The 778,759-nt window shown below is 73.3% G+C and carries 733 protein-coding genes, 12 tRNA genes, 1 other RNA gene, 7 pseudogenes and 2 riboswitches; of the genes and pseudogenes, 338 read left to right on the top strand and 415 right to left on the bottom strand.

What is annotated here, in order from left to right; translation table 11 throughout:
* From FB558_RS33515 to FB558_RS33490, 6 genes and pseudogenes are all read left to right on the top strand, one after another.
* Nucleotides 1-233 (top strand): annotated as a pseudogene (locus FB558_RS33515) (sugar isomerase); the annotation flags it as partial.
* Nucleotides 234-286: 53 nt separating this feature from the next.
* Nucleotides 287-1,711: an N-acetylglucosamine/diacetylchitobiose ABC transporter substrate-binding protein gene (gene ngcE, locus FB558_RS33510; RefSeq protein WP_142060455.1), complete on the top strand. Its 1,425-nt coding sequence runs from the start codon at nt 287-289 to the stop codon at nt 1,709-1,711.
* A 21-nt stretch (nt 1,712-1,732) separates the two neighbouring features.
* Nucleotides 1,733-2,644 carry a carbohydrate ABC transporter permease gene (locus FB558_RS33505; protein WP_142060453.1) on the top strand — a complete coding sequence of 304 codons (912 nt, stop codon included), beginning with the start codon at nt 1,733-1,735 and terminating at the stop codon, nt 2,642-2,644.
* 13 nt (nt 2,645-2,657) lie between these two features.
* Nucleotides 2,658-3,572: a carbohydrate ABC transporter permease gene (locus FB558_RS33500; protein ID WP_142060451.1), complete on the top strand. Its 915-nt coding sequence runs from the start codon at nt 2,658-2,660 to the stop codon at nt 3,570-3,572.
* A 47-nt stretch (nt 3,573-3,619) separates the two neighbouring features.
* Nucleotides 3,620-4,783 carry an alpha/beta hydrolase gene (locus FB558_RS33495; protein ID WP_142060449.1) on the top strand — a complete coding sequence of 388 codons (1,164 nt, stop codon included), beginning with the start codon at nt 3,620-3,622 and terminating at the stop codon, nt 4,781-4,783.
* A 74-nt stretch (nt 4,784-4,857) separates the two neighbouring features.
* The gene (locus FB558_RS33490) at nt 4,858-5,571 is read left to right on the top strand and encodes a maleylpyruvate isomerase family mycothiol-dependent enzyme (protein WP_246106935.1); all 714 of its coding nucleotides are present in this window, start codon (nt 4,858-4,860) and stop codon (nt 5,569-5,571) included.
* A 4-nt stretch (nt 5,572-5,575) separates the two neighbouring features.
* On the opposite strand, the gene FB558_RS33485 is transcribed toward FB558_RS33490, so the two are convergent.
* Together FB558_RS33485 and FB558_RS43545 are read right to left on the bottom strand one after the other, a co-directional pair.
* Entirely contained in the window at nt 5,576-6,025 is a 450-nt protein-coding gene (locus tag FB558_RS33485) for an MSMEG_6728 family protein (RefSeq protein ID WP_142060447.1), read from the bottom strand.
* Nucleotides 6,025-6,624, bottom strand: a complete 600-nt coding sequence (locus tag FB558_RS43545) for a hypothetical protein (RefSeq protein WP_170231593.1) — start codon at nt 6,622-6,624, stop codon at nt 6,025-6,027. The genes FB558_RS33485 and FB558_RS43545 overlap by 1 nt, the downstream gene beginning before the upstream one ends.
* A 143-nt stretch (nt 6,625-6,767) precedes the next feature.
* Between FB558_RS43545 and FB558_RS33480 the strand changes: the two genes are divergently transcribed.
* Both FB558_RS33480 and FB558_RS33475 read left to right on the top strand, forming a co-directional pair.
* Nucleotides 6,768-7,289, top strand: a complete 522-nt coding sequence (locus FB558_RS33480; protein WP_142060445.1) for a VOC family protein — start codon at nt 6,768-6,770, stop codon at nt 7,287-7,289.
* A 119-nt stretch (nt 7,290-7,408) separates the two neighbouring features.
* On the top strand, nt 7,409-8,638 hold the full coding sequence (locus FB558_RS33475) for an LCP family protein (RefSeq protein WP_170231648.1): 1,230 nt from the start codon (nt 7,409-7,411) through the stop codon (nt 8,636-8,638).
* 71 nt (nt 8,639-8,709) lie between these two features.
* On the opposite strand, the gene ku is transcribed toward FB558_RS33475, so the two are convergent.
* Nucleotides 8,710-9,603: a non-homologous end joining protein Ku gene (ku, locus tag FB558_RS33470; protein WP_142060441.1), complete on the bottom strand. Its 894-nt coding sequence runs from the start codon at nt 9,601-9,603 to the stop codon at nt 8,710-8,712.
* 62 nt (nt 9,604-9,665) lie between these two features.
* Between ku and ligD the strand changes: the two genes are divergently transcribed.
* On the top strand, nt 9,666-10,577 hold the full coding sequence (gene ligD / locus FB558_RS33465; protein WP_211367036.1) for a non-homologous end-joining DNA ligase: 912 nt from the start codon (nt 9,666-9,668) through the stop codon (nt 10,575-10,577).
* 153 nt (nt 10,578-10,730) lie between these two features.
* On the top strand, nt 10,731-11,318 hold the full coding sequence (locus FB558_RS33460; protein ID WP_246106951.1) for a putative glycolipid-binding domain-containing protein: 588 nt from the start codon (nt 10,731-10,733) through the stop codon (nt 11,316-11,318).
* 19 nt (nt 11,319-11,337) lie between these two features.
* On the opposite strand, the gene FB558_RS33455 is transcribed toward FB558_RS33460, so the two are convergent.
* From FB558_RS33455 to FB558_RS33440, 4 genes are all read right to left on the bottom strand, one after another.
* Nucleotides 11,338-12,960, bottom strand: coding sequence for an ABC-F family ATP-binding cassette domain-containing protein (locus tag FB558_RS33455; RefSeq protein ID WP_142060435.1), 1,623 nt, complete (start codon nt 12,958-12,960; stop codon nt 11,338-11,340).
* A 214-nt stretch (nt 12,961-13,174) separates the two neighbouring features.
* The gene (locus FB558_RS33450) at nt 13,175-14,116 is read right to left on the bottom strand and encodes a prephenate dehydrogenase (protein ID WP_142060433.1); all 942 of its coding nucleotides are present in this window, start codon (nt 14,114-14,116) and stop codon (nt 13,175-13,177) included.
* A gap of 366 nt (nt 14,117-14,482) precedes the next feature.
* On the bottom strand, nt 14,483-15,811 hold the full coding sequence (locus FB558_RS33445) for an amidase (RefSeq protein WP_211367017.1): 1,329 nt from the start codon (nt 15,809-15,811) through the stop codon (nt 14,483-14,485).
* Between the two features lie 43 nt (nt 15,812-15,854).
* Nucleotides 15,855-17,066, bottom strand: a complete 1,212-nt coding sequence (locus FB558_RS33440; RefSeq protein WP_142060431.1) for a M20 metallopeptidase family protein — start codon at nt 17,064-17,066, stop codon at nt 15,855-15,857.
* 92 nt (nt 17,067-17,158) lie between these two features.
* On the opposite strand from FB558_RS33440, the gene FB558_RS33435 reads away from it, so the two are divergent.
* A complete protein-coding gene (locus tag FB558_RS33435; protein ID WP_142060429.1) occupies nt 17,159-17,701 on the top strand; it encodes a tRNA adenosine deaminase-associated protein in 543 nt (180 codons plus the stop codon).
* Entirely contained in the window at nt 17,698-18,174 is a 477-nt protein-coding gene (locus FB558_RS33430) for a nucleoside deaminase (RefSeq protein ID WP_142060427.1), read from the top strand. Before FB558_RS33435 ends, FB558_RS33430 begins: the two co-directional genes overlap by 4 nt.
* On the opposite strand, the gene FB558_RS33425 is transcribed toward FB558_RS33430, so the two are convergent.
* From FB558_RS33425 to FB558_RS33405, 5 genes are read right to left on the bottom strand one after another with little or no spacing between them, the layout of a single operon-like run.
* Complete coding sequence (locus tag FB558_RS33425) at nt 18,164-18,343, bottom strand: PIN domain-containing protein (RefSeq protein WP_142060425.1); 180 nt, start codon at nt 18,341-18,343, stop codon at nt 18,164-18,166. The two genes, FB558_RS33430 and FB558_RS33425, sit on opposite strands and share 11 nt — an antisense overlap.
* 32 nt (nt 18,344-18,375) lie before the next feature.
* Complete coding sequence (locus FB558_RS33420) at nt 18,376-19,833, bottom strand: alpha/beta hydrolase family protein (RefSeq protein ID WP_142060423.1); 1,458 nt, start codon at nt 19,831-19,833, stop codon at nt 18,376-18,378.
* 22 nt (nt 19,834-19,855) lie between these two features.
* Nucleotides 19,856-20,608: an amino acid ABC transporter ATP-binding protein gene (locus FB558_RS33415; RefSeq protein ID WP_142060421.1), complete on the bottom strand. Its 753-nt coding sequence runs from the start codon at nt 20,606-20,608 to the stop codon at nt 19,856-19,858.
* A complete protein-coding gene (locus tag FB558_RS33410) occupies nt 20,605-21,459 on the bottom strand; it encodes an amino acid ABC transporter permease (protein ID WP_142060419.1) in 855 nt (284 codons plus the stop codon). The genes FB558_RS33415 and FB558_RS33410 overlap by 4 nt, the downstream gene beginning before the upstream one ends.
* A complete protein-coding gene (locus tag FB558_RS33405) occupies nt 21,456-22,313 on the bottom strand; it encodes an ABC transporter substrate-binding protein (protein WP_142060418.1) in 858 nt (285 codons plus the stop codon). The genes FB558_RS33410 and FB558_RS33405 overlap by 4 nt, the downstream gene beginning before the upstream one ends.
* 77 nt (nt 22,314-22,390) lie before the next feature.
* Between FB558_RS33405 and FB558_RS33400 the strand changes: the two genes are divergently transcribed.
* Nucleotides 22,391-22,478, top strand: a tRNA-Ser gene (locus tag FB558_RS33400).
* A gap of 92 nt (nt 22,479-22,570) precedes the next feature.
* Here the strand turns inward: FB558_RS33400 and FB558_RS33395 are convergent.
* Both FB558_RS33395 and FB558_RS33390 read right to left on the bottom strand, forming a co-directional pair.
* Complete coding sequence (locus tag FB558_RS33395; protein WP_211367016.1) at nt 22,571-24,079, bottom strand: serine hydrolase domain-containing protein; 1,509 nt, start codon at nt 24,077-24,079, stop codon at nt 22,571-22,573.
* Between the two features lie 82 nt (nt 24,080-24,161).
* Complete coding sequence (locus FB558_RS33390) at nt 24,162-24,809, bottom strand: class I SAM-dependent methyltransferase (RefSeq protein ID WP_142060416.1); 648 nt, start codon at nt 24,807-24,809, stop codon at nt 24,162-24,164.
* 83 nt (nt 24,810-24,892) lie between these two features.
* Here FB558_RS33390 and FB558_RS45350 point away from each other — a divergent pair, with 83 nt between their 5' ends.
* The gene (locus FB558_RS45350; protein WP_281288708.1) at nt 24,893-25,021 is read left to right on the top strand and encodes a hypothetical protein; all 129 of its coding nucleotides are present in this window, start codon (nt 24,893-24,895) and stop codon (nt 25,019-25,021) included.
* 72 nt (nt 25,022-25,093) lie between these two features.
* The gene (locus tag FB558_RS33385) at nt 25,094-26,389 is read left to right on the top strand and encodes a cytochrome P450 (RefSeq protein ID WP_142060414.1); all 1,296 of its coding nucleotides are present in this window, start codon (nt 25,094-25,096) and stop codon (nt 26,387-26,389) included.
* A 4-nt stretch (nt 26,390-26,393) separates the two neighbouring features.
* Here FB558_RS33385 and FB558_RS33380 read toward each other — a convergent pair whose 3' ends face one another.
* The 4 genes from FB558_RS33380 to FB558_RS33365 form a co-directional block, all read right to left on the bottom strand.
* Nucleotides 26,394-26,897: a hypothetical protein gene (locus FB558_RS33380; protein WP_142060412.1), complete on the bottom strand. Its 504-nt coding sequence runs from the start codon at nt 26,895-26,897 to the stop codon at nt 26,394-26,396.
* Nucleotides 26,898-26,953: 56 nt separating this feature from the next.
* Nucleotides 26,954-27,919 (bottom strand): threo-3-hydroxy-L-aspartate ammonia-lyase, encoded by a 966-nt coding sequence (locus FB558_RS33375; RefSeq protein ID WP_142060410.1) that lies wholly within the window; start codon nt 27,917-27,919, stop codon nt 26,954-26,956.
* 108 nt (nt 27,920-28,027) lie between these two features.
* The gene (locus FB558_RS33370) at nt 28,028-28,300 is read right to left on the bottom strand and encodes a GlsB/YeaQ/YmgE family stress response membrane protein (RefSeq protein ID WP_142060408.1); all 273 of its coding nucleotides are present in this window, start codon (nt 28,298-28,300) and stop codon (nt 28,028-28,030) included.
* A 127-nt stretch (nt 28,301-28,427) separates the two neighbouring features.
* Nucleotides 28,428-28,742: a DMT family transporter gene (locus FB558_RS33365; protein ID WP_142060406.1), complete on the bottom strand. Its 315-nt coding sequence runs from the start codon at nt 28,740-28,742 to the stop codon at nt 28,428-28,430.
* 37 nt (nt 28,743-28,779) lie between these two features.
* Nucleotides 28,780-28,839: riboswitch (guanidine-III (ykkC-III) riboswitch) on the bottom strand.
* An 86-nt stretch (nt 28,840-28,925) separates the two neighbouring features.
* On the opposite strand from FB558_RS33365, the gene FB558_RS43540 reads away from it, so the two are divergent.
* On the top strand, nt 28,926-29,075 hold the full coding sequence (locus FB558_RS43540; protein ID WP_170231646.1) for a hypothetical protein: 150 nt from the start codon (nt 28,926-28,928) through the stop codon (nt 29,073-29,075).
* A 20-nt stretch (nt 29,076-29,095) separates the two neighbouring features.
* Here FB558_RS43540 and FB558_RS33360 read toward each other — a convergent pair whose 3' ends face one another.
* Together FB558_RS33360 and FB558_RS33355 are read right to left on the bottom strand one after the other, a co-directional pair.
* Nucleotides 29,096-29,362: a hypothetical protein gene (locus FB558_RS33360; RefSeq protein ID WP_142060404.1), complete on the bottom strand. Its 267-nt coding sequence runs from the start codon at nt 29,360-29,362 to the stop codon at nt 29,096-29,098.
* A 56-nt stretch (nt 29,363-29,418) separates the two neighbouring features.
* Nucleotides 29,419-30,381 (bottom strand): acyl-CoA desaturase, encoded by a 963-nt coding sequence (locus FB558_RS33355; RefSeq protein ID WP_246106934.1) that lies wholly within the window; start codon nt 30,379-30,381, stop codon nt 29,419-29,421.
* Nucleotides 30,382-30,516: 135 nt separating this feature from the next.
* On the opposite strand from FB558_RS33355, the gene FB558_RS33350 reads away from it, so the two are divergent.
* Complete coding sequence (locus tag FB558_RS33350) at nt 30,517-31,263, top strand: TetR/AcrR family transcriptional regulator (RefSeq protein ID WP_142060402.1); 747 nt, start codon at nt 30,517-30,519, stop codon at nt 31,261-31,263.
* A gap of 87 nt (nt 31,264-31,350) precedes the next feature.
* On the top strand, nt 31,351-32,262 hold the full coding sequence (locus FB558_RS33345; RefSeq protein ID WP_246106933.1) for an aminoglycoside phosphotransferase family protein: 912 nt from the start codon (nt 31,351-31,353) through the stop codon (nt 32,260-32,262).
* Between the two features lie 130 nt (nt 32,263-32,392).
* On the opposite strand, the gene FB558_RS33340 is transcribed toward FB558_RS33345, so the two are convergent.
* Both FB558_RS33340 and FB558_RS33335 read right to left on the bottom strand, forming a co-directional pair.
* A complete protein-coding gene (locus FB558_RS33340; protein WP_170231645.1) occupies nt 32,393-33,034 on the bottom strand; it encodes a phosphotransferase in 642 nt (213 codons plus the stop codon).
* A 354-nt stretch (nt 33,035-33,388) separates the two neighbouring features.
* Nucleotides 33,389-33,473 (bottom strand) — tRNA-Ser (locus FB558_RS33335).
* 54 nt (nt 33,474-33,527) lie between these two features.
* On the opposite strand from FB558_RS33335, the gene ffs reads away from it, so the two are divergent.
* The 3 genes from ffs (at nt 33,528) to FB558_RS33320 (ending at nt 36,968) form a co-directional block, all read left to right on the top strand.
* An RNA gene (gene ffs, locus FB558_RS33330) (signal recognition particle sRNA small type) lies at nt 33,528-33,622 on the top strand.
* 150 nt (nt 33,623-33,772) lie between these two features.
* Nucleotides 33,773-34,570 (top strand): DUF899 family protein, encoded by a 798-nt coding sequence (locus tag FB558_RS33325; RefSeq protein WP_142060399.1) that lies wholly within the window; start codon nt 33,773-33,775, stop codon nt 34,568-34,570.
* 100 nt (nt 34,571-34,670) lie between these two features.
* Entirely contained in the window at nt 34,671-36,968 is a 2,298-nt protein-coding gene (locus FB558_RS33320; RefSeq protein ID WP_142060397.1) for a DNA polymerase III subunit gamma and tau, read from the top strand.
* Nucleotides 36,969-37,181: 213 nt separating this feature from the next.
* On the opposite strand, the gene FB558_RS33315 is transcribed toward FB558_RS33320, so the two are convergent.
* Nucleotides 37,182-37,946 carry an N-acetylmuramoyl-L-alanine amidase gene (locus tag FB558_RS33315; protein ID WP_425468119.1) on the bottom strand — a complete coding sequence of 255 codons (765 nt, stop codon included), beginning with the start codon at nt 37,944-37,946 and terminating at the stop codon, nt 37,182-37,184.
* Between the two features lie 287 nt (nt 37,947-38,233).
* Between FB558_RS33315 and FB558_RS33310 the strand changes: the two genes are divergently transcribed.
* Entirely contained in the window at nt 38,234-38,578 is a 345-nt protein-coding gene (locus FB558_RS33310) for a YbaB/EbfC family nucleoid-associated protein (RefSeq protein WP_246106932.1), read from the top strand.
* A 14-nt stretch (nt 38,579-38,592) separates the two neighbouring features.
* Nucleotides 38,593-39,210, top strand: coding sequence for a recombination mediator RecR (gene recR / locus FB558_RS33305; protein WP_142060395.1), 618 nt, complete (start codon nt 38,593-38,595; stop codon nt 39,208-39,210).
* Between the two features lie 28 nt (nt 39,211-39,238).
* Here recR and FB558_RS43535 read toward each other — a convergent pair whose 3' ends face one another.
* Entirely contained in the window at nt 39,239-39,424 is a 186-nt protein-coding gene (locus tag FB558_RS43535) for a hypothetical protein (RefSeq protein WP_170231643.1), read from the bottom strand.
* A 400-nt stretch (nt 39,425-39,824) separates the two neighbouring features.
* On the opposite strand from FB558_RS43535, the gene FB558_RS33300 reads away from it, so the two are divergent.
* Entirely contained in the window at nt 39,825-40,709 is an 885-nt protein-coding gene (locus FB558_RS33300) for a helix-turn-helix domain-containing protein (protein WP_170231641.1), read from the top strand.
* Between the two features lie 11 nt (nt 40,710-40,720).
* Nucleotides 40,721-40,906 (top strand): DUF397 domain-containing protein, encoded by a 186-nt coding sequence (locus FB558_RS33295; RefSeq protein ID WP_142060391.1) that lies wholly within the window; start codon nt 40,721-40,723, stop codon nt 40,904-40,906.
* A gap of 13 nt (nt 40,907-40,919) precedes the next feature.
* Here the strand turns inward: FB558_RS33295 and FB558_RS33290 are convergent, their stop codons facing one another.
* Nucleotides 40,920-41,120, bottom strand: coding sequence for a hypothetical protein (locus FB558_RS33290; protein WP_142060389.1), 201 nt, complete (start codon nt 41,118-41,120; stop codon nt 40,920-40,922).
* Nucleotides 41,121-41,503: 383 nt separating this feature from the next.
* Here FB558_RS33290 and FB558_RS33285 point away from each other — a divergent pair, with 383 nt between their 5' ends.
* From FB558_RS33285 to FB558_RS33255, 7 genes are all read left to right on the top strand, one after another.
* Complete coding sequence (locus tag FB558_RS33285; protein WP_170231640.1) at nt 41,504-42,394, top strand: helix-turn-helix domain-containing protein; 891 nt, start codon at nt 41,504-41,506, stop codon at nt 42,392-42,394.
* Between the two features lie 112 nt (nt 42,395-42,506).
* Nucleotides 42,507-42,719 (top strand): DUF397 domain-containing protein, encoded by a 213-nt coding sequence (locus FB558_RS33280; protein WP_142060385.1) that lies wholly within the window; start codon nt 42,507-42,509, stop codon nt 42,717-42,719.
* A 119-nt stretch (nt 42,720-42,838) separates the two neighbouring features.
* On the top strand, nt 42,839-44,521 hold the full coding sequence (locus tag FB558_RS33275) for an ABC transporter substrate-binding protein (RefSeq protein WP_142060383.1): 1,683 nt from the start codon (nt 42,839-42,841) through the stop codon (nt 44,519-44,521).
* Between the two features lie 71 nt (nt 44,522-44,592).
* Nucleotides 44,593-45,597, top strand: a complete 1,005-nt coding sequence (locus FB558_RS33270) for an ABC transporter permease (protein ID WP_142060642.1) — start codon at nt 44,593-44,595, stop codon at nt 45,595-45,597.
* Nucleotides 45,598-45,610: 13 nt separating this feature from the next.
* On the top strand, nt 45,611-46,534 hold the full coding sequence (locus FB558_RS33265) for an ABC transporter permease (protein WP_142060381.1): 924 nt from the start codon (nt 45,611-45,613) through the stop codon (nt 46,532-46,534).
* Nucleotides 46,531-47,559 (top strand): ABC transporter ATP-binding protein, encoded by a 1,029-nt coding sequence (locus tag FB558_RS33260; protein WP_142060379.1) that lies wholly within the window; start codon nt 46,531-46,533, stop codon nt 47,557-47,559. Before FB558_RS33265 ends, FB558_RS33260 begins: the two co-directional genes overlap by 4 nt.
* Nucleotides 47,560-47,565: 6 nt before the next feature.
* On the top strand, nt 47,566-48,702 hold the full coding sequence (locus tag FB558_RS33255; RefSeq protein ID WP_142060377.1) for an ABC transporter ATP-binding protein: 1,137 nt from the start codon (nt 47,566-47,568) through the stop codon (nt 48,700-48,702).
* Nucleotides 48,703-48,755: 53 nt separating this feature from the next.
* On the opposite strand, the gene leuA is transcribed toward FB558_RS33255, so the two are convergent.
* Nucleotides 48,756-50,552: a 2-isopropylmalate synthase gene (gene leuA / locus FB558_RS33250; RefSeq protein WP_142060375.1), complete on the bottom strand. Its 1,797-nt coding sequence runs from the start codon at nt 50,550-50,552 to the stop codon at nt 48,756-48,758.
* Between the two features lie 275 nt (nt 50,553-50,827).
* On the opposite strand from leuA, the gene FB558_RS33245 reads away from it, so the two are divergent.
* On the top strand, nt 50,828-51,130 hold the full coding sequence (locus FB558_RS33245) for a hypothetical protein (protein WP_142060373.1): 303 nt from the start codon (nt 50,828-50,830) through the stop codon (nt 51,128-51,130).
* A 25-nt stretch (nt 51,131-51,155) separates the two neighbouring features.
* Here FB558_RS33245 and FB558_RS33240 read toward each other — a convergent pair whose 3' ends face one another.
* Entirely contained in the window at nt 51,156-53,303 is a 2,148-nt protein-coding gene (locus tag FB558_RS33240) for a helicase-associated domain-containing protein (RefSeq protein WP_142060371.1), read from the bottom strand.
* A gap of 313 nt (nt 53,304-53,616) precedes the next feature.
* On the opposite strand from FB558_RS33240, the gene FB558_RS33235 reads away from it, so the two are divergent.
* Entirely contained in the window at nt 53,617-54,882 is a 1,266-nt protein-coding gene (locus tag FB558_RS33235) for an aspartate kinase (RefSeq protein ID WP_142060369.1), read from the top strand.
* A gap of 5 nt (nt 54,883-54,887) precedes the next feature.
* Nucleotides 54,888-56,006: an aspartate-semialdehyde dehydrogenase gene (locus FB558_RS33230; RefSeq protein ID WP_142060367.1), complete on the top strand. Its 1,119-nt coding sequence runs from the start codon at nt 54,888-54,890 to the stop codon at nt 56,004-56,006.
* A 76-nt stretch (nt 56,007-56,082) separates the two neighbouring features.
* On the opposite strand, the gene FB558_RS33225 is transcribed toward FB558_RS33230, so the two are convergent.
* Both FB558_RS33225 and FB558_RS33220 read right to left on the bottom strand, forming a co-directional pair.
* Complete coding sequence (locus FB558_RS33225; RefSeq protein ID WP_142060365.1) at nt 56,083-57,114, bottom strand: endonuclease/exonuclease/phosphatase family protein; 1,032 nt, start codon at nt 57,112-57,114, stop codon at nt 56,083-56,085.
* 78 nt (nt 57,115-57,192) lie between these two features.
* The gene (locus tag FB558_RS33220; RefSeq protein ID WP_170231639.1) at nt 57,193-58,377 is read right to left on the bottom strand and encodes an MFS transporter; all 1,185 of its coding nucleotides are present in this window, start codon (nt 58,375-58,377) and stop codon (nt 57,193-57,195) included.
* An 85-nt stretch (nt 58,378-58,462) separates the two neighbouring features.
* Between FB558_RS33220 and FB558_RS33215 the strand changes: the two genes are divergently transcribed.
* Both FB558_RS33215 and FB558_RS33210 read left to right on the top strand, forming a co-directional pair.
* Complete coding sequence (locus tag FB558_RS33215; RefSeq protein WP_142060362.1) at nt 58,463-58,894, top strand: Fur family transcriptional regulator; 432 nt, start codon at nt 58,463-58,465, stop codon at nt 58,892-58,894.
* Between the two features lie 9 nt (nt 58,895-58,903).
* Nucleotides 58,904-60,400: a catalase gene (locus FB558_RS33210; protein ID WP_142060360.1), complete on the top strand. Its 1,497-nt coding sequence runs from the start codon at nt 58,904-58,906 to the stop codon at nt 60,398-60,400.
* A 170-nt stretch (nt 60,401-60,570) separates the two neighbouring features.
* Here FB558_RS33210 and FB558_RS33205 read toward each other — a convergent pair whose 3' ends face one another.
* The 4 genes from FB558_RS33205 to FB558_RS33190 all read right to left on the bottom strand — a co-directional run bounded on the left by FB558_RS33205 (nt 60,571) and on the right by FB558_RS33190 (nt 65,009).
* Nucleotides 60,571-61,584, bottom strand: a complete 1,014-nt coding sequence (locus FB558_RS33205) for a LacI family DNA-binding transcriptional regulator (RefSeq protein ID WP_142060358.1) — start codon at nt 61,582-61,584, stop codon at nt 60,571-60,573.
* A gap of 22 nt (nt 61,585-61,606) precedes the next feature.
* Nucleotides 61,607-62,524, bottom strand: coding sequence for a carbohydrate ABC transporter permease (locus FB558_RS33200; protein WP_142060357.1), 918 nt, complete (start codon nt 62,522-62,524; stop codon nt 61,607-61,609).
* Nucleotides 62,521-63,489, bottom strand: a complete 969-nt coding sequence (locus FB558_RS33195) for a carbohydrate ABC transporter permease (protein ID WP_142060355.1) — start codon at nt 63,487-63,489, stop codon at nt 62,521-62,523. Before FB558_RS33195 ends, FB558_RS33200 begins: the two co-directional genes overlap by 4 nt.
* Nucleotides 63,490-63,584: 95 nt before the next feature.
* Nucleotides 63,585-65,009, bottom strand: a complete 1,425-nt coding sequence (locus FB558_RS33190) for an ABC transporter substrate-binding protein (RefSeq protein ID WP_142060353.1) — start codon at nt 65,007-65,009, stop codon at nt 63,585-63,587.
* A 251-nt stretch (nt 65,010-65,260) separates the two neighbouring features.
* Between FB558_RS33190 and FB558_RS33185 the strand changes: the two genes are divergently transcribed.
* Nucleotides 65,261-66,346, top strand: coding sequence for an ABC transporter ATP-binding protein (locus FB558_RS33185; protein WP_142060352.1), 1,086 nt, complete (start codon nt 65,261-65,263; stop codon nt 66,344-66,346).
* Between the two features lie 67 nt (nt 66,347-66,413).
* On the opposite strand, the gene FB558_RS33180 is transcribed toward FB558_RS33185, so the two are convergent.
* Nucleotides 66,414-67,439: a GNAT family N-acetyltransferase gene (locus FB558_RS33180; protein ID WP_142060350.1), complete on the bottom strand. Its 1,026-nt coding sequence runs from the start codon at nt 67,437-67,439 to the stop codon at nt 66,414-66,416.
* 110 nt (nt 67,440-67,549) lie between these two features.
* Between FB558_RS33180 and FB558_RS33175 the strand changes: the two genes are divergently transcribed.
* A complete protein-coding gene (locus tag FB558_RS33175) occupies nt 67,550-67,969 on the top strand; it encodes an Ohr family peroxiredoxin (RefSeq protein WP_142060348.1) in 420 nt (139 codons plus the stop codon).
* Between the two features lie 68 nt (nt 67,970-68,037).
* Here FB558_RS33175 and FB558_RS33170 read toward each other — a convergent pair whose 3' ends face one another.
* A complete protein-coding gene (locus FB558_RS33170; RefSeq protein WP_425468117.1) occupies nt 68,038-69,870 on the bottom strand; it encodes a prolyl oligopeptidase family serine peptidase in 1,833 nt (610 codons plus the stop codon).
* Nucleotides 69,871-69,897: 27 nt separating this feature from the next.
* Complete coding sequence (locus tag FB558_RS33165; protein WP_425468116.1) at nt 69,898-70,275, bottom strand: VOC family protein; 378 nt, start codon at nt 70,273-70,275, stop codon at nt 69,898-69,900.
* A 153-nt stretch (nt 70,276-70,428) separates the two neighbouring features.
* Here FB558_RS33165 and FB558_RS33160 point away from each other — a divergent pair, with 153 nt between their 5' ends.
* Nucleotides 70,429-71,115, top strand: a complete 687-nt coding sequence (locus tag FB558_RS33160) for a MerR family transcriptional regulator (protein WP_142060344.1) — start codon at nt 70,429-70,431, stop codon at nt 71,113-71,115.
* Nucleotides 71,116-71,125: 10 nt separating this feature from the next.
* On the opposite strand, the gene FB558_RS33155 is transcribed toward FB558_RS33160, so the two are convergent.
* Nucleotides 71,126-71,749: a maleylpyruvate isomerase family mycothiol-dependent enzyme gene (locus tag FB558_RS33155; protein ID WP_142060342.1), complete on the bottom strand. Its 624-nt coding sequence runs from the start codon at nt 71,747-71,749 to the stop codon at nt 71,126-71,128.
* A 138-nt stretch (nt 71,750-71,887) separates the two neighbouring features.
* Here FB558_RS33155 and FB558_RS33150 point away from each other — a divergent pair, with 138 nt between their 5' ends.
* From FB558_RS33150 to FB558_RS33135, 4 genes are all read left to right on the top strand, one after another.
* Entirely contained in the window at nt 71,888-72,691 is an 804-nt protein-coding gene (locus tag FB558_RS33150) for an SDR family oxidoreductase (RefSeq protein WP_142060341.1), read from the top strand.
* A 42-nt stretch (nt 72,692-72,733) separates the two neighbouring features.
* Nucleotides 72,734-73,174 carry a VOC family protein gene (locus FB558_RS33145; protein WP_246106931.1) on the top strand — a complete coding sequence of 147 codons (441 nt, stop codon included), beginning with the start codon at nt 72,734-72,736 and terminating at the stop codon, nt 73,172-73,174.
* Between the two features lie 383 nt (nt 73,175-73,557).
* Nucleotides 73,558-74,229, top strand: coding sequence for a hypothetical protein (locus FB558_RS33140; RefSeq protein ID WP_142060339.1), 672 nt, complete (start codon nt 73,558-73,560; stop codon nt 74,227-74,229).
* Nucleotides 74,226-75,854, top strand: a complete 1,629-nt coding sequence (locus tag FB558_RS33135; protein WP_142060337.1) for a carboxylesterase/lipase family protein — start codon at nt 74,226-74,228, stop codon at nt 75,852-75,854. The genes FB558_RS33140 and FB558_RS33135 overlap by 4 nt, the downstream gene beginning before the upstream one ends.
* 28 nt (nt 75,855-75,882) lie before the next feature.
* Here the strand turns inward: FB558_RS33135 and FB558_RS33130 are convergent, their stop codons facing one another.
* From FB558_RS33130 to FB558_RS33110, 5 genes are all read right to left on the bottom strand, one after another.
* On the bottom strand, nt 75,883-77,466 hold the full coding sequence (locus FB558_RS33130; RefSeq protein ID WP_142060335.1) for an FAD-dependent monooxygenase: 1,584 nt from the start codon (nt 77,464-77,466) through the stop codon (nt 75,883-75,885).
* Entirely contained in the window at nt 77,436-78,356 is a 921-nt protein-coding gene (locus tag FB558_RS33125; protein ID WP_142060333.1) for a TIGR03560 family F420-dependent LLM class oxidoreductase, read from the bottom strand. The genes FB558_RS33130 and FB558_RS33125 overlap by 31 nt, the downstream gene beginning before the upstream one ends.
* A 48-nt stretch (nt 78,357-78,404) precedes the next feature.
* A complete protein-coding gene (locus FB558_RS33120; protein ID WP_246106929.1) occupies nt 78,405-79,205 on the bottom strand; it encodes a DUF899 family protein in 801 nt (266 codons plus the stop codon).
* A 97-nt stretch (nt 79,206-79,302) separates the two neighbouring features.
* Nucleotides 79,303-82,473, bottom strand: a complete 3,171-nt coding sequence (locus FB558_RS33115; RefSeq protein WP_142060331.1) for a helix-turn-helix transcriptional regulator — start codon at nt 82,471-82,473, stop codon at nt 79,303-79,305.
* A gap of 29 nt (nt 82,474-82,502) precedes the next feature.
* Nucleotides 82,503-84,848, bottom strand: coding sequence for a tetratricopeptide repeat protein (locus FB558_RS33110; protein WP_170231637.1), 2,346 nt, complete (start codon nt 84,846-84,848; stop codon nt 82,503-82,505).
* 289 nt (nt 84,849-85,137) lie between these two features.
* On the opposite strand from FB558_RS33110, the gene FB558_RS33105 reads away from it, so the two are divergent.
* Nucleotides 85,138-86,055, top strand: a complete 918-nt coding sequence (locus tag FB558_RS33105; protein ID WP_142060328.1) for a LysR family transcriptional regulator — start codon at nt 85,138-85,140, stop codon at nt 86,053-86,055.
* Between the two features lie 84 nt (nt 86,056-86,139).
* On the opposite strand, the gene FB558_RS33100 is transcribed toward FB558_RS33105, so the two are convergent.
* Together FB558_RS33100 and FB558_RS33095 are read right to left on the bottom strand one after the other, a co-directional pair.
* Nucleotides 86,140-86,979 carry an alpha/beta fold hydrolase gene (locus tag FB558_RS33100; protein ID WP_142060326.1) on the bottom strand — a complete coding sequence of 280 codons (840 nt, stop codon included), beginning with the start codon at nt 86,977-86,979 and terminating at the stop codon, nt 86,140-86,142.
* 510 nt (nt 86,980-87,489) lie between these two features.
* Nucleotides 87,490-88,212: a DUF899 family protein gene (locus tag FB558_RS33095; RefSeq protein WP_142060324.1), complete on the bottom strand. Its 723-nt coding sequence runs from the start codon at nt 88,210-88,212 to the stop codon at nt 87,490-87,492.
* A 271-nt stretch (nt 88,213-88,483) separates the two neighbouring features.
* Between FB558_RS33095 and FB558_RS33090 the strand changes: the two genes are divergently transcribed.
* Together FB558_RS33090 and FB558_RS33080 are read left to right on the top strand one after the other, a co-directional pair.
* On the top strand, nt 88,484-89,905 hold the full coding sequence (locus tag FB558_RS33090) for an MFS transporter (RefSeq protein ID WP_142060322.1): 1,422 nt from the start codon (nt 88,484-88,486) through the stop codon (nt 89,903-89,905).
* 1,433 nt (nt 89,906-91,338) lie between these two features.
* Nucleotides 91,339-91,530: a MerR family DNA-binding transcriptional regulator gene (locus tag FB558_RS33080; RefSeq protein ID WP_142060320.1), complete on the top strand. Its 192-nt coding sequence runs from the start codon at nt 91,339-91,341 to the stop codon at nt 91,528-91,530.
* Nucleotides 91,531-92,488: 958 nt separating this feature from the next.
* Here FB558_RS33080 and FB558_RS33075 read toward each other — a convergent pair.
* The 10 genes from FB558_RS33075 to FB558_RS33030 form a co-directional block, all read right to left on the bottom strand.
* Nucleotides 92,489-92,947, bottom strand: a complete 459-nt coding sequence (locus tag FB558_RS33075) for a hypothetical protein (protein WP_142060318.1) — start codon at nt 92,945-92,947, stop codon at nt 92,489-92,491.
* Between the two features lie 26 nt (nt 92,948-92,973).
* Nucleotides 92,974-93,381 (bottom strand): hypothetical protein, encoded by a 408-nt coding sequence (locus FB558_RS33070; RefSeq protein ID WP_142060316.1) that lies wholly within the window; start codon nt 93,379-93,381, stop codon nt 92,974-92,976.
* Nucleotides 93,371-93,778 (bottom strand): hypothetical protein, encoded by a 408-nt coding sequence (locus FB558_RS33065; protein WP_142060314.1) that lies wholly within the window; start codon nt 93,776-93,778, stop codon nt 93,371-93,373. Before FB558_RS33065 ends, FB558_RS33070 begins: the two co-directional genes overlap by 11 nt.
* Nucleotides 93,771-94,604 carry a hypothetical protein gene (locus FB558_RS33060; protein WP_142060313.1) on the bottom strand — a complete coding sequence of 278 codons (834 nt, stop codon included), beginning with the start codon at nt 94,602-94,604 and terminating at the stop codon, nt 93,771-93,773. The genes FB558_RS33065 and FB558_RS33060 overlap by 8 nt, the downstream gene beginning before the upstream one ends.
* A gap of 611 nt (nt 94,605-95,215) precedes the next feature.
* Nucleotides 95,216-95,800 carry a hypothetical protein gene (locus FB558_RS33055; protein ID WP_142060311.1) on the bottom strand — a complete coding sequence of 195 codons (585 nt, stop codon included), beginning with the start codon at nt 95,798-95,800 and terminating at the stop codon, nt 95,216-95,218.
* 625 nt (nt 95,801-96,425) lie between these two features.
* On the bottom strand, nt 96,426-97,658 hold the full coding sequence (locus FB558_RS33050; RefSeq protein WP_142060309.1) for an AAA family ATPase: 1,233 nt from the start codon (nt 97,656-97,658) through the stop codon (nt 96,426-96,428).
* A gap of 46 nt (nt 97,659-97,704) precedes the next feature.
* Nucleotides 97,705-97,929, bottom strand: a complete 225-nt coding sequence (locus FB558_RS45835; protein WP_142060307.1) for a helix-turn-helix domain-containing protein — start codon at nt 97,927-97,929, stop codon at nt 97,705-97,707.
* A 120-nt stretch (nt 97,930-98,049) separates the two neighbouring features.
* The gene (locus tag FB558_RS33040; RefSeq protein ID WP_142060305.1) at nt 98,050-98,619 is read right to left on the bottom strand and encodes a threonine/serine exporter family protein; all 570 of its coding nucleotides are present in this window, start codon (nt 98,617-98,619) and stop codon (nt 98,050-98,052) included.
* 900 nt (nt 98,620-99,519) lie between these two features.
* Nucleotides 99,520-99,595 (bottom strand) — tRNA-Leu (locus tag FB558_RS33035).
* Nucleotides 99,596-99,604: 9 nt separating this feature from the next.
* Nucleotides 99,605-99,799: a helix-turn-helix domain-containing protein gene (locus FB558_RS33030; RefSeq protein ID WP_142060303.1), complete on the bottom strand. Its 195-nt coding sequence runs from the start codon at nt 99,797-99,799 to the stop codon at nt 99,605-99,607.
* Between the two features lie 261 nt (nt 99,800-100,060).
* Between FB558_RS33030 and FB558_RS33025 the strand changes: the two genes are divergently transcribed.
* Nucleotides 100,061-101,320 (top strand): site-specific integrase, encoded by a 1,260-nt coding sequence (locus FB558_RS33025; RefSeq protein ID WP_142060301.1) that lies wholly within the window; start codon nt 100,061-100,063, stop codon nt 101,318-101,320.
* Nucleotides 101,321-101,444: 124 nt separating this feature from the next.
* Here the strand turns inward: FB558_RS33025 and FB558_RS33020 are convergent.
* Both FB558_RS33020 and FB558_RS33015 read right to left on the bottom strand, forming a co-directional pair.
* Nucleotides 101,445-101,518: transfer RNA gene (locus tag FB558_RS33020), tRNA-Pro, on the bottom strand.
* Between the two features lie 24 nt (nt 101,519-101,542).
* A complete protein-coding gene (locus tag FB558_RS33015) occupies nt 101,543-102,484 on the bottom strand; it encodes a metallophosphoesterase (RefSeq protein ID WP_142060300.1) in 942 nt (313 codons plus the stop codon).
* 45 nt (nt 102,485-102,529) lie between these two features.
* On the opposite strand from FB558_RS33015, the gene FB558_RS33010 reads away from it, so the two are divergent.
* The gene (locus tag FB558_RS33010) at nt 102,530-103,000 is read left to right on the top strand and encodes a GatB/YqeY domain-containing protein (protein ID WP_142060298.1); all 471 of its coding nucleotides are present in this window, start codon (nt 102,530-102,532) and stop codon (nt 102,998-103,000) included.
* 49 nt (nt 103,001-103,049) lie between these two features.
* Here the strand turns inward: FB558_RS33010 and topA are convergent, their stop codons facing one another.
* Complete coding sequence (topA, locus tag FB558_RS33005) at nt 103,050-105,863, bottom strand: type I DNA topoisomerase (RefSeq protein WP_142060296.1); 2,814 nt, start codon at nt 105,861-105,863, stop codon at nt 103,050-103,052.
* 254 nt (nt 105,864-106,117) lie between these two features.
* A complete protein-coding gene (locus FB558_RS33000) occupies nt 106,118-106,705 on the bottom strand; it encodes a hypothetical protein (protein WP_142060294.1) in 588 nt (195 codons plus the stop codon).
* Nucleotides 106,706-106,849: 144 nt separating this feature from the next.
* On the opposite strand from FB558_RS33000, the gene FB558_RS32995 reads away from it, so the two are divergent.
* Both FB558_RS32995 and FB558_RS32990 read left to right on the top strand, forming a co-directional pair.
* Nucleotides 106,850-107,248 carry a RidA family protein gene (locus tag FB558_RS32995; protein ID WP_142060292.1) on the top strand — a complete coding sequence of 133 codons (399 nt, stop codon included), beginning with the start codon at nt 106,850-106,852 and terminating at the stop codon, nt 107,246-107,248.
* 37 nt (nt 107,249-107,285) lie between these two features.
* A complete protein-coding gene (locus FB558_RS32990; protein ID WP_142060290.1) occupies nt 107,286-107,645 on the top strand; it encodes a winged helix-turn-helix transcriptional regulator in 360 nt (119 codons plus the stop codon).
* A gap of 31 nt (nt 107,646-107,676) precedes the next feature.
* Here FB558_RS32990 and FB558_RS32985 read toward each other — a convergent pair whose 3' ends face one another.
* The 4 genes from FB558_RS32985 to FB558_RS32970 form a co-directional block, all read right to left on the bottom strand.
* Nucleotides 107,677-108,282, bottom strand: coding sequence for a hypothetical protein (locus FB558_RS32985; RefSeq protein WP_142060288.1), 606 nt, complete (start codon nt 108,280-108,282; stop codon nt 107,677-107,679).
* A 4-nt stretch (nt 108,283-108,286) separates the two neighbouring features.
* A complete protein-coding gene (locus FB558_RS32980) occupies nt 108,287-108,880 on the bottom strand; it encodes a hypothetical protein (protein WP_142060286.1) in 594 nt (197 codons plus the stop codon).
* Between the two features lie 126 nt (nt 108,881-109,006).
* On the bottom strand, nt 109,007-109,552 hold the full coding sequence (locus tag FB558_RS32975) for a hypothetical protein (RefSeq protein WP_142060284.1): 546 nt from the start codon (nt 109,550-109,552) through the stop codon (nt 109,007-109,009).
* A 114-nt stretch (nt 109,553-109,666) separates the two neighbouring features.
* Nucleotides 109,667-111,979 carry a sodium-translocating pyrophosphatase gene (locus tag FB558_RS32970; RefSeq protein WP_142060282.1) on the bottom strand — a complete coding sequence of 771 codons (2,313 nt, stop codon included), beginning with the start codon at nt 111,977-111,979 and terminating at the stop codon, nt 109,667-109,669.
* Nucleotides 111,980-112,387: 408 nt separating this feature from the next.
* Between FB558_RS32970 and FB558_RS32965 the strand changes: the two genes are divergently transcribed.
* Nucleotides 112,388-114,754 carry a DEAD/DEAH box helicase gene (locus FB558_RS32965; protein WP_425468124.1) on the top strand — a complete coding sequence of 789 codons (2,367 nt, stop codon included), beginning with the start codon at nt 112,388-112,390 and terminating at the stop codon, nt 114,752-114,754.
* Nucleotides 114,755-115,272: 518 nt separating this feature from the next.
* Here the strand turns inward: FB558_RS32965 and FB558_RS32960 are convergent.
* Nucleotides 115,273-115,467, bottom strand: coding sequence for a helix-turn-helix domain-containing protein (locus tag FB558_RS32960; protein WP_246106928.1), 195 nt, complete (start codon nt 115,465-115,467; stop codon nt 115,273-115,275).
* A 117-nt stretch (nt 115,468-115,584) separates the two neighbouring features.
* On the opposite strand from FB558_RS32960, the gene FB558_RS32955 reads away from it, so the two are divergent.
* The gene (locus FB558_RS32955; protein WP_142060280.1) at nt 115,585-115,860 is read left to right on the top strand and encodes a hypothetical protein; all 276 of its coding nucleotides are present in this window, start codon (nt 115,585-115,587) and stop codon (nt 115,858-115,860) included.
* 61 nt (nt 115,861-115,921) lie between these two features.
* Here the strand turns inward: FB558_RS32955 and FB558_RS32950 are convergent, their stop codons facing one another.
* The 7 genes from FB558_RS32950 to ssd all read right to left on the bottom strand — a co-directional run bounded on the left by FB558_RS32950 (nt 115,922) and on the right by ssd (nt 120,749).
* Nucleotides 115,922-116,323 carry an Rv3654c family TadE-like protein gene (locus FB558_RS32950; RefSeq protein ID WP_142060278.1) on the bottom strand — a complete coding sequence of 134 codons (402 nt, stop codon included), beginning with the start codon at nt 116,321-116,323 and terminating at the stop codon, nt 115,922-115,924.
* The gene (locus FB558_RS32945) at nt 116,320-116,598 is read right to left on the bottom strand and encodes a TadE family type IV pilus minor pilin (RefSeq protein ID WP_246106927.1); all 279 of its coding nucleotides are present in this window, start codon (nt 116,596-116,598) and stop codon (nt 116,320-116,322) included. The genes FB558_RS32950 and FB558_RS32945 overlap by 4 nt, the downstream gene beginning before the upstream one ends.
* 74 nt (nt 116,599-116,672) lie before the next feature.
* A complete protein-coding gene (locus FB558_RS32940; RefSeq protein WP_142060276.1) occupies nt 116,673-116,897 on the bottom strand; it encodes a DUF4244 domain-containing protein in 225 nt (74 codons plus the stop codon).
* A gap of 36 nt (nt 116,898-116,933) precedes the next feature.
* A complete protein-coding gene (locus FB558_RS32935) occupies nt 116,934-117,665 on the bottom strand; it encodes a type II secretion system F family protein (protein WP_142060274.1) in 732 nt (243 codons plus the stop codon).
* The gene (locus tag FB558_RS32930) at nt 117,662-118,468 is read right to left on the bottom strand and encodes a type II secretion system F family protein (protein WP_142060272.1); all 807 of its coding nucleotides are present in this window, start codon (nt 118,466-118,468) and stop codon (nt 117,662-117,664) included. The genes FB558_RS32935 and FB558_RS32930 overlap by 4 nt, the downstream gene beginning before the upstream one ends.
* A complete protein-coding gene (locus FB558_RS32925; protein ID WP_142060270.1) occupies nt 118,462-119,628 on the bottom strand; it encodes a TadA family conjugal transfer-associated ATPase in 1,167 nt (388 codons plus the stop codon). Before FB558_RS32925 ends, FB558_RS32930 begins: the two co-directional genes overlap by 7 nt.
* The gene (gene ssd / locus FB558_RS32920) at nt 119,625-120,749 is read right to left on the bottom strand and encodes a septum site-determining protein Ssd (protein WP_281288707.1); all 1,125 of its coding nucleotides are present in this window, start codon (nt 120,747-120,749) and stop codon (nt 119,625-119,627) included. Before ssd ends, FB558_RS32925 begins: the two co-directional genes overlap by 4 nt.
* A gap of 436 nt (nt 120,750-121,185) precedes the next feature.
* On the opposite strand from ssd, the gene FB558_RS32915 reads away from it, so the two are divergent.
* Complete coding sequence (locus FB558_RS32915) at nt 121,186-122,022, top strand: HAD family hydrolase (protein WP_170231635.1); 837 nt, start codon at nt 121,186-121,188, stop codon at nt 122,020-122,022.
* A 376-nt stretch (nt 122,023-122,398) separates the two neighbouring features.
* Here FB558_RS32915 and FB558_RS32910 read toward each other — a convergent pair whose 3' ends face one another.
* Nucleotides 122,399-123,136: an oxidoreductase gene (locus FB558_RS32910; protein ID WP_142060268.1), complete on the bottom strand. Its 738-nt coding sequence runs from the start codon at nt 123,134-123,136 to the stop codon at nt 122,399-122,401.
* A gap of 237 nt (nt 123,137-123,373) precedes the next feature.
* On the opposite strand from FB558_RS32910, the gene acs reads away from it, so the two are divergent.
* The 3 genes from acs (at nt 123,374) to FB558_RS32895 (ending at nt 130,131) form a co-directional block, all read left to right on the top strand.
* A complete protein-coding gene (gene acs, locus FB558_RS32905) occupies nt 123,374-125,371 on the top strand; it encodes an acetate--CoA ligase (RefSeq protein ID WP_142060266.1) in 1,998 nt (665 codons plus the stop codon).
* A gap of 132 nt (nt 125,372-125,503) precedes the next feature.
* A complete protein-coding gene (fdhF, locus tag FB558_RS32900; RefSeq protein ID WP_211367014.1) occupies nt 125,504-128,386 on the top strand; it encodes a formate dehydrogenase subunit alpha in 2,883 nt (960 codons plus the stop codon).
* The gene (locus tag FB558_RS32895) at nt 128,383-130,131 is read left to right on the top strand and encodes an NAD(P)H-dependent oxidoreductase subunit E (protein ID WP_142060264.1); all 1,749 of its coding nucleotides are present in this window, start codon (nt 128,383-128,385) and stop codon (nt 130,129-130,131) included. Before fdhF ends, FB558_RS32895 begins: the two co-directional genes overlap by 4 nt.
* Nucleotides 130,132-130,223: 92 nt before the next feature.
* Here the strand turns inward: FB558_RS32895 and FB558_RS32890 are convergent, their stop codons facing one another.
* From FB558_RS32890 to FB558_RS32865, 6 genes are all read right to left on the bottom strand, one after another.
* Nucleotides 130,224-130,715, bottom strand: coding sequence for an Nramp family divalent metal transporter (locus FB558_RS32890; protein ID WP_281288709.1), 492 nt, complete (start codon nt 130,713-130,715; stop codon nt 130,224-130,226).
* A 65-nt stretch (nt 130,716-130,780) separates the two neighbouring features.
* The gene (locus FB558_RS32885; protein WP_211367013.1) at nt 130,781-131,377 is read right to left on the bottom strand and encodes a hypothetical protein; all 597 of its coding nucleotides are present in this window, start codon (nt 131,375-131,377) and stop codon (nt 130,781-130,783) included.
* Between the two features lies 1 nt (nt 131,378).
* A complete protein-coding gene (locus FB558_RS32880; RefSeq protein ID WP_142060262.1) occupies nt 131,379-132,785 on the bottom strand; it encodes an Nramp family divalent metal transporter in 1,407 nt (468 codons plus the stop codon).
* A gap of 319 nt (nt 132,786-133,104) precedes the next feature.
* The gene (locus FB558_RS32875) at nt 133,105-135,237 is read right to left on the bottom strand and encodes an acetate--CoA ligase family protein (RefSeq protein ID WP_142060260.1); all 2,133 of its coding nucleotides are present in this window, start codon (nt 135,235-135,237) and stop codon (nt 133,105-133,107) included.
* A 2-nt stretch (nt 135,238-135,239) separates the two neighbouring features.
* On the bottom strand, nt 135,240-136,466 hold the full coding sequence (gene frc / locus FB558_RS32870) for a formyl-CoA transferase (protein WP_211367012.1): 1,227 nt from the start codon (nt 136,464-136,466) through the stop codon (nt 135,240-135,242).
* 14 nt (nt 136,467-136,480) lie between these two features.
* Nucleotides 136,481-138,208 carry a thiamine pyrophosphate-binding protein gene (locus FB558_RS32865; RefSeq protein ID WP_142060256.1) on the bottom strand — a complete coding sequence of 576 codons (1,728 nt, stop codon included), beginning with the start codon at nt 138,206-138,208 and terminating at the stop codon, nt 136,481-136,483.
* 171 nt (nt 138,209-138,379) lie between these two features.
* Between FB558_RS32865 and FB558_RS32860 the strand changes: the two genes are divergently transcribed.
* Nucleotides 138,380-139,357: a 2-dehydropantoate 2-reductase gene (locus FB558_RS32860; RefSeq protein ID WP_142060254.1), complete on the top strand. Its 978-nt coding sequence runs from the start codon at nt 138,380-138,382 to the stop codon at nt 139,355-139,357.
* A 137-nt stretch (nt 139,358-139,494) separates the two neighbouring features.
* Here FB558_RS32860 and gcl read toward each other — a convergent pair whose 3' ends face one another.
* From gcl to sucC, 5 genes are read right to left on the bottom strand one after another with little or no spacing between them, the layout of a single operon-like run.
* Complete coding sequence (gene gcl / locus FB558_RS32855) at nt 139,495-141,192, bottom strand: glyoxylate carboligase (RefSeq protein WP_425468123.1); 1,698 nt, start codon at nt 141,190-141,192, stop codon at nt 139,495-139,497.
* 14 nt (nt 141,193-141,206) lie between these two features.
* Entirely contained in the window at nt 141,207-142,088 is an 882-nt protein-coding gene (locus FB558_RS32850; protein WP_142060249.1) for a 2-hydroxy-3-oxopropionate reductase, read from the bottom strand.
* The gene (locus FB558_RS32845) at nt 142,085-142,936 is read right to left on the bottom strand and encodes a hydroxypyruvate isomerase family protein (RefSeq protein ID WP_142060247.1); all 852 of its coding nucleotides are present in this window, start codon (nt 142,934-142,936) and stop codon (nt 142,085-142,087) included. The genes FB558_RS32850 and FB558_RS32845 overlap by 4 nt, the downstream gene beginning before the upstream one ends.
* Nucleotides 142,933-143,841: a succinate--CoA ligase subunit alpha gene (gene sucD / locus FB558_RS32840; RefSeq protein ID WP_142060245.1), complete on the bottom strand. Its 909-nt coding sequence runs from the start codon at nt 143,839-143,841 to the stop codon at nt 142,933-142,935. Before sucD ends, FB558_RS32845 begins: the two co-directional genes overlap by 4 nt.
* A gap of 2 nt (nt 143,842-143,843) precedes the next feature.
* Complete coding sequence (gene sucC / locus FB558_RS32835; protein ID WP_142060243.1) at nt 143,844-145,007, bottom strand: ADP-forming succinate--CoA ligase subunit beta; 1,164 nt, start codon at nt 145,005-145,007, stop codon at nt 143,844-143,846.
* 128 nt (nt 145,008-145,135) lie between these two features.
* On the opposite strand from sucC, the gene FB558_RS32830 reads away from it, so the two are divergent.
* Entirely contained in the window at nt 145,136-146,515 is a 1,380-nt protein-coding gene (locus tag FB558_RS32830; protein ID WP_170231632.1) for an MFS transporter, read from the top strand.
* 53 nt (nt 146,516-146,568) lie between these two features.
* Here the strand turns inward: FB558_RS32830 and FB558_RS43530 are convergent, their stop codons facing one another.
* Both FB558_RS43530 and FB558_RS32820 read right to left on the bottom strand, forming a co-directional pair.
* The gene (locus tag FB558_RS43530) at nt 146,569-146,766 is read right to left on the bottom strand and encodes a hypothetical protein (RefSeq protein ID WP_170231631.1); all 198 of its coding nucleotides are present in this window, start codon (nt 146,764-146,766) and stop codon (nt 146,569-146,571) included.
* 203 nt (nt 146,767-146,969) lie between these two features.
* Complete coding sequence (locus tag FB558_RS32820) at nt 146,970-147,689, bottom strand: GntR family transcriptional regulator (RefSeq protein WP_142060237.1); 720 nt, start codon at nt 147,687-147,689, stop codon at nt 146,970-146,972.
* Nucleotides 147,690-147,873: 184 nt separating this feature from the next.
* On the opposite strand from FB558_RS32820, the gene arfB reads away from it, so the two are divergent.
* From arfB to FB558_RS32785, 7 genes are all read left to right on the top strand, one after another.
* The gene (gene arfB, locus FB558_RS32815; protein WP_425468122.1) at nt 147,874-148,299 is read left to right on the top strand and encodes an alternative ribosome rescue aminoacyl-tRNA hydrolase ArfB; all 426 of its coding nucleotides are present in this window, start codon (nt 147,874-147,876) and stop codon (nt 148,297-148,299) included.
* A gap of 108 nt (nt 148,300-148,407) precedes the next feature.
* Nucleotides 148,408-149,640 carry a Na+/H+ antiporter NhaA gene (gene nhaA, locus FB558_RS32810; RefSeq protein WP_246106925.1) on the top strand — a complete coding sequence of 411 codons (1,233 nt, stop codon included), beginning with the start codon at nt 148,408-148,410 and terminating at the stop codon, nt 149,638-149,640.
* A gap of 110 nt (nt 149,641-149,750) precedes the next feature.
* The gene (locus tag FB558_RS32805; protein ID WP_246106924.1) at nt 149,751-150,269 is read left to right on the top strand and encodes a phage holin family protein; all 519 of its coding nucleotides are present in this window, start codon (nt 149,751-149,753) and stop codon (nt 150,267-150,269) included.
* Between the two features lie 68 nt (nt 150,270-150,337).
* Complete coding sequence (locus FB558_RS32800) at nt 150,338-151,195, top strand: alpha/beta fold hydrolase (protein WP_246106923.1); 858 nt, start codon at nt 150,338-150,340, stop codon at nt 151,193-151,195.
* Between the two features lie 23 nt (nt 151,196-151,218).
* Nucleotides 151,219-152,484, top strand: coding sequence for a phosphoribosylamine--glycine ligase (purD, locus tag FB558_RS32795; protein ID WP_142060229.1), 1,266 nt, complete (start codon nt 151,219-151,221; stop codon nt 152,482-152,484).
* Nucleotides 152,485-152,738: 254 nt separating this feature from the next.
* Nucleotides 152,739-154,499, top strand: coding sequence for a hypothetical protein (locus FB558_RS45345; protein WP_142060227.1), 1,761 nt, complete (start codon nt 152,739-152,741; stop codon nt 154,497-154,499).
* 86 nt (nt 154,500-154,585) lie between these two features.
* On the top strand, nt 154,586-155,767 hold the full coding sequence (locus tag FB558_RS32785) for a pyridoxal phosphate-dependent aminotransferase (protein ID WP_142060225.1): 1,182 nt from the start codon (nt 154,586-154,588) through the stop codon (nt 155,765-155,767).
* A gap of 25 nt (nt 155,768-155,792) precedes the next feature.
* Here the strand turns inward: FB558_RS32785 and FB558_RS32780 are convergent, their stop codons facing one another.
* Nucleotides 155,793-156,428, bottom strand: a complete 636-nt coding sequence (locus FB558_RS32780; RefSeq protein ID WP_142060223.1) for a dihydrofolate reductase family protein — start codon at nt 156,426-156,428, stop codon at nt 155,793-155,795.
* A gap of 75 nt (nt 156,429-156,503) precedes the next feature.
* Here FB558_RS32780 and FB558_RS45580 point away from each other — a divergent pair, with 75 nt between their 5' ends.
* From FB558_RS45580 to FB558_RS45340, 3 genes are all read left to right on the top strand, one after another.
* On the top strand, nt 156,504-156,770 hold the full coding sequence (locus tag FB558_RS45580) for a LysR family transcriptional regulator (protein ID WP_342787600.1): 267 nt from the start codon (nt 156,504-156,506) through the stop codon (nt 156,768-156,770).
* 35 nt (nt 156,771-156,805) lie between these two features.
* Nucleotides 156,806-157,417 carry a LysR substrate-binding domain-containing protein gene (locus FB558_RS32775; RefSeq protein ID WP_342787599.1) on the top strand — a complete coding sequence of 204 codons (612 nt, stop codon included), beginning with the start codon at nt 156,806-156,808 and terminating at the stop codon, nt 157,415-157,417.
* A 66-nt stretch (nt 157,418-157,483) separates the two neighbouring features.
* A complete protein-coding gene (locus FB558_RS45340; protein ID WP_142060221.1) occupies nt 157,484-158,263 on the top strand; it encodes a potassium channel family protein in 780 nt (259 codons plus the stop codon).
* 12 nt (nt 158,264-158,275) lie between these two features.
* Here FB558_RS45340 and FB558_RS32765 read toward each other — a convergent pair whose 3' ends face one another.
* Nucleotides 158,276-159,307: a threonine aldolase family protein gene (locus tag FB558_RS32765; RefSeq protein WP_246106922.1), complete on the bottom strand. Its 1,032-nt coding sequence runs from the start codon at nt 159,305-159,307 to the stop codon at nt 158,276-158,278.
* 261 nt (nt 159,308-159,568) lie between these two features.
* On the opposite strand from FB558_RS32765, the gene FB558_RS32760 reads away from it, so the two are divergent.
* From FB558_RS32760 to FB558_RS32735, 6 genes are all read left to right on the top strand, one after another.
* A complete protein-coding gene (locus FB558_RS32760) occupies nt 159,569-160,084 on the top strand; it encodes a SigE family RNA polymerase sigma factor (protein WP_142060217.1) in 516 nt (171 codons plus the stop codon).
* 12 nt (nt 160,085-160,096) lie between these two features.
* Complete coding sequence (locus FB558_RS32755; protein WP_142060215.1) at nt 160,097-160,816, top strand: hypothetical protein; 720 nt, start codon at nt 160,097-160,099, stop codon at nt 160,814-160,816.
* 30 nt (nt 160,817-160,846) lie between these two features.
* Nucleotides 160,847-161,461 (top strand): TetR/AcrR family transcriptional regulator, encoded by a 615-nt coding sequence (locus FB558_RS32750; RefSeq protein ID WP_142060213.1) that lies wholly within the window; start codon nt 160,847-160,849, stop codon nt 161,459-161,461.
* 11 nt (nt 161,462-161,472) lie between these two features.
* Nucleotides 161,473-162,891: an adenylosuccinate lyase gene (purB, locus tag FB558_RS32745; RefSeq protein ID WP_142060211.1), complete on the top strand. Its 1,419-nt coding sequence runs from the start codon at nt 161,473-161,475 to the stop codon at nt 162,889-162,891.
* Nucleotides 162,888-163,718, top strand: coding sequence for a phosphoribosylaminoimidazolesuccinocarboxamide synthase (locus FB558_RS32740; protein ID WP_142060209.1), 831 nt, complete (start codon nt 162,888-162,890; stop codon nt 163,716-163,718). The genes purB and FB558_RS32740 overlap by 4 nt, the downstream gene beginning before the upstream one ends.
* Before the next feature lie 202 nt (nt 163,719-163,920).
* A complete protein-coding gene (locus FB558_RS32735; protein WP_211367011.1) occupies nt 163,921-164,670 on the top strand; it encodes a DUF2334 domain-containing protein in 750 nt (249 codons plus the stop codon).
* Nucleotides 164,671-164,780: 110 nt separating this feature from the next.
* Here the strand turns inward: FB558_RS32735 and FB558_RS32730 are convergent, their stop codons facing one another.
* Nucleotides 164,781-165,407, bottom strand: a complete 627-nt coding sequence (locus FB558_RS32730; protein ID WP_142060207.1) for an MBL fold metallo-hydrolase — start codon at nt 165,405-165,407, stop codon at nt 164,781-164,783.
* A 255-nt stretch (nt 165,408-165,662) separates the two neighbouring features.
* On the opposite strand from FB558_RS32730, the gene purS reads away from it, so the two are divergent.
* The 10 genes from purS to purM all read left to right on the top strand — a co-directional run bounded on the left by purS (nt 165,663) and on the right by purM (nt 177,893).
* Complete coding sequence (gene purS, locus FB558_RS32725; protein ID WP_142060205.1) at nt 165,663-165,896, top strand: phosphoribosylformylglycinamidine synthase subunit PurS; 234 nt, start codon at nt 165,663-165,665, stop codon at nt 165,894-165,896.
* The gene (gene purQ, locus FB558_RS32720; RefSeq protein ID WP_142060203.1) at nt 165,893-166,567 is read left to right on the top strand and encodes a phosphoribosylformylglycinamidine synthase subunit PurQ; all 675 of its coding nucleotides are present in this window, start codon (nt 165,893-165,895) and stop codon (nt 166,565-166,567) included. Before purS ends, purQ begins: the two co-directional genes overlap by 4 nt.
* 95 nt (nt 166,568-166,662) lie before the next feature.
* Nucleotides 166,663-167,886 carry a PP2C family protein-serine/threonine phosphatase gene (locus FB558_RS32715; RefSeq protein ID WP_142060201.1) on the top strand — a complete coding sequence of 408 codons (1,224 nt, stop codon included), beginning with the start codon at nt 166,663-166,665 and terminating at the stop codon, nt 167,884-167,886.
* Complete coding sequence (locus FB558_RS32710) at nt 167,883-169,463, top strand: sensor histidine kinase (RefSeq protein WP_246106921.1); 1,581 nt, start codon at nt 167,883-167,885, stop codon at nt 169,461-169,463. Before FB558_RS32715 ends, FB558_RS32710 begins: the two co-directional genes overlap by 4 nt.
* Nucleotides 169,460-169,912 carry a response regulator gene (locus FB558_RS32705; RefSeq protein ID WP_142060199.1) on the top strand — a complete coding sequence of 151 codons (453 nt, stop codon included), beginning with the start codon at nt 169,460-169,462 and terminating at the stop codon, nt 169,910-169,912. Before FB558_RS32710 ends, FB558_RS32705 begins: the two co-directional genes overlap by 4 nt.
* A 203-nt stretch (nt 169,913-170,115) precedes the next feature.
* Nucleotides 170,116-172,392, top strand: coding sequence for a phosphoribosylformylglycinamidine synthase subunit PurL (purL, locus tag FB558_RS32700; RefSeq protein WP_142060197.1), 2,277 nt, complete (start codon nt 170,116-170,118; stop codon nt 172,390-172,392).
* A 72-nt stretch (nt 172,393-172,464) separates the two neighbouring features.
* Entirely contained in the window at nt 172,465-172,824 is a 360-nt protein-coding gene (locus FB558_RS32695) for a sterol carrier family protein (protein WP_142060195.1), read from the top strand.
* Nucleotides 172,825-172,950: 126 nt separating this feature from the next.
* Nucleotides 172,951-175,107 carry a putative bifunctional diguanylate cyclase/phosphodiesterase gene (locus FB558_RS32690; protein WP_142060193.1) on the top strand — a complete coding sequence of 719 codons (2,157 nt, stop codon included), beginning with the start codon at nt 172,951-172,953 and terminating at the stop codon, nt 175,105-175,107.
* A 35-nt stretch (nt 175,108-175,142) separates the two neighbouring features.
* Nucleotides 175,143-176,732 (top strand): amidophosphoribosyltransferase, encoded by a 1,590-nt coding sequence (purF, locus tag FB558_RS32685; RefSeq protein WP_142060191.1) that lies wholly within the window; start codon nt 175,143-175,145, stop codon nt 176,730-176,732.
* A 69-nt stretch (nt 176,733-176,801) separates the two neighbouring features.
* Nucleotides 176,802-177,893, top strand: coding sequence for a phosphoribosylformylglycinamidine cyclo-ligase (gene purM, locus FB558_RS32680; RefSeq protein ID WP_142060189.1), 1,092 nt, complete (start codon nt 176,802-176,804; stop codon nt 177,891-177,893).
* Nucleotides 177,894-177,901: 8 nt separating this feature from the next.
* On the opposite strand, the gene FB558_RS32675 is transcribed toward purM, so the two are convergent.
* Nucleotides 177,902-178,366 (bottom strand): VOC family protein, encoded by a 465-nt coding sequence (locus FB558_RS32675; protein ID WP_142060187.1) that lies wholly within the window; start codon nt 178,364-178,366, stop codon nt 177,902-177,904.
* A gap of 73 nt (nt 178,367-178,439) precedes the next feature.
* The gene (locus tag FB558_RS32670; protein WP_246106920.1) at nt 178,440-179,339 is read right to left on the bottom strand and encodes an alpha/beta hydrolase; all 900 of its coding nucleotides are present in this window, start codon (nt 179,337-179,339) and stop codon (nt 178,440-178,442) included.
* A gap of 112 nt (nt 179,340-179,451) precedes the next feature.
* Between FB558_RS32670 and FB558_RS44920 the strand changes: the two genes are divergently transcribed.
* Nucleotides 179,452-180,519, top strand: a complete 1,068-nt coding sequence (locus FB558_RS44920) for an SRPBCC domain-containing protein (RefSeq protein WP_246106919.1) — start codon at nt 179,452-179,454, stop codon at nt 180,517-180,519.
* On the opposite strand, the gene FB558_RS32655 is transcribed toward FB558_RS44920, so the two are convergent.
* The 4 genes from FB558_RS32655 to FB558_RS32640 form a co-directional block, all read right to left on the bottom strand.
* Nucleotides 180,501-181,184 (bottom strand): NUDIX hydrolase, encoded by a 684-nt coding sequence (locus FB558_RS32655; protein ID WP_142060183.1) that lies wholly within the window; start codon nt 181,182-181,184, stop codon nt 180,501-180,503. The two genes, FB558_RS44920 and FB558_RS32655, sit on opposite strands and share 19 nt — an antisense overlap.
* A gap of 939 nt (nt 181,185-182,123) precedes the next feature.
* Nucleotides 182,124-183,125, bottom strand: coding sequence for a Gfo/Idh/MocA family protein (locus FB558_RS32650; protein WP_142060181.1), 1,002 nt, complete (start codon nt 183,123-183,125; stop codon nt 182,124-182,126).
* A complete protein-coding gene (locus FB558_RS32645; RefSeq protein ID WP_142060179.1) occupies nt 183,125-183,901 on the bottom strand; it encodes an SDR family oxidoreductase in 777 nt (258 codons plus the stop codon). Before FB558_RS32645 ends, FB558_RS32650 begins: the two co-directional genes overlap by 1 nt.
* Nucleotides 183,901-185,043, bottom strand: a complete 1,143-nt coding sequence (locus FB558_RS32640; RefSeq protein WP_142060177.1) for a phytanoyl-CoA dioxygenase family protein — start codon at nt 185,041-185,043, stop codon at nt 183,901-183,903. Before FB558_RS32640 ends, FB558_RS32645 begins: the two co-directional genes overlap by 1 nt.
* Before the next feature lie 82 nt (nt 185,044-185,125).
* On the opposite strand from FB558_RS32640, the gene FB558_RS32635 reads away from it, so the two are divergent.
* On the top strand, nt 185,126-186,118 hold the full coding sequence (locus tag FB558_RS32635; protein WP_142060175.1) for a LacI family DNA-binding transcriptional regulator: 993 nt from the start codon (nt 185,126-185,128) through the stop codon (nt 186,116-186,118).
* Nucleotides 186,119-186,126: 8 nt separating this feature from the next.
* Here FB558_RS32635 and FB558_RS43525 read toward each other — a convergent pair whose 3' ends face one another.
* The 14 genes from FB558_RS43525 to iolC all read right to left on the bottom strand — a co-directional run bounded on the left by FB558_RS43525 (nt 186,127) and on the right by iolC (nt 200,343).
* Nucleotides 186,127-186,285 carry a hypothetical protein gene (locus FB558_RS43525; protein WP_170231629.1) on the bottom strand — a complete coding sequence of 53 codons (159 nt, stop codon included), beginning with the start codon at nt 186,283-186,285 and terminating at the stop codon, nt 186,127-186,129.
* A gap of 169 nt (nt 186,286-186,454) precedes the next feature.
* The gene (locus tag FB558_RS32630) at nt 186,455-187,411 is read right to left on the bottom strand and encodes a sugar phosphate isomerase/epimerase family protein (RefSeq protein WP_142060172.1); all 957 of its coding nucleotides are present in this window, start codon (nt 187,409-187,411) and stop codon (nt 186,455-186,457) included.
* Nucleotides 187,408-188,409 carry a Gfo/Idh/MocA family protein gene (locus FB558_RS32625; RefSeq protein ID WP_246106918.1) on the bottom strand — a complete coding sequence of 334 codons (1,002 nt, stop codon included), beginning with the start codon at nt 188,407-188,409 and terminating at the stop codon, nt 187,408-187,410. The genes FB558_RS32630 and FB558_RS32625 overlap by 4 nt, the downstream gene beginning before the upstream one ends.
* Entirely contained in the window at nt 188,406-189,272 is an 867-nt protein-coding gene (locus FB558_RS32620) for a sugar phosphate isomerase/epimerase family protein (protein ID WP_142060171.1), read from the bottom strand. The genes FB558_RS32625 and FB558_RS32620 overlap by 4 nt, the downstream gene beginning before the upstream one ends.
* Nucleotides 189,269-190,288, bottom strand: coding sequence for a Gfo/Idh/MocA family oxidoreductase (locus FB558_RS32615; RefSeq protein ID WP_142060169.1), 1,020 nt, complete (start codon nt 190,286-190,288; stop codon nt 189,269-189,271). Before FB558_RS32615 ends, FB558_RS32620 begins: the two co-directional genes overlap by 4 nt.
* Nucleotides 190,289-190,363: 75 nt before the next feature.
* Nucleotides 190,364-191,116, bottom strand: coding sequence for an ATP-binding cassette domain-containing protein (locus FB558_RS32610; protein WP_211367032.1), 753 nt, complete (start codon nt 191,114-191,116; stop codon nt 190,364-190,366).
* Between the two features lie 68 nt (nt 191,117-191,184).
* Nucleotides 191,185-192,249, bottom strand: coding sequence for an ABC transporter permease (locus tag FB558_RS32605; RefSeq protein WP_142060165.1), 1,065 nt, complete (start codon nt 192,247-192,249; stop codon nt 191,185-191,187).
* A gap of 64 nt (nt 192,250-192,313) precedes the next feature.
* Nucleotides 192,314-193,309, bottom strand: coding sequence for a substrate-binding domain-containing protein (locus FB558_RS32600; RefSeq protein ID WP_246106917.1), 996 nt, complete (start codon nt 193,307-193,309; stop codon nt 192,314-192,316).
* 53 nt (nt 193,310-193,362) lie between these two features.
* Nucleotides 193,363-194,286, bottom strand: a complete 924-nt coding sequence (locus tag FB558_RS32595) for a TIM barrel protein (RefSeq protein ID WP_142060163.1) — start codon at nt 194,284-194,286, stop codon at nt 193,363-193,365.
* A 2-nt stretch (nt 194,287-194,288) separates the two neighbouring features.
* The gene (locus FB558_RS32590) at nt 194,289-195,785 is read right to left on the bottom strand and encodes a CoA-acylating methylmalonate-semialdehyde dehydrogenase (RefSeq protein ID WP_142060161.1); all 1,497 of its coding nucleotides are present in this window, start codon (nt 195,783-195,785) and stop codon (nt 194,289-194,291) included.
* Complete coding sequence (iolD, locus tag FB558_RS32585; protein WP_142060159.1) at nt 195,785-197,644, bottom strand: 3D-(3,5/4)-trihydroxycyclohexane-1,2-dione acylhydrolase (decyclizing); 1,860 nt, start codon at nt 197,642-197,644, stop codon at nt 195,785-195,787. Before iolD ends, FB558_RS32590 begins: the two co-directional genes overlap by 1 nt.
* The gene (gene iolB, locus FB558_RS32580) at nt 197,641-198,507 is read right to left on the bottom strand and encodes a 5-deoxy-glucuronate isomerase (RefSeq protein WP_142060157.1); all 867 of its coding nucleotides are present in this window, start codon (nt 198,505-198,507) and stop codon (nt 197,641-197,643) included. The genes iolD and iolB overlap by 4 nt, the downstream gene beginning before the upstream one ends.
* The gene (locus FB558_RS32575; RefSeq protein ID WP_142060155.1) at nt 198,504-199,379 is read right to left on the bottom strand and encodes a Cgl0159 family (beta/alpha)8-fold protein; all 876 of its coding nucleotides are present in this window, start codon (nt 199,377-199,379) and stop codon (nt 198,504-198,506) included. Before FB558_RS32575 ends, iolB begins: the two co-directional genes overlap by 4 nt.
* Entirely contained in the window at nt 199,369-200,343 is a 975-nt protein-coding gene (gene iolC / locus FB558_RS32570) for a 5-dehydro-2-deoxygluconokinase (RefSeq protein WP_211367010.1), read from the bottom strand. Before iolC ends, FB558_RS32575 begins: the two co-directional genes overlap by 11 nt.
* 114 nt (nt 200,344-200,457) lie before the next feature.
* Here iolC and FB558_RS32565 point away from each other — a divergent pair, with 114 nt between their 5' ends.
* Nucleotides 200,458-201,198 (top strand): GntR family transcriptional regulator, encoded by a 741-nt coding sequence (locus FB558_RS32565; protein WP_142060153.1) that lies wholly within the window; start codon nt 200,458-200,460, stop codon nt 201,196-201,198.
* A 49-nt stretch (nt 201,199-201,247) separates the two neighbouring features.
* Here the strand turns inward: FB558_RS32565 and FB558_RS32560 are convergent, their stop codons facing one another.
* The 4 genes from FB558_RS32560 to FB558_RS32545 form a co-directional block, all read right to left on the bottom strand.
* On the bottom strand, nt 201,248-201,448 hold the full coding sequence (locus FB558_RS32560) for a DUF3073 domain-containing protein (RefSeq protein WP_142060151.1): 201 nt from the start codon (nt 201,446-201,448) through the stop codon (nt 201,248-201,250).
* Nucleotides 201,449-201,686: 238 nt separating this feature from the next.
* Complete coding sequence (locus FB558_RS32555) at nt 201,687-202,877, bottom strand: MFS transporter (RefSeq protein ID WP_246106916.1); 1,191 nt, start codon at nt 202,875-202,877, stop codon at nt 201,687-201,689.
* A gap of 102 nt (nt 202,878-202,979) precedes the next feature.
* Nucleotides 202,980-204,083: a CAF17-like 4Fe-4S cluster assembly/insertion protein YgfZ gene (gene ygfZ / locus FB558_RS32550; RefSeq protein WP_246106915.1), complete on the bottom strand. Its 1,104-nt coding sequence runs from the start codon at nt 204,081-204,083 to the stop codon at nt 202,980-202,982.
* On the bottom strand, nt 204,080-204,463 hold the full coding sequence (locus FB558_RS32545) for a Fur family transcriptional regulator (protein ID WP_142060599.1): 384 nt from the start codon (nt 204,461-204,463) through the stop codon (nt 204,080-204,082). The genes ygfZ and FB558_RS32545 overlap by 4 nt, the downstream gene beginning before the upstream one ends.
* A 275-nt stretch (nt 204,464-204,738) precedes the next feature.
* On the opposite strand from FB558_RS32545, the gene FB558_RS32540 reads away from it, so the two are divergent.
* Both FB558_RS32540 and FB558_RS32535 read left to right on the top strand, forming a co-directional pair.
* A complete protein-coding gene (locus FB558_RS32540) occupies nt 204,739-207,066 on the top strand; it encodes a hypothetical protein (protein WP_142060149.1) in 2,328 nt (775 codons plus the stop codon).
* Between the two features lie 45 nt (nt 207,067-207,111).
* The gene (locus FB558_RS32535) at nt 207,112-208,431 is read left to right on the top strand and encodes a hypothetical protein (protein WP_142060148.1); all 1,320 of its coding nucleotides are present in this window, start codon (nt 207,112-207,114) and stop codon (nt 208,429-208,431) included.
* A gap of 27 nt (nt 208,432-208,458) precedes the next feature.
* On the opposite strand, the gene FB558_RS32530 is transcribed toward FB558_RS32535, so the two are convergent.
* The 6 genes from FB558_RS32530 to FB558_RS32510 form a co-directional block, all read right to left on the bottom strand.
* The gene (locus FB558_RS32530; protein ID WP_142060146.1) at nt 208,459-209,085 is read right to left on the bottom strand and encodes a heme-binding beta-barrel domain-containing protein; all 627 of its coding nucleotides are present in this window, start codon (nt 209,083-209,085) and stop codon (nt 208,459-208,461) included.
* Nucleotides 209,082-209,213 carry a hypothetical protein gene (locus tag FB558_RS45335; protein ID WP_281288706.1) on the bottom strand — a complete coding sequence of 44 codons (132 nt, stop codon included), beginning with the start codon at nt 209,211-209,213 and terminating at the stop codon, nt 209,082-209,084. The genes FB558_RS32530 and FB558_RS45335 overlap by 4 nt, the downstream gene beginning before the upstream one ends.
* 282 nt (nt 209,214-209,495) lie before the next feature.
* Nucleotides 209,496-209,795, bottom strand: a complete 300-nt coding sequence (locus FB558_RS32525) for a DUF1416 domain-containing protein (RefSeq protein WP_142060144.1) — start codon at nt 209,793-209,795, stop codon at nt 209,496-209,498.
* On the bottom strand, nt 209,795-210,646 hold the full coding sequence (locus FB558_RS32520) for a sulfurtransferase (RefSeq protein WP_142060142.1): 852 nt from the start codon (nt 210,644-210,646) through the stop codon (nt 209,795-209,797). The genes FB558_RS32525 and FB558_RS32520 overlap by 1 nt, the downstream gene beginning before the upstream one ends.
* 300 nt (nt 210,647-210,946) lie before the next feature.
* Nucleotides 210,947-211,738 carry an LmeA family phospholipid-binding protein gene (locus FB558_RS32515; RefSeq protein ID WP_142060140.1) on the bottom strand — a complete coding sequence of 264 codons (792 nt, stop codon included), beginning with the start codon at nt 211,736-211,738 and terminating at the stop codon, nt 210,947-210,949.
* Nucleotides 211,735-212,598 carry an alpha/beta hydrolase family protein gene (locus FB558_RS32510; RefSeq protein WP_246106914.1) on the bottom strand — a complete coding sequence of 288 codons (864 nt, stop codon included), beginning with the start codon at nt 212,596-212,598 and terminating at the stop codon, nt 211,735-211,737. The genes FB558_RS32515 and FB558_RS32510 overlap by 4 nt, the downstream gene beginning before the upstream one ends.
* Before the next feature lie 140 nt (nt 212,599-212,738).
* Between FB558_RS32510 and FB558_RS32505 the strand changes: the two genes are divergently transcribed.
* The 6 genes from FB558_RS32505 (at nt 212,739) to pstB (ending at nt 218,777) form a co-directional block, all read left to right on the top strand.
* Nucleotides 212,739-213,509, top strand: coding sequence for a winged helix-turn-helix transcriptional regulator (locus FB558_RS32505; protein ID WP_142060136.1), 771 nt, complete (start codon nt 212,739-212,741; stop codon nt 213,507-213,509).
* Between the two features lie 49 nt (nt 213,510-213,558).
* Nucleotides 213,559-214,443, top strand: a complete 885-nt coding sequence (gene mshD / locus FB558_RS32500) for a mycothiol synthase (RefSeq protein WP_142060134.1) — start codon at nt 213,559-213,561, stop codon at nt 214,441-214,443.
* A 240-nt stretch (nt 214,444-214,683) separates the two neighbouring features.
* On the top strand, nt 214,684-215,802 hold the full coding sequence (gene pstS / locus FB558_RS32495; protein WP_142060597.1) for a phosphate ABC transporter substrate-binding protein PstS: 1,119 nt from the start codon (nt 214,684-214,686) through the stop codon (nt 215,800-215,802).
* A gap of 212 nt (nt 215,803-216,014) precedes the next feature.
* Nucleotides 216,015-216,899: a phosphate ABC transporter permease subunit PstC gene (gene pstC / locus FB558_RS32490; RefSeq protein ID WP_425468121.1), complete on the top strand. Its 885-nt coding sequence runs from the start codon at nt 216,015-216,017 to the stop codon at nt 216,897-216,899.
* Complete coding sequence (gene pstA, locus FB558_RS32485; RefSeq protein WP_142060130.1) at nt 216,899-217,984, top strand: phosphate ABC transporter permease PstA; 1,086 nt, start codon at nt 216,899-216,901, stop codon at nt 217,982-217,984. Before pstC ends, pstA begins: the two co-directional genes overlap by 1 nt.
* Nucleotides 217,985-217,997: 13 nt before the next feature.
* Entirely contained in the window at nt 217,998-218,777 is a 780-nt protein-coding gene (gene pstB / locus FB558_RS32480; protein WP_142060128.1) for a phosphate ABC transporter ATP-binding protein PstB, read from the top strand.
* A gap of 31 nt (nt 218,778-218,808) precedes the next feature.
* Here pstB and phoU (FB558_RS32475) read toward each other — a convergent pair whose 3' ends face one another.
* The 6 genes from phoU (FB558_RS32475) to FB558_RS32450 all read right to left on the bottom strand — a co-directional run bounded on the left by phoU (FB558_RS32475) (nt 218,809) and on the right by FB558_RS32450 (nt 226,032).
* On the bottom strand, nt 218,809-219,468 hold the full coding sequence (gene phoU, locus FB558_RS32475; protein WP_142060126.1) for a phosphate signaling complex protein PhoU: 660 nt from the start codon (nt 219,466-219,468) through the stop codon (nt 218,809-218,811).
* An 83-nt stretch (nt 219,469-219,551) separates the two neighbouring features.
* Entirely contained in the window at nt 219,552-220,208 is a 657-nt protein-coding gene (gene phoU / locus FB558_RS32470) for a phosphate signaling complex protein PhoU (protein WP_142060124.1), read from the bottom strand.
* Between the two features lie 73 nt (nt 220,209-220,281).
* Complete coding sequence (locus tag FB558_RS32465; RefSeq protein WP_142060122.1) at nt 220,282-223,218, bottom strand: LCP family protein; 2,937 nt, start codon at nt 223,216-223,218, stop codon at nt 220,282-220,284.
* Nucleotides 223,219-223,309: 91 nt separating this feature from the next.
* Nucleotides 223,310-224,170, bottom strand: a complete 861-nt coding sequence (locus FB558_RS32460; protein WP_142060120.1) for a GGDEF domain-containing protein — start codon at nt 224,168-224,170, stop codon at nt 223,310-223,312.
* Between the two features lie 118 nt (nt 224,171-224,288).
* Complete coding sequence (dusB, locus tag FB558_RS32455) at nt 224,289-225,425, bottom strand: tRNA dihydrouridine synthase DusB (RefSeq protein ID WP_142060118.1); 1,137 nt, start codon at nt 225,423-225,425, stop codon at nt 224,289-224,291.
* A gap of 31 nt (nt 225,426-225,456) precedes the next feature.
* Nucleotides 225,457-226,032, bottom strand: coding sequence for a superoxide dismutase family protein (locus tag FB558_RS32450; protein ID WP_142060116.1), 576 nt, complete (start codon nt 226,030-226,032; stop codon nt 225,457-225,459).
* Nucleotides 226,033-226,161: 129 nt separating this feature from the next.
* Here FB558_RS32450 and FB558_RS32445 point away from each other — a divergent pair.
* Nucleotides 226,162-226,234 (top strand) — tRNA-Lys (locus FB558_RS32445).
* A 147-nt stretch (nt 226,235-226,381) separates the two neighbouring features.
* Here FB558_RS32445 and FB558_RS32440 read toward each other — a convergent pair.
* Complete coding sequence (locus tag FB558_RS32440; protein ID WP_142060112.1) at nt 226,382-226,801, bottom strand: PASTA domain-containing protein; 420 nt, start codon at nt 226,799-226,801, stop codon at nt 226,382-226,384.
* 744 nt (nt 226,802-227,545) lie between these two features.
* Here FB558_RS32440 and FB558_RS32435 point away from each other — a divergent pair.
* Nucleotides 227,546-227,905, top strand: a complete 360-nt coding sequence (locus FB558_RS32435) for an MmcQ/YjbR family DNA-binding protein (protein ID WP_142060110.1) — start codon at nt 227,546-227,548, stop codon at nt 227,903-227,905.
* Nucleotides 227,906-227,935: 30 nt separating this feature from the next.
* On the opposite strand, the gene FB558_RS32430 is transcribed toward FB558_RS32435, so the two are convergent.
* Nucleotides 227,936-229,129, bottom strand: coding sequence for an FAD-dependent oxidoreductase (locus FB558_RS32430; RefSeq protein ID WP_142060108.1), 1,194 nt, complete (start codon nt 229,127-229,129; stop codon nt 227,936-227,938).
* A gap of 100 nt (nt 229,130-229,229) precedes the next feature.
* On the opposite strand from FB558_RS32430, the gene FB558_RS32425 reads away from it, so the two are divergent.
* Nucleotides 229,230-229,868 (top strand): TetR/AcrR family transcriptional regulator, encoded by a 639-nt coding sequence (locus FB558_RS32425; RefSeq protein ID WP_142060106.1) that lies wholly within the window; start codon nt 229,230-229,232, stop codon nt 229,866-229,868.
* 44 nt (nt 229,869-229,912) lie between these two features.
* Here the strand turns inward: FB558_RS32425 and FB558_RS32420 are convergent, their stop codons facing one another.
* Together FB558_RS32420 and FB558_RS32415 are read right to left on the bottom strand one after the other, a co-directional pair.
* Complete coding sequence (locus tag FB558_RS32420) at nt 229,913-230,098, bottom strand: hypothetical protein (protein ID WP_142060104.1); 186 nt, start codon at nt 230,096-230,098, stop codon at nt 229,913-229,915.
* A 37-nt stretch (nt 230,099-230,135) separates the two neighbouring features.
* Nucleotides 230,136-230,675 carry a DinB family protein gene (locus FB558_RS32415; protein WP_142060102.1) on the bottom strand — a complete coding sequence of 180 codons (540 nt, stop codon included), beginning with the start codon at nt 230,673-230,675 and terminating at the stop codon, nt 230,136-230,138.
* Nucleotides 230,676-230,717: 42 nt separating this feature from the next.
* Between FB558_RS32415 and FB558_RS32410 the strand changes: the two genes are divergently transcribed.
* The 5 genes from FB558_RS32410 to FB558_RS32390 all read left to right on the top strand — a co-directional run bounded on the left by FB558_RS32410 (nt 230,718) and on the right by FB558_RS32390 (nt 235,285).
* Nucleotides 230,718-231,458 (top strand): nucleotidyltransferase domain-containing protein, encoded by a 741-nt coding sequence (locus tag FB558_RS32410; RefSeq protein WP_142060100.1) that lies wholly within the window; start codon nt 230,718-230,720, stop codon nt 231,456-231,458.
* A gap of 40 nt (nt 231,459-231,498) precedes the next feature.
* Complete coding sequence (locus FB558_RS32405) at nt 231,499-232,443, top strand: helix-turn-helix transcriptional regulator (protein ID WP_142060098.1); 945 nt, start codon at nt 231,499-231,501, stop codon at nt 232,441-232,443.
* A 70-nt stretch (nt 232,444-232,513) separates the two neighbouring features.
* On the top strand, nt 232,514-232,912 hold the full coding sequence (locus FB558_RS32400; protein ID WP_246106945.1) for a YciI family protein: 399 nt from the start codon (nt 232,514-232,516) through the stop codon (nt 232,910-232,912).
* An 8-nt stretch (nt 232,913-232,920) separates the two neighbouring features.
* The gene (locus tag FB558_RS32395) at nt 232,921-234,165 is read left to right on the top strand and encodes an RNA polymerase sigma factor (protein WP_142060094.1); all 1,245 of its coding nucleotides are present in this window, start codon (nt 232,921-232,923) and stop codon (nt 234,163-234,165) included.
* Nucleotides 234,158-235,285, top strand: a complete 1,128-nt coding sequence (locus tag FB558_RS32390) for an epoxide hydrolase family protein (RefSeq protein ID WP_142060092.1) — start codon at nt 234,158-234,160, stop codon at nt 235,283-235,285. Before FB558_RS32395 ends, FB558_RS32390 begins: the two co-directional genes overlap by 8 nt.
* Here the strand turns inward: FB558_RS32390 and FB558_RS32385 are convergent.
* Both FB558_RS32385 and FB558_RS32380 read right to left on the bottom strand, forming a co-directional pair.
* A complete protein-coding gene (locus FB558_RS32385; protein WP_211367009.1) occupies nt 235,275-236,180 on the bottom strand; it encodes an aminoglycoside phosphotransferase family protein in 906 nt (301 codons plus the stop codon). The genes FB558_RS32390 and FB558_RS32385 overlap by 11 nt on opposite strands.
* Nucleotides 236,181-236,239: 59 nt before the next feature.
* Entirely contained in the window at nt 236,240-236,887 is a 648-nt protein-coding gene (locus tag FB558_RS32380) for a TetR/AcrR family transcriptional regulator (RefSeq protein ID WP_142060088.1), read from the bottom strand.
* A 90-nt stretch (nt 236,888-236,977) separates the two neighbouring features.
* On the opposite strand from FB558_RS32380, the gene FB558_RS32375 reads away from it, so the two are divergent.
* The 5 genes from FB558_RS32375 (at nt 236,978) to FB558_RS32355 (ending at nt 240,369) form a co-directional block, all read left to right on the top strand.
* On the top strand, nt 236,978-237,742 hold the full coding sequence (locus FB558_RS32375) for an alpha/beta fold hydrolase (protein WP_142060086.1): 765 nt from the start codon (nt 236,978-236,980) through the stop codon (nt 237,740-237,742).
* 95 nt (nt 237,743-237,837) lie between these two features.
* On the top strand, nt 237,838-239,013 hold the full coding sequence (locus FB558_RS32370; protein WP_142060084.1) for a pyridoxal phosphate-dependent aminotransferase: 1,176 nt from the start codon (nt 237,838-237,840) through the stop codon (nt 239,011-239,013).
* Between the two features lie 72 nt (nt 239,014-239,085).
* Nucleotides 239,086-239,562: a DUF6194 family protein gene (locus FB558_RS32365; RefSeq protein WP_142060082.1), complete on the top strand. Its 477-nt coding sequence runs from the start codon at nt 239,086-239,088 to the stop codon at nt 239,560-239,562.
* Between the two features lie 10 nt (nt 239,563-239,572).
* Entirely contained in the window at nt 239,573-239,899 is a 327-nt protein-coding gene (locus FB558_RS32360) for an ArsR/SmtB family transcription factor (protein ID WP_211367008.1), read from the top strand.
* Entirely contained in the window at nt 239,896-240,369 is a 474-nt protein-coding gene (locus FB558_RS32355; RefSeq protein WP_142060080.1) for an SRPBCC family protein, read from the top strand. Before FB558_RS32360 ends, FB558_RS32355 begins: the two co-directional genes overlap by 4 nt.
* 16 nt (nt 240,370-240,385) lie before the next feature.
* On the opposite strand, the gene FB558_RS32350 is transcribed toward FB558_RS32355, so the two are convergent.
* Together FB558_RS32350 and FB558_RS32345 are read right to left on the bottom strand one after the other, a co-directional pair.
* Nucleotides 240,386-241,726, bottom strand: a complete 1,341-nt coding sequence (locus FB558_RS32350; RefSeq protein WP_246106944.1) for an acyl-CoA thioesterase/BAAT N-terminal domain-containing protein — start codon at nt 241,724-241,726, stop codon at nt 240,386-240,388.
* A gap of 352 nt (nt 241,727-242,078) precedes the next feature.
* A complete protein-coding gene (locus tag FB558_RS32345; RefSeq protein ID WP_142060075.1) occupies nt 242,079-242,693 on the bottom strand; it encodes a hypothetical protein in 615 nt (204 codons plus the stop codon).
* A gap of 218 nt (nt 242,694-242,911) precedes the next feature.
* Here FB558_RS32345 and FB558_RS32340 point away from each other — a divergent pair, with 218 nt between their 5' ends.
* The gene (locus FB558_RS32340) at nt 242,912-243,481 is read left to right on the top strand and encodes a CGNR zinc finger domain-containing protein (RefSeq protein ID WP_142060073.1); all 570 of its coding nucleotides are present in this window, start codon (nt 242,912-242,914) and stop codon (nt 243,479-243,481) included.
* Nucleotides 243,482-243,820: 339 nt separating this feature from the next.
* Here the strand turns inward: FB558_RS32340 and FB558_RS32335 are convergent, their stop codons facing one another.
* Complete coding sequence (locus FB558_RS32335; RefSeq protein WP_246106912.1) at nt 243,821-244,087, bottom strand: hypothetical protein; 267 nt, start codon at nt 244,085-244,087, stop codon at nt 243,821-243,823.
* Between the two features lie 170 nt (nt 244,088-244,257).
* Here FB558_RS32335 and FB558_RS32330 point away from each other — a divergent pair, with 170 nt between their 5' ends.
* On the top strand, nt 244,258-244,551 hold the full coding sequence (locus FB558_RS32330; protein WP_142060071.1) for a hypothetical protein: 294 nt from the start codon (nt 244,258-244,260) through the stop codon (nt 244,549-244,551).
* Nucleotides 244,552-244,566: 15 nt separating this feature from the next.
* On the opposite strand, the gene FB558_RS32325 is transcribed toward FB558_RS32330, so the two are convergent.
* Nucleotides 244,567-245,349, bottom strand: coding sequence for an SDR family NAD(P)-dependent oxidoreductase (locus FB558_RS32325; protein ID WP_142060069.1), 783 nt, complete (start codon nt 245,347-245,349; stop codon nt 244,567-244,569).
* On the bottom strand, nt 245,346-246,458 hold the full coding sequence (locus FB558_RS32320) for a zinc-binding dehydrogenase (RefSeq protein WP_211367007.1): 1,113 nt from the start codon (nt 246,456-246,458) through the stop codon (nt 245,346-245,348). Before FB558_RS32320 ends, FB558_RS32325 begins: the two co-directional genes overlap by 4 nt.
* A 275-nt stretch (nt 246,459-246,733) precedes the next feature.
* Here FB558_RS32320 and FB558_RS32315 point away from each other — a divergent pair, with 275 nt between their 5' ends.
* Together FB558_RS32315 and FB558_RS32310 are read left to right on the top strand one after the other, a co-directional pair.
* Nucleotides 246,734-247,588 carry a L,D-transpeptidase gene (locus tag FB558_RS32315; protein WP_142060068.1) on the top strand — a complete coding sequence of 285 codons (855 nt, stop codon included), beginning with the start codon at nt 246,734-246,736 and terminating at the stop codon, nt 247,586-247,588.
* A 15-nt stretch (nt 247,589-247,603) separates the two neighbouring features.
* Complete coding sequence (locus FB558_RS32310; RefSeq protein ID WP_142060066.1) at nt 247,604-248,527, top strand: choice-of-anchor P family protein; 924 nt, start codon at nt 247,604-247,606, stop codon at nt 248,525-248,527.
* An 85-nt stretch (nt 248,528-248,612) separates the two neighbouring features.
* On the opposite strand, the gene FB558_RS32305 is transcribed toward FB558_RS32310, so the two are convergent.
* Nucleotides 248,613-249,041 (bottom strand): ATP-binding protein, encoded by a 429-nt coding sequence (locus tag FB558_RS32305; RefSeq protein WP_142060064.1) that lies wholly within the window; start codon nt 249,039-249,041, stop codon nt 248,613-248,615.
* A 163-nt stretch (nt 249,042-249,204) separates the two neighbouring features.
* Here FB558_RS32305 and FB558_RS32300 point away from each other — a divergent pair, with 163 nt between their 5' ends.
* On the top strand, nt 249,205-250,122 hold the full coding sequence (locus tag FB558_RS32300) for a DMT family transporter (protein ID WP_281288705.1): 918 nt from the start codon (nt 249,205-249,207) through the stop codon (nt 250,120-250,122).
* A 4-nt stretch (nt 250,123-250,126) separates the two neighbouring features.
* Here the strand turns inward: FB558_RS32300 and FB558_RS32295 are convergent, their stop codons facing one another.
* From FB558_RS32295 to malQ, 3 genes are read right to left on the bottom strand one after another with little or no spacing between them, the layout of a single operon-like run.
* Complete coding sequence (locus FB558_RS32295; RefSeq protein WP_170231627.1) at nt 250,127-250,492, bottom strand: RNA-binding S4 domain-containing protein; 366 nt, start codon at nt 250,490-250,492, stop codon at nt 250,127-250,129.
* Between the two features lie 18 nt (nt 250,493-250,510).
* On the bottom strand, nt 250,511-251,287 hold the full coding sequence (locus FB558_RS32290) for a 2-keto-4-pentenoate hydratase (RefSeq protein ID WP_142060058.1): 777 nt from the start codon (nt 251,285-251,287) through the stop codon (nt 250,511-250,513).
* Nucleotides 251,288-251,292: 5 nt separating this feature from the next.
* Nucleotides 251,293-253,278 carry a 4-alpha-glucanotransferase gene (gene malQ / locus FB558_RS32285; protein ID WP_142060056.1) on the bottom strand — a complete coding sequence of 662 codons (1,986 nt, stop codon included), beginning with the start codon at nt 253,276-253,278 and terminating at the stop codon, nt 251,293-251,295.
* A 130-nt stretch (nt 253,279-253,408) separates the two neighbouring features.
* Between malQ and FB558_RS32280 the strand changes: the two genes are divergently transcribed.
* Nucleotides 253,409-255,583: a carboxypeptidase regulatory-like domain-containing protein gene (locus tag FB558_RS32280; RefSeq protein ID WP_142060054.1), complete on the top strand. Its 2,175-nt coding sequence runs from the start codon at nt 253,409-253,411 to the stop codon at nt 255,581-255,583.
* Nucleotides 255,584-255,594: 11 nt separating this feature from the next.
* Nucleotides 255,595-256,431 carry an alpha/beta hydrolase gene (locus FB558_RS32275; protein WP_142060052.1) on the top strand — a complete coding sequence of 279 codons (837 nt, stop codon included), beginning with the start codon at nt 255,595-255,597 and terminating at the stop codon, nt 256,429-256,431.
* Between the two features lie 7 nt (nt 256,432-256,438).
* Here FB558_RS32275 and FB558_RS32270 read toward each other — a convergent pair whose 3' ends face one another.
* Complete coding sequence (locus FB558_RS32270; RefSeq protein ID WP_142060050.1) at nt 256,439-257,146, bottom strand: acetoacetate decarboxylase family protein; 708 nt, start codon at nt 257,144-257,146, stop codon at nt 256,439-256,441.
* Nucleotides 257,147-257,162: 16 nt separating this feature from the next.
* Complete coding sequence (locus FB558_RS32265; RefSeq protein WP_142060589.1) at nt 257,163-258,059, bottom strand: hydroxymethylglutaryl-CoA lyase; 897 nt, start codon at nt 258,057-258,059, stop codon at nt 257,163-257,165.
* Nucleotides 258,060-258,193: 134 nt separating this feature from the next.
* On the opposite strand from FB558_RS32265, the gene FB558_RS32260 reads away from it, so the two are divergent.
* The 3 genes from FB558_RS32260 to FB558_RS32250 are packed head-to-tail and all read left to right on the top strand — an operon-like array spanning nt 258,194 to nt 261,210.
* Nucleotides 258,194-259,387 carry a CaiB/BaiF CoA transferase family protein gene (locus FB558_RS32260; protein WP_142060048.1) on the top strand — a complete coding sequence of 398 codons (1,194 nt, stop codon included), beginning with the start codon at nt 258,194-258,196 and terminating at the stop codon, nt 259,385-259,387.
* A gap of 27 nt (nt 259,388-259,414) precedes the next feature.
* Complete coding sequence (locus FB558_RS32255; RefSeq protein WP_142060046.1) at nt 259,415-259,708, top strand: hypothetical protein; 294 nt, start codon at nt 259,415-259,417, stop codon at nt 259,706-259,708.
* On the top strand, nt 259,705-261,210 hold the full coding sequence (locus FB558_RS32250) for a sodium:solute symporter family protein (protein WP_142060044.1): 1,506 nt from the start codon (nt 259,705-259,707) through the stop codon (nt 261,208-261,210). The genes FB558_RS32255 and FB558_RS32250 overlap by 4 nt, the downstream gene beginning before the upstream one ends.
* 61 nt (nt 261,211-261,271) lie before the next feature.
* Here the strand turns inward: FB558_RS32250 and FB558_RS32245 are convergent, their stop codons facing one another.
* Nucleotides 261,272-261,718: a MarR family winged helix-turn-helix transcriptional regulator gene (locus FB558_RS32245; RefSeq protein ID WP_142060042.1), complete on the bottom strand. Its 447-nt coding sequence runs from the start codon at nt 261,716-261,718 to the stop codon at nt 261,272-261,274.
* 118 nt (nt 261,719-261,836) lie between these two features.
* Here FB558_RS32245 and FB558_RS32240 point away from each other — a divergent pair, with 118 nt between their 5' ends.
* The 3 genes from FB558_RS32240 to FB558_RS32230 are packed head-to-tail and all read left to right on the top strand — an operon-like array spanning nt 261,837 to nt 264,456.
* Entirely contained in the window at nt 261,837-262,997 is a 1,161-nt protein-coding gene (locus tag FB558_RS32240) for an MFS transporter (protein ID WP_142060040.1), read from the top strand.
* A gap of 11 nt (nt 262,998-263,008) precedes the next feature.
* Complete coding sequence (locus FB558_RS32235) at nt 263,009-264,061, top strand: SDR family oxidoreductase (RefSeq protein WP_142060038.1); 1,053 nt, start codon at nt 263,009-263,011, stop codon at nt 264,059-264,061.
* An 11-nt stretch (nt 264,062-264,072) separates the two neighbouring features.
* Nucleotides 264,073-264,456 carry a hypothetical protein gene (locus tag FB558_RS32230; RefSeq protein ID WP_142060036.1) on the top strand — a complete coding sequence of 128 codons (384 nt, stop codon included), beginning with the start codon at nt 264,073-264,075 and terminating at the stop codon, nt 264,454-264,456.
* Between the two features lie 5 nt (nt 264,457-264,461).
* On the opposite strand, the gene FB558_RS32225 is transcribed toward FB558_RS32230, so the two are convergent.
* Nucleotides 264,462-265,244 carry a phosphotransferase enzyme family protein gene (locus FB558_RS32225; RefSeq protein ID WP_211367006.1) on the bottom strand — a complete coding sequence of 261 codons (783 nt, stop codon included), beginning with the start codon at nt 265,242-265,244 and terminating at the stop codon, nt 264,462-264,464.
* A gap of 16 nt (nt 265,245-265,260) precedes the next feature.
* A complete protein-coding gene (locus FB558_RS32220) occupies nt 265,261-266,226 on the bottom strand; it encodes a sugar-binding transcriptional regulator (protein ID WP_211367005.1) in 966 nt (321 codons plus the stop codon).
* 166 nt (nt 266,227-266,392) lie between these two features.
* Here FB558_RS32220 and FB558_RS32215 point away from each other — a divergent pair, with 166 nt between their 5' ends.
* From FB558_RS32215 to FB558_RS32200, 4 genes are read left to right on the top strand one after another with little or no spacing between them, the layout of a single operon-like run.
* Nucleotides 266,393-267,745 carry an ABC transporter substrate-binding protein gene (locus FB558_RS32215; RefSeq protein WP_246106910.1) on the top strand — a complete coding sequence of 451 codons (1,353 nt, stop codon included), beginning with the start codon at nt 266,393-266,395 and terminating at the stop codon, nt 267,743-267,745.
* Nucleotides 267,742-268,692, top strand: a complete 951-nt coding sequence (locus FB558_RS32210; protein WP_142060031.1) for a carbohydrate ABC transporter permease — start codon at nt 267,742-267,744, stop codon at nt 268,690-268,692. Before FB558_RS32215 ends, FB558_RS32210 begins: the two co-directional genes overlap by 4 nt.
* Entirely contained in the window at nt 268,689-269,570 is an 882-nt protein-coding gene (locus FB558_RS32205) for a carbohydrate ABC transporter permease (RefSeq protein WP_142060029.1), read from the top strand. Before FB558_RS32210 ends, FB558_RS32205 begins: the two co-directional genes overlap by 4 nt.
* Nucleotides 269,567-270,559: a zinc-dependent alcohol dehydrogenase family protein gene (locus FB558_RS32200; protein ID WP_142060028.1), complete on the top strand. Its 993-nt coding sequence runs from the start codon at nt 269,567-269,569 to the stop codon at nt 270,557-270,559. Before FB558_RS32205 ends, FB558_RS32200 begins: the two co-directional genes overlap by 4 nt.
* A gap of 48 nt (nt 270,560-270,607) precedes the next feature.
* Here the strand turns inward: FB558_RS32200 and FB558_RS32195 are convergent, their stop codons facing one another.
* The gene (locus tag FB558_RS32195; protein ID WP_211367004.1) at nt 270,608-270,796 is read right to left on the bottom strand and encodes a hypothetical protein; all 189 of its coding nucleotides are present in this window, start codon (nt 270,794-270,796) and stop codon (nt 270,608-270,610) included.
* A gap of 106 nt (nt 270,797-270,902) precedes the next feature.
* Between FB558_RS32195 and FB558_RS32190 the strand changes: the two are divergent.
* Nucleotides 270,903-271,022 (top strand): annotated as a pseudogene (locus tag FB558_RS32190) (NIPSNAP family protein); the annotation flags it as partial.
* 67 nt (nt 271,023-271,089) lie between these two features.
* On the opposite strand, the gene FB558_RS32185 reads toward FB558_RS32190, so the two are convergent.
* Both FB558_RS32185 and FB558_RS32180 read right to left on the bottom strand, forming a co-directional pair.
* Nucleotides 271,090-271,617, bottom strand: a complete 528-nt coding sequence (locus tag FB558_RS32185; RefSeq protein ID WP_142060026.1) for an MHS family MFS transporter — start codon at nt 271,615-271,617, stop codon at nt 271,090-271,092.
* 16 nt (nt 271,618-271,633) lie between these two features.
* Nucleotides 271,634-271,876 carry a helix-turn-helix transcriptional regulator gene (locus FB558_RS32180; protein ID WP_142060023.1) on the bottom strand — a complete coding sequence of 81 codons (243 nt, stop codon included), beginning with the start codon at nt 271,874-271,876 and terminating at the stop codon, nt 271,634-271,636.
* Between the two features lie 148 nt (nt 271,877-272,024).
* On the opposite strand from FB558_RS32180, the gene FB558_RS32175 reads away from it, so the two are divergent.
* Nucleotides 272,025-272,687, top strand: coding sequence for an FMN-dependent NADH-azoreductase (locus FB558_RS32175; protein ID WP_211367003.1), 663 nt, complete (start codon nt 272,025-272,027; stop codon nt 272,685-272,687).
* A gap of 32 nt (nt 272,688-272,719) precedes the next feature.
* A complete protein-coding gene (locus FB558_RS32170) occupies nt 272,720-273,058 on the top strand; it encodes a DMT family transporter (protein WP_142060021.1) in 339 nt (112 codons plus the stop codon).
* 30 nt (nt 273,059-273,088) lie between these two features.
* Here the strand turns inward: FB558_RS32170 and FB558_RS32165 are convergent, their stop codons facing one another.
* On the bottom strand, nt 273,089-273,712 hold the full coding sequence (locus FB558_RS32165; RefSeq protein ID WP_211367002.1) for a TetR/AcrR family transcriptional regulator: 624 nt from the start codon (nt 273,710-273,712) through the stop codon (nt 273,089-273,091).
* Nucleotides 273,713-273,893: 181 nt separating this feature from the next.
* Between FB558_RS32165 and FB558_RS32160 the strand changes: the two genes are divergently transcribed.
* A complete protein-coding gene (locus tag FB558_RS32160) occupies nt 273,894-274,451 on the top strand; it encodes a hypothetical protein (protein WP_142060017.1) in 558 nt (185 codons plus the stop codon).
* A 29-nt stretch (nt 274,452-274,480) separates the two neighbouring features.
* Here FB558_RS32160 and FB558_RS32155 read toward each other — a convergent pair whose 3' ends face one another.
* The 7 genes from FB558_RS32155 to FB558_RS32125 form a co-directional block, all read right to left on the bottom strand.
* A complete protein-coding gene (locus tag FB558_RS32155) occupies nt 274,481-276,091 on the bottom strand; it encodes an AbgT family transporter (RefSeq protein ID WP_246106909.1) in 1,611 nt (536 codons plus the stop codon).
* A gap of 22 nt (nt 276,092-276,113) precedes the next feature.
* On the bottom strand, nt 276,114-277,442 hold the full coding sequence (locus tag FB558_RS32150) for a M20 family metallopeptidase (RefSeq protein WP_142060013.1): 1,329 nt from the start codon (nt 277,440-277,442) through the stop codon (nt 276,114-276,116).
* 45 nt (nt 277,443-277,487) lie between these two features.
* Nucleotides 277,488-278,501 (bottom strand): phosphotransferase, encoded by a 1,014-nt coding sequence (locus FB558_RS32145; RefSeq protein ID WP_246106908.1) that lies wholly within the window; start codon nt 278,499-278,501, stop codon nt 277,488-277,490.
* A gap of 33 nt (nt 278,502-278,534) precedes the next feature.
* Complete coding sequence (gene hrpA, locus FB558_RS32140; protein ID WP_142060011.1) at nt 278,535-282,716, bottom strand: ATP-dependent RNA helicase HrpA; 4,182 nt, start codon at nt 282,714-282,716, stop codon at nt 278,535-278,537.
* Nucleotides 282,717-282,745: 29 nt separating this feature from the next.
* A complete protein-coding gene (locus tag FB558_RS32135; protein WP_142060009.1) occupies nt 282,746-283,006 on the bottom strand; it encodes a hypothetical protein in 261 nt (86 codons plus the stop codon).
* A 725-nt stretch (nt 283,007-283,731) separates the two neighbouring features.
* The gene (locus FB558_RS32130; protein WP_142060007.1) at nt 283,732-284,550 is read right to left on the bottom strand and encodes a serine hydrolase domain-containing protein; all 819 of its coding nucleotides are present in this window, start codon (nt 284,548-284,550) and stop codon (nt 283,732-283,734) included.
* Complete coding sequence (locus FB558_RS32125) at nt 284,543-285,223, bottom strand: SDR family NAD(P)-dependent oxidoreductase (RefSeq protein WP_246106907.1); 681 nt, start codon at nt 285,221-285,223, stop codon at nt 284,543-284,545. The genes FB558_RS32130 and FB558_RS32125 overlap by 8 nt, the downstream gene beginning before the upstream one ends.
* A 36-nt stretch (nt 285,224-285,259) precedes the next feature.
* On the opposite strand from FB558_RS32125, the gene FB558_RS32120 reads away from it, so the two are divergent.
* Together FB558_RS32120 and FB558_RS32115 are read left to right on the top strand one after the other, a co-directional pair.
* Nucleotides 285,260-286,144, top strand: a complete 885-nt coding sequence (locus tag FB558_RS32120) for a DUF72 domain-containing protein (RefSeq protein WP_142060005.1) — start codon at nt 285,260-285,262, stop codon at nt 286,142-286,144.
* A complete protein-coding gene (locus tag FB558_RS32115; RefSeq protein ID WP_246106906.1) occupies nt 286,141-286,704 on the top strand; it encodes a CinA family protein in 564 nt (187 codons plus the stop codon). Before FB558_RS32120 ends, FB558_RS32115 begins: the two co-directional genes overlap by 4 nt.
* A 3-nt stretch (nt 286,705-286,707) precedes the next feature.
* Here the strand turns inward: FB558_RS32115 and FB558_RS32110 are convergent, their stop codons facing one another.
* The 5 genes from FB558_RS32110 to FB558_RS32090 all read right to left on the bottom strand — a co-directional run bounded on the left by FB558_RS32110 (nt 286,708) and on the right by FB558_RS32090 (nt 291,993).
* The gene (locus tag FB558_RS32110) at nt 286,708-287,877 is read right to left on the bottom strand and encodes an MFS transporter (RefSeq protein ID WP_142060003.1); all 1,170 of its coding nucleotides are present in this window, start codon (nt 287,875-287,877) and stop codon (nt 286,708-286,710) included.
* 51 nt (nt 287,878-287,928) lie between these two features.
* Complete coding sequence (locus FB558_RS32105; protein WP_142060001.1) at nt 287,929-289,536, bottom strand: long-chain-fatty-acid--CoA ligase; 1,608 nt, start codon at nt 289,534-289,536, stop codon at nt 287,929-287,931.
* 114 nt (nt 289,537-289,650) lie between these two features.
* On the bottom strand, nt 289,651-290,193 hold the full coding sequence (locus FB558_RS32100; RefSeq protein ID WP_246106905.1) for a DUF1707 SHOCT-like domain-containing protein: 543 nt from the start codon (nt 290,191-290,193) through the stop codon (nt 289,651-289,653).
* Between the two features lie 72 nt (nt 290,194-290,265).
* Nucleotides 290,266-290,460 carry a ferredoxin gene (locus FB558_RS32095; RefSeq protein WP_142059998.1) on the bottom strand — a complete coding sequence of 65 codons (195 nt, stop codon included), beginning with the start codon at nt 290,458-290,460 and terminating at the stop codon, nt 290,266-290,268.
* 48 nt (nt 290,461-290,508) lie between these two features.
* Nucleotides 290,509-291,993, bottom strand: coding sequence for an amidohydrolase family protein (locus tag FB558_RS32090; protein ID WP_142059996.1), 1,485 nt, complete (start codon nt 291,991-291,993; stop codon nt 290,509-290,511).
* 134 nt (nt 291,994-292,127) lie between these two features.
* Here FB558_RS32090 and FB558_RS32085 point away from each other — a divergent pair, with 134 nt between their 5' ends.
* Complete coding sequence (locus FB558_RS32085; RefSeq protein WP_142059994.1) at nt 292,128-293,066, top strand: GntR family transcriptional regulator; 939 nt, start codon at nt 292,128-292,130, stop codon at nt 293,064-293,066.
* Here FB558_RS32085 and FB558_RS32080 read toward each other — a convergent pair.
* From FB558_RS32080 to FB558_RS32070, 3 genes are all read right to left on the bottom strand, one after another.
* Complete coding sequence (locus tag FB558_RS32080; RefSeq protein WP_142059992.1) at nt 293,027-293,671, bottom strand: class F sortase; 645 nt, start codon at nt 293,669-293,671, stop codon at nt 293,027-293,029. The two genes, FB558_RS32085 and FB558_RS32080, sit on opposite strands and share 40 nt — an antisense overlap.
* Entirely contained in the window at nt 293,668-294,195 is a 528-nt protein-coding gene (locus FB558_RS44135) for an excalibur calcium-binding domain-containing protein (RefSeq protein ID WP_211367000.1), read from the bottom strand. Before FB558_RS44135 ends, FB558_RS32080 begins: the two co-directional genes overlap by 4 nt.
* A 195-nt stretch (nt 294,196-294,390) precedes the next feature.
* Nucleotides 294,391-296,268, bottom strand: coding sequence for a propionyl-CoA synthetase (locus FB558_RS32070; protein WP_142059990.1), 1,878 nt, complete (start codon nt 296,266-296,268; stop codon nt 294,391-294,393).
* 260 nt (nt 296,269-296,528) lie between these two features.
* On the opposite strand from FB558_RS32070, the gene FB558_RS32065 reads away from it, so the two are divergent.
* Nucleotides 296,529-297,848, top strand: a complete 1,320-nt coding sequence (locus FB558_RS32065; protein WP_142059988.1) for a GDSL-type esterase/lipase family protein — start codon at nt 296,529-296,531, stop codon at nt 297,846-297,848.
* Nucleotides 297,849-297,905: 57 nt separating this feature from the next.
* On the opposite strand, the gene FB558_RS32060 is transcribed toward FB558_RS32065, so the two are convergent.
* Entirely contained in the window at nt 297,906-298,235 is a 330-nt protein-coding gene (locus FB558_RS32060) for a hypothetical protein (RefSeq protein WP_142059986.1), read from the bottom strand.
* A 403-nt stretch (nt 298,236-298,638) separates the two neighbouring features.
* On the opposite strand from FB558_RS32060, the gene FB558_RS32055 reads away from it, so the two are divergent.
* The 6 genes from FB558_RS32055 (at nt 298,639) to FB558_RS32030 (ending at nt 301,251) form a co-directional block, all read left to right on the top strand.
* A complete protein-coding gene (locus tag FB558_RS32055; protein ID WP_142059984.1) occupies nt 298,639-298,872 on the top strand; it encodes a hypothetical protein in 234 nt (77 codons plus the stop codon).
* Nucleotides 298,873-299,019: 147 nt separating this feature from the next.
* Nucleotides 299,020-299,092, top strand: a tRNA-Glu gene (locus tag FB558_RS32050).
* A 31-nt stretch (nt 299,093-299,123) separates the two neighbouring features.
* Nucleotides 299,124-299,197, top strand: a tRNA-Asp gene (locus FB558_RS32045).
* A gap of 30 nt (nt 299,198-299,227) precedes the next feature.
* Nucleotides 299,228-299,304, top strand: a tRNA-Phe gene (locus FB558_RS32040).
* A 368-nt stretch (nt 299,305-299,672) separates the two neighbouring features.
* Nucleotides 299,673-300,944 (top strand): GGDEF domain-containing protein, encoded by a 1,272-nt coding sequence (locus FB558_RS32035; RefSeq protein WP_142059982.1) that lies wholly within the window; start codon nt 299,673-299,675, stop codon nt 300,942-300,944.
* A gap of 91 nt (nt 300,945-301,035) precedes the next feature.
* Nucleotides 301,036-301,251 (top strand): TetR family transcriptional regulator, encoded by a 216-nt coding sequence (locus FB558_RS32030; protein WP_142059980.1) that lies wholly within the window; start codon nt 301,036-301,038, stop codon nt 301,249-301,251.
* A gap of 67 nt (nt 301,252-301,318) precedes the next feature.
* Here FB558_RS32030 and FB558_RS32025 read toward each other — a convergent pair whose 3' ends face one another.
* Both FB558_RS32025 and FB558_RS32020 read right to left on the bottom strand, forming a co-directional pair.
* Nucleotides 301,319-302,086, bottom strand: coding sequence for a hypothetical protein (locus tag FB558_RS32025; protein WP_142059978.1), 768 nt, complete (start codon nt 302,084-302,086; stop codon nt 301,319-301,321).
* A gap of 328 nt (nt 302,087-302,414) precedes the next feature.
* Nucleotides 302,415-303,344 carry an acyl-CoA desaturase gene (locus FB558_RS32020; RefSeq protein WP_142059977.1) on the bottom strand — a complete coding sequence of 310 codons (930 nt, stop codon included), beginning with the start codon at nt 303,342-303,344 and terminating at the stop codon, nt 302,415-302,417.
* 310 nt (nt 303,345-303,654) lie between these two features.
* Between FB558_RS32020 and FB558_RS32015 the strand changes: the two genes are divergently transcribed.
* Entirely contained in the window at nt 303,655-303,858 is a 204-nt protein-coding gene (locus tag FB558_RS32015; protein WP_142059975.1) for a cold-shock protein, read from the top strand.
* A gap of 19 nt (nt 303,859-303,877) precedes the next feature.
* Here FB558_RS32015 and FB558_RS32010 read toward each other — a convergent pair whose 3' ends face one another.
* Nucleotides 303,878-304,777: an NAD-dependent epimerase/dehydratase family protein gene (locus FB558_RS32010; RefSeq protein WP_142059973.1), complete on the bottom strand. Its 900-nt coding sequence runs from the start codon at nt 304,775-304,777 to the stop codon at nt 303,878-303,880.
* Between the two features lie 189 nt (nt 304,778-304,966).
* Between FB558_RS32010 and FB558_RS32005 the strand changes: the two genes are divergently transcribed.
* The 6 genes from FB558_RS32005 to FB558_RS31980 all read left to right on the top strand — a co-directional run bounded on the left by FB558_RS32005 (nt 304,967) and on the right by FB558_RS31980 (nt 309,602).
* Nucleotides 304,967-305,485 carry a bifunctional DNA primase/polymerase gene (locus tag FB558_RS32005; protein ID WP_142059971.1) on the top strand — a complete coding sequence of 173 codons (519 nt, stop codon included), beginning with the start codon at nt 304,967-304,969 and terminating at the stop codon, nt 305,483-305,485.
* A 498-nt stretch (nt 305,486-305,983) separates the two neighbouring features.
* Nucleotides 305,984-307,231: a DUF445 domain-containing protein gene (locus tag FB558_RS32000; protein WP_211367029.1), complete on the top strand. Its 1,248-nt coding sequence runs from the start codon at nt 305,984-305,986 to the stop codon at nt 307,229-307,231.
* 180 nt (nt 307,232-307,411) lie between these two features.
* Nucleotides 307,412-307,825 (top strand): helix-turn-helix domain-containing protein, encoded by a 414-nt coding sequence (locus FB558_RS31995; protein WP_211367028.1) that lies wholly within the window; start codon nt 307,412-307,414, stop codon nt 307,823-307,825.
* Between the two features lie 5 nt (nt 307,826-307,830).
* Nucleotides 307,831-308,589: a hypothetical protein gene (locus tag FB558_RS31990; RefSeq protein WP_142059967.1), complete on the top strand. Its 759-nt coding sequence runs from the start codon at nt 307,831-307,833 to the stop codon at nt 308,587-308,589.
* Between the two features lie 153 nt (nt 308,590-308,742).
* Nucleotides 308,743-309,054 carry a DUF2516 family protein gene (locus tag FB558_RS31985; RefSeq protein ID WP_425468112.1) on the top strand — a complete coding sequence of 104 codons (312 nt, stop codon included), beginning with the start codon at nt 308,743-308,745 and terminating at the stop codon, nt 309,052-309,054.
* The gene (locus FB558_RS31980; RefSeq protein WP_142059963.1) at nt 309,051-309,602 is read left to right on the top strand and encodes a YbaK/EbsC family protein; all 552 of its coding nucleotides are present in this window, start codon (nt 309,051-309,053) and stop codon (nt 309,600-309,602) included. Before FB558_RS31985 ends, FB558_RS31980 begins: the two co-directional genes overlap by 4 nt.
* 81 nt (nt 309,603-309,683) lie before the next feature.
* Here FB558_RS31980 and FB558_RS31975 read toward each other — a convergent pair whose 3' ends face one another.
* Entirely contained in the window at nt 309,684-310,349 is a 666-nt protein-coding gene (locus FB558_RS31975; RefSeq protein WP_211366999.1) for a TetR/AcrR family transcriptional regulator, read from the bottom strand.
* 54 nt (nt 310,350-310,403) lie between these two features.
* Here FB558_RS31975 and FB558_RS31970 point away from each other — a divergent pair, with 54 nt between their 5' ends.
* Nucleotides 310,404-312,476, top strand: a complete 2,073-nt coding sequence (locus FB558_RS31970; RefSeq protein WP_246106904.1) for a HelD family protein — start codon at nt 310,404-310,406, stop codon at nt 312,474-312,476.
* Nucleotides 312,477-312,625: 149 nt separating this feature from the next.
* Complete coding sequence (lon, locus tag FB558_RS31965; protein ID WP_142059960.1) at nt 312,626-314,932, top strand: endopeptidase La; 2,307 nt, start codon at nt 312,626-312,628, stop codon at nt 314,930-314,932.
* 59 nt (nt 314,933-314,991) lie between these two features.
* On the opposite strand, the gene FB558_RS31960 is transcribed toward lon, so the two are convergent.
* The 3 genes from FB558_RS31960 to FB558_RS31950 all read right to left on the bottom strand — a co-directional run bounded on the left by FB558_RS31960 (nt 314,992) and on the right by FB558_RS31950 (nt 318,028).
* Nucleotides 314,992-316,512 carry an NCS1 family nucleobase:cation symporter-1 gene (locus FB558_RS31960; RefSeq protein ID WP_142059958.1) on the bottom strand — a complete coding sequence of 507 codons (1,521 nt, stop codon included), beginning with the start codon at nt 316,510-316,512 and terminating at the stop codon, nt 314,992-314,994.
* A gap of 105 nt (nt 316,513-316,617) precedes the next feature.
* Nucleotides 316,618-317,517, bottom strand: a complete 900-nt coding sequence (gene purU / locus FB558_RS31955) for a formyltetrahydrofolate deformylase (RefSeq protein WP_142059956.1) — start codon at nt 317,515-317,517, stop codon at nt 316,618-316,620.
* Nucleotides 317,518-317,521: 4 nt separating this feature from the next.
* On the bottom strand, nt 317,522-318,028 hold the full coding sequence (locus FB558_RS31950) for a DUF2505 domain-containing protein (protein ID WP_142059954.1): 507 nt from the start codon (nt 318,026-318,028) through the stop codon (nt 317,522-317,524).
* A gap of 67 nt (nt 318,029-318,095) precedes the next feature.
* Here FB558_RS31950 and FB558_RS31945 point away from each other — a divergent pair, with 67 nt between their 5' ends.
* The 3 genes from FB558_RS31945 (at nt 318,096) to FB558_RS31935 (ending at nt 320,674) form a co-directional block, all read left to right on the top strand.
* The gene (locus FB558_RS31945) at nt 318,096-319,145 is read left to right on the top strand and encodes a UDP-N-acetylmuramate dehydrogenase (RefSeq protein ID WP_246106903.1); all 1,050 of its coding nucleotides are present in this window, start codon (nt 318,096-318,098) and stop codon (nt 319,143-319,145) included.
* Nucleotides 319,146-319,242: 97 nt separating this feature from the next.
* Complete coding sequence (locus tag FB558_RS31940; protein ID WP_246106902.1) at nt 319,243-320,424, top strand: L,D-transpeptidase; 1,182 nt, start codon at nt 319,243-319,245, stop codon at nt 320,422-320,424.
* 37 nt (nt 320,425-320,461) lie between these two features.
* Complete coding sequence (locus tag FB558_RS31935; protein WP_142059950.1) at nt 320,462-320,674, top strand: hypothetical protein; 213 nt, start codon at nt 320,462-320,464, stop codon at nt 320,672-320,674.
* Nucleotides 320,675-320,758: 84 nt separating this feature from the next.
* On the opposite strand, the gene FB558_RS31930 is transcribed toward FB558_RS31935, so the two are convergent.
* From FB558_RS31930 to FB558_RS31915, 4 genes are all read right to left on the bottom strand, one after another.
* Nucleotides 320,759-321,682 carry an SMP-30/gluconolactonase/LRE family protein gene (locus FB558_RS31930; RefSeq protein WP_142059948.1) on the bottom strand — a complete coding sequence of 308 codons (924 nt, stop codon included), beginning with the start codon at nt 321,680-321,682 and terminating at the stop codon, nt 320,759-320,761.
* Nucleotides 321,679-322,965, bottom strand: a complete 1,287-nt coding sequence (locus FB558_RS31925; RefSeq protein ID WP_142059946.1) for an MFS transporter — start codon at nt 322,963-322,965, stop codon at nt 321,679-321,681. Before FB558_RS31925 ends, FB558_RS31930 begins: the two co-directional genes overlap by 4 nt.
* Before the next feature lie 75 nt (nt 322,966-323,040).
* On the bottom strand, nt 323,041-323,778 hold the full coding sequence (locus tag FB558_RS31920; protein WP_142059944.1) for an SDR family NAD(P)-dependent oxidoreductase: 738 nt from the start codon (nt 323,776-323,778) through the stop codon (nt 323,041-323,043).
* A 112-nt stretch (nt 323,779-323,890) separates the two neighbouring features.
* On the bottom strand, nt 323,891-324,145 hold the full coding sequence (locus FB558_RS31915) for a DUF2530 domain-containing protein (protein ID WP_142059942.1): 255 nt from the start codon (nt 324,143-324,145) through the stop codon (nt 323,891-323,893).
* A 48-nt stretch (nt 324,146-324,193) separates the two neighbouring features.
* Between FB558_RS31915 and FB558_RS31910 the strand changes: the two genes are divergently transcribed.
* Nucleotides 324,194-325,633, top strand: coding sequence for an NCS2 family permease (locus FB558_RS31910; protein ID WP_142059940.1), 1,440 nt, complete (start codon nt 324,194-324,196; stop codon nt 325,631-325,633).
* A gap of 122 nt (nt 325,634-325,755) precedes the next feature.
* Here the strand turns inward: FB558_RS31910 and FB558_RS31905 are convergent, their stop codons facing one another.
* The 6 genes from FB558_RS31905 to FB558_RS31880 form a co-directional block, all read right to left on the bottom strand.
* The gene (locus FB558_RS31905; RefSeq protein WP_142059938.1) at nt 325,756-326,757 is read right to left on the bottom strand and encodes a glycoside hydrolase family 16 protein; all 1,002 of its coding nucleotides are present in this window, start codon (nt 326,755-326,757) and stop codon (nt 325,756-325,758) included.
* A 3-nt stretch (nt 326,758-326,760) separates the two neighbouring features.
* Nucleotides 326,761-327,390 carry a hypothetical protein gene (locus tag FB558_RS31900; protein ID WP_142059936.1) on the bottom strand — a complete coding sequence of 210 codons (630 nt, stop codon included), beginning with the start codon at nt 327,388-327,390 and terminating at the stop codon, nt 326,761-326,763.
* 4 nt (nt 327,391-327,394) lie between these two features.
* The gene (locus tag FB558_RS31895; protein WP_142059934.1) at nt 327,395-328,534 is read right to left on the bottom strand and encodes a VldE C-terminal domain-containing protein; all 1,140 of its coding nucleotides are present in this window, start codon (nt 328,532-328,534) and stop codon (nt 327,395-327,397) included.
* A 3-nt stretch (nt 328,535-328,537) separates the two neighbouring features.
* On the bottom strand, nt 328,538-329,200 hold the full coding sequence (locus tag FB558_RS31890) for a hypothetical protein (RefSeq protein WP_142059931.1): 663 nt from the start codon (nt 329,198-329,200) through the stop codon (nt 328,538-328,540).
* Nucleotides 329,197-330,009 carry a hypothetical protein gene (locus tag FB558_RS31885; protein ID WP_142059929.1) on the bottom strand — a complete coding sequence of 271 codons (813 nt, stop codon included), beginning with the start codon at nt 330,007-330,009 and terminating at the stop codon, nt 329,197-329,199. The genes FB558_RS31890 and FB558_RS31885 overlap by 4 nt, the downstream gene beginning before the upstream one ends.
* Before the next feature lie 272 nt (nt 330,010-330,281).
* A complete protein-coding gene (locus tag FB558_RS31880; RefSeq protein WP_142059927.1) occupies nt 330,282-331,793 on the bottom strand; it encodes a glutamate-cysteine ligase family protein in 1,512 nt (503 codons plus the stop codon).
* Between the two features lie 182 nt (nt 331,794-331,975).
* Here FB558_RS31880 and FB558_RS31875 point away from each other — a divergent pair, with 182 nt between their 5' ends.
* Both FB558_RS31875 and FB558_RS31870 read left to right on the top strand, forming a co-directional pair.
* Nucleotides 331,976-332,773, top strand: coding sequence for a TrmH family RNA methyltransferase (locus tag FB558_RS31875; RefSeq protein ID WP_142059925.1), 798 nt, complete (start codon nt 331,976-331,978; stop codon nt 332,771-332,773).
* A gap of 37 nt (nt 332,774-332,810) precedes the next feature.
* On the top strand, nt 332,811-333,368 hold the full coding sequence (locus tag FB558_RS31870; RefSeq protein ID WP_142059923.1) for a DUF2537 domain-containing protein: 558 nt from the start codon (nt 332,811-332,813) through the stop codon (nt 333,366-333,368).
* A gap of 34 nt (nt 333,369-333,402) precedes the next feature.
* On the opposite strand, the gene sepH is transcribed toward FB558_RS31870, so the two are convergent.
* From sepH to FB558_RS44120, 5 genes are all read right to left on the bottom strand, one after another.
* On the bottom strand, nt 333,403-334,758 hold the full coding sequence (gene sepH, locus FB558_RS44130) for a septation protein SepH (RefSeq protein WP_211366998.1): 1,356 nt from the start codon (nt 334,756-334,758) through the stop codon (nt 333,403-333,405).
* A 267-nt stretch (nt 334,759-335,025) separates the two neighbouring features.
* On the bottom strand, nt 335,026-336,162 hold the full coding sequence (serC, locus tag FB558_RS31860) for a phosphoserine transaminase (protein WP_142059921.1): 1,137 nt from the start codon (nt 336,160-336,162) through the stop codon (nt 335,026-335,028).
* 299 nt (nt 336,163-336,461) lie between these two features.
* On the bottom strand, nt 336,462-337,478 hold the full coding sequence (locus tag FB558_RS31855; RefSeq protein ID WP_142060565.1) for a LacI family DNA-binding transcriptional regulator: 1,017 nt from the start codon (nt 337,476-337,478) through the stop codon (nt 336,462-336,464).
* Nucleotides 337,479-337,483: 5 nt separating this feature from the next.
* Nucleotides 337,484-338,353 carry an ROK family protein gene (locus FB558_RS44125; RefSeq protein WP_211366996.1) on the bottom strand — a complete coding sequence of 290 codons (870 nt, stop codon included), beginning with the start codon at nt 338,351-338,353 and terminating at the stop codon, nt 337,484-337,486.
* Entirely contained in the window at nt 338,350-340,041 is a 1,692-nt protein-coding gene (locus FB558_RS44120; RefSeq protein WP_211366995.1) for a class I mannose-6-phosphate isomerase, read from the bottom strand. The genes FB558_RS44125 and FB558_RS44120 overlap by 4 nt, the downstream gene beginning before the upstream one ends.
* Before the next feature lie 119 nt (nt 340,042-340,160).
* Between FB558_RS44120 and FB558_RS31845 the strand changes: the two genes are divergently transcribed.
* From FB558_RS31845 to FB558_RS31825, 5 genes are all read left to right on the top strand, one after another.
* A complete protein-coding gene (locus FB558_RS31845; RefSeq protein ID WP_142059919.1) occupies nt 340,161-341,465 on the top strand; it encodes an ABC transporter substrate-binding protein in 1,305 nt (434 codons plus the stop codon).
* The gene (locus tag FB558_RS31840) at nt 341,462-342,388 is read left to right on the top strand and encodes a carbohydrate ABC transporter permease (RefSeq protein WP_211366994.1); all 927 of its coding nucleotides are present in this window, start codon (nt 341,462-341,464) and stop codon (nt 342,386-342,388) included. The genes FB558_RS31845 and FB558_RS31840 overlap by 4 nt, the downstream gene beginning before the upstream one ends.
* Before the next feature lie 9 nt (nt 342,389-342,397).
* Nucleotides 342,398-343,207: a carbohydrate ABC transporter permease gene (locus FB558_RS31835; RefSeq protein ID WP_142059915.1), complete on the top strand. Its 810-nt coding sequence runs from the start codon at nt 342,398-342,400 to the stop codon at nt 343,205-343,207.
* 17 nt (nt 343,208-343,224) lie between these two features.
* Nucleotides 343,225-346,329 (top strand): glycoside hydrolase family 38 N-terminal domain-containing protein, encoded by a 3,105-nt coding sequence (locus tag FB558_RS31830; RefSeq protein WP_142059913.1) that lies wholly within the window; start codon nt 343,225-343,227, stop codon nt 346,327-346,329.
* A gap of 106 nt (nt 346,330-346,435) precedes the next feature.
* Nucleotides 346,436-348,193, top strand: coding sequence for a DUF7847 domain-containing protein (locus FB558_RS31825; protein ID WP_142059911.1), 1,758 nt, complete (start codon nt 346,436-346,438; stop codon nt 348,191-348,193).
* Between the two features lies 1 nt (nt 348,194).
* On the opposite strand, the gene FB558_RS31820 is transcribed toward FB558_RS31825, so the two are convergent.
* The gene (locus tag FB558_RS31820) at nt 348,195-349,166 is read right to left on the bottom strand and encodes a GlxA family transcriptional regulator (protein ID WP_142059909.1); all 972 of its coding nucleotides are present in this window, start codon (nt 349,164-349,166) and stop codon (nt 348,195-348,197) included.
* Between the two features lie 59 nt (nt 349,167-349,225).
* Between FB558_RS31820 and FB558_RS31815 the strand changes: the two genes are divergently transcribed.
* Nucleotides 349,226-350,512: an MFS transporter gene (locus tag FB558_RS31815; RefSeq protein WP_142059907.1), complete on the top strand. Its 1,287-nt coding sequence runs from the start codon at nt 349,226-349,228 to the stop codon at nt 350,510-350,512.
* A gap of 62 nt (nt 350,513-350,574) precedes the next feature.
* On the opposite strand, the gene FB558_RS31810 is transcribed toward FB558_RS31815, so the two are convergent.
* Nucleotides 350,575-351,738 (bottom strand): citrate synthase 2, encoded by a 1,164-nt coding sequence (locus FB558_RS31810; protein WP_142059905.1) that lies wholly within the window; start codon nt 351,736-351,738, stop codon nt 350,575-350,577.
* A 187-nt stretch (nt 351,739-351,925) separates the two neighbouring features.
* Here FB558_RS31810 and pdxH point away from each other — a divergent pair, with 187 nt between their 5' ends.
* On the top strand, nt 351,926-352,579 hold the full coding sequence (pdxH, locus tag FB558_RS31805; protein WP_142059903.1) for a pyridoxamine 5'-phosphate oxidase: 654 nt from the start codon (nt 351,926-351,928) through the stop codon (nt 352,577-352,579).
* A gap of 20 nt (nt 352,580-352,599) precedes the next feature.
* Here pdxH and FB558_RS31800 read toward each other — a convergent pair whose 3' ends face one another.
* On the bottom strand, nt 352,600-353,598 hold the full coding sequence (locus FB558_RS31800) for an RNA polymerase subunit sigma-70 (RefSeq protein ID WP_142059900.1): 999 nt from the start codon (nt 353,596-353,598) through the stop codon (nt 352,600-352,602).
* 99 nt (nt 353,599-353,697) lie between these two features.
* Between FB558_RS31800 and FB558_RS31795 the strand changes: the two genes are divergently transcribed.
* The 5 genes from FB558_RS31795 to FB558_RS31775 all read left to right on the top strand — a co-directional run bounded on the left by FB558_RS31795 (nt 353,698) and on the right by FB558_RS31775 (nt 359,441).
* Nucleotides 353,698-354,393 carry a TIGR03086 family metal-binding protein gene (locus tag FB558_RS31795; protein ID WP_142059898.1) on the top strand — a complete coding sequence of 232 codons (696 nt, stop codon included), beginning with the start codon at nt 353,698-353,700 and terminating at the stop codon, nt 354,391-354,393.
* Nucleotides 354,394-354,457: 64 nt separating this feature from the next.
* Nucleotides 354,458-355,837: an MFS transporter gene (locus FB558_RS31790; protein ID WP_142059896.1), complete on the top strand. Its 1,380-nt coding sequence runs from the start codon at nt 354,458-354,460 to the stop codon at nt 355,835-355,837.
* Nucleotides 355,838-355,974: 137 nt separating this feature from the next.
* Complete coding sequence (locus tag FB558_RS31785) at nt 355,975-357,276, top strand: citrate synthase (RefSeq protein WP_142059894.1); 1,302 nt, start codon at nt 355,975-355,977, stop codon at nt 357,274-357,276.
* Nucleotides 357,277-357,389: 113 nt separating this feature from the next.
* On the top strand, nt 357,390-358,760 hold the full coding sequence (locus FB558_RS31780) for a cryptochrome/photolyase family protein (protein ID WP_142059892.1): 1,371 nt from the start codon (nt 357,390-357,392) through the stop codon (nt 358,758-358,760).
* 75 nt (nt 358,761-358,835) lie between these two features.
* Nucleotides 358,836-359,441 carry a sunset domain-containing protein gene (locus FB558_RS31775; RefSeq protein ID WP_142059890.1) on the top strand — a complete coding sequence of 202 codons (606 nt, stop codon included), beginning with the start codon at nt 358,836-358,838 and terminating at the stop codon, nt 359,439-359,441.
* A gap of 19 nt (nt 359,442-359,460) precedes the next feature.
* On the opposite strand, the gene FB558_RS31770 is transcribed toward FB558_RS31775, so the two are convergent.
* Entirely contained in the window at nt 359,461-360,651 is a 1,191-nt protein-coding gene (locus FB558_RS31770) for an ABC transporter permease (protein WP_142059888.1), read from the bottom strand.
* Entirely contained in the window at nt 360,648-361,556 is a 909-nt protein-coding gene (locus tag FB558_RS31765) for an ABC transporter ATP-binding protein (RefSeq protein WP_246106900.1), read from the bottom strand. Before FB558_RS31765 ends, FB558_RS31770 begins: the two co-directional genes overlap by 4 nt.
* 120 nt (nt 361,557-361,676) lie before the next feature.
* Here FB558_RS31765 and FB558_RS31760 point away from each other — a divergent pair, with 120 nt between their 5' ends.
* Nucleotides 361,677-363,017: an MFS transporter gene (locus tag FB558_RS31760; protein ID WP_142059886.1), complete on the top strand. Its 1,341-nt coding sequence runs from the start codon at nt 361,677-361,679 to the stop codon at nt 363,015-363,017.
* Here FB558_RS31760 and FB558_RS44915 read toward each other — a convergent pair.
* The 5 genes from FB558_RS44915 to FB558_RS31735 are packed head-to-tail and all read right to left on the bottom strand — an operon-like array spanning nt 362,989 to nt 367,826.
* A complete protein-coding gene (locus tag FB558_RS44915; RefSeq protein ID WP_246106899.1) occupies nt 362,989-364,035 on the bottom strand; it encodes a gamma-glutamylcyclotransferase family protein in 1,047 nt (348 codons plus the stop codon). The two genes, FB558_RS31760 and FB558_RS44915, sit on opposite strands and share 29 nt — an antisense overlap.
* A gap of 4 nt (nt 364,036-364,039) precedes the next feature.
* Complete coding sequence (locus FB558_RS31750; RefSeq protein ID WP_142059884.1) at nt 364,040-364,921, bottom strand: metal ABC transporter permease; 882 nt, start codon at nt 364,919-364,921, stop codon at nt 364,040-364,042.
* Nucleotides 364,918-366,102 (bottom strand): metal ABC transporter permease, encoded by a 1,185-nt coding sequence (locus FB558_RS31745; RefSeq protein ID WP_246106898.1) that lies wholly within the window; start codon nt 366,100-366,102, stop codon nt 364,918-364,920. Before FB558_RS31745 ends, FB558_RS31750 begins: the two co-directional genes overlap by 4 nt.
* On the bottom strand, nt 366,099-366,845 hold the full coding sequence (locus FB558_RS31740; protein ID WP_142059882.1) for a metal ABC transporter ATP-binding protein: 747 nt from the start codon (nt 366,843-366,845) through the stop codon (nt 366,099-366,101). Before FB558_RS31740 ends, FB558_RS31745 begins: the two co-directional genes overlap by 4 nt.
* 18 nt (nt 366,846-366,863) lie before the next feature.
* A complete protein-coding gene (locus FB558_RS31735) occupies nt 366,864-367,826 on the bottom strand; it encodes a metal ABC transporter solute-binding protein, Zn/Mn family (RefSeq protein WP_142059880.1) in 963 nt (320 codons plus the stop codon).
* Between the two features lie 152 nt (nt 367,827-367,978).
* Between FB558_RS31735 and FB558_RS31730 the strand changes: the two genes are divergently transcribed.
* Nucleotides 367,979-369,133, top strand: a complete 1,155-nt coding sequence (locus FB558_RS31730) for an MFS transporter (RefSeq protein ID WP_142059878.1) — start codon at nt 367,979-367,981, stop codon at nt 369,131-369,133.
* A gap of 15 nt (nt 369,134-369,148) precedes the next feature.
* Here the strand turns inward: FB558_RS31730 and FB558_RS31725 are convergent, their stop codons facing one another.
* The 6 genes from FB558_RS31725 to FB558_RS31700 form a co-directional block, all read right to left on the bottom strand.
* Complete coding sequence (locus FB558_RS31725) at nt 369,149-369,775, bottom strand: copper chaperone PCu(A)C (protein ID WP_142059876.1); 627 nt, start codon at nt 369,773-369,775, stop codon at nt 369,149-369,151.
* A 74-nt stretch (nt 369,776-369,849) separates the two neighbouring features.
* A complete protein-coding gene (locus FB558_RS31720) occupies nt 369,850-370,341 on the bottom strand; it encodes a single stranded DNA-binding domain-containing protein (RefSeq protein WP_142059874.1) in 492 nt (163 codons plus the stop codon).
* 69 nt (nt 370,342-370,410) lie between these two features.
* Nucleotides 370,411-370,812, bottom strand: coding sequence for a type II toxin-antitoxin system VapC family toxin (locus tag FB558_RS31715; protein WP_142059872.1), 402 nt, complete (start codon nt 370,810-370,812; stop codon nt 370,411-370,413).
* Complete coding sequence (locus tag FB558_RS31710; protein WP_142059870.1) at nt 370,809-371,114, bottom strand: type II toxin-antitoxin system Phd/YefM family antitoxin; 306 nt, start codon at nt 371,112-371,114, stop codon at nt 370,809-370,811. The genes FB558_RS31715 and FB558_RS31710 overlap by 4 nt, the downstream gene beginning before the upstream one ends.
* A 46-nt stretch (nt 371,115-371,160) precedes the next feature.
* Nucleotides 371,161-371,790: an MBL fold metallo-hydrolase gene (locus tag FB558_RS31705; RefSeq protein ID WP_142059868.1), complete on the bottom strand. Its 630-nt coding sequence runs from the start codon at nt 371,788-371,790 to the stop codon at nt 371,161-371,163.
* Nucleotides 371,787-372,872 (bottom strand): S-(hydroxymethyl)mycothiol dehydrogenase, encoded by a 1,086-nt coding sequence (locus FB558_RS31700; RefSeq protein WP_142059866.1) that lies wholly within the window; start codon nt 372,870-372,872, stop codon nt 371,787-371,789. The genes FB558_RS31705 and FB558_RS31700 overlap by 4 nt, the downstream gene beginning before the upstream one ends.
* Before the next feature lie 76 nt (nt 372,873-372,948).
* Between FB558_RS31700 and FB558_RS31695 the strand changes: the two genes are divergently transcribed.
* On the top strand, nt 372,949-373,713 hold the full coding sequence (locus FB558_RS31695) for an enoyl-CoA hydratase/isomerase family protein (RefSeq protein WP_246106897.1): 765 nt from the start codon (nt 372,949-372,951) through the stop codon (nt 373,711-373,713).
* On the opposite strand, the gene FB558_RS31690 is transcribed toward FB558_RS31695, so the two are convergent.
* A complete protein-coding gene (locus tag FB558_RS31690; protein ID WP_142059862.1) occupies nt 373,700-374,272 on the bottom strand; it encodes a TetR/AcrR family transcriptional regulator in 573 nt (190 codons plus the stop codon). The two genes, FB558_RS31695 and FB558_RS31690, sit on opposite strands and share 14 nt — an antisense overlap.
* A gap of 54 nt (nt 374,273-374,326) precedes the next feature.
* On the opposite strand from FB558_RS31690, the gene FB558_RS31685 reads away from it, so the two are divergent.
* Nucleotides 374,327-375,301: a DUF2867 domain-containing protein gene (locus FB558_RS31685; protein WP_211366993.1), complete on the top strand. Its 975-nt coding sequence runs from the start codon at nt 374,327-374,329 to the stop codon at nt 375,299-375,301.
* Between the two features lie 20 nt (nt 375,302-375,321).
* Here the strand turns inward: FB558_RS31685 and FB558_RS31680 are convergent, their stop codons facing one another.
* The 5 genes from FB558_RS31680 to FB558_RS31660 form a co-directional block, all read right to left on the bottom strand.
* The gene (locus tag FB558_RS31680) at nt 375,322-377,949 is read right to left on the bottom strand and encodes a glycoside hydrolase family 38 N-terminal domain-containing protein (RefSeq protein WP_142059858.1); all 2,628 of its coding nucleotides are present in this window, start codon (nt 377,947-377,949) and stop codon (nt 375,322-375,324) included.
* 122 nt (nt 377,950-378,071) lie between these two features.
* The gene (locus tag FB558_RS31675; RefSeq protein WP_142059856.1) at nt 378,072-378,779 is read right to left on the bottom strand and encodes a hypothetical protein; all 708 of its coding nucleotides are present in this window, start codon (nt 378,777-378,779) and stop codon (nt 378,072-378,074) included.
* Nucleotides 378,780-378,922: 143 nt separating this feature from the next.
* Nucleotides 378,923-379,342: an acyl-CoA thioesterase gene (locus tag FB558_RS31670; RefSeq protein ID WP_142059854.1), complete on the bottom strand. Its 420-nt coding sequence runs from the start codon at nt 379,340-379,342 to the stop codon at nt 378,923-378,925.
* Nucleotides 379,339-380,142, bottom strand: a complete 804-nt coding sequence (locus FB558_RS31665; protein WP_142059852.1) for an alpha/beta hydrolase — start codon at nt 380,140-380,142, stop codon at nt 379,339-379,341. The genes FB558_RS31670 and FB558_RS31665 overlap by 4 nt, the downstream gene beginning before the upstream one ends.
* Nucleotides 380,143-380,156: 14 nt before the next feature.
* Nucleotides 380,157-380,888 (bottom strand): MerR family transcriptional regulator, encoded by a 732-nt coding sequence (locus FB558_RS31660; RefSeq protein ID WP_142059850.1) that lies wholly within the window; start codon nt 380,886-380,888, stop codon nt 380,157-380,159.
* A gap of 92 nt (nt 380,889-380,980) precedes the next feature.
* Between FB558_RS31660 and FB558_RS31655 the strand changes: the two genes are divergently transcribed.
* Together FB558_RS31655 and FB558_RS31650 are read left to right on the top strand one after the other, a co-directional pair.
* Complete coding sequence (locus FB558_RS31655) at nt 380,981-382,204, top strand: acetyl-CoA C-acetyltransferase (RefSeq protein ID WP_142059848.1); 1,224 nt, start codon at nt 380,981-380,983, stop codon at nt 382,202-382,204.
* A gap of 16 nt (nt 382,205-382,220) precedes the next feature.
* The gene (locus FB558_RS31650; RefSeq protein ID WP_142059846.1) at nt 382,221-384,374 is read left to right on the top strand and encodes a 3-hydroxyacyl-CoA dehydrogenase NAD-binding domain-containing protein; all 2,154 of its coding nucleotides are present in this window, start codon (nt 382,221-382,223) and stop codon (nt 384,372-384,374) included.
* Between the two features lie 100 nt (nt 384,375-384,474).
* Here the strand turns inward: FB558_RS31650 and FB558_RS31645 are convergent, their stop codons facing one another.
* Nucleotides 384,475-385,536: a carboxylate-amine ligase gene (locus FB558_RS31645; protein ID WP_142059844.1), complete on the bottom strand. Its 1,062-nt coding sequence runs from the start codon at nt 385,534-385,536 to the stop codon at nt 384,475-384,477.
* A gap of 71 nt (nt 385,537-385,607) precedes the next feature.
* Between FB558_RS31645 and FB558_RS31640 the strand changes: the two genes are divergently transcribed.
* The 4 genes from FB558_RS31640 (at nt 385,608) to FB558_RS31625 (ending at nt 388,599) form a co-directional block, all read left to right on the top strand.
* The gene (locus tag FB558_RS31640) at nt 385,608-386,222 is read left to right on the top strand and encodes a DedA family protein (protein ID WP_246106896.1); all 615 of its coding nucleotides are present in this window, start codon (nt 385,608-385,610) and stop codon (nt 386,220-386,222) included.
* A 75-nt stretch (nt 386,223-386,297) separates the two neighbouring features.
* Nucleotides 386,298-387,095, top strand: a complete 798-nt coding sequence (locus tag FB558_RS31635; RefSeq protein ID WP_142059842.1) for an ANTAR domain-containing protein — start codon at nt 386,298-386,300, stop codon at nt 387,093-387,095.
* A gap of 2 nt (nt 387,096-387,097) precedes the next feature.
* Complete coding sequence (locus FB558_RS31630; RefSeq protein ID WP_246106895.1) at nt 387,098-387,937, top strand: ATP-binding cassette domain-containing protein; 840 nt, start codon at nt 387,098-387,100, stop codon at nt 387,935-387,937.
* On the top strand, nt 387,934-388,599 hold the full coding sequence (locus tag FB558_RS31625; protein WP_142059841.1) for a hypothetical protein: 666 nt from the start codon (nt 387,934-387,936) through the stop codon (nt 388,597-388,599). Before FB558_RS31630 ends, FB558_RS31625 begins: the two co-directional genes overlap by 4 nt.
* A gap of 2 nt (nt 388,600-388,601) precedes the next feature.
* Here the strand turns inward: FB558_RS31625 and FB558_RS31620 are convergent, their stop codons facing one another.
* The 3 genes from FB558_RS31620 to FB558_RS31610 form a co-directional block, all read right to left on the bottom strand.
* Nucleotides 388,602-389,300, bottom strand: coding sequence for a TIGR03943 family putative permease subunit (locus FB558_RS31620; RefSeq protein ID WP_142059839.1), 699 nt, complete (start codon nt 389,298-389,300; stop codon nt 388,602-388,604).
* On the bottom strand, nt 389,297-390,271 hold the full coding sequence (locus FB558_RS31615; protein WP_246106894.1) for a permease: 975 nt from the start codon (nt 390,269-390,271) through the stop codon (nt 389,297-389,299). Before FB558_RS31615 ends, FB558_RS31620 begins: the two co-directional genes overlap by 4 nt.
* A gap of 78 nt (nt 390,272-390,349) precedes the next feature.
* The gene (locus FB558_RS31610) at nt 390,350-391,141 is read right to left on the bottom strand and encodes an alpha/beta fold hydrolase (RefSeq protein WP_142059835.1); all 792 of its coding nucleotides are present in this window, start codon (nt 391,139-391,141) and stop codon (nt 390,350-390,352) included.
* A gap of 95 nt (nt 391,142-391,236) precedes the next feature.
* On the opposite strand from FB558_RS31610, the gene FB558_RS31605 reads away from it, so the two are divergent.
* Together FB558_RS31605 and FB558_RS31600 are read left to right on the top strand one after the other, a co-directional pair.
* Nucleotides 391,237-392,568 carry an aminotransferase-like domain-containing protein gene (locus tag FB558_RS31605; RefSeq protein WP_211366992.1) on the top strand — a complete coding sequence of 444 codons (1,332 nt, stop codon included), beginning with the start codon at nt 391,237-391,239 and terminating at the stop codon, nt 392,566-392,568.
* A gap of 26 nt (nt 392,569-392,594) precedes the next feature.
* A complete protein-coding gene (locus FB558_RS31600; protein ID WP_142059830.1) occupies nt 392,595-393,206 on the top strand; it encodes a GNAT family N-acetyltransferase in 612 nt (203 codons plus the stop codon).
* 60 nt (nt 393,207-393,266) lie between these two features.
* On the opposite strand, the gene FB558_RS31595 is transcribed toward FB558_RS31600, so the two are convergent.
* Together FB558_RS31595 and pdxR are read right to left on the bottom strand one after the other, a co-directional pair.
* A complete protein-coding gene (locus FB558_RS31595) occupies nt 393,267-394,022 on the bottom strand; it encodes a DUF2382 domain-containing protein (protein ID WP_142059828.1) in 756 nt (251 codons plus the stop codon).
* A 227-nt stretch (nt 394,023-394,249) separates the two neighbouring features.
* Nucleotides 394,250-395,668: a MocR-like pyridoxine biosynthesis transcription factor PdxR gene (gene pdxR, locus FB558_RS31590; RefSeq protein WP_142059826.1), complete on the bottom strand. Its 1,419-nt coding sequence runs from the start codon at nt 395,666-395,668 to the stop codon at nt 394,250-394,252.
* Nucleotides 395,669-395,776: 108 nt separating this feature from the next.
* On the opposite strand from pdxR, the gene FB558_RS31585 reads away from it, so the two are divergent.
* On the top strand, nt 395,777-396,700 hold the full coding sequence (locus tag FB558_RS31585; RefSeq protein ID WP_142059824.1) for a DMT family transporter: 924 nt from the start codon (nt 395,777-395,779) through the stop codon (nt 396,698-396,700).
* On the opposite strand, the gene FB558_RS31580 is transcribed toward FB558_RS31585, so the two are convergent.
* The 3 genes from FB558_RS31580 to FB558_RS31570 are packed head-to-tail and all read right to left on the bottom strand — an operon-like array spanning nt 396,648 to nt 399,841.
* Nucleotides 396,648-397,958 carry an MFS transporter gene (locus FB558_RS31580; RefSeq protein ID WP_246106893.1) on the bottom strand — a complete coding sequence of 437 codons (1,311 nt, stop codon included), beginning with the start codon at nt 397,956-397,958 and terminating at the stop codon, nt 396,648-396,650. The genes FB558_RS31585 and FB558_RS31580 overlap by 53 nt on opposite strands.
* 57 nt (nt 397,959-398,015) lie before the next feature.
* Nucleotides 398,016-398,693 carry a response regulator transcription factor gene (locus FB558_RS31575; protein WP_142059822.1) on the bottom strand — a complete coding sequence of 226 codons (678 nt, stop codon included), beginning with the start codon at nt 398,691-398,693 and terminating at the stop codon, nt 398,016-398,018.
* Nucleotides 398,690-399,841, bottom strand: a complete 1,152-nt coding sequence (locus tag FB558_RS31570; RefSeq protein WP_170231626.1) for a sensor histidine kinase — start codon at nt 399,839-399,841, stop codon at nt 398,690-398,692. Before FB558_RS31570 ends, FB558_RS31575 begins: the two co-directional genes overlap by 4 nt.
* A 182-nt stretch (nt 399,842-400,023) precedes the next feature.
* Between FB558_RS31570 and FB558_RS31565 the strand changes: the two genes are divergently transcribed.
* Nucleotides 400,024-400,962, top strand: a complete 939-nt coding sequence (locus tag FB558_RS31565; protein WP_246106892.1) for an asparaginase — start codon at nt 400,024-400,026, stop codon at nt 400,960-400,962.
* Nucleotides 400,963-401,021: 59 nt separating this feature from the next.
* On the opposite strand, the gene FB558_RS31560 is transcribed toward FB558_RS31565, so the two are convergent.
* Both FB558_RS31560 and FB558_RS31555 read right to left on the bottom strand, forming a co-directional pair.
* On the bottom strand, nt 401,022-403,919 hold the full coding sequence (locus FB558_RS31560; RefSeq protein WP_142059818.1) for an FAD-binding and (Fe-S)-binding domain-containing protein: 2,898 nt from the start codon (nt 403,917-403,919) through the stop codon (nt 401,022-401,024).
* Nucleotides 403,916-405,088, bottom strand: a complete 1,173-nt coding sequence (locus tag FB558_RS31555) for a pyridoxal-phosphate-dependent aminotransferase family protein (protein ID WP_142059817.1) — start codon at nt 405,086-405,088, stop codon at nt 403,916-403,918. The genes FB558_RS31560 and FB558_RS31555 overlap by 4 nt, the downstream gene beginning before the upstream one ends.
* A 182-nt stretch (nt 405,089-405,270) precedes the next feature.
* On the opposite strand from FB558_RS31555, the gene FB558_RS31550 reads away from it, so the two are divergent.
* From FB558_RS31550 to FB558_RS31525, 6 genes are all read left to right on the top strand, one after another.
* Nucleotides 405,271-406,620 carry an SLC13 family permease gene (locus tag FB558_RS31550; protein ID WP_142059815.1) on the top strand — a complete coding sequence of 450 codons (1,350 nt, stop codon included), beginning with the start codon at nt 405,271-405,273 and terminating at the stop codon, nt 406,618-406,620.
* Nucleotides 406,621-406,687: 67 nt separating this feature from the next.
* The gene (locus FB558_RS31545; protein ID WP_142059813.1) at nt 406,688-407,470 is read left to right on the top strand and encodes an enoyl-CoA hydratase/isomerase family protein; all 783 of its coding nucleotides are present in this window, start codon (nt 406,688-406,690) and stop codon (nt 407,468-407,470) included.
* A gap of 125 nt (nt 407,471-407,595) precedes the next feature.
* Nucleotides 407,596-408,300 (top strand): IclR family transcriptional regulator, encoded by a 705-nt coding sequence (locus FB558_RS31540; RefSeq protein WP_211367025.1) that lies wholly within the window; start codon nt 407,596-407,598, stop codon nt 408,298-408,300.
* A 13-nt stretch (nt 408,301-408,313) separates the two neighbouring features.
* The gene (locus FB558_RS31535; protein ID WP_142059811.1) at nt 408,314-408,874 is read left to right on the top strand and encodes a class I SAM-dependent methyltransferase; all 561 of its coding nucleotides are present in this window, start codon (nt 408,314-408,316) and stop codon (nt 408,872-408,874) included.
* Nucleotides 408,875-408,961: 87 nt separating this feature from the next.
* The gene (locus FB558_RS31530) at nt 408,962-409,252 is read left to right on the top strand and encodes a hypothetical protein (protein ID WP_142059809.1); all 291 of its coding nucleotides are present in this window, start codon (nt 408,962-408,964) and stop codon (nt 409,250-409,252) included.
* Nucleotides 409,253-409,322: 70 nt separating this feature from the next.
* Nucleotides 409,323-409,721, top strand: coding sequence for a DUF6401 family natural product biosynthesis protein (locus tag FB558_RS31525; RefSeq protein ID WP_246106891.1), 399 nt, complete (start codon nt 409,323-409,325; stop codon nt 409,719-409,721).
* 251 nt (nt 409,722-409,972) lie between these two features.
* Here FB558_RS31525 and FB558_RS31520 read toward each other — a convergent pair whose 3' ends face one another.
* Entirely contained in the window at nt 409,973-410,665 is a 693-nt protein-coding gene (locus FB558_RS31520; protein WP_142059807.1) for a TetR/AcrR family transcriptional regulator, read from the bottom strand.
* A 76-nt stretch (nt 410,666-410,741) separates the two neighbouring features.
* Between FB558_RS31520 and FB558_RS31515 the strand changes: the two genes are divergently transcribed.
* The 3 genes from FB558_RS31515 to FB558_RS31505 are packed head-to-tail and all read left to right on the top strand — an operon-like array spanning nt 410,742 to nt 414,528.
* Nucleotides 410,742-411,245 (top strand): 2Fe-2S iron-sulfur cluster-binding protein, encoded by a 504-nt coding sequence (locus FB558_RS31515; RefSeq protein WP_142059806.1) that lies wholly within the window; start codon nt 410,742-410,744, stop codon nt 411,243-411,245.
* Complete coding sequence (locus FB558_RS31510) at nt 411,242-412,231, top strand: FAD binding domain-containing protein (protein ID WP_142059805.1); 990 nt, start codon at nt 411,242-411,244, stop codon at nt 412,229-412,231. Before FB558_RS31515 ends, FB558_RS31510 begins: the two co-directional genes overlap by 4 nt.
* The gene (locus FB558_RS31505) at nt 412,228-414,528 is read left to right on the top strand and encodes a xanthine dehydrogenase family protein molybdopterin-binding subunit (RefSeq protein WP_142059803.1); all 2,301 of its coding nucleotides are present in this window, start codon (nt 412,228-412,230) and stop codon (nt 414,526-414,528) included. Before FB558_RS31510 ends, FB558_RS31505 begins: the two co-directional genes overlap by 4 nt.
* Nucleotides 414,529-414,603: 75 nt before the next feature.
* On the opposite strand, the gene FB558_RS31500 is transcribed toward FB558_RS31505, so the two are convergent.
* Nucleotides 414,604-415,422, bottom strand: coding sequence for a mechanosensitive ion channel family protein (locus FB558_RS31500; RefSeq protein WP_142059801.1), 819 nt, complete (start codon nt 415,420-415,422; stop codon nt 414,604-414,606).
* A 104-nt stretch (nt 415,423-415,526) separates the two neighbouring features.
* Nucleotides 415,527-415,799 (bottom strand): hypothetical protein, encoded by a 273-nt coding sequence (locus FB558_RS31495; protein WP_142059799.1) that lies wholly within the window; start codon nt 415,797-415,799, stop codon nt 415,527-415,529.
* Between the two features lie 269 nt (nt 415,800-416,068).
* On the opposite strand from FB558_RS31495, the gene FB558_RS31490 reads away from it, so the two are divergent.
* Nucleotides 416,069-416,977, top strand: a complete 909-nt coding sequence (locus tag FB558_RS31490; protein WP_425468109.1) for a helix-turn-helix domain-containing protein — start codon at nt 416,069-416,071, stop codon at nt 416,975-416,977.
* Between the two features lie 4 nt (nt 416,978-416,981).
* On the opposite strand, the gene FB558_RS31485 is transcribed toward FB558_RS31490, so the two are convergent.
* The gene (locus tag FB558_RS31485; RefSeq protein ID WP_142059797.1) at nt 416,982-417,818 is read right to left on the bottom strand and encodes an SAM-dependent methyltransferase; all 837 of its coding nucleotides are present in this window, start codon (nt 417,816-417,818) and stop codon (nt 416,982-416,984) included.
* 172 nt (nt 417,819-417,990) lie between these two features.
* Between FB558_RS31485 and FB558_RS31480 the strand changes: the two genes are divergently transcribed.
* Nucleotides 417,991-418,290 (top strand): hypothetical protein, encoded by a 300-nt coding sequence (locus tag FB558_RS31480; protein WP_142059795.1) that lies wholly within the window; start codon nt 417,991-417,993, stop codon nt 418,288-418,290.
* A 23-nt stretch (nt 418,291-418,313) separates the two neighbouring features.
* On the opposite strand, the gene FB558_RS31475 is transcribed toward FB558_RS31480, so the two are convergent.
* Together FB558_RS31475 and FB558_RS31470 are read right to left on the bottom strand one after the other, a co-directional pair.
* Nucleotides 418,314-419,909, bottom strand: coding sequence for an FMN-binding glutamate synthase family protein (locus FB558_RS31475; RefSeq protein WP_142059793.1), 1,596 nt, complete (start codon nt 419,907-419,909; stop codon nt 418,314-418,316).
* 49 nt (nt 419,910-419,958) lie between these two features.
* The gene (locus FB558_RS31470; RefSeq protein ID WP_211366991.1) at nt 419,959-420,492 is read right to left on the bottom strand and encodes a GNAT family N-acetyltransferase; all 534 of its coding nucleotides are present in this window, start codon (nt 420,490-420,492) and stop codon (nt 419,959-419,961) included.
* A 40-nt stretch (nt 420,493-420,532) separates the two neighbouring features.
* Here FB558_RS31470 and FB558_RS31465 point away from each other — a divergent pair, with 40 nt between their 5' ends.
* The 3 genes from FB558_RS31465 (at nt 420,533) to FB558_RS31455 (ending at nt 424,135) form a co-directional block, all read left to right on the top strand.
* The gene (locus tag FB558_RS31465) at nt 420,533-421,090 is read left to right on the top strand and encodes a helix-turn-helix domain-containing protein (protein WP_142059789.1); all 558 of its coding nucleotides are present in this window, start codon (nt 420,533-420,535) and stop codon (nt 421,088-421,090) included.
* Nucleotides 421,091-421,305: 215 nt separating this feature from the next.
* Nucleotides 421,306-422,844, top strand: coding sequence for an AfsR/SARP family transcriptional regulator (locus FB558_RS31460; protein WP_170231625.1), 1,539 nt, complete (start codon nt 421,306-421,308; stop codon nt 422,842-422,844).
* A 145-nt stretch (nt 422,845-422,989) separates the two neighbouring features.
* The gene (locus FB558_RS31455) at nt 422,990-424,135 is read left to right on the top strand and encodes a VanZ family protein (RefSeq protein ID WP_142059785.1); all 1,146 of its coding nucleotides are present in this window, start codon (nt 422,990-422,992) and stop codon (nt 424,133-424,135) included.
* On the opposite strand, the gene FB558_RS31450 is transcribed toward FB558_RS31455, so the two are convergent.
* The 6 genes from FB558_RS31450 to FB558_RS31425 form a co-directional block, all read right to left on the bottom strand.
* Nucleotides 424,102-425,178, bottom strand: coding sequence for a ribonucleotide-diphosphate reductase subunit beta (locus tag FB558_RS31450; RefSeq protein ID WP_142059783.1), 1,077 nt, complete (start codon nt 425,176-425,178; stop codon nt 424,102-424,104). The two genes, FB558_RS31455 and FB558_RS31450, sit on opposite strands and share 34 nt — an antisense overlap.
* Nucleotides 425,175-427,640 carry a ribonucleoside-diphosphate reductase subunit alpha gene (locus FB558_RS31445; protein WP_142059781.1) on the bottom strand — a complete coding sequence of 822 codons (2,466 nt, stop codon included), beginning with the start codon at nt 427,638-427,640 and terminating at the stop codon, nt 425,175-425,177. The genes FB558_RS31450 and FB558_RS31445 overlap by 4 nt, the downstream gene beginning before the upstream one ends.
* Before the next feature lie 116 nt (nt 427,641-427,756).
* Nucleotides 427,757-427,977: riboswitch (cobalamin riboswitch) on the bottom strand.
* Between the two features lie 96 nt (nt 427,978-428,073).
* On the bottom strand, nt 428,074-429,186 hold the full coding sequence (locus FB558_RS31440; protein ID WP_142059779.1) for a glycosyltransferase family 4 protein: 1,113 nt from the start codon (nt 429,184-429,186) through the stop codon (nt 428,074-428,076).
* Nucleotides 429,171-430,001: a hypothetical protein gene (locus FB558_RS31435; protein ID WP_142059777.1), complete on the bottom strand. Its 831-nt coding sequence runs from the start codon at nt 429,999-430,001 to the stop codon at nt 429,171-429,173. Before FB558_RS31435 ends, FB558_RS31440 begins: the two co-directional genes overlap by 16 nt.
* Nucleotides 430,002-430,101: 100 nt before the next feature.
* Nucleotides 430,102-431,406 (bottom strand): preprotein translocase subunit SecY, encoded by a 1,305-nt coding sequence (secY, locus tag FB558_RS31430; RefSeq protein ID WP_142059775.1) that lies wholly within the window; start codon nt 431,404-431,406, stop codon nt 430,102-430,104.
* A gap of 197 nt (nt 431,407-431,603) precedes the next feature.
* Nucleotides 431,604-431,981, bottom strand: a complete 378-nt coding sequence (locus FB558_RS31425; RefSeq protein ID WP_142059773.1) for a hypothetical protein — start codon at nt 431,979-431,981, stop codon at nt 431,604-431,606.
* A gap of 53 nt (nt 431,982-432,034) precedes the next feature.
* Here FB558_RS31425 and FB558_RS31420 point away from each other — a divergent pair, with 53 nt between their 5' ends.
* The 4 genes from FB558_RS31420 (at nt 432,035) to FB558_RS31405 (ending at nt 435,212) form a co-directional block, all read left to right on the top strand.
* The gene (locus FB558_RS31420; protein WP_142059771.1) at nt 432,035-432,361 is read left to right on the top strand and encodes a DUF1905 domain-containing protein; all 327 of its coding nucleotides are present in this window, start codon (nt 432,035-432,037) and stop codon (nt 432,359-432,361) included.
* Nucleotides 432,362-433,441: 1,080 nt separating this feature from the next.
* Nucleotides 433,442-433,672, top strand: coding sequence for a hypothetical protein (locus FB558_RS31415; protein WP_142059769.1), 231 nt, complete (start codon nt 433,442-433,444; stop codon nt 433,670-433,672).
* A 38-nt stretch (nt 433,673-433,710) separates the two neighbouring features.
* A complete protein-coding gene (locus FB558_RS31410) occupies nt 433,711-434,268 on the top strand; it encodes a hypothetical protein (RefSeq protein ID WP_142059767.1) in 558 nt (185 codons plus the stop codon).
* A gap of 674 nt (nt 434,269-434,942) precedes the next feature.
* Complete coding sequence (locus FB558_RS31405) at nt 434,943-435,212, top strand: Fur family transcriptional regulator (RefSeq protein ID WP_425468108.1); 270 nt, start codon at nt 434,943-434,945, stop codon at nt 435,210-435,212.
* 270 nt (nt 435,213-435,482) lie between these two features.
* Here FB558_RS31405 and FB558_RS31400 read toward each other — a convergent pair whose 3' ends face one another.
* Nucleotides 435,483-436,325 (bottom strand): WD40 repeat domain-containing protein, encoded by an 843-nt coding sequence (locus tag FB558_RS31400; protein ID WP_142059763.1) that lies wholly within the window; start codon nt 436,323-436,325, stop codon nt 435,483-435,485.
* Between the two features lie 273 nt (nt 436,326-436,598).
* Here FB558_RS31400 and FB558_RS31395 point away from each other — a divergent pair, with 273 nt between their 5' ends.
* The 9 genes from FB558_RS31395 (at nt 436,599) to FB558_RS44115 (ending at nt 456,776) form a co-directional block, all read left to right on the top strand.
* Nucleotides 436,599-437,231 (top strand): class I SAM-dependent methyltransferase, encoded by a 633-nt coding sequence (locus tag FB558_RS31395; protein ID WP_142059761.1) that lies wholly within the window; start codon nt 436,599-436,601, stop codon nt 437,229-437,231.
* Nucleotides 437,232-437,387: 156 nt separating this feature from the next.
* Nucleotides 437,388-441,479 (top strand): non-ribosomal peptide synthetase, encoded by a 4,092-nt coding sequence (locus tag FB558_RS31390; protein WP_142059759.1) that lies wholly within the window; start codon nt 437,388-437,390, stop codon nt 441,477-441,479.
* The gene (locus tag FB558_RS31385) at nt 441,466-442,002 is read left to right on the top strand and encodes an OsmC family protein (protein WP_142059757.1); all 537 of its coding nucleotides are present in this window, start codon (nt 441,466-441,468) and stop codon (nt 442,000-442,002) included. The genes FB558_RS31390 and FB558_RS31385 overlap by 14 nt, the downstream gene beginning before the upstream one ends.
* Complete coding sequence (locus FB558_RS31380) at nt 441,999-450,629, top strand: type I polyketide synthase (RefSeq protein WP_142059755.1); 8,631 nt, start codon at nt 441,999-442,001, stop codon at nt 450,627-450,629. Before FB558_RS31385 ends, FB558_RS31380 begins: the two co-directional genes overlap by 4 nt.
* Nucleotides 450,626-451,414 carry a class I SAM-dependent methyltransferase gene (locus tag FB558_RS31375; protein ID WP_142059753.1) on the top strand — a complete coding sequence of 263 codons (789 nt, stop codon included), beginning with the start codon at nt 450,626-450,628 and terminating at the stop codon, nt 451,412-451,414. Before FB558_RS31380 ends, FB558_RS31375 begins: the two co-directional genes overlap by 4 nt.
* On the top strand, nt 451,411-452,865 hold the full coding sequence (locus FB558_RS31370) for an MFS transporter (protein ID WP_142059752.1): 1,455 nt from the start codon (nt 451,411-451,413) through the stop codon (nt 452,863-452,865). The genes FB558_RS31375 and FB558_RS31370 overlap by 4 nt, the downstream gene beginning before the upstream one ends.
* Nucleotides 452,862-454,229, top strand: coding sequence for a class I SAM-dependent methyltransferase (locus tag FB558_RS31365; RefSeq protein ID WP_142059750.1), 1,368 nt, complete (start codon nt 452,862-452,864; stop codon nt 454,227-454,229). Before FB558_RS31370 ends, FB558_RS31365 begins: the two co-directional genes overlap by 4 nt.
* Complete coding sequence (locus FB558_RS31360) at nt 454,226-455,617, top strand: FAD-binding oxidoreductase (protein ID WP_170231624.1); 1,392 nt, start codon at nt 454,226-454,228, stop codon at nt 455,615-455,617. Before FB558_RS31365 ends, FB558_RS31360 begins: the two co-directional genes overlap by 4 nt.
* Entirely contained in the window at nt 455,607-456,776 is a 1,170-nt protein-coding gene (locus FB558_RS44115) for a class I SAM-dependent methyltransferase (RefSeq protein WP_211366990.1), read from the top strand. The genes FB558_RS31360 and FB558_RS44115 overlap by 11 nt, the downstream gene beginning before the upstream one ends.
* A 131-nt stretch (nt 456,777-456,907) precedes the next feature.
* On the opposite strand, the gene FB558_RS31350 is transcribed toward FB558_RS44115, so the two are convergent.
* The 4 genes from FB558_RS31350 to FB558_RS31335 are packed head-to-tail and all read right to left on the bottom strand — an operon-like array spanning nt 456,908 to nt 459,949.
* Nucleotides 456,908-457,324, bottom strand: a complete 417-nt coding sequence (locus FB558_RS31350; protein WP_281288703.1) for a Fur family transcriptional regulator — start codon at nt 457,322-457,324, stop codon at nt 456,908-456,910.
* Between the two features lie 38 nt (nt 457,325-457,362).
* On the bottom strand, nt 457,363-458,256 hold the full coding sequence (locus FB558_RS31345) for a metal ABC transporter permease (protein ID WP_142059746.1): 894 nt from the start codon (nt 458,254-458,256) through the stop codon (nt 457,363-457,365).
* On the bottom strand, nt 458,253-458,972 hold the full coding sequence (locus tag FB558_RS31340) for a metal ABC transporter ATP-binding protein (RefSeq protein ID WP_170231622.1): 720 nt from the start codon (nt 458,970-458,972) through the stop codon (nt 458,253-458,255). The genes FB558_RS31345 and FB558_RS31340 overlap by 4 nt, the downstream gene beginning before the upstream one ends.
* A gap of 32 nt (nt 458,973-459,004) precedes the next feature.
* The gene (locus FB558_RS31335) at nt 459,005-459,949 is read right to left on the bottom strand and encodes a metal ABC transporter substrate-binding protein (RefSeq protein ID WP_142059742.1); all 945 of its coding nucleotides are present in this window, start codon (nt 459,947-459,949) and stop codon (nt 459,005-459,007) included.
* 170 nt (nt 459,950-460,119) lie between these two features.
* On the opposite strand from FB558_RS31335, the gene FB558_RS31330 reads away from it, so the two are divergent.
* Nucleotides 460,120-460,950: a CobW family GTP-binding protein gene (locus FB558_RS31330; protein WP_170231621.1), complete on the top strand. Its 831-nt coding sequence runs from the start codon at nt 460,120-460,122 to the stop codon at nt 460,948-460,950.
* 206 nt (nt 460,951-461,156) lie between these two features.
* Here FB558_RS31330 and FB558_RS45575 read toward each other — a convergent pair whose 3' ends face one another.
* From FB558_RS45575 to FB558_RS31305, 4 genes are all read right to left on the bottom strand, one after another.
* Nucleotides 461,157-461,525 carry an SAM-dependent methyltransferase gene (locus tag FB558_RS45575; protein ID WP_342787573.1) on the bottom strand — a complete coding sequence of 123 codons (369 nt, stop codon included), beginning with the start codon at nt 461,523-461,525 and terminating at the stop codon, nt 461,157-461,159.
* A gap of 1,068 nt (nt 461,526-462,593) precedes the next feature.
* Complete coding sequence (locus tag FB558_RS31315) at nt 462,594-464,444, bottom strand: ABC transporter permease subunit (protein ID WP_246106890.1); 1,851 nt, start codon at nt 464,442-464,444, stop codon at nt 462,594-462,596.
* Entirely contained in the window at nt 464,441-465,967 is a 1,527-nt protein-coding gene (locus FB558_RS31310) for an ABC transporter substrate-binding protein (protein WP_246106889.1), read from the bottom strand. Before FB558_RS31310 ends, FB558_RS31315 begins: the two co-directional genes overlap by 4 nt.
* Nucleotides 465,968-465,999: 32 nt before the next feature.
* Nucleotides 466,000-467,634: an ATP-binding cassette domain-containing protein gene (locus FB558_RS31305; protein ID WP_170231620.1), complete on the bottom strand. Its 1,635-nt coding sequence runs from the start codon at nt 467,632-467,634 to the stop codon at nt 466,000-466,002.
* Nucleotides 467,635-467,952: 318 nt separating this feature from the next.
* Between FB558_RS31305 and FB558_RS31300 the strand changes: the two genes are divergently transcribed.
* The gene (locus tag FB558_RS31300) at nt 467,953-468,312 is read left to right on the top strand and encodes a hypothetical protein (RefSeq protein ID WP_142059735.1); all 360 of its coding nucleotides are present in this window, start codon (nt 467,953-467,955) and stop codon (nt 468,310-468,312) included.
* A 295-nt stretch (nt 468,313-468,607) separates the two neighbouring features.
* On the opposite strand, the gene FB558_RS43520 is transcribed toward FB558_RS31300, so the two are convergent.
* From FB558_RS43520 to FB558_RS31275, 5 genes are all read right to left on the bottom strand, one after another.
* A complete protein-coding gene (locus FB558_RS43520; RefSeq protein WP_170231619.1) occupies nt 468,608-468,760 on the bottom strand; it encodes a hypothetical protein in 153 nt (50 codons plus the stop codon).
* Between the two features lie 965 nt (nt 468,761-469,725).
* Nucleotides 469,726-470,436, bottom strand: coding sequence for an arsenate-mycothiol transferase ArsC (locus FB558_RS31290; protein WP_142059733.1), 711 nt, complete (start codon nt 470,434-470,436; stop codon nt 469,726-469,728).
* Nucleotides 470,437-470,590: 154 nt separating this feature from the next.
* A complete protein-coding gene (locus tag FB558_RS31285) occupies nt 470,591-471,841 on the bottom strand; it encodes an APC family permease (protein ID WP_211366989.1) in 1,251 nt (416 codons plus the stop codon).
* 53 nt (nt 471,842-471,894) lie between these two features.
* Nucleotides 471,895-472,194 carry an Rv3488 family transcriptional regulator gene (locus FB558_RS31280; RefSeq protein WP_142059731.1) on the bottom strand — a complete coding sequence of 100 codons (300 nt, stop codon included), beginning with the start codon at nt 472,192-472,194 and terminating at the stop codon, nt 471,895-471,897.
* A 205-nt stretch (nt 472,195-472,399) separates the two neighbouring features.
* Nucleotides 472,400-473,230, bottom strand: coding sequence for a transposase family protein (locus FB558_RS31275; protein WP_170231618.1), 831 nt, complete (start codon nt 473,228-473,230; stop codon nt 472,400-472,402).
* 376 nt (nt 473,231-473,606) lie between these two features.
* Between FB558_RS31275 and FB558_RS31270 the strand changes: the two genes are divergently transcribed.
* Entirely contained in the window at nt 473,607-473,945 is a 339-nt protein-coding gene (locus FB558_RS31270; RefSeq protein ID WP_142059727.1) for an ArsR/SmtB family transcription factor, read from the top strand.
* 10 nt (nt 473,946-473,955) lie between these two features.
* On the opposite strand, the gene FB558_RS31265 is transcribed toward FB558_RS31270, so the two are convergent.
* Entirely contained in the window at nt 473,956-474,288 is a 333-nt protein-coding gene (locus FB558_RS31265) for a hypothetical protein (RefSeq protein ID WP_211366987.1), read from the bottom strand.
* Nucleotides 474,289-474,442: 154 nt separating this feature from the next.
* Here FB558_RS31265 and FB558_RS31260 point away from each other — a divergent pair, with 154 nt between their 5' ends.
* The 4 genes from FB558_RS31260 to chrA all read left to right on the top strand — a co-directional run bounded on the left by FB558_RS31260 (nt 474,443) and on the right by chrA (nt 478,315).
* Nucleotides 474,443-475,678 (top strand): MFS transporter, encoded by a 1,236-nt coding sequence (locus FB558_RS31260; protein WP_142059725.1) that lies wholly within the window; start codon nt 474,443-474,445, stop codon nt 475,676-475,678.
* Nucleotides 475,679-475,766: 88 nt separating this feature from the next.
* On the top strand, nt 475,767-476,285 hold the full coding sequence (locus FB558_RS31255; RefSeq protein WP_211366986.1) for a Chromate resistance protein ChrB: 519 nt from the start codon (nt 475,767-475,769) through the stop codon (nt 476,283-476,285).
* On the top strand, nt 476,282-476,713 hold the full coding sequence (locus FB558_RS31250) for a chromate resistance protein ChrB domain-containing protein (protein ID WP_142059723.1): 432 nt from the start codon (nt 476,282-476,284) through the stop codon (nt 476,711-476,713). Before FB558_RS31255 ends, FB558_RS31250 begins: the two co-directional genes overlap by 4 nt.
* A 78-nt stretch (nt 476,714-476,791) precedes the next feature.
* Nucleotides 476,792-478,315: a chromate efflux transporter gene (gene chrA, locus FB558_RS31245; protein ID WP_142059721.1), complete on the top strand. Its 1,524-nt coding sequence runs from the start codon at nt 476,792-476,794 to the stop codon at nt 478,313-478,315.
* 26 nt (nt 478,316-478,341) lie between these two features.
* Here chrA and FB558_RS31240 read toward each other — a convergent pair whose 3' ends face one another.
* Nucleotides 478,342-479,604: an MFS transporter gene (locus FB558_RS31240; protein ID WP_142059719.1), complete on the bottom strand. Its 1,263-nt coding sequence runs from the start codon at nt 479,602-479,604 to the stop codon at nt 478,342-478,344.
* A gap of 154 nt (nt 479,605-479,758) precedes the next feature.
* Here FB558_RS31240 and FB558_RS31235 point away from each other — a divergent pair, with 154 nt between their 5' ends.
* Entirely contained in the window at nt 479,759-480,703 is a 945-nt protein-coding gene (locus tag FB558_RS31235) for a substrate-binding domain-containing protein (RefSeq protein WP_142059717.1), read from the top strand.
* A gap of 347 nt (nt 480,704-481,050) precedes the next feature.
* Here the strand turns inward: FB558_RS31235 and FB558_RS31230 are convergent, their stop codons facing one another.
* From FB558_RS31230 to FB558_RS44905, 4 genes are all read right to left on the bottom strand, one after another.
* Nucleotides 481,051-482,118, bottom strand: coding sequence for an MFS transporter (locus tag FB558_RS31230; RefSeq protein WP_142059715.1), 1,068 nt, complete (start codon nt 482,116-482,118; stop codon nt 481,051-481,053).
* Complete coding sequence (locus FB558_RS45830; RefSeq protein WP_142059713.1) at nt 482,061-482,450, bottom strand: MFS transporter; 390 nt, start codon at nt 482,448-482,450, stop codon at nt 482,061-482,063. The genes FB558_RS31230 and FB558_RS45830 overlap by 58 nt, the downstream gene beginning before the upstream one ends.
* Nucleotides 482,431-482,754: a TetR/AcrR family transcriptional regulator C-terminal domain-containing protein gene (locus FB558_RS31220; protein WP_342787569.1), complete on the bottom strand. Its 324-nt coding sequence runs from the start codon at nt 482,752-482,754 to the stop codon at nt 482,431-482,433. Before FB558_RS31220 ends, FB558_RS45830 begins: the two co-directional genes overlap by 20 nt.
* A 357-nt stretch (nt 482,755-483,111) precedes the next feature.
* Nucleotides 483,112-483,414: a P-loop NTPase family protein gene (locus FB558_RS44905; RefSeq protein WP_246106887.1), complete on the bottom strand. Its 303-nt coding sequence runs from the start codon at nt 483,412-483,414 to the stop codon at nt 483,112-483,114.
* A gap of 83 nt (nt 483,415-483,497) precedes the next feature.
* Between FB558_RS44905 and FB558_RS45330 the strand changes: the two genes are divergently transcribed.
* Nucleotides 483,498-483,620 carry a hypothetical protein gene (locus FB558_RS45330; RefSeq protein WP_281288702.1) on the top strand — a complete coding sequence of 41 codons (123 nt, stop codon included), beginning with the start codon at nt 483,498-483,500 and terminating at the stop codon, nt 483,618-483,620.
* Between the two features lie 515 nt (nt 483,621-484,135).
* Nucleotides 484,136-484,642 (top strand): 6TM ABC transporter family protein, encoded by a 507-nt coding sequence (locus tag FB558_RS31205; RefSeq protein ID WP_142059709.1) that lies wholly within the window; start codon nt 484,136-484,138, stop codon nt 484,640-484,642.
* On the opposite strand, the gene FB558_RS31200 is transcribed toward FB558_RS31205, so the two are convergent.
* Both FB558_RS31200 and FB558_RS31195 read right to left on the bottom strand, forming a co-directional pair.
* On the bottom strand, nt 484,611-485,000 hold the full coding sequence (locus tag FB558_RS31200) for an SCO5389 family protein (RefSeq protein WP_142059707.1): 390 nt from the start codon (nt 484,998-485,000) through the stop codon (nt 484,611-484,613). The genes FB558_RS31205 and FB558_RS31200 overlap by 32 nt on opposite strands.
* Nucleotides 485,001-485,032: 32 nt before the next feature.
* Complete coding sequence (locus FB558_RS31195; protein WP_246106940.1) at nt 485,033-486,037, bottom strand: LLM class flavin-dependent oxidoreductase; 1,005 nt, start codon at nt 486,035-486,037, stop codon at nt 485,033-485,035.
* A 111-nt stretch (nt 486,038-486,148) separates the two neighbouring features.
* On the opposite strand from FB558_RS31195, the gene FB558_RS44900 reads away from it, so the two are divergent.
* Both FB558_RS44900 and FB558_RS44895 read left to right on the top strand, forming a co-directional pair.
* Entirely contained in the window at nt 486,149-486,433 is a 285-nt protein-coding gene (locus FB558_RS44900; protein WP_246106886.1) for a PhoU domain-containing protein, read from the top strand.
* The gene (locus FB558_RS44895; protein ID WP_246106885.1) at nt 486,390-486,806 is read left to right on the top strand and encodes a phosphate signaling complex PhoU family protein; all 417 of its coding nucleotides are present in this window, start codon (nt 486,390-486,392) and stop codon (nt 486,804-486,806) included. Before FB558_RS44900 ends, FB558_RS44895 begins: the two co-directional genes overlap by 44 nt.
* Before the next feature lie 83 nt (nt 486,807-486,889).
* Here FB558_RS44895 and FB558_RS31185 read toward each other — a convergent pair.
* Together FB558_RS31185 and FB558_RS31180 are read right to left on the bottom strand one after the other, a co-directional pair.
* Nucleotides 486,890-487,288, bottom strand: a pseudogene (locus FB558_RS31185) (Fur family transcriptional regulator); the annotation flags it as partial.
* A complete protein-coding gene (locus FB558_RS31180; RefSeq protein ID WP_142059703.1) occupies nt 487,285-487,650 on the bottom strand; it encodes an ArsR/SmtB family transcription factor in 366 nt (121 codons plus the stop codon). The pseudogene FB558_RS31185 and the gene FB558_RS31180, both read right to left, overlap by 4 nt.
* Nucleotides 487,651-487,766: 116 nt before the next feature.
* On the opposite strand from FB558_RS31180, the gene FB558_RS31175 reads away from it, so the two are divergent.
* Genes FB558_RS31175 through FB558_RS31165 form a run of 3 tightly spaced genes read left to right on the top strand, consistent with a single transcriptional unit; the run spans nt 487,767 to nt 490,443 of the window.
* Nucleotides 487,767-488,714, top strand: a complete 948-nt coding sequence (locus FB558_RS31175; protein ID WP_142059701.1) for a metal ABC transporter solute-binding protein, Zn/Mn family — start codon at nt 487,767-487,769, stop codon at nt 488,712-488,714.
* Between the two features lie 41 nt (nt 488,715-488,755).
* Nucleotides 488,756-489,589 (top strand): metal ABC transporter ATP-binding protein, encoded by an 834-nt coding sequence (locus FB558_RS31170; protein WP_142060534.1) that lies wholly within the window; start codon nt 488,756-488,758, stop codon nt 489,587-489,589.
* Complete coding sequence (locus tag FB558_RS31165) at nt 489,589-490,443, top strand: metal ABC transporter permease (RefSeq protein ID WP_142059699.1); 855 nt, start codon at nt 489,589-489,591, stop codon at nt 490,441-490,443. Before FB558_RS31170 ends, FB558_RS31165 begins: the two co-directional genes overlap by 1 nt.
* Nucleotides 490,444-490,647: 204 nt before the next feature.
* Here FB558_RS31165 and FB558_RS31160 read toward each other — a convergent pair whose 3' ends face one another.
* Nucleotides 490,648-491,325: an ATP-binding protein gene (locus tag FB558_RS31160; protein WP_425468107.1), complete on the bottom strand. Its 678-nt coding sequence runs from the start codon at nt 491,323-491,325 to the stop codon at nt 490,648-490,650.
* Between the two features lie 45 nt (nt 491,326-491,370).
* Nucleotides 491,371-491,598 (bottom strand): nucleotide-binding protein, encoded by a 228-nt coding sequence (locus tag FB558_RS45825; protein WP_425468106.1) that lies wholly within the window; start codon nt 491,596-491,598, stop codon nt 491,371-491,373.
* A gap of 140 nt (nt 491,599-491,738) precedes the next feature.
* On the opposite strand from FB558_RS45825, the gene FB558_RS31155 reads away from it, so the two are divergent.
* Both FB558_RS31155 and rpmF read left to right on the top strand, forming a co-directional pair.
* Complete coding sequence (locus FB558_RS31155) at nt 491,739-491,987, top strand: type B 50S ribosomal protein L31 (RefSeq protein WP_142059697.1); 249 nt, start codon at nt 491,739-491,741, stop codon at nt 491,985-491,987.
* A complete protein-coding gene (gene rpmF, locus FB558_RS31150; RefSeq protein WP_142059695.1) occupies nt 491,987-492,157 on the top strand; it encodes a 50S ribosomal protein L32 in 171 nt (56 codons plus the stop codon). The genes FB558_RS31155 and rpmF overlap by 1 nt, the downstream gene beginning before the upstream one ends.
* A gap of 98 nt (nt 492,158-492,255) precedes the next feature.
* On the opposite strand, the gene FB558_RS31145 is transcribed toward rpmF, so the two are convergent.
* From FB558_RS31145 to rpmG, 5 genes are read right to left on the bottom strand one after another with little or no spacing between them, the layout of a single operon-like run.
* On the bottom strand, nt 492,256-492,630 hold the full coding sequence (locus FB558_RS31145) for a hypothetical protein (protein ID WP_142059693.1): 375 nt from the start codon (nt 492,628-492,630) through the stop codon (nt 492,256-492,258).
* The gene (rpsN, locus tag FB558_RS31140) at nt 492,627-492,932 is read right to left on the bottom strand and encodes a 30S ribosomal protein S14 (protein ID WP_142059691.1); all 306 of its coding nucleotides are present in this window, start codon (nt 492,930-492,932) and stop codon (nt 492,627-492,629) included. The genes FB558_RS31145 and rpsN overlap by 4 nt, the downstream gene beginning before the upstream one ends.
* Entirely contained in the window at nt 492,932-493,168 is a 237-nt protein-coding gene (rpmB, locus tag FB558_RS31135) for a 50S ribosomal protein L28 (protein WP_142059689.1), read from the bottom strand. The genes rpsN and rpmB overlap by 1 nt, the downstream gene beginning before the upstream one ends.
* Before the next feature lie 6 nt (nt 493,169-493,174).
* Nucleotides 493,175-493,420, bottom strand: coding sequence for a 30S ribosomal protein S18 (rpsR, locus tag FB558_RS31130; protein WP_142059687.1), 246 nt, complete (start codon nt 493,418-493,420; stop codon nt 493,175-493,177).
* 1 nt (nt 493,421) lies between these two features.
* Nucleotides 493,422-493,586, bottom strand: a complete 165-nt coding sequence (gene rpmG, locus FB558_RS31125) for a 50S ribosomal protein L33 (RefSeq protein ID WP_142059685.1) — start codon at nt 493,584-493,586, stop codon at nt 493,422-493,424.
* A gap of 81 nt (nt 493,587-493,667) precedes the next feature.
* Here rpmG and mrf point away from each other — a divergent pair, with 81 nt between their 5' ends.
* The 3 genes from mrf to FB558_RS31110 all read left to right on the top strand — a co-directional run bounded on the left by mrf (nt 493,668) and on the right by FB558_RS31110 (nt 496,677).
* Nucleotides 493,668-494,960 (top strand): ribosome hibernation factor-recruiting GTPase MRF, encoded by a 1,293-nt coding sequence (gene mrf, locus FB558_RS31120; protein ID WP_142059683.1) that lies wholly within the window; start codon nt 493,668-493,670, stop codon nt 494,958-494,960.
* Between the two features lie 122 nt (nt 494,961-495,082).
* Nucleotides 495,083-495,400: an ArsR/SmtB family transcription factor gene (locus FB558_RS31115; RefSeq protein WP_246106884.1), complete on the top strand. Its 318-nt coding sequence runs from the start codon at nt 495,083-495,085 to the stop codon at nt 495,398-495,400.
* Nucleotides 495,401-495,936: 536 nt separating this feature from the next.
* Entirely contained in the window at nt 495,937-496,677 is a 741-nt protein-coding gene (locus tag FB558_RS31110) for a class I SAM-dependent methyltransferase (protein WP_142059681.1), read from the top strand.
* A 323-nt stretch (nt 496,678-497,000) separates the two neighbouring features.
* On the opposite strand, the gene FB558_RS31105 is transcribed toward FB558_RS31110, so the two are convergent.
* The 18 genes and pseudogenes from FB558_RS31105 to FB558_RS31020 all read right to left on the bottom strand — a co-directional run bounded on the left by FB558_RS31105 (nt 497,001) and on the right by FB558_RS31020 (nt 516,931).
* Nucleotides 497,001-498,488 (bottom strand): ATP-binding cassette domain-containing protein, encoded by a 1,488-nt coding sequence (locus FB558_RS31105; protein ID WP_142059679.1) that lies wholly within the window; start codon nt 498,486-498,488, stop codon nt 497,001-497,003.
* 94 nt (nt 498,489-498,582) lie between these two features.
* Nucleotides 498,583-499,281 (bottom strand): ABC transporter permease subunit, encoded by a 699-nt coding sequence (locus FB558_RS31100; RefSeq protein ID WP_211366985.1) that lies wholly within the window; start codon nt 499,279-499,281, stop codon nt 498,583-498,585.
* The gene (locus FB558_RS31095) at nt 499,278-500,204 is read right to left on the bottom strand and encodes an ABC transporter permease (RefSeq protein WP_142059677.1); all 927 of its coding nucleotides are present in this window, start codon (nt 500,202-500,204) and stop codon (nt 499,278-499,280) included. Before FB558_RS31095 ends, FB558_RS31100 begins: the two co-directional genes overlap by 4 nt.
* Complete coding sequence (locus FB558_RS31090; protein WP_142059675.1) at nt 500,204-501,736, bottom strand: ABC transporter substrate-binding protein; 1,533 nt, start codon at nt 501,734-501,736, stop codon at nt 500,204-500,206. Before FB558_RS31090 ends, FB558_RS31095 begins: the two co-directional genes overlap by 1 nt.
* Before the next feature lie 422 nt (nt 501,737-502,158).
* Nucleotides 502,159-503,001 (bottom strand): class I SAM-dependent methyltransferase, encoded by an 843-nt coding sequence (locus FB558_RS31085; RefSeq protein WP_142059673.1) that lies wholly within the window; start codon nt 502,999-503,001, stop codon nt 502,159-502,161.
* A complete protein-coding gene (locus FB558_RS31080) occupies nt 502,998-504,158 on the bottom strand; it encodes a GTP-binding protein (RefSeq protein WP_246106883.1) in 1,161 nt (386 codons plus the stop codon). The genes FB558_RS31085 and FB558_RS31080 overlap by 4 nt, the downstream gene beginning before the upstream one ends.
* 147 nt (nt 504,159-504,305) lie before the next feature.
* A complete protein-coding gene (locus tag FB558_RS31075; protein WP_142059671.1) occupies nt 504,306-505,013 on the bottom strand; it encodes a TetR/AcrR family transcriptional regulator in 708 nt (235 codons plus the stop codon).
* Entirely contained in the window at nt 505,006-506,745 is a 1,740-nt protein-coding gene (locus tag FB558_RS31070) for an ABC transporter ATP-binding protein (protein WP_211366984.1), read from the bottom strand. The genes FB558_RS31075 and FB558_RS31070 overlap by 8 nt, the downstream gene beginning before the upstream one ends.
* A 1-nt stretch (nt 506,746) precedes the next feature.
* Nucleotides 506,747-508,510, bottom strand: coding sequence for an ABC transporter ATP-binding protein (locus FB558_RS31065; RefSeq protein WP_142059669.1), 1,764 nt, complete (start codon nt 508,508-508,510; stop codon nt 506,747-506,749).
* Nucleotides 508,497-510,065: an ABC transporter ATP-binding protein gene (locus FB558_RS31060; RefSeq protein ID WP_142059667.1), complete on the bottom strand. Its 1,569-nt coding sequence runs from the start codon at nt 510,063-510,065 to the stop codon at nt 508,497-508,499. Before FB558_RS31060 ends, FB558_RS31065 begins: the two co-directional genes overlap by 14 nt.
* Nucleotides 510,062-510,862, bottom strand: a complete 801-nt coding sequence (locus FB558_RS31055; protein WP_142059665.1) for an ABC transporter permease — start codon at nt 510,860-510,862, stop codon at nt 510,062-510,064. The genes FB558_RS31060 and FB558_RS31055 overlap by 4 nt, the downstream gene beginning before the upstream one ends.
* Nucleotides 510,862-511,959, bottom strand: coding sequence for an ABC transporter permease (locus FB558_RS31050; protein WP_281288701.1), 1,098 nt, complete (start codon nt 511,957-511,959; stop codon nt 510,862-510,864). Before FB558_RS31050 ends, FB558_RS31055 begins: the two co-directional genes overlap by 1 nt.
* Entirely contained in the window at nt 511,860-513,356 is a 1,497-nt protein-coding gene (locus FB558_RS31045) for an ABC transporter substrate-binding protein (RefSeq protein ID WP_142059661.1), read from the bottom strand. The genes FB558_RS31050 and FB558_RS31045 overlap by 100 nt, the downstream gene beginning before the upstream one ends.
* Nucleotides 513,357-513,809: 453 nt before the next feature.
* Nucleotides 513,810-514,682, bottom strand: coding sequence for a methyltransferase domain-containing protein (locus FB558_RS31040; RefSeq protein ID WP_170231615.1), 873 nt, complete (start codon nt 514,680-514,682; stop codon nt 513,810-513,812).
* Nucleotides 514,683-514,723: 41 nt separating this feature from the next.
* Nucleotides 514,724-515,086: an SDR family NAD(P)-dependent oxidoreductase gene (locus FB558_RS31035; RefSeq protein ID WP_142059657.1), complete on the bottom strand. Its 363-nt coding sequence runs from the start codon at nt 515,084-515,086 to the stop codon at nt 514,724-514,726.
* Nucleotides 515,087-515,099: 13 nt separating this feature from the next.
* Nucleotides 515,100-515,408: pseudogene (locus FB558_RS45820) on the bottom strand (response regulator transcription factor); the annotation flags it as partial.
* Between the two features lie 29 nt (nt 515,409-515,437).
* Nucleotides 515,438-515,689 (bottom strand): TlpA family protein disulfide reductase, encoded by a 252-nt coding sequence (locus FB558_RS44890; protein ID WP_142059655.1) that lies wholly within the window; start codon nt 515,687-515,689, stop codon nt 515,438-515,440.
* A gap of 420 nt (nt 515,690-516,109) precedes the next feature.
* Nucleotides 516,110-516,931 carry a F510_1955 family glycosylhydrolase gene (locus tag FB558_RS31020; protein ID WP_211366983.1) on the bottom strand — a complete coding sequence of 274 codons (822 nt, stop codon included), beginning with the start codon at nt 516,929-516,931 and terminating at the stop codon, nt 516,110-516,112.
* A gap of 798 nt (nt 516,932-517,729) precedes the next feature.
* On the opposite strand from FB558_RS31020, the gene FB558_RS31015 reads away from it, so the two are divergent.
* A complete protein-coding gene (locus FB558_RS31015; protein WP_170231439.1) occupies nt 517,730-518,533 on the top strand; it encodes an HARBI1 family protein in 804 nt (267 codons plus the stop codon).
* A 40-nt stretch (nt 518,534-518,573) separates the two neighbouring features.
* Here the strand turns inward: FB558_RS31015 and FB558_RS31010 are convergent.
* From FB558_RS31010 to FB558_RS30965, 10 genes and pseudogenes are all read right to left on the bottom strand, one after another.
* Nucleotides 518,574-518,777, bottom strand: a pseudogene (locus tag FB558_RS31010) (sigma factor-like helix-turn-helix DNA-binding protein); the annotation flags it as partial.
* A gap of 102 nt (nt 518,778-518,879) precedes the next feature.
* Nucleotides 518,880-520,397: an ISL3 family transposase gene (locus FB558_RS31005; RefSeq protein WP_142060524.1), complete on the bottom strand. Its 1,518-nt coding sequence runs from the start codon at nt 520,395-520,397 to the stop codon at nt 518,880-518,882.
* 241 nt (nt 520,398-520,638) lie between these two features.
* Nucleotides 520,639-521,439, bottom strand: coding sequence for an ATP-dependent dethiobiotin synthetase BioD (bioD, locus tag FB558_RS31000; RefSeq protein WP_142059653.1), 801 nt, complete (start codon nt 521,437-521,439; stop codon nt 520,639-520,641).
* A gap of 97 nt (nt 521,440-521,536) precedes the next feature.
* Complete coding sequence (gene fabI / locus FB558_RS30995; protein WP_005456799.1) at nt 521,537-522,322, bottom strand: enoyl-ACP reductase FabI; 786 nt, start codon at nt 522,320-522,322, stop codon at nt 521,537-521,539.
* Between the two features lie 239 nt (nt 522,323-522,561).
* Nucleotides 522,562-524,244 (bottom strand): dihydroxy-acid dehydratase, encoded by a 1,683-nt coding sequence (gene ilvD / locus FB558_RS30990; RefSeq protein WP_142060522.1) that lies wholly within the window; start codon nt 524,242-524,244, stop codon nt 522,562-522,564.
* Nucleotides 524,245-524,279: 35 nt separating this feature from the next.
* On the bottom strand, nt 524,280-525,725 hold the full coding sequence (locus FB558_RS30985; RefSeq protein WP_005456797.1) for an NADP-dependent isocitrate dehydrogenase: 1,446 nt from the start codon (nt 525,723-525,725) through the stop codon (nt 524,280-524,282).
* A gap of 46 nt (nt 525,726-525,771) precedes the next feature.
* Complete coding sequence (locus FB558_RS30980) at nt 525,772-526,371, bottom strand: hypothetical protein (RefSeq protein WP_005456790.1); 600 nt, start codon at nt 526,369-526,371, stop codon at nt 525,772-525,774.
* 91 nt (nt 526,372-526,462) lie between these two features.
* Nucleotides 526,463-529,093, bottom strand: coding sequence for a DUF2309 domain-containing protein (locus FB558_RS30975; RefSeq protein WP_005456785.1), 2,631 nt, complete (start codon nt 529,091-529,093; stop codon nt 526,463-526,465).
* Between the two features lie 154 nt (nt 529,094-529,247).
* Nucleotides 529,248-530,831, bottom strand: coding sequence for a proton-conducting transporter transmembrane domain-containing protein (locus tag FB558_RS30970; RefSeq protein ID WP_091679436.1), 1,584 nt, complete (start codon nt 530,829-530,831; stop codon nt 529,248-529,250).
* Entirely contained in the window at nt 530,828-531,286 is a 459-nt protein-coding gene (locus tag FB558_RS30965) for a hypothetical protein (protein WP_005456782.1), read from the bottom strand. The genes FB558_RS30970 and FB558_RS30965 overlap by 4 nt, the downstream gene beginning before the upstream one ends.
* A 126-nt stretch (nt 531,287-531,412) precedes the next feature.
* Between FB558_RS30965 and FB558_RS30960 the strand changes: the two genes are divergently transcribed.
* The 3 genes from FB558_RS30960 (at nt 531,413) to FB558_RS30950 (ending at nt 534,042) form a co-directional block, all read left to right on the top strand.
* Complete coding sequence (locus FB558_RS30960) at nt 531,413-531,712, top strand: helix-turn-helix transcriptional regulator (RefSeq protein WP_005456781.1); 300 nt, start codon at nt 531,413-531,415, stop codon at nt 531,710-531,712.
* Nucleotides 531,712-532,581: a DUF6671 family protein gene (locus tag FB558_RS30955; RefSeq protein WP_005456780.1), complete on the top strand. Its 870-nt coding sequence runs from the start codon at nt 531,712-531,714 to the stop codon at nt 532,579-532,581. Before FB558_RS30960 ends, FB558_RS30955 begins: the two co-directional genes overlap by 1 nt.
* Before the next feature lie 72 nt (nt 532,582-532,653).
* A complete protein-coding gene (locus FB558_RS30950) occupies nt 532,654-534,042 on the top strand; it encodes a UDP-N-acetylmuramoyl-tripeptide--D-alanyl-D-alanine ligase (RefSeq protein ID WP_005456779.1) in 1,389 nt (462 codons plus the stop codon).
* Here the strand turns inward: FB558_RS30950 and FB558_RS30945 are convergent.
* Nucleotides 533,947-535,080, bottom strand: coding sequence for an L-threonylcarbamoyladenylate synthase (locus FB558_RS30945; protein ID WP_236808252.1), 1,134 nt, complete (start codon nt 535,078-535,080; stop codon nt 533,947-533,949). The two genes, FB558_RS30950 and FB558_RS30945, sit on opposite strands and share 96 nt — an antisense overlap.
* 134 nt (nt 535,081-535,214) lie before the next feature.
* Nucleotides 535,215-536,531: a bifunctional folylpolyglutamate synthase/dihydrofolate synthase gene (locus FB558_RS30940; protein ID WP_005456777.1), complete on the bottom strand. Its 1,317-nt coding sequence runs from the start codon at nt 536,529-536,531 to the stop codon at nt 535,215-535,217.
* Between the two features lie 214 nt (nt 536,532-536,745).
* Here FB558_RS30940 and FB558_RS30935 point away from each other — a divergent pair, with 214 nt between their 5' ends.
* Nucleotides 536,746-537,756 (top strand): TerC/Alx family metal homeostasis membrane protein, encoded by a 1,011-nt coding sequence (locus FB558_RS30935; protein WP_225950578.1) that lies wholly within the window; start codon nt 536,746-536,748, stop codon nt 537,754-537,756.
* 409 nt (nt 537,757-538,165) lie between these two features.
* On the opposite strand, the gene FB558_RS30930 is transcribed toward FB558_RS30935, so the two are convergent.
* Nucleotides 538,166-538,558, bottom strand: a complete 393-nt coding sequence (locus tag FB558_RS30930) for a helix-turn-helix transcriptional regulator (RefSeq protein ID WP_246106882.1) — start codon at nt 538,556-538,558, stop codon at nt 538,166-538,168.
* 175 nt (nt 538,559-538,733) lie between these two features.
* The gene (locus tag FB558_RS30925; protein ID WP_005456773.1) at nt 538,734-539,231 is read right to left on the bottom strand and encodes a hypothetical protein; all 498 of its coding nucleotides are present in this window, start codon (nt 539,229-539,231) and stop codon (nt 538,734-538,736) included.
* A gap of 269 nt (nt 539,232-539,500) precedes the next feature.
* On the opposite strand from FB558_RS30925, the gene FB558_RS30920 reads away from it, so the two are divergent.
* Nucleotides 539,501-540,550, top strand: a complete 1,050-nt coding sequence (locus tag FB558_RS30920) for a TerC family protein (protein WP_005456772.1) — start codon at nt 539,501-539,503, stop codon at nt 540,548-540,550.
* A gap of 100 nt (nt 540,551-540,650) precedes the next feature.
* The gene (locus tag FB558_RS30915; RefSeq protein ID WP_005456771.1) at nt 540,651-541,058 is read left to right on the top strand and encodes a bacteriophage spanin2 family protein; all 408 of its coding nucleotides are present in this window, start codon (nt 540,651-540,653) and stop codon (nt 541,056-541,058) included.
* Nucleotides 541,059-541,572: 514 nt separating this feature from the next.
* Here FB558_RS30915 and FB558_RS30905 read toward each other — a convergent pair.
* The 9 genes from FB558_RS30905 to FB558_RS30870 form a co-directional block, all read right to left on the bottom strand.
* Entirely contained in the window at nt 541,573-542,088 is a 516-nt protein-coding gene (locus tag FB558_RS30905; RefSeq protein ID WP_113694550.1) for an NUDIX hydrolase, read from the bottom strand.
* Nucleotides 542,081-542,455: a hypothetical protein gene (locus tag FB558_RS30900; RefSeq protein ID WP_233520190.1), complete on the bottom strand. Its 375-nt coding sequence runs from the start codon at nt 542,453-542,455 to the stop codon at nt 542,081-542,083. The genes FB558_RS30905 and FB558_RS30900 overlap by 8 nt, the downstream gene beginning before the upstream one ends.
* Nucleotides 542,455-543,738, bottom strand: a complete 1,284-nt coding sequence (locus FB558_RS30895) for a helix-turn-helix domain-containing protein (protein ID WP_112276300.1) — start codon at nt 543,736-543,738, stop codon at nt 542,455-542,457. The genes FB558_RS30900 and FB558_RS30895 overlap by 1 nt, the downstream gene beginning before the upstream one ends.
* A gap of 175 nt (nt 543,739-543,913) precedes the next feature.
* Complete coding sequence (locus FB558_RS45325) at nt 543,914-545,254, bottom strand: rRNA adenine N-6-methyltransferase family protein (protein WP_142059651.1); 1,341 nt, start codon at nt 545,252-545,254, stop codon at nt 543,914-543,916.
* The gene (locus tag FB558_RS30885; RefSeq protein ID WP_170231614.1) at nt 545,251-545,697 is read right to left on the bottom strand and encodes a 6-pyruvoyl trahydropterin synthase family protein; all 447 of its coding nucleotides are present in this window, start codon (nt 545,695-545,697) and stop codon (nt 545,251-545,253) included. Before FB558_RS30885 ends, FB558_RS45325 begins: the two co-directional genes overlap by 4 nt.
* A gap of 186 nt (nt 545,698-545,883) precedes the next feature.
* Nucleotides 545,884-546,558 carry an AAA family ATPase gene (locus tag FB558_RS43515; RefSeq protein ID WP_170231613.1) on the bottom strand — a complete coding sequence of 225 codons (675 nt, stop codon included), beginning with the start codon at nt 546,556-546,558 and terminating at the stop codon, nt 545,884-545,886.
* Nucleotides 546,555-547,187, bottom strand: a complete 633-nt coding sequence (locus tag FB558_RS30875; protein WP_170231612.1) for a 3'-5' exonuclease — start codon at nt 547,185-547,187, stop codon at nt 546,555-546,557. Before FB558_RS30875 ends, FB558_RS43515 begins: the two co-directional genes overlap by 4 nt.
* Before the next feature lie 35 nt (nt 547,188-547,222).
* Nucleotides 547,223-547,507, bottom strand: coding sequence for a hypothetical protein (locus FB558_RS44105; protein ID WP_211366981.1), 285 nt, complete (start codon nt 547,505-547,507; stop codon nt 547,223-547,225).
* A 72-nt stretch (nt 547,508-547,579) separates the two neighbouring features.
* Entirely contained in the window at nt 547,580-548,470 is an 891-nt protein-coding gene (locus FB558_RS30870) for a radical SAM protein (RefSeq protein ID WP_211366980.1), read from the bottom strand.
* Between the two features lie 152 nt (nt 548,471-548,622).
* Between FB558_RS30870 and FB558_RS30865 the strand changes: the two genes are divergently transcribed.
* The gene (locus tag FB558_RS30865) at nt 548,623-550,080 is read left to right on the top strand and encodes a helix-turn-helix domain-containing protein (RefSeq protein WP_170231611.1); all 1,458 of its coding nucleotides are present in this window, start codon (nt 548,623-548,625) and stop codon (nt 550,078-550,080) included.
* On the opposite strand, the gene FB558_RS30860 is transcribed toward FB558_RS30865, so the two are convergent.
* On the bottom strand, nt 550,051-550,851 hold the full coding sequence (locus FB558_RS30860; RefSeq protein WP_246106881.1) for an alpha/beta hydrolase: 801 nt from the start codon (nt 550,849-550,851) through the stop codon (nt 550,051-550,053). The two genes, FB558_RS30865 and FB558_RS30860, sit on opposite strands and share 30 nt — an antisense overlap.
* Before the next feature lie 499 nt (nt 550,852-551,350).
* Between FB558_RS30860 and FB558_RS30855 the strand changes: the two are divergent.
* Nucleotides 551,351-552,194, top strand: a pseudogene (locus FB558_RS30855) (transposase family protein).
* A 516-nt stretch (nt 552,195-552,710) separates the two neighbouring features.
* Here FB558_RS30855 and FB558_RS30850 read toward each other — a convergent pair.
* The 14 genes from FB558_RS30850 to FB558_RS30775 all read right to left on the bottom strand — a co-directional run bounded on the left by FB558_RS30850 (nt 552,711) and on the right by FB558_RS30775 (nt 566,318).
* Nucleotides 552,711-553,352, bottom strand: a complete 642-nt coding sequence (locus FB558_RS30850; RefSeq protein WP_170231610.1) for a prepilin peptidase — start codon at nt 553,350-553,352, stop codon at nt 552,711-552,713.
* Between the two features lie 213 nt (nt 553,353-553,565).
* Complete coding sequence (locus FB558_RS43510; RefSeq protein ID WP_170231609.1) at nt 553,566-556,742, bottom strand: BTAD domain-containing putative transcriptional regulator; 3,177 nt, start codon at nt 556,740-556,742, stop codon at nt 553,566-553,568.
* Between the two features lie 181 nt (nt 556,743-556,923).
* Nucleotides 556,924-557,313 (bottom strand): hypothetical protein, encoded by a 390-nt coding sequence (locus FB558_RS30830; protein ID WP_142059638.1) that lies wholly within the window; start codon nt 557,311-557,313, stop codon nt 556,924-556,926.
* An 89-nt stretch (nt 557,314-557,402) separates the two neighbouring features.
* Nucleotides 557,403-557,855 carry a TadE/TadG family type IV pilus assembly protein gene (locus tag FB558_RS30825; protein ID WP_246106880.1) on the bottom strand — a complete coding sequence of 151 codons (453 nt, stop codon included), beginning with the start codon at nt 557,853-557,855 and terminating at the stop codon, nt 557,403-557,405.
* 132 nt (nt 557,856-557,987) lie between these two features.
* Complete coding sequence (locus tag FB558_RS30820; RefSeq protein ID WP_142059634.1) at nt 557,988-558,494, bottom strand: TadE/TadG family type IV pilus assembly protein; 507 nt, start codon at nt 558,492-558,494, stop codon at nt 557,988-557,990.
* A gap of 4 nt (nt 558,495-558,498) precedes the next feature.
* Nucleotides 558,499-558,714, bottom strand: coding sequence for a hypothetical protein (locus tag FB558_RS30815; protein ID WP_142059632.1), 216 nt, complete (start codon nt 558,712-558,714; stop codon nt 558,499-558,501).
* Nucleotides 558,715-558,779: 65 nt separating this feature from the next.
* The gene (locus tag FB558_RS30810) at nt 558,780-559,688 is read right to left on the bottom strand and encodes a type II secretion system F family protein (protein WP_142059630.1); all 909 of its coding nucleotides are present in this window, start codon (nt 559,686-559,688) and stop codon (nt 558,780-558,782) included.
* 34 nt (nt 559,689-559,722) lie between these two features.
* Nucleotides 559,723-560,694, bottom strand: coding sequence for a type II secretion system F family protein (locus FB558_RS30805; protein ID WP_246106879.1), 972 nt, complete (start codon nt 560,692-560,694; stop codon nt 559,723-559,725).
* Nucleotides 560,691-562,094 (bottom strand): TadA family conjugal transfer-associated ATPase, encoded by a 1,404-nt coding sequence (locus FB558_RS30800; protein ID WP_142060516.1) that lies wholly within the window; start codon nt 562,092-562,094, stop codon nt 560,691-560,693. The genes FB558_RS30805 and FB558_RS30800 overlap by 4 nt, the downstream gene beginning before the upstream one ends.
* Nucleotides 562,095-562,246: 152 nt before the next feature.
* On the bottom strand, nt 562,247-563,203 hold the full coding sequence (locus FB558_RS30795) for a CpaE/TadZ family protein (RefSeq protein ID WP_142059629.1): 957 nt from the start codon (nt 563,201-563,203) through the stop codon (nt 562,247-562,249).
* The gene (locus FB558_RS30790; protein WP_246106877.1) at nt 563,203-563,769 is read right to left on the bottom strand and encodes a hypothetical protein; all 567 of its coding nucleotides are present in this window, start codon (nt 563,767-563,769) and stop codon (nt 563,203-563,205) included. The genes FB558_RS30795 and FB558_RS30790 overlap by 1 nt, the downstream gene beginning before the upstream one ends.
* Nucleotides 563,770-563,986: 217 nt before the next feature.
* The gene (locus FB558_RS30785) at nt 563,987-564,793 is read right to left on the bottom strand and encodes a hypothetical protein (protein ID WP_246106876.1); all 807 of its coding nucleotides are present in this window, start codon (nt 564,791-564,793) and stop codon (nt 563,987-563,989) included.
* A gap of 245 nt (nt 564,794-565,038) precedes the next feature.
* Nucleotides 565,039-565,599, bottom strand: coding sequence for a hypothetical protein (locus FB558_RS30780; RefSeq protein ID WP_246106939.1), 561 nt, complete (start codon nt 565,597-565,599; stop codon nt 565,039-565,041).
* Nucleotides 565,600-565,904: 305 nt separating this feature from the next.
* Complete coding sequence (locus FB558_RS30775; protein WP_142059625.1) at nt 565,905-566,318, bottom strand: winged helix-turn-helix transcriptional regulator; 414 nt, start codon at nt 566,316-566,318, stop codon at nt 565,905-565,907.
* Nucleotides 566,319-567,153: 835 nt separating this feature from the next.
* Between FB558_RS30775 and FB558_RS30770 the strand changes: the two genes are divergently transcribed.
* From FB558_RS30770 to FB558_RS30750, 5 genes are all read left to right on the top strand, one after another.
* The gene (locus tag FB558_RS30770) at nt 567,154-567,336 is read left to right on the top strand and encodes a hypothetical protein (RefSeq protein ID WP_142059623.1); all 183 of its coding nucleotides are present in this window, start codon (nt 567,154-567,156) and stop codon (nt 567,334-567,336) included.
* Nucleotides 567,333-568,664 (top strand): AAA family ATPase, encoded by a 1,332-nt coding sequence (locus tag FB558_RS30765; protein ID WP_246106875.1) that lies wholly within the window; start codon nt 567,333-567,335, stop codon nt 568,662-568,664. Before FB558_RS30770 ends, FB558_RS30765 begins: the two co-directional genes overlap by 4 nt.
* A 77-nt stretch (nt 568,665-568,741) precedes the next feature.
* Nucleotides 568,742-570,739: a VWA domain-containing protein gene (locus tag FB558_RS30760; protein ID WP_142059620.1), complete on the top strand. Its 1,998-nt coding sequence runs from the start codon at nt 568,742-568,744 to the stop codon at nt 570,737-570,739.
* Between the two features lie 301 nt (nt 570,740-571,040).
* Complete coding sequence (locus tag FB558_RS30755; RefSeq protein WP_142059618.1) at nt 571,041-572,300, top strand: hypothetical protein; 1,260 nt, start codon at nt 571,041-571,043, stop codon at nt 572,298-572,300.
* A gap of 258 nt (nt 572,301-572,558) precedes the next feature.
* Nucleotides 572,559-573,335 (top strand): hypothetical protein, encoded by a 777-nt coding sequence (locus FB558_RS30750; RefSeq protein ID WP_142059616.1) that lies wholly within the window; start codon nt 572,559-572,561, stop codon nt 573,333-573,335.
* A gap of 743 nt (nt 573,336-574,078) precedes the next feature.
* On the opposite strand, the gene FB558_RS30745 is transcribed toward FB558_RS30750, so the two are convergent.
* The 20 genes from FB558_RS30745 to FB558_RS30655 all read right to left on the bottom strand — a co-directional run bounded on the left by FB558_RS30745 (nt 574,079) and on the right by FB558_RS30655 (nt 599,085).
* Nucleotides 574,079-574,429 carry a helix-turn-helix domain-containing protein gene (locus FB558_RS30745; protein ID WP_142059614.1) on the bottom strand — a complete coding sequence of 117 codons (351 nt, stop codon included), beginning with the start codon at nt 574,427-574,429 and terminating at the stop codon, nt 574,079-574,081.
* On the bottom strand, nt 574,429-575,511 hold the full coding sequence (locus FB558_RS30740) for a tyrosine-type recombinase/integrase (protein ID WP_142059612.1): 1,083 nt from the start codon (nt 575,509-575,511) through the stop codon (nt 574,429-574,431). The genes FB558_RS30745 and FB558_RS30740 overlap by 1 nt, the downstream gene beginning before the upstream one ends.
* A 382-nt stretch (nt 575,512-575,893) precedes the next feature.
* Entirely contained in the window at nt 575,894-576,454 is a 561-nt protein-coding gene (locus FB558_RS45570) for a VldE C-terminal domain-containing protein (RefSeq protein ID WP_342787604.1), read from the bottom strand.
* Between the two features lie 149 nt (nt 576,455-576,603).
* A complete protein-coding gene (locus tag FB558_RS30730) occupies nt 576,604-576,870 on the bottom strand; it encodes a hypothetical protein (RefSeq protein ID WP_142059608.1) in 267 nt (88 codons plus the stop codon).
* Nucleotides 576,870-578,744 carry a DEAD/DEAH box helicase gene (locus tag FB558_RS30725; protein WP_142059606.1) on the bottom strand — a complete coding sequence of 625 codons (1,875 nt, stop codon included), beginning with the start codon at nt 578,742-578,744 and terminating at the stop codon, nt 576,870-576,872. Before FB558_RS30725 ends, FB558_RS30730 begins: the two co-directional genes overlap by 1 nt.
* A gap of 83 nt (nt 578,745-578,827) precedes the next feature.
* Complete coding sequence (locus FB558_RS30720) at nt 578,828-580,387, bottom strand: serine/threonine-protein kinase (protein ID WP_142059604.1); 1,560 nt, start codon at nt 580,385-580,387, stop codon at nt 578,828-578,830.
* A 587-nt stretch (nt 580,388-580,974) separates the two neighbouring features.
* Nucleotides 580,975-581,949, bottom strand: a complete 975-nt coding sequence (locus FB558_RS30715; protein WP_142059602.1) for a lytic transglycosylase domain-containing protein — start codon at nt 581,947-581,949, stop codon at nt 580,975-580,977.
* 101 nt (nt 581,950-582,050) lie between these two features.
* On the bottom strand, nt 582,051-582,704 hold the full coding sequence (locus tag FB558_RS30710) for a DUF6262 family protein (RefSeq protein WP_211366979.1): 654 nt from the start codon (nt 582,702-582,704) through the stop codon (nt 582,051-582,053).
* The gene (locus FB558_RS30705) at nt 582,701-585,475 is read right to left on the bottom strand and encodes a site-specific integrase (protein WP_170231608.1); all 2,775 of its coding nucleotides are present in this window, start codon (nt 585,473-585,475) and stop codon (nt 582,701-582,703) included. Before FB558_RS30705 ends, FB558_RS30710 begins: the two co-directional genes overlap by 4 nt.
* Entirely contained in the window at nt 585,472-586,419 is a 948-nt protein-coding gene (locus tag FB558_RS30700; protein ID WP_211366978.1) for a tyrosine-type recombinase/integrase, read from the bottom strand. Before FB558_RS30700 ends, FB558_RS30705 begins: the two co-directional genes overlap by 4 nt.
* Before the next feature lie 21 nt (nt 586,420-586,440).
* Entirely contained in the window at nt 586,441-586,665 is a 225-nt protein-coding gene (locus tag FB558_RS44100) for a hypothetical protein (protein ID WP_211366977.1), read from the bottom strand.
* Complete coding sequence (locus FB558_RS44875; RefSeq protein ID WP_246106874.1) at nt 586,662-587,042, bottom strand: hypothetical protein; 381 nt, start codon at nt 587,040-587,042, stop codon at nt 586,662-586,664. Before FB558_RS44875 ends, FB558_RS44100 begins: the two co-directional genes overlap by 4 nt.
* 7 nt (nt 587,043-587,049) lie before the next feature.
* A complete protein-coding gene (locus FB558_RS30690) occupies nt 587,050-588,213 on the bottom strand; it encodes a replication-relaxation family protein (RefSeq protein ID WP_142059598.1) in 1,164 nt (387 codons plus the stop codon).
* Nucleotides 588,214-588,285: 72 nt separating this feature from the next.
* Nucleotides 588,286-590,904, bottom strand: coding sequence for a helicase HerA domain-containing protein (locus tag FB558_RS30685; RefSeq protein ID WP_142059596.1), 2,619 nt, complete (start codon nt 590,902-590,904; stop codon nt 588,286-588,288).
* Between the two features lie 62 nt (nt 590,905-590,966).
* Nucleotides 590,967-592,832: a VirB4 family type IV secretion system protein gene (locus tag FB558_RS30680; protein WP_142059594.1), complete on the bottom strand. Its 1,866-nt coding sequence runs from the start codon at nt 592,830-592,832 to the stop codon at nt 590,967-590,969.
* On the bottom strand, nt 592,829-594,139 hold the full coding sequence (locus tag FB558_RS30675) for a PrgI family protein (protein WP_142059592.1): 1,311 nt from the start codon (nt 594,137-594,139) through the stop codon (nt 592,829-592,831). The genes FB558_RS30680 and FB558_RS30675 overlap by 4 nt, the downstream gene beginning before the upstream one ends.
* Nucleotides 594,136-596,478, bottom strand: a complete 2,343-nt coding sequence (locus FB558_RS30670) for a TrbL/VirB6 family protein (protein WP_142059590.1) — start codon at nt 596,476-596,478, stop codon at nt 594,136-594,138. The genes FB558_RS30675 and FB558_RS30670 overlap by 4 nt, the downstream gene beginning before the upstream one ends.
* 4 nt (nt 596,479-596,482) lie before the next feature.
* Entirely contained in the window at nt 596,483-597,079 is a 597-nt protein-coding gene (locus FB558_RS44870) for a pilin (protein WP_246106873.1), read from the bottom strand.
* A complete protein-coding gene (locus tag FB558_RS30660) occupies nt 597,070-598,116 on the bottom strand; it encodes a hypothetical protein (protein WP_211366976.1) in 1,047 nt (348 codons plus the stop codon). Before FB558_RS30660 ends, FB558_RS44870 begins: the two co-directional genes overlap by 10 nt.
* A gap of 735 nt (nt 598,117-598,851) precedes the next feature.
* Entirely contained in the window at nt 598,852-599,085 is a 234-nt protein-coding gene (locus FB558_RS30655; protein WP_142059588.1) for a hypothetical protein, read from the bottom strand.
* 253 nt (nt 599,086-599,338) lie between these two features.
* Between FB558_RS30655 and FB558_RS30650 the strand changes: the two genes are divergently transcribed.
* The 6 genes and pseudogenes from FB558_RS30650 to FB558_RS45915 form a co-directional block, all read left to right on the top strand.
* Nucleotides 599,339-599,803, top strand: coding sequence for a hypothetical protein (locus tag FB558_RS30650; RefSeq protein WP_142059586.1), 465 nt, complete (start codon nt 599,339-599,341; stop codon nt 599,801-599,803).
* Nucleotides 599,804-599,967: 164 nt separating this feature from the next.
* Nucleotides 599,968-600,909 carry a TRM11 family SAM-dependent methyltransferase gene (locus FB558_RS30645; RefSeq protein ID WP_142060505.1) on the top strand — a complete coding sequence of 314 codons (942 nt, stop codon included), beginning with the start codon at nt 599,968-599,970 and terminating at the stop codon, nt 600,907-600,909.
* Nucleotides 600,906-601,889, top strand: coding sequence for a hypothetical protein (locus tag FB558_RS30640; protein WP_246106872.1), 984 nt, complete (start codon nt 600,906-600,908; stop codon nt 601,887-601,889). The genes FB558_RS30645 and FB558_RS30640 overlap by 4 nt, the downstream gene beginning before the upstream one ends.
* A 641-nt stretch (nt 601,890-602,530) precedes the next feature.
* On the top strand, nt 602,531-602,812 hold the full coding sequence (locus FB558_RS30635; RefSeq protein WP_142059584.1) for a hypothetical protein: 282 nt from the start codon (nt 602,531-602,533) through the stop codon (nt 602,810-602,812).
* 149 nt (nt 602,813-602,961) lie between these two features.
* Complete coding sequence (locus FB558_RS44865; RefSeq protein ID WP_246106871.1) at nt 602,962-603,354, top strand: recombinase family protein; 393 nt, start codon at nt 602,962-602,964, stop codon at nt 603,352-603,354.
* Nucleotides 603,240-604,445 (top strand): annotated as a pseudogene (locus tag FB558_RS45915) (recombinase family protein); the annotation flags it as partial. The gene FB558_RS44865 and the pseudogene FB558_RS45915, both read left to right, overlap by 115 nt.
* A gap of 366 nt (nt 604,446-604,811) precedes the next feature.
* On the opposite strand, the gene FB558_RS43505 reads toward FB558_RS45915, so the two are convergent.
* Both FB558_RS43505 and FB558_RS30620 read right to left on the bottom strand, forming a co-directional pair.
* Entirely contained in the window at nt 604,812-604,988 is a 177-nt protein-coding gene (locus FB558_RS43505) for a hypothetical protein (protein WP_170231607.1), read from the bottom strand.
* 280 nt (nt 604,989-605,268) lie between these two features.
* Nucleotides 605,269-605,344: transfer RNA gene (locus FB558_RS30620), tRNA-Arg, on the bottom strand.
* Nucleotides 605,345-605,416: 72 nt separating this feature from the next.
* Here FB558_RS30620 and FB558_RS30615 point away from each other — a divergent pair.
* Entirely contained in the window at nt 605,417-606,157 is a 741-nt protein-coding gene (locus tag FB558_RS30615) for an SIR2 family NAD-dependent protein deacylase (RefSeq protein WP_170231606.1), read from the top strand.
* 249 nt (nt 606,158-606,406) lie between these two features.
* On the opposite strand, the gene srmL is transcribed toward FB558_RS30615, so the two are convergent.
* Nucleotides 606,407-607,543, bottom strand: a complete 1,137-nt coding sequence (gene srmL / locus FB558_RS30610; protein ID WP_142059580.1) for a PheS-related mystery ligase SrmL — start codon at nt 607,541-607,543, stop codon at nt 606,407-606,409.
* Between the two features lie 253 nt (nt 607,544-607,796).
* Between srmL and FB558_RS30605 the strand changes: the two genes are divergently transcribed.
* The 3 genes from FB558_RS30605 to FB558_RS30595 all read left to right on the top strand — a co-directional run bounded on the left by FB558_RS30605 (nt 607,797) and on the right by FB558_RS30595 (nt 611,704).
* On the top strand, nt 607,797-608,495 hold the full coding sequence (locus FB558_RS30605) for a response regulator transcription factor (protein ID WP_142059578.1): 699 nt from the start codon (nt 607,797-607,799) through the stop codon (nt 608,493-608,495).
* Entirely contained in the window at nt 608,492-609,928 is a 1,437-nt protein-coding gene (locus tag FB558_RS30600) for a sensor histidine kinase (RefSeq protein WP_142059576.1), read from the top strand. The genes FB558_RS30605 and FB558_RS30600 overlap by 4 nt, the downstream gene beginning before the upstream one ends.
* A 90-nt stretch (nt 609,929-610,018) precedes the next feature.
* Nucleotides 610,019-611,704: a trypsin-like peptidase domain-containing protein gene (locus tag FB558_RS30595; RefSeq protein WP_142059574.1), complete on the top strand. Its 1,686-nt coding sequence runs from the start codon at nt 610,019-610,021 to the stop codon at nt 611,702-611,704.
* 11 nt (nt 611,705-611,715) lie between these two features.
* Here FB558_RS30595 and FB558_RS30590 read toward each other — a convergent pair whose 3' ends face one another.
* Nucleotides 611,716-612,021, bottom strand: coding sequence for a carboxymuconolactone decarboxylase family protein (locus FB558_RS30590; protein WP_142059572.1), 306 nt, complete (start codon nt 612,019-612,021; stop codon nt 611,716-611,718).
* A gap of 314 nt (nt 612,022-612,335) precedes the next feature.
* Here FB558_RS30590 and FB558_RS30585 point away from each other — a divergent pair, with 314 nt between their 5' ends.
* Nucleotides 612,336-612,824 carry a MogA/MoaB family molybdenum cofactor biosynthesis protein gene (locus FB558_RS30585; RefSeq protein ID WP_425468120.1) on the top strand — a complete coding sequence of 163 codons (489 nt, stop codon included), beginning with the start codon at nt 612,336-612,338 and terminating at the stop codon, nt 612,822-612,824.
* A gap of 144 nt (nt 612,825-612,968) precedes the next feature.
* On the opposite strand, the gene FB558_RS30580 is transcribed toward FB558_RS30585, so the two are convergent.
* Nucleotides 612,969-613,379, bottom strand: coding sequence for a hypothetical protein (locus tag FB558_RS30580; protein WP_142059568.1), 411 nt, complete (start codon nt 613,377-613,379; stop codon nt 612,969-612,971).
* Nucleotides 613,380-613,413: 34 nt separating this feature from the next.
* Here FB558_RS30580 and FB558_RS30575 point away from each other — a divergent pair, with 34 nt between their 5' ends.
* Nucleotides 613,414-613,572, top strand: coding sequence for a hypothetical protein (locus FB558_RS30575; RefSeq protein ID WP_246106869.1), 159 nt, complete (start codon nt 613,414-613,416; stop codon nt 613,570-613,572).
* Here the strand turns inward: FB558_RS30575 and mscL are convergent.
* The 4 genes from mscL to FB558_RS30555 all read right to left on the bottom strand — a co-directional run bounded on the left by mscL (nt 613,557) and on the right by FB558_RS30555 (nt 615,758).
* Nucleotides 613,557-614,003 carry a large conductance mechanosensitive channel protein MscL gene (mscL, locus tag FB558_RS30570; RefSeq protein WP_142059564.1) on the bottom strand — a complete coding sequence of 149 codons (447 nt, stop codon included), beginning with the start codon at nt 614,001-614,003 and terminating at the stop codon, nt 613,557-613,559. The genes FB558_RS30575 and mscL overlap by 16 nt on opposite strands.
* Nucleotide 614,004: 1 nt before the next feature.
* Entirely contained in the window at nt 614,005-614,640 is a 636-nt protein-coding gene (locus tag FB558_RS30565; RefSeq protein ID WP_211366974.1) for an SAF domain-containing protein, read from the bottom strand.
* Nucleotides 614,641-614,727: 87 nt separating this feature from the next.
* Nucleotides 614,728-615,069, bottom strand: a complete 342-nt coding sequence (locus FB558_RS30560; RefSeq protein ID WP_142059562.1) for an FmdB family zinc ribbon protein — start codon at nt 615,067-615,069, stop codon at nt 614,728-614,730.
* 83 nt (nt 615,070-615,152) lie between these two features.
* Nucleotides 615,153-615,758 carry a 5-formyltetrahydrofolate cyclo-ligase gene (locus tag FB558_RS30555; protein WP_142059560.1) on the bottom strand — a complete coding sequence of 202 codons (606 nt, stop codon included), beginning with the start codon at nt 615,756-615,758 and terminating at the stop codon, nt 615,153-615,155.
* Nucleotides 615,759-615,794: 36 nt separating this feature from the next.
* Here FB558_RS30555 and FB558_RS30550 point away from each other — a divergent pair, with 36 nt between their 5' ends.
* From FB558_RS30550 to FB558_RS30525, 6 genes are all read left to right on the top strand, one after another.
* The gene (locus FB558_RS30550; RefSeq protein WP_142059558.1) at nt 615,795-616,694 is read left to right on the top strand and encodes a UTP--glucose-1-phosphate uridylyltransferase; all 900 of its coding nucleotides are present in this window, start codon (nt 615,795-615,797) and stop codon (nt 616,692-616,694) included.
* Nucleotides 616,695-616,701: 7 nt separating this feature from the next.
* Nucleotides 616,702-617,928 carry a molybdotransferase-like divisome protein Glp gene (gene glp, locus FB558_RS30545; RefSeq protein WP_142059556.1) on the top strand — a complete coding sequence of 409 codons (1,227 nt, stop codon included), beginning with the start codon at nt 616,702-616,704 and terminating at the stop codon, nt 617,926-617,928.
* Nucleotides 617,929-617,936: 8 nt separating this feature from the next.
* The gene (locus FB558_RS30540; protein WP_142059554.1) at nt 617,937-618,620 is read left to right on the top strand and encodes a GNAT family N-acetyltransferase; all 684 of its coding nucleotides are present in this window, start codon (nt 617,937-617,939) and stop codon (nt 618,618-618,620) included.
* Between the two features lie 1,149 nt (nt 618,621-619,769).
* Nucleotides 619,770-620,735, top strand: coding sequence for a hypothetical protein (locus FB558_RS30535; RefSeq protein ID WP_211366973.1), 966 nt, complete (start codon nt 619,770-619,772; stop codon nt 620,733-620,735).
* 42 nt (nt 620,736-620,777) lie between these two features.
* Nucleotides 620,778-620,850 (top strand) — tRNA-Ala (locus FB558_RS30530).
* Nucleotides 620,851-621,406: 556 nt separating this feature from the next.
* Entirely contained in the window at nt 621,407-621,976 is a 570-nt protein-coding gene (locus FB558_RS30525) for a hypothetical protein (protein WP_142059552.1), read from the top strand.
* Between the two features lie 21 nt (nt 621,977-621,997).
* On the opposite strand, the gene FB558_RS30520 is transcribed toward FB558_RS30525, so the two are convergent.
* On the bottom strand, nt 621,998-622,618 hold the full coding sequence (locus FB558_RS30520; RefSeq protein ID WP_142059550.1) for a helix-turn-helix domain-containing protein: 621 nt from the start codon (nt 622,616-622,618) through the stop codon (nt 621,998-622,000).
* Between the two features lie 109 nt (nt 622,619-622,727).
* On the opposite strand from FB558_RS30520, the gene FB558_RS30515 reads away from it, so the two are divergent.
* On the top strand, nt 622,728-623,624 hold the full coding sequence (locus tag FB558_RS30515; protein WP_170231605.1) for an EamA family transporter: 897 nt from the start codon (nt 622,728-622,730) through the stop codon (nt 623,622-623,624).
* Between the two features lie 9 nt (nt 623,625-623,633).
* Here FB558_RS30515 and FB558_RS30510 read toward each other — a convergent pair whose 3' ends face one another.
* Nucleotides 623,634-625,256, bottom strand: a complete 1,623-nt coding sequence (locus tag FB558_RS30510; protein WP_142059546.1) for a dolichyl-phosphate-mannose--protein mannosyltransferase — start codon at nt 625,254-625,256, stop codon at nt 623,634-623,636.
* 23 nt (nt 625,257-625,279) lie between these two features.
* Here FB558_RS30510 and rsmI point away from each other — a divergent pair, with 23 nt between their 5' ends.
* The 4 genes from rsmI to FB558_RS30490 are packed head-to-tail and all read left to right on the top strand — an operon-like array spanning nt 625,280 to nt 629,467.
* A complete protein-coding gene (rsmI, locus tag FB558_RS30505) occupies nt 625,280-626,134 on the top strand; it encodes a 16S rRNA (cytidine(1402)-2'-O)-methyltransferase (protein WP_142059544.1) in 855 nt (284 codons plus the stop codon).
* A 48-nt stretch (nt 626,135-626,182) separates the two neighbouring features.
* Nucleotides 626,183-627,259: a hypothetical protein gene (locus tag FB558_RS30500; RefSeq protein ID WP_142059542.1), complete on the top strand. Its 1,077-nt coding sequence runs from the start codon at nt 626,183-626,185 to the stop codon at nt 627,257-627,259.
* The gene (locus FB558_RS30495; protein ID WP_142059540.1) at nt 627,256-628,863 is read left to right on the top strand and encodes a vWA domain-containing protein; all 1,608 of its coding nucleotides are present in this window, start codon (nt 627,256-627,258) and stop codon (nt 628,861-628,863) included. Before FB558_RS30500 ends, FB558_RS30495 begins: the two co-directional genes overlap by 4 nt.
* Nucleotides 628,856-629,467 carry a hypothetical protein gene (locus FB558_RS30490; protein WP_142059538.1) on the top strand — a complete coding sequence of 204 codons (612 nt, stop codon included), beginning with the start codon at nt 628,856-628,858 and terminating at the stop codon, nt 629,465-629,467. The genes FB558_RS30495 and FB558_RS30490 overlap by 8 nt, the downstream gene beginning before the upstream one ends.
* A gap of 9 nt (nt 629,468-629,476) precedes the next feature.
* On the opposite strand, the gene FB558_RS30485 is transcribed toward FB558_RS30490, so the two are convergent.
* From FB558_RS30485 to FB558_RS30475, 3 genes are all read right to left on the bottom strand, one after another.
* Entirely contained in the window at nt 629,477-630,412 is a 936-nt protein-coding gene (locus tag FB558_RS30485; protein WP_170231604.1) for a polysaccharide lyase family 7 protein, read from the bottom strand.
* A gap of 352 nt (nt 630,413-630,764) precedes the next feature.
* Nucleotides 630,765-631,961 carry a cation:proton antiporter gene (locus tag FB558_RS30480; RefSeq protein WP_142059535.1) on the bottom strand — a complete coding sequence of 399 codons (1,197 nt, stop codon included), beginning with the start codon at nt 631,959-631,961 and terminating at the stop codon, nt 630,765-630,767.
* Nucleotides 631,958-632,437, bottom strand: coding sequence for a cation:proton antiporter regulatory subunit (locus FB558_RS30475; protein WP_142059533.1), 480 nt, complete (start codon nt 632,435-632,437; stop codon nt 631,958-631,960). The genes FB558_RS30480 and FB558_RS30475 overlap by 4 nt, the downstream gene beginning before the upstream one ends.
* A gap of 121 nt (nt 632,438-632,558) precedes the next feature.
* Between FB558_RS30475 and FB558_RS30470 the strand changes: the two genes are divergently transcribed.
* From FB558_RS30470 to rsmA, 5 genes are all read left to right on the top strand, one after another.
* Nucleotides 632,559-633,032, top strand: a complete 474-nt coding sequence (locus FB558_RS30470; protein ID WP_142059531.1) for a Uma2 family endonuclease — start codon at nt 632,559-632,561, stop codon at nt 633,030-633,032.
* Between the two features lie 45 nt (nt 633,033-633,077).
* Nucleotides 633,078-634,871 carry a methionine--tRNA ligase gene (gene metG / locus FB558_RS30465; RefSeq protein ID WP_142059529.1) on the top strand — a complete coding sequence of 598 codons (1,794 nt, stop codon included), beginning with the start codon at nt 633,078-633,080 and terminating at the stop codon, nt 634,869-634,871.
* A 76-nt stretch (nt 634,872-634,947) separates the two neighbouring features.
* On the top strand, nt 634,948-635,829 hold the full coding sequence (locus FB558_RS30460) for a TatD family hydrolase (protein ID WP_211366972.1): 882 nt from the start codon (nt 634,948-634,950) through the stop codon (nt 635,827-635,829).
* 205 nt (nt 635,830-636,034) lie between these two features.
* A complete protein-coding gene (locus FB558_RS45320) occupies nt 636,035-638,374 on the top strand; it encodes a resuscitation-promoting factor (protein ID WP_142059526.1) in 2,340 nt (779 codons plus the stop codon).
* A gap of 19 nt (nt 638,375-638,393) precedes the next feature.
* Complete coding sequence (gene rsmA / locus FB558_RS30450; RefSeq protein WP_246106868.1) at nt 638,394-639,248, top strand: 16S rRNA (adenine(1518)-N(6)/adenine(1519)-N(6))-dimethyltransferase RsmA; 855 nt, start codon at nt 638,394-638,396, stop codon at nt 639,246-639,248.
* Nucleotides 639,249-639,255: 7 nt separating this feature from the next.
* Here rsmA and FB558_RS30445 read toward each other — a convergent pair whose 3' ends face one another.
* Complete coding sequence (locus FB558_RS30445; RefSeq protein WP_170231602.1) at nt 639,256-640,080, bottom strand: maleylpyruvate isomerase family mycothiol-dependent enzyme; 825 nt, start codon at nt 640,078-640,080, stop codon at nt 639,256-639,258.
* Nucleotides 640,081-640,201: 121 nt separating this feature from the next.
* Here FB558_RS30445 and FB558_RS30440 point away from each other — a divergent pair, with 121 nt between their 5' ends.
* The 3 genes from FB558_RS30440 (at nt 640,202) to hepT (ending at nt 642,364) form a co-directional block, all read left to right on the top strand.
* On the top strand, nt 640,202-641,431 hold the full coding sequence (locus FB558_RS30440) for a CaiB/BaiF CoA transferase family protein (RefSeq protein WP_142059522.1): 1,230 nt from the start codon (nt 640,202-640,204) through the stop codon (nt 641,429-641,431).
* Between the two features lie 127 nt (nt 641,432-641,558).
* Complete coding sequence (gene mntA / locus FB558_RS30435; RefSeq protein WP_142059520.1) at nt 641,559-641,945, top strand: type VII toxin-antitoxin system MntA family adenylyltransferase antitoxin; 387 nt, start codon at nt 641,559-641,561, stop codon at nt 641,943-641,945.
* A complete protein-coding gene (hepT, locus tag FB558_RS30430; protein ID WP_142059518.1) occupies nt 641,942-642,364 on the top strand; it encodes a type VII toxin-antitoxin system HepT family RNase toxin in 423 nt (140 codons plus the stop codon). The genes mntA and hepT overlap by 4 nt, the downstream gene beginning before the upstream one ends.
* A 7-nt stretch (nt 642,365-642,371) precedes the next feature.
* On the opposite strand, the gene FB558_RS30425 is transcribed toward hepT, so the two are convergent.
* Complete coding sequence (locus tag FB558_RS30425) at nt 642,372-643,427, bottom strand: homocysteine S-methyltransferase family protein (protein WP_142059516.1); 1,056 nt, start codon at nt 643,425-643,427, stop codon at nt 642,372-642,374.
* Nucleotides 643,428-643,666: 239 nt separating this feature from the next.
* On the opposite strand from FB558_RS30425, the gene FB558_RS30420 reads away from it, so the two are divergent.
* The 11 genes from FB558_RS30420 (at nt 643,667) to FB558_RS30370 (ending at nt 656,515) form a co-directional block, all read left to right on the top strand.
* Entirely contained in the window at nt 643,667-644,326 is a 660-nt protein-coding gene (locus tag FB558_RS30420) for an ABC transporter permease (RefSeq protein ID WP_246106867.1), read from the top strand.
* A complete protein-coding gene (locus FB558_RS30415; RefSeq protein WP_142059514.1) occupies nt 644,323-645,504 on the top strand; it encodes a betaine/proline/choline family ABC transporter ATP-binding protein in 1,182 nt (393 codons plus the stop codon). Before FB558_RS30420 ends, FB558_RS30415 begins: the two co-directional genes overlap by 4 nt.
* Nucleotides 645,501-646,262: an ABC transporter permease gene (locus FB558_RS30410; RefSeq protein WP_142059512.1), complete on the top strand. Its 762-nt coding sequence runs from the start codon at nt 645,501-645,503 to the stop codon at nt 646,260-646,262. The genes FB558_RS30415 and FB558_RS30410 overlap by 4 nt, the downstream gene beginning before the upstream one ends.
* Before the next feature lie 20 nt (nt 646,263-646,282).
* The gene (locus FB558_RS30405; RefSeq protein ID WP_142059510.1) at nt 646,283-647,254 is read left to right on the top strand and encodes a glycine betaine ABC transporter substrate-binding protein; all 972 of its coding nucleotides are present in this window, start codon (nt 646,283-646,285) and stop codon (nt 647,252-647,254) included.
* Nucleotides 647,255-648,431: 1,177 nt separating this feature from the next.
* The gene (locus FB558_RS30400; RefSeq protein WP_142059508.1) at nt 648,432-649,403 is read left to right on the top strand and encodes a 4-(cytidine 5'-diphospho)-2-C-methyl-D-erythritol kinase; all 972 of its coding nucleotides are present in this window, start codon (nt 648,432-648,434) and stop codon (nt 649,401-649,403) included.
* A complete protein-coding gene (locus FB558_RS30395; protein WP_142059506.1) occupies nt 649,403-651,211 on the top strand; it encodes an ABC-F family ATP-binding cassette domain-containing protein in 1,809 nt (602 codons plus the stop codon). The genes FB558_RS30400 and FB558_RS30395 overlap by 1 nt, the downstream gene beginning before the upstream one ends.
* A 319-nt stretch (nt 651,212-651,530) precedes the next feature.
* Entirely contained in the window at nt 651,531-652,922 is a 1,392-nt protein-coding gene (locus FB558_RS30390) for a HAMP domain-containing protein (RefSeq protein WP_142059504.1), read from the top strand.
* Nucleotides 652,919-654,112: a poly-gamma-glutamate synthase PgsB gene (gene pgsB / locus FB558_RS30385; protein ID WP_142059502.1), complete on the top strand. Its 1,194-nt coding sequence runs from the start codon at nt 652,919-652,921 to the stop codon at nt 654,110-654,112. Before FB558_RS30390 ends, pgsB begins: the two co-directional genes overlap by 4 nt.
* Nucleotides 654,112-654,594, top strand: coding sequence for a poly-gamma-glutamate biosynthesis protein PgsC/CapC (locus tag FB558_RS30380; protein WP_142059500.1), 483 nt, complete (start codon nt 654,112-654,114; stop codon nt 654,592-654,594). Before pgsB ends, FB558_RS30380 begins: the two co-directional genes overlap by 1 nt.
* Nucleotides 654,591-655,619, top strand: a complete 1,029-nt coding sequence (locus FB558_RS30375; RefSeq protein WP_142059498.1) for an NlpC/P60 family protein — start codon at nt 654,591-654,593, stop codon at nt 655,617-655,619. Before FB558_RS30380 ends, FB558_RS30375 begins: the two co-directional genes overlap by 4 nt.
* Nucleotides 655,619-656,515: a hypothetical protein gene (locus FB558_RS30370; RefSeq protein WP_142059496.1), complete on the top strand. Its 897-nt coding sequence runs from the start codon at nt 655,619-655,621 to the stop codon at nt 656,513-656,515. The genes FB558_RS30375 and FB558_RS30370 overlap by 1 nt, the downstream gene beginning before the upstream one ends.
* Before the next feature lie 4 nt (nt 656,516-656,519).
* On the opposite strand, the gene FB558_RS30365 is transcribed toward FB558_RS30370, so the two are convergent.
* The 3 genes from FB558_RS30365 to FB558_RS30355 are packed head-to-tail and all read right to left on the bottom strand — an operon-like array spanning nt 656,520 to nt 659,735.
* Nucleotides 656,520-657,419, bottom strand: a complete 900-nt coding sequence (locus FB558_RS30365) for a carbohydrate ABC transporter permease (RefSeq protein WP_142059494.1) — start codon at nt 657,417-657,419, stop codon at nt 656,520-656,522.
* On the bottom strand, nt 657,406-658,353 hold the full coding sequence (locus FB558_RS30360) for a carbohydrate ABC transporter permease (RefSeq protein WP_142059493.1): 948 nt from the start codon (nt 658,351-658,353) through the stop codon (nt 657,406-657,408). The genes FB558_RS30365 and FB558_RS30360 overlap by 14 nt, the downstream gene beginning before the upstream one ends.
* Entirely contained in the window at nt 658,350-659,735 is a 1,386-nt protein-coding gene (locus FB558_RS30355; RefSeq protein WP_142059491.1) for an ABC transporter substrate-binding protein, read from the bottom strand. Before FB558_RS30355 ends, FB558_RS30360 begins: the two co-directional genes overlap by 4 nt.
* 164 nt (nt 659,736-659,899) lie before the next feature.
* Between FB558_RS30355 and FB558_RS30350 the strand changes: the two genes are divergently transcribed.
* Nucleotides 659,900-661,387 (top strand): glycosyltransferase family 39 protein, encoded by a 1,488-nt coding sequence (locus FB558_RS30350; RefSeq protein WP_142059489.1) that lies wholly within the window; start codon nt 659,900-659,902, stop codon nt 661,385-661,387.
* A gap of 9 nt (nt 661,388-661,396) precedes the next feature.
* Here FB558_RS30350 and FB558_RS30345 read toward each other — a convergent pair whose 3' ends face one another.
* Nucleotides 661,397-661,834 (bottom strand): nuclear transport factor 2 family protein, encoded by a 438-nt coding sequence (locus FB558_RS30345; RefSeq protein ID WP_142059487.1) that lies wholly within the window; start codon nt 661,832-661,834, stop codon nt 661,397-661,399.
* 80 nt (nt 661,835-661,914) lie between these two features.
* Between FB558_RS30345 and FB558_RS30340 the strand changes: the two genes are divergently transcribed.
* Nucleotides 661,915-662,466 (top strand): TetR/AcrR family transcriptional regulator, encoded by a 552-nt coding sequence (locus FB558_RS30340; RefSeq protein ID WP_142059484.1) that lies wholly within the window; start codon nt 661,915-661,917, stop codon nt 662,464-662,466.
* A gap of 145 nt (nt 662,467-662,611) precedes the next feature.
* On the opposite strand, the gene FB558_RS30335 is transcribed toward FB558_RS30340, so the two are convergent.
* The 3 genes from FB558_RS30335 to FB558_RS30325 all read right to left on the bottom strand — a co-directional run bounded on the left by FB558_RS30335 (nt 662,612) and on the right by FB558_RS30325 (nt 669,832).
* Complete coding sequence (locus tag FB558_RS30335; RefSeq protein ID WP_142059482.1) at nt 662,612-665,488, bottom strand: FAD-binding and (Fe-S)-binding domain-containing protein; 2,877 nt, start codon at nt 665,486-665,488, stop codon at nt 662,612-662,614.
* Nucleotides 665,489-666,734: 1,246 nt separating this feature from the next.
* Nucleotides 666,735-668,084 (bottom strand): dipeptidase, encoded by a 1,350-nt coding sequence (locus FB558_RS30330; protein ID WP_142059480.1) that lies wholly within the window; start codon nt 668,082-668,084, stop codon nt 666,735-666,737.
* A 44-nt stretch (nt 668,085-668,128) separates the two neighbouring features.
* Complete coding sequence (locus tag FB558_RS30325; protein WP_246106866.1) at nt 668,129-669,832, bottom strand: class I adenylate-forming enzyme family protein; 1,704 nt, start codon at nt 669,830-669,832, stop codon at nt 668,129-668,131.
* A 56-nt stretch (nt 669,833-669,888) separates the two neighbouring features.
* On the opposite strand from FB558_RS30325, the gene FB558_RS30320 reads away from it, so the two are divergent.
* The gene (locus tag FB558_RS30320; RefSeq protein ID WP_142059478.1) at nt 669,889-671,559 is read left to right on the top strand and encodes a fatty acyl-AMP ligase; all 1,671 of its coding nucleotides are present in this window, start codon (nt 669,889-669,891) and stop codon (nt 671,557-671,559) included.
* A gap of 7 nt (nt 671,560-671,566) precedes the next feature.
* Here FB558_RS30320 and pth read toward each other — a convergent pair whose 3' ends face one another.
* From pth to glmU, 4 genes are all read right to left on the bottom strand, one after another.
* Entirely contained in the window at nt 671,567-672,157 is a 591-nt protein-coding gene (pth, locus tag FB558_RS30315) for an aminoacyl-tRNA hydrolase (protein ID WP_142059476.1), read from the bottom strand.
* Nucleotides 672,154-672,792, bottom strand: a complete 639-nt coding sequence (locus tag FB558_RS30310) for a 50S ribosomal protein L25/general stress protein Ctc (protein WP_142059474.1) — start codon at nt 672,790-672,792, stop codon at nt 672,154-672,156. Before FB558_RS30310 ends, pth begins: the two co-directional genes overlap by 4 nt.
* 370 nt (nt 672,793-673,162) lie before the next feature.
* Nucleotides 673,163-674,134, bottom strand: a complete 972-nt coding sequence (locus FB558_RS30305; RefSeq protein WP_246106865.1) for a ribose-phosphate diphosphokinase — start codon at nt 674,132-674,134, stop codon at nt 673,163-673,165.
* A gap of 5 nt (nt 674,135-674,139) precedes the next feature.
* On the bottom strand, nt 674,140-675,642 hold the full coding sequence (glmU, locus tag FB558_RS30300) for a bifunctional UDP-N-acetylglucosamine diphosphorylase/glucosamine-1-phosphate N-acetyltransferase GlmU (RefSeq protein ID WP_142059470.1): 1,503 nt from the start codon (nt 675,640-675,642) through the stop codon (nt 674,140-674,142).
* Between the two features lie 253 nt (nt 675,643-675,895).
* Between glmU and FB558_RS30295 the strand changes: the two genes are divergently transcribed.
* Both FB558_RS30295 and FB558_RS30290 read left to right on the top strand, forming a co-directional pair.
* On the top strand, nt 675,896-676,366 hold the full coding sequence (locus FB558_RS30295) for a L,D-transpeptidase (RefSeq protein WP_142059468.1): 471 nt from the start codon (nt 675,896-675,898) through the stop codon (nt 676,364-676,366).
* 117 nt (nt 676,367-676,483) lie between these two features.
* Entirely contained in the window at nt 676,484-676,921 is a 438-nt protein-coding gene (locus tag FB558_RS30290) for an OsmC family peroxiredoxin (RefSeq protein ID WP_142059466.1), read from the top strand.
* 127 nt (nt 676,922-677,048) lie between these two features.
* On the opposite strand, the gene FB558_RS30285 is transcribed toward FB558_RS30290, so the two are convergent.
* The 3 genes from FB558_RS30285 to FB558_RS30275 all read right to left on the bottom strand — a co-directional run bounded on the left by FB558_RS30285 (nt 677,049) and on the right by FB558_RS30275 (nt 678,425).
* Nucleotides 677,049-677,441, bottom strand: coding sequence for an EVE domain-containing protein (locus tag FB558_RS30285; protein ID WP_142059464.1), 393 nt, complete (start codon nt 677,439-677,441; stop codon nt 677,049-677,051).
* Nucleotides 677,442-677,479: 38 nt separating this feature from the next.
* The gene (locus FB558_RS30280) at nt 677,480-678,211 is read right to left on the bottom strand and encodes a VWA domain-containing protein (RefSeq protein WP_142059462.1); all 732 of its coding nucleotides are present in this window, start codon (nt 678,209-678,211) and stop codon (nt 677,480-677,482) included.
* A gap of 143 nt (nt 678,212-678,354) precedes the next feature.
* Nucleotides 678,355-678,425 (bottom strand) — tRNA-Gln (locus FB558_RS30275).
* A gap of 206 nt (nt 678,426-678,631) precedes the next feature.
* Between FB558_RS30275 and FB558_RS30270 the strand changes: the two genes are divergently transcribed.
* The 5 genes from FB558_RS30270 to FB558_RS30250 all read left to right on the top strand — a co-directional run bounded on the left by FB558_RS30270 (nt 678,632) and on the right by FB558_RS30250 (nt 683,665).
* Complete coding sequence (locus FB558_RS30270; RefSeq protein ID WP_142059460.1) at nt 678,632-679,582, top strand: acyl-CoA desaturase; 951 nt, start codon at nt 678,632-678,634, stop codon at nt 679,580-679,582.
* A gap of 238 nt (nt 679,583-679,820) precedes the next feature.
* Nucleotides 679,821-681,044, top strand: coding sequence for a class I SAM-dependent methyltransferase (locus FB558_RS30265; RefSeq protein WP_142060495.1), 1,224 nt, complete (start codon nt 679,821-679,823; stop codon nt 681,042-681,044).
* The gene (locus FB558_RS30260; protein ID WP_142059458.1) at nt 681,041-681,889 is read left to right on the top strand and encodes a sugar phosphate nucleotidyltransferase; all 849 of its coding nucleotides are present in this window, start codon (nt 681,041-681,043) and stop codon (nt 681,887-681,889) included. The genes FB558_RS30265 and FB558_RS30260 overlap by 4 nt, the downstream gene beginning before the upstream one ends.
* A 10-nt stretch (nt 681,890-681,899) precedes the next feature.
* Nucleotides 681,900-682,580: a PIG-L deacetylase family protein gene (locus FB558_RS30255; RefSeq protein ID WP_211366971.1), complete on the top strand. Its 681-nt coding sequence runs from the start codon at nt 681,900-681,902 to the stop codon at nt 682,578-682,580.
* A 59-nt stretch (nt 682,581-682,639) separates the two neighbouring features.
* Nucleotides 682,640-683,665 carry an NAD-dependent epimerase/dehydratase family protein gene (locus tag FB558_RS30250; protein WP_142059456.1) on the top strand — a complete coding sequence of 342 codons (1,026 nt, stop codon included), beginning with the start codon at nt 682,640-682,642 and terminating at the stop codon, nt 683,663-683,665.
* A 70-nt stretch (nt 683,666-683,735) separates the two neighbouring features.
* On the opposite strand, the gene FB558_RS30245 is transcribed toward FB558_RS30250, so the two are convergent.
* Nucleotides 683,736-684,593, bottom strand: coding sequence for a hypothetical protein (locus FB558_RS30245; RefSeq protein WP_142059454.1), 858 nt, complete (start codon nt 684,591-684,593; stop codon nt 683,736-683,738).
* A gap of 162 nt (nt 684,594-684,755) precedes the next feature.
* Between FB558_RS30245 and FB558_RS30240 the strand changes: the two genes are divergently transcribed.
* A complete protein-coding gene (locus FB558_RS30240; RefSeq protein ID WP_142059452.1) occupies nt 684,756-685,028 on the top strand; it encodes a DUF2277 domain-containing protein in 273 nt (90 codons plus the stop codon).
* 63 nt (nt 685,029-685,091) lie between these two features.
* On the opposite strand, the gene FB558_RS30235 is transcribed toward FB558_RS30240, so the two are convergent.
* The gene (locus FB558_RS30235) at nt 685,092-686,360 is read right to left on the bottom strand and encodes a PQQ-dependent sugar dehydrogenase (RefSeq protein WP_142059450.1); all 1,269 of its coding nucleotides are present in this window, start codon (nt 686,358-686,360) and stop codon (nt 685,092-685,094) included.
* 77 nt (nt 686,361-686,437) lie between these two features.
* Here FB558_RS30235 and FB558_RS30230 point away from each other — a divergent pair, with 77 nt between their 5' ends.
* Together FB558_RS30230 and FB558_RS30225 are read left to right on the top strand one after the other, a co-directional pair.
* On the top strand, nt 686,438-689,788 hold the full coding sequence (locus FB558_RS30230) for a S41 family peptidase (protein WP_142059448.1): 3,351 nt from the start codon (nt 686,438-686,440) through the stop codon (nt 689,786-689,788).
* Between the two features lie 28 nt (nt 689,789-689,816).
* On the top strand, nt 689,817-690,290 hold the full coding sequence (locus FB558_RS30225; RefSeq protein WP_142059446.1) for a hypothetical protein: 474 nt from the start codon (nt 689,817-689,819) through the stop codon (nt 690,288-690,290).
* Nucleotides 690,291-690,300: 10 nt separating this feature from the next.
* Here FB558_RS30225 and FB558_RS30220 read toward each other — a convergent pair whose 3' ends face one another.
* From FB558_RS30220 to FB558_RS30205, 4 genes are all read right to left on the bottom strand, one after another.
* Nucleotides 690,301-691,092: an SAM-dependent methyltransferase gene (locus FB558_RS30220; RefSeq protein ID WP_246106862.1), complete on the bottom strand. Its 792-nt coding sequence runs from the start codon at nt 691,090-691,092 to the stop codon at nt 690,301-690,303.
* Nucleotides 691,089-691,895 carry an SAM-dependent methyltransferase gene (locus FB558_RS30215; RefSeq protein WP_211366970.1) on the bottom strand — a complete coding sequence of 269 codons (807 nt, stop codon included), beginning with the start codon at nt 691,893-691,895 and terminating at the stop codon, nt 691,089-691,091. The genes FB558_RS30220 and FB558_RS30215 overlap by 4 nt, the downstream gene beginning before the upstream one ends.
* A gap of 120 nt (nt 691,896-692,015) precedes the next feature.
* Entirely contained in the window at nt 692,016-692,807 is a 792-nt protein-coding gene (locus FB558_RS30210) for an SAM-dependent methyltransferase (protein ID WP_211366969.1), read from the bottom strand.
* Nucleotides 692,808-692,833: 26 nt separating this feature from the next.
* The gene (locus tag FB558_RS30205; RefSeq protein WP_142059442.1) at nt 692,834-693,628 is read right to left on the bottom strand and encodes an SAM-dependent methyltransferase; all 795 of its coding nucleotides are present in this window, start codon (nt 693,626-693,628) and stop codon (nt 692,834-692,836) included.
* A 139-nt stretch (nt 693,629-693,767) separates the two neighbouring features.
* Between FB558_RS30205 and mfd the strand changes: the two genes are divergently transcribed.
* The 6 genes from mfd to FB558_RS30175 all read left to right on the top strand — a co-directional run bounded on the left by mfd (nt 693,768) and on the right by FB558_RS30175 (nt 701,541).
* Nucleotides 693,768-697,370: a transcription-repair coupling factor gene (mfd, locus tag FB558_RS30200; protein WP_246106861.1), complete on the top strand. Its 3,603-nt coding sequence runs from the start codon at nt 693,768-693,770 to the stop codon at nt 697,368-697,370.
* Nucleotides 697,371-697,481: 111 nt separating this feature from the next.
* Nucleotides 697,482-697,973, top strand: a complete 492-nt coding sequence (locus FB558_RS30195; RefSeq protein WP_170231601.1) for an RDD family protein — start codon at nt 697,482-697,484, stop codon at nt 697,971-697,973.
* Between the two features lie 36 nt (nt 697,974-698,009).
* Nucleotides 698,010-698,918, top strand: coding sequence for a peptidylprolyl isomerase (locus tag FB558_RS30190; RefSeq protein ID WP_142059438.1), 909 nt, complete (start codon nt 698,010-698,012; stop codon nt 698,916-698,918).
* Nucleotides 698,919-698,922: 4 nt separating this feature from the next.
* Entirely contained in the window at nt 698,923-699,867 is a 945-nt protein-coding gene (locus FB558_RS30185; RefSeq protein ID WP_142059436.1) for a nucleoside triphosphate pyrophosphohydrolase, read from the top strand.
* A gap of 36 nt (nt 699,868-699,903) precedes the next feature.
* Nucleotides 699,904-700,677, top strand: a complete 774-nt coding sequence (locus FB558_RS30180; protein ID WP_246106860.1) for a lytic murein transglycosylase — start codon at nt 699,904-699,906, stop codon at nt 700,675-700,677.
* 483 nt (nt 700,678-701,160) lie between these two features.
* Entirely contained in the window at nt 701,161-701,541 is a 381-nt protein-coding gene (locus tag FB558_RS30175; RefSeq protein ID WP_170231600.1) for a hypothetical protein, read from the top strand.
* Between the two features lie 156 nt (nt 701,542-701,697).
* Here FB558_RS30175 and FB558_RS30170 read toward each other — a convergent pair whose 3' ends face one another.
* Nucleotides 701,698-702,108 (bottom strand): tetratricopeptide repeat protein, encoded by a 411-nt coding sequence (locus tag FB558_RS30170; RefSeq protein ID WP_142059432.1) that lies wholly within the window; start codon nt 702,106-702,108, stop codon nt 701,698-701,700.
* A gap of 171 nt (nt 702,109-702,279) precedes the next feature.
* Between FB558_RS30170 and eno the strand changes: the two genes are divergently transcribed.
* From eno to FB558_RS30145, 5 genes are all read left to right on the top strand, one after another.
* Nucleotides 702,280-703,578, top strand: coding sequence for a phosphopyruvate hydratase (gene eno, locus FB558_RS30165; protein ID WP_142059430.1), 1,299 nt, complete (start codon nt 702,280-702,282; stop codon nt 703,576-703,578).
* 16 nt (nt 703,579-703,594) lie between these two features.
* Entirely contained in the window at nt 703,595-704,113 is a 519-nt protein-coding gene (locus tag FB558_RS30160; RefSeq protein ID WP_142059428.1) for an FtsB family cell division protein, read from the top strand.
* The gene (locus FB558_RS30155; RefSeq protein WP_142059426.1) at nt 704,110-704,604 is read left to right on the top strand and encodes a DUF501 domain-containing protein; all 495 of its coding nucleotides are present in this window, start codon (nt 704,110-704,112) and stop codon (nt 704,602-704,604) included. The genes FB558_RS30160 and FB558_RS30155 overlap by 4 nt, the downstream gene beginning before the upstream one ends.
* Nucleotides 704,605-704,661: 57 nt before the next feature.
* Complete coding sequence (locus FB558_RS30150) at nt 704,662-705,267, top strand: TetR/AcrR family transcriptional regulator (protein WP_142059424.1); 606 nt, start codon at nt 704,662-704,664, stop codon at nt 705,265-705,267.
* Between the two features lie 75 nt (nt 705,268-705,342).
* Nucleotides 705,343-707,088, top strand: a complete 1,746-nt coding sequence (locus FB558_RS30145; RefSeq protein WP_170231599.1) for an FAD-dependent monooxygenase — start codon at nt 705,343-705,345, stop codon at nt 707,086-707,088.
* On the opposite strand, the gene FB558_RS30140 is transcribed toward FB558_RS30145, so the two are convergent.
* The 3 genes from FB558_RS30140 to FB558_RS30130 all read right to left on the bottom strand — a co-directional run bounded on the left by FB558_RS30140 (nt 707,034) and on the right by FB558_RS30130 (nt 712,311).
* On the bottom strand, nt 707,034-709,979 hold the full coding sequence (locus FB558_RS30140; RefSeq protein WP_142059420.1) for an AfsR/SARP family transcriptional regulator: 2,946 nt from the start codon (nt 709,977-709,979) through the stop codon (nt 707,034-707,036). The two genes, FB558_RS30145 and FB558_RS30140, sit on opposite strands and share 55 nt — an antisense overlap.
* A 52-nt stretch (nt 709,980-710,031) precedes the next feature.
* On the bottom strand, nt 710,032-710,526 hold the full coding sequence (locus FB558_RS30135; RefSeq protein WP_142059418.1) for a hypothetical protein: 495 nt from the start codon (nt 710,524-710,526) through the stop codon (nt 710,032-710,034).
* 162 nt (nt 710,527-710,688) lie between these two features.
* Nucleotides 710,689-712,311: an acyl-CoA dehydrogenase family protein gene (locus FB558_RS30130; protein ID WP_142060485.1), complete on the bottom strand. Its 1,623-nt coding sequence runs from the start codon at nt 712,309-712,311 to the stop codon at nt 710,689-710,691.
* 249 nt (nt 712,312-712,560) lie between these two features.
* Between FB558_RS30130 and FB558_RS30125 the strand changes: the two genes are divergently transcribed.
* From FB558_RS30125 to FB558_RS30105, 5 genes are all read left to right on the top strand, one after another.
* Nucleotides 712,561-713,514 carry a Ppx/GppA phosphatase family protein gene (locus FB558_RS30125; RefSeq protein ID WP_142059416.1) on the top strand — a complete coding sequence of 318 codons (954 nt, stop codon included), beginning with the start codon at nt 712,561-712,563 and terminating at the stop codon, nt 713,512-713,514.
* A 406-nt stretch (nt 713,515-713,920) separates the two neighbouring features.
* Nucleotides 713,921-714,631 (top strand): uracil-DNA glycosylase, encoded by a 711-nt coding sequence (locus tag FB558_RS30120; protein ID WP_142060483.1) that lies wholly within the window; start codon nt 713,921-713,923, stop codon nt 714,629-714,631.
* A gap of 24 nt (nt 714,632-714,655) precedes the next feature.
* Entirely contained in the window at nt 714,656-716,017 is a 1,362-nt protein-coding gene (locus tag FB558_RS30115; protein WP_142059414.1) for an NAD(P)/FAD-dependent oxidoreductase, read from the top strand.
* A gap of 141 nt (nt 716,018-716,158) precedes the next feature.
* Nucleotides 716,159-716,231, top strand: a tRNA-Leu gene (locus FB558_RS30110).
* An 81-nt stretch (nt 716,232-716,312) separates the two neighbouring features.
* Nucleotides 716,313-716,852, top strand: coding sequence for a phosphoribosyltransferase (locus tag FB558_RS30105; protein WP_142059391.1), 540 nt, complete (start codon nt 716,313-716,315; stop codon nt 716,850-716,852).
* A gap of 141 nt (nt 716,853-716,993) precedes the next feature.
* On the opposite strand, the gene FB558_RS43500 is transcribed toward FB558_RS30105, so the two are convergent.
* Nucleotides 716,994-717,155 (bottom strand): hypothetical protein, encoded by a 162-nt coding sequence (locus FB558_RS43500; protein WP_170231598.1) that lies wholly within the window; start codon nt 717,153-717,155, stop codon nt 716,994-716,996.
* Between the two features lie 10 nt (nt 717,156-717,165).
* On the opposite strand from FB558_RS43500, the gene FB558_RS30100 reads away from it, so the two are divergent.
* Nucleotides 717,166-717,768, top strand: a complete 603-nt coding sequence (locus FB558_RS30100) for a P-loop nucleotide/nucleoside kinase family protein (RefSeq protein WP_142059389.1) — start codon at nt 717,166-717,168, stop codon at nt 717,766-717,768.
* Nucleotides 717,752-718,384, top strand: coding sequence for a maleylpyruvate isomerase family mycothiol-dependent enzyme (locus tag FB558_RS30095; RefSeq protein ID WP_142059387.1), 633 nt, complete (start codon nt 717,752-717,754; stop codon nt 718,382-718,384). The genes FB558_RS30100 and FB558_RS30095 overlap by 17 nt, the downstream gene beginning before the upstream one ends.
* Nucleotides 718,385-718,612: 228 nt before the next feature.
* On the opposite strand, the gene FB558_RS30090 is transcribed toward FB558_RS30095, so the two are convergent.
* From FB558_RS30090 to FB558_RS30080, 3 genes are all read right to left on the bottom strand, one after another.
* Complete coding sequence (locus FB558_RS30090) at nt 718,613-720,526, bottom strand: FAD-dependent monooxygenase (RefSeq protein WP_142059385.1); 1,914 nt, start codon at nt 720,524-720,526, stop codon at nt 718,613-718,615.
* An 11-nt stretch (nt 720,527-720,537) separates the two neighbouring features.
* On the bottom strand, nt 720,538-721,428 hold the full coding sequence (locus tag FB558_RS30085; RefSeq protein ID WP_142059383.1) for a sigma-70 family RNA polymerase sigma factor: 891 nt from the start codon (nt 721,426-721,428) through the stop codon (nt 720,538-720,540).
* 78 nt (nt 721,429-721,506) lie between these two features.
* Entirely contained in the window at nt 721,507-721,746 is a 240-nt protein-coding gene (locus FB558_RS30080; RefSeq protein ID WP_142059381.1) for a hypothetical protein, read from the bottom strand.
* Nucleotides 721,747-722,286: 540 nt separating this feature from the next.
* Between FB558_RS30080 and FB558_RS30075 the strand changes: the two genes are divergently transcribed.
* Nucleotides 722,287-722,526 (top strand): DUF397 domain-containing protein, encoded by a 240-nt coding sequence (locus tag FB558_RS30075; RefSeq protein WP_142059379.1) that lies wholly within the window; start codon nt 722,287-722,289, stop codon nt 722,524-722,526.
* A 134-nt stretch (nt 722,527-722,660) separates the two neighbouring features.
* On the opposite strand, the gene FB558_RS30070 is transcribed toward FB558_RS30075, so the two are convergent.
* On the bottom strand, nt 722,661-723,548 hold the full coding sequence (locus FB558_RS30070; RefSeq protein WP_142059378.1) for a helix-turn-helix domain-containing protein: 888 nt from the start codon (nt 723,546-723,548) through the stop codon (nt 722,661-722,663).
* Between the two features lie 222 nt (nt 723,549-723,770).
* Between FB558_RS30070 and FB558_RS30065 the strand changes: the two genes are divergently transcribed.
* Nucleotides 723,771-724,607 (top strand): SAM-dependent methyltransferase, encoded by an 837-nt coding sequence (locus tag FB558_RS30065; protein WP_142060482.1) that lies wholly within the window; start codon nt 723,771-723,773, stop codon nt 724,605-724,607.
* 85 nt (nt 724,608-724,692) lie between these two features.
* Nucleotides 724,693-725,400 carry an alpha/beta fold hydrolase gene (locus tag FB558_RS30060; RefSeq protein WP_170231597.1) on the top strand — a complete coding sequence of 236 codons (708 nt, stop codon included), beginning with the start codon at nt 724,693-724,695 and terminating at the stop codon, nt 725,398-725,400.
* A 7-nt stretch (nt 725,401-725,407) separates the two neighbouring features.
* On the opposite strand, the gene FB558_RS30055 is transcribed toward FB558_RS30060, so the two are convergent.
* The 3 genes from FB558_RS30055 to FB558_RS30045 are packed head-to-tail and all read right to left on the bottom strand — an operon-like array spanning nt 725,408 to nt 726,566.
* On the bottom strand, nt 725,408-725,797 hold the full coding sequence (locus FB558_RS30055) for a hypothetical protein (RefSeq protein ID WP_142059374.1): 390 nt from the start codon (nt 725,795-725,797) through the stop codon (nt 725,408-725,410).
* A gap of 41 nt (nt 725,798-725,838) precedes the next feature.
* Nucleotides 725,839-726,315, bottom strand: a complete 477-nt coding sequence (locus tag FB558_RS30050) for an OsmC family protein (RefSeq protein ID WP_142059372.1) — start codon at nt 726,313-726,315, stop codon at nt 725,839-725,841.
* Between the two features lie 8 nt (nt 726,316-726,323).
* Complete coding sequence (locus FB558_RS30045) at nt 726,324-726,566, bottom strand: hypothetical protein (RefSeq protein WP_142059370.1); 243 nt, start codon at nt 726,564-726,566, stop codon at nt 726,324-726,326.
* A 213-nt stretch (nt 726,567-726,779) separates the two neighbouring features.
* On the opposite strand from FB558_RS30045, the gene FB558_RS30040 reads away from it, so the two are divergent.
* Complete coding sequence (locus FB558_RS30040; protein WP_142059367.1) at nt 726,780-727,598, top strand: Bax inhibitor-1/YccA family protein; 819 nt, start codon at nt 726,780-726,782, stop codon at nt 727,596-727,598.
* 56 nt (nt 727,599-727,654) lie between these two features.
* On the opposite strand, the gene FB558_RS30035 is transcribed toward FB558_RS30040, so the two are convergent.
* Together FB558_RS30035 and FB558_RS30030 are read right to left on the bottom strand one after the other, a co-directional pair.
* The gene (locus tag FB558_RS30035; protein ID WP_170231596.1) at nt 727,655-728,275 is read right to left on the bottom strand and encodes an antibiotic biosynthesis monooxygenase; all 621 of its coding nucleotides are present in this window, start codon (nt 728,273-728,275) and stop codon (nt 727,655-727,657) included.
* Between the two features lie 95 nt (nt 728,276-728,370).
* Nucleotides 728,371-729,591 carry an acetyl-CoA C-acetyltransferase gene (locus tag FB558_RS30030; RefSeq protein WP_142059363.1) on the bottom strand — a complete coding sequence of 407 codons (1,221 nt, stop codon included), beginning with the start codon at nt 729,589-729,591 and terminating at the stop codon, nt 728,371-728,373.
* 173 nt (nt 729,592-729,764) lie between these two features.
* Here FB558_RS30030 and FB558_RS30025 point away from each other — a divergent pair, with 173 nt between their 5' ends.
* Complete coding sequence (locus tag FB558_RS30025) at nt 729,765-730,220, top strand: pyridoxamine 5'-phosphate oxidase family protein (RefSeq protein WP_142059361.1); 456 nt, start codon at nt 729,765-729,767, stop codon at nt 730,218-730,220.
* An 86-nt stretch (nt 730,221-730,306) separates the two neighbouring features.
* A complete protein-coding gene (locus tag FB558_RS30020; RefSeq protein WP_246106859.1) occupies nt 730,307-730,666 on the top strand; it encodes a YciI family protein in 360 nt (119 codons plus the stop codon).
* 16 nt (nt 730,667-730,682) lie between these two features.
* Here the strand turns inward: FB558_RS30020 and shbA are convergent, their stop codons facing one another.
* Entirely contained in the window at nt 730,683-731,288 is a 606-nt protein-coding gene (shbA, locus tag FB558_RS30015; protein ID WP_142060478.1) for an RNA polymerase sigma factor ShbA, read from the bottom strand.
* 251 nt (nt 731,289-731,539) lie between these two features.
* On the opposite strand from shbA, the gene FB558_RS30010 reads away from it, so the two are divergent.
* Nucleotides 731,540-732,904, top strand: coding sequence for a cystathionine beta-synthase (locus FB558_RS30010; RefSeq protein WP_142060476.1), 1,365 nt, complete (start codon nt 731,540-731,542; stop codon nt 732,902-732,904).
* 7 nt (nt 732,905-732,911) lie between these two features.
* Here FB558_RS30010 and FB558_RS30005 read toward each other — a convergent pair whose 3' ends face one another.
* The 3 genes from FB558_RS30005 to FB558_RS29995 are packed head-to-tail and all read right to left on the bottom strand — an operon-like array spanning nt 732,912 to nt 736,308.
* Complete coding sequence (locus FB558_RS30005; protein ID WP_211366968.1) at nt 732,912-733,562, bottom strand: response regulator; 651 nt, start codon at nt 733,560-733,562, stop codon at nt 732,912-732,914.
* Nucleotides 733,559-735,607: a sensor histidine kinase gene (locus tag FB558_RS30000; protein WP_142059359.1), complete on the bottom strand. Its 2,049-nt coding sequence runs from the start codon at nt 735,605-735,607 to the stop codon at nt 733,559-733,561. Before FB558_RS30000 ends, FB558_RS30005 begins: the two co-directional genes overlap by 4 nt.
* Complete coding sequence (locus tag FB558_RS29995) at nt 735,604-736,308, bottom strand: hypothetical protein (RefSeq protein WP_142059357.1); 705 nt, start codon at nt 736,306-736,308, stop codon at nt 735,604-735,606. Before FB558_RS29995 ends, FB558_RS30000 begins: the two co-directional genes overlap by 4 nt.
* 215 nt (nt 736,309-736,523) lie before the next feature.
* On the opposite strand from FB558_RS29995, the gene FB558_RS29990 reads away from it, so the two are divergent.
* Entirely contained in the window at nt 736,524-737,831 is a 1,308-nt protein-coding gene (locus tag FB558_RS29990; RefSeq protein ID WP_246106858.1) for a dicarboxylate/amino acid:cation symporter, read from the top strand.
* Nucleotides 737,832-737,841: 10 nt separating this feature from the next.
* Here FB558_RS29990 and FB558_RS29985 read toward each other — a convergent pair whose 3' ends face one another.
* Nucleotides 737,842-739,128: an ankyrin repeat domain-containing protein gene (locus tag FB558_RS29985; RefSeq protein WP_211366967.1), complete on the bottom strand. Its 1,287-nt coding sequence runs from the start codon at nt 739,126-739,128 to the stop codon at nt 737,842-737,844.
* Nucleotides 739,129-739,322: 194 nt separating this feature from the next.
* Between FB558_RS29985 and FB558_RS29980 the strand changes: the two genes are divergently transcribed.
* The gene (locus tag FB558_RS29980; protein WP_142059353.1) at nt 739,323-740,471 is read left to right on the top strand and encodes a cystathionine gamma-synthase; all 1,149 of its coding nucleotides are present in this window, start codon (nt 739,323-739,325) and stop codon (nt 740,469-740,471) included.
* A 33-nt stretch (nt 740,472-740,504) separates the two neighbouring features.
* Here the strand turns inward: FB558_RS29980 and FB558_RS29975 are convergent, their stop codons facing one another.
* From FB558_RS29975 to FB558_RS29955, 5 genes are all read right to left on the bottom strand, one after another.
* Nucleotides 740,505-741,251 (bottom strand): DUF899 domain-containing protein, encoded by a 747-nt coding sequence (locus FB558_RS29975; RefSeq protein ID WP_142059351.1) that lies wholly within the window; start codon nt 741,249-741,251, stop codon nt 740,505-740,507.
* A gap of 23 nt (nt 741,252-741,274) precedes the next feature.
* A complete protein-coding gene (locus FB558_RS29970) occupies nt 741,275-742,516 on the bottom strand; it encodes an MFS transporter (RefSeq protein ID WP_246106857.1) in 1,242 nt (413 codons plus the stop codon).
* A gap of 91 nt (nt 742,517-742,607) precedes the next feature.
* Nucleotides 742,608-743,837 carry an RNA polymerase sigma factor gene (locus FB558_RS29965; protein WP_142059350.1) on the bottom strand — a complete coding sequence of 410 codons (1,230 nt, stop codon included), beginning with the start codon at nt 743,835-743,837 and terminating at the stop codon, nt 742,608-742,610.
* Nucleotides 743,834-744,169 (bottom strand): YciI family protein, encoded by a 336-nt coding sequence (locus FB558_RS29960; RefSeq protein WP_142059348.1) that lies wholly within the window; start codon nt 744,167-744,169, stop codon nt 743,834-743,836. Before FB558_RS29960 ends, FB558_RS29965 begins: the two co-directional genes overlap by 4 nt.
* A 130-nt stretch (nt 744,170-744,299) precedes the next feature.
* The gene (locus FB558_RS29955; RefSeq protein ID WP_142059346.1) at nt 744,300-744,527 is read right to left on the bottom strand and encodes a hypothetical protein; all 228 of its coding nucleotides are present in this window, start codon (nt 744,525-744,527) and stop codon (nt 744,300-744,302) included.
* A 120-nt stretch (nt 744,528-744,647) separates the two neighbouring features.
* Here FB558_RS29955 and ilvA point away from each other — a divergent pair, with 120 nt between their 5' ends.
* Nucleotides 744,648-745,886, top strand: coding sequence for a threonine ammonia-lyase (gene ilvA, locus FB558_RS29950; RefSeq protein ID WP_425468100.1), 1,239 nt, complete (start codon nt 744,648-744,650; stop codon nt 745,884-745,886).
* 9 nt (nt 745,887-745,895) lie between these two features.
* Here ilvA and greA read toward each other — a convergent pair whose 3' ends face one another.
* On the bottom strand, nt 745,896-746,390 hold the full coding sequence (greA, locus tag FB558_RS29945; RefSeq protein ID WP_142059344.1) for a transcription elongation factor GreA: 495 nt from the start codon (nt 746,388-746,390) through the stop codon (nt 745,896-745,898).
* A gap of 528 nt (nt 746,391-746,918) precedes the next feature.
* Between greA and mca the strand changes: the two genes are divergently transcribed.
* From mca to FB558_RS29925, 4 genes are all read left to right on the top strand, one after another.
* Nucleotides 746,919-747,833, top strand: coding sequence for a mycothiol conjugate amidase Mca (gene mca, locus FB558_RS29940; protein WP_142059342.1), 915 nt, complete (start codon nt 746,919-746,921; stop codon nt 747,831-747,833).
* A gap of 22 nt (nt 747,834-747,855) precedes the next feature.
* On the top strand, nt 747,856-748,128 hold the full coding sequence (locus FB558_RS29935; RefSeq protein ID WP_211366966.1) for a hypothetical protein: 273 nt from the start codon (nt 747,856-747,858) through the stop codon (nt 748,126-748,128).
* A 12-nt stretch (nt 748,129-748,140) separates the two neighbouring features.
* Nucleotides 748,141-750,159 carry a thioredoxin domain-containing protein gene (locus tag FB558_RS29930; RefSeq protein ID WP_142059340.1) on the top strand — a complete coding sequence of 673 codons (2,019 nt, stop codon included), beginning with the start codon at nt 748,141-748,143 and terminating at the stop codon, nt 750,157-750,159.
* 140 nt (nt 750,160-750,299) lie between these two features.
* Nucleotides 750,300-750,899, top strand: a complete 600-nt coding sequence (locus tag FB558_RS29925; RefSeq protein ID WP_142060465.1) for a hypothetical protein — start codon at nt 750,300-750,302, stop codon at nt 750,897-750,899.
* A 28-nt stretch (nt 750,900-750,927) separates the two neighbouring features.
* On the opposite strand, the gene FB558_RS29920 is transcribed toward FB558_RS29925, so the two are convergent.
* Nucleotides 750,928-751,365: a PPOX class F420-dependent oxidoreductase gene (locus FB558_RS29920; RefSeq protein ID WP_142059338.1), complete on the bottom strand. Its 438-nt coding sequence runs from the start codon at nt 751,363-751,365 to the stop codon at nt 750,928-750,930.
* A gap of 47 nt (nt 751,366-751,412) precedes the next feature.
* The gene (gene trhA / locus FB558_RS29915) at nt 751,413-752,036 is read right to left on the bottom strand and encodes a PAQR family membrane homeostasis protein TrhA (RefSeq protein ID WP_142060463.1); all 624 of its coding nucleotides are present in this window, start codon (nt 752,034-752,036) and stop codon (nt 751,413-751,415) included.
* 159 nt (nt 752,037-752,195) lie between these two features.
* Here trhA and FB558_RS29910 point away from each other — a divergent pair, with 159 nt between their 5' ends.
* Complete coding sequence (locus FB558_RS29910) at nt 752,196-752,966, top strand: isoprenyl transferase (protein WP_170231595.1); 771 nt, start codon at nt 752,196-752,198, stop codon at nt 752,964-752,966.
* Between the two features lie 96 nt (nt 752,967-753,062).
* On the opposite strand, the gene FB558_RS29905 is transcribed toward FB558_RS29910, so the two are convergent.
* Nucleotides 753,063-753,473 carry a hypothetical protein gene (locus FB558_RS29905; RefSeq protein WP_142059336.1) on the bottom strand — a complete coding sequence of 137 codons (411 nt, stop codon included), beginning with the start codon at nt 753,471-753,473 and terminating at the stop codon, nt 753,063-753,065.
* Between the two features lie 880 nt (nt 753,474-754,353).
* Between FB558_RS29905 and phoH2 the strand changes: the two genes are divergently transcribed.
* The gene (gene phoH2 / locus FB558_RS29900) at nt 754,354-755,691 is read left to right on the top strand and encodes an RNA 5'-3' helicase PhoH2 (RefSeq protein WP_211366965.1); all 1,338 of its coding nucleotides are present in this window, start codon (nt 754,354-754,356) and stop codon (nt 755,689-755,691) included.
* A 65-nt stretch (nt 755,692-755,756) separates the two neighbouring features.
* Here the strand turns inward: phoH2 and FB558_RS29895 are convergent, their stop codons facing one another.
* The 6 genes from FB558_RS29895 to FB558_RS29870 all read right to left on the bottom strand — a co-directional run bounded on the left by FB558_RS29895 (nt 755,757) and on the right by FB558_RS29870 (nt 763,891).
* Nucleotides 755,757-757,196 carry a GuaB1 family IMP dehydrogenase-related protein gene (locus FB558_RS29895; RefSeq protein WP_142059334.1) on the bottom strand — a complete coding sequence of 480 codons (1,440 nt, stop codon included), beginning with the start codon at nt 757,194-757,196 and terminating at the stop codon, nt 755,757-755,759.
* 115 nt (nt 757,197-757,311) lie between these two features.
* A complete protein-coding gene (locus FB558_RS29890) occupies nt 757,312-757,815 on the bottom strand; it encodes a hypothetical protein (protein ID WP_142059332.1) in 504 nt (167 codons plus the stop codon).
* A complete protein-coding gene (locus FB558_RS29885) occupies nt 757,816-759,324 on the bottom strand; it encodes an ATP-dependent DNA ligase (RefSeq protein WP_142059330.1) in 1,509 nt (502 codons plus the stop codon).
* A gap of 275 nt (nt 759,325-759,599) precedes the next feature.
* Nucleotides 759,600-760,772 (bottom strand): EAL domain-containing protein, encoded by a 1,173-nt coding sequence (locus FB558_RS29880; protein WP_142059328.1) that lies wholly within the window; start codon nt 760,770-760,772, stop codon nt 759,600-759,602.
* Between the two features lie 226 nt (nt 760,773-760,998).
* Nucleotides 760,999-762,429 (bottom strand): MFS transporter, encoded by a 1,431-nt coding sequence (locus tag FB558_RS29875; RefSeq protein ID WP_246106856.1) that lies wholly within the window; start codon nt 762,427-762,429, stop codon nt 760,999-761,001.
* 58 nt (nt 762,430-762,487) lie between these two features.
* On the bottom strand, nt 762,488-763,891 hold the full coding sequence (locus FB558_RS29870) for a class II fumarate hydratase (protein ID WP_142059326.1): 1,404 nt from the start codon (nt 763,889-763,891) through the stop codon (nt 762,488-762,490).
* 381 nt (nt 763,892-764,272) lie between these two features.
* On the opposite strand from FB558_RS29870, the gene FB558_RS29865 reads away from it, so the two are divergent.
* Both FB558_RS29865 and FB558_RS29860 read left to right on the top strand, forming a co-directional pair.
* On the top strand, nt 764,273-765,052 hold the full coding sequence (locus FB558_RS29865) for a helix-turn-helix transcriptional regulator (protein WP_142059324.1): 780 nt from the start codon (nt 764,273-764,275) through the stop codon (nt 765,050-765,052).
* Between the two features lie 79 nt (nt 765,053-765,131).
* A complete protein-coding gene (locus tag FB558_RS29860) occupies nt 765,132-766,526 on the top strand; it encodes an FAD-binding oxidoreductase (RefSeq protein WP_142059322.1) in 1,395 nt (464 codons plus the stop codon).
* A 3-nt stretch (nt 766,527-766,529) separates the two neighbouring features.
* Here the strand turns inward: FB558_RS29860 and glpX are convergent, their stop codons facing one another.
* Nucleotides 766,530-767,606 carry a class II fructose-bisphosphatase gene (glpX, locus tag FB558_RS29855; protein ID WP_142059320.1) on the bottom strand — a complete coding sequence of 359 codons (1,077 nt, stop codon included), beginning with the start codon at nt 767,604-767,606 and terminating at the stop codon, nt 766,530-766,532.
* A 128-nt stretch (nt 767,607-767,734) separates the two neighbouring features.
* Between glpX and FB558_RS29850 the strand changes: the two genes are divergently transcribed.
* Complete coding sequence (locus tag FB558_RS29850) at nt 767,735-768,325, top strand: DUF4245 domain-containing protein (RefSeq protein ID WP_170231594.1); 591 nt, start codon at nt 767,735-767,737, stop codon at nt 768,323-768,325.
* 79 nt (nt 768,326-768,404) lie between these two features.
* On the opposite strand, the gene FB558_RS29845 is transcribed toward FB558_RS29850, so the two are convergent.
* From FB558_RS29845 to FB558_RS29835, 3 genes are all read right to left on the bottom strand, one after another.
* Entirely contained in the window at nt 768,405-768,620 is a 216-nt protein-coding gene (locus FB558_RS29845) for an exodeoxyribonuclease VII small subunit (RefSeq protein ID WP_142059316.1), read from the bottom strand.
* On the bottom strand, nt 768,617-769,879 hold the full coding sequence (xseA, locus tag FB558_RS29840) for an exodeoxyribonuclease VII large subunit (protein ID WP_142059314.1): 1,263 nt from the start codon (nt 769,877-769,879) through the stop codon (nt 768,617-768,619). Before xseA ends, FB558_RS29845 begins: the two co-directional genes overlap by 4 nt.
* A 72-nt stretch (nt 769,880-769,951) precedes the next feature.
* Entirely contained in the window at nt 769,952-770,551 is a 600-nt protein-coding gene (locus FB558_RS29835; protein WP_142059312.1) for a lipid droplet-associated protein, read from the bottom strand.
* Between the two features lie 154 nt (nt 770,552-770,705).
* Between FB558_RS29835 and FB558_RS29830 the strand changes: the two genes are divergently transcribed.
* On the top strand, nt 770,706-771,659 hold the full coding sequence (locus FB558_RS29830) for a 4-hydroxy-3-methylbut-2-enyl diphosphate reductase (RefSeq protein WP_142059310.1): 954 nt from the start codon (nt 770,706-770,708) through the stop codon (nt 771,657-771,659).
* Here the strand turns inward: FB558_RS29830 and FB558_RS29825 are convergent.
* The 4 genes from FB558_RS29825 to FB558_RS29810 form a co-directional block, all read right to left on the bottom strand.
* Nucleotides 771,592-772,425: a DUF6542 domain-containing protein gene (locus tag FB558_RS29825; RefSeq protein ID WP_142059308.1), complete on the bottom strand. Its 834-nt coding sequence runs from the start codon at nt 772,423-772,425 to the stop codon at nt 771,592-771,594. The two genes, FB558_RS29830 and FB558_RS29825, sit on opposite strands and share 68 nt — an antisense overlap.
* Entirely contained in the window at nt 772,422-773,960 is a 1,539-nt protein-coding gene (locus tag FB558_RS29820; protein ID WP_142059306.1) for a DNA recombination protein RmuC, read from the bottom strand. Before FB558_RS29820 ends, FB558_RS29825 begins: the two co-directional genes overlap by 4 nt.
* A 179-nt stretch (nt 773,961-774,139) precedes the next feature.
* The gene (locus FB558_RS29815) at nt 774,140-774,643 is read right to left on the bottom strand and encodes a methylated-DNA--[protein]-cysteine S-methyltransferase (RefSeq protein ID WP_142059305.1); all 504 of its coding nucleotides are present in this window, start codon (nt 774,641-774,643) and stop codon (nt 774,140-774,142) included.
* Nucleotides 774,640-776,136 (bottom strand): DNA-3-methyladenine glycosylase 2, encoded by a 1,497-nt coding sequence (locus tag FB558_RS29810; RefSeq protein WP_142059303.1) that lies wholly within the window; start codon nt 776,134-776,136, stop codon nt 774,640-774,642. Before FB558_RS29810 ends, FB558_RS29815 begins: the two co-directional genes overlap by 4 nt.
* A 130-nt stretch (nt 776,137-776,266) precedes the next feature.
* Between FB558_RS29810 and FB558_RS29805 the strand changes: the two genes are divergently transcribed.
* From FB558_RS29805 to FB558_RS29795, 3 genes are all read left to right on the top strand, one after another.
* Entirely contained in the window at nt 776,267-776,623 is a 357-nt protein-coding gene (locus tag FB558_RS29805; RefSeq protein ID WP_142059301.1) for a hypothetical protein, read from the top strand.
* A gap of 97 nt (nt 776,624-776,720) precedes the next feature.
* Nucleotides 776,721-778,217, top strand: coding sequence for a sensor histidine kinase (locus FB558_RS29800; RefSeq protein WP_142059299.1), 1,497 nt, complete (start codon nt 776,721-776,723; stop codon nt 778,215-778,217).
* Nucleotides 778,214-778,759: response regulator transcription factor (locus FB558_RS29795; protein ID WP_142059297.1), on the top strand; the 546-nt coding region annotated here is incomplete at its 3' end. The genes FB558_RS29800 and FB558_RS29795, both read left to right, overlap by 4 nt.

Raw genomic sequence — 778,759 nt, 5'->3', positions numbered from 1 at the left:
CAACGGCCCCCTACGGCGACGCCGTGCTGGGCGCGGGCGACACCCCGGTCTGCGCCGTGTCGTCGATCACCGCGGCGTTGCTGGCGCAGATGATCGTCGCCGAGGTGGTGCGCACGATGCGCGCCGCGGGCGAGACCCCTCCCGTCTACCTCTCGGCCAACGTGCCCGGGGGAGACGCCCACAACGACGCGCTCGAAGCGCGCTACGCGGGCCGCATCCGCCGTCCCGCCTGACACGTCCGGCCGCCGTGGCCGTCGAACCAGACGATCTCAACGAGGAGGCAGTCATGAACAGGGCCCGTTCCGCCGGACTGGACCGCAGGAAGTTCCTCCAGCGGCTCGCGGCCGCCGGGCTGCTCGCCGTACCGGGAGCCGGGGTGCTCTCCTCCTGCGCGACGAGCGGCGGCGGTCCCTCGACCGCCGCGCAGGGCGACGTGAGCGCGGAGAACCCGCTCGGCGTGGCCGCCGACGCCGCCCTCGACGTCGTCATCTTCAACGGCGGGTACGGCGAGGAGTACGCGAAGTTCCACCAGGAGCTGTACAAGAAGCGCTACCCGGAGGCCGAGGTCACGCACACGGCCACCACGCAGATCGCGCAGGAGATGCAGCCGCGCTTCGTGGCCGGCAACCCGCCGGACGTGCTGGACGACTCGGGCGCCCAGAAGATCGAGTACGCCACGCTCGTGTCCGAGGGCCAGCTCGCCGACCTCGGCACGCTGCTCGACGCCCCGTCCTGGGACGACCCGAACGTGAAGGTGCGCGACACGCTGCTGCCCGGTGTGATCGAGCAGGGCACGTTCGGCGACCAGTTCCTGATCCTCAACTACGTCTACGAGACCTACGCGATCTGGTACTCCGAGCCGCTGTTCGAGCAGCGCGGCTGGGCGGTCCCGACCACGTGGGACGAGATGATGTCGCTCTGCGAGCAGATCAAGGCCGCGGGGGTCGCCCCGTTCGCCTACGGGGGCACCAACGCCGCCGACTACGTGCTCGACCTCAACCTGGGCGCCGCCATCAAGCAGGGCGGCATCGACGTCGTGCGCAAGATCGACAACCTCGAGCCGGGATCGTGGACGCAGGACACGGTCCTCGCCGCGACGCAGGGCCTCGAGGAGATGGTCGCCAAGGGCTACTTCATGCCCGGCTCGGAGGGGCTCAAGCACACCGAGGCGCAGACCGCGTGGACGGAGGGCCAAGCGGCCTTCTACGTCTCCGGGTCCTGGCTGGAGAACGAGATGAAGGGCATCGCGCCGCCGGACTTCGGGATGGCCATGGCGCCGGTGCCGACGCTCGACGCCGGCGCGGCCATGCCCTTCACGGCACTGCGCACCCAGCCCGCCGAGGCGTTCCTGGTGCCGGCGCGCGCCGCGAACGTCAACGGCGGGATGGAGTACCTGCGCCTGATGCTGTCCAAGGAGGGTGCGGGCCGCTTCGCCGAGCTCACCGCCTCGGTGCCCGGCGTGCGCGGCGCCACCGACGGCATCCAGAAGACCCCGGCGCTCGAGTCGCTGTCCGCCGGGCTGGACGCCGCGGGCGACGACGTCTTCAACTGGCAGTTCCGGACCTGGTACTCGCCCTACAGCCAGCTGCTGAAGACCGAGCTGGGCAACCTGCTCGCCGGCCGCAGCGGCGCGGACGCGTTCCTCGCCGCGATGCAGGCGGAGACCGACCGCCTCGCCGCCGACGCGAACGTCACCAAGTACAGCCGCTGAGCGACGGACACCGAGGGCACCATGCGCTACGGCAAGTACCGGTTCATCGCGAGCTTCCTCGCAGTCCCGCTGCTGCTCTACATCGTCTTCGTGATCTCGCCGTACGTGCAGGCGTTCTCCATCTCGATGACGGACTGGAGCGGCTTCTCCTCCGACCGCAACTTCATCGGTCTCGGGAACTACGCGGAGCTGATGGGCGACGGACGGTTCTGGCGGGCGATGTCGCACAACCTCCAGTTGCTGATCGTGGTGCCGCTCGTGACGCTCGGCATCGCGCTGTTCCTCGCCAGCATGACCACGCTGGCGGGGCGGCGCGGCAGCGCCGGACGCGGGGGCGTCCGGGGCTCGCGCTTCTACCAGGTGGTGTTCTTCTTCCCGCACGTCGTGCCGCTGGTGATCGCGGGCGTGCTGTTCGGGTTCTTCTACAACCCGCAGGCGGGCCTGCTGAACGGGCTGCTGCGCGTGGTCGGCTTCGACTGGCTGACCCGCGCGTGGCTCGGGGACACGACGTTCGCGCTGCCGGCCGTGATGGCCGTGCTGATCTGGATCTACGTCGGCTTCTACTACGTGGTGTTCAGCGCGGCGATGAAGTCGTTGCCCACCGACGTGTTCGAGGCCGCGGTGCTCGACGGTGCCGGCCGGTTCCGCACGTTCCGCAGCATCACGCTGCCGATGATCACCGACACGCTCAAGACCTCGTACGTCTACCTGGGGATCCTGATGCTCGACGGGTTCGCGCTGCTGCAGGTGATCCTTCCCGACGGTGGGCCGGACGGATCCACCGAGGTGGTGGCGCAGTACCTCTACCGCGCCGCGTTCACCGACGGCCGGTTCGGCTACGCGTCGGCGATCGGTGTCGCGCTCTGCCTGGTGACGTTGGTGCTGGCGGTCCCGTTCCTGCGGATGGGCCGCCGCGAGCGGGTCGAGTACTGAGGAGGCGGCACAGATGAGCATCGACACGCCGGCATCGGCTCCGGCCCCGTCGCGACCGCCGCTGCGGCGGGACCGCAAGGTCCCCGACGGTGGCCCGTCGGGCGCCGAGCGCACGCTGAACGTCTTCTCGCACGGGTTCCTCGTGCTGTGGACGGTGCTGGCCATGGTGCCGCTGCTGTGGGCGGCGCTGACGGCCTTCAAGTCCGACCGCGAGATCTTCACCAGCCCGTGGGCCCTGCCGTCGGAGTGGCATTTCGAGAACTTCGTCCGCGCGTGGACCACCGCCAACATCGGCCGCTACTTCCTCAACAGCGCCATCGTCGTCTGCGCGGCCGTGGTGCTGGTGATGCTGCTCGGCGCGATGGTGGCCTACGTGCTCGCGCAGTACGAGTTCCGCGGGCGGGACGTCATCTACTACACCTTCATCACGGGGATGACGTTCCCGATCTTCCTGGCGCTGGTGCCGCTGTTCTTCGTGGTCCAGAACCTGGGGATGCTCGGCACCTACCACGGGCTGATCCTGGTCTACACGGCGTACGCGCTGCCGTTCACCGTCTTCTTCCTCACCGGCTTCTTCCGGACGCTGCCGAGGGCGCTCGTCGAGGCGGCGATGCTGGACGGCTGCTCGCACGCGGGCGCGTTCTTCAAGATCATGCTGCCGCTGGCCCGCCCCGGGATGATCAGCATCGGCATCCTGAACTTCCTGGGCCTGTGGAACCAGTTCCTGCTGCCCCTGGTGCTCATGCCCGACCAGGACCGGTACGTCCTCTCCCAGGGCCTCGCCGTGCTGGCCGCGAACCAGGGCTACCGCAGCGACTGGAGCGCGCTGTTCGCGGGCCTGGTGATCGCCCTGCTCCCGGTGCTCGCGGTGTACATCGCGTTCCAGCGCCGCATCCAGGACGGGCTGAACGCGGGCGCGATGAAGTAGCGAGCGCCACCGGAGAAGTTCCGACCCCGGCGGCGTACCGTGCGGACGTGCTGGGGGAGAAGCTGCGGGTGCAGGCGCTGCGGTGGGGCCTCCGCGTCGTGTTCGGGCTCCCGCGGCCGTTCAAGCGCGCCCTCGCGGGTCGCACCATCCGGCTCGACGGGCAGGAGCTCGATCTCGACCTGCAGCTGTTCGGGCGCCTCGACCGGCTGAGCAGCGGCGACGGCGGCACCATCGATCGGGCCACCCTCGCCGAGCAGCGCCGGCAGGCCGACCTGGCCGCCGACCTCGTCGCCGACAACCTGCTCGACGACATCGAGACCCGTGACCTGGAGGTGCCCGGCGAGATCGGGCCCCTGCCCGCGCGGCTGTACGTCCCACCCGCGGTGCCCGAGACGCGGTCCCTGGTCATCTACTTCCACGGCGGCGGGTTCGTCGTGGGCAGTGTCGCCTCCACCGACCCGCTGTGCCGGCTGCTGGCCGCGCAGTCCGGCGTGCGCGTGCTGTCGGTCGACTACCGGCTGGCGCCCGAGGACCCGTACCCGGCGGCGCTGGAGGACGCGATCTCGGCGTTCCGGGCCGTGCAGGCCGACGCCGCGAGCTTCGGCGCCGACCCCGGTCTGATCGCGGTCGGCGGCGACAGCGCCGGGGCCAACCTCGCGCTCGTCGTGGCGCACCAGCAGGCCGTGCGCGGCGGCCCGGTGCCGGCGTTCGCGCTCGCGCTCTACCCGGTCACCGACGTGGAGCGCACGGGGGGCTCGCGGGAGCTGTTCGGCAACGGGTTCGGCCTCACGGCCGAGCTCCTGCAGGACCTGGAACGCATGTACCTGCCCGACGGCGTCCCCACCGACGACACCCGCGGCGCGCTCCTGCGGGCCGACGACCTGAGCGGGATGCCGCCGGTCTACCTCGCCACCGCCGGGTTCGACCCCCTGCGCGACGAGGGCGAGGAGCTCGCCGCCCGGCTGCGGGCGGCGGGCGTCCCCGTGGTGGCCCGCCGCTTCCCGGGCCTCGTCCACGGCTACGCCAGCTTCACGGCGCTCTCCGCGGCGGCGCGCGACGCCACCCTCGACGCCGCCAGCGCCCTGCGGGCGGGCCTCGGGCTGGTCGCCGGTGCCCGTGCGCAGCGCACGGCGCGCCGCCACGGCCTCCTCGAGCTGCGGCGCCCCCGGCGCAGCGCCGATCCGCTCGCCGATCCGCTCGCCGGTGGCTGACGCGCCCGCGCCGTAGGATCCGCACCGATGCGAGGCGGAAGGGGTCGACACGCGTGGAACGTCGGGATGTCGCCGTGACCCTGCCCTGGATGGGCGCGGGCACCGAACTGCTCGTGCGGGCGGTCGACGCCCTGCCCGACGACGCGCTGCGCGCCCCGAGCGCCCTGCCGGACTGGTCGCGCGCCCACGTCGTCGCGCACGTCGCCCGCAACGCCGAGGCCCTCACCCGCCTCGCCACCTGGGCCCGCACCGGCGTCGAGAGCCCGATGTACCCCTCGCGCGAGCACCGCGCGGCGGAGATCGAGTCGTCCGCGCGGCAGCCGGCCGACGTCCTGCGCCGGGAGCTCGCCACCACGGCCGAGGAGCTCGACGCCGCGCTCGCCGCGCTCGACGGCCCGGCGTGGGAGGCGCAGGTGCGCAGCGCGCTGGGGCGGCCGTTGCCCGCCGCCGAGATCCCGTGGATGCGGGTGCGGGAGGTGTGGCTGCACGCCGTGGACCTCGACGCCGGGGTCGCCGTCACCGACCTCCCGCCGGAGGTCGTCGACGCGTTGCTGGACGACGCGGCGGGCACGCTCTCGGCGGCCGAGGGCTGCCCGGCAGCGCTGCTGGCCCCGACGGACCGGGAGCGGACGTGGTCGCTCGGCCCGGACGTCCACCCGGTGCAGGTGCGCGGCGCCGCGGCGGACGTGCTCGGCTGGCTGGTGGGCCGCGCGGGGCCGGAGGCGCTCGAGGCACGTGCCGCCGACGGCTCGCCGTCCCCGGTTCCCGTGCCTCCGCGCTGGCTGTAGCGCCTCAGACCGGCCAGACGTAGGCGAGGTCCGGGTCCGCGTCGGGGAACAGGGGTCCGTAGAACTCCGGGTCCTTGCGCACGAGGGCCGAGCGGTGGCTGCGGTGCACGCGGTCGTCACCGAGCCAGTCCGGCAGACCGCAGACCCGCGCGAGCTCGGCCTGCGTCCGCGGCGCGGGCCGCCCGGCCGCCGCGAGGTCGGTGCCGATCGTCGCGGCGCAGGTGTCGGCGCGCCCCCGTCCGGTCCACTCCGCGCAGACCGCGAGGCCGTACGCGGCGACCCCGTCGGGGAAGCCGGCCCACATCCGGACCGCCGGGTGGTGCTTCCAGCCGTACACCGGCCGGGTCAGCGCCCGCAGCACCTGCAGGGCCTCCACGCGCTGCTTGCCGAGCCTGCGGTCGTCGAGCACGGCGGCGCTGGCGGCGAAGTCGGGGTAGGGCAGGAACGTCTGCACTAGGCCCTCCGCACGAGGGTGACGACCCGGGTGAGCGAGGGGCGGCGCGGGGTCGAGCCGAAGCCGAAGCGGACCGGGGGCGTCACGGGGGCCAGGCCGCCCTGGTCGGAGCCCTCCCACCCGACGGCCGCGTCGGTCAGTGAGTGCAGGTCGAGGGCCCCGTAGAACTCCTGGCGCCCGCCGCTCGCGCTGCCCCGGGTGCGCACTCCGGGCAGCACGGCGCGGGCGACCACGTCGATCGCGGCGATCCACCGGGGGTGGGTCGCGAGCCGTCGCGGGACCGCGCGCAGCAGCCACCCGAGCGGGGCGCGCCGCCCGACCGTGAACGCGAGGGCGAGCGGCCCGGCGTCGACCCGCCACCGGGCGCCGTCGACGCGGGCCCGCACCGGCCCGACGCGGACCTCGTCGAAGACGTACGTGCCGCCGACGAACGCGGCGACCTCGGCCGACGGGGCCAGCAGCAGCCGGTGTCCGCCGGCGCGCTCCACCATCACGTCGGTGAAGGCGCCGAGCGGCGAGCGCGGCCAGTGCCCGACGACGGCCCGCAGGCCTTCCGCCGTGCCGAGGCCGGCGATCCAGCCGTCGAAGCGGTCGATCACGGGACCGGACTACCCCGACGGCAGGCGGTCACCCGGGCCTGTTGCACAGTGCGGATCGGGCACAGCCGGAATGTTGTAGCTGCAACTACCGTTCCGGTGGTACTCCGGTCCGACGACAGGGCCGACGACGAGAGGACGATCCGATGCCGCAGCCGCAGGGAGCCGAGCTCGAGGCGGTCCGGGCCCGCCGGGCCGAGCTGAAGGAGCGGTACCTGGCCGACGCCGCCACCCGCCCGGCACCGACCGTGCGTGGGGTGCACCACCTCGCCCTGATCTGCCGCGACGTCGAGGAGACGATCCGGTTCTACCAGGAGCTGCTCGGGTTCCCGCTGGTCGAGCTCGTGGAGAACCGCGACTACGCCGGCTCGAGCCACTTCTTCTTCGACATCGGCAACCGCAACCTGCTCGGGTTCTTCGACTTCCCGGGCCACGACCACCCCGACTTCCGCGAGACGATCGGCGCCGTGCAGCACCTGGCCCTGTCGACGTCGCCGGAGGAGTTCGCCGCCGCGCGGAAGCGGCTGGACGGCGCGGGGATCTCCTACGTCGGGCCGGACCGCGGCGTCGAGAACAGCCTGTACATCCGCGACCCCAACGGCGTCGGCATCGAGTTCTACTGCGAGGAGCTCGGGTTCTTCGAGGGGGAACCGCTGCTCTCCTCGTGACGTCCGGCGGGCGCCCGGTCCCGCCCCCCCGTGGAACCGGACCACCCGGTCGTGCGTCTCATCAGTGCGAGACCGGTGCGTCGTGACGGCGGCCCGGAGGAACGGGGATGGTGGGAGCTATGGACGAGTACCGAGGCCGCGGCGCACCGCCGCCGGGTCGGCCGCCCGGGCCGCCCCCGCGCCGCGGTGGTGGCCCCGGCTGGGGGCAGCCGCAGCGTCCCCGCCCGCCGGGTCCCGCGGCGCAGCCCCCGTACCCGCCGCCGCAGCAGCGCCCGCCGTACCCGCCGCCGCGGCAGGTGCCCCCGCGCAGGCCGCGTCCGCTGCGGCGCACGGCGCTGCTCCCCGCGCAGCGCGGGGGCGGCCAGGGGCGAGCGGGCGCCCCGCCCCGGAGGCCGCCGCGGCCGCGCCCCGTCCGGCCCCGCCGGAGCTGGGGCCGCCGGATCCGCACCGCGCTCGTGCTGCTGGTGGTGCTGGCGCTGGGCTTCGCGGTCTACGTCGACACCACCCTCGCGCGCGTGCCCGCACTGCCGTCGGACAGCGCGGCGAGCTCGGAGGGCACCAACTGGCTGATCGTGGGCTCGGACAGCCGCGCCAACCTCACCCCCGAGCAGCGCGACGAGTACGCCACGGGTGCCCCGGAGTCGGAGCTCACCGACACGATCATGCTGCTGCACACCGGCAGCGGGCCCACCACCCTGGTGAGCATCCCGCGCGACTCGATGGTCGACATCCCCGGACACGGCCGCCACAAGATCAACTCGGCGTACGGCCGGGGCGGCGGCGCGGAGGGCGGCGGGCCCGAGCTGCTCGTGAGCACCGTCGAGGGTGCCACCGGGCTGCACGTCGACCACTACATCGAGATCGGCTTCCTCGGCATCGTCTCGGTGGTGGACGCCGTCGGCGGGGTGGAGATGTGCGTCCCCGAGGCCATCGAGGACCCCAAGGCGGCCCTGGACATCGAGGCCGGCTGCCAGACCCTGGACGAGGCCACGGCGCTGGGCTACGTGCGGACGCGCGCCACCGCCAGCTCCGACTTCGGCCGCGTGGAACGCCAGCGCGCCTTCATCTCCGCGCTGCTCGACAAGGCCACCAGCCCGACCACGCTGCTGAACCCGTTCCGGATCGTGCCGCTCGCCACCGGCCTGTCCGGCTCGGTCGCGGTGGACGAGGGCACCCACGTCTGGCACCTCGCCCAGCTCGGCCTGGCGATGCGCGGCCTGTCCAGCGGGATCTCGACGACGGTCCCCGTCCGCGACGGCGTGGTGAACTGGGACAAGAAGCGGGCGACCGCCCTGTTCGACGCCCTGGCGGCCGACGAGCAGCCGCCGGAGAACGCCCTGGGCCCCTGACCCCCGCAACGAACGGCACTTTCGTCGCTACCTAGCTGACGAAAGTGCCGTTCGTCATGCGGATCAGCGGCTCAGGCGGGCTTGCGGGTGCGCTTGCGCGGGGCCTCCTCCGCCTCATCCTTCTTCTTCGACGACGGTTTGCGGGCCGGCGCCTTCTTCGGGGCCGGGTCCTCCTGCTTTCCGCCGGCCCTGGCCGCCTCCACGCTGGCCTGCAGGGCGCTGAGCAGGTCGGTCATGCTGTCGGGGCCCTCGTCGCGCTTCTCGGCGGCAGGCGCGGGCCGGGTGTCGCCGGTGGTGCGCTTGCGCTCGATGAGGTCGACGACCGCGTCGCGGTACTCGTCGTGGAACTGCGAGGGGTCGAAGTCGGCGCCGAGGCTCTCCACGAGGGACGCGGCCATCGTCAGCTCCTGTGGCCGCAGCTCCACCTCGGCGTCGAGCACGTCGAACTCGGGCTCGCGCACCTCGTCGGGCCACAGCATCGTCTGCAGCACGATCGCCTTGTCCCGCACCCGCAGGAGCGCGATGCTCTCCCGCTGGCGCAACGCGACCTTGACGACCGCCATCCGGTCGGTCTGCACGAGCGCCTCGCGCAGCAGCGCGTACGGCTTGGCCGCCTTGGCGTCCGGCTCGAGGTAGTAGCTCTTCTCGAACAGCAGCGGGTCGATCTGGTCCGCGGGCACGAACTCGACCACGTCGATCTCGTGCCCCGACTTCGTGGGCAGCGAGTCGAGGTCCTCCTCGTCGAGGGTGATCAGCTCGCCGTCCTCGGTCTCGTAGCCCTTGACGATGTCGGCGTACTCGACCTCCTCGCCGTCGATCGAGCAGGTGCGCTTGTACTTGATCCGCCCACCGTCGGCCGCGTGCACCTGGTGGAAGCGGATGTCGTGGTTGGACGTGGCCGAGTACGCCTTCACCGGCACGCTGACCAGTCCGAACGACACCGCGCCGCTCCACATCGCGCGCATGCGAGCCCCCGTTCCCTCCACGAATCGCGACCCTGAGGTGTCAGCATGGCGGCGTGCAGCCCATGCTCGCCACCCCTGGAGCCCTTCCGGACGGTCCGGAATGGCTCTTCGAGGTGAAGTGGGACGGGATGCGGTTGCTCGCCGACGTCGCCGACGGGCGGGTGCGGCTGTCCAGCCGCAGCGAGCGCGACGTCACCGCGAACTTCCCCGAGCTCGCCGAGCTGACGCGCCTGGCGCCCGACGTGCTGCTCGACGGGGAGGTGGTGCTCCTCGAGAACGGGGTGCCGAGCTTCGCGGCGCTCGCCGAGCGGATGCACGGCCCGGTCGCGACGCGCGTCGCCCGTGCCCGGCCCGTCACGTTCATGGTGTTCGACGTGCTCCGCCTCTACGGGGTGCCGCTGCTGGGGCGCCCCCTCGTCGAGCGGCGCGGCACCTTGGAACGGCTCGACCTCGCCGCCGTGCCGGTGCTCTCGCTGTCCCCGACCTATACCGACGGTGGGGCCCTGTTCGAGGCAACCCGCGAGCGCGGGATGGAGGGCATCGTCGCCAAGCGCCGCGACAGCGTCTACCGGCCGGGGCACCGCAGCCCCGGCTGGACGAAGGTGACGCACCGGCAGACGCAGGCGTGCGTCGTCGGGGGCTGGCGGCCGGAGCGCAACAGCGCGGGTCGGATCGGTGCCCTCCTGCTCGGCGTGCCGGACGGCGACGGCCTGCGCTACACGGGCCGCGTCGGTTCGGGACTGGCGGGCGAGCTCGTGCAGCGGGTCCTGCGGGAGCGACTGGTCGAGACGGGGGCACCGCCGTTCACCGGGCCGCTGCCGCGCGCGGAGACCACCGGGGCCCGCTGGTGCGAGCCGCTCACGGTCGTCGAGGTCGGCCACTCCGGCTGGACCGACGGCGGGCGGCTGCGCCGGCCCGTCTTCCGGGGCGTGCGCGACGACCTCGATCCCGACCACATCCAGCACGAGGTCTGACGGCACCACTAGCCCCCCGCGCCGACCGGGTGCACGATGGTGTGGATCACGAGCGGCGCGCGTCGGCGACGGGGAGGCAGGCTTGCGGCCAGTGCACATGACGCAGGGTCACCATCGGCGCGGGGCTCGTCTACGGTGGTCCCGGTGACGACGATGCTGACGTGGCAGGCCGAGGACGGCCACGGGCTCGAGGGCACCCGGATGCTGCCCGGCCACGGGGGGTTCCGCGCCCTCGGCCGGATGGTCCGCGTCGAGCCGACCGGTGGCTTCACGGCGTCCTACCGGCTCGTGGTCGGTGAGGACGGCCGGTTGGCGCGGCTGTCGGTCACCAGCGCCACCGCGGAGCGGGAGCGGCACCTCACGATCAACCGCACCGACGACGGCGTCTGGCTGCTCGACACCGGTACGGGCACCGGCGCCGTGCGCGACGACTGCGCGGGCGCCGTCGACGTCGACCTCGCCTTCAGCCCGATGTTCAACACGATCCCGATCCGCCGACTCGGCCTGCACCGCGAGGCGGGCGAGCAGACGCTGCCGGTCGTGTCCGTGTCGTTGCCCGAGCTCGAGGTGCAGGTGGCCGACCAGACCTACCGCACCGTGTCGGTGCTGGACGAGGCCACCGGGCACGCCGAGATCGGGTTCCGGTGGGGCGACTTCGCCGCCGACCTGCAGGTCGACGCCGAGGGCGTGGTCGCGACCTACCCGGGCCTCGCCCTCAGGCTGGAGCCGGCCACCAGCTGACCCGGCTCCGCCCGCGGGCTCAGAGGGGCAGGCGGGGCCAGCTCGCCGTGTCGCGGAGCAGCTGCCGGTCGTGCGTCGCGATCACCACCGCCGCCGCGGTCGCGGCCATCGCCTCGGTCAGCTCGTCGACCAGCGCGATGGACAGGTGGTTCGTCGGCTCGTCGAGCAGCACGACGTGCGGCCGGGCCGCCAGCAGCACGGCGAGGCCGAGGCGGCGCTGCTGCCCGACCGACAGCTCCGCCACCGGTCGCCGGGCGTCCCGCGACGGGAGCAGGCCGAGCGCGCCCAGCCCGACCACCTCGCCCTCGGCGAGCCGGCCCGCGCTGACGAGCCGGCCGACCGCCGCGTCGTAGACGTCGATCGCCCGCCGCCGCGGCGGTGCCGCCGACTCCTGCGCCAGCAGCCCCACCCGGGCGGCGCGCGACCGGTGCACCCGCCCGGTGCTCGGTTCGAGCGCGCCGGCGAGCACCGCCAGCAGGCTCGACTTCCCGGACCCGTTCGGTCCCGTGACGACGAGCCGGTCGCCCGATCGCAGCGACAGCGACTGCGGGCGCTCCAGCCGGCGCTGGACGGTGACGTCGGCGGCGTCCAGCAGCGTCGCGCCCGGCAGCGCGGGCAACGCGGGCGGGGCGAACCGCTGGGGCGGCTCCGGCGCCGACACGGCGTGCGCCTCGAGGTCGGCCCGCCGCCGGTGCACGGCCCGCACCAGCCCCGGTGCCCGCGTCGCGCGCGTGTGCTTCCCCGTGCCCTTGTCCGGTCGCCACCCGGTGGAGAGGCGGTTCTGCGCCGCCGACAGGTCGTCGGACAGGCGCTGCCGCTCGCGCTGCTGCTCCCGGTGCTCGGCGGCCCAGCGCTCCCGCTCGGCCGCGTGGCCCTCGCGGTAGCCGGCGTAGCCGCCCGCGTACGTGCGGGGGCGCCCGTCGTCGGTGGGGTCGAGGTCGAGCACCGCGGTGACGACGTCCGCGAGCAGCGCCCGGTCGTGGCTGACCAGCACGACACCGCCCGGGTGTTCCCGCAGCCGCGCGGTGAGGTGCGCCAGGCCGGCGGCGTCGAGGTGGTTCGTGGGCTCGTCGAGCAGCAGCAGGTCGTGCCGCGCGCCCAGCAGGCACGCCAGTCGGATCCGGTAGCGCTGGCCCACCGACAGGGTGTCGAGCGGTCGCGCGCGGTCGTCGACCGCGCCGAGGGCGGCCAGCGAGAGGTCCACGCGCCGGTCGGCGTCCCAGGCGTCGATCGCCTCGGCGGCCGCGAGCGCGTCGGCGTACTCCTGCTCGGCGCCGGGGCGTTCCTGCGCCAGCGCCGCGACCGCGGCGTCGAACCGGGCCAGCACGGCGCGGACGCCGGCGAGCTCGACGTCGATGAGGTCACCGACCCTGCGGTCGGCCGGGACCGGGATCTCCTGGTCGGCGACGCCGACGGTGCCGGCGCGGTGCACGGAACCAGCATCGGGGACGAGGGTGCCCGCGAGCACCTGCAGGAGCGTGGTCTTGCCGCGGCCGTTCTCGCCGACGACGCCGAGCCGGTCGCCCGCCGAGACGGTGAGCTCCACGCCGGTCAGGACGGGACGCCCACCGCGGGCGACGTGCAGGTCGGATGCGGAGAGGTGGGCCCGGGTACGGGCCGGTAGGGCGATGGGGGTGGACACGGTTCCTCCGAGAGCGGACCCCGCGGCGCGCGCGAGCACGACGGCTCGTGCGGGGGAGGTCCGTGAGATGTGCGATCAGGGCCGAACACGCGACAGCGGCCCGCATCCCGGGAGCGGGAGCCGGGGCCGCCGTGTTCGGCCTCTCAGAGGAAGTAGTGGTGCCGCACGTCGTCGACGCTAGCAGAGGCCGCGCCGGCGTCGCCTGTGATTTCGTTCAGCCCGACCAGCCGGCGACGGCGTCGCCGCGGCGGCCGATGGCGCGCAGCTCGTCCGGTGCCGTACCGCGGTGCACCCGCAGCAGCTGCGGGTCGCGGGCGGCGGCCCAGCGCAGGCGCCCCTCGTGCCCGGCGTGCACCGTGGCCGCGAGGCCGCCGGTGGACGCGAGCGCCCCGCGCATCGCCCCGAGCCTGCCCAGCGCGTCGTCCACGGCGGCGAGCAGCGCGTCCCGGTTGCCCTCGCACATCGCGAGGACGAGCTCGGGGCGCGTGCCGGCCACGCGGGTGCCGTCGGCGAAGGAGGACGCGGCCAGCGCGAGGGGCAGCTCGTCCTCGCCCGCCGCGCCGACGGCCGCGAGCACCGCGGCGAGCAGGTGCGGCAGGTGCGACACCCGCGCCACGGCGAGGTCGTGCTCGTCGGACGCGGCCGGCACCACCCGGGCCCCGCACGCCCACGCCAGCTCGGCGACGTCGGCCCACACCTCCGCGTCGGCGCCGTCGTCGGTGGCCACCACCCACGCGGCGTCGGTGAACAGGCCGGCGGCACCCGCGGACCAGCCCGACTCGGCGGTGCCCGCCATCGGGTGCCCGCCCACGTAGCGGGCGCGGGGCGCGAGGCGCGCGACGGCGTCGGCCACGGCGACCTTGACGCTCACGGCATCGGTCAGCCGGCACGTCGGGGCCACCGCGTCGACCCGGCGCAGCACGGCGGGCAGCGCCGGCAGCGGCACGGCGAGCACGACGAGGGCGTCCGCCTCGGCGGCGCGGCGCAGGGCGGCGTCGGTGTCGGTGCCGACGTCGAACCCGTCGACGCGGGCCTGCGCGGCGGTCTCCTCGGACGCGCTCGTCCCCCACACCGCCCGGCCGGCCTTCCCGACGGCGCGCAGCAGCGACCCGCCGATGAGCCCGGCGCCGATCACGCACACCGCCCGTTCCGTCACGCTGCGAGACGCTACGCGGCCGCTCCGCTCCGGCTGCAGCACCCTCCGGACGCGCTGATCGCCGCGAGCCGCACACGAGCGAGGCGCCGCCCCGACCCGAGATCCTTCCGACCGGCACACCACCGCGGCCGGCACCGCCCTGCTGTGCGCCCCGGATTGATCACCGATCCCCGCAGATCGTTCCCAGCCGCACACCAGGGTGGTAGTCGCAGCGCTGCTGTACTCCTCGTAGCGATCACCAAGTCAGATCGTTCCGACCCGCACCACGGCGTCGTGCCGGCAGCCGTCACGCACGGCTCGCGACGATCACCGTTGATCGTCGCGAGCCGCACTCGGCACCGGGCCATGGTGTGCGGCTCGGATCGATCAGGCCTGCTCGAGGGCCGCGGCCACCCGCAGGACGCCGCGTTCCTCCAGCCGCACGCCGACGACCTGGACCCCCGCGGGCAGGCCGCCGTCGGTGACCTCGCCGGGCACCGAGACGGCGGGCCACCCGGTGAGGTTGAACGGCAGGGTGAGCGCCAGCAGCTGCGGCCGCACGGGGACGCGGGAGCCCGCGACCTCGACCTCCTCCGCGCCGATCGGGGTGGCGCGCAGGCGGGTGGTCGGCAGCAGCAGGACGTCGACGCCGTCCACGGCGGCGCGCAGGGCCGCGGTGAGGCGCCTGCGGGTGCGCAGCGCGTCGACGTAGGCGCGTGCGTGTAGGTCGGCGAAGGGCAGGAGCCGCTCGCGGGTGATCTCCTGGTAGTCCTGCGGTCGTTCCCGCAGCCAGTGTGCGTGCGTGGCGTACGCCTCGGCGCCGACGATCACCGGGTAGGTCGCGGCGAGCTCGTCGATCATCGGGGTGCGCACGTCCTGCACCTGCGCGCCGCCCTTCTCCAGGCGGGCCGCGGCCGTGTCGACGGCCGCCGTGAGCGCCGGGTCGAGCGCGCGCCAGTACTCGTCGACGAGCACGCCGACGCGCACGCCGTCGACGCCGGGCGCCTGGATGCCGCCACCGGTGCCGTCCGGGCGGCTCAGCACGTCCCACGCGACGGACGCCGCGTGCACGTCGGGGGCGAGGACGCCGACGTGGTCGAGGGTCTCCGAGAGCGGGAAGCAACCCTGCGCCGAGAGCGCGCCGTACGCCGGCTTGAGCCCGACCACCCCGCACAGCGCGGCCGGGGTGCGCACGCTCGCGCCGGTGTCGGTGCCCAGCGCCAGCGGCACGTGCCCGGAGGCGACCGCGGCCGCGGAGCCCGAGGACGAGCCGCCGGTGATGCGTGTGGGGTCGTGGGGGTTGCGGGCGGGCCCGGTGGCGGCGACGTCGCCGGTGGGCCCGTAGGCGAACTCGTGGGTGTGCAGCTTCGCGACGACGACCGCACCGGCCTCGCGCAAGCGCGCGACCACGGGGGCGTCCGCGGCGGCGGGCGGGGCGTCGGCGAGCACGTCCGACCCGGCACGGGTGGGCAGCCCGGCCACGTCGATCAGGTCCTTCACCCCGACCGCGACGCCGTGCAGCGGGCCGCGCCACGACCCGCGCGCGAGCTCCTCGTCGAGCGCGGCGGCCGCGGCGAGCGCGCGTTCGGCGTCGAGGGTGATGACAGCGCCGGTGGTGTCGGCGCCGAGCCGGCCCAGGACGTCGCGGACGTGGTCGGTGGCGGAGAGCTCGCGGGACCGCAGGGCCATCCCGAGCTCGCGGAGGGGAGGCAGCACGCCGCCATCCTGCCGCCGGGTCGCCGCGGGCCGGGGCCAGGGGTCAGAGCCCGGCCAGTGCCAGCCCCGCGTAGACCGCGACGCCCGCGGCCATCGCCTCCTCGTCGAAGACGACGCGGTTGGAGTGGTTGGGCGCCGCGACGGCGGGGTCGACGCCCCGCGGGCAGCCGCCGAGGAACGCGAGCGCGCCCGGTACCTGCGCCAGCACGTAGGAGAAGTCCTCGGCGCCCATGATCGGCGTCGGCATCGTCGCCACCCGCTTGCGGCCCAGGACGGTGCCGGCGAGCGCGTCGACCCGGCTCGCGGCACCCGGGTCGTTGACGGTGACCGGGTAGCCGTTCTCGATCTCCACCTCGGCCGTGCAGCCGTGGGCCATCGCGGTGTGGTGGCAGACCCGGCGGACCTCCTCGTGCATCGCCGCCCGCGCCACCTCCGACAGGCAGCGCAGCGTGCCTTCGAGCTGCGCGGTCTCGGGGATCACGTTCACGGTGGTGCCCGCGGTGATGTGCGCGATCGTCAGCACGACGGGTTGGTGGGTGTCGATGCGCCGGGTGACGGCGGTCTGGAGCGCCCCGACCATCGCGGCGGCGGCGGGCACCGGGTCCAGCGCGTCGTGCGGTGCCGAGGCGTGCCCGCCGCGGCCGTTGACCGTGACGCGGATGGTGTCGGCCGCGGCCATCAGGGGCCCGGGACGCACGTGCACCTCGCCGGGCGGCAACGTGGCGCTGATGTGCAGGGCGTACGCGGCGTCGGGCCGGCCTGCGGGCCCGTCGTGGTCCAGCAGCCCTTCCTCGATCATGTAGCGGGCGCCGTGGTAGCCCTCCTCGCCGGGCTGGAACATGAACACGACGCGGCCGGCGAGCTCGTGGCGCCGCGCGGCGAGCACGTGCGCCGCCGACGCGAGCATCGCCACGTGCGTGTCGTGCCCGCAGGCGTGCATGGTGCCTGCCACCTCGGACGCGAAGGGCAGACCGGTGTCCTCCGGCATGGGCAGGGCGTCCATGTCGCCGCGGAGCAGGATCGTGGGGCCAGGTCGCTCGCCCTCGAGCACGGCCACCACCGAGCTGACGGAGCGGCCGAGGTGCACCTGCACCGGCAGGTCCGCGAGCGCCGCGACCACCGCGTCGCGGGTGCCGGGCAGGTCGAGCCCGAGCTCGGGGCGGCGGTGCAGCGCGCGCCGCAGCGCTACCGTCCGTGGCTGCACGCTGCGGGCATGGGCGTGCAGTCCTTCGATCGGGGCGGCCGGAGGCGACATGTACACGATCCTGGCACCTCGTGGAGGTGACGTGAGGGCCAACTTCGGACTGTGGCTTGGAGCACAGTCCCCGACGGGCTTACCGTAGTGCCATGGCCGTGCAGAGCGTCGAGCGTCCCGCGGAGCTGCGTGAGCAGGCCGTGCCCGGGTTCGCCGTCGCGGCGATCCGCGAGGACGGGGCATGGCAGTGCCGGCGGATGGCCGCCGAGTCGCTCGTCGACCTGGACACGGCCATCACCGAGCTGCGGCGGATGCGCTCCACCGGGGCGGTGATCGGCCTCCTCGACGTCGACGACGAGTTCTTCGTGCTGCTGCGGCCCACGCCCGGCGGCATCGCGCTGATGGTGTCCGACGCGGTGGCGGCACTGGACTACGACGTCGCCGCCGATGTGCTCGACCTGCTGCGCATCGACCTCCCGGGCGAGGAGGAGGCCCTCGACGCGCCGCCGTGGCCGGAGGGCGACCTCGCCATCGTCGCCGATCTCGGGCTGCCCGCCGACGAGCTCGAGGTGCTCGCCGCGGAGGTGGAGCTCTACCCGGACGAGCAGCTGGCCGCCATCGGGCGCCGCTGCGGGTTCGCCGACGCGCTCGCCGAGGTCGTCAACGGGGTCAGCGAGGTCGCGGGCGCCCGGTGACCGCGCCCCACCGCGCCTCGGACGAGGCGCTGGTCCGGCGCGCGCTGGAGGTCGCCGCCGCCGCGCCGCGCACCGGTGACGTGCCGATCGGTGCCGTCGTCGTCGACGCCGACGGCCGCGAGCTCGCCGCCGCCTGCAACGCCCGGGAGGCCCTCGGGGACCCGACGGCGCACGCCGAGCTGCTCGCGCTCCGCGCCGCCGCGGCGGCCCGGGGGGAGTGGCGGCTGGAGGGCGCCACCCTCGCCGTCACGGTCGAGCCCTGCACGATGTGCGCCGGCGCGATCGGGCTGGCCCGGGTGGAGCGCGTCGTCTTCGGGGCGTGGGAGCCCAAGACGGGGGCGGCCGGGTCGCTGTGGGACGTCCTGCGCGACCGGCGGCTCAACCACCGGCCGGAGGTCGTGCCGGGCGTGCTCGCGCCCGAGTGCGCGGCGCTGCTGGAGGAGTTCTTCGCCGGCCACCGGCTCACACGCTGAGGGTCCGCAGCCCGACGGCGTCGGCCGCGGCCAGCTGCCGGTGGTCGTAGGAGAGCATCACGTCCGCGTCCCGGCGGAGTGCGGCAGCGACGTGCAGGGCGTCGAGGCTGCGGAGGTGCCGGCCCGGCAGCAACCCGGCTTCCCGGTAGTGGGGGATGGTTCTCGCCACGGTCGCACCTCCGTAGCAACCGTAGCGCCGGATCACGTCGGGAAGCGCTTGGCGAGCCAGCCCTTCACGAGGTCGAGCACCTTCGGGTCGATGGTCGTCCCGATCGTCGCGTACTCCTCCAACCCGCCCGTGACCGCGGGCTGCATGAGGTGGTTGAGCCCGGGCAGGGTCTGCACGGTGGCGTCCGGGTTGCCCGCCAGGAGCCCGCGCATCGCCGCCTCGTTCTGCGCAGGCGGCACCTGCAGGTCGGAGCCGCCGAAGAGCGACAGCACGGGGACGTCGAGCGCGCGCAGGGACGGTGCCGGGTCGTGCACCACCCACGAGCGGTAGATCGGGGTGATGGTCGCCGCCACCTGCGCCTCGATCTCCTCGCGGCTCGGCTGCTGCTCCGGGGGGAGGGCGGCCGCCTGGGTGGCGAGCTGCTGCCTGCTGACCGCCCGGGCTCCCTCGTAGTCCTCCACCCGCAGCAGCCGGATGAGGTCGCGGAGGAAGGTGACCTGCTCCTCGACGGCCGCGGGCGGGGCCCCGGCCGAGTCCATGAGCAGCCGGCTCTGCTCGACCAGCACCTCTTCGCCGTGCGCGGCCGGCCCGGCCAGCAGCACGGCGAACGCGATGTCGGTGCGCTGTGCGGCGAGGGGGACGACGTAGCCGCCCTCGCTGTGCCCGAGCATCCCGATGCGCGCGTGGTCGATCTCCGGCCGGGTGCGCAGGTACGCGACGCCGCCGACGAGGTCGCCGGCCAGGTCGTCGAAAGTGGACGCGTGGAGGTCGCCGCCGGTGCCGCCGACCCCGCGGTCGTCCGCGCGCAGCACGGCGTAACCCGCTCGGGTCAGTGTGTCCGCCAGCAGCAGGAACGGCCTGTGTCCGAACAGCTCCTCGTCCCGGTTCTGGGCGCCGCTGCCGGTGGCGAGCAGGACCGCGGGGTGCGGGCCCGGTCCCTGCGGCACGGTGAGGGTGCCCGCGACGTCGACGCCCTGGCCCGGGTAGGCGACGTCCTCGGCGGCGTAGGGGAACGGTGGCCGCGGGTCCTGCGGCCGACCCGAGGCGGGGCCGGGCCGCAGCACGAGCGGGAACGACTGCTCGAACTGCGTGAACGCGCCGGGGATGCTCGCCGCGTCGGCCTCGAACGTGCCGCGGAAGTGCGCGTCGCCCGGCACGTCGGGCAGCCGGAAGCTCAGGTTGCGGCCCTCGAGCACCACGTCGGCCAGCGGCACGGCCGCGAGCTCCTGGGAGGGGATGTTCATCGCACCGCGCAGCCCGCCGCCCTCGGCGGTGAGGCGGATGCCGACGTCCAGCGGGGAACCGGGGATCCCGATCCGGCCCGCCCACTCACCGGCGGTGGTCTCGATCGTCGGCGTCACCGGCGCCGGCGGCGTGGTCGGGGCCGGCGGGGCCGGAGCCGGGGGCGGCGGCGGTGGGGGCGGCGGCGTCGAGGCGCAGCCCGCGAGCAGCAGGAGCAGGACGGGCAGAGCGGCGAGCAACCGGCGCATGACGATCACCGTAGAGTGCTCGTCAGCCGAGCCGCCCCGCCGCGATCACGCGCGCGAGGAACTGGCGGGTCCGCTCGTGCTCGGGCTCGCCCAGCACCTGGTCCGGCGGGCCCGACTCGAGCACCCGCCCGCCGTCGAGGAAGCAGACCCGGTCCGACACCTGCCGGGCGAAGCCCATCTCGTGCGTCGCCATCAGGATCGTGACGCCGCCGACGGCGAGCTCGCGGACGATCGTCAGCACCTCGCCGACCAGCTCCGGGTCGAGGGCTGAGGTGATCTCGTCGAGCAGCAGCAGGCGCGGTCGCACGGCGAGCGCGCGGGCGATCGCCACCCGCTGCTGCTGGCCGCCGGACAGCCGGTCCGGGTGGGCATCGGCGAGGTCGGCGAGCCCGACCCGGGTGAGCAGGTCGCGCGCCCGCTCCTGCGCCTCGCCCGCGGGCACCCCGTGCACGACGCGCGGGGCGAGCGCGACGTTCTGCGCCGCCGTCATGTGGGGGAACAGGTTGAACGCCTGGAACACGATCGCCATCCGGCGCTGGGCGGCCGCGGCGTCCTCGCGGGGGTCGGAGACGTCGATCCCGTCGAGCAGCACCTGCCCGTCGTCGATCTCCTCGAGCAGGTCCACGCACCGCAGCAGCGTCGACTTCCCCGAGCCCGACGCGCCGATCAGCGTGACGACCTGGTGCTCGGCGACGGACAGGCCGACCCCGTCGAGCACGGTGGTCGGGCCGTAGCGCTTGACGAGGTCGCGCACCTCGAGCACGGGTGTCGTCATCGCAGGCCCTCCCGGCGCGCCGCCCGGGCGGCCACGGCGTCGGCGATCCGGCCGGTCGGGATCGCGAGCAGCACGAACAGCAGCGCCGCCACGACGTACGGCGTGAAGTCGAACGTGCGGGCGGAGGCGATCTGCGCCGCGCGGATGGCGTCGACGGCGCCGAGCACGGAGATCAGCCCGACGTCCTTCTGCAGCGCGACGAAGTCGTTGAGCAGCGGTGGCAGCACCCGCCGCACCGCCTGCGGCAGAATCACCAGGCGCATCGACTGCCGGTGGGTGAGGCCGAGCGAGCGCGCCGCGGCCCGCTGCGAGGGGTGCACGGACTCGATGCCCGCCCGGAACACCTCGGCGACGTAGGCGGAGTACACGAGGATCAGCGTGATCGTGCCGAGCACGGCCACGTCCGTCGGCACCCCCTGCAGGCGCAGCGCGGGCAACCCGAAGCCGATCAGGTACAGCGCGATGAGCAGCGGCACCCCGCGGAACAGGTCGACGTAGCCGGTGGCCAGCGCGCGCAGGGGGAAGAACACCGGCCCGCGCAGCGTCCGCAGCACGGCGATCACGAGGCCAAGCACGAGGATCCCGACCTCGGCGACCACGAGCACGCGCACGTTGAGCCACAGCCCGGCCAGCACGTCCGGCAGCGCCGACCAGCCGACCTCCAGGTCGAGGAACGTGTCCTGGACGCGCGGCCAGCCCGGTGAGCTCGTGACGCCGAACAGGACGGCCGCGGCGAACACGAGCGTGGAGGCGAGCGCGACCAGCGTGGAGCGCCGGGCCCGGGACCGCCGGTACGCCTGGCGCTCCCGGGCGAGCGGGCTGAGCCCGGTCGTGTCGAGCGCCTTCGTCACCGCAGCTCCGGTGCCGACCCCGCCGAGTCCAGCCACTCGTCCTCCAGCGCGGCGAGGGTGCGGTCCGCCCGCAGCGCCTCGACGGCGGCGCTGACGCAGGAGGTGAGCGGGCTGTCCTTGTCCAGCACGGCGCCGAACTGCTCGGGCGTGCCCTCGCCCAGCGGCAGCTGCCCGACGATCGTGGCGTCCTCCAGCTCCGCGGAGGTGATGTAGAAGGCGGTCGGCAGGTCGACGACGATCGCGTCCACCTGGCCGTTCGTCAGCGCCAGCTTCGCGTCGTCGTTGGTGTTGAAGACCGCGGGCTGCGTCGACGGCGCGATCTGGTCGACGATCGCGTCGTAGCTGGTGGTGCCGACCTGCGCCCCGAGCCGCATGTCCGCCAATCCGGCGAGCGAGGTGACGCCCGCGGCCGGGCTCGACCCGAGCGCGACCACCGCCTGCTTCACGTCGTAGTAGGGCGCGGAGAAGTCGACCGCCTGCGCCCGCTCCGGTGTGATCGAGAACTCGGTGAGGTTCAGGTCGTAGGACTTCGGTCCGGGCTGGACGGCCGCGTTGAACGGGACGCGCGCCCAGGCCACCCGTTCCCGCGGGTAGCCGAGCTCGTCGGCGACGGCGTAGGCCACGGCGCTCTCGAACCCCCGGCCCGAGCTCGGGTCGTCGTCGAGGTACCAGGGCGGGTAGACCGGCTGGTCGGTGCCGATCGTGAGGGTGCCCTCGGCGAGGGTGGGCAGGGCACCCGGCTCGCAGGACCCGCCCGCCTCGGGCGGAGCGGCCGGCTCGGGCGCGCACGCGGCCACGGAGAGGACGAGGACGGCGGTCGCGAGCACGCGCCGGCCCGCGGACGAGGAGATCACCGCTGGATTCTGCCGGACCGGTTCCCGGGGTCCCCCACCGGCGGGCCGGGCGGGACCCACCTTGTAAGCTCGTCGGCGGTAGCGTGTCCGAGCGGCCGAAGGAGCGCGCCTCGAAAGCGCGTGACGTGCAAGCGTCCGTGGGTTCAAATCCCACCGCTACCGCCAGCCTGAACAGGGCGAACGCCGGGCCTCCCGCGAGGAGGACCCGGCGTTCGCCGTTGTGGCCCGGACTCCGGAGAACAGGGGGAACCTCGCACCTACGCGACGTCGGGCCGTGTCATCAACGGCGACGTCAGGTGCAGTTCGAGGCCGGGGCCGGTCAGGGGCACGGTGCTCCACGTCGCCACCGCCGTCTGCGCCTCGGCGTCGACCACCAGCCGGACCCGGTGCGGGGTGGTGATGACGTAGAGCTCGGCGACGAACGTGCTGCCCTGCCAGGCGCCGGCCGCGACGACGGGGCGCCCGAGCGGCGAGCTCTCCCGCCACTGGCCGTGGCCTGCCTCGATGTCGAGGCCCGAGCCGAGTCGCAGGAGCCAGCCACCATCGACGGGTTCGACGACCACCCTGGTCCCGTCGGGCAGCGGCGAGTCCTCGGCGGAGGCGTCGAGCCTCGCCGTGACGGGGAGTCCCGGCTCGGCCGAGCCCGCCACGGGCGCGAACGACAGCCGGCGCAGCCGCTCGGCGAGGAGCTCGTCATCCGGCGAGCCGCCGTCGCCGGCACCACCTGCCAGGTCCACACCGGGCAGCAGGCACTCCCGGATTGCGTCGTGCACGACCTGGGCAGGCGAGTCCTCGTTCGGGTGGCCGCTGGTCACGGCGACCACGAGATCGTGCGACGGGACGACCACGCATTGCTGGCCGAAGGACCCGTTCCCGTGGTAGCCGTGCCTCGACATCCAGAACTGGTACCCGTAACCGCACAGGAAGTCGGGGTTCCCGGCTCCGTCCGCGGGAGGCAGCGTGTCGACGTGCCGTCTGGTGGCGAGCTCCACCCACTCGCGCGGGACGAGCTGTCGCTCGCCCCAGCGGCCTCCGCGCAGCAGCAGCTCGCCGAACGCGGCGACGGCCTCGGTGGTGAGGTGCAGCCCGTGGAACCCGAAGGCGGCACCGCCGGCCACCCGGTCCCACTCAGCGTGGTCGACACCCATGGGCGTGAAGAGGCGCTCGTCGAGGAACTCCGGCAGGCCGTGGCCCGTGACCCGTTCCACCATCCGGGCCAGGACGAACGTGGTCGCGTTGTCGTAGGTGTGCCGGGTTCCCTCGGCGTCGGTGAACGGGACCCACAGGAAGCCCTTGACCAGGTCGCCCGGTTCCAGGTGCCAGGCCTCGTCGAGGCTGTCCGTGCCGTGTCCGGCCGTCATGGACAGCAGGTGGTGGACGGTGATGCGGCGTCCCTGCTCGGAGACGCCGGCCGGAACGTGGTCGGGCAGTACGTCCACCACCCGGTCGTCCGGCGAGAGCAGCCCGTCGGCGATCGCCATCCCGACGGCGACCGAGGTGAACGACTTGGTCAGCGAGTAGAGCAGGTGCGGGCGTTCGGCCGAGTACGGCGCCCACCAGCCTTCAGCGAGGACGTGGCCGCGGCGTACCACCATGAGGGAGTGGCATTCGATGGATCGCGCGTCGAGCCGGTCCAGCAGCGCGGCGACCGCGCGGGACGACACCCCCGCGGCGGCCGGTGTCGACCGCGGCAGCAGGGCACGCCGAGAAGCCATCCCCGGCATCCCGGAAACGGTCACGCAGCCCGGCGGCTCGTCGCTCGTCATGCGCGCATCCTGTCGATCACACCGCCCGATCGCCAGGCAGATCGGCAGGCGTGAACCCGGCACGCCGGCGGGGGCGTTCTGCTCAGGGGCGGGGGGAGCGGGCCCGGCCGAGGACGTGCGGCGTCGACGGCTGGGTGAGGCGTCTGTCGGGGAAGCGCAACCGGCGCAGTCGCGTGATCTCGAAACCGGCCCGTTCGATCTCGGCGACGGGCTCGGTGGCCGTGTGGCACCCGCCCGTGAGCAGCGGCCAGAGCGTCGCGTCGGCGACGCGCTGCGCGATCCGCAGGCCGCGGGTACCGGCGAGGGTGTGCTCGAGGAACCGCAGCGTGCCCCCCGGGCGCAGCACGCGTCGGACCTCGGCCAGTGCCGCCGCCCGGTCCGGCAGCGAGCACATGACGAGGCACAGCACCGCGGCGTCGGCGCCGCCGTCGGGCAGCGGTAGCCGTGCCGCGGTGCCCGGGCGGACGCTGATCGGCACCGCGGCACCGGCCGCGGCCCGCGTGGCGAGCTCGCGCAGGTACGGCTCGGGCTCGACGGCGACCACGCCCGTCACCGCCGGCGGGTAGTGGGCGAAGTTGCGCCCGTTGCCGCAGCCGATCTCCACGACCTGGCCGGTCAGGCCGGCCAGCAGCTCGGCTCGCAGCGCGCCGAGCCCTTCGGCGTCGAGGCGCTCGCTGAGCCGGGCGTAGTAGCGGCTGAACATCGGCCGTGGCCGGTCCTGGGTGGACATCGGGGCCCCTGTCAGCTGGAGGTGGATGCCGCGATGCTGGCACGGGCGTCGCGAGCGGGGACGGGTGGTCCAGCCGGGACGGCATGGGGACGCTCTCAAGGGACCCCCGCGACGTCTGGCGGGACTGGGCCACCGACCTGCGCGGCGGGGGCGCGATCGAGAGCGGCCACCACATGGCCGAGGGGCCCCCGACGAGCTGGCCGCCGCGCTGACCGGGTTCCTCACCGACGACAGCACCGGACGCCCTCGACACGGGGGCGCGGTTCCTGCATAGAGTCGCCCGCATGCGGGGGGCCCGGGCACGCATCATCCGAACGCTCGCACGGCTGCGCCTGGGGCGGAGGAAGAGCTCGGGGGACACCGACGCGCTGCTGTCGATGCTGCCCGACTCGGCGCTCGTGCCGCTGCAGCGCGACGGGCTCGACCCGGTGGCCGAGCTCGGGCGGCGGCGCGCGGCCGAGCCGGTGAGCCGGATGAAGCTGCCGTTCGGGCTGCGGGCCTGGCTGGTCACCGGTTACGAGGAGACGAGGGCGGTGCTCGCCGCCGGCAGCTCCTTCAGCAACGACTTCACCAACCTCATCGGCACCGTCGGGATCACCGCCGAGCAGAACCCCGGTGGCCTCGGCTTCACCGACCCACCCGACCACACCCGGTTGCGCAAGCTGCTCACGCCCGAGTTCACCGGGCACCGGCTGCGCAGGCTCGGCCCGCGCATCGAGGCCATCGTGGACGGTCAGCTGGACGAGATGGCCGCGGCCGCCGCGGCCGGCAGGCCGGTCGACCTGGTGCAGAGCTTCGCGTTGCCGATCCCGTCGCTCACGATCTGCGAGCTGCTCGGCGTGCCCTACTCCGACCGCGCCGAGTTCCAGCGGCTGAGCACCACCCGGTTCGACCTGCTGGGCGGGGTCAACGGGTCGCTCGGTGCGATCTCGGAGTCGATGGAGTACCTGCTGCAGATCGTGCAGAAGCAGCGCGTGGAGCCCGGGGACGGGCTGCTGGGCAGGCTCGTGCGCGAGCATGGCGACGACATCTCCGACCACGAGCTCGCCGGCCTCGCCGACGGGCTGCTCACCGGCGGGCTCGAGACCACCGCCAGCATGCTGGCCCTGGGCACGATCGTGCTGCTGCGGCACCCCGAGAGCCGCGACGCGATCCGCGACCGCGACGACGCGGTGGACCCGTTCGTCGACGAGCTGCTGCGCTACCTCACCGTCGTGCAGGTGGCGTTCCCCCGGTTCGCCCGGGAACGGGTCCGCATCGGCGACCGGACGATCGAGGAGGGCGACATCGTGCTCTGCTCCCTCAGCGGCGCGAACCGCGACGGCGCCGACGGGGAGCTGGAGCGGTTCGACCCGGCCCGCGCCGCCCGGCCCCACCTCGCCTTCGGCCACGGGCTGCACCGCTGCATCGGCGCCGAGCTGGCCCGGATGGAGCTGCGCGCCGCCTACCCGGCGCTGGTGCGGCGCTTCCCCGGGATCCGGCTCGGCACCGACACCTCGCAGCTGTCGTTCCGGAAGCTGTCCTTCGTGTTCGGCGTCGACGCGCTCCCGGTCGAGCTCACCGAGGACGCCCGCGCCTGACCCGTCACGGCGCGGCCACCGCCACCGTGAACTGCAGGGACGCGGTCCCCAGCAGGCCGGTCACGGCCCAGCAGCCGGGATCCGGGAAGACGACCGACGCCGGCCAGAACGACAGCTCCCCGGTGCCGTACGCGTGGGCGAACGCCCCGACCTGGCCCGGTGCCTCGCCCGCGGCGTCCACCCGCTCGGCGGTGACGACCGGCGCGCCCCGCTCGTCCGTCGGCGCCCCGTCGTCGAGCGTGACCACGGGGAAGCGCAGCACGAGGGCGTCCCCCTGGGCCGCGGGCGGGTAGTCCGGCAGGCCGACCCACAGGTCGTCCTGCCCGAACCAGCCGCTGGTGGAGGACGCCAGGGCGGGCGGGCGTTCCCCGGTCGGCGTGGCGGTCGTCTCCGCGCAGTGCGCGGGCGCCGGCGCGGCGGCGGGAGCCGCAGGAGGCGCCTCGGTGGTCGCGCACCCCCCGCAGAGCAGCAGCGCCGCGGCGGCGGCCAGTACGCGCAACGATGGCATCGCGGTCCCCGTCGATCGGATGATCGCGGAGCTTAGGGCCCGTCCGCTCGTCCGCGCTACGCCTCGCCGACCAGCGCCGCGAAGCGGGCGAGGTCGATGTTCCCGCCGCTCACGACCACCCCGACGCGCTGCCCGGCGAGCTCGTCCCGCAGCCGGCGCACGGCGGCGAAGGCCAGGCAGCCCGTCGGCTCCACGACGATCTTCATCGTCGACGCGAACACGCGCATCGCCGCCACGAGCTCCGCGTCGCTCGCCGTGACGATGTCGTCCACGTCGCGCCGGATGATCTCGAAGGGGAGGACGCCGAGGTGCTGGGTCTGCGCGCCGTCGGCGATGGTGACCGGGGTGTCGATGTGGACGATGGAGCCGCTGCGCAGCGACCGGAGGCCGTCGTCACCGGCCTCCGGCTCCACGCCCACGATCCGGCAGGACGGTGAGAGCGCCCGCGCCGCGAGCGCCGCTCCCGAGAGCAGGCCCCCACCGCCCAGGCAGACGAACAGCGCGTCCAGCTCGCCGACGTCCTCGAGCAGCTCGAGCGTGGCGGTGCCCTGGCCCGCCATCACGTCCGCGTGGTCGTACGGCGGGACGAGCGCGAGCCCGCCGTCCGCGGCCAGCGTGCGGCCGATCTCCTCGCGGTCCTCGGTGTAGCGGTCGTAGCGCACGACGGACGCGCCGTACCCGATCGTCGCCGCGACCTTGGCCTCCGGGGCGTCGTACGGCATGACGATCGTGGACGGGATGCCGAGGATGCGCGCCGCCAGCGCGACGGCCTGCGCGTGGTTGCCCGAGGAGTAGGCCACCACGCCGGCTCGCCCCTGGTCGGCGTCCAGGCGCGAGAGCGCGTTGAAGGCGCCGCGGAACTTGAACGCCCCCATCCGCTGGAAGTTCTCGCACTTGAAGTACAGCCGCGCCCCGACCTCCTCGTCCACGCGCCGCGATGTCAGCACCGGCGTGCGGTGCGCGTGCCCGCGGATCCGCTCCGCGGCCGCCCGCACGTCGTCGAAGGTGGGTGGTGTCGGCATCGTTCTCCTGTCGCAGGTCGGGCTCGGACCGATCATGCCTCGTCCGCCCCCGGACACGACGACGCCGGGCCCACCGCGGAGGTGGACCCGGCGTCGGTCGTGCTGGTGTCAGTGGCGTACGCCGCGGCGGCCGTAGGCGCCTGCGACGAGGAACACCCCGAGCGCGGCGACCACGACCTGGACGAGCAGCTCCCAGATCGAGAATCCCGCGGTGGACAACCCGATCGCCCCGGCGATGAACGTGCCGATGAACGCGGCGATGATGCCGATGACGATGGTCAGCCAGATCGGGATGTTCTGCTTGCCGGGTACGACCAGCCGGCCGAGTGCCCCGACGATGATGCCGACGACGAGCGCGCTGATGATTCCTGTGACGGTCACGGTTCCTCCTGAGTGCCCCTGGGCCGCTCTGACGACCCGCTGGTCCGGGAGTGCCCGATCGTGATCCCCGCGATGCGTTACCCACGCGACATTCTGTGATCGTCGCCTGATCGGCGCACACCGGCCGCTAGTGCAGGAACTTGAGTCCGACGACCCCGCCGACGATCGCCACCAGGCACAACAACCGCATCGCGGTGGCGGGTTCGCCGAGCGCCACCATCCCGTAGAGCGCGGTGCCCACAGCACCGATCCCCACCCAAACGGCGTAACCGCTGCCGACCGGGATCTCGCGCAGCGCGTAGGCCAGCCCCGCCATGCTCAGCACGAGCGCGACGCCGAAGACGAGCGACGGCCCGAGCCTGCTGAAACCCTCCGAGCGGCTCAACGCCGCCGCCCACACGGTCTCCAGGACGCCCGAGACGACCAACACGATCCACGCCATGACGCACACCTCCCACCCCGTCCTGCCGACAGGGTGCTGAGCGTCGTCTTGTCGTGCCGGGTACGACGTCCCTCGTCCGGGGGTGCCGCGGCTGCGGGCCCGAACACAGGTTACGACGCGGCGGTGCCGCCGTCCCGCGGTGGTGACCGGTCTGACCGGCCGTTCCTCGGGCATGCTGGCCAGGTGCCCCTGGCCCTCGTCCTGCACCTCTGCGGTGCCGCGTGCGCGCTCGCCCTCGGGATCATGCTGGTCGCGGTCGCCTCGGTGGTGCCGGGCGCGGTGCTGGCCGTCGGCGGTGGGGCGTGGCTCGCCTGGGCGCTGCGGCGGGCGTGACGGCGGCCCTCAGTCGCAGCTCAGGAGGGCGGCCGGTCGTAGACGGCGTCGAACGCCACCGCGGTCAGCGCGCGGGCCACCTCGCGGACGGTCGCGAGCGCCTGGTACTTCTCGCCCACCGCGGGGCGTTCACCTGCCCGCCGCACGTCCTGCCACAGCGCCTCGGTGTAGTCGAGGAGCGCCTGCCGGGCGTCGAGCTGCTGCACGCGGGCGCTCTCGCTCATCCTGGTGAGCCGGGCGCGGTCGAGCGAGGCGAACGCCGTCATGAGGTCGTCGGGAACCGGCACGTGCGTCTCCTTCCTGCCGTGCGGCGTCCGGTCGGCCGACCGGACGCCGAGGTCGGTCACTGCGGGGCCGGCACCGATGGGGTGTCGGCGCGGGCGAGGCGGGCCAGGCGCGACGCCGTCGGCCAGCGGACCTCGGTGGCCCAGCCGAGCTTCTCGAAGGCCCAGATGACGCGGGCCGACATGTCGATCTGGCCGCGCCGCACGCCGTGGCGGGCGCAGGTGGGGTCGGCGTGGTGCAGGTTGTGCCACGACTCGCCCATGGACAGGATCGCCAGCGGCCACACGTTGCCCGCCTTGTCCCGGCTGGCGAACGGGCGTTCGCCCAGCATGTGGCAGATCGAGTTGATCGACCACGTGACGTGGTGCAGGACGGCGACCCGGACGAGCCCGGCCCAGAAGAACGCGGTGAGCGCTCCCCACCACGACATCGTTGCGAGACCGCCCACGAGCGCCGGAGCGAGCAGGCTGACGACCGTCCAGAGCGGGAAATGCCGGCTGATGCGGGCGATGTCGCGGTCGGCGAGCAGGTCCGGGGTGAAGCGGGCGGCGTTCGTGCGGTCCTTGCCGAAGAGCCAGCCGGTGTGGGCGTGCCAGAAGCCCTTGGCCAGCGCGGCGGGCGTGGTGCCGAACAGCCACGGCGAGTGCGGGTCGCCCTCCTTGTCGGAGTAGGCGTGGTGGCGGCGGTGGTCGGCCACCCAGGTGATGACGTCCCCCTGCAGGGCGAGGCTGCCGGCGATGGCCAGGCCGTTGCGCAGGCCCCGGTTGGCCGCGAAGGAGCGATGCGTGAAGTAGCGGTGGAAGCCCACCGTCACCCCGAAGCCGGAGAGCAGGTAGAAGCCGACCGCGAGGCCGATGTCGAGCCAGCTGAGGCCCCAGCCCCAGGCGAACGGCACGGCCGCGACCAGCGCGAGCATCGGGAGGATGACGAAGACGTGGACGAGGGCGCTCTCGCCGTGCGCTCGTCGTCCGTCCAGGACGGGTTTCGGGCCGGCGCGCTCCGGGGCGGTCGAGATCGTCACAGTGGGGTTTCTCCTCGGGGTGGGTGGGGCGCGATCACAGCAAGCGGGTCACCGGCTCCTAGGCCGCCCAACTGTAGCGCTACGGTGTAGACACTACGTTGTAGCGATGGGTTTCTCAACGGGACGAAGGGCGAGATGACGGGCAACACGCAGGAGGGGACGCGTCGCCGCCCGGCGTTGACCCGCGAGGAAGTCCTCAGCACCGCGTTGCGACTCATCGACGCCGACGGGGCGGATGCGCTGTCCATGCGCCGCATCGGCAAGGCGCTCGGTCGCGACCCGATGCGGCTGTACCGCTTCGCGTCGAGCAAGGACGAGCTGCTCGACGGCGTCGTCGAGCTCGTGCTCGGTGAGCTGCGGATCCCCGCGCGCGAGGCCGCCGACTGGGAGGAGGTGCTGCGCCGCACGGCCCACCGGTTCCGGGCCATCGCGCTGGCGCACCCGCACGTGGTGCCGCTGCTCGTGACCCGGCCGCTCGCCACGCCACTGGCCCTGCGGCCGCTCGGCACCCTGCGCCCGCTCGAGGACCTGCTCGAGCTGTTCATCAGGGCGGGGTTCGACGAACGGGGGGCTCTGCACGCGTACCGGCTCTACATGGGCTTCCTGCACGGGCACGTGCTCAACGAGCTGCAGGAACGGGTGCACGACCCGGAGGAGGCCGACGACCTGCTGCGGCTCGGACTGCACCGCCTCCCCCTGCGGGAGTTCCCCCGTCTCCGTTCGCTCGCCGCCGAGCTGGTCGCCTACGACGGGCTCCAGGAGCTGGAGGAGGGGCTCGACGTCGTGGTGGGCGGCCTGCGCCGCCAGCTCGACGCCGTCGGGCGCACCGGCCACGCGTTGGCCGGTCAGCAGGGCCGGACCGAGGCGCGTCCGGGCCGGTAGGGTCATCGACATGCGCTGACCACCGCCCCGGAGCCGGGCACCTCCCTCGTCTCCTTCGTGACGATCCGACCCCACGAAGGAGAAGCTGTGATCTTCGATGTGCCCCACGCCTTCGCGGCGTCCTACGCCGCGCAAGGGCCGTCCGCCCGCCGGTGGCTCCGTGGCCTGCCCGGGCTGACCGCGGACGTGCTCGACCGTTGGGCGCTGCGCCCGGACGGGCCGACCGCCCACGGCATGGCGTCGGTCGTCCTCCCGGTGGTCCGCGCCGACGGCACGCAGGCGGCGCTCAAGCTCCAGGAGCCGCGCGAGGAGACCACGGCCGCGGTGACCGGGCTGCGCGCATGGGACGGCGACGGGATCGTGCGCCTGCTGGCCGGCGATCCCGGCTCCGGCGCGATGCTGCTGGAGCGGTTGGACGCGCACCGGGCGTTGTCCGGCGTGGCCGACGACGGCGAGGCGCTGCAGATCCTCGCCGGGCTGCTGTCCCGGCTGGTGGCGGTACCCGCGCCGCCGGGCCTGCGCCACCTGGCCGACGTCGCCGCCGTGATGCTGGACGAGGCACCGCGCGCGGCGAGGACGCTCCGCGATCCCGCCGGGAAGCGGCTCCTGGACACGTGCGCGTCCGCCGTGGCGGAGCTCATCGGCGAGCCGGGGGACCGGTTGCTGCACTGGGACCTGCACTACGACAACGTGCTCGCCGCCGAGCGGGAGCCGTGGCTCGCCATCGACCCCGAGCCGCTGGTCGGCGACCCCGGCTTCGACCTGCTGCCGGCGCTGACCAGCCGGTGGGACGCGGTCGAGGCGACGGGCGACGTCGACCGAGCGGTCCTCCGGCGCTTCGACCTGCTCACCGAGGCCGCCGGCGTGGACCGGCAGCGGGCGGTCGGCTGGACGCTGGGCCGGATCCTGCAGAACGCCCTGTGGGACGTCGAGGACGGCAAGGAGGTGCTCGAGCCCACCCAGGTCGCCATCGCCGACGTCCTGCTCCGGCGCCGGTGACGGGCGTTCGGGGAACGTCGGCGTCTCATGATCGGCGGAAATGGTGTCAGGGCGACAGATCTGTCGCCCTGACACCACTCCTGGCGATCACCTCGGACACGCGCGACCGGCTGCCATGCCAGTAGATCGCTCAGAGGGCGGCGGAGAGGTCGCCGACCACCGTCTGGAGCCAGCGGAGCTCGGCAGCGCGGTACTCCAGGGCGGAGGCGGAGTCAGCTGGACGGAGGTTCCAATGGCGGAACTGCTGGACAGAGATCAGCTTGCAGTCCTTCAACGCCGTGATGATCGAGGGCCGGTCGTCCAGTCCGTAGGCGTCGACGAGCAACCTCAACCGCCGCTGCTCGCCCCCCGGCGGCTCGTTGGGGCCCAACGGGATGAAGGACCACGCAGCCGAGGCGAGCTCGATGAGCGGCTCCGTGGGTTGTGCGGAGTCCCAGTCGATGAAGGCCACGGGCAAGCCTCCCCGGTAGACGGTGTTCCAGGGCCCGAGGTCCCCGTGGGAGACGATCTCGTCTCGGCCGGGCGGATGCGGATGGAAGCGGTAGCTGGTCTCCGTTGGCCTGAAGCCGTCAAGGGTGTCGTGGAGCCGGCGCAGGAGCTCACCGGTCGCGATGATCGCGTCGTCGGACAGCACGTACGCGGGAAGTCGACTCGGCATGCCCGGCTGCCAACCAGGATCCGCCGGGACGTCGCCATCGATGTAGGTCAGGACCTCGGTCGACTCCTCGACCGCGATGACGCGCGGAGCGCCATCGAACCCGGTGGCCTCCACGTGGCGGAGCAGCTCGTGGACGGCAGGGGACCACGGGCCGAGTGGTCGACGAACAGTGTCACGGCGGCGTACAACACCGGGCGTCATCCGCCCCCCGGTCAGAGGGGCGTCCTGGTCCTGATCATCCACGGTCGGGAGTATGTCGGCACCGTCACGTCCGCGGGCTGTCGTCGAGGCGTGCGATGGCAGGCCGAGCTCGTCGGGTTGCATCGCCCCGTTCGGCGCACCGGACCAGCGGCCCGCCCGAGCGGGCACCAGTCGCGCCGCTTCGTGCCGAGACCGCAACCGGGACCGAAGGGGAACGCCCGGGTGCCGGTGACACCGGCTCCCGGGCGTTCCTGCTGCTCACAGCGGCGGAGGATGCGGGATTCGAACCCGCGAGGGCGTGAACCCAACACGCTTTCCAAGCGTGCGCCATAGGCCACTAGGCGAATCCTCCGCCGTGAAGCATAGACGGGTCGCTCGCGGCGCTCGCGACCCGTCTACACTCGTCCCCGGACCCCGCGCGGCGTCCATCCTGTGAACTCCCCCAGGGCCGGAAGGCAGCAAGGGTCAACGGGCTCTGGCGGGTGCGCGGGGTCCCCTTTCGTCCCGACCCGGGTCCCGCTCACGGGCCCGCTCGTCGAAACCCCCTCGGACCTGCGGCCTCCGTGCCTCTCCGCTGCCGCTGCCACCGATGACTTCCGGTGGTCGCGCCGGTCTGTACCGGTGGAGCCCGTCCGAGAGAGGGAGCAGGACATGACCGGAGCGCGCGTGGACCGCACCACCGACCACGGGACGACGCCCGCCGTCGCCGTCCCGCCGATCGTCGACCGCGAAGCCTGGCAGGCCTCCCGCGACGAGCTGCTGGTGCGGGAGAAGGCGCACACCCGGGAGGGTGACGCGATCGCCGCGGCCCGCCGCAGGCTGCCGATGACGGAGGTCGACGCGACCATCACCGTCATCGGGCCGGACGGGCCGCGCCCCCTTCTCGACCTGTTCGACGGCCGCGAGGAGCTCGTCGTCTACAAGCACATGTGGCACCCGGGCGAGCCGCCCGAGAACCAGTGCGAGGGCTGCACCCTGACCTACTTCGCGGTGCAGGACCCGGCCTACCTCCACGCGCGGGGCGTCTCGTTCGCCGTGTTCGCCAAGGCGCCCTACGAGGAGCTCGAGCCGTTCGTCGAGTTCATGGGCTACCCCCACCACTGGTACTCCGTCGCCGACGTCGAGGACGAGATCGTGAGCGGCGAGGACTTCGGCACCTGGACGTGCTTCCTGCGCCACGGTGACCGAGTGTTCCTCACCAACACCGTCACCGGCCGGGGCGCCGAGGCGACGATGCCCGCGCTCGCCCTGCTCGACATGACCGTTCGTGGCCGCGTGGAAGCCTGGCAGGGCACCCCTGAGGGCTGGCCCGACGGCAAGGCCCCGGGCTGGTTCTGGCGCGCTCACGAGGACGGTGTGGGGAACGAGTGGACCGGCGGGCGGCCCACCATCCAGTGGTCCCGTCCCGGCGCGGGAGCGGTGACCTCGGAGCCCCACCGCCACCACTGACGCCACCGGGACGGGCACGCCGGCCTCGCGGACGTGCCCGGCGGTCCCGGGGGTGCCATGCCGTGCCGGAGCGTCGGTGGCGATGGGTAGCCTCGCGGTCGTGGCGCTGGCTCTGTACCGCAAGTACCGCCCGGCGAAGTTCGCCGAGGTGGTCGGGCAGGAACACGTCACCGAGCCGCTGAGCACCGCTCTGGGGGCGGGGCGCATCAACCACGCGTACCTGTTCTCGGGCCCGCGGGGCTGCGGGAAGACGTCCTCGGCGCGCATCCTCGCCCGCTCGCTCAACTGCGTGCGCGGCCCCACGCCCGACCCGTGCGGCACCTGCCCGTCGTGCGTCTCGCTGGCGCCGGGCGGCCCGGGCAACATCGACGTCACCGAGCTGGACGCCGCCTCCCACGGCGGTGTCGACGACACCCGCGAGCTGCGTGACCGCGCGTTCTTCGCGCCCGCCGAGTCGCGCTACCGGGTGTTCATCGTCGACGAGGCGCACATGATCACCACGCAGGGCTTCAACGCCCTGCTGAAGATCGTGGAGGAGCCGCCGGAGCACCTGGTGTTCGTGTTCGCCACCACCGAGCCGGACAAGGTGCTGCCCACGATCCGCTCCCGCACCCACCACTACCCGTTCCGGCTGATCCCGCCGGGCACGCTGCGCAAGCTGCTGGAGCGCATCTGCGCCGACGAGGGCGCGGTCGTGGCGCCGCCGGTCTACCCGCTGGTGCTGCGCGCAGGCGGCGGGTCGGCGCGCGACACCCTCTCGGTGCTCGACCAGCTGCTCGCCGGCGCCGGCCCGGAAGGGGTCACCTACGAGCGCGCGGTGGCGCTCCTCGGCGTCACCGACGTCGCCCTGATCGACGACGTGGTCGACGCGCTCGCCGCGGGCGACCGGGCCGCGGTGTTCGAGGCCGTCGACCGGCTCGTCGAGGCGGGGCACGACCCCCGCCGCTTCGCCGCCGACCTCCTGCAGCGGCTGCGCGACCTCGTGCTCTTCCAGGCCGTGCCGGAGGCCGCGGAGCGCGGGCTGGTCGAGGCCGCCGACGACGAGATCGCGCGCATGAGCGAGCAGGCCGGCAAGATCGGCGCGGCCACCCTCGCCCGGTACGGCGAGATCGTGCACACCGGGCTCACCGAGATGCGCGGCGCCACCGCGCCGCGGCTGCTGCTCGAGCTGCTGTGCGCCCGCATGCTGCTGCCCGCCGCCACCACGGCCGAACCGGGCCTCCTGGAGCGGTTGGAGCGGCTCGAGCGGCGCAACGCGATCGCCGCGGCACCGGGCGGCCAGGATGCCGCGGATCCCGAGGCCGAGGGCAGGCGCACCTTCCGCAGGCCGAGCTCCGGCCCGGCGTCGGGAGCGGGGGACCGCCCGGTCCCCGTCACCGCGGGCGCGGGGGCCGATCCCGCCGGGCAGGAACGAGGCCGCTCCGCGGGCCAGGAGCCGCCAGGGCCGCCACCCCGTGCCGCGGCGCCCGGCCCGGAGGCGCCGCAGTCGGCGCCACAGCGGCCCCCGGCCTCGCCGGCGGCGGCCGCGCCGCAGTCGCCCGGCCCGCAGCCGCCGGCCGGACAGCAGGAACCCGGGCCGCGGTCGCCGGCCCAGCAGCGGCCCGTCGCGCAGCCGCCCGCCCAGCAGCCGACGGCGCGACAGCAGCCGTCCTCGCCCCGGCAGCCCGGGCCGCAACCGACCGCGCCGCCGTCCGCGCACGGGCCGTCGTCGCAGGAGCGGGCTGCGCCGGAGTCGGGGGCGCGGGAGTCGGCGCCGCCGCGGTCGCCCGCGCCGGTGGCCGAGCCCCCTGCGGGGGAGCCGTCCGCCCTCGATGCCACAGCGGTGCGCCGGGTCTGGTCGGAGGTGCTGTCGGCCGCGCGGGCGCAGAGCCGCAGCATCGAGGCCATGCTCGTCAACGCCACGGTCCGGGCGGTGCAGGGCGACACCCTCGTGCTCGGGATCGGTGCCCCCTCGCTCGCCCGGCGCCTGTCGGAGCCGCGCAACGCCGACATCGTCTCGGCCGCGCTGCACACCGTCCTCGGAGTCCGGTGGCAGGTGCGGTGCGAGCACGGTGACGCCCCGGCGCCGGCCCCGGCCCCGTCGAGCGGGAGCCGCAGCACCCCACCGCGTCGCCCTGCACCCGGCGACGCCCCGCAGCAGCGCCAGCAGGCCGGGCCGCCCCCGACGCGGTCCCACCGCCCGCCGCCGGTCCGGCGGTCCACGGGTGGTGCCCCGGACGACGGCGTGCCCCTCCCGCCCGAGCCCCCCGACGACGACGCCCCTCCGGAGGACGACGAGGAGGCGATGCTCGCGGAGGCCGCCGTGCCCGTGAACGACGCCGAGCGCCGCGACCCGGAGGAGGCCGCGATCGAGCTCCTGACCACGCAGCTGGGCGCCCGGGCGATCGATCCGCGCTAGGGCTCGGGGAAGCGATTCGCATGACGAACGGCACTTTCGTCGGCTAGGTACCGACGAGAGTGCCGTTCGTCCGGGTGGGAGCCGTGCTTCGGCGCAAGAACGGGCGATTTCGACCCGCGAACGCGCCGACACGCTGGTCATGAGGCTCGGCGGCAAGGCGCCGCGAACCCGGCGCGGCGCTGACCTGGACCGGTGCTCACCCGGCCCGCGGGCTCAGCCCTCCCGGCCCAGGAACGCCAGCACGCCCTCGGCGATCGCGGCGGCGTAGCGGGCGCGGCCCTCGGGGGCGGAGACGAGGGCGGCCTCCTCGGCGTTGCGCATGTTCGCGCACTCGACCAGGACGGTGGGGCGCGTGGCGTGGTTCAGGCCGGCGAGGTCGGCGCGGGCCGAGAGGGCGTCGTCGCCGATGTAGTCGGAGTCCGGGAAGCCACCCGCGCGCAGGGAGTCGCGCAGCAGGTGGGCGAGCTGCAGGGCCGGCCCGGCCTGCGCGGGGTTCAGCGGGGGAGCGGAGTAGGCCACGTGGAAGCCCGAGGCGCCGGGCGCGGCGCCGTCCGCGTGGATCGACACGACGGCCGCGGCATCGGCGACCTCCCCGGCCCGGCCGCGTTCGTCGACGCAGGGGCCGACGCCGTCGTCGTCCGGGCGGGTGAGCACGACCTGCACGCCTGCCGCGCTGAGCTGCTGCCGCACGCGGGTGGCGACGTCGAAGGCGAACGCGTGCTCGGGGTACCCCGCGTCGGTGGCGGTCCCGGTGGTGTTGCACGCCTTCGTCCCGCCGCGGCCGTCCGGGACGGGGCGGCGGATCGCGGCCGGCTCGGCACCGTTGCGCCCGTTGTGCCCGGGATCGAGGACGACCACGGGAGGGGCCGCGGCGGGGGTGGTGGCAGGGACGTCAGCGGGGATGGCGGCGGCCGCACCGGTGCAGCCGGTGGCGGTCAGGGCCGCGACGAGCAGGAGGACCCATCCGGGGGTGCGCACGCGGACAGCCTCGCAGGCGCGTAGGGATCCACCGATACCCCCGACGAACCTCCGGCGGGAAGCACCAGTGCTCCCCGCCGGAGGTTCGCCACGGGTCTCGGCGGCCCAGCTCCCCGCTGGCCGCACCGGCGGACAGCCCGAGTACGCCCGGTACGAGGGCTGCCCGCCGGCACGCCCAGCGAGAAGCTGGATCCACCGATACCCCCGACGAACCTCCGGCGGGAAGCACTAGCCTGGCAGCGGAGCCGGCCGCGCCGGCGCGAGGACGAGGTGCGAGGAGACCGCTGGTGCAACCGGGTCAGCCTGACATGCAGATGATCCTGCAGCAGGCGCAGAAGATGCAGGAGCAGCTCGTCGCCGCCCAGGCCGAGCTGGCGTCCACGGAGGTGACGGGCCAGGCCGGCAACGGGCTGGTGCAGGTCACCACCACGGCCGCGGGTGAGGTGCGGGCCGTGCGGATCGACCCGCAGATCGTCGACCCCGAGGACGTCGAGACGCTGCAGGACCTCCTCGTGGGGGCGATGCAGGACGCCGCCCGCGCCGCGCAGGAGCTGCAGGCGGAGAAGATGGGCCCCCTGGCGGGTGGCCTCGGTGACGCCGCGGGCGGCCTCGGCCTTCCCGGCCTGGGCTAGGGAACTCTCCTGCCGTGTTCGAAGGACCGGTCCAGGACCTGATCGACGAGCTGGGCCGGCTGCCGGGCGTCGGTCCGAAGAGCGCGCAGCGGATCGCGTTCCACCTGCTCGCCGCCGATCCGGCGGACGTCTCACGGCTCCAGGACGTCCTGCAGAAGGTCAAGCAGGGGGTCCGGTTCTGCGAGGTGTGCGGCAACGTCTCCGAACGGGAGCGCTGCCGGTACTGCTCCGACGCCCGCCGCGACCCCACCCTGGTCTGCGTCGTGGAGGAGCCCAAGGACGTGCTGGCGGTGGAACGCACACGTGAGTTCAAGGGCCGCTACCACGTGCTGGGGGGAGCGCTCGACCCGCTCGCCGGCGTCGGCCCGGACACGCTGCGGATCCGGGAGCTGCTCGCCCGCCTCGGTGGCACCGGTCCGGCCACCGACGAGACCGAGATCGCCGAAGTGATCATCGCGACCGATCCCAACACCGAGGGCGAGGCCACGGCCACCTACCTCGTGCGGTTGCTGCGGGACTTCCCGGGGCTCACGGTCACGCGGCTCGCCTCCGGGCTGCCCATGGGAGGCGACCTCGAGTTCGCCGACGAGCTCACCCTGGGCCGCGCGCTGTCCGGCCGCCGCGCCCTCTAGGTCGGGGGCAGCGGCCGGACGCGCCTGCTCAGTCGTCGTCCCACGGGTCGTCGAGCAGAGCCGGTTCGAACTCGTAGGGCCGGGTGGCCTCCCACCGGGCCCGCCGCTCGGCGGCCAGCATCCGCCGCTTCGGCGCCTGCGCCGCATCGACGATGCCGACGGTGATCGCGATGAGTGCCAGGAGCACGATGCCCGCCACGATGAAGGTGATCACGGTGACCACCGCCGCGGTGGGAGCGTGGTGCCGATCTTGCCGTTCGTCGTCTTGCCGTACTTGTTCTCGTCGCTCGTCCTGTTCTTCACGGTCGACCCCTTTCCCGTGCTGCGCCGCCCGACGATCGGTCGGACCGGCTCGGACCCCGGCATCGGCCGGGACGGGATGCGGCGGCTCCAGATCGCGGAGCCACGATGTCCAGCTTGCGGACTGCGGAGAAGATCCCGGTGTCGTCGTGTCTGCACCGTGGCCTCCTCTCCCGGGACGCCGACCCGCTGTGTGTCGCCTCGATCACGCTGCGGGCTCGGCTCTAGGATGCCGGACCAGGAGCGCTCGTGCAATTGCAGAGGCGGTGGGATTGCATGACGATTGTGTGGAGATTCCGCGTCGGAGCGTCCGCGTGACGGCTCCGGGGCCCGCCGGGCCGCGCCGGCGGCTCGGCGCCGAGCTGCGCCGCCTGCGTGTCCGGAGCGGTATGCACCTGGAGCAGGTCGCGCGCCAGGTGCCCTGCTCCACCTCGAAGGTCTCCCGGCTGGAGACGGGCAAGGGCGTTCCGAAGCCGGCGGACGTGCGGCGGTTGATGGAGATCTACCGCGTCGAGTCCGAGACCGAGCGCGACATGCTGATGCGCCTCGTCCGCGACGGCCGCGAGCACGGGTGGTGGGAGCCCTACACCGAAGGCATCGCGCCCGAGCGGTTCGTCCTCGACCTCTCCGGGCGGTATCCGGCGCTCGAGTCGGAAGCCGTCGTCGTCCGGTCGTTCGACGTCTCGGTGCTGCACGGCCTGCTGCAGACGGCGGAGTACGCCCGGGCCGTGATGCGCGCACTGCTCCCGCAGCACAGCCGCTACGAGATCGAGCAGCTGGTCGAGCTGCGCCTGATGCGCCAGCAGGCGCTGCGCCGGGCCACGGCGCCGTTGCGCTACAGCGCGGTGCTCGACGAGGCGGTGCTCTCGAGGCTCACGGGCGGCGCCGAGGTGATGGCGGCGCAGCTGGGCGCCCTGCTCGACGTCGGTGAGCTGCCCGGCGTCTCGATCCGCGTGCTCCCGTTCTCCGCGGGCGTGCACCGCGCCCACTTCGGGCGGTTCGTGATCCTCGAGTTCGACGACGAGGTCGCCTCCGACGTGGCGTACGCGGAGGGTCCGGCCGGTGATCACTACCTCGAGTCCCGGTCCGATGTGGACCTGTACAAGGATGTGTTCGCCGACGCCGCCGAGCGGTCCCTCGATCGGGAAGCGTCGCGCGCGCTGATCGCTCGTTACGCCAGCAGAATCGCTCCCCGGTGAAAGGCCCTCAAGTGATCGACTACAAGGTGAGCAGCTTCTGCTCGCTCGGCAACTGCGTCGAGGTCGGCGTCGCGCCCGACGGCGGGATCGCCGTGCGCGACAGCAAGTCGCCGGAGACGCTCCCGCTGCTGTTCACCCCCGCGGAGTGGCGCGACTTCGTCGCGGGAGTGCGCGCGGGCGAGTTCGACTTCGCCTGAGGCGCGCCGCTCGTCAGGGCTCCCGCTGCCGCCTGCATTTCGGGCACCAATCCGACTCGGCGGCTGCGGTGAGCTCGCGCCGCCACGCGCCGAGCTCGCGGCGCTCGCGCGCGATCGCCCGCCACGCGTTCTCCTGGGCCTGCATCTGCCCGACGAGCACGGCGAGGCCGATGAGGAGACCGACCCCGCCGCCGATGAACATCGACCACTCCATCACAACCACCTGCTCCCGCTAGTACGGGACTGCCGCTGTGCGGTGATGAGAGTACGTGGTGGAAGTGTCCGGTGCAATTGCAGGAGGCAAGTCTCGGCCTGTTGTCGGCCGTGCACGCTTCCCAGTGCCGGGTGCGGCCGCTAGGATCGTCGGTCATCCCGCCGCCGTTCCGCCGCCATCCCACGGCGTCGAGATGGTCCTGTCATCGCTGGTGAGACGCTGTTCATCGGGGTGTGGGGCGGGCGCGGAGGCTGCCGCTGCGGTCGCGTGCCGCGCCACGCCGGGGGTGCTGGTCGGCGCTCGGCGTCGATCGGATAATTTGCCGCAGGCACGTGCAGGAGTGGCCAGGTCGGCCGGGTGTCGACGAGGAGGAGGACCTCCAGGTGTCTCGCAGTCCCGTTGTCGCGCGGCGGCGGCTCGGCGCCGCGCTCCGGGAGCTGCGCACCGCCGCGGGCCTCAAGCTCGAGGACGCCGCCCGCACCCTCGACTGCTCGATGTCCAAGGTCTCCCGGCTCGAGAACGGCAAGGGTGTACCGCGGCACCGGGACGTCCGCGATCTCGTCGAGCTCTTCGGTGCTGCCGCGCGCGAGCGCGAGGACGAGCTGATGCGCCTCGTCGCCGACAGCCTGAGTGCGGGCGAGGGGCTCGTCACCGACTTCCGCGACGTGTTCGAAGGCGCGGTCGTCTCGAACGAGGTCAGCCGGTACCTGGCGCTGGAGCAGGACGCCACGGCCATCTCGGCGTTCGAGCCCTTCCTCGTGCCGGGGCTCCTGCAGACCGCGGAGTTCGCCGAAGCGGTGGTGGGCTTCTTCTACCCGGAGCGCACGCGCGGCGAGCGCCGCAGGCTGGTCGATCTGCGCATGCAGCGCCAGGAGGTGCTGCGGCGCCCCGGGAAGGGCCGGCTGCGGTTCGCGGTCGTGATCGCCGAGCAGGCGTTGCGGCGTCCGATCGGTGGTCCCGCGGTGATGCGCAAGCAGCTCGAGCACCTCGCGGGCCAGCTGCGCGACGGCCTGTCCGAGGTGGAGTTCCGGGTCGCGCCGCTGGACCTCGTCCACGCCGGTGTGCTCGGCGGGCCGTTCGCGGTGCTGCGGTTCGCCGACGAGCAGGACCAGGACGTCGTGTACCTCGAAGGTCGCGACGGCGCCACGTACCTGGAGACGGAGGAGCAGGTGCGGCGGTACGGGGAGACGTTCGCCGCGCTCCTCGAGGCCTGCCCGGACCGGGCCGGCTCCATCGCGATCGTGGAGCGTGCCGCAGAGCTGATTTCCTCCTGACGCGCACCGCGTCCGCCGACCGTTCCCGCGGGGCAGGAAGCTGCTCCGTCGGGTGATCCTGCGCGCTCAACCGTCTACACTCCGTGCCCCAGGTGCTCCAGAGGGGGAGAGTGTGGAGGAGTCAGCGCGGGGCGCGGGGCCGCGGTTCCGGACCAGTTCCTTCTCCGGCGGTGAGAACTGCGTCGAGGTGGCCCGGCTCGAGGACGGCTCGGTCGCGGTGCGCCACAGCCGCGCGGTCGTCGCGGGCGGCGGGCTCGTGTTCACCGGGGACGAGTGGGCGGCGTTCGTGGCGGGCGTGAAGAACGGGGAGTTCGACCCCGCCTGATCGACGCCCGGCGTCACCTGATCGTTAGCTGCCGTAGCGGAACCGTGACTTCGTGAACTTCCGGTGTACGGCGCCCCCGGCTAGGTTCTGCGGGTCTCCTACGAAGAGGTGTTGCCCGCATGAGATCAGCTGTCCGACGGCTCTCGGCCGTCTGCGCGGCCGGAGCGCTCGCCATCACCCTCGCGGCGTGCGCTGAGTCCGAGCGCGACCAGGGAGCGGACGCCGGCGGCGCCGGTGGCACCGGCGGCACGATGGTGTTCGGCGCGCCCGGCGCACCGGACAACTTCGACCCGCTGTTCGCGCAGGACGGTGAGACCTTCCGGCCCGCGCGCCAGATGTACGACACGCTGATCACCTACAAGCAGGGCACCTCGGACCTCGCTCCCGGCCTGGCCACCGAGTGGGCGTCCAACCCCGAGGGCACCGAGTGGACGTTCACCCTCCGTGAGGGCGTGACCTTCCACGACGGCACGCCGTTCAACGCCGAGGCCGTCTGCTTCAACTTCAACCGGTGGTACAACCTGCCGAACGCCGCCGCGCAGAGCCAGGCGATCTACTACTACGAGGTGTTCGGCGGCTACGCCAACAACCTCATCGACGGCGTCACCGACCCGGTCTTCAACTCCTGCGAGGCCCCGAACCCGACCACGGCCGTCGTCCGGCTGAACCGGGCCAAGGGTGCGTTCCCCGCGGCGTTCGGCCTGACCTCGCTGTCGATCTCCAGCCCGACCGCGCTGCAGCAGTACAACGCCGACCAGATCGAGCAGAGCGGCGAGGCGTTCACCTACAGCCCGTACGCCACCGACCACCCCACCGGCACCGGGCCGTTCCGCTTCGAGAGCTACGACCGCGCGCAGGGCACGGTCACGCTGGTGCGCAACGACGACTACTGGGGTGAGCCCGCCAAGCTCGACCGGCTGATCTTCCGCGTGATCCCCGACGAGAACGCGCGGCGCCAGGAGCTGCAGGCCGGCACGATCGACGGGTACGACCTGCCCTCGCCCGCCGACTGGCAGTCGCTGGAGGACGCGGGGTTCAACGTCCTCGTGCGCCCGGTGTTCAACATCCTCTACATGGGCATCAACCAGGCCAACAACCCGGCGCTGGCCGACGTCCGGGTGCGGCAGGCGCTCGCGCACGCGATCGACCGCGAGTCGCTGGTGCGCAACCAGCTGCCCGAGGGCGCCGTGGTGGCCTCGCAGTTCATGCCCGACACCGTGGACGGGTACAACCCGAACCTGCAGCCGGTGCCGTACGACCCCGAGCGGGCGCGGGCGCTGCTGGCCGAGGCCGGTGCGTCGAACCTGACGGTCAACTTCTACTACCCGACCGACGTCACGCGGCCCTACATGCCCAACCCGACCAACATCTTCACCGCGCTCGCGGAGAACCTGCGCCAGGTCGGGGTCACGGTGAACCCGGTCGCGCAGCCGTGGAACGGCGGCTACCTCGACTCGGTGCAGATCGCGGGCACCCACGACCTGCACCTGCTCGGCTGGACCGGCGACTACAACGACGCCGGCAACTTCCTGGAGAGCTTCTTCGGCGCCCCCGGTCCGGAGTTCGGGCTGACCCTCCCCGAGGACGCGGCGATCATCCAGGGCATCGCGGAGGCCGACGCCACCGTGGACCCGGCCGAGCACGAGGCGGCCTACCAGCGTGTCAACCAGACGATCATGGAGCAGATGCCGGGCGTGCCGCTGTCGAGCTCGCCGCCCGCGATCGTCGTCCGAGAAGGCGTTGAGGGGCTCATCCCGTCGCCCCTCACCGATGAGCGGTTCCTCACGGTCAGCGTCGACTGAGAGGGGCTCCGAGTGGCACCGCCCTCCGGGGCGGTGCCACTCTCGTCGTCGTAGCTCTCGGAGGGGGGATGATGCTGCGCTTCGTGCTGCGGCGCCTGCTGCAGGTGATCCCGACGCTCCTGCTGCTGTCCGTGCTCGTGTTCGCCTGGCTGCGCAGCCTGCCCGGCGGGCCCGCGTCGGCGTTCCTCGGTGACCGCGCCACCCCGGAGCGGATCGCCGAGCTCAACCGGGTGCTCGGGCTCGACCAGCCGGTGTGGGTGCAGTACGGCCGGTTCCTCGGACGCGCGATCACCGGTGACTTCGGCACCTCGACGATCACCGGTGAACCGGTGCTCACCGAGATCGCCCGTGCGCTCCCGGCCACGGTCGAGCTGTCGCTGACCGCCCTGGTGATCGCAATCGCCTTGGGGATCCCGCTCGGCTACCTGGCCGCGAACCACCGCGGCCGGCCGCTCGACATCATCACGGTGATCGGCACGCTCGTCGGCGTCGCCGTTCCCGTGTTCTTCCTGGGCTACGTGCTCAAGGACGTGTTCGCGGTCGACCTCGGCTGGTTCCCGCCGTCGGGTCGCCAGTCCGTGGCGGTCGACGCCACCAGCGTCACCGGATTCGCCGTGCTCGACGGGCTCCTCACCCGCGAGTTCGACGCGAGCCTCGATGCGCTGCGCCACCTGGTGCTGCCTGCGGTCGCGCTCGCCACGATCCCGCTCGCGGTGATCGTCCGGATCACCCGGGCGTCCGTGCTCGACGTGCTCGGTTCCGACTTCGTGCGCACGGCGAACTCGAAGGGCCTCGCGCCGGGCACCGTGCGCGGGCGGCACGTCCTGCGCAACGCGCTGCTGCCGGTCTCCACGACGATCGGCCTGCAGACCGGGTTGCTGCTCGCGGGCGCCGTGCTCACCGAGCGGGTGTTCGTCTGGGGCGGGGTGGGCACGCTGCTCGCCGACGCGATCACGCTGCGGGACTACCCCCGGCTGCAAGCCGTGCTGATGCTCGGAGCGTTGATCTACGTGCTGGTGAACCTGCTCGTCGACCTGTCGTACGCGATCATCGACCCGCGGGTGCGCCTGTCGTGAGGAAGAGCAGGTCATGACGACCACCTGGCTGGAGCGGCGCCGCTCCCGCATCGACGACATCGCGGGCGGGCGCAGCCTGAGCGCCGAGGCGTTCCGACGCCTGCGCCGGGAGCCGGCGGCGATCGCGGGCGGCATCATCATCGGCGTCTTCGTCGTGGTCGCCGCGCTCGCGCCGCTGATCGCCCCGCACAGCGCCACCGAGGCCTTCCCGCAGCTGCAGGAGAACCTCCGGCCCGGCCAGATCCCGGGCCCGCAGGAGGGCTTCCCGCTGGGCAGCGACCAGCTCGGGCGCGACTTCTTCTCCCGGATGCTGCTGGCCTCCCAGCAGACCCTGCTCGTCGGCGTGCTGGCCACGCTCATCGGGCTCGTGGTCGGCGTCGTCATCGGCACGGTCGCGGGCGCGTTCGGCGGCTGGGTCGACACGCTGCTCATGCGCGTCACCGACGTGCTGCTGGCGATCCCGAGCCTGCTGCTGGCGATCTCGGTGGCGGCGCTCGCCGCGAGCCCGTCGCAGACCACGGTGATCATCGCGGTCTCGATCGTGAGCGTGCCGATCTTCGCCCGGCTGCTGCGCGGGTCGATGCTGTCGCAGCGGCACAGCGACCACGTGGTGGCGGCCACGGCGCTCGGCGTCAAACGGCCGGCCGTGGTGCTGCGGCACATGCTGCCGAACGCGATCGGCCCGGTGATCGTGCAGGCCACCCTGACCCTGGCCACCGCGATCCTGGACGCGGCCGCGCTGTCGTTCCTCGGGCTCGGCGATGCCGACCCCGGACGCGCGGAGTGGGGGCTCATGCTCGCGCAGGCCCAGACCTACCTCGACGTGCGCCCGGCGCTCGCGTTCTACCCGGCGATCGCGATCATCGTGGTCGCGCTCGGGTTCACGCTGCTCGGGGAGTCGCTGCGCGAGGCCATCGACCCGAAGGGGCGCCGATGACGGCCGCGGCAGGCGACACGCGCAGCGAGGGCGTCCGCGCCGGCTCGGAGCCGTTGCTCTCGGTCCGGGACCTGCGGGTGTCGTTCCAGCGCAAGGGCGAGCCGGAGACCGTCGCCGTCGACGGCGTGAGCTTCGACGTCGCGCCCGGCCAGATCGTGGGCCTGGTCGGCGAGTCGGGCTGCGGCAAGTCGGTCACCTCGATGGCCATCATGCGGCTGCTCCCGGACCGGGGCGTGCGGGTCGGCGGCAGCGTCGTGATGGACGGCACGGACCTGCTCACGCTGCCCGCGTCGCAGATGCGGGAGCGTCGCGGCCGGGACCTGTCGATGGTGTTCCAGGACCCGCTGACCTCGCTCAACCCCGTCATCCCGATCGGGCTGCAGGTCACCGAGGTGCTGCGCCGCCACCGCGGGATGGGCAAGGAGGCGGCGCGGAAGGCCGCGGCCGAGCTGCTGGACCGGGTGGGCATCCCGGACCCGCGGCGGCGGCTCGACTCGTACCCGCACCAGCTCTCCGGCGGCATGCGGCAGCGCGCGCTGATCGCGATCGCGCTGGCCTGCAGCCCCCGGCTGCTCATCGCCGACGAACCGACCACGGCGCTGGACGTCACCATCCAGGCGCAGATCCTCGAGCTGCTGCGCGAGCTGGTGCGCGAGACCGGCGCGGCCCTGATCATGATCACCCACGACCTGGGCGTGGTGGCCGGGCTGTGCGAGACGGTCAACGTGCTCTACGCCGGCCGGATCGTGGAACGCGCGCAGCGGCACCGCCTGTTCAGCACCCCGCGCCACCCCTACACCCACGGGCTGCTGCGCTCCATCCCGCGCCTGGACGCGCCGCAGGGTGAGGACCTGGAGGCGATCCGCGGCTCCGTGGTCGACAACCTGCCGTGGGAGCACGCCTGCGCGTTCGCGCCGCGGTGCCCGCGGGCGCTCGACACCTGCGTGGAGGTCACCCCGTTGGGCGAGACGACCGGTGGCCGGCTGCTGCGGTGCCACAACCCGGTTCCGGCGAGTGCGGAGTGACGACGGATGCCTGAGTCGGTGCCTGGGCAGGAGGATGCGCCCCTGCTGGACGTGCGCGACCTCGCGGTGCACTTCCCGATCAAGCGCGGGCTGGTCCTGGACCGCACCGTGGGGCACGTGTACGCCGTCGACGGGGTGTCCCTGCAGATCGCGCGCGGGGAGACCTACGGGCTCGTCGGGGAGTCCGGCTGCGGCAAGACCACGCTCGGGCGGGCGGTCCTGCGCCTGGTCGACCCGACCGGCGGCCAGGTCACCTTCGACGGCGTCGACATCGCGCACCTGACCGGTGAGCGGCTGCGGACCATGCGCCGCCGCTTCCAGATGGTGTTCCAGGACCCGATGTCGAGCCTCGACCCGCGCCAGTCCGTGGAGTCGATGCTGCGCGAGGGGATGCACGCGCACGGGCTCTCCCGCGGGGCCGACGCCGACGGCGCGCGGTTGCGCGAGCTCGTCGACTCGGTCGGGCTGCCGGCCGCCGCGCTGCGCCGCTACCCGCACGAGTTCTCCGGCGGCCAGCGCCAGCGCATCGGCATCGCCCGCGCCCTGTCGGTGGAGCCGGACCTGATCGTGGCCGACGAGCCGGTCTCGGCGCTCGACGTGTCGGTGCAGGCCCAGGTGCTCAACCTGCTCGGCAGGCTGCAGCGCGAGCTCGGGCTGACCTACCTCGTGATCGCCCACGACCTCGCGGTCGTCCGGCACGTCAGCGACCGGATCGGCGTGATGTACCTCGGCGGCATCGTCGAGGAGGCGCCGTCGCAGGCGCTCTACGACGACCCGCAGCACCCGTACACGAAGGCGCTGCTGTCGGCGATCCCGATGCCGGACCCGGAGCTGGAGGACCAGCGCGAGCGCATCCTGCTCACCGGCGACCTGCCCTCACCGGCTGCACCCCCGCCGGGATGCCGCTTCCACACCCGCTGCCCGTGGCGCCAGCCGACCCGCTGCGACACCGAGCGGCCCGAGCTGCGGACGATCCGGGGCGCGCCGTCCGGGCACCGGGTGGCGTGCCACTGGGCGGAGCAGATCCGCAGCGGTGAGCTGCAGCCGCACCGGGTGGACCCGGAAGCCGCGCGCGACGACGTCCTGGGCACCGGTGCCCTGCCCGACCACCCCGGCTCGGTGACGGAGATCCTCGGCCGCTGAGGGGTCGTGAGTGGATACGGGTGCTCCAGCACCCGTATCCACTCACGGGCGCGTCAGCGCAGCGCGCGGTTGACCGCCGACACGACGGCCTTCAGCGAGGCGTTCACGATCGAGCTGTCGACGCCGACACCCCACAGCACGGTGTCCTCCACCGCGCACTCCACGTACGCGGCGGCGCGGGCGTCGTCACCGGCCGACATGGCGTGCTCGTGGTAGTCGAGCACCCGCACGTCGAACCCGATGCCGGCGAGCGCGTCGACGAACGCCGCGATCGGCCCGTTCCCGCTGCCGCTGATCTCGTGCAGGTCGCTCTCGACGCGGACGGTGGCGACGATCTCGTCGGTGCCCTCGCCGTCGCTGGACAGGCGGTGGCGGATCAGCTTCAGCGGCGTGACGCGGTCGAGGTACTCGCCCTCGAAGACGTCGCGCATCTCCTTGGGCGACACCTCGCCGCCGTCGGTGTCGGTGACTTCCTGGACCACCCGCGAGAACTCCATCTGCAGCCGCCGCGGCATGTCCAGCTGGTGCTCCGCCTTCATGATGTAGGCGACGCCGCCCTTGCCGGACTGCGAGTTCACCCGGATCACGGCCTCGTAGGTGCGGCCGATGTCCTTCGGGTCGACCGGCAGGTAGGGCACCTCCCACGGGTGGTCGTCGACCTCGACGCCGGCCTCGGCCGCGTCGGCCTGCATCGCCTGGAAGCCCTTGTTGATCGCGTCCTGGTGGCTGCCGGAGAACGCGGTGTAGACGAGGTCCCCGCCCCACGGGTGGCGCTCGTGCACCGGCAGCTGGTTGCAGTACTCGACGGTGCGGCGGATCTCGTCGATGTCGGAGAAGTCGATCTGCGGGTCGATGCCCTGGGTGAACAGGTTCATCCCCAGGGTCACCAGGTCGACGTTGCCGGTGCGCTCGCCGTTGCCGAACAGGCAGCCCTCGATGCGGTCGGCGCCCGCCTGGTAGCCGAGCTCGGCGGCGGCCACGCCGGTGCCCCGGTCGTTGTGCGGGTGCAGGGACAGCACCACGCCGTCACGACGGTCCAGGTGGCGGTGCATCCACTCGATCGAGTCGGCGTAGACGTTCGGCGTGGCCATCTCGACCGTCGCCGGCAGGTTGACGATCATCGGGGACTCGGGGGTGGGCTGCCAGATGGCGCTCACCGCGTTGCAGACGTCGACCGCGTACTGCAGCTCGGTGCCCGTGTAGGACTCGGGGGAGTACTCGAAGCGCCAGTCGGTGGACGGGTACTTCTCGGCCCACCGCAGCACCTCCTCCGCGCCGTTCGTGGCGATCTTCGAGATGCCGGCGCGGTCGGACCGGAAGACGACCCGGCGCTGCAGCACCGACGTGGAGTTGTAGAGGTGCACGATCGCGCGCGGCGCGCCCTCGCACGCCTCGTACGTGCGCTCGATCAGCTCGGGGCGGGCCTGCGTCAGCACCTGGATCGTGACGTCGTCGGGGATCACGTCCTGCTCGATGATCTCGCGGACGAAGTCGAAGTCGGTCTGGCTCGCGGCCGGGAACCCGACCTCGATCTCCTTGTAGCCCATCCGCACCAGCAGCTCGAACATGCGGCGCTTGCGGGCCGGGCTCATCGGGTCGATCAGGGCCTGGTTGCCGTCCCGCAGGTCCACCGCGCACCACAGGGGGGCCTTCGTGATCCGTGTGTCCGGCCAGGTGCGGTCGGGCAGCGATACCGGCTCCACCATCTCGTGGAACGGGCGGTAGCGGTGCACCGGCATCTGCGAGCCGCGCTGCGGGTTCCACGGCGCCTGGTCGGCCGGGGCCGGCCGGTCGGGCGTGCGCAGCCGGCTGGACGTGGCCGAGGTGTACGCGTCGGGGGAGGTGGTCATCGGTGTGCTCCTGTGCCGATCGTCGAGGGAGACCGGCGCACGCCTCGACCCGCGACGAGGGGCCGGTCGGTCAGACCCCGCCGCGGCGGCGAAGGAGCAGCTGTGCCACGGAGTCGAGACTAGACCCGAGGCGGGGGCGGTGCGCAACCCGCCCCCGCCGTGGCGTTGCGCTCACCCCCGGTCCAGGTGTCACCCGATCAGGTGATACCGGCCAGTAGCGCGCGGCGCCGCGTCCCGTGGGAGCATGGCGGCCAACGAGCCCCGGGAGGTCTCCAGTGGCAGTGGGGAGCACGGCGCGCCGAGGCATCGACGCCCTCGGCAACGTCCTGCGGATCGTCGGCATGCTCATCGTCACCGTGCTCGTGGTGCACATCGTGCTCACGTTGCTCGGCGCGAACCCGGAGAACGGGCTGACGCGCCTGATCCGCGACGCCGCCGACACGTTCAACCTCGGCCTGGGCGACCTCTTCCTGCCCGAAGACCCGCGCCTGGGCGTCGTGCTGAACTACGGCACGGCCGCCCTGATCTGGTTCGCGATCACCACCGTGGTCGTCCGCCTGGTGCGCCGCATCCCCTGAGCGGACGTCCCCCGGAGCGGCTCCGTCAGCCGCCGCCGAGGCGTTCGGCGAGCGCGCTGACGTCACTCGCCGGTCGGCGCTGGGCGGTGGCCCGGGCCGGGGCGGACGCGCGGTGCGCGACCCGGCGCTGCACGACCATCGCGCCCCCGGCGTCGTGCTGCACGGGCGCGTAGCCGGCCGCGCGGAGCGCCGCGACGGTGTCCTCGGCAGGCAGCGCGGAGGCCAGCACGGTGTCGGCCAGCCTGCGCAGCCGCAGCGGGGCGAGCGCGCGCTCGGCGGCGAGCTGCGCGCCCAGTGCGGCGTCGGTGACCAGCACGCAGGTGGCGACGGTGTGCACCTGGACCTGTCCGTGCCGGCGCGCGGCGTCGTGCACGAGGTACTCCAGCGGCTGCGGGAGCGCGTTGTCGGCGGCTGCGGTGAGCCCGGCGAGCAGGCTGTCGGCGTCGTGGCCCTCGTCGAGCGCCCTGCGCACGCTCTGCGCGGAGAACCGCCAGACCGAGGCCGTGTCGCGGCTCTCGGCCTCCGCGGCGGTGTCGAGCAGCCGGGCCAGCGCGGGCGCGGCCGTGCCCCTGACCAGCGCGGTGAGGTCGGGCAGGAACGTGGCCGTGCGGCAGGGCGGCGGGAGCGTGCCGGTCAGCGCGCCGCGCAGGGCGGCGGCGGGGTCGTCGGCGCGGACGGCCGCGAGCAGGTGGCGGCCGAGCGGTGTGAGCGCGCCGGTGGCGACGAGCCCGAGCAGCTCGGCCTCGGCCACGGTGGCGCGCAGCCGGGCCGCGTCGTCGTGGCCGCCGTGCTCGATCGGCGCCGCGTGGGCCAGCCGGTCGAGCAGCGCCTCGGGCTCGGTGATGCCGTGCCCGTGCTCCAGGGAGTGGAGGGCCCGCAGGGTGCGGGCGCGCATCCGCGGGTGCTCCGGGTGGCCGAACGCGCGCACGAGGGCCGCCGCCGGCCTGCCGGACTCGTCGACCCGCAGGCTCGGGACGAGGGGCAGGCTCCACCACGCGAGCAGGAGCCGGGTGAAGGCGTCGGCGGGATCGGCCTCCAGCCACTCGTCGGCGGCGGTGGTGGCCAGCGCCCTGCCGACCGGCGGGCTGAACCCGCGGCGCAGCCCGGCCGCGGGCTCGGCGGACGGCGTGTCGCGGGCGAGCGCCACCAGGCCCGCGGCCGCGGCGATCTCGAGCCAGAGCCGGATCCCGGTGATGTCGGTGGCCAGTTGCTTCGCGCCACGGCGCAGCTCGCGGACGCCGACGCCGCCGCCCTGCACGGTGGTGAGCGGCGCCCGGTCGAGCAGCGCGACGAGGCGCCGGACCGACTCCAGCGCCGCGAGCGCGGCCCGCTCACCCGCGCCCCGCACCTGTTCGGGGGCGACCGGCGCGGTGCGGATCCGCGGCGGGTGCACGTCGAACGGCGCCCGGTACTCCGGCCCGCGCACGGCGAGCGCGACCTCGCGCGGCATCTCACCGATGCCCCACTCCGTGGGCACCACCCAGCCCTGCACGGCCAGCAGGCGCCCGACCTGCGCGGTGCCCACCGGCTCGTCGGGGGCCGGGAACTCGCAGCCCGAGGTGCGCGGGCCGTGCCAGGCGATCCGGCGCACGGCCTCCGCGACCTCGGGACCGGCCCGCTCCAGCCGCGCGGGCACGGCACGGGGATCGGAGACGGCCGCGGCGACGGCCTCGAGCCACGCGCCCTTGCAGTCGTGGCCGCCCAGCCCCAGGCCGGACCCGATGCGCGCGAGCTGCTCGCCCGTGAGCATCCCGAGCAGCTCCCGGGCGGGACGACCGAGGCCGAGCGGATCCCGGGAGACGGCACCCCAGCTGCCCACCAGCCGCACCCGGCCGTGCACCGGCCACGTGAGCGCGAGGGCCTGCAGGTCGTGCAGCGCCACCTCGACGCGGGCCGCGAGCTCGCCGTCGGTGGCACCGAAGAGCCGCAGCAGCTCCTCGCGCGTCGCCGAACCCCCGAGCGCGAGCAGCGCCTCCGCGACCTGCAGGGCGGGCCGGTCCAGCAGCAGCTGCGCCTGGTTGACCGAGGGCTGGGTGCAGAGCCGGCTCGCCAGCGCCCCGAGGTCCTCCGGCGCGGGGTGGCGCAGCACGTCGGGCCGGGCGCGCAGCAGCGCCGCCAGCTCGTCGGTGGTGAGCGTGTCGAGCCACACACCCAGCCCCGCCGATCGGCCCATGTGAGCAGGGTAGGCCGGGCCGGTGACACGAGGGGGCCGTCCGCGGGCCGCGACGGGCCGGGCCGCCACGGGCGCGGCATCCGCGCAGCTCACGCCGCACCCCCTGCGATCACGGCGGCCGCCGGGCCTGTGGATGGATGCGCCGGCGATGCCTGTGGGCTGGGCCATTCCGGTCGGCGAGCGGCCATCCGACCGGTAGGGTGGTTTCCCGACCAGCACCCGGTGGTGCACGTCGCCGGCGTGCCTGCCACCGGATGATGAGCCCTTGAGGCCCGCGCGGTGCAGTCCGCGCGGCCAGGACAGGAGGTCGGCGGTGGCCCTCGTCGTGCAGAAGTACGGCGGATCATCCGTCCAGGACGCGGACCGCATCAAGAAGGTCGCCGAACGGATCGTCCGCACGCACAAAGAGGGCAACGACGTCGTCGTGGTGTGCTCGGCGATGGGCGACACCACGGACGAGCTGCTCGAGCTCGCCGACCAGGTGTCGCCCGCCCCGCCGCCGCGCGAGCTGGACATGCTGCTCACTGCGGGTGAGCGCATGTCCAACGCGCTCGTCGCGATGGCGATCCACTCGCTCGGCGTGCAGGCCCGCTCGTTCACCGGTTCGCAGGCCGGCATGGTCACCACGTCCAAGCACGGGGACGCCCGCATCGTGCAGGTCAACCCGCAGCGGTTGCGCGAGGCGCTCGACGAGGGGTCGATCGTGCTGGTCGCCGGGTTCCAGGGCGTGAGCCAGGACTCGAAGGACGTCACCACGCTCGGCCGGGGCGGCTCGGACACCACCGCGGTGGCGCTGGCCGCCGCGCTGGACGCCGACGTCTGCGAGATCTACTCCGACGTGGACGGCATCTACACGGCCGACCCGCGGATCGTGCCCGACGCGCAGCGGCGCGAGACGATCACCTACGAGGAGATGCTGGAGATGGCCGCCTGCGGCGCCAAGATCCTGCATCTGCGCGCCGTCGAGTACGCGCGGCGCTACAACGTCCCGCTGCGGGTGCGCAGCTCGTACAACGACAAGCCGGGATCGCTCGTCACCGGCTCGATCGAGGAGATTCCCGTGGAAAAGGCGATTCTCACCGGGGTCGCGCACGACCGGTCCGAGGCCAAGATCACCGTCACCGACGTGCCCGACACCCCCGGCATGGCGGCCCGCATCTTCCGCACGGTCGCGGACGCCGACATCAACATCGACATGGTGCTGCAGAACGTCGGCCGCACCTCGGCGAACCGCACCGACATCACCTTCACGCTCCCGCGCAGCGACGGCCCCCGCGCGGTGGCCGCCCTCAGCGCGGCGCAGCCCGAGATCGGCTTCGGGGAGGTGCTGCACGACGAGGAGGTCGGGAAGGTGTCGCTGGTGGGCGCCGGGATGCGCTCCCACCCGGGCGTCACGGCCACGTTCTGCGAGGCGCTCTCCAACGCAGGGATCAACATCGAGACCATGAACACCTCGGAGATCCGCATCTCCGTGGTGTGCCGGCCGGACCAGCTCGACACCGCCGTTAGCGCCCTGCACGCGGCGTTCGACCTCGGCGGCGACGAGCAGGCCGTGGTGCACGCGGGAACGGGACGGTGAGCGGGATGGCAGAGAGCTTCGCCCACGAGCAGCACGGGCGCCACGAGCACGGCCGGCACGAACGCGGCCCGGTGCTCGCGATCGTCGGTGCCACGGGCGCCGTCGGTTCCACGATGATCGAGATCATCGACGGCAGGCCGGACGTGCCGTGGTCGGAGATCCGGCTCGTCGCATCCCCCCGCTCGGCGGGCAAGGTGCTGCGGGTGCGCGGCGAGGACGTCACCGTGCTGGCGCTCGCGCCGGAGGTCTTCGACGGCGTGGACGTGGCGCTGTTCGACGTTCCCGACGAGGTCAGCGCGCAGTGGGCTCCGATCGCGGCGGAGCGCGGCGCGGTCGCCGTCGACAACTCCGGTGCGTTCCGGATGGATCCCGACGTGCCGCTGGTGGTGCCGGAGGTGAACGCCGAGAAGGCCGCGGAGCGGCCGAAGGGGATCATCTCCAACCCCAACTGCACCACGCTGTCGATGATGGCCGCGATGGGCGCCCTGCACCGCGAGTTCGGGCTGGAGGCGCTGGTCGTGGCGTCCTACCAGGCCGCGTCCGGTGCGGGCCAGGGCGGCATCGACCGGCTCTACGCCGAGCTCGCCGCGGTCTCCGGTCGCGACGTCGGGGTGCGCGGCGGCGACGTCGCCGAGGCGCTGGCCGCCGCCGGGCTCGACCCGGCCGCCTCGCCGTTCCCGGCGCCGCTCGCGCTCAACGTCGTGCCGTGGGCGGGATCGCTCAAGGACGACGGGTGGTCCTCGGAGGAGCTCAAGGTCCGCAACGAGGCGCGCAAGATCCTCGGGATCCCGGACCTGAAGGTCTCGGCCACCTGCGTGCGCGTCCCGGTCGTCACCACGCACTCCCTCTCGGTGCACGCCACGTTCGCGCGTGAGGTGTCCGTGGAGGCGGCGCGCAAGGTGCTCGCGGAGCAGCCCTCGATCGTGCTGCGGGACGACCCGGCGGCCGGCGAGTGGCCCACCCCGGCCGACGCGGTCGGCGGCGACCCGACGTGGGTGGGCCGGGTCCGGCAGGCGCTGGACTTCCCGAACACCCTCGAGCTGTTCGTGTGCGGCGACAACCTGCGCAAGGGCGCCGCCCTGAACACCTACGAGATCGCGGAGACGGTCGCGACGAGCGGCTGACCCACCTGACGAACGGCACTCTCGTCGGTTAGGTACCGACGAGAGTGCCGTTCGTCGTCTGGGGCGGGGCCTCGGCTCAGCCGGGTAGGCGCAGCGTGGTGACGACCGCCCTGTGGTCGCTGTCCGCCACGTCGTGCACGTCGAACGTCTCGGCGGTGATCCCGTCGGTGGCGAACACGTGGTCGATCTGCGGGCCCAGCCCGCGGATCCGGGGGCTCGGTCCCCACGTCGGGACGAGGCCGGCGCCGCGCTGCTCCCCGGCGTCGCCGCAGCCGGCCGTACCGGCGCGCAGCGCCGAGTGGTCGAGGGTGGCGTTGAAGTCGCCCGCCACCACCGCGGGGGTGGGCCCGCTGCACCACTGCGGCAGCAGCGCGAGGTCGGAGTTCCAGTCCGGCACGGAGCCGGGCACCGGGGCCACCGAGTGGAAGGCCACGAAGCGCAGCTCGCCCAGACCGCCCCCGGTGACCTCGACGTACGGGAAGGACGAGGTCTCCTCGCCGATCCGCACGTCGACGTCGCCGAGCCGGTCGGACACCACCGCGGTGACCCCCTGCACGTCCCTGCGCGAGTCGGTGGCGTGCAGCGCGTAGCCGAGTGGTTCCACCAGCGGCGCGAGCCGCTCCGCGTAGTCGTCGCCCGCCTCGACGAGCGCCACCGCGTCCGGCCGGGTCGCCTCGATCAGCCGCGCCACCGCGTCGACGTCGGCGTCGCCCTCGAAGGTGTTGAACGCCAGCACCCGCAGCGGCGCGCCGCCCGTGGGCACGGGGTCCGGCAGGGCGCGCGGCAGCACCATCCCCGCCCCGACGAGGAGCACGGCGAGCACGCCCGCGACGAACGGCAGCACCCGGCGTTCGAACACCAGCACCACGAGCAGCAGCACGAGCAGGCCCGCCACTCCGCAGAGGATCCACGGACGGAAGGACACGAGCTGCACGAAGGGGCTGCGGCGGTCGAGCCCGAACAGCAGGTCCGGCAGCGCCGGAATGGCCACGACCAGGGAGAACACGACCGCAACGAGGTAGCGGGCGACGCCGCGGCGGCGCCGGTGACCCCGCGGGCGCGGGGCCGGCGAGGCGGCGGGGGAGAGCCGGTCCGGCGGTGCGGTCATCGGTTCGAAGTCTGCCCTAGATCGGTTGAGACGAAGCTGAGGGAGTGACGGCCACCTCGGGGCGTGACTGCTCCCCGCTCAGCTGCTCCGGGGTCGTCCCAGCAGGGCCACGAGCAGGGCGACGGCCACCCCGACCGATCCGAGGACGACGACCGCGGCCGCGGGCGAGGCGCGGTCCACGACGAGCCCGGCGAGCGGGGTGGCGATGGCGGCGCCGAGGGTGATGGCCGAGCCGTGCAGCCCGGTGACGAGCCCGCGGACGTGCTCGGGCGCCAGTGCGCTGACCGTCTCGGAGCTCGCCGCCACGGAAGGGGCCATCAGCAGCCCGGCCGGCACGAGCAGCAGCGCCCAGGACCACCACGGCCCCGCCAGCGCGAGCGGCAGCGTGGCGACCCCGAGGAACGCGACCAGCGCCGGGAGCGGGCGGGAGCGCCGGGCCGCCCCGTAGAGGAACCCGCCGACGATCGATGCCAGGCACCAGACGGCGTTGACCAGCGGGATCCAGCCGGCCTGCCCGGTGCGCTCGAGCCCGGCGATCATCGACAGCTCGGTGCCGAACACCACCATGACCGCCGCACTGGTGGCGAGCAGGGCCGCGAGCAGGCGCCGGTCCAGCCACTGCCGCACCGGCGGCGGGGGTGCGCCGCTCGCGTCCTGCGGCGCCCGGGTGGGCGGGTTGAGCAGCGCGAGGGCACCGCCCGCCACCAGCCAGCCGGCCCCGACGGTCCACATCGCGGCCGTCGTCGAGGCCTGCAGGGCGAGCAGGGTGCCGACGGCGGGGCCGACCATGTAGGAGACCTCGACCGACATGGAGTCGAGCGCGAAGGCGGGCCGCCTGCGTGCCGCGGGCACCATCGCGGCGATCGACTGGCGCGTGACCGAGAAGACGGGCACGCCGAGCAGGCCGCCGAGCAGGGCACCGGCCAGGAGTGCCGGGTAGGACAGGAAGGGCGCCACGCTCCAGAAGACGGCCTGGGCGCTGAGCGTGAGCGCGAGCATCGTGCGCAGGCCGCGCCGGTCGACGAGCCGCCCGAGCAGCGGCGCCCCGATCGCCATGCCGACGGTCGCCGCGGCGCCGGCGAGCCCCGCGGCCGCGTACCCGTGCCCGAGGGTCAGCACGACGTGCAGCGTGATCGTGATGGGGGCGGCGGACGCGGGGAGGCGGGCGAGGAACGAGACCGCCGTGAGCGTGCCGACCCCGGGGAGGGACAGCACGCCGCGATAGGCGGCGAGACCACGGACGGATGCGGCGTCGACCTCCACGTGCCCATCGTGCCCGACCACGGTCGGGGGTGGATCGCCCGCCTTAACTTGACTCATTCCAGAAAAGATGGTCGAGTGGACGGCGATGGCAGCAGACGACGTGGCGCTCCGGCTCCGGGAAGCGGGACTGCGGGTCACCGCACCCCGCCTCGCGGTGCTCGACGTGCTGGCCGGGCACCCGCACGCCACCGCAGACGCCGTGGCGTCGCTCGTACGGGCGAACCACCGGCGGGTCTCCACCCAGGCCGTGTACGACGTCCTCGCCGCGTGCACGGCCGCCGGCCTGCTCCGCCGGATCGAACCGGCCGGATCGGCGGCCCGGTACGAGACGCGCACCGGGGACAACCACCACCACCTGGTGTGTCGCGGGTGTGGCCGCACCACCGACGTCGACTGCGTCGCCGCGAGCCGCCCGTGCCTCGAACCGGAGGACGCGGCGGGATACCTGGTCGACGAGGCCGAGATCGTCTTCTGGGGCCTCTGCCATGACTGCCAGCGCACCCACCACGAGAAGTGAGGAGTACCCGTGACCGCAGTCGAACCGCATGCGACGACCACGGACAGCGGCGCGCCCGTCGCGAGCGACGAGCACTCGCTGACGATCGGGCCCGACGGCCCGATCCTGCTCCAGGACCACTACCTGATCGAGCAGATGGCCCAGTTCAACCGGGAGCGCATCCCGGAGCGCCAGCCGCACGCCAAGGGTGGCGGGGCGTTCGGGAAGTTCGAGGTGACGAACGACGTCAGCGCCTACACGCGAGCGGCGGTGTTCCAGCCGGGCACCGAGACCGACGTCGTCATCCGGTTCTCGAGCGTCGCCGGTGAGCGGGGCAGCCCCGACACCTGGCGCGACCCGCGCGGCTTCGCCGTGAAGTTCTACACGTCCGAGGGCAACCTCGACATCGTCGGTAACAACACCCCGGTCTTCTTCATCCGCGATCCGATGAAGTTCCAGCACTTCATCCGCTCGCAGAAGCGGCTGGCGCGCAACAACCTGCGTGACGCCGACATGCAGTGGGACTTCTGGACGCTGTCGCCGGAGTCGGCCCACCAGGTGACGTGGCTGATGGGCGACCGGGGCATCCCGCGCACCTGGCGCCACATGAACGGCTACTCGAGCCACACCTACTCGTGGGTGAACGCCCAGGGCGAGCAGTTCTGGGTGAAGTACCACTTCAAGTCCGACCAGGGCATCGAGTCCCTCACCCAGGCCGACGCCGACCGGATCGCCGGCGAGGACGGTGACCACCACCAGCGCGACCTGTACGAGGCGATCGAGCGCGGGGAGTTCCCGAGCTGGACGCTGAAGATGCAGATCATGCCGTTCGAGGACGCGAGGACCTACCGGTTCAACCCGTTCGACCTCACCAAGGTCTGGCCGCACGCCGACTACCCGCTCATCGACGTCGGCAAGCTGACGTTGAACCGCAACGTCACCGACTTCCACGCGGAGATGGAGCAGGCGGCGTTCCAGCCGAACAACCTGGTGCCCGGCACCGGCCTGTCCCCGGACAAGATGCTGCTGGCCCGCGGGTTCTCCTACGCCGACGCGCACCGCGCCCGGCTCGGGGTGAACTACCAGCAGATCCCGGTCAACCGCCCGCGCGTGCCCGTCCACAGCTACTCCAAGGACGGCGCCATGCGGATCGACAACGTCACCGACCCGGTGTACGCGCCGAACTCGCTGGGCGGCCCGAAGGCCGACCCCGCCCGGGCGGTCTACTCGAACCACTTCGCCGTGGACGGCGACATGGTGCGCCAGGCCTACACCCTGCGCGCCGAGGACGACGACTACGGCCAGGCCAACACCCTGCTCACCAAGGTGTTCAGCGACGAGCAGCGGGATCGGCTGGTCGAGAACGTCGCGGGTGCCGCGTCCGGCGTGCGGTCCGAGGACATCCGCGAGCGCGTCTACCAGTACTGGAAGAACATCGACAAGGCCATCGGTGACAGGATCGAGGCCGCGATCAAGGCGAAGCTGGCCGAGGGCGAGTCCGAGAAAGGCGGCGCCCGCTTCGACTGAGCCATCGCACGCGACGACGGCCCCCGGTACGCCCGGGGGCCGTCGTCGTCCCCGGGAGGGCCTGCGTGATCCGCGTCACCGCCCCCAACGCCGCGCGGGGCGGGACGGTCGTTCCCCGTGTGCCGGCCGGACCGAGATCGGGTGGGGGGCGGTCCGGCCGGCACACGCGATCAGGACCGACGCGTCGGGCGGCTGGTGGTGCCGCGCACCACCAGCCCGGTCGGCACGGTGACCGCAGGCAGCGGCCTGCCGGGCTCGGCGAGGGCGGTGAGGATCATCTCGGCGGCGAGCTCGCCCTGTGCCCCCACCGGCTGCGCCACCGTGGTCAGGTCCATGACCTCGGCCATCTCGTGGTCGTCGAGGCCCACCACCGAGACGTCCAGGGGCACCCGCAACCCGGCGCGCCGGATCGCCTGCACGGCGCCGATCGCCATCTCGTCGGAGGCGGCGAAGATCGCCGTCGGTGGGTGTGCGAGCTGCAGCAGCCGTTCGGCGGCGGCGTACCCGCCGCGCACCGTGAAGCCGCCCACGGCCTCCAGCGCGGGGTCGGCGGGCAGCCCCGCACCGCTCAGCTCGGCGTGGTACCCGGCGCGGCGGTCCCCGGGCAGGGTCGAGCCCAGTGGGTCGTCGGTCTCGCCGCCGAGGAACCCGATGCGCCGGTGCCCCAGGTCGAGGAGGTGCCGCACGGCGCACCCGGCGGCGGCCCGGTCGTCGATGCGCACGCTGGCCCAGCCCGGCACGTCCTTGCCCACGATCGCGACCGGACCGCCTGCGGCGGAGAGCGCCGCCACCTCGTCCTCCGCGGGGTGCAGGCCGAGCACGAGCACGCCGTCCACCCGCTTGCGCAGCAGGGCGCCCGAGAAGGCGCGGCGCCGCTCCTCGGCCTCGGTGCCCAGGCTGTAGAGCAGCAGGTCGTAGCCCGCCCGGCGCAGCCGCTCCTCCGCGCTGTGCACGATCGCGGCGAAGAACCACCGGTTCACGAACGGCGCGACCACACCGATCGCGTGCGTGAGCCCGGTGGCCAGGCCCGCCGCGCTGGGGGAGGCGACGTAGCGCAGGTCGGCGGCGACGGTGAGCACCCGTCGCCGGGTGGCCTCGGAGACTCGCGGCTGCCCGTGCAGGGCGCGGGACACCGTCGCGATGGAGACCCCGGCCGCCTCGGCGACGTCCTTGATCGTGCTCACGCCGTCGTACTCATCCCACGGCTCAGCCCTTCACGCTGCCGGCGAGCAGGCCGCGGACGAAGTAGCGCTGCAGGGCGAAGAAGACGGCGAGCGGGATGACGATCGACACGAACGCGCCGGCCGCGAGCAGGTGCCAGTCCGAGTCCCGGGAGCCCGCGAGCTCGGCGACGCGGACGGTGAGCGGGGCGACGTCCGCGGTGCCGCCCGCGAACACGAGCGCCACCAGCAGGTCGTTCCACACCCAGAGGAACTGGAAGACCGCGAACGCCGCGATGGCGGGCTTCAACAGCGGCAGCATGATCGTCGTGAAGATCCGGACGTGCCCGGCGCCGTCCACCCGGGCGGCCTCCACGAGCTCCGCCGGGATGTCGCGCATCGCGTTGTGCAGCAGGAAGATCGCCAGGGGGAGCGCGAACGTGGAGTGGGCGATCCAGACGGTCCAGAACGTCCCGTTCAGGCCGGTGCCGACGAAGATCTCCAGCAGCGGCAGGAGCGCGACCTGCAGCGGCACGATCTGCAGCGCGAAGATCGCCACGAACAGGGTGTCCCGCAGCGGGAAGCGCGTCCACGCGAACCCGTAGGCCGCCAGCGTGGCCAGGATGATCGGGATGGCCACGGACGGGATCGTGATCAGGATCGAGTTGACGACGAAACCGCCGAGCGGCTGGCTGCCGCCCAGCAGCACGTCGGTGTAGTTCTCGAGCGTCAGGTCCGGGTTCGCCAGGAACGTCCACCAGCCGCTGCGCTTCACGTCGCGCTCCGGGCGGAACGAGGACAGGAACAACCCGAACGTCGGGATCGTCCAGAGCACGGCGATGACGAGGGCGGCGATCGACGCCCACGGTGAGCTGAGGCCCTTCCGCGCCACGGCGGAGCGCGTCGGCGCCACCCCGGCGAGGCCGGGGGTCGTGGGCCCGGGTGCGCTGTCGAGGACGGTCATCGTGCGTCCGCCTTCCGCATCTGCCGCACGTTGTAGATCACGATCGGCACCACGAGCACGAACAGGACCATCGCGAGCGCCGAGCCCATGCCCAGCTCGGAGAGCCGGAAGCTCTGCAGGTAGAACTCGTTGGCCACCACGCTCGTGCCGAACTGACCGCCGGTCATCGTGCGGACGATGTCGAAGACCTTCAGCACGGCGATGCTGATCGCGGTGACCACGACCACGACGGCGGGCCGGATGCTGGGCAGCGTGATGGCGAAGAACAGCCGCACGCCGCCGACGCCGTCGAGCCGGGCGGCCTCGGTGATGTCGCTGGGGATCGCCTTGATCGCGGCCGAGAGCACCGTCATCGCGAAGCCGGCCTGGATCCAGATCATCACCACGATCAGCAGCAGGTTGTTCCACGGCTCGACGAGGATGAAGTTGACCGGCTCGAACCCCAGCCACACGAGCAGCTGGTTCAACAGCCCGACCTGCTGGATGTTCTGCTGGTTCGGGCGGTACTCGTAGATGAACTTCCAGATGATCGCCGCGCCGACGAAGGAGATCGCCATCGGCAGGAAGATCAGCGCCTTCGCCAGCGACTCGAACCGCGTGCGGTCCACGAGCACCGCGTAGACCAGTCCGATCGCCGTGGCGAGGACCGGGGTGATCACCACCCACAACAGCGTGTTGCGCAGCACGACCACCAGGTCGGGCTGGGTGAGGATCCGGATGTAGTTGTCGAGGCCGACGAAGCCGGCGCTGCGCGCGTCGAGGACGGACTGCACCATGGTGCGCCCCGCCGGGTAGAGCAGGCCGACCAGCAACAGGAGAACGGCCGGGGCGACGAACGCGAGGCCGGACACCAGGTCGCTGCGGCGCCCCCGGACGCGGCCGGCGACGAGCAGGACCACGCCCATCACGGCCGCGAACACGGCCACGGCGACCAGCAGTTGGAGCAGCTTGTCGAGCAGGGACATGCCGGCCCACCTCCGGAGGAACCGAGCGCGCGGAGAGGACGCCGGGGCGGACGGGTCACGCCGCCCCGGCGGTGATCACTACTGACGCGCTGCTGCTACTGGGACGCCGGCCAGGACTGCTCGATGAAGTCCAGCGACTCCCGGGTGCTCTGACCGGTGATCCAGTCCGTCATGCCCCGCCAGAACGTCGCGGAGCCCACGGCCGCCGGCATCAGGTCGGAGCCGTCGAACCGGAAGGTGTTGCTCTCGTCCAGCAGGATCTCGGCCGACTGCCGGTCGATCGGGTTGGACAGGTTTGCGGGATCGAGGCCGCTGTTGGCGCTGATCCACCCGCTCTGGCCGAGGTCCGAGCCGGCCTTGGCCTTGGCGTTGGCCCATTCCGGTGACGACAGGTAGGCCTGGAACGCCTGGACCTCGGGCCGGTCGGAGAACGCGACCACGAACTCCGAGCCGACGAGGATCGTCTGCGGCGCCGCCGGGTCGATCGGCGGCAGCTCGAACGCGAAGACCTCGCCGTCCTCGGCGATGACGGTCTCCTCCGGGAAGTTGGCCGCGTAGAAGTTGGCCTGGCGGTGCATGTAGCAGGTCTCGTCGAGGATCGGCAGGCCGCCGTCCTGGAACGTCGTCGTGGCGATCGAGGAGACGTCGCCGAGACCGCCGTTGACGAAGTCGGGGTCCTTCAGGATCGAGCCGACGCGGTCGAGCGCGGCCACGACCCGCGGGTCGTTGAACGGGATGGCGTGCGAGACCCACTGGTCGTAGACCTCGGGCCCGCTCTCGCGCAGCATCACGTCCTCGAGCCAGTCGGTGAGCGGCCAGCCGGTGGCGTCGCCGGAGCCGATGCCGGCGCACCAGGGCTTCCCGCCCTCGGCGACGATCCGCTCGGACAGCGCGACCATCTCGTCCCAGGTGGTGGGCACGGCGTAGCCCTTGGCGGCGAACGCCTGGGGCGAGTACCAGACGTAGGACTTCACGTTCGACCCGAGGGGCGCACCGTAGAGCGTGCCGTCGACGCTGCCCGCGGACTTGAAGGTCTCCGAGTAGTACTGGTCGACGTTCGCGGCCACCGCCTGCGGGGCGGGCCGCACCGCGCCGGGGTTCTGGGTGACCAGCGTGTTGATCATCCCGGGCTGCGGGACGTAGGCGAGGTCCGGCGGGGAGCCGGCCTGGACGCGCACCGGGAGCTGGGCCTCGAACTCCTTGGAACCCTCGTACACGACCTGCGTGCCGGTGCACTGCTCGAACTGCCGGTACGAGTCGATGTGCGGCTGGTCCTCGGGCGCGACGATGGAGGTGTAGATCGTGACGCGGGTGCCGGAGAGGTCGCCGTACTGGGCGAAGGCCGCGCACTCCTCGCTGTCGGGCTGTGCCTGCTCGCCGCCCCCGCCGGCGACGTTGCTGCCGCCGCAACCGGCGAGGACGAGGCTGAGGCCGAGTGCGGCGCCGAGCACGCTCGTGCCGCGCGACGGCCTGCGCAGGGCCGATCCCCGCTGGGACGATCCGGACTTCCGGGCAGGCATCGCACCCCTCCGCGTCGACGGGACGGCGCGGGCAGACCGCCCGCGCCGAGATCCGGGCAATGGAAGCGTTTACGCAGTGAGTCGGGCAACACCCGGCTGTAACGATCCGGCAACTCCGACGCTGGGTGTTCGATCACTCACTGTTCGTGTTGGGTCTGGCCGAACGGCACCCCGCCGTGGCAGGCTGCAAGCGCTTTACTCCCTCTCACTCGGATCGTCCGGCACGTTCCTGCCGGTGGAAGGAGCACAGCATGGCTGCTGTGACCTATGACAAGGCGAGCCGTATCTACCCCGGCTCCACCAAGCCCGCGGTCGACTCGCTCGACCTCGAGGTGGCCGACGGGGAGTTCCTCGTCCTGGTGGGGCCCTCCGGGTGCGGGAAGTCGACCTCCCTGCGGATGCTCGCCGGTCTCGAGGACATCGACCAGGGCTCCATCCACATCGGCGGTCGTGACGTCACCCGCGTCCCCCCGAAGGACCGCGACATCGCGATGGTCTTCCAGAACTACGCGCTGTACCCGCACATGACCGTCGCCGAGAACATGGGCTTCGCTCTCAAGATCGCGGGCAAGCCGAAGACGGAGATCCAGCAGCGGGTGCAGGAGGCGGCGAAGATCCTCGACCTCGAGGACTACCTCGAGCGTCGTCCGAAGGCCCTCTCCGGTGGTCAGCGCCAGCGCGTGGCGATGGGCCGCGCGATCGTGCGTCAGCCGCAGGTGTTCTGCATGGACGAGCCGCTGTCCAACCTGGACGCCAAGCTGCGCGTCTCCACCCGCACGCAGATCGCCTCGCTGCAGCGCCGGCTGGGCATCACCACCGTCTACGTCACCCACGACCAGGTCGAGGCCATGACGATGGGCGACCGAGTGGCGGTGCTCAAGGACGGCCTCCTGCAGCAGGTGGACACCCCGCGGGCGATGTACGACAAGCCCGCCAACGTGTTCGTCGCCGGGTTCATCGGCTCGCCCGCGATGAACCTGCTCCCGGTCGACGTCGACGGTGACACGCTGCACTTCGGCGGTGCCGACGTGCACATCCCGCGCCAGGCCGCCGACGCCGTCGGGTCCACCCGGTCCGTCACGGTCGGTGTGCGTCCGGAGGACATGGAGCTGGTCGACGCGGGTCGTGGCCTGCCCACGGAGGTCGACGTCGTCGAGGAGCTCGGCGCCGACGCCTACGTGTACGGCACCACGGAGGTCGGCGGTGAGCGTCGGCCCGTGATCGCGCGCGTCGACGGCCGCACCCCGCCCGACAAGGGCTCGATCCTGCACTTCCTGCCGCGTGAGGGTCGTCTGCACATGTTCGCCGGCGACACCGGCGAGCGCATCGAGATCTGACCGGTCTCACGTACGTCACCTTCGTACGTCGCGGCCCCGGACCCACGGGTTCCGGGGCCGCGGTGCGTCAGGCGACGGGTGCCGGCAGGGCGGCCCGCAGCCGCACCTCGGTGCCGGAGATCGCGGCCTCCGGGCGCAGGCCCGCGCGGCGCAGCAACCGCGTGATGCCGACGTCGTCGGGTCGCGCCGTGCCGACCAGCTCGACGACGCCCTGCTCGACCGCCAGATCGGCCATCCTGCGCAGCAGCGCGGTGCCGAGACCGCGCCCCTGCCAGGTGTCCTCGACCAGCACCGAGGCCCGCGCCGCGACGGGGCGCACGTGCGGGTCGGGCGTGAGGTTGGCGACCCCGACGGCGCTGCCGCCGTCGACCGTCACCGCGAGCAGCGCCGAGTCGAGCAGGGCCACCTGCTCGTCGGGCCGCAGGCGCGGCGCCGGGTTCAGGAACCGGGCGCGTCGTGACGCGGGGGAGCAGCGCGCGTGCAGCGCGGCCACGAGCGGCCCGTCCCCGGGGCCGGCCGCCCGCAACCGCACCTCCGAGCCGTCCCGCAGGAGCAGGGTGCGGTCGGCGGCCGGGGCGCGCACCGGCGTGCGCATCGCCAGCTGCGTCGCGAGCTCGAGCAGCGCGGACGCGCGGGAGAGCTCGGTGGCGGTGAACGGCCACGGGCGGGCGACGTGGATCTGCTGGGTGCCACCGCGCAGGGTGTGGACGTCGCCGGTGGACGGCCCGTCGGGGTCGACCAGCCGCGCCCGCAGCATGGTCGCGACCGCGCTCGGCGCGCTGCCCGGGTCGGCCGCCACCATGCGGGCCAGCGCCAGCGCGGTGGTGGCGGGGTCGGAGAGCTCGGTGGCGTCGGCGCGCACGAGCAGCGTGCACGGGATGCCGGCGACCTCGACGGCGTCGACCAGGGTCGCGGGCTCGACGTGCTCCGGTACCTGCACCAGCAGCTCGTCGGTGACCGCGCCGTCGTCGCCGGGCTCGCCGACGACGTGCAGGGACAGGATGTTGCAGCCCGCGGCGCCCACCGCGGACGCGAGCCCGCCGAGCCGACCGGGCCGGTCCTCCAACTCGACGTGCATCCGCCACAGTGCCACGACGACCAGCGTGCACGGTGGGTGTTTCCGGTCCGCTACCAGCGGGTGACAGCCCCGGATCACGAAGTTATGTTGTGCGCGACATATCCACGGCGGAAGGTGCGCGACCCATGGCGGACACGATCTACACGGCCGAGGCCACCTCGACGGGCGGCGGCCGCGACGGCCGGGTGCGTTCGGCGGACGGCATCATCGACCTCGACGTCAAGCAGCCCCCCGCGCTCGGCGGGCCGGGCGGCGGCACCAACCCGGAGCAGCTCTTCGCGGCGGCGTACGCGGCGTGCTTCCACGGGGCGGTGCGGCTCGCGGCGAAGAAGAAGGACGTGACCATCGGCGAGACCTCGGTGGACGCGGCCGTCAGCGTGGCGCCCGACGAGACCACCCTGCAGGTGAGCGCCGTGCTCACCGTCCACCTGCCGGGTGTCGAGCAGGCCGTCGCGGACGACGTGGTGGCGTTCGCCCACGAGCTGTGTCCGTACTCGAAGGCCACGCGCGGCAACGTGGACGTGCAGCTGGTGGCGAAGGTCTGACCCGCCGCTCGATTCCAGCAGAGCCACTTTCACGCAACGGGATTGCGTGAAAGTGGCTTTGCTGCAACTCAGGCCAGGGCGCGGCGGGCGAAGCCGATCTCCGTGGCGACGTGCCGCAGCGTCTCCTCCACCACGAGCGAGCCGTGGCCCGCGTCGAACCGGCTCACCTCGTACCGCAGGTCGCCGCGGGCGGCCAGCGCGTCGAGGTAGTTGTCCACCTGCCGGATCGGGCAGCGCGGGTCGTTCTCGCCGGCCAGCACCAGCACCGGCACCCGCACGCGGTCGACGTAGGTGAGCGGGGACGCCTCCCGGTACACCTCGGGGCGCTCGGCGGGCGAGCCGCCGAACAGCGCGCGGTCGAACGCGCGTAGCTGCTCCATCTCGTCCTCGTAGGCCGCCAGGTAGTCGGCCACCGGAACTCCGGCCAGCGCCGCGGCCCACCGCTGCGGCTGGGTGCCGACGGCCAGCAGCGCGAGGTAGCCGCCCCACGACCACCCCTCGACGACGCACCGCTGCGGGTCGACGAGACCGTCGGCGACGCAGCGCTCGTGCACCGCGGCCACGTCCTCGAGCTCCGTGAGCCCCGGCCGGCCCTCGATCGCGTCGCGCCAGGCCGATCCGTAGCCGGTGGACCCGCGGTAGTTGACCTCGACGACGACGAACCCGGCGTCGACCCATGCCGCGCGCCCGGCGCTGAACCGGTCCTCGTCCGCGGCGTGCGGGCCGCCGTGCAGGGCGAACACCGCAGGCGGCGGCCCCTCGACCCCGGTGGGCCGCGCGATCAGGGCGTGCACCCGCCCGCCCGGACCGTCCACCCACAGGTCCTCGACGGGCACCGATCCCGGCGCGCGCTCACCCGGCGGCGCGACCAGCACGCGGTCGGTGCCGTCGGGGTGCAGGGCCCGGACCGTCGACGGCTCGGCGGCCGACGAACACGTGTACTCGACCGTGCCGTCCGGGCGCACCTCCGCCGAGCCGACGCAGCCGGGTGCGGTGGGCAGCTCGCTCAGCGCACCGGTCTCCAGGTCGTAGCCGTGCAACCGGGTGCGGGCGGCGGCGGTGTGCCAGACGAGCAGGTGCCGACCGTCGGGGTGGAAGTCCGCGACGACCTCGCCGGGCAGGTCGAGCGCCACCTCGTGCTCGGTGTCGTTCAGGACGTCCCAGACCAGCAGTTCCTCGCGCCCGTGGCGCTCGTGCAGGAGCAGGAGCCGCCCGTCCCCGCGGACCGGCGCGAACACCAGTGGCGTGAGGCCCCGGCCCGGCCCGTCCGACTTCTCGGCGACCAGGCCCCCGTCGGACACCCGTACGACGCGCACCGCGGGGTGGCGGGAGTCGCCGTGCTCGGAGTGGCTGATGGCGAGCAGCGTCTCGTCCTCGGACAACGCGCCGACGCCTGCGTCCTCGGCGTGCTGGTAGACGACCTGCGCCGGGTCGTCGCCGCGACGCACCCAGATCTTCGTGCCGTCGTCGGTGGACGTGCCCGCGGCGACGGTCGCGCGCCCGATCTCCAGGCCCGCGGGGTAGCCGTCCTCGACGCCGGGGAGGGCGGGCGCCGGCTGGTCGCGGTCGGGCAGGCCGGCGAACGGCTCGCGGACCCAGTGCCCGAACTCGTCGCCGTCGCTGTCGGCGAACCACCAGACGAACGCGCCGTCGGGCGGGAGGGTGGCGATGTGGGTGCCGCTGCGGCGATCGGTCACCCGGCGGTGCTGGTCGGTGGCGCGGTCCCAGACGTACACCTCGGTGGTGCCGCTGACGTTCGAGGTGTAGACGCACCGGTCCGGCACGTCGCGCGCCCACCCCGGCCGTGACATCCGCGGCGCGGTGAACCGGGCGCGCCAGCGCTGCTCGCGCTCGTCGTCGAAGAGGCGGTCGGGAACCGGGGCGGCGGGGTGCGCACTCACCCCCACGATCATGCCGCACCCACCGCGTCAGCCGTTCACGAAGAAGCAGAAGGGGTGCCCGACCGGGTCCAGGACGACCCGCACCTGCTCCTGCGGCTGGAACTCGGCGAGCGTTGCTCCCGCGGCGAGCGCGTGCGCGACGGCGGCGTCGAGGTCCTCGACCTCGATGTCCAGATGCAGCATCATCTGCTGGCGCTCGCGCTCGGCGGGCCAGGCGGGGCGCTCGTAGAGCTCCTCGAGCTGAAACGACAGCCCCGGACCGCCGCCCGGTGGCCGCAGCGTCACCCAGTCGGGCTCGTCGTCGACGATCGGCCATCCGAAGAGCTGCTGGTAGAAGCGCGCGAGGCCGCGCGGGTCCGGCGCGTCCAGCACCGTCGCGGTCAGCATCATGGTCGGTCTGCCCACCTGTCCCACCCCTCTCCTGCGATCGTCCTGCCTCCTCGCCATCGTGGCCCGACGAGCACGACGACGCAGCGGGAGAGGCGGGCCCGGCCGGTAACCGGAGCATCGGGTGCACGTGGTCGTGCCGGCAGCGGTGGACGACCGATACTTCGGATCATGCGACCTGTGGACCTCGCCCGACCCCACGGGCTGTCGGGTCAGGCGATCCGCAACTACGAGGCCGCCGGGATCCTGCCCGCCGCGGAGCGAACGCCCTCGGGGTACCGCAACTACACGGCCGAGCACGCCTCCGCGTTGCGCGCGTTCCTCGCCCTGGTCCCCGCCCACGGCCACGCGGTGGCCCGGTCGATCATGGTCCTGCTCAACGACGGGCGCACGGACGAGGCCCTCGTCGTCGTCGACCGCAGCCACGCCGAGCTGCTCGCGGACCGGCAGGCACTGGACGCGGTCGAGCGGGCGTTGGCCGCGCTGACCGGCGCCCGCGCCGCCCCGCGGGACACGGGGACCACCACGATCGCGGCCGTGGCCCACCGGCTGAAGCTCCGCCCGGCCACGTTGCGGCGCTGGGAGCGGGCCGGCCTCCTGCGTCCGGTCCGCGACCCCGCCACCGGGTACCGCGCCTACACCCCGGACGACGTCCGCGACGCGCACATCGTCGCCCAGCTGCGGCGCAGCGGGTACCTCCTCGCGCAGATCGCGCCGCTGCTCGACGAGCTGCGGGACGCGAACTCGCCCGCATCGGCCGCGTCGGCCCTCACCGACCGGCGGGCCCGGCTGCACGCCCGCGCCCGCGCGATGCTGCACGCCGCCGCCGAGCTCGAGCGCCACCTCGACCACCGGTAGCGGACGGGGATCAGGTCGCGGGCGCCATCGCCTCGACTCCCGGTCCGGCGAGGTCGTCGAGCGCCACCCGGCGGCCGGTGACGGCCAGGAGCAGGGACAGGGCGGCACCGGTCACCTCGGGGCCGTCTCCGATCGACAGGTCGGCGTCCGTCGCCGTCAGCCGGACCCGGCCCACGAGCTCCTTGGCGCCGCCGAAGGACGCCGACGTGCGCGTCTGCAGGCGCAGCGCCCGGACGACGACCTCCTGCGGGTAGGGGCGGACGATCCCCAGCGGGCGGCGGACGTCCTCCCCGTGCACGACCTCCTCGACGAGGCGGCTGTCGAGCGGCGCAGGCGGGGTCGTCGTGCGCGACGAGACCCGGCGCAGCTGCTCCAGCGTCTCCCGGGGTGCGGCGCGGCGCTCGCGCTCCACGCCGCGCGCGTTCTGCCGGTGGAAGTCGAACCCCGCCCTGGCGAGCCCGACCACGAAACCGAGGCGCGTCGTCAGCGCGGTGTTCACGAGGTGCGCGACCACGTCGTGCACGGTCCACCCCTGGCAGAGCGACGGCAGCTCCCACCGGTGGTCCTCGGTGTGCTCGAGGTCGTCGATCAGGGCTGCCCGCTCCGCGTGCACCAGCGACCAGACATCTCCCACGGTTCCTCCTCGATCCGCTCCATCGTCCGGGAGGGGAGACGCACGGCTCCGCGGAGATTCATCGCCGGACGCCGTCACATCCCGCGCTCGCCGCGGGTCAGAGCGATCGACGTGCAACCGACCGCGGAGGAACACCCCATGACCTCGACGACCTCTCCCGTCCTGCTCACCGGTGGCACCGGCACGCTCGGGCGGCGCGTCATCCCGCTCCTGCGGGCCGCCGGCCGCGACGTGCGGGTGCTCAGCCGGCACGACCACCGCCCCCGGGACGGCGCCGAGTTCGTCACCGGGGATGTCTCCACCGGCGACGGGCTCGACGTCGCCGTCGAGGGCGTCGACACCGTCGTGCACTGCGCCGGGAGCGCGAAGGGCGACGCCGACAAGGCGCGGAACCTCACCGAGGCCGCGTCCCGGGCCGGTGTGCGGCACCTGGTGTTCATCTCGGTCGTCGGCGCCGACCGGATCCCGGTCGTCAGCCGGGTCGACCACGCCATGTACGGGTACTTCGCCGCGAAGCGGGAGGCGGAGCGCATCGTGGCCGGGTCCGGCGTGCCGTGGACGACGCTGCGCGCCACCCAGTTCCACGACTGGGTCCTGGTGCTGCTGCGCCAGATGGCGAGGATGCCGGTCATGCCGCTGTGGGGCGGTGCGCGGTTCCAGCCGGTCGACTCCGGCGAGGTCGCCGCGCGGCTCGTGGAGCTGGCCCTCGGCGAGCCTGCCGGCCTCGTGCCCGACGTCGCCGGCCCACGGGTGCACAGCATGGAGGAGCTCGCACAGAGCTACCTCCGCGCGAGCGGGAAGCGCCGGCTGACGATCTCCCCGAAGGCCCCCGGCAAGGCCGCAGCCGCCTACCGGCAGGGCGCCAACCTCGCGCCCGAGCGCGCAGTGGGCAGGCGCACCTGGGAGGAGTTCCTGGCCGCGCAGACGCCCGGGGACCTCTGAACGGAGGCCGTTCGGCGGCGATCAAGAATGGGATGTGCGCGGGTGTCCGGAACGTTCAAGCCCTTCCGGATAACGCCCTCTAACGTCCGCCTCATGCGATTGGGATATGTGATTCACTACGTCGACGACCCCGCGGCCACCGTCGGGTTCTACGAGGCGGCCTTCGGCCTCGAACGCGGATTCGTGCACGAGTCCGGACAGTTCGCCGAGATGGACAGCGGGTCGACGAGGCTCGCGTTCACGGCCCATGCGCTCGGCGCAGAGGTTGTCCCCGTCCCGTACGTCCGATCCCGACCCGACGCGGACCCCGCCGGGTACGAGATCACGCTGCTGTGCGAGGACGTACCGGCTGCCTACGCCCGCGCAGTGGGGGCCGGGGCGGTACCCGTGGCGGAGCCGCACGACACCGCGTGGGGTCAGACGGTGGCGTACGTCCGCGATCGGGATGGCGCGCTCGTGGGGCTGGCCACGCCGATCGCCTGAGGCGCGGCCCGAGCACGTCCCCGTGTCGGCATCACGCCGGAGCACCTCCGCGGGCTCACCTGTGGCCCGGAAACGCCGGCGCCGCTGGCCGGCCCGCCGCATCGTCCGACGAGCGCGGCTCGCGGAGCATCGGCCAACCGGCCACGGTTCGCCGGTCACAGCGCTCGTCAGGATCCGGCCAGGTTGCCGATGTCGCGCGCGGGTGTGAAAGCCGAGGGTTGGACGTCCGGCGAGTGCCGCCAGACGGACGGGGTCCCTCGTGTCAGGTCTCCACGCCCCACCCGGCTACCACCACCGAAGTACGCCAGGTGTCGCCCTGAGCAGGACGTGCCCGCCGGGTCGCACCCCGACCCTGACAACCACCCCGAACAGAGGAGAAGACCATGAACGCGCCCACCCGTGCCCCGTCCCGCATCGCGCCCGGCGCCGGCGTGCTCGCCGCCACCGGTTTCCTCCTCGCCTACCTCGCGGTGGGCCCGGTGTCCGGGGCGTTCGTGGACCGGCCGCTGCCGCTGCCCGGCTCTCCCGCCTCGGAGGTGGCCGCCTTCTACGCGGCCAACCCGGCTGCCGTCGCGATCACCGCCGGCTTGCAGATCGTCTCCGTGGCCTGCTTCGCGGTGTTCGTCGCAGGCCTCACCCCCGCGCTCCGTGCGGTGGGCAACGCGTGGCTGCCGCCGGTCGGCTACCTGTCGGCGGCTGCCATGGTGGTCTCGTCCGCACTGTCGGGGATCCTCGCCGTGCTCGCGGCGTCGGCGAGCGACACGACCGTGACGGTCCTGCGCCAGGCGAGCTTCTACGCGGGTGGTGTCGCCAACGTCGTCCTGCTCGGCGTGTTCGTCTTCGGCTCGGCCCTGGTGCTCGGCCGCGAACGGCTGCTGGGGACGCCGACCCGCTGGTTCGGCTTCGCCGCCGGCACGATCGCCGTGCTGTCGGTGCTGTCTCCGGCCATCTACTACGCCAACCTGTTCCTGCCCGTGGGCCGCCTCCTGTCGATGGTCTGGACGATCGTCGCCGCCATCGCCATCCACCGGCGTGTGAAGGCGGAGAACCGATGACCCGGGTGGCGTCCCGGCGGGTGTGGGCAGCCGCCGCAGTACTGGCCGCAGCCGTGCTCACACTCGCCTGCGCACCCGCCGTCCCGCAGCAGTCCGCTCCGGCGCAGCCCTCCGCGCCGGTGCAACGGATCGCGGACGACGCGGTCGTGCGGACCACCGAAGGGCAGGTCCAGGGCCTCGCCACCACCGACCACTTCGTGTTCCAGGGGATCCCGTACGCCCAGCCGCCGGTCGGTGAGCTGCGCTGGCAGGCGCCCCGCCCGCCGGAGCCGTGGGACGGGGTGCGCGACGCCACCCGGCCCGGCCCGATGTGCCCGCAGAGCTACACCTACCCGCCGGGCTCGCCCCCGACGTCCACCGGCGCCGAGGACTGCCTGTCGCTCAACATCCACGTGCCGCGCACGGCCGAGGGCCCGCTGCCGGTACTGGTGTTCGTGCACGGAGGCGCGTTCACCAGCGGCGGGGGCGCGGGCTATGACCCGCGACGGGTCAGCGGGCGAGGCGTGATCGTGGTCACGCTCAACCATCGGCTCGGCGCGCTCGGGTTCCTCGCCCACCCGGCCCTCACCGACCCGTGGGCGGGCAACTTCGGGATCGCCGACCAGCAGGCGGCGCTGCAGTGGGTGCGCCGCAACCTCGCGGCGTTCGGTGGGGACGCCGGCAACGTGACGTTGTGGGGGGAGTCGTCGGGCGCCTACAGCGTCTGCGCGCACCTCGCCTCGCCGTCCGCCGAGGGGCTGTTCGACAAGGCGATCACCCAGAGCGGGTCGTGCGCGAACGAGTTCCTCACCGCGGTCGAGGCCCAGGACCGCGCGCGGCAGGCGGGCACCGAGCTCGGGTGCGTCGACGGGCCGCCGTCCGCGGTCGCGGAGTGCCTGCGCGCCGTGCCCGCCGAACGGCTCGCGGCGCTGCACTCGGACCGCTCCAACGCGAACCTCTCGCAGATCACCGACCTGCCGTGGTTTCCCGTCGCGGGCACCCCCACCCTGCCCCGACAGCCGCTGGACGCGCTCCGGACCGGCGACGCCAACCACGTGCCGATGATCGCCGGAAGTACCCGGGACGAGATGCGGTCGCTGATCCTCGCGCGGCTCGGCGACGGGCTCGGCCTGGTGACACCGGAGCAGTACCCGCAGCTCATCGGTGAGTTCTACGGCGCGGATGCCGAGGCGGTGCTGGCCGAGTACCCGCACAGGAGGTATGAGTCACCGAGCATCGCGCTCGCGACGGCGCTGACCGACGACGGCCGCACGCACGGCTCCTGCCGGCAGGTGGTCTCCGACGAGGCCGTAGCCGCACGGGCACCGGTGTACGCCTACGAGTTCGCCGAGCCCACCGGGGAGGTCACGGAGGGGTTCCCGCACGGTGCGCGGCACGGCGCCGACATCCCGTACTTCTTCGACAGCTACATGCGGGAGCGGCCGCCCCCGTCCGAGCCGCAGGCTCGCCTCGCCGAGACGCTGATCGGACACTGGACGGCCTTCGCCCGCACCGGCGACCCCGGCGGCGGTTGGCGCCCTTCCCAGCCCGGGCGGGCGCTCTCCTTCGCGGTGGCCGGGTTCGATCAGGTGGACGTCGCGGCGGCTCACCGGTGTGCGTTCTGGTCGCAGCTGCGAACCCGGTAGCACGCGCGCGGGGCAGGCGCGGTGTAGCTCAGATGTGCGCTGTCGCCCGGAGCAACGCCCGCACGATGGCCTCGGGAGAGGGCCGGTCGAGCGTGGCGGCGATGTGGGCATCGGGCCGCAGGACCCAGGTCTCGCCCGGTCGAACACCCAGTGCCTTCGCGAGCTCGCCGGTGTTCGGGAGTTCCCGCACAGCCACCGGGGCCGGTACCGAGGCAGCGGCGACGCGCGCGGCCGCGGCATCGGCCTCGGTCAGCACGAGCACCCCCTCGCGGGCGACCTCGCGCAGCCGCCGCACACCGGACGTCCCGTCGGCGACGAGCACGTCGGGCACCAGCACCCCCGGGGCCGGGGCGGGGGATCTGCCCCGCTCGGGTCGCCCGGAGAACGGCCGCGACGCCGACGCGGTCGTCAGCGGGGAGTCGGTGTACCAGAAGGGCTCGGCGAGCCGGCCCGAGTCGACCAGGTGGTGGGCGGCGGGGTCCGTCGCGGCCCGCGCCAGGACATCACGGCGGTGCGCGGCCCGCGTCGCGTCGGGGGGCACCAGGAAGTTCATCGTGGCCGTGGTCACCGCGAGGTTCTCCCTGGCTGCGGCGTGCCGTTCCTGGTGGTAGGTCTCCAGCAGCGTGTCCGGCGCCCATCCGCGGGAGACGAACGCGATCTTCCACGCGGCGTTCTCCGCGTCGGCCACGCCCGAGTTCAGCCCGCGGGCCCCGAACGGGGACATCAGGTGGGCGGCGTCGCCGGCGATCAGGACCCGCCCGACGCGCATCCGGTTCACGCACCGTGAGTGGAACCGGTAGACCGTCGTCCACCCGACCTGGTGGTCGACATCGCCGATGACGTGCCGGATCCGCCGGTCGAGACCGCCCGTCACGATCTCGGTGGCGAGGTCGAAGTCGGGCGGGACCTGCCAGTCGATGCGGTAGCTCGATCCGGGGCAGGGATGGATCAGCACCTGCCGGCCGGGGTTCCACACGGGGTCGAAGTGGAAGTGCCGTTCCGCCGCCTGTCCGAGGTCGGCGTGGACGTCGCAGGTGAGGAAGCGGTCGTCGAAGGAGCAGCCCTCGAACCGGACGCCGAGCTGGTTGCGCAGGTCGGTGCAGCTCGGGCCCGCGCAGACCACGACGTAGGAGGCGCGGACGGTGGCGCCGCCGGCGCAGGTGACTGTCACCCCGTCGGCGTCCTGCGTGACGGCGTCGACCTGGTGTCGCCAGCGGACGTCGATCAACGGTTGGCGCGCGATGCACTCGTCGAGGATCTGCTCGGTGCGCGACTGCGACAGGTTGACGAAAGGCGGGAACCGCGAGCCGGGCGGGTCCGCCAGCGTCGTGGCGAACAGCTCGGTCCCGCGGTGGAACGTGCGGGCCGTCGCCCAGGTGAGGCCCTCCGCGGCGATGCGCTCGCCGGCACCGACCGATGCCCAGATGTCGAGCACATCGCGTTGCTGGCAGATCGCGCGTGATCCGACGGCGTCGCGGCCGGGGCGCTGGTCGAGCGCGACCACCGGCATGCCCCAGCGGGCCAGCAGCAGCGCGGAGGTCTGCCCGACCGGCCCGTTGCCGATGACCACGACCGGGTCGCTCACGCCGTGCTCCGTGGTGATGTGCCGCATCCAGCGGTGCGTTCGATCTCGGTGATGGCGGGGACGGCAGCGGCGAGCGGGGCGAGGCGGGCGGGTGTCCAGGGAGCCGAGCTGACGAACACGAGGTGCTCGATGCCGAGCGCCGAGGCCTCGCGGGCTCGTGCGATGAGGTCGTGGACGGTCTCGCGGTCGGACAGCCGGGTGCCCATCGTCTTCTCGATGTCGGCGTAGGGCCTGCCGACATCGGAGCAGTGCCGGGCGAGGACGTCGAGGTTGTGCCGGACGGTGGTGCCGCCGTCGGGGATGTCGAAGACGTTGCAGGCGTCGGCGTAGCGGGCGACCAGCCGCAGCGTGCGGCGCTCGCCCGTGCCACCGATCATGATCGGTGGTCGGCGCAGCGGGGCGGGCCGCCCGACCGGTCGGGTGAGCCGGTAGTGGGTGCCCTCGAACGGCGCGGCATCGCCTGCCCACATGCGGGCGGCGATCTGCACGGTCTCCTCGAGGCGCTCGAAGCGCTCGGCGACGGGCGGGAGGGGCAGGCCCATCGCGTCGGCCTCCTCGGCGTGGTATCCGGCACCGATCCCCAGCCATGCCCGGCCGCCGGACAGCGCGTTCACCGTGTCCACAGCCTTGATCAGGAGCGCGGGTTCGCGGAACGTGACGGCGCTGACGGCGGTGCCCAACCGGACCCGGTCGGTGACGGCGGCCAGGTAGCCCAGTGTCGTGTAGGCCTCGAGCATGTCGTGGTCGTCGGCCCCGACGGTCGGATCGGCCTGGAGGAGGTGGTCGGGCACCCAGACCGTATCGAGGCCCACCTGGTCTGCGACGGCCGCGATCTCGGCCAGCCGGCGGCCGTGGGTGTGCGGGTTCCCGGGCTCGCCGGGCCAGGAGTAGTTCGTGAGGCTGATGCTGACGCGCATGACGACGAGCTCCTCAGAAGATCAGCCGACGGATCCTGGACCACGGGTTCAGGTCAGCTCGTCGGAGCGGCCGGCTTCGATCCGGGACCACTGGGCGATGGGGCGACCGTTCGTGCGCCAGTGGTGCTGGCCGTGTTCGTAGCTCCACGGCTGCGGCCAGCCGTCGGGGGAGTCCTCCCAGGTCTCCTGGCGTCCGTAGACGGTCATGTCCAGCAGCCCGTGGGTGGGGGACATGATCTCCACACCGCGACCTCCGGTGTAGTAGGTCTCGAACACCCGCTCGCCGTCGCGGACGTAGCAGACGAGGTGGTGGCTCTGCCAGTCGCGGCCCTCCAGGAGTTGCGCCGCCGTCTGCTCCACCGAGTACCACGGCACGTCCCAACCCATGAAGTCCCGATACCGGACGCTTTCCTCGTACGGGCCCTTGCAGAGCGTGGCGTACGTGGCGTCACGGGAGTGGATGTAGGACAGCTCGCGGACCTGGCTGTTGAAGAACGTGCACCCCTCGCACTGCTCGGCGGCGGGTCGATCGGGCCACCAGGCGTGGTAGTACGCGATGAGCTGCTTGCGGCCCTCGAAGACGTCGAGGATCGTGATCGGTCCCCGAGGGCCGATGACCTCGATGGTGGCATCGACCTCCACCATCGGCAGCCGACGCCGCGCCGCCGCGATCGCGTCCCCTTCGTGGGTGTGCGCCTTCTCCCGGGCGAACAGTGCTTCCCGCGCCTCCTGCCAGGTCCTTCTGTCGACCACCGGCGGGAGGGCTGCGCTGGGTTCCTGGTCGTTCATGATCGCCTCCATGCGACGGGTGCCGGCCTGGTCGAGGTGCTCACGGAAGGTCCTCGTCATCAGGGGCAGCCCCGTGAAGCCATCGTGGACACGGCGGTCCGTCCGTGCATCGGCCGGCCGGCCGATCCGGCCCGTGGTGGGTGGCCGATGCGCGCGGCTACGGGTCGGAGTCGGGGTCGGCATGGCGCGCGGCCGTGGCGGCGAGCTCGGCGCGGCTGGTGATCCCCAGCTTCGCGAACACGTGCGCGAGGTGGGTCTTGACCGTCGACCGGCTCATGAACAGCCGCGCCCCGATCTGCGGGTTGGTGAGGCCGTCGGCGACCAGGGCGACGACCTCGCGTTCGGCGCGGGTCAACCCGTTCCACCCGGTGACCGGTCGCCGCCGGGTTGCGCGCGAACGGCCGAGGTAGGCGTGCAGGTCGTCGCGCGAGAGCGCCGCTCCTTCCGCCATGGCGTCGGCGAGTTCGGCGGCGCCGAGGTCGGCGCGCAGCCGGGTCAGCAGCCCGTCGTGATCCGGCCGTTCGACCGGGGGGCGCGGATGATCCATGCTCGCGCGGGCGGCGTCGCTCGCGCCGAGCACGCGAGCGGCCTTGCGGGGGTCGCCCGCTGTCGCCGCGCAGCCGGCGAGGGCGTCGTAGCTGCGCACGACGAACGTCCACAGCGATGCCTCCGTGCGAACGTCCAGGGCCTGGTGGTGCAGGTCCTCCTCCGCCCCCGGGGTCGCGGCGAGGAACGCCAGCTCCTCGAGCGCGTCCGCCCGGATGTGTGGCAGCTCCAGCGCGGCCGCCAGCCGCAACGCCCGCTCGGCGTGGACGCGGGCCTCGTCGGGACGGCCCAGCCTGCGCAGCGCTGCGGCGAGTCCGGGCAGCGCCTGCGCGACGTGCCAGTTGTCGGTCACCGGTTCGGCGAACCGGGCGGCGGTCTCGAACCACCGCACGGCCTCGGTGTGGTCGCCCGCCCACAGGCGCAGCTTGCCCGGCACCAGCGCGAACAGTGCCAACAACTCGGGGCCGGCCGCGGCGCTGACCGTGCCGAGGATCGGCTTGAGCAACCGTTCGGCGGCGGCGAGGTCACCGCGGAGCCCGGTGACCCAGGCCAGGTTGACCGTCATGTGCCCGAAGGAGTACAGGTCACCGAGCGGACGGGTCGTGGCCACCGCCTCCCGCCCGAGCCTCGTCGCCGTGCGCAGGTCCCCGGTGAACAGCGCAGCCCACACCTCCACCGCGAGCAGGAACCCGCCGACGGCGCGCTCGCCCCGTGCCCGGGCAGCGGCGTACCGGCCTCGGACCACGGACGCCGCCTCGGCGTGCCGGTCGATGTTGGTGAGCGCCCGCGCCCGGAGCACGCATCCGGCGTCGACGGCGAACGGATCGCCTGCCGTCAGGCCGAACCGTTCCGCCTCGCGACCGTGCCGCTCCATCGCCTTGCGGTCCGTGTAGAAGAGTCCCGCGGCCAGCACGAAGTGGCTGCGCCCCCGGTTGGCGTCGTCGTCGAGGGTGTCCGCGATCGCCAGCGCCCGCTCGGCCAGGCGGCAGGCGTCGGCCGAGAGTGCACCGGCGATGGCGAGCAGCCCCGCACCGGACAGCAGGGACGCCTGGAGGGTGGTCCGGTCCTCTGGCGCGGCGGCAAGCGCCCGGTCGAGGAAGTCCCGGCCTTCCCGCACGTGCGTGGTCAGGAACCAGAACCGAGCCAGTGCGGCCGCCAGGCGCCGGGCGCGGCCGGGATCGGGCGCGGCGAATCCCCACTCCAGCGCGGCGCGCAGGTTGTCGTGCTCGGCCAGCAGCGCGACGCGCCATCGGTCCTGATCGCGCTCCAACCACGGCGCGGCGGATTCGGCGAAGGCGACGTAGAAGTCGAGATGGCGATCGCGCAGCGCCGCCGACCGTCCCGCCGCCTGCAACTCGCGCGATGCGTACTCGCGGATCGAGTCGAGCAGGCGGAACCGCTCGGCGGTACGGGTCTCGACGACCACGAGGGACTTGTCGATCAGCCGGGTGATCCCGGCGAGCGTGTCGTCCCCGCAGACCGCGGCGGCGGCCTCGGCGGTGAACCCTCCGGAGAACACCGACAGCTCGTGCAACAGCGCCTGATCCGACGCCGCCAGCAGGTCGTGACTCCACGCGATCGATGCGGCCAACGTGCGGTGCCGGTCGTCCACGCCGCGCGGACCACCGACGAGCAGCCGGAAGCGGTCGTCGAGCCGGGCCGCGATCGCCGACGGGGTGAGCACGCGCGTCCACGCCGCCGCGAGCTCGATGGCCAGCGGCAGGCCGTCGAGGCGACGGCAGATCGCCTGAACCACCGCTTCCTCGCCGGGATCGGCCGGCTCGACACGCACCAGCGCGGCGCGATCGTCGAAGAGCCGCGCGGCGTCGTCCGCCTCCATCGGCGGTGTGCGCCACACCAGCTCGCCGGCCACGCCGAGCCGCTCCCGGCTGGTGGCCAGCACTGTGACCTCGGGGCAGGTCGTCAGCACCTGGTGCACCAGCTGTGCGCAGGCCTCGAGCAGGTGCTCGCAGGTGTCCAGGCACACGAGCGCGCGGCGTCCGCGCAGCTGGGCCGCCACAGCCGATGCAACGTCACCGGAGGGATCGACGAACGCATGGACGGCCGACGCGAGCGCCCGCGGGACCAGGTCCGGGTCGGTGATCGAGCCGAGGCCGACCCACCACACCCCGGCCGGCGTGCTGTCCGCCATGCCGGCGGCGAGCTGCCACGCGAGCCTGGTCTTCCCCGACCCCCCGGCCCCGGTCACCGTGACGAGCCTGTGGCGCTCCAGCAGTTCGCGCAGCGTGGCCAGCTCGGCCGCGCGCCCGACGAAGGTGGTCAGCTGCGCGGGCAGGTTGTGCGCCGGTCGTTCGGCGTGGCCGGCCGAACCCGCGCCCGTGATGTCGTCGTGGAGCAGCTCGAAGGTCCGCTCGGGCCCGGTCCGGCCGGGCAGGGAGCGCGATCCGAGGTCCCGCAGCCACGCGCCGGCCGGCAGTGCGTCGGCCACCGCGGCCCCCGCGTCGGCCGAGAGCACCGTGCGCCCCGTACCCGACACCGCGACCAGCGCGTCGCACGTGCGGAACGCGGCCTGCGGGTCGCCGTCGGCATCCAGGTCCGCGACGTGCACGCCGGCCGTGACCGGGAACCGCCGCTGCGCCGCCAGCACGGCTGCGGCGGCCTCGGCCACGGTCCGGAACAGGCACAGCACTGCACCGTCTCCCCGCGGATCGACGGTGCGTCCCCCGCTCGCCTCGAGGACGTCGCGGATCGGGAGCGGGTGCTCGGACATGACCAGTACCAGCGCCGGGCGGCGGGTAGCGGGCCCTTCCAGGTCCGTCACGTCGGCTCGACCGGGGGGAGTTGCGCCGATCACTCCAACGGTCCCCTCGCTCCGGTGGCGTCGTCTGTTGCTGCCGGCCGGGTGAGCTTGGTGCGAACTACTCCGGCGTGCGGATGGCCGAGATCGTCGAGGATCGACAGCGCCTCGCGCCAGGAAAGACGAGCCGCGTCGGCGTCACCGGCAGCAAGGTGCATGTCACCGATGTTGTCGAGGGTGCCCGCCTCGAGAATGCGGTTGCCGAGGTCTCGGGCGAGGTCGAGCGCGCGCTGATAGCAGGTGTAGGCGCGGTCGTGGTCGCCGAGACGGTGGTGGACGTGGCCCACGCTGTCCCATGCGGTTGCCTCACCGAGACGAGATCCGATCTCCTGGTTCAAGGTCAGTGCTTGCTGACAGTGGATGAGCGCGTTGTGGAAGTCGCCGAGCTGGGCCTCGTCCCGTCCCGTGGCGTTGAGCGCTCTCGCCTCGCCGTTGCGGTCGTCACTCGCGACGTAGAGGTCAAGAGCCCGCTCGGTGTGTTGGCGCGCTTCGATGTGGCGGTTCTGCGACCCGAACAACCTGCCGAGGTCGTAGTGCGTCCGGGCCTGACCGATGCGATCTCCGAGCTGCTCGTACAGGTCGAGGGCTTCCCTGAGTTGGGTGCAACTGTCTTCGAGCTGATTCGTGTAGAGGTACGCGCCGGCGAGGTTGCGGTGGGTGTGCGCCTGACCGGCCCGGTCTCCCAGGCGCCGAGCCGCGTCGAGAGCGGTCTGGCAGATTGCGCGCCAGACCCGCCAGTGGCCCCGCCAGTTGAGGAAATCGGCCAGGGACCAGGCGAGCTGCCAGGCGTGGGTGTCCAGCCCGATGCTGCTGGCGCGGTCGACCGCAGCGAGCACGGTGGTGTGTTCGTCGGTGAACCAGGTCATCGCCTGCGCATGGTCGGCGAGGTCGCCGACGACGACCCCGGGCTGCGGCCGTGCCAGGCAGATCGGCTCACGGTCCGGGTTGAGCAGCCGCGCGGCAGCGTGTGCGGTGTGCAGGTCGTGGTCGACAGCTCGGTGCGAAGCGCTGCGGATGTCGGTGCTGCCGTCATGGTCATGGGCGAGTTCGGCGGCGTAGGCACGCAGCAGGTCGTGGGAGGTGTACCTGCCAGGACGGTGTTCGATCAACAGGTGGGCGCGGCACAGCTCGGCGAGCAACGTCCGTGTCCGCTGCACGGGCAGCCCGGCCACGCTGGCTGCGGCCGCGACCGCGATGTCGGAGCCGTGGTGCCGGCCGAGCAGCCGGAACAATCGCGCGGCCTCGCTGCCGAGCCCGTGGTAGGACCACGAGAACACCGCGCGCGTATCCGCGTACGGGTCACCGACGGCGAGTGCATCGAGCCCGGACCGCTCCTGGCGCAGCTGGGCGGCCAGTGTGCCGAGGGGGAGGTGAGGGCTGGATGCGGAGCGAGCCGCGGCGATGGCGAGCGCCAGGGGCAGTCGTGCGCAGGAGACGACGATCTCGTCAGCCGCACTGCTCTCTGCTGCGATCTGACGAGCATCGAGGCGGCGGGCCAGAAGGTCCCGCGCCTCGTCCGTCCGAAGCAGGCCGAGTCCCAGCGGGCGTGCGGCGTTGGTCGCGATCAAGCTGGTCAGTTGGTCACGACTGGTCGTCGCGACCAGGCAGGTGGCGCTGCCGGGTAGCAGGGGACGCACGTGCCTGGAGTCGCGGGCGTTGTCCAGTACGACGAGCAACCGCTTGCCGGCAACGATCGAGCGGTACAGCGCGGCCTGGGCGTCCGGCGTGGGAGGAACGCGGGTGGGCGGCACGCCGAGAGCGCCGAGGAATCCTCGAACTGCGTCGGCAGGCTCCATCGCGTCGTCGGAGGGGTGGTAGCCGCGGAGGTCCACATACAGCTGCCCGTCGGGGAAGCGGTGGGAAACCCGGTGGGCCCAATGCAGGGCCAGCGCGGTTTTCCCGACGCCGGCAGTGCCGGTGATCGCAGCGACGATCATGGGTCGCGTGCCGGACTCCTCGTAGGCGCCGATCAGGCGGTTCAGCGCTGTGAGCTCCGCTGTCCGCGCGACGAATCCGTCGACATCGGCCGGCAGCTGTCGCGGAACCACGACGCCGGCAGGCGGTACGTCGCCGGACGTCAACGGGTGCTGCCCATCTGCTGACCCGTCAGGTGCGACCGGGTCTGTCACCTTGCCCGCGGCCGCGAACAACGACGCCCTGTCCGCGGAGGTGAGCTCCAACGCGGCGGCAAGCATCCGTAGCGAGGTGGCCTGCGGCCGCCGCAGATCACCGTTGGATTCCCATCTGCGGATGGTCCGCACGTTCAGACCTGCCCGTTCGGCAAGCTCCTCCTGGGTCAGGTGCGCCCGCTCTCGCCACGACCGCAGCAGCGTCGCCATGCTCTTGTCGATCTCCGGTTGTCGGCCGCCGGGACCGTCCGAACTGGATCTGGTGAACAACGATCGGCCATCCTCCCAGATTCGCGGGCCTGATCGCATCGCGCTCCGCCTCTGATCGGCGCAGCCGGATGTCCATCCGAACCCGACGCGCTTGCCCGTCGCGCCAGGTCGGAACGGTCCGACTCACCATGGCCACGATCTGCCCCGACGGCGGTGGCGATCAACGGCGAATTGCGCAACGATCGTTAAGCCGCGGGTTCACGAACCGGCGGACTGGGGGGCAGGGAACATGGAGCACCGGGAGATCGAGATCTTCCTGACCCTCGCCGACGAGCTGCACTTCGGCCGGGCGGCCGTGCGGCTGCGCGTGTCCACCGCCCGCGTCAGCCAGATGATCACGAGGATCGAGCGGCGCATCGGCGCCCCGCTGTTCGAGCGCACCAGCCGCCGCGTGGAGCTGACCCCGATCGGACGACGCCTCCGCGACGAGCTGCGGCCCGCCTACCAGCAGGTCCAGGACGCGGTCGACCGGGCGATCACAGCCGCCCGCGGAGTCCGCGCCACGCTGCGGGTCGGGTTCATCGGTGCCGCGTCCGGGCGGTTCGTCCTCGACGTGGCCGAGGCCTTCCGGGCCGAGCACGTCGATTGCGAGGTCTCGCTCCGAGAGAACCAGTTCGGCGAGGGCCTCGGTCCCCTCCGGGCCGGCGAGATCGACGTGGTGCTCGCCACGCTGCCCGCCCGCGGCGCCCGCCAGCCGGACCTCACCGCCGGGAGCGTGCTGGTCGAGGAGGCCCAGCTGCTTGCGGTGTCGGCCCGGCACCCGTTCGCCCGTCGACCGTCGGTGTCGTTCTCCGACATCGCCCGCACCAAGGTCCTCCGCACGCCGCCGGCGATCTCCGACTACTGGGATCAGACGCTCCTCCCCCCGCACAGGCTCGACGGCCGGCCCGTCGAGCGGGGGCCGTGCTTCGCCACGACCCAGGAGATGCTCGCCCTCATCGGTGCCGACATGGGCACCTATCCCGTGTCGACCCAGTTCACGAGCTACTACGTCCGCCCCGACGTCGCCTACGTGCCCATCCACGACGCCCCGCCATACCAACGGCGCCTCCTCTGGCTCTCCGCCGCCGAGACCGCCAGGATCCGCGCCTTCGACCGGGCCGCCGCCGCCCTGGCGGACGTCCCCGCAGGATCTGCTCCGCACTGACGAGCGAGCACGCCGCACCGACGGAACGGCGCAGTGGAGCGCGACCGAATGTGGATCTTGATGCCGGCTCTGACCGCGGGCGGGCTATGCCGCTGTGCTGACGGCGATGGCGTCGGCGAGTTGTCGTGGAGCGTCGAGTGCGACGAGGGTCCTGGCGTTCGGGACCTCCACGAAGTGGGCGTTGTGGAAGGCGCGCTGCAGCCGACGGCCGAGCTCCGGTGTGAAGGCGCGGTCGGCGGTGCCCCACACGATGGTGACCGGACCGGCGAACTCGCTGAGCCGGGTCGAGACGTCGAGCAGATCCTTGCGTTCGGCCGCCCTGAGGAACCGGACGGCGTCGGCGCGGATCGCACCGTTCGTGAGGCTCGGCTCGATCCAGGACCGTGTCTGTGCGGGGTCGAGTTCGTTGGCGAGCAGCCCCATCCCCAAGGGTGAGTGCCGGAAGGCGCGCCATCGCATCGGTTGCAGGTTGATCCTCATCCTGGTCTCGCCCTTGAGCAGGAAGAACATGACGTTGAACGGGAACGGCGGGAACGTGTCGAACGCGTCGCAGTTGGTGAGGACGACCCGGCCGATCCGACTCGGGTCCGTGTCGAGCAGGAACTGGCACAGCGCGCCACCGGTGTCGCAACCCACGAGCGTGACATCGCGGAGATCGAGTGCCTCGATGAACCGCAGGATCTGGTGGGCGACGCCGCGCGGCGACTGATCGGTTCCCGGCTTCACGGGGGTGCGGTGCGAGCCGAGCGGCCAGTCCGGCGCGTAGGAGCGGATGCCCTGCGCCGCGAGCAGGTCGGCGACACCCGTCCAGAGCGACCCGTCCATCAGGAACGGGTGGACGAAGAGGACCGGTGGTGCGGGCGCGTCGGCCGGACCGGCGACCCGGAAATCCACGACTCCGTGCGGAAGCTCGATCGACGTCACCACGCGTCTCCTAGCCTGTGCGAGTTGCCGACAACATCTTCTCCGTACTCGCAGGCAGCTTCCTGAACAACCGCGGTGGACGCGAGCTCAACGCTTTCGGTCATGTCGGGCCGTCCGCAGGTCCGCCGGCGCTTCGCCGCCGGCGACGCAGGCTGTAGAGGTCCTCGAGCAGCCGGTGTGCGTCCTTCCCCGCGACCGCGTTCAACCATCGCTGGTGAACGGCGCGTGCTTCGCGCCCCGTCGGCTGTTCCGGCTCGTCGGGCTGATCCCGTCGACCGGGCTGATCGTGATCGGCCGTGACCGTGTTCGACACCCTGAGCCGGGGCTCGCAGCACGTCGCCGAGCAGACGCTCATGAACACGCGTGGAGTGTTGAACGTTGCGCTCGGCTCCGCCCAGGGCACATGACCGGACACCTACCGGACTCCTACGGGCTCCTGCAGGACACCGAACCGCTGGGCCGCGCGGATTGCGATATTTCGGTATCGCTGCCGGTGGTGGCGGCCCGGGTCTATCCGGTGAGGCTGTCCGAGCGCCCGGCGTTGATCCGCGACCACTGGGCGGTGGGACGACCGTTGGTGCGGGTGTCCTCGAGGTGGGACTGGGGCCACCCTTCCGGCGAGTCCTCCCACGGTTCCTGGCGTCCGTAGATCGTGAGGTCCATGAGGCGGTAGTTGATGTCGACGGCCTCGACGCCGCGCCCGGTGGTCCAGTAGGTCTCGAAGACCCGGTTGTCCCGTCGCAGGTAGCAGATGACGTGCATCATGCCGATCCGGCGCCCGGCCAGCAGGGTGTCGAGTGACTGCTGCGCGGAGTACCAGGGCATCGTCCAGTTCATGAAGTCGTGGTAGCGGACGGACTCGGCGTAAGGGCCCTGGCAGAACACCGCGTAGGTGATGTCCCGGGAGTGGACGTAGGACAGCTCGTCGACCTGGGTGTTGTTCCAGGTGCAGCCCTCGCACTGCTCGGCGGCGGGCCGGCCGGGGTACCACATGAAGTAGTACGCGATCAGCTGGGCGCGGCCCTCGAACGTGTCGATCAGCGGGGTCGGACCGTGGGGGCCGATCAGCGTGGTGGCAGCGTCGACCTCGACCACGGGCATCCGGCGGCGGGCCGCGGCGATCGCGTCGCCGGCCCGGGTGTGCGCCTTCTCCCGGGTGCGCAGGTCGGCCACGCCGGCCTCGAAGGTGGCGCGGTCGGTGACGGCGGGTTCGGGTGCGTTCTCGATGGTCATCTCACTGTGCTCCTTCGCGGTGCAGCGGTGAGGCCGATGCTGACGCGCACGGGCGCTCCTCAGGTCGTGGGTCGGCCAAGCGTGCGCGCGGCCGCCGTGCCCGGGCATCGGCCGGCCGGCCGACCCGACCCGGACGTGGTGGCCGATACCGCCGTCGGTCCGGCACCAACTGCAACCTAACTGTTGCACTGAAGCCGGACATGTGCAATCGTCAGGTTGCACAACACTGAGAACGTCCCCACGCCCCAGATCAGGAGAGGCAGGCATCGACATGACCACCGAGACGTCCGAGCCGGGACGCGCGCCCACCACCACCGGGCAGGTGAGGCGGGCCCCGCGACGGCTCGTGCTCGCGCTGACGTGCGCGGCGACGACGATGGCGGGGCTCGACACCGCCGTCGTCAACGTGGCGCTGGCCTCGATCCAGCACGACCTCGGGGCCGGTCACGGCACCCTGCAGTGGGTCGTCGTCGCCTACGGGCTGCTGCTGGGCGGGTTCCTGCTGCTCGGCGGGCGGCTGGCCGACCACATGGGCCGCCGGCGGGTCTTCCTGGCCGGGCTCACCGTCTTCACCGCCGCCTCGCTGCTGGCCGGCGCCGCACAGGACGCCGTGCAGCTGATCGCGGCCCGCGGCGTGCAGGGCTTCGGCGCCGCCCTCATCATCCCGGCGGCACTGTCCCTGCTGGCGGTCACGTTCGCGGAGGGCCCCGAACGGGACCGGGCCTTCGGCCTGCTCGGGGCGGTCGGCGGCGTGACCGCCAGCGGTGGGGTCGTCCTCGGCGGGCTGCTCGCGTCCGGGCCCGGCTGGCGCTGGTCGTTCCTGGTCAACGTGCCGATCGGCGTAGTGCTGATCGCGGTCGTCCTGCTGTTCCTGGCTCCCGACCGGTGCGGCGACCGGACCGGGCGCCTCGACGTCGCCGGGGCGACCACGGTGACCGGGGGCCTGCTGCTGGCGGTCTACGCCGCGCACCACGCCGTCGAGCACGGCTGGTCGTCCGTCTCGACCCTGGCGTTGGCCGGTGCCGCGGTGGTGCTGTTGGCGTTGTTCGTGCGGATCGAGGCCCGGTCGGACGGCCCGCTGGTGCCGGCCGCGCTGCTGAGGAACCGCTCGCTCGTGGCCGCGAACGTCACCGCGTTCCTCGGGTTCTGTGCCCTGCTGTCGTTCATCTTCGTCGGGTCCCTGCTCATGCAGCAGGTGCTGGGCTACTCGCCGTGGCAGGCCGGTATGGCGTGGGTGGCCACCACGGGGACGATCGTCGTCGCGGCCGTGGCGGGCGCCCGGCTGGTGGGTCGGGTCGGGGTCCGGTCGCTGCTGCTCGTCGGGCTGGGTCTCGTCGCCGTCGGCGCGCTGTGGCTCGCGCGGATCCCCGCCGACGCCGGTTTCGTCTCCGACCTGTTGCCCGCGTTCCTGCTCGCCGGTGTCGGCTTCGGGTTCTGCGAGCCCGCCGTGCAGCTCGGCGCACTGTCCCGGGTCGCCCCGTCGGACACCGGGCTGGCATCCGGACTCGTCCAGACCACGACCGAGATCGGCGGGGCCGTCGGTGTCGCGGCGGTGTCGACCGTGCTCGTCGCCGGTGTGGGGCTCGATGGCTTCCACGCCGCCTTCGCGTTCGTCACCGTCCTCGCGCTCCTCGGCGTCGTCACCGCCGCCGTGGGCTTCGCGCGTCGCGGCCCGACGGCGCCGGTCCGCTGACCGTTGCCCTCTCGGCGGTGGAGCGAGATCGCGTCGGCGACCTGCAGCGGAGCGGGGCCGGCAGAGCGGCCGGGCCCTGAGCTTCGCTAGATGCTCCTGACCAGGCCGGTCATTGGTCGGGGTGACAGGATTTGAACCTGCGACCTCTTCGTCCCGAAGCAAGACCAGGGGCCATCTGTGGTCACCACTCCCCACCTCTGGTCACCATGCTGACCTGCGAAGAGTCATCTCAGCTCACCTCACCTCACCAGAGATCATCTGTACACTCTGCTCCCTGAGAGTGCTCCCAAAACTAGATCATCTACTGAGTGAGATCAACAAGTGATCAAGTGTGTCACGATTGAGTGTGTGATCTCAGAGTTCAGAGCAACTTGATCTTGTTAGTCTGATGTGCTCAACTGATCTACACATGAGATCAACACATACTCTGAACAGCAACAACTCATGTGTAGATCTTGTGTGTCTTGTGTCTACTTAGAACATGAATTAAAGATCATTCATATGTTCTCTTGATCTATGATGTGTTGATCTACAACATCTAACTTGCTTGATCACTTGAACTTGATCTCTTCTGATCAACATGATGTTGTATTAGTTGATCTATGGTGATCGAAAATCGATGCATCTTGCTGATCAGTCAAAGAGATCAAGCTCTCAGAAGCTCTGTATCACACAAGATCGCTCGACCAACGAATCACACTAGCTTGTTGCGTTTCGTGCGTGAGCGTTGATTCTGTAGCTTGATTGTTTCCAAACGATCTTCGTGAGCTGAGTTGATCGTTCGGAAGAAATTTCGAGTTGATCAATCTTAACCGCGCTCCATCCGCAAAGGATATTTCGGTTTCAGACCTCAAACTCGAAATCACTATCGTTTCGGTCAATGAACGTCCGGATACGGCGAGCGACCGTCTCTCAGCCCCCGTGAGCGTCCCGTCACCGGACACACCGACCGGCCTCCCTCAGGCCGTCTCCGTGGCGCTCAGCGCCAGGACGGGGCATCTCAGCCGACCACGAGCACCAGCACGAGGACGCCCGCTGCGATCAGGAGGCAGACGATCACAAGTACGGCTTGATCAACCCATCCCGGGAGGTTCATGGTCCGGCGCACGCTACCGACGGCGGGTCTTGCTCGCCTGTGCCGCGAGCGTCGCCAGCGGGCAGGGCCACGGCACCCGAGGTGTCCCGCGACCCGGGGTCGTGCACGCCCGGCACAGCCCTTGATCGTCGGCTGTGTGCACTGTGGACAGTCGCATGATCACGTCCGGCATGGTCCCGAGTTCGGCGGCGAAGTCGTGCCAGGTGTTGCTCATCGCGAGTCCCCGTGTGCGGTCGGTGGTCGAGTCCTCAGGGTCGCACAACTCGCCCAGGTCGCCCACATCACACAGTTCGATCACTAGGCGCAACTCGCCCGTAGGACGACCTACGGTGATCGCGTGGCAGAGCGCGAGCTGACGACCGCAGAGGCGGCGAAGGCCGTTGGCGTCTCGCGCATGACCTTGATCCGCTACGCGGACAAGGGCTACGTCCGGCCGTCCCGGGTGCTGCCCTCTGGCCACCGCCGCTGGAAGCTCGATGAGCTACGCCAGCAGCTCGCCGACCTGCCGCCGCGTGGGGAACGCGGGTAGCGGGCTCTCAGCGCCTCTGTAGCGGCCCACCCTCCCCACCACACCGGCCACCACCCGATCGGCGCTCAGCGGAGAAGGTGGGCGGCTGCAATCGGGCACAGAGGGGGGCGAACGCGGCGGGCGGGGGTGTCTGTTCGCGGGGTAGCTAACGAAGCCAACCAAAAAGCCCCGACTAGCAGTACCACTTTCGGTTGCAGAAACGTGGTCGGTCAACGTCAGGCACGTCTACGTTCGGCAAGTCGACGTCGTAGTCCTCGGGATCGTAGACGTACGTCGGGTATGGCGTCGGGATGCTGTACGTGGGAAGCGGTTGTGTGGGTTGGCGCTTTGGCCCGGAAGTCGCTATACCGCACATCGTGATGAGACTCAGCGCCGCAACGATGAGCGCGACGCCGTTAATGAGCTTCCTCTTGCGCATGGCGTCCTCTGATCGCGTCCTGCGGCCTACTTGGTCTCACGTAGATGAACTCCTGATCGTGCGGGCCTTTGCCTTTAAGGATCTCGACCCGGTAGCCCGCACTGTGGCCCGCGAGTCGTAACCGCTCTGCGAACTCTCTGCGTTCCTGCCACGGTTCATCCCAAGACGGAGAAGAAAGCCGCCACCATCCACCGGCCTTGTATATCTTGTGGAGAAGCCGACGCATCTGCTCCATATCAAGCCCTAGATTGTGAGGGCCAGGACGAAGCGCAGGCATCGGTGCATCTCCCGGATAAGGCAAACCGGGCATGAGTTCCACTCTCATACCCGGTTCGCCGTATGGAAGGGCCGATCGGAAAGCGACCAACCGTTGGGCGGAATGGACCTCGACCATTGAGAGAAGGCCCACCACGCCCGGTGTCCAGGATAGGCGAACATGCGACCGCCGGATAGCCGCAGCTATCCGGCGGCCTCTGAGGGCTAATCGCGATCACGCATGAGTACGAAATCCGACCAGCAACCTGAGCGTAGCGCGTAGCACTATCCAAGACCAAGAATGACCTTGCCCTCCGCCCCGGGCGCAATCCCACCGGGCTCGACACAGGTACCGACGATCAAATCTAGGTCCTGGGCGATGTACGGCATGATTTCCCCGTTAGCGGCAGTCACAACCCTGTCACCAAAGCCGATCGCTCCCGATCCCACTCCGGTCGCCGCATTCTTGAGACGCCAAACGCCTTGCCACGCCACGGCAACCTCGTTCGGGACGAGAGTCGCCGTCACAACAGTATTTCCCCAAGGGTCTTGAGTGTCGGCAACCGAATGTGAGACACCGGCGGCATCTACCATGGCAACGCCGAGACAAGCCGTTGTTGCACCTGCGGTCGGCTTGATCCGTGCGGTGAACTCGTCCGGTTCGACAAGCTGCCCACCCCGGATATTGACGCTAGCCGAGTAGGTAACCGGTCCCTTTTCGAAAACTGCCCTGATTCCTGACATGATCTCATCTCCCTAAGGTTCTATTGCTAGCTACCGGCGATAGCGTCGCTGATAGCTTGAAACTCGGCATCCTTGCTGAGTCGTTCTTCCTCAGCGATGCGGTCGGCGTTCAGCTCGTTCTGATACCACTGCGGATCGGTATCGGGGTCGAGCGGGTTTGGGCCTAACGCTCCCTGTGGCACATCACCGGCGGCCATGGCGAAATCGGTTCCTGCGAAGAACCGCTCTTCCGGTGTGAGTTCCTTCTTGAGGGCTTCCCGCCGACCGGAGGCACCGCCAATGGCGGTCTCCTCCCACTTGGGTGCACCCCCGACACGAATACCAGGCGTGTAACCCTTGCGGGGATCGTCGTCGCCGAGATCGTCCGACTGTGAGAGCGGAAGGCTTGAGCTAAACCGACCCGTTGCTCCGCTGCGAAGATACTCACCACTCATCGAGGTCAACTCCTAAATCCCTAGCGAACTCTTGATACTCACTCATGGCGAGTGCCTTTTCCCCGGTTGCGTTGATGTACTCGATGAGGGCTTCGAACGTCTCAGGGAACATCGATTCCAGGACGGTCGCTAGCTCCCGCTTGCGTTCCTTGGGAAGCGAGCGGTAGTGCTCATACAATCGCGCAAGGTCGGCTTCGTCCGTGGAATCCCAACGGATGCCCTCCGGCAGACTGACAGTCGCGTTAGCTTCGTTAGCTACCTCCCGGCCCCGGCCACGAAGGTAACCCGGGTCGCGGCTGAACTCTCCCGCTTCGTTGGCGTAGATCGTCTCTCGGACGGAAAGCTCGACTTGCTCACACTCTCCGAGCACGTACGGGGTGTAGATGTACCTAGGCATGTGCAATCAACTCCTCGAATCGTTCGAGCTCTCGCCGCAACTCCTGGATTCTCAGATCGGCACTGCAAATCTCATGCGTGTTGGGGTCGCCGGCTGCCATTTGGCGCTTGTAGTACTCCAACGTCTCGATCTGCATTTCGACGCGTTGGCGCTTGTCTTGGACTTTGGCAACCTTGCATCCCTCGCACAGCACGGACCGAACTTCCGAACCGTGGTCAGGGATGCCGTAGCTGACTCCATCTTCGGTCTCCCTGACCTCTACGCTTCGCGTCAGCATCGCTGAGGGCTTACCGCACCGTGGACAGTAAGACTGATACGAAACCTCAGTGATCCGCTTGATCGGCTTAGCCGCATCGCGTTCGTAGCCCTCCACGGCCCATCGCGGGATCGGACCGTTGTTCGGGATCGGGTGGCCTCTCTTCCGTGCCCATTCCCTGACCGCATCGTCTAGCGGGTGCTGTTCCATCGGATGCGGATAGTTGGGCGGGTTGGGGCTGCGATTGGGCACAGCCGGGGGGTGCATCGTGGGTCGGCTGCCACGCGGTGTGTAGGAGAACGGGTCCGGTTCGGGAAGCGATACCCGGATATGCCCAGGCGAGAGGAACCAGACCCAACAGTCGGGTTCCTTGTGCGACGTGACGTTGAGAACTGCCTTAGCTATCCGGGCGCGTCGCTCGCTGATACCTGCGTTGTCGGCAAGGTAGAGGACATCCTTAGCGGGTAACCCTTCCGGGTGTTCCATCAGGAGGTCTTCTAGAAACCTGATTGACCGCTGTGCGAGGGGGCTAGTCAAATCGTACGTTCGATAGTCGCTCTTTGCTGGCATAGCTGGTCCTTATGCTTTGGTCGGCAAGCGCCGTGATTGAGCCTACGGGATATCCAACGGATTTGGCGAGAGCACAACGCGGTGGGCTTCATAGCGTGCAATGAACCGCTCACAGCGATAGCACAGCGGGAGATGCAAGAGAAGCGGCGGTCGACTGATGACGTTCACGGCGCACTTCCGTGCGGAGAGCCGCCATTCCCACCTGCCCTTGACGGGATCAAATTGGTGTGGGTTTGGGTGGCCGCAGGTGCCACACATAGTGCGCTCGATAGCCTGGGCTTGTCTCGAACAAGCCAGGCACAACCGAGTGTGCATCATGTTTGACCAAAGATGCGCGCTGATCGAGCCGATGTCTTCTCGTGCGGCGGCCAGGATCTGGTCCCTGAGATGGAGACAAGCTCCGTAGCTCCGGCGCGTCAACGATGAGCCCTCATCCCACGAGAGAGTGTGTAGTGCGTGCTCCTCCGAGAAGCGGTGCGTGATGTATTCGTAGTGCTCGATCACCTCTTCCTCAGTGGGAAGGTTAGGTAATCGCGGGTCGGTGTCGATAGTGGCAGTGCTCATTGGATAGAACCTCTCCCCAGAAGTTCAGTTCACTTCACTTCAGTAGTTCAGTACGAACGTTGCCGGCGGCTGATATCGCGCAAGATGGCAGATCCTCCTAACGGTTGGAGTTGTGGTTGCGGTTCGGGTTCGGGTTCGGGCGTGGGTTCGGGTTCGTGCTCTATGGCCCACATGATCGAGCCGGTGAGCTTGTCGGCGACCTCTTGTGTGAGAGGGGGTGGTAATGGGTGGTGGTCGCAGTAGAAGGACGCATGGCGACCATCCTTGGAGAAAGTCATACGAAGCGTGGAAAGGTCTTCGATCAACCCACCGCAGATCACGCAACGTGGATACCTCATGTTGGCTTCCTTGGTCGGTTGTGGTTGTGGTCGGGGTGGCCACTCGGGGCCAGGTTGGGTGGTTGCGTTCTGCGGATCGGGACAGCCACCGCGTGTGCGGGATGGGTTGCGCGGAGTACTTCGGTTGCGGGCACTGCGGTTGCTGTTGCTCATCGAGTTTGGGTTTAGCTTTGGGTTGGCGATAGCTCGCTCTTGTCTTGCTTGCTGTGTATAGCGTTCCCACTCTTCATCCGTGACCCACTTGAACGGTTGCTTTCGCTGTTCCTGTGGGAAGAATCGGTCGAGGAAGGACATGGTTTGTGCTCACCTCCTTAGCTTCCTTTTTGGTTAGCTACCCCTTGGTCGTCGGTTTGGTCGGTTCGGAGTGGGATAGTGGGGTAGGAGTAGTGGGTCGGAGTTGTTCTGCGACCGGATGACATCGATTGCCTTTGGGTAGCACTTTTCATGTACGTACCAACGTGGGTGATCCCGGATAGCGCTACCGTCATAGTTGTAGGGCTTCCCGGTGTCCGCGCTTAGCCAGTACGTGCGTCCGTTGTCGGCACGCTTTAGGTGAACCCGAGGTGCCATAGGCTTTGGTAGCTTCATGACCCATGACCGGTTCTTCGAGATGTAGACGTCGCACATCGGGCAGATGCCGTTGTGCGTAGCCTTTTCTGGTTCCGGTAGCGGCTCGCAGAAGTTGAGTCGGAGCTTCATTGGGCTTACGTCCTTAGCTTCGTTAGCTACCTTGTTGGTCGGGCGGCGCGTCCGTACTTGATCTCCCTCCATCCCCCTCTCCCTATAGGTCGAGGGATCCAAGGGACCTTATGGAGGGATGATCGAGGGATCCAAGGGATGATCGGCCCTGACCTGCGAAGACGACCCGAGGGACCATGCGGGGCGGCGAGGGACCATGCGGAGGGATGATCGGAGGGAACTACGCGCCACGGACCGCCACCCCCCGCATCCTCATCACAGTCACGAAGTGCTTGTGCGTCCGTCCGTCCTTCTCTACGCGCAATCGTCCGTCGCCAATTAGACGTGACTTAGCGTCTCCGATGTCTTCCTTGCTTGCGCCCTTGACCGTGTTTTGGATCTCGCTAGAGGATGCTCCCGGGTGATCCCTAACGTAGTCGAGCACTAGGTCTTCTACCCGCTTGTGCGCTTCGTCTGTGCGATTCCCGCTCCCGTAGATGAGTTCGAGAGTGACCGGGTTGAACGTGAGCTTTCCTTCTTCGAGTTCGACACCCCGACCTAAGGGCGCCGAGAAGTACCGAGAGCTATCGGAATCTCGCTCGTTCTTCGTGAGCCGCCAGAGAGCATCCGGCCAATCCTCAAGTGCAGATGCACCCCGGGATCGCTCCTCTTCCCCCCAACCCATATGGTTTGTGAGGTAGAGCTCACGTGCGCCAATCTGGTACTTGACCTCTTCGAGCGTGTCTGTGAAGCGACCTACATCATCGTTATCGTTTGACTTCCCGAATCCTCGGAATGCACGCGAGTAGGGATCGCAGATGATAGCCCCAACGTTGAGACGCTTGCAGTGTTCTACTAGCCACTTCTGAGCGGTCGGTGCTGTGAGTTTGAAGCCCTGTCCCCGCAGATGCAGCGTCGTAACACGATCGGCATTCTGGATATGAAGAGCACGGGCCCAATCACGGAACTGAGTCTCGGCTAGTTCATAGTCCAAGATGGCGATTCGTTGCCCTTCGGGAAGGGGCGTCACCTTAAAACATCCCAGGAACGGGGCATCGTCCGCGTATGACTTTGCGAGGTTGGCAATGAGTACGGTCTTGCCGGTCTTTCGCCGGGCCGTAATAAGCGCGTTCCCGCCCAGAATCAGCAGCTCATCAAGGGCATACTTTGGACCGTCATTAGGCAGCGCAAGCTCGTCCGCAAGAGTTGGAGGTGGGACATCCGGGGGAGTGAACAGGGCATCGTCTTGGATCTCATTTGCCCTATGCTTAACTCTGCGGCGCGTAAGCTCTTCCGATAATAGGCGTTCTTCTAGTTCGAGCTGTTGTTGCTCTACGCTCTTCCCTGTCCCGTCAGCGCGCCTCATAACGACGCCCGCCGTGTTGGGCAAGGCGGCGGCAAGATGGCGTAGCCGCTGGTCAACTGATAATGGAGGCTGCAAGGCAGTAGTTCCTCTCCCCTGGTAAACCCTCACTCAGAATGCTTTGATCGGGCGACTCTGAGTGGGGGTTTACCTATGCTTAGTGGCTTTGGTTTGACGCTTCACTTAGCGGCTTTGCTTCGAGGCTATCCAAGTAGCGCTTGACCTCAGACTCACGGAAGCGAGTAGTGCGACCGATCTTGATCGGCTTTAATTGCCCACTCCTGATGATCCGATACAGGGTCGAGTGGCTGACCCTGAGGATGCCGTCTCGGACCTCAGGGACGGTGTAGAGGATTTCGTTTGAGGGCTTGGTTTGCGGCATTAGAGCCTGCCTATCGTAAATAGAGCGGTGGCTGTTTCTGAGCCATTCCCAGTATAGCGGGGCGTGCCTGGTTGTGCCAGCATGAGGACACTTCCCGCCGCAATTATCAAAAGTGGCCGGCTAACTAATCTTCTTTGCGATCCGGAGGATGTCTTCCCACAGTCGGTGGGGGTGTTCTGGCCACTTGTTGCACGCGGCATGAGTGAGGACGATGAACGCCTCATCGGTTGTCATACCCTTTTCAAGGCAGCGCTTTACGAGGATCGATATGGTCGACGACCTGTCTCGTCCACGATCGGCGGGTGGTTCCTCGAACGCTTCCCACATCCACGGCGTGGCGTGGTAGTCGTCTAGGAGTTGCTCGGCGTCTAGAAGAGTTGGAGTTTGGGTTGGGGTTGGAGTAGAGGAAGCGAGCGCGGGGGATTCATCGATCATCGGGCCGAAGCGAGTTTGCAGGTCCTGAACGAACCCATTTACTGCATCTCGGACCTTTTGGTTCGAGTCGTAGAGGTGTAGTAAGGCGAAGGCAATGCCGGTGATGACACCGGCCACCAAGGCTACGGGGCCTCCTGCCTTCAGACGGAGTGCTGCCATTACGGCAGAGACGCCGCCTGCGATAGCAGCCAACCATTCGGGAGGCATCTTGTTGAGCGCCTCGAAGAGTCCGCAGATCAGCTCTTGATCGCTCAAGTCGCGTTCCTCGCGCGCGCGTCCGTGCGCGACATAGCGAATTCCGGGGTCCAATTCGATATTCGAGGGCGCGTTTCGCGGTCCAAATGGGGGTGCGCAAAACGATTCCGGTGTCTCTTCTGGGCCATTCTCCTTGGCCGCTGTGCCCAATTGCAGCCCCGAGAGCCCTAGCCAACCTTCAAGCTCATTCGATGGGTAAACCGGACCCGTGTATTGAACGGCACTAACCGATTGTGGAGGGTCATACTTGAAGTTGAGCGAGTTGGGGATGCGCAAGAGCTTCCCCAGACCACCCGAGTTGTCGCAGCCCTCGTGCGCGTACGCGCGGGCAAGGGCATTGGACAGGCTGAGAGCGGCTGTAGGCGCCACAGCGTGGGTGAGGGCATAGACGCACTGCCAGCGGCCCGAGGACGTCTCCCAGGCCGCCGTAGGGGGCAGTTCGAGGGCAGTGGGAGAGCACGTGTCCAGGTCGGCCCACACGCACGACACGTGCGAGACGTTCGCCGGGATGCCGTTCCGACGTCGGGAAGCGAAAAGCATAGGGGACCAGTAGACGTCACCCCTTGCTGCACATTGATCGACCCAACGAAGCAAGCTAGCGACGTTAAAAGGATAGGCGAAAGCAGCGGGCCGAAAGGTACCCGAGGCGGAACGACGGGCTACGCAAACGTAGCCAGAAGCGGTCTTTGGAAAGACGACGGACAGCAGAACGTGAAAGCTGCCAACGCGTCGCTTGCCTTGAAGTGCGCCGCTTAAATGGGTAGTCTCAGGGGGCACAAAGACACCCCCTGTGAGTGTTTACCATAATTGAAGCTCTCCCCTTTCGAAGGGCCCTCTTTGCGTTCACCTGCTTTGGTCGGCTTGTGAGAACACAAAGAGGGTCTTTCGTTTTGTCTGACGTGCCCCGAGTGGGATTCGAACCCACACTTTGCGGTGTTTAGGACCGCTGCCTACTGCCAATTGGGCTACCGGGGGCCGTTGTTCCCTACTGCGAGTGGCTTTCGATGTAGTCATCGATCCACTCAGGCTTAAATCGGACCTGATCGCCGACCTTGAATGAGCGCAGCTTTCGCTGTGCGCGTAAGCGGTCAATCGTGTTGACGTGAACTCCGAGCATATCGGCTACGTCTTGCCGAGAAAGCCACTGGCGCTTATCGGCCGGGATCGTCTTGGGTGTCATGAAATGTTCCTCTAAATGCTTTAGAGTGCTTAGGGGTGACCTCTGCCGTGCTATCCTGAGCTTAGCGGAGGGCTGGTGATCGTGTCAATTCTTTGGTATTCCCAGTATTCAATTAGGGTTAGCATTCCCGAAAGGATAGTCACGAAGGGTTGCCGGAAGGTTTCCGCAGGTCAGAGGCTCAACGAACTCAACTAAGGATAGTGCTATGGATCTTGTTAAGCGGTACGATGAGAAGAGGTCGCACGGGAGGGGATCAAGGGGATGACCAGGGCAAACGAAGGTGGAACGCGTGTCCGTAGGGACTACGGCGAGGGATCGATCTTCTACGAAGAATCCCGCGCAAGGTACGTCGGTCTGTTGTCACTTCCGAAGAAGGACGGGAAGGCTCAACCGCGACGGAAGTTCACTGGCAAGACGCGTCAGGAAGTCGTGCGCAAGCTCCGTGAGGCAAAGCGGGACCTTGAAGACGGCCGGGCCGTTGCGAAGGCAAGAGACACCCTCGGGGATCTCTTGAAGGAGTGGCAGCAACGCGACTACCCGTTGACTCGTGCTCGAACGGGGAACACGAAGGCGGGTTATGACTGGGCTCTCGCTCACCTCATGGATGAGCGGACAGGGATTGCCGGGGTGAAGCTCCGTGAGCTAACGGCAGACGACATTGAGGGCTTCCTGTCAGGAAAGATCAAGCCAAGCGGAAACGGCCGACCGCTAGGGCACCGATCGATTGTGCAGATCCTCCGCGTGTTGCGTACCGCTCTCCAATGGGGGAAGCGAAGCGGCAAGGTTCGTGCGAACGTGGCCGATGATGTGTTGGTGCCTGAGGATGGCGGACGTAGGCCGTCTAAGGCATTCAAGCCGGAAGAGGTGACCGCGCTACTCAGTGCGGCGGCAGATGCAGACCAGGAAGCAATGCAGCACTCGGGAAGCTCAGGGCGTGCGACTCGGCTTGAAGCGGCTTGGTACGTCATGGCCCTTATGGGATTGCGACCGGGGGAGTGTTTCGCGCTCAGGTGGTCGGACATCGATGAGAAGTCCGATGGGGGCATCCTGACCGTCTCGGGATCGTTGGTCCGTGACCAGAAGACGAACACGCTAAAGATCGGCCCTACCAAGACTGCGAAGTCGCGTAGCCGGATGGATATCCCGGAACCCGTCTTGGACGCTCTGAGGGCACACCGCAAGTGGCAGATGAGTACGGGGATCGGGACTGACCTCGTGTTCTCGAACGAGACAGGGGGTCTGTTGGACCCTTCCGCTGTGCGGCGCCGCTTCAAGAAGCTCTGTGCGAAAGCAGGCGTAGGGGATGCCGAGAAGCGCCACCCGCATGAGTTGCGGCACTCGTGCGCGACGATCCTGGAGTACATCTACGGCCTGCCAGCACCCCAGGTCGCCGACGTGCTCAGGCACACCGACGTGCACACGTACCTGAGGGTCTACCGGCACTCGGAGATCAGGCCGTCTGTCGGCGGCGCTCTCGGCATGGCGGCCCTGGCACCCGTCCGGGAGCTGCCAGGCGCGTAGCGGCGCGCTCAGGACGCAGGGGGAGCACTCGGGGGCCATATGCTCCCAGGGGGGAGCACTCAGGCTCCGCACTTGATCCACACATGACGAAGGGCCAGGTCTTCTGACCTGGCCCTTCTGTCTGTCGGGGTGACAGGATTTGAACCTGCGACCTCTTCGTCCCGAACGAAGCGCGCTACCAAGCTGCGCCACACCCCGATGGCCCGAGGGCCGGGGACGAGTCTAGCCGACGTCCGCCGGAGCCGACGCGGGGGTGGTCCGCTCCGTGGTCGGGACCGACGGCCGGGGTACGAGGGTGAGCAGGCTGGCCTCCGGCGGGCAGGCGAAGCGCACCGGGGCGAACGGGGAGGTGCCCAGGCCCGCCGAGACGTGCAGCCAGGTGTGGGAGCCCCAGCGGGACGCTCCGCGGGCTCGGGAGCGGTCGAGGCCGCAGTTCGTGACGAGGGCGCCCACGCCGGGGAGGCGCAGCTGCCCGCCGTGGGTGTGCCCGGCGAGCACGAGGTCGTAGCCGTCACCGGCGAAGCGGTCGAGCACCCTCGGCTCGGGGCTGTGGGTGAGGCCCAGGCGCAGGCCCGGGTCGCCCGCGGGGCGTCCCGCCACGCGGTCGTACCGGTCGAGCCCGAGGTGCGGGTCGTCCACGCCGGCGGTGGCCACGTCGACCCCGGCGACGGAGAGGGCCACGCGGGCGTGCGTGGCGTCGTGCCAGCCGCGCTCCACGAGGGCGGCGCGCAGGTCGCGCCAGGGCAGCGGCGCGCCGTGGCGGCGCCGGGAGCTCTTCACGAGGTAGCGCGCCGGGTTCTTGGGCGTGGGCCCGAAGTAGTCGTTGCTGCCGAACACGAACAGGCCGGGCCGCTCGAGCAGGGGGCCGAGCGCGGCGATGACGGCCGGTACGGCGCGCGGGTGCGCGAGGTTGTCGCCCGTGTTGACGACCAGGTCGGGCTCGAGCTCGGCGAGCCGGGCGACCCAGCGCTGCTTGCTGCGCTGGTGCGGCGTCAGGTGCAGGTCGGAGACGTGCAGGACGCGCAACGGGCGCGCGCCGGCCGACAGCACCGGGAGCGTGGCCTCGCGGAGCGTCCAGTGGCGGCGTTCGAACCCTGCGGCGTAAGCGACGGTGGCGGCTCCCGTCGTGGTCGCGCCGAGCGCGAGCCGGGCCCAGCTCTTCACGACTGCAGGGTACGTCGGCGGGGGAGTGCATTAGCGTTCGCTCCCGTGAGCACCCTCAAGGAACGGCTGCGGGCCGACCTGACCGCGGCGATGAAGGCCAAGGACGAGCTGGTGAAGGCCACCCTGCGGATGACGCTGACGGCCGTCGGCACCGCCGAGGTCGCCGGCGACGAGGCGCGGGAGCTCAGCGACGACGAGGTCCTCGCGATCATCCGCCGGGAGGCGAAGAAGCGCGCCGAGTCGGCCGAGGCGTTCGCGAACGCGGGCCGCGACGAGCTCGCGGCGCAGGAGCGGGCCGAGGGTGAGGTGCTGGCGCGCTACCTGCCCGCGCAGCTGTCCGACGACGAGCTGGACGCGATCGCCCGCGAGGCCGTCGAGCAGACCGCGGCCGAGCTGGGCGAGCGCCCCGGGCAGCGCCAGATGGGGCAGGTCATGAAGAAGGCCACCGCGGCGGCTGCCGGCCGGGCCGACGGCCGCCGGGTGGCGGCTGCGGTGAAGGCGCTGCTGGTGCCGTGACCGGTCGTGAGTGGATACGAGTGCCGGAGCACTCGTATCCACTCACGGCCTACTTGGCGGGCGCCTTCTTGCGCGCGGGCGCCTTCTTCTTCGTCGTGCCGCCCTTGGCCCGGCGCTCGGCCAGCAGCTCGCTGGCCCGCTCGTCGGTGATCGTCTCGACGGCGTCGCCCCGGCGCAGGGACGCGTTGGTCTCGCCGTCGGTGACGTACGGGCCGAACCGGCCGTCCTTGATCACCATCGGCTGACCGGTGGCCGAGTCCTTGCCCAGCTCGCGCAGCGGCGGGGTGGCGGCGGCGGTGCGCCTGCCGCGCTGCTTGGGCTGCTTGTAGATCTCCAGCGCCTCGTCGAGCGTGACGCTGAACAGCTGCTCCTCGCTGCTGAGCGACCGGGAGTCGGTGCCCTTCTTCAGGTACGGCCCGTAGCGGCCGTTCTGCGCGGTGATCTCCTCGCCGCTCTCCGGGTCGGTGCCGACCAGGCGCGGCAGCGACAGCAGGCGCAGCGCCTCCTCGAGCGTGACCGTGTCGGTGGTCATCGTCTTGAACAGCGAGCCGGTGCGCGGCTTCGGCTTCGCGGGGGCCTTCTTCTTCGCGCTGCCGTTGGTGGCGGCGGGCTGCTCCGGCTCCGGGAGGATCTCGGTGACGTAGGGCCCGTAGCGGCCCTCCTTCGCCACGATCTCGTGGCCGGTGACCGGGTCGACGCCCAGCGAGCGACCCTCCTGCGGCACCGAGAACAGCTGCTCCGCGACCTCCCGGGTGAGCTCGTCGGGCGGGAGGTCGTCGGGCAGGTTGGCCCGCTGCGACTGGCCGTCGCGCATGCGCTCCAGGTACGGCCCGTAGCGCCCGACGCGGACCACGACGTCGTCGAAGACCGGCACCGAGTTGATCTCGCGGGCGTCGATCTCCTCGAGGTTGACGCCCACGAGCTTCTTCAGCCCGCCGGCGCGGGCCACCGAGCCCTCCGCACCCTGCTCGGCGCCGAAGTAGAAGCCGGACAGCCAGTCGGTGCGCTGCTGGTTGCCCTGCGCGATCGCGTCGAGCTCGTCCTCCATGGCGGCGGTGAAGTCGTAGTCGACCAGCCGCCCGAAGTGGTGCTCGAGCAGCCCGATCACGGAGAAGGCGATCCAGGACGGCACCAGCGCCTGGCCCTTCTTCCACACGTAGCCGCGGTCCTGGATGGTCTTGATGATCGAGGAGTACGTGGACGGGCGGCCGATGCCGAGGTCCTCGAGCGCCTTGATCAGGCTCGGCTCGGTGTAGCGGGACGGCGGGTTGGTGGTGTGCCCCTCCGGGGTGAGCTCCGCCGCGGTGAGCGCCTGCCCCTTCGTGAGCTCCGGCAGCCGGGACTCGGCGTCGTCGGCCTGGCCGTCGCTGCCCTCGTCGAGGGTCTCCACGTAGGCCTTGAGGAAGCCGGCGAACGTGATCGTGCGACCCGAGGCGGCGAAGGTGACGTCCTCGCCCGTGGCGGCCGTACCGGCGATCCGGATGCTGACGGTGGTGCCGCGCGCGTCGGCCATCTGCGAGGCCACCGTGCGCTGCCAGATCAGCTCGTAGAGCCGGAAGTCGTCACCGTCGACCTCGCCCGCGATCTCGCCGGGCGTGCGGAACGTCTCGCCCGCGGGCCGGATCGCCTCGTGGGCCTCCTGCGCGTTCTTGACCTTGCGCGTGTACTGGCGCGGCTGCGGCGAGACGTACTCGTCGCCGTACAGCTCGCGGGCCTGCGTACGGGCGGCCTGGATGGCCGCGTCCGACAGCGTGGTGGAGTCGGTGCGCAGGTAGGTGATGTAGCCGTTCTCGTAGAGCCGCTGCGCGCTGCGCATCGTGCGGTCGGCGGAGAACCGCAGCTTGCGGCCCGCCTCCTGCTGCAGCGTGGAGGTCATGAACGGTGGGTAGGGCTTGCGCGTGTAGGGCTTCGACTCGACCGACTCGACGGCGAGGTCGCGGCCCTGCAGCGCCTGCGCCAGCCGGCGGGCGCTCGCCTCGTCCAGCGCGCGGGCGGCGTCTTTGCGGCCGCTGCTCTTGAGCTGCCCGTCGGGACCGAAGTCGCGGCCGGTGGCCACGCGCGTGCCGTCGACGGCCACCAGGCGCGCCGGGAACTGGCGCGGCGAGGCGTCGGCACCGGCGTCCATCTGGGCGGCGATGTCCCAGTACGACGCCGAGACGAACGCCATCCGCTCGCGCTCGCGCTGCACGACGATCCGCGTGGCCACCGACTGCACCCGGCCCGCCGAGAGCTTCGGCATGACCTTCTTCCACAGCACGGGGGAGACCTCGTAGCCGTAGAGCCGGTCCAGGATGCGGCGCGTCTCCTGGGCGTCGACCAGGTCGTGGTCGAGGTCGCGCAGGTTCTCCACGGCCGCGCGGATGGCGGGCTCGCTGATCTCGTGGAAGACCATCCGGCGCACCGGGATCTTCGGCTTGAGCGTGTCGAGCAGGTGCCAGGCGATGGCCTCGCCCTCACGGTCGGGGTCGGTGGCGAGCAGGATCTCGTCGACCGACTTCAGCGCGTCCTTGAGCTCGGCGACCTTGCCCTTCTTCTCGGGCGTGATGATGTAGAGCGGCGCGAACTGGTTGTCGACGTCGACGCCGAGGCGCGCCCACGACTCGCCCTTGTACTTGGCCGGCACGTCGGCCGCCCCGCGCGGCAGGTCGCGGATGTGGCCGACCGAGGCCTCCACGACGTAGTCGCGGCCGAGGTACTGCTGGATCTTCTTGGCCTTCGTGCCGGACTCGACGATCACCAGCCGTCGCGTCGGTCGCCCGCTCGCGGCGGCGGTGGACGTGCCGGTACCCCGGCCGCCGCCCGCCTTGCGGCTGCCCGCGCCGTTCGCGGTCGAGGGCTTCGCACTCGTCGTTCCGGTTGCCACCTGGTCCTACTCCATCGTCTACGGCGATCTCGGCACGGTGCCACCATGGCACGCGCACCAGCCGTCCTCTCCGACCGTCCGTGCCGGGTTGCACGGGGCCAGGACACCGAGTATGCGTGGCCGCGGAACCGGCTCGCGCCGGAACCCTCACATTCGCACACCCACCCGCTGTGTTGCGCTGGTCACACCGGGCAGCGAATCCGGGATGCGATCGACGTGCTGCCGATCTGCGCCGCGCGAGCGTAACCAGCCCGTCAAGACGCCGTTCGACCCCAGTACCGCGGCCAGCCCGACGTGTCGGCCCGCGGTGGGACCGGCCCCACCAGCTCGACGAGCCTGCGCACCCGCCGCGTTCCGCTGATGCGCAGCGCGCCCCCCACCCGCGCCGGCGGGATGCCGGCCCGGGTGGCGGCCGCGACCAGAGCGAGGTGCGTGTCGGGAGCGTGCGGGTCGAGTGCCAGCAGGTACCCACCCCGTTCGTCCGGGCGCCCCGCGGCGAGCGCCCACAGGCGTAACGCGCGACCGTCCAGTTGCCATCCCTCCGGCACCGATTTCACCGATCCCCGCGTCCAGGCGCGTGCGAGACCGACGAGGTCGCAGCGGAACGCGGTGCGCAGCGCGGTGGCGCCCGTCTCCGTGCGGACCGTGCTGACGGTGATCCCGGTGGCCGCGCACGCCGCCGCCACCGCGGGGGCGCGCGCGGGATCGTCGAGGACGATCGAGAGCCGTGCCTGGTCCCCTGCCCCGAACCGGCTGATCTGGCCCGGTCCGCAGAGCAGTCCCGCCAGATCGCTCACCTGTGGAGGGCTGACCTCCGCGGAGAACATCGACAGCTGCGACACGGGACACACAGTAGAACACGCGTTCGATCTGCGGAATGCCCGCTCGCGGCGCGTCGGCCTGACCTGCTCGCTGTACGCAGGTGTAGTAAGGAGCGAAGAAGACCGTACTTGTCGTCGTGCACGCGGCGGCCGCACGCTGGCGCCATGACCGACACCCTCACCCGCCGGCAGGTCAGCACCGACCCCGACTGGTACGAGCCCTACGCGATCTCGCAGGCGATCCGGGCAGGCGACTTCGTCTTCGTCTCCGGGCAGGCCGGGATCGACGAGCACGGCGCCACGGTCGGCGAGGACTTCGACACGCAGGCCCGCCAGGCGTTCGCCAACCTCGACCGCGTACTGCGCGCCGCGGGCTCCGGCCTGGAGCACGTCGTCAAGGTGACGATCCTGGTCACCGACATGGCGGTGATCGACCAGGTCGTCGCCCTGCGCCGCGAGTACTTCACCCGTCCCTACCCGGCCGACACCATCGCGCAGACCCCGGCGCTCGCCCGGCCCGACTGGAAGATCGAGATCGAGGCGATCGCCCTCGCCGCCGGATAGGCTCGGCGTGGCCCGCACACCTGATGAGGAGACCACGATGCGCGACACGGTCGAACGCGCCGCGCAGCGCTGCCCCGTCGAGCTCGCGATGGAGGTCGTGGGCGGCAAGTGGAAGCTCGTCATCCTGGAGCACCTCGGCACGGGCGTGCACCGGTTCGGCGAGCTGCAACGGGCCCTGCCCGGGGTCACGGCGCGGATGCTCACCCGCCAGCTCCGTGAGCTCGAGGCCGACGAGGTCATCTGCCGCACCGTCTACGCGGAGGTCCCGCCGAAGGTCGAGTACCGGCTCAGCGACCTCGGGCGCAGCCTCGCCCCGGTGCTCGACCGGCTGCGGCAGTGGGGCGATGACTACGGCACCCGGCTCGGCGTCCCCGCGGCCGAGCGGGCGCGGCGGTAGGAGCGCCCCGCCTCCAGCGCCGCCGGAACCGCTACCGCGGAGCCGGCGTCCCCAGCGCGGACAGCTGACGGCACGGCTCGGCGCGCTCGGCCGCCCGCTGCAGGCGCGGCGCGGCGCCGAGCTCGCCGACCGGGTTCGGCGCCGTGAGCCCGGTCAGCGCCGACTCCGCCCGGGTCAGCGTCGTCATGAAGGCCTCCGGATCCGCGGCGTCCATCCCGTCCACGGTGCCCTTGACCTCGGTGAGGTCGTCCTCGAGAGCCGCCAGCTCCGCCGCCGCGCGGCTCACGGCGTCGTCACCCGCGGGTTCGGGAGCCCTGCCGACCTCGGCGAGCTGCGCCCTGCCCTGCTGCACGCCGGTGACGACGCCGCCCAGGTAGTTGCTGAACTCGCGCTGGACGGACGGCAGGTCGGCCGAGGCCGCGAAGTCGGGCGCCGACGTGGCGGGGGTCGCGAAGCTCAGCACGGCGTCGCAGACGCGGCCGGCCCAGGCGACGGGGTCGCTTCCCGGACCCTCGGCCGGGGCGGGAGCCGAGTCCGCCACGGGAGCGCCCTCGAGCGTGGTCGTGCAGCCCGCGGTGGCCAGGACGGCGGCGAGGAGCGCACCGGCCAGGGCGGAGCCGCGCAGGGAGCGGGTCATGCCGTCAGCCTCCGAACTCGCGCTCGATCTGCCGGCAGTTGGCCGCCTCCCGTCCCGCGCGGTCGAGCTCGGGGCTGGCCTGCAGGTCGGCCATCGGGTTCGGCATGTTCGCGAGCTCCTCCAGCGACGCGACGGCGGCCGGCACCTCGCTGAGCAGGGCCTGGCGGTCGTTCACGTCGACTCCCTCGATCCGCGTGCGGGCGTCGCGGAAGGTCTCCTGCAGCCTCGTGAGCGTCTCGTCGAGCCGCTCGACGACGTCGTCCCCGCCCGCCACCGGCGACGGGCCCGCGGCGTCCATGCCCTGAACGGCCGAGCCGGCGGCGTCCTCCGCATCACCGAGGTAGCCCGTGATGTCCTCGACGAGCGAGGCGGGGTCCGGTGCCGCGGACGGCTCCGGCGGCGTCGCCGCCGTCCGGACGAACGGCAGCAGCGAGCCGCAGACCTGGTCGACCCAGGCCACCGCGTCGCCGGAGCCCTGCGCGGCCGGTGCGACGCCGTCGGCGGACGGTGCGCCGGAGACCGTGGTCGTGCAGCCGGTACCGAACGCCATGGCCGCGACGGCCGAGAGGAGGAGGGCGGACGGGGTGGAACGGGGCATGCGTCTGCTCCCGGCGCTGGGGACGTGGTCGCGAACAGTGTGCCCGTCCGGCCGATCGGCCTCGCACCGACCCTCACCCGCCCGCCGTAGCGGCGGCAGCGGTGCGTCACCGGTCCAGTGGTGCCGTCAGCCGCTCGGCGTACCCGTTCCGCGCAGCTCACGGCAGGCAGGCGCCTGTTCGGCGGCCGTGCGGAGCTCCTCGTTCTCGCGGAGGCCCTCGGTGGGGTCGGGCAGGCCCCGCAGCTCCTGCAACGGCGCGACCGCGGCCGGGAACGCCGTGGCGAGCGCCTCGGGGCTGGAGGTGTCGACGGCGGCGAGCTGCGTCCGGGCCGACTCGAAGCCGGAGCGGATGCTCCGCAGCGCCTCCTGCAGGCGGGCGACGTACTGGTCGCCGCCCTCGACGGGCGACGGGCCGACCGCGTCCAGGGCCGAGAGGGAGCGCCGCACCTCCTCGGAGGTCGAGCCGAGGTAGCTGTGCACCCCCTGCACCGACGCGACGGGGTCCGCCGGGTCGACCTGGGGCCCGCTCGAGGCGGCTCGGGTGAATCCGGCCAGTGCGCCGCACACGCCGTTCGTCCAGGCGACGGTGTCCTCGCTCGCCGCGGCGTCACCGCATCCGGCGGCGAGCGCGGCGAGCACGGCGAGCGTGCAGCTGAACCTGCGGGTCCTCATCGGTCCTCCCGGCGGGCTGTGGTGGCTGCCCTTGTGCGGTGTCTGCCCTTCTAACGACGGAGGCCGCCCACCCGTACGGGTGGACGGCCTCCGGAGCGGAGAAGTGGGGCGGCGTCAGCCGACCGTGCTCTCCGCGGGGGTGTCGGCGATCGTGGTGGAGCGCCGCTTGGACACGACGACGGCCGCGACGATGATGGCGGCCGCGACCAGTGCGATCGCGATGCGGATCGGCGTCGATGCCGAGTCGCCCACCGAGAACGTCACGATGGCCGGGGCGATCAGCACCGAGACCAGGTTCATCACCTTGATCAGCGGGTTGATCGCCGGGCCCGCGGTGTCCTTGAACGGGTCGCCGACCGTGTCGCCGATGACGGTGGCCTCGTGGGCGGGCGAGCCCTTGCCCCCGTGGTTGCCGTCCTCCACCAGCTTCTTCGCGTTGTCCCACGCACCACCGGAGTTGGCCAGGAAGATCGCCATCAGCGTGCCGGTGGCGATGGCCCCCGCCAGGTAACCGGCGAGCGGCCCGACGCCGAGGCCGAAGCCGACGGCGATCGGGGCGAAGATGGCCAGCAGGCCGGGGGTGGCCAGCTCGCGCAGCGAGTCGCGCGTGCAGATGTCCACCACGTTGGCGTAGTTCGGCCGGACGGTGCCCTCCATGATCCCGGGCTCGTCCCGGAACTGCCGGCGCACCTCGAACACGATCGCGCCCGCGGCCCGGGTGACGGCGTTGATCGCCAGACCCGAGAACATGAACACCACGGAGGCGCCGATGATGACGCCGACCAGCGTGTTCGGCGCGAACACCTCGAACGCGAAGGCGGTGCCCGCGTCGGCGAGCGTGCCGCCCGCCTCGGCCAGCGCCTGGTTGATCGCGTCGCGGTAGGAGCCGAACAGCGCGGTGGCGGCGAGCACGGCCGTGGCGATGGCGATGCCCTTGGTGATCGCCTTGGTCGTGTTGCCCACCGCGTCGAGCTCGGTGAGGATGTCGACCCCGGCGCCCTCGACGTCGCCGGACATCTCCGCGATGCCCTGGGCGTTGTCCGAGACCGGCCCGAACGTGTCCATCGCGACGATGACGCCGACCGTGGTGAGCAGGCCGGTCCCGGCCAGCGCCACCGCGAACAGCGCCACCGTGATCGAGCCGGTGGCCAGCGCGAACGCGCCGAACACCGCGGCGCTGATCACGAGCGCGGTGTACACGGCCGACTCGAAGCCGATCGAGATGCCGGCCAGGATCACCGTGGCCGCGCCGGTGAGCGAGGACTCGCCGACCGTCTTGACGGGCTTGTCCTCGGTGCCGGTGAAGTAGCCGGTGAGCCACAGGATCACGCCGGCGAGCACGATGCCGATGATCACGGCGGCCGAGGCGAGCAGCCGCGGGTCGGCCCCGCCCATGGCGTCCACGACGGTGGTGTCGGTGGGCCCGTTCAGCGCGTCGAAGCTCGAGGGCAGGTACACGAACGCGGCGATCACGCACAGCACGGCCGAGATGAGCGCCGAGATGTAGAAGCTGCGGTTGATGGCCTTGAGGCCGCCCTCGCCCTCGCGGGCCCGCGTGATGTAGACGCCGACGACGGCCGTGAGCACGCCGATGGCCGGCACGATGAGCGGGAAGAGCAGGCCCTGCTGGCCGAACGCCGCCGTGCCCAGGATGAGGGCCGCGACGAGGGTGACCGCGTAGGACTCGAACAGGTCGGCGGCCATGCCTGCGCAGTCGCCGACGTTGTCGCCGACGTTGTCGGCGATGGTGGCCGCGTTGCGCGGGTCGTCCTCGGGGATGCCCTGCTCGACCTTGCCGACGAGGTCGGCGCCGACGTCGGCGGCCTTCGTGAAGATGCCGCCGCCGACACGCATGAACATCGCCAGCAGCGCGGCGCCGAAACCGAAGCCCTCGAGGACCTTCGGGGCCTGCCCGGTGTAGACGAGCACCACGACCGCGGCACCGAACAGGCCGAGGCCGACGGTGAACATGCCGACGACACCGCCGGTGCGGAAGGCGATCCGGGTGGCCTTCTCCCGGCCGCCGGGCTCCCGGGACGCGGCGGCGACCCGGATGTTGGCGCGCGTGGCCAGCCACATCCCGAGGTAACCGATCGTCGCGGAGAACACGGCGCCGATGATGAAGAAGATGGAACGCCCGACGCGCTCGCCGATGTCGCCGGGGAGCGCGAAGAGCAGTACGAACACGATGACGACGAAGACGCCGAGCGTGCGGAACTGGCGGTTGAGGTACGCCGCGGCGCCTTCCTGGACCGCTCGGCCGATCTCCTGCATCTTGGAGGTGCCCTCGCCGGCAGCGAGAACCTCCCGGAGCAGGACGAAGCCGATGGCCAGGGCAGCGAGCGCGACCACCGCGACCACGCCGACGATGACGTAGTCGCTCCCCGCGAGCGTTACTTCGCTCGCGGCGAGGGTGGACACGAACATCCGTCCTCCTGGTCGGTGACATGAATAACGGGCCAGGGAACGCGGACGACATCCCTGGCGTCTCGGAAAACCCGTCACCGCAGGTCGGCGCGGTACAGGCGCGAGCAGTGTAAGTGTGTGGCGTCGGACACGGTGCGTGAGCCCCCTCACGCCGGAGCAACCGGCGGCGGGGCGAGGTGGCGGTGGGGCTGTCGTTCCCGTGTGCCAACCTCGGGCACCGTGGCTGTCGGGTGCGAGCGGGGCGAGGACGGGCCGGGGCGGGCCGCCGCGCCGCCCGGGCGTGGCGAGCTCCTGCTGCGCCGGGTGCTCGCCGGGTCGGAGCGCGCCGCCGACCGGCCCGGAGTCGGGGAGAGCTGCGGCCCGGGGCGGGCCGGGGGTGCGGCCGAACCCGGCAGCGGGGCCAGGGGTGTGGCCGCGGGGGAGGCACTGGTCGACGGAGGGGTGGGCGAGCGCGGCGCCGCGGGCCCGCTGCGGCACGCGGTGCGGCTGCCCCCGCGCGCCGGCCGCACCGCCGCCTGGCCGGAGTGGGTGGCCCCGCACGTGCGGGCGGCGTGGCAGCGCCAGGGGGTGCCCGCGCCGTGGAGCCACCAGGCCGAGGCGGCGGAGCTGGCCTGGGCCGGGCAGGACGTGGTGGTGGCCACCGGCACGGCGTCGGGGAAGTCGATGGCCTACCAGCTGCCGGTGCTCGCGCGGTTCGCCGCCGACCCCAAGGCCACGGCCCTGTACCTGTCGCCGACGAAGGCCCTCGCCGCCGACCAGCTGCGCGCGCTCGAGGCGCTCGACCTCCCCGACGTCCGCGCGGCCCCGTTCGACGGCGACACGCCCAGCGACGCCCGCGACTGGGTGCGCCGGCACGGCCGCTGGGTGTTCAGCAACCCGGACATGCTGCACCGCTCCCTGCTGCCCCGGCACGCCCAGTGGGCCGTGTTCCTGCGCAGGCTGCAGTTCGTGGTGGTGGACGAGTGCCACACCTACCGCGGCGTGTTCGGCTCGCACGTGGCGCTGCTGCTGCGCAGGCTGCTGCGGGTCTGCGCGCGGTACGGCTCGCGGCCCACCGTCGTGCTGGCCTCGGCCACCGTGGCGGAGCCGGCGGCGTTCGCCGCCCGGCTCACCGGGCGTGCCGTCGTGGCCGTCACCGACGACGGTTCGCCCGCCGCAGGGCGCACCGTCGCGTTGTGGGAGCCGCCGCTGCTGCCCGAGCTCAGCGGGGAGAACGGCGCTCCGGTGCGCCGCCCCGCGGGCACCGAGGCGGCCCGGATGCTCGCCGACCTGGTGCTGGAGGGTGCGCGCACGCTGGCGTTCGTGCGGTCCCGCCGGGGCGCCGAGGTCACCGCCCTGACCGCGCAGCGGCTGCTCGCCGAGGTGGATCCCGCGCTGGCCGACCGCGTGGCGGCCTACCGCGGGGGCTACCTCGCGGAGGAGCGCCGTGCCCTCGAGGCCGGGCTCGTCGACGGCGACCTGCTCGGCGTGGCCACGACCAACGCGCTGGAGCTCGGCGTGGACATCGCGGGCCTGGACGCGGTGGTCGTGGCCGGCTTCCCCGGCACCAGGGCCTCGTTCTGGCAGCAGTCCGGCCGGGCGGGGCGGGCCCGCGACGAGGCGCTCGTGGTGCTCGTGGCCCGGGACGACCCGATGGACACCTACCTCGTGCACCACCCCGACGCGCTGCTCGGGGCGCCGGTGGAGGGGTGCGTGCTCGACCCGGCAAACCCGTACGTGCTGGGGCCGCAGCTCGCCTGCGCCGCCGCGGAGCTGCCGCTGCGGGAGGAGGACGTCACCGGGGTGTTCGGCGGGGCGCCCGCGGCCGCCGTGCTCGACGAGCTGGTGGCCGACGGCGTGCTCCGGCGCCGGCCCACGGGCTGGTACTGGCCCTCCACCCACGACCGGCCCGCGGGGTCGGTGGACATCCGCGGCTCCGGTCTCGGGCAGGTGGCGGTGGTGGAGGCCGCCACCGGGCGCATGCTCGGCACCGTGGACGGCGCGTCGGCGCCCGCCACCGTGCACGACGGGGCGGTGTACCTGCACCGCGGTGAGACCTACCTCGTGGAGCGGCTCGACCTCGAGGCGGGTGTGGCCGCGGTCGCGGCCGCCGACCCGGGGTTCCGCACGGACGCCCGCTCCACCTCCGACGTCGAGGTCGCCCGCGTGCTCGCGCGCCGCGACCACGGCCGGGTGCGCGTGTCCTACGGGGAGGTGACGGTGACCTCGCAGGTGGTGGAGTACCTGCGTCGGGCACCGGACGGCACGGTGCTGGCCACTGTGCCGCTGGACCTGCCCGAGCAGGTGCTGCGCACCCGCGGCGTCTGGTACGACGTCGACGAGGCCGCGCTCGTGGAGGCGGGCGTGCCCCCGGCGCGGATCCCCGGGGCGCTGCACGCCGCCGAGCACGCGGCGATCGGCCTCCTGCCGCTGTTCGCGATCTGCGACCGCTGGGACGTCGGCGGCATGTCGACGGCGCTGCACCCCCACACCGGGCGGCCCACCGTGTTCGTGCACGACGGCCATCCCGGCGGCGCCGGGTTCGCCGAGCGCGGGCACGCGGTGCTGGGCCGCTGGCTCACCGCCACGCGCGCCGCGATCGGCGACTGCGAGTGCCGCACCGGCTGCCCCTCGTGCGTGCAGTCGCCGAAGTGCGGGAACGGCAACGCGCCGCTGGACAAGGCCGGCGCGGTGCGCGTGCTCGACGTCGTGTTGGACGCGCTGGGCGGACACGGCGGGGGTGCCGAGGCGGAACGGGCGGACGGACGGGCCCGACCGGGACCAGACCCGGAATAGACCGCCGCCGGCCGGCCGCGTCGGGGGCCGGGCCGGCCGGCGACGGTCGGCGCGCGGTGGGCCGGACTCGGGGTGGGCGTCGAGACCGACGCGCCGGGCCCCACCGCAGTCTGGGGAGCGAGCTTCCTGGTCCCGCCGATCCGGATCGGCCGGGAGCCACGTCAAGTAAGCGCCCCTGCCCCCTCCGTCGCCAGTGGTCGTCGCTCATCGGTACCGGTGCCACGACGAGCGTTCCGGTGGTGCGCCGAGTCGTCGGACGGCCCGCGAGCGCGGCCGTGGCCCCGCCGGCCCGCCGCGCCGACCCATCCATCCGCGGCCGCCGACCGTTCGTCGTGCCGGTGCTCCGGCCGCGCCGGGCGCGGCGGCCGGCGGGTCTGCACCGTGGAGGTCCGCTCGGTGGCAGCTTCCCGACGACGGGCGGCAGCGCTGGGGAATCCGGGGCGGCCGACCGCGGTGACGTGCGCGAGCGGCGCCGGACGGCCGGTCGCGCGGCGCGGGCCCGGCGGCCGGTCGGGCCGCTACTCCGGGCGGGTCCGGAGCTTCAGCAGCTGCTCCCGGAGGTCCTCGAGGTCCCAGAGGTACCGGCCCGACCGCTGGCCGCCCCCGGGGGTGATGAGCGCGGGGCGCAACCTGCCGTCGCGGGCCCACCGTGCCAGCGAGCGCGCCGACACCCCGAGCGCAGCCGCCGCTTGGGTGGTCGTCAGCAGCTCCACGACCGGAACGTACGGGCCACGATGCGGCCTGAGCAGCACTAACGACTGTAACGTCTACAACGTCGCCGCTGTCTTGATTGGCCTTAACGGCGCTAGGATGGCCAGGTGGTGTTCTGGATGACCGAGACCAGCGAGGGGTTCGCGATGGGCGAGGCGGCGGACGAGGCCGAGGCGCGGCTGATGATCGAGAGCCAGCAACGGGGGTCGGTGACGTTCAACGAGGCGACCGGTCGGTACCGCTGGACCGTCGTCCTCGACGGCGGGAAGTCGTCCCACGGCTACGCGGAGACCCAGGACGACGCCTGGTGGCACGTCAGGGAGGTGCTGCACCGGCCGCACCGGGGCACCAGGCACGTGCAGCCGCGGGGCCGGTTCGGCTTGCCGCCGACGTGACCGCTTCCCGGGTTGCGTGGGCGTCGTTCCGGCCCGGGTCACCCGCGAGAATGCTCCTCGATCACCGCGCTGTCGTGGCGGTGGGGCCGTCCACGGGGCCGGCGCGGGCCCGTCCGGTGGCCGTGCCGAGGCCGGGCAGCGCCAGCGGTACCGGCACGCCGACCTCGACGAGGGCGTCCCAGCCGGCCAGGCCGCAGGTGGTGACCGTGGCGCCCATCGCGGTGGCGATCTCCGCCGCGCGGGCGCAGGCCGGCGCGGCACCCTGGACGGCCATGGCGGCCGCCGCCAGCGCCGCCAGGTCGGCCGCGGCCTCGGCGCGGTGTCGGGCGTGCACGGCCGCTCCGAGGTGCAGGGCGAGCACCAGGACCGTCATCAGCACGGCGATCCCCGCCGCCGCCCAGACGGTGGCGATGCCCCGGTCGTGCGGCGGGTGGCGGCCGCCGGGCCCGTGCCGCCCGCTCACGGCGGCGCCGCGCCCGGTTCGAGCGCGGCGACCGCCCGGCCCCCGATCCGCAGTGGCAACGGGCGCACCAGCTCGGCGGACACCTCGGCGGTGACGAGGTCGCCCTGCACCCCGAGCGTGAGCCGGGCCCCCGGTGGCGCGAGCTCGGCGGCGACGACCCGGCCGCGCTCCGGTTCGCCGCGGGCCGCGAGCCGGGCGAGCTCGCGGGCCGCGTCGACGCACCGGACGGAACCGGCCACCGCGGTGAGGGCCCCGACCGCGACCGCGAGGAACACCGCGAGGCTGCACAGGGCGAGTGCGGCCTCGACCGTGACGGCCCCGCGGTCAGCGGCCGGCGCCCGCGCAGCCGTCAGAAGTTCGTGGACAGGGCGCGTTCGACGAGGCCCGTGAGTGCCGTGAGGACCGACTCCCCGGTGAGGACGGTGTAGAGGAGGGCGCCGAAGGCCGCGGCAGCGACCGTGCCGATCGCGTACTCGACCGTGCTCATGCCGTCGTCCTCCTCGCGGAGCCGCCGCAGTGGCGGCAGCAGGCCGGGACCGGGCGGGCGGGCGGTGCGGGGCGTCGTGCGGGTCATGGGACATCTCCTTCTCCTCGTGGGTTCTCTTCTGGGTCACCACTGGGCGAGCACCTCGCCTGCGAGGCCGACCACGACCGGGGCGATGCCCAGGACGAGGAAGGCAGGCAGGAAGCACAGGCCGAGCGGAGCGGTGATCAGGACGGTGGCGCGCTGTGCCCTGGCCTGCGCGGTGTCGAGCAGGGTGGCCCGGAGCCGGGCGGCTTCGGCGCGGGCGACCTGGGCCAGCGCGGACCCGGTGCCCGCGGACCTGCCTGCGGCGCGAGCGAAGGTGGACAGCGCGGGCAGCTGCTCGGCCGAGCGCCACGCGGACACCGGATCCGCCCCGAGCTCGAGCAGCCCGGCCACGCCGCGCAACCGGGCACCGGCGGCGCCGCGCAGCGGTTCGGCGGCGGCGGACGCGGCCACCGCCACGGGCAGACCCGCCTCGAGGCACACCGCGAGCAGCTCCCACCCGGCCGCGAGCTCCGTGTCCTGTTCGAGGGCGACCCCGTCACCGGAGCCGCTGCGGCGCACGGCCACGATCCCTGCCGCACCGGTGGCCGCGGCGACCAGCAGCGCGGGTACCGGGCCCGCGACCGTGGCGGCCAGCGCACCCGCGGCCGCGGCGCCGACGGCGACCCAGGCCGGCCGCAGCGGTGGGACGGGCGACGGCGCCTGCGCCGGGCGGGCCCGCAGCGCGCGGAGCCGATGGTGCCCGGACGGAGCCCCGGCCACCAGGAGCGCGGCGGCGAGGAACGCGGCGGCTCCTGCCGCGCCGCCGGTCATCGGGGCACCGCCGCGCTCAGGATCCGCTCCGACCACGCGCTGCCGGCCGCGACGAAGGCGACGCCCAGCACCAGGAGGACCTGGCCGGGCAGGCCGCCGCGCAGCACCCCGATCGGATCGGCGCCGATCAGCTGTCCGAGCGCGATGCCGAACAGCGGGAGCGCCGTGAGCACGCCCGCGGTGGCGCGGGGGCCGGCGAGCTGGGCGCGGACGGTGGCACCGAAGCGGACGCGCCACCGGATGTCCTCGTGGGCGCGGGTGAGCAGGTCGGCGAGCGGGATGCCGTGGCGCTCCGCGAGCGTCCACACGGTGGCGATCCGCTCGACGTCGGCGGCCACGTCCGGGTGCGCCGCGCCGCCGCGCCGCAGGGCCGGTGCGATGCCGTCGCCGAGGCGGGCCGCCACGGCTGCCGGTGCGAGCACCGCGCGGGCGAGCGCTCCGTCGGCGCCGCTGCCGGCCAGCGCGCCCGCGGGATGGCTCCCGGCCCGCAGCTCGTCGGCGATCCGGGAGACGGCTGCTGCCAGCTGTTCGGAGGCCGCGGCGGCCTGCTGCTCCGTGCGGTGGCGGGAGCGGCGCTTGCGCAGCACCACCGCGACCAGACCACCGGCGAGCGCACCGCCGGCGCCCGCCGCCGCGAACCCGAGCAGTGCCCCGAGGAGTGCGGGGGCGGCGGCGAGGGACCGGCGTCCATGACCGTGCGGGTGCGCGGGCGGCCAGAGCGCGGCGAGCCGGGCAGCGCCCGCCGGGACGGGGAGGCAGACCAGCGCCGCGGCGAGGGCGGCGCAGGCGGCGGCGGTCACCACGGCGGTGCCACCTCCCGCTCCCGCAGCAGCTCGGCCACCGCTCCTCGCTGCGCGGTCCACCCCTCGCGCCGCGTCCACACCGGCCGGACCGTGACCGCGTCGGCGTCGGTGTCGCGGCCCAGCACCCCGACCGTGTCGAGCACGCGGGCCCCGGACGGCAGCTTGCGCATCTGCAGCACGACCTGCACGGCCGCGGCGAGCTGGCTGTGCAGGGCGGCGCGGGGCAGCCCGCCCGCCGCGGCGAGCGCCTCCATCCGTGCGGGCACCTCGCTCGCGGAGTTGGCGTGGACGGTGCCCGCGCCGCCGTCGTGACCGGTGTTCAGGGCGGCCAGGAGGTCGCACACCTCCGCGCCACGGACCTCCCCGACGACGAGCCGGTCGGGCCGCATGCGCAGCGCCTGGCGCACGAGGTCGCGCAGGGTGACGCCACCCGCGCCCTCGATGTTGGCCGGTCGGGCCACCAGCCGGACGACGTGCGGGTGGCGGGGGCGCAGCTCCTCGGCGTCCTCGACGCAGACGATGCGCTCCCGCGGATCGACCGCGGCGAGCAGGGCGGCCAGGATCGTGGTCTTCCCCGTGCCGGTGCCCCCGGCGACGAGGAACGCGAGCCGCGCGTCGAGGACCGCCCGCAGCAGCGCCTCGCCGGGCGCGTCGACGGTGCCGAGCGCGCGCAGCGCCGGGAGGTCGTGCGCGGCCGGGCGCAGGACGCGCAACGACAGGCAGGTGCCGTCGGCCGCGACCGGCGGCAGCACGGCGTGCAGCCGCACCCCGGCGTCGGCGAGCCAGCCGTCGACGTAGGGGCTGGCGTCGTCCAGCCGTCTCCCGGCCGCGATGGCCAGGCGCTGCGCGAGACGGCGCACGGCGGCGTCGTCGGGGAAGCACACGGTCGTGCGCTCGAGCCCGGCACCGCGATCCGCCCACACCGCGCGGGGGCCGCACACGAGGACGTCGGTGGTGCGGGGGTCGTGCAGCAGCTGGTCCAGCGGGCCTGCGCCGACGAACTCCTGGCGCAGGACGTGCAGGGCGGACAGCACGTCGAGGTCCGAGGCCACCCCGCCGGACTCGGCGCGCACCGCCGCGGCCACCGCGGCCTGGGTGACCTCCCCGCCCGCCGCCGCGAGCCGCGACCGCACGCGGTCGACGAGAGGCGCGGCGCTCACGACCGTGCCCCCGGCGCGGGCGAGGACACGGTCTCGAGCTCGGCGAGGACGGCCCGGGCCGCGGCGGCGAGCGGGCCGCGCGGTCGGCCAGGGGCTTCTCCGCGTTCGAGCGCCCGCGCGAGCCCCGGTTCGGGACGCACGGCCGCGAGCACCGGCAGCGCGAGCGCCCTGCCGACCTCATCGGCGTCGATGCCGCCGGGCGCGGGGCCGCGCACCACCAGGCGCAGCGGCCTGCCGTGCTCGGCGAGCAGGGCCGCGACGCGGGCGCCCGCGGCGCAGGAGCGGACGTCGGCCGGGACGATGAGGACGACGAGGTCGGCGGCCGACAGCGCGGCGACGGCGGCGTCGGTGGGGTAGCGGGGCAGGTCGCAGACCACGGTCTCGCCTGCGCGGCGCCCCGCCTCCACGACGGCGCGCACGGCGTTGGGGGTGGGGCCGTGGGCCGAGCGGTCGCAGGAGAGCACGCCGAGCTCCCCGCCACCGGGTACGACGTGCGGGGCCGGCAGCGCCGCGTGCAGCGCGGTGGCCGGCACCCGCCCGCCCTCGACGCCGACGCCCGGCCACCGCAGCCCGCCGAGGTCCTCCGCGCCGAGCACGAGGTCGAGCCCGCCCCCGAGGGGGTCGCAGTCGACCAGCAGCGCGCGGCGCCCGTGGCGCACGGCGGTGACGGCGACGGCCGCGGCGAGCACCGACGCGCCCGCTCCGCCCCGCCCGCCCACGACCGCGACCACGCGCCCGCCCGGCCGCCTGCCCTCCGCGGCCTCGGTGAGGGCGGCGACCAGCCACGCCTCCGCCTCGGGCAGCGCGATGACGTGCTCGGCCCCGACCGCGACCGCGTGGCGCCAGACCGGGGCCTCCGGTTCCCCGCGCACGGCGAGGACGACGTCGCCCCGGCGCGGCAGCCCGGCCCGGGCGCAGCGCGCGGCCGCCGCGGCGTCGAGCAGCACCACCGGCGCGTGGGCCCAGAACCCCCGCGCCTGCGCGGGGTCGGCCGCGCGCTGCAGCTCGCACCCGGCCGCGGCGGCCAGCCGCAGGAGGACGTCGAGCAGCTCGGGGTCGGACACCATGACGAGGCCCCGTGGACCCGGACCTGCCCGCTCGGTCGTGCCTCTCGTTCCCACCGCCGCCTCCTCGTGACACCCCGCTCGGCCGAGCCGGGTGCGTTCCAGGGTGCGGCGCCGGGGAGGTGGGTGGGGACGGATCACACAACCTGTGGACAACCTGTGGCTGGTGTGGATAACTCGCTACGCCGTGCTTCTGACCTGCGGCGATTGACAGCGAGATGCGCCAAGCTGGTGGGGGATCGTTTGTGCATCCCCTCGCGCTACCGAGCGGGCGAACCTCGCACATGGGACGGCCCCCGCCAGGGGGGATTGGCGGGGGCCGTCGGTGGTTCAGCTCCGGGGGGTCGAGCTGAACCGCGTCCGGACAGAACCGGACAACTCCATCGTAGCCCCTGTAGCGCCCGGTCGCGCGACTGTCGCACCAACCATCTGCGGTGGTGTCGTCGCCGGTGGGCGCACTCGCCCGGTCGGCCCTTCTGGCAAGCTCGCGCGCGTGTCCGGTGCGCTCCCCCTGCTGTCTCCCGCCCCGCCGCCTGCGGCGTCCGGAGCCGCCGCCTTCTTCGACCTCGACAAGACCATCATCGCGGGGTCGAGCGCCCTCGCCTTCAGCCGCCCGTTCCGGCGTCGAGGGCTGATCACCCGCCGGGCGGCGTTGCGAAGCGGTTACGCACAGTTGCTCCTGCTGCTGTCCGGCGCGGACGCCGACACCATGGAACTGCTGCGCCGCCGGATCACCGCGCTGTGCACGGGGTGGGAGGTGGCGCAGATCCGCGCCATCGTCGCCGAGACCCTGCACGACATCGTCGAGCCGCTCGTCTACGCCGAGGCCACGGAGCTGATCGCCGAGCACCGGGCGAACGGCGACGAGGTCGTCGTGCTGTCGGCGTCGGGGCAGGAGGTCGTCGAGCCGATCGCGGCGCTCGTCGGCGCGGACCGGTGCCTGGCCACCCGCATGGGCGTCGCCGACGGCCGCTACACCGGTGTGATCGACTACTACTGCTACGGCGCGGAGAAGGCGCAGGCAGCGCGGCAGATCGCCGCCGAGCAGGGTTACCGCCTCGAGGACTGCAGGGCGTACTCCGACTCGATCACCGACCTGCCGTTGCTCGAGGCCGTCGGGCACCCGACGGTGGTGAACCCCGACCGCGCACTGCGCCGGGAGGCCGCGCTGCGCGGCTGGCCGGTCCTGACGTTCGCCGATCCGGTCGCGTTGCGCCTGCGGCTGCGACCGCCTCCGCTGCGGACCGCGCTGACGGCGGCGGGCGTGGGGGCGGCCGCGGCGCTGGCGGCGGTGGGTTGGTACGCGCGTCACCGCCCCGCGCGGTCCTGACGACGCGTGGGCCGCGCGGGGCTCCTGAGGGTGGCGCGGCCGTCACTGATCGCCACCGAGCGTGCCTGAACCGGTGCACCTGACAGGGCCCCTTGCTGTGCCCGGGGTCACGGACTACAAAGGGCCGTACGGACCTCTGGTCGGCCAGGGGCGGTGCGGCAGAGAAGCACCCGTCCACCCCGGGCAGGGCTCCGTGCGGGAAGGTCGGGCTCTCCACGCACAGCACGCCGCGGGAGGCATGTCGTCGTGGGCCTGCGTACCGGGACGCCGGACGCCGAGGCCACTACCACGACACGTAGTGCACGCCTGGACCTCGGACTTCCCGCGTGGACGGGCGGCGCTCCTCTCCAGGGGTGCCGCTCGTCTCGTTGTGCCGTCAGGTGCGGGCGTCCGCGATCGAGGTCCCCTCCCGCGCCCCCGCCTCCCATTGGGCGCAGCAGTGCAGCAGCCACTCGCGCAGGCCGTCCGGAGTGCCGGATGCGAAGGCGGCCGCCGCGGAGCGGTACTCGGCCGCCCGGCGCAGGTGCCCCACCTCCGGAACCGCGAGCCCCTTCGGGTCGAGCCCTGCGGCCACCGCGGTGAGCCGCGCCGCCGCGCGCGCGACCACCCCGTTCGCGGCCGCGAACGGCGCGAGGGCGAGCAGCTCGCCGTGCACGACCGCGACGAGCACGGGTGCGGGAACCCGGGTGCCGCCGGTCACGAGGTCGGCGAGCAGTCCCAGCCGGGCCGCGACACCCGCGTCCGGGCGCGGCCTGCCGAGCTCGGCCTCGTGCCGCTCCGCAGGCACCAGGTCGGCCGCGGCCACGACGTGCAGGCGGGCCAGCGCCTGCAGCGGTGCGCCGCGCCACGCGCCGAGGAGGCGCCCCGACTCCTCGACGGCGCGCACGGCGCCGGCGAGGACGGGGTCGGCCACGGTGTCGCCGGTGCCGAGCGCGGCCCCGTCCAGGGCGGCGGACGCGCGCGCGGCCCGCAGCCCCGCCTCGGCCGCGCTCGCAGGCCACCCCCGCCGGTTGACGGGGTGGTTGTGCACGGCCACCAGCGCGTCGCGGGCCCGGGCGACGGCGTCGGCCACCCCGGGCAGCTCGAGCAGCGGGGCGAGCGGATCGGCGGTCACGGACACGAGCGCATGCTGTCACCCGGCCCGCGACCCGTGCGGACCCAGACCCCGACTCCGCGGGACACGCCGTCGCTCGGCCGTCCGTCGGCAGTTCGCCGACCGTCCGGCGATCCGGCCCGACCTCTCCGGACCGACGGTGCGTTGGACCGGCAGGCGCACTAGCGTCATTACCCACGCATGCAGGGCCGGGTGCTGAACGCCCGGCGCACCACGTCCAGGACCAGGAGTGCACCCATGGCCGACGAGACGAGCCGGGAGTCGACCGGCGCCACGCTGAGCAACCTGTCCACCGAGAACCGGACCTTCGCGCCGAGCGAGGAGTTCGCCGCCCAGGCCAACGCCACCGCGGACTGGTACGACCGGGCATCGGCCGACCGCGAGGCGTTCTGGGCCGAGCAGGCCGAGCGCCTGCACTGGGAGCAGAAGTGGGAGCGGGTGCTGGACTGGGACGCCCCGTTCGCCAAGTGGTTCGTCGGCGGCAAGCTCAACGTGGCCTACAACTGCGTGGACCGCCACGTCGAGGCCGGGCACGGCGAGCAGGTGGCGTTCCACTGGGAGGGCGAGCCCGGCGACACCCGCACGATCACCTACTCCGACCTGCAGCGCGAGGTGTGCAAGGCGGCGAACGCGCTGGTCGAGCTCGGGGTCGGCGAGGGCGACCGCGTCGCCATCCAGCTGCCGATGATCCCCGAGGCCGTGTTCTCGATGCTGGCGTGCGCCCGGCTCGGCGCGATGCACAGCGTCGTGTTCGGCGGCTTCTCCCCGGGTGCGCTCAAGGCGCGCATCGAGGACGCCGAGGCCAAGCTGCTCATCACCTCGGACGGGCAGTACCGCAGGGGCAAGCCGGCACCCATGAAGGCCAACACCGACGAGGCGACCGCCGAGACGCCGACGATCGAGCACGTGCTCGTCGTGAAGCGCACCGAGATCGACGTGCCGTGGACCGAGGGGCGCGACGTCTGGTGGCACGATGTCGTGGACAGGCAGTCCGACCAGCACGCGGCCGAGGCGTTCGACTCCGAGCAGCCGCTCTACATCCTCTACACCTCGGGTACGACCGGGAAGCCGAAGGGCATCCTGCACACGGCCGGTGGCTACCTCACCCAGTGCGCCTACACCCACAACGTGGTGTTCGACCACAAGCCCGGCGAGAGCGTGTACTGGTGCACCGCCGACATCGGCTGGGTCACCGGGCACAGCTACATCGTCTACGGCCCGCTCGCGAACCGCGCGACGTCGGTGATGTACGAGGGCACGCCGAACACGCCGCACGAGGGCCGGCACTGGGAGATCATCCAGAAGTACGGCGTCTCGATCTACTACACCGCCCCCACGCTGATCCGCACGTTCATGAAGTGGGGCAGCGACATCCCGGCGAAGTACGACCTCTCGTCGCTGCGGGTGCTGGGCAGCGTCGGCGAGCCGATCAACCCCGAGGCCTGGATGTGGTACCGGGAGCACATCGGCCGGGACAACTGCCCGATCGTCGACACCTGGTGGCAGACCGAGACCGGCGCGATCATGATCTCGCCGCTGCCCGGTGTCACGGCCGCGAAGCCGGGTTCGGCGATGCGCCCGCTGCCCGGGATAAGCGCGGAGATCGTCACCGAGGAGGCCCAGCCGGTCGGCCCCGGTGGGGGCGGCTACCTGGTGCTCGACAAGCCGTGGCCGTCGATGCTGCGCGGCATCTGGGGGGACGAGGAGCGCTACCGCGACACCTACTGGTCCCGGTTCGCCGACCAGGGCTACTACTTCGCCGGTGACGGCGCGAAGTACGACGACGACGGCGCGATCTGGCTGCTCGGCCGCGTGGACGACGTGATGAACGTGTCCGGCCACCGGATCTCCACCACCGAGGTCGAGTCGGCGCTGGTCAGCCACCCGACGGTCGCCGAGGCCGCGGTGGTCGGTGCGTCGGACGCCACGACCGGCCAGGGCATCGTCGCGTTCGTGATCCTGCGCGGCAACGTGGCCCAGGACGAGGCGAAGGGCGAAGAGGCCATCAAGGCCCTGCGCGACCACGTGTCGAAGGAGATCGGGCCGATCGCGAAGCCGCGCCAGATCATGGTCGTCGACGAGCTGCCGAAGACCCGCTCCGGCAAGATCATGCGGCGGCTGCTGCGCGACGTGGCGGAGAACCGCGAGGTCGGCGACGTCACGACGCTCGCCGACTCGTCGGTGATGGACCTGATCTCGGCGGGGATGCAGGACAGCAGCAAGTCCGAGGACTGATCCTCGTCGAGGGACGGCGCTCCCGCCCGGGCCGGGGCGGGAGCGCCGTTCTTCTTTCGGGCACCTCTGCATACCGTAGACAGAGGCCTCCATACCGTAGACAAAAAGACGCTCGCGCACGAGACTACGGGGATGACCACGACGCTCCCGGCCATGCAGCAGGCCGCCACCGTCACCGCCACGATCGACGGCCGTGAGGTCAGCGTCCCGGAGGGGACGACGATCTACGACGCGGCGAAGCAGGTCGGGGTGGAGATCCCGGTGCTGTGCCACGACGAGCGGTTCGACCCGGTCGGGGTGTGCCGGATGTGCGTGGTCGACACCGGCGGTCGGGCGTTCGCCGCGGCCTGCGTGCGTCCGTGCGAGGACGGCATGCAGGTGCAGACGGCCACCCCGGAGGTGCAGCGCTCCCGCGAGGTGCTGACCGAGCTGCTGATGGCCGACCAGCCGGCGCCCGAGCAGGACCGCAAGCACACCACGACGCGGGACAACCTGTTGTTCGACCTGGCCGAGGGCTTCCACGTGGTGGACGCGGACGGGATGCCGCGCGGGTCGGGCCGGGGCACGGACCTGTCGAACCCGGTGATCGCGGTGGACCACGACGCCTGCATCCTGTGCGACCGGTGCGTGCGGGCGTGTGACGACGTGCAGGGCAACGACGTGATCGGCCGCTCGGGCAAGGGGTATGCCACGCGGATCGCGTTCGACCTGAACGACCCCATGGGCTCGTCGAGCTGCGTGACGTGCGGGGAGTGCGTGGCGGCGTGCCCGACGGGGGCGTTGACCAACAAGGCGATCAACAACATTCCGATCCGGCCGCGTGCGGAGTTGGAGCAGGTCGAGTCGGTGTGCCCGTACTGCGGTGTGGGGTGTGCGCTGACCTACAACGTGGACCGCGAACGCGGCGCGATCTCCTTCGCCGAGGGTCGGGACCAGCCGGGCTCGCAGGGCCGGTTGTGCGTGAAGGGCCGCTACGGCTGGGACTACGCGGCGTCCCCGCAGCGGCTGACGGTGCCACTCATCCGCCGCGAGGAGTCGTACCCGAAGGGTGCGCTCTCGGCCGACGTGCGCGGCGAGGGCAACGGCAAGCGGCGCAAGGACGACAGGCCGGGCAAGGACCGCGGCCGCAAGCCGGGCGGGCTGGTCGACTACGACGAGGTGCTGCCGCACTTCCGGGAGGCCACCTGGGACGAGGCCCTCGACCTGGTGGCCCGGCGCCTGTCCGGGATCCACGCCGACGGCGGGCCGGGGGCGATCGCGGGGTTCGGGTCGGCGAAGTGCTCCAACGAGGAGGCCTACCTCTTCCAGAAGCTGCTGCGCACCCGCTTCCGCACCAACAACATCGACCACTGCACCCGGCTGTGCCATGCCTCGTCGGTCGCCGCGCTGTTCGAGGGCATCGGTTCGGGCGCGGTGTCCACGACCTACGGCGACGTGGTGAACGCCGACGTCGTGATCATCACCGGGTCGAACCCGACGGCGAACCACCCGGTGGCGAGCTCGTTCTTCAAGCAGGCCCGCCGCAAGGGCACGAAGATCATCTACATCGACCCGCGCGCCTCCACGGTCTCCGAGCACGCGGACGTGTTCTGCCAGCTCAAGCCGGGCACCGACGTCGCGTTCTACAACGGCGTGATGCACGAGGTGATCCGGCTCGGGTTGTTCGACCGCGAGTTCATCGCGAACCGCACCTCGAACTACGACGAGCTCGCCCGGACCGTCGCGGACTACCCGCCGGAGCGCGCGGCGCAGATCACCGGGGTACCGGCCGAGCAGATCACCGAGGTCGCGAAGCTCTGGGGCGGCGCGGGCGCCGGGATCATCTACTGGGGGATGGGCATCTCCCAGCACACCACCGGCACCGACAACGCCCGCTGCCTGATCGCGATGTGTGCGATCACCGGGAACGTCGGCAAGCCCGGCTCGGGGCTGCACCCGCTGCGCGGGCAGAACAACGTCCAAGGCGCCTCGGACGTCGGGCTGATCCCGATGTTCTACCCGGACTACCAGAAGGCCGACGACCCGGGCGTGCGCGAGCGGTTCGAGCAGGCCTGGGGCGTGACCGGGCTCGACCCCGACCGCGGCCTGACCGTCACCGAGATCATCGGTTCCATCCTCGCGGGCGGGGTCCGCGGGATGTACATGCTGGGTGAGAACCCGTTCCTGTCCGACCCGAACATCAACAAGGTGCGCAAGGCGCTCAGCACGCTCGACTTCCTCGTGGTGCAGGACATCTTCCTCACCGAGACCGCCGAGTTCGCCGACGTGATCCTGCCCGCCACCTCCTACCTGGAGAAGGACGGCAGCTACACCAACACCGACCGCCGCGTGCAGCGCGGACGCAAGGTCCTCGACCCGCCCGGTCAGGCCCGGGCGGACTGGGAGATCGTGCAGGACCTCGCCCAACGCCTGGGCCTGGACTGGCACTACGCGCACCCGGGCGAGGTGTTCGACGAGATGGTCGCGGTGATGCCCAGCTACGCCAACCTCTCCTACGACAACCTGGGGCTCTCCGGGAAGCTCTACCCCAACGACGACCCGGAGCACTCCGACGGCACCGTGGTGATGTTCGACGAGAGCTTCAACACCGACGACGGGCTCGCCCACCTCGTGCCGGCCGAGTGGCTGCCGGCCAAGGAGCTGCCGGATGCGGAGTTCCCGCTGGTGCTCAACACCGGCCGGCTGCTCGAGCACTGGCACACCGGCTCGATGACGCGGCGCTCCTACGCCCTCGATGCGATCTCCCCGGAGGCGGAGGTGTACATGCACCCGAAGGACGCCGCCGACCGCGGGCTGACCCACGGCGAGATCGTGCGCGCCCGCTCCCGGCGTGGGGAGATCGAGCTGAAGCTGCGCGTGTCGCACCGGGAGGCGCTGGGCAACTGCTTCATCGCGTTCCACTTCCGGGAGGCCGCGGCCAACCTCCTGACGATCGACGAGATCGACCCGACGGGGAAGATCCCGGAGTTCAAGTTCTGCGCCGTACAGGTCGAGGCCATCGGAGGACGGGCATGACCCGCTCGATCAATCCCGCGAAGGTGCCGGGTGTGGAGGCTCGGGCCGGGAAGTTCCCCGGACCGAGCCTGATCCCCGAGCTGAACGCCATCCAGGCCCGGCTGGGCTGGCTGCCCCGCGAAGAACTCCTCGCCCTGGCCCGGGAGATGCGCCGCCCGCTGTACGAGATCGAGGGCCTGGTCTCGTTCTACCCGCACTTCCGCACCGAGCCCCCGACCAAGGTCGCCGTGCACGGCTGCCACGATCTCACCTGCTGGCTCGCCGGCGCCGACGCCCGGCTGGACGCCCTGCGGGCCCGGCTGGAGGGCGAGGCGGACGTCGAGTTCCGCGAGGTGTCCTGCCTGGGCCGCTGCGACACCGCGCCCGCGGTGGCGGTCAACGAACACCCCGCCCCCCTCGACGACACCGACGCGCTGGTGGCCGCGGCCCGCGCCGACGAGCTGGTCGGCCACGGCGCGCCCACGCCGTCGGGCCGGGAACAGCCGTGGCCGAACGACCCGTACGCCCCGGGGGAGCAGCGCTACCGCGTGCTGCGCTCGGTGCTCACCGGCGACCGCAGCGCGCAGGACGTGATCGCCGCGGTCACCGACTCCGGGCTGCGCGGCATGGGCGGGGCCGGGTTCCCGACGGGCCGCAAGTGGCAGCTGGTCGCCGACCAGCCCGCTGGGCTCAAGTACGCCATCTGCAACGCCGACGAGTCCGAACCGGGCACCTTCAAGGACCGCCAGATCCTCGCCGACGAACCCCACCTGGTGCTGGAAGGCCTGCTGCTGGGCATGGTCTGCACCGGTGCCGAGCAGGGGTATGTGTTCATCCGCCACGAGTACGGGCCCGAAGAACACGTGCTGCGCGCCGAGATCGAGGCGCTGCGCGCTGCCGGGCTGCTCGGCACCGACGTGCTGGGCAGCGGCCGCACGCTGCACCTGGACATCTTCACCTCGCCCGGCGGCTACATCCTCGGCGAGGAGTCCGCCCTGATCGAGGCCATGGAGGGCCACCGCGGCGAACCCCGCAACAAGCCGCCCTTCCCCGGCATCCACGGCCTCTGGGGTCGCCCCACCCTGATGAACTCCGTCGAGACCTTCGCCGACGTACCCGTCATCGTCGAACGCGGCCCCCAGTGGTGGCGCGACCAGGGCGCCGGCGACTCGATCGGCTGGAAGTTCTTCGCCGTCTCCGGGCACGTCGAGCGGCCGGGGGTGTACTGCGTGCCGATGGGCACCACCGCCCGCGCCCTGCTGGACGAGGCGGGCGGCATGGCCGGCGGGGCGGCGCTGCAGGCCATCCAACCCGGCGGGGCGTCCTCGAACTTCCTCGGACCCGACCAGCTCGACGTCCCCCTCGACTTCGGCACGCTCGCCGAGGCCGGGTCCATGCTCGGCTCCGGCGCGCTGGTCGCGATCGCGGAAGGCACGGACCTGCTTGCCGCGGCCACCAACGTGCTGCGGTTCTTCCGCAACGAGTCCTGCGGCAAGTGCGTGCCCTGCCGGGTCGGCTCGACGAAGGCGCACACGCTGCTCACCGACGCCCTCGGCGACGGCGGCCTCGACGACACCGGCCGCGAACGCGTCCTGGAGCTCGAGATGGTGATGCGCAAGACCTCGATCTGCGGCCTCGGGCAGGTGGCCCTCGGCCCGGTGGTCAGCGTCCTGGGCATGCACCGGGGTGGCACCACGGCCCGCATGCACCCGAAGGACGACGACCCCGAGATCGACGACAAGGCCGGCCGCAACGGGCAGGCCTGACGGCCGGGGCCGGTCCGGGCAAGACAAATGCGGCGGGGCTCGCGAGAGCCCCGCCGCATCGTCTTGTCGTCGTCAGGAGGACCGTTGTCCGCCTAGTTCAGGACGACACCGTAGGCGAACAGGCTGTAGAACAGCATGCCCAGGTAGAACACGGCGCCGAAGCCGATGATCAGGTTGGTCCAGATCTCCGGCCGGATCGGCTTGGGCAGCAGCCGGTTGTTCACCAGGAGCAGCACGATGCAGTACGCGCCCATGGCGAACGCGGACAGGAACGCGAGGAGGTCCAGGATCGCGGCGGAACCATCGGCCGGGGCCCACAGCAGGATGCAGATCCCCCAGAGGATCACACCCCAGAGGAACCCGCCGTAGAGGTGGGACCGGTGGAACCGCTCGGCGCCGGGGACGAAGTGGTAGGTCATGTCGGCCCGGCCGCGGGAGAACGAGTCGAACAGCCCGATCGTGGCGTTCAGGCCGATCAGCGCGATGAACCCGAGGAAAACGCCGCCCAGCGCCGGCAGGCCGACCGAGGCGAACGACCCCGACATGGCCATCAGCGCAGCCTCCCGCTCGCCGTCGCGGAGCAGGGCTGCCGCCGACGTCTGTCCGGTTCAACGATCGGCGCGGCGGAGAATCTCCGCCGCGCCGATCCTCACGATGACCGTTTGGCCTTCACCTTGGGGGTGCCCCTTCGGGTACCCACCTCCCCGGGAGCATGCCCCGCCCGGCGACGGGCACGTCTCTGCTCCCTGAGGTTCCACATTTGTTCTGCGTGGGCGATGTAGCGGGCGTACACCCGCTCGGCGTAGGGATTGTGGTCCTTGATCTGAGACAGCCATCCGGGGATGATCCGCTCGTAGAGCCAGATGAACCCGATCGCAAAGCCCATGCTGACCAAGGCCTGGTACAGCAGGAATGTGACGACGTCATCAGGCGGGGTGGCAGGACCACCCAGCACGACGGGTGTCATCGTCTCGTGCCACAGGCGGGAGAGCGGGAAGCCCACCAGCCACAGCAGCGCCGCAGGCGTGAACATGCCCGGCAGGGCATGTCCGAGCCCGGTGAGCACGCCGTAGCAGCCGCCGACGAAGGCGAGTGGTACGGCGAGCATCACGGCACCGGTGAGCGCCCAGCCGAGGGGTTGGCCGACGACGCCGGCCAACACCCCGAGCACGGCGCCCGCGATCACGCCGATCACGGCGCCGGGGGCGCCGATCTCGGCGAGCTGACGTGCGCTCCGGATATTCATGTCAGTCCGGGAGGGCGCCGAAGACGGCCAGGCTGTAGAACAATGCGCCCAGGTAGAACACCGCACCGAAGCCGATGATGGCGTTGGTCCACCACTTCGGACGGATCGGCTTGGGCAACATCCTGTTGTTCACCAGCAGGAGCACGACGCAGTACGCACCCATGGCGAACGCGGACAGGAACGCGAGGACGTCCAGGATCGCCTCGGGGCCATCGGCCGGGCCGCCCCACAGGATGACGATCCCGAAGACGATCACGAACCACAGGAAGTACCCGTACAGGCGGGACATGCCGAACTTCCGCAACGACGGGATGAAGGTGTAGGCCATGTCCGACTGCCCGCGGGCGAACGAGTCGAACAGTCCCAGCGTGGCGTTCAGGCCGATCAGCGCGATGAACAGGAGGAACACCGTGCCGAGCACCGGCAGGCCGACCGAGCCGAAGGAGTCGGACATCGCCAGCAGTGCGGCTTCCCGCTCACCGTTGCGCAGTTCGTCGACGACGGCCGGGTTCTGTCGCGCCGCCGCGCGGGCGAGCACGGTGAACGAGATCGTGACGAGCATCGTGATGCCCCAGAAGAGCAGGATGGCGTCGAACGTGACCCACCTGCGCCAGCCCTTCCACTTCGCCAACTCGGCCGGATCGTCGGTGTCGAACATGAAGCCGGTCGCGGAGCGCTCCTCCTCCTGACCGGCACTGGCGAGACCGCGCACCTTCGGCACGTGCGCGCCCATCCCGGCGCCGCTCTCCCGCAGGTGCAGCGTGTACCACATCTGCTGCATACCCGAAGGGCCCGCGAACGCGATCGAACCGACGATGATCGGGAACCACTCGGCGGTGTGCGCCTCGGCCGGGATGAAGCCGAACGCGAACATGCCCGCGAGCGTGGAGGTCAGATCGGCCCAGGTGCCGACCAGCGACGCGATGACCGCCGTCCCGACCACGAGGAGGCCGATCAGGAGTCCGAGGATCTTCTCCACGAGGTCGTAGATCACCTTGGCGAGCGTGAACAGCGTGCCGACCAGCAGCATGCCGATGGTGGCGCTCACCTGCCACGGGACACCGGTGGCCTGTTCGAACGCGCTCGCGCCGGCCGAGAGGTGACCCGGCCAGATGTAGATGAGGATCGCGATCGTGAAGAAGAACCACATGATCGGTTTGAAGACGCGCGCCGCGCCGGTGAAGATGGACTCACCGGTCGCCATGGCATAACGCGCCATCTCCAGCAGGACGAACGCCTGCAGCGTGACACCGATCAGGAACAGCCAGCGGATCTCGGGCCCGAACAGCAGCACGAGTCGTGGCCACATGTAGGACTCGCCCATACCTACACCGAGCGCGACGAGGAAGACCGTCGGCCCGAGGAGGTGGACGGAGGGTGGTGCATCCGGAAGCTTCCGGATGGGCATCGGTGCCAGGCCGCCTGCGTGCCATACGCGTCCGGCGTCGGCGGCCGTGTCCGCGCCGACCGGCGGACCGGCGTCGGGTTGCTTCGAAGTCGTCACTGGTGGGACCTCTCCATTGGGATCTCTCCTTCGACTGCTGCCCGGCCCTGCACTGCCTCCTCGTCTCCGCTCCGTGCCACGACGCGTTCGTCGGCCGGCCCGACCGGCTCCTGGTGGGTGGGCGAGATCCCCAGGAGTCCGGCCGGGCCGACCGCTGTCCGTCCCGGCGGCGACGCAGCGCCACCGGGACCCGGGCCGGCCATCAGCGCCGGCCCGAGATCGTTCAGCCGATGAGGCCCGCGCTGCGGGCCCAGCGGTACTTCGCTCCGAGCACCGCGACCGGCTTCTCCGTCGTGTACGGGTACGCGACGACGCCGTGGTCGTAGAGGTAGGTGCTCGCCTCCTCCACCTCGGTGTCGCCTGCGAGGGACGCCACGACCGGCTTCTCGATGCCCTTCTCCCGCGCCTCGGCCACCACCCGTGCGGTGAGCTCGGCGAAGACCATCGGCGGGGTGACGATCGTGTGCCAGTACCCGAGGATCAGCGCGTGGATCCGGTCGTCCTCCAGGCCGAGCCGGATCGTCGCCTCGTAGGTCGACGGCGGCTCGCCCCCGGTGATGTCGATCGGGTTGCCCGCGGCACCGAACGGCGGGATGAAGGCCCGGAACGCTTCGTCGAGATCCGGGGGGATGTCCATGAGCGAGAGGTCGTTCTCCACGCAGGCGTCCGACAGCAGCACGCCGGAGCCCCCCGCACCCGTGATGATCACGACGTTCTCGCCCTTGGGCGTGGGCAGGACCGGGATGCCACGGGCGTACTCGAGCATGTCGTTGAGGGAGTACGCCCTGACCACGCCGGACTGCCGCAGGATGTCGTCGTAGACCTTGTCGTCGCCGGCGAGCGCGCCGGTGTGCGAGCTCGCGGCCTTCGCGCCCAGCGCCGTGCGGCCTGCCTTGAGCACGACCACCGGCTTCTTCTTGGTGATCTTCTGGGCCGCCGAGACGAACGTCCGGCCGTCCTTCAGGTCCTCGAGGTGCATCGCGACGATGTTGGTGTCCGGGTCCTCACCGAAGTAGGTGAGCAGGTCGTCCTCGTCGAGGTCGGACTTGTTGCCCAGCCCGACGATCGCCGAGACACCCATCTTGGAGCTGCGGCTGAACCCGAGGATCGCCATGCCGATGCCGCCGCTCTGCGAGGTGAGCGCGACACCGCCCTTGACGTCGTAGGGGGTGCAGAACGTCGCGCAGAGGTTCTGCGGTGTGTAGTAGTAGCCGTAGATGTTGGGGCCGAGCAGCCGGACGCCCTGCTCGCGCCCGATCGCGACGATCTCCTCCTGCAGTTCGACGTTGCCCGTCTCGGCGAACCCGGAGGGGATCAGCACCGCGGCGGGCACGTTCTTCTCGCCCACCTCGCGCAGCGCCTGCGGCACGAACTTGGCCGGCACGGCGAACACCGCCACGTCGACGTCGCCGGGCACGTCGCCGATGCTCTTGTAGGCCTTCTTGCCCAGGATCTCGTCGGCCTTGGGGTTGATGGGGTAGATCTCGCCTGCGTAGCCCCCGTTGATGAGGTTCTTCATCACCGAGTTGCCGATCTTGCCGTCCTGGTCCGACGCCCCGATCACGGCGACCGCGTTCGGCCGCATCATGCGGTTCATCGTCGCGAGGATCTCCTCCTCGCTGTAGCGCACCGGCTCGGCGGGCTCCTCGGCCGACAGCAGGATCCGGACGTCCGCCGCGGACGCGCCCTCCGGCGTGGCGAACACCGGGTTGAGGTCGAACTCGCTGATCCGGGGGAAGTCGGTCACCAGGTCCGACAGCCGCTTGATGATGTCGGCGAGCGCGTCGGCGTCCGCGGGCTCGGCACCGCGGGCGCCCTTGAGGACCTCCGCGGCCTGGATGCCGTCCAGCATCGAGTGCGCGGTCTCGGTGTCGACCGGGGCGAGCCGGAACGTGACGTCCTTCAGCACCTCGACCAGCACGCCGCCGAGGCCGAAGACGATCACCTTGCCGAACGTCGGGTCGGTGGTGGCCCCGATGATGACCTCGTGGCCGCCCGTGAGCATCTGCTGCACCTGGACGCCGTCGATCGCGGCGTCGGCGTCGTAGGCCTTCGCGTTCGCCACGATCTCGTCGAACGCGCCGCGCACCGCGTCGTCGCCGGACACCCCGACCTTGACGCCGCCGGCTTCGGTCTTGTGCAGGATGTCCGGTGACACGATCTTCATCACGACCCGGCCGCCCAGCTCGGCCGCCAGCCGGACGGCGTCGTCGGCCGTGCTCGCCAGCCCCTCACCCGGCGTGGGGATCCCGTAGGCCTCGCAGACGCGGCGGCCCTCGGGCGCGGTCAGCGACTCCCGGCCCTCGGCCAGCGCCTTGTCGAGGACCTCGCGTACGGCGTCCTTGTCGTACCCCATCGTCAGATCACCCCGTTCGTCTTGAGCTCGGCGAAGCGCTGCGGGTCGAGGCCCAGCTCGCGCACGTACACGTCTTCGTTGTGCTGGCCGAGCAGCGGTGAGGTCTCGACCTTGACCGGCGAGTCCGACAGCTTGATCGGGCAGCCGACGGTCTTGAAGGAGCCGCGCTCGGGGTGGTCGACGGTCACGACCATGTTGTTGTCGGCGAGCGAGGCGTCCTCGATGAGCTCCTTCGTGGACAGGATCGGGCCGCAGGGGATGTTGTGGGCGTTCAGTTCGGCCAGCGCGTCCCACTTCGACACCCGGGACGACCACTCCTCGATGAGCTGGAACATCTTGTCCAGCTTGGGCAGCCGCGCGGCCGGCGTGCTCCACTCCGGGTCGTCGGCGAGCTCGGGGCGTCCGATCAGGTTCGCGATCGGGGCCCAGCCCGGAGGCTGCACGATCACGTAGATCCAGTCGTTCGGTCCGCCGGGTGCGCACTTCACGGCCCAGCCCGGCTGGCCGCCGCCGGAGGCGTTGCCCGAGCGCGGCACCTCCTCGCCGAAGGACTCGTTCGGGTACTCGGCGAGCGGGCCGTGGGCCAGTCGCTGCTGGTCGCGCAGCTTCACCCGGCACAGGTTCAGCACCGCGTGCTGCATCGCCACCGTCACCCGCTGGCCCCGGCCCGTCGAGTTGCGCTGCACGAGCGCGGCGAGGATGCCGGCGACCGCGTGCATCCCGGTGCCGGAGTCGCCGATCTGCGCACCGGTGGCGACCGGTGGCCCGTCCTCGAAACCGGTGGTGCTCATCGAGCCGCCCATCGCCTGGGCGACCACTTCATAGGCCTTGTAGTGGGTGTAGGGCCCTTCTCCGAAGCCCTTGATGGACGCGTAGACCAGACGCGGGTTGAGCTCCTGGAGCCGGTCCCAGGTGAATCCCATGCGGTCGACGGCGCCGGGCCCGAAGTTCTCGACGAGCACGTCGGACTTCTTCACCATCTCGATGAAGAGCTGCTTTCCCTCCTCACTCTTCATGTTCAGCGTGATGCTGCGCTTGTTGCAGTTCAGCATCGTGAAGTAGAGGCTGTCGGCGTCGGGCACGTCGCGCAGTTGCTGGCGCGTGATGTCGCCGGTGGGAGCCTCGAGCTTCACGACGTCGGCGCCGAGCCAGGCCAGGATCTGGGTGGCCGATGGACCCGACTGCACGTGGGTCATGTCGAGAATGCGGATGCCGTCAAGGGCGCTCATCGTCGGAACCCCTGTCACTTGTACATGGTCTGGTTCATCGTTCCCGGGGCGTAGACCTCGGGATCGACCCACACGTTGATGAGGGAGGGCAGGCCCGATTCCCGGGCGCGTTGCAGTGCAGGCGCGATGTCGGCGGGGTCGCGCACTTCCTCGCCGTATCCGCCGAGCATCTTGGCGAACTCGTCATACTTCACGTGGCCGAGCGTGTTGCCCACCCGGCCGCGGGCCTCGCCGTACTTCTGGATCTGCCCGTAGCGGATCTGGTTCATCGACGAGTTGTTGCCGACGATCCCGACGAACGGGAGGTTGAAGCGGACCAGCGTCTCGAAGTCCCAGCCGGTGAGGCTGAACGCGCCGTCGCCGAAGAGCGCGACGACCTCCTTGTCCGGGCGGGCGTGCTTGGCGGCCATCACGAACGGGACGCCGACGCCGAGCGTGCCCAGCGGGCCCGGGTCCATCCAGTGGCCGGGCGACTTCGGCTGCACGACCTGCCCGGAGAACGTGACGATGTCGCCGCCGTCCCCGATGTAGATCGAGTCCTCCGTGAGGAACTCGTTGATCTCGTGCACGAGCCGGTAGGGGTCGATCGGCGAGGCCTCGGAGCGCTGGCGCGGGAGCCGCTTCTCGTACGCCGCCGTCTCGAACGCCCGCAGCTCGTCGATCCAGGCCTTCCGGCGCGCGGCACCGGTGCTGACGCGGCCGGAGGACGCGGCGGTGACGGCGGAGAGCACCGCGCCGGCGTCGCCGACGATGCCGAGGTCGATGTCGCGGTTCTTGCCGACCGTGGCGTAGCCGAGGTCGATCTGCACGACCTTCGCGGTGGGGGAGAGCCGCTTGCCGTAGCCCATCCGGAAGTCGAACGGCGTGCCGACGATGATGATGAGGTCGGCCTCGTTGAAGGCGTGCCTGCGGGCCAGCTGGAAGTGCATCGGGTCGTGGGGCGCCAACGTGCCGCGGCCGGCGCCGTTCATGAAGGCCGGGACGTTCAGCGTGCGCACGAACTCGATGGCCGCGTCGCTCGCGCGGCACGTCCACACCTGGTTGCCGAGCAGCACGCACGGCTTCTCGGAGCGGGCGATCAGGTCGGCCAGCTGCTCGATCGCGGCCGGGTCGCCCGCGGAGCGGGTCGAGGCGCGGTAGCCGCCGGGCATCGGGAGGCGGGCCTGCTCGAGCGGGACCTGCGCGTCGAGGACGTCGCGGGGGATCTCGAGGAAGGACGGGCCCGGCGCACCATTGAAGCACTCCCGGAACGCCATCGACACCATGTCCGCGGCCCGGGCCGTGTGCGGCACCGTGGCGGCGAACTTCGTGATCGGGTTCATCATGTCGACGTGCGGGAGGTCCTGCAGGGACCCCATCTTGTGCTGGTTGAGTGCGCCCTGGCCGCCGATGAGCAGCATCGGGCTCTCGGCGCGGTAGGCGTTGGCGACGCCGGTGATGGCGTCGCTGGTGCCGGGGCCCGCGGTCACGACGGCGCAGCCCGGGGTGCCGGTGATGCGGGCGTACCCGTCCGCGGCGTGGGCGGCGACCTGCTCGTGCCGGACGTCGATGACGGCGATGCCCTCGTCCACGCAGCCGTCGTAGATGTCGATGATGTGCCCGCCGCAGAGCGTGTAGACGGTGTCCACGCCCTCGGCCTTCAGTGCCTTGGCGACCAGGTGGCCCCCCGAGATCGTCTCGGCGGCGACCGGTGGGTCGCCGCTCCTGTTCCGGGCTGCGCTTCCGGGGATCGTCTGCGTCATTGCGAAGCATCTCCTCGTCGCCGCCTGCGGAACCCGACGGCCTGTCCATACTGCATACGGTATGGCTGTCTTGGTACTCCACGCCCCGGCCGTTGTCCAGAGGTGACTTCCGGGCAAGCACGTGCTTCCATACTGCATACAGGATGCACAAACCGAGGACGGGAGCCCGACGTGAAGGTTGCTGTGCTGGGGGCGGGAGCGATCGGCGCTTACGTGGGCGCGAGCCTGGCGCGGGCGGGTGCGGAGGTGCACCTCGTCGCCCGTGGGCCGCACCTGCAGGCGCTGCGCGAACACGGGGTGCGGGTGCGCAGCCCGCGCGGAGACTTCGCCGCCCGTCCGAACGCGACCGACGATCCCGCGCAGATCGGCCCGGTCGACCACGTCTTCCTGGGGTTCAAGGCCAACGCCTACGCCGCGGCCGGCCCGATGGTCGCCCCGCTCCTGCACGAGCGCACCACGATCATCGCCGCCCAGAACGGCATCCCGTGGTGGTACTTCCACCGGCTCGCAGGCCCGTACGAGGGGCACCGCATCGAGAGCGTCGACCCCGGTGGGGCCGTCACGCGCGCGCTACCGCTGGACCGGGCCGTCGGCTGCGTCGTCTACGCGGCCACCGAGATCGAGGCGCCCGGCGTCGTGCGGCACCTGGAGGGCACCCGCTTCTCGATCGGCGAGCCGGACATGACCGTCTCCTCCCGCTGCACCGAGTTCGCGGACGCGATGGTGGCCGGCGGCCTCAAGTGCCCCGTCGAGCCCGACCTGCGCTGCGACATCTGGATCAAGCTGATGGGCAACATCGCGTTCAACCCGCTCAGCGCGCTCACGCGCGCGACGATGGCCGGCATCTGCCGCCACGCGGGCACGCGCGCGCTCGTGGCCCAGATGATGGAGGAGACGCTCGAGGTCGCCCACCGCCTCGGCTGCCGGCCCGAGATCTCGGTGGAGAAGCGGCTCGCCGGCGCCGAGCGCACCGGCGAGCACAAGACCTCCACCCTGCAGGACCTGGAGCGCGGCCGACCCATGGAGCTCGACGTGCTCCTGACCGCCGTGGTGGAGCTGGCCGACCTCACCGGCGCCGAGGTCCCCACGCTCCGCGCCATCACGGCGGTGGCGGACCTGCTCAACCAGCAGGTGGCCGCGGCCTCCTGAGGAACTGACGACCCACACGAACGGCCCGTTCGTCCGACAGAGTCGGATGAACGGGCCGTTCGGCCGTGGTCGCAGGTGATCCGCGGTATCGGTTGTCCATGGCCGTGGCGACAGCCATGGACAACCGATACTCGCGCTCAGTCGGCCAGGGGGACCAGGTCCGGGGCCGGCTCGAACTCGTTGATGGCGTTGAGCGACGGGCCCATCGCCGCGTTGGCCTCGCGCTCCACCATCACCTCGACGAGCACCGGCAGCTGCTGGGCCTCGGACTCCAGCGACGCCCAGGCGAGGGCGTCGGCGATGTCTCCGGGCTGCTCGACCCGCCGGGCCGGGCAGCCGAAGGCCTCCATGAGCTTCACGTGGTCGATGCCGCCCTCGCCGTAGTGCAGGTCGACCGCGTAGTTCATGTCGTAGCCGAGCTCGGCCTGCCGGATCAGGCCCAGGTACTCGTTGTTCACCATGACGATGACGAACGGGATCTGGTACTGCGCGGCGACGGCGATCTCCTCCATGAGGAACTGGAAGGAGTAGTCGCCGACGACGGCCACCACCTGCTTGTCCGGGAACGCGCACTTGACGCCGATGGCGGCGGGCACCTCCCAGCCGAGCGGGCCGGCCTGCCCGCACACCATGTAGTGGCGGGGCCGGAACGTCTGCTGGAACTGGCCGGACCAGATCTGGTAGAGCCCGATCGCGGTGACGAACGTCGTGTCCGGGCCGAAGGCCTGGTTGAGCTCCCGGTAGACGCGCGGCGGCTTGATCGGCACGTCCTCGAAGTCGTCGCGGCGCAGCAGCGTGCCGCGCAGGTGCGCGATCCGCTCGACCCAGCGGCCGGGCGCGTGGTGTGGGGAGGCGCCCCTGGCGTGTTCGACGAGCGCCGCGAGCGTCGGCTTCGCGTGCCCGACGATGCCCAGGTCCGGCTCGAACACCTTGCCGATCTGGGTGGGCTCGATGTCGACGTGCACGAACCTGCGGCCCTGCCGGTAGGTCTCCAGGTCGCCGGTGTGCCGGTCGCCGAACCGGGCGCCGACGGCGAGCACCATGTCGCTCTCCAGGAACGCCGCGTTGCCCCAGCGGGTCTGGGTCTGCAGGCCGGCCATCCCGGCGAACAGCGGGTGGTCCTCGGGGAACGCGCCCTTGCCCATCAACGTGACCTGCACGGGGACCTGCAGGTACTCGGCGAGCTGGCGCAGCTCGTCGCACGCCTCCGCGCCGATCACGCCGCCCCCGGCGAGGATGATCGGCCGCTCTGCGTCCAGCAGCATCCGCACGGCCTCGGCCACCGGCTGCGGCCGCGGCGCCGGGACGTCGACGGGCAATGGCGCGTCGAGCGCCGCGTCGTAGACGCAGGTGCCGCGCTGGACGTCGACGGGGAGGTCGATGAGCACCGGGCCCGGGCGCCCCGAGCGGGCGATCCGGAAGGCCTCGCGGAACACCCACGGCGCCTGCGCGGGCTCCTTGAGCTGCACCGCCCACTTCGTGACCGGCTTGGCGATCTCCACGATGTCGACGGCCTGGAACGCCTCCTGGTGCAGCTTCGCCCGTGGCGCCTGCCCGGTGATGCAGATCATCGGGATGGAGTCGGCGAGCGCGGTGTAGAGGCCGGTGATCATATTGGTGCCGGCGGGACCGGAGGTGCCGATCGACACCCCGACCTTGCCCGTGGCGCGGGCCCAGCCGTCGGCGGCGTGCGTGCCGCCCTCCTCGTGGCGGACGGTGAGGTGGCGGATGCCGCTCTTCTGCAACGCGGCGTAGAGCGGCAGGATCGCGGCGCCCGGGATGCCGAAGACGGTGTCGACGCCTTCGGACTCGAGCACCGCCGCGACGGCTTCCATGCAGGGGATCCGGGTCATGTGGCTGCCTTTCCCGAGACGGTCTCCAGCACCTTGAGCAGCGCAGAGTGGTCGAGCGAGCCGTGGCCCTGTGCGCGGGCCGCGGCGATCAGCTGGGCGGTGAGGCCGGTCATCGGCAGCGCGACACCCGCCTCGCGGGCTGCGGCGAGCGCGATGCCCATGTCCTTGTGGTGCAGGTCGATCCGGAAGCCGGGGGCGAACTGCCGGGCCACCATCGACTCGCGCTTGAGCTCGAGGATCCGGCTGCCGGCGAGCCCGCCCGCGAGCACGTCCAGCCCGGGGCCCGGTTCCACCCCGGACGCCTCCAGCAGCACGATCGCCTCGGCCACCAGCGCGTAGATCCCGCCGACGACGAGCTGGTTGGCGGCCTTCACCGTCTGCCCGGCCCCGCTCGGCCCGACGTGCACGATCGTCTTCCCGAGCACCTCGAAGAGCGGCCGGGCCGCCTCGAAGGCCTCGGCGTCCCCGCCCACCATGATCGACAGAACGCCGTCGACGGCGCCCTTCTCCCCGCCGCTCACCGGCGCGTCGAGTGCCCGGACCCCGCGGGCGGCGGCCGCGGCGGCGACGGCGATCGAGGTGTCCGGCCGGATCGTGCTCATGTCGACGAGCAGCAGCCCCGGCCGCGCGTGCTCCAGCACCCCGCCGGGACCGAGGACGACCTCCTCCACCTGCGGTGAGTCGGGCAGCATCGTGATCACGACGTCGGCGTCGGTCGCCGCCGCTATCGTGTCGACGTACTTGCCGCCCGCGGTGACGAGCCGCTCCGCGGCCGCCTGCTGGGTGTCGTGGCCGAGCACGGTGTGGCCGGCGGTGACGAGGTTGGCGGCCATCGGCCCGCCCATGATCCCCAACCCGATGACGCCGATCGTGGTCATGAGACGGACTCCTCGACGGTCGCGGTGGCGCGCAGATGGCGGGGGAGCCAGTCGAAGGAGGCCGCGGTCGGCCCGACCGGTTTGTACTCGAGCCCGACGTGGCCGTCGTAGCCGCTCGCCGCGAGCCGCTCGAGCACGGCCGCCCAGTCGAGCTCGCCGGTGCCCGGCTGGCCACGCCCGGGCGGATCGGCGATCTGGACGTGCCCGAACCGGTCGGAGCGCAGCTCCACCAGCCGTTCGACGGGCTCGCCCATCCGCGCGAGGTGGTAGAGGTCAGCGAGGAAGGCGACGTTCGGCGCGCCGTGCACGACCTTCAGGTAGTCGACGAGGTCCAGCGCCTTCTGCGACGAGGTGATCGGGTAGCGCGGGCTCTCGAAGCTGTTGAGGGCCTCGATGACCACGGTCGCGCCGACCCGCTCGGCCGCCGCCGCCGCGAACACGAGGTTCTCGGTGGCGAGCTCGCGCTGCTCGGGCACGCTGGCCTCGGGGTCGCGGTTGCCGTACAGCGCGTTGAGGGTCGTGCAGCCCAGCGACGCGGCGAACCCCACGGCGACCTCGACGTTGGCGCGGAACCGCGCGCTGCCCGACGGGCGGGAGAGCAGCCCGCGCTCGCCCGCCGCCATGTCGCCGGCGTCGAAGTTGAGCCCGACCAGCCGCGTGCCGGCGTCGGTGAGGGCGGTGCGCAGCGCGTCCAGCTCGCGGTCGGCGGGCACCGGTTCCGGGAAGGGCCACCACAGCTCGACGGCGTCGAAGCCGGCGGCCGCCGCCGCGGCCGGCCGCTGCAGCAGGGGCAGCTCGGTGAAGAGGATGGACAGGTTGACGTCGAAGCGCAGGCGCCCCGCGGTCACGCCGGCACCCCGATCTCCTGGTGCGCGGCGAGGAGCTCGCGCATCAGCGCCGCCGTCTCGCTGGGGGTCTTGCCGACCTTCACCCCGGCCGCCTCCAGGGCGTCCTTCTTGGCCTGCGCGGTACCGGCCGAGCCGGACACGATCGCCCCGGCGTGGCCCATGGTCTTGCCCTCCGGAGCGGTGAACCCGGCCACGTACCCCACCACCGGCTTGGTGACGTTGGCCTTGATGTAGTCCGCGGCCCGCTCCTCGGCGTCCCCACCGATCTCACCGATCATCACGATCGCCCGGGTGTCCGGGTCGGCCTCGAACGCGGCCAGGGCGTCGATGTGCGTGGTCCCGATCACCGGGTCCCCACCGATACCGATCGCGGAGGAGAAACCGTGCTCGCGCAGCTCGTACATCATCTGGTAGGTCAGCGTCCCGGACTTCGACACCAACCCGATCGGGCCCGCACCGGCGATGTCGGCCGGGATGATCCCCGCGTTGGACTTGCCGGGCGAGATGATGCCGGGGCAGTTCGGGCCGATGATCCGGGTCTTGTTCCCCTTGGCGCAGGCGTGCGCCCAGAAGAACGCCGAGTCGTGCACCGGGATCCCCTCGGTGATCACCACGGTCAGCGGGATCTCGGCGTCGATCGCCTCGATCACCGCGTCCTTGGCGAAGCGCGGCGGCACGAACACCACCGACACGTCCGCGCCGGTCTCCTTCATCGCCTCCTCGACGGTGCCGAACACCGTGAGGTCCTTGCCGCCGATCGTGACGGAGGTGCCGGCCTTGCGGGCGTTCACGCCACCGACGATGTTCGTGCCGGCCGCCAGCATCTTCGTGCTGTGCTTGGTGCCCTCACCGCCGGTGATGCCCTGGACGATGACCTTGCTGTTCTCGTTGAGGAAGATCGACATGGTCAGGCTCCCGCCGCTGCCAGCTCGGCGGCCTTGTCGGCCGCGTCGTCCATCGTTCCCACCTGGGTGACCAGGGGGTGGTTGGCCTCGTCGAGGATCCGGCGGCCCTCCACGACGTTGTTGCCGTCCAGCCGCACGACCAGCGGCTTGGTGGCCGCCTCGCCCAGGATCTTCAGCGCCTCGACGATGCCGGTGGCCACCGCGTCGCAGGCGGTGATGCCGCCGAAGACGTTGACGAACACGCTCTTCACACCCGGGTCGCCGAGGATGACGTCCAGGCCGGCGGCCATGACCTCGGCCGAGGCGCCCCCGCCGATGTCGAGGAAGTTCGCCGGCTTCACCCCACCGTGCTTCTCCCCGGCGTAGGCGACGACGTCCAGCGTCGACATGACCAGGCCGGCACCGTTGCCGATGATCCCGACCTCGCCGTCGAGCTTGACGTAGTTGAGGTCCTTCGCCTTGGCCTTGGCCTCCAGCGGGTCCTCGGTGCGCTCGTCCACCAGGTCCGCGTGCCCGGGGTGGCGGAAGGCGGCGTTGTCGTCGAGGGTGACCTTGCCGTCCAGGGCGACGATCTCGTCGCGGCCCGTGCGGACCAGCGGGTTGACCTCAACGAGGGTGGCGTCCTCGGCCACGAACGCGTCCCACAGCGTGGCGATCACCTTGGCGGCCCGCTCGGTGACCTGCGCCGGCAGCGCGGCGGCGATCTGCGCGGCCGTGGCGGCGTCGACGCCGGTGAGCGGGTTGATCGGGATCTTGACCAGCGCCTCGGGGCGTTCGACGGCGAGCTGCTCGATCTCCACCCCGCCTTCCGCGGAGCACATCGCCAGGAACGTGCGGTTCGCGCGGTCCAGCAGGAACGAGAGGTAGTACTCCTCGGCGATGTCGCTGGCCTCGGTCACCAGCACGCGGTGCACGGTGTGGCCCTTGATGTCCATGCCGAGGATCGCGTCCGCCGTGGCCCGCGCCTCCTCGGGCGTGCGGGCGAGCTTGACCCCGCCCGCCTTGCCCCGCCCACCGGTCTTCACCTGCGCCTTCACGACGACGGCGGTGCCGAGCTCGCGTGCCCGGTCCGCGGCGTCGGCGGCGGTGTCGGCCACCGCGCCGCGGGGCACCGGGACGCCGTGGGCGTCGAACACGTCTCTCGCCTGGTGCTCGTAGAGGTCCACTCTGCGGTCTCCCGTCCGGCTGGCTCCGAGGATGGTCGACTGTATGCAGTATGGAGAAAGTTGTCCAGGACCCTTGTGTCCGTGGTCACGTCGGCGCAGTATCGGCATACAGTATGGAGGGAGTGGTCATGCCGAAGCCGGAGACGGTCGCCCAGGAGATCCGCGACAACCACGGCCGCAGCTACCGCGTGGGGGAGTCCCCGGAAGAGCTCATCGGGCGCCCCAGGTCGAGCGTCCTGTGGCAGGCGTGGACGCCCATGGCGGCGGTCGGCGTGCTGCAGTACGGCTACGGGGCGGCCGTGCCCGCGCTCATGGAGCGCAACGGCTGGAGCCTGGTCGGGGCGATCTGGCTGCTGGCCGCGTGGACGGTGTTCCAGGCCGGGGTCGGGCTGCCCGCGGCCTACCTGCGCGAACGGCACCGCATCGGGCCCCGCCCGGTCATCCTCGCCGGCGCCGTTCTCAGCGCGCTCGGGCTGGTCGCGCTCGCGCACAGCACCAGCCTGCTCGGCGCGCTGCTGGGGTACGCGGTGCTCGGCGGCACGGGCGCGGGCCTGGTCTACGCGGCGTGCACCTCGACCGTCGCGAAGTGGTACCCGGAGCGGATGGGCCGGCGCGTCAGCACGGTCACGGGGGCCTTCGCGTACGGCTCGGTGCCGTTCATCCTCGCCGCGGTGATCGGGCTGGGGCCCGCCAACCTGACGCCGGTGCTCGACGTCGCCGCGGTGGTGCTGCTCGTGCTGGTGGCCGGGCCCGGGCTGTTCTTCCGCGACCCGCCACCGCGGTGGTGGCCCGCCGAGGTCGACCCGCGGGCATGGGCGCTCGGCAGTGCCACCAACCCCGGGCGCAGGCAGAACCCGCCCGCGATCCGCGACTTCTCACCCTCGCAGGCGCTGCACACGCGGGTGCTGCCGGTGATGTACCTCATCCTGCTCGGGGCGGGCGCCGTCTCGCTGTTCAACGCGGCGTTCCTGGTGGTCTTCGCCGACGGCGTCGCGGCGACCGCAGGCGCGGTGGCCCTCGCGGCAGGCCTGTTCGCCGGCATCAACGGCGCAGGCAGGGCGGTCTCGGTCGGGCTGTCCGACCGGCTCGGTCGCTGCCGCACGCTCAACGCCGTGCTGGTCGTGCAGGCACTGGCGCAGCTGCTCTTCGCGCTGTCCGCGGGCACCGGGTCGACGGCTGCGCTGGTCGTGGCCGCGGCGCTGGCCGGAATCGGCGGGGGCGGCTTCTACCCGCTGTTCGCCAGCCTCGCCCGCGAGTACTTCGGGGAGCAGAGCGCGCTGGAGGTGCACGGCCTGGTCTACAGCGCCAAGGCCGTGGGAGGTATGCTCGGGATCGGGCTCGCGGCACTCGCCGTGACGACGTGGGGCTGGGGTGCGACGTTCGCGGGTGCGGCCGTCGTGTCACTGGCCTCGGCGTGGGGCACCGGTGCGCTGCGCAGGCCCGGCCTGCCGAGCACGCTGCCGCTGCCCCGGATCCCGGAGCAGCAGTCGTCGCGGTACGCGGTCTGAGCATGCGACGGCCCCCGGGTTCCAGGGAACCCGGGGGCCGTGCGCCTGGTGCGTCAGACCGCCGAGAAGGGGCGCTCCTCGGTGCCGGTCCGGCGCGGCGCGGCAACGGGCGCGGCGTCGGCGCCGCGGGCCCGCTGGGCCCGCATGGCGGCGTCGAGACCGAGGCCGATCGAGCGACCGTCGGCCGAGGCGCCGCGCGGGAGGTCCGCGAGGGACCTGATGAAGTTGCGCAGCGTACGCATTCTTGTCACCTCCGTGATGATGGGTTTCCCGTTCCGGCCTCCGGTATGCGGACCGGACACGGGCGGCGCGCAGCGATGGGCGCCGGATGGGCGTGCGGGGACCCGCTGCGGTGCGGGGTGTGGTGTCCCTCGGGCGTCGTCGTCGACGAGAGGTCGTTCCGTGACGTGCGCGACGACGGTGTCGGGGGGGCGGGCGCGACGCGCCCGCCGCGTCAGTGCACGCGCCCGCGCAGGGCGGGGGCCGACTCGTCGGCGTCGTCGCGCTGCTCGAGGTAGGAGCGGCGGGTGTGCTCGGTGTGCGCCGCCATCACCTTCGCCGCCTCCTCCGCGTCGCCGGCGGCGATCGCGTCGATGAGGGCGGCGTGCTCGATCCAGGACTGCTCACCGCGGTGGCGGGCCACCGGGGTGTAGTACCAGCGGACGCGGCGGTCGACCTGGGCGGCGAGCTCGACGAGCACGTCGTTGCCCGACATCTTCATCACCGCGGCGTGCAGCTCGGCGTTGAGCGCCACCATCGTGGCGACGTCCTCGGACCCCAGCGCCGCGTGGCCGCGGTCGCACAGCTCGCGGAGCCGGGCCACGCCCTCCTCGTCGCCGCGCGTGGCGGCCAGGCGGGCCGACTCGGTCTCCAGCAGGCTGCGTACCGCGAGCAGCTGGTCGGCCTCCTCGACGGTGGGCGTGTGGACGAACGCGCCCAGCCCGGGGCGCAGGTCGACCCAGCCGTCGTTCTTCAGCCACTGCAGCGCCTCGCGGACCGGCTGCCGGGACACGCCCAGCATGACGGCGAGCTCGCTCTCCACGAGGTGCTGGCCCGGCTGCAGGCTGCGGCTGACGATCATGTCCAGGATCGCGGTGTAGACGCTCTCACGCAGCGGGACGGGCCGGGCGATGCGCCGGCTGCCGGGCTCGGTGGGCGTCTCGGGCACTGACATCGCTGCTCCTGGGTGGACGGGCGGGTCGGCCTGGCCTCTTCTGGAGGCGCAGAGTTCCGGTCGACTGCTTACAGCATACAAAGTGCTGGGTCCTCGCGAGGGTGAAGCTGCTCACCCGGGAGGATCCGGTCAATCCGCCCCGCCGCCGATCGGTCGCGAGTGGGCGGGGCATCCTGGGGTCGTGGTGGATGGCGACCTGCCGGTGCGTCGAGCGCTGGTGCTGCCCGGGCGGGAGCTGCGGTGGCGGTTCTCCCGCGCGTCCGGGCCGGGCGGGCAGGGGGTGAACACCACCGACTCCCGGGTGGAGCTCTCGTTCGACCTGCAGCGCTCGCCCTCGGTGCCCGAGGCGCTGCGGGAGCGCGCGCTGCGCCGTCTCGGCGGCCGCCTCGTCGACGGTGTGCTCACCGTCGTCGCCGCCGAGCAGCGCAGCCAGCTGCGCAACCGGGAGGCGGCGCGCGAGCGGCTCGCCGCCGCCCTCCGCGAGGCGACGCGGGCGGACCCGCCGACGCGCCGCCCGACCCGGCCCACGGCGGGGTCGAAGCGCAGGCGTCTCGACGCGAAGGCGCGCCGCGGTGCCGTCAAGCGGCTGCGCGGTCGTCCCGAGGACTGAACGCCGTGGTGTTCTGCCGGCCGATCACGGGTTAGGGTTCCCGCCAGGTGTGCCGGGAAGTCTGGTCGGCGACGTCTTAGCCGTGCCCGCACGAACCCGGAGCTGCCCGTGCACGATCGCCGCCCAGCCACCCCCATCAGCGAGTTCGCGCGCTACCTGCGCACCGAGACCGTCGGCGGGGTGGTGCTCGTCGTGGCCACGGCGATCGCACTGCTGTGGGCCAACTCACCCTGGGCGCCTTTCTACCAGGCGATGCGGGACACCGTCGTCGGACCCGCGGCGCTGCACCTGGACCTCACGCTCGCGCACTGGGCCACGGACGGCCTGCTGGCCCTGTTCTTCTTCGTCGTCGGCCTGGAGCTCAAGCGCGAGCTGGTGATCGGCGAGCTCTCGACCCGGAGCCAGGCGCTGCTCCCGGTGGCGGCGGCGCTGGGCGGGATGATCGTGCCCGCACTGCTCGCGCTGGTGATCAGCTACGGGTCGCCGGGCGCGGGGCAGGCGTGGGCGATCCCCGTGGCCACCGACATCGCCTTCGCGCTCGGTGTGCTGGCCCTGGCCGGGTCGGCGATGCCCGTGACCGCGCGGGTGTTCCTGCTCGGTCTCGCGGTCGCCGACGACCTCGGTGCCATCGTCGTGATCGCGGTGCTGTTCAGCAGCGGCGTGCAGGTGCTGTGGCTCGGAGCCGTCGCGCTCGCGGCGGCGCTCTACTGGTGGCTGCAGCGCAGGCGCGTGCGCGCCTGGTGGATCTACGTGCCGCTCGGGCTGTTCACCTGGTTCGCGATGCACGAGGCCGGGGTGCACGCGACGATCTCCGGGGTGCTGCTGGGCCTGCTCACCCGGGTCCGGCCCGACCCGGACGAGGAGTTCGCGCCCGCGCTGCGGCTGGAGCACCGGTTGCAGCCGTGGTCGGCAGGGCTCTGCGTGCCGGTGTTCGCCCTGTTCGCGGCGGGGGTGCCGATCGGACCGGAGGCGCTGCGCTCGGTGGTGACGGAGCCGGTGGCGCTCGGCGTGATCGTGGGACTGCTCGCCGGCAAGATCATCGGGATCTTCGGGGCCTGCTGGATGGTGGTCAAGCTCACGCCGGCGTCGCGACCGCGCGGATTGAGCTGGCGCGACCTCGCCGCCGTGTCGATGCTCGGCGGCGTCGGATTCACCGTGAGCCTCCTGATCGCCGAGCTCTCGCTGGCCGAGCACCCCGGCCTGCTCGAGACCGCGAAGGCCGCCGTCCTGGTCGCCTCCGCCGCCGCGTCGCTGATCGGTGCCGCGATGCTGGTCCGCCGGGGACGGGCTCGTGCGCGGGAGAACGGCGACGCCGAGGGCGGGCCGGCCCCCGCGAGCTGAGGTGCCGATCCGCTGCGGCGCGCCGGGGCTCCTCCAACGGGCATCGAGCGGGCGGTCGTGGAAGGATGGCGCGGCGATCACGACCGGAGATCTTGAGCAGGAGGACCGCGGTGGCCAGCCCGACCAGCTCCAGCGGTGCGGACGTCCCGCCCGTCCTGCCGTCGATCCCGCTCGCGCCGGAGCCGGCCCGTCCGGAGGAGCAGTCGATCGGCGGGCTCGTCCGCGAGGCCACCGCGCACGTCTCCACCCTGGTGCGCGCCGAGGTCGAGCTGGCCCGTGCCGAGGTCACGGCCGAGGTGAAGAAGGGCCTGCAGGGCAGCATCTTCTTCGTCGTCGCGCTGACGATCCTGCTGTTCAGCCTGTTCTTCGCGTTCCTCGCGCTCGGTGAGGTGCTCGACATCTGGCTGCCGCGTTCGGCGGCGTTCGGCATCGTCTTCGGGATCATGCTTCTCGTGGCCGCGCTGTTCGGCCTGCTCGGCTACCTGCGCGTGCGCCGGATCCGCAAGCCGGAGCGCACGATCTCCTCGCTCAAGGAGTCGGCACAGGTGCTCACCCACCGGGGCCACGACCAGAACGGGCAGGGCACCGCGCCCGAGCTGGGCTCCCGGCAGGGCGTCGTCGCCCGCTGACACCCGTGCGGCGGGCGGGTACGGACGCGTCCGCCCTCCGGCTGCCCGGTCCGTGGACCCACCGCGGGGTGTCCGCCAACGGGATCCGGCTGCAGGTGGCCGAGTGCGACGGCGGCGGGCCGCTCGTCGTCCTGCTGCACGGCTTCCCCGAGTTCTGGTGGTCGTGGCGCCACCAGCTCCCGGCGCTCGCCCGACGCGGCTACCGGGTGGTGGCCGTCGACCTGCGCGGTTACGGCGGCTCCGACAAACCGCCCCGCGGCTACGACCTGTGGACGCTCGCCGGTGACGTCGCCGGGTTGATCCGCGCGCTCGGGGAGCCGCGCGCCCACCTCGTCGGGCACGACTGGGGCGGGCTCATCGCCTGGACGGTGACCGCGCTGCACCCCCGGTTGGTGCTCTCGCTCACCGCGATCGGCGCGCCGCACCCGCTGGCCGTGCGTGCCGCGGTCGTGCGCGACCCGTTCGGGCAGGGTGCGGCCACGGCGCGCTACGCCGCCGCCTTCCAGCTCCCGCGCTGGCCGGAGCGGTCGTTGCGGCGCGACGGCGGCGCCCGGGTGGAGCGGATCCTGCGCTCCTGGTCGGGACCCGGGTGGACCGCGTCCGACGACTTCGCCGAGGCCGTCGCGCACTACCGGCGGGCGATCCGGGTGACCGGCACCGTGCACAGCGCGCTCGAGTACTACCGGTGGGCCGTGCGCTCGCAGTTCCGGATCGAGGGGCACCGGTTCGCGGCCGCGGTCGCCCGGCCGCCGTCCGTCCCGGTGCGGCAGGTGCACGGCGCGCTCGATCCCTGCCTCCTCGCGTCGACCGCGGCCGCATCCGTGCGGTGGGCGGGCCCCGAGCACCACCTGCACGTCCTGCCCGGGACCGGGCACTTCCCGCACGAGGAACGCCCGGAGGCGACGACCGCGCTGCTCGTCCCCTGAGGCGGCATCTACGATCCCGTGACGTGCGAGTTCTTGTCGTGGGGTCCGGTGCTCGAGAGCACGCCGTCGTCCTCGCCATGGCGCAGGACCCCGGGGTCACGGCGCTCGCCTGCGCGCCGGGCAACGCGGGAACCGCCGCGGTGGCCGAGCAGCGCGGGCTCGATGCCGCCGATCCCGCGGCGGTGGCGGCGCTGGCGCTGGAGTGGCGCGCCGACCTCGTGGTGATCGGACCCGAGGTGCCGCTCGTCGCGGGCGCGGCCGACGCCGTCCGGGCCGCGGGCATCGCGTGCTTCGGGCCGAGCGCCGCCGCCGCGCGGATCGAGGGCTCGAAGAGCTTCGCGAAGGACGTGATGGCCGCCGCGGGTGTCAACACGGCCACGTCGCTCGTCGTCGACAACCCGGCGCACCTGGACGCCGCGCTCGCGCGCTTCGCGCCGCCCTACGTCGTGAAGGACGACGGCCTCGCGGCCGGCAAGGGCGTGGTGGTCAGCTCCGATCTCGACGTCGCCAGGGCGCACGCCAGCACGCTCCTCGACGGCGGCCACCCGGTCCTGCTCGAGTCCTACCTCGACGGGCCGGAGGTGTCGCTCTTCTGCCTCGTCGACGGCGAGACCGTCGTCCCGCTCCTGCCGGCGCAGGACTTCAAGCGCGTGGGTGACGACGACTCCGGGCCGAACACCGGCGGTATGGGCGCCTACGCGCCCCTGCCATGGGCGTCGCCGGCCCTGGCCGACGAGCTGGTGCAGACGGTGGTGGCACCGGTCGCCGCGGAGCTCGTCCGGCGCGAGGTGCCGTTCAGCGGGCTGCTGTACGCGGGGCTGGTGCTGACCTCCGCGGGGCCCGCCGTGATCGAGTTCAACTGCCGCTTCGGCGACCCGGAGACGCAGGTCGTGCTCGCGCTGCTGCGCAGCCCGCTCGCCGCGCTCCTGCACGCGACGGCCACGGGTGAGCTCGCGGCCCAGCCCGCCATCCAGTGGGCCGACGGCGCCGCCGTGACCGTCGTCGTGGCGGCCGAGGGCTACCCCGGGCCGCCGCGCGTCGGTGACGTGATCGCCGGCGCGGCGGGCGAGGGCGTGCTGCACGCCGGCACCCGCAGGCGCGACGACGGTGCGGTGGTCTCCACCGGTGGCCGGGTGCTGTCCGTGGTGGGAACGGGCGCCGACCTCGTGGAGGCCCGGCAGGAGGCCTACCGGCGCCTGGAGCGCGTGCACCTCCCGGGATCGCACCACCGCACGGACATCGCGCTGCGGGCCGCGCAGGGCGCGGTTGCCGTACCCGCCCCGTCGTGAAATCAGTGTCGCCCGATCAGGTGACATTCGTGATCGCTTGAGGTAGCCTCCCCGCCGTGAAGCGCAAGCTCATTGCCCCGTTCGTGCTTCGGGGCAGTGTTCCGCCGTCGCTCTCAGCGACTTGCGTCCGAACGGGTGGAACGCCAGGGTCTGCGCACCTGGAGTGATCACGGCCGTCGTCGCTCCCCACGACGGTTCCCCGCCGCGATCACCCCGGGTCCAAGTTCGCTCCCCGACACAACTTGAGGACTCGCATGACGAAGAACGCACGGCCTCGACACGCTGCCCCGAGCCGCGCGTCGAAGATCGCCGGGCGCGCCGCGATCGGCGTCCTTGGAGCGCCGATGGCGATGTTCGCCGTCGCCGGGCCGGCCGCCGCGGCCGGTGCGGACGTGGATGTCTCGGACGACGACTCGGGCGCGGATCTCGGGTTGTCCGTGGCCGAGGCCGTCCTGCCCGGGCTCGACGCGCTCGGGGTCGACCAGCTCCCGATCGACGCCGTCACCCCGGGTGGCCTGCCCACCGACGGCGTGCCGTTCACGGGCGTCGGCCTCGACCTGTTCGAGATGGGTGACACGGTTCCGGAGCTGCCGGGCGCCGACGTCCTCCCGCTGGTCGGCGACCTGCCGTCGCTGCCCACGCCCGGGGCGCTGCCGAGCGCCACCTCGCTCACCGCGCTGCCCGTCGTCGGCGAGCTGCCGGCGCTGCCGGTGATCGAGGACCTCGCGCTGTCCGAGGACGATGCCGCCGACCTCGTCGATGACCTGGACCTCCCCGCCGACGTCGACGACGTCGAGGCGCTGAAGATCCTGCCCGCGATCGTCGAGGAGCTCGACCTGGAGGAGCTCCCGGCCTCGCTGGAGGACCTCGACCTGGACGAGCTCCCGGTCGACCTGCAGGACGTCCAGCTGGGCGACCTCGCGTCGGTCCTGGAGGACCTCGACCTCGACGAGCTGCCCGCCGCGCTGGAGGACCTCGACCTCGACGAGCTCCCGGCCGCGCTGGACAACGTCCAGCTGGACGAGCTGCCCTCGGTCCTCGACGAGCTGGAGGTGAGCCAGGCGCTGGGCGACCTCGACCTGGACGACCTCGACCTCGACGAGCTGCCCGCGGCGCTGCAGGACCTCGACGTCGACGGCCTCACCGACCTGGACGTCGTCCGGACGGTCGCCGACCTCACCGGCGACAAGGGCCTTCGGCTCGACCTGCCGCTGGGCCTCGACGGCTCGGACGACGACCGCTCCGGCGGCCTGCTGACCGGCCTCCTCGGAGGGGACCGCGACTCCGACGAGGACTCCGACGACGACGAGCGCCGTTCCGGTGGTCTGCTCTCGGGTCTGCTGGGTGGCGGTTCGGACCGCGGCTCGGACTCGGACGAGGACTCCGACGACGACGAGCGCCGCTCGGGTGGTCTGCTCTCGGGCCTGCTGGGTGGCGGTTCGGACCGCGGCTCGGACTCGGACGAGGACTCCGACGACGACGAGCGCCGCTCGGGTGGTCTGCTCGCCGGCCTGCTGGGCGGTGGCTCGGACCGCGACTCGGACCGCGACTCGGACGAGGAGTCCGACGAGGACTCGGACGAGGACTCCGGCGACGAGCGCCGTTCGAGCGGTCTGCTGGGTGGTCTGCTGGGCGGCGGCTCGGACCGGGGTTCGGACCGCGACGAGTCGTCGTCCGACGAGGACTCGAACTCCGACGAGGAGTCGGACGAGGACTCGGACGAGGACTCCGGCGACGAGCGCCGTTCGAGCGGTCTGCTGGGTGGTCTGCTGGGCGGCGGCTCGGACCGCGGTTCCGACCGCGACTCCTCGTCCGACGAGGACTCCGACGAGGGTTCGAGCAAGGACTCCGACGAGGAGTCGGACGACTCGGGCAAGGACTCGGACGAGGACTCGAGCAAGGACTCCGACGACGACGAGGACTCCGACGAGGACTCGGACGACTCGGGCAAGGACTCCGACGAGGGCGGCAGCGACCGCTTCTCCGCCACGGACCTGGTCGCGGGCATCCTCTGACGCGTCCGGCTCCGCACGTCCGCGTACCGGCGGCTGCCTCACGGGAGTGGGGCGGCCGCCGTCGCGCATAAGCTCGCGTCGTGCCGATGCAGCCCGCTTCGCCCTCCAGCCTCGCCGTCGCCGCACGCGCGGCGATCCCGCCGTTCCACGTCATGGACGTCTGGGCGGCAGCCGCCGAGCGGCAACGCACCCACGGGGATCTCGTCAACCTCTCCGCGGGCCAGCCCTCCACACGCGCGCCCGAGGCCGTCCGGGCCGCCGCCGCGGTGGCGCTGGAGGACGATGTGCTGGGCTACACCGTCGCGCTCGGGATCCCCGAGCTGCGCCACGCCATCGCGGGGCACTACGCCCGCACGTACGGGCTCGAGGTGCCGCCGGAGCAGGTCGTGGTCACCACGGGGTCGTCCGGCGGTTTCCTGCTGGCGTTCCTCGCGGCGTTCGACGCGGGGGACCGGGTGGCGCTGGCCAGCCCCGGCTACCCCTGCTACCGCAACATCCTCACCGCGCTCGGCTGCGAGGTCGTCGACCTGCCGTGCGGGCCGCAGACCCGCTACCAGCCCACCGTCGCGATGCTCGAGGCGCTCGACGAGCCCGTGCAGGGCCTGATCGTCGCGAGCCCGGCCAACCCCACCGGCACCGTGCTCGACCCCGCCGAGCTCGCCGCGATCGCCGCCCACTGCGAGCGCACCGGCGTGCAGCTGGTGAGCGACGAGATCTACCACGGCATCTCCTACGCCGGGTCCCCCGCCACCTCGTCGGCGTGGAGCAGCTCCCGCGAGGCGATCGTCGTCAACTCGTTCTCGAAGTACTTTTCGATGACGGGGTGGCGGCTGGGCTGGCTGCTGCTGCCGCCGCGGCTGCTGCGTGCCGCCGACCGCCTCACCGGCAACTTCACGATCTGCCCGCCCGCTCTGGCGCAGCGCGCGGCGCTGGGTGCCTTCGACGGCTCCGCCTACGCCGAGGCCGACGGGCACGTCGCCCGCTACGCGGCCAACCGGGCGCTCCTGCTCGACGGGCTGCCGCGGATGGGCATCGACCGCCTGGCGCCCGCGGACGGCGCCTTCTACGTCTACGCCGACGTGTCGCACCTGACCGCGGACTCGATGGACCTCACCTACCGGCTCCTCGCCGAGACCGGCGTGGCCGTCGCGCCGGGCGTCGACTTCGACCCGGTCGGCGGGAGCCGGTACGTCCGGCTCTCGTTCGCGGGAGCGGGCGAGGACATCGAGGAGGCGCTGCGGCGGCTCGCCGCCTGGCTGCCGGGCTAGCTGTTCCTCGCCGGCGGCGCTCCGGTCAGCCCTTGCGGGTGAACGTCACGTGCGTGACGCCGCTGGGCGCGGAGGTCGCCTCGACCCGGTAGTCCTCCTCGAGGCCCTCGAGCCCGTCCCAGAGCCGCACTCCCCGGCCGAGCAGGATCGGCACCACCGCGACGTGCATGTGGTCGACGAGCCCGGCGGCGAGGAACTCGCGGATCACGGTGGGGCCGCCGCCGAGGCGGACGTCCCGCCCGCCCGCCGCCTCGCGGGCGGCCTCCAGCGCGTCGGCGGGCGACGCGTCGAGGAAGTGGAACGTCGTGCCCCCCTCCATCTCGATGGACGGGCGCGGGTGGTGCGTGAGGACGAAGACCGGCGTGTGGAACGGCGGGTTGGGACCCCACGCGCCCTTCCACTCCGGGTCCTCGTGCCATCCGGGGTGGCCCCACTTCCCGGCGCCCATGATCTCGGCGCCGATCCCCGGATCGTGCCGCTGCACGAAGGCGTCGTCGACACCACCGCTCCCGCCGGCCTGCCACCAGCGGGTGGTGAACATCCACCTGTGCAGCCGGTCGCCCGCGTGACCGAAATGCGCGTCGGCACTCTGCCCCTCACCGGTGCCGTAGCCGTCGAGGGAGATGGCGAAGTTGTGGACGCGGAGGAGTGGCGTGGTCATGGAACAGAGCGTGCAGTTGATCGACACATACGTCTAATGTCAACGTTCTTGCATTGTCATAGACGAGGTCGATGAATGCTGGACGTCACCAGGCTGCGGGTCATCGACGCGCTCGCGCGGCTCGGCTCGGTCACCGCCGCGGCGAAGGAGCTGCACTACACGCAGCCGACGGTCAGCCACCACCTCGCCCGGCTGGAGGCCGAGACCGGCGCGCAGCTGCTGCAACGGGCCGGGCGCGGGATCCGGCTCACCCCCGCCGGGCAGCTGCTGGCGTCCCGGGCGCCGAGATCCTCGGGCGGATCGACGCCGCCGCCGCCGAACTGTCCGCACACGTGGGGCTGAGCACCGGGCGGGTGCGAGTGGCCAGCTTCTCGTCCGTGATCGGCTCGCTCGTCCCGCGGGCGGTGGCGGCGCTGACCGCCACGCACCCCGGGCTGCAGATCGGCCTGACCGGCACGCAGCCACCGGAGGCGTTGGAACTGCTGCGCACCGGCGAGATCGACGTCGCGATCGTCTTCCGCTACGACGACACCGAACCCGAACCGCCCGGTGTGCGCCTGCACCACCTGCTGGACGACCCGCTGTACCTGCTGTCCACCAGTCCCGGGCAGACGCTGCCCGCGCTGCGCGACGCCACCTGGATCGCCGGCTGCGAGCGATGCCGCGGCCACCTGCTGTCGCTGTGCGCCGACCACGGGTTCGAACCCAGGATCGGCTACGTCTCCGAGGACATGGTCGTCATGCAGGCGCTGGTCGTCGCCGGGCTGGGCGTGACGACCAGCCCCGGTCTGGCCCTTCGCGCCCACCACGTCGAGGGCATCGTCGCGAGCGAGCTGCCCGGATCGCGCCAGCACATCTACGCGGCGACCTACGGCGAGCCACCCGACCCACCGGCCACCACCGCCCTGCTGGCCGCGCTCGCCGAGGCCGCGGCGTCGATCGACGGCGACCCGCCGGCACCCGGCTCGCAGTCGGACCCGCCGTCGTAGGCGCCCCGTGCCCCGATCCGTCGGAAGCTGCGCTGGGGCGTCCCGGGTGCCGAATACGCTCCGTACATGCTGTCACCCGCCCTCGTCGACGAACCCCGGATCGCCGCATGGGACCGCCGCGTGGACTGGTGGCTCACCGGGCTCGCGGTGGTGTTCCTGGTCGCCTACGCGTGGCAGGTGCTCGACACGTCGCTCGGGCCGGTCGGGCGGATGCTGCTGGAGGGTGTGCTGACCGGAACCTGGGCGCTGTTCGGGGTGGACTACCTCGTGCGGATCGCGCTGGCGCGCCGCCGCGGGCGCTTCGTCGGCACGCACCTGCTGGACCTCGCGATCCTCGTGCTGCCGATGTTCCGGCAGCTGCGCGCCCTGCGGGTGGTCACCGCGGTGACCGTGCTGAACCGGCAGCTGCGCGACGACGCGCGCGGGCGTGTGGTCGTCTACGTGGTCGGCAGCGTCGCGCTCATCGGGTTCGTCGCGGCCCTCGCCGTGCTCGACGCCGAGCGGGACGCGCCGGACGCGACGATCACGACGTTCGGCGACGCGGTGTGGTGGACGATCACGACCATCTCCACGGTCGGGTACGGCGACCGCTACCCGGTCACCCTCGAGGGAAGGCTGGTGGCGGCGTCGCTGATGGTCGCGGGCATCGCGCTGCTCGGCGTGGTGACGGCGTCGATCGCGTCCTGGTTCGTGGAGAACCTGCGCCGCAGCGGGGCCGCGGTGGAACGGGAGCTCGACGAGGTGTCGGCCGACGTGGGCCGCACCGAGGCGCAGCTCGCCGCCGTGCTCGCGGAGCTCCGGCGGGCCAACGCCCGGCTGGAGGCGTTGGAGCGCCGCCGGTCCTGACGCCGGTGCCGGTCAGGCCCCCGCCGGGCGGACGGCGGAGCGGTCGCGGCTCCCGCGGAGGGGGCGCGCCCGGGAGGTCCCCGTGCCCGGCCTCGACAGCTCGACGGGACCGATGCGGTCGAGCGCGGTGGTGATGTCGGCGTCGGTGAGGTCGGCGTGGGTCATCAGCCGGACCTGCCCCGACATCGTCGAGGCCCGCACCCCCGCCGCCTCGAACCTCGCCACCGTGCCCGCGAGGTCGGCGACCGCCACGAGCACGATGTTGGTCTGGGGCGAGGCGACCTGCCAGCCGCGCTCGCGCAGCCCGGCGGCGAGCTTGCGGGCGCGGTCGTGGTCCTCGGCGAGGCGGTCGACCCGGTCCAGGGCCACCAGCCCCGCGGCCGCGAGCACGCCGCCCTGGCGCACCCCGCCGCCGAGCATCTTCCGCAGCCGCCGCGCCTCGACGACGAACTCGGCGGAACCGGCGACGAGCGAGCCGACCGGGGCGCCGAGGCCCTTGCTGAGGCAGACCTGCACGGTGTCGGCACCGACGGTGAGCGCTCCGGGCGGCACGCCGAGCGCGACCGCCGCGTGCCAGAGCCGGGCCCCGTCGAGGTGGACCTTCAGCTTCGCGGCCCGGGCCGCCGCCGCGACGCCGGCGTGCTCGTCCGGGGCGGTGACCGTGCCGCCCGCGGCGTTGTGCGTGTTCTCCAGGCAGAGCAGCGTGGTGCGCAGCGTGAAGTACGGCCCACCCCCGGCGGCGGCCCGCCGGACCGCGGAGGGCGAGACCTTGCCGGGGCCCGCGTCGTGCTCCAGCGGCCGGGGCATGCCACCGGCCAGCCAGGCCGCGGTGCCCAGCTCGTTGTCGAGGACGTGGGCGCCGGCCGGGGCGAGGAACGCGTCACCGCGGTCGAGGTGGTGCATCAGCGCGATGAGGTTGGCCATCGAGCCGCTGGGCGTCCACAGGGCGTCGGCCGCGCCCAGGAGCCCGGCCACCCGGGCCTCCAGTTCGCGCATCGTCGGATCGCCGTCGAGGACGTCGTCGCCCACCTCGGCCGCGGCCATGGCCGCTCGCATCTGCTTCGTCGGGCGGGTGACGGTGTCCGAGCGGAGGTCGATGGGGCCGTCGTGCGCCGACGTCCGCCGAACTCGTGTGGATCGCACAGGCCCCGATTCAACCAGGAGGAGACGCTCCGGTGGAGGGAGGGTCACGGAACGGTCACAACGTTGGGCCATCCGGGGTAACGTCGGCGCGCCGTGCAACCGGATCCGGTGGTTCGCACGTCCCCTCGTCGACGGACCCGCAGGAGAGGAGGGAGCGGCCGCGTGGACGACGCCAGCGAGCGGGAGTTCGCCGAGTACTTCCGCGCGCGCCGCGACGCCGTGCGCCGCACGGCGTACCTGATGTGCGGCGACTGGCACCGCGCCGACGACCACGCACAGGCGGCCTTCGTGGCCCTGCACCGGCACTGGCGCCGGATCCGCGACCGGGCGGCGCTGGACGCCTGGGTGCGCCGGACGCTGGTGCGAGCGGTCGTCGACGAGTCGCGGCGGCCGTGGCGCCGGGAGCGCGCCACGGCGGAGCTCCCGGACACCGGCGGGGTGGCGTCGGCATCGGAGGCGGTGGCCACGCGGCACGTGCTCGTCGACGGGCTGCGCGCGGTGCCCGCGCGGCAGCGCGCCGTGCTCGTGCTGCGCTTCCTCGACGGGCTCGACGTCGCGGGCACGGCCGCGGCGCTCGGGTGCTCGGAGGGCACCGTCAAGAGCCAGACCTCGCACGGGCTCGCGGCGCTGCGCGCCGTCCTCGGCGACGCGCTCGACGACCTGCGGCCGGCCGGATAGGGAGGTGGGGAGATGACCGACGTCGACGACGAGCGGTTGGGGGCGCTGTTCCGCGCCGCCGCCGCCGAATCCACCGCGCCCCCGCCCGGTTTCGACCACGAGGGCGTCGTGCGGGCCTCGCGGCGGGCCACCGTCCGCAGGCGGACCGCGGTCACCGGGGCCGGCCTCGCGCTGGTCGCGGTGCTCGGCATCGGGGGCGCCGTCCTGCTGCCCGGGCCGTCCGGTGGCGGCGCCGACACGACCGTCGCCGCGCCCATGCTCGCTCCGGAGCCCGAGGCCGGCGCACCGCGCGCGGCCCGGGAGGCGCCGCCGCCTGCGGCCGGGGACGCCCCGGAGGCGGCGCGGGGCCCGGAGGCCGTCGCCGGCCCCGTCCCCCTCGGCCCGGGCCGCACCGAGTGCGCCGACCGGCACGACCCGGAGCTGCGGGCGATCGTGGAGGAGTTCCTCCCGGAGGTGGTCGGGGCCCCGGAGGCGGCCACCACGATGGAGTGCCGGCCCGGCGGCGAGCGCGGCGTCAACGTCGAGGTCCGCGACGGAGCGGCCGACGGCCTGCTGACCGTGCAGTACCTGCCCCCCGGCGCGCAGCCCGAACCCGTCGAGGGCGCCGTCGTGGCCCCGACCGCATCGGGCGGCACCGTGGTCGTCAGCAGCAGGGGCGACGGCCCGGGTACGCAGGCCCCGTTCGAGGACCGCCTGGAGGACCTGGCGACCCACCTGTCGCCGCGCCTCTGACCCCCGAGCGGGGGGAGGGAGGATGGGGGCGTGGGTGGCACCAGCAAGGGGGAGCGGCGGCGGCAGGAGCTCGTCACCGCCGCGGCCGCGCTGCTGCGCTCCGGCGGGTTCGACGCCGTCCGGCACCGGGCCGTCGCGGAGCGCGCCGGGCTGCCGCTGGCGTCCACCACGTACTACTTCTCCTCGCTGGAGGAGCTGGTCACGGCGGCCGTCGAGCGGACGGGCCGCGACGAGCTCGCCGAGATCCGCGCGCAGCTCGACGCGCTGCCCGATGGCGTGCTCAGCACCGACGAGCTGGTGGAGCTGGTGCTCGACCAGCTGATCGGGCCGGAGTCGCGCGCCGGCGGTCTCGACGCGGCCCTGCTGCGCTACGAGCGGCTGGTCGGCGCCGGGCGGCGGCCCTACCTCGCGCCGCTGATGCGACGGCTGCGCGACGAGTTCGACGGCCTCATCGCCGAGATCCTCTCCCGGGCCGGCCGCCCCCGTGACCCGGTCGCGGTGCGCGACCTCGTCTCGCTCGTCGACGGCGCGGTGGTCAGCGCGCTGATCGAGGCCGACCCCGACCCGCGCGCCGCCGGCCGCGAGGTGCTCCTGCGCACGCTCCGACCCGACGGCGGGCGCCGCCCCACGGGCGCGGAGCCGTAAGCTGCCCGAACGTGATTCCCAACGTGCTGGCTGCCCGCTACGCGAGCCCGGAGCTGGTCCGGATCTGGTCGCCGGAGAACAAGATCGTGCTGGAGCGGCGGCTCTGGATCGCCGTGCTCGGGGCGCAGCGCGCGCTCGGCGTCGACGTCCCGGACGGCGTGGTCGAGGACTACGAGCGCGTCATCGAGCAGGTCGACCTCGACTCCATCGCCGCGCGGGAGCGGGTGACCCGCCACGACGTCAAGGCGCGCATCGAGGAGTTCAACGCGCTCGCCGGGCACGAGCACGTGCACAAGGGCCTCACCAGCCGGGACCTCACGGAGAACGTCGAGCAGCTGCAGGTGCGGCTGTCGCTGGAGCACGTCCGCGACCGCACCGTCGCCGTCCTCGCACGGCTGGCCCGGCGCGCGGGCGAGCACGCCGAGCTGGTGATGGCCGGGCGCTCGCACAACGTCGCGGCGCAGGCCACCACGCTCGGCAAGCGGTTCGCCTCCGCCGCCGACGAGCTGCTCGTGGCGTACGCGCGGCTGGAGGACCTGCGGGCGCGCTACCCGCTGCGCGGGATCAAGGGCCCGGTGGGCACGGCCCAGGACATGCTCGACCTCCTCGACGGTGACGCGGCCAAGCTCGCCGACCTGGAGCAGCGGGTGGCCGGGCACCTCGGCTTCGCCGGCGTGCTGACCAGCGTCGGGCAGGTCTACCCGCGCTCGCTCGACTTCGACGTCGTGAGCGCGCTCGTCCAGCTGGCCGCCGCCCCGTCGTCGCTGGCCACCACCATCCGCCTCATGGCGGGCGCCGAGCTGGCCACCGAGGGGTTCCAGCCCGGCCAGGTCGGGTCCTCGGCGATGCCGCACAAGATGAACTCCCGCTCCGCCGAACGGATCAACGGGATGCTCGTGCTGCTGCGCGGCTACGCCGGCATGGCCTCCGAGCTCGCGGGGTCGCAGTGGAACGAGGGCGACGTCTCCGACTCGGTGGTGCGCCGCGTGGTGCTGCCCGACGCGTTCTTCGCCCTCGACGGCCTGTTCGAGACCGCGCTGACCGTGCTCGACGAGTTCGGCGCCTACCCGGCCGTCGTCGCCCGCGAGCTGGACCGCTACCTGCCCTTCCTCGCCACCACGGCCGTGCTGATGGCCGCCGTGCGCGCCGGCGTCGGGCGGGAGACCGCGCACGAGGTGATCAAGGAGCACGCCGTGGGCGTCGCGCTCGCCATGCGCGAGAAGGGCCAGGCCGACAACGACCTCGTCGCGCGGCTCGCGGGCGACGAGCGGCTCGGGCTGCCCGCCGGCGCCCTCGACGGGCTGCTCGCCGACCCGTTGCGGTTCACCGGCGCCGCCACCGCGCAGGTGGCCGCCGTCGCCGACCGGGTGCGGGAGGTCGTCGAGGCCCACCCGGACGCCGCCACCTACACCCCCGGAGCGATCCTGTGAAGCTGCTGCACTCGGGCAAGGTCCGCGACGTCTACCTCGACGGGGACGACCTGGTCCTGGTCGCGTCGGACCGCCTGTCGATCTACGACGTCGTGCTGCCCACACCCATCCCGGACAAGGGGCGCGTGCTCACCCAGCTGTCGCTGTGGTGGTTCGACCGGCTCGCCGACATCGTCCCGCACCACGTGGTCTCCGGCACCGACGTGCCTGCCGAGTTCGCCGGCCGCGCCGTCCGGTGCCGGCGCCTCGAGATGCTGCCCGTGGAGTGCATCGCGCGCGGGTACCTCGCCGGGCTGGGGCTGGAGGAGTACCGCAAGCAGGGCACCGTGTCCGGGGTGCCACTCCCGGGCGGGCTCGTCGAAGGGTCGAAGCTGCCCGAGCCGATCTTCACCCCCACCACGAAGGCGGCCGTCGGCGAGCACGACGAGTTCATGACGTTCGACGACGTCGTCGCCGCCGTCGGCGCGGAGACCGCCGCGCGGCTGCGGGAGCTCACGCTGGCCGTCTACACGCGCGGCGCCGAGACGGCGGCGACCAGCGGGATCATCGTCGCCGACACCAAGCTGGAGTTCGGCGTCGACGAGGGCGGCGCCATCGTGCTCGCCGACGAGGTGCTCACCCCGGACTCGTCGCGGTTCTGGCCCGCCGACTCCTGGGAGCCGGGGCGGCCCCAGTACGCGTTCGACAAGCAGTTCGTGCGCGAGTGGTCGCAGACCCTGGACTGGGACCGCACCCCTCCCGGCCCGGAGGTGCCCGCCGACGTCGTGGCGGCCACCCGGGCCCGCTACGTCGAGGCGTACGAGAGGATCACCGGCCGCGACCTGTGATGGGCGGCGAGCGGGCCGACGCTGTCCTGCGGGGGAGGCGCGCAGGGAGCGAGGAACGAGCGACCGAGCACCGGAGGAGCAGGGCAGCGTCTCGAGGGCTCGCGAGCAGCCGGAGCGGAGCGGAGGCAAATGGACACCAGTCACCATCCGCCCCTCACAACCTGGTCAACCGCCGTTCACGCCGGCATGAGTCCATTGCGGCGTGGCCGTCTCGCACCTGGTCGTCTCCCTCTCGGGGCTGTCCCACGACGCCCCGGAGGCGCTCGCCCGCGCCGCCGACTTCGCCGGTGAGCTGGACGCGCGCGGCGTCCCGCTCTCGCAGCTGTTCCGCCCGGCCGGCGTTCCGGACGGGGCGCCGCTGGTGCGTTTCCTGCACGAGCGGCGGGCGGTGGGCGACGCGCTGGTCCTGCACGGCTTCGACCACACGCCCGACCCGATGGGGTCCTCCTCGCTGGCGCGGGTGGGCAGGCGCGCGGAGTTCGCCGCACTGCCCCCGCACGAGGCCGGCCTGCGGCTCACGGCCGCCCGCCGGGCCCTGACCGCGGTGGGGCTGCGCACCGACCTGTTCGTGCCGCCGCGGTGGCTCGCGTCCCCCGGCACCGTCACGGCCCTGCGCGAGCAGGGGTTCGGGACGCTCGCCGACGAGCACGGCGTGCGACTCCTGCGGGAGGACGTGCTGCTGCGGGCGCGCGTGCTCGGCTTCCGGGTGTCCGGTGAGCGCCGCCCGGTGGCCGACGACCGGCGGGCGGCGGAGGCCTGGCGCTGCCGGGTGCTGGCCGCGGAGGTGGCCCGCACCGTCCGGCGCGGCGGCCTCGTGCGGATCAACGTGCGCGCCAAGGACCTGAAGCGCGCACCCCGCCGGGTCGCCGTGCTGGCGGCGGTGGACGCGGCGCTCTCCCTCGGCGCCACCCCGGCCACCTACCACCTCGCGACCCCCGCCCGCGCCGCCTGAGCCCGGTGGCCACCAGCGCGAGTCTCCCGTCCGGACAGGGCGAGTCCCCCGAACCGACAGCGCGAGTCTCCCGTTCGGACGGGGAGAGTCTCGCGTTCGGGCTGCGCGGCTCAGGCCTCCGTGGCCGTCTCGCGATCGAGCACGCGGAGTGCCGTCTCCTCGGGGCCGAGCTTCTCGAACATCCCGTAGTGCATCGCGGGGCGGGCGAGGACGGCCTCGTGGATCGGAATCGCGGTCCGCGGAGCGACGGCGCGGAGGTACTCGACCGCCTCGGAGACCTTGAGCCACGGCGCGCCGGTGGGCAGGAACAGCACCTCGACCGGCCCGTCCGGCGGGGTGAAGGCGTCGCCGGGGTGCAGGTGGGTGCCGTCCACCAGGTAGGCATTGTTCGCGATCACCGGGATGTCGGGGTGGATCACGGCGTGTTCCCCGCCCAGCACGTCGACGCGGGCGCCGGCGATCTCCACGGCGCTCCCCGGTGCGGCGACCTCGTGCGGGACGTGGTCGAGCTGCGCTGCCGTGCCCCCGTCGACGATGAGCCGGGCGTCGGGGTTGGCGTCCAGCAGCGGACCGAGCCGGTCGGTGTCGAGGTGGTCGGGGTGCTGGTGGGTGACGAGCACCGCATCCAGCCCGCGCACCGACTCGAACCCGGCCGAGAACGAACCGGGGTCGAGGAGCAGTCGGGCGGAGCCCGTGTCCAGCAGCACGCACGAGTGGCCGAAGTGGGTGATCTGCACAGCCGCTCACCCTGCCACCACGGGCGACGCGGCGCCGGGCCGCACATGGACCCGCCCGGCCCGAACGGGAGACTCGCCCTGTCCGAACGGGAGACTCGCGCTGTCGGTTCGGGGGACTCGCCCTGTCCGAACGGGGGGCTCGCGGTGTTGGTTCGGGGGACTCGCGGGGTCGGGGGCGCCTGGTCGTGGGTGGGTGGGAGGAGGGTCACGGGCGGTCGGCGGAGGGGGCCGGGGCGGTGACCGTAGGCTTGTTGCGTGGCGAAGGTCGTGGTGGACGTGATGCCCAAGCCGGAGATCCTCGACCCGCAGGGGCAGGCGGTCGCGGGTGCGCTCGCGCGCCTCGGCGTCGCCGGGGTCGGGGACGTGCGGCAGGGCAAGCACTTCGAACTCGAGGTGGACGACTCGGTGGACGACGAGACGCTGCAGCGCGTGGCCGCCACGCTGCTGGCCAACCCCGTGATCGAGGACTGGGTGGTGACGCGGGCATGAGGATCGGCGTCATCACCTTCCCGGGCACGCTGGACGACGTGGACGCGGCCCGCGCCGTGCGGTACGCGGGTGCGGAGCCCGTGGCGCTGTGGCACGCGGACCACGACCTGCAGGGCGTCGACGCGGTCGTCGTCCCGGGTGGGTTCTCCTACGGCGACTACCTGCGTGCGGGCGCCATCGCCAGCATCGCGCCGATCATGCGCGAGGTCGTGGATGCGGCCGGGCGGGGCGTCCCGGTGCTCGGCATCTGCAACGGGTTCCAGATCCTCTGCGAGGCCGGGCTGCTGCCGGGCGCGCTGGTGCGCAACTCCGGGCTGCACTTCGTCTGCCGCGACCAGCGCCTCCGCGTGGAGTCGACGAGCACGGCGTGGACGAGCGGGCTCACGGTGGGGCAGGAGCTGCTCGTGCCGTTGAAGTCGGGGGAGGGCCGGTTCGTCGCCGACGCCGCCACCCTCGCCGCCCTGGACGCCGAGGGCCGGGTCGTCTTCCGGTACGCGGGGGAGAACCCGAACGGCGCGCTGTCCGGCATCGCCGGCATCGCCTCCGCCGACGGCCGCGTCGTCGGCCTGATGCCGCACCCCGAGCACGCCATCGACGCTCTGACCGGGCCGTCCGCCGACGGTCTCGGGCTCTTCACGTCGGTGCTGCAGGGCGCGGTGTCCGCCGCCTGAAGGCCCCGACCTGCGGTGCACCCGCCCCGCGATCTAGGCTTCCGCGTTCCGCCGTTCCGCCACCAGCGCGGGTTCCGCGAGGAGAGGCACCCCGCATGACCGGATCCGTTCCCGCTGCACCGCGCAGCGTGCTGCTGGTGGAGGACGACCCGGGCGATGCGTTCCTCGTGCAGGAGCTGCTCGCGGAGGTCGACCCCGATCTGCGGGTGGTCGTGTCGGAGTCGGTGTCCGAGGTCGTGAAGGGCGATCTGCTGCGGCGCTCGGACTGCGTGCTGCTGGACCTCAACCTCCCCGGCACCAACGGCCTCGACGGCCTGCGCCGGATCCTGCGCGCGCACGGCACGGCCGCGGTCTGCGTGCTCACCGGTCTCGACGACGAGCACCTGGGAATGGCCGCCGTCGCGGCCGGTGCCCAGGACTACCTGGTCAAGGGCAAGGTCGACGGGCAGGTGCTGATACGGGCGGTGCGCTACGCCGTCGAGCGGCGGCGGGCCGAGACCAGCCTGCTGCGGCTGCGGGAGGAGGAGCTCGCCGCCGCCGAGTCCGTGCGCCTCGAGCGCGGCTTGCTGCCCTCCCCGCTGCTGGCGGGCAGCGCGGTCCGGGCCCGCTCGTTCTACCGGGCGGGGCGCACCCGATCGCTGATCGGTGGTGACTTCTTCGACGCCGTGCTCGGCCCGACCGGCACCGTGCACGCGATCGTCGGCGACGTCTGCGGCCACGGCCCCGACGAGGCGGCGTTGGGCGCATTGCTGCGGGTGTCGTGGCGCGCGCTCGTGTTGGCCGGGGTCGACGAGCCGCAGCTGCTGCCGAAGCTGCAACAGGTGCTGGTGAGCGAGCGGCACGACCCGTCGCTGTTCACGACCGTCTGCACGGTGGCGATCCGCCCGGGCCCGGAGGGCTCCGCCGACGCGCTCGTGCGGCTCGCCGGTCACCCGCCGCCGGTGTCCCTGCGCCCCGAGCCCTGTCCGGCCGCCCCCGCCGTCGGTCTGCCGCTGGGTGTGTCGACGGAGGCCACCTGGGACGCGCTGCCGGTGTCGCTGGACGCGCAGTGGGCGCTGATGGTCTACACCGACGGCCTGATCGAGGGGCACGGCCCGGTGGCGGGGGAGCCGCTCTGGGAGGAGGGCCTGCTGGCCCTGCTCGCCGAGGAGCGTGACATCGACCTCGACGAGCTGCCCGCCCGTCTGGTGGAGCGCGCGCAGGAGTTCAACGGCGGCGCGCTCTCCGACGACGTCGCGATCCTGGTGCTCTCCTCGGACGCCGCGCCTGCCGATGCGCCGCCTGCCGATCCCGGCTCCGGCGCGGGGGAACCCGCGTGACGGTCGACCTCACGCGGCCGCCGCGCCGGCGTGCGCTGCGCAGCCGCCGCAGCGAGGAGAGCGGCCGGCGCTGGCCGCTGTCGCGGATGTTCGCCGTCGGCGCCTCCCTGGCCGCGCTCATCGCGCTGACGGCGATCGCGCTCGGCGCCACCGCCCTGTGGCGGCTCGCCGACGCGCGGGCGGGCCTGGTGGACGTCGCGAGCCCGGCGCTCGTGTCGGCCCAGCAGCTGTCCGTGGCCCTGGTGGACCAGGAGACCGGCGTGCGCGGGTTCGACCTGACGGATCGGGCCGAGTTCCTCGAGCCCTACTGGAACGGGATCGGCGCGCAGGACGCGGCCGTCGTCGCCCTGGAGGCGGCCGTCGACCGGGGTCTCGAGGAGATCGCGCCCGACCTGGACGCCGTGCGGGCCGCCGAGGAGCGGTGGCGGACGGAGTACGCCCAGCCGGTGATCGAGGCCAGGGCGGACGCCCCGACGCCGGAAACCGGCCGGGTGCTGTTCGACGAGGTGCGCGCGGCGACGCGCGGGCTGGTCGCGAACCTGGAGGTGCAGCGCGGCGAGGCCTACGACCGCATGCACGACGCCGCCGCGTTCCTGGTCGGCACCGGCGTCGCGATCGCGGCGGTGCTGGCGTCCTTCCTGGTGGCGGCGGGTATCGGGTTGGGCAGGGGCGTGCTGCGCCCGGTCTCGGAGCTGGCCGTGAAGGTCCGCGAGGTCGTGTCGGGCGACGTCCAGCGCCCGGTGCGGGTCGGGGGCCCGCGGGAGATCAGCGAGCTCGGCGAGGACGTCGAGGCGATGCGCCGCCACATCCTGCGGGACCTCGACGACGCGCAGGCGGTGAACCGGCGCCTCGACGAGCAGGCGCAGGAGCTGGCGCGCTCCAACCAGGACCTCGAGCAGTTCGCCTATGTCGCGAGCCACGACCTGCAGGAACCGTTGCGGAAGGTGTCGAGCTTCTGCCAGCTGCTGCAGCGGCGGTACTCGGGGCAGCTCGACGAGCGGGCGGACCAGTACATCGCCTTCGCGGTCGACGGCGCGCAGCGGATGCAGCGGCTGATCAACGACCTGCTGGCGTTCTCCCGCGTGGGGCGCACCACCGAGGGCTTCCGCAAGGTCGACCTGGGCGAGCTCGCGGCCGCGGCGGTCGCCCAGCTCGAGTCCGCGCGCGAGGAGGCGGGTGGCGAGCTCGTGGTCGGCGAGCTGCCGACCGTCACCGGTGATCCCGGCCTGTTGCAGGCGCTGCTGGCCAACCTGCTCGGGAACGGGCTGAAGTTCCGTCGCGAGGACGTCCCGCCCGTCGTCCGCATCGAGGCCCGCCGCGACGGGGACCACTGGGAGATCACCGTCGCCGACAACGGGATCGGCATCGAGCCCGAGTACGGCGAGAAGATCTTCGTGATCTTCCAACGGCTGCACGGCCGTGAGGTCTACCCGGGCACGGGGATCGGCCTCGCGCTCGCCAAGAAGATCGTCGAGTTCCACGGGGGGCGGATCGGGCTGGTGTCCGGTTCCGGTCCCGACCCCGGCACGACGATCCGCTTCACCCTGCCCGCGCTCCCCGAGGAGGCCGACGCATGACCGATCCCCAGATCCGGACCATCAACGTGCTGCTGGTCGAGGACGACCCCGGTGACGTGCTCATGACCCGTGAGGCGTTCGACGAGTACCTGCACAACCGGCTCGACGTGGTCAGCGACGGCGACGCCGCCCTGGCCTACCTGCGGCGCGACGACCCGTACGCCGACGTGCCGCGCCCGGACCTGATCCTGCTCGACCTCAACCTCCCCCGCCGCGACGGGCGCGAGGTGCTGCAGGAGGTCAAGGCCGACCCGAACCTCGCGCACATCCCGGTGATCGTGCTGACCACCTCGCAGGCGGAGGAGGACGTGCTGCGCAGCTACCAGCTGCACGCCAACGCCTACGTCACCAAGCCCGTCGACTTCGAGGGCTTCATCGAGGCGATCAAGCAGATCGACCACTTCTTCGTGAGCGTCGTGCAGCTGCCGAGCGAGACCCGCGGGAACTGAACGGGTCGAGGTGTGTGGCGGAGCGCCCCTGAGCCGCTCGCACACCGAATCCTGGTCTCGCACACCGACTGCAGTCGGTGTGTCAGCGCAGACGTCGGTGTGCGACGTCGCGGTCGCGGACACGCTGCGCTTCGGCCCCGCGGCCGGGTCCACGGCGGTGCCGACGGCGAGGGCTCCGGCGGTCGGACGTAGGCTGAGCAGCCGTGACGTCCGCCGCCACCGCGCCGAGCACCGACACCGTCCAGCACGCCGCCGCCTCGCCCGAGCACCCGCAGCCCTACCGGGAGCTGGGGCTCAAGGACGACGAGTACGCGCGCATCCGGGAGATCCTGGGGCGCAGGCCCACCGACGCCGAGCTCGCGATGTACGCGGTGATGTGGAGCGAGCACTGCTCGTACAAGTCCTCGAAGGTCCACCTGGCGTACTTCGGCGAGACCACCACCGACGCGATGCGCGAGCGGATGCTGGCCGGCATCGGTGAGAACGCGGGCGTCGTCGAGATCGGTGACGGCTGGGCGGTGACCTTCAAGGTCGAGTCGCACAACCACCCCTCCTACGTGGAGCCCTACCAGGGCGCGGCCACCGGCGTGGGCGGGATCGTCCGCGACATCATGGCGATGGGCGCTCGGCCTGTCGCGGTCGCGGACCCGCTGCGCTTCGGCCCCGCCGACGCGCCGGACACCGCTCGCGTGCTGCCCGGCGTGGTCGCGGGCGTCGGGGGCTACGGCAACTCGCTCGGCCTGCCCAACATCGGCGGCGAGGTCGTGTTCGACACCGGCTACCTGGGCAACCCGCTGGTCAACGCGCTCTGCGTCGGCGCGATGCGCACCGAGGACCTGCACCTGGCGTTCGCGTCCGGCGTCGGCAACAAGATCATCCTGTTCGGGGCCCGCACCGGGCTGGACGGGATCGGCGGCGTCTCCGTACTGGCCAGCGAGACCTTCGGCGAGGAGACCGGGCGCAAGAAGCTCCCGTCCGTGCAGGTGGGCGACCCGTTCACGGAGAAGGTGCTCATCGAGTGCTGCCTCGAGCTGTTCCACGCCGGCCTCGTCGTCGGCATCCAGGACCTCGGTGGCGCCGGGCTGGCCTGCGCCACGTCGGAGCTCGCGAGCGCCGGTGACGGCGGCATGCACGTCGACCTGGACGCGGTGCAGCTGCGTGCGTCCGGCATGACGCCCGCCGAGATCCTGTCCAGCGAGTCGCAGGAGCGCATGTGCGCGGTCGTGCGACCGGAGGACGTCGACGCCTTCATGGCGGTGTGCCGCAAGTGGGACACCCTCGCCACCGTGATCGGCGAGGTCACCGACGGCGAGCGGCTGGTGATCGACTGGCACGGTGAGACGGTCGTCGACGTGCCGCCGCGCACGGTCGCGCACGAGGGCCCGGTCTACCGGCGCCCGGTCGCCCGCTCGGACCGGCAGGACCAGCTGGTCGCCGACACCCCGGACCGGCTGCCGCGGCCCGCCGCGCCGAGCGAGCTGCACGCGGAGGTCCTGCGGATGGCGGCCAGCCCGAACCTGTGCAGCCGCGCCTGGGTCACCGACCAGTACGACCGCTACGTGCGCGGCAACACCGCCTCCGCCCAGCCGGCCGACGCCGGGGTGGTGCGGATCGACGAGAGCACCGGGCGCGGCGTCGCCGTCGCCACCGACTGCAACGCCCGCTTCGTGGCGCTCGACCCCTACGCGGGCGCGCAGCTCGCGCTGGCCGAGGCCGTCCGCAACGTGGCCACCAGCGGGGCCGTGCCGCTCGCCGTGACGAACTGCCTGAACTTCGGCTCGCCCGAGGACCCGCACGTGATGTGGCAGTTCCAGCAGGCCGTGCGCGGGCTCGCGGACGGGTGCGCGCAGCTCGGCATCCCGGTCACCGGCGGCAACGTGAGCTTCTACAACCAGACCGGCGAGCGGCCGATCCTGCCCACCCCGGTGGTGGGTGTGCTCGGGGTGCTCGAGGACGTCGCCACGCGCGTCCCGTCCGGGTTCCGTCGCGACGGCGACACGGTGGTGCTCCTCGGCGACACGCGCGACGAGCTGGGCGGCAGCGAGTGGGCGCACGTCGTGCACGGGCACCTCGGAGGCCGCCCACCGGTCGTCGACCTGGCCGCGGAGGCCCGGCTCGCCGCGCTGCTCGCGCGGGCCGCGGCCGACCGCCTGCTCACCGGGTCGCACGACCTGTCCGACGGCGGGCTCGCCCAGGCGCTCGTGGAGTCCTGCCTGGTCGGCGGGCACGGCGCCGCCGTGGTGCTGCCGCCCCTCGACCCGTTCGTCGCGCTGTTCTCCGAGTCGGCGGGGCGGGTGCTCGTCACGGTGGCCGCCGACAAGGTCGACGAGGTGCTGTCCCGCGCGCGGGACGCCGGGGTGCCCGCCACGGTGCTGGGCACGACGGGCGGGGCCGCGCTGGCCGTCGAGGGGCTCCCGGAGCTGCCGCTGGCGGCGCTGCGCAGCGCGTGGGAGGGCACCCTGCCGGCCCTGTTCGGCTGAGTGGGCCCGAACCGTCCGGGTGATCACCTGTCCGAACGGTCAGGTCCGTGCCGCATCGGTTACCGTCGCCGCGTGCGAGGAGGACCCGGCGGCACGGCCGTCGACGCCGCGGTGCTGGAGTGGCTGGACGGTGGGGCGGCGCCGGATCGGCCGGTCGTCCGCGCCGCGGTGAAGGACAGCCTCGCCGCCGTCGCCGCCGCGGCGCCGGGGCACAGCGTCGAGGTGCGGATCCCGCCGTTCGGCGCGGTGCAGTGCGTGAGCGGGCCGCGCCACGGCCGGGGAACACCGCCCAACGTGGTGGAGACCGATCCCCGCACCTGGCTCGCGTTGGTGACCGGACGTCTGTCGTGGGACGCCGCGCTGAGCGCGGGCGCCCTGCTGGCGTCGGGTAGCCGTAGTGCCGAGATCTCCCGGCTGCTGCCGCTGCCGTGACCGGCTAGCGTGCCGCTCGGTCCGGTGAATGCGCACACGTCGTGGTGGCGCGGACTCGGGTGAGGGACGGAAGATTGGTCCGATCAGGGGCGGATCGAGCCGGACGGGCGAGGAGGAGGTGGGTGCGTGGTCGCTCCGCGCAGCCTGCCCGGGCCCCTCGGGGTCGCCCGCGTGGGGCCCGCGGTCCCGCCGCTCCCGGCGGTCGACCACGGGCGCCTCGAGTCGCTCGCCGTCCGTTGGGCCCAGCTGTCCCACGACGGCGACCCGCGCGCGGCCGCGCACTTCGCCACCCTGCTGCGCAGGCTCGCTTCCACCGTGCACGCGGAGCCGTTCTGGCCGCTGGCCGCCCGGAGCGTCGGGGCGGAGCTCGTCACCACCGGGATGTGCCGCGACCGCGCCGGCCCCGACGACGGCGTCGAGGACGTGATCGTGCCCTGCCTGCGGCTCCTGCGGCGGGACGCGCCCGCCGCGCTGGGCCTGGACGGCCGCGACGGCGAGCGGCGCCTGGCGGCGGTGCTGGACGAGCTGGTGGCCGGTGCGGTCGGCGCCTACCGCGACGGGATGCGGCCGGTGGCGGCGCCCGCGGGAGGCCGGGCACCGGGGGTGACCGAACGGCACATCCGCGCGGTCTACGAGCAGGCGGCGGTGGGCATCGCGATCCTGGCCCTCGACGGCAGGGTCCTCGACCTCAACCCGGCCCTGACCGGCATGTTCGGTCTGGACGGCCCGCTGGACCAGCCCCGTCCGGTGTCGGACTTCGTGCACCCCGACGACATGGTGGACGTCGTCGAGCGGCTGCAGCGGCTGGTCCGCGGCGAGCCCGAGGTCGTGCGCATGGAGCTGCGGCTCGTGCGGGTCGACTCCCGGGTGATGTGGGTGCACGTCACCGCCTCGCGGGTGCTCGGCGAGGACGGCGGCCCGTCGCACCTGATGGTCGTGGTGGAGGACGTGTCCGAGCGGCACCGGCTCTGGTCGCGGCTGCACGAGGCCTCCTTCTCCGACCAGCTCACGCGGCTCCCGAACGAGGCGGTGGCCGACCAGTGGCTGGAGCGCGCGTTCGCCGGTGACGGCCCCGCCCACGTCGGGATCTGCGCTCTCGACCTCGACGGGTTCCACCCGATCGGCGACGAGCTGGGCCAGCAGGTCGGCGACCGGCTGCTGCTCGGCGTCGCGGGCAGGTTGCAGATGGCGGCGGGGGACCACGTGGTGTGCCGCACGGGCGCGGACGAGTTCGCGGTGCTCGTCGCCGATCCCGCGGGCGCGCCGGAGGTCGCCCGGCTGGCCGACCGCCTGCAGGCGGCCCTGGCCACGCCGTTCCACATCGACACGCACACGCTGGTGGTGTCGGCGAGCATCGGGGTGGCCGAGGCGTCCACCGAGCACGCCAGCGCGGCCGAGCTGCTGCGCGCCGCCGACGTCGCCCGCGCCTGGGCGAAGGCGCTGGGTGGCGGGCGGCGTGTCGTGTTCGACCCGGAGCGCGACGCGGCGGAGGCCGACCGGTTCGCGCTGCTCTCCGGGTTGCGCGGCGGCATCGAGCGCAACGAGTTCCGGCTGGCCTACCAGCCCCTGGTGCGGCTGGCGGACGGCCGCGTGCGCGGCGCCGAGGCGCTCGTGCGCTGGCAGCACCCCGAGCAGGGGCTCGTCGGACCGAACCGCTTCATCGAGCTCGCCGAGCACAGCGGCGCGATCGTGCCGCTCGGCCGGTGGGTGCTGGAGGCGGCGTGCACCCAGGCCGCGGCGTGGTGGCGCGAGCTGGGTGACGACGCGCCGTTCGTCAGCGTGAACGTCTCCCCGGTGCAGCTCGCGGAACCGGCGTGGGTCGACGAGGTGACGGGGGTGCTGGCCGCCACCGGCCTGCCGCCGCACCTGCTCCAGCTGGAGATCACCGAGCAGGCGGTGCTCGGCGACGAGGTGGTGGTCCTCGACGCGCTGGGGGCGCTGCGCGCGGCGGGGGTCCGGATCGCGCTGGACGACTTCGGCACCGGCTACTCGAGCCTCGCCTGGCTGCGCAGGCTCCCCGTGCACGGGTTGAAGATCGACGGCTCCTTCATCGACGGGTTGCGCTGCCCGTCCGCCGACCCGACCGACACCTCGATCGTCCGGGCGCTGGTGGAGCTCGCGCACGCCCTCGGCCTCGAGGTCACCGCCGAGTGGGTGGAGACGGCCGTCCAGGCGCAGCGCCTCGCCGAGCTCGGCTGTGACGTCGGTCAGGGGCGGTGGTTCGGTGACGCCGGTCCCGGAGAGTGGGTCCCCGGCCTGTCGCGGCGTAGCATCGGGCACTGAGCCGTCGTCCGTGCCGTCTGCGCGAGGAGCGTGTTGTGGGCCCGAGTTCCGCCCGGAACCAGCAGCCGACCGAACGCAACCCGGAACCTGAGCTCGACCCCGAGGCCCACGACCCGGCGCCGCGCGAGGAGTGCGGGGTGTTCGGGGTCTGGGCGCCTGGTGAGGACGTCGCCAACCTCACCTACTACGGGCTCTACGCCCTGCAGCACCGCGGCCAGGAGGCCGCGGGCATCGCCGTCTCCGACGGTCGTCGCATGGTCGTGTTCAAGGACCTCGGGCTGGTCAGCCAGGTCTTCGACGAGCAGGTGCTCTCCTCGCTGAAGGGCCACCTCGCCGTCGGGCACTGCCGCTACTCCACCACCGGGTCCACCACCTGGGAGAACGCTCAGCCCACGTTCCGCACCACGGCCACCGGCAGCGGGATCGCGCTGGGCCACAACGGCAACCTGGTCAACACCGCGGAGCTGCGCGACGAGGTCGCCGCCCGCCGCACCGACGCGCGCGGGGAGCGCAGGGCGATCCCGGCCAGCACCGACTCCGACCTCATCACGGAGCTGCTGTCCGCCACCGCGGCCGACACCGGCGTGGAGGAGGCGGCGCTTCGGCTGCTGCCGCGCGTGCGGGGCGCGTTCTCGCTCGTGTTCGCCGACGAGCAGACGCTCTACGCGGCGCGGGACCCGCACGGCGTCCGGCCGCTGGTACTGGGCCGCCTCGAGCGCGGCTGGGTGGTGGCGAGCGAGACCGCCGCGCTGGACATCGTGGGCGCCTCGATGGTGCGCGAGGTGGAGCCCGGCGAGCTGCTCGCGATCGACGCCGACGGCCTGCGCAGCTCGCGGTTCGCCGCTCCGGAGCCGAAGGGCTGCGTGTTCGAGTACGTGTACCTGGCCCGGCCGGACACCACCATCTCCGGGCGCTCCGTGCACGCCGCCCGCGTCGAGATCGGGCGCAGGCTCGCGGACGAGTACCCCGTCGAGGCCGACCTGGTGATCCCGGTGCCCGAGTCGGGCACCCCGGCGGCCATCGGGTACGCGCAGGGCTCCGGCATCCCCTACGGCCAGGGCCTGGTGAAGAACCAGTACGTCGGCCGCACCTTCATCCAGCCCAGCCAGACCATCCGGCAGCTCGGCATCCGGCTCAAGCTCAACCCGCTGCGCGAGGTCATCCGCGGCAAGCGGCTCGTCGTGGTGGACGACTCCATCGTGCGCGGCAACACGCAGCGCGCGCTCGTGCGCATGCTGCGCGAGGCCGGCGCGCTCGAGGTCCACGTGCGGATCGCCTCGCCGCCGGTGCGCTGGCCGTGCTTCTACGGCATCGACTTCGCCACCCGCGCCGAGCTGGTGGCGAGCGGCCTCGACACGGAGGGCGTCCGCCGCTCCATCGGCGCCGACTCGCTGGGCTACGTCTCGGTCGACGGGATGATCGCCGCCAGCGAGCAGCCCCGCAGCAGGCTGTGCGCGGCGTGCTTCACCGGCGAGTACCCGATCCCGCTGCCCGAGGAGGCGCGGCTCGGCAAGCACCTGCTCGAGGAGCTGGCCGTACCGCGCGACGTCTCCGGCGCCGCGTCCGGCGACCCGGGCCCCCTCGCCGTCGGCTACGGTGCCGCCGACGCGCTCGGCCGGCCCTGACCCGGTCACAGCCCCCACCAGATCCGCGGCGGTGCACCCGCCGAACCCGACCGCAGGAGCGCGACGAGAATGCCGCCGACCCGCACGTCACAACCCGACGGGGCAGGTGCGAGCTACGCATCCGCCGGCGTGGACATCGACGCCGGGGAACGCGCGGTGGACGCCCTGCGACCGCACGCGGAGAAGGCGGGCCGGCCCGAGGTGATGGGTGGCATCGGCGGCTTCGCCGGGCTGTTCGCGCTCAAGATGAACCGCTACAGCGAGCCGGTGCTCGCCTCGTCCACCGACGGCGTCGGCACCAAGGTCGCGATCGCGCAGGCCCTCGACAAGCACGACACCATCGGGCTCGACCTGGTGGCGATGGTCGTGGACGACCTGGTCGTCTGCGGCGCCGAGCCGCTGTTCCTGCAGGACTACATCGCCGTCGGCAAGGTGGTGCCCGAGCAGATCGCCACGATCGTCAAGGGCATCGCCGACGGCTGCCAGCAGGCCGGCTGCGCGCTGCTCGGCGGCGAGACGGCCGAGCACCCCGGGCTGATGGAGGCGGGCGCGTACGACGTGTCGGGCACCGGCGTCGGCATCGTCGAGGCCGACGCGATGCTGCGCCCGGACCGGGTCCGCCCCGGCGACGTGCTCCTGGCGCTCGGCTCGTCCGGCCTGCACTCCAACGGCTACTCGCTCGCCCGGCACGTCCTGCTGGACATCGCGCGGATGCCGCTGGAGGGGCACGTCGAGGAGTTCGGGCACACCCTCGGCGAGGAGCTGCTCGCTCCCACCCGGATCTACGCCCGCGACTGCCTCGCGCTCACGGCCGAGACGGGCGTGCGGATGTTCGCCCACATCACCGGCGGCGGCCTGGCCCGCAACCTGGAGCGCGTGCTGCCCGACGGCGTCGACGCGGTGGTCGAGCGCGGCACCTGGACCCCGGCCCCGGTGTTCAAGATGATCGCCACCCGCGGCCGCGTCGAGCGCGCGGAGATGGAGCAGACGTTCAACATGGGCGTCGGCATGGTCGCCGTGCTGCCCGCCGACGACGTCGACCGCGCCCTCGCGGTGCTCACCGCCCGGCACGTGCCGGCGTGGGTGCTGGGCGAGGTGCGCCGCAGCAAGGGCAAGTCCGCCCGCAAGGTGCACATGAAGGGCGACCACCCCCGCTTCTGACGCCCTGCTCAGGCCAGCGGCTCGATGCGCATGCCCGGGCCGGGGTCGTGCACCCGGTGCGGCCCGGTCGGCGCGTCCTCGTGCCGGGCGTGGGTGTAGAAGCGCACCTCGTGCCCGTCCGGGTCGGACAGCATCGGCAGGATCCACCCCTCGCTGGCCCGGTGCACCCCGCCGTGCCGCAGGCCGAGGCCGTCGAGCCGGGCGGCGATCGCCTGGATACCGGGATGGTCCGGCACGCCGAACGAGAAGTAGTCGAAGCCGGCGGCGGCCTCGGCCCGGGCCGGGTCGAGGCGCAGCGCGAGCGGCGGCCCGCCGTCGGGGTGCTCCATGCCCAGCCCGGCGAGCCGGCCCTGCTCCACGAACTCGACGACGACGCGGTAGCCGAGCACCTCCCGGTACCAGTCCGCGGACCGTTGCAGGTCGCGCACCGGGAGCTTCAGGTGGTGGATGCCGGCGAGGGTCGGAACCGTCATGGCCGCAAGCTCGCCGGCCGGGGTTCCGGCGTGACGGCCGGGCCTGCCTGTATCGGTTCCGCGCCGGTGCAGGTCAGGCGCAGGCCCGGTCGATCGCGTCCACCAGCTGGTGCACGCCCGGCGCCTCCACCGGGAAGTGCCCTGCGCCCTCGAGCAGCACGAGCTCCTTCGGCGCGGCGATGCGGTCGAAGAAGCGCAGGCTCATCGCGGTCGGCGTCCAGCGGTCGCAGGCCGGGTGCGCCAGCACGACCCGCGGCGCCGTCGCGTCCTCCGGCTCCACCGCCGGTGCCGAGTCGAGGAAGCTGCGCAGGAAGCCGAGTGGCACCCGGCCGCCGCCGCCGCGCTCGTCGCGCACGACGAGGTCGACCAGCTCGGGGTCGTTGCCGATCGCGCGCATGTTCGTGAGCCACCGCACCGGGACCGCCACGTCGGCCAGCGGGCCCGCGAGCACCCGTAGCGCCGGCCGCGCGGCCCCGCTGAGCCGCGGGAACCGGGTCAGGTGGCGCCGCATGAGCGGGTCCCGGGGGTCGGGCAGGCAGGTCACGAGCAGGGCGTCGGCGGCACCGGTGCGCGTCCCGGCGTCGTAGGCCACCATCCCGCCCAGACTCGCGCCCACCAGCAGGAGCGGGCCGTCGTGCGCCTCCCGCTCGGCGCGCAGCAGGTCGCAGGCGAGCGCGACCCAGTCGGGGTAGCGCACGGCGCCGGGGCCGGGCACGCGCGTGCGCCCGTAGCCGGGCAGGTCCGGCACGACGACGTGGATGCCGCGCCGCGCGGCGAGCGCCGCGAACGGCCACATCGCCGCGGCGTGCCCGCCGGCGCCGTGCAGCAGCACCGCCCGCCGCCGGGCGGACGGGTCGCCGATCCGCTCCACGTGCACGTCGGTGTCGCCGTGTCGCCACCAGGTCGACGCGCGCCGCGGGAGCGGGACCGAGCGCAGGTCGGCGGGCAGTCGTCGCAGGTAGGCTTCGTGCACGGCGCCAGCGTGGTGCCGCAGCCCGCCCGCGACAACTCGCATTGGGACGATCATCGACACGCCCCGCAAGAGGCCCCGCCAACAGCGCTCACGCGACACGGTGGACGTGATCGTGGAGGCCGCTGCTCAGGTTTTCGAGCGCGAAGGGCTCACCGTTACCACCAACCGCATCGCCGAACGTGCAGGCGTCTCGATCGGCACGCTGTACCAGTACTTCCCGCACAAGCAGGCACTGCTCTACGAGCTCGCCGATCGGCACGTGGCCGCCGCGCGGCTCCGGCTCGATTCCGAGCTCACCCGGCTCCGCGCGCATCCGCCGGAGTGGGAGGACGCGATCCGCGCGCTGGTGGACGCCCTCGTCGAGCTGCACGCCACCCGGCCCCGGCTGCACGCCCTGATGCGCGAGTACGCCCCACGGGTGCCGGACGGGGTCGCGCGCCTGCACGCCCTGCAGGACCGGCTGACCGACGAGATCGCCGCGCTGCTGCGCCGGTACGGCCGGGGCGGCCCAGCCCCGGAGCGCACCGCCGCCCTGCTGGTGCAGGCGGCCGACGCGCAGCTGCACCGGGTGGTGCTCGCCGGCCGCGGCGACGCCGAGGACCTGGTGCGGGCCCTGCTCGCGCTGGCAGGCCCGGGATCCCGATACCCCGGATCACGGGGTTCGCCGGCCACCGATCAGTTCTGCCGTCCTCGCCGGTCCACATCCCGTCGGCTCCACCACGGAGCGAACCACTCGGAGGAGATGAACATGAGCGAGACCACCACCCCCGGCTACTCCTACACCCTCACCCGCGAGCTCGACGCCCCGGTCGAGAACGTGTGGGCGGCCTGGACGCAGCCCGACCACTACGCGCAGTGGTCCGGCGCGGTGCGGTCCACGATCGAGCTCGACGTCCGGCCGGGCGGTGCGTGGCGGGCCACGATGGCCGCCCCGGACGGCTCGGAGTTCCCGCTGACCGGCTCCTACGGCGAGGTCGTCGAGAACCGGCGCCTGGAGGTCCACATGGACCTCCCCGGCGGGGCGTCGACCGCCATGGCCGTGGACCTCACCGACCTCGGTGGCGGGAAGACCCGGATCGCGGTGTCCCAGACCTGCGCCACCGAGCAGGAGCGGGACGGGTCCGAGCAGGGCAGCGGCATGCTGCTCGACGGGCTGGCCGCCTACGTGCCGAGCATCTGACGCGCGGGGGGAGCGTCGCGCAGCATCGGGGGGTGCAGCGCCGTCGCCGGGCCTCGGCGGAACAGCTGGCCGGGGCGTCCCCGGCCGCCGCTGACCTTCGTCCCGGTCGGCTCCAGGAAGCCTGGAGTGTTGGTCACCTTGCGGGAGAAGTTGCGCGGGTCGGGTGAGGCGTCCCAGACGGCCTCGTAGACCCGGCGCAGCTGGGAGATCGTGAACTCCGGTGGGCAGAACGCGGCGGCCAGCGTCGTGTACTCGAGCTTCGCCCGGGCCCGCTCGACGCCGTCGGCGAGGATCTGCAGGTGGTCGAACGCCAGCGCGTCGACCTTCACCACCGGCCACCATGCGCCCTCGCCGGGCGGTTCGGGCAGGTCCGGGACCAGCGCGAGGTGGCCGACGGTGAGCACGCGCCCGCGGGGGTCCCGGTCCGGGGCCGCGTAACCGGCGAGCTGCTCGAGGTGGTGGCCCTGGATCGCCAGGCCGGTCTCGGCGAGCTCGCGGCCCGCGGCGTCGAGCAGGTCCTCGCGACCCTGCACGAACCCGCCGGGCAGCGCGAGCTCCCCGGCGAACGGCTTGGCCGAACGCTCCCGCAGCAGCACGCACAGGACGCCGTCCCGCACGGTGAGCACCACCAGGTCCACCGCTACCGCGAACAGGTTGCCGCGCATCGTCCTCCCCGACTTCTCGTCGGGATGACGCTACCTGAAGTGGATCACTCGCCGCTCGGCGGGACGTACCCCGTCCAGGCGACACGGCGTCGACGCGATGGTCCCGGGCGATCCGGAGGAACTCCGCAGGCGTACACGCGGGTGAGCACGGTGTGCGCGGGGTGGGTTGCCGTGGGCGCGCCGTACCCGGCTCGAAGGCGAGCTGCGCCACCCATGGCCTGGGCGTCCCCCCAGTTGGACCGGTCCCCTGCCCGACCCTCGTGCCCGGGGTGGCCGGGTGGCGCAACTACCGGGTGACGTGGGCGCGTGGGCAGCCGTCCCCGACTTCGCGGCACGCCCGTCCACGACGAGAACGTCCCTGTCGCGGTGCCACGCGACTGGCTGTGGTGCCGTTCCACCATCCGGCAACGGGCATGATCAGCGAAACCGGGACATGACCTGCAGCGGTGCAGCGCATGTCCCGTCCCCGCTGATCAAGGGTGGCGTCGGTCCTCGGACCAGCCGGATGATCACAGGTCAGGGGTTGGGACGGGACCACCGCAAGGTGCGCGGCACCCGACAAGGACGGTCTCGTCGCGAACGGGCGTGCCCGGAAGTCGGGAACGGCCGCCCACCTGACCACGTCACCCGGTAGTTACCCCAACTCGACCACCCGCCGACGGAAGCGATCGGGGAACCGGGGGGATCGCGCCGGAGACCCGGGCCCGGGTGAGAGGCAGCGGTCTCGAGCCGGGAACGGCGCGCCCACCGGAGGTTTTCATGGTCACATCGACACCAGCGCTGCCGCCCGCCCGAAAACAGCGCTGAGGTCGACCCCGGGGAGCCGGGGCGCGAGAAGTACGTGAGCGCGGCCGCGACGACCCTGACGTGCGACTCGGACCGATCATGGGGCGCCCCGGCACGACCTGCCCATGTCGTGCCGGCCGGCGAAAGTGCCGTTCAGGGGCGCAGTTCCTCCACGCGGACCGGGCGGTGCTCGCGCAACGAGAGCGCGGCGGCCTCGGCGATGTAGGCGACCTCCAGCGCGTCGGCCGCGGTGCACGGCGACGGTCGCGTGCCCGCGACCAGGTCGGCGAACGCGGCCAGCTCCGCGCGGAACGCCGTGGCGAGGCGGTCCATGAAGAAGCCGTGCGGCGGGCCTGCCGGGAACGTGACGCCGGGTTCGAGCGAGCGCAGCGGAAGCCCGTCGTCGAGGCCGGCCGCGGCGCTGTCGGCGGTGCCGTGCAGCTCCAGGCGCACGTCGTAGCCGCGCGGGTTGCCGCGGCTGTTCGAGACGACGCCGAGCGTGCCGTCGTCCAGGGTCAGGATCGCGGCCGCGGTGTGCACGTCGCCGATGTCGGCGTACAGCGGGTCGCCGCGGTCGGAGCCGGTGGCGTACACCTCCACGACCTCCCGCCCGGTCACCCAGCGCACGGCGTCGAAGTCGTGCACGGCGCAGTCCCGGAAGATGCCGCCGGACCCGGCGAGGTACGCCGCGGGCGGCGGTGCCGGGTCGAGCGTGGTGGAGCGGACGGTGTGCAGCCCGCCGAGCTCCCCGCCCTCGACGGCCGCGCGGGCGGCCAGGAACGCCGGGTCGAACCGGCGCGGGTAGCCGACCTGCACGGGCACGCCGGACTCCTGCACCCGCCGAACCACCGCGGCGGCGTCGCCGACGGCGCGGGCCAGCGGCTTCTCGCAGAACACCGGCAGCCCGGCGTCGACCCCCGCGAGCACGAGCTCGAGATGCGTGTCGGTGGCGGCCGCGACGAGCACGCCGTCGACGCCGGCGGAGAGCAGCTCGGCCACCGAGTCGACCGGCTCCGCCCCGACGCGCTCGGCCACCTCCTTCGTGGTCGCCGGCACGGCGTCGGTGACGACGAGCGAGTCGACCGCAGGCAGGTCGGCCAGCGTCTGCGCGTGGAACGCGCCGATCCGGCCGAGCCCGATCAGTCCGAGGCGCATCAGTCCAACCCTCCGAACACGTTCTGATCCCAGTCGATCACCGAGCCGGTGACGACGCCGCTGCGCTCCGACAGCAGGAACACCACGAAGTCGGCGATCTCGTCGACCTGACCGAGCCTGCCCATCGGCAGCCGCTGCGCCGCCTGCTCCCGCCACCCGTCGTCGGCGTCGTGGAAACGCCGTTGGGTGGCGTCCTCGCCCTCGGTGTCGGTCCAGCCGATGTCGAGGCCGTTGATCCGGATCCGGTCGAAGCGGTGGGCGTGCGCGGCGTTGCGGGTGAGCCCGGCGAGGCCGGCCTTGGCGGCGACGTAGGGCGCGAGGTACGGCTGCCCGCCCAGCTCGGAGGAGGAGATGACGTTGACGACCGTGCCGGGCGCGCCGCGGCCCAGCATGTCGCGAACGGCGGCCTGCATCAGGAAGAACGGCGCGCGCAGGTTGACCGCGACGTGCGCGTCGAACAGCTCGGGCGTCGTGTCGAGCAGGGTGCCCCGCGACGTCAGCCCGGCCGCGTTGACCAGGCAGTCCACCCGGCCGAACCGCGTGACGACGGTGGCGACCGCGCCCTGGGCCTGCGTGACGTCCGCGACGTCGGCGCGCACGAACTGCGCCTCGGCCCCGGCCGCGTGCAGCTCGGCCACGAGTCGCTCGCCCGGTTCCGGGCGCCGCCCGGTGACGGCGATTGCCGCGCCCTCGCGCGCGGCGGCCCGCGCCACGCCTGCACCCACGCCCTGGGTCCCGCCGCTGACCAGCAGGACCTTCTCCTCGAGGAGGCGCATCAGGCGGTCCGGCGACGGTCGGAGTGGGCGGTCAATGCGGCCTCGAACTCGGCGGGTTCGAGGCCATGCGCCAGCGCGTGCCGGACGAGGTCGGCCTGGCTCGGCGGGGCGAGCCCGTCGACGGGCGGGTCGCGGTCGAGGTTCGTGGGGAACGGGTAGCCCTCGGCGGCCGCGGCGACGGCGTGCTCGGGCGCGGGGTGCGCGCGCAGGGCCGGGTAGACGGCGCGGCAGATCCGGTCCCGGTCGACGCTCTCCATCGCCCGTCCGAACGCCGACGAGACCTGCAGCAGGTTGGCCGTGCGCCGCACGTCCGCGGACCGGTTGTGCCCGGCGCCGTGGATGACCGCGGGGTTGAAGAACGCCGCGTCGCCCGTGCGCAGGGGGAGCTGGACGTGGTGGCGCGCGAAGTGCTCGGCGAACTCCGGGCGGGTGGTGGCGAGGTAGCCGGGGCCGTACTTCTGCGAGTGCGGCAGGTACATCGTGGGTCCGCTCTCCACGGGCATGTCGGTGTGCGCCACCGCGCCCTGCAGCGTGAGCACGGGGGAGAGGCGGTGCACGTGCGCCGGGTAGGCCTCGATCTGCGCCGGTGCCAGGAACCCGAGGTGGTAGTCGCGGTGCCCCACCTGCGCCGCCCCGCCCGGGTTGACGACGTTGACCTGCGAGGTGACCTGGTACCCGGGGCCCAGCCAGGCGTCCGACACGAGCGCGAGCACGGGGTTGGCGTAGTAGTCGACGAACACCTCGGGTGCGCGGACCGCGAGCTTCTCCAGCGTGTTCCAGACGCGGTCGTTCGCGCCGGGCTTCGCGAAGTGGTCGCCCGCCGTCGTGCCGCTCGCGCGCTGCTCGGCGATCATCTCCTCGAACGCGGCGGTGGCGCGGTCCACGACCGTCGTGTCGGGGTACGCGCCGCGCACCACCACGATCCCGGGCCCGTCGGCGAACGCGCGGACCAGCTCGACCCGGGCGGCCTCGGCGGGGGCGGCGAGCAGGCGGTCGGCGTCGTAGACCAGCACCTCGTCCACCACGTCGGCGGCCAGCGGGTGCCGGCGGGGGTCGGTGCGCTCGGCGAGCACCGCGAGCAGGTCCTCGAGCCGGCAGGAGGCCTGCGACCAGGGGGTGTCGGGGGCGTGCGTCGTTGCCATGGCGGCTCCCGTTGCAGCGGTTTAAAGCGCTTTAGCCATCGGGTACGATCCTCCGGGTCGCGGAGGGTGTCAAGGGGGTGCTGTGAACCGCAGGCCACGCCTCGAGGACGTCGCCGCCGAGGCGGGCGTCTCGACCGCCTCCGTCTCCCTCGTCCTGCGCGACGTCCCGGGCCCGAGCGCGCAGACCCGGGAGCGGGTGCTCGCGGCGGCCGCCCGCCTCGGCTACCGCGCCGACCGCACGGCCAGCATGCTCGCGCGCCGCCGCACCCGGCTGCTCGGCGTCCCGGTCATGCTGCGCGACGCGTTCCGGGCGGAGCTGGCCGAGGAGGTGCAGCTCGCCGCGGACGCGCGCGGCTACGCGGTGGCGCTCGGCGCCGTCACCGCGGCGTCCGGCGAGGAGCGCGTCGTCGACACGCTGGTCGACATGCGCTGCGAGGCGGTCCTGCTGCTGGCGCCCGAGCACCCGGTCGCGGCCCTGTCGGCGCTCGGCTCCCGGGTCCCCGCCGTCGTGGTGGGGCGGCACGTGCGCCCCGTCGGGTTCGACGTCGTGCGCGTGGACGACGAGGCCGGCGTCGCCGAGGTGGTCGAGCACCTCGTCGGGCTCGGGCACCGGCGGATCGTGCACGTCGACGGCGGGTCGGCGGCCATGGCCACCGACCGCAGGGCCGGCTTCGACGCCGCGCTGCGCCGCCACGGCCTCGGTGCGGGTGGCGTGCTGCCCGGCGGGTACGTGGAGGCGGCAGGCGCGGCCGCCGCTCGCGAGCTGCTGGCCGGTCCGGAGCTGCCGACCGCGGTCTTCGCGGCCAACGACCGCTGCGCCATCGGCCTGCTTGACGTGTTCCTGCGGGCGGGCGTGCGGGTGCCGCAGGACGTGTCGGTGGTCGGTTACGACGACGGCGAGCTCGCCCGCCTCGCCCACGTCGACCTGACGACGGTGAGCCAGGAGGCGCCCGAGCAGGCGGGCCGTGCGGTCGCGGCCGCGGTGGAGCGCCTGGACGGCGGCCGCACCGAGCCCGTCGAGGTGGTGCTCACCCCGCGCCTGGTCGTGCGCGGGACGACGGCCCCGCCGCGCTGACCGGCCGGCTACGCGTCGGTGTGGTCGGCCGTCTCCGGCGGCGTGATCGGCCGTCTGCGCTGCTCGCGGGTGTGCTCCGCGATCGCCGCCTCCACGGCGGCGTGCACCGCGGCGGGCGAGACGTCCGGGTCCACCCGTCGGGCGGCTGCCAGCGATCGCGAGGACACGGAAATATTGATCATGGTGGTCGCCCCCCTCGGAGCTCCGGTGCCGACTGCTCTGCGGACTATCGTCGCAGCGGCCCGGAGCGTGTCACTTCCGGGTGAGGCGTGCGTCACTCGGACGGGGAGCAGTGTCCTCTTTGCCTCCGCTTCGCTCCGGCGGCTCGCGGGCCCTTCAGACGCCGCCCTGCTCCTCCGGTGCTCGGTCGCTCGTTCCTCGCTCCCTGCGCTCCTCCTCCGCAGGTCGGCGTCGGCCCGCTCGAGCATCCAGGAGAGTGCGCAGCTCCTCGACGCTCGTGCGCACGTCGGTGAGCGGCCCCTCGTCGCGCGGCTCCTCGGTGAGGATCGTGTCCTGTTCGAGGACGTACCAGCCGGTGTAGCCGTCGTCGCGCAGGTGCCCGACGATCGCGGCGAAGTCGACGTCACCGTGCCCGACCGGGCGGTAGACGCCCTCGCGGACGGCCTCGGTGTAGGTGCGCCGCCCGGACTGCACCTGCCGGGCGAGGCCGAGGTCGACGTCCTTGACGTGGGTGTGCGCGATCCGGTGCGGCGCCTGGCGGGTGAGCTCGGCGGGGTCGGTGCCGCCGATGAGCAGGTGCCCGGTGTCGAGGCAGAGCGCGATCGACGAACCGTCGAGCACGCGCTGCACGTCCGCGCCGTTCTCCACCATCGTGCCCACGTGCGGGTGCAGGACGGCCTTCACACCGTGCCCGGCGGCGGTCGCGTGCAGCCGGTCGAGGTTGCCCAGCAGCGTCGCCCAGCCGTCGTCGTCCAGCTCGGGGCGCTCGTCGTACCCGTCCAGACCGGTGACGGCCGAGAGCACGAGCACGTCGGAACCGGTCGCCGCGTAGGTCTTCAGCAGCTGCTCCACGTCGGGCACCGGGTCCTTGCCCGGGACGTGCAGCAGCAGCGGGGTGAAGCCACCGATCGCCTGCAGGTCGTGGCGCGCGAGCACGTCGGCGGTGGCGCCGGGGTCGGCGGGGAGGAACCCCTCGGGCCCGAGCTCGGTGGCGACGAGGCCGACGTCGCGCATCTCGGCGAGCACCCGCGCCGGGGGCAGCTGGTAGCCCCACCCGGGCACCTCGCACACGCCCCACGAGATGGGTGCGCCTGCGATCCGGTCTGCGGTCATGCGGATACCTCCTGGGAGACGGTCACGGGGCGGCCTGTCCGCCACGAGGCGTCGGCCGCGAGGGCGAGGTCGAACGCCGCGAGCGCGTCCCGGCCGGTGACGCGCGGTGCCGCGCCGGTTCGCACGCACTCGGCGAACGCGTCCAGCTCGGCGGCGTAGGCGTGCGGGTAGCGCTCCTCGAAGTCGCGCACGAGGTCGCGCGCGGCGACGCCGGGGCTGCGCCACTCCAGGCCCCGCCGGTGCGGGTTGTCGATCCGGGCGGTGGCGAGCGTGCCCATGACCTCGGTGGAGCACTCGTAGCCGTAGCGGGCGCCGCGGCTGTTGTCGATCACGCCGAGGGCCCCGTTCGCGAACCGCAGCACCACGACCGCGGTGTCGATGTCGCCGAGCGCGGCGAACGCCGGGTCGGACGCGCTGCCGTGCGCGCTGACCTCGACGACCTCGCCCACCAGCCAGCGGGCGACGTCCAGGTCGTGCACGGTGACGTCGACGAAGAAGCCGCCGGACCCGGCGAGGTAGGCGGGATCGGGCGGGTTCATGTCCCGCAGCGACGTCCGGAACAGCGTGACCTCGCCCAGCTCGCCCGCGGCGATCCGGTCCGCCGCGGCCACCCAGTCCGGGTCGAAGCGGCGGTGGAAGCCCACCTGGAACACCACGCCCGCGGCCTCGACGGCCTCGATCGTCGCGACCGTGGTGGCCCGGTCCAGCGACACCGGCTTCTCGCAGAACACCGGCCGTCCGGCCTGCGCCGCGGCGACCGACAGCTCGGCGTGCGTGCCGGTCGGGGTGGCGATCGCGACCGCCTCCGAGCGCTCCAGCAGCTCGTCGAAGCTCCCCGCGACCGGCACGTCCAGCTGCGTGCCGAGGATCTGCGCGCGTGCGGTGTCGGCGTCGTAGACGCAGGCCAGGCCGGCCCGGGCGCACCGCGAGACGAGGTTGGTGGCGTGGATGCGGCCCATCCGGCCGACGCCGGCGAGCCCGATCCCGAGCTTCCTCACGAGTCGAGCCCGTGCTTGCGCATGTACTCCTGCACCTTCTCCCGGTTGGACACCAGCGACTCCCGCGCCCGCTCCTCCCACGCGAACACGCAGACCGTGGCGATGCCGTCGAACCCGACCTCGGCGAGCGTGGCGAAGAACAGGTCCCAGTCGACCTCGCCCTGCCCGACGTCGAGGTGTTGGTGCACGCGCGCCGTCGAGCCGGGCGGGTTGACGATGTAGCGCAGGCCCGAGGACCCGGTGTGGTCGAACGAGTCGGCGAGGTGCAGCTGGGTGAGCAGCGGCCCGGCGTAGCGCATGACGTCGGCCAGGTCGCCGCCCTGGTGGAACGTGTGCGGCGCGCAGTACAGGAACGACACCAGGTCGGAGTCGATCCCGCGCACCAGGTCGACGGCCGCACGGCCGTCCTCGCAGAAGTCGTCCGGGTGCGGCTCGAGCACCAGCCGCACCCCCTCGCGCTCGAAGACGGGCAGCAGCTCCTCCAGCGAGCGCCAGAACTGCGCCTCGCTCGCCTCGGCCGACTCGGGTCGTCCGTTGAACTCGGAGTTCATGACGTCGCAGCCGAGGTCGACGGCGACCTGGACGGCCCGCTTCCAGTACCGCACCGCGGCCTGCCGGGCGTCCTCGTCCGGGCCCGACCAGCGGTAGAGCGGCAGCACCGAGGCCAGCTCGACGTCCGCCGCAGCCAGCTCGCGCCGGAACGCGGCGATCTGGTCGCGACCGGCCCGCGGGTGGACGAAGAACGGGAGGAAGTCCTCCCGCGGGGACAGTTCGATGTACCGGTAGCCCAGCTCGGCGACGACGCCGGGCAGCTCCAGCAGCGGTGTGCGCCGCAGCATGTAGGGGTCGACGGCGAGCTTCACGGCGTCGGCTCCTTGTAGAGGTCCGGCCGCTCGCGCAGCACGATCGGCTCCCGCCGCCCGCTGTGCAGCGCGCGCAACCCGGTCTCGCAGGCGACGGTGGCGGCGTAGCCGTCCCACGCGCTGGGCCCGGTGGTGCCCCCGGCCGTGACGGCGTCCACCCAGGCCTGCAGCTCCGCGTCGAACGCGCTGACGAACCGCTCGCGCCAGTTCGCCGGCACCCGCCCGGCGTACTGCCCGGCCCGCTTGACGACCGCGCCCGCGCTCTCCGACAGCTCGACCGTGCCGTCCTCGCACACCACCTCGCCGCGGATGTCGTAGCCGAACCCGGCGTTCACCATCGCCTCGACGTCGACGATCACCCCGCTCGCCATCTCCAGCAGCACGAGCAGCGGGTCGTTGAACCCGGCCGCCGCCTTGCTGCTGATCCGCGGTTTCAGCACGGTGACCGCGGCGATCTCGTCGTCGAACATCCACCGCGCCACGTCGATGTCGTGCACCGTGGAGTCGTTGATGATCATCTCGCTGGTGAAGTGCGGCGGCACCGACGGGTTGCGGTGCGCGGCGTGCATGAGCAGCGGGGCCCCGATCGACCGGCCGGTCAGCACCTCCTTCATCGCCCGGTACTGCCGGTCGAACCGGCGCATGAACCCGACCATGACCATCCGCCGGCCCGCCGCCACCTCGGCGTCGAGGATCCGTGCGCAGGCCTCCTCGGTGGTGGCGAGCGGCTTCTCGCAGAACACCTGCTTGCCGGCGGCGATCGCGGCGAGCACGTACTCCTCGTGCGTCGGGCCCCACGAGGTGACGACGACGGCGTCGACGGCCGGGTCCTCGATGAGTGCCTGCCCGCTGGGCTGCAGGACCGCGGCAGGCAGGTCGTCCGCCACGGTCTTGGCCCGCCCGGCGTCCACGTCCGTGACGGCCGACACCCGGACGCCCGACAGGACGTGGGTGAGCCGCCGGATGTGGTCCTGCCCGATCATGCCGGTGCCGATCACGCCGACGTTGAGTGTCACGGGGATCCCTTCCTGCGTCGTCTGTTCGCTCCGCAAGCTCCGCTCAGCGCTGTCTGTTCGCTCCGCAAGCTCCGCTCAGCGCTTGAGCTCGTGCGACAGCTCGGCGAGCTCCTGCCCGCCCGCCATCTCGGCGGTGAGCTCCTCGAGCGTCACCTCGGAGCGCTTCTTGTCGAGCACCCGGCGGCCGAGCTTGAGGATGATGAAGTGGTCGCCGACGAGGAACGCGTGGTGCGGGTTGTGCGTGATGAAGACGACGCCGAGCCCGGCGTCCCGCGCCGCCGCGGTGTACTTGAGCACCACGCCGGACTGCTTCACGCCCAATGCGGCGGTCGGCTCGTCGAGGATGAGCACGCGCGCGCCGAAGTACACCGCCCTGGCGATCGCCACGCACTGGCGCTGGCCGCCCGACAGCGTGCCGATCGGCTGGTTGATGTCCTTGACGACGATGCCCATCTTGCGCAGCTCGGCGTCGGCGATCTCCCGCATGCCCTTGATGTCCAGCGGGGCGAGCGGATAGCGACCCTTCCTCATCTCCGAGCCGAGGAAGAAGTTGCGCCACACCTCCATCAGCCCGACGACGGCCAGGTCCTGGTAGACGGTGGCGATCCCGTGGTCGAGCGACTCGCGCGGCGAGCCGAGGTGCACCTCCTGCCCGTCCACCTTGAGCGTTCCCTCGGTGTGCGGGTGCAGCCCGGAGATGATCTTGATGAGGGTGGACTTGCCCGCGCCGTTGTCCCCGAGGACGCAGGTGACCTCGCCTGCGTTGACGGTGAGGTCGATGCCCTCCAGCGCCCGTATGGCGCCGTAGGCCTTGCCGACGCCCTCCATCTCGACGAGCGGTGTGCCGACCTCGAGGTTCCGGTCCGCGTGCCCCACGATCGTGTCGGTCACGGCGCTCAGCTCCTCCGGTTGAGGGCGTAGTTCTTGACGTAGAGGTTGAGCATGACCGCGAGCAGGAGCATCGCGCCGAGGAAGAACTTGAACCAGCTCGGGTCCCAGCCGGCGAACACGATGCCCTGGGTGGTCATGCCGAAGATGAACGCGCCGACCGCGGCGCCGATCGCCGAGCCGTACCCGCCGGTGAGCAGGCAGCCCCCGACCACCGCGGCGATGATGTAGAGGAACTCGTTGCCGACGCCCTGGCCGGACTGCACGGTGTTGAACGCGAACAGCTGGTGCATCCCGTAGAACCAGCACATGAGGGCCACGCCCATGAACAGGCCGATCTTCACCTTGTCCACCGGGACACCGACGGCCCGGGCGCTGGCCGCGTTCCCGCCCACGGCGAAGATCCAGTTCCCGAGGCGGGTGCGCAGCAGGATCCAGGTGGCCAGCGCCACGAAGAAGATCCACCAGAGCACGGTGACCCGGATCGTCACCCCGCCCACGGCGAACTCGGACGCGAAGACCGCGCGCGCCGAGGCGAACCCGTCCATGTCGGCGACGTTCTGGGTGGCCACCGTGCCGGTGACCAGCTTGGTGACGCCGAGGTTGATGCCTCCGAGCATGAAGAACGAGCCCAGGGTGATGAGGAAGCTCGGGATACCGGTCTTCACGACCAGGTAGCCGTTGAAGAACCCGATCGCCAGCATGACGACCAGGCTGACGAACACGCCGACCCACAGGTTGGCGCTGAGCTGGTAGCTGATCATCGACGCCGTCAGCGCGGCGGTCACCACCGACACACCTGCCGACAGGTCGAACTCGCCGCCGATCATCAGCAGGGCCACCCCCACGGCGACGATGCCGATCGACGAGCTCGCGTACAGCACCGTCGACAGCGCCGGCAGGCTGCGGAACGGCTCGGCGATCGCGGAGAAGAAGATGAAGATCGCGATCGCCGCCGCGAACGACCCGACCTCCGGGCGGGTGAGCAGGGTGGACAGCAGCGGCTTCTTCGGGCGCTCGACCGCGGGGGTCGGCGTCGGTGGGGACGGTTGGGTCGCGACGGATGAGGACATGGCCCGCTCCAGGGTCTGATGGACCCGGGGGGAGCCGGGGCCGCCGGCTCCCCCCGGAGGGGTTCTAGCGCGTGTTGTTCTGCGCGTAGTCGACGATCTGGTCGATGTTGGTGGAGTCGACGAAGGACGGTCCGGTGAGCACCGGGCCGCCACCGCCCAGGTCGTTGCCGTTGGTGAGGTTCAGCCACAGCGACGCCACGGACATGTAGCCCTGCACGTAGGGCTGCTGGTCGACGGCGAACAGGATGCGGCCCTCCTGGATCGCGCGGGCCGCGTCGACGTTCAGGTCGAAGGTCGCGACCCTGGCCTGGCTCCCGGCGTCGGCGACGGACTCGAGCGCGGTGAGGGCGAACGGTGCGCCGAGCGCGATGACGTGCGTGATCGCGGGGTCCTCCTGCAGCTTCGCGCCGATCGTCGACCGCACCGACGGCAGGTCCGTGCCCTGGACGTAGATGTTCTCGGTGCTCGGGAAGGTCGCCGCCACGCCGGCGCAGCGGGCCTCGAGCGCGACGTGGCCCTGCTCCTGCACCACGCAGAGGACCTTCTGGGCGCCGTCGTCGGCGAGGCGCTGCCCGGCGGCCTGGCCGGCGATCGTCTCGTCCGACCCGAAGTACATCTCCGCGCCGAACCGCTCGTACTCGTCCTTGCCCGCGTTGAACGCCACCACCGGGATGCCGGCGTCGGCCGCCGCCTTCGCCGCGGGCCCGACCTGCTCGACCTGGGCGAGCGTCACGGCGAGGCCGTCGACCTGGCTGTCGATCGCGTTCTGCACCAGGGTGGCCTGCTCGGGTGCCTGGGCGCCGTTCGAGTACCTCAGCTCGACGTTGTGGGCGGCCGCGGCGTCCTCGGCGCCGGCTCGGATCCGGTCCCAGAACGTGTCGCCCGGTTGCTCGTGGGTGACCATCGCGATCGTGAAGCGCTCGGTGTCGACCGCGCCGCCGGTTCCCCCGCCGCCACCGCCCTGCTCCTGCTGTGCTCCGCCCTGGCTGCTGCACGCCGCCAGGCCGAGGCCCAGCACCGCGACCACCGCCAGCGTGCGCATCGTCTTCCTGGTACTCACCGTTGAGTCTCCCTTCAGTGCACAGCCGGCCGCAGCGGCGGGCTGGGGTCAGATCAGTAGGGCCAGCGCCGGACGGGACCGAGCCCGCAGCCGCGCAGGTAGCCCGCGGTGCGGGCACCGATCGGCAGCGGGATGTGCGGCTCGACCGGGTACAGGTCCTGCTCGACCACGGTGAACAGGTCGGTGTCGAGCCGGTCGAGCGCATCGAGCAGCGGCGGCATCGCCGGCTCCCCGTACGGTGGCTCCACCATCACGCCGAGCGGCACGGCCTCGGCGAGCGAGAGCTTCTCGGCGCGGACGCGGTCGCGGACCGTGGGGTCGACCTGCTTCAGGTGCACGTAGCGGACCCGGTCACCGAACCGCTCGATGATCGCGAGGTTGTCGCCGTGGCAGTAGGAGATGTGGCCGGTGTCCAGGCACAGGTTCACGTACCGCGGGTCGGTGTCGGCGAGGAACCGCTCGACGCGCTCCTGCGTGTCGACGTGGGTGTCGGCGTGCGGGTGGAAGACCAGGTCGACGCCGAACTCCTCGAGGAGGGTCTTCCCGAGCCGGTCGTAGCCGGTGGTGAGGTTCTTCCACTGGTCCGGGTCGATGTCGCCGGACTGCGTCGACGTGCCCGTGTGCATGTCCGTGTACTGCTCGGGGAGCAGCACGAGGTGGCGGGCGCCGAGCGCGGTGAGCAGGCGCGACTCCCGGCTGCACGCCTCGACCGCCTCGTCGAGCGCCTCCGCGCCGCGGTGCAGGCCCGCGAAGATCGTGCCGCCGCTGACCCGCAGGCCGCGCGACTCCAGCTCGTCGCGCAGCCGCTCCGGGTCCTGCGGGAGGAAGCCGGACGGGCCCAGCTCGGTCCACAGGTAGCCGGACTGCGCGATCTCGTCGAGGTACTGCTGCCAGCCGACCTGGTGCGGGTCGGACGGGAACCACACGCCCCACGAGTCGGGTGCGGTGCCGAGGGTGAGCTTCCCCAGGGCGGCCATGGTCAGGTCGCCGTCGGGAAGTGGTAGCTCGCGCCCGTCGCCTGCTCGACGTGCGGCCAGCGGGAGGTGACGACCTTCGCCCGGGTGTAGAACGACACGCCCTCGGGCCCGTGGATGTGCTTGTCGCCGAACAGCGAGTCCTTCCAGCCGCCGAAGGAGTAGTAGGCCATCGGCACCGGGATCGGCACGTTGATGCCGATCATCCCGATGTTCACGCCGCGCTGGAACCGGCGCGCCGCTTCCCCGGAGGAGGTGAAGATCGCGGTGCCGTTGCCGTACGGGTTGGCGTTGATGAGCGCGATGGCGGCGTCGACGTCGTCGGCGCGGACCACCGACAGGACGGGCCCGAAGACCTCCTCGCGGTAGACGTCCATCTCGGGACGCACCCGGTCGATCACCGTCGGGCCCACGAAGAAGCCGTCCTCGTGGCCGGGGACGGTGAGCCCGCGCCCGTCGACGGCGAGCTCGGCGCCCTGCTCGGCGCCGCTGCCGATCAGCCCGACGATCCGCTCCTTCGCCGCGGCCGTGACGACCGGGCCCATCTCGCTGTCCGCCTCCCGCCCGGGGCCCACCTTGACCGCGCGGGCCTTCTCGCTGACGGCCGCGACGAGGTCGTCGGCGGCACCACCCACCGCGACCGTCGCGGAGATCGCCATGCAGCGCTCGCCCGCGGAGCCGAACGCGGCGCCGACCATGTGGTCGGCGGCGTAGTCGATCGGGGCGTCGGGCAGCACGACCGCGTGGTTCTTCGCCCCGCCGAGGGCCTGCACGCGCTTGCCGCCCGCGGTGCCGCGCTCGTGGATGTAGCGCGCGATCGGCGTGGACCCGACGAACGACACCGCGGCGACATCCCTGTGCTCGAGCAGGGCGTCGACGGACTCCTTGTCGCCGTGCACGACGTTGAACACGCCGTCGGGCAGCCCCGCCTCCGCCCAGAGGCGCGCCACCAGCTCCGACGCGCTCGGGTCGCGCTCGCTCGGCTTGAGCACGAACGTGTTGCCGCACGCGATCGCCACCGGGTGCATCCACATCGGGACCATCACCGGGAAGTTGAACGGCGTGATGCCCGCGCAGACGCCCAGCGGCTCGCGGAAGGAGAACAGGTCGACGCCGGTCGAGACCTGGTCGGAGTAGTCGCCCTTCAACAGGGTGGGGATGCCGCAGGCGTACTCGATCACCTCGAGCCCGCGCTGCACCTCGCCGCGGGCGTCCGAGACGACCTTGCCGTGCTCGTCGGAGACGATCTCCGCGAGCTCCTGGGTGCGGGCGTTCACCAGCTCCCGGAAGTTGAAGAGGATCTTCGTGCGCTGCGAGAGCGACGACTGCGACCACGAGGCGAACGCCGCGGCCGCGGACCGCACGGCGGTGTCGACGTCGGCGCGGTTCGCGAGCAGGACCTCCGCCTGCTGCTCACCGGTCGCGGGGTTCCACACCGGGCTCGTGCGGGTGGACTCGCCGGTGACCGGCTTCCCGCCGATCCAGTGCGTGACGGTCCTCATCAGGACGTCCCTCCGATCAGGGGCCGCTGGTCGGCCTTGTGCGCCTCGTAGGTCTTGCGGGCGGCGGTCGTGCTGTCGAGCTGCGCGACCTCGGCCACCGGGACGTCCCACCAGTTCTCGGAGTCCGGCGCCGGGGCGAGCGGGTCGGTCTCGATGTGGATCGCGGTGGTGCGGTCGGACGCCCGGGAGCGCGCGATCGCGGCCCGGAACTCCTCGATCGTGCGGACGCGGATGACGTCGGCGCCGAGGCTCGCGGCGTTGGCGGCCAGGTCGACGGGCAGGGTCGCCCCGTCGAGCAGCCCGGTGGCCGGGTCGCGGTAGCGGTAGGAGGTGCCGAACCGCTGCGAGCCCACCGACTCCGAGAGCGCCCCGATCGAGGCGAACCCGTGGTTCTGCACGATGACGAGGTTGAGCTTGATCCCCTCGGACACCGCCGTGACGATCTCGCTCGCCATCATCAGGTACGACCCGTCGCCGACCAGGGCGAACACCTCGCGGTCGGGGGCGGCCATCTTGATCCCCAGCGCGCCCGCGATCTCGTAGCCCATGCAGGAGTAGGCGTACTCCACGTGGTACTGCTTCGCGTCCCGCGCGCGCCACAGCATCTGCAGGTCACCGGGCATCGACCCGGCCGCCTGCACCACGACGTCGGTCGGGGCCATCTCCTCGTTGAGCGCGCCGAGCACCTCGGTCTGCGCCGGGAGCGGCCGGTGGCCGCGGTGGAAGGCCCCGTCCACGGCGCGGTTCCAGGCTGTGACGTCCCAGGTCGAGGAGCACCGGTAGCCGGCGAGGGCCTCGGTGAGCGCCTCCAGCCCGGCGCGGGCGTCGGCCACGAGCATCTCGCCCGCGTGCTTGGCCGCGTCGAACGCCGCGACGTTGAGGTTCACGAACCGCACGTCCGGGCGTTGGAACGCGGTGCGCGAGGCGGTGGTGAAGTCGCTCCAGCGGGTGCCGACGCCGATCACGACGTCCGCCTCGCGGGCCAGCGCGTTCGCGACCGGCGAGCCGGTCGACCCCACCCCGCCCACGGCGTGGCTGTGGTCCCACAGCAGCGCGCCCTTGCCGGCCTGCGTATCGCCGACCGGGATCCCGGTGGCCTCGGCGAAGCGGCGCAGGGCGTCGGTGGCCTCGCTGTAGTGCACGCCGCCGCCCGCGACGACCAGCGGCCGTTCCGCGGAACGGATCAGGTCGACGGCGCGGGCCAGCGCCGCGGGCTCGGGCACCGGGCGGGGGATGTGCCAGACCCGCGGGGCGAACAGCTCGTCGGGCCAGTCGTACGCCTCGGCCTGCACGTCCTGCGGCAGCGCGATCGTCACGGCGCCGGTCTCGGCCGGGTCGGTGAGCACGCGCATCGCGCCCAGCAGCGCCGAGGGCAGCTGCTCGGGCCGCCACACGCGGTCGAAGAAGCGCGAGACCGGCCGGAACGCGTCGTTGACCGACACGTCGTAGGTGCGGGGGTCCTCCAGCTCCTGCAGCACCGGGCTCGCCACGCGGGTGGCGAACACGTCCGACGGGAGCAGCAGCACCGGGATCCGGTTCGTGGTCGCGAGCGCGGCACCGGTGATCATGTTCGTGGAGCCGGGACCGATCGAGGCCGTGCACGCCATGAGCTGCAGCCGGTTGCGCATCCGCGCGTAGCCGACGGCGCTGTGCACCATGCCCTGCTCGTTGCGGGCGAGGTGGTAGGGCAGGTCGACGCCGGTCTGCGTGGCCTCCAGCAGCGCCTGCCCGACGCCGGCGACGTTGCCGTGCCCGAAGATCCCGAAGCAGCCAGGCACGAGCCGGTGCTGCGTGCCGTCGCGCTCGCTGTACTGGTTCGCGAGGAACCGCACGAGCGCCTGGGCGACCGTCAGTCTCACTGCTTCTCCTCGGTCGTGGTCAGCGGCAGGCGCCGGTCGACGTCCTGGTCCTCCCAGGTGCCCCGCACCCAGGCGTGCGCCGGGTCGTCGCAGATCAGCCAGGCGCGCTCCGGGCTCGGCCCGGCCATGACGTTGAGGTAGTAGAGGTCGTAACCGGGCGCGGCCATCGACGGGCCGTGCCAGCCGTGCGGGATCAGCACCGTGTCGCCGCTGCGCACCTCGGCGCAGACGTCGATCTCCCGACCCGGCCCGGAGGTGTAGACGCGCTGGAAGCCCGGGCCGTCGTGGTCCACCTCGAAGTAGTAGACCTCCTCCAGGCGCGCCTCGCCCTCGCGCTCCTCGTCGTGCTTGTGCGGCGGCCACGACGACCAGTTGGCGCCCGGCGTCAGCACCTCGACGGCGATCAGCTTGTCGGCGTCGAAGGTCTGCGGGTTGCAGAAGTTGTTGACCTGCCGGCTGGCCTGCCCGGCGCCGCGCAGCTCCACCGACACGCCCTCGGCGGGCCCGTACCGCGCGGGCAGCCGCCGGGTGGCCCGGGCGGCCGGCAGCGCGAAGCGGCCTCCCGCCTCGGAGGACACGGTGACCTGCGCGTCGCGGGGCACGTAGGCGAAGTCGGTGACGCGGGAGAAGACGCTACGTCGCCCGGTGACCTCGAACGCCTCCCCGTCGCACTCGACGCGGCAGCCCCCGGACAACGGCAGCACCACCATCTCGTCCGGCCCGGTCGCGAACGAGGAGCTCCCCCCGGCAGGCAGCTCGAGCACCCGGAGCGAGCTGTAGCCCCACCCGGCGCTCTCCGGGGTGACGACGAGGGAGAAGTGGCCGTCGGCGGTCTCGCCGCTGCGGATCAGGTGCTTCGTCACAGCAGCCCCACCGCCGCGTCCACCGCTGCCGCCACGTCGTCCCCCGGTGGGTACAGGAGGCTCCTCCCGATCACCAGGCCTTGCACGGTGGGCAGCGCCAGCGCCTTGCTCCAGCTCGCGAACGCCGCGTCCTGGTCCTGCGCCACCTCCCCGCCGAGGATCAGTGCGGGCAGGGTGGTCGCGGCCATGGCGCGCTCCATCTCGTCGACGATCGGGACCTTGAGCCAGGTGCGGGCGGACGTCGTGCCGAGGCCGGCGGCCACCGTGGAGGCGCGGACCATGGCCTCGGCCGTGAGCTCGTTGCGCACCCGGCCGTCGACCCGGTGCGAGATGAACGGCTCGACCATCGCCATCAGCCGGTGGTCGGCCAGCGCGCTCACGGCCCGGCCGCACGACTCGAGAGTCGCCGCGGTGGCCGGGTCCTCGGGGTCGATGCGGACCAGCATCTTGCCGCCCTCGTAGCCGGCCGCGGCGATGCTGGGGGCGTCGTAGGCGGTGAACCGGTCGTCGATCTCGAAGGCCGTGCCCGCGAGGCCGCCGCGGTTCATCGACCCCACCACGACCTTGCCCTCGAGCGCGCCGAGCAGCAGCAGGTCCTCCAGGACGTCCGGAGTGCCGAGGACGCCGTTGACGCCCGGCCGGGACAGTGCGACGCACAGCCGGTCCAGCAGGTCGCCGCGGTCGGCCATGGCCAGCGGCCGCTCCCCGGCCCGCAGCGCGCCGCGCGCCGGGTGGTCGGCGGCGATCATCATCAGCTTGCCGTGCTCGCCCAGCACCGAACCGGGCCGCCGCCGTCGCCGCGCGGCCTCGGCCACCGCCTCCGGGCGGCGCACCCGGACCTCGACGAGCTCCTGCAACCGTTCAGCCCGCACCGACGGCCTCCCGCAGCACCTCGTCGACCTCGTCGGTGGTCGGCATGGCCTCCGCGCAGGCAAGCCTGCCCGCGACGATCGCACCGGCGGCGTTGCAGAACCGCATCGCCCGCTCCAGGTCCCAGCCCGACAGCAGGGCATGGCAGAGCGCTCCGCCGAACGCGTCGCCGGCGCCGAGCCCGTTGACGACCTCGACGGGTACCGGCGGCACCTCCACCTGGGTCGAACGGTCGGACGCAAGCACGCCGGCGGGGCCCTGCTTCACCACCGCCAGCTCCACTCCCGCGGCGTGCAGCGCCGTCGCCGCGGCGTACGGCTCGCGCACGCCGACGGCGGTGTCGCACTCGTCGAGGTTGCCGACCGCCACCGTGACGTGGGGCAGTGCCTCCCGCATCGCGGCGCGCGCGGCCTCGCGCGACTCCCAGAACATCGGCCGGTAGTCCAGGTCGAGGACCGTGATGCCGTCCTTCCCGCGGGCGCGCAGCGCCGTCAGCGTCGCGTCCCGACTGGGCTCCTGCGACAGACCGGTGCCGGTGACCCAGAAGACGCCCGCCGCGCGCACGGCGTCCATGTCCAGCTCGTGGGCGTGGATCTCCAGGTCGGGGGCCTTCGGGAAGCGGTAGAAGTACAGGGGGAAGTCGTCGGGCGGGAAGATCTCGCAGAACGTCACGGGTGTGGGCAGGTGCGGCACCGGCGTGACGTAGCGGTCGTCCACTCCGAAGCCGCGCAGCGCGTCGTGGATGAACTCGCCGAACGGGTCCTGCCCCGTGCGGCTGACCACCGCGCTGCGCCTGCCGTGCCGGGCCGCGGCGACCGCGACGTTGGTGGCGCTGCCCCCGAGGTACTTGCCGAAGGTCTGGACCTCGCGCAGCGACACCCCGGTCTGCAGCGGGTAGACGTCCACGCCGATGCGGCCCATCGTGAGTACGTCGAGGCCGTCCCCACGCCCGTCTCCCGGCCCCATCGCGTCTCCTCCGCTCCGCGCCGGGAGCGCCCCGGCCGCCGGGCCAGGTGTACTCTGACGCCCCTTACCTGTCAACACTTTGTCATGACAAAAGCGAGCCCAGGGGGAGCAGGTATGGACATCCCGGCACCGGGAGCGGCGCTGGACCGCAGCAGCCCCGTCCCGCTCTACTTCCAGGCAGCGGGCAAGCTCGAACAGCTCATCGAGTGCGGGGAGATGCCGGTCGGGGGCCGGTTGGACAACGAGGTGGAGCTGGCCGAGCGGCTCGGTGTCTCCCGGCCCACCATGCGCCGGGCGATCCAGCACCTCGTGGAGCGCGGCGTGCTCGTCCGCAAGCGGGGCATCGGCACCCAGATCGTGCACCCGAAGGTGCGCAGGCCCGTGGAGCTGTCGAGCCTCTACGACGACCTGGCGAAGACGGGCCAACGGCCGAGCACCCGGATCCGGGTCGTGGAGACCCGTCCGGCGCCCGACCCCGTCGCCGAAGCGCTCGGCGTACCCGAGGGCACCGAGGTGACGTGGTTGGAGCGCCTCCGGTTCGCCGCGGGCGAACCGCTGGCGCTGATGCACAACGCCGTTCCGGTGGACGTGCTCCGCCCACGCGGGACCGACCTGGAGGAACGCGGCCTCTACGAGTTGCTGCGGGCAGCCGGTTACGTGCCCCGGATGGCCGACCAGGTGGTGGGCGCCCGCGCCGCCACGGCCGCGGAGGCCCGGGTGCTCGGCGACGCGCGTGGCGCGCCGGTGCTCACCATGACCCGCACCGCGTGGGACGCGAGCGGCCGGGCCGTGGAGTACGGCTCGCACATCTACCGTGCGAGCCGTTACTCCATCGCGCTCACGCTCTCCAGCTGAACGAGGTCAGCTCCACGGCACCCCCACGCGACCGCGGTGACCCCGCAGCTCAGCGGTAGCGGCGCTGCGGGGCCTCGTCGTCGTCCTCGACGGGAGCGTAAGGATCGGCGTAGTCGTCGTCCGGCTCACCGTTGTGGGGTGCCGCGCTTCCGATCTCGCGCTGCAAAGCGTCGAGATCCATGGTGGGGGAGCTGTACTTGAGCTCTCGAGCCACCTTCGTCTGCTTGGCCTTGGCTCGTCCGCGCCCCATGGCTGGTCCCCCTTACAACAGGGAAGGGGCGGCCGGATGTCTCGGCGGCCCCATTCATCTCATCAATCTCCTGGTGTTCACCGTACCTTGCGAACGCCCGGGAGTGCGACGTGGCACCGGCAATGTGACCTCGCACGCGGCGGAGGTCACCCGCAGGGCTGGTGGGAAGGTGACCTCGAGCCGGGCCCGGTGGCCGGGTATGCGCAGGTCCGCGCACCCGATCGGGTGTCGAGGGGGCTCAGCCGGCCACGGGCGCGGCGGCCGGATCGGCGAGGCGGCGCAGCGCCAGCAGGGCTGCGGCGGCCGCGAGCGCGCCGAGCGCCAGCATCGCCGACCACCCCGCGAGCTCGGCCACCAGACCCCCGAGCGCGGGTGCGCCCGCGGCGGCCACGTAGTTGGCGGTGTTGGAGACGGCCATCGCGGTGGCCGCACGTCCGGGCGGCGCCAGCTCGCCGGCCGTGGTGAACACCAGCCCGTTCCAGCTGATCGCGAGCGCCGCAGCCGGCACCAGCACGACGGCGAGCACCACGGCGGGACCCGGCCGCAGGAGCGCCGACAGCGCGAAGCCCACCGCGACCGCCACCGCCACGATCCGCAGCGGCCCGAGCCTGCTCCCCGCACGGTCGCTCCAGGCGCCGTTGACCAGCCTGCCGAGCGCGCCGAGCACCTGGGTGACCGCGAGCAGCGCGCCCGCGGTCGCGAGCGGGACGCCGGAACCCTCGTGCAGCACCTCGACGAGGAACACCGAACCGAGGAACTGGGGAACCACCAGGAGGAAGCCGGCGAGGCTCAGCCGCTGCAGGCGGGGGTCGGACAGCACCGCGCGGGCCCCCGCGGCGGGACGGCCGGACCGCGCCCGGTGGCCGGGGGGTTCGCGGATCCACGCGGCGACGGCCAGCGCGGCGGCCAGGCACGTCACGGCCAGCGCGGCGAAGACGGCCGGCACGCCACCGGCGCCGGCGATCGGCGGCAGTACGACGGCGGCGAGCGCGGCGCCGACCGGCACGGACGTCTGGCGGATGGCCATGGCGGTGCCCCGGCCGTCCGCGGGGAACCACGTCATCACCGCCCGGCCGCTCGCGGCGTTGACGCTCGCCCCGCACGCGCCCGCCACGACGAGCAGCACGCCGGCGGCCACCGCGTCGTCGGCGAGCGCGATGCCCCCGAGCGCCCCGGCCGCGCCCACGAGCCCGGTGGCCATCACCCAGCGCTCCCCGAACCGGTCGGCCGCGCTGCCCCACGGGATCAGCGTCGGGATCAACCCCGCCGACGCGAGCCCGATGAGCACCCCGACCCCGCCCAGGCCCAGCCCGAAGTGCTCACGCAGCGCAGGTGTGACGGCGGCGAGGCCGAGGAAGTAGGCGGTGGAGGCCTGCGCGGCGGTGCCGACGACGAGCACCACCCAGCGATACCGCGAAGCCGCACCCACAGGACCGACCCTAGGCGGGGATACCGAAGCTTGGGACCGTCGTCCCGCATGCTGGGATCCGGCGGGCCTTGAGTGGAGGGGGTGCTGGGTGGGTGAAGTGCCTCAGCCGCGCAGGCCTGTCTGGGCGGCGCGGCCCGCGGGGGGTGCCGCGTCCTCCTCCGGGATCGAGGCCGGGTCGATCGCGGCCGGGGCCGCGCGGTCCTCGGTGCCCGCCACCAGCTCCGCGTCCGCCGGGACCGAGCGCTTCACCAGCGCCAGCGCGACCGGGCCGAGCTCGTGGTGCAGCGCCACCGTGCCGACGCGACCCACGGCACGGCCGTCGCGCACCACCGGGTCGCCGGGCACCGGAAGGGTCTCGTCGCCGCCGTCGAGGTGCAGCAGCACGAGCCGGCGCGGTGGGCGGCCGAGGTTGGCCACGCGCGCCACCGTCTCCTGGCCGCGGTAGCACCCCTTCGTCAGGTGCACCGCGGAGCCGATCCAGCCGACCTCGTGCGGGATCGTCCGCTCGTCGGTGTCGACGTGCAGGCGGGGGCGCAGGGACTCCACGCGCATCGCCTCGAACGCCATCATGCCTGCGGGGCGGGCGCCACCCGCGGTGAGCCGCTCCCACCACGCGTCCCGCGCGTCGCGCGGCACCAGGAGGTCGGCGGCGTCCGCGCCGGGCCACGCCATCCGCCGGACGAGCCCGCCGTCCGGCGACGCGAGCACGCCGTGGGGGCGCTCGGGGACGGCGACACCCGCCGCGGCCAGCACGTCGGCGGTGTCGGGGCCGACGACGCTCAGCACCGCGTACGCGCCCGTGGCGTCGCGGGGTTCCACCTGGGACCAGAACACCATCTTCTGCAGGTAGTCGAGCAGCTCGGGCACGTCGCCCGCCTCGGTGTCCAGGAAGACGGTGTCGCTCGTGTGCGCGACCACCATGTGGTGCAGGACCCGCCCGTTGAGGTCGAGGACGAGCGCCTCGGTGCCGGTGTCCGCGGGCAGCTCGCTGACGTGCTGGGTGAGCAGCAGGTGCAGCCAGCTCAGCCGGTCGGCGCCGGTCACGGTGATCACGCCGCGGTGGCTGCGGTCGACCACGGCGGCTCCGCGTCCCATCGCGCGCTGCTCGGCGAGCGGGTCGCCCCGGTGGGCCGGTACGGCCGGATCGGTGCCCGCGCCGGGAAGCGTCTGCTCGGAGGTCGTCCGTTCGGGGCTCCCTGCCGTCACGACTGTTCCTCCTCCTCGTCGCGGCAGCCGCGGCAGCGGCCGGACAGCGCGACGTGCGACGGGTCGAGCACGAAGTCGGACTCGGCCAGCAGGCGCGCCGCGAGCCCGTCCATCAGGTCGGTGGGCGATTCGGTGACCTTGCCGCACGAGTGGCACACCAGGTGGACGTGCTGGTGCTCCTGCTCGGAGTAGGTGGGCGCGCCGTGGCCCAGGTGCGTGTGCCGCACCAGGCCGATGCGCTCCAGCAGGTCGAGCGTGCGGTAGACGGTGGTGATGTTGACGGCCGGTGCGGCGCTCTGCACCCGCGTGCAGATCTGCTCCGGGGTGGCGTGCCCGAGGTCGCGGACGGCGTCGAGCACGAGCTGGCGCTGCGGTGTCATCCGCAGGCCGCGCTGGTGCAGCGTGCGGCGGAGGGCGGACGGCCCCCCGTCGGCAGGCTCGGCCGTCGCCTCGGGTGCCGGGCGGGTCTCCACCGAGTCGATGGTAGGCGTTCCCGGCGCCCACGTCGGTGGCGCACCGGGGGTTGCGCCGCTCCGTTACCGGAGGAACACGCCGCGCCGGTATGCTCCGTCAGGGTGAACGACCAGGTTTGATCGCCTGGGGCTACCTACCCTCGGCGGGGTGAAGGGGCTTTCGCGCTCGGGAGGGACGACGGATGACGAGTGATGCGGGCGCGCTCGGCGCCCCGAATTTCGACGTCGTCCTCCGGGGCTACGACCGCAAGCAGGTCGACGAGCACGTGGCCCGGCTCCAGCGGGTGCTGTCCCGCATGCGCGCCGATCTGGAGATGGCGCGCAGCCAGCCGATCCCCGTCGTGCAGTCCCCTCCCGGCGGCATCCCCGGCCAGCCCGGCGCCCGCCCCCGGCCCACGCCGCGTCCCCGGCCCGGCGGCCCCGGCCCGCAGGGCGGCGAGTCGCCCGACGTCGTCGGCAGCTTCACCGACCGCATGCAGAGCATCCTGCAGGCGGCGGAGGAAGAGGCCGCGGAGATCCGCAACAAGGCCCGCGCCTCGGCCCGCGCCGAGGAGGAGCGGGTCCGCGCCCAGCTCGCCGACCTCGTGCGCCAGCGCGACGCCCTGCTCGCCGAGCTCACCCGGATGCGCGGTCAGCTCGAGGGCATGCTCGCGGCCCCGACCGGCCGCATCAACCTCTCCCAGGCCGACGCCGCAGCGCCCGCCCGCCCCACGGGTGCGTCGCCGTCACCGGGGAAGCCCAGCCCGGGAGGGCCCCAGCCCGCCGGCGGCCGGCCGTCGGCCACCCCCACCCCGCGACCGCGTCCGGCCGGTCCCGGTGAGGGCCCCGGCGCCGGTGCCCAGCCACCTCGTCCCGCCCCGGACGCCGCCGGGAGCGCCGCCGGAACGAGCGGCGCCCGGAGCGGGCCCGCGCAGAACGGACCTGCCCGTTCGGAGCGTGCGCCCCAGGCGGACGCCGCGCGCGCCGCGCAGCAGGCGCCGCCCACCGCACCGGCGCCCCAGCAGGGCTCCCCGTCGAGCAGCGGCAGCACGCCACCCACTCCCGGCCCGAACCGCCCCGCCCCGGGCCAGGGAGGATCGAGCGGACCGGCCCAGCCCGCCTCCGCCTCGCCCGGGTCGAGCTCGTCGGGCCCCGGGGCGAAGGGCAGCGCCACACCGCTGGCACCGGGTTCGGCCTCGCAGGGCCCGAACCGCCCGGGCCAGCGGGGTCCGGGAGCGAACGGGCCCGCTGCGAGCGGGCCCGGAGGCAACGGCTCCGGTTCGAGCGGTTCCGGCGCGAGCGGCCCCGGCTCCAACGGGCCGGGCAGGAGCGCCGCCGGCGGGAGCGGACCTGGCGGGAACGGACCCGGCCGGACCGGCCCTGGCGGGAACGCGCCTGGTGGGAACGGCCCCGGTTCGCGAGGTTCCGGCTCGAGCACGTCCGGTGCGAACGCTCCGGGTTCCAGCGGGCCTGGCGCGAGCGGCCCTGGTTCAGGGGCCTCCGGCTCGAGCGGTCCTGGATCGAGCCGCTCCGGCCCGAGCGGGCCCGGCGGGAACGCTCCGGCGGCGAGCGGTTCCGGTTCGAACGTCCCGGGTGCCGGCGTTCCGACTTCCAGCGCCTCCGGTGCGAGCGGGCAGGGCTCGAGCGGCTCCGGCCCGAGCGGTTCCGGTGTGGGCGGTGCCGGCGGGAACGGTCCGGCCGCGAGCGGTTCCGGTTCGAACGTCCCGAGCGCGGGGCGCTCCGGCCAGAACAGCCCCGGCGCGAACCGGCCCGGCTCGACGGGGCCCGGCCCCAACGGCCCCGGCTCGAACCGAGCCGGTGCGAACGGTCCGGGCGCGAGCGGGCCTGCGGCGAACGGCCCGGCCGCGAGTGGCTCCGGGCCGAACGCCCCGAGCCCGAGCCGCGCCGGCCTCAACGGCCCCGGCTCGAACGGCCCCGGCGCGAACCGGCCGCCCTCGGGCAAGAACCCCGGATCGGCGCAGCCGGGCGGATCCCGGGGCAGCGAGCCGCGTCCGGGAAATCCGTCCGCCGCACCCGATCGGCCCGCCGAGCGCGCTTCGGGCGGGCCGCAGCCGTCGCACCGGCCGGCCGGCGCCTACCCTGGGTCCGCCGAGAAGCCGGGGCCGGCCCGCCCGCGTCCCGATGCCGATCCCGAGCCCGGTGACCTCTTCCGCCCGTCATCCGATCAGGCGAAGCGTGGCGGCGGCGAAGCGACGCCCCCGGGCCGTCCCGGGGAGACCCGCTCGGCAGGGGACCGCACCGCACTGGTGCCGACCGTCCAGCCGCCGCTCGGGCCCCCGAAGCGCCCGACCGAGCAGCCGTCGAACGGCGGGAGCGACCCCGCCACCAAGGTCAACCCAGCCCGTCCGGCGCCGGGCGGGCGGTCCGAGGGCGCGCGTCCGGAGCAACGGACGGACGGCGCGGGCGAGCCCGGTGAGCCGGGCAGGCAGGGCGCCGAGCGCGGTGGCAAGGCCGGCGCGAACGGTCCCGAGCACGTCAACCGCTCCCCGTCGACGTCCCGCTCCGGGTGAATCTTGCTGCGCGCCCCGCGCTGAAAGCGCGTACGGTGCGCAGCCATGCAACTGCTGTCGGCGTCCGCGCTGGTCCCGGTGGGTGTGGGCGCGGTGATGATCGGTGTGCTGATCCTCGTCGTCCTCGCCGTGCGCCGGCGCGCGCAGGCACCCGTGTCGCGGGGCTCGGGAGCGCGGGCGGCACGGCAGGTGGCGGCCCCGCCGGCCGGGGCGGCGATGGCCGAGCAGCCCGTTGCCGCGCCCGGCCCACCGCTCGCCGCGCGCCCGGCGGCTCCGGTGTGCGACGCGGTCGGGAACACCTTGGAGGCGCCGGCGATCGCCGAGGCGCCCACCCCGCCCGCACCACAACCCACTCCGCCACCCACGCCACCCGCCGCCCGGCCGGCTGAGGCGTTCCCCCCGGCGCCGCCCGTGGTCGCCGCCCCGGCGGCCGCCGCCGAGCCCGTCGTGCCGGCGCAGGCGCCGGCTCCGGCCACCTCGTCGCCCCCGCACGCCGGATCCGGTCGGACCGTCGCCGCGGCGGTCGCGCAGGCCTTCGCCGTCCGTGCCGCCGCGAGCCGTGCGGGCGGGCCGCCGCCCCGCACCCCCGGCCGGTGGCCCGACGACGAGGTGCGCACGCCGTACCCCTTCCCCGCGCCGGATGTCGCCGAGCCGGGCGGGGATCGCACGCAGCAGCCCGAGCCCGAGCCCGCTGATCCCGCGGTGGACGCGGACAGCGCGACGCCGCCCAGCGGGCAGGCGCTGCCGGGCGTGGCCGCGTTCGTGCCCGCGCGCCCGGCCGTGGACGAGCACGGCTGGTCGCCGGTGGGGACGAACGGCGATGCGCCGCCGGAGCCGACCGCGGACGGCGGGACGGCGTCCGCCGCCGCGCCGGTGGTGGGCGAGGAGCCTGCTCAGGCGGTGGGGGACGAGCAATGGTCGCCCGCCGGCGCCGCCGAGCCTGCGCCGGCCGAGCCGAGTGCGGACGAGCGCGCGTGGTCGGAGCCCGTCGCGGCCGCGGGGCTGGTGCCGCCCCGGGGGGCCGTGGACGACGAGGTCGTGCCGCCGCCACGCTCCGAGCACGACGGTGCGGCGCCGCCGACGACCGCCCGGCCCGCCGCCGTCGACGCGCGGGACCGGCTCCTCGGGGTGCTGCTGGACGACCCGGAGCGCGCCGTGGGCGCCGCCGTCGAGCTCGAGGACTGCCTCCGCGAGCTGGACCGCCTCACCGACGCGATGCGCCACGAGCGCGGCGTGCTGCGCAACGCACTGCACCGGCTCGCCGATGCCGGCCTGCGCCCCGCGCAGCTGGCCCGGCTGGCCGGGATGCCCCTCGGCGAGGTGGAGGAGCTGCTCGCGCCCGCACCGGCTGAGCAGCGGGCGTGAGCCCTGGCGGGCCGGCGCCCGCCAGGGTTATCCGGCGATGCGGTTGAGCCGGGCCGAGAGGTGCGGCTGGAGGGGCCGGCCGACCATCGCCCGCTCGTCGACGTAGGCCAGGTCCCCACCCTCGACGAGCCCGTAGAGCCGGTGGGAGCCCTCGACCTCCTTCGCCGACGCGGAGCGCACCACCGCATCCGTCTCGATCTCCCAGGACGTGAGGTTGCGCGCGCGACCGTAGAAGATCTCGGAGATGCCGGTGGCGTGGGTGATCAGCACCTCGAGCTCGCCGTCGGGCTGCGGTCGCCAGAAACCGGTCTCGCGGGCCGCGGGGCGCAGGACCTCCCCGTCCGGGCCGAGCAGCCACGCCTTCGCCTCGTAGGTGAGGAACGGGCGGCCGTCGTGGGCGAACACGATCTGCTGGCCGAAGCTGTAGGGCCCCTCGATCGTCGGGTAGACGACCTCGCCGGTGCCGCGCCACACGCCGACGAGCGGCAGCAGCCCGATGCACTGCTCGTGCAGGTCGGGACCCTCGCGCAGGTTCGCGGTGTCGTCCGGGACCGGCAGGTCGTCGAACCGCGGCCGGTTGCGCTGCGGGGAGTCGGGAGCGGCGTTGGCCGGACCGGTGATGGTGCCTGGCAGCTCACCGTCGGCGCCGGTCATCCCGCCGCCTCCTCGGGCGAGTCGGGAGTGCCCGGAAGCGTCGTGAACAGGCGCCGGAGGAGGTAGCCGGTGAAGGCCGCGATGCCGGCGCTCGCGGCGATCAGCAGACCGGTGAACAACCACTGCACCGGGCGAACCCTATCCGGTGCGTGCGAGCGCCGCCGGGCCCGCCCACGGACGAACGGCCGCGAAGGCCGTGCTGTGCGCCGCGTGATCAGTGCGAGTCGCACGTCGGGGTCCTCGCGGCCGCGCTCACGTACGTGTCGCCGGGGGTGATCGCCAGGAGTGGTGTCACGGCGGCAAATCTGTCGCTCTCCCACCATTCCTGCTGATCATGGCCGCCCGCGCGTTCCGTTCCCGCGAGAACGGCGCCCCCAGGAACCCCGCCCGGGAGCGCCGCTCGCGGTGGATCAGGCGACGGCGACCTCGGCCCGGTGCACCCCGGGGCCGTCGGCGGTCAGCTCGGCCTGGCCGTTGCCGGCGCGGGAGAGCGCGCGGACGGTCCAGGTGCCCGGAGCGGCGAAGAAGCGGAACTGCCCGGCGGCCGACGCGACGACCTCGGCCGTGAACTCACCGGAGCCGTCCAGCAGCCGCACGAAGGCACCGCCCACGGGCTCACCGCCGGCGACGACCCGGCCGGTGAGCACGGTCTCCTTCGTCAGGTCGGTGCCCGGGGGCAGCGCGACCGCCTGGTCGGGTGCGCCGCACATCAGGAGGCCTTCTTCTCGGGTGCGCCCAGCTCGATCGGCACGCCGATCAGCGAGCCGTACTCGGTCCAGCTGCCGTCGTAGTTCTTGACGTCGCCGTGGCCGAGCAGCTCGTGCAGCACCACCCAGGTGTGGGAGCTGCGCTCGCCGATGCGGCAGTAGGCGATGGTCGGCTTGTCCGCGTCGTAGCCCTCCTCGGCGTAGAGCTTCGCGAGGTCCTCGTCGGACTTGAACGTGCCGTCCTCGTTGGCCGCCTTGCTCCACGGGATGTTGATCGCCGAGGGCACGTGCCCGGGCCGCTGCGACTGCTCCTGGGGCAGGTGCGCGGGGGCGAGGATCTTGCCCGAGAACTCGTCGGGCGAGCGGACGTCGACCAGGTTCTTCTTGCCGATGGAGTCGACGACCTCGTCGCGGAAGGCGCGGATCGAGTTGTCCGGGTCCTGCGCGGTGTACGTGGTGGCGGGGCGCTCCGCGACCTCGGTGGTGAGGGTGCGGCCGTCGAGCTCCCACTTCTTGCGGCCGCCGTCGAGCAGCTTCACGTCGGCGTGCCCGTAGAGCTTGAACTGCCAGTAGGCGTACGCGGCGAACCAGTTGTTGTTGCCGCCGTAGAGCACGACGGTGTCGTCGTTGCCCACGCCCTTCGCCGAGAGCAGCTTCGCGAACTGCTCGGAGTCGACGATGTCGCGCCGCACCGGGTCCTGCAGCTCGGTGGTCCAGTTGACCTTGACGGCCCCGGGCAGGTGGCCGCCGTCGTAGGCGGTGGTGTCCTCGTCGACCTCGAGGAAGACGATGCCTTCGGTGCCGAGGTTCTTCTCGGCCCAGTCTGCGGTGACCAGGACGTCCTGGCGGCTCATGAGCGGGCTCCCTGGGATTCGGTGGTGCGGTGCGGGGCGTGCGAGGACGCGCTGCCGGCGCGGGGCACGGCAGACGGGTGCGGTGGTGCGGACAAGCGGATGCTCCTGAGGCTGCGTGGAAGACGCGGAAGGGCTCAGGAGGCGCGACACAGGCAGCTGCCGACGCGGCACAGGTCAACTGCGCGGCGACGGGTCAGCGGCCAGAACACGGTGGTGAGGGTAGCCGAGGATCGGCCCGTGCGGCAGTGCGCGCACGGGATCGACCGCCCGGATGAGGAGCGGGTCACGCGCGGCGGGGCGTCAGCCCGTGGCGGACACCGCGCCGGCGCCGAGGGTGAGGTCGTCGGCGAAGCCGCTGATCTCGAGCGCGCCGCCGGCCGCGCGCAGCCTCGTCGGCGTGGCCGCGAGGGGGAGCGAACCGGGGTCGAGCCGCAGCGTGAACCGCTGCTCGATCGTGTGCTGCAGGGCCGCGGGGAGCGGGGGTGCGTCGCTGCCGCCCAGCCGGACGTCGCGCGGCACGATCTGCGCCTGCCCGTCCACCAGCTGGAGCACGGCGATCACCGACACCTCGACCTCCTGCCCGAGCAGCGTGGCCGTGCCGACGAGGCGGACCGCGTCGCTCGGGTCGATCGTCCGAAGGGACCGGTCGCCGCCCTCCTCGACGGCCTGCTGCAGCACGTAGTCGTCGACGTTCTCGATGCGCAGGTCCTCGATGCCGGGGACGAGGCGCTCCACGTCGGAGGCGGGGATCCGCACCGTGCCCTCGACGGACCGCACGTTGAGCGACTTCGGGCCGGACCCGAGCAGCATCGGCAGCGGAGCGCTGACGTCGCGCAACCGGGCGTGGACGCTCAGGTCCTGCAGCTCGCCGACCTCGACCCGCAGGGCCGTGACGTCGACCTCGGGGTAGTGGCCCGAGACGGCCTGGGTGAGGAACGGGAAGCCGTTGATGCGCACGTCCGGGTCGTCGACGAGACCGATCTGCTCGCGCATCTGGCGCGACACCGCCGACTCGGCGAGCGCGGCCGCCCCGAAGTCGACCGCCACGAACAGCCCGACCAGGACGAGCAGCGCGATGACCAGGCGCCTCATCCGACCTCCGACCCTGCTGCCCGGCGCTCTGCCGGGGTGCGGCCTTCGACCGTAGAGCGAGCGTGTCGCCGCGCGTCATCGGGGTTGGTGCAGGCGGCGAGCGCCCACCCCGCGATCCGGCGCGCGAGCTCCGGGTGCGTGCCGCTCTCGCCGTGCCCGTCGCCCGGTTCCTCCCACAGCTCGGCGCGCTCGCCGGCGGCGCTCGCGAGCGCGCGGGCGTGGGCGGGCGCGAAGTAGCGGTCCCCGGCGATGTGCACGAGCAGCAGCGGCGCGGTGATGGCGCCGACCACCTCGACGGGTGACGGCGGCACCACTTCCCAACCGCCGTCGAGGCGCACGCCCATCGCGCGGGCCGCGAGCCGGCCGTGGGGCTGTTCGAGGAGCCAGTGCACCTGGCGCATCGGGGAGGTCTCCCGGGAGTACCAGCGGGCAGGCGAGCTCACCGCCACCACGGCGTCCGGCCGGTGCGGCCCGGCGGCGGCCTGGCGCAGGGCCACGGCGGCGCCGAGGGAGAAGCCGACCGTCGCCACCCGCTCGTAGCCGAGGCGCCGCGCGGCGGCGACGCCGGCGTCGAGGTCGAGCGGCTCCCGGTCGCCGACGGTGCTGCGCCCGCCGGAGCGGCCGTGGCCGCGCATGTCGAGGGCCACCACCGGCGCGTGGGCGCCCAGCGAGGCGAGCAGCGACCGGGTGGTCCGGTAGCGGACGTGGTGGGTGAACCCGTGCGCGACGACGAGCGCGGTACCGCGGGGAGGGCCCGGCCGCGCCAGGTGGACACCGGCGAGCGGGACCCCGTCGGAGCTGGTGGTCGCGATCGGTACCGGCGTGACCTGCACCGCGCTGCTCGTGCCGTCGGCCTCCACCGGGCTATCCTGCATCGATCCGCGTGGTGGTGTTCCCGCCGGGTCACGCGGGTGTGAACGGTGCGTCATGGTCGCCCGCCGTGATCGGACGAGGGGCGCAGCCGGCGCCCCGGCCCCCGGTGGGAGAGGAGGCACACCGCGTGGAACTCCTTCTGCTGACAGCCGACCCCGACCCGGGTTCCGTGCTGCCGGCCCTCACGCTGCTGCCGCACGGCGTCCGGACGGCCGCGCCCGAGGTGGCCGCTCTGCTCGATGCGGGCCCCCACGACGCCGTGCTCGTCGACGCCCGCACCGACCTGGTCGCGGCCCGCAGCCTGTGCCGGCTGCTCGGCAGCACCGGCACCGACGTGCCCGTCATCGCGGTGCTCACCGAGGGCGGCCTGGTGGCGGTCTCGGGGGAGTGGGTGGTCGACGAGATCCTGCTGCCCGGCACCGGCCCCGCCGAGGTCGACGCGCGGCTGCGGTTGCTCAAGTCCCGCCCCGGCGCCGACGCGGGCCGCGACGGCGGTGCGCTGGTGCTCGGCGAGCTCGTCATCGACGAGGCCACCTACGCGGCGCGGCTGCGCGGCCGGCTCCTCGAGCTCACCTACAAGGAGTTCGAGCTGCTCAAGTACCTCGCCCAGCACGCGGGCCGGGTGTTCACCCGCGCGCAGCTGCTCCAGGAGGTGTGGGGCTACGACTTCTTCGGCGGCACCCGCACCGTCGACGTCCACGTGCGGCGGCTGCGGGCCAAGCTCGGCCCCGAGCACGAGCAGATGATCGGCACCGTGCGCAACGTCGGCTACAAGTTCGTCCGGCCCTCCCGCGGCCCACTGGGGGCACCGCCCGTGCGCATCGAGGACGAGGACGGCGACGAGGACGGCGGCGACCGGGCGGTCGGCCGCGTCAACGGCGTGGCCGGGATGGCCTGACACCGCTGGAGGAACGGGCGTGTCCGGCGTCCGGGGTAGCGTCGTTCGCGTGATCGGGTTGGTGTGGCACGCGGGGTTGGACGAGGTGTCGGCGGGCGAGGTCGAGGCGCTGGCCGCGGCGGCCACGGCGGTGGACGGCACGGCCCCGCTCGGCGAGCACGTGCTGCTGCACCTGCGCCGTGACGACGCCGCCCACCTGCTCGCTCGTGACGAGACCGGGGCGCTGCGCGGGGTCGCCCAGCTCGACGCGGGCGAGGGCGGCGCCACCGCCGAGCTCGTCGTGCACCCCGACGCCCGGCGTGCCGGGCTGGGCAGGCGTCTCGTCGAGGCGCTGGCGGAGCGCGTGGGCAGCGCGCCGTTGAACGTCTGGGCGCACGGGCAGCACCCCGGCGCGGTCGCCCTCGCCGCCCGCCTCGGGTTCACCGCGGCGCGGGAGCTGTGGCAGATGCGGCGCGACCTGGCCGAACCGGTGCCGGACCCCGAGCTGCCTGCGGGGGTGGTGCTGCGGCCGTTCGTCGTGGGGGCGGACGAGGACGAGTTCCTGCGCGTCAACAACGCCGCCTTCGACTGGCACCCCGAGCAGGGCGGCTGGGACCTCGACCGGATCCGCGACGGCGAGGCCCAACCCTGGTTCGACCCGGCGGGGTTCCTGCTGGCCGTCGACGCGCGGGGCCGGGTGCTCGGCTTCCACTGGACGAAGGTCCACACCGATCCCGAGCCGATCGGCGAGGTCTACGTGCTGGGCGTCGACCCGGCGGCGCGCGGTCTGCGGCTCGGCGCGGCCCTGACCCTGGCCGGTCTGCAGCACTTGCGCGACGCGCGCGGGCAGACGCGCGTGCTGCTCTACGTCGAGGCGGACAACTCGCCCGCCGTGCGGCTCTACGGCAGCCTCGGATTCACCCGCTGGCAGGCGGATGTTTCGTACCGCCGCTGACCCCTGTTCACCCACCGGCAACCCGCGCCGCGATGCAGCTGATCACGTCGGCGCAGGTCACGGGGAGATCACGGCCCACCGTGGGTGAGTGTGCTGCCTCACCCGGGGGACCTGTTCATCCTGCGTTCACCTCGACGGCGGAGCCCGTCCACCGGGCTTACCTACCGTTCGCGACCGGCGGCTCCCGGAGTCGCCTGCCCGTTCACGGGAACTCACGACGGAGGAACACAGGTGAACACCCTGCGGCACGGTTCCCGTGCCCGACTCGCTGCGGTCGGCGTCGCCGCCAGTAGCGCGATCCTGCTCGCCGGCTGCGGTGCGGCCAACGAGACCGCCCCGCCGGCCGCCGGTGGCGACAGCGGCGCCACGACCGACGTCTCCGGCACGCTCGCCGGTGCCGGTGCCTCCTCGCAGCAGGCGGCCATGGAGGCCTGGATCGCCGGCTTCTCGAGCGTCGCGCCCGACGTCACCGTCAACTACGACCCCGTCGGCTCGGGCGGTGGCCGCACGCAGTTCACCGAGGGCGCGGTCCAGTTCGCCGGCACCGACGCCGCGCTGGACGAGGAGGAGCTGCCCGCGGCCCAGCAGGTCTGCGGCGGCCCGGACAACGTCATCCAGATGCCGCTCTACATCTCGCCGATCGCGGTGGTGTTCAACCTGGAGGGCGTCGACAACCTGCAGCTCGCGCCGTCGACGATCGCCCAGATCTTCAACCGGCAGATCACCACCTGGAACGACCCGGCGATCGCCGCCGACAACCCCGGCGTCCAGCTCCCGGCCACGCCGATCACGCCGGTGAACCGCGCCGACGAGTCGGGCACCACCGAGAACTTCACCGAGTACCTGGTGGCCGCGGCCGGTGCCGACTGGCCGCACGAGGCGGACGGCAACTGGCCGGTCCAGGGCGGCGAGGCGGCCCAGGGCACGTCCGGTGTCGTCGGCGCCGTCCAGGGCGGTCAGGGCACGATCGGCTACGCCGACCTGAGCCAGGCCGGCGAGCTCGGCACCGTCGACGTCAGGGTCGGCGACGCGTTCGTCAACCCGTCGCCGGAGGCCGCAGCCGCCATCGTCGAGGCCTCGCCGCGCATCGAGGGCCAGGGCAACTTCAACTTCGCGGTCGAGCTCGCGCGGGACAACCCGGCGGCGGGCACCTACCCGATCGTGCTGGTCTCCTACACCCTCGCCTGCACGCAGTACTCGGACCCGGCGCAGGCCGACGCCGTGCGTGCCTTCCTGAACTACATCGCGAGCGAGGAGGGGCAGGCGGCCGCGAGCGAGAACGCCGGCAACGCGCCGATCTCGGCCAGCCAGCGCAGCACCTTCCAGCCGGCGATCGACGCCATCGCCGCGGCGGGCTGATTGAGCCCGGCATCACGTAGCCGCGAGGCCCGGACGGTCGTCATCATGGGACCGTCCGGGCTTTCGGCCCGTTTCCACCCCGCACGTTCGATCTTCCGCGCCGATCCGCGGGAAGGGATCACGTGAGTACCGACACCACCCCCGGGCCCGCCCCTGCGGGCACGACACCGGAGGCCGCCCCGGCGAAGCCGGTCGTCCAGCCCGGTGACCGCATCTTCTCCGGCATGGCCAAGGGCGCGGGCATCCTGATCCTGGTCGTGCTGGCCGGCGTCGCCGCGTTCCTGCTCGTCGAGGCGATCCCGGCGCTGACCGCTCCCGCCGCGGACATCCCGGGCGGCGCGGGCTTCTTCGCCTACGTCGCCCCGCTGATCTTCGGCACGCTGCTGGCCGCCGTCATCGCGCTGGTCCTCGCGACCCCGCTGGCCGTGGCGGTCGCCCTGTTCATCACCCACTACGCGCCGCGCCGGATCGCCCAGGCGCTGGGTTACGTGGTCGACCTGCTGGCCGCCGTGCCCAGCATCGTCTACGGCCTCTGGGGCGCCTGGACGCTGGCGCCGGCCTCGATCGCGCTGATGACGTGGCTGGAGTCCAACCTCGGCTTCATCCCGTTCTTCGCCGGCCCGGTGTCGGCCACCGGTCGCACGATGCTGGTGACCGGGATCGTGCTCGCCGTCATGATCCTGCCGATCATCACGGCGGTGACGCGGGAGGTCTTCCTGCAGACGCCCAAGCTGCACGAGGAGGCGGCACTCGCCCTCGGTGCCACGCGCTGGGAGATGATCCGCATGGCGGTGCTGCCGTTCGGCCGCTCGGGCATCATCAGCGGTGCGATGCTGGGCCTGGGCCGTGCGCTCGGGGAGACGATGGCGGTCGCGATCGTGCTCTCGGTGTCCGGCGGCATCACCTTCAACCTGATCAGCAACGGCAACCCCTCCACGATCGCCGCGAACATCGCACTGCAGTTCCCCGAGGCCAGCGGCATCGGCGTGAACGTGCTCATCGCGTCCGGCCTGGTGCTGTTCCTCATCACCCTCGCGGTGAACTCCATCGCGCGCTTCATCATCAACCGACGCCGAGAGTTCTCGGGGGCCAACTGATGACCGTCGACACCAGCAAGCGGCAGGAGTCGGGCAGCGCCCTCCCGGCGCCGCCGAGCGGCCTGCGCGCGCAGGGGCAGCTGCCGAGGTGGGCCGTACCGGGCGGGCTGGCCGCCACCGCGGTCGTCGTCGGCGGCCTGCTGGCCCTCGTCGGGTTCAGCGTCGGGTTGTTCGCCGTCGGCACCGCCGTCGTCTTCGCGGTGGGGCTCTACGTCGCCTCCTACGCCGTCGAGGGCAGGAGGAAGGCCGTCGACCGGTTGGTCACGGTGGTCGTCACGTGCGCCTTCCTGCTCGCCGTCGTCCCGCTCGTGTCGGTCCTCGTCACGATCATCGGCGAGGGCATCGCCCGCTTCGACGTCGAGTTCTTCAACTCCTCCATGCGCGGCGTCGTCGGTGAGGGCGGTGGCGCCTACCACGCGATCGTGGGCACGCTGGTCATCACCGGTTTCGCGGCGCTGATGTCCATCCCGGTCGGGCTGCTCACCGCCGTGTACCTGGTCGAGTACGGCAAGGGCCGGCTGGCGCGCGCCATCACGTTCTTCGTGGACGTGATGACCGGCATCCCGTCGATCGTCGCCGGCCTGTTCGCGGTCGCGCTGTTCACCTACCTGGTCGGGCCCGGGGCCCGGCTCGGCTTCGCCGGGTCGGTGGCCCTGTCGGTGCTGATGATCCCGGTGGTGGTGCGGTCGGCCGAGGAGATGCTGAAGATCGTGCCGAACGAGCTGCGGGAGGCCGCGTTCGCGCTCGGCGTGCCGAAGTGGCGCACGATCCTCAAGGTCGTCATCCCGACGTCGATCGCGGGCATCGCCTCGGGCGTCACGCTCGCCATCGCCCGGGTGATCGGCGAGACCGCGCCGCTGCTGGTCGCGGTCGGCCTCTCCACGGCGCTGAACTTCAACGCCTTCGACGGCCGCATGGCCACGCTGCCGGTCTTCTCCTACTTCTCCTACGCCACTCCGGGCGTGCCCCGTGAGCCGTACCTGGAGCGGGCGTGGACCGCGGCGCTCGTACTGATCATCATCGTCATGGTGCTGAACCTGCTGGCGCGACTGATCGCCCGCTGGTTCGCGCCGAAGACCCGATAGGAGCCCGAGTCGGATGGGCAAGGCGATCGAAGCCAAGGACCTGAACATCTACTACAGCGCGTTCCGCGCGGTCGAGGGCGTCAACATGACGATCCGGCCGAAGACCGTGACCGCGCTGATCGGGCCGTCCGGTTGCGGCAAGTCGACCTACCTGCGTGCGATCAACCGCATGCACGAGGTCATCCCGGGCGCCCGCGTCGAGGGCAAGCTCGAGCTGGACGGCCGGGACCTCTACGGGCCGGGCATCGACCCCGTCGGCGTCCGCCGCCAGATCGGCATGGTGTTCCAGCGCCCCAACCCGTTCCCCACGATGTCGATCTACGACAACGTGATCGCGGGCCAGCGGCTGAACAGCAAGAAGATGCGCAAGGACGCGACCGACGAGCTCGTCGAGAAGTCCCTGCGTGGCGCGAACCTCTGGAACGAGGTCAAGGACCGGCTCGACAAGCCCGGCTCCGGCCTCTCCGGTGGGCAGCAGCAGCGCCTGTGCATCGCGCGGGCGATCGCCGTGCAGCCCGACGTCCTGCTCATGGACGAGCCGTGCTCGGCCCTCGACCCGATCTCCACGCTCGCGATCGAGGACCTGATCAACGAGCTGAAGATGGACTACACGATCGTCATCGTCACGCACAACATGCAGCAGGCCGCCCGCGTGAGCGACTACACCGGGTTCTTCAACATCGAGGGCACCGGCAAGCCCGGCAAGCTGGTGGAGATGGACGAGACGAAGACGATCTTCTCCCAGCCCAGGGAGAAGGCCACCGAGGACTACGTGTCCGGCCGCTTCGGCTGAGTGATCCCCCAGGAGCCCGGCGCCCTCACCCTCAGATGGGGAGGGCGTCGGGCTCCTGGCCCGTCACGGCGTAGACGGTCTCCCGCGCAACCACGACCGCGTGGTCGGCGAACCGCTCGTAGTAGCGCGCCAGCAGGGTGACGTTCACGGCCGTCGGGATGTCGTGCGGCCACGCCGGGTCCATCATCACCTCGAACATGCCGCGGTGCAGCACGTCCATCTCGTCGTCGTCGCGGTCGAGCTCGGCGGCGAGCAGGACGTTGCGGCTGCGCACGACCTCGGCGGCCTTCACCGCCAGCTGCACGGCGACCCGGCCCATCTTCTCGAAGGCGGGCAGCACCTCGGCGGGCAGCGCGGGCGCGGGATGGCGGATCCGCACGACCTCGGCGATGTGCAGGGCGAGGTCGCCCATGCGCTCGATATCGCCCGCGGTGCGGATGGCGGCGACGACCGCACGCAGGTCGCCCGCCACGGGGTTGTGGAACAGCAGCGCGTCGCACGCCAGCTCCTCCACCTGCGCGCGCAACGCGTCGATCTCGGAGTCGCCCGCGACCACCTGGACGGCCAGCCGTTCCCGCGACTCCAGCAGGGCCGCGGTGGCGCGGTTCAGCGCACCGGCCGCGGCCGTGCACATGCCTCCGAGCAGCTCGGACAGCTCGTCCAGCTGCTGGGGCAGCGGGGCGGGGGGCATGCGTGGAGCCTATCGGAGGCAGTTGAACGACCGGGGTCGTCGGCGTGGACGCTCCGGTGGTCGGGCAGCGCGGGCAGCGCCGCTCAGACGGCGAGCGGGCCGGGCATGCGGCCGGTCACGACGTAGACGATCCGGCGGGCGACGGCCACCGCGTGGTCGGCGTAGCGCTCGTAGAAGCGGGCCAGCAGCGTGATGTCGACGGCCGGGCCGACGCCGTGGCTCCAGTCGCGGTCCATCAGCACCGTGAACATGTGCCGGTGCAGGTCGTCCATGGCGTCGTCGTCGGACTCGAGCTCGGCCGCGCGCGCGAGGTCGCGGGTGCGGATGACGTCGCCCGCCTTCCGCGCCAGCGCCACCCCGACCTGCCCCATCTCGGCGAAGTAGGGGGCGATCTCCTCCGGCAGCACCGCCTGCGGGTGCCGCCGGCGGGCCGCCTGGGCCACGTGCAGGGCGAGGTCGCCCATGCGCTCGATGTCGCCGGCGCCGTGGATCGCCGAGACGACGATCCGCAGGTCGGTGGCCACCGGCGCCTGGAGCGCGAGCAGCGCGAACGCCCGCTCCTCGGCGGACGCGCGGATCTCGTCGACGCGGACGTCCTCGGAGATCACTTCCTCCGCGAGCTGGAGATCGACCTCCAGCAGTGCGCGGGTGGCCTTCTCCATCGCCTCGGCGACCCGCATGCACATGCCCGCCAGGGCCTCGGCCAGTCCGTCGAGCTGCTCCTGGTAGACGTCACGCATGTCACAAGACTAGTCCTGATTGCGGCGTTCGGGTGCGTGGGTGGGTGAACCAGCGGTGAACGTCGTAGCGCGTTCACGCGCAGGCGGCCTCGGGCCCCTCCGGGGCAGCTGTCGTGGGGGCGCTCAACGCGATCGGTGCCGACGGCGCCCGGACGACGTCGTCGAAGGAACGGCCGAGCACCAGGTGCAGCACCCCGGTGGCGCCGGGGTCGGGCACCGACTCGGCGGAGGGCACCGTGGTCGCCAGCAGCTCCGCCGCGGCGGCCTGGTCGGGGGAGAATCGGATCACCGTCTCCGAGGTGGGCTGCTCGGCGCTGGAGACCTCCCCGACGTCGAACCCGAGCGAGCGCAGTGTCTCCCCGACCTCGCCCGCGAGCCCGGAGCGGTCGGAGGCGTTGACGACCTCGACGGTGACCTCGCTCGGGGCCGGGCCGGTGTCACCGGCCTCCGGATCGGTGGCCTCGGCGGGCAGCGCGGCGTCGCTGCGCACCGCGGCGAAAAGGTCGGCGGCGGCGGTGTCGCGCAGGACCAGGTTGCCGCGGTTGTTCCGGTCGCTCGTCGGCACGGACGCGAACCGCACGCCCTCGGCGTCGAGGTCGCGCAACGTCGTCGCGAGCGCGAGCACCTGCTCGAGCCCGGCCCCGTCGACGAGCACCGCGTCCGCGAGCGCGGGGCGCAGGGCCATGATCTGCCCGACGTCCAGCAGCGCCGTGCCGGAGACGGCCTGGTCCAGCACGGCGGCGAGCACCCGCTGCTGCCGCTCGATCCGCCCGTACTCCGGGGAGGGATCACCCTCGACCTCGCCGGCTTGCACGAAGTCGGCGGCCCGGACGCCAGACAGCGCCTGCATGCCCGGGTCGGGCACGACCGGCCCCAGCACCCCGTCCAGCACCGGGCGCGGCACGCAGACCTGCGCGCCGCCGACCGCCTCCGTCATCGCCGGGACGGCCGAGAGATCCGTGCCGACGTACTTCGTGACGGCGATGCCGCTGAGCTGCTGCACGACGCGCGTGAGGCAGCGGGGGCCTCCGACGTCGAGTGCGCTCACCAGCTGCGTGCGGGCCTCCGCGGGCACGGTCTCGTCCGTGTACGCGCCGCTGATGTGGTCCCAGCGCTCGCACGGCGGCCGGTTGATCTCCAGGTCGTGCGGGAAGGCGAGCACCGTGACCGGGCCGCCGCCCTCCGGGATGTGGGCGACGGCGACGGTGTCGGCGCGGACCGCCGCTCCCTCCGGGTTCGGCTCGGTGCCCACGACCAGGACGTTCTCGTCCCCGACCTGCGTCGCGGGCTCGACGATCGCCCCCGACTCCGGATCGAGCGCCGCGGCGTCGCCGACGGATGCCCCCAGCCAGGACTTCGTGCCCCAGCCGAACGCCGTGGTGACGACCACCGCGACGGCCAGTGCCGCCGCGAGGAGCCGGCCCGCGGTGCTCGCCGCCGAGCGGCGGACCGGGGGCGGCGGCTGCTCGCGGTCGGTGACCGCCAGCGTGAGGCCGGCGTGCGCGGCGGTGAGCCGGGTGAGCGTCTCGTCGATGCGCAGTGCCCGGGTCCGCGCGTCCACCGGCTCCGGCTCGGAGCGTCGGCTCCGCTCGAGCTCGTCGGCCGCCTCGCCGACGCCGCTCTCCCCGATGCCCTTCTCCCGGAGACCGTTCTGCCGGGCGCCGACCGGGGCGACGACCGCGGTCGCCTCCGGGTTGCTCGCGGCGCGCGGGGCGGCCCGGCGCCCGGCGGGGAGGGCGGTGGTGGCGGGATCGGCGGGTGCCCGGGTGGGCGGCGCCGGGGTGGGCGGCGCCGGGTCCGGCGCGGCGCGCCTGCGCGCTCCGGGGCCGGGGGGCGCTGTGGCCTGCGGGGCAGGAGCCGCCCGGCGGGGTGCGCGGCCGGGCGCGGGCAGGGCGGTGGTGGCATCGGCCGTGTCGCGCCGGCCGTTCGGGGAGCGGCGCGGCCGGTCGTGGGGGGCGATGCCGGCGGCCGGGTCCGGTTCGCCGCGCCCGCGCCGGGGTGCGGCGGCCGGCAGGGCGGTGGTCGCGGAGGTCGCGGGAGCCTCGTCGCGGTGCCGACGGCCGCCGGGCACGGGGGCCGCGGTGGCGGGCGCCGGCTCGGGAAGGTCGGGGCGCCGCCGGCGCCCACCACCGGACGGCGGGCGCGTACCGGGTCGCACGGCCGCCGCGGCGTCCGGCACCTGCGCGCGCGGCGGGGCGTGCGGCGGGGCGGGTGGCGTGCGGTCCGGCGGGTCGGGCAGGCGGCGGCGTCCGGTCCGCGGTGCGGCCGGGGGTGCGGGCTCCTCGGGCGGCCGGTGCCGGCGCGCACGCCCATCGAGGTCGTGGCCGTTGGTGCTGTGGCCGTTGGTGCTGTGGCCGTTGGTGCTGTGGCCGTTGGTGTTGTGGCCGGGGGCGTCCTGGGCATCCGCTCTGCGACCGCGGGCGCCGCGTTCGTTCCAGTCGCGTTCGTCCCGGCTGCGTCCATTGGGGGCGTGCCCATGGGGGGCATGCCCGTTGACGCCGTGCCCGTTCGCCGGGCGCCGGTCGACGTCGTGCCCGTCGACCGCGAGCCCGATGAGGTCGCGTCCGCTGACGCGCGCTTCGGCGCCGTGCCCGTTCGCGGTGCGCCCGTACCCCGTGCCCCGGTCGTCGGGGCCGTACGTCGCGGGCTCGGTCCCGCCGTGCCCGTTCAGCCGCCGGGGCGGTCCCGGTGGCCGTGCGGGGCCATGGTCGTCGGGAAGCCGGCGCCGTCCCCGCCGCGAGGGCTCCTCGTCGACCGGCACGCCGTGCCGACCGGCGCCGTTCCACGGGGCCGCGACGGGATCACCGAAATGCCGGCCGCTGCCGCTGATCGGGTCGTCTGCGGCCCCGCGGGCCTCCGCCGCACGCCGGCGGGCCGCCCGCCCGCCGGACGGGGGTGACGCCGGGTCCGACCCGACGAGACCGTGTCTGGCGAGGACGTCCTCCGGCTCCTCGGCCGCGCGCCTGCGTCGGCCGGTGGAGCGCTGAGCACGGTACGAACCGTCCTCCACGCCCACCTCCTCGGCACGAACAGAACAGAAGGCGGGCACGGGCTGTTGCCAGAACAGCCCGAGCCCGCCCCCTCAACGTCTCGATCCGAGCTTACGGAGCAGCGGCACCCGGAACCCAGTGGGGTGCGACGACCGGCGGCTGGGGGATCGACCGGCGGCCACCGGCCGGTCCGGCGAGGCGTACGAGGCCGGTGTGGGCGTCCCGGTAGGCCACCGCGTTGCGCCCCGCGTTCTTCGCCGCGTACAGCAGGCCGTCCGCCGTTCCGACCAGCCCCTCGATCCCGGTGACCGGACCGGAGCCGTGGGCGACGCCGATGCTGACGGTCACCCGCAGGCCGGGGGCGAGCTCCTGCCACGGGTGGCGGTCGACCCGTTCCCGGGCGGCCTCGCTGACGCGCACGGCCTCGTTCCGGTCGTGCCCGGGCAGCACGAGCGCGAACTCCTCGCCGCCGTACCGGGCGCAGAACGCGCCCTCGGGCAGGCCTGCGTCGAGCACGGCGACCAGCCGCTGCAGGACGCGGTCGCCGAACGGGTGGCCGTAGGAGTCGTTGACCTGCTTGAAGTGGTCGACGTCCAGCAGCGCGACGCCGATCCCGGCCACCCCGACGCTCGCCGGATCCCCGAGCAGGGCGACGAGCCGCTCGTCGAGGTAGCGGCGGTTGTAGGTGGCGGTGAGGCTGTCGCGCCTGCTCTGCTCGCGGGCCTCGGCGTGCTCGCGGCGCAGGCGGTCGAGCTCGTCGACGCTGGACTGCCCGTTGAGCAGGCGCACGGCCGTGCGCAGGTGCTGGTAGGCCTGCTCCCAGCGGCCCGCCCCGGCGAGCTCCTCGGCCGCGGCGGTGTGCCACGCGGCCCCGGAGGCGCCCGGGGTCGACGGCCCCCGCGTCGGCATGTGCCGGTGGCGCGGGGCCGGGTCCGCGGTTCCTGTCGTGGCCGGTGTGCGCAGCGTGGTCATCGCTCACCTCCTGGTGTCGGAGGTGTCGACCGCACGGGCCCGCTCCTTGAGGGCCGCTACCCGTTCGCGTCGACGAGCGGGCGCCGGGCGGACCGGACCGGTGTGCGGCCCGGGCGGGTCAGCCGCCGGAGTGCTCCAGCTCTGCGCCGAACGGCACCGAGGGGTCCTCCGGGTCGTCCAGCCAGTGCTCGGGCAGCACCACGCGGCCCGCGGAGCCCTGCCGCCCGCGGGGACCGTCGGCGTCGGCCGGGAACGGGTGCTCCAGGTCGAGGTGGGTGAGCAGCTCGTCGAGCTCGTCCAGGCTGTTCACGAGCCCGAGGCGACGGCGGAGGTCGGAGCCGACCGGGAAGCCCTTGAGGTACCAGGCGATGTGCTTGCGCATGTCGCGGATGCCCTTGTCCGGGCCCATGTGCTCCTGCAGGAGCACGGCGTGACGACGCATCGTGGCCGCGACCTGCCCCAGCGACGGGGGTTCGGGCAGCTCCCGCCCGGCGAACGCGGCCTCCAGGTCGCCGAACAGCCACGGCCGTCCCAGGCACCCGCGCCCGACGACGACGCCGTCGCAGCCGGTGGACGACACCATCGCGAGCGCGTCGGCGGCGCTGAAGATGTCGCCGTTGCCGAGCACCGGCAGCTCGGCGGGCAGCGCGTCGCGGAGCCGGGCGATGGCCGACCAGTCCGCCGTGCCGGAGTACCGCTGCGCGGCCGTGCGCGCGTGCAGGGCGACGGCGGCGACGCCCGCGTCCGCCGCGATCCGCCCGGCGTCCAGGTAGGTGTGGTGCGCATCGTCGATGCCGATGCGCATCTTGACGGTCACGGGGATCGGTCCGGCGTTCTCCACGGCGGCCCGCACGATCCGCTCGAACAGCCTGCGCTTGAACGGCAGCGCCGCCCCGCCGCCCCGCCGCGTCACCTTGGGCACGGGGCACCCGAAGTTCATGTCGATGTGGTCGGCGAGGTCCTGCTCGACGATGATCCGCACGGCCTGCCCCATCGCGGCCGGGTCCACGCCGTAGAGCTGCATGGACCGCGGGTGCTCGTCGGGGTCCATCGCGATCATCCGGAACGTCAGCGGGTTGCGCTCGACGAGCCCCCGCGACGTGATCATCTCGCAGACGTAGAAGCCCGCGCCCTGCTCACGGCACAGGCGCCGGAAGCCCGCGTTGGTGATGCCCGCCATGGGCGCGAGCACCACCGGGGTCTCGGACACGAACGGTCCGATGCGCAGCGGACGGACAGCGGTCGGAGCACTCACAACTCCCCATTGTCCTCGCTCCCGGCGGCGGTCAGAAATCGACGGTGATGCAGGCCGCGCGCGCCCCCGCGGTGCCCGCCTCGCCGGGCCCGCTCGCCGTCTGCATCGCGTGCACGACCACCGAGCCCGGGCGCCGGTCGTCGGGGAACTCCCACGCGACCGTCGACTCCGTGCTGCCCGCCCCGGCCTCGTCGGTGGTGAAGTCGAGCCAGATCTCGTTCTGCGGGTTCGCGTACGTCGGGTCGACGCTGGGCTGCATCGGGTCGAGGGCGAACTGGAAGTGCGGCCCGGAGTCCTCCGGTCGCGTCCCGCATGGCTCGGTGTGCACGTGTGCCCCGTACCAGCGCAGCGGCTCCAGACCGCGCACGGCGAGCATCACGGTGGTCGTGCCGTCCGCCGACCGCGCCTGCACCGCCCCCCGCGCCCCCGCGGGCACCAGCTCCTCGTCGTAGGTGACGGCGATGCCGGGCGGGGCGGCGAAGGTCTCGCTGACGTGGACGCTGTGGTCGTCGGGCAACTGCACGGCGGTCTGGGCCGAGGTCGTGTTCGCGCAGCCGGCCAGGACCAGGACACCCAGGACACCGGCGACGACGCGGCGAGGACACATGGACCCAGCATGGATGGTCGCGCTGCGTCACGCACACTGACCCTGTGTCACCACGTCCGAGGGATGCGCGGGGCGCCGCACCTGCGCCGTAGGCTGGGCGGGCGGCCGCGCCGGCTGGTGCGGCGGCACGGGCCTCTAGCTCAATCGGCAGAGCAGCGGACTTTTAATCCGCGGGTTCAGGGTTCGATCCCCTGGGGGCCCACCGACCCGCTGGTCGAGCGCTCGTCCGTGATCTTGAATCAAGATCGAGAGACCGTTGTGGGGACCGTTCTGATCGTCGCCCCGGTCGATCAGTCCCTCCGGCCGCGGCGGGCCGCCACCGGACCCCGGGCCGCGAGGTGGCCCACCGTCAGCACGACTCGTCGTCCTTCACGACCACGAAGTCCGGAACGTCGCCGGTGGTGATCGTCGATCCTGCCGCCGGGGTCTGCTCGCAGACCACCCAGTTGCGGTCCACGACCTGGTTGCGCCCCTCCCCGGTCCCGTCGGTCGATGTCATCAGCGGCACCCCGAGGTCGGTGACAGCTTGCACGTGGTCCTGAGCGGCTTGCAGGTTCATCCCCACCACATCGGGCATCGTCCACTCGATGGCGACCGGGGCGGCGGCTGTCGCGGGCGCAGAGGTCGTCTCGGGTGCTGGTGCGGGTGCCGGCACGGTGACGGTGACCGTCGGCGGGGGAGGGGGCGGTGCGGTTCCGGCGGAGCAGCCGGCCAGGGCGGATGCGGCGAGCACGCCGAGAGCGAGGGGAGCCGTGCGGTAGGTGGTCATGTCTTCCGTTCCCTGTCGGTGGTCCGTGCACTGGTCGCCGACGGTCGTCGGGGCGTTACGCAGCGCTGGGGCAACCGTCGACAACTGTGCGAACGGCGATCCGAAAGCCCTGGCCGGACTGCTGCGACCGTTTCGTGGGAGGCCGACACGAAGCCCCGCCCATCGCGGTCACCCGCGCGCGCCGCTGCCGCAGGTTCCTCGGCTTCTTCGGCACCGGCGCACTGGAGGAGTCGAACTGGAGCATCGATCGGTCGACAACGGCCGGGCGCCGGGGCTGTCCCGAGCGATTCCGCCGGCCGGCGACCGCATCAAGGGCCTACAGCAAGCTCGCGCGTGCGGCTTGAGCACGAGCCCCGACCGGGGTCGAGTGCGTTCCGCGGAACGCGCCCGGGCCGCGTCCAGAGCCGGTGGGTTCCTCAGAACCACACTCACGCCGCAGCCCGGAGGCCGGCGCGTCCCACGTACGCGGTCCGGGCCAGTGCGTTCCGCGGAACGCACTCACACGACGAGAGGGTCGCCGGCGACCACGACGTGTCTCCAGCGCAACGACGGCGACGTCGTGCGCCGCGGTCCGGGGACGGCGGCACCCGGGCCGAGCGACCTTCTCGGGCTCCTCCCGGGGCCGCCGGTCGACGGCGACCGATGAGTCCGGCCCGCCGTCGCGGTCACCTCGTGCACGCGACGCGCGATGGACGGGACCGCGCAGGGTAGTGGGCAGCGCACCATCGGAGACGGGATCTGGGCATGGCGGTGATCGACGACGTTCGGGCGCTGGGCGCCGAGCTGGAGCGCTCGTACCGGGTGTACGTGCGCGGCAGGTTGAAGTTCCGGGTCAAGCAGATCGTCTACGTGGCGTTCTCCCTGGACGAGAGCGTGATGGGGTTCGCGTTCCCCAAGGAGGAGCGGGCGGCGCTCGTCGGGAGCGAGCCCCACAGGTTCCACCTGCCGTCGGCGTCGGAGATGCGCTTCAACTGGGTCGAAGCCGACCTCGCCGCCCTCGATGCGACCGAAGCCCGCGAGCTCGTCGTCGACGCGTGGCGCATGGTCGTGCCGCAGAAGCTCTCCCGCGCCTACGACCTCGCTCACCCCGACGGCCCGGGCTGAGGTCCGGTGCCGGTGCATCTCGGAGGCGCGTCACGTCCCCGCGTCGGTGTGCCGGGCGGTCGCCAGCCGCAGGGACTCCTCCAGCGTGGCGGTGCCGAGCATCCGCCCCAGCTGGTGCACGGAGGAGTCCACGGTGTCGAAGCCGTGCGGGAGCATCTGCCGCTCGTACGCGGCGACCGCCGCGCGCAACGGGCGGTCCCCGCGGGCGATCTCGCGGGTCAGGAGCGCCGCGTCCCGGAGGGCGGTGTTCGCGCCGACCCCGCCGGCCGGTGGCATGGCGTGGATCGCGTCCCCCAGCAGGGTCACGTTCCCCGGCTCCCACGGCTCGACCCGGCGGGCGGCGCGGATCGTGATCGGGAAGAACGAGCCGGGGTCGGCGTGGGCGAAGATCTCCCGGACGGTCGGGTGCCAGCCCCGCACGGCGCCGGTCGCCAGGCCGTGCAGCTCCGGGCCGCTCATCCCGAACAACGTCTCGTCGGGCACCCCGAGGCGGTCGGTCGTGGCGACCAGCACCGTCATCAGGTAGTCGTGCGCTCCCGCGGGCCGCTCACGGAAGTGGACCGGCGCGAGACCCGCCCCGTAACCAGAGCCGTCGGTGACCAGGGAGAAGCCGCGCCCGATGTCGGCGGGCACGAGGTCCCGGGTCTCGTCGGTGAGCGTCATCCGGCCGTAGAGGCAGCGGATGCCGAGGTCGATGACCTCGGTGTGGGGTAGGAACTGCCGCCGCACCGCCGACCGGACGCCGTCGGCCCCGACGATCAGGTCGCCGACCGCGTCGGAGCCGTCGGCGAAGACCGCCCGCACCCGGCCCGAGGGCAGCTCCTCGTAGTGGGTGAACGTGCGGTCGAAGTGGACGACGTCGTCCAGGCCGGTGAGCAGGCCGCGCCGCAGCGTCAGGCGGTCCACGTTGGTGATCTCGTCACCGGAGGGCGGGAAGGTCTGGGCGAAGAGCTCCCGCAGCCGGTGGTCGTAGCCGGCGACCCGGTCGCCGCTCCTGCCGCTGGTGCGCTGCAGCAGGTCGAGCACCTCGGGAGGCAGGCACGCGGCGAGCGCTGCGTTGCCGTCCCGGTCGATGTGGATGCGGTAGCCCTGCATGCGCAGGTCGGACGACGGGTCGCGGTCGAACGCCGCCACCTCGATCCCGGCCCTGCGGAGCCCGTGCGCGAGCGCGAGCCCGCCCACCCCGGCGCCGATCACGATGACGCGTGCCTCGTGTGTGTTCACGTGCCGTCCCTCCTCCCGGTGACGGCAGCAGCTTATCAACCATTTGGATGACTGAGTCAACTGCAGGTTTGATTACGAGGCGATCGGTTACGGTCGCGTCGTGCCCAGCCAGCCTCCGCGACGCAGCCCGGGGGGAGAGGTCCGGCAGCGGGACGCCGAGCGCTCCCGGCGGGCGATCATGGAGGCCGCGGTCGTCGAGTTCGGGACGCACGGGTACGCCGGCGCGCGGGTGAGTCGCATCGCCGAGCGGGCGGGTGTCAACAAGCAGCTGATCTCGTACTACTTCGGTGGCAAGCAGGGCCTGCGCGACGCCGTCACCGACAGCTGGCACGACCGCGGCCCGGCGCTCTACCCGCCGGGTGCGTCGCTGGCCGACGTGGCGGCGAACTACGTACGGGCCGCCGTCGCCGACCCCGACATGTTCCGCCTGCTGGTCTGGGAGGCGATGGGCGACTACGGGCCGGACACCGGGGACGAGCGGCGCACCGCGTGGATGCACCGCTTCGTCGAGGACGTGGCGGCCCGGCAGGAGAGCGGCGAGCTGCCACCGGGCATCGACCCGCGCGCGCTCGGGTTGGCGATCTTCGCGGCCGCCGCGGCGCCGGTGGTGTTCGCGCCGATCGCCACGGCGATGGGCATCGAGCAGCCGCGGTCGACCGCAACCGGCGACTGGTACGCCGACCAGCTCAGCCTGTTGGTCCGCGCGCTCGGTGACGCGCCGGCCGGCCGGCCGGACTGAGCACCCGGGCCATCACCCCGACGCGCCACCCGGAGCCGGGACGGCTACTTGCGGCCGAACTCCTCGCGCACGTCGTTCTTCCACGCCTGGTACTCGGTCGAGTCGTCCTGGAGTCCCAGCTGCGCGATGCAGTCGGCGCACCTCCCGGCGACCCAGAGCAACGACGGCTGGGAGCAACGCGCGCACGGGCGCGGCTCCGCGAGCACGCCCTCGTCGACGGTCACACTCACGCGGCGGATCCTCCCACGATCGATCCCGGTTCCGTGGTCACTCCCCGGTGCTCCCGTCCACCGCCTCGCGCAGCAGGTCGGCGTGGCCGTTGTGCCGCGCGTACTCCTCGATCATGTGGACCAGCACCCAGCGCAGGCTGGGGCAGCGGCCGTCGGGCCAGGCGCGCCGCGTCAGCCGGTCGAGGCCGCCGTCGGCCAGCGCCTGCGCCGCCAGGGAGCGGGAGCGTGCCACGGCGTCCCGCCAGAGCGCGAGGAGCTGTTCGGGGGTGTCGTCGGCTGCCGAGTGCCACTCCCAGTCCGGGTCGGCCGCCCAGTCCACCGCGTTCCACGGCGGGCGCAGGTCGTGCCCGTGCAGGTCGCGGGAGAACCAGTCGTCCTCGACGTAGGCGAGGTGCTTGAGCAGCCCGCCGAGCGTCATCGACGAGGCGCCGACCGTCGTGGTGAGAGCGGCCCGGTCGAGGCCGCGGCACTTCCACTCCAAGGTGGCGCGCTGGTAGTCCAGGAAGCCCAGCAGGGTGGAGACCTCGTCGCCGGCGTGCGGGGGTTCCGGGCGGCCGTGCTCGTCCACGTCGATCACGGCAGCGGAGCGTAGCGGGGGATCGTTGCGATGATCGGGCGCATGGACGACATCACGGCCGAACTCGTGCCGAAGCTGGCCGAGCTGCCCGGCGTGCGCGCGGTGGTGCTCGGCGGCAGCCGCGCCCAGGGGACGGCGGGCCCGGACAGCGACTGGGACCTCGGCGTGTACTACCGGGGGACGTTCGACGCCGAGGTCCTCGGCCGGCTCGGGCACCCGGCCCACGTGGCCCAGCCGGGGGAGTGGGGGCGCATCGTCAACGGCGGGGCGTGGATGTCGGTGCTCGGCCGGCGGGTGGACGTCCTGCTGCGTGACCTCGACCGGGTGGAGCGGTGGCGCGACGACGCCCGCGACGGCCGGTTCGAGGTCGACAACGTGCCGGGGCACCTGGCGGGCCTGCCGACCTACACCGTCCTCGGCGAGGTCGCGCTGTCGCAGGTGCTCACCGGGGAGCTGCCTGCCGTCGAGTTCCCGGAGCGGCTCCGTGAGGTCGCGGACGCGCGATGGCGGTGGAACGGCGCGTTCTCGCTGCTCCACGCGGACGCGCACCTGGCGAAGGGCAACACCGTGGGCGCGGTCGGCATGGCGGCCAAGGCGGCGATGGAGACGGCTCACGCGGCGGTGGCGTCGCGCGGGGTGTGGGTGCTCAACGAGAAGACGCTGATCGGTCGAGCGGGGCTCACCGCGGCGGACGCGATACTGGGCGAGGGGGACGTCGCGACGGCGCTGCGCCGGATGCGCGAGCTCCTCGACCCGCCCGACGTGGCGGGACTGCAGCGGTAAGAGCTCATCGGGTGAGCACTTCCTCTGCCAGGATCGGCCCATGCGCGCGGACCGGCTGGTCGCCACCCTGCTGCTCATGCAGGCCCGCGGCCGGGTGACGGCGGCGGAGGTGGCGGCCGAGCTGGAGGTCTCGGTGGCCACCGCCCGCCGCGACCTCGAGGCTTTGTCCGCGGCCGGCGTCCCCGTCTACCCGCAGCGCGGACGTGGCGGCGGCTGGTCGCTCGTCGGTGGCGCCCGCACCGACCTGACGGGCCTGACCAGCACCGAGGCCCGGGCGCTGTTCCTGCTGGCGAGCCCGGCGGCCTCCGCTGCGGCACCGCTGCGGTCGGCGCTGCGCAAGCTCGTGCGGGCCCTGCCCGCCACCTTCCGGGCCGACGCGGAGGCCGCCGCGGGCGCCGTCGTCGTCGACCCCGCGCGGTGGGGCGGCACCGACCGGGCCCGGCCGGAGCGCCTCGACGCCCTGCAGGACGCCGTCGTGCGCCGCCGGAAGGTGGAGCTGGAGTACGCGAGCCGGGCCGGCCGGACGCGACGGCTCGCCGACCCGTGGGGTCTGGTCGACAAGGACGAGGTCTGGTACCTGCTCGCCGGCACCGAGAAGGGGCAGCGGACGTTCCGGGTCGACCGGATCACCGGGGTGACCGTCACCGAGCTCCCGGCCGAGCGGCCCGCCGGTTTCGACCTGTCCCGGGAGTGGGAGCGGGTGGTCGCCGAGATGGAGGGGCGCCGCTCGCTCGTCTCGGCGACGGTGCTGGTCTCGCAACGCCTGCTGCCGGTCCTGCTGGACCGGTTCGGCCGCCACGCCGAGGTCGTGGACACCGGCGACGACGGGCGCGTGCGGGTGCGGGTCGCCGCGCACCTGCCGATCGGGATCGCGCAGGAGCTCGCCGGTTGGGGCGGTGCGGTCGAGGTGCTCGGACCGGAGTCGGTGCGAGACGAGCTCGCTCGTCTCGGCGCGGAGCTCGTGGATCGGTACGGGCCGAGGTGAGTGTCCGGATGCCGCGGCCGGCTCCGACGTCTCCTGTGCAAGCGGGAACGAGGAGGACACGGTGAAGTACATGATCACGGCCTACGCGTCGCAGCAGGACTTCGACGTGCTCACGGGCAAGGACAGCGGCCGGCCGGTCGCGTCCGCCGAGGAGCTGTCGGCGATCGGGGAGTTCCTCGCGACGTTCGTCGCGGAGCTCTCCGCGTCCGGCGAGCTGGTCGATGCGCAGGGCCTCGCCGCACCGGTGCTGGCCCGCAGGGTCGAGCTGCGCGACGGCGCGCAGGTCGTCACCGACGGCCCGTTCGCCGAGACCGAGGAGGTACTGGCCGGCTACTGGGTCGTCGACTGCTCGGGCCTCGACCGCGCCACCGAGGTCGCCGCCCGGCTGAACGAGTGCCCGGGGCCCGTGTTCGGGAGGGGCACCCTCGTGCAGCCGTTCCTGGGCGATGGCGACGAGATCGAGCACTGATCCGCCGCATGACCGCCGACGCGATCGCGGACGCGCTGCGCCGCCTGGCACCGCAGGTGCTCGGCGCGCTCGTGCGCCGCTACGGGCGTTTCGACGCGTGCGAGGACGCCGTCCAGGAGGCCCTGCTCGCCGCCGCGCAGCAGTGGCGGACGGACGGCGTGCCGGACCGGCCGCGGGCCTGGTTGATCCAGGTCGCGTCCCGCAGGTTGACCGATCTCCTGCGGGCAGACCAGGCGCGGCGGCGGCGCGAGGACGCGGTGGCGAGCCGCGTGCTGCCGCAGGACCGGTGGAGCCCACCGGCGGACGCGGGCGTCGACGACGTGGACGACACCCTGGTCCTGATCACCTTGTGCTGCCACCCGGCGCTATCGCCCACCTCGCAGATCGCGCTGACGCTGCGCGCGGTCGGCGGGCTGACCACGGCCGAGATCGCGCGGGCCTTCCTGAGCTCGGAAGCGACGATCGTGCGGAGGATCTCCCGGGCCAAGCGCACGATCGAGGCGAGCGGCGTCCCGTTCCGGATGCCACCGGAGAGCGATCGTGCGGAACGGCTCGACAACGTCCTGCGCGTGCTGTACCTGATCTTCACGGAGGGGTACGCCGCGACGTCCGGCCCGGACCTGCACCGCCCCGACCTCGCGGCGGAGGCGATCCGGCTGGTGGAGCTGATGCACGCGCTGCTGCCCGACGACGGCGAGGTCGCGGGGCTGCTGGCCCTGATGCTGCTCACCGACGCCCGCGCGCCGGCCCGGACGACCGCGCAGGGCGAGCTGGCCCCGTTGCGCGAGCAGGACCGGACGCTGTGGAAGCGCGACGCCATCGGACGCGGTGCGAAGCTGATCGCCAGTACGCTCCCGCGCGGTCCGGTCGGCCCCTACCAGCTGCAGGCCGCCATCGCGGCGACGCACGACGAGGCGCCGAGTGCGGGCGCCACCGACTGGCCGCGGATCGTCACCCTGTACGAGCTGCTGCTGAAGATCGCGCCGAGCCCGGTCGCGTGCCTGAACCACGCCGCCGCCGTGGGCATGGCCGACGCCCCCGCCGCGGGCCTGGCGCTGCTCGACGCCCTGGACGACCGACGACTCGCCCGGGACCACCGGCTGCCCGCGGCCCGGGGGCACCTTCTCGAGATGGCCGGCGACCGCACCGCCGCCCGCGCGGCCTACGAGACGGCCGCCCGGTACGCGACCAACGTCCGGCACATCCGCTACCTGAACGCACAGGTCCGAAGGCTGGAGGAGAAACGTGGGTGACGAGGGGATCCGGCCGTACCGGATCGAGATCCCGGACGCGGAACTGGCCGACCTGCACGAGCGGATCGCGCGGGTCCGCTGGGCCCCCGAGCCGGTCGGCGGCGACGTGGGCTACGGCGTGTCCGTCGCGCGGGTGCGCGAGCTGGCCGAGTACTGGCGCGACCGCTACGACTGGCGGGTCTGGGAGGCGCGGTTGAACGAGCACCCGCAGTACACGACCACCGTCGACGGCACGAACGTGCACTTCCTGCACGTCCGCTCGCCCGAGCCGGACGCGCTCCCGCTCGTGCTCAGCCACGGCTGGCCGGGCTCGGTCGCGGAGTACCTCGACGTCCTCGGTCCGTTGAGCGACCCGCGCCGGCACGGCCTCGACCCGGCGATCGCGTTCGACCTCGTGGTGCCGTCGCTGCCCGGGTTCGGCTTCTCCGGGCCGACGCCCGACACCGGCTGGGGTCCGAAGCGGATCGCCCGCGCATGGGCGGTCCTGATGCAGCGGCTCGGTCACCGGCGCTACGGCGCGGTCGGCAACGACTGGGGGTCGGGCATCGCGTCGGAGCTGGGCCGGGTGGCGCCCGGCGCCGTGGTCGGCGCGCACGTGACGCAGACCTGGGACCCCCCGCCGGACGACGACCCGAGATGGATCGAGCAGCTCTCGCCGGCGGACCGGGCCGCGTGGGACGCCTTCCAGGACTACGTCGCGAACGGGGCGCCGTACGGCGTCGTGCAGGCCCAGCAGCCGCAGACGCTGGCGCACGCGCTCGCCGACTCGCCCGTCGGGCTGCTCGGCTGGAACGCGCAGGCGATGGCCGACCACGGTCTGGACGCCGAGGCGATCCTCACGCACGTCACGATCCACTGGCTCACCGGAACGGCGGGCTCGGCCATCCGGATCTACGCGGACGCGGACCGGGAGGAGCCGTCCACCGGTCCCACCACCGTGCCGCTCGGGGTGGCGCAGTTCCCGGGGGACCTGCCGTCGATCCGGGTGTTCTCCGAGCACCACCACCGCAACCTCGTGTCCTGGAACCGGTACGACCGGGGCGGGCACTACGCCGCGCAGGACGCGCCGGACCTGCTGGTCGGGGACATCCGGCAGTTCTTCGCCGCCCTCAGGAACTGACTCCCGCCGCAGCCGGCCGGTGCTCGGCGAGCACCTCGGCGGCGACGCGCACGGCCTGCGCCCGGTCGCCCGGCGTGGCCTGCGGGTTGTCGATCGTGATGAGCGCCTTCCACAGCGCCCAGCCGCGGGCGCGGGCCCACATCGCGTCGTCGGCGGGCAGCAGGCGGCGGAACTCGGCGCGGCTCTCGCCCTCGAACAGGGTCCAGGCGATGACGAGGTCGCAGGCGGGGTCGCCGACGCCGCAGGTGCCGAAGTCGATGACGGCGACGAGGTCACCGCGGTCGTCGAGGAGCAGGTTGCCCGACGCGATGTCGCCGTGGAACCAGACCGGCGGGCCGCTGTAGGTCGCCGCGAGTGCGGCCTCCCAGGCGTCGGTGGCGGTGGCACCCCCGATCCGGGACCCGAGTGCGGCGATGGCCGCGCGCGTCTCGCCGTCGTAGAACCGCGGGGGCGTGCCGCGGTGGAAGCAGTGGGCGCCTGCCGCCGGCCCGGCGGTCGCGTCGGCGCGCTGCAGGGCGACGAGGAAGCCGGCCAGGTCGCGGGCGAAGGCCACGAGGTCGCGGATCCGCTCCCGGGAGCTGACGTGCCCGTCGATCCAGCGGCGCACCGACCACGGCCACGGGTACTCCTCGCCGGGCGCGCCGATCGCGAGCGGGACGGGGATCGGGAACGGCAGCTGCGGCGCCAGCCGCGGCAGCCACGTGTGCTCCTTCTCGACGCTCGCCACGTACCCCTCGGCGGTGGGGAGCCGCACGGTCATGTCGTCGCCGAGGCGGAAGGTGCGGTTGTCCCAGCCGGGCAGCTCCACCGGGACGACGGGCAGGGCGGCCCACCCGGGGAACTGGGCGGCCACGAGCCGGGCGGCGAGGGCGGCGTCGATCGCGTCGCGGTGCATCGCCGCCATGCTGTCGACGCCGCGGTCCGGCGCGCGACCGCATTTCTCCGCCCGTGGCGTCAGTCGCGCGGGGAGGCGTAGGCGGCCAGGAACACGCGGACCGCCTCGTCGGCGTAGTGGTGCAGCCGCTCGACGGACTCCTCGGCGCCCGAGAACATCGCCCGGTTCATCGGGATCGACAGGATGAGCCAGTTGAAGTGCTCCGCGGCCAGCAGCGGATCGGGCACGCGCAGCAGACCGCGCTCGGCCAGCGCCGTGAACCAGCGGGCGAACGTGGCGTGGGCGCGCTCGGGCCCCCGTGCGTACCAGGCAGCGGCGAGGTCGGGGAACCGGCCGGCCTCGCCGATGAGGATGCGGCGCATCTGCACCAGGTGCGGCTGCATCACCTCGACGATGTGCCGGCGGGCGAACGTGCGCAGGTCCCGCTCGAGGTCGTGGCTCTCCGGCAGCGCGTCGGCGAGGGACCGGGTCAGCTGCTCGGTCTCCGCGATGTCGCCCGTGATGACGGCGGTGAACAGGCGCTGCTTGTCCGCGAAGTGCTTGTAGACCGTCTGCTTCGACACCGCGGCGAGCGCGGCGACGTCGTCCATGCTGGTTCCGGCGTAGCCGTTGCGCAGGAACAGCGCGCGGGCCGCCTCGAGGATCGACCGGCGCTTGCGGGCCGACCGGCCGTCGGACACGTTCCGGTCCTGCTGGGTCTCCGTCATCACGACCTCCACCTCGTCCCCGTGACAGTACTGGACGGACCAGTACTGTCAGGAGTACTGTACCGTCCAGTACTCACCGAGGAGGACAGGATGCACTCCACCGTGACGTCCCGGGACGGCACCGTGATCGCCTACGAGCGCTCCGGGGCGGGGCCGGCCCTGGTGATGGTCGATCCGGCCCTCGGCTACCGGGAGTTCGACAACATCCGGGGCCTGGGCGCGCTGCTGGCGGCGGACTTCACCGTCGTCACCTACGACCGGCGGGGGCGCGGCGCCAGCACCGACACCACCCCGTACGCCGTCGAACGCGAGGTCGAGGACATCGCCGCCGTGATCACCGCTGCCGGCGGCAGCGCCTGCGTCTACGGCTTCTCCTCCGGCGGCCTGCTGGCCCTGCAGGCCGCGGCGGCCGGGGTCGGGATCGAGAAGCTCGTGCTGATGGAGCCCCCGATCGGCACGGACGACGATCCGGCCGACGCCGCCTTCACCGCGGAGATGGCGGAGCTGGTGGCGGCGGGCAGGCGCCGGGAGGCCGTCCGGCGCTTCCTGACCGGGTGCGGCGTTCCCGAGCAGGTGCTGGCCGGGATGGAGCCGTCGATGCCGGCGCTCGACGCCGTCGCGCACACCCTCGTCTACGACTGCCTGATCTCCGAGGCCACCGGTACCCGGCTCCTGGCGAAGGTGCCGACGCCCACGCTCGTCCTGGACAGCCAGGGCAGCTCCGACGACCTCACGGGCTGGGCGGCGACGGTCGCCGCCGCCCTGCCCGACGCCCACCACCGCAGCCTGCGCGGCGAGTGGCACGGGGTGCCCGCCGAGGACCTCGCCCTCGTGGTCGCGGAGTTCTGCCGCTAGCCGGGGAACATGCCGCCGGTGACTCGCGCGGATAGGGTCGAGCTGCCCTTCGCCGGCTCGCGCGGGGAGCTCGTGGGAGCGGTGGGAGGAGTGCGATGACGCGCACCAGCCAGAAGGCGGACCGGTTCACCGAGTCGGTGATCCGGGAGACGTTCCGCCTGGCCGCGCAGCACGGGGCGATCAACCTCGGACAGGGCTACCCCGACTTCGCCTGCCCGCAGGAGCTGAAGGACGCCGCGTGCGCGGCCATCGCCGCCGACGACAACCAGTACCCGATGACGTTCGGCACGCCTGCGCTGCGCGCCGCGATCGCGGAGAAGACCGCGCGGACCTACCCGGGTTGGGCGGTCGACCCCGACACCGAGCTGTGCGTCACCTGCGGTGCCACGGAGGCACTGGTCGCCGTCACGTTCGCGCTGCTCGACCCCGGCGACGAGGTCGTGATGTTCGAGCCGTGGTACGAGAACTACCAGCCCAACGCGATCCTGGCCGGTGCCACGGCGCGCACGGTCCGGCTGCGCGCCCCCGACTGGGGGTTCGACGAGGCGGAGCTGCGGGCGGCGTTCGGCCCGCGGACGAAGGCCGTGTTCCTCTGCCACCCGAACAACCCGACGGGCAAGGTCTACAGCGCCGAGGAGCTCGCGGTGCTGGCGGAGCTGTGCGCGCGCTGGGACGTCGTGCTCGTCGTCGACTCGATCTACGAACACATCCACTACCTCGGCCCCGGCGGCTATCTGCCGCCCGCCCTCGTGCCGGGGCTGGAGGACCGCACGATCACGGTCAACGCGCTGTCGAAGACATATGCCGTCACTGGCTGGCGGGTCGGCTGGACGGTGGCGCCCGCGCCGCTGACGACCGCGATCCGCAAGGTCCACGACTTCCTCACGATCGCGGCTCCCGCGCCGATGCAGGCGGCGGGGGTGGCGGCGATGGCGCTGCCCGACAGCTACTACGCCGGCCTGGCCACGCGCTACCGCGAGCGCCGCGACCTGCTGTGCGAGGCCCTGGAACGGATCGGCTTCGCGCTGCGCCGCCCGGACGGGTCCTACTACGTGCTCTGCGACAGCGCCCCGCTCGACCCCGCGCGCGACGGCACGGCGTTCGCGAAGCGGCTCATCACCGAGGCCGGGGTGTCCTGCGTGCCGGCCGTGTCGTTCTGGCGTCCGGAGCACGCGGAGGAGGGGCGGAGCATGGTCCGCTTCGCCTTCCCGAAGCGCACCGAGACGCTGCGCGCCGCCGTCGAGCGCCTGGAGGCGCTGACCCCGCGTTGAGGGTTGACCCTCGTTCCTGCGGGTGATCGCAGGACAAGTTTCACTGGGTCGTTCAATGACACGATCGAAGGCATGGATGCCGCTTCGATGATCCGTCACATCAGCGACGACCTCGCCGATGTCGCCGTCGTGCAGAACATGGGGGACTGGTTCTTCTTCCACGAGCGGGGTGACCGCGTGATGCCGTTCGCCACGGTCGTCACGAGCGACCACGGCGACGGGATCTCGGCGCCGCTGGCGCGCGAGGGTGCCTACCGGGTCAGCATCGGCCTGACGAAACCCGGCTACACGGCGCTGTTCGGCGCCCCGCCCCGGGACCGCGACGCGCGGGGCGTGCTCGACACCGGGTTCGACCCCGGCACCGAGGACCGTGTCGTGCCCCACCCGCACTACGCGTCCCAGTACTGGGTCTGCGTGCTGAACCCCGGGCGGCCCACCACCGCGACCGTGCGGGAGCTGCTGGTCGAGGCCCACGCCCACGCCACCCGCAAGGCCGAGCGGCGCGCGCGCCGCAACGCTGGATTGACATCCGACAACGGTAAGTCGTAACTTACCGTTCATGGTGACTTACGGTTCGCCCGACGGGGTGTGGGACGCCTTGGGCGATCGCACCCGCCGGGCGATCCTCGAGCGGCTGGCCGAGCGCCCCTGCGCCGTGGGCGAGCTGGCCGATCAGCTCCCGGTCAGCCGGCCTGCGGTCTCCCAGCACCTCAAGGTGCTGAAGGACACCGGCCTCGTCCATGACGAGACGGTCGGAACCCGGCGCATCTACCGGCTCGACCCGGCCGGGGTGCGGGCGTTGCGGGACCAGCTCGACACGTTCTGGAACCGCGCCCTCGCCAACTACGAAACCGCGATCGAGGACTCCGCCGAGGAGGAGACATGACCCAGGCCGCAGACACCGTGGTCCGCAAGGAGACCGTCGTGGAGGCGCCGCTCGAACGGGCGTTCAGCGTGTTCACCGATCGCTTCGGGGACTTCAAGCCGCGTGAGCACAACCTGCTCGGCGTGCCCATCGCCGCAACGACCTTCGAGCCCCGCGTCGGCGGCCACATCTACGACCGGGGCGAGGACGGCAGCGAGTGCCGGTGGGCCCGCATCCTCGCCTACGAACCCCCGAACCGCGTCGTGTTCAGCTGGGACATCGGGCCCACCTGGCAGATCGAGGCCGACCCCGACCGCACGAGCGAGGTCGAGGTGCGCTTCGTCGCGGAGGGTCCCTCCCGCACGAGGCTCGTGCTCGAGCACCGCCACATCGACCGCCACGGGCCCGGCTGGGACGGTGTCCGCCAGGGCGTCGACGGCGACGGCGGGTGGCCGCTCTACCTCAGCAGGTACGCCGCGCTCCTCGCCTAGTGTCCGGTGGGGGACACTAGCCATCTGCGGCCGTGAGCGCGTGCAGCACGTCCAGCGTCGCGGCGAACGTGTGCCGCACCGCCCCGGCGGTAGCGGCCGGGTTCCCGCCGGTCTCGAGCACGACCGGGCCGACCGGCACCGCGGTGCGGCTGGTCGGCATGTTCGGCACTCCGCCGACCGGGTGGCCCGCGGACGGGAAGTCGAGGTGGCGCGAGCCGAACGGGTTGCCGGCGGCATCGATCGCGGCCATCGCCCGCTGGGCCTGCGCGGTCGAGGGCCAGACCCCGTCGTCGCCACCGGAGGTGAGCAGCACCGGGGCCGTGATGTCCTCCACCGGGATGCGGGCGGTGGTGCGCGCCCAGCGGCCGGCGTCCTCGACGGCCTCGGCGTAGGACGCGGCCGTCCGCACCGGTTGCTCCGGTGCCGGCTCCTCGCCCGCCGGGAGGGGGAGGAACGGGACGTCCTCGCCCTCCCGGGTCCACGAGGAGACCCGCCGGGCACCCGGGACGGTGGCCGGCGCGGGCCACACCACGTCCGACGGGGCGTGGGCGACGACCGCGCCGAAGCGGTCCGGCTCGGACGACGCGAGCAGGAGCGCGTACTCGGCACCCCGGGACGAGCCGATCACCCCGACCCGCGGCCCGGTCACCTCCGGACGTTCGGCGAGCCACCGGGCGGCGGACAGCCCGTACTCGACCGGGACGCGGGTCAGCGTCGTCGGGAGGCGCGGCTCGCCGAAGTAGGCGAGGCCCAGCACCGCGAAGCCCTGGTTCGCGAGCAGCGCGGCGTACGCCGGGTCCGGCCGACCGCCCTCGGCGCCGCCGAGCAGCAGCACCCCCGGCCACGGGCCGGAGCCCGCGGGCAGGTAGAGGTCACCGACGAGGCCGGGCTCCGCCATCGCGATCGGGCGGGCGTCCGGGGCGCGGACCTCCCGGCGCAGCGACGAGCGCGCGATCGTCGTGCCGTCCCGGTCGACACCGAGCTCCACGACCACGTCGTCGGCCCCGGCCAGCGGGACCGGCGCCGCCCGGTCGTCGGGCAGGCGCATCGACCAGAACAGCCCGGCCGGGTCCACCCCCTGGTAGGTGCCGCCGGTGGACTCCGCCGACGTCAGGTCCACGCTGCCGGTGCCGTCCGCGGTGAGCTCGGCCGAGGACTCCCACCACTGGCCCATGCGGTCGTTCGCGCGGGCCCACACCCGCACCGGGTCCCCGGGCGCGAGCCCGTCGACGACGATGCGGACGGGCTCGGCGATGCTCGCCCCGTCGGGGCCGGCGATGATCTGCGGCCCGTCCGGCGCGGGTGCGGAACAGCCGACCGCGAGCAGCGCGAGAACGCTGCCCAGCGCGATCATCATCTTCCGCACGCCGCGATGCTAAGAGCGAAAACGCCGACACGCCCCAGGGTTACCTCGGTCGTGGATCAGCAGGTGCTAGCCTCTGGCCGCTTTTGCCCACGACTCTGTTGGGGCGGTGCGGCAGCACGGCGGGCCGATCGTCGTGGTCCGGGGCCGGTCGGCCCGCTCCGCACGGATCGGGCGGGCTCAGCCGGTGTGCGTCGTCGCGCTCGCCCGTGTCACCCGGTCCGGTGACGGCCTACACCGCAGCCCGGAAGCGAGGAGTCTCCACCAGTCGAGGGCCGGCCTGGTGCCGGCCCGGCCGTCCCACCGCCTTCGGACGACCGGGCCGTTCCCCGGAGCCGCGGGGAGGTCAGCGGTCGCCGGAGAGGGCGAAGATGCTCTCCGCCACCCTCTGCACGGCCGTGGCCGCCTGGTTTTCGGCCTCGACCATGGAGAAGGCGAGCTCGACCTCGATCACCAGGTTGCTGTCGTGAACGAGGAGCGATGCGGCGGTGGTGCTGACCCCGTTGCCGTTGGCGAGCGTCGCCCGCTCCCAGCGCCCGGGCAGCTCGATCAATCCCGCGGCGTCGCCCGAGAAGACCGGCAGCTTGTTCTCGTACTCGGCCGCGGCCAGCCGCGGCGTCGGCAACCACTGCGCTTCGACCCGGGTGGATCCGGCGGCGATCGTCTCGTCCCGCGGTGCGTTCTCGCTGAAGCACTTGGCCACCGAATAGGGCCGGCTGTGGTGCCCGCTCTGGTCCATCTCTCCGCTGAACGGGAGGATCTCCTCGACCGTCGAGAAGTCGATCTGCCGGCACAACCCGTCGACGTAGGCGTATCTCCCGCCCGGAGCACCGGCGGGAACCTGTGCCGTCGGGCCGGCCGGTTGGGCCTGCGGCGCGACATCACTACTATTCGGACTGCCGACGACCTCATCGGTGCCGCACCCGGCCACCGACAGCATGGTGACGGCGACGACGGACATCGCGGCGAGACCGCTCCTCGTCATCGAAATCACATTCCCCTCCTCATTCGCCCTGATAGCTGACCCGTCATTCCGGCGAGGCGCGGGTACCTCTGCTGCCGCTTTCTACGAGCTGCTGACCTGCACGATCGTCCGGCGCTTCACGCTCCGGTCCCGGCTGGTGACGACGTTTCCGCATGCCGCCCGCGCGTCGGCAACGTCTCGGTACGATTTCCGGTATGGCGGCGACCGACTCCGAGCTGGTGTGGCGCCCCTTACTCGGCGAACCATTAGGTCTGGACCTTTTGAACACGTGCTGGGTCGATCGCGGGCAGGCGTTCGAACTCCTCGTTGATCTGGCCGGGCTTCGCCAGTGGCTCGAGCAGGCCGGCCTGGCGCCTTCCGAGCATCCCGTCACGCAGGGCGCGCTCCGGGCCGTGCGCCACGCGCGGGGTGCGGTGCAGGCGCACCTCGACGATCCTGCATCGGAGGAGGCGTGCGCCGTCCTCAACGATGTGCTGCGGTGGGGGCACACTTGGCCGCAGATGACTCCCGACGGGCCTCGCTCCGGCTTCCGTGTCGATGACCCGGAACGACGTGCGGCATGGCTGGCGGCGGCGAACTATGCCGAGTTGCTGGTTCGCGATCGCGAACGGATCCGTCAGTGCGCTCACGCGGAGTGCGTCCTCTACTTCCTCGACACCAGCCCGAAGGGCAACCGTCGTTGGTGCTCGATGGCGCTGTGCGGGAACCGTGCCAAGGCTGCGCGCCACTACGCGCGCGTGCGGCCACCGACGCGGCGACACTAACCCCTTACCTGGCGCCACGGCCCGGCGATCCCCTACGAGGTCTCCGCTTCCCCGGTCCAGGCGAGAGTCCGGTCGCGAAGGTGGCTCGCATCAACGCAGGTAGTGACCTGCGAGAGCCGGCCTGTGGGTTCGCGTGCTCGGAAAGGGCCCTAGACGAACGCCGCGGAACCTCTAACCCAACCCCCTCGGGATCCGCCCTGCGGGTGTGTGTGCACCGCTCGGATCGGTCCGGTTGCTGACACCGCGCAGCGAGAAGCTGGAGTTGCGGCTCGTCCCGCCGAGACCGGCAGCAGCCGGTCGCCCCGGAGCGGTGGCGCCGCACACCGTGGCGGCCGCCCCTCACTGCGACGGTTGCGGCACCGTGCACTCGATCTGAGGGTTCACTCCGAGGTAGTTCAGCGGGCCGACGACGACCGTGCCGAGCACGGTGCCGATCTCGGCGCAGTTGACCTGCTCGTCGCCCGAGAAGTAGCCGCGCTGGTACGCGGCGAGCGCCCCGATGACCAGCCAGATCACGACGATGGCCGCGCCGATCCGCATGTGCGCCTCCCGGTCGTGCCGCCCGCGACCTGCGACTCTATCGGCACCCGTGGTGATCTGTGTCACGCCGCCATCACGATCGGGCGACCGACGTCGGCCGGGTCGACCGGATGGCGGAGCTGGTGACCTGATCACGGGCCCCGCATGCGATCCTGGTGGCGCATGCGGCCGCTTCCCCCGGCCGGCACGTCGTGTTGCTGGAAGGGGAAGTCGTGTACGAGCCGTGGTCGTCGAGTGTGAGTACCCCGCCACCACCGCTGGACCGGCCGGTGTGGGTGCACCTCGACCGGTTCTACGGGCGGCCGGACTCGCCGGGAGCGATCGACGACCCGGTGCCGGGCGGGCTCCTCGTCGCCGACGCGCGCGTGCCGGGCCTGCTCAAGCGGTGGGCCCGGGCCGTCGACGGGCGCTGGTTCGGGCGCGTGAACTTCACCGTCTGCGACGCGTACGGGGCCGTGGTCGCCGAGCACCTCGCCGTGCTCGTACCGGCCGCGGCCCTGTCCCCGCGGGAACGCGAGGTGCGCCGCTGACCGGCCGGGCTCGGGTCAGGAGTGCAGCCAGCCGCCGTCGACCACCCAGCGCTGGCCGGTGCACGAGCGGCTGTCGTCGGCGGCCAGCCAGAGCACCAGCCGGGCGACGTCGCCAGGCTCGAGGCGGTGCGGCAGTGCCTGGGCCGCGGCGCGGTGCGCGTCGGCCTCGGGGGTCATCCAGTTCTCGAGCTGCCGCGGCGTCATGATCCAGCCGGGGAGCACGCAGTTGACGCGCACGCCGTCGGGCCCGTACTCGCGCGACAGCGATCGGGTGAGCCCTTCGATGCCCGCCTTCGCGGTCATGTAGGCGGTCAGGTCGAGCAGGTCGACGTGCGCGCTGATCGAGCCCATGTTGATGATCGATCCGCGCCCGGCGGCCCGCATCGCGGGGGCGACGGCCTGCGCGGCGAAGAACTGGTGGTCGAGGTTCACCCGCATCCGCTCGTCCCAGTACCGGGGCTCGACCTCGGCGACGGGGTGGCGCGTGTCGCTGCCCGCGTTGTTCACCAGGACCTGCACGTCGCCGAGCTCCGCGGCGATCTCGGCGATCACCCGGCGGTAGGCGTCGAGGTCGCGCACGTCGCACGCGCGGAACACCGGCCGCGGCTGGTCCCGCTCCGCCACCTCCGCGACGAGCGCCTCGCCCGCCTCCGCCGCGACGTCGACGAACGCCACGCGGGCGCCCTGTGCGGCGAACTGGGCCACGAACTCCGCGCCCAGGCCGCTCGCGCCGCCGCTGACCAGCACCACGGCGTCGCGCAGGCTGGGGTAGATCGCGTAACGGGTCTCGTCGGTCATGCGGGCAGTACTACCGCCCGGCCGGTCGCCCCCTCGCGCAGGGCCCGGTAGGCCTCGTCGACGCCGTCGAGCGGGTACTGCTCGCCGAGCAGCACGTCGAGCGGCAGCCGTCCCGCGAGGTAGAGGCCGAGGATCCGCGGCAGGTCGACCGGTGGGTTCGCCGAGCCGTACAGGCTCCCGACGAGGCGCTTCTGCTGCTGCACCAACTCGTTGATCGGTACGGCCGCGGTGGCGTCCACGGCCCCGAGCCCGACGGCGATCGCGGTGCCACCGGGGCGCAGCACGGCGAACGCCTGGCGCAGCGTCTGCGGCAGGCCGACGGCGTCGACGGCCACCTCCGCCCCGCCGCCGGTCAGCTCCTGGACGGCCGCGACGACCTCGTCCGGAGCCATCCCGGAGGCGTCGAGGGTGGCGGTGGCGCCGAGCCGGCGCGCGAGCTCGAGCTTCTCCGGGGCCATGTCGACCACCACGGCGGACGCCCCGACGAGGACCGCGCCCATCAGCGCGGACAGCCCCACCCCGCCTGCGCCGACCACGACCAGCGGCTTGCCCGCGACCTGCCCGGCCACGTGGACGACGGCGCCGACCCCGGTGATGACGGCGCACCCCGTCACGGCGGCCACCGCGGGCGGGACGCCGTCGGGGACCTTCACGACCGCGCGCTGCGACACGACCGCCTGCTCGGCGAAGCAGGAGACGCCGAGGAAGTGGTGCAGCGGGCCCCCGTCCAGGCGCAGCCGCGAGGTGGCGTCCATCAGCCCGCCGCTGCGCGCCTGCACCCTCCCGTACACGCACATCACCGGGCGTCCGGTGACGCAGTACTCGCAGTGGCCGCAGCGCGGGCGCCAGGTGAACGCCACCCGGTCACCGGCGGCGACGGCGTCGACGCCCTCGCCGACCTCCTCGACGATGCCGCTGCCCTCGTGCCCGAGCACGATCGGCAGCGGGCACGGGATCGCGCCGTCCATGTAGTGCAGCTCGGTGTGGCAGACGCCGGCGGCTTCCACCCGCACCCGCACCTCGCCGGCGCGCGGGTGTTCCAGCGCCACCTCCTCGATGCGCAGCGGCTCACCCGGTGCGCGCAGGACCGCCGCCTTCACCTGGGGCATCCGGCCCACACCTCCTCGTGGCTGGGGACACGACCCGTCCACCGTCGTTCATGATCCGGCCGCGCACAAGGGTGCGGGTGCGTCACCCCGGTGACGGGCACGGTCGAAGGATGCGCAACTACCTTCCGTTGTGATCTCGGCGACAGAAGGTAGTCGGACAAGTCGGAGTAACTCGGACGGTTCCGCTTCGTTTGATCAATTACGCGGACTGTGACCGGACGACCCCTCGTCGCCGGCCGGAGCCCGTCCCTGTCCGATCAGCCTGTTTGGGTGTCATGTCACAGCACTCCGCGCCGCCGGAAGCGGCGCCGTCCCGGGGGTCGGCCCCCGGCCCGTCCCGGCGTGGGCTCCTGTACGGAGCGATCGCCGGGGCCGTCGTCATCTTCGCCGTCGTGCTGGGCTTCACCTTCTTCGGCGGTGGGGGCGAGTCGGGCACCGACCCGTCCTCCGTCGCCGCCGGTGAAGGCGCCGCACCCGGCGAGCTCCCCGTGAGCAGCACGTACACCACCGTGGAGGGCGCACCGGCCGACGCGGACCCCACGGGTCGCACCGACGGTCTCGTCGTGCACCCCGTGCGGGAGACGCCCGTGCACGACGCTCCCGACGGGCGCGCGATCGCCCGCATGGAGACCACGCAGTTCGGCGACACCTGGCTCCCGGTGCTCGCCGAGCAGCCCGGCTGGGTGCAGGTGCTGCTGCCGTCGCGCCCGGCGAGCTCGACCGGCTGGATCCGGGCCGACGACGTCGAGCGGGCTCGGACGCCCTACGTCATCGAGGTGCACCTGGGTTCGAAGACGCTCGAACTGGTCCGCGACGGCGACGTCGTCGACCAGTGGTCGGTCGGCATCGGCAAGCCCGACACGCCGACACCGACCGGTCGCACCTTCCTGCTCGGGGCGTTCGCCGACGAGAACCAGAACTACTCGCCGGTGATCCTCCCGCTCGGCACGCACAGCCCCACCCACGACACCTACGGCGGCGGGCCCGGGACCGTCGCGATCCACACCTGGCCCAGCGCCGACGTGTTCGGCGCGGCGATCAGCGACGGCTGCATCCGGGTCCCGCAGGACGCGCTGGACCAGCTCGCCGAGGTCCCGCTCGGCACTCTCGTGATCATCGATCAAGATTGAGGGGTTAGCACCACTGTGAACACCAAGAAGCTCGCCGGCGCGGCGGCGGTCGGGGCCGTCTCCGCGGTGACGACCTTGCTCCTCGGCGCGACCCCCGCGCTCGCGCAGGAGTCGTCCACGGACTACGCCTACGCCCTCGAGGCAAGCGGCGCCCTGGACATCAACCCGATCTCGCTCGTGGAGTCCACGGACGGCACGCTGGTCAGCGACGAGCTCCTCTCGATCGGTGACGTCGCCGGCAAGTACGAGGACGACCTGTCCTTCGGGCTGCTGACGGCCGAGGCCGAGTCGCACCGCGCCGAGACCGCGGTCAAGGAGGTCAACCTCTTCAACCTGCTGCGCGCCGACCTGATCCGCACCTGGTGCGACAACGGTGAGGGTGGCCTCCAGGTCGTCAACGGCACGATCCTCGGCAAGAAGATCCCCGACACCTCCGTGCCCGGCGAGGAGATCGACCTCTCGCCGCTGCTGAAGCTGTCGCTGAACGACCAGGTCCGCCACTCCGACGGCTCCCTCACCGTCACCGGCATCGAGCTCAAGGTGCTGCCGGTCGCGGAGGCCGACGCCGACGAGCCGCTGTCGAACGAGGAGAAGAAGTCCCTGCCGCTCCTCGGCGAGCTGGTGGGCAAGCCGCTGACCGACACGTCCAACACCGTCAAGGACGTGGTGGACCAGCTGGGTGTCGGCTTCAACGGCGACCTGCAGACCATCACCATCGGCCAGGCCAACTGCCAGGAGGGCGGCTCCGCCGACTCCGACGGTGACGAGAACGGCGGCAGCAACGACGACGGCGCCAGTGACGACGGCGACGACAACGGCAACGGTGGCGACGACGACGGCGGCAACGACGACGGCGACGACAAGGGCGGCGACAACAGCGACGTCAAGAGCGCCCCGGCCCCGTCCGTCGTGCAGGCGGCCCTCCCGGTGACCGGCTGACGCCACCTGGCACACCGCACCACCTGACACACCGCACGTCCGCGACGGGCGGGAGCCGACCGGCTCCCGCCCGTCGCGCTGTCCGCTACGCCTGCTCCGCAGCGCCCGGGTCGGGTAGGCGCCAGAGCATCGTCACGCTCGTGCCCGTGGAGGTGCGGTGCACGTCCACCTGGTCGGCGAGGCCGTTGATGATCACGAGGCCGCGGCCCCGCCAGCCCGGGTCGGACGCGGGCGGCCGCCAGGCCCCCTGGTCCCGCACGAGGATGCGCACCACCCCGTCCACGCAGGCCGCGTCCAGCAGGGCGTCCCCGCTGCCGTCGGGATAGGCGTGGTCGGCGACGTTCGCCAGCGCCTCGTGAGTGGCCAGGACGATGTCCTCGACGAGGTCCTCCGCCGCCCCGAGGCCCGCCCCCCACTCGGCCATCTGCGCCCGGACGCCCGAGAGCCGCTCCGGGAGCGAGGACGCCGCGAGGCGCAGTCGCAACGGTTCGGGTCCGCGGGCGGGCGCCGACATCGAACACTCCTGGTGCCATCGCTGGCCGTCGTCGCGATCGGGGCGGGCTTCATCGTCGGGGGCAGATGGGGCAGGCGTACCCAGGGGGGCGTGGGGCCAACCGGAGTGCGCTTCCCGTCCGGTCGGCGGGTATGGATCTGCGGCCGCGGGCGTTGGGTCCGGTGTGGATCGACCTGGTGAGGCTCCCGACCGGACCTGGCTGATCGCCGTCGCGGCGGCGATGTGGGGTACCGACGGCCTGCTGCGGCAACCGCTCGCCGGTCAGCTCCCGGCCGCGACCGTGGTGTTCTGGGAGCACCTGTTGATCGTCGTGCTCCTGCTGCCGTTCCTGCCGTCGGCCGCGCGCGCCTTCCGCGCGGCGTCGGTGCGGGAGCGCACGGCGCTGGTGCTGATCGGCGCCGGTGCGTCCGCGGTGGCCACGGCGCTGTTCACCCAGGCGTTCCGCTACGGCGACCCGGTCACCCCGCTCGTCCTGCAGAAGCTGCAGCCGGTGATCGCCGTCGTCGCGGCCGCGCTGCTGCTGGGCGAGCGGGTGCGCCGCGGCTACTGGATGTTCGCCGTGCCCGCGCTGGCCGGTGCATGGCTCATGGCGTTCGCGAACCCGTTCTCCGCCGCGCCGCAGGCGCTCGTCGCGGCGCTGCTCGCCGTCGGCGCGGCGGCGCTCTGGGCGATCGGCACCGTGCTCGGGCGGATGGTCAGCGTGCGCATCGCGAGCCGCGACGTCACCGTGCTCCGGTTCGCGATCGGCCTCCCGGCCAGCGCGGTGGTGCTCCTCGCCCAGGGCGCCCCCGTGGCGGTGACGACGGCGCAGCTCGGACCGCTCGTGCTGCTCGCGCTCGTGCCCGGGCTCCTCGGCCTCGCGCTCTACTACATCGGGCTGCGCTCCACCGCCGCCGCCCGGGCCACGCTGGCCGAGCTCGCGTTCCCGGTGACGGCGGCGCTGATCGGCGTCGGCCTGCTCGGCACCCGGCTCACGCCCAGCCAGTGGCTCGGCCTGCTCATCGTGGTCGCCTCGGTCACCGCGCTGGGTCTGCGCGAGCGCTCCCCGCGGCCCGTGGTGCACGCGGAGGCGCCCGCCTGAGGCCCTACGGAGAGCCGGTCCGGAACGCGTCGAGGACCCGGCGCTCCCGCTTGGTCGGGCGGCCCGCCCCGCGGTCGCGCCGGGCCACCGGCACGGCCGCCTCCGGCGGGGGAGCAGGCGTGCGGTCGATGTAGCAGGTGGCCGCGTCCGCGGCGCCCACCCGCTTCTGGATCACCCGCACCACCTCGACGATGCGCGTCCGGTCCTGCACCCGCGCCCGCACCTCGTCGCCGGGCTGGACCGGTGTGGCCGGCTTCGCGGGCCGGTCGTTGATCCGGACGTGCCCGCCGCGGCACGCGGCCGCGGCGTCGGGCCGGGTCTTGGTCAGCCGCACCGCCCACAGCCAGCGGTCCAGTCGCGTCGACTCCACACCTTCGATGATGGCCGTTCACGCCCCGAAGCGGAACGCCACCTCGCCCAGCCCGCCGAAGTCGGCGCGCACCGCGTCACCGGGGGCGACCGGCACCGGTGCGGTGGTCGTGCCGGTCGTGACGACGTCGCCTGCACGCAGCCGCAGGCCGTGGCGGTGCAGGTCCTCCGCGATCCAGGCGAGCGCGGTGCGCGGGTCGCCGAGCACCGCACCCCCGCTGCCGGTTGCGGCCTGGGTCCCGTTGATCCACACCGCTGTTCCCCATGTGGACAGGTCGAGATCGCGCCAGCCGGGCACGTCCGGGCCCAGCACGAAGCGGCCGGCGCACGCGCAGTCGGCCCGCAGCTGCGCCGCCCCGGCGGTCTCGAAGCGCGTGAACCGGGAGTCCGGGACCTCGACGGCCAGGTGCAGCCCGTCGACGGCGGCGAGCACGTCCTCGCTTCCGGCCCCGGGGGCGACGTCGGCGCCCATGCGGTAGGCGAACTCCGCCTCCACCACGCGCATGTGCAGGTCGCCGCTCGGCAGCACCTCGCCCGGCTCGTGCCGGAACCGGTCGAACAGCAGGCCGGGCAGCGGGCCGGTCACGCCGATGTGCGCCTGCCCGGCCGTGTTCGTGGCCGCGACCTTCCAGCCGTAGCTCGGCCCGGCGTGCGCGGCGAGCGCCCGCTGGACCGCCATGCCCCCGGTGGCGTCGCCCGGACGCAGGTGGGTGGGGAGCCCGGTGATCCGCTCGCCGGTGCTCCAGGCGTTCCAGAGGACGTCGGCGGCGGCGCCGGCCCGGTTCTCGTCGGACATGCCGGTCATCCTGACCGTCGCAGGCGCAGCTGGTCGACCACCACCCGCACGCGCGGGTCCTCGCGCAGCTCCTCCAGCGTCACCGGGAGCGGGAGCCGCCAGTTCGGGTACTCGTCCACCGTGCCGGGCAGGTTGGGCTGGCGCACCTCGCCCACCACGTCGTAGGGGGAGACGAGCACCAGCCGGGACCGGCTGCGGGCCAGCAACGCGTGCAGCGCGACCACGAGCTGGTCCTCGCCGGGATCCTCGCCCTCCACGAGGCCCTGCTCGCGCAGCAGCTCGACCAGCTCGAGCCGGTCGACGGTGGCCTTCGCCTCCTCGGCCGCCACGTCGTCGAGCAGGCCCAGCTCGGCGCGGACCCGCACGTGCTCGCCGCGCAGGAACCCGGTGGCGGTCGGCAGGTCGTGCGTCGAGATCGTGGCCACCGACTCCTCGGGCCACTGCTCCGGCGGCAGCAGGGGCTGCCCCGGCGCGTCGAGGTCCCGGGTGAACCAGAACACCGACGAGCCGAGCACGTGCCGCTGCGCGAGGCCGTCGGTCACCTCCGGCTCGACGGTCCCGAGGTCCTCGCCGATCACCAACGCGCCGGTGCGGTGCGCCTCGAGCGTGAGCACCGCCAGCATCACGTCCGCGTCGTAGTGGACGTACGTGCCGCGGTCCGGCCCGTCGCCGGGCGGCACCCACCACAGCCGCCACAGCCCGGCCACGTGGTCGATCCGCAGCCCGTCGGCCTGGGCCAGCAGCGCGCGCAGCAGGTCCCGGTAGGCGGCGTAGCCGGTCGCGTCGAGCCGGTCCGGGCGCCAGGGCGGCAGGCCCCAGTCCTGGCCCTGCTGGCTGAACGCGTCGGGCGGGGCGCCGACGCGCACGCCCAGCGCGAGGACGTCCTGCAGCGCCCACCCGTCCGCGCCCTCCGGGTCGCAGCCGACGGCCAGGTCGTGCACGACGCGCACCCCGGCGTCGCGCGCCGCGTCGCGGACGGCGGCGAGCTGCTCGCGGACCTGCAGCTGCACCCACGCGTGGAACGCGACGCGCGGGGCGAGCTCGGTGCGGGCGGCGGCGACGCCGGGGCCGTCGGGGCGGCGCAGGGCCTCCGGCCAGCGGCTCCAGCGGGCGCCGTAGCGCTCGGCCAGCGCGCAGTAGGTGGCGAACTCCTCGAGGTCGGCGCCCACCCCGTGGGGCTCGGGACGGCCCTCGGAACGCCAGAGCAGCTCGAGCGCCGCGCGCTTCGCGGCCCAGACCCGGTCGTGCTCGATCCGCCCGGCCGCCACCTCCGGCCGCAGCGCCTCGATCTCGGCGCGGGTGGGACCGTCGGCCCGCGCGAACGCGTCCAGGTCGGTGACGCGCAGCGCCAGCGGCGTGCCGAAGCGCCGGCTCGAGGGCGTGTAGGGCGACGGCTGGACCGGCGGCACCGGGGTGACCGCGTGCAGCGGGTTGAGCAGCACCGCGCCCGCTCCGTGCTCCCCGCCCGTCCACGCCGTGAACTCCCGCAGGTCACCCAGGTCGCCGATGCCCCACGATCCCGCCGACTGCAGCGCGTACAGCTGCAGCATCCAACCCCAGCCGCGCGGTGGGGGCGACAGCGCGGGCGGGGCGACGACGACCGTGCACTCCTGCTCGCCGAGCTCGAGGCGGTACCACCCCGGTTCGAGGCCTGCCGGGACCTCGGTGACGTCGCGGCGCGCGCCCTCGGGGTCGACCAGCACGCCGGGCGCGGGCAGCGGGCGGGCGCGGTCGGTCCGGGCGGCGATCGTGCCCGGCAGCCGACCCGCCGCCGCCCGCTCCCGCGCGGCCGCCAGCGACGCCCGCCGCGCCTCCGGGGTCGACGCGTCCACCTCGAGCAGGCCGAGGACGCGGACCACCACGTCGTCGTCGACCTGCACCGGGCGCCGTTCCCCGTCGCGGTAGCTCGTGGCGACGCCGTGCGCGGCCGCCAGTTCGATCAACTCGCTGTCCACACCGTTCCTTCCCCACCGATCGGGACTCCTACTCATGATGGCCTGTGACCTGCGGCAACACGCTCACGTCCGGTCACTGATCACACACGCTCGGAGTGCTAGGTTCCTGCAGCGGGCGAATCGCCCGGGCTCCCGCAGGACAGGGCGGTGCACACGAGGGAGAGCGATGAGTCCGCTGGTACTGATCGGGCTGGCGCTCGTCGCGTCCGGCATCGTGCTGTTGGGGGTCGCGCTGCGGCCACGGCTGCGATCGCTGCGGCAGCGGCCGAGCGGCCGGCCGGCCGCGCAGCCGCGGACCGTCGCCGACCTGGTCCGGCTGCGCTCCGCGTCGGATGCGCCTGAGGACACCGCTGCGGCGGGTCCCACCCCGGCGCCGGTCAAGCCCAGGCCCACGCCGGCCGCTCGCCGGCCCGCACCGGCGCCGGTCACCGCGCCCGAGCCCGTCACGCCTCCCGCGCCGCGTGTTCCCGAGCGGGTCGCCGCGGAGCCCGCGGTGCACGCCGCCGCGGTACCGCACCTCGCACCTCCCGCGACGGCCGCCGAGGCGCCGACCATGCCCGAACCGCGGCAGCCCGAACCGCCGCAGCCCGAACCGCCGCAGCCCGAACCGCCGCAGCCCGCACCGACCCTGGACCTCGACGGCGACGACGACGCCCCGTGGCGGCGCGCCGCCCGGATCGCCGCGGGCCTCGGCGACGGCCGGCCATGGCAGGACCCTCCTCCGGCGCAACCCGCGCCCGCCGAGGCCGCGCCGCTGCGGCTCGTGCGCAGCGCCGAGCTCGCCGGGCCCGCGGAGGTCGCCGTCCCGGTCCAGGGCGTCGCGTCGCCGGAGCCGGGCGGATCGCCGGAACCCGTCGCGGTGGTCCCGGGACCCGTCGTGGTGCCGGAGCCCGCTGCACCGTCGGAGCCTCCTGCGCCGCCGGAGTCGGCTCTCGCTCCCGAGCCGCAGCCCGTGCCGTCGCCGGAGCCGGTCGTGGTCCCGGAGCCGGTGGACGGGGGGTACGTGGCAGCGCCGCACGACGCAGCGCCGCACGACGCAGCGCCGCACGGGGAGGAGCCGCCGCTGGAGGAGCCGCCCGCCGCCGCCTCCTCGGAAGGACCTGCCGCCTCCGCGGAGCCGCCCGTGGAACCCGTCGCCGAGGTCGCGGGCGCCGCGCCGGTCGAGGTCGTCCCGGTCGAGACAGCGCCGGTCCGGACCGCCGAGCCCGTCGCGGCGGAGCCGGTCGCGCCGCCGAGCGCGGCCGCGCCCGCGGAGCAGTGGACGGCGCCGCCTCCCGTCGTGCCGGCTGCGGCCGAGTCGGCGCCGCCCGACGAGCCCGCACCGGGGTCCGGGTTCCCCGCCGCCGCCGCGGTCGGAGCGGCCGGGGTCGCCGCCGCCGGTGCCGCCTGGGTGGCGGCGCGGCCGCAGACCGATCCCGAACCGGCCGGCGGGGCTGCGGAGCCGCCCGCCGCCGGTCCGGCGCGGGACGCGCACGAGACGGCCGAGGACTGGGACGACCCGGATCCCCGGGCCGTGCCGGCGGCCGCGGTGCCGGAGCGGTTCGCCGAGGTGGGCGCGGCGGAGACCGCGCCGGAGGCGTCCGACGCGCCGCCGCCCGCGGACGCGTCGCCGCAGGCCCGTCGGGGCCTGCGCACGGCGGACGAGCGTGCCGCGGAGCAGGCCGCCGCCGACCTCGCGCTGCTGCGCACGTTCGGCTTCGCCGATCCCGGGCTGCGCCCGGACCAGGCGCCGGTCGTGGCGATGGCGCAGCCCGGCGAGAAGGAGCGGACCACGACGGCGGGCCAGGCCCAGCCCGTCCGGTACCGGGCCGTCCACCGCGACGGCACCACGGTGGGCGGCGCCGCCGTCACGTTGCTCGACGACCGCGGGGGCGACGTCGCCGACGGCACCGCCGACGCCGACGGGCGCGGCGAGGTGCTCGCGCCCGCCCCCGGCGGTTACGTGCTCGTGTCCACCGCGCCCGGTCACCTCCCGGGCGCCGTGGCGATCACGGTCTCGGGGTCGCCCGCGGAGGCCGACGTCCTGCTGGCGCGGGCGGCGTCGGTCGCGGGCGCGGTGCACGGCGAGGACGGACCGGTCGCCGGGGCGCGCGTCACGCTGGTGCAGGACGGCGAGGTCATCGACGCCACCGACACCGACGCCGAGGGCGGCTACCGCATCGGGGACATCGGCGCGGGGGAGTACGGCTTGTCGATCGCGGCCCCGGGGTGCGTGCCGACGGCCACGCTGATCGACGTCACCGAGGAGGCCGAGGTGCGCCACGACGTCGTCCTCACCCCGGCGAGCCCCGTCGCGGAGTCGGAGGCCGCCGTCGACGACGTGATGAGCGGCTACCGCTGACGGAGGTCGCGATGGCGCACCCGCGGGCCGAGGGCCGGCTGGCCGGCACCGGTGGTGTGGAGCTGTTCTGGCAGGGCTGGCTCCCGGAGACCGGTCCGCGCGGTGTGGTGCTGCTCTGCCACGGCCTCGGGGAGCACTCGGGCCGCTACGGCCACGTGGTCGACGCGCTGGTCCCCGCCGGCTGGGCCGTGTACGGCCTGGACCACCGCGGTCACGGGCGTTCCGGTGGCAGGCGCGCGCACGTGCGCCGCTACGCGGACTGGCTGGCCGACTTCGACGGGTTCCGCCGCCTGGTCGCCGCGCGGCACCCGGGCCTGCCGGTGTTCCTGCTCGGGCACAGCATGGGCGGGCAGATCGCGCTGGCCTACGCCCTCGACCACGCCGCCGACCTCGCCGGGCTCGTCCTCTCCGCCCCCGCCCTCGCCAACAACGCGGTGCCGAAGGCCGCAGTCGGCGTGCTGCGGGCCGTCGGGAAGGTCGCCCCGGTGCTGCGGCCGGCCGGGATCGACGCCTCGAAGATCAGCAAGGACCCGCGGGTGTACGCGGACTACGAGGCCGACCCGCTCGTGCACCACGGCCGTCCGACGCTCGGGCTCTCCACGGCGATCGTCGGGCAGTTCGAGGTGCTCCCGGAACGCGCCCGCGGGCTGCGCCTGCCCGTGTTGATGCAGCACGGCACGGAGGACGCGATCGTCGACCCGGTGGGCTTCCGCCGGCTGGCCGCCACCTGCGGGTCCGAGGACCTCACGGTCCGCTGGTACGACGGCCTCTGGCACGAGATCTACAACGAGCCCGAGCGCGAGGTCCCCCTGGGCGACCTGCGCGAGTGGCTCGCCGCGCACGCATGATCGAGGGTCAGCGTGGCCGGGGCTGCGCCGGGTCCATCTCGAACGACACCTGGTCCGCGGTCACCGTCAGGAGCGGGCGGCGCGGGAGGCGCAGGGCGCGCAGCTCGTCGGCCATCGGGTGGCCGCTGCCCAGCACCACCCGCGCACCGCCGGGGGCCACCCGGATGCCGCCGATGCGGGCGCGCACGCGGCTGGCGAGCACCTCGCCGTCCCGCGGAGCGAAGGCGGTGACCGTGCCGGGCACGCGCAGCGGCAGCCGCCAGGGCAGCGTGCGCAGCGCGGCGGTGAGTACGTGCCGGCCCGCGTCGTCGGCGAGGTGGCAGGTGGCGTCGGGGCCGGCGATGGAGAGCTCCGCGCGGGCGAGCCACTTCGGCAGCCCCCACAGCGCGCGGCCGGCCTCGAGCGTGAACGGCTGCGTCACGGGGAGCTGGTGGATGTAGGCGCCGGTGCCGCCGCGGTGCCGGACGAGCAGCGCGACGCCCACCTCGTCGTAGACGCCGAGGTCGTTCACCCGGTAGTCGACGAGGGCGAGGACGAGCGGGGTGCGCCCGGCCACGGTGACGAGCTCGAGCCCGGTGCCGGCGACGAGCGCCGCGGCGCGGTCGGCGCGCACCAGGTAGGTGGCGCAGGCCGCGACCGCGTGCCCGATGCGCACCGGGAACGTGACGCGCGTGCCCTGGATCTCCCAGCTGCCGTCGTCGAGGAGCGTCGCCATGCCCGGACAGTAGGCCTCAGCCCGGGAACGGGCCTGCCCGCCCGAGCAACGCCGGCACGGGCTTGCCGAGCTGCTCGCCCACCCAGGTGCCGAGCCGCGCGAGTGCCTCGGACGACAGGCCGCTCGCGACGCCCATCCCGTCGAGCAGGTAGGTGAGGTCCTCGGTGGCGATGTTGCCGGTGGCCGCGGGCGCGAAGGGGCAGCCGCCGATGCCGCCGACGCTGGCGTCGAGGGTGGTGACGCCCGCGGTCAGCGCCGCGACGGCGTTGGCGTAGCCGGTGTTGCGCGTGTTGTGGAAGTGGCAGCGCAGCGGGACGCCGGGGGCCACCGCGCGCACCCGGGCCAGCCGGTCGGTGACCTGCGTGGGGACGCCGACGCCGATCGTGTCCGCGAGCGCGATCTCGCTCGGGCCCGCCTCCGCGACCCGGGCGGCGACCTCGCTGATGCGCTCGGCGGGCACCGTGCCCTCGAACGGGCACCCGAACGCGGCGGCGATCGTGACGCCCGCGCGCAGGCCCGCCTCGCGGGCGCGCCCGGCGATCCGGGACCAGACCGCGACCCCCTCGTCGGTGGTGGTGCCCTGGTTGCGGCGGCCGAAGGTGTCGCTGGCGACGACGACCACGTTGACCTCGTCGACGCCCGCGGCGAGCGCGCGGTCGAGGCCGCGCTCGTTGAGCACGAGGCCGATGTAGCGCACGTCGTCCCGGCGGGGGAGCGCGGCCATGACCGCCTCGGCGTCGGCCATCTGCGGCACGCGGCGCGGGTGCACGAAGGAGACGGCCTCGACGCGCCGCACGCCGGCCTCCACGGCGCGGTTCACGAGCTCCACCTTGCGCGCGGTGGGCAGCACGACGATCTCGTTCTGCAGGCCGTCCCGGGGGCCGACCTCGACGACCTCCACGGCCGGGGACATGTCCACGCCCCACCTCCTGTACACAATTCAGCAGTCTCGGCGACCATATCCGCATTGCTGCGCTTGCCGACACCCCGTTGGGCCTCTACTTTGTGCACAACTCACCGACTCGACCCACGAGGAGACCCTGCCCGATGACTACCCCGGGCCCTCTGTCCGACATCCGCGTGATCGAGACCGGCTCCCTGATCGCCGGCCCGTTCTGCGGGCAGCTGCTCGCCGACTTCGGCGCCGAGGTCATCAAGGTGGAGGACCCCGCCACCGGCGACCCGATGCGCCAGTGGGGCGTCAAGAGCGGCGGGCACTCGCTGTCGTGGCCGGTCATCGCGCGCGGCAAGAAGTCGGTGACGTGCAACCTGCGCACCGAGGAGGGGCAGGGCATCCTGCGGGAGCTCGCCGCGGGCGCCGACGTGCTGGTGGAGAACTTCCGGCCGGGAACGCTGGAGCGCTGGGGGCTGGGCTACGACCGGCTCGCTGCGCTGAACCCGGGGCTCGTCCTCGTCCGGGTCACCGGCTACGGCCAGGACGGGCCCTACGCGACGCGCGCCGGGTTCGGCTCGATCGGCGAGGCGATGGGCGGGATCCGGCACCTGACCGGCGAGCCGGACCGGCCACCGTCGCGATCGGGGATCTCCCTGGGCGACTCGCTCGCCGGCACCTTCTCCGCGCTGGGCACCATGATGGCGTTGCACGCCCGGTCGCGGACCGGCCGCGGGCAGGTCGTCGACACGGCGATCTACGAGGCCGTGCTCGCGCTCATGGAGTCGCTGCTGCCGGAGTGGGAGATCGCCGGGTCGCGCCGGGAGCGCACCGGTGCGATCCTCCCGGGCACCGCGCCGAGCAACGCCTACCCGACGGCCGACGGTGCGGACGTGGTCGTCGGTGCCAACCGCGACACGGTGTTCGCCCGGCTCTGCGACGCCATGGGCCGCCCTGACCTCGCCGCCGGCGAGTTCGCCACCCACGACGGCCGCGGGCGCCGCCAGGCCGAGCTCGACGAGTTGATCGCCGCCTGGACGCGCACGCTGGACGCGGACGACCTGCTCGAGCGCCTGCACGCGGCCGGGGTGCCGGCCGGGCGGGTCTACACCGCCGCCGACATGGTCGTCGACCCGCACTTCGCCGCTCGGCAGGCGATCGTCCGCCTCGCCCACCCCGTGCTGGGCGAGTTCCCCGTGCAGAACGTCGTGCCGCGCCTGTCGGACACCCCGGGATCGGTGCGCGCACTGGGGCCGGAGCTGGGCGAGCACAACGCCGAGGTCTACGGCGCCCTGCTCGGGGCCGACGCCGCCACCCTGCGCCGCTGGTCCGACGGCGGCGTCATCTGAGTCGACAACCACCGACGGAGAGCACCGATGGAACAACGACGCTCCTCACCGCCCGCCGACACCACCCGTCGGGAACCGATCCGCATGCCATGGCTGTGGGTGTCGCTGGGGATCGCGGTCCTGGCCGGGATCCCGTTCTACCTGCCCACCGGCTCGATCCGGCCGTTGGTCGGCGGGGTGCCCTACTGGCTGGTCGTCTCCCTGGTCGCCACCCTCGCGTTCTCCGCGATCACGTGCTGGGCGTGCCTGCGCGCCTGGAACCTCGCCGAACCCGAGGAGGAGGCGGCCGCGCGTGCCGCGGCCGGGGGTGAGCGGCCGTGAACGAGCTGACCTTCGCCGGCCCCACCGGCATCGTCATCCTCATCGCCTACGCCGTCGTCATGCTGGTGATCGGCTGGTTCGCCGGACGCGGCCAGGCGGGCGCCGCGAAGACCAACAAGGGCTACTACCTGTCCGGGGGCGGGCTCGGCTTCGTCGCCCTGCTGTTCACGCTCTACGCCACGCAGTACAGCGGCAACGCGATCGTCGGGTACGCCCCGTCGGCGTACCGCAGCGGGTTCGTGTGGTGGCAGTCCGTGCCGTTCATGATCGCGGTGATCGCGGCCTACCTGGTCTTCGCGCCGCGGTTGTACGTGATCGCCAAGAAGCGGGGGTTCGTCACCCCGACCGACTGGATCCACCACCGCTTCGGGTCCACGAAGCTCGCGGTGCTGGTCGCGGTGCTCATGCTGTGGGGCCTGGCCAACTACCTGCTCGAGCAGCTCGTGGCGATGGGGCACGGCATCGCCGGGCTCACCGGGAACACCGTGCCCTACCAGGTCGGCGTGATCGCGTTCGTGCTCGTCATGCTCGTCTACTCCTGGACGGGCGGCATGCGCGCGGTCGCGCTCACCGACGTCATGCAGGGCATCGCGCTGCTGGTCGGGATCGGCGTCCTGCTGTTCGGGGCGCTCTACCTGGTGGGCGGGGACCTCGCAGGCGTCACCCGGTACGTCGCCGAGACCGACCCGGCGAAGGCGGGCGTCCCCACCGGGGAGGACTCGGTCAACTGGCTCTCGATGGTCCTGCTCGTCGGCCTGGGCGCCTCGGTGTACCCGCACGCGATCCAGCGGATCTACGCAGCGCGCAGCGAGCGCACCCTCAAGCGCTCCCTCGCGATCATGGCGTGGATGCCGCTGGCGACGACCGGTGTCGTGTTCGTGGTCGGCATCGTGGGCATCCAGCTGTTCCCGGGCCTGTCCGAGGACGACTCCGAGCAGCTGGTGGGCATGATCGCCAACGAGGTGGCGGGCCTGAACATCGTCTTCTACCTGATGATGATCCTGCTGTTCGGCGGCGTCGTCGCCGCCATCGTCTCCACGGCCGACTCCGCCCTGCTCTCCTTCTCCTCGATCATCTCCAAGGACGTCTACGGCCGGTACCTCGGGCGCGGCGCCCCGGAGGAGAAGCAGGTCCGCGTCGGCAAGGTGGCGGGCGTGGCGGCCATCGCCGTGCTGCTGCTGATCGCGTGGAACCCGCCGGGCACGCTCGTGAGCATCTTCGTGCTGAAGTTCGAGCTGATCGTGCAGCTCGTGCCGGTGTTCATGCTCGGGCTGTACTGGCAGCGCATGGCGGCGGGACCGGCGTTCTGGGGCATGCTCGCCGGTGCCCTGACCGCGGGCGGGCTGACCGTCGCCGACCTCGGCCCGTTCTACGGCGTGCCCGGCGGCCTGGTCGGGCTCGCGCTCAACGTGGCGATCTGCGTGGTCGGCTCGCTGCTGCTCGCGCCGCCGGAGGTGAGCCGCACGTCCCACGGGGAGGCCGCCTCGGCCGTCGAACGCTGAGCCGGGAGGCGGCCTTCGGTCGACCGTGAGTGGATACGAGTGCCGGAGCACTCGTATCCACTCACGAGCGGGGTAGCACGTGCAGCGCCTCGACGAGGGGGGCCAGCTCGGGCGTGTCGCATGCCGCGTCGAGGGTGGCCTTCAGCGTGGCGTCGTGCACGGGGCGGGCGCGTTCCAGCAGCTCCCGGCCCTGTTCGGTGATCTGGCTGTAGATCCCGCGGCGGTCGTCGTCGCACAGGTAGCGCGACAGCAGCCCGCGGTTCTCCAGCCGGTTGACCAGCCGGGTGGTGGCGCTGTGCGAGAGCGCGGCCGCGCGCGCGACCTGCTGCATCCGCATGTGCCAGCCGTCCTGGCGGGCCAGCGTGTCCAGCACCGTGTACTCGACGACCGACAGGTCGAACCCGGCCTGCAGCGCCTTCTCGAGCGCCTCCTCCAACCGGCCGTGCAGCGCGGCGAGCGTGCGCCAGCCCTGCGCGCGCACCTCGACGGCGTCGTCGCCGATGGCCATCCCGGCACCTCCTCCTGTGCGCACGAGCATACCCGCTTGCCGCAATAGGGAGCGTGTGCAACTGTTGTCGACGCGCGCTATCGGCGCGCGCTCCAACTGTGCTCCGGAGGAACGTCCCATGCCCCTCGCCCTGCTGGCCCTCGCCATCAGCGCCTTCGCCATCGGGACCACCGAGTTCGTCCCGACCGGCCTGCTCCCCGAGATCGCCGCGGACTTCGGCGTCGACATCCCCGCGGCGGGCCTGCTGATCTCCGGCTACGCGCTGGGGGTCTTCGTCGGCGCGCCGCTGCTCACCGCGGCGGCCACGCCGCTGCGCCGCAAGCCCGTGCTGCTCGCGCTGCTCGGCCTGTTCGTCATCGGCAACGTCGGGTCGGCGCTCGCCCCCGACTACGCCACGATGATGGTCAGCCGGATCGTCGCGTCGCTGTGCCACGGCGCGTTCTTCGGCGTCGGGTCGGTGGTCGCGGCCGGGCTCGTCGCGCCCACCCGTCGCGCCGCTGCGATCGCGATGATGTTCACCGGGCTCACGCTGTCCAACGTCCTCGGCGTGCCGCTCGGCACCCTCGTCGGGCAGGCGTTCGGCTGGCGGTCCACGTTCTGGGTGGTGGCGGCGCTCGGCGTGGCCGGGGCGGTCGGCGTCCTCGCGCTCGTCCCGGACCGCCCCGCCGATCCCGCCGCGGACCTCCGCGCGGAGCTGTCCGCCTTCCGCCGTCCCCAGGTGTGGCTGGCCCTGGGGATGACCGCGCTCGGCTTCGGCGGGATGTTCGCCTCGTTCACCTACGTCGCGCCGCTCATGGTCGACGTCGCCGGCTTCCCGGCGAGCGCGCTCACCTGGCTGGTTCTCCTGTTCGGCGCCGGGCTGGTCGTCGGGAACCTCCTCGGCGCCCGCGCCGCCGACCGCGCGCTCATGCCGACGATCGTCGTCTCGATCGCCGCGCTCGCCGTCGTCCTCGCGGCGTTCACGGTGACCGTCCGGTCGCCGGTACCCGCCGCGGTCACGCTCTTCCTGCTGGGCGTCGCCGCGTTCGCGACCGTGCCGGGCCTGCAGACCAGGGTGCTCGACGCGGCAGGCACCGCGGGCACGCTCGCGTCCGCGGTCAACATCGGGGTCTTCAACCTCGGCAACGCCGTCGGCGCATGGCTCGGCGGCCTCGTGATCGGTGCCGGCCTCGGTTTCCCGGCGGCGAACGCGGTGGGGGCCGCCATGGCCGTGGGCGGTCTCGCCGTCGCCGTCGTCGCGCTCGTCCTCGACCGCCGCCGCACTCCCGTCCCCGCGTGAAGGAGCAGAACATGACCAGGACCGCGCTCGTCGTCGGCGCCCGGGGCGTCATCGGCGGCACGCTCGCCGAGCACCTCGCCGGCCTGCCCGGCTGGGACGTCGTCGGTCTGTCGCGCCGCGGCGGGCCCGCCGACGGGCCGGTGCGCCACGTGGCCGCCGACCTGTTCGACCCCGCCTCCGTGCGGGACGCGCTGCGCGCACACCCGGGCGTCACGCACGTGTTCTACGCGGCCTACCAGGACCGGCCGACGTGGTCGGAGCTGGTCGAGCCGAACGTGACGATGCTGCGCACCGTGCTGGACGCGGCCGAGGCGGGCGCCCCCGACCTCGAGCACGTCAGCCTCATGCAGGGCTACAAGGTCTACGGCGCGCACCTCGGCCCGTTCTCCACGCCCGCGAAGGAGAGCGACCCGCCGCACATGCCGCCCGAGTTCAACGTCGACCAGCAGCACCTGGTCGAGGAGCGGGCGGCCGCGGCCGGGTGGACGTGGTCGGCGATCCGCCCGTCGGTCGTCGCCGGGTTCGGGCTCGGCAACCCGATGAACCTCGGCGTCGTGCTCGCCGTGTACGCCTCGATCAGCAAGGAGCTGGGCGTGCCGCTGCGGTTCCCGGGCAGGCCCGGGGCCTACGACGCGCTCCTGGAGCTGACCGACGCACGCCTGCTCGCCGAGGCGACGGTGTGGGCGGCCACCGAGCCGCGGGCGGCCGGGCAGGCGTTCAACATCGCCAACGGCGACCTCTTCCGCTGGAACCGGATGTGGCCGGTGGTCGCCGACGCGTTCGGGCTGGAGGTGGCGCCGGGGCTGCCGATGTCGCTGCAGGACGTGATGGCCGACAAGGAGCCGGTCTGGGACGCGATGGTCGCGCGGCACGGCCTCGCGCCGACCCCCTACTCCGACGTCTCGTCGTGGGCGTTCGGCGACTTCGTCCTGTCCTGGGACTACGACATGTTCGCCGACACCTCCAAGTCGCGCCGGTTCGGCTTCCACCGCTACGTCGACACCGAGGCGATGCTGCTCGGCCTGTTCGACGATCTCCGCAAGCGGCGGATCATCCCCGGGTAGCGTGCGCCCCCATGGGCGGACAGGCACCGGCGGTGGCCGGGAGCATCGGGACGAACGACAGCGTCGCCGTCGCGGGGAGCGTGGCCACGGGCGGCAGCGTCGCGGTGGCCGGGAGCGTGGCCACGGCGGGCAGCGCCGGGGTCGCCGGCAGCGTCGCGACGTCCGGCAGCGCCGGCGTGGCGGGCAGCGTGGCCACCGGCGGCAGCGTCGGGATCCTCGGCTCGCTGCTGACGCTGATGAGCGTCGGGCTCATCGCCTGCATCGCGTGCCTGGGCTGCGTGGGCTGCCGCCGCTGCGTGGCCTGCGTGGGCTGTGTGGGGTGCGTGGACTGCGTCGGGTGCGTGGGCTGTGTGGGGCTGCGGGGCGCTGTGGGCCAGGTCGGCGTGCGCGCGTAGACCCCTCACGGGGCGCGGAGCGCCTCGTCGAGCGCGTCGGCGTTGCGGTCCAGCCAGGCCATCGCCCGCTCCTGGCGCGCCGCGGCCTCCGGCGTCCAGTACGCGGCGAAGCCGGGCACGCCGTGGGTGGCGCCCTCGCGCACGATCCCGATCATCCAGGCGTGCGAGTCGCGCAGGGCCTGGACGAAAGCGGCGCGCCCGGCGTCGTCGAGGCCGTAGGCGTCGAGCAGGATGCGCGCCCGCTCCAGCTCGCGGCCCCGCCGGACGTCGGTGGTGTCCACCGGGTCGCGCAGCGGCGCCCACAACCGGGCCGCCGCGGCCACGTCCCAGACCGGCGAGCCGGGGGCCGCGAGGTCGAAGTCGATCAGTGCGACGGCCCGGCCGGCCCGGAAGACCACGTTGTCGAGGTTCGGGTCGTTGTGCGCGATGCCCCGTCCGTCGAACGGGGCGGGGGCGGGGTGCGACCAGCGGTACGGGGCCGGGTCGAATGCGGCGGTGGCGTCGTGGAAGCGGCGCAGCAGCTGCCCGACGCTGCGCAGCGCGTCGTCCGTGAGGCCCCAGGCGGGAGCCGGGGCGGTGAGCGCGCGTCCCGGGACGTAGCTGAGCACCTCCCGGCCGGCGTCGTCGACGCCGAGCACGCGCGGCGCGCCCTCGAACCCGACCTCCTCGAGGTGGCGCAGCAGCGCGTGCGTGGCCGTGCTGGTGGCGCGCAGCGGGCGGCGGACCGTGTCGCCGACCCGGTGCACCCGCCCCCGGTTGGCCGTGCCGCCGAGCAGCGGCACCTCCACCGTCAGACCCCCGCTCTCATCCCGCACCCGCCGCGATCAGCGATTCGGCCAGCGTCGAGTGCGTCACCAGGCTGTTCACCATCCCGCCCCGCACCGCGGCGAGCACGGCTCGCACCTTCGCCGGCCCGTACACGATCGCGATCACCTCGGGGACCGCGCGCATCTGCTCGGCGGTGATGCCGATCATCCGCTCGGTCAGATCGGACCGTACCGGTTCGCCGTCCGCGTCGACGAGCACTCCGGAGATCTCCGCGCACACGCCGCGGCGCGCGAGCTCGCGACGCTCGGCCTCGCCGGTGGCGTCGTAGAGCGTGGACTGTTCGGGCTCCCATGCGCCGACGCCCGCGACCGCCCGCGTGACCGAGCCGATGCGGGAGAACGCCTGCGCGACCTCGGGTTGCCTGCGCAGCGCCCGTGCGGTGGCCGCGTCGGGCACGGCCATCGGCGCGTAGAAGTAGTAGGCGGGCCCGCCGGCCACGCGGGCGACGTCGCGGACCACGTCGATGGAGCTGTCGTCCACTCCCGACCGCGCGAGCGCGCCGGTGAGCTGCACGACCGGGACGGCGGCGAGCCGGCGCAGCGCGGTGGCCATCGCGCTCACCGAGCGGGCCCAGGACAGGCCGAGGACGTCGTCCGGCGTGACGATCTCGGTGAGCAGCTCGGCGGCCGCGGCCCCGAGGTGCTCGCGCATCGTGGCCGGTTCGTCGTCGGGGGTGTCGGTGACGACGCAGTGCTGCAGGCCGAAGGCCGACATCAGCCGCCCGGAGAGCTCGACGTCGACGGAGCCGGGGTGGCCGATCTCGATCCGGACGAGCCCGCTGCTGCGCGCGTCGTCCAGCAGGCGGGCGACCTTGAAGCGGCTCAGCGCGAACTCCTGCGCGATCTCGACCTTGGAGCGGCCGTCGAGGTAGTAGCGGCGCGCGACGGACGCCGTCAGCACGAGCTGCGCGGGCCCGCGGCTGCTCTCGTCGATCGTGGCCAACCGGCACCTCCTGCGCTCATATGAGCGGTGACGCGCCCATTCTTGCACAAAGGATTGAACTGGCGGGACGACGTTGTCACACTTCCGATCGTGTGATCGGGGCTGCGCTCATGTGAGCGGGCCACCCGCGAGGCCGGAGGGACGACACGCAATGAGGCGATCGAGCATGCGAGCGGCCTTGCTCGCCCTCGTCGTGCTGCTGACGAGCACCGCCTGCGCGGGGTGGGGCGGCAGCGTCGGGGGCGGCGGGCCGAACAGCATCACCGTGCTGATGGTCAACAACCCGCAGATGGTGGACCTGCAGCGGCTCACGGCCGAGCACTTCACGCGGGAGACCGGCATCAGCGTGGACTTCACGGTGCTGCCCGAGAACGACGTGCGCGACAAGATCAGCCAGGAGTTCTCGAGCCAGGCAGGCCAGTACGACGTCGCCTCGCTCTCCAACTTCGAGATCCCGATCTACGCCCGTAGCGGCTGGATCGCGCCCATGGACCCCTACATCCAGAACGACCCGGAGTTCGACCAGGCCGACATCCTCCCCTCGATGGTGGAGTCGCTCAGCGGGCCCGACGGGCAGGTCTACGGCCAGCCGTTCTACGGCGAGTCGTCCTTCCTCATGTACCGGGCGGACGTGCTGGAGGCCGCCGGGATCACCATGCCGGAGAAGCCGACCTGGCCGGAGGTGGCCGACATCGCCGCCCGCCTGGACGGCGTGCAGCCCGGGATGGCCGGGATCTGCCTGCGCGGCCAGCCGGGATGGGGCCAGGTCTTCGCGCCGCTCACCACGGTGGTCAACACGTTCGGCGGCACCTGGTTCACCGAGGACTGGCAGGCACAGGTCGACGCGCCGGAGTTCCGCGAGGCCGTGCAGTTCTACGTGGACCTGGTGCGCGAGCACGGCGAGGCGGGCGCGCCGCAGGCCGGCTTCACCGAGTGCCTCAACAACATGGTCCAGGGCAACGTCGCGATGTGGTACGACGCCACGTCCGCGGCGGGTTCGCTGGAGGCCGCCGACTCCCCGGTCCGCGGGAAGATCGGTTACGCCCCCGCGCCCGTGGTCGAGACCGACAGCGCGGGTTGGCTGTACGCCTGGTCGTGGGGGATCCAGGCGGCCAGCGAGAAGAAGGACGCCGCGTGGGAGTTCGTCTCGTGGGCGTCGAGCAAGGAGTACGAGCAGCTCGTCGGCGAGCAGGTCGGCTGGTCGGACGTGCCCGCGGGCAAGCGGGCGTCGACGTACGAGAACCCGGACTACCTGGCCGAGGCGGGCGCCTTCGCCGAGCAGACCCGGGCGGCCATCCAGAGCGCCGACCCGCGCAACCCGGGCGTGCAGCCCCGGCCCGCGCTCGGCATCCAGTTCGTCGGGATCCCGGAGTTCCCGGATCTCGGCACCCAGGTGTCGCAGGAGGTGAGCTCGGCGATCGCCGGGCTGGTGACGGTGGACGAGGCCCTCGAACGGGGCCAGCAGCTGGCCGACGACGTGGCGGAGCGGTACCGCGCCCGGGCGGAGGGTGAGTCATGAGCACGGCATTGGAACCGCGCACGTCGCCCGAGGCGCGTCCCGGGCCCGGCCAGGACACCGCGATGCGGCGCGCCGGTGACTGGGCGCGGCGCGCCCCGTTGCTGCCCGCGCTGATCTTCCTGATCATCGTGACGCAGCTGCCGTTCCTCGGCACGCTGGTCATCTCCTTCATGAACTGGAACGCCTACTACCCCGACGAGCGCGGGTTCGCCGGCTTCGACAACTTCCGCCGGGTGCTCACCGACGTCAACACGCGCGACTCGATCGTCACCACGATCGTGCTCACGGTGTCGGTGGTGCTGGTCAGCCTCGTGCTCGGGCTGCTGATCGCGCTACTGCTGGACCGGGCGTTCCGCGGCCGCGGGTTCGTCCGCACCATGATGATCACGCCGTTCCTCGTGGTGCCGGTGGCGGCGGCGCTGGTGTGGAAGCACGCGCTCTACAACCCGGAGTACGGGCTGTTCAACGGCGTGCTGACCTGGATCTTCGGGGAGGACGCCCCGCAGCCGGACTGGATCTCGACGATGCCGCTGACGGCGATCATCGCGTCGCTCGTCTGGCAGTGGACGCCGTTCATGATGCTGATCCTGCTGGCCGGACTGCAGAGCAAGCCGCTCGACGTGATCGAGGCCGCCAAGATCGACGGCTGCTCGTCGTGGCAGATCTTCCGGCACATGACGTTCCCGCACCTGCGCCAGTACCTGGAGCTGGGGGCGCTGCTCGGCTCGATCTACATCGTGCAGAACTTCGACGCGGTCTTCACGATCACCTCGGGTGGCCTGGGTACCGCGAACCTGCCGTACACGATCTACCAGACCTTCTACAACGCGCAGGACTACGGCCGCGCCTCCGCCGCCGGCGTCATCGTCGTGATCGGGACGATCATCATCGCGACCCTCGCCCTGCGCACCGTGTCGTCGCTGTTCCGCGAGGAGGGGGCCCGATGAGTGCCGCGACCCTGGACACGCCGCGCACCGCGGCCCCGCGGGTGAACCCGCCGCCCCGCAACCCGGTCGGGTCCGTGCTGACGGTCGTGGCGTGGATCGTCGGGGTGCTGTTCGTGCTGCCGGTGCTGTGGATGGCGCTCACGTCCTTCCACAGCGAGGCCGACGCCGCCACCAACCCGCCGTCGCTGTTCGCGCCGCTCACCCTGGACGGCTACGCGAACTTCTTCGGCGCGCAGACCGGTGCCAGCCCGTGGCCGCCGCTGCTCAACTCGCTGACGGCGAGCGTGCTGTCCACGGCGCTCGTGCTCGTGCTCGCGATCCCGGCGGCGTACGCGCTGTCGATCCGGCCCGTGCGCAAGTGGACCGATGTGCTGTTCTTCTTCCTGTCCACGAAGATGCTGCCGGTGGTGGCGGGCCTGCTGCCGGTGTACCTCATCGCGCAGAGCATCGGGATGCTCGACAACATCTGGTTGCTGATCATCCTCTACACGTCGATGAACCTGCCGATCGCGGTGTGGATGATGCGTTCGTTCCTCGCCGAGGTGCCGGTCGAGGTGCTCGAGGCGGCCTCGATCGACGGCTGCTCGCTGCCGCGCACGCTGCGCACCGTCGTCGTGCCGATGGTGCTGCCCGGGATCGCGGCCACGTCGCTGATCTGCTTCATCTTCAGCTGGAACGAGCTGCTGTTCGCCCGCGTGCTCACCGCCACGACGGCGCAGACCGCGCCGGTGTTCCTCACCGGCTTCGTCACCAGCCAGGGGCTGTTCCTGGCCACGGTGTGCGCGGCGTCGGTGGTCGTGTCCCTGCCGGTGCTGATCGCCGGGTTCGCGGCGCAGGACAAGCTCGTGCAGGGGCTCTCGCTGGGGGCCATCAAGTGAGGGCCGCGGTGATCGGTGCCGACTCCGTGACCGTGGAGACGGTGCCCGACCCGGCGCCGGGGCCGCGGGAGGTCGTGGTGTCCGTCGCCGGGTGCGGGATCTGCGGCACCGACCTGCACATCGCCGAGGGCGAGTTCGCCCCGACGCTGCCGGTCGTGCCCGGTCACGAGTTCGCGGGCGAGGTGGTGGCGCTCGGGGCGGACGTCACCGAGCTGCGGGTGGGCGACCAGGTGGCCGTCGACCCGTCGCTGTACTGCCACGAGTGCCACTACTGCCGCCGCGGCCGGGGCAACCTCTGCGAGCGCTGGGGCGCCATCGGCGTCAGCACGGCGGGCGGGGCCGCGGAGTTGGCGGTGGCCCCGGTGGCCAACTGCGTGCGACTACCGGACGGCGTCACACCGGCCGACGCCGCGCTGGTCGAGCCGCTGTCGTGCGCGGTGCGCGGCTTCGACGTGCTCGCGCCGCAGCTCGGGGACCACTTCCTCATCTACGGCGCCGGCACGATGGGCCTGATGATGATGGAGCTGGCGAAGCGGGCGGGCGCGGCGAGCGTCGACATGGTCGACCTGAACCCGGCCCGCCTGGAGACGGCGCGCGAGCTGGGCTGCACGGCCACCGTCACGAGCGCCGACGAGCTCGACCGGCCGCGCGGCTGGGAGGTGGTCGTCGACTGCACGGGCGTGGTCGCGGCCATCGAGGACGGTCTGGGCCGGGTGGCTCCCGGCGGTACGTTCCAGCAGTTCGGCGTGGCCAACGAGGGGGCCACGGCCTCGTTCTCGCCGTACCGGATCTACAACAAGGAGATCCGGGTCGTCGGCTCGATGGCCGTGCTGCACAGCTTCGAGCGGGCCGCGGAGCTGTTCGCCGAGGGCGTGATCCGCCCGGATGTCATGATCAGCCACCGGATGGGGCTGGAGGAGTACCCGGCCGCGTTGGAGCAGTTCCGCCAGGGCGTCGGGCGCAAGATCCAGGTGATGCCGCACAAGTGATCCGGCCACTCCCGTCCGTGGCGCTCACACACCGGCCGACCTGCTCGTTCAGATTTTGATCACTGTCGCGCGTCCGGCGCACAGCGCGGTGAGGTCGTCCGGGTCCGAGGTGAGGATCGTGACGGGGCCCGCGGCCGCCAGGGCGGTGGCGCTGAGGATCGCGTCGAGGGCGTGCCTGTGTCCGTGCCGGCCCGCCTCGCCGAGGAGCGCCGGGGCGGCTGTTGGGGCGTCGCACACCGACTTCAGGGCTGGCACATCGGTTGCAGTCGGTGTGTCAGCTCCACAATCGGTGTGCCGGGCGGCTCATCGGCGAACCGTCGGACCGCGATCCTATGGTCGCCCCGTGTCGATCCTCGAGCTCCGCCAGTACACCCTCCACCCGGGTCGCCGGGACGAGCTGATCACGCTGTTCGAGCGGGAGTTCGTCGAGCCCCAGGAGGAGCTGGGCGTTCGGGTCGTCGGCACGCCGGAGCCCACGGCCCGGTCCGCCCTGCGCTGAAGGCGTGAACGGCTACCGCACAAGTGACCGCTCAGTCGTCGTCGGCCGGCGGGTCGGACATCCGCCAGGCCACGACCAGCGACGGGAGCGCCGCCACCGTCGCCATGAGCGCGGCGAGCAGCAGGACCAGTGCCGCGCTCGGGATCCCGGCGTCCCGCCCGTCGTCGGGCAGGGCCGCCATGACGGCGAAGTAGGTGACGAAGAGCAGCATCAGCGTCAGCCGGTGCGCACGGGCGTGGCCGTCGAGCCGTTCCTCCACCTGCCGCTCGTCCAGCAGGTGCCGGGGCAGCCCGACGGTGCCCCGGGTGCTCAGCGAGAGCGTGCCCCAGATCCACGCGCCGGCCAGGCCGACGACGGCGAGGATCACGAAGCACGTCACCATCGCCGTCGTGCTGGGCGCCAGCACCCAGGACACCGCCGTGTTCACCCACAGCAGCCCCAGGGCGACGGCGCCGACGATGACCAGCCGCCGCCTGCCGCGCCGGTCGGCGTACCCGGCCGGGACCTCCCCCTGGATCCTGGCCAGCATCTTCACGTCCCGCTGGGTGCGAGGCTCCATGGTGCGCTCCTTCTTCCTAGGTGTTCGTGCTGCCGAGGCGGGGGAACGGCGTCAGCGAGAACACGACCTCGACCGGCACCTCGAAGTGCGCCGCGATCCGCAGCGCCAGGTGCAGGCTGGGTCGGTACTCGCCGCGCTCGAGGTAGCCGACGGTCTGGTAGTGGACGCCGAGCGCCTCGGCCAGCTCCCGCCGCGACACCCCCCGCTCGGCCCGCAACACGGCGATGCGGTTGTGGACGAGCTCCTTCTCGGTCGTCACCTTGCTCCCCTCTGCGGTACATCTGCAATCGAAGATAGCAGACCTACTACATCTGTTATGGGAGGGCGATGTACGCCGCCGAACTGGACGCAGTGTCCGGATGCGAGTAGAAACGGACGCGACGTCCACTTCAATCCTGGAGGCTGTCGTGCCCGGCCTGCTCCACCTCGACGCGAGCGCCCGTTCCACCTCGTTCTCCCGCCGGCTCGGCGCCCGCTTCGCCGACGGCTGGCGCGCTGCGCACCCCGGCGCGCCCTACGTCCACCGCGACCTCGCGGCCGACCCCGTCCCGTTCGTCGACGAGGCGTGGACCGAGCTGTGCGACGAGCTGATGCGGCGGCGGATCACCGATCCGCGGCGCTACCCGGAGGTCGTCCAGACCCCGGCGCAGCGCGCGGCCTGGGCCGTGGTCGCCCCGCTGCTCGACGAGCTGCTCGCCGCGGACGTCGTGCTCGTGGCGACGCCCATGTACAACTTCACGGTCCCCGCCGCGCTCAAGGCGTGGATCGACCAGGTCACGTTCCCGCGCATGTCGCTCGCGGGCACCCGGTTCGTCGTCGTCTGCGCCCGCGGTGGCACCTACCTCCCGGGCACGCCGCGCGCGGCCGTCGAGCACGCGGCCGAGTTCCTGCGCGACTTCCTCGACGGCCACTTCGGCGTCACCGACGTCGAGCTCGTGACCCCCGAGCTGACCAACGCGCTCGTCGACCCGGTGCTCGCCGGGCGCCGTGCCGAGCACGAGGCGTCGGTGGTGGATGCCGAGGCCGCCGTCGACCGGCTGGTCGCGGCGTGCTCGCCGGCGGCGGTGTGAGCGGCCAGGCGGCGGAGGCGGGGACGACGCGCATGAGCGGATGGATGTGGTTGCTCGCGGCCGGCGTCGTGGAGATCGCGTGGGCGCAGAGCATCCCGCCCACGAAGGGGCTCACCCGGTTCTGGCCGAGCGTGCTGTGCATCGCGCTGTGCGTCGCGATCATCTGGCTGCTGGCGCGGGCCACGCTCGACGGCGTCCCGGTGAGCACGGCGTACGTGGTGTTCACCGGGATGGGGGCCGCGGGTGCGGTACTGCTCGGGCTGGCGGTGCACCACGACCCGGTCACGCCGGTACGGCTCGGCGCGCTCGTGCTGATCACGACCGGAGTGCTGCTGGCGCACGCGGGGTCGGCACCCGCGGGGGCGCCGTAGCGTTCGGGCGGGCGAGCCCGTCCGGAACGATCAGGAGCTGCCGCGGCCTGCGGCGCGCGCGCCGTCGAGCACGGCGCGCCCGGCTCGGGTGATCGCGTCCGTGCGCACGGTCGGGTCGGCGTCGAGGTAGCCGCGGACCATCGCACCGTCCCGCAGGATGACCAGTTGGTCGGCCACCGCCGCGCCGTCGGGGATCGCCATCTCCCGGAGGAGCTCCTGCAGGAAGGTCGCGAACCAGGCCCGGTGGGCCGCGACGGCCTTCCTCGCCGGATGGGCGGGGTCGGCGTACTCGGCCGCGGCGTTGATGAACGGGCATCCGCGGAACCCGGGCGAGCAGCTCATGTCCCCGATCACGCCCGCGATGGCCAGGAGGGTGCCGCAGGCGTCGCCGGCCTGGCTGCGCAGCTGTTCCAGCGCGTGGCGCTCGAGCGCGGAGCGGCCGTCGAGGTAGGCCAGCACCAGGTCGTCCTTCGAGGGGAAGTGCCGGTAGAAGGTCACCTTGCTGACGCCTGCCGCGGCGATCAGCCGGTCCGCGCTGACGGCGCGGATCCCCTCGGCGTAGAAGTGCTCGTCCGCCGCCGCGAGGATCCGGTCCCGCACCGGCGACGGCCGTGGCGGGGCCGCCTCGTGGGCCCGTCGGGCTGCCCGGGTCAACGCTCCACCTCGTCTCGCGTCGCAGTCCCCCTGGTCGAGTGGGGTAGACGTACCAGTCACTGTACGGATGACGGCGGGCATGGCCCGGGTCACATCCCCTTGCCGCGAGCCGGTCCGGAGGACACTGTGACAGATGTAGACGAACTAGTACGTCTGCCTGACTCACCTCGGAAGGACTTCCATGGCCACCGCTGCTGCTCCGACCGCGGCCGGAATCGCGTCGGCTCTCCGACGGCTGTACGTCGTCCGCTTCGCGTTCGCACTCGTCTGGGCCGGGTTGCTGTTCGCGACCGCGTCGAGCATCGGGCTCGTGAGCGCGGCGCTGCTCGTGCTGTACCCGCTGTTCGACGTGGCCGCCGCGATCGTCGACGCCCGTTCGTCGCGGGCGAGCAGGTCCGCGCCGGGCCTGTACGTGAACATCGTGATCAGTTCGCTGGCCGCGATCGGGTTGGTCGTCGCCGTCACGTCCGGCATCCCGGCCGTCCTGCGCGTGTGGGGGATCTGGGCCGTCGTGGCCGGGCTCGTCCAGCTGGTCGTCGGCGTCACGCGGCGCAAGCTGGGCGGGCAGTGGGCGATGATCGCAAGTGGGGCGATCTCGGTCCTCGCCGGAGCGTCGTTCTTCACGCAGGCGTCCGGGGACGCGCCGTCGCTGGGCAGCCTGGCGGGCTACGCCGTGCTCGGCGGGATCTTCTTCCTCGTCTCGGCGCTCCGCCTCGGCCGCGCTGCGACGGCGAACTGACCCGAGCCCGTGCGAGGGCTCGCGCGGCGTCAGGGGCCGACGCGGACGTCCACGCCCGGGCCGAGCGGGATGTCGAACGCGTAGAACACGGTGAGGATCGCGACCCACGCCAGCCAGAACGGCACCACGAACGGCACCATCTTCGCGATCACGGTGCCGAGCCCGGCGCTGGGCTGGTAGCGCCGCACGAAGGTGAGCAGCACGATCATGTACGGGTTGAGCGGGGTCATGACCTGGGTGGCGGCGTCGCCCACGCGGAACGCGCCCTGCACGAAGCCGGGTTCGTAGCCCAGCAGCAGGAACAGCGGTACGAACACGCTGGCCATCAGCGTCCACAGGCTGGAGCCGGACACGATGAACAGGTTGAGCAGCGACGCGAGCACCACGAACCCGAGGATGGCCGGGTAGCCGGTGAGCCCGATCGCCTCCAGCAGCTGTGCGCCGGAGACGGCCAGCCAGGCACCGATGTTGGTCCAGGCGAAGAGCGCGATGAACTGCCCGAGGATGAACGCGAGCACGATGAAGCCGGACAGGTCCTTCAGGGCCCGGCCCATCAGCATCGGCACGTCGGCGCCCCGCCGGATCGACCCGGCGCCGATGCCGTAGGCCAGCGCCGGCACGAAGAAGGCGAGGAACACGAGGGTGACCACGGAGTCCAGCAGCGGGGACTCGGGGAGGTAGCCGCCGGTGTCGTTGCGCAGCGGGGAGCCCGGCACGAGCACCAGGACGAGCACCGCGACCGTGAGCAGCAGCAGGGTGATTCCCGCGGCACGCAGGCCGCGCCGTTCGGCGGGGGTGACGGTGGCGCTCACCGGCTCGGCCATCGGGTCGGTGCCCTGCTCCTGACGGGCCGGTCCGGTGGCGGCCTTCCCGTCGTCGGCGTCGACCTCGGTGTCGGGGAACTGCGAGCGCACGAGGCCCGGCTCCACCACGCGGTCGATGATCACGCCGGCCAGCAGGCTCAGCACGATCGCCGAGGCGATGTTGAAGAAGTAGTTCGAGATCGGCGTGACGGTCGTGGCGGCCATGGGCAGCGTCGCGGCCACGCTGTTGGTGATCCCGGCGAACAGCGCGTCGAGGCTCGTGACCAGCAGCGATGTGGAGTAGCCCGCACCCGCGGCGGCGAACCCGCCGATCAGGCCCGCGACGGGGTGCCGCCCGGCGGCGCGGAACACGATCGCGGCGAGCGGGGGGATGATGATGAACGCCGAGTCGGCCATGACGCTGCCGCTCACCCCGATGAACCCGAGCGCGTAGGGCAGCAGCCAGCGCGGGGCGCGGGAGAACGCGAGGCGGATCAGGGCCGCGAGCATGCCCGTGCGCTCGGCGAGGCCCACCGCGAGCATGATCGTCACGACGGTGCGCAATGGCGGGAACCCGATGAAGTTCTCCGCCAGGCCGGTGAAGAAGAACTCCAGGCCCGCGCCCGTGAACGCGCCGCGGACCGGCGTGCTCTCGGCCTCGCCGGGGATCGTGACGGTCACGCCGAACGCGGCCATCGCCGACGACAGCACGGCCACCACGAGCGTGAGCCACGCGAACAGGATGAACGGCTCGGGCAGCCGGTTGCCGGTGCGCTCGATCCAGTCGAGGGCGCGGTCGAGGCGGCCGGGCGGGGCGGACGGGCTGGCGTCGGTCACGGCGGCCTCCTCGGGCGACGGGTCAGTCGAAGAACGTCGGCACGTCGAGCGGCCCGCCGGCCGCGGTGAACTCCGCCTGCACGGCATCGCGCAGCGCGGGGTCGGCGAGGTAGTCGACGGCGGTGAGCGCGAGGCCGACGGCGCCGTCGCGCACGGCGCGGTCCCCGGCGGGGCCGCCGGCGGCCTCGGCGAACCCCGCCGTGTGCAGGGCGACGGCCGGGTCCGACACGGCGATCATCGGGTGGATGGCGGGCAACCGGAAGCTGAGGTTGCCCAGGTCGGTGGAGCCGGTCAGGAACTCGGGCACCACACCGGGCGGCAACGGCCTGCGCCCGACCGGCTCCTGGTTCACCGCCCAGCGCCCCGCGAGGGCGTGGTTGAAGCGGATCGGCAGGTACGGCGGGAGGGCGTCCCAGTGCAGCTCCACCCCGCAGCCGGTCATCGCCGCGGCGCCCCGGGCGATCCCGGTGACCCGTTCCGCGAGGTCGCGCAGCGTCTCCGGGTCGGCGGAGCGCAGGTAGAAGAGCAGGGCAGCCCGTTCGGGGACGACGTTGGGGCGGGCGCCCCCGTCGGTGAAGATCCCGTGCACCCGGTCGCTGCCGGGAAGGTGCTGGCGCAGCGCGGCGACGCCCTGGTAGGCGGCCACCGCCGCGTCGAGGGCGTTGCGGCCCATGAACGGCTGCGCCGCCGCGTGCGCCGCGACGCCGTGGAAGACCATCTCGACCTGCCTGCGGCCGAGGAACGGGTGCATCGCGACGTCGTGGGTGAACGGGTGCAGCATGATCACGGCGTCGAGGTCGTCGAAGACGCCGGCCCGTGCCAGCACCTCCTTGCCGCCGCCGCCCTCCTCGGCGGGCGTGCCGATCAGCGACAGCCGCCCGCCGACCCGCTCCTGGACCTCGGCCGCGGCCAGGAACCCGCCGACCGCAGTGGCACAGATGATGTTGTGGCCGCAGGCGTGGCCGATCCCGGGCAGCGCGTCGTACTCGGCGAGCACACCGATGTGCGGGCCGTCGGCGCCGCGGGTGGCGACCAGCGCCGTGTCGAGACCGCCGACGCCGACGCGGGCGCTGTGCCCGTGCCGCTCCAGCAGCCGCGCCACCGCCTGCACCGAGCGGTGCTCGGCGTAGCCCTCCTCGGGGTGGGCGTGCAGGTCCTGGCTGAGCGCGACGAGCTCGTCGCCGTGCCCGCGGACGGCGTCGAGCACCGCTCCCCGGACGTCGTCCGGGGCGCCGGCGTGCGCGGAGCCGAGCGGCTCGGCCTCCCGGACGGCCCGTTCCACGGCGGCGTCGAGAGCGCGCAGGTAGCTGTCGTCGGGCGGCGACGGTCGCGTCGGGTCCGGCTCGGGCATGATCGGCACCCTAAACCCGTGACGGGCCCGGCGTCGCCACTCCGCCTACCGCGCTGTCGGGTCGAGCTGCTCGCCGGCAGCGGCGAGGCGTTCCAGAGCGTCGGTCATCCCTTCCCACGCGGCCTCGGTGTCGCCGTCGTGCGCGTGCGGTGCCCGGAACCAGGCGATGAACTCGACCAGGTCGGCGAGGGTCCAGCGCAGCCGGTAGAGCGCGAGGGCGGCGGGGTCGGGCGCGACGCCGGTCAGGTCGGTGTACCGGGTGAGCGCGGCGGGGGTGTCGGCGAGCACGGCGAGGTCGCGTTCGGGGACGGCGAGGCCGACGGTGTCCCAGTCGATCAGGAGGTAGCCGCCGGGACGGCGGAGCAGGTTCCCCGGGTGCGGCTCGCCGTGGGTGACGACGAGCGGGCGCCCGCTGCCGCGGACCTGCGCGACGAGGCGGTCGGCGTCCTCGAGCCGGGCCCGCACGGTGGGCGAGTGGGTGGCGAGCGCCGCGCGGGCGGGCTCGGCGAACGGGCCGCCGCTCCACGGGTCGTCGAGCGTGGCGAGCGCTGCCTCGATGGCAGCCCGGTCGGGCACGGCGGGGTCGTGGGCCGGGGTGGTGGCCGGCGGGACCACGGAGTGCAGCCGGGCGAGCAGGTCGATGACCTCGTCACGCCGATCGGGCGTCAGCTCGGTGTAGAAGTCGAAGGACTCGGCCTCGACGTGGGGGAACACGCTCAGCGCCCAGCGCTGGTCGAGCCGCGCGACCGCCTCCCCGTCCCGCGCGCGGTGCGCGGCCAGGACGAACTCCAGGTCGGCGTCGTCGCGCAGCGACGAGGCCGTGGCCGTCGCGTCGCGGAAGCCGGCGAGCGCGCTGTCCGGGTCCGGCCCGCACTGCGGCTTGTGCGTCAGGTCGGACAGCTTGACGAACCAGGCTCGCCCGTCGGCACCGGTCACCGCCCAGTGGTAGTCACCGAAACCCACCGGCAGGTAGCGCATGTCGCGGGCCTCGATCGCGTAGTGCGCGGACAGGCCGGCGGCAACACCTGCATCGGTGAAGGCGTCGGGGCGGTTCTCCACGGGTTCGTCCTTCCGGGCTCGCGGGCAGCTCGTTCAGTGCAGCTCGTCGATGGCCCGCTGGATCCTCTTGATCGACACCGGGTACCGGGTGCGCATCGGGTGGGCGTACAGGCCCACCCGCAGCTCCTCGATCATCCAGCGGATCTCCCGCAGCGCCGGGCCCGGCACGACGCCCGGCGGCAGCGCGGCCACCTCGGCGGCGTACTCGTCGGCGACCACGCCGACCTGTGCGGTCCACTCGGCGTCGCGGGCCGGGTCGGCGCGCAGCTTCTCGATCCGCCGCTCCACGGCCTGCAGGTAGCGGGCGACGTCGGCGAGGCGGGGGGCGCCCGCCGCCGTCGCGAAACCGGGGCCGACGAGCGCGTCGACCTGGGCCGTGATGTCCGCGACGCCGGCGGCGAGCACGGGCGCACGCAGGTCGGACAGCTGCGCCTGCACCCGGTGCCAGGCCGTGAGCACGCCGCGCACGGCCTGCAGCACCTGCAGCGTGGTGGCGGCCAGCCGGTCGGCGAAGAGCTTGCGCAGCCGCGCGTAGGAGCGCTCGTCCCACGCCGGCCCACCCGCGGCGCTGATCAGGTGGTCCGCCGCGGCGGTGACGCAGTCGTCGAGCAGCGCGGCCACCGACCCGTGCGGGTTGCGCGACAGTGCGAGCTTGGCGGCGTTGTCGAGGTCGCGCTGCACCTGCCGCACCGGTGACGGCGTGGCCAGCAGCAGGAGCCGCCGGACGCCGCAGTGGTGGGCCGGGTCGCGCTCGGCCGCGGTGGGGAAGACCCGCACGTCCACGTTCGTGCCCCGGTCGACGAGGCCGGGGTAGCCGGTGACCGTGTGGGTGCCGCGCCGGATCGGGTGCTCGCGCGGCAGCGTGCCGAGATCCCAGTCGGTGACCCCGGTGCGCTCGATGTCGACACCCGCGGCCGCCAGCTCCTCGCGCACCTTCGGCGCGAGCTTCCGGCGCAGCGCCTCCAGGTCGGTGCCCGCCGCGACCTCGCGGCCCCGCTCGTCCACCACCCGGAACGTCACGGTGAGGTGCTCGGGCAGCCGGTCGAGCTCCCACGCCTCCCGCGGGATGTCGATGCCGCGCATCCGACCCAGCTCGCGCTCCAGGCCGTCGAGCAGCGGCTCCTGCCCGGCCCGCAGCCGGGCCAGCACGGCGCGGGCGTGGTCGGGCGCGGGGGAGTAGAGGCGGCGCAGCTGCTTGGGGAGGGTGCGGATCAGGGCGGTGACCAGCTCCTCGCGCAGCCCGGGCACCTGCCACGTGAACGGGGTCGGGTCGACCTGGTGCAGCGCGGCCACCGGCACGTCCACCGTGACGCCGTCGCTGCGCGCGCCGGGCTCGAACGCGTACGACAGCGGCAGCGTCAGCCCGCCCGCCTCGACGTGGTCGGGGTAGGCGCCGCGGTCGACCCCCGCGGCCTGCGCGGTGCGCAGCATCTCCTCGGTGAAGTCGAGCAGCTCCGGGTGCCGGCGCGACTCCTTCTTCCACCACGAGTCGAAGTGCCGCCCGGAGACGACGTGGGCCGGGATCCGCTCCTCGTAGAACGCGACGAGGGTGTCCTCGTCCACCACGAGGTCGCGACGCCGGGCCCGGTGCTCCAGCCCCTCGACGTCCTCGAGCAGCTCCCGGTTGGCGTGGAAGAAGCGGTGCCGGGTGTCCCAGTCGCCCTCGACGAGCGCGTGCCGGATGAACAGCTCGCGCGAGGTCTCGGGGTCGATGCGGCCGTAGTCGACCGTGCGGCCGACGACGATCGGGATCCCGTGCAGCGTGACGCGCTCGGTGGCGACCGCCGCGGCGCGCTTGCGCGACCAGTGCGGCTCCGAGTAGGTGCGCTTGACCAGGTGCCCGGCCAGCGGCTCGATCCACTCGGGCTGGATCCGGGCGACCGTGCGGGCGAACAGCCGGGAGGTCTCCACCAGGTCGGCGGCCATCACCCAGCGCGGTGGCTTCTTGGCCAGCGGCGAGCCGGGGAAGATCATGAACCGGGCACCGCGGGCGCCGAGGAACTCCCGGCCGGTGCTGCGGCGATCGCCCTTCTTGTCCTTGCCCCCGTCGCCGTCGTCGCGCAGGCCGACCTGCGAGAGCAGCCCGGACAGCACCGCCATGTGGATGCGGTCGGCGTCGGCGTCCACGTCGTTGGGGGTGAGACCGGCGTTGCGGGCGGCCTGGCGCAGCTGGGAGTGCAGGTCCTGCCACTCGCGGATGCGCAGGTAGTGCAGGAACTCCTCGCGCAGCAGGCGGCGGAACCTGTTGCCGGACAGCTCCTGGCGCCGGTCGGCGACGTAGCGCCAGAGGTTGAGCAACGCCAGGAAGTCCGAGCCGCCGGCGTCGAGGGTCGAGTCGCCGACCGTCCACTCCCCGGCGAAGCGGGCGTGCTTCTCGTCGGCGGCCTGGCGCTGATCCTGCGGGCGCTCGCGGGGGTCCTGCACGGACAGCGCGGCGGCGATGACGAGCACCTCGCGCAGGCAGCCGTTGCGGTCGGCCTCCACGAGCATGCGGCCCAGGCGGGGGTCGACCGGCAGCGCGGCGAGCGCCCGGCCCACGGCCGTGAGCGTGCGGCCCTCGAGGGCACCGAGCTCCTGCAGCAGCGCGAGCCCGTCGCCGACGGCGCGCGCGTCGGGCCGTTCGACGAACGGGAACTCGGTGAGCTCGCCGAGGTCGAGGGAGATCATCTGCAGGATGACCGACGCGAGGTTCGTGCGCAGGATCTCCGGGTCGGTGAACTCCGGGCGCGCGTCGAAGTCGTCCTCGCTGTAGAGACGGATCGCGATGCCGTCGGCCACGCGGCCGCAGCGCCCGGCGCGCTGGTTGGCGCTGGCCTGCGAGATCTTCTCGATCGGCAGCCGCTGCACCTTCAACCGCCGCGAGTAGCGGGAGATGCGGGCGGTGCCGGTGTCGACGACGTAGCGGATGCCCGGCACCGTCAGCGACGTCTCGGCGACGTTCGTGGCGAGGACGACGCGCCGGCCCGGGTGCGGTGCGAACACCCGGTGCTGCTCGGCGGTGGACAGCCGCGCGAACAGCGGCAGGATCTCGGTGTTGTGCAGGCCCCGCTTGACCAGGGCGTCGGCCGTGTCGCGGATCTCGCGCTCGCCGGGCAGGAACACGAGGATGTCGCCGTCACCCTCGCGCTGCAGCTCGGCCACGGCGTCGCCGATGGCGTCGAGCTGGTCGCGGTCCGGGTCGTGGTCCGGATCGTCGAGGTCGACCACCGGCCGGTAGCGGACCTCGACGGGGTAGCTGCGGCCGGACACCTCGACGACGGGCGCGTCGAAGTGCTTCGCGAAGCGGTCGACGTCGATGGTGGCCGAGGTGATGATCACCTTGAGGTCCGGCCGGCGCGGGAGCAGCTGCGTGAGGTAGCCGAGGATGAAGTCGATGTTGAGGCTGCGCTCGTGGGCCTCGTCGATGATCAACGTGTCGTACTGGCGCAGCATCTTGTCACCGGACAGCTCGGCGAGCAGGATGCCGTCGGTCATCAGCTTGACCAGCGTGTTCTCGCCGACGTGGTCGGTGAACCGCACCTTCCAGCCGACCGTCCCGCCCAGCTCGGTGCCCAGCTCCTCGGCGATGCGCCCCGCCACGGTGCGCGCGGCCAGCCGCCGCGGCTGCGTGTGGCCGATCAGGCCGGTGACGCCGCGGCCGAGCTCGAGGCAGATCTTCGGGATCTGCGTGGTCTTCCCCGAACCCGTCTCACCGGCGACGATCACGACCTGGTGGTCGCGGATGGCCGCGGCGATGTCGTCGCGGCGGGCGCTGACCGGCAGCGCCTCCGGGTAGCGGACCGCGGGCACGGCGGCGCGGCGCGCGGCCATGCGCTGTTCTGCGGTGTCGACGGCCGCCGCTATCCCCGCGGCCGCCCGGGCGCGGGCCTGCCCGTCGCGGGTGCGGCGCGCGGTGTCGAGGCGGCGGCCGAGGCGGTGCGCGTCCAGCAGGGACAGGGCGGGGATGCGCTCGGCGAGCGCGTCGAGCTCGGCATCGGAGACCGGTGGGGCGTCGGGGGGTACGGGCGGCTCCTCGGCCGCGTCCCGGCGGCGGCCGCCACGGCGACGGGGCCTGCGGCGCCCCGGCCGCCCGTCATCGGCGCTCCCGCGGCCCGGCCGGTCGCCACCACGGGCCACCTCGCTGCCCGGGTCGCCGTCGCGGGAGGGGACGGCGGGCGGGGACGGGTCGGCCTGCGCGGGGCGCGCGTCAGCGGCTCGGGCCGCGGGAGAGGACATCGGGGGAAGAGTCTGCCTGGGGTCGGGTGTCAGACGGAGCGTAGGGCGGGGAGGATCTCGTCCGCGACCGGATTGTCGCTCGCCGGGTGCTCGACCAGCGCCAGCACCCGGTTGGACAGGAAGCGGGCCGTGCGGACGGTGCTGCCGCCGCGCGTGGTCTCGCTCACCTCGACGACGCCCCTCGACTGGGTGATGCCGACCTTGCGGCCGGCGCGCGTGGCCGCGATCTCGTACGTGCGCGTGGTGCCGCTGCCTGCATCGATGACGATCTCTACGCGGTCGCCCTTCATGGTGTTCGCCGTCCTCGCTCGTGGTTGCCGCTCTCCGGGTACAACGACCGTCGCCGATCGAGAATTCCCAGCTCAGCGACACTGACCCGAGGTGGAGGAGGGCGGCGCTGTCGGGGGCAGCGCCGCCCGGCAACCGCGTCGACGGCAGCGGGATCGCCGGACGCGGCAGGTCCGTGGTGGCGGGTCGGTGGTGGCGAACCTGTGGAGGAGCGTCCGCACCGGGCGCCGGTCGCCTCTCGGCGCGCGGCACGCCCCGTGGGGCGGCGAAAGGGTGGGACCCGGGGACACGGATCGCCCGGCGCGGACGCTTCCTCCAACAGCCCCGCACCGGGATCTGTTCCCGCTGCGGGTGGTGTCCGGACCGAGCGCTGGTCGCCTCGCGGCGCGTGGCACGACACGGCTCCAGCCGGACGGTATTCCGTGAAGGCACTTCATTTGTGAGACCCGGGGACACAGGTCGCCCGGCCCGGACAGCCGGTACAACGGGCGAGCCCCGCGGATGATTCCCGAGTGGGTGAACGGGATCCGGACGGATCCGTGACGCGCCGGAGTCGCCACCGGCAGCGGCGTGATCCCCGTCCGTGGTCGCACGCCCGCACGGATGCGGCTCTGCAACCGCACAGGGTGATCAAGGAAATCGCGCCGCCGGCCTCCGCGCGCCGGCCGGCGCCGGGCCGCGTGCACCGGCATGTCGTCCGACAGCGGTGTTCGTAGACGCGGACGGCTCAGAGCGCCGCGAGCACGCCGTCCGTGTAGGCGGGCCAGGCCTCCACCGCCCACGGGCCGAAGTCGCGGTCGGTGAGCACCACGCACGCCGCGCCCGCGTCCGGGTCGACCCAGAGGAACGTGCCGGACTGGCCGAAGTGGCCGAAGGTGCGCGGCGAGCTGCCCTCGCCCGTCCAGTGCGGGCTCTTGCCGTCGCGGATCTCGAAGCCCAGGCCCCAGTCGTTCGGGCGCTGCCGCCCGTAGCCGGGCAGGATCCCGTCGAGGCCGGGGAACGCGACGGTGGTGGCCTCGGTGAGCGTCTCGGGGTGCACGAGCGTGGGGCTCTGCAGCTCGCCGGCGAACCGGGCGAGGTCGGCGACGGTCGAGACGCCGTCGGCGGCGGGGGAGCCATCGAGGGTCGTGGCCGCCATGCCAAGCGGGGCGAGCACGGCCTCGTGCAGGTAGCGCGGGAACGGCATGCCCGCGGCCTCGGCGATCGTCTCGCCGAGCACCTCGAAGCCGACGTTGGAGTAGATCCGGCGCGTTCCCGGCGCCGCCTGCACCGCGCCGTCGGAGAACGACAGGCCCGAGGTGTGCGCGGCGAGGTGGCGGACGGTGGCGCCCTCGGGCCCGGCGGGTGTGTCCCACTCGACGGCGCCCTCCTCCACCGCGACGAGCACCGCGTACGCGGCGAGCGGCTTGGTCACCGAGGCCAGCCGGAACGGGCGCTCGGTCTCGCCCGCGCCGGCGCGCACCCCCTCCGGCCCGACGACCGCGGCCGCGGCGTGCCCCACCGGCCAGTCGAGCACCGCACCGACGGCGGCCTGCAGCTCAGGCATCGCCGTACACCGGGATCACGGCGCCGCTGACCGGCGCGGCGTCGGGGCCGCAGAGGAACGCGATGACCTTCGCGATGGCGGCGGGCGCCACGGCCCGCTCGGCCATCTGCGCGGACATCCAACCGCGGTTGGCGGGCGTGTCGATCGTGGAGGGCAGCACGGCGTTGACGCGGATGCGGTCGCCGCGCAGCTCCTCGGCCAGCAGTGCCGTGAGCCGGAGGACCGCGGCCTTGCTGGTGGCGTGCGCGACCGGGGCGGCGCCGCTCACCGCCGTGCGCGCCCCGACCGTGACGATCGCGCCGCCGCCGCGGGCCGCGAGGAGGGGCGCCGCGGCCTGCGCCGCCCACAGCGTGGAGCTGAAGTTGGCGCGCCACAGGGCCTCGAGCTGCTCCTCGTCGACCTCGGCGAGCGAGCCCGGCGTGAACCCGCCGGCCAGCTCCACCAGCGCGTCCGGCGTCACCGCCAGCGCATCGACCTCGGCGAACGCCACCTGCACGGCGTGGCGCGAGGCGAGGTCCACGGGGACTGCGTCCACCCCGTCCTGCGCGGCGAGGGCGTCCAGCCGCTCCCCGGGCCTGCCCAGCGCCACCACCGGCCGGCCTGCGGCGCGGAACTCCGCGACCACCGCCTGCCCGAGGGCGCCCGCGGCACCCGTCACGATCACTGCGTCCACGAGGCCATCCTGCCCCGTGGGTGAGATGCTCGCGCAGTGACCGGGGTCCGGGTGGCGCGGGCGTTCGTCGGGACGTCGGGGTGGCGCTACCCGCCGTGGCGCGGCACGTTCTACCCCGCAGGGCTCGCCCAGCGCCGCGAGCTCGAGCACCTGTCGCGGCGGGTGACCAGCATCGAGATCAACGGCTCGTTCTACTCGTTGCAGCGGCCGGAGAGCTACCGGGCGTGGGTGGAGCAGGCACCCGAGGGGTTCGTGTTCGCCGTCAAGGGCGGGCGGTTCATCACCCACCTCAAGCAGCTGCGCGACGTCGCGACACCGTTGGCCAACTTCTTCGCCTCCGGCGTGCTGGCGCTGGGGCCCGCGCTCGGGCCGGTGCTGTGGCAGCTCCCGCCGCGCATGCGCTTCGACCCGGAGCGGCTCGACGCCTTCCTGCGCATGCTGCCCCGCAGCACCGCCGCCGCGGCGGCGCTCGCGGCGGGGCACGACGAGCGCCTCGACGGGCGCGCGCACCTGGAGACCGACGCGGACCGGCCCCTGCGCCATGCGCTGGAGGTGCGGCACCCGTCGTTCTGCCGGCCGGAGCTCGTGGAGCTGCTGCGGGCGCACGACGTGGCGCTCGTCGTGGCGGACACCGCGGGCACGTGGCCGCACCTCGAGGACGTCACCTCCGACTTCGTCTACGTCCGGCTGCACGGCGACACCGAGCTCTACACCAGCGGCTACACGGCCGAGGCGCTGGACGTCTGGGCGGCGAAGGTGCGGGCATGGCGGGCGGGGGAGGCGCCGACCGGCGAGCTCACGGTGGCGCCCGCGGCGCCCCGGGCCCCGTCCGGGCGTGATGTGTTCGTCTACTTCGACAACGACGCGAAGGTGCACGCGCCGTTCGACGCGATCGCGCTCGCGGAGCGGCTGTCCGCGTGACGCCCCGGCCGATCGGGTACGAGGGCGTGGTGCAGCCAGAGCGGACCACCGACGAGCCGACCATCGACCAGGAGCGCGCGCGGCCGGCCGACGAGCGCCACGAGGAGCACGCCGCCCGGGTGTCCGAGCTCGCCCGGCGCCACGGGCTGACCGTGGCGGCCGCCGAGTCGCTGACCGGCGGCAACATCGCGGTCGCACTGGCGGCGGCGGAGGCGGCGGGCGAGTGGTTCCGCGGCTCGCTCGTGGCCTACTCCAGCGACGTGAAGCACGAGGTGCTCGACGTGCCCGACGGGCCCGTCGTGTGCGCGGAGGCGGCCGAGGCGATGGCGCGCGGGGTGCGGCGGCTGCTCGGGGCGGACGTGGCCGTCGGCGTCACCGGGGCCGGCGGGCCCGATCCCCAGGACGGCCAGGACCCCGGCACCGTCTTCGTCGCCGTGGACGACGGGGTGCGCCCGCACGTGCGGCGGTTCGACCTGCGCGGGGACCCGCAGGAGGTACTGGTGGCGGCGGCCGGGGAGACGCTCGCGCTGCTGGTGCAGCGCCTGGAGGACCGGGACTGAGGATCAGGACGCGGCGAGCTGCGCGGCCGCGGCGCGGTGGGCGAGGAGCATCCGCCTGCCCAGCACCATCAGGACACCCGCGGCCAGCATCGTCACCGCGCCGACCAGCCACGCCACCGGGAACGACCCGTGCGCGGCGATGAACCCGAACGCGATCGGGCCGACGAAACCGCCGCCGTACACGCCGGTCTGCACGATCGACGTGGCCGCCGCGGGGGCCGACGGGTGCAGTCGCACCACGGCGAACTGCAGCAGGCCGGGCCATGACCAGCCGAGGCCGAACCCGAGGACGGTGCCGATCACGAGCGCGGGGGTGCCGGGCACCGCCAGCAGCGCCAGCCCGATCGCGCCGAGGACGAGGCTGCCCGCGACCACGGCGATGTGCCCGCCCGCGCGCCGGTCGGCCAGCCAGCCGTTGAGCAGCCGCAGGGTCAGCCCCACGACGCTGCCCATCGTCAGGGTGAGGCCGGCGAGCCCGGGGCTGATGCCGCGGTCCACCGCCGCTGCCACGAGGAAGATCCCGAGGGCGTTGGCCGCCGCCGCGCCGAGGCCGGCGGCGATCCCGATCACGCTGAGCGCGCCCGTGGCCCGCTCGCCGGGCGTCGCGGTGCTGCGCACGCGGGTGCTCCCGCCCCGCGGGGTGAGCGGCAGCGCGGCGAGGGCCAGGCAGGCGGCGATGACGTAGGCCCAGCGCCAGCCGACCGTGAGCGCGATCCCGGGCACCGCCACGCCGGAGAGCAGGGTCGCGATCGGGATCGCCGCCTGCTTGAGCCCGAAGGACAGGCCCAGCCGTGTGGCCGGCACGTGCTGCGCGAGCGTCAGGTTGGAGGCGAGCTGGCCGAGCACGTTGCACCAGGCGCAGCACAGCAGCAGGGTGACCAGCGCCGCGTACGAGGTGGCGAACGCGGCGATCGCGCCGAGTGCCACGGCGACCCCGACCACGGCGATGCGGCTGGTCGCCGACGCACCGAACCGTTCGACGAGCCACCCGCACGGCAGTGACGCCAGCGCGCTGATCCCGAAGTAGAAGGCGACGACGAGGCCGAGGCCCGCCGGGTCGAAGCCCAGCTCGGCGGAGATCTGCACGGTGAGGGCGCCGGTCAGGAACACCGGCAGCACGGAGGCGGTCGTGACGGACACGGCGCCGATCGCCACCCGTCGCGCGCCTGCCATGTGAGCAATGCTAAGCGCCGTGGCGCACCCGCCGGTGTGAGTCCGGACGCCTCAGCCGCGGATGCGGGATGCCTCGCCCGACCACTCCTTCTCGCGCAGCTCGAACTTCTGCACCTTGCCGGTGGAGGTCTTCGGCAGCTGCGCCACCAGCTCGACGGTCTTGGGTGCCTTGTAGCGGGCGATGCGGGTCCGCACGTGCTCGATCAGCTCGTCCGGGGTCGCGCTCTGCCCCTCGGCGAGGACGACGAACGCCTTGGGCCGCTCGCCCCACTGCTCGTCGGGGACGCCGATGACGGCCGCCTCGAGCACGGCCGGGTGGGACACGACCGCCTGCTCCACCTCGATCGTCGAGATGTTCTCCCCGCCGGAGACGATCACGTCCTTCGCGCGGTCGCGCAGCTCGATGTAACCGTCCGGGTGCAGCACGCCCAGGTCCCCGGAGTGGAACCAGCCACCGGCGAAGGCCTTCTCGGTGGCGGCCGGGTCGTCGAAGTAGCCGAGCATGACGTTGTTGCCGCGCATCACGACCTCGCCCATCGTGACGCCGTCGGCCGGCACGTCGTTCATCCGCTCGTCCACCACGCGCACGCGGTCGGCGCACACCATCCCGACGCCCTGGCGGGCCTGCCGCGCGGCGCGCTCGTCGGGCGTGAGGGCGTCCCAGTCGCGCTGGTACTGGTTCACCGAGTACGGGCCGTAGGTCTCGGTGAGCCCGTAGACGTGCACGATCCGGAAGCCCATCCGCTCCGCGTGCCCGATGGTGGTCGGGCTGGGCGGGGCGCCGGCCGTGGTGATCGTGATCGGCTGCTCCAGCTGCGCCGCCTCGGGCGCCCGCAGGATCGTCGTGACGACCGTCGGCGCGCCGTTCAGGTGCGTGACCCCGTGCTCGCGGATCAGCCCCCAGACGACGTCGCCGCGCACCTCCCGCAGGCAGACGTGGGTGCCGCCGACCGCGGTGATCGCCCACGGCGTGCACCAGCCGTTGCAGTGGAACATCGGCAGCGTCCAGAGGTAGACGCTGTCGAAGGTGTGCCCCGAGTGCACGATCTCGCCGAACGAGTTCAGGTACGCCCCGCGGTGGGAGTACTGCACGCCCTTGGGCCTGCCGGTGGTGCCGGAGGTGTAGTTGAGCGAGATGCAGCTCGTCTCGTCGGCGACCTCCCAGGCCAGCGGCTCGTCGCTGCCGCGGGCGAGCAGGTCGGCGTAGGTCACCCCGCTCCCGGTGCCGTCGCCGGGCTGCGCCGGGTCGACGACCGTGACGATCTCCTCGACGGTCTTCAGCTCGCCGGCCAGCGGCGCCACGGTCGGGTACAGCGCCGCGTCGACGACCAGCAGCTTCGCCCCCGAGTGGTCGAGGATGTAGCGGACCTCCTCCGTGGCGAGGCGGGTGTTGATCGCCACGAGCACCGCGCCCGCGAGCGGCACGGCGAAGTGCGCCACCAGCATCTCGGGCACGTTGGGCAGCAGGTACGCCACGCGGTCGCCGGGCCCGACGCCCGAGCCGCGCAGGGCGTGCGCCACCCGCGTGGTCTCGGCGGCGAGCTCGGTGTAGCTGACGCGGCGGTCGCCGTACACGATCGCGGTGCGGTCGCCGAACACGTCGGCGGAGCGGCCGAGGAACGTCAGCGGGGTGAGCGGGGTGTCCCAGACGGCGGTCATGTGGTCCTCCTCGGCAGGTCTGCCCGCGATCATTCGCCGAGGCCGGGGGGAAGTGCAACGCGTCCGAGGCGGGGGGTCCGGTGCCGGTCAGCCGCGGAGAAGCCGCAGAACCCGTCAATAGCGGACGCGGACGTTCCCGATCGCCGTTCCGCCGCGGACGACGACATGCGGATCTCCGCGCTCGAACTGCTTCTCCGTCCTGTCGATGACGGTCCCCAGCTTCGCGTGGGCCCCTTCAAGTTCCACCGAGGCGCCCTTCGGCAGCCGGATGTCGAGGTTGCCGACGCCCAGCTCCACGTCGATCGTCACCGTCGGTGCGGTGAACCGCGCCGCGCGGCAGTCGAGGTGGGCGTTGCCGAACCGGGACCGGACGACGATCCGCGCCGGCACGGTCCACTGGCCGTGCCGCCGCAGGTCACCGGCGATGTTGGTGAGCTCGACGACGTCCCGTGCCTGTGCGAGCTCCGCCCCGGGCAGGTCGACGAGCAGCATGTTCAGATCGCGGCGGGTCCGGGCCGCCGACGCGGTGTCCGACCGCTCGGCGTACTCGTCGACCGTGAGCCTGCCCTCGCGGAAGTGCCCGCTCAGCAGCTCGACGACGTGCTCCCGCTCGGCGTGTGACACCCGCAGGTCCGGCGCAGCTGACTGATCATCCACGAGCGATGACGCTACGCCGCGCGGAGCAGCGGACATCAGGGATCGTCCCGGAGCGGACCCCGAGATCTGCGATCATTCCTCCACGAGGCTGATGGCCGCCCGTGGGCAGGCGGCGACGGCCTGCTCCATCTTCGGGCGCAGCTCCTCCGGTGGGTTCTCGTCGAGGATGTAGAGGAAGTCGTCCTCCCGCACCTCGAACACCTCGGGGGCGATGCCCATGCAGACGGCGTTGGACTCACACAGATCGAAGTCGACGACGACCTTCATGGGCCCCATGGTGCCCCTCGCGCGCAGCGACCGGTACTCAGGCGACCCTCACCAGCCGCGCGTGGACCCGACTTCCCCGCGGTCGCGTCCGTCAGGGCCGACGGGTGGAACCCCGCCCTCGGCCGCGACTGCCGCGGCCGTGGTGAGCAGTTCGCGGCGTTCGGCCGGGCCGACGTAGCGCCCCTCGACCATCACCGCGTGGATCCGCGTCGTGTTGCGGATGTCGTCGAGCGGGTCGGCGTCCAGGACGACCAGGTCCGCGATCCTCCCGGGCTGGATCGTGCCCGACCGGTCCTCGCAGCCGAGGAACCGCGCGGGTTCGAGGGTCGCGGTCTGGAGGGCGCGCATCGGGCTCAGTCCCGCGCCGACCAGCAGTTCGAGCTCCTCGTGCAGGGCGAACCCGGGCAGGGTGCCGGGAGTGCCGTTGTCCGTGCCGGCCAACAGGCGCACGCCCGCCTCGTCCATCGCTGCCACGGCCGCTCGGCGGTGGTCGAACAGGACCCGCCGCCGGGCCTCGACCTCGGGACTGCGCCCGCCGTCGTGGAAGACCTCCCGCTGCAGGAACGACCAGGCCTCGGGCGTGTCGGGCGGCAGGTAGCGCAGCAGCGGATCATCGGTGCGCACGAAGTCGGGGAGATCGATGGCCGCGTGCATGACGAGGGTCGGGCAGAAGGCGACGTCGGCGGCGACGATGCGGTCGAAGAGCGCGGTGGCCGCCGGCCGGCTGTAGTCGCCGACCGCGTCCCACTCCACCTGGCCGACCTGTGTGAACCAGCTCCCGAAGTAGAAGTCGGGGCCCAGGGCGATGCGCGCCAGCGCGGCTTCCCACCGCTCCGGGTCGCTCGACGTGGCCGGCCCGAGGCCGAAGAGGTGCTCGAACGAGCGCTGGCCGCGCTCGATCTGCTCGGCCAGCGGAAAGTTGTCCGATCGGTGGCCTGCCACGGGGATGTCGCGGCGGTACGCCTCGTCCAGCACCGCGAGGTAGGGCTCGCGCTCCAGGCGGGAGTAGACCTTGACGAAGTCCGCGCCGCCGTCGACGGCCTCGGCGACGGCGCGGCGGGCCTGCGCCGGCGTGGTGGCGACGAGGACCGGATGGTCGATGCCGAGCTCGGCGCCGGGGATGTCGGACCACAGGGCGGGCGCACCGTCCACCAGTGGGCTGCCGATGATCGAGCGAGGCCCCAGCAGCTCGCCCGCGTCCCGGCGGCGGCGCCACTCGTGCAGCTGGGGCCTGCCCCACATCTCGCGCACCGTGGTGTTGCCGTTCGCGACGTACAGCGCGGGGGCGAGCCGCTCGTCGTCGACATCCGCTCCGCCGCTGTGGACGTGCATGTCCACCAAGCCGGGGATCAGGTACTTCCCCGTCAGGTCCAGGACGGCCGCCGACCGGGGGACGGGCACCTCGGCGGAAGGGCCGATCGTCGTGATCGTCGCGCCGTCGACCAGCAAGGTCTGGTCGGGACGGGCAGGTGCACCGGTCGCGTCGACGACGGTGACGTGCGTGAGGGCGTGGACGAGGTCTGCTCTGGTCACCTGTACAACGTATGGCGCACGCGCCCGGCCATTCGCCGACGGCAGTGCGCTTTCTGAGAAGAGCACTACAACGCGCTCTAGCTACCGGAGGCTTGACCGCCGGAGGCGCAGCAGCGCACTAGTACGATGCGACCGTGCCACCAGATCAGCGCGGGCGTCCGTTCGAGCGCATCGCCGGGGCCCTGCGGGAACGGATCGCCTCCGGGGAGCTGCGGCCGGGTGACCGCGTGCCCTCGACCCGGCAGCTGGTCCGCGACTGGGGGGTCGCCATGGCGACCGCGAGCCGGGCGCTCGCGGTCCTGCGCGACGAGGGACTCGTCGTCACGCGCCCGGGAGCCGGCACCGTGGTGCGCGTCCCCGAGCGGCCGCCGGGACGACGCGTCCGATCCGCCGACCACGGGTTGAGCAGGGCCCAGATCGTCGCGGCCGCGCTCGCCCGTGCCGACGCGGACGGGCTGGAGGCGGTGACCATGCGCAGCATCGCCGGGGAGCTCGGCGTGACGCCGATGTCGCTCTACCACCACGTCGCCGGTCGGGAAGAGCTCGAGTACCTCATGATCCGGACGGTGTTCCGGGCCCATCCGCTCCCGGGCCCGGGACTCGCCGGGTGGCGGTCCCGGCTCGAGAGCGTGTACCGGCTGCAGTGGCGGCTCTACCGCCGGCATCCGTGGCTCGCAGAGCTCCTCTCGGTGACCAGACCGCCCTTGGTTCCCGAGGCGATGGTGCACGGCGAGTGGACGTTGCAGGCGTTGGACGAGCTCGGCCTCCCGCCTGCCGAGCGGACCCGGGCCGCGCTCGCGCTGCCCGCGCTCGTGCGCGGCCTGGCCCTCGGCGCCGCCGGCGAACTGCGCGCCGAACGCGAGACGCGGATGCGCAACGCGCAGTGGTGGTCGGTGGTCGACGCCGAAGCGACGGCGCTGGTGGAATCCGGGCGCCTTCCGCGACTCGCGGCGGTGGGCCAGGCTGCGGTCGTCGACGTCGACGGCGTGTTCGACCACGCCCTGACCGCCTATCTCGACGGCATCGCACAGCGTCACCCGCGTTCTCGGACGACCCCCACCAGCCGCGCGTAGGCCACGACGTTGTCGCTGTAGTGCCCGCTGCGGGTGTCGAAGGCGCCCCCGCAGGTGATCAGCCGGAGCTCGGGGCCGCCGGTGTCGCCGTAGACGCGCTCGGTGGGGAACTCCGACTTCGCGTACCGGTCCACCCGGTAGGTGCCGAACACGGCCCGGGACCCGTCGGCCCGCGGCACGCTGACCTCGTCGCCGGGCGCCAGTTCGGCGAGGCGGTGGAACACGCCGGGAACGCCCGCGTAGTCGACGTGTCCGGCGATCACCGCAGGCCCGCGGGCGCCGGGCGTGGGGCCGAGGGTGAACCATCCGGCGCTCGCCGCGTCCGGGGGCACCTCGAGCTCGCCGTCCCCGGCGATGCCGAGGGCGAGCAGCGACTCGACGCGCACCCCGATCGCGGGCACCGCGATCCCGACGGGCGCGGACGGCGCGAGCGCCGCGTCCGGTGCGGGCGGCGGCACGCTCGCGACCGGCGCGGCCGGGGTGGCCGAGGTGGCGGCCGAGGTCGCGGCGCGACCGACCGGGCCCGGCACGGGCGGCGCTGCGCACGCCGTGACCAGCGCGAGGAGCACGGCGGCGAGCCCGGCTCGCCGGAGCGTGCGGGTCACGGCCGGGGGACCCCGCCGGTGGCCACACCACCCTGCGGGAACACCGCCACCTGGCGGCCCTCGGTGCCGAAGTGCCGCTCGCAGGCGATGCCGTCGTCGTCGGCGTCGAGCCGCTCGCGGTCGCCCGCACCTCGCGCCAGCGCGGCCTGCGCCGCCGCCTGGGTGGCGAAGTCGGGGCAGTCGCGGTCGCCGTCCCCGTCGTCCTCCGCCGGGGTGGCCGGTGTGGTGGCCGGTGCGTCCTCGTCCGCGTCCTCGTCGACGCCCGCGTCGTCCGCGTCGCCGCGGCGGGGCAGCGACTCGCAGGCCACGCCGTCGCCGGCGCCGTCCGGGCCACCGTCGAGCCGGTGCGGGTCGGACCGGTCCTCCTCGAGGACGGCCTGGGCCTCCTCCTGGTGGTCGAAGTCGGAGCAGTCGAGGTCTTCGGCGGCCAGGGCGGTGCCGGCCATGGCGACGACGAGGGCGGCGGTGAGCGTGGCGGCGAACACGGCCGCACGGCGACGCCGGGGTGCGGAGACGGGAGCCATGAGAGCGGGGTCCTCTCGAGGTGGAGCGGGGGAGCGGCCGCCGTCGGGGGAGCGCCGGCCTGCACGGGGATGTCTCCACCGGACCACGAGGTGTTACCGAGCCGTCACGAATTGCGCCATCCGGCCCTGTCCCCGTCCCGACGAACGGCACTCTCGTCGGTACCTCACCGACGAGAGTGCCGTTCGTCAGGTGGATCAGCTGCGGCGCAGCACCGGGCGTAGCGCGTCCAACACCGTCGCGTCGTCGATCGTGCTGGGCACCGGCTCGTCCACTCCGTCTGCGATGCCGCGCATCGTCTTGCGCAGGATCTTGCCCGAGCGGGTCTTCGGCAGGGCCGGGACGACAGCCACGTCCTTGAGGCTCGCCACCGCGCCGACCTGGTCGCGCACCAGCTGCACGAGCTCGGCGCGCAACTGCTCCTCGTCCCGCTCGACGCCCGCCTTCAGCACGACGAACCCGCGGGGGACCTGCCCCTTCATCACGTCGGCCACGCCGATCACCGCGCACTCAGCGACGTCCGGGTGCGAGGCGAGGACCTCCTCCATGCCGCCGGTCGAGAGCCGGTGGCCGGCCACGTTGATCACGTCGTCGGTGCGGCCCATGACGTAGACGTAGCCGTCGGAGTCGATCCGGCCGCCGTCGCCGGTGAGGTAGTAGCCGTCGAACGCGGCCAGGTAGGACTGCACGAACCGCTCGTCGTCGTTCCACAGCGTGGGCAGCGAGCCCGGCGGCATCGGCAGCTTGACGACGATCGCGCCGTCGGTGCCCGGCTCGACCGGCTTCCCCGAGGTGTCGAGCACCTGCACGTCCCAGCCGGGCAGCGGCTTCGTCGGGGAGCCGGGCTTGGTCGGGAGCAGCTCGATGCCCGCCGGGTTGGCCACGATCGGCCAGCCCGTCTCGGTCTGCCACCAGTGGTCGATCACGGGGATGCCGAGCAGGTCGGCGGCCCACCGGTAGGTCTCCGGGTCCAGCCGCTCACCGGCGAGGAACAGGTAGCGCAGCCCGGAGAGGTCGTACTGCTGTGCGTACTCGCCGTGCGGGTCCTCCTTCTTGATCGCGCGGAAGGCGGTGGGGGCGGTGAAGAGGCTCTTGACGCCGTGCTCGGCGACCACGCGCCAGAACTGCCCGGCGTCCGGCGTGCCGACCGGCTTGCCCTCGTAGAGCACGGTGGTGGCCCCGGCGAGCAGCGGCGCGTAGACGATGTAGGAGTGGCCGACGACCCACCCGACGTCGGACGCGGTGAAGATCGTCTCGCCGGTGTCGACGTCGTAGACGTTCGGCATGGACCAGCGCAGCGCGACCGCGTGGCCCCCGCTGTCGCGCACCACGCCCTTCGGCTTCCCGGTCGTGCCGGAGGTGTAGAGGACGTAGAGCGGGTCGGTCGACCGCACCGGCACGCAGTCCGCGGGGGTGGCCGACGCCATCGCCGCCGCCCAGTCGACGTCGTCCGGACCCAGCGCGGCCTCGGCCTGCGGGCGCTGCAGGATCACGCGTTTCGCGGGCTTGTGGGTCGCCTGCTCGATCGCCGCGTCCAGCAGCGGCTTGTACTCGATCACCCGCTTGCCCTCGATGCCGCACGACGCCGAGACGACGACGGTGGGCGCGGCGTCGTCGATCCGGACCGCGAGCTCCTTCGGCGCGAACCCGCCGAAGACCACCGAGTGCACGGCGCCGATCCGCGCGCACGCGAGCATCGCGATCGCGGCCTCCGGCACCATCGGCAGGTAGATCACCACGCGGTCGCCGCGGCCCACGCCGAGACCGGCGAGCACGCCTGCGAACCGCGCCACCTCGTCGCGCAGCTGCTCGTAGGTGTAGGTGCGCTGCGTGCCGGTGACCGGGGAGTCGTAGACCAGCGCGGCCTGGCCGCCCCGGCCCGCGTCCACGTGCCGGTCCAGGGCGTTGTGGCAGACGTTCAGCTCCCCGTCGGGGAACCACCGGTAGAACGGCGGCCGCGACGCGTCGAGCGCGCGGGTGGGCGCGACGTGCCAGTCGATCGCCTGCGCCGCCCCGAGCCAGAAGCCCTCCGGGTCCTCCGTGCTGGCGCGGAAGACGTCCTCGTACCCACCCATCCGCTGGCCTCCTCGCCCTCGTGCCTGCCCGGTCCCGCCGGGCTCCCGCGGTGACAGTAAGCCGTGTGCGCAGCGGAGTGCAGGCCCGCGGGCGGGGCTCGCGTCACCCACCTGCCCGAGTGGTCGGCCGTCCCTCCATCGGGAGCCGCGGCCCGCTCAGACATAGCGCAACGTAGCGTCACCACCCGTTCGGCCGACTACCCGACGAGTGCCCGCCTCGTTCCACAGTGCGTAGCGAATCGCCTACGGAGGGGTGCGCAGTGGGCAGGGCGTCTCGACACGGACACGTGCAGGCGGCGGGCTGGCTCCCGTCCGGCCTGGCCGTCCTGGTGGCGCTCGCCTGCGCCGTGGGGCTCGCCGTCGCCACCGGCGGCGCCGCCCGCCCACCGGCGGCTGCGCCCGGTGTCGACGCCTGCGGCCCACGCTGGGTGGCGGGCTGGCAGGCGGCCGCCGAGGCGGGCCCGCGCCCCGAGGGACTGGGTGGGGCCACGGTCCGGATGGTGGTGGACCCGCAGGTCACGGGTTCGCAGGTGCGCCTACGCCTGTCCAACGCCTACGGCACCACGCCGCTCGCGGTCGGTGCCGCCACCGCCGCTCGCTCGGACGGAGCCGCCGGGATGGTGGCGGGCAGCGGACGGCCGGTCGCGTTCGGCGGGCAGCAGTCGGTGGTGATCCCGCCCGGCGGGCACGTCATGAGCGACCCGGTCCCGCTGGTCGCGGAGGTGGGCAGGCCGCTGGCCGTGAGCCTGTTCCTGCCGGTGGTGCCCGAGGTCCTCACCCAGCATTCGGTGGCGCTGCGCGACACCTACCTCTCGGGGCGGGGGGACGCCACGTTCGCGGACGCCTCGGCCTTCCCCGCCGTGCTGCCGTCCTGGCCCGTGCTCAGCGGCGTGGAGGTGCGCGTGCCGCGGGCGGTGAACGCGGTCGTCGCCGTCGGCGACTCGATCACCGACGGCGTGGGCGCCGCGTCCGGGCAGCGGTGGACCGACGTGCTGTCCGCGCGCATCGCCGACACCGGCGGGGCGGCGACGATGGCGGTGCTCAACGCGGGCATCTCCGGCAACCGGCTGCTCCCGGACGACGGGCCGCGCCACGGTGAGCCGGTGACGGACCGGCTCGACCGGGACGTCCTCACCGTCGCGGGCGCCACCGACGTCGTGCTGCACGTCGGCACCAACGACATCGCCACCGGCCGCGGGGCCGAGGAGCTCGTCGCGGGCCTGCGGCTCGTCGCCGAGCGCGCCCGGTCGGCCGGCAAGCGCGTCTTCCTCACGACGGTGACGCCCTCGACCACCGGACCGCGCGGCACGCCCGGGGGTCTCGCGGCCCGCGAGGAGGTCAACGCGTGGGTCCGGGCCCACGGCCGGGAGCACGCCGATGGGGTCTTCGACTTCGCCGCCGCCGTCGCGGACCCGGCGGACCCCTCCCGGCTGGCGCCGCCCTACGACGCGGGGGACGGGCTGCACCTCTCGGCAGCCGGCTACCGGGCGCTCGCCGCCGCGGTCGATCCCACGCTGCTCACGGGCAGTCCCTGCCTCAGCGGGGACCCGGCGGCACGCGTGGTCGTCGCCGGCCGCTGACGCCGCGGGCGGAGTCGCCCCGGCCGTGTCCGCCCACGCCGGCGACGGCTTCCGCGGTCAGGGGCCGAAGGGCCAGGACGGCGCCTTGCGTCCCAGCGCGCGGCGCAGGCCGCGGCGCTTCGGCTGCTCCTCCTCGTCCTCCACCACCGGCAGCGGGCCGGTCGGGGTGTCCTCGCGGTCCAGTCGCTCGATCACCCAGTCGACCGCGAGCGCGCCGGGCGACACGCCCCGGTCGGAGGCGATCCGGCGCAGCTGCTCGATCCGCAGCGCCGGCAGGCGCAGCTGGAACACCTGCGCCGAGCCGAACCGTCCGGTGAGCTCCGTGGGGTGCTCCTCCCCGCCGCCGGAGAGCGCCGCGAGGTAGGAGTCGAGCTCCCTGTCCTCCACGGGCTCCTCGGCCTGCTCCCGGCGCGCGGGCTGCTCCCGGCGCACAGGCGCGGGAGCGCGATGTCGCGAGCGGGGCCGTTCGGGGGGCGGCGGCATGCCACGAAGCCTACGGCTCGCGCCGATCGCCCCGCTTCGCTGCGGCGGGCTCGCGGGCCTTCGAGGAGCGCGCTCGCACTGCGTGAGCGTCGGCCGTGAGGCTCACCCGGGAAGAGGGGTGTATCCGACGCCACCCGTTAGGTAACGTGCCGGTCACGGCCACGGGGGTGGCTGCGGGGCGTTCCGGACCGGGGCTGGGGTTGCCCGGGACGGGTGAGGCGACCGGTGTCCGGCGGACGGCGCAGTCCGCGGGAGGCGCGCCCCCGCTCGGTCAACGACTGGTGGGCGACCGCACGGGGAGGCGTCGATGACAATCGGTAGCGCACGTCAGGAACTCGAGGGGGAACGGTTCGCCTCGAGCGGATCGATCCCCAGCCAGCGCACTGCCGCCGACGCCTACCGCGTGTCCGAGGAGCAGCTGCGGCGCGCGCGGATGGTGGTGGCGCGCAACTCCGACGACTCCGAGGACCTGCGCCAGCTCCTCGACATGCTCGGGCTGATCTCGGCCAACCCCGACCTGCCTCCGCCCGTCACGCGCTGACGGGCCGCCCGCCGGGCGTGTGACCAGCACTGGAACGCAGACGGCGGGCGGTTGGACCCCCCCGGGTTCGGGGGCGCCGGCCGCCTGCCTTATGCTGGTCGAGCTCCCAACGGAAAGCCGTTGGAGGGCGGGGACCCCCGGGTCCAAGCCCCCATCGTCTAGCGGCCTAGGACTCCGCCCTTTCAAGGCGGCAGCGCGGGTTCGAATCCCGTTGGGGGTACGCTCCACCAGTACGACCAGTACAACAGCAAGGCCCAGTGGCGCAGTTGGTTAGCGCGTCGCCCTGTCACGGCGAAGGTCGCGGGTTCGAGTCCCGTCTGGGTCGCACCACCTCCCGGTGTAGTGCCGGGTTCTCGGCCAGGTAGCTCAGTTGGTACGAGCGACCGCCTGAAAAGCGGTAGGTCGGCGGTTCGACCCCGCCCCTGGCCACCACAGCCCGACGCCGCGTCCGGCCGGGTTCTCCGGGTCCGCTTCTCACTGCGGGCATGACCGCCGTCACAGCCCTTCATTCCTCTCCGCCTCCCTCGGTTAGGCTTTCCTGTGGTGCTGCGCGCGCGCTTGGGCCGTCCGGGCCGAGAGCGTCCGGCCGTTGCCCGCCCTGCCAGGGCCGTTCGGCGTTCGGCGGCACGTACGGGGCACACTGACCGGTGACGTACGGTCGTCGTCCGGCTACCATCCGCCCGGATGGGGGAATGAAACGCCAGGATGAGGGCTCGGCTGAAAGGTTTCAGGGGATGCCAGTGCCACGACGCGCACCGATCGGGGTAACTCGATGGTCCGTCTGGACGCTCCCGTTCCCCGTGCTCGCGGTCATCCTCGCGGTCGAACTCCTGGCCCTCGGCACCCTGGCCACGGCGGTCTCGCGAGACGTCCCGGTCCTCCCCGAGAACTGGGCCGTGCTGCTGGCCGTCCTCGTCGCGGCCGGACTAGTGAGCACCGAGGCGTCGCTCGGCGTCGAGCGGGTGCGCGACCGCTCCGACGAGAGCCCGCACATCGACCTCAGCTCGGTGTGGGCGTTCGCGGCGGCCGCTCTGTTGCCCGGCGCGCTCGCGAGCGTCGTGGTGATCGGCATCTACGGCCACCTCTACGCCCGGGTGTGGCGCCGCACCGGAGTGCCTCCGCACCGCGCCCTGTTCAGCACGGCCACCGTCGTGCTCGCCGTGCAGGCGGCCGCGGCCGTCACCGGGCTGGTCGATCGCGACGCGCTCTTCCACACGGTGGAGGGCCTCGGCGCGGTCCTGCTCGCGCTCCTGGCCTACGCGGCCGTCAACATGGTGCTGGTCGTCGCCGTCATCGTGCTGAGCGGCCCGAACCGCGACCTCCCCACGTTCCTGCACGTCCTCGCCCACGGCGACGAGGCCGTGCTCGAGTTCGCCACGCTCTCGATGGGCGCGCTCGCCGCGGGGGCGATGGCCGCGCTCGGTCCGGCGTACGCCGTCCTGGTGCTGCCCCCGCTGATCGTCCTGCACCGCACCGTGCTCGTGCGGCAGCTGGAGGAGGCCGCCAGCGTCGACGGCAAGACCGGCTTGCTCAACGCGGCCGCCTGGCACGTGCGCGCGGCCCGGGTCCTGCGGCGCGCCGAGCGCACCGACGGCCGGGTCGGTCTGCTGGTGCTGGACCTCGACCACTTCAAGCTCATCAACGACCGCCACGGGCACCTGGTCGGCGACCACGTGCTCGCCGCCGTGGCCGCCGCGGTGCGGGCGGAGGTGCGCGACGACGACCTCGTCGGCCGGTTCGGTGGCGAGGAGTTCGTCGTCCTGCTCCCCGGCGCCGAGGGGGACGAGGAGGCCCGGCTCGCCGCGGTCACCGTCGCCGAGCGCATCCGCAAGCGCGTGGCCGCGCTGCGCGTCGAGGTGCCGGAGATGCGCGGGGGCCTGGTCGTCGAGGCGCTCACGGTGTCGATCGGCGGGGCCACCCACCCCGCGGACGGCACCGACCTCGCCCAGCTGCTCGAGGTGGCCGACACCGCGATGTACGCCGCCAAGCGCGCCGGTCGCAACACGGTGCGCATGGGGCTGCACACCGTACCGAGCGGCGTGACCCGGCCCACCCCGCACCGCCGTTCCTGACCCCGTCGGCCGGGACGCCGCCGCCGGGCGCGTGGCACGATCGTCGGCAGCCCGGGGCCGATCCGGCCCGCGCCCGCCGAGGAACCCACCGATGCACGCCACGACGACCACCCCGACCGGCTCGTCCGCCCGGTCGGAGGTCGAGCACATCGCGCTCGACCTGTTCACCGAGCGCGGGTTCGACACCACCACCGTCGACGACATCGCGGCCGCGGCCGGCATCGGCAGGCGCACCGTCTTCCGCTACTGCCCGTCGAAGAACGACATCCCGTGGGGTGCCACGCCCCGGCCCAGGCTCCCCACCTGACGAACGGCACTCCCGTCGGAACCTAGCCGACGAAAGTGCCGTTCGTCATGGCGATCCCGTTTCCGGATCAGGGGGCCGCCGGCAGCACGGCGCCGGGGACGGTGGCTCCTGTCGCGGGCTCGACGCCCACCGGCGCGTCGGTGGACGGGCCGCTGCCGGCCGCTGCCCCGTCGGCAGGCTGGGGGTCCGTGGTGCCGGTGGCCGGTTCGTCCGAGGCGGCGTCGTCGCTCGGCTCGTCGGTCGGCTCGTCGGCGGGCTCATCAGCGGGTTCGTCGGTCGGCTCGTCGGCGGGTTCGTCGGCGGGCTCGTCCGAGGGTTCGTCGCCCGGCTCGTCGGAAGGCTCGTCGGCCGGGTCGTCGCCCTGTCCGATCGTGTTCGTCGCGTCGTTGGCTGCGGGAAGCGCGGGAACGGCCGCCGGGACCGGTAGGGCGCCGAGCGCCGGCGGCGCTGCCGGTAGCGCAGGGGCGTCGGCGGGGAGCGCGGGTGCGGCCGGGAGTGCGGGTGGGGCCGCCGGCACCGCGGGCACGTCGGCCGGGAGCGCGGGCGTGGCCGGCAGCGGTGGGGCGGCCGGCACCGCGGGAGCGGGCAGGAGCGCACCCGGGTCCGGGGGCGTCGGCACCACTCCGGGGCTCGGGAGCGTCGGCGTGGGCACCGGCGGGACGCCCGGAACCGGCACGGGGGTCGGCGGGAGCGGCGGCACCTGCTCGGCCACGTCGAGCGTGGTCGGCGCGGCCGACGGTTCGGCGGCCAGCGCGGTCGAGGTACCGAGACCGGTGGCGAGCATCCCCACGGTCAGCGCGGCGATCGACAGGGTCACGGTGTTCCGACTCCGCATCGGAGCCTCCCCACATCGGATGGACAAGACGTCCGGAATGATGCGTCTGGGGCTGGTGTGACGCCAGGGAAAGAACACGGACGGGAACGGCGGCGTTGCCGGGGTCGTGACCTCTCGTGATCACCACCGCGCGCGGGCACCGGGTCGGGCGTCACCCGGTCCAGGGTCGCGTGCGCGCCGACTGCCCGACGCGCCGCGCGCCACGCCGGTGGTGCCCGGCGCGCCGGACGACGGGGTCACGCGATGGGGTGGGAGTTGATCGTGAGGCCCCGCCGCCGGTCAGGTGTCACTCGGCGTGCACGGGATCGCGCACGGTGGTGACGCAGGGTCAGCGGGTGAGCTTCTGCAGCCGACGGGTGGTGGGCCACCGCACCGAGTGCGCCCAGCCGAGCCGCTCGAAGGCCCAGATGACGCGGGCCGAGATGTCCACCTGGCCGCGCTGCACCCCGTGCCGCGCGCACGTCGGGTCGGCGTGGTGCAGGTTGTGCCAGGACTCGCCGAAGGACAGCACCGCCAGCCACCAGACGTTGGCCGAGCGGTCGCGGGCGGCGAACGGGCGGTCGCCCACCATGTGGCAGATCGAGTTGATCGACCACGTGACGTGGTGGAGCACGGCGACACGCACCAGCCCGGCCCAGAACAGCGCGGTGAGCGCGCCCCACCAGGTGCCCGACACGAGCCCGCCGATCAGGGCGGGCACGGCGAGGCTGGCGAGCGTCAGCGGGACGAACAGCCGGTCGACGGCGACGATGTCGCGGTCGGCGAGCAGGTCGGGGGCGAAGCGGTGGGCGTTGGTGCGGTCGCGGTCGAGGATCCAGCCCATGTGGGAGTGCCAGAAGCCGCGGATCATCGCCCGGGGCCCGGTGCCGAACAGCCACGGCGAGTGCGGGTCGCCCTCCTTGTCGGAGAAGGCGTGGTGGCGGCGGTGGTCGGCGACCCACCCGATCACGGTGCCCTGGAACGCGGTGCTGCCGATCACCGCGAGCGCGATCCGCAGCGGCCGCTTCGCCTTGAAGGAGCCGTGCGTGAAGTAGCGGTGGAAGCCGACCGTGACGCCGAGCCCGGTGAGGAAGTAGAAGGTCACGGCCAGGACGACGTCGAGCCACGACAGGCCCCAACCCCAGGCCAGCGGCACCGCGGCCGCGAGCGCGAGCAGGGGGACGACCATGAAGGCGATGACCAGCGCCTGCTCGGTGGCGCTCTTGCGCCCGTCGGTGAGCGGTGCGGCGTCGGGCCGGTGCGTGGCGGCAGCGGTCATGGGGCTCCTCGTCGACGAGCGCGGGCGGTCCGCACCCGCGAGCGCGGATAACGGTACGGCAACGACGGGTGGTTGCGGACGGGCCGGCGGCGCCCCGGACCGGCGATTCGTACTTTCGGACCAGTGCTGTCGTGATAGGTTCGCGCGCGGTTGCAGTCGTGTCTTCCTCGATCGTTGTGAAGCGTCCGTGGAGAGTGACGGTGGGCTTCGCAGGCGCTCGAGGGCATCCTCTTCGCGTCCGGCGGCGGTCCCGTGCAGCCCCCGGTCGGCACACAGTCGGCAGGGCCCGCTACACGTATGGAGAACAGGTATGCCGCAGGGCACCGTCAAGTGGTTCAACGCCGAGAAGGGCTTCGGCTTCATCGCCACCGACGACAACGGTCCGGACGTCTTCGTCCACTACTCGGCCATCCAGTCGGACGGCTTCCGCACCCTCGAGGAGAACCAGCGGGTCTCGTTCGAGGCGAGCCAGGGCGCCAAGGGTCCGCAGGCCGACACGGTCCGCCCCATCTGAGCCAGCCCCACCCAGCACGTCACGGTGCCGGCGATCCCCTGCGGGTCGCCGGCACCGGTGCGTCCGGCCCCGTTGACCCCTGCGGTGTCCAGTAGCGGAGCCAGGCGGCGGTCCGGGCGAGGCCCTCGTCGATGCCGAACGACGCCACCTCCCCGCACAGCACGTAGCGCCGCCCCGGCTCGCCGCGTTCGAGCGCGAGCAGGTGCCCGGCGGCCGCGTCCTCGGCGAGCACCCACCCCACCCGAGCGTCGACCACGGCGGGCACGGCCCCGCGCGCGGCCGCCAGCAAGAGGCCGTTGTAGGACAGTGGGCCCGCGGGGCTCGGGCCGTAGATGCTCACCGGGTTGACGACCACCGCACCCATGCCGTCGGCGGCCGCCGCGAGCACCAGTTCCTCGGCCTCGGCCTTCGCGAGCGAGTACGCGTCGCGGAGTGCGGGCGGCCCGGCCGGGCGTTCGGACACCAGGCCGTCGGCGTCGATCACGGCGGCGCTGCTGCTGGTGCAGACGAAGCGCGCCACACCCGCCGCGCGGGCCGCGGCGAGCACGGCGGCCGTACCGTCGACGTTCGCGCGCCGCGTCTCCTCGGCGGAACCCCCCACCGTGCCCGCGACGTGGAACACGCCGTCGCACCCTCCCGCGGCGCGCAGGAGCGAGGCGGGATCGCCGAGGTCACCCACCACCACGTCGACGCCGGCCGGGAGGAGGGCCTGCGCCTTGCGCGGGTCGCGCACCAGCGCTCGCACGTCGTGGCCGCCGCGGACGGCACGACCGACGAGGACGCTCCCGAGGTAGCCCGTGGCTCCGGTGACCAGCAGCACGCCGGCCATCGTCGCAGCCGCTGGTCGACGACGACCGGTGCCCGCGCCGGAGGACGCCGCCCCGGGACGGCCGTCGATCCCCGACCGCCAACCGGTCACCTGCCGTTCACCGCGGGTGAAGGAGCGCTCCCGCAGGGTGCGGCCCGCTCGTCTCGGCGCCCGGGTCGGTCGTCGCTACGGGCTCCACGACCCGTTCCCGGAGGAGCATGCTCGGTGTTGAGGCTCACAGCGGAAAGACGCAGAGCCACCCCCAGAGCAACACCGGACGATCGGCACGGAGGTCAACAGATGTCGGGCTGGAACAGCTACCGCGCGGTCTACGGCGCGGAGCTGCGCGCGGCTGCGCGCGAGTTCGACGACCACGGCTGGCCGGTCGTCGCGGCGTCACCCACGACGCTCCTGCTGGTCACCGGTGGCGCCCTGGACGTCGTCGAGGTGCCTGCGGCGGTCGGGCGCCAGGTCTGCGCCCACCTGCGCGACACCGGTTCGGTCGTGCCGATCGCCGCCACGCCCACCGGCGCCTGGTGGTTCCCCGTCACGCCGGGCGCGACGCTGCCCGCCGAGCTGCACGCGCTCGACGGCGTCGTCCTGCACACCGCGGGCGCCACCGTGCTCGCCCCGCCGTCGGAGGTGCCCGACGGCTGGGTGCACTGGCGGGTCGCTCCCGGCCTCGTCGGCTACCGCGTGCCCGCGGCCGACCTGATCCTCGATGCTGCCGCCGACGCCGTGCGGTGGCACTCCGACCGGACACCGCACCCGGGCGCCCAGCGGCCCGCCGGTGCTCTGGTGCTCGGAACGCGGTCCTAGACCGCGCAACCGGCGACCCGGTTCCACCCTTTCGCTGACGCGGCTCGTCGCGCCGCGCCGGAGGGCACCGGGAGCGCCGGTGGTGCGGCGCCCGAGGGGGCACTCCTCCCTCGCCGCGCAGCCGCACCACGAACGTGGCCGGGGTCGGTGGAGAACCATCGACCCCGGCCAGACCCATTCGCGACGCGACGGGAGCCGAGCGCCTCCCGGTGCCGTGGGGGCATCACGTCCCCGGGAGGCGCTGCTCCCGACCGGAAGGGCCCTCGCGGGTCCGTTCGGCAGCGGGCGCCGGGTCCGGTGGGGGCCGGCCGCCGCCACCCGGCAGACGGTCGGCGCACGTTCCGGACACCATGTCTACGAGCGGGCGGGCACTATGGGTTCGTGCAGACCTCGCAGTCCCCCCGATCGGACGCGTCGCCGCCCGCGACTCCTCCGTCCGTGCCACCAGGGGCCCCGCGCAGGCGGCCGGTCGTGGAGGTCGGTCTCGGGCTCGGCCGGATGGACGCCGCCCGGGCGCGAGATCTGCGCCGGATGAAGATGCTGGCCACCGGCCTGCTCCTCGTCGCCACCGTCATCTTCCTGCTGGCGCGGTGGTGGGAGGTGAACGACGGCCCGGTCTGGGTCGGGTACGTCCGCGCGATGGCCGAGGCGGGCATGGTCGGCGCGCTCGCCGACTGGTTCGCCGTCACCGCCCTGTTCCGGCGGCCGCTCGGGCTGCCGATCCCGCACACCGCGATCATCCCGACGAAGAAGGACGTGCTCGGCGACAGCCTGGGCGACTTCGTCGGCGAGAACTTCCTGGCCGAGGACGTGGTCCGCGACAAGCTGGCCCGGGTCGAGGTCTCCTCCCGCGTCGGCTCGTGGATCGGGCAGGAGGCCAACGCCGACCGCGTCACCGCCGAGCTCGCCACCGCCGCCCGCGGCGTCGTCACCGTGCTGCGCGACGACGACGTGCAGGAGGTCATCGAGCAGGTCCTCGTCCGCAAGCTCATGGAGCGGCCGGTGGGCCCGCCGCTGGGCACGGTTCTGGAGGGCGTGCTCGCCGACGGCGCCCACCACCGGCTCGTCGACCTCGTCTGCGACCGCGCCTACGACTGGGTGAGCGCCAACCACGACACCGTGCTGCGGATCGTGCACGACCGTGCGCCGACGTGGTCGCCCCGCTTCGTCGACGACCTCATCGCCGACCGCGTCTTCCTCGAGGTGCAGAACTTCGCCTGGGCGGTGAAGACCGACCCGGAGCACCCACTGCGCAAGGCGATCGACACGTTCCTCGTCGAGTTCGCCGCCGACCTGCAGCGCGACCCCGACACGATCGAGCGCGCCGAGCGGATCAAGCACCAGATCGTCGGGCACCCGGAGGTGCAGCGGTTCATCGGCCGCGCGTGGGGCACGGTGAAGGGCCTGATCCTGGACGCGGCGGCCGACCCGTCGAGCGCCCTGCGCACGCGGGTGCGCGACGGGCTGGTGTCGTTCGGCGCCCGGCTGACGGGCGACCCGGAGCTGCGCGCGAAGCTCGACGGCTGGCTCGCCGACGCCGCGGGCTACGTCGTGCGGCACTACCGCGGCGAGATCACCACGCTGATCACCGACACCGTCGAGCGCTGGGACGCCGAGGAGACCTCCCGCAAGGTCGAGCTGCAGGTGGGGCGCGACCTGCAGTTCATCCGCATCAACGGCACGGTCGTGGGCTCCCTCGCGGGCCTCGTCATCTACACCGTGGGCCAGCTGGCGTTCGGGGCCTGACGGTCTCGTACCCCGTTCGGGTGTGAACAGGCTCATCTACCTGCGCAAGCAGTGTGCTTGCAACAGCTAGCACTGCGGCGTACCATCGACGGGGACGGACGGAGGTGAGTGCGAGTGACGCCGACGGAGCGACCCGCCGACGGCGGCCCGAGCGAGCGGGTCGGCCACGCGGTCGAGCAGGTGGGCCAGGTGGTCGGGCACGCCGGTCAGGCCGTAGGCCAGGCCGTCGACGACATCGGCGCCTACATCCGCAGCCAGCGCGAGGGCGCGCAGGTCTCGCTGCGTCAGCTCGCCCGCACCGCCGGAGTCAGCAACCCCTACCTCAGCCAGATCGAGCGGGGGCTGCGCAAGCCGTCCGCCGAGATCCTCCAGCAGATCGCCAAAGGTCTGCGGATCTCCGCGGAGGCCCTGTACGTGAAGGCCGGGTTCCTCGACGAGAGGCCCGCGAGCGCCGTCACCGACGCCGTGCTCGCCGACCCGGAGCTGACGGAGCGCCAGAAGCAGGTGCTCCTCGACATCTACCAGTCCTTCCGACGGGAGAACGACCACGCCGTCGTCCCCGCGACCGACGAGTCGTCGTCACACGAGGAGTGATCACCATGGCTGTGGATCTGCCGACCACCGCGGACGTCCGCAAGGCCCGCCACGACGCGGCGAAGACCGCCGCCGAGCGCGCCGAGCTCGCGCGCACCCCGCTGCTCGCCGTCCTGGGCGCGGGTGACCTCGCGGTCACCGCCGTCTCCAAGGCCGTCGCCGCCGCGCGCACCCGTGCGGCCTCGCAGGCCGAGGGCGTGCAGCACCGGGTGGCCGACCTGCCGCAGCACCTGAACGGCGAGGAGCTGCGCAAGACCGTCGCCGGCCTGCGCACCCAGGCCGAGCACGCCTACGCGGGCTTCGCCGAGCAGGGCGAGCGGACCTGGGGCCGCATCCGCAAGCAGCCGCAGGTCAAGGAGGCGCTCGCGCGGATCGAGGGCTACACCGAGAAGCTCGACGCCCGCGTCGACGATCTCGTCGACGACGCGCGCGACGCCACGGAGAAGGCCCTCACCGTGGTCACCACGCAGACCCGGTCCACGGGCGAGCGGGTGGCGCGGGCCACGCAGCGCTTCACCGGGCGCACCGCTGAGACCGTCGCCGAGGTGAGCCGCGACGCGTCGACGACCGTCGCCCACGCCGGCACCGACGCCGCCGAGAGCATCAGCGGGGCCGGGGCGGAGGTGGCGCACGAGACGCGCAGCACCACCCGCAAGGCCGCCAACCGCACGGCTCCGAAGACGGCTCCGAAGGCCGCTCCGAAGGCCGCGGCGAGCAAGCCCGCCCCTCGGAACGGCGCGTCGAACGGCACGTCCGGCAGCTGATCCGCTGCGCACCACCGCTGCCCCCGGGGTCTCCCGCGCCCCGGGGGCAGCGGTGCGTTCCGGGGCTCGTTCGCGGCGCCTGTCGTCGCCGGCAACGACCGCTCATCCGCACCGGGGATGTGCGCGCACCGTGCGCGCACGTACTCTGGTCGTGTGAGCCTGCTGTACGACCTCGACGACTGGGTGCTGTGGGCAATCTGGTTGCTGGCCATCCCCGTGGGCGGGTACGCGTTCGTCCACGCGCTGATGCAACGCGCCGACGCGTTCACCGCCGTCGACAAGCTGACCAAGCCGGCCTGGCTCGGCATCACCGGCGCGAGCCTGCTCGTGCTCATCGTCTTCCAGGGCGGCCCGCGCAGCAGCGGCACGCTGTTCTGGCTGGCCGCGCTCGTCGCGGTGCTCGTCTACATCGTCGACGTCAAGCCGGCCGTCGTCCGCGTGCAGGGCGGTGGCCAGCGCTGGTGAGCGACTGGACGGTACTGGGCACGCTGCGGGCCGTCCCCGCGCTCGATCGGCCCGACCTGCTGGGCGAGCCCGTCGCGCACGCCCTCAAGGCGCTCGACCCCGCTGACGCCGAGCTCGTCGGTGTCGCGGAGATCGACCCCGGGCTCGCCGACACCGCGGAGTTCTGCGCCGCCTACTCCTCGCCGCTGGAGCGCTCGGCCAACTGCGTGGTCGTGGCCGGCCGCCGCGGCGGCGACACCCGCTATGCCGCGTGCCTGGTGCTCGCCACCACCCGTGCAGACGTCAACGGCCTGGTTCGCAGGCGCATCGACGCCCGCAAGGCCTCCTTCGCGCCGATGGACGACGCCGTCGCCCTCACCGGGATGGAGTACGGCGGCATCACCGCGGTCGGCCTGCCCGAGGGCTGGCCGCTGCTGGTCGACGCCGCGGTCGCGGCCGCACCCGCCGTGGTGATCGGCAGCGGGATCCGCGGCTCGAAGCTGGCACTGCCAGGAGAACTGGCGGCAAGGCTCCCCGGCGCAGAGGTAGTGGAGGGCCTGGGCCGCTGAGCCGACCCACGTCGCACACCCAGCCCTCACTTCGCACAAGGCGGGCGGTGTGCGGAGTGCGCACCAGGTGCGCGAAGTGACTCAGGGTGAAGTGGCTCGGGGCTCTGTGGCGTACGGCGTGAGACCTGCGCGGAGCAGTGTGAACGCGTGATCGGCCTCCGCCCGGGCGACCGGGGCCAGGTCCTCGGCGTTGGTCCCGGCGGCGATGCGCTGCTGGTTGTCGTCGGCGAGCTCGCGCAGGACGGCCTGGATCTGGTTCGCCGCCAGGCGTGCGGTGAGCTGCGGGTGCGGCGCCTGCGGGGCTGCGGTGAGCAGGGCTGAGGCGAGGCTCTCCACGCTGCGGACCTGGTACCGCAGCAGTGTCGCCCGCAGGGCGGGGGTGTCGGAGACGAGCCGGTAGAACGCCACGACCTGGGGGACGTCGCAGAGGCCGCTGATCGGGTCGTGGCGGTCGAGGGCGTCGTGCAGGTGTCGCTGGAGCGCGTCGAGGGGCGGCTCGCCTGCGGCGCGGTCCCGGACGACGCGGGCCGCCTCGTCCTCGTGGTCGGCGAACCGGTGCAGGACGAGGTCGTCCTTCGTCGGGAAGTAGGCGAACAGGGTGCGCTTGGAGACCTCGGCGGCCGCCGCGATCTCGGCCACCGGGACGTCGTCGTAGCCGCGCTCGAGGAACAGCGCGATCGCCGCCTCCGAGATCGCCCTCCGGGTGCGTGCCTTCTTCCGTTCCCGCAGCCCCAGGTGCTCGTCCACGGCGCAACCTTACCCTCGGTTGATTTCTGCACTCGGTCTACTTATGCTCTCAGTGTGGGCACGACGATGCACCAGACCGACCAGGACCTTGTCGAGCCCGAGATTCGCGCCGAGCGCGACTACATGGACACCTGTCGCGCAACATTGGCCCGCATGCGTGCGGAGGTCAGCACGATGCTGGCTGTCGGCGCGGGTGAGGGCGATGCCGTCGCGGACAAGTACTCCAACCACGCGCTGCGTCAACACCGCACGCGGTTGATCAAGAGATTGGCGGACCGCGACGGCGCGCCGTTGTTCTTCGGACGCCTGGTCTACCCACCGGGCGAGATCCACGACGGCGTCCCCGGGTCGGGCGGTGACCACGTGTACGTCGGACGTCTCGGCATCCGCGACGACGACGGCGAGTCCTTGGTCATCGACTGGCGTGCCCCACTGGCGCGCGCGTTCTACGAGGCCGGTCAGCATGATCGAATGGGGGTTCGGGTTCGCCGCCGCTACGGCTTCGACCACGACGGTGTGCTGAGCGCCTTCGAGGACGAACCACTCGACCGTCAGGTCGCGTCCGGTGCTGGGGAAGGCCTGCTGGCCGCGGAGATCGAGCGGCCCCGCACGGGGCCGATGCGCGACATCGCCGCCACGATCCAACCGGAACAGATGAGGCTGGTGCGTGCTCCGCTGGGGCGCACGCTGTGCATCCAGGGTGCGCCTGGCACGGGCAAGACCGCGGTGGGCCTGCACCGTCTGGCGTATCTGCTCTACTCCGAGCGGGACCGGCTGCGGAGGCAGGGTGGGGTTGCCGTGATCGGCCCCAACCGCTCGTTCCTCTCCTACATCCGCAGCGTCCTGCCGGCCCTCGGTGAGGTGGAGGTCTCGCAGGCCACCATCGACGAGCTCACCGGATCGGGCCTCTCCGTCGAGCGGGTCGATGATCCACGGGCGGCGCTGATCAAGGGCGACGCCAGGATGGCCGAGGTCGTCCGACGCCACCTGTGGTCCCGGATCGAGTCCCCACGGGAACCATTGGAAGTCACGGTCCAGCGCCGCACCTGGCGCCTGCCCGCCGAGGATGTCCTGGAAGAACTCCACGGCGTCCTCAGCCGCGGGATCGACTACGGCACCGGTCGGGAGCTGCTCGCTCAGCGTCTGGGGCAGATCATGGAGGGTCGCTCGGGGGCTGCGAGCGGCACCACCTCGCACCAACTCGGCCGCCACGCCGTTCGTCGGCTGTGGCCCGCGGTCGATCCGGCACGCGTGGTGTTCGATCTCCTCACCAACCGATCCCACCTGGCTCGTGCCGCAGCCGGACTCCTCTCCCCGGACGAGCAACGCGCGATCCTGCTCATGCCCCGACCACGCAGCGTGAGAGCAATGACCTGGAGCAGCCTCGACCTGGCTCTCGTCGACGAGGCCGCATCGCTGATCGAGCGCCCCGCGAAACTCGGCCACATCGTGGTCGACGAGGCCCAAGATCTCAGCCCGATGCACGTCCGGGCGATCGCCCGCCGAACGGCAGGCTCCTGCACCGTTCTCGGCGACCTGGCACAGGCCACCAGCCCTGCCGCCGTCCACGACTGGACAGCTGTCCTCGCACACCTCGACCGGCCTGACGGCCAGGTCGAGGAACTGACCCGGGGCTACCGCGTACCGGCGCAGATCATCGACTACGCCGCGCGGCTCCTGCCCCGCATCGCCCCCGGGCTACGCGGCCCAGCATCGTTCCGCCACAGCCCCGACGCCCTCCACATCACCGCAACCACGCCCGACGACATGATCGCGGCAACCATCACGACATGTGCCACCGCGCTGGCCGCCGAAGGATCGGTCGGACTCATCGCCGCCGACGACGACATCCCCGACCTCCATCGTTCCCTCTCTGCCAGCGGGCTCCCGCACCTCGTCCTGGGCGCCGACGGAACAGGCCTGCAGGCAGAGCGGCTCGCCCTCACCCCGGTCTCGCTCGCCAAGGGGCTCGAGTTCGACACGGTGATCGTCGTCGAGCCGGCCCGCATCGCGGCAGCGGAGCACCGCGGCCTCCAACGCCTCTACGTCGCCCTCACCCGAGCCGTCAGCAACTTGCACGTCATCCACGCCGAGCGCCTGCCGGCGCCGTTGGCTCAGGGAACCTGAGACGTTGCGCGCCGGCTCACGCGCCGCCGTCGTTGTGCCCGCGCCACGATCGGTGTGTGAGCGCCATGCGCTCAAGGTTCCTGCGTTCGCTCCCAGCGGACTTACTTGAACGCTGGAATGACGCCAACGGTGTAAGCGTTGGGCAAAGCATGACAGAGACGCTGAAGCTGCCGGTGCTTCCGCTCGCCGACTCGGTGGTGCTGCCCGGCATGGTGGTTCCGGTCCGGCTTGACCAGCCGGAGATCCAGGCAGCGGTCGACGCGGCCAACAGCGTCGACCGCCAGGTGCTCGTCGTGCCCCGCCTCGACGGGAAGTACGCGGCCGTGGGCACCGTCGCCGTCCTCGAGCAGGTCGGCAGGCTCCCCAGCGGGGAGAAGGCGGCCGTCGTGCGCGGCGAGGGCCGCGCGCAGATCGGGTCCGGGGTCACCGGTCCCGGCGCGGCGCTGTGGGTGGAGGCCACCCCGGTGGAGGACGGGCCGGTCACCGGCCGGACCACCGAGCTCGCCAAGGAGTACAAGGCCCTCGTCATCGGGATCCTGCAGCAACGGGGCGCCTGGCAGGTCGTCGACTCGGTGCAGCAGATCAGCGACCCCGGCCAGCTCGCCGACACCGCGGGCTGGGCCTCCTACCTCGACCTCGAGCACAAGGCCCGGCTGCTCGCCGAGACCGACGTGACGGCGCGGCTGGAGCTGCTGCTCGAGTGGACGAAGGCGCACGTCGCCGAGCAGGAGGTCTCCGAGAAGATCGCCAGCGACGTCCGCGAGGGCATGGAGAAGACCCAGCGCGAGTTCCTGCTGCGCCAGCAGCTCGCCGCGATCCGCAAGGAGCTGGGCGAGGACGAGCCCGAGGGCTCCGACGACTACCGCGCCCGGGTGGAGGCCGCCGAGCTGCCCCAGCACGTGCGCAAGGCGGCGCTCAAGGAGGTCGACAAGCTCGAGCGCAGCTCTGACCAGAACCCGGAGGCGGGCTGGATCCGCACCTGGCTCGACACGGTCCTCGACATCCCGTGGAGCACCCGCACGGACGACGCCGACGACCTCGTCGCCGCCCGGGCGGTGCTCGACGCCGACCACGCCGGCCTCGACGACGTCAAGGAGCGGCTGATCGAGTTCCTCGCCGTCCGGGCCCGGCGGGAGCGCAAGGGCAAGGAGAAGGTCGGCGGCCGCGGCTCCGGCGCGGTGCTGTCGCTGGTCGGCCCGCCCGGCGTCGGGAAGACGTCGCTGGGGGAGTCGGTCGCCCACGCACTGGGCCGCAAGTTCGTGCGCGTGGCGCTGGGCGGCGTCCGGGACGAGGCCGAGATCCGCGGCCACCGGCGCACCTACGTCGGCGCGCTGCCCGGCCGCATCGTCCGCGCGATCCGCGAGGCCGGTTCGATGAACCCGGTCGTGCTGCTCGACGAGATCGACAAGGTCGGCAGCGACTTCCGCGGGGACCCGACCGCGGCGCTGCTCGAGGTGCTCGACCCGGCGCAGAACCACACGTTCCGCGACCACTACCTCGAGGTCGACCTCGACCTGTCCGACGTGCTGTTCCTCGCCACCGCCAACGTCTTCGAGGCGATCCCGGGCCCGCTCGCGGACCGGATGGAGATCGTGACGCTCGACGGCTACACCGAGGCGGAGAAGGTCGCCATCGCCCGCGACCACCTGCTGCCCCGCCAGGTCGAGAAGGCCGGGCTGGAGCCGTCGGACGTCGAGTTCACCGATGTGGCGCTGTCGATGATCGCCGCCGAGTACACCCGCGAGGCCGGGGTGCGGCAGCTGGAGCGGGGCCTGGCCAAGGTCCTGCGCAAGGTCGCCGTGCAGCTCGACAGCGGGACGCAGGCCCCGGTCCACGTCGACGCCGACGCGCTGGTCGGCTACCTGGGCCGGCCGAAGTTCACCCCGGAGTCGGCCGAGCGCACCTCGACGCCGGGCGTCGCCACCGGGCTCGCCGTCACCGGCGCCGGAGGGGACGTGCTGTTCATCGAGGCCACGGCGATGGAGGGCGAGCCGGGGCTGACCCTGACCGGACAGCTCGGCGACGTCATGAAGGAGTCGGTGTCGATCGCGTTGAGCTACCTGCGGTCGCGCGGGCAGGCCGGTGACCTGGCGCAGCGCAAGCTGCACGTCCACGTCCCGGCGGGCGCCGTGCCGAAGGACGGACCGAGCGCCGGCATCACGATGACGACGGCGCTGGCCTCGCTCGCGAGCGGGCGCCCGGTGAAGTCGTCGGTGGGCATGACCGGTGAGGTCACGCTGCAGGGCAAGGTCCTGCCGATCGGCGGCGTCAAGCAGAAGCTGCTGGCCGCCCACCGCGCCGGCCTCACCGACGTGATCATCCCGAAGCGCAACGAGCCCGACCTCGACGACCTGCCGGAGTCGGTGCGCGGCGAGCTGCGGGTGCACCCCGTGGCGGACGTGAGCGAGGTGCTGGAACTGGCGCTGGAGCCGGCCCCGGTGTCCGCCGCAGCCTGATTCCCTGAACGAACGGCACTTTCGTCGGCTAGGTAGCGACGAGAGTGCCGTTCGTTGCGCTACGCCTTCGTCCGCGATGCCGAGAGGGCCAGCGCCGCGTACACCACGAAGCCGATCACCAGCCCGACCATCCAGCTGTAGTCGTAGAGCGGCTTGAGCAGCGGGATCAGGCCGTCGACCGGGAACGGGCCGCCGCCCTCCGCGGACGAGTAGGCGCCGCCGACCGCGCCCAGCGCGCCGAGCGCCGTGGCCACGACCGCGCGCCAGTTCCAGCCGGCCGTGAACCAGTAGCGACCGCCGGGGTGGTAGAGCTGGGCCAGGTCGAGGTGCGTGCGCGACACCACCCAGTACCCGGCGACGAGCACGCCGGCCACCGACGCCAGCACGCCGCCGTAGAACCCGAGCCACGTGAAGATGTAGATCTGCGGGTCCGACACCAGCCGCCACGGCTGGATGAGGATGCCGATGACGCCGGTGAGCAGGCCTGCCGTGCGGAAGTTCAGCAGGCGGGGCAGGGCGTTGGAGAAGTCGTAGGACGGGCTCACGACGTTGGCGGCGACGTTCGCCGAGATCGTGGCGAGCACGGCCATGACGAGACCGATCACGACCACGACCGGGCTGGAGAAGCGGCTCGCGACCTCCACCGGGTCCCAGATCGCCTCGCCGTAGATCACGATCGTCCCGGACGTGACGACGATCGAGACCATCGAGATGAACGACATGGTGGTCGGCAGCCCGTACACCTGACCGAGCACCTGGGTGCGCTGGTTGCGGGCGAACCGGGTGAAGTCGGGCATGTTCAGCGACAGGGTCGCCCAGAACGCGATCATGCCCATCAGCGACGGCCAGAAGACCGGCCAGAACTCGGCGCCCCAGCCCAGCTCCGAGGGCTGGGCGAAGATCGGCCCGAACCCGCCGACCTCGACGACGATCCAGATCATCAGCGCCAGGAACGCCACCGTGACCAGCGGCGCCGCCCAGTTCTCGAACCGGCGCAGCGCCTCGATGCCGCGCCAGATGATGGCCATCTGCAGCAGCCAGAACACCGCGAACGACAGCCAGGCCGTCCACGGGTACCCGCCGAACGCGGCGGCCTCGGTCCACGCGGGTCCGATGAGCTCGCCGACGACCACGTAGATCGCCTGCCCGCCCACCCAGGTCTGGATGCCGAACCAGCCGCAGCCGATGAACGCCCGGAGCAGGGCCGGGAGGTTCGCCCCCCGCAGGCCGTAGAAGGCGCGGGCGAACACCGGGAACGGGATCCCGTACTTGGTGCCGGCATGGCTGTTGAGCAGCAGCGGTACCAGCACGATCAGGTTCGCCAGGGTGATCGTCAGGAAGGCCTGCAACCAGTTCATGCCCAGTGCGATCAACCCGGACGCGAGCAGGTAGCTGGGGATGTTGTGCGCCATCCCCATCCACAGCGCCGCGTAGTTGTACGTCGTCCACGAGCGCTTCGGCAGGGGCGTGGGCAGCAGCTCCTCGTTCACGAAGCTGTTCGGCCCCACCGCCGACCGGTCGGTGAGGTCGACGCGGCCGAGGTGGTCGGTCTCCTGCGTACGCGGGCTGACGGTCGTCATGGAGCTCCTCCACGGCCGCGGTGGCCGGCTCGGAGCCGGCAGGCTGTGCGCCGGAACCTATTGTTCGGCGCGAGGCCTGGCAATGCTTCTGCTCAGCGCCGCGAGCTAGCGAAACACGATCGTCTTATTGCCGTGGACGAGCACCCGGTCCTCCAGGTGCCAGCGCAGCCCGCGGGCGAGCACCAGGCGTTCGATGTCGCGGCCGCGGCGGACCATGTCGGCGGCGGTGTCGCCGTGGTCCACGCGGATCACGTCCTGCTCGATGATCGGGCCGGCGTCGAGCTCGGGCGTCACGTAGTGGCAGGTGGCGCCGATCAGCTTGACCCCGCGCGCGTACGCCTGGTGGTAGGGGCGCGCGCCGACGAACGACGGCAGGAAGCTGTGGTGGATGTTGATCGCGCGCCCCGCCCACTCCCGGCACAGCTGCGGCGGCAGGATCTGCATGAACCGGGCGAGGACCACGGCGTCCGGGGCGTGCTCGCCGACCATGTCGCGCACCTGCGCGAAGGCGCGTTCCTTGGCGGCGGCGCGGGCGTCCGGGTCGTCGCCCGGCGGCGGGAACGGCACGTGGTGGAACGGCACGCCGTGCGCGCGCACGATCCCGCCGAGGGGCTCGTGGTTGCCGATCACCGCGGCCAGCCGCACCGGGAGCTCCCCGGCGGCGACGCGGCCGAGCAGGTCGTGCAGGCAGTGCGGTTCGGTGCTCACCAGCAGCACGGCCGTCTTGGGCCGCAGGCTGTCGGTGACGGTCCAGCTCGCGTCGCCACCGAGCTCGGCCGCGACGTCGGCGAACCGCGCGCGCAGCTCGTCGGCGTCGAACGGGAGCGAGTCGGCCCGCACCACCTGGCGGGTGAAGAACCAGCCGGTGTGCGGGTCGGAGTGGTAGCCGGCCTCGACGATCCACCCGCCCGCGTCGGCCAGGAAGGTCGCGATGCGGGCGACGATCCCCGTGGTGTCCGGGCAGCTCAGCGTGATGACGTAACGATGATCCGCGGTCGGGTCCATCGGCTCAGCGGCCTCCGGCCAGCCACTGCTGCGTGAACGCCGACTCCGCGGTCAGCAGCTTGCGCACCTGCTCGGCCACGACGCCCTCGATCTTGCCGCCGAGCAGCGGCACCTGGACGGTGACGTCCGCGCGGACCTGCAGCTCGCTGCCGCCGTCCGCGGTGTCGTGCAGCCGCATCCCGCCCGCCGCCGAGGCGGGCGTGCCGGGGATCGCCACCTGCACGTCGCCCAGGTAGCGCCCGCTCTCCTGGCGGGTCCAGCGCTCGGTGCGCTCGATCGTGATGTCGCCGGGCAGCACGCCGCGCACCGCGGGCGGCAGGTCCTTCGCGTCGAGGCCGTGCCGGAGGCGGTAGCGCGCCCCCTCCGTGTCGGCCGTGTGCTCGAGCAGGTCGGCGCCGGGTCCGCCGATGCGCTTCAGCCGTGAACGCAGGTAGTCGGGGTCCACCATCGTGGCGTACACCTCGTCGGCCGGGTACTGCGACGTGGAGCTGTAGTCGATCTGCCGGGACATGCGCGGAGGCTACCCCCGGCCCGGGCCCCCGACCGGGCGACCGCGCGGTGCCATACCGTTGGCCACCGTGCCGGTACCCGACGTCCTGCCCCTGCCGACGCAGCGGCTCGCCCCGCTGACGACGCTGCGGCTCGGCGGACCCGCGCGGCGCCTCGTCGAGGCCACGAGCGCCGACGCCGTCGTCGAGGCGGTGCGCGCGGCCGACGCCTCCGGTGAGCCCCTTCTGGTGCTCGGCGGCGGCTCCAACGTCGTGATCGCCGACGACGGCTGGCCGGGCACGGTCGTGCACGTCGCGAACAGCGGGTACGAGGTCCACCGCCGCCCGGACGGCTCGGTGCTGCTCACCGTGGAGGCCGGGGCGGACTGGGACGGGGTCGTCGCGGCCTGCGTCGCCGAGGGGCTGGGCGGGCTGGAGTGCCTGTCCGGCATCCCCGGGCGCACCGGCGCCACGCCCGTGCAGAACGTCGGGGCCTACGGGGTGGAGGTCGCCGACCTGCTGGTCGACGTCGACCTCTACGACCGCAGGACCGGCGTGGTGCGGCCGGGGGTGCCCGCCGCCGAGCTCGGCCTCGGCTACCGCACCAGCGTGTTGAAGGGCCGCGACGACGCGGTGGTGCTGCGGGTGCGGTTCGCGCTGCCCGGCACCGGGGCGAGCGCGCCCGTGCGCTACCCGGAGCTCGCGCGGGTGCTGGGCGTGGAACCCGGGGCGCAGGTGCCCGCCGCGGCGGCCCGCGAGGCCGTGCTCGGCCTGCGCGGGGGCAAGGGGATGGTGCTCGACGCCGCCGACCACGACACGTGGAGCGCGGGCTCGTTCTTCACCAACCCGGTCCTGCCCGAGGGCGAGGCCCCCGTCGGTGCCCCGCGCTGGCCCGCCGGGCCGGGGATGGTCAAGGTGCCCGCGGCGTGGCTGATCGAGCAGGCGGGCTTCCGCCGCGGCCACCCCGGCCCCGGCGGGCGGGTGGCGCTGTCGGGCAAGCACGTCCTCGCCCTCACCAACCGCGGGGAGGGCACCACCGCCGACCTGCTGGCACTGGCGCGCGAGGTGCGCGAGGGCGTCCGCGCGCGGTGGGGAGTGACGCTGCTCCCGGAACCCGTATTGGTCGGGTGCGGGGAGTGACGGCCGCGTAACCTGGGGGCGAGGGCCCACAGCAGGACAACCCGCGGCGCTCTTCGTGCGTCTTCAGCTGTGGGGAGTTCTTGCTAGGGGGACGCGAGTGTTGCGACGGATCCTGCTCGCACTTGCCATCGTGCTGTGCGGCGCGCTCGGGGTGGCCACCATCGCCGCCGCAGGCCTCTCGGGCGGTGTGCAGGCACCGACGATGCCCGCGGTGCTCGAACCACCGGCCGCCCTCGCGTACGCGCCCGGGGCCGACGCCACCGGCATCGACCCCCGGCAGTCCGCCACCGTCAGCGTCACCGACGGCACCCTCGACACCGTCACGCTGACCGGGCCCGACGGCTCCGAGGTGGCGGGTGAACCCGATGCCGAGCGCACCTCCTGGAGCAGCACCGAGGAGCTGCAGTACGGCACCACCTACACCTGGAGCGGCAGCGCCACCGGCGAGGACGGCGTCGTGGTGCCGGTGCAGGGCTCGTTCACCACGCTCTCGCCCGAGTCGGTCGTGCGGGGCGTCATCAACATCGGTGACGGCCGCACGGTCGGTGTCGCTGCGCCCATCCGGATCCAGTTCGACGAGCACGTCGAGGACCGGGCCGCGGTCGAGCGGGCGCTGTCGGTCCAGACGTCCGTGCCGGTCGAGGGGGCGTGGGGCTGGCTGCCCGACGAGGGCGGCGGCTCCCGGGTGGACTGGCGCCCGCGCGAGTACTGGCCCGCCGGCACGCAGGTCACCGTCACCGCCGACCTGTTCGGCGTGCCCTACGGCGGCGGGGCCTACGGCGCCGCCGACGTCACGAGCACGTTCGAGATCGGTCGCTCGCAGATCGTGAAGGCCGACGCCGCCAGCCACCGCGTGGTCGTCATCCGGGACGGCCGGCAGGTGTTCGACTTCCCGGCGAGCTTCGGGCTCGACTCGGACCCGCGGCGCAACACCCGCACCGGCGTCCACGTCGTCACCGAGAAGTTCGCCGACCGGCGGATGGTGAGCGAGACCTTCGACTACGACGTGATGATGAAGTGGGCGGTCCGGATCAGCAACAACGGCGAGTTCCTCCACGCCCAGCCCGCGACGGTGTCGGTGCAGGGCTCGTCGAACGTCAGCCACGGCTGCATCAACCTCTCCCCGGAGGACGCGAAGGCCTACTACGACACGGCGCTCTACGGCGACCCCGTCGAGGTCACCGGCACCGGTGTCGAGCTGTCGCCCCGCGACGGCGACATCTGGGACTGGACGCTGTCCTGGGAGGACTGGAAGGGCCTGTCCGCGCTGAGCAGCTGATCCGGTTGGGGCCCGGCGGCCCCGGGTACGCGCGGGCATGCATCCCGACGAGCTGAGCGACCAGGTCGCGAGCCGCGCTGTGCCGCTCCCGGAGGAGGAGCGCGTGGCCGACGGCGGCGAGGACCGCCGCGCCGAGGCCGCGGAGATCCTGCACGACTCCGAGGAACGGGTGGACGAGGCGGCCACCGGCCCGCGTCCGGCCGACGCGGCCCGCGAGAACCGTTCGACCGAGGAGACGGCCGGCCCCTGACCGCCTCCACCCGCACCTTGGAGCCTTCCTGCTGTTTCCAGGCCCGGAGAACAGCAGGAAGGCTCCAAGGTGCTGTTGGCGGTGTCAGATCCCCCGCAGCACCGCCGTGGCGTCGCGCACCGTCGTGCGGATGCGGTAGAGCGTGGTGCTGGCCGCCACGTAGAGGGTGCGCCCGTCGTCGCCGCCGAAGCACACGTTCGCGATCTTCTCCGGCACCGGGACGAGGCCGAGCGGCTCCCCGGACGGCGCGAACACCTGCACCGAGTCGTGGCTCGAGGTCCACACGTTGCCGTGCTCGTCCACCCGGAAGCCGTCGGGCACCCCGGGCTGGACGGCGACGAACTCGCGGCCGTTCTTGCACAGCCGGCCGTCGAACACGTCGTAGACGTGGATCGAGTGCCCGGGCGGGCGGGTCGGGTCGCGGTGGCCCTCGGCGGGGGAGTCGGCCGAGTCGGCGACGTAGAGCAGCGACTCGTCGGGGGAGAAGGCGAGGCCGTTGGGGGTCTCGACGTCGATCACGACCGGGATGACCGAGCCGTCGCGGGGATCGTGGCGGAACACGTAGTGGTCGCCGTACTCGAGCTCGCCCGGGTGGCCCTCGCCGGGCTTGCGGATGCCGTAGGAGGGGTCGGTGAACCAGATCGTGCCGTCGCTCTTCACGACGACGTCGTTGGGCGAGTTGAACCGCAGCTCGTCCCACCGGTCCGCGACGATCTCGATGACGCCGGCGCGGTCGCGCTCGACGGCGCGCCTGCCGTGCGAGCACTGGATCACCGAGCCGTCCACGTCGAGCGTGCGGCCGTTGGTGAACTCGACGTCCTCGGCGTAGACGGACAGCTCGCCCGTGGTCTCGGAGAACTGCAGGATGCGGTTGTTCGGGATGTCGCTGTAGCGCACGGCGCGCTCGGCGGCGATCCACACCGGCCCCTCCGCCCAGGTGGAACCGGTGGCCACCGCCTCCAGCTCGGCGCCGGGTGCGAGCAGCCCGTGGTCGAGCAGCTCGGTCATCGTCGTACCTCCACGGTCTCGGTCATCCGGGCCAGCGGCAGCAGCCCGAGCAAGCAGATCACGGCGAGCACGACGTAGTGCACCGTGAACCCGGCGGTGTCGATGATCCAGCCCGACACGGCCGCGGCGAGCACGCCCGACACGCCGAGCGCCACCCCGATCATGATGCCCATCGCGGTGCCGGCCGCGCGCGGCACCGAGTCGATCAGCAGGGCGTAGACCACGGGGAACGGCGCGTTGCGGAACAGCCCCCACGCGAGCAGCACGATCCACGCGCTCGCCGGGCTGCTGATGAAGATCATCCCCAGCAGGGTGGCGGCCCAGCCGAGCACCAGGAACCGGATGGCGAACTTGCGGCCCGCGTGGTCGGACCACGCGCCCCAGACGACCTGCCCGATCCACCCGGTGAGCCCCGAGACGCCGGACAGCAGCGCGGCCAGGCCGAGGCCCATGCCCGCGTCCACCATCTGAACGGTCAGGAACGTCACCGCGCCCGCTTCCGCCCACAGGAAGAGGAAGATCAGCACGACCGACCAGCGGACGTTCGCGTGGGCGAGGGCCTCCTTCACCGGGGCGAGGCCTGATCCGCGGGGGCGGCTGGACAGCTCCGGCAGCGGGCGGGTGAGGCCGCGGTCGTCGATCCAGTCGTAGACGCGCTGCTGGTTGCGCCGCGTGCCGAGGAACGCCTGCGCGACGATGATCGGGATCCCGAGCAGCGGGATGAGCAGGAACGCCTCGCGCCACCCGGCCACGCCGAGCACGGCCGCGATCAGCGCGCCGGTGAGGAACTGCCCGAGCGGGAACCCGGTGTGGTGCACGCCGACGGCGAAGCCGCGGTACTCCTTGGGCCACCACTCGCTGACCAGCGCCACGTTCACCGGCTCCGAACCGCCCCGGCTGATCCCCATCGGGATGCGCAGCAGCAGGAACGCCACGAAGCTGCCCGCGAGCCCGAACGTGAGCGCTCCGCCGAGGATCCCGATGATCATCGCGACGTTCCAGGTCCAGGTGCGCCGGTACCCGGTGCCGATGCGGTCCGACAGCCACCCGAAGCCCAGCGCCCCGACGATGAGGCCGGCGAAGAACACCGAGTTCACCAGCCCGGCCTGGGCCGCGGTGAGTGCGAACTCCTCCTGGATCGCCGGCAGCACCGCGGGCAGGATCCCGCCGTCCACCGCGGTCATCAGGATGGCCCCGGTGGTGACGGCCAGGGTCGCCCAGGACAGCGGGTGGGCGCGGGGCACCCAGGACGCGGCGCGCGCGCCGGTGGGCTTGTCGGACACCGGCGACCTCACTGACGCGTCGGGGAAGACGATCAGCACCCATCTTCTGGGCCGGGTGCCGGTCGCGTCAACGCGTCAGGTGTCGCGGTGCGCCCGCGTCGCGCTCGCCTGGGCACGGGGCTTGAGCACGATCTGGTCGAGGTTCACGTGGGAGGGCCGGGTGGCGGCGAACGCGATCACCTCGGCCACGTCGTCGGGGGTGAGCGGCGTGATCCCGCGGTAGACGCCCGCGGCCCGCTCGGCGTCGCCGCCGAAGCGGACCATCGAGAAGTCGGTCTCGACCATGCCCGGCAGCACCTCGGTGAGCCGCACCGGCTGCCCGAGCAGCTCGCCCCGCAGCGTGCGGTGCAGCACCGACTGCGCGTGCTTGGCGCCGGTGTACCCGGCGCCGTTGTCGTAGGCCTCGAACGCCGCGATCGACGTGACGGTGACGATGTGCCCGTCGCCGGAGGCCAGCAGCGCGGGGAGCAGCGCCTTCGTGACGCGCAGCGTGCCCATCACGTTGGTCTCGAACATCCAGCGCCAGGCCTCCTCGTCGGCCTCGGCCACGGGCTCGAGCCCCTTCGCCCCGCCCGCGTTGTTGACGAGCAGCCGGCAGTCCGGGACGGCCGCGCCGAACGCGGACACCGACTCGGGGTCGGTGACGTCGAGCCGCAACGCGGTGCCGTCGATCTCGGCGGCGATCGCCGCGCACCGGTCGACCCGCCGGGCACCGAGCACGACGTGGAACCCCGCGCGGGCCAGGGCGCGAGCGGTGGCAGCCCCGATCCCGGAACTGGCCCCGGTGACGACGGCGGTAGGACGATCAGTCATGCGGGAAGCGTAAGAGACCCCCGACGAGAGCACCTTGGAGCCTTACTGCTGTTTCTAGGGCCGCTCAGCAGCAGTACGGCTCCAAGGTGCGCTCGGGGCTTGCGCTCGGGGGCTAAGGGCCGAGGCCTCGCTGGGCGGTTCGGCTGCCCCTGCGGGCTGCGGCCCGCTGCCAGGTGAAGATCGCCCAGCCGATCCCGCCGAGCAGCGCCCCCGCCAGGCAGGTGGTGAACCAGATGTCCAGGGGGCGCAGGCCCACCCACGCCGCGACGAGCAGCCCGGCGGCCCCGAGCAGCCACAGCGTCGTGCCCACGAGCACCACCGTGCGCACCTGGGTGAGCCGGGGCGGCAGGGGCGGGGGCGCGACCACCGGCCCAGCGTACGTGCCGGTCGCCCCGGCGTGCCTTAGCTTGTGCGCGTGATCGAGCGCCTCTTCCGCGTGTCCGAACGCGGCTCCACCATCGGTCGCGAGCTGCGCGGCGGCCTCGTGACGTTCGTGACGATGGCCTACATCGTCGTGCTCAACCCGCTGATCCTCGGCAGCGTCAGCGCCGAGGGCCCCGGCGCGAAGCCGGACGCGCTGGGCAACGTGCTCACCGTGCCGCAGGTCGCGGCCGTCACCGCGCTCGTCGCGGGCGTCATGACGCTGCTGTTCGGCCTGATCGTCAACTACCCGTTCGCGATCGCCACCGGGCTCGGCATCAACGCGCTCGTGGCCTTCACCCTCGCGCCGCTGATGAGCTGGCCGGAGGCGATGGGGCTGGTCGTCGTCAACGGTCTGGTGGTCGTCGTGCTGGCGGCGTCGGGCTTCCGCACGGCGGTGTTCAACGTGGTGCCCGCCCCGCTCAAGGCCGCGATCGCGGTCGGGATCGGGCTGTTCATCGCGTTCATCGGGTTCGTCGACGCCGGCTTCGTGCGGCGCATCGCCGACGCCGCGGGCACGACCGTGCCCGTCGGGCTGGGCATCGGCAACTCGATCGCCTCCTGGCCGACCTTCGTGTTCGTCGTCGGGCTGCTGATCACCGGGATGCTGGTGGCCCGCGGCGTGCGGGCGGGCCTGCTGATCGGGGTCGCCGTCACCACGGTGATCGCCGTGATCGTCGAGGCGATCGTCCAGGTGGGGCCGTCGGCGGGGACCAACCCGCGCGGGTGGGCGCTCTCGGTGCCCGCCCTGCCCGACAGCGTCGTCGGGGTGCCGGACCTCTCGCTCGTGGGCGCCGTCTCCTTCGGTGCCTTCACCCACGTCGACCTGCTCACCGTGCTGCTGCTGGTCTTCACCCTGGTGCTCGCCGACTTCTTCGACACGATGGGCACCGTCACCGGCCTCGGGCGCCAGGCCGGCTTCATCCGCGAGGACGGCCAGCTGCCGCGGATCGGACCCGCGCTGGTGGTCGACGCCGCCGGCGCGGTGGCGGGCGGGCTGGCGTCGTCCTCGTCCAACACCGTGTACGTCGAGTCCGCGGCCGGGATCGCCGAGGGTGCGCGGACCGGCCTCGCCAACGTGCTCACCGGCGCGCTGTTCCTGCTGGCGATGTTCTTCACCCCGCTCTACGCGGTGGTGCCGATCGAGGCGGCCGCACCCGCGCTCGTGATCGTCGGCGCGCTGCTCGTCCGGCAGGTCACCGAGATCGACTTCAGCGAGTTCCGGGTGGCGCTGCCCGCCTTCCTGACGATCGTGGTGATGCCGTTCACCTACTCGATCGCCAACGGCATCGGCGCGGGCTTCATCTCGTACGTGGCACTCTCGGTGGCCACGGGCCGGGCGCGCACCGTGCACCCGCTGATGTGGGTGGTCGCGGTGGCGTTCGTCGGCTACTTCGCGGTGGGGCCGCTGCAGGCCCTGTTCGGCGGCGCATGATCGAGGGGTTGCGCGATCAGGAGAGGGTAGGCTAACCTCAGCTCGTCGCTTCGTGGTGGGAGCGGCGCGTCAGTTCGGGAAACCTGTGGGGCCCGGCCGCGAGGCCGGGCCCCACAGCCGTCTCAGGAGCCCTCCAGCGAGTACTGGCGCACCCAGTCGACGTGCATGGTCGACTCCTGCGGGGTGTCGCCCTCGGGGAACCAGTCGAGCTGGATGCACAGGTGCATCGGGCCGGGCGGGAAGATGCTGGTGTCGGTGGTGCGGTACCACTCCTCGCCGTCCACGTACGCCGTGATCGCCTCGGGTGTCCACTCCACGGCCCAGTTGTGCCACTCGGTGCCGTCGATCTCCACCTGGCCGTTGACCTGCGAGTTGTCCTCGCCGTAGTGGATGAAGATGTCGGTGGTCTGCCGGGTGTGGTCGAGCATCTCCATGAAGTCGATCTCGCCGCCCACCGGGAAGTCCTCGGCGTCGGGCCAGAGCAGCAGCAGCGCGTTGTAGGAGGGGTCGGACGCGGGCGCGCGCACCCGCCCCTCCCACCGCCCGTACTTCTGCCCCGGGTTCCAGGCCATCCCCGCCGTGGTGCCGCTGGAGTCGCCGGTGATGGTCAGGATCCCGTCCTGCACGGTGACCGCCGACGGGGACCGCCTGCCCTCGCCCGCGTGGCCCGGCCCGTCGTAGACGTCCCACTGCTCGGTGCCGCCGGTGAAGTCGTCCTCGCGGTTCGGGGTGCCCCAGCCGTGGACGGCCGCGGCCGTGGTGCCCTCGGTGTCGGAGCCCTCCGCCGGTGCCGCGGACTCCTGCTCCCCGGACCGGGTGTCGTCGCGGCCGTCGTCCGCGCCCTCCTCCGGTCCGTCGGCGGGTGCCCGGTCCGCCCGGCCGGGGTCGCGTCCGTCGGCTCCCGTGCGCTCCTCGGCGGGCCCAGGATCTGCGGGCGCGGGATCGTCCGGCTCGGGTTCGGTGTCGGGTCGCGCGCCGGGCCGCTCGGGCTCGACGACGGTCACCGACGGATCCGGTGCCGTGCCGTCCGGCGTGGTGGTGCCGGGCGCGACGACGACCACGACGACCGCGATGCCGGCGGCCAGGTACTTGCGGATCAGCTCCTCGAGCTCCTCGAAGCTCATCGCTCAGTCCTCCCCGGCGAGCAGCTCGGGCGTGGCGGGGGAGTCGGCGGCCACCAGCCAGCGGCCGTCGGGCTGGCGGGCGAGCACCACGTGCCGCGTACCGAGGTCGACGACCGCGGTGCCGCCCGGCGCCCCGGTGGCGGTGCCGACCTCGGCCCGGTACGCGCGCCTGCGGTCGCCCGCGTCCGCGGTGACGAGCGACAGCGCCGTGACGGTGGCGGTGCGCGCCTGCCCCGCGGGCGGCGGGTCGAGGACCACCACGCCGACCGTGGCCGGTGGGCTCCCCGGCACCGCGTACGCGGCGCCCCGCAGCGAGGTGCGCCCGGCGTCGTCGGGGGTGGTGGAGTGGGCGGCCGCGAGGTAGGCGCGCGCCACCGCGTCGGGGTCGGCGGGGTCGACGGCGGGGTCGGCGGGCGGCGCGGGCGCTCCGCGTCGCACCGGTGCGGCGTCCACCGCGCGGCGGTCCTCCTCGCCGATGGCCGCTCCCGACGGCGGGTCGCCGGACGGCGGGGTGGCCTGCGTGGCCCCGCCGACGAGGGAGAACACGAGCAGTGCCACCGCGGCGGCCGAGAGCGCGGCGAGCAGGGAGATCCGGGCAGGGCGGGTGCGCGTCCGGGTCGGCGTCCGGGTCACGGTGTCACTCCTGGAAGCTGATGTGGACGTGGTCGAAGTGGCCGCCGGTGGCGTCGCGGACGTCGTAGACACCGCCGCCGCTGTAGCGCTTGCCCCAGCCGTCGCCCTGGTCCTCGACGTCCGGCGCCCAGTAGCGCCCCTGCCAGATCAGGTACTTGACCCGCAGCGGCTCGGCGTTGCTGCGGAACCAGTCGGCGACGCGCCACCCGGCCTCCAGGTCGGTGCCGTCGGCGAACGTGCCGGGCTCGGTGGCGAACAGGTCGCACGCCCGTCCGCGCGAGTGGTCGCTGCGGGGGTTCCAGGCGTGCTCGTCCCAGCATCCGGCGGAGCGGATCACGGGGCCGTCCGACCAGCTGCCGAAGGTGGCCGCGGCCGCCTGGAGGCCGTGCCGGGTGGCGCCGGTGAGGCAGCCGTCGCCGGTGGGGTCGGGCGGCCGGCAGCCGGTGGCCCCACCGGTCCACGGCGCCGGCGCCGCCGGCGCGGCCTGCTCCTGAGGTGCCGGTTCCGGCGCGCTGAAGCGCTCGAGGTTGGCGTGCACCGCGGCGACGTACCGCGCGACGACCTGCGCGCACCGCTCGCCGCAGCCCGCCTCGCCCGCCTGCGGGACCCCCGTCTCGCTGCCGGTGACCCGCCCGCATCCGGCGATGTGGCAGACGAGCATCGCGTCGAGCGGTGTGGTGGGTTTCTCGGTGGCCTCCAGGTGCGCGGTGACCGCGCGCAGGTTCGCGCACACCCAGGGCACCGCGACCCGCAGGTGCGCCTCGGCGGACAGGACGTCGTCGTCGTGCCCCGGTGGGTCCGACGCCCACGCCCGCCCGCCCGCCGCCTCCCAGTTCTGCGCGCTGAACTGGTAGAGCCCGGCGGGCCCGCCTTCCCGCGACGACGTGAGCGCCGCGTCCCAGCCGGACTCGGCCTGCACCTGCGCCACGACCCACACCGGCGGGAGCTCCGGGCAATGCGTGGCGGTGAGCTCGGTGATCAGGGGGAGGGCGTCGCGGGCAGGCGCGGGGACGGCGTCGGTGGCCACCCCGGACACCCGGTCGGATGCGGGCGGCTCGGCGGGTGCGGCGCCCATGAGCAGCACCGCCGCCAGCGCGGCGATCGCGGCCGCGAGCGGGCTGCGCCCCCGTGTCGTGCGCGGCACCGCTCACCCCGCCCGTCCCGCCGCGAGGGGCGGGGGCCCGGCTTCGAGGGTGTCGTCGTCGGGTTCGGAACGCGGCCCGACCCACCTCGGGACCGGCGCCGTGGTCGTGGGTGCCGTGGTCGCGGCCAGCGTCGTGGGGGCCGCGGTCGCGACGGGCCGGGGCAACGGCTGCAGCCCGATTCGCAGCACCGCCGCGGCGGGCCTGCTGACGAGCGGCGGAGCCAGGCGGTCGAGCATCCCCGAGCCGGTGAGGACGTCCACGACGCGGCGCAGGGCGGCGGCGTAGGAGGCGACGTCGGGCGGCAGGGCGTCCGGCGGGAACGCGAGCACCGCCGCGGCCGTGGCGCGGTCGTCGGTGCCCGCCCACCGGGCGAGGTGGGGGAGCGCGAGCACGGCGGCGAACCCGTGGATCGCCCGCGGTGGCGCGGCGGGCGGGCCGGGCGCCTGCGCGAGCACGAGGACCGGACGCGGGCCTGCGGGAGCGCGGGCCAGCCTCGCGGCGTGCCCCACGGACGCCGCGTCGGACGGGCAGAGCAGGACGTCGGCCTCGCCCGCGGCACCCGGCCGGAGCAGCCCGCCGTCGGTGGCGTGCAGGGCCGCCGCGAGCGTGCTGGTGCCCGCACCGCGGGCGAGGCCGACGATCACCGGTCGGCGCACCGCGCTCACCAGCCACCTCCGGGGTGCTCGGCGAGCGGGTCGTCGTCGGCGAGCGTGTGGTCGTCGGGTTCCGCGGGGGGCGGCGGGGGTTCCTCGGCGTCGAGGGTCTCCTCCCACGCGTCGATCGCGAGGCGGCCGCCCTCCAGCACCACGGGCACGCTGAGGCGGACCCAGCAGGCGGCGAGGCTGCGCCACCCGCGGCCCGTGGGCGCCGGGGCGACGGCGGGGACGCCCACCGGTGCGTTCTCGGGCTCCCGGCCCGCGCCGCGCGGGTCGTGCTCACCCACCGACCGGTAGGGCGTGACGCGCACGCGGACGTCGACGAGGACGCGCCCGTCGCCGTCGGCGCGGACACTGCCGGGCAGCGCGAAGTCGGCCCGCTGCCGCCCGTGGCCGGTCCACCCGATCCGGGCCGGGTCGCTGCCCGCGGCCGCCAGGTAGCCGTGCAGTACCCGGCCCCGGCGGGCGGGGTCGTCCTCGTCCCATGACAGGTAGTCGACGGCGAACGCCCCGGCCAGCGCGGCGGCCTCCGCCGGGTCGGGGGCCGGTGGCACGCGCGGACGCCACGCAGGGCGCGGTGGCACCGGCGGGAAGCCGCGCGGGTCGGTGGCGGGCTCGTTCGCGACGGGCGGTGGGAAGGCGGGGCGGGCCGCCTGCGTTGCCGGCCCACCGGGTGCCGGCCACGGCGCACCCGCGCCCGCGGGCGGCGGCCATCCCCCCGACGGGTAGGGCGGGAGCGCGGGCGGCGGGGCGGCCGGCGTGGCCTCCTGCGCGGGAGGCGTCTCGGGGGCGCGTCCGAAGAGCCGGAACCGGGCCACGGCGATCACCGGGCCGTGGGCGCCGGGGCAGCGCTGAGGGCGGGGCCGTGAGGGGCGGGGCTGCGGTCCGGTCTGCGGGCTGCGGGCATGGGTCCCCCTGTCGTCGGGCGCGCGGGAGCCGCCCGCAGGCGGGCTGCGGGCTCTGGTCCTCGCCGGTGCCGCGGGTGGTGCCGCTGGGTGCGCGCACGACGGTAGGAGCGCCGCCGCCGCCGTGGGGCCGAACGGGGAAGCGGTTTGCAATAGTGAACGCGAGGGCGGCGTCCGGGCCGGTGTCAGCCGGGCAGCGGCCAGGTGTGCACCGGCTCGTTCGCGGCCGAGTGCTCCAGGTAGCGCTCCAGCATCCCGTGCAGGGCGGTGGGCCGGTCGGCACCGGCCGACTCGAGCGCCGCCACCGTGTCGAGCTGCCACGCGGCGCCCGTGCGGCGGGCGACGCAGCGCTGCTCGATGATCGAGAGGAAGCGGTCGGTGACGTCGGACTCGACGCCCCAGCGCGCGAGCCCGTCGGCCGCCTGCGGGAGCAGCTTGCGCAGCACGAGCTCGTCGGGCCGGATCCAGCCCGTGCCCGGCCAGTACAGCGGCCCCTCCAGGCCGTGGCGGGCCGCGGTGATGAAGTTCTCCTCGGCGGCCTCGAACGACATCATGCTCCACAGCGGCCGCTCGGCCTCGACGAGCGTGCGCAGCAGCCCGTAGAAGAACAGCGCGTTGGCGACCATGTCGACGACCGTGGGCCCGGCGGGCAGCACGCGGTTCTCGACCCGCACGTGCGGGACGCCGTCGGCCACGTCGTACACCGGGCGGTTCCAGCGCCAGATCGTGCCGTTGTGCAGCCGCAGCTCGTCCAGGCCGGGCACGGTGCCCGCCTCCAGCTCGGCCATCGGGTCGCTGTCGTCGTCCGTGTGGGGCATGAGGGCCGGGAAGTAGCGGCCGTTCTCGGAGAACAGGTCGAGGATCGAGGTGATCCAACGCTCCCCGAACCACACCCGCGGCCGCACGCCCTGGTTGCGCAGCTCGGGGGTGCGCACGTCGCAGGACTGCTCGAACAGCGGGATGCGGGTCTCCGCCCACAGCCGCGAGCCCAGCAGGAACGGCGAGTTCGCGCCCACCGCCAGCTGCACGCCCGCGAGGCACTGGGCGGCGTTCCAGTAACCGGCGAAGGAGTCCGGGTGGACCTGCAGGTGCAGCTGCATCGAGGTGCAGGCGGCCTCGGGCGCGATGGAGTCGAAGTCCGCCGTCAGGTGTTCCGGCTCGACGCCGTGCCGGCCCGAGGGGTCGTCACCGGCGATGTCCAGCCGGATCGGCTCGCCGCGGGCGCCCAGCATCTGCTCGTTGAGCGTCTCGTAGCGCGGGTCGGGCGACAGGGCCTCGACGACGAGGTCGTGGCGCTGCAACGTGGGCAGGATCCCGATGACGGCCAGCTGCGCGCCGCAGTCCACGGCGCTGGAGCGGGCGACGGCGAGCTCGTCGACGAGCTGGCGCTCCAGGTGCTGCCACTGGTCGCCGGGCAGCGGGCGCGGCGGCAGGTTGAGCTCCAGGTTCCAACGCCCGAGCTCGGACTGGAACTGCGCGGCGCCGATGGCCCGCAGCACGTCGGCCCCGGCGAGCGACGGGGCCAGGTCGTGGTCGACGAGGTTGAGCTCCACCTCGAGCCCGGTCATCGGTTCGTCGCGCGCGAACGGGTGCTCGCGCAGCATCACCGCGAGTGCGTCGAGACAGCGCTGCACCTTGGCGCGGTAGCGCTGGCGATCGCGTCGACTGAACGTCCTCCGGTCGACGTCCTGGCCCATGCGTGCGCTGCCTCCCGGCCCCGGGTGGGACCCGGAGTTGTCTCGATGCTCGCGCCGGACGACCGCGGCGGCGGCCGCTCACGCGCGGGCTGTCCACCGTGGCACGGCTGGTGATCCCTTCGCTACGGCCGACCGGATGACCGCTGCGAGCACATCGGCGTGGCCTGGGACGATGTCCGGTCGTGGCCACCATCACTCCCGTCGACGACCCGGCCGACCCGCGCGTGACCGACTTCCGCGACCTGACGACGGCGGATCGCCGCCCGGACCGGCCGGGCGGTCGCGGCCTCGTGATCGCCGAGGGCGTCGTGGTGGTGCGGCGGCTGCTCGAGTCGCCCTACCCCGTGCGTTCCCTGCTGGGCGTGCGGCGCCGGTTCGACGAGCTCGCCGACGACCTGGCCGGGGTGGACGTGCCCGCCTACGCCACGGACGCCGAGACGATGGCCACGGTGGTGGGTTTCCACCTCAACCGCGGCGTGCTGGCGGTGGCCGACCGGGCCGCGCCCCCCGACGTCCACGCCCTCGTGCGCGACGCGCGGCTCGTGGCCGTGCTGGAGGGCGTGAACGACCACGAGAACCTCGGCGCCCTGTTCCGCAACGCCGCGGCGCTCGGCGTGGACGCGGTGCTGCTCGGGCCCCGCTGCGCCGATCCCCTGTACCGGCGCAGCGTCCGCGTCTCCATGGGCCACGTCCTCCGGGTGCCCTTCGCCGAGCTGCCCGGCCCGTGGCCGGCGTCCTTGGACGTGCTGCGGGCCGCAGGCCTGCGCGTCGTCGCCCTCACGCCGGCCGCGGACGCGCAGCCGCTCGCGGCGGCGGGAGAGCGCACGGCGCTCCTGCTGGGAGCCGAGGGCCCGGGCCTCACACCGGACGCGCTCGCCGCCGCCGACTCGCGGATGCGGATCCCGATGGCCTCGGGCGTGGACTCGCTGAACGTCGCGACGGCGGCCGCGGTGGCCTTCCACGCGCTTGCCCCGCTCTGAGCCCCCTGACCGGGTGCGGATCTCCTAGGCTGGTCACGTGGAGCTCGCCTCGGGGGGACGGGTCCTGCTCGGGGAGCGCCGAGCGGGTGATCCGCCACTGCCGTCCGAGCTGGAGGATGCGCTCCGTGAGTGGGCGGCCTTCGCCGTCACGGTCTCCGCGGGCGGCCCGGCGGAGCGCGACCTGCTGCAGCGCCGCGGCCGGCAGCTCGCCGTCCGGGTGGCCGACGCCCTCGGCAGGCCCGTCACGTACACCGACCCGGTCACGGGGCGCGTGGAGTCGGTCCCGGCCCATCCGAGCGGGCCGATCCCGCGCGTCGACCCCGATCCGCCCGGGCCCACCCCGTGGGCCACCGGGCTCGCCGTGTCCGCGTTCACAGCCGTGCTCGTCGCCGTCGGCGACGTCGCGCTGAGCTGGGCCTTCGCCGACGCGTTCGGGCTGCTCTGGATGCCCGCGAACGTGCTCGTCGCGCTCGGGTTGGCCCCGTCGCTGCACCTGCTGCGGCAGGTGCCCTTCTGGCGCTGGCCTGCGATGGGCGCGGCGGTGGGGCTCGGGGTGGCGTGGGTGGTGCTGCTGTTCGGGTTGCTCGGCGACTAAGGAGACCTCGGGCGGGATCAGCCCGTGTCGCGCCTCAGCGCTGGCCGCGCACCCCGAGCAGGACCTCGTCCCAGGACGGCATGACCGGCTTGCCCTTCTTGGTGCGCCGGTTCGCGGCGGCGGGCTTCGCGGTGTCCTCCGTCGTCGCGGCCGGCTGGGCTGCGGCGGGCTCGGCCTTCGCCGCCGGTCGTTCCGCGGCCGGAGGCTCGGGATCGGTGACCGGGCGCTCGGCGGCCGCGGCCACGGGCTCCTCCACGACGGGAGCGGCGGGCTTCTCGGCGTCGGCTGCGGGCTTCTCCGCGGCCGGGGGCTCGGCCTTCGGCGCCGGCCGCTCGGCGGGCTTCTCCGCGGGCTTCGCGGCCGGCTCGGGACGGCGGCGCTCCGTGCGGGCCGCCTCGCGGGTGCCGGCCGCGGGCCGCTCCGCCTCCCGCCGGTCGCTCGCGGTGGCCTCCCGACGGGTCGGCTCCTCGTCGACCGGCTCCTCGCGCTCGACGCGCTCCGGCCGCCGGGTGGGTGCCGTGTCGGTGCGGGCGCGCTCGGGTCGTGCGGGTTCGGGGCGCTGCGGCTCGGCCGGCGCCTGGCGTTGCACAGGTGGCATCGGCCGGCGCGGTTCGGGCGTGGTGCGGGGAGCACCGCGCTCCACGGTGCGCGCTTCGGACGCGTGCTCGCGCGGGGCCTCGAGACGGCCGCCGCGGACCGTGTCGGACGCCGCGGCGCGCAGCTCCTCGTCGGGGGCGGGGGCCGGGGCGGGGTCCTCGGGACGGGCGATGTCGATCACCGGGCCGACCGTGCGCAGCGGTCGCGCCGGCAGCCCTTCGACGAGGTCGCTGGCGTGCTCGTCCACCGCGGTGACGGTGCCGCCGTGGGCGCCCGGCTGGAACGTCCAGTGGGCGCGGTTGTCCGAACGGCCCGCGCGCCAGGACAGGGCGACGATCCACTTGCCGTCCTCGCCCTTCCAGGAGTCCCACTCGGCGTCGGCGTACTCCTGGCCGCGCAGGCCGAAGGTGTGGGCGACGACGTCGCCGAGCATGCGCGAGTCGGGGCCGTCGGCGCGCACGGGGTGGGCACGCTGCGCGACCTCGGCGGTGCGGGATCTCTCGAGCAGGACGGGGTAGGCGAAGCGTTCGATCTTCTGCAGCGGGACGCCGGCCGCCGTCGCGACCTGTTCCACGGACGCTCCGGCGCGGATTCGGGCCTGGATCTCACGTGGGCGCAACTGGCTCTCCAACTCGATCGCGATCTGTCCGAGCCGGGTGAGGTCGCCCCGCGCTGCAGCTCGCAACTGCTCGTCGGCGGGCACGGTGAAGCGCTCGCGTCGGCCCGGGTCCTCGAGGACGACGGAGATCTCACCGCCGCCCTCGGTGATCCCGACGACCCGCAGCGCCCGCATCAGCGGCCCTCCTGCTCTCGTTCTCCCCGTCCGGGTGACGGTAGTTGCCGGATCGCTCCCTGCGTCGGAGGCGCGCCGGGACCGCGAGGGTGCACCTGACGTGCCACGGTGCCCCCGACCTGGCCCCTGCCCGGTGCGGCGCGCCGACGACAGCAGGGTTGAGCTGGGACGCATGTTACTGGTGTGACTACGCAGCGCAAACAGTGGTGGCCACAGGCCGTGAGTGGATACGAGTGCACCAGCACTCGTATCCACTCACGACGTGAGTCAGCTCTGGCGCTCGACGACCCAGTCGATGCATGCGGTCAGGGCGGAGACGTCCGCGGGCTCGACCGCCGGGAACATGCCGATGCGCAGCTGGTTGCGCCCCAGCTTGCGGTACGGCTCGGTGTCGACGATGCCGTTCGCGCGCAGCGTCTTGGCGACGGCGGCGGCGTCGACCCGGTCGGCGAAGTCGATCGTGCCGACGACCTGCGACCGGTGGGCCGGATCGGCGACGAACGGCGTGGCGAACTCGGACTTCTCGGCCCAGGCGTAGAGCCGGCCCGACGAGTCGGCGGTGCGCGCGACGCAGGCGTCGAGCCCGCCGAGGCCGAGCATCCAGTCGATCTGCTCGGCCATCAGGTACAGCGTGGCGAGCGCCGGGGTGTTGTAGGTCTGGTCCTTGACCGAGTTGTCGACGGCCGTGGCGAGCGAGAGGAACGGCGGGATCCACCGGTCGGACCCGGCGAGCTCCTGCACCCGCTCCAGCGCGGCCGGGCTCATCAGGGCGGCCCACAGCCCGCCGTCGGAGGCGAAGCCCTTCTGCGGGGCGAAGTAGTAGGCGTCGGCCTGGCTGACGTCGACCGGGAGACCCGCGGCGCCCGAGGTGGCGTCGATCAGCACGAGCTGGTCCGCGGTCGCGCCGTCGGGCCGCACCACCGGCACCGACACGCCGGTCGAGGTCTCGTTGTGCGCCCACGCCAGCACGTCGCAGGACGGGTCGGTGGTCGGTTCCGGCGCGGTGCCCGGCTCGGAGGAGACCACGACCGGGTCGGCGAGGAACGGGGCGCCGCGCGTGGAGTCGGCGAACTTCGAGGAGAACTCCCCGTAGGTCAGGTGCAGCGCGCGCTCGCGCACCAGGCCGAACGCGGCGGCGTCCCAGAACGCCGTGGACCCGCCGTTGCCGAGCACGACCTCGTAGCCCTCGGGCAGCGAGAACAGCTCGCGCAGCCCGGTGCGCACCCGCCCGACCAGCGACTTCACCGGCTTCTGGCGGTGAGACGTACCCATGATCGCCGCACCTGCCCCGGCGAGGGCGGTGAGCTGCTCCGGCCGGACCTTGGACGGCCCGCAGCCGAAGCGGCCGTCGGCGGGCTTGAGGTCGGCGGGGATCTGGAGGTCGGTGGACGTCGAAGCGGTCACGGCCCCCAGTGTCGCAGCCGCGGCCCGCGCCGCCGGGGTGTGGGTCCTCACGTCCGGGTCGTGAACTGGGCGAATCCAGGCCCCGCGGCCATCCGACCGGTCGCACACCGACTTCTGCCCTCGCACACCGACTGCAGTCGGTGTGGCAGCGCAGGAGTCGGTGTGCGAGCCCAGTCGACCTCGCGCGCGGCCGGCGTGTTCGCCGATCGCCCCGCGGCCGTCCGGCCGGTCGCACACCGATTCCTGCCGTCGCGCACCGACTGCAGTCGGTGTGGCAGCGCAGGAGTCGGTGTGCGAGGTCAGCTCGGGCGCAGGGGGCGGTAGTCCTTGAGGGTCGTCGCGATCGTGACCAGGCGGGGGTGGGTCGGCGGGGCCTCGTCGGCGATGCGGTCGAGCAGGAGTTCCGCGGCGCGCCGCCCGACCTCGCCGGTGTCGTAGGTGACCACGCTGATCGGGGCGGCGAACAGGTCGGCCAGCGGGACGTCGTCGAAGCCGGCCAGGGCGGCGGCCGAGCCGCTCTCCGCGATCGCCCGGTACGCGCCGACGGTGTTGCGGTTGTTGGCCGCGAACAGCGCCGTGGGCGGGTCGGCGGAGCCCAGCAGCTCCAGCGCGACGGCCTCGGCCGCCCCCGCGTCCGGCGGCACGCTGCGCAGCAGTGCGTCCTCGACGGCGAGGCCGGCCTCCTCGAGGGCGGCGCAGTGGCCGCGCAGGCGTTCCGCACCCGTCCAGAGTGACCGGCCGAGGCCGAGGAAACCGATGCGGCGGTGACCCTGCGCGACCAGGGCGGCGGTGGCGCGACGGCTGCCGCCGAAGTCGTCGACGACGACGCAGTCGACGTCGAGCCCGGACGGCGGGCGGGTGGCGAGCACGACGGGGAGCCCGTGCAGCACGGCGGGGTCGAGGTGGGCGTGGTCGTTGCCCGCGGGCACCACGATGATCCCGTCGACGCGGCGCGAGGCCATGTCGTCGACGAGCTGCCGCTCCCGGTCGAGGTCGCCGCCGGTGTTGCCGATGACCACCCGCATGCCGCCCGCGGAGGCGAGGCTCTCCACGCCGAGCGCCAGCTCGGAGTAGAACGGGTTCGAGAGGTTGGTGACGACGAGCCCGAGCAGGCCGCTGGAGCGCCCGGTGCGCAGACCGCGGGCGAGGTCGTTGCGGCGGTAGCGCAGTGCCTCCACCGAGGCGAGCACGCGGGCGCGCATCTCCGGGGACACGCGGGGGTCGCCGCGCAGGGTGCGCGACACCGTCATCGGGCTCACCGCGGCGTGCGCGGCCACGTCGCGCATCGTGGGCGTCGGTGCCCGGCCGGCCGCCATCGACGTCACGACGTCCCTCCTCCCGACCGCTGCGCCCACCAGGCGGCGCCGACGAGGCCCGCGTGCGCCGAGGACGCCGGGACCACCGGGACCTCGGCCCGGTCGTCGGACAGGCCCGCGCGCAGCGGGGCGGCCACCAGGTCCCATGATGCCGCGATCGCCCCGCCGACGACCACGAGGGAGGTGCCGAAGCGCCGGACCCAGGGTGCCAGGGCGTGGCCGAGGGCCGTGAAGGCGTCGGTGAACAGCGCTCGCGCGGTCGCGTCGCCCGCCAGGGCGCGCTCGGCGAGGTCGCGAACGTCGACGCCCGGCGCAGCGTCCGCGCGGGCCAGCAGCGCGCGTCGCGAGACCGTGTCCTCCAGCGGCGCCCCGTCGATCGTGAGCAGGTCGGCCCGGCCCTCGGGCGGCACGTCGGGGCCCTCCCCGACGGGGGTGCCGCGGTCGAGGAAGCAGCTGCCGACGCCGGTGCCCAGCGTCAGGACCAGGGCGCGGTCGTGCCCGCACGTGGTGCCGGCCCGCCACTCGCCGATGCCGAACGCGGCGGCGTCGTTGAGGAACACCACCTCCGCCGCGCCGAGCTCGCGGGTGAGGGCGTCGCCGAGGGCGAACCCGCGCAGGGCGTCGAACTTGCCGACGCCGGTGAACCGGCCGATCCCGGCGGCGTAGTCGAACGGCCCCGGGATCGCGACGCCCCACCGCGCGCCCGGCTGCGGCCCGAGCGCCGCGGCGCAGCGCAGCAGGTCCTCCACGATCTGCGCGGCCGTGCCGTGCGCGCGGACGGGGGAGCGGTGCACGGGCCCGGGCGACCACGGCGGCGCGAGCAGGGCGGCGGACACGTGGGTCCCGCCGATCTCCAGCGCCGGAACGGGGGTCACGGCACGAGAGCCTGCACGAGCCGGGTCCGGCCCGCGGCCTCGACCGTGTAGCCGCCGACGGCGGCGGGCACCACCATCGTCTCGGCGTAGGCCAGCCGGTGGGTGCGCCCGCCCGCGGAGAACACGGCGGCCTCGCCCTCGACGACCGTCCACACGTGGAAGCTCCCGCCCGTTCGCACGGGGGCGCTCGCGCCCGCGTCCAGGGCGAGCCTGCGGACCTCGAAGAACATCTCGGGCAGCGCGCCGATCAGCTCCTCGCGCCACCCCTCGCCCGCGCGCTGCGGCCGGGCGTCCTGGATGAGCTGCTCGTGCACGGCCTTGCCCTGGCGGGTGGTGTCGAGGTTGCGGAAGGCGTGCCCGACGTGCACGGGTCGCTGCCGGCCCGCGGCGTCGCGGCGCAGCCAGTCGTAGAACCGCAGGGAGTACAGGTAGGGCGTGGCGCTGATCTCCAGGACCACGTTGCCCTCGCCGCTGCCGTGCGGGGTGCCCGCGGGCACGAGGTAGAGCTGGTGCGCCGTGGCCGGGTGTTCCTGGACGTGGTCGGTGATGTCGAACGGCACGGCTTCGTGCGCCGCGGCGTGCGCCTCGGCGTGGAACGCCTCGACGTCGACGTCCTCGTGCAGGCCCAGGTAGATCGAGCGCCCGCCGCTGGTCTCCATCACGTAGTAGGTCTCGTGCTGGGTGTAGGGCCAGCCGAAGACCGTCGACATGTACTCCGGCTGCGGGTGGCAGTGCACCGACAGGCTGCCGCCGCCGACGGTGTCGAGGTAGTCGAAGCGCACCGGGAACGAGGTGCCGAACCGCTCGTGGACGTCCGCGCCGAGCACCTCGGTGGGGTGCAGCGCCACCACGGCCGCGAACGGGATCTCGACCTGCGCCTCGGGGCCGTCCCCGAGCAGCACGCCGCTCTCCGGCGCGATGAGCTCGTAGCCCAGCGCCGTGCTGGGAGCGTCCGGGTTGACGCCGAGCTCCTGCTGGGCCCAGTGCCCGCCCCACGAGGTGGAGTTGAAGAACGGCCGGGTGCGGAACGGGCGGGCGGCCAGGTCGGCGGCCGTGCGCCGCAGCGTGGCGCCGTCGACGGACGCGGGCACGTCGGGGTCCTGCACGTCGACCCAGCGGTCGACGCGGGCCAGCAGGGCGTCGCGGTGGCGGTCGAGCAGGGGCCAGTCCACGTAGAACAGCCGGCGGGTGGTGCCGGCGCCGGTGCGCTGGCCGAGGTTGCGCCCGGTGCCCGCGGTGATCTCGGCCTCCGCGCATCGCTTGGGCCGGTCGGCGTACCAGAGCACGTCGTGGGGCAGCAGCGCCGCGCCCGGCCCGTGGACCAGGAGCACGCCCTCGGCAGGAGGTTCCGGGTGTTCGGACGCGTCGAGCAGGTCGGCGAGGGTGCCCTCGGCGAGGCGGGCGAAGTCGGGGTCGTCGGGCAGCTCCGCCGACGTGGTGCGCTCCACGACGGTCTCCCATGGGGCGAACAGCGTGGCCGTGTCGAGGGCCTCGACGCCCGGGAAGCGCGCGCGCAGGTGCTCGGCCAGGTCGGCGGCCAGCCGCGGCCAGTCCTGGGTGGCCGGGCCGTCGACGGCGAGGGTGAGCGGCGCCGCCGGGAGCCCGGCGACCGGCCCGTCCCATCCGGTGGTCACCGGGCCCCCGACGGAGGGGTAGCGCGGGCTCGGGTCGTAACCGGGACCGGTCATCCGTTCTCCTCACACAGCGGGTCGAGATACGGATACCTTAGGTTGCTCCAGGAATCTTGCTCAACAGGGATGTTACCGATACCTTCCGTGCGACCCGTTCACCGACGACCGGAGGCCCGATGACCGATCGGCCGCCCTGCCCGCGCCCCCGCGGACTCTCCCGTCGCACGCTGCTCGGCCTCGTCGGTGCCGGCGGGCTCGCCCTCGCCACCGGCTGCGCACGCGGCACCTACACCCGCCCCGCGCCCGGCAACGTGCTCACGCTCAACAACGACGTCGCCACCTGGGCCGCCGCCTACGACGCCGCCTCCACCGTGCTCGAGCAGCGCACCGGCTCCCGGCTCGCCGTGCGCGCCGTGCCGAACCAGAGCACCTACCAGCAGATCGTGCGGATGTCCGCGCAGACCGACGCCACCACCGACCTCTTCAAGTGGTGGAACGGCTACCGGCTGCAGGACATCGCGCGCGGCGGGATCATCAGCGACCTGTCCGGGGCCTGGGACCACGCGCAGGCCCAGGGCTGGGTCGACCCCGCGATGCGGGCGTCGTTCAGCTTCGACGGCCGCCCCTACGCGCTGCCGCTCTACAAGACCTACTACCCGATGTTCTTCAGCCGGCGGACGTTCGCGGCCGCGGGGGTCGCGGTGCCGACCACCTTCGCCGAGCTGCTCGAGGTGGCCGGGACCCTGCGCGACGCGGGGATCACGCCGATCGGGGCCCCCGGCGCGTCGACGTGGGAGTCGATCATCTGGTTCACCCAGCTGCTGATCGCCCACAGCCCCGACTTCTACGAGGACGTCGCCGCGGGGCGCGCGAGCTACCTGGACGACACGGCGACGGCCACGATGGAGCTGTGGGCCCGGATGTACGCCGACGGTCTGTTCTCCGGGCCGGACGCCGACAGCTCGGGCTTCCCGGGCCAGTTCGCCGACGGCACGCTCGGCATGATGCTCGGGGGCACGTTCAACATCAACAGCTACACCGAGGCCGGGCTCGGCCCCGCGGACGTCGGGATGTTCCTGGTGCCGCCGGTGGATCCCGCGGTGGAGCAGGCGGTGGTCGTCGAGAGTGCGGCGCTGTGCGTCTCGGCCAACGCGCACAAGCACGAGCAGGCGATGGCGGTCGCCGAGAACTGGCTCGCCACCGACGTGCAGCAGGCCTGGGTGGACCAGCTCGGCGACGCCTCGGCGAACCCGGCCGCGCTGCCCACCGGCAGCGCCGTGGCCGACCTCGCCCAGGACGTCGCCCGGGTCCGGCCGCGGGAGGTCACCCGCTACTGGGAGGCCTCGCCGCCGGTGCTGGTCGAGGGCAACGTGCGCGACCTGAGCGCCTTCATGGTCACGCCCACCGTCGACAACGGGATCACCGTGCTGCGGAACATGCAGGACCGCGCCGACGCCGAATGGGAGGCCTGGCGAGCATGACCGTCCTGACCCCTGCTGCCGAGGTCGAGCGCCCGGCGCACACACCCGCCACCGCTGCGGCCCGGCGCGACCCGCGGTCCGTGCTGGCGATCGCACTGTTCCTGGCACCCGCGGTCGCGCTCGTCGCGGTGCTGATGATCGTGCCGTTCCTGGACACGGCGTACCGCAGCTTCTTCGACGACAACGGCTTCACCCGCACCTTCGTCGGCCTGGAGAACTACGCCACGCTGTTCACCAGCGCGGGCTTCGGCCAGACGCTGCTCAACACGCTGATGTGGGTGGCCGGCACGCTCGCCCTGCCGGTGCTGATCGGCCTGCTGATCGCCGTCGGCACGCACGAGGTGCGCTGGGGTGCGCTCGCCCGGTTCAGCCTGGTGCTGCCCTACGCGCTGTCCGGCGCGGCCACCGCCGTCGTCTGGATGTTCGTGCTGCGCGACGACGGCGCGCTCAACTCCGCGCTGGCCGCGCTCGGCCTCGCCGATATGGAGCAGGGCTGGCTGCTGGAGTGGCCGCTCAACACCATCGTCATGATCGTGGCGAGCACGTGGCAGGGCACCGGCGTCGCCGTGATCCTGTTCCTGATCGGGCTGCAGGCGATCCCGCCGTCGACGATCGAGGCGGCGAAGCTCGACGGGGCCACCGGTTTCCGGCTGTTCTGGCACATCACGCTGCCCCAGCTGCGGCCGATCACCGTGGTGGTCGTCGGCATCTCCGTCGTCAACAGCCTGAAGACCTTCGACATCGTCTGGCTGCTCACCCAGGGCGGGCCGGGCACCGCCTCGGAGACGCTCGCGCTGACCATGTACCGGGAGACGTTCACGCTCGCCCGCTACGGCTCCGGCGCGGCCGTCGCGGTGGTGCTCACCGTGGTCGTCGTCGCGGTGTCCTGGATCTACCTGCGCCGCCAGCTGCGCGCGAACTGAGGAGCGGGAATGGGACGTGCGGTCAGGAACGTCGTGCTCGTGGCCACCGCGCTGCTGTGGCTGGTACCCAGCTGGCTGCTGGTGGTCAACTCCTTCACCGCGGCGGCCGACTACACCGGCACGCCCGCGTGGTGGCCCGTCTCGTGGGCGTTCCTCGACAACGTCGGCGAGGCCTTCACCGCGGCCCACGTCGGCTCCGGGATGCTCAACAGCCTCGTCTACGCCGTCATCGGTGCGCTGATCGCGGTGGTGGTCGCCGCGCTGGCGTCGTTCGCGGTGGTGGTGATGCCGGTGAAACGGCCGGCGCTGTGGTTCTGGGCGATCTACGTCGGCACGATCCTGCCGTTGCAGATGTTCCTCGCGCCGCTGTTCAACGGGTACGCGACGACGTCGCTTTACGACACGCAGTACGGGATGCTGCTGATCTACGCGGCGCTCGCGGTGCCGTTCGCGTTCTTCGTCGTCCGCAACTACATGACGACCGTCCCGCGCGAGATGCGCGAGGCCGCGGCCCTGGACGGCGCGAGCTGGCTGCGGATGTTCCTGTCCATCCACCTGCCACTGGTGCGCAGCGCGATGGTGGCCGCGTTCCTGTTCCAGTTCACCTGGATCTGGAACGACATGCTGTTCGGGATCACGCTCGGGACGAGCCCGAACGTCCGGCCCGCCATGGCCGCGCTGGCCGACCTCACCAGCAACTACTCGAACATCGGGCCGCCCGTCGTGCTCGCGGGGGCGCTCGTGGCATCGCTGCCCACGGTCGTCCTGTTCTTCGCCTTCCAGCGCTTCTTCACCCGCAGTCTGAAACTCACCTCCTGAAGGGTTCCTCCTCCTCCATGACGACCAAGGCACTCATCGCCGCCACCCCCTGGTCCGCCGACAAGGCCAAGGCCGGGATGGTCGACTTCGCGGCCGCGGGCCGGGGCGTGCTCGGCGGCCGCACCGTCCGCGTGATCGGCGAGCAGCTGCTGCGCGGGGGTCCCCGGCGCCAGGCGGTCCGGGTGGAGGTGGACGGGCTCGCCGACCTGCGCGCGGGCGACGTGCAGCTGCACACGGAGGGCGGCTCGGCCGTGGCGGCCGAGGGCGTCGACGGGCCGGCCGGGTCGCTGCGCCTGCTGGTGCCCGCGGTCGACGCGCCGGCCGCGTTCCGGCTCACGATCCCGTCGCTGGACGCCGACGGCGCGATCGACGTGACGCTGGCCCCGGTGCGGGAGTGGACGATCCACCTGGTCCACCACAGCCACCTCGACATCGGCTACACCGACCCGCAGGGCACGGTGCTCGCCGAGCACGTCGCGTTCCTCGACTCCTGCCTCGACCTCGTCCGGGCCACGGCCGACCGGCCCGACGAGGCGAAGTTCCGCTGGGCCGTCGAGTCGCTGTGGTCGTTCGAGCAGTGGGTGGCGGCGCGCTCGCCGGAACGCGTGCAGGAGTTCGTCGACTACGTGCGCGCGGGCCAGATCGAGCTCACCGCGATGCCCTACAACCTGCACACCGACACCTGCTCCACCGACGAGCTGCACGAGCTGCTGCGCCTCGCGCGGACCGTCCGCGACCGCTACGGGGTCGAGTTCACCTCGGCGATGCAGACCGACGTGCCCGGCACGGTCGCGGGCCTGCCGGACGCGCTCGCGCAGGTCGGGGTGCGCTACCTGTCGGTCGCCCACAACTGGGCGGGTCGCTCGGTGCCGCACCTGAACGGTGGGCAGAAACTGCCGCGGCTGTTCCGCTGGCGTTCCCCGGCCGGGAACTCGGTGCTGGTCTGGATGACCGACAGCCCGCACGGCCTCGCGTACATGGAGGGGTCGGTGCTGGGCTTCGACACCTCCTACGAGGAGGTGGACGGGATGCTCCCGGCCTACCTCACGGCGCTGGCCAGCAAGCCCTACCCGTTCCCGCCGGGGATGTTCGGCTGGCACGGCGACGCCGTGCACGACCGCGAGCCCTACCCGTGGGACGTGCTGCACCTGCGCGTGCAGGGCCACTTCGGCGACAACGCCCCGCCGCGGCTGATCATGGCCGACACGGTGGCCCGCTGGAACGAGAACTGGCTGTACCCGCGGCTGCGGCTCTCGCGCAACGAGGACTTCTTCCGCGACGCCGAGGAGCGCCTCGACGGGCAGATCCAGGAGTTCGAGGGCGACTGGGGCGACTGGTGGGTCGAGGGCGTCGGATCCGGTGCCCGCCCGCTGGCGATGACCCGCAAGGCGCAGGCGGCGGTCACCGGGGCGCAGACGATGAGCGGCATGTCGGCGCTGCTCGGCGGCGAGGCGCTCGCCGACGAGGCCGAGCACTCCGACCGCGTCTACCGGTCGGTCTCGCTGTTCAACGAGCACACCTGGGGCGCGGGCAACCCGTGGACCGACGGGGACGAGGGCTTCGACTCCGGTGAGCAGCAGTGGCACTGGAAGTACGCCCACGGCGTGCACGCCCAGGACGACGCCGCCACGTTCACCGACCACGCCGCCGCCCGGCTCGGCGAGGTCCTCCCGGAGAGCGGCGACGCCGTCGTCACCTTCTATGCCGCCAACACCGCCGCGTTCCCGCGCACCGCGACCGTGCGGCTGTTCGTCCGCGAGAGCCGGGTGCCGCTGGACCGCGCGATCGAGGTGCGCGACGGGCGCACGGGCAAGCCGCTGCCGATCACCGTGGCCGGCCAGCAGAACCCGAACCACCGCGACGCCGGGCGGATCGTGACCGTCCACGTGCCGGACGTGCCGCCGCTGGGCCACGTGCGGCTCGACGTGGTGTCGCCGGACGGGGAGGCGGAGGTGCCCGCGCCGGTGGCGGCCGAGCACCCGGACCCGCTCGTGATCCAGAACGAGCACCTGCGCGTGCGCGTCGACCTCTCCCGGGCCTGCATCGCCTCGATCGAGGAGCTGGCCACCGGCCGCGAGCTGGTGAACACCGACGCGGTGGTCGGCTTCAACGCCTACGTCTACGACACCTACACGACGGCGGGCGGCTACAACCACCAGTCGAACAAGACCGCGGTGTCACCGGACCTGGAGCTGCTCGGCAGCCGCACGCTCGCCCGGCCCGCCGCCTTCATCGAGCGCGTCGACACCGGTGTGGAGCAGCGCCTGGTCTACGAGTTCGCCGCCGACGGCGTGCGCTGGGCGCGCACCACCCTCCGGCTGGGCCGCGACCAGGCGCGCCTGGACATCGAGAACCGGCTGTCCAAGCCCGCCACGATGACGAAGGAGAGCGCCTTCTTCGCCTTCCCGTTCGCGGCCGACGACCCGGTGGTCCGGTACGAGATCACCGGCGCGCTCACCGGCGACGGGCTGGAGCACGTGCCGGGCGCCCCGCAGCACATGCGGGCGATCCGCAACTGGGTGAGCGTCGCCGACGGGGAGCACGCCGTCGCCTGGGCCACCGACGAGGCCCCGCTCGTGCACCCGGAGACGATCGCGTTGCCCTACGCGCCGTTCCCGGACTCCACCACGCCGCGCGAGCCCGGCACCGTCTACTCGTGGGTGCACAACAACGTCTGGGACACCAACTTCCCGTCGCAGCAGGGCTTCACCGCGTCCGTGCGCTACGCGGTGGGCGTGCGCCGTGCCGGCGAGGAGCTGTCGGCGTCGGGGCTCGGCATCCGGACGGCCGCGGACCTGACCCAGCCGGTGCACGGCGTGCTCGCCACCGGTCCCGCCGCCGAGGCGGTGCCCGAGCGTTCGCTGCTCGCGCTCGACGACGACCGCGTCCGGCTGGTCTCGGTCTCGAGCGCGCAGGCCGGTGTGCTGCTGCGGCTGCAGTCCTACGCCGAGGAGCCGGTGGCGCTGCGCGTCCGCGCGCGGGTGCCGGTGGCCGGGGCGTGGACCGCGACGTACCTGGGCGACCGCGGCGAGGCACTGGCGGTCGACGACGGGGTGCTGACGGTCGACCTGCCCCGCATGGGCAGCGTCGGTGTGCTGCTGGAACGGGCCCCTGACCGGTAGGACGCCCGGTCGGCGGACGGACTTCGGCATCGATTCTGTGGGGGGCGCCCACGCGGGCGGGCGATCGCTGACACGATGCGGAGGACGTTGATCTCAGGGGGCCCACGTGTCGAACGAACAGGAGCGACCGGAACCGACCGACCGCACCCCGCCCGCCGCCCCGCGTGAAGACGCGCCGGGCGACGCCGCGGGGAGCGGTCGCGAGGAGGACGCGCGGCCGGAGCCGGCGCGAGCCGGCGAGGAAGCCGGTGCCGGAGCGGCCGAGCACCCGCCGGCGGCGGGTGAGCCGACCCCGGGCGCCGGGGCGACGGCGGGCGGAGCCCGATCGCCGGAGGCGCCGACCGGAACCCCGGCCGGCGAGGACGCCGGTGCGCGAGCAGCCGAGGAGCCGCCCACGGCCGCGACGCCGGGTGACCCGGCCTCGGGTGCCGGCGAGGCGGCCGGTGACGCGTCAGCCCGCTCCGCTCCGGAACCCGGCGACGCGGAAGACGCGGTCACGGCCGCGCACGCGTCTCCGGGACCGGACGCCATCCGGGACACGGTCCCGGCGCCGGGCGGGTACGGGCCGGGCGAGTTCGTGCAGCCCGCGTACGAGAATCCCGCCGGGCAGCCCGGCCACGGCCAGCCGGGTCACGGACAGGCCGGCTATGGCCAGGCTGCCTATGGACAGCCCGGTTACGGGCAGGCCGGTTATGAGCAGCCGGGTTATGGGCAGCCGGCGTACGGACAGCCCGGTTATGGACAGCCCGGATATGGACAGCCCGGCTACGGACAGGCCGCCTACGGACAGCCGGGTTACGGCGAGGCCCCCTGGCAGCCGGGTCACGGGCCGTCCGGGTACGGCCAGGCCGCCTGGCAGCCGGGCTACGGGCCGTCCGGTTACGGGCAGCAGGGGTACGGGCAGCCGGGCTACGGCCAACCTCCGTACCGCGGCCCGGGCTACGGCGCCCAGGCCGGGTACGGCGCACCGGGCCCCGAGCCGTCGGCCCCCCGGCCGGGCGTCGTGCCGTTGCGCCCGCTCGGCGTCGGTGACGTGCTGTCCGGGGCGGTCGGCTACATCCGGGCGAACCCGCTGCTCACGCTCGGCGCGAGTGCCGTGATCATGATCGTCACGCAGCTCGTCCAGCTCGTCGTGGACCTCGCGCTGCCGCAGCCCGATCCGGGCGCGCTGGCCTCGGGGCAGGTCACCGGGCTGGCCGCGGCGACACTGGGCCAGCTCGGGAGCGCGCTGGTCGCGATCGTGCTCAGCGCGCTCCTGAGCGGCCTGCTGCTGGTCGCGCTGAGCCGGGCCGTGCTCGGGCAGCACATCGACGTCACGGCCGCGTGGCGCGCCGTCGCTCCCCGGCTCCTGGGCCTGATCGGGCTGACCGTCCTGATCGGGATCGCCGTCGGCGCGGTCGTGATGGTCGGGGTGGTGCCTGCGTTGATCGCCGCGGCCACCGGGTCCGGTGAGGCCATCGCGCTGGCGTTCGTCCTGGTCCTGGCCGCGGTGCTGGCGGCGGGCTACCTGTCGGTGCTGTGGGTGCTGGCACCGGCGGCCTACGTCCTGGAGCCGATCGGCGTCGTGGCGGCGCTGGGACGCTCCCGCGCGCTCGTCCACGGCGTCTGGTGGCGGACGTTCGGCGTCCTGCTGCTCACCGCGCTGCTGGTGGTCGTACCCCTGGTCGTGGGCGTCGGCGTGCTGGGTGGGTTCAGCCTCGACCCCGAGGACACGGGCGCGATCGTCGGGGCGGCCATCGGCACGGTCGTGGTCAGCACGTTCGCCGTGCCGTTCGCGACCGGCGTCACCGGGCTGCTCTACATCGACCAGCGGATCCGGCGGGAGCGGTTCGACGTCGAGCTGGCCCGCTGGGTCGGTTTGTAGGTCACACCCCTGCCGGTTCCACCCCGCGGTAGGTGCGCCGGTAGGCGAGCGGCGCGACGCCGATGGCGGCGTGCAGGTGCTGGCGCAGCGAGGCCGTGGTGCCGAACCCGCACTCGGCGGCGATCCGCTCCACCGGGAGGTCGGTGCCCTCCAGCAGCCGCCGCGCGGCGGCCACCCGCTGCGTGGTGAGCCAGCGGGCCGGGCTCACGCCCGTCTCCTCCCGGAAGTGGCGCGTGAACGTCCGCACGCTCATGGCGGCGTGGGCCGCGAGGTCGGCGAGGGTGAGCGGGTCGCGGAGGCGCTCCAACGCCCAGGCCCGGGTGGGCGCGGTGCCGGGGCCGTCGGCGTCCGGGGCGGGCTCCATGAACTGCGACTGGCCGCCCTCGCGCCACGGCGCCACGACGCTGCGCCGGGCCACGCGGTTGGCCACGGTGGCGCCGTGGTCGCGGCGTACGACGTGCAGGCACAGGTCGATGCCCGCGGCGTTGCCCGCCGAGGTGAGCACGTCGCCGTCGTCGACGTAGAGCACATCGGGGTCCAGCGCCACCTGCGGGAACAGCGCGCGGAACGCATCGGCGTGCATCCAGTGGGTGGTGGCCGGGCGCCCGTCGAGCAGGCCGGCCGCGGCCAGCACGAACGCGCCCGTGCAGATCGAGACCATCCGCGCGGACAGCCCGTCCAGCGCGGCTGCGAGATCGGGTTCCAGCACGCCCCGCTCCTTCGCCGAGCCGCTGTAGATCCCGGGGATGACCACGGTGTCGGCGGTGCGCAGGATCGAGGCGTCGTGCTCGGGCAGCACCTGGTACCCGGCCGAGGTCCGCACCGGGCCGCCGTCCAGGGTCGCGAAGCGCACCCGGTAGAGGCGTCGTTCCGCGTCGTCGACGGCCGTACCGATCAGCTTGTGGGGCAGGCCCAGCTCGAACGCCACCACGTCCGGAAGCGCGAGCACGGCGACCTCGTGGAGCCCGGTCATGGCCGGATTCTTTCACGTATTGGCCCTCGGGCCACTGTTGCAGGGGTATGCGGGCGGCGATGCTGCCGGACGTGACCGAGCTCCGCACCGCGCGCGTGCCGCGCATCCACCCGGCGTGGTGGGTCGCCGCCGTGACCTTCCTGGCCCTCGTCGGGGCCGCCGGCTTCCGGGCGGTGCCCGGCGTCCTGATGAACCCGCTGCACGACGAGTTCGGCTGGTCGATCTCCACGATCTCGCTCGCCGCGGCAGTGAACATGGCGCTCTACGGGCTCACCGCACCGTTCGCGGCCGCGCTGATGGAGCGCTTCGGCATCCGGCGCGTCGTGACGGCGGCGCTGGTCGTCGTGGCGGCGGGCAGCGGCCTGACGGTCTTCATGACGCAGAGCTGGCAGCTGATCCTGTGCTGGGGCGTGCTGGTCGGTCTGGGCACCGGGTCGATGGCGCTCGCGCTCGTCGCCACCGTGACGGGCCGCTGGTTCGTGGCCCGGCGCGGCCTGGTGTCCGGCGTGCTGACCGCGGGCGGCGCGGCGGGTGGCCTGGTGTTCCTCCCGCTGGTGTCGCAGCTCGCCGAGGGCTACGGCTGGCGCCCGGCCTCGCTGGCCGTCGCGGTGGCGGCGCTGGCCGTCGCGCCGTTCGTGATGTGGCTGCTGCGGGACCGGCCGCGGGACGTGGGCGTGACGCCCTACGGCGGCACCGCGGCCGACGACGTCGACCCGGTGCGCAGCGGGGCGGCCCGCATGGCGCTGCGCACGCTCGCCGCGGCGGCCCGCACCAAGGGGTTCTGGTACCTGGCCGCAGGCATGATGATCTGCGGCGCCACCACGATGGGACTGATCCAGCCGCACTTCGTGCCGGCCGCGCACGACCACGGGATGCCGCAGACGGTCGCCGCCGGGCTGCTGGCGCTCGTCGGGATCTTCGACGTGGTCGGCACCATCGCGTCCGGCTGGCTCACCGACCGCATCGACCCGCGCTACCTGCTGCTCGTCTACTACGTGCTGCGCGGCCTGTCGCTGCTCGCCCTCCCCGCGCTGTTCGGGCCGGACATTCAGGCGAACATGGTGGCGTTCATCGTGTTCTACGGGCTCGACTGGGTGGCGACGATCCCGCCCACGATGGCGCTGTGCCGCGAGCTGTTCGGCGCGGCCGCGCCCGTCGTGTTCGGGTGGGTGTTCGCCTCGCACCAGGTCGGCGCGGCGGCGATGGCCCTGGGCGCCGGGATCGTCCGCGACGAGCTCGGCGCCTACGACATGGCCTGGTACACCGGCGGCGCCCTGTGCATGGCGGCCGGGCTGCTCTCGTTGCTGGTCCGCGGCCGGATCCGGAGGGCGAGCTACTCGGGGTGACGCATTCCCCTGCCGGACGAACGGCACTTTCGTCGGCTAGGAAGCGACGAAAGTGCCGTTCGTTACGCGTGGCGGATGTCCGCCCAGCCCTCGACCTCTTCCGGGCGCCTCGGGCCGGGGCCGATGTACTGGGCGCTCGGGCGCACCAGTTTGCCCTCGCGCTTCTGCTCCATGACGTGCGCCGACCAGCCCGCCGTGCGGGCGCTCGTGAACATCGCGGGCATCATGTGCGGCGGCACCTCGGCGAAGTCCAGGATCACGGCCGCCCAGAACTCGACGTTGGTCTCGATGCGGTGGTCGGGGCGGCGGGAGCGCAGCTCGGACAGGGCCGCCTGCTCGAGCGCGGCGGCCGCCTCGAAGCGCGACGCCCCGAGCTCGCGGCAGGTGCGGCGCAGCACGCGGGCGCGCGGGTCCTCGGCCCGGTAGACCCGGTGCCCGAAGCCCATCAGGCGCTCCTTGCGGTCGAGGATGCCCTTCACCAGGCCCTCGGGGTCGCCGGTCCGCTCGACCTCCTCGATCATCGGCAGCACCCGCGCCGGCGCGCCGCCGTGCAGCGGGCCGGACATGGCGCCGATCGCGCCGGACAGCGAGGCGGCGACGTCGGCACCGGTCGAGGCGATGACGCGCGCGGTGAACGTGGAGGCGTTCATGCCGTGCTCGGCGGCGGAGACCCAGTACGCGTCCACCGCCCGGATGTGCGCCGGGTCCGGCTCGCCGCGCCAGCGCGTCATGAACCGCTCGGTGATCGTCGTGCACTCGTCGATGCGCGCCTGCGGCACCGCGGGCACCGCGATCCCGCGCGCGGACTGCGCCACGTACGAGAGCGCCATCACCGACGCCCGGGCCAGCTGGTCGCGGGCCTCCTCGTCGCCGATGTCGAGCAGCGGCCGGTAGCCCCAGTACGGGGCCAGCATCGCGAGCGCGGCCTGCACGTCCACCCGGACGTCGCCGGAGTGCACGGGGATGGGGAACGGTTCGGCGGGCGGCAGCCCCGGCCCGAACCGGCCGTCGACGAGCAGCGCCCAGACGTTGCCGAACGTCACCTGCCCGACGAGGTCCTCGATGTCGACGCCCCGGTAGCGCAGCGAGCCGCCGTCCTTGTCGGGCTCGGCGATCTGCGTCCGGAAGGCGACCTGCCCCTCCAGGCCCGGGACGAACCCGGGGGGTGGCGGGGGCGGCGCGCCCTCGCTCCGGTCGGCTCCGGGATCGGCCGGCGCAGTGGTCACCGCGTCCTCCTCGTCGTGGCCGGTGTGCGGCAGATGACCACCCCGTGATCGGCGGCGTGGTTGGGTGCACCCTGCACCGGCTCCCACCGCGGTGCAACACCGGCGACCGGGTGTGATCTGTCACCGGGGGTGTTGATCGGGGTGCGGGACACATAGCGTGGTGGGTCGGCTACCCGGGGAGGCGTCGATGGCAGAGCGGCTGGCGACGATGCGTGTGGACTACGTGCGGACCGACGAACTCGACGTGGGCGACCTCGCCCCGACGTGGCACGAGCAGCTGGCGCGGTGGCTGGACGAGGCGATCACCGACGGCGTCGCGGAGCCCAACGCGATGGTGCTCGCCACCGCGGGCGAGGACGGCAGGCCGACCTCGCGCACCGTGCTGTGCAAGGGGCTCGACGCGCGCGGCGTCGTCTTCTACACGAACTACACCTCGGCGAAGAGCCACCAGCTGCGGGCCACGCGGTACGCGTCGGCCACCTTCCCCTGGTACGCCCAGCACCGGCAGGTGCACGTGCGCGGCACCGTCGAGCTGGTCACGCCGGCCGAGAACGCCGCGTACTGGGCCACCCGCCCCCGCGGTTCCCAGCTGGGGGCGTGGGCGTCCGCGCAGTCGGTGGAGGTGCGCGACCGCCGCGTGCTCGACGACGCGCTCGCCACCGCCACGCACCGGTTCGCCGACGAGGAGGCCGTGCCTGCTCCACCGCACTGGGGCGGCTGGCGGATCGTGCCGGAGCAGGTCGAGTTCTGGCAGGGCCGCAGCAACCGGATGCACGACCGCCTGCGCTTCGAGCTCGACACGCACGACCGCACCTGGCGCATCCGCCGCCTGGCCCCCTGACCGCGACATCCCCGGGCGGGTCACGGGACCGTCGGGGGCAGGCCGAACCACCGGGTCAGCCCGTGGCCGAGGAACCACGTCACGGCGCCGATCCGGTCACCGTCCGGGCGGAGGACGAGCAGGCCCGCTGGATGTGCGGTCGGCTCGGCGGGCCGGGCGAGGTAGCAGGCCAGGGCCGGGTGCGTGTTGGCACGGGTGGCCACCAGCCGGAGGTGGCGGCGACCGCGCCAGGCGGTGAACGTGGTGAGGAGATCCGCGATCGCCGCCCGGCCGTGGTACTCGTGCGGGGCGGGCGGCATGGTCAGCCACGCATCGTCGGTCAGCAGCCGGACGACGCCCTCGACGTCGCCCGCCGTGAACGCGGCGGCGAAGCGCTGCGTCAGGTCGCGCTCGCCCGGCGAGCCCGGCGGCACCACGCTCCCGGGGCTCGGGCGGGCCCGCAGCTGCGCACGGGCGCGCTGCAGGGTTCCCTTGACGGCGGTCGTGCTGGTGTCCAGCATCGACGCGACCTCGGAGGTGGAGAAGCCGAGCACGTCGCGCAGCACGAGCACGGCGGTCTGGCGCGGCGGCAGGTGCTGCAGTCCGGCGACGAACGCCAGCTCGACCGCCTCCTTGGAGCGGTACCGCGCCTCGGGCCCCGGCTCGGTGTCGGCCACCTGCTCCAGCAGGTGGTCCGGATACGGCTGCAGCCAGGTCACGTCGGTGCGGCGCGTGGGTTCGGGCGGGGCGAAGGGCGGTTGCGGCTCGGGTGGCCTGCGCCGCCCCGCGTCGCGCAGCGCGTTGAGGCAGCGGTGGGTGGCGATGCGGTACAGCCAGGCCCGCAGCGACGCCCGGCCCTCGAACCCGTCCAGTCCGCGCCACGCCGCGAGCAGCGTCTCCTGCAGGGCGTCCTCGGCGTCCGCGAGCGATCCGAGGATGCGGTAGCAGTGCAGGTGCAGCTCGCGCCGGTGGGGGTCGGTCAGCTCCCGGAACGCGTGCTCGTCACCTCGTCGAGCGCGGTCCAGCACGTCCTGGCACACCGTGGGATCGTCCCACCACTTGAAGATCGCACCGTTCCGTTTCCGAGGCCGGTGGTGTCTCGACAACCGGAGGACACCGGTCCACGGAGAGGAACGATCATGAACGACAGCACCGAACGGGCTCGCCTCGACGATCTCGCGGAGGTACTCGGCATCGTCGGCGAGCTGGTGGGCGCCGTCCGGGACGACCGGTGGAGCGCGCCCACCCCGTGCCCGGAGTGGGACGTGCGCGCGCTGGTCGACCACATGGTGCTCGGTCACCGCCTCTTCGCCGGGATCCTCCGCGGCGAGGCGGCCGTCACCGCGGGTGCGCTGGATCCCGGGTCCGCCGACGCGCTCGGCGACGATCCCGCGGGGGCCTACGGGGACGCCGCGCGCGACCTGCTCGCCGCGTTCGGGCGGCCCGGTGTGCTCGGACGGACCTTCGAGGTGCCCGTCGGACCCGTGCCCGGCATCGTCGCGGTCCACCTGCGCATCGTGGAGGAGCTGGTGCACGGCTGGGACCTCGCGCAGGCGGCCGGCGGCGGGCGGCCCCGGTTCCCCGACGACGTCGCCGAGCGCGCGGTGGGGTTCACCCGCGTCAAGCTCGCGGACGTCCCGCCGGAGCAGTCCCCGTTCGCGCCTCCACAGCCGGTGTCCGACCTCGCCCCACAGATCGACAGGCTCGCGGCGCTGCTGGGTCGGACCGTCGGCCAGGGATCACGCGCGCCGGGACCCCGACCCGCCGACAGTGAGACCCCGGCGCGCGGCCTCCGCGGGTATCGCGCTGGGGTGGTTCGTCCCGTTCGGCCGTGAGGGCGGGCACTCGGGCCCGGAACGGAGCGGTGGTCCGGGCATCCGGGGTGGTAGTCGTAGTCGTATGACGACGTCCGGTCCGGAGGGGCCCACCCGCCCGAACCGGGCTCGTCGGGACGAGCGGACCGGCCGCCTCACCGGGGGGCCGGACGCCCCGACCCATCCGACGGCCGGCGCGGAGCCCGCGACCCGGCGCATCGCCCGGGCCGTGCGCGGCGTCCTCACCGACACCCGGCCGTTGCGCACGCCGGCCTACCGGCGGCTGTGGACGGCCGGCATCGTCACGGTGATCGGCGCGCAGCTGTCGGTCGTCGCGGTGCCCGCGCAGATCTACGAGCTCACCGGGTCCTCGGCCTACGTCGGCCTGACGGGGCTGTTCGGGCTGGTGCCGCTGGTCGTCTTCGGGCTCTGGGGCGGCGCGATCGCCGACGCCGTCGACCGGCGCACGCTGCTGCTGTTCAGCGGCGGCGGGATCGCGCTCTCGTCGCTGGCGCTCTGGGTCACGGCCGCGAGCGGCGCAGGCGGGGTCTGGCTGGTGCTCGTGCTGTTCGCCGTCCAGACCGCGTTCCTCGCGATCAACCAACCGGCGCGCAACGCCGTCATCCCGCGGCTGCTGCCCGCCGACCAGCTCCCGGCGGCGAACGCGCTGAACATGACGGTGTTCCAGGTCGGTGCCATCGCCGGGCCGCTGCTCGCGGGCGTGCTGATCCCGGTGATCGGGCTCCCGACGCTCTACCTGCTCGACGCGATCGCGCTGCTCGCCACACTCTGGGCCACCTGGCGGCTGCCCGCCGTGCCGCCCGCGGGGACCGGCGCGCGGAGGCGCGCGGGCCTGCGGGAGATCGTCGACGGCTTCCGCTACGCCGCGCTGCACGCGGTGCTGCTGGTGTCGTTCCTGATCGACATCGTGGCGATGGCGTTCGGCATGCCCCGCGCGGTGTTCCCCGAGATCTCCCAGACGGTGTACGGCGACCCACCGGGCGGCGGGTTCGCGATGGGCCTGCTGTTCGCCGCGATCCCCCTCGGGATGGTGGCCGCCGGGCTGTTCACGGGCCTGCTGCACCGGGTGCGGCGCCAGGGCGTCGCCGTGACGCTCGCGATCTGCACGTGGGGCGTGGGCGTCGCCCTCTTCGGGCTCACCAGCTCGCTGTGGCTCGCCGTGCTCTTCCTCGCGATCGCCGGCGCAGGCGACGTCATCAGCAGCGTGTACCGGATGTCGATCCTGCAGAGCGTCGCGACCGACGAGATGCGCGGGCGGATGCAGGGCGTGTTCGGGGTCGTGGTCGCGGGCGGGCCCCGGGTGGCCGACCTCTGGCACGGTCCCGCCGCGGAGTGGTGGGGGCCCGGTGTCGCCGCGTCGGTGGGCGGTGTGGCGGTGGTGGTCGGCGCGGTGGTCGTGGTGGCGGCCTTCCCGATCTTCTGGCGCTACCGGGCCGCCCACTGAGTGGCTCCCGGTGTCGGGCCAGGTTGCCCGGGGGTGGCGCCGTGACGAACGAGTCATGCTTCGACCGGCACAACGGCCGTTTCGAGCACTAGCGTTGCGGCCAACCACGGAAGACAAGAGTGTGAGGGAACCTCCACATGGCCGACGACACCACCAGCACCGCCGTCCTGCACCACCCTGGCGGCGACTACGAGATGGAGATCCACGCCGCCACCGAGGGCGCATCCGCGTTCGACGTCGGGAAGCTGCTGCCGTCGACCGGGTTGGTCACGCTCGACTCCGGCTTCGGCAGCACGGCGGCCTGCAGCTCGGCGATCACCTACATCGACGGTGACGCGGGCATCCTGCGCTACCGCGGGTACCCGATCGACCAGCTCGCCCAGAGCTCGACCTTCCTCGAGACCAGCTACCTGCTGATCTACGGGGAGCTGCCGACGCAGGCCGAGCTCGACGCCTTCACCAACCGGGTCAGCCGGCACACGCTGCTGCACGAGGACCTGAAACGGTTCTTCGAGGGCTTCCCGCGCGACGCGCACCCGATGCCGGTGCTCTCCAGCGCCGTCAGCGCGCTGTCGACCTTCTACCAGGACAGCCTCGACCCGTTCGACGAGGACGCGGTGGAGCTGTCCACCGTCCGGCTGCTGGCCAAGGTGCCGACGATCGCGGCGTACGCCTACAAGAAGTCGGTGGGCCAGCCGTTCCTGTACCCGGACAACTCGCTCGGGCTGGTCGAGAACTTCCTCCGGATGACCTTCGGCTTCCCCGCCGAGCCCTACGAGGTCGACCCCGACTTCGCCCGCGCCCTCGACGTGCTGCTGATCCTGCACGCCGACCACGAGCAGAACTGCTCGACGTCCACGGTCCGGATGGTCGGCTCGTCGCAGGCCAACCTCTTCGCCAGCATCTCCGCCGGCATCAACGCCCTGTTCGGCCCGCTGCACGGTGGCGCGAACCAGGCCGTGCTGGAGATGCTGCAGCGCATCCGCGACGTCGAGGACGGCAACGTCGACGCGTTCGTCGAGCGGGTCAAGAACCGCGAGAAGGGCGCCCGGCTCATGGGCTTCGGGCACCGCGTCTACAAGAACTACGACCCGCGCGCGAAGATCGTCAAGCAGAGCGCGGACGAGATCCTCAAGAAGCTCGGCGTGAGCGACCAGCTGCTCGACATCGCCAAGGCCCTCGAGGAGCGCGCGCTGGCCGACGACTACTTCATCGAGCGCAAGCTCTACCCGAACGTCGACTTCTACACCGGTGTCATCTACCGGGCCATGGGCTTCCCGGTGAAGATGTTCACCGTGCTGTTCGCGCTCGGCCGCCTGCCCGGCTGGATCGCGCACTGGCGCGAGATGATCAACGACCCGAGCACGAAGATCGGCCGCCCGCGGCAGCTCTACGTGGGCGCGACCGAGCGTCCGTACGTGCCCATGGGCAAGCGCTGAGGACGAACCACTGACGAACGGCACTCTCGTCGGCTAGGTACCGACGAGAGTGCCGTTCGTCGTCGAGGGCCGTTCGGCGCGCGCTGCCACGGGGCCGCCGTTAGCGTCGAGCCATGACGGAATCCGCCGTCGTGTGGTTCCGGCGCGACCTGCGGGTGCGCGACCAGCCCACGTTCCTGGCCGCCGCCGACGCCGCACCGTGCGCGCTCGCGCTGTTCGTGCTGGACCCGGCGCTGCTGGGCCCGTCAGGGGCCGCCCGCCGCACCTACCTGTTCCGCAGCCTGCGCGCGCTCGACGCCGCGCTCGGTGGGCGGCTGCTCGTCGTGCGCGGCGATCCCGCCGACGTGGTGCCGCGCGTCGCCGCCGGCTGCGGCGCGGCCACCGTGCACGTCGCGGCGGACTTCGGCCCGTACGGGCGGCGCCGGGACGAGGCGGTCGAGAAGTCGCTCGCGGACGACGGCCGGGCGCTGGTGCGCACCGGCTCGCCCTACGCGGTCGCGCCGGGTCGGGTCCGCAAGGCCGACGGCACGCCGTTCCGCGTGTACTCGCCGTTCCGCAGGGCCTGGACCGACCACGGCTGGCGCGGCCCGGCCGACACGGATGCCTCGACCGTCCGCTGGCTGCACCCGCAGGCGGGCGACGGGATCCCGGACGACGACGCGGTCGACGCCGTGCTGCCCGAGGCCGGGGAGGAGGCCGCACTGCGGCGTTGGCACGCGTTCCTCGACGACGGTGTGCAGGACTACGGCTCGGACCGCAACCGCCCCGACCGCGACCGCACGTCCCGGCTGTCGGTGCACCTCAAGTACGGCGAGATCCACCCGCGCACGCTGCTCGCGGACCTCGCGTCGCGGCGCTCGGAGTCGGCGGGCACCTTCCGCAACGAGATCGCGTGGCGGGAGTTCTACGCCGACGTGCTGCTGCACCGCCCCGACTCGGCCCGCCGCAACCACGACCGCGCGTTCGACGCTCTCCCGCTGGCATCGGGCGCCGCGGCCCGCGATCGCTTCGCGGCCTGGTGCGCCGGACGCACCGGCTTCCCGATCGTCGACGCCGGGATGCGGCAGCTGCGGGCGCAGGCGTGGATGCACAACCGCGTCCGGATGATCGTGGCGAGCTTCCTGGTCAAGGACCTGCACCTGCCGTGGCAGTGGGGTGCGCGGCACTTCATGGGCCTGCTCGTCGACGGTGACCTGGCCTCCAACCAGCACGGCTGGCAGTGGACGGCGGGCAGCGGCACCGACCCGGCGCCCTACTTCCGCGTGTTCAACCCGGTGACGCAGGGCGAGCGGTTCGACCCCGACGGCGAGTACGTGCGCCGCTTCGTCCCGGAGCTGCGGGACGTGCCGGGCAAGGCGGTGCACCAGCCGTGGCGGCTGCCGGACGGGGTGCCCCGCGGTTACCCCGAGCCGATCGTCGACCACGCCGCCGAGCGGCAGGAGGCGCTGGCCCGCTACCAGCAGGTGACGCAGGCGCGTGGCTGATCCCACGCCCGCGATCGCGCTCCGTGAACCCAAGGCTTACCCTTCGTGAGCATCCACCGAGGGAGGGGGAGCACCTTGGCCGGCAAGGGGGAGGGGCGCCGCGGTCGTCGCGGGCGCTGGTTGCTGCTCGCGGCGCTGCTGGGCTGCGCCGCGTGGATCATCCGTTCACGGCGGGCGGCCGCTGCCGCCGACATCGGCACCGGATGGCCGCCGCCGCGTCCGGCCGGCGCCGGGGCGGAGTGGCGGCTCCCCGGCACGGACAGTGCTCCGCAGACCCCTGGCCGAGCGTCGGACGGCAACGGTGCCGGACCTGCCTCCACGAACGCCCCTGCGCCGGATGCGCGCCCGACCCCCGTGGCGGCGCCGGTGCCGGGAGCGGCACCGGCCGCGGCCACCGCCACCAGGCGGCCGTCGCCCCGTCCGCGCGCCGCTGCCCCGGATGCCGCGGCCCCGGATGCCGCGGCCCCGGCCCAGGACGGCAGGCCGCGCGCCGCCGTGGCCGCCCGGCCCGACGGCTCCGCGCCCGGCCCGGAGTACACGATCAAGGGCAACGCCGGCTCGATGCTGTTCCACACGCCGGAGAGCCCGTACTACGGGCGCACCAGGGCCGAGTACTGGTTCCGCACGGCCGACGACGCCCGTGCCGCGGGCTTCACGGAGTGGACGCCGCGCAGGCGTTGAGCGGTCGTGGTCGCGGTGGTCAGGGTGACTTCGCGGTCAAGGCCTCGCGGAGGCTCACGCGGGCCCCGGTGCGCAGCACCGAGTTCTGGTACACGCGTCCGGCCAGCCGCACCACGACGACGACGGTGAGCAGCGCGATCACGGCCGCCACCAGCACCTCCCCGAGCGAGGCGACGCCCAGCGCGTAGCGGGCGGGCATCACGGTCTGGGAGAAGAACGGGATGAACGACAGGACGGTGGCGAGCCCGTTGCGCGGGTCGTTCGGCAACAGGTTGAGCGTGAGGACGAACGGGATCAGTAGCAGGAAGATCAGCGGCGCCACGACCGACTGCAGCTCCTCCTGCCGCGACACGGTGGATCCGACCGCGGCGTACAGCGACGCGTAGAGGAAGAACCCGAGCAGGTACCACAGCACGACCATCACGAACATGCCCGCGGCGGCCGCGGGCAGCGCGAGCAGGCCGGCCGCGCCCGCGCCGACCGCGCTGATGCCGCTGAGGATCACCAGCTGCAGCAGCCCCACCGCGCCGAGGCCGAGGACCTTCCCGGCCAGCAGCTGCCACGGCGTGATCGTGGCGAGCAGCAGCTCCACCACGCGGCTCTGCTTCTCCTCGACCACGCCCGTGGCGACGAGGCTGCCGTAGCCGCTGAGGGAGAAGAACAGCAGGAACGTGCCGACGAAGGCGACGGCGAGCCGCTGCCCGCGCCCGCTGTCGGGCGGTTCGAGCGTCGCGGTGGCGAGCGTGCTGCGCGCCGCGACCTGCGCCGGGTCGACACCGGCCCTGGTCAGTGCCGAGGTGAGCGCGTCCTGCTCGACCGCGGCGCCGACGAGGGCCTCCAGGTCGGAGTCGACCGAGTCGAGCCCGACGATGCCGTAGGAGCCGGGCGCGCCGGTGAGCAGGGCGTCGAGGTCGTCGCCGCGCAGCTCGTCGCGGCCGGTGTCCTCCTCGACCTCGCGGAGGGTCAGGTCCACCCCCTGCTGCGCTGCGGTGCGTTCCAGCGCGGGCTGCAGCGGTGCGGCCTGCGGTGTCACCCCGAGGGTGTGGCCCGAGGTCTGCCCGCTGATGTAGGCGCCGAGCAGGAACATGCCGCCGAAGAAGACCAGCGTGACGACGAGACCGATCAGGAAGCTGCGCGAGCGGACCTGGGTGACGAACTCGCGTCGCGCGACGAGCAGGACGGCGCGACGGGCGGGGAGCGGCGCGCTCACGGCGCGGCCACCGGGCCGGCCTGCACGACGTCGCGGTAGAGCTCGGTGAGCGGTGGCCGCCAGCGCCGGAACTCCCGTACGGGGCCGGCGGCGAGCGCCGCCCGCAGCACGGTCTGGTCGTCGGTGTCCGGCGCCAGCCGCACCCGCGTGTGCTGCGACCCGTCACCGCCGAGCACCTCGACGCCCGGCAGGCCGGCGGCCCATCCGGCAGGCGGCCCGTGGACGTCGAGCACGGCCGAGGCGCCGTCGCGTTCCCGCAGCTCGGTCACGCTCCCGACGGCGACCATCCGCCCGTCGGCGATGATCCCGATCCGGTCGCACAGCCGCTCGACGAGCTCGAGCTGGTGGCTGGAGAAGATCACCGGGACGCCCGCGTCGGCCTTGGCGCGCAGCACGCCGCTCATCACCTCGACGGCCGTGGGGTCGAGTCCGGAGAACGGTTCGTCGAGGACCAGCACCTCCGGGTCGTGCACGAGCGCCGCGCAGAGCTGCACCCGCTGCTGGTTGCCGAGCGAGAGCTTCTGCACCTCATCGCCCAGGCGCCCGCCGACCCCGAGCTGCTCGGTCCACCGCGTGACGGCGGCGCCGGCCTCCGCCCTGGGCAGCCCGTGCAGCCGTGCCAGGTAGCGCAGCTGGTCGCCGACCTTCATCTTCGGGTAGAGCCCGCGCTCCTCGGGCATGTACCCGATGCGGCGCCGCAGCTCGGCGTCGACCGGGCGGCCCTGCCACCGCACCTCGCCCGCGTCGGCCGTGAGCACGCCGAGCACGATCCGCATCGTCGTGGTCTTCCCGGCCCCGTTGCTGCCGACGAAGCCGAACACCTCGCCGGGCTCGACCGTGAACGAGACCTCGGAGAGCGCGTGCCGGGCCCCGAACCGCTTGGTGATCCGCGCGACGTCCAGCACGTCTTCCGACCCTAGTGACCTGCGTGATCGGACGGATCGGGCGGGTCGGGGCCGGGTTCCCAGCTGTTGCGGACCCTGCGCTCCGCTTCTAGCGTCGGCCGCCAGGAGAAAGGACGTCATATGGCTTTGCCTGAAGGGCAGCAGCACGAGGTCGACGAACCCACGGTGCGCAAGGCGGTCGGCGCGGCGGCGATGGGCAACCTCGTCGAGTGGTTCGACTACGGGATCTACAGCTACGTCACGATCTTCATCGCCCTGAACTTCTTCCCCGGCGGTGACCAGAACGCCAACGTCGCGTTCACGTTCGCGCTGTTCGCGGTGGCGTACCTGGTGCGCCCGCTGGGCGGGCTGATCCTGGGCCCGCTGGGCGACAAGATCGGGCGCAAGCGGGTGCTGGCGCTGACGATCGTGGTGATGTCGGCCGCGAGCTTCGCGATCGGGCTCCTGCCGACCTTCGAGGCCGTCGGCTGGCTCGCGCCGATCATGCTGGTGATCGCGCGGCTGGTGCAGGGCTTCGCCACGGGGGGCGAGTACGGCGGGGCGGCCGCGTTCATCGCGGAGTACGCGCCGGACAAGCGGCGCGGCTTCTACTGCAGCTTCCTCGAGTTCGGCACGACCGGGGGGTTCGTGCTCGCGGCGGGGCTCGTGACGGTGCTCGAGGTCAGCCTGGCCCCCGAGGCCATGGCCGCCTGGGGCTGGCGGATCCCGTTCCTGATCGCCGGGCCGCTCGGGCTCGTGGGCCTCTACCTGCGGAGCAAGCTGGAGGACACCCCCGCGTTCCGGGAGCTGGAGGAGAAGCAGGCGGTCTCGGAGTCGCCGCTCAAGGAGCTGCTGACCCACCACTGGCGGCCGATCGTGACCTGCATCGGTCTGGTGCTGTTCTACAACGTCGCCGTCTACACGATCTTGTTCTACATGCCGACCTACCTGCAGACCACGACCGGTCTGGAGGCCACCCCGGCGCTGCTCTACATCCTCGGGATGATGCTGGTGATCATGATCGTGATCATCCCGGTCGGTGCCCTGTCCGACCGGATCGGGCGCAAGCCGCTGATCGTGACCTCGTGCGTCGGGTTCATCGTGCTCGGCTACCCGGCGTTCATGCTGCTGGCGATGGGCAATGCGTTCGGCACGGTCGCCGGCCTGGTGATCCTCGGCCTGCTGCTGGTGATGCTGCTCGGCACCATGTCGGCCACGCTGCCCGCGCTCTTCGACACCGACGTGCGCTACGGCGGCTTCTCGATCGGCTACAACCTGTCCACCTCGATCTTCGGTGGCACGGCGCCGCTCATCCTGACCCTCCTCGTGGAGAGCACCGGCAACAACGCCATGCCGGGGATCTACCTCGTCGTGGCCGCCCTGATCTCGATGGCGTCCGTGGTCATGACCGCCGAGAGCGCGCGGAAGCCGCTGCCGGGCTCGTCGGCGACGGTCATCGCACCGGTCGCGAGGATGGCGTGATCGCCTGCCGACCGCCGTCGGCTGAGCTCGTCCGGACGTAGCCCCAGCACGGCGTGCCCTGGTCGGTCACGAGCCGTTCGCGCCGGGACAGCGGGCCCTCTTGCCCGTCGAGCACGGGCAGGAGGCCCGCGGGATCGCGCACCGGCACGAGCCAGCCGGGTGCGCGCCGCCCGGTGCCGGGGCGCAGGGCGGGCCGCCCGGTTCCGGTGTCGTGCACCGTGCCGTCGACGGTGGTCCTGCGCGGCTCGCCGTCGGTGTGCGGCGCCAGCCGCGGCCAGGCCGGGCCGCCGGGCCGCAGGTCCCCGTGGACGAACACGGCCGCGGGCCACTCGTCCGGGCGCGGCGAGCCGACGACGGTGGGCGCGTCGAGGCCGTCGCCGGGGGCGGGCACGCCGTCCAGCCACCGGGCGGCGTCCTGGGGCAGGTCGGCGCAGCGCACCGGGGCGCCGTCGACGAGCAGCGGGCGGCGGATCGCACCGTGCCCGACGTAGCACCATGGCGCCTCGACGCGCACGCCGTGCTCGGTGCGCACCTCGCCGGAGCGCAGCCGAGCCAGCCGGAACCGCTCGTCGCGGCCCTCGCACCGGTCCAGCACCGCGATCTGCTCGGGGGTGGCGAGCCAGACGGCGTGCTCCTCGACGACGCCGGGCGCGGCCGCCAGCACGGCGGGGCGCTGCCCGTCGCGACGACGCAGGCCGGCGGCCCACACCGCGGTGACGCCGCGGGTGCGCGCCCGCAGCACCACGACCGGATCGGCGCCCATGCCGAGGGCGTGGCGCAGCCAGGTGATCTTGCTCGGGCACCGGTTCGAGCCGTAGGCCAGCACCGGGACGCGGCGGGCGCGGGGGACACCCCCGCGAGCGGCGAGCCAGGGGTCGAGCGGCGCGCCGGCGACCGCCCATCCGTGCGCCGGGTGCGGATCGAGGACGTGCGACTCCTCGTCCGCGTGCACGAACGAGAACGGGGGCGCGGCGCCCGGGTAGGGATCGGCCGGGAAGCCTGCGTCGGGGAGGGCCACGCGGTCAGCCCACCACCCCGGCCCGCCGCCGGCGCCACCGCCGGGTGAGCACCCCGTGGCGGGGCGAGACGAGCAGCGCGAGCGTGAAGCAGGCCGCGCAGACCAGGCCCATCGCCCCGGCGATCGAGCTGTCCAGCGGCAGCGCGATCGCGTAGCCCGCCCCGGCGCCGACCCACCCGATGCCGACGGCGAGCGCGACCATGACGACGAGCCGGTCGGTGAGCAGGAACGCCGTGGCGGCCGGGACGATCAGCATGGTCACCACCAGGATCGCCCCGACGGCGTCGAACGCCGCGACCGCGGTGACCGCCGCCGCCACGAGCAGCAGCCGGGACAGCAGCCGCGGGTGCAGGCGCACCGTCGCGCCGAACTGCGGGTCGAAGGTGGTGGCCTTCAGCTCCTTCCACAGCGCGACCACGAGCAGCAGGTTGAGCAGCACGACCACGCCGAGCACCACGCCCGAGCGGGCCAGCTCGTGGCCGCCGAACGACACCGTGTCGAACGGGACGAAGGCGATCTCGCCGTAGATGGTGGAGTCCAGGTCGAGGTGGATGCCGTCGGCGTAGCGGGTGACGCCGAGGACGCCGAGGGAGAACAGGGCGGGGAAGACCAGCCCGATGGCCGCGTCCGAGGCCACCAGCCCGGTGCTGCGCAGCGCGTCGATCCCGAGCACGCAGAGCACGGCGAACGCGGCGGCGCCGAACACCACGGGCAGCGAGGCGCGCGTCTGCGCCACCAGCCAGACCGCGACGATCCCCGGCAGCACGGCGTGGCTCACCGCGTCGGAGAGCAGGGCCATCCGGCGCAGCACCAGGAACGGCCCGAGCAGCCCGCACGCCGTGGCGACGAGCCCGGCGACGAGCACGATCAGCAGCCCGTCGTTCATCGCGCCCCGATCCGGCGGAGCTGGGCCACGGCGTCCGGGCCGAGGCTGCCCGCGAGATCGGCCGGATCCGGCTCGCGCGCGTCGGGCAGGCGGATCGACGCGCCGTGCTCGAGCCATGCCGTCCACAGGGCGCGCCGCTCGGCGAGCTCGGCGGCCGCGGCCCGGCCGGCGGCGGTGAGCGTGCCGTCGGGCGCGAGCAGGCCGCGGCGACGCAGGCGCGCGCGGGTGAGGCGGTCGGTCACGCCGGCGGGCGGGGCGTCCGGGTGGGTGAGGACGGCGTCGCGGCGCACGGCCCGCCGCCGCGCCCGCAGCCGCCGGGCCCGCCACAGCACGCCGCGCCCCGGGGCCAGCAGCAGTGCGGCGAGCGCGACGGCGAACCCCACGAGGACGACGACCGGCCCCGTCGGCAGCGCGCCCCGCGTGGCCAGGAGCGCCCCGGTGACCCCGACGGCCGCGCCGACCAGCCCGGCGAGGAGCAGCACCCGGGGGAAGCGGTCGGCGAGCTGCCGCGCGGTGACCGTGGGCACGACCAGCATCGCCACCATGAGGATCGCCCCCACGACCCGCACGCCGATCACGACCGCCACCACCAGCAGCGCTGTCATGAGGGTCTCCAGCGCCCGCACCGGGAGCCCGAGCGCGCCGGCGAAGGACGGGTCGAACAGCGTGGTCGTCAGTGCCCGCCGCAGCACCCCGACCACCAGCAGCGCGACGGCGGCGAGGGCGGCCATCACCGCGACGTCGCGCTCGAGGAGCCCGGCGGCCTGGCCGAACAGGTAGTGCTCCAGGCCCGCCTGGTCGGCGTCGCTGCTGTTGGACAGGTGGGTCAGCAGCACGACGCCTAGCGCGAAGAAGGCCGAGAGCACCACGCCGATCGCGGCGTCCGGACGGATCCGGCCGGTCCGCTCGATGCCCACCATGAGCAGCGCCGCGACCAGCCCGGCGACCGCCGCGCCGAGCAGCAGGCCGGGCACGTCCTTCACCCCGGCCACGAGGAACGCCACGCAGACCCCGGGCAGCGTCGCGTGCGCGACCGCGTCGCCCACGAGGCTGCGCCGCCGGAGCACCGCGAACGCGCCGAGCACGCCGCTGGTGATGCCGAGGACGAGCGCGCCGGCGATCACGACGGCGTCGGTGTAGGGCAGGCCCAGCGCCGTGGCCACCACCGCGGGCGCGCTCACGGGGTCCACGCCACGTCCGCTCCGTACGCCGCGCGCACCGTCTCCTGGGTGAGCACCTCGGCGGTGGGTCCGCACCCGAGCGCGCGCACGTTGAGCAGGAGCGTCCAGTCGAAGGCGGCCCGCACCTGGGCCATGTCGTGGTGCACGACGACGACCGAACCGCCCCCGTCGCGCAGCTCGCCGAGCAGCGAGAGGAGGTCGGCCTGCGTGCGGGCGTCGATCCCCGCGAACGGCTCGTCCATGACGAGGACCGGCGCCTGCTGGGCGAGTGCGCGGGCGAGGAACACGCGCTGGCGCTGCCCTCCGGAGAGCTGGCCGATCTGCCGCCGTCCGAAGCCGGCCATCCCCACGCGCTCGAGGCACTCCGCGGCCACGGCGCGGTCGGCGCGCCCGATGCGGCGGAACCAGCCGGTGGAGCGGTAGCGACCCATCTCGACGACCTCGCGGACGGTGATCGGGAAGTCCCAGTCCACCGACTCCGCCTGCGGCACGTAGGCCACGTGGTCGAGCGCGGCCCTCCCCTCCACGCCGTCCACCAGCACCCGTCCCGCGTCCGCGGGCACCAGCCCGAGCGCGGCCTTGAGCAGCGTGGACTTGCCCGCCCCGTTGGGCCCGACGATCGCCGACAGGTGCCCGGCCGGGAACTGCGCGTCGATCTCCCACAGGACCGGGGACGACCGGTACGACACCGTCAGCCCCCGCACCTCCAAGGCCACCGCGGTGCGCGTGACCGGCGAGCTCATCAGCACGGCTACCCCCTCCTAGTCCACTCCGGCCAGTCCGTCCGCGATCCGGACGGCGTTGGCGCGCAGCATCCCCACGTACGTGCCCTCCGGTGTGCCCGGTTCCCCGGCCGCGTCGGTGTAGAGCTCCCCGCCCACCCGCACGCGGGCGCCGCGCTGCGCGGCGGCGGCGAGCAGCGCGTCCACCGTCTGGCGCGGCACGCTCGACTCGACGAACACCGCGGGGACGCCGCGCTCGGCCACGAGCTGCGCCACGCGCTCGACGTCGGCGGTGGTGGCCTCGGCGGCGGTCGAGATGCCCTGGATGCCGGCGACGTCGAGGTGGTAGCGGCGGCCGAAGTAGGCGAACGCGTCGTGCGAGGTGACCAGCACCCGGCGCCGCGGAGGGACGCTCGCGAGCCGCTGGGCGATCTCGGCGTCGAGCGCGGAGAGCTCGGCGAGGTGCTCGTCGAGGCGGCTGCGGTAGCCCGCCTCGTGGGCGCGGTCGCGCTGCAGGAGGGCGATGGCGATCGCGGTGCTGACGTCGGCCCACAGCGAGGGGTCGAACCACACGTGGGGGTCGTACTCCTCGCCCGCGCCGGGGGCCGGGGCGAGCAGCCGCTCCCGCGGGATGCCGTTCGTGACCGCGTAGGTGGGCTGGCGGGCGGCGAGGTCGGCGAGCAGGTCGCCCATCCGGCCCTCCAGCTGCAGGCCGCAGTAGAGGATCACGTCGGCACCCCGCAGTGCCTGCACGTCACCCGCGCTCGCCCGGTACAGGTGCGGGTCGACGCCGGGGCCCATCAGGCCGGTGACCTCGACCCGGTCGCCCCCGATGCGGGCGACGGTGTCGGTGAGGAAGTTCGTGGTGGTCGTGACGCGCAGGGGGCGGTCGCCGATCGGCTCGTCGCGCGACGGCGGCGCCGCCACGCACCCGGACAGCGTGAGCAGGCCCGCCGCGGCCAGCACGGAACGGCGGGCCACCACCCGCGCCGCGTCCGGCATTAGCCACCTCTAACTCGGTCGTGAGCCGCTGCTAACAGCACACGATAGTGCTGTCGTCCCCCGTTCGTCGCGGCCGGTGACGAACCCCATGGTCGGCATGCCCGCGATGCGCCGACCTACTCTCGGGGCATGGCAGGGATGCGGGGGCGGCGATGACGGGCTCGGCCACCGGGATCGCCGGCACGTCCTTCCGGCTCATGCTGGGCGCCACCGTGTTCTGCTTCAGCGGCTACGCGGTGCTGCTGCCGGTGGTGCCGTTGTGGGTGGCGCGCGGCGGGTCGGGTGCGTTCGGCGCGGGCGCGACGACGGCCACCCTGATGGCCACGACGGTGCTCACCCAGCTCGCGGTGCCGTGGCTGCTCACGCGCCTCGGCCACCGCTGGGTGCTGGGCCTCGGGTCCGCACTGCTCGGCCTCCCCGCGCCGTTGCTCGCCCTCACACCCGACCTCGGGCCGGTGCTCGCCCTCTCCGCGGTGCGCGGGGTCGGCTTCGGCCTCGCGACGGTCGCCGGGAGCGCGCTCGTGGCCGAGCTCGTGCCACGGGCCCAGCACGGGCGCGCCGCGGGGCGCTACGGGCTCGCGGTCGGGCTGCCGCAGCTCGTGCTGCTCGCCGCGGGTGTCGCGGTGGTCGACCGGGTCGGCTTCACCGCGGTGTTCGTCGCCGCGGGCGTCGCCCCGGTGATCGGGGCGCTGCTCGTCCCGGCGATCCGCATGCACGCGGGCCCGGTGGAGGAACCGGCCGCGGTGGCCACCCGCTCGCTCGTGCGGGCGGCGCCCGCGCCGCTCGTGGCCATGCTCACCTGCTCGGTCGCCCAGGGTGGCCTGATCACCTTCCTCCCGCTCGCGGTGCCCGGCGCCGGCCTGGTGGTGGCGGCCGCCCTGTTCGCGACGTCGGCCGGCGCGCTGGTCGGGCGGCTCGTCGCGGGCGAGCTGGTGGACCGGCGCGGCCTCGGCGGCCGGCTGCTGGTCCCGGGGATGCTGCTGGCGGCGGCCGGCCTCGTGGCGGAGATCGTCGCGCTCGGCGCGGGCAGCGGCGTACTGGTCGTGCTCGGGGCCGCGGCCGTGGGCTTCGGGTTCGGGGTGGTCCAGAACGACGCCCTGACCGTGCTGTTCGCCGCGTTCGGGCGCAGTCGCTACGGCGCCGCGAGCGCGGCATGGAACATCGCGTACGACGCCGGGACGGGGGTCGGCGCGCTCGGCCTCGGTGCCGTGGCCGACCCGTTCGGCTATCCCACCGCGTTCGGCGCGGCGGCCGCGCTGCTCGGCGTCTCGCTCGCCGCGGTCCGGCCCCGCGGGAGGATCAGGTGAGTCGTTCCGGAGCGGTCATCCCGGGTCGACCGGGTACCGCTGCGGGATGCCGGGCGCGCCGGACCCGGCGTCCCGGGCCCGCGGCGGCAGGATGTCGGGGTTCTCCACCGGGACCTCGAGACGCAGCTCGCCGGCGTGCTCGAACGTGAAGACGACGGGATAGGTCAGTCCCGCGCGGATCGGCTCGGTCAGGCCGACCAGCGCGATGTCGGCGACGGTGGTCTCGTCCGCGGCGATCGACGAGACGGGCTCGTCGTAGCCGGCCGTGAGCACGTGCCCGTCGGGTATCCGCGTGTCGCCCACGATCCGGCCGGACTCGGCGATCGGGCTGCTCACCGAGACGAGCCGGTCCGCCCGCATCCCGTCGTCGAGCGCCGTGGTGGCGTCGTTGACGATCGTGACCTGCAAGGGCGCGGTCGCGCCGGGTTCGTACACCGTGTCGCCGGGCACCGGAGGGTCGTACGTGAACTGCGCGTCCCGCAGGATCATCGAACCGACCTGGCCACCGACTCCGCCGGTCATCGTGACCTCGACACTGGTCTGCGCCTGTTGGCCCGCGCCGCACCCGGCGAGCGCGAAGGCGAGCGCCAGTACGCCGGCAGCGCCGGCCCGCGTGCGTGACCGCTCCTGTCCCCGTCGCATGCCCCTCGCGTACCCGCGGGGGTCGGGCGGCCTCCGCTGCCCGACGGATCGACAGGATGTCGCAACGTTGCGGGCTACCGTCGCTCTCCCGCCGGGGGCAGGGGTTCGACCGCGGCGTGGTGGAGGAAGGCCTCGGTCTCGTACTTCTCGTACTGGTCGTAGGGGACGGGCGGGACGCCTTCCTCCTCCATCGTGACGTGGTACTGCCCGACCGTGCCCGTGACCCGCAGGACGTCCCCGACGGCGACCTCCACCGGCTGCTCGGTGACCACCAGCAGCGAGTCCTCCCCGTAGTCCGTTCCCGCGACCTCGAGGTGGCGGGGTGACAGGACGGCGGTGACGGCGGCGCTGATCGTCACCGTCTGCCCGAGGTACTCGCCTTCGTGGAAGTACTGGCGCTCCTGGATGTCCTCGACGCTCACGCCGGTCTCCGGCCCCGCGCTCGTGTCCTCGTCCCCGCAGGCGACCGCGGAGGCCAGCAGCGTCGAGGCGAGAACGCCGACGACGGCGCCCCGGCGTGCGCGGTGAACCCGGTCCGGCGGCGTGGCGTGGCGGTGTGTCCGCATGCCACGGGTGTTCCCGGTCGCGCCCCGGCCTGTCTTGCGCTCGGCTTGCGATGGCGCCCGGGGCCGCCGCTACGACCGGGCCGGGCTCGCCGTGGGGATGTCGAGGGCCTTCGCCGCCGCGACCAGGCGCTCGTCGTAGCTGAGCAGCACGTCCAGCTCGTCTCGGACGAGCAGGGCGGTGGCGAGGTGGATGGCGTCGAGGGAGCGCAGCAGCGGGTCGGGGAGCCGGCTCGCGGACTCGATGACCGCGTCCGAGATCTCGATCTGGGCGACGTCCGCGAGGAGCAGATCGATCTTGGGCAGGCCGTCCGGGCGCCCCCTGAGGATGCCTCGACGCGCCTCGACGCAGAGCAGGGTGCTCGAGACGAGGCGCGGATCGCCCGACTCGGCCATGTAGTCGCGGACGGCGGGCCCCTCGACCTCGTCGGTCTTGACGAGCTTGAGCAGAGCCGAGGTGTCGATGTAGATCAATACCGCTCCTCGTCGCGCATCTCGCGCAGTACCTCGGAGAGCGGCTTCTCACCCGGCGCGGCCTCGAGCGGCTCGAAGGAGGCCAGGGTGTCGAGGATGTTCCCCCTGGCGGGCCGCACCTGACCCGCCGCAACCAGGCGATCGTAGGCCGATGTCGGCTCCTCGGCCGGCACGAGGTACGCGACCAGCTTGCCCCGCTCGGTGACCGGCACCCGCTTCCCCGTCTTGGCCATCGCGACGTACCGCGAGGCGTGCTGGCGCAGTTCGCGGATACCGATGCTCTCGCCCTCGGGCAGGCTCATGGCCGAAATGTAGCACGAGATGAGCTACATTTATCGCGGTTCTTCCTCACTGGCCGCGCGCGATCCACTCCTCCAGGTGCGGCAGCTCGGCACCCACCGTCGTCGAGTCGCCGTGACCCGTGCGGACCGTCGTGTCGCCCGGCAGCGTCAGCAGCCGCTCCCGGATCGAGTCGATGATCGTGTCGAACGACGAGAACGAACGCCCGGTGGCGCCGGGACCGCCCTGGAACAGGGTGTCGCCGGTGAACACGGTGCCCAGCTCCGGCGCGTGCAGGCTGCACGAGCCGGGGGAGTGGCCGGGGGTGTGCAGCACGCGCAGCACCACGCCGCCCGCCGTGACGGTGTCGCCGTCGGCGAGCTCGCGGTCCGGCGCGCGGTCCGGGTGGGTCATCTCCCACAGCGGCGCCTCGGCCGGGTGCAGCAGGATCGGCGCGCCGAACCGGTCGGCCAGCTCCGGTGCCCGGTTCACGTGGTCGTCGTGGGCGTGCGTGCACACCACGGCGCTCACGCGGCGGTCGCCGACAGCGGCCGCGATCGCGTCGGCGTCGTGCGCGGCGTCGACGACGACCACCTCGCGGTCGTCACCGACGATCCACACGTTGTTGTCGACGTCCCAGGTGCCGCCGTCGAGGGAGAAGGTGCCCGAGGTGACGACGTGGTCGACGGGCCCCGTCACAGGACCACCACCGAACGGAGCACGTCGCCCTTGTGCATCTTCTCGAACGCCGCCTCGACGCCGTCGAGCGCGATCGTCTCGGTCACGAACTTCTCCAGCGGCAGCCGGCCCTGCAGGTGCAGGTCCACCAGCATCGGGAAGTCGCGCGAGGGCAGGCAGTCGCCGTACCAGGAGGACTTCAGCGAGCCGCCGCGGCCGAACACGTCGATCAAGGGCAGCTCGACCGCCATCTCGGGCGTGGGCACGCCGACCAGAACAACGGTGCCCGCGAGGTCGCGCGCGTAGAAGGCCTGCTTGTAGGTCTCCGGGCGGCCCACCGCCTCCACCACGACGTTCGCGCCGTTGCCGTCGGTGAGGGCCTGGACGGCCTCGACGACGTCCTGCTCGCGGGAGTTGACGGTGTGCGTGGCGCCGAACTCCTTCGCCCAGGCGAGCTTCCGGTCGTCGACGTCGACGGCGATGATCGTGGACGCACCCGCGAGGCGCGCGCCCGCGATGGCCGCGTCGCCCACGCCACCGCAGCCGATCACGGCGATCGAGTCGCCGCGACCCACCTTCCCGGTGTTGATCGCGGCCCCGATCCCGGCCATCACCCCGCAGCCGAGCAGGCCCGCGACCTCGGGCTTCACCGCCGGGTTCACCTTCGTGCACTGGCCGGCGTGCACCAGGGTCTTCTCGACGAACGCGCCGATGCCCAGCGCGGGGGAGAGCTCCTGGCCCGACTCCAGCGTCATCTTCTGGGCGGCGTTGTGGGTGGAGAAGCAGTACCAGGGCTCGCCGCGGCGGCAGGCCCGGCAGGTGCCGTCGACCGCGCGCCAGTTGAGGATCACGAAGTCGCCCGGCGCGACGTCGGTGACGCCCTCGCCGACGGACTCGACGATCCCCGCCGCCTCGTGCCCGAGCAGGAACGGGAACTCGTCGTTGATCCCGCCCTCGCGGTAGTGCAGGTCGGTGTGGCAGACCCCGCAGGCCTGCACCTGCACGACCGCCTCGCCGGGCCCCGGGTCGGGCACGATCACCGTCTCCAGCGAGACCGGCTCGCCCTTCTTGTGCGCGACGATCCCGCGGACCTGCTGTGGCATGGCTCCCACCTCTGTCGTTCGGATGCGCTCATGCGCAGCCTGCCATGAGACGGCGGCGCCGGTAGGTTCGCACATCGTGCTCGAACGCGAGGATCTCGATGTCGACGGCGTCCCGGTGGCGGTGCTGCGGATGGCGCACGGACCCGTCAACGCGATGGACCTGGAGCTGTGCCAGGCGCTCGCGGAGCGGTTCCGCGCGCTGGCCACCGACCCGGCCCGCGCGGTCGTGCTCACCGGATCCGACCGAGCCTTTTCGGCAGGTGTGGACCTGAAGCGCTGCCTGGCCGACGGCGAGCCCTACGTGGCGCGCTTCCTCCCGGCGCTGTGCGAGGCGTTCCGGGCGGCGTTCGAGCTGCCGAAGCCGCTCGTCGCGGCCGTCAACGGGCACGCGATCGCCGGCGGCTGCGTGCTCGCGGCCTGCGCCGACACCGTCCTGATGGCCGAGGGCAGTGCGCGGATCGGCGTGCCGGAGGTCCGCGTCGGGGTCCCCTTCCCCCGGATCGCGCTGGAGGTGCTCACCGCTGCCGTGGGCGAGCGGGTCGCGCGCGAGCTCGTCACGGGGGCGCAGACCCACCTGCCTGAGCGGGCCGCCCGGCTCGGGCTCGTGCACGAGGTCGTGCCGGCCGCGGAGCTGTCGGTGCGGGCCGCGGCCGTCGCTGCCGAGGCGGCCGCGGCCGTCCCGGCCGACACCTTCGCCATGACGAAGCGCCAGCTGCACCGCGCGTGCCTGGAGCGGGTGGACCGCTACGCCGACGAGGACGCCCCCGTGGCGCGGTTGTGGACCGCGCAACTCGCCGACGGGTGGGTGCAGCGCTACCTCCGTTCGGTCACCGGGCGCTGAGCGTCGAGATCACGAAGTCCACGTAGGCCGGCAGCGCGTCGCCGGAGGGCGTGGCCTGCGGCGTCGCGTGCGCGAGCTGCGCGTGGCCCAGGTAGGCGGTGTAGGCGAGCAGGCTCCGTTGCCGGGCCTGGGCGGGCGGGAAGCCGAGAGCGGTGAACTGCGCGGTGAGGTAGTCGAGGCGCCGCGCGCTGACCCGGGCGAGCACGGGAGCGACCAGCGGGTGGTTCGCGGTGGGCTGGAGCGCGAGCTCCACCCGCTCGCCCGGGCTGCCGTCGTGCCCGCCGACGGCCACGGTGAGCAGGAGCCGCAACCTGCGCCGGACGTCCGGCTCGGCCTCGACGAGCGCGATCACCTCCTCGGTGTCGATGCGCTCCCACTCCGCCAAGGCGGCCTCCAGCAGCGCGTCGCGGTTGCTGAAGTGCCAGTAGAAGCTGCCCTTGGTGGCGCCGAGCGACGCCGCGATCGGCTCCACCGCGACGGCGGCGATCCCGCCGCGGGCGAGTGCGGCCAGGGCCGCCGCCGTCCAGTCCCGCGCCGCCAGCCGCTTCCGCTCAGGCATGTCCGTACGCTACCGTACGGAAGTTCCATACGGCTGCGTACGGAGGTGGGTCCGGTGGTCCGCAACGTGCACGAACGGCTCGTTCCTGCGCCGATCGAGGTGGTGGGCCCGCTGCTGGACCGGCTCGGCGGACCGGACGACGTGCTGTGGCCGTCGCCCGCGTGGGAGCCGATGGTGCTGGACCGGCCGCTTGCGGTCGGTGCCGCGGGCGGGCACGGCCCGATCCGGTACCGGGTGGTCGAGTACGAGCCGGGGCGCGCCGTCGCCTTCGCGTTCGACCCCGGCCACGGTTTCGACGGCGGGCACACGTTCACGGCGGAGCCGGTGGGTCCGGACCGCACGCTGCTGCGCCACGTCGCCGAGGGGCGCCTGACCGGGAGCATGCGCCTGGCCTGGCCGCTCGCCATCCGCTGGGCGCACGACGCGGTGCTCGAGGAGATGTTCGACAACGCCGAGCGCGCGGTCGGGCACGAACCCGCCCACCCGGCCCGCCGGTCGCGGTGGGTCCGGCTGCTGGTCGCGCTGGAGGCCCCGCGGGCCCGTCCCGTCGCGCCACCGCGCACGGCGCTGCTCGCGGGGGCGTTGCCGCGCGTCGACTGGAGCGACGCGCACGCCGTCGCCGCGCTCCCGGGCACCCCGCTCGACCCGCAGGCCTGGGCGGACGCGGTGTTCCGCGACCCGCCGCGCTGGGTGTCGGCCGCCCTCGGCCTGCGTGAGGTGCTGGTCGGGCTGGTGGGCATCGACCGCGGCGGGCGGACGGCGTTCGACACCGTCGCCCGGTGCGACGACGAGGTGCTGCTCGGCTCGGACGCGAACCACCTCGACTTCCGGGCCTCCGTACGCCGCGAGGCGGACCGCGTCGTGCTGACCACCGTCGTGCAGCTGCACAACGGGCGCGGCCGGGCCTACTCCGCGCTGGTGCGCCGGGTGCACCCGGTCGTCGTGCGCGCGATGCTGGACCGCGCCGCCCGGACGCTGTCGCGCTCGCCCGCGGCGCGCACCGCGGAGGTGCCGACGACCGCGCGGTGACGAAGGAGCTCGACCCAGGATCACGGACGGACGCGCACCGTGGTCACGGCATGCGGCGCGATGCGGACGTGCGCCACCCCGTCCTCGTCGCAGGCGATGCTCTCCTCGTCCCGTTCGAACAGGTCCGTGCGGTGCACCGAGCGGGGTGGGGTCGCCAGACGCAGCGGCAGCACGAGCGGCTCGGCGCCGAGCCCGCGCAGCCGGACGACGATGCCGTCACCGTCGCGGGCAGGCTTCAGCGTCACCTCCACCTCGGCGTCGTCGGGCACGGCGAGGAGCTGACCGCTCGCCCCGCCGGTGCGCAGGTGGTCGCGCAGGACGATCGGCGGGGTGGCGGCGGCCGCGGCGAAGCGGTCCGCGGCCGCGGGCCGGCACGGTCCGTCGTGCGTGGTCAACCGGTACCGCTGCGGGATCTCACCGTTCTGGCTCGCCTTGAAGTTGACCATCCAGTGGTTGTTCAGGGCCCAGGACACGATCGTGGGGGACTCGGGCTCCAGGCGCTCCGCGATCGCGTTGGTGGTGATGCCGCCCAGCTGCACCAGCGGTGCGTCGAGCGGAACCACCGTGACGCCACGGCGGCCGTCGCTGACGTCGGCCCAGCGCCGGACGGGGTACCAGTCGAACGAGACCCCGGGGAGCTGGTCCTCGTTCGGCGTGCAGGCCACCCCGTTGAGGTCGACCCGGAAGTCCGCGCCGTCGAGCCGGAACGGGAAGACGATGTACACCGACTCGGGGTCGGTGTGCTCCTCCTTGTCGAGGGTCCAGTCGACGTGCAGCTCCCTGGTGCGGCTGAGCAGGCTGATCTCGCACCGCGCCGAGCGCACGCCCGGCGCGTGCACGAGCACCTCGATCACGGCACGGCCGGAGTCGACGCGCGCCGCCCCGGTGCGCACCGTCGTGGCGGTGGTGCGCTCGAACGGTGGGTGCCGCTGCCAGTACCCGAAGTCGTAGCTGGCGAAGTCCTGGAGGTACAGCGCGTCGCGGCCGCGCTCGTCGTCGACGGTCTCGTACACGTAGGCGCCGAGATGCCTGCCCTCGTGCTCGCCGGCGAAGTCGTGCCCCAAGTCCTTGTCGAACCAGGAGACGACGGTGCCGGTGGCGGGGTCGACCTCGACGCGGTACCACTCGTTCTCGATCACGTTGCCCTCGGCGCGCAGGTCGTCGAGGTCGGGGGCGGTTCCCAGATCGGTGAACGCGAAGCCGAAGCCCGGCACCCGGGCCCGCACGTGCCTGCGGTCGCTCGCCGGCGGGCCACCCCACGGCACGTCGCGCGGGAAGAAGCCTTCCAGCATCCCGGCCGGAGCTCCGCCCGCCCGGCGCTCCGGGAGCTCGACGAGCACGTCGCGCTCGAACGGCAGGGTGTTGAACACCAGCAGCTCGGTGGAGCGCGGCGGCGGGTACGCCTGCTCGGTCGGCAGGTCGCCGAGGTTGAACACGCCCTCGTCGTCGGGTTCGGCGCGGCCGGCGGCCAGCGCGCGAGCGGACCGCGCGAGCACGTCGTGCGTGCGCATCGCCGCCTCGTAGGCGTAGCCGGCCTTGCGGTTCCACTGGGCCCTGGTGAACAGCGAGCTCGGCGCATCGATGCTCGCGAAGGCGCCCCAGGTGTGCTCGTCGTAGAGCGTCATCGACTCGTACACGCGCTCGACCAGATCGCCGTCCCAGTCGTCCCGGCCTTCGGCGCGCAGCCAGGCGCCGAGGGTCTCGGCGGCCGACAGCAGCTCGTGCGTGGCCCGGTTGACCCCGGTCTCGTAGGCGCTGGAGCCGACGCCGTCGGACCACCAGTCGGTCCAGTCGCCGCGCCAGGTGGGCAGGGTGTCCGCGTGGTGCGCGGTGAGGTGGTCGCGGAACCGGCGGGGGGTGCTGAACTCGAGGCGCGGCTCGCGGCCTTCGGCGTTCCAGCGCGCCACGAACTCGGCCATCCGCGCGTCCGGCGGCCCGTTGTCCACGCGCATGGGGTGGGTGGACTCGCAGTACAGGAAGTCGAACGGCCAGTCGTCGGCGCTCTCGAACCGCCTCAGGTACTCGCCGAGGCGCTCCTCGGCGAACCGCCAGTCACCGAGCCGGGCCTGGCTCCGGCCGAACAGGTAGTGCAGCCCGTTCCAGGTGAGCAGCTTGCCGCCGGCAGGCCCCTCCCACCAGAAGCCCCCGGGGAAGGGCCGCGGCGCCCGCCCGCGGGACTGGTTGATCGCCAGGGTCAGGAAGTCGACGCCGATCTGCGGCAGCAGGTCGGCGAAGAGCCAGCTGATGCCGTTCACGTCGTCCTGCATCGCGGTCTCGACGCTCAGGCCGAACTCCTCGCGCAGGACACGCACCGGGTAGAGGCTCCGGTACATCTGCTCGGGCGTGAGCAGCGGAGTGAGGTTGTACTGCATGGCCCCGATGTCGATCGCGCCCTGCTGCTGCCAGTACCGGAAGCGCTCGACCTCGGCCGGCCCGGCCTTGCGCAGGTGCTTCACCAGCGGCCCGGTGACCTCGCACACCCACCGGTAGCGGTCGGGCTCGGCGCGGTCGGCGGTCGCCTCGATGAGGTCCAGCGCCTGGCCGACGAACTCGCCGTGCTGCTGGAAGCAGACGTCCTGGTAGTCGTTGTAGCCGATGTCGTGGTGGGTGTGGTTACTGATGTAGACGGTCGTGATCTTCTCGGTCATCCGGTGTCTCTCCCGCCCCCTCCGGCACGACGACGAGCAGTGTCGGCGCACGGTGAAGGTATCGGTACCATCGCTGGTCTGCAATGGAGCTGGGCAGGGACTTGTTATCCGTACCGCACGGGTCAGAGGTAGCCGGACGGGTCGCGATCGCGTTCGGTCGGGGCCGGGGAGTCGGACGGGGCCGCCTGCCGTGCCCGCCGCCGGGCCAGCCACGCGCCGCCCGCGGCGCTCACGAGGGCGGCGATCCCGGCGAGGACGCCCTGCGCGCTCATCACGAAGGCGGCCAGTGCCTCCCACGCCCGCCCCAGGTACCAGCCCATGGTGGCCGTCGCGTGCAGCCGCACCTCGATCTGGCGGTTCTCGAGGAGGACCTGGGCGCCGTCGGCGCCCACGACGCTCGCGACGATCGACAGCCGGTGCAGCCCGGGCTCGTCCGCAACGATCTGCCACTGCCACGTCGTCTCCGGCCGGTCGGGCAGCAGGAGCTGGACCTCCGCGGAGACCGGCTCGATGCGGACGGGGAGCAGCGGGGCCACGAGCCGCAGCTGGACGTGGTCACCCACCACGATCTCGTCCTTGAACAGGTCCTGGTCCTGGTCCTGGGGCACCGCGGGGAAGTCCGGGCATGCGCCGGTCGAGACGGACGCCGTGAGCGGCGTCGGCTGCCCGACCGTCACCGGCACGTCCCTGCCGCCGGTGCCGAGGCACCCGGGCACGGTGCCCCCGTCGTCGCTGGCCCCGCAGGCGCCGAGGAGCAGGCCGGTGAGCAGCACGACGAGGATCCACGGCGAGGGCGGCCATCCGCCATGCCCCCGGGCGTCATCGGTCACGGAGCCCCCGGCCGTCCGCGTGAACGCGACGCTGGTGCGTCGTCCGACCACCGAGCGTAGCTCCACTCGGTCGTGTCCGGGCGCGCCGGCCGCCGCGGAGCGTGGAGCGGGTACGGGAAGCGCGGCTGATCCGATCGGGACGATCAGGCCATCAGCGGGGCCGGCTCGCCCAGTGCGTCGGCGATGATCGGCGGGATCTCCCGTTTGCCCGTGCCGTCCGCCGCGATCACCACGTAGACCGTGCGGCCTGCGCACGTCACCTCGTGGCCGTCGCGGCGCACCTCGAAGTCCAGCGCGAAGCTGGTGCGCCCGATCCGCGCGGTCGACACGGCCACCTCGGCCGCGTCCTGCCAGCGCAGCCCGGCCTTCCAGTCGATCTCCGAGCGCACCAGCTGCACGTCGTAGCCCGCGGCGAGCATCGCCTTGTACGGCAGCCCCCTGGCCTCCAGGAACGCGCTCATCGCGTCGTCGAAGTACGCCAGGTACCAGGCGTTGAACACGACACCCTGCGCGTCGACCTCGAGGTAGCGGACGGAGAGGGGGTGGGTGAAGACATCGCTCACGACAGAGCCCGGGAGACGAACGCGGTGACCTCGGCCAGGACCTCGTCGCTGGTGGTCTCGTTGAAGATCTCGTGGCGGGCGCCGGGCAGGACATGTTCCTCGAACCGGGCTCCGCGCAGCGCCTCGATGCCCTCCCGCGTGCCGTCGACGGGCACCAGCCGGTCGTCCCCACCGTGCATCCACAACGTGGGCAGCGCGTCGGGGAGCCTGCCTTCGGCACGGATCCGGTCGAGGCAGGCGGCGAGCGCCTCGAGGGTGGTGCGGGCGAACCGGCCGTGCCAGACCAGCGGATCGGCGGCGTAGGCGGCGCCGACGGCCGGGTCGCGGGAGAGCGTGTCCGGGTCGATCGGGGTGTCGGGGATCTCGTCGAGCGCGAGCAGGGACGTCGCGGAGTCCCAGCGCCCCAGCACGGGACCGGACAGCACGAGTGCGGCCAGCTCGTCGCCGTACCGCTGGGCGTAGCGCGCCGCGATCATGCCGCCCATCGAGTGCCCGACCAGGACGGTGGGCAGCTCCGGCTCGCGGGTGCGCGCGGCGAGCTCGTGGAAGTCGGCGACGACCTGCTCGTAGTCCCCGATCAGCACGCGCTCGCCCGTGCTGCGCCCGTGGCCGACGTGGTCGACGCCGTGCACGACCGCGCCGTGGCGCACCAGGGTGTCGGCCACGTGCTCGTAGCGGCCGATGTGCTCGCCGTAGCCGTGGCAGAGCAGCGCGACGTAGCGCCGCTGCGACCCGGCCCAGGTGCGGGCGGTGAGCTCGCCCGCGTGCCCCGGGTAGGTCCACTCCTGCGAGTCGGCCATCCGATCCCCTCTCCTCAGTCGCTGATCCGTTCCCGGATCGTCCGGTTCACCGCGCGGCCGAACGCCGTGACCACACCGAGCACCGTCACCGGCTTGAGCTGCGACAGCGCGGTGGCGAGCCGGTGCCGCTCCTCCGGCGGGCGGCCGCGATCACGGTAGGGCTGCAGCACCTCGGCCTGGAACATCGCCATGAGGTCGTCGGCGAGCGCGGTGGTGTGCTTCTCGATCAGCTCGTGCGCACGCCGCCACACGTCGCTGGGCAGGCCCGAGTCGATCGCGGCGAGCGCGCTGGAGAGCGGGGCGGAGCCGTGCAGCTGGACGCGGTCGCCGTCCAGGTGGGTCACCGCGCCGAGGCTCTGCAGGGCGTCGAGGTCGTCCGCGGAGAGCGTGCGGCCGGCGCGCCGCTCGAGCTCCGCGCGGTCGACCTCCTCGATCTCCTCGGGCACCCACGGCGTGAGCAGCGCGCGCTGCAGCGCCAGCGTCTCGTGGCCCGCGTCGGCGGGCAGCCGCTCCAGGTGGCCCTCGATCGCCGACAGCGTGAACCCGAGCGCCGACAGCTCGCTGACCAGCTCGAGGCGGGCCAGGTGGTCGGGGCCGTAGAGCCCGGTGCGGCCGCGCAGCTGCGGCGGCGGGAGCAGGCCGCGTCCCGAGTAGTACCGGATGTTGCGCACCGTGATGCCGGTGCGGTCGGCGAGCTGGTCGATCGTCAGGAGCTCACCCTGGTCGGGTGGCGATGGTGCCGCCATGAGCGGCAGATTACGGGATGCCTTGACCTATGTGACAGTGCTGCTGTAGCAAAGCGGAGGGGTTCACCCGGTCGTCGAGGAGAGGCTTGTCCATGCCTGAGATCCCTGAGGCGTTCGTCTACGACGCCGTCCGCACGCCGCGTGGCCGGGGCAAGGCCTCCGGCTCGCTCTACGAGGTCAAGCCGGTCTCGCTGGTCGTGGGGTTGATCCACGAGCTGCGCAACCGGTTCCCCGAGCTGGACCCCGCGGCGATCGACGACGTCGTGCTCGGCGTCGTGTCGCCGATCGGCGACCAGGGCGGCGACATCGCCAAGACGGCCGCGATCCTCGCCGGTCTCCCGGAGACGACCGCGGGCGTGCAGCTCAACCGCTTCTGCGCCTCCGGCCTGGACGCGGTGAACAACGCCGCCCACCAGGTGCGGGCCGGCATGGCCGACTTCGTGCTCGCCGGCGGCGTCGAGGCCATGTCACGGGTGCCGATGGGCTCCGACGGCGGCGCGTGGGCGATGGACCCGGAGACCTCCTACGAGACCGGCTTCGTGCCGCAGGGCATCGGCGCCGACCTCATCGCCACGCTCGAGGGCTGGGGCCGCGACGACGTCGACGCCTACGCGCTGGAGTCCCAGACCCGTGCGGCCAAGGCGTGGGCCAACGGGTACTTCGCCCGCTCGGTCGTGCCGGTGAAGGACCGCAACGGCCTGACCGTGCTCGACCGCGACGAGCACGTCCGCGCCGGCACCACGCTGGAGGCGCTCGGTGGCCTGCAGCCGTCGTTCGCGATGATCGGCGACCATGGCGGCTTCGACGCCGTGGCCCTGCAGCGCTACCACTGGGTCGAGGCGATCGACCACGTGCACACCGCGGGCAACTCCTCCGGCATCGTCGACGGCGCCGCGCTCGTGCTGCTGGGCACCGAGGCGGCGGGGAAGGCGGCGGGCCTCACCCCGCGCGCCCGGATCGTCTCCACCGCGCTCTCCGGCGCAGATCCGACGATCATGCTGACCGGCCCCGCGCCGGCCACCCGCAAGGCGCTCGACCGCGCCGGGATGACCGCAGACCAGATCGACCTGTTCGAGATGAACGAGGCCTTCGCCGCCGTCGTCCTGCGGTTCATGAAGGACATGGGCGTGCCGCACGACAAGGTCAACGTGAACGGCGGCGCGATCGCCATGGGCCACCCGCTGGGCGCGACCGGCGCCATGATCCTCGGCACCCTGATCGACGAGCTGGAGCGCCGCGACCAGCGCTTCGGCGTCGCCACGCTCTGCGTCGGCGGCGGCATGGGCATCGCCACCGTCGTCGAGCGCCTCTCCTGAGAAAGGGACTCCGAACGTGACTGAGCAGAAGGCCGTCCGCTGGGAGAAGGGCGAGGACGGGATCGTCGTCGTCACCCTCGACGACCCCGGCCGCAGCGCCAACACGATGAACGAGCGCTACGTCGCGGCCATGGACGAGTGCGTCGACGCGCTGGTGGCCGACAAGGAGAACATCACCGGCGTGATCGTCACGTCCGCGAAGAAGACCTTCTTCGCGGGCGGCGACCTCGACGCCATGAGCACGGCGACCGCTGCGGACGCGCCCGCCTACATGGAGCAGACGGCGGTCGTGAAGCGGCAGTTCCGGAAGCTGGAGACGCTCGGGCGTCCGGTCGTCGCGGCCATGGGCGGCACCGCGCTCGGCGGGGGCCTGGAGATCGGGCTCGCCTGCCACCACCGGATCGGGCTCGACGCCAAGGGCGTGGTCTACGGGCTGCCCGAGGTGACGCTGGGCCTGCTTCCCGGCGGCGGCGGCGTGGTGCGCACGGTCCGCATGCTCGGCATCGCGAACGCCGTGATGAACGTGCTCGTGCAGGGCCAGCGGCACAAGCCGGCCAAGGCGCTGGAGATCGGGATCATCGACGAGCTGGCGGCGACGCCCGAGGAGATGCTCGACAAGGCGCGGGCCTGGATCGCCGCCAACCCCGACGCGAAGCAGCCGTGGGACCAGCCCGGCTACAAGATCCCCGGCGGCACGCCGTCGAACCCGAAGCTCGCCTCGGTCCTGCCCGCCTTCCCGGCCAACCTGCGCAAGCAGCTCAAGGGCGCCCCGATGCCCGCGCCCCGCAACATCCTCGCGGCGGCCGTCGAGGGCACGCAGGTCGACATCGAGACCGCCTTCCGCATCGAGGCGCGCTACTTCACCGAGCTGGTCACCGGCCAGGTCTCGAAGAACATGACCAAGGCGTTCTTCTACGACCTGCAGGCCATCAACGGCGGCAAGTCGCGCCCGGACGGCTACGAGAAGTGGCAGCCCACCAAGGTCGCCGTGCTCGGCGCCGGGATGATGGGCGCGGGCATCGCCTACGTCTGCGCCCTCGCGGGCTGGGACGTCGTGCTCAAGGACGTCTCGCCGGAGGCGGCGCAGAAGGGCAAGGCCTACTCGGAGGGCCTGGTCGCGAAGGGCGTCGAGCGGGGCAGGACCACGCAGGAGAAGGGCGACGCGCTGCTCGCCCGGATCACGCCCACCGACTCCTACGCCGACCTGGCCGGCTGCGACATCGTCATCGAGGCGGTGTTCGAGTCCGTCGAGCTCAAGCACCGGGTGTTCCAGGAGGCCGCGCCGCACCTCGCACCGGATGCGCTGCTGTGCTCCAACACCTCGACGCTGCCGATCACCGAGCTCGCGAAGGGCGTCGACCGCCCGGCCGACTTCATCGGCCTGCACTTCTTCTCGCCGGTCGACAAGATGCCGCTCGTCGAGATCATCCGCGGTGAGCAGACCTCGGACGCCGCGCTGGCCAAGGCGTTCGACGTGACGCTGGGGATCAAGAAGACCCCGATCGTCGTGAACGACAGCCGCGGGTTCTTCACCAGCCGCGTGATCGGTACCTTCCTCAACGAGGGCGTCGCGATGCTCGCCGAGGGCATCGACCCGCAGACGATCGAGCAGGCCTCGGCGCAGGCGGGTTACCCGGCGCCGGTGCTGCAGCTGATGGACGAGCTGACGCTCACGCTGCCGCAGAAGATCCGCAACGAGTCGAAGGCCGCCGTGCAGGCGGCCGGTGGCACGTGGGACCCGCACCCGGCGGAGCAGGTCCTCGACCGGCTGGTCGAGGCAGGCCGGCCCGGCAAGTCGGGCGGCGCGGGCTTCTACGACTACGCCGACGGCAGGCGGACCCGGCTGTGGCCGGGCCTGCGCACGGAGCTGGGCGCCACGAACCACGACGTGGACCTGCACGAGCTCTCCGAGCGGATGCTGTTCGTCGAGGCCATCGAGACGCAGAAGTGCTTCGACGAGGGCGTGCTCACCACCGACGCGGACGCCAACATCGGCTCGATCTTCGGCATCGGCTTCCCGGCCTGGACCGGCGGCGTCGTGCAGTACGTCGAGGGCTACCCCGGCGGGGTGGCGGGCTTCGTCGCCCGCGCCGACGAGCTGGCCGGCAAGTACGGCAGCCGCTTCACGGTGCCGGAGAGCCTCCGGAGCCGCGCGGCGGAGGCGGCGTGACGCGTGTGAGCCGCACGTGAGGGTCCCCGCGGCCGCGCGCACGTGCTGCTCGCCCCGCGTTCCGCGGAACGCGCCGGTGCACGACCCGCGCGTGTCGGGCTCAGGGCTCGTGTACCGCGTCCCGGACGACCGCGGCCAGGTCGCCCGTCCGGCACAGCACCTCGCGCTGGCGCCGGGCACCGGTGCCCCGGTACACCACCGCGTCGAGCAGCTCGCGCACCACGCGCAGGTCGCCCGCCTCCTCCAGGGCCGGGGTGACGTGGGCGACGAGGGCGTCGAGCACCTCGGGGGCCTTGGCCGGGCGCCAGGTCCGGGGATCGAGCAGCTCGCCCTCCATGCCGGTGCGGCTCGCCCGCCACGCCGCGAGCCGCAGCAGCTCGGTGCGCACCGGGTCCGGGGCGGTGTCGCGGGCGTCGGCGGCGGTCTGCACGAGCCCCCGGACGAGCGCGGCCACCAGCACGGCGTCGTCGGGCTCGAGGCAGACGTCGGCCACCCGCACCTCCACGGTCGGGTGCCGGCACGACAAGCGGGCGTCGAGGTAGACCATGCCCTCGTCGAGCAGGGTGTCGGTGCCCAGCGCGGCGTCGACGAACGCGCGGTACCTCTCGGCCGAGCCGAACGGGGCGTACGGCCCCGCGGACGGCCAGCGCTGCCAGACCTGGGTGCGGTAGCTGCGATAGCCGGAGTCCTCCCCACCCCAGAACGGCGAGTTGGTCGACAGGGCGGCCAGCGGGGCGAGCCACGGGCGGATCCGGTCGATCACGGCGACGCCCTCGTCGGGGGAGTCGACCGCCACGTGCACGTGGCAGCCGCAGGTGAGCTCCTCGTCGACGGTGAGCCCGAACCTGCGGGCCATCTCGGCGTAGCGGCGCGACGGGGTGATGGTCGGCTCGACCGGCAGCGGTGACGTGGCCAGTGGCGCGAGCGCGACGCCCGCGCCCGCCGCGGCCGTCGCCGCCGTGTGCCGGGCGGCGCGCACCTGCGCGGACAGCTCGTCGAGGGTGTGGCACGGCCTCGTCCCCGTCTCGACCTGCTCCTGCTGCAGCTCCCCGGTCAGCTCGTCCGCGGCCGCGAGCACCGCCTGCCCCACCGCCCTCGGCCGGCCCGTTCGCCGGTCGACCAGCAGGAACTCCTCTTCGACGCCCAGCGTCCGTACGGTCACGCGACGAGGTACCCGAACCGGACCGTCGCGACGCGCTGGTTGGTGTCGCCCGACTCGGGCAACCTGGACCCGTGGCCGACTGGGTGTTCTCGATCGTCGACCGGCTCGGAGCGCTCGGTGTCGGGTTGCTCATCCTGCTGGAGAACGTGATCCCGCCGATCCCCTCGGAGGTGATCCTCCCGCTCGCCGGGTTCCGCGCGCGCACCGGCAGCCTGAACGTGCTGGCCGTCTGGCCCGCCGCCACCGCCGGCTCGGTGCTGGGCGCCCTGCTGCTCTACGGCCTCGGCGCGTGGCTGGGCTACGACCGGTTGCACCGGCTGGCCGGGCACCGGTGGTTCGTGTTCGTCAGCCAGAAGGACCTGGAACGCGGCGACGCGGTCTTCGACCGGCACGGCGGCAAGGTCGTGCTGCTCGCCCGCTGCGTCCCGTTCCTGCGCAGCGTCGTCTCCATCCCGGCCGGGATCTCCGGCATGCCGCTGCCGCGCTTCCTCGTGCTCACCACGGTCGGCAGCGGTGTCTGGAACGCCGCGTTCATCGCGCTCGGTTGGGTGCTCGGCGAGAACTGGGCGCAGGTGGAGAGCTGGATCGGCCCCGTCAGCTACGTGGTGGTCGGGCTGGTCGTGATCGGTCTCGTCGTCCTCGCCGTGCGTCGCGTCCGGGCGCGGAAGGCGCGGACCGCGGGCTGACCGGCACCGGTTGTGCTGTCGCGGCCGGCGTGCGCGAAGCTTTCACACGGTCGGGGCCGAATCGAGAAGGTGGACGTGACGACGGAGCAGGAGTGGGCCGAGGACAGGCTGCAGTTCGGGCTCGGCCTGCCGGGGTCCGACGACCCGGCGGACCTCGCGGCCGCGACCGGACCGCTGGCGGGTGAGTTCGTCCGGCTGGCGCAGGCCCTGGCCGGGGAGTCGACGGTGCGGGGCGTGCTGCTCCGGGTCGTGGAGGTCGCCCGGCGGGCCGTGCCGGGAGCGGATCTCGTGAGCATCACGTTGCGCTCGCCCGCCGGGTTCACCACGCCCGTCGAGACCGACGAGCTCGCCACGCGGCTCGACGAGCTGCAGTACCGGCTCGACGAGGGCCCCTGCGTGGAGGCCACCCGCACCGCGGGCCTCGGCCTCACCTTCTCCGCGGACCTGGGCCGGCACGGCGAGTACCCCCGGTTCGGGCGCGCCGCGGCGGCGCTGGGCGTGCACAGCGTGCTGGCCGTGGGGTTGTTCCCGCACGGGGGTGACGCGCCGCGCATGGGGGCGCTCAACATCTACTCGCACGAGGTCGGCGGGCTCGACGAGGTCGACCGCGACATCGCGCTCGTGCTGGCGGCGCACGCGGCCACGGCCCTGGCGGCCACCACCGCGTGCACCGCGGCCGAGCTCGAGGCGGCGCAGCTGCGGGAGGCGCTGAGCAGCCGCGACGTCATCGGGCAGGCCAAGGGCATCCTCATGGAGCGGCGGCGGATCTCCGCTGACGAGGCCTTCGACGTGCTGCGCGCGGCCTCGCAGTCGCTCAACGTCAAGCTCACCCGGGTGGCGGCCACGCTCGTGGAGCGACGCGCGGAGCTGTAGGGGTGGAGGTCGAGCGGGTGCGGCTCGCCGGGGTGCGCAAGGCCTACCGGCGCCGCGGGGAGGTGCTGGCGGGGGTCGACCTGGAGCTCGCGCCTGCGTCCCCGGTCGTGGTGGTCGGCGGCAACGGCACGGGGAAGTCCACGCTCCTGCGGATCGCGGCGGGGGCCGCCGCGCCCACGGTGGGCCGGGTGACGGGGCGTCCGCGCGTGGTCGGGTTCCTCCCGGGCCGGGTTCCCGCGTCCGCCCGGATGCCCGCGCGGGCCTACCTGCGCCACCTGGCGGCCGTCCACGGCGCCCCTCGCGCGGCCGCGGAGCGGGAGGTCCGGACGCTGCTGGACGACCTCGGGTTCAGCGGGGACCTGGACGCGCCCGTCGCGCAGCTGTCCACCGGCAACGTGCAGAAGGTCGGCTTGGCACAGGCGCTCGGGTGCGGCGCCGGGCTGCTGGTGCTGGACGAGCCGTGGTCGGGGCTCGACGCCGCCGCCGCGGCCGCCCTCGACCGGCGGCTGGCCGCGGCGGCGGCGAGGTCGGCCCTGCTGGTGGCCGACCACACGGGTCGGGCCGCCGCGCTGCCCGACGCCGCGGTGTTCCGGCTCGCGGGCGGCGTGCTGGCGCGCGAGACAGCGGCCCCGCGGCAGGTCCCGCACACGCTCGTCGAGCTGCGCTGCCCCGGCGATCCGGCCGAGACCCTGCGCGGCCTGCCCGCCGTGCACGAGTCGTGGCTCGGGCCGGGGTCGGTCACCGTGCGGGTGCCGGCCGACCGGGGCGACGGCCTGCTCGCCGCGGCGCTCGCGCGCGGTTGCTCCGTGCTCGACGTGCGGCGCGAGGACCGGTGCTCGTGACCGCCGCGACGGCCGCGCTGGCCAGGACGGTCGCCGTCGCCCGCTACCTCGCGGCGGACGTCGGACGCTCGCAGCGCTTCCTGCTCCCGGTGGTGGTGCACGGCGCGGTGCTGGCGGTGCTGTTCGGCGGCGACCCCGGGCCGCCGCCGGGGCCGTGGGCGGTGTCGGCGCTGGCCGTGTACCCGGGTGCCGCCTGGCTCGCGGTGGTCGTGGCGAACGCCGAGGCGCCAGAGCAGCGCAGCGTCACCGTCGCGGCGGCGGGCGGCCCGGCCCGCGTCGCGGCCGCCACCCTGCTCGTGGCGCTGGCCGGGGGGCTCGTCCTCGCCGCGCTCTCGGTGCTGGTGCCGGCGGCGCTGAGCCGTTACCCGTACCCGCCCGCGGTGCTGCTGCCCGGCGCGCTCGCCCACGTCGCGTGCGCCGCCGCGGGCACGGCCGTCGGCCTGCTCGTCGCCCGGCCCGTGGTCGCGCGGATCGGCTGGTCGTTCTGCCTCGCGACCGCGGTCGTCATGGCCACGGCGGTGCAGCCGTGGCTGCCGCCGGTGGGTTCCGCCGTGGACGCGCTGGTGTCCGGCAGGCTCCCGGTGGCGGAGGCGGTACTGGGAGTGGCGCTCGCGGCGGCTGCGGCGGTCCTCTCGTGGGCGTCGGAAGTGCGCAAGGCCTGAGCTCAGTACTCGTACGGGTCCGACGGTGCGGGGACCTGTTCGACCCCCCGGACCTCCAGCGCGGGGACCTGGTCCGGTCCGGCGCTGCCCTCCTGCAGCACGCCCCGCACGCGCAGCCAGGTGTCCGGGGCCGGGTCGCCCGCGTCGCCGACCAGCCGGACGCGGTTCGGGCGCGCGTCGGCGGCGCAGCAGGCGATGGTCATGCGGGCCAGCTCGGTGGCCGCGCCGCGGCGCACGGCGAACCCGGTGAGCACCACCTTCCGGCCGTGCAGGGTGCCGGTGGTGTCCCAGACGGCGCGCTCGACGAACTCGGCCACGCCCAGCTCCACCGGATCACCCGGCGGGAGCGGCGCGAACACGTCGGAGGCCTGCACCACCGCGTTGCGCGGGCCCGCCCTGGCCACGGCGTCGGCGCCGAGCGCGGGCGGGGCCACCAGCGCGATCACCAGGACGGGGGCGAGCAGCAGCCACGGGGCATGGCGCTCGGCGCCGCCGTGGTCGCCGTGCGGGTGGGCGTCGGGCGCCGGGGCCCGGTCGCGCAGCAGCGCCACGACCGCGAGCACCACGATCACCGCACCCGCGCCGAGCAGCAGCCACCGGTGCGAGGGGCGGACGTAGCGCAGGTAGGTGTCGTCGGCCGCGATCCGCAGCAGCGCCCCGCCGAGCAGCACGAGCAGGACGTGCTGGGTCTCGCGTCTCACAGGAACACCACGCCCGCGCCGACCGCGCACAGCACGGCCACCACGAACGTCAGCGGTGCGAACCGGGCGGCGAACGCGCGGCCGAACGTGCCGGCCTGCAGCGCGATCAGCTTGACGTCGACGGCGGGCCCGACGACGAGGAACACCAGCCGGGGCAGCAGGGGGAGCGTGGACAGCGCGGCCGCGACGAACGCGTCGGCTTCGCTGCACAGGGCCAGCACCACGGCCAGCACGGCCATCACGAGGATCGCGAGCAGGAGCTGCCCGGCGAGCGCCTCCATCCACGCCGGCGGGACGAGCACCGACAGCGCCGCCGCGACGAGCGCGCCGAGCACGAGGAAACCGCCTGCCGTGACCAGGTCGTGCCGCGCGGTCTCGGCGAGCACGCCGAGACGACCGCCGCCGTGGGTCTGCGGCGCCGCGCGCCGCGCGCGCTCGGCGATCCACTCGGCCCGTCCGAGCCGCTGCCAGAGCCAGCCCATGACGCACGCCGTGGCGAGCGAGCCGGCGAGCCGGGCGAGCACCATGCGTGGCTCCCCGGGGAAGGCCACGGCGGTGGCCACGAGCACGACCGGGTTGATCGCCGGGGCGGCGAGCAGGAACGTGAGGGCGGCGGCGTCGGGCACGCCCTGGCCGATCAGCCGCCGCGCCACGGGGACGGACGCGCACTCGCAGCCGGGCAGCACGAGCCCGGCCGCACCGGCGACCGGCACGGCCGCCGCGGGCCGGGCGGGCAGGGCCCGGCGCAGCACCGCGGGGGAGACGAACGCCGCGATCGCGCCGGAGAGCAGCACCCCGAGCACGAGGAACGGGATCGCCTGCACGCAGACGGCGACGAACACCGTGGCCGCCGTCTGCAGCACCGGCACCGCCAGCGCGTCGGTGAGCAGCGGCCGCGCGAGCACCGCGACCGCCAGCACCGCGCAGAAGACGTGCAGCGAGGTGATGCGGGGAGCGACAGCGGTGGTCACGACCGGGATGCTGCCAGCGCCCGCGCCGCGGCGGGCCGGATCGGGAGAACTGCCCCGAAGATCACCCGATACGTCGGATCATGGGGCGTCGACGCGGTCCAGGAGGCGGGCTACGGCGGCGTCGAACGCGTCCGGGCGCTCCAGGTTCGGCAGGTGGGCGGCCCCGTCCACCACCACGAGCTCCGCACCCGGCACCCCGTCCGCGATCCTGCGCGCGTCGGCCACCGGTGTGTAGGTGTCCTCGCCGCCCACGACCACGACCGTCGGCACGGTGATCCCGGCCAGGTCGGGGCGCCGGTCGGGCCGGTCGGCCCGGGCCCGCTGGGCCGCGGCGGCGCCTGCGGGATCGGCCGCCCGCATCATCTCCAGCACGTGCGAGGCCACGGCGGGCGGCGCATCCGGGCTGACCATCAGGTAGAGGGCGTCGACGGCGTAGGGGTCCATCCCCTCGCGGAGCAGCCGCGCCGCCTGGTCCCGGCGGGCCGCGCGCGACACCGCGGTCTCGCCCGCCGCGGTGGTGTCGGCGAGGAGCAGGCCCGCGACCCGGTGCGGGTGGCGGGCCCAGAGCTCCAGGGCGATCTGCCCGCCCATCGACAGCCCGGCGACGACTACGCGCGGCACGCGCAGGCCGTCCAACAGGGCCGCGAGGTCGTCGGCGAAGGCCGCCCACTCCGCGACGGCGCCGCGACTGGCCCCGTAGCCCCGCAGGTCCGGGACGAGCACCCGGCGCTCGCCGCCGAAGCGGCGCAGCTGCGGCGCCCACATGGAGCGGTCGAAGGGGTGCCCGTGCACCAGCAGCAGCGGCGCGCCGTGGTCCGGCCCGACGTCGTCGTAGGCCAGAACGGTCCGGTCCAGCGCGATCGTACGCATCTCAGCGGCTCCTCTCGGGTTGACCGCTCCGAGTCTGCGCGGTACAAAGCTTCGGATCAATGGCGCACCAAAGCGACAATGAACTCGGAGCAATCGTGGAGGACTACCGCGCGCTGGCCGACGCCGTGGCCGCCGACATCGCGGCGGGCCGGCTCCGGGCCGGGGACCGGTTGCCCACGCAGCGGCGCTTCGCCCGCGACCGCGGGATCGCCGTGTCCACCGCGTCGCGCGCCTACGCCGAGCTCGGCCGGCGCGGGCTCGTGGCCGGCGAGGTGGGTCGCGGCACGTTCGTCCGCGCCGCGCCGCCCGCGCCCGGCCCGGCCCTCGCCGAGCACCCGCAGGCCCCGACGGTGGACCTGGAGCTGAACTTCCCCGTGCTCGACGGGCAGGCCGAGCTGCTCGCCCCCGCGCTGTCCGGGCTCCTGCGGCCCGACGCGCTGCGCGCCGGGCTCACCGCGGGCGTGGCGACGGGGACCGCGGCCGCCCGCGAGGCGGCCGCCGCGGTCCTCGCGTGCGACGGCTGGGCGCCGCCCCCGGATCGGGTCCTGTTCACCGGCAACGGCCGGCAGGCCATCGCCGCGGCGGTCGGCGCGCTCGTCCCGGTGGGCGGGAGGCTCGGCGTCGAGGCGCTGACCTACCCGGTGGCCCGCACCATCGCCGCGCGGCTCGGGGTGGACCTGGTACCGCTGCCCGTGGACGCCGACGGCCTGCGGCCCGACGCGCTGCGGGAGGCCGGGCGGCTCGACGCGCTGTTCGTGCAACCGACGCTGCACAACCCGCTGGGCACCACGATGTCCGCGGGCAGGCGGGAGCAGGTGGCCGGGGTGCTCGTCGACCGGGACCTGCCGGTGGTCGAGGACCGTATCAACGCGTTCCTGCGCGACGGCCCGCCGCCGCTCGCGTGGTACGCACCCGAGCAGACGGTGGTGGTCGACAGCCTGTCCAAGCGCGTCGCCCCGGGCTGCACGCTCGGGTTCCTCGTCCCGCCTGCTGCCCGGCACGAGCGGGTGCGGGCCGCGATCCGCGCCGGGGGCTGGACCGCGCAGAGCCTCCCGCTCGAGGCGGCGACCCGGTGGATGGCCGACGGGATCGTGGCGCGGATCCAGCGCGACAAGCGGGCCGACGCCCTGCGGCGCCAGGAGCTCGTGGCGCACCGCCTCGCCGGGTTCGACGTGCGCCGCGACCCGTGCGCCTACCACTGCTGGTGGGAGCTGCCCGAGCAGTGGCGCGCGGAGACGTTCGTGGCGGCGGCGGCGCGGCGGGGGATCGCCGTCACGCCCGCCGCCGCGTTCGCGGCCGGCGCCGGGCACGCGCCGAACGCCGTGCGGCTCGCGCTGGCCACACCGCCGTTCGACGCCCTCGCCGCGGCGCTGGACGTGCTGGCCGCGCTGGGCAGGGGAGCGGGAGGGCACGACGGGACGGAGTGAGCGGGCACCAGCACTAGCGTGTGCGGGTGCCGATCATCCGTCCCTACCGACCCGGCGACCGGCCCGACGTGGCGGACATCTGCGTCCGGACCGGTGACGCGGGAGGCGACGCGAGCGCCGCGTACGCCGACCCGGGCCTGCTGCCCGCCACCTACGCGCTGCCCTACGTCGACCACGAGCCGGAGCTGGCGTTCGTGCTCGACGACGGCGGCCGCGCCGTGGGGTACGTGCTCGGCACGGCCGACACGGCGGCCTTCGTCGCGTGGTTCCGCAGCGGGTGGCTGCCGTCCGTGGAGGGCCGCTACCCGCGCCCGCCGCACCCGCCGCGCACACCCGACGACGAGCTCGCGGCCGTGCTGCACCGCCCCGAGCGGATGCTCGTGCCCGAGGTGGCCGACCACCCCGCGCACCTGCACATCGACCTGCTCCCCGGCTACCAGGGCGCCGGGTACGGGCGCGCCCTCATGGGCGAGTTCCTGCGGGCGCTGCGCGCCGCCGGGGTGGCGCGGGTGCACCTGTCCATGGCCCGCGCCAACACCGGGGCACGCGCGTTCTACGACCGCCTCGGCTTCCGCGAGACCGCGGTGCCGGACCTGCCGGGAGTCGCGTTCCTGGTCCGCGACACCTCGCCACCGTGACCCCCGCGCACGGCCCGGCGCGGCCCCGTCCCCCTCGGGACGGGGCCGCACCGGGACCGGTCACCGACGGCGGCGGTCGGTGCCGTCCCCGTCGGTCCCGTCCCCGTCGACGTCGATCTCCTCGTGCCGGACGTCGCGGCCCACGTGCTCGGTGTCGCGCACCTGCTCGGTCCCGAGCCGGACCCGCTCCACCGGCACCGCCTCGGTGCCCACGACCGGGCGCTCCTCGTGCAGCGTGACCTCGTGCTCGTCCTCGGTGATCTCCGGTCCCCGGTACGCCGCGTCGCGGTTGGCGTCGGTGATCGGCTCCCGCTCGACCCGCACCTCCTCGTGCGACACCGGCACGTCGACCTGCTGGTGCTCGGTCACCACGCGCTTGCGCAGGCGGGCCCGGCCGCTCTCGTGCGTCTCGGTGCCCACGCGCAGCCGCTCCTCGGAGCGGGTCATCGCCTCGTCGCCGTCACGGGCGGTGCCACGGGCCTCGCGGTGCGCGTCGCCGTCGTGGCTCATCCCGTAGTGGCGGAACAGGTCGTCCTCGTCCCGCGGGCTCAGCTCGCGCCCGGGGTCGTGGTGCGGCGCCGACCTCAGCGCGTCCTTGTCGTAGGGCACCCGCAGCTCGTTCCCGTCGTAGTCCGCGGACCGCAACGGCATGATCGACACGTGCGAGCCGAAGAGCCCGCTGCGCACCGAGACCCACTCCGGGCGGTCGGTGTCGTTGTCGTAGTACACGGCTTCGACGCTGCCCAGCTTGCTGCCGTCACCGCCACGGACCTGCGTGCCCTCGAGCCGGGCCGGGTCGTCGATGGTGATCGCCATGATCGGCTCCCTTCTCGCGTTCCTCGATCTCGGTCTCGTCCTGGAGCGTCGACGAGCGGACGTCCGAGGTGTGCACGCTGCCGCAGAGGGGAAAACCGCAGGTCCCAGGGCCGACCCGGACGTGTGGTCGCGGGGTGGGCAGTGGCTCCGGCAGGTGACGACTCCGTCGTCGGGACGGGCGGTGGATGGCCCGGGTGGGCCGTGGGCGACCACGTCGAGTCGTCCGGTCAGCCGGTGAGGCAGGCCGCGAGGAGGCGGACCCCGTCGTCGACGTCGGCGGTCGCGATCCCACCGAGGCCGAGCACCAGCCCGTCCTGCACCGGCCGCACCGCGCAGTACCCGGCGAGCGACTCGGCGCCGACCCCGCGGTCGCGGGCGCGCCGGAGCGCGTCGTCGAGGTCGCCGTGCGTCCCGGACGCGAGCCGGGCGCACAGGTGCAGGCCCGCGGCGGAGGGGACGGGGTCGAGCCGGTCGGCGAGGTGCTCCCGCAGCGCTGCCAGCAGGGTGGTGCGGCGGGCCGCGTACTCCCGCGTGGCCTTGCGGACGTGGCGCGCGAGCAGTCCCTCCCCGATGAACGCGGCCAGCGCACCCTGGGTCACCGGGTCGCCGTGCCAGTCGGTGAGCTGCTTCGCGGCCCGGAGCGCGGGCTGCAGGGAGGCCGGCGCCACGAGGAACCCGACGCGCAGCATCGGCAGGAGGGTCTTCGAGAACGACCCGACGTAGACCACGCGACCGGAGCGGTCGATGCTCTGCAACGGCTCGAGCGGGCGGCCTCCGTACCGGTACTCGCTGTCGTAGTCGTCCTCGACCACGACGGCGCCGGCGCGCTCGGCCCAGTCGAGGAGGGCGGCGCGCCGGGCCAGTGACATCGGGGTGCCGAGCGGGAACTGGTGCGACGGCGTGACGTAGACCAGCCGGGCGCCGGTGGGCAGGCCCGCGACGTCCAGCCCCTCGTCGTCGACCGGTACGCCGGTCACGCGGGCGCCGAGCGACCGGAAGAGCCTGCGCGCCGGTGGGTAGCCCGGCTCCTCCACCGCCACGTGCGTCCCGGGCTCGACCAGGACCCGGCCGACGAGGTCCAGCGCCTGCTGCGCGCCCTGGGTGACGAGGACGTCCCCGGCCTCCGCACGCACGGAACGGGAGACGCCGACGTGCCGGGCGACGGCCGCCCGCAGCTGCGGGTGGCCCGCCGGGTCCGCGTAGGAACCGCGCAGGGTCGCGTGGCGCAGCTCCCGCGTCACCAGGCGGCGCCAGGCCTGCAGCGGGAACAGCGCGGGGTCGGGTGCCCCCACCCGGAAGTCGTACCGCGGCGCGGCGGCCGCGCCGGTGACCGGCACGCCGTCCCACACCGGGCGGGGCCGAACCGCCGTCCCCGTCGGCGCGCGCCGCACGGCCGTGCGGGCGCCGGTGTGCTCCCCGACGAACGTCCCCGCGCCGACGCTCGACTGCAGGAATCCCTCCGCGGTGAGCCGGTCGTAGGCCACCGACACCGTCCCGCGCGCGACGCCGAGGCGCCGCGCCAGCTCGCGCGTGGGCGGGAGCCGTTCGCCGGGCCGCAGCCGGCCGTCGAGCACGGCGGCGAGCAGCTGCCGGTAGATCTGCGCGGACCGGTCGCCGCGCCCGGTGAGGGTCACGTGGAACTCCACGCCGACCTCCAAAGGCCCATTCGGATCGGCCGGAATTGGACCTTACACAGGGCCGGTCGGCCTCGTAGCGTGCGAGCGGGCAGGGTGTTCGGGACGCGGAGGTCGGTCGTGAGCGGTCGTGGTTGGGTGCTGTTCGCCCTGATGGGGCTGCTCTGGGGCGTGCCGTACCTGATGATCAAGGTGGCCGTGGAGGGCGTGTCGGTCCCGGTGCTGGTGTTCGTGCGCACCGCCATCGGGGCCGCGGTCCTGCTGCCGCTGGCCCTGCGCGCCGGTCGCCCCGCATGGCTGCGGGAGCGCTGGCGTCCGCTGGCCGCCTTCGCGGCGCTCGAGATCATCGTGCCCTGGGGGCTGCTGTCCGACGCGGAGCGGCACCTCACGAGCTCGATGACCGGGCTGCTCATCGCGGCGTCCCCGATCCTCGCCGTGCTGGTGGGCCGGCTGACCGGGGACGCGGAGCGGCTGGGCGCGGCGCGCTGGGCGGGTCTCGCGGTGGGGATCGTGGGCGTGGCCGTGCTCGCCGCACCCGCCCTGTCCGGAGGGAGCCCGTGGGCGATCGTCGAGGTGCTGCTGGTGGCGGCGTGCTACGCGACGGCGCCGATCATCGCCGCGCGCAGGCTGGCCGACGTGCCCGCGCTGCCCATGACGGCGATCTGCCTCGGCGGCGCGGCGCTCGTGTACGCCCCGCCCGCCGTCCTCACCTGGCCCGACGCCGTTCCCGACGGCCCGGTGCTCGCCGCGCTGGCCGGCCTCGGCGTCGTCTGCACGGCGGTGGCGTTCCTCGTGTTCTTCGCGCTCATCCGCGAGGTCGGGCCCTCGCGGGCGCTCGTGTTCACCTACGTGAACCCGGCCGTGGCGGTCACCGCGGGCGTGGTGGTGCTCGGCGAGCCGCTCACGGCGTCGATCCTGGTGTCGTTCGCGCTGATCCTCGCCGGTTCCGTGCTGGCGACGGCGCCGCGGTCGGCGATGCGCCCCGGCGCGGCTACCGCCGCGCCGGGCGCGTCTCCCGGATCGCCATCACGGCGAGCAGGCTGATCACCGCGACCACCACCATGTACGCCGACACCGACAGCGACGTGCCGGTGGTGCTCTGCAGCCAGGTGGCGATCAGCGGGGCGAAGCCGCCGCCGAGCACCGCCCCGACCGCGTAGGAGAACGACGCCCCGCTGTAGCGGTAGCGGGCGTCGAACATCTCGGCGAAGAGCGCCGACTGCGGCCCGTAGGAGGCGCCCAGCCCGATCGTCAGCACGATCACGGAGAGGATCATCAGTGCCGTCGAGCGGGTGTCGATCAGCAGGAAGAACGGCACCGGCCACACCACCAGCAGCACCGAGCCGACGAGGTACACCGGCTTGCGCCCGACGCTGTCCGACCACCGGGCCGAGACCATGATGCTGATCAGCCACGAGACGCTGCCGATGATCACCACGATCAGCATCGTCGTGCGGTCGACGTCCAGCACCGACGTGCCGTAGGAGAGCAGGTAGGCGAGGAAGACGTAGCCGATCGCGGTGTTCGCGATGAAGCTGACCGACGCGATGACCAGCTCGCGCGGGCGCTCGCGCATCACGTCGATCATGGGCAGGCGAGCGCGCACCTGGTCGCTCTTGAGGGCCTGGAACACCGGGCTCTCCTCGATGCGGAGCCGGATGAACAGGCCGACGCCCACGAGCACGATGCTGAACAGGAACGGCAGCCGCCAGCCCCAGCTCTGGAACTGCTCGTCGTCGAGCACCCCGACGGCCACGAACACGAGCTGGGCGAGGATCAGCCCGGCGGGCACGCCGATCTGCGAGTACGAGCCGTACAACCCGCGGCGGCCCGCAGGCGCGTGCTCCACGGCCATCAGCGCGGCACCACCCCACTCGCCGCCTGCCGACAGGCCCTGCAGCAGGCGCAGCACCAGCAGCAGCACGGGGGCGAGGATGCCGATCTGGTCGTAGGTGGGCAGCAGGCCCACGCCGACCGTCGCGAAGCCCATCAGCAGCAACGACGCGATCAGCATCGCCTTGCGGCCGACGCGGTCGCCGAAGTGCCCCCACAGGATCCCGCCGATCGGACGCGCGAGGAACCCGACGCCGAGCGTCGCGAACGCGGCCAGCGTGGCCGACGCCGGTTCGAGGGTCGTGAAGAACTGCGAGCCGAAGACGAGCGCGGCCGCCGTGGAGTAGATGAAGTAGTCGTACCACTCGATCGTCGTGCCGACGGCGCTCGCGAGCGCCACCCGCCGCAACTGGTCGGGACGGGAACCCGCCTCCGCGGCGGCCACCTTCGACGTCCGGTCGGAGTCCACCCGCCCACCTCCTCGTGCGCTGTGCTGCGCACACGATGGAGCGATCAGGAGCGCTCGTCAACCGGTCCAGCCCGGCCGCACCAGTCCGCTCTCGTAGGCGAGGACCACCACCTGGGCGCGGTCGCGGGCGGCCAGCTTGATCATGGCCCGGCTGACGTGCGTCTTCGCCGTCGCCGGGCTCACGACGAGGCGCTCGGCGATCTCGTCGTTCGACAGCCCCTCGGCGACCAGCGCCACCACCTCGCGCTCGCGCTCGGTGAGCTGGTCGAGCAGCGCGGTGATCTGCTTGGCCGGCTGTGGCGGCTTGGCCCGCGCCGCGAACTCCTCGATGAGCCGGCGCGTGACGACGGGGGACAGCAGGGCCTCCCCGCCGTGCACCACGCGGATCGCGTGCACGAGCTCCACCGGCTCGATGTCCTTGACCAGGAACCCGCTCGCGCCGTTGCGGATGGCGTCGAAGACGTAGGCGTCCTCGGCGAACGTCGTCAGCACGATCACGCGCACCCCCGACAGGCGCGGGTCGGCGACGATGTCCTTCGTGGCGTCCAGGCCGTTGCGGCCCGGCATCCGGATGTCCATGAGCACGACGTCGGGGCGGGTGTCGCGGGCCGCCGTCACGGCAGCGGCACCGTCCTCGGCCTCGCCGACGACCTCGATGTCGGGCTGGGCCCGCAGCAGCGCGCGGAACCCGGCGCGCACGAGCGCCTGGTCGTCGACCAGGAGGACGCCGATCACCGGTCGGCTCCGTTCGCCAGCAGGTGCGCGTCCACCCGGAAACCGCCGCCGGGCCGCGGACCCGCGGTGAGGGTGCCGCCGAGGGCGGCGGCGCGCTCCCGCATCCCCGGCAGGCCGTTCCCGCCGCCCGGGTCGCCCGCCGGGCCCGTGCCGTCGTCGTCGATGCGCATGTCGAGTCCGTCCTCGGTGTAGGTCAGCAGCACCGACGCCCGCGCGGGCCCCGCGTGCTTGCGCGCGTTGGTCAGAGCCTCCTGCATGATCCGGTACGCCGCCGTGTCGACGCTCGGTGGCAGCGCGCGCGGTTCCCCGTCGATCTGCACCGTGACCGGCAGGCCGGCGGCACGGGTGGCCTCGAGGAGGTCGTCCACGCGGGCGAGGCCCGCCACCGCGTCACGCGGGGGGTCCTCGTCGACACCGCGCAGCACCCCGAGCGTGGAGCGCATCTCGCGCAGCAGGTCCCGGCTGGACTGCTTGATCGCGGTGAGCGCCGAGCGCGCCTGCTCCGGGTCGTCGTCCATCAGGTACAGCGCCACCCCGGCCTGCACGTTGATGAGCGAGACGTGGTGGCCCAGCACGTCGTGCAGGTCGCGGGCGATGCGCAGCCGCTCCTCGCTCCCACGCCTGCGCTCGGCCTCGTCGGCGGCGGCCCTGGCCTGCTCGCGCCGGTCCCGGCGGGCGCGCCACAGCTCGGCGGCCGTCACGTACGCGGCGACCCACGCCAGCCACGCCGACGCCCCGGCGAGGGGGAACCCGGAACCGGGATGGCGCAGCACGTGGGCCACGACCACCCCGGCGAAGACGACGGCGGCGATCGCGTAGCCCGGGCGCCGGTGCCCGCGCGCGACGGTGCTGCCGAGCGCGACGAAGGTGGCGAGCGGCACCGGACCGAACGGGTAGCCGGCCGCGAGGTAGCCCAGCAGCACCGCGCCGACCCCGGCGAACACGACGGGCGGGTTCCACCGCCGCACGACCAGCGCGGCCGGACCGGCCAGCAGCAACACCCGCCCCAGCAGGTCCAGGGGGCGCAGCCCGGTGCCGGCCTGCTCCGCGAAACCGGTGCCGACGAGCGTGACCAGACCGACGACGACCGGCAGCACGACGGTGGGCAGCACCCCGCCCCACCAGCTCGCACGCACGTCGGTTCGCACACGGGTGACGCTAGGCGGCGGACCGCCGCGGCACGTCCGTCGCCGGGAGTGCCCCGCCCTACCGCCGGCGGCGTAGGCGGCCCGGACGAACGGCACTCTCGTCGGTACCTAGCCGACGAAAGTGCCGTTCGTCATGCGGATCCCGCGACCACGAGGGGCCGTCGCCCGCCTAGCGTGTCGATGTGATCGAGGACGGAACCGAGGTACTGGCGCGCGTGGTGCGCGGCGGGGTGGTCGAGTCGGTGCACCGGGGACACCTGGTCGTGCTCGGGCCGGACGGGGCGGTGCGGCTGCGGCGCGGCGACCCGGACGTCACGTTCTTCCCGCGGTCGGCGCTGAAGCCCGTGCAGGCGGTCGCGATGCTGCGCGCCGGGCTGGACCTCGACGGCGAGCTGCTCGCGCTGGCCTGCGCCAGCCACTCCGGGGAGCCCGACCACCTCGCCGGTGTCCGCCGCATCCTCGACGGCGCCGGGCTCGAGGCCTCCGACCTGCAGAACACCCCGGCCCTCCCGCTCGACGCCGACGCCGCGTCCGCGTGGCAGGCGGCCGGGAACGGGCCCTCGTCGCTCACGCAGAACTGCTCGGGCAAGCACTCCGCGATGCTGGCCACCTGCGTGGCCGCGGGCTGGGACCGCGCCGGCTACCGGGACCCGGCGCACCCGCTGCAGCAGGCCGTCCGGGCCGCGGTGGCCGAGCTGACCGGTGACGGCGACCCGGCCCACACCACCGTCGACGGCTGCGGCGCGCCCCTGTTCTCCTGCACGGTGGCCGGCCTGGCCCGGGCGTTCGCCCGCATCGCCACCGCCGCGCCGGGCACGCCCGAGCACCGGGTGGCCACGGCGGTGCGGGCCCACCCGTGGTGGGTGGGCGGCACCGGCCGCTTCGCCACGGGGCTGATCGGCGCCGTGCCCGGTCTCGTCGCCAAGGACGGCGCGGAGGGCGTGTTCGCCGCGGCCCTGCCCGACGGCGGCGCGGTGGCCGTCAAGATCGAGGACGGCTCCGCGCGTCCGGTGCCGCCGGTGGTGACCGCCGCGCTGGGCGTCGGGGGCCTGGACGAGATCGGCCGGGTCCCGGTCCTCGGCCACGGCGAGCCGGTCGGTGAGGTCGAGCCGGTCCGGTGATGCGGTCGTGAGTGGATACGAGTGCTGCAGCACTCGTATCCACTCACAGCCCGATGACGTCAGGCCAGGGCGGCCCGGATCAGCTCGACGGGGTGGTGGGCGCGCCGCGTGGTGCCGTGGGCGATCTGCTGGCGGCAGGACACCCCGGTCGCGGCGATCACCGTGCCACCGGGCTCGGCCCGGACCGCGGGGAAGAGCCGGTCCTCGCCCACCTGCATCGACACCTCGTAGTGCTCGGCCTCGAAGCCGAACGAGCCGGCCATCCCGCAGCACCCGGCGTCGACCTCGACGACCTCGGCCCCGGGGATCCGCTTCAGCAGCGCGACGGTGGCGGCCGTGCCGACCTCGGCCTTCTGGTGGCAGTGGCCGTGGTAGAGGATCCGCTGCCCCGCGGGCCATGCGTCCTCGCGCAGCCGCAGCGCGCCGTCGTCGATGGCCTCGACGAGCAGCTCGTCGACGAGCTTGGCGCGCCCGGCCACGTCGGCGACGCGGGGGTCGTCGGCGCCGAGCAGGGCCCGGTGCTCGTCGCCCAGGGTGAGCACGCAGGACGGCTCGACGCCCGCGATCGGGCCCTCCGTGCCGGCCAGCGCGTCCACCAGCCCGGAGGCCTGCCGCTTCGCCTGGTCGAGCATGCCCTTGGAGAACGCGGCGCGCCCGCAGCACCCGTTCGACTCCAGCCGCACGTCCCAGCCGGCGCGCTCCAGCAGCTCGATCGCCGCGATCCCGATGGCGGGCTCGGTGAAGGAGGTGAAGGAGTCGCCGAGGAAGGTGAGCGGCCCCCGCCCACCGGGAGTCCCCGTCGCACGGGAGTGGAACCACGTCAGCAGCGTCTCCGCCGCGAACGTGGGCAGCGGGCGTTCCGGGGCGATGCCGATCGCCTTCGCCATGAGCTTGCGCAGGGCCGGGACGCGGTTGGGCAGGTTCGCCAGCGGGGCGCTCGCGGCGCCCATGCGGTTGAGACCGCGGATGCCGGCGAACACCCGCGAGCGCAGCGGGATGCCCTTCGTCCCGTGCTTGTGGTGCAGGGCCTCGGCCTTCAGCGTCGCCATGTCCACCGACAGCGGGCACTCGCTCTTGCAGGCCTTGCACATCAGGCACAGGTCGAGCACCTCGTGCAGCCGCTCGTCGCCGAGCGCGGTGCGCGGGTCCGGCTCGGACAGCGCCTTGACCAGCGCGTTCGCCCGTCCGCGGGTGGCGTCCTCCTCGCGGTGGGTGGCCATGTACGACGGGCACATCACGCCGGTGTCGTCCTTGCGGCACACGCCGATGTTCATGCACCGGTCGGCGGCGCCGCGCATGCCGTGCTCGCCGCCGGCCACGACGGTGAAGTCCAGGGCCGTGGTCAGCGGGCCGGGCGGCGGCAGCGCGGGCTCGCGCAGGTGCTCGGTCATGGCCGGAGCATCGACGATCTTGCCCGGGTTCATCCGGTCGTCCGGGTCGAAGATCCCCTTCACCCGGCGCATCGCCTCGTAGAGCTCGTCGCCGAACAGCTGCCGGTTGAACTCGCTGCGGGCGAGGCCGTCACCGTGCTCGGACGAGTTCGCCCCGCCGAACTCGGCGACCAGGTCGCGGATCTCCTCGGCGACCGCGCGCATCTTCGCGACCTCGTCGGGCCGGGAGAGGTCGACGAACGGGCGCACGTGCAGGCACCCCACCGAGGCGTGGCCGTAGAAGCCGGCGCGCATCCCGTGCCGGTCGAGCACCTTCGCGAAGCGCTCGGTGTACTCGGCGAGCCGGCTCGGGTCGACGGCGGTGTCCTCGACGAACGCGGCCGGGCGGTTGGTGCCGGTGCTCGCGGCCATCAGCAGCCCGAGTCCGGACTTGCGGACCTTGAGCAGCGCGGCCTGCTGGGCGGGGGTCTCGGCGCGCAGCGTGTGGTAGCCGTGGCCGTGGCGCTCCCACAGCGCCACCAGCCGGTCCAGCTGCCCGGTGAGCGCGGCGCGGTCGTCGCCGCTGAAGGAGACGAACAGCAGGGCGTCCGGGTCGTCCTGCAGGATCGTGCCGAGCGCGGCGTACTCGTGCTTCTGCCGGGACAGGTCGAGGATGGTGCGGTCCATCAGCTCGACGGCCGCGGGGTCGCAGGCCAGCGCGTCCTCGGTGGCGTCGATCGCGGCCTGGGTGGAGCGGAAGTGCCCCACCGCGATCACGGTGGTCGGCGGCTTGGGCACGAGCCCGACCTCCGCCTCGGTGGCGACGACGAGCGTGCCCTCCGAGCCCACCACGAACCTCGCGAGGTCGAACGAGTCGGTGAGCCGGTCCAGCCGGTAGCCGCCGGCCCGGCGCCAGAACTTGGGGAAGCCGCCGCTGATCGCGTCGCGGTGCGCGTCGACGAGCGCGGGCAGCTCGCGGTAGAGCCGCGCCTCGAGCGTGTCCCCTGCGGCGCGGCGGGTGCGCTCGGCCTCGTCGACCGGGCCGAAGCGCGCGGTCGAGGCATCGGAGAGCACCACGTCCAGCGCGCGGACGTGGTCGATCGTCATCCCGTAGCGGACGGAGCCGCTGCCCGCGGAGTTGTTGCCGATCATCCCGCCGAGCGTGGCCCGGTTGGACGTCGACGTGTCCGGCCCGAACATCAGACCGTGCTTCGCGGCGGCGCGGTTGAGCTGGTCCTGCACCACGCCCGGCTGCACGCGCGCGGTGCGGGCCTCCGGGTCGAGCGCGAGGATCGTGCTCATGTGCCGGGCGAAGTCGAGCACCAGCGCCTCGCCGACGGTCTGCCCGGCGAGGCTGGTGCCGCCGCCGCGCGGCAGCACCGGCACTCCGTGCTCGGCGGCCAGCCGCACCGCGGTGACGACGTCGCCCGCGTGCCGGGGCGCGACCACGCCGACCGGCGTGATCGCGTACATGCTGGCGTCGCGCGAGTAGAGGTGGCGGGTGTAGTCGTCGAACAGGACCTCGCCGTCGAGCTCGCGGTCGAGCGCGTGCTGCAGGTCGGTGCCGCCCGCGAGGACGCTGGTCATGGCGCGGCCGCCCGCAGGCTCTCCAGCGCCGCCTCCACACCACCGGGCTTGATCGGGATCCCCGCCAGCTGCAGCCCCATCTGCACGCCGCCCAGCGTGCCGACGAGCGTCAGGTCGTTGAAGTGGCCGAGGTGGCCGATCCGGAAGATCTTGCCGGCGAGCTTGCCCAGCCCGGCGCCCAGCGACATGTCGAACTTCTGGAGGATCACCCGGCGCACCTCGTCGGCGTCGTGGCCATCGGGCAGCAGCACGGCGGTGAGCGAGCCGGAGTGCTCGCGCTCGTCGGCGCAGAGCACCTCCAGGCCCCACGCCCGGACGGCGGCGCGGGTGGCGGCGGCGTGGCGCTGGTGGCGGGCGAAGACGTCGTCCATGCCCTCCTCGGCGAGCATCGCGCACGCCTCGCGCAGGCCGTAGAGCAGGTTGGTGGCCGGGGTGTAGGGGAAGAAGCCGCGCGCGTTGGCCTCCAGGATCGGCCGCCAGTCCCAGTACGAGCGCGGCAGGCCTGCGGTCCGCGCGGCGGCGAGCGCCTTCTCGCTGACCGCGTTGAAGCCGAGGCCCGGGGGCAGCATCAGGCCCTTCTGCGACCCGGCGACGGTGACGTCGACGCCCCACTCGTCGTGGCGGTAGTCGATGGAGGCCAGCGAGGAGATCGTGTCGACGAGCAGCAGTGCGGGGTGGCCCGCCGCGTCCAGCGCGGCGCGGACCTCGGGCACCCGGCTGGTGACGCCGGTGGAGGTCTCGTTGTGCACGACGCAGACCGCCTTGATCTCCCGGGCGGTGTCGGCCGCGAGGCGCTCGCCGATGGCGGCGGGATCGGCGCCGTGGCGCCAGTCGCCCGGGATGATCTCCACCTGCAGGCCGAGCCGTCCGGCGAGCTCGGACCACAGCGTCGAGAAGTGGCCCGTCTCGCTCATCAGCACCCGGTCGCCGGGGCTGAGCGTGTTGACCAGCGCGGCCTCCCAGGCGCCGGTGCCGGACGAGGGATAGATCACAACCGGACCCGCGGTGCCGAACACCGGGCCCAGTGCGGGCAGCACGGCCTTCGTCAGCTCCGCGAACTCCGGTCCGCGATGGTCGATCGTGGGTGCGGCCATCGCCCGCAGTACCCGGTCCGGCACGTTCGTCGGACCGGGGATCTGCAGGAAGTGACGCCCTCCGGTGGTGTGCACGCGCGGACCTCCAATGTCGTATCGCGGAAGACAACTACCGCATCGCGGTCATGTCGTCCACTGCGGTCGGCGGCCGGGACTTCCGGGGTTGACGCTTCGAGTGACCGGAACCATACTCCTCGCCGGAATCGTACTTCCGCGATGCGGAACACCTCCGACAATGCCGCCGTGAGGAAGTGCCCATGTCAATCCACCTGATCTCGATCCTCCTCCTCGTGGTCGCCTTCGTGATCGCCACGACGCTGCCGATCAACCTCGGTGCGATCGCGCTGGTGGCGGCCTTCATCGTCGGATCGATCGCGTTGGAGGGCTCCCCGGGCGACGTCGCCGACGGGGTCGTCGCCGGCTTCCCCGGCGGGTTGTTCGTGACGCTGGTCGGCGTCACCTTCCTGTTCGCGATCGCCCGCGCCAACGGCACGGTCGACTGGCTCGTCGACAGGTCGGTGCGCGCCGTGCGCGGCCGGATCGTGCTGATCCCCTGGATCATGTTCGCGATCACCGCGGTGCTCACGGCCTTCGGTTCGGTCGTGCCGGCGGCGGTCGCGATCATCGCGCCGATCGGGCTCAGCCTCGCGGTGCAGCACCGCATCAACCCGATGATCATGGGCTTGTCGATCATCAACGGGGCGACGGCGGGCGGCTTCTCACCGCTCAGCATCTTCGGCTCGATCACCAACGGCGTGGTGGACGGGGCCGGCCTGCCCGGCAACCCGCTGGTCCTCTTCCTCGGCAGCCTCGTGTTCAACACCCTCCTCAACGTCGCGGCGTTCTTCCTCTTCGGGGGACGGCGGCTCATCGGACGCGTCGCCGAGGAGCCGGCTGCCGTGGGCGGCCCCGAGGTCGCACCCGGCGGCGGGCCCGGCGCGGCCAAGGGCGCCACCACGGGCGCCACCGGCGCGGGCTTCACCGAGGGCGAGCGCCGGCAGGTCACGACGCTCGACCGCAACCGGTCGTTCACGCTCGTGGCGCTGGTCGGCGTCGCGGTGGGCGCACTGGGCTTCCAGCTCGACGTCGGGCTGCTCGCCATCACCGCCGCCGTGGTGCTGTCGATCCTGGCGCCGACGGCCTACAAGGGCGCCGTCGCCCAGGTCGCCTGGCCGACCGTGCTGCTGGTCTGCGGTGTCGCCACCTACGTCGCACTCATGGAGGAGAACGGCACCATCGACGTCCTCGGCGAGGGCGTCGCCGGGCTCGCCATCCCGCTGCTGGCCGCGTTGCTGCTGTTCTACATCGGCTCCGTCGTCTCGGCCTTCGCCTCAACCACGGGCATCATCACCGTGCTGATCCCGCTCGCGGTGCCGCTGCTGATGGGCGGGCAGCTCGGCGTGGTCGGTGTCATCACGGCCTTCGCGATCTCCTCGTCCGTGGTCGACTCGAGCCCGTACTCCACCTCGGGCGCCCTCACCGTGGCGAACGCCCCCGAGGAGCACCGCGACTACGTGTACAAGCGGCTGCTCGTGTGGGGCTTCTCGATGGTGCTCCTGACCCCGCCGATCACCTGGCTGCTGCTCGTCGCGCCCGGATGGCTGTAGGCATGGGTCCGGGTGAGTTCGGCTACGGACACGTCGAGATCGAGGAGCACGCCGGGACGATGCAGCGATGACCACCACCGAGAGCGACCTGCTGGTCGAGCGGGACGGGCCCGTCCTGCGCGTGACGTTCAACCGCCCGAAGGCGTACAACGCGATGACGTTCGCGATGTACGAGGGCCTCTACGACGCGTGCGAGAAGGCCGACGCCGACCGCGACATCCGCGTGCTCGTCCTGCGCGGGGCGGGCGGGAAGGCGTTCGTCTCCGGCACCGACATCGGGCAGTTCTCCGGCTTCGACGGCGCGGCGGGAGTCGAGTACGAGGAGCGGATGACCCGGATCCTGCGCCGGCTCGAGGACACCGAGGTGGCCACGGTCGCGGCGGTCGACGGGTACTGCATCGGCGGGGGCCTGGGCCTCGCCGCCACCTGCGACCTGCGGATCGCCACCAGCGCGTCCCGGTTCGGGATCCCCATCGCGCGCACCCTGGGCAACTGCCTGTCGATGGACACCACCGCGCTGCTCCTGGCGCACCTGGGCCGCGCGCGCACGCTCGACATGCTGCTGCGCGCCCGGCTGCTGGACGCCGCGGAGGCGCACGCCGCCGGGTTCGTCACCCAGCTCGTCGACGACGCGGTGGCGCTGGACGCGGCTCTGGACGAGACGGTCACGACGCTCGCGTCGCACGCGCCGCTGTCGATGTGGGCCACGAAGCAGTCGGTCACGCGGCTGCGACGGGCGGGCCTGCCCGCCGACGACGACATCGTCACGCGCGTCTACGGGAGCGCGGACTTCGCCTCGGCGGTGGCCGCGTTCGCCCGGAAGGAGCGGGCCACCTGGACCGGCGAGTGACGGCGACGGCATAAGGTCGAGCGCCGGGGATCGGCAGGAGGAGCGAGGTGGGTGGCGTGGCGCAGCCGGACCGCGGCGGCGGTGGCGTGCAGTCGCTCGACCGCGCCTTCGCCCTGCTCGAGCACATGGCCGACGCCGGTGGGGCCGTCGCGCTCTCGGAGCTGGCCACCCGGTCGGGGCTGCCGCTGCCCACCATCCACCGGATCGTCCGCACGCTGGTCACGTCCGGGTACGTGCGCCAGCTCCCGTCCCGCCGCTACGCACTGGGCCCGCGCCTGATCGGGCTCGGCGACGCCGCGTCGCGGATGCTCGGCGAGTGGGCCCGCCCGCAGCTCACCGAGCTCGTCGACGCGGCGGGGGAGACGGCGAACCTCGCGATGCGCGACGGCGACGCGGTCGTCTACGTGGCGCAGGTGCCGTCGCGGCACTCGATGCGGATGTTCACCGAGGTCGGCAGGCGGGTGCCGGTGCACTGCACGGGCGTGGGGAAGGTGCTGCTGGCCCAGCTGCCGCCCGCGGAGGTCCGCGCGATCCTCTCCCGCACCGGCATGGAGGCCCAGACCCCGCACACGATCACCGATCCGGACCGGCTGGCACGCGAGCTGGAGCGCATCCGCTCCCAGGGCTACGGCGTCGACGACGCCGAGCAGGAGCTGGGCGTGCGCTGCGTGGCCGTGGCGGTGCCGGGTGGCCCGGCGTCGACGGCGCTGTCGGTCTCCGGCCCCGAGACGCGCGTGACGTGGGCGGCCGTCGAGCGGATCGTGCCGATGCTGCAGCAGGCCGCCGCGTCCCTCGCCGGCCACCTCGACGCCCGGGGGGCGATGGCGTGAACGGGGCGGTGGCGTGAACGAGGAGCACCTGCGGCTGTGCGCCAGCGCGGAGTGGGCGCAGCTGGTGGCCGACGACCTGCTGCCGTGGGTGCTGGGCGAGGACGAGCTGGGCCCCGACGTCCTGGAGATCGGCGCGGGCCCGGGCCTGGTCACGGACCTGCTCGTGCAGCGCGCCCCCCAGGTCACCGCGGTCGAGCTCGACCCGGACCTCGCCGACGCGCTCCGCAGGCGGATGGTGGGCCGCCCGGTCGAGGTCGTGACGGCGGACGCCACGGCGATGCCGCTGCCGTCGGCCCGGTTCTCGGCCGTCGCCTGCTTCACGATGCTGCACCACATCCCCGACGTGGACGGCCAGGACCGCGCGCTCGCCGAGATCGCCCGCGTCCTGCGTCCCGGTGGGCTGCTGGTGGGCACCGACGGCGAGGACACCCCGGCGCGACGCGCCCTGCACGTCGACGACGTGTTCACCCCGATCGACCCGGCGACGCTCGGCGCCCGGCTCACCGCGGCCGGGTTCGCCGACGCCGACGTGGAGAGCAACGGCGACCGGTTCCGGTTCCGGGCCTGCCGCTGAACGGGTCACTCGCCCGGTTGCAGGATGCGAAGAGGCCGTGTGGGTGGTAGTTGGTTCCGGGTACCCCCGACGAGGGAGGTGAGCGGCATGGAGTGGACCGCTGAGGACGACCAGCAGTTGGCAGAGGCCGTCCGCCGGCACGACGCGGGCGAGGACCTGCGTGCGCGCCCCGGTGAGACGACGGTGCCGGAGTGGGCCATGGTCACCATCGTCCTGGGCCTCGTGGCGCTGACCGGGTCGGTGTTCGCCGTTGTCGTGGTCGCGGCGTTCGGGTCCGTCTGGTGGCTGCTGCGCACGGCGGATGCCGTGGAACCCCACGAGCACGACGCGGACCGGGAGGCGCGCGGCCCGTTCGGGGGGCCGGGCATATGGCTGTGACTGCGCGATGACTGCGCGATTCGTCACGGCCTGATCCCCGGCCTCGATCGGGGTACTACCCTCCCCGTTCGTGGCAGGACTCTTCGACCACCTCGCGGGCCACCGGGCCGAGCACCACGCGCAGCGCTTCATCGCGCGCCTGATGGACCAGGTGGGCGCCGCCGGGCTGGCTGCCGCCGCCTCCGTGCCCGCGCTCCTCGCGGCGGTCGACCAGCACGCCGCAGGCGTGCGCGACATCCTGCTGCTCGGGGTGGAGGGCTCGGCCGCGGCAGCGGGTGCCGTGCTGCTCGCCGGCTACGCGAAGGGCCTGCTCGACGAGGCGGGCACCGACGGCGGACGGCTGCGCGCCGCCGCGGAGGAGTGCTGGCACCGCGCCGACTGGCTCACCGTCCGCGTCCTCGCCATCTGCGCCCTGAGCCGCGACGACGACTGGCGGCGTCCCGTCATGCCGTTGCAGCCCGCGGCCTGAGCTGCCGAAGCGGGATCCGCATGACGAACGGCACTCTCGTCGGCTAGTGTCCCCCGCCGGAAGTTCGCTGGGTAAGTCGGTGGATCCAGGTTCTCGCTGCGTGTGCCGGGCGGCGAGCCTCGTACCGGGCGTACTCGGCTCGTCGACCGGTGCGCGCAGCGTGGAGCTGGGCCGCCGAATTATTCGGCGGGCTTCCGGCGGGGGACACTAGGTACCGACGAGAGTGCCGTTCGTCCGGGTGTGAGCCTGGCTCACCCGCAGAACCGGGGCCCCGAGTCGGGAACGCCGCTCTCGTGCAGCAGGCCGGTGAGGTGGACCCGCACGAACCGGCCCAGCGACTCGGTGAAGTCCGGGCACTCGGCGCCGCCCCGCTCCGCGTACACGGCCGCCACCTGCGGTGGCGGGTGCGCGGCCTGCCAGAGCCCTGCCGCGGCGAGCCCCGACATCACGAGCAGGTCGGTGCACGCGTCGGGGGCGAGCGCGGGCAGCGCCTTCTGCAGCGCGCCCCGGACCTCGGCCAGTACGTCGTGGATCACCTGCTTGAACGCGCGCACGACCTCGATCGAGACGTTGCGCTCCAGCGTGAGCGGTGAGTGCAGCAGGAGCTGGCAGAACAGGGGCCGCTCGGCGACCGAGCGCGTCAGGGCGTCGGCGACGTCGCGAGGTGCCGGGCCGGCCGCCGCCAGGGCGCCGGTGGCCCCGGCCGCCCACTCCCGCCACTCCGTCTCGGCCAGCCGCAGGAAGATCTCCTCGCGGGTCTCGAAGTACTTGAGCAGGGCCGACTTGTGCATGCCGACCTGCGCCGCGATGCCCGCCAGGCTCACCGCACCCACGCCGTCGCGCGCGGCGAGCTCGCGCGCCGCGTCCAGGATCGCGGCGTAGCGCTGCTGCTTCTGCTCGGGGCGGCGGGCCCGCAGGAAGGCGGCGGCCACGTCCTTGCTCACCGCCCGACCCTAACCCCCGAAGTACGGGAACGCCGTTCTCTTGTTAAGGGAACGGCGTTGCCTTACGATCGCGCCCATGATTCCCGTGGAGCTGCGCGTCAACGGCTCGACCCGGCGTCTCGAGCTCGACCCGCGGGTCAGCCTGCTCGACGCGCTGCGCGAGCACGTCGGCTTGACCGGTACCAAGAAGGGGTGCAACCAGGGCGCCTGCGGCGCGTGCACCGTGCTCGTCGACGGCGAGCGGATCGCCGCCTGCCTCGCGCTCGCCGTGCAGTACTCCGGGCGCGAGATCACCACCGTCGAGGGGGTCGGGCAGCCGGAGCACCTGCACCCGCTGCAGCGGGCGTTCGTCCGCGAGGACGGCTTCCAGTGCGGCTTCTGCACGTCCGGGCAGATCTGCTCCGCGCTCGGCATGCTCGCCGAGCACCGGGCCGGAGCCCCGAGCGCGGTCACCCCGCACCTCGACGTCGACGACATCGCGCTCACCGACGCCGAGATCAAGGAGCGGATGAGCGGCAACCTCTGCCGCTGCGGCGCGTACGACGGCATCGTCGCGGCCATCCGCGAGGTGGCCTCATGAGGCCCTTCGGCTACGTGAGCGCCCCCGACCTGCCGACCGCGCTCGACGTGGTGGCGGCGGGCGCGCGTCCGCTCGGCGGCGGGACGAACCTGGTGGACCTCATGCGCGAGGACGTCGAGCGGCCCGAGACGCTCGTCGACCTCACCCGGCTGCCCCTGACCGACATCGAGGAGCTGCAGGAAGGTGGAGGCCTGCGGATCGGCGCGCTGGTGCGCAACGGCCACCTCGCCGCGCACCGGCTCGTGCGCTCGCGCTACCCGGTGCTCACCCAGGCGCTGCTGTCCGGCGCCTCCGGCCAGCTGCGCAACATGGCCACGGTGGGCGGCAACCTCGTGCAGCGCACCCGCTGCCCCTACTTCCGCGACCGCTCCGCCGACTGCAACAAGCGCGAGCCCGGCACCGGGTGCGCCGCGCTCGGCGGCGTCCACCGCGGCACGGCGGTGCTGGGCACCAGCGAGCACTGCATCGCGGCCCACGCGTCCGACATGGCCGTGGCGCTGGTCGCCCTCGACGCGGTCGTGGTTCTCGAGAGCGTGCGCGGCGCCCGGCGGGTCCCGGTGGCGCAGCTGCACCGGCTGCCCGGCGACACCCCGCACGTGGAGACCGAGCTCGCGGCAGACGAACTGATCACGTCGGTGGAGCTGCCGGCCGCGCCCGTCGCGCGGACGTCGCGGTACCGCAAGGTGCGCGACCGCGCCTCGTTCGCCTTCGCGCTGGTGGCGGTGGCTGCCGCGCTCGAGGTGCAGGACGGCGAGGTCACCGACGTGCGGCTCGCGCTGGGCGGTGTCGCCCCGCGCCCGTGGCGCGCCTCCGAGGCGGAGCGCCTGCTGCTCGGCGCCCCGGCCACCGAGGAGTCCTTCCGCCGGGCGGCCGCGGCCGAGCTGGCTCCCGCGGTCGGCAGGCCGCAGAACGAGTTCAAGATCGAGCTGGCGCAGCGCACGGTCGTCGCGGTGCTCCGGCAGCTCGCAGAGGGGAGTGCGGCGTGACCCAGGCACCGGAGCGAACCCGGCCGACGACGGCCACCACCCCCGCGGTCGGGCAGCCGATCGACCGGGTCGACGGCGCGGTCAAGACCACCGGCGCGTCCGAGTACGCGGCCGACCGGCCCTTCCCGGACCTCGCGCACGCCGCGCTCGTGCACGCGACGATCGCGCGGGGCCGCATCACCGCGATCGACACCACCGCCGCCGAGGCGGTGACCGGGGTGCTCGCCGTGCTCACCCACCGCAACGCGCCGCCGTTGAAGCCGCCGGCCGCGCGGGTGAACCCGTTCGACCTCAGCACGATGGCCTCCGGGACGAAGGTCGACTACCTGGGCAGCGACGAGGTGCACTGGAACGGGGAGCCGGTCGCGGTCGTCGTCGCCGAGACCCTGGAGGCGGCGGTGGAGGCCGCGCGGCTCGTCCAGGTCGACTACGCCGCCGAGCCCGCCGTCACCGACTTCCACGCCGCCGAGCACTCGGCCGAGCCCGTGCGCGCGCTGCCGATGATGCCCGGCGGGGGCCGCAAGGGCGACGCGGAGCAGGCCCTCGCGGCGGCCCCGGTGTCGGTCGACCTGCGGTTCACCACGCCGCCGCAGAACCACAACGCCATCGAGCCGCACACCACGACCGCCGTGTGGGACGGGGACCGGCTCACCGTCCACGAGAGCACCCAGGCGATGGACTTCGTGCGCCGCCACCTCGCGCTGCGGTTCGACGTGCCGGTCGACGGGGTCCGCGTCATCGCGCCGAACGTGGGAGGTGGGTTCGGCGGGAAGGGCTTCGTCTGGGCCGGCACGATCCTGGGGGCGATGGCGGCGCGCGTCGCGCAGCGCCCGGTCCGGCTGGCGCTGTCGCGCGAGGCGGTCTTCCGCACGGTCGGCGGCCGCGCGCCCACCGTGCAGCGGGTCGCGCTCGGCGCGGAACGCGACGGCGCGCTGACGGCGCTCGTGCACACCGGGATCTCGCAGGTGGGCCGCGTCGGCGGCATGCCGGAGGCGGTGGGCTCGCAGTCCAAGCACCTCTACGCCGCCCGCAGCATCTTGGTCCGGCACAGCACCGCCACGCTCGACGCGCTGCCCAACTCGGCGATGCGGGCCCCGGGCGAGGCCGTCGGGACGTTCGCGCTGGAGTCCGGGATGGATGCCCTGGCGCACGAGCTCGGCATGGACCCGGTCGAGCTGCGCATGCACAACGAGCCGGAGCGCGACCCGCTGAACGGCAAGCGGTTCACCCGCCGCAACCTGCGGGCCGCCTACGCGCGCGGCGCGCAGCGGTTCGGCTGGGCCGAGCGCCCACCGCAGCCCCGTTCGATGCGCGCCGGGCGGGCGCTGCTCGGCTGGGGCGTCGCCACCGCCTTCCACATGCCGATCCAGCTTCCCGCGGACGTCACCGTCCGGCTCGCGATGGACGGCACCGTCCTGGTGCGCTGCGGTCTGCACGAGATCGGGGTGGGCGCGGCCACCGTGCAGTCGCAGATCGCGGCCGAGGCGCTCGGCGTGCCGGTCGAGGCGGTCACGGTCGAGCTCGGGGACTCGGCGCTGCCGGTCGGGGCGATGGCGGGTGGATCGGGGCAGACCGCCAGCGTGGCGGCGAGCGTGCTGCGGGCCTGCGAGGAGCTGAAGCGGTCCGCGCTCGCGCTGGCCCGCCGCGCGGCCGGCTCGCCGCTGCGGGGGCGGCGGATCGGGAACCTCGCCGCGCGCAACGGCGGCCTCTTCGCCGCGGACGGCGCGGGGGAGACCTACGCGACGATCCTCGCCCGCGCCGGGCGGCCCTCGCTCGAGGGCCGGGTCGGCGCCCGGACGTCGGTCGGCCGCGTCGCCGGCCAGGTGCGGTTCCTCGCGGGCATGGTCAACGACCAGCGCCGCCAGGTGCGGGCGGCTACGGGCGCCCACTTCTGCGAGGTCGCTGTCGACGAGGACACCGGCGAGGTCCGCGTGACGCGCTGGGTCGCGGTGTTCGACGTCGGACGCGTGATCAACGCGAAGACCGCCGCCAGCCAGCTGCGCGGCGGGATCGTGATGGGGATCGGGGCGGCGCTCACCGAGGAGACCCAGGTCGACCCCCGCACCGGTCGCATCGTGAACGCCGGCCTCGCCGACTACCACGTGCCGGTGCAGGCCGACGTCCCCGCGATCGACGTCTCCTACCTCGACGAGCCCGACCCGACCACCCCGCTCGGCCTGCTGGGTGTGGGGGAGGTGGGCATCACGGGTGTCGCCGCCGCGGTGGCGAACGCGGTGCACCACGCCACCGGCGTGCGCGTCCGGGACCTGCCGATCACGCTCGACCGGCTGCTGTAGGGGGCCCGGACGGGCCGCGGCGGGGCCGACCGCCTCTGCGGCCGACCCCGCCGGGTGCTCCGGAGGGGAGCGTTCCTACGACTTCCGGAGGTCTGCGGTCGGGTCGGCGGCCGGGTCGACGGTGGGGTCGACGCGGGTGCCGACCGGGTCGGTGACATCGGCGCGGGCCGTCGACCCGGGGCGGGTGGCGTCCTCGCGGCCGCGCTCGTAGGCCTGCGCGTGCGCACGGGCCTGCGGCGCCTCCTCCTCGGCGCGGGCCAGCCAACGCTCCCAGCGCTGCTGCATCGGGCGGACCAGGCCGCCACCCACACCCACGACGAGGATGCCGCCGACGGTGGCCAGCACCGTGATCAGCACCGGCAGGGTGACGGCGACCGCGACGCCGATCTGGCTGAGCGCGGCGATCACACCGAGGCCGATGATGAACACGGAGGCGATGGTCGCCAGGACCCGGCCGTAGGACAGGCCGCCCATCGCACCGGTGATGAGGTCCTTGACCGCGGCCGCGATCGCGGACGCCACCACCACGATGATGATCGCCACGGCGATGCGGGGCAGGAACGCGACGATGCCGGTGAGCAGGGCACTGATGGGGTTGGGCCCGAACACGCCGAAGGCCAGCTGCAGGGTGAGCAGCAGGACGGCGTAGTAGACGACCAGGGCGATGAGGTCGCTCGCGTCGTACTGGGACCGGGCGAGCGCGCGGCCGATGCCGCCGCGCTCGACGGCCCGGTCGAAGTGCACGCGTTCGAGCACCGTGTCCGTGAGCTTGCGCAGGCCCTTCGCGATGAGCCAGCCGATCAGCAGGATGACGAGGAAGAGCACCAGTTGCGGTACGAAGACCGCGACCGCGCGCATCGCGTCACCGAGCGCGGCGGTGAGGTTGTCGAACATCAGTACTCCCTGGTCGGTGGATGTCGACATCCCGATTGCCCGCTGGCGCCCGTTTCACACCTGCTTCACCGTTCTCCCCCACGACCGGCGTACCCCCGACCGGGCTAGAAGCGGTAGCCGCGGGCGCTGCGCCTGCGGCGGTGGGCGGCGTCGCGCTCGGCGCAGGCGCGGCAGAGCTCGCCGTCGGGCGCGACCATCGGCGCCGGCGTGACGATGTGGCCGCAGACCGCCGAGTAGTAGCCGCTGCGCCGCGTGGCGCCGATGGCGAGCTCCGCGTCGGGGACGGCGTGGCTCCGGCCGTCCGCGACGCAGGTGACTGACACCGTGCAGCCGCCCCAGAGCTCGGACGACGCCGGTCGCTCGTGCGGTCTGCTCACGGTCCCCACTCCGCTACAGGTGTGCATCTCCGGATGGCCGCTGTGCCAGCGCCACCCCCCGCACCCAGTCTGTCGCTCTCCGATTGCATCCGCAAGGCATGAGTGCAACGTTCTTCTGCAATCGTGCGGTGCACGGCACGGCTGCAAGCTCATCTGCACGTTCATCCGCGCGATCGCCGAGGAACGGGGCGCGGGTCCGGCGGGAGGCGATATGCTTCCGCGGTCCGGCGGCCGCAGCACTCGGTGCCGGTTCTTCCTGGGGGTGAGCAGTGCGCGCAGATCCGCCGCCGGTGGCCCGGTCCGCGCTCCTCCCGGTCGACCCCAACCAGCAGGGCGGGCCCACGGTCCTGCGGATCGTGCTCGGCACCCAGCTGCGCCGGTGGCGGGAGGCCAGTGGGATCACCAGGGAGGCGGCGGGCGAGGCCATCCGCGCCTCCCACGCCAAGATCAGCCGGCTCGAGCTCGGCCGCGTGGGGTTCAAGGAGCGCGACCTCGTCGACCTGCTGGCGCTCTACGGCGTCACCGACGAGAAGGAGCGCGAGGAGTTCCTCGACCTCGCGCGCCGCGCCAACACCCGCGGCTGGTGGCAGCAGCACGGCCAGGTGTTGCCGAGCTGGTTCGAGATGTACCTCGGCCTCGAGCAGGCCGCCAGCGTCATCCGCACCTACCAGGTGCAGTTCGTGCCCGGGCTGCTGCAGTGCGAGGAGTACGCGCGCAGCGTCATCATGGTGGGCCACCAGGCGGGCGCGGCCGACGAGATCGACCGTCGCGTCCAGCTGCGGATGACGCGGCAGAAGATGCTCACCGAGCCGGGGGCGCCCCAGCTCTGGGCCGTCATCGACGAGGCGGCGCTGCGCCGCCCGTTCGGCGCCCCGCACATCATGCGGGCCCAGCTGGACCACCTGCTCGAGATGTCCGCGCTGCCCAACGTCACCGTGCAGGTGCTGCCGTTCCGCCTCGGCAGCCACGCCGCCGCGGGTGGCGCCTTCACGATCCTGCGGTTCGCCGAGTCGGACCTGCCCGACATCGTCTACCTCGAGCAGCTCAACAGCGCCGTCTACCTCGACAAGCGCACCGAGGTGGAGGACTACCTCGGGGTGATGGAACGCGTCAGCGTGCAGGCGGAGACCCCGGTGCGGTCCAAGGACGCCCTGCGCCGCCTGCGCGCGGCCATGTGAGGGCTCACGGCTTGCGGGCCACTCCCGCGGCGTAGAGCGTGTGCACGCGGCTCTCGGTGGGCGTCAGGTGGTCGGGCTTCCAGTCGTTGGCGTAGACCAGCCCCGGCTCGACCATCTCCAGGCCGTCGTAGAAGCGGCGCTGCTCGGCCCAGGTGCGGAACCGGCCGGTGCCGAGGCCACCCTCCAGGAACGCCCGCTCGAGCTCCTTGGCGCGCGGCTCGTCGTCGTCGAGGAAGTTGCTGATCAGCACGTAGCAGCCGGAGTGCAGCTGGGCGCGGATCCGCGCCGCGACGTCGTAGGCCACGTCGTCGTCGAGGTGGTGCAGGATGCTCGCGGCGATCACCGCGTACGGCTGCTGCAGGTCGATCAGCTCGGCGGTGCGCGGGTCGGCGAAGATCGTCTCCGGCTCGCGGACGTCGGCGGTGATCACCGTGGTGGTGGTCTCGTCGCTGAGCAGTGCGCGGCCGTGGGCGAGCACGAGCGGGTCGTTGTCGACGTAGACGACGTGCACGCCGGGGTCGACCGCCTGCGCGAGCTCGTGCACGTTGCCCACGGTGGGCAGGCCCGAGCCGAGGTCGACGATCTGGCGGATGCCGGCCTCGCGCACGAGCCACTGCACCGCGCGGCGCAGATGGTTGCGGTTGTCCTTCGCCAGCTGGCTGGTCTCGGGGACCGCCTCGTAGAGGGCGTCGGCCGCCCTGCGGTCGACCTCGAAGTGCTCCTTGCCGCCGAGCACGTAGTCGTAGAGCCGGGCGATGGACGGCGTTCCGAGGTCCACGTCCGGCGGCGGTGCAGCACCGTCGAGCCCGTCGGCAGCCCTCGCGGTCGCCCTATCGTCCATGTGCTCCTCCTCCGCCGCGGCGACCGGTTGGCGCGCGTGCCGGTCTCGTCGCACAGCGTAGCCCGATCGGGGTGGGAATGATCTCCTCCTGACGGGGCGTCGCTGGGCGTGGAGGGGCGGCAGGTCCGCGGCGCCAGGCCGTACGCTCACTTCCGTGATCCACCGTTCCGGTATGACCGTTGCGTCCCTCCTGATCGCGTTCGTCGTGCTCGCCGGGTGCGGGGGGCAGGGCTCCCAGACCGACTGCGGGCTGGACGGCTGCACCGTCACGTTCCCGCGCAGCGGCGAGGCCGCCGTCTCGGTCCTCGGGGTCGAAGCCCGTCTCGTCGGCGTGCAGGACGGCACCGCGCAGCTGGAGGTCGCGGGCCAGCAGATCAGCGTGCCCGTGGGCGGGGAGACGCAGGCGGGCGGCTTCACGGTCGCGGTCGAGCAGGTCACCGACACCGAGGTGGTCGTGCGGGTCCGGGCCTGACCCCGCGCACCCGGTAGTTTTGATCAGCGTCGCGGGTCGGCCCGGGGACCCTCCTCGCCGGACCCGCCCTGGGGGGCCGCCGCGGTCATGAGGTCGACGATCGCGCGCCGGTCGGCCGCCGAGGGCAGGCCCCACCCCGGCTCGTAGCCGTAGACCTCGTGCAGCGGCGTGCCCACGGTCTGCCCGGTGAGGATCTCCACGTCGTCGGTGCGGATCAGCCCTGGGTGCTCCACGCCGGTGGCCTCGGCGACCTTCAGCAGGTCCCGGCGCAGCGTGCGGATGTAGTTGGCCGCGCGCACGGACTTCAGCTGCGGGTCGAGGCCGTGGGCCAGCCAGCGGTCCTGGGTCGCGACACCGGTGGGGCACCTGTCGGTGTGGCAGCGCTGCGCCTGGATGCACCCGACCGCGAGCATGGCCTCGCGGCCGACGTTGACCGTGTCGCAGCCGAGCGCGAACGCGACCGCGGCGTTGTCGGGCAGGCCGAGCTTGCCGGCGCCGGTGAACACGACCTGCTCGTGCAGGCCGCGCTCGGCGAACGCCCGGTAGACCCGGCTGAAACCGAGGCGGAACGGCAGCGCCACCGAGTCGGTGAAGACGAGCGGCGACGCGCCGGTGCCGCCCTCGCCGCCGTCGATCGTCACGAAGTCGACGCCGCGGTCGCCCCTCGCCATCAGCCGCACGAGCTCGTCCCAGAACGCCATGTCGCCGACGGCGGACTTGATGCCGACCGGGAGCCCGGTCTCCGCGGCCAGCAGCTCGACCCAGTCGAGCAGCTCGTCGGTGCTCGCGAACTCGGCGTGGCGCGAGGGGCTCACGCAGTCGACACCCTCCGGGACGCCACGGGTGGCGGCGATCTCCGGGGACACCTTGGCGCCGGGCAGCAGCCCGCCGAGCCCCGGCTTGGCGCCCTGGCTGAGCTTGATCTCCAGCGCCCGCACCGGCGCCCGGGCGACGGCGTCCTCGAGCCGCTGCAGGTCGAAGCGGCCCTCGGCGTCCCGGCAGCCGAAGTAGCCGGTGCCGATCTGCCAGATCAGCTCACCGCCGAGCCGGTGGTAGGGCGAGATGCTGCCCTCGCCGGTGTTGTGCAGGCAGCCCGCCTGCGCCGCGCCCCGGTTCAGCGCGGCGACCGCGTTGCCCGACAGCGATCCGTAGCTCATCCCGGAGATGTTCACGACCGACCGCGGCCGGAACGCCTGCCGTCGCTCGCGTGCGCTGCCGAGCACCTTCGCGCACGGCACCCGCGCCTCCTGACCCGCCGCGGGGCTGGACGGCGGCACCGCGCGGCCGAACGTGCGGTGCTTGATGATCACGTAGCCGGGGGTGTGCTCGACGTCGTTGTCGGTGCCGAACCCGAAGTAGTTGTTCTCGAGCTTGGCCGAGGCGTACACCCAGCGCCGCTGGTCGCGGCTGAACGGGCGCTCCTCGTCGTTGCCGGCCACGATGTACTGCCGCAGCTCGGGGCCGAGCTTCTCCAGCAGGTAGCGGGCGTGCCCGACCACCGGGAAGTTGCGCAGCAGCGCGTGCCTGCGCTGCAGCAGGTCGTGCGCGGCCACCCCGGCCGCGGCGGCGAGCGGCGCCAGCGACGCCCAGCGTGCGGTGGATGTCCGGCCCCGTCCCACGCCGCCCAGTCTGCGCCCGGCCGGCCTCGGTCGCAGCGGACGCGAGCGCTCAGCGCGGCTCGACGGGCGGGTCCGGGTCCGGGTCCTCCGCGAGGGTCCGCTGCAGCCAGGCGACGTCGTGCCACCGCCCGTGCTTCCACCCGATGCGCTCGTAGGTGCCGACCAGCTCGAACCCCAGCGCCCGGTGCAAGCCGGCGCTCGCGTCGTTCGGCAGCGTCATGCCGGCGACGGCGGTGCGGTAGCCCCGCTCGGCGAGCAGCCCGAACAGCGCCTCGTACAGCGCTCGCCCACCGCCGGTGCGGCGGCGGCCGAGCTCCAGGTAGATGCTGGTCTCGCAGGCCCAGCGGTAGGCGGGCCGCGTCTTGAACGGACCGGCGTAGGCGTAGCCGACGACCCGGCCGCCGTCGTCGGGGTCCTCGAGGGCGAGCCACGCATGGGTGCGCGCGGCCGCGGCGATCCGCTCGGCCATCTCCGCCGCCGTGGGCGGGTCGGCCTCGAACGTGATCGCGGTGTCGGTGACGTACGGGGCGTAGATCGCCGCGCACGCGGCGGCGTCCTCGACGGTGGCGGCGCGGACCTTCATGGCAACGATGATAACCAGAAGTGTCGCCTATAGTGGCACCGTGTCCGACACCCTCGGCTCGTCCCTCGCCGCCACGCTCCAGGTGGCCCGGGAGGCGCACGGCCTCTCGGTGAGCGCGCTGGCGGAACGGGCGGGCGTCTCCCGCGCGATGATCGGCAAGATCGAGCGCGGTGACGCGCAGCCGACCGCCGTCCTGCTCGCCCGGCTGGCCGGCGCCCTCGGCATGACGCTGTCCGAGCTGGTGGCCCGCGCCGAGGACGGCGGCGGACGGCTCGTCCGCGCTGCCGACCAGCCCACCTGGACCGACCCGGCCAGCGGATACCGCCGCCGCACGGTCTCACCGGCCAGCGGCCGGCCACTCGAGCTGGTGGAGGTCGAGCTGCCCGCCCGGGCCCGGGTCGCGTTCGCGGGCGACTCCCAGGCACTGGTCCACCAGCAGATCTGGGTGCTCGACGGGCACCTGCGCCTGCACGAGGGTGACACGGTGCACGAGCTGGACCCCGGTGACTGCCTCCAGCTCGGGGCGCCCGGGCCGCGCGTGTTCGCCAACCCCACCGATCGGTCCTGCCGCTACCTGGTGGCGCTCACCCGCCGATGAGTTCCCCCGCGGCGAACACGCGGGCCCGCCTCGCCGGTGACGGTGACCCGCTCCTCGGCGAGCGCGCCGGGCTGCTCGGACGGACGGGGCGCGCATTCCGGTCGGGCTCCTGCGGCACCCTTAAAGATCCGCAAAGTCCTCCTGCGCGGTGCCCGGGGCAGGGGGAAAGCTCCTACATTCCCCTCAGCAACGGCGACGAGGGAGAGCGGGCGCGGATGACGACGACCGTCGACGGCTCGGGGCCCGGCACGAGTGCGGTCGAGTTCCGCCTCCTGGGCCCGCTGGAGATCGTGTCGCGCGGCCGCGCGATCCCGGTGCCCCCGCGCAAGCAGCGGGTGCTGCTGGCGATGCTGCTGCTGCGGGCGGACCGGGTGGTGCCGGTCCGCGAGCTCGGCGAGAAGCTGTGGGACCAGGAGGCGCCCGCCGACCCGCGCGGCGCCGTGCAGAAGTACGTGATGCGCCTGCGCCGCGCCCTCGCCTGCACCGGATGCGTGATCCGCACCGAGCCCGAGGGCTACCGCCTCGAGCTGCGCCACGGCACGCTCGACGTGGACCGCTTCGGCGAGGCGGTCGAGCGGGGGACGCGCGCCGCCGACGCGGGGGACCTGGAGGCCGCCTCCGCGCAGCTGGCCGAGGCGCTGGGCCTGTGGCGGGCGGTGCCGCCGATGTCGAACGTGGTGTCCGAGGCGCTGCACCGCGACGAGACGCCGCGGCTGGTGGAACGGTACCTGCAGGTCGTCGAGCTGCGGGTGGATCTCGACCTGCGGCTCGGCCGGCACGCGCAGCTGTGCGCGGAGCTGATGGGCCTCACCCGTGACCACCCGTTGCGCGAGCGGTTCTGGGTGCAGCGGATGCGCGCGTTGTACGGGGCGCACCGCCAGGGCGAGGCGCTGGAGACCTACCGGATCGTCACGCGGATGCTGGCCGAGGACCTCGGTGTCGATCCGGGACCCGAGCTGCGTGCGGCCCACCAGCAGATCCTCACCGGCGTGGACCAGCCGGCCGCGCCGGCCGCACCGGGGTGGGCGCCGGCGCCGGCCCCGCGCCAGCTGCCGATGGCGACCAACGGCGTGGTCGGGCGGACGGCCGAGATCGCGGAGGTCGTCGACGTCCTCGCGGCGCCGCCGGAGGCCGGTGCGCCGCGGCTGGTCGTGCTCACCGGTCCCGCGGGCACGGGCAAGACGACCGTCGCCGTGCAGGCCGCCCATCGGGTCGCCGAGCGGTTCCCGGACGGCCAGCTGTTCGCGTCCCTCGACGGCCCCGGCGCGCCGGACGTCGAGGCCGTCCTCGCGTCCTTCCTGCGCGCCCTCGGCGCGCCCGCCGGGGCGGTACCCGCCGGGCGGGTCGACGCCGCGGCCCTCTTCCGGTCGATGACGGCGGGGCGCCGCCTGCTCGTCGTCCTGGACGGCGCGGCCGACGCCGCGGTCGTGCGGGCTCTCCTGCCCGGCGCGCCGACCTGCGCGGTGCTGGCGACGTCCCGGTGCGAGCCCGCCGACCTGCTCGTCTCGCCGGGCGCGCACCGGGTCGCGCTGGGGATGCTCGCCCCCGAGGAGGCGCACGGCGTGCTCCGCGACATCGTGGGCGACCGGGTGCGCGCCGAGCCGGACGGCGTCGCACGGCTCGTCGAGCACACCGGGGGCCTGCCGCTCGCGCTCCGGAGGGCGGCGGTGGCGTTGTTGACCCGGCCGGGCCTGTCGATCGCGGCCTACCTGGGAGAGCTCGGAGCGGATCCGGCGAGCCGCACCGCGCCGTGATCCGCGGTGCTGACCTCCCGCGCGATCTCGGGCGCCCGTCCCCCGGTCGGATGGACCGGCCCGGTGCCGCCGCGAGGAGGGCGCCCCGTCCGGTCCGGCGGGCGTAGCCTGCGGCCGCGGGTCGTCATGAGGGGGAGCGCCGGGCGTGGGTGACCGGATCGTGCCTGCGGTGATCGCCGTCTTCCTGGGCGTCGCGCTCGCGGGCGTGCTGCTCGTCCCCTACGTGGCCGTGGTCTACCGCCGCCGTGGCGAGCTCGGTCCGGGCCGGGCCCTGATCGCGTTCGCGGCCCTCGTCTACGGGCTCGCGCTCGTGGCGTACGTGCTCCTGCCGTTGCCCCAGGTCGACGCCGCCTTCTGCGCCCGGCACCTGGCGCTGGCCGTCCCGCAGCTCGATCCGTTGCGCTTCCTCGCCGACATCCGCGCCGAGCAGGTCGGTGCCGGCCCGCGGGCGGTCCTGGCGAACCCCGCGGTGCAGCAGGTCGTGTTCAACGTGGCGCTGTTCGTGCCGCTCGGCGCGTTCGTGCGCTACCTCGGCCGGCGCTCCGTCGTCGTCGCGGCGCTGGTGGGCGTGGCCGTGTCGGTTCTCGTCGAGCTGACGCAGTACACCGGCAACTGGTTCCTCTACCCCTGCGCCTACCGGATCGCCGACGTCGACGACCTCATCGCCAACGGGCTCGGCGCGCTGGTCGGGGCGATCGCGGCCCCGCTGCTCGCCGTCGTACCCGGGCAGCGCGCGCGGGCACCGCACGCCGGGCAGCCGCGGCCCGTGACGGGAGCGCGGCGGTTGCTCGGCGTCGTGTGCGACCTCGTCGCGGTCCAGCTCCTCGGCGCGCTGGTCGGCGTACCGCTGAACGCGGTGCTGGTGTTCGGCGCCGGCGTCGCCGTGAACGGCAGCGCCCGTCCCGAGTGGGTCGTCGCGCTGCAGCAGGGCCTCACGTTCTGGCTGCCGGCCGTCGTGCTGCTGGTGCTGCCCCCGCTCGTGGGCGCCGGGGGCACCGCCGGTCAGCGGGCGGTGCTGCTGCGCCCGGCGCTGGGCGACGGGCACCCGCCGGGCCGGGGCCGGCGGCTGGCCCGGACCCTGGCGGGGACCGGCGGGTTCGTGCTCTGCCAGCTGGCCGGTGGTGCGCTCGCCGGGCTCGCCGCGCTGTGGGGCGCGGCGAGCCTCGTCGCGCTGTTCACCACGCGGGACCACCGTGGCCTCGGCGGCGTGGTCACCCGGACCACGGTGGTCGACGTCCGCGTGGACGAAGCGGCGGCTCAGTCCCAGTCGAGCCCGCCGCCCGTCCGGTAGTCGACGACGCGGGTCTCGAAGAAGTTCTTCTCCTTCCCCAGGTCCATCGCCTCGCTCATCCAGGGGAACGGGTTCTCGCGCTCGCCGTGAAGCGGCGCCAGCCCGATCTGGCGGGCCCGCCGGTCGGTGGTGAACCGCATGTACTGCGCGCAGGCGTCCGCGGTCAGGCCGAGGACGCCGCGGGGCAGCGTGTCTCGGGCGTAGGCGACCTCCAGCTCGCAGGCCTCGCCGAGCATCCCCCGGACCTCGGCGGCGAACCCGTCCGTCCACAGGTCCGGGTCCTCGAGCCTGATCTGGTTGATGCAGTCGATGCCGAAGTTCAGGTGGATCGACTCGTCGCGCAGGATGTACTGGTACTGCTCGGCGATCCCCACCATCTTGTTCCGGCGGCCCAGCGACAGGATCTGCGCGAAACCGGTGTAGAACCACATCCCCTCGAAGACGACGTAGAACGCCACGAGGTCACGCAGGAACGCGCGGTCGGCGGCCGGGGTGCCGGTGGTGAAACCGGGGTCGGCGAGGTGGCGGGTGTGCTCCAGCGCCCATGCGTCCTTGTCGGTGATCGAGGGGACCTCGCGGTAGGCGTTGAACAGCTCGCCCTCGTCGAGGCCGAGGCTCTCGCACACGTACTGGAACGTGTGCGTGTGCACGGCCTCCTCGAACGCCTGCCGCAGCAGGTACTGGCGGCACTCCGGGTTGGTGAGGTGCCGGTAGACGGCCAGCACGACGTTGTTCGCGACCAGCGACTCGGCCGTGGCGAAGAAGCCGAGGTTGCGGGTCAGCAGCAGCCGCTCGTCGGGCGTGAGGCCGTCGGGGCTGCGCCACAGCGCGATGTCGGCCTGCATGGACACCTCGGTGGGCATCCAGTGGTTGCTGCAGGCGGCCAGGTACTTGTCCCACGCCCACCGGTACTTGAGCGGGAGGAGCTGGTTGACGTCCGCGCGAGCGTTGATCATGCGCTTGGCGCCGGCGTCGACGGGGGCGGCGCCGCGGTCGATCGGTTCCAGGCCGGTGGTCGGCGTCGTGGTCGGCGTCGTTGTCACTGGCAGGCCTCGCAGTCCGGGTCGTCGACGCGGCAGGCGGCGGGGGCGGGGACGGCGTTGAGCCGGCCGTCGGTGCCGCGCAGCGTGGACTTCTCCACCTGCGTCGCCGCCTGCGTGCGCAGGTAGTAGGTGGTCTTGAGGCCCTTGTGCCAGGCAAGGCGGTAGATCTCGTCCAGGGCGCGACCGCTCGGGGCGGCGAGGTAGAGGTTCAGCGACTGGGCCTGGTCGAGCCACTTCTGCCGCCGCGACGCCGCCTCGACCAGCCAGCGGGCGTCGATCTCGAACGCGGTGGCGTAGAGCGCCTTGAGGTCGTCGGGAACGCGGTCGATCGCGCCGAGTCCGCCGTCGAAGAACTTGAGGTCGGCGACCATCGCGGCGTCCCACAGCCCACGGGCCTTGAGGTCGCCCACGAGGTGCGGGTTCACCACGGTGAACTCGCCGGACATGTTCGACTTCACGAACAGGTTGCGGAACTGCGGCTCGATCGACGGCCCGACCCCGCAGATGTTGGAGATCGTCGCCGTCGGGGCGATGGCCAGCACGTTCGAGTTGCGCATCCCCTGGGCGCGGACCCGCTCGCGCAGCGCGTCCCAGTCCAGGGTGGTGGTCGTGTCGACGTCCAGCGCGTCGCCCTCGCGGGCCGCGGCGAGCAGGGCGAGCGAGTCGATCGGGAGCACGCCCCGGCTCCACAGCGAGCCGTCGAAGCTGGGGTAGCGCCCGCGCTCGGCCGCGAGATCGCTCGACGCGGCGATCGCGTGGAAGCTCAGCAGCTCCGCGCTGCGGTCGGCGAACTCGACGGCGGCGGCGCTCGCGAACGGGATCCGCTGCACGAACAGCGCGTCCTGGTACCCCATCAGGCCGAGGCCGACGGGCCGGTGGCGCAGGTTGGACCGGCGGGCCTCCGGGATCGTGTAGAAGTTGATGTCGATCACGTTGTCGAGCATCCGCACCGCGGTCCGCACGGTGCGCTCGAGCCTCACCGCGTCCAGCCCGTCCGGACCGGTGTGGGCCGCGAGGTTCACCGACCCGAGGTTGCAGACGGCCACCTCCCCGTCGTCGCCCGCCCTGGTGTTCAGCGTGATCTCGGTGCACAGGTTGGACGAGTGCACGACCCCGGCGTGCTGCTGCGGGGAGCGCAGGTTGCAGGGGTCCTTGAACGTGATCCACGGGTGCCCGGTCTCGAAGAGCATCGTGAGCATCCGCCGCCACAGGTCGACGGCCCGCACCCGGCGGAACACCCGGATCTCCCCGCGGTCGGCGGCCGCCTCGTACTCGCGGTAGCGGGTGGCGAACGCGGTGCCGTAGAGGTCGTGCAGGTCGGGCGTCTCGTCGGGGGAGAACAGCGTCCACCCCGCGTCGGCCTCGACGCGGCGCAGGAACTCGTCGGGCACCCAGTTCGCGGTGTTCATGTCGTGGGTGCGCCGCCGGTCGTCGCCGGTGTTCTTGCGCAGGTCGAGGAACTCCTCGACGTCGACGTGCCAGGTCTCCAGGTACGCGCACGCGGCGCCCTTGCGCTTGCCGCCCTGGTTGACCGCGACGGCGGTGTCCCCCGCGATCTTCAGGAACGGCACCACGCCCTGGGACCTCCCGTTGGTGCCCCGGATGTGGGCGCCGAGTCCGCGGACGGGGGTCCAGTCGTTGCCCAGGCCGCCGGAGTACTTGGCGAGCAGGGCGTTGGCGCGGTAGCCGGAGAAGATCGAGTCGAGGTCGTCGTCGACGGTGGTGAGGAAGCACGACGACAGCTGCGCGCGGGTGGTGCCGGCGTTGAACAGCGTGGGCGTCGAGGCCATGAAGCGGAACGACGACAGCAGCTCGTAGAACTCGACGGCGCGCGCCTCCCGGTCGTCCTCCCGCAGCGCCAGGCCCATCGCCACCCGCATGAAGAACGCCTGCGGCAGCTCGAACCGCGTACCGCGCTCGTGCAGGAAGTAGCGGTCGTAGAGCGTCTGCAGGCCGAGGAACGTGAAGTCGAGGTCGCGTTCGGGGCGCAACGCGGCGGTGATCCGGTCCAGGTCGAAGGTCAGCAGGGCCGGGTCGGCCCGCTCCAGGGCGACGGCCCGCGCGAGGTAGGCCCGGAAGTAGCCCGGGTACCGGTCGGCCATCTCGTCCTGGCGCGCCTGCTCGCGTGCACCGGCGAGGTGGGACAGCGCCTCCGTGCGCAGGACGTCGAGCAGCAGCCGCGCCGTGACGTGGCTGTAGTTCGGCTCCGACTCCACGAGGGTGCGCCCGGCCATGACGGTGGCGAGCCCGAGCTCGTCGGCGGTGATGCCGTCGTAGAGGGTGCGCCGGACCTCGGCCAGGACCGGCTCGGTGGCGACGTCGGGGATCCCCGCGGTCGCCTCGGCGACGAGCTGCTCGACCCGCCCCCGGTCGAGCGGGCGCCTGCTCCCGTCGGGCTCGGTGACGTGCAGCGCGGGCTCGGTGGCGGCGGGGGTGATCGGGAGGGTGGGTGATGGGGTCACAGCTCTCTCCTCGCGAGCTCGACGACCAGGTGTCGGGGTCACGGGGGCAGGCCCGGGAACGGGCGCGACGGCCCGCCCCGGGTCCGTCCCGCGAGGACCCCGGACAGCGCGCACCGGCGGTGCGCGCGCCGATGGCAGGTCTTCGGACTCGCGGGCGCGCACCGGCACGGACCGGTGCTCCTACTGGCCGTCGCTTCCCGGGTCGGGTGACCCAGTGCGTGGTGACGGCGGTCGTTCCCACTCACCGCTGCGGGGCAGTCCCGGATTCGCACCGGGTTCCCTCTCGCCCCGCCGCCACCCGTGCGGGCGGCGGCGAACCATCAGCGCGGCGAACGCTACATGTCGTGGGTGTCGGCGCGCGTGACCCCCACATGTCGTGGCGTGTCGCCACTTTCCCGTCCCTCGGGACGACCGGCGGGCCTGCTCCCGGCCTTCAGCGCGCCGCCTCGTGCGGAGGGCGGGCGGCGAGCCGGAAGAGCGTCTCCGTGTACCGCTGCCAGACGCCCTCCGTGGCGGCCGGCCGCACCCCCGTGCGCAGCCGCTCCAGCCGCCCCGGCTCGTGGAGCGCGCGCAGCGCCCGGGCGAGGTCGCCCGCGTCCCCCGGCGTGCACAGCAGCCCGTCGACACCGTCGCGCACGGTCTCGGGGAAGTTGCCGACGCGGGTCGCGACCACCGGGAGCCCGTTCCAGTGCGCCAGGGCGACGAGCTGCGACGCGGTCGCCGTGCGGTAGGGCAGCACCAGCGCGTCGAACCGGGCGAACAGCGCGGGGATGCGGTCGGCCGGGAGGTAGTCGGGGTGCAGCTCGACGCGGTCGGCGAGTCCGAGCGCGCGCACCGTCGCGCGGGTGCGGGCCACGTCCTCGTAGAACTCGCCGACGATCGAGAGCGTGACGCCGGGGACCTCGCGGAGCGCCTCCAGCAGCACGTCCACGCCCTTGTAGGGGCGCACCTTGCCGAAGAAGAGCAGGCGGTGCAGGGCCGGTCGGTCGGGTCGCAGCTCCGGTCGGTCGGTGTCGGGGAGGTGCGGCGGGAGGGGGGCGACCGCGACCGGTCGGTCGGTGAGCCTGCAGAGCGCCGCTCGCTCGGCGTCGGTGTGCGTGACCGCGGCGTCGGCGCCCCGGACGAGCCGGGCCAGGAGCACCCGGTCGCCCGGACGCGGTTCGTGCGGCACGGCGTTCGCGCAGATGACGACGACCCGGGCCCGCCGCCGCGCCAGCCGTGCGATGACGGTGAGGGCCGGTGCCTGCACGGTGGTGTAGAAGACCAGCACGACGAGGTCGGACTCCGCGCCCGCGCGCCGGCCGGTCCGCACCCAGTCGAGCGGGTTGCGCCACGACAGCGGCTCGTCGACGGTGGGGAAGGGCCGCGCCTCGGGGGCCGTGAGCGGGTGGCGCTGGGCGGGCAGCAGCCGGGCCGGCCCCTGCCGCGTCCAGGTGCGGACCCGGACGTGGTGGCCGTCGGCGGCGAGCCGGTGCGCCAGCTCGGTGGTGAGCAGGGGGATGCCACCGCGCCACGGGAAGGCGGGCCCGATCAGCGTGAGGCGCACGCGTCCTCGTCCTCGTTCCGGCGGAGGTGCTCGCACAGGACCGCGGTGGCGTCGTCGGACACCTTGGTGCGAGGCCACCGGCGAGCGTCCGCATCGGCGTGTTCGGCGGCGCGGACCCGGGCGAGGAGCGCGTCCGGGCCGTCGGCGGCGAGGAGGTCGAGCACCCCGGCCCAGTCGGTCAGGCCGAACGGGTCGACGGCGCGCGCCGCCCCGTCCGAGAGGATCGCGACGCGGGTGAGCTCGCGGAGCGGGACCTCGCCGGTCAGCGCGTGGTCGGCCGCGGCCGGGTCGGTCGCCGCGGTCCAGTACCCACCCGGCCGGTTCCGCTGCGCGATCTCGGCCCGCTTCATCTCGACGAGCGCGGTCGCCCGTGCCGCGGACCCGACGGGCAGCCGTGCGGCCGCCGCCCGCTCCTCCCGCCCGGCCTCGGCGACCCGCTGGTCGGACACCACGTGCTCGCCGTCGAGCACGAGCGACACGTCGCCCAGCACGGCGTACCGCAGCACCCCGTCGGCCACCCGGACGACCCCGACGGCGGCGCACGGCGTCGCGCGGGCCTCCAGGTCGCAGGTCCCGGCGTGCCGGGCCGCGGTGCGGGCGATCCCGGCGCGCAGGGCGTCGCGGGGTGTCACGTCGCGAGCGTCCCGGACGTCGCGCGCGAGCTGCGCGGCGAACCAGGCCACGCCGTGCACGCAGTGCGTCTCCGTGCGCGCGGTCAGACCGTCGACCACCACGGCCGTGCCGGTGTCCGCGACGGCGTGGTCCTCGTTGGGCCGGTCGGCGGATCCGGGCCGGGTGGCGATCCGGACGCGCACGTCAGCGGCCCTCCGGGCGTCGCGGGTCGCACACGTGCTGGCTCCTGGTGGTCGGTCGCCTCGCCGGAGTCTAGTGTCCACGCCCGGCGAGGACGCCCGGTCAGCGGAGGAAACCGCCGTAGCTGCGCTCCATCAGCTGGTTCTCGACGCGCTTCACGGTGTCCAGCGCGACGCCGACGAGGATCAGGACGGCGGTACCGCCGAGCGGGAGGTTCTGCCCGCCGCCCGTCAGCCCGAGGAACAGGTTCGGCAGCAGGGCGACGACGCCCAGGTACAGCGAGCCCGCGAGCGTCGTCCGGGAGAGCACGTGGTGGAGGTGCTGCGCGGTCGGGCGGCCCGGCCGCAGCCCGGGGACGAAGCCCCCGAACCGCTTCAGCTCCTCCGACCGCTCCACCGGGTCGAACGTGATCCCCACGTAGAAGTAGGTGAAGAAGACGATCAAGGCCGCGTAGAGCGCGATGTGCAGTGGACCGGACGGGTCGGCGAGGTGGGTCGCCGCGATGCGGCCGAGCGGGCCCGCGTCGGCACCGAACAGCTGCGTGACCATGGTCGGGACGTAGAGCAGCGAGCTGGCGAAGATCACCGGTACGACGCCGGCCTGGTTCAGCTTCAGCGGCAGGTAGGTCGTGGTGCCGCCGTACATGCGGCGCCCGACCATCCGCCTCGCGTACCGGACGGGGATGCGGCGCTGGCTCTGCTCGACGAACACGACGCAGGCGATGATCGCGAGCGCGAACACGCACACGCCGGCGAACACGAGCGGACCCGCGCTCTGGTAGATCGTGCGGCCCTCCGCCGGGATGCGGTGCGCGATCGAGGTGAGCATCAGGACGGAGATGCCGTTGCCGATGCCCTTCTCCGTGACCACCTCGCCGAGCCACATGAGCACGGCGCTCCCGGCGACCATGACCACGACGACCGTCACGACCGTCAGCGCGCGGGTGTCCGGCAGGACGGGGAGCGTGCAGCCGGCGAAGAGCTGGCCCCGTTGGGCGAGCGCGACGGTCGCGGTGGCCTGCAGCGTCGCGAGGGCGATCGTCAGGTAGCGGGTGTACTGCGTCAGCGTGCCCTGCCCGGACCGGCCGTCCTTCTTCAGCTGCTCGAAGCGCGGGACCACGACGGTGAGCAGCTGCACGACGATGCTCGCGGTGATGTAGGGGACCACCCCCACGGCGAACACCGACAGCTGCAGCAGGGCGCCGCCGCTGAGCAGGTCGAGCAGTGCGTGGACGCCGGGCGCGCCGGAGCCTTCGACCTCCCGCACGCACTGCTGGAGGTTGCGGAACGAGACACCGGGCGCCGGGATCGCCGAGCCGAGCCGGGCGACGGCGACGACGAGCAGCGTCAGCAGGATCTTCCTACGCAGGCCGGGGGTGGTGAACACGGAGCGGACGACGGAGAGCATGCGGGGTCCTCGAGGGGAGGCGTGATCGCGCGGACCACGGGGCCGGGGGGCCTGCCGCGACGGCGGCGGCCGGGAGGTGTGCACGGGCGGCGCACAGGCGCACGGAGCCCGCGGACCGGGCGCCGGACGCGCCCGGGACAGGACGATCGACGGCGAGTCGATCGGGGCGAGGGGAGCCGCCGGGGAGGCGGGAGCGGTCAGGCCGGGCCGGGCGGTCCCCGCGCGCTCCACGCCGAGCCCGCGCCCGCCCGCGGCGGGTCGGTGGCGTGCGGGGCCTGCCGGGCGGCGCGCGCGCCGGCGGGACGGGGCAGCAGCGGTTCCGCGGTCGCGACGGCGACGTGCGCCGGAGCGTCCGGACCGTGCGGGTCGGCGACGAGGAGCGCGTCGGTGCCGGCCGGTCCGCCGGCCCGCGTGTCGACCTGGTGCGTGGACACAGCGAGGGACAGCGCGGCGGTCTTCGTGACCGGCACGCCGACCGTGAGGAACGTGGCCGCCGTGGCGATCAGGACGAACACGCTGCCGAACAGGCGCCGGGCGGCCGCGAGCCGGTGGGCTCCCTCGGCAGACGCCGGCATTCCGCTCACGGGATGTGGTTCTACCAGTACCGGTCCGCCGCTAGCGTGGCCCCATGGATCTGGAGTTCCGCGCCGAGCTGTGGGAATGGCGTGGACCGGCCCCGTTCCACTGGTTGACCGTCCCCGAGGACGGTTGCGCCCACGTGCGCGCCGAGGCCGCGCAGGCGTCGTACGGCTGGGGCGCGGTCCCGGTGCGGGCCCGCATCGGCGCCACCGAGTGGGAGACCTCGCTGCTGCCCAAGGACGGCGGCTACGTGCTGCCGGTCAAGGACGCCGTCCGGCGGGCGGAGGACGTCGATGACGGCGACGTGGTCGCGGTGGCGATGAGCATCGCGCCCAGGGGCGGCCGCCAGGCGAACGGCACCGGCCCGACGTGCTGAGGAACCGGTGCGGGCCGCGATGCCTGTGCCCCCGGCGGGATTACGAAAGGATGGGACCCGGTCCGACCAGCGGCTTTCGGTCGGAACGCTGGTTGTGGAGGCGGGTTTCGTGCTGTCGGCACCGGTCGTCCGTTGACGACTATTGGCGGGTCAGCGGAGCTGCGCCGCGGGCCCGAACACATGTCGATGTACGGGTCACTGCTGGCCACGGCCTCCTACACCGCGGCGTCGGGCGGCGACCGCGACACCGCCCGCAGCCTGATCACCGAGGCCGGACAGATCGCCCACCGGGTCGGAGACAGCGCCGCCGGTCTCGCCCACCCGAACTCGTTCACCCCACCGGCATCGATCTGTACCGCGTCAGCATCGCCCGCGCCCTCGGTGACCCTGGCACATCCGTCGATATCGCCCGCTGTGTCAACCCGACCGTGATTCCGACCGTCGAACGCCTTGGCCAGTACTGGACCGACGTCGCGCGTTCATTCCACCAATGGGGCAAGACCGAGCATTGCTACCGAGCCCTACTGTCCGCCGAGCAGGCCACCCGGACGAGGTCCGCCACCGCGGCACCATCCAACACATCACCCGCTGTCTCCTGCGCCACCCGATGGCCACGAGGTTGCCCGGGCTTCGGGAGTTCGCCGATCGAGTCGGCGCTGTCGCATAGCTCTCCGCCGTCGCCGCTGAGGCCTGGGTGATCAGAGCGTTCGCTGGAGTCGACGAAAAAGATCTTCCTCGACCTCACCCGATCGGCCCCAGTCCGCCTCCGAGCTGGTGGAGCTGATAGGGGAGGGAGACCAGCCGGCACCACCTCCTCGGGTGGCGGCGCGGGCCGTGGTTCGCGACGCCGGGACAACGCGGCCGTGCGTACCGAGGAGATGCGACCGTGGAACTTTCCGAAACGCCCCATCCGGTAGGCCCATCTGTGCCACGCTCGCCGAGGGCTCGAGAGAGGCCGACGACACCGACAGGACGTTCCGAGGAAGGGACCTGCGCGCTATGGCTCCTATTCCGTCTCGCTGGCGCCACGGTGAGGCACCACTTCGGCCGTATGACAGCCCCGCGAGACAGGCCGCCCTGGTGTTCGCCATGTACGGCTTGCGCCGGCAGCTGGCCGACCATGTGCCGGGCGACACCGAGGCCATCGTCACCATCACCGGCGCGGACGGACGCAGTTTCGGTGAGCTGAAGCTCGACGCTGACGATGTCCAGCGGCTGACCAAGGCCATCTCCGAGCTGATCGACACTGACTTCGGGCAGTTTGAGCGCGCCGAGGTGCAGCGGCTCCTGGCTGAACACGACAACAGGTAGTCGGCGTTGCCGAATGGCGAAGGAGGCGCACCGAGTCGATGACAGTTCACGATGTCTACTTGCTGTCGCTGCACGCGCCGTATCGGTCCCCGCAGCACCCGGTGCCGATCAACGCGACGATCGTGCACGCGGCGACGTTGTTGCACCCGGCGGTGCCCCAGCCCGACGGCGGCCTGATCTACCGGTGCCTGACCGAGTTTCCGGGACGGACGCCGGGCTGCGTGGTGCCGTTGTCGACGGTGACCTTCGAGTTGGATGGCGGCGAGCTGTGGTATCGGGTTGGGGACTGGGAGCGCGTGGTCGAGGCGGTCGTCGAGGTGACGCGAACCCACCGGTGCGATGCCATGCCGCTGGGCCTGCCGGAGCTCGCCGCCCGCCTGCTCGCGGGAGGGCCGAGCACGGTGCACGAGCTCCACTACACCGACGGCAGCGGATCCTCCGCTGGCCCGGCCCAGCGGCAGCAGCAGCTGGACGAGCTGATCGGACATGTAAGGACGGTCGCCGAGCAGGCCCCGTTCTGGCCGGGCGACAACCTGGTCCCGCCACCCCGCGAACCCCGAACGATGCCGTACCAGCCGCACGCGCCGAGCCCCTGAAACCGAGCCATTGGGTTGCGACACCAGGTTCTCGGTGACTGCCAGTAGGCCGAGCCTCCGGCTTGCATGGTCGAGACCAGCGGCCAGCTCAGCAGGCTGAGGATCGATTCTTGACGGTCAGAACAACGTGGTCCGATCCCGTCGCTGGATGCGAGCCCTACGCTCGAGACCAGGTGATCTCATTGAGGGGCGGGGATGGATGACGCGAACTTCCACCTGGGGTGCGACTCGGCGGTGCGGATCTCGCCGGAGGATCTCACCGGTCCGTTCGGCTACCTGTTCGAGTGGGCCGATCACCCCGACTACCCGCAGGTGAAGGTCGGCTCGTGCGAGCTCGCGGGCCGACCACACCGGGTCCTGCGAGATGTTCGTCGATGCCACAGCCCGCACCGGCGACACCAGGCGGTTCGGGCTGACCTGGCACGGGGCCGGCCGATCGAACCGGCTGTGCACCGCCTACGAGTGGCTCACCCCCGCCGCCTGCAAAGCCGAGAGCCCGAACGAATAGCCGGTGCGCCCGGCCCGGAGCATCCCAGGTCCTCCGCCGCGAGCCGTTCGCACGTGCTCACTCGCAACGAGGGGCTGAAGCCCGCCAGCGGGGCAGTGACGGTCCGTGCGGCTACAGCGGCTTCGGGCTATCCAAGAAGTGGCCCGGTGATGCGCGTGAAGGCTTGGTGGAACTCGTCGGTGGCCGGATCGATGTCCTGCGCACGGCCACCGGCGAGGCAGCCTATCGACGCTGCCGATCGGGCGGCCATCACCACCACCACCTCGTCTGTCGGCTCTGCAGGCGCGCGGTCGAGATCGAGGAGTCTCCGGTTGAGGCTTGGGCTCAGCGGGTCGCCACGGTGCACGGATACTCTGATGTCGACTACACGCTGGAGATCTTCGGAAACTGCGGAGAATGTGTGGGTGCCCCGCCTCGGTTCGGCAGCACTGCGTGATGGGCCGTCGGCGTCTGGTGCGCGACAGGCGATCACGCTGCTGTCAGCCGTCAATCTCGCTCGCCCTGCTCACTGTGAGGACGGGTGGTCCTTCGTGTTGACGATCTCTGAAGACTGACCACGTGGCGGCCAGACCGACACGGGGTCAAGATTCAGAGACCGTTGACACTTCGTCGGCGTTTCTGCGCGCCCCGCGGTAGCGAGTGAAGACAATAGCAGTTGTTGTTTCAATGAAGAGCGCATCGTGGGCAGCGCGACGTCTCGAACCTGTCAGGAGACAACTATTTGCGATGAGACGATGGACGGCGCCTCAACGGCCACGTGTGTCGCTCCACAGCGTGCGGAGACGTCGAAGTGGTCATCGAGGGCCTGATGGAGATCGATCATGTGGCTTCGAAGCCCGGGCCAGGGGAACGCCGAAGACCTGCTGATCGGGGCCAGACTGCGATCGCACGCGGCCGGACCATCCCCGGTGTCGGCTTGTCCAACCTCGTGGTGCCGTTGGGGCAGTCCTTGCTGGGGTTCACGGCGGACCTGTGGCCGCGGGCGCTCCGCCGTTGCTCGACCTTCACGAGAAGCCGTCGACGGCACCCGTCGGACCTGCTCGTTACGACGCCCTGGTTGGTTGGTTGGTTGGTTGGGTCGGGGACTGGGGCGACTGCGAGAACTCGCCGCTGCGAACGACGTGCCGGTGACCGAGGCGCCTGCCGGAGGTCCCGGCTCCTGCCGTTCACGCTCGCCGAACTCGGGGCGACCTCGCCTGCGGTCGGTGGTGAGGAGCGCGCGGCTGGCGCCGTCGGTTGGCGCCCAGCACAGCGCGGTGACCGCGGCGGTGTGGCCCTCGGCGAGGAGGGCCTCCCGTCCGGTGGGGCCGGTGCCGGAGAGGTCCCAGCAGGCGATGGTGTCGCCGGCGTCGCAGGCCATCCACCGCCCGCCGGGCTCGAACGCGAGGCGGGAGACGGTGGTGGGGAACCCGCTCATGCGGAAGTCGCTGCCGCCGGGGACCTTCCAGCCGTGCAGGGTGGCGTCCTGGCTGCCGCCGACGACCCAGCGCCCGTTGGGGGCGACGGCGAGGCCTGCGATCGCGCCCGGGGCGGGAAGGTGCTCGATCATGCGGTCGGTGGCCGGTTTCAGGATCGTGACGCCCTGGTAGGTGGCCGCGCCGATCCGGCGGCCGTCGCGGCGCAGGAACGCGAGCCCGGCGACGGTTCTCGAGAGCGGATCGTTCGACCAGCGCCCGGCCTACCTTAAAGATATTGATAACCATCTCCACTAGGTGTACGGTCAATCGCGCGTCCACCGCTACGAGCGAGACCGGCGGTGGGGCGTGGCTGTGGGTGACGCTGACAGTGGCGACCTGAACCTCAGGTTCGTCCGATCGGGGAGGTGAGCGTGCCGGGCGGGATCGGCGACGTGGTCGTGGATCGCTTCTTCCGGCGGCCGAGGGGGATGATCGCCCGGCGATGGTGGCGCGATCCCAAGCCGCATCACGAGATCTTCCGGGACGTGCTCGCCGCGGCCGACCTGGCGCCGAACGACCGGCTGCTGGAGGTCGGCTGCGGCGGCGGCACGTTCCTCGAGTGGGCGCTTCGGTCCGGCTGCAGCGCGGCCGCGGTCGATCACAGCCTCGACATGGTCCGCCTCGCCGAGGCGACCAACGCCGCCGCCGTCGCCGAGGGGCGGCTGGAGGTGCGCCAGGCGCCGGGTGAGCGGCTGCCGTATCCCGATGCCGCGTTCATCTGTGCCGTCACGATGAATGTCTTCTTCTTCCTCGACGGGAAGGCGGCGCTGGCCGAACTGGCCCGGGTGCTCGCCCCTGGGGGGCGCCTCGTCCTCCACACGGTCGCGCCCGACCCGCCGGCATCCGTGATGCCGCCGCTGCTGGCCCGGCGGATGGCGTTCTACGACGACGAGTGCCTCGCTGCGCTCCTCCGGGACGCCGGTTTCACCGACGTCGCCGTCGAACGACGAGGCAAGGGCGAGCTCCAGCTCGCCACCGCGCGCCGGTCCGCGCCGTAGCCGGTCGGGCTCGACCGGGTCGGGATATCACAGCGGTACGCCCACGGAGCCGGCGTACCGATCGAACGGCACCGCTGGGGGAGGGGTCATGCCAGGAATGAGGACGACGTGCTGCGCGGTCGACCGCGCGGGCGCGGGCGGTCAGGAGTGCCGGCGATGAGCCGCGCGCTGGACGAGGTGGCCCGATGTGCCGCCGCGGTGCTCGGCGCGGCGCAGGCCGAGCTTCCCCTGGACCGGCCGCTGCAGGAACTGGGGCTGGAGTCGTTCGCGGCGGTGCGGCTGCATCGGCGGATAGCCGAACGCACCGGCGTCGAGGTGCCGCTGGAGGCGTTCGTCGGGGCGAGTGTCGAGAGCCTCGCGCTGGAGGTCGAGTCGCGCCGGAACGGCATACCGGCCGACGGTCCGGCGCCGGGCGGCCCGACGCCCGACCACTCGGTGCTGGACGAGGCACCGTTGACGCCGATCCAGGCGGCGTACTGGGTGGGACGCGAACCGGATCTGCCGCTGGGCGGGGTGGCGACCTTCTACTACTACGAGTTCGATCGCGCGCCGGACCGGCAGCGTGAGCACGACCCGATCGCGGAGGTGGCGCGGCTGGAGGCGGCCTGGAACCGCCTGGTCGACCATCACCCGATGCTGCGTGCGGTCGTCGGGGACGACGGCTGGCAGCGGGTGCTGGCGCCGGGCAGGCGGTACCGGATCGGCGTCACCGACCTCCGCGCCGCCGCACCCGACGAGGTCGCGACGACGCTGGAGTCGCTGCGACGGGAGCGGTCGCACCAGGTCCGCGACAGCCGCGAATGGCCGCTGTACGACCGGCACGCCGCCGTGCTGCCCGAGGGCACGCTCCGGCTGTTCGTCGGCTTCGACATCCTCGTGCTGGATATGGTCAGCTGGATCCTGCTGATGCGGCAGTGGGGTGAGCTGGTCGCCGACCACGATGCCCCGCTACCTGAGCCGAAGGCGGTGTTCCTCGACCTGGTCCGTCGCCGTGTCGAGGCGCCGGCGAGGGAGCGCCACGAGCGGGACCGGGCCTACTGGCGGGAGCGGCTGCGGAACCTGCCGCCCGCCCCGGACCTGCCGCAGCTGCGCCGAACTCAGGACGTGCGCCGGCCCCGGTTCCGCCGGCACGCCGGCCGGCTGGGCGCGGCGGACTGGCGTGAGCTGCGTGAGCGTGCCGCGAGTCGCGGCCTGAGCCCGACCGGTGTCCTGCTCGCGGCGTACGCGCTGACGCTGAGCCGGTGGGGGGCGGGGACCGAGTTCTGCCTCAACGCGACCCTGTTCGACCGGTCGGACGAGGTCGGCGAGGATGCGGGCGTGGTGGGCGACTTCAGCACCACCTTGCTGGTGGCCCTCCCGGCGGTGGATCTCGTCGGCTGGAAGGGTTTCGCGGCGTTCGCGGCGGCGGTGAACGGCCGCTTCTGGGCCGATCTGGAGCACCGGTCGTTCTCCGGGGTGGAGGTGCAGCGGGAGCTGGCGCGGCGGGAGGCGGCAGGTTCCGCGGCCGGCGGCGCGGACGGGGCCTCCGTCGTCCGATATCCCTACGTCTTCACCAGCGGTGTGGGCCTCGGCCAGGCGGACGGCGCGGCGACGGCGTGGCTGGGGGAGGAGGTGTACGGGGTCTCCCAGACACCGCAGGTGCTGCTCGACCACATCGTGTGGGACGAGGGCGGTGAGCTTCGGTTCGCGTGGGACGCGGTCGAGGGCGTCTTCCCCGACGGGCTGATCGACGGCATGCTCGATGCGCATCTGCGCCTGCTGCGCCGGCTCGCGGGCGACGAGAGCGCGTGGGACCGGGTCGACCTCGGCTGGGATCCGACGTTCCGGCTGCCCGAACCACCGCCGCCGGCGCTGCCCGGCGGCCCCTTGCTCGACCAGCCCCAGCGGCGGGTCGCCGTCGAGCATCCCGACGGCCCGGCCGTGCTCGGCCCCGACGGGCGCATCACCCACGACGACCTGGTGGCCCGCGCGGATGCGCTCGGCGCCGCGTTGACCGCCGCCGGCGTCCGGCCCGGCGCACGAGTGGTGGTCGCGCTGCCGAAGTCGCCTGCGCAGATCGTCGCGGCGTACGGCGTGCTCGCGGCGGGAGCGGCGTTCGTGCCGGTCGAACCCGACTGGCCCCTACCGCGGATCGCCTCGGTGTGCCGGCGCGCGGAGATCGAGCTCGCGGTCGTCGCCGAGAACCGACCCGTCGACCTGCCGGACCACGTGGTGCGGCTGCCGGTAGATGCGCACGGGCGACCGGCGCACGGTCCTGGGAGCCGTCAGGAGCCCGACGATCGGCGGCCGGGGCCGGACGGCCTGGCGTACGTCATCTTCACCTCGGGATCCTCGGGCGAGCCGAAGGGCGTCGCGATCGAACACCGGGCCGCCCGCACCACGATCGACGACATCGACGACAGGTTCGGCGTCGGCCCGGACGACCGGGTGCTCGCGCTGTCCGCACTGAGCTTCGACCTGTCGATCTACGACCTCTTCGGCGTGCTCGGCGTCGGCGGCGCGCTCGTCCTTCCCGCCGTGGAACGGCAACGCGACCCCGGCCACTGGTGCGAGCTCATCGCCGCCCACGAGGTGACGGTGTGGAACACCGCGCCGGCGGTGCTGGAGATGCTCGTGGAGTACGCCGAGGCTGACGCCGAGGCGGCGTCCCGGCTGGGCAGCCTTCGGCTGGTGCTGCTGTCCGGCGACTGGATCCCGGTCACCCTGCCGGGCCGCCTGCGCGCGCTCGCACCGCGCGCACGGGTGATCAGCCTCGGCGGCGCGACCGAGGCGTCGATCTGGTCGATCCACCACCCGATCGGCGAGGTCGAGCCGGACTGGGCGAGCATCCCGTACGGCCGCCCGCTGCGCGGCCAGTTCTTCCACGTGCTCGACGCCGCGGGCCGACCGTGCCCCGTCGGCGAGACCGGCGAGCTGTTCATCGCCGGCCACGGGTTGGCTCGGGAGTACGTGGGCGACCCGCGGCAGACCGCGGAACGGTTCGCGACGCACCCCGCCCTCGGGGTGCGCCTCTACCGCACCGGGGACCTCGGCCGCTGGCAGCCGACCGGCACCATCGAGTTCCTCGGGCGCGCCGACCGGCAGGTCAAGATCCGCGGTCACCGTATCGAGCTCGGCGAGATCGAGTCCGTCGTCAACCGGCTGCCGGGGGTGCGGCAGTGCGTGGCCGCGGCGGTGCCCGGTGCCGACGGCCGGCCGCGGCTAGTTGGTTACGTCGTCGGGCACGCCTTCCCCGGAAACGCCGACGAGCCCCGCGTGCCCGCTCCGGCCGACCTCTCCGCGGCGGTTGCCGCCCAGTTGCCGGCCTACATGGTCCCGAGCCGATGGGTCACGCTCGACGAGCTCCCGCTGTCGGCCAACGGCAAGGTCGACCCGTCGCAACTGCCCAACCCGTTCCGTCCAGCAACCGGCGCCGGGCCGGTTCCGGTTCCGGCGCCCGAGCCCGGCGGCGGGTCGGAGCTGGTGGAGGTGCACCGGGACGGGCCCGCCGCAACCGCTGTCGGGCCCGCGCACGAGGCGGCGGATGGATCCTGGCTAGTGCGTGCGGCCGCGGACGCCGATCGGCGCGGGCTGGACCTCGCGATCCGGATCCGTCCCGGTCGACTGTCGGCGGCCGACACGCTGACCGCGGCGGGCCGGTGGGTGCGCGAGCTGGAGGCGACGGTCGCCGCGGCCGGTCTCGAGGTGGCCGGGCGGCTCGTCGCAGGCCCCGTCGAGGACGGACTCGTCGAACTGCACCTGAGTGGTGGGCCGGGCGAGACACCGGACGCGGCGGCGAACACCGCCGTGCCGGCCGGCCGTCGGGCCGGCGCCGACCGGGTGGTCGTGCCGCACGAGCTGGAACGCCGGGTGGCGGAGGTGTTCGCGGACGTGCTGGGCAGCGAGGTGCCGGCCACGACGCCGTTCGGCGACCTCGGCGCGACCTCGCTGTCGATGGTCGTCGCACACCGCCGGTTCCGGGAGCTGGCGCCGGACCTGACGCTGCTTGACCTCTTCGCGCAGCCGACCGTGCGCGCACTGACCGCCCGCATCGCCGCGCTCACCCCGGCACAGCCCGGCCCCGTCGTCGTGCCCGAACCGGCGCGCGCGCCCGCTCCGGCGCCGGCCACCACCGCGCCGCCGGACGGGAACGACCGGGTGCACGTGGTGCCCGACCTCGCCCACGCCGCGGTCCGCGGTCGCCGGCGCGCCCACCACCTGCGCCGCGCCCTCGGTCGACCCCAGGGGACACCGGATGACCGTGCCTGACACCCTCCGCGACGCGGTCGCCCGCATCCGGTCCGCCCTGCTCGCCCGCCCGGCGACGCAGCGGTTCGACGCGCGCGCCGAGCTGGTGGGCGGCACCGAGGTCACGGTGCGCACGGGCGACCGCACGTTCACGGTCGACGAGCCGCGCGCCGCCGGCGGGACCGACAAGGGCCCCAATCCGATCGAGCTCGCCCTGGCCGCGCTCGGCAGCTGCCAGTTGATCACCTGCCAGCTGCACGCCGCCCGGCTCGGCGTCCGGCTGGAGTCCCTGCGGGTGCTGGTCGAGGCCGATCTCGAGATGCGCCCAGTGTTCGGGATCGACACGCCGCGCGCGCCCGTCGGGAACGGCGCGCCGCGGCCGACCCGCCCGGCCGAGGCCATCCGGCTGCGCGTCGAGCTCGCCGGACCCGAACCGCGGGAGCGGTACGAGGAGCTGCACCGGCTGGTCGAGAACTCCTGTCCCGTGCTCGCGATGACCCGCGGCACCGTCCCCGTCCTCGCCGAACTGGTGGTGAACCCGTGACCGTCGATCCGACCGCAACCGCCGATCTGCCGCCCCGTGCCGATGAGCGCAGTGCCGATGAGCGCAGCGCCGACGACGCCGCGGTCGCAGTCGTCGGTATGGCGGTCCGGTTCCCCGGGGCACCGGACCTCGATGCGTTCTGGGCGCTCCTGCGCGACGGGCGCGAGGGGCTGACCCGCCTCACCGACGAGGAGCTGGTCGCGCGCGGCGTACCCGCGGAGCTGCGCAACCATCCGCGCTACGTACCCGTCGCGGGACTGATCGACGGGCAGGACGAGTTCGACCCGGCCCCGTTCGGGCTGACCGACGCCGACGCGGCGCTGCTCGACCCGCAGCAACGGCTCTTCCTCCAGGCCGGGTGGCAGGCGTTCGAGGACGCGGGCCACGGCGGGGCCCATGACCTCGGCCAGGTCGGGGTGTTCGCCGGTGCCGCGCCGAGCGCGTACCTCGCGCTCAACCTGGCCGACCGCTACGACCCGAGCGGTGGCGGGCCGGATCCGATGGGCAGCCTACAGGCGGCGATGGGCGGCGTGGCGGACTACCTCCCGCTGCAGCTGGCGTACCGGATGAACCTCACCGGTCCCGCGATCGGCGTCCAGACCACCTGCTCCACCTCCCTGGTCGCGGTGCACCTCGCCGCGCAGTCGCTGCTCGTCGGCGAGTGCGACGCGGCACTCGCAGGCGGGGTGTCGCTGATCGTCCCGCAGGGACTCGGCTACCTCCACGTGCCGGACGGCATCTTCTCCGCCGACGGCACCACCCGGTCGTTCGGCGCCGGCGCCTCCGGGATCGTCTACACCCAGGGGGTCGGCGTCGTCCTGCTCCGCCGGTTGGCGGACGCGCTCGCCGACGGCGACCCGATCCGCGCGGTGATCCGCGGCAGCGCGGTCAACAACGACGGCGCAGGCAAGGTCGGCTTCACCGCGCCGTCGCCGGCCGGGCAGGCACGCGCGATCGCCGAGGCACTTGCCGCTGCCGGCGTCACGCCGCACGACATCGCCCTGATCGAGGCGCACGGCACCGCGACCGCACTCGGCGACCGGATCGAGCTGGCCGCGCTCGACGCGGTGTTCGGCCGTGCCGACGCGCCCTGGTGCGCTCTCGGTTCGGTGAAGAGCAACATCGGGCACGCCAACTCCGCGGCCGGCATTGCCGCGTTGATCAAGACCGTGCTCGCCCTCGAGCACGGGATGCAGCCGGCCACTCTGCACGCCGACCCGCCCGCGCCCGAGCTCGGCCTCGACGGGAGCGCGTTCGACGTGGTGCCCCGGACCCGGCCGTGGCCGACGCGCGGCGGCACCCGGCTGGCGGGGGTGAGCTCGTTCGGGATCGGGGGGACCAACTGCCACGTGGTGGTGGAGCAGGCGCCTGCTCCGGTCGGGGCACCGGCGCCGGACCCGCGCCCGCAACTGGTCATGGTGTCGGCCGCGACCGAGGACGCCTGCCGGGCCGGCGCCGACCGCCTGGCACCAGCGCTGTCCGCGCCCGAGGCGCCGATGCTCGCCGATGCGGCGTCCACCCTCCACCGCGGCCGGCGCGCCCTGCCGCACCGGGCCGCGGTCGTCGCAGCGGACGGAAGGGAAGCTGCCGACCTGCTGGCGAACGTCACCGTCCAGCGCGCGCCGGACCGTCCGCCGCGGCTGGTGGTGGCGTTCCCGGGGGCGGGCGCGCAGTACGCCGGGATGGGCGCCGGGCTCTACGCCGACGAGCCGGTGTTCGCCGCCGCGATCGACGAGTGCGCCGCGGTGTTCGAACCGCTGCTCGGCCTCGACATCCGCGAGATCGTGACGGCCTCGCCCGCGGACGGGAGGGCGCGCGGGCTGGCCGCCGACGTGCGCTACGGCCAACCGGCCCTGTTCGCCGTCTCGCTCGCGACCGCCCGCCTGCTCGAGACGGTCGGCGTGCGTCCCGACGTGCTCGTGGGGCACAGCCTCGGCGAGTACGCCGCGGCCGTCACCGCGGGCGCGCTCGACCTGACCGCGGCGGCACGCCTGGTCGCCGTCCGCTCGCTCGGGATCGCCGAGGCGGCACCGGGCGGAATGCTGGCCGTACCCCTCGGCGGTGACGAGATGGCGACGCGGCTGGCGCGGCATCCCGAGCTGGACCTGGCCGCGCTCAACGCGCCCGCCGCCACCGTCGTGTCCGGGCCAGCGGCCGCGATCGAGGCGCTGGAGGCGGAGCTCGCCGCCGAGGGCGTCGCGGCGCGGCGGCTCGCCGTCGCGGTGGCGCTGCACTCCCGAGCGGTCGAGCCGGTCGCGGACCGGCTCCGCGCCGCCGCGCGCGGGCTCGTCCCGCGCCGGCTGCGCGTGCCCGTGATCAGCACGCTCACCGGTGCGTCCGTGTCGGGCGCGGAGCTCGCCGATCCCGCGCACTGGGCACGGCACCTGCCGGAGCCGGTGCGGTACGCCGACGCGGTCGCCGCGGCGGTCGGGGACGGGCCGGCGGTGCTCGTCCAGGCCGGACCGGGCACGGCGCTCGCGCTCCTCGCGAGCCGCGGCGGGCTGGCCGGGCTCTCCGGCGCGATCGGCCTCCTTCCCGGTGCGGACGACGCGACCCCGGACCGCGTGGCGCTGCTCGACGGGCTCGGGTGGTTGTGGCAGCGCGGGATCGAGCTGGACCCGGGCGCGCTGCACCGGCCGGGACGGCGCCGGGTCCGGCTGCCCGGCTACGCGTTCCGGAACCGGCGGCTGTGGATCGACCCTCCCGCGACGCAGGCCCCGGTGCGGCGCCTCGACCCGGCAAGGGAGCTCCAGGTGCCGGTCCGGCACGAGGTGCCCCGCCTCGCCGCCGTCGCCGACCGGCTGCGCGGCCGGTCCTGGTGGGTGGTCGGCGAAGGGGAGCACAACAAGTCCCTCACGGAAACCGTTGCCGCGGCGTTCCGCGCCGCCGGCGCGGTGGTCGAGCGGCACGCCGCCGCGGACCTCCCCGCGACCGCGTGCCCCGACGGGCTCGTCTGGCTCGTCGGCGGTCACGGTGGTGAGGACGGGCCAGGCGTGGACGGCGGCGACGCGGCGCGCCTGGATGCGGCCTACGCCGATGCGGCCGCGCTGGCCGGGCGGGCCGCCGCGTGGGCGCAGCTGCCCCCGTTGCTCGCCGTCGCCAGGAGCGTCGACCGGCTTCCCGGGGACACCGCTGCCGACCCGGGAGCCGCCGCGGCATTCGCGCTCGTCCCGGTCCTGGCCGAGGAGGCGGGCCTGCCGTGGCGCAGCGTCGACCTGCCGGGCGACGACACGAGTCCGGCGCTCCTGCTCGCCGAGGCCGCCGACCTCGCCGGTGACGGGGAGAGCGGACTCGAGGTCGCGCTGCGCGGTGGGCGGCGCTGGAGCCGGACCTGGGCCAGCTGGCAGCTCGAGGACCTGCCGCGCGTCGAGATCCCCGTCGCGGTCGTGCTCGGCGGGCTCGGTCGGCTCGGGCCGCTGATCGCCGAACGCCTTGCGGCGGAGCACGGGGCGCGGGTGGTCCTCGCGTCCCGGCGCACGGCAGAGCCGGCGCGGCGGGCGATCCACGAGCTGCGCGAACGCGGGTTCGACGTCGTCGCGGCCGAGGTCGACGTCACCGACCCGGACGCGGTGCGGCGCCTGCTGGCCGAGGCCGCGGGCCCGGGTCGCCCGGTCGACCTGGTCGTGCACGCGGCCGGCGCGGTGGGTCCGGACACCGTCCGGCCACTGGTGGAGAAGGACCCGGCCGGGGCGAACACCACCGCCAAGGTGACCGGCACCCGCGCGCTGCACACCGCGATCGAGGGGCTGGAGCACCCGCCCCGGCTGGTGCTGCTCGCCTCGTCGGTAGCGGCGACGCTCGGCGGGGTCGGGCTGGCGGAGTACGCCGCCGCCAACCGCTACCTGGACGCCTGGGCGGACGAACGCGCCGCGGACGCACCCGAGGGCACCCGGTGGCTCGCGGTCGAGTGGGACACCTGGGCCGGCGACAGCCGCGCGGGCCTCGGTTCCGGTGCCGCCGCCCGCTCCGAGCTGCCGACCGAGACCGCGCTCGCCGCCCTGGACCGGCTCGTCGCACTGGACGTCACCGGGCGCACGCCACCGGTCGTCGCCGTGTCGTCGCGCGACCTCGCCGATCGCAGTCTTCAGCCGACTCCCGGGCCTGAGGCGTGCGCCGCCGTGCCAGTCGAGACGTCCGATGCAGCGTTCGTGACCGCGGCGCAGCAGCGGGTGGCCGCGCTGTGGTCGGAACTCCTCGGCTGCCCCGTCACCGCTCCGGACGCGGACTTCTTCGCGCTCGGCGGCCACTCGCTGCTGGCGACGCGGATGCTGGTCCGGCTGCGCGACGAGGCCGGCGCCGATCTGCGGTTGCGCGACCTCGTCGCCGACCCGACGGTTGCGGGCGTCGCCGCGCGCCTTCCCGAGACCGCCGGCCATCTTGCCGCCCCGAGCCGAGCCGACTCCACGGAACCGACCGGAGGGACGGATCCGGGGGAGCCGTTCCCGCTCACCCGGGTGCAGCACGCGTACTGGGTCGGCCGGACCGGAGCGTTCGGGCTGGGCGAGGTGGCCTGCCACTTCTACCTGGAGTACGACTGCACCGACCTGGACCTGGATCGTTACGAGCGGGCCTGGCAGGCGACGATCGCGCGGCACCCGATGCTGCGCGCCGTCGTCACCGAGGACGGCCGCAACCAGCTGCTGGCCGAGGTGCCGGCGTACCGCGTGCGTCGCCACGACCTCACCGCGCTCCCGGTCGACGAGGCCGAGGAACGGCTGGCCAACCTCCGCCGCACCCTGTCGCACAGGGTGCCCCGGCCGGACCGATGGCCGCTGTTCGACGTGCGCGCTGCGCTGCTGCCCGACGGGCGGACCCGGCTGTTCGTGGGCGTCGACGCACTGATCTGCGACACGGCGAGTTACTTCCTGATCGACGCGGAACTGCACCGCCGGTACGCCGATCCCGACGCGGCCCTGCCGGCGTTGCGGACGACGTTCGCCGACCACGTCGCCGACCTGGAAAGGCGGCGGAACGGACCCGACTACGAGCGGGCGGTGGCGTACTGGCGCGCCCGCCTGCACACCCTCCCGGGCCCGCCGTCGCTGCCGGTCCGCGAACGAGCCCAGGCGCGGCCGTGGTTCGGGCGGCGCCGCGCCGAGCTGGACCCGCGGCAGTGGAAGGCGCTCCAGGAGGCCGCGGCCCGCCACCGCGTGACCCCGTCGGCGGTACTGCTGACCGCCTACGCCGACCTGCTCGCCGCGTGGTCGGGCGACGACCACTTCTGCGTGACGGTGACGCTGTTCGACCGGCCGGGCGGGCTGCCCGACATCGACCAGGTGGTCGGCGACTTCACCACGTTGCTGCTGCACGAGGTCGACCGGGATGCCGGGCAGTCGTTCGCCGATCGGGCCGCGGCCACGCAGCGGCGGATGTTCGACGACCTCGACCACCGCGACTACTCGGCGCTGGAGGTGCTGGCGGCGAGGACCGCGGCGACCGGGGAGCGGCACACCGCGCCCGTGGTGTTCACCAGCGCGCTCGGCATCGACCAGGTCACCGGTGCCGAGCCCGACCTCGAATGGGCCGGCCGCGTCGTGCACGGGGTCAGCCAGACGCCGCAGGTGTGGCTCGACCACCAGGTCTACGTCCAGGGCGGGGCCCTCCAGCTGCAGTGGGACGTGCTGGAGACGGCGATCGCGCCGGAAGCGGCCGACGAGGCGTTCGCCGCGTACGTGAACTGGCTGCGCCGGCTCGCGGACGCCGCGGAGACCGGTGAACCAGCCGCCGCGGACGACCTGTGGCGCGATCCGAACGCCGGGCCGCAGCTGACCGGCGAGGGCGTCGACTCCGTCGCGGCTCGGCTCGCATCGATCTGGGCGGAAGTGCTCGACGTCCCGGCGGAGCGAATCGCGCCCGACGCGACGTTCGTCTCGCTCGGCGGCGACTCGGTGCTCGCCGTCCGCATGGCCGCCGTGGTGCGGGACCGGCTCGGAATCGCGGTCCCCGTCGCCGAGCTGATCGGGGACCGGCCACTGTCCGCGCTGGCCGGGCAGATCGCCGATCGGCTCACCGCGCAGAACCGCATGCGGCCCGTCGCGCGTGAGCTGGTGCGGCGCACCGACCGGGGTGCCCCGTTCCCGCTGACGCCGCTGCAGCAGGCGTACTGGGTCGGCCAGCAGGGCGCGTGGGCGCTCAGCTACGACTCGGCCTACCTCTACGTGGACTTCCGGCTCGCCGGCCCCGGCATCGAGGCCGCCGACGTGCGCGCCGCGGTCCGCCGGCTGGTGGACCGCCAGCCGATGCTGCGCGCAACCTTCCTGCCCGACGGCACCCAGCTGGTGCTCGACGCCACCGATCCGGCGCTGGCCGAGGTGCCGGTCACCGAGGTCGACCTGCGGGGGACAGCGGAACACGAGGTGGCGGGCGAGGTGGCGCGGATCCGGGCGGAGCTGCAACGCACCGGGCCCGGCGCGCCGCCATGGCCGTTCGCGGTGACCGCGTGCCGGCTGCCCGGCGACGAGCTCCACCTCCACGTCGTGTGCAGCCTGCTCGTCGCCGACGGCTGGTCGTTCCAGCTCATGTTCACCGAGCTGTTCACCTATCTGGACGAACCGAACGCGCAGCTGCCGCCGCTCACCGCCGGCTTCGACGACTACGTCGAGACGATCACCCGCCAACGGACCTCGCCCGAATGGCTCGCGCAGCGCGACTGGTGGCAGGCCCGGCTCGACGAGCTCCCGCCGGCGCCGGCGCTGCCGCTCGCGAGATCACTGGACGAGGCGCGGCCGGAGGCGATGACGCGGCGCGGACGGCGGGTCGACGCGGCCGCGATGGCGACGCTGCGGCAGCGGTGCACCGAGCACGGCGTCACGCCGTCTGCGGTGTTCGCGACCTGTTACGCCGCGGCGCTGGCGCGGCTGGCCGGCCACCACCGGTTCCTGCTCAACGTGCTCTACCTCAACCGGCTCCAGCTGCCGGCCGACCTGGACCACGTGATCGGCCCCTATGCCGCCACCGTCCTGCTCGACGTCGACCTGCCGCCGGGCTCGGCGTTCGTCGACGCCTGCCGGCGGCTGCAGGACGAGCTCGCCCACGTGCTCGACCACGGGATGGTGACCGGCGTCGAGGTCGCGCGGGAGCTGTCCCGCCGGCGCGGCGACCACGGACCGCAGGCGCCCGTGGTGTTCCACAGCACCCTCGGCCTGCGCCCACCGATGTCCACGCCGAGCGAGGTCGAGGTCCGCGACTTCTTCCAGCGCGTCCGCACCCCGCAGGTCGCGCTCGACCTCCAGGTCTTCGAGTGGGACTGGGACGACGACGCGGTCGTCAACCTCGACGCGGTGGGGGAGCTGTTCGAGGCGGAGGCGCTGGACCGGCTGTTCGCCGAGATCGGGGAGGCGGTGGACGCGCTGGTCGCCGATCCCGCCGCGTGGACCGCGCCCGTCGAGCTGCCCGGGCGGGGGCTGCCGGCGGGCTGGGCCGGCGGATCGGACGATCGGCGGGGCCTGCCGGGGAACGCCGAACCCGGCGCACCGGAGACCCCGACCGAGCGCCGCCTCGCCGCGCTGTGGGCCGGCCTGCTCGGGCTCGCGCCGGACGGCGTCGATCGGGCGGCGGACTTCTTCGAGCTCGGCGGCGACTCGGTGCTCGCGATCCGGATGCTCGGGCAGCTACGCCGGGAGTGGGATCCGGACCGCGAGGTCGTGGTGCCCCCGCGGGAGTTCCTGCGCCGACCCACGGTCGCCGCCCTGGCGGCCGTGCTGGACGGTGGAACCGGAGCGGATCTCGCGCCCTCCACGAGCGGGGTGGCGCGCGGCGCCGCCGACACCAGCGACCTCGTGGTTCGCCTGCGGGACGGGTCCGGCGGGCCGCTGTACCTGCTCCCGCCGACCGGTGGCGATGTGCTCTGCTACGCCGAGCTCGCCCGCGTCCTCGACACCCGCCGCCCGGTCGTCGGCCTCCAGGACCCCGGCCTCGCCGGGTGGCCGATCGCGCCCGACACCGTTCCGGATCTGGCCCGCGCCTACGCCGACGCCATCCGCGCCGACCAACCCGTCGGCCCCTACCTGCTCGGGGGCTGGTCGATGGGCGGCATCCTGGCCCAGGAGGTCGCCCGAGTCCTCCGCGCCGACGGCGCCGACGTCCACCTGTTGACACTGATCGACTCCAACGTGGCCGACCCGATCGTGGACGCTCCGGACGCGCAGTTCTGGGCGAGATACCTCGGGTCGCTGGAGGCGTTCCTCGACCTGGACCTCGGCGGTACGGCCTTCACCGACGGGCTCGCAAGGCTGGACGAGGGAACGCGGCGGGCGCGAGTCGCCGAGCGGCTGGTCGAGGCCGGGCTGCAGCGGGCCCCGGACGACCCCGTGTTCGCGCTGCGCGTGGACGCGTTCCGCCGGCACATGCGCGCGCTGGCCGGGCACCGCACACAGCCACTCGACCTCGGCGGCGGCGAGCTGCTCCTGGTGCGAGCGGACCGATCGGCGCCGCGGAACTCCGGCGTCGGCATGGGCGTGGACGACGGCGCCGAGCGGCCTGACCTCGGCTGGGAGCAGCACGTCCGCGGCGCGCTCACCGTGCACGGCGTGGACGACCACCACTACGCGCTGCTGCGGCCGCCCGGGGTCGAGGCCGTCGCCGCGGCGCTCGCGGCCGCGCTGGACCGGGTGGAGGCCAAGCGATGACAGCCATCGGCGAGCTCGGCGTCTACGAGCGGTACGTCGTCACCGCGGAGTTCTACGACCTGATGGCCGCGCCGTACTGGGCGCAGGTCGGGCCGTTGCTGCCCGGACTGCTCGGCGGCGTCGACACGCTCGCCGGACCCGTCGTCGACGTCGGCGCCGGCACCGGACTGTCGACGGTCGCGGTCGCCGAGGCCCTCCCGGAGGCGGAGGTTATCGCGGTGGAGCCGGCTCCGGCGATGCGGTCGGTGCTGATGTCGCGGCTGGCGGCGCGCAAGGACCTGCGCGACCGGGTCACCGTCGAGCCGGCCGACGTGTTCGGGGCGGCGCTCCCGCGGCCGTGCGCAGGCGTCGTCGCGCTCGGCGTGCTCGGGCACTTCGACGGGCCAGGGCGCGCGCGGTTGTGGCGGCTGTTCGCCGACCTGCTCGCACCCGGCGCGCCGATCGTGGTCGAGGTGCAGCAGCCACGGCGGGTGGAACCGGTGCCGGCCCGGTGCTACACGCGGGCCCGGGTGGGGCGGCGGACGTACGAGGGGTGGAGCGAGGCGATCCCGGTCGACGCGGAGCGCCTGCGGTGGCGCATGACCTATCGCAACCACCCCGCGGACGTCCGTGCCGATGCCGGCGACGGGCCGCTCGTCGAGCACGTGACCGAGCACGTCGTGTGGCCGATCGGTCCCGACGAGGCCGCGCGCGAGGCGACCGCGGCCGGGCTCGTCCCGGGGCGGGGTGCACCCGGCGCCGGCCTGCTCGTGTTCGCCGCTCCCGGATCGGGAGGCGCTCGATGACCGCGTCCTCGCCCCGGTCGGCCGGAGCGCCCGGGATCGAGGCTTCCGGCCCGCGGGCCCTCGTCGTGGTCGTGCTCGCGACCGCGCTCATCGTGATCGACACGACGATCATCGGCGTCGGGCTCGCCGACCTGCGGCGGGAGTACCCGGGCGAGCTCGACGCCGTGCAGTGGGTGATCGTGGGGTACGCCGTGACGTTCGGCGCGCTCATCCTGCCGACGGCGACGCTGTCGGACCGGCTCGGCCGGCGACGGCTGTTCCTGGCCGGGGTCGCGGCCTTCACCATCGCATCGGCCGGGTGCGCGGCCGCCTGGTCCCTGCCGGCCCTCGACGTGTTCCGGCTGGCGCAGGGCGTCGGCGCCGGGATGATCTTCGGCACCGCGGTCCCACTGGTCGCGGCGGCCTACTCGGAGGACCGCCGCCCCATGGCGCTCGCGATCTGGGCGGCCGCGGCCGGATCGTGCTCGGCGGTCGGCCCGTTCCTCGGCGGCGTGCTGGTCGAGCTGGCGGGGTGGCGGGCCGTGTTCGCGGTCAACCTGCCGCTCGGGCTGCTCGTGCTGGCCCTGGCGCCGCGATGGATGCCGGTGGTTGGTGCAGCCGCCGGTACCGCCGGGCGCTTGCGCGCGGCGGAGTGGGCGGGCGTCGTCGCCCTGACCGCCGGGTTGCTGATGGTCTTCTACGTCCTCAACGGAGCACCGCGGCAGGGCTGGACCACCGTCACCACGGTCGCCGCGGTGGGTGGGGTGGGCCTCCTCCTGCCGACCGTCCTGCTCCAGGCCCGCTCCCCCCAGCCGCTGCTCGATCTGCGGCTGCTGCGGCGGCTGCGGTTCGCCGGCGCGGCGACGCTGTCCTTCCTCACCCGGTTCACCACGATGGGGGTGCCGCTCTTCCTCGTGCTGTATCTGCAGCAGGCGCTCGGTGCGAGCCCGTTCGCGGCAGGGGTGGCGCTGGTGCCGATGTTCGCCGCGGCGTTCGGCGGTGGGCTGCTCGCCGGGCGCACGCAGGCCCGGTTCGGTGTGGCGCGGGTGGTCGGTGTCGGGTTCGCGTGCGCGGCCATAGGGGCGGCGGTCACCGCGCTGATGATCGGCCCGTCGGTACGCGTGGCGCTGGTGGCGGCACCGCTGGTGCTGTTCGGGTTCGGCTTCGGGCTGGCGTCGACGCCGCTCATCGCAGTCGCGGTCGCCGCGGTGCCGCCGGAGCGGACCGGGATGGCGTCCGGGCTCGCGAACTTCCTGATCCCGATGGGCACCGCGGCCGGCACCGCCGTGTGGGGAATGGTGTACGCCGGATCCGACGGCGCAACGGCCCCGGCGGTCGCGGCGGCGGCGTCCAGGGTGATGGCCGGCGCGGCGATCGTGAGCGCGCTCGCGGTGGCCTTGACCTGGTGGTCGTTACGGGCCCCCGCCGCAGCGCCGGATGCGTCGGCCGCCGACGGGAGGGGTCGGCGGTGAACGATGACAGGCTCCTCGCCGCGCTGCGGTCCCACCCGTGGGTGGAGTCCGCCGAGCCCGCCGACAGCGGAGTGCTCGCGGTCCGTCCCGCCGCGGCGGCGGTCGCCGTGCGACCCGCGCCCGGACCGCTGCTCCAGGACCACCTGGACAGCTGGGCCGAGGTCTACACGTTCGTGTACAGCGCCGCCCGCGACCGCCACGCCGCCGACCTCGACCTATCCGGCTGGCGCGCCTCCGACACCGGCGAGCCGTTCCCGCGCGAGCACATGCTCGAGTGGATCGGGCACGCCGTCGACCTCGTACTGCGCGGCGATCCCCGGACCGTGCTCGAGCTCGGCTGCGGCAGCGGCCTCCTCGCGCACCGCCTGGCGCCGAAGGTGGAGACCTACGTCGGAACCGACGTGGCGGACCATGCGGTGGAACGGCTTCGGGGAGAGCTGCCGGGCGCGCGGATCGTGGTGGCGGCCGCACACCAGGCCGCGGCGCCGCACGTCATGCGCGCTCTCACCCCACCCGGCGCAGCGGAGCCCGTCCGCCCCGATCGGATCGTGCTCAACAGCGTCACCGAGTGCTTCCCGAACGCGGCGTACCTGTCCGCCGTCGTCGAGGATGCGCTCGCGCTCGTCGCACCGGGCGGCACCGTGGTCGTCGGCGACGTGCGGAACCTTGCGACGTTGGGCGCGTTCGCCCGCTGGGTCGAGTCGGCACGGGACCCGTCGCTCCGCCCGGACAACCTGGACCGGCGCGCGGCGCGACGGGCGGCCGCCGAGGAGGAGCTGGTCTGCGACCCGCAGCTGTTCGCGCGGATCGGCGCCCGGTTCGCGGCCCGGCACGGCCGGCCGATGCGGGTCGTCGCGCACGCCAAGCCGTTCCGGCACGACACCGAGCTCACCCGGTACCGCTACGACGTGACGCTCACGGTCGACCCGCCGCCGGCACCCGAGGCCGATCCGGTGACGTGGTCGGCGCTGCCCGGATCGGACCGCGTGGCCGCCTGCGCGGAGGTGCTCGCGCGTTCCGGGTCGGCCTACGTCACCGGCATCCCCAACACGCTCCTCGACCCCGCCGACCCCCGGGCCGTGACACCGGGGGAGCTGGCGGCCGCGCTGCCGCCGGGCGTGAGCCTGCTGCTGGACTCCGCCGACGGGCGTCGCCTCGCCGCCGGCCGACCCGAGACCGTTCCCCAACCGCAGCTCGCCGACGCGGATGGCGAGTTGGCCAACGACCCGTTCGGCCGCTTCGTCGACCGCCGGCTGCCCGAGGAGCTGACCGACCACCTCGAACGCCTCCTGCCCGACCTGCCGGTCCCACCGCTCGTCGTCGACGGCGCGGCCGCAACCACGCCGGAAGGACCGTCGCGGTGAGGGCGGCGGTGGTGGAGCTGGCCGCCGGGCTGCGGAACGCCGGTGTCGGCGAGGTCGTCACGCCGAGCGATCCGGACTACGACGTGTGCCGTCGCGTCTGGAACGCCGCCGTCGACCGACGGCCGGCGGCGATCGCCCGCTGCCGGACCGTCGATGAGGTCGTGGCGGCGGTGACCGTCGCGCGCGATCGCGGACTGCCGATCTCGGTACGCGGCGGAGGGCACGGCATCGCCGGCCAGGCCGTCGCAGACGACGCGCTGCTGCTCGACCTCTCGCAGATGCGCGACGTGGCCGTCGACCCGCAGCGCCGCCTGGCCCGGGTCGGTCCGGGGGTGACGTGGGCGGAGCTCGATCGAGCCACCTGCGCGCACGGGCTGGCGACGACCGGAGCGGACGTGTCGTCGGTCGGCGTCATCGGGACCGCGCTCGTCGGCGGCTGCGGCTGGCTGCACCGGCGGGACGGGCTGACCTGCGACCGGGTTCGCCGCATGCAGGTCGTCACCGCCGACGCCGAGCTCCGCGAGGTGAGCGCCGACGCCGAACCCGACCTGTGGTGGGCGCTGCGCAGCGGCGGCGGGGGACTGGCCGTCGTCACGTCGGCCGAACTGGCACTGGGAGAGGTGCGCGACGTGTACGCCGGGACCGTGCTCTACCCCGCCCGGGACGCGGCGGTCGTCCTCGACGGCTACCGGCGGGTGTGCGACCAGGCCCCCGACGAGCTGTCGTTGCAGGCGGCGCTGCTGCGCTGGCCGCCCGGCGCGCCGCAGGGGCCACCGGTCGTGGCGGTGAGCGTGGCGTGGTTCGGGCCGGCCGAGCGGGCCGTCGAGGCGGTGGCGCCGGCGCGTCGGCTCGGTACAGCGGAGCTCGACCTCGTCCGGCCGCTGTCCTACGTGGAGCTGCAGGGGCAGTCGGAGCAGGCGTTCCCGGCCGGGTACGGGACGGCGACTGGCACGGAGTGGCTGCGCGAGCTGGACCACGCCACGATCGGCGCGCTCGTCGCGGCGGCGGAACGGATGCCGACGCCGGTGTCGATGATCTCCTTGCACCAGCTGGGCGGCGCGATGGGCCGGGTCGACGACGACGCAACGGCGTTCGGCGGGCGTCGGGCCGAGCAGCACCTGGCCGTGTTCTCCTGCTGGCCGCCGGGCGGGTCGCCGCGGCCGTCGCGGCGATGGGCGGCGGAGACGATCGAGTCGGTGGCGGCGAGCTCAGCGGGCGGCCCGTACCTCGCGCTGCTCGACGTGGGTGCCGGCCCGGAGCGCGTGCGCAGAGCGTTTCCGAGGGCCGCCCACGAGCGGCTGCTCGAGGTCAAGCGTCGCCACGATCCCGCCGACCTGTTCCGCTTCGGCCACGGGTTCTCCCCTGAATGGTACGCCGATGCCGGCTGACGCCCGCGCCGATCTCGACGAGGTCGCACTGTCCGGACTCGCTGCGGAGGCCGCCGCGGACGCGGTCGACCCGCCCCCGATGGAGCAGACCACCGCGGCGCGGCGCGACCTCGACCGGGTGGCGCTCGCCGCGATGGCATCGACACTGCGTGCGGCCCTGGTCGGCAGCGGGCCGACGGCGGCCCGCCGTTCCGCAGAGGAGGTCGCCGACCGGCTCGGCGCCGCACCGCGGCACCGGTGGCTGGTCCGCCGCTGGCTAGCGGCGCTGGCCTCGGAGGGGCTGCTCGACAGGAACCCCGCGGGCGCCTACGCCCGCCTCCGGCCCGTGCCCGACGCACCGTCCCTAGCCGACGCCTGCGCCGGACTCGGCTACCCCGCCGAGCTCGCCCGGTTCTTCGCCGCCGCCAACGAGCAGCTGCCACGGCTGGTCCGCGACGAGGTACTCGTCCAGGAACTCCTCTTCCCCGACGGGGGATTCACCACCGCCGAGACGGCGTACCGCCGCAACCTCGTCAACCGCTACCTCAACGCAGCCGTCCGCACCGTGCTGCAGCACACCGCCGCACGGCCACTCCGGGTCCTCGAACTCGGTGCCGGAGTCGGCGGCACCACGGTCGACGTGGTTCCCGCCCTCAACGGCACCGACGTCGACTACCTGTTCACCGACGTGTCGACGTTCTTCCTCACCGCGGCCCGCGAGCGGTTCGCCGGCCACCCGTGGATGCGGTTCGCGCTGCTCGACATGAACGCAGAGCCCTCCAGAGGGGGCCTCGCCGATGGCACGGCCTACGACGTGATCCTCGCCGCCAACGTGCTCCACAACGCCCACCACGTCGGGGACGTGCTGCGCCGGTTGCACGGCGCGGTCACCGACGGCGGCCTGCTCGTCTTCATCGAGTCGTGCCGTGAGCACCACCAGCTGCTGACCTCGATGCACTTCCTGATGTCGCCGCGACCGGGACAGCCGGCGGCCGGGGAGCGCGACCGACGCGCCGGCGAGGACCGGATCTTCCTCACCGCGGCGGAGTGGCGGACCGAGCTGCGCGCCGCCGGGCTGCGGCCGCTGTTCACACTGCCCCCGCCCGACCATCCGTTGTCGGTGCTGGAGCAGCAGCTCTTCGTTGCCCGCCGCGACCCACCCGCCACCGGCCCGAGATAGCCACGATGCGGTTGTCTGGCGCGGCAATCCGGCTGAAAGGGCGGGCCGGCCCTTGCCTTCGAAGTTCCAGACGGTGGCCTCGGGCGCGCCGTTGTTGGCGAGCTGGCCGGTCGGGTCGTGCGCGAGCGTGGTCACCTTCTTGGGACGCCCGACATGTCGAGCAAGTCGGTGACCGCGTCGCGGCAGTTCCTGCAGATGCCGACGACGTCGGTCTGCCGCGGGTCGGGCAGGAAGTCCTCGTCGGCGCGGATGCGATCGAGCACCGATTCCAGTTCGTCGGCGGGGCGCTCGACGACGGTCCGGCAGTCGCGGCAGACCAGGTGGTGATGTCGTCCGTACCGGCAGTGGCGGTAGCTGTCCTGGCCGTCGAGGTGGAACACGTGGACCAGGTCGACAGCGGCGAGGGCGTGCAGCGTGCGGTACACGGTGGCCAGCCCGATCCGGTGCCCCTGCTCGCGCAGCAGGAGGTGGATGTCGCCTGCGCTGAGCGCCTGAGCCCGCCCGTCCAGGACTGCGAGCACGGCACACCGGGCCGCGGTCGCGGTCATTCCCGCGCGCCGAATCTCTGCTGCTGTGTCGTGATGTGTCATCGCTGCCCCGCTGAACGGTGGATCGGCCCGGCCGCCCGTTCGCCCGGCGACACACGGCCGGTGTGTCGAAAGCGGGTGCCGGCGGAGCGGATCAGCGCGGCGAGGGCGACCTCCGTGGCGGCGAGCACACCGACGGTGGGTCCCGCGGGCAGCCCGAGGTGATAGCTCGCCATCAACCCGGCAAGTCCGGCTGCGACGCCCAGGCCCGCGGCGAGGAACAGGACACGCCGGATGCGGAGGGACAGCAGCCGAGCTGCCGCGGCGGGTGCGATGCAGAGGGTGAGCGCCATCAGTACCCCGACGGTCGTGAGGCTGATGACGACGACGAGGCCGAGAGCGACGATGACCGCGGTGTCGACCAGGCCTGTTCGTACGCCGAGCGTGCGGGCGTGAGCGGGGTCGAACGTCGTGGCGACCAGCAGGGGTAGGGACGTCGCCACCGCGAGGACGACCAGTCCGGCGACCACCAGCTCGGCGATCACATCGGCGGTGGTGACCGTGAGGGGATTGCCGAACAGCACGTGTGTGAGGGCACGGGGATCGGCCGACTGTGAGACGCCGATGATGCCGAGCGCGAACAGGCCCTGCCCCGCGACCCCGATGGCGCTGTCCTCGGAGAGCCGGACGTGGATCACCAGCACGGCGACCAGTAGCGCCATCGCCATCGCGGCGACCAGCCCGCCCACCAGTAGCGACGCTCCGAGCAGCGCCGCGGCGGCCACACCCGCGAGGATGGCGTGGCTCATCGCGTCGGTCAGGTACACCAGACGTCTGGTGGTCGCCCAGACGCCCGCGACCGGCGCGGCGACCCCGACGGCGAGCGTCGCGGCGCACGCCCGTTGCATGAACGGGTATGCGAGCGGCTCGGTCAGCCAGCCGGCGACGCTCACGGCAGCACGCCTCCGAGCACCGCGGGTATCGACGGTTCGCCGGCGAGGCCAGTCGCCAGGATCACGTCAGCGGGTCCGTCTGCGAGCACTCGACCGTCGAGGAGCACGGCCCGCCCGAACACCCTGCGCGCCAGCGGCAGGTCGTGGAGCGCGCAGCAGACCGCCGTGTCCGCGGCGGCGAGATCGGTCAGCGCGGCAAGTACCGCGTCGAGGCTGTCGGCGTCGAGCCCGTCGAACGGCTCGTCGAGCAGCAGGAGGTCCGGCTCCTGCGCCAGCGCTCGTGCGAGCAGCACACGCTGCGCTTGGCCACCGGACAGCGCACCGACCGGCCGCTGCGCCAACGCGCCCAGGCCTAGCCGGGCGATGGCCGTCTCGATGGCGTCCCGGTCGGCGGTGTCCGGCCGCCGCCACCACCGCCGCGTCGAGATCCTGCTGGTCGCGACCGCCTCCCAGACCGAGATCGGCAGGTCCCAGCGCGGCGTTGCACGCTGGGGGACGAAGGCTATCCGCACGTCGGAGGATTGCGATTCGCTCCTGGCCCGGGGAACGCGCTCAGGAGGTCGCCGGACGATGGTGCCGTCGTGGGGGACGAGACCGGCGAGGGCGCGTAACAGGGTGGACTTGCCGACCCCGTTGCGGCCGACGAGGGCGACCGACTCGCCCGCGGCCAGTGTCAGGTCGACGTCCTCGACCGCCGTGATGTCCCCGTACCGCACGGTCAGACCGCGTGTCGCCAGAAGCAGCGGTTTCACGGGCAGCCCAGGCCCGCGTACAGGCGGTCGCCGTTGTCGCCCATCACGCTCAGGTACTCCTGGCCGGGGCCAAGAGCCTCGCGCGGGTCGAACTCCAGCGCGGCGAGCAGGTCGATCTTGGCGCCGATCGCCGATGCGACGGTCTGCGCCGTGTCGGGCGTCAGGGCCTCTTCGAAGAACACGGTGGTGACGCCGGCAGCCCGGGCAGTGTCGGTGATCTCGGCGAGGGTTTGCGCATCCGGCTCCGCGTCGGGCGACAATCCGGCGATCGCGACCTGCCGCAGCCCGTATCGATCGGCGAGGTAGGCGAACGCGGCGTGCGAGGTCACGATCGTGGTCTGGGCGCATCCGGTCAGATCCGCGCGTAGATCGGCGTCCAGGGCGTCGAGGTCGCGCTGCAGCGCGGCAAGGTTCGACCGGTAGGCGTCGGCGTTCGCAGGGTCGGCTTCGGTGTAGGCGTCGGCGACTGCGCTCGCCATCGCCTTCATCCGCACCGGGTCGAGCCACACGTGCGGGTCACCGCCACCTGCGAGGGACTCCTTGCCCAGATCGGCGGGGGCCGGGAGGACGTCGACACCCGGGGCCGTGAGTAGGTCGCGACGGACGGCGTCGGTCGCGTCGGCGACAGCCTTCTCCACGTCCGGTTGGAAGCTCTCTCCGAGATAGAGCACCACCTTCGCGTCGGCCAGCGCCGCCATGCTCTGGCCATCCAGCGCCAGGTCGTGCGGCTCGGATCCGGGTGGGGTCAGGTTCGTCACGGACACCCGGTCGCCGCCGACCCGCTCGGCCAGGAACTGCACCGGGTAGAAGCTCGCCACCACCGGGAGCATGCCGACCTCGGGCGCCGCGTCGGGTGCGCCACCGGCACAGCCGACGAGCACGAGCGCCACGGCAGCGGCAATACAGGAGAACGGAATGCGTGACGCGCGCGACTGACCCACGAAGCGACCCTATATGAAAATGACAACCGTTACCAAGAAATCTCAGCGCGAGCCACACGCCCCCGCCCGGCCGTACCCTGCTGCTCGCCGCGGTACCTGGGCTCGGCGTGATCCCGTCCGCGCGGCGATCTGCTCGTGCTCGCCGGGTTTCCGGCCCGGGGAAGACGACCTTGCTCAACGATCTGCTCGCCGACAGCCTCGACCAGCGGATCGGCGTGATCGTCAACGGCGTCGGGAGCATCCCCGTCGACGCGATGCTCGTCGGCGGCAGCGCTGCGGGCGTCGTTCCGGTCGGCAACGGCTGCCCGTGTTGCACCACGGACGAGGCGGGTGTCGGGCCGCTGCTCGACCGGCTCGCCGCCCCGGAGGCGGACATCGACGCGATCGTCATCGAGGCCAGCGGGATCGCCGAGCCGGGTGCGTTGGTCCGGCTCGTCCTCGGATCGGGGAACCCGCACACAACCTTCGGCGGGCTGATCGAGGTCGTCGACGCCACGGAGTTCGAGGCCGTCCGGCGCCGACACCCCGAGCTGGACCGGCATGTGCGGCTGGCCGACCTCGTGGTTATCAACAAGGCCGACCGGGTGGACGCCGCGGGCCTGTCGAGGTTGCAGGACGTGTGCCGGGCGCTCAACCACCGGGCCCCGCTGCTGGTCGCCCGGCACGGCGCCGTCGAGCCCAGGATGCTGTTCGACGTCGACGTGGTCCCCGGTCGTCAGCTGATGCTCGGTCAGGCCCACTGCGACGCCGGGCACGAACACGGCGGGCACGACGAGGACCACGGCGACCATCACGGTCACCTCCACGCGGCCTACGCGTCCCTCGCGTTCGTCACGGATCGACCGATCGACCCGCACCGCCTCGTCGACATCCTGCAGCGTCGCCCGGGAATCGGATCAGCGCCCGGCTCGGCGGACCAGCAGCACGTTGTCGACGACCGCGGCGGTCTCGCCGTTCGGTCCGGTGGCTTCGCGTCGGGGCATGTCGGTGCGATCCGGTGACCACTGCCGCGGGTCGAGGTCCATCTCGGCGAACACCTCGTCCGGAGTGGGGAAGTGGGTGTCGGGGTTCTGGTTCCACGACCACGGTGCGATCGAGCCGTGGTCGACGAGGAGGAGTAGCCCGCCGGGCCGCAGGGCGTGGGCCGCGGTGCGCAGGACCTGGCCGCGGGGGAGCGCGAACGGCGTGTGGAAGTACTGCGCGGAGATCAGGTCGAACTCCCGGACGGGAAGCCCGTGGCCACGTCGTGCTGCTCGGTGACGACGCGATCGCCCAGGCCGAGCTCCAGCGCCTGGCGCCGGACCTGGTCCACGGCGGTCGCGGAGATGTCGACAGCGGTGACCCGCCAACCGTGGCGGGCGAGCCAGATGGTGTGCCCACCCAGGCCGCAGCCGAGGTCGAGAGCCGTACCAGGCGCAAGGGGGGCCACCGTCTCCACGAGCAGGGGATTGGCTCGGGCCGCCCACGGCCCCCGGTAACCGCGGTAGTGCCCCTCCCAGAATCGCTCGGATTCGGACGCGCTGTAGTTCGCGGCCGTGCCGTCCGAGTCGGCGCTGACGTGCGGTTCGGTGCTCATGCGGGGCTGCTCCAAGAAATTCGGTCAACCGGTCGAGTAGGCCGCCACAGCCGCGGGTCGCCGCTGGATGCCGGCGCGCGGTCTGCGACGTCGCACGCTCCTCACTGGGTCGCCCCGGCCTGCCGGGGCGCACGTTCGTTTGCCGTCTCGGCAAAGTCCCGGGTCGGGGGTGATCACGACGCCCTCCTCAGCCATCGCCCGACCCACAGCAGCTTTGGGCCGAGCGCCCTGAGAGCCAAGCGCTGGCGGATCGGCACCCCCTAATCGCTCAGGTCGGTCTGCACTGGTGCGGTTGTGCGCTGGGTCTGCGCGCGACGCCGTCGAGCGCGCGGGCGACGGCGTACTCGTAGAACTGCGCGTCGATCTCGGCGATGTCCTCCGGATCGGTGCCCCGCTCCTGGACGTCCGCCGCGACCAGGGCAGGCCGGGGTACCGCTCCGACTCGCGGTGCAAGAGCAGGATCGCGGCGAGCTCCTCCCGCGCGTGAGGGCGGAGGTCGCGCCGGTCGTCCTCGACTGCGAGCTGGAGGAGCGCGGAGTTGAGCAGGTACCGATAGGCGGCGACGGCGCCGTGCTCGAGGCCGGCGTCGAGGAGCGTGCGGATGCCGCGGTCCATCAGCTCGAGCGCGGCCCCGCCCGGCCCCGCGGCGATGCCGAGAACGAGAGCGGTGGACAGCAGTGCTCCGGCGAAGGCAGCTCCGGAGGTGGACAGTCCCGCCACGGCGGTGGAGCCGATGGTGATGACGACGGCGGCCGCGCCCTGGCCCCGCTGCGCGCCACATCACCAAGCCGGGCGGTCGGGTCCTGCGCATCGACAGCCTCTGGTCTCCCGAGCTCGTCCGAGACATGCACGGCCAGGAGTAGCCGCCCGAGGTCACCCGGGCTCTCCCCTTGCTTCACACGCGCACCATCGATCCCGCTCGCAATCTGTGGCGGCGAGCGGGCCTGGAGAACGTCATGGCCGAGAGACTCTCCTGGATCGACGAGGCACTCCGGACAGAGTCCTCCCTCGAGACGGCGATGATGTGTCGCGATCTCTCGTTCTACCTGGTCGAGGGCACGCGCCCGATCACTCGGGCCGGGCCGTGACGTCCGAGGGACCTGCACCACTACCTGCGGGCCGCGACGGCGGTGGCCCTACCGGGGCGGTCCGGTCACGAAGCGGACCGAGTCGTGTTGATCGTGCAGAGCCACCAAGCCGGACGGTGCGCCCGGCGAGGCCGGACAGTGCGACCGCGAGCACCGAGGTGAGCACGAGGACGGCGGTCGGCGCGAGAACGGCCCAGGGTGCGCGCTCGACGTACGGCAGCCCGTCGGCGAGCAGCTGGCCCCACTCCGGGCTGGGCGGTTGCGGGCCCAGACCGAGGAACCCGAGCGCGGCGAGCGCGAGGACGACGCCGGGCAGGCGCAGCATCGCGTGCCGCACGAGCGGCCCGGCGACGGCGGGCAGGACGTGCCGGGTCAGCAGGCGGACTGGGCCCACGCCCAGGACGGGCAGGATCCGCACGTGCGGCTGGGCGCGGGCCTCGGCGACGAGTGCCGCGGTGTGCGCAGCGAGCGGGGCCCAGCTTACGATCGCGACGGCGATCGCGGCGCCGACCGCGGACGGGCCGATGACCGCGGCCACCACGATTCCGGCGATGACCGGTGGCGCGGCGTTGGTGACCTCGACCGGCCCGGTCGACAGCCGCGGGAACAGCCCGATCAGCACCCCGATCGCGAGGCTGAGGAGCACGACGGCCAGGGCGGTCCCGATCGTGAGCAGGGCTCCGTGGGCGGCGCGGGCGAGCAGGTCGCGCCCGCTGGCGTCGGCGCCGAACGGCAGTGCCCACGACGGTGGCGCGAGCCGGGCGTGCGCCGACGTGTACGGGTCGCGCAGCAGGCCGGCCCCGACGACCCCCGCCAGCAGCGCGGCCGCGCCGACCGGGACCATCCACCAGCGGCGCCCGAGAGCCGTCACCGGCGCGGGCACCGGCACGTCCCCCGTACGCAGCGCGCCGCCCAGCAGGGCGCGGCCGACCAACGCGGCGGCCGTGCCGGCGACCTCAGCGACGGCAAGCAGCATGAGCACGCCGAGCTGCAGGGCCGGCAGGTCGAGCGCCGCGGCAGCGCCGAGGGTGGCGCGGCCGAGGCCGGGGATCGCGAAGACCTGCTCCACCGCGACGGCCCCTCCGGTGAGCCCGACGAGGACGAGCCCGACCTGGGGCAGCAGCGCCGGCAGCGTCCGGCGGGCGACGGCGGCCACGATCCGCGCCCGTGAGAAGCCGGCCACCTGCCAGGTGCCGAGCCACGGCTCAGAGAAGGTGGCGGCCACGCCGTCCGCGAACAGGCGGCCGACCAGGCCGCCAGCCGGCAGGCCGAGCGCGAGCGCCGGCAGGACGGCGTAGTGCACGCCCTCCCAGCCATAGGGCGGGAACCAGCCCAGCCACACGGCGCCGACCACCAGCAGCACCGCCGCGAGCAGGAACTCCGGCAGCGCGGTACACGCGGCGGCGGCCCACCCGGACGTCCGGCCGGCCGTCCCGGAGAGGCCACGCAGCACCGAGGGCAGGGCGAGCAGCACCGCGACCACGACCGCCACCACCAGGGCGAACGCCATCAGCGTGAGCGAGACCCCGAGCGCGGCCAGCATGCCCGGCAGGACCGGCCGCCCGGACACCCACGACGTGCCGGGGTCGCCGGACAGCAGCCCGCCGATCCAGCGGCCGAACAGCACCAGCGTGCCGGCGTCGAGCCCGAGCTGCTCCCGGATCGACGCCAGCGCCTCGGGCGTGGCCTCCTGCTCGGCAGAACGCGCCCGCAGGATCGCCAGCTCCGGGGAGCGCAGCGACAGCCAGGGCAGGATCCCGATCAGGAACACCACCGCGCCGGCGGCCAGTACCCGGCTCGCCCCGACCACGACGGCGTCCCGGCGGATCACGGCGTGCTACCCGCCACCGTCGAGTCCGGCATGATCAGCTCGCGCTCCCGCGGGTCGCGCGCCACACCCGACACGCGCGCCGACTCGCCCTGGATCACGCGCTCGTGCAGCATCGGGACGGCCGCGTCGGTGGCGAGTACGGCTGCCTCGGCGCGCAGGATCGACGCGCGCCGCTCGGGCCCGGCCGGGGTGGCTGCCGCCTCCCGGACGGCGGCGTCCACGCCCGCGTCGCAAAGCTGGGAGATGTTGAACGAGCCCTCGCAGGTGAAGTCGCTGGCCACGTAGGCGACGGGGTCACCGGAGTCGAGCACGGTGGCGCGGGACAGGATGAACGCGTCGAACGCCCCGGCGAGCGCGTCGGCCTCGATGAACGAGTACTCGCGCACGTCCTGCGTCACGACGAACCCGGCGGCCTCGAGCTGCTGCTCCAGCAGCACCGCGACCTCGGGCAGCTCGGCGCGGTCGGTGAAGGTGCCCAGGGCGATCGGCACGCCGGTCACCGGCGCCGGGGCGGGGCGCCGGCCGAGCGCGGCGGCATACTCGGCGGTGTCGCGACCGGGAGCCGCCCAGGGCAGCGCCGGACCGAGCAGGCCGGCCGCGACGTCGGCGCGGCCCTCGTACACGTTCTGCACGAGCGTGGCCCGGTCGATCGCCGCCCGCGCGGCGGCCCGGACGGCCGGATTCGCGAACGGACCACGCTCGGTGTTGAGGTAGAGCGTGTTGGTGCGCGGCATCGGCACCTCGTGCACCAGCGCGGGGTCGAGCAGCGAGACCTGGCCCACCGGGATCGCCTCCACCACGTCGGCGGTGCCGGTGCGCAGCGCGGCGGCCCGAGCCCCGCCGTCCGGCACGAAGTCGACGTCGATGCCGCTCGCCGTGGCCGGCTCGCCCCAGTAGCCGTCGAACCGGTCCAGGGTGGCGCCGGACGTGCCGTTCACCGCGGTCAGCACGAACGGCCCGGTCCCGGCCCGGAGCGGGTCGACGGTGCCGTCGGGCCGGTAGGCGGCCGGGGCGAGGATCGACAGCTGCGGGCTGGACAGCCGCTGCGGCACGAGCGGGTCGGGATCGGCGGTGCCGACGAGCACATCGTCACCCTCGGAGCGTGCGGTCAGCTCGACCCCGTCGAGGATGCGCGGCGGCGGCGAGGCTTGGGCGGCGGCCGTCAGCGCGGTGGCGACGTGCGCGGCCGTGAGCTCGCTGCCGTCGTGGAAGCGGACGCCGTCGCGGATCCGGAACCGCCACGTCCGCTCGTCGACCTGGGCCCACTCGGTGGCGAGCGCCGGCTGCGCATCGCCGTTGGCGTCGAGCACGACGAGGGTCTCGGCGGTTCGCCACCGGGAGAGCTTGAACGCGTCGTCGCTCAACGGGGAAAGGCCCGAGCGCGGCGGCTGGAGCATCGCGACACCGATGCGGCCTTCGCCGGCACCGCTCGGCGTCGCCGGGGTGGAGAAGCAGCCGGTGAGCAGGAGCCCGCAGGCGGCGAGCGCGGCGCAGAGAACGCCACGGGGACGGGGGACGGACACGGATCTCCTCGGCAAGGTGCGATCGGGGACGGTCAGGCGGCGGGGATACCGGCTGGCGGGAGGTCGGGGACCGCGTCGAGCAGCTCCTGGGTGCGGGGGTGCTCCGGCGCGGCCAGCAGGTCTGCGGTCGGCCGGTCCTCGACCAGCTCGCCCTCGGCCAACACCGCGGTCCGCTCGCATAGCGCCGCCACCACGGACAGGTCGTGCGAGACCAGCAACAGCCCCATGCCGGTGTCGGTGCACATCCGCTCCAACAGGGCGACGACCTGGTCGCGCAGGGGGAGGTCGATGCCGCTCACCGGCTCGTCGGCGATCAGCACAGCGGGGCCGGTCGCGACGGCCCTCGCGATCGCCACTCGTTGGGCCTGGCCGCCGGACAGCTCGCCGGCCCGCCGCACGGCGCAGTCGGCGGGCAGCCCGACCCGGTCCAGCGCCGCGGTCACGGCAGCCCGGTGGTCGCCCGGCACGCGTAGCCGGTCGAGCGGTTCGGACACCAGGTCGGCCACGTTCATCCGCGGGTCGAGGCTGCTCGCGGGATCCTGCGGGATGTACTGCACCGCGCGCCGGTACCAGCGCAGGGCAGCGGTCCGGGCGGGGCGGACGGCACGGCCGCGGAACTCCACCGTGCCGGCGTCCGTGGTGTCGAGCGCGAGCAGGATTCGCAGGAGCGTCGACTTCCCCGAGCCCGAGACGCCGACGAGGCCGACCCGCTCGCCCGCCCCTACGGCGAGGTCGACACCGCGCAACGCCGGCACCGGAGGCGGAGATGGGCGCGCCCAGGAGCGGCGTACGGGGTAGCTGCGGTGCAGGCCGGTTGCCCTGAGGAGCGGGGCCGGTGTGGTGGGCGGTGCGCGCCGGGCCGGTGTGAGGCGGGTCGCCTGGGCGGTGTCGACGAGCAGCCGGGAGTAGTCGTGCCGCGGCTCCGCGAGCACCTCGGCGATCGGCGCGTCCTCGACCACGCGTCCGCCGGCGAGCACCACGGCGCGGGTGCACACCTGCGCGGCCGCGGCGAGATCGTGCGTGATGAACAGCAGGCCGGCGGCCGAGGCGGCCATCCGGTCCTGCAGCACCTGAAGCACCTGGCGCTGGCTCACCACGTCGAGCGCCGTGGTCGGCTCGTCGGCGAGTAGCAGCTGCGGCCGGCAGGCGAGCGCGAGCACCATGCACACCCGCTGGCGCTGCCCGCCGGACAGCTCGCCGGGATAGCCGCGCAGCACCCGCACTGGGTCGTCGAGCCCGAGCGACGTCAGCAGCTCGGCCGCCGCCGAGCGGGCCTGCTGCGGGGAGAGCCCTCCGTGGTGGCGCAGCGGCGCGACGAGCTGTGCGCCGATGTGCACGAGCGGGTTGAGCGCGGTCCGGGAGTCCTGGAAGAGCGCCGCGACCCCCGCGTCGCGGCCGCGGCGGGCGGCGGGCATGCCGAGCACCTCCGCCCCGCACACCCGCACGCTCCCGTGGGCGCTCGCGGTCAGCGGCAACCGGCCCAGCACCGCGGCGGCCGTCAACGACTTGCCCGAACCCGACGCCCCCAGCAGGGCCACGCGTTCGTGCGCGGCCACGTCCAAGTCGATCCCGTCGAGGATCCGACGGCCGCTGATCTCGACGACCAGACCGCGCACGACGAGCGGGCACCGCCCGCCCTCGGCCCCGTCCCGGTCGTCGAGTGCCACAGGCGGGAATGGTAACGGTTTTCGTTGCGCCATCTACCGCCTGTCGCCGTGGCGCGTGCCACTGGTGGGCTCCGGCCATGCTCTGCCTCTATTGAAAACGGTTATCGTTGCGTGAGATGGTGGGTGTGTGAACCTGGCCCGCTGCGCACGGCGTCGGATCGAGCCGGCCCGGATCGCCGCCTCGTCGCTCGCGTTCGAGAACGGTCGGGTGGTCGGAGCTCGGGAGCGCCCGCGGGCCTCCCGGTTCTCCTGGGCGGGCAAGCTCGTTCTCGGTGGCACTCTCTCCGCGATGGGGGAGTCAGGACCGTGAATCCTCGGGTGGGGTACACCCTGGTGCTCTGCGGTGAGTCGAGATGTGCCACGGACGTGTACGACCGCGCTGTCGCGGCGATGCGCCGCGTGGTTCGCTCCAGTCGGCTCGGTGTGCTGGTTGTCGCCCAGTGTCCGGTCGGGCGCCTCGCCTGCGGGATGCGCTCGCCGGGCCCGATGCTGGTGCTCCAACCCACTGACGCGCGACAGCGCCCGATCGGTCCCGCGGTGCGCGTCGGTCCCTTGCTGGCCGACGAGGATGTTGCAGCCGTCGAGGCCTGGGTCCGCGACGGGCGATTCGACGCGGAGCTCCTTCCCGAACGACTCGCGTCACTTCACCGGATGATGGGCGCGTACGTGCGCAACTGAGCCGCGCCTCGGCGGTGTGCCGGTTCGGCGGGTTGAGCCTCTTCCGGGTCCTCGAGCCGGAGGAGAAGAGCGCGGCCGCCTGACTTCGACGAGAACTGGTGCGATCATCCCCGGCGTTCACCCACCCGCTCCAGCTCGCCGGCAAGCTGGCCATGTGATCTCGACGCTGGACCGGGATGACATCGCCGACCTGGCCGCGGCCAGCCCGGCCGCTGCCTTCCTTCCGAAGAGCCTCCTGTCGGCGCGGGCGGTCTGCGACCTCGTGCGTTGACTGAATTCGCGGAGCCAACGTGTGTCAGCACGGCGGGTAGTTGATGCGCCCCCATCCCGCGTTGCCCCGCGCGGGGCCGCCGTCCCGCGGGCGCCTGCGGCGGGCCTGCACCAGCAGCACGCCGGCTGCGATGCTCTGTGCGCCGAGCCGGGCCACCCCGGTCCCGGTGACGCCCATGATGGGTGCGTGGAGTCAGCGAGCCATACCGTCCCGGTGTTGGGGGGTGCGCCAGCTGCGCAGGAAACCGGACCGCGGCGGCGGGCAGCTGCTGCGGGCGGGAGCGGGATGGTCCTGCAACGTCGACATCGGGCCTTCCATCGCGGTTCCCCGAGGCGCCACTCGCCCGGGAGTGATGAAACCGTGCGGGTCGGGCGCTGAAGTCACGCTGAGAGTCGAGCGATTCCTGAAGCGACGCTGAGAAACCCCGACAAACGCCACGGTTCCAACTCTCAGCTCCCGTGAGATTCCAGCAGGTCATACGGCCGAATCAAACGGGATTACCAAAGGATGGGACCGAGCATGACCTGCGCTTCGGCACCGGATCGCTGTTGCTCGAAGCTGGCTTCGCGCTGCCAGATCGATAGCTGAACTGCGGCGTCGCCCCATGGCATCGTGGGGGTTCGAGTCGGTGGGGCGTCGTGCGCACTATCTACACGGTTGAGACTGGCAGGAAACACCAGGTAGGGCGCCTGCCGGGCATCAGCGGCGGGGTGCGGCCGACCAGGCCGGGTGACGTCTGCGCCTCTGCGCGCCAGCTGCTCGCATCGACGGCTCGCTGTTCGCTGGCGTCCCTCGCCGATCACGTCGTGCGCGGAGTGCTCGTCGATGAGTCGGTCGAGGATGCGGCGCACGGTGTGGCGCTGCTTGCGTGGCGCGTCCCAGATCCGCGCGCAGGATGTGATCGATCCTCGTCTTGAACGGGTCGAGCTTCGACCCTCGCGGTGGGAGCGGTTTGCGCGGCGCCGGCCAGGCCGACGCCAACGCCGCGACCACCGTGCGGCGTCCGACCCCGTGCTTGCGTTCCAGCGCCCGCCCGGACAGCCCGCGCGGGCGTCCCGGCGGATCGCCGCGAACAGCTCGACCCGCGAGCCCACCATCGCCACGCCCCGCCCGAATCAGCCCGTCGTTGCCCGGCGGCGGCGCTACTGGTCGGGGGACCGCTCGGCTGGGGTGAGGAGCTCGACGAGCAGCCCGAGCACCCGGCGGTCGAGGTCGTCGATCGCGGCACGGATGACGTCGTCGGGCTGGTCATCGAGCACCGGTAGGTCCCAGTGCAGCACCCGGCGGTGCCGGCCCACCGCCGGCTGCCCGTCCGCGGTGGACTCGGGGACGGCGAGGTATTCCGGGTCGAGACTGGCGGGGCCCAGGGTGATGACGACGTCGGCGACCTGCAGGGCCTCGCGGGTGACGGCCTTGGCGAAGACCTCGGTCAGGTCCAGCCCGGCATCGGCGGCGACCCGGACCAGAGCGGGGTCGGTGCCCGCGGCGGGTTTCTGCCCGGCCGAGCTGGTGTTGACCCGACCGCGGGCGTAGCCGGCCAGCAGCGCGGCCGCCGTTGCGGCCGGGCCGGAGTCGTCGAGGTCGACGAACAGCACCTCGGGTGCGGTGCGCCCGAGCCGGTTGTCCAGGATCCCGACCCGGCGTAGCCGCTCGATCGACCACCGGTCCGCCAACGCGACCAGGTGCGCCTTGATCACCGCGGTCTGCCCGAGCAGCTCGTAGGACTCCTCCACGATCGACTGGCAGTCCGCCAGCGCGATCGCGCCGCGGTAGTAGTCGAATGCGTGCATCGCCGCCCGCCGCAGCTGCGATGCGGTGTTGAGCAGCTCGAAGTCCTCGATGTTGCGACGCATGTCCGCACCTCCACGTGCCTCAACCCGGTTTCCGATATCGCGGCACGATATCTGCCAGCGACCGGCGCCGGGGCGCCTCGGCGGGGCCGTTCAGCAGAAGTTCACCCGCGCCGTCCAGCCCGAGGTGCAGCGGAAGGTTCAGGTGCAGCGCAGGTCAGCTGCGGGTCGTCCGCAGGACCGCGCGGCCGGCCACCCCGACCGCGAGGACCACAACCCCGATCGCGACGGTGACCGGTGGCAGGGTGAACGCCAGGCCCAGGCAGCCCAGCAGCCCGACCACGGTGACCGCACGCAGCCGGCCCCGGTGCGGGCTCTGGTCCGGCCCCAGTGTGAACGCGGCGGCATTGGTGATCGCGTAGTAGACCAGCACCGCGAAGCTGGAGAAACCGATCGCCCCGCGCACGTCGGTCACCAGCACGATCACCACCACTACCGCGCCCAGCACGAGCTCGGCGCGGTGCGGGACCCGGAACCGTGGATGCACCGCCCCCAGCACGGCGGGCAGCTCGTGGTCGCGGGCCATGGCCAGCGTGGTCCGCCCGATCCCCGCGATCAACGACAACAACACACCCGCCGAGGCGACCGCCCCGCCGACCTGCACCACCGGCGCCAGGAACGCGAGAGTGCCGGACCCGGCGACCGCGGCCAGCGGCGCCGCCGCGGCCGCCAGCCCATCCGGGCCGACCGAGAGCAACGCGGTCACCGCGATCACCGCATAGACGACCAGCACGACACCGAGCGCGACCGGGATCGCCCGCGGGATCGTGGTCGCCGGATCGCGCACCTCCGCACCGAGGGTGGCGATACGGGCATAGCCGGCGAAGGAGAAGAACAACAACGCCGCGGCCTGCCCGATCCCCGTCACCCCGCCGCCGGTCCAACCGGTCAGGTTGGCCGGGTCCGCGGCGCCGCCGCCGAGCCCGGCGATCACGACCACGACCAGGGCGAGCAGCGTGGCCGCAACCAGGACCCGGGTCAGCCCGGCGGTCTTGGCCACCCCCCGGTAGTTGACCGCTGTCAGCACCAGCACCGCGGCGACGGCCGGCGGCACACGATTGGCCGGCCAGGCATAGGCACCGAACGTCAAGGCCATCGCCGCGCAGCTCGCGGTCTTCCCCACCACGAACCCCCACCCGGCCGTGAACCCCCACACCGGCCCGAGCCGCCGCCGACCGTAGACATACGTCCCGCCCGACTCCGGATAGACGGCGGCGAGGCGCGCCGAGGCGGTGGCGTTGCAGTAGGCCACCACCGCCACCACCGCCAGCGCGATCAGCAGCCCGCTGCCGGCCGCGGCGGCCGCCGGACCGAACGAGGCGAACACCCCCGCACCGAGCATCGAACCCAGCCCCAACACGACCGCGTCCCCGAAGCCCAGCCGCCGCACCAACCCCGGATCCGCCACCCATGCAGGCTATCGGGCGTCGATATCGGTGGCAGAGTCTGCAGTGGGACCGGTCACCGATCGGGCAGGACCTCCCGGGCCAGCTCGGCCAACGCGCGACGATCCTCCGCCAGCGCCGTCTTCCCGGCCCCGGTGGCCCGGTAGACCCGTCGTGTCCGACCATCCACCACCTGCGGCTCGGAGGCGAGCAGGCCGTCGGCCTCCAGGCGGTGCAGCGTCGGGTAGAGGGTGCCCGGGCTGATGTCATAGCCGTGCGAGGCCAGCTCCTTGGTCATCCAGGCGCCGTGGATCTCCTGCTCAGCGGCATGATGCAGGATGTGCAGCCGGACCGCGCCACGCTGGAACTCCCGCACCCGACCTCCAGTGACGAATCCGATATCGCCCACCCGAGTATCACTCATCCAGCACGGCCAACCAACATCGCTGCTCAACCGACGACGACGACGGCGGCGGCAGCAGTGCGATCAGGAGTCGCTGACACCCGACCCGCGCTCGGACCGGCCGCGGTCGAGGCTCACCAACAACCGCGGTCAGTCACTGAAGTGATCTCAACGAGTTTCAGGTGAGTCGGCCGTGCTCGAAGTGGGTGAGCACGAGCGCGGCTTTGACGATGTTGCCGATCTTGCGGGGGCTGGTGGTGATGTGGCGCAGCGCGCGCCAGCGGCCGACGAGGAGCGCGAAGCCGCGTTCGCCCAGGCAGCGCAGGCCGCGCAGCAGGGCGTTGTAGGTGCGGGTGTCCACGTCGAGCTCGTGACCGTTGGCGGGCTGTTTGACCGGCGTGAACACGCCGATCCCGGCTCCGTCGTAGCCGTTGTCGGCCAGGGTGGGCAGATCGAGTTGGGAGGACGCCCAGTACAGGGCGGCGAGCACGTGGGCGCGGGCTGCGCGCATGTCATGGACCGAGCCGGGCTCGACCTCGGAAACCCACAGCGGAAAGCCGTCCGGTGCCGACAGGGCTTGGATGTTGCCGCCGTGCTCGTGGGCCTTACCGGAGTACCAGGCGTCGATCTGCCGGCCTTTGGTGCTGGTGGTCTGCTCGCCCAGCCGGTCGCTGGCGAACAGCTTGCCGTCCAATATGAGGTGACTCACGCCCTCATCGTTGGCCTGCTGCAGGGCTTCGTGCAGGTCCGGGGCCTGTGCGGCAAGGACCCGGATGGCTTCGTCGAGATAGCGGTACCCGGTGGCCCGGGAGATGCCGTGGTCACGCGCGTGCGCGGCGATGTCGCGGTTGTCGCGGAACCACCGCAGCGCGAACACTGTCTGGTGGAAGCAGGTCAGCGCCCTGCTGTCACGACGGGTGTGGAGCGCGCGGCGTTCGGCGCGCAGCAGCCGGCCGACGTACTGGGCGAGCGCGCGGGGCACGTCGAGCATGGCACGATACGCAATCAAGGGGAGCCTCTGTGTCGGATTTGATCTTCGCAAATCCAGTCCTACCAGGGGCTCCCCGCCCACGTTCACCGAGCCCGCCGCCCGACCGCGCACCGGTCAGGCTGCCTACTCGAACGTCCTTCCCGCGCCGTCTCGCTCGCATGATCTTGGTGAGATCACCTCACTGACAACAATGCCAGCCCGGCCTGCTGACCGATAGTTCTCGGTGGTCGGAGCAGGGGCTGAGTTACGGCATCATGAGGGCGTGTTGCTGGGCCGTGTCGACCGCTATGTCCACGGCCTGCGCGGCCACTCGGCGGATCTCACCGTAGCCCGACTACCGACGCGGCAGCGGACATGTCTACGTAAGCACGTGTGCATGTTCTAGGGTCAGGTGATGGACGGTGGCGCGGTCGGGCAGGTCCGGTCCGAGGCCGTCGAGGCGATGGGGGACCTGTTCCGGGCACTGGCCACCCCGGTGCGGCTGTCGATCGTGATGGCCCTGTCCGACGCGCCGCGATCGGTGGGTGAGCTGGTCGAGGCGCTGGGGGTCAGCCAGCCGCTGGTCTCCCAGCACCTGCGGGTGCTGCGGGCGGCCCGGTTGGTGGCGGTGGACCAGCGGCAGCGGGAGCGGGTGTATCGGCTGCTGGACGATCATGTGCGGCACATCGTGGGTGACGCGGCGCGGCACGTCGCTGAACACGGCCGAAGGCCGGGCGTGCCGGCCTCCGGGTGATCCGCGCTGGTTAGGCGGCGTGGGTACAGGTGGTGCAGGAGCAGTCGGCGCAGGTGCAGTTGTTGCAGCTGTCCGAGCAGTGCGCGCAGGCGCAGGCGTTGTGGTTGCAGGTGGGGCAGGTGCAGTCGGTGCAGTCGCAGACCGCGCAGGAGTCGCTGCAGTTGGTGCAGGAGCAGATGGCGCACTCGTCGTAGTGCACGCCGTCGGCGGTGTGGTGCTCGCGGTGGACGTGCCCGTCGTGCAGGTAGTCGACGTGGTCGGCGTGCAGTACGGACTCGTGCCCGCAGCCGGGGCCGTGGGTGTGCTGGTGGGTCTCGGCGGGGCGGTGTTCAGTAGTGGTCACAGTGAGGCATGCTGATATGCACACTCGCTAATGTCAAGCTCGATCCCGTTCGTCGATCGGGGAGTTCTCCCGCACCAACGCGAGCGAGAAGGGCCGGATTCGGGACGACCTCGCCCCGGGAAGCTCGGGAAGCAAACCGTAGGTTGAGTCGGGCATGCCCAAACCACCCGACCAGCGCCCCGTGGGTCTTCGCACGGTGTTCGCCCACCCCGCCTACCGGCGACTCTGGGTGGCACGTACCGCGTCGCAGTGGGGCGACGTGTTCGCCGCGGTCGCCCTCGCGCTGCTGGTGTTCGATCTGACCGGCTCCGCGCTCGGGGTCAGCGCGGTCGTTCTCGCCGAGATCCTGCCGGTGCTGCTGCTCGCGCCGCTGGCCGGCAGCCTGGTCGACCGCCTGCCCCGGGTCTGGGTCATGGTCGGGGCGGACCTGATGCGCGCGGTCCTGGCGATCGCCCTGGTGTTCCTCGCCGACGACGTCGTCGCGATCTACGTGATCGCGTTCGGGCTCTCGGTCGGGGCGGTGCTGTTCAACCCGGCCGCGAACAGCACACTGCCCGCGATCGTCGACGACGACGAGCTCATCGCGGCCAACAGCGGGATCTGGACCGCCGCGGTGCTGTCCCAGATCGCGCTGGCCCCGCTCGCCGGCATCGCCTACGCCGCCCTCGGTCCGGGCCCGGCGTTCGCGATCAACGCGGCCAGCTTCCTGGTCAGCGCCGCAGTCCTGGTCGGGCTTCGGCTGCCTGCTCCACCCGCCCGCACCGCCCGCCACGGTGTGTTCGCCGACGCCGTCGCCGGGGTCAAGGTCCTGATCGGCGACCGGGTCCTGCGGGCGCTGGCAGCCGGGCAGCTGCTCGCCGCGCTGTCCGCCGGCGCGACCAGCGCCCTGCTCGTCGTGTTGGCCCGCGACCACCTCCGCCTCGAGCCCAGCGGCTACGGCCTGCTGCTCGGAGCGATCGGGATCGGCGCCGTTCTCGGCCCCCTGGTGCTCACCAGTCTGGTCACCAATCCACGGCGGCCTGCGTTCGTGTTCGGCCCCTACCTGCTGCGCGGCGTCGTCGACGTGGTCCTGGCCGCGGTCACCGCGCTGCCCGTCGCCCTCGCCGCACTCGCCGTCTACGGGCTGGGCACCTCCAGTGGAGCGGTCACCTTCAACTCCCTGCTGCAGTCCCACACGCCCGAACCCGTGCGCGGCCGGGTCTTCGCCAGCTTCGACATGCTCTGGCAACTCGGTCGTCTGCTCTCCCTGCTCCTCGGTGGAGCGCTCGCTGCCGCCATCGGCATCCAGGCCGTCTACTACCTCGGCGGTGCCCTTCTCATCGCCGCCGCCGTGATCGGTTGGGCCGGTCTGCGGCCCCCGTCCGGCCGGGCCCGTGTCGGTCCGCGCTGAATCGACTAAATCCGAGACGCCGCCCGGCTTGACGATCCTCCCATTGTGATGCAACCGTGGTTACATCAGCAGGCAGGGGGGAGGTGTGGTGACGGGTGGGGAGTGGGTGCTGTTGTGCTACCGCATACCCCGGGAACCATCGACGCCGCGGATCGCGGTGTGGCGCCGGCTCAAGCGCCTCGGGGTGGCTCAGGTCGGGGACGGGGTGGTGGCGCTGCCCGCGGATGCCCGGACCCGTGAGCAACTGGAGTGGGTGGCCGAGGACGTCGAGCGGATCGGGGGCAGCGCGCTGCTGTGGACCGCGACGCCGACCTCGGCGCAGCGGGCGCGGGGGCTGGCCGAGCAGATGCGCGCCGCCCGTGTCGTGGAGTACGCCGCGATCGCGACCGCGGCCGGGCTGGCCCGAGCCGGTGAGCCAGCCGCGCGGGCGGGTGCGTTGCGCCGGCTGCGGGGTGAGCTGCGGCGGGTGGAGCGGCGCGACTACTTCCCACCCCCGGACCGCGACATTGCCCGCGCCGCCGTGCGAGCCCTTGCCGAGGCGCTCCAGGAGCCCGGCATGACGCTGAACGAGACAGAGCTGGCCGAGACCGTCGAAGGACGATCGTGAGGTGGGCGACCCGGTCGGGGGTGCACATCGACCGCGCGGCGTGTGCCTGGTTGATCCGGCGTTTCGTCGACGCCGACGCGCAGTTCGTGTTTGTCGAGGACCCCGATGACGTCCCGTCGGACGCCACCGGGTTCGACATGCGCGGTGTGGAGCTGTCGCACGTCGGGCCGGACTGCACGTTCGAGACCGTGTTGCACCGCTACGACCTGGCCGATCCGGTGCTGTGGCGACTGGCCCAGGTGGTACACGAGGCCGACCTGGAGGACGACCGATTCGACGCACCCGAGGCGGCCGGCCTGGACGCGGTGCTGCGCGGATTGTCGATGGTCTGCGACGACGCGCAGGTCCTGGCGGTGACCGGGCCCGTGTTCGACGGGCTCTACGAGTACTTCCGGCGCGCCACACTGCTCGACCGGCCCCCAGCGTGACGACCACTCCGCCTTGACGGCCCCTCAAACCTGACCGCCGGCTGACGGGTCAGGATCATCGAAGCTCAGGAGAAGCGCATGCCCCACCACGCGGAGAACCGGCCGGCCCGCAACCGCACCGACCCAGACCTCCGCAACAGCCCGGACCTCCGCGACAGCGGCGCCGGGCCGGCGCCGGGTGCAGACGACCCGGCCACTCGGGCCGACGACGCCCGGGCCGAGCTCGCCCAGCCCGGGGCCGGTCGGGTGGAGGACGTGGTGCCCTTCGGTGCGGCCCTGCGGGCCTGGTTCGCGATCTCGTTGCAGACCTTCGGCGGCCCGGCCGGGCAGATCGCGGTCATGCAGCGAGCGCTCGTGGATGACCGGCGCTGGATCGGGCAACGCCGCTTCCTGCACGCCCTGAACTACTGCATGCTGCTACCCGGCCCGGAGGCCCACCAGCTCGCCATCTACGTCGGCTGGCTGCTCAACGGGCTGCGCGGCGGCCTGGCTGCCGGAATCCTGTTCGTGCTGCCCGGCATGGTCGCGCTGCTCGCGCTCTCCGCGATCTACGTCGGGTTCGGCGACACCACCGCGGTCGCCGCGCTGTTCACCGGGCTGGGCGCCGCGGTGATCGCGATCGTCGTGCAGGCCGTGGTCCGGGTCGGGCGGCGCGCGCTCACCCACCCGGTCCTGGTCGGGCTGGCCGTGGCCGCGTTCGTCGCGCTGGCTGCGTTCGGGGTGCCGTTCCCGATCGTGATCGGTGCTGCGGCGTTGCTGGGCTGGCTCGCTGCCCGCCGGATCCCCGCACTGGCCCGCGCCGGCGGGCACGCCCCGGCCGCGGACGACGGACCGGCACCGCTGATCCCTGATGACCATCTGCACACCGAAGCGCCCTCGCGCCGGCGGACCGTGACGATCCTCGCCGTCGGGCTGCTCGTCTGGACCGCACCGGTCGCCCTGATCGCCCTGATCACCGGGGTCAGCAGCGTCTACACCACCCAAGGGGTGTTCTTCTCCGGCGCCGCGCTGGTGACCTTCGGCGGCGCCTACGCCGTGCTCGCCTACGTCGCCCAACAAGCCGTGACCAACTTCGGCTGGCTCACCGCCACCGACATGACCCGCGGCCTCGCACTGGCCGAGTCCACCCCCGGCCCACTCATCATGGTCGTGCAGTTCGTCGCGTTCCTGGGCGCCTACGCCAACCCCGGCCCGTTCGACCCCTGGACCGCGGGGATCGTGGCCTCGCTGCTGGTCACCTGGGTCACCTTCGTGCCCAGCTTCCTGTTCATCTTCCTCGGCGCCCCCTACATCGAGGCCCTGCGCAGCAACCGCACCCTCGCCGCCGCCCTGACCGGGATCACTGCCGCGGTCGTCGGCGTCATCGCCAACCTCGCGCTGTACTTCGCCGTCACCACCCTGTTCGCCGCCACCCGCCACATCACCACCGGGCCGCTCAGCCTCACCATCCCCGAGCTGACCTCGTTGCGACCGGTCCCGCTGCTCATCGCCGCGGTCGCCGCGCTGCTGGTCTTCGCGACCCGCTGGTCGGTGCTGCGGGTCCTCGGCGTGTGCGCGACCCTCGGGCTGGCCGCCGGCCTCCTCGGCCTACCGGTGGCCTGACCCCGCACCCATCGACCCGCGCCGGCTCACCCCACGGGTTCCGGACGACGCGCTGCCGTGGCGGCCCACCCGAGCACCGCGAGCGCGACCACCATCCACACCGCGAGGTAGCCGAACGCCACCGCCGGAGACGCGAACGTGTAGAGCAGTCCGGCGACCACGCTGGCCGCGACGTTCCCGACCGCCTGCACGGTGGCGAGCAGCCCGAACGCCGAACCGCGGATCTCCTCCGGAGCGAACGCGGCCACCGCGGCGTGCTCAGCGGTCTCCGCGCACCCGATCCCGACCCCGGCCAGTGCGAACGCCACCCCGAGCAGCACGATCACCGGCCCAGCCACCGCGAACAACACATAGGCGGCCATGAACGTCGCCACCCCGACCGCGGTCACCAGCAGCGGACCGCGCCGGCCCAACCGGTCGGAGAACCCGCCCGCCGGGAACGACGCGATCGTGGCCGCGACGTTGTAGACCACGTACAGCGCGATCGCGATCTGCGTGGCCGCGTCGATCCCGCGCCCCGGGGTAAGGACATCGGTCGCGCGCAGAATCAACAGAGTCGCGGCGACGTTGCCGACCTCGAACGCGGCGAACCCGACCATCACCCGCCCCAGTTGCCCGCGCAGCACCGGGCTGACCTGGAACCGCAACTTGCGGCGCTCGGTGACCTTCGGGAGATTCGCCTGCCGGATGGCGTAGACGATCGCCGCCGCCGCCAGCACCCCGGGGATGATGGAGAGCAGGATCGCGGTCCGCACGCTGAACAGCGACACCAGCCTGAGCGCGAGCAGCGGCCCCCCGATCGCCCCCAGGTTGTCCATGGTGCGCTCGAACCCGTACGCGCGGCCGTAAGCGTGCGCGGGCACCACGTCGGCGAGCAGCGCGTTGCGCGCCGGGACCCGCAGCCCGCGGGCCGCCCAGGCGGCCCCGCGCAGCACCCCGGCCTGCACCACCGATGTGGTCGTGCCGATCAGCCCGGACAGCACCGCGGTCGCGGTGTAGCCACCCACCGCGACCGCCCGACGCCGGCCCGGGTCATCGGCGAGTGCGCCACCGACGAACCGCCCGGCCCCGGCCAGGCCCTCGGAGATGCCCTCGATCAGCCCGAGCGCGGCCGCCGGCGCACCGAGCGTCGCCGTGACGAAACTGGCCATCAGTGACGTCGGCACCTCGTGCCCGACATCGGCCAGGAAGCTCGCCGTGCCGATCCCCCCGACCCCGAGTGTCAGCCACGGCTGTCGGCCGCCCTTGGTGGCGTCGGCCACCGGTGGCGTCGCTTCGTGATCGCTCATGCGCCTACGCAACAACAATCGCTGCGGCAACGACAGACTGTTTCCGCAGTTCACAACAGCGTAGAATGATCTTCGTGCCGGACTGTGCCCGCACTGTCCGGCACAGCAGGCCAACAGTCCCCCGCTGGGCCGACGTGACCGTAAGGTCTCGGCGGTGACCCGCTATGTGGAGATCAGCACTGAGCTGGCCCGGCGAGTCCGCTACGGGGATCTCCTCCCGGGCGGGGAGCTGCCCGCGATCCGCGGCTACGGTCGCGAGCTCGGCGCGACGTCCTCGACGATCGTGCGCGCCTACCGCCACCTCGCCGACGCCGGCGTGATCACCCTGGTCGACCGGCGCCGCGCCCGCGTCAGCACCGACGGCCCGATTGCCGCCGCCCGGCTGCTGGAGGCCGACCGGGTGTTCCGCCTCGCCGGCAGCGACGACCCCGCCCTGCAACTGCTACTCTGCCACGCCGGGCCCGCCGTGGTGCCGGTCGGGACCCGCGGCAGCTTCCACGGCCTGCGCGCCCTGGCCCGTGGTGACGCCGACGGCGCCGCGATCCACCTGCGCCACTACACCGGCGTCTACAACGCCCCCTACGCCCGCGCGCTGCTCGCCGACCAGCGCCCGCACTTGTTGCACCTGTGGCGTCGCGAGCAGGGCCTGCTCGTCCCCGCCGGGAACCCGCAGCGCATCACCGGCCCGGCCGACCTGGCCCGGCGGCGGGTCGCCCGTCGCGAACCCGGCGCCGGGACCCGGGTCCTGCTCGAGCAACAGATCATCACCGCCGGCACCGACCCGTACGCCGTCACCGGGCCGGAACTGACCTCGCACCTGGAGATCGCGTTGGCCGTCGCCTCCGGCATCGCCGACGCCGCGCTCGGGCTGCGCGCGACGGTCACCGACCTCGGGCTGGAGTTCATCCCGCTGATCTGGGAGTCCTACGACGTAGTGCTCGGCGCCGCAGTGCTCGGCGCCGCACGACCGCTCATCGCCGCAGTCAACGACCCCGGCGTCCGGGCCGCAGTCGACGCGATCGGCGGCTACGACCTCGCCGCTGCCGGCACCCTGCACCCCGTCAACGACCAACCCGCCAGCACCACCCCCGGCGGCTGACACCACCCGTCCCCGGCCCCAGGTGACCGCGCACGTCGAGCACGCGGCTCCGCCGCCGCTGCCGTCGCCGGGCGCCACCCGTTGCCGCGAGATCCGCGCCGCGGAGCGGCCGGCCCTACGACCGGAAACCCCGACGCGCCACGCGGTCCACACGTTCGGCACCTGCGGGCCGGCGGTCCACGTGGTCGTCGAGGATCAGCGGCGAGTCGATGTGCTGTCCGTGCAGCGGGCAGGATGAGCACTGGGCCGGGCCCGGCGGGCGCTCGGTGGAAGCGAAGCGGGAGCGGCCGAGCGCAGCAAGCTCGTTGCCGCTGGATCGCAGCAGGTCGTCGAGCTGCCGAACGTCCTCATGCTCGGGGCGGAGCGACAGCAGCAGTATCAGCGCCCAGCCCGCTGGGGTGGCTCACGGATCGCCTCGCCCATCTCGTCGAAGCGGCTGGGGAGCGGCAGGCGCTGCTCTCACGAGGCCCGGGCGCGGTGGGGACGGACCGCCGCACGCCCGGGTGCACCGTGACGAACGCCCATGCGAGCAGGCAGGACGCGGCGCCGGCGAGCATGGGTAGCCGCGGGTCGAGCTGGTAGAGCGCGGTGCCGGCCAGCGGCCTGACGACGAAGGTGGCGCCGTTGGTGGCGTTGATCAGCCCGGCGGCGCCGCCCTGCTCGTCGTCGCGTACCCGCAGGGTGGGCGCGGCGGTGTAGGCGGGGATGGCCAACGCGAGACCCAGGCCCATCACCATCGACGAGCGGGTCATCGTCCAGAACCCCGGTGCGACGACGAGGGCGAGTAACCCGAGCCCGGCGATCGGGATTCCGGTGCGCAGCAGCCGCAGTGCGGGCCAGCCCAGCCTCGGGACGACGCCACCCTGCACCGCGATCAGCACCAGCCCGGTGGTGAACGACGACGCACCGGCGAGGCGGACGGTGCCGGCCGCGTCGAGCCCGAGACGGTCCTGGAACAGGAACCCGAGCACGATCAGCACGACCCCGAGGCTGAGGAACAGCAGGAATCCGGCGAGCAAGAACGGCCAGATCCGCGGATCCCAGGGCTTCAGTGTGGCCCGCGGCGGGGCCGGGCGGTGCGCCGCGGCGGCCGGTCGGGGCAAAGCGACGACGACGAGCGCGAGGACGAGCGCGACGACGGCCGGGGCCAGCCAGATCGGGCCGAGCAGCCCGGCGAACCCGAGCAGCCCGCCGAGCGCGGGCCCGAGCGCTATCGCGACGCCCTGTACGGCGCCGAGCTGCCCGACCGCGCGGGTGCGGTCGGCCTCGCCGGACGTGCTCGTCGACACGTAGGTCAGCGCCGCCACCGGCACGGCGCCGACCCCGGCGCCGAACAGCACGCTGCGTGTGACGATCATCAGGGCCAGCGTGACGCCCGGGTCGAGGAACCCGGACAGAGCCAGCTGGCCGACCACCGCGAAGCCCCGATCACGCCGGCCGTCGCCAGCGCGAGCCCGACGAGCAGCACCGCGCGGGTGCCGAACCGGTCGACCGCACGGCCCCACAGCAGGCTGGTGCCGGCGAAGACGACCGCCGCGACGGTCAGGACGAGCCCGAGCTGCAGCTCGCTGAGTCCGACCTCCCGGGCCAGGGATGCGAGCAGGGGAACAGGGCCTGTTGCGCGGTGAACACGGCGAGCAGGAGCACTCCCAGCGGGCGTCCGGACCGCTTGTCCACGTCCACCTCCGGAACACGTGCGTACCTTGTACGCGTCGGTGAGCGTGCCTTTACTCGCAGGGCCTGTCAAGGAGCCCGTCGAGCAGCCGGGCGAGGTTCACGTCGAAGTGGTCGCCGGTTCCACCGGACGGGATCGCGGCCAGGATGCGTCCGAGGTGGACGAACTCGGTGGGATCCGCGGCGCGGACCATCTGCTGGCCGTGGGTGGCCTGCTCGCGGTGCCGGTCGATGGCCTCGCCGTAGGTGAACTGGAACAGCAGCGAGTACCCCTCGACGACCTGCTGGTCGTCGAGCCCGGCAGCGAACAGCGCCTCGATCAGCGTGTCCAGCAACGGGAGTATCCGTGGGCTGGACAGGCCGTCGGTGGCGATCACGGGCACAATCCAGGGGTCGGCGCGGAACCCGTTGTGCAACGCCGAGATGATCGCGGTGATCCGCGCGCGGCGGATCGCCCGCGGCCAGCCGGTCCAGCACGGCGGTCACGCCGGTCGCGACCTCGTCGAGCATGGCCAGCAGCAGGGACTGGCGGTCGGCGACGTAGCGGTAGAGCGACATCGCGCCGGTGTCGAGCTCGTCGGCGACCGCGCGCATCGTCACCGCGGCGAGCCCGTCGGCGCGGGCCATGCGCAGTGCGGCGGCGACGACGGCGTCGGTGCACAGCGGCTGGACCTGGCGGCGCAGGTGGCGGGCGGTTCGGGGGACGGGCATGGCGTCAGTGTCCCGCGCGCGGGCTACGGTGCGACGCGCCAGCGGCGTTCGCGTTCGGACCACAGCCGGGCGTAGAGCCCGCCGGTGTCGGCGAGCAGGTCGTGATGGCGACCGCGTTGGACGATCCGGCCGCCCTGCACGGCGAGGATCTGGTCGGCCGATGCAATGGTGGACATCCGGTGCGCGACCACGATGAGGGTCCGGCCGCGGACCAGCTCGGCGAGCGCGGCCTGTACGGCCCGTTCCCCGATGGGGTCGATGGCGGCGGTGGCCTCGTCGAGCAACACGATGGGCGAGCCCTTGAGGAGGGCGCGGGCGATGGACACCCGCTGGCGCTCGCCCCCGGACAGCGCGGATCCGCCCTCACCAACGGGGTGTCGTAGCCCTGGGGGAGCGCGGCGACGACGTCGTGGATCTGCCCGTGCAGGGCATCGGCGTCGTGCGCGCGTTCGACCATGCGGGTGCCGGCGTCGGCGAACCGGTCGCCGCGCTCGACGGCCAGCCCGCCCGACATCATCGACCGCGTACTTGACGTCGGGATTGTTTCCGCTGTACTGGGCGCACCCCGGGCGGCGCGGCACTTGCGTTTCGACGACGCGCTCGTCCTGAACTCCGAAGAGGGCTTGACCTCGTTGAGGTGGGTGAGCACGTGCTTGGCGTCGACGACGGTGACGATGGCGTCGAGGCGCAGTTGCCGCGAGCCCGGCTGCCCGCCGCAGCCGTTCGGTGACCAGGGTGAGTGCCCCGTCGCCGGCGTCGGCGTCGGCGAGCGGATCATCGCGGAGACGACCTCGGTCGCTGCGGCGGGCCCGATGAAACCCGGCCAGGAACGAGTGGTCGTGGTGCCAGATGAACTCGGAGCCGACCTGTGCCCGCTTGTTCGCACGACTGCTCGCCCTGCTGCGCCCGCATCGTGCCCGGCTCGCCCTGACCCTCGCCTGTGGACTGATCGCACAGGCGTGCGCGTTCGGGGTCGCCGCGACCTTGGGGGCTGCTGGTCGGTGCGGCGCTCACCAGCGCCACGCCTCCTGATCTCGTCCCCGGGTCGTGGTGCTGGCCTGCTGCGCGATCGGTCAGGGGGTCGGGGCGTGGTTGGAGTCGTGGCTGCGCCACGACTACGCGTTCCGGGTGATCGCCGAGCTGCGGACGCTGCTGGTCGCGGTGCTCGACCGGCTCGCACCGGCGTGGCGGTTGGGCCGGCGCACCGGTGACGTCGGCGCGATGGTGATGTCGGACGTCGAGCGGACCGAGTGGCTCTACGCGCACGTCCTGCCGAACGCGATCGTGGCCGCACTGGTGCCGACTTTGCTCGGCGGCACCGACGTAGTGACGGTGCATCCCGTCCGCGCCCGCAACGTGCCGCTGTCCGAGCTGGACCTGCTCGCCGAGCTCGCCGCCGGCCTGACCCCGGCCGGACGCCACCCCGACCGGTCGGGCACCGCCAACGACGGTGGCACCGACCACGTCACCGTCTACGCGGCTTCTCGCAGACCGGCCCAGCCCGCAGCGTCGGGGCCTGTGGTCAGCAGTCGCGCAGCTCCGGACTCTGGTTGAGTACCTGGCCGCGGGGTGAGACGAACTCGCGGTAGATCGGCGAGTCGACCGCCGCCGGGGTGAACACCGCCACCCGGTGGCAGTTCTGGAAGGCGAGGACTATGCCGAAGTGGCGCTCCAGCGCTCCGCGGATGGCGTTGCTGGCCAAGGCCCGCAGCAGCTGCCCGCGCTGCTGCTCCGAGGGTGGGGGCACCTCGTGCTCGCCGAACGCCTTGCCGGGTGCCTGGTCGTCGACGGCCGCGGCGACCACCTCCCACGCGTAGGGCAGTGAATCGCGGACCACGGCGAGGAACTGGGCGTCGTCCATCTCGCCGCGGGCGGCGACGGTGAGCACGGGGGCGGGAACGTCGAGGGACACGGAGCCTCCAGGAGATGACCGATGGTGTCCGTTCAGTGACGCACGCGGACCGCCTCCGGCGCCACCCCCACCGCGGACGATCGCCGCATCGCCGGGAGCACTCGGCGCCGAGGCGGCGGATGTTCTCGCGGGTGCGGACCGGGTCGCCGGCCCCCTCGACCATCAGGACGGTGTGCCGGATGCCGGTGCGACGGTGGTCTCGACCAGCCGCTCGCGGCAGCGTTGGACCGATCCCACCGGGTGCTGCGCGCACAGGCGCTCCGTGTTTCAAGCGGGTCACGGGTGCGGCGCGGGGCGCCGTCGGCGCGGCGGTAGCCGGCGAGCCCGGGACCGAGCCAGTCGGGCAGCCGCGCGCGCAGCGTGGCGAGGGCCTCGCGGTCGGTGTCGGCGACGTAGGCGATCCCGGCGCCGACGTGCCGCGTGTCGTCGATCGCGCTGATCGCGCGGTGCCGGGCGATCATGGCCGCCTTCTCGGTGTCGTCGGCGTGCATGCCGAGCAACAACAACGGGAGCCCGCGTCGCGCGGCCAGGTCCACCGTCGCGTTCGACGTGGCTGCGACGACGACCCCGGGTCGGGGCAGCGTGCGCGGTCCGGCGACGATCCCGACCTCCGGGAAGGGGTAGGCGGGCCCGTGTCCGTGCACCGGCGTGCCGCGTAGGGCGGCCAGGAGTACGTCGAGCGCCTCCGCGAGGTCGGCGTGGAGGCCGTGCGGAGCCGAGCCGAACACAGCCTGGTCGATCCACGGGCAGCCGCGACCCATTCCGAGCCGGAAGCGGCCACCGGAGACCTGGTTGAGTAGCAGGGTCTGCTCGGCCACCGCGATCGGATGGCTGGGTGGCGAGCACGGCGACGGCGGTGTGCCCACGACTATCCGCCGGGTGGCGCCGAGCAGGAACCCGGCCAGGGTGAGCGCCGATGGGCAGACGCCGTAGGACATGAAGTGGTGCTCGGCCACCCAGACGTCGTCGAGGCCGGCGACCGCGGCGGCGTCGAGGACATCGGTGTGCGACTGGCCGGTGAACTGCGGCGAGAGCAGGAGGACCCCGAACCGTATGACCGCAGGCTAACCGGGTCGCCGGGGGCAGGGCCGCAGCACATGCGAACTGAGGCTGGCCCGGTGTGTCGGCAGAGGTTCTAGCCTGGGGCGATGCGCATGGTGTTCCACGGCGAGCTGGAGCAGTTGGGTGTCGAGCTGGCCACGATGTGCGGTCTGGCGGCAGAGACGATGGAGCGCGCGACGCGGGCGTTGCTGCGCTGCGATCTGGTGCTGGACGAGCGGGTGATCAGCGACGACGACGTGCTCGACGCGGCGCGGGCCCGATGCGAGAACCACGCGTTCATCCTGTTGACGTTGCAAGCGCCGGTTGGCGCGCGACATGCGGTTGGTGGTGACCAGCATCCAGGCTACGGAGAAGATCGAACGGATGGGTGACCTGGCTCGGCACGTCGCCGCGCTCGCTCGCCGTCAACACCCGGCGTGCGCGGTGGCTGCCGCGCTGAGCGGGCCGTTCGCCGAGATGGGCCGGCTCGCGGTGGCCGCCGGGTATCGGCTGCAGGAGATCATCGCCGCGCCGATAGAAGTCCACTTCGTCGAGCAGGACCGCGCGGACGACCGGATCGACGAGGTGCACCGGGAGATCCTCGACGCGGTGCAGGACCCCGCGTCGGGATGTTCGGTGCGCGATGGCGTGGATGCGGCGTTGCTGGCCCGGTTCTTCGAGCGCTTTGCCGACCAGGCCGTATCGGTCACCCGCAGACTGGACTACGTCGTCACCGGAGCCGTGCCAGGCCGATCTTCTTCCTGATGGCCGCGGGCGGCGGCAACCGGCGAGCTCACGGATAGCGAGCCCTCTGGGGACGCCTGTGAGGAGCGCACCTCGGCAAGGGTCGTGCACTCGCGGCAGAGCCCGAAGATGTCCGCGGTGTGGGACAGCTCGGTGAAGCCGTGTGCCTCGGCCACCGTCGTTGCCCACGTCTCGACGGCCGGACCTTCGATCTCCACGGTCGCTCCGCAGCGGCGGCACACCAGATGGTGGTGGTGCTCGGCGGTCGCGCATCGCCGGTACATCGCCTCCCCGGTACCGGTGCGCAGAACGTCGACCGCACCGGACTCGGCCAGGATCTGCAACGTCCGATAGACGGTGGTGAGCCCGATGCCGTCGCCGGCCCGCTGGAGCTCCTCGTGGATGTCCTGCGCGGAGCGGAACTCGGCGAGCCGGCCGAGCAGGGCGGACACGGCCGCCCGTTGGCGGGTGGTGCGCAGCATGCGGGTCACGGGTGCGTTCATCGGATCTCCTCGACGTGGGCGACGGCGTCGACGACGATGCGCGCGAGGTGGTCGTCGGCCAGCGAGTACAGCACCTCGCGGCCCCGCCGGTCGCCGTGGACGACACCGGCGGCCTTGAGTACCCGAAGGTGTTGGCTGATCAACGGCTGGCTGATCTGCAGGGCCTCGACCAGATCGTGCACGCAGCGGTCGGACTGCAGCAGTTGCAGCACGATCGCGATCCGCACCGGGGCGCCGAGCGCACGTAGCAGGTCGCCCGCAGCGATCAGGCTGCGCGAGGCACGCCAGGGCGACGGTTCGGCACCGCGCTCGGTGCCGGAATCCCCGCCGGATGCTGTGCCCGCACTCCCGGCGATCAACATGGGGTCCGTTCCGTGAAGGTTCCGGTTCTGCCGTCGTCGGCGAACCGGCCGTGGGGCTAGAGTACAGCGACAACCGTTCTCATTCTCATGTCGCTCCCCCCGAATCCGGAGTACCGATGACTGCCCGCCGTGTGATCCCGCCGCTCGTGGCGCTGGCCACCGCCCTCGCCCTCACCGCCTGCGGATCAGGAAGTCCCGCCCCCGCAGAACCTGCGCCCGGTGCGCCTGCCGACGGCGGCCCGATCGCGGTCGTCGCCTCCACCAACGTCTACGGCAGCATCGTCGAGGCCGTCGGCGGCGACGCCGTGGCCGTCACCTCGATCATCGACAACCCGGACGCCGATCCGCACGAGTACGAGAGCACCCCGGCGGACGCGGTGGCGGTCAACGAGGCGCAGCTCGTCGTCTACAACGGTGCGGACTACGACCCGTTCGCCGACCAGCTGATCGAGGCGGCTGGCACGAACCCGACGGCCATCAACGTGGCCGAGCTCTCCGGGCTCGAGGCCCAGGTGCCCGCAGGCGAGGAGTTCAACGAACACGTCTGGTACAGCCTGCCGACGGTCAAGATGCTGGCCGACACCATTGCCGCCGACCTCGGGACCGCCGACCCTGCCCAGGCGTCGACCTTCACCACCAACGCCACCGACTTCACTACCGCGATCGACGAGCTGCTGGCGAAGCTCGACGCCATCAAGTTGGCGCACGAGGGCGAGCGGGTGGCGATCACCGAGCCCATCCCGGTCTACATCATCGAGGCCGCGGGCCTGGTCAACGCCACGCCCGAAGAGTTCGCCGAGGCCGTCGAGGAGGGCCAGGACGCCCCCGCCCTCGTCGTGGCCGAGACGCTGGCCCTGTTCGAGGGGCCGGACCCGGTGAAGGCACTGGTCGCGAACACCCAGGTCGAGGACGCCGCCACGCTCCAGGTCGCTGACGCCGCCACGGCCAGTGGTGTGCCGATCGTCCAGGTCACCGAGACCCTGGCCGAGGGCACCGACGACTACGTCACGTGGATGACCCAGCAGATCGACGCACTAACCGCGGCGCTCGACGGCGCAGCCTGATCAGGGTTTCTGTGGCCACCGTGGTGCAGCAGGCGCACCGCATGCTGACGGCGGAGCCTCCGGTGTCGCTGCGCGGGGCGGCGCTGCGGTTCGGTGACCGCGTGCTCTGGGACGGGCTCGATCTCGACCTCGCCCGCGGTGAGTTCGTCGCCGTGCTCGGACCCAACGGTTCGGGCAAGACCACGCTGCTGCGGGTGCTGCTCGGCCTGCAAACCCTGCACGCCGGCACGGTGCGTGTCGAGGGGCGGCCGCCGCGGCGGGGGAGCGGGGCCATCGGCTACGTGCCGCAGCAGAAGGCCCTCGCCGAGGACCTCACGCTGAGGGGTCGTGACCTCGTCGGGCTCGGCCTGGACGGGCACCGCCTCGGACTGGGCTTGACCGGGCGGGCCCGTCGGCGGGAACGGGTCCGGGTGGCGCTGGAGTCGGTCGGCGCCACGCCCTACGCCGACGCGCCGGTGGGGCGCCTCTCCGGCGGCGAGCAGCAGCGGCTCCGCGTGGCGCAGGCACTCGTCGGTGATCCGGCGATCCTGCTCTGCGACGAGCCGCTGCTGTCGCTCGACCTGGCCCACCAGCGGGTCGTTACCCGTCTCATCGATCAGCGGCGGAGATCGGCCGACACCGCCGTGCTGTTCGTCACCCACGAGATCAACCCCGTTCTGCCGCTGGTCGACCGCGTCCTCTACCTCGTCGACGGGCGGTTCCGGATCGGGACGCCGGCGGAGGCCATGACGTCGGCGTCGCTCTCGGAGCTCTACCGCACCGACGTTGACGTGCTGCGGGTCCGCGGTCGGCTGGTTGTCGTGGGCGCCGACGCCGTCCCGCACACCGCCGACGACCATCACGACCAGGACACGATGTCGAGGTACGACCGCTGATGAACGAGTACCTGTCGCGGTTGTTCACCATGGAGAACATCGGTGAGCTGCTGGCCCTCCCGTTCGTGCAGAACGCCCTGCTCGCCGCGGCGCTGCTCGGCGTGGTCGCCGGGATGCTGGCCCCGCTGATCGTCGCGCGCGGGATGGCCTTCGCGGTGCACGGCACCGCGGAGCTGGCCTTCACCGGCGGTGCGGCGGCACTGCTGCTCGGGATCAGCGTCAGCCTTGGCGCGGTGGCCGGCGCGGTGGCCGCGGGGCTGGTGTTCGGGTTGCTGGGTCTGCGCCAGCGCGAGCGGGACTCCGTGATCGGCGTGATCCTCGCGTTCGGCCTCGGCCTCGGGGTGCTCTTCCTCGCCCTCTACGAGGGCCGGGCATCCAACAAGTTCGGGCTGCTCACCGGGTCGATCGTGTCGGTCGACTCCACCAACCTGGCCGTGCTGGGCTCGGTCGTCGTCGTGGTCCTCGCCGTGCTCGCGGTGTTCTACCGGCCGCTGCTGTTCGCGAGTACGGACCCTGATGTCGCCGCGGCCCGCGGGGTGCCGACGCGGCTGCTGTCGCCTCTGTTCGCCGTGCTGATCGCCCTCACCACGGCCATCGCCGTTCCAGTTGTCGGTGCGATCCTCGTACTCGCGGTATTGGTGATCCCCGGGGCGGCTGCGGCGCGGGTGACCTCGAGCCCGGTGCTGGCCACCGTGCTCGCGATCGTGTTCGCCGAGGTCTCGCTGCTGGGCGGCACGGTCCTGTCGCTCGCTCCCGGGCTGCCGATCTCCGGCTACGTCGCCACCATCGCGTTCCTCATCTACCTCGGCTGCCGTCTCGTGGGGCGGCTCCGCGGCCGGGTACGCGTCGGCTGATCCGCGCCGCCAACAGTCCAACGGGCGGTGAGCCGGTACCGGATGGGGCGGCTGCTGTGGGCGACCACCGCGACGGAACCGGTGTCCGACATGCCGTGGTTCTGGCGAATCAGCCCGGTGTCGGCCGCCTTGCCCACTACTCCGCCGAGCATCCGGTCATCTCCGTCGGGGCTGGAGAAGGTCCCGGCCCAGGTCCTCGTCCGTTCAGCCGATGGGGACGGCGTGGGCCGCGTTCGTCGGCGGTGCCCATGCGTGCTGCGGCACGAAGGAGGCGTCGACCTGGGCCGCGAGGTCGACGCCGATCGCCCGGTTCGCCCAGGCGGCGGCGTTGCGCAGGTGGAACTCGACCGTCCGGCGGTGGTAGGCCGCCCAGTCCCGCGGCCGTTCGTCGAGCGCGGCGAGCAGGGCGTCGAACGCTGCGAGGTTGCCGGGCTCGAGGTCCGGGACCCACCGCGACTGGCCGACGCAGCCCAGGAGCGCATCGCCGACCTCGTCGCGTAGGAACGCGGCGTCGTCGGCGTCGACCACCTTGTTGCCCAGCACGCGCAGCGCCACGCCGTGCCCCGACGCGAGCTCGGCGTACTGCGCGTACACGCCCACCCCGCGCCTTGTCGGCTCGCACACCAGCACCGTCAGGTCGAAGCGGGTGAACAGTCCGGACGCGAACGCGTCGGCTCCCGCGGTCATGTCCACGACGACGTACTCGCCGGGCCCGTCGAGTAGGTGGTTGAGGTAGAGCTCCACCGCACCGGTCTTGGAGTGGTAGCAGGCGATACCGATGTCGGCCTCGTCGAACGCGCCGGTGGCGAGGTGCCGCACACCCTCGGGCGTCGTCGTCGCGTAGCGGGCCAGGAGCTCGCCGTCCGGAGCGAAGTCGACCATCCGCGATCCGGTCCCCGGTGGTGTCGTCTTGATCATCACATCGGGTTAGGTGATCAGCGGGTTCGTGCCCCGCAGGTGGTTCTTGAGCCACCCCAGGTCGGACCCGAGTGCCCGAGGAGGTGGACCGGCATGGCCCAGGGCTTGTGCCAGGTACTGGTTGATGTCCGCGTCCACCGCCAGCACGGGCCGACCCGGTGCCGCCAGGTAGCGGCTGAACACCGCCGCTGACGTGGTCTTCCCGCTACCGCCCTTGCCCACGAACGCGACGCGCATCCGACTCCCTCAGCTGTGTCCGACCAGATCGTGTGACGGTAACGGTTGTCATCAAGTCGGCCCAACACGCCCTTGTTCAAAAATGACAATCGTTGTCGTCTAGACTGCAGGCGCCAGCTCCATCGAACCGAAGGACGCGCATGAAGCCCGGTATTCATCCCGACTATCGCCCGGTCGTCTTTCAGGACCGCACCACCGGCGACGCCTTCCTCACCCGATCCACGGCCACCTCGACGCGCACCGTGGACTGGGCCGACGGCCGAACGTATCCGCTGATCATGGTCGACGTCACCGCGTACTCCCACCCGTTCTGGACCGGCACCCAGCGCGTGCTCGACGAGGCCGGCCAGGTCGAGAAGTTCCGCCGCCGCTACGGCAGCAGGCGCTGATGGCCGTCCCCAAGCGGCGCACCTCGCGCAGCAACACCCGCAGCCGCCGGGCGCAGTGGAAGGCCACCCCGCCGGAACTCGTGCCGGTGATGATCGCGGGGTGCCGACACCTCGTTCCCCGCCGGCTGGTCCGGGCCTACCAGCGCGGCATTCTCACCCCGCCGGACTGACGCCCCGCCGCAGTGACGTCGACGGCACGCCGCCGCGGTCGAGGAGACCGGCGACGGCGTGCCCGGCGACATGGTGTGGGAGGCGCCGTGTAGGGGTGTCAGTTCTGACCGGCGCCCCGCGTGCGGCGGTGCAGGCCCATCAGGTGTGACGGCAGGAGTGTGGGGTCGAGCCGGTCACCGCGGATCCAGCCCTCGATCGAGCTGATGTCGTCGGGCCTGATGACGGGTCCGATCCGCACGGCCGGCCCCAGCGGTCTCCGCTCGTCGTCGCAGGGCTGCACCACGAGCAGCGGCCCCGGCGGTCGCAGCCGGCAGCTGAGGGCACCCAACGTGCATCCGGACGTGACCAGCACGCCGTGCCGGCTGGTCCGCACGCATTCGCGCAGTGTCGTGGTGGTTTCCCCGAAGGTCTCGGTGCGACACGGGGCGGCCGCGCACAGCACCGCCGTGTAGCCCGGTGCGAAGCCGTTCACCAGCTCGACTTGCGGACGCCCGGCAGGTAGCCGGCGTGGGCCAGTTCGCGCAACCGGATGCGGGACACCCCGAAGGCGCGCAGGTGGCCTCGGGGTCTGCCGTCGACGACGTCCCGGTTGCGTACGCGGGTGGCGCTGGCGTCCCGCGGCTGCCGGCGCAGTTCGCGCACGGCTGCGTCGCGCTCGTCCTCGGAGCTGGACGGGCTCGCGATGACCGTCTTGAGTCGGGCCCGGCGCTCCGCATGCTTGGCGACGATCGCGCGCCGCTGCTCATTGCGGACGATCTTGCTGCGCTTGGCCATCAGACCTTTTCCCCCCGTGCGCGCAACCGGGCGACGGTCGCATCGACGCCGAGCTTGTCGACGGTCTTGATCCCCTTGGTGGACAACTTCAGGCGAATCCATCGCTTCTCACCGGGCAGCCAGTAGCGGCGGGACTGGATGTTGGGGTCCCACCGCCGGTTGGTGCGCCGATGGGAATGGGAGACCGACTTGCCGAAGCCGGGTTTGCGGCCGGTGAGCTGGCAGTGTCGCGACATCGTGGCTCAGCCCTTCGCGGAGTGGGGGTAGGGGAGTAGCGCCATCTCGCGGGCGTTGCGGATGGCGGTGGCCACCTTCCGCTGCTGCTGGGGGCTCAGCCCGGTGACCCGCCGGGCGCGGATCTTGCCTCGGTCGGAGATGAACGTGCGCAGCAGCGCGGTGTCCTTCCAGTCCACCTCGGTGATCCGCTTCGCGTGCAGCGGGTTGACCTTGCGCTTGGGTGTACGCCGATCGGACGACCGCGTGGCCACGTCAGCGCTCTTCGCGGAACTCGACGTGGCGGCGCAGCACGCAGTCGTACTTGCGCAGCACCATCCGGTCCGGGTCGTTGCGCCGGTTCTTGCGGGTCACGTAAGTGACGCCGGTTCCGGCGGTCGATCGCAGCTTGACGATCGGCCGGAGCTCCGTGCTGGCCATGACGCAAACACCTCTCCCGTTACGACAATCGTTGTCATCTAGGATGGACGGTAGCAGGCCACCCGACGAGAAGGAACGCATATGGCACAGGACGATCGGACCCGATTGATCGTGGTGGCGGGCGGCACCACGGCAGTGGCCGCGGAGGCTCTCGAGCAGGTGATCGCCCGCATGCGGGTGGAGCAACCCGGCACCGTGGTGCTGCACCACGACCTGCGCGAGGTCGGCCAGGGCGTCGTGCGGCGCCGGCTGCGGACCGACGGGTCGGACGACACGACGGTCCTGGAGCTGGCCCACGGATGCGTCTCGTGCACCTTGCGGGAGGACGTGCTGCCGATGCTGCGCGCGCTGGGCCGCCGCCCGGACGTCCGCGGGGTCGTGTTGCACCTCGACGCGGCGGTCGAACCCGAGCAGGTGTGCTGGACCCTGCTGCACGTCGCGCTCGACGACGGTGTGCTCGACGACGGTGTGCGCGACGACGGGGCCGAACGGGCACTGGTCACCGACACCCTCGACCTGTGCGGGGTGGTGAGCGTCCTCGACGCCGGTTGCTGGTTGGACGACGCCGGCGCCGACGACGAGGTCGGCGAGCGCGGCCTCGCACCGCTGCCCGACGACGAGCGCACGATCGCGCAGCTGGTGGTGGGGCACGCCGAGTTCGCCGACCTGCTGGTGCTGGCCGGTCCGGCCGAGCCCTGGGTGCTGGCCCGCACCGACGCCGTACTGGCCCGGCTGGCCCCGCTGGCCCCGCGGCTGGTGACCGCCGACCTCGACCGTCGCGTACTGCTGGAGGACCTGCCCGACGGCGCCCGCCGGGGCCGTCCCGACCACCCGCATGCCGCGTTGCTGCGCGGTCAGCCTCCGCTGGACGGCGACAGCGACATCCGGATGATCACCTTCACCGCGCGGCGGCCGTTCCACCCGGAGCGGCTGCATGGGGCGATCGACGTGCTGCTGCAAGGCGTCGTTCGCGCCCGTGGACGGATCTGGTTGGCCACCCGCCCCGAGGCGTGCCTGTGGCTGGAGTCCGCGGGCGGCGGCCTGCAGGTCGGCCACGTCGGCGACTGGCTGGCCGCCGAGGGCGACGAAGCCTGGGGGCAGGCCGATCCCGAGCGGAGGGCGGCCGCCGCGTTGCGCTGGCACCCGCGGTGGGGCGATCGCGTGCAGGAACTCGCCATCCTCGTCGACGGCGCCGACCCCGACGACATCGACGCGGTACTGCGCGAAGCGCTGCTCAACGACCTCGAACTCGCCGCCGGCGAACCGGCGTGGCAGCACTTCGACGACCCGTTCGGCTTCTGGCACACAGAGCCATGTGCGGAGTCGGATGCTCACCCCTCGGCCGGACGCGGGCGCGGCGAAGGGCACGTCTGACGGGGCCCGATCTCACCGTGGCAGTCTGCGTGCCGGCCGTCACCGCCCGCGTGAGGCGCGGAAAACTCCTGCCGCCGCCGTTTATGTCTGGGTGAACACCTGTGCATGTCTTACGGTCGGAGGTGAGCGAACCGGTGGCGCCCGACGTCGCCCGGCGCGACGCGGTCGAGGCGATGGGGGAGCTGTTCCGGGCCCTATCCACACCGGTCCGGCTCCCCATCGTCGTGGAGCTGTCGGCCGCGCCGCGATCGGTGAGCGAGCTGGTCGAGGCGCTCGGGGTCAGCCAGCCACTGGTCTCGCAGCACCTGCGAGTGCTGCGGGCGGCCCGGCTGGTCGCGGTCGACCGCCGGCATCGAGAGCGGGTGTACCGGTTACTCGACGACCACGTGCGGCACATCGTCGGGGACGCGGGCCAGCACGTCGCCGAGCACGGCCGGTAGCCGTGCCCGGGCGACGAGTGGCTACTCAGGCCCGCGTGCGTACAGGTGGGCAGGTGCAGCCGGCACAGACGCAGACCGCGCACGAGTCGGCGCAGCTGCCGCACGAGCAGGCGAGGCACTCGTCGTAGTGCACATCGTCCGCTGGTGTGGTGCTCGCGGTGCACATGCCCGTCATGCAGGTAGTCGACGTCGTCGGCGTGCAGCACTGACGCGTGCCCGCAACCGGGGCCGTGGGTGTGGGTGTGGGTGTGGTTCTCGGCCTGGCGGTACTCGGTGGTGGTCACGAAATGCTCTCCTTGGTCGCAGTAGTAGATACATGCGTATGCGCACTTGCGAATGGTATGTCGTTATCCCGTCACTCGTGCAGGAACGGCGGCGTGCAGCGGACACCTCTATGAACGGGTCAGTGGGCAGTCACGGGCGTGAGACTGTGCGACCAACTGGCGCGCATAGCGCCAGCCCTCGATGCATGACGGGCGCCCGGTCGGTGGCTGATCTACATTGACGATGACAATCGTCATCGACAGACTGGCGGTGTGGCATTCTCCGTTGAGGCCGAGCCGTACGCCGCCGTCGCGGAGTTCGTCGAGATCGCCCTGTCGGAGGCGTGGACCGAGCTGGACCTGCAGCTGGCCGAGTCACTGACCAGAGCTCCCTCCGATCCCCATGCGGCCGTGGTCGACATCGGGGCCGGCGGTGGGCGGGGGGTGCTCGCGGTCGGGCGGTCGATGCCGATCGGTCCGATCGTTGCCGTCGAACCGTCGGCGCCGATGCGGGCGGTGCTGCTGTCCCGGCTCGCGTTGGACCCCGAGTTGTTGCGCGGGCGGACCACGGTCCTGCCCACGGACCTGGCCGGTGCCGACCTGCCCGGGCGGTGGTCGGCGGCGCTCGCGCTCAACATGCTCGGACACCTCGAGCCCACCCAGCGGCGCCGACTGTGGGACATGGCGGCGGACCGTCTACTGCCCGGTGCGCCCCTGCTGATCACCGTGCAGCCGCCCTACACGGTGACCGCGATACCCGAGATGGACTGGGGCTCGGTCCCGGTCGGGCGGCAGTCCGTCGTGACGTCGGGCCGCGCCGAACCCGACGGGCCGAAGTCCGTTGTCTGGCACATCACCTACCGCGTCGTCGAGGGCAGGCAGGTGCTGCGCGAGGAGCGGATGTCGCACCGTTGGTACGTGCTGGACGTCGCGGGGCTGTGTGCCGAGCTGGACGACGCAGGTCTGCGGGCCGAGGCCGTCGGCGATCGGCTCATATGCGCGGTCCGTCGATGACCGGCCAGCCTCACCCGAACCAACGCGACGAACGCAGGTAGCGGCACCGGCACACACACGCGGAGCCCGGCCCGGAAGTGTCGCTGTGCGTAAGGCGTCGAGCCGTGCGACGAGGTCGCGACGTCCGCCCGGTCCCCGGGCCCGAACCCCTGCCGAGGTGACCGCGGCGGCGCGGATGCCAGCGGGTGAGCCGCGGTGGGGACGATGAGCGCGACGAGCCGGCGGTCGCCCGGCCGCCCGGGAAGCAGCGCGACCAGCGCATCGGCCGCACCGGGTACCGCCTGCAGCGCATCCTGGCCGCCTGCAGGTCGGCGGTGGTCGGTTCATCGGAGGTGTCGGGCGGCATCGGCCTCGTCTGCGGAGGTGGCGGGTTCCCCGGGGCAGCGCGTCGCAGGGGTAGGGGGCCCAGGTGGAGGGGGCACCGGGGGTTGTTCCTCGACGAGTACGCCGTCGACGATCCGGACGCGGCGGTCCGCCCAGCGGGCGAGGGCGTCGTCGTGCGTGGTGAGCAGCACCCCGATTCCGTCGTCGCGCAGGGCGTCGAGCCGGGCGAGGAACGATGCAGCCGTATCGGCGTCGAGCGCCGCGGTGGGTTCGTCGGCCAGCAGCACCCGCGGGGCTGCGGCGAGAGCGCGGGCGAGTGCGACCCGCTGCCGTTGCCCGCCCGACAGGGCCCCGGGGCGGCGGCGGCCGGTTGCGGCGTCGAGACCGAGGCCGGCGAGCAGGGCATCAGCCTCGGCGGCGGCCCGGTCCCGGGTGAACCCGCGCAGCACCCGCAGGGGGCGGCGCACGGCGGTCCGGGCGCGGTGCGCCGGGTTGAGCTCGCCCTGCGGGTCCTGGCCCACGAGCTGCACCGCGGACCGCTGTATCCTGCTGCGCTGCCCGGCGAGCGCGGGCAGTGGCGCACCGGCAAGCCGGACCTCGCCCTCGTTCGGTGGGTGCAGGCCCGCGACGGCCCGTATCAGGGTGGTCTTGCCGCTGCCCGAGTCGCCGAGTACTGCGACCCGCTCACCGGCGTGCACCCGCAGATCGGCATCGCGGACCACCGCGGCACCCCCGGGGGGTTGCCCGACGGTCAGCCCGCGAACCTCCAGCACGACCGGTCCGGCGCGACGCGGGTAGGCGGGCCGGGCGGTGACGGGTACGGCGTGCGGCGTCAGGGTCACCACGTCGTCGGCGATCCCGGACAGCGCATCGTCGTGGGTGACAACGATCGTGACCGCCCCGGCGGCGCGCCGCCGGGCCAACCTCGCGTGCACGACCTCGGCGGCGTGCGCGTCGAGGCCCCGGGTGGGTTCGTCGGCGAGCAGCAGCGCGGGCCCGGGGAGCAGCGCCCTGGCCAGCGCGACGCGCTGGGCCTGCCCGCCGGAGAGCTCCGCCGGGAACCTGTGGTGCAGCGGGAGATCGAGCCCGAGCCCGACGAGCAGCTCGCAGGCCGCGGCGGTGTGCGCGCGGCGGTCCCGGGCGGGGACGGCCTCCAGCACGAGGTCGAGGACCCGGCGCCGGGGGTGCAGTGAGGTTCCGGACTCCTGTGCGCACAGCCCGACCTCGGCGCGGCGCCAGCGCCGCGCCGCCCGGCCCGTGGGAACGGGGGCACCGTTCCAGGTCACGGTGCCGCGGGTCGCGTGGAGCCCGGGGGGCAGCGCACCGAGCACGGCGTGCAACAGGGTCGACTTGCCGCACCCCGACGGGCCGCGCACGGCGACGATGCGGCCCGGTCGTGCGTGCAGGCAGGCCGCGTCCAGAACGGTGGCGCCCGCCACGTCGACGACGGTCAGCTCGTGGACCGCGAGCACCGGGCCGCTCGTCATGCGCTTGCCCCGGTGCGGCCGGCGACGCGGCCCGCCCCGGCCGTCGCGACCGCGATCGCACACGCGGTCAGCGCCAACCCGACCGCCGGGGCGATCACCGCGGCGGGTTGAGGACGGCGCCCGGCAGGTCCTCGCGCAGCATCAACGCCCAGTCCGCGGCGGGCGGCTGCGCCCCGAACCCGAGCACCCCGAGCGCGGAGGCGAGTTGCAGGGCGACGACGAACCGCAGCCCGGCGTCCGCGGCGGTCAGCCCGGCCAGCGCCGGGAGCACCTCCCGCACCAGCACGGCCGGCGTGCGTTCCCCGCGGGCGACGGCGGCCTCGACGAAACCCGCCGCCCGGACCCGGCGGGTGCCGTCGCGCACCAGCTTGGCGGTCAAGGGTGCGCCGACGACCACCGAGCCGACGACCACCGCGACAGGCCCGGGCAGCGCCACCGCGAGCACCAGCGCGGCGACGAGCGCGGGCAGCGCGAGCAGGACGTCGGCCACGGCGCGGACCGCGCGGTCGGCCACCCCGCCCCGCCACCCCGCGAGCAGGCCCAGCGCGGTGCCGACGGCCGTGGTGGCGACACCGGCGAGCACGGCCGTCGCGGCGATGCCGAGGCCCCCGGCCAAGGTGCGCGACAGGACGTCGCGACCCAGCGAGTCCGTCCCGAGCGGTGCCCCTGGGCGGGCGGTCTCCCACGGCAGCCCAATCACGGTGTCCACGGTGTGCGGGGCCAGCCATCCACCCGTGACGACCAGCAGCGCCACCGCGGCCGCGGCTGCAGGCGCGATCCACCGGGCGGTCACGACCGGCCCGGTCCGGTCGTGAGGTCGGCGACCACCTCGGCGACGGTCAGTCCGGCGAGCACCGCGGTGGCGGCGATCGCGGCGACCGCCTGGACCACGACCATGTCCCGGGTCGCGACGGCGGTGACGAGCAGTTCGCCCAGCCCGGCGACCCCGAAGACGGATTCGACCAGCGCGGTGCCCGCGATCAGCGCTCCGCCGACGACCGCGAACACTCCGACGGCGGGCGCCGCGAGCGCACCGGCGACGTACCGGAGCGTGACGACCCACGGCGACAATCCGCGCAGCCGGGCGTCGCGCACGTGCGGGGCGTCGACGGCGTCGGCCGCGGCGCCGCGCAGCAGCACTGCGGCGAACGCGGCCGTCGGCAGCGCGAGGCTGAGCACCGGCAGCACCAGCAGCCGCGGTTGGGCCAGCACCGGGGTGCCCGGCGCCAGCAGCGACACCGGCGGCAGCCAGCCCGCCAGCCCGGCGAGCACCGCGGTGAGCGCGCCGGCCACCACGACCTGCGGCACCGCGACCGCCGCGGTGAGCAGGGCGTCGCCGCCGCGGCGCCTGCGCAGGGCTGCGGCGACGGCCAGCGCGGTCAGCGGGACCGCGACCAGCAGCGACAGCCCGGCCAGTGCGGCCGTAGCGGGCCATCGTTGCGCGAGCATGTCGAGGACCGGGCGGTCCGACAGGGCCGAGGTGCCCAGGTCACCGCGCACCGCCGCGCCCGCCCACTCCAGCCAGCGGATGACGGCGGGCCGGTCCAGGCCCTGTTCCGCGCGGACCTGTTCGACCGCGGCCGGGGTCGCGTACGGCCCGGCCCGCACCTCGGCGGCGTCACCGGGCAGCAGCTCGACCGCGGCGGCGACCAGTGCGCAGGCCACCACCAGCGCCGCCGCGGCGCGCACCAGCCGCCGCGCGAGGATGGACAGCATCAGTTGCGCGACAGCTGGTCCAGGTACAGGCGGGAGAACCCGGGACCGGTGGGTGCCCCGGTGACACCGGTGGCGGCGAGATCGACCCCGTCACCGAAGCCCCACACCACGTAGCCGCCGTCGGTCTGGATCTGCCGCTGCAGCTCCCCGAGCCGCGCAGCGCGCTGCGCGTCGTCGGCGGTGCCGAGGGCCTCGGCGAAACCGGTGTCCCACTCGGGAAGTCGCCACGCCGTCTCGTTGGCGGGGGTCTGCGACACCAGCGCCACCCGCGCGATGTCGGTGAACGGGATGCCGCCGTAGTAGCTGACGTAGAACGGCGCGCTGGCGAACACGGTGCTGAAGTAGGTGTCCGGTGGTTCCAGGGTCACCTGGACCCGGATCCCCGCCTCCGCGAGCTGCTGCGCGACGAGCGTGGCGGTGGTGTCCATCCCCGGGTAAAGGCTGGTGCTGCGCAGCTCGACGTCGAGCCCGTCGGGGAACCCGGCCTCGGCGAGCAGGGCGCGCGCGCGGGTCACGTCGCGGGTCCGCTGCTCGACGCCCGGGCCGACGTCGGGGGACAGGACGTCGTCGCCGACGGTGCCGAGTCCGAGGAAGACCGTCTGCACGAGCTGCTCGCGGTCCACGGCCAGCTTGACGGCCTCGCGCACCTGGGGGCGGTCGAACGGCGCGGTGTCCAGGCGCATGACCAGCGGGTAGAGCGTGACGCCCGGGCGGCGGACGACCTGCACGTCGCCGGTCTGCTCGGCCGCGCGGGCCGCCGCCGGGCTGACGCTGCCAGCGAAGTTGGCCTGCCCCGAGGTCACGGCGGCGGCCCGGGCCTGGGTGTCGGGCACGGCGCGCAGCTCGATGCTCTCCTCGGGCGGCGGTGGGCCCCACCAGGAGTCGTTGCGGGTCAGCACCGTGGTCTGGGCGTCGGTGCCGGACGGGACGAACGGGCCGGAGCCCGGAACCGGTGAGCTGAAGTCGTCGGCGCCCTCGGGCACGACCATCGAGACGGCCTCGAGCGCCTGGGGCAGACCGGCGTTCGGGGCGCGCAGCACCAGCCGCAGGGTCGTGTCGTCGGGAGCGGACGAGGCCTCGGTGTCGATCTCGGCGAGGCGGCCGAAGTTCTCCGCGCCCTTGCGGGCGATCCGGCGCAGCGAGTACAGCGCGTCCGCGGCACGGACCGGGCGCCCGTCGCTGAACGACACACCCTGCCTCATGGTGATCGTCCAGGTCCGCAGGTCGGGATCGGGTTCCCAGGACTCGCCAAGGGCGGGTCGGGTGCCGCCGCTGCCGTCCGGGCGGGTGAGCGCGTCGTAGACCAGCGCGGACCGGACGGCGTCGGCCTCGTTGGCGAACGATCCGTGCGGGTCGAACGTGCTGGCGGTGGGCGACCCGGCGGCGACGATGCGCAACGGACCGGTCGGCGTGTCCGCGGCAGGCTTGGCGCCCCCGGTAGGGGCACTGCCGCAGGCGGCCGCCGCGACGAGCGCGACCGCGACGGCGGCGAGGCGCAGGCGAGCGCCGGGCCGGGCGAGGATGGTGTTCACAGGTTCCTCTCGGATGGTTGGGATCGGGGGATCAGCCGGCGAGCGCCGCGGCGGAGGCCCGCGCCGCCGCGTCCAGGGCGGGTCTGCGCCGGACCGAGCAACGGTGGGCAGGCACGGTCGGCGACGAGGACGAACGCGGTGGAGCCTGCGGCGTGCCACCGCCGTGGCCGGTAGGAGCCGAGCCCCGCGGGTGCTGGTGAAGCACCTCGACCCGGTGGTGCGGCGCTCACAAGGCCTCTTGACTGTCGAATCACACGGCAACGACAATCGTTACTAACAGCTGATCGGGCAACAGGGAAGGTCCGGTCGGACGGTCACCTGTCCCACGCGTCGGCGGGTGTTGCGAGGATCCACCGGGTGACACCCGCGCATCACGAAGGGAGCGGCGACGGCATCTCGGGGCCGGCGGCAATGTCCGGAGTTCACCCGGGGTCGGATGGGCGGCATCGTCCGGTATGAACCGAACGGGCGGTCAGCAGGGCGAGGTCGGGTCGGTGTCCGAGCCAGTCGGCGTCGTCCGGGTCGAGCAGGCGGTCCCACGCCGGGGCGTCGTCGAGGTCGAGAAATGCGCGCGCCCGCCGAACGCGCGCGCCGAGCTCGGCGAGCACGACCGAGCGGGCCTGCGTGGTGAGCGGGGCGGGCAGGTCGAGCAGTGCGCTGCGGCTGGAGACCCCGTGCAGGCCCGCGCAACGGAGCAGCTCGGACCACCCGCGGGTCTCCCGCACGACACCCGGCCTGGCGGCGAACCAACCGCCGAACCAGCTGTCGTGAGCGGCGTCGAGCCGGGCCTCCAGGCCGGGCCGGCCGACGCCGACGTCCCACGGCAGGGTGCGCAGGGGTAGCCCGCCCTCGCCGACGGCGAGTGTCCCGTCGGGACCGAGCAGTCCGGCCAGCCCGACGACCGATGCGGCCTGGTCCAGGGCGTGGTGCACGCACGCTCCCGACCACACCAGCGCGACGGGTTCGGGCAGTCGCGGCGGGCCGTCGTCGAGGTCGTGCCGCACGGTGCGCAGGCGTTCGCCGAGTCCGGCGGCGTCGGCGCGGTGGCGCAATGCGGCCAGCGCATCGGGATCGACGTCGACGGCGTAGACGCGCCCGTCCGCGCCGACCCGCTCGGCGAGATGCAGGGTCACGGTGCCTGCGCCGGGACCGATGTCGGCCACCGCCGCACCCGGCGAGACGGGGAGCGGGTCGGTGAGCGCAGCGTCGACGGGCGCGAACACGGCCTCCGCGGCCAGCGGGTCGTCGGTGGACGGTCCGGTCATCCGACCGGGTGCGGGTGGCCGTGGTCCCGCAGGTCGGAGGAGTCCCACAGGGGAAGCGGGTCGGGCAGCCGCTGCCAGGCGTCGGGCCCGGCGGCGAGCTCCTCGTCGGTGAGCAGGGCCGGGTCGAGGCGGCGGTAGGTGTCGGTGACGGTGATCCCGACTCCGATGAACACCAGCTCCTGCCCGGTGGTGTCGGACGCGCCGATGATCTCGCCGGGCTCGAAGGTGAGGTTGGGCCCGGCCTGCGACCAGACGGCGAGCACGTCGGGGCGGGTGGCGATGCGGCAGAAGCCCTTGCTGCGCAACACCCCGTCCCAGCCCTCCAATGCGGTGAGCAGCCGGGCCGGGTGGAACGGGCGGGCGGCGCGGTAGACGATGGAGGTGATGCCGTACTCCTCGGTCTCGGGGGTGTGGCTGCCGGCCAGTTCGGCGGCCCAGCCGGGGGTCTGGGCGGCGGTGATCGGGTTGTAGCGGCCGGTGTCGAGTATCGCGGCGAGGTCGACCACACCGCGGTGGGCGGTGACGATCTCCGCGGTCGGGTTGAGCCGACGCAGCACCGTGCTGACGGTGCCCAGGCCGTCCGGGCCGACGAGGTCGGTCTTGTTGAGCACGATGACATCGGCGAACTCGACCTGGTCGACGAGCAGGTCGGAGATGCTGCGCTCGTCACCATCGGCCGCCTGCAGGTCGCGTTCGACGAGCCCGTCGCCGCGCACGAGTTCGGCGAGGAACCCGGCCGCGTCCACGACGGTGACCATGGTGTCGAGGCGGGCGTGGTCGGACAGGCTGGTGCCGTCGTCAAAGGTCCAGTCGAAGGTGGCGGCCACCGGCATCGGCTCGGAGATGCCGGAGGACTCGATCAGGATGGTGTCGAAGCGGCCCGCGCGGGCCAGCTCGCCGACGGTGTCGAGCAGGTCCTCGCGCAGGGTGCAGCAGATGCAGCCGTTGGTCAGCTCGACCAGCTTCTCGCTCGTGCGATCCAGCCGGCCCTGCCCGGCGACGAGCGCGGCGTCGATGTTGACCTCGCTCATGTCGTTGACGATCACGGCCACCCGGCGGCCCTCCCGGTTGCTCAGGACGTGGTTGAGGAGCGTGGTCTTGCCGGCGCCGAGGAAACCGGACAGGACGGTGACAGGAACTCGCGAGATGACGGGCACGGACAAAATGGTAACCGTTGTCAAGACGGGCGTGGTCCGGGATGGTGGTACCCGGTCCGGACAACTTCAGGGGCCCGATACCGCGTTGATCGTTCGCCCCGGTGTCGAACGTCAGTGAAACGATCCAGTGCAGCGCGACTGCCGTCCTCAACAGGATGAGGGGCACGATCCTGGACGCAAGCGCGGCCGAGGCGCCAGGTCGCACCGGATTCCGGCCAGAGCCAGGGTGAGTTTGCGGTTGAACCAGGTGATCGGCGGTTCGGCGATCGCGTTGCGCATCTCGCGCTTGACGTCGCGTCGGGCGTCGCCATCGCCGGTCGAGGGCGCCCACACCGCGCTGAGCCCGTCCCGGATCGTCGAGTCCTCGCGGGTGGGGCCGTCGAGACGCTCGACGCCGAGGCGATGGTCGACGGCGAGGTCGAGGACGAGGTCGACGGCGAGAACCGCGTCGTGGGCGGTGAAGCCTTGCTCGACCAGAGCGACGGCGAGGTCGTCGATCATCTGGACCATGGCGGGCGGTACGAGCCCGGTCGACAGCGCGGTCACGGCACCGTTGTGCTGCTCCAGGAGCCGCCACATCGCGATGGCCGAGTCGCGCAGGAGTTCGGCCCAGGGCAGTGCGGTGTCGGGCCACGTGGCCGTGGAGACGATGTGGTCCCACGCCAGTTCGAGCATGTGTGCCCGGTCGGGGACGTGCCGGTAGAGGGTGACGGTGGTGACGCCGAGCCGGGCGGCGACAGCCGGGACGGTGATCCTGGCGAAGCCCTCGGCGACTACGGCGGCGACGATGTCGTCGCGGCTGATCTTGGGTGGGCGGCCGGGGCCGCGGCGGGCGGGATCGGGGGGTTCAGCCACGGGTCAGCCGCCAGCCCTGGGCCGCAGTGCGAGCGCGCCAGAAGGCGGCGTAGCGGCGGTTCATCGCGAGCAGCTCCTCGTGGGTGCCGTGTTCGACCACCTGCCCATGGTCCAGGACGACGATCTGGTCGGCGTCGACGATGGTGGCGAGCTGGTGGGCGATGACCAGCATCGTTCTGCGGCGCCGGACCGCCAGCAGGCCCGCGCTGACGGCCGCCTGGGTGACGGCGTCGAGCGCGCTGGTCGCCTCGTCGAGCAGCATGATCGGTGCGTCCTTGACCAGCGCGCGGGCCAGCGCGACGCGCTGGCGTTCCCCGCCGGACAGCCGTGCGCCGCCCTCCCCGACCGGGGTGCGCCACCCGTGGGGGAGGCGTTCGACGATCTCGGTCACCCGGGCGGTGGCGGCCGCCCGCTCGATGTCGTCATCACTGGCGGTCGGGCGGGCGATGCGCAGGTTGTCGAGCAGGATGCCGGAGAACAGGTAGGTGTCCTGGAAGACCGGCGCGATCAGGCTCATGAGCTGCTCGGTGTGCAGGTCCCGGACGTCGACGCCGCCGATCAGGACCTGACCGTCGGTGGTGTCCCAGAAGCGGGCGATCAGCCGGGTGATGGTGGTTTTTCCTGACCCGGATGCCCCGACGAGCGCGGTCATGCTGCCTTCGGGGATCGACAGGGACACGTCGTCGACGACGGGGCGGCCCGGCTGGTAGGCGAAGCGGACGCGGCGCAGCTCGATGTCGGTGCGGGCAGGGGTGGGGGCCGGTGTGGCCGGCTGCTGCAGCGGGGCCGAGGTGAGGATCGCCTCGACGGTGTCGAGCTGGGCGGTGGCCATCCGGATCGTCGTGCCGTGCGCGGCCACCTCGCTCAGTGGTTCCACGATCCGGTTGACCACGACCAGCAGCGCCACGGCTGTCCCGACCTGCGCGGGTGTCTGTGCGCCTACCGCCACCGAGGTGACCGTGGCGAGCAGGCCCAGGAACAGCAGCCGGGCGATGGAACCGTTCACGATCAGCGGCGGGAGCACCATCCACAGCTGCCGGCGCTCGGCGCGCTGCTGGGCCAGGAGCGCCTGGTCGAACTGGTCGAGGCCGGTCCCGGCCCGACCGAACGCCCGCAGCACCGTCTGGTTGCGGGCGAACTCGACCATCCGGTCGGTGACGTGAGCGGCGGAGGCGTCCACAGCGGCGTCCGCGTGCCGGCCGAGCCGGCCCGACCACCAGTAGGCGCCGGCGACCAGTGGTAGCGCGGCGGCGACGACGAGCGCGAGCCGTGGCTCGAACACGGCGACCGCGATGGTCAGCACGAGCGGGGTGACCGTGGCTTGGACGAGCGCGGAGAGCTGGCGCACGGGCAGGGCGAATATGTCCATCACGCCCGCGCTCAGCAGGTGCCCGAGCCGTCCGGTGCGGGCCGGGGTGAACCAGCCCAGTGGGAGGGTGGCCACGTGGTCACCGATGCGGTGGCGCAGGGTGGAGAGCAGCTCGATGGCGGCGTCGAACCCGCGCAGGGTCGAGACGTGGTGCAGGACCCACGAGCAGATCGCCCCGGCCCCGACGGCGGCGAGCCAGGGCAGGGCGGCGACCGGGTCCCCGGCGAGCAGGTGTGTGACGGCGGGGACGGCCAGCGCGATCGTCAGCCCCTGCGCGATCGACCAGAGCGCGCTCAGGACCAGATGCGAGCGCAGCAGGTGCGCCTTCTGCGGGCCGAGCAGGCCCATGAGCTTGTCGAGCACGTCAGTTCACCTCCGCGCCGCTCAGGTGCTGGATGCGCCACAGCTGCGCGTAGCGGCCACCGGCGGCGAGCAGATCTCGGTGGGTCCCGCGCTCGACGATGCGGCCGCCGTCGAGGACGACGATCTGATCTGCGGCGGTGATGCTGTCGAGGCGGTGCGCGATCACCAGGACCGTGCGCGGCGCCTGGTCGCGCACCGCGAGTGTGGACAGGGCGTCCTGCACGGCTCGTTCGGACTCGGCGTCGGCGGCGGAGGTGGGCTCGTCGAGTACGAGCAAGGGCGGGTCGAGCAGCAGTGCTCGGGCGATCGCGACGCGCTGCGCCTGCCCACCGGAGAGGTGCGCATCCTCCCCATAAACGGAGTCGTAGCCGCGCGGCAACGTGTCCACGACGTGGTGGATGTTCGCGGCTCGCGCAGCCGCGACGACCTGGTCGCGAGATGCGTGCGGGCGGCCCAGCGCGATGTTCTCGGCGATGCTGGCCCGCAGGAGCGCCACGTCCTGGAACACGAACCCGACTCGCTGATAGAGCTGCTCGGGCGTGATCCGGGCGAGGTCGACGCCGCCGAGGCGGATACGGCCTGCGGTGGGGTCGAAGAACCGCAGCAGCAACCGGGCCAGGGTCGATTTGCCCGAGCCCGACGCACCCACCAGCGCGGTCACGGTTCCGGGTTCGAGGGTCAGGGTGACATCGTCGAGGACCTGGTGGGCAGAGTCGTAGGAGAACCCGACCTGGTCGAACTGCACGGTGGTTCCCACCGGGACGAGGGGATGTGCTGGTCGGGGCATCGGTGTGATGTCGAGCAGTGCGCCGACTCGGGCCGCGGCCCCGCGGGCCAGCTGCAGGGACTGGGTGCTCGCGGTCAGCGCCGCGATCGGGGCGCCGATGCCGGGGCCCAGCAGCAGGAAGGGGAGCAGATCGGTCGGGTCCATCGCGGCGGTAGCGAGCAGCCAGGTACCAGGTAGGAGGGTGAGCAGCACCATCGTGACCGGTGCGAGCGCGGCGGCGGCGACGGTCTCGGGTCGGATCAGTGGCCGCGACCAACCCAGGAAGAACGCGGTGAACCGGTCGACGGCGGCGCCGTAGGCGTGGTGGGCGTGGCCTGCCCGGCCGAAGGTCTTGACCACCGGGATGCCGTGCACGAACTCGACGGTGGCGTCGTTGACCTCGGCCAAGACCTGACCGTAGTCGCTCATCTTCACCGCGCTGCCTGCCATCATCCGCCGGTACATCCCGGCGAACACCGGCAGTGGGGCGAGCAGCACCAGCGCCAGACGCCAGTCGACCCAGAAGAGGTACCCGTACACGATCAGCGGGGTGGTCACGGCGGCGGCGAGGTTGGTGAAGGCGTGCCCGATCAGGTGATGGATAGCGGACACATCGTCCTGCATGCCCTGCTTGATCCGGCCCGAGGCGTGTTCGGAGAACCAGCCCAGCGGAGCGGCCGACAACGCGGTCGCGAGCCGGCGGCGTAGTTGCAGCGTGAAGGTGTTGTCGGCGAGATGGGTGGTCAGGTCCGCCGCGCCGCGCAGCGCCAACCCGGCGGCCAGCAGACCGGTGGCGGTCAGCACGACGGTCCAGGCGCGGGCCGCGTCGATCGGCGCGGCAAGCAGGATCCGGGCGAGCTCGCCGACCCCGATCAGTGGGGCCAGGACCAGCGCGGAGGACACCGCCTGCAGGACGACGGCCAGGGCCAGCCTGCCCCGGATCGGAGCCAGTAGCTGGGCGACCGCACTGTGGGTGGGTATGGCCTCAGCGGTGGACATGGTCAGCTCCGTTCAGTGCGGACGCCGCTGGCACATCGGCCGCGGGGTCGCCGAGGAGGCCGGTGGCGGTGAGGGTGTGGGCGCGCGTCGCGACCCGGCCCGCGGCGCCGGGCTCGTGGGTGATCAGCAGGATGCACAGGTGGTGCTCGCGGCGCAGGCGGTCGAGCAGGTCCAGCACGGCTGCGCCGACGGTGGGATCGAGAGCGGAGGTGACCTCGTCGCAGACCAGCACCCGCGGCTGCCCGGCCAGCGCCCGGGCGAGGGCGACCCGCTGCCGCTGCCCACCCGACAACTCGGTCGGGCGCCGCGACGCCGTATCGGGTTCGAGCCCCACCGCCGCCAGGAGTCGGGCCACCGCAACGCGCTGCGACGACCAGGCCGGCGCACCGCGTGTCGTGGCGCCGCGAGTCACGGCATCGCGAGTCAGGGCACCGTGCGCCACGGCGCGGGCCAGCGTGGCGTGCACGGTTCGGGCGGGGTTGAGCGAGGTGGCCGGGTCCTGGGGTACGTAGGCGATCGCGCGGCGCTGCCCTGCGGATCGGTCGTGCACCCCGGGCGCCAGCCCGACGTCATCGAGCGCGACCTGGCCGTGGGTGGGGATGTGCAGCCCGAGGATGGTGCGCGCCAGGGTGCTCTTCCCGATCCCGGACGACCCGCTCAACGCGAGACATTCGCCCGGCCCGAGGGTGAAGGACACTCCCTGGAAGACCGGTTGTCGGCCGTGGGCCGCACCCAGGTCGGTGACCCGCAACGTCGCCGGCCCGGGCGCGGGTGCCGCGCGGAGCCCGACCGGGGTGGCGGCGTCGATCAGCCTGCGGGTCACCGGTGAGGTGGGGGCGGCCAGGGTCGCGGCGCTACCGCCTGCCTCGACCACCCGCCCGGCATCGAGGATCACGGTCTGCTCGGCGAGGTCGCGCACGGCGCCGAGATCGTGGCTGATCACCACGAGCGTGCAGCCCGCGGTCCGGCGGACGAGGCCGATCTCGTCGACGACCTGCGCCCTGGCATCTGGGTCGAGTCCGGTGACCGGCTCGTCGAGCACGAGCACCCGGGGGCGGCGCACGAGGGCGCGGGCGAGCGCGACCCGGCGGCGCTGCCCACCGGAGATCTCGTGGGGGTGGCGGTGCAGGAAGGCGGCGTCGATGGGCAGGCCAAGTGCCTCCAGCGCCGCGCACACCGCGTCCCGCCGGGCCGGGCGTGGACCGGGTGCCACCTCACCGACCAGGTCCGACACCCGGCGCGTGGGGGTGAGGCTCGCCGCCGGGTCCTGCCCGAGCCAGGCGATCTCGCTGCGTCGGAACGCGCGACGAGCTCGCGACGACAGCATCAGCGGCGCGACTCCGGCGACCAGGACCTCGCCTGCGGTCCGGCGCAGCCCTGGTCCGAGGTGCCCGAGCAGCGTCAGCGCCAGGGTCGTCTTCCCGGCCCCGGACTCTCCCACCAGCGCGACCGCGGCACCGCCCGGCACGTCGAGGTGGACGCGGTCGAGGACCAGACGCCCGGTCGGGGCCGCGACGGTCAGCGCGTGTACCGAGACGGCGTTCGGCGCGGTCATCGAGCCGCCCGGTCGACGAGGAGGTTGACCGGGACCGTCACCAGTCCGATCGCCAGCGCGGGGGCGAGGACCGCAGCGGGGTTGAGCATGATGCCGCCCAACGCGGCGGCCACCATCGACGCCCAGTCCGTCGATCCCGGCAGCGGGCTGATGCCCAGGAAGCTCGCCGACGCCACGAGGTAGACGGCGCCGACCAGCCGGTTGCCGGCGTCGGCCAGAACCGGGCCTCTGATGTTGGGCAGGACCTCGCGCAGCACGACCGTGCCGCGGTTGTGGCCTTCGGTGAGCGCGATGTGCACGAAGCCGGTGTCGAGCAGCGGGTCGGCCAGCGCCCGTACCTGACGTGCGGTAAACGGGGCGCTGAGCACCGTGATGATGATCAGCAGGGTGCCGACCCCCGGGCCCAGGACGAACGCGAGGATCACCAGGACGAGGACGGGGGGCAGCACCAATAACAGGTCGAGCACCTGCCCGGTGCGTCTCCCGCGGCGCGGGCCGGCGACCAGGGTGAGCCCGACGGCGACGCCCACCGATGTCGAGATGGTGACGGCGACAGCGGGCAGTACCAGGACGGGCCAGCCGCCGGCGAGGACCCGGCTCAGCACGTCGCGGCCCAGGTTGTCGGTGCCCAGCGGGAACTCACCACCCGCAGCGAGGTACGCGGTCGAGAGGGAGGCCATGGGATCGTTCGGTGCCGCGAACGGGCCGATGACCACCAGCGCCACCATTGCGGCGAGCACGGTGGCGGGCCCGGCGCCTGCCGGTGTTCGCCACCGTCGGTCGACCCGGCCGCGCATCACGCCGCCCGATGCGGGTCGGTGGCGCGGGCGATGACGTCGGCGAGCATGTACGCCGTGGCGGTGCCGGTCGCCAGGACCATCGCCACCCCCTGCAGCAGGACCTGGTCGCGCGCGTCGACGGCGGCCACCAGGGTCCGTCCGAGACCCGGGTAGGCGAACACGCTCTCGGCGACTACGGTGCCGCCCAGCAGGTAGGGGACGACCACCGCGACGGCGCCGGTGACCGGGCCGAGCACGCCCGGCAGCAGGTGCCGGCCCAGCACCGCGACCGGGCCGACGCCGTCGAGGCGGGCCGCCACGACGTGCGGGGCCTGGGCGTGGCCGGCCACGATCGCCCGCACCAGCCGCAGCACGTAGGAGCCCGCCACCACGGCGATCGTCACCGCGGGCAGGACGAGAACGGCGGGCCGGTCCCACACCGATCCCGACGTCGGCAGCAGCGACACCGCGGGCAACCAGCCCAGACCGAGGGCGAACACGACGATCAGCACCGTGCCGACCACGAACTCCGGGGTGCTCAGCCCGGCCACCGCGGCCGCTGACACGGCCCGGTCCCCGCGCCCGCCCGCCCGCACACCGGCTGCGATCCCGCCCACGACCCCGACGAGCAGCACCCCGACGCCCGCGCACGCACCCAGCGCGAGGGTGCGCGAGAGCGGCCCCGACAACACCTCAGACACCGCTCGTCCGGACACGACCGACTCGCCCGCGTCGCCTCGGACCAACCCGCCCAACCAGGAGAGGTACCGCTGGCCTGCCGACCGGTCCAGCCCGTACTCGCCGCGCAACGCGGCCAGCGACTCAGGCGTCGCCCTCGGTCCCAACGCCTGGGTGGCCGCATCGCCCGGGGCGAGCTCGAGGAGCCAGAAGATCCCCGCGCTCGCCACCAGCAACACGCCTGCGGTCGAGACGAACCTGCCGATGACGAACCAGCCGAGACCACCGCCGCCAGGACCACCGCCGGGATCACTTCCGCGAGGACCGTTCGCGCTGCTCAGCGGAACCCGGCCTGCGCGAACACCGGATATCCCACGTTTGCGCGCACCCCGGCCAGGCCCGCGCGGGCGGCCGAGATCTGCTCCCGGTACCCCCACACCAGGTAGCCACCCTGCTCCCACTGCAGCTGCTGGATCTGATCCAGCACGGCCTGCCGGGCGCTGTCGTCGACCGTCTGCTGCATCTGCTCCACCAGGGTGGTGAACTGCGGCGGGTTCCAGCCCGAGAACGCGTAGGGGTTCTCGGCGCCGAACAGCTGCGGCAGCGTCACCACCACCGGCCGGTTCAGGCCGTACATCGAGATGATCTGCGAGGAGTACAGCCTGTCCAGGTCGGTGAAGAACGAGCTCGGGTCGATCTCGTCGATGGTGAGCTGCACGCCCACCTCGGCGAGCTGCTGGCCGAGCAGCTCGGTGGCGTCGCGCAGGCCCGGCGTCAGCTCCGCGACCGTGGCGTCGAGCGCGGTGACCCCCGCGGCCGCGAGGGTGGCCCGGGCCGCGTCCAGATCCTGCGTCCGCTGCGCGATGGATCCGTCGTAGCCCTCGAGGCCTTTGCCGAACAGGTCGTTGCCGAGCTGCCCGTACTCGCCCAGCACGACGCTCACCAGTTGTTCCCGGTTGACGACCTGGGTGAGGGCGCGCCGCACCGCAGGGTCGTCGAACGGCGCGACGCGGGTGTTGAGGACGAAGTACATCGCGCCCGAGTTCGCCACCCCGCCCGTCATCACCTGCAGCCCCTCGACACCGCCGACCGTCGCCGCCCCCGTGGACGGGATGTCGAAGGCGTAGTCGGCCTCGCCAGAGACCAGGGCGTTCACCCGGGCCGCCGGATCGGCGACGCGCCGGATCTCCAGCCGCTCCAGCAGGGCCCGCTCACCCCAATACCCCTCGTGACGGAGCAGGACCGCGCCCGTGTCCTGGTCGAAGCTCTCCAGCCGGAACGGACCGCTGCACGACGGCATCTCCGCCGTGCCCTCGCCCGCCTCGAACACCACACTCGCCGAACCGAGCACGGTGTCGACGAAATCGGCGCGCGGCGCCGTCAACGGCACCCGGACCGTCCGCGCGTCCACCGCGGTCAACCCGTCGAGGTCCACCACCGAGTAGTAGGTGCCGAACCCGGGCGACGCGGCGAAATAGCGGATGCTGGCCACGACGTCCTCGGCGGTCAGGGCAGTGCCGTTGTGGAAGGTGACCCCGTCCCGGATGGTCACAATCCACTCGGTGGCATCGGCGTTCGGGACGATCGTCTCGGCCAGCGAGTCCACGATCGCACCGTCGCGGGTGACCACCAGGCTGTCGCACGCGTTGCCGATCACGGTCCACGGGAAGTAGGACTGCGCCGAGCCGTAGTCCAGGGTCTCGTTCTCGCTGCCCAACATCACCACCCGCAGCAGGGCCGCCTCGGAACCATCGCCCCCACCGCCCCCCGGCGTGGCCGAACACCCGGACAGCACCAGCGCCGCCACCGCGGCCACCACCGCGGCCCGCAGCACGCGCGGAACCCTCAACCCGGCCCAGTCGGTACACCAACCCACTCGACAGCCACCCCTCCAGTCACGGCAACGACATTCATCGTCGATAAGCCGATTATGTTATGGACAGAACGAAATCGTCAAGAGATGTCGATTCAGTCGTGGGTGGCGCTGATCTCGTCGAGTCGCGCGATCAGGCCGTCGACCTCGGGGTGTTGATCGCGGCGGCGTTGCCGATGGGGGTGTCCGCTTCGGCGGGTACGACGACACCTCGGGCCGCCTGGGAGGAACCGCTTCCGGCCCCTCTCCGCAGCAGTGGCCGGACCAGGAGCTCGCCATACGTCCCGGGCGGCCGGTGGTGCTCGAGCTTGACCTGGTGGCCGGCCAACCATGGCCGGGCGGGATTCGGGCTGGGCGGACACCGCGTTCACCGCCGATGCCGGCCATGTCAGCGAATTCGCCCGCCCGGTTTGATCAGCGCTGTCCGGCCCGCCCGCGGCGGCCGGTGGCCAGGACTGTCGGGTGCAGGATGTAGTACCCGGGGTCGTCGAGGACGTAGCGAGGGCCTCCCGGTGTGGTGAGGGCATGCAGGTCGCTGAGGTCGTTCTCGGTCATGCCGACCTGGGGGCCGCAGGCGAGTGCGGACTCCCACATCTGTGGCCACACCGCCGTGTCGAGGTAGATCCGCGCGGCGCGGTCGGTCTCGATCCGCAGTCCGATCCTCGGGAACACGTCCAACGTCAGTCGTTCCAGGCCAGCGGCCTGTAGCCAGGGCAGGTGCCGGTCGTGGTGGTTGTGCCCGTCGGGGGTGGCGCCGCGGTGGCGTTCCGCGGCGGCGCGGACCAGCCGCTCCAGTTGCGCGTGACCGGGTAGGAACACCGGCTGGTCGTGGGTGTGGAACAGGGCGAGGACGCCGCCGGGGCGCAGTGCCCTGGTCAGGACGGCCACCGCGGCGGCGGGATCGGCGAACGCGCTCGGTCCGATGACGTCCCCGGCCCAGATCGCGTCGAAACCGCCACCCCGGGCGGTGGCGGCGTGTCCGGCGACGTCGATGAGGTCGGCGTGCTCCACCGACACCCGTGCTCCCATCCCGTGGTGGGCGGCGTGGTGCGCGGCGAGGGGCAGTACGTCGGGGTCGGTGTCGACGGCCCGGACCGAGCCGGCTCCGCCCGCGGCCCGGGCGAGCGCCGGTAGCGCTGCGCCGCTGCCGGTGCCGGCGTCGAGGACCCATGCCCCGGCGGGAAGGTGTAGCGATTCGACCGCGCGTTGCACCGTGGGGGCGAGGAAGTCCCGGCCGGCCAGCAGCGACGCGGTCCGGCCCGGGGCGAGCGCCGGGGCCGCAGTCACAGAGGCCCCTGTCGCAGAGGCCCTTGTCGCAGGGGCCGCTGTCACAGCATGACCTCGCCACCGTTCGGCGAGATGCAGGTGCCGTGGAAGAAGCTGCCCTCGGGGGAGGCGAGCAGCAGCGCGGCGGGGGCGATCTCGCCGACCTCGGCGAAGCGGCCGAGCGGGATGGCGGCTTTAAGGTTGTTGAGCAGCTCGTCGGCGAGCGGGGTGAGCAGGTCGGTGTGGGTGACTCCGGGGGCGACGGCGTTGACCAGCACGCCGGTGCCGGCGCACTCCAGGGCCAGCGCGCGGGTGAAGGTGGTGTTGGCGCCCTTGGCCGAGGCGTAGTGGGTGAGCAGGCCGGCGCCCTTGTAGGCGAGCTGGGAGGTGACGTTGATGATTCGGCCCTCGCCGCGGGCTTTCATGCATCCGGGCGACGAGCTCCCGCGGGCTGAAGGGTTTGGTGACGTAGTCGTCCGCGCCCAATCGCAGCCCAGCGATGCGGTGGGCCTCGTCGGCCTTGGCCGTCACCATGATGATCGGCAGGGCCATGGCGGCCCGGACCTGGCGAGCGACGTCCTCCCCGTCCCGGTCGGGCAGCCGGAGGTCGAGGATCATCAGATCGGCACCGGAGGCGAGCTCGAGTGCCCGGGCCGCTGTCCCGGCCTCGAGCACGCCGTACCCGTCACGCTCGAGATGGCCGCGCAGCAGCGCCCGGATCTTCGGTTCGTCGTCGACGACGAGCACCGTCCTCTGCACCGTCTGTCTCCCTCTGGTCAACCGTGGCCGGCCCGGAGGTGTTCGGCCACGGCCTGCCGGACCTCCTCGACGGATCGGAACACCCTGGGCGGTACGAGCTGCACGGAACCGTCGGGACGCACCACGAAGCTGAGCGGGAGTACCCGGGGCCCGTTCAGCGCCCGCTGCAGTGCCCCGTCCGGGTCGGTGACCGACGGGAATGCAACTCCGAGCTCGGCCAGCACGCTCAGCGCGTCCGCCGGGCGGTCCTGCACATCGACACCGATCATCGGAACCGTGATCGTCGTGCGCACCTCCGCGCCCGACAGAGCGCTCCCGGCACGGCTCATCGGCTCGCGTCAACTCGGGACGCGCCGACTACCCGTTCCCAGGCATCAACGATTCTCGAGCTGGCGCCCATGCGGCCCGGCCGTCGGATCAACAATGCACGCGGCGCATCGGGTAGGGCCTGGTGGTGCGGCATCTGCTGCTCCCGAGGCATCGGCCCTTACCTACGTAGTACGACCCTAGGATAGGCCGAGCTCGGGCGGGTACGGCTCGGCGGGCCGGTGTTGCAGGCGTTCGCCGAGGCACATCGCGGGAACTCGACGGCTGCAACGCGTTCGCGACGCCCGCTCGCTCGCTCGGCGTCACAGATGGACGGGGACTGGCCGCTCCCGCGTCGCGGGGCCCGGCGGTCCCGATCGCGGTCAGGTGAGCGGCTGGAGCAACGAGAACGTGCGCCCAATGTCCGTGGAGCGGTAGATGCCCGAGTCGGTGGCGACATACACCTCGTTCGTGCCGTGGGTGGTGATCGCTTCGGGCTGCCCGGGAACCTGGCCCTGACTGGTCCAGCCGGCACCCCCGTCCGTGCTGGTGTGCACGGTCCCGTCCGGTGCGGCGCCAACGAGTCGATCGGTAGCCGGCCAGTCGAGCAGGACGAGAAGCGGCGCCCCGGCGATCGGGGAGAACGTCCGGCCGCCATCGGCGCTGCGGGCGGGACCTTCCTGGGTGGTGGCGAGCAGCGTGTCGGGGTCGTCAGGGGAGACGGCGAAGTCGGCCAGGGCGAGCTGGGCTCGGCGATCCCAGGTCGTCTTGTCCTGGCTCACCATGATCTGGCGGGTCTGGCTGTCGTAGCCGTATACCTGGTCGTGTGCCGCCTCCAAGGCGTGGAAGTCGGCCTCGCCAGCGAGGGACAGTGGGCGCCAGGTCTGCCCGGCGTCGGTGCTCTCTATCAGGCCCAGGTGCGGGGGCTGATCGGTCTCGGCCGGGTCCGGGTGGCCGCTGCCGAGGAAGTGATCGGGTCCGATGATGGTGAAGCCCATCGTGTCCTGGCTGCGGTCGGCGATCTGTTCGGGTTCACCGTCGGCTGGAATGCGGAACACCCCGAAGTGGCTGGCCGCGTACAGGTCCCCATCGGCGGGGTCGACCCCGAGGCCGTGCACGTGGGCGAGCTCGGGCGCGCTGTGCTCCGCAGGCGCGTCGGTCGGTGCGGCAACGTCGCCGGGTTGGCTGCACGCGGTCAGCGCCACCAGCGTGGACGCAACGACGGCGACCCGCCGGAGAGCGGGTCCGCCGGCCCAGCGCGACGCGGGGCGTCGAATTTCCACTATGGCTCCTGGTGCACGAGGGATCTACGGTGCTGCTACGTAGATTAGCTCTCGGCGGAGCGCAGCAGCGCACAGGGGGAGTCACGCCGGGATGATCTCGGCCGACATCACGGCGCCGACGCCGGGCGGGGAGCCGGTCAGGTCGAGCACCGGCATGCCAGCGCGCGGCGCTCCACAGCCACGGGAACGTGTCGGCATGGGTCGCTCGGCCAGCGCTGCGGTGCCGGACAAGCTCAGGCCCAGGCAGATGTGCTCAGTACCAGCCCGGTTCGCTGTAGCCAGCGCGTCGATGACGTTGGTGTCGGATGATCAGCTCGCATGCAGGTCCCTCCAGCCTGGTCGAGGAGGCCCCGCCCCGGCCGAGGTCATCGGCAGTGCATTCAGCCCCGAGCGAGGGCTCAGCAGTTCGGCGATCAAGCCAGTCGTCCCGTCCGCAACCGGATCCCGCGGCGCGCGTCTCGCCACCGGACGGGACCGGACCGGCCAGTTGACCACGGACGGAGAGTTGCACGACGACCACCGATCTCGGGGCCGTTTGACAGAACTGGCTGGTCAAGGCATTGAGCGTTTCCCAGTAGCGGGGCTGGGTGCGTGCGGCGACACGCCGACGACGCGGAGATGATCAAGAGGGGTGCGGGACCCCGGTAGAAGAGTCGGTCCGCCTAAAGATCGACTTGAACACCGAGGTCCCGCGTGCCCGATCCTGTCACCTACACCGCTGTGCTCCCGATCGGGGAGTCCACCGTCGCGTTCGTGTCCGGCCTGCTGTCCGGCGAGCGCACTCGCCGTGGCACCCGTCGGGGCCGGCGCGCGCTGGGCTGCTACCGGCAGGCGATCCTGGTGCTGCGCTGGTTCCTCGACGGCACCCGGGTCGCCCAGCTCGCCGCGGATAACCAGGTCAGCGGCTCGACCGCCTACCGCTACCTGCACGAAGCGATCGACGTGCTCGCCGCAGCAGCACCGAGCCTGCACGGTGCACTGCTGGCCGCGCACGCCGCCGGATACCACCATGTGCACCTGGACGGCACGCTGATCCGCACCGACCGGTCCAAGGCGCTCGGCCCGACCCCCGGGGTGGATCTGTGGTGGTCGGGCAAACACCAGCACCATGGCGGGAACGTGCAGGTGGTGACCGCGCCGGACGGGTGGCCGGTGTGGACCTCCCCGGTGCGCCCGGGTCGCGAACACGACACCACCTGCGCCCGCGCCCACCCCGACCTGCTGCCCACGCTCGATGCCTGGACCGACACCGGTCACGCTGCCCTGGCCGATCTGGGCTACGAAGGCGAGAACCAGCGGCTGACCTGTCCGTTCAAGGCGGTGCGCGGGCAGAAACTCTCGGTCGAGCAGCGGACTGTGAACACCTTGCATTCCGCGACCCGCGCCCTGGCCGAACGCGGAAACTCCCTGCTTAAGACAACGTTCAAGGCGCTGCGCCGGGTCAGCCTGTGCCCGTGGCGGATCGGGGCCATCACCGCCGCAGCGCTCGTGCTTCTCCACCACGAGCACGGCCGCACAACCTGATCAACCCGCGACGTTGATCACTACTGGGAAAGGTTCACTGCGCCAGCAGCGCCCGGATCGCCGGCTCGAACGCGTCCACCACCGAGCCCCGCGGTGCGCGCTCGTAGCGCGGTGGTCGCTCCGACGCCAACGCCGACCGCACCGTGTTCCGGGCCAGCCCGAGCCGACGTGCGATCTCCTTGATCGGCACGCCCTCAGCCCGGTGCAGCCGGCGGATCTCCGCCCAGTCCTCCACCTTGATCACCCCTCCTCGTTCCCAGGGAGGGGGGTCAACTTTCGCAGACCGACACGGGGTCAAGATTCAGGATCTGGCCCTCTTTCCGTGATCGAGCTGGCCCCCGGTCGATCAGGTTGCGAGGAGGACTCGCTTGCGTAGCAGGTCGAAGTTGGCGCGGCCGTACATCTGCCTCTTGATCATTTTGATGCGGTTGACGTTGCCCTCGACCGATCCCGAGCTGTAGGGCAGCGTCAGGCCGTTGAGGACGGCGTCGTGGTCGCGGCGGAGCCCCGCGACGAACCGGTGCAGGTGGGGCAGGTCGTCGGCGTTCACGCCGACCATCCAGGCATCGAGGCGTTCGCCGTGGCGGCCGGTGAGGATCTGGGCGAACTCGGCGACATGCGCGGCGGCGGCGTCGAGATGCGGGCAGCTCGCGCGAGCCTGTTTGAGCTGAAGCTGCTGCTCGTCGTCCAGGTCGGCGGGGTTGCGAAGCATCCAGGACACAACCTGGCGGACCTTCGGCACCACCGCCTCCGCTGGGGGTGCGGCGGCCAACTCGCGGAACGGGGCGAGGTAGGCAGCGACGCCGCCCTGGCTGCCGTGGTAGCCCTGCTCGCTAATCTCCCGGTAGAGCGCGCTGGCGTTGGTGACTCCAGCGTTCCACCGTTCAAGCAGATAGGGCTTGTAGCGGTCGAGGAGCGACGGTCGGCCGGAGCGCGGTTTGGCGAGCAGTTCCTCCACGTTCGCGGCGCGGTAAAAGCGGCGCACGGTCTCCTTGGCCAACCGCAACTCTCGCATGATGGTCTTGATCCCCGCCCCCTGCGCCTTCAGTGCCTGCACGGCCTCATAGCGCTGCCGCGTACGCGTCACCAGCGCAGATCCCTCCCGCCGCCGGGCCTCGGGTGCCTCGGCAAGATCGGCCGGGCCGCCCGGCGCGGCGGGTATCTCGGGCCGGATGTCGTGCGCGCGCAGGCAGCCGTGGTGCGCGGCGACGGTCTTCTCCACGCGCTCAGCGAGGTTGTGCCACAGATGCCACCGGTCGGCGACCTGGATCGCGCTCGGGGCCCCGGTGCTCGCACCCTCGGCATAAGCGCCGGCGCGGTCACGGCAGATCACTTCGGCGCCGGGATGTTCGTCCAGCCAGCCGGCGAACGTGGCGGCCTCCCGGTCGGCGAGCAGGTCGATCGGCCGGCGGGTGTCGATGTCGACCAGAACGGTTCCGTACACGTGCCCGCGGCGCAGCGCGAAATCATCCACACCCAACACCCTCACCGTCGCGGACTCAGGGTCTGGCAGGGCGCGGATCAACCGCAGCACCGTGCTGCGGCTCACCGGCAATCCCAACGTCTCGGCCAGCCGAGCCCCCGCCCGTCCCGCCAGCGCCAGCCCGATCGATTCGAGCATCCGCCGCAGCAGCGGACTACGCCGCGCATGCCGCGTGGTCAGCCCGGGAACCTGCTCAGCGAACGTCCGTGCTGCACACTCGGCGTTCTCGCAGACGAACCGGCGCACACGCAGCTCGATCTCCACCGGCCGGCCAGCGATCGCAGCATCAGCCAGCCGACGTTCATACCGGCAGTGCACCCGCCCAGACCTGGCCTGACAGCGCGGACACGACGCCTGCTGGGCGCGCGGACGCGCCCACACACGTACTGAGCCACGAACCTCGTCGACCCGCTCGATCACCACGTCGGCCAGATGCGGCAGCAGAACAGCGACCGCACCCTGATCATCACACGATCGAACATGATCAAGCCAAGATGATCACCGAGCGTGGTTCGACACACCCCGTACGGGGTCGCGTCGATCACGGAAAGTGGGCCAGATCCAAGATTCAGAGACCGTTGACACACAATGCCGCGCGTGGTGAACGGGCGATCGTGGCGCGTCACGGCGGGGTTAGAACTCGGGTGTCGGTGGGTCGGTCGAGCGATGCGACGAGAGAGCTGGGGGTGTGGCAGTCGCGGCAGCGCGGGCCGGGCGGCGTCGCGAGGGAGGTGGGCAGAACGGTTGCGCCGCAGCGGGTGGTGGGCTCGCCGCTGATGGCGCGCCAGGCCGCGTCGGAATCAACGGTGTCGGCGAGGTCGTGGTTGGTGAGTACGGCGAGCGCGTCGATGGCTGTCAGCCAGTCGCGGCTACGCCGGTGCACCTCGTCGCTGGGGTCGTATCGGTTCAGGACGACTAGCACCTCGTGTCCGGTGAGGGCTCGCGCGGCGAGGCGCACCTGGGACACAACTCCTAGGACAGGCTCGGTGACCAGTAGCACGAGGTCCGGTCTCACCCGCTGCGCCAGTGAGAGGGTGTCGCCGTCATGGGCGATTGGTGAGCACAGCCCGCCTGCGCCCTCGACGAAGCCGATGGCGACGTCTGAGGGCCAGTCGAGTTCGGCGACGAGGTCGTCGAGCAGGATCGGAGCCAGTTGTAGGGTGTCGGCGGCCATCGGTGGCGCGAGGGGTACCGGGTACCACCGGTGTGGCGGGCACACCGTGTCGGCGGGCGTGTCAGTTGCCTCGCCGAGCACGGCGGCGTCGGTCGCGGTATCACCGGGTGTGAACGACTGCGCCGGTTTGCGGGCCGCGACCTCGATGCCAAATGCTCGCAATCGTCGCGACAAGGCGGCGGTCACCCAGGTCTTGCCGACCTCGGTGCCGGTGCCGGTGACCAGGATGAGTCGGCTAGGTCGGGTCATGGAGCGCCCACCGGGTCAACCAGCCGAGATCTTGCCCAGTCTGCGCCAGGGCACCTGCCCTGGTCAGTGTGGAGGTGTTGGATGTCCTCGTGGCCCATCATGATCCCTGTTGGCGCAGGGGCGCGGCCATGGCGTGGTAGCCGCCGTCGACGTGGAGGATCTCGCCGGTGATAGCGCGGGCGAGGTCGGAGAACAGGAAGCAGACGGCGTCGGCCACCGGGGTCGAGTCGGCTGGGTCCCACCGCAAGGGCGAACGGGTTGCCCAGGCGTCGAGCAGGGCTTCGAAGCCGGGGATGCCGGTGGCCGCCCGGGTATGGATCGGCCCGGCCGCGACGAGGTTGACCCGGATTCCGGCAGGCCCGAGGTCGCGTGCGAGGTACCGGTTGAGCGACTCCAGTCCGGCTTTGCAGACGCCCATCCAGTTGTAGACCGGCCACGCGGCGCTGGCGTCGAAGTCGAGCCCGACCAGGCTGGCGCCGGAGGGTGGGGCGAGCCGGTTCACCGCCGCGGCGAGCGCGGCGAGGGATACGGTGCTGGTCTGGAACGCCAGTCCGATCCCTTCGGGGCGGGCGTTGAGTAGGGGGCCTTCCAGGGCGTCGGCGGGTGCGAAGGCGATGGCGTGCAGGGCGCCGTCGAGTCTCTCCCACCGCTCAGCGATCGTTGCGGTGAGCCGGGCGGTGTCGTGGGAGGCAGTGGCGTCGAAGGGGATGACGTCGATGTCGCCGGTGAGCTGCGCTGCCGCCGCACGGGCCCGATCGAGATCGCGGGGGAGCCCGGTGAGCAGCACCTCGGCGCCGAGTTGTTGGGCGCGGCGGGCGACGGCGAAGGCGATGCTGTCGGTGGTGACGACCCCGGTCACCAGGATGTGCTTGCCGTCCAACACAGTGCGGCTCCTTCGCGGGGGTTGGTGTGTGCGGCCCGGCAGGCGTGGGTCGTGACCGCTTGGTGGACGTCGATGGCCCGGCGGATGCAGGGTCCGGTCGTGGCGGTGATTCCTTCGACAGGGCGGTCGGCGCTGGCGGCACCGCCGATGCGCCCCGCAGGCCGTGCCGCCGGCACGGCGATGGGAGAAAAGCCGGATCGCTCGCGTGACATGATGGTGTTTGCGTCGGGTGGGGCTGCTCATCGTGGGGTGGCGCCGACGAGCGCCCCCTGCGAGGCGCAGCCGACGAGGCGGCTGTACTTGGCTAGGAAGCCGTTGCCGGTCGGGGCAGGGGGTGGGTGCCAGCGGTGACGGCGTCGTTCGAGTTCGGCAGGGTTGACGTCGAGATCGATGGTGCGTGCTGGGATGTCGATCATGATCGGGTCGCCGTCGGCGACCAGCGCCAGCGGCCCGCCGGCAGCGGCCTCGGGGGCGACGTGGCCGACGCAGAGGCCGGTGGTGGCGCCGGAGAAGCGGCCGTCAGTGACCAGCGCCACCTGGTCACCCAGGCCGGTGCCGCGGACAGCGGCGGTGACGGCGAGCATCTCCGGCATTCCCGGTCCGCCGCGTGGGCCTTCGTACCGGATCACGATCACCTCGCCTGCGGTGAGGCGGCCGCCTGCGACGTAGCTCATGGCGGCGTCTTCGTTGTCGAAGACCCGGGCTGTGCCGTGGAAGCGGTCGACGGTCAGGCCGGCCATCTTGACCACCGCGCCGCTGGGGGCGAGTGCCCCGCGGAGGATGGCCAGGCCGCCGTCGGGGCGGAGCGGGTCGTCTGGCGTTCGGAGGACCGTACCGTCGGGTTTCGGGGCTGCGAGTTCGGCGAGGTTCTCGGCCAGGGTGGCTCCGGTCACGGTCAGGCAGTCGCCGTGGAGCAGTCCGGCGTCCAGCAGCGCGGCGAGCACTGCGGGCACGCCACCGACCTGGTGCAGGTCGGCCATGACGTGGCGCCCACCGGGACGGAGATCGGCGATGTGGGGGGTGTGTCGGCTGATCCGGTCGAAGTCGTCGAGGGTGAGGCGGACGCCGGCTTCGTGGGCGATGGCGGGTAGGTGCAGCGCGGCGTTGGTCGACCCGCCCAGGGCCATGACCACGGTGATGGCGTTCTCGAAGGCTTCGCGGGTGAGGATGTCGCGTGGGCGGATCCCGGCGCGCAGGGCGGCGACGGCGGCCGCTCCGGTGTCGTGGGCGATGCCGGGGCGTGTGGGGTCGATGGCGGGGGCGGATGCCGAGCCGGGCAGTGCGATACCGAGGGCTTCGGCTTCGGCGGCGATCGTGTTGGCGGTGTACATGCCGGCGCACGATCCGGCTCCTGGGCACGCGGCGCGTTCCAGATCGTCGAGGTCGTCGGTGCTGAGCAGGCCGCTTGCCTGCGCGCCGACGGCCTCGAAAACGTCCTGGATCGTCACCGGCCGACCCTGCCAGCTACCGGGGAGGGAGGAGCCGCCGTACAAGAACGCCGTGGGTACGTTGAGGCGTGCGGCGGCCATGAGCATCCCGGGAAGGCTCTTGTCGCAGCCGGCGATGGTGACCATCGCGTCGAGTTGTTCGGCCTCCATGACGCACTCGACCGAGTCTGCGATGAGGTCCCGGCTGGGAAGTGACGCGCGCATGCCGCGGTGCCCCATGGCGATCCCATCGGAGATGGCGATGGTCGAGAACCGCATCGCCACCCCGCCCGCCTTCCTGACCCCGTCGGCCGTCGCGCCTGCCAGGCGGTCCAGGGCGATGTTGCAGGGTGTGAGGTCGTTGGCGGCCGCGGCCACACCGATCTGCGGCCGGGTGAAGTCCTCGTCGGCGAACCCGACTGCCCGCAGCATCGCCCGGGCCGGTGCTCGGGTGACGCCGTCGGTGACGATTCGGCTACGGTGACGCGGGTCCATGTCTTCTCCCGGCTTCGCTTGGTCAGCTCGGCCCTTCATTGGCCCTGGCCTCGGGTGAATGCGGGTTCGCCGTCGAAGGCGTAGAGTCCTTCGGTCTTGATCGGTTCGATGCCGTGCTCGACCATGCGGGCCTGGAGGGCGACGACCTCGGCGGCGGTGGTGGTCCCGCGCGGGTCGAGGAAGCGGCATCGCCAGTGGTCGGTGAGCAGGGTCTCGGGCGCGCCGCCTGGCCAGACCTTCTGTCCCCGGTTGGAGATCATGTCAAGGTGCAGGGGTGCGGCGAACGGACGAAGCTTGGCGGCGAGTTCGTCTGGGGTGGTGTCTGGGCTGTGGACGAACACGTCGACGCCGAGCTGGGTCTTGGCGGCAGCGGATCGGCCCGCGAGCTTGACGGTGATCGGCCTGTGCTGGGCGTAGTGCGTTGCCGGCAGCCGGGTGGGTTCTTGGCCGAGACGGTCGATGACCGATGCCGCGAACGCCGTGGTGCCGACCTTGGAGGTGCTGGTATCGGGCTCGTAGATGTCGTAGGTGTGGATGCCGTCTTCGATGGTCCGCAGCCAGGCGTTGTGGACTCGGCTCGCGACGTCGGCTTGTCCGATGTGGACCAGCATCTGTACCGCGGCCAGCAGCAGCCCTGAAGGATTCGCAACGTCTTGGCCGGCTCGCCGGGGGGCGGATCCGTGGATGGCTTCGAACATGGCGACTCGCTCGCCGATGTTCGCGCTTCCGGCGAGGCCGACAGATCCGGCGATCTGGGCGGCGACGTCGGAGAGGATGTCGCCGTAGAGGTTCGGCAGGACGACGACGTCGAACGCCTCGGGGGTGTCGGCGAGCTTGGCCGCACCGATGTCGACGATCCAATGCTCTGCCTGGATATCGGGGTAGTCGGCGGCGACCTCGTCGAACACCCGGTGGAACAGGCCGTCGGTCATCTTCATGATGTTGTCCTTGGTGAACGCTGTCACCTTGGTTCGCCGATAGGCTGTGGCGTACTCGAAGGCGTAGCGAATTACCCGCTCGCATCCCTGCCGGGAGATGAGCTTGAGGCACTGCACGACCTCGTCGGTCTGGCGGTGCTCGATGCCGGCGTAGAGGTCCTCTTCGTTCTCCCGAACGATGACGACGTCCATGCCAGGGTGCTTGGTGGCGACGAACGGTGCGTAGGCGACGCATGGCCGGACGTTGGCATAGAGACCGAACGTCTTGCGCACGGTGACGTTGAGGCTCTTGAACCCTCCGCCTTGCGGGGTGGTGATGGGCGCCTTGAGGAACACACCCGTGCGGCGGATCGACTCGAGCGCCTCGGGAGTGACGCCGGCGGGGTTGCCAGCCTGATAGACCGACTCTCCGATGGTGATCGTGTCGATGTCAAGGGCCGCGCCTGCGGCGTTGAGCACCGAAAGGGTGGCTTCCATGATTTCCGGACCGATTCCGTCTCCGTGGGCGACGGTGATCGGTGCGGATGTGGAATGCGTGGTCATGCTGCTCCTGAGACCGAGGACGTGACGGGACGGGACGCTGGATGGGCTAGGGGCGAGTCGTGGCGGTGCCGCGTGCGAGCCGGCATCCGGCGCTGGTCGTGCCGCACGGTCCACTGATGCCCTGCTCTGGGTCATCGATGTACCAGTGGGTCGCGACCAGGCGCGGGTAGCGGCTGCCGAGTTCGGTCAGGGTGGCGTGGACGGTGTCGCGGGAGTCGGTGTGCGCGAAGACCGGAAAGAACGCTCCCGGCAGGCTCGCTGCGGGCGCCGCGCCTTGCACCAGGACATCGAGGATCAGGCGCCGTCGCTGGTGGGGGTTGTGTGCCTCGCGCAGGGCGGAACCGTCCAGCCAGCACAGCGACCACAGCCCGGACACCGAGGAGGAGGTCCGGATCCCCACCGGCACTGCTGGCGGGCGCCCTTCCGTGGGGTCCCCGACGGCGCATCCGCAGGTCTGCACATGCTCGCCGCACGGGAACAACGTGGGCAGGTCCGCGTCAAGCTCGCGGCGGATCCAAATCCCGAGCAGGGCGTCCCGCTGAGCTGGATCGCCGCCGTAGCGCCGGTGGTGGACCAGGTAGTCGCTCGCCTGCTCGACGGCGACCTCGGCGTGGTCCACACTTGAGATCAGTAGAAGCGCGCTCATCGGGTACCTCTCTTTCCAAGCGGCTCTGTTACGTGGGGAGTTAGGACAGGTCGTTCCGGGTGGGACGCCGCCATCGGGTGGTGTGGAGCGGTCACGGGAGCGCCTGCCGGGATGTCGGTGCTGGCGTGTCGGTGCTGGGGTGCCAGGGCTGCCACCCGGTGGGGGTGTAGCGGTGCCACGGGTCGTCGGGCTGTTCCCGTGCGGCGAGTCCAATCCAGTCGTGGCTGAACATGTGGTGCAGCATTGTGTGGCGGGCGATGAGGGTGTCCAGCCTGGGCAGGGGTGCCTGCACGATGGCGAGCAGGCGTTGCGGTTCATGTCGGGCGTGGTGGCCGTCGGTGAGGGACTGCCAGGGCAGGCCGGGCTGGAGGTCACTGGTGTGGCCGGTCATGACGCCCAGGCCCCCACCGGTGACGTTGTGCAGGGTTTTGCTGCCGGCGCCGAAGGACTGCGGGTCGACGGTGGCGAAGTAGTACTGGCTGTTGATCCAGTGTGCGACGACGAGCGGCGCGGTGAGGATTGTTTCCAGGACGGTGCCGGTCGGGTCGAGGTCGGGATCGTAGTCGTGGAGGAACACGCGGCTGTGCAGGTCGATGCCGCGGGTGAGGGCGCGGGGCGCGATGAGGAAGGCGGCGTTGTCGGCGAGACCCCATTCCGGGAAGACCTGGGCCCAGTCACGGGCCCGGGCGCGGGTGTGGCGCGCCGCGTGCCGCGGGCGGGGCCGGGTGGGTGCGCCCGGCAGGATGGCGCAGCGTTCGGCGGCCAGCCGGGTGCCGGCCGTGCGGAGGTCGGCGGTGAGCCTGTCAGCGTCGCGGCGGTGGGTGGCGGGCAGGAGGTGGGTGTCCAGCAGGCGTACGGTGTCGGTGGTGGTGTCGTGTTCGGCCGGGACGAACCAGGTGTCGTCGGGAACGGTGATGCCGCGGTCGGCCAGGTGAAGGCGGACCTGCGGATCGTTGAGCAGGGCGGCGGCCGTGCGGGCGTTGGGACCTCCGGGATGTCCCCCGCAGGCGCCGCAGTCCAGCGCGGCCTGGTAGGGGTTGTTGTCGGTGTGGGCGCGGTGCCCGCAGAACACGACCAGCCGCGCGAACCCGCGGGTCAGGCCCATCAACGTCAGGATGGTTTCGGCGGTCGCGGCACGCTCCTCGGGGGTGAGCGCCTCGGCGATGGAGATCTCGGTCTGCGGCTCGGGCGTGATGCGGCGGGCCCACCACGCGCCTGTGGCGCCGGCGGCACGGGGAGTGAAGGTCTTGGCCGCGGCCAGCGGCCCGGCCAGCCAGCCGGCGGCTTCGGCGAGGGCGAACGGCGCCAGCAGGTCGTCCTTGGCGGCGTGCAGGGAGTGCTCGGCGGCGGCGAGCACCCTGCGGCCGGCCAGTGACCGCTCGGCCGCGCGCCGCCGACCAGGGGCGGGGTGCTCGGTGAGGGTGTGGCGAGGCGTGATCGGGCCGGGACACTGGGTGCGAGCGGCACCCCCGGCGAGGTCGCGGTAGCGCATGGCGACGGCGAAGAAACCGGCGAAGCCCAGGGTCTGGTAGCTGCCGAGGACCTCCAGGTGGCGGCGCAGTCCTTCGGAGCGGGGATCGATGCAGCACACCACCTGCGCCCGCGGTGGGGCTTCGGGCAGTTCGGGCTGGGGCCGGCCGAGGATGCGCAGCAGCAGCCGGCTCCGGTAGTGGTCCTCGTAGGCGTCCAGCCAGACCAGCGCCCGCTGCTGGATCGGCAGCTGGTCGAGCAGCTCCACCAGCTCGCTCCGTTGGGCGGCATCGGTGTCGGTGACTTCCAGCGCTCCCAACAGGTGGTAGGCCCGGTCGTGCGGGTCGACGGTGGCCTGCCGGGTGTCGAACCGGCTCGCGGAGGCCCAGGACCACGCTGTGCCGGGAGCGTGGGAGCCGGCGAGCGCGGCGGCTTCGACGGCCAACCGCAACGCGAGGTAGTCGACGAGGTCGATGCCGCTGTCGGGCCGCTCGCCGCGCCACCGGACGTGGGCGGCGAAGCCGGGCAAGCAGGCCAGGTGGGCCTGCAGGTAGCGGGTCCGCTGGTCGTCCGGGACACCGAGCGCGGCCAGCGCGTCCAGGATGGTGTGCTCGGCGCGTTCGGGCAGGTGCCGCAGCCGCGCCCGCACCGGCCGCGGCAAGGTTCCGTCATGGGCGGCCAGCGCCCGCCACGCCGAGTAGAAGCCGCGGTCACGACCCGGCATCCGCCAGGTGGACTGGCCTTCGTCCAGGTAGGCCGCGCACCACTGGATCGTGTGGGTGTTGAGCAGGGCGGCCACCTCCGGGGCCAGTGCTTCGGCCGCGGTGCGTGCCTGACGGCGCGGCGGTGGACACGCGATGCCCTGGTGCAGATCGGCCACCAGCAGGTCGACCGGGTCGTAGGCGCGGTTGCCGAGAGTGAGCGGGCCCCGCTGTAGCGCCGTGGGGTGGCGGCGGGCCAGCGCGGCGCGCAGGTCGTCGTCGGTGATCCGGCCGCGCTGCCAGGCGGCACGTAGCCAGGTCTCGTCTGGGGTGACTCGTGCTCCGAGCAGATCCGCGGCGGTGGTGGCCGCGTCGGCGAACGGGCGGTCCAGCAGGCCGGACAACGGGTTGACCGCGATGAAGTCCGCCAATGGCCAGGTCGGAGCCAGGAATCCGGCCGCGTCGGCGATCTCGGCGCGCACTGCCGCCTGCTGTGTGGCGACGTCAGAGACGGCATCGGGGGCGAGGTTGGTGGCGGGGCCGGTGGTCATGAGTGTGAACCCTCCTGCGCGAGCACGACGCGACAAGTGGCGGAACGTGCGACCGTGGAGAACAGGGGAAGCCACGCGTGCGGGACAGCCGGTGACTCACCTGTCATGGCGGCGACCCGCTTGCGCGGGATGCCGTCGAGCGCGTGGGGGCGAGTCACGCCCGAGCTCCTTCCAGTTGGGGAACCGGCCGCGGACGCGGTGTCGGTACCAGCCATGGCGGGTGACCCCAGGCGGCGGTGTACGTGCGCTGCTGCCCGGCGGACAACGCCGCCACGTACAGCCGGTCGCGCCACCGGCCCAGACCGACCGCGGGTGCCAGGTGGAGCAGCAGCGCACCGGCCGCCAGCACCGCCACCACGGTCGCGAGAACCCAGGCCGAGACAGCGGCGGGCCCGCTTGCGGGCAGGCTCGGGGCCAGGAGCTCGGTGACCGCGCCCACCAGGGCCAGGTACCCGATCGCCACGCCCGGCAGCACGATCACCACCGTGACCAGCGCGCCGCCGGTCGGGTGACGACGCAGCCAGCCCCACGCCAGCCGCGCGGCGGTGGCCACGGCGAAGAGCGACAACGCGACGCCACCGGCATGAAGGGGTAGCAACCAGGCCGCCACCCCGACCGCCGCGACGGCGGCGACCCCGGCGAGGACAGCGACCTGCGCTGCGCGGGCAGGAGCCAACCGAGGCGCGGGAGGAGCCGCAGTGTGGCCAGCGTGCCGCTGCACGGCCGACCCCGAGCCGAGGAACAGGGTGGCTTTGAACAGCCCGTGCGCCACCAGGTGCACCACCGTCGCGGCGTAGAGGCCGAGCCCGCAGGTCATGAGCATGAACCCCATCTGCCCGATCGTGGAGTGCACCAGCGCCCCTTTGATGTCGGGGCGGGTCAGCATGATCGCGGTGGCGGCCACGACGCTGGCGGCTCCGATGGCGAACGCCAGGTGTGTCGCCACCGGCGCGGCACCGACGATCGGCGACAGCTTCACCAGCAGCACCCCGCCGGCGTTGACCACGCCGGCGTGCAGCAGAGCCGAAACCGGGGTCGGTGCCGCCAGGGTCGCCGGCAGCCATCGGTGCCAGGGCAGCTGCGCGCACCGCACGGCCGCGGCGACCACCAGCGAACAGGCCACCACCGTGCCCACCGCACCGCCGAGGGCCGCGTCGCCCTGGTGGCGCAGGTCGAGATCCCCCCAGACCGTGACCGCGAGGACAACCCCAGTCCACAACGCGGCGTCCCCGGCGACGACGGCACGGGTGGTGCGCCGTGCGGCATCGACGGCCGAGGGCGCCGGCCGATACATCCCCACCAGACGGCACAAGATCACCCCGGTCAGCGTCCACGCCACCGCCAGGGTGACGAGAGTCGCCGCGGTCACCATCACCGTGGTCGCGGCGGTCAGCGCCCCCGCCGCGACAGCGAAGCGGGCCGCGGCCGGATCGCCGTGCAGGTAGCGGCGGGCGAACGCCTGGACCACGGCGCTGACCGTGCACACCAGCAGCAGAACGATCGCCCCGACGTGGTCGACCACCAGCCCGGTCCAGGCTCGCCCGTCCGGGTTGGCCAGCACCATCGCCACCGGCCCGCCGACTACCACCGTCACGGCCAGCGTCCCCGCCAGCGCGGTGGCCACCAGCGCCGCACCCGCACCCAACGCGGGCGCCAAGCTTCGTAGCCGCCGGATCGACCCGGCCATGGCCGCAACAGCGGGAAGGGCCACCAAAACGAGCAGCGTCACCCCTGTCACGCCGTCGTACCTTCCTGACCCGCGCGCGCCGCCGCGCCGCGCGTCGCCGGGGCTCCGGCGAGGTCGGTGGCGCGCGGCTCAGCACCGGTGCCCGCAGCGGGCTCGGGCGGCGAACCGAGGTGTTCCAGGCAATGCGGAGGCAACGCACGCCCGTCGAAACCCCCGATCCGCACCCGGACGAACTCGTCGTGGACCACGCAGTACAGCGACCGCCCCCGTTCCAGCTCCCGGGCGATGTAGGCACCCACGCTCTGCGCGGCCCCCCGCCGCACGCCCGGCGGGCTGGTGTCGATCACCACGTCCGGCGGCGGCGAGGCCCACCGGTGCGCCCAGCGCCGCGCCACCTCATCGGCCGCGCGCTCGCCGGTCAGTACGCCCGCCATCTCGGCGTCGACCACCGCGCCCACCTCCCGCAGCAGGTTCTCCCACGGGAGCGCCATCTCCTCGTCGCCCATGACACCCACCTCCCAAGCACGCTACCAATGACCTGTGTTCTAATACGCGATATGAATCATACGACATTGATGACGTGCTTTGGCAAGCGTGACATGCGTTACCCCCGACGAGGTACAGTTGCGGCCATGCAGGAGTGGACGTTCTTGACCAATCACGCCCACGTACTGCTGTGCGTGGTGCGGGATCCACAAGTTCGGTTGCGGGATGTGGCCGAGGTGGTGGGCATCACCGAGCGGGCGGCGCAGCGCATCGTGGCCGACCTCGTCGAGGCGGGCTACCTGGAACGCACCAGGGAGGGGCGGCGCAACCGGTACCGGTTGCATCCGGATTTGCCGCTGCGGCACCCGATGGACCGTGACACCGCCATCGGGCAGCTCGTGGCCCTGCTCACCGGCATCGACGCCCGATCCGGCAACCTCGTGTAATGCTCGCCGTGCACCCCTACGCGGGCGCACCGGTCGCGATGGCCACCCGACACGGCAAGCAGCGAGCCCTCGCTGCCGCCCTGGCGCGGATCCCCGGCATGCGGCTTGTGCTCGCCCACGATGTGGACACCGATCAGCTCGGCACCTTCACCGGTGAGATCCCCCGCGCCGGGTCGGCGGCCGAGACCGCGGTCCGCAAGGCGCGCCTCGCGATCGAGTCGACCGGCCTCGGACTCGCCGTGGCCAGCGAAGGCTCCTTCGGCCCGCACCCGGTCGCGCCAATGCTGAGCGCCGGCCAGGAGATCCTCGCCTTCCTCGACACGGTGCGGGACGTCTGCATCCTGGAGCGCCGAACCACACCGACGAACTTCAGCCACACCACGACCCGCCGCCTCGACGAGGAAACCGACGCCTACCTGGCGCGCGTCGGTTTCGGTGCCCACGCGGTCATCGTCCGTCCCCACAGCCCCGCCGACGTGCGGGCTCCAGGCCCCATCTGCAAGGGCATCCAGACCCGTGCCGACCTCGATGCGGCGATCAGCCGGTGCACCGCGCACTCCACCGATGGCCTGGCGCGACTGGAGACCGACATGCGCGCGCACGTCAACCCCACCCGCATGCGGGAGATCAGCGTGCTCGCCCACCAACTCGCCTCGCGTCTGGCCACCCTGTGCCCGGCCTGCGGCACCCCCGGATTCGGCCCGGTGGACCGCGAACCTGGTCTGCCCTGCGGCACGTGTGGCGAGCCCACCCGCCTGACCCTGGCAACGATCCACGGGTGTGCCCGCTGCCCGCACCGCGGCCGCCACCCTCGCGATGACGGCCAACGACGTGCCGATCCCACGTTCTGCGAATGCTGCAACCCGTAACCCCCGGACACCACCCCCGCAGACCCACCCGGCCGGCCCCAGCCACTGCACGTCCGAAGGAGCGTCACCACGATGATCCCCCTGACCGCCGCCGCGATCGCCGCGGCCACCGACGGTCACCTCGTCCCGGGGACCGACCCGTCGCTGCTGGTGACCGCACCCGCCAGCATCGACTCCCGCCAGGTCCACCCCGGCGGCGTGTTCGCCGCCCTCCCCGGCCGGCGCACCGACGGGCACTACCACGCATCAGCGGCCCTCGCTGCGGGAGCCGCCCTGGTGCTGGCCGCACGCCCGGTGCCCGCCCCTGCCGTCCAGGTCACCGACGTGACCCGCGCGCTCGGCGACCTGGCTCGCCACGTGGCAGACCGACTGCCGGCCACCGTGATCGGCATCACCGGGTCGAACGGCAAGACCACGACCAAAGATCTCGCCACCCAGGTCCTGGCACACCACGGCCCGGTCGCCGCCACAGACCGCTCCTTCAACAACGAGCTCGGTTTTCCCCTCACTGTCCTGCGCGCCACCCCCGACACCCGCTACCTCATCCTGGAAATGGGCGCCCGGGGCCGTGGACACCTCAGCTACCTGTGCGGCCTGGTCACCCCCCACGTCGGGGTCGTGCTCAACGTCGGCACCGCCCACCTCGGTCAATACCCCGACGGGCAAACCGGGATCGCCGCGGCCAAAAGCGAACTACTGACCGGGCTCCCCTCTGCAGACCACGGTGGGCTGGCCATCCTCAACGCCGACGATCCGCTCGTCGCCGCGATGGCCCCGCTCACCCCCGCCCGCACCCGCTGGTGGAGCCAGCGCCCCCACCCCAACGGCGTATACGCCCGAGATGTGCACGTCACGCCGCGCGGCCGGGCGTGCTTCACCCTGCACACTCCCGAGGGCACGGCACCCGTCACGCTCCGCCTGACCGGCCGGCACCACGTCGGCAACGCCCTCGCCGTCGCCGCCCTCGCCCTCGGCCTCGGCCTTGACCACCACACCATCGCCGATGCCCTGAGCGCCGCTGAACCCGCCAGCGGCGGGCGCATGCAAACCATCGTGCGGGGCGACGGGGTCACGCTCCTCCACGACGCCTACAACGCCAACCCCGACTCCATGGCCGCCGCGCTGACCACCCTGAGCACCATGTCCGCCCGCCGCCGGATCGCCGTCCTCGGCGAGATGGCCGACCTCGGCGACCACGCCGCTGGCGCCCACCACCACCTCGGCGTGCTCGCCGCACGCGCCGGCCTCGACGTCCTGATCACCATCGGCACCCGGACCGCGCCTCTGATCGCCGACGCGGCCGACACCGAGCACAGCACCCTCGACATCATCGCCGTTCCCGACAGCCAGGCCGCCCACGACGTGCTAAGTCGAATCCTTCGTCCCGACGATCTCGTCCTGATCAAAGCATCCCGCGCCGCCCACCTCGAACACCTCGTCGCCGCGCTCAGCAACCGCTGAGCAGCCCGGAGTCGCGGCCGTCTGGCTGCGCGACCCGGCCGCTCGGCGGAGCCGATCCGCGATCGCCAATCCGAGCCCGTCCGGGGTAGGAACCGAGGCCACCACGACCTCGCACTCATGCCGGTCGAAGTCACGGAGGAACTCGAAAAGCCGCCGCGCGTACCGCGCACCCGAGTCCGGCACCGCGATAACGCGCTGCCCGGCACACGCACCGGCACCGCCCGCGAACTCGGGCGGCAGCAGGACGCCGACGCGCCGGCCCTGCGCTGCCAGGTACTCGGCGTGGCCGATCACCTGGCCCGGCTCGACCAGGACAACCCGTGCCCTCGGCGCGTAGTGCGACGGATGCTGGCCCGGAACGCGTACGGCACTCCTCGCCCGCACCGGCACGGAGCAACCCAGTGCGCGCTCAAGATCCTCTCGTGTCACGCCGCCTGGGCGCAGTATCGCAGGTGCGCCGGTGAGGTCGACGATCGTGGACTCGACACCCACCGCACAGGGGCCGCCGTCCAGCACGTAGTCGACGTCGGCGCCCAACCCGTCGCCAACATGAGCAGCCGCCGTGGGACTGACCGAGCCGAAACGGTTGGCCGATGGCGCCGCCACACCGCCACCGAACGCCGTGAGCAGCGCGCGGGCGACCGGATGGTCGGGCACCCGCAGCGCGACCGTCTCCAGACCGCCGGTGACCGCGCGGGGAACACGGCGGCCCCGACGAAGAACCAGGGTCACCGGGCCAGGCCAGAAACGGTCAGCGACGCGGCGCGCCGCGTCGGGCACCTCCGCGACCCAGTCGGGGAGCTGACGCGCCCCGCTGAGGTGCACGATCAGCGGGTGCGTCGAGGGCCGCCCCTTCACGGCGAAGACACGCTCCACCGCGTCGACGTTCTCCGCGTCCGCGCCGAGCCCGTACACGGTCTCGGTCGGGAACGCGACCAGCCCACCCGCGCGCAGGGTGCCAGCAGCGCGTTCCACATCGAGTCCCACGCGCTCAGGCGCGATGCCTGGTTGATCCGACATCACCCGTTCACCCCTCACCACTGCAGTCTGACACACCACCGGCTCGCGCGATCACCGTTGCCCCCGCGCCGCCGGACCCATTTCGAGACCGGATCTCGTACCCTCTCTTCCCGATCAGCACGCGCGGCGCTCAGCCCGGGCAGCACGGGTGGTCACGTCACCAGCGCTCGCACGACGGGCAGCGCCTCGCCGATCACATAGAGCGACCCGGTAACTACCGTGAGCGTGCTATCATTCGCCGCCGCCGCGCGGCGCACCGCATCACCCACATCCGCCTCGACCGCGACCGATCCTGCGCCCACCGCCCGCGCGGCGGCGGCGAGCCTGGCGAGCGGCACCGCTCGCGGTGTCCGGGGCGAGGTGCAGATCACCCAGTCACCAGCCCCGACCCCCAGGGCACTCAGAAACGCCTCCGGCGCGCGGGTCCCGGTCATACCGACCACCACGGTGCGGGAGACGCCGTCGAACCGCTCCCGCAGCGCCCGTGCCAGCGCGGTGGCCGCTTCCTCGTTGTGGGCGCCGTCCATCAGCACAGGGCCGGGGGTGTGGACAAGCTCAAAGCGGCCCGAAGCCCGCAGCGCCCCGCAGACCGCCCGCACCACCTGGTCGGCCACCGGCCGGGCCAGCCACACCTCGGCGGCGGCCAACGCCGTCGCCGCGTTCGCCGCCTGCCACGGTGCCAGCAGACGCAGGAAAACGTCGTCATAAGTCGCCCCGGGCGTGAACAGCGACACCGTCCGGCCATCCGCGACCGGCGCGTCGGCGGCCACGCCGAAGTCACGATCCACGGTCACCACGCGCGAGGGGCGGCGGCCCAGGAACGGCGGGTGCATGGCCGGGTCCGCTTCGGCTAGCACCACGGTCGCGCCCTCAGGAACCGCGCCAGCCTCAGCCACGGCGTTGTCCCACCGCGTGTCACCGAAGTACTCGACGTGGTCGACGCCCACCGACGTGACCACCACCAGGCCGGCGCCGAGCGCGGCGGTCGCGTCGCCGCTGCCACCCAGACCGGTCTCGACCACCGCGACATCAACACGTTGGTCGGCGAACCAGCCCACCGCGGCCGCGGTCATCAATTCGAACCAACTGGGCCGCCCCAGCTCTGACGCGGTGCGCTCGTCCGCCACCAGCGGGTCGAGCACCGCCGCCAACTCGTCGTCGGTGATCGTGACACCATCGATGGTGATCCGCTCCTGCGGCCGGTGCAGATGAGGACTGGTGTACAACCCGACCCGCAGTCCACTGCCCGCCAGCACCGCGGCCAGGATCCGGGCGGTCGTGCTCTTGCCGTTGGTGCCGGCCACCAGGATCACCGGCACCCGCTGCTCGGGCCGGCCGAGCGTGCGCAGCAGCCGCTCGATGACCACGGTCGTCGGGGCCTGCGACACCACCCCACCAGCAGCGACCCCCACCCCCCGCTCATGGTCGACGTGACCGTCCAGCCACTGCCATACCCCGGCGCGCCTCACGCCACCGATCCTAGATCCACCCCCGATCAACCTTGACAGCCACATTCCGGCCAGTGACACTGCGTGCAGAGGGGAGTACTTCCCTAAGTGTCTGCCTGGTCAATACGGACACCCCATGGTGTCCCCGGGCGACCGCCCTCACCAGGGTGAAGGAGACCTCGAACGTCGTCCGTGCGCGGAGGTCTTCGTGCCCTTTCATCCCGTGGTGTCGTCTCTGTCCGTGGCCGCGCCCGCCGACTCGGTGGGGTCCTCGTCGATCGGGTCGCCCTGGTTGTGGGTCGCCAGCATCGCCGTAATACTCGGCCTCCTCGTCACCGATTTCGCCGTCACCCGCCGTCCCCACGAGGTGTCGATACGGGAAGCGATTGGCTGGTCGGTGTTCTATCTCACGCTGCCCGTCCTGTTCGGGATCTGGCTGTGGGCGGTGTTCGACAGCGGGCCGGCACTGGAGTTCATCACCGGCTTCGTGGTGGAGAAGTCACTGTCGGTGGACAACCTGTTCGTGTTCATGCTGATCCTGGCCGGGTTCGCGGTCCCGTCCCCCATTCAGCAACGGGTGCTGCTGTACGGCATCGCCGGTGCCCTGGTCCTGCGGGGCATCTTCATCGCGGCGGGCGCGGCGCTGCTGCAGGCAGGCACCTGGGCGTTCCTCCTCTTCGGCCTGATCCTGCTCGTGTCCGCGGGCAAGATCCTGCACGAGGTGCACACCGGTTCGGCCTTCGCGGGCCGCGACGTATCCCAGATGCGTATCGTGCGACTGCTCCGCAGGTTCATGCCCGTCACCGACGACTACCGAGGCACCCGGCTGACCGTACGGGAGCACGGACGACGCGCGCTCACGCCGCTTGCGGTGGTGGTCGCCGCGGTGTTCGTGACCGACGTGGTGTTCGCCGTGGACTCGGTCCCCGCGGTCTACGGCATCACCGCGGACCCCTACCTGGTATTCGCCACCAACGCCTTCGCGCTGCTCGGCCTGCGCGCGCTCTACTTCGTGCTCCACGCCACGCTGGCCAAGCTCGTCTATCTCAACCACGGCCTGGCGGTCATTCTCGCGTTCATCGGTCTGAAACTGGTGTTGCACTGGGCCCACGGAATCTGGCCGGCCACCCCGCAGATCCCCACGCCGGTCTCCCTCGCTGTCATCGTGGCCATCCTCGCCGTCGTCATCGCGGCGAGCCTGCGCACCCGCCGCCGAGCCGAGCAGCACGTGATTGAGAAGGACTGACCATGTTCACCATGCTCACCGGATTCCTCATCGACATCGCTGTCACGGCACTCATTCTGCTGGCGTTGGTCATCACCTGCGCAGCGTTGGTGCCGCCCCGCCCGCCACGATGAACACACGCCGTCCCGGGTGGCGTGTCAGTGTGGGGTGCGAAGCGAGAGGGGCGCTGGTCGTCGCGAGGTCCTGTCCGCACACCGCCCGGCCACGCCACGTAGCCCTTGCCAGGGCGTGCTTGGTGGTGCTGGCGTCGGTGGCGTGAGGTTTCCTGGACCCGCGCGGTGGGGCGGCGGGTGCCTGCGCCGGATCCGGGTCGGCCAGATCGTGTTGACGACGCGGGGCTTGGTCGTTGAGGTACTCCCCCTCAACGTCGAGAATGACGAACTGTGGTTCGTTTACCAAGGGTGGCGAGTTATCCGGTGCGGCGACGACGCGGAGGAGTCGAGGCGCCGTCAGCCGAAGCATCACGAGCATCGTCAGGGGTGGCGGGACCGACGGCGGTGATGAGGTCGGCGATGCGGTGGTGGGCTTCCAGCGGGTGGCGCAGATGGCCGTCGGGGTTGATGCGGTAGTGGTTGCGGCGGCCGACTTTGGTGCGCTCGATGTAGCCGCCCTGGATGAGGTCGGTGAGGATGAGCTGGACGGCGCGGGTGGTGATGCCGACCTTCTGGGCGATGACGGGCAGGGTCTGGTGCGGGTCGGCGGCCAGGCAGAGCAGCACGTGGGCGTGGTTGCTCAGGAACATCCACGACCCTGGCGTCTGCGACGCGGCGGCGTCGGCCGGTTCCGCACCAGCATCCACCACGCCAGAATCCACCGTGCCGGAGTCGGTGGGATCCGAGCCCGCTGGGGTGGGGAGGGCGTGGTCGGGTGGGGGTTCGGCAGGCCGCATGGGGCCGACCATAAGGCATTCCTTCCACCCTCGATGCCGCTGTCGGCGCGGGGTCCGGATCGGCGGGGAGCTGCTCGACCGGGTGTGATCAGACCAGCATCGCGTCGGGCAGGGTGTGCTCGTCTGCGCGGCGGATCCGCAGCCGAGGTTGAGTGAGGCCGAGCAGGTACTGGCAGGTCGCAGGCGTGAGGAGCTCGGCGCGAGGATGGGCGGGCAACACGAGCACGTCGGCGTCGTGCACTCGGCACAGTCGCAGCAGGGCGGCGGCCACGCGCCGATGCCGGCCGCCCGGCCCGCGACGGTGATGCCACGCGGTGGTGTGGATCCGCACGCCCCGCTCGGCCAGCCCGGATGACGGGAGCCGTGACAGCGCGGGAGCGAGCGCCGCGGCGGTGACCTGCTCCCGGCGGACCTGCTGCCAGGCGATCAGCCGCGCGTTGAGCGTGAGCCCCGGCGGCGGGTGCAGCACGGCGAGCACGAGGTGGCCGTGGTCGGCGATCAGTTCGACCGCCGCGGGCAGCTCGGCGGCCGGCGCGGGATCGGTGGCGTCGACGACGCAGACGAGGGTTGTGCACTGGGCGGGCATCAGCGGACCTGCTTTCCACGGCACGGATCGAGGAGGCCGCGCGCTGGCCTCATTTCCAGATTGACGAAGTACGGTTCGCCAGTCAAGCCTTGACAGGCGAACCGTATTTCGTCATTCTGGTGGTGCGGAGGGGAGTACCCACCACGTCCGGGATCGTCATTACGGCAGTTCGATGGCTGCCCGGTCCCGGCGCCACCGGACCCAGCGCACGTGCTCTGGCGGTTGGGGAGACCTCCGGTTTCACTCGACGTGACCGGAGGTGCTTGACTGTGGTTGTTCCGTTGTGGGCGTGGGCCGCGGTGCTCGGCGTGATCCTGGTGATGCTCGCGATCGACCTGTTCGCCCACCGCCGCGCACACGTGGTCGGGGTCCGCGAGGCCGCCGCCTGGTCGGCGGTGTGGGTCGCGCTCGGCCTCGGGTTCGGCGCGATCGTGTGGTGGGCGTGGGGCAGCGAGTTCGCCGCCCAGTACTTCGCGGGCTACGTGATCGAGAAGTCCCTCGCGGTGGACAACGTGTTCGTCTTCGCGATCATCTTCGGCTACTTCGCCGTTCCCCGCGAGTACCAGCACCGCGTGCTGTTCTACGGCGTGCTCGGCGCACTGGTGTTCCGGGCGGTGTTCATCGCCGCGGGCTCGGTGCTCATCGCGTCCTTCGCCTGGATCCTGTACGTGTTCGGCGCCTTCCTGGTCGCCACCGGTGTCCGGATGGCCGTGCACCGCAACGAGACCATCGACCCCGACCGCAGCGTCGTGCTGCGCCTGTTCCGCAAGGTCATCCCCACCACCGAGGAGTACCACGGGCAGAAGTTCCTGGTGCGCCAGGCCGGGCGCTGGGTGGCCACCCCTCTGTTGGCGGTGCTGGTGCTGGTCGAGGTCACCGACATCGTCTTCGCCGTCGACTCCATCCCGGCGATCTTCGCCATCACCCAGCAGCCGTTCCTGGTGTTCACCTCCAACGCCTTCGCCATCCTGGGCCTGCGCGCCATGTACTTCCTGCTCGCCGACCTGATGCACCGCTTCATCTACCTCAAGCTAGGCCTCGCCCTGGTGCTGGTGTGGGTCGGCATCAAGATGCTGCTGCTCGACCTCTACAAGATCCCCACCTGGTTCTCGCTGGCCGTGGTCGCCCTCCTGCTCGCCGTCGCCGTCACGGCCAGCTGGATCCGCACCCGCACCACCCCGGCCACCCCAGCGGCTGCCTCTGCCGATTCGCTGGCCGGTGCGGAGCCCGACACGGTCACGACCGAGCCAGCCCAAACCGGGGCGGCCGCAGCCGAGACGGCCCCGTCCTCGCCCACTGGCCTGTCGACGCGCGACTGACGCGCGTCGACCGCCCCGGTGCCGCCCACCGCTCACTCCCCCCACCAGCGGTGGGCGGCACCACCCCACAGACCCAGCCCATCCGGAAAGGAACCCGCTCATGCGCATCTCGACTCGATGGACCTCTGTGCTGCTCGGCGTGGGCGTCGTGGCGGCGATCAGCGGCTGCGGCGCTGTCCAGCAGGCCGGCGACACCGCCGGTTCGGCCGCGGACACCGTGACCGGCGCGGTCGCCGCCGCCGAGGTGTGTAGCGACGCGCTGGCACTGGTCGCCAACCCGCCCGACCTCAGCGCACCGCAGGCCGCACTGGACCAGGCGCACACCACCGCCACCGAGCTCACCGACCTGGCCGCGACCACCAGCGACACCGACATCGGCCGCGCCATCACCGACCTGGCCGCCACCCTGCAGACGGCCACCCTGGACACCCTCACCAGTGCTCCAGCCGCCTGGCTGCAGACCAGGGCCGATCAGGCCGCCGCGCTCACCACCGCCTGCGCGCCCTGACCAAGTAGGGTCACGGGCACGACAGGAAGCAGCCCGTGATGAGCACCGTCGGCGACCCCGCTGAACGTTCGTCGGTCGTCCCTCCCTTCCAGGTGAGCGGCCCACTCGCAGGCGAGGTCAGGTTGTCGAGAGCTCCACCCCAAGCTCCTGGGCGAGGGTTTCCTGGGTGAAGCCGAGAGCCTCGCGCCGTGCTGCGAGAGCATCTCGTCGTATCGCCATAATCACTCCCAGATTCGCTAGCGCACCCACGCTACCCGGCGTTGATCGGACCTGATCAGCGGCCATGTCAACGACGAAACGGCGGACGTTCACGTCCGGACGTGCGACCCAGACCGCCCATGAAAACGCCAGAGCGGGATGGTGCTTGGGACGATCTGTGCATGTCCGCAGGGGCCGCCACCAACTAAAGCTGTCGACGGCGCGTGAAAACTGACCCCGGCGTGGCGCCTAACCCAGGTGCCGCCAGGGGGTCAAGATTCGCCCGCCGTTGACACTAAAGCCCCGCCCGACAGGATCAGCGCGCCTCGACCGCGTGCTCTGCCGCGAGCCTGCGCACATACGCGCGGATTCGGTCGCGATCCTCGGGGAACACGCTCTCCCACGATTCGTCCAGGTCGACCCACTTCGGCGGCTGTCCCTTCTCCCCGCCGAGTGGCGCGTCGCGGTTGATGACGGCTCCGTAGGACAGGCTCAGCGTTGGCGTCCAGTCGGCGCGGAAAGAGCGGACAGCGACGGCCGCCGGCACTGACAGCAGCTCGCCCAGCAGGCCGGTCTCCTCCAAGAGTTCACGGGCTGCTGCGGCTCGAGGCGTCTCGCCTGGCTCGACGGTTCCGCCAGGCGGTACCCAGCCTCGCACCCGGTGCCGCACGAGCAGCACGTGGCGGTGCTCCGGGTCGGTGACCCAGACCTCGGCTGCGAGCGGCTCCAACGCGGTCGAACGTGCGTGTAGCCACGCCTGAGCGTCGTCGTACTCGGTCTCGGCAAGGCGAGCATCGACGGCCGCAGCGTCGATCGTCGCCTGGTCAGGCATCGCGTTCGATGCGCTCGAAGATGTCGATATCCGTCGCCTTCTGCCAGTCCGGCAAATCGTTCCAGTCCGCGACGTACGACGGCTTCGGCTCGGGGAAGTGCTTGAAGATCTGGCCGATCCAGCACAACGCCACAAAGCGGCCTTTCTGGTCTGGGGTCAGTTTGGTGGTGGCGCCGTCGGTGGCCTTGATGAAGGCGACGACCTGGTCGTACACGGCGGTCGCGGCGTCGCGTTCCCAGTCGGGGGTCTGGTCCCACGGGGTGATGTAGCCAGGCTTCGGCTCACCGGGGTAGTGCTTGGTGACTCCGGCGATCCACGCCTCGCGGAACACGCGGCCACGGTCGTTGTGCATTCGGTCGTCCTCCATCACGCGGCGCGGTTGCCGACGAGTTTGGTGATCTCGGCATCGAGTCGCTGGATTTGTTGGTCGTTGAGCAAGGAAGCAAGGTGTGGCTGAAGGACCCGCAGCTTCTGTGCGATGACCCCCGAGCGGGTCTGGCGGGCGGTAGTCAGGACGGTGTCGGCGTAGGTGACGACCTGGTCCGGGTCGCGACGGTGCACGCCGATCATCGCCAGGTCGGTCAGGACGCCTGCTTTCCGGCGGGCGGTCAAGGTGCCCTGCAGGGCGTCGACCAGAGCCGCTTCAGCTAGGTCGTGGCGGCCCAGCGTGACGTAGCAGGTTCCGCGTTCTTCAGCCAAGCGGGAGCCATCAAACCGGAGCCAGCCGCCGTTGTGCACCTGGCCCCGTAGGCGCTGGACCTCAGCAGCGGTGTCGAGGGCATGTTGGCAGGAGTCAAAGTCGCCGAGGCCGGCGAAGGTCTCGGCCTGCACCACGGCGACCCAGTGTCGGGTCGACAGGCTGGGGTCGCCTCGACGTGCGATGGTGGCGGCCACGTCGAGCATCGGCGCGGCATCCGCGAATCGGCGCTCGTACACGGCGACGAAAGCATGCCTGGTCAACGCGCAGGCCCACAGGTCGGAAGCGACGGCCTCCTTGCTCGCTGTTGCCGCAAGCGTGTAGCAGTGAGCGGCGTCGGTGTATCGGTTGCCGTCGAAGAAGATTTCCCCCGCCAACTGGAAGAGGTCGGCGGTCAGCTCGCAGAGCCGTTGTCGGATGGTCGGTGTCTGCGGTCGTCGCAAGGAGTCGCTGAGTACACCGAGTTGGGCTCGGACCAGCGGCAGCACCTGGGCCTTGGTCGGCGACAGTGCGTACACGCGCCACAGGTGGGAGTTGAGCTGGGCGAACTCCGCTGCTCCCGCCGTGTCCACCGTGCCCGCGTGAGCTGTGGCGGCGAGCCGGTCGACGTCGCCGAGTACTGTCTCGCCAGCAGGCAGCGCGAGCAACGCGCCGGTCATGCTGAACAAGCGCAGCAGGTCACGACGGTTCATGTCGTCGGCCTCCGCAGGGTCGGCTGGTTCAGTGGCAACGGTAGAAGCTTGCCGGTTCGGCGTGAGCAACGCATCCAACTGGTCGAGGCTCACATCGAGGGTCTTAGCCAAACACGGTCGACGGTACGGCTGCGGGGTCAGGGTGCCGCGTTCCCAGCGTCCGACCGTGGAGAACTCCACGCCCACCGCCGCGCCGAAGCTCTCCTGGGTGTAGCCCATCTGCTCACGCCGCGCGGCGAAGGCATCTCGTCGGTCACTCATGAACACGGGACACCGGTGCTGTGGGCGATGGCGTGCGCGTGCTCGGTGACGTCGATGAGGTGGGTCCGGCCGTCGGGGACGCTGGTGAGTGGCACGGGCGCGTCCGGCGCGGTGTGCGGGGAACAGCGCGGTGTGCTCCTTCGGCGGTTGAGGCGGTCGCGAAGGCGCGGGCGGTTCACGAGGTGGGCCCGAGCCGGACGGGTGCGGGGTGCACGGGCCAGCGGGGTCCGGTGTCGGCGTCGTGGCACCACACGACGGTGGACGTCGCCCGGGGTGGTGCCACTCCGGGCGCGGATCGGGTGGCGGTGGTGAGGCCGAGGTCGGTCCAGCCGGGCCGGTGCAGGTCGTGGTGGGTGTCGCGCGCTTCGGTGAGGGCGTCGAGGAGGTTGGTGGGTCCGGCGACGCGGGCGTCATGGTGGCCGCGGCGGTCGGGTTGGTGGGCGATCTCGGCCCAGCTGCTGTCCGGGGCGTGCAAGTAGGTGGCGGCGCGCCCGTGGGCGTCGGTGCGGACGGCGGCGGTGGTGCCGCCCGGGAGGTGCAGTTGGTGGAGCAGCGCCAGGGGGGTGTTGGCGTGCAGGGTGGTGGGGTCGACGGGGGTGCTGCGGTGGCGGGGTCGGGTGGCGGCGGGGGTTGCGGGTCTGCGGACGGCGGTGAGGCGGGCGTGGTGGCGCCGGGCGGGCAGGTCGTCGGTGGGCCACGGGAGGAAGGGGCCGGTCAGCCGTCCGCCCGGGGTGTGGTGGAGCAGTGCGGGGTGGCCGATCCCGAGCCCGCCGGTGAGGGTGGTGAGGACGAGCGACCCGGGGTGGGTGTGGTGCAGCCATGCGGCGGGGAGGTGGTCGACGGTGTGGCCGACCAGGACCCGGTCGAACCCGCGTGATGCCACTTCGGTGGGGTGGAGGGGAGTCGTGTCGAGGACCATGTCGTCGGCCAGGATGAGGTGGGGGTGATGACCGAGCTGGTCGAGCTGGCGTGCGGCGAGGTGGTGCACCTCGTGGTCGATCTCGACGCTGGTGAGCTGCTCTGCGCCGACGCGGCGGGCGAGCAGGGCGGTGGTGTGGGCGCTGCCGGTGCCGAGCTCGAGGACGCGGTCGGTGGCACGGATGTCGAGGGTGTGCAGCAGCCGCATGGTGGTGGCCGGGTGGGGTGACACGGCGACGGGGTATTGGCGGCCCCAGATGTTGATTCCGGAGAGGGCTACGACGAGCGGGACCTGTGCGTAGACGTGTCGGAGCCAGGCGTGGCCGGCGGGTGCGTCGGGGCCGGCGTCAGGGCGGTGGTGGTGGTGCCAGCCGGTGCTGCCGGGGCCGGGTGGGGTGGCGGTGTAGTAGCTGGGTGTGTAGTGGTGGCGGGGGACGTCGAGGACGGCGTCGCGCCACGCCCCGTCGGTGAGGACGCCGTGGCGGACGAGCTGTCCCGCGAGACGGACGGCGTGTGATTTCCAAGCGCGATCGAGCGCGGGGTCCCAGATCGCACCGGTAGCGCGCGGCTCGGGGCAGATGCGTGCGGCGTTGTTCATCGGGATCCGCCCGCCGGGTGGTGACGTGGCGCAGGGAGATGGATCTCGCCGTGGTCGCCTGCTGCGGTGGTGACGGTGACCGCGAGCAGGCGAGCGTGCCCAGGTGGGCGGGCGGAGCGGACGTACCAGGTGGCGAGGTAGTCGGCGAGCGCTTCGCAGGTGGCGGCCCGGTCGAGGAGCCGGTCGAGATCGCGGTGGTGGAGGCGGTCGGTGATCCGCCCGGTGATCTCGTCGCGCATGTCGTGGTCGACGACGACCCCGGGATAGGTCAGCGTGGCGGACTCGAAGAGGAACACCGCGGTGAAGTCGTGCCCGTGCAAACGGCCCGCGGTTTCCCCGGGTTCCAGACCGGCGATGCGCAGCGCGGCGGAGAACCGCACGGTGACGGTGCCGCGGTAGCGGGCGAACGCGCCGGCATCGATGTCCTCAGGAGCGTTGTTCATCGCTGGGTCTCCGCGCCCGATACTGGGGAGAAATGCGAAAGCGGGAGCACGTTGAAGGTTTCGTGGCGTCTGGTTGGGTTCATTGTCCCAGGAGAAATGACGCTTCAGCATCCGTGAATGGGGCAACAGCGACGTCGCTGTATTTGCCCCCCTAGTACTCCGGAATCGGCTCGGTTTCCGCCGATGTTACCTGCTTGAATCGTGGGTGAGAGCGAATCGAGTCGCATAGGTGATCGCCGCGTCGTGGCCGTCGGATCGCAGCAACTGATGCGGAATCCGCAGATCGTTCAGGACGGCACCGATGTGCTGATCAGCGAGGTGTCGGTAGCGGTGGTTGTGGTCGCGGACCCTGTTCGTGCCGATCGGCAGGGTGCGGTCGAGTTCGGTGCGCAGGATCAGGTCGTAGTGGATGGCGTGTCCGGTCGCGAGCGCCCTCAGGTGCCCGAGGAGGGCGGGGTGTAGTTGCTCGCCGCGGTACTCCAGGGCTGCGAGGTAGTAGCCCAGTGCGTCGGGGACGGGCCGGTCGACGAGCAGGACGTCGGTGTGCGGCCAGGTGGCGATCTCGTTGCTGATGCCTCGGGTCATGATCCATGTGGTGGAGGCATAGGTGTGGGAGTGCAGGATCGGCAGGCCGATCCGCAGCGCCTGCTCGCCGAGGTCGGCGACGGTGGCCACCTCGACGTCGTATTGGCGCAGCTCGTTGGTCAGCCGGGCCAGGAAGGTCGACTTGCCGGTGGAGTGCGCTCCGGTGACCGCGATCGTCACCGGTCGTTCCACCAGGGCCGCGCGCGTCGGACCGGCGTCGAGGTTGGTCGAGGCGTGCGTGTCGCGGATGCTCGAGGTGTTGGTGTCCGGGTTCACCACAAGCCGTCCTCGGTGTTGGTGGGGTCGGCGCCGGCCGCGCGTCGTAGTGGTGGGTCGGGCAGTCGTCCGGCGTGCAGGAGCTGTTCCGGACTCAGGCCGGCGTGGGTGACGAGGTGGGCGAACAGTGCCGCGGTCATCCAAACGTCGTACGGGGCACGGTGTCGTGCCATGCCAGCAGCGACGCGTGGGGGGAGGCCGGTGGTGTCGGGTGGGTCGAGGGCGGCGTGGGTGATGAGGTTGTCCAGGCCGTAGCCGCCGGGCAGGCCTGGCCACGCGGTCTTGGCGAGGCGTTGGGTGTCCACGACGAGCGGAGGACGCCAGTCCGGCAGGTGAGCGCCGAGGACACGCCGTTCCACGGCGGCGTTGTGCGCGACCAGCACGCGGCCCTGCAATTCGTCGGCGATCTCGCCGGCGACCTGGCCCCACCGGGGTGCCTCGGCGACGTCGTCGTCGTCGATGCCGTGAACCTTGCGGGTCACCACCGGGTTGATTGGATTCTCGGGTTGGATCAGCCAGGTTCGCAGCTGCGCGGGTGTGGCGATGCCGCCGCTGGTGAGGGGAAGCAGGGCGATCTCGATGATCTCTGGGGGTTGCTGGCCGTTGCCCTCCACGTCGACGACGACCACGTCCTGGCCAGGCGTGCTCGGGCGCCACGGGAACGTCAGCATGGGCAGCTGCGGCATGTCGTCTGCACCTCTTCTCGATCGACGTCGGGGCCAGCGGCGCGGGCGACGGGCCCGGTGACCGCCGTCGGGCCGGAAGTTGGCCATCCGAGGTCGGCGCGGCCGTGCCGGCGATGATGGTGGGGCTTGGCCCGGTCGTGAACCTGAACGCCGAGCGTGTGCTGGAGCAGGTAGCGGTGCTGCTCGTCCAGGCCGATCACGGTGACCGCGCGTGCGGTGAGGTCCACCAGGTCGCCACCGAGATGCCGCACCCGCGCGGCCACGGCGGCCTCGCTGAGGTCGGGGACCGCGCGGCGGCAGCGGTCGAGCTGGGCGCCGGGGCAGATGTCGCACAGCTACCGGACCCCGACATGGCCGTTGTAGTCGGCCAGCCCGTGGGCGTAGGAGACCGCACAGCTGGTCTTGCGGAACAACGCCGACCCGCCCGGTGCGCGGGACGCAGCGGCAGCGAGCACCCGCCGCTCGAGGTGCTCGGGAAAGACCTTGCGCCGCGCGGTGTGCTCGTAGGGTTCGGGCAGGCCGTGCGCCCGGTAGTAGTCGCGGATCTCGTCGCGGAAGAACAACCCGGTGAACACCGTGGCGTGCGCGTGCCGCGACAGCTCCATCGCCGTCGCAAGGTGAGTGTCGGTGTCGTTGAGGCCCGGGACGAGCGGGCGCCAGTACAGCACCGCCCGGAACCGGTCGGCGTGCGCGTACGCCAGGCGCAGCGATTCCGCGGCGACGGTCGAGTCGACCGGCTCGATCCGGTCGTCGTCGATACCGGAGTAGGTCACCAGCAGCGTCACCCGCACATGCCGCAGGCCGTTTAGCGCGGCGCAGTCCTCCGGGGTGACGCGCCACCGGGTGATAACCAGTACGTGATTGGTGAGGCGGGCGTCGTCGAGCATCCTCAGCATCGCGAACAGATGCGGCTTCACCGGTGCCAGCATCGGGTCGGTGGCCCGGTTGAGCAGCTGCACCGGCGTGGCGTGCGGCCGGAAAAACCGGTGCCTCATCAACGCGGCGAACGCCTCGGCGTCATCGGTGAGGGCGCGGGGCACCTTGAGGCTGTAGTTCCCGAACAGATGCCGCACGCAGTACCCGCAGTCCAGCGGGCAGCCCACGATCCAGTTCAGGCTCAGTCCCGACTTGCGGTACTCCACCATCTCCAACAGCGCCGGGTCCATCCCCGCCCGCTCACGCTCGTCGAGCAGCCGGATCCGCCCGCCGGGGCGCGGTGTCGCCATGCTGTCCTCCCGCTCGCTGGCTCCGCGGTCGCGGTTGCTGAACGTGCGCGATTGCCGACCACAGGTGATCAGACGAGCTACGATCCAGGCAGGGGGCAACAACCCGGTGCGGCGATTTGCCCCTCTGCGGCAGCGACGACAGGAGACCTCGGGTGAGTGACGACGGAACCTCCGCGCCCGCCACTCGACGAGTAGGTCCGGACCCGACCAAGCCCGAGACGGCGCTGGCGTTCGAGATTCGTCGCCTCCGCGCGGCCGCCGGTCTGTCGCAGCACCAGCTGGCTGACTTGATCGGCTACACCCGCCAGTACGTCTCCCGGGCGGAACGACTCACTGGCGGATGCGCGTCGGCTGAGCTGGTCCGCGTGCTCGATGCAGAGCTTTCTGCCGGTGGCTCGCTCATCGAGCTTCACGCGAAGGTGCTCCCGCAGCGCACGGCGCGGCGGAAGCGCGCGGCATACGTCGAGGGCGATCGGTCGACGCAAACCCTGTACGGCACGAGCGTCGGACAGGCGACGGTGTCGTCTTCACTAACCACACAAATCCCGGCGGCACCACCCTCGGTCGTGCGGATCTCGGCGCTCCCCATGCCGGGGCGCCCAGAACCCGTCGACAGGCAGGAGCATGCCGTCGACGATTGTGTACATGCTGGAGGTGACACGGTCGGAGCTTGGGTCGGTCAGATGCGTCCGCGTCCGCAGACGCCGGACACCGGCCCGCAAGGACACGCTGATGAGCTGGACCGACTCCAGCGGATCGACCAGCGCGTAGGGTCCGAGCATGCGGTGGTCGGGGCAGAGGCCTTGCTCGACGGGATCGGTGCCTCGCTTGCCGAATCGCGTGGCGCCGATCGCGGAGCATTACTGCGTACGGCGGCACGAGCGGCCGAGTTCGCGGGCTTTCTATACCGCGATCTCGGCTTCGAGGAGCGGTGCCTATATTGGCACGATCGAGCAATGGAGTTCGCGCAGCAGGCGGACGATGGCCCCATGCAGGCCTACGTCCTGCTGCGCAAGGCCCAGGCGGCTTACGACCGTCGGGACGCGCCGCGGATGCTGGACCTGACCCTCGCGGCAGCCAGGTTCGGTACCGCCCTCGGTCCCGGTCTGCGGGCAGAAATTCTCCAGCAGCAGGCACGCGGTGAAGCCATGCTCGGTGCGAGTGGTGACAACGTCCAACGGCGGCTGGACGAGGCGTCCACCATGCTATCCAAAATTGGGGCCCATGCTGCGGACGACGAGCCGGGCGGTCGGTACAGTGAACGACTATTCGGTCTTCAATCGGCGTTGTGCCTGTTGGATGCCGGGCGGCCACGAGAAGCTGTCCTGCGTTATCGCGAGGTAATCAGCTCCGATCTGTCACGCCGTGACCACGCCTACTTTTCGATACTCATGGCGACGGCCCTGGCGCTGTCCGGCGAGCCCGACGAGGCGGCACAGCTCGCCTGCTTGTCGCTTCCTGCTGCAATCGCCAGTTCCTCACGACGCAGCGTCCGTGAGGCGCGGACGCTGGCCGATGTGCTTACCCCGTGGCAAGGGCGGCATCACGTTCAAGAGCTGCGAGACGTCCTGCGCTGCGTTTTAGCCGGTCAGCCAGCGCGAGACGAGTGAGATAGCCTCGGACTGCCAACGCTGTGTCTGTGGATTCTCGTAACGCGGGTCGTCGTGTAAGGCCAGGCCATGCTGCGCACCGTCCAGCTCAATGAGCTGGGACGTGCACACCAATTCCTGCATTGCCGATCGTGAGGAGTCGATCGGGATGAAGGTATCCTTCGTGCCGTGTACGACGAGAGTGGGTGCCGTAATCTGAGGAAGATCCGCGCGGGTGTCCCACCAGAAAACTTCGTTGAGCAGCGCTGCCCCAAGGCGGAAAGTCGGCGAGTGGGCAATGAAGCGATCAGCGGCAAGCTTGTCCGCAGCTTCCCGGTCGATGCGGTCATCGTTCCAGTAGTCCTTGTCGTCGATGAACCGCTTTTTGTAGTCGAGCAGCGGATTAATCATCACTAGCCGGTCGACAAGATCCCGATAACGTGCTGCCACCGATGCGCAGACCCCGCCGGAAAAGCTCGCGCCCAGCACGCTGACGCGCTCCGCGGAGATGCGGGTTGCGAGCTCACCAACAGCGGCCCGCACGTCGTTCCCGACTCCGGCGAGAGTCAGGTCTTCCTGTCGACCCTGACTCTCTCCATGGCCCCGCAGATCGAGCCGGAGCGAGGCCAGACCTGCCCGAGCAAGGCCGCCGGCCAGTCGGTCGAAGAATCCGCCCTCGTGGCGGTTCACCCCACCGCCGTGCACGAGCACAACCCCGCGCGAGGCTCCCGAGGGAAGCACGATGTCGGCGGCCAGCACCGTTCCGTCCAGCGATATCAGTCTGGTGGTCACACCGCCAATCCTGCCTCAGCAACTTCCGCTGCGTCCCCGGCGCATCACTGACCTTCGAGGACCTGACCGCACTCAACGTCGCGATCATCGATCGGCGACGCAGCCGCCGACGGAGTCGGAGTCGCCCAGGGCGCCGACACCATCGGGGAGACCGCGTACCTCCTCGACCTCGCCGACGAGGCTCGAACCCGTCGTGGTGACGGGTGCGATGCGCTTCCCTACCCTCGCTGGTGCGGTCGGTCCGGGGAACCTGTTGGCCGCCAGACCGCCGCCAGGACCCAGGCGTGGGACCTCGGCGCGCTGGTCGTGTTCCGGTGAGATCCATGCCGCCGTCCGCGTGCGAAAGACCCACCCACCAGTGAGGTGATCTCAGCAAGGAATGGCCACTGACGGGCCGCGACACGGGCAACCCGGGCAATCCGTGCGGTGCTGGTGTGGGCGTGGGGTCCCCGATAGGGACGTTCTCACCACAAGATCCATCCGAGGACGATGACCCCACGTGATCGCCTATCGTGCCATGCTTGACGTGCCCCGTGAACTACTCACCCGGGTGGCGGGGCTGTTGCGGGCCGAACGCCGCCGGCTCGGCACTCGTCGCGGCAGCAGGGCGTTGACCTGCTGGTATCAGGCGCTGATGGTGCTGGTGTGGTATCGCAAGCGCGAGGAGATGACCGTGCTGGCCGCCGGGTTCGGGGTGTCGCGGGCGACGGCGTACCGCTACCGCGACGAGGTCATCGGGGTGCTGCACGCCCGGGCGCCGGACCTGCACGACGCCCTGGCGCAGGTAGCCGAGCAGGGTTGGTCGCACGTCGTGCTGGACGGCAAGGTGTTCCGCACCGACCGCTGCGCCGAGACGACCACCAGCGCGAAAAGGGAAGACGATCAACTCCTGGTACTCGGGAAAGCATCGAGCACCGGGCGGAAACGTGCAGGCCGTCATCCGCCCCGACGGGTTCCCGGTCTGGACCTCCGACGTGGTGCCCGGGCACCGGCACGACCTTGCCGCAGCCCGCCAGCAGCACGTCCTCGGTGCGCTGTACTGGTCGGCCTCCCAGCTCGGCCTGCCCGCACTCGCCGACTCCGGCTATGAAGGCGCAGGCCAGGGCGTGCACACACCGGTCAAGCAGCCCGGCGACGGCAACGTCCTCGCGCCCGACCATCAGACCTACAACGCGCTGCACCGGGCCACCCGCGCGCCCGGCGAGCGCGCCTTCGCCCTACTCACCACCCGCTGGCGCACCCTCCAACGCATCACCGCCAGCCCCTCGAAAATCGGCCGAATCGTCGCTGGCGCACTCGTACTCACCTACTTCGAACACCAGCTACGAAACCGATCTTGCTGAGATCACCTCAGTGGTCACACCTTCGTCTCCTGCAACGACGGCCCGCTGGGCTACGTCGTTGAAGGCCGACCCCGCATCCTCACACCCCTCGCCAAGCGGACCACAGTTGTCGCTCCCGCGCTCCGCTCCGTCGAGGTCCGTCTCGTCACGACGAGTCCTCGGCGATACCACAACGTTTTTGCTCGCCGCTGCACAGATGTGCGACGGCCTGGTCGCCGGGTTCGGTGCCGGGCACGTCCCCGCTCCCCCTGGCGGAGATCCTGACACGTTGGCAGAGGCGATGCTGGTAGTCCTTGCCTCCCGCACCGGTGCTGGTGTCGGTACTCGCCCGCACCTATGACTTCTCCGGCTCGATCCTGACCTGTTCGAGGTCCTGGTGCTGCGGTTCCCGCCGCACGGGTAGAAGATGAACGGGCACGGCCGTCAGTTGCGATGAACGCGGAGCGCCTCCGTTGCCGAGCCGCCGCATCGCTCGTCGCCTGTTTCCGGAGCGATGTCGCCCTCGTCCGGCTGGGGTTACGAGACCGTCGTCAGCGCAAGTACGGCTCCGATCACGAGGAACGGACCCATCGGAATGGTCGCGTCGGCGACGCTCGAGGCTCGCCGTCTGATCAGGACTGTGGTTGCGGCGGCCGTCCAGGCGAGCAGGATGCCGGCCAGGACGACAGGCCATCCTTGCCAGCCCAACGCTATGCCGAGCAGGCCGCCGAGCTTGACGTCTCCCGCGCCGAGGCCGCCGCGGGAAGCGAGTGCGACGGCCAGGTACACGCCCGCGACCGCACTGCCCGCGCTGACGGCCCGGGTGAAGCTTCCGGGGGCGGCGGTGCGTACGGCCTCGATTAGGAGAAGCCCGATGAGGAGGGTGTAACAGGGGAGCAGGACCTGGCTGGGCAGTCTCCGCTCGATCAGATCGATCGCGGAGGCCGCAATGCCGATCGCCGCGACGCAGCTGAAGGCGAGGAGCTCGATGCCGACGAACCGGGCCGCGAGTAGAGCGAGGGCAAGCCCGGTCGCGGCAGCGCAACCGGCGAGCAGACGTGTCCGGCTCGGGGGCGGCTCGTGGTTGAGCAACCGAGGCGTCACGACCGCGGCGACGACGGCACCGGCGGCAGCCCCACCCACGCCCCAGAGCAGCGCGACGGTCAGCGCCGAGGTCACCAGACGGCTCGCGACGGGAGACATCGATCCGGCCGTCCAGATGATCCGGTCTCCTCGGCGACGGCTCGACGTGCTCCCCACATCGCTGGTTCCTCCGTACGGTGACGTTGCGTGACCGTTGTACAGACTGTGTTGCCGGTTGTTGTCTGTCGGCGGTGGGTTCTGTCGGTGCCGGCGCCGAGCGTGCGGGGCGCGAACGGCTACGTTCGTGGTTCAGCCGGCCCGACGTCGCCCGATGGCGGGCGGGCCAGGCTGCGTGGGATGGTCCGGTCGAGGTGACGTCGGTGGGACGTTGCCGGGGCGGTTGGGTGGTTGGGCGGCCTGCTCGGCCAGGGCGAGCGTGTCGGCGGCCGGTCGGTCACCGAACTCGGCGAGCCGGGTGGCAAGCAGAGCCAGGGTGCGCGGGATGGCGTCGAGCAGCCCGAGGGTGGATTGCAGCCGCATGATGGTGCGGTAGACCGATTCGTTGTACGGGTCGAATGCGCGCGCGGTCTCGAGCAGGTCCAGGGTCTGTTGTGGATCGGTGTCATGGAGCTCGCGGGCCAGCGCGACGACCGCGTCGAGCGCGGTACGGCGCACCGATTCCCGCACCGGTTCGATCCAGGCCGCGGTCATTCCGTCGGCCAGGGTGCCGCCGTAAGCGTCCACGAGGCGCTGGTGGGCGTCGTGGCGCTGCCCTGTGGTGGTCGCCCCGCGGCGCGCGGTGACGGCGGCGTCGAAGTCCCAGAAGTCGACGTCGACCATGGTCGGATCGAGACGGACCCGGCCGTCTCCGGCGAGGACGATGTCGAGGACAGCGCCTTGGGTGGCGTCGTCCAGGGCGCGGCGTAGCCGGGTCAGGGCGCTGTTCATCGAGCTGGTGGTCCGCCCGGGCGGACTCTCGGGCCACAGGCTGTCGGCCAGTTCCTCACGACGGGCGCCCTCGGGATGCAGAGCCAGGAACGTCAGCAGCTCGCGGGTGCGGGGTTGTAGTGCGCCGGTGATCTCGCGCTCCTCGCCCGATCCGCCCGCGGTGTCCGGGTCCGGCCGCCAGTGCACTTGTGGGCGTCCGAGCACGGTGATCCGCACAGGTGCCCGGTCGCCAGGCTTCGGGTCGTTCCCGGCGGCGGCGTCGCCGATGGTGCGCTCCATTGGGGCCGGCCCCTCGGCTGATGCGGTGGGAACAGCAGGAAATTCCGTGCTGCCCTCCGGGTGCGGCCGTGGTGACAGGTCGGTGACCGGTCGAGTCGGCAGGTCCGGTAGGCCACCTGCTTGGTCGTCGCTCTCGGGGCCGTCGGCGCCGGGGGCGTCGCTTTCCTGGTCCGCGGGCGCTGGATCGGAGAAGTCGAGGTCGGGGTCGGAGAGGTCGGGGTCGGGCAGGGCGGGGTCGACGGTTTCGGGTTGTGCGCGGTGCAGGAGGGTCAGTAGCTGTGAGGTCTCGGTCTCGCCGAGGTGGAACAGGCGGGTCCCGCGCAGTGCCTCGCCCGCGCCGGGGCTGGTCGCGGAGACGGTGCCGTCCTCGTTCACGTAGGCGGTCACCCCGGGCTGCCACTGGCCCAGCAGGATGCCCACGATCCCGACGCTCGACCCGTTGTCGAGGATCGACTGCAGCTGCGCCCGGTGGAGCTGCTCGGGTCGGGCGACGAGCAGCACGACCGGGTCTGCCGGGTCGGCGGGGTCGTGCTCGTCGGTGCGGGCGAGTATTACCGCGTCCAGCTCGTCGAGCGCGTCGTCGAGGGTCTCGGTCGTTCGCAGCGCGGCGGGCGGGTCCGCGGCGGCACCGGCCGGGCCGAGCAGCGCCGCCAGGTCCCCTACCGGCACCATCACACACCCGGCGCTGTCCCGGTCGCGTAGGGCGGCCAGTGTGTCGATCAGTAGCGCTCGAGCCGACGCCGCGGCGCCGGGACCGACCAGCCCCAGCCCGCGGGTTACGGCAAGGTCTAGGGCGAGCCCACGACCGCCGCGGGTTCCCACCACCGGTGCGCCCGCCCCGGCCCCGGCCCCGGCCCTGTCCGAAGTGTCGCCCGACCAGGCCGGTCCCGACTCCTCGGCGTCGAGGTCGTGGAGGTCGTCGAGGTCGGAGCCGAGCGCGCCGTCCCTGATCTCGTTGTCGCAGATCTCGGCATCGTCGGGATCACCGGTATCGGCGAGGCCCCATCCGGTGTGTCGGGCCGGGGAGTCATGTCCGGCCGCGTCGGGTCGGTTCCGCTGGTCCTCACGGTCGGGGTCCTGGCCGGTTCGCAGATGCGCCAGGCGCAGCTGGTAGATCACGGGCGCGACCGGGAGGTCGTCTCGGCGCCCACTGCCGGGACGATACCGGCGCCGATGTCGGCGCCGGGCGGCCAGCAGCGCCGCGCTGATCGCCGATGCCAACCCGATGCCCACGTACATCTCCGTCCCCCAGCTGAGGCCGGGATCCGCGGGCGCCGCTACCTCGGGCACGCGATCGGGGAGGTGGCCGGGCGGCGCGACATCTTCCGGGAGGGCGGTGCTGTCGGGCAGCGCGGGGACGGCCTCGCCGGGTTGCTGCGGGTTCGAGGTGCCGGGCTGCTCGGGGACGGGCATGACCGGCGAGGGCGGCTCGTCGCCGCGTCCGGGGTCCGGCCCGAGGTCGGGCAGCCGGAGCTCCTCGCCCGGGAAGATCAGGCTGGGGCGGACGAGGGTGCCGCCGTCGGGTTGGGGCTTGCCCTGGTTGAGCTCGAAGATCTCGGGCCAGCGCGCGCCTTCGCCGAGGGTGCGGTCGGCGATCCGCCACAGCGAGTCGTGGATCCCGGTCCGCGGGTCGGGAGCGCGGACCACCACCGAGTCCGGCACCGCCGACTCCTCCGGCCCCGGATCCTGCTGCCTCGGATCCTGCTGCCCGGGGTCCTGCTGCCTCGGATCCTGCTGCCCGGGATCGTGGGCCTGCCCGACGAGGAAGCCGGCCGTTCGCAGACCGGCCTGGGCCGGGTCGCCGATGATCGGGATCGGTGGCGGGATGTGCCAGGTCGGGGCTGAGGTGGCGGTGCCGGTGTCGCCGCGTTGCTCTCCAGGCGGCGTGCCGGTGTGCAGGTGCGCGGCGGCGCGGTTGCCGAGGATGGATATGGCGATGGCGCCGACCAGCAGCGCGGCGACGGCATGGGTGGGTGATCGTGAGGTCCGGACGGCCAGTGCACTGGGCATGCGCATGCCGTGGACGGCGTCACGGGCGCAGCGGGCGACATCGACCGAGAAGGCCGCCCACACGATCCAGCACACGCAGGCCAGCACGTCGAGGAGCAGGGTCGAGTGCATCGGGCCCAGCAGCACGACCTGGACCTCGGGCAGGGTCGGGGCCCGGGTTGGCAGCGGCCAGCCGATGTAGCGCCACAACGCCCACGGCACGCCACCGACGAGCACGGCCAGCGCCGCGACGGCGACCAGCGCGCGCACCGCACGACCCAGAACCCGCAGCGCCCCGGCGCATCCCCGGGAGGTTGCGGCCCGCCGGGACAGGCGGTGGGACGGCTGCGTTGACCGGGTGGCACGGGACCGGCGGGGGCTGCTCGCGGGGAAGGACACGACCGTCTCGTTTCTGCCGGAGTGCTCGGTCTCAGCGTTCAAGGGTTCGGCGTCAGGGTTCGGCGGTCAGGACGCCGCGTTGCGGCTGGGCCCGTCCGGTGCCGTGGACGGTCAGGGTGGTGATGCCTGTCAAACCCAGGAGCTGGGTGCGGTGCGCCGCGGTGACGCTGACCGACACCGCGTCCCCGGTGACGGTCACGGTGCCCGACGCTCCGGCCGCGGCGAGGTAGTCCTGGGCGGCGGTGACCGCGCGGTCGGGGTCCAGGGCCAGCCGGCCCTCGACGCGGTAGGCGCCGAGGTCGATGGCCTGGGCCCCGGCCCGGGCCGCCGACTCGGCCCGTCCGTTGGCTTCGATCTTCGCGGCGAGGGCGAGCCCACCGTCGAGGGCCAGCGCGGCTAGGACGAGGATCGCCGTCATCAGCGTGACGACGAAGGCGGTCACCCGGCCTTCGTCCGCTCCCCACCACCTACCGAGGCGGCCTGGTCCGGCCGCCGGCGAGGAGGTGGCGCGGCGCTGCGGGTGGCGGAGGGTCATCGCGGGCCGCCGGCGGGTCGGGCGAGGGCGCGGTAGGTGTCGACGGGTTCGACCGCAGTGCCCGACAGGACCACCTGGCCGGGTACGCCGACGATCAACGCATCGCTCAGATCGACCGTGCAGGACACCGTGACCACTACCGTGCCGCCGGGCCGGAAGTCGGTGGTGTCGGCCGTGACCTCCAGGGTCGCGCAGGCCACGTCGGCGGCGGCCAACGCGTCGGTGGCCGTGGCGCGGGCGGCGGTGTCGGCGGCAGGGGCGGTGCGTTCGATGCTGGCGGCGCGGGCGGCCTGGTGGGTGGCGTCGTTCAGGCGCAGCCGGGCGTCGACGCCGCGGTGGATGACCACGGCCACGAACACCAGCAGCATGATCAGGACCGGGGCGAGCAGGGTGACCTCCGCCGCGACGGACCCCGTGTCGGCCCGCCACCAGCCTCTCCAGCGCCGCACGCCGGTCCGGTGATGATGGCCGTGTGACGTCGGGCGGGCGCACGACGGCAGTGCCGATCCGCCACGATCCGCCGCGTCGACCCGGGCCCTTCGGGTCGCGCCGCCGTTCGGTTCCTCGGCCATCAGTGGTCCTCATCCGCCGGTGAGATCGGGGACGAAACGTTCGACCGGGCCGGCGGCGTCCCCGCGGACGGGCAGGTTCACCAGCGGGATCACCGGGGTGACCGCGCCGTCGACCCGCACCGTCGCCGTGGTGGCGTCCCGGACGCAGTCGACCTCGGCGCCGGTTAGCGGGCCGCCGGCCAGCTGGTCGAGCACCGTTCGTGCGGCGGCGGCGCAGTCGGGCGGGTCGCCGTCCTGCGTGCGCAGCGCGGCGAGGCCCTGCGAAGCGGCGGCCTGGGCGATGTGTGTGGCATGTGACCAGGTCGCGAACTGCACGATCGCGAGCAGCATCAGCAACAACAGCGGTGTTGCGAGTACCAGTTCCGCGGTGACCGAGCCGCGATCACCCCGCAGGAGCTGTCGACACCGCACCCGGTCCGGCCCGCCTCGCGCGTCGAGCGCCGCGGGACCCTCGGCCGCCGACGGCGGTGCGCCGTCCGGGTTCGTGTGGTGGTGCGTCGTGGTGTGCCGGTCCATGAGATCAGAGGACGATCCCGTTGGCCTTCTCGGTGACCTTCGCGACGATGATCGCCACGACGACCAGCGCGGCTACGACGAGCAGGGCGGTGACCAGGACAGCCTCGGTCGAGTAGCCCGCGTCCGGGTCGCGTCGCAGGACCTCCCAACGCGCTCTGACCTCCGTACCCATCGGCGTCGACCAGATCGTCGCCGACAGGGTTTTCCACCAGGTGTGCATCAGCTTCGCCTTCCGTATCGATGGTGTCGCGGACGTCGGTCTCGGCCGCCTGTGCAAGTCCGGGTTCATAGGCCCTCGAGCACCTGGACGAGTGCCGGGAACGCGATCAGGGTGAGGAATCCGAGGAACAGGACCATTACCGGCAGCGACATGCGTTCGGTGGCGGCCTCGGCCGCGCCTTCGGCCTCGGTGATCTGCCGGGTGCGCATCGCCGCGGCGCGGGCGCCGAGGCTGACCCGGACCTTGGCGCCCTCGGTGCCGGCCAGGCTGACCGTCCCGGCCAGCTCCGCCAGCTCGGTGACGTCGAGTTCCTCCCCGAGGCGACGCAACGTCGCCCACGGGGTAACGCGGGTCAGGCGGGCGGTGTCCAGCGCGCGGCGGATCTGGTCGAACGCCCACCCCCGACCGATCGCCACGCAGTCCCCGAGCGCGCTGTCCACCCCCGCCCCACCGGCCAGGGTGATCCACACCAGGTCGAGGTAGCCCGACAGGGCGTGCCGGAACCCAGTGCGCAGCGCGGCGGCGTCGCGGCGGACACCGAGGTCGGGGGCCACGAACCCGGCCGCGGCGAGGACCAGCGCGGCGAGGACGGGCAGTTCGATCCCCGGAGCGGCGCCGACCAGGGCGAGGACGAGCTGAGCGATCGCGGGCAGCAGCAGCCCGGCCAGGCTCAGCACCGCCTTCTGTGCGAGGTGCCCGGAGGTGGCGCGTCCCAGTACGGCCAAGTCCCGGCCGAGCCGGGTGCCGGGCAGCCCGAGGGAGCGCATCGGGCCGACGAACGGCCGACCGACCCGATCCACCCATCCGGCGTCGACACCGTCGAGGAGAGGTGGCGGTGTCGGTGGCGGTATCGAGGGTGTCGGGATCGCGCGGGCGAGGGCCTCGCCGAGGGAGACCCGGGGCGGGAACCCGTATACCGCCAACGCCCACAGCCCGATCCCCCACCCGCACCCCAACGCGAGAGCGACGATCACCACACACCTCCCCACCCGATCGCGTCGCGGCCGGTCATGACGCGCTCCTTCCGGCGCGCTCGCCGTCCATGGTCAGCAACCGGGCCGGCTCGTCGACGGTGGAGATGCGCTGGAGCCAACCGAGCCCGAGTGTGAACAGCGCACCGACGGCGAGCAGCACGGCCTGGCCGGTGGGCGAGTCGTAGGCGGCCATGTAGGGGCGGTTGAGGACCACCATGCCGACCGTGAAGCTCACCGTGGTGCCGACGATGACTCGCACCGAGGTGCGGGACCGGGCCCGGCCGGCCTCGACCCGCAACCGCATCGACACCTGCTCGCGCGCGGCCTGGGCCAGCGAGCCGAGCAGGTCGGCGAGCTGGCGGGCTTGTTGCTCGGCGGCCATGACCAGCGCCGCGACCACCAGGTCCGCGGTCGGGTCGGCCAGCCGGGCGGCCAGCCCGTGCAGCGCGGGGACCAGACGGTCGCCGCTACGGATGCGGGCGGCCAGCTCGGTGATCTCCGGGCGGATAGCAGCTGGTGCCAAAGGGGCGGTGGCCAGGACGGCCTGCTCCAGCCCGGCCGCGGCGGACAGGGTGTCGCGGATCATCTCCGTCCAGGTGGCGACCGCCTCGATCCGGGCCAGGCGCTCCGTCCGGCCGCGATCGGGGCCGAGGATGCCGGGCAGCGCCCAGCAGGCGAGCCCGGCCAGCACCGCGCCGACCACCCACCCGGTCAGCACCCCGGCGACGACACCGACCGCGACCGCCACCCCGACCCGCGCGAACAGGCGCCGCCGATCGAGCTCGGCCCGACCGAACCACCGCGGCATACCCCACGGACGATGCGGCGGCGAGTCGTCGGAGTCGATCGGCCGCAACCCGAGGTAGACGAGGAACAAGCCGAGGCCGACACCGGCGCCCAGCAGCGCCGCGACCGGCCGACCCGCCGCCGCGACCCAGGCGGTGGTGACGGCAGAGCCGTTCGTGGTGGCCGCGCTGATCACGGTGGCGGTAACGGTGGCGGTCATGTCGGCCACTGCCCGTCGGGGTGCTGCAACAGGGTCGGGTCGAACCCGGCGGCGACCAGGTCGTCGAGGGTGTCGGTGCGTAGCGCTCCGGCGACTGGTCGGGCGCGGCGGTCCGGGCCGGGCCGGTACACCTCGTTGGACACGATGTTCGGGCCGTCGGCGCCGACGATCTCCCGGATCGAGGACACCACCCGCGACCGTCGGTCCTCCCCACGCGCAAGGTGCACCACGAAGTGTACGGCACTGGCGACCAGCAGGTTCGTCGCCTCGAGCGGGAGCCGTTCGACGCCTTGGGCGGCGTAGGAGGCCAGGCGGGTGAACGCGACCCGAGAACTGGACGCGTGCAGGGTCGCCATGCTCCCGTCGTTGCCCTGGCTCATCGCGTTGCACATCGGGATGACTTCGGGGCCGCGGATCTCCCCGACGATGACCCGGTCCGGGGTCATCCGCAGCGCCCACCGGACCAGCTCGGCCTGGGAGATCGCGCCCTCGCCCTCAATGTTGGCCTCCCGCGCCTGGAACGCGGTGACGTCGGCGTGGATGGCCGGATCGATCTCCAACCCGAGCTCGAACGCGTCCTCGATGGTGACCAGACGTTCCAGCGGATGCATCTCCGCGGCGAGCGCGCGCAGCAGGGTCGTCTTCCCGACCCCGGTGCCGCCGGTGAGCACGATGTTCTTCCTGGCGCGCACCAGCGCCCGCAGGAACGCCTCCAGACCGGCGTCGATCGTCCCGTTGAGCACCAGGTCGCGCAGGGTCACGGTGAGGTAGCCGTGGCGGCGGATCGACAACGAGGTCACCCCGTCGGCGGTCACCCCCATCACCGCGAACATCCGCTCCCCACCGGGGAGCTGCACGTTCACCGACGGGCTGCCCTGGTCGAACCGTCGTTCCTGGCTGGACGCCCGCGCCGCCATCAGCCGGACCAGGTCGGTCAGCTCCTGGTTCGACCCGGCGATCGGTGCAACCTGTTCGCGGTGTCCGTCGGAGTACTGCACGAACACCCGGTCGAACCGGTTCACGTTGATCGTCTCGATGGTCGGGTGGTCGAGCAGCGGTTGGAGCCCGGCCATGCCGAACAGCTCGTTGAGGACCTCGCCGAGGACCTGCTGTTCCCGATCACGATCCACCAGCGCCCGGTTCGCGCTCAGCTCGGTCTCGCAGTGCGCCCGGATCGCCGCCTCGGCGATCGCGCGGGCCAGCTCGCGGCGACCCTGCGACGTGGTCGCCGCCCCGGTGCGGCGCTGCTGGTCCTCCACCTGCCGGGGCAGGTCCTCGGCCAGCGCGTCGCGCAGACGACGACGCAGCCGCGCGACCGCCACATCATCCCCGCCCCCGTGAGCACCGGCATCGTGAGCACCGGCATCCGGGGACCCGAGGGGCCGTCGCGGGCCCGGCATGTGTTCGGGAGCGCGCCGGGCGGTGACGTCGGCGCGGACGGCTTCCGGTCGCGCCCGGGGACCGAAGCGACCCGACGAGGGTGTCGCTCTCGGGGGTGGGGTGTCGTCGGGGTGTTCGTGACCGGGGTGTTGGTGGCCGGCGTCTCGGGTCGTCATGATGCTCGTCCTTGCCTGCCACGCAGCGGGAGCACCGCCGCCGCAACGTCGGGGATGCGAGATCGGGGATTGCGCGGGTCGGGAACGTGACAGTCGGTGCCTGGCTCGGGACGGCCGTCGGCCGGTCCGGTCGGGCTCGGTCCGGCCCTTCGCCAAGCGCGCCGCAACCGGCCCTGGGCAGCCGGTGGCGGTTGCGGGTGCGGGTCGGCGAGCCTGGCCGCGATCTCCTGGGCGAACTGGCCCAGCAGCGATCGGGAGGGCCCGGCGCGTACCCAGCGCACCACGGCGCGTTGCCCGCTCAGCACCGCGGCGCCACGGACGTCCTCAGGTACCCGGCCCAGCGGGGTCACACCGAGCTCGCGGGTCACCGCGGCGCCCGAGTGCCCCTTCCCGACCAGCAGCAGCACCGGGTGGGGTGACCAGTGGCCGATTTGCTCCAGGCGGCGGACCAGATGGGCGAGGTCCCCGGCGCCGGCACGGGTGAGGACCAGCATCACGTCCGCGGCGCGTACCAGCGGCATCGCCGGGGACCCCGGATCGACCCGGCCGCAATCGACGATCACCACGGTGTCGGGCAGGTCCGCGACGCCCCGCACCACACCACCCGCGCCGCCACCTTGCCGGCGATCGGCGTCTGGGTCGGTGCTCGCGACCAATGCCGCCAACGCGCCTCGGGCCAGCTCGGCGTCCGGCGGTGCCGCCACGACCGGGATCCCGCCGGGCAACAGCTGGACGTGGCGCCCGATCACCTCCGGGCCGGCGCCGCGGGCGTCGGCGGCCAGGCTCAACAGCCCGGGCGACGCGTCCAGCGAGAACCTCACCGCCAGGTCACCGCCAGCCGGGTCGGCCTCCAGCAGGACGCGGCGCGCCGTGCCCGGCCAGCGCGCGGCCAGCGCCACGCAGAACGTCGTCACCCCCGGGGAGCCCTTCAGACTCAGGACCGCGACCATCATCAGCGATCACCCGCAGAGAGCATCACCAGCGCCAGCTGACCCGCCGGGACCGCGGCCACCTCGCGGGCGTCGTCCTCCGCGAGCGCCACTGACACCACGGTCACCTGCTCCCTCTGCGCCGAGGCGACGCTGGTCACCACAGCCGGCCACACCCTCGACGGCGGCCCCGCCCCGGGCGTGGGCTGCGGCGGGGCGAACACCACCGCCACCCGGGCACCGGGCGTCACCTCCGCCGGGAGCTGACCCGACCCCAACGCCAACGACGCGATCCCCTGCCCCGCAACCGGTACCTCGCCGACCCCGACCGCGTCCGGAAACAACAGGGCCCCGGCCGGCAAGCTGGTCGCCATCCGCTGCCCGACGAGCTGCGCCGCCCGCTCTGCCGGGATGACGCCCACCCCGGCGTCGACGGCCACATCGACCGGGAGGAGGTCCTGCGGGCCGAGCACCTGCCCGACGGTCATCCCGCGCGCCAGCGCCAGCACCGGACGCCGACTGTCCGAACCCGTCAACACCCACAGCGACGCCACCGCGCACACCGCGACCAGCAGGACACCCAGCAGCATGTGCGGCACGCTGCGCCGCCGACGTGGACCGCTCCACGGCGGCCCGCCCGAGCCACCACGCCCCGCCCACCGACCCCGAGATGTGGGCGCTGGTGGGCCGGAATCCGGCGCTGTCGTCATGGTCGCCATACGGGGACCTCCTCGATTCGGGCGTGCGTGAGCCGCGCGGCACGCTCCTGCGCGTCGCGATGGTGGGCGGATGGGGTTGTTCGGCGGCTCAGCCGCCGTCGTTGAGGACCTGCACTTCCGCGACCCGGAAGGTCGTCGTGATCGTCGAGTTGAGATCGGGGAAGGTGCCGCCATCACCTGCGCCCGACCACGTCACCGTCCAGCGGACCGTCGCCGTCACCGAGAATCCCTGACCGGGCTGCCCAGCCGAGGACGACCGGTAGGTGTGCCCGCAGTCCGGCGACACCGCAACCGGGTCGGTTCCGGCCACGAACGGGGTGCCGGGCCCCTGGCAGGTCACCGTGTTGCCATCGCCCATGTTCCAGATGACCGCCGTCGGCGTGGCCACCGCCGTGACCGACACCCCCGGCACCGCGGCCGTTGCCGAGACCGGCGCGAAACCGTCTGCGAGCCACAACCACGTCGGCACGTTCACCAACTGGTCACCGGTCGGGTTGGTGGAGATCGACGGAGCCGGCAGCCGGAGCCGGTCTCGGGCCTGCCGCGCCAACTCGGCCGGTGACGGCCCGGCGTCGACCCCCGGAACCTCGTCGTCGGCGATCCACACCGGCGCTCGGTACAGCGAGTCCACGTTCCCGGTGCCGGAGCACCTCCACACGTACCAGGCACCCTCCTCATCCGGCGGCGCCTCACGCACCGCCGCCGCCGTCGACATCTCGGCCGGACGGGCCACCGGCGAACCCGGCACCGACGCCGTCATGACCCTGTCCGCGGGCCGCACGGCGCCGCCTGCCCCGTCCGGCCCGGGCACGTAGGACACCGGCCGGACCCCGTCGGACGGGGGCTGGAAGTCGCTCCGCACGTAGCTGCAACGGACCCGGTCGTCGTCGACCACGCCGTCGTCGTTCTCCTCACGATCGGCATCGGGTCGCGGAGCGGGCGCTCGCGGCGCGCGATCCTCCACACCGGCTCCCGGGTCGGCATCCGCATCACCCGGCGTTCCGGCGTGCAACTCGCACTCCGGCGACGGCGCCTCGCTGCACGTCGTGCTGCCCCACCCGTCACCTGCTGGCCCTGGATCTGGCGGCACCGGCGCGGACATCGCCGTCGCTATCAACACCGCCACGGCCGCGGATCCGGTCAACATGACCCGAGGTCCCTGACCGCGTAGTCAGATACCTTCCACGACCCGTCCGACTGCCGCTCCACGACCGCAGTGATCATCCGGCGGCCACCCGGGCTGTCGTTGGCCCGCGCACCGGAGTCGACGCGGTACTTCAGCCAGTTCGACGAGTCCCCGCAGTCCGCGACCCGCACCGTCGTCGGGTCGTCGACCGGTTCGACTGACGTCACCCGCGGATCCAGAAGCGGCTCGCCTCTGGTCACCAATCCGTTGTAGCTGTCCGCATACAGCCCCCTGGACAGGTTCGTCAGCGCGATCCCCGTCGCGTGACGACCGAGCTCAGGTGACTGCCAGTTCGACGTCAACCCGGCCTCGGCAAAGTCCTGCCACATGGCCTCATACGCCGCCAGACCGTCACGGGACGCACGGTCGGCGTCTGACTCAGACTCGACACCGGGCGACTCCGGGACCGGCGATGGCGCCGCGTCCGAGCTCGGGCCGGGCGGTGGGATCGGACTGACCGGGTCGCCGATGCTGCAGCCGGCCAGCGTGCTCGCCGCGAAAAGTACGCCGACCATCACCCGCCACCTACCGTGACCGCGAGTCCCCCGACCCATGTCCGACCTCCGAACAGCACGACCGCGACCGGTGTCGCGATCTGGATCACATGTACACCTTGCGACCACTCCGACTGCAAAGTCAGGAAGCACCACCTTCGGAGTCGGAGTGGAAGACAGTCCCCGATTTCACTCGATCGGAGCAAGTCATCGGAGCGTCCTGCGGTCGCCCTGCGGCACCATCGGCCGGGAACCCGCACCGCCGCTGGCGTACACCGGAGCCGGTGATTGCCACGCCGCGCCCCCGGCTGCTCCCGGTATCCGGTTCATCGGCTGGGGTCGCCGGCGGCCTTCCTCCCGAGATGGAATACCTGCGCCCGCGAGACCACCTCCGCATGCTGACGAGGCCACCCGAAGGCATGCGCGAGTAGTTCGAGGAACTCGGTGGCGGGCGGCTCCAGTGCGTAGATCACCTTCGGCGGAAACGAATCTGCGGAAGTGCGGCTCAGTAGCCCGATAGCGGTCATTCTGGCGAGCGACCTGGCCAGAATGCTATCGTGCAGCACCGCGTGACGGTCCGGCCAATTCTCGTCGACGCGGTACCCGTTCACTCGCGACAGAATCTCCGAAGGTCGCAGAGGTCCGTCGGACAATGCGACCATCACTGGGATGGTCCATTTATCACCGAAGATGTGCAGCATGTCGTAGACGTCGTGAAGAAACGCCTCGTCGTCGGCCATGACTCCTCCTGGATGACCTGTTGTTCCCCGACGTCGCAGCCCATGCGCCACGGCGACCGCCCCAGAGCGGGCAGGTCCGGCCAGCCTGACGACCCGTCCGCCGCTCCGCGGTCGAACCGGTGACGTTCACTCGAACAGAGCAGTACCACGGTCAGCAGCGTGTCACCACCGTCCAGAATCTCACGAAGCGTAGCTGGCCGGGTGATCATTATTGCCGAAAGTAGTTGCAGATGGGGGTTCAATCGAGGGCTCAACGAAGGGGTCAACCGACGGTTCCGACTTGGCCCGCACCCCACCGTCGCGACGAAGCCCCAGCGTGCTGGCCACGGTGACGGATCACCTGGTGTACCAGACTCGCTTGGCAACAAGCACTGGTTCACGTCGGGCGCCCGTCGCCTGCGTCCACTTCTGATCGATTCTTGCTCGCACTCGTTCCGATCCCTTCATTGCTCCCTGTGAATGTCGATTCCGGTTACCCCTATTCCCACTCCCCCTCACTTACGCTCGCATTCATGACGGGAATGCCACTTCCCTGTTTGACGGCCGAGCCGTTTCGATCCCGCCTTCGGTGATTCACCACTGCGGTGAAGTGTTGGTCGGGGTTATTGAACAATTATCACGATCGACCCCGACTGAAGTCGTGTGAATCGTTGCCATGCGGTGGGTCGAGGAGTATATTGGTGGTTGTCACCCGGAGGCCCCCGAAAGGGGTCGGAGGCACCCAATGAGGGCCGAGGCGGAGACGAAATCCAATGGTCAGAACGGGTGAGTTGTGCCCGACGATCCGGCCTGCGCAACCGACCGGCCCCGGAACGGGCCAGAACAGGAGATCGAGATGGACGTCGAGGCGACGCTCGCGGAACTGCGGGCCCTGGTCACCGGGTGCCTGAGCACCGGATACAGCGACGGGTGCCCCACTGAATGGGCCCAGGACGCGCTCGAGGCCCTGGAGCTGGTGGCCGGGCTGGACGAGTACCTGTCCCGCGGTGGCTGCCTGCCGAGCGGGTGGACCCGATGAGCACCCCCACCACGCCCGAGGAGACGATCATGCACGCGGCCACCGACCCCACCACGGGGACGCCGACCCTGGCGGCCGCGACCGGCGGGGCCACGGTGCCCGCCACGAGGACCCCGGGTCCGGTGGGGCCCTCGGGGCGGTTGCGCAACGGTGAGCTGCGCCGTCAGGTGGCCGTGTACCTCGCGGACGGGGCCGGGGGCGCGTACACCGCAGGGGAGATCGCCCGGGCGCTGGCGGGCCGCTCCGCGGGGGCGGTGGCCAACGCGCTACAGGTTCTGGCCTCGCGAGGGGAGGCGGTTGTGGTCGGCACAGGCCCGACCCGGTACGGGCCGACACCGAGTACCACATCCGCCGCGACCGGCACCACTCCCGGCGGCACCGCGTCCGGCCCCGCTGTGAGCGGCACCCCGGGACCGGGAGGCCCTACGACGCCCCGGGCCCGTCGAGGCCCCACCCCCGGCTCGGCCGCGACCGTCACGGCCGGGCCAGGTGCGGTCGCGACGTCGGGTACCGGTGCGGTGGAGGAGCCGGTGTCCGGGCCGGTGCCGCGCCCGAACGGGCAGCTCTACCACCCGCGTCTCGTCGCTGGCATGCCCGATGTGACCGCGCTGCGCAAGCTGCGCGCGGCCGGGGTGCCCGCCCTGCTCTACGGCCCGCCCGGCACGGGGAAGACCTCGGTGGTCGAGGCGGCCTTCGGTGACCTGATCACCGTGCCCGGTGACGGGGACACCACCGTCGCGGACATCGTGGGCGAGTACACCCAGACCCCCGAGGGTCGCTACGTGTTCGTCCACGGCCCGCTGGTCCGGGCGATGCGCGAGGGCCGGTGCCTGTTCGTCGACGACGCGACCCTGATCCCGCCCAACGTGCTGGCCACCCTGTATCCGGCGATGGACGGGCGCCGTCAGGTGATCGTGAAGGCCAACGGTGGCGAGGTCGTCGATGCCGCCGCAGGGTTCTACGTGGTGGCGGGGCACAACCCCGGGGTGCACGGCGCGGTCCTCACCGACGCGTTGTCCTCGCGGTTCTCCGCGCAGATCCAGGTGTCCTCGGACTATGACCTCGCCACCCAGCTCAAAATCGACCGCCGCGCGGTGCGCGCGGCGCGCAACCTCGCGACCCGGCAACGTCGGGGCGAGGTCGGGTGGGCACCGCAGCTGCGTGAGCTGATCGCGTTCTCCAAGATCGCCAAGGTCCTCGGGGTCGAGGCGGCCGCCGGGAACCTCGTCGGGGTCGCCCCGGAGGAGGACCGCGACACCGTCGCCACCGTGGTCCGCGACGCGTTCGGCGCCGAGCACACCCCACTGTCCCTGGGCCCCCGCATCTGACCCGACCCACCCCCCGGGCCGTGAGAAGGCCCCGGCCGAGCCCCCAACCGCTACCGCCCGACCCGAAGGAGCACGACATGACCGCCCACCCGACCGCCCACGTGATCGCCGACCCGGACGCCACCCCGGCCCCGGCCGCCGACCCGACCTGGCTGGCCCTGTCTGTCGCGCTGACCGACGAGGTCCCGGTCATCGCCGACCGCGACGACCTCCTGGTCACCATCGCACCGGGTGCGGGCCGGGGCGCCCCGGCATGTTTCCTGCCCGCACTGGCCACCATCGAGGTCGACAGCGCCCACCTCGGCGCGGTCGACCCCACCACGATCGCGCCGCACCGGATTGGGGATCGGGCCCGCTACGGGCCCGCGTGGGGGCTACTGGTCCACGAGTGCGCCCACGCCGCGCACTCGGTGTGGGAGAACCCCTCCGGGGCGCCCCCGGGCGCGGTCGCCGCAGCGACCCTGCTCGAGGAGTCGCGGATCGAGGCCGCGCACATCCGACGCCGCCCCGATGACCGGCACTGGCTCCGCGCCTCGGCCACCCACCTCATCCTCGCCGACTTCGCCATGACCCCGGCCGCTGTGCCCACCCCAGCCGTTGTGCCCACCCCGGGCCCTGCGCCCATCACCGTGACCCTGACGGCCCCGGCCGCCGGGCACGATGCGGGCCTTGTGGGCGGACCGGGAGGCGTCGCCCCGGCGCCTACCGCCCGCGCGGTGGGTGGGCCCGCGATGACCCCCGGGAACGCTGGACGGGCGGCCGCGCTGCTGCTGGCCCGGGTCGACGCCGGGATCCTCACCGACGACGAGGTCGCCCCGGTCACCTCCGCAGTGACCGAGGTCCTCGGCGAGGAGACCCTCGCGACGCTGCGCGAGATCTGGACCGCCGCGCACGCCACCGGCGATGACGACACCGGCGCCATGATCGAGCTGGGTCGCCGCTGGTGCACCGCGCTGGGCACCGACCCCACCACCGATCCGGCCGACCCGGCGGGGACGGGAGGTGGCGTCGCCGGGGGTGACGGTTCGGCGGCCGACGGTTCGGGGAACGACGGTCCGGACGGCCCGGCCGACGATGAGTCCTCGGTGCTGGCCCGGGCGATCGGCGACGCGGTGGCCCGGGTCGCCCTCATGGTCGGCAACGAGACGACTCCCGCCGACCCCGCCGACGCTCCCACTGGGGGCGCTGCGGCGGAGGGGGTGTCGACCGCGGAGGCGGCCGCGCGGGCGGACGCCGATGCTGCGGCGCTGCGGGTGTTCGGCCCGCCCGGCACCGACGACGCGGGGTCCGCCCCGTGCAGCGGCACCCGGGGTCGTGGGTGGTCGGAGGTGATCGCGGGGACCCGGGCGCCCACCCGGGCGGAACGGCAAGCCGCGCGCCAGGTCGGTCGGTTGCTCGACACCGCCGGGATCCGCGACCGGGTCGCCACCCGCACCACCTCCGCGCTGCCACCGGGACGGCTGCGGATGCGCGGCGTGCTGGCGGCCGACGCGCAACGGGCGGCCGGGGCGATCCCGACCGCGGAACCGTTCACCCGCACCACCCGCCGCACGGTGCCGACCCCGCCGCTGCGCGTCGGGGTGGCGTGCGACGTGTCCAGCTCGATGCGCGGGTTCGCGAAGCCGGTCGCGTCGGCGGCGTGGATCCTCGCGCACGCCGCCGCGCACACCCGGGTCGCCACCACCACGGTCACGGTCACCTTCGGCGACGAGGTCCATGCGATCACCCGCCCCGGGACCGCGCCGCGTGAGGTGACCCGGTTCAACGCCCCGGACGGCTACGAGGTCATCGACGAGGCGATCGATGCCCTCGACGGCGCGCTGGGGCTGTCTCGGCCGGGCGCGGCGCGGCTGTTGGTGATCGTGTCCGACGGCTACTTCTCCCCGGCCCCCCGGATCGCCGCGCAGACGAAGGTCGACCGGCTCGTCAGGGCCGGGTGCGGGGTGCTGTGGCTCGCCCCGCACCCCACCGCCCGGGCGTTGCACGGCGCCACCATGCAGGCCCTGGCCGACCCCGCCGCGTCCGCGCAGGCCATCGCCCGGGCCGCCACCCGCGCCCTGCACTCCACCCGCTGACCGATCCGGACGGGCCCCCGCACGGGGGCCCGTCCGGGGCGCGGGACGGGCGGAGCATCACAACCGCCCCGCGACGGCCACCCCTTCCCTTCTCACGGAGGGGCTCGGAGGTGGGCCGGGAGCCGCTCGACACGACTCTGACGTGCACGAACACCTTTCCGTAGAGATCGCTTGACTTCACCACCGCGCAGAGCGCTCATATCCGTGTAGCCCAGCACCACCCGGCAGCGCGCGCCGACGGGCCACACCGCCCCCGGGGGCATGACCCACCCACCGAACACCCATCACAAAGGGGAACGTCATGCCCGCACCACGAACCACCCGCACCACCACGGCGCCGGACACCACGGCGCCGGACAGCACCGTGCCGGACGCGGCGGGGTCGGACGTGGCCGCCGATGACCCCGGCACCCAGGACGGCGCCACGGACCCGACGACGACTCCCACGGCGGCGGGCCCGGACAGCCCGGCGCCCCGGGCCTTGACCCGGCACCGGCGCGGCACCCGGAGCCCCAACGCCACCACCGCGACGGCCGCCGCGCCGGACGACCCCGCCCCGGAGCCCGGTACCGACAGTGCGCCCCCGGACACCGCCGCGCCGGATCCGGCCGCTGCGGAGGCCACGACAGATGACGTGGCCCCTGCGTCCGACACCGACACCGACACCGACACCGACACCGGAGATGGGGGTGACAAGAGCCCGGTCGCTGACGATGTGTGGGCCGAGCTGCGCAAGCAGCCGGGCTGTACCGCCACCGAACTCGCCCGGTCGGTGCCCGCGAGCCGCAGCGTCGTGCTCAAGCTGTTGAACCGGTGGTGCGCCGAGGGCAGCGTGGACACCACACCCGGTGCGACCGCGCGGGCCGCGACCCGCTACTTCGCCCTGCCCTCGACCCTGCCGCCCGCAGACACCACCACTGGGGAGCCCACCTCGTCCGCTTCCTCGGAGCCGAGCACGCCGGGGCAGACGAGCATCCCGGGGGAGACGACCACACCGCCGATGACGACGCTTCCGCCGCAGGACGAGATGGCCCACACGGGTACGGCTGACACGCACGACACCGGCACACCCGGACCTGCCCGGACGAACTCTTCGGGATCGGTTCGGCTGGGGTCGGGTGCGTTGCACGGGATGGTCGAGGACTTCCTGCGCGAGCACTCCGACGGCGAGCACGGCCCGGTCGCGGTCGCGAAGGCGGTCGGTCGCTCCTCGGGCGCGGTGGCCAACGCGCTCGAGCGCATGGTCTCCTCCGGGTGGGCGGTGCGGACGTCGGACAAGCCCAAGCGGTACCGGATCGCGGAGGCCTCCGACGACGTCCCCACGGCCACCCCGGCCACGGCGCCGGTTTCGGGTGCCCCGACGGCGGCAGGAGACACCCTGGGTGCGGCCCCGGTCGGCCCAGTCGTCGGCGTAGCCGACGGCGGTCCGGGCGACGACCGGGACGACGGCACGGACAACGCGGCCGGTGGCGCGACGGCGCGGGCCGGTCGGGGCGGGCGGGTGTCGAACGGTTCGGCCCGGTCCGGGCGGAAGGAGCACGCGACGACCGTGCCGGGCTGAGCCGAGCCTGTCGGGGGCGGTGACCTTCTGGTCACCGCCCCCGTTCTCTGCTCCACGGGCCAGCACCGGTAACGAGTTGATGTTCGAACCGGCGGAATGACGGTGGGCTGCGTAGTTCATCCAGCGGCCTCCTGCGGCGTCGGACCATCGGTTGGCGGTGGCGGGATGGATGCCGAGCAGGTCGGCGATGACGATCGGTGGTAGTTCCGCGGCGAGGTGGAGCAGGGCCGCGTTGCGGGCCAGGCGCAGGGGGATGTCGTGACGGGCGAGGCGGGCCATGAGGGTCGCGGGGTGCGCGGGACGGTCGGGTTGGCGCCCGGGGAACAGCCATCGACGGTCGGCGAGGCTCGCGGCGACGCCGCGGGGTCGGCTGTCGGGGAGCTGGGTGATCAGCTCGGCCAGTGGTGGCGGGATGAGCAGGCGGTCGCGGCCGAGGGAGAGCGTGACGGCCGAGTCGGGGGCGGGGGCGATGTCGTCGAGGGTGAGCTGGGAGATGGTGCTGGCGCGTTGGCCGTAGAGCAGCACGAGGAGTCCGGCGACCCGGTCGGCGGTCGGGATCGTCGTGTCGGCGAGCAGGCGCCGGCTGGCGGCCCAGCGGTGCTGGTCGTCGAGGAAGTCACGGGGCAGCTGGTTGGGCGCTGGGGTGGGCGCGGTGAGTGTGGTCAGGTGTTGGCGGCGGGCCCAGTTGAGGAAGACGAGCGCGGCGCGGGGGTTGGGGATGGCGGCCAGGGCGGTGTCGAGCTCGGGTTGGGTGGCGTGGGGGAGGTCGCTCCCGGTGTCGTGGAGCGCGGTGAGCAGGCGCGCGGCCGCGGTGATCTGGCTGCGGGCGCGGTGGGCGGCGGCCGGGCTTGCGGGCGTGTGCTCGGCGCGGGCGCGGAGGCGGCGCAGCAGCTGCCAGGTGAGGTAGGAGCGCAGCAGGGTCTTGTCGGCGGGGTGGTCGAGCGTGTCGATGGTGGTGTCGGCGTGGGCGTGCACTCGGGCGAGCCGTTCGTCGCGTTCGGGCAGCGCGCCGGCGGCGACGAGGAGTCGGCGTAGGTGCTCGACGGCGCCTGCGCCGGTGACGGAGTCGGCGTCGGGGGCGGGGGCGGCGGTGTCCATGGTGGCGTGGGTGAGGGGAAGCTCGCCGGTGGCGATGCGGGTGAGTAGGCGGGCGGCGGGGCTGCGGTGCAGCCAGCCCAGCGCGGTGCGCGGGTTGTCGATGGCGGCGATTGCGTCCCGCAGCGTGCGGAGCCGGGTGGGGACGGTGTCGGCGCCGGGCGGGGTCAGGAGGTTGTCGAGGCGGGTGGTGAGCTGGCAGCGGAAGCACCAGGGTGTCCGGTCAGGGCCGGTGGTGCGACAGAGGTCGCGGGCGCCGCACTGCTGGCAGGTCAGCGCTGGTGCCTGGTGGCAGGTCGGGCAGAGGTCCGGACTGGTCGCGGTGGCGCGGACAGCGACGCGGCGGGTGCGTCCGCAGACCCCGCAGGGTCGGCGGGGGAAGCTCACGCAGCGCGCGCACAGGGTCTGCCCGGCCTGGCCGCGGCCCTCGCCGCGGACCGCGACCGGCCCGATCCGGCCGCATTGCTCGCAGCGGTGGCGGGGGGCGTGGTGGCGGGCGTAGCAGGTGACGCAGAGCGGGGCGCCCTCGCTGGTGCGGGCGTTGACCGGGCGGTCGCGGTGGCAGCCGGCGCACTCGCGCCACGTCTTGGGGTCGCGGTTGCGGCAGGTCGCGCAGCGGGGCGCCCCGTCGACGCGGTCTTTGACCAGCCGCGCCCGGCCGCAGAAGGCGCACTCGGCGATGCTCATGGCTGCTCCCGCACGATCCGGGCCCGGGTCGGGGTGGCCGGGCGCGGCGCGTCGGCGGGATCGGGTCCGCTCGGTGCTCGGCCGGCGGCGGCGCGGCGGGCGCGCTGGGTGCCCTCGTGCGCGTCGGTGCTGATCAACTCGGCGGGGGTGACCCCGAGGATGTCGCAGAGCGCGGCCAGGACCTGCATGTTCAGCCGCTCGGGCGTGCCGGTGACCAGCCGGTAGACCTGGGTGTAGTGCAACTCGATCCCGCGCTCGGCCAGCAGCGGCACCAGGTCCGTGGTGGCGAACATGCCGTGCTCGGCCATCAGCCGGCGCAGGTTCCAGGTGTAGCTCACCGTGCGCATCAGCGGTCCCCGTCCTGCCGGTCGAGGCCGTCGCCGCTGCCGCTGCCGCTGCCGTCAACGATGGGCCCGGCGGCGAGGCCGGCGTCGAGGGCGCGGCGCAGCATCTGGTTCTTGTGGTCGCCGCTGACCCCGGTGTAGAGCGCGGTGGTCGATCCCCAGCGGTGCCCGACCTGCTGCTGGACGAAGAACGCGTCGAACCCGTCCTCGATCAGGTGCGTCACGTAGGAGTGGCGCAGGCAGTGCGGGTGCAGCTCGGCGGGCAGGCCGAGCTCGTCGCGGTACTGGGCGAACCGGGTGTCGATGTAGGCCGCGCGGATCCGGCCCCCGCGCTCAGTCGGCCACAACGCTGGACGCGATCCGGGTGTGTAGCGCGGCCTGATGTGCTCGAGGTACTCCGTGAGCACCTCGACCGACCAGCCCATCACCGTCAGCACGGTGCGCCGTCGGGGTGGGCTGCCGCGCATCGCCTTGCCGTAGCGGACGTTGCAGGCGCCGAACCGGCCGAACTCGGGCGCCTTGGGGTTGCGGGTGAAGTCGGCGACATCCAGCATCGCCGCCTCGTTGCGCCGCAATCCGTAGGCGTAGATGACCTTGAACAGGGTGGCGTCGCGGAACGCCGCGACCGAGCCCTTGCGCCCGAGCCGGTCGGCCCGTTCCACCTGCTCGTCGGCGAAGTCGAAGAACTTCTGCAGCTCCACCCGGGTGAACGGACGCACCTGCGGGCGGCCCTCGTGATCGGCGCTGTGGCGTGCGGTGTTCCACTCGTGGCAGATCTGCACCGGATGTGTGCCGAACCGCTGCAGGCACTCCTCGGACCACCCGTATCGGCGGTCGGTGACATAGCTCAAGAACATGGCCACCGAGTTCTGGTAGTAGCGCAGCGTGGCGTGCGAGCACGGCGACGGACCCGAGCGCAGCGCGCTGGCCCAGTCCTCGACATCACCAGGCGTCCACTGCCACGGCCAGGTCCCGGTGAAGTGCGCGAACCGGCGCAGCACCGACTCCCGCTGTCCGATCGTGATCACAGACAACAGCCGGGCCGACTGCTGTCCGCACCAGCCCGCGATCATTGCCTCGAACATCGCCTGCTCCGGATGCAGATGCGCAACGTTCCCGGCCAGCTCACGATGCGCCGCGCCAGCGATATCGAGCCGTTCAACTCCCACGATTCCTCCTTGCATCAAGTGCATGGAGCTTGCATCAGATGCAAGGCGTGAGGTGTCCGGCCTGGTAGAACACTCGATAGAAGAGAATCGACGCCGACCTCGGTCACCGCAGGTACCGGGTGGTGGCCGCGATATAGGTCCGCGGATCTTGCATTCAGCGGAATTATGCATATTATCAGTCAACGGAGATGTGGATGTGGTCGTAGTGGCATCCGGTGAGGTTGGTGGGGTCGGGGCAGCCGTAGATGTCGGAGTGATAGACGGCCCAGGTCGGTGATCGGGCGGTCCAGATCCGTCCTTACCAGATGAGGTAGTCGATGCCGTAGGCGGGTTGAGCGGTGGTCAACCAGTTCGCGGTCTGCCAGCCGCGGGAGACGTCGATGGGGTCGTCGGCGTCGAAGAAGATGTCGCAGGCCCTGCCGAGGGGGTGGTCGCTGGTGGGATTGTGCAGGTGGGCGTCCCAGCAGGTGGCGCCACCGCTGGTGGCTCCGGTGGCGGCGAGGGCCTGGTAGAGGGTGTGCATGCGCGGGGTGAGCCGCCCGCCGGTACCGGTGGGATCGGGGAGGGTGGCCTGCTCGGCGGGCCAGGTGCCGCTGCGGGCGCCGGTGGCGGCGGCGCGGTAGGTGTCGGCTTGGGCGAGGACCTGGTCGACGTAGGCGGTGGAACGGTTGTAGACGAACAGGGCGGCCCGCAGGTCGCCGGTGCGGGCGCCGTTGTCGCAGAGGTAGTGCGCGGCGGCGTGCACGGCGTCGTGTGGGACATACCGCGAGGGCGGGTCGGCGCCCCCGGGAGGGAGGGTGTGCCGGGTGGTGACCTCGGCGAAGGTGGGCGCGAGGAACTGCATGGGCCCGGCCGCTATCTCCGGGTCACGACGATACGGCCAGCTCAGATTGCGTTCGAGGGGTGAGCGACGTGAGCGAGGTGCTCGTGGGTCCGAGCAGGAGGGTCCTCGCCTTCGACGCTGGTTCGGCCATTGGCACTAAGCGCGTCGGCCAGCGTCCGGTGGAGTCACTCCGGCGTCGGAGGCGCAGCATCTGCCGGGGTGGGCTGAACGGAGCTGCGGATGGCGTCGATCTCGTCTCGGGCCGCCGCGAGCATCTCGGCGGCGCAGGCGGCGCAGTAGCCCTTCTTTCCGGCGGCGGGACCGCGCTCACCGACGAGGAGCAGTCGCTCTCCAGGCCGAACGGCGTGCGATTTGCTGCGGGAGCACTTGCGGGTCCGCTTGGCGGTCTCGATGGTCAGCCGCAGGAGGAGTGTGCGGGGCGCGCGGGGCATCACGCGATCCTGGTTCGGATGTCGGCCTCGACCTTGTCGCCGATGTCGTCGAGGTGGTCCATCGCCTCGTTGATCTCCTCGATGGTCCAGTCGGAGCGCGTGCCGGTCGGCCGGCCGACGTGGTCGTCGATCGCGACGTTCATCAGCCTGATCGTCGCGTCGAGGTCGGTCTTGGCGCTGATGCCCCCGCGCGCGATGAGCTTCTTGCCAGCGAGGGAGAGCCCGACGGCGTCGCAGATGCGCTTGGCCACCGACTTCGTCCGCTCGGCCAGGAGGATCCGTCGAGCCTTCCTCTTGGCCTGTGGCTGGACGATCTGGGCGACCGGGGTGTCAGGATGCCCTGCGCTGCGGCGGTCGTCGATGAGGGCGATGAGGATGTCGCGGTCGAGTCCGGCGGCGTCCGGGTCGATGCCCTGCGCGCGCAGCGCGTCGATGACGCGGTCGGGGAGCTCCTCCAGGGGGACGTCGAGGTAGTCCTCGGTGAGGAACTGGTCGAGGATCTGTTCGTGCTCGACCCGCAGTCGCGCGTTGACCGGGACGCGGGTGGTGGAGGTCGACCCGGTGCGTGCGGGCGGTGTGTCGGTGCTGTTGAGCCAGGCTTCGACGAGGATCTTGTCCTGCTCGTCGATGAGCTTGAAGTCGTCCCAGAGCTTCTCGATGTTGAGACCGACGTGGCTGACGATGGCGGCGCGGTTGTCGGGGTGGCCGATCGTGTTGGGCCGGTTGACGCGCATCACCCTGCCGACGAACTGGATGTAGGGCGAGAGCGAGCGGTAAGGCCGGAAGACCGCCGCGACCGAGAGCTGTTTATGGTCGAAGCCCTCACCGAGCATGTCGACCTGGACGATGACGTCGAGTTCACCGTTCTCGAGCCGCTGCCGGATGCGGTCCCGCTCGGCCTGCGGCATGCGGGAGTGAATCTCCGCGGCGGTCAGCCCGCGCTCCTGATAGAGAGCCCTGACCCGGCGTGCGTGGTCGATGGAGCAGGCGGCGGCGATGATCTGGTGCTTGATCTGGCTGCCCTCGCGCAGGTTCTCCATCATCTGGATCGAGGCGTCGACGATGGAGACGTTGCAGGGCTCGGAGAGCGCGATGCCCTTGCTGAACCAGGTCCTCTCGCGCAGCCGCAGCACCTCCTCGAGCGAGTGCTCCTTGGTGTTGCCCTCGTCGCCGTAGCAAAAGGTCAGCTTGGTAGGGGCGACGTTGATCGAGGTTATGAAGGTGATGTAACCCTTCTTGATCGCCGTGGCGATGGGGTAGCTGAAGATCGGGTCGCCCTCGACGGGCTGGTTGTCGGCGCGGAACGGGGTCGCGGTCAGACTGATGATCTTCGCCCGGGGGAACTTCGCGAAGACCTCGACCCAGCTGGTCGCGGCCGCGTGATGGCCCTCGTCGTTGATGATGAGGTCGAAGAAGTCGTCGGGCAGCGTCGGCAACCAGCGCCCGCCCTGCCGGGCGAGCTGGTGGATGTTGGTGACGACGACGTGAGCCCCGGGGAGATCACTCTGGTTGGCGCTGGCGTCCAGGGCGGTGATCCAAGGCCCCGAGGTGAAGTCGTTGAGGACGCCGAACGACCGGTAGAAGCACTTCGGGGTGCTCGCGTCGAAGGCGGTGACGAGCTGCTTGTTGATCGTGAGGTTCGGCGCGATGACCAGGACGCGGCCGCGGGCGATGCCGAAGGGCAGCAGCGTGATCAACCCGGACTTGCCGCAGCCGACCGGGATGCGCTCGACCGCGCGAGTGCCGCCCTCGGCGAAGTAGCGGACCGCGGCGGCGTGGCCGTCGCGCTGGGGATCGCGCAGCTGGTCGTTCGAGGCAATGACGGGTGCGGAGGTCGTGAAGAACTCGGCGATGTCGCTGTTGGACAAGGTCATGGCGTGTCCCTCGGGGAAGGAGGTCGGGGTGAGCGCGGGACCCGGAGCGGGGAGCAGGGTCGGTTCAGGGGAGCGAGGTCGAGTCAGCCGGGTGTCGTGCTCTCGTCGAAGTAGTTCTGGACGTGGTGGCGCAGGTGGGGGTGCAGGCTGCGCAGGGTGAACTCGGTGACCGTCCAGCGGACGGCCCCCTCGGAGGCGGCGGTGAGTCCCTCGACGGCGGCGCAGGCCTGCTCGGTGGTCCGGACGCCCTGCAGCATCGTCGCGACCGTGCTGCGGACGTGCCACCGGTTGTAGCGGGCTCCGAGTTCGCAGAGGGCCGTAGTGGTTTCGCGCAGGATCCGCAGGTCGCGGGTGGCGTCGACGGCGTGGCGGCAGAAGTCGGCCAGGACGTCGCAGAACTCGAAGGAGAACTCCGCCTTCGCGATGTAGCCCGTGAAGCGGGAGAAGACGTTGCTGAACGCGCTCGGCCTGCTCTGCCAGAGCATCCGGATCGCGTAGGGCCGGATCCAGGGCAGCACCCTCGTCAGGGCGGCCATGTCCTCCTCGTCGTCCTCGTCGAGGCTCGCGGCCCAGCTGATCAGCTCGTCGAGGGCGGTCGCCTCGGGCTTGGGGAGCCGGACGCGGGCCAGCAACCGGGCGGCGGTGTCGTTCGGCAGCTCGGGGCGGTTGTTGTCGAGTGAGGCGACCGCGCGTTCGACCGCGGCGCAGAACGCGGCTGCGGAGGGGTGGCGATCGGCCGGGCGCGGGGAGATCGCCGTCTCGATCACCGACCGGAAGATGCTGTTGGGGACCGCGGCGCTGTTGGGAAAATCGCCCGTCACCAGGTGCTGCAGCACCTTGCCCAGGGCGTAGACATCGGACTGGACGGTGGCGTCGTAGGCGTTGCGCAGCTGCTCGGGCGCGGAGTAGTCGTCGGTGCCCATCCCGAACCTGGTGTGCGGAGTCAGCCGGGTGGCGCGTTCGACCTCGACGGCCAACCCGAAGTCGGCGATCGCCCAGGAGCCCTGGGCGGTGCGCAGGATGTTGTCGGGCTTGAGGTCGCGGTGCAGGATGCTCTGATCGTGGAGATAGGTCAGGCCGGCGCAGACCTGCTTCATGACGTCGAGGATCAAGGCCGGCTGACCGGCGAACTCCTCGATCTCGTCGGCCAGGCTCTGCTGGGCCAGGGGCATCGCGAACCAGTGACCACCGCCCGACGTCTCTCCCGACGCGAGCACCGTCATCACGTTCGGGTGGCTGCACTTCTCGAGCAGCCCGAGCTCGCGACGGAACCGCTCGACGATGTCGGGATCGGCCAGGTGGACGTTGCGCAGCATCTTGACCGCGACGATCTCCGGCGACGAGCCGGAGTTCTTCCGGTCGTAGGCGCGGAACACGTCGGCGAACCCGCCGCTGCCGATGCTCTCCTCCAGCAGGAACCGGCCGCCCAGGGTCTGGTCGGCCGCCGCGGAGCGAGGCCGGCCAGCGGCGGACGTTCGCAGGCCCGACCCGTTCCAGGCCCTGATCACCGCGAGGTCCCAGACCGGCCCCTGAGCGAGATCGCCCAGCGCCGCAGGGAAGTCGCTGCGCTCGCGCAGCTTCGCCAGCCGTTGCCGGGACACCCTCAGCGCCTGGGCGACCTCCGACACTCCACCGATCTCCATGCACACCACCCTTCTTATTGGTTGTCGTTGAGTCAACGATACTCGCCAGAAATGTTGACCTTCAGGCAACCATTGATCCGGGACGGTCCGTCCCCCTGACCTGCGCATGGACAAGCGGGCGCTCGTCGTGGACCCGACCGTGATGTCGATCTGCGTCGGCTGATGCGCAGGGCGCCGGATCGGCTGCCCCGTCGCCGACCGACCTCGACAAGGTCTCGGTGTAACGGAGGGCGCTTCCGGCCGGGCCGGAACGCCTCCTTCGGGATCTCGGCTCACCGTCGTCACGTGGGATGCCGTCGGGCAACCTCGGCCGCATAGCCGGGCCGGGTGTTGCCAGCCACCACAGTCCAGTCGGTGGCGCAGCTGATGCTGGTTCCGAGTAGTTGGCTCAACACGGCCGCGGGAAGCCGGGCGGCGAGGCCCATGAGGGCGGTGTCGCGGCCGGCGCGGGCGCCGAGACCGAGGATCTGGAGCCAGCGCATGAGCCCGGAGGCCGGCGCGGACGATGCCGCGGGCGTAGCGGGACTGGGTGGCGTCGATCGGGCGCTCAGGGGTGGATCTTGCACCGGATGCAATTCCCGAGGGTCTCAGAAGACGGAGACGTGGATGTGGTCGTAGTGGCATCCGGTGAGGTTGGCGGGGTCGGGGCAGTTGTAGACGTCGGAGTTGTAGGTGCTCCAGGTGGGTGATCGGGCGCTCCAGATCTGTCCCTGCCAGATGATGTTGCGGATGCCGTAGGTGGCTTGGGCGGTGGTGAGCCAGTTCGCGACGGTCCAGCCGTAGGCGACGTCGGCCGGATCGTTCGGCTTGTAGAACAGGTCGCAGGCCTTGCCGCGGGGGTGGTCGCTGGTGGGGTTGTGCAGGTGGGGGTCCCAGCAGGTGGCGCCGCCGCGGGTGGCGCCGGCGGCGGCGAGGGTCTGGTAGAGGGTGTTCATGCGCGGGGTGAGCTGTCCGCCGGTGCCGGTGGGGTCGGGCAGGGTGGCCTGCTCGTCGGTCCACCCTCTGGTCTGGGCGCCGGTGCCCGTGGTGATGCTGCGGTAGTCGTCGGCCCGGGCGAGGACATGGTCGACGTACCAGTCGGCGTGGTTGTAGGCGAAGACCGCGCCGCGCAGGTCGGTGCGGGCGTCGTTGTCGCAGAGCAGGAACGCGGCGGCGTGGATGGCGTCGTGGGGGTTGTAGCGCGAGGGCGGGGTGGCGCCGCCGGGCGGGATCTGGTGTCGGGCGAGGATGGCGTCCCAGGTGGTGGGGATGATCTGCATGGGGCCGGCGGCTCGGTAGGGGTTCTCGCCGGTGTGGACGCCGCGCAGGGTGCTGCGGCCGTGGTCGGACTCGACCTTGCCGATGGCGGCGAGCACGGTCCAGTCCAGGCCGGGGCAGACGGTCGCGGCTTGCTGGTAGAGGGCCAGCTGCTCGGGCGGGATGTCGGTGAGCGCGGTCTGGCTCGGCGCCGAGGTGCCGCCCAGACCGGCGCCGAGCAGTGCGGCGAGCGATCCGATGATGGCGATGACGAGCAGCAGGATCATGGCGGCAACTGCGGCGGCGATCTTGGTTGCGGTGGACATGGTCGGTCACCTCCGGACGGTTGCGACAGAATTGGGCGGTGCGCAATCGGTGCCGGCCAGGCCCGGTCCCCGGTGTGCGTGTGTCGAGCGCACGGTTTGCCTCAGCGTGTCGGGGGCTGGTTCTCGGCGCGGATCATGCGGCGCAGGCTGGTGCGTGCAGCGGCGAGGTCGTCCTCGAGCGTGGTGATCTGGGCGCGCAGTTCGTGGATGATCGACTCGTGCCGGGCGGCGGCCGCGGACAGCGCGGTGTTGGTGCGGGTGAGCTCGTCGATGCGGGCGACGAGATCGGACCTGGTGCGGGTGTCGAGCTGGGTGCCCAGCGCGCGGCGGAGCTGGTCGGCGTGCTCCGCGCGGTCGGTGCGCAGCCGGGTGATCTCGGCACGGGCGAGCGCGAGGTCGGTCCGCAACGTGGCGACGGCGGCCGTGTCGCTGCGAGACGGGTTGTCCAGGGTGTCGGACGCGGCGGTGTCGGCGGTGCCGCGTTGCCGGTCGCGCGCCTTCTCGACGGCGTCACGGATGCCGGGGGCGTAGACCAGCCAGGTGGACACCTGCGCTCGGCGGGCGAGCGCAGCGGCGGTGATGGGGTCGCCGTCGGCGAGCATGACGTCCAGGGTGGCGAGGACCCGGGCGCGTTTCGCGGCGCTGTCGCGATGGCGCGCAGCGAGCATCGCCTCGGCGCTGCGCGACACCGTCGCCCCGTCGGTCTCCGAGGTGGCGGACGGGACGGTGGTCGCCCCGGTGTCGTGGATGCTCACGGTTGGTCCTTGACGGTGAGCGGCAGCAGCGTGCGCGTCAGGCCGGTGCGTTGGCCGGCGCGGAGCTTGCGCAGAACGGTGCTGGCCTGCTGGGCCTCGGCGCGTTCATCGTCGGGCAGCGCGGCGAGCCGGTCGCGCATGGCGGCGGCGACGTGGCCGAACGCGTCGGCTTGGTCGGCGAGGTTGCGGGTGACGAAGCCGTCGGCGTCCAGGGCGAGCGCGGTCTCTCGGTCGGCGCGCAGCGCGTTGATGTGTTCCTCGATGGCCGGCAGGTAGGACGGGTCGGGGCGGTAGAAGCCGCAGCCGGCGCACTGGAACCGGATCGGGCAGCCCTTGCCGCCGGCCTTGACGTTGGAGGGCTCGATGCAGTTGCCGAACGGCACCGCCACCGATCGCAGCTCGTAGCTCGTCACCGAGCCGTTCGCGGTGCCGGTGGTCGTGCTCGTGGTTGTGGTCGTGCTCGTGGCCAGGCCGGGCCCGGAGCACCGGTGCCCGGTCCGGTCGTGGACGTAGCGGCTCATGATGGCGATGGCCTGCCGCTTTCGGGTGAGCCCGACCTTGTAGTAGCCCTGGGTGACGCTCAGGTCGCGGTGGTCCATCAACTCCTTGAGGACCTCGACGCCAACCCCGGCGTCGGCGTGGCGTTGGGCGTAGGAGTGCCGGAACGCATACGGGTAGATCAGTGCGCGGTCGAAGGGCAGCGGTGCGCCGTCGGGGCCGGGGAGGTCACTGTGCAGGGCGGGGATCGCAGCAACCCAGCGGCGCAGCGCGGTGGCCAACCGGATCGTGGTGAGGTGCCCGGGCCCCGCGGAGGCGTGCGGTGCGGGGAACAGCCAGCGGCGGTTCGAGTCGGGGAGGTCGAGCTGGCCGCGGTGGTCCTGCCAGCGCTCGATGATCCGCGCGGTATCGGTGGTGATCGGCAGGCGGCGGCGGAGCCGACGCTGCTTGTGGTTGTCGTAGACCAGCGCGTACTGGTCGCCGTCGATCTCCAGGCAGTCCGCGGACAGCGTCACCAGCTCCCCGGGGCGCCGGCCGGTGTCGCGCAGGACCTGATAAGCGGTGGCGAACAGCGCCGCCGAGTCGCGTTCGGTCCAGGACCGACCGTGACGGTGGCCGTGCTGCCAGAGGTCGAGGTGCGCGTCGAGCTGGGCGATCACGGTCTCGGGAACGGCCTTGCCGAGTTCGTCCTCGTTGACCTCGTCGCTGCGGATCGACTGGGTGGAGCGGCGGTGGAACGTCGCGGCCAGCTCGGCCAGCTCGCCGGTGGCGCGGCCGAAGTCGAGCACTTCGTGCAGCCGTGCCCACAGCCCGCGCCGGAAGTGGCTGTTGTAGCGCTGCCCGTCGGGGCGGGCGGCGCGGGTGAACGCGTCGAACACCACGGTCATGTCGGCGAAGGACAACTCGCCCGGCCGGTGACCCCCGCCGGACCGCTGCCCCAGGGCGTGTGAGGCCAGCGTGCAGGCCTGCACCGCCCGGGCGAGCTTCGGCCCGTCCGGGCGCACGGTGTGCGCCCACTGCTTGGCCGCGTCGCGCAACCACTGCTGCTGGATCGGGGTGAAGTCGACCGTGGTCAGGTTCGCCCGGCGCCCGGCGCGAGGCGCAGCCAGGTCGAGCGCCAGACAGTCCCACACATCACCGTCGGTGTGGGTGACGCCGCGGAACTGCTCGAACGCCAATCCGACGATCCGGGTCAGGATCCGCGCGTAGGCGCGGACCGCGCCGTTGCGCGGCAACCCCACCACCAGCTGCTCGTAGGTCCGCTCGGTCAACGAGCCGAGCCCGGCACCCAGACCGGTGGGGTGAGGATCGGCGTCGGGGTCGGTGAGGCACGTGACCAGGGCGCGCATCGCGACCGGGTCGATCTTGTGGCCTTGGCCGTCGCGCTGTTGCAGCGCGTAGAGCAGCTCGCGGCGCAGGACCGGTGACAGCGCGGCAAGGCTGAACTGGTGACCGTGACCGAGGCGTTGCCAGCGGCGCGCCCACTGCTGCGGCGGGATCTGCCTTGCGCGCGCCCGTCCGGACTGGCTGCGCCGCCACGCCCGCCGATGCGCGCTGCACAACCCCTGCCCGGCACCGGGACGACGATCGAGATCGCCACCGCCGAGATCACCGCTGCCGAGATCACCGCCGGCGGCTCCTGCGCCCACCTCGGCGGTGGCGTCGTGGGCGGTGGCGTCGTGGGCGCAGCCGGGCACCTGACAGGCCGGGACTGCAGGCAGCGGCCGAGCGTGCTGGTCGCGCCACCGCGCGAGGGTCAGGGTGCCGCCGCCGTCGCGGTAGCGAAACCACGCGCTGCCGTGGGAGTTGCACAACCCGGACAGATTGCTGATCCGTCGCCGCTCGCAGCCGACGCCGTCGCGGGCCACCACGCAGGTCTGCCCGGTCAACCGGGCCGACCGCGGCTTGACCGGCCGGTGGGTGGCGAGGAAGGCCACCCGGGTCACGTCGCTGCTCGCCAGCGCCCGCTCGCAGCCACCGCAGAGCGTGCGGGAGTTGACCACCGCAGCACAGCGCGCGACCAGGCACCTCGTCGAGGTGGTGGCCGGGTTGTCCGGGTCCCCGGTGAACAGCCACGTCTCGGGGTCGAACTCCTCGGGTCGCCAGTCCGGCGCGAGCCGCTCCTCCAGGAACGCCGTCCAGGCATCCCGATCAACGCTCGACACACCGCTCGGCGCTGGCTCGGCCGTCGCCTGCCCGGAGATCACTGTCAGCCCCGAGCCGGGGCCCGCCCGCCTGCGCGGGATCCTGGCCGTCACGTCCGCGCCCGTCATGTCCGCGCCCATGCCGCGCCGGTCTCGACCGCGGCCCGCTTGTCGGCCTCGTCCGGGTGCAGGTAAGGCTGCATCGACACCGGCGAGGCGTGGCCGAGCAACTGCTGCACGGTGTCGCGCGAGGTGCCCTGGCGCAGCCAGGTCGTCGCGGCGGTGTGGCGCAGCAGATGCGGGCGCACCGTCATCCCGGTTCGCTCGGCGAGCCCGTCGAACATCTCTTTCGTGCTCCCGTAGCCCATGCCACGGCCCAGCGGCGGCCGGTAGAGGTTGACGAACACCAGCGGGTTTCCCCCGCCGTCGGGGACGTCCGGGTCGCTGAGCCGGTGGGCGCGTTCGTGCAGGTAGTCGGCGTAGAGGTCGATCGCTTCGGTCGGGACCGGGATCGACCGCGGGAACCGCGACTTCGCCAACGCGCTGTTGGTGTTGCCCGGGCGGCGGCGCACGTGCAGGTGCGGCCCGCCGATCGGGCAGCCCAGGTCGCGGGAGTCGGTGAGCAGGTGCATGTCCTCGCGGTGCAGGCCCAGCGCCTCACCGATCCGGATCCCGGTCATCGCGATCAACGCCACCAGGCACCGATCCCGCGGGTTGCCCGCGGCGGCGAGCAGCGGCGCGATCTGTTCGGGCTCCAGGAACTCAAACGGCGCCTCGGCGGTGGCGAACCGCAGCACCCGCGAGCGCACCGTGCGGAACTGCTCGTCCTCACCGGCCTCATAGCCAGGGGGCAGGAACCGAAGATGGCGCGGCTCGTGCAGCCGCCGCACCAGCGTCGGGTCAACCAGGTCGTGGCGTGCGCAGAACCGCAGGAACTCACACACCGTGCTCAAGATCGCGTCCGCGGTCCCCGGCGACCGGTACCGCGTCGGCCCGGCACCGCCGCGGCGCGCGGGCAACGGCTCGACCACCAGCCAGCGCTTGAACCCCACCAGCTGGTCCAGCCGCGGCATCGCCCAGTCCAGCCAAGCCCCTCAGCCGCGCACCAGGACAGGAACACCGCGACCCGCCCGGCATAGACCCGCTCGGTGTTTCACCGAGCGGTCCAACCCGCGCAGGCCCGCAAGGAACGCGCACGCCTCGACGTGCAGCCCGAAGTCATCGTCGACCACCACCCAGGCTGTGGCGTCATCGGGCGGCAGCACCACGCGCTCGGCTCGAAACTTCATGATCATGAAGGCGGAACCGTAGACGATCATGACTCGCACCCTGCGGATACCTCACCGGCACGTGGCGTGTCGACCGCGTTCCTCACGTTACTCGGCGCCTGCGCCGACCCGGAGATAACGCCAGCGCCGGATGCGTTCTCGCCGTCGCGGACACCGGGCAGCGGGGAGCGGCCGTGGTCGGTCTCGACCTTGCCGACGGCGGCGAGGACGGTCCAGTCGAGTCCGGGGCAGGTGCCGGACGCGGCCCGGTAGAGGTTGAGGTAGTCGGGGGGCATGTCGGCGAGCGCTGCGGTGCTGGGGCCGCTCGGGCCGAACAGCGAGGTGATCATCGAGCCCAGGGCGGCGGCGATGAGCAGCGGGATGAGCAAGATTGCGGCGAGCGCGGCGGCGCCGATCTTCGTGGCCATCGGTCGGTCACCTTCGGGGTCTGGCGGCGTGGCGTGACCCGACGGGCGGCATGGGGTGCGGAGGGGCGAGCCGGTGGGGCTGCTCCGCCCGGGTCCCGGTGTCGCGTCCATGGTCGGGTGGGTTCCCGTCCGCCCCGTCGGCGCCGCCTCGGTTGTCACTGGGGTGCGCGGCGGATTCGGGTGGGTGGACGTTCGGCCAGGCTTCGGCGAGGTGGTGCAGCGGGAGCCTCGCGCCGGCGCCGGCCGGAGTGGCGCCCGGGCTGATGTGCAGGGGGAGCCAGACGGGGTCGGCGGGGCTGGGGTGCGCGGCGTGGGGGTCGAGGAGCCCGGCGGCGGCGGTGGCGACCGGCACCGTGTCGGGTTGGTCGAGCCCCTGCCAGATGCGGTGTAGCTGGCGCCGGGCGCTGGCCTCGCGTCGCGCGGTGGGCAGCCAGATCAGCAGCGGGGTGGTGATGCCGGTGGCCGCGGCGAGCGCGGCGTACCCGGCGAGCTTCCCGGCGAGCTTGGCCAGGGCTTCGGTGCCCTGGTCGAACTCGAGGAAGAACTCGACGTGTCGGCCGTCGCGGTGGAAGCGGCCGTAGGCGTCGGGTTTGGTGAGGTCGCCGAAGTGCCGGGCGCAGCGGGCCTCGGACCACCAGGCGCCCACCGCGGTGTCCCTGCCCGGCTCCGAGCCGTCGGCCCGGTTGTCGTGTCGGGCGGTGACGTGGCGGGTGGCGGCGATGAGGGCGGTGAACCACTCGTTGACCCCGACGAGGTGGGCCAGGCGCAGGTTGTGGGCGACGCCGAAGGCCCGGTTGTGGCGGTAGCCCAGGTCCTTGACCTCGAGGCCCTCCTCGGCAGCGAGGACGGCGGCGCCGGCGGTGCCCAGGACATAGTGCATGGGTGCGGTCCCGACGGAGGCGAAGGGCTGGAAGCGGTCGATCACCGACCAGAGGTAGAGCTCGCGCAGCCGTTGGGTGCCCGAGCGGTAGGAGGGGAACGCGAGCGCGGTGATCTGGGTGGAGGTCAGGACGCGGTGCTCGTGCAGCATCCGGATGATCCAGCGGTCCCGTGGGGTGAGTCGCCAGGCGAGGCGGGCCTGGTGTTCGGCGGTGTTCGCGCAGCGCGGTGTGGCCTGGCCGGGTGCGGCGCTGCGCAGCGCCCGCTGCGGCGTGTGCTGGGTGATCGACATGACGATGTCCTTCCGAGGGTGCCGGGGTCGGGCAGGGCGGCGTGCGATAACCGGTGCGAGGAAGTGGTGCGGTCAGCGGCGGCGCGGGTCGCCGTGGATCACCGGTGCGGGCGGCCGGTCGGCCGCCGGCCGGTCGTCGGGGCGTCGCCTGGAGGGGCCGGGGGGCGAGGCGGGAACGTCGCGGACCTGGGTCGGATCGGCGGTCGGGCGCCCACCGGGCTGGTTGTTCCGGGCGCGGTGTTGCCGCGAGGCGGCGGCGGCGCGGATCTCGCGGGACCGGCCGGGCGTGGGCGGGGGCAGGGGGTTGGTACGCAGGGTGAACGCCTCGGTCTGCTCGCCGTGCAGGACCAGGCGGGCGGCGGCGTGGAAGGCGCCGAGGTGGGCGAGGTCGTGCTCGCCCAGGCGCGGTGCGGTGTGGCGGGACAGCTCGCGGGCGTCCTCCGGGCCGGAGTTGAAGAAGATCTTGGAGCGGGCGTTGGTGGATAGTCCCTCGCGGAGCTCGCGAGGGAGCTGCCCGAGGTGCTGGTGGGCCAACGTCAGGGCGACGCGGAAACCGCGGGCTTCGGCGAGCATGTCCTCGATGGGGTAGGGCAGGTTGAGGAAGTTGTGGGCCTCGTCGATGACCAGCGCGGCGTCACGGCGCAGGCGTTGCGGGGTGGCGGCGCGGGCGGTGGTGGCCTGCCAGGCGGCGGCGACGGTCAGCGACCCGATCAGGCGGGTGGTCTCCTCACCGAGGGAGCCCTTGGGAATCCGGACGAGGCAGATACCGCCGTCGAGGATCTCGTTCATGTCGACGGTGGAGGGCCCGGCAGCGAGGGCGTCGCGGACGAAGGGGCGCAGCAGGAACGCCCGGAGCTTGTTCATCAGCGGGGAGATGACCTGCGACCGGGAGGCGTCGGTGAGGGTGTCGTACCAGTCCCAGAACCCGCGCAGGACGGGGTCGGTGACCGCGGCGGTGACGCGGTCGCGGTAGGCGGGGTCGGTGAGCAGGCGGGGCAGGTCGGCCAGCGTCGTGACGCCGTGTTGGGTGCGCAGGGTGAGGCAGGCGGCGCGCATGACGTCGTCGGTGCGGGGTCCCCAGAACGCCGAGTAGACCCGCCGGAACACCGACACGACGTTGTCGACGGTCAGGTCGGTCTCCCCGCCGTGCAGCGGGTTGAGACACGGCGGGACGGTCTTGCTGTCGGCGTCGAACAGCACGACCCGGTCCGCCGCCGCGGCGGGCATCCGGGACAGGATGTCGGTGACGAGGTCGCCCTTGGGGTCGATGAGCACCACACCGCGGCCGGTGTCGATGTCGGCGAGGATCATCGTGGCGAGCAGGGTCGACTTGCCCGAGCCGGTGGCGCCGATGACGTGCAGGTGATGGCGCGCGTCGGGCACGCGGAGCGCGATGGGGCGTTCGTGGTTGGTGTCGCTGTTCCCCAGCGGCTTGCTGTCCGGTCCGGGTGCGGCGATGCCGGGCGGTGGGGCGACGGCGCGGGCTCCGGCGCGGTGCAGGCCGGGGACGGAGTCGTCGGTGGGCAGGTGCGCGATCGCGGCCAGCTCGGGGATGGAAAGCAGGTCACCTCGGCGCAGCCGTCGCCCGGTCAGCACGGCGTCGACGTGGCGTCGGATCCGGATACGGGTGTAGCGGTTGTGTTCGGTGTAGGAGGCGAACGACGCGGCGAGGGCGTGTGCCCGTCCGCGGGCGACGTCGAGGGCGGCGCGCCGGGAGTGCTCGTCGGCGTCGGCGTGCAGTTCGAGGGCGACGGCGTAGCGCACCACGGTCTCGTATTGGGAGCCGTGCTCCTTGCCGATGACGGCGCGGTTGAGCGCGGAGTGCTCCAGCGAGGTCTGGGGGTTCCGCCCGGCCGCGCCCGGTGTGCGGGAGCCGGATGCGCGGGGGCCGGTGGGCATGCCGGGGGTGAGGAGGTCGAGCAGCCGCCCGACCACCGACGGGGAGGTCCCGGAGTGCAGCCGGCGCGCGGCCAGGCGGGCCCGGGCGACCCGAGCACCGGTGACGGGGCGGGCGAGGACCTGGACGCAGGCGTGTTCGTGAGGGCGCAGGCCGGTGGCGGCGCCGATGAGGGCGCGGATCGGGTCGGCGTCGAAGTCGGTGCGTATCGGCAGCGCCTCGGGTCGGGCGAGGCGCAGCTCGGCGCCGGTCATCACGCGGCGCCGGCCGGGGCGCGGCGTCGGGAGCGGTGACTCGGCGGGGCCGGTGTGGGTGTGCGCGCCGGGCCAGGCGGCCTCGATCGCGCGCTCGACCATGCCGGGCGGGACCGAGCCGGGCACCCAGAGCCGGATGGTGACTCCGGTGTCGGAGAACAGGTACTCGCACCCCAGATGGGGCTGTCCGGACACGGTGCGGCGCCAGGCCGGTCGCAGCAGCCCGACCAGGTTCGACCACAACGCCTCCCCGCCCGCGGGGTCGACGTCGGGTGGGGCGAGCATGGTGATCTGGCGGGCGTCGCCGACGAGCCGGTCGTGGCGGCGCCGCATCCATCGGCGGTGCCCGGCCGGCGCGGCGGCGCCCACCAGGGCCAGCGCGGGTACCAGCAGCGGACCCCAGACCGAGGCCCATCCGGCGACGGTGTCGAAGAGGTCCTGCACGGTGCCGAGCGGGTCGCGCAGGTAGTCCCCGATCGGGCCGCCGGTGAACGGCGGTGCGATGGGCGGCGGGGCGGGTGGTGGGGGCGGTCCGGACATGATCGGTCCTCTCCAGGAGCGTGAGGGCTCGGTGACGGGACTGGTTCGGGTCGGGCTGTGGCTCAGGCGGCGTCGAGCTGGATCCACCCACCGCGGCCGGCGGCCGGCCCGGGCCCGGAGCCGACCTCGGAGTCGAGGTCGAGGTCGTCGGGGTCGTGCGTGGCGAGTTCGGCGGGGCTGCTGGTGATCCAGTGGTTCTCGTTCGGTGAGGCGATCACCTGGAACGCGACGCGTTGGGTGCCGGCGGTGAGCAGACCTTGGCCGCGGTCGGCGGAGAGCAGGAACTGGCGTTCTCCGGCGGAGAGGTCGAACACGCGGGTGACCTCGTCGATGGCCTGGGTTGCCTGGCGCAGCAGGATCTGGGTGGCGGCATTGGCGATGACGGCCTTGCCGAGGTCGCTTCCCAGGACGTCGGCGGTGTCCTGGGTGGCGACGGTCAGCCCGGCCCAGTGCTTTCGTGAGGCTTTGGCCATCCGGAACAGGAACTCCGCCCCGGCGGTCTCGCGCATGAGCAGCCAGGCCTCGTCGACCACGACCAGCCGTGGCCGGCGCGCGGTGGGGTTGCTGACCCGGCGCCAGACGGCGTCGAGGGTGAGCAGGGTGCCGATGGCCTTGAGTTCGTCGGGTAGGTCGCGCAGGCTGAACACGACCAGGTGCCCGTCGGGAGCGGTGGTGGTGGGGCCGTCGAAGAGCTGGTTGAACACGCCGTCGACGTGCGGGTGCAGCCGCGCGGCCAGATCGGCCGAGATGGTTTTGCTGGTGGCCTCGCCGGTGGCGGTGGTGGTGAGGACGTCGCGCAGGGTCCGCAGTGTCGGGGCGGGCCGCAGCCAGGTCCGTGGGTCCGCGGTGATCCCGGCGTGCTGGTACGTGGTGAGCAGTGCGCGGTCGAGGATGGCGCGTTCGGTGGCGGTCAGGACGTCGCCGAGCAGCACCGACAGGGCGGTGTGCAGGAACAGGCAGCGGCGGGTGAGGGCGTCGGGTGGGGCGCTGCGCCGCCCGTCGGGTGCGGTGTGGATGGGCAGGTCGAACGGGTTGAGCCGGACCCCGTCGCCGCCGAGGTGGACGTAGCTGCCGCCGACCGCGGCGGCGAGGCGGGCGTACTCGTCCTCCGGGTCGATGACGATGATCTCGACGCCGCGGTGCAGCGACCGCAGCGCTTCGAGCTTGACCAGGTAGGACTTTCCGGACCCGGATCGGCCGAGGATGACCGAGTTGTGGTTGTGCAGGGCGAGGCCGAACCGGTCCCAGTGGACCAGGCCCTGGGAGCCGAGGTTGTAGCCGTAGAGCACCCCTTCGGGGGCGGCGATCGAGGTCGGGTCGGGCGCGGGCAGGTCGGGGGTGGTGAACGGGAACGCCGCGGAGAGCGCGGCGGTGTCGAAGGTGCGGCGCATCCCGATGAGGTCCAGGCCCATCGGCAGGGTGGTCACCCAGCCCTGCAGGCTGCGGTAGGTGGTGGGTTTGGCGTCGAGCAGCAGGCTGGAGGTCAGCGCCCGCACCGCGGCGACCTCGTCGGCGAGTGCCTGTTCGGTCGGGGCGTGCACGGTGAGATAGATGCCGACCCGGAACAACTTCCCTTCGCCGCGGGCGACCCGCGACGACAGGTCGTAGGCGTCCTCGGTGGCCGCCTCGACGTGGGGGTCGATCAGGCGGCCGTGCTCGGCGGTGTGCCGCCGCCCGCTCTCCAGGCGGGCCAGTTGGGCCTTGAGGCGGCTCGCTGCGGTGGCGGGGTCGATGGGTTCGACGTGGGTGGCGACGTCGAGGCGGCCGGGGTAGGTGAGCAGCGGGGCGAGCCAGCCGGGGTAGACCTCGCGGGGAAACCCGACCACCGCGAACGTCGCGACCCAGTCGCCGTCGACCTCCAGGTGCCGGGACCCGACGGTCACCGCATGCGGCGCGAACCCCGCCACCACATCGGTCTGTCGGCTCATCGCCGTCCCCCTCGGGTGATCGCCGCGAGATCGTCGTCCACGTCGTCGCCGGGGTAGTCCCAGCCGTCGTCGTCGAGGTCGTCCCAGTCGGCGACGGGCTGTTCGGGTCGCCTTTCCCGGGAGGGCGTGTGGTGGGCCCGTTCGCGTGCGGCTGTGGTCCGGCGGTGCGGGGAGGCGCCGGTGTTCGGGGAGATGTCGGTGTCGGGGGTGCTGCGGGTGATGACGTCGTCGGGTCGGGCCATCTCGGGTGCGGGAGGTCGGGTCGAGGCGGGGTTGCAGGCGGCGGTGAGGACCGCGGCGGCCCGGTCGGCGTCGAGCGGGGTCACCACGATCCCGGCCGGGGCGAGCAGGTCGACCGCCTCGCCGAGGCGGCGGACCACGCGGGCCTGCGCCGCCCGCCGGGCGGGATCACCCGCGCTACGCGCACCGGTCCCACCGGTTCGACCCCCACCGACACGGCGGCGTAGCAGCGAGGCGAGGACCGCGCTGGGTGTCGGCCCGCCCAAGCCGTCGGCTGCGGCGGCGGGCCCGATGGGTTCACGCAGGACGAGCAGCACCTGGCGGCGCAGCAGGTCGGTGTGGCGGGCGAGGTGGGCGAGGAACTCGGCGTGCTCGCGGGCGGCGGCGTCCAGCGCGGGGTGCGGGAGGTCGGCGGCGCGGGCGTGGAGCTCGTTGATCTGGCCGGTCAGGTCCAGGCGGTGGGTGCGGACGAGGATCTGTACGGGCGCGGTGAGGCTGTGCAGGTAGCGGCCGAAGGTGGCCACCAGCGATTCCTGCTCGGCCGGGGTGCGCAGCGCGAAGTTGACCGTCGACGCGGCGGCGATCACCGCGAGCCCGTCCGTCCCGAGGTCGACCACACCGACCCCGCCGGCGTCGTTGCCGGGGTCGTCGACCGAGCTGGCGGGCAGCCGCAGCGCTCCGGGCGCGGGCAGCCCCGAGTGCCTGCCCGCGGTACCCGTCGGGCCGGGGTTGCGGGTGTGGGCGGTGAGCCAGCCTGGTGCGTCGTGCACGGAGTCGGGGGCGGTGACCAGGTGCCGCGGGCCGACTCGCTGTCGGATGGCGGCGAGCAGCATCCGGTCCATGCTCAGCCCGTCGCGACGCCCGAGGGCCAGCGCGACCATGAGCACGGCGATCGGGACGGCCGCGACACCGAACAGCGGCGCAGGGAGGAACGGGCGGGTGAGGTCGTAGGCGAGGTAGAGCAGCAGGGCGGTGGCGGCGAGGATGGTGAGCTGCCGCGCGGTCAGCGGGCCCATGACCCGGTCGGGCATATCGACGTCGGCGGGGATGCGGACACTCGAGTTCATGACTTGCCTCCGGACGGGGGTCGGCGCCGGCGCGCCGTGGTGGGCCGAGCGGGCGGAACGGGTGGAGCCGATGGCGCGGACGCGCCGGGCGGTGTCGGCGGTGTCCCGTCTCGGCCGCTCTGCGCCGCCCGGCGGGGCGTCGGCGGCTTCCGCGGCGCGGCCACCGGTGGGTGCGGCGCCGGTCTCGCCGTCGGTGTCGGGACGGGTGGGGTGGTGGGGTGCGGGGTTCCTGCGCGGGAGGGCAGATCGAGCGGGAGGCGGAGTTGCCCGGCGGGGCGTCGGGCCGGGATGGCTGCGGGTGGGACCGGCGCAGCCGGAGGCGTGGGCCGTCGGACCGGTGCCACATCGTCGAAAGGCAGGGGGTACTGCCCGGACCGCAGCGGCGGGTTCGCCTTGTACGGGTCGAACGGCAGCTCCAGCTGCCCGGACGGTCGCCGTCGCACCGGGATCGGAGCAGCCGGGGGAGCCGAGGCAGCCCGGGAGCGGCGGAGGTCGCCGAGCGGGAGGGGGTACTGCCCCGAGCGGGTGGGTCGGTTGCCCCGGTACGGGTCGAGCGGCAGCTCGAGCTGTGTTCCCGCGCGCGACCGGCCCCGGCCGGGGGACGACGGTGGTGCCGCGCTCGGGCCGGAGGGCGCCGGTGGGCGGGGGACACGGGTGACGTCGAGCGGGAGCCGGTACTGGCCGTCGCGACCCAGGACGGGCCGGTTCTCCGGCCAGTCCTCACCGAGTGGCAGCGCGAGCTGGCGGCCCTGTCCGCCCCGCCGACCCGCGGCGGCTGTGGCCGGCCCGGGTGTCGGGGTGCGGTCCGGGCGGGTGCGGTGGAGACCGCCCAGCGGCAGGACGTACTGCCCGTCCGGGGTGGAACGCACCCTCGCGTTCGGGTCGGGCTCCCCGCCGGCCTGCCCGTCCGATGCGGTCCAAGAGCGGGCGCGCCCCGACCGACCCGCCGTCGAACCGCCGCCACGGCTTCTGCCGGAGAGCAGACCGAAGGTCTTGTAGGCGATGAAACCGCGGACCAGGGACCCGACGAACGAGCGCCCGCCCCCGCCGCCGCGGATGGAGCCGAGCACCCAGAACGGGATCTTGAACAGGATGTACATCAGCGCGCAGGCGACGAGCAGGTTGACCAGGCCGTCGTTGTTGGGGCCGAGCAGGGTGAACCCACCGGGGGTGAGGAACACCCGCATCGCGGTGATCAAGGTGAGGCTCTGCACGACCTGGATGGCCAAACAGCCGCCGAATGCCTTCCACCACCAGTAGGCGATGTGCTCGGTTTGGGGCAGGGCGTGGAACATCAGCGCGATCGGTGCCCCGGCGATCAGGATGACGGTCAGGGCGACGCGGATGACGAACCCGATCAGCAGGGCGACCAGCATCCCGGCGAGGACCAGCCCAATGAGGATCAGGAAGATCCCGCCGTCGCCGAGTGAGCCCAGGACGATCTCGCGCAACGCGTCCCCGGCGCTCGCGGCATCGAGATCAGCGCCGAGCACCGCCCGGGACACGCCGTTGGCGATCTCGATGGCCTTCGTGGCGGCCCACATGCTCAGCGCGCCGGCGAGGAAACCGGCAACGAGCCGCGGCGCGATCTCCTTGGCCGAGTACCGGGTCTGCACGGACTCGTGGGTCATGACCAGGACCCCGGCCAGGATGATCAGCAGGCCGTAGCAGGCGAGCAGGATCTGCCACGAGCTCGACCACAACCCGGCCAGCTGCGGCAGGTCCTGCGGCGTCGGGGTGGTCAGCAGCGTGTTCGACAGCAGGTCGAGCAGCGGGTTGAGCGCGGCGGTGACGATCCCGCGGAAGAACCCGTTGATCGCGTTGGTGATGCAGCCACCGATGTCGGTGAACCCGCACGGCGCGTCGGTGCTCTCGCCCGGCCCGGAGGGACCCGGTCCGGGCGGACCGTCCGAATCGGCGGGCCCGGTCGGGGCGAGCGGCGGCAGACAACCCTCCCCGTCACACGGCGCAGGCGGGTCGGGCGACGGGGCCGGCGCCGGAGCGGGGGTCGGGGACGTGGGTGTGTCCGACGGCGCCTGGGCCGTCGTACCGCAGATCGGGAACAAGGAGTTCGGGTCCACGCACGGCTCGACCGGCTCGCCGACCGGCGGCGTGGGGGCGACCTGGGCGGGCGCTGCGAACCCGATACGCGCGACCGGCTCGATCCGCGCCCCGTCCTCGCTGGCGATGCCGTCCTCGGCGGTGACACCACCACCCAGAACGAGCGCAGCCACCAGCAGCGCAAGCAGCACCACGAGGGCGGCGAGCACCGCATCGCGCGAGTGGCGCAGCAACGGAGTCAGCAAGGGGCGGCGCATCGCCGGGTGGGGCGTCGGCATCGGCCTACAGCCCCACGATGGACTGCAGCACGGTGACGATGAGCGGGGCGAGCGCGGCGATGCCGTAGCCGAGCCCTGCGGCCTTGAACGCCTGCTTGGACTTCTCGACCTCTCCGGGATCTCCGCTGCCGTAGACGTAGCGGACCCCGCCGAGGGTCAGGAACACCGTCGCCAGAGCGGCGAGGATGCCGACCAGCCAGTTGCGGATGTTGTTCAGCACCGCGTCGACCGACTCGGCCTGCGCCAGAACCTCCTGCGCCAGAACTCGCTGGGCCGGTACCTGCTGGGCCAGGGCCTGGTGGGCGAGCACCTGGTCGGCGTGGGCGTTCGCGGCTGGTGCCAGGACAATCGCCGCCAGCACGACCGCGGCGCCCGTCGCGAGGACGACCCGCCGGTGCCGGTACGGCGTCGGACGGCGGCTTGGTCGGATGCCGCCGGTCGTGGTGTCCGGCTCGGCCGCGTCGTCGATACCGGCGGTGGAGCCCGGCGCGCTGCCGCTCGAGGAGCTGCCGTCCGAGGAGCTGCCGTCCGAGGAGCTGCCGTCCGGTGCGCTGCCGTCCGAGGTGCGGCGGCGGGGGTCGTGGGGGCGGTTCAGGCGCATCGCGGAACCTCCGATGTCGGGCCCGACGCGGTGTCCGGGCGGTCGAGCTGGTGGGCGCGGGAGGCGCCGGTCGGTGATCCCCCGCATCCCTGAACTCCGGATTGCGGCACGTTCGGGGACATCACGCGCCGGACTCGGCGCCGCCGCAGCCCACCGAGGGCGATCACCGTCGGTGACGTCCGGACCGCCGTCGTGGAGGGCGTCGGGGTGGGTGCGGTCGCCGTGGCGCGGAGTTGTTCGTCGATGACCAGGCGGTCCAGGACCTCGACGGCCGGGTCGTCGGGCGCTGCACCAGCGAGATCACCGGCGCGCCCGCGGAGGTAGTCGACGAGTCGGCGTTCCGCGCGTTGCCGGGCTTTCTTGGTGGCCTCGTAGCCGGCGCCGCGGGCGCGTGCGGCGTCGGCGAGCGCGGTGTCCTCCAGCCGGGTCGAGCCGATCAGGGCCGCCTCGGCGGCGGTGATGGCCCGGTCGGCGACCGCGGCGAGCAGGACCAGATCCGGGTGCCCGCACAGCGGCTGCGGCGCGCTGGAGTGGAACGCCTCTTCCGACGGGGTCGGCGCGTCGAGCGCTTCGCGCAGGCACAGGTGCCCGGCCCGGTAGGCGGCCCACCGCAGTCGCAGCATGATCCTCGGGCGGCCGAGGTCGACGTGGGCGAGTTCGGCCAGGAACCCGGTCAGGGTCGCGGAGTGGATGTCGCGGGGGTCGGCGACGAACCGGGCGGTCAGCGTGGCGCAGATCCCGGTCAGCGCGGGCAGCGCGAGCCCGACACAGCCCACCGTCCACTTCCCGCCCTCCTCGCGGGACCGGCGGATCAGGTGTGCCCACACCGCGTCGCGCAGCGGCTGGGGGCAGCGTCGGTCCAACAGGCGCCTGAGCAGCTCGTCGAGCGGCACCGCCCGCGACGGCAACCCGGAGAACCCGCGTCCGTCGACCGACAGCGGCGCCGGACCGGCGAGCAGCCACTCGAACGCGGATCTCGCCGCGTCCAACGGCATGTCATCGGGGCTGAAAGAACTGCGGGGAAGCGCATCGCTCATCGCCATCGGGAACCTCCAGGAATTGGATCGCTGAATGGGCTCCACAAGGACGCCATACGCCCTGTCACCGACTTATGACCGCGCACGCACCGCGGTGTCACCGACCGGGCACCGCTACCACATGAAGATCAGTAATAGGAGGTTTAGAAGATCGGCATCGGTCGTCGTGTCGAGGAGCAACGGCCTCGGCACCGCCGGAGAGCCTCACGATGTCCCCGCTGTGATCAGGACTTATCGGTTGCGGTGCTTGGGTGGTGCCTCTCCGGTGCCTCTCCGGTGCCTCACCGGTGACAGGGCGGTGACCGGCCGCTGCCTCGAACTGGTGCCCCGTCCCTCTCCGTGCAAGGTCGTCCGCGCGTCGTCGAACTTTTCCCGCCCAATCGGCGGCCAGGGGCGGGCGCGCGGGACAGCACGAGGTCGTCCTGGCCGGGTGGCGCCGAAAACGCGGCGGCTACGACGGGAAGGGTGGACGAGTTCCGTCATTCCGAGACGGCATGTCCCTTCGAGCGCGGCATTTCGGAGTTCAGGGGTGTCGACAAACACCACGCGGAACGTCGTGGTGCCCACGCACCTCGCCCGGAGGAACGCCGTGCGCCATCCCGCCCAGCCCGATCCCGCCGCCCAGACCCCGCCCACCACGACCCCGCCGACCCTGACGCTGCCCGCCACCACACCGCCCGCCACGGCGCCCTCCGGTGGTGGGGGGTTGCGGGACCGGGGGAGCGGATTCCGGCCCTACCCGACCGCGTCGACATCGACCAGGCTCAGCCCCGCCTCACCGGCCTCGCGGGCGGCGTCGCGGCGCCGCAGCCGCGTCGGCACGCCGATCCCGGCGACGGTGTGGGTACCCGAACCCGGCCACGTCGTCGACCCGGCCGCGGTCTGGCCCACGGTGATCCTGCGCCAGATCGTGGCCGCGTTCAGCCGGACCGGCGACGAGGTCGTCCTGACCCCCTGGCCGTCCGACACGGGCGACGCACCGGTCGATCACCGAACCCGGACCGCCGAGGTGACTCAGGACCGCCCGGCCCGGGCTGCGGCCGACGGAGACCTCGACACTGCGCAAGACACCGTCGCCCGGCTGCACCGGTGCCCACGCGTCATCGAACTCGACTCGGGTCGCGCGATCGGCGCCTCGGCTCCAGAGCCGATGGAGATCCGACCGGCAGACGACACAGCAGCGCTGTCACGCGGTGGGACCGCGGAGCTGGTCGTCACGAGCATGCCGCCGAACCCCACCGCCGCCCGACACACCGACGCCGTCGCGCTGCACGCCGCCCGGGAACTGCGCTTCGGCGGGATCCTCGTGGTGCTCACGCACTGTCACCTCGATGGCGGCGTGTTGCGCGACCCCACCGGGCCGATGATCGCCGCGGCGCAGAACGCCGACCTGCTCTACCTCCAGCACATCGTCGCGGTGCACCTGCCCGTCCACGACCTCCGCGCCGCCACCAGTTCGGACCCCACCGCGGCGCCGGACGGCCCCTGCTCGGTCGGTGGTACGGGCTCGGACATTGCGGGTCACGGCCGCACCGGTGCGCAGCCCGCCCGCTCGGGAAGCGCTCAGCCCGATGCCTGCCGCGGAGCCGCGCACCGGCGAGTGCACTCCGACGTCCTGGCGTTCGCCCAACCACACGAGCACCGCTCGCCCGAGCGGGCCGAGCCCGACGACGAGATCCCGTGGTGACCCCCGCTACCTCGACTCGCCTCGAGCACCCCATCACCGCTCGCGCCGCACGACGTGAGCCGCTACGGACAAGGACGCCGATGACCGACCACATCGACACCTCGCACCCGGCTACCGCCCCGCGGTCGCGGCACCTGCATCTGGTGCCCGACCTCCCCGCCCGAATGGCAACGGCCGAGGACGCCGGTCCGGCGTTGTCGGTGTGGACCACCGCGCAGGCGTCGTCGGCCGCGCAGCGAAAGGGCCGCTACACGCCTGCGTCGACCGCGCACCCGGCGAAGATGCTGCCCGCGGTCGCCGCGCACGCCATCGCCCACTACACCCGCGTCGGTGATCTGGTGCTCGACCCGATGTGCGGGATCGGCACCACTCTGGTCGAGGCCGTGCACGCCGGGCGCCGCGCGATCGGGATCGAGTACGAGCCGCACTGGGTCGACGTCGCCCGCGCCAACCTCGCCCTCGCTCACGATCAGGGTGTCTCCCACGATGGGCAGGTCGTGCACGGCGACGCCCGCCAACTCACCACGCTGCTCGGATCGCGCTACCGCGGGCAGGTCGCGCTGGTGGTCACCTCACCGCCCTACGGGCCCTCCACACACGGACAGGTCGCCGTGTCCCGCGACGTCGGGGTGCAGAAGTACCACCATCGCTACGGCAACACCCTCGACCGCGGGAACCTCGCCAACATCGGCCATCACCGCCTGCTCAGCGGGTTCACCCGGATCCTCGCCGGCCTGGCCGACTACCTGCGACCGGGCGGGCACGTCGCGGTCACCGTCCGACCGTGGCGTGAACACGCTGAGCTCATCGACCTCCCCGCCCAGGTCCTCGCCTGCGGCGTGCAGGCCGGGCTGGTCCCCGTGGAGCGCTGCGTCGCGCTCCTGGCCCGGGCCGCGGAGGTCGACCTGGTCGCCCGTGGCTCGTTCTTCCAGCGCGACTTCATTCGCAAGCAGCGCGACGCCGGACTGCCGATGCATCTGATCGCCCACGAAGACGTGCTCATCTTCCGAGCCGCGCAGTTTCCCGGGAGTTCGCGCGAACTCAAGGCGTCACAGGCCGAACTCGTGGGCGCGCTCCCGGCGGCCTGGCATATGGCCGCGGCATGACCACGACGAGCCTGATGGCGACCGACACCGGACCGGTCTTGCGACTGCTGTCGCTGGGCGCCGGGGTGCAGAGCACGACTGTTCTGTTGCTCGCGTGCGAAGGCGAGATCCCGCGCTTCGACGTAGCGCTTTTCGCCGACACCGGCTGGGAGCCACGCGCGGTGTACACGAACCTCGAACGGTTGGCCGCGCACGCACAGCAGCGCGGCATCCCGGTGCGTCAGGTCTCGGCCGGCAACATCCGTGCTGACGCCCTCGATCCTCGCCACCGCTTCGTGTCCATGCCGCTGCACACCCTCAACCCGGACGGGTCGCGGGGCCTCGCGAGGAGGCAGTGCACCGCCGAGTACAAGATCACCCCGCTGAAGAAGGCCGTGCGGGACCTCCTGGGATATCCGCATCCGCGACGGGTGCCGCGCGGGGTGTACGCCGAGCAGGCCATCGGCATCAGCACCGACGAGTTCACCCGTGCCAAGGACTCCGGGCTGCGGTTCCTGCGCAACGTCTTCCCGCTGATCGATCTTGGCTTCGACCGGGCTCGCTGTATGAAGTTCCTCGGCGAGCGCGGCTTCGGGGAGACGGTCAAGAGCGCGTGTGTCGGGTGCCCGTTCCACGGCAACGCAGGCTGGCGTTGGGTACGCGACCACGACCCGGACGGCTGGGTGGAGGCGGTCGAGTTCGACCGCGCCATCCGCCACGGCTACCCGCGCGCCACCACGCAGGGGCAGGAGTTGCGCGGGCAGTACTTCCTGCACCGTTCCTGTCTTCCATTGGACCAAGTGGACCTCGACGCGCCCGCGACGACGAGGACCAGGAAGCACCTGCGGCTGATTACCACCGACTCGGCGGGCGGCGTAGGGGACAGCGTGGAGGAAGGCGGAGACCCGGACGGGTGCTCGCCGTGGTCGTGCCGTTCCGGCGAGCCAGCCACCGCGATCACATCGAGCACGGCACACGGACCTCGCGAGCGTGCGGCATGAGGACCGCGACAACATCACCCCTTCCGCGGATCCCGCCAGCCCCTTCGGTCTCATCGCGGCGCCGGTCGGGTCGAGTGGTGGGCGTGTGGCACACGGTGTCCGCTGCGACGGCGATGGCGATCTACCTGCTCTCGGTCGTCGCCGCCAGCGTCGCCTCGACGCATTGGCCACCACTCATCGGCGGCGGACTGGTCATCCCGGCGGGCACGGTGTTCGCGGGAGCAACCCTGACCCTGCGCGACCTCGTCCACGACACGCACGGCATCCGCGGAGTGGCGGCGGGGATCGCGGCTGGAGCGGCACTGTCCAGCGTCTTTGCCTCACCGCAGATCGCGGTGGCCGGGTGTGTCGCGGCCCCGCCACGGCGGTTAAGGAGAGCGGGGCGTCGGCCTGGCCCGCTGCCCGGTACCCACCGCACCATTGCGGCCCCGGACGGCGGGTCGGCGGCCCGCGGACGACGTGGGCGGCTAACGGGTACCCGTCACGGTATGCGCGGCCCGCAGACGGCGACCGTGAGACGTCGTAGGGGTTGGCTTGACCCGTGCCGCCTACACGAGCGTGGATATCCCTATGCCGACCGGAACCGCCCGCCGCGACCCGTCCGATCGCAGTTGACGAGCCAACGGAACGAGGTGCATCGAATGGACGGCACGCACGACGGACGGCGCCGACCGGAGCGTCCTGCACGGTCGGAGCCGCACGCGCAGCGCGCCGAGGTCACCGCGCTCCTGACGCGGCGTCGGCGGGCCGCCGGGACCGGACGACACGCCGGCGACGACCCACCGGCGCTGGTGGCCGACATCCACACGCTCGACGGACCCGACGCCGACCGGCTCGCGCTGCAGCAGGCTCGGGTGATCAAGGAGGTGATCGCATGGCTGGCCTACATCGCCCCCAGGGACGCGCCCGACCGGGCCGCGTAGACAGCGTCCGGGGACTCGACGTCGGCGGGTTCGATACGGATACGGCCGAGTCCCCACGGTCGGTCCCGGGGACCCGGGCTGCGCTGTACGCCCGACCGGCTGCCGGCGGGGCAGAGGCGCTCACCCGGCAACTGGCATCGGCCCGGGCGGTGCTCCCGACCGGAGCGGTGATCGTCGGTGTATTCGCCGACGTGTGCGCCTGGGATGCCTGGCCGCCCGACCCGGCGACGACCACGACGGCGAGCCCCGATCCAAGCATCTGCACGGGCTGGACGTTGGGCGGCCACACCGTCGAAGGCGGGATGCTGACCTTGCTGCGCCGCGCCCGACAGCGGGTCCCGGACTTCGACCTCGTCGCGTGCGAGGACGGCGAACGGCTCTCCCGCAAACTGTGGCGGCAGACGCTCATCGAGGACGCGCTCCGGGCGTGCGGTGTACACGTCGTGATCGCGACCGAAGGACCGCTCCCGCCCGGTGGGTACACGCCCCTATCTGCAGTCCTGGGCCTCGGTGGTCCGATCGCCCCCGACAGGGCGGGGTGAGGGACGTGGCAGCTCCTGAGCTGATCCGGAACCTGACGACGCCAGACCGCGCCGACGGCTCGGCAGGCCTGGGTGCCGGGGGCGTGGCCAGCCCATACCGAGCCCGATCCGCACCCGCACCCGAATTGGAGCCGGTGCTGTTCCGGTTCGCGTGGGCGGGCCGGACCTCCACCTACGATCAGCAGGACCCCACCCTGTCGCTGCCGCGGCAGCTCCGCAGCTGCGGGCAGGTTCTGCCCGAGGACGCGGTCGTCGTCGCGCACTTCTACGACGTGGAGTCCGGCCGCAAGGACCTCGACACCCGCGGCCGGAGCACCGCGCACGAGATGTTCTCGATCCCCATCGCGCGCGACGGCGGCATCCACGATCTGCTCGCCGAGGCGGAACGTCCCGACCGGCGCTTCGACTACGTGATCTGCGAGTCGATCGAGCGCATCGCCCGGCGCACCTACATCGGCACCGACATCGAGAACCGCCTGGAGCGGGCCGGGGTGCGGCTGCTGGCCGCGGACGAGCCGTTCAACCTCGCGCCCACCGGCGGGCGGAAGGCGAAGGTCGCCACCCAGCTGCTGACGCGGCGGGTGAAGCAGGGCATCGCCGAGTTCTACGTCATCGAGATGCTCGAGAAGTCCTGGGACGGGTTCGCGGTCCACACCGAGCAGGGCTTCAACATCGGCAAGCCCTGCTACGGCCACCGCGCCCGCCAGGTCGCCCACCCCGTCCCCGCGAAGCGGGCGAAGGGCCAGAAGAAGACCTTCCTCGAACCCGACCCCGCCCAGGCCCCTGTCGTGCGGCGGATCTTCGCCTGGCGGCTCGGGGAACGGGCGGGCTACCAGGTCATCGCCGACCGCCTCAACGACGACTTGGCCGCCAACCCGCCACCCACGCCGGTCGACCCCGAGCGGGCGGTCGGGCGGTGGACCGCGTCGAACGTGCGCGACGTCCTGACCAACCCGAAACACACCGGGCACATGGTGTGGAACCGGCACGCCCGCAAGAGCGGCAGCAACCGAGCCAACCCGGTCTCGGAGTGGATCTGGTCCCCGCAACCGGTGCACGAGGCGCTGGTCGACCTGGAGAGCTTCATCGCCGCCCAGGAGATCAGCGGGCACCGCTTCGGTTCCCGCAGCAGCGCCGGGCCCAACACCGCGCACCCGGACACGAAGCGGTCCTACCTGCTGCGCACGTACCTGTTCTGCGAGCTGTGCGGGCGGCGGATGTTCGGCAAGACCCGCCGCAGCCACGCCTACTACGTGTGCGCCCCACGCAAGGACTACACCCCCGACGGGCACCCGACCGGCGGGGCCTTCTTCGTCCGCGAGGACCAGCTGGTCGACGGGCTCAACGACTTCCTGTCCCAGCACGTCTTCGGCGCCTACCGCCGCGCCCTGCTCGACACCACCGCCGCGGCCATGGACGCCGACGCCCGCCGCGACCACGAGGAACGAGTCGCCGCGCTACGTCGCGCGATCGGCGACACCGACCAGCGCATCAAGCGCACCATCCGCAGCCTCGAACTCGTCGATGACCCCGACCCCGACCTGCTCCGCGACATCAACGAGCGCCGCGCCGAGCTCCGCGCCCACCGCCAGGACCTCGAGACTCAGCTCGACGCGGCTGAAGCCCGGATCCACGCAGCACCGAACCCCGACCTGATCGACGCCCTACCCGTGACCCGTGTCGAAGTCGACCAGCTCCCCGAGCACCTGGCCCGAGACCTGTTCGAAGCTCTTCGTCTGGAGATCCACTACAACAAGTTGGCCAACCAGGCCCGATGCCGCATCACCCTCAGCGGGACGACCGTCGCCGCAGCACGGAAGGCCGCAGACCGGACCGTTTCCGCCACCCACCCGGCGCCAGCGGACCCGGACCCGCCCGGCGAACCCGACAACGCAGATTCCGTTCCCATCCTTGTGGTGCCCCCGGCAGGATTCGAACCTGCGACACCCGCTTTAGGAGAGCGGTGCTCTATCCCCTGAGCTACGAGGGCCTGCGCCGATCGTAGCGGCGGGGCGGCGCCGCCCGGGTGTCGGACCTGCTTCGCGGGTGCGAGTATCGGGCGGTGGACGTGCACAGCCTCGCCGAGGTGGCGCCGAGGGAGCGGTTCGAGCGGGTCTGCGCGCTGACCGGCGCCGGGATCAGCGTGGCCGCCGGCCTCGGCACGTTCCGCGGCCCGGACGGGCTGTGGACCATGGCGCCCGAGGTGGAGCGCGCCATGCACGCCCACCTGCTGCCGAGCAACGTCGACGCGCTGTGGAGCGTGTGGGGCGGGATGTGGCAGATCGCGGAGGCGGCCGGGCCGACGCCCGCGCACCGCGCGCTCGCCGCCGCAGGCGCATCGGTGATCACCCAGAACGTCGACGGGCTGCACCAGGCCGCGGGATCGGTCGACGTGGTCGAGCTGCACGGCACCGCCGGCCGCGCCCGCTGCCTCGACGACGACTTCTGCGGCTGGACGGGTCCTGCCCACGAGGTGCGCCGGGGCGACCTCCCGGGATGCGCGCGATGCACGGAGCCCGCGCGACCGGCCGTCGTCCTGTTCGGGGAGATGCTCGACCCGGAGGCGCTCGGGGCGGCCCGGCGGCTCGTCTCGGCCTGCGACCTGTTCCTCGCCGTGGGCACCTCCGGGCGCGTGGCGCCGGCGTCCTGGCTCGCGCCGACGGCCCGGGCGGCCGGCGCGTACTGCGTCAACATCGACCTGCACCCCGACGGCCCGGCCGACCCCGCCTTCCACGCCCGGGTCGTCGGCGACGCGCAGGACGTCCTGACCGAATGGGCGGGACTGCCGGCCGCGGGGCTCTGACCGCAGCTCGCACACCGATCGTGGTGCTCGCACACTGACTGCGGTCGGTGTGGGAGGGCAGGAGTCGGTGTGTGAGCGGCTCGGCCGAGAGCCTGGCCTCCTCCCGCGGGCGCTGGCCGCCGGCTCGCACACCGATTGTGGTGCTCGCGCACCGACTGCAGTCGGTGTGGGAGGGCAGGAGTCGGTGTGTGAGCGGCTCGGCGGCCGGGCCCGGACGACGTGATCTGGTGACCACGGGCCCCGATCGGCTCAGGGCGCGGCTAGGGGCGGAACGGCCCACTCGTGGCGCGGGCCCTCGTGCAGGGCGGCGTAGACGCGGTCGCGGATGTCGTTGGCCTGGTGATCGGTCAGCGTGCGGTCCAGGGGGCGCAGGACCAGCCGTACCAGCAGGTTGTCCTGTCCGGGGCGGGTGCCCAGGCGGGTCCGGGCGCCCGGGGGCAGGCGGTGGTGCGGCGTGGTCGACCGGACGCCGAGGCTCTCCAGGACGTCGGCGTCGGGGCCGAGGGCGGTGCGGGCGCGGTCGCCGAGCAGGTCGGGGTCGGTGCCCGTGGCGACCACGATCGACAGGTCCCGACGCGCGGGCGGCAGCATCGAGACCGGTCGCCACGGCTCGAGGTCCTGCATCTGCTCGGCGATCCGCGGGTCGGCGGCCCGCAGCAGCCGGATGTCGGGGAGGCCCTTGCGGAGCACGAGCGCGCGGTCCAGGCCCATGCCGAGCGCGAGGCCGCTCCACAGGTCCGGGTCGAGCCCGGCGCCGCGCAGCACGTCCGGGGCTGCCAGCCCGCACTCGGCGAGCTCGACCCAACCGTCGCCGGCGTGGACGTCCAGCTGCCGGCCCTGCTCGGTGTACGGGTGGTCGGCGGCCACCGTGCGCCACCGGGTGCCCGGCAGGACCGCCGGGACGAGCGCGGCCAGCATCTCCTGCAGATCGGCGACGGCCATCCGGCGGCCGCGCACGATCCGCCACAGGTCCACCTGGTGCGGCTCCCCGACGTGCATGCGGTCGATGGCGTCCCGGCGGTGGACCAGCCCGGGCAGCACGAGCAGCACGTCGTCGGGCGGGTCGGGCCGGGCGGCGAGGGCGCGCAGCGCGGGCGGCACCCCGGCCGAGGTGTGGCTGCGCAGCATCACGGTCTCGCTCAGGTAGCGGGAGTAGCGGCTCTCCCGCGTGACGGCGGACGGCGCGTACCCGAGCCGGTCGTAGTTGTCCTCGACGGCGACCGCCGCCCCCCGGCGCTGGACGGAGACGGTGCTGTGGCGGCCGACGGCGGCCACGGCCGCGTCGAGCAGGAGCTGCACGGCGTGCCGGCCCTGCGCGGGGTCGGTCAGGTCGCGCAGCGCGAGCGCGGCGGCGACGGCGGCGGGATCGAGCGTGCGGGTATCCATGCCGAGGTCCTCACTGGTGCAGCGGGCGGGCGGCACACCCCCGGCCGCTGCGGCGCGAGGACGCTCAGGCAGGCCTGCGGGTGCCCTCGCGGCCGCACTGCGGCCGGGGGCGGGGGAATCGCCGCGTGAGCGCCATGGCACCAGGCTAGGTCGGCCTGCAACGGAAAAACCGCTGCTCACCCGGCCGGGCAGCGTTGTGCGCGCCACAGCCGGCTCTCAGGCGCGTCTCAGATCGCCGGTTCAGACTGGCCCCATGCGCATCCTCGTCGTCGACGACGACCGGTCGGTCCGGGAGTCGTTGCGCCGGTCGTTGGCGTTCAACGGCTACCAGGTCGATCTCGCGATCGACGGGCAGGCGGCGCTCGACGCGGTGCTCGCGCAGCGGCCGGACGCCATGGTCCTCGACGTGATGATGCCCCGTCTCGACGGGCTCGAGGTGTGCCGACGCATGCGGGCCGCCGGCGACGACCTGCCGATCCTCGTGCTCACCGCCCGCGACGCGGTCTCCGACCGGGTGGCCGGGCTCGACGCGGGAGCCGACGACTACCTGCCCAAGCCGTTCGCCCTCGAGGAGCTGCTCGCCCGGCTGCGCGCGCTGCTGCGCCGGCGCAGCCCCGAGGACATCGCCGCCGCCGCGGGGCAGAGCAAGCTGCTCGAGTTCGCCGACCTGTCGCTGGACCCGGACACGCGCGACGTGCGCCGCGGCGAGCGCATGATCAGCCTCACGCGCACCGAGTTCTCGCTGCTGGAGCTGCTGCTCACGAACCCGCGGCGGGTGCTCACCCGCTCCCAGATCCTGGAGCAGGTCTGGGGCTACGACTTCCCGACCACCGGCAACGCGCTGGAGGTCTACATCGGCTACCTGCGGCGCAAGACCGAGGCCGAGGGCGAGCCGCGGCTCATCCACACCGTGCGGGGCGTCGGGTACGTCCTGCGCGACACCCCGCCGTGAGCCGGGCCGCCGCGGGACGCTACATCCGGCCGGACGGCTCGACCGCGCGGATCGAGGTCCTCGACCAGATCTCGCTGCGCACCCGCATCGGCCTGCTCGCCGCGCTGGTGGCCGCACTCGCGGTGGTGCTGGTGTCGGCGGCCGCGTTCGTCACGGTGCGCGTGAACATCCTCCAGACGCTCGACGCGAACCTCCTGCAGCGGGCGTCCGCCGCGGCGCAGAGCGAGCTCGCCGACCCCCAGCAGCTCGCCACGATCCCCACCGAGGTCCTGGGCGCCGGGGACATCCGGCTCGCGCTGCTCCTCGCCGCAGGGCCGGCGATCTCCGCGGAGGGCGCCGCGTCCGCCCCACCGCTGGGCCGCGACGAGCTCGCCGTGGCCCAGGGCGTCGCGTCGTCCTCCACGCGCACCGCCACCGAGGACGGCGTGCCCTACCGCGTGGTCGCCGTGCAGGCCGGGCGGGGGCAGGCATTGGTGATCGCCCAACAGCTCGACTCCACGCAGCAGGTGATGACCAAGCTCGGCGTGGCGCTGCCGATCGTCGGCGGCGTCGGGGTCGTGGTCGCGGCGTTCGCCGGCGTGGCGATCGCGCGCGCCGGGCTGCGGCCGGTCGACCGGCTGACCGCCGCCACCGAGCGGGTCGCCGCCACCGGTGACCTGCGCCCGATCCCCGTCGAGGGGTCCGACGAGCTCGCCCGGCTGACGGCCAGCTTCAACGAGATGCTCGGCGCGGTCGCGGCGTCGCAGGAGCAGCAGCGGCGCCTGGTCGCCGACGCCGGGCACGAGCTGCGGACCCCCCTGACCTCCATGCGCACGAACCTCGAGCTGCTGGCGGCCGCGAGCAAGCCGGGCGCGCCGACGCTGCCGGACGCCGAGCGCGCCGAGATCCTCGACGACGTGCAGGCGCAGGTCGCCGAGCTGTCCACGCTCGTCGGCGACCTCGTCGAGCTGGCGCGCGACGACACGCCGATGGTCGTGCACGAACCCCTCGAGCTCACCGAGGTCGTGATGCGGGCGCTGGAACGGGCGCGGCGCCGGGCGGGCGACGTCGAGTTCGTCCCGCAGCTCGTCCCGTGGACGCTCGTCGGCGACGCGACGGCCCTGGAGCGCGCCGTGCTCAACCTGCTCGACAACGCGGCGAAGTGGAGCCCGCCCGACGGCCGGGTGCGGGTGCAGATGCGCCCGCTCGACGAGTGGTCGGTCGTGCTCGAGGTGGCCGACGCCGGCCCGGGCATCGCGGAGGAGGACCTGCCTCGCGTGTTCGACCGGTTCTACCGCGCGGACACCTCCCGCACCATGCCCGGCTCCGGGCTCGGGCTGGCCATCGTCCGGCAGGTCGCCGTGCGCCACGGCGGCGCGGTGTGGGCGGGACGGGCGCCCGAGGGCGGCGCGCTGCTCGCGATGCGGCTGCCGGGGCGCAGGCTCTTCCCCTGACCGGAAGCGCGGTCCGGAGAAGATCGGCGACGACCGGGTGACGCGGCTAGGCTGGGTCGGCAGGGCTCCCGGACGCGAACGCGGTGATGCATGGTGAACCACCCCTCCGACCCCGACGCGCCCGCAGGCAGGCCGCCCGAGGGGGAGTCGCGCGCGGACGCGCCGGACCCCGGCGCAGGTGAGCACGCCCTCTCCCCGCACCAGGACGCCGCGACCGGGCCGCAGGGTGTGCCGCAGGCGCCCGGTCACCACCGCGAGGAGGAGCAGGTCGTTCCGCGGCCGGAGGCTCCGGCGGCGGGAGCGCACCAGCTGAGCGGTCAGGGCGGCTCGAACGGGGGATGGCCCAGCCCCGCGGGCCCGGGCGGATGGCCCGGCCGGCCCGCGGAGGGTGGCGCGTGGACGCCCGGCGGGGACCGGCCGGGGCAACCGTGGGCGGGCCCCGCCGCCGCACCCGGCGGGTGGGCGTCCGCGGCCCCGCAGCACGCCGCCACCCAGCACACCCTGCCCCAGCAGGGAACGCCCCAGCACGACGGCGGCCGCACGGGGCAGCCGGGAACGGGCCGGGAGGCCGGCGCCGGTTGGTACCCGGGCCCCGGCGGCGTCCCGTCCGGCTTCCCGCCGGGCCCGCCCGGCGACCCCCGCTGGTCCGGCGGTCAGGGCGGTCCCGGCACCTACCTTCTCCCCGCCGTCCGCTACCCGGAGCCGCCCCCCGGCACCGGCCGCGGCCCGCGCCGGGGGCTGCTCGCGCTCGGCCTGGTCGGGATGCTGATCGCCGGCCTCATCGGCGGGGTGGTCGGCAACACGCTCGCCCAGAACGGGCGCAACGGCTCGATCGGCGCGCTCGGCCAGCCCCTGCCCGGGCTCGACGAGTCGGCGGCGCCGACCACCCCGGTGGAGGCCGTCGCCGCCCGCGTCCTGCCGAGCGTGGTGCAGCTGCGCGTGGACGCCCCCGGCTCGATGGGGGAGGGGTCGGCCATGGTGCTGAGCGCCGACGGCCTGCTGCTCACCAACAACCACGTGGTGGAGGCGGCCGCGCAGTCCGGCACCGTCACCGCGGTGTTCGAGGACGGCCGCACCGCACCCGCCCTGATCGTCGGGCGCGATCCCAGCTCCGACGTCGCGGTGATCCGCGCGCAGAACGTCAGCGGGCTGGTGCCGGTGGAGCTGGGCAACTCGGACTCGGTGCGCGTCGGCCAGCAGGTCGTGGCGTTCGGCGCGCCCCTCGGGCTGGGCGGCACCGTCACCACCGGCATCATCAGCGCCGTCGACCGCGCCGTGAACGTCGGCCCGGAGACCGGCGCCAACACCCCCACCGTGCTCAACGCCCTGCAGACCGACGCCGCGATCAACCCCGGCAACTCCGGCGGCCCGCTCGTCGACATGCAGGGCCAGGTGGTGGGCATCAACTCCGCGATCGCCACCACGGGTGAGCAGGGTGGCTCGATCGGCGTGGGCTTCTCGATCCCGGTGAACCAGGCCCGCCGCGTCGCGGAGGAGCTCGAGCGCACCGGCCGCGCCTCCCGCGCCGTTCTCGGCGTCACCGTGGAGGACGACCCGCAGCAGGCCGGGGCCCGCATTCGCGACGTCGTGCCCGGCGGCGCGGCCGAACAGGCCGGGATCCGCGCGGGTGACGTCGTGCTCCGGTTCGGCGACCAGCGGATCAGCACCGGCACCGACCTGCAGGCGGCCGTGGGATCGCGCGCGCCCGGCGAGGTCGTCGACGTGCAGCTGGGGGACCGGACGGTGCAGGCGACCCTCACCGCGGCGCCGAACTAGGCCGGGCCAGGTCAGGTCCAGGCGGTGCCCGCGGGTTCCTTGATGGACGCGTTGAGGCGGTTGAACATGTTGGTCACGCCGATCAGCAGGATCAGCGCGGAGATCTGCTTCTCGTCGAAGTGATCGGCGATCTCGTCCCACAGCTCGTCGGCGACGGCCTCGCCCGATCGGTCGGCAAGGCGGGTGACGGTCTCGGTCAGTGCCAGCGCGGCCCGTTCGGCGTCGTCGAAGAACGGTGCCTCCCGCCACGCGGCGACCGCGGCGATCCGCTCGCCGCTCTCGCCGGCCTTGACCAGGTTCTGGTGGTGCGCGTGCACGCCTCGCCCGGACCATCCGCGATCTCGGGCCGCGACTCCTCACCAGCGACCGGCCCGGCTGAGCAGGGCTGGTTCCAGCCGGGCACGCAGGTGTCCGCGCATCGGAGGCCACGCACGGGCGGTGTGCGCGCCAGCGGTTGACGCGAGCCGTGACCGTCTGGTGTCGTTCAGTGGTCCCGGTCGTGGTGCCTCACACCGGGCGTCTGTCGCGTCGGCGCCGGTACCCCCTCCCTGCGCCGGCGCGACCTCTCGCGTCCGGTGCCCGACCGGTGCCGGGGCGCTTCGACCCGTCCCACTACGGTGAGCGCATGGAGATGGCGCCGCCCCAGATCGGTCGAGCCCTCGTGGTGGTCGTGGACGACCGGGTGAGCCACGGTGAACGTGAAGACGCCATCGGGCCGCTGGTCACCGAGCTGCTCGAGGAGGCGCGCCTCGTCGTCGACGCGGTCGTCGTGGTGCCCGGCGACCCCGTCGCGATCCGCAACGCCCTCAACACCGCCGTGATCGGCGGAGTCGACCTCGTGGTCACGGTCGGCGGCACCGGCGTGTCACCGCGCGACGTCACCGCGGACGCCACGGCGGGCGTGCTCGACCGCCCGATCCCGGGCATCGCCGAGGCCATCCGCGCCTCCGGCCTCGCCGCCGGGGCGATGGACGCCGGCTTGTCCCGCGGCCTCGTGGGGGTGTCGGGCAGCACCCTGGTGGTGAACCTCGCCCCGTCCCGCGCCGCCGTGCGCGACGGGATGGCGACCCTCACCCCGCTCGTCGCCCACGTGATCCAGGAGCTGTCCGGGCTGGACTAGCCGACGGGAACCCCCCACCCGGACGAACGGCACTCTCGTCGCTACCTAGCCGACGAAAGTGCCGTTCGTCATGCGGATCCCGCTCCACGAGGCGTGCTCACGTGCGTCGGGCCGACCGCTGGCTCCAGCGGACGCTCGGGTCGCTCAGGGAGCGCGCTTCGGCCCGTCCGGGTCGGTGGCCTCCGGGTTCGTCGCGGCGGGGGTGATCGGCTCCCCTGCCTGGCCGGCCACGCCCGAAGGTGTCGGCCCGGGCGGTTCGGGCTCGGGCTCGGCGTCCACCGTGGTGGGCTGCTGCGCGGCCCGGGGCCGGTCGAGCGTCTCGCCCACCCGGGCGGTGGCGCCCTCCAGCTTGTCGTGGAAGCGTCCGCCCGTGGCCCGGTCCAACCCGCCGGCCGTGGCGTCCGCGGCCTTCACCGCGAGGTCCGCCGCCCGGTCGAGGTAGCCGGGAGCCTTCTCCCGGGCCGTGCCCGAGAGCTCGGCCGCCCGCTCGGACACCTCACCCGCCTTCACCAGCGCGGCGTCGGCGAGTTCCTTGGCCTTGTCCATGAGTCCCATGCGCCCCATCGTGGCACCGGTGCAGGATGGAGGGGTGGACGAACTGCCCGATCCGGTGCGCCGCCGCCTCGACGAGATCTTCGGCGACGTGCTGCCCGCCACCACGTCCGACGAGCGGGACGACCGGCGGGACACCGGCGACGGCGACGCCGATCTGCTGGCGAACCGGCCGCCCCATCACGACCGGGACTGAGGACCGCCCTCCGCCACCGACTCGTGCCGCCCTCCCGAGCTCTGTGCCTGCGCCTTCAGCAGGTCGCGGATCTCGATGAGCAGCTCGACGTCGGTGGGCTCGGCCGGGCCCGCCTCCTCGCCACGCTTGCGCCGCTCCTTCAGGGTGTTGAGCGGGAGCACGATGAGGAAGTAGACCACCGCGGCGACGATGAGGAAGTTGATCGTCGCGCTGATCACCGCGGCGATGTCGAGGTAGGTGCTCTCCTTGTCCCCGACGAGCTGGACGCCGAGCCCGGTGCTGCTCGGCGTGGGGATCGCGTTGATGAGCGGCTGCAGGATGCGCTGGGTGACCGAGGTGACGATGGTGCTGAACGCAGCACCGATGACCACCGCGACGGCCAGGTCGACGACGTTCCCGCGCAGGACGAAGTCCTTGAAACCCTTGATCACGCTAGCGGAGCGTAACGGCGACCTGGTCGGTGAGCGATGCGGCGGCGACCCGGGTGGCGATCTCCGCCGGCATCGCGACCAGGACCAACCGTCCCGACGACGGCGATTCCGGGGGGAGCACCGCGAGCACGGCCGCCGCGGAGGCCAGCACGACCGGCTCGTCGCTGCGCGCGCCGACGGTGACCACGTCGACGCTGCTGCCCGGGACGAGCAGGGCGCCGACGCCCTCGTCGGCGAGCCGTACCGGTACGGCGGCGGCACCGGGCGGGGCCCCGAACACGGCCGCGGGACCGGCGAGGCGGGTGTCGGTGAGGGGCTCGCCCGCCCGGGCGGCGCCGACGAGGACGTGGCCGTCGGCGGCTGCGGGCTCGCGCAGCGCACCTGCCGGTACGAGCTCCGCGGGCCACTGCCGGACGGCGAGGTCCCCCGCCCGCAGCGTGGAGCCGGCCGGCACGTCGGAGGCTGCCACCACCACGGGCACACCCGCCGACTCCGGCGCGAGCGCGAGGACCAGCGCGAGCAGCGCCAGCAGCCCGGCGGCGACCCGGCGCAGCAACGCGAGCCTGCGCCATCCGGGGCCCGTGACGCGCGCCGCGAGGCGGGCGAGCGGCCGGGGTGCGAGCCGGGCGTCGGTCATGCGGCCGACGCTAGGGCGGTGGTGGCCTCAGCGGGTCCGAGCGGCCCGGGCTGTGGACAACCGGGCCGTCATGTGGACAACTGCCGGTCAGGAGGCCGCGGCCGCCGGGGTGCTCGACGAGGAGGAGCTGCTCGAGGACGAGCTCTGCGAGGTGCTGCTGCTCGACGACTCGCTCTTGCTCGACTCGCTCTTCGCCGGCTCGCTCTTGCCGGAGTCGCTCTTGGCGGACTCGCTGGCCACGCCACCGCCGCTCGAGCGGCTGTCGGTGCGGTAGAAGCCGCTGCCCTTGAACACGATCCCGACCGAGTTGAAGACCTTGCGCAGGGGGCCCGAGCAGGCCGGGCAGTCCGTGAGCGCGGAATCGGTGAAGGACTGCACGGCTTCGAACCGGTGGTCGCAGGCCTTGCAGGCGTACTGGTAGGTCGGCACGTGTCCCTCCGGAGGCACACTGATCTCAGGAGATCATGGCGAACGAGCTGGCACTCGATCGGTTCGAGTGCCAGCATAACCCGTCAGGGGAAGCGGTTGTTCCCCAACGGGGTGTGACCGGCGTCGGGCAGCAGCGCGCCCGTCACACGGCGGTCGTGCGGCTCGGCGGGCAGCCGCTCCACCAGCTCCTCGTCGTTCAGCACGACCACGACGGGGACCTCCGCGCCCACCAACGGCAGCGTCCGGTCGTAGTAGCCGCCCCCGCGCCCGAGCCGCACGCCGGTGCGGTCGGCCGCCAGGCCGGGCACCAGCACCAGCCGTGCGTCGGCCACCACCGCCGACCCCAGCCGTGGGCCGGTGGGCTCCCGCAGCCCGAGCGGGCCCGCGGCGAGCGAGGCCGGACCGGTGTACTCCGCCCAGTCCAAACGGTCAGGGGTGGGAGGAACCACGGGCAGCAGCACGCGGTGGCCCGCGGCGCGCAGGGCGTCCACCAGTTCGGGCGAACCGGGCTCGGAGCCGACGGGGAGGTAGGCGCACACCGGACCACCCGTGCGGGCCGCCAGGCGCACGGCCGCCCGGGCCAGCGCGGCGGCCCTGGCCGCCCGCACCGGAGGCGGAAGGGCCCGCCGCGCCGCGACGAGAGCGGTGCGCCAACGGTTCTTCTCGGTGAGAACGGCGCGTCCCGTCACGCAACAACCCTACCGGCGCCATTAGGCTCGCCGACCATGAACGAGCCTGCGTACCGGGAGCTGCCGTTCCGCTCCGCGGTGGTCCCGGCCGCCGGCCTGGGCACCCGCTTCCTGCCCACCACCAAGACGGTGCCCAAGGAGCTCCTGCCGGTCCTCGACACCCCCGGCATCGAGCTCGTGGCCGCCGAGGCCGCCGAGGCGGGCGCAGAACAGCTGCTGATCGTCAGCTCGCCGGGCAAGGACGCGGTGGCCGAGCACTTCGCCGACTCGACCGAGCTGGAGGAGGAGCTCGCGGCGCGTGGCAAGGACGCCCTGGTCGCGAAGGTGCGTCGGGCGCACGAGCTGATCTCCGTGCAGACCGTCATCCAGGACGAGGCGAAGGGCCTCGGCCACGCCGTCGGCTGCGCGCGGCACGCGATCGGGCCCGACGAGCAGGCGTTCGCCGTGCTGCTGCCCGACGACCTCGTGCTGCCCACCGGAGTGCTCACCACGATGGCCGCCGTCCGCAAGCGGTACGGGGGCAGCGTGCTCTGCGCGTTCGACGTGCCGCGGGAGGAGATCTCGGCCTACGGCGTCTTCGACGTCACCGACACCGACGACGACGACGTCAAGCGCGTCCACGGGATGGTCGAGAAGCCCGAGCCCGCGCAGGCCCCCTCGACGTTCGCCGCGGCCGGGCGCTACCTGCTCGACCGCGCGGTCTTCGACGCACTCGACCGGATCACCCCGGGGTCGGGGGGCGAGCTGCAGCTCACCGACGCCGTCGCCCTGATGATCTCCGAAGGCCACCCGGTGCACGTCGTCGTGCACCGCGGCACGCGCCACGACCTCGGCAACCCCGCCGGGTACGTGCGCGCGTTCGTCGACTTCGCCCTCGACGACCCCGACCTCGGACCCGACCTGCGTGCCTGGCTGGCCGCCCGCCTGAAGGGTTGACACCGACGTGCGCACGGTCGACGAGCAGCTCCAGCGGGTCCTCGCCACCGCGGTGCGTCCCGCGCCGGTGCGGGTGGCGCTCTCGGACGCCCACGGACTGCGCTGCGCCGAAGAGGTCGTCTCCTCGCGCCCGCTGCCCGGGTTCGACCAGGCGGCGATCGACGGCTACGCCGTGCGCAGCGTCGACCTGGCAGGCGCGTCCCCCGACGAACCCGCGGCGATCCCGGTCGTCGGGGAGATCCCGGCGGGGTCGCGGCAGCCGTTGCGGCTCCAGCCCGGCCAGGCCGTCCGCGTCAGCGCCGGCGCGCCGCTGCCCACGCTCGCCGACGCCGTCGTGCCGATGGCGAACACCGACGCCGGCACCGCCCGCCTGAACGTCCACCAGGGCGTGCCCTCGGCGGCGTTCGTCCGGCGGATCGGCGAGGACGTGCAGCCCGGCGACGTCGCGGTGCGCCGCGATGCGGTGATCGGGGCCGCCCAGGTGGCGATGCTGGCCGCGACCGGCCGGGACAAGGTCCTCGTGCACCCCAAGCCGCGGGTCTCGGTGATCTCCGTCGGCGACGAGCTCGTGGACCCGGCCCGCACACCCGGCGCGGGCCAGGTGCCCGACGTCTGCTCGCCCGCCCTCGCCGCCGCCGCACGCGAGGCGGGAGCGGAGACGACGCGGCCCGGCCTCGTCCGCGGCGACGCGCGCGACGTCAGCGCCGCGATGCAGGACCGGCTCCCGTTCAGCGACGTGATCATCGTGTGCGGGGCCGTCGGCGGCGCGGCGGGCGCCGAGGTGCAGTCCGCGCTCGCCGGGCTCGGCGAGCTCGACACCACCCGCGTCGCCATGCACCCGGGCTCCACGCACGCGTTCGGCCGGCTCGGACCCGACGGCGTGCCCACCTTCCTGTTCCCGTCCTACCCGGCCACCGCGCTGCTGCTGTTCGAGGTGCTGGTCCGCCCGCTGCTGCGGATCGCGCTCGGCCGCAGCGACCCGCACCGGCGGATGCTCTCGGCGCGCCTCACCTCACCCGTCGTCTCGCAGCCCGGCAGGCGCGGCTACGTGCGCGGCCGGCTGCTGCGCGAGCAGGCCACCGGTGACTACCTCGTCCAGCCGATCGGCACGTCGGGCACGCACCTGCTGTCGTCGCTCGGTGAGGCCAACGGCCTGATCGTGCTCCCCGAGGACCTCACCGAGGCCACCGTCGACGAGATCGTCACCGTCGCGTTCCTGCCCGCCCCCGCCTGAGGACCCAGGTGGCGCACGCGTATCCCGGGCGGGCCCCCGCGCGCCACCCGGGCTGGCCGGCCCGGCTCGGGCCGCTGCGCGTCCGCGCCGGGGTGGTGGCCCTGCGCCCGGTGCGGCTCCGCGACGGTGCCGCATGGTCGGCCATCCGCATCCGCGACGAGCGCCACCTCGCCCCCTGGGAGCCGACGATGCCCGGCGGATGGGCCGAGCGGCACTCCCGCGGCGAGTGGCCGCCCCGGTGGATGCAGCTGCGCGCGGCCGGGCGCCGCGGCGCCGCGCTGCCGTTCGCGGTCACCCTGGACGACCGATTCGTCGGGCACGTCATGGTCGGCAACGTCGTGCGCGAGCCGCTCCTCTCGGCCTACGTCGGCTACTGGGTCGACTCCCGTGTCGCCGGCGGCGGTGTCATCACCGCGGCGGTGGCGCTCGTCGTCGACCACTGCTTCAGCCGCGTCGGCCTGCACCGCGTCGAGGCCACCGTCCGCCCGGAGAACGCGGCGAGCCTGCGGGTGCTGGAGAAGCTCGGGTTCCGGGAGGAAGGGCTGTTCCGGCGCTACCTCGACGTCGACGGGGCCTGGCGCGACCACGCCTGCTTCGCCCTCACCGCCGACGAGCTGCGCCCCGGTGGCCTGACCGCCCGCCTGGTCGCGGCAGGGCGCGCGGAGCGCGTGAGCGAGGCGCGTCCCCGGTAGTGCGGTGGCCGGGGAACGTGTCCGGTCGGTCCGCGACCACCGGTTGCGCCCGCCGACGCACCCCTTCTCCGCTGAGGCTCCCCGTCGACGGGTGGCGTGGGCTCAATCGGGGTGCGTGCGAGGACACGGGGGGCGCGAGCACCGCGGCCGCCCCTCCCGGGGGGTCCTGGCCCGTGGCGCGGGTTGCGGTGGGCGCGCCGTTCCCGGCTCGAGGCGAACTGCCCCACCCCGCGCCGAGCCGCCACTCGCAGTCGCCCCGGCGCCGTGCCCGCCCCGGTGTCGAGGTGGCCCGGTTGGCACAACTACCGAGTGACGTGGTCGCTCTGGCGGCCGTCCCCGACCGGGCCCAGGCCGGTTCACGACGAGCCCGTCGCTGCCGGGTGCCACTCATCCGGCTGCGGTGCCGTCCCCAACCCCATCGACACGGCCTTGATCAATGACGCAGGGACATGAGCCGCACCCCTGCAGCACATGTCCCGTTCCCGCCGATCAAGAGCGCCTGGACGGGCCACGGGCCGGACCGATGATCACCAGGACGGGATGGAACGGGACCACAGCCAGGTGCCCACCCACCCAGCAGCGACGGACTCGTCCGGAACAGGCCTGGGCCATGTCGGGGACGGCCGCCCGGCCGACCACGATATTCGGTACTTGGCCCAACCCGGCCACGTCGCCGACGGGAAGGGCAGGGGGAACCGGCCGACTGCGCCGAGGACCGGGCCAGGACGGGCGGCAGCGGTCGCGAGCCGGGAACGGCCCGCCCACAGAGCGTTTCCATGATCGTATCGACACCATGGGTCTGAGCTCGCGACCGGAGACCCATGACGTCGACCGGGTCCGCACAGGCGCGTTCCGCGGAACGCGCGAACGGCCATGATCGGCAGAAGTGGTGTCAGAGCGACAGATCCGTCGCCCTCACACCACTCCTGGCGATCATGCCGGCGAGGGGCTCTGACGTGCGGCTCACCCCGCGGGTCACCGCCGGTCGCCCCCGGGTCGCAGCGGCACGCGGGTGAACCTGGTCGCGTCGGCGCGTCGCTGCCCGATCCAGCCACCGATGCTCACTACCGTGGGCGGCGGGAGCGATCTTGGCCGGGGAGATCGGGACGCTCTTGTGACTGCGCCGTGGGGGAGGGGTAGGAGGCAGCCGTGCCGAGCTCGATGATCTTCGCGAGCCTGGTGGTGCTCTGGCTGCTGATCCTCGTCCCCGCGGTTGCGCGGCGCCGGCAGGAAGTGGCCCGGCCGAGCGTCGCCGCCCTCTCCGGGCGGGTGCTGGAGCGACCGCTGCAGCGCCAGAGCCCGGCCGCGGGCCGTGAACGGGAGGTGGACCGGATGGACGAGGTGGAGCGCGACACGACCCGCGACCACGGCGACGACCCCGGCTGGACCGAGGAGGAGCGCGACGACCGCCGCTGGGAGCGCCCGCCGCCGCGCTACCGCCCCGGCAGGGGCGGTTTCGACCCCGAGGCCGCCGCGATCGCCGCCCGGGCCCGCTACGCGTTCCGGCAGCGGGTCGTGCTCGCCATGCTGATCACCGCCGTCGTCACGGGCGTGATCGCCGCCGTCGCCCTCCCGGGGATGTGGTGGCCGCACGCCGCCGTCGACGTCGCGCTCGTCGGCTACCTCGTCTACCTGCGCCGCCAGGTCCGCCTCGAGGAGGCGATCCGGGAACGTCGCGCCGCCCGCATGGCCGGGACCCGCCGCACCGCCGCCGCCGACGACCCGGAGCTCGACTCCTGGGCGCGCCGCGGCCGCGACGTCACCCGGCCCGAGGGGGACGACCCCTACGCCGACGACGCCGACGCCCTCGACGACGCCTACGACGAGGACGCCTACGACGAGGACGACGACGAGAGCGGGCCCGACGACGACCTCCTCGACGAGGAACCCGAACGGATCCCCGGCACCGGCGAACCGCTGCGCCGCGCCCACGGCCGCGACGAGCCCGAGGACGACCCCACCGACGGCGAGCCCGCCCTGCCGCGGCTTCGCCCCGCCCCACCCCCCGCGCTCCCCGCCGGCACCGCCCTGGTCGAGGCCGACGAGGACGACCCCGACCTGTACGACCTCGACGGCCCCGCCCGTCCCGACTACCGCCGTGCAGCAGGCGAATGACCCCCTGATAAGGTCGTCACGTCCGGCGGGAACGCCGGGCACGGGGCTGTGGCGCAGTTGGTAGCGCGACTCGTTCGCATCGAGTAGGTCAGGGGTTCGATTCCCCTCAGCTCCACCCGATAGGTGAGGTGTACTCGCGGAGGGCGCTCGTCCTCCTCGTGTGTTGCATCCCCTCTGGGGGGCCTAGCCCCCCAGACCCCCAGCCGGAGGGCTCCGCCCCCGGACCCCCATCCTCCGCTGGTCCTGATCTGCCTTCGGGTTCCTGATCTGCCTCCGCTGGTCCTGATCTGCCTTCGGGTTCCTGATCTGTCCTCGGGTTCCCGATCTGCGTGCGTCTGTCTCGTCGGGTTCCTGATCTGCGTACGTCCGTGGCGTCGGTTCCTATCTGCTCGGCTCCGGTTCCGATCCGGCTCCCGAGTGCACATCGTTCTTGTGACGAACGGCACTTTCGTCGGTACCTAGCCGACGAAGGTGCCGTTCGTCGGGTGGGGGACGGGGTCGTCCTGCGACAAGCGAAGGCCCGCCCCGGGGCGTGGGGCGGGCCTTCGTGGCCGAGGTCGTCGGCGCTGACCCCGCACGCGGGGCTGTGGAGGGGGTCGTACCACCGGGTGCTCGTGTTACGGGTGCCTGCTCCGCGCTGCGCCGTTCCCCCGATCGGGCAGGATGCTCGCGTGCCTCGACTGCGCCGCGCCGTCGTCCTCGCCGCCTGCGCCGTGCTCGTCGGTGCGCTGGCCGGGCTCGCCGTCGCCGACCCCTTCCACCTCCGGCACATCCGCTGGTTCACCGCGGGGCTGGTGCTGCTCGCGGTGCTGCTGGTGACCGCGGCGTTCGCGGTGGTGGCGCGGCGGGGGGTGCTGCGGGTGTTCGTGCTGGTCGTCGGGGGGATCGCCGCGTTGGGGTGGGTGGCGGTCGTCGCGCTGGCCGACCAGGTGAGCGTCGAGAACCGCGAGGTGTCCGAGGTGGCCGATGGCGACCGCCGGCTCGTCGTCGTCGAGGGCGCCCTCGGGGCGATCGACCCCGTCTACGCGGTGGTGCTGCGGTCGGGCGGCGGGCCGTTCGAGCAGGAGACCGTGGTCTACCAGGGCGTCGAGGCCGCGCCGGCGCCCGCGGAGGTCCGGTTCGTCGACCCTGACACCGTCGAGGTGCGCACGGGGGCCGGCTGCGCCTACCGGTCCGAGGTCGAGGCGGTCACCCTCGCCGTCGACCCCGTCCACCGCCCGCTGCGCGCCGACGGCTGCTGACCGGCCGAGCGCCCGCACCGATCAGGGTGGAGGGAGTTCGGCCTCGGCGATGCTGGTCGGCGGGACGAGGCCGGCGTCGCCCGGCTGCAGCACCACCATGACGAAGCGGACGGGGCCGTCGCCCACGCCCGCGTAGCGGTGCGGAGCGTGGGCCTGGAACAGCACCGTGTCGCCCGCGTCCAGCTGCTGCTCGGTGGACCCGACCCGCAGCCCGAGCTGCCCCGACAGCACCGACAGCACCTCCTGGGTGCCCATCGGGTGCGCCTCGCCGTCGAAGCCGTCACCGGGCTGCAGCGTCCAGTCCCACAGCTCGACGACGTCGGGCGGGTCGGTCCCGATCCGGAACACCGCGTTGCTGCCCGCCGCGCTGCTCCACAGCCGCGCGGCCTCGGCCGCCCGCCGCACCACCACCCGAGGTTCCGCGTCGCCGTCCACCAGCGACGCGACGCCGACGCGGAGGGCCGCGGCCAGCCCGACGAGCGTGCCGATGCTCGGGTTGCCCCGCGCGGTCTCGATCTGGATGACGGTGCCGCGGCTGACGCCGGCCGCGGCGGCGAGCGCGTCGATCGTCATCCGGCGCTGCTGCCGCAACGCCCGGACGTTGCGGCCGACCGCGGTGGCGACCTCCTCGGAGGACTGCATGCGGACAGTCTGCCGTACCGCGAGGAATAGTTGGTTGTACTTCGGCGGACGCGTCGGCTAGCGTCCAGTGCACTGTCCTTCCTGGTGCGCTGTGATGAACCGAGGTCGCATGTCCGTTCCCGTCGCGCTGCCCGCCGCTCTCACCTACGGGGTCGCCGACTTCGCCGGTGGCCTGGCCGCCCGCCGCGCGCCGGTGCTCGTCGTCACGGCCGCCGCGCAGGCGGCCGGTTTGCTCAGCCTGCTGCCGGTCGTCGGGCTCGTGGCCGGGCGGCCCTCGTCGGCGGCCCTCGTGATCGGGGCGCTGGCCGGTGTCGCCGGGGCGAGCGGGCTGCTGCTCTACCTGCGCGCGCTCGCGGTGGGGCCGATGGGCGTGGTCGCGCCGCTGTCCGCGGTGATCAGCGCGGGGCTGCCGCTCGTGGTCGGGCTGCTGGGCGGCGAGCTGCTCGGTCCCGTCGCGGTGCTCGCGATCGGGCTGGCGCTGGTGGCCATCCTGCTGGCGACCGCGGGCACCCGCCGGGACGCCGCCGCGAGCACCGGGCTGCTGCTGGGGCTGGCGGCGGGCGCGGGGTTCGGCCTGTTCTTCGTGGGCCTGGACGCCACGCCGCCGGACTCCGGGCTGTGGCCGCTGCTCGCCGGCCGGGTCGTGTCGGTCACCCTGCTCCTCGGGCTCGTGCTGCGCCACCGCCTACCGCTGCCCACCCGCACCCGGGTCGCGAGCCTCGCATCCGAGCCGGGCGAGTCCCCCGTTCCGACGGTGCGAGCGGCCCGCCCGCGCACGCCCTGGCGGCTGATGGTCGTCAGCGGGGTGTGCGACACGCTCGCCAACGTGCTGTTCCTGGTGGCGACCCGGCTCGGTGACCTCGCGATCAGCGCCGTGGTGGTGTCGCTCTACCCCGTGGTGGTCGTCGTGCTGGCCCGCGTGCTGCTCTCCGAGCGGCTCACGCGCACGCAGCTGCTCGGCGCCGGGCTCGCGCTCGCGGCGAGCGTGCTGCTCGCGGTAGCCTGAGCGGCCCGCTCAGGCGCGCCAGGACGGCAGCCACAGCTGCGCGTCCCACATCTCGGGCGTGATCGGCGCGCCCACCAGGATCGGCCACAACCAGAGGAAGTTCGCGACGGCCGCACCGGTCCAGAGGCCGACGACCAGCAACCCGGTCTGGCGGCGCTCCTTCCCGGCGGCCGCAGGGCCGAGGATCTCGCCCATCACCAGCACCGTGGCGAGCACCAGGAACGGCGCGACCGGCGCCATGTAGAAGTAGTACATCTGCCGCTCGAGGTTGGCGAACCACGGCAGGATGCCGGCGGCGTAGGCGAGCAGCACCGCGCCGTAGCGCCAGTCGAAGCGCGTGAGCAGGCGCCACAGCGCGAACGCCAGCACCACGAGGGCGGGCCACCACAGCGCGGGCGTGCCGATCAGCATCACCGCGCTCACGCACTCGGTGGTGCCGCAGCCGCTGACCTGCTCGCCCGACGCGTAGTGGTAGAGCATCGGACGCAGCCCCATCGGCCACGTCCACGGCTTCGACTCCCACGGGTGCGCCCCGCTGGAGCCGGTGGTCAGGCCGCTGTGGAACTCCAGCACCTTGCTGCTGTAGTACCAGAGCGAGCGCAGGGCGTCGGGCATCCAGGACCACGGGCCGTCCGCGCCGACCTCGGTTCCCACCACGTACCGGTCGGTGGCGGTCTCGCTGCGGAACCACCCCCACCACGCCGAGAGGTACGCGAGCACCGGCACGAGGGCCAGCGCCCACAGCGCAGGCGGGAGGTCGCGGCGCAGCGTGCCGACCCACGGCCTGCGCACGCCGGCCGCGCGCCGGGCCGAGAGGTCCCAGATCACGACGAGCAGGGCGAACGCCGCCACCCAGTACGACCCGGACCACTTGACGGCGCAGCCCCAGCCCAGCAGCGCGCCGGCGAGCAGCCGCCACCAGCGCACCCCCAGCCGCGGCCCGTACGGGCTGTCGTCGACGCGACCCTCGGTGACCACGAGAGCCATGCGGGCGCGCACGTCGTCGCGGTCGCAGAGCAGCGCCGCGAACGCGGCGAGCACGAAGAACGCCGAGAACGAGTCGAGCATCCCCATGCGGGACTGCACGTGCGACATCCCGTCGCAGATCAGCAGGACGCCGGCGAGCCCGCCGAGCAGGGTGGAGCGCGTGAGCCTGCGCGCGACGCGCACCACCAGCAGCACCGTGAGCACGCCGGCGAGCGCCGAGGCCGCGCGCCAGCCGAAGCCGTCGTAGCCGAAGAGCATCTCGCCGAGTGCGATCAGCTGCTTGCCCAGGGGCGGGTGCACCACGAGCTCGTAGCCCGGGTTGTCCTCCACGCCGCCGTTGCGCAGGATCTGCCAGGCCTGCGGGACGTAGTGCTTCTCGTCGAAGATCGGGGTTCCCGCGTCGGTGGGCCGCCCGAGGCCCGTGAACCGCACCGCTCCCGCCACGAGCGCGAGGACGACGGTGACGACCCAGCCGCGCAGCCGGTCGGTGGGTGGCGGGGGACCGAGCACCGCCGTCGGGTCGAGGGGGCGCGGCCGGTGGACCGGGACGGGGCCGAGGGGCCGGACGCCCGTGGCGGGCGGGTCCTGTCCGCCGGCCGGGGTGGCCGGGCCGGGCGGCGAGCCGTCGGCGGTGCGGGTGGCCACGCCGACGATCGTAGGCTGTGGTCGTGTCCCAGGGGTCAGGCGTCGGAGCGTTGGTTCTCGCGGCGACGCCGCTCGGCGACGCGCGGGACGCGTCCGACCGGCTGCGCGAGGCCATGGGCACGGCGGACGTCATCGCGGCCGAGGACACCCGCAGGTTCCGCTCGCTCGCGGCGGCGCTGGGCGTCGCGGTCACCGGGCGGGTGATCAGCCACTACGACGCCGTTGAAGCCGCGCGCCTGCCCCGCCTGCTCGACGACGTGCGCGCCGGGCGCACGGTGCTCGTCGTGACCGACGCCGGGATGCCGGCGGTGTCCGACCCGGGGTACCGGATCGTCGCGGCGGCCGCGGCCGAGGACCTGCCGGTCACGTGCCTGCCCGGGCCGTCCGCGGTGACGACGGCGCTGGTGCTGGCCGGGGTGCCCGCCGAGCGGTTCTGCTTCGAGGGTTTCGCCCCGCGCCGGGACGGCGAGCGCCGCCGCTGGCTTGCCGGGCTGGTGGGCGAGGCGCGAGCGGTCGTGTTCTTCGAGTCACCGCACCGGCTCGCCGAGACGCTCGCCGTGGCCGCCGAGGTGCTGGGCGCGGACCGGGCGGGCGCGGTGTGCCGGGAGCTGACGAAGACCTACGAGGAGGTCCGGCGCGGGCCGCTGGGCGAGCTCGCGGGGTGGGCGGCCGACGGACCCGTGCGGGGTGAGATCACCGTGGTGCTGGCGGGCGCCGCGCCCACGGCGGCGCCGAGCGTCGAGTCGCTGGTCGGCGCGGTGCACGAGCGGGTGGCCGACGGCGAGCGGCTCAAGGACGCGGTCGCCGCCGTGGCGGTGGCAGCAGGGGTGCAGAAGCGCAAGCTGTACGAGGCGGCGCTGGCGAACCGTCCCCAGTAGCTGGTTGCTGTTCACAGGGCGTTCATCGCCCTCCGCTTGGATGCCGCCATGCGCCGGCGGCGGGTCCTCAGCTGGTTCCTCGCCGTCGTCCTGCTCGGGGTGCTCGGCTTCGTGGTGCTGCGGGACGTCCGCGCGGACGAGGCCCCGCCCGTGACGAGCGTGACGGGCGTGATCGGCTCCGAGAAGGTGGCGTTCTTCGCCGACGAGCGCGTGCGGGAGGTGCTGCGCGGCCACGGCATGGAGGTCCGCGTCGACCCGGCGGGCTCGCGCCAGATCGCCACCACGGTGGCCCTGGGCGGCTACGACTTCGCCTTCCCCTCCAGCTCGCCCGCCGCGGACAAGCTGCTGGTCTCGCACCCCGGCGTGCGGACCTACGCGCCGTTCTCCTCCCCGATGGCGGTGGCCACCTTCGCCCCGATCGTCGACCTGCTCACCCGCGCGGGAGTGGTCGCATCCGACGGCACGACGTTCGACGTGGCCCGCTACCTCGAGCTCGCCCGCTCCGGCACGCGCTGGGACCAGCTGCCCGGCAACACCTCCTTCCCGGCCCGCAAGGACGTGCTGCTGTCGACGACGGCGCCGTGCCAGTCCAACTCCGCCGCGATGTACCTGGGGATCGCGACGTACGTGTCCAACGCCGACTCGGTGGTGGCCGACGCCGCGGGTGTCGCGGCGGCCGTGCCGGCCGTCCAGCCGCTGTTCCGCGACCAGGGGTACCTGCCCCCGACCACCGAGGTGCTGTTCGAGGACTACCTGTCGGCAGGGATGGGCCGGGTGCCGATGGCGCTGGTGTACGAGGCGCAGTACCTGGCCGAGGCGCTCTCCACGGACCCGGTCCTGCCGCCCGACGCCCGCCTGCTCTACCCGAGCCCGACGATCTTCTCGCGGCACACGCTCGTGCCGCTCACGCCCGCGGGGGAGCGGGTCGGGGAGCTGCTGACCTCCGACCCGCGCCTCGCCGCGCTCGCGGCGGAGCACGGTTTCCGGCCCACCGACCCCCGGCCGTTCGCGGCGGCCTTCTCCGACCGGGGGCTGCCGGAGCCGCCGGCGCTCGTCGACGTGGTCGAGCCGCCGTCGTTCGACACGCTGGAGGGGATGTTGAGCAGTCTCGGGTGCACCCCGTGAGGTGGCACGCCGTCACGGCGGCGGTTCTCGTGCTGGCGGCCGGGTGCACGAGCACGGCGGTCCCGGGTACCGGCGGGTCCGGTGACCCGGTGACCCTGCGGGTCCTCGCGGGCAGCGAGCTCGCCGACCTCGCGCCCGTCCTCGAAGAGGCGGCCGAGGCCACCGGTGTGCGGGTCGAGCTCGACCCGGTGGGCACGCTCGACGGGGCCGAGGCCGTCGCCTCCGGTGCGGCCGCGACCGACCACGACGCGATCTGGTTCTCCTCCAACCGCTACCTCGCGCTGCGGCCCGAGGCGCAGTCGCGCCTCGGCACGGCCACGGACATCATGTCCTCGCCCGTCGTGCTCGGGCTGCGCCGCTCGGTCGCGGAGCGGCTCGGGTGGGTGGGCCGGCCCGTCACCTGGGCGGAGATCGCGGGGGCCGCCGGCGCCGGCGCGTTCACCTACGGCATGACCGACCCGTCCGCGTCCAACTCGGGGTTCTCGGCGGTGGTCGCCGTCGCCACCGCGCTGGTGGGCGCCGGATCGGCGCTCTCGGTCGAGCAGGCGGAGTCGACGGCCCCCGGGCTGCGCGACTTCTTCGGCGCCCAGCGGCTCGCCGCCGGGTCGTCGGGCTTCCTGCAGGACGCGTACGTCCGCCGCGCCAGCGGAGCGGCGCCGGGCGAGCCCGTCGACGGTGTGATCAACTACGAGTCCGTGCTCCTGGCGATGAACGCCTCCGGCGAGCTCCCCGAGCCGCTCGAGCTGATCCACCCCGCCGATGGCGTGGTCACCGCCGACTACCCGTTCACCGTGCTCGCCACGGCCTCCCCGGAGGCGCGGGACGCGCACCGCATGCTCACCGAGCACCTGCGCACGCCGGAGGTCCAGCGGGCGATCGCGGAGCGCACGCACCGCAGGCCCGCGGTGCCGGGCGTCGCCGCGGCCCCGCCCGCCACGGCCGTCGAGCTGCCGTTCCCGGCGCAGGCCGAGGTCGTCGACGCGCTGCTGGGCACCTACTTCGACAAGCTGCGCCGCCCGTCGCGCACGATCTACGTGCTCGACACCTCCGGGTCGATGGAGGGCGACGAGCGGATCGGCGCCCTGCGGCGTTCCCTGGCGGGCCTCGCCGGAGCCGACCCGTCGCTCACGGCGCAGTTCCGGCGGTTCCGGGGCCGTGAGGAGGTGACGCTGCTGCCGTTCGCCACCGTGCCCGCCCCACCCCTGACGTTCACGGTGGCCGAGGACGATGCGGGCCCGGACCGGCAGCGGATCGCCGACGCCGGAGCGGCGCTGCAGCCCGGTGGCGACACCGCGATCTACGACGGCCTCGAGGCGGCCTACCGGGTGGCGGCCCGGCAGATCGCGGCCGACCCCGACCGCTTCACCTCGATCGTGCTGATGACCGACGGCGAGAACACCACCGGGGGCGACCTCGCCGGGTTCCGCGCCTTCGCCGGGTCCCGGCCGGCGCCGCTGCGCGACGTGCCGGTGTTCTGCGTGCTGTTCGGCGAGTCCGACGTCGACGAGATGGACGAGGTCGCGCAGCTCACCGGCGGCCGCACCTTCGACGCGCGCACCGCGGACCTCGCCTCCGTGTTCCAGGAGATCCGGGGCTATGTCTGACCCGGCGGGCGCGGTCCGCCGCTACCTCGGCTCGCGGAAGAACATCGCGGGGATGACCGGCGCGCTGGCCGGCGTGGGGCTGCACGTCGCCGGCGTCGTCGGGGACGTCTGGCCGGTGGTGGCCGTCGGCCTGTACGGGGTCGGCGCGCTGGTCGGGCCGGCCGATCCGGTGCCCGAGCCGGCTGCTGAGCCGCGCCTGACCGACGTGCTGCGCGGCGAGGCCGACGCCCTGCTCGACCGCGCCGCCGCACGGGACCGGGAGCTGCCGGTCGGCGCGCTCACCCTCGTCCGCAGGATCGTGCGCACCGTCCGGCTCGTCCTGGACCGCCTCGACGAGGTGGCCGACCGGGAGGTCGACCGGATCGCCGCACCCGAGCGCCTCGCCCGTGCCGCCGAGATCGTGCGCGTCGACGTGCCGGCCTGCCTCGACACCTACCTGGGGCGGGCGCCGTCGACCCCGGCCGAGCACGCGGCGCGGGAGCTCCGCACCCAGCTGGAGCTGGTGGTCGCCGGCGCGGACGGCCTCGCGGCCCAGGTCCCCGACGTCCACGCCCAGCGCGCCGAGGACCTGACCCGCGAGATGCGCCGCCGCCACGAGGGGTGAGGGCCGCGGTCAGCTGCTGTGGCTGATCTTCAGGTCGTAGATCACGACCTGGCCCTCGTCCGAGCTGGAGGCGCCCTTCTCGGTGTTGGAGTTGACGTAGGCGCCGGCCTTGAAGTAGCTCTCCGCGCCGTAGATGGGCAGGTCGGCCTTCAGCTCGCCGTTGTGCCACACCTTCACGTGCCCGTCAGACGACTCGATCTTCACGCGGAACCGCTCGCCCAGCCGGTAGGAGTCGTCGAGGACGACGTCCTTCTTCCCGTCGGCGTACTTGACGGTGAGCTCGCTGCCGGAGAGGTGGATCTGCATGACGTCGTCGTCGCCGCCGTGGATCTGACCGGCGATGACGTCGGGCTTCGTCGAGGGCGTCTTCGTGATGGCCTGGTCGAGCTCCATCACGTGGGTGCCGGAGCGGCCGTCCCAGCTGGCCTTCTCGGAGCCGTCCATCTCGCGCAGCTCCGAGCGCGGGTACTTGCTGTTCTTCGTGGTGACGCCACCGGCGTTCGCCGTGAAGACGATGCCGTCCTTCGAGTCGTTGAGGGTGAAGTACTCGCTGTCGTAGGTGTCGAGCTCGGAACCCTCGACCGTGTCCGGGCTGCCCTCGTTGCCCGTCGGCAGCGTGAGGTACCACTTGCTCGGGTCGATGAGCTCGCCGGCGAACTTGCTGGCCTTGCGCAGCGCGGCCGCGGCGGGCGCCTCGGACTCCTCGGAGCTCTCGCCCTCGCCCTCGCCCTCCTCGGCCGGCTCCTCCGTGCTCGTGGGCTCGGGGGTGGGCTCGGTGGGTTCGGCGGACTCGTCGTCGGGGGCGTCGAGCACCGGCAGCGTGGGCGCCGGGGGGAGGATCGCCAGGTCGTCCGAGGCGAGGTCGACACCCGCGTCGGACTCCGGGGCGCCGAGGACGCCGTTCAGGGAGAGCGCGCTGCCGACGACGGCGATGACGGCCGCCACGGCGACGAACAGCGCAGCACTGCGATGGGAGGGGGCGCGAACGCCTCGCGTGACACTCGCGTCGTGATCCCGGACCGGGCGCGCCTGGCGGCGTGCCGGTCGGGGGGTGCGCGGGTGCCGGCCTTCGGGGGAGCGATGCCGGGACACGAACCTGCCTTCCGGAGCGACGACCGGTCCGGCGGACGCCCGGCTCGGGGATGCCGGCGGGTGGGGAGGCCCGTGTCCGTTTCGTGACCGATCCTGTCGCAGGGAAAGCTATCGGCGAGAGCATGATCGGTTGCCTGCGCGCCGGTGAGAGGAATGATCTCTGCGATGAGCGGTCCGGCCATTAGGCCGATCGGCGTAGTTGGGGTCAGTTGCCGGCCGACGGAGCGGGTGCCGTCGACGGGCGCCGGGCGCGGACCCAGCGCGCCGCGGGCTCGACGAGCCGCGCCGCGACCGGTCCGATCACGGCCATGAGGAGCACGTAGGTGGTGGCCAGCGCGGCCAGCCGCGCGTCCACGGCGGTGAAGCCGACGGCGAGCCCGGCGATGACGATCGAGAACTCCCCGCGGGCGACGAGCGCGGCACCCGCCCGGGCCCGGCCGAGGGGGCCGATCCCGACCTGCCGCGCCGCCCACCAGCCGGTGGCCAGCTTGGTGAGCGTGGTGACCAGGGCGAGCACGACGGCCCAGCCGAGCACCGGGGGGATCGACGCCGGGTCGGTGTTCAGGCCGAACACCACGAAGAACACGGCGGCGAACAGGTCGCGCAGCGGCTCGAGCAGCTTCGTGGCGTTCTCCGCCGTCGACCCCGAGATCGCGATCCCCAGCAGGAACGCGCCGACGGCGGCGGACACCTGCATCGCCGAGGCGAACCCGGCCACGAGCAGGGCGAGCCCCAGCACCTTGAGCAGGAAGACCTCGCGGTCCGGGGAGTCCACCACCGCCGAGACGAACCGGCCGTAGCGCAGCGCCACGACGAGCACCACGGCGAGCACCGCGACCGAGACCGCCACCGCGGTGAGGCCGCCCAACAGCGTCACGCCGACCAGGACGGCGGTGAGGATCGGCAGGTAGAGCGCCATCACGAGGTCCTCGAACACGAGGATCGACAGCACGACCGGGGTCTCGCGGTTACCGAGCCTGCCGAGGTCGCCCAGCACCTTGGCGACGATCCCGGACGAGGAGATGTAGGTGACCCCGCCCATCACGAGCGCGCCGATCGGGCCCCACCCCAACAGCAGCGCCACCGCCGCGCCGGGCGCGGCGTTGAGGACGATGTCGAGGATGCCGGCGGTCCAGGAGCGGCGCATCCCGCTGATCAGCTCGGTGGCGGAGTACTCGAGGCCGAGCAGCAGGAGCAGCAGGACGACGCCGACCTCGCCCGCCAGCGCGGTGAAGCCCTCGATGCCGTGCAGCGGCACGACACCGCCGGTGCCGAAGAACAGGCCGCCGAGCAGGTAGAGCGGGATCGGGGACAGGCCGATGCGCCCGGCGAGGCGGCCGAGCAGGCCCAGACCGAAGAAGACGGCCCCGAGCTCGATCAGCTCCAGTGCGGTCTGGCTCATCCGCCCCGCTTGAGGATCTTGATGGCGCTCTCCAGACCCTCGGCGGTGCCGACGGTGACCATCAGGTCGCCCTCGGTCAGCGTGAAGTCGGGCGTCGGGCTCGGGTGCACCTGACCGGCGCGCATCACGGCGACGACCGAGACGCCGGTGCGCGTGCGCAGCGCCGTGTCGCCGAGGGTGCGGCCGTCGAACGGCATCCCGACCGGGATCTGGCGCGTGTGGATCCCGGGGAGGTCGCGGTGCTCCTCGGTGAGCTGGGCGACGAGCTGCGGCGCGCCCAGCAGGTTCGCCAGCGCACCCGCCTCGTCGGCGGTGAGCGGCAGCTCGGCGAGACAGGCGTCCGGATCATCCGATTTCGACACGATCAGATCGATCTTGCCGTCACGGTGCGTGACGACCCCGATCCGCCTGCCGTTGCGCAGCCCGAAGTCCTTGCGCACGCCGATCCCCGGCAGGGGGGTGACCTCCACGTTCACGTTTTCACACTAGCCGCCGCTACCGTCTGGCCATGCGGGTCGTGATGTACGAGGCGCCGCCGGACGTCGAGGCGATGCTCGCCGAGCGTCGACGGCTGGGTCTGGACAAGCGCGACGAGATGTGGGACGGGGTACTGCACATGGTTCCGCCGCCGGGTGGGCCACACCGGATGTTCGTCGGGGACTTCTACTCGATGATCCATCCGGTCGCGGGCAGCGCGGCCTTGTCGCCCTTTACGAGACCGGGTTGTACCGAGCAAGTCGCGACTACCGGGTTCCCGACATGGTGTTCGTTCGGCGCGAGCATCTTTCCGATCGAGGCGTGGAAGGTGCCGAGCTCGTCCTCGAGATCCGCTCGCCCCGGGACGAGACCTACGACAAGATTGACTTCTACGGCCGGATGGCCGTCGCTGAGATGATCGTCGTTCACCCGGAGGAACGGCGTGTCGAGCTGTTCCGCGCTGTCGGGGGTCGGCTGGTACCTGTGCAGTCGGGGCCTGACGGTGTACTCGGGTCCGAGGTGCTCGGGATCACCCTGCGCACCGTCGACGGCAAGCTCGAGATCACCTGGGACGGCGGCTCCGCCACCGTCTGACCGGGTGCGGAAACCCGGCTGTGGCCCGGGCATAGGCTGGAGCGCATGAGCTCCCACGTGCTGACCGCCGTGGCCTGGCCCTACGCCAACGGCCCCCGGCACATCGGCCACGTCTCCGGCATCGGTGTGCCCTCCGACGTGTTCTCCCGCTACCAGCGCATGGTCGGCAACCGGGTGCTCATGGTCTCGGGCAGCGACGAGCACGGCACCCCGATCCTGGTGCAGGCCGAGAAGGAGGGCCTCACCCCGCAGCAGACCGCGGACAAGTACCACCGGGTGATCTCGGAGGACCTGCGCGGGCTCGGCGTCACCTACGACCTCTACACGCGCACCACCACCGGCAACCACGCCGACGTCGTGCAGCAGATCTTCCTGGCCCTGCACCGCAACGGCTACGTGGTGCCCAGGACCACCACCGGGGCGATCAGCCCGTCCACCGGGCGCACCCTGCCCGACCGCTACGTCGAGGGCACCTGCCCGATCTGCGGCTACGACGGCGCGCGCGGCGACCAGTGCGACAACTGCGGCAACCAGCTCGACGCCGCCGACCTCATCAACCCGCGGTCGCGCATCAACGGCGAGGTGCCGCGGTTCGTCGAGACCGAGCACCTCTTCCTCGACCTGCCCGCGTTCACCGAGTCGCTCGGCAAGTGGCTGTCCACCAAGACCGGGTGGCGGCCCAACGTCCTCAACTTCACCCGCAACCTCGTCGACGACATGCGCCCGCGGCCGATCACCCGGGACCTGGACTGGGGCGTCACGATCCCGCTCGACGGGTGGCGCGACCAGGGGCTCAAGAAGTTCTACGTCTGGTTCGACGCGGTGATCGGCTACTTCTCCGCGAGCGTGGAGTGGGCGCGGCGCACCGGCGACGCCGACGCCTGGAAGGCGTGGTGGAACGACCCGGACGCCGAGCACGTCTACTTCATGGGCAAGGACAACATCACCTTCCACGCCCAGATCTGGCCCGCGCTGCTGCTCGGGCACAACGGCCACGGTGACCACGGCGGCGAGCCGGGGCCCTACGGCGTGCTGGACCTGCCCACGGAGATCGCCTCCAGCGAGTTCCTCACGATGAGCGGGTCGAAGTTCTCCACCTCGCGCGGCACCGTGATCTACCTGCACGACTTCCTGCGCGAGTTCGGCGCCGACAGCCTGCGTTACTTCATCTCCGCCGCCGGCCCCGAGACGCAGGACGTCGACTTCACGTGGGACGAGTTCGTCCGCCGCGTGAACTTCGAGCTGGCCAACGAGTGGGGCAACCTCGTCAACCGCTCGATCTCGATGGCGCACAAGAACAACGGCGGGGTCCCGGCGCCCACCCGCCCGGCGGCCGCCGACGCCGAGCTGCTCGCCGTGTCGAAGGCGGCGTTCGACACGGTCGGCGCGCACGTGGCGCGCTCGCGCTTCCGCGCGGGTCTCGCCGAGGCGATGAAGGTCGTCTCGGCGGCCAACCGGTACCTGTCCGACCAGGAGCCGTGGAAGCTGAAGGACGACCCGGAGCGCCGCGACGCCGTCCTGCACACGGCGCTGCAGGTCGTCCAGGACGCCAACACCCTGCTCACGCCGTTCCTGCCGCACTCGGCGCAGCAGGTGCACGAGGCGCTGGGCGGCACCGGCGTGTGGGCGGCGCAGCCGGAGCTGCAGGACGTGCCGGACCTGGACGTCCCGGGCCGGGTCAACCCGATCCTCACCGGCGACTACACCCGCGAGCAGGCCCGCTGGGGGTCCACGCCGATCGAGGTGGGCCGTCCACTGGCGAAGCCGAACCCGATCTTCAAGAAGCTGGACCCGGAACTGGGCGAGACGGGCCCGGACTGGGCTCCGATCGCGAAGTGAGCCCCACCGATCACAACGAACGGCACTCTCGTCGGCTAGGTAGCGACGAAAGTGCCGTTCGTCGGGTGGGGGAGTGGTGAGCGCGCACGGGCGGCGGGAGGCGCCGCCTCCGCCCGAGCCCCTGGGTGCTTCCACCGTCGACTCGCACACCCACCTCGACGCCTGCGGTTGCGTCTCCGCGGCCGACGTGCGTGCCGCGCTCGACCGGGCTGCCGCGGTGGGGGTCACGCGGGTCGTCACCGTCGCCGACGACCTGCCCTCGGCCCGCTGGGTGGTGCGGGCGGCGCACTGGGACGAGCGCGTCGCCGCCGCCGTCGCGCTGCACCCCACGCGCACCGCCGCGCTCACCGCGGACGACCACGCCGAGATCGAGCGCCTCGCAGGCGACCCCCGCGTCGTCGCCGTGGGGGAGACCGGCCTGGACTACTACTGGGACCACTCGCCGCCGGAGGCGCAGCAGGCGGAGTTCCGGTGGCACATCGACCTCGCGAAGCGGCTCGGAAAGCCGCTGATGATCCACGACCGGGAGGCCCACGACGACGTGCTGCGCATCCTGCGCGAGGAGGGCGCGCCGGACGTCGTGGTGTTCCACTGCTTCTCCGGCGACGCCGCCATGGCGCGCGAGTGCGCCGACGCCGGCTTCGTGCTCTCGTTCGCCGGCCCGGTCACGTTCCGCAACGCCCGGACGCTGCAGGAGGCGGCCGTCGTCGTGCCCGAGGAGCAGCTGCTCGTCGAGACCGACGCGCCGTTCCTCACCCCGCACCCCCACCGGGGGCGCGCCAACGAGCCGTACTGCCTGCCCTGGACCGTTCGAGGCCTGGCCGACCTGCGCGGGGTGCCCGCCGCGCGGCTGGCGGAGAGCGCGAGGCGCAACGCCGAGCGGGTCTTCCGACTCGGTGAACTGCCGCCCGTCGCGGTGCCCTCGGCGCCGGGCGCGGGCCCGGCGCGCTCGGCGTAGCGGGTAGGCCGTTCGGCGCTGACCCGGTGCCGGGGTTGGCACCGAGCGCTCACGGTCCGTTACGGTTCCGTGATCGCAAGCCGGGGTGGGGAACGCTCCCCAGCACGACGGTCACGGTGGTCCGGGGCGCTCCCCTGATCACTGCCTCCGGGCCACCGTGACCGTGATTCCTCCCCTGCCCGGACCGACGACGTCTGGAAGCGGTGTGGTCGACGTCCCCACGCGCGCGCGCCACCGCGCCGCGGCCCGCGCCCGCCTCGGCCGGGTGGCACCGCCGGTCACCGACGTCGAGCCGGCCGAGGACCCGTACGCCGACTGGTACGCGGGTGGCGACCCCGAGGCGCCTGCGGCGCCCGTCACGTCGGCGATCGAGGTCGTCCCGCCCGCCGCCCCCGCGGCCCGGTCCACCCCGGCCCGGTCCCCGCTGCGGCCCCGGCCCCGGCCCGCCGGGGCGGACGTCCCCGACGCCACCCCGCAGACCGCGCCCGCACGGACGTCGGCCACCGGCCAGTCGCGGCCGATCGTCTCGCGGCTCGGCGCCCCGCAGGACGCCGTCGACGCCTCGGCCGACCCGGTCACCGGGCAGCTGCCGCGGGTGGCCCCCGACGACGCCACCGGCCCGCTGCCCCAGATCGACGGCTGGCCGCCCGCGCCCGCCGTCGAGCGCACCGGCGGCCGCGTGCGTCCCGTCGAGCGCACCGGCGGGCACGCACGTCCCACCGAGGGCAGCGGCCCGCACGCGACCGCGGCCCCGGCCGCGGAACGCACCGGGGGGCACGCGCGGCCTGCGGAGCGCACCGGACGGCGGCAGGCCGTGGAGCGCAGCAGCGGCCCCGTGTGGCCGCCCGTGGAGCGCACCGGGCGACAGCCCGCCGTGGAGCGCACCGGCGGTACCGCGCGACCCGGCGCGACCGAGGTCACGGGCCCGCAGCCCGCGGTCGTCGCGCCCGAGTGGACCGGCCGGCAGCCCGCGGTGGAGCGCACCGGCTCGCACCGGCGCGGCACCGAGGGGATCGAGCGGAGCTCCGCCGCCGGTCTGCCGGTCCGCCCGCGGGCGCAGCCCGCCCCGACGCCGGAGCGGCCCGCGAGAGCCGCCACCGTCACCGGTGCCACTGTCACCGGTGCCACCGCCGTCCCCGTCGCGCCCGCCCGCCCGGACGACGCGGAGACCGGGCCGATGCCGCGGATCGACGACGACGCGTTCACCCATCCCTTCGGGAGCGTGACCGCTCCGGTCGGGCTCGCGGGCGCACCGTCGGCCGCACCCGCCGAGCAGGCCCCGGCTCCCGCCGCCCCGGCTCCCGTCGCTCCGGAGAGCACCCCGGCGGGCCCGGAACCCGCCGCCACCGCCGCACCGGCGTCCGCCGCGTCCGCCGCGGCGCCGCAGGGCCCGCGCCGCTCCCGCCGGGACCGCCGGGCGGTCGAAGAGCCACCGCCGCAGCGCACCGGCCTGCGGATCACCGTGGTGGTCGTGCTGCTGGCCATGCTCGCTGGCGCCGCCACGGCGCTCGTCGGCGACAAGACGATCACCCTGACGGTGGACGGCCAGGAGCGCGTCGTGCACACCTTCGCGGCCGACGTCGCCTCCGCGCTCGAGTCCTCGGGGATCGCGGTGAGCCCGCAGGACCGCGTGGAGCCCGCGCTGCCCACCGAGCTGGCCGACGGCGACGAGGTCATCTTCAGCCACGCCCGACCGCTGACGCTCGTGGAGGGCAGCTCGCAGCGCCGGCTCTGGACCACGGCGACGTCGGTGGGCGAGGCCCTGCAGATCCTCGACGTGGCCGCGACCCCGATCCAGATGTCCATGTCGCCGGATGCGGCCATCCCGCTCGAGGGGCTGTCGCTCGAGCTGCGGGTGCCGCGCACCGTCACGTTCGCCGACGGCACCGCGGCGCCCTCGCCGATCACCACGACGTCGGGCACGGTCGCCGGCCTGCTCGCCGAGCAGGGCATCGAGCTGGGGCCCGACGATGTCGCGGTGCCGTCGGGCGACACGCCCCTGACCGAGGGCCTCGCCGTGCACGTGGTGCGCAACGGTGTGGGTGAGGTGGTCGAGGTCCGGCAGATCCCGCCGCCGGAGGAGGTCATCGAGGACGCGGAGCTGCCCCGCGGCAAGCGCAAGGTCGTGGATCCCGGCAAGCCCGGGGAACAGACGGCGATCATGCGGGTGTACGTGCAGAACGGCCAGGAGGTGCGCCGCGAGCAGGTCCGGGCCGGCAGCATGACGCCGCCGCAGAAGCGGGTCGTGCACCTGGGCACCAACGACGCCCTCAGAGCCGCCGCCGTCGCCGACGGAAGCGTGTGGGACCGGCTCGCGCAGTGCGAGGCCACCGGCAACTGGTCGATCAACACCGGCAACGGCTACTACGGCGGCCTGCAGTTCGACGCGGGCACGTGGCGCGCCTACGGCGGCACCGACTACGCCGCGCTGCCCCACCAGGCCAGCCGCGAGGAGCAGATCGCCGTGGCCTCCCGGGTGCGGGACGACCGCGGCGGGTACGGCGCCTGGCCTGCCTGTTCGGGCCGCCTCGGCCTGCCCCGGTGAGCCACGGCAAGCTGGCGGCGTGACGGACGACGGTGGGTCGCGGCTGCTCGGCCCCGCGGAGGTGCGGGCGCTGGCCGCCGAGCTGGCCGTGCGGCCCACGAAGCGGCTCGGGCAGAACTTCGTGCACGACCCGAACACGGTGCGGCGCATCGTCCGGTCGGCGGAGCTCGAGCCGGACGACGTCGCGGTGGAGGTGGGACCCGGCCTCGGGTCGTTGACGCTGGCCCTGCTGCCCGCCGTCCGGGCGGTGCACGCCGTGGAGATCGACCCGGTGCTCGCGGCCAGGCTTCCGGCCACCGCGGTCGACCGGGCGCCGACGCTCGCCTCGCGGCTCAGCGTGACCGCGGCCGACGCGTTGCGGCTGCGGGCCGCGGACCTGCCGGCGCCCGAGCCGACGGCGCTCGTCGCGAACCTGCCCTACAACGTCGGCGTGCCGGTCGTGCTGCACCTGCTCGCGGAGCTGCCGCGGCTGCGGCGCGGGCTGGTGATGGTGCAGTCCGAGGTCGCCGAGCGGCTGGCCGCGGCGCCGGGCAGCCGGGCGTACGGGGTGCCGAGCGCGAAGCTGGCCTGGTTCGCCGCCGCCCGGCGGGCCGGCCCGGTGCCCCGGGCGGTGTTCTGGCCCGTCCCGAACGTCGACTCCGGGCTGCTCGCCTTCGTCCGCCGCGATCCGCCCCCCGGCGACCGGGAGGCGGTGTTCCGGCTGATCGACGCCGCGTTCGCGCAGCGTCGCAAGGCGCTGCGCTCGGGGCTCGCCGCGTGGGCGGGCTCGCCCGCCGCCGCCGAGGCAGCGTTGCGCGCGGCCGGCATCGACCCGCTGGCCCGCGCGGAGACGCTCGGCGTGGAGGACTTCGCGCGCCTCGCCGCGGTGCGCTGATCCGCGATCAGCGGATGATCGAGACGATCTGCAGGAACGCCGCGGCCAGCGCGTCGTCGCCGGACACCGCTACCGCCCGCCGCGCCTCGTCCGGTTCGACCATCCGCACGCACAGCCGCCACAGCGGCTCCGGCCCGGGGAAGGCCAGGAGCGTCCCGGGCGGGGTGGAGGGTGCGGCCCAGTGCCACCGCCGCCCGTCGCAGCGCCACGTCCACCGCCCGCCCGCCGGGCCGTCGACGGTGAGGCCGAGGGTCTCGCCGTCGGGGCGAGGGTGCGTGGACAGGGTGTGCGGGACCGCCCGCAGGAACGTGTCGAGCACCGTGTGCAGCACGGCGGGGTCCCCGGGGTCCGGGCGGCCGGTGGCGTCCCGGATCTGCTGCTGGTGCACCCAGTACTCGGTGAAGTCGCGCGCGAGGTCCAGCCACACCGGCGCCGGGCCCGGGCCCGCCCACGACACCCCCTCGGTCATCGCCTCCGGGTCGAGCGCGCCCCACATCGCGAGCACCTGGGGCGAGGTGTGCGCGAGCAGGTCGGTCAGCACCCGCCCGCTCAGCCGCTGCGCGACCCGCACCCACTCGTCGTTGATGCGGTGGACGAACGGTGCCAGCGCCTCGCCTGCGCGCGGGCCGGGCCCGCTGTGCGCGTCCCGGGTGCGGGACAGCCGGTTGAGGTCGTCGCCGACGAGGTGCGCCACCACGTCCCGGACCCGCCACGGCGCCGCGGCGGTGGGGCGCTGCCACTCGTCCGCGGTGAGGCGGCGCACGAGGCCCAGGAGCACTGCCCGGTCCCTGGTGAACGCCCCGAGCGCGTCGATCTTCGGTCCGAACCTCACGGGCGTCTCCACCCGGCCGATCGAATCATCCCGTCCACGGCACCGCACCCGGGTTCGCCGTGCTGGACATCCGGCGCGCGGGGTGGTCGGCTGGGTCCGCCGGACAGCGGGAGGAGGCGCGGTGAGACCCCTCGAGGACGTCCGGATCGTCTCGCTCGAGCAGTACGGTGCCGGACCGTTCGCCTCGATGCACCTGGCGCAGCTCGGCGCGGAGGTCATCAAGATCGAGGATCCCGCGGCGGGCGGGGACGTCGGGCGGCACGTCCCGCCCTACGCCGAGGGCGGCGACTCCCTGTTCTTCGAGTCGTTCAACCGCGACAAGTCCTCGGTGGTGCTCGACATCCGCACCCCGGAGGGCCGCGAGGTCTTCCACGACCTGGTTCGCAGCGCCGATGCCGTGTTCTCCAACCTGCGCGGCGACGTGCCGGAGAAGCTCGGCATCCGCTACACCGACCTCGCCGCGGTGAACCCGCGGATCGTCTGCTGCTCGCTCACCGGGTTCGGGATGACCGGGCCGCGGTCGCGCGAGCCGGGTTACGACTACGTGCTCCAGGCGCTCGCCGGGTGGATGTCGGTGACCGGGGAGCCGGGCGGGGCGCCGCAGAAGACGGGCCTGTCGCTCGTCGACTACAGCGGCGGGTTCGCCGCGGCGATCGCGTTGCTGGCCGGCGTGCACGCGGCGCGCCGGGACGGCGTGGGCACCGACTGCGACCTCTCCCTCTACGACACCGCGGTCAGCCTGCTCACCTACCCCGGCACGTGGCACCTCACGGCGGGCTACGAGCCGACGCGCACGCGGCACTCCGCGCACCCGTCGCTGGTGCCGTTCCAGGCGTTCGAGGCGGCCGACGGCTGGCTCGTGGTGGGGTGCGCGAAGGAGAAGTTCTGGCAGCGCCTGACCGTGGTGCTCGACCGGCCGGAACTCGCGGAGGACCCGCGGTTCCGCACGTTCGCCGACCGGGCCCGCCATTCCGAGGAGCTCGTCGCGCTGCTGGAGGAGGCCTTCCGCGCGCGGACCGTCGCCGACTGGCTCGCCGACCTGTACGCAGCGGCGGTGCCCTGCGCGCCCGTGCACGACGTGAGCGAGGCGCTGGCCGATCCGCACACGCTCGAGCGGGAGCTGGTCGCCGAGACCGAGCACCCGCGCTTCGGGCGGGTGCGCAGCCTGCGCTCGCCGGTGCGGGTGGGCCCGCCCGGCGCGGACACGATGCCCGCGCGCGTGGCCCCGAGGATGGGTGAGCACACGCGTGCCGTGCTGCGCGGGCTCGGCTACGACGACGATCGCATCGCCGCGCTCGCCCGCTCCGGCGCGCTCGGGCCGGCGGAGGGGACCGGGTGGACTCCAGGCTGAACGACGAGCAGCGGCTGTTCCGGGAACCGCGCGACCTCGTCGACCGAGAGGGCAGCTCCATGAACGCACCGACGCGCGGGCGTCGCCGCTGTCGTGCCCGGGTCCGATGAGTAACTAGGCTGCGGTCGTGACCCCGGAGGAGATCGCCGCGCGGATGCGGGAGCATCCGGCGATGTCCGGCGCCCAGGCCCTCGTGCTGCACGGTTCCCGCGCGCGGGGCGATGCCGCGGCGTCCTCCGACTGGGACTTCGGGGTCCTCGCGGACGGTCCCGTCGATCTCGCCGCGCTCGCGGCCGCGCTCACGCGGCTCCTGGGTACGGATGCGGTCGACGTCGTCGACCTGCGGCGGGCGAGCGCGCTGCTCCGGTACCGCGCTGCCCGCGACGGTGTGGTGCTCGTGGAGCGGCGCGACGACACCTTCCGCGACTTCGCGCTCGAGGCCGTCCGGTTCTGGTGCGACGCCGGGCCGGTGATCCGGGCGGCGCAGGACGACGTCCTCGCGGCGCTGGGATGAGCACCATCGACCGGGAGCTGCTGGCCGAGCGGGCCGCCGCCGTGGTCCGCCACCTCGACCGCGTGGCCGAGCACCTCCCGGGCGACCCTGCTGACCTGCGCCCCCTGACGTCGGCGACGGACACGGTGGTGCTGCACCTGTGGCAGGCGGTGCAGGTTGTGATCGACCTCGCGGTGTCGACGTGCGTGCGCCTCGGGCTCGGCAGCCCACCGACCTATGCCGACGCCTTCCGGCAGCTCGCCGATGCCGGCGTCATCGCGGACGAGCTCGCCCAGCGCCTCGCGCGTGCCGCCGGGTTCCGCAACCTCGTCGTGCACGGCTACGGGCAGCTGGACCTGCGGAGGGTCCATGCCATCGCCGTCGCCGGTCCGGCCGATCTCCGCACCTTCCTCGCGGCCCTGCGGGACCACGAGGGCTGAGGCACCGTCAGAGGGTGCGGCCGTACTCGAGGTTGAGCCGGGCGAGGGTCGGATCGGACCCGAAGTAGACGTGCCGTGACATGTCCTCGGAGTAGCGGCTGGCCGGCGGGGTGCGGCCCAGCGCCTCGGCCATCGCCCTGACGTGGTGCGGCGCGGCCCCGCAGCACAACCCGAGGTAGTGCGCGCCCGCGTCGGTGGCCGCGCGGGCGAAGTCGGCGATCTCGTAGCGGTTGCAGGTGAAGGGGTCGAGCGCGGTGGGGAACGGTCGCCCGGAGGGGAGGCCCGGGTAGGCCTCGTCGACGAGGGCCTGGAAGTGGGGGTGAGCGGCGTCGGTCCGGTAGGGCACCGGCAGGGCCGCGACCGGGACGGGGACGGCGTCGACCAGCTCGGCGAGCAGCGGCAGCATCGTGGCCGGGCCGCGTCCGCAGTTGAGCCCGACGACGCTCGCTCCGGCGTCGGCCAGGCGCCGCATCGCCTCCGGGAGCTCCGTGCCCTCCCGGGTGCGCGGCGCCTCGTGCAGGTTCATCGTGATGACGGCGGGCAGGCCCGCCTCGCGGACGACCTCCAGTGCGACGAGGGCCTCGCCGAGGAAGCCGAAGGTCTCACCGATGACGTAGTCGACGCCGGCCTCCGCGGCCCACCCGACCTGTTCGGTGAACATCGCCCGGGCGCGGTCGGCGGACGCCGGGTCCGCGGGGTCGTAGACGTTGGTGTTGCAGATGTTGCCGGCGAGCAGGGTGCCGGTGTCGGCGGCCACGCGGCTCGCGAGCGCGAGCGCCTCCCGGTTCAGCGGCTCGAGCAGGTCGACCGCGCCGATGACGCGCAGCTTCTCCCGATGGGTGTAGTAGGTGAAGGCCTCGACGACGTCCGAGCCCGCGTGCACGAACTCCTCGTGCAGTGCGGTGACCCGCTCGGGGTGTTCGAGCACGACCTCCGGGACGAAGGCGCCCGCTTGCAGGTAACCGCGGCGCTCGAGCTCGAACAGGTAGCCCTCCGCGCAGATCACGGGGCCGTCGGCGAGGCGGGCGGCCAGGCCGCGGGCCGCGGAAGGGGACGCGGTCATGGAGCACCTCCGCGTCGATCTCCGGGAGCATCGGGGGCGGGTGGCCCGCCGATGGAGCACTTCCCCGTACCCGGATCCCGTAACCCGTCGGGGCCGCTCCGGTGTGACATCGGCCGCATCACCGCAGGTCTCGACTGCGTTGCCGCTCGGACACTCCGGTTGTGCCTCCGCCGAGGCCATGTCAGAGTCCCCGGACGAGTCGATCAGGAGGTGGTCGTGCAGGAGTCCCGTCGCCGCGCATGCCGGGTCGCGGCGTGAACTTCCTCGACTACCTCTCCTCCCGCTGGGACGACCTGCTCGAGCTGGGCATCGAGCACGCGCTCGTCACGATCACGGCCGTGCTCCTCGCCACCGTCGTCGGTGTGGCGCTCGGGACGGCCACCTACTCGCGGCCGCGGTGGCGCCAGCTCGTCGTCGCCACGACGTCGGTGTTCCTGACGATCCCGTCGCTCGCGCTGTTCGGGCTGTTCATCAACATCTTCGGCATCGGCACGACGTCCGTCGTCGTCGCGCTGGTGATGTACTCGCTGCTGCCCATCGTGGCGAACACGGTCGTGGGGCTGCGGGAGGTGGACCCGGCGGTCGTCGAGTCCGCGCGAGGCATGGGCATGGGGCGCCTGCACCGCCTGCTGCGGATCGAGCTGCCGCTCGCGTGGCCGGTGATCCTCACCGGGATGCGCGTCTCGACCCTGATCACGCTCGGGATCACCGCGATCGGGGCCTACATCCAGGGCCCCGGCCTCGGCAACGACATCTTCGCCGGGCTGTCCCGGCTGAGCAGCCCGAACGCGGTGAACCTCGTGCTGGGAGGCACCCTCGGCGTGGTCGTGCTCGCCGTGCTGTTCGACCTGCTCTACGTCCTGCTCAACCGACTGACGACCTCGCGGGGGATCCGATGAGCCGGACGAAGATCCGCCTCGAGCACCTCACCAAGCGCTTCCCCGGGCAGCAGCAGCCCGCGGTGGACGACCTCTCGCTGGAGATCCCCGAGGGCGAGATCGTGATCTTCGTCGGGCCCTCGGGGTGCGGCAAGACCACGACGATGAAGCTCATCAACCGCCTGATCGAGCCGACGTCGGGCCGCATCTTCCTCGACGACGAGGACGTCACGCGCGTCGACGCGGACCGGCTGCGCCGCCGCATCGGCTACGTCATCCAACAGATCGGGCTGTTCCCGCACCAGACGATCGCCGAGAACATCGCCACCGTCCCGCGCCTGCTCAAGTGGGACAAGGCCCGGATCGCGAAGCGCGTGGACGAGCTGATCGAGACGGTCGGGATGGACCCGGCGACCTACCGCGACCGGTACCCCAAGCAGTTGTCCGGCGGCCAGCGCCAGCGCATCGGCGTCGCGCGGGCGATGAGCGCCGACCCCGATGTCATGCTGATGGACGAGCCGTTCGGCGCGATCGACCCGATCACCCGCGACCGGCTGCAGAACGAGTTCCTCCGGCTCCAGTCGGAGATCAAGAAGACGATCGTGTTCGTCACCCACGACATCGACGAGGCGATCAAGATGGGGGACCGGATCGCGATCCTGCGCGAGGGCTCGCACGTCGCCCAGTACGACACGCCCGAGCGCATCCTGGTCGACCCGGCCGACGACTTCGTCGCCGACTTCATCGGCCGCGGCGCCTCGCTCAAGCGCCTGTCGCTGTCGCGGGTGCGTGACATCGAGCTGGGGGTGTGGCCCACCGTCGACGACGGCACGGACGCGGAGCAGGCGCGCCGCGCGCTGCTGGCCACCGACCGCGGGTGCCTGCTCGTCCTCGATGACCGGCGCCGCCCGCGCAGCTGGGTCGGCGCGGACCACCTGGGCCGGGCAGACGGGCCCCGGCTCTCGGAGACGGGCCTGCCGGTGGCCGTCGTGACGCCGCACGCCACGCTGAGCGACACCCTCAACGAGATGATCACCGCGCGGTACAGCACGGCCGTGGTCGTCGACGAGTCCGGCGCCTACGCGGGCGTCGTCGACATCGACACGATCAACGAGGCGATCCGCGGCATGCGCAGCGGCGAGCGCAGCGCCGCGCGCGACCGCCTGGAGGCCGGCCCGCGGCCGGAACCCGCGCCATGACGATCGCCGTCGCCGAGGAGGTCGAGCGCGAGCGCAGGCGGTCGCTCGCGGGCTACCTCGTCACGCCGGCGGTGCTGGTCGGGGTGCTCGTCGTGCTGGCCATGTACGTGGGCAGCCGGACGCTCGACAGCATCGAGGAACGGCGCGTCAACCTCGACTTCATCCTCCCCGCGACGCTGGAGCACGTCACGCTCACCGTCGTCTCCACGGCGTTCGTCCTCGTCATCGCGATCCCGGTGGGGATCCTGCTGACGCGCCCGTTCGCGCGCCGGCTCGCCGGGCCCGCCGTGGCGGTGTTCAACATCGGCCAGGCCGTGCCCTCGATCGGCGTGCTCGTGCTGCTCGCCATCGTGTGGGGCATCGGGTTCTGGCCCGCCGTGGTGGCGCTGGTCGCCTACTCCGCGCTCCCGGTGCTGCGCAACACCATGATCGGGTTGCAGCAGGTGGACCCGGCGGTCGTCGAGTCCGGTCGCGGGATGGGGATGAGCCGGACCGGTGTGCTCACGCACATCGAGCTCCCGCTCGCGGTGCCGGTGATCCTCACCGGCCTGCGCACCGCACTCGTGATCAACGTGGGCACCGCCACGCTCGTCGCGCTCACCAACGCCGGTGGGCTCGGCGCGATCATCATCACCGGCCTGGTGCAGAACCGGCCGCTCGTCACGGTCGTCGGCAGCGTGCTCGTCGCGGTGCTCGCGCTGTTCATCGACTACCTGGGCCGCGTCGCCGAGGACGTGCTCCGGCCCAAGGGCCTCTAGACCGATCTGAAGGAGATGCCATGCACCACCCGAGGAGGGCCGCCCGGCTCCTGGCCGGAATGGCCGTCGCGGCACTGACGGTCACGGCGTGCGGTGGGGGCGGCGGCGGCGCCGGTGGTGGCGAGGGCTCGCTCGCGGCGATCGACCTCTCCGGCGCCTCGTTCACCGTCGGCTCGAAGGAGTTCACCGAGCAGATCGTGCTGGGCCAGATCGCGGTGCAGGCGCTGGAGGCCACCGGCGCCGACGCCGGGAACCTGGTGACGATCACCGGCAGCACGAACGTGCGCACCGCGCTCACCGCCGGTGAGATCGACATGTACTGGGAGTACACCGGCACCGGCTGGACCACGCACTTCCAGCACGAGCCCCAGTCGGCGCCGGACGGGGACGCGGCGCTGTACCAGGCGGTCGCCGAGGAGGACCGGAACAACGGGATCGCCTGGCTGGCGCCGGCCCCGCTGGACAACACCTACGCGGTCGCGACCGCCGAGGGCCGGGACCAGGAGCTGGGCGTGCGCACGCTGAGCGAGTACGCGGCGCTGGTCAACCGCGACCCGGCGCAGGCGCGGATGTGCGCCGCTGCCGAGTTCCTCACCCGCGACGACGGCTGGCCCGGCCTCGAGCAGGCCTACGGCTTCGACCTGCCGGCCGACGGGATCGCCGAGCTGGAGCTGTCCCTGATCCCGCAGCAGACCGCGACGGGCGAGAACTGCAACTTCGGCGAGGTCACCGCCACCGACGGCGCCGTCGCCGCGAACAACCTGGTGCTGCTGGAGGACGACAAGCAGTTCTTCGTGCCCTACAACGCCGCGATGACCGTGCGGCAGGAGGTGCTGGACGCGAACCCGCGCCTGGCCGAGGTGTTCGACCCGATCGCCGCGAAGCTCACCACCGAGCTGGTGCGCGGGCTCAACGAGCGCGTGGACGTGGGCGGCGAGCTCCCGGAGGACGTCGCGGAGCAGTTCCTGCAGGAGAACGGCTTCATCGGATAGGTGCTGCGGCGGCGGGTCGTGCTGGGCGCCGCGTGATCGGTGCGAGCCGCACGTCAGGGTCCTCGCGACCCCGCTCACGCACTTCTCACCCGGATCATGGCCGGGCGCGTTCCGCCTGGTTCATGATCATGTCGACGCCATGCGTCTCCGACGGCGATCGCAGACGCATGGTGTCGATGTGGTCAGGGGAATGCTCCCGTGGGCGCGCCGTTCCCGGCTCGAGGCCACTGCCTCGCCCGGGCCGGGCTTTTCGCCGCGGTCCGCCGGGTCCCCCCGACCCCGCCCGTCCGTGAGGTGGCCCGGTGGGCGCAACTGCCGGGTGACGTGGTCGCGGGGGCGGCCGTCCCCGGCTTCCCGGCACGCCCGTCCACGACGAGAACGCCCCTGCCGGGTGCCACGCGACTGGCTGTGGTGCCGTTGCACCCTCCTGCAACGGCCATGATCAGCGAATGGGGGACATGAGCTGCACCGGTGCAGCGCAGGTGTTCTGACCGGGGTGCAGCGCAGGTCCCGATCCCGCTGATCAAGGGGTGGGTCTGGCCTCGGACCGGCCGGATGATCACAGGTCAGGGGTTGGATCGGGACCACCGCAAGGTGCGCGGGCACCCGGCAGGGACGGTCTCGTCGAGAACGGGCGTGCCCGGAAGTCGGGGACGGCCGCCCACCCGACCACGTCACCCGGTAGTTACCCCAACCCGACCACCCGCGGACGGAAGAGGCCGGGGGGACCCGGGGGGATCGCGCCGAAGACCCCGAGCCCGAGCGCGAGGCAGCGGTCGCGAGCCGGGTACGGCGCGCCCACAGGAGGTTTCATGGTCAGATCGACGTCAGCGCTGCCGGCCCGAAAGCAGCGCTGAGGTCGACCTGATCATGCAACGGGCGCGGAACGCGGAACCCGACCGGCCATGATCAGCAGGAGTGGTGTGAGTGCGGTAGATCTGCCGCCCTCACCACCATTCCTGGCGATCACCCCGGGGAGCCGGGGCGCGAGAAGTACATGAGCGCGGCCGCAACGACCCTGACGTGCGACTCGGACCGATCACGCAGCGAGTGGGTTCGACGACCACCCTCTGATCACGGCTACTGCCACGGACCAACGACTCACGACACCTGGCCGCCGCGGGGCCGATCTCCAGGGCCTCGGCGCGGCGGGGGCCGACGCACGTACTGTTGACCGGTGCTCGCCGCCGTCCCACCACCGGTCACCGTGCGCGTGCCCGCCAAGATCAACCTGCATCTCGCCGTCGGGCCGCTGCGCTCCGACGGTTACCACGAGCTGGTCACCGTGTTCCACGCGGTGAGCCTGTTCGACGAGGTGTCGGTCGAGGTGAGCGACGCCCCCGGCATCGAGGTGCACGGCGAGGGCGTCTCCGAGGTGCCCGCCGACGAGACGAACCTCGCCTGGCGCGCCGTGCAGCTGCTCGCCGAACGCGCCGACCGCGACCCGGACGTGCGGCTCGTGCTGCGCAAGGGCATCCCGGTGGCAGGCGGCATGGCGGGCGGCAGCGCCGACGCCGCCGCCGCGCTGGTGGGCCTGTCGGCCCTGTGGAAGCTCGACCTGGGCCGCGACGAGCTGTCGGTGCTCGCCGCCGAGCTGGGCAGCGACGTCACGTTCGCGCTCTACGGCGGCACCGCGGTCGGCACCGGGCGCGGGGAGCAGATCGTGCCGGTGCTGTCGCGGCACACCCAGCACTGGGTGATCGCGCTGCACCGCGGTGGTCTCGCCACGCCGCAGGTCTTCCGCGAGCTCGACCGGTTGCGCGGCGACAACGGCCCCACCGAACGCCCGGTGGAGCCGGTGCTCGAGGCGCTGGGCGGCGGCGACCCCCGCCAGCTAGCCCTCAGCCTCGGCAACGACCTGCAGGCCGCGGCCGTGAGCATGGCCCCGGAGCTGCGCCGCACCTTGCGCGCGGGCGTGGGCGCGGGCGCGCTGGCCGGGCTGGTGTCCGGCTCCGGCCCCACGTGCGCGTTCCTGTGCTCCGACGCCGAGGCCGCCATGGACGTGGCCGCCGAGCTGGCGGGCGTGGGCGTCTGCCGCACCGTCCGGGTGGCGCACGGGCCGGTGCCGGGCGCGCGCGTCGTCGACCAGCACGAACCCCCGGGCCTGCCGCCCGGCCCGCCCACCTCGTGGCCCCCGGTGCGTGCCTGATGCCGCCCCGCACCGGACAGAACCTCGTCAACCTCGAGGCCGTCACCGCGCACGTGCCGGGCGACGCCTCGCGCGTGCTGCTCGACGGCGTCTCGCTCGGCGTGGAGCGCGGCGAGCGGATCGGCGTCGTCGGGCTCAACGGCGGCGGCAAGACCACGCTGCTCGAGATCCTCACCGGCGTCCGGCAGCCGAACGGCGGGCGCGTCAGCCGGATCGGCGGCCTGAACCTGGCGCACCTGGTCCAGGGCGACGCGCTGCCGGTCGGGGCCCGCGTGCGCGACGTCGTGCTGGCGCAGTGGGCGGGCGCGGCGGAGCACGAGTGGGCAGGCGACGCCAAGGTCCGCGACGTCCTCGACGGGCTCGGCATCGGCGACCTCGACCGCGGCGTCGAAGGGCTGTCGGGCGGGGAGAAGCGCCGGGTCGCGCTGGCCGCCGCGCTCGTCGGCGACCCGGACCTGGTGGTGCTCGACGAGCCCACCAACCACCTGGACGTCGAGGGCATCACCTGGCTCGCCGGGCACCTGATCGCCCGGCGCTGCGGGGTCGTGGTCGTCACGCACGACCGCTGGTTCCTCGACGCGGTCTGCACGCGCACCTGGGAGGTGGCGAACGGCCGGGTGGAGAGCTACCTCGGCGGTTACGCCGACTGGGTGTACGCCCGCGCCGAGCGGGCCCGCCAGGCGGACGCCGCCGAGGCCCGCAGGCAGAACCTGGCGCGCAAGGAGCTGGCGTGGCTGCGCCGCGGTGCGCCCGCGCGCACGTCGAAGCCGCGGTTCCGGATCGAGGCCGCCGAGGCCCTGATCGCCGACGTCCCGCCGCCGCGCAACTCCGTGGAGCTGCTCGGTTTCGCCACCAACCGGCTCGGCCGCACGGTGCTGGAGCTGGAGGACGCCACCGCCGTCGTCGCGGGGCGCACCCTGCTCGACCGCGTGACGTGGCGGATCGGGCCGGGGGACCGGATCGGGATCGTCGGAGTGAACGGGTCGGGCAAGACCACGCTGCTGCGCACGCTCACCGGGGAGCGCCCGCTCGACGGCGGGCGGTTGGTGCGGGGCAGCACCGTGCAGCTCGCGGAGCTCACCCAGGAGCTCGTGGACCTGCCGGGGGACATGCGGGTGCTGGAGGCCACCGAGCAGGTCGCCAAGTTCGTGCGCCTCGGCAAGCTGGAGCTGACGGCGTCCTCGGTGCTGGAGCGGCTCGGCTTCCCGGCGGCGCGGCAGTGGACGCCGGTCGGCGACCTGTCCGGCGGCGAGCGGCGGCGGCTGCAGCTCACCCGCCTGCTGATGGCCGAGCCGAACGTCCTGCTGCTCGACGAGCCCACCAACGACCTCGACGTCGACACCCTCGCCCGGCTGGAGGACCTGCTCGACGGCTGGCCGGGCACGCTCGTCGTCGTCAGCCACGACCGCTACCTCGTCGAGCGAGCCTGCGACACCGTCGTCGCGCTACTCGGCGACGGGAAGGTGACCCACCTGCCCGGCGGCATCGACGAGTACCTGCAGCTGCGCGCCGCCGCGCACGGCACCGTCAACGGCCTCACCGCCGCCCCGGCTCCGGAGGCGAAGCAGCCGACGGGACCGGCTCGGAGCGCCGCCGAGCAGCGGGCCGCGCGCAAGGAGGCCGCCCGCCTGGAGCGGCGGATGGAGACGCTGGCCGGCAAGGAGGAGCGGCTGCACGCGCAGCTGGCCGAGGCCGCCACCGACCCCGCCCGGCTGATGGAGCTCGACCGCGAGCTCAAGGCCGTGGTCGCGGAGCGCGAGAGCGTGGAGCTGGACTGGCTCGCGGCCGCGGAGCTCGCCGAGCAGTAGTCACGGCAGGGCGGAGCCCGCCTGCGGCGCACATCACGGGTTGGTCGCGGTGCGTCACGGGAAACACGGCCGGGTGACGTGGCTTCGCATGCCGTTCGCCGACTCCTCGGCTCCCGGTCGTCGCGCGGTGACCTGACACTGCGACATTCGGGCGACGTCGTCACGCTATCGTGACCGTCTGGACCTGTGCTCGTGACAAGACGGGGCCAGTGGAGCGCGTACGGACGTACCGCTGCGTGACCACCGGCAGCCCCAGGAACCGTTCGAAGGGACACGCTCGTTGAGCACGCCCTGCTCCCCGCCGACGATCCCGCTCCCGATGAGGAGGACCACCGCGCCGCAGCTGCCGCCCTTCCCGCAGCCCCGCTTCGCGGGCGGGGTGCACAGCGGCCCGCTCGCGGCGCTGGCCGCGCTGCTGGCGGGCGCGGTCGCACTGCTCGCCGTGGCGCTGGTCGGCGACGGCAGCTGGCCGGACTGGCGACTCGCCACCGTCCTCGCGGTGGTGGCGGTCCTCGGGCACGCGCTGCTCTGGGTCGGCCTCGTCGGCCCGGTCCGGCGGTTCGGCGACGCGATGGCGCGGATGGTCACCGAGGACCGCGCCGACCGCGTGCCGCGCTCCCGGGCCACCGAGCTGGATCGCATCGCCATCGCGCTCTACCGGTTCCACCGGATCCGCCCCGGACGGCGCGGCCTGCGCTCCCGGCGGCACGTCCCGCTGGCCGTCGCGCCCTGCCTCGCCGCCGTCGTCGTCCTGTGCTGGGCGATCCCGGCGGCGGCCGCGACCGTCGGCGGCGTCGCCCCGCAGGCCGACGTCGTCGCACGCGAAGCGGGCGCCGGCGCCGGGGCGCGGGCCCAGGAGCTCGGCGCGGCGCTGCGCGACGGGCTCAGCGTCCTGGAGCGCGCCGCCGACCCACCCACCGGCGCCGCCGTCGCCGACCCCGCCACCACCGCCGCCCAGGCCCTCGAGGCGGAGCGGCTGTTCCGCTCGGTCTCGGTCGTCGACGCCGCCGGGCGGGCGGTCGCGACCGCGGGTCGCCCGCCCGCCGCGCCCCTGGACGCCGGGGGTCGGGAGCCGCGGGTCGTGCAGGCCAACACCAGTGGCGCCGAGCCGCTGGTCGTCGCCTCGACGCCCATGTGGGACGGCGCGAGCACGCTCGTGGCCGAGTTCGACCCCCGCGGCCTGAACGACGTGATCCGGGCCGACGGCGTGCACACCCGGGTGGTCGACGCGCGGCAGGCCACGGTCCTCGACACCAGCGGCTACACCGCCTTCGCCCCGCTGCGCGACCCGGCACTCGGCACGCTCGCCGCCACCGCGTCCACCGGCGCACCCGCCGTCGCGACCCCGGGGGGCGAGCGGGTCGCCGCCGCCGCCCGGGTGGGCGCCCCCGGTTCGGCGACGGACGTGGGCTGGGTCCTCGTCGAGGACCAGGACGTCACCGCCGCCGCCTTCGCGGGGGACGGCAGCAGGCGCGCGGCGCTCGTCGTGATCGCGGTGAGCGCGAGCCTCGCCCTGGCCGCCATCGCGTGGACCGCGGTCACCGTCGTCGCGCCGGCGCGGCGGCTGGTCCGGCACGTGGAGGCGCTGGCGGCCGGGCAGCCGGTGCCGCCGCTGGCCGCGCAACGCCTCGACGAGATCGGCACCGCGGTGGCGGCGACCAACCGGTTCGCCGCGGCACGGGCCCGGCCCGGGGCGGTGGCCCGCGCATGACGTTCCTGTTCGGCGTGTACGTCGCCGGGTGCCTGATCCTGCTGGTCGCCGGCCTGGTCGAGCAGCGCGGCCACCACCGGCGCCTGGAGTCGATCCCGCAGCGCATCGTCGTGAACGGCATCCGCGGCAAGAGCTCGATCACCCGGCTGTGCGCGGGCGCGCTGCGCGGCGGGGGCCTGCGCACGGTCGGGAAGACCACCGGAACGGCCGCCCGCTTCGTCTTCCCCGACGGCACCGAGGAGCCGATCCACCGCAAGTTCGGCCTGGCCAACATCGTCGAGCAGATCGGCATCATCAGGCGGGCCGCCTCCTGGCGGCCGGACGCGCTGGTCATCGAGTGCATGGCCGTGCTGCCGGAGCTGCAGGAGATCAACGAGCGGAAGCTGGTGCGCTCCACGATCTGCGTGATCTGCAACGTCCGGGAGGACCACCTCGACGAGATGGGCCCCACGCTGGACGACGTCGCCCGCTCGCTGTCGCGGTCGATGCCGGTGGGCGGCATCTGCGTCACCGCGGAGCGCGAGCGCCTGCACATCTTGGCGGAGGAGGCCGAGCGCCGCGGCTGCCGGCTCGTCGCCGTGGACCCCGAGTCGGTCCGCGACGACGAGATGGACCGCTTCCGCTGGATCACCTTCAAGGAGAACGTGGCGATCGCGCTCGCCGTCGCGCAGCTGTGCGGCATCGGGCGGGGCGAGGCGATGGCCGGGATGGTGGCGGCGAGCCCCGACCCCGGCACCGTCGCCGTCGACACCTACGCCACCCCGCGCGGCCGGATCGCGTTCGCCAACATCTTCGCCGCGAACGACCCCGAGTCCACGCTGATGAACATCGAGCTGCTGCACGGTCGCGGCATGATCTCCGCGCCGCTGACGATGGTGGTCAACTGCCGTCCCGACCGCGTCGAGCGCAACGGGCAGATGGGCGAGCTGACCGGCCGCGTCCGCCCGGACCGGATCGTGCTCATCGGCGAGCAGACCCACACCGCTCGAACGCGGGTGCCGCACGAGCTGGCCGACCGCGTCGTCGACCTCGGGGGCGCCCTCGACCTGGAGGCGTTCCTCGACGCCGTGGTGATCGGTCCCGCGGGCACGGGCTCCGTCGTCGCGGTCGGCAACATCCACGGGCAGGGCGAGGTGCTGCTCTCGCGCATGCACGCCCTGCCGCCCGCGGTGCCTGCCGGGGTCGCCTGATGCTGGCCGGCACGCTCGCACCGCAGGCGGCCACCATCGCGCTGGCGATCGGGCTGCTGTTCGCGCTCGTCTGCTACCTCACCACCAACCTCTCGCCCGGCGGCATGATCACTCCGGGCTGGCTGGCGCTGACGCTGGTGGAGGACGCCATGAAGGTGGCCGTGATCGCCGGCGTCACGGTGATCGCCTACCTCGGCATCCGCGGCCTGCAGCGGGTGGTGATCCTCTACGGCAAGCGGCTGTTCGCGGCCGTGATGATGCTGTCGGTGCTGCTCTCGACCGGCCTGTTCCTGCTGGTGCAGCGGGACTACCCGTTGCTCTTCGCGCACGAGACGCTCGGCTTCGTGATCCCGGGACTGGTGGCCTACCAGCTGGTGCGCCAACCCCCGCTGGCCACCGTGCTGGCGACGTCGGCCGTGAGCCTCGCCAGCTACGGCGTGCTGGCCAGCGGCCTGGTCCTCGGGGCGGTGTCCGCCCTGTGACCCGCCGCTCGGCCCTCACCGCCCGTCGGGCCGTGATGGGCGGGCTCGCCCTGGTCGTGGGCATCGGCGGCATCGTGGTCGGTGCCGTGCGCGAGGAGGCCGTCGTGCCGGCCACGGCCGCCGCGGCGCCGCCGTCCCGGGCCGCCGCGAGCGACCTGCGCTTCCTGCGCCGGGACGATCCGGCGCGCACCACCGTCGTGGACGCGGCGGGCACGGTGCTCGCGACCTTCACCGACGGGGCGCGCACCGTCACCCTCGACGGGCCGGAACGGACGTTCGCCGAGCCGCAGTTCGCCGGGGCTCCCGTCATCACCCGGGTGTGGGTGCGGCTGCTCCCCGAGGAGTGGCGCGCGGGCGCCGAGAGCGCGCCGTGGTTCCGCCCGTGGCTGCAGCAGAACCTGGGGCGCACCGAGCCCGACGTGCTGGCGATGGCCACCGAGTACCTCGACGGCGCGCCGGAGGGGCGCGACGCCGAGGGCGTGCGCGTCCGCGGCGACGCGCGCTACGGGCCGCCCGCACCGGGCAGCGCCGCGCCCCTGGAGAACTCCGACTTCGTCGACTACCTGGGCGTGTCGTGGCGCTTCGCCGACGGAGAGGTGCGCCAGGGGGAACCGGGGCGCTACGGGGCGGTCGACTGCTCCGGCTTCATCCGGCTCGTGTACGGCTACCGGGCGGGCTACCCGCTGCGGGCGGACAACGAGCGCGGCCCCGGCCTGCCGCGGCGGGCGCGGGCGATGGTGGAGGTCGGGCCCGGCGCCGTCCTGCTGCCCGACACCGGCGCACCCCCGTCCAACCTGGGGGTGCTGCAGGCGGGCGACCTGCTGTTCTTCGACCTCGACGGAGCGCCGGACCAGCGGATCGACCACTCGGCGATCTACCTCGGCCGCGACGCGGCGGGGCAGCACCGGTTCCTCTCGAGCCGCGTGCGCGCCGACGGGCCGACGCTCGGTGATCTCGGCGGCACCTCGCTGCTCGACGGCGGCGGGCACTACTCCCGCTCGTTCCGGGCGGCGAAGCGGCTGTGATGCGCGCGCCGACCCGCACCCACGCCGCGCTGGCCGTGCTCGTGGTGCTCGCGCTCGCCGCGGTGGCGATGCTGGTCGCGGTGCTCGCACCCCGTGGAGAGGACGGCCCCCCGCTGGAACAGCACGTGCGCGAGTTCACCGGGCAGCTCTCGCCCCGAGGGCCCTACCGCCCGCCCGAACCGGCGGAGCGCGACGCCGTCCTGGGCGCCGTCGCCTCGCTGCTCCAGGCGGGGCCCGCCGAGGGCGACCCGGCGCGACGCACCCTGGAGGAGGCCGGGTTCACGGTCGGGCTCGCGGCGAACGCCTCGGGGGAGGAGTTCCTCGTCGCGCGCAGCGACCCGGCGTCGGAGCGGTCCTGGGGCCTGATCGCACTCCCGCTGGACCGGGAGCCCCGGTTGCTCGTGGAGGTGCCGCACCCGAACTCCGACTACGGCACGGAGGAGGTCGGGCTGGCCGTGCTCGCGGCCCGTCCGGACGCGATCTACCTGCAGGCCGGCGCGCACCGCAGGGCGGCCGACGAGAGCGCGGACGTCGCGCACGAGGTGGGCTCGTTGTTCCACGCACTCGCCGTGGACCTGAGCGTCCGGCTGCGCCTGCCGCAGCTGCAGCTCCACGGCTTCGGCGAGCGCGACGACCTGGACGACGACGTCGTGCTCGGTGGCGGGCCCGAGGATCCGGCCCCCGCGGTGCGCGACCTGGCCGACCGGCTGGAGGAGGCGGACCTGTCGGTCTGCCGGGCGTGGTCGCGGCGCTGCCGGGGGTTGGAGGGCACGACGAACGTGCAGGGCCACGCCGCCTCGCTCTTCGGCCTCCCGTTCGCGCACGTCGAGATGAGCGCGGACCTCCGGAAGCGGCCCGAGGACGTGGCCCCCGCCCTCGCCACGATGGGCGGCTGACCGCTCACTTGAAGCCGGCGCTCTTGATGGACTCGACGATGTGGCGCTGGAAGAAGAAGAACAGCGCCAGCATCGGCAGCGCGGCCACGGTGGCCGCGGCGAGCGTGTAGTTCCAGTTGCCGGAGTACTGCAGTTGGAAGCTCGCGATGCCGACCTGGACCGTCCGCAGGTTCGGGTCGGAGGTGATCGTCAACGGCCAGACGAACGAGTTCCAGTTCGCGAGGAAGAAGAACACCGTCAGCGCCGAGAGGATCGGCCGCGACAGCGGCAGGATCACGCTCCAGTACACGCGCCAGTAGCCGGCGCCGTCCAGCAGCGCCGCCTCCTCGAGCTCGGCCGGCAGCGAGATGTAGAACTGGCGGAGCAGGAAGATCCCGAAGGCGTTGAAGATCGCCGGGATGATCAGGCCCGCGTAGCTGTCCACCATCCCGAGCGCACGGACCACCGCGAACGTCGGCACCATCACGACGGGCAGGCTCACCAGCAGCGTCGAGAAGATGACGAGGAAGATCGCCTCGCGGCCGGGGAACCGCAGCCTGGCCAGCGCGTAGGCGGCCATCGAGTGGAACCACAGCGCCAGCACCGTGATCACGCCGGAGATGAACGCGCTGTTGAGCAGGTAGCGCAGGAACGGGACCTCGGTGAAGACGTAGACGTAGTTCTCGAACGTGGGTTCCTGCGGCAGGATCGTGGGCGCGGTGACCTCGGCCTCGGGCTTGAACGAGCCGAGCACCATGATCACCAGCGGCAGCACCGTGAGGACGCCGAGCACGAGGCCCAGCGCCAGCAGCCCGACGTTGCGCCGCGTCCACCGGGCCCGGGGCGCGGGCCTGCGGCGCGCCGGCGTCGGGTCGACGACGCCCGCGGCCGGCGTCGCCTGCACGAGCTCGTCAGTCGTCGGCATGGCTGAACCGCCCTCCACGGGTGAGGAAGAACATGAGAGCCGACCAGGCCAGCAGCCCCACCAGCAGGATGGAGCCGACGGCGGCGGCGTAGCCGTACTCGCCGAACAGGAAGGCCTGCTCGTACACGAAGAAGATCAGCACGCTGGTCGCGCCCGCCGGGCCGCCCTGCGTGAGGACGTAGACCAGGTCGAGCCCGCCGGTGACCACCGCGATCGTGCTCGTGAGGAGCACGAAGAAGCTGGTGGGGGCCAGGAGCGGCAGCGTGATGCCGCGGAACTGCTGCCACGGGCTCGCGCCGTCCACGCGAGCCGCCTCGTAGAGCTCGCCCGGGATGTCCTGCAGGCCCGCCAGGAAGATGATCATGTAGTACCCCATCTGGAACCAGACGGAGATCAGGATGACGGCGGTGAGGGCCAGGTTCGGCGACCCGAGGGGAGAGATGCCGTCGAGCCCCACGACGGCGAGCGCGCGCGACACCACGCCGACCTTGTCGGTGAGCATGAACTGCCAGACCATGCCGACCACGACGAGGCTGATCACGTAGGGCAGGAACAGCGCGCTGCGGACGATGCCGACCCCGGGGAAGCGCTCCTTCACCAGGACGGCGAGCGCCAGGCTCACCACGAACATCACCGGGACCGTCACGACCACGTAGATCGCGGTGGTGCGCAGGCTCGCCCAGAACTGCGGGTCCTGGGCCAGGCGCAGGTAGTTGTCGACGCCGATGAACGCGAGGTGCCCGAAACCGTCGAGCGAGAAGAACGCGAGCCCGATCGCGAGGATCATCGGCACGACGACGAAGACGAGCAGCCCGAGCGAGTCGGGGAGCAGGAACAGGAACGCGGCCCGGCGCTCGCGCTTGCGCATCGGGGTGAGCGGGGCGCGTCCGGTGCTCGCGCGCCCGGCCGTGCGGTTCAGCGACACGGCGGTCATACCAGTGCGCCTCCTTCATAGGTCTGGAGGAAGCTCTCGATCGCGTCCTGGGCCAGCCGGGCCTGGGTGCGCGCATCTCCTCCGGCCAGCTGGACCGACTGGATGGCGTTGGACAGCGCCTTGTAGAGCACCGGTGGGTAGCGGGGTTCGCCCCGGGTGGAGCTGAGCAGCTCGCGCACCGCGGCCCGGGCCGGTTGGTCGTAGGTCGGCAGCTGCTCGCTGGCAGCGGCCACCGACTTGCGCGGCGGCAGGTTCGACTTGGCGCGGTAGTTCCAGTCCGCGCCGCGCGCGATGCTCTCGGCGCTCATGCTGCCGATCGATTCCACGACGAAGCGCGCGGCCGCGTCGGGGTTGCGCCCCCGGTTGTTGACGGCCCACGCCCACCCGCCCGCGGACGTGATCCGCCGTCCGTCCGGGGGCAGGGGCAGCGGGAGCACCCCGTACCGGTGGCCGGGCGCCTGCAGCTCGAACTCCGCGACGGTCCACGGGCCGGTCTGCCACATCGCCGCGAGACCCTGGGTGAACGCCGGGACGATCTCGCCCCCGGCCGGCAGCGTCCGCGGTGCGACGCCGCGCGCGATGCCCTCGCCGAAGAACTCCAGTGCGGCCACGGCGGCGTCCGAATCCAGGCCGGGCAGCTGGGTCGCGGGGTCGACCACCTCGCCGCCGCACTGCCACAGCCAGGGGTAGAACATGAAGTTCTGGTAGTAGCCCGGTTTGGTCTCCAGCACCAGCCCGGAGCGGCGCGGCGTCGTGAGGCGCTCGGCGACGTCGAGCAGCTGGTCCCACGTGGTCGGCAGGTCGCCCTCGGACAGGCCGCTCTCCTCGAAGGCCTGCACGTCGTAGTACAGGCTGACCGGGTCGATCTCGATCGGGATGCCGTAGATCCCGTCGCCGACGATCCGCGTGCCGAGCGCCTCGGGGTAGAAGTCGTCGAGCGCCTCCGGCGTCAGGTAGGGCTTGAGGTCCAGCAGCACCCCGCCGTTGTAGTAGCGCAGGAACTCGCCCGGAGAGATCATGAAGATGTCCGGCCCGTTCTCCGCGGCGAAGGCCGTGGCGATCCGCGGGTTCATCGGGTTGACGTAGTCGGGCACGAACATCGGCACGACCTGCTCGGGGTGGTGCGCGTTCCAGTGGTCGATCGCCGCGAGGTACCACTCGCTCTGCGCGACCACCTCGGGATCGCCCGACGGCTGCGGTGCGTGGGCGTTCCAGAACTGCAGGGGTTCCGAGCTCCCCGTTCCCGAACAACCGGCCAGCCCGAGCCCGGCGGCGCCGAGCGCGGCGGCCCCGGCGAGCAGGCGCCGGCGGCTGAAGCGGACAGGGGGATCGGCACGGCCCGGCATCCCGGTTGCAGGGGCTCGCGTGCTCCGCGACGTCATCGTCCTCCGACCCGTGGAATCGATTTCACGGCTTGTCGGGTGCAAGTCATAGCCGTCGCGAACGGGCGGCGTCAAGGGCTGCGGTGGATGCCGGGATCCACCGATCGACCGAGTCGCGGCGTCCCCGCCGGTCCTAGCGTCGGAGCGGAACCGGGGGGACTGCGATGACGACGATCGAACGACCCGCGCCGGCGGGCGCGCTTCCGGCGCTGGCCCGCGGCCCGGTGCTCGCCGTGGCCGCGGCCGTCGGGGTGGCGCTCACCGCCGTGAGCGGGCGGTACGGCTACTTCGGCGACGAGCTCTACTTCCTCGCGGCGGGGCAGCACCTCGCGTGGGGCTATGCCGACCAGCCCCCGCTGCTGCCGCTGCTCGCGCTGCTGATGGATGCGATCGCCCCCGGCTCGGTCGCGGTCCTGCGCATCCCGGCGACGCTCGCGATCGTCGCGGCGGTGGTGCTGGCCGCGCTGCTCGCACGGGAGCTCGGCGGCGGGCGGCGGGCGCAGGTGCTCGCCGCGGGCACCGTGGCGGTCTCGCCCGGCTTCCTCGCCACCGGGCACCTCCTCGCGACGTCGACGTTCGACCCGGTGCTGTGGATCGCGCTGACCTGGCTGCTCGTGCGCTGGGTCCGCATCCGCGACGACCGGCTGCTCCTGGCGTCCGGGATCGTCACGGCGGTCGCGCTGCAGGTGAAGTTCCTGGTCGTCGGGTTCTGGGCCGTCGCCCTCGTCGCGGTGCTGGTGTGCGGGCCGCGCGAGCTGCTGCGGCGGCCCGCGCTGTGGGCGGGCGGGGCGGTCGCGGCGCTCGCCACCGTCCCGACGCTGCTCTGGCAGGCGCGCAACGGCTGGCCGCAGCTGGCGATGGGCCGGATCATCGCCGGGGAGAGCGTCTACGCCGGCGGGATGGTCGGCTTCCTCCCGCTCGGGTTCGTCGGCGCGGGGCTGCTCGTCGGCTCGGTGCTCGGGGTGGTCGGCATCGTGGCACTCCTGCGGGCCCCGCGGCACCGGTTCCTCGCGGTCACCGCGCTCGGCGTCGCCGTGCTGTTCATGCTCGTCGGCGGGCGGCCCTACTACCTGGCAGGGGTGCTGCCGGTGCTGTGGGCCGCCGGCGCGGTGCGGGCCGCGCAGCCCGGGGTGTCCGCCTGGTGGCGCTGGGTGCCGACCTGGCCGGCCTACGCGCTGACGGCCGTCGCGCTGCTCCTGCTCAACGTGCTCCCGATCGCCCCCGTGTCCGCGCACGCCGACCAGCCGCTGCAGATCGGCAACTTCCAGCGCGACGAGATCGGCTGGGCGCAGATGGTGCCGGACGTCCAGGCGGCCTTCCGGGCGCTCCCGCCGGACGTCGCACGCGACGCGGTGGTCGTCACCGGCGACTACTGGAGCCTCTCGGCGGTGCGGCACTTCGCGCCCGAGCTGCCCTCCTTCGGGTTCCACCGGGGCGCGGCGTGGTTCGGCACGCCCCCCGAAGGCTCCGGCGCGGTGGTGTTCGTCGGCGACCCGGCCGCGCTCGCGCCCGCCTTCGGGCGGGTGACGCAGGTGGGCGTGCTCGACAACGACCAGCGGGTGGCCAACCTCGCCCAGGGCACCCCGATCTTCCTGCTCGAAGGTCGCCGGGTGCCGTGGGTGCAGCTCTGGGAGAGCGTCCGCCACCTGTGACGGGCCGCGTCAGGCGGCGGCGAGCGCCGCGACCAGGTCCGGGGTGCGGCCCAGGAGGGCCGCCATCGCGATCGGGTCCATGTAGTCGTCGTAGCTGACGATCTCGCCGCCCCGGACGCGGATGACGCCGAGGGCCCGGAACCGGTAGGGACCCGCGGTGGCGTGCGAGTACCCGTGGTGCTCGATCTCGGCGACGACGACCTCCGGGTCGTCGGTCTCCCGGACGACCACGTCGACGCCGGCGATCTCGAGCATCGACCGCCGGCCGGATGCGGCCTCGTGGAACTCGCGGATCGCTGCCTGTCCGCGCAGCTCGCGGGGCATCCCCGGCGCCGCGAACGGGTAACGCAGCACGCCGTCGGCGGCGAAGAGGTCGGCGAACACCACTCCCTCCCCGGCGACCATCCGGCGGACCTGCTCGACGACCTCGCGTGGGCTGCGCTGCATGCTCGTCCTCCCTAGAATCGGAACGGTGACCCCGCTTGGAAGATACGGAACGTGCGCCCCGTTTAGCAACCCCCTCCTCGATGTCTGAACGACCGCTGCGCGCCGACGCCCGGCGCAACCGCGACCGGGTGCTCGCCGCCGCCCGCCGGGCCTTCGCCGAGCACGGATTCGCGGTGCCCCTCGACGACATCGCCGCGGCCGCCGGAGTCGGTCCCGGCACCGTCTACCGGCACTTCCCCACCAAGGAGGCGCTCTTCGAGGCCGTCTCGCTGGCCCGGGTGCAGGAGCTGGCCGCCGACGCGCGCTCCCGTGCCGACGCCGCCGATCCGGGCGCCGCCTTCGCCGGGTTCCTGGACCGCGTCATGGAGGAGGCGGACGCGAAACGCGACCTACCCGACGCGCTCGCGGGCGCGGGTGCCGCCGGGGTCGCCGAAGCGGTGGCCGAGATGCACGACGCGCTCGGGACGCTCCTGTCCCGGGCGCAGGACGCAGGCGCGGCCCGGCACGACGTCTCCGTCTCCGACCTGGTCGCGCTGCTCAAGGGTCTGCTGCACGCCGTACGCGCCGATCCCGACCCGCAGCTGCGGCACCGGCTGCTCGCCGTGGTCCGCGACGGGCTCCGCCCGAAGTAGGGAGGAGGATCAACCTTTCGACCGATCCGGGCGCGGCGGCGAGGGCCTAACGTGATCTGTGCGCGGGCGGGGTCGGGGGGACCCCGGTGGGGAGTCCCGCGCAGCGCGACCGGCCCCCTGCCCTTCGACGGGTGGCAGGGGCCGGTCAGCGTACGTCGCCGCGGGTGTTCACCCGGCGCCCGCGGAACCAGGCCCCGCCCCTGCGATCCGCGCGGAACCGTGGTGGCCGATCAGCCGGCGGCCGGCCGGAGCGCAGTGCCATCCGCAGCACCTGCGCCAGGTGCAGGGCCCGCCGTGGCGTCTGCTGCGCGATCTGGGTGCGGCAGCTGAAGCCGTCGGCCACCACGAGGGTGTCGGCGTCGGCGGCGCGGACCGCCGGCAGCAGCACGCGCTCGCCCACCGCCGTCGAGACGGCGTAGTGCTCGCGCTCGAAGCCGAAGTTGCCGGCGAGGCCGCAGCAGCCCGAGTCGAGCGTCCTGTTGGCGACGCCGGCCTTCGCGAGCAGCGCCTCGTCGGCGGTGAAGCCGAGGTCGGCGTGCTGGTGGCAGTGCTGCTGGGTGATCGCCGCACGGGCCAGCGCGGGCGGGGCCCAGTCCGGCGCGTGGCGCTGCAGGAACTCGGCGAGGGTGAGCGTGTGCTCGGCGAGCGCGCGGGCGCCGTCGGGCAGCACCTCGGTGGCGTCGGCGCGCAGGGCGGCGGCGCAGCTGGGCTCGAGCACGACCACGGGCAGGCCCGCGTCCACGTACGGGCGCAGCACCGCGACGGTGTGCTCCAGCACCCGGCGCGCCGTGCGGAGCTGGCCGGTCGTGATCCACGTCAGCCCGCAGCACACCTGGCCGGGCGGGACCAGTACCTCGAAGCCGGCGGCCTCGAGCACCTCGGTGGCGTCGCGCAGGACTTCGGGGGTGAGGTGGTTGTTGAACGTGTCCGGCCAGAGCACCACGGTGGGCCGCGCCGCATGCGGCCGGGGTGGGCGGCGCCGGAACGCGCCGGTGAACGTGGCAGGAGCGAAGCGCGGGATCTCCCGCTCGGGTGCGATCCCGCCCGCGCGCTTGAGCAGCGCACGCAGGCCGGGGGTGCGGCCGGCCAGGTTGACCAGGCCGGGCGCCAGTGACGCGATCCGCGCCCAGAGCGGGAGCCAGCCCATCGAGTAGTGCGACGCCGGGCGCAGCCGTCCGGCGTAGTGGTGCGCCAGGAACTCCGACTTGTAGGAGGCCATGTCGACGTCGACGGGGCAGTCGCTCTTGCAGCCCTTGCACGACAGGCACAGGTCCAGCGCGTCGCGGACCTCGGTGGAGCGCCAGCCGTCGGTGATCGTCTCGCCGCGCAGCATCTCCATCAGCAGGTGCGCCCGGCCGCGGGTGGAGTGCTCCTCGGCGCCGGTGACGGCGAAACTGGGGCACATCACCCCGCTCGGCTGCTTCACCACGCACTTGCCGACGCCGACGCAGCGGCGTGCGGCCTGGTCGATGCTGCCGCCGTCGTGGGCGAACGCCAGCAGCGTGCCCCGCTCGCGCGGCGGGTGGAAGCGCAGGCCGGCGTCCACCGGGTCGGGCTGCACGAGGACGCCCGGGTTGAGCAGGCCCTCCGGGTCCCAGATCGCCTTGAACGCGCCGAACGCCCGCATGACCGGCTCGCTGTACATCCGCGGCAGCAGCTCGGCGCGGGCCCGCCCGTCGCCGTGCTCGCCCGACAGCGACCCGCCGTGCGCGACGACGACGTCCGCGATGTCCTGCGAGAACGCCCGGAAGCCGGCCCGGCCGCGGTCGGAGACGAGGTCGAAGTCGATGCGCACGTGCAGGCAGCCCTCGCCGAAGTGCCCGTAGGTCACGCCCTTGCGGTCGTGGCGGCGCAGCAGCGCGGCGAAGTCCTCCAGGTACGCGCCGAGGTGCTCGGGCGGGACGGCGGCGTCCTCCCAGCCGGGCCACGCCTCGGAGCCGTCGGCCAGCCGGGTGGCCAGGCCCGCCCCCTCCTCGCGCACCCGCCACGCGACGCGCTGGGCGGCCGGCTCGGTGATCACCTGTGCGGTCGCGGCGTCGCGCAGCTCGGCGGCGAGGACGTGCGCGCGCTCCGCGGCCTCGGCCTGCGTGTCGCCGGTCATCTCGACGAACAGCCACGCACCGCCGTCCGGCAGGTCAACGGCGCCGCGGCCAGGACGGCTCGTGAACAGCGCGAGCAGCTCCGCGTCCATGCCCTCGACCGTGCCGGGGTGGTGCGGCAGGACCCGGGGCACGGCGTGGGCGGCCGCGATCGCGTCCGGGAAGCCGAGCACGAGCAGCACCGTCGCCGCGGGGAGCGGCACGAGCGAGACCGTGGCACCGAGCACCGTGGCGCAGGTGCCCTCGCTGCCCACGAGCGACCGGGCGACGTGGAAACCGTTCTCGGGCAGCAGCTGGTCCAGCGCGTAGCCCGACACCCGGCGCGACAACCCGGAGAACTCGCGGCGGATCTCCCCGAGGTGGCGCGACACCAGCTCCTGCAGGCGGGGGTGCTCCTGGCCGGCACCGAGCTGCATGCGCGTGCCGTCGGCGAGCAGGACGTCGAGCTCCTCGACGTTCTCCGAGGTCTTGCCCCAGGCCACCGAGTGCGAGCCGCACGCGTTGTTGCCGATCATCCCGCCGATCGTGCAGCGGCTGTGGGTGGACGGGTCGGGCCCGAAGCGCAGCCCGTGCGGGCGGGCCGCGGCCTGCAGCTCGTCCAGGACCACGCCCGGCTCGACGCGGGCGGTCCGCCGCTCCGGGTCGATCTCCAGGATCCGCGTGAGGTGGCGCGAGGTGTCCAGCACGACGCCCGGCCCGACCGCGTTGCCGGCGATCGACGTGCCCCGCCCGCGAGCGGTGAGGGGCACGCCGTGCGCACGGCAGGCCGCCAGTACCGCGGCGACGTCGTCGGCGTCGCGCGGGAAGACCACACCCTGTGGCACCCGCCGGTAGTTCGACGCATCGGTGGCGTAGAGGGCACGGGTGGCGGTGTCGAACGCGACCTCGCCGCGCACGCTCTCCCGCAGGGCCTTCTCGATCATGATCTCCCGCACCTCGGTTGCACGGTCCTCATTGTGAGCGCCTGCGAAATGCAGGCCGGCTCCGAGGTGCGGATGGGGGCGATCAGCACCACGAGCCCGGTGGCCACGAGCGTTCACCGGGTCGTGCGGCGGCCGGTCCGTGCCCCCGTCTCTGCCGGCGCCCCCCGTCTCTGCCGGCGCCCCCCGTCTCTGCCGACGCCACCCGTCTCCGCCGACGCCACCCGTCTCCGCCCGCGCCACCCGTCGACGGGGAGCGCGAGGGGAACCCGGGGGCGTGACCGGACACGAGGGGCGTGAGCACACCCCTGGACCGGAACCCCCGCCGCGGATCCCTTCCCCAGGGGGTGCTGCCCGGCGGGGCGGGTTGCGGTGGGCGCGCCGTTCCCGGCTCGACACGTCCTGCCCCACCTACACCCGTGGCCTCACTCGCAGTGGGCCCGGCGCCGGGCCCGACCCCTGCGCCGAAGATGGTCCGGTTGGCACAACCGCCGAACATCGTGGTCGTTCGGGCGGCCGTCCCCGACTTCGCGGCACGCCCGTCCACGACGAGCCCATCGCAGCCGGGTGTCCACGCGACTGGCTGTGGTGCCGTCCCCGAACCCCATCGACCACGACCATGAACAGCGAATCAGGGACCTGAGGCGCACTCCTGCAGCTGATGTCCCGATTCCGCCGGTCACGAAGGGGTGGACACGCCGCAGACCTGCCTGGTGATCATCGGCAGGGGGTCGACTGGACCACCGCAAGGTGCGCCGGCACCCACCAGGGGCGGTCTCGTCCAGAACAGGCCTGGGCCATGCCGGGAACGGCCGCCCACCCAGCCACGATATTCGGTAGTTGTGCCCACCCGGCCACCCCGCCACCGGCGGATCCGGGGGAAAGCGGGGCGACCGCACAGACACCCCAGGCCGAGGCGCGAGGCAGCGGTCGCGAGCCGGGAACGGCGCGCCCACCGCAGGAGGATCCACCGACGACCGAGACATCAGCGGGGTTCGATCTTTAGCAGACCCCGCCCACGTCTCATTGATCATGCAACGGGCGCGTTCCGCCGAACGCGAGACGGCCATGATCAGCGAGAGTGGTAGGAGAGCTGCAGATCTGCCGCCCTCCCACCACTCCTGGCGATCACCGGTCGCGCCAGCACGCGAGAAGTACGTCAGCGCGGTCGTGAGGGCCCTGGCGTGCGACTCGCACCGCGCGCCGTCGCGTGACCGAGGCCGGCGAACGCGTGCGGCCGACGCTCCGTCTACCCGGCGAGCTCTGCCAGCAGGAGGGCCTCGGCCAGCACGGCGCGGCCGAACATCGCCAGGTCCAGGCTCTCGTCGATGCCGTGCCAGCGGCTCGCCGGATCGCCCACGCCCGTGACCAGCACCGACGCGCCCGGGAAGACGCGGGCGAACTCGCCGATGAACGGGATCGAGCCACCGATGCCGGTCTCCACCACGGGGTTGCCGTAGGCCTGTGCGAAGGCGCGGCGCGCGGCGTCGTAGGCGGTGCCGGAGTTGTCCACGGTGAACGGTTGGGCGATCCCGGGCTCGGGCGTGACCGTCACGTGGGCGCCCCACGGCACGTTCGCCTCGAGGTGCTCGGCGAGCGCGCGCTGCGCCTTGACCGCGTCGTCGCCCGGGGCCAGCCGCATCCCCACGCGGGCGCGCGTCCGCGGCAGCAGCACGTTGGCCGACTCCTCGACGCGCGGCGCGTCGATGCCCAGCACGGCGACGGCGGGCTTGGCCCACGACCTCGTCGGGATGCTGCCCCCTGCGAGCAGCTGCACGCCGTCGAGCAGGCCGACGTCGGAGCGGAAGACCGCCTCGTCGAGGTCCGGGGCCTCCGACGTGCCGTGCACGAGCCCGGCGACCGCCACCTCGCCGTCGGCGTCGTGCAACGTGGCGAGCGCGCGGCACAGCGCGGTGAGCGCGTCGCCGACCGGGCCGCCGTAGACACCGGAGTGCGCGGGGCGCTCCAGCATCGCGACCTCGACCGTGACGTCGACCAGCCCGCGCAGGGTGGTGGTGAGGGCCGGGACGTCGACGGCGGGGTTGGCGGCGTCGGCGATGACGATGACGTCGCTGGTGAGCAGCTCGTGGTGCTCCCGCAGCAGCGCCGGCAGGGTGGGGGAGCCGGACTCCTCCTCGCCCTCCACGAACAGCGTGACCCCGACGGGCGGGCGCCCCTCGAAGGCGCGCAGCACGGCCAGGTGCGCCATCACGCCTGCCTTGTCGTCGGCGGCACCGCGGCCGTAGAGGCGGCCGTCGCGCTCCGTGGGCTCGAACGGCGGGCTCGTCCAGTGCTCGTCGCCACCGGTCGGCTGCACGTCGTGGTGGGCGTAGAGCAGCACCGTCGGGGTGCCCGGGGGGCCGGGGAACCGCGCGACGACGGCGGGTGCCCCGCCGTCCGCCGCGATCACGCGGACGTCGGCCGCCCCCGCGTCGCGCGCCAGCTCGGCCACGGCCTCGGCGCTGCGGCGGGTGTCCGCGGCGTGCGCCGGATCGGCCCAGATGCTGGGGATGCGGACGAGCCGCTCCAGGTCGGCGCGGGCTCCGGGGAGCGCGGCGTCGACGGCCGGTGCGAGAGCGCGGGCAGGCTGGTCGGACATGGCGCCCGATGGTAGCCGCGGGGCGGGCGCTCGGGGGCGCACGCTCAGGGTGGTGGCGGTGGTGGCGCGTCGGCCAGCTCCTGGCGCAGGTCGCGCTTCAGCACCTTGCCGGTGGCGTTGCGGGGCAGCGGCCCGCCGCGCCAGACGACCCGCGACGGCACGGCGAAGGCCGGGAGCAGCCCCGCGACGTGCGCGCGCAGGGCCTCCGTGTCGGCGGTCGCGCCAGGGGCGGCGCGCACCACGGCCGCCACCTCCTCGCCGAGCGTCGGGTGCGGGACGCCGACGACGGCCGCCTCGGCGACGTCCGGGTGGCCGTGCAGCACGCCCTCGACCTCGGCGCAGTAGACGTTCTCGCCGCCGCGCACGACGACGTCCTTGAGCCGGTCGACCACGTGGACCCAGCCGTCGCGCCGGAAACCGAGGTCGCCGGTGCGGAACCAGCCGTCCACGAACGCCGCGGCCGTCGCCTCCGGGTCGTTCCAGTAGCCGCGCACGATGTTCGGGCCCCGGAACCACAGCTCGCCGACCTCCCCGTCGGGCAGCGGCTCACCGGACTCCGGATCCGCGACGCGCAGGTCGGCGCCAGGGGCCGGGCGGCCGACGCTGTCGGGGTGGGCGGCGAAGTCGGGGCCGGTGTTCGCGCAGACGGCCGAGGTGGTCTCGGTGAGCCCGTAGCCGTTCGCGGCGGCGACGGCCCCGCCCAGCTCCGTGGCGATCCGCGTGACCAGCGCGGGCGGGACGGGGGCGCCGCCCATGCCGATGCGCGTCAGGGAGGCCATGTCGGCGGGGTGGGCGATGGCGAGCTCGGCGACGTCGCGCATCACCGTGGGCACGCCCGCCGCCGCCGTCAGCCGTTCCCGCCGGACCAGCTCGCGGGCCTGTTCGGGGTCCCAGCGGTACAGCGTCGCCAGCTTCGCGCCGGTCAGCACGGCTCCGTACAGCCCGTTCAGCCCGGCGATGTGGAACATCGGGTAGGCCAGGAGCGTGCCGGCCTGCGTGGTGGCCGGGGGCGGCGGCCCGCCGTGCGCGGACCACGCGGCCGCGCGGGCCTGCAGCAGCACGTTGAGCGCGTTCGTGCAGTGGTTGCGGTGGCTGCCGACGGCGCCCTTCGGCCGCCCCGTGGTACCCGACGTGTAGAGGATCGTGGCGTCGTCGTCGGGGTGCACGGCGACGTCGGGCAGCCCGGCCGCGGGATCGAGCGCGACGACGACGTCGGCCCACTCCCGCACGCCCGCCGGCGCGGGCCCCTCGCCGCGGACCCGCACGACCGGCGGCACCGACGCCCCCTCCAGGGCGCGCACCCGCTCCCCGTCGGCGACCAGGAGGCGGGCCCCGCTGTCGCGCAGCGCCCATGCCAGCTGCGCGCCGGTCCACCAGGCGTTGAGCGGCACGACGACCAGGCCGGACACCTGCGCGGCCCAGAACACGGGGCTCCACTCCGGGTAGTTGCGCATCGCGATCGCGACGCGGTCGCCCGCCCTGAGCCCGTGCTCGTCGCGCAGCCACGCCGCGAGCCCGGCGACCAGCCGCAGGTGCTCGGCGTAGTCGAGCCGCTCGTCCCGGTAGACGGAGAAGACGCGGTCGCCGAAGTCGGCGGTGGCGGCGCACAGCTCACGCAGCGTCGCCGGGCCGCGGCGGTAGACGCGCATCGTCTCGCCGCGGACGTCGGCGTCGGTCAGTTCGAACTCCGCGCCCGGCGCCGTCAGCGCGGCGAGCGCGGGCCCCAGCCCGGATCGGTCGGCATCCACGGCCACCGATCATCCGGGAGCGCCGTACGCGGCGACAGACCGTAGGCTCGCTGACCATGTCCCGGTTCCTCTCGATGCTGTTGGACTCCGCCGCCCGCTCGCCACGGGGGATGACGACCGGCGAGCCGACGGAGCCGGCCCGCCGGACCTGGCCGGAGGTGCACGAGACCGCCCGCCGGATGGCGGGCGCCCTGCGCGCAGGCGGCGGGGACCTCCCCGGCCTGGAGCGCGGCTCCGCCGTGGGCGTACTGGCGGGGGAGCCGGTGTCGATCGCCCCGGCCGCGCAGGCGGTCTGGCTCTGCGGCGGCAGCGTCACGATGCTGCACCAGCCCACCCCCCGCACCGACCTCGCCGCATGGGCCGAGGACACGGTGTCCGTGCTGGGGATGATCGATGCGCAGCTGGTGCTGCTCGGCGCGCCCTTCGACGCGCTGGCGCCGGTGCTCACCGAGCGCGGCATCCCGTTCCGGACGCTCGACACCCTCGCCGACGACGCGGAGGCCGTCGCGCCCGACGCGGACGTGGCGGGCGAGGACGACACCGCGCTCCTGCAGCTCACGAGCGGGTCCACGGCGGAGCCCAAGGCGGTGCGGATCACCCACCGCAACCTGCACGCCAACATCTCCGGCATGGTGGCGGCGTCGGCGCTGGACGTGGAGCGCGACGTGATGGTGTCGTGGCTGCCGCTGTTCCACGACATGGGGATGGTCGGGTTCCTGACCGTGCCGATGGCCACCGGGCTGGAGCTGGTGAGCGTCACGCCGGTCGACTTCCTCACCCGGCCGCTGCTGTGGGCGGAGCTGATCTCGAAGTACCGCGGCACCGTCACCGCGGCCCCGAACTTCGCCTACGCCGTGCTGGGCCGCCAGCTCGCGCGCGCCGAGCAGGGCTCGCTCGACCTCTCGTCGCTGCGCATCGCGCTCAACGGCGCCGAGCCGATCGACCCCGCCGCCGTCGAGGCCTTCACCGGGGCCGGGGCGCAGTTCGGGCTGCGCCCGGAGTCGGTGCTCGCGGCCTACGGCATGGCGGAGACCGCGCTCGGGGTCTCCTTCGCGCCCATCGACACCGGGCTGGAGGTCGATCGCATCGACGCCGACCAGCTGGAGACCCGGCGCCGCGCGGTGCCCGCCGCGGACGGGCCGACGCGCCGCTTCCCGCTGCTCGGGCCGCCGCTGCCGGGCATCGAGGTGCGGGTGGTCGGCGACGACGGCGGGGTGCTGGGCGAGCGCGAGGTGGGCGTGCTGCAGCTGCGCGGCGACTCGGTGACCCCCGGCTACCTCACCGTGGACGGTCCCGTCGCCACGCAGGACGCCGATGGCTGGCTCGACACCGGCGACGAGGGCTACCTCGCCGACGGCGCCGTGGTCGTCTGCGGCCGCCGCAAGGACGTGATCATCATGGGCGGCCGCAACATCTACCCCACCGACATCGAGCGCGCCGCGGGCACCGCCGCCGACGTCCGCGCCGGCAACGCGGTCGCGGTCCGGGTCGCGGCGGGCGAGGGCGGCCGCCACCGCGAGTCGTTCGCGGTGGCCGTGGAGTCGCGCAAGGCGGGCGACCCGGAGGCCGAGCAGCTCATCCGCAAGGACGTCACGGGCCGGGTGGTCTCCGCCGTCGGGGTGCGCCCCGCGGAGGTCGTCGTACTGGGTCCGGGCACGCTGCCGAAGACGCCGTCGGGGAAGCTGCGCCGCGCGGCGACGGGCGACCTGCTGCGCGCCCGCGTGTAACCGGGTATCAGCCGCTCAACGCGTGGAACTTGTTCTGCGCGGGCTCCAGCCCGTCGGACAGGAGCGCCTCCGTCGCGTCCGCCGCGAGGTCGACGGCGAACTCGATCTCCTTGCGCTCCGCGCCGGAGAAGCGCTTGAGCACGAAGTCGGCCGGGTCCTGGCGGCCCGGTGGGCGGCCGATGCCGAACCGGACGCGCAGGTAGTCGCGGGTGCCCAGCGACCCGGAGATCGAGCGCAACCCGTTGTGACCGCCCTCGCCGCCACCGCGCTTGAGGCGGATCACGCCGAAGCCGAGGTCGAGGTCGTCGTGCACGACCACGACGTCCTCGACCGGCACCGAGAAGTACTTCGCCAGCCCGGCCACCGGGCCGCCGGAGACGTTCATGTACGTCCGCGGCTTCGCGAGCACCACCCTGCGGCCGGCGAGCCGGCCCTCGAGCACGTCCGCGTTGCTGCGGTGCTTGGAGAAGCGGCCACCGCCGGCCCGCGCCGCGAGCAGCTCGACGACGCTGAAGCCGACGTTGTGGCGGGTCTCGGCGTAGCCGGGGCCCGGGTTGCCGAGCCCGACCACCAGAGCGGGGCCCGGCGCCACGATCAGCTCTCCGACGCCTCGGACTCGGCCGGGGTCTCCGGGGCGTCCTCGACCACACCTGCCGCCTCGAGGTCGACCTCCGCCTCGAGCTGCGCCTCGGTGGGCGACGCCACCACGTTGACGACGAGCAGCTCCGGGTCGGCCTTGAGCTCCGCACCCTCGGGCAGCCGCACGTCCGAGGCGTGGATCTGCGAGCCGACCGGGAGGCCCTCGACGGAGACCTCGATCTGCTCGGGGATGCTCGAGACGTCGGCCTCGATCTCGAGGGTGTTGAGCTCCTGCGCGACGAGCGTGCCCGGCGCGGCGTCGCCGGTGACGACCAGCTGCACCTCGACCGCGACCTTCTCACCGCGGCTGATGACCAGCAGGTCGACGTGCTCGATGTAGGGGCGGATCGGGTGCGTGACGACGGTCTTGGTGAGCGCCAGCTGCGGCTTCCCGCCGATGTTCAGGGTCAGCACCGCGTTGCGGCCCTGCTCGCGCACGACCCGCGCGAACTCGAGCTGCGGCAGCGAGAGGTGCTGCGGGTCGGTGCCGTGCCCGTACAGGACAGCGGGGATCTTGCCGGCGCGACGGGTGCGGCGGGCGGCGCCCTTGCCGAACTCCGTGCGGGTCTCGGCGTCGATACGGGCCTCGGCCACGGTTGTCTCCTCGATCGGAACTGCTGCGGTGGACGCGCGCGACGAGGCAGACCGGTGGGACCGGGTCTGCGTCGATCACGGCGGGCCAGCCTGCACCCGCCCTCGCCGCGGAACGGTCATCAACGATACGCCCCCGCCCCCACGACCCGGCGAGTCCCCCACCCAAGCAGCGCGAGTCCCCCACCCGAGCAGCATGAGTCCCCCAAACGAACAGCGCGAGTCTCCCGTCCGAACAGGGCGAGTCTCCCGTTCGGGCAAGGCGAGTCTCCCGTTCGGACAGGGCGAGTCTCCCGTTCGGACAGGGCTGTTGAACGTGAGACTCACGCTGTCGAGACGTGAGACTCGCGCTGTTCGGTCGGGGGACTCGGGGTCAGGCGTTGCCGTCGAAGAGGCTCGTGACGGAGCCGTCGTCGAAGACCTCGTGGATCGCGCGGGCGAGCAGCGGGGCGATCGAGAGGACGGTCATCGTCGGGAACCGCTTCTCGTCCGGGATGGGCAGGGTGTCGGTGAAGATCACCTCGCGGGCCCCGCACTGGGCCATCCGCTCGGCGGCGGGGCCGGAGAGCACGCCGTGGGTCGCCGCGACGACCACGTCCTTGGCGCCCTCCTTCAGCAGCACCTCCGCGGTCTTCGCGACCGTGCCGCCGGTGTCGATCATGTCGTCGATCACGACGCAGGTCCGGCCCTCGACCTCGCCGACGACGCGGTTGGCGACGGCCTCGTTCGGCCTGCGCGGGTCGCGGGTCTTGTGGATGAACGCCAGCGGGGTGCCGCCCAGCGTCTCCGCCCAGCGCTCGGCGAGCCGGACGCGTCCGGAGTCGGGGGAGACGACGGCGAGCTGCCGGTCTGCGTAGGTGCGCTTGATGTGCTCGGCGAGCACCGGCAGCGCGAAGAGGTGGTCGACGGGTCCGTCGAAGAAGCCCTGGATCTGGGCGGTGTGCAGGTCGACCGTCATGATCCGGTCGGCGCCCGCGACCTTGAACATGTCCGCGATCAGCCGGGCCGAGATGGGCTCGCGGCCGCGGTGCTTCTTGTCCTGGCGCGCGTAGCCCCAGAACGGCATCACCACGGTGATGCGTTTGGCCGAGGCCCGTTTGAGGGCGTCGACCATGATCAGTTGCTCCATGATCTGGTCGTTGATCGGAGCGGAGTGCGACTGCAGCACGAACGCGTCGCAGCCGCGCACCGACTCCTCGAACCGGACGAAGATCTCGCCGTTCGCGAACGAGTACGCCGACTGCGGCGTGATCGTCACGTCGAGGTGCTTCGCCACCTCGTCGGCCAGCTCCGGGTGCGCCCGTCCCGAGAAGAGCATGAGGTTCTTCTTGGGGGTCGCCGACATCGCGCTCACCGTGCTGTGCCTCCATGGACGTCGATGGCCGGATCGGCCGCCCGCGCGGCGGCCTCCGCGGCCGGAGTGCCGGGCCGCTTGCGCGCGACCCACCCCTCGATGGTGCGCTGTGACCCGGCCGACACGGCCAGCGCCCCCGGCGGGACGTCTTCCCGCAGCACAGCGCCCGCGCCCGTGTACGCACCGTCGCCGACCTGCACGGGAGCGACGAACGTGTTGTCGGACCCGGTCCGCACGTGGGACCCGACGACGGTGCGCTGCTTGCGCACCCCGTCGTAGTTGACGAACACCGAGGACGCCCCGATGTTGCTGTGCTCGCCGATCGTGGCGTCGCCGACGTAGGTGAGGTGGGGGACCTTCGTGCCGGCGCCGATGTCGGAGTTCTTCACCTCGACGAAGGTGCCGATCTTGCCGCGCTCGCCGAGCTGCGCTCCGGGGCGCAGGTAGGCGAACGGCCCGACGGACGCGCCCGGGCCGATGGCGGCACCCGTGCCGTGCGTGCGCACGACCACGGCCCCGGCCCCGATCTCGCAGTCGGTGAGCGTGGTGTCCGGGCCGACCTCGGCACCACCGGCGACCGCGGTGGCGCCGTGCAGCTGCGTGCCGGGGTGCAGCACGACGTCGGGCCCGAGGCGCACCTGCACGTCGACCCACGTGGTGGCGGGATCGATGACGGTGACGCCGTCGCGCATCCACCGTTCCAGCAGGCGCTGGTTCAGCTCCGCCCGGATGGCGGCGAGTTGGACGCGGTCGTTCACGCCGCAGACCTGCCAGGGGTCGCCGCAGCGGACCCCGCGCGCGTCGGCGCCGCTGCCACGGGCCATGGCGACGAGGTCGGTGAGGTAGAGCTCGCCCTGGCTGTTGGTGGGGCGCAGCCGGCCGATCGAGGACCGGAGGAACGCCGCGTCGAACGCGTAGACCCCGGAGTTGATCTCCCGCACGGCCCGTTCCTCGAGCGAGGCGTCACGCTCCTCGACGATGCGCGAGACCGTGCCGTCGGGGGCGTGCAGGACGCGGCCGTAACCGGTGGGGTCGTCGACCGCGCTGGTGAGCACGGTGACCGGCGACCCGGACGACGCGTGCTCCTGGAGCAGTTCGTGGAGCGTGCCGGACGCGAGGAGCGGGACGTCGCCGTAGGTGACGACGACCGGCCCGTCGAGGTCGTCGGGCAGCGCCTCCAGCCCGCACCGCACGGCGTGGCCGGTGCCCAGCCGCTGCTCCTGCTCGGCGGCGAGCACCGGGCGGGCGAGCTCGTCGGCCATGCCGGCCAGCGCCTCCCGCACCTGGTCGCCACCGGCGCCCACGACCACCACGAGGTGCTCGGGCTCCAGCGCGGCGACGGCGTGGACGGCGTGGCCGAGCAGGCTGCGTCCGCCGATCGGGTGCAGGACCTTCGGAACGGCGGACCGCATCCGGGTGCCCTCGCCCGCGGCGAGCACGATCGCGGCGGCGGGACGGGCCGGTGTGCCGGACGACCCCGGCCCGTACGGGTCGAGCATCTCAGCCCTCTCCCTGGTTCTGCTGCTGCGGACCGGCGCGGCGAGCGGAACGGCGATGCCGCGGGGGCGCGGCTCGACGCGCCGGTGCCGGCGGTCGGGACCGGGGAATCGTACGGGGTCGCCCGTCCGTGCGCTGCCACCCGGTGAGGCGGCGTAACCGGCACGGGCAGCCCGTCGTTGTCCCGGCCGAGCACGCTGCGTGCCGGAATCGTCACGGACCGGACACGGAGGCACCAACAGGGGAAGGCGTTCGATGGGCAAGCACAGCAGGGCCGCTCACCTGCGTCCGGGTTCGGTGGTGGCGGCCGTGCTGGTGGTGCTCGCCGGGTGGGGGGTCGCCGGCACCGCGCACGCCGAGGACGGGCAGGTCGCGGGCACGCCCTGCAGCGACGAGGCCCGGGCGTGCGTCGACCTGGCCGCCAAGCACGCCTGGCTCATCGAGGACGGGACGGTGGTGCGGGGGCCGGTCCCGATCAGCCCGGGCTCGCCGGGCCACGAGACCCCGACCGGTGACTTCCGGGTCGAGTGGAAGAACACCTACCACCGCAGCAAGGAGCACGACGGCGCGCCGATGCCGTTCGCCGTGTTCTTCGCCGAGGGCGGCATCGCGTTCCACGAGGGCAGCCTCGACAGCAACTCCTCGGGATGCGTGCGCCTCGGTCACGAGGACGCCATCCAGTTCTACGACTTCCTCCAGGTCGACGATCGGGTCGAGGTCCGGTAGTCGACCGTTCGCCGTCGGTCACCCACCGGTCGGCTCATCGTCGGTGCCATCGCGGATGATCCGCGCGACGAGCCAGTTGTCAGGGTGGAACCGACGACGAGGAAGGGACCGCACACCATGGCGACGCGCACCGCCCGGACGGCCTGGAACGGCTCGATCCAGGAGGGCTCCGGCCAGGTCGAGCTCACCAGCAGCGGCGTCGGCACGTTCGACGTCAGCTTCCCGAAGCGGACCGCGGACGCAGCGGACGGCACCACCAGCCCCGAGGAGCTCATCGGGGCGGCGCACACGGCGTGCTACGCGATGGCGCTCTCGGCGGAGATCGGCCGCGCGGGGGGCACGCCGCAGTCGCTCGACGTGAAGGCCGACGTGACGCTGGGCGCGGACCCCGCGGGCGGGTTCCGGATCTCGGAGATCGCGCTGACGGTCCGCGCCGAGGTCGAGGGGCTCGACGCGGCCGCGTTCGAGCAGGCCGCCCAGGCGGCCAAGGCCGGCTGCCCGGTCAGCAAGGCACTGGCAGGCACCACGATCACGCTGGACGCCGCCCTCGACTGAGGGGCGGCCGAGGCGATCTCGAGGGGAAGAGGGGTTGACATGAGGTGCACGGGGAACGGGCGTCCGCCCGAGCCGCCGCCGCGTCCCGGCGGTCGCTGAGCAGAACAACGAACGGCACTTCCGTCGGCTAGGGGGCGACGGAAGTGCCGTTCGTCGCGTCCGGGATTCCCAGCAGCTCGCACAGGCGCGTCCACACCGCGTCCGGGACCGGGAAGCACCGCTGCACGAATCCGGCCCGCAGCGCCGGCCACTCCCGCAGCACGGGATCGGCCCGCATCCGCGCGAGCGGCAGCGGTTGCGGGAACCGCGCGACCAGCCGCACGTCGCAGACCGGGGCGCCGCCTGTGACCACCGCGTCGGAGCGGACCGCGACGAGGTGGCTGATGTCCTTGCGCTCCCGCGACCGGTACACCACGCCGAGGTCGCCTGCCCGCGTGGCGGGGGAGCAGCACCAGGAGGCCCCGGGGAGGTCCAGATCCGGGTAGGCCTCGGGCCGGGTCGTCCACACCCAGCGACGCATCGGGCGACCTCCTCCCCGGGTGAGCCTCGGCGCAAAGGTCAGGACGAGAGGACCCCCGCGCCGGTCGCCTCCTTGATCCAGCTGTCCCACTCGTCGACCATCGCGTCCGCGAATGCGAGGTCGCTCATGCCACCCGGGTCCGGGATGAACTTGGCGTCCACGTTGTCGAGCGGCCGCTTCGCCGGTCCGAGGTCATCGAGCGTCTGCAGGTAGTCGACCGGCCGGATCGCCAGGAACTTGATGAACACCGGGTAGGCCGCGAGCTCGCACACCAGCCGGGTTGCCGCCGTTCGTGAGTCGGGAGACCCGTCCGTCACGATGATCGCGAAGATCGGCGAGCTCGCGCTCTTGGCCATCGCTAGCAACTCCTGCAGCGCTCCCGCGAGGTTCGTCGATCCCATCTTCCCGTTGCGGAACACGTCCCGGTCGACGGCACCTTCGTAGTTGTGGACGCCCACGACCGTGGTGGGCCACACGCGCGAGTCGAAGGGGATGACCGGGATCTCGCCGTCGACGTCGATCTGCAGCGCGAACCCGAGCGCGCGCTCGACGAGCATCTGCACGGTGCCGTTCTTGTAGTCGCTGCGCATCGACGCGGAGTGGTCGAGGAGCAGGACGGCCTGGGCGCGGACGCCGGCGAGGTCGCGCTTCGAGAGGGAGATTCCGGCCTTCTGCGCGCGCTTGGCCAGGTTCATGTGCGCGTCGCCGAGCTCGGCCAGGTCGACTGCGGGCGCGCCGGCCGGATCCTTCACGAGGTTGATCGACTTCAAGGGGTCTCCTCCGGGGGACGGTCTGCGCCGCCGGCGTCCGGTTGCGGCCCGCGGATGGGGCGCACACGAGCGCGTTGTCGGCGCGCCCCAGTTCTGCCCCTCGGTCTCGAGGGCCAGAACTGCGACACCTGCGCCACCAGCCGCTCCGCCGCCAGGATTCGAACCTGGACCATCGGAACCAAAATCCGAGGTGCTGCCGTTACACCACGGCGGATCAGGTGTCCATCCTGGCACGACCCGGGAACGCGCCGGCGGGGCACCACGTTGGCGGTACGGGTGGTGGTGTCCGGGCGCTTCGGCCGGTTCGCCCGTTGTTCGGCGTGCGGTGGGTGTGGAGGACACGAGGGTCGCCTAACCTCGCCGACGGACCGCGATCGGCACACCGCCCGGTGACCGCGTCGCCCGACCCCGAGGAGCACGATGACCGCCACCGCCGAGGACGGCGTCAAGGACCCGCTGACGTCGGGACCGAACCCGGTGATCTCCGGGCGGCGCACGGCACTGCAGCACTCGTTGATCTACGTGTTCGTCGCGGTGCCGATGGTGGCGCTCGTGGCGGCCGTGCCGCTCGTGTGGGGCTGGGGTGTCGACTGGCACGACCTGCTGCTGCTCGCGGTGTTCTACGTGATCGCGGTGCTGGGCGTCACGGTCGGCTTCCACCGCCACTTCACCCACAAGTCGTTCAAGGCGAAGCCGTGGCTGCGGGTCGCGATGGCGATCACCGGCTCGCTGGCCGTGCAGGGCAACGTCCTCAACTGGGTCGCCGACCACCGCCGCCACCACGCCTATTCCGACCGGGAGGGCGACCCGCACTCGCCGTGGCTGTTCGGCACGTCGCCGCTCGCGGTCGCGCGCGGGTTCCTGCACGCCCACATGACCTGGTTCTTCGACCGCAACGAGACGAACCAGCGCCGCTTCATCCCGGACCTGCTCGCCGACCGCGCGATCGTGCGGGTGAGCCGGACGTTCGGGGTCTGGGTGGCGGTCAGCCTGCTGCTGCCCGCGGCGCTGGGTGCGCTCCTCTCGTGGTCCTGGAGCGGGGCGATCACCGGGTTCTTCTGGGGCGGCCTCGTGCGGCTCGCGATCTCCAACCACGTCACCTGGTCGATCAACTCGATCTGCCACATGATCGGTGAGCGGCCCTTCCGGTCGCGCGACCGCTCGCGCAACTTCTGGCCGCTGGCGATCCTGTCCATGGGCGAGTCCTGGCACAACCTGCACCACGCCGACCCCACGTGCGCCCGCCACGGCGTGCTCCGCGGGCAGATCGACATCTCGGCGCGGCTCATCTGGATCTTCGAGCGCTTCGGGTGGGCCTACGACGTCCGGTGGCCGACCACGCGCCGGCTCAGCCGCCTCACCGCCGGCTGAGCCGGTCGGTCCGTCCTGACCAGCCCGAACCGGAACCGCCCGGTCACCGGCGCAGTCGATCTCCCCGGCGCCGCGCCACCCCACCCCGGCGTCCCCGCCTCGCCGCTCGTGGAAGACTGGCGCCCGTGCGCAGGGGAGAGAGCGCACCTCGCGACAACGGGGGGTCGCCGCGGTGCTGACCGACAACGCCGTCCAGACCGATGACGAGTCCGGGGGGACACGAGCTGACGTTCCGGCGCTGACGTGCCGGCTCTGCGGTTCCACGCAGCTGCGGAGCTTCCTCGACCTCGGGGCCACGCCGCCGTGCGAGCGGATCCTCACGGCGGAGGAGACCGAGGCGCCGGAGCTGACCTACCCGCTGCACGTGCGGGTCTGTGAGCAGTGCCTGCTCGCCCAGCTCCCGCCGCTGATCACGCCCGAGGACACCTTCACCGAGTACGCGTACTTCTCGTCGTTCTCGACGTCCTGGGTGGAGCACGCCCGCCGGTTCGTCGACGGTGCCGTGGAGCGGCTCGGGCTGGGACCGGAGTCGTTCGTCGTCGAGGTCGCGAGCAACGACGGCTACCTGCTGCAGCACGCGGTGCAGCGCGGGATCCGGTGCCTGGGCGTCGAGCCGTCGGTGAACGTCGGCGAGGCCGCCCGCGAGAAGGGCGTGCCGACGCTGACGGCGTTCCTCACCCCCGAGACGGGTGAGCAGGTGCGTGCCGAGCACGGGCCGGCCGATCTGGTGTGCCTCAACAACGTCTACGCGCACATCCCCGACGTCATCGGGTTCACGCACGGGCTGCGCTCCATGGTGGCCGACGACGGGTGGGTCTCGATCGAGGTGCAGCACCTGCTGACGCTGGTGGAGCGCACCCAGTTCGACACGATCTACCACGAGCACTTCCAGTACTACACGCTGCTCACCGGGCAGCGGGCGCTCGCGGCCGGCGGGCTGAGCCTGGTCGACGTGGAGCTGCTCGACACCCACGGCGGGTCGATCCGCATGTGGGCCCGGCCCAGCGAGGTGGCGGGCGAGCCGTCCGAGCGGGTGCGCGAGGTGCTGGCCGCCGAGGAGGCCGCAGGGCTGCACACCGCGGAGGGCCACGACGGGTTCGCCGAGGCGGTGTCGCGGGTGCGCGACGACCTGGTGGCGTTCCTCGTCGACGCGCGGCGCGCCGGCCGGTCGGTCGTCGGGTACGGCGCCCCGGGCAAGGGCAACACGCTGCTGAACTACTGCGGCATCCGCCCGGACCTGCTCGCCTACACGGTCGACCGCAACCCCTACAAGCACGGCAAGTACACGCCGGGGATGCGGATCCCCGTGCTGGCGCCGGAGCAGATCGCTGCCGACCGGCCCGACTACGTCCTCGTCCTGCCGTGGAACCTGCGGGACGAGCTGATCGAGCAGCTGTCCTACGTGCGCGAGTGGGGCGGCAAGCTGGTGTTCCCGATCCCCGAGCTCGAGGTGGTCTCGTGAAGGTCGTGCTGTTCTGCGGTGGGTACGGGATGCGCATGCGGGACGGCGTGTCCGACCTGCCCAAGCCGATGCACCCGGTCGGCCCGCGGCCGCTGATCTGGCACGTGATGCGCTATTACGCGCATTTCGGCCACAAGGACTTCGTGCTGTGCCTGGGCTACGGGGCGCACCACATCAAGGACTTCTTCCTCAACTACTCCGAGACCGCGTCCAACGACTTCGTGCTCCGCGGCGGGGACGTGCAGCTGCTGGGCAGCGACATCTCGGACTGGACGATCACGTTCGTGCACACCGGGCTCGACTCGCCGATCGGGGAGCGGCTGCGCCGCGTGCGCAGGCACGTGCAGCGTGAGGAGATGTTCCTGGCCAACTACGCCGACGTGCTCACCGACCTGCCGCTGGACTCGATGATCGACCGGTTCCGCCGCTCCACGGCGGTCGGGGCGCTGCTGGCGGTGCCGCCGCAGTCGGCCTTCCACTGCGTGGAGATGGGTGACGACGGGCTGGTCGGGGGCATCTCGACGCTGCAGGAGATGCCGCTGTGGGAGAACGGCGGCTACTTCGTGCTGCGCCCGGAGATCTTCGACTACCTGCCCCCGGGCGGCGACCTGATCGCGGACGCGTGCCGGCCGCTGGCGAAGGAGGGCCGCCTGCTGGGCTACCAGCACCGCGGGTTCTGGCAGCCGGCCGACACGGTGAAGGAGCGGCACGCCCTGGAGGCGGCCTACCAGGCCGGGAACCGCCCGTGGATGCTGTGGGAGCGCGACCCCGAGGAGCCGGTGCCCGGCCCGGATCCCCTGCAGGCCGCGATCGCGGCGATGCAGGACGAGCTCGTCGAACGCTGAGCAGAGTGCCGTGCTGAGCCTGCTGCCCGAGCGCCTCGACCGGATGGTGCTGCTCGGCGCCCACTGCGACGACATCGCGATCGGCGCCGGTGGTGCGCTGCTGGAACTGTGCCGCGCCCACCCCGGCGTCACCGTCACGGCGCTGGTGCTCACCGGCGGCGGCTCGCTCCGCGAGGAGGAGGAACGCGCGGCGCTGAGCGCGTTCTGCCCCGGCGCGGCGCTCGACGTCACCGTCCTCGACCTGCCCGACGGGCGGGTGCCCACGCGGTGGGAGCGGGCCAAGCTCGCCGTCGAGGAGCTGCGCAGCCACGGCGAACCGGACCTGATCCTCGCTCCCTCTCCGCACGACGCCCACCAGGACCACCGGACGCTCGCCGAGCTCGTCCCCACGGTCTTCCGCGACCACCTGACGCTGGGCTACGAGATCCTCAAGTGGGACGGCGACCTCGCCCAGCCCACGGCCTACCTGCCGCTCTCCGAGCTCGTGCTGCGGGAGAAGGTCGCCAAGCTGCACGAGCACTACGGTTCGCAGCGCGACCGCGCCTGGTTCGACCACGAGACGTTCGCCGGGCTGGCCCGCATCCGCGGCGTGCAGTGCCACGCCCGCTACGCCGAGGCGTTCCACATCGCGAAGCTCGTGCTCGGCGTGGCGCCGCTCCCGGGCACCGACCCGATGGACGGGATCCGGTAACGGGCCCGCTCAGCGGCTCGACGCAGAAGTAGACGACCGACCGAAGGGAAACAGCACCCGTGCGCATCCTCCTGACCGGGCACCAGGGCTACCTGGGCACCGTGATGGCCCCGATCCTCACTGCGGCCGGTCACGAGGTGACCGGCCTGGACAGCGGGCTGTTCGCCGACTGCGTGCTCGGCTCGCTGGACTCACCCGACGTGCCGGGTCTGTCCACCGACCTGCGCGACGTCACCACGTCGCAGCTGCAGGGCTTCGACGCGGTCGTGCACATGGCCGCACTGTCGAACGACCCGCTGGGCTCGCTCGCTCCCGAGATCACCTACGACATCAACCACCACGCGTCCACGCGCCTGGCCCGGCTGTCGAAGGAGGCGGGCGTGGGTCGGTTCGTCTACGCCTCCACCTGCTCGGTGTACGGCGCCCAGTCCGGCGACGACCTCGTCGACGAGGACGCCCCGCTCAAGCCGGTCACCCCCTACGCGATCTCCAAGGTGCGCGTGGAGGACGACCTCGCCGAGCTCGCCGACAGCGACTTCGTGCCGGTCTCGATGCGCAACGCCACCGCGTTCGGCTTCTCGCCGCGGCTGCGCGCCGACATCGTGCTGAACAACCTGGTGGGCCACGCCGTCCTGTCGAACGTGGTCAAGGTGCTCTCCGACGGCACGCCGTGGCGCCCACTGGCCCACGCCGAGGACATCGCCGGTGCCGTGGTGGCCGCGCTCGCCGCGCCCGCCGACGTGGTGCGCGCCCGCGCGTACAACGTGGGTACCGAGAAGAACAACCGCACGGTCGCCGAGATCGCGGAGGCCGTGGTCGAGGCCGTGCCCGGCTCGGAGCTGTCGATCACCGGTGAGGCCGGCAACGACCCGCGCTCCTACCGCGTCGACTTCGCCCGCGCCCGCAAGGAGCTCGGCTTCGAGGCGCAGTGGTCCATCCCGGACGGCGCGGCGCAGCTGGCGAAGGAGTACCAGGAGCGCGGCCTCACCCAGGAGGCGTTCGACAAGAAGTTCACGCGCCTGGCAGTCCTGAACGCCCGCCAGCAGGCAGGCGAGCTGGACGAGGGCATGCGCGTCATCTCCTGACACCCCTAGCGCACCTTGGAGCCTTACTGCTGTATCTCGGCTCGAGAACAGCAGTAGGGCTCCAAGGTGCTCAGGTGGGGAGGGTGGCGCGGACCGTTCGCACCATCTTCCGGTCGTCTCGTAGGAGCGGCGCTGTAACGAAGACCACCGTCCAGTCCAGCGCGTGGACGCGGTTGAGCCGGTCGCGGTCGCGGTTCAGTGCCCACGACTCCCCGTCGCGCCAGTCGCCGTCGTACTCGACGGCCACCTTGTGCTCGGGGAACGCCAGATCGACCCGGGCGATGCGCCCGCCGCCGTCCTCGATCCAGTACTGGGGTACCGGGTCGAGGCCGGCCAGGACGAGGTGCACCCGCATCCGCGACTCCGGCAACGACTCGGCGCTCGGGTCCGTCAGCGTGACGGCCTGCCGCGCGAGGACGATCCCGTTGTCCGACCGGGTCGCGACCATGCGCTCCACGGCTGCGCGCTCGACCTTCCCCGCGCGCAGCATCGCGTCCAGGTCGGCCACCGCGTCCGGGAGCGGTCGGCAGAGCAGCAGGTCGAGCGCCGTCCGCAGCGGGGAGGCGAGGCGTCCGCCTGCCCACGGTTCCCAGTCGTCGGGCTCGATCTCCGTCCGCCGCACGGAGATCCCGTTCCGGTACCCGATCCGCATCTCCAACGGCGCGAGGACCTGCACGTCGTCCTCCGGCCACGCGAGCGCAACCCCACGCACTGTTGCCGCGGAGCGGCCTGTGATCACCGCTCCTTCCGGAAGGGCCAGGGCGAGGGCCCGGCAGCGGAGGCCGTGGGTCAGCTTGGCACCGGGAGCCGCGTACACGTCCCGGGTGAGGCGTTGCAGTGCGGTGCTGCGCAGCTGCCCGCGCGTGAGCATCCCGCTGGCCACGGCTTGGGATCCCCGGAAGACGAGGGGGAGGGGAGGAAGATTCATGACGGTGACGGTCCGGCAAGGACCAGACCCGGCAGGATTTCCATCCACACCCCATCCACAAAAGGATCAACATCCCGCACCTTGGAGCCGTCCTGCTGTTTTTCGGCGCCGAGAACAGCAGTACGGCTCCAAGGTGCGGGTCGTGGGTGCACGATGGGGGGCGTGTGCCGCAACATTCGGACCTTGCACAACTTCGAGCCGCCTGCCCGATCGGACGAAGTGCAGGCTGCAGCCCTGCAGTACGTGCGGAAGATCAGTGGTTCCGCGCAGCCGTCGCAGGCCAATGCCGAGGCGTTCGCCCGGGCCGTCGAGGCGGTCGCGGAGGCCACGCAGCGGCTGCTCGACGAGCTGGTGACGACGGCCCCACCGAAGGACCGCGAGGTGGAGGCGGCCAAGGCGAGGGAGCGGGCAGCTCTCCGCTACGGCACGCGCTGACCCCACCTTGGAGCCGTACTGCTGTTCAGAGGCCGAGAAAACAGCAGTAGGGCTCCAAGGTGCTCAGACGGGGGTGATGCGCAGGACCTGGTCGTCCGATCCGTTCGACGTCGACACCAGGAGTGCTCCGTCCGTCGTCAGGCGCACTGCGCGCAGGCGGCCGTACGCGCCGTCCAGGGGAGCGGGCACGCTGACCTCCGCGACCGCGCCGTCCGGGCCGAGGCCCATGAGCAGCAGCTTCTCCCCGCGCAGGGCCCCGACCGCCAGGTCCCCGTCCAGCTCGCCCCACTGCGGGCCGGACAGGAACGCGGCACCGGAGATCGCCTCCACCGGGCTGCCCGAGCTCCACGCGGCCGGGACCGCGTCCGGGAACCGATCGAGGTCGGTCATCGGCACGGACTCGTCGTAGCCGCCGACGGTGCCGCCCTGCGACGGGTCCCACCCGTAGTTGCCGCCCGCGCGCAGGCGGTTGACCTCGTCGTCGGTGGTGGGGCCGTGCTCGGCCGTGTAGACCTCCCCGGTGCCCGGCTGCACGGCGACGCCCTGGACGTTGCGGTGCCCGTAGGTGTACACGAGCTGCTGCGCCGGGTTCTCGGCGTCGGCGAACGGGTTGCCCTCGGCGGGCTCGCCGGTGGCGAGGTCCAGGCGCAGCACCTTGCCGCCCAGCGAGGCCAGGTCCTGTGAGAGCGCGCCGCGGGCGGTGTCGCCGGTGCCGACGAGCAGGCTGCCGTCGTCCGCGACGGTCGGGCGGCAGCCGGAGTGCCGGCCGGACGGGTTGATCGGGAGCCCGCCGACGAGCGGGTCCGCCACCCGGGTCGCCGCGGCCCCGTCCGCCGACAACTCCCACGTCACGAGCCGGACGTCGGTGGGATCCCCCTCCTGCATGTGGGTCTGGCAGGTGGTGAAGCGGCGCGACTGCGCGAAGTCGGGGTGCACGACCATGCCCATCAGCCCGCCCTCGCCGCGGACGTGGACGTCGGAGAGGTCGGCGGCGACCGGGGTGACCGTGGCGCCGGGGGTGGTGCCGGAGAGCAGCACGATCCGCCCGCCCCGCTCGGTGACGAGCGCGCGGCCATCGGGCAGGACGCCGATGTCCCAGACGTGGGCGAGGCCGGCGGCCACGACCTCGACCTGCAGGTCCGGGGTGCCGGTGCGGCTGGGGGCCGGGCTCCCCGTGGTGCCCGTCGCGGCCGGTGCGGTGCCCGCGCCCCCGCCCCCGCCCTCGACGGAGGCGGCGTCCGGGCTGGTGCACCCGGTGATGCCGAGCACGGTGGACACCCCTGCCGCCACGACGGCTCGCCGGACCGGACCGGAAACCCATCCACGACGCATACCGCTCATCCTGGCGCCGTCCGGGTGAGTTCGCCGTACTCCGTCGCTCGTCGTGGTCACTCGATACCGTCGCGTTCATGCGATCGAGGTACTACCTTCGCTTCCCGCACCTGCACGGCGACACGCTCGTCCTCACCGCCGAGGACGACGTGTGGACGGCACCGCTGGCCGGCGGCCGTGCCTACCGGCTCACCGCCGACGCCGTTCCGGTCGCCCAGCCGCGCCTGTCGCCGGACGGCACGCGCGTCGCGTGGACCTCGTGGCGCGACGGCGCCCCGGAGGTCTACGTGAGCGACGTCGAGGGCGGGGGCGTGCGGCGGCTGACGTACTGGGGTGACCCGCGGGCGCAGTCGCTGGGCTGGACGCCGGACGGCGAGGTGCTCGCGGTGAGCGCGGCGGGGCAGGCGTCGGCGCGGCGGGGCTGGGCCTACGCGATCCCCGCCGAGGGCGGCACCCCGCGCCGGCTCGACCTCGGGCCGGTGTCCGACGTGGCGCTGCACGCCGACGGGCCCACCGTCGTCGTCGGCACCGTGATGGTCCGCGAGCCCGCGTGGTGGAAGCGCTACCGGGGCGGCACGGCGGGGCGGCTGTGGTGGGACCGCACCGGGTCGGGGGAGTTCGAGCGGCTCGCGGCCGACCTCGAGGGCCAGCTCTCCTCGCCGATGCTCGTCGGCTCGGGCGCGGGGATGCGCATCGCGTTCCTGTCCGACCACGAGGGCTGGGGGAACCTCTACTCCCTCGGCCCCGACGGCACCGGGTTGCGCCGCCACACCGACCACGGTGGCCCGGACGCCCCCGCGTTCTACGTGCGGCACGCGAGCACCGACGGGCAGCGGGTGGTCTACGAGTCGGCGGGCGAGCTGTGGATCCTCGACTCGCTGGACGCGTCCCCGCGGCGGCTCGACGTCCGCCTCGGGGGCCCGCGCAGCCGCCGGGAGCCGTTCCGGGTGGCCACCGACCGCGAGCTGACATGGGCGGCTCCGGACCGCACCGGCCGCACGAGCATCGCGCTGGTCCGCGGCACGGTGCACCGGCTCACCCACCGCGACGGACCGGCCCGCGCCCTGCTCGCCGAGCCCGGGGTGCGCGCCCGGCTCGCCCGGCCGCTGGGCGAGGACAGGGCCGTGTGGGTCGACGACGCGGAGGGGGAGGACGCGGTCTGCATCGCCCCGCTGGACGACCGCGGCGACGGTGCGCCGCCGCTGCGCCGCCTGGGCGCGGGTCAGGTCGGGCGCGTGCTGGAACTCGCGCCCGCGCCCGACGGGTCGGCCGTGGCGATCGCCGCGCACGACGGCAGGCTCCTGGTGCTCGACACCGCCTCCGGCGCGCTGCGGCAGCTCGCGCGCGGCGCCGACCGGGAGGTCGCCGACCTGTGCTGGTCACCCGACAGCGCGTGGCTGGCCTACAGCGACCCGGTCGAGGCCGGCCTGTCGCGGATCATGATGGCGTGGCTGGCCGACGACACGCTGGTGGCGGTCACCGAGCCGCGCTTCGCCGACACCGATCCCACGTTCACCGCCGACGGCAAGTACCTGGCGTTCCTGTCGCGGCGCAGCTTCGACCCGATCTACGACGAGCACTCCTTCGACCTGACGTTCCCGGCCTCGTGGCGCCCGTTCCTGGTGCCGTTGGCGGCTCGCACGCCCTCGCCGTTCGGGGCGAGCCCGGACGGGCGCCCGGTCTCGCCGGGCGAGGAGGGGCCCGCCGACCTGCGCGCCCCGGCCGCCGCCGACCCCTCGTCGGACGCCCCCGCCCCGGACGAGCCGGCGGCGGACGCGGCCGCCCCGCCCGCGGTGGTCGTCGACGTCGACGGGCTCGCGGCGCGGGTCGTGCCGGTGCCGGTCCCGGCGGCCCGCTACAGCGGCATGCGGGCGGCCAAGGACTGCCTGCTCTGGTACCGCCTCCCCGTGTCCGGGGTGCTCGGGGACACGATCGCCGGCACCGACGAGCGGGCCGAGCGGCCCGTGCTGGAGCGCTTCGACCTGGTGCGGCGCAAGCTCGACGTCATCGCCGACCCGGTGAGCGCGTTCGACGTCAGCGGCGACGGCACCCGGCTGGTCGTGCGCGAGGGGCGGGCCCTGCGCGTGCTGCGCAGCGACCGCTCCGGCTCGGACGCGCCCAGTGGCGGTGAGGGCGACGAGTTCGAGGTCGACACGCGGCGCATCGTCGTCACGGTCGACCCCGCCGCCGAGTGGCGGCAGATGTTCGACGAGGCGGGCCGGCTCATGCGCGACCACTTCTGGGTGGCCGACATGGCGGGCGTGGACTGGACCGCCGAGCTGGAGCGCTACCGGCCGCTCGTCGACGCCGTCGGCAGCCACGACGACCTCGTCGACCTGCTGTGGGAGCTGCAGGGGGAGCTGGGCACCTCCCACGCCTACGTCCGGGCGGGTGCCGGGGGCGACCCGGGCGGACGGCCGGGGCTGCTCGGTGCCGACCTGGAGCCCGCGCCCGACGGTGAGGGCTGGCGGGTCGCGCGGGTGCTGCCGCCGGAGACGTCGGCACCGGCCGCGCGCAGCCCGCTCACCGGACCCGGGGTGGACGTCCGCGCGGGCGACGTGCTCCTCGAGGTCGGCGGCCGGCCTGTCGACCCGCGGTACGGGCCTGCGCCGCTGCTGCTCTCCGGGGCCGACGAGCTGGTCGAGCTCACCGTGCGCTCCGGTCCGGAGCGCGCCGACGCCGGGCAGGTGCGCCGCGTCGTCGTCCGGCCGCTCGCGTCCGAGGCCGCGCTGCGCTACCAGGACTGGGTGGCCGGGCGGCGCGCGTTCGTGGCCGACCGCTCCGAGGGCAGGCTCGGCTACCTGCACGTCCCGGACATGATGGCGCCGGGATGGGCGCAGCTGCACCGCGACCTCTCCCGCGAGACCTCCCGCGAGGGCCTGGTCCTCGACGTCCGCGGCAACAGCGGCGGGCACACCTCGGAGCTGGTGGTGGAGAAGCTGGCGCGCAAGGTGATCGGCTGGTCCGCGCCGCGGCACCGCCAGGCGAGCACCTACCCCGAGGACGCGCCGCGCGGCCCGGTCGTCGCGATCGCCGACGAGCTGGCAGGCTCCGACGGCGACATCGTCACGGCCGCGATCAAGCGCCTCGGCATCGGCCCGGTCGTCGGCGTGCGCACCTGGGGCGGGGTGATCGGCATCGACAGCCGCTACCGCCTCGTCGACGGCACCGGCGTCACGCAGCCGCGCTACGGGCACTGGTTCGACGACACGGGGTGGTCGGTGGAGAACCACGGCGTCGACCCGGACGTCGAGGTCGTGGTGCGCCCGCAGGACTGGGTGGCCGGGCGCGACCCGCAGCTGGAGCGCGCGGTCGACATCGCGCTCGCCGAGCTGGCGGCGCGGCCCGCCGCCGCACCGCCGGACCCCGCCACCCGCCCCTCCCGCCGCCGCCCGGAGCTGCCACCTCGCACCGGGCGTGGTGACTAAGGCCGTCTCCGTGGGGAAGCCCGGACCCATGGGAGCACTCCTGGCCGGGCTCGCCGCGGGAGCGGCCGGCACCACGGCGCTGAACCTCGTGACCTACCTCGACATGGTCGTACGCGCCCGGCCGGCGAGCACGACGCCCGAGACCACGGTGCGCCGGGCGGAGGAGCTGGCCGGCGTGGACCTCGCGGCCCGGGGGCCGGACAGCGAGGAGGCGGGCAACCGCCGTTCCGGGATCGGCGCGCTGCTCGGGATCGTCGCCGGCGTGGGCACGGGGGCGGTGTACGGGCTGGTGCGCAACCGGCTCGCGCGAGTGCCCCTCCCGGTGCTCGGCGCGGGCGTCGGGATCGCGGTGAACGTCGGGACCACCGGGCCCATGGCCGCGATGGGCGTGACCGACCCGCGCCACTGGTCGGGCAGCTCCTGGCTGTCGGACCTCGTGCCGCACCTGGCTTACGGGCTGGTCACCGCGGCCGTGTACGACGCGATCCGCGGCGGGCGGTAGCGGCCCGGTCTCAGGGGAGCCGGGCCACGCCCGCGGTGAAGCCGACGTGCTCGTCGGCCACGTCGCCGTCCGGGCGCCAGCCGCTCGCGTCGACGAGACCGGGCTCCACGAGCTGCGCGTCGCCGAACATCGTGGCGATGCGGGCGCGCGAGCGCGGCCAGATCGGGTGGGCCGTGCGCTGGTACGTGCTCGCCGCCGCGGCGGCCGTGTCCGGGTCGTGGTCGGCCGTGACGTGCGAGAGCACGTGCATGCTGCCCGGCGCCAGCCGCGCGCGGTAGGCGGCGCAGAGGGCGACCGGGTCGTCGTCGTCGGAGACGAAGTGCAGCACGGCGACGGTGAGCAGCGCGACCGGACGGGACAGGTCGAGCAGGTCCCGGACGCCGGGGGCGTCGAAGACCGCATCGGGGTCGCGCATGTCGGCGCTGGTGATCGTCGTGAGCGGGTCGTCCTCGAGCAGGGCCGCCGCGGACGCGACCGTCACGGCCTCGTTGTCGACGTACGCCACCCGGGCCGCGCCCCCGCCGGAACGGGCGATCTCGTGCACGTTGCCCACGGTCGGGATGCCCGAGCCGAGGTCGAGGAACTGGTCGATGCCCGCCGCGCGGCAAAACCGCACGGCGCGCCCCAGGAAGCGCCGGTTCGCCCGCACCGCCTCCACGATCCAGGGCATGACCTCGCGGGTGCGGTCGGCGGCGGCGCGGTCGGCGGCGAAGTTGTGGGAGCCGCCGAGGTGGTAGTCGTACATGCGCGCGGCGTTCGGCACGGTGATGTCGACGTCGGGGAGCCGGGACAGGTCCGTCACACCCGCCGATACTGCCCGATCCGGCCCACCCCGGCCCAGAACCCGCGGTGCTGGGCGTCCGCCGGGTCCTGCGGTCGCCACTGCGACGCGTCGACCAGGCCGGGCTCGACCAGCTCGGTGCCGGCGAGCATCTCCTCGATCCGCCTGCGGGGCCGGAACGTGAGCGGTGTGGCGGTGCCGCGGTAGACCCGCTCCGCCGCGGCCATCGGGTCCGGGTCGTGGTCGCCCGTGACGTGCGACAGGACGTGCAGGCTGCCGGGGACGAGCCGCCGCCGGTAGCGCTCGACGAGCGCGACGGGGTCGTCCTCGTCGGACAGGTAGTGCAGCACGGACACGGTGAGGAGCGCGACCGGGCGGGACAGGTCGAGCAGGTCGCGGACGCCGGGAGCGTCGAAGACGGCGTCCGGGTCGCGCATGTCCGCGGCGGTGATCGTGGTGCGCGCGTCGCCGTCGAGCAGGGCGGCCGCGGACGCGACGGTGACCGGTTCGACGTCGACGTAGGCCACCCGGGCCCGCGGGGAGACCCTCTGCGCGACCTCGTGCACGTGCCCGACCGTGGGGATGCCCGAGCCGAGGTCGAGGAACTGGTCCACGCCCTCGGCGAGGCAGAACCGCACCGCGCGCCCCAGGAAGAACCGGTTGGCCCGCACCGCGGCCACCACCCACGGCACGTTCTCCTCGACCCGCCCGGCCGCGGCCCGGTCGGCGGCGAAGTTGTGCGAGCCGCCGAGGAAGCAGTCGTACATCCGGGCCGGGTTCGGCACGTCGGGGTCGAACGGGGACAGCTCCGACGCGTCGCTCACCTGGCGGATCGTGCCGCTACTCGCTGTGCGCGTCCACCGGGACCCGAGCCGCTCGGGCCGCGCCGCGCGGGGGCGGCGCCGCCGACGTACGCCTCGGACGTACCACCGGACGACCCGGGGTCAGCGGATGCGGCCGATGCCGGCCCACATGCCGCGATGCTGCCCGCCGATCGAGTCCACGGGCCGCCACTCGGTCGCGTCGACCACCCCCGGCTCGACGAGCTCGGTGTCCCCGAACAGCGCGAGCACCTCGTCGCGGCTGCGGATCGTGAGCGGGTTGGCGGTGCTCCGGTACGCGTTCGAGACGGCCGTCGCCTCGTCCGGGTCCTCGTCGGCGCGGGCGTGCGTCAGGACGTGGACGCTGCCCGGGACGAGGTGGCCGCGGTAGCTGCGGAGCATCTCGGCCGGGCCGTCCTCGTCGCCGATGAAGTGCAGGACGGCCACGGTGAGCAGTGCGACCGGGCGGCTCAGGTCGAGCAGGTCGCGGACTCCCGGGGCGTCGAGAACGGCGGCCGGGTCACGGATGTCGGCCATGCTGATCGTCGCGAGCGGGTCGTCCCCGAGCAGGGCGCTCGCCGAGGCGACGGTGACGGGCTCGTTGTCGACGTAGGCCACCCGGGCCCGGGGGTCGATCGCACGGGCCGCCTCGTGGACGTTGCCCACGGTGGGGATGCCGGAGCCGAGGTCGAGGAACTGGTCGATGCCCTGCTCGGCGCAGAACCGCACGGCCCGTTGCAGGAAGAACCGGTTGGCCCGGGCACCCTCCACCGCGAACGGGAACGCGGCCTTGACGCGCTCGGCGGCTGCCCGGTCGGCGGCGAAGTTGTGCGAGCCGCCCAGGTAGTAGTCGTACATGCGCGCGGCGTTGGGCACGTCCGGGTCGACGGCCGGCAGCTTCGACAGGTCGGTCACGTGCTGGATCCTGGCACCGGGCGCCGTCATGCGATACGGCCGGCGCCCGCCCAGTACCCGCGGTGCTGGGCGCTGCTGCCGTGGTCGTCCGGACGCCAGTCGGTCGCGTCGACGAGGCCGGGCTCCACGAGCTCCGTGTCCCCGAACAGCTCGGCGACCTGGGCCTTCGTCCGGGCGACCGCGGGGTTGGCGGTGGTGCGGTAGACGTTCGTGAGCGAGCGGACCTGCTCGGCGTCGTGGTCGGCCGTGCCGTGGGTGAGGACGTGGATGCTGCCGGGCGCGAGACGGCTGCGGTAGCGCCGCAGGATGCCGGCCGGATCGTCCTCGTCGGGGACGAACATCAGGACGGCGACGGTCAGCAGCGCGACCGGGCGCGAGAGGTCCAGCAGGTCGCGGACGCCGGGCGCGGCGAAGACGGCGTCGGGGTCGCGGAGGTCCGCCGCGGTGATCGTGGCGTGCGGGTCGCCGTCGAGCAGGGCGGTGGCCGAGGCCACGGTGACCGGTTCGTTGTCCACGTAGGCCACGCGGGCGCCGGGGTCGAGCCTGCGGGCCGCCTCGTGGACGTTGCCCGCGGTCGGGATGCCCGATCCGAGGTCGAGGAACTGGTCGATGCCCTCGCCCACGCAGAACCGCACGGCGCGGTTCAGGAAGTACCGGTTGGCGCGCGCCGCCTCCGGGAACCAGGGCATGTCGGCCTTGATCCGCTCGGTCGCGGCGCGGTCGGCGGCGAAGTTGTGCGAGCCGCCCAGGAGGTAGTCGTACATGCGGGCGGCGTTGGGCGTGTCGCGGTCGACGTCCGGCAGCTTCGGCTCCTGGCTCATGGTCGTCGATGCTGCCAGCGGCGACGGGCGGGCACGAGGCTCCTGCCACCGCGTCCGCTCCGACCCCGATCGGACGCGGGCGTAGGGTTGGCGGTGAGGCCCCGACCGGGGGAACATCCCGGGCAGGGGTCTGCTCTGCGTGCGCGTCTCCGCCTTGCGAGGGGTCCTGAACACCGTGGCCAAGCTCTCCGGTCTGCTCTCCTTCCCGTCCTCCGACCCCGATCTGCGTGCCGTGCTGGACGCCGCCCGCGACGTCCGTGCCGGCGAGGTGCCCGCCCTGGCCGTCGAGGGGCCGTCGGCGCTGCGCCCGTTCCTGGCCGCGGCGTTCGGCACCCCCGCGGGCGAGGGCGGCGCCGGGCGCACCGTCCTGCTCGTCACCGCCACCGACCGCGAGGCCGAGGACGCCGGGGCCGCGGCCGCCGACCTGCTCGAGCCGGACGCGGTGGCCGTGCTGCCCTCGTGGGAGACGCTGCCGCACGAGCGGCTCTCCCCGCGCCCGGACACCGTCGGGCGCCGCCTGGACATCTTCCGGCGCCTCGCGACGCCCGCCACGGCCCCGCGCGTGGTGGTCACCGCGGCCCGCAGCCTGATCCAGCCGATCGCGCCCGGGCTGGGCACGCTCGACCCGGTCCGGCTGCGCGTCGGGGACATCGCCGACTTCGACGAGATGCTCGTGCGGCTCGTGGAGCTGGCCTACCACCGGGTCGAGATGGTGACCGGTCGCGGCGAGTTCGCCGTCCGCGGCGGGATCGTCGACGTCTTCCCGCCCACCGCCGAGCACCCCGTGCGCGTGGAGTTCTGGGGCGACGAGGTGAGCGAGCTGCGCTCGTTCTCCGTGGCCGACCAGCGTTCCGTCGCACCCGTCGACGAGCTGCTGGCCCCCGGCTGCCGGGAGCTGCTGCTCACCGAGCCGGTGCGGGAGCGGGCGGCCGCGCTGGCCCGCACCCACGAGAACAACCCGCAGCTGCGCGAGCTGCTGGAGCACCTCGCCGAGGGCATCCCCACCGAGGGCATGGAGTCGCTCGTGCCCGCCCTGGTCGGCGGTGAGCTCGAGCTGCTCACCGACCTGCTGCCCGCCGGGTCGCTGGTGCTGCTCGCCGACCCCGAGCGCATCCGCACCCGCAGCGCCGACCTGGTCCGCACCGGGCAGGAGTTCCTCGAGGCGTCCTGGTTCGCGGCAGGCGTCGGGGGCGACTCGCCGATCGACGTCGGGTCGTCGGCCTACCGCGACCTCGGCGAGGTGCTGGAGCACGCCTCGGACACCGGGCGCCCGGTCGTCACGCTCAGCCCGCTGCTCTCGGGGCGCGAGGACGTGCTCGCGCCCGCCGTCCACGAGGTCGAGAGCTACCGCGGCGACACCGACCGCGCCCTGGTCGACCTGCGCGCCCACGTCGCCACCGGCGGCGCCGCCGTCCTCGTCGTGGCCGGGCACGGCACGGCGCAGCGCTCGCTGGAGCAGCTGCGCGAGGCCGACGTGCCGGCCACCCTCGTCGACGAGCTCGTGGAGGCCCCGCAGGCGGGACTGGTCACGGTCACGTGCGGCCGGCTCACCGAGGGCTTCACCGCGTCCGGGCTGGTGCTGCTCACCGAGGCCGACCTCACCGGCAACCGCGCCACCGGTACCGAGCCGCGCAAGCTGGCGTCGAAGCGGCGCAACGCGGTCGACCTGGTCACCCTCACCCCCGGCGACTACGTCGTGCACTCCCAGCACGGCATCGGCCGGTTCGTCGAGATGCGCGAGCGCACCGTGCAGGGCGCCACCCGCGAGTACCTCGTGCTGGAGTACGCGAGCTCCAAGCGCGGGCAGCCCGCCGACCGGCTGTTCGTGCCCACCGACGCGCTCGACGAGATCAGCCGCTACGTCGGCGGCGAGGTGCCGAGCCTCAACAAGCTCGGCGGCGCCGACTGGGCCAAGACCAAGGGCCGCGCCCGCAAGGCCGTCCGCCAGATCGCCGCGCAGCTGGTGCAGCTCTACGCGGCGCGCCAGTCCTCGCCCGGCCACGCCTTCGCCGTCGACACGCCGTGGCAGCGCGAGCTGGAGGACGCCTTCCCGTTCACCGAGACCCCCGACCAGCTCGCCGCCATCGAGGAGGTCAAGCGCGACATGGAGCGGCCGGTCCCGATGGACCGGGTGATCTCCGGCGACGTCGGGTTCGGCAAGACCGAGATCGCGGTGCGCGCGGCGTTCAAGGCGGTGCAGGACGGCAAGCAGGTCGCCGTGCTCGTGCCCACCACGCTGCTGGCCACCCAGCACCTGCAGACCTTCGCCGACCGGATGCGCGCCTTCCCGGTCACCGTCAAGGGGCTCTCGCGGTTCACCGACGCGATGGAGGCGAAGCAGACGATCGAGGGGCTCGCCGAGGGCGAGGTCGACGTCGTCGTCGGCACCCACCGCCTCCTGCAGACCGGGATCCGGTGGAAGGACCTCGGCCTCGTGATCGTCGACGAGGAGCAGCGCTTCGGCGTGGAGCACAAGGAGCACATCACCGCGCTGCGCACCCACGTCGACGTGCTCACGCTGTCGGCAACGCCGATCCCGCGCACGCTGGAGATGAGCCTGGCGGGCATCCGCGAGATGTCCACGATCGCCACGCCGCCCGAGGACCGCCACCCCACGCTCACCTACGTCGGCGGGTACGACACCAAGCAGGTGGCCGCCGCGATCCGCCGGGAGCTGCTGCGCGACGGCCAGGTGTTCTACGTGCACAACCGCGTCTCCACCATCGAGCGGGCGGCGCGGACGATCCGCGACCTCGTGCCGGAGGCGCGCATCGGCATCGCGCACGGCCAGATGAACGAGGACCTGCTGGAACGCACGGTCGCCGGGTTCTGGCACAAGGAGTACGACGTCCTGGTCTGCACCACGATCGTGGAGAACGGCCTGGACATCTCCAACGCCAACACGCTGATCGTCGAGCGCTCGGACACGCTCGGGCTCTCGCAGCTGCACCAGCTGCGCGGCCGGGTCGGCCGGGGCCGGGAGCGCGGCTACGCCTACTTCCTGTTCCCGCCCGAGCACCCGCTCACCGAGACCGCGCACGACCGCCTCGCCACCATCGCCCAGCACTCCGACCTGGGGTCCGGCGCGGCCGTCGCGATGAAGGACCTGGAGATCCGCGGCGCCGGCAACATCCTCGGGGCGGAGCAGAGCGGACACATCGCGGGCGTCGGGTTCGACCTCTACATCCGCCTGGTCGGGGAGGCCGTCGCGGCGTTCCGGCAGCAGGCGGGCGCGGGCGAGGGCGATGAGCCCGAGCAGCTGGCCGAGGTGCGGGTGGACCTGCCGATCGACGCGCACGTGCCGCACGACTACGTCACCGGCGAGCGGCTGCGGCTCGAGGTCTACCGCAAGATCGCCGAGGCGCCGGACGGCGCCGCGCTCGATGCCATCGTCGAGGAGCTCACCGACCGCTACGGCGAGCCGCCCACACCGGTGCGCAACCTGCTCGCGGTCGCGGCGTTCCGGCAGACCTGCCGGTCGCTCGGCGTCGGCGAGGTGGCGGTGGCCGGGGCGAGCGTCCGCGTCGGACCGGTGGAGCTGCCCGACTCGGCGCAGCTGCGGCTGCGGCGCCTGCACCCGAAGGCGCAGTACAAGCCGGCGTCCAGGCTCGTGACCGTGCCGAAGCCCGTGGAGGGCGGTCGGATCGGTGGGGCGCCCTTGCGCGACGTCGCGCTGCTCGAGTGGTGCACGAAGCTGCTCAGCGACATCGTCAGCCCGGCCCGTCACCCTGCTGCCGTCTGACGATCTGCATTCGGTCACCTGCGTGGAGTAACGAACCGCCGTTCGTGGCGATCAACTGGTTGGAGCCCCCCGGGACCGGCTCGGGCGGGCACGACGTCGCCGGAGAACTGCGTGCCCGAACCCCATCCGGAGTCCGACCCGCCACGTCAGGCCCCTCCAGGTGGAGTCCGGCCGCCGCAGTACGGGTTCCCGCTGCTCGCCACGTACGGGCAGCGGGTCGGTGGCTTCCTGATCGACATCGGCATCCCCGGCGGGCTGCTGGCCGTCGCGCTGATCGCCGCGCTCGCCAGCAGGGACGTCCTCCTGATCGGCATCGTCTACCCGGGCGCCGCCGCCGTCGGGCTGGCGTTCCTGCTGTGGAACAGCGGCTACCGGCAGGGCCGGTCCGGGCAGAGCCTCGGCAAGGTCGCCCTCGGCACCCGGCTCGTCGGCGCCCGCAGCGGTGAGCCGGTCGGGTTCGGGCGCGCCGTCGGCCGCCAGGTCGCCCACCTGCTCGACGGGCTCACGCTCGGCCTGGGCTACCTGTGGCCGCTGTGGGACGAGCAGCACCAGACCTTCGCCGACAAGGTCTGCGGAACTCTGGTGGTCCAGGCCGACCTCTGATCCGGACCCCACATCCCGCGTGAGAGGGTGTCGGGCGTGCGTATGCGGGTGGGACGCGTTGCGGCGGCAGTGGTGGTCGTCGCTGCGGTCGTCAGTGGATGCGGTGGTCCGGGCCAGGCCGGTACGGCGGTCGTCGTCGGCGACCAGGCTGTCCCGCTCGAGCGCGTCCAGGGCCAGCTCGACGCGGCGCTGTCGCTGCACGACCCGGCGGAGCTCGCCGCGCGGCAGGTCACCCCGGCCCGGCTCGCGCGCGACATCGTCACCCGTGAGGTGATGCACGGCCTGCTCGCGCGCCGCGCCGCGGAGGAGGGCATCACCGTCACCGAGCCGCAGGTCGACGCGCAGCTCGCCCTGCTCGCCCAGCCCGACCCGAGCGGTCGCCTGGGCGTCGAGGACTTCCTGCAGGGCCCGGAGCTGCGGTCGTGGGCCCGCGACCAGGTGATCGCGGCGCAGCTGGGCCAGCGCCTGGTGCCCGGGCTGCAGGTCACCGTCGACCTCGTCGCCGCCACGTCCCGGGAGGACGCGCAGGCCAAGTCGGAGGTGCTCGCCCGGGGCGGGCCGGAGGCCGACGCCCTGACCGCGAACCCGCAGACGGGGCGCAGCGGCCTCACCGTCCAGGCCGCGGCGTCGCCCGGCGACGCGGCGTCGCCCGCGTTCTGGGTGCCCGCCGGCTCGGTCGTGGCCTACCAGGCCGACCCGCGCCAGAACGGCTGGCTCATCCTGCGCGTCACCGACCGGCGCACCGACGCCCCGACCGATCCGGCCGCGCTCTCCAGCCTCAGCCAGGCCGAGTTCGTCGCGATCGGGCTGCGCTCGCTCCAGCAGACGATCGACGAGGTCGGCGTGGAGATCAACCCCCGTTACGGGGTGATGGACCCCATCCAGCTCCGCGTCGTCGGTGAGGACGAGCAGGCCGGGATGATCCTCCCGCCTGCGGCGGCCTGAGACCGTGGGCAACCCGGGCCCGCGCCGCACCGTGGTCGTCCTGCCCGAGCGGTGGAGCGGCGTGTTCCCGGCCGCGGCGCTGCCCGCGCTGCGCGCCGCCGACCGGGTGCTCGCCGACGCGGGCGTACCGGACGAGGTCGTGGCCGCCACCGGTGCCGAGCGGGCCGACGGGTGGGGCGACGGCGCCGAGGTGCTGCTGACCACGGATCCGTCCCGCGACGACGGTGACGTCGTCCGCGCCGACCCGCCCGCGGGCGCCGCCCTGCTCGACGCCGCCGCCGTGATGGACCGGCTGCGCTCGCCCGGCGGCTGCCCCTGGGACGCCGAGCAGACCCACGAGTCGCTGCTGCAGTACTTGATCGAGGAGGCCTACGAGCTCTACGAGGCGATCGAGGACGGCGACCGCGAGGCCGTCCGCGAGGAGCTGGGCGACGTCCTGCTGCAGGTGCTGTTCCACGCGCGCGTCGCGGCCGAGGACCCGGAGCGGCCGTTCACGATCGACGACGTCGCCGGGGACCTCGTGGCCAAGCTGGTCGGGCGGCACCCGCACGTCTTCGCAGGCAGCGAGCGGATCGACACCGCAGAGCGCCAGGAGCACCGCTGGGAGGAGCTCAAGCGCGCCGAGAAGCAGCGCGAGTCCAGCGTGGACGGGGTGCCGCTCGGGCAGCCCGCCGTCGCGCTCGCCGCGAAGCTCACCAGCCGCACGGCCAGGGCGCACCTGCCGGCGGACCTGCTCCCGTCCGGGTCGGGGGTGGGGGAGCAGCTGTTCGCCCTGGCCGCGCAGGCGAAGCTCGCCGGCGTCGATCCGGAGGCCGAGCTGCGCGCCGCCGCGCGCCGGTTCGCCGACGCCGTGCGCAGCGCCGAGCGCACGGCCGCGGCCGACGGGGCCGACCCGCACGCCCTGGACGCCGACGCGTGGAAGCGGTACTGGCCGCGCGAGCGGAGCTGACGGCGCGCCGGCGCGGAGATCGCTAGTCTGGGTGGGGTGACCGCACCCGACCGGCGGCGCCCACGGGGTGCCGGCCCGATCGTGCTGGCCGTACTCGGTGTGATGGCGATGCTGGTGGTGATCGGCGTCTCCGCGCTCTCCGGCCTCGACGACGACCGCGACGAGCCGCGCAGGGGCGACGGCCTCACCCCCGCCGACGTGGGCCGGGACACGCCCGTCCCGCAGCCCGCCCCGCTGGCCGACGACACCGACCTCGCCGCGTGGTCCGGCGCGGCGGCCGAGCGCAGTGGTGTCCCGGCCCGTGCGCTGCGCGCCTACGCGGCGGCCGAGCTGGCGCAGCGGCAGGACACCCCCGACTGCCGCCTGTCGTGGACCACCCTGGCCGGGATCGGGCGCGTCGAGTCCGACCACGGCCGCTACGGCGGCGCGGAGGTGGACGCCGACGGCGTCGCCCGCCCGCGGATCGTCGGCGTCCCGCTCGACGGTTCGGCCGGCGTCCGCGAGATCCGCGACTCCGACGCAGGCCGGTTCGACGGCGACACCACCTTCGACCGCGCCGTCGGCCCCATGCAGTTCCTGCCCGGCACCTGGGACCGCTACGGCGCCGACGCCAACGCCGACGGCGTCCGCGACCCGCACCAGCTCGACGACGCCGCCCTCGCCGCCGCGCGCTACCTCTGCGCCGACGGCCGCGACACCGCCAGCGGCGAGGGCTGGTGGGACGGCGTGCTCACCTACAACCGCTCGGTGGAGTACGCGCGGCTCGTCTGGGCCGCCGCCGACCGCTACAACACGGCGACCGCCGCCTGACACCCCCGCGAGTCTCCCGTCTCGACAGCGCGAGTCTCCCGTCTCGCCCGGGCGAGTCTCCCGTTCTGCCTGCGCCATGGACTCGGGTTGTGAGGTCTCGCGCGTAGCGCGTCGTTCCCCGAAGCAGCCGCGGCGGGGGAGGATACGGGCTGACGGTGGCCTCGACGATGGTCGGCACGCCGAACACCAGTGCCGCCACTCCGCAGGTGGCCCGGGCATGCCGGCCACGATCGCCGAACAGGTCGTTGACGACGTCGCTGAACCCGTCCGCGACCCGGGTGAGCGCGGGTCCGGTCAGGCCGGTGACAGGGTGTCAAGGGGGGAGCGAACGCGACAGCGCATCCTCGAGGCGACCGGGACGCTGCTGGCGGCGCGGCCGGGCCGGCTGCCGTCGATGTCTGAGGTCGCGGTGGCGGCCGGGGTGACCCGACAAGTGCTCTACTGCAGGCCACGATCGACTCCGCCCCCGACGCGGTCGAGGCGTTGCGCGCCGCGGTGCGCGTCCAGGCGGCGATCAAGCCGAAACTGCACGGCGTGGCAGCGAGTCTGGATCTGCTGCGGCCTGTCGACGACGGCGCCGCCGCGGCGTTCCAGGAACGGGAGGACGCCCGTCCGGCCCGCTGCCGGGCCGTCATCGATCGGCTGGCCGCCGAGGGGTGCCTCCCACCGGAGTGGAACCCACGTGCCGCCGCCGAGCTGCTCTGGTCGATGACCTCCCTCCGAACGTGGGAGGACCTGGCCCACCGTGTCGGTTGGTCCGACGCCGAGTGGACCCGGCGCACCACGGCGGCGCTGGAAGCAGCTTTCCTCGCGCACGAGATCCGGCATCCGGCCCCACTTCCGCCCTCGCGAACCGAGCGGTGAACGGGCTGGGCGCGCGCAGCGCCCGCGCGCCCAGAACTCCGCCCAGCCGGGGCAGGGAGGAACGCGTCATCCGCCCCGTCCGAACGGGAGACTCGCCCTGTCGGAACGGGAGACTCGCGCTGTCCGGACGGGAGACTCGCGGGGTGTGGATCAGCTTCAGTCCCGATCGTCCAGATCGGTGTCCGCGTCGACGGCGATCCGGGCGCGCACCTCGCCGAGAGCCTCCTGGTACTCGGGGCGCGGGTCCATGGCGGCGGCCATCTTGAGCTGGGCGAGTGCCTCCGCGAGCCGGCCCTGGCGATGCAGGGCCTTGCCGAGGGCGAAGCGCGCGTAGTGGTCGGACGGGTCCAGGTCGAGCACCCGCCCGAACGCCTCCTCGGCCTGCTGGAGCTGTGCGGAGTTGAGGTAGGCGCGGCCGGCGAGCAGCTGGACGGACGCGTCGTTCGGCTGGCTGGCGAGGACCGGGGTGAGTGCCTGCAACGCGTCGAGGGGCCTGCTGCGCGCGATGAGCATCTCGGCGCGGCGGAACGACTCGAACAGGCCGTCGGATGCGGGCTGGCTCGTCATGGTCGTCCCTACGTTAGGTGTCGGTGGCGCGATCTGCGAGGGGTGCGCGGCGGTCCGCGCGGTGGACGGGGGACGACGTTCGCGCCCCCCAGCGGGTTCCTGCACGGTCGCGCCCGGCTCCCCGACTAGGCTGGCCCCCCGGACGAGCGAACCTCTTCGACGGGAGCACTGGTGGCGGTCATCGAGCAGGTCGGCGCGCGGGAGATCCTCGACTCGCGGGGCAATCCGACGATCGAGGTCGAGGTCGCGCTCGACGACGGGACGCTGGCGCGTGCGGCGGTGCCGTCCGGCGCCTCCACGGGCGAGCACGAGGCGGTGGAGCTGCGCGACGGCGACCCGTTGCGCTTCGGCGGCAAGGGCGTCGAGAAGGCCGTGGGCGCCGTCCTGGACGAGATCGGGCCCGAGCTCACCGGCATGGAGGCCGTCGACCAGCGCCTGGTCGACCAGCGCCTCGTCGACCTGGACGGCACCCCGGACAAGTCGCGCCTCGGGGCCAACGCGCTGCTGGGTGTCTCCCTCGCCGTCGCGAAGGCGGCCGCCGAGTCGTCGGGGCTGGAGCTGTTCCGCTACGTCGGCGGCCCCAACGCGCACGTGCTGCCGGTGCCGATGATGAACATCATCAACGGCGGCGCGCACGCCGACAGCTCCGTCGACGTGCAGGAGTTCATGATCGCGCCGGTCGGGGCCGACTCCTTCAAGGAGGCGCTGCGCTGGGGTGCCGAGGTCTACCAGGCGCTGAAGTCAGTGCTCAAGGGCAAGGGCCTGGCCACCGGGCTCGGCGACGAGGGTGGTTTCGCCCCCGACCTGCCCGGCACCCGTGCCGCGCTCGACCTGATCGCCGAGGCGATCGAGAAGACCGGCTACACGCTCGGCCGTGACATCGCGTTGGCCCTCGACGTGGCCGCCACCGAGTTCCACAGCGAGGGCGTCTACTCCTACGAGGGCAAGAAGCTCACCGCGCAGGAGCTGTCGGCCGTGTACGGCGAGCTGGTCGAGGCCTACCCGCTCGTCTCGATCGAGGACCCGCTGTCCGAGGACGACTGGGACGGCTGGGTGGCGCTCACCGAGACGCTCGGCACCAAGGTCCAGCTCGTGGGCGACGACCTGTTCGTCACCAACCCGGAGCGGCTCGACGAGGGCATCAGCCGGGGTGCCGCCAACGCCCTGCTGGTGAAGGTCAACCAGATCGGTACGCTGTCGGAGACCCTCGACGCGGTCACGCTCGCGCAGTCCTCGGGCTACCGCTGCATGATGAGCCACCGCTCGGGCGAGACCGAGGACACCACGATCGCCGACCTCGCCGTCGCCACCGGCTGCGGGCAGATCAAGTCCGGCGCCCCGGCCCGTTCCGAGCGCGTCGCGAAGTACAACCAGCTGCTGCGCATCGAGGAGGCGCTGGGCGACGCCGCCCGGTACGCGGGCGACCTCGCCTTCCCGCGCTACACCTCCGCCGCCGACGCCGGGGCCTAGAAGGGCGACGGGGGCCGTGGGGGACGAGCGGGCCAAGGCACGGGGGGAGCGCACGCGCCGCACCCCCCGGCCGCGGCGCTCGGGCACCGGCGCGTCGCGGCGCCGGAACCGGGAGCCGCGGCTGACGCGGGTGCCGCGTGCCCGCGGGGTGGTCGCGGCCACCACCGGGCTGCTCGGGCTGTCCTCCACGAAGCGGGCGGCCATCCTCGCGCTCGTCGTGTGCGCGCTCGCGCTCACCGTCGCGGTGCCGCTGCGCAACTACGTGGCCCAGCGCCAGGAGCTGGCGGCGGTGTCGGAGCAGCAGCAGGCGCTCGCGGCCGAGGTGGCGGAGCTGACCCGGGAGCGGGCGCGGCTGTCCGACCCGGCCGAGATCGAGGCGCAGGCGCGGTCGCGGCTCGGGTACGTGATGCCGGGGGAGGTCCCGTACGTGGTGCAGCTGCCGGCCGCGCCGGAACCGGCCCCGGCCACGGGGGCCGACGCCGGCGTCCCCTGGTACCACGTGCTGTGGCGAGAGGTGACGGAGGGACCGCGATGACGTCGGATCAGCAGGTCGCCGAGGAGGACGTCGCCGCGGTCACCGCGCAGCTGGGACGGACCCCGCGCGGCGTGCGCGAGGTGGCGCACCGCTGTCCCTGCGGCCTGCCTGCCGTCGTGCAGACCGCGCCGCGCCTGGCGGACGGCACCCCGTTCCCCACGCTGTACTACCTGACCTGCTCCCGGCTGAACTCCCGGATCGGCGGGCTCGAGGCGTCCGGGCGGATGCGGGAGATGACCGAGCGGCTCGCCGAGGACCCCGAGCTCGCCGCCGCCTACCGTCGCGCGCACGAGTCCTACCTGGCCGAGCGGGACGCGATCGAGCCGCTCGGCACCGGGGTCAGCGCGGGCGGCATGCCGGAGCGGGTGAAGTGCCTGCACGTCTGCGTGGCCCACGCGCTCGCCGCCGGGCCGGGGGTCAACCCGTTCGGCGACGAGGCGCTGGCCGAGCTGGGCGAGTGGTGGCGGGCGGGCCCCTGCGCCCACCCGTAGGGCGTCGAGCGGCGACCTGATCCGATCGAGGAAGGGCGCTCGTTCTAGTGTCGGGTGATGCCCCGCAGGCCACGGGAACACCTCGATGCGCGACGGCGGCAGATCCTCGACGCCGCGCGCCGCTGCTTCATCCGCAACGGGTTCCACGCCACGTCGATGCAGGACGTGCTCGCGGAGGCCGAGCTGTCCGTCGGCGCGGTCTACCGCTACTTCGCGAGCAAGGACGACATCATCGCCGCGATCGCGGGCGAGGCTCTCGCCGACGTCGCCCGCGCCTTCGACGCGCACGACGCCGAGGAGCCGCCCGGGCTCGACGACATCGTGGACCTCGTGCTGGCGGTCGAGAAGCCCCCGCTGGCCGGTTCGCCGGAGTCGGCGCGACTGCTGGTGCAGATCTGGTCCGAGGCGCTGCGCTCGCCGGAGCTGGCCGCACAGCTCGCCGACGTCATGGGAGCCACCCGGGCGGTGCTGGGAGGCCTCGTCGCCCGGCACCAGAGCCGCGGCCTGCTTCCCGGAGACGTCTCCGCCGAGCAGGTGGCCGACGTCCTGATCGCACTCGTCGACGGGTTCATGGTGCAGCGCGCGGTCCACGGCCACGCCGACCCCGTCGCGTTCCGCGACGGCCTCCGCGCGCTGATGTCGGGTCGCTCCGGGCTGGGCTGAGCGGGCGCATCTCCTTGACCGAGGGGGCGGATGCTGCTTCCGTATAAAGAACGAGCATTCGTTTTGGAGGTTGGGATGGGTGTGGGAGACGGGGTACTCGTCGTGGGGGCCGGGCCGACAGGACTGGTGCTGGCCGCCGAGCTGGCGCGGCGAGGTGTGCTCCCCCGGGTCGTGGACGCCGGGCCGGCGGATGTCGCGGAGAGCCGCGCGGTCGCGGTCGCGGCGCGGTCGCTCGAGCTGCTCGACGACCTCGGGCTCGCCGCGGCCGCGGTCGCGGAGGGGGTGCCGTTGCGGGCCCTGAACTTCTACCGCGGCACGCGTCTGGTGGCCGAGCTGGACACGACGGCCGTGGACTCACCGTTCCCCATGGACCTGTGCCTCGCGCAGTGGCAGACCACGCAGCTGCTGCGGGACCGGGTCGCCGAGCTGGGCGTGCAGATCGAGTGGAACACCCGCGTCGCCGCGCACGACGCGAGCGCGTCCGGCGTCTCCGTCGACCTCGTCCACGCGGACGGCGACACCGAACGCTGCCGGGTGGACTGGCTGGTGGGGTGCGACGGTTCCCGCAGCACCGTCCGGGACACGGCCGGCATCGGATGGAGGACAGCGGACCTGCACCGCGGCTTCATCCTCGGCGACGTCACGGCCCCGTGGGACCTGGCGCGCGACCGCTTCCACGTCTGGTTCGCCCGAGGCGGGCTCGTGGCGGCGTTCCCCATGCCCGGTGGCTACTGGCGGATCCTCGCCAGCACCCCGGACGACCGGCCGCCACGGCCACCGGGGCTGCCGCACTTCGCGGCCGCGGTCGCCGAGCGGACGCCCGCCGACCCGCGTCTGAGCGATCTGCGGTGGAGCTCCGCGTTCGTCGCCCGCGAGGGGCTGGCCGAGCGGTTCCGGGCGGGCCGGGTGCTGCTGGCCGGCGACGCGGCGCACAGCCACAGCCCGATCGGCGGTCAGGGGATGAACACCGGGATGCAGGACGCGTACAACCTCGGGTGGAAGCTCGCCCTGGTCGCCACCGGCCGCGCCGGCGCATCGCTGCTCGACAGCTACGGTGCCGAACGGCGACCCGTCGCGCAGACCGTCGTCAGGGCCACCTCGACGGCCACCCGTGTCGCCACCGGGAACGGCCTCGTCGCACGGCGGGCACGGCAGTACGCCCTCGGCATGCTCAGCCGGCTCAACACGGTGCAGCAGGGGTTCGCGAACGCCATCGGCGAGCACCTCGTGAACTACCGGGGGAGCGATCTCGTCGCGCAACAGTGGTCCTCCCCGCGGCGCAGGCCGTGGAGTGCGGGCGACGGCACCGGACCCGAGGCCGGTGAGGTCGTCCGGGATGCCTACCTCGAGTCGCGCTCCGGGCCGGTGGCGCTGCGTCACCTCCTGCGCGACCCGGGACACCACCTGGTCCTGTTCGCCGCGGACGAGGCCGACGCCCGCACCCTCACCGCGTGGAAGGCCGCCGCCGAGGAGGTCATGGCCGGTCACGGCCAGGTCCTGCTGGTCACCCGTGGTCATCTGCCGACGGCGCCCGTCGAGGCCGTCTTCGCGGACGTGCGCAGCGAGGCCCACAACCGCTACGGGGTTCGCCGGCCGAGCCTCTACCTGATCCGCCCGGACAAGTACGTGGCCCACCGCGTCGACGACGTCGACCTCGCCGCGGTCCGCCGCTACTTCCAGGTCCTCGCGGGGGCGCCCGCTCCACGGCCCGCCGGTCGAGCCGGTGCGCTCGATCCCCGCCATCGGGAAGGGGGCGACCGGCTCGATCAGACGGTGGCCGACGCCGGCAGCCTGCCACCGGCCAGCAGGATCGTGCGGTGAACGCTGCCTTCCTCCGCCTGCGGAGGCATGGCGGACAGCGCCCGCGCCCGCTCGAGGTGCTCCCGTGCCTCGGCATGGCGCCCCATCGCGAGGCAGCAGTGGCCGAGGCGGCCGCGGATCTCCTGCTCCAGCTCCGCGACGGCCTTGCCGGAGACCAGGTCGAGCGCTCGGCGGTGCAGGTCGAGTGCGGTGTCGAGGTCACCCAGCTCCTGCTCGGCGGCACCGAGCCGGGTGAGGCTGCCGGCGTGCAGCAGGACGTCCGCCACCTGCTCGCCGAGCTCGACGGCGCGGCGCAGGGTGGCCGCGGCGTCCGCCGGGCGTCCGAGCTGGAGCTGGACGCTGCCGACGTGGCCCAGCGACCTCCCCACCATCGCAGGGCTGCCGATCTTCTCGCCGACCGCGTGCGACTCGCTGAAGCACGAGAGGGCCTCCGCGAGGCGTCCCTGCACGAGGTGCACGTAGCCGAGGCTGGACATCGCCCGTTCGACGGCCCAGTCGTTCCCGAGCTCACGGGCCGCCCGCGCCGCCTCGGTGAGGTCGGCCACCGCACCGGTGTGCCGTCCGGCCATCGTGTCGATGACGACCAGCGCTCCCCGCGCCCGTACCTCCTCGCGACGGTCACCGCCACGTCGGCTGTGCTCGAGCGCGGCGGTGAACGAGGCGTACGCCTGCCGGTACCGACCCTGCATGCCCTGCGCGAAGCCGAGGCAGAAGCGCAGCGAAGGGCGCATCCGGGCGTCGGTGGCCTCCTCGACCCGCGACAGGGCGACCTCGACCGCCGCCCGGCACTCGTGGGCCCTGCGCCGGCGGACGAGGTAGTCCGCCAGGCCTTCCGCCATCCAGCAGGCCTCGTCCACGTGTCCCGCGGCCGCGGCGTGCGCGACCACATCGGCGAGGTCACCGGCGCGGTCCAGCCACGCCGTGGCGTCCGCCCGCCCGCGGAACGGCACCGCTCCCAGGTCGGGGCCGGTGGGGTAGCTCGCGGCACCCCATTCGCTCGCGAGCCGCCCGGCGGCGGTGTAGAGCCGGTACACCCCGCGCGTGGCCCGGGCGAACATCTCGGGGCGTTCTCCCGCAGCGAGCCGTCGGGCGTACACCGCGACCAGGTCGTGCAGCCGGTACCGACCGGCGGCGGGCTGTTGCAGGAGGCTCGCGTCCACCAGGTTCTCCAGCGCCCGCTCGGCCTCCGCCGCGGAGCAGCCCAGCATGGCGGCGAGCGCGAGCCGGTCGACCTCCGGCGCCGGTGACACGCCCAGCATCCGGAACGCCCGCCGATCGCCTGCGGGCAGCTGGCCGTACGACGTCTCGAACGCGGCCTCCACGCTGCGGTCGCCCGCGGACAGCCCGCCGAGCCGGCTCTCGTCGTCGACCAGCCGGGCCGTCAGGTCCCCGAAGGTCCACTCGGGGCGGGTCTGCAGCCGTGCCCCGGCGATGCACAGCGCGAGCGGCAGCCGCCCGCACAACTGCGCCAACCTGCGCACGGCGTCCTGCTCGCGCCCCGACCGGGACGCGCCGACGACGCGGTCCAGCAGTACCTGCGCAGCGTCGAGGTCGAGCGCGCCCAGGGTCACCCGCCGGTCGACGTCCAGCCCGGCAAGGCGTCGACGGCTGGTCACCAGCACGCAGCTGCCGGCTCCGGCCGGCAGCAACGGCCGGACCTGCTCGGCGCCGGACGCGTCGTCGAGCACCAGCACCAGGCGCAGCGACGCGCTCGCCGCCCGCCAGGACGCGGCCAGCTCGTCGACGTCGTCGGGGATGCCGCTGTCGTCCACACCGACCGACCGCAGCAGCCGGCGCAGCACGCGCTGCGGGGCGGGCGCCGTGCGGCCGCTGTGCCCGTGCAGGTCCACGAACAGGCAGCCGTCCGGGGACCGGGCGCGCAGCACCCGCGCCGCGTTCACCGCGAGCGCGGTCTTGCCCGCCCCGGCCACCCCGTCCACGGCGGCCGTGGTCACGGCGCTGTCGTCGAGCGGTCCGGTGAGCAGCGACAGCTCCCGGTCCCGACCGACGACCTCACCCACGTCGACCGGCAGCTCGTCGCGCGGGCGACCGGTCGGGCCCGCGACGGGAGTCCGCCGGACCGGATCGCGCCGCGGTGTGATCCCGAGCGCCGCGTCGTCCCCGCGCAGCACGGCCTGGTGGGCGCGCTGCACCTCATCGCCGGGCTCGACCCCGAGGTCCCGGACCAGCCGTTCGCGCAGCTCGGGGAGGACCTTCAACGCGTTCGCCGGGCGCCCGCCGCCGTACCGGGCGCGCACCAGGAGCGCGGCGAGCGGTTCGGTGTGCGGGTAGGCCTCGATCCACACCGACAGCTCGTCGATGGCCTCGTCGTAGCGGCCCGAGCGGATCTGCGCGTCCAGCTTGTCCTGCAGCAGCGCGATCCGCCGCTCCGTCAGCCGCCGCCGCTCCCCGACGGCGAACGGCCCCGGCAAGCCGGCCAGCGGCTCGCCCTCGAACAGCGCCAGCGCGGCGGTGTGGGCGTCGATCGCGGCGGCCAGGTCACCCGCTCGACGGGCCTCGCCCGCCTCGGCCGCGAACCCGTCCAGGTCCATCGTGTCCAGCCGCGCGGCGCCGCCGACGAAGCGGTACCCGCTCCGATCGCTGACGATCACCGACTTGGCGTCGACACCTGCCGACTGCAGGCACCGACGCAGGCGGAACACGTAACCCGGCATGTTCTTGACGCCGGAGCCCGGTGGCTCCAGCCCCCACACGCGGTCGAGCAGCTCCGCCTGGCTGGTGGTCACGTCCGGGCGCAGCGCCAGGGCCGCCAGCACCGCCTGCTGGCGGACCGGCCCCACGTCCAGCTCCGCGTCACCGAACCGGACGCGCAGCGGACCGAGCACGGCGAACCGGAGACGGCGGGCGTCCGGCGTGATCCGTCCGGGCACGGGCGGACCCTATCGAGTGGCCCCGAGGCCGGGACGAACCACATCCGGTCGGTCAGCCGGTGGCGTCCTGGAGCTGCCTGGTCAGCCGGGCGAGGACGTCGTCGCCGAACGACCCCGCCACCAGGACCGCCTCGTTCCCGTCGCCGCTCAGCCGGACGTCCAGGAGCTTGTCCCCCAGCCGGTTCGGGGTCACGGTCAGCGTCGGCCACCGGAAGGCCGTCGGCCGGCCTCCCGCGACCACGACGACCCCGCCGTCGAACAGGTGGACCTCGCGCTGGTTGCGGTAGAGCGCGACGGTGCCGAACATCTTGATCCCCGTCATCAGGAAGAACGGCAGCCCCAGCGCCAGCAGGAGCAGCCCCCAGTCCCCGACCCAGGCGAACACGAGCCACGCCACGCACAACGCCGTGAACACCGCGCTCGCCACGAGCCGGGTGGTGGAGACCGGGTGGCCGAGCTGCTGGGCCGACACGTGCCGGCCCAGCCCGCGTTCCGTCGCGAGAGCGAGGACCTGGGGCGACGGCGCGGGGTTCGGGGAAGCGCTCATCGCACCGCTTCTCGCGCAGGCGCAGTGACAACGACCAGTTCGCTCATCGGGGTTCCGTCCGTCCGGTGGGTTCCAGCGGTTTCAGCGCGGGACCGTAGGAGGCTGCGCTGGAAACTCGATGAAGCGACGATCGAGTGCTCGTCCGGCGGGGGAGGGAACCGCTCAGGGCGTGACGCGGGCGAGGAGCGCGCCGCTGTGCGACTCGGCAGGCAACGTGCCCGCGGTCCGCCACGGGCCGTCGGGTAGGAACCGGCTGGCCACGAACGCCCGTGCCACCTCGTCGGGCGCGTGGCGCAGCAGGAGCGAGCCCTGCAGGCACAGCGCCAGCATCTCGGCCAGGCGCCGGGCGCGGCGCTCCTCGCGGGCGCGCAGCTCGGTGCGCAGCTCCCGGACGCCGCGGTCGAACCATGAGTCGAGCCCGGACGCCGCCTCGAGCTCGGCGAACACGGCGTCGACGGAGTCGGGCTCGCGGGTGACGGCGCGCAGGACGTCGAGCGCGGTGACGCTGCCCGAGCCCTCCCAGATCGAGTTGAGCGGTGCTTCCCGGTAGAGCCGCGGCAGGCCCGACTCCTCGACGTAGCCGTTGCCGCCCATGCACTCCAACGCCTCCGCGACCACGGCCGGTGCCCGCTTGCAGACCAGGTACTTGGCCGCGGGCAGTGCGAGGCGCAGCAACGCCTTCTCGCCCCGGTCGACGGCGCCGGCCAGACGCAGCGCGAGTGCGGTGGCGGCCTCGGACTCGCAGGCGAGGTCGGCGATCACGGTCTGCATCAGCGGGGCGTCGGCGAGCCGGGTGCCGAAGGCGCTGCGGTGCGCGACGTGGTGCGCGGCCTCGGTGAGGGCGGCCCTGGTGAGCGCGGCGGAGCCGAGCACGCAGTCCAGCCGCGTCATCGACACCATCTCGATGATCGTCTGCACGCCGCGGCCCTCGTCGCCGAGGCGCCACCCCGTCGCGCCGGTGTACTCGACCTCCGCGGACGCGTTGGAGCGGTTGCCGAGCTTGTCCTTGAGCCGCTGCAGCCGGATCGCGTTGCGGGTGCCGTCGGGCAGCACGCGGGGCAGCACGAAGCAGGTGAGGCCGCCGGGCGCCTGCGCCAGCGTGAGGAACAGGTCGTTCATCGGCGCCGACGTGAACCACTTGTGCCCGACGAGGCGGTAGGTGCCCCCCGACGTCGCCGTGGCCGTCGTCGTGCCGGCCCGGACGTCGGAGCCGCCCTGCTTCTCGGTCATCGACATCCCGGCGAGCAGGCCCGCCTTCGTCGACGGCTCGGCCAGGCCGAACTCGTAGCTCGTGGACCGCAGCCCGGGTTCGTACCGCGCCGCGAGCTCCGGGTCGTGGCGCAGTGCCGGTACGGCGGCGTAGGTCATGGAGACGGGGCAGCCGTGGCCCGCCTCGAGCTGGCTCATCAGGTAGAAGCCCGCGGCGCGGGCGACGTGCGCTCCGGTGCCCGGCTCGGCCACCCACGGCGCCCCGTGCAGGCCCCACCCCACCGCGGTGCGCATCAGCCAGTGCCACGAGGGGTGGAACTCGACCTCGTCGACGCGGTGGCCGTACCGGTCGTGGGTGTGCAGCCGCGGCGGGTTGGCGTCGGCGAGCCGGGCGTGCTCGCGCGCCTCGGCGGAGGCGACGAGACCGGCCAGCTGCCGCAGCGCGGGCAGTGCGTCCGGTGCGCCCTCGCGGGCGACGGCGTCGGCGAGCGCCGGGTCGCAGGCGAGCAGGTCGGCCCCGGCGAGCGGCGGCGGCTGGTTCTCGACGAGGTGGGTGCGCCCGTCGCCCGGCTGCAGCGGCGGCTCTACGTTCCGGGGCCCGGCGCCGGTCGGGGCATGGGCCGGGCGCCCGTTGCGCCGCGACTGCGCGGGGATCGCGGGTGGGTGCCCGGAGGGCTCGCGCACGGCCGGGACGGGACCGGCCGGAGCGGCCCGCCCCGGCTCCTGCCTCTGCGGATCCACCACGTGGCGAGGGTAGCCGTCGGGCGCCGGTTCGGGGTGCTCCGCGCCGCGTACGGTGATCGGTGACCGACGACAGGAGGACCAATGTCGCGCGTGGCCGCCATCGACTGCGGGACGAACTCGATCCGCCTGCTCGTCGCCGACGTCACCACCGGGTCGGACGGGGTGCCCGCGCTGCGCGACGTGCACCGCGAGACCCGCATCGTCCGGCTCGGGCAGGGAGTCGACGCCACCGGCGAGCTGGCCCCCGAGGCGCTGGAGCGCACCCGAACCGCACTGGCCGACTACACCGCCGTGCTGCGGCGCAAGGGCACCGAGCGGGTGCGGATGGTCGCCACCAGCGCCACGCGGGACGCCCGCAACCGCGACGACTTCTTCGGGATGGTCCGCGCGACGCTCGGCGCCGACGCCGAGGTGATCTCCGGTGACGAGGAGGCGCAGCTCTCGTTCACCGGTGCGGTGGGCGACCTCGACCCGGACGACGGCCCGTTCGTCGTGGTCGACGTGGGCGGCGGCTCCACGGAGCTCGTCGTCGGCACGATCACCGACGGCGCGGCCGCCGTGCAGGCCGCGCGCTCGGTCGACATCGGCAGCGTCCGGATCACCGAGCGGTGCCTGCATGGCGACCCGCCCGGCCCCGACGAGGTCGCGCAGGCGCGCGAGCTGGCCACTCGGATCCTCGACGACGCGTTCGCCGCCGTGCCCGTCGAGGGCGTGCGCACCTGGGTGGGCGTCGCCGGCACGATCACCACGCTGTCCGCCGTGACCCAGGGCCTGCACGAGTACGACCCGGACGCCGTGCACCTGTCCCGGCTCCCGCGCGCCGACCTGCACCGGGTGGCCGAGGAGCTGCTGGGCACGTCCCGCGAGGAGCGCGCGCAGCACGCGGCGATCCACCCGGGCCGCATCGACGTCATCGGCGGCGGCGCGCTGATCGTCGACGTGCTGGCGGCGGAGCTGCACGACCGCGCCGGCGTCACCGAGCTCGTGGTGAGCGAGCACGACATCCTCGACGGCATCGCCCGCAGCATCGCCTGACCCCGCGAGTCCCCCATTCGAGCAGGGCGAGTCTCCCGTCCCGACAGGGCGAGTCTCGCGTTCTGGCCGGGCGAGTCTCCCGTCCCGACAGGGCGAGTCTTTCGTTCTGACCGGGCGAGTTTCTCGTCCGAGCGCGCGTCGCACGCGGTCCGGCGGACGAGCCGTCCGTCGATGCACAGCTCGGCCCGACGACGCGCGGAGCTCGCCCTGCCGAACGCCGGAATCGCCCTGTTGAAACAGGAGACTCGCCCTGTTCGAACGGGAGACTCGCGCTGTCGGTGTGGGGGACTCGCCCTGTCAGAACGGGGGACTCACGGGGGCAAGGGGCGTGCGTAGCGTGTGGGGCGTGGTGACCAGGTCGTCGGTGGGCGGTGCGGGCGTCTCGCCGGCCGCCACGTTCGCGACGGTGGGCGAACTCGACGCTGCCCTCGTCGACTGCCGCGCCTGCCCGCGGCTGGTCGCCTGGCGCGAGCAGGTGGCCCGGGAGAAGCGGGCGGCGTTCCGGGACCAGGAGTACTGGGGGCGCCCGGTGCCCGGCCTGGGCCCGGCCGACGCATCGCTGCTGATCGTCGGGCTCGCCCCCGCGGCGCACGGCGCGAACCGCACCGGCCGCATGTTCACCGGTGACCGCTCCGGGGACGTGCTGTTCGCGGCGATGCACGCGGTCGGGCTGGCCACCCAGCCCACCGCGGTGCACGCGGGCGACGGGCTCGAGCTGGTCGGCACCCGCATCACCGCCCCGGTGCACTGCGCCCCGCCGGACAACAAGCCGACCCCCGACGAGCGGGAGCGTTGCGGCGGGTGGCTGCGCGCCGAGCTGGCGCTGCTGCGGCCGCGGGCGGTCATGGTCCTCGGCGGGTTCGGGTGGCAGGCGCTGCTGCCAGTGCTCGCCGACGCCGGATGGGCGGTGCCGCGGCCCCGGCCGAAGTTCGCGCACGGGGCGCACGTGGAGCTGCCGGGTGAGCGCGGCCCGCTGCACCTGTTCGGCTGCTACCACGTGAGCCAGCAGAACACCTTCACCGGGCGCCTGACGCCCGCGATGCTCGAGCAGGTGCTCGACCGCGCGGCGCAGGCGGCCGGGGTATCCAGGCTCACCCCTGGGAGGGAGGTGTCGTGACCTGCCCAGTGGGAACATGAGGGCATGGCGCGCAACACGCGGATCGTCGTCGTCGGTGGTGGCTACGTCGGCATGTACACCGCACTCGGGCTGCAGAAGAAGCTGCGGCGGGGTGAGGCGGACGTCACCGTGATCGACCCGCAGCCGCACATGACCTACCAGCCGTTCCTGCCCGAGGCCGCGGCCGGCTCCATCGAGCCGCGCCACGTGGTCGTGCCGCTGCGCAAGGTGCTGCGCAAGTGCCACCACATGACCGGCAGGGTCACGGCGATCGACCACTCGGCGCGCGAGGTCACGGTCGAGCTCGCCGCGGGCAACGTCACCACGGTGGGCTACGAGGTGCTCGTGGTCGCCCCCGGCTCGGTCGCCCGCACGCTGCCGGTGCCCGGCCTCGCCGAGTGCGGCATCGCCTTCAAGACCGTCGGTGAAGCGATCTACCTGCGCAACCACGTGCTGTCCCGGTTGGACGCCGCGTCCACCACGATGGATCCGGACCTGCGCAGCCGGCTGCTGTCGTTCCTGGTCGTCGGCGGCGGTTACGCGGGCATCGAGGCGCTCGCCGAGCTGCAGGACATGGCCCGCTACGCCACCCGCTACTACGAGAACATCTCCCCGGACGACCTGCGCTGGGTCCTCGTGGAGGCCGCCGGGCGGATCATGCCCGAGGTCGGCCCGCGGATGGGGCGCTACACGGTCGAGCGCCTGATCGACGCCGGGATCGAGGTCTACCTCGACACCCGCGTGAAGACGATGGAGGGCGGCCACGTCGTCCTCGACGACGGCACCGAGTTCGACACCGACACGATCGTCTGGACGGCCGGGGTCAAGCCCAACCCGATGCTCGAGCACACCGACCTGCCCCGCGACGCCCGCGGGCGGGTGGAGTGCACGGCGGAGCTGCAGGTCGTCGGCATGCCGGACGTGTTCAGCGCCGGTGACTGCGCCTCGGTGCCCGACCTGTCGAAGGACGACCCGGAGGCCCGCACGAGCCCGTCGGCCCAGCACGCGGTGCGGCAGGCGAAGGTGCTGGCCGACAACGTGGTGGCGCACCTGCGCGGGCGGCCGCTCACGAAGTACAAGCACAGCTACGCGGGCTCGGTCGCGAGCCTTGGCCTTTACAAGGGCGTGGCGGAGATCTACGGCGTCAAGCTGCGCGGCCCGGTCGCCTGGTTCATGCACCGCACCTACCACGTGAGCCGGATGCCCACCTGGAACCGCCGCATCCGGATCGTCCTCGACTGGACCGGCGCCCTGCTGATGGGCCGCGAGGTCGTGCCGCTCGGGCAGATCATGGACCCGAAGGCCGACTTCAGCCGAGTCGCGGGCGCCCCGAAGCCGCCGGCCCCGCGCACGGAGCCCGCGCCCCCGGTGTCCAAGGGCGCCTGACCCCCGATCCGCTCGCGAAGATCCGCGGTATCGGTTGCTCATCGTCGTGGTGACAGCAATGGGCAACCGATACTCGCGATCACGGGCGGGACCGCGAACATGAACGCCTGGTCGCGGTCGCCGTAGGCTGACGCCGGCACGGCCCCCGTAGCCCAACGGCAGAGGCAGGCCCCTTAAAAGGGTCACGGTGTGGGTTCGAATCCCACCGGGGGCACCGGGTAGCCACCGCTGTTCGCCGGTCTGCCCCACGGCGATCACGGCGTCTCAGCGTGCGTCGTGCGCCTACTGTCGCGCGGTGACCGCTGCCGCTCGCACCGCCGTCCTCCGTCATTTCCGGTGGGAGGGCGCCCACGCTGACGTCTGGCGCATCTTCGCGGACGCAGAGGGACTCCAGGCTGTGGTCGACGGCCTTGCCGATCCCTGGCGCGGGTCCGGCGTGACACACGTCATCGGTATCGAGTCGCGGGGCTTCCTGCTCGGCGGCGCCTGCGCGGTGGCCCTCGGCGTCGGCTTCGTCGCGATCCGGAAGGAGCACGGCCTCCTGCCGGGATCGAACAAGGTGACTGCGCGCTCGGATGCCGACTACCGCGGGAACCGGCCCGTCCTGCGGATGCAGCGTGTGGTGGGTGCCACGGATCGGGTCCTGCTCGTGGACGACTGGGCCGAGCGAGGCAGCCAGGCCAGGGCGGCAGCTCAGCTCGTCGGGGCCTGCGGTGCGGTCTTCCTGGGGATGTCGATCATCGTCGACCAGCTCGAGGCGGGCGTGCGCGCAGGTCTTGGTCGCGTGACTTCCATCGTGACCGCCGACGAGCTGGGCGACTCCGCGTTTGCCTGACGCAGTACGGAGCAAACGGGGTGTCGACCAACGCGCCCCTGTGGCGTCGTGCCGAATGCGTGCCGATCTTCTCGTCCGCCGGCCCACCGTCGTCCCTCGCGGCCATGGAACGGCCGGCCACGGGAGGGGGCCGCATCCGAGTCACTCCTGCCGGGCGCCGAGCACCCGCTGGACGAGGTCGTGCTCGGCCCGGGTGTACGCCTCACGGTCCTCGCCGTCCCGCGCGATCCGTACCGCGCCGGATGGGTCGGACGCGTAGCGGTCCGCATCCTGGTTGGCTACCGGCGTGACCTCACTTCCCACGCTCGTCGTCGTGAGCGGCCCTCCTGGAGCCGGCAAGACCACGCTCGCTCACGCGATCGCCCGGGCCGTCGGTTGTCCGGCGATCTGCCGCGACGAGATCAAGGAAGGGATGGTGCACGCCACCCCCGGTGTCGCCCCCGGCCCTCGCGACGAGCTGAGCATGCGCACCCTCCCGACGTTCTTCCAGGTCATCGAGCTCCTGCTGCGGGCGGGCGTGACCACCGTGGCGGAGGCGGCGTTCCAGGACCGGCTGTGGCGTCCTGGGCTGCAGCCGCTCCGGCGCCTCGCGCGGATCCGCATCGTGCACTGCACCGTCGCCGCCGAGGTTGCCCTGGAGCGCCGGGTGCGGCGGATGGACGACGACCCGTCGCGGCGGGCGCACGACGTGTCCCGGCCCGACGACGCGGTCGCGGAAGCGGCGCGCCACGATGCGTTCGACCGCGTCTCGATCGATGCTCCGTGGCTGGAGGTCGACACCACGGACGGGTACGAGCCCGGGTTCGAGACGATCGCGGCCTTCGCCCGTGAGGGCTCCGATCCCGCTCATGCTCGCGGGACGCCGATGAATCTGCGCGCGCCGCTGCGTCCCACCGGACATGACCCACACCCGTGACGCCCTGCAGGACCTGACCCGCGCCGCCCGCGCCGACCTCGCCGAGGACCTCGCCGACCTGACGGATGCCGAGTGGGCGAGGCCCTCGTTGTGCACCGCCTGGACCGTGGAGGAGACGCTCGCGCACCTGACCGCCGCCGCGCACATGACCCCGTTCCGCTGGGTCCTGAGCATGGTGGGGGCCGGCTTCCGCCCGGACGTGCACAACCGGCGCCGCCTCGACGAGCACCGCGGCGCGACGCCCGCCGAGACCCTCGCCCGGTTCCGGGCGGCGGCCTCCCGCACGACGGCGCCGTCCGGGCACGCGGCCGCTTGGCTGGGCGAGGTGCTGGTGCACGGCCAGGACATCCGCAGGCCGCTGGGGCTCACCCGGCCGCCGTCGGTCGAGGCCGCCACCGCGGTCGCCGCCTTCTACGCGTCGCGCAACTTCGCGGTGAACAGCCGGTCGGTGGCCGTGGGGCTGCGCCTCGAGGCGACGGACGGGCCGTTCCGCAGCGGTGACGGGCCGTCGGTGCGGGGGAGCACGGAGGCGCTCGTGATGGTCCTCGCCGGGCGGCGCGCCTACCTCGACGAGCTCACCGGCGACGGCGTGCCCGCGCTGCGGCAGCGGATCTAGTGGTCCCCGCCGGCCGTTCCCGCCCTGCGCAGGCGCGCGTTCCGGAACGGCTGGGCCGCACCGGCCGCCCCGCGCGGGTGGGAGCGCAGGCCCGCCCCCGTGCGCTGATCGTTCCGAGGTCCGGCTCGACGCCCTCGCCGGGGCGCGGAGCTCGATCTCGGAACGATCGATCGGTTCGAGATCCACCGGATCGCCCCGAGGAGGGCGGTCGGCCCGACCTCGGACCGATCACCGCGTCCCGGTGCGGATCGAGCGGGGTGCGGGGACCAGGACGTCGCCGAAGAAGCCGGCGAGCGCCTCGTGCCCGTCGAGGGGCAGGACGTGCGCGACGTACTGGTCGGGGCGGACGACGACGACGCAGCCCGCGTCCCGGTCCACGCCGCGCAGGTCGAAGACGTCGGCCGCAGGGTCGGGGCAGAACGCCTTCTCGTAGTCGACGAGCCCGAACCGGCCCTTGCGCGGCAGCAGGACCGGCGGAAGCGCCTCGACCGTCAGCTCGCGGTGCCCCTGCTGGAGCACGGCCCGCACGTCGATCACCGAGTCGGGGTCGGCGCCGGGTGGGGTCGACCGGCTGATCGGCGAGGCGCCCGAGGCGAGGAACGCGCACAGGTCCCGGAACGGGGAGTCCCCGGCCGTCGGGTCCGAGCGGTCGGCGAAGACGTAGAGCCGCCAGGCGCCGTCCGCGCGGGCGACGTGCCCCAGGTGCAGGCGCTTGGCATCGGCCAGGCGGACCACCGGCGCGGAGTGGAACCGCATCCCGACCGGGAACCCCTCGGCGAGGTGCTGCGCCGGCGCCGCAGCCGTGATCATCGACGGGGCGTACCGGACCGCGACCCCCGCCGTGAAGTGCCCCTGCGCGCGGAAGTACCGCTGGAACTCGGCGGGGTCGCCGCCGGTGGACCCGTCGGGGCGGGCGCGGAACAGCGCGGAGAACTCGCGGTCGAAGTCGATGAGCTGCCGGGCGACCTCCTGGCGCTCCGCCGTGTAGGTGTGCAGCAGTTCCGGCCGCGCCGTGCCCCGCAGCACGGACGCCAGCTTCCAACCGAGGTTCCAGGCGTCGGCCATCGAAACGTTCATCCCCTGGCCTGCCTTCGCACTGTGCGTGTGGCAGGCATCGCCCGCGATGAACACCCGGGGGAGGCGGCCGCCGGTCTCCTCGGCCGGGACGTCGTCGAACCGGTCGCAGAGGCGTTGGCCGATCTCGTACACCGCCCACCAGCCGACGTCGCGCACCTCGAGCGTGTACGGGTGCAGGATCCGGTTGGCCACCGCGACCAGTTCCTCCGGCGTGGCGCCGCGGCGGAGCATCTCCGCGTCGCGGACGCCGTCCAGCTCGACGTAGAGCCGCACCAGGTACCCGCCTTCGCGCGGGATGACGAGGATGCTGCCCGTCTCGGCGGTGATGGCGGACTTCAACCGGATGTCGGGGAAGTCGGTGACCGCCAGCACGTCCAGCACTCCCCAGGACTGGTCGGTCCGGTCCCCGACGAGCTCGCGACCGATCGCCTCGCGGGTGCGGCTGCGCGCGCCGTCGCACCCGACGACGTACCGGGCCCGGATCGTCGACACCTCCTCGGTGCCCAGGTGCCGCACGGTGACGGTGACGGGGTGCTCGGCGCCGGCCGGGTCGAGACGGACGTCGTCGACGCGAACGCCGTAGTGCGGCTCCGCTCTCGTGGCCGAGCGCCGCACGTACTGGCGCAGGTGCTCGAGCAACCGCGCCTGGTTGAGGATCACGTGCGGCATCTCGGACAGGTCCTCCTCGACGTCCTCGATGCGGCCGGTGCGCACGATCCTGGTGCGGTCCTGCGGATCGGGGCGCCAGAACGTGACCTCGTTGACCGCGTACGCCTCCTCGACCAGCCGGTCCGCCAGCCCGAACGCCTCGAGCACCTCGAGGGTGCGGCACGCGACGCCGTCGGCCTGCCCCACCTCGAGCGGCCCGGGCCTGCGGTCGACGAGGACCGTCCGGATCTCCGGGAAGCGGGACAGCTGCGCGGCCAGCAGCAGGCCGGCCGGCCCGCAGCCGACGACCAGCACGTCCGCCTCCCCGGGCAGGCCCGCGGGTCGCGTCCGGACCGACGGGTGCGGGTCCTCGACGAGCGGATCGCCGGGACGGTAGCCGTCGAGGTAGAACTGCATGATCGCGTTCCTCAGCTCCCGGGCGCCGCGAGCTCCAGCGCGCGGAGGCGGTCGGGCTCGGCGATGATCTCGATCCCGCTGATGCGGCCCTCGCTGATCGTGAACGTGAGCACCAGCCGCAGCCGGCCGTGCGGGGCCATGGCGAGGCCGACCGTCCCGTCCACCAGCACGGGTCCGGTGAACCGGGCGCGCGCGGCGGCGACGACCGCGCCCCGGGCCACCGCGTCGGCACCGCGCACGACCAGGGGCTCGGGGGTGGGGCCGGCCGCGGCGTCGGCGTGCAGCACGACCTCCGGATGGAGCAGGCCGACCAGCGCGTCGAGGTCGCCGCCGCGGACGGCGGCGAGGAAGGCGTCGACGACGCGGCGGCCCAGCGCCGGATCGGCCTCCGGCGCGTGCCCGTCCCCCTGGACGCGACGGCGGGCGCGGCTCGCGAGCTGGCGGACGGCGGCGGGGGAACGCTCCAGCACCGGGGCGATCTCGTCGAAGGGCACGGCGAACAGGTCGTGCAGCACGAACGCGACCCGCTCGGCGGGCGTCAGCCGGTCCAGCACCACCAGCAGCGCCACCCCGACCTCGTCGGCCAGCACGGCCTCGTGCTCGGGGTCGTGCCGGCGAGCGTCGCCCGGGGCGGTGGCCCGCTCCGGTCCGGGGGCGTCGAGGGGCTCCTCACGCCGATGCGCCCGCGCGCGCAGGGTGTTCAGGCACACGCGCGTCACGATCGTGGTCAGCCAGCCACCGAGGTTCTCGACGCCTGCGGTGCCTGCCCGGTCCGCGCGGAGCCAGGCCTCCTGCAGCGCGTCGTCGGCCTCGGCGAGCGAGCCGAGCATCCGGTACGCCACGGCCTGCAGGTGACCCCGGTGCTCCTCGAACCCGTCCGTCAACCGACCGCCCTCGTCCACGGCCACATCCTCCCGCCGCCGCGCGGAGCGGCTGCGGGGCCCCGGACCGGTCGGGTGATCAGGGCTTGCGGGTGACGGCTACCGCCGGGTGCCGGGCTGGCGGAGCCGCTCCATCTCCTTGCCGATCTCCCACAGCCGGCAGGGCCAGACCGGCGCCGCCGTGGTGGGGAACCGGCAGCCCCGGCAGTGGCCGGTGGCGTCCGGACTGTGCTCGGAGAGGATGTGGCGCACCGCCGAGGCGCTCATCGTGGCGGCGAGGACCTCGGCGATGCTGTGGATCTGGTCGTTGGACTCGCGGGCCACCGGTGGCGCCCCCATCACACGAGCTCGTCGTCGGGTCGACCGGCAGGCCGCGCGGGTCGACCGCGTTCCTGTCCCGCTCGTGAGCTCCCCCTCGCCGTTCCGCCCAACACCGCTGCTCCTCTCGCCGGTGCGCTCCGTGCTCACCGGTGCTCTGCCGAGTGCCCGGCCCACGTGCGGCTCGGGCGCGACGAGACCGGAACGCTCGTCAGGCGGCGGATGCCACCCGTTCCCCTGTCCGTGTGCCGACAGTGAGATGCCGGACACACAGAGCAGTGTGGCCCCAACGGGCTGCAGATGCAACCTGTGTCTGCACGTGCACGCGTGCACGTGCAGCTGCAGCCTGCACGTGCAAGCGATCGTGCAGGGTAGCGGGCGCCGTCAGGACGGTGATGCACCGAACGGCACTGGTCAGAGCCCTGGACGCCCGATCGGGTAGACCCGATCGGGTGCCGCTTGCCACCCGCATCTGCGCGATCCATATGCACGTGCATATGCAGCTTGCTACCGTGTGCACGCGAGGGCCCCTTTCGGCTCCCCATCGGAAAGGTGATCGAGATGACCAACGAAGAGCGCACCGTCGTCCCGGCGCTGCAGGTCGAGGGCGCCGATTGGCGGAAGAGCACGTTCAGCGGGCAGCACGCCTGCGTCGAGGTCGCGATGCTGGACGGTGGGCAGGTGGCGGTGCGCCACTCGCGTCAGCCGGCCGGTCCCGCGCTCGTCTTCACCCCCGACGAGTGGTCGGCGTTCCTGCAGGGCGCCTGGCACGGCGAGTTCGGCCGGCGCCCCGCGAACTGACCGAGGCGGCGCGCGTCCGCGCGTCGCCTCTGCTCGCGACCCGTTCCGCTCGCGTGCCCCGACGAGGGGGCGTGGGTCGAGCCGGGTCGCGTCGCCATGTGCGGGGTGGGGGAACCGCCGCGGGCGAGCCGCGCCTACATCTCGCCGAGGATCTTGACCAGGTGCTGCCGCGAGCGGTCCGGTGTCTCGGCGTCGACGGCGAGGCGGTCGAGGGCGCGGCTGTAGATCTCGATCTCCTCGACGCCGTCGAGGAAGAGCGCACCGCCGAGGTGCTCGATGTAGACGACGTCGGGGAGCTCGGGCTCGGCGAACCGCAGGAGCTGGAACGGGTTCTCCGCGGCGTAGCCGCTGAGCTGGTGCGGCACGACCTGGATCGTGATGTGCGGTTGCTTCGACTGCTCGAGGAGGAACTCGAGCTGCTCGCGCAGCACCCGGCGCCCGCCGATGGGCCGGTGCAGGATCGACTCGTCGAGCACGGCCCACAACCGGGGCGGGTGCGGGCTGGTCAGCAGCTTCTGCCGCTGGGTGCGCAGGACGATCCGGCGCTCGGTGTCCGGCGGCGCGTAGTCGGGGCGGCCGCGGGTGAGCACGGCCCGGGCGTAGGCCTCGGTCTGCAGCAGGCCGGGCACGAACTGCAGCTCGTAGACCTGGATCCGGGCCGCTGACTCCTCGAGCCCGACGAAGTCCTGGAACCAGCTCGGGATGACGTCGGTGTAGCGCCGCCACCAGCCCGGCTCGTTGGCCTTGCGGACCATCTCGAGGAAGGTGTCGCGCTCCTCGGGATCGTTGACGCCGTAGGTGCTGAGCAGGTCGGCGACGTCGCGTTCCTTGAACGCGACCCGGCCGAGCTCGAGCCGGGAGACCTTGGAGTCCGAGGCGCGGATGACGTAGCCGGCGTCGGCGCGCGAGATGCCCGCGGCCTCCCGGAGGCGCCGGAGCTGGGTGCCGAGCACGATCCGGCGCGCGGTGACCCCGCGTCCGGGCACGTCCTTGCCGGTATCGGCCTGGCCGCGCTCAGCCATCGGCTCCTCCCTCGCGCACCATCCGCTCCTGTGGTTCCTCCTCCGCTCGTCACCGCGATGGCGCGGAACGAGGGGATCGGCACACTGCTGGACGATGACCGTACACGTTGACGACGACTTGTGGAGGATCAAGTCCGACTACAACCCGATCACCAGTTGCCCTACACTCGGCTCGCCGTCGCTCGGCCCGGTTCCTGCGATCAACTACCTAGTGAGGCGAGTGTGCCAAGTTCTGAGGCTTCTGCGTCCGAAGAGGTTGTTCCGGCCTACATCGACGTGACGAAGGCCAGTGTGGCGCGGGTGTACGACGCCTTCCTGAACGGCAAGGACAACTACGAGATCGACCGCGAGGTCCTGCACCGGATCCAGCGGGTGGCGCCCGAGGCCACCCAGCTCGGGTGGGACAACCGCGAGTTCCTGATCCGGTCCAGCCGCTTCCTCGCCAGCCAGACCGGCATCACCCAGTACCTGGACTGCGGTTCGGGGCTGCCCACGGCGGAGAACACGCACCAGGTCGTGCAGCGCCTGCTGCCCGAGTCCAGGGTGGTGTACGTCGACAACGACCCGGTCGTCCTCGCGCACGGGCGCGCGCTGCTCGAGGAGAACGACCAGACGCACCTGATCAGCGCCGACATCTTCGAACCGCGGCAGGTGCTCGAGAACGAGGTCGTGCGCAAGAACCTCGATTTCTCGGAGCCGATTGCGCTGTACCAGTGCGGCACCATGCACCACTACACCGGCGAGCGCTATGCCGAGATCATGCAGGAGTACATCGACGCGCTGCCGTCCGGCTCGTACGTGTCGCTGAGCCACTTCTTCGATCCCGAGACCGATGAGTTCAGCCCGTTGGCCCGGAAGATGGAAGAGGTATTCATCCACAGCCCGATGGGCAGTGGCGCCTTCCGCACGCGTGCGCAGATCGAGAGCATGCTGGCGGGTCTCGAGCTGATCGAGCCCGGGCTCGTGCTGTGCGCCGACTGGTGGCCGGACGGTCCGCGCGTCAAGGAGATGCCCTCGGTGTCGTACTGCATCGTGGGTGCGGTCGGCCGCAAGCCCTGAACCACATCACTTCCGTCCTCCGGAAGTGATGTTGCCGGGCGTCGCGCGCTGCCGGTGGACTTGCGCCTCCCCCAGGAGGTCTGCGATGCCGTCGATGCCCACGCTGGTCCTCGTCCCCGGCGCATGGCAGGGGCCGTGGGCGTGGCGCGGGGTGGTCGAGGAGCTGTCCGACCTGGACGTCCGCACGGTGGAGCTGCCGTCCGTCGGCCCGGATCCGGCGGCGCTCGGTGACCTGCACGCGGACGCCGCCGCCGTGCGTTTCGCGGTCCGGCAGGTCGGGGGGCCGGTGCTGGTGTGCGCGCACGGCTACGGCGCCGCGCCCGTGAGCGAGGGGGTGGCCGGCCTGGCCGACGTCGTCGGGCTGGTGTTCCTCAGCGGGCTCTCGCTCGACATCGGGGAGTCGGTGCTCGCCGCGTGCGGAGGTGAACCCCCGTCGTGGTGGGACGTGCACGAGGCCGAGGGGTACGTCGACCCGCGCCGGCCCGCGCAGGTCCTCTACACCGACGCGGACGCCGCCACCTCGCGCGGCGCGGTCGACCGGCTCGGGCACCAGTCGCTGGCGGCGTTCGAGCAGTGCCTCACGCGGGCGGCGTGGCGGACGGTCCCCAGCACCTACGTGGTCTGCGAGCGCGACGCGGCGATCCCGGTGCACGCGCAGGAGTCGTTGGCCGAACGCGCGGGGCGGGTGCTCCGGATGGCCACCGCCCACTCGCCGTTCCTGTCCCGGCCCGCGCAGCTCGCCGGCGTGCTGCGGGCCGAGCTCGCCCTGGCCCCGGCCCCGGCCACCCGCTGACCGCCGGTCACACCCGTTCGCGGCGGCGGCGCAGGGTTCGGCCGAGCGCCGCGACGGCCGCGACGCCTGCCGCGACGACCGGGGCGAGGAACAGGGCGCCGACCGGCCAGAGGTTCGCGCCGATGACCTCGGCGGTGGCGCTGCGGTAGCACCAGAGCGCGACCGCCGGCAGCGCGACGCCCAGCAGCGCCGCTCCCGGCCCGCGTGCCCATCCGCCCGCGGCGGCGAGCGCCGCGAGCCCGGTGGCGGCCGCGGTCCAGTGCCCGACCGTGACGGGGGAGGCGTGGGTCTGCGGATCCGCGGTCGGCACGACGCTCCAGTCCGCCGGCAGCACGAGCCACCAGAGCAGGACGGTGAGCGCCGCGAGCGGGACCGCCGTGCGCAGCGTGCCGGTCATGGTCACCATCGTCGCACCGGGTCACCTCACGCCGGGTCGCGTCACGCCGGGTCGACGAAGGCGATCAGCGGTTCGATCCGGACCGGGGTGGCGAGGCTGTGGGCGACGAAGCACTCGCGGTGCGCCACCTCGACCAGGTGCCGCACCCGCTCCTCCGTGGGCCCGGACACCAGCGTGATCCGGGGCCGCAGCACGATCTCGTCCAGCCGGACGGGCCGGTTCGCCTCCGACATCGTGGCGGTCGCGTCGTCGCGGTAGTCGCGGACGTCGATGCGGGCCCGGGACGCCACCGCGAGGAACGCGAGCAGCTGGCACGACGCCGCCGCGAGCACCAGGAGCTGTTCGGGGTTCAGCAGTGCCGGGTCACCGAGGAACGCCGGGTCGGCGGAGAGCGTGAGCTCGGCGTCGGCGGGCGGCGCGCCGGCGCGGATCGTGCGGGCGAACTCCCGGTGCTCCACCGCGGTCGAACCCGCCCACGAGCAGTGGGCCCGGAACTGGTGGACCGCGGGTCCGGTCATCCCGCGGGTCAGCGAGCCGGCGAGCCGGCGTCGCGCACGCTCGCCGGGTCCCCGGGGCGGCGCGGTGCCAGCGGACCGCGGGACCGGCGGCGCATCCAGCCGCGTGCCTTCTGCAGCACCGTGCTGAGCGCGTTCGGGCCCCGCCGCGCCTCGATCAGGTCGCCGATGCGGCCGAGCAACCAGCCGACCAACGGCACCACGAACGCGAGGATCAGCCACATCCGCAGCCGGGCGGACAGGAACGCCCACATCGCGGGACACCTCCGGCACTCGTCGTCAGGAGCGGGAGCGTATGCGGCGACGCGCCGGACCGCACCCGCAGGCGCCCGCTCGACCCGCGACGGGGCGGCGCTGCCGTAGCGTGACCGAATCGCAGTAAAGTCTGCTTTACCGAGGGGGAACGCCCCAGGGCAGTCCCGCGTTGTACAGCACGGATGCACGATCCGCTTCCGAGGAGGACCCAGGTGCGCACCAGTAGCAACCCGGCGTTCCGCAACCTGCCCGCCGGGCAGGGCGGCGGCTACGCCACGTTCGACCGCCAGGGCGGGGCGATGGGCGGTGCTGCCGCCTACGCCGACACCCAGGCCGCGGAGGCCGGCTACGGGCGGGCCGGAGCGGGCGAGCGTCCCCTCACGATGGACGACGTCGTCACGAAGACGGCGATCACCGGTGCGGTCGCACTCGCCACGGGCGTTCTCACCGCGCTGAGCGGGGCCTTCTGGCTCGTGCTCCCGGCGTTCATCGTCGGCCTCGTCGTGTCGCTCATCGTCATCTTCAAGCAGAGCAACAACCCCGGCCTGATCCTCACGTACTCGGCCGCCATGGGTGTGGCGCTCGGCGGCATCACCGGCGCGCTGGAGATGTCGGGCACGCAGTTCCAGGGCATCGGCTTCCAGGCCGTCGTCGGCACGGCCGGCGTGTTCGTCGGGATGCTGGTGGTCTACAAGACCGGCGCCGTGCGGGTCACGCCGAAGTTCACCAAGTGGCTGATGGGCGCGATGTTCGGCGTCGTCATCCTGATGGTCGTCAACCTGGTGGCCAGCTTCTTCACCACCGGTGGTCTCGGCCTGCGGGACGGCTCGCCGCTGGCCTACCTGTTCAGCATCATCTGCATCGGCGTGGCCGCGTTCAGCCTGCTGCTGGACTTCGACATGGCCGACCGCGCCGTCCGCGACGGTGCCCCGGCGAAGTTCGCCTGGTACATCGCGTTCGGCCTGATGACCACGCTGGTCTGGCTGTACATCGAGATCCTGCGGCTGCTGAGCTACCTCCGCCAGGAGTGAGGCGGCCCTGAACGAGCCGGCGCCCGTCCCCGGAAGGGGGCGGGCGCCGTCGTCGTTCAGGCCATCTCGGGGACGCGCAGGTGGGCGAGAGCGAGCTCGAACTCGCCGCCCTCGACGAACTCGACGCCCGCCTCGCGGATACCGCGTGCGCGCAGCTCCTCGGCCGGCTCACGGCTGCGTTCCATCGCCTCCCGGCTGTCGAACGTCACCGAGGACACGGCGTACCCCTCGGTGCGGTCCACCATGAGGCTGGCGCTGCAGAACCCCTCGAACTCCTGCACGGCCGGCAGGATCCCCATGCGGTAGACGTCGATGGCGCGGTCGGCCTGGTCGGGCTGCATGCGCAGCCAGGTGGCGCGGACGCAGGCGCCGGGGGCCGAGGTGTGGTCGCGGTGCATGACCGCGATCTCCCACTGGTCGACCTGCGGTCGGCCGCCGAGCATCTCCGCCGCGCGCTCGCGGAGCGGCCGCACCCGGTCGGCGCCGGCCTCCATCGCCTCCTTCGACTGCCACGCCGTGGTCACGATGCACTGACCCGACATGCGGTCGACGAGCATCGAGATGCCGGTGCAGCCCTCCATCCCGAGCACCATCGGCATGACTTCGTCGCGGACGTGCGCGATGCCCGTCTCGATCGACTCCGGGTTCGCGCGGATCGTGGTGGAGCGTGCGTACACGACCCACCCCCTCAGGGATCGGGGCAGCGCCCCGGCGGCGCCGCCGGCGAGCAACACCATCCTCTCGCCGCGGCCGCCGGGCAAGCCCGAACGCGTCAGCTCAGCCGCTCGACCACCATCGCCATGCCCTGGCCGCCGCCGACGCACATGGTCTCCAGACCGATCGTCTTGTCGTGCGTGCGCAGGCCGTTGAGCAGCGTGGTGGTGATGCGGGCGCCGGTCATGCCGAACGGGTGCCCGAGCGCGATCGCGCCGCCGTTGACGTTCAGCTTGTCCTCGTCGATGCCCAGGTCGCGGGCCGACGGCAGGACCTGCGCGGCGAAGGCCTCGTTGATCTCCACGAGGTCGACGTCGTCGATGGTCATGCCCGCCCGGGCGAGCGCCTGCTTCGAGGCCTCCACCGGGCCGAGTCCCATGATCTCCGGGGAGAGCCCGGAGACGCCGGTGGAGACGACGCGGGCGAGCGGGGTGATGCCCAGCTCGGCCGCCTTCGTGTCGGACATGACCACGAGTGCGGCGGCGCCGTCGTTGAGCGGGCAGCAGTTGCCCGCGGTGACGCGCCCGTCCGGGCGGAACACCGGCTTGAGCTGGCTGACCGCCTCGTAGGTGACGCCGGCGCGGGGGCCGTCGTCCTTCTCGACGACGGTGCCGTCGGGCAGGGTGACCGGGGTGATCTCGCGGGCGAAGAACCCGTTGGCGATGGACTTCTCGGCGAGGTTCTGCGACCGGACGCCGAAGTGGTCCATGTCCTCGCGGGTGACGCCCTTGAGGCGCGCGAGGTTCTCCGCGGTCTGGCCCATCGCGATGTAGACGTCGGGCAGGTGCTCGTCCTGGCGCGGGTCGTTCCAGGAGTCGGCGCCGTTCTCCGCGATGTGGCGCGTGCGGTCCTCGGCGTCGGAGAAGACGGGGTTGTGGGTGTCGGGGTGCGAGTCGGAGTTGCCCTTGGCGAAGCGGGAGACCGTCTCGACCCCGGCGGAGACGAACACGTCGCCCTCGCCCGCCTTGATGGCGTGCAGGGCCATGCGCGTGGTCTGCACCGACGAAGAGCAGTAGCGGGTGACCGTGGTGCCGGGCAGGGTGTCGTGCCCGAGCAGGACGGCGACCACCCTGGCCATGTTGAAGCCCTGCTCGCCGCCGGGCAGGCCGCAGCCGAGCATGAGGTCGTCGATGTCGGCCGGGTCGAGCTGGGGGACCTGGGCGAGGGCGGCGCGCACCATCTGCACGGTCAGGTCGTCGGGGCGGATCGTGGTGAGCGAACCCTTGAACGCGCGCCCGATCGGGGACCGGGCGGCCGCGACGATCACGGCTTCGGGCATCGTCGTCTCTCCTCGCGCTGGCGGTGGCTGTCGGCCCGAGCCTACGTGCCGGTAACCGCAAGTGGGACCACTGTGACGGGGTGCTGTACCGCTCGTCCGACGGGGTTGTGCGGCCCGCACAACGCCCAGATCGGTGACACTCCCTGTCAGGTTCACCTGCCATGCTCGGGGCCATGGTCGCGTGGAAGGACGTCGAGGCCGCCGCACCCGAGTTCGCGGCCCGGGTGCGCCGGATCTTCGACGCGCACAAGCACAAGACGATCGCCACCATCCGGGCCGACGGCGGCCCCCGCATCTCCGGCATCGAGGCCGAGTTCGCCGGCGGCGAGCTGACCTTCGGATCGATGCCGGGTGCGCGCAAGGGCGCCGACCTGCACCGCGATCCCCGCTTCGCCCTGCACAGCCCGTCCGTCGACCCGCCCGAGGGCGATCCCGCCGGGTGGGCGGGCGATGCGAAGATCGCCGGCAGGGCGGTCCCGGCGGGCGAGGTCGGCGGCGACACCGAGGGCGAGCTGTTCCGCGCCGACGTCCACGAGGTCGTCCGCACCGGGCTCGACGACGAGGCCACGATGCTGGTGATCGAGATCTGGACACCGGGCGGCGGCCTGCGTCGCGTCGAGCGCGCCTGACGTGCCGGCTCCGGTCGATTCCCGGCGCGCTCGTTCGTCGTCATGCTGGTGGCGTTCCGGCCACCCGGGACACGAGGAGTCGTGACGTGGAGTACATGCTGCTGATCTACGGGGCGCAGGACGTCCAGCCGTCGTCGGAGGAGGCCGTCCAGCAGCTGCTGGACGAGTACTGGGCCTACGAGAAGGCCGTCGCCGAGGCGGGTGTGCTCGTCCGCAGCGGGGCGTTGCAGGACGTCGGGACGGCCACCACCGTGGAGGTGCGCGGGGACGGGGAGCGGGTCGTCACCGACGGTCCGTTCGCCGAGACCGCGGAGGTGCTCGGGGGGTACTACCTGCTCGACGTCCCCGACCTCGACGCCGCCCTGGACTGGGCCGCCCGCTGCCCCGGCGCCCACCACGGGAGCAGGATCGAGGTGCGGCCGATCCAGGAGTTCGAGGCGCCGTAGCGCGTGCCGTGCCGGGTCAGGCGGCGCGCCGGGCGGCGAGCTCGCGCAGCTTCGCGAGGGCGCGGTGCTGGGCGACGCGCACCGCGCCGGGGGTGGAGCCGACGATGCGCGCGGTCTCCACCGCGCTCATGCCCAGCGCCACCCGCAGCACCAGGATCTCCCGGTGGTTGTCGGGCAGCTCGTCGAGCAGCCCGCGCAGCTCCGCCACCAGGCTGCTGTGCAGCGCCGCCTGCTCCGGACCGTGCTCGACGTCCGGCTCGTCGGGCACCACGTCGGTGGGCACCGAGTGGTCCCGGCCCGCGGCGCGGTAGGCGTCGACCACCTTGTTGGAGGCGATGCCGTAGACGAACGCGAGCACCCGCTTCTCGGGCTTCCACCGCTCCAGGGCACCGCACACGGCCAGCAGCGTGTCCTGGGCGACGTCCTCGGCCGACTGGGTGCCGAGCATCCCGTGGCCGATGCGGGCCCGGCAGTAGTGCACGACGACGGGGCGGATGTGGGCCAGCAGCTGGTCGAGCGCGCTGCGGTCGCCGCCGGAGGCCAGGGCGGCGAGCCGGTTCAGCTCGGCATCACGACGGGCCGACCGGGTCGCCTCGACCCGGTCGGTCTCCTCCGCTCCGATCACCTCGTCCCCGGTGGGTGACACCGGCGTACCCCTCCTGCGAGTCGATCGGTTCCGCGGCGTCGCTGCCCGTGCGGCGCCCCCGTCCCCCGTCCCCCGACCGGGTCCATGCTCGACGGCGAACAGTAGTCCGTACGCGGCCTCTCGCGCTGCCGTTCGGACCTCCGGCGTGCGGGCCTGTCGCCGCTCGGGCGCGGGGCACGCGGCCGGTCACCGCGTGCGGCCCGGCGCCGGGTGCGACGATGGGACCCATGCACTACGTCGAGCACGTCGCCGACCTGGTCGGGAACACGCCTCTCGTCCGGCTCGGGACCGTCGCCGAGGGCATCGCGGCCCCCGTGCTGGCCAAGGTGGAGTACTTCAACCCGGGTGGCAGCGTCAAGGACCGGATCGCGCTGCGCATGGTCGAGGCCGCGGAGGCCGCCGGCGAGCTGCGTCCCGGCGGCACGATCGTCGAACCGACCTCGGGCAACACCGGGGTCGGGCTGGCCATGATCGCGCAGCGCAAGGGCTACAAGTGCGTGTTCGTGTGCCCGGACAAGGTCAGCGAGGACAAGCGCAACGTGCTGCGCGCGTACGGCGCCGACGTGGTCGTCTGCCCGACGGCCGTGGACCCCGACCACCCCGACTCCTACTACCAGGTGTCGGACCGGCTCGTCGGTGAGATCGAGGGCGCCTGGAAGCCCAACCAGTACGCCAACCAGCACAACCCGGAGTCGCACTACTTCGGCACGGGGCCGGAGCTGTGGGAGCAGACCGACGGGCGCATCACGCACTTCGTGGCGGGCATCGGCACCGGCGGCACGATCAGCGGCACCGGGCGCTACCTCAAGGAGGTGTCCGACGGCCGGGTGCAGGTGATCGGTGCCGACCCGGAGGGGTCGGTCTACAGCGGCGGTGGCGGGCGGCCCTACCTCGTGGAGGGCGTCGGCGAGGACTTCTGGCCCACCACCTACGACAAGAACATCTGCGACCGGATCGTCGCGGTCTCCGACGCCGACTCCTTCGCGATGACGCGCCGCCTCGCCCGCGAGGAGGCGATGCTCGTCGGCGGCTCCTGCGGGATGGCGGTCGTGGCCGCGTTGCGGGTGGCCCGCGAGCTGCCGCCGGACGCGGTGGTCGTCGTCCTGCTGCCCGACGGCGGCCGCGGCTACCTCGGGAAGGTGTTCAACGACAGCTGGATGGCCAGCTACGGCTTCCTGCCGCCGACGGAGGGCGCCACGGTCGGCGACGTGCTGCGCCGCAAGGACGGGTCGATGCCGGACCTCGTGCACGCCCACCCCAACGAGACGGTCGCCGACGCGGTGCACTACCTGCGCGAGTTCCACGTGTCCCAGATGCCGGTCGTGCGGGCCGAGCCGCCGGTGATGGCCGCGGAGGTGACCGGAGCCGTCGTGGAGCGCGATCTGCTCGACGCGTTGTTCACCGGACGCGCCCAGCTGTCGGACCGGCTCGAGAAGCACATGTCCCCGTCGCTGCCCACGATCGGCGCGGGCGAGCCGCTGGGCACGGCGATGGGTGCGTTCGCCGACGCGGACGCGGCGCTCGTGCTGGTGGACGGCAAGCCCGCGGGTGTGGTGACCCGGTCCGACGTGCTGGCGTTCCTGGGCAGCTGAGCCCGGATCACCGGGCACCGCCGAGCCCGGCGTCCCGCGCGCGCACGATCGCCTGGGCCCGGTCGGCCACGCGGAGCTTGGCCAGGATCGTCGACAGGTGGTTGCGCACCGTCTTGTCGGACAGGGCGAGCCTGCGGGCCACGGCGAGGTTGTCCATGCCGCGGGCGACGAGGTCGAGCACCTCGCGCTCGCGTTCGGTCAGCTCGGGGAACGGGGTGGCGGCGCGGCGGGCGCCGGTGACGAAGCCGAGCACGCGCTCGGCGACGCCGCCCGCCACGAGGACCTCCCCGTTCGCGACGGCCCGGACCGCGCGCTCCACCTCCGCGGGCGTGGCGCTCTTCAGCAGGTAGCCCCGCGCCCCGGCCCGCATCGCGGCGAACACCGAGTCGTCGTCCTCCAGCATCGTGACCACGAGGACGCGCAGCTCCGGGCGCTCCCGCAGCACCGCGTGCGTGGCGTCGACGCCCGACGTGCCCGCCAGGTCCAGGTCCATCACGACGACGTCGGCCGGCACGCGCCGGGCGAGCTCGACGGCCTCCGGGGCGTCGGCGGCCTCGCCGACCACGGTGAAACCGGCTATCGAGTTCAGCAGCGCCTGCATGCCCAGCCGGAACGTCGGGTGGTCGTCGACGACGAGGATGCGCACGGGCCCGGTCACGACGCGCTCCCGGCCTCGAGGACCGGCGCGTCGCGGCGGGCCGGCACGGTGACCTCCACGACGGTGCCGCCCGCGGGCCCGGGCCCGATCCGGGCGGTGCCGCCCAGCTCGTCGGCCCGCTCGTGCACGGCGCGCAGCCCGACGCCCGGCCTGCGGTCCGGGTCGATGCCGACGCCGTCGTCGACCACCTGCAGCCGCACGTCGTCGCCGACGTGCTCGAGCCGCACCACGCAACCGGCGGCGCGGGCGTGCCGGTGGGCGTTGGTGACGGCCTCCGCGGCCACGCTGTAGAGGCCGACGGCCACGGGCGCGCTCAGCGCGGCCGCCGCGGCCTGCTCGACCTCGGCGCGCACCGCGAGGTCGGGGCCGTCGAACCGGGACGCGAGGTCCTCCAGCGCGCTCGCCAGCCCGCGCTCCTCGAGCAGCGGGGGCAGGAAGGCCCGCGCCAGGCTGCGCACGTTCTGCACGCCGCGCTCCACCTCGCCGGCCAGCTCGTCGAGCAGCCGGGCCGCGGTGTCCGGGTCGCCCGCCGTGAGCAGGTTGCGGGCGCCCTGCAGCCCCAGCGAGACACCGGTCAGCACCGGGCCGAGGTGGTCGTGCACCTCGCGGCGCAGCAGCCGCCGCTCCTCGGCGCGCGCGGCCACGGTCCGCGCGCGGGCGGCCTCGAGCTCCGCGGTGAGCATCGCGAGCCGGACGACGGCGGCGACCACGCCGGCCAGGGGCTGGAGGTCCCGCTCGGTGCGCGCGTCCAGGCGCTCGCCCGGTGCGCCCCACACCGCCAGCTCCCCGACGTGCTCTCCCGCGGCCGCCAGCGGCACCGCGAGCGGCGGGCCGCCCGGGCCGCCCGCCGCGGCCAGCTGCCTGCCGTCGGGCAGGCGCACCTCGCCACCCTCGCCGCGCAGGGCCTCGACCACGGCCTCCAGCACGCGGTGCACGAGCTCGGCGGGCGCCGCGCTGCCCAGGCTCCGCCCGACGTGCTCGGCGCCCGCGCCGGGCGCCGCGGCGGGCCCGCGGACCAGGAGGTCGACCCGGCGCTGCAGCCACGCCCTCGCCGGCACGGCGAGCCCGGCCAGCACGGCCGCGGCGAGGACCCCGCCGGTGCCGCTGCCGACCGGCAGCACCGCGCCGGCCACGAACACGATCAGCAGGTACGCGACGACCGATCCGGCGGTGAGCAGGCCCCACACCAGGGTGCGGCTCACGACGAGGTCGATGCCCCACAGCTGCTGCCGCAGCACCACGACGAGGATCGCCGCCGGGAAGAACGCCTGCGCCGCGAGCTGGATCGCCGGGACGACACCCGGGTCCACCAGCGCCATCGCCAGCGGCAGCGGAAGCGCCAGCGGCACGAACGACAGGGTCATCAGCCCGGAGCCCAGTGCGAGCCAGCCCAGCCCGCGCCGCGCGGCCGGTGAGCCGCGCGACCAGCGGCGTGCGGCGTCCGCGGTGGCCAGCGCGCCCAGCACGACGACCGTGCCCATCTGCAGGGTCAGCGAGCCGGCCAGGGCCTCCAGCGCGGCGGGCACGGGCACCACCGCCGTGCCGTCCGGCACGAGGACGCGGGCCGCCGTGACCGCGACGCACGCCGCGGCCCCCGTCCACACCGCGGCGTGCGCGCCTGCGGACAGCGCGCCCTCGCGCACCAGCCACGGCACCACGACGATCAGGCCGAGCGTGCCCGGCACCCAGGCCACCGACGTCAGCGACGCCACCGCGTCGGCGCCCGGCAGCGCGAACCCCGCCGGCGCGACGCGGGCGTAACCGGCGGCGAAGGCGGCCACGCCGTCGCCGATCGCGGCGAGCGCGACCCACCACGCCACGGCCACCGCCCGGCGGGCCAGCAGGACGCGGGCCACCAGCCCGTAGACGACCGCCACCACGACGTCGACGACGAAGAACAGGGCCTCGCCGCCCTCGTACAGGGCGCCCCACGGGAGGGTGAGCACGGCGAGCGCGGCGAGCAGCCATGCGGTGACCGCCACGACGACGGCCGCGACCGGACGCCGGCGCTGCCACCGCCCGGCCGCCGCCTGCTCCGACGTCATGCAGGCATCGTTCCAGCCCGCGCACCGCGCGTGGTGAGGTAGGCCACCCCGGCGAGCACCAACCAGACCGCGCCCACCATCCCGGCGAGGTACTGCAGCGGCGCCATCGCGAGGCCCCCGACGAGCAGGGCGAAGACGATGCTCACCACGCCGAGCCAGCGCGGCGCGGCGCCGTGGCGCAGCGCCGCGTACGCCACGGCGGCGACGGTCGGTGCGAGCCCGCCCCAGACCCACGGCAGCGTGTCCATCGTGCGCACCAGCGACGCCGTGATGTCCGGGTCGCTCTCCGCGGCGTGCAGCAGCGCGAAGAACACCTCGGTGGTCGGTCCCGACCCGACCAGGCACAGCGCCGCGACCAGCAGCGTGCCGGCGGCCGCGACGTCGGGCACCAGGCTGCCCGCAGGGCACTGGACCGCCAGCGCACGGCGCAGCCCGGCCCCGAAGACCACCACGGCGAACGCCGCGGCCACGAACAGCGCCAGTACCACGGCGAGCCTGCCGGGACCGTGCTGCACGTAGCCCTCCACGAGCACCGCGGCGTCGACGTTCGCCGCCGGGTCGTCCGGTGCGAACCGGCTCTCCACCTCCATCGCGGCGAACCCCGCCACCCCGGCCAGCACGCCCGCCGCCGCCCAGCCGCGCCCCGGCCGCAGCGGTGCCCGCCCCCCGTCCCGCTGCACCTCGATCGGTTCGGTCTGCATGTCCGCTCCTCGCTCGCCGCCGGGCCCGTCGCCCGGCCGTCGAGGAGGACCCTGGGCCGCCCGGCGTCCCGGGCACCAGGGGCCACGGTCCCGTCCGACCCGGGAAGTCCACCGAAGCCACATCCCGGTCCGGGGAGGGCGCCGTCACAGCCCGAACGCGGAATCGCAGCGCATGCCCCGGTGCTGATACCTGCATGCTCGCTCGCCTTCGACGGGTGCCCTTCGGCGCCCAGATCCTGATCGCCCTGGTGCTGGGCGTCGTGCTGGGGGTCGTCGCCCGTGGGATGGGTGAGGACAGCTGGCTGACCGGCACCCTCGACTTCGTCGGTTCCACGTTCGTCGACCTGCTGCGGGTGGCCGTACCGCCGCTGGTGTTCACCGCGATCGTGGTGAGCATCGCCCAGCTGCGGCAGGTCGCCAACGCCGCCCGCCTGGCCACCCGCACCCTGCTGTGGTTCGGGATCACCTCGCTGATCGCGGTCGTCATCGGCATCGCGCTCGGCCTGGTCGTGAACCCGGGGCGCGGTGTCGTGCTCGACACCGCCGGTGCCGAGGCGCCGTCGACGCAGGGCTCCTGGACCGACTTCCTGGGCGGCCTGGTGCCGTCCAACGTGCTCGGCGCCGGCGTGGACGTCGACGTCGAGCAGGGCACCGGCGCGCTCTCGTTCAACGTCCTGCAGATCGTCGTGCTGGCGATCGTCGTCGGCGTCGCCGTGCTGCGGGTGGGGGAGAAGGCCGAGCCGTTCGTCGCGTTCACCCGCTCCGCGCTGGAGATCGTGCAGAAGATCCTCTGGTGGATCATCCGGCTGGCCCCGCTCGGCACGATCGGCCTGCTCGGCAACGCCGTCGCCAGCTACGGCTGGGACCTGGTCGCGCCGCTCGCGACGTTCACCGTCGCCGTCTACGTGGGCTGCGCGATCGTGCTGTTCGTCGTCTACCCGCTGCTGGCCTGGGCCCACGGGCTCAACCCGCTGAAGTTCTTCTCCGGCGCGTGGCCCGCGATCCAGCTCGCGTTCGTGTCCCGCTCGTCGGTGGGCACGATGCCGCTGACCCAGCGGGTCACCGAGCAGAACCTCGGCGTGCCGCGCGAGTACGCCTCGTTCGCGGTGCCGATCGGCGCCACCACCAAGATGGACGGCTGCGCGGCCATCTACCCGGCGCTCGCCGCGATCTTCGTGGCGCAGGTGTTCGGCATCCAGCTCGACGTCGCCGACTACCTGCTCATCGTGTTCGTCTCGGTGGTCGGGTCGGCGGCCACGGCGGGCCTGACCGGCGCCGTCGTGATGCTGACCCTCACGCTGTCCACCCTCGGCCTGCCGCTGGCCGGCGTCGGGCTGCTGCTCGCGATCGACCCGGTGCTGGACATGATGCGCACCGCCACCAACGTGGCCGGCCAGGCGCTCGTGCCGACGATCGTGGCCAAGCGCGAGGGCATCCTCGACATGGACCGCTACCGGGCACCCCGCGGCGCCGACCCGCTCCGCGAGGACGAGGCCCCGCCGACCCTGGCCCCCGCGGCGTAGCCCCCTGCAATCAGGGGCGGGTGATCAGCGCGTCGATCTCCGGGTCGCCCGTCGGCGGCTCGTGGCTCGTCGGGGCGCCCGCCGCCAGCAGCAGCGCCACCGTGCCCGCGTGGTCGCCCTCGGCCGTCCGGTTGTTCCGCGCGCCCCAGATCGCGCAGTCCAGGGGAGTGGGCCCCGCGTCGTCGAACGCGCAGTCGTCCAGGTCCGCGCCGCGCTCGACGAGCAGGCGCACCACCTCGGTGCGACCGTGCATGGCGGCCTGGTCGAGCGGGGTGAAGCCGCTCCAGCCCCGGGTGTCCACCGGCGTGCCGGCGTCCACCAGCGCCCGCACGACCTCCGTGCGCCCCAGCTGCGCGAACTGCCCGAGCAGCCAGCCGGAGTCCTCGCCCGGCACCCCGGGCATCGGCGGTGGCACCGACGGCAACCGGACGGACTCGCCGCGGGCGACGGCGAGCACGGCGCGTGCGGTCGGATCCAGCTCCGCGCTCGCGCCGCGCGCCACGAGCAGGTCGTAGGCGGCGAGGTGCCCGCAGCGGGCCGCCACCGCGAGCGGCCGGTCGCCGCTGCGCGGGTGCGGCCGGTCCACGTCCGCGCCCGCGTCGAGGAGCATCTCGAGGACCGGCACCCCCCGACCGCGCCCGATGGCCCAGTGCAGGGCGCCGAGGGCGTCCAGGTCGGGGCCCCGGCGGAGGAACCACCCGAGGCGGGCGACGTCCTCGAAGTCCAGCGCGTGGATCACGAGGCGTTCGAAGCCCGGGCGGTGCAGGAGGTCGAGGAACGCGACGTCCGCCTGCTCGCAGGCGTGGTAGAAGGCGTCCTCGTCGGGGACGGCGCCGCGCGCGACGAGCAGGCGGGCGAGCGCGAGGTCGCGCCGCTCCACGGCCTCGAACAGCGCGGAACGGTGCCAGTCGCCGCCGTCCTCGGCAGTGCGGCTGCCGGCGTCGGCGCCGGCGTCCAGGAGGAGCTCCGCGCACCGGCGGACGTCCGCGGCCGCGCCCGTGGCCCTGCGGAGCAGGGCGAGCAGCGGGGGCAGCCCGCCGACGGGGGCAGCGGCCACGGCCGGGCCGGCGGCCAGCAGCGGGGCCAGCGCAGCCGGTTCGGCGAGCACGAGCGCCCGTTCGATCCCCTGCAGGGCACCGGCCTCGACGTGGCGGACGAGCCGGGGCCAGCTGGCGAAGCCATACGAGCGGGCGAGCTCGTGCTGCGCTCGGTGGAGTGGGATCTCGCGCTCCCGACGCAGGGCCTTGGCCTGCTTGCGCAGGTGCGGCAGCGACGGGCGGTCGGGAAGGGTGGGCATCGGCGAACCTCGTTCCGGGCCCGTGTCCGCGTGGGCGGGCCGAGGTCCGTCCGGCACGCATGTGGAGGGCCGGTGGGATGGTCCCTTCCCCGCGGACAGGGCGCGCCCGGCAGGCGCGTGATCAGGATATCCGACCCGACCGCGCCGCGGGTGCCCCCGAGCTCCCGGCCCCGACCGGCGCGTAGCGTTGTGACATGCGCGGTTTCTCCACCAACGCGATCCACGCCGGCCAGGAGCCGGACCCGCACACCGGGGCGGTGATCACGCCGATCCACGCCTCCTCGACGTTCGCGCAGGACGGCGTCGGCGGGCTGCGGGCGGGCTACGAGTACTCACGCAGCGCCAACCCCACCCGCACCGCGCTGCAGGAATGCCTCGCCGCGCTGGAGGGCGGGCGGCACGCCGTCGCGTTCGGCTCCGGGATGGGCGCCTCCGACGTGCTGCTGCGCGTGCTGCTCAAGCCCGGCGACCACCTCGTGATCCCGCACGACGCCTACGGCGGCACGTTCCGCCTGGTGGACAAGGTCCTCACGCAGTGGGGGGTGGAGTACACACCGGTCGACCTCGCCGACGTCGACGCCCTGCGCGCCGCGGTGCGGCCCACCACGCGGGCCGTCTGGTGCGAGACGCCCACCAACCCGCTCCTCGGGATCGCCGACATCGCCGCGGTCGCCGACGTCGCGCGTACGGCGGGTGCCCGCCTCGTCGTCGACAACACGTTCGCCTCGCCCTACCTGCAGCAGCCGCTGGCGCTGGGCGCCGACGTGGTGCTGCACTCCACCACGAAGTACGTGGGCGGGCACTCCGACGTGGTCGGCGGCGCCCTCGTCACCAGCGACGACGAGCTGGCGGAGGCCCTGCGGTTCACGCAGAACTCCGTCGGCTCGGTGCCGGGCCCGTTCGACGCGTGGTTGACGCTGCGCGGCGCGAAGACGCTCGCGGTGCGGATGGAACGGCACAGCGACAACGCCGAGCGCGTCGCCGAGCTGCTGGCCGGCCACCCGGCCGTCGGCCGCGTGTTCTACCCGGGCCGGCCCGAGCACCCGGGCCACGAGGTGGCGGCCAAGCAGATGCGCCGCTTCGGCGGGATGGTGTCGTTCACCGTGGCGGGGGGCCGGGAGGCGGCGCTGCGGGTCTGCGCGGCCACCGAGATCTTCACGCTCGCCGAGTCCCTCGGCGGCGTGGAGTCGCTGATCGAGCACCCGGCCGCCATGACGCACGCGTCGGTGGCCGGCTCGGCGCTGGAGGTCCCGGACGACCTCGTGCGCCTCTCGGTGGGCATCGAGGACGTCGAGGACCTCGTCGACGACCTCCGCCAGGCGCTCGCGGCGGCCGCGGGCTGACCAGGCCGCGTCTCGCCGATCCTGACCGCGCTCTCAGCCGCGGTCGTACTCGTCGTGGCGGCGCAGCCAGCTCATGGCCGGGCCGTCCGCGCGGCCGGGCGGTTGCTCCCAGTCCTCCTGTCGTCCCCGGGCGGTGAGGTCGAGCCAGTTGTAGGTGCCGTTGAGGTGGTCGATCCCGCGCTCGAAGCACGAGTAGGTGTGGAAGACGCGGTCGCCCTGGCGGAGGAACGCGCTCACGCCCATCTCCGAGCCCGTGTAGCCCTCCCACGCGGGGTTCTTCCGCACGAGCTCGGCGAAGCCGGTGTAGTTGTACTCGACCGGCACGATCGCCGGGTCGAAGCTGACGTGGAAGTCGTAGTTGAAGTCGCTGCCGTGCGACGAGTACCAGGGGATCGTCCAGCCCATCCGCCGCTTGTAGCGTTCGATCTCCTCCAGTGGTGCACGGGAGACGGCTGCGAACGAGGTGTCGCGCGCGTGCAGATGGGTGAGATCACCGATGGTGTCGATCCAGAACGAGCAGGCGGGACACGCCTCGCCCGCGCCGGGGTCAAGCATGAGGTGGTAGATCACCAGCTGGCCCCGCCCCTCGAACAGGTCCCGCAGCCCGGCGCTGCCGTGCGGCCCGTCGAAGGTGTAGGCCTTCGTGATCTCCACCATCGGCAGCCTGCGCCGGGCGGCGTTGACCTCGTCGCGGTGGCGGGTCAGCTCCTTCTCCTGCGCGAGCAGCGCGTGCCGGGCCGCGAGCCACTGCTCGCGCGTCGTGATCTCCGGGTCGGACATGGTGGATCCCTCTCTTCGGTGCGTCACTTCTTCGGTCCGGTCAGTGCTACTCCCGGCTCGCCGCTCGGGGGCGGTGCGGAGCCCTCGACCACGGGCGGCTCGAGACGACTGGTGGCCCACGCGACGGGAACGGCGACGACGGCGATCACGAGACCGGTGAGGATCGCGGCGGAGGCGGTGAAGCTACCGACGGCGACGCCACCGGCGAAGGAGCCGAAGGCGATGCCCACGTTGATCGCGGAGGCAGGCAGTGACTGGGCCAGCTGGCCGCCGGGGCCGGCCAGGGCGACGACGCGGTACTGCAGCGACGGGCCGCTGCCCATGACGAACGCGCCCAGTGCCAGCAGCAGCAGCGCCACGAGGAACGGGTTCGTGCCGAAGAGGTGGAGCGCGGCCAAGGATCCCGCGGCGCCGACGGCCGCCACGATGAGGGTGCGCCCGGCGTCCCGGTCGGCGAACCGGCCGCCGCCGAACGAGCCCACCGCGGTGGCCACGCCGTAGGCGAGCAGGAACACGCTGATCAGCGCGCCGGAGATGCCGGTGACCTCCTGCAGGAACGGCACGATGTAGGTCATGGCCGCGAAGGCGGCCCCGAACACCAGCGCGCACAGGGCGAGCACGGCGAGCACCCGTGGGGCGAAGGCGTACCTGACCTGGCCGTCGACGCCGCCGCCGCCGGTGCCGGGCACGGACGGAACCAGCGCCACCGTGGCGATGAGCGTGATCGCGAGGAGCACGACCACCGCGGTGTAGGAGCCGCGCCAGCCGACCGCGTGGCCGAGCAGGGTGCCCAGCGGCACTCCGACCGCGGTGGAGACGGCGAAGCCGGAGATGACCACGGCGAGGGCCCGGCCGGCCCGCTCCCGCGGGACCACGGCGATGCCCGCCGCGAACGCCGCGGCGTCGAACAGCCCCGCGAAGGCACCGGTGAGGGTCCGTGCCACGAGGGTGAGGTCGTAGCTGCTGCTCAGCGCCACGACGAGGTTGCACGCGATGGCCAGCACGAGCGTGCCGCACAGGATCGTGCGCCGGTTCAGCCTGATCGTCAGTGCGGTCAGGATCGGACCGCCGATGGCCAGCCCCAACGCGAAGCCGGTCACCAGCGTGCCCGCCGTGGAGACGGAGACCCCCAGGTCCCCGGCGACGAGGTCCAGCACCCCGACGACGAGCATCTCCGAACTGCCCATGACGAACGCTCCCAGGAAGAGCATGGTCAGGGCGCGGGCGGCGCCGCGGGGGCTCACCGCCGGTTGCTGAGTACTCACGAGACTTCCTCCTGTCCGCCTGCCTTTGCCCACCGACGAAGGAGGCCGGCCGGGATGGACATCGGCCGGGCGGAGAATTCGACGAGAGCCGTCAGAGCTCGCGGAGGCGGCCGGACAGGTAGTTGCGCTCGGTGTCGGTGGGCGCGAGCTCCCGGGCTTCCTCGTACGCGGCCTTGGCCTCGGCGATGCGGCCGGCCCGGCGGAGCAGGTCGGCCCGGGTGGCGGGCAGCAGGTGGTACCCGTCGAGCCGGCCGGACGCCGCGATCCCGTCGACGAGGGCCAGGCCGGCCGGGATGCCGTCGGCCATCGCGACCGCGACCGCGCGGTTGAGGTCCACGACCGGGGACGGCGCCAGGCGGGCCAGTTCGGTGTACAGGGCGGCGATCTGCGGCCAGTCCGTGCTCGACGCATCGGGCGCGGTCGCGTGGCACGCGGCGATCGCGGCCTGCACCTGGTAGGGCCCGGTACGCCGCACCGCCAGCGCCTGATCGAGCGTCTCCACGCCCTCGTCGATCAGCGCCCGGTCCCAGCGGGACCGGTCCTGGTGCTCCAGCGTGACCAGCACACCCTCCTCGGTGCGGGTCGTCCGGCGGGCCTCGTGCAGCAGCATCAGCGCGAGCAGCCCGCGCGGTTCGGGTTCACCGGGCATCAGCCGGACCAGGATCCGGGTCAGGCGGATGGCCTCGGCGGTCAGTGCCCGGCGTACGTCCTCCTCGCCCGGCCCCTCGTTGTAGCCCTCGTTGAAGATCAGGTACAGCACCGCGAGCACGGCGGCGAGCCGCTGTGGCAGGAGCTCGGCGGGTGGGACCCGGTACGGGATCCCGGCCTCCTGGATCTTGCGCTTGGCGCGGACCAGGCGTTTCGCCATCGCGGGCTCGGCGGTCAGGAACGCGCGGGCGATCTCGGCGGTGGTGAGACCGGCCAGCGTGCGCAGGGTGAGCGCGACCCGGGCCGGGAACGGCAGCGCCGGATGGCAGCAGGTGAAGATCAGCCGCAGCCGCTCGTCCGGGATCTCCTCCACCGGCGGCTCGTCCGGCGCCCCGGCCAGCACGGCGAGCTGACGGAGCTTGGCCGCACCGGCGGTGTCACGGCGCAGCCGGTCGGTCACCCGGTTGCGGGCCGTGGTGGTGAGCCAGGCTCCCGGGCGGTGCGGGACCCCGTCGCGCGGCCACGTCGCCAGCGCGGCGGCGAACGCGTCCTGCGCGCAGTCCTCGGCCAGGTCCCAGTCGCCCGTGAGCCCGATCAGGGTCGCGACCACCTGCCCCCACTCGTCGCGGTAGGCGGCGTCGACGGCCGTCCGGACGTCGTCCGGTGCGGTCATTCCCAGACCGGGCGGATCTCGACACCGCCCCGGCGCGCGTACGGATGGCCTGCGGCGATCTCGATCGCCTCGTCCAGATCCGCGCACTCCACGATCACGACCCCGCCCACGAAGTCCTTGGTCTCGGCGAACGGCCCGTCCGACACCAGCGTCTCGCCGTCGCGGACCCGGACGCTGGTCGCGTCCACCACCGGCCGCAACCGCTCACCGGCCAGCTCCGCGCCGCGCCGCTCCAGGTCCGCCTCCCAGGCCTGGTGCACCGGATCGGCGGCCAGCTCCTCGTTGGTCGGCGGATCGGTCTCGTCGTCGCAGATCAGCAGCACGTATTTCATGCGGCCGATTCTGCCCGAGGGCGCTGTCAGGACAGCCGCGATCCGCTCTCGTCCAGGATTCGCGAATCTGTTGTGACAGCACTGCGTGACAACAGAATTGATCTCGCGATCCGGCGAGGGGCGAGGTCGGCTAGCCCTTCGCCGGCGCGGCCTCCTCGGCGGGCCGGGCGGGCGCCGGGGCCGGGTCGGGCACGACGATGTCGCCGGGCGCGATGCACCCGCCCACGAGCTGGTAGTCGCCCGCCACCAGCTCGTAGTGGCCCGGGTCGTCACAACCCGCGCTCTGCACCGTGCCCACCGCGATCGCGGTGAGAACCGCGGCCACGAGCAGCGGAGCCATGGTCCGCAGCCGTGTCATCCGACCTCCCCCGAAGCGGTGGCCCGACGCGCACCACCTTGCTGCCCCCCGAGGTTACCGGGCGGCTCGTGGCGGCGCCGCGACGGCGGTCCCGGCCGCCGTCGGTGCGAGGATGCCCGCATGAGCGTGGTCGAACCCACCACGGTGCCCCCGGTCGGCCTCGACGACGTCCGCGCGGCACGTGAACTGCTCTCCGGTGTGGTGTCCACGACGCCGATGGCCGGCTCCCGCGCGCTGTCCGAGCTGTGCGGGGGGCCGGTGTGGCTCAAGTGCGAGAACCTGCAGCGCACCGGCTCGTTCAAGATCCGCGGTGCCTACACCCGGCTCGCGCGGCTCGACGCCACGCAGCGGGCGGGCGGGGTGGTGGCCGCCAGCGCCGGCAACCACGCCCAGGGCGTGGCTCTCGCCGCGCAGATGCTCGGGATCTCCGCCACCGTCTTCATGCCCGAGCGGGCGGCCATCCCGAAGGTCGGCGCCACCCGGGGCTACGGCGCGCAGGTGCACCTCGTGGGCGAGACGATCGACGGCAGCATCGCGGCCGCCACCGAGTTCGCCGAGCGCACCGGTGCCGTGTTCGTGCACCCCTTCGACCACCCGGACGTGATCGCCGGCCAGGGCACGGTGGGGCTCGAGGTGCTCGAGCAGGTGCCCGACGTCCGCACCGTGCTCGTGTGCACCGGCGGCGGTGGCCTGCTGGGCGGGATCGCCGCGGCCGTCAAGGCGCAGCGCCCGGACGTCGCGGTCGTGGGTGTGCAGGCCGAGGGCGCCGCCGCGTGGCCCCCGTCGCTCGACGCGGGCGCACCCCGGGCGCTGCCCACGATGCGCACGATCGCCGACGGCATCGCGGTCGGTCGCCCCGGCGACGTCACGTTCCCCCAGGTGGCCGCGCTCGTCGACGAGATCCTCACGGTGGACGAGGACGCGTTGTCGCGCGCCCTGCTGCACTGCCTCGAACGGGCCAAGATGCTGGTCGAGCCCGCGGGGGCCGCGGCCGTGGCCGCCCTGCTGGAACACCCGGCCCGGTTCGCGACGCCCGCCGTGGCGGTGCTGTCGGGCGGCAACGTCGACCCGCTGGTGCTGCTGCACGTCATCCAGCACGGCATGGCCGCCGCCGCCCGTTACCTGTCGCTGCAGGTGCGGGTGGGCGACCGGCCAGGCGCGCTGGCCGAGCTGCTCGCCCTCGTCGGCTCGCTGGGGGCCAACGTCCTGGACGTGGCCCACTCGCGCATCGCCGGCAGCCTCCCGCTCGGCGACGTGGAGGTGGCGCTGACGATGGAGACCCGCGGCCCCGAGCACTGCACCGAGCTGGTGGACGCGTTGCGCAGCGCCGGCCACGTGGTGGCCGGCGTGCAGCGGTGAGCGCCCGGCTCAGGCGCGGAACGGCTCCGCGGAGACGAGGGTGACCTTCATGCTGCCGCCGTCGGGCAGCGCGTACTCGCGGGTGTCGCCGGCGCGCGCACCGAGCAGTGCGGCCCCGAGCGGGCTGTTGGGCGAGACGACCTCCAGGTCGGCCCGGCTGCCCTCCTCGCGGGAGCCCAGCAGCACCGTCTCCGTCTCGTCGTCGCCGTCGTAGCGCAGCTTCAGCACCATGCCGGGCGCGGCGGTGTCGGAGTCGGTGGGCGTCTCGCCGACCTTGGCGGTGCGCAGCAGCTCCTGCAGCTGCCGGATGCGGGCCTCCTGCTGGCCCTGCTCCTCGCGCGCGGCGTGGTAGCCGCCGTTCTCCTTGAGGTCGCCCTCCTCGCGGCGGGCGTTGATCTCTGCAGCGATGACGGGGCGGTTCGCGATCAGCTCGTCGAGTTCGTGCTTGAGCCGGTCGTAGGCATCCTGCGTGAGCCAGGTCGCCTGCGTGTCCGTCACGGTCATCACTCCTCCAGCCTGTCCAGGTCCATGCAGCCACGGACCACATCGCCCGCGGCTGCGACCACCCACGTGGGGCGGCCCGCTCCCGAGGGCGGCAAAGCCCCGAGTAAGGAAAAACACGACCCGCCTGCGGGCCGTGTGCGCTTCCACATTAACACGGGACCTGCCACTCGTTGCAGCCTTTCGACGAACGGCTGACCGCGAGGAGAAGTTCCCCGTCGTATCATCCGTGCTGGTCAGTGGGCTGCATCCGCACGTGTGCGGGCACCGTGCTACCCCGTTCGGGCGTTGCGTGCGCGGCTCGCCGTAGCGGTGCGGGCCGGCGCGCCCGCACGTTGCGCCGCTCGGGCCGGGACACCCGGGCCGGGCCGCTCGCCGGTCGCGCAGGGTGACGAGCCGCACGGGAAGCTGACGGCCCCGCGGAGCGTTGCAGGGACTGTCGGGCCGTTCTGCCACGATCGGCAGAGCACGGCACGCCCACGCCACACCTGCCCCGTGCGGGGCCCTCCTGGAAGGACCGCGGCCGAACCCATGTCCTCGATCGATCCGAACAGCGCCGGCCCGCTGCGGCTCATGACGGTGCACGCGCACCCCGACGACGAGTCCAGCAAGGGCGCGGCCACTACGGCGCGCTACGTCGCCGAGGGCCACGAGGTCATGGTCGTGACGTGCACCGGCGGGGAGGCAGGCAGCATCCTCAACCCGGCGATGGACCGCCCCGAGGTGCTGGAGAACATGACCGCCGTCCGGCGCGCCGAGATGGCCCGCGCGGCGGAGATCCTCGGTGTGGAGCACCGGTGGCTGGGCTTCGTCGACTCCGGGCTCCCCGAGGGCGACCCGAAGCCCCCGCTGCCCGAGGGGTGCTTCGCGGTCCTGGACCTCGAGGTCGCCACCGAGCCGCTGGTGGCGCTGATGCGCGAGTTCCGCCCGCACGTCGTCGTCACCTACGACGAGAACGGGGGCTACCCGCACCCCGACCACATCCGCTGCCACGAGATCTCGATGGCGGCGTTCGACGCCGCGGGCGACCCGGACCGCTTCCCGGGCGTCGGTGACCCGTGGCAGCCGCTGAAGCTCTACTACTCGCACGGCTTCTCCAAGCGCCGTATGGAGGCGTTCCACGAGGCGCTGCTGGCCCGCGGGCTGGAGTCGCCCTACGCCGAGTGGCTGCAGAACTGGCCCGCCGATCGCCGCGACCCGGGCGAGCGCGTCACCACCCGCGTGCAGTGCGCCGACTGGTTCGAGACGCGTGACCGAGCCCTGCTGGCCCACGAGACGCAGATCGACCCCACGAGCCGCTGGTTCTTCGTGCCGCTGGAGATCCAGCGTGAGATCTGGCCCACGGAGGACTACGAGCTCGTGCGCAGCCTCGTCGACTCCCCGACCCCCGAGGACGACCTGTTCGCCGGCATCGGCGCGCACGTGGCCGTCCGGCCGGCCGTCTGAGCGGGCGCGTACCGTTTCCGGCGTGAACCTGCTGGTCGTACCCGCGCCGGTGCCGGTGGCGCACACCGTCGTGGCGGTGCCCGTCCAGAACCCGGAGCCGCCGCCGGGGCAGGGCGAGGAGTTCGGGAAGGCCTCGCCGGTCGCGCTGGTCGTCATCATCATGCTGGCGCTGGCCACGATCGTGCTGATCCGCTCGATGAGCAAGCGGATCCGCAGGCTGCCGAGTTCCTTCGAGCGGTCGGACGAGCCCGGCGCGGGCGGCGACGCCGCGGATGCCGGAGGCGGCCGGGACTGAGAGGGTGGCGGCATGCCGAACTGGCTCGCCGCGGCCACCAGCCCGTACCTGCTCCAGCACGCCGACAACCCCATCGACTGGTGGGAGTGGTCGGAGGAGGCGTTCGCCGAGGCGGCCCGCCGGGACGTGCCGGTGCTGCTGTCCGTCGGTTACGCCGCATGCCACTGGTGCCACGTCATGGCGCACGAGTCGTTCGAGGACCCGGACACGGCGCGGCAGGTCAACGCCGGTTTCGTCGCGATCAAGGTCGACCGCGAGGAGCGGCCCGACATCGACGCCGTCTACATGGCGGCCACGCAGGCGATGACCGGCCAGGGCGGCTGGCCGATGACCTGCTTCCTCACCCCTGCGGGCGAGCCGTTCCACTGCGGCACGTACTACCCACCCGCCCCGCGGCACGGCATGCCCGCCTTCCGCCAGCTCCTGGACGCCGTCACCACCGCATGGCGCGACGACGGCGCGCGCGTGCGTGGCGCGGCGGGTGAGATCGCGGCCCGGCTGGCCGACAGCGCCGCCGCCGAGCTGCCCGGGGCGACGGTCGACGCGAGCACGGTGGACCGCGCGGTCGTGGCACTGGATGAGCAGTTCGACGCGCGGGCGGGCGGGTTCGGTGGTGCGCCGAAGTTCCCGCCGTCGATGGTGCTGGAGTTCCTGCTGCGCCACCACGAGCGCGCCGGCACCGACGGCGTCCCCGCGCCGGTCGCGCTCACCTGCGGGCGCATGGCCCGCGGCGGGGTGTACGACCAGCTCGCGGGCGGTTTCGCGCGCTACAGCGTCGACGCAGGCTGGGTGGTTCCGCACTTCGAGAAGATGCTCTACGACAACGCGCTGCTGCTGCGCGTCTACGCGCACCTGGCGCGGGTGTCGCAGGACCCGCTCGCCACGCGGGTGGCGGACGAGACCGCCGGCTTCCTGCTGCGTGACCTGCGCACGGCCGAGGGCGGTTTCGCGTCCGCCCTCGACGCCGACACCGAGGGCGTCGAGGGCCTGACCTACGCCTGGACACCGCAGCAGCTGTGCGAGGTGCTCGGCGACGAGGACGGGCGGTGGGCCGCGTCCCTGCTGACGGTCACCGACGAGGGTACGTTCGATCACGGCAGCTCCACGCTGCAGCTGCTCGCCGACCCCGACGACCCCGAACGGTGGGACCGGGTGCGCGCCGCGCTGCTGGCGGCCCGCAACGCCCGCCCGCAGCCCGCCCGCGACGACAAGGTGGTCACGGCCTGGAACGGGCTGGCGATCCTCGCCCTCGCCGAGGGCGGCGCCGCCCTCGACCGCCCGGAGTGGGTCACCGCCGCGGCGCGTGCCGCGGACCTGCTGCTGGAGCTCCACGTCGTGGACGGGCGGGTGCGCCGCTCCTCGCGCGACGGCGCGGTGGGCGCCGCCGCGGGCGTGCTGGACGACCACGCCTGCCTGGCCGATGCGCTCCTCGCGCTGCACCAGGCCACCGGCGAGGCGCGTTGGCTGGTGGCCGCGACCGGCCTGGTGGACCTCGCGCTCGAGCGGTTCGCCGATCCGGAGCGCCCGGGGTCGTTCTTCGACACCGCCGACGACGCCGAAGCCCTCCTGCACCGCCCTCGCGAGATCACCGACAACGCCACGCCGTGCGGGGCGTCCGCGCTCGCCTCCGCGCTGGTCACGGCGTCGGTGCTGGTGGACGAGCCGGCCCGGTACCGGGACGCGGCGGAGGCCGCCGTGCGGTCCGCCGGGTTCCTCGCCGAGAAGCACCCCCGGTTCGCGGGGCACTGGCTCACCGCGGCCGAGGCGATGGTGCGTGGGCCGCTGCAGGTCGCGGTGGCGGGCGCGGACGGCGACCCGGCGCGCGACGCGCTGCTCGCCCACGCCCGGCGCCTCGCCCCCGGTGGCACCGTGGTCGTGGCGGGCCCTCCCGACGCACCCGGCGTGCCGCTGCTGGCCGGCCGCCCCCTCGTCGACGGCGCCGCGGCGGCCTACGTGTGCCGCGGGTTCGTCTGCGACCGGCCTGCGGTGACGCTCGAGGAGCTGACCGCGAGCCTCCTCCTCCAACCCTGACGCACCGACCTGCGGAGACCCGCGACCCGACGCGAGTCGGGTCGTGGCGTCCGTTCGCTCCGCGAGAACGCCAGTAGCGGTGTATGCGGTGTAATCTCGTAAGCATCAACGTCAGGGAGGTGCGGATGATGTCCGGACGGATGCATCGCGGGTGGCCGGGCGGCCGGGGACGCGGACCGGGCCGGGGCGGTTGGCAGCAGGCCGACCTGCCCGGGGCCGACGACGCCGCGGCATGGCTGCAGGGCCGGCTGCCCGACGGGTGGTTCACGAGCGCGCCGGAGGTCACCGTCGACCGCGAGGAGATCCTCATCGTCGGTGAGCTACCACCGGTGGAGGGTGAGTTCGCGGACACGGAGGCCGGGCGCGCGGATCGCGCGGCCGCGGTGGCCGGGCGCATCTCCCGGTTCCGGGAGAGCACGCGCGAGGAGCGGATCGAGATCGCGCGCCAGGCCGAGCACCGCTACCAGCGCAAGGTGGCGTGGGGCGCGCGCATCGGCGACACCGTCGAGCTGTTCACGGTGGCGTCGGTCCCGGTGATGACGCGGCTGCGCCAGCCCGAGCGCATCGTGCTCGACACGCTGGTCGACTCCGGCGTGGCCCGCTCCCGCTCCGACGCGCTGGCCTGGGCCGTCCGCCTGGTCGGGCAGCACGCCGACGAGTGGCTCGGCGAGCTGCGCGAGGCCATGGCCCGGGTCGACGAGCTCCGGGCGAAGGGCCCCACCGGCGGCACCGAGCAGTGACCGGGGCTGCGTCGCTCCACGAGCGTCGCTAGCGGATCCGCTGCCCGTAGACCCGCTCGACCCGCAGCGCCATCAGCACGCGCCGGTCGGCGACCATGACGCTGCGGTACTCGTCCCAGTCCGGGTGCTCACCCGCGGCGGCGCGGTAGTAGTCGACGAGGGCCTCCACCTCGGGCCCGTGCGGGTCGGTGCCCGGTCCGGTCAGCTCGGCGGTGCCGTCGGCGGTCGCCCACGCCCAGCCGTCGGCGCTGGTCACCTCGATCGCCGCGCGCGGGTCCCGGCGCAGGTTCACCGTCTTCGCCCGGCCCTCGGTCATCGAGACGTAGATGATCCCCGCGTCCCGGTCGTAATAGGGCGTGACCGGGGAGAGCTGCGGGCGGCCGTCCGACCGGAGCGTGGCGAGGACGCCGATCCGGGCCTCGGCGAGCAGCGCGTGCGGGTCGAACTCCGTGCCGGTGGTCGTCATGCCCCGCGCAACGGCGGCGGGTCCGGCGGCATTCCGCCGGCCGCGGATCAGAACAGGAGCAGCCAGATCGCCACGTGGTGGCAGATCGCGGCGACCACGGTGGCGGCGTGGAAGAACTCGTGGAACCCGAACGTCGCGGGCCACGGGTTCGGCCAGCGGGTGGCGTAGAAGACGGCGCCCACGGTGTAGATCAGGCCGCCGACGAGCACCAGCACCAGCGCCGCGACGCCGCCGCCCACGAGCATCGCGGGGATGACGAACACCGCCAGCCAGCCGAGCGCGATGTAGATCGGCACGCCCACCCACGCAGGCGCGTGCGGCCACACCGTCTTCAGCACGACGCCCGCGGCGGCGCCGATCCAGACGACGGTGAGCACCGTGCGCGCGGTACCGGCATCCATGGCCAGCGCTGCGATCGGGGTGTAGGTGCCCGCGATGAACAGGAAGATCATCGAATGGTCGAGCCTGCGCATCACCGCCCGGCTGCGCGGGGTGCGCCAGGTGCGTCGGTGGTACAGCGCGCTGGTGCCGAACAGGCCCAGGATCGTGACGCTGTAGACGGTGGTGGCGAGCGCTGCCGCCCCGCCGACGAGCGCGGCCGACACCGCGATCAGGGTGGCGCCGGCCGCGATCGAGACCGCGAACGACCAGAAGTGGAGCCACCCGCGCATCCGCGGTTTGACCAGCTCCCCGCCAGGCCGGCGCGAGTCGAAGGTCCCTGTGGTCACCCTTCGAGGTTACGGCAGCGGCGGCGGTCGCGAGGTGTCCTGTGCGTGAACGCACCTGCGCGTCTGCGACCGCTCGGAGGCCCCGGCGTACGCTGTCCGGCCGTGGGCGTCCGCGACCTGCTGTATTCGCTGTACGAGCGCAAGCTGAGCCGCGAGCTGCGCACCGCGTCCGCGCGTCCGCGGCACGTGGCGGTGATGCTCGACGGCAACCGCCGGTGGGCGCGTGACGCCGGGTTCGTCGACGTCAACGACGGGCACCGGGCGGGCGCTGCCAAGATCGCCGACTTCCTGGCGTGGTGCGAGGAGGCGCGCGTCGAGGTCGTGACGCTCTGGTTGCTCTCGACCGACAACCTCAAGCGCCCGTCGGAGGAGCTGGAACCGCTCCTCAAGATCATCACCGACGTGGTGGACGAGCTGAGCGGGCCCGCGGGCCGGTGTCGGCTCCGCGTGGTGGGTGCCCTCGAGATGCTGCCCGGTGACATGGCCGACCGGCTCTCGGCGGCGGCGGCGCGCACCCGTGATCGCACGGGGGTCGAGCTCAACGTGGCCGTGGGCTACGGGGGCCGGCAGGAGATCGCCGACGCCGTGCGCAAGCTGCTGCTGCAGCACGCCGAGTCGGGCACGACGATCGAGGAGCTCGCGGAGGTGCTCGACGTCGACCACATCGCCGCGCACCTGTACACCTCCGGCCAGCCGGACCCGGACCTGGTGATCCGCACCTCGGGGGAGCAGCGCCTGTCGGGCTTCCTGCTCTGGCAGTCCGCGCACTCGGAGTTCTGGTTCTGCGAGGCGTACTGGCCGGAGTTCCGGCGCGTCGACTTCCTGCGCGCCATGCGGGACTACGCCACCCGGCACCGTCGATTCGGTTCCTGAGCCCGTTCCCCCTGATCTTCGCCGCGATCTCCTGCGGACACACGGAAACGGCGCCGGACCCGAAGGCCCAGCGCCGTTCCGTGGTGAGTACTGAGATCAGTCGTCGATCTCGGTCTCGTCGCCCGCCTCGGCGGCCGCCTTGCAGGAGTCGTCGATGGTGTTGTCGCCGTCCGACTCCGCCTCGGTCTCGTTGTCGCCCAGCAGGCCGAGGCCCAGGGCGCCGGTCAGGTCGGCGATGACCTCGGTGTCGTTGACCGGGACCTGGACACCCAGGACGTTCACCGGCACCTGGTTGTCGCACACGTTGACCGGAACGGCGATGTTGTTGCCGCCCACGTTGATCAGACCCTCGGACGAGTTGTCGACGCTGTTGACGTCCTCGACCTTGGTCTTGTCGTGCCCGCGGTGACCGTCGTGGTCATCCTTGTCGCCAGCGAAGGCGAGCGGGCTCACCGCGAGCAGACCGGCAGCGGCCGCAGCCACGACAATTCCAGCCTTCTTCAGCACAGTTCATCTCCTGTTGAGTGTCCGGAGTCGACCGGAGCCGATCCCATTCAGAGTCAGCGTTTATGACCGGGGAGCCCTCGCTGACTGAGGAAAACGTTAGCGGCCTGACCAGTGCGCGGACAAACCGCCTACCACTATCGGATGAATCCGATACTCTACGTTTAGTTACGCCCTCTTTCGGGGGTGCTCTGCGCGGCGCCGAACCGGAGTCGGCGGGTCGTTCGACACGGTGTGTGATGCTGAATCACCCGGAAGCGCGCGTATCCTTTTTGCTCGAGACGCTGCGTGATTGGCCGTCTCGTGTCCCGATTGCGACTGGTTCGTGAGCTACTCGGCGGTACGGCGCCTCGACGGGCGTCCCCGGTGCTCCACGGCGCCCTCCGGTGCGGCCTCGCGCCTTCCGCGCGACGGCGAGGCGCCGGCGCGCGCGACGGCCTCCGGCGCCGAACGGAGGCCGAACGGGTCGAGCGGGCAGGAACCGCCCACCGGAACCACGACGGACGGTGTCGATCAGGCGATGAACGGTAGGCCGTTCTGTTAATTCTGGGAGCGCGCGCCCGGACTGGGGCTGTGTTGCTGTTGACCGCACCCGGGTGACCGCCGGTAGCGTTCTCGTCGGCGGCCCGTACCCGATGCGGACCGCTCGGGAGGCCCTGGTCGTGGTGTCACTTGCACCCGGGGGGGCCGGCACCCGGCCCTCACGGGCGTGGTCGGCGGCGAGTTCCAGGTCGTCGGAAGCGCCCGGACCAGGGTCGGCCGGCCCACCGGTGACCGTGGGCGCGGTGCCGCGCCCACCTGGGAGCAATCGTCGCCCGCCCATCCCGCGGCCACCAGCTGGGCCTCGGGGCGCGGACGCGGCGAGCGCTAGCGAGGAGCTTCCGTGACCGACCGTCGTACCGCCCCCGCTTCGCCCACCACCCGCTGCTACGTGCTCGACACCTCGGTGCTGCTGTCCGACCCGTGGTCGCTGACCCGGTTCGACGAGCACGAGGTCGTCCTGCCGCTCGTGGTGATCTCCGAACTCGAGGGCAAGCGGCACCACCCGGAACTGGGGTGGTTCGCCCGCACGGCGCTGCGCATGCTCGACGAGCTGCGCATCGAACACGGCCGCCTGGACGCGCCGGTGCCGATGGGCACCGCAGGCGGAACCCTGCACGTCGAGCTCAACCACAGCGACCCGGAGGTGCTCCCGGCCGGTTTCCGCACCGACTCCAACGACAGCCGCATCCTCGCCTGCGCCCTGAACCTGGCGGCCGAGCGCAAGCTCGACGGCCGCGGCGACGTCGTCCTGGTCAGCAAGGACATGCCGCTGCGGGTGAAGGCCGCCGCCGTCGGGCTGCAGGCCGACGAGTACCACGCGCTGGACGTGGTGCCGTCGGGCTGGACGGGGATGGCCGACCTGGAGGTCGGCAGCGAGGACGTGGACGCGCTCTTCCGCGACGGGGTGATCGACCACGACGCCGCCCGCGAGCTGCCGGCCAACACCGGGCTGCGGCTGCTCGGGGGCAGCTCGGCGGCGTTGGGGCGGGTCACGGCGGACAAGCGGGTGCGGCTGATCCGGGGTGACCGCGAGGCGTTCGGCCTGCACGGGCGTTCCGCGGAACAGCGCGTGGCGCTGGACCTGCTCCTCGACCCGGAGGTCGGCATCGTCTCGCTCGGAGGCCGGGCCGGCACGGGCAAGTCGGCGCTGGCGCTCTGCGCGGGCCTCGAGGCGGTGATGGAGCGCCAGCAACACCGCAAGGTCGTGGTGTTCCGGCCGCTCTACGCCGTCGGCGGGCAGGAGCTGGGCTACCTGCCGGGCAGCGAGAGCGAGAAGATGGCGCCCTGGGCGCAGGCCGTCTTCGACACGCTCGGCGCGCTGGTCAGCGAGACCGTGCTGGAGGAGGTCATCGCCCGCGGCATGCTGGAGGTGCTGCCGCTCACCCACATCCGCGGGCGTTCGCTGCACGACGCGTTCGTGATCGTGGACGAGGCGCAGTCGTTGGAGCGCAACGTGCTGCTCACGGTGCTCTCCCGGCTCGGCACGGCGTCCCGGGTGGTGCTCACGCACGACGTCGCGCAGCGCGACAACCTGCGCGTCGGCCGGCACGACGGCATCGCCGCGGTCATCGAGAAGCTGAAGGGCCACCCGCTTTTCGCCCACGTGACGCTCACCAGGAGCGAGCGCAGCCCGATCGCGGCGCTGGTGACGGAGATGCTGGAGGGCCCGGCCGCCTGACCCGCCGCCCGACCCGCGACGAACGGCACTCTCGTCGGCTAGGTAGCGACGAGAGTGCCGTTCGTTCAGAGGCCGTGGGGGGTGCCCTCCGCGAAGCCTGCCGTCGTCTGGACGCCCACCACCGCGCGGTCGTGGAGCTCGTCGAGGGTTCTGGCGCCGGCGTAGGTGCACGCCGATCGGACGCCGGAGCAGATGCCGTCGAGCACGTCCTCGACGCCGGGGCGGGCCGGGTCGAGCAACTGCCTCGAGCTGGAGATGCCCTCCTCGAACAGCGCCTTACGGGCGCGGTCGAACCCGCCGTCGCCGCGGGTGCGGGCGCTCACCGCCCGCTTGGACGCCATGCCGAACGACTCCTTGTACGGGCGGCCGTTCTCGTCGCGCAGCATGTCGCCGGGCGACTCGTAGGTGCCCGCCAGCCACGACCCGATCATGACGGCGGAGGCCCCTGCGGCGAGGGCGAGTGCGACGTCGCGCGGGTGGCGGACGCCGCCGTCGGCCCAGATGCGCACGCCGTGGTCCCGCCCGGCGGCCGCGCACTCCAGCACTGCGGAGAACTGCGGGCGCCCGACGCCGGTCATCATCCGCGTGGTGCACATGGCACCCGGGCCGACGCCCACCTTGATGATGTCGGCGCCGGCCGCGGCGAGGTCGCGCACGCCCTCGGCGGTGACGACGTTGCCCGCCACGACCGGAACGCCGGCGCCCGCGTCGGTGACGACCGCGCGGACGGCGCGCAGGGCGTCGAGCATCTTGTCCTGGTGGCCGTGGGCGGTGTCGACGACGAGGACGTCGACACCCGCGTCGAGCAGCGCCTTCGCCTTGACGCCCACGTCGCCGTTGATCCCCACGGCCGCGGCGGTGCGCAGCCGGCCCGCGGCGTCCAGGGTGGGCCGGTAGATCTCGGCGCGCAGGGCCCCGAGCCCGGTCAGCAACCCGGCCAGGCGGCCGTCGGCGTCGAGCCCGAGGGCGACGCGGCGCGGGCCCAGTGCCTCGAACACCTCCTGGAGCGGGGTGTCGAGCGGCATGGTCGGCGGCGACGGGTCGAGCACGTCGCCGAGCCGGGTGAAGCGGTCCACGCCGGTGCAGGCGGCCTCGTCGACGGTGCCGACCGGCCGTCCGCCCCCGTCGACCACCACGACCGCCCCGTGCGCCCGCTTGGACAGCAGGTTCAGCGCGTCGGCGACGGCGTCGGCGGGCGTCAGCACCAGCGGGGTGTCCCACACCGGGTGCCGCGACTTGATCCACGCGACGATCTCCGCGACCGCCTCCGGTGCCACGTCCTGCGGAAGCACGGTGAGGGCGCCGCGGCGCGCGAGCGTCTCGGCCATCCGGCGCCCGGCCACCGCGGTCATGTTCGCCGCGACCACCGGGACCGTGGCCCCGCAGCCGTCGGCGGTGGTGAGGTCGACGTCGAACCGCGAGGTCACCGACGACCGCCCCGGTACGAGGAAGACGTCGTCGTAGGTGAGGTCGTGGTTCGGCTCTTGCCCGTCGAGGAAGCGCACGAGAAGAAGAGTTTACGCGGTGCGCGGCCGCCGGTGGGGCCGGCCGCGTCTGGCAGTCCGGCTGAGATGCCCTCGATCGACGGCAGACATCTTCTGCCCACCTGGCCGCTCGTCACTAGACCCGGGCCGACCAGTCGGAGACCTCGCGGGCCGAGCGCGGGAGCGGCCGGACCTCCCGCACCCACTCCGCCCGCAGCACCGGCAGGCACACCTGCACGAGCTCCTCGCCGATCGGCGTGGGCACGTCCCACGGCGGGGGGTGCGGTGCGGCGCCGGTGAACCGGGCGGCCAGGTCGTCGTTCCAGGCGCCGTAGTCGGTGGCGAGCACCAGCTCGGCGGGTGCGGTGAACTCGACGGTGGCCCACCCGGCCCAGAGCGGCTCGCCCACCAGCGAGTGGGCGTCCTCCAGCGTGACGCCGCGGGCCCCGCCCCATGCCCAGACCGGCGGGCGACCGTGGGTCGGCACGCCGGCCCGCTCCATGGCGGCGACCATCGCGCGGTACGCGCCGAGGATCGCCTCGCCCGAGCTGGCCGGCACGTGTTCCCACGAGCCGACCAGCTCGCGGGTGCGGCGCAGCTCGGCGATCCGGGCGAGCGGCTGGAACGACCAGAGCAGCATCTACTCGCGCAGCAATGCTCGGACGGCGTCGATGGTGTCGGCCTCCGCGGGCGTCTTGTCGGGCCGGTAGCGCAGGACCCGCGCGAACCGCAGCGCGACCCCGCCCGGGTAGCGGGTGCTGCGCTGCGCGCCGTCGAGCTCGATCTCGACGACGAGCTCGGGACGCAGCAGCACTTCGTGCCGGCGCTCCTCGCGGGCCAGTGCCGGGAAGGTGGCGGTCTGCCAGGCGAGCAGCTCGTCGGTCATGCCCTTGAACGTCTTGCCCACCATGATCGGCTCGCCGCCGTCGGGATCGCGCGCGCCGAGGTGGATGTTGGACAGGGTGCCGGTGCGGCGCCCGTAGCCCCACTCGGCGCCGAGCACCACGAGGTCGAGCGTGTGCACCGGCTTGACCTTCTGCCACGCCCGCCCGCGCCGGCCCGCCGCGTAGGGCGCGGACAACGACTTGACCATGACGCCCTCGTGGCCCGCCTCCAGCGCGCGTTCCAGCAGCTCGGCGGCCTCCTCCGCGGTGGGGCTCAGCACGCCGGGCATGCGGTGGCCACCCACCGCCCGTTCCAGGGCCCCCAGACGGACGTGCAGCGGCTCGTCGAGCAGGTCGGCGCCGTCGAGGTGCAGGCAGTCGAAGAAGAAGGGCCGCAGCAGCTCCTCGCCCGCCTCCGAGCCGAAGCGGCTCATGGTCTCCTGGAACGGCCGCGGCCGGCCGTCGTCGCGCAGCGCGAGCGTCTCGCCGTCGAGGACGACCGAGCGGCAGGGCAGCCCGCGCACCAGCTCCACCAGCTCAGGCACGCTCGCGGTGATCTCGCGCAGCGTGCGGGTCCAGATCCGCACCTCCTCGCCGTCCCGGTGCACCTGGATGCGCGCCCCGTCGAGCTTGAACTCGACGCCCGCCTCGGGCGCGAGCTCGCCGAGCGCGGCGTCGAGCGTGGCGGCGGGGGAGGCGAGCATGGGCCGGACCGGCCTGCCGACCCGCAGGGAGACGGCCGCGAGCCCGGCGACGCCCTCGGTGAGGGCCAGCCGGGCCGTGGCCGGGAGCTGCCCGGAGAGCATGAAGGCGCGCCGGACGACGCCGGACGGCACCTCCGCCGCGGCCGCGATCGCCTCCAGCATCACGCCCTCCAGAGCGCCCTGGCGCAGCTCGCCGGTGAGCAGCCGGCGCAGGAACGCCTGCTCCTCACCGGTGGCGGCACCGAACAGCTCCCCGAGCAGCGCGGCGCGGCGGGCGGTGGACCCGGCACCGGTGGTGGCGGCCAGCGCGTTGAGGGCCTCCTCGACGGCGGCGACCCGCAGCGACGGCTGTGCCGCCGGGCGGGCGTCGATGCCCGACAGCGTGCGCCACCCGGTGCCCAGCCGGCTCTGCCGCGGCTCCCCGGCGAGCCATGCGGTGGCCGGCTCGACCTCGTCGCCCTCGGCCCGGCGCAGCAACGCGGCCAGCGCGGCCGTCTTCGCCGTGCGGGCACGGGTGGCCCCGACCGCGGCGGAGGTGGCGACGACGTCGGCGAGCAGCACGGACCCATCGTCGCAGGCCCCACCGACAGCGTCGGGCGCCGACCACGCGGCAGGCGGCGGATGCCGCCATGATCAGCGCGAGAAGTGCACCATGGCCTCCGCGAAAGCGCTCAGGTACGGCTCGCAGCGATCATTCGGCTGGGGCCGCCGGGGGCGAGCCGCGGCGGGATCGGTCCGAGAAGTACGTCGGCGTCGTCCTGACAGCCTTGAGGTACGACTCGCGGCGTGCACCGGCCGTTGACGGGGCTGCGATGTGCGGTTCGGAACGATCTCCGTCAGGCCGCGGTCGTGGCGCCCGTCGCCTCCTGGAGCAGGTCGGTGACGCGGACGATGCCGGCGCAGGCGCGCGCGTCGTCGAGCAGGACCAGGTCGTCGTAGCTGCGCTCGCGGTCCCCCGCGAGGCAGAACTGCAGCGCGCTGCGCACGTCGGTGCGGGCGGGGAGGGTGCGCGGCGGCTCGGCCAGCGCCCGTGCGGGACGGTTGGCGTAGAGGGCGCGGCCGAACGGCCCGGAGATCGCGAGCATGAAGCGGTTGCGGTCGAGGAAGCCGGTGGGGCGGCCTGCGCGGTCGAGCAGGACGACGCTCCCGGCCTGCGGGTGGTCGCCGAGGGCCTGCCGCACGCTCTCGGCCGCCACGTCCTCGGGCAGGCTCACCGCCGCCTGCGCGAGGCCGGCCACCGGCGGTGGCGGGGGCGGCCCCTGGGGAACGGGCGCGGCCGCGCGCATGCGGGGCATCAGGTCGACCGGCAGCAGGATGCCGGCCGTGGACGGGCGCCTGCGCGGTTCGGCGAGAAGCGGCCCCTGGGCCCATGCGATGCCGAGGTCGCGCACGGCCGCGAGCTGGTCGGGCGTGGAGACACCGGCCGCCGCGACCCGGACGCCCACGTCGCGGCAGACCTCGAGGAGGGCCCGGGCCACGGTGCGGGCGCGCTGCTCGTGCGGCAGCCGCGCGACCACCCCGGCGTCGAGCTTGACCAGGTCGGGTGCCAGCTCGGCGATGAGGTCGAGGCCGAACCCGCGCGCGGCGCCGTCCAGACCGATGCCGAAGCCGTCGGCCCGCAGCTCGCTGACGCCCTCGGCGAGCGCGTCGGGCGGCGCCGCGGACAGCGCGGGGTTGATCTCGAGCAGCATCGGCGGCGCCGGGCGTCCCGCGTCCCGGGCCAGCAGCGAGCCGCGCAGCTGGGTGATCCGCCGCCGGGCGACCACGACGGTGTCGGCCAGCAGGTCGACGTGCAGCGGCACCGTGGCGTCGTAGCCGGTGCCGTGCAGCACGGACGCGATGGCGATCCCGGAGTCGAACTCCGCGAGCTGCCGCGTGCCCCACACCGCGTTGCGGGCGACGTGCTCGGCCTGGTCGCGCGCCTGGCATCGGACGACCTCGAGCCCGACGGGGCGGCCGTTGGCCAGGTTGAGCAGTGGCTCGAAGGCGAAACGTCCGTAGTCACTCATCGTGCGCTCCTTCCACCGCAGGCCCCGCGATGCAACCACGGTCGGCCCCGCCGGACGGTGAACGATGGGTGAACCTTCACGCGCTGCGATCGGCGTTACGCCTGTTCGGAGCAGTGGAGGTGCCGCCGGCAGGGCGCTGCTCGCCGGCGGGCACGGCCTCCGCCCACGGGGAGCGGGCGAGCGCCCTGATCACCCGGATCGCGCTGGAGCTGCCTGGCTGATCACGTCACCAGCGTCCGCGGTGGTTCGGGACGCGCGCGGCGACCACCAACGCCACCACCGTGACGGCGGCGAGCGCGGCGAACGCGATGGCGTTGGCCGTGCCCGGATCGGCGCTCGCGGACGTGACGGCCGTGGTGACCGAGACCGCGAGGATGGCCCCGGTCTGGCGGAACATCGTCCGCAGCCCCGATGCCGCGGAGGCCTGGTCGGGCACCAGGTGCATGCCGGCGTTGTTGGTGGCGGGAGCGGCGACCCCCATGCCGAGGCCCATCACCGCCGCGGAGATGAACAGCCATGCCTCGGCGGACATGCCGATCGGTGGGAGGGCCGTCAGCGCCAGCCCGGTGGCGACCGTGCCCATGCCGACGATCAGCAGCGGGCGGTGGCCCAGCCTGCGCAGCAGCGCCACCGCGATCCACGACGTGCTGATCATGCCGATGGCCCGGGCGGTGAGCAGCGCCCCGGCCGCGATCGGCACGATGCCGTAGCGGACCTGTGCGTAGTGCGGCACGAGCGCGGAGAAGCCGATGGCGGCGGAGCCGAACAGCACGTTCGCCAGGTTGATCGCGCCGAGGTGCCGGCCGGCGAGCAGTTGCAGCGGCACCACGGGGTGCGGGTGGTGGGTGATGTGGCGCAGGAACAGCGCCGCGGCCACGGCGCTGACCACGGCCGGGACGGCCACGGCCAGCAGCCCGGCCCAACCGCTGGTGACCGAGCCGATGCCGGTGATCGCCACCATGGCGGCGACCAGCAGCACCAGCATCAGGGCGATGCCGCCGATGTCGACCGGGCCCGGGCGGGAGCGGGGCAGCTCTCGGATCAGCAGCGAGCCGAGCAGCAGCAACGCGATCCCGACCGGCAGGTTGACGAGGAAGATCGCCCGCCACGAGAACACCGTGAGCAGCACGCCGCCCAGCAGCGGGCCGAGGATCGCCCCGATCGGGAACACGCTGGAGAACAGGGCGATCGCCCGGTCCCGGTCCCGGCCGAACTGCGCGGCGACGATCGCCGTGGCCGAGGGGAGCAGGGCGCCTCCCGCGAGCCCTTCCAGGAACCGGCACACGACCAGCTGGCCGAGGTTCGCGGAGAGCCCGCAGAGCAGCGAGACCACGGTGAACACGGCGATCGCGCCGAGGAAGAGCCGCCGCGCCCCGAACTGGTCGCTCAGCCGCCCGGCCAGTGGCAGCGCCAGGATCTGGCCGACCGAGTAGATCGTGATCGTCCAGCCGGTCCAGGCCAGGTCCGCGCCGAGGTCCTCCTGCAGCGTCGACAGGGCGGTGGCCACCGACGTCTGGTCGAGGGCGATCATCAGGAACGCGACCCCGACGACGGCGAAGACGATCCACCGTCGCGGGTCGGGCTCGTCACCGGCCGGCGGAACAGCGGTCGGAACGTGATCGTCAGGAATGTGGTCGTCGGCGGCAGACCTGCGCACCTGGGGCACCCTCTCTCAGAGGAGCCCCAGAATACTTACCTTTCGACAAGCAACCAAATCAGGGCTTGCTGCCCCGGGCCATCGCCAGCACGTCGAGGGCCGCGTCGAGCTGCTCGAGGGTGAGCTTCCCGGCCTCCACGTGACCCCGCTCGAGCACGACCTCGCGGATCGTCCTGCGCTCCTTGAGCGACTGCTTCGCGATCGAGGCCGCCTCCTCGTAGCCGAGGTAGCGGTTGAGCGGCGTGACGATCGAGGGGGAGGACTCGGCGAGCTCGCGCGCGCGCTCGACGTCGGCCTCGGTGCCGTCCACCACCTTGTCGGCGAGCACGCGCGCGGCCGCGGCGAGCAGCCGGGCGGACTCGAGCAGGTTGCGCGCCATCACCGGCATCATCACGTTCAGCTCCAGGTTGCCCTGGCTGCCCGCGAACGCGACGGTGGCGTCGTTGCCGATCACCTGGGTGGCCACCATCATCGTGGCCTCGCAGATCACGGGGTTGACCTTGCCGGGCATGATCGAGCTGCCCGGCTGCAGGTCGGGCAGGCGCAGCTCGGCCAGGCCGGTGCGCGGGCCGGACCCGAGCCAGCGGATGTCGTTGGCCACCTTGAACAGGGACACCGCGACGGTCCGCAGCGCGCCCGAGGCCTCCACGAGCCCGTCGCGCGCGCCCTGCGCCTCGATGTGGTCCTCGGCCTCGGTCAGCAGCGGCAGCCCGGTGCTGCGTCGCAGCTCTTCCACGACCCCGGCGGCGAAACCGTCGGGCGCGTTCAGCCCGGTGCCGACGGCCGTGCCGCCGATCGGGAGCTGGGCCAGCCGGGGCAGGACCGCGCGGACCCGCTCGGCGCCGTACTCCATCTGCGTGGCCCAGCCGCCTGCCTCCTGGCCGAGCGTGATCGGCACCGCGTCCATGAGGTGCGTGCGCCCGGCCTTGACCACCTCGGCCCAGTCCGCGGACCGCCGGCGCAGCGCCGCGGCGAGGTGCTCCAGCGCGTCGACGACCTCGCCCGCGAGCGCCTCGGTGGCGGCGACGTGGATCGTAGTGGGGAAGACGTCGTTCGACGACTGCGACGCGTTGACGTGGTCGTTCGGGTGCACCTCGACGCCGGCGCGGGCGGCGATCGACGCGATCACCTCGTTGGCGTTCATGTTCGAGCTCGTGCCGGAGCCGGTCTGGAAGACGTCCACGGGGAAGTGCTCGTCGTGCCGGCCGGCCGCGACCTCGTCGGCCGCGGCGGCGATCGCGTCGGCCAGCTCGGCGGGAAGCACCCCGATCTGCTTGTTCACCCGTGCGGCCGCCCCCTTGACGAGCCCGAGCGCGCGGATCTGGGCGCGCTCCAGCCCGCGCCCGGAGATCGGGAAGTTCTCGACGGCGCGCTGGGTCTGGGCGCGCCAGAGGGCGTCGACGGGCACCCTGACCTCGCCCATCGTGTCGTGCTCGATCCGGAACCCGTCGTCGGTGGCCATGGTCCCCAGTGTTCTCCGGCGGCCCGTGCCGCGCAGCAACGGGTGGCCGCGGCCACGTCCTACGCACATGTGCGTATCCCGCGGCGCCGCGGGGCGGGCCACGATCGCCTGGTGCTGATCCCGCGTTCCCGCCACCGGGGGCGTTCGCACGCGGCGGCGGGAGGCGGAACGGCGACGGTCGCCGGGTCGGACGGCGCGCCCGGGGAGGGGAGCGCTGCCGGGTTCGCCCCCGGTCCGGCGACACCGCGCGGTTCGGCAGAACCGTGCTGCGGACACGCGGCGCCGCGGTGCTGGTGCCCCGGCACCGCGGCCTGCGTGCTCCGCCCGGGTGAGAGCGCCCGGTGGCGTTAACGTCCTGCCTCGCGCGGCGAGGCTGCATCCATGGACCACACGACCCGCGAGCGGGAGTGGCTGGACCTGGTGGCCGACCTGCTGTCGGCGCCGCTCACCGAGCTGCCCGAGGAACGGATCACCGCGCAGCTGCAGGCCACCTTCCGGCTGACCGGCACCGCCTTCCACTTCCGCGAGCCCGGCGGCCCCGTCGTCCAGCGGATGTGGCCCCGCGACGAGCAGTTCTGGGGCCACCGGGCCGAGATCGACCACTACGGCGTCCACGAGGCACCCGCGCAGCACCCGATCCTGCGCTACTACCTCGCCACCGGTGACTGGCGCGCGATCCAGGTGCAGGAGGTGCCCGAGCCCTTCGCCGACCCGGCGGTCATGGGGGGCTGGCGCGAGGTGGCGTCGCCGTGGGGCGCGCAGTCGCAGCTGGCGCTGCCGGTGCACGTCGGCGCCGGCAGCCACCGGGCCTTCGTGATGGGGCGCGCGGACCCGTTCACCCCGGACGAGGTGCGCATGGCGCGGTGCCTGCAGCACCTGCTGCGCGGCCTGGACCGGCAGGTCGCGGAGCTGTCCAGGCGGTGCGGCAGCGGCAGCGGCGTCGGCGACGTCGCGACCAGCCTGCACCTGACGCCGCGCGAGCTCGCCGTCCTCACCCAGCTCGCCGACGGCCTCACCGCGGGGGCGATCGGGCGCCGGCTGCTGATCACCGAGCGCACCGTCCACAAGCACCTCGAACGCGTCTACGCCAAGCTCGGCGTCCGCGACCGGCTGGGCGCGGTGCTCCGGGCGCAGCGGCTGGGCCTGCTCGACGGCCGGTAGCCCACGTACGCAGGTCTGCGTATGGGCCCGCGCCCCGCGGGGCTCCTACTGTCGCCCGCCGGAGTGGAAGGAGACCGCGATGACCTCCATGCTGAGCGAGTTCGACGAGCTGCGCGCCACGATGACGGGCGCGGTTGTCGGCCCCGGCGACCAGGGCTACGACGAGGTGCGGCGGGTCTGGAACGCGGCGATCGACCGCAGCCCTGCGGTCGTGGCGCGCTGCACGAGCGCCGCGGACGTCTGCGCCGCGGTCGCCTTCGCCCGCGAGCGCGGTCTGGAGATCGCGGTGCGCGGCGGCGCCCACAATCCGGCAGGCACCGCCGTCGTGGACGGCGGCCTCATGATCGACTTGAGCCTGCTCGACGACGTGGCGGTGGACGCGGGAACGCGGAGGGCGCGGGTCGGCGGCGGCGCGACCCTCGCCCAGCTCGACACGGCGGCGCAGCAGCACGGTCTCGCCGTGCCCGCCGGCATGATCAGCCACACCGGCGTCGCGGGACTCACCCTCGGCGGTGGGATGGGCTGGCTGACCCGCAGGCACGGGCTGGCCGTCGACAACCTCGTGTCGGTGCAGGTCGTCACCGCCGACGGGCGTGTGCTGCGCGCCGCGGACGACGAGAACCCCGATCTCTTCTGGGCGGTCCGCGGCGGCGGCGGCAACTTCGGCGTCGTCACCGAGTTCGAGTTCCGGCTGCACGAGGTCGGGCCGATCGTGCAGGTCGGGATGCTGTTCTTCGCGCTCGACGAGTTCGGCGCCGCCGTCCGGACGGCCCGCGACACGCTTCCCGCCCTTTCCCGCGACATCAACGTCCTGATCGCCGGGGTGCACGCGCCACCGGCGCCGTTCGTGCCGGAGGAGCACCGGCTGCAGCCCGCGGGTGCGCTCGTCGTCGTCGGGTTCGGCTCGGCGGAGGAGCACGCCGACGCGCTGGGTCGACTGCGCTCGGCGGCGCCGCCGCTGTTCGAGATGGCCACCCCGATGCCGTACGTCGCGCTGCAGCAGATGTTCGACGAGGGCAACGCGTGGGGGTTCCACTGCTACGAGAAGGGCACCTACGTCGCAGACCTGAGTGACGAGGTGATCGACGTGATCGCCGAGCACCTGCCGCGCAAGGTGTCCCCGCTGTCGGTGCTGATGATCTACCGGCTGGACGGGGCGTTCTCCGAGACCGCCGAGGAGGCCACCGCGTTCGGTGGCAGCCGCGCGCCGCACTACCAGGCGTTCATCGTCGGCCTCGCGCCCTCGGCCGAGGACCTCGACGGCGAACGCAGGTGGGTCCGCGAGCTGTGGGCGGCGTTGCAACCGCACACCGGTGACGAGGTGGGTTACCTCAACGGTCTGATCGAGTTCGACGACGAGCGCGTCCGAGCCGTCTACGGTCCGAAGTACGACCGCCTCGCCGCGATCAAGGCCGCCTACGACCCGGCCAACCTGTTCCACCACAACGCGAACATCCGGCCCGCCTCCGGGTGAGGCCTACGGCAGCGGCGGCGCGGTGTGCTCCAGCGCGTCGAGCTCCGCGTCCGACAGGTCGAAGTTCACCGATGAGTACTCGCGCAGCTTCGTGAGCCGGTGGGAGCCCTCGATCATCCGCACGGTGCCGGACTTCGAGCGCATGACGATCGACTGCGTGGTGCAGCCGCCCGCCCAGTAGCGCACGCCCTGCAGCAGGTCGCCGTCGGTGACGCCGGTGGCGCAGAAGAAGACGTTGTCGCCGCGGACCAGCTCGTCCGTGGTCAGCACGCGGTCGAGGTCGTGGCCCGCGGCGATCGCCTTCTCGCGCTCGGCGTCGTCACGCGGCCACAGCCGCCCCTGGATCGCACCGCCCATGCACTTCAGCGCGGCCGCGCTGATGATGCCTTCGGGGGTGCCGCCGATGCCGACCAGCAGGTCGATGCCGGTGTGGGCGCGGGCGGCGGAGATCGAGCCCGCGACGTCGCCGTCGGAGATGAACTGGATGCGCGCGCCGGTGCGCCGGATGTCGGCGACCAGGGCGTCGTGGCGGGGCCGGTCCAGCACGCAGACCGTGACGTCGGTGACGTCGAGGTGCTTGGCCCGCGCGACCTTGCGGATGTTCTCCCCGATGGGCGCGGTGATGTCGATGACGTCGGCCGCCTCCGGGCCGACGGCCAGCTTCTCCATGTAGAACACGGCCGACGGGTCGAACATCGCCCCGCGCTCGGCCACCGCGAGCACCGCGACGGAGCCGGGCATGCCCTTGGCCATCAGGGTGGTGCCGTCGATCGGGTCGACGGCGACGTCGCACTCGGGGCCCTCGCCGTCACCGACGTGCTCACCGTTGAACAGCATGGGCGCCTCGTCCTTCTCGCCCTCGCCGATCACGACGACCCCGCGCATCTTCACGGTGCCGATGAGCTGGCGCATGGCGTCGACGGCCGCGCCGTCCCCGCCGTTCTTGTCCCCGCGCCCGACCCAGCGCCCCGCGGCCATCGCCGCGGCCTCGGTGACGCGGACCAGCTCCATCGCCAGGTTGCGGTCCGGCGCCTCCCGGCGGCGCTCGCGCGGGACGCCACCGTCTCCGGTCGTGGTCATCTCAGGCCTCCTTCTGCCGTGGCAGCGGCAGGTCGATCCTCGCAGACCGGAGCCGTCCGCGGCGGGTGCGGAGCGTCGCCTGAGACCATCAGCACGTCCGGCCACCGCGTCCTGGGACCATGGACGTCGTGAGTTCCGAACCCGATCCGCTGTCGAAGCCGCCGCGCTCGGCGCTGACCGCGCGCCACATGGTCGCCGCGCTCGCCGTGCTGGTGCTGGTGGTCCTCGTGGCGGGCGGCGTGACGCGCTCCTGCACCTTCGCGCCCGCCGGACCCACCGTCGAGTCCTCCCGGCTCCCGGTGGTCGACGCGCCCGCGGAGCTGGCCCGCCTCGCCCCCGGCCTGCCGTTCCCGGTGCGGGTCCCGGCGGTGCCCGCCGGCTGGCGGGCCAACGCCGTCGACCGGGTCGCCGTGCCCGACGCCGGGCAGGCGGTGCGTGCCGGCTACCTCACGGCGGACGGGCGCTACCTGCGGCTGGTGCAGAGCGACGCCCCCGAGGAGGCCCTGCTGGCCGCCGAGGCGGGTTCCGGGCCCGTGACGGCGCAGGGCGTCGTCGAGGCGGGCGGGCAGCGCTGGGTGTCCTACGTCGGCGAGCGCGGGGAACAGATCTGGATCACCGAGCTGGCACCGGCCCGCCTGCTGATCACCGGGAGCGCGAGCGAGGCGGACTTCCGCACGCTGGCCGCCGCGGCGGTCGCGGGGGAGCCGGCAGGGGCGTAGCCCGGTACTCGAGCGACGAACGGCACTTTCGTCGGCTAGGTAGCGACGAAAGTGCCGTTCGTCGGCCGAGGTGTGCGCGTCAGCCCGGTTCCGCCTCGCCGAGCACCTTCTCGACGCGCTCGCGCGCCCCGGCCAGCTGCTCCTCGCAGCGGCGGGCGAGCGCCTCGCCGCGCTCCCAGAGCGCGACCGACTCGTCGAGGCCGAGGCCGCCCGCCTCCAGGGCGCGCACCACCTCGGTGAGCTCGTCGCGGGCCTGCTCGTAGCCGAGCCCGTCGACGGCAGGGCGTTCGGTCATGCGGTGGTCGCTCCCGTCCTCTTCGCTCTCGCGCCGGTGCGCTTCTTCCCCTCGACGGACGCGGCCACGGCGCCGTCGGCCACGCGGATCCGCAGCCGGTCGCCGGGCCCGACCTCCGCGGTCGAGCGCAGCACCGGCAGCGGGTCGTCGCCGGTGTCGCGCTGCACGATGGCGTACCCGCGGGCGAGGGTCGCCGCCGGCCCGAGGGTGGACAGGCGCGCCCGCACGTGCTCGAGGTCGTGGGTGCGGCGGTCCAGCCCGCGCTCGAGGCAGCCGCGCGCGGCGTCGCGCAGCCGTTCGACCTCCACCGCGCGCGCGTCGAGCGCCCGGAGCGGGTCGGCCAGCACCGGCCGCCCGCGCAGCGCGGTGAGCAGCCGCTCCTCGCGGTCGACCCAGCCCGACAGCGCCCGCCGCGCCCGGTCGCGCAGGCCGGCGATGCGCGCGGTCTCCTCGGCGAGGTCGGGCACCAGGCGGCGGCCGGCCTCGGTGGGCGTCGAGCAGCGGACGTCGGCGACGTGGTCGACCAGCGGGGTGTCCGGCTCGTGCCCGATCGCCGACACCACGGGCGTGCGGCAGTCGGCGACGGCGCGGCAGAGCGTCTCGTCGGAGAACGGCAGCAGGTCCTCCACGCTGCCACCGCCGCGGGCCAGCACGATCACGTCGACGTCCGGGTCGCGGTCGAGCGCGCCGAGCGCGTCCACGATCTGCGGGACGGCCAGCGCGCCCTGCACGGCGACCGACTCGATCCGGAACCGGACGGCGGGCCAGCGGGCCTGTGCATTGGTCACGACGTCGTGCTCCGCGGCGGACGCCCGGCCGGTCACCAGCCCGATGCAGCCCGGCAGGAACGGGGGGCGGCGCTTGCGGGCGGCGTCGAACAGGCCCTCGGCGGCGAGCAGCCGGCGCAGCCGCTCGATGCGGGCCAGCAGCTCGCCGATCCCGACGGCGCGGATGTCGTCGACGCGCAGGGAGAGGGTGCCGCGGCCCAGGAAGAACGACGGCTTGCCGTGCACCACCACGCGGTTGCCCTCGGCCACCGCGGGACCGCCGCCGCGCACCAACCCGATCGGGGCCGTGAGCTGCAGCGACACGTCCGCCGCGGGATCGCGCAGCACGAGGAATGCGGTGCCGGTGCCCGCGCGTGCCGTCACCTGCGCGAGCTGCCCCTCCACCCACACCGCGCCGAGCCGGTCGACCCACTCGGCGATCTTGCGGGCGACCGTCCGCACCGGCCAGGGCTGCTCAGGAGTTGTGGTCACGTCACCTCCTCGCTGACGCTCGTCGGCGCCGCGACGGGGTGCTGTGGTGAATTGGCGACCTCGCGAGCTCGGTCACCCCTCGGTGACCGTGGTGATCCGGTTGGAGAGCATCGTGACGAACGGCGGGCGGTTCCCGTGCGCCGTCTCCCACTCCAGCAGGCTGCGCAGCTCGTCGGCGGACAGGAAGCGCAGCCGCCCGCGCAGCTGCGGGATCGTCATCTCCGCGTAGCCCGGCAGCACGTTCGGCCCGGACGCGTCCGGCTCACCGGTCGGAGCCGGGCCACCGGAGGTGTCGCCCGCGGCGGCGGCCGCGGTGGTCTCGGCGGCGGTCTCGACCGCCGTCTCCACCGGGGGGTCGGCGGGCGCCGCGGGCTGCGGCTCCCGGGACGGGCGCAGCTCGGTGACGGTGCTCGCGCCGTTGGACGAGACGTCCTCGTCGTCGAAGGTGGCCCAGGAGGGCCGCTCCTCGACGGGACGGAGCGCGCCGATCGCCCGGTCGCCCTTGATCGCCAGCTCGGTGACCTTCTGCTGCACCCGCATGGACGCCTGCAGGGCCTGGCTGACGGCGGTGACGGGGAACTCGACGGCGAGCCGTGGCAGGTCCCGGGCCTGCTCCACGGCGGAGGCGACGAGGCCGGCGGCGACGCGGACCGGCAACGGCAGCGGACTCATGCGTCCCAGTCTCCCCCGCGCGGCCGGTGCCAGCAGCCCCGGGTCGCGATCCCCTCCGACGAACGAACGGCACTTTCGTCGGCTAGGTAGCGACGAGAGTGCCGTTCGTCGCGGCTGGGGGCGTCCTCGCGGCGGCCGTCCGTAGGGTGGAGGTATGTCGGTTGCTTCCAAGCGTGTCCTGCTGGCCGCGCCGCGCGGCTACTGCGCGGGTGTCGACCGGGCCGTCGAGGCCGTCGAGCAGGCGCTCGAGCAGCACGGCCCGCCGGTGTACGTCCGCAAGCAGATCGTGCACAACGTCCACGTCGTGGAGACGCTCACCGAGCGCGGCGCGATCTTCGTCGACGAGGCGGACGAGGTGCCCGAGGGCGCGCTCGTCGTGTTCTCCGCGCACGGCGTCTCACCGGCCGTGCGCGACCAGGCGAAGGACCGCGGGCTGCGCACCATCGACGCCACCTGCCCGCTGGTCACGAAGGTGCACCAGGAGGCGAAGCGCTTCGCGCGCGAGGAGTACGACATCCTGCTCGTCGGCCACCACGGGCACGAGGAGGTCGAGGGCACCTCCGGCGAGGCGCCGCAGCACATCCAGCTCGTCGAGACCGCCGACGACGTCGCAGGCGTCACCGTCCGCGATCCGGACAAGGTGGTGTGGCTGTCGCAGACCACGCTGTCGGTCGACGAGACGATGGAGACGGTGCGGGCGCTGCGCGAGCGGTTCCCGTCGCTGCAGAACCCGCCGAGCGACGACATCTGCTACGCCACCCAGAACCGGCAGGTCGCGGTGAAGGCGATGGCGCCGCAGTGCGACCTCGTGCTCGTGGTCGGGTCGAAGAACTCCTCGAACTCGGTGCGGCTGGTCGAGGTGGCCCTCACGGCGGGCGCGGGTGCGGCGCACCTCATCGACTACGCGCGGGAGATCGACGACTCCTGGCTCGACGGCGTCGGCACCATCGGCCTCACCAGCGGCGCGTCCGTGCCCGAGGTGCTGGTGCGCGGCGTGCTCGACCACCTGGCCGAGCGCGGCTGGGAGTCGGTCGAGGAGGTCACGACCGCCGAGGAGACGCTGACGTTCTCCCTGCCCCGGGAGCTGCGGCCCGCCCGCTCGCGCTGACGCCCGCGTCCACCGGGCGCTGCAGGACGATCCGCAGCGCCCCGGCGACGAGCACGATCCCGGTGGTCCACGCCATCACCGGGAACGCGTTGACCAGTGGCGCCCCGATCACCAGGAGCCGCTCGGCGACGCCCTGACCGGGGCGCGGGGTGCCGGAGAGCAGCACGACCACCGGCACGGACAGGGCCACGAGCAGCGGGGGCTGCACCATCGGCCCGAACAGCCCGGTGCGGCGCACCCACGCCACCGCCAGCACGCACCCGCTGATGTGGCAGACGGTGAAGACGATGCCCAGGCCACCGACCTGCGTCAGGTCGACGAGAACGCCGACGGCCGTGAGCGCCGCCGCGAGCCCGACGGCCGCGACCGGCGGCAGGCCCAGGACGGTGGCCAGCACGGACCGGTCGGCCATCGGCCAGTGCCCGCCCGCGCCGCGCACGGGCGGTTCCCGGTCCGCGCGTTCGGTCCGGGCGGCGGCCTTGTCGGCGGTCTTCTTCTCCGCCGCGTTCCGCCGGGCCCGCTCCTTCCGGTCGGCGACCTTCGGCTCGGCACCCTTCCGCCCTGCCGCGGTGGTGCTCTTCCCGCCCGGCCTGGCGGTGCCGCCCCGGCCGCCCGCTCGCCGCTCGGGATCGGCCCCCGAGGCCGGTGGCGTGGCCCGGCGGGGTGGCGTGCCGCCGTCGGGGCGTCCACCCCGGTCCTGCGGGCGGCCGCCGGTGCTCCCGCCACCGCGGCGCCGGGGGCTGCGCTCACCGGCCGGCTCGGTCATCCCGTCACGGTAGCCCGCGACTCCCCGTGCCCGTCGTCGCCGGGGCGGTCACCCGTCCGGTCGGCGCGGGCGAGCTCGTGCAGGGCGACCAGCGAGTCGGCGGCCGACGCCACGAGCTCCGGTGCCGCGACGGTGCGCGGCGCGCGTTCGACCTGGCTGGGCTCGGCGATGTGGTCGCCGGTGACCTCGAGGTCGGTGAGCTTGCGCGCGGTGACGAGCACGCGCGCCTCCAGCGAGGAGACGGTCTGGTTGTAGCTCGCGACGGCGGTGTCGAGGCTGCGGCCCAGCTTCGCGACGTGCGTGCCCATCGTCGCCAGGCGGCTGTGCAGCTCCTTGCCCAGCTGGTGCACCTGGGCGGCGTTGCGCGCGAGCGCCTCCTGGCGCCAGGTGTAGGCGACCGTGCGCAGCAGCGCGATGAGCGTGGTGGGCGTGGCGATCACGACGTTGTTCGAGAAGGAGTGTTCCAGCAGGGCCGGGTCGGACTGCAGCGCCGCCTCCAGGAACGGGTCGCCCGGCACGAACAGCACGACGAACTCCGGCGACGGCTGGAACGCCGCCCAGTAGCTCTTCGCGCTGAGCGCGTCGACGTGCTGGCGCAGCTGGCGGGCGTGGGCGGCGAGCCGCTCGCGGTGCACCTCGGGGTCGCGCGACTCCACCGCCTCCAGGTAGGCCGCGAACGGCACCTTCGCGTCCACGACCACCTGCTTGCCGCCGGCCAGGTGCACGACGACGTCGGGCCGCACGCCGCCGTCCTCGCCCTGCCCGACCACCTGGGTGGAGAAGTCGCAGTGCTCGACCATCCCGGCGAGCTGCACGATCCGCTCCAGCTGCAGCTCGCCCCAGCGTCCGCGGACCTGCGGCGCCCGCAGCGCGTTGACCAGCTGCTTCGTCTCGTCCTGCAGGCGCTCCGAGCTCGAGCGCATCGCCGTGACCTGCTCGCGCAGGCCGGCGTAGGCCGACTCGCGCTCCTTCTCGACGGTGCGCAGCTGGCCCTCCACCCGCTGGAGCGTCGCGGCCACCGGGTCGAGGAGCTTGCCCATCGCCTGCGCGCGCGCGGCGGCGTCGCCGTCGGCCTTCGCCGCCAGCGCCGCCGTCGCCTCCTTGATCCGCCCCTCGGCGAGCGCGACGAACTGCTCGTTGTTGCGGGCCAGCGCGTCCGCCGACAGCGCCTGGAACGCCTGCTTGAGCTCCACGTCGCGGCGGCTGAGCAGCTCCTCCCGCCGCGCGCCCGCCTCCCGCTCGCTGCGCAGCGCCGCCCCGGCGGCCGCCGACTCGGACTCCGCTGCGCGCAGCCGCTCGACGGCCCGGTCGTGCGCGTCGGTCACCTGCTGGAGTCGCTCGAGCAGCCCGGCCCGCTCCGCGCGCAGGCCGGCGACGTCGGCCCGCAGCCGCGCCGACGCGTCGGCCGCGGCCCGCGCCGACTCGGCGGCCGCCAGCCGCGCCCGGGTCGTGACGAGGATCCAGACGGCCCCCGCGCCCAGCGCAGCGCCGACGATCACGCCGATGAGCAGCACGGATGTGGTCGCGGTGTCCATCCGATCAGCGTGCCTCCGTCGGCCCTCAGGGCCGGGGAGGGCACGCCGAGCGGAAGGTCAACGGGGCGGGCCGATCGCCGAACGGTCGAACGCATGATCGAGCCCTCACTCTCACCCGCACCTTGGAGCCATCCTGCTGTTCTCCGCGCGCCAGGACAGCAGTAAGGCTCCAAGGTGCGTCAGGGGCGGGCGCTCTCGTGCGTCAGGAGCTTCTGCTTGACGTCCACGCCCCAGCGGAAGCCGCCCAGCGTGCCGTCGGTGCGCAGCACGCGGTGGCACGGGACGAACAGCGCGGCGGCGTTGCGGGCGCACGCGGACGCCGCGGCGCGGACGGCGGCGGGCCGACCCGACTTCGCCGCGTACTCCGTGTAGGTCACCGGCGCGCCCGCGGGCACCGTGCGCAGGACGTCCCATGCGTGCTCGAGGAACGCGCCCGAGCGCTGCCGGACCGCCACGGTGTCGATCGCGGAGAGGTCACCGTCGTGGTAGCGGCGGACGGCGTCGCCGACGGCCCCGAGATCGCCCGGCACCAGGTCGGTGGGTCGCAGGGTCGGGTGGATCTGCGGGAGCAGCTCGTCCAGCTCGGCCGTCCAGCCCGAGGCCAGTACGGCGCCGTCGGCGTCGACGACGGTGGTGAACGGGCCGACGTACGTGTCGATCGTGGCCCAGGTGGCGGTGCTCATGAGGTCCTCCGGTTCGTGGGAGCGGCGGGCATCGCCCGCCAGAGGTGGGTGGCGGCGTAGGAGCGCCACGGCGCCCAGCCGGTGGCCCGGGCCGTCAGACCGGCGAGGTCGGACGGGAGGCCGAGCGCGGCCGCGCCGCGGCGCACGCCGAGGTCGGTGGCGAGCAGCTCGTCGGGATCGCCGAGCAGCCGCATCGCGAGGTAGCCCGCGGTCCACGGCCCGACGCCGGGCATCGCGGTGAGGGCCGCGCGGAGGTCGGTGGGATCGCGGCCGGGGTCGAGCACGAGGGAGCCGTCGGCGACGGCACCGGCGAGCCCGAGCACGGTCGCGATGCGCCGCCGCGGCCCAGCCAGCACCTCGGCGCCGCGCTCGGCGATCACCGCCGGGGTCGGGAACAGCAGGTCGGGTCCGTCGGCGGCGAGCGCGGGCGGGAGCCGTTCGCCGAGCGCGGCGGCGAGCCGGCTCGCCGCGGTCCGGGCCGCCGCGACCGACACCTGCTGGCCCAGCACGGCGCGCAGCGCGGTCTCGACGCCGTCCACCGTGCCCGGGAGCCGGATGCCCGGCACCGCGGCCACGGCGGGCGCGAGGTCCGGGTCGGCGCCGAGCACGGCGTCGACGGCCTGCGGGTCGGCGTCCAGGTCGAGCAGCCTGCGCAGCCGGGCGACGGCGGGGCCGAGGTCGCGCGGGTCACCCAGCCGCAGCGTCGCGACGACGTGCCCGTTGCGCGGCACCGGCGTCAGGTCGAGCGCCACCGTCGCCGCGCCGTGCGGCAGCCGCAGCGTGCGCCGGTAGGTGCTGCCCTCGAGCGACTCGACGCCGTCGAGCGCGCGGGCGGCGAAGAACGCGAGCAGCCCGTCGGCGTCGAACGGCGGCCGGTACGGCAGCCGCAGCACCAGGGTGCCCGCGACGCCGGACCGGGCACCGCGACGGCGGCCGGCCTCGCTGCGCAAGGTCGTCGGTGCCACGCCGTACACCTCGCGGACGGTGTCGTTGAACTGCCGCACGCTCGCGAACCCGGCCGCGAACGCGACGTCGGCCATCCCGAGCGGTGTGGTCTCGATGAGCAGCCGCGCCGTGTGGGCGCGGTGCGCCCGCGCCAACGCGAGCGGCCCGGCGCCGAGCTCCGCCGTGAGCACCCGGTTCAGGTGCCGTTCCGAGTAGCCCAGCCGCGCGGCGAGCCCCGGCACGCCCTCGCGCTCGACGAGCCCGTCGGAGATGAGGCGCATCGCGCGGGCGGCGAGGTCGGCACGCAGGTTCCAGTCGGGCGAGCCGGGCACGGCGTCGGGCTGGCAGCGCCGGCACGCGCGGTACCCGCGTTGCTGCGCGGCCCCGGCCGTCGGCAGGAACTCGACGTTGTGCCGCTTGGGCGTGGTGGCGGGGCAGGACGGCCGGCAGTAGATCCCGGTCGTGCGCACGGCCGTGATGAAGTGCCCGTCGAAGCGGGCGTCGCGCGAGGCGACGGCGCGGTAGCAGCGTTCCTGATCGAGCAGCACGGGTACGACTCTGCCACCCGCGAGGGCCCTCGACTGGCGGGAATCGGACGCCGCCGGCGACCGCCGTCGGATGAGAGACCTCTCATCCCGCTCTCATCCGCCGGTCACCCGCCCCGCCCATGATCTGGGCGTGCGCCTCCCCCTCCTCATCGCGACGGCCGTGCTGCTCGTCGTCGGCGTGCTCGCCGGCGTCGTCGTGCTCGGTTCCGCGGCGGACGCCGACGCCCCGCCGGTGGAGCCGATCACCGTCCAGGCGCCCGCGGTGCCCCCCGCCGCACCCGACGCGGTCCCCGGCGACGGGCAGCCCCCGGCGGCGCCCGCCCCCCGCGACGAGGCCGGCTACGTCGCCCCGCCGCCGCCGGTCGACGACGATGACGACGACCTCGACGACGACGGCCGCGACGACGACGGCTTTGACGACAACGGCGACGACGGCCCGGGCGACGACGGCCCGGGTGACGACGACGGCCCGGATGACGACGACTGACCCCGTCCCGCTGCGGAAGCGACGACGCGTCGGTCAGGATGGCGGTGACCAGCACCGATCCCTCCCGACCGGTGCCCGCCTCCCCGCAGGGACCCCGATGCCCCCCACCGCGACGCCCGACCCCGCGCAAGGCGCGCCGGCGCCGCCCGCCCCGCGGCATCGCCTGCTGCCGAGCACCGCCCGCACCCGCATCATCGGGTGGGTCCTGCTGCTGGTGCTCGTCGCGCTGGGCGCCGTCACGCTCGTGACCTGGCGGCTGCTGATCCAGGTCACCGACGAGCGGATGGACGAGGCACTGCGGTTCGAGGTCGACGAGTTCGCGGAGCTCACCGAGGCCGGCACGAGCCCTCGCACCGGCCTGCCGTTCCGCACCGTCGACGAGGTGATCGGCGAGGCCATCGCCTACAACCTCGCGCGACCCAACGAGAAGTTCCTCGGCTACGTCGACGGCGGGTACCGCACCCAGAGCCGGCAGGAGCCCGGCACGCCCGAGGTGCTCGCCGGTGACCCGGCGTTCGCCGCGCTCGTCGCCGGCGTCGACACGCCGCGTTCCGGGCGGTACGACAGCCCCACCGCAGGCGAGGTGCGCTACCTCGCGATCCCGGTGGCGTTGCAGGGCGACCCGGCGCGCGGTGTCATCGTGGCCGCCTACCTCGCCGACGCCGAACGCGGGGCGGCCGACAACGCCGCCCGGCTGATGCTCGGCGTCGGCGGTGTCACCGTGCTCGGCGCCGCCGCGGCCGCGTGGCTCGTGGCGGGCCGCATCCTGCGGCCGCTGCGCGACGTCGCCGCGACCGCGCGCACGATCACCGACACCGACCTGTCCGGCCGCATCCCCGACCCGGGAGAGGCGGACGAGCTCGGGGACCTCGTCCGCACCGTCAACGCGATGCTCGACCGCGTCGAGTCCGGCGTGGCGGCCCAGCGGCGGTTCGTCGACGACGCCGGGCACGAGCTTCGCACCCCGATCACGATCGTGCGCGGGCACCTGGAGGTGCTCGACCCGGCCGATCCGGGGGACGTGCGCGCCACCGTGGCGCTGGTCGACGACGAGCTCGGCCGGATGAACCGGATGGTGTCGGACCTGTTGCTGCTGGCCCGTTCCGAGCAGCCGTCGTTCCTGCACGTCGAGCGCGTGGACGTCGAGGCGCTCACGGCGGAGATCGTGGAGAAGGTCGAGCGGCTCGGCGACCGGCGGTGGGTCCTCGAGACCGCGGCCGGGGTCGACGCCCCGCTCGACCCGCAGCGCATCACGCAGGCCGTGGTCGCCCTCGCGGACAACGCGTGCCGCCACACCGGCCCCGGCGACCGCATCGGCCTCGGCTCGCAGCTCGCCGGCGGCAGGCTGCGGTTCTGGGTGTCCGACAGCGGGCCCGGAGTCGCCGCCGAGGACCGCGCGCGGATCTTCGAGCGGTTCTCCCGCGGGGCGACGGCCGGCCGCCGGTCGGACGGTGCGGGGCTCGGCCTGTCGATCGTCCGGGCCATCGCCGTGGCGCACGGCGGCACGGTGCTGCTCGACAGCGTGCCCGGCCGCGGGGCGACGTTCACGCTCGAGATCCCCACGACCGACGAACGGGGTGGGGGAGCGTCGTGAGTCGCATCCTCGTGGCCGAGGACGAGCCGCGGATCGCCGCGTTCGTCGAGAAGGGGCTGGCCGCCAACGGGTTCGCCGTCACCGTGGTGGGCGACGGGCCATCGGCCCGCGACTACGCGATGACCGGCGGCTTCGACCTGCTGGTGCTCGACATCGGGCTCCCCGGCCTCGACGGGTTCGCCGTGCTCCGGTCGCTGCGCGCCGAGGGCTGCCCGATACCGGTGATCGTGCTGACGGCGCGCGACAGCGTGCAGGACACCGTCGCCGGGTTGGAGGGCGGCGCCGACGACTACATGCCCAAGCCGTTCCGCTTCGAGGAGCTGCTCGCCCGCGTCCGGCTGCGGCTGGCCGGCAGCCGGAACCCGGAGCTCACCGTGCTCACCCACGGCGACCTGCAGCTGGACCTGCGGACCCGGCGCGCCCACGTCGACGGCCGCACCGTCGACCTCTCGGCCCGCGAGTTCGCCCTCGTCGAGACGTTCCTGCGGCACCCCGGGCAGGTGCTCTCGCGGGAACAGCTGCTCAGCCACGTGTGGGCTACG

This window comes from Pseudonocardia kunmingensis (genome assembly GCF_006716445.1).
Lineage (GTDB): Bacteria > Actinomycetota > Actinomycetes > Mycobacteriales > Pseudonocardiaceae > Pseudonocardia > Pseudonocardia kunmingensis.
Note: the sequence above shows the minus strand (reverse complement) of the source record. Positions and strands in the feature narration are given on the sequence as shown.

What these genes read in the sequence shown, in the direction of transcription:
- ngcE (WP_142060455.1), top strand. Translation starts at nt 287, where the DNA reads ATGAACAGGGCCCGTTCCGCCGGACTGGACCGCAGGAAGTTCCTCCAG.
- FB558_RS33505 (WP_142060453.1), top strand. Translation starts at nt 1,733, where the DNA reads ATGCGCTACGGCAAGTACCGGTTCATCGCGAGCTTCCTCGCAGTCCCG.
- FB558_RS33500 (WP_142060451.1), top strand. Translation starts at nt 2,658, where the DNA reads ATGAGCATCGACACGCCGGCATCGGCTCCGGCCCCGTCGCGACCGCCG.
- FB558_RS33480 (WP_142060445.1), top strand. Translation starts at nt 6,768, where the DNA reads ATGCCGCAGCCGCAGGGAGCCGAGCTCGAGGCGGTCCGGGCCCGCCGG.
- FB558_RS33475 (WP_170231648.1), top strand. Translation starts at nt 7,409, where the DNA reads ATGGACGAGTACCGAGGCCGCGGCGCACCGCCGCCGGGTCGGCCGCCC.
- ku (WP_142060441.1), bottom strand. Translation starts at nt 9,603, where the DNA reads ATGCGCGCGATGTGGAGCGGCGCGGTGTCGTTCGGACTGGTCAGCGTG.
- ligD (WP_211367036.1), top strand. Translation starts at nt 9,666, where the DNA reads ATGCTCGCCACCCCTGGAGCCCTTCCGGACGGTCCGGAATGGCTCTTC.
- FB558_RS33460 (WP_246106951.1), top strand. Translation starts at nt 10,731, where the DNA reads ATGCTGACGTGGCAGGCCGAGGACGGCCACGGGCTCGAGGGCACCCGG.
- FB558_RS33440 (WP_142060431.1), bottom strand. Translation starts at nt 17,066, where the DNA reads ATGTCGCCTCCGGCCGCCCCGATCGAAGGACTGCACGCCCATGCCCGC.
- FB558_RS33435 (WP_142060429.1), top strand. Translation starts at nt 17,159, where the DNA reads ATGGCCGTGCAGAGCGTCGAGCGTCCCGCGGAGCTGCGTGAGCAGGCC.
- FB558_RS33420 (WP_142060423.1), bottom strand. Translation starts at nt 19,833, where the DNA reads ATGCGCCGGTTGCTCGCCGCTCTGCCCGTCCTGCTCCTGCTGCTCGCG.
- FB558_RS33415 (WP_142060421.1), bottom strand. Translation starts at nt 20,608, where the DNA reads ATGACGACACCCGTGCTCGAGGTGCGCGACCTCGTCAAGCGCTACGGC.
- FB558_RS33395 (WP_211367016.1), bottom strand. Translation starts at nt 24,079, where the DNA reads ATGACGAGCGACGAGCCGCCGGGCTGCGTGACCGTTTCCGGGATGCCG.
- FB558_RS33390 (WP_142060416.1), bottom strand. Translation starts at nt 24,809, where the DNA reads ATGTCCACCCAGGACCGGCCACGGCCGATGTTCAGCCGCTACTACGCC.
- FB558_RS45350 (WP_281288708.1), top strand. Translation starts at nt 24,893, where the DNA reads ATGGGGACGCTCTCAAGGGACCCCCGCGACGTCTGGCGGGACTGGGCC.
- FB558_RS33385 (WP_142060414.1), top strand. Translation starts at nt 25,094, where the DNA reads ATGCGGGGGGCCCGGGCACGCATCATCCGAACGCTCGCACGGCTGCGC.
- FB558_RS33380 (WP_142060412.1), bottom strand. Translation starts at nt 26,897, where the DNA reads ATGCCATCGTTGCGCGTACTGGCCGCCGCCGCGGCGCTGCTGCTCTGC.
- FB558_RS33375 (WP_142060410.1), bottom strand. Translation starts at nt 27,919, where the DNA reads ATGCCGACACCACCCACCTTCGACGACGTGCGGGCGGCCGCGGAGCGG.
- FB558_RS33365 (WP_142060406.1), bottom strand. Translation starts at nt 28,742, where the DNA reads ATGGCGTGGATCGTGTTGGTCGTCTCGGGCGTCCTGGAGACCGTGTGG.
- FB558_RS33350 (WP_142060402.1), top strand. Translation starts at nt 30,517, where the DNA reads ATGACGGGCAACACGCAGGAGGGGACGCGTCGCCGCCCGGCGTTGACC.
- FB558_RS33325 (WP_142060399.1), top strand. Translation starts at nt 33,773, where the DNA reads ATGACCGGAGCGCGCGTGGACCGCACCACCGACCACGGGACGACGCCC.
- FB558_RS33290 (WP_142060389.1), bottom strand. Translation starts at nt 41,120, where the DNA reads ATGGAGTGGTCGATGTTCATCGGCGGCGGGGTCGGTCTCCTCATCGGC.
- FB558_RS33275 (WP_142060383.1), top strand. Translation starts at nt 42,839, where the DNA reads ATGAGATCAGCTGTCCGACGGCTCTCGGCCGTCTGCGCGGCCGGAGCG.
- FB558_RS33270 (WP_142060642.1), top strand. Translation starts at nt 44,593, where the DNA reads ATGCTGCGCTTCGTGCTGCGGCGCCTGCTGCAGGTGATCCCGACGCTC.
- FB558_RS33265 (WP_142060381.1), top strand. Translation starts at nt 45,611, where the DNA reads ATGACGACCACCTGGCTGGAGCGGCGCCGCTCCCGCATCGACGACATC.
- FB558_RS33260 (WP_142060379.1), top strand. Translation starts at nt 46,531, where the DNA reads ATGACGGCCGCGGCAGGCGACACGCGCAGCGAGGGCGTCCGCGCCGGC.
- FB558_RS33255 (WP_142060377.1), top strand. Translation starts at nt 47,566, where the DNA reads ATGCCTGAGTCGGTGCCTGGGCAGGAGGATGCGCCCCTGCTGGACGTG.
- leuA (WP_142060375.1), bottom strand. Translation starts at nt 50,552, where the DNA reads ATGACCACCTCCCCCGACGCGTACACCTCGGCCACGTCCAGCCGGCTG.
- FB558_RS33240 (WP_142060371.1), bottom strand. Translation starts at nt 53,303, where the DNA reads ATGGGCCGATCGGCGGGGCTGGGTGTGTGGCTCGACACGCTCACCACC.
- FB558_RS33230 (WP_142060367.1), top strand. Translation starts at nt 54,888, where the DNA reads ATGGCAGAGAGCTTCGCCCACGAGCAGCACGGGCGCCACGAGCACGGC.
- FB558_RS33225 (WP_142060365.1), bottom strand. Translation starts at nt 57,114, where the DNA reads ATGACCGCACCGCCGGACCGGCTCTCCCCCGCCGCCTCGCCGGCCCCG.
- FB558_RS33215 (WP_142060362.1), top strand. Translation starts at nt 58,463, where the DNA reads ATGGCAGCAGACGACGTGGCGCTCCGGCTCCGGGAAGCGGGACTGCGG.
- FB558_RS33200 (WP_142060357.1), bottom strand. Translation starts at nt 62,524, where the DNA reads ATGACCGTCCTCGACAGCGCACCCGGGCCCACGACCCCCGGCCTCGCC.
- FB558_RS33195 (WP_142060355.1), bottom strand. Translation starts at nt 63,489, where the DNA reads ATGTCCCTGCTCGACAAGCTGCTCCAACTGCTGGTCGCCGTGGCCGTG.
- FB558_RS33190 (WP_142060353.1), bottom strand. Translation starts at nt 65,009, where the DNA reads ATGCCTGCCCGGAAGTCCGGATCGTCCCAGCGGGGATCGGCCCTGCGC.
- FB558_RS33185 (WP_142060352.1), top strand. Translation starts at nt 65,261, where the DNA reads ATGGCTGCTGTGACCTATGACAAGGCGAGCCGTATCTACCCCGGCTCC.
- FB558_RS33175 (WP_142060348.1), top strand. Translation starts at nt 67,550, where the DNA reads ATGGCGGACACGATCTACACGGCCGAGGCCACCTCGACGGGCGGCGGC.
- FB558_RS33160 (WP_142060344.1), top strand. Translation starts at nt 70,429, where the DNA reads ATGCGACCTGTGGACCTCGCCCGACCCCACGGGCTGTCGGGTCAGGCG.
- FB558_RS33150 (WP_142060341.1), top strand. Translation starts at nt 71,888, where the DNA reads ATGACCTCGACGACCTCTCCCGTCCTGCTCACCGGTGGCACCGGCACG.
- FB558_RS33140 (WP_142060339.1), top strand. Translation starts at nt 73,558, where the DNA reads ATGAACGCGCCCACCCGTGCCCCGTCCCGCATCGCGCCCGGCGCCGGC.
- FB558_RS33135 (WP_142060337.1), top strand. Translation starts at nt 74,226, where the DNA reads ATGACCCGGGTGGCGTCCCGGCGGGTGTGGGCAGCCGCCGCAGTACTG.
- FB558_RS33130 (WP_142060335.1), bottom strand. Translation starts at nt 77,466, where the DNA reads ATGCGGCACATCACCACGGAGCACGGCGTGAGCGACCCGGTCGTGGTC.
- FB558_RS33125 (WP_142060333.1), bottom strand. Translation starts at nt 78,356, where the DNA reads ATGCGCGTCAGCATCAGCCTCACGAACTACTCCTGGCCCGGCGAGCCC.
- FB558_RS33120 (WP_246106929.1), bottom strand. Translation starts at nt 79,205, where the DNA reads ATGACGAGGACCTTCCGTGAGCACCTCGACCAGGCCGGCACCCGTCGC.
- FB558_RS33110 (WP_170231637.1), bottom strand. Translation starts at nt 84,848, where the DNA reads ATGGCGACGCTGCTGCGGTCGTGGCGAGAGCGGGCGCACCTGACCCAG.
- FB558_RS33105 (WP_142060328.1), top strand. Translation starts at nt 85,138, where the DNA reads ATGGAGCACCGGGAGATCGAGATCTTCCTGACCCTCGCCGACGAGCTG.
- FB558_RS33095 (WP_142060324.1), bottom strand. Translation starts at nt 88,212, where the DNA reads ATGACCATCGAGAACGCACCCGAACCCGCCGTCACCGACCGCGCCACC.
- FB558_RS33090 (WP_142060322.1), top strand. Translation starts at nt 88,484, where the DNA reads ATGACCACCGAGACGTCCGAGCCGGGACGCGCGCCCACCACCACCGGG.
- FB558_RS33075 (WP_142060318.1), bottom strand. Translation starts at nt 92,947, where the DNA reads ATGTCAGGAATCAGGGCAGTTTTCGAAAAGGGACCGGTTACCTACTCG.
- FB558_RS33070 (WP_142060316.1), bottom strand. Translation starts at nt 93,381, where the DNA reads ATGAGTGGTGAGTATCTTCGCAGCGGAGCAACGGGTCGGTTTAGCTCA.
- FB558_RS33065 (WP_142060314.1), bottom strand. Translation starts at nt 93,778, where the DNA reads ATGCCTAGGTACATCTACACCCCGTACGTGCTCGGAGAGTGTGAGCAA.
- FB558_RS33060 (WP_142060313.1), bottom strand. Translation starts at nt 94,604, where the DNA reads ATGCCAGCAAAGAGCGACTATCGAACGTACGATTTGACTAGCCCCCTC.
- FB558_RS33055 (WP_142060311.1), bottom strand. Translation starts at nt 95,800, where the DNA reads ATGTCCTTCCTCGACCGATTCTTCCCACAGGAACAGCGAAAGCAACCG.
- FB558_RS45835 (WP_142060307.1), bottom strand. Translation starts at nt 97,929, where the DNA reads ATGCCGCAAACCAAGCCCTCAAACGAAATCCTCTACACCGTCCCTGAG.
- FB558_RS33030 (WP_142060303.1), bottom strand. Translation starts at nt 99,799, where the DNA reads ATGACACCCAAGACGATCCCGGCCGATAAGCGCCAGTGGCTTTCTCGG.
- FB558_RS33025 (WP_142060301.1), top strand. Translation starts at nt 100,061, where the DNA reads ATGACCAGGGCAAACGAAGGTGGAACGCGTGTCCGTAGGGACTACGGC.
- FB558_RS32995 (WP_142060292.1), top strand. Translation starts at nt 106,850, where the DNA reads ATGACCGACACCCTCACCCGCCGGCAGGTCAGCACCGACCCCGACTGG.
- FB558_RS32990 (WP_142060290.1), top strand. Translation starts at nt 107,286, where the DNA reads ATGCGCGACACGGTCGAACGCGCCGCGCAGCGCTGCCCCGTCGAGCTC.
- FB558_RS32985 (WP_142060288.1), bottom strand. Translation starts at nt 108,282, where the DNA reads ATGACCCGCTCCCTGCGCGGCTCCGCCCTGGCCGGTGCGCTCCTCGCC.
- FB558_RS32980 (WP_142060286.1), bottom strand. Translation starts at nt 108,880, where the DNA reads ATGCCCCGTTCCACCCCGTCCGCCCTCCTCCTCTCGGCCGTCGCGGCC.
- FB558_RS32975 (WP_142060284.1), bottom strand. Translation starts at nt 109,552, where the DNA reads ATGAGGACCCGCAGGTTCAGCTGCACGCTCGCCGTGCTCGCCGCGCTC.
- FB558_RS32970 (WP_142060282.1), bottom strand. Translation starts at nt 111,979, where the DNA reads ATGTTCGTGTCCACCCTCGCCGCGAGCGAAGTAACGCTCGCGGGGAGC.
- FB558_RS32955 (WP_142060280.1), top strand. Translation starts at nt 115,585, where the DNA reads ATGACCGAGACCAGCGAGGGGTTCGCGATGGGCGAGGCGGCGGACGAG.
- FB558_RS32940 (WP_142060276.1), bottom strand. Translation starts at nt 116,897, where the DNA reads ATGACCCGCACGACGCCCCGCACCGCCCGCCCGCCCGGTCCCGGCCTG.
- FB558_RS32935 (WP_142060274.1), bottom strand. Translation starts at nt 117,665, where the DNA reads ATGACCGGCGGCGCGGCAGGAGCCGCCGCGTTCCTCGCCGCCGCGCTC.
- acs (WP_142060266.1), top strand. Translation starts at nt 123,374, where the DNA reads ATGGCCGACGAGACGAGCCGGGAGTCGACCGGCGCCACGCTGAGCAAC.
- fdhF (WP_211367014.1), top strand. Translation starts at nt 125,504, where the DNA reads ATGACCACGACGCTCCCGGCCATGCAGCAGGCCGCCACCGTCACCGCC.
- FB558_RS32895 (WP_142060264.1), top strand. Translation starts at nt 128,383, where the DNA reads ATGACCCGCTCGATCAATCCCGCGAAGGTGCCGGGTGTGGAGGCTCGG.
- FB558_RS32885 (WP_211367013.1), bottom strand. Translation starts at nt 131,377, where the DNA reads ATGAATATCCGGAGCGCACGTCAGCTCGCCGAGATCGGCGCCCCCGGC.
- FB558_RS32880 (WP_142060262.1), bottom strand. Translation starts at nt 132,785, where the DNA reads ATGCCCATCCGGAAGCTTCCGGATGCACCACCCTCCGTCCACCTCCTC.
- FB558_RS32875 (WP_142060260.1), bottom strand. Translation starts at nt 135,237, where the DNA reads ATGGGGTACGACAAGGACGCCGTACGCGAGGTCCTCGACAAGGCGCTG.
- frc (WP_211367012.1), bottom strand. Translation starts at nt 136,466, where the DNA reads ATGAGCGCCCTTGACGGCATCCGCATTCTCGACATGACCCACGTGCAG.
- FB558_RS32865 (WP_142060256.1), bottom strand. Translation starts at nt 138,208, where the DNA reads ATGACGCAGACGATCCCCGGAAGCGCAGCCCGGAACAGGAGCGGCGAC.
- gcl (WP_425468123.1), bottom strand. Translation starts at nt 141,192, where the DNA reads ATGGAAGCCGTCGCGGCGGTGCTCGAGTCCGAAGGCGTCGACACCGTC.
- FB558_RS32850 (WP_142060249.1), bottom strand. Translation starts at nt 142,088, where the DNA reads ATGACCACGATCGGCGTCATCGGGTTGGGGATCATGGGCGGGCCGATG.
- sucD (WP_142060245.1), bottom strand. Translation starts at nt 143,841, where the DNA reads ATGTCGATCTTCCTCAACGAGAACAGCAAGGTCATCGTCCAGGGCATC.
- FB558_RS32830 (WP_170231632.1), top strand. Translation starts at nt 145,136, where the DNA reads ATGCCGAAGCCGGAGACGGTCGCCCAGGAGATCCGCGACAACCACGGC.
- FB558_RS32820 (WP_142060237.1), bottom strand. Translation starts at nt 147,689, where the DNA reads ATGTCAGTGCCCGAGACGCCCACCGAGCCCGGCAGCCGGCGCATCGCC.
- FB558_RS45345 (WP_142060227.1), top strand. Translation starts at nt 152,739, where the DNA reads ATGACGAAGAACGCACGGCCTCGACACGCTGCCCCGAGCCGCGCGTCG.
- FB558_RS32785 (WP_142060225.1), top strand. Translation starts at nt 154,586, where the DNA reads ATGCAGCCCGCTTCGCCCTCCAGCCTCGCCGTCGCCGCACGCGCGGCG.
- FB558_RS32780 (WP_142060223.1), bottom strand. Translation starts at nt 156,428, where the DNA reads ATGACCACGCCACTCCTCCGCGTCCACAACTTCGCCATCTCCCTCGAC.
- FB558_RS45580 (WP_342787600.1), top strand. Translation starts at nt 156,504, where the DNA reads ATGCTGGACGTCACCAGGCTGCGGGTCATCGACGCGCTCGCGCGGCTC.
- FB558_RS45340 (WP_142060221.1), top strand. Translation starts at nt 157,484, where the DNA reads ATGCTGTCACCCGCCCTCGTCGACGAACCCCGGATCGCCGCATGGGAC.
- FB558_RS32765 (WP_246106922.1), bottom strand. Translation starts at nt 159,307, where the DNA reads ATGGCCGCGGCCGAGGTGGGCGACGACGTCCTCGACGGCGATCCGACG.
- FB558_RS32755 (WP_142060215.1), top strand. Translation starts at nt 160,097, where the DNA reads ATGACCGACGTCGACGACGAGCGGTTGGGGGCGCTGTTCCGCGCCGCC.
- purQ (WP_142060203.1), top strand. Translation starts at nt 165,893, where the DNA reads ATGAGGATCGGCGTCATCACCTTCCCGGGCACGCTGGACGACGTGGAC.
- FB558_RS32715 (WP_142060201.1), top strand. Translation starts at nt 166,663, where the DNA reads ATGACCGGATCCGTTCCCGCTGCACCGCGCAGCGTGCTGCTGGTGGAG.
- FB558_RS32705 (WP_142060199.1), top strand. Translation starts at nt 169,460, where the DNA reads ATGACCGATCCCCAGATCCGGACCATCAACGTGCTGCTGGTCGAGGAC.
- purM (WP_142060189.1), top strand. Translation starts at nt 176,802, where the DNA reads ATGCCGCCGACCCGCACGTCACAACCCGACGGGGCAGGTGCGAGCTAC.
- FB558_RS32675 (WP_142060187.1), bottom strand. Translation starts at nt 178,366, where the DNA reads ATGACGGTTCCGACCCTCGCCGGCATCCACCACCTGAAGCTCCCGGTG.
- FB558_RS32655 (WP_142060183.1), bottom strand. Translation starts at nt 181,184, where the DNA reads ATGCGCGGCAACCTGTTCGCGGTAGCGGTGGACCTGGTGGTGCTCACC.
- FB558_RS32650 (WP_142060181.1), bottom strand. Translation starts at nt 183,125, where the DNA reads ATGCGCCTCGGACTGATCGGGCTCGGCCGGATCGGCGCGTTCCACGCG.
- FB558_RS32645 (WP_142060179.1), bottom strand. Translation starts at nt 183,901, where the DNA reads ATGCGCCTCCTCGAGGAGAAGGTCCTGCTGGTCAGCGGCGGGACCCAG.
- FB558_RS32640 (WP_142060177.1), bottom strand. Translation starts at nt 185,043, where the DNA reads ATGGCAACGACGCACGCCCCCGACACCCCCTGGTCGCAGGCCTCCTGC.
- FB558_RS32630 (WP_142060172.1), bottom strand. Translation starts at nt 187,411, where the DNA reads ATGACCGCAGACCGGATCGCAGGCGCACCCATCTCGTGGGGCGTGTGC.
- FB558_RS32610 (WP_211367032.1), bottom strand. Translation starts at nt 191,116, where the DNA reads ATGGAGGGCGTCGGCAAGGCCTACGGCGCCATACGGGCGCTGGAGGGC.
- FB558_RS32605 (WP_142060165.1), bottom strand. Translation starts at nt 192,249, where the DNA reads ATGTCCTCATCCGTCGCGACCCAACCGTCCCCACCGACGCCGACCCCC.
- FB558_RS32595 (WP_142060163.1), bottom strand. Translation starts at nt 194,286, where the DNA reads ATGGCCGCCCTGGGGAAGCTCACCCTCGGCACCGCACCCGACTCGTGG.
- FB558_RS32590 (WP_142060161.1), bottom strand. Translation starts at nt 195,785, where the DNA reads ATGAGGACCGTCACGCACTGGATCGGCGGGAAGCCGGTCACCGGCGAG.
- iolC (WP_211367010.1), bottom strand. Translation starts at nt 200,343, where the DNA reads ATGGGGCCGGGAGACGGGCGTGGGGACGGCCTCGACGTACTCACGATG.
- FB558_RS32565 (WP_142060153.1), top strand. Translation starts at nt 200,458, where the DNA reads ATGGACATCCCGGCACCGGGAGCGGCGCTGGACCGCAGCAGCCCCGTC.
- FB558_RS32560 (WP_142060151.1), bottom strand. Translation starts at nt 201,448, where the DNA reads ATGGGGCGCGGACGAGCCAAGGCCAAGCAGACGAAGGTGGCTCGAGAG.
- FB558_RS32545 (WP_142060599.1), bottom strand. Translation starts at nt 204,463, where the DNA reads ATGACACCGCAGCGCCAGCTCGTGCTCGACGCCGTCCGCGACCTCGGG.
- FB558_RS32540 (WP_142060149.1), top strand. Translation starts at nt 204,739, where the DNA reads ATGACGAGTGATGCGGGCGCGCTCGGCGCCCCGAATTTCGACGTCGTC.
- FB558_RS32535 (WP_142060148.1), top strand. Translation starts at nt 207,112, where the DNA reads ATGCAACTGCTGTCGGCGTCCGCGCTGGTCCCGGTGGGTGTGGGCGCG.
- FB558_RS32530 (WP_142060146.1), bottom strand. Translation starts at nt 209,085, where the DNA reads ATGACCGGCGCCGACGGTGAGCTGCCAGGCACCATCACCGGTCCGGCC.
- FB558_RS32525 (WP_142060144.1), bottom strand. Translation starts at nt 209,795, where the DNA reads ATGTGCGGCGCACCCGACCAGGCGGTCGCGCTGCCCCCGGGCACCGAC.
- FB558_RS32520 (WP_142060142.1), bottom strand. Translation starts at nt 210,646, where the DNA reads ATGAGCCGCCAGGACGTCCTGGTCACCGCAGACTGGGCCGAGAAGAAC.
- FB558_RS32515 (WP_142060140.1), bottom strand. Translation starts at nt 211,738, where the DNA reads ATGAGGCGCCTGGTCATCGCGCTGCTCGTCCTGGTCGGGCTGTTCGTG.
- pstA (WP_142060130.1), top strand. Translation starts at nt 216,899, where the DNA reads ATGACCGTCGACACCAGCAAGCGGCAGGAGTCGGGCAGCGCCCTCCCG.
- pstB (WP_142060128.1), top strand. Translation starts at nt 217,998, where the DNA reads ATGGGCAAGGCGATCGAAGCCAAGGACCTGAACATCTACTACAGCGCG.
- phoU (WP_142060126.1), bottom strand. Translation starts at nt 219,468, where the DNA reads ATGCCCCCCGCCCCGCTGCCCCAGCAGCTGGACGAGCTGTCCGAGCTG.
- phoU (WP_142060124.1), bottom strand. Translation starts at nt 220,208, where the DNA reads ATGCGTGACGTCTACCAGGAGCAGCTCGACGGACTGGCCGAGGCCCTG.
- FB558_RS32460 (WP_142060120.1), bottom strand. Translation starts at nt 224,170, where the DNA reads ATGACCACGCTGCGCACACCGGCCACGACAGGAACCGCGGACCCGGCC.
- FB558_RS32450 (WP_142060116.1), bottom strand. Translation starts at nt 226,032, where the DNA reads ATGTGTCCTCGCCGCGTCGTCGCCGGTGTCCTGGGTGTCCTGGTCCTG.
- FB558_RS32440 (WP_142060112.1), bottom strand. Translation starts at nt 226,801, where the DNA reads ATGACCACCTACCGCACGGCTCCCCTCGCTCTCGGCGTGCTCGCCGCA.
- FB558_RS32435 (WP_142060110.1), top strand. Translation starts at nt 227,546, where the DNA reads ATGGCGGTGATCGACGACGTTCGGGCGCTGGGCGCCGAGCTGGAGCGC.
- FB558_RS32410 (WP_142060100.1), top strand. Translation starts at nt 230,718, where the DNA reads ATGGACGACATCACGGCCGAACTCGTGCCGAAGCTGGCCGAGCTGCCC.
- FB558_RS32405 (WP_142060098.1), top strand. Translation starts at nt 231,499, where the DNA reads ATGCGCGCGGACCGGCTGGTCGCCACCCTGCTGCTCATGCAGGCCCGC.
- FB558_RS32400 (WP_246106945.1), top strand. Translation starts at nt 232,514, where the DNA reads ATGATCACGGCCTACGCGTCGCAGCAGGACTTCGACGTGCTCACGGGC.
- FB558_RS32395 (WP_142060094.1), top strand. Translation starts at nt 232,921, where the DNA reads ATGACCGCCGACGCGATCGCGGACGCGCTGCGCCGCCTGGCACCGCAG.
- FB558_RS32385 (WP_211367009.1), bottom strand. Translation starts at nt 236,180, where the DNA reads ATGCACCGCGACGCGATCGACGCCGCCCTCGCCGCCCGGCTCGTGGCC.
- FB558_RS32380 (WP_142060088.1), bottom strand. Translation starts at nt 236,887, where the DNA reads ATGACGGAGACCCAGCAGGACCGGAACGTGTCCGACGGCCGGTCGGCC.
- FB558_RS32375 (WP_142060086.1), top strand. Translation starts at nt 236,978, where the DNA reads ATGCACTCCACCGTGACGTCCCGGGACGGCACCGTGATCGCCTACGAG.
- FB558_RS32370 (WP_142060084.1), top strand. Translation starts at nt 237,838, where the DNA reads ATGACGCGCACCAGCCAGAAGGCGGACCGGTTCACCGAGTCGGTGATC.
- FB558_RS32365 (WP_142060082.1), top strand. Translation starts at nt 239,086, where the DNA reads ATGGATGCCGCTTCGATGATCCGTCACATCAGCGACGACCTCGCCGAT.
- FB558_RS32360 (WP_211367008.1), top strand. Translation starts at nt 239,573, where the DNA reads ATGGTGACTTACGGTTCGCCCGACGGGGTGTGGGACGCCTTGGGCGAT.
- FB558_RS32355 (WP_142060080.1), top strand. Translation starts at nt 239,896, where the DNA reads ATGACCCAGGCCGCAGACACCGTGGTCCGCAAGGAGACCGTCGTGGAG.
- FB558_RS32350 (WP_246106944.1), bottom strand. Translation starts at nt 241,726, where the DNA reads ATGATGATCGCGCTGGGCAGCGTTCTCGCGCTGCTCGCGGTCGGCTGT.
- FB558_RS32345 (WP_142060075.1), bottom strand. Translation starts at nt 242,693, where the DNA reads ATGTCCGTCGTCGCCGTCACCATGCTGTCGGTGGCCGGGTGCGGCACC.
- FB558_RS32340 (WP_142060073.1), top strand. Translation starts at nt 242,912, where the DNA reads ATGGCGGCGACCGACTCCGAGCTGGTGTGGCGCCCCTTACTCGGCGAA.
- FB558_RS32325 (WP_142060069.1), bottom strand. Translation starts at nt 245,349, where the DNA reads ATGACCGACGAGACCCGTTACGCGATCTACCCCAGCCTGCGCGACGCC.
- FB558_RS32320 (WP_211367007.1), bottom strand. Translation starts at nt 246,458, where the DNA reads ATGCCCCAGGTGAAGGCGGCGGTCCTGCGCGCACCGGGTGAGCCGCTG.
- FB558_RS32315 (WP_142060068.1), top strand. Translation starts at nt 246,734, where the DNA reads ATGTCACAGCACTCCGCGCCGCCGGAAGCGGCGCCGTCCCGGGGGTCG.
- FB558_RS32305 (WP_142060064.1), bottom strand. Translation starts at nt 249,041, where the DNA reads ATGTCGGCGCCCGCCCGCGGACCCGAACCGTTGCGACTGCGCCTCGCG.
- FB558_RS32290 (WP_142060058.1), bottom strand. Translation starts at nt 251,287, where the DNA reads ATGTCCGACGAGAACCGGGCCGGCGCCGCCGCCGACGTCCTCTGGAAC.
- malQ (WP_142060056.1), bottom strand. Translation starts at nt 253,278, where the DNA reads ATGAGTAGGAGTCCCGATCGGTGGGGAAGGAACGGTGTGGACAGCGAG.
- FB558_RS32280 (WP_142060054.1), top strand. Translation starts at nt 253,409, where the DNA reads ATGAGTCCGCTGGTACTGATCGGGCTGGCGCTCGTCGCGTCCGGCATC.
- FB558_RS32275 (WP_142060052.1), top strand. Translation starts at nt 255,595, where the DNA reads ATGGCGCACCCGCGGGCCGAGGGCCGGCTGGCCGGCACCGGTGGTGTG.
- FB558_RS32270 (WP_142060050.1), bottom strand. Translation starts at nt 257,146, where the DNA reads ATGGCGACGCTCCTCGACGACGGCAGCTGGGAGATCCAGGGCACGCGC.
- FB558_RS32265 (WP_142060589.1), bottom strand. Translation starts at nt 258,059, where the DNA reads ATGTCCCCGGCCGTGGAGGTCGTCGAGGTCGGCCCCCGGGACGGCCTG.
- FB558_RS32260 (WP_142060048.1), top strand. Translation starts at nt 258,194, where the DNA reads ATGACTACCCCGGGCCCTCTGTCCGACATCCGCGTGATCGAGACCGGC.
- FB558_RS32255 (WP_142060046.1), top strand. Translation starts at nt 259,415, where the DNA reads ATGGAACAACGACGCTCCTCACCGCCCGCCGACACCACCCGTCGGGAA.
- FB558_RS32245 (WP_142060042.1), bottom strand. Translation starts at nt 261,718, where the DNA reads ATGGCCATCGGCGACGACGCCGTCGAGGTGCGCGCGCAGGGCTGGCGC.
- FB558_RS32240 (WP_142060040.1), top strand. Translation starts at nt 261,837, where the DNA reads ATGCCCCTCGCCCTGCTGGCCCTCGCCATCAGCGCCTTCGCCATCGGG.
- FB558_RS32235 (WP_142060038.1), top strand. Translation starts at nt 263,009, where the DNA reads ATGACCAGGACCGCGCTCGTCGTCGGCGCCCGGGGCGTCATCGGCGGC.
- FB558_RS32230 (WP_142060036.1), top strand. Translation starts at nt 264,073, where the DNA reads ATGGGCGGACAGGCACCGGCGGTGGCCGGGAGCATCGGGACGAACGAC.
- FB558_RS32215 (WP_246106910.1), top strand. Translation starts at nt 266,393, where the DNA reads ATGCGAGCGGCCTTGCTCGCCCTCGTCGTGCTGCTGACGAGCACCGCC.
- FB558_RS32210 (WP_142060031.1), top strand. Translation starts at nt 267,742, where the DNA reads ATGAGCACGGCATTGGAACCGCGCACGTCGCCCGAGGCGCGTCCCGGG.
- FB558_RS32205 (WP_142060029.1), top strand. Translation starts at nt 268,689, where the DNA reads ATGAGTGCCGCGACCCTGGACACGCCGCGCACCGCGGCCCCGCGGGTG.
- FB558_RS32185 (WP_142060026.1), bottom strand. Translation starts at nt 271,617, where the DNA reads ATGGAGCCTCGCACCCAGCGGGACGTGAAGATGCTGGCCAGGATCCAG.
- FB558_RS32170 (WP_142060021.1), top strand. Translation starts at nt 272,720, where the DNA reads ATGAGCGGATGGATGTGGTTGCTCGCGGCCGGCGTCGTGGAGATCGCG.
- FB558_RS32160 (WP_142060017.1), top strand. Translation starts at nt 273,894, where the DNA reads ATGGCCACCGCTGCTGCTCCGACCGCGGCCGGAATCGCGTCGGCTCTC.
- FB558_RS32150 (WP_142060013.1), bottom strand. Translation starts at nt 277,442, where the DNA reads ATGCCCGAGCCGGACCCGACGCGACCGTCGCCGCCCGACGACAGCTAC.
- hrpA (WP_142060011.1), bottom strand. Translation starts at nt 282,716, where the DNA reads ATGTCCTCTCCCGCGGCCCGAGCCGCTGACGCGCGCCCCGCGCAGGCC.
- FB558_RS32135 (WP_142060009.1), bottom strand. Translation starts at nt 283,006, where the DNA reads ATGAAGGGCGACCGCGTAGAGATCGTCATCGATGCAGGCAGCGGCACC.
- FB558_RS32130 (WP_142060007.1), bottom strand. Translation starts at nt 284,550, where the DNA reads ATGCCTGAGCTGCAGGCCGCCGTCGGTGCGGTGCTCGACTGGCCGGTG.
- FB558_RS32110 (WP_142060003.1), bottom strand. Translation starts at nt 287,877, where the DNA reads ATGGCAGGCGCGCGACGGGTGGCGATCGGCGCCGTGTCCGTCACGACC.
- FB558_RS32105 (WP_142060001.1), bottom strand. Translation starts at nt 289,536, where the DNA reads ATGACCGCCGTCTGGGACACCCCGCTCACCCCGCTGACGTTCCTCGGC.
- FB558_RS32095 (WP_142059998.1), bottom strand. Translation starts at nt 290,460, where the DNA reads ATGAAGGTCGTCGTCGACTTCGATCTGTGTGAGTCCAACGCCGTCTGC.
- FB558_RS44135 (WP_211367000.1), bottom strand. Translation starts at nt 294,195, where the DNA reads ATGGCTCCCGTCTCCGCACCCCGGCGTCGCCGTGCGGCCGTGTTCGCC.
- FB558_RS32070 (WP_142059990.1), bottom strand. Translation starts at nt 296,268, where the DNA reads ATGGGTGGGTACGAGGACGTCTTCCGCGCCAGCACGGAGGACCCGGAG.
- FB558_RS32055 (WP_142059984.1), top strand. Translation starts at nt 298,639, where the DNA reads ATGACAATCGGTAGCGCACGTCAGGAACTCGAGGGGGAACGGTTCGCC.
- FB558_RS32030 (WP_142059980.1), top strand. Translation starts at nt 301,036, where the DNA reads ATGCACGCCACGACGACCACCCCGACCGGCTCGTCCGCCCGGTCGGAG.
- FB558_RS32025 (WP_142059978.1), bottom strand. Translation starts at nt 302,086, where the DNA reads ATGCGGAGTCGGAACACCGTGACCCTGTCGATCGCCGCGCTGACCGTG.
- FB558_RS32020 (WP_142059977.1), bottom strand. Translation starts at nt 303,344, where the DNA reads ATGACCGCTGCCGCCACGCACCGGCCCGACGCCGCACCGCTCACCGAC.
- FB558_RS32015 (WP_142059975.1), top strand. Translation starts at nt 303,655, where the DNA reads ATGCCGCAGGGCACCGTCAAGTGGTTCAACGCCGAGAAGGGCTTCGGC.
- FB558_RS32005 (WP_142059971.1), top strand. Translation starts at nt 304,967, where the DNA reads ATGTCGGGCTGGAACAGCTACCGCGCGGTCTACGGCGCGGAGCTGCGC.
- FB558_RS32000 (WP_211367029.1), top strand. Translation starts at nt 305,984, where the DNA reads ATGGACGCCGCCCGGGCGCGAGATCTGCGCCGGATGAAGATGCTGGCC.
- FB558_RS31990 (WP_142059967.1), top strand. Translation starts at nt 307,831, where the DNA reads ATGGCTGTGGATCTGCCGACCACCGCGGACGTCCGCAAGGCCCGCCAC.
- lon (WP_142059960.1), top strand. Translation starts at nt 312,626, where the DNA reads ATGACAGAGACGCTGAAGCTGCCGGTGCTTCCGCTCGCCGACTCGGTG.
- FB558_RS31960 (WP_142059958.1), bottom strand. Translation starts at nt 316,512, where the DNA reads ATGACGACCGTCAGCCCGCGTACGCAGGAGACCGACCACCTCGGCCGC.
- purU (WP_142059956.1), bottom strand. Translation starts at nt 317,517, where the DNA reads ATGGACCCGACCGCGGATCATCGTTACGTCATCACGCTGAGCTGCCCG.
- FB558_RS31950 (WP_142059954.1), bottom strand. Translation starts at nt 318,028, where the DNA reads ATGTCCCGGCAGATCGACTACAGCTCCACGTCGCAGTACCCGGCCGAC.
- FB558_RS31935 (WP_142059950.1), top strand. Translation starts at nt 320,462, where the DNA reads ATGCATCCCGACGAGCTGAGCGACCAGGTCGCGAGCCGCGCTGTGCCG.
- FB558_RS31930 (WP_142059948.1), bottom strand. Translation starts at nt 321,682, where the DNA reads ATGACCGAGCTGCTCGACCACGGGCTGCTCGCACCCGGCGCCGAGCTG.
- FB558_RS31920 (WP_142059944.1), bottom strand. Translation starts at nt 323,778, where the DNA reads ATGACTGATCGTCCTACCGCCGTCGTCACCGGGGCCAGTTCCGGGATC.
- FB558_RS31905 (WP_142059938.1), bottom strand. Translation starts at nt 326,757, where the DNA reads ATGAGCTTCGAGGAGCTCGAGGAGCTGATCCGCAAGTACCTGGCCGCC.
- FB558_RS31880 (WP_142059927.1), bottom strand. Translation starts at nt 331,793, where the DNA reads ATGGGCCAGGACGTCGACCGGAGGACGTTCAGTCGACGCGATCGCCAG.
- sepH (WP_211366998.1), bottom strand. Translation starts at nt 334,758, where the DNA reads ATGCGGGCGCTGCGGGTCGTCGGGATCACCGAGGGCGGCGGTGAGATC.
- FB558_RS31855 (WP_142060565.1), bottom strand. Translation starts at nt 337,478, where the DNA reads ATGGCGGCCGGCCGGGCACCGACGCCCACGATGCGCGACGTGGCCGCG.
- FB558_RS44120 (WP_211366995.1), bottom strand. Translation starts at nt 340,041, where the DNA reads ATGACCGGTCCCGGTTACGACCCGAGCCCGCGCTACCCCTCCGTCGGG.
- FB558_RS31845 (WP_142059919.1), top strand. Translation starts at nt 340,161, where the DNA reads ATGACCGATCGGCCGCCCTGCCCGCGCCCCCGCGGACTCTCCCGTCGC.
- FB558_RS31840 (WP_211366994.1), top strand. Translation starts at nt 341,462, where the DNA reads ATGACCGTCCTGACCCCTGCTGCCGAGGTCGAGCGCCCGGCGCACACA.
- FB558_RS31835 (WP_142059915.1), top strand. Translation starts at nt 342,398, where the DNA reads ATGGGACGTGCGGTCAGGAACGTCGTGCTCGTGGCCACCGCGCTGCTG.
- FB558_RS31830 (WP_142059913.1), top strand. Translation starts at nt 343,225, where the DNA reads ATGACGACCAAGGCACTCATCGCCGCCACCCCCTGGTCCGCCGACAAG.
- FB558_RS31820 (WP_142059909.1), bottom strand. Translation starts at nt 349,166, where the DNA reads ATGACCGGGCTCCACGAGGTCGCCGTGCTCGCGCTTCCGGACGTGGTG.
- FB558_RS31815 (WP_142059907.1), top strand. Translation starts at nt 349,226, where the DNA reads ATGCTGCCGGACGTGACCGAGCTCCGCACCGCGCGCGTGCCGCGCATC.
- pdxH (WP_142059903.1), top strand. Translation starts at nt 351,926, where the DNA reads ATGGCAGAGCGGCTGGCGACGATGCGTGTGGACTACGTGCGGACCGAC.
- FB558_RS31795 (WP_142059898.1), top strand. Translation starts at nt 353,698, where the DNA reads ATGAACGACAGCACCGAACGGGCTCGCCTCGACGATCTCGCGGAGGTA.
- FB558_RS31790 (WP_142059896.1), top strand. Translation starts at nt 354,458, where the DNA reads ATGACGACGTCCGGTCCGGAGGGGCCCACCCGCCCGAACCGGGCTCGT.
- FB558_RS31785 (WP_142059894.1), top strand. Translation starts at nt 355,975, where the DNA reads ATGGCCGACGACACCACCAGCACCGCCGTCCTGCACCACCCTGGCGGC.
- FB558_RS31780 (WP_142059892.1), top strand. Translation starts at nt 357,390, where the DNA reads ATGACGGAATCCGCCGTCGTGTGGTTCCGGCGCGACCTGCGGGTGCGC.
- FB558_RS31760 (WP_142059886.1), top strand. Translation starts at nt 361,677, where the DNA reads ATGGCTTTGCCTGAAGGGCAGCAGCACGAGGTCGACGAACCCACGGTG.
- FB558_RS31750 (WP_142059884.1), bottom strand. Translation starts at nt 364,921, where the DNA reads ATGAACGACGGGCTGCTGATCGTGCTCGTCGCCGGGCTCGTCGCCACG.
- FB558_RS31740 (WP_142059882.1), bottom strand. Translation starts at nt 366,845, where the DNA reads ATGAGCTCGCCGGTCACGCGCACCGCGGTGGCCTTGGAGGTGCGGGGG.
- FB558_RS31735 (WP_142059880.1), bottom strand. Translation starts at nt 367,826, where the DNA reads ATGCCGGACGCGGCGCGGGTGGTGGCCCGCCGTTCCGTGCTGGCCGCG.
- FB558_RS31730 (WP_142059878.1), top strand. Translation starts at nt 367,979, where the DNA reads ATGACGGGCTCGGCCACCGGGATCGCCGGCACGTCCTTCCGGCTCATG.
- FB558_RS31725 (WP_142059876.1), bottom strand. Translation starts at nt 369,775, where the DNA reads ATGCGACGGGGACAGGAGCGGTCACGCACGCGGGCCGGCGCTGCCGGC.
- FB558_RS31720 (WP_142059874.1), bottom strand. Translation starts at nt 370,341, where the DNA reads ATGCGGACACACCGCCACGCCACGCCGCCGGACCGGGTTCACCGCGCA.
- FB558_RS31710 (WP_142059870.1), bottom strand. Translation starts at nt 371,114, where the DNA reads ATGAGCCTGCCCGAGGGCGAGAGCATCGGTATCCGCGAACTGCGCCAG.
- FB558_RS31700 (WP_142059866.1), bottom strand. Translation starts at nt 372,872, where the DNA reads ATGCCACAGCAGGTCCGCGGGATCGTCGCGCACAAGAAGGGCGAGCCG.
- FB558_RS31690 (WP_142059862.1), bottom strand. Translation starts at nt 374,272, where the DNA reads ATGCCTGAGCGGAAGCGGCTGGCGGCGCGGGACTGGACGGCGGCGGCC.
- FB558_RS31680 (WP_142059858.1), bottom strand. Translation starts at nt 377,949, where the DNA reads ATGACCGAGAAGATCACGACCGTCTACATCAGTAACCACACCCACCAC.
- FB558_RS31665 (WP_142059852.1), bottom strand. Translation starts at nt 380,142, where the DNA reads ATGGCCGACTCGCAGGAGTGGACCTACCCGGGGCACGCGGGCGAGCTC.
- FB558_RS31660 (WP_142059850.1), bottom strand. Translation starts at nt 380,888, where the DNA reads ATGGCGGCACCATCGCCACCCGACCAGGGTGAGCTCCTGACGATCGAC.
- FB558_RS31655 (WP_142059848.1), top strand. Translation starts at nt 380,981, where the DNA reads ATGCCTGAGATCCCTGAGGCGTTCGTCTACGACGCCGTCCGCACGCCG.
- FB558_RS31610 (WP_142059835.1), bottom strand. Translation starts at nt 391,141, where the DNA reads ATGCGTACGATCGCGCTGGACCGGACCGTTCTGGCCTACGACGACGTC.
- FB558_RS31595 (WP_142059828.1), bottom strand. Translation starts at nt 394,022, where the DNA reads ATGGCGATCACCATCGACGACCCGGCCCGGCTCGAGGGCACGCAGGTC.
- FB558_RS31560 (WP_142059818.1), bottom strand. Translation starts at nt 403,919, where the DNA reads ATGACCAGCGTCCTCGCGGGCGGCACCGACCTGCAGCACGCGCTCGAC.
- FB558_RS31550 (WP_142059815.1), top strand. Translation starts at nt 405,271, where the DNA reads ATGTCAATCCACCTGATCTCGATCCTCCTCCTCGTGGTCGCCTTCGTG.
- FB558_RS31545 (WP_142059813.1), top strand. Translation starts at nt 406,688, where the DNA reads ATGACCACCACCGAGAGCGACCTGCTGGTCGAGCGGGACGGGCCCGTC.
- FB558_RS31540 (WP_211367025.1), top strand. Translation starts at nt 407,596, where the DNA reads ATGGCCGACGCCGGTGGGGCCGTCGCGCTCTCGGAGCTGGCCACCCGG.
- FB558_RS31530 (WP_142059809.1), top strand. Translation starts at nt 408,962, where the DNA reads ATGGAGTGGACCGCTGAGGACGACCAGCAGTTGGCAGAGGCCGTCCGC.
- FB558_RS31515 (WP_142059806.1), top strand. Translation starts at nt 410,742, where the DNA reads ATGATTCCCGTGGAGCTGCGCGTCAACGGCTCGACCCGGCGTCTCGAG.
- FB558_RS31510 (WP_142059805.1), top strand. Translation starts at nt 411,242, where the DNA reads ATGAGGCCCTTCGGCTACGTGAGCGCCCCCGACCTGCCGACCGCGCTC.
- FB558_RS31500 (WP_142059801.1), bottom strand. Translation starts at nt 415,422, where the DNA reads ATGTTCGACAACCTCACCGCCGCGCTCGGTGACGCGATGCGCGCGGTC.
- FB558_RS31485 (WP_142059797.1), bottom strand. Translation starts at nt 417,818, where the DNA reads ATGGACGATAGGGCGACCGCGAGGGCTGCCGACGGGCTCGACGGTGCT.
- FB558_RS31480 (WP_142059795.1), top strand. Translation starts at nt 417,991, where the DNA reads ATGACCGTTGCGTCCCTCCTGATCGCGTTCGTCGTGCTCGCCGGGTGC.
- FB558_RS31470 (WP_211366991.1), bottom strand. Translation starts at nt 420,492, where the DNA reads ATGAAGGTCCGCGCCGCCACCGTCGAGGACGCCGCCGCGTGCGCGGCG.
- FB558_RS31460 (WP_170231625.1), top strand. Translation starts at nt 421,306, where the DNA reads ATGACGACGACCGTCGACGGCTCGGGGCCCGGCACGAGTGCGGTCGAG.
- secY (WP_142059775.1), bottom strand. Translation starts at nt 431,406, where the DNA reads ATGCTCTCCGTCGTCCGCTCCGTGTTCACCACCCCCGGCCTGCGTAGG.
- FB558_RS31425 (WP_142059773.1), bottom strand. Translation starts at nt 431,981, where the DNA reads ATGCCGGCGTCTGCCGAGGGAGCCCACCGGCTCGCGGCCGCCCGGCGC.
- FB558_RS31420 (WP_142059771.1), top strand. Translation starts at nt 432,035, where the DNA reads ATGGATCTGGAGTTCCGCGCCGAGCTGTGGGAATGGCGTGGACCGGCC.
- FB558_RS31410 (WP_142059767.1), top strand. Translation starts at nt 433,711, where the DNA reads ATGACAGTTCACGATGTCTACTTGCTGTCGCTGCACGCGCCGTATCGG.
- FB558_RS31400 (WP_142059763.1), bottom strand. Translation starts at nt 436,325, where the DNA reads ATGATCGAGCACCTTCCCGCCCCGGGCGCGATCGCAGGCCTCGCCGTC.
- FB558_RS31390 (WP_142059759.1), top strand. Translation starts at nt 437,388, where the DNA reads ATGAGCCGCGCGCTGGACGAGGTGGCCCGATGTGCCGCCGCGGTGCTC.
- FB558_RS31385 (WP_142059757.1), top strand. Translation starts at nt 441,466, where the DNA reads ATGACCGTGCCTGACACCCTCCGCGACGCGGTCGCCCGCATCCGGTCC.
- FB558_RS31375 (WP_142059753.1), top strand. Translation starts at nt 450,626, where the DNA reads ATGACAGCCATCGGCGAGCTCGGCGTCTACGAGCGGTACGTCGTCACC.
- FB558_RS31370 (WP_142059752.1), top strand. Translation starts at nt 451,411, where the DNA reads ATGACCGCGTCCTCGCCCCGGTCGGCCGGAGCGCCCGGGATCGAGGCT.
- FB558_RS44115 (WP_211366990.1), top strand. Translation starts at nt 455,607, where the DNA reads ATGCCGGCTGACGCCCGCGCCGATCTCGACGAGGTCGCACTGTCCGGA.
- FB558_RS31350 (WP_281288703.1), bottom strand. Translation starts at nt 457,324, where the DNA reads ATGACCGCGACCGCGGCCCGGTGTGCCGTGCTCGCAGTCCTGGACGGG.
- FB558_RS45575 (WP_342787573.1), bottom strand. Translation starts at nt 461,525, where the DNA reads ATGAGCACCGAACCGCACGTCAGCGCCGACTCGGACGGCACGGCCGCG.
- FB558_RS43520 (WP_170231619.1), bottom strand. Translation starts at nt 468,760, where the DNA reads ATGGGCGTCACCGGGACCGGGGTGGCCCGGCTCGGCGCACAGAGCATC.
- FB558_RS31290 (WP_142059733.1), bottom strand. Translation starts at nt 470,436, where the DNA reads ATGCGTCGCAACATCGAGGACTTCGAGCTGCTCAACACCGCATCGCAG.
- FB558_RS31270 (WP_142059727.1), top strand. Translation starts at nt 473,607, where the DNA reads ATGGACGGTGGCGCGGTCGGGCAGGTCCGGTCCGAGGCCGTCGAGGCG.
- FB558_RS31260 (WP_142059725.1), top strand. Translation starts at nt 474,443, where the DNA reads ATGCCCAAACCACCCGACCAGCGCCCCGTGGGTCTTCGCACGGTGTTC.
- chrA (WP_142059721.1), top strand. Translation starts at nt 476,792, where the DNA reads ATGCCCCACCACGCGGAGAACCGGCCGGCCCGCAACCGCACCGACCCA.
- FB558_RS31240 (WP_142059719.1), bottom strand. Translation starts at nt 479,604, where the DNA reads ATGAGCGATCACGAAGCGACGCCACCGGTGGCCGACGCCACCAAGGGC.
- FB558_RS44900 (WP_246106886.1), top strand. Translation starts at nt 486,149, where the DNA reads ATGCGCATGGTGTTCCACGGCGAGCTGGAGCAGTTGGGTGTCGAGCTG.
- FB558_RS31180 (WP_142059703.1), bottom strand. Translation starts at nt 487,650, where the DNA reads ATGTTGATCGCCGGGAGTGCGGGCACAGCATCCGGCGGGGATTCCGGC.
- FB558_RS31175 (WP_142059701.1), top strand. Translation starts at nt 487,767, where the DNA reads ATGACTGCCCGCCGTGTGATCCCGCCGCTCGTGGCGCTGGCCACCGCC.
- FB558_RS31170 (WP_142060534.1), top strand. Translation starts at nt 488,756, where the DNA reads ATGCTGACGGCGGAGCCTCCGGTGTCGCTGCGCGGGGCGGCGCTGCGG.
- FB558_RS31165 (WP_142059699.1), top strand. Translation starts at nt 489,589, where the DNA reads ATGAACGAGTACCTGTCGCGGTTGTTCACCATGGAGAACATCGGTGAG.
- FB558_RS31160 (WP_425468107.1), bottom strand. Translation starts at nt 491,325, where the DNA reads ATGGTCGACTTCGCTCCGGACGGCGAGCTCCTGGCCCGCTACGCGACG.
- FB558_RS45825 (WP_425468106.1), bottom strand. Translation starts at nt 491,598, where the DNA reads ATGCGCGTCGCGTTCGTGGGCAAGGGCGGTAGCGGGAAGACCACGTCA.
- FB558_RS31155 (WP_142059697.1), top strand. Translation starts at nt 491,739, where the DNA reads ATGAAGCCCGGTATTCATCCCGACTATCGCCCGGTCGTCTTTCAGGAC.
- rpmF (WP_142059695.1), top strand. Translation starts at nt 491,987, where the DNA reads ATGGCCGTCCCCAAGCGGCGCACCTCGCGCAGCAACACCCGCAGCCGC.
- rpsN (WP_142059691.1), bottom strand. Translation starts at nt 492,932, where the DNA reads ATGGCCAAGCGCAGCAAGATCGTCCGCAATGAGCAGCGGCGCGCGATC.
- rpmB (WP_142059689.1), bottom strand. Translation starts at nt 493,168, where the DNA reads ATGTCGCGACACTGCCAGCTCACCGGCCGCAAACCCGGCTTCGGCAAG.
- rpmG (WP_142059685.1), bottom strand. Translation starts at nt 493,586, where the DNA reads ATGGCCAGCACGGAGCTCCGGCCGATCGTCAAGCTGCGATCGACCGCC.
- mrf (WP_142059683.1), top strand. Translation starts at nt 493,668, where the DNA reads ATGGCACAGGACGATCGGACCCGATTGATCGTGGTGGCGGGCGGCACC.
- FB558_RS31105 (WP_142059679.1), bottom strand. Translation starts at nt 498,488, where the DNA reads ATGACGAGCGGCCCGGTGCTCGCGGTCCACGAGCTGACCGTCGTCGAC.
- FB558_RS31095 (WP_142059677.1), bottom strand. Translation starts at nt 500,204, where the DNA reads ATGCTGTCCATCCTCGCGCGGCGGCTGGTGCGCGCCGCGGCGGCGCTG.
- FB558_RS31085 (WP_142059673.1), bottom strand. Translation starts at nt 503,001, where the DNA reads ATGACCGGACCGTCCACCGACGACCCGCTGGCCGCGGAGGCCGTGTTC.
- FB558_RS31065 (WP_142059669.1), bottom strand. Translation starts at nt 508,510, where the DNA reads ATGTCCACCGCTGAGGCCATACCCACCCACAGTGCGGTCGCCCAGCTA.
- FB558_RS31060 (WP_142059667.1), bottom strand. Translation starts at nt 510,065, where the DNA reads ATGACCGCGCCGAACGCCGTCTCGGTACACGCGCTGACCGTCGCGGCC.
- FB558_RS31055 (WP_142059665.1), bottom strand. Translation starts at nt 510,862, where the DNA reads ATGCGCGGCCGGGTCGACCGACGGTGGCGAACACCGGCAGGCGCCGGG.
- FB558_RS31035 (WP_142059657.1), bottom strand. Translation starts at nt 515,086, where the DNA reads ATGAAAGCCCGCGGCGAGGGCCGAATCATCAACGTCACCTCCCAGCTC.
- FB558_RS44890 (WP_142059655.1), bottom strand. Translation starts at nt 515,689, where the DNA reads ATGATCGGTGTCGATGTGCAGGACCGCCCGGCGGACGCGCTGAGCGTG.
- bioD (WP_142059653.1), bottom strand. Translation starts at nt 521,439, where the DNA reads ATGACCCGACCTAGCCGACTCATCCTGGTCACCGGCACCGGCACCGAG.
- ilvD (WP_142060522.1), bottom strand. Translation starts at nt 524,244, where the DNA reads ATGGACCCGCGTCACCGTAGCCGAATCGTCACCGACGGCGTCACCCGA.
- FB558_RS30985 (WP_005456797.1), bottom strand. Translation starts at nt 525,725, where the DNA reads ATGACCACGCATTCCACATCCGCACCGATCACCGTCGCCCACGGAGAC.
- FB558_RS30980 (WP_005456790.1), bottom strand. Translation starts at nt 526,371, where the DNA reads ATGAGCGCGCTTCTACTGATCTCAAGTGTGGACCACGCCGAGGTCGCC.
- FB558_RS30975 (WP_005456785.1), bottom strand. Translation starts at nt 529,093, where the DNA reads ATGACCACCGGCCCCGCCACCAACCTCGCCCCCGATGCCGTCTCTGAC.
- FB558_RS30965 (WP_005456782.1), bottom strand. Translation starts at nt 531,286, where the DNA reads ATGGGCGACGAGGAGATGGCGCTCCCGTGGGAGAACCTGCTGCGGGAG.
- FB558_RS30960 (WP_005456781.1), top strand. Translation starts at nt 531,413, where the DNA reads ATGCAGGAGTGGACGTTCTTGACCAATCACGCCCACGTACTGCTGTGC.
- FB558_RS30955 (WP_005456780.1), top strand. Translation starts at nt 531,712, where the DNA reads ATGCTCGCCGTGCACCCCTACGCGGGCGCACCGGTCGCGATGGCCACC.
- FB558_RS30950 (WP_005456779.1), top strand. Translation starts at nt 532,654, where the DNA reads ATGATCCCCCTGACCGCCGCCGCGATCGCCGCGGCCACCGACGGTCAC.
- FB558_RS30925 (WP_005456773.1), bottom strand. Translation starts at nt 539,231, where the DNA reads ATGCCCGCCCAGTGCACAACCCTCGTCTGCGTCGTCGACGCCACCGAT.
- FB558_RS30915 (WP_005456771.1), top strand. Translation starts at nt 540,651, where the DNA reads ATGCGCATCTCGACTCGATGGACCTCTGTGCTGCTCGGCGTGGGCGTC.
- FB558_RS30905 (WP_113694550.1), bottom strand. Translation starts at nt 542,088, where the DNA reads ATGCCTGACCAGGCGACGATCGACGCTGCGGCCGTCGATGCTCGCCTT.
- FB558_RS30900 (WP_233520190.1), bottom strand. Translation starts at nt 542,455, where the DNA reads ATGGAGGACGACCGAATGCACAACGACCGTGGCCGCGTGTTCCGCGAG.
- FB558_RS30895 (WP_112276300.1), bottom strand. Translation starts at nt 543,738, where the DNA reads ATGAGTGACCGACGAGATGCCTTCGCCGCGCGGCGTGAGCAGATGGGC.
- FB558_RS45325 (WP_142059651.1), bottom strand. Translation starts at nt 545,254, where the DNA reads ATGAACAACGCCGCACGCATCTGCCCCGAGCCGCGCGCTACCGGTGCG.
- FB558_RS30885 (WP_170231614.1), bottom strand. Translation starts at nt 545,697, where the DNA reads ATGAACAACGCTCCTGAGGACATCGATGCCGGCGCGTTCGCCCGCTAC.
- FB558_RS30870 (WP_211366980.1), bottom strand. Translation starts at nt 548,470, where the DNA reads ATGGCGACACCGCGCCCCGGCGGGCGGATCCGGCTGCTCGACGAGCGT.
- FB558_RS30820 (WP_142059634.1), bottom strand. Translation starts at nt 558,494, where the DNA reads ATGGACCGGCACACCACGACGCACCACCACACGAACCCGGACGGCGCA.
- FB558_RS30815 (WP_142059632.1), bottom strand. Translation starts at nt 558,714, where the DNA reads ATGCACACCTGGTGGAAAACCCTGTCGGCGACGATCTGGTCGACGCCG.
- FB558_RS30805 (WP_246106879.1), bottom strand. Translation starts at nt 560,694, where the DNA reads ATGACCGCCACCGTTACCGCCACCGTGATCAGCGCGGCCACCACGAAC.
- FB558_RS30800 (WP_142060516.1), bottom strand. Translation starts at nt 562,094, where the DNA reads ATGCCGGGCCCGCGACGGCCCCTCGGGTCCCCGGATGCCGGTGCTCAC.
- FB558_RS30795 (WP_142059629.1), bottom strand. Translation starts at nt 563,203, where the DNA reads ATGATGGTCGCGGTCCTGAGTCTGAAGGGCTCCCCGGGGGTGACGACG.
- FB558_RS30790 (WP_246106877.1), bottom strand. Translation starts at nt 563,769, where the DNA reads ATGCTGCTGGGTGTCCTGCTGGTCGCGGTGTGCGCGGTGGCGTCGCTG.
- FB558_RS30780 (WP_246106939.1), bottom strand. Translation starts at nt 565,599, where the DNA reads ATGGTCGGCGTACTTTTCGCGGCGAGCACGCTGGCCGGCTGCAGCATC.
- FB558_RS30775 (WP_142059625.1), bottom strand. Translation starts at nt 566,318, where the DNA reads ATGGCCGACGACGAGGCGTTTCTTCACGACGTCTACGACATGCTGCAC.
- FB558_RS30770 (WP_142059623.1), top strand. Translation starts at nt 567,154, where the DNA reads ATGGACGTCGAGGCGACGCTCGCGGAACTGCGGGCCCTGGTCACCGGG.
- FB558_RS30765 (WP_246106875.1), top strand. Translation starts at nt 567,333, where the DNA reads ATGAGCACCCCCACCACGCCCGAGGAGACGATCATGCACGCGGCCACC.
- FB558_RS30760 (WP_142059620.1), top strand. Translation starts at nt 568,742, where the DNA reads ATGACCGCCCACCCGACCGCCCACGTGATCGCCGACCCGGACGCCACC.
- FB558_RS30755 (WP_142059618.1), top strand. Translation starts at nt 571,041, where the DNA reads ATGCCCGCACCACGAACCACCCGCACCACCACGGCGCCGGACACCACG.
- FB558_RS30745 (WP_142059614.1), bottom strand. Translation starts at nt 574,429, where the DNA reads ATGCGCACGGTGAGCTACACCTGGAACCTGCGCCGGCTGATGGCCGAG.
- FB558_RS30740 (WP_142059612.1), bottom strand. Translation starts at nt 575,511, where the DNA reads ATGTTCGAGGCAATGATCGCGGGCTGGTGCGGACAGCAGTCGGCCCGG.
- FB558_RS30730 (WP_142059608.1), bottom strand. Translation starts at nt 576,870, where the DNA reads ATGCCCCGCGCGCCCCGCACACTCCTCCTGCGGCTGACCATCGAGACC.
- FB558_RS30725 (WP_142059606.1), bottom strand. Translation starts at nt 578,744, where the DNA reads ATGACCTTGTCCAACAGCGACATCGCCGAGTTCTTCACGACCTCCGCA.
- FB558_RS30720 (WP_142059604.1), bottom strand. Translation starts at nt 580,387, where the DNA reads ATGGAGATCGGTGGAGTGTCGGAGGTCGCCCAGGCGCTGAGGGTGTCC.
- FB558_RS30715 (WP_142059602.1), bottom strand. Translation starts at nt 581,949, where the DNA reads ATGTCCACCGCAACCAAGATCGCCGCCGCAGTTGCCGCCATGATCCTG.
- FB558_RS30705 (WP_170231608.1), bottom strand. Translation starts at nt 585,475, where the DNA reads ATGACGGGCGCGGACGTGACGGCCAGGATCCCGCGCAGGCGGGCGGGC.
- FB558_RS30700 (WP_211366978.1), bottom strand. Translation starts at nt 586,419, where the DNA reads ATGCCGCGGCTGGACCAGCTGGTGGGGTTCAAGCGCTGGCTGGTGGTC.
- FB558_RS44100 (WP_211366977.1), bottom strand. Translation starts at nt 586,665, where the DNA reads ATGATCGTCTACGGTTCCGCCTTCATGATCATGAAGTTTCGAGCCGAG.
- FB558_RS44875 (WP_246106874.1), bottom strand. Translation starts at nt 587,042, where the DNA reads ATGGCCACGAAGATCGGCGCCGCCGCGCTCGCCGCAATCTTGCTCATC.
- FB558_RS30690 (WP_142059598.1), bottom strand. Translation starts at nt 588,213, where the DNA reads ATGTCGATCACCCAGCACACGCCGCAGCGGGCGCTGCGCAGCGCCGCA.
- FB558_RS30685 (WP_142059596.1), bottom strand. Translation starts at nt 590,904, where the DNA reads ATGTCCGGACCGCCCCCACCACCCGCCCCGCCGCCCATCGCACCGCCG.
- FB558_RS30680 (WP_142059594.1), bottom strand. Translation starts at nt 592,832, where the DNA reads ATGAGCCGACAGACCGATGTGGTGGCGGGGTTCGCGCCGCATGCGGTG.
- FB558_RS30675 (WP_142059592.1), bottom strand. Translation starts at nt 594,139, where the DNA reads ATGAACTCGAGTGTCCGCATCCCCGCCGACGTCGATATGCCCGACCGG.
- FB558_RS30670 (WP_142059590.1), bottom strand. Translation starts at nt 596,478, where the DNA reads ATGCCGACGCCCCACCCGGCGATGCGCCGCCCCTTGCTGACTCCGTTG.
- FB558_RS44870 (WP_246106873.1), bottom strand. Translation starts at nt 597,079, where the DNA reads ATGCGCCTGAACCGCCCCCACGACCCCCGCCGCCGCACCTCGGACGGC.
- FB558_RS30660 (WP_211366976.1), bottom strand. Translation starts at nt 598,116, where the DNA reads ATGAGCGATGCGCTTCCCCGCAGTTCTTTCAGCCCCGATGACATGCCG.
- FB558_RS30650 (WP_142059586.1), top strand. Translation starts at nt 599,339, where the DNA reads ATGCCGCCGAACCCCACCGCCGCCCGACACACCGACGCCGTCGCGCTG.
- FB558_RS30645 (WP_142060505.1), top strand. Translation starts at nt 599,968, where the DNA reads ATGGCAACGGCCGAGGACGCCGGTCCGGCGTTGTCGGTGTGGACCACC.
- FB558_RS30640 (WP_246106872.1), top strand. Translation starts at nt 600,906, where the DNA reads ATGACCACGACGAGCCTGATGGCGACCGACACCGGACCGGTCTTGCGA.
- FB558_RS30635 (WP_142059584.1), top strand. Translation starts at nt 602,531, where the DNA reads ATGGACGGCACGCACGACGGACGGCGCCGACCGGAGCGTCCTGCACGG.
- srmL (WP_142059580.1), bottom strand. Translation starts at nt 607,543, where the DNA reads ATGGATACCCGCACGCTCGATCCCGCCGCCGTCGCCGCCGCGCTCGCG.
- FB558_RS30605 (WP_142059578.1), top strand. Translation starts at nt 607,797, where the DNA reads ATGCGCATCCTCGTCGTCGACGACGACCGGTCGGTCCGGGAGTCGTTG.
- FB558_RS30595 (WP_142059574.1), top strand. Translation starts at nt 610,019, where the DNA reads ATGGTGAACCACCCCTCCGACCCCGACGCGCCCGCAGGCAGGCCGCCC.
- FB558_RS30585 (WP_425468120.1), top strand. Translation starts at nt 612,336, where the DNA reads ATGGCGCCGCCCCAGATCGGTCGAGCCCTCGTGGTGGTCGTGGACGAC.
- FB558_RS30580 (WP_142059568.1), bottom strand. Translation starts at nt 613,379, where the DNA reads ATGGGACTCATGGACAAGGCCAAGGAACTCGCCGACGCCGCGCTGGTG.
- FB558_RS30565 (WP_211366974.1), bottom strand. Translation starts at nt 614,640, where the DNA reads ATGACCGACGCCCGGCTCGCACCCCGGCCGCTCGCCCGCCTCGCGGCG.
- FB558_RS30550 (WP_142059558.1), top strand. Translation starts at nt 615,795, where the DNA reads ATGAACGAGCCTGCGTACCGGGAGCTGCCGTTCCGCTCCGCGGTGGTC.
- FB558_RS30520 (WP_142059550.1), bottom strand. Translation starts at nt 622,618, where the DNA reads ATGCAGTCCTCCGAGGAGGTCGCCACCGCGGTCGGCCGCAACGTCCGG.
- FB558_RS30515 (WP_170231605.1), top strand. Translation starts at nt 622,728, where the DNA reads ATGTCCGTTCCCGTCGCGCTGCCCGCCGCTCTCACCTACGGGGTCGCC.
- FB558_RS30500 (WP_142059542.1), top strand. Translation starts at nt 626,183, where the DNA reads ATGCGCCGGCGGCGGGTCCTCAGCTGGTTCCTCGCCGTCGTCCTGCTC.
- FB558_RS30490 (WP_142059538.1), top strand. Translation starts at nt 628,856, where the DNA reads ATGTCTGACCCGGCGGGCGCGGTCCGCCGCTACCTCGGCTCGCGGAAG.
- FB558_RS30480 (WP_142059535.1), bottom strand. Translation starts at nt 631,961, where the DNA reads ATGAGCCAGACCGCACTGGAGCTGATCGAGCTCGGGGCCGTCTTCTTC.
- metG (WP_142059529.1), top strand. Translation starts at nt 633,078, where the DNA reads ATGAGCTCCCACGTGCTGACCGCCGTGGCCTGGCCCTACGCCAACGGC.
- hepT (WP_142059518.1), top strand. Translation starts at nt 641,942, where the DNA reads ATGAGCACCATCGACCGGGAGCTGCTGGCCGAGCGGGCCGCCGCCGTG.
- FB558_RS30425 (WP_142059516.1), bottom strand. Translation starts at nt 643,427, where the DNA reads ATGACCGCGTCCCCTTCCGCGGCCCGCGGCCTGGCCGCCCGCCTCGCC.
- FB558_RS30420 (WP_246106867.1), top strand. Translation starts at nt 643,667, where the DNA reads ATGCCGGGTCGCGGCGTGAACTTCCTCGACTACCTCTCCTCCCGCTGG.
- FB558_RS30415 (WP_142059514.1), top strand. Translation starts at nt 644,323, where the DNA reads ATGAGCCGGACGAAGATCCGCCTCGAGCACCTCACCAAGCGCTTCCCC.
- FB558_RS30410 (WP_142059512.1), top strand. Translation starts at nt 645,501, where the DNA reads ATGACGATCGCCGTCGCCGAGGAGGTCGAGCGCGAGCGCAGGCGGTCG.
- FB558_RS30405 (WP_142059510.1), top strand. Translation starts at nt 646,283, where the DNA reads ATGCACCACCCGAGGAGGGCCGCCCGGCTCCTGGCCGGAATGGCCGTC.
- FB558_RS30395 (WP_142059506.1), top strand. Translation starts at nt 649,403, where the DNA reads ATGCCGCCCCGCACCGGACAGAACCTCGTCAACCTCGAGGCCGTCACC.
- FB558_RS30390 (WP_142059504.1), top strand. Translation starts at nt 651,531, where the DNA reads ATGAGGAGGACCACCGCGCCGCAGCTGCCGCCCTTCCCGCAGCCCCGC.
- pgsB (WP_142059502.1), top strand. Translation starts at nt 652,919, where the DNA reads ATGACGTTCCTGTTCGGCGTGTACGTCGCCGGGTGCCTGATCCTGCTG.
- FB558_RS30380 (WP_142059500.1), top strand. Translation starts at nt 654,112, where the DNA reads ATGCTGGCCGGCACGCTCGCACCGCAGGCGGCCACCATCGCGCTGGCG.
- FB558_RS30370 (WP_142059496.1), top strand. Translation starts at nt 655,619, where the DNA reads ATGCGCGCGCCGACCCGCACCCACGCCGCGCTGGCCGTGCTCGTGGTG.
- FB558_RS30365 (WP_142059494.1), bottom strand. Translation starts at nt 657,419, where the DNA reads ATGCCGACGACTGACGAGCTCGTGCAGGCGACGCCGGCCGCGGGCGTC.
- FB558_RS30360 (WP_142059493.1), bottom strand. Translation starts at nt 658,353, where the DNA reads ATGACCGCCGTGTCGCTGAACCGCACGGCCGGGCGCGCGAGCACCGGA.
- FB558_RS30355 (WP_142059491.1), bottom strand. Translation starts at nt 659,735, where the DNA reads ATGACGTCGCGGAGCACGCGAGCCCCTGCAACCGGGATGCCGGGCCGT.
- FB558_RS30350 (WP_142059489.1), top strand. Translation starts at nt 659,900, where the DNA reads ATGACGACGATCGAACGACCCGCGCCGGCGGGCGCGCTTCCGGCGCTG.
- FB558_RS30345 (WP_142059487.1), bottom strand. Translation starts at nt 661,834, where the DNA reads ATGCAGCGCAGCCCACGCGAGGTCGTCGAGCAGGTCCGCCGGATGGTC.
- FB558_RS30340 (WP_142059484.1), top strand. Translation starts at nt 661,915, where the DNA reads ATGTCTGAACGACCGCTGCGCGCCGACGCCCGGCGCAACCGCGACCGG.
- FB558_RS30335 (WP_142059482.1), bottom strand. Translation starts at nt 665,488, where the DNA reads ATGATCGAGAAGGCCCTGCGGGAGAGCGTGCGCGGCGAGGTCGCGTTC.
- FB558_RS30330 (WP_142059480.1), bottom strand. Translation starts at nt 668,084, where the DNA reads ATGTCCGACCAGCCTGCCCGCGCTCTCGCACCGGCCGTCGACGCCGCG.
- FB558_RS30320 (WP_142059478.1), top strand. Translation starts at nt 669,889, where the DNA reads ATGTCCCGGTTCCTCTCGATGCTGTTGGACTCCGCCGCCCGCTCGCCA.
- FB558_RS30305 (WP_246106865.1), bottom strand. Translation starts at nt 674,134, where the DNA reads ATGTCGGCGACCCCCAAGAAGAACCTCATGCTCTTCTCGGGACGGGCG.
- glmU (WP_142059470.1), bottom strand. Translation starts at nt 675,642, where the DNA reads ATGCTCGACCCGTACGGGCCGGGGTCGTCCGGCACACCGGCCCGTCCC.
- FB558_RS30295 (WP_142059468.1), top strand. Translation starts at nt 675,896, where the DNA reads ATGGGCAAGCACAGCAGGGCCGCTCACCTGCGTCCGGGTTCGGTGGTG.
- FB558_RS30290 (WP_142059466.1), top strand. Translation starts at nt 676,484, where the DNA reads ATGGCGACGCGCACCGCCCGGACGGCCTGGAACGGCTCGATCCAGGAG.
- FB558_RS30285 (WP_142059464.1), bottom strand. Translation starts at nt 677,441, where the DNA reads ATGCGTCGCTGGGTGTGGACGACCCGGCCCGAGGCCTACCCGGATCTG.
- FB558_RS30270 (WP_142059460.1), top strand. Translation starts at nt 678,632, where the DNA reads ATGACCGCCACCGCCGAGGACGGCGTCAAGGACCCGCTGACGTCGGGA.
- FB558_RS30245 (WP_142059454.1), bottom strand. Translation starts at nt 684,593, where the DNA reads ATGAATCTTCCTCCCCTCCCCCTCGTCTTCCGGGGATCCCAAGCCGTG.
- FB558_RS30235 (WP_142059450.1), bottom strand. Translation starts at nt 686,360, where the DNA reads ATGCGTCGTGGATGGGTTTCCGGTCCGGTCCGGCGAGCCGTCGTGGCG.
- FB558_RS30230 (WP_142059448.1), top strand. Translation starts at nt 686,438, where the DNA reads ATGCGATCGAGGTACTACCTTCGCTTCCCGCACCTGCACGGCGACACG.
- FB558_RS30225 (WP_142059446.1), top strand. Translation starts at nt 689,817, where the DNA reads ATGGGAGCACTCCTGGCCGGGCTCGCCGCGGGAGCGGCCGGCACCACG.
- FB558_RS30205 (WP_142059442.1), bottom strand. Translation starts at nt 693,628, where the DNA reads ATGAGCCAGGAGCCGAAGCTGCCGGACGTCGACCGCGACACGCCCAAC.
- FB558_RS30170 (WP_142059432.1), bottom strand. Translation starts at nt 702,108, where the DNA reads ATGACGAGCCAGCCCGCATCCGACGGCCTGTTCGAGTCGTTCCGCCGC.
- FB558_RS30155 (WP_142059426.1), top strand. Translation starts at nt 704,110, where the DNA reads ATGACGTCGGATCAGCAGGTCGCCGAGGAGGACGTCGCCGCGGTCACC.
- FB558_RS30150 (WP_142059424.1), top strand. Translation starts at nt 704,662, where the DNA reads ATGCCCCGCAGGCCACGGGAACACCTCGATGCGCGACGGCGGCAGATC.
- FB558_RS30145 (WP_170231599.1), top strand. Translation starts at nt 705,343, where the DNA reads ATGGGTGTGGGAGACGGGGTACTCGTCGTGGGGGCCGGGCCGACAGGA.
- FB558_RS30135 (WP_142059418.1), bottom strand. Translation starts at nt 710,526, where the DNA reads ATGAGCGCTTCCCCGAACCCCGCGCCGTCGCCCCAGGTCCTCGCTCTC.
- FB558_RS30125 (WP_142059416.1), top strand. Translation starts at nt 712,561, where the DNA reads ATGTCGCGCGTGGCCGCCATCGACTGCGGGACGAACTCGATCCGCCTG.
- FB558_RS30115 (WP_142059414.1), top strand. Translation starts at nt 714,656, where the DNA reads ATGGCGCGCAACACGCGGATCGTCGTCGTCGGTGGTGGCTACGTCGGC.
- FB558_RS30095 (WP_142059387.1), top strand. Translation starts at nt 717,752, where the DNA reads ATGACCCACACCCGTGACGCCCTGCAGGACCTGACCCGCGCCGCCCGC.
- FB558_RS30090 (WP_142059385.1), bottom strand. Translation starts at nt 720,526, where the DNA reads ATGCAGTTCTACCTCGACGGCTACCGTCCCGGCGATCCGCTCGTCGAG.
- FB558_RS30080 (WP_142059381.1), bottom strand. Translation starts at nt 721,746, where the DNA reads ATGGGGGCGCCACCGGTGGCCCGCGAGTCCAACGACCAGATCCACAGC.
- FB558_RS30075 (WP_142059379.1), top strand. Translation starts at nt 722,287, where the DNA reads ATGACCAACGAAGAGCGCACCGTCGTCCCGGCGCTGCAGGTCGAGGGC.
- FB558_RS30070 (WP_142059378.1), bottom strand. Translation starts at nt 723,548, where the DNA reads ATGGCTGAGCGCGGCCAGGCCGATACCGGCAAGGACGTGCCCGGACGC.
- FB558_RS30060 (WP_170231597.1), top strand. Translation starts at nt 724,693, where the DNA reads ATGCCGTCGATGCCCACGCTGGTCCTCGTCCCCGGCGCATGGCAGGGG.
- FB558_RS30055 (WP_142059374.1), bottom strand. Translation starts at nt 725,797, where the DNA reads ATGACCGGCACGCTGCGCACGGCGGTCCCGCTCGCGGCGCTCACCGTC.
- FB558_RS30050 (WP_142059372.1), bottom strand. Translation starts at nt 726,315, where the DNA reads ATGACCGGACCCGCGGTCCACCAGTTCCGGGCCCACTGCTCGTGGGCG.
- FB558_RS30045 (WP_142059370.1), bottom strand. Translation starts at nt 726,566, where the DNA reads ATGTGGGCGTTCCTGTCCGCCCGGCTGCGGATGTGGCTGATCCTCGCG.
- FB558_RS30030 (WP_142059363.1), bottom strand. Translation starts at nt 729,591, where the DNA reads ATGCCCGAAGCCGTGATCGTCGCGGCCGCCCGGTCCCCGATCGGGCGC.
- FB558_RS30025 (WP_142059361.1), top strand. Translation starts at nt 729,765, where the DNA reads ATGGTCGCGTGGAAGGACGTCGAGGCCGCCGCACCCGAGTTCGCGGCC.
- FB558_RS30010 (WP_142060476.1), top strand. Translation starts at nt 731,540, where the DNA reads ATGCACTACGTCGAGCACGTCGCCGACCTGGTCGGGAACACGCCTCTC.
- FB558_RS30000 (WP_142059359.1), bottom strand. Translation starts at nt 735,607, where the DNA reads ATGACGTCGGAGCAGGCGGCGGCCGGGCGGTGGCAGCGCCGGCGTCCG.
- FB558_RS29995 (WP_142059357.1), bottom strand. Translation starts at nt 736,308, where the DNA reads ATGCAGACCGAACCGATCGAGGTGCAGCGGGACGGGGGGCGGGCACCG.
- FB558_RS29985 (WP_211366967.1), bottom strand. Translation starts at nt 739,128, where the DNA reads ATGCCCACCCTTCCCGACCGCCCGTCGCTGCCGCACCTGCGCAAGCAG.
- FB558_RS29980 (WP_142059353.1), top strand. Translation starts at nt 739,323, where the DNA reads ATGCGCGGTTTCTCCACCAACGCGATCCACGCCGGCCAGGAGCCGGAC.
- FB558_RS29975 (WP_142059351.1), bottom strand. Translation starts at nt 741,251, where the DNA reads ATGTCCGACCCGGAGATCACGACGCGCGAGCAGTGGCTCGCGGCCCGG.
- FB558_RS29965 (WP_142059350.1), bottom strand. Translation starts at nt 743,837, where the DNA reads ATGACCGCACCGGACGACGTCCGGACGGCCGTCGACGCCGCCTACCGC.
- FB558_RS29960 (WP_142059348.1), bottom strand. Translation starts at nt 744,169, where the DNA reads ATGAAATACGTGCTGCTGATCTGCGACGACGAGACCGATCCGCCGACC.
- FB558_RS29955 (WP_142059346.1), bottom strand. Translation starts at nt 744,527, where the DNA reads ATGACACGGCTGCGGACCATGGCTCCGCTGCTCGTGGCCGCGGTTCTC.
- ilvA (WP_425468100.1), top strand. Translation starts at nt 744,648, where the DNA reads ATGAGCGTGGTCGAACCCACCACGGTGCCCCCGGTCGGCCTCGACGAC.
- greA (WP_142059344.1), bottom strand. Translation starts at nt 746,390, where the DNA reads ATGACCGTGACGGACACGCAGGCGACCTGGCTCACGCAGGATGCCTAC.
- mca (WP_142059342.1), top strand. Translation starts at nt 746,919, where the DNA reads ATGTCCTCGATCGATCCGAACAGCGCCGGCCCGCTGCGGCTCATGACG.
- FB558_RS29930 (WP_142059340.1), top strand. Translation starts at nt 748,141, where the DNA reads ATGCCGAACTGGCTCGCCGCGGCCACCAGCCCGTACCTGCTCCAGCAC.
- FB558_RS29925 (WP_142060465.1), top strand. Translation starts at nt 750,300, where the DNA reads ATGCATCGCGGGTGGCCGGGCGGCCGGGGACGCGGACCGGGCCGGGGC.
- FB558_RS29920 (WP_142059338.1), bottom strand. Translation starts at nt 751,365, where the DNA reads ATGACGACCACCGGCACGGAGTTCGACCCGCACGCGCTGCTCGCCGAG.
- trhA (WP_142060463.1), bottom strand. Translation starts at nt 752,036, where the DNA reads ATGCGCGGGTGGCTCCACTTCTGGTCGTTCGCGGTCTCGATCGCGGCC.
- FB558_RS29890 (WP_142059332.1), bottom strand. Translation starts at nt 757,815, where the DNA reads ATGCTGCTCTGGTCGTTCCAGCCGCTCGCCCGGATCGCCGAGCTGCGC.
- FB558_RS29880 (WP_142059328.1), bottom strand. Translation starts at nt 760,772, where the DNA reads ATGAGTGACTACGGACGTTTCGCCTTCGAGCCACTGCTCAACCTGGCC.
- FB558_RS29870 (WP_142059326.1), bottom strand. Translation starts at nt 763,891, where the DNA reads ATGGCCACCGACGACGGGTTCCGGATCGAGCACGACACGATGGGCGAG.
- FB558_RS29865 (WP_142059324.1), top strand. Translation starts at nt 764,273, where the DNA reads ATGGACCACACGACCCGCGAGCGGGAGTGGCTGGACCTGGTGGCCGAC.
- FB558_RS29860 (WP_142059322.1), top strand. Translation starts at nt 765,132, where the DNA reads ATGACCTCCATGCTGAGCGAGTTCGACGAGCTGCGCGCCACGATGACG.
- glpX (WP_142059320.1), bottom strand. Translation starts at nt 767,606, where the DNA reads ATGACCACGACCGGAGACGGTGGCGTCCCGCGCGAGCGCCGCCGGGAG.
- FB558_RS29845 (WP_142059316.1), bottom strand. Translation starts at nt 768,620, where the DNA reads ATGACCGAACGCCCTGCCGTCGACGGGCTCGGCTACGAGCAGGCCCGC.
- FB558_RS29835 (WP_142059312.1), bottom strand. Translation starts at nt 770,551, where the DNA reads ATGAGTCCGCTGCCGTTGCCGGTCCGCGTCGCCGCCGGCCTCGTCGCC.
- FB558_RS29830 (WP_142059310.1), top strand. Translation starts at nt 770,706, where the DNA reads ATGTCGGTTGCTTCCAAGCGTGTCCTGCTGGCCGCGCCGCGCGGCTAC.
- FB558_RS29825 (WP_142059308.1), bottom strand. Translation starts at nt 772,425, where the DNA reads ATGACCGAGCCGGCCGGTGAGCGCAGCCCCCGGCGCCGCGGTGGCGGG.
- FB558_RS29820 (WP_142059306.1), bottom strand. Translation starts at nt 773,960, where the DNA reads ATGGACACCGCGACCACATCCGTGCTGCTCATCGGCGTGATCGTCGGC.
- FB558_RS29815 (WP_142059305.1), bottom strand. Translation starts at nt 774,643, where the DNA reads ATGAGCACCGCCACCTGGGCCACGATCGACACGTACGTCGGCCCGTTC.
- FB558_RS29800 (WP_142059299.1), top strand. Translation starts at nt 776,721, where the DNA reads ATGCCCCCCACCGCGACGCCCGACCCCGCGCAAGGCGCGCCGGCGCCG.